General features: G+C 40.9%; 789 protein-coding genes, 10 tRNA genes and 1 riboswitch (2 of these 800 only partly in view). Of the genes, 355 read left to right on the top strand and 444 right to left on the bottom strand.

Annotated elements, in window-relative coordinates; translation table 11 throughout:
- Both M2273_RS09945 and M2273_RS09940 read left to right on the top strand, forming a co-directional pair.
- Positions 1-2,679, top strand: partial view of a carboxypeptidase regulatory-like domain-containing protein gene (locus M2273_RS09945; protein ID WP_429396122.1) — the 3' portion only. 42 nt of this gene lie to the left of the window's left edge; the window shows 2,679 of its 2,721 coding nt (coding positions 43-2,721); its start codon lies off the left edge, out of view; it ends in the stop codon at positions 2,677-2,679.
- Positions 2,680-2,740: 61 nt separating this feature from the next.
- On the top strand, positions 2,741-3,145 hold the full coding sequence (locus M2273_RS09940; protein ID WP_429396120.1) for a DUF1761 domain-containing protein: 405 nt from the start codon (positions 2,741-2,743) through the stop codon (positions 3,143-3,145).
- Positions 3,146-3,282: 137 nt separating this feature from the next.
- Here the strand turns inward: M2273_RS09940 and M2273_RS09935 are convergent, their stop codons facing one another.
- A complete protein-coding gene (locus M2273_RS09935; protein WP_429396117.1) occupies positions 3,283-3,714 on the bottom strand; it encodes a DUF6526 family protein in 432 nt (143 codons plus the stop codon).
- Between the two features lie 129 nt (positions 3,715-3,843).
- On the opposite strand from M2273_RS09935, the gene M2273_RS09930 reads away from it, so the two are divergent.
- Entirely contained in the window at positions 3,844-4,698 is an 855-nt protein-coding gene (locus M2273_RS09930; protein ID WP_429396114.1) for an aldo/keto reductase, read from the top strand.
- A 97-nt stretch (positions 4,699-4,795) separates the two neighbouring features.
- Positions 4,796-5,200: a hypothetical protein gene (locus tag M2273_RS09925; protein ID WP_429396111.1), complete on the top strand. Its 405-nt coding sequence runs from the start codon at positions 4,796-4,798 to the stop codon at positions 5,198-5,200.
- A gap of 293 nt (positions 5,201-5,493) precedes the next feature.
- Here the strand turns inward: M2273_RS09925 and M2273_RS09920 are convergent, their stop codons facing one another.
- Entirely contained in the window at positions 5,494-5,784 is a 291-nt protein-coding gene (locus M2273_RS09920; RefSeq protein WP_429396108.1) for a YciI family protein, read from the bottom strand.
- Between the two features lie 211 nt (positions 5,785-5,995).
- Between M2273_RS09920 and M2273_RS09915 the strand changes: the two genes are divergently transcribed.
- The 3 genes from M2273_RS09915 to M2273_RS09905 all read left to right on the top strand — a co-directional run bounded on the left by M2273_RS09915 (position 5,996) and on the right by M2273_RS09905 (position 8,604).
- The gene (locus tag M2273_RS09915; protein WP_429396106.1) at positions 5,996-7,162 is read left to right on the top strand and encodes a galactokinase; all 1,167 of its coding nucleotides are present in this window, start codon (positions 5,996-5,998) and stop codon (positions 7,160-7,162) included.
- 67 nt (positions 7,163-7,229) lie between these two features.
- Entirely contained in the window at positions 7,230-7,760 is a 531-nt protein-coding gene (locus M2273_RS09910) for an RNA methyltransferase (RefSeq protein ID WP_429396104.1), read from the top strand.
- A 184-nt stretch (positions 7,761-7,944) separates the two neighbouring features.
- Positions 7,945-8,604, top strand: a complete 660-nt coding sequence (locus M2273_RS09905; RefSeq protein ID WP_429396101.1) for a YdeI/OmpD-associated family protein — start codon at positions 7,945-7,947, stop codon at positions 8,602-8,604.
- Positions 8,605-8,716: 112 nt separating this feature from the next.
- On the opposite strand, the gene M2273_RS09900 is transcribed toward M2273_RS09905, so the two are convergent.
- The gene (locus tag M2273_RS09900; RefSeq protein WP_429396098.1) at positions 8,717-11,287 is read right to left on the bottom strand and encodes a phosphoenolpyruvate carboxylase; all 2,571 of its coding nucleotides are present in this window, start codon (positions 11,285-11,287) and stop codon (positions 8,717-8,719) included.
- 293 nt (positions 11,288-11,580) lie between these two features.
- Between M2273_RS09900 and M2273_RS09895 the strand changes: the two genes are divergently transcribed.
- Positions 11,581-13,728, top strand: a complete 2,148-nt coding sequence (locus M2273_RS09895) for an FUSC family membrane protein (protein ID WP_429396096.1) — start codon at positions 11,581-11,583, stop codon at positions 13,726-13,728.
- Between the two features lie 23 nt (positions 13,729-13,751).
- On the opposite strand, the gene M2273_RS09890 is transcribed toward M2273_RS09895, so the two are convergent.
- The 13 genes from M2273_RS09890 to M2273_RS09830 all read right to left on the bottom strand — a co-directional run bounded on the left by M2273_RS09890 (position 13,752) and on the right by M2273_RS09830 (position 28,794).
- Positions 13,752-13,970, bottom strand: coding sequence for a hypothetical protein (locus tag M2273_RS09890; protein ID WP_429396094.1), 219 nt, complete (start codon positions 13,968-13,970; stop codon positions 13,752-13,754).
- Positions 13,971-14,349: 379 nt separating this feature from the next.
- Positions 14,350-14,838: a lipid-binding protein gene (locus M2273_RS09885; RefSeq protein WP_429396092.1), complete on the bottom strand. Its 489-nt coding sequence runs from the start codon at positions 14,836-14,838 to the stop codon at positions 14,350-14,352.
- Between the two features lie 11 nt (positions 14,839-14,849).
- Complete coding sequence (locus tag M2273_RS09880; protein WP_429396090.1) at positions 14,850-15,515, bottom strand: immunoglobulin-like domain-containing protein; 666 nt, start codon at positions 15,513-15,515, stop codon at positions 14,850-14,852.
- 21 nt (positions 15,516-15,536) lie between these two features.
- On the bottom strand, positions 15,537-17,039 hold the full coding sequence (locus M2273_RS09875; protein ID WP_429396088.1) for a SusD/RagB family nutrient-binding outer membrane lipoprotein: 1,503 nt from the start codon (positions 17,037-17,039) through the stop codon (positions 15,537-15,539).
- An 11-nt stretch (positions 17,040-17,050) separates the two neighbouring features.
- Positions 17,051-20,239 (bottom strand): SusC/RagA family TonB-linked outer membrane protein, encoded by a 3,189-nt coding sequence (locus M2273_RS09870; RefSeq protein WP_429396085.1) that lies wholly within the window; start codon positions 20,237-20,239, stop codon positions 17,051-17,053.
- A gap of 620 nt (positions 20,240-20,859) precedes the next feature.
- Positions 20,860-21,729 carry a helix-turn-helix domain-containing protein gene (locus tag M2273_RS09865; RefSeq protein ID WP_429396082.1) on the bottom strand — a complete coding sequence of 290 codons (870 nt, stop codon included), beginning with the start codon at positions 21,727-21,729 and terminating at the stop codon, positions 20,860-20,862.
- Between the two features lie 8 nt (positions 21,730-21,737).
- A complete protein-coding gene (locus M2273_RS09860; protein ID WP_429396080.1) occupies positions 21,738-22,106 on the bottom strand; it encodes a VOC family protein in 369 nt (122 codons plus the stop codon).
- Between the two features lie 270 nt (positions 22,107-22,376).
- Positions 22,377-22,757, bottom strand: a complete 381-nt coding sequence (locus M2273_RS09855) for a YybH family protein (RefSeq protein ID WP_429396077.1) — start codon at positions 22,755-22,757, stop codon at positions 22,377-22,379.
- Between the two features lie 46 nt (positions 22,758-22,803).
- Positions 22,804-23,574, bottom strand: coding sequence for an isocitrate lyase/PEP mutase family protein (locus tag M2273_RS09850; protein WP_429396074.1), 771 nt, complete (start codon positions 23,572-23,574; stop codon positions 22,804-22,806).
- 92 nt (positions 23,575-23,666) lie between these two features.
- Positions 23,667-24,479 carry a DUF6597 domain-containing transcriptional factor gene (locus M2273_RS09845; protein WP_429396071.1) on the bottom strand — a complete coding sequence of 271 codons (813 nt, stop codon included), beginning with the start codon at positions 24,477-24,479 and terminating at the stop codon, positions 23,667-23,669.
- An 85-nt stretch (positions 24,480-24,564) separates the two neighbouring features.
- Complete coding sequence (locus M2273_RS09840) at positions 24,565-25,191, bottom strand: response regulator (RefSeq protein WP_429396068.1); 627 nt, start codon at positions 25,189-25,191, stop codon at positions 24,565-24,567.
- A gap of 12 nt (positions 25,192-25,203) precedes the next feature.
- A complete protein-coding gene (locus tag M2273_RS09835; protein WP_429396065.1) occupies positions 25,204-28,158 on the bottom strand; it encodes a two-component regulator propeller domain-containing protein in 2,955 nt (984 codons plus the stop codon).
- 165 nt (positions 28,159-28,323) lie between these two features.
- Entirely contained in the window at positions 28,324-28,794 is a 471-nt protein-coding gene (locus M2273_RS09830) for a nuclear transport factor 2 family protein (protein WP_429396062.1), read from the bottom strand.
- A 245-nt stretch (positions 28,795-29,039) separates the two neighbouring features.
- Here M2273_RS09830 and M2273_RS09825 point away from each other — a divergent pair, with 245 nt between their 5' ends.
- From M2273_RS09825 to M2273_RS09810, 4 genes are all read left to right on the top strand, one after another.
- Entirely contained in the window at positions 29,040-29,990 is a 951-nt protein-coding gene (locus M2273_RS09825) for an aldo/keto reductase (RefSeq protein WP_429396059.1), read from the top strand.
- 119 nt (positions 29,991-30,109) lie between these two features.
- A complete protein-coding gene (locus M2273_RS09820) occupies positions 30,110-30,994 on the top strand; it encodes an AraC family transcriptional regulator (RefSeq protein WP_429396056.1) in 885 nt (294 codons plus the stop codon).
- A complete protein-coding gene (locus tag M2273_RS09815) occupies positions 30,984-31,382 on the top strand; it encodes a DUF983 domain-containing protein (protein WP_429396053.1) in 399 nt (132 codons plus the stop codon). Before M2273_RS09820 ends, M2273_RS09815 begins: the two co-directional genes overlap by 11 nt.
- Before the next feature lie 138 nt (positions 31,383-31,520).
- On the top strand, positions 31,521-31,673 hold the full coding sequence (locus M2273_RS09810) for a hypothetical protein (RefSeq protein WP_429396050.1): 153 nt from the start codon (positions 31,521-31,523) through the stop codon (positions 31,671-31,673).
- Between the two features lie 115 nt (positions 31,674-31,788).
- On the opposite strand, the gene M2273_RS09805 is transcribed toward M2273_RS09810, so the two are convergent.
- The 3 genes from M2273_RS09805 to M2273_RS09795 all read right to left on the bottom strand — a co-directional run bounded on the left by M2273_RS09805 (position 31,789) and on the right by M2273_RS09795 (position 34,866).
- A complete protein-coding gene (locus M2273_RS09805; RefSeq protein WP_429396047.1) occupies positions 31,789-32,100 on the bottom strand; it encodes a hypothetical protein in 312 nt (103 codons plus the stop codon).
- Positions 32,101-32,387: 287 nt separating this feature from the next.
- Positions 32,388-34,226, bottom strand: a complete 1,839-nt coding sequence (locus tag M2273_RS09800) for an ABC transporter ATP-binding protein (protein WP_429396044.1) — start codon at positions 34,224-34,226, stop codon at positions 32,388-32,390.
- 169 nt (positions 34,227-34,395) lie between these two features.
- On the bottom strand, positions 34,396-34,866 hold the full coding sequence (locus tag M2273_RS09795; protein ID WP_429396041.1) for a hypothetical protein: 471 nt from the start codon (positions 34,864-34,866) through the stop codon (positions 34,396-34,398).
- Positions 34,867-34,952: 86 nt separating this feature from the next.
- Here M2273_RS09795 and M2273_RS09790 point away from each other — a divergent pair, with 86 nt between their 5' ends.
- On the top strand, positions 34,953-35,597 hold the full coding sequence (locus M2273_RS09790) for an HAD family hydrolase (RefSeq protein WP_429396038.1): 645 nt from the start codon (positions 34,953-34,955) through the stop codon (positions 35,595-35,597).
- 6 nt (positions 35,598-35,603) lie between these two features.
- Here the strand turns inward: M2273_RS09790 and accC are convergent, their stop codons facing one another.
- The 7 genes from accC to M2273_RS09755 all read right to left on the bottom strand — a co-directional run bounded on the left by accC (position 35,604) and on the right by M2273_RS09755 (position 43,876).
- The gene (gene accC / locus M2273_RS09785) at positions 35,604-37,088 is read right to left on the bottom strand and encodes an acetyl-CoA carboxylase biotin carboxylase subunit (RefSeq protein ID WP_429396036.1); all 1,485 of its coding nucleotides are present in this window, start codon (positions 37,086-37,088) and stop codon (positions 35,604-35,606) included.
- Positions 37,089-37,583: 495 nt separating this feature from the next.
- The gene (locus tag M2273_RS09780; RefSeq protein ID WP_429396033.1) at positions 37,584-38,096 is read right to left on the bottom strand and encodes an N-acetyltransferase family protein; all 513 of its coding nucleotides are present in this window, start codon (positions 38,094-38,096) and stop codon (positions 37,584-37,586) included.
- Positions 38,097-38,156: 60 nt separating this feature from the next.
- Positions 38,157-38,666 (bottom strand): c-type cytochrome, encoded by a 510-nt coding sequence (locus tag M2273_RS09775; RefSeq protein WP_429396030.1) that lies wholly within the window; start codon positions 38,664-38,666, stop codon positions 38,157-38,159.
- 225 nt (positions 38,667-38,891) lie between these two features.
- Positions 38,892-39,749: an SDR family oxidoreductase gene (locus tag M2273_RS09770; protein ID WP_429396027.1), complete on the bottom strand. Its 858-nt coding sequence runs from the start codon at positions 39,747-39,749 to the stop codon at positions 38,892-38,894.
- A 122-nt stretch (positions 39,750-39,871) separates the two neighbouring features.
- Positions 39,872-40,864: a Hint domain-containing protein gene (locus tag M2273_RS09765; protein WP_429396025.1), complete on the bottom strand. Its 993-nt coding sequence runs from the start codon at positions 40,862-40,864 to the stop codon at positions 39,872-39,874.
- 119 nt (positions 40,865-40,983) lie between these two features.
- Positions 40,984-42,153, bottom strand: a complete 1,170-nt coding sequence (locus tag M2273_RS09760) for a pyridoxal phosphate-dependent aminotransferase (protein ID WP_429396023.1) — start codon at positions 42,151-42,153, stop codon at positions 40,984-40,986.
- A gap of 145 nt (positions 42,154-42,298) precedes the next feature.
- A complete protein-coding gene (locus M2273_RS09755; RefSeq protein WP_429396021.1) occupies positions 42,299-43,876 on the bottom strand; it encodes an FAD-dependent oxidoreductase in 1,578 nt (525 codons plus the stop codon).
- Between the two features lie 298 nt (positions 43,877-44,174).
- On the opposite strand from M2273_RS09755, the gene M2273_RS09750 reads away from it, so the two are divergent.
- The 3 genes from M2273_RS09750 (at position 44,175) to M2273_RS09740 (ending at position 47,659) form a co-directional block, all read left to right on the top strand.
- The gene (locus tag M2273_RS09750) at positions 44,175-45,266 is read left to right on the top strand and encodes an acyltransferase family protein (protein ID WP_429396019.1); all 1,092 of its coding nucleotides are present in this window, start codon (positions 44,175-44,177) and stop codon (positions 45,264-45,266) included.
- A gap of 273 nt (positions 45,267-45,539) precedes the next feature.
- Positions 45,540-45,896 carry a BlaI/MecI/CopY family transcriptional regulator gene (locus M2273_RS09745; protein WP_429396017.1) on the top strand — a complete coding sequence of 119 codons (357 nt, stop codon included), beginning with the start codon at positions 45,540-45,542 and terminating at the stop codon, positions 45,894-45,896.
- Between the two features lie 11 nt (positions 45,897-45,907).
- Entirely contained in the window at positions 45,908-47,659 is a 1,752-nt protein-coding gene (locus tag M2273_RS09740; RefSeq protein WP_429396015.1) for a M56 family metallopeptidase, read from the top strand.
- Between the two features lie 33 nt (positions 47,660-47,692).
- On the opposite strand, the gene M2273_RS09735 is transcribed toward M2273_RS09740, so the two are convergent.
- Both M2273_RS09735 and M2273_RS09730 read right to left on the bottom strand, forming a co-directional pair.
- On the bottom strand, positions 47,693-48,778 hold the full coding sequence (locus M2273_RS09735; RefSeq protein ID WP_429396013.1) for a DNA topoisomerase IB: 1,086 nt from the start codon (positions 48,776-48,778) through the stop codon (positions 47,693-47,695).
- Positions 48,779-48,929: 151 nt separating this feature from the next.
- Entirely contained in the window at positions 48,930-49,949 is a 1,020-nt protein-coding gene (locus M2273_RS09730) for a threonine aldolase family protein (RefSeq protein WP_429396010.1), read from the bottom strand.
- A 179-nt stretch (positions 49,950-50,128) separates the two neighbouring features.
- Between M2273_RS09730 and M2273_RS09725 the strand changes: the two genes are divergently transcribed.
- On the top strand, positions 50,129-50,821 hold the full coding sequence (locus tag M2273_RS09725; protein WP_429396008.1) for a hypothetical protein: 693 nt from the start codon (positions 50,129-50,131) through the stop codon (positions 50,819-50,821).
- Between the two features lie 60 nt (positions 50,822-50,881).
- On the opposite strand, the gene M2273_RS09720 is transcribed toward M2273_RS09725, so the two are convergent.
- Positions 50,882-51,379 carry an NADH-quinone oxidoreductase subunit C gene (locus M2273_RS09720; RefSeq protein WP_429396006.1) on the bottom strand — a complete coding sequence of 166 codons (498 nt, stop codon included), beginning with the start codon at positions 51,377-51,379 and terminating at the stop codon, positions 50,882-50,884.
- Positions 51,376-52,023, bottom strand: a complete 648-nt coding sequence (pdxH, locus tag M2273_RS09715; RefSeq protein WP_429396004.1) for a pyridoxamine 5'-phosphate oxidase — start codon at positions 52,021-52,023, stop codon at positions 51,376-51,378. The genes M2273_RS09720 and pdxH overlap by 4 nt, the downstream gene beginning before the upstream one ends.
- A gap of 108 nt (positions 52,024-52,131) precedes the next feature.
- On the opposite strand from pdxH, the gene M2273_RS09710 reads away from it, so the two are divergent.
- Positions 52,132-52,695, top strand: coding sequence for a YqgE/AlgH family protein (locus M2273_RS09710; RefSeq protein WP_429396001.1), 564 nt, complete (start codon positions 52,132-52,134; stop codon positions 52,693-52,695).
- 101 nt (positions 52,696-52,796) lie between these two features.
- On the opposite strand, the gene purE is transcribed toward M2273_RS09710, so the two are convergent.
- The 3 genes from purE to M2273_RS09695 all read right to left on the bottom strand — a co-directional run bounded on the left by purE (position 52,797) and on the right by M2273_RS09695 (position 55,115).
- Positions 52,797-53,288: a 5-(carboxyamino)imidazole ribonucleotide mutase gene (purE, locus tag M2273_RS09705; protein ID WP_429395998.1), complete on the bottom strand. Its 492-nt coding sequence runs from the start codon at positions 53,286-53,288 to the stop codon at positions 52,797-52,799.
- A 240-nt stretch (positions 53,289-53,528) separates the two neighbouring features.
- Positions 53,529-54,668 (bottom strand): 5-(carboxyamino)imidazole ribonucleotide synthase, encoded by a 1,140-nt coding sequence (locus M2273_RS09700; protein ID WP_429395995.1) that lies wholly within the window; start codon positions 54,666-54,668, stop codon positions 53,529-53,531.
- Between the two features lie 63 nt (positions 54,669-54,731).
- Positions 54,732-55,115 carry a hypothetical protein gene (locus M2273_RS09695; RefSeq protein ID WP_429395993.1) on the bottom strand — a complete coding sequence of 128 codons (384 nt, stop codon included), beginning with the start codon at positions 55,113-55,115 and terminating at the stop codon, positions 54,732-54,734.
- 185 nt (positions 55,116-55,300) lie between these two features.
- Between M2273_RS09695 and M2273_RS09690 the strand changes: the two genes are divergently transcribed.
- The 4 genes from M2273_RS09690 (at position 55,301) to M2273_RS09675 (ending at position 59,012) form a co-directional block, all read left to right on the top strand.
- Positions 55,301-56,755, top strand: coding sequence for an NADP-dependent isocitrate dehydrogenase (locus M2273_RS09690; RefSeq protein ID WP_429395990.1), 1,455 nt, complete (start codon positions 55,301-55,303; stop codon positions 56,753-56,755).
- Positions 56,756-56,927: 172 nt separating this feature from the next.
- Positions 56,928-57,614 carry a hypothetical protein gene (locus M2273_RS09685; RefSeq protein WP_429395987.1) on the top strand — a complete coding sequence of 229 codons (687 nt, stop codon included), beginning with the start codon at positions 56,928-56,930 and terminating at the stop codon, positions 57,612-57,614.
- Positions 57,615-57,616: 2 nt separating this feature from the next.
- Positions 57,617-58,168, top strand: coding sequence for a hypothetical protein (locus M2273_RS09680; RefSeq protein ID WP_429395984.1), 552 nt, complete (start codon positions 57,617-57,619; stop codon positions 58,166-58,168).
- Between the two features lie 247 nt (positions 58,169-58,415).
- Positions 58,416-59,012: a fasciclin domain-containing protein gene (locus M2273_RS09675; RefSeq protein ID WP_429395981.1), complete on the top strand. Its 597-nt coding sequence runs from the start codon at positions 58,416-58,418 to the stop codon at positions 59,010-59,012.
- A gap of 131 nt (positions 59,013-59,143) precedes the next feature.
- Here M2273_RS09675 and M2273_RS09670 read toward each other — a convergent pair whose 3' ends face one another.
- The 5 genes from M2273_RS09670 to M2273_RS09650 all read right to left on the bottom strand — a co-directional run bounded on the left by M2273_RS09670 (position 59,144) and on the right by M2273_RS09650 (position 62,505).
- Positions 59,144-59,638: a hypothetical protein gene (locus M2273_RS09670; protein WP_429395979.1), complete on the bottom strand. Its 495-nt coding sequence runs from the start codon at positions 59,636-59,638 to the stop codon at positions 59,144-59,146.
- An 80-nt stretch (positions 59,639-59,718) separates the two neighbouring features.
- Entirely contained in the window at positions 59,719-60,624 is a 906-nt protein-coding gene (locus M2273_RS09665) for an alpha/beta hydrolase fold domain-containing protein (protein WP_429395976.1), read from the bottom strand.
- Positions 60,625-60,861: 237 nt separating this feature from the next.
- Complete coding sequence (locus M2273_RS09660; protein ID WP_429395975.1) at positions 60,862-61,365, bottom strand: hypothetical protein; 504 nt, start codon at positions 61,363-61,365, stop codon at positions 60,862-60,864.
- Between the two features lie 56 nt (positions 61,366-61,421).
- Positions 61,422-61,904 (bottom strand): NADH-quinone oxidoreductase subunit B, encoded by a 483-nt coding sequence (locus tag M2273_RS09655; RefSeq protein ID WP_429395972.1) that lies wholly within the window; start codon positions 61,902-61,904, stop codon positions 61,422-61,424.
- Positions 61,897-62,505: an NADH-quinone oxidoreductase subunit A gene (locus M2273_RS09650; protein ID WP_429395970.1), complete on the bottom strand. Its 609-nt coding sequence runs from the start codon at positions 62,503-62,505 to the stop codon at positions 61,897-61,899. Before M2273_RS09650 ends, M2273_RS09655 begins: the two co-directional genes overlap by 8 nt.
- Between M2273_RS09650 and M2273_RS09645 the strand changes: the two genes are divergently transcribed.
- Positions 62,504-63,718: an NAD(P)/FAD-dependent oxidoreductase gene (locus M2273_RS09645; RefSeq protein ID WP_429395967.1), complete on the top strand. Its 1,215-nt coding sequence runs from the start codon at positions 62,504-62,506 to the stop codon at positions 63,716-63,718. The two genes, M2273_RS09650 and M2273_RS09645, sit on opposite strands and share 2 nt — an antisense overlap.
- An 835-nt stretch (positions 63,719-64,553) precedes the next feature.
- Here the strand turns inward: M2273_RS09645 and M2273_RS09640 are convergent.
- Complete coding sequence (locus M2273_RS09640) at positions 64,554-65,009, bottom strand: DUF1569 domain-containing protein (RefSeq protein ID WP_429395965.1); 456 nt, start codon at positions 65,007-65,009, stop codon at positions 64,554-64,556.
- Between the two features lie 11 nt (positions 65,010-65,020).
- Entirely contained in the window at positions 65,021-65,902 is an 882-nt protein-coding gene (locus M2273_RS09635; protein WP_429395962.1) for a glycosyltransferase family 2 protein, read from the bottom strand.
- Positions 65,903-66,055: 153 nt separating this feature from the next.
- Between M2273_RS09635 and M2273_RS09630 the strand changes: the two genes are divergently transcribed.
- The gene (locus M2273_RS09630; RefSeq protein WP_429396354.1) at positions 66,056-67,252 is read left to right on the top strand and encodes an NADH-quinone oxidoreductase subunit D; all 1,197 of its coding nucleotides are present in this window, start codon (positions 66,056-66,058) and stop codon (positions 67,250-67,252) included.
- A 222-nt stretch (positions 67,253-67,474) separates the two neighbouring features.
- Here the strand turns inward: M2273_RS09630 and M2273_RS09625 are convergent, their stop codons facing one another.
- Both M2273_RS09625 and M2273_RS09620 read right to left on the bottom strand, forming a co-directional pair.
- Positions 67,475-68,587 carry a trypsin-like peptidase domain-containing protein gene (locus tag M2273_RS09625; protein WP_429395959.1) on the bottom strand — a complete coding sequence of 371 codons (1,113 nt, stop codon included), beginning with the start codon at positions 68,585-68,587 and terminating at the stop codon, positions 67,475-67,477.
- A 13-nt stretch (positions 68,588-68,600) separates the two neighbouring features.
- The gene (locus tag M2273_RS09620; RefSeq protein WP_429395956.1) at positions 68,601-69,170 is read right to left on the bottom strand and encodes an RNA polymerase sigma factor; all 570 of its coding nucleotides are present in this window, start codon (positions 69,168-69,170) and stop codon (positions 68,601-68,603) included.
- Between the two features lie 345 nt (positions 69,171-69,515).
- On the opposite strand from M2273_RS09620, the gene M2273_RS09615 reads away from it, so the two are divergent.
- The 3 genes from M2273_RS09615 to M2273_RS09605 all read left to right on the top strand — a co-directional run bounded on the left by M2273_RS09615 (position 69,516) and on the right by M2273_RS09605 (position 70,684).
- Positions 69,516-69,734 (top strand): hypothetical protein, encoded by a 219-nt coding sequence (locus M2273_RS09615; RefSeq protein ID WP_429395954.1) that lies wholly within the window; start codon positions 69,516-69,518, stop codon positions 69,732-69,734.
- Positions 69,735-69,913: 179 nt separating this feature from the next.
- Positions 69,914-70,126, top strand: coding sequence for a hypothetical protein (locus M2273_RS09610; protein ID WP_429395951.1), 213 nt, complete (start codon positions 69,914-69,916; stop codon positions 70,124-70,126).
- Positions 70,127-70,240: 114 nt separating this feature from the next.
- Positions 70,241-70,684 carry a hypothetical protein gene (locus tag M2273_RS09605; RefSeq protein WP_429395948.1) on the top strand — a complete coding sequence of 148 codons (444 nt, stop codon included), beginning with the start codon at positions 70,241-70,243 and terminating at the stop codon, positions 70,682-70,684.
- Positions 70,685-70,755: 71 nt separating this feature from the next.
- Here M2273_RS09605 and M2273_RS09600 read toward each other — a convergent pair whose 3' ends face one another.
- Positions 70,756-71,211, bottom strand: a complete 456-nt coding sequence (locus tag M2273_RS09600; RefSeq protein ID WP_429395945.1) for a PA2169 family four-helix-bundle protein — start codon at positions 71,209-71,211, stop codon at positions 70,756-70,758.
- 101 nt (positions 71,212-71,312) lie between these two features.
- Positions 71,313-71,477: a phosphatidate cytidylyltransferase gene (locus M2273_RS09595; protein ID WP_429395942.1), complete on the bottom strand. Its 165-nt coding sequence runs from the start codon at positions 71,475-71,477 to the stop codon at positions 71,313-71,315.
- 832 nt (positions 71,478-72,309) lie between these two features.
- Between M2273_RS09595 and M2273_RS09590 the strand changes: the two genes are divergently transcribed.
- The 4 genes from M2273_RS09590 (at position 72,310) to M2273_RS09575 (ending at position 81,572) form a co-directional block, all read left to right on the top strand.
- Positions 72,310-73,812, top strand: a complete 1,503-nt coding sequence (locus tag M2273_RS09590; RefSeq protein WP_429395939.1) for an ATP-binding cassette domain-containing protein — start codon at positions 72,310-72,312, stop codon at positions 73,810-73,812.
- 242 nt (positions 73,813-74,054) lie between these two features.
- On the top strand, positions 74,055-77,324 hold the full coding sequence (locus M2273_RS09585) for a hypothetical protein (protein WP_429395936.1): 3,270 nt from the start codon (positions 74,055-74,057) through the stop codon (positions 77,322-77,324).
- A 356-nt stretch (positions 77,325-77,680) separates the two neighbouring features.
- Positions 77,681-81,331, top strand: coding sequence for a T9SS type A sorting domain-containing protein (locus M2273_RS09580; RefSeq protein WP_429395933.1), 3,651 nt, complete (start codon positions 77,681-77,683; stop codon positions 81,329-81,331).
- A 4-nt stretch (positions 81,332-81,335) separates the two neighbouring features.
- On the top strand, positions 81,336-81,572 hold the full coding sequence (locus tag M2273_RS09575) for a hypothetical protein (protein ID WP_429395930.1): 237 nt from the start codon (positions 81,336-81,338) through the stop codon (positions 81,570-81,572).
- Between the two features lie 44 nt (positions 81,573-81,616).
- Here the strand turns inward: M2273_RS09575 and M2273_RS09570 are convergent, their stop codons facing one another.
- From M2273_RS09570 to M2273_RS09545, 6 genes are all read right to left on the bottom strand, one after another.
- Complete coding sequence (locus tag M2273_RS09570; RefSeq protein ID WP_429395927.1) at positions 81,617-82,276, bottom strand: DUF4136 domain-containing protein; 660 nt, start codon at positions 82,274-82,276, stop codon at positions 81,617-81,619.
- Positions 82,277-82,341: 65 nt separating this feature from the next.
- A complete protein-coding gene (locus tag M2273_RS09565; RefSeq protein ID WP_429395924.1) occupies positions 82,342-82,914 on the bottom strand; it encodes a Maf family protein in 573 nt (190 codons plus the stop codon).
- 77 nt (positions 82,915-82,991) lie between these two features.
- Entirely contained in the window at positions 82,992-83,513 is a 522-nt protein-coding gene (locus tag M2273_RS09560; RefSeq protein ID WP_429395921.1) for a KdsC family phosphatase, read from the bottom strand.
- A gap of 23 nt (positions 83,514-83,536) precedes the next feature.
- Entirely contained in the window at positions 83,537-83,779 is a 243-nt protein-coding gene (iscX, locus tag M2273_RS09555; protein WP_429395918.1) for a Fe-S cluster assembly protein IscX, read from the bottom strand.
- A gap of 114 nt (positions 83,780-83,893) precedes the next feature.
- Positions 83,894-84,226: a 2Fe-2S iron-sulfur cluster-binding protein gene (locus M2273_RS09550; protein WP_429395915.1), complete on the bottom strand. Its 333-nt coding sequence runs from the start codon at positions 84,224-84,226 to the stop codon at positions 83,894-83,896.
- 19 nt (positions 84,227-84,245) lie between these two features.
- The gene (locus M2273_RS09545) at positions 84,246-85,061 is read right to left on the bottom strand and encodes a Rossmann-like and DUF2520 domain-containing protein (RefSeq protein ID WP_429395912.1); all 816 of its coding nucleotides are present in this window, start codon (positions 85,059-85,061) and stop codon (positions 84,246-84,248) included.
- Between the two features lie 45 nt (positions 85,062-85,106).
- On the opposite strand from M2273_RS09545, the gene M2273_RS09540 reads away from it, so the two are divergent.
- Entirely contained in the window at positions 85,107-86,030 is a 924-nt protein-coding gene (locus M2273_RS09540; RefSeq protein WP_429395910.1) for an alpha/beta fold hydrolase, read from the top strand.
- A 57-nt stretch (positions 86,031-86,087) separates the two neighbouring features.
- Here M2273_RS09540 and M2273_RS09535 read toward each other — a convergent pair whose 3' ends face one another.
- The 9 genes from M2273_RS09535 to M2273_RS09495 form a co-directional block, all read right to left on the bottom strand.
- Entirely contained in the window at positions 86,088-86,807 is a 720-nt protein-coding gene (locus M2273_RS09535) for a phytanoyl-CoA dioxygenase family protein (RefSeq protein ID WP_429395907.1), read from the bottom strand.
- A gap of 8 nt (positions 86,808-86,815) precedes the next feature.
- Positions 86,816-89,278 carry a cytochrome c biogenesis protein CcsA gene (gene ccsA, locus M2273_RS09530; protein ID WP_429395904.1) on the bottom strand — a complete coding sequence of 821 codons (2,463 nt, stop codon included), beginning with the start codon at positions 89,276-89,278 and terminating at the stop codon, positions 86,816-86,818.
- Positions 89,279-89,287: 9 nt separating this feature from the next.
- Positions 89,288-89,698 carry a cytochrome c maturation protein CcmE gene (locus M2273_RS09525; protein ID WP_429395902.1) on the bottom strand — a complete coding sequence of 137 codons (411 nt, stop codon included), beginning with the start codon at positions 89,696-89,698 and terminating at the stop codon, positions 89,288-89,290.
- A 281-nt stretch (positions 89,699-89,979) separates the two neighbouring features.
- A complete protein-coding gene (locus M2273_RS09520; protein ID WP_429395900.1) occupies positions 89,980-90,153 on the bottom strand; it encodes a hypothetical protein in 174 nt (57 codons plus the stop codon).
- A 286-nt stretch (positions 90,154-90,439) separates the two neighbouring features.
- Complete coding sequence (locus M2273_RS09515) at positions 90,440-91,876, bottom strand: Glu/Leu/Phe/Val family dehydrogenase (RefSeq protein ID WP_429395897.1); 1,437 nt, start codon at positions 91,874-91,876, stop codon at positions 90,440-90,442.
- A 152-nt stretch (positions 91,877-92,028) separates the two neighbouring features.
- Positions 92,029-92,238, bottom strand: coding sequence for a CcmD family protein (locus M2273_RS09510; protein WP_429395894.1), 210 nt, complete (start codon positions 92,236-92,238; stop codon positions 92,029-92,031).
- A complete protein-coding gene (ccsA, locus tag M2273_RS09505) occupies positions 92,238-92,909 on the bottom strand; it encodes a cytochrome c biogenesis protein CcsA (RefSeq protein WP_429395892.1) in 672 nt (223 codons plus the stop codon). Before ccsA (M2273_RS09505) ends, M2273_RS09510 begins: the two co-directional genes overlap by 1 nt.
- Before the next feature lie 160 nt (positions 92,910-93,069).
- The gene (locus M2273_RS09500; protein ID WP_429395890.1) at positions 93,070-94,260 is read right to left on the bottom strand and encodes a carboxypeptidase-like regulatory domain-containing protein; all 1,191 of its coding nucleotides are present in this window, start codon (positions 94,258-94,260) and stop codon (positions 93,070-93,072) included.
- 173 nt (positions 94,261-94,433) lie between these two features.
- Positions 94,434-95,117, bottom strand: coding sequence for a heme exporter protein CcmB (locus M2273_RS09495; RefSeq protein WP_429395887.1), 684 nt, complete (start codon positions 95,115-95,117; stop codon positions 94,434-94,436).
- A 137-nt stretch (positions 95,118-95,254) separates the two neighbouring features.
- On the opposite strand from M2273_RS09495, the gene M2273_RS09490 reads away from it, so the two are divergent.
- A complete protein-coding gene (locus tag M2273_RS09490) occupies positions 95,255-95,740 on the top strand; it encodes a methylated-DNA--[protein]-cysteine S-methyltransferase (protein WP_429395885.1) in 486 nt (161 codons plus the stop codon).
- A 1-nt stretch (position 95,741) separates the two neighbouring features.
- Here the strand turns inward: M2273_RS09490 and M2273_RS09485 are convergent, their stop codons facing one another.
- From M2273_RS09485 to M2273_RS09450, 8 genes are all read right to left on the bottom strand, one after another.
- On the bottom strand, positions 95,742-97,670 hold the full coding sequence (locus M2273_RS09485; RefSeq protein WP_429395882.1) for a response regulator: 1,929 nt from the start codon (positions 97,668-97,670) through the stop codon (positions 95,742-95,744).
- Positions 97,671-97,695: 25 nt separating this feature from the next.
- A complete protein-coding gene (locus M2273_RS09480; RefSeq protein ID WP_429395880.1) occupies positions 97,696-98,286 on the bottom strand; it encodes a chemotaxis protein CheB in 591 nt (196 codons plus the stop codon).
- Positions 98,276-99,106 carry a CheR family methyltransferase gene (locus M2273_RS09475; RefSeq protein WP_429395878.1) on the bottom strand — a complete coding sequence of 277 codons (831 nt, stop codon included), beginning with the start codon at positions 99,104-99,106 and terminating at the stop codon, positions 98,276-98,278. Before M2273_RS09475 ends, M2273_RS09480 begins: the two co-directional genes overlap by 11 nt.
- A gap of 1 nt (position 99,107) precedes the next feature.
- Positions 99,108-102,560, bottom strand: a complete 3,453-nt coding sequence (locus tag M2273_RS09470; RefSeq protein ID WP_429395876.1) for a response regulator — start codon at positions 102,558-102,560, stop codon at positions 99,108-99,110.
- 89 nt (positions 102,561-102,649) lie between these two features.
- On the bottom strand, positions 102,650-103,075 hold the full coding sequence (locus M2273_RS09465) for a hypothetical protein (RefSeq protein ID WP_429395874.1): 426 nt from the start codon (positions 103,073-103,075) through the stop codon (positions 102,650-102,652).
- A gap of 144 nt (positions 103,076-103,219) precedes the next feature.
- The gene (gldC, locus tag M2273_RS09460) at positions 103,220-103,549 is read right to left on the bottom strand and encodes a gliding motility protein GldC (protein ID WP_429395871.1); all 330 of its coding nucleotides are present in this window, start codon (positions 103,547-103,549) and stop codon (positions 103,220-103,222) included.
- A gap of 127 nt (positions 103,550-103,676) precedes the next feature.
- Positions 103,677-103,943 carry a hypothetical protein gene (locus M2273_RS09455; RefSeq protein WP_429395868.1) on the bottom strand — a complete coding sequence of 89 codons (267 nt, stop codon included), beginning with the start codon at positions 103,941-103,943 and terminating at the stop codon, positions 103,677-103,679.
- Between the two features lie 121 nt (positions 103,944-104,064).
- Complete coding sequence (locus M2273_RS09450) at positions 104,065-105,414, bottom strand: DEAD/DEAH box helicase (RefSeq protein ID WP_429395865.1); 1,350 nt, start codon at positions 105,412-105,414, stop codon at positions 104,065-104,067.
- A 330-nt stretch (positions 105,415-105,744) separates the two neighbouring features.
- Between M2273_RS09450 and M2273_RS09445 the strand changes: the two genes are divergently transcribed.
- Entirely contained in the window at positions 105,745-107,079 is a 1,335-nt protein-coding gene (locus M2273_RS09445; RefSeq protein WP_429395864.1) for a dihydroorotase, read from the top strand.
- 391 nt (positions 107,080-107,470) lie between these two features.
- Here the strand turns inward: M2273_RS09445 and M2273_RS09440 are convergent, their stop codons facing one another.
- From M2273_RS09440 to M2273_RS09425, 4 genes are all read right to left on the bottom strand, one after another.
- Entirely contained in the window at positions 107,471-107,926 is a 456-nt protein-coding gene (locus M2273_RS09440) for a GyrI-like domain-containing protein (protein ID WP_429395861.1), read from the bottom strand.
- A 95-nt stretch (positions 107,927-108,021) separates the two neighbouring features.
- Positions 108,022-108,444, bottom strand: coding sequence for an SRPBCC family protein (locus M2273_RS09435; protein ID WP_429395859.1), 423 nt, complete (start codon positions 108,442-108,444; stop codon positions 108,022-108,024).
- Between the two features lie 9 nt (positions 108,445-108,453).
- The gene (locus tag M2273_RS09430) at positions 108,454-108,891 is read right to left on the bottom strand and encodes an EVE domain-containing protein (protein WP_429395856.1); all 438 of its coding nucleotides are present in this window, start codon (positions 108,889-108,891) and stop codon (positions 108,454-108,456) included.
- A gap of 112 nt (positions 108,892-109,003) precedes the next feature.
- Positions 109,004-109,954, bottom strand: coding sequence for a helix-turn-helix transcriptional regulator (locus tag M2273_RS09425; RefSeq protein ID WP_429395853.1), 951 nt, complete (start codon positions 109,952-109,954; stop codon positions 109,004-109,006).
- Between the two features lie 56 nt (positions 109,955-110,010).
- On the opposite strand from M2273_RS09425, the gene M2273_RS09420 reads away from it, so the two are divergent.
- The 3 genes from M2273_RS09420 (at position 110,011) to M2273_RS09410 (ending at position 112,378) form a co-directional block, all read left to right on the top strand.
- On the top strand, positions 110,011-110,427 hold the full coding sequence (locus tag M2273_RS09420) for a DUF2007 domain-containing protein (RefSeq protein WP_429395852.1): 417 nt from the start codon (positions 110,011-110,013) through the stop codon (positions 110,425-110,427).
- A 59-nt stretch (positions 110,428-110,486) separates the two neighbouring features.
- Positions 110,487-111,497, top strand: a complete 1,011-nt coding sequence (locus M2273_RS09415) for a N(4)-(beta-N-acetylglucosaminyl)-L-asparaginase (RefSeq protein ID WP_429395850.1) — start codon at positions 110,487-110,489, stop codon at positions 111,495-111,497.
- Between the two features lie 92 nt (positions 111,498-111,589).
- On the top strand, positions 111,590-112,378 hold the full coding sequence (locus M2273_RS09410; RefSeq protein ID WP_429395848.1) for a copper homeostasis protein CutC: 789 nt from the start codon (positions 111,590-111,592) through the stop codon (positions 112,376-112,378).
- 467 nt (positions 112,379-112,845) lie between these two features.
- Here the strand turns inward: M2273_RS09410 and M2273_RS09405 are convergent, their stop codons facing one another.
- On the bottom strand, positions 112,846-115,692 hold the full coding sequence (locus M2273_RS09405) for a hypothetical protein (RefSeq protein ID WP_429395846.1): 2,847 nt from the start codon (positions 115,690-115,692) through the stop codon (positions 112,846-112,848).
- A 344-nt stretch (positions 115,693-116,036) separates the two neighbouring features.
- Here M2273_RS09405 and M2273_RS09400 point away from each other — a divergent pair, with 344 nt between their 5' ends.
- Genes M2273_RS09400 through M2273_RS09390 form a run of 3 tightly spaced genes read left to right on the top strand, consistent with a single transcriptional unit; the run spans position 116,037 to position 117,296 of the window.
- Positions 116,037-116,609: an RNA polymerase sigma factor gene (locus M2273_RS09400; RefSeq protein ID WP_429395843.1), complete on the top strand. Its 573-nt coding sequence runs from the start codon at positions 116,037-116,039 to the stop codon at positions 116,607-116,609.
- 49 nt (positions 116,610-116,658) lie between these two features.
- Positions 116,659-117,060: a hypothetical protein gene (locus M2273_RS09395; RefSeq protein WP_429395841.1), complete on the top strand. Its 402-nt coding sequence runs from the start codon at positions 116,659-116,661 to the stop codon at positions 117,058-117,060.
- Between the two features lie 17 nt (positions 117,061-117,077).
- Positions 117,078-117,296, top strand: coding sequence for a hypothetical protein (locus M2273_RS09390; RefSeq protein ID WP_429395839.1), 219 nt, complete (start codon positions 117,078-117,080; stop codon positions 117,294-117,296).
- A 21-nt stretch (positions 117,297-117,317) separates the two neighbouring features.
- Here the strand turns inward: M2273_RS09390 and M2273_RS09385 are convergent, their stop codons facing one another.
- Positions 117,318-117,812: a VOC family protein gene (locus M2273_RS09385; protein ID WP_429395836.1), complete on the bottom strand. Its 495-nt coding sequence runs from the start codon at positions 117,810-117,812 to the stop codon at positions 117,318-117,320.
- 433 nt (positions 117,813-118,245) lie between these two features.
- Here M2273_RS09385 and M2273_RS09380 point away from each other — a divergent pair, with 433 nt between their 5' ends.
- Positions 118,246-118,941 carry a Pr6Pr family membrane protein gene (locus M2273_RS09380; RefSeq protein WP_429395834.1) on the top strand — a complete coding sequence of 232 codons (696 nt, stop codon included), beginning with the start codon at positions 118,246-118,248 and terminating at the stop codon, positions 118,939-118,941.
- Between the two features lie 74 nt (positions 118,942-119,015).
- Here M2273_RS09380 and M2273_RS09375 read toward each other — a convergent pair whose 3' ends face one another.
- Entirely contained in the window at positions 119,016-119,213 is a 198-nt protein-coding gene (locus tag M2273_RS09375) for a hypothetical protein (protein ID WP_429395832.1), read from the bottom strand.
- A 197-nt stretch (positions 119,214-119,410) separates the two neighbouring features.
- Positions 119,411-120,274, bottom strand: a complete 864-nt coding sequence (locus M2273_RS09370) for a glycoside hydrolase family 16 protein (protein WP_429395830.1) — start codon at positions 120,272-120,274, stop codon at positions 119,411-119,413.
- Positions 120,275-120,338: 64 nt separating this feature from the next.
- On the opposite strand from M2273_RS09370, the gene M2273_RS09365 reads away from it, so the two are divergent.
- Complete coding sequence (locus tag M2273_RS09365; protein ID WP_429395828.1) at positions 120,339-121,700, top strand: metallophosphoesterase; 1,362 nt, start codon at positions 120,339-120,341, stop codon at positions 121,698-121,700.
- Positions 121,701-121,709: 9 nt separating this feature from the next.
- On the opposite strand, the gene M2273_RS09360 is transcribed toward M2273_RS09365, so the two are convergent.
- Positions 121,710-122,105, bottom strand: coding sequence for a VOC family protein (locus M2273_RS09360; protein ID WP_429395826.1), 396 nt, complete (start codon positions 122,103-122,105; stop codon positions 121,710-121,712).
- Between the two features lie 106 nt (positions 122,106-122,211).
- Between M2273_RS09360 and M2273_RS09355 the strand changes: the two genes are divergently transcribed.
- The 5 genes from M2273_RS09355 to M2273_RS09335 all read left to right on the top strand — a co-directional run bounded on the left by M2273_RS09355 (position 122,212) and on the right by M2273_RS09335 (position 125,144).
- Positions 122,212-122,427: a hypothetical protein gene (locus tag M2273_RS09355; RefSeq protein WP_429395823.1), complete on the top strand. Its 216-nt coding sequence runs from the start codon at positions 122,212-122,214 to the stop codon at positions 122,425-122,427.
- A 165-nt stretch (positions 122,428-122,592) separates the two neighbouring features.
- Positions 122,593-122,883, top strand: a complete 291-nt coding sequence (locus tag M2273_RS09350) for a DUF3892 domain-containing protein (protein WP_429395821.1) — start codon at positions 122,593-122,595, stop codon at positions 122,881-122,883.
- Between the two features lie 284 nt (positions 122,884-123,167).
- Positions 123,168-123,647, top strand: coding sequence for an Lrp/AsnC family transcriptional regulator (locus M2273_RS09345; RefSeq protein WP_429395818.1), 480 nt, complete (start codon positions 123,168-123,170; stop codon positions 123,645-123,647).
- An 8-nt stretch (positions 123,648-123,655) separates the two neighbouring features.
- The gene (locus tag M2273_RS09340) at positions 123,656-124,621 is read left to right on the top strand and encodes an EamA family transporter (RefSeq protein WP_429395815.1); all 966 of its coding nucleotides are present in this window, start codon (positions 123,656-123,658) and stop codon (positions 124,619-124,621) included.
- A 313-nt stretch (positions 124,622-124,934) separates the two neighbouring features.
- The gene (locus tag M2273_RS09335) at positions 124,935-125,144 is read left to right on the top strand and encodes a hypothetical protein (protein WP_429395813.1); all 210 of its coding nucleotides are present in this window, start codon (positions 124,935-124,937) and stop codon (positions 125,142-125,144) included.
- A 15-nt stretch (positions 125,145-125,159) separates the two neighbouring features.
- Here the strand turns inward: M2273_RS09335 and M2273_RS09330 are convergent, their stop codons facing one another.
- Both M2273_RS09330 and M2273_RS09325 read right to left on the bottom strand, forming a co-directional pair.
- Positions 125,160-126,080 (bottom strand): ChbG/HpnK family deacetylase, encoded by a 921-nt coding sequence (locus M2273_RS09330; RefSeq protein ID WP_429395810.1) that lies wholly within the window; start codon positions 126,078-126,080, stop codon positions 125,160-125,162.
- Positions 126,081-126,235: 155 nt separating this feature from the next.
- Positions 126,236-127,486, bottom strand: a complete 1,251-nt coding sequence (locus M2273_RS09325; RefSeq protein WP_429395807.1) for a DUF2130 domain-containing protein — start codon at positions 127,484-127,486, stop codon at positions 126,236-126,238.
- A gap of 118 nt (positions 127,487-127,604) precedes the next feature.
- Between M2273_RS09325 and M2273_RS09320 the strand changes: the two genes are divergently transcribed.
- Positions 127,605-128,000: a hypothetical protein gene (locus M2273_RS09320; protein WP_429395804.1), complete on the top strand. Its 396-nt coding sequence runs from the start codon at positions 127,605-127,607 to the stop codon at positions 127,998-128,000.
- A gap of 77 nt (positions 128,001-128,077) precedes the next feature.
- On the opposite strand, the gene M2273_RS09315 is transcribed toward M2273_RS09320, so the two are convergent.
- On the bottom strand, positions 128,078-128,653 hold the full coding sequence (locus M2273_RS09315; protein WP_429395801.1) for a YceI family protein: 576 nt from the start codon (positions 128,651-128,653) through the stop codon (positions 128,078-128,080).
- Positions 128,654-128,848: 195 nt separating this feature from the next.
- Positions 128,849-129,064 carry a hypothetical protein gene (locus M2273_RS09310; RefSeq protein WP_429395798.1) on the bottom strand — a complete coding sequence of 72 codons (216 nt, stop codon included), beginning with the start codon at positions 129,062-129,064 and terminating at the stop codon, positions 128,849-128,851.
- 304 nt (positions 129,065-129,368) lie between these two features.
- Between M2273_RS09310 and M2273_RS09305 the strand changes: the two genes are divergently transcribed.
- Entirely contained in the window at positions 129,369-129,833 is a 465-nt protein-coding gene (locus tag M2273_RS09305) for a hypothetical protein (RefSeq protein WP_429395795.1), read from the top strand.
- A gap of 121 nt (positions 129,834-129,954) precedes the next feature.
- Here the strand turns inward: M2273_RS09305 and M2273_RS09300 are convergent, their stop codons facing one another.
- Positions 129,955-130,773 (bottom strand): N-acetylmuramoyl-L-alanine amidase family protein, encoded by an 819-nt coding sequence (locus tag M2273_RS09300; RefSeq protein ID WP_429395792.1) that lies wholly within the window; start codon positions 130,771-130,773, stop codon positions 129,955-129,957.
- Positions 130,774-131,012: 239 nt separating this feature from the next.
- Here M2273_RS09300 and M2273_RS09295 point away from each other — a divergent pair, with 239 nt between their 5' ends.
- A complete protein-coding gene (locus M2273_RS09295) occupies positions 131,013-131,840 on the top strand; it encodes an alpha/beta fold hydrolase (RefSeq protein ID WP_429395790.1) in 828 nt (275 codons plus the stop codon).
- Between the two features lie 51 nt (positions 131,841-131,891).
- Here M2273_RS09295 and M2273_RS09290 read toward each other — a convergent pair whose 3' ends face one another.
- The 5 genes from M2273_RS09290 to M2273_RS09270 form a co-directional block, all read right to left on the bottom strand.
- On the bottom strand, positions 131,892-132,629 hold the full coding sequence (locus M2273_RS09290) for a hypothetical protein (RefSeq protein ID WP_429395787.1): 738 nt from the start codon (positions 132,627-132,629) through the stop codon (positions 131,892-131,894).
- Between the two features lie 211 nt (positions 132,630-132,840).
- The gene (locus tag M2273_RS09285) at positions 132,841-133,062 is read right to left on the bottom strand and encodes a hypothetical protein (RefSeq protein WP_429395784.1); all 222 of its coding nucleotides are present in this window, start codon (positions 133,060-133,062) and stop codon (positions 132,841-132,843) included.
- 272 nt (positions 133,063-133,334) lie between these two features.
- Positions 133,335-133,616, bottom strand: coding sequence for a YciI family protein (locus M2273_RS09280; RefSeq protein ID WP_429395781.1), 282 nt, complete (start codon positions 133,614-133,616; stop codon positions 133,335-133,337).
- 43 nt (positions 133,617-133,659) lie between these two features.
- Positions 133,660-134,028, bottom strand: a complete 369-nt coding sequence (locus M2273_RS09275) for a VOC family protein (RefSeq protein ID WP_429395778.1) — start codon at positions 134,026-134,028, stop codon at positions 133,660-133,662.
- 54 nt (positions 134,029-134,082) lie between these two features.
- Positions 134,083-134,673: a TetR/AcrR family transcriptional regulator gene (locus tag M2273_RS09270; protein ID WP_429395775.1), complete on the bottom strand. Its 591-nt coding sequence runs from the start codon at positions 134,671-134,673 to the stop codon at positions 134,083-134,085.
- Between the two features lie 222 nt (positions 134,674-134,895).
- Here M2273_RS09270 and M2273_RS09265 point away from each other — a divergent pair, with 222 nt between their 5' ends.
- The gene (locus M2273_RS09265) at positions 134,896-135,126 is read left to right on the top strand and encodes a hypothetical protein (protein ID WP_429395773.1); all 231 of its coding nucleotides are present in this window, start codon (positions 134,896-134,898) and stop codon (positions 135,124-135,126) included.
- Between the two features lie 321 nt (positions 135,127-135,447).
- On the opposite strand, the gene M2273_RS09260 is transcribed toward M2273_RS09265, so the two are convergent.
- Positions 135,448-135,807 (bottom strand): hypothetical protein, encoded by a 360-nt coding sequence (locus tag M2273_RS09260; RefSeq protein WP_429395770.1) that lies wholly within the window; start codon positions 135,805-135,807, stop codon positions 135,448-135,450.
- A 277-nt stretch (positions 135,808-136,084) separates the two neighbouring features.
- On the opposite strand from M2273_RS09260, the gene M2273_RS09255 reads away from it, so the two are divergent.
- Complete coding sequence (locus tag M2273_RS09255) at positions 136,085-136,423, top strand: hypothetical protein (protein ID WP_429395768.1); 339 nt, start codon at positions 136,085-136,087, stop codon at positions 136,421-136,423.
- A 186-nt stretch (positions 136,424-136,609) separates the two neighbouring features.
- On the opposite strand, the gene M2273_RS09250 is transcribed toward M2273_RS09255, so the two are convergent.
- Positions 136,610-137,023 carry a hypothetical protein gene (locus M2273_RS09250; RefSeq protein WP_429395766.1) on the bottom strand — a complete coding sequence of 138 codons (414 nt, stop codon included), beginning with the start codon at positions 137,021-137,023 and terminating at the stop codon, positions 136,610-136,612.
- A 48-nt stretch (positions 137,024-137,071) separates the two neighbouring features.
- Complete coding sequence (locus M2273_RS09245) at positions 137,072-137,254, bottom strand: hypothetical protein (RefSeq protein WP_429395764.1); 183 nt, start codon at positions 137,252-137,254, stop codon at positions 137,072-137,074.
- 160 nt (positions 137,255-137,414) lie between these two features.
- Here M2273_RS09245 and M2273_RS09240 point away from each other — a divergent pair, with 160 nt between their 5' ends.
- Positions 137,415-138,116 (top strand): S24 family peptidase, encoded by a 702-nt coding sequence (locus M2273_RS09240; RefSeq protein WP_429395763.1) that lies wholly within the window; start codon positions 137,415-137,417, stop codon positions 138,114-138,116.
- A 42-nt stretch (positions 138,117-138,158) separates the two neighbouring features.
- Here the strand turns inward: M2273_RS09240 and M2273_RS09235 are convergent, their stop codons facing one another.
- Positions 138,159-138,464, bottom strand: a complete 306-nt coding sequence (locus M2273_RS09235) for a hypothetical protein (RefSeq protein ID WP_429395760.1) — start codon at positions 138,462-138,464, stop codon at positions 138,159-138,161.
- A 748-nt stretch (positions 138,465-139,212) separates the two neighbouring features.
- On the opposite strand from M2273_RS09235, the gene M2273_RS09230 reads away from it, so the two are divergent.
- The gene (locus tag M2273_RS09230) at positions 139,213-139,722 is read left to right on the top strand and encodes a GNAT family N-acetyltransferase (protein ID WP_429395757.1); all 510 of its coding nucleotides are present in this window, start codon (positions 139,213-139,215) and stop codon (positions 139,720-139,722) included.
- A gap of 228 nt (positions 139,723-139,950) precedes the next feature.
- Complete coding sequence (locus M2273_RS09225) at positions 139,951-140,304, top strand: hypothetical protein (protein ID WP_429395755.1); 354 nt, start codon at positions 139,951-139,953, stop codon at positions 140,302-140,304.
- 115 nt (positions 140,305-140,419) lie between these two features.
- On the opposite strand, the gene M2273_RS09220 is transcribed toward M2273_RS09225, so the two are convergent.
- From M2273_RS09220 to M2273_RS09190, 7 genes are all read right to left on the bottom strand, one after another.
- Positions 140,420-140,743, bottom strand: a complete 324-nt coding sequence (locus M2273_RS09220; RefSeq protein ID WP_429395752.1) for a gliding motility-associated C-terminal domain-containing protein — start codon at positions 140,741-140,743, stop codon at positions 140,420-140,422.
- On the bottom strand, positions 140,694-140,909 hold the full coding sequence (locus tag M2273_RS09215; RefSeq protein WP_429395749.1) for a hypothetical protein: 216 nt from the start codon (positions 140,907-140,909) through the stop codon (positions 140,694-140,696). Before M2273_RS09215 ends, M2273_RS09220 begins: the two co-directional genes overlap by 50 nt.
- A gap of 533 nt (positions 140,910-141,442) precedes the next feature.
- Positions 141,443-141,742 (bottom strand): RNA recognition motif domain-containing protein, encoded by a 300-nt coding sequence (locus M2273_RS09210; protein ID WP_429395747.1) that lies wholly within the window; start codon positions 141,740-141,742, stop codon positions 141,443-141,445.
- A gap of 157 nt (positions 141,743-141,899) precedes the next feature.
- Positions 141,900-142,523 carry a hypothetical protein gene (locus M2273_RS09205; RefSeq protein WP_429395744.1) on the bottom strand — a complete coding sequence of 208 codons (624 nt, stop codon included), beginning with the start codon at positions 142,521-142,523 and terminating at the stop codon, positions 141,900-141,902.
- A 160-nt stretch (positions 142,524-142,683) separates the two neighbouring features.
- Positions 142,684-143,937, bottom strand: coding sequence for a hypothetical protein (locus M2273_RS09200; protein WP_429395741.1), 1,254 nt, complete (start codon positions 143,935-143,937; stop codon positions 142,684-142,686).
- Between the two features lie 94 nt (positions 143,938-144,031).
- Entirely contained in the window at positions 144,032-144,496 is a 465-nt protein-coding gene (locus M2273_RS09195; RefSeq protein WP_429395738.1) for an RES family NAD+ phosphorylase, read from the bottom strand.
- 100 nt (positions 144,497-144,596) lie between these two features.
- Complete coding sequence (locus M2273_RS09190) at positions 144,597-145,100, bottom strand: antitoxin Xre/MbcA/ParS toxin-binding domain-containing protein (protein WP_429395735.1); 504 nt, start codon at positions 145,098-145,100, stop codon at positions 144,597-144,599.
- Between the two features lie 221 nt (positions 145,101-145,321).
- On the opposite strand from M2273_RS09190, the gene M2273_RS09185 reads away from it, so the two are divergent.
- The 6 genes from M2273_RS09185 to M2273_RS09160 all read left to right on the top strand — a co-directional run bounded on the left by M2273_RS09185 (position 145,322) and on the right by M2273_RS09160 (position 153,015).
- Positions 145,322-145,783 (top strand): terminase small subunit, encoded by a 462-nt coding sequence (locus M2273_RS09185; protein WP_429395732.1) that lies wholly within the window; start codon positions 145,322-145,324, stop codon positions 145,781-145,783.
- A 173-nt stretch (positions 145,784-145,956) separates the two neighbouring features.
- Positions 145,957-147,222, top strand: coding sequence for a PBSX family phage terminase large subunit (locus M2273_RS09180; RefSeq protein ID WP_429395729.1), 1,266 nt, complete (start codon positions 145,957-145,959; stop codon positions 147,220-147,222).
- Positions 147,223-147,302: 80 nt separating this feature from the next.
- The gene (locus tag M2273_RS09175; RefSeq protein WP_429395726.1) at positions 147,303-148,019 is read left to right on the top strand and encodes a hypothetical protein; all 717 of its coding nucleotides are present in this window, start codon (positions 147,303-147,305) and stop codon (positions 148,017-148,019) included.
- A gap of 238 nt (positions 148,020-148,257) precedes the next feature.
- Complete coding sequence (locus M2273_RS09170; RefSeq protein ID WP_429395723.1) at positions 148,258-148,701, top strand: hypothetical protein; 444 nt, start codon at positions 148,258-148,260, stop codon at positions 148,699-148,701.
- 32 nt (positions 148,702-148,733) lie between these two features.
- A complete protein-coding gene (locus tag M2273_RS09165; RefSeq protein ID WP_429395721.1) occupies positions 148,734-150,854 on the top strand; it encodes a hypothetical protein in 2,121 nt (706 codons plus the stop codon).
- 88 nt (positions 150,855-150,942) lie between these two features.
- The gene (locus M2273_RS09160) at positions 150,943-153,015 is read left to right on the top strand and encodes a hypothetical protein (protein WP_429395718.1); all 2,073 of its coding nucleotides are present in this window, start codon (positions 150,943-150,945) and stop codon (positions 153,013-153,015) included.
- Here the strand turns inward: M2273_RS09160 and M2273_RS09155 are convergent.
- Positions 153,012-153,188 carry a hypothetical protein gene (locus tag M2273_RS09155; RefSeq protein ID WP_429395716.1) on the bottom strand — a complete coding sequence of 59 codons (177 nt, stop codon included), beginning with the start codon at positions 153,186-153,188 and terminating at the stop codon, positions 153,012-153,014. The genes M2273_RS09160 and M2273_RS09155 overlap by 4 nt on opposite strands.
- A 436-nt stretch (positions 153,189-153,624) precedes the next feature.
- Between M2273_RS09155 and M2273_RS09150 the strand changes: the two genes are divergently transcribed.
- On the top strand, positions 153,625-153,792 hold the full coding sequence (locus M2273_RS09150) for a hypothetical protein (protein ID WP_429395713.1): 168 nt from the start codon (positions 153,625-153,627) through the stop codon (positions 153,790-153,792).
- Between the two features lie 24 nt (positions 153,793-153,816).
- Here the strand turns inward: M2273_RS09150 and M2273_RS09145 are convergent, their stop codons facing one another.
- Positions 153,817-154,431 (bottom strand): tetratricopeptide repeat protein, encoded by a 615-nt coding sequence (locus M2273_RS09145; RefSeq protein ID WP_429395710.1) that lies wholly within the window; start codon positions 154,429-154,431, stop codon positions 153,817-153,819.
- Positions 154,432-154,531: 100 nt separating this feature from the next.
- Here M2273_RS09145 and M2273_RS09140 point away from each other — a divergent pair, with 100 nt between their 5' ends.
- From M2273_RS09140 to M2273_RS09070, 15 genes are all read left to right on the top strand, one after another.
- Complete coding sequence (locus M2273_RS09140) at positions 154,532-156,916, top strand: hypothetical protein (RefSeq protein WP_429395707.1); 2,385 nt, start codon at positions 154,532-154,534, stop codon at positions 156,914-156,916.
- Positions 156,917-157,018: 102 nt separating this feature from the next.
- A complete protein-coding gene (locus tag M2273_RS09135) occupies positions 157,019-157,249 on the top strand; it encodes a hypothetical protein (RefSeq protein ID WP_429395705.1) in 231 nt (76 codons plus the stop codon).
- Between the two features lie 692 nt (positions 157,250-157,941).
- Positions 157,942-159,144, top strand: a complete 1,203-nt coding sequence (locus M2273_RS09130) for a head maturation protease, ClpP-related (protein WP_429395702.1) — start codon at positions 157,942-157,944, stop codon at positions 159,142-159,144.
- A 107-nt stretch (positions 159,145-159,251) separates the two neighbouring features.
- Entirely contained in the window at positions 159,252-160,463 is a 1,212-nt protein-coding gene (locus M2273_RS09125; RefSeq protein WP_429395699.1) for a hypothetical protein, read from the top strand.
- A gap of 116 nt (positions 160,464-160,579) precedes the next feature.
- Positions 160,580-161,167, top strand: coding sequence for a hypothetical protein (locus M2273_RS09120; protein ID WP_429395697.1), 588 nt, complete (start codon positions 160,580-160,582; stop codon positions 161,165-161,167).
- A gap of 79 nt (positions 161,168-161,246) precedes the next feature.
- Positions 161,247-161,495: a hypothetical protein gene (locus M2273_RS09115; RefSeq protein WP_429395694.1), complete on the top strand. Its 249-nt coding sequence runs from the start codon at positions 161,247-161,249 to the stop codon at positions 161,493-161,495.
- Complete coding sequence (locus M2273_RS09110) at positions 161,492-162,775, top strand: hypothetical protein (RefSeq protein ID WP_429395691.1); 1,284 nt, start codon at positions 161,492-161,494, stop codon at positions 162,773-162,775. Before M2273_RS09115 ends, M2273_RS09110 begins: the two co-directional genes overlap by 4 nt.
- Before the next feature lie 93 nt (positions 162,776-162,868).
- Positions 162,869-163,483 carry a hypothetical protein gene (locus M2273_RS09105; protein WP_429395688.1) on the top strand — a complete coding sequence of 205 codons (615 nt, stop codon included), beginning with the start codon at positions 162,869-162,871 and terminating at the stop codon, positions 163,481-163,483.
- Complete coding sequence (locus M2273_RS09100; protein ID WP_429395685.1) at positions 163,483-164,367, top strand: hypothetical protein; 885 nt, start codon at positions 163,483-163,485, stop codon at positions 164,365-164,367. Before M2273_RS09105 ends, M2273_RS09100 begins: the two co-directional genes overlap by 1 nt.
- Before the next feature lie 4 nt (positions 164,368-164,371).
- A complete protein-coding gene (locus M2273_RS09095; protein ID WP_429395682.1) occupies positions 164,372-168,145 on the top strand; it encodes a sialate O-acetylesterase in 3,774 nt (1,257 codons plus the stop codon).
- 21 nt (positions 168,146-168,166) lie between these two features.
- Positions 168,167-168,319 carry a hypothetical protein gene (locus tag M2273_RS09090; protein WP_429395679.1) on the top strand — a complete coding sequence of 51 codons (153 nt, stop codon included), beginning with the start codon at positions 168,167-168,169 and terminating at the stop codon, positions 168,317-168,319.
- Positions 168,320-168,323: 4 nt separating this feature from the next.
- The gene (locus M2273_RS09085) at positions 168,324-168,551 is read left to right on the top strand and encodes a hypothetical protein (protein WP_429395676.1); all 228 of its coding nucleotides are present in this window, start codon (positions 168,324-168,326) and stop codon (positions 168,549-168,551) included.
- Positions 168,551-169,015 (top strand): lysozyme, encoded by a 465-nt coding sequence (locus tag M2273_RS09080; protein WP_429395674.1) that lies wholly within the window; start codon positions 168,551-168,553, stop codon positions 169,013-169,015. The genes M2273_RS09085 and M2273_RS09080 overlap by 1 nt, the downstream gene beginning before the upstream one ends.
- Entirely contained in the window at positions 169,012-169,263 is a 252-nt protein-coding gene (locus M2273_RS09075) for a hypothetical protein (RefSeq protein ID WP_429395671.1), read from the top strand. Before M2273_RS09080 ends, M2273_RS09075 begins: the two co-directional genes overlap by 4 nt.
- A complete protein-coding gene (locus M2273_RS09070) occupies positions 169,260-169,724 on the top strand; it encodes a hypothetical protein (protein ID WP_429395669.1) in 465 nt (154 codons plus the stop codon). Before M2273_RS09075 ends, M2273_RS09070 begins: the two co-directional genes overlap by 4 nt.
- Positions 169,725-169,747: 23 nt before the next feature.
- On the opposite strand, the gene M2273_RS09065 is transcribed toward M2273_RS09070, so the two are convergent.
- Together M2273_RS09065 and M2273_RS09060 are read right to left on the bottom strand one after the other, a co-directional pair.
- Positions 169,748-169,831 (bottom strand) — tRNA-Leu (locus tag M2273_RS09065).
- A gap of 76 nt (positions 169,832-169,907) precedes the next feature.
- Positions 169,908-169,991: transfer RNA gene (locus tag M2273_RS09060), tRNA-Leu, on the bottom strand.
- 208 nt (positions 169,992-170,199) lie between these two features.
- Here M2273_RS09060 and M2273_RS09055 point away from each other — a divergent pair.
- From M2273_RS09055 to M2273_RS09040, 4 genes are all read left to right on the top strand, one after another.
- Positions 170,200-171,213: a WD40/YVTN/BNR-like repeat-containing protein gene (locus M2273_RS09055; protein WP_429395666.1), complete on the top strand. Its 1,014-nt coding sequence runs from the start codon at positions 170,200-170,202 to the stop codon at positions 171,211-171,213.
- A gap of 133 nt (positions 171,214-171,346) precedes the next feature.
- Positions 171,347-171,419 (top strand) — tRNA-Lys (locus M2273_RS09050).
- 374 nt (positions 171,420-171,793) lie between these two features.
- On the top strand, positions 171,794-172,864 hold the full coding sequence (locus M2273_RS09045) for a hypothetical protein (protein ID WP_429395663.1): 1,071 nt from the start codon (positions 171,794-171,796) through the stop codon (positions 172,862-172,864).
- A 603-nt stretch (positions 172,865-173,467) separates the two neighbouring features.
- Entirely contained in the window at positions 173,468-173,743 is a 276-nt protein-coding gene (locus tag M2273_RS09040) for a hypothetical protein (RefSeq protein ID WP_429395661.1), read from the top strand.
- A 27-nt stretch (positions 173,744-173,770) separates the two neighbouring features.
- Here the strand turns inward: M2273_RS09040 and M2273_RS09035 are convergent, their stop codons facing one another.
- Together M2273_RS09035 and M2273_RS09030 are read right to left on the bottom strand one after the other, a co-directional pair.
- On the bottom strand, positions 173,771-174,442 hold the full coding sequence (locus M2273_RS09035) for an NAD(P)-dependent oxidoreductase (RefSeq protein WP_429395658.1): 672 nt from the start codon (positions 174,440-174,442) through the stop codon (positions 173,771-173,773).
- Between the two features lie 142 nt (positions 174,443-174,584).
- Positions 174,585-175,061 carry a hypothetical protein gene (locus M2273_RS09030; protein WP_429395655.1) on the bottom strand — a complete coding sequence of 159 codons (477 nt, stop codon included), beginning with the start codon at positions 175,059-175,061 and terminating at the stop codon, positions 174,585-174,587.
- A 178-nt stretch (positions 175,062-175,239) separates the two neighbouring features.
- Between M2273_RS09030 and M2273_RS09025 the strand changes: the two genes are divergently transcribed.
- From M2273_RS09025 to M2273_RS09000, 6 genes are all read left to right on the top strand, one after another.
- The gene (locus M2273_RS09025; protein ID WP_429395652.1) at positions 175,240-175,863 is read left to right on the top strand and encodes a MarR family winged helix-turn-helix transcriptional regulator; all 624 of its coding nucleotides are present in this window, start codon (positions 175,240-175,242) and stop codon (positions 175,861-175,863) included.
- 134 nt (positions 175,864-175,997) lie between these two features.
- Positions 175,998-176,798, top strand: a complete 801-nt coding sequence (locus M2273_RS09020) for a DUF5995 family protein (protein ID WP_429395649.1) — start codon at positions 175,998-176,000, stop codon at positions 176,796-176,798.
- Between the two features lie 178 nt (positions 176,799-176,976).
- Positions 176,977-177,858, top strand: coding sequence for an alpha/beta fold hydrolase (locus M2273_RS09015; RefSeq protein WP_429395646.1), 882 nt, complete (start codon positions 176,977-176,979; stop codon positions 177,856-177,858).
- Between the two features lie 32 nt (positions 177,859-177,890).
- A complete protein-coding gene (locus M2273_RS09010) occupies positions 177,891-178,121 on the top strand; it encodes a DUF4287 domain-containing protein (RefSeq protein ID WP_429395644.1) in 231 nt (76 codons plus the stop codon).
- A 281-nt stretch (positions 178,122-178,402) separates the two neighbouring features.
- Entirely contained in the window at positions 178,403-180,253 is a 1,851-nt protein-coding gene (gene topB, locus M2273_RS09005) for a DNA topoisomerase III (RefSeq protein WP_429395642.1), read from the top strand.
- A 380-nt stretch (positions 180,254-180,633) separates the two neighbouring features.
- Positions 180,634-181,236 (top strand): phosphatase PAP2 family protein, encoded by a 603-nt coding sequence (locus M2273_RS09000; RefSeq protein WP_429395639.1) that lies wholly within the window; start codon positions 180,634-180,636, stop codon positions 181,234-181,236.
- A gap of 15 nt (positions 181,237-181,251) precedes the next feature.
- Here the strand turns inward: M2273_RS09000 and M2273_RS08995 are convergent, their stop codons facing one another.
- Genes M2273_RS08995 through M2273_RS08975 form a run of 5 tightly spaced genes read right to left on the bottom strand, consistent with a single transcriptional unit; the run spans position 181,252 to position 186,527 of the window.
- Complete coding sequence (locus tag M2273_RS08995; protein WP_429395636.1) at positions 181,252-183,660, bottom strand: ABC transporter permease; 2,409 nt, start codon at positions 183,658-183,660, stop codon at positions 181,252-181,254.
- An 11-nt stretch (positions 183,661-183,671) separates the two neighbouring features.
- Positions 183,672-184,310, bottom strand: a complete 639-nt coding sequence (locus M2273_RS08990) for a LamG-like jellyroll fold domain-containing protein (protein WP_429395634.1) — start codon at positions 184,308-184,310, stop codon at positions 183,672-183,674.
- A 5-nt stretch (positions 184,311-184,315) separates the two neighbouring features.
- Positions 184,316-184,939, bottom strand: a complete 624-nt coding sequence (locus M2273_RS08985; protein ID WP_429395631.1) for a hypothetical protein — start codon at positions 184,937-184,939, stop codon at positions 184,316-184,318.
- Entirely contained in the window at positions 184,936-185,583 is a 648-nt protein-coding gene (locus M2273_RS08980; protein ID WP_429395629.1) for a hypothetical protein, read from the bottom strand. The genes M2273_RS08985 and M2273_RS08980 overlap by 4 nt, the downstream gene beginning before the upstream one ends.
- An 11-nt stretch (positions 185,584-185,594) precedes the next feature.
- Positions 185,595-186,527 (bottom strand): hypothetical protein, encoded by a 933-nt coding sequence (locus M2273_RS08975; protein WP_429395626.1) that lies wholly within the window; start codon positions 186,525-186,527, stop codon positions 185,595-185,597.
- 239 nt (positions 186,528-186,766) lie between these two features.
- Here M2273_RS08975 and M2273_RS08970 point away from each other — a divergent pair, with 239 nt between their 5' ends.
- Positions 186,767-188,026, top strand: coding sequence for a hypothetical protein (locus M2273_RS08970; protein WP_429395623.1), 1,260 nt, complete (start codon positions 186,767-186,769; stop codon positions 188,024-188,026).
- Positions 188,027-188,087: 61 nt separating this feature from the next.
- Here the strand turns inward: M2273_RS08970 and M2273_RS08965 are convergent, their stop codons facing one another.
- The 3 genes from M2273_RS08965 to M2273_RS08955 form a co-directional block, all read right to left on the bottom strand.
- Positions 188,088-188,903 (bottom strand): DUF4249 domain-containing protein, encoded by an 816-nt coding sequence (locus M2273_RS08965; RefSeq protein ID WP_429395620.1) that lies wholly within the window; start codon positions 188,901-188,903, stop codon positions 188,088-188,090.
- A 5-nt stretch (positions 188,904-188,908) separates the two neighbouring features.
- Positions 188,909-191,590, bottom strand: coding sequence for a TonB-dependent receptor (locus tag M2273_RS08960; RefSeq protein ID WP_429395617.1), 2,682 nt, complete (start codon positions 191,588-191,590; stop codon positions 188,909-188,911).
- 185 nt (positions 191,591-191,775) lie between these two features.
- Positions 191,776-192,750 (bottom strand): FecR family protein, encoded by a 975-nt coding sequence (locus tag M2273_RS08955; RefSeq protein ID WP_429395614.1) that lies wholly within the window; start codon positions 192,748-192,750, stop codon positions 191,776-191,778.
- A gap of 167 nt (positions 192,751-192,917) precedes the next feature.
- Here M2273_RS08955 and M2273_RS08950 point away from each other — a divergent pair, with 167 nt between their 5' ends.
- Positions 192,918-193,103, top strand: coding sequence for a KOW motif-containing protein (locus M2273_RS08950; RefSeq protein ID WP_429395611.1), 186 nt, complete (start codon positions 192,918-192,920; stop codon positions 193,101-193,103).
- A gap of 6 nt (positions 193,104-193,109) precedes the next feature.
- Positions 193,110-193,736, top strand: coding sequence for a hypothetical protein (locus M2273_RS08945; RefSeq protein ID WP_429395608.1), 627 nt, complete (start codon positions 193,110-193,112; stop codon positions 193,734-193,736).
- 170 nt (positions 193,737-193,906) lie between these two features.
- On the opposite strand, the gene M2273_RS08940 is transcribed toward M2273_RS08945, so the two are convergent.
- The 16 genes from M2273_RS08940 to M2273_RS08865 form a co-directional block, all read right to left on the bottom strand.
- Positions 193,907-194,494 carry an RNA polymerase sigma-70 factor gene (locus M2273_RS08940; RefSeq protein WP_429395605.1) on the bottom strand — a complete coding sequence of 196 codons (588 nt, stop codon included), beginning with the start codon at positions 194,492-194,494 and terminating at the stop codon, positions 193,907-193,909.
- Between the two features lie 154 nt (positions 194,495-194,648).
- Positions 194,649-195,998: a sugar transferase gene (locus M2273_RS08935; protein ID WP_429395602.1), complete on the bottom strand. Its 1,350-nt coding sequence runs from the start codon at positions 195,996-195,998 to the stop codon at positions 194,649-194,651.
- Positions 195,999-196,328: 330 nt separating this feature from the next.
- Positions 196,329-197,285, bottom strand: a complete 957-nt coding sequence (locus M2273_RS08930; RefSeq protein ID WP_429395600.1) for a GDP-mannose 4,6-dehydratase — start codon at positions 197,283-197,285, stop codon at positions 196,329-196,331.
- A complete protein-coding gene (locus tag M2273_RS08925; RefSeq protein ID WP_429395596.1) occupies positions 197,282-198,343 on the bottom strand; it encodes a glycosyltransferase family 4 protein in 1,062 nt (353 codons plus the stop codon). The genes M2273_RS08930 and M2273_RS08925 overlap by 4 nt, the downstream gene beginning before the upstream one ends.
- Positions 198,340-199,416 carry an acyltransferase family protein gene (locus M2273_RS08920; RefSeq protein WP_429395593.1) on the bottom strand — a complete coding sequence of 359 codons (1,077 nt, stop codon included), beginning with the start codon at positions 199,414-199,416 and terminating at the stop codon, positions 198,340-198,342. The genes M2273_RS08925 and M2273_RS08920 overlap by 4 nt, the downstream gene beginning before the upstream one ends.
- Positions 199,416-200,456: a glycosyltransferase family 4 protein gene (locus tag M2273_RS08915; RefSeq protein ID WP_429395591.1), complete on the bottom strand. Its 1,041-nt coding sequence runs from the start codon at positions 200,454-200,456 to the stop codon at positions 199,416-199,418. The genes M2273_RS08920 and M2273_RS08915 overlap by 1 nt, the downstream gene beginning before the upstream one ends.
- 4 nt (positions 200,457-200,460) lie before the next feature.
- Positions 200,461-201,756 carry a hypothetical protein gene (locus M2273_RS08910; protein ID WP_429395588.1) on the bottom strand — a complete coding sequence of 432 codons (1,296 nt, stop codon included), beginning with the start codon at positions 201,754-201,756 and terminating at the stop codon, positions 200,461-200,463.
- A 62-nt stretch (positions 201,757-201,818) separates the two neighbouring features.
- The gene (locus M2273_RS08905) at positions 201,819-202,697 is read right to left on the bottom strand and encodes a glycosyltransferase family 2 protein (RefSeq protein ID WP_429395585.1); all 879 of its coding nucleotides are present in this window, start codon (positions 202,695-202,697) and stop codon (positions 201,819-201,821) included.
- 2 nt (positions 202,698-202,699) lie between these two features.
- Positions 202,700-203,833: an NAD-dependent epimerase/dehydratase family protein gene (locus M2273_RS08900; RefSeq protein WP_429395582.1), complete on the bottom strand. Its 1,134-nt coding sequence runs from the start codon at positions 203,831-203,833 to the stop codon at positions 202,700-202,702.
- The gene (locus tag M2273_RS08895) at positions 203,830-204,399 is read right to left on the bottom strand and encodes a hypothetical protein (RefSeq protein WP_429395579.1); all 570 of its coding nucleotides are present in this window, start codon (positions 204,397-204,399) and stop codon (positions 203,830-203,832) included. Before M2273_RS08895 ends, M2273_RS08900 begins: the two co-directional genes overlap by 4 nt.
- A 102-nt stretch (positions 204,400-204,501) precedes the next feature.
- Entirely contained in the window at positions 204,502-205,416 is a 915-nt protein-coding gene (locus M2273_RS08890) for a class I SAM-dependent methyltransferase (RefSeq protein ID WP_429395576.1), read from the bottom strand.
- 37 nt (positions 205,417-205,453) lie between these two features.
- Positions 205,454-206,143: a CatB-related O-acetyltransferase gene (locus M2273_RS08885; RefSeq protein WP_429395574.1), complete on the bottom strand. Its 690-nt coding sequence runs from the start codon at positions 206,141-206,143 to the stop codon at positions 205,454-205,456.
- A 59-nt stretch (positions 206,144-206,202) separates the two neighbouring features.
- The gene (locus M2273_RS08880; protein WP_429395571.1) at positions 206,203-207,648 is read right to left on the bottom strand and encodes an oligosaccharide flippase family protein; all 1,446 of its coding nucleotides are present in this window, start codon (positions 207,646-207,648) and stop codon (positions 206,203-206,205) included.
- Positions 207,649-208,725, bottom strand: a complete 1,077-nt coding sequence (locus tag M2273_RS08875) for a lipopolysaccharide biosynthesis protein (RefSeq protein ID WP_429395568.1) — start codon at positions 208,723-208,725, stop codon at positions 207,649-207,651.
- A gap of 42 nt (positions 208,726-208,767) precedes the next feature.
- The gene (locus M2273_RS08870; RefSeq protein ID WP_429395565.1) at positions 208,768-211,254 is read right to left on the bottom strand and encodes an SLBB domain-containing protein; all 2,487 of its coding nucleotides are present in this window, start codon (positions 211,252-211,254) and stop codon (positions 208,768-208,770) included.
- Between the two features lie 453 nt (positions 211,255-211,707).
- Entirely contained in the window at positions 211,708-213,387 is a 1,680-nt protein-coding gene (locus M2273_RS08865) for a capsule assembly Wzi family protein (RefSeq protein WP_429395562.1), read from the bottom strand.
- A gap of 562 nt (positions 213,388-213,949) precedes the next feature.
- Between M2273_RS08865 and M2273_RS08860 the strand changes: the two genes are divergently transcribed.
- Together M2273_RS08860 and M2273_RS08855 are read left to right on the top strand one after the other, a co-directional pair.
- Positions 213,950-214,801, top strand: a complete 852-nt coding sequence (locus M2273_RS08860; protein WP_429395559.1) for a COG4315 family predicted lipoprotein — start codon at positions 213,950-213,952, stop codon at positions 214,799-214,801.
- Positions 214,802-215,545: 744 nt separating this feature from the next.
- On the top strand, positions 215,546-216,067 hold the full coding sequence (locus tag M2273_RS08855; protein WP_429395556.1) for a YceI family protein: 522 nt from the start codon (positions 215,546-215,548) through the stop codon (positions 216,065-216,067).
- A 446-nt stretch (positions 216,068-216,513) separates the two neighbouring features.
- Here M2273_RS08855 and M2273_RS08850 read toward each other — a convergent pair whose 3' ends face one another.
- From M2273_RS08850 to uxuA, 7 genes are all read right to left on the bottom strand, one after another.
- On the bottom strand, positions 216,514-217,047 hold the full coding sequence (locus M2273_RS08850; RefSeq protein ID WP_429395553.1) for a hypothetical protein: 534 nt from the start codon (positions 217,045-217,047) through the stop codon (positions 216,514-216,516).
- A 169-nt stretch (positions 217,048-217,216) separates the two neighbouring features.
- Positions 217,217-218,320, bottom strand: a complete 1,104-nt coding sequence (locus M2273_RS08845; RefSeq protein WP_429395550.1) for a glycoside hydrolase family 43 protein — start codon at positions 218,318-218,320, stop codon at positions 217,217-217,219.
- Between the two features lie 23 nt (positions 218,321-218,343).
- Entirely contained in the window at positions 218,344-220,524 is a 2,181-nt protein-coding gene (locus M2273_RS08840) for an alpha-glucuronidase family glycosyl hydrolase (RefSeq protein ID WP_429395547.1), read from the bottom strand.
- Between the two features lie 23 nt (positions 220,525-220,547).
- A complete protein-coding gene (locus tag M2273_RS08835; RefSeq protein WP_429395544.1) occupies positions 220,548-221,357 on the bottom strand; it encodes a polysaccharide deacetylase family protein in 810 nt (269 codons plus the stop codon).
- A 22-nt stretch (positions 221,358-221,379) separates the two neighbouring features.
- On the bottom strand, positions 221,380-222,909 hold the full coding sequence (locus M2273_RS08830; protein WP_429395541.1) for an acetylxylan esterase: 1,530 nt from the start codon (positions 222,907-222,909) through the stop codon (positions 221,380-221,382).
- Positions 222,910-222,942: 33 nt separating this feature from the next.
- The gene (locus M2273_RS08825) at positions 222,943-224,889 is read right to left on the bottom strand and encodes a sialate O-acetylesterase (protein ID WP_429395538.1); all 1,947 of its coding nucleotides are present in this window, start codon (positions 224,887-224,889) and stop codon (positions 222,943-222,945) included.
- 204 nt (positions 224,890-225,093) lie between these two features.
- Entirely contained in the window at positions 225,094-226,287 is a 1,194-nt protein-coding gene (uxuA, locus tag M2273_RS08820; RefSeq protein WP_429395535.1) for a mannonate dehydratase, read from the bottom strand.
- Positions 226,288-226,439: 152 nt separating this feature from the next.
- Between uxuA and M2273_RS08815 the strand changes: the two genes are divergently transcribed.
- Both M2273_RS08815 and M2273_RS08810 read left to right on the top strand, forming a co-directional pair.
- Positions 226,440-227,471 carry a LacI family DNA-binding transcriptional regulator gene (locus tag M2273_RS08815; protein ID WP_429395532.1) on the top strand — a complete coding sequence of 344 codons (1,032 nt, stop codon included), beginning with the start codon at positions 226,440-226,442 and terminating at the stop codon, positions 227,469-227,471.
- 33 nt (positions 227,472-227,504) lie between these two features.
- Positions 227,505-228,251, top strand: a complete 747-nt coding sequence (locus tag M2273_RS08810; RefSeq protein ID WP_429395529.1) for an SDR family NAD(P)-dependent oxidoreductase — start codon at positions 227,505-227,507, stop codon at positions 228,249-228,251.
- A 68-nt stretch (positions 228,252-228,319) separates the two neighbouring features.
- On the opposite strand, the gene M2273_RS08805 is transcribed toward M2273_RS08810, so the two are convergent.
- From M2273_RS08805 to M2273_RS08790, 4 genes are all read right to left on the bottom strand, one after another.
- Positions 228,320-231,172 (bottom strand): glycosyl hydrolase 115 family protein, encoded by a 2,853-nt coding sequence (locus M2273_RS08805; RefSeq protein WP_429395526.1) that lies wholly within the window; start codon positions 231,170-231,172, stop codon positions 228,320-228,322.
- A gap of 20 nt (positions 231,173-231,192) precedes the next feature.
- On the bottom strand, positions 231,193-232,296 hold the full coding sequence (locus M2273_RS08800) for an endo-1,4-beta-xylanase (protein ID WP_429395523.1): 1,104 nt from the start codon (positions 232,294-232,296) through the stop codon (positions 231,193-231,195).
- 138 nt (positions 232,297-232,434) lie between these two features.
- On the bottom strand, positions 232,435-234,213 hold the full coding sequence (locus M2273_RS08795) for a RagB/SusD family nutrient uptake outer membrane protein (protein ID WP_429395520.1): 1,779 nt from the start codon (positions 234,211-234,213) through the stop codon (positions 232,435-232,437).
- A 27-nt stretch (positions 234,214-234,240) separates the two neighbouring features.
- Complete coding sequence (locus tag M2273_RS08790) at positions 234,241-237,375, bottom strand: SusC/RagA family TonB-linked outer membrane protein (protein WP_429395517.1); 3,135 nt, start codon at positions 237,373-237,375, stop codon at positions 234,241-234,243.
- A 772-nt stretch (positions 237,376-238,147) separates the two neighbouring features.
- Here M2273_RS08790 and M2273_RS08785 point away from each other — a divergent pair.
- On the top strand, positions 238,148-239,578 hold the full coding sequence (locus M2273_RS08785; RefSeq protein ID WP_429395514.1) for an amidase: 1,431 nt from the start codon (positions 238,148-238,150) through the stop codon (positions 239,576-239,578).
- Positions 239,579-239,637: 59 nt separating this feature from the next.
- Here the strand turns inward: M2273_RS08785 and M2273_RS08780 are convergent, their stop codons facing one another.
- From M2273_RS08780 to M2273_RS08715, 14 genes are all read right to left on the bottom strand, one after another.
- Entirely contained in the window at positions 239,638-240,219 is a 582-nt protein-coding gene (locus tag M2273_RS08780; protein WP_429395511.1) for a Crp/Fnr family transcriptional regulator, read from the bottom strand.
- 102 nt (positions 240,220-240,321) lie between these two features.
- Positions 240,322-240,543, bottom strand: a complete 222-nt coding sequence (locus M2273_RS08775; RefSeq protein ID WP_429395508.1) for a DUF6965 family protein — start codon at positions 240,541-240,543, stop codon at positions 240,322-240,324.
- 91 nt (positions 240,544-240,634) lie between these two features.
- Positions 240,635-241,348 (bottom strand): hypothetical protein, encoded by a 714-nt coding sequence (locus M2273_RS08770; protein WP_429395505.1) that lies wholly within the window; start codon positions 241,346-241,348, stop codon positions 240,635-240,637.
- 78 nt (positions 241,349-241,426) lie between these two features.
- Complete coding sequence (locus M2273_RS08765; RefSeq protein WP_429395503.1) at positions 241,427-242,158, bottom strand: Crp/Fnr family transcriptional regulator; 732 nt, start codon at positions 242,156-242,158, stop codon at positions 241,427-241,429.
- A gap of 79 nt (positions 242,159-242,237) precedes the next feature.
- Positions 242,238-244,517 carry a glycoside hydrolase family 3 N-terminal domain-containing protein gene (locus tag M2273_RS08760; RefSeq protein ID WP_429395500.1) on the bottom strand — a complete coding sequence of 760 codons (2,280 nt, stop codon included), beginning with the start codon at positions 244,515-244,517 and terminating at the stop codon, positions 242,238-242,240.
- Between the two features lie 48 nt (positions 244,518-244,565).
- Positions 244,566-246,206 carry a glycoside hydrolase family 43 protein gene (locus M2273_RS08755; RefSeq protein ID WP_429395497.1) on the bottom strand — a complete coding sequence of 547 codons (1,641 nt, stop codon included), beginning with the start codon at positions 246,204-246,206 and terminating at the stop codon, positions 244,566-244,568.
- 32 nt (positions 246,207-246,238) lie between these two features.
- A complete protein-coding gene (locus M2273_RS08750; RefSeq protein ID WP_429395494.1) occupies positions 246,239-249,199 on the bottom strand; it encodes a discoidin domain-containing protein in 2,961 nt (986 codons plus the stop codon).
- 81 nt (positions 249,200-249,280) lie between these two features.
- Positions 249,281-250,504, bottom strand: coding sequence for a DUF4998 domain-containing protein (locus M2273_RS08745; RefSeq protein WP_429395491.1), 1,224 nt, complete (start codon positions 250,502-250,504; stop codon positions 249,281-249,283).
- Between the two features lie 15 nt (positions 250,505-250,519).
- The gene (locus M2273_RS08740) at positions 250,520-251,755 is read right to left on the bottom strand and encodes a DUF4959 domain-containing protein (RefSeq protein WP_429395488.1); all 1,236 of its coding nucleotides are present in this window, start codon (positions 251,753-251,755) and stop codon (positions 250,520-250,522) included.
- Between the two features lie 41 nt (positions 251,756-251,796).
- The gene (locus M2273_RS08735; RefSeq protein ID WP_429395484.1) at positions 251,797-253,713 is read right to left on the bottom strand and encodes a RagB/SusD family nutrient uptake outer membrane protein; all 1,917 of its coding nucleotides are present in this window, start codon (positions 253,711-253,713) and stop codon (positions 251,797-251,799) included.
- Positions 253,714-253,724: 11 nt separating this feature from the next.
- Positions 253,725-257,225, bottom strand: coding sequence for a TonB-dependent receptor (locus M2273_RS08730; RefSeq protein ID WP_429395480.1), 3,501 nt, complete (start codon positions 257,223-257,225; stop codon positions 253,725-253,727).
- A gap of 187 nt (positions 257,226-257,412) precedes the next feature.
- Positions 257,413-258,576 carry a FecR family protein gene (locus tag M2273_RS08725; protein ID WP_429395477.1) on the bottom strand — a complete coding sequence of 388 codons (1,164 nt, stop codon included), beginning with the start codon at positions 258,574-258,576 and terminating at the stop codon, positions 257,413-257,415.
- Positions 258,577-258,674: 98 nt separating this feature from the next.
- Entirely contained in the window at positions 258,675-259,265 is a 591-nt protein-coding gene (locus tag M2273_RS08720) for an RNA polymerase sigma-70 factor (RefSeq protein WP_429395474.1), read from the bottom strand.
- Between the two features lie 247 nt (positions 259,266-259,512).
- Positions 259,513-260,088: a peroxiredoxin family protein gene (locus M2273_RS08715; RefSeq protein ID WP_429395471.1), complete on the bottom strand. Its 576-nt coding sequence runs from the start codon at positions 260,086-260,088 to the stop codon at positions 259,513-259,515.
- Positions 260,089-260,320: 232 nt separating this feature from the next.
- Here M2273_RS08715 and M2273_RS08710 point away from each other — a divergent pair, with 232 nt between their 5' ends.
- The 4 genes from M2273_RS08710 to M2273_RS08695 all read left to right on the top strand — a co-directional run bounded on the left by M2273_RS08710 (position 260,321) and on the right by M2273_RS08695 (position 264,185).
- Entirely contained in the window at positions 260,321-260,539 is a 219-nt protein-coding gene (locus M2273_RS08710) for a hypothetical protein (RefSeq protein ID WP_429395468.1), read from the top strand.
- Between the two features lie 49 nt (positions 260,540-260,588).
- A complete protein-coding gene (locus M2273_RS08705; RefSeq protein WP_429395465.1) occupies positions 260,589-261,953 on the top strand; it encodes a sensor histidine kinase in 1,365 nt (454 codons plus the stop codon).
- On the top strand, positions 261,950-262,648 hold the full coding sequence (locus M2273_RS08700; RefSeq protein ID WP_429395462.1) for a response regulator transcription factor: 699 nt from the start codon (positions 261,950-261,952) through the stop codon (positions 262,646-262,648). The genes M2273_RS08705 and M2273_RS08700 overlap by 4 nt, the downstream gene beginning before the upstream one ends.
- A gap of 268 nt (positions 262,649-262,916) precedes the next feature.
- Positions 262,917-264,185: an Hsp70 family protein gene (locus M2273_RS08695; RefSeq protein WP_429395459.1), complete on the top strand. Its 1,269-nt coding sequence runs from the start codon at positions 262,917-262,919 to the stop codon at positions 264,183-264,185.
- A 99-nt stretch (positions 264,186-264,284) separates the two neighbouring features.
- Here the strand turns inward: M2273_RS08695 and M2273_RS08690 are convergent, their stop codons facing one another.
- The 5 genes from M2273_RS08690 to M2273_RS08670 all read right to left on the bottom strand — a co-directional run bounded on the left by M2273_RS08690 (position 264,285) and on the right by M2273_RS08670 (position 275,300).
- On the bottom strand, positions 264,285-265,370 hold the full coding sequence (locus tag M2273_RS08690) for an efflux RND transporter periplasmic adaptor subunit (RefSeq protein WP_429395456.1): 1,086 nt from the start codon (positions 265,368-265,370) through the stop codon (positions 264,285-264,287).
- On the bottom strand, positions 265,367-268,531 hold the full coding sequence (locus tag M2273_RS08685) for an efflux RND transporter permease subunit (protein ID WP_429395453.1): 3,165 nt from the start codon (positions 268,529-268,531) through the stop codon (positions 265,367-265,369). The genes M2273_RS08690 and M2273_RS08685 overlap by 4 nt, the downstream gene beginning before the upstream one ends.
- Positions 268,528-269,925, bottom strand: coding sequence for a TolC family protein (locus tag M2273_RS08680; protein ID WP_429395450.1), 1,398 nt, complete (start codon positions 269,923-269,925; stop codon positions 268,528-268,530). The genes M2273_RS08685 and M2273_RS08680 overlap by 4 nt, the downstream gene beginning before the upstream one ends.
- Positions 269,926-270,017: 92 nt before the next feature.
- Positions 270,018-270,857: a chromate resistance protein ChrB domain-containing protein gene (locus M2273_RS08675; RefSeq protein WP_429395447.1), complete on the bottom strand. Its 840-nt coding sequence runs from the start codon at positions 270,855-270,857 to the stop codon at positions 270,018-270,020.
- A 249-nt stretch (positions 270,858-271,106) separates the two neighbouring features.
- Positions 271,107-275,300, bottom strand: a complete 4,194-nt coding sequence (locus M2273_RS08670; protein ID WP_429395444.1) for a two-component regulator propeller domain-containing protein — start codon at positions 275,298-275,300, stop codon at positions 271,107-271,109.
- Positions 275,301-275,570: 270 nt separating this feature from the next.
- On the opposite strand from M2273_RS08670, the gene M2273_RS08665 reads away from it, so the two are divergent.
- A complete protein-coding gene (locus M2273_RS08665) occupies positions 275,571-275,750 on the top strand; it encodes a hypothetical protein (protein ID WP_429395441.1) in 180 nt (59 codons plus the stop codon).
- Between the two features lie 100 nt (positions 275,751-275,850).
- Here the strand turns inward: M2273_RS08665 and M2273_RS08660 are convergent, their stop codons facing one another.
- The 7 genes from M2273_RS08660 to M2273_RS08630 all read right to left on the bottom strand — a co-directional run bounded on the left by M2273_RS08660 (position 275,851) and on the right by M2273_RS08630 (position 281,353).
- Positions 275,851-276,261 carry a cupin domain-containing protein gene (locus M2273_RS08660; protein ID WP_429395438.1) on the bottom strand — a complete coding sequence of 137 codons (411 nt, stop codon included), beginning with the start codon at positions 276,259-276,261 and terminating at the stop codon, positions 275,851-275,853.
- A gap of 183 nt (positions 276,262-276,444) precedes the next feature.
- Entirely contained in the window at positions 276,445-277,473 is a 1,029-nt protein-coding gene (locus M2273_RS08655; protein ID WP_429395435.1) for a nitrilase-related carbon-nitrogen hydrolase, read from the bottom strand.
- 4 nt (positions 277,474-277,477) lie between these two features.
- On the bottom strand, positions 277,478-277,624 hold the full coding sequence (locus M2273_RS08650; protein ID WP_429396351.1) for a TetR/AcrR family transcriptional regulator: 147 nt from the start codon (positions 277,622-277,624) through the stop codon (positions 277,478-277,480).
- A gap of 441 nt (positions 277,625-278,065) precedes the next feature.
- A complete protein-coding gene (locus tag M2273_RS08645; RefSeq protein WP_429395432.1) occupies positions 278,066-278,848 on the bottom strand; it encodes a DUF4350 domain-containing protein in 783 nt (260 codons plus the stop codon).
- A 178-nt stretch (positions 278,849-279,026) separates the two neighbouring features.
- Positions 279,027-279,845: an SDR family oxidoreductase gene (locus M2273_RS08640; protein WP_429395429.1), complete on the bottom strand. Its 819-nt coding sequence runs from the start codon at positions 279,843-279,845 to the stop codon at positions 279,027-279,029.
- Positions 279,846-279,876: 31 nt separating this feature from the next.
- Positions 279,877-280,707 carry a 5-dehydro-4-deoxy-D-glucuronate isomerase gene (gene kduI / locus M2273_RS08635; protein ID WP_429395426.1) on the bottom strand — a complete coding sequence of 277 codons (831 nt, stop codon included), beginning with the start codon at positions 280,705-280,707 and terminating at the stop codon, positions 279,877-279,879.
- A 166-nt stretch (positions 280,708-280,873) separates the two neighbouring features.
- The gene (locus tag M2273_RS08630) at positions 280,874-281,353 is read right to left on the bottom strand and encodes a Dps family protein (protein ID WP_429395423.1); all 480 of its coding nucleotides are present in this window, start codon (positions 281,351-281,353) and stop codon (positions 280,874-280,876) included.
- A 95-nt stretch (positions 281,354-281,448) separates the two neighbouring features.
- Between M2273_RS08630 and M2273_RS08625 the strand changes: the two genes are divergently transcribed.
- From M2273_RS08625 to M2273_RS08610, 4 genes are all read left to right on the top strand, one after another.
- Entirely contained in the window at positions 281,449-282,213 is a 765-nt protein-coding gene (locus M2273_RS08625) for a DUF4905 domain-containing protein (protein ID WP_429395420.1), read from the top strand.
- A gap of 21 nt (positions 282,214-282,234) precedes the next feature.
- Positions 282,235-283,290 carry a LysM peptidoglycan-binding domain-containing protein gene (locus M2273_RS08620; protein ID WP_429395417.1) on the top strand — a complete coding sequence of 352 codons (1,056 nt, stop codon included), beginning with the start codon at positions 282,235-282,237 and terminating at the stop codon, positions 283,288-283,290.
- A complete protein-coding gene (locus tag M2273_RS08615; RefSeq protein ID WP_429395414.1) occupies positions 283,283-283,915 on the top strand; it encodes a uridine kinase family protein in 633 nt (210 codons plus the stop codon). The genes M2273_RS08620 and M2273_RS08615 overlap by 8 nt, the downstream gene beginning before the upstream one ends.
- 92 nt (positions 283,916-284,007) lie before the next feature.
- The gene (locus M2273_RS08610; RefSeq protein ID WP_429395412.1) at positions 284,008-284,763 is read left to right on the top strand and encodes an MBL fold metallo-hydrolase; all 756 of its coding nucleotides are present in this window, start codon (positions 284,008-284,010) and stop codon (positions 284,761-284,763) included.
- Positions 284,764-284,832: 69 nt separating this feature from the next.
- Here the strand turns inward: M2273_RS08610 and M2273_RS08605 are convergent, their stop codons facing one another.
- The 5 genes from M2273_RS08605 to M2273_RS08585 all read right to left on the bottom strand — a co-directional run bounded on the left by M2273_RS08605 (position 284,833) and on the right by M2273_RS08585 (position 290,822).
- Complete coding sequence (locus tag M2273_RS08605; protein WP_429395409.1) at positions 284,833-285,489, bottom strand: 3-oxoacid CoA-transferase subunit B; 657 nt, start codon at positions 285,487-285,489, stop codon at positions 284,833-284,835.
- Between the two features lie 194 nt (positions 285,490-285,683).
- A complete protein-coding gene (locus M2273_RS08600; RefSeq protein ID WP_429395407.1) occupies positions 285,684-286,382 on the bottom strand; it encodes a CoA transferase subunit A in 699 nt (232 codons plus the stop codon).
- A 136-nt stretch (positions 286,383-286,518) separates the two neighbouring features.
- Entirely contained in the window at positions 286,519-287,604 is a 1,086-nt protein-coding gene (locus M2273_RS08595; RefSeq protein ID WP_429395405.1) for an SGNH/GDSL hydrolase family protein, read from the bottom strand.
- Positions 287,605-287,781: 177 nt separating this feature from the next.
- Positions 287,782-290,145 carry an endonuclease MutS2 gene (locus tag M2273_RS08590; protein WP_429395403.1) on the bottom strand — a complete coding sequence of 788 codons (2,364 nt, stop codon included), beginning with the start codon at positions 290,143-290,145 and terminating at the stop codon, positions 287,782-287,784.
- Positions 290,145-290,822, bottom strand: coding sequence for a DUF4296 domain-containing protein (locus tag M2273_RS08585; protein WP_429395400.1), 678 nt, complete (start codon positions 290,820-290,822; stop codon positions 290,145-290,147). The genes M2273_RS08590 and M2273_RS08585 overlap by 1 nt, the downstream gene beginning before the upstream one ends.
- Positions 290,823-290,865: 43 nt before the next feature.
- On the opposite strand from M2273_RS08585, the gene M2273_RS08580 reads away from it, so the two are divergent.
- From M2273_RS08580 to M2273_RS08555, 6 genes are all read left to right on the top strand, one after another.
- Positions 290,866-291,552, top strand: coding sequence for a YggS family pyridoxal phosphate-dependent enzyme (locus tag M2273_RS08580; protein WP_429395397.1), 687 nt, complete (start codon positions 290,866-290,868; stop codon positions 291,550-291,552).
- Between the two features lie 200 nt (positions 291,553-291,752).
- On the top strand, positions 291,753-292,172 hold the full coding sequence (locus tag M2273_RS08575) for an N-acetyltransferase family protein (RefSeq protein ID WP_429396348.1): 420 nt from the start codon (positions 291,753-291,755) through the stop codon (positions 292,170-292,172).
- A gap of 3 nt (positions 292,173-292,175) precedes the next feature.
- Positions 292,176-292,982 carry a DUF3298 domain-containing protein gene (locus M2273_RS08570; RefSeq protein ID WP_429395396.1) on the top strand — a complete coding sequence of 269 codons (807 nt, stop codon included), beginning with the start codon at positions 292,176-292,178 and terminating at the stop codon, positions 292,980-292,982.
- The gene (locus M2273_RS08565; protein ID WP_429395394.1) at positions 292,983-294,239 is read left to right on the top strand and encodes an aspartate kinase; all 1,257 of its coding nucleotides are present in this window, start codon (positions 292,983-292,985) and stop codon (positions 294,237-294,239) included.
- A gap of 351 nt (positions 294,240-294,590) precedes the next feature.
- Positions 294,591-295,451 (top strand): YitT family protein, encoded by an 861-nt coding sequence (locus M2273_RS08560; protein ID WP_429395392.1) that lies wholly within the window; start codon positions 294,591-294,593, stop codon positions 295,449-295,451.
- Positions 295,452-295,558: 107 nt separating this feature from the next.
- Positions 295,559-296,200, top strand: a complete 642-nt coding sequence (locus tag M2273_RS08555; protein ID WP_429395390.1) for a porin family protein — start codon at positions 295,559-295,561, stop codon at positions 296,198-296,200.
- 105 nt (positions 296,201-296,305) lie between these two features.
- On the opposite strand, the gene M2273_RS08550 is transcribed toward M2273_RS08555, so the two are convergent.
- The 4 genes from M2273_RS08550 to M2273_RS08535 form a co-directional block, all read right to left on the bottom strand.
- The gene (locus M2273_RS08550) at positions 296,306-296,689 is read right to left on the bottom strand and encodes an acyl-CoA thioesterase (protein ID WP_429395388.1); all 384 of its coding nucleotides are present in this window, start codon (positions 296,687-296,689) and stop codon (positions 296,306-296,308) included.
- A gap of 199 nt (positions 296,690-296,888) precedes the next feature.
- On the bottom strand, positions 296,889-297,893 hold the full coding sequence (locus M2273_RS08545; RefSeq protein ID WP_429395385.1) for a beta-ketoacyl-ACP synthase III: 1,005 nt from the start codon (positions 297,891-297,893) through the stop codon (positions 296,889-296,891).
- 57 nt (positions 297,894-297,950) lie between these two features.
- On the bottom strand, positions 297,951-300,257 hold the full coding sequence (metE, locus tag M2273_RS08540) for a 5-methyltetrahydropteroyltriglutamate--homocysteine S-methyltransferase (RefSeq protein WP_429396345.1): 2,307 nt from the start codon (positions 300,255-300,257) through the stop codon (positions 297,951-297,953).
- Between the two features lie 164 nt (positions 300,258-300,421).
- Positions 300,422-300,622, bottom strand: a riboswitch (cobalamin riboswitch).
- A gap of 446 nt (positions 300,623-301,068) precedes the next feature.
- Positions 301,069-301,461 (bottom strand): putative quinol monooxygenase, encoded by a 393-nt coding sequence (locus M2273_RS08535; protein ID WP_429395383.1) that lies wholly within the window; start codon positions 301,459-301,461, stop codon positions 301,069-301,071.
- Positions 301,462-301,632: 171 nt separating this feature from the next.
- Between M2273_RS08535 and M2273_RS08530 the strand changes: the two genes are divergently transcribed.
- Both M2273_RS08530 and M2273_RS08525 read left to right on the top strand, forming a co-directional pair.
- Positions 301,633-302,520, top strand: a complete 888-nt coding sequence (locus M2273_RS08530; RefSeq protein WP_429395381.1) for a helix-turn-helix domain-containing protein — start codon at positions 301,633-301,635, stop codon at positions 302,518-302,520.
- Positions 302,521-302,602: 82 nt separating this feature from the next.
- The gene (locus tag M2273_RS08525; protein WP_429395379.1) at positions 302,603-303,643 is read left to right on the top strand and encodes an NAD(P)-dependent alcohol dehydrogenase; all 1,041 of its coding nucleotides are present in this window, start codon (positions 302,603-302,605) and stop codon (positions 303,641-303,643) included.
- Between the two features lie 75 nt (positions 303,644-303,718).
- Here M2273_RS08525 and M2273_RS08520 read toward each other — a convergent pair whose 3' ends face one another.
- The 5 genes from M2273_RS08520 to M2273_RS08500 form a co-directional block, all read right to left on the bottom strand.
- On the bottom strand, positions 303,719-305,269 hold the full coding sequence (locus tag M2273_RS08520; RefSeq protein ID WP_429395377.1) for a M20/M25/M40 family metallo-hydrolase: 1,551 nt from the start codon (positions 305,267-305,269) through the stop codon (positions 303,719-303,721).
- 296 nt (positions 305,270-305,565) lie between these two features.
- Positions 305,566-307,155, bottom strand: coding sequence for a DUF4435 domain-containing protein (locus M2273_RS08515; RefSeq protein WP_429395375.1), 1,590 nt, complete (start codon positions 307,153-307,155; stop codon positions 305,566-305,568).
- A gap of 123 nt (positions 307,156-307,278) precedes the next feature.
- Positions 307,279-307,845, bottom strand: a complete 567-nt coding sequence (locus M2273_RS08510; protein ID WP_429395373.1) for an isochorismatase family protein — start codon at positions 307,843-307,845, stop codon at positions 307,279-307,281.
- A 15-nt stretch (positions 307,846-307,860) separates the two neighbouring features.
- Positions 307,861-309,117: an MFS transporter gene (locus M2273_RS08505; protein WP_429395370.1), complete on the bottom strand. Its 1,257-nt coding sequence runs from the start codon at positions 309,115-309,117 to the stop codon at positions 307,861-307,863.
- A 28-nt stretch (positions 309,118-309,145) separates the two neighbouring features.
- Positions 309,146-309,583, bottom strand: coding sequence for a MarR family winged helix-turn-helix transcriptional regulator (locus M2273_RS08500; protein ID WP_429395368.1), 438 nt, complete (start codon positions 309,581-309,583; stop codon positions 309,146-309,148).
- Between the two features lie 198 nt (positions 309,584-309,781).
- On the opposite strand from M2273_RS08500, the gene M2273_RS08495 reads away from it, so the two are divergent.
- The 3 genes from M2273_RS08495 to M2273_RS08485 all read left to right on the top strand — a co-directional run bounded on the left by M2273_RS08495 (position 309,782) and on the right by M2273_RS08485 (position 312,480).
- A complete protein-coding gene (locus M2273_RS08495) occupies positions 309,782-310,684 on the top strand; it encodes a DUF2268 domain-containing putative Zn-dependent protease (RefSeq protein ID WP_429395367.1) in 903 nt (300 codons plus the stop codon).
- 467 nt (positions 310,685-311,151) lie between these two features.
- Positions 311,152-311,544 (top strand): group III truncated hemoglobin, encoded by a 393-nt coding sequence (locus M2273_RS08490; RefSeq protein WP_429395364.1) that lies wholly within the window; start codon positions 311,152-311,154, stop codon positions 311,542-311,544.
- 105 nt (positions 311,545-311,649) lie between these two features.
- Positions 311,650-312,480: a glycoside hydrolase family 25 protein gene (locus M2273_RS08485; RefSeq protein ID WP_429395362.1), complete on the top strand. Its 831-nt coding sequence runs from the start codon at positions 311,650-311,652 to the stop codon at positions 312,478-312,480.
- A gap of 3 nt (positions 312,481-312,483) precedes the next feature.
- Here M2273_RS08485 and M2273_RS08480 read toward each other — a convergent pair whose 3' ends face one another.
- From M2273_RS08480 to M2273_RS08470, 3 genes are read right to left on the bottom strand one after another with little or no spacing between them, the layout of a single operon-like run.
- Positions 312,484-313,770 (bottom strand): hypothetical protein, encoded by a 1,287-nt coding sequence (locus tag M2273_RS08480; RefSeq protein WP_429395359.1) that lies wholly within the window; start codon positions 313,768-313,770, stop codon positions 312,484-312,486.
- 44 nt (positions 313,771-313,814) lie between these two features.
- Entirely contained in the window at positions 313,815-315,329 is a 1,515-nt protein-coding gene (locus M2273_RS08475) for an FAD-binding protein (RefSeq protein ID WP_429395357.1), read from the bottom strand.
- 12 nt (positions 315,330-315,341) lie between these two features.
- Positions 315,342-315,692, bottom strand: coding sequence for a Bor/Iss family lipoprotein (locus M2273_RS08470; RefSeq protein WP_429395354.1), 351 nt, complete (start codon positions 315,690-315,692; stop codon positions 315,342-315,344).
- A gap of 236 nt (positions 315,693-315,928) precedes the next feature.
- Here M2273_RS08470 and M2273_RS08465 point away from each other — a divergent pair, with 236 nt between their 5' ends.
- Both M2273_RS08465 and M2273_RS08460 read left to right on the top strand, forming a co-directional pair.
- Positions 315,929-316,420 (top strand): nuclear transport factor 2 family protein, encoded by a 492-nt coding sequence (locus M2273_RS08465; RefSeq protein WP_429395351.1) that lies wholly within the window; start codon positions 315,929-315,931, stop codon positions 316,418-316,420.
- A 78-nt stretch (positions 316,421-316,498) separates the two neighbouring features.
- Positions 316,499-317,941, top strand: coding sequence for an alpha/beta fold hydrolase (locus tag M2273_RS08460; protein WP_429395349.1), 1,443 nt, complete (start codon positions 316,499-316,501; stop codon positions 317,939-317,941).
- Between the two features lie 186 nt (positions 317,942-318,127).
- Here M2273_RS08460 and M2273_RS08455 read toward each other — a convergent pair whose 3' ends face one another.
- The 3 genes from M2273_RS08455 to M2273_RS08445 all read right to left on the bottom strand — a co-directional run bounded on the left by M2273_RS08455 (position 318,128) and on the right by M2273_RS08445 (position 322,063).
- Complete coding sequence (locus tag M2273_RS08455) at positions 318,128-318,826, bottom strand: head GIN domain-containing protein (protein ID WP_429395348.1); 699 nt, start codon at positions 318,824-318,826, stop codon at positions 318,128-318,130.
- A gap of 181 nt (positions 318,827-319,007) precedes the next feature.
- Positions 319,008-319,505, bottom strand: coding sequence for a DUF1772 domain-containing protein (locus tag M2273_RS08450; RefSeq protein WP_429395345.1), 498 nt, complete (start codon positions 319,503-319,505; stop codon positions 319,008-319,010).
- Positions 319,506-319,660: 155 nt separating this feature from the next.
- Entirely contained in the window at positions 319,661-322,063 is a 2,403-nt protein-coding gene (locus M2273_RS08445) for an ABC transporter permease (protein WP_429395344.1), read from the bottom strand.
- A 235-nt stretch (positions 322,064-322,298) separates the two neighbouring features.
- On the opposite strand from M2273_RS08445, the gene M2273_RS08440 reads away from it, so the two are divergent.
- From M2273_RS08440 to M2273_RS08405, 8 genes are all read left to right on the top strand, one after another.
- A complete protein-coding gene (locus M2273_RS08440; protein WP_429395342.1) occupies positions 322,299-324,410 on the top strand; it encodes a PAS domain S-box protein in 2,112 nt (703 codons plus the stop codon).
- A gap of 30 nt (positions 324,411-324,440) precedes the next feature.
- Positions 324,441-324,803, top strand: coding sequence for a response regulator transcription factor (locus tag M2273_RS08435; RefSeq protein WP_429395339.1), 363 nt, complete (start codon positions 324,441-324,443; stop codon positions 324,801-324,803).
- A 60-nt stretch (positions 324,804-324,863) separates the two neighbouring features.
- Entirely contained in the window at positions 324,864-325,349 is a 486-nt protein-coding gene (locus M2273_RS08430; protein WP_429395337.1) for a hypothetical protein, read from the top strand.
- Between the two features lie 109 nt (positions 325,350-325,458).
- A complete protein-coding gene (locus M2273_RS08425; RefSeq protein ID WP_429395335.1) occupies positions 325,459-326,280 on the top strand; it encodes a carboxypeptidase-like regulatory domain-containing protein in 822 nt (273 codons plus the stop codon).
- A gap of 2 nt (positions 326,281-326,282) precedes the next feature.
- Positions 326,283-327,245 (top strand): hypothetical protein, encoded by a 963-nt coding sequence (locus M2273_RS08420; RefSeq protein ID WP_429395333.1) that lies wholly within the window; start codon positions 326,283-326,285, stop codon positions 327,243-327,245.
- A gap of 18 nt (positions 327,246-327,263) precedes the next feature.
- Complete coding sequence (locus tag M2273_RS08415; protein WP_429395330.1) at positions 327,264-327,659, top strand: hypothetical protein; 396 nt, start codon at positions 327,264-327,266, stop codon at positions 327,657-327,659.
- 269 nt (positions 327,660-327,928) lie between these two features.
- A complete protein-coding gene (locus tag M2273_RS08410; protein ID WP_429395327.1) occupies positions 327,929-333,091 on the top strand; it encodes a hypothetical protein in 5,163 nt (1,720 codons plus the stop codon).
- Positions 333,092-333,095: 4 nt separating this feature from the next.
- Positions 333,096-337,091 (top strand): hypothetical protein, encoded by a 3,996-nt coding sequence (locus M2273_RS08405; protein ID WP_429395325.1) that lies wholly within the window; start codon positions 333,096-333,098, stop codon positions 337,089-337,091.
- Between the two features lie 104 nt (positions 337,092-337,195).
- Here the strand turns inward: M2273_RS08405 and M2273_RS08400 are convergent, their stop codons facing one another.
- Positions 337,196-337,678, bottom strand: a complete 483-nt coding sequence (locus M2273_RS08400) for a nuclear transport factor 2 family protein (protein WP_429395323.1) — start codon at positions 337,676-337,678, stop codon at positions 337,196-337,198.
- A 394-nt stretch (positions 337,679-338,072) separates the two neighbouring features.
- Here M2273_RS08400 and M2273_RS08395 point away from each other — a divergent pair, with 394 nt between their 5' ends.
- From M2273_RS08395 to M2273_RS08380, 4 genes are all read left to right on the top strand, one after another.
- Positions 338,073-339,953, top strand: a complete 1,881-nt coding sequence (locus M2273_RS08395) for a gamma-glutamyltransferase family protein (protein ID WP_429395321.1) — start codon at positions 338,073-338,075, stop codon at positions 339,951-339,953.
- Positions 339,954-340,057: 104 nt separating this feature from the next.
- Entirely contained in the window at positions 340,058-340,438 is a 381-nt protein-coding gene (locus tag M2273_RS08390; protein ID WP_429395318.1) for a hypothetical protein, read from the top strand.
- 90 nt (positions 340,439-340,528) lie between these two features.
- Positions 340,529-342,550 carry an HRDC domain-containing protein gene (locus tag M2273_RS08385; protein WP_429395316.1) on the top strand — a complete coding sequence of 674 codons (2,022 nt, stop codon included), beginning with the start codon at positions 340,529-340,531 and terminating at the stop codon, positions 342,548-342,550.
- A 127-nt stretch (positions 342,551-342,677) separates the two neighbouring features.
- Positions 342,678-344,894, top strand: a complete 2,217-nt coding sequence (locus tag M2273_RS08380) for a transferrin receptor-like dimerization domain-containing protein (RefSeq protein WP_429395314.1) — start codon at positions 342,678-342,680, stop codon at positions 344,892-344,894.
- Between the two features lie 29 nt (positions 344,895-344,923).
- Here the strand turns inward: M2273_RS08380 and M2273_RS08375 are convergent, their stop codons facing one another.
- Positions 344,924-346,027, bottom strand: a complete 1,104-nt coding sequence (locus M2273_RS08375) for a glycosyltransferase family 4 protein (RefSeq protein ID WP_429395311.1) — start codon at positions 346,025-346,027, stop codon at positions 344,924-344,926.
- 104 nt (positions 346,028-346,131) lie between these two features.
- Complete coding sequence (locus M2273_RS08370) at positions 346,132-346,869, bottom strand: glycosyltransferase family 2 protein (protein WP_429395309.1); 738 nt, start codon at positions 346,867-346,869, stop codon at positions 346,132-346,134.
- A 96-nt stretch (positions 346,870-346,965) separates the two neighbouring features.
- Here M2273_RS08370 and M2273_RS08365 point away from each other — a divergent pair, with 96 nt between their 5' ends.
- From M2273_RS08365 to M2273_RS08185, 37 genes are all read left to right on the top strand, one after another.
- Entirely contained in the window at positions 346,966-347,748 is a 783-nt protein-coding gene (locus M2273_RS08365; RefSeq protein ID WP_429395306.1) for a polysaccharide biosynthesis/export family protein, read from the top strand.
- Positions 347,748-350,174 (top strand): GumC family protein, encoded by a 2,427-nt coding sequence (locus M2273_RS08360; RefSeq protein ID WP_429395304.1) that lies wholly within the window; start codon positions 347,748-347,750, stop codon positions 350,172-350,174. Before M2273_RS08365 ends, M2273_RS08360 begins: the two co-directional genes overlap by 1 nt.
- An 18-nt stretch (positions 350,175-350,192) precedes the next feature.
- Positions 350,193-350,708, top strand: a complete 516-nt coding sequence (locus tag M2273_RS08355; protein WP_429395301.1) for a UpxY family transcription antiterminator — start codon at positions 350,193-350,195, stop codon at positions 350,706-350,708.
- 155 nt (positions 350,709-350,863) lie between these two features.
- Positions 350,864-352,651, top strand: a complete 1,788-nt coding sequence (gene asnB / locus M2273_RS08350; RefSeq protein ID WP_429395299.1) for an asparagine synthase (glutamine-hydrolyzing) — start codon at positions 350,864-350,866, stop codon at positions 352,649-352,651.
- Complete coding sequence (locus tag M2273_RS08345) at positions 352,644-353,762, top strand: glycosyltransferase family 4 protein (RefSeq protein ID WP_429395297.1); 1,119 nt, start codon at positions 352,644-352,646, stop codon at positions 353,760-353,762. Before asnB ends, M2273_RS08345 begins: the two co-directional genes overlap by 8 nt.
- Complete coding sequence (locus M2273_RS08340; protein ID WP_429395295.1) at positions 353,759-354,622, top strand: ABC transporter permease; 864 nt, start codon at positions 353,759-353,761, stop codon at positions 354,620-354,622. The genes M2273_RS08345 and M2273_RS08340 overlap by 4 nt, the downstream gene beginning before the upstream one ends.
- The gene (locus tag M2273_RS08335) at positions 354,623-355,903 is read left to right on the top strand and encodes an ABC transporter ATP-binding protein (protein WP_429395292.1); all 1,281 of its coding nucleotides are present in this window, start codon (positions 354,623-354,625) and stop codon (positions 355,901-355,903) included.
- Positions 355,904-355,989: 86 nt separating this feature from the next.
- Positions 355,990-356,670: an FkbM family methyltransferase gene (locus M2273_RS08330; protein WP_429395290.1), complete on the top strand. Its 681-nt coding sequence runs from the start codon at positions 355,990-355,992 to the stop codon at positions 356,668-356,670.
- A gap of 21 nt (positions 356,671-356,691) precedes the next feature.
- Positions 356,692-357,384 (top strand): FkbM family methyltransferase, encoded by a 693-nt coding sequence (locus M2273_RS08325; RefSeq protein ID WP_429395288.1) that lies wholly within the window; start codon positions 356,692-356,694, stop codon positions 357,382-357,384.
- Positions 357,381-358,262 (top strand): alpha-1,2-fucosyltransferase, encoded by an 882-nt coding sequence (locus tag M2273_RS08320; protein ID WP_429395286.1) that lies wholly within the window; start codon positions 357,381-357,383, stop codon positions 358,260-358,262. Before M2273_RS08325 ends, M2273_RS08320 begins: the two co-directional genes overlap by 4 nt.
- A gap of 29 nt (positions 358,263-358,291) precedes the next feature.
- Positions 358,292-359,209, top strand: a complete 918-nt coding sequence (locus tag M2273_RS08315; protein ID WP_429395283.1) for a glycosyltransferase family 2 protein — start codon at positions 358,292-358,294, stop codon at positions 359,207-359,209.
- Positions 359,196-359,942: a hypothetical protein gene (locus M2273_RS08310; protein WP_429395281.1), complete on the top strand. Its 747-nt coding sequence runs from the start codon at positions 359,196-359,198 to the stop codon at positions 359,940-359,942. The genes M2273_RS08315 and M2273_RS08310 overlap by 14 nt, the downstream gene beginning before the upstream one ends.
- A gap of 14 nt (positions 359,943-359,956) precedes the next feature.
- Positions 359,957-360,838: a glycosyltransferase family 2 protein gene (locus M2273_RS08305; protein ID WP_429395279.1), complete on the top strand. Its 882-nt coding sequence runs from the start codon at positions 359,957-359,959 to the stop codon at positions 360,836-360,838.
- Positions 360,839-360,848: 10 nt separating this feature from the next.
- On the top strand, positions 360,849-361,772 hold the full coding sequence (locus tag M2273_RS08300; protein ID WP_429395277.1) for a glycosyltransferase family 2 protein: 924 nt from the start codon (positions 360,849-360,851) through the stop codon (positions 361,770-361,772).
- Positions 361,773-361,794: 22 nt separating this feature from the next.
- A complete protein-coding gene (locus M2273_RS08295) occupies positions 361,795-362,508 on the top strand; it encodes a class I SAM-dependent methyltransferase (protein WP_429395275.1) in 714 nt (237 codons plus the stop codon).
- 12 nt (positions 362,509-362,520) lie between these two features.
- Entirely contained in the window at positions 362,521-363,321 is an 801-nt protein-coding gene (locus tag M2273_RS08290) for a glycosyltransferase family 2 protein (protein WP_429395273.1), read from the top strand.
- Positions 363,318-364,265: a glycosyltransferase family 2 protein gene (locus M2273_RS08285; protein ID WP_429395271.1), complete on the top strand. Its 948-nt coding sequence runs from the start codon at positions 363,318-363,320 to the stop codon at positions 364,263-364,265. Before M2273_RS08290 ends, M2273_RS08285 begins: the two co-directional genes overlap by 4 nt.
- Positions 364,255-365,643 carry an MBOAT family O-acyltransferase gene (locus M2273_RS08280; RefSeq protein ID WP_429395269.1) on the top strand — a complete coding sequence of 463 codons (1,389 nt, stop codon included), beginning with the start codon at positions 364,255-364,257 and terminating at the stop codon, positions 365,641-365,643. The genes M2273_RS08285 and M2273_RS08280 overlap by 11 nt, the downstream gene beginning before the upstream one ends.
- A complete protein-coding gene (locus tag M2273_RS08275) occupies positions 365,643-366,752 on the top strand; it encodes a hypothetical protein (protein ID WP_429395267.1) in 1,110 nt (369 codons plus the stop codon). Before M2273_RS08280 ends, M2273_RS08275 begins: the two co-directional genes overlap by 1 nt.
- Positions 366,752-367,732: a glycosyltransferase family 2 protein gene (locus M2273_RS08270; protein WP_429395265.1), complete on the top strand. Its 981-nt coding sequence runs from the start codon at positions 366,752-366,754 to the stop codon at positions 367,730-367,732. Before M2273_RS08275 ends, M2273_RS08270 begins: the two co-directional genes overlap by 1 nt.
- Before the next feature lie 18 nt (positions 367,733-367,750).
- Positions 367,751-368,965, top strand: coding sequence for a glycosyltransferase family 4 protein (locus M2273_RS08265; RefSeq protein ID WP_429395263.1), 1,215 nt, complete (start codon positions 367,751-367,753; stop codon positions 368,963-368,965).
- Complete coding sequence (locus tag M2273_RS08260; RefSeq protein WP_429395262.1) at positions 368,965-369,873, top strand: glycosyltransferase; 909 nt, start codon at positions 368,965-368,967, stop codon at positions 369,871-369,873. The genes M2273_RS08265 and M2273_RS08260 overlap by 1 nt, the downstream gene beginning before the upstream one ends.
- A 122-nt stretch (positions 369,874-369,995) precedes the next feature.
- Entirely contained in the window at positions 369,996-370,790 is a 795-nt protein-coding gene (locus tag M2273_RS08255) for a hypothetical protein (protein ID WP_429395261.1), read from the top strand.
- A 66-nt stretch (positions 370,791-370,856) separates the two neighbouring features.
- Positions 370,857-371,789 (top strand): hypothetical protein, encoded by a 933-nt coding sequence (locus tag M2273_RS08250; protein WP_429395259.1) that lies wholly within the window; start codon positions 370,857-370,859, stop codon positions 371,787-371,789.
- Positions 371,768-372,727, top strand: coding sequence for a glycosyltransferase family 2 protein (locus M2273_RS08245; RefSeq protein ID WP_429395257.1), 960 nt, complete (start codon positions 371,768-371,770; stop codon positions 372,725-372,727). Before M2273_RS08250 ends, M2273_RS08245 begins: the two co-directional genes overlap by 22 nt.
- Positions 372,728-373,726 (top strand): glycosyltransferase family 2 protein, encoded by a 999-nt coding sequence (locus M2273_RS08240; protein ID WP_429395255.1) that lies wholly within the window; start codon positions 372,728-372,730, stop codon positions 373,724-373,726.
- Positions 373,723-374,751 carry a glycosyltransferase family 4 protein gene (locus M2273_RS08235; protein WP_429395253.1) on the top strand — a complete coding sequence of 343 codons (1,029 nt, stop codon included), beginning with the start codon at positions 373,723-373,725 and terminating at the stop codon, positions 374,749-374,751. Before M2273_RS08240 ends, M2273_RS08235 begins: the two co-directional genes overlap by 4 nt.
- Positions 374,748-375,980: a glycosyltransferase gene (locus M2273_RS08230; RefSeq protein ID WP_429395251.1), complete on the top strand. Its 1,233-nt coding sequence runs from the start codon at positions 374,748-374,750 to the stop codon at positions 375,978-375,980. The genes M2273_RS08235 and M2273_RS08230 overlap by 4 nt, the downstream gene beginning before the upstream one ends.
- A 64-nt stretch (positions 375,981-376,044) precedes the next feature.
- Positions 376,045-377,247 carry a glycosyltransferase gene (locus M2273_RS08225; RefSeq protein WP_429395249.1) on the top strand — a complete coding sequence of 401 codons (1,203 nt, stop codon included), beginning with the start codon at positions 376,045-376,047 and terminating at the stop codon, positions 377,245-377,247.
- Between the two features lie 13 nt (positions 377,248-377,260).
- A complete protein-coding gene (locus M2273_RS08220) occupies positions 377,261-378,424 on the top strand; it encodes a glycosyltransferase family 4 protein (protein ID WP_429395247.1) in 1,164 nt (387 codons plus the stop codon).
- Positions 378,411-379,817, top strand: coding sequence for an exosortase Y-associated Wzy-like protein (locus M2273_RS08215; RefSeq protein WP_429395245.1), 1,407 nt, complete (start codon positions 378,411-378,413; stop codon positions 379,815-379,817). Before M2273_RS08220 ends, M2273_RS08215 begins: the two co-directional genes overlap by 14 nt.
- The gene (locus M2273_RS08210; RefSeq protein WP_429395243.1) at positions 379,814-380,950 is read left to right on the top strand and encodes an XrtY-associated glycosyltransferase XYAG1; all 1,137 of its coding nucleotides are present in this window, start codon (positions 379,814-379,816) and stop codon (positions 380,948-380,950) included. Before M2273_RS08215 ends, M2273_RS08210 begins: the two co-directional genes overlap by 4 nt.
- Positions 380,947-381,567: a class I SAM-dependent methyltransferase gene (locus M2273_RS08205; RefSeq protein WP_429395241.1), complete on the top strand. Its 621-nt coding sequence runs from the start codon at positions 380,947-380,949 to the stop codon at positions 381,565-381,567. The genes M2273_RS08210 and M2273_RS08205 overlap by 4 nt, the downstream gene beginning before the upstream one ends.
- Positions 381,567-382,424 (top strand): glycosyltransferase family 2 protein, encoded by an 858-nt coding sequence (locus tag M2273_RS08200; protein ID WP_429395239.1) that lies wholly within the window; start codon positions 381,567-381,569, stop codon positions 382,422-382,424. The genes M2273_RS08205 and M2273_RS08200 overlap by 1 nt, the downstream gene beginning before the upstream one ends.
- A 26-nt stretch (positions 382,425-382,450) precedes the next feature.
- On the top strand, positions 382,451-382,993 hold the full coding sequence (xrtY, locus tag M2273_RS08195; protein ID WP_429395236.1) for an exosortase Y: 543 nt from the start codon (positions 382,451-382,453) through the stop codon (positions 382,991-382,993).
- On the top strand, positions 382,986-383,540 hold the full coding sequence (locus M2273_RS08190) for a WcaF family extracellular polysaccharide biosynthesis acetyltransferase (RefSeq protein ID WP_429395233.1): 555 nt from the start codon (positions 382,986-382,988) through the stop codon (positions 383,538-383,540). Before xrtY ends, M2273_RS08190 begins: the two co-directional genes overlap by 8 nt.
- A 30-nt stretch (positions 383,541-383,570) precedes the next feature.
- A complete protein-coding gene (locus tag M2273_RS08185; RefSeq protein ID WP_429395231.1) occupies positions 383,571-385,136 on the top strand; it encodes a hypothetical protein in 1,566 nt (521 codons plus the stop codon).
- Between the two features lie 91 nt (positions 385,137-385,227).
- Here M2273_RS08185 and M2273_RS08180 read toward each other — a convergent pair whose 3' ends face one another.
- The 5 genes from M2273_RS08180 to xth all read right to left on the bottom strand — a co-directional run bounded on the left by M2273_RS08180 (position 385,228) and on the right by xth (position 392,841).
- Positions 385,228-387,801 carry a BamA/TamA family outer membrane protein gene (locus M2273_RS08180; protein WP_429395228.1) on the bottom strand — a complete coding sequence of 858 codons (2,574 nt, stop codon included), beginning with the start codon at positions 387,799-387,801 and terminating at the stop codon, positions 385,228-385,230.
- A 483-nt stretch (positions 387,802-388,284) separates the two neighbouring features.
- Positions 388,285-389,976 (bottom strand): ATP-binding protein, encoded by a 1,692-nt coding sequence (locus tag M2273_RS08175; protein WP_429395225.1) that lies wholly within the window; start codon positions 389,974-389,976, stop codon positions 388,285-388,287.
- A 131-nt stretch (positions 389,977-390,107) separates the two neighbouring features.
- The gene (locus M2273_RS08170; RefSeq protein ID WP_429395222.1) at positions 390,108-390,548 is read right to left on the bottom strand and encodes a response regulator; all 441 of its coding nucleotides are present in this window, start codon (positions 390,546-390,548) and stop codon (positions 390,108-390,110) included.
- A gap of 10 nt (positions 390,549-390,558) precedes the next feature.
- Entirely contained in the window at positions 390,559-391,803 is a 1,245-nt protein-coding gene (locus M2273_RS08165) for a sensor histidine kinase (RefSeq protein ID WP_429395220.1), read from the bottom strand.
- A 264-nt stretch (positions 391,804-392,067) separates the two neighbouring features.
- Positions 392,068-392,841: an exodeoxyribonuclease III gene (gene xth / locus M2273_RS08160; protein ID WP_429395217.1), complete on the bottom strand. Its 774-nt coding sequence runs from the start codon at positions 392,839-392,841 to the stop codon at positions 392,068-392,070.
- 481 nt (positions 392,842-393,322) lie between these two features.
- Between xth and M2273_RS08155 the strand changes: the two genes are divergently transcribed.
- The 8 genes from M2273_RS08155 (at position 393,323) to M2273_RS08120 (ending at position 401,127) form a co-directional block, all read left to right on the top strand.
- Entirely contained in the window at positions 393,323-394,096 is a 774-nt protein-coding gene (locus M2273_RS08155) for a helix-turn-helix domain-containing protein (protein WP_429395216.1), read from the top strand.
- 244 nt (positions 394,097-394,340) lie between these two features.
- Positions 394,341-394,703 (top strand): transmembrane 220 family protein, encoded by a 363-nt coding sequence (locus M2273_RS08150; RefSeq protein WP_429395213.1) that lies wholly within the window; start codon positions 394,341-394,343, stop codon positions 394,701-394,703.
- A 9-nt stretch (positions 394,704-394,712) separates the two neighbouring features.
- A complete protein-coding gene (locus tag M2273_RS08145; protein WP_429395210.1) occupies positions 394,713-395,453 on the top strand; it encodes an EboA domain-containing protein in 741 nt (246 codons plus the stop codon).
- 95 nt (positions 395,454-395,548) lie between these two features.
- A complete protein-coding gene (locus M2273_RS08140) occupies positions 395,549-396,448 on the top strand; it encodes a TatD family hydrolase (RefSeq protein ID WP_429395208.1) in 900 nt (299 codons plus the stop codon).
- A 5-nt stretch (positions 396,449-396,453) separates the two neighbouring features.
- Positions 396,454-397,341, top strand: coding sequence for a UbiA-like protein EboC (eboC, locus tag M2273_RS08135; RefSeq protein ID WP_429395206.1), 888 nt, complete (start codon positions 396,454-396,456; stop codon positions 397,339-397,341).
- A gap of 32 nt (positions 397,342-397,373) precedes the next feature.
- Positions 397,374-398,537 (top strand): 3-dehydroquinate synthase, encoded by a 1,164-nt coding sequence (locus M2273_RS08130; RefSeq protein WP_429395204.1) that lies wholly within the window; start codon positions 397,374-397,376, stop codon positions 398,535-398,537.
- Between the two features lie 11 nt (positions 398,538-398,548).
- A complete protein-coding gene (gene eboE / locus M2273_RS08125; protein WP_429395201.1) occupies positions 398,549-399,754 on the top strand; it encodes a metabolite traffic protein EboE in 1,206 nt (401 codons plus the stop codon).
- A 5-nt stretch (positions 399,755-399,759) separates the two neighbouring features.
- A complete protein-coding gene (locus tag M2273_RS08120; RefSeq protein WP_429395199.1) occupies positions 399,760-401,127 on the top strand; it encodes an alkaline phosphatase family protein in 1,368 nt (455 codons plus the stop codon).
- A gap of 94 nt (positions 401,128-401,221) precedes the next feature.
- On the opposite strand, the gene M2273_RS08115 is transcribed toward M2273_RS08120, so the two are convergent.
- On the bottom strand, positions 401,222-401,692 hold the full coding sequence (locus M2273_RS08115; protein WP_429395198.1) for a RidA family protein: 471 nt from the start codon (positions 401,690-401,692) through the stop codon (positions 401,222-401,224).
- 93 nt (positions 401,693-401,785) lie between these two features.
- On the bottom strand, positions 401,786-402,391 hold the full coding sequence (locus M2273_RS08110; protein WP_429395196.1) for a Crp/Fnr family transcriptional regulator: 606 nt from the start codon (positions 402,389-402,391) through the stop codon (positions 401,786-401,788).
- Between the two features lie 229 nt (positions 402,392-402,620).
- On the opposite strand from M2273_RS08110, the gene ubiG reads away from it, so the two are divergent.
- Positions 402,621-403,421 (top strand): bifunctional 2-polyprenyl-6-hydroxyphenol methylase/3-demethylubiquinol 3-O-methyltransferase UbiG, encoded by an 801-nt coding sequence (gene ubiG / locus M2273_RS08105; RefSeq protein ID WP_429395193.1) that lies wholly within the window; start codon positions 402,621-402,623, stop codon positions 403,419-403,421.
- A 169-nt stretch (positions 403,422-403,590) separates the two neighbouring features.
- Here the strand turns inward: ubiG and M2273_RS08100 are convergent, their stop codons facing one another.
- A complete protein-coding gene (locus tag M2273_RS08100) occupies positions 403,591-404,037 on the bottom strand; it encodes a hypothetical protein (RefSeq protein WP_429395190.1) in 447 nt (148 codons plus the stop codon).
- Between the two features lie 178 nt (positions 404,038-404,215).
- On the opposite strand from M2273_RS08100, the gene M2273_RS08095 reads away from it, so the two are divergent.
- Positions 404,216-404,722, top strand: a complete 507-nt coding sequence (locus M2273_RS08095) for a hypothetical protein (RefSeq protein WP_429395187.1) — start codon at positions 404,216-404,218, stop codon at positions 404,720-404,722.
- A 106-nt stretch (positions 404,723-404,828) separates the two neighbouring features.
- On the opposite strand, the gene M2273_RS08090 is transcribed toward M2273_RS08095, so the two are convergent.
- From M2273_RS08090 to M2273_RS08080, 3 genes are all read right to left on the bottom strand, one after another.
- Positions 404,829-406,349 (bottom strand): LruC domain-containing protein, encoded by a 1,521-nt coding sequence (locus M2273_RS08090; RefSeq protein ID WP_429395184.1) that lies wholly within the window; start codon positions 406,347-406,349, stop codon positions 404,829-404,831.
- 162 nt (positions 406,350-406,511) lie between these two features.
- Positions 406,512-406,922 (bottom strand): hypothetical protein, encoded by a 411-nt coding sequence (locus tag M2273_RS08085; protein WP_429395182.1) that lies wholly within the window; start codon positions 406,920-406,922, stop codon positions 406,512-406,514.
- 304 nt (positions 406,923-407,226) lie between these two features.
- Positions 407,227-407,300 (bottom strand) — tRNA-His (locus M2273_RS08080).
- A 116-nt stretch (positions 407,301-407,416) separates the two neighbouring features.
- Between M2273_RS08080 and M2273_RS08075 the strand changes: the two genes are divergently transcribed.
- Positions 407,417-409,519 (top strand): heavy metal translocating P-type ATPase, encoded by a 2,103-nt coding sequence (locus tag M2273_RS08075; RefSeq protein WP_429395180.1) that lies wholly within the window; start codon positions 407,417-407,419, stop codon positions 409,517-409,519.
- Positions 409,520-409,595: 76 nt separating this feature from the next.
- The gene (gene rnhA / locus M2273_RS08070; RefSeq protein ID WP_429395178.1) at positions 409,596-410,066 is read left to right on the top strand and encodes a ribonuclease HI; all 471 of its coding nucleotides are present in this window, start codon (positions 409,596-409,598) and stop codon (positions 410,064-410,066) included.
- 29 nt (positions 410,067-410,095) lie between these two features.
- Here the strand turns inward: rnhA and M2273_RS08065 are convergent, their stop codons facing one another.
- The 6 genes from M2273_RS08065 to M2273_RS08040 form a co-directional block, all read right to left on the bottom strand.
- The gene (locus tag M2273_RS08065) at positions 410,096-410,365 is read right to left on the bottom strand and encodes a hypothetical protein (RefSeq protein WP_429395176.1); all 270 of its coding nucleotides are present in this window, start codon (positions 410,363-410,365) and stop codon (positions 410,096-410,098) included.
- A gap of 135 nt (positions 410,366-410,500) precedes the next feature.
- The gene (locus M2273_RS08060) at positions 410,501-410,998 is read right to left on the bottom strand and encodes a metallophosphoesterase family protein (RefSeq protein ID WP_429395173.1); all 498 of its coding nucleotides are present in this window, start codon (positions 410,996-410,998) and stop codon (positions 410,501-410,503) included.
- A gap of 313 nt (positions 410,999-411,311) precedes the next feature.
- Entirely contained in the window at positions 411,312-412,016 is a 705-nt protein-coding gene (locus M2273_RS08055) for a tRNA1(Val) (adenine(37)-N6)-methyltransferase (protein WP_429395171.1), read from the bottom strand.
- 302 nt (positions 412,017-412,318) lie between these two features.
- Positions 412,319-412,708 carry an SMU1112c/YaeR family gloxylase I-like metalloprotein gene (gloA2, locus tag M2273_RS08050; protein ID WP_429395168.1) on the bottom strand — a complete coding sequence of 130 codons (390 nt, stop codon included), beginning with the start codon at positions 412,706-412,708 and terminating at the stop codon, positions 412,319-412,321.
- Positions 412,708-414,930 (bottom strand): phosphoribosylformylglycinamidine synthase subunit PurL, encoded by a 2,223-nt coding sequence (purL, locus tag M2273_RS08045; protein WP_429395167.1) that lies wholly within the window; start codon positions 414,928-414,930, stop codon positions 412,708-412,710. Before purL ends, gloA2 begins: the two co-directional genes overlap by 1 nt.
- A 484-nt stretch (positions 414,931-415,414) precedes the next feature.
- A complete protein-coding gene (locus tag M2273_RS08040) occupies positions 415,415-416,245 on the bottom strand; it encodes an energy transducer TonB (RefSeq protein ID WP_429395165.1) in 831 nt (276 codons plus the stop codon).
- A gap of 840 nt (positions 416,246-417,085) precedes the next feature.
- Between M2273_RS08040 and M2273_RS08035 the strand changes: the two genes are divergently transcribed.
- Positions 417,086-418,393, top strand: a complete 1,308-nt coding sequence (locus M2273_RS08035) for an ammonium transporter (RefSeq protein ID WP_429395162.1) — start codon at positions 417,086-417,088, stop codon at positions 418,391-418,393.
- A gap of 346 nt (positions 418,394-418,739) precedes the next feature.
- On the opposite strand, the gene M2273_RS08030 is transcribed toward M2273_RS08035, so the two are convergent.
- From M2273_RS08030 to M2273_RS08020, 3 genes are all read right to left on the bottom strand, one after another.
- Positions 418,740-419,333 carry a DUF4468 domain-containing protein gene (locus tag M2273_RS08030; protein ID WP_429395160.1) on the bottom strand — a complete coding sequence of 198 codons (594 nt, stop codon included), beginning with the start codon at positions 419,331-419,333 and terminating at the stop codon, positions 418,740-418,742.
- A gap of 147 nt (positions 419,334-419,480) precedes the next feature.
- Positions 419,481-420,530, bottom strand: coding sequence for an outer membrane beta-barrel protein (locus M2273_RS08025; RefSeq protein WP_429395157.1), 1,050 nt, complete (start codon positions 420,528-420,530; stop codon positions 419,481-419,483).
- A 214-nt stretch (positions 420,531-420,744) separates the two neighbouring features.
- Positions 420,745-422,367, bottom strand: a complete 1,623-nt coding sequence (locus tag M2273_RS08020; protein WP_429395154.1) for an ammonium transporter — start codon at positions 422,365-422,367, stop codon at positions 420,745-420,747.
- Between the two features lie 598 nt (positions 422,368-422,965).
- Between M2273_RS08020 and M2273_RS08015 the strand changes: the two genes are divergently transcribed.
- Both M2273_RS08015 and M2273_RS08010 read left to right on the top strand, forming a co-directional pair.
- Positions 422,966-425,140: a glutamine synthetase III gene (locus M2273_RS08015; protein ID WP_429395151.1), complete on the top strand. Its 2,175-nt coding sequence runs from the start codon at positions 422,966-422,968 to the stop codon at positions 425,138-425,140.
- A 183-nt stretch (positions 425,141-425,323) separates the two neighbouring features.
- Complete coding sequence (locus M2273_RS08010) at positions 425,324-426,502, top strand: AIR synthase related protein (RefSeq protein ID WP_429395148.1); 1,179 nt, start codon at positions 425,324-425,326, stop codon at positions 426,500-426,502.
- A 97-nt stretch (positions 426,503-426,599) separates the two neighbouring features.
- On the opposite strand, the gene M2273_RS08005 is transcribed toward M2273_RS08010, so the two are convergent.
- The gene (locus tag M2273_RS08005) at positions 426,600-429,941 is read right to left on the bottom strand and encodes a TonB-dependent receptor (protein WP_429395146.1); all 3,342 of its coding nucleotides are present in this window, start codon (positions 429,939-429,941) and stop codon (positions 426,600-426,602) included.
- 373 nt (positions 429,942-430,314) lie between these two features.
- Here M2273_RS08005 and lpdA point away from each other — a divergent pair, with 373 nt between their 5' ends.
- The 5 genes from lpdA (at position 430,315) to smc (ending at position 439,037) form a co-directional block, all read left to right on the top strand.
- Positions 430,315-431,700 carry a dihydrolipoyl dehydrogenase gene (lpdA, locus tag M2273_RS08000; protein WP_429395143.1) on the top strand — a complete coding sequence of 462 codons (1,386 nt, stop codon included), beginning with the start codon at positions 430,315-430,317 and terminating at the stop codon, positions 431,698-431,700.
- Between the two features lie 154 nt (positions 431,701-431,854).
- Positions 431,855-432,694, top strand: a complete 840-nt coding sequence (locus M2273_RS07995) for an MBL fold metallo-hydrolase (RefSeq protein WP_429395140.1) — start codon at positions 431,855-431,857, stop codon at positions 432,692-432,694.
- A gap of 238 nt (positions 432,695-432,932) precedes the next feature.
- Positions 432,933-433,793 (top strand): sigma-70 family RNA polymerase sigma factor, encoded by an 861-nt coding sequence (locus M2273_RS07990; protein WP_094570678.1) that lies wholly within the window; start codon positions 432,933-432,935, stop codon positions 433,791-433,793.
- Positions 433,794-434,336: 543 nt separating this feature from the next.
- Complete coding sequence (locus M2273_RS07985; protein WP_429395137.1) at positions 434,337-435,131, top strand: PhzF family phenazine biosynthesis protein; 795 nt, start codon at positions 434,337-434,339, stop codon at positions 435,129-435,131.
- A 363-nt stretch (positions 435,132-435,494) separates the two neighbouring features.
- Positions 435,495-439,037 carry a chromosome segregation protein SMC gene (gene smc, locus M2273_RS07980; protein ID WP_429395135.1) on the top strand — a complete coding sequence of 1,181 codons (3,543 nt, stop codon included), beginning with the start codon at positions 435,495-435,497 and terminating at the stop codon, positions 439,035-439,037.
- A gap of 18 nt (positions 439,038-439,055) precedes the next feature.
- On the opposite strand, the gene M2273_RS07975 is transcribed toward smc, so the two are convergent.
- Genes M2273_RS07975 through M2273_RS07960 form a run of 4 tightly spaced genes read right to left on the bottom strand, consistent with a single transcriptional unit; the run spans position 439,056 to position 442,241 of the window.
- The gene (locus tag M2273_RS07975; RefSeq protein WP_429395134.1) at positions 439,056-440,615 is read right to left on the bottom strand and encodes a S41 family peptidase; all 1,560 of its coding nucleotides are present in this window, start codon (positions 440,613-440,615) and stop codon (positions 439,056-439,058) included.
- Between the two features lie 52 nt (positions 440,616-440,667).
- On the bottom strand, positions 440,668-441,276 hold the full coding sequence (locus M2273_RS07970; RefSeq protein ID WP_429395131.1) for an HAD family hydrolase: 609 nt from the start codon (positions 441,274-441,276) through the stop codon (positions 440,668-440,670).
- Positions 441,266-441,574: a hypothetical protein gene (locus tag M2273_RS07965; RefSeq protein ID WP_429395128.1), complete on the bottom strand. Its 309-nt coding sequence runs from the start codon at positions 441,572-441,574 to the stop codon at positions 441,266-441,268. The genes M2273_RS07970 and M2273_RS07965 overlap by 11 nt, the downstream gene beginning before the upstream one ends.
- Before the next feature lie 13 nt (positions 441,575-441,587).
- On the bottom strand, positions 441,588-442,241 hold the full coding sequence (locus tag M2273_RS07960; protein ID WP_429395127.1) for an ABC transporter ATP-binding protein: 654 nt from the start codon (positions 442,239-442,241) through the stop codon (positions 441,588-441,590).
- Positions 442,242-442,466: 225 nt separating this feature from the next.
- On the opposite strand from M2273_RS07960, the gene sucC reads away from it, so the two are divergent.
- Positions 442,467-443,660 (top strand): ADP-forming succinate--CoA ligase subunit beta, encoded by a 1,194-nt coding sequence (gene sucC / locus M2273_RS07955; RefSeq protein ID WP_429395126.1) that lies wholly within the window; start codon positions 442,467-442,469, stop codon positions 443,658-443,660.
- 226 nt (positions 443,661-443,886) lie between these two features.
- Here sucC and M2273_RS07950 read toward each other — a convergent pair whose 3' ends face one another.
- Complete coding sequence (locus M2273_RS07950; RefSeq protein ID WP_429395123.1) at positions 443,887-445,527, bottom strand: FMN-binding glutamate synthase family protein; 1,641 nt, start codon at positions 445,525-445,527, stop codon at positions 443,887-443,889.
- Positions 445,528-445,691: 164 nt separating this feature from the next.
- On the opposite strand from M2273_RS07950, the gene M2273_RS07945 reads away from it, so the two are divergent.
- Both M2273_RS07945 and M2273_RS07940 read left to right on the top strand, forming a co-directional pair.
- Entirely contained in the window at positions 445,692-446,234 is a 543-nt protein-coding gene (locus M2273_RS07945; protein WP_429395121.1) for a YceI family protein, read from the top strand.
- A gap of 367 nt (positions 446,235-446,601) precedes the next feature.
- Complete coding sequence (locus M2273_RS07940; protein WP_429395119.1) at positions 446,602-447,222, top strand: L-threonylcarbamoyladenylate synthase; 621 nt, start codon at positions 446,602-446,604, stop codon at positions 447,220-447,222.
- Positions 447,223-447,336: 114 nt separating this feature from the next.
- Here M2273_RS07940 and trpA read toward each other — a convergent pair whose 3' ends face one another.
- The 4 genes from trpA to trpD are packed head-to-tail and all read right to left on the bottom strand — an operon-like array spanning position 447,337 to position 450,922.
- The gene (trpA, locus tag M2273_RS07935) at positions 447,337-448,107 is read right to left on the bottom strand and encodes a tryptophan synthase subunit alpha (protein WP_429395116.1); all 771 of its coding nucleotides are present in this window, start codon (positions 448,105-448,107) and stop codon (positions 447,337-447,339) included.
- 13 nt (positions 448,108-448,120) lie between these two features.
- Positions 448,121-449,302 (bottom strand): tryptophan synthase subunit beta, encoded by a 1,182-nt coding sequence (trpB, locus tag M2273_RS07930; RefSeq protein ID WP_429395114.1) that lies wholly within the window; start codon positions 449,300-449,302, stop codon positions 448,121-448,123.
- Entirely contained in the window at positions 449,286-449,930 is a 645-nt protein-coding gene (locus tag M2273_RS07925) for a phosphoribosylanthranilate isomerase (protein ID WP_429395111.1), read from the bottom strand. Before M2273_RS07925 ends, trpB begins: the two co-directional genes overlap by 17 nt.
- Positions 449,931-449,932: 2 nt before the next feature.
- A complete protein-coding gene (gene trpD, locus M2273_RS07920; RefSeq protein ID WP_429395110.1) occupies positions 449,933-450,922 on the bottom strand; it encodes an anthranilate phosphoribosyltransferase in 990 nt (329 codons plus the stop codon).
- Between the two features lie 277 nt (positions 450,923-451,199).
- Here trpD and M2273_RS07915 point away from each other — a divergent pair, with 277 nt between their 5' ends.
- Positions 451,200-452,141, top strand: a complete 942-nt coding sequence (locus M2273_RS07915) for an ion channel (RefSeq protein ID WP_429395107.1) — start codon at positions 451,200-451,202, stop codon at positions 452,139-452,141.
- Between the two features lie 180 nt (positions 452,142-452,321).
- Positions 452,322-454,682 carry an ABC transporter permease gene (locus M2273_RS07910; RefSeq protein WP_429395105.1) on the top strand — a complete coding sequence of 787 codons (2,361 nt, stop codon included), beginning with the start codon at positions 452,322-452,324 and terminating at the stop codon, positions 454,680-454,682.
- 45 nt (positions 454,683-454,727) lie between these two features.
- Here the strand turns inward: M2273_RS07910 and M2273_RS07905 are convergent, their stop codons facing one another.
- The 11 genes from M2273_RS07905 to M2273_RS07855 form a co-directional block, all read right to left on the bottom strand.
- Entirely contained in the window at positions 454,728-455,543 is an 816-nt protein-coding gene (locus M2273_RS07905) for an SDR family oxidoreductase (RefSeq protein ID WP_429395102.1), read from the bottom strand.
- Positions 455,530-456,363, bottom strand: a complete 834-nt coding sequence (locus M2273_RS07900) for a glycosyltransferase family 2 protein (protein WP_429395100.1) — start codon at positions 456,361-456,363, stop codon at positions 455,530-455,532. Before M2273_RS07900 ends, M2273_RS07905 begins: the two co-directional genes overlap by 14 nt.
- A 2-nt stretch (positions 456,364-456,365) precedes the next feature.
- Positions 456,366-456,983 (bottom strand): recombination mediator RecR, encoded by a 618-nt coding sequence (gene recR / locus M2273_RS07895; RefSeq protein ID WP_429395098.1) that lies wholly within the window; start codon positions 456,981-456,983, stop codon positions 456,366-456,368.
- Positions 456,984-457,110: 127 nt separating this feature from the next.
- A complete protein-coding gene (locus tag M2273_RS07890; RefSeq protein ID WP_429395096.1) occupies positions 457,111-460,071 on the bottom strand; it encodes a DNA polymerase III subunit alpha in 2,961 nt (986 codons plus the stop codon).
- Positions 460,061-461,251, bottom strand: a complete 1,191-nt coding sequence (gene dinB, locus M2273_RS07885; protein ID WP_429395094.1) for a DNA polymerase IV — start codon at positions 461,249-461,251, stop codon at positions 460,061-460,063. Before dinB ends, M2273_RS07890 begins: the two co-directional genes overlap by 11 nt.
- A 439-nt stretch (positions 461,252-461,690) precedes the next feature.
- Positions 461,691-462,866 carry a glycoside hydrolase family 88/105 protein gene (locus tag M2273_RS07880; RefSeq protein WP_429395092.1) on the bottom strand — a complete coding sequence of 392 codons (1,176 nt, stop codon included), beginning with the start codon at positions 462,864-462,866 and terminating at the stop codon, positions 461,691-461,693.
- Positions 462,867-463,139: 273 nt separating this feature from the next.
- Positions 463,140-463,826, bottom strand: coding sequence for a ribose 5-phosphate isomerase A (gene rpiA / locus M2273_RS07875; protein ID WP_429395089.1), 687 nt, complete (start codon positions 463,824-463,826; stop codon positions 463,140-463,142).
- Positions 463,827-463,890: 64 nt separating this feature from the next.
- Positions 463,891-464,934 (bottom strand): aldose epimerase family protein, encoded by a 1,044-nt coding sequence (locus tag M2273_RS07870; RefSeq protein WP_429395087.1) that lies wholly within the window; start codon positions 464,932-464,934, stop codon positions 463,891-463,893.
- A 33-nt stretch (positions 464,935-464,967) separates the two neighbouring features.
- Positions 464,968-468,306 carry a DUF5107 domain-containing protein gene (locus tag M2273_RS07865; RefSeq protein WP_429395084.1) on the bottom strand — a complete coding sequence of 1,113 codons (3,339 nt, stop codon included), beginning with the start codon at positions 468,304-468,306 and terminating at the stop codon, positions 464,968-464,970.
- Between the two features lie 11 nt (positions 468,307-468,317).
- Positions 468,318-469,664, bottom strand: coding sequence for a sugar porter family MFS transporter (locus M2273_RS07860; RefSeq protein WP_429395082.1), 1,347 nt, complete (start codon positions 469,662-469,664; stop codon positions 468,318-468,320).
- Positions 469,665-469,716: 52 nt separating this feature from the next.
- On the bottom strand, positions 469,717-471,945 hold the full coding sequence (locus M2273_RS07855; RefSeq protein WP_429395080.1) for a hypothetical protein: 2,229 nt from the start codon (positions 471,943-471,945) through the stop codon (positions 469,717-469,719).
- Positions 471,946-472,347: 402 nt separating this feature from the next.
- Between M2273_RS07855 and M2273_RS07850 the strand changes: the two genes are divergently transcribed.
- Positions 472,348-473,259, top strand: coding sequence for an AraC family transcriptional regulator (locus tag M2273_RS07850; RefSeq protein ID WP_429395079.1), 912 nt, complete (start codon positions 472,348-472,350; stop codon positions 473,257-473,259).
- A gap of 13 nt (positions 473,260-473,272) precedes the next feature.
- Here M2273_RS07850 and M2273_RS07845 read toward each other — a convergent pair whose 3' ends face one another.
- Positions 473,273-473,593, bottom strand: coding sequence for a hypothetical protein (locus tag M2273_RS07845; protein WP_429395077.1), 321 nt, complete (start codon positions 473,591-473,593; stop codon positions 473,273-473,275).
- Between the two features lie 162 nt (positions 473,594-473,755).
- On the bottom strand, positions 473,756-474,685 hold the full coding sequence (locus tag M2273_RS07840; protein ID WP_429395074.1) for an AraC family transcriptional regulator: 930 nt from the start codon (positions 474,683-474,685) through the stop codon (positions 473,756-473,758).
- Positions 474,686-474,841: 156 nt separating this feature from the next.
- On the opposite strand from M2273_RS07840, the gene M2273_RS07835 reads away from it, so the two are divergent.
- From M2273_RS07835 to M2273_RS07805, 7 genes are all read left to right on the top strand, one after another.
- Entirely contained in the window at positions 474,842-476,344 is a 1,503-nt protein-coding gene (locus M2273_RS07835; RefSeq protein WP_429395072.1) for an aldehyde dehydrogenase family protein, read from the top strand.
- A 65-nt stretch (positions 476,345-476,409) separates the two neighbouring features.
- Positions 476,410-476,784 (top strand): DUF779 domain-containing protein, encoded by a 375-nt coding sequence (locus M2273_RS07830; RefSeq protein ID WP_429395070.1) that lies wholly within the window; start codon positions 476,410-476,412, stop codon positions 476,782-476,784.
- Positions 476,785-476,868: 84 nt separating this feature from the next.
- Positions 476,869-477,804 (top strand): helix-turn-helix domain-containing protein, encoded by a 936-nt coding sequence (locus tag M2273_RS07825; RefSeq protein WP_429395068.1) that lies wholly within the window; start codon positions 476,869-476,871, stop codon positions 477,802-477,804.
- A 377-nt stretch (positions 477,805-478,181) separates the two neighbouring features.
- A complete protein-coding gene (locus M2273_RS07820; RefSeq protein ID WP_429395066.1) occupies positions 478,182-478,922 on the top strand; it encodes an SDR family oxidoreductase in 741 nt (246 codons plus the stop codon).
- 102 nt (positions 478,923-479,024) lie between these two features.
- Positions 479,025-479,777, top strand: coding sequence for an SDR family NAD(P)-dependent oxidoreductase (locus M2273_RS07815; protein ID WP_429395063.1), 753 nt, complete (start codon positions 479,025-479,027; stop codon positions 479,775-479,777).
- Between the two features lie 75 nt (positions 479,778-479,852).
- The gene (locus M2273_RS07810; protein ID WP_429395061.1) at positions 479,853-480,209 is read left to right on the top strand and encodes a hypothetical protein; all 357 of its coding nucleotides are present in this window, start codon (positions 479,853-479,855) and stop codon (positions 480,207-480,209) included.
- The gene (locus M2273_RS07805; RefSeq protein ID WP_429395059.1) at positions 480,206-480,634 is read left to right on the top strand and encodes a hypothetical protein; all 429 of its coding nucleotides are present in this window, start codon (positions 480,206-480,208) and stop codon (positions 480,632-480,634) included. Before M2273_RS07810 ends, M2273_RS07805 begins: the two co-directional genes overlap by 4 nt.
- Before the next feature lie 63 nt (positions 480,635-480,697).
- Here the strand turns inward: M2273_RS07805 and M2273_RS07800 are convergent, their stop codons facing one another.
- Complete coding sequence (locus M2273_RS07800) at positions 480,698-481,039, bottom strand: YciI family protein (protein ID WP_429395057.1); 342 nt, start codon at positions 481,037-481,039, stop codon at positions 480,698-480,700.
- Positions 481,040-481,197: 158 nt separating this feature from the next.
- On the opposite strand from M2273_RS07800, the gene M2273_RS07795 reads away from it, so the two are divergent.
- Positions 481,198-481,671 (top strand): GNAT family N-acetyltransferase, encoded by a 474-nt coding sequence (locus M2273_RS07795; protein WP_429395055.1) that lies wholly within the window; start codon positions 481,198-481,200, stop codon positions 481,669-481,671.
- 1 nt (position 481,672) lies between these two features.
- Here the strand turns inward: M2273_RS07795 and M2273_RS07790 are convergent, their stop codons facing one another.
- Positions 481,673-482,077, bottom strand: coding sequence for a winged helix-turn-helix transcriptional regulator (locus M2273_RS07790; RefSeq protein WP_429395052.1), 405 nt, complete (start codon positions 482,075-482,077; stop codon positions 481,673-481,675).
- An 87-nt stretch (positions 482,078-482,164) separates the two neighbouring features.
- Here M2273_RS07790 and M2273_RS07785 point away from each other — a divergent pair, with 87 nt between their 5' ends.
- Complete coding sequence (locus tag M2273_RS07785) at positions 482,165-482,908, top strand: SDR family oxidoreductase (protein ID WP_429395049.1); 744 nt, start codon at positions 482,165-482,167, stop codon at positions 482,906-482,908.
- Between the two features lie 128 nt (positions 482,909-483,036).
- On the opposite strand, the gene M2273_RS07780 is transcribed toward M2273_RS07785, so the two are convergent.
- Positions 483,037-484,242 carry a GAF domain-containing sensor histidine kinase gene (locus M2273_RS07780; protein WP_429395047.1) on the bottom strand — a complete coding sequence of 402 codons (1,206 nt, stop codon included), beginning with the start codon at positions 484,240-484,242 and terminating at the stop codon, positions 483,037-483,039.
- A 225-nt stretch (positions 484,243-484,467) separates the two neighbouring features.
- Here M2273_RS07780 and M2273_RS07775 point away from each other — a divergent pair, with 225 nt between their 5' ends.
- The 3 genes from M2273_RS07775 to M2273_RS07765 all read left to right on the top strand — a co-directional run bounded on the left by M2273_RS07775 (position 484,468) and on the right by M2273_RS07765 (position 487,979).
- Positions 484,468-484,890, top strand: a complete 423-nt coding sequence (locus tag M2273_RS07775; RefSeq protein ID WP_429395044.1) for a secondary thiamine-phosphate synthase enzyme YjbQ — start codon at positions 484,468-484,470, stop codon at positions 484,888-484,890.
- 228 nt (positions 484,891-485,118) lie between these two features.
- Positions 485,119-486,987, top strand: a complete 1,869-nt coding sequence (locus M2273_RS07770; RefSeq protein WP_429395041.1) for an ATP-binding protein — start codon at positions 485,119-485,121, stop codon at positions 486,985-486,987.
- 122 nt (positions 486,988-487,109) lie between these two features.
- Complete coding sequence (locus M2273_RS07765; RefSeq protein WP_429395038.1) at positions 487,110-487,979, top strand: creatininase family protein; 870 nt, start codon at positions 487,110-487,112, stop codon at positions 487,977-487,979.
- 34 nt (positions 487,980-488,013) lie between these two features.
- Here M2273_RS07765 and M2273_RS07760 read toward each other — a convergent pair whose 3' ends face one another.
- Complete coding sequence (locus tag M2273_RS07760; RefSeq protein ID WP_429395035.1) at positions 488,014-488,958, bottom strand: Smr/MutS family protein; 945 nt, start codon at positions 488,956-488,958, stop codon at positions 488,014-488,016.
- Positions 488,959-489,109: 151 nt separating this feature from the next.
- Between M2273_RS07760 and M2273_RS07755 the strand changes: the two genes are divergently transcribed.
- Together M2273_RS07755 and M2273_RS07750 are read left to right on the top strand one after the other, a co-directional pair.
- Positions 489,110-489,619: a DUF892 family protein gene (locus tag M2273_RS07755; protein WP_429395033.1), complete on the top strand. Its 510-nt coding sequence runs from the start codon at positions 489,110-489,112 to the stop codon at positions 489,617-489,619.
- A 290-nt stretch (positions 489,620-489,909) separates the two neighbouring features.
- A complete protein-coding gene (locus tag M2273_RS07750; RefSeq protein WP_429395030.1) occupies positions 489,910-491,784 on the top strand; it encodes a M1 family metallopeptidase in 1,875 nt (624 codons plus the stop codon).
- Positions 491,785-491,855: 71 nt separating this feature from the next.
- Here M2273_RS07750 and M2273_RS07745 read toward each other — a convergent pair whose 3' ends face one another.
- Entirely contained in the window at positions 491,856-492,254 is a 399-nt protein-coding gene (locus M2273_RS07745; RefSeq protein ID WP_429395028.1) for a YtxH domain-containing protein, read from the bottom strand.
- A 140-nt stretch (positions 492,255-492,394) separates the two neighbouring features.
- Positions 492,395-492,589 (bottom strand): cold-shock protein, encoded by a 195-nt coding sequence (locus tag M2273_RS07740; RefSeq protein ID WP_090644815.1) that lies wholly within the window; start codon positions 492,587-492,589, stop codon positions 492,395-492,397.
- 227 nt (positions 492,590-492,816) lie between these two features.
- Here M2273_RS07740 and M2273_RS07735 point away from each other — a divergent pair, with 227 nt between their 5' ends.
- Positions 492,817-493,470 carry an HAD family hydrolase gene (locus tag M2273_RS07735; RefSeq protein WP_429395025.1) on the top strand — a complete coding sequence of 218 codons (654 nt, stop codon included), beginning with the start codon at positions 492,817-492,819 and terminating at the stop codon, positions 493,468-493,470.
- An 85-nt stretch (positions 493,471-493,555) separates the two neighbouring features.
- Complete coding sequence (locus tag M2273_RS07730) at positions 493,556-494,323, top strand: hypothetical protein (protein WP_429395023.1); 768 nt, start codon at positions 493,556-493,558, stop codon at positions 494,321-494,323.
- A 6-nt stretch (positions 494,324-494,329) separates the two neighbouring features.
- Here M2273_RS07730 and lysA read toward each other — a convergent pair whose 3' ends face one another.
- The 3 genes from lysA to M2273_RS07715 all read right to left on the bottom strand — a co-directional run bounded on the left by lysA (position 494,330) and on the right by M2273_RS07715 (position 498,641).
- Complete coding sequence (lysA, locus tag M2273_RS07725; RefSeq protein WP_429395020.1) at positions 494,330-495,511, bottom strand: diaminopimelate decarboxylase; 1,182 nt, start codon at positions 495,509-495,511, stop codon at positions 494,330-494,332.
- A 236-nt stretch (positions 495,512-495,747) separates the two neighbouring features.
- A complete protein-coding gene (locus M2273_RS07720) occupies positions 495,748-497,058 on the bottom strand; it encodes an aspartate kinase (RefSeq protein ID WP_429395017.1) in 1,311 nt (436 codons plus the stop codon).
- Positions 497,059-497,204: 146 nt separating this feature from the next.
- The gene (locus tag M2273_RS07715) at positions 497,205-498,641 is read right to left on the bottom strand and encodes a hypothetical protein (protein ID WP_429395015.1); all 1,437 of its coding nucleotides are present in this window, start codon (positions 498,639-498,641) and stop codon (positions 497,205-497,207) included.
- Positions 498,642-498,758: 117 nt separating this feature from the next.
- Here M2273_RS07715 and M2273_RS07710 point away from each other — a divergent pair, with 117 nt between their 5' ends.
- On the top strand, positions 498,759-500,747 hold the full coding sequence (locus M2273_RS07710; protein ID WP_429395013.1) for a phosphatidylinositol-specific phospholipase C domain-containing protein: 1,989 nt from the start codon (positions 498,759-498,761) through the stop codon (positions 500,745-500,747).
- Positions 500,748-500,988: 241 nt separating this feature from the next.
- Here M2273_RS07710 and M2273_RS07705 read toward each other — a convergent pair whose 3' ends face one another.
- Positions 500,989-502,707 (bottom strand): hypothetical protein, encoded by a 1,719-nt coding sequence (locus M2273_RS07705; protein ID WP_429395010.1) that lies wholly within the window; start codon positions 502,705-502,707, stop codon positions 500,989-500,991.
- Between the two features lie 299 nt (positions 502,708-503,006).
- Between M2273_RS07705 and M2273_RS07700 the strand changes: the two genes are divergently transcribed.
- The 4 genes from M2273_RS07700 (at position 503,007) to M2273_RS07685 (ending at position 506,382) form a co-directional block, all read left to right on the top strand.
- Entirely contained in the window at positions 503,007-503,483 is a 477-nt protein-coding gene (locus M2273_RS07700) for a DUF417 family protein (RefSeq protein WP_429395008.1), read from the top strand.
- Positions 503,484-503,588: 105 nt separating this feature from the next.
- Entirely contained in the window at positions 503,589-504,887 is a 1,299-nt protein-coding gene (locus M2273_RS07695) for a hypothetical protein (RefSeq protein WP_429395006.1), read from the top strand.
- Positions 504,888-504,987: 100 nt separating this feature from the next.
- Entirely contained in the window at positions 504,988-505,968 is a 981-nt protein-coding gene (locus M2273_RS07690; RefSeq protein ID WP_429395003.1) for a TolB family protein, read from the top strand.
- 102 nt (positions 505,969-506,070) lie between these two features.
- Complete coding sequence (locus M2273_RS07685; protein ID WP_429395000.1) at positions 506,071-506,382, top strand: hypothetical protein; 312 nt, start codon at positions 506,071-506,073, stop codon at positions 506,380-506,382.
- Positions 506,383-506,445: 63 nt separating this feature from the next.
- Here M2273_RS07685 and M2273_RS07680 read toward each other — a convergent pair whose 3' ends face one another.
- The 3 genes from M2273_RS07680 to M2273_RS07670 form a co-directional block, all read right to left on the bottom strand.
- On the bottom strand, positions 506,446-506,736 hold the full coding sequence (locus tag M2273_RS07680; RefSeq protein ID WP_429394998.1) for a hypothetical protein: 291 nt from the start codon (positions 506,734-506,736) through the stop codon (positions 506,446-506,448).
- Positions 506,737-506,751: 15 nt separating this feature from the next.
- Positions 506,752-509,871 carry an AsmA family protein gene (locus tag M2273_RS07675; protein ID WP_429394995.1) on the bottom strand — a complete coding sequence of 1,040 codons (3,120 nt, stop codon included), beginning with the start codon at positions 509,869-509,871 and terminating at the stop codon, positions 506,752-506,754.
- Positions 509,872-510,213: 342 nt separating this feature from the next.
- Positions 510,214-511,176, bottom strand: a complete 963-nt coding sequence (locus tag M2273_RS07670; RefSeq protein WP_429394992.1) for a quinone oxidoreductase family protein — start codon at positions 511,174-511,176, stop codon at positions 510,214-510,216.
- 249 nt (positions 511,177-511,425) lie between these two features.
- Between M2273_RS07670 and M2273_RS07665 the strand changes: the two genes are divergently transcribed.
- Positions 511,426-512,145 carry a DUF4397 domain-containing protein gene (locus tag M2273_RS07665; RefSeq protein ID WP_429394990.1) on the top strand — a complete coding sequence of 240 codons (720 nt, stop codon included), beginning with the start codon at positions 511,426-511,428 and terminating at the stop codon, positions 512,143-512,145.
- Between the two features lie 88 nt (positions 512,146-512,233).
- Here M2273_RS07665 and M2273_RS07660 read toward each other — a convergent pair whose 3' ends face one another.
- The gene (locus M2273_RS07660) at positions 512,234-513,637 is read right to left on the bottom strand and encodes a DNA/RNA non-specific endonuclease (protein ID WP_429394988.1); all 1,404 of its coding nucleotides are present in this window, start codon (positions 513,635-513,637) and stop codon (positions 512,234-512,236) included.
- Positions 513,638-513,909: 272 nt separating this feature from the next.
- On the opposite strand from M2273_RS07660, the gene M2273_RS07655 reads away from it, so the two are divergent.
- Positions 513,910-514,458 (top strand): hypothetical protein, encoded by a 549-nt coding sequence (locus M2273_RS07655; protein ID WP_429394987.1) that lies wholly within the window; start codon positions 513,910-513,912, stop codon positions 514,456-514,458.
- Between the two features lie 155 nt (positions 514,459-514,613).
- On the opposite strand, the gene M2273_RS07650 is transcribed toward M2273_RS07655, so the two are convergent.
- Both M2273_RS07650 and M2273_RS07645 read right to left on the bottom strand, forming a co-directional pair.
- Positions 514,614-514,687 (bottom strand) — tRNA-Arg (locus M2273_RS07650).
- A gap of 125 nt (positions 514,688-514,812) precedes the next feature.
- Complete coding sequence (locus M2273_RS07645; protein WP_429394985.1) at positions 514,813-515,367, bottom strand: hypothetical protein; 555 nt, start codon at positions 515,365-515,367, stop codon at positions 514,813-514,815.
- 241 nt (positions 515,368-515,608) lie between these two features.
- On the opposite strand from M2273_RS07645, the gene M2273_RS07640 reads away from it, so the two are divergent.
- Entirely contained in the window at positions 515,609-516,013 is a 405-nt protein-coding gene (locus M2273_RS07640) for a response regulator (RefSeq protein WP_429394982.1), read from the top strand.
- A 49-nt stretch (positions 516,014-516,062) separates the two neighbouring features.
- Here the strand turns inward: M2273_RS07640 and M2273_RS07635 are convergent, their stop codons facing one another.
- Entirely contained in the window at positions 516,063-516,797 is a 735-nt protein-coding gene (locus tag M2273_RS07635; RefSeq protein ID WP_429394979.1) for a DUF4184 family protein, read from the bottom strand.
- Positions 516,798-516,915: 118 nt separating this feature from the next.
- On the opposite strand from M2273_RS07635, the gene M2273_RS07630 reads away from it, so the two are divergent.
- Complete coding sequence (locus M2273_RS07630) at positions 516,916-517,851, top strand: Nif3-like dinuclear metal center hexameric protein (protein WP_429394977.1); 936 nt, start codon at positions 516,916-516,918, stop codon at positions 517,849-517,851.
- A 316-nt stretch (positions 517,852-518,167) separates the two neighbouring features.
- Positions 518,168-519,028, top strand: coding sequence for an N-acetylglucosamine kinase (locus M2273_RS07625; protein ID WP_429394975.1), 861 nt, complete (start codon positions 518,168-518,170; stop codon positions 519,026-519,028).
- Between the two features lie 138 nt (positions 519,029-519,166).
- Here the strand turns inward: M2273_RS07625 and M2273_RS07620 are convergent, their stop codons facing one another.
- A complete protein-coding gene (locus M2273_RS07620; protein ID WP_407666958.1) occupies positions 519,167-519,859 on the bottom strand; it encodes an NUDIX hydrolase in 693 nt (230 codons plus the stop codon).
- Between the two features lie 130 nt (positions 519,860-519,989).
- Between M2273_RS07620 and pfkA the strand changes: the two genes are divergently transcribed.
- The 3 genes from pfkA to gap are packed head-to-tail and all read left to right on the top strand — an operon-like array spanning position 519,990 to position 522,829.
- Positions 519,990-520,976 carry a 6-phosphofructokinase gene (pfkA, locus tag M2273_RS07615; protein ID WP_429394972.1) on the top strand — a complete coding sequence of 329 codons (987 nt, stop codon included), beginning with the start codon at positions 519,990-519,992 and terminating at the stop codon, positions 520,974-520,976.
- Positions 520,977-520,979: 3 nt separating this feature from the next.
- Positions 520,980-521,828: a hypothetical protein gene (locus tag M2273_RS07610; protein WP_429394969.1), complete on the top strand. Its 849-nt coding sequence runs from the start codon at positions 520,980-520,982 to the stop codon at positions 521,826-521,828.
- A 5-nt stretch (positions 521,829-521,833) separates the two neighbouring features.
- Positions 521,834-522,829 (top strand): type I glyceraldehyde-3-phosphate dehydrogenase, encoded by a 996-nt coding sequence (gap, locus tag M2273_RS07605; protein ID WP_429394966.1) that lies wholly within the window; start codon positions 521,834-521,836, stop codon positions 522,827-522,829.
- A gap of 201 nt (positions 522,830-523,030) precedes the next feature.
- On the opposite strand, the gene M2273_RS07600 is transcribed toward gap, so the two are convergent.
- From M2273_RS07600 to pgmB, 10 genes are all read right to left on the bottom strand, one after another.
- Positions 523,031-523,756: an SDR family NAD(P)-dependent oxidoreductase gene (locus M2273_RS07600; RefSeq protein WP_429394964.1), complete on the bottom strand. Its 726-nt coding sequence runs from the start codon at positions 523,754-523,756 to the stop codon at positions 523,031-523,033.
- Between the two features lie 51 nt (positions 523,757-523,807).
- On the bottom strand, positions 523,808-524,713 hold the full coding sequence (locus tag M2273_RS07595; RefSeq protein ID WP_429394961.1) for a helix-turn-helix domain-containing protein: 906 nt from the start codon (positions 524,711-524,713) through the stop codon (positions 523,808-523,810).
- 77 nt (positions 524,714-524,790) lie between these two features.
- A complete protein-coding gene (locus tag M2273_RS07590) occupies positions 524,791-527,169 on the bottom strand; it encodes an ABC transporter permease (protein ID WP_429394959.1) in 2,379 nt (792 codons plus the stop codon).
- Positions 527,170-527,308: 139 nt separating this feature from the next.
- Positions 527,309-529,726, bottom strand: coding sequence for an ABC transporter permease (locus M2273_RS07585; protein WP_429394956.1), 2,418 nt, complete (start codon positions 529,724-529,726; stop codon positions 527,309-527,311).
- Positions 529,727-529,906: 180 nt separating this feature from the next.
- Complete coding sequence (locus tag M2273_RS07580; RefSeq protein ID WP_429394955.1) at positions 529,907-530,098, bottom strand: hypothetical protein; 192 nt, start codon at positions 530,096-530,098, stop codon at positions 529,907-529,909.
- Between the two features lie 82 nt (positions 530,099-530,180).
- Positions 530,181-532,124, bottom strand: a complete 1,944-nt coding sequence (gene glgB / locus M2273_RS07575) for a 1,4-alpha-glucan branching protein GlgB (protein WP_429396343.1) — start codon at positions 532,122-532,124, stop codon at positions 530,181-530,183.
- Between the two features lie 441 nt (positions 532,125-532,565).
- The gene (locus tag M2273_RS07570) at positions 532,566-535,040 is read right to left on the bottom strand and encodes a glycoside hydrolase family 31 protein (RefSeq protein ID WP_429394953.1); all 2,475 of its coding nucleotides are present in this window, start codon (positions 535,038-535,040) and stop codon (positions 532,566-532,568) included.
- A gap of 144 nt (positions 535,041-535,184) precedes the next feature.
- The gene (locus M2273_RS07565; RefSeq protein ID WP_429394950.1) at positions 535,185-536,900 is read right to left on the bottom strand and encodes an alpha-amylase family glycosyl hydrolase; all 1,716 of its coding nucleotides are present in this window, start codon (positions 536,898-536,900) and stop codon (positions 535,185-535,187) included.
- Positions 536,901-536,927: 27 nt separating this feature from the next.
- A complete protein-coding gene (locus M2273_RS07560; protein ID WP_429394948.1) occupies positions 536,928-539,240 on the bottom strand; it encodes a glycoside hydrolase family 65 protein in 2,313 nt (770 codons plus the stop codon).
- A 38-nt stretch (positions 539,241-539,278) separates the two neighbouring features.
- Positions 539,279-539,953 (bottom strand): beta-phosphoglucomutase, encoded by a 675-nt coding sequence (pgmB, locus tag M2273_RS07555; RefSeq protein ID WP_429394945.1) that lies wholly within the window; start codon positions 539,951-539,953, stop codon positions 539,279-539,281.
- A gap of 160 nt (positions 539,954-540,113) precedes the next feature.
- Here pgmB and M2273_RS07550 point away from each other — a divergent pair, with 160 nt between their 5' ends.
- The 4 genes from M2273_RS07550 to M2273_RS07535 all read left to right on the top strand — a co-directional run bounded on the left by M2273_RS07550 (position 540,114) and on the right by M2273_RS07535 (position 543,031).
- Positions 540,114-540,725, top strand: coding sequence for a Crp/Fnr family transcriptional regulator (locus M2273_RS07550; RefSeq protein ID WP_429394942.1), 612 nt, complete (start codon positions 540,114-540,116; stop codon positions 540,723-540,725).
- A gap of 80 nt (positions 540,726-540,805) precedes the next feature.
- Positions 540,806-541,924: a hypothetical protein gene (locus tag M2273_RS07545; protein ID WP_429394939.1), complete on the top strand. Its 1,119-nt coding sequence runs from the start codon at positions 540,806-540,808 to the stop codon at positions 541,922-541,924.
- Between the two features lie 104 nt (positions 541,925-542,028).
- Positions 542,029-542,388 (top strand): hypothetical protein, encoded by a 360-nt coding sequence (locus M2273_RS07540; protein WP_429394937.1) that lies wholly within the window; start codon positions 542,029-542,031, stop codon positions 542,386-542,388.
- A gap of 112 nt (positions 542,389-542,500) precedes the next feature.
- Positions 542,501-543,031 carry a ferritin gene (locus tag M2273_RS07535; protein WP_429394935.1) on the top strand — a complete coding sequence of 177 codons (531 nt, stop codon included), beginning with the start codon at positions 542,501-542,503 and terminating at the stop codon, positions 543,029-543,031.
- A gap of 145 nt (positions 543,032-543,176) precedes the next feature.
- Here M2273_RS07535 and M2273_RS07530 read toward each other — a convergent pair whose 3' ends face one another.
- From M2273_RS07530 to M2273_RS07520, 3 genes are all read right to left on the bottom strand, one after another.
- Positions 543,177-543,434 (bottom strand): (2Fe-2S) ferredoxin domain-containing protein, encoded by a 258-nt coding sequence (locus tag M2273_RS07530; RefSeq protein ID WP_429394932.1) that lies wholly within the window; start codon positions 543,432-543,434, stop codon positions 543,177-543,179.
- A 74-nt stretch (positions 543,435-543,508) separates the two neighbouring features.
- The gene (locus M2273_RS07525; protein ID WP_429396341.1) at positions 543,509-543,913 is read right to left on the bottom strand and encodes a DUF6624 domain-containing protein; all 405 of its coding nucleotides are present in this window, start codon (positions 543,911-543,913) and stop codon (positions 543,509-543,511) included.
- 30 nt (positions 543,914-543,943) lie between these two features.
- On the bottom strand, positions 543,944-544,114 hold the full coding sequence (locus tag M2273_RS07520) for a hypothetical protein (RefSeq protein ID WP_429394929.1): 171 nt from the start codon (positions 544,112-544,114) through the stop codon (positions 543,944-543,946).
- Between the two features lie 121 nt (positions 544,115-544,235).
- On the opposite strand from M2273_RS07520, the gene M2273_RS07515 reads away from it, so the two are divergent.
- The 6 genes from M2273_RS07515 to M2273_RS07490 all read left to right on the top strand — a co-directional run bounded on the left by M2273_RS07515 (position 544,236) and on the right by M2273_RS07490 (position 549,084).
- Positions 544,236-544,673 (top strand): SRPBCC family protein, encoded by a 438-nt coding sequence (locus M2273_RS07515; RefSeq protein ID WP_429394927.1) that lies wholly within the window; start codon positions 544,236-544,238, stop codon positions 544,671-544,673.
- Positions 544,670-544,993, top strand: coding sequence for an ArsR/SmtB family transcription factor (locus tag M2273_RS07510; RefSeq protein ID WP_429394925.1), 324 nt, complete (start codon positions 544,670-544,672; stop codon positions 544,991-544,993). The genes M2273_RS07515 and M2273_RS07510 overlap by 4 nt, the downstream gene beginning before the upstream one ends.
- 1 nt (position 544,994) lies before the next feature.
- Positions 544,995-545,348 carry a glyoxalase superfamily protein gene (locus tag M2273_RS07505; protein WP_429394923.1) on the top strand — a complete coding sequence of 118 codons (354 nt, stop codon included), beginning with the start codon at positions 544,995-544,997 and terminating at the stop codon, positions 545,346-545,348.
- 258 nt (positions 545,349-545,606) lie between these two features.
- A complete protein-coding gene (locus M2273_RS07500; RefSeq protein ID WP_429394921.1) occupies positions 545,607-546,158 on the top strand; it encodes a thermonuclease family protein in 552 nt (183 codons plus the stop codon).
- A gap of 30 nt (positions 546,159-546,188) precedes the next feature.
- A complete protein-coding gene (locus M2273_RS07495) occupies positions 546,189-548,624 on the top strand; it encodes a penicillin acylase family protein (RefSeq protein ID WP_429394918.1) in 2,436 nt (811 codons plus the stop codon).
- Positions 548,625-548,748: 124 nt separating this feature from the next.
- Positions 548,749-549,084: a hypothetical protein gene (locus tag M2273_RS07490; protein ID WP_429394916.1), complete on the top strand. Its 336-nt coding sequence runs from the start codon at positions 548,749-548,751 to the stop codon at positions 549,082-549,084.
- 61 nt (positions 549,085-549,145) lie between these two features.
- Here M2273_RS07490 and M2273_RS07485 read toward each other — a convergent pair whose 3' ends face one another.
- Entirely contained in the window at positions 549,146-549,817 is a 672-nt protein-coding gene (locus M2273_RS07485) for a lipid-binding SYLF domain-containing protein (protein ID WP_429394913.1), read from the bottom strand.
- A gap of 254 nt (positions 549,818-550,071) precedes the next feature.
- Between M2273_RS07485 and M2273_RS07480 the strand changes: the two genes are divergently transcribed.
- Together M2273_RS07480 and M2273_RS07475 are read left to right on the top strand one after the other, a co-directional pair.
- A complete protein-coding gene (locus tag M2273_RS07480) occupies positions 550,072-551,058 on the top strand; it encodes an acyl transferase (RefSeq protein WP_429394911.1) in 987 nt (328 codons plus the stop codon).
- A 59-nt stretch (positions 551,059-551,117) separates the two neighbouring features.
- On the top strand, positions 551,118-551,801 hold the full coding sequence (locus tag M2273_RS07475; protein WP_429394909.1) for a PH domain-containing protein: 684 nt from the start codon (positions 551,118-551,120) through the stop codon (positions 551,799-551,801).
- A gap of 108 nt (positions 551,802-551,909) precedes the next feature.
- Here M2273_RS07475 and M2273_RS07470 read toward each other — a convergent pair whose 3' ends face one another.
- The 3 genes from M2273_RS07470 to tyrS all read right to left on the bottom strand — a co-directional run bounded on the left by M2273_RS07470 (position 551,910) and on the right by tyrS (position 554,247).
- Complete coding sequence (locus M2273_RS07470; protein ID WP_429394908.1) at positions 551,910-552,362, bottom strand: RES family NAD+ phosphorylase; 453 nt, start codon at positions 552,360-552,362, stop codon at positions 551,910-551,912.
- Positions 552,362-552,856 (bottom strand): type II RES/Xre toxin-antitoxin system antitoxin, encoded by a 495-nt coding sequence (gene parS / locus M2273_RS07465; RefSeq protein WP_429394906.1) that lies wholly within the window; start codon positions 552,854-552,856, stop codon positions 552,362-552,364. The genes M2273_RS07470 and parS overlap by 1 nt, the downstream gene beginning before the upstream one ends.
- Before the next feature lie 107 nt (positions 552,857-552,963).
- Positions 552,964-554,247: a tyrosine--tRNA ligase gene (tyrS, locus tag M2273_RS07460; RefSeq protein WP_429394903.1), complete on the bottom strand. Its 1,284-nt coding sequence runs from the start codon at positions 554,245-554,247 to the stop codon at positions 552,964-552,966.
- A gap of 160 nt (positions 554,248-554,407) precedes the next feature.
- On the opposite strand from tyrS, the gene M2273_RS07455 reads away from it, so the two are divergent.
- The 7 genes from M2273_RS07455 to M2273_RS07425 all read left to right on the top strand — a co-directional run bounded on the left by M2273_RS07455 (position 554,408) and on the right by M2273_RS07425 (position 561,505).
- Positions 554,408-555,079: an ACP phosphodiesterase gene (locus tag M2273_RS07455; protein ID WP_429394902.1), complete on the top strand. Its 672-nt coding sequence runs from the start codon at positions 554,408-554,410 to the stop codon at positions 555,077-555,079.
- Positions 555,080-555,290: 211 nt separating this feature from the next.
- The gene (rpsA, locus tag M2273_RS07450; RefSeq protein ID WP_429396340.1) at positions 555,291-557,273 is read left to right on the top strand and encodes a 30S ribosomal protein S1; all 1,983 of its coding nucleotides are present in this window, start codon (positions 555,291-555,293) and stop codon (positions 557,271-557,273) included.
- Positions 557,274-557,386: 113 nt separating this feature from the next.
- Positions 557,387-557,782 carry an ACT domain-containing protein gene (locus M2273_RS07445; RefSeq protein WP_429394900.1) on the top strand — a complete coding sequence of 132 codons (396 nt, stop codon included), beginning with the start codon at positions 557,387-557,389 and terminating at the stop codon, positions 557,780-557,782.
- Between the two features lie 119 nt (positions 557,783-557,901).
- Positions 557,902-558,441: a bifunctional pyr operon transcriptional regulator/uracil phosphoribosyltransferase PyrR gene (gene pyrR / locus M2273_RS07440; RefSeq protein ID WP_429394898.1), complete on the top strand. Its 540-nt coding sequence runs from the start codon at positions 557,902-557,904 to the stop codon at positions 558,439-558,441.
- Positions 558,442-558,496: 55 nt separating this feature from the next.
- The gene (locus M2273_RS07435) at positions 558,497-558,877 is read left to right on the top strand and encodes a four helix bundle protein (RefSeq protein ID WP_429394895.1); all 381 of its coding nucleotides are present in this window, start codon (positions 558,497-558,499) and stop codon (positions 558,875-558,877) included.
- A gap of 43 nt (positions 558,878-558,920) precedes the next feature.
- Positions 558,921-559,847: an aspartate carbamoyltransferase catalytic subunit gene (locus M2273_RS07430; protein ID WP_090467170.1), complete on the top strand. Its 927-nt coding sequence runs from the start codon at positions 558,921-558,923 to the stop codon at positions 559,845-559,847.
- Between the two features lie 224 nt (positions 559,848-560,071).
- Entirely contained in the window at positions 560,072-561,505 is a 1,434-nt protein-coding gene (locus tag M2273_RS07425; protein ID WP_429394892.1) for a serine hydrolase domain-containing protein, read from the top strand.
- 207 nt (positions 561,506-561,712) lie between these two features.
- On the opposite strand, the gene M2273_RS07420 is transcribed toward M2273_RS07425, so the two are convergent.
- The 3 genes from M2273_RS07420 to M2273_RS07410 are packed head-to-tail and all read right to left on the bottom strand — an operon-like array spanning position 561,713 to position 567,502.
- Positions 561,713-562,840 (bottom strand): efflux RND transporter periplasmic adaptor subunit, encoded by a 1,128-nt coding sequence (locus M2273_RS07420; RefSeq protein WP_429394889.1) that lies wholly within the window; start codon positions 562,838-562,840, stop codon positions 561,713-561,715.
- Positions 562,827-566,081 carry an efflux RND transporter permease subunit gene (locus M2273_RS07415; RefSeq protein WP_429394887.1) on the bottom strand — a complete coding sequence of 1,085 codons (3,255 nt, stop codon included), beginning with the start codon at positions 566,079-566,081 and terminating at the stop codon, positions 562,827-562,829. Before M2273_RS07415 ends, M2273_RS07420 begins: the two co-directional genes overlap by 14 nt.
- Before the next feature lie 20 nt (positions 566,082-566,101).
- A complete protein-coding gene (locus M2273_RS07410; protein ID WP_429394885.1) occupies positions 566,102-567,502 on the bottom strand; it encodes a TolC family protein in 1,401 nt (466 codons plus the stop codon).
- A gap of 90 nt (positions 567,503-567,592) precedes the next feature.
- On the opposite strand from M2273_RS07410, the gene M2273_RS07405 reads away from it, so the two are divergent.
- The 3 genes from M2273_RS07405 to M2273_RS07395 are packed head-to-tail and all read left to right on the top strand — an operon-like array spanning position 567,593 to position 570,004.
- Positions 567,593-568,540, top strand: a complete 948-nt coding sequence (locus M2273_RS07405) for a LysR family transcriptional regulator (RefSeq protein ID WP_429394883.1) — start codon at positions 567,593-567,595, stop codon at positions 568,538-568,540.
- The gene (locus M2273_RS07400) at positions 568,473-569,741 is read left to right on the top strand and encodes a glycosyl hydrolase family 8 (RefSeq protein WP_429394881.1); all 1,269 of its coding nucleotides are present in this window, start codon (positions 568,473-568,475) and stop codon (positions 569,739-569,741) included. The genes M2273_RS07405 and M2273_RS07400 overlap by 68 nt, the downstream gene beginning before the upstream one ends.
- 41 nt (positions 569,742-569,782) lie before the next feature.
- Positions 569,783-570,004, top strand: coding sequence for a hypothetical protein (locus tag M2273_RS07395; protein ID WP_429394879.1), 222 nt, complete (start codon positions 569,783-569,785; stop codon positions 570,002-570,004).
- On the opposite strand, the gene M2273_RS07390 is transcribed toward M2273_RS07395, so the two are convergent.
- The 9 genes from M2273_RS07390 to bglX form a co-directional block, all read right to left on the bottom strand.
- The gene (locus M2273_RS07390; RefSeq protein ID WP_429394877.1) at positions 569,988-571,301 is read right to left on the bottom strand and encodes a flavin monoamine oxidase family protein; all 1,314 of its coding nucleotides are present in this window, start codon (positions 571,299-571,301) and stop codon (positions 569,988-569,990) included. The genes M2273_RS07395 and M2273_RS07390 overlap by 17 nt on opposite strands.
- Before the next feature lie 165 nt (positions 571,302-571,466).
- Complete coding sequence (locus M2273_RS07385; RefSeq protein WP_429394875.1) at positions 571,467-574,259, bottom strand: glycoside hydrolase family 2 protein; 2,793 nt, start codon at positions 574,257-574,259, stop codon at positions 571,467-571,469.
- A gap of 160 nt (positions 574,260-574,419) precedes the next feature.
- A complete protein-coding gene (locus M2273_RS07380) occupies positions 574,420-575,985 on the bottom strand; it encodes an FG-GAP-like repeat-containing protein (RefSeq protein ID WP_429394873.1) in 1,566 nt (521 codons plus the stop codon).
- 48 nt (positions 575,986-576,033) lie between these two features.
- Positions 576,034-577,593 carry an FG-GAP repeat domain-containing protein gene (locus M2273_RS07375; protein WP_429394870.1) on the bottom strand — a complete coding sequence of 520 codons (1,560 nt, stop codon included), beginning with the start codon at positions 577,591-577,593 and terminating at the stop codon, positions 576,034-576,036.
- A gap of 16 nt (positions 577,594-577,609) precedes the next feature.
- The gene (locus M2273_RS07370) at positions 577,610-578,929 is read right to left on the bottom strand and encodes a vanadium-dependent haloperoxidase (RefSeq protein ID WP_429394867.1); all 1,320 of its coding nucleotides are present in this window, start codon (positions 578,927-578,929) and stop codon (positions 577,610-577,612) included.
- A gap of 10 nt (positions 578,930-578,939) precedes the next feature.
- Positions 578,940-582,560 carry a VCBS repeat-containing protein gene (locus M2273_RS07365; RefSeq protein ID WP_429394866.1) on the bottom strand — a complete coding sequence of 1,207 codons (3,621 nt, stop codon included), beginning with the start codon at positions 582,558-582,560 and terminating at the stop codon, positions 578,940-578,942.
- A gap of 85 nt (positions 582,561-582,645) precedes the next feature.
- On the bottom strand, positions 582,646-584,457 hold the full coding sequence (locus M2273_RS07360; RefSeq protein ID WP_429394864.1) for a RagB/SusD family nutrient uptake outer membrane protein: 1,812 nt from the start codon (positions 584,455-584,457) through the stop codon (positions 582,646-582,648).
- A gap of 26 nt (positions 584,458-584,483) precedes the next feature.
- Entirely contained in the window at positions 584,484-587,762 is a 3,279-nt protein-coding gene (locus M2273_RS07355) for a SusC/RagA family TonB-linked outer membrane protein (RefSeq protein ID WP_429394862.1), read from the bottom strand.
- A gap of 874 nt (positions 587,763-588,636) precedes the next feature.
- A complete protein-coding gene (gene bglX / locus M2273_RS07350; RefSeq protein ID WP_429394859.1) occupies positions 588,637-590,952 on the bottom strand; it encodes a beta-glucosidase BglX in 2,316 nt (771 codons plus the stop codon).
- 201 nt (positions 590,953-591,153) lie between these two features.
- On the opposite strand from bglX, the gene M2273_RS07345 reads away from it, so the two are divergent.
- Positions 591,154-591,915 carry an NUDIX hydrolase gene (locus M2273_RS07345; protein ID WP_429394857.1) on the top strand — a complete coding sequence of 254 codons (762 nt, stop codon included), beginning with the start codon at positions 591,154-591,156 and terminating at the stop codon, positions 591,913-591,915.
- A 21-nt stretch (positions 591,916-591,936) separates the two neighbouring features.
- Here M2273_RS07345 and M2273_RS07340 read toward each other — a convergent pair whose 3' ends face one another.
- Entirely contained in the window at positions 591,937-592,173 is a 237-nt protein-coding gene (locus M2273_RS07340) for a hypothetical protein (protein WP_429394855.1), read from the bottom strand.
- Positions 592,174-592,321: 148 nt separating this feature from the next.
- Between M2273_RS07340 and M2273_RS07335 the strand changes: the two genes are divergently transcribed.
- The gene (locus M2273_RS07335; RefSeq protein ID WP_429394853.1) at positions 592,322-594,190 is read left to right on the top strand and encodes a M1 family metallopeptidase; all 1,869 of its coding nucleotides are present in this window, start codon (positions 592,322-592,324) and stop codon (positions 594,188-594,190) included.
- Positions 594,191-594,201: 11 nt separating this feature from the next.
- Here M2273_RS07335 and M2273_RS07330 read toward each other — a convergent pair whose 3' ends face one another.
- A complete protein-coding gene (locus tag M2273_RS07330; RefSeq protein ID WP_429394851.1) occupies positions 594,202-595,002 on the bottom strand; it encodes an SDR family NAD(P)-dependent oxidoreductase in 801 nt (266 codons plus the stop codon).
- A gap of 418 nt (positions 595,003-595,420) precedes the next feature.
- Here M2273_RS07330 and M2273_RS07325 point away from each other — a divergent pair, with 418 nt between their 5' ends.
- From M2273_RS07325 to M2273_RS07310, 4 genes are all read left to right on the top strand, one after another.
- Positions 595,421-596,476 carry a sterol desaturase family protein gene (locus M2273_RS07325; RefSeq protein ID WP_429394849.1) on the top strand — a complete coding sequence of 352 codons (1,056 nt, stop codon included), beginning with the start codon at positions 595,421-595,423 and terminating at the stop codon, positions 596,474-596,476.
- Positions 596,477-596,543: 67 nt separating this feature from the next.
- Complete coding sequence (locus M2273_RS07320; protein ID WP_429394846.1) at positions 596,544-596,888, top strand: winged helix-turn-helix domain-containing protein; 345 nt, start codon at positions 596,544-596,546, stop codon at positions 596,886-596,888.
- A gap of 487 nt (positions 596,889-597,375) precedes the next feature.
- Positions 597,376-599,022: a pectate lyase family protein gene (locus tag M2273_RS07315; protein ID WP_429394844.1), complete on the top strand. Its 1,647-nt coding sequence runs from the start codon at positions 597,376-597,378 to the stop codon at positions 599,020-599,022.
- Positions 599,023-599,389: 367 nt separating this feature from the next.
- The gene (locus M2273_RS07310; protein ID WP_429394841.1) at positions 599,390-599,887 is read left to right on the top strand and encodes a molybdopterin-dependent oxidoreductase; all 498 of its coding nucleotides are present in this window, start codon (positions 599,390-599,392) and stop codon (positions 599,885-599,887) included.
- Between the two features lie 172 nt (positions 599,888-600,059).
- Here M2273_RS07310 and M2273_RS07305 read toward each other — a convergent pair whose 3' ends face one another.
- A complete protein-coding gene (locus M2273_RS07305) occupies positions 600,060-600,707 on the bottom strand; it encodes an ankyrin repeat domain-containing protein (RefSeq protein ID WP_429394839.1) in 648 nt (215 codons plus the stop codon).
- A 266-nt stretch (positions 600,708-600,973) separates the two neighbouring features.
- Between M2273_RS07305 and M2273_RS07300 the strand changes: the two genes are divergently transcribed.
- Positions 600,974-603,541, top strand: a complete 2,568-nt coding sequence (locus M2273_RS07300; protein WP_429394836.1) for a DNA translocase FtsK 4TM domain-containing protein — start codon at positions 600,974-600,976, stop codon at positions 603,539-603,541.
- A gap of 70 nt (positions 603,542-603,611) precedes the next feature.
- Positions 603,612-604,289 carry a LolA family protein gene (locus tag M2273_RS07295; RefSeq protein WP_429394833.1) on the top strand — a complete coding sequence of 226 codons (678 nt, stop codon included), beginning with the start codon at positions 603,612-603,614 and terminating at the stop codon, positions 604,287-604,289.
- Positions 604,290-604,469: 180 nt separating this feature from the next.
- On the opposite strand, the gene M2273_RS07290 is transcribed toward M2273_RS07295, so the two are convergent.
- The 4 genes from M2273_RS07290 to M2273_RS07275 all read right to left on the bottom strand — a co-directional run bounded on the left by M2273_RS07290 (position 604,470) and on the right by M2273_RS07275 (position 607,249).
- Positions 604,470-604,742 carry a DUF1456 family protein gene (locus M2273_RS07290; protein ID WP_429394830.1) on the bottom strand — a complete coding sequence of 91 codons (273 nt, stop codon included), beginning with the start codon at positions 604,740-604,742 and terminating at the stop codon, positions 604,470-604,472.
- A 20-nt stretch (positions 604,743-604,762) separates the two neighbouring features.
- Positions 604,763-606,064 (bottom strand): DEAD/DEAH box helicase, encoded by a 1,302-nt coding sequence (locus tag M2273_RS07285; protein WP_429394827.1) that lies wholly within the window; start codon positions 606,062-606,064, stop codon positions 604,763-604,765.
- Between the two features lie 153 nt (positions 606,065-606,217).
- The gene (locus tag M2273_RS07280) at positions 606,218-606,496 is read right to left on the bottom strand and encodes a hypothetical protein (protein WP_429394825.1); all 279 of its coding nucleotides are present in this window, start codon (positions 606,494-606,496) and stop codon (positions 606,218-606,220) included.
- A 75-nt stretch (positions 606,497-606,571) separates the two neighbouring features.
- Entirely contained in the window at positions 606,572-607,249 is a 678-nt protein-coding gene (locus M2273_RS07275) for a pseudouridine synthase (RefSeq protein ID WP_429394822.1), read from the bottom strand.
- 136 nt (positions 607,250-607,385) lie between these two features.
- On the opposite strand from M2273_RS07275, the gene M2273_RS07270 reads away from it, so the two are divergent.
- On the top strand, positions 607,386-608,537 hold the full coding sequence (locus tag M2273_RS07270) for an acyltransferase family protein (RefSeq protein WP_429394820.1): 1,152 nt from the start codon (positions 607,386-607,388) through the stop codon (positions 608,535-608,537).
- Positions 608,538-608,677: 140 nt separating this feature from the next.
- On the opposite strand, the gene rlmF is transcribed toward M2273_RS07270, so the two are convergent.
- From rlmF to M2273_RS07255, 3 genes are all read right to left on the bottom strand, one after another.
- On the bottom strand, positions 608,678-609,643 hold the full coding sequence (rlmF, locus tag M2273_RS07265; RefSeq protein WP_429394817.1) for a 23S rRNA (adenine(1618)-N(6))-methyltransferase RlmF: 966 nt from the start codon (positions 609,641-609,643) through the stop codon (positions 608,678-608,680).
- A 22-nt stretch (positions 609,644-609,665) separates the two neighbouring features.
- A complete protein-coding gene (locus M2273_RS07260) occupies positions 609,666-610,136 on the bottom strand; it encodes a hypothetical protein (protein WP_429394814.1) in 471 nt (156 codons plus the stop codon).
- A 93-nt stretch (positions 610,137-610,229) separates the two neighbouring features.
- Positions 610,230-610,736, bottom strand: a complete 507-nt coding sequence (locus M2273_RS07255) for a hypothetical protein (protein ID WP_429394812.1) — start codon at positions 610,734-610,736, stop codon at positions 610,230-610,232.
- A gap of 256 nt (positions 610,737-610,992) precedes the next feature.
- Here M2273_RS07255 and M2273_RS07250 point away from each other — a divergent pair, with 256 nt between their 5' ends.
- The 4 genes from M2273_RS07250 (at position 610,993) to M2273_RS07235 (ending at position 615,967) form a co-directional block, all read left to right on the top strand.
- On the top strand, positions 610,993-611,367 hold the full coding sequence (locus M2273_RS07250; protein WP_429394810.1) for a hypothetical protein: 375 nt from the start codon (positions 610,993-610,995) through the stop codon (positions 611,365-611,367).
- A 237-nt stretch (positions 611,368-611,604) separates the two neighbouring features.
- The gene (locus tag M2273_RS07245; protein WP_429394807.1) at positions 611,605-613,044 is read left to right on the top strand and encodes a DUF2142 domain-containing protein; all 1,440 of its coding nucleotides are present in this window, start codon (positions 611,605-611,607) and stop codon (positions 613,042-613,044) included.
- A gap of 550 nt (positions 613,045-613,594) precedes the next feature.
- Positions 613,595-614,767 carry a DUF5009 domain-containing protein gene (locus tag M2273_RS07240; protein WP_429394804.1) on the top strand — a complete coding sequence of 391 codons (1,173 nt, stop codon included), beginning with the start codon at positions 613,595-613,597 and terminating at the stop codon, positions 614,765-614,767.
- A 33-nt stretch (positions 614,768-614,800) separates the two neighbouring features.
- On the top strand, positions 614,801-615,967 hold the full coding sequence (locus M2273_RS07235; protein WP_429394802.1) for a glycoside hydrolase family 18 protein: 1,167 nt from the start codon (positions 614,801-614,803) through the stop codon (positions 615,965-615,967).
- 155 nt (positions 615,968-616,122) lie between these two features.
- Here the strand turns inward: M2273_RS07235 and M2273_RS07230 are convergent, their stop codons facing one another.
- Genes M2273_RS07230 through M2273_RS07220 form a run of 3 tightly spaced genes read right to left on the bottom strand, consistent with a single transcriptional unit; the run spans position 616,123 to position 618,237 of the window.
- Positions 616,123-616,875, bottom strand: a complete 753-nt coding sequence (locus M2273_RS07230) for a ThuA domain-containing protein (RefSeq protein WP_429394799.1) — start codon at positions 616,873-616,875, stop codon at positions 616,123-616,125.
- A gap of 21 nt (positions 616,876-616,896) precedes the next feature.
- Positions 616,897-617,652 carry a ThuA domain-containing protein gene (locus M2273_RS07225; RefSeq protein ID WP_429394797.1) on the bottom strand — a complete coding sequence of 252 codons (756 nt, stop codon included), beginning with the start codon at positions 617,650-617,652 and terminating at the stop codon, positions 616,897-616,899.
- A 45-nt stretch (positions 617,653-617,697) separates the two neighbouring features.
- Positions 617,698-618,237, bottom strand: coding sequence for a DUF4468 domain-containing protein (locus M2273_RS07220; protein ID WP_429394795.1), 540 nt, complete (start codon positions 618,235-618,237; stop codon positions 617,698-617,700).
- A 230-nt stretch (positions 618,238-618,467) separates the two neighbouring features.
- Here M2273_RS07220 and M2273_RS07215 point away from each other — a divergent pair, with 230 nt between their 5' ends.
- On the top strand, positions 618,468-619,235 hold the full coding sequence (locus M2273_RS07215; RefSeq protein ID WP_429394792.1) for a ThuA domain-containing protein: 768 nt from the start codon (positions 618,468-618,470) through the stop codon (positions 619,233-619,235).
- Positions 619,236-619,618: 383 nt separating this feature from the next.
- On the opposite strand, the gene M2273_RS07210 is transcribed toward M2273_RS07215, so the two are convergent.
- The gene (locus tag M2273_RS07210; RefSeq protein WP_429394790.1) at positions 619,619-620,383 is read right to left on the bottom strand and encodes a ThuA domain-containing protein; all 765 of its coding nucleotides are present in this window, start codon (positions 620,381-620,383) and stop codon (positions 619,619-619,621) included.
- Positions 620,384-620,673: 290 nt separating this feature from the next.
- Between M2273_RS07210 and M2273_RS07205 the strand changes: the two genes are divergently transcribed.
- Positions 620,674-623,589 (top strand): two-component regulator propeller domain-containing protein, encoded by a 2,916-nt coding sequence (locus M2273_RS07205; RefSeq protein WP_429394788.1) that lies wholly within the window; start codon positions 620,674-620,676, stop codon positions 623,587-623,589.
- Between the two features lie 194 nt (positions 623,590-623,783).
- Here the strand turns inward: M2273_RS07205 and M2273_RS07200 are convergent, their stop codons facing one another.
- From M2273_RS07200 to M2273_RS07190, 3 genes are all read right to left on the bottom strand, one after another.
- Positions 623,784-624,911, bottom strand: coding sequence for a redoxin family protein (locus tag M2273_RS07200; RefSeq protein ID WP_429394786.1), 1,128 nt, complete (start codon positions 624,909-624,911; stop codon positions 623,784-623,786).
- Positions 624,912-624,928: 17 nt separating this feature from the next.
- Positions 624,929-626,725, bottom strand: coding sequence for a glycoside hydrolase family 9 protein (locus M2273_RS07195; RefSeq protein ID WP_429394784.1), 1,797 nt, complete (start codon positions 626,723-626,725; stop codon positions 624,929-624,931).
- Between the two features lie 191 nt (positions 626,726-626,916).
- A complete protein-coding gene (locus M2273_RS07190) occupies positions 626,917-629,898 on the bottom strand; it encodes a glycosyl hydrolase family 28-related protein (RefSeq protein ID WP_429394782.1) in 2,982 nt (993 codons plus the stop codon).
- A 486-nt stretch (positions 629,899-630,384) separates the two neighbouring features.
- On the opposite strand from M2273_RS07190, the gene M2273_RS07185 reads away from it, so the two are divergent.
- Genes M2273_RS07185 through M2273_RS07160 form a run of 6 tightly spaced genes read left to right on the top strand, consistent with a single transcriptional unit; the run spans position 630,385 to position 635,609 of the window.
- Complete coding sequence (locus M2273_RS07185; protein ID WP_429394779.1) at positions 630,385-630,789, top strand: PTS sugar transporter subunit IIA; 405 nt, start codon at positions 630,385-630,387, stop codon at positions 630,787-630,789.
- On the top strand, positions 630,782-631,252 hold the full coding sequence (locus M2273_RS07180) for a PTS sugar transporter subunit IIB (protein WP_429394777.1): 471 nt from the start codon (positions 630,782-630,784) through the stop codon (positions 631,250-631,252). Before M2273_RS07185 ends, M2273_RS07180 begins: the two co-directional genes overlap by 8 nt.
- Before the next feature lie 10 nt (positions 631,253-631,262).
- The gene (locus tag M2273_RS07175; RefSeq protein ID WP_429394775.1) at positions 631,263-632,855 is read left to right on the top strand and encodes a PTS system mannose/fructose/sorbose family transporter subunit IID; all 1,593 of its coding nucleotides are present in this window, start codon (positions 631,263-631,265) and stop codon (positions 632,853-632,855) included.
- A complete protein-coding gene (ptsP, locus tag M2273_RS07170; RefSeq protein ID WP_429394772.1) occupies positions 632,852-634,570 on the top strand; it encodes a phosphoenolpyruvate--protein phosphotransferase in 1,719 nt (572 codons plus the stop codon). Before M2273_RS07175 ends, ptsP begins: the two co-directional genes overlap by 4 nt.
- Entirely contained in the window at positions 634,567-634,833 is a 267-nt protein-coding gene (locus M2273_RS07165; protein ID WP_429394770.1) for an HPr family phosphocarrier protein, read from the top strand. The genes ptsP and M2273_RS07165 overlap by 4 nt, the downstream gene beginning before the upstream one ends.
- A 17-nt stretch (positions 634,834-634,850) precedes the next feature.
- Positions 634,851-635,609 (top strand): 6-phosphogluconolactonase, encoded by a 759-nt coding sequence (locus M2273_RS07160; RefSeq protein WP_429394767.1) that lies wholly within the window; start codon positions 634,851-634,853, stop codon positions 635,607-635,609.
- Positions 635,610-635,918: 309 nt separating this feature from the next.
- Here M2273_RS07160 and M2273_RS07155 read toward each other — a convergent pair whose 3' ends face one another.
- Positions 635,919-636,485: a DUF1572 family protein gene (locus M2273_RS07155; protein WP_429394765.1), complete on the bottom strand. Its 567-nt coding sequence runs from the start codon at positions 636,483-636,485 to the stop codon at positions 635,919-635,921.
- Between the two features lie 179 nt (positions 636,486-636,664).
- Between M2273_RS07155 and M2273_RS07150 the strand changes: the two genes are divergently transcribed.
- From M2273_RS07150 to M2273_RS07140, 3 genes are all read left to right on the top strand, one after another.
- Complete coding sequence (locus M2273_RS07150) at positions 636,665-639,184, top strand: PAS domain-containing protein (protein WP_429394763.1); 2,520 nt, start codon at positions 636,665-636,667, stop codon at positions 639,182-639,184.
- A gap of 124 nt (positions 639,185-639,308) precedes the next feature.
- Positions 639,309-640,259, top strand: a complete 951-nt coding sequence (locus tag M2273_RS07145) for a hypothetical protein (RefSeq protein ID WP_429394760.1) — start codon at positions 639,309-639,311, stop codon at positions 640,257-640,259.
- 18 nt (positions 640,260-640,277) lie between these two features.
- Positions 640,278-641,117 carry a hypothetical protein gene (locus tag M2273_RS07140; protein WP_429394758.1) on the top strand — a complete coding sequence of 280 codons (840 nt, stop codon included), beginning with the start codon at positions 640,278-640,280 and terminating at the stop codon, positions 641,115-641,117.
- Between the two features lie 88 nt (positions 641,118-641,205).
- On the opposite strand, the gene M2273_RS07135 is transcribed toward M2273_RS07140, so the two are convergent.
- The 3 genes from M2273_RS07135 to holA all read right to left on the bottom strand — a co-directional run bounded on the left by M2273_RS07135 (position 641,206) and on the right by holA (position 643,966).
- A complete protein-coding gene (locus M2273_RS07135; RefSeq protein ID WP_429394755.1) occupies positions 641,206-642,036 on the bottom strand; it encodes a sulfotransferase in 831 nt (276 codons plus the stop codon).
- A gap of 41 nt (positions 642,037-642,077) precedes the next feature.
- The gene (gene cysC / locus M2273_RS07130; protein ID WP_429394753.1) at positions 642,078-642,641 is read right to left on the bottom strand and encodes an adenylyl-sulfate kinase; all 564 of its coding nucleotides are present in this window, start codon (positions 642,639-642,641) and stop codon (positions 642,078-642,080) included.
- A 302-nt stretch (positions 642,642-642,943) separates the two neighbouring features.
- Complete coding sequence (holA, locus tag M2273_RS07125; RefSeq protein ID WP_429394751.1) at positions 642,944-643,966, bottom strand: DNA polymerase III subunit delta; 1,023 nt, start codon at positions 643,964-643,966, stop codon at positions 642,944-642,946.
- A gap of 120 nt (positions 643,967-644,086) precedes the next feature.
- Here holA and M2273_RS07120 point away from each other — a divergent pair, with 120 nt between their 5' ends.
- Positions 644,087-644,542 (top strand): type I restriction enzyme HsdR N-terminal domain-containing protein, encoded by a 456-nt coding sequence (locus M2273_RS07120; RefSeq protein ID WP_429394749.1) that lies wholly within the window; start codon positions 644,087-644,089, stop codon positions 644,540-644,542.
- Here the strand turns inward: M2273_RS07120 and M2273_RS07115 are convergent.
- Both M2273_RS07115 and M2273_RS07110 read right to left on the bottom strand, forming a co-directional pair.
- Positions 644,539-646,338 carry a response regulator gene (locus tag M2273_RS07115; RefSeq protein WP_429394747.1) on the bottom strand — a complete coding sequence of 600 codons (1,800 nt, stop codon included), beginning with the start codon at positions 646,336-646,338 and terminating at the stop codon, positions 644,539-644,541. The genes M2273_RS07120 and M2273_RS07115 overlap by 4 nt on opposite strands.
- Positions 646,339-646,443: 105 nt before the next feature.
- The gene (locus M2273_RS07110) at positions 646,444-649,122 is read right to left on the bottom strand and encodes a valine--tRNA ligase (protein WP_429394745.1); all 2,679 of its coding nucleotides are present in this window, start codon (positions 649,120-649,122) and stop codon (positions 646,444-646,446) included.
- 717 nt (positions 649,123-649,839) lie between these two features.
- Here M2273_RS07110 and M2273_RS07105 point away from each other — a divergent pair.
- The 7 genes from M2273_RS07105 to M2273_RS07075 all read left to right on the top strand — a co-directional run bounded on the left by M2273_RS07105 (position 649,840) and on the right by M2273_RS07075 (position 656,461).
- Positions 649,840-651,189, top strand: coding sequence for a rhodanese-like domain-containing protein (locus M2273_RS07105; protein ID WP_429394743.1), 1,350 nt, complete (start codon positions 649,840-649,842; stop codon positions 651,187-651,189).
- 78 nt (positions 651,190-651,267) lie between these two features.
- Positions 651,268-651,951 (top strand): tRNA (5-methylaminomethyl-2-thiouridine)(34)-methyltransferase MnmD, encoded by a 684-nt coding sequence (gene mnmD, locus M2273_RS07100; RefSeq protein ID WP_429394741.1) that lies wholly within the window; start codon positions 651,268-651,270, stop codon positions 651,949-651,951.
- Positions 651,952-652,043: 92 nt separating this feature from the next.
- Positions 652,044-652,847: a nucleoside triphosphate pyrophosphohydrolase gene (gene mazG, locus M2273_RS07095; RefSeq protein ID WP_429394739.1), complete on the top strand. Its 804-nt coding sequence runs from the start codon at positions 652,044-652,046 to the stop codon at positions 652,845-652,847.
- A 62-nt stretch (positions 652,848-652,909) separates the two neighbouring features.
- Positions 652,910-653,350: a hypothetical protein gene (locus M2273_RS07090; RefSeq protein WP_429394737.1), complete on the top strand. Its 441-nt coding sequence runs from the start codon at positions 652,910-652,912 to the stop codon at positions 653,348-653,350.
- Positions 653,351-653,650: 300 nt separating this feature from the next.
- Positions 653,651-654,205, top strand: coding sequence for an RNA polymerase sigma factor (locus M2273_RS07085; protein ID WP_429394734.1), 555 nt, complete (start codon positions 653,651-653,653; stop codon positions 654,203-654,205).
- Entirely contained in the window at positions 654,198-655,718 is a 1,521-nt protein-coding gene (locus M2273_RS07080; protein WP_429394733.1) for a hypothetical protein, read from the top strand. Before M2273_RS07085 ends, M2273_RS07080 begins: the two co-directional genes overlap by 8 nt.
- Positions 655,715-656,461: a hypothetical protein gene (locus tag M2273_RS07075; RefSeq protein ID WP_429394731.1), complete on the top strand. Its 747-nt coding sequence runs from the start codon at positions 655,715-655,717 to the stop codon at positions 656,459-656,461. The genes M2273_RS07080 and M2273_RS07075 overlap by 4 nt, the downstream gene beginning before the upstream one ends.
- Positions 656,462-656,466: 5 nt before the next feature.
- Here M2273_RS07075 and M2273_RS07070 read toward each other — a convergent pair whose 3' ends face one another.
- Positions 656,467-657,687 carry an ABC transporter permease gene (locus M2273_RS07070; protein WP_429394729.1) on the bottom strand — a complete coding sequence of 407 codons (1,221 nt, stop codon included), beginning with the start codon at positions 657,685-657,687 and terminating at the stop codon, positions 656,467-656,469.
- An 85-nt stretch (positions 657,688-657,772) separates the two neighbouring features.
- Here M2273_RS07070 and M2273_RS07065 point away from each other — a divergent pair, with 85 nt between their 5' ends.
- From M2273_RS07065 to M2273_RS07055, 3 genes are all read left to right on the top strand, one after another.
- Entirely contained in the window at positions 657,773-659,023 is a 1,251-nt protein-coding gene (locus M2273_RS07065) for an exo-beta-N-acetylmuramidase NamZ family protein (RefSeq protein ID WP_429394726.1), read from the top strand.
- 33 nt (positions 659,024-659,056) lie between these two features.
- A complete protein-coding gene (fmt, locus tag M2273_RS07060; protein ID WP_429394724.1) occupies positions 659,057-659,974 on the top strand; it encodes a methionyl-tRNA formyltransferase in 918 nt (305 codons plus the stop codon).
- A 188-nt stretch (positions 659,975-660,162) separates the two neighbouring features.
- Entirely contained in the window at positions 660,163-660,963 is an 801-nt protein-coding gene (locus M2273_RS07055; RefSeq protein ID WP_429394721.1) for a DUF3050 domain-containing protein, read from the top strand.
- A 135-nt stretch (positions 660,964-661,098) separates the two neighbouring features.
- On the opposite strand, the gene M2273_RS07050 is transcribed toward M2273_RS07055, so the two are convergent.
- Both M2273_RS07050 and M2273_RS07045 read right to left on the bottom strand, forming a co-directional pair.
- On the bottom strand, positions 661,099-661,962 hold the full coding sequence (locus M2273_RS07050; RefSeq protein ID WP_429394718.1) for an aminotransferase class IV: 864 nt from the start codon (positions 661,960-661,962) through the stop codon (positions 661,099-661,101).
- A gap of 119 nt (positions 661,963-662,081) precedes the next feature.
- The gene (locus tag M2273_RS07045; protein WP_429394715.1) at positions 662,082-663,140 is read right to left on the bottom strand and encodes an RluA family pseudouridine synthase; all 1,059 of its coding nucleotides are present in this window, start codon (positions 663,138-663,140) and stop codon (positions 662,082-662,084) included.
- A 135-nt stretch (positions 663,141-663,275) separates the two neighbouring features.
- Between M2273_RS07045 and M2273_RS07040 the strand changes: the two genes are divergently transcribed.
- Complete coding sequence (locus M2273_RS07040) at positions 663,276-664,166, top strand: 1-aminocyclopropane-1-carboxylate deaminase/D-cysteine desulfhydrase (protein ID WP_429394713.1); 891 nt, start codon at positions 663,276-663,278, stop codon at positions 664,164-664,166.
- Positions 664,167-664,196: 30 nt separating this feature from the next.
- Here M2273_RS07040 and M2273_RS07035 read toward each other — a convergent pair whose 3' ends face one another.
- Entirely contained in the window at positions 664,197-665,198 is a 1,002-nt protein-coding gene (locus M2273_RS07035) for a quinone oxidoreductase family protein (protein WP_429394711.1), read from the bottom strand.
- Positions 665,199-665,305: 107 nt separating this feature from the next.
- Here M2273_RS07035 and M2273_RS07030 point away from each other — a divergent pair, with 107 nt between their 5' ends.
- The 3 genes from M2273_RS07030 (at position 665,306) to M2273_RS07020 (ending at position 669,663) form a co-directional block, all read left to right on the top strand.
- Entirely contained in the window at positions 665,306-665,641 is a 336-nt protein-coding gene (locus M2273_RS07030) for a winged helix-turn-helix transcriptional regulator (protein WP_429394708.1), read from the top strand.
- 197 nt (positions 665,642-665,838) lie between these two features.
- Complete coding sequence (locus M2273_RS07025; RefSeq protein ID WP_429394707.1) at positions 665,839-667,614, top strand: alpha-keto acid decarboxylase family protein; 1,776 nt, start codon at positions 665,839-665,841, stop codon at positions 667,612-667,614.
- Positions 667,615-667,656: 42 nt separating this feature from the next.
- Positions 667,657-669,663 (top strand): hypothetical protein, encoded by a 2,007-nt coding sequence (locus M2273_RS07020; protein ID WP_429394704.1) that lies wholly within the window; start codon positions 667,657-667,659, stop codon positions 669,661-669,663.
- 130 nt (positions 669,664-669,793) lie between these two features.
- On the opposite strand, the gene M2273_RS07015 is transcribed toward M2273_RS07020, so the two are convergent.
- From M2273_RS07015 to M2273_RS06990, 6 genes are read right to left on the bottom strand one after another with little or no spacing between them, the layout of a single operon-like run.
- Positions 669,794-670,735, bottom strand: coding sequence for a glycerophosphodiester phosphodiesterase family protein (locus tag M2273_RS07015; RefSeq protein WP_429394702.1), 942 nt, complete (start codon positions 670,733-670,735; stop codon positions 669,794-669,796).
- A 16-nt stretch (positions 670,736-670,751) separates the two neighbouring features.
- The gene (locus M2273_RS07010; RefSeq protein ID WP_429394699.1) at positions 670,752-671,345 is read right to left on the bottom strand and encodes a histidine phosphatase family protein; all 594 of its coding nucleotides are present in this window, start codon (positions 671,343-671,345) and stop codon (positions 670,752-670,754) included.
- Positions 671,338-672,789, bottom strand: coding sequence for an FGGY-family carbohydrate kinase (locus tag M2273_RS07005; RefSeq protein WP_429394697.1), 1,452 nt, complete (start codon positions 672,787-672,789; stop codon positions 671,338-671,340). Before M2273_RS07005 ends, M2273_RS07010 begins: the two co-directional genes overlap by 8 nt.
- Positions 672,789-674,237, bottom strand: coding sequence for an FGGY-family carbohydrate kinase (locus tag M2273_RS07000; protein WP_429394694.1), 1,449 nt, complete (start codon positions 674,235-674,237; stop codon positions 672,789-672,791). The genes M2273_RS07005 and M2273_RS07000 overlap by 1 nt, the downstream gene beginning before the upstream one ends.
- A gap of 6 nt (positions 674,238-674,243) precedes the next feature.
- A complete protein-coding gene (locus M2273_RS06995; RefSeq protein ID WP_429394691.1) occupies positions 674,244-675,227 on the bottom strand; it encodes an NAD(P)-dependent oxidoreductase in 984 nt (327 codons plus the stop codon).
- Between the two features lie 42 nt (positions 675,228-675,269).
- The gene (locus tag M2273_RS06990) at positions 675,270-676,553 is read right to left on the bottom strand and encodes an MFS transporter (protein WP_429394689.1); all 1,284 of its coding nucleotides are present in this window, start codon (positions 676,551-676,553) and stop codon (positions 675,270-675,272) included.
- Between the two features lie 250 nt (positions 676,554-676,803).
- Between M2273_RS06990 and M2273_RS06985 the strand changes: the two genes are divergently transcribed.
- A complete protein-coding gene (locus M2273_RS06985) occupies positions 676,804-677,568 on the top strand; it encodes a DeoR/GlpR family DNA-binding transcription regulator (RefSeq protein ID WP_429394686.1) in 765 nt (254 codons plus the stop codon).
- A gap of 82 nt (positions 677,569-677,650) precedes the next feature.
- Here M2273_RS06985 and M2273_RS06980 read toward each other — a convergent pair whose 3' ends face one another.
- The 8 genes from M2273_RS06980 to M2273_RS06945 all read right to left on the bottom strand — a co-directional run bounded on the left by M2273_RS06980 (position 677,651) and on the right by M2273_RS06945 (position 694,688).
- A complete protein-coding gene (locus M2273_RS06980; protein WP_429394684.1) occupies positions 677,651-680,503 on the bottom strand; it encodes a glycosyl hydrolase in 2,853 nt (950 codons plus the stop codon).
- Between the two features lie 40 nt (positions 680,504-680,543).
- Positions 680,544-683,567 (bottom strand): glycosyl hydrolase, encoded by a 3,024-nt coding sequence (locus M2273_RS06975; RefSeq protein WP_429394681.1) that lies wholly within the window; start codon positions 683,565-683,567, stop codon positions 680,544-680,546.
- 70 nt (positions 683,568-683,637) lie between these two features.
- Positions 683,638-685,596 (bottom strand): FG-GAP-like repeat-containing protein, encoded by a 1,959-nt coding sequence (locus M2273_RS06970; RefSeq protein WP_429394679.1) that lies wholly within the window; start codon positions 685,594-685,596, stop codon positions 683,638-683,640.
- A 169-nt stretch (positions 685,597-685,765) separates the two neighbouring features.
- Entirely contained in the window at positions 685,766-687,253 is a 1,488-nt protein-coding gene (locus M2273_RS06965; RefSeq protein WP_429394677.1) for a glycosyl hydrolase family 39, read from the bottom strand.
- 63 nt (positions 687,254-687,316) lie between these two features.
- Positions 687,317-688,873, bottom strand: coding sequence for a RagB/SusD family nutrient uptake outer membrane protein (locus M2273_RS06960; RefSeq protein ID WP_429394675.1), 1,557 nt, complete (start codon positions 688,871-688,873; stop codon positions 687,317-687,319).
- Positions 688,874-688,897: 24 nt separating this feature from the next.
- The gene (locus tag M2273_RS06955) at positions 688,898-691,969 is read right to left on the bottom strand and encodes a SusC/RagA family TonB-linked outer membrane protein (protein ID WP_429394672.1); all 3,072 of its coding nucleotides are present in this window, start codon (positions 691,967-691,969) and stop codon (positions 688,898-688,900) included.
- A 346-nt stretch (positions 691,970-692,315) separates the two neighbouring features.
- Complete coding sequence (locus M2273_RS06950) at positions 692,316-693,746, bottom strand: arabinose isomerase (RefSeq protein WP_429394670.1); 1,431 nt, start codon at positions 693,744-693,746, stop codon at positions 692,316-692,318.
- Positions 693,747-694,184: 438 nt separating this feature from the next.
- Entirely contained in the window at positions 694,185-694,688 is a 504-nt protein-coding gene (locus tag M2273_RS06945) for a hypothetical protein (RefSeq protein ID WP_429394668.1), read from the bottom strand.
- A gap of 516 nt (positions 694,689-695,204) precedes the next feature.
- On the opposite strand from M2273_RS06945, the gene lat reads away from it, so the two are divergent.
- Positions 695,205-696,536 carry an L-lysine 6-transaminase gene (gene lat, locus M2273_RS06940; protein ID WP_429394666.1) on the top strand — a complete coding sequence of 444 codons (1,332 nt, stop codon included), beginning with the start codon at positions 695,205-695,207 and terminating at the stop codon, positions 696,534-696,536.
- Between the two features lie 237 nt (positions 696,537-696,773).
- A complete protein-coding gene (locus tag M2273_RS06935) occupies positions 696,774-697,211 on the top strand; it encodes a hypothetical protein (RefSeq protein WP_429394664.1) in 438 nt (145 codons plus the stop codon).
- 83 nt (positions 697,212-697,294) lie between these two features.
- On the opposite strand, the gene bshB1 is transcribed toward M2273_RS06935, so the two are convergent.
- The 3 genes from bshB1 to M2273_RS06920 are packed head-to-tail and all read right to left on the bottom strand — an operon-like array spanning position 697,295 to position 699,114.
- Positions 697,295-698,020 carry a bacillithiol biosynthesis deacetylase BshB1 gene (gene bshB1 / locus M2273_RS06930; protein WP_429394661.1) on the bottom strand — a complete coding sequence of 242 codons (726 nt, stop codon included), beginning with the start codon at positions 698,018-698,020 and terminating at the stop codon, positions 697,295-697,297.
- Between the two features lie 15 nt (positions 698,021-698,035).
- The gene (locus M2273_RS06925; RefSeq protein WP_429394659.1) at positions 698,036-698,536 is read right to left on the bottom strand and encodes a glutathione peroxidase; all 501 of its coding nucleotides are present in this window, start codon (positions 698,534-698,536) and stop codon (positions 698,036-698,038) included.
- A gap of 2 nt (positions 698,537-698,538) precedes the next feature.
- Positions 698,539-699,114 (bottom strand): DUF4294 domain-containing protein, encoded by a 576-nt coding sequence (locus M2273_RS06920; RefSeq protein ID WP_429394657.1) that lies wholly within the window; start codon positions 699,112-699,114, stop codon positions 698,539-698,541.
- A gap of 149 nt (positions 699,115-699,263) precedes the next feature.
- Between M2273_RS06920 and M2273_RS06915 the strand changes: the two genes are divergently transcribed.
- The 4 genes from M2273_RS06915 (at position 699,264) to M2273_RS06900 (ending at position 704,774) form a co-directional block, all read left to right on the top strand.
- The gene (locus M2273_RS06915; RefSeq protein ID WP_429394655.1) at positions 699,264-701,486 is read left to right on the top strand and encodes a RelA/SpoT family protein; all 2,223 of its coding nucleotides are present in this window, start codon (positions 699,264-699,266) and stop codon (positions 701,484-701,486) included.
- 142 nt (positions 701,487-701,628) lie between these two features.
- A complete protein-coding gene (locus M2273_RS06910; protein WP_429394653.1) occupies positions 701,629-702,096 on the top strand; it encodes a Fur family transcriptional regulator in 468 nt (155 codons plus the stop codon).
- A 38-nt stretch (positions 702,097-702,134) separates the two neighbouring features.
- Positions 702,135-703,412 carry an adenylosuccinate synthase gene (locus M2273_RS06905; RefSeq protein ID WP_429394650.1) on the top strand — a complete coding sequence of 426 codons (1,278 nt, stop codon included), beginning with the start codon at positions 702,135-702,137 and terminating at the stop codon, positions 703,410-703,412.
- Between the two features lie 93 nt (positions 703,413-703,505).
- The gene (locus tag M2273_RS06900) at positions 703,506-704,774 is read left to right on the top strand and encodes an anthranilate synthase component I family protein (protein ID WP_429394648.1); all 1,269 of its coding nucleotides are present in this window, start codon (positions 703,506-703,508) and stop codon (positions 704,772-704,774) included.
- A 329-nt stretch (positions 704,775-705,103) separates the two neighbouring features.
- Here the strand turns inward: M2273_RS06900 and M2273_RS06895 are convergent, their stop codons facing one another.
- The 5 genes from M2273_RS06895 to M2273_RS06875 form a co-directional block, all read right to left on the bottom strand.
- Positions 705,104-705,844 (bottom strand): YqjF family protein, encoded by a 741-nt coding sequence (locus tag M2273_RS06895; RefSeq protein ID WP_429394646.1) that lies wholly within the window; start codon positions 705,842-705,844, stop codon positions 705,104-705,106.
- Between the two features lie 88 nt (positions 705,845-705,932).
- Complete coding sequence (locus M2273_RS06890; RefSeq protein WP_429394644.1) at positions 705,933-706,733, bottom strand: M48 family metallopeptidase; 801 nt, start codon at positions 706,731-706,733, stop codon at positions 705,933-705,935.
- A 5-nt stretch (positions 706,734-706,738) separates the two neighbouring features.
- The gene (gene plsY / locus M2273_RS06885) at positions 706,739-707,386 is read right to left on the bottom strand and encodes a glycerol-3-phosphate 1-O-acyltransferase PlsY (RefSeq protein ID WP_429394642.1); all 648 of its coding nucleotides are present in this window, start codon (positions 707,384-707,386) and stop codon (positions 706,739-706,741) included.
- 139 nt (positions 707,387-707,525) lie between these two features.
- Complete coding sequence (gene nadC / locus M2273_RS06880) at positions 707,526-708,368, bottom strand: carboxylating nicotinate-nucleotide diphosphorylase (protein ID WP_429394640.1); 843 nt, start codon at positions 708,366-708,368, stop codon at positions 707,526-707,528.
- Between the two features lie 255 nt (positions 708,369-708,623).
- A complete protein-coding gene (locus M2273_RS06875) occupies positions 708,624-709,019 on the bottom strand; it encodes a DUF4783 domain-containing protein (RefSeq protein ID WP_429394639.1) in 396 nt (131 codons plus the stop codon).
- Between the two features lie 194 nt (positions 709,020-709,213).
- Between M2273_RS06875 and gpmI the strand changes: the two genes are divergently transcribed.
- Positions 709,214-710,737, top strand: coding sequence for a 2,3-bisphosphoglycerate-independent phosphoglycerate mutase (gene gpmI, locus M2273_RS06870; RefSeq protein ID WP_429394637.1), 1,524 nt, complete (start codon positions 709,214-709,216; stop codon positions 710,735-710,737).
- Positions 710,724-711,299 (top strand): hypothetical protein, encoded by a 576-nt coding sequence (locus M2273_RS06865; RefSeq protein WP_429394634.1) that lies wholly within the window; start codon positions 710,724-710,726, stop codon positions 711,297-711,299. Before gpmI ends, M2273_RS06865 begins: the two co-directional genes overlap by 14 nt.
- A 27-nt stretch (positions 711,300-711,326) precedes the next feature.
- On the opposite strand, the gene M2273_RS06860 is transcribed toward M2273_RS06865, so the two are convergent.
- Positions 711,327-711,935: a tetratricopeptide repeat protein gene (locus M2273_RS06860; RefSeq protein ID WP_429394631.1), complete on the bottom strand. Its 609-nt coding sequence runs from the start codon at positions 711,933-711,935 to the stop codon at positions 711,327-711,329.
- A gap of 400 nt (positions 711,936-712,335) precedes the next feature.
- Here M2273_RS06860 and lon point away from each other — a divergent pair, with 400 nt between their 5' ends.
- Together lon and M2273_RS06850 are read left to right on the top strand one after the other, a co-directional pair.
- Positions 712,336-714,810 (top strand): endopeptidase La, encoded by a 2,475-nt coding sequence (lon, locus tag M2273_RS06855; RefSeq protein ID WP_429394629.1) that lies wholly within the window; start codon positions 712,336-712,338, stop codon positions 714,808-714,810.
- Positions 714,811-714,935: 125 nt separating this feature from the next.
- Positions 714,936-715,895 carry a lipid A deacylase LpxR family protein gene (locus M2273_RS06850; RefSeq protein WP_429394626.1) on the top strand — a complete coding sequence of 320 codons (960 nt, stop codon included), beginning with the start codon at positions 714,936-714,938 and terminating at the stop codon, positions 715,893-715,895.
- Between the two features lie 172 nt (positions 715,896-716,067).
- Here the strand turns inward: M2273_RS06850 and arfB are convergent, their stop codons facing one another.
- Positions 716,068-716,478 carry an alternative ribosome rescue aminoacyl-tRNA hydrolase ArfB gene (gene arfB, locus M2273_RS06845; protein WP_429394624.1) on the bottom strand — a complete coding sequence of 137 codons (411 nt, stop codon included), beginning with the start codon at positions 716,476-716,478 and terminating at the stop codon, positions 716,068-716,070.
- A gap of 133 nt (positions 716,479-716,611) precedes the next feature.
- Here arfB and cmk (M2273_RS06840) point away from each other — a divergent pair, with 133 nt between their 5' ends.
- Positions 716,612-717,286: a (d)CMP kinase gene (gene cmk / locus M2273_RS06840; protein WP_429394621.1), complete on the top strand. Its 675-nt coding sequence runs from the start codon at positions 716,612-716,614 to the stop codon at positions 717,284-717,286.
- A 58-nt stretch (positions 717,287-717,344) separates the two neighbouring features.
- On the opposite strand, the gene M2273_RS06835 is transcribed toward cmk (M2273_RS06840), so the two are convergent.
- The 4 genes from M2273_RS06835 to M2273_RS06820 form a co-directional block, all read right to left on the bottom strand.
- Positions 717,345-717,686 (bottom strand): DHCW motif cupin fold protein, encoded by a 342-nt coding sequence (locus M2273_RS06835; protein WP_429394619.1) that lies wholly within the window; start codon positions 717,684-717,686, stop codon positions 717,345-717,347.
- 36 nt (positions 717,687-717,722) lie between these two features.
- Positions 717,723-718,187 (bottom strand): hypothetical protein, encoded by a 465-nt coding sequence (locus M2273_RS06830; RefSeq protein WP_429394617.1) that lies wholly within the window; start codon positions 718,185-718,187, stop codon positions 717,723-717,725.
- The gene (locus M2273_RS06825) at positions 718,180-718,638 is read right to left on the bottom strand and encodes a deoxycytidylate deaminase (RefSeq protein WP_429394615.1); all 459 of its coding nucleotides are present in this window, start codon (positions 718,636-718,638) and stop codon (positions 718,180-718,182) included. The genes M2273_RS06830 and M2273_RS06825 overlap by 8 nt, the downstream gene beginning before the upstream one ends.
- Before the next feature lie 88 nt (positions 718,639-718,726).
- On the bottom strand, positions 718,727-720,361 hold the full coding sequence (locus tag M2273_RS06820; RefSeq protein ID WP_429394613.1) for an MFS transporter: 1,635 nt from the start codon (positions 720,359-720,361) through the stop codon (positions 718,727-718,729).
- A gap of 183 nt (positions 720,362-720,544) precedes the next feature.
- On the opposite strand from M2273_RS06820, the gene M2273_RS06815 reads away from it, so the two are divergent.
- Positions 720,545-721,201, top strand: a complete 657-nt coding sequence (locus M2273_RS06815; RefSeq protein WP_429394611.1) for a LysE family translocator — start codon at positions 720,545-720,547, stop codon at positions 721,199-721,201.
- A gap of 410 nt (positions 721,202-721,611) precedes the next feature.
- On the opposite strand, the gene M2273_RS06810 is transcribed toward M2273_RS06815, so the two are convergent.
- From M2273_RS06810 to ubiE, 25 genes are all read right to left on the bottom strand, one after another.
- Entirely contained in the window at positions 721,612-723,519 is a 1,908-nt protein-coding gene (locus tag M2273_RS06810) for an amidophosphoribosyltransferase (protein ID WP_429394609.1), read from the bottom strand.
- A 247-nt stretch (positions 723,520-723,766) separates the two neighbouring features.
- A complete protein-coding gene (locus M2273_RS06805) occupies positions 723,767-725,743 on the bottom strand; it encodes an amidohydrolase family protein (RefSeq protein ID WP_429394607.1) in 1,977 nt (658 codons plus the stop codon).
- A 129-nt stretch (positions 725,744-725,872) separates the two neighbouring features.
- On the bottom strand, positions 725,873-726,499 hold the full coding sequence (locus tag M2273_RS06800; RefSeq protein ID WP_429394604.1) for an alpha-ketoglutarate-dependent dioxygenase AlkB family protein: 627 nt from the start codon (positions 726,497-726,499) through the stop codon (positions 725,873-725,875).
- A gap of 216 nt (positions 726,500-726,715) precedes the next feature.
- On the bottom strand, positions 726,716-728,023 hold the full coding sequence (locus M2273_RS06795) for an ammonium transporter (RefSeq protein ID WP_429394602.1): 1,308 nt from the start codon (positions 728,021-728,023) through the stop codon (positions 726,716-726,718).
- A gap of 104 nt (positions 728,024-728,127) precedes the next feature.
- Positions 728,128-729,627 carry an NADH-quinone oxidoreductase subunit N gene (locus M2273_RS06790; RefSeq protein ID WP_429394599.1) on the bottom strand — a complete coding sequence of 500 codons (1,500 nt, stop codon included), beginning with the start codon at positions 729,625-729,627 and terminating at the stop codon, positions 728,128-728,130.
- A 14-nt stretch (positions 729,628-729,641) separates the two neighbouring features.
- Positions 729,642-731,246: a complex I subunit 4 family protein gene (locus M2273_RS06785; protein WP_429394596.1), complete on the bottom strand. Its 1,605-nt coding sequence runs from the start codon at positions 731,244-731,246 to the stop codon at positions 729,642-729,644.
- 5 nt (positions 731,247-731,251) lie between these two features.
- Positions 731,252-733,306, bottom strand: coding sequence for an NADH-quinone oxidoreductase subunit L (gene nuoL / locus M2273_RS06780; protein ID WP_429394594.1), 2,055 nt, complete (start codon positions 733,304-733,306; stop codon positions 731,252-731,254).
- Between the two features lie 29 nt (positions 733,307-733,335).
- The gene (gene nuoK / locus M2273_RS06775) at positions 733,336-733,641 is read right to left on the bottom strand and encodes an NADH-quinone oxidoreductase subunit NuoK (protein ID WP_429394592.1); all 306 of its coding nucleotides are present in this window, start codon (positions 733,639-733,641) and stop codon (positions 733,336-733,338) included.
- The gene (locus M2273_RS06770) at positions 733,638-734,186 is read right to left on the bottom strand and encodes an NADH-quinone oxidoreductase subunit J family protein (RefSeq protein WP_429394589.1); all 549 of its coding nucleotides are present in this window, start codon (positions 734,184-734,186) and stop codon (positions 733,638-733,640) included. The genes nuoK and M2273_RS06770 overlap by 4 nt, the downstream gene beginning before the upstream one ends.
- The gene (locus tag M2273_RS06765; protein WP_429394587.1) at positions 734,183-734,770 is read right to left on the bottom strand and encodes a 4Fe-4S dicluster domain-containing protein; all 588 of its coding nucleotides are present in this window, start codon (positions 734,768-734,770) and stop codon (positions 734,183-734,185) included. Before M2273_RS06765 ends, M2273_RS06770 begins: the two co-directional genes overlap by 4 nt.
- A gap of 177 nt (positions 734,771-734,947) precedes the next feature.
- On the bottom strand, positions 734,948-736,018 hold the full coding sequence (locus M2273_RS06760) for a complex I subunit 1/NuoH family protein (protein WP_429394585.1): 1,071 nt from the start codon (positions 736,016-736,018) through the stop codon (positions 734,948-734,950).
- Between the two features lie 222 nt (positions 736,019-736,240).
- On the bottom strand, positions 736,241-737,086 hold the full coding sequence (gene murI / locus M2273_RS06755; RefSeq protein ID WP_429394583.1) for a glutamate racemase: 846 nt from the start codon (positions 737,084-737,086) through the stop codon (positions 736,241-736,243).
- Between the two features lie 68 nt (positions 737,087-737,154).
- Positions 737,155-737,667: an OmpH family outer membrane protein gene (locus tag M2273_RS06750; RefSeq protein WP_429394581.1), complete on the bottom strand. Its 513-nt coding sequence runs from the start codon at positions 737,665-737,667 to the stop codon at positions 737,155-737,157.
- 48 nt (positions 737,668-737,715) lie between these two features.
- Positions 737,716-738,246: an OmpH family outer membrane protein gene (locus M2273_RS06745; protein ID WP_429394577.1), complete on the bottom strand. Its 531-nt coding sequence runs from the start codon at positions 738,244-738,246 to the stop codon at positions 737,716-737,718.
- Between the two features lie 15 nt (positions 738,247-738,261).
- Positions 738,262-740,814, bottom strand: coding sequence for an outer membrane protein assembly factor BamA (gene bamA / locus M2273_RS06740; protein WP_429394576.1), 2,553 nt, complete (start codon positions 740,812-740,814; stop codon positions 738,262-738,264).
- A 63-nt stretch (positions 740,815-740,877) separates the two neighbouring features.
- Positions 740,878-741,618 carry an isoprenyl transferase gene (locus M2273_RS06735; RefSeq protein WP_429394573.1) on the bottom strand — a complete coding sequence of 247 codons (741 nt, stop codon included), beginning with the start codon at positions 741,616-741,618 and terminating at the stop codon, positions 740,878-740,880.
- A gap of 394 nt (positions 741,619-742,012) precedes the next feature.
- Positions 742,013-742,534, bottom strand: coding sequence for an ExbD/TolR family protein (locus M2273_RS06730; RefSeq protein ID WP_429394571.1), 522 nt, complete (start codon positions 742,532-742,534; stop codon positions 742,013-742,015).
- A 123-nt stretch (positions 742,535-742,657) separates the two neighbouring features.
- Positions 742,658-743,443 (bottom strand): DUF6089 family protein, encoded by a 786-nt coding sequence (locus M2273_RS06725; RefSeq protein ID WP_429394569.1) that lies wholly within the window; start codon positions 743,441-743,443, stop codon positions 742,658-742,660.
- 9 nt (positions 743,444-743,452) lie between these two features.
- Positions 743,453-744,334, bottom strand: coding sequence for an NAD kinase (locus M2273_RS06720; protein WP_429394567.1), 882 nt, complete (start codon positions 744,332-744,334; stop codon positions 743,453-743,455).
- A gap of 115 nt (positions 744,335-744,449) precedes the next feature.
- Positions 744,450-745,112: a CBS domain-containing protein gene (locus tag M2273_RS06715; protein WP_429394564.1), complete on the bottom strand. Its 663-nt coding sequence runs from the start codon at positions 745,110-745,112 to the stop codon at positions 744,450-744,452.
- 4 nt (positions 745,113-745,116) lie between these two features.
- Entirely contained in the window at positions 745,117-745,890 is a 774-nt protein-coding gene (locus M2273_RS06710) for an alpha/beta fold hydrolase (RefSeq protein ID WP_429394562.1), read from the bottom strand.
- A gap of 245 nt (positions 745,891-746,135) precedes the next feature.
- Complete coding sequence (locus tag M2273_RS06705; RefSeq protein WP_429394560.1) at positions 746,136-746,585, bottom strand: GatB/YqeY domain-containing protein; 450 nt, start codon at positions 746,583-746,585, stop codon at positions 746,136-746,138.
- 155 nt (positions 746,586-746,740) lie between these two features.
- Complete coding sequence (locus M2273_RS06700; RefSeq protein ID WP_429394558.1) at positions 746,741-747,499, bottom strand: SDR family oxidoreductase; 759 nt, start codon at positions 747,497-747,499, stop codon at positions 746,741-746,743.
- 200 nt (positions 747,500-747,699) lie between these two features.
- Positions 747,700-748,440, bottom strand: a complete 741-nt coding sequence (locus M2273_RS06695) for an outer membrane beta-barrel protein (protein WP_429394556.1) — start codon at positions 748,438-748,440, stop codon at positions 747,700-747,702.
- Positions 748,441-749,172 (bottom strand): bifunctional demethylmenaquinone methyltransferase/2-methoxy-6-polyprenyl-1,4-benzoquinol methylase UbiE, encoded by a 732-nt coding sequence (ubiE, locus tag M2273_RS06690; RefSeq protein WP_429394554.1) that lies wholly within the window; start codon positions 749,170-749,172, stop codon positions 748,441-748,443.
- A gap of 213 nt (positions 749,173-749,385) precedes the next feature.
- On the opposite strand from ubiE, the gene M2273_RS06685 reads away from it, so the two are divergent.
- Genes M2273_RS06685 through M2273_RS06675 form a run of 3 tightly spaced genes read left to right on the top strand, consistent with a single transcriptional unit; the run spans position 749,386 to position 752,373 of the window.
- Positions 749,386-750,771, top strand: coding sequence for a Gfo/Idh/MocA family protein (locus M2273_RS06685; protein WP_429394551.1), 1,386 nt, complete (start codon positions 749,386-749,388; stop codon positions 750,769-750,771).
- A gap of 18 nt (positions 750,772-750,789) precedes the next feature.
- Positions 750,790-751,524, top strand: coding sequence for a 3-keto-disaccharide hydrolase (locus tag M2273_RS06680; protein ID WP_429394549.1), 735 nt, complete (start codon positions 750,790-750,792; stop codon positions 751,522-751,524).
- Positions 751,525-751,536: 12 nt separating this feature from the next.
- Positions 751,537-752,373, top strand: a complete 837-nt coding sequence (locus M2273_RS06675) for a TlpA family protein disulfide reductase (RefSeq protein WP_429394546.1) — start codon at positions 751,537-751,539, stop codon at positions 752,371-752,373.
- 95 nt (positions 752,374-752,468) lie between these two features.
- Here M2273_RS06675 and M2273_RS06670 read toward each other — a convergent pair whose 3' ends face one another.
- Positions 752,469-752,957 carry a VOC family protein gene (locus M2273_RS06670; RefSeq protein WP_429394543.1) on the bottom strand — a complete coding sequence of 163 codons (489 nt, stop codon included), beginning with the start codon at positions 752,955-752,957 and terminating at the stop codon, positions 752,469-752,471.
- A gap of 147 nt (positions 752,958-753,104) precedes the next feature.
- On the opposite strand from M2273_RS06670, the gene yihA reads away from it, so the two are divergent.
- From yihA to M2273_RS06635, 7 genes are all read left to right on the top strand, one after another.
- Positions 753,105-753,728 carry a ribosome biogenesis GTP-binding protein YihA/YsxC gene (gene yihA, locus M2273_RS06665; protein ID WP_429394541.1) on the top strand — a complete coding sequence of 208 codons (624 nt, stop codon included), beginning with the start codon at positions 753,105-753,107 and terminating at the stop codon, positions 753,726-753,728.
- A gap of 5 nt (positions 753,729-753,733) precedes the next feature.
- Positions 753,734-754,588: a UbiA-like polyprenyltransferase gene (locus M2273_RS06660; RefSeq protein WP_429394538.1), complete on the top strand. Its 855-nt coding sequence runs from the start codon at positions 753,734-753,736 to the stop codon at positions 754,586-754,588.
- Positions 754,576-755,181 carry a Crp/Fnr family transcriptional regulator gene (locus tag M2273_RS06655; RefSeq protein WP_429394536.1) on the top strand — a complete coding sequence of 202 codons (606 nt, stop codon included), beginning with the start codon at positions 754,576-754,578 and terminating at the stop codon, positions 755,179-755,181. Before M2273_RS06660 ends, M2273_RS06655 begins: the two co-directional genes overlap by 13 nt.
- 221 nt (positions 755,182-755,402) lie before the next feature.
- The gene (locus tag M2273_RS06650; RefSeq protein WP_429394534.1) at positions 755,403-756,332 is read left to right on the top strand and encodes an NAD-dependent epimerase/dehydratase family protein; all 930 of its coding nucleotides are present in this window, start codon (positions 755,403-755,405) and stop codon (positions 756,330-756,332) included.
- 138 nt (positions 756,333-756,470) lie between these two features.
- Positions 756,471-758,174: a M3 family oligoendopeptidase gene (locus tag M2273_RS06645; protein WP_429394533.1), complete on the top strand. Its 1,704-nt coding sequence runs from the start codon at positions 756,471-756,473 to the stop codon at positions 758,172-758,174.
- A gap of 123 nt (positions 758,175-758,297) precedes the next feature.
- Positions 758,298-758,786: a hypothetical protein gene (locus tag M2273_RS06640; RefSeq protein WP_429394531.1), complete on the top strand. Its 489-nt coding sequence runs from the start codon at positions 758,298-758,300 to the stop codon at positions 758,784-758,786.
- 211 nt (positions 758,787-758,997) lie between these two features.
- Entirely contained in the window at positions 758,998-759,660 is a 663-nt protein-coding gene (locus M2273_RS06635; RefSeq protein WP_429394528.1) for a hypothetical protein, read from the top strand.
- Between the two features lie 126 nt (positions 759,661-759,786).
- On the opposite strand, the gene M2273_RS06630 is transcribed toward M2273_RS06635, so the two are convergent.
- Positions 759,787-760,452 carry a phosphatase PAP2 family protein gene (locus tag M2273_RS06630; protein WP_429394526.1) on the bottom strand — a complete coding sequence of 222 codons (666 nt, stop codon included), beginning with the start codon at positions 760,450-760,452 and terminating at the stop codon, positions 759,787-759,789.
- A 79-nt stretch (positions 760,453-760,531) separates the two neighbouring features.
- On the opposite strand from M2273_RS06630, the gene M2273_RS06625 reads away from it, so the two are divergent.
- Both M2273_RS06625 and M2273_RS06620 read left to right on the top strand, forming a co-directional pair.
- On the top strand, positions 760,532-762,469 hold the full coding sequence (locus M2273_RS06625) for an amino acid permease (RefSeq protein ID WP_429394523.1): 1,938 nt from the start codon (positions 760,532-760,534) through the stop codon (positions 762,467-762,469).
- A 6-nt stretch (positions 762,470-762,475) separates the two neighbouring features.
- On the top strand, positions 762,476-762,889 hold the full coding sequence (locus tag M2273_RS06620) for a DUF5655 domain-containing protein (protein ID WP_429394520.1): 414 nt from the start codon (positions 762,476-762,478) through the stop codon (positions 762,887-762,889).
- A 133-nt stretch (positions 762,890-763,022) separates the two neighbouring features.
- On the opposite strand, the gene M2273_RS06615 is transcribed toward M2273_RS06620, so the two are convergent.
- Positions 763,023-763,643, bottom strand: coding sequence for a phosphatase PAP2 family protein (locus M2273_RS06615; RefSeq protein WP_429394518.1), 621 nt, complete (start codon positions 763,641-763,643; stop codon positions 763,023-763,025).
- A gap of 223 nt (positions 763,644-763,866) precedes the next feature.
- Positions 763,867-765,816, bottom strand: coding sequence for a KUP/HAK/KT family potassium transporter (locus M2273_RS06610; protein ID WP_429394515.1), 1,950 nt, complete (start codon positions 765,814-765,816; stop codon positions 763,867-763,869).
- Positions 765,817-766,082: 266 nt separating this feature from the next.
- Between M2273_RS06610 and M2273_RS06605 the strand changes: the two genes are divergently transcribed.
- The 12 genes from M2273_RS06605 (at position 766,083) to M2273_RS06550 (ending at position 778,437) form a co-directional block, all read left to right on the top strand.
- Entirely contained in the window at positions 766,083-766,532 is a 450-nt protein-coding gene (locus M2273_RS06605) for a T9SS type A sorting domain-containing protein (protein ID WP_429394512.1), read from the top strand.
- A 93-nt stretch (positions 766,533-766,625) separates the two neighbouring features.
- The gene (locus M2273_RS06600) at positions 766,626-767,237 is read left to right on the top strand and encodes a fumarylacetoacetate hydrolase family protein (protein WP_429394510.1); all 612 of its coding nucleotides are present in this window, start codon (positions 766,626-766,628) and stop codon (positions 767,235-767,237) included.
- Between the two features lie 3 nt (positions 767,238-767,240).
- Complete coding sequence (locus M2273_RS06595; protein WP_429394508.1) at positions 767,241-768,959, top strand: M23 family metallopeptidase; 1,719 nt, start codon at positions 767,241-767,243, stop codon at positions 768,957-768,959.
- Positions 768,960-769,082: 123 nt separating this feature from the next.
- Positions 769,083-769,544 (top strand): thioredoxin-dependent thiol peroxidase, encoded by a 462-nt coding sequence (gene bcp / locus M2273_RS06590; RefSeq protein WP_429394506.1) that lies wholly within the window; start codon positions 769,083-769,085, stop codon positions 769,542-769,544.
- 53 nt (positions 769,545-769,597) lie between these two features.
- A complete protein-coding gene (locus M2273_RS06585; protein ID WP_429394503.1) occupies positions 769,598-770,443 on the top strand; it encodes a transketolase in 846 nt (281 codons plus the stop codon).
- Between the two features lie 113 nt (positions 770,444-770,556).
- Positions 770,557-771,531, top strand: coding sequence for a transketolase family protein (locus M2273_RS06580; protein WP_429394501.1), 975 nt, complete (start codon positions 770,557-770,559; stop codon positions 771,529-771,531).
- A 16-nt stretch (positions 771,532-771,547) separates the two neighbouring features.
- A complete protein-coding gene (locus M2273_RS06575; protein ID WP_429394500.1) occupies positions 771,548-772,102 on the top strand; it encodes an RNA polymerase sigma factor in 555 nt (184 codons plus the stop codon).
- 49 nt (positions 772,103-772,151) lie between these two features.
- Positions 772,152-772,994, top strand: a complete 843-nt coding sequence (locus M2273_RS06570) for a hypothetical protein (RefSeq protein WP_429394498.1) — start codon at positions 772,152-772,154, stop codon at positions 772,992-772,994.
- Positions 772,995-773,006: 12 nt separating this feature from the next.
- Entirely contained in the window at positions 773,007-773,498 is a 492-nt protein-coding gene (locus M2273_RS06565) for a hypothetical protein (RefSeq protein ID WP_429394495.1), read from the top strand.
- Between the two features lie 187 nt (positions 773,499-773,685).
- Positions 773,686-774,876: an aspartate aminotransferase family protein gene (locus tag M2273_RS06560; protein ID WP_429394494.1), complete on the top strand. Its 1,191-nt coding sequence runs from the start codon at positions 773,686-773,688 to the stop codon at positions 774,874-774,876.
- Positions 774,877-775,128: 252 nt separating this feature from the next.
- On the top strand, positions 775,129-777,408 hold the full coding sequence (locus M2273_RS06555) for a glycosyltransferase (protein WP_429394493.1): 2,280 nt from the start codon (positions 775,129-775,131) through the stop codon (positions 777,406-777,408).
- Positions 777,409-778,437 carry a glycosyltransferase family 4 protein gene (locus M2273_RS06550; RefSeq protein ID WP_429394491.1) on the top strand — a complete coding sequence of 343 codons (1,029 nt, stop codon included), beginning with the start codon at positions 777,409-777,411 and terminating at the stop codon, positions 778,435-778,437. It abuts the gene before it with no gap.
- Positions 778,438-778,512: 75 nt separating this feature from the next.
- On the opposite strand, the gene M2273_RS06545 is transcribed toward M2273_RS06550, so the two are convergent.
- Both M2273_RS06545 and M2273_RS06540 read right to left on the bottom strand, forming a co-directional pair.
- Positions 778,513-778,917 carry a hypothetical protein gene (locus tag M2273_RS06545; RefSeq protein WP_429394489.1) on the bottom strand — a complete coding sequence of 135 codons (405 nt, stop codon included), beginning with the start codon at positions 778,915-778,917 and terminating at the stop codon, positions 778,513-778,515.
- Between the two features lie 338 nt (positions 778,918-779,255).
- On the bottom strand, positions 779,256-780,767 hold the full coding sequence (locus M2273_RS06540) for a glycoside hydrolase family 130 protein (RefSeq protein ID WP_429394486.1): 1,512 nt from the start codon (positions 780,765-780,767) through the stop codon (positions 779,256-779,258).
- A 160-nt stretch (positions 780,768-780,927) separates the two neighbouring features.
- Between M2273_RS06540 and M2273_RS06535 the strand changes: the two genes are divergently transcribed.
- Together M2273_RS06535 and M2273_RS06530 are read left to right on the top strand one after the other, a co-directional pair.
- Positions 780,928-781,605: a response regulator transcription factor gene (locus tag M2273_RS06535; RefSeq protein ID WP_429394484.1), complete on the top strand. Its 678-nt coding sequence runs from the start codon at positions 780,928-780,930 to the stop codon at positions 781,603-781,605.
- A 16-nt stretch (positions 781,606-781,621) separates the two neighbouring features.
- Positions 781,622-782,938, top strand: a complete 1,317-nt coding sequence (locus M2273_RS06530) for a sensor histidine kinase (RefSeq protein ID WP_429394482.1) — start codon at positions 781,622-781,624, stop codon at positions 782,936-782,938.
- A 106-nt stretch (positions 782,939-783,044) separates the two neighbouring features.
- Here M2273_RS06530 and M2273_RS06525 read toward each other — a convergent pair whose 3' ends face one another.
- From M2273_RS06525 to dnaE, 4 genes are all read right to left on the bottom strand, one after another.
- Positions 783,045-783,965 carry a DUF58 domain-containing protein gene (locus M2273_RS06525; protein WP_429394480.1) on the bottom strand — a complete coding sequence of 307 codons (921 nt, stop codon included), beginning with the start codon at positions 783,963-783,965 and terminating at the stop codon, positions 783,045-783,047.
- A gap of 108 nt (positions 783,966-784,073) precedes the next feature.
- Entirely contained in the window at positions 784,074-784,394 is a 321-nt protein-coding gene (trxA, locus tag M2273_RS06520) for a thioredoxin (RefSeq protein WP_429394478.1), read from the bottom strand.
- Positions 784,395-784,859: 465 nt separating this feature from the next.
- Positions 784,860-785,090 (bottom strand): hypothetical protein, encoded by a 231-nt coding sequence (locus M2273_RS06515; RefSeq protein WP_429394476.1) that lies wholly within the window; start codon positions 785,088-785,090, stop codon positions 784,860-784,862.
- A gap of 53 nt (positions 785,091-785,143) precedes the next feature.
- Positions 785,144-788,728 (bottom strand): DNA polymerase III subunit alpha, encoded by a 3,585-nt coding sequence (gene dnaE / locus M2273_RS06510; RefSeq protein WP_429394474.1) that lies wholly within the window; start codon positions 788,726-788,728, stop codon positions 785,144-785,146.
- 225 nt (positions 788,729-788,953) lie between these two features.
- Here dnaE and M2273_RS06505 point away from each other — a divergent pair, with 225 nt between their 5' ends.
- The gene (locus M2273_RS06505; protein WP_429394472.1) at positions 788,954-794,164 is read left to right on the top strand and encodes a translocation/assembly module TamB domain-containing protein; all 5,211 of its coding nucleotides are present in this window, start codon (positions 788,954-788,956) and stop codon (positions 794,162-794,164) included.
- A 4-nt stretch (positions 794,165-794,168) separates the two neighbouring features.
- Positions 794,169-796,451, top strand: a complete 2,283-nt coding sequence (locus M2273_RS06500) for a BamA/TamA family outer membrane protein (protein WP_429394470.1) — start codon at positions 794,169-794,171, stop codon at positions 796,449-796,451.
- A 72-nt stretch (positions 796,452-796,523) separates the two neighbouring features.
- Here the strand turns inward: M2273_RS06500 and M2273_RS06495 are convergent, their stop codons facing one another.
- On the bottom strand, positions 796,524-797,198 hold the full coding sequence (locus tag M2273_RS06495; protein WP_429394467.1) for a class I SAM-dependent methyltransferase: 675 nt from the start codon (positions 797,196-797,198) through the stop codon (positions 796,524-796,526).
- A gap of 240 nt (positions 797,199-797,438) precedes the next feature.
- Between M2273_RS06495 and M2273_RS06490 the strand changes: the two genes are divergently transcribed.
- Entirely contained in the window at positions 797,439-797,876 is a 438-nt protein-coding gene (locus M2273_RS06490) for an aspartyl protease family protein (RefSeq protein ID WP_429394464.1), read from the top strand.
- 47 nt (positions 797,877-797,923) lie between these two features.
- Here M2273_RS06490 and M2273_RS06485 read toward each other — a convergent pair whose 3' ends face one another.
- The 3 genes from M2273_RS06485 to gyrB all read right to left on the bottom strand — a co-directional run bounded on the left by M2273_RS06485 (position 797,924) and on the right by gyrB (position 801,009).
- A complete protein-coding gene (locus M2273_RS06485; RefSeq protein WP_429394461.1) occupies positions 797,924-798,586 on the bottom strand; it encodes a hypothetical protein in 663 nt (220 codons plus the stop codon).
- The gene (locus M2273_RS06480; protein ID WP_429394459.1) at positions 798,583-798,921 is read right to left on the bottom strand and encodes a PadR family transcriptional regulator; all 339 of its coding nucleotides are present in this window, start codon (positions 798,919-798,921) and stop codon (positions 798,583-798,585) included. Before M2273_RS06480 ends, M2273_RS06485 begins: the two co-directional genes overlap by 4 nt.
- A 129-nt stretch (positions 798,922-799,050) precedes the next feature.
- Positions 799,051-801,009, bottom strand: coding sequence for a DNA topoisomerase (ATP-hydrolyzing) subunit B (gene gyrB, locus M2273_RS06475; protein WP_429394456.1), 1,959 nt, complete (start codon positions 801,007-801,009; stop codon positions 799,051-799,053).
- A gap of 403 nt (positions 801,010-801,412) precedes the next feature.
- Here gyrB and M2273_RS06470 point away from each other — a divergent pair, with 403 nt between their 5' ends.
- Positions 801,413-802,006, top strand: a complete 594-nt coding sequence (locus M2273_RS06470; protein WP_429394453.1) for an OmpH family outer membrane protein — start codon at positions 801,413-801,415, stop codon at positions 802,004-802,006.
- Positions 802,007-802,136: 130 nt separating this feature from the next.
- Positions 802,137-802,616: a nucleoside deaminase gene (locus tag M2273_RS06465; protein ID WP_429394451.1), complete on the top strand. Its 480-nt coding sequence runs from the start codon at positions 802,137-802,139 to the stop codon at positions 802,614-802,616.
- A gap of 78 nt (positions 802,617-802,694) precedes the next feature.
- Here M2273_RS06465 and M2273_RS06460 read toward each other — a convergent pair whose 3' ends face one another.
- Entirely contained in the window at positions 802,695-803,108 is a 414-nt protein-coding gene (locus tag M2273_RS06460) for an RNA-binding S4 domain-containing protein (RefSeq protein WP_429394448.1), read from the bottom strand.
- Between the two features lie 382 nt (positions 803,109-803,490).
- On the opposite strand from M2273_RS06460, the gene M2273_RS06455 reads away from it, so the two are divergent.
- The 7 genes from M2273_RS06455 (at position 803,491) to miaA (ending at position 809,952) form a co-directional block, all read left to right on the top strand.
- On the top strand, positions 803,491-804,045 hold the full coding sequence (locus tag M2273_RS06455; protein WP_429394446.1) for an RNA polymerase sigma factor: 555 nt from the start codon (positions 803,491-803,493) through the stop codon (positions 804,043-804,045).
- 100 nt (positions 804,046-804,145) lie between these two features.
- A complete protein-coding gene (locus tag M2273_RS06450; RefSeq protein ID WP_429394444.1) occupies positions 804,146-804,961 on the top strand; it encodes a 2,3,4,5-tetrahydropyridine-2,6-dicarboxylate N-succinyltransferase in 816 nt (271 codons plus the stop codon).
- Positions 804,962-805,041: 80 nt separating this feature from the next.
- Complete coding sequence (locus tag M2273_RS06445; protein WP_429394442.1) at positions 805,042-806,031, top strand: glycosyltransferase family 9 protein; 990 nt, start codon at positions 805,042-805,044, stop codon at positions 806,029-806,031.
- On the top strand, positions 806,024-806,590 hold the full coding sequence (locus tag M2273_RS06440) for an L-threonylcarbamoyladenylate synthase (protein WP_429394440.1): 567 nt from the start codon (positions 806,024-806,026) through the stop codon (positions 806,588-806,590). Before M2273_RS06445 ends, M2273_RS06440 begins: the two co-directional genes overlap by 8 nt.
- 152 nt (positions 806,591-806,742) lie before the next feature.
- Positions 806,743-808,161 (top strand): CCA tRNA nucleotidyltransferase, encoded by a 1,419-nt coding sequence (locus M2273_RS06435; protein WP_429394437.1) that lies wholly within the window; start codon positions 806,743-806,745, stop codon positions 808,159-808,161.
- Positions 808,162-808,195: 34 nt separating this feature from the next.
- Positions 808,196-808,852: an IS1096 element passenger TnpR family protein gene (locus M2273_RS06430; RefSeq protein WP_429394435.1), complete on the top strand. Its 657-nt coding sequence runs from the start codon at positions 808,196-808,198 to the stop codon at positions 808,850-808,852.
- A gap of 176 nt (positions 808,853-809,028) precedes the next feature.
- Entirely contained in the window at positions 809,029-809,952 is a 924-nt protein-coding gene (gene miaA, locus M2273_RS06425) for a tRNA (adenosine(37)-N6)-dimethylallyltransferase MiaA (protein ID WP_429394432.1), read from the top strand.
- A gap of 123 nt (positions 809,953-810,075) precedes the next feature.
- Here the strand turns inward: miaA and rfbA are convergent, their stop codons facing one another.
- A complete protein-coding gene (gene rfbA / locus M2273_RS06420) occupies positions 810,076-810,936 on the bottom strand; it encodes a glucose-1-phosphate thymidylyltransferase RfbA (protein ID WP_429394429.1) in 861 nt (286 codons plus the stop codon).
- A 330-nt stretch (positions 810,937-811,266) separates the two neighbouring features.
- On the opposite strand from rfbA, the gene cysD reads away from it, so the two are divergent.
- Both cysD and M2273_RS06410 read left to right on the top strand, forming a co-directional pair.
- Positions 811,267-812,172 (top strand): sulfate adenylyltransferase subunit CysD, encoded by a 906-nt coding sequence (gene cysD / locus M2273_RS06415; RefSeq protein ID WP_429394427.1) that lies wholly within the window; start codon positions 811,267-811,269, stop codon positions 812,170-812,172.
- 110 nt (positions 812,173-812,282) lie between these two features.
- Positions 812,283-813,530: a sulfate adenylyltransferase subunit 1 gene (locus tag M2273_RS06410; protein ID WP_429394424.1), complete on the top strand. Its 1,248-nt coding sequence runs from the start codon at positions 812,283-812,285 to the stop codon at positions 813,528-813,530.
- Between the two features lie 88 nt (positions 813,531-813,618).
- Here M2273_RS06410 and M2273_RS06405 read toward each other — a convergent pair whose 3' ends face one another.
- The 8 genes from M2273_RS06405 to M2273_RS06370 all read right to left on the bottom strand — a co-directional run bounded on the left by M2273_RS06405 (position 813,619) and on the right by M2273_RS06370 (position 823,345).
- Entirely contained in the window at positions 813,619-814,578 is a 960-nt protein-coding gene (locus M2273_RS06405) for an acyltransferase family protein (protein ID WP_429394422.1), read from the bottom strand.
- Between the two features lie 39 nt (positions 814,579-814,617).
- Entirely contained in the window at positions 814,618-815,472 is an 855-nt protein-coding gene (rfbD, locus tag M2273_RS06400) for a dTDP-4-dehydrorhamnose reductase (protein ID WP_429394419.1), read from the bottom strand.
- 40 nt (positions 815,473-815,512) lie between these two features.
- Positions 815,513-816,067, bottom strand: a complete 555-nt coding sequence (gene rfbC / locus M2273_RS06395; protein WP_429394416.1) for a dTDP-4-dehydrorhamnose 3,5-epimerase — start codon at positions 816,065-816,067, stop codon at positions 815,513-815,515.
- Between the two features lie 100 nt (positions 816,068-816,167).
- Entirely contained in the window at positions 816,168-817,112 is a 945-nt protein-coding gene (gene fcl / locus M2273_RS06390) for a GDP-L-fucose synthase (protein ID WP_429394414.1), read from the bottom strand.
- A gap of 61 nt (positions 817,113-817,173) precedes the next feature.
- Complete coding sequence (locus M2273_RS06385) at positions 817,174-818,259, bottom strand: mannose-1-phosphate guanylyltransferase (protein WP_429394412.1); 1,086 nt, start codon at positions 818,257-818,259, stop codon at positions 817,174-817,176.
- A 343-nt stretch (positions 818,260-818,602) separates the two neighbouring features.
- Positions 818,603-820,057: a capsule assembly Wzi family protein gene (locus M2273_RS06380; protein WP_429394409.1), complete on the bottom strand. Its 1,455-nt coding sequence runs from the start codon at positions 820,055-820,057 to the stop codon at positions 818,603-818,605.
- A gap of 538 nt (positions 820,058-820,595) precedes the next feature.
- Complete coding sequence (locus M2273_RS06375; protein WP_429394406.1) at positions 820,596-822,503, bottom strand: acyltransferase family protein; 1,908 nt, start codon at positions 822,501-822,503, stop codon at positions 820,596-820,598.
- A 209-nt stretch (positions 822,504-822,712) separates the two neighbouring features.
- Positions 822,713-823,345, bottom strand: coding sequence for an outer membrane beta-barrel protein (locus tag M2273_RS06370; protein WP_429394404.1), 633 nt, complete (start codon positions 823,343-823,345; stop codon positions 822,713-822,715).
- A gap of 495 nt (positions 823,346-823,840) precedes the next feature.
- Between M2273_RS06370 and M2273_RS06365 the strand changes: the two genes are divergently transcribed.
- Positions 823,841-824,176, top strand: coding sequence for a serine O-acetyltransferase (locus M2273_RS06365; RefSeq protein WP_429394402.1), 336 nt, complete (start codon positions 823,841-823,843; stop codon positions 824,174-824,176).
- A 98-nt stretch (positions 824,177-824,274) separates the two neighbouring features.
- On the opposite strand, the gene M2273_RS06360 is transcribed toward M2273_RS06365, so the two are convergent.
- Positions 824,275-825,672: a UDP-glucose 6-dehydrogenase gene (locus M2273_RS06360; RefSeq protein WP_429394399.1), complete on the bottom strand. Its 1,398-nt coding sequence runs from the start codon at positions 825,670-825,672 to the stop codon at positions 824,275-824,277.
- Positions 825,673-825,980: 308 nt separating this feature from the next.
- On the opposite strand from M2273_RS06360, the gene M2273_RS06355 reads away from it, so the two are divergent.
- Together M2273_RS06355 and M2273_RS06350 are read left to right on the top strand one after the other, a co-directional pair.
- A complete protein-coding gene (locus tag M2273_RS06355) occupies positions 825,981-827,021 on the top strand; it encodes an acyltransferase family protein (RefSeq protein ID WP_429394397.1) in 1,041 nt (346 codons plus the stop codon).
- 97 nt (positions 827,022-827,118) lie between these two features.
- The gene (locus tag M2273_RS06350; protein ID WP_429394394.1) at positions 827,119-828,135 is read left to right on the top strand and encodes a glycosyl hydrolase; all 1,017 of its coding nucleotides are present in this window, start codon (positions 827,119-827,121) and stop codon (positions 828,133-828,135) included.
- Between the two features lie 70 nt (positions 828,136-828,205).
- Here M2273_RS06350 and M2273_RS06345 read toward each other — a convergent pair whose 3' ends face one another.
- From M2273_RS06345 to M2273_RS06300, 10 genes are all read right to left on the bottom strand, one after another.
- Positions 828,206-828,952 (bottom strand): WecB/TagA/CpsF family glycosyltransferase, encoded by a 747-nt coding sequence (locus M2273_RS06345; protein ID WP_429394392.1) that lies wholly within the window; start codon positions 828,950-828,952, stop codon positions 828,206-828,208.
- Entirely contained in the window at positions 828,945-830,030 is a 1,086-nt protein-coding gene (locus tag M2273_RS06340; RefSeq protein ID WP_429394390.1) for a glycosyltransferase family 4 protein, read from the bottom strand. The genes M2273_RS06345 and M2273_RS06340 overlap by 8 nt, the downstream gene beginning before the upstream one ends.
- On the bottom strand, positions 830,031-830,561 hold the full coding sequence (locus M2273_RS06335; RefSeq protein ID WP_429394388.1) for a serine acetyltransferase: 531 nt from the start codon (positions 830,559-830,561) through the stop codon (positions 830,031-830,033).
- Between the two features lie 16 nt (positions 830,562-830,577).
- Entirely contained in the window at positions 830,578-831,606 is a 1,029-nt protein-coding gene (locus tag M2273_RS06330) for a hypothetical protein (protein WP_429394387.1), read from the bottom strand.
- Between the two features lie 491 nt (positions 831,607-832,097).
- Complete coding sequence (locus tag M2273_RS06325; RefSeq protein WP_429394385.1) at positions 832,098-832,997, bottom strand: glycosyltransferase family 2 protein; 900 nt, start codon at positions 832,995-832,997, stop codon at positions 832,098-832,100.
- A 49-nt stretch (positions 832,998-833,046) separates the two neighbouring features.
- On the bottom strand, positions 833,047-833,928 hold the full coding sequence (locus M2273_RS06320; RefSeq protein WP_429394383.1) for a glycosyltransferase: 882 nt from the start codon (positions 833,926-833,928) through the stop codon (positions 833,047-833,049).
- 18 nt (positions 833,929-833,946) lie between these two features.
- Positions 833,947-834,612: a hypothetical protein gene (locus M2273_RS06315; protein WP_429394381.1), complete on the bottom strand. Its 666-nt coding sequence runs from the start codon at positions 834,610-834,612 to the stop codon at positions 833,947-833,949.
- 2 nt (positions 834,613-834,614) lie between these two features.
- Entirely contained in the window at positions 834,615-836,099 is a 1,485-nt protein-coding gene (locus M2273_RS06310) for a hypothetical protein (protein WP_429394378.1), read from the bottom strand.
- Positions 836,100-836,227: 128 nt separating this feature from the next.
- On the bottom strand, positions 836,228-837,445 hold the full coding sequence (locus M2273_RS06305; protein WP_429394376.1) for a cytidylyltransferase domain-containing protein: 1,218 nt from the start codon (positions 837,443-837,445) through the stop codon (positions 836,228-836,230).
- Position 837,446: 1 nt separating this feature from the next.
- Positions 837,447-838,337 (bottom strand): N-acetylneuraminate synthase family protein, encoded by an 891-nt coding sequence (locus M2273_RS06300; RefSeq protein WP_429394373.1) that lies wholly within the window; start codon positions 838,335-838,337, stop codon positions 837,447-837,449.
- 1,027 nt (positions 838,338-839,364) lie between these two features.
- Here M2273_RS06300 and M2273_RS06295 point away from each other — a divergent pair.
- A complete protein-coding gene (locus M2273_RS06295) occupies positions 839,365-841,158 on the top strand; it encodes an ABC transporter ATP-binding protein (protein WP_429394371.1) in 1,794 nt (597 codons plus the stop codon).
- Between the two features lie 138 nt (positions 841,159-841,296).
- Positions 841,297-841,971, top strand: a complete 675-nt coding sequence (cmk, locus tag M2273_RS06290; protein WP_429394368.1) for a (d)CMP kinase — start codon at positions 841,297-841,299, stop codon at positions 841,969-841,971.
- 220 nt (positions 841,972-842,191) lie between these two features.
- On the opposite strand, the gene M2273_RS06285 is transcribed toward cmk (M2273_RS06290), so the two are convergent.
- From M2273_RS06285 to rpsU, 20 genes are all read right to left on the bottom strand, one after another.
- Complete coding sequence (locus M2273_RS06285; RefSeq protein ID WP_429394366.1) at positions 842,192-844,609, bottom strand: GumC family protein; 2,418 nt, start codon at positions 844,607-844,609, stop codon at positions 842,192-842,194.
- A 215-nt stretch (positions 844,610-844,824) separates the two neighbouring features.
- Positions 844,825-845,622 (bottom strand): polysaccharide biosynthesis/export family protein, encoded by a 798-nt coding sequence (locus tag M2273_RS06280; protein WP_429394363.1) that lies wholly within the window; start codon positions 845,620-845,622, stop codon positions 844,825-844,827.
- A gap of 153 nt (positions 845,623-845,775) precedes the next feature.
- Positions 845,776-846,087, bottom strand: a complete 312-nt coding sequence (locus M2273_RS06275) for a DUF3467 domain-containing protein (protein WP_429394361.1) — start codon at positions 846,085-846,087, stop codon at positions 845,776-845,778.
- Positions 846,088-846,317: 230 nt separating this feature from the next.
- Positions 846,318-850,604 (bottom strand): DNA-directed RNA polymerase subunit beta', encoded by a 4,287-nt coding sequence (rpoC, locus tag M2273_RS06270; protein ID WP_429394358.1) that lies wholly within the window; start codon positions 850,602-850,604, stop codon positions 846,318-846,320.
- Positions 850,605-850,708: 104 nt separating this feature from the next.
- The gene (gene rpoB / locus M2273_RS06265; protein ID WP_429394356.1) at positions 850,709-854,512 is read right to left on the bottom strand and encodes a DNA-directed RNA polymerase subunit beta; all 3,804 of its coding nucleotides are present in this window, start codon (positions 854,510-854,512) and stop codon (positions 850,709-850,711) included.
- A gap of 147 nt (positions 854,513-854,659) precedes the next feature.
- Positions 854,660-855,043, bottom strand: a complete 384-nt coding sequence (gene rplL, locus M2273_RS06260; RefSeq protein ID WP_094570061.1) for a 50S ribosomal protein L7/L12 — start codon at positions 855,041-855,043, stop codon at positions 854,660-854,662.
- 63 nt (positions 855,044-855,106) lie between these two features.
- On the bottom strand, positions 855,107-855,625 hold the full coding sequence (gene rplJ / locus M2273_RS06255) for a 50S ribosomal protein L10 (RefSeq protein WP_429394352.1): 519 nt from the start codon (positions 855,623-855,625) through the stop codon (positions 855,107-855,109).
- A 2-nt stretch (positions 855,626-855,627) separates the two neighbouring features.
- Entirely contained in the window at positions 855,628-856,326 is a 699-nt protein-coding gene (rplA, locus tag M2273_RS06250) for a 50S ribosomal protein L1 (RefSeq protein ID WP_429394349.1), read from the bottom strand.
- Positions 856,327-856,355: 29 nt separating this feature from the next.
- Positions 856,356-856,796, bottom strand: a complete 441-nt coding sequence (gene rplK, locus M2273_RS06245; protein ID WP_076374896.1) for a 50S ribosomal protein L11 — start codon at positions 856,794-856,796, stop codon at positions 856,356-856,358.
- Between the two features lie 176 nt (positions 856,797-856,972).
- Positions 856,973-857,515: a transcription termination/antitermination protein NusG gene (gene nusG, locus M2273_RS06240; protein WP_076374894.1), complete on the bottom strand. Its 543-nt coding sequence runs from the start codon at positions 857,513-857,515 to the stop codon at positions 856,973-856,975.
- Between the two features lie 14 nt (positions 857,516-857,529).
- On the bottom strand, positions 857,530-857,724 hold the full coding sequence (gene secE / locus M2273_RS06235; protein ID WP_183568302.1) for a preprotein translocase subunit SecE: 195 nt from the start codon (positions 857,722-857,724) through the stop codon (positions 857,530-857,532).
- An 18-nt stretch (positions 857,725-857,742) separates the two neighbouring features.
- A tRNA-Trp gene (locus M2273_RS06230) sits at positions 857,743-857,813 on the bottom strand.
- A 75-nt stretch (positions 857,814-857,888) separates the two neighbouring features.
- Positions 857,889-859,076 (bottom strand): elongation factor Tu, encoded by a 1,188-nt coding sequence (gene tuf, locus M2273_RS06225; protein ID WP_429394345.1) that lies wholly within the window; start codon positions 859,074-859,076, stop codon positions 857,889-857,891.
- A gap of 72 nt (positions 859,077-859,148) precedes the next feature.
- Positions 859,149-859,220 (bottom strand) — tRNA-Thr (locus M2273_RS06220).
- Between the two features lie 114 nt (positions 859,221-859,334).
- A tRNA-Gly gene (locus M2273_RS06215) sits at positions 859,335-859,407 on the bottom strand.
- An 80-nt stretch (positions 859,408-859,487) separates the two neighbouring features.
- Positions 859,488-859,568: transfer RNA gene (locus M2273_RS06210), tRNA-Tyr, on the bottom strand.
- A 65-nt stretch (positions 859,569-859,633) separates the two neighbouring features.
- Positions 859,634-859,706, bottom strand: a tRNA-Thr gene (locus M2273_RS06205).
- A 242-nt stretch (positions 859,707-859,948) separates the two neighbouring features.
- Entirely contained in the window at positions 859,949-860,296 is a 348-nt protein-coding gene (locus M2273_RS06200; RefSeq protein WP_429394343.1) for an HPF/RaiA family ribosome-associated protein, read from the bottom strand.
- 14 nt (positions 860,297-860,310) lie between these two features.
- A complete protein-coding gene (locus M2273_RS06195; RefSeq protein WP_429394340.1) occupies positions 860,311-861,222 on the bottom strand; it encodes a tyrosine-type recombinase/integrase in 912 nt (303 codons plus the stop codon).
- A gap of 84 nt (positions 861,223-861,306) precedes the next feature.
- On the bottom strand, positions 861,307-861,498 hold the full coding sequence (gene rpsU, locus M2273_RS06190) for a 30S ribosomal protein S21 (RefSeq protein WP_343114695.1): 192 nt from the start codon (positions 861,496-861,498) through the stop codon (positions 861,307-861,309).
- Between the two features lie 685 nt (positions 861,499-862,183).
- Here rpsU and M2273_RS06185 point away from each other — a divergent pair.
- On the top strand, positions 862,184-863,194 hold the full coding sequence (locus M2273_RS06185) for a dienelactone hydrolase family protein (RefSeq protein ID WP_429394337.1): 1,011 nt from the start codon (positions 862,184-862,186) through the stop codon (positions 863,192-863,194).
- A gap of 108 nt (positions 863,195-863,302) precedes the next feature.
- On the opposite strand, the gene M2273_RS06180 is transcribed toward M2273_RS06185, so the two are convergent.
- The 4 genes from M2273_RS06180 to M2273_RS06165 all read right to left on the bottom strand — a co-directional run bounded on the left by M2273_RS06180 (position 863,303) and on the right by M2273_RS06165 (position 870,836).
- Entirely contained in the window at positions 863,303-864,799 is a 1,497-nt protein-coding gene (locus M2273_RS06180; RefSeq protein ID WP_429394334.1) for a SusD/RagB family nutrient-binding outer membrane lipoprotein, read from the bottom strand.
- Between the two features lie 19 nt (positions 864,800-864,818).
- Positions 864,819-868,004 (bottom strand): SusC/RagA family TonB-linked outer membrane protein, encoded by a 3,186-nt coding sequence (locus M2273_RS06175; RefSeq protein WP_429394332.1) that lies wholly within the window; start codon positions 868,002-868,004, stop codon positions 864,819-864,821.
- A 1,346-nt stretch (positions 868,005-869,350) separates the two neighbouring features.
- The gene (locus M2273_RS06170; RefSeq protein WP_429394330.1) at positions 869,351-869,608 is read right to left on the bottom strand and encodes a hypothetical protein; all 258 of its coding nucleotides are present in this window, start codon (positions 869,606-869,608) and stop codon (positions 869,351-869,353) included.
- Positions 869,609-869,660: 52 nt separating this feature from the next.
- The gene (locus M2273_RS06165; RefSeq protein ID WP_429394327.1) at positions 869,661-870,836 is read right to left on the bottom strand and encodes an acyl-CoA dehydrogenase; all 1,176 of its coding nucleotides are present in this window, start codon (positions 870,834-870,836) and stop codon (positions 869,661-869,663) included.
- A gap of 463 nt (positions 870,837-871,299) precedes the next feature.
- On the opposite strand from M2273_RS06165, the gene M2273_RS06160 reads away from it, so the two are divergent.
- Complete coding sequence (locus M2273_RS06160; RefSeq protein ID WP_429394324.1) at positions 871,300-872,400, top strand: PAS domain-containing sensor histidine kinase; 1,101 nt, start codon at positions 871,300-871,302, stop codon at positions 872,398-872,400.
- Between the two features lie 9 nt (positions 872,401-872,409).
- On the opposite strand, the gene M2273_RS06155 is transcribed toward M2273_RS06160, so the two are convergent.
- On the bottom strand, positions 872,410-872,937 hold the full coding sequence (locus M2273_RS06155) for an adenine phosphoribosyltransferase (RefSeq protein WP_429394321.1): 528 nt from the start codon (positions 872,935-872,937) through the stop codon (positions 872,410-872,412).
- On the bottom strand, positions 872,934-873,800 hold the full coding sequence (locus M2273_RS06150; protein WP_429394318.1) for a helix-hairpin-helix domain-containing protein: 867 nt from the start codon (positions 873,798-873,800) through the stop codon (positions 872,934-872,936). The genes M2273_RS06155 and M2273_RS06150 overlap by 4 nt, the downstream gene beginning before the upstream one ends.
- 73 nt (positions 873,801-873,873) lie before the next feature.
- Here M2273_RS06150 and M2273_RS06145 point away from each other — a divergent pair, with 73 nt between their 5' ends.
- Together M2273_RS06145 and M2273_RS06140 are read left to right on the top strand one after the other, a co-directional pair.
- A complete protein-coding gene (locus M2273_RS06145; protein WP_429394316.1) occupies positions 873,874-875,628 on the top strand; it encodes a lysophospholipid acyltransferase family protein in 1,755 nt (584 codons plus the stop codon).
- A 192-nt stretch (positions 875,629-875,820) separates the two neighbouring features.
- A complete protein-coding gene (locus M2273_RS06140) occupies positions 875,821-877,245 on the top strand; it encodes an APC family permease (protein ID WP_429394314.1) in 1,425 nt (474 codons plus the stop codon).
- Between the two features lie 78 nt (positions 877,246-877,323).
- On the opposite strand, the gene M2273_RS06135 is transcribed toward M2273_RS06140, so the two are convergent.
- The 10 genes from M2273_RS06135 to M2273_RS06090 all read right to left on the bottom strand — a co-directional run bounded on the left by M2273_RS06135 (position 877,324) and on the right by M2273_RS06090 (position 888,852).
- Complete coding sequence (locus M2273_RS06135; RefSeq protein WP_429394312.1) at positions 877,324-880,569, bottom strand: carboxypeptidase regulatory-like domain-containing protein; 3,246 nt, start codon at positions 880,567-880,569, stop codon at positions 877,324-877,326.
- 102 nt (positions 880,570-880,671) lie between these two features.
- A complete protein-coding gene (locus M2273_RS06130) occupies positions 880,672-881,217 on the bottom strand; it encodes a DUF962 domain-containing protein (protein ID WP_429394310.1) in 546 nt (181 codons plus the stop codon).
- 71 nt (positions 881,218-881,288) lie between these two features.
- Positions 881,289-882,854: a ribonuclease Y gene (rny, locus tag M2273_RS06125; RefSeq protein ID WP_429394308.1), complete on the bottom strand. Its 1,566-nt coding sequence runs from the start codon at positions 882,852-882,854 to the stop codon at positions 881,289-881,291.
- Positions 882,855-883,084: 230 nt separating this feature from the next.
- Positions 883,085-883,375 (bottom strand): cell division protein ZapA, encoded by a 291-nt coding sequence (locus M2273_RS06120; RefSeq protein WP_310091242.1) that lies wholly within the window; start codon positions 883,373-883,375, stop codon positions 883,085-883,087.
- Between the two features lie 20 nt (positions 883,376-883,395).
- The gene (locus M2273_RS06115; protein WP_429394306.1) at positions 883,396-883,686 is read right to left on the bottom strand and encodes a hypothetical protein; all 291 of its coding nucleotides are present in this window, start codon (positions 883,684-883,686) and stop codon (positions 883,396-883,398) included.
- A gap of 84 nt (positions 883,687-883,770) precedes the next feature.
- The gene (pheT, locus tag M2273_RS06110) at positions 883,771-886,170 is read right to left on the bottom strand and encodes a phenylalanine--tRNA ligase subunit beta (protein WP_429394304.1); all 2,400 of its coding nucleotides are present in this window, start codon (positions 886,168-886,170) and stop codon (positions 883,771-883,773) included.
- A 76-nt stretch (positions 886,171-886,246) separates the two neighbouring features.
- A complete protein-coding gene (locus M2273_RS06105) occupies positions 886,247-886,906 on the bottom strand; it encodes an SGNH/GDSL hydrolase family protein (protein WP_429394303.1) in 660 nt (219 codons plus the stop codon).
- A 122-nt stretch (positions 886,907-887,028) separates the two neighbouring features.
- Positions 887,029-887,727, bottom strand: coding sequence for a RadC family protein (gene radC / locus M2273_RS06100; RefSeq protein ID WP_429394301.1), 699 nt, complete (start codon positions 887,725-887,727; stop codon positions 887,029-887,031).
- An 84-nt stretch (positions 887,728-887,811) separates the two neighbouring features.
- A complete protein-coding gene (gene rpsT / locus M2273_RS06095) occupies positions 887,812-888,066 on the bottom strand; it encodes a 30S ribosomal protein S20 (protein ID WP_299586060.1) in 255 nt (84 codons plus the stop codon).
- A 117-nt stretch (positions 888,067-888,183) separates the two neighbouring features.
- Positions 888,184-888,852 (bottom strand): HAD family hydrolase, encoded by a 669-nt coding sequence (locus tag M2273_RS06090; RefSeq protein ID WP_429394299.1) that lies wholly within the window; start codon positions 888,850-888,852, stop codon positions 888,184-888,186.
- 77 nt (positions 888,853-888,929) lie between these two features.
- Between M2273_RS06090 and M2273_RS06085 the strand changes: the two genes are divergently transcribed.
- Together M2273_RS06085 and M2273_RS06080 are read left to right on the top strand one after the other, a co-directional pair.
- Entirely contained in the window at positions 888,930-890,603 is a 1,674-nt protein-coding gene (locus M2273_RS06085; protein ID WP_429394297.1) for a MutS-related protein, read from the top strand.
- Positions 890,604-890,672: 69 nt separating this feature from the next.
- On the top strand, positions 890,673-891,638 hold the full coding sequence (locus M2273_RS06080; RefSeq protein ID WP_429394294.1) for a zinc dependent phospholipase C family protein: 966 nt from the start codon (positions 890,673-890,675) through the stop codon (positions 891,636-891,638).
- Positions 891,639-891,673: 35 nt separating this feature from the next.
- Here M2273_RS06080 and M2273_RS06075 read toward each other — a convergent pair whose 3' ends face one another.
- The 10 genes from M2273_RS06075 to M2273_RS06030 form a co-directional block, all read right to left on the bottom strand.
- Positions 891,674-892,330: a DedA family protein gene (locus M2273_RS06075; protein WP_429394291.1), complete on the bottom strand. Its 657-nt coding sequence runs from the start codon at positions 892,328-892,330 to the stop codon at positions 891,674-891,676.
- Between the two features lie 46 nt (positions 892,331-892,376).
- Positions 892,377-893,123 (bottom strand): DUF4397 domain-containing protein, encoded by a 747-nt coding sequence (locus M2273_RS06070; RefSeq protein WP_429394288.1) that lies wholly within the window; start codon positions 893,121-893,123, stop codon positions 892,377-892,379.
- Between the two features lie 10 nt (positions 893,124-893,133).
- Positions 893,134-893,838: a DUF4397 domain-containing protein gene (locus M2273_RS06065; protein ID WP_429394286.1), complete on the bottom strand. Its 705-nt coding sequence runs from the start codon at positions 893,836-893,838 to the stop codon at positions 893,134-893,136.
- 112 nt (positions 893,839-893,950) lie between these two features.
- Positions 893,951-895,075, bottom strand: a complete 1,125-nt coding sequence (gene dnaN, locus M2273_RS06060) for a DNA polymerase III subunit beta (protein WP_429394283.1) — start codon at positions 895,073-895,075, stop codon at positions 893,951-893,953.
- A 34-nt stretch (positions 895,076-895,109) separates the two neighbouring features.
- Positions 895,110-897,506: a gliding motility-associated ABC transporter substrate-binding protein GldG gene (gene gldG, locus M2273_RS06055; protein ID WP_429394280.1), complete on the bottom strand. Its 2,397-nt coding sequence runs from the start codon at positions 897,504-897,506 to the stop codon at positions 895,110-895,112.
- 115 nt (positions 897,507-897,621) lie between these two features.
- Positions 897,622-898,119, bottom strand: a complete 498-nt coding sequence (locus M2273_RS06050; protein ID WP_429394278.1) for a hypothetical protein — start codon at positions 898,117-898,119, stop codon at positions 897,622-897,624.
- Between the two features lie 181 nt (positions 898,120-898,300).
- Positions 898,301-898,801, bottom strand: a complete 501-nt coding sequence (locus M2273_RS06045) for an outer membrane beta-barrel protein (RefSeq protein WP_429394276.1) — start codon at positions 898,799-898,801, stop codon at positions 898,301-898,303.
- A gap of 142 nt (positions 898,802-898,943) precedes the next feature.
- A complete protein-coding gene (locus M2273_RS06040; protein WP_429394274.1) occupies positions 898,944-899,462 on the bottom strand; it encodes a hypothetical protein in 519 nt (172 codons plus the stop codon).
- A gap of 60 nt (positions 899,463-899,522) precedes the next feature.
- Positions 899,523-900,233: an ATP-binding cassette domain-containing protein gene (locus M2273_RS06035; RefSeq protein WP_429394271.1), complete on the bottom strand. Its 711-nt coding sequence runs from the start codon at positions 900,231-900,233 to the stop codon at positions 899,523-899,525.
- 118 nt (positions 900,234-900,351) lie between these two features.
- Positions 900,352-902,133 (bottom strand): DUF885 domain-containing protein, encoded by a 1,782-nt coding sequence (locus M2273_RS06030; RefSeq protein WP_429394268.1) that lies wholly within the window; start codon positions 902,131-902,133, stop codon positions 900,352-900,354.
- An 89-nt stretch (positions 902,134-902,222) separates the two neighbouring features.
- Here M2273_RS06030 and M2273_RS06025 point away from each other — a divergent pair, with 89 nt between their 5' ends.
- Positions 902,223-902,702: a DinB family protein gene (locus tag M2273_RS06025; RefSeq protein ID WP_429394265.1), complete on the top strand. Its 480-nt coding sequence runs from the start codon at positions 902,223-902,225 to the stop codon at positions 902,700-902,702.
- 125 nt (positions 902,703-902,827) lie between these two features.
- Here M2273_RS06025 and M2273_RS06020 read toward each other — a convergent pair whose 3' ends face one another.
- Positions 902,828-904,132 carry an alpha/beta fold hydrolase gene (locus tag M2273_RS06020; protein WP_429394262.1) on the bottom strand — a complete coding sequence of 435 codons (1,305 nt, stop codon included), beginning with the start codon at positions 904,130-904,132 and terminating at the stop codon, positions 902,828-902,830.
- Positions 904,133-904,406: 274 nt separating this feature from the next.
- Between M2273_RS06020 and M2273_RS06015 the strand changes: the two genes are divergently transcribed.
- A complete protein-coding gene (locus M2273_RS06015) occupies positions 904,407-906,857 on the top strand; it encodes a TonB-dependent receptor domain-containing protein (RefSeq protein ID WP_429394259.1) in 2,451 nt (816 codons plus the stop codon).
- 7 nt (positions 906,858-906,864) lie between these two features.
- Here the strand turns inward: M2273_RS06015 and M2273_RS06010 are convergent, their stop codons facing one another.
- From M2273_RS06010 to M2273_RS06000, 3 genes are all read right to left on the bottom strand, one after another.
- On the bottom strand, positions 906,865-907,080 hold the full coding sequence (locus tag M2273_RS06010) for a KTSC domain-containing protein (protein WP_429394256.1): 216 nt from the start codon (positions 907,078-907,080) through the stop codon (positions 906,865-906,867).
- Between the two features lie 43 nt (positions 907,081-907,123).
- Entirely contained in the window at positions 907,124-907,510 is a 387-nt protein-coding gene (locus tag M2273_RS06005; protein ID WP_429394253.1) for a DUF1634 domain-containing protein, read from the bottom strand.
- A gap of 94 nt (positions 907,511-907,604) precedes the next feature.
- A complete protein-coding gene (locus tag M2273_RS06000) occupies positions 907,605-908,441 on the bottom strand; it encodes a sulfite exporter TauE/SafE family protein (RefSeq protein WP_429396337.1) in 837 nt (278 codons plus the stop codon).
- A 199-nt stretch (positions 908,442-908,640) separates the two neighbouring features.
- On the opposite strand from M2273_RS06000, the gene M2273_RS05995 reads away from it, so the two are divergent.
- From M2273_RS05995 to M2273_RS05975, 5 genes are all read left to right on the top strand, one after another.
- A complete protein-coding gene (locus tag M2273_RS05995; protein ID WP_429394250.1) occupies positions 908,641-910,485 on the top strand; it encodes a UbiD family decarboxylase in 1,845 nt (614 codons plus the stop codon).
- Between the two features lie 329 nt (positions 910,486-910,814).
- Entirely contained in the window at positions 910,815-912,530 is a 1,716-nt protein-coding gene (locus M2273_RS05990; protein WP_429394247.1) for a gliding motility-associated C-terminal domain-containing protein, read from the top strand.
- Between the two features lie 175 nt (positions 912,531-912,705).
- Positions 912,706-913,401, top strand: coding sequence for a hypothetical protein (locus M2273_RS05985; protein WP_429394245.1), 696 nt, complete (start codon positions 912,706-912,708; stop codon positions 913,399-913,401).
- A 170-nt stretch (positions 913,402-913,571) separates the two neighbouring features.
- Positions 913,572-914,951 carry a M16 family metallopeptidase gene (locus M2273_RS05980; RefSeq protein ID WP_429394242.1) on the top strand — a complete coding sequence of 460 codons (1,380 nt, stop codon included), beginning with the start codon at positions 913,572-913,574 and terminating at the stop codon, positions 914,949-914,951.
- A 14-nt stretch (positions 914,952-914,965) separates the two neighbouring features.
- Positions 914,966-916,303 carry a M16 family metallopeptidase gene (locus M2273_RS05975; RefSeq protein WP_429394239.1) on the top strand — a complete coding sequence of 446 codons (1,338 nt, stop codon included), beginning with the start codon at positions 914,966-914,968 and terminating at the stop codon, positions 916,301-916,303.
- Between the two features lie 112 nt (positions 916,304-916,415).
- On the opposite strand, the gene M2273_RS05970 is transcribed toward M2273_RS05975, so the two are convergent.
- Entirely contained in the window at positions 916,416-917,516 is a 1,101-nt protein-coding gene (locus M2273_RS05970) for an AI-2E family transporter (RefSeq protein WP_429394236.1), read from the bottom strand.
- A 137-nt stretch (positions 917,517-917,653) separates the two neighbouring features.
- Positions 917,654-919,135: a glycine--tRNA ligase gene (locus M2273_RS05965; protein WP_429394233.1), complete on the bottom strand. Its 1,482-nt coding sequence runs from the start codon at positions 919,133-919,135 to the stop codon at positions 917,654-917,656.
- A 189-nt stretch (positions 919,136-919,324) separates the two neighbouring features.
- On the opposite strand from M2273_RS05965, the gene M2273_RS05960 reads away from it, so the two are divergent.
- Together M2273_RS05960 and M2273_RS05955 are read left to right on the top strand one after the other, a co-directional pair.
- Positions 919,325-921,991, top strand: coding sequence for a gliding motility-associated C-terminal domain-containing protein (locus M2273_RS05960; RefSeq protein ID WP_429394231.1), 2,667 nt, complete (start codon positions 919,325-919,327; stop codon positions 921,989-921,991).
- Between the two features lie 139 nt (positions 921,992-922,130).
- Positions 922,131-922,746, top strand: partial view of an FAD-binding oxidoreductase gene (locus M2273_RS05955; protein WP_429394228.1) — the 5' portion only. Its footprint extends 50 nt past the window's final position; the window shows 616 of its 666 coding nt (coding positions 1-616); it begins with the start codon at positions 922,131-922,133; its stop codon lies off the right edge, out of view.

Genomic DNA, 922,746 nt, shown 5'->3' with positions numbered 1-922,746 from the left:
TCTTTTAGTTTTGCCGCTTTGGCGCAGCAGGATAGCATCCCTTTAAATACACTTATTCAAAAAACTGCCAAGTTTCAAAGCAGTTATCCTATTGAAAAAGTTTACCTGCATTTAGATAAGCCTTATTATGCCCTGGGCGATACCATATGGTTTAAAGCTTATGTAACTGTCGAAAAGCACCAGCCATCGGGATTAAGCGGGGTAGTTTATGTTGATGTTATTAACAATCAGGATTCTATAATGGAAAGCTTGCGGCTGCCGGTTAAAAATGGCTTTTCCAATGGTAACATCATCCTCGCGGGCGATACCTATAAACAAGGCAGCTACCGCATCAGGGCCTATACCAACTGGATGCGCAATTTTGATTCTGATTATTTTTATGACCGTACCATTAACGTAGGTAATGCTATTGATAACCAGGTTAACACGTTTATAACTTATAAAAGTTCCAATAAAAAAGGCACCGTAAAAGTTGATGCTGATATTCTTTATAAGGATCCGGCTAATAACCCTTATGCCAATAAAAGGGTAAGCTGGCAGCTAATGCGTAATGGCGATGCTTTAAGTAAAGGCAGCGGCCGTACCGATGATAAAGGACATGTAATTGTTGATATACCAGAAAATGACGCCGCCACCATAACGTCGGGTTCATTGGTAACCGGGCTTGACATGGGCGAACGTAAAACAGTTACCAACTCGTTTTCGTTAAGAGCAGCGATAACTGCCTATGATGTTCAGTTTTTTCCCGAAAGCGGGCAGCTAACCAATGGCATCCGTTCAAAAATTGCTTTTAAAGCCATCGATTCCAAAGGTTTGGGTGTTGATGTTAAAGGCTCTATAGTTGACGATCAGGGCACCGTTATGGCCAGTTTAACCACATCGCACTTAGGGATGGGCGTATTTGCCTTAACACCCGAAACCGGCAAGGCATATACTGCCAATGTTACTTTCCCTAATGGTTCACAGGCAACCTATAAACTACCGCGGGTACAGGCCATGGGTATAAACCTGGCGGTATTTAGCCCCGATACTGCAAACCTGACCGTTAAAATATCGGCCAATGAGTTGTTTCTTCAACGAAAACAAAACAAAAGTTTTTACCTGGTGGCGCAAAGCGGCGGCGTTGTGTATTATGCCGCTCAAACGGTGTTACAAAACCTGGTTTATACAGCAAATATCCCCAAAAACAAATTTCCAACGGGCATTGTACAGCTTACCTTGTTTTCGTCGGGTGGTTATGCCCTTTGCGAACGTGTAATATTTGTGCAGCATAATGATGCGTTAAACCTTACCTTAAAAACTGACAAGCCTTCCTATACAACCAGACAAGGCGTTAAAATATCTGTTTCGGCAAAAAACAATACAGCTCCTGTTGTGGGCAGTTTTTCTGTAGCGGTATTGGATGATACCAGTGTTCCTATTGATGAAAATGCCGAATCGACCATTTTAAGTAACCTGCTGCTTACCTCAGACCTGAAAGGGTATATTGAAAAACCAAACTACTATTTTAACAAACCCGACCAGGAAAAGCTCGACAACCTGGATATCCTGATGCTTACCCAGGGTTACCGCCGTTTCTCGTACGAGGATATATTGGCCGATAAAAATCCCCCCATTTACATTGCGCCTGAGCAAGGCATTGAAGTATCGGGGATATTAAGAACCAATACCGGACTACCGGTAGGCAAAGCCAGCATCCGCCTGCTCATCCCGGACAGGAATTATTCGGCCGAAGCAATAACCGATCTTTCAGGAAACTTTAAGTTTAGTAATGTGGTGGTGATGGATACCTCAAAAATAACCCTGAGCGCCCGCAATAATGTGAATAGTAAAAATCTGGTGATAAACGTTAATGGCGAGCTGTACCAGAAAATAACCAAAAATCCTAATCAGCCCGATGAAATTGTAAACATTGACAGCGCTATGCGCCCATATCTTGACAATAGCCGCAAGCAATATCAAAATTCGCGCGTGCTTAAGGAGGTGGTTATCAAATCAACCAAGTTTGAAAAGAAGCCAAGTCATAATGATTTTGGAACATTTGCAGGTTTACCCGGTCAGGCCGATCATGAAATATCCGGCGACCAACTTAAGGACTGCCCATTGTTAATAAACTGTTTAAGTACCATGGCCTTTGGCTTAACTTACGTTGATAATAACTTTTACATCACCCGTGATTATAATGCCGGCAAAAAAATACCTGTGCAGGTATATGTAGGCAGTATGCCGGTTGACGTTAACTTTTTATCAACCATTACTGGTCCCGAAGTAGCATCTGTAGAGATATTTTTGAAGGATGGTGTAAGCGGTATTAACCGAATGAACCAAACAAATGGTGTACTGATCATTAATAAAAAGGTAATTAAAAAAGAAAGAATAACCAGGGCCCAGTTAGAAGCCCTTATTCCGAAGCAAAACGTGGTAACCTTTCCTATACAGGGTTACAATAAGGCCAAAGAGTTTTACTCGCCTAAATATGATATTAACAAAAACAGTGCTATCGGGGCCGATTTGCGCAATACCATTTACTGGAACCCTAAAATAATAACCGATAAGAACGGCGTAGCGTCATTTAGCTTTTTTAACAGCGATGCCCGCGGCTCGTACCGTGCAATAATTGAGGGCCTTGATGCCGAAGGTAACCTGGGCAGGCAGGTGATGCACTTTGTTGTAAAGTAATGTTGTGCAATAAAAAAAGGAATTATTTTCTTATTTTTATTAAACACATAAACTTATCATCATGAACCCTTCCCTGATTAATTGGGCTGCTGTTGTGGTAGCCGCGCTTTCTTCTTTTTTAGTTGGTGGTATCTGGTATTCGCCTGCGCTGTTTGCCAATGCCTGGGTTGCCGACAATAAATTGAATGTTGATGATCTTAAAGCCTCGAGTAAATTACGCTCTTTTGGGATGACGGGCCTATTCTCTCTTATTATGGCAGCAAACCTGGCCGCCTTTTTAGCCGAGCCCAAAACCGACCTGGCCTGGGGCGCAACTGCAGGTTTCCTTGCAGGCATCTGGACGTTTAGCGCCATAGCTATAATGAGCTTATTTGAACTTAAAAGCTGGCGTTTGATATTTATAAATGGTGGCTACAGTGTAGTTTCGCTAACCCTCATGGGGGCTATTCTTGGTTTGTGGAGGTAAGCAATGTCAAGTCATCCTGAACTTGTTTCAGGATCTCTCAGAATGAGTAAACCGCTATACCGTATAGCTTTGCATATGGGATCCCGAAATAAATTCGGGATGACAAGCTGAATTTGTTAAAATATTAATAATATCCCTTACACCCGGTGATGATCGGCCCGCCAGTTTTTAATAGCTTTTTTAATTTCGTCAGACGATAGGTTTTCGGCCAGGGTACGTGTAGTAAGTGGTATCAGCTCATCGTCGGGAGCAAAACGCAGGGCCGTTATCTGTGCTATAGTAAGCTTGCTATCCAAAGGCTGGCGGGTAAGTATAAAATATCGTAACCCTTCTTCGGCGCGAATAGCCCTGTCCTGTGCTTTTAACGGGAAGCTGCGCATATACCAGAATATCTGGAAACCACAAATAAAAAGCAGCAATATTAAAAATGCTCCCATAAAATTGGCTGTTTGCCACTGCTTTATAACATTTACTATAGATGCTGCAAAACCAGCTAAAAGAAGCAAGCTTAATAAAAAATGATAGCCCGATGCATACCGCTTGTGATTGGTGAAATTTTGCCCTGTCATGGTTAGGTTTTTCAGGCAATATAACACTAAAATGTTACTCAAACGACATGTCAATATTACAATCGGGTTATATTATTTGTAAACAATGCGGGCATATTTGAGTTGAAATTTATAACAACAACTACTATTATGGCTAATACATTTGAAAAAACTTTTAACCTGGGCGGCGACTATACCATAAACCGGCTGGGCTACGGCGCTATGCGCATTACAGGCAAGGGCATTTGGGGTCCGCCAAAAGACAAGGACGAGTGCATCCGCGTGTTAAAACGAGCGGTTGAACTGGGCGTTAACTTTATTGATACGGCCGATAGCTACGGCCCCAATGTATCTGAAGAGTTAATTGCCGAGGCCCTTGCCCCCTATCCTGCCGACCTGGTAATTGGAACAAAGGGCGGTTTGCTACGTACCGGGCCGGATGTGTGGCCTGTTGATTCATCGCCCGGTCATTTGAAAGAGGCGCTGGAGGGTAGCTTAAAACGCTTAAAACTGGACCGTATTGATCTGTACCAACTGCACCGCATTGACCCTAAGGTGCCTGCCGAAAAATCATTTGAATTTTTACAAAAAGCACAACAGGAAGGCAAGATCAAACACATTGGCTTATCAGAAGTAAGCGTTGCTGATATTAAAAAAGCCCAGGAGTTTTTCGAAGTGGTATCGGTACAAAACATGTACAGCGTTGATAACCGCAAATGGGAGGCCGAACTGGAATATACCCGCGAACACAACATTGCCTTTATACCATGGTACCCCTTAGGTGGTGGTAATGTACAGGGCGAGCAAATATTGCAAGGTGTGGCCGATAAATACAATGCTACTATACATCAGATAGCTTTAAGCTGGCTGCTGCACCATTCGTCAAATATTTTGTTGATCCCGGGGACATCAAGTGTTGATCACCTGGAAGAAAACATGAAAACCGCTGATATAGCATTAACAGAAAATGATATGCAGGAACTGGAAGCCCTAAACCTGGCGTAAATTATCAGATCTATTATGTAAAAATAAAAGGATGTCATTATGTTTATGGCATCCTTTTATTTTGGATGCAATGAGCGCCTATAAACAGGTAAGAAACATGAAAAGCAAAGAAGAGATCCTGAATAGTTACTATACTACGGGCAGGGATGGCATGCCCGAAATATCTGCCGAAGACCTTTTAAACGCGATGGAAGCTTACAAGGACCAAATTGCCGAAGATACCTTTAATGCCGCCCGCAAGCTAAATGATAATGGTTATGAGTTTGCCACCTATGCCGATTATGTAAATCATACTGCCCTGATTGCCCAAAAAGAGCAGGAAAACCATAACGAACTCGACGAATCTATAACGCTGGTGGCTGATAGCATTTTACCCAACTTTTTACCCGGCGACAATTCAGTAAAAGAGCTATCCTTTGATTTTACCATGCAGGGTAAAGGCTATACGGCTTTTTATATTAAAGACAGCACAGGGTACTGGCAGTTGAACAGTTGGCAGTAAACATTTTTCAACGTCATTGCCGTCGCTCGGCTCCAGCCGAGTGACGGCAGGGGCATCTTCTTTTTAAATTCCCTCCCCACGGGAGGGGTGCGGATGAAGCGTGCTGTGGCAGGGAGGGGTTTATACAAGCGATACAAACTTGCAATGCTTACTAAACCCCTACCTCCCCTTCCCCAAGGAAGGAATCGCACTGCCCTCATCTTTCTTTGTAATTCTTTCAGACACCTGTAGTCAGGAGCCGAGTGACGGCGGGAGAAGTAAATTACTTCCTACTTCAAATCGCTTGCTGCAAACTAAACATCCGCCACTTTAAACGGCTTTACATCAACCGATTCCCATATCTTTTGTATGATATAAGGTTCGCTTTTTTCCCAGGCCTCCAGTCCCTCTTCAGTTTCAAACTGAAGTACCATTACAGAGCCTATCATATTGCCCTGATCGTTCAGTAGAGCTCCGCCTAATACATAGTTCCCGCTTTGTTTCAGGGCCTTCGCGCCATCTAAATGGTGCGGGCGCACGTTCATGCGGCGTTGTAGTGCTTCAGCGTCTGTATAATCGTATCCGGTAACAAGATATTGTTTCATTTTATAAAATTTAAATAGCTATTTAACCAACAGGTGATTGGTTTTTCTGTTTGAGTTGGAATCTTATAAAGCTATAAATTTTTAATGTTTGTAAAAATATTAATGCAAACCATCTAAAAAGTAATATTTTTTCAATTAAAAATTAATTTTATAACTGTAAACTTGACAATTTTTACAATATTTGCTTCCCAAATAAATATAACCTGTAATAATGAAGCATAATTTACACCAGGAATTTAACAAGCTTTACAACAAAGAGGCCGACAACGCTTATTTTTCACCCGGGCGCGTAAACCTTATTGGCGAACATATTGACTATAACGGCGGGCTGGTTATGCCCTGCGCCATTACTTTTGGCACTTATCTTTTAACATCTCCTAATGAGGATGGTGTGTTTCGTTTCAGCAGTTTGAATTTTACTGAAAAACATGAGATACCATTGCAGCAGCATTATGAAAAAGAAGGCAATGGCTGGTTTAATTTTCCTCTTGGTGTAATTGCTCATTTTTTAAAAGATGGGCACCAGCTTAAAGGTTTGGATATGCTTTATTATGGCGATATACCTATCAGCTCGGGCTTGTCATCATCAGCCTCTATCGAGGTGGTTACAGCATATGCACTGAACGATATTTTTAATGGTGGTTATAGCAAGCTTGATTTGGTGAAGCTGTCAAAATCTGTAGAAAATAACTTTATAGGTGTAAATTCAGGCATAATGGACCAGTTTGCCGTTACCTTCGGCGAAAAGAACAAGGCCCTAATGCTCAACTGTGATACACTGGACTATCAGGCGGTTGACAGTAACCTTGGCGACTACATACTGGCTATCATCAACACCAACAAACCCCGCAAACTGGCCGAATCAAAATATAATGAACGTGTACAGGAGTGTAAGGAAGCGTTGACAGCATTACAAAAAGAGCTGAATATCAATCACCTGTGCGATATTGACGCCGATACCTTTAAAAAATATGAACACCTGATAACTAACCCCGTAGTATTAAAACGGGCCAAACACGTGATTGAAGAAAACGACCGTGTAAAACTGGCTGCGGCGGCACTGGCAAATAATGATCTGGCTGAATTTGGCAAATTAATGTACGCCTCCCATGATTCGCTGCGCGACTTATACGAAGTAAGCGGCATTGAGCTGGATGCCGTTGCCGAATACAGCAAAACCAACCCTAACGTTGCCGGCGCCCGCATGACCGGAGCTGGTTTTGGCGGTTGTGCCATAGCTTTGGTTAAAGGCGATGCCTTTGATGATTACAGCAAGGGTGTAACCGAATATTATACCAATAAGATAGGTTATGCCCCATCGGTTTACAGCTCATTAATTGGCAATGGTGTAGGTTTATTAAACGTAGCAGTAAATTAAGCGATTAATCAATACTTTTGCGCAATAAAGTCCATGGTTTATTGCCCATGGACCATGAACTATAAAGATGCGCAAATTAAAGTTAGATGAGCTGAACCGGGCTTCGGTTGATGAATTTAAGGCACAGGATAAATTGCCGGTTGTGGTAGTACTTGATAATGTGCGCAGTATGCATAATATTGGTGCTATTTTTCGTACTTCGGATGGTTTTGCAGTTGAGCAGATATGCCTTTGCGGTATAACAGCCCAGCCCCCGCACCGCGAAATAGAGAAGACCGCTCTCGGCGCTACCCAATCTGTTAACTGGAGCTATTTTGAAACCCCCTTACAAGCTGTTGAACAATTGCGTAAAGATGGCTACCGCATCATAGCGGTTGAACAGGCCGAAAACAGCACCATGCTCAACGAGTTTACCCCCATCGAAAACGAAAAATATGCCCTGATATTTGGCAACGAGGTAAACGGTGTAAGCGACGAAGTAATGCAAAATATTGATGCCTGCATCGAGATCCCCCAGTTTGGCACCAAACACTCTTTTAACATTGTAGTATCGGCAGGGATAGTTCTTTGGGACTTTTTTGCAAAGCTGGCTATGTAAGGCGGGTAACTTGCTATTCACGGCTGCCTTAGATTTACGAAGTTTAACTCAAAGATATTTGTTTTTATGGGTTCGTTGAGGGCTTCGCCGTTTAAAAACTTCATAAATCTTCACACTACAATTTCAGGAATTGGTACTCAAATTTTTATTATTAAATTAGCTATACCATTTCCTATAAACCTCTATGAACGCCCTCGCTAAAAAACTGCAAATAAAACCCAATTCGCGCTGGTTGCTTTATAACGCGCCTGCAAATTATCCGGATAGTTTAACTCCCCTGCCTGACGGTGTCGAAGTGGTGTTTAATACCAGTGGCGATTTTAATGGCATTCAATTATTTGTTACCAACAGTATCCAACTGATATCAGATCTTAAGATCATCGTTCCGTTATTGAAGGAGGATACTGTTTTTTGGATCATCTACCCTAAAAAAAATTCAGGCATTGATACTGATCTTGAAATGATGAGTAGTTGGGATAGCCCTACGCAACATGGCCTCCGTCCGGTGTCTTCGGCTGCTGTTAACGAGATCTGGACAGCCCTGCGGTTTCGCCCTATTGGGCAAAGCAAACTTTCTGATGGCCGTAAAGACGCAGTTAGAAACAATGAATACGGCGAATATATTGATGTGGACAATAAAATAATAACGCTGCCTGATTATGTGAAAACGGTCCTTGAGCAGCAACCCGCTGCTTTGGCATGGTTTCAGCAACTGGCCTACAGTAATAAAAAGGAGTACCTGTTATGGATACTCACTGCCAAACAGGATAAAACCCGCCAGGATCGCTTAACCAAAATGGTTGCCATGCTGCTGGATAGAAAGAAAAATCCTTCGGATAAGTAAAACAACAAGTACAGTTTGTCATGCTGAACGCAGTGAAGCATCTATTCGCCAACTTGCATAGTTCGTTAATAGATCCTTCGCTGTCGCTCAGGATGACAAAATGAAAAAGCTTTTACGCCAGATTCCTGCCGGCGTTAACAATACCGTAAACGGTTCTGATCACCAGCTTATCATAGATCTCAGTTAATTCGCTGTCATTGCTGTTATTTAAGCGTTGTAAGGCATAATGCTGAATAATTACCAATGGTAATACTATCTTTTCGCGGATGGCTATAGAGCGGCGCTCAACCGGGTATTCTTCCATCAGTACACCGCTTCCGGTTAGGTCAAGCAGCATCTCGCGGGTAAGCTCAAATTCGTCTTTAAGCATTTTCCAGAACTCACCAAATTTTTTATCCTTTTCCAGGTAAGCGGTAACTCTGAAATCTGATTTAGACATAGACATCATACAGTTATCCAGCATCGTTTTAAAGAAACCTGATGTTCTGTATAGTTCTTTTATTTCCAGCCAGTTGCCGTCGTCCTTCATTTTTTTCAAGGCAGTACCCACACCGTAAAAACCGGGGATACTTTGTTTAAGCTGGCTCCAGGAAGTTACAAAGCTAATGGCCCGCAGGTCCTCCAGTTTAAGCGGCGCGCCGGCGTTACGCTTAGTTGGCCGGCTGCTGATATTGATACGCGACAATAATTTAAGTGGACTGAATTTTTCCAGATATTCCACAAATAAAGGATGCGCGCGCAGTGCCATGAATATTTTATAGCTTTCATCGGCCATTTCTGATATCAGGGCTTTATGCCTGTTGTCCAGCAAATCGTTATGGTTAGGGTGCAGGGCAGATATGATGCCCGCGTTGATCAGTTGCTCCATATTAAACCGGGCTGTTTCAACCGAGCCATATTGCGAGCTTACGGTTTGCCCTTGTATGGTAAGCTGAATATGATCATTAGCTATCTCGTTACCCATTGAAGCATAAAAACGGTGTGTTTTACCACCGCCGCGTGCCGGGGGGCCTCCCCTGCCATCAAAAAATGCCAGGCTCACACCATATTTTCGCGCCATGGAAGTTAACTCAACCTTAGCTTTATATATAGACCAGTTGGCCATCAGGTAACCACCATCTTTAGTACTGTCAGAAAAACCTAACATGATAGTTTGCCTGTTGCCGCGCTTTTTTAAATGCTCTGCATAGTATGGATGGGTATATAACTGCTCCATGATCTCGTCGGCACGCGACAGATCGTTCACGGTTTCAAATAGCGGCATAAAGTCAACACTCAGGTTGTCTTTTTTCCATCCGCTCCATAAAAACAGGTCGATAAGCTGCAATATATCAGATGCCTGCTGGCAGTTGCTGATGATAAAACGCTGGCAGGCTTTTTCACCATTACTTTGCTGAATTTCCCGCATCAGTCTGATGGTATCCAGTGTATCACGGGTCATATCATCAGCATCTTCGGGACAATGAAAATCGGCCTCTGTAAAAGTGATGCTCTTTAGTTTATCCTCTTCGGACAAAGCCGCATAGCCTTTAACTATACCCGTTTTAATATTTTTTACGCTGAAATCAAATACGCTGCGCAACACACGGCTATCCTGCCTGATATCCAGCGTGGCAAAATAGCAGCCAAACAAACGCACCTTTTGTATCAGGTCTTCTACAATATCAACAAACAAGCTGTCATGATCAGTCACAATGGTTTGTTTGATAGATTGCAGCAGGCTCAATAATTCGCCCTGTAGGTTTTTAGGATCGTGCTGTTCGTTGGCATTTTTGTATATCAGCTTCTCCAGCTTGGCCATAGCCTTTTCAACCCCCCTGAAAGTTATGCGGCGTTTAAGCACCCTGAAATCGCGGTAATAACACCTGAACAGGCGTTGCCTTAAAAAGCTGGCAACATCTTTAGTGGTCTGCGTGTTTACATTAGGATTGCCATCCCTGTCGCCTCCCGGCCAAAATCCAAGTTCAAGTACCTGATTAGATGCATCAATATCAAACTCTTCCACGAGTTTTGATTGTATGCCAGATACTGCATGGTAAAATATATTCTCCAGAAACCATGATAAGCTGATAGCTTCATCAACCGGTGTTGGTGATGTTTTATTGAAGAAAGGCGTTTTACCTAATTGCTGCAGCAATACATCAATATTGTTAATATCGTTAACCTTTACCGCCTCAATCAGATCAGTCATAATGCCCAGCACTGTACCGGGATAAAACTGGGTTGGGTGCGCGGTAAGCACCAGCCTTAACGAAAAATCCTTTAATTTTTCGCTGATCTTGTTACGGGTTTCATCGCTTATGGTAGCTTGCTGCAACAGGCTTTGCAGTGTACCTGAATCATCAAACTTACCTATTTTATTAAAAGAGGAATCTTCAATAGCATCAAATAAAACCACCTGCCTTTCGATATACTGTATAAACCTGAACATCCGGTTTATCTGTTCGCGGTGATCAATATCCGGTACGTACTTTTTAAAGAAGGTTTCTATAATATCAGTAGGCGACGCCTGTTTAATGGCTCCTTTTTCGCAATGTGAACTAAAAAATGGCAGTAAAATACCAGTATCCTTTACCTGGTAAAAGGGTAGTGTTTGAAATAAACTGTTATATAACTCAAACCGGGTCACAACTTCGTTATTGAAAGTTGTTTCTCTTTGACTGAGTTTTTGGGTTAATGACATAGTTTAAATAATTGAGGTAAAATTGATGGGTACAGGCTATTGCACAATACCGGGGGTGAATTTAATTATCTAAAATTAAATTTCGGCAAAAAATGATTAATTAATAAGATTATTATGTTATTAATGCCATAATTATTAAAATAAGGCTTAAAGATTTAATTTTTGTAAATTTGCAACTCAATTTCGGCTCAAAAAAAACATATAATGAAACCACCGGGAGCATAGCTAAAAAAAAGAATTTTATAACTTGCTCATGATTGCTTCACAGCCGATAAAAACGAATAATTACTTTGATGAATATTAATACCAGGGAGATAAAAAGCTTTTTTTACAGCCAGTATTTTTCTGACGGTTTGCGTATATCAGCAGGTATACTACTGCCATCATTGGTATTGTTGGAGTTTAACCTGTTTGATCTGGGGCTTACCCTGTCATTAGGTGCGCTTTGTATATGCGTAATTGATAACCCCGGTCCTGTAACTCACAAACGCAACTCCATGGGGGTGGGTAATTTATGCCTTTTTGTAGTGGCTGCCATTACCGGTTTTGCCCGGCTTAATATTTTTACCCTGGGCCTGGAGATCACGGCATTTTCGTTTCTTTTTTCCATGTTCACGGTATATGGCAACCGGGCGGCATCGGTAGGCACATCATCGTTGCTCATCATGATATTTATGATGGATAAGGCCTTGCCAGCCAGTGGTGTGCTTGCTTACAGCGCTACCATTTTAGCAGGTGGTGTATGGTACATGATTTTCAGTCTGGTGTTTTTTGGGATAAGACCTTACCGGGCGGCGCAACAAACGCTTGGCGAGAGCGTAAGCGACATTGCCAAATTTTTAAGGATCAAAGCCGACTTTTATATACCCGAAAAAGACATTGACGAAAATTATCGCAAGCTGGTATCACAACAGATACAGGTAAGTCAGCACCAGGATGCCGTACGCGAAATGGTGTTTAAAAGCAGGCTATTGGTCAGGGAATCAACCGGGGCCAGCCGTTTATTGGTGCTTACCTTTGTTGACCTTGTTGATATGTACGAACAGATTATGGCCACACACTATGATTACAGCCATATACGCGAAAAATATGAGGGCACAGGAATCCTGAATGAAATTGCCCGCATACTGCACCATATGGCCGATGAGCTGGATGATATAGCTTATATCGTGTTATCAAACACACGGCACAGGCACATGAAAGATTTTAACGTTGAGCTGGAAAAGCTGAAGTTAAAAATTGATGACATTGATAAAAACAACCTGGAAACCAGCCATCTGGTACTAAAAAAAATACTCATTAACCTGCGCACACTAAGCGAAAGCATTAACAATATATATAACTATTACAATTCCAAAGCGGCTCTCAAATCAACCGAGGTACGTGGTGATGTGGAATACTCGCAGTTTGTGACCCATCAGGATTATGCACCGCATATTTTTTTTGATAACTTAACTTTAGGTTCAAGCGCCTTTAAGCATGCTTTAAGAGTATCGCTGGTTTGCTTAATAGGTTTTATCACCGCCAAAACAGTGGCACAGGGGCACCATAGCTATTGGGTACTGCTAACTATTATTGTAATATTGAAGCCCGGTTTCAGCCTTTCGAAACAACGCAATTACCAAAGGCTTATTGGCACTATTGGCGGCGGGGCCATTGGTATAATGATATTAAGCTTTATACCAAATACAACTGCCCAGTTTATTTTTTTAATGGTATTCATGATAGGCGCCTATAGTTTTCAGCGGTTAAACTATGTGGTAAGCGTAATTTTCATGACACCATACGTGCTCATCCTGTTCAAATTTTTGGGTGTCGGCTTGTTAAATGTGGCTCAGGAACGCATACTGGATACCCTTATAGGTTCATCAATAGCACTTATAGCCAGTTATATTATATTCCCAACCTGGGAGTTTGAGCAAATTCAGGAAACCCTGCGCGATGTTATTGTTGCCAACATCAATTACCTGGTAACCATTGCCGAAAGCTTATCGGGCAAAACAACCGACACTACCCGGTACAAACTGGCCCGGAAAGAGGTGTACGTAAAATCGGCTAACTTATCGGCTACATTTGAACGAATGACATCTGAACCCAAAAGCAAGCAGCGCAAAATAAAAGAAGTGCACAAGTTTGTGGTGCTTAATCATATCCTGTCGTCGTATATAGCTAATATAGCTTCAGGATTGATTAAAAAAGAAACGCAGCAACTCCATCCTGAAGCGTTAAAGCTGGTTAAGAAAAGTATCTCAGTATTAAATGAAATCAACAAAAAACTTCATGGAGAGAATATTGAATTTAACATAGGCAAATCCATTATCAATATTGATACAGAAAAAGCTGAACCATCGGCAGAGGATAATTTGCTGAAAGAACAGCTGGGATTTATTAATAAGATCAGTTACGATATAGCAAAAGTTACCGATAATATTTTACAGTGATCTGCTATAAAAATGTAAGTCAGTTAACTATGGGCACTAACTGTACGTTTGCTGATATGTGTACTGCCGGTTTTTGCTTTTTTAGCATTATTACAGTTCTTTTTAATGCTGTGCCCTGCATCGTTTTTTAAACACACCTTTGTACTTTTTACATCTTTTGTACTTTTTACATCTTTGCTATTTAAGCAAAGGGAGGTAAAAAATAGCCCGCCGGTAACCGCTAATAAAGTAAATGTTTTCATGTTGAGTGATATGTAGTACTAAGACTGTATGAAACTGCAAAACGTTACAGGTGAATACAAAAAAGTTATTTTCGCATATTTTTCAAGCAGCTATCCGGGCCTTTACCTCATTAATTTCCACAAAAAAAGTCAGTGACCTCGCGTTACTGACTTTTTTAATTAACTATTAACTGACCAAATATCCTTAACAAAAAACTATCTGGTTCTTACAAACATAGTATGTAAATTAAAAACATGATATGTGAAAATCACCCATAATTACCCATAATATGATGTATTTATATTAGTCTAATTGTTAAAAACCTGCATAATAAAAATATCACATAAAAAACCCGGAGCATTTTACATGCTCCGGGCTATACATTATGATTATTAATTATTAATGATCATCCGAATCAAAGCGGGTTCTGGCATATCCACTATAGGTAAATGTTACACCTGGAGAGTCGCTATACTGGGCTTTAAAATATATTGAATCGGTTTTCAATTTACTTCCAGGCGCGGTGGCCGCACCTTTTATGATTTTTCCATCAGTTATTGTAACCTTTACTCCAAAATATAACTCGTCAGCGTTAGCTACCGAAAAAGTTTTATTGGCTACATCAGCATGAATTTTAGCCTTTAAACCATAATAACTTTGACTATCATCTATCCAGGCACTATCAGGCTTGTTAGAGGCTACGTTATAAATTGATATTTTGGAATAATCGGCAGTTTTACCGGTTCCATCATCAACCTGCACCCAAAACTCTCCGGAAATATCCTGAACAGCCGTTCCTCCTATTTTTTCATCCTTTTGGCAGGACGTGAATGATACTGCTACCAAAAATGCAAGTAGCGTATATACTATTATATTTATTTTTTTCATTTCTGGTAAATTTATTGTTTAACAAAGTTTCTTACAGACGTTCCGTATCCAGGATTCACAATCTTCATAGAATACCCGCTTAACGTACCACCAGGCCCTGGTGTAGATGCTTCTGATGCAGAACTTGTTGGGCTTCCATCGCTGGCATCTTGTTCTGGAATAAATATTTTATTCCCTGTGTTGTTAAATACAATTACGGTAAGATCTGTACCAGGAGCGCCGCCCGGATTAAACACGGAATACACACCAGCAACCAATTTTGTCCATACTGCAAGTGAGCCATTTATATCTCTGGCATAACTTCCGGAGAAATCATTAGCTTGTGCACTGGCTTCAGTTGAATAAACAATAACATGCCTGATTGCGCTTGCCGAAAATCCATCAACATTAGTTGCAGTGTAAGTGATAGTATACACACCTGCCGCTGCTGTACTAATTGTATTTGAGACTACCTTTACATCTGCCGTACCTGCTTTTGCTGTAGCACCGGGATCAGTAAAAGATCCTCCTTTTGCAACAATCATATAATCTTCGCCCTTAACCGTAATTTCTGGATAAGTAGTAATTTTAGAACTACCTACATATCCATCTTTATATTTAAAGTTGTCCTTACTACAGGCCGTTAACAATAAGCTTGATACTGTTAACATCACCAAATAATTTATATATTTTTTCATTTTCTATCTGCTTAAGGTTATTTATTTATTTGGTTGTCCCCACCATACTGGTGTAGTAATTGGCACCTCTGGTGGCGTATTAGAATTCCTGCTGCGTTCAGAATCAGGGAAAACTAAGCGTTTTGGGAACCGGCCTCCAGTTACACCGTTTTTTGGATACACCCATTGACCTGGATATTTTGTCGTATAATCGGGGTCAGTAGAATAAACAGGGCTTAATTCCGGATAACCGGTACGCTGCTGATCAAAGAACCCTTCTAAAGCATGAGAGTTGGGGAATGAAGCCCATTTTTGATAAATAATGGCTCTCAAATTAGCTTGCAGACTTGGGCTGTTAGGATACTTGTACGTTAAAGTATTAGGTGCGGTTAAGCTATACTGAGCAAAAGCAGCTGTAACACCAGCATCAAACTCAGTTGCTGCATTACCAACTCCATAACGGAGGGCGGCTTCTGCCTGCAAAAAGTGCGACTCTGCTTTAGTTATAAAATAAACAGGATCTGCTGATTTTAAATTCGGAGCAGTCGAAGTATAATAACTTGGATGTTCAGCCTGTGTTGCTGAGCCAAAACCCTGATCCATAGGTGTTGGGTTTGCTGTACCGAAATAAATAGCTGTACGAGGGTCATTGTTGGCAACCAACCAGCTTACAAATGTATTGCTGGCCCGTAAGTCATTACCACCCAAATTAAATACGGTGTAAGCGTAAAGCGGGTTTCTTTGATCTGTACCATCCTTAAAAATCTTTAAACCAGCATCAACATCAAGAAAATCTGCATTAGCCGTATATAGCGCCCTTACACCAGCCTGGGCCTCAGCAGCGTGTGTATTAACCATACGTAAATACATTTTTAGTTTTAATGTATTAGCAAACTGACGCCATTTATCCATTTGATCATCAGGTACGCTTACGCCATCACCACCAAACAGGAAATCAACTTTTGAATCAGGAGCAGTTAACGGAGCGCTATAATCTGCTGCTAAAGCTGCGTCAATTTCAGCTATTAAACCTTTGTAAATGGTAAATCCGTCATCAAACTTCGGGTTCAGGTTTGCAGATCCCTGAAAAGCTTCGGTATAAGGAACCTTATCATATAAATCAACCAAAACTTCATAGCTGTAAGCTTTCATGACTGTACACATTAATACAAAGTTAAATTGCTTAGCAGCCTTTGCTTTAGTAATCGCCAATTGATAATCGGCTAAAGCTCCTGAAAATAATTCGTTGTAGCCCCTATTAAAATCCTGCCTTTGAAGGTTGTAGGCATCAATGGTTTTAAACTGATTGGCAATTGGAGATTGGGTCCAGTATTGTGACCATATACCACCAATGATGTCAAGTTCGCCACCAACACTACCGGCTGTTGACACAACACCCGATGGAAATAAAACCTGCACAGTACCCTTTTCAACAGCCGGGTCATTAGGGCTAATGTTTATATCGGTGATTTTTTTGCAACCAAATGATAAACAAGTAGCTGCAAGTATGAATATTGTTTTAACTCTTATGTTTTTATTTTTCATGATGCAAATAATTAAAATGTAACTTTTAGTGAAGCACCATAGTACCTTAATGGTGGAGCAGTCCTGAACTCCCCGTATTCACTCGCCAGGTCAGTTCCATAATTTGAAACTTCTGGATCCACAACGCGGTTACCGGCAGGTAGCCATGTAATTAAGTTTCTGCCATAAATTCCAACAGACGCTTTTGAAGCACCTATTTTACTGATAAATGATTTTGGCAAATTGTAATTTAAAGTAACCTCTCTTAATTTCATGAAGCTTCTGTCTAATATATCCCTTGACCAGGCCAGCGCTTTGTTCGAAGTGGTATAGTAGTAATCATCATTATTAGCCTCACTTATAGGAGTGTTGTTTTCGGTATAACCTATAACAGCACCGCTTGCATCGATAACCCGTTGAACCGAATTTGGAACAACAAAAGGATTACGGTCATTGTAAAGCGTTTTAGGATCGGCACCCACAAAATTAAACAAATCAGCAGTTCCTGAATAAAATTTACCGCCTTTATCCCACTCTAAGGTAAAGCCTAACGTAAAGTCCTTTACACGCACGCTATTGGTAAAACCCATTACAAAATCATGCTGAAAATTGCCATAGGTACCATTTGCTGCAGCAGCAACCGGATATCCCCCGCCATCAACTATGATGTGGCCCTGAGGGTCATATGCCGGAACTGGTGCCTGCAATAAGCCAAGCGGTTGTCCTGCCACGGCAACAAACTGGCCACCGTAACCATCCTGTCCAAGTATAACTTTTTCTAATCCCGGAGGCAATGATACTACGGTACTCCTGTTACGAGAGAATGTATAAGTAAAGTCCCATTTCACTAACGAGCTTTTTACCGGGGTAGCATTAAATGCAACCTCAATCCCTGTTTCTTTAACCTTTCCAAAATTTATTAGTTGGCTTGCATAACCAGTAGATGGAGCAATTGGTACATTCAAGATCTGATCCTGACGAACTTTATGGTAAAAGGTAAGGTCTAAACCGATGCGATCATCCAGGAACCTAAACTCACCACCAACTTCATATTCCTTAACACGTTCTGGCTTTAAACCTGAAGTATAAAGCGTATTTGCTACACTAAAGCCCGGAACACCCTGAAAAGGAAATGTCAGATTACCAAAACCAAGAGGTACACTGGTAGCGTTTAACACATTAAGCGTGCTATACGGATCGGTATCACTACCTGTTTCACCATAGCTACCTCTTAATTTAATGTAAGTTACTTTACTACTATTAATTCCCAGTGCCTGTGATAATACGTATGACAAGTTTGCAGCAGGATAAAAATAACTGTTGTTACCTGTTGCTAAAGTTGATGTAATATCATTACGACCGGTTACTGTTAAATACAGATAATCTTTATAACCAATTGTAGCCTGACCATAAAAAGCTAACAAACGACGATGTATTTCCTCTTCGGAAGCAAAAGGTTGATTTGAACTATTTGACAAGTTAAAAAAGTCTGGAATAGCTAAGCCTTCAATTCTGCTTATATGTGAACGTGAACCACGATCATTGTAGTTTGCACCTAATAAACCATTGATCTCAAAATTAGAGAACTTTTTATTAAACAGCGCCTGTAATTTACTATCATACTCAAAGTTCTGGAAATTATCTTCTTCAACACTACCTACGTCAGGTTTTCTCACAGCACTTTCTGTATTGGCACCACCTACCCAGCTACCAGGAGTTGGGTAGTTTGAGTTAAACCATATTTTGTTTCCCATGTTGGAAACATCTGCACCCTGTTGAAAGTTAAGTGTTAACCAGTCTGTAACTTTATAGTTCATGTTAACGTTGCCATAAAAACGATCGTTTTTGCTATGGCTGCCATTTTCATTTAAGCTGTAGAATGGGTTTACGGCAAAAGGAGTATAATAATTGTCTATGTTAAAGTATTGGTTTTTATAATCCCTTAAATCCTTAATAGGCACAGAGCCCGGAATTTGCAGGATGTTTTCATAAAATGTAGAAGCTATACCTGTTGGCCCCTGACCGGTTGCTACGAAATTTCCATTTTTACCAACATAGTTAAGAGAGGCATCGATAGAAAAGTTTTTATATGTGGTTGATCCTTTTAAAGTGAAGTTATTCCTTTTAAATTTATCTGCCGGACCAGGCAGGATACCATTCGAATAGATATTATTGTATGAAAACAAATAGGTAGTAGCATCTGTACCACCGCTTATTGAAATATTATTATTTAAATCAATGCCACGATCAAATGCGTCTCTTACGTTATTTTGTATAAAAGAAAAAGGTCTTAATAGTTGAGTATTATCAACTACTGCACCCCAAGGCTGAGTTAAGCCTGTATATTTAGGGCCCCAGTTTCCATTTTCACCTAATACGAAGTGTCCATCCCACCCTTGACCAAACACATCCTGTGGTTTGTAAACGAAGGCAAGATCAGTCATGGTTGCCGCACTTGAAAATTCAACAACCGGTTTACCTGATTTCCCTTTTTTGGTAGTAATAACAATAACACCGTTTGAACCGCGGGAACCGTAAATAGCGGTTGCAGCCGAGCCCTTAAGAATTGATATGTTATCAATCTGGTTTGGATCAATATCATTTGCGTTGTTACCAAAGTCAAAGTTGTCATCTGATCCTCTGCGTGAGTTATCCAACGGCACACCGTCTATAATAAATAAAGGTTGGTTGGTACCTGTTAATGAAGTATAACCACGTAAGATTATTTTAGTTGAACCACCGGCACTACCACCTACGTTTGATATGTTTACACCTGCTACTTTACCTTGTAAAGCTCCAAAAGGGTTATTAGGTGCAGATCTGTTTATATCCTCATTTTTAACTGTAGTTTGTGCATAACCTAAAGTTTTTTTGGCTTTGCTTATACCCAAACCAGTTACCACAATTTCGCCTAATTGTTTACTGCTTAAGATTAGTACGACATTCATGATGTTTTTGGTAACAACAACTTCCTGAGTTGCATACCCGATAAATGAAAAGACCAGCGTTGTGCCATTTGCCACATTCACGGTGTATTTACCATCGGTACCGGTTTGTGTCCCCTGACTGGACCCTTTGATTTTTACCGTTACTCCAGGGATAGGTAAACCCTCATCCTGCGAAGTAACTGTACCGGTTACGGTTTGATTTTGTGCAAAGGCCATTGAAGCCGCGCAGCAGAAAAAACAAACCATGAAAATTTTAAGTAATTTGTGCTTCATGCTTTTTTTATTTGTTATTAGATATAATTTTTAGATTTTTTCACGTTTTAACTTTGAATAAAAGTTTATTAACCGAAAAAAGTTAAGTATCCGGTTCTATTTGTCCATTTTTCATATTTATTATTTTTTTGATTTATAGATAGTTGAAGAATTTAAGGCCCCTATATAAAAGTTCCTTTCACTCTGAAAAAATATTTCTTTAACTATAACTTAAAGAACAAGCGGGGTAACTTGATATCTTAAATGAATACTTTTTTAGGCGTGTTGAACTAACGAGTTAAAGAAGATTTAATAAGGTTTATGATGAGTGCCAATTGATAGGATACAATTGAAAAATACCACGTTGTGGGGTATTTACGTAGCATCAGGCACAATAATACAATGAATATTAAATTTACGCAGGTGCTATTATCATAGAATAAGTGTTTAATAGTTAATTATATAATAAGTATAGTGACAGACTATATGACTAATACAAACACAATAGTAGCAAATGAATTTATTGCAGGATGTGCGAGAATCACCATTTTGATAGTTTTCGCACATTAATGAGGCGGGATTTATAGGCAAGCTTATTATAATAATTATATTATTATTTTATCTATAAAGCAAATAGCCGCTCAGGCTATTTGCCGGTATTTTAAAGGCGTAATTTTATAATGGGTTTTAAACAGCCTGATAAAAGAACTGGGGCATTCAAAACCAATAAGATTCACTACCTCGTTAATTGGATATGTGGTACTTTTTAACAATAGCTGGGCTCTTTTTAAACGCAATTGTATTAAAAACTGGTGTGGCGTTAAATTAAATGCCTGTTTAAATGTGCGCAAAAGGTGATTAACCGAAAGGCATGAATATTCTGCCAGGTCTTCGAGGCTTATATTTTGGTTATAATTACTGTACAGATATTCTTTAGCCAGGTTAAGCCTGCGCAAAATTTCAATTTTTGTACTTGGGTTTAAAAAATGAAGTTTTTCTGCCTTATTCAGTATTTCCTCGTTATAAATAGTGAAATAGTTAATGAGGCAGTGGGTTAAATACTCGTTTATCAGGAGCTCATCATGCATGCCATTATCCAGGTATTGTTTAAGGTGATATACGTTGTACATGATATCGCCACTAAACGGATAAATAGTTTCATCAAATTCCTGTTGCTGCTTTGTTTTATACCCGTTTCTGTTTACCAGCCGGTTATCCGTAAAAGCCCAGTATTCCTTAAAGTCCTCCAAAAATTGCTGATCAAAGTTGATGCTGAATGATTGTACCGGCACACTTGAATCTGTATCGGTTGAGTATTGTGTACCCCTGTTCAATATCAAAAAAGAATCGGGATATATTGATAAATGCCGCCTGCCAATGTCATAACGTTCATTCCCGGTAAAAACAAACCTCAAACTAAAATCAGAACTATATTGCTGATTTTGCCTTTGGCTGCTGGTACGGCTGTATATCTTATTATTGTTCCGTAATGTTTTTGAATAATCCATCATATAAAAATTTATATTTCTGTATAATTTCTTTCCTCCAATAAAATAAACCGGTTACCTCCCGGATCTAAAAACTCGGCTGCCAGGCCTGTAGGCAGGTACCGCGGGGCTGCATAAAAAAACACACCAGCAGTTTTATATAAATGATAATCTTTCAGGCAGTCCTCGGTATTTAATATGATACAGCTTTTAAAAGTGTTGTTACTGTTGCCACCGGCAACAACCAGTGCAACATCCAAATTATCAGCTTGTAGTACAGTGCACCCCTCTCCCTCTATAAAACAAATATTGCTGATGGCGTTAAAGCCCAGTTTTTGTGTATAAAAATCTATTTGCGCGTCAGCGTCCTCTGCAAAAACAGGGATATATTTCAATTTCATGTTATAAATAAGTCTTACAAAGATTTTTTAGGAAATCAGCCCAATATCATAGCGTGATTATCAGGGTGATATTTAGTGTGGGATGCAATAGCCGGTCAGTAAAAACTATTGCACGTATCAAAGATAGCTTAGCTAATCAGGCAGTGTATCCCCCAAATAGGGGGATTTATTTATTATTGCCTGTTATATCATAAACAATAGTTTACAATTGGTTTTACAAAGCTACATAGTTATAAGCATAAAGTTGCATCAGCGGGAATACATCCGATACTATGCCACAAGATTAGCTTCGGCGCCAAATGCCTGATCTATAACAATTTTCCAGGTACCGTCGGCTTGTTGTTTCATTACTTCAATACCTTTGGCGCTTATCTTAACTTCATTACCATCTGTAATATTCCATTCCGACCGTCCCACGGCAATGTTTCCTGTTTGAAGACAATAAACGGTTTTAATTTCCATTTTTCCTTTAATGGATAAAATGGCTTTTATCGCTTCTTCAAATTGTTCTTTGCCTGATACTGGTTTTCCGGGTTCTGGTACAATAATGCCTGTAACATCATACATGTTCATTACTGTGGCTACATCACCGGTGTTATAGGCGGCTGCAAGTGTTGCATGAGCATCTTCGGCTCTTTTGGGTAGGTTCATTTTTTTGAGTTTTTATTTGTGAATAATTTTATTTGATATTTAAAAATCAGGAAAGGATAGCCGAGAAGTTTTTCTGGTCATTAATTGCCTTGGCAAGTTTCCCGGCGTTATCATAAACCTTGTTAAAAAGAAACGGCCCCATACTAATCCTTTTTACACCCAGCGATCCCAGCTCGTCAAAATTTGGCAGGTTAGGCATACACATTACGTTAATAGGAAGGCTGGCGGCTTTAACTACAGCTTTAATGTCATTCCCGTTGGTGATACAAGGAACAAAAATCCCGTTGGCGCCTGCGTTTTCGTAGCTTTTAATGCGGGTAAGTGTTTCATCAAGCGCCGTTGGCATACCCAAAAGGAATCCGTCGGTCCTGACATTTAAAAATAGTTGCAAATTATTTCGGCTGATGTGTGCTGCAACTGCCGAAAGGATTTTTTGAAATTCAGCGACAGGTTGTAACTGGCGCGTAGCACCTGCAATGGTATCTTCCAGGTTTATTCCAACCACGCCGGCATCATGCAGTTTGTTTATATTTTCAATAATGCCGTTAATGCTGCGGCTATACCCTCCTTCCATATCAACAGAAAAAGGTATCCGCACTACATCAACTACCCTTTTAGCTAATTGAAGCAGGATTTCAAACGGGAGGTTTTCCCCATCCTCATAACCCAATGAATTTGATAGTGCCTGGCTGGATACGCCGATTGCTTTATAGCCATTGGCTTCAAATATCTTTGCGCTGTGCACATCCCAGATATTTCCTAACACAAAAGGAGTTGAATTTTGATGTAGCTGTGAAAATGTTTCAAAAGTGCTCATACAATAAAAGTTTACTTTGTTTGATAATTATTTTTATCAAAGGTATTGTAGCAGTAAACCTTAAAATTGTATAAACCGGAACAGTTTTGAAATTATTGAAATAAGAGCTGGTTAACAGGGGATATGTTTTCCAGATATGCAGAAGGAGTAACGCCGGTAAATGATTTAAAATCCCTTATAAAATGTGATTGGTCAAAATAACCGCAGTCATACGCGATAGAAGTGAAAGGCTGATCATTTTTAGCAATAAGCTTAAGGCTAAACTGAAACCGGTTTATTTTATTGAATGATGTTGGCGAGAGGCCGGTATGCTGATAAATTAATTTGTGCAGGTAACGGGGGGTAATGCCATGCCGTGATGCAATATTACCAAGGTTATTTTCGGCCGGGTTCTTTTTTATACTCGTTAAAATATGGGCAACCTTATCAATCCTGAAAGATTTTTTTTGATTGCCTATTAATCTTTTTAGTAAGAAAGTTTCTATAAGCTCTATTCTTTTATCCTGGTCTTTTGTTTCCAAAAGCTGCGCATGCAAAACCTTTGCCGGGCTACCTATTATATCATACAGGTCGGAGATATGATCGTTAAACAGCCCTATTTCATCATTAAAAAAATATGCCAGCGAGTGTGTAAAAAATTTAATGCCAAGCATGGTATGCCTGCCCTTCGATCTTATGGCCAACGGTTTTGTGATCTGGCCCCATAATTCTATTTGAGGAGTCTTGAAGAATTTATTTTCAACTGACGATTCCCATATACCCTCACCAAGATTAAAGATCACTTCCATATTGCCACTTGGAAATACGGTATCCTCGAATCCGGCGTCTGAATCAGATTCAAAGATATAGTAGTGCTTTATGTAAGGCTTTAAGATGTCAGATGGTGAAAAATACTTAAATTCCATAATGTAAAATTACGATCTTAATATTTTTATTAATAAACACATAAACAAAGCTACTGTATATCAATTAACTAAACAACCCCACTAATCAGATCAGCTTATTTTGCTTGGCCATTTTAATAGCATCGGCACGGGAGTTAACATCAAGTTTAATATATATATTTTTGATATGGCTGCGCACGGTTTCCAGATCAATAAATAATTCTTTGGCAATTTGACTGCGGCTTTTGCCATCGCCAATAAGCTCAAGTATCTGGGTTTCGCGTTTGGATAATGGCGACTCCTGATTTTTTTGGAACGAACGTATAACCAGCTTGGCAATATTAATGCTCATGGGACCACCGCCCTCTTTTACTTCCTTAATTGACTCAATTATTTTGGTTGAGGGGGTATTTTTGGTAAGATAGCCCGATGCGCCGTTGGCCAGCGCATTGAATATTAACTTTTCTGATTCATAAACCGTTAAGATCAATACAAAGCATTGCGGCAGCAGCTTTTTTAATTTGGGGATGGCATCCACCCCATTAGTACCCGGCAGTTCAATATCCAGCAGTATAACATCGGGATGATCTGATACTATTTTTTTAACAGCTTCATCATACGAGCAATAAGTGCTTACCACCTCATACCCTTCTGTTGCACCAATTAAGTAGGCATAACCATTTCTTATAGTTTCATCATCCTCAATAATGGTTATTTTAATATTACGGTTCATATAGGTTTATAATTAAGCAGCAACGTTTTTCCTGAACTTCAATTCAACTGATGTTCCCCTGCCCTCTTCCGAAACAATAAGCAGTTCGGCATTAATACGTTTGGCCCTGGCTTTTATGTTATGCATGCCATGACCTTTTGTAATGTTTTCGCATTTAAAGCCCTTACCATCATCAATAAGGCGCAGCCTCACTTCATTTTTATCAATATACATCCACTGTAATATAACATGATTGGCTTCGGCATGTTTAAGTACATTATTCAACGATTCCTTAAATATCATGGTAATATTACGGCTATATTCCATGGGCAATTTAATTTGATGTAAACTTTCATCTATGCCTTCAAACTTAAAATCTGCCGGCACATCCTGAAAAAGCTCAATACCAATTTCTTTAATATGTACTAAAGTTTCATATAAATTATCGCTTTTGGGGTCAAGCGCCCACAAAATATCCTTGGTTCCGTTGTACAGGGCGGCGGCGTTTTGTTTAATTTGATCAACAAGGCCGCGCTGATCTATTTTATTAGGGTCAATTTTAGCGTTCAATATCTCTGAGAGTATGGCTATCCGGGTAAGCTTATTGCCCAGGTCGTCATGAAAATCTTCGGCCGTTTGCTGCCTTATTTTTATTTTCTCTTCGCGTTTCATGGCCTCAATTACCTGCTGACGCTGTATTTTACCATGGTGCCAGATATTTTGCAATCCAAATCCTATCAAAACAAAAAACACTACTGCCGATATCCGGAAAGTAAGGGTTCTGTAAAACGGTGGTACAATTTCAAAGCTAAAATTAGCCGTACCTGCCGATACCTTACCATCAGGGCTAATAGACTTAACCTTAAAGGTATATTTGCCAGGCGGTAATGATGGATATTCAACAATATTGTTTTTTACCGGCGAACAAAATGTACTATCAAGACCAACCAGCTTATAGCGGTACGATACCCCATCGGGATTTTTTAAATAAATACCTAAAAAAGAAATGGCCAGGTGGTTTTGATTATAATTTAACCGGGCTCCATCACTTAAATATACATAATTAGTATCCCTGTTACTGCCTATCTTTGGCATTAGCTTTACACTCTCAATAAGAATGTGCGGCGGCGGCGATGGTTTCATTTTTACCCGGGTGTTGTAAACCATAACCGCTTTAGTGGTGCCTACCCATATTTGATGGTCTTTGTAAAGTATAGCGTTTTGGTTGGTTTCAAATATGGGTTCTTTTGAGCCTGTATTATCAATCACCATAAACCGCTTTGAATCGGCGTTAAACTGCATACGGTTAACCCCTCTGCCTGTCCCTATCCAAATTTTACCAAACTCATCAGCTATTAAACTATATATAGCATTGGCCTTAAGGCCGTCATTTACCGTATAGTTTTTTAAATGTCCGCTTTTCATGTCCCAGGCGAACAGGCCCCGGTCATCAGTACCAATCAGCATGATATCATGATATTTGATCATGGAAAGAATGGCACAGTTTTTAAGCAAATTTTGATTAAAGGTGTTCACTACCTTTTTATTTAATGACAATACAATCCCATTTTGTGTACCGATAAATAACGAATCGCGCCCGGTTACTACCAGCGATGATGAAAATGAAGATACGCCCTCCAGTTGTTTCAGCAAACCATTCTCGTAATAATAGCAACCCATTGAAGTAGCCAGCCAAATAATTCCGCTGCTATCGGCTGTTATACAATTATAGCTTATTTCATCGCTTCCTTTTACCTGCCTGAAACCTTTTTCATCATACTGCCATAATCCCGATTGGGAAGTACCTATCCAGGTAATTTTATTTTTATCAGTATATAAGCATTGTATCCCCTTTAAAGCTTTAGGCGCTTTAGGTGTAGGTATATTGGTTAATTTTTTACCATCATACCTTATTAACCCGCCGCCATCAGCACCCAGCAAAATATGGTTGTCCCAGTCCAGGGTAAGGGCCATTACTATTTTTGAATCGGGCAATCCCTGCGAACCGTCAAAAGTTACATACTTGTTACCCTCACAACGATACACTCCATTACCCAGGCTACCCAACCATAAATTATTATCAGCATCGTTATAAATATCAGCTATAGAGTTATCGGTAAGCCCGTTTGATGAGTTGTAATGAATTATATCATCGTCAACAATACAATAGGCGCCATTATCTGTACCTATCCATAAATCACCAAAAGCATCTTGCGCAATGCTAAGTAATTGCTCTTTTACGGTTGCCATTTGTTTAACGGCATAAGGCATAATCTGATTATTGCTGATATAATACAAACCGTTCCAGGTTAAGATGTATATTTTTTGTTTATCAAACCTGTCAAACAAAATTTCCTTTACCTGTACAGATCCATACTTTGCATTAAACGGGGTTGAGTAAACCCATTTATTACCACTTAAATTATATATCCCTTTTTGATAAACCGCCGCATAAAGTTTACCTGAGCTATCTACAGCAACAGCGGTTACTTTATCGCTATCACTTAATATGGCAGGTTGCATTTTATCGCCGGTAATTTTAAACAACCTGTAACCCATTATAACCCAAACTGTGCCGGCGCCATCCTGGGTTATACTGGTAACTACATTGCGTTTTAGGGATATTGCAGGCTTATAGTTTTTAATTTTGCCATTATAAAGCATGGCCAGCCCATCAAGTGTTCCAAACCAGGTATGGCCGGTTTTATCAGAAAAAACGGTGCCCACAAAATTATTAGGCAAGCCATCTTGTCTTGAATAACCCAAAAAATCCTTCCCATCAAAACGACAGGCACCTCCAAACGTAGCTATCCAAAGGCGATGGTCGCTATCCATTGAAAACTTGTTCACCTGCGATTGTATCAGCCCGTCTTCAATATCAAAATGCGAAAACGTATATTTTTGCGCAAAAACCGGGTGTGTTTGTATTAAACAAAACCAAACCACACACACCAACATGATCACCCGATATAAGAAATTCTTGTTCAATTACACTCAGTTTAAATAGTTTGCAGTATTACTGCAATTTAACCTCAAAATAAGGTTAAATAAAATAAAAAAAATCACCCTTTTGGGGTGATTAAATATCATAGTGCCAATTGGATAAATTGGCTCCTATGAATCTGTATAATATAATAAGATCAGTTACTAATCTCAGTTTTTAGCTGTTACCGGCTCTTTATTATCGGGTATTTCAATATCATCAAACATTTTGCAAACCTGTGTAATTTTCCATTCCTGGTTATCATTTTTTTCAACTATCAGGTAATTATGCTGTATATTATCATGATAGGTAAAATCAACCCTGGCAATTACCAATGCATCGCTATTGGCAAGTACTTCATAATTTGACTGGCAGTTTTGTTGCGTACCAGCAGTGTTCTTCATTGCCTCAACCAAACTTGATTTGTCCTGATGGATCACCTTTTCGCCACGGGGTATTTTAAAACTGGAGTTTTCATCCAATACCTTATTTAACTTTTTATAATTTGAGCTCATGTGGCTGTCAATAAAATCGCGGATAACGGCAGTACAACCGGCCTCAACTTTTGGACCAGTATAGGCAAACAGCGTGGTGGCAGATAATAAGCTTATTACACAAGCCACTAAAAATTTATTTTTCATTGTGATATTATTTTTATCAAATGTCACTATGGTTTTAAAACAAAAATGTGTGTATAGCACCTTAAAAATATGCGTATAACACCAATTGGTCATTGATTTGTCAGTACTGCTCTTGCCTTATTTTTTTCTTGTGAAATTGAAACAACCTTTAAACCCCCTATTGCTGATTATTTTAATTTGCCGACAAACAATTAGTACTTATAGCAACTTCTAATTAATAACTTAGGATTCTTTAATTAAGCACTATGGAAAAACGTGAATTGGGTAATTCCGGCCTAAAAACCGCGCCATTGATTTTTGGCGGCAATGTGTTTGGGTGGACAGTTAAGGGTAACGATAACGCCATTTTACTGGATGCATTTTTAGATGCCGGTTTTAATGCCGTTGATACCGCCGATGTTTACTCGGCCTGGAGACCGGGCAATAAAGGTGGAGAATCAGAAACAGAAATTGGCAAGTGGCTTAAGCAAAGCGGTAAGCGCGACAAGGTGATCATAGCTACCAAAGTAGGCGCGGAATTCAGGGAAGGTAAAAAAGGGCTAAAAAAGGAATATATTATTAAATCTGCCGAGGATTCATTGAAGCGCCTGCAAACTGATTATATTGACTTGTACCAGTCGCACTATGATGATGCCTCAACCCCGGTTGAAGAAACACTGCGGGCTTATGAGCATTTGATCAGGGAGGGTAAAGTAAGAGCTATTGGCGCTTCTAATTTTTCTGTCGAACGGTTCCATGAATCGCTTAAAGTAAGTCGCGAAAAAGGACTGGCCGCTTACCAAACCATACAACCCGAATACAATTTGTTTGACAGGCAAAATTACGAAACCACGTTTGAACCATTTATAAAAGAGCAAAACATTGGTGTTATCAGCTATTTTTCATTAGCAAGTGGCTTTTTAAGCGGCAAATACCGGTCGGCAGCCGATCTGGAAGGTAGTAACAGGACCAATTCAGTCAAAAAATATTTAACCGAACGGGGTTTCCTTATATTAAAAGCGTTGGATGAAGTTGCTGCGCAATACAACAGCAATCCTGCAGCTGTTGCTTTAGCCTGGCTAATTGCCCGGCCCGGCATAACCGCGCCAATAGCAAGCGCCACCAGTATACCCCAGCTTAATCAACTTACACAGGCGGCAACGCTGCAGTTAAGCAATGAAGCTATTGAAGTGCTGACCATAGCAAGCGCTTATTAAAGGCTAATCAGGATTGAACCCGTTCCGGCTTGTGGTATTATTCAATTATCGTTGAATAGTACCATTAAAAATAAAAATAGTACCATTACAAGTGGTAATTTGGTGTGTAAATTTGTTCCATGTTACAAAACGTACCACTATATGACATTTGTTCCTTATCTGATATTGATCAGGACGACATTATTATAAGTCGTTTTGAGCCATACCTGCAAACGCATAAAAATTTGTTTGCCACTCACCGGCATTCATTTTACCATTTGGTACTTTTTACAAATGGAGGCGGTACCCACACCATTGATTTTGAGAATTTTGAGGTTAAGCCCGGTCAAATTTATTTTATGATACCCGGCCAGGTGCACTCCTGGAGTTTTGAAGGTTTTACCGATGGTTATATCATTAATTTTTCGGCATCATTTATACAGTCATTCATATTACAACACGGCTACCTGGATAATTTTTCGTTTTTTAGCGGCAACCTGGCCGATGCTGTGATCAATTTACCAGATGAAACCTATGCAGCCGTAAAACCACTGTTTGAAACCATACTGGCCGAAGCTGCTTCACCCGCCACAGCATCTGCTGATATGATCAGGCTGCTGATGCTGCAAATATTTATCCTGGTTAACAGGCTTAGTGCAAATCCGGTTTTAGGCGGTAACTCATCATACAACCAAATCCTGCTCAAAAGCTTTAAAAATTTAATTGAGCACCATTATACTGATATCAAACTGCCTAAAGATTATGCAGCGATGTTGTATATAACCCCTAACCACTTAAACGCGGTTTGTAAGGATCTAATGGGCGTATCAGCCGGCGAGCTGATCCGCAACAGGGTGCTGCTGGAAGCTAAGCGTATGCTTACTAATCCGCAATTAAGCATTAGTGAAATTTCACTAAAATTAAACTTTAGCGATAACTCCTACTTTACCAAGTTTTTTAAAAAACTGGAAGATATTACCCCCGAAGAGTTCAGAAAAAAAATAATATACGATCATGGAAAATAATGAATATAAATTATGGCCTGCCGTTTTACATGCCAAATGTCCCCGTTGCAGGCGCGGCGATATGTTTGCCAACAGTATGTATGGCTTTCATGGACAGGTTATGCATCAAACTTGCTCACATTGCGGTTTGGTATATGAAAGGGAACCTGGCTATTTTTATGTGGCCATGTTTGTTAGTTACGCGCTTAACGTTGCCCAAATGGTTACCGCCGCGGTTGCTATAAGTATTTTAACCGGAAGCAACAATCCGTGGTTATATGTAACAATTATACTAAGCATAGCCGTAATATTATCTCCTTTTAATTTCAGGTATTCCAGGGTGGTGTTATTATACTGGCTTACTCCAGGATTGCATTACCATCCCGAAATGAGCCACGATAAAGCATAATGACATTTTAAGTTTTTTTTAATGATGATGAGGGTGTCCATAGCTTAAAAACCTATGGGCATTTTTTATGGACATAGGTTTTAAACCTTATTATTTGCTTTAGGTCAAATTCATATATCACATATAATATTTTGAACTATGAAAGCGAAATTGAACATCATAAAAAAAGACTTATATAACGTATTTGTAGTAGGCAATGCCAACGACAGACAACTGGCAAGGGTTTATATATTATTGGCCATCCCTGTTTTTACATTATTTTTAGTACTCGGCCATTTTCCTAAATATTAATCATCACAATCCCTTTTTGGCCCAAAAAACAAAACAGCCATTACATTGCTGTAATGACTGTTTGCCAACTGTTCCCTAACTAAATTAAACTAAAACTAAACTCACTTTATTAATGCTATCTATGCTGGCCAAAATGACTAATGACCAGCTGTATATTTTTTATATAGAAATTATTTTTATAATCGCATTGGTTATCTATCCACCTTTTCCCTTTTAAAATATTTTTATAATTAAAACCCGCAAGTATATAAGGACCGTTTTTGGAGCCGACTTTTGCCGAAACATCAGGCTCATTACCCTTTCGTTTTAACACCGAGGGCTCACTGTTCAATGCTTTTACTTTATGATCTGTTGTAAATATATTAGCGCAGGCAATTAGCAGGAGCGATACAAAAACAAAGACCAAAAAGTGATAAAAAAGTTTCATAGTAGCGGCTTTGTAAAACGTTTGACCTGCTGATCACCAACATTAATTCAAAGTTAACCTTTACTATAATAAAAATAATAGGGGTTTACACCGATTTACATACGTAGTTTTACGCATTTTTGTGATAATTTAACGAATTTGTTGATCGTGTTTAATAATTCATAATTATCAATTGCCAGCTATTAACTAATGATTAATAACAACATAGCCTTTTTACTATAGGGGAATCAAATAAATTCCTACTTATAACCCTTGATTAATCAGGCATACTTTGAATTAACTCAAACTTACCGGTACCCGGCTGCCTGCAAATCAAAAAGCTCGGCATAGCGGCCACCTTTAAGCAGCAGTTCCTCATGGCTGCCTATCTCAATCAGTTCGCCTTTTTCCAATACCAGTATCCTGTCGGCCATGCGTACAGTACTAAAACGGTGCGAAATCAGCACTGCCGATCTGCCTTTTGTTAATTCGGCAAAACGTTCAAAAACATTAAACTCGGCACGGGCATCAAGTGCCGATGTTGGTTCGTCCAGTATTAGCAACTGTGCATCGCGCATGTAAGCCCGCGCCAGGGCAACCTTTTGCCATTCGCCACCTGATAGTTCAACCCCATCGGCAAAGCGTTTACCCAGTTGCTGGTCATAGGCTCCGGGGAGCCTGGCTGCCAGCACATCGGCCAGGCTCTGCCTTGCCGAATGCTCTATGAGCGGGCGGTTATCCTGTTCACTAATTTTACCTACGGCAATATTTTGCGCAAAGCTCATCTGATAGCGTAAGTAATCCTGGAAAATAATACCTACGTTAAGCCGCAGATCGGTTAGGTCGTACTGTTTCAAATCAACGCCATCAAGCAGTATCCTACCCTCGATTGGGTCATACAAACGGGCCAGTAACTTCACCAGTGTGGTTTTACCAGCGCCGTTCTCGCCTACCAGGGCCAGTTTTTCGCCGGGATAAAGCGTAAAGTTCAAATGCCGGTTGGCCCATCTGTCTGAATTGATATAGCGAAAACCAACATTCTCAAAGGTAAACCCCTGTTGTATGGTTTCAGGGAAAGGCAGCGCGTTTGCCGCCATTTTAATTTTAGGAATGATCTCAAAAAACTCAAAAAAATCGCGCAGGTAAATGGCCCCTTGTGATACTGCTGTAAAACGGGTTAAGATCCCCTCCAGTAAAGCACGCAGCTGCCTGAATGATCCGGCAAGGAAGGCCAGTTCGCCAATAGTTACACTGCCGTTTACCGCCCTGACTATGATAACCACATAAGCCGCATAATAACCCAAACTGCCCAGCATCGCAAAAAAAGTACCCCATAAAGAGCGTTTGATAGCCAGGTGCTTGTTATCTCCATAAAACTTATTTGACAGGTGTTTGAAACGGTCAATAATAAAGCCTGAAAGATCAAAGATCTTTACCTCTTTGGCTGTTTCGTCACTGGCACCCAGGTAACGTATATAATCAAGCTCACGGCGCTCGGGGGTCTGGCCGCGGGTTAGGGCATAGCTTTGATCATTAAAGTACGATTCGCCTAAAAAAGCGGGGATAATGGCGATAAGCAGCAGCACAATTAACCAGGGATTAAAGGTCATTAAACCAACCGCCAGGAATCCCATGGAGATGAGGTCCTGCACCTGGTTCATTACCTGCGACAGGAGTATAGTACGACCTATAGTTTGCTGCCGGGCGCGTTCCAGCTTGTCATAAAATACCGAATCCTCAAACTGGTCAAGATCAAGCGTGGCGGCATGCTCCATTATTTTTACCGAAGTATGATTACTGAACAGATCGCCAAGCAAGCTGTCCATCAGGGTAATGGCCCTGCTAAGGGCATCAGTTAATATAGCAAGCCCAAATTCAAGGCCCACAAGTTGCCACAGATAGGTCATGTCTTTAGTTGGGGCATGGCTTATGGTAACCACCTGATCAATGATCAGTTTACCTACATACAGCAATCCCAGCGGCATGGCCGAGCGGACTATGCGTAATATGGCGTTAACAATCGTCATCCAGCGACTGGTTTGCCAAACCAGTTTAAAAAAGGCCGGTAAATTACGCAGCGCGTCAAAGCGCTCTTTTAATGTTACTTTATTACTAATGGTATTTTTTGGTGGACGGGAAGTATTCAATATTGATCTCTTTCTTGTTTGATTATAAACAAATTTAATCAATTAGGCCCCTACCCTCTTAAAGGCGAGATTATTTTACATTGGCTTGTCATTGCAGGCCAGACTTACGAAGTTTTTGAAACTCTTAAGCCCTTCTCACTGAACCGATTAGGACAAAATAAGCTGAACATTAAATAGCTTGATATTTGATAATAGCCTTTTTTATTTTAGATGCTGTTATTTTTAATTCTAACCATATTAATAATATAAAAAATGCCGGAAATATAGCAAAACTTATAAAATCCTGAAATTGGATACGTCCCATTACAAGGGAAATGAAACTGAATAATAATCCAAAAGAAAACAAGGCGATAAAAATAAAAGGAAAAAGACTTAAACGAAATTTATAAAGAAAATCTGTTTCGCTTTTTGGTAGGCTAAAGATAACCTTAGGTAAAAGCCACTCAACAGAACTTCTTATGCGGGTAAAATACAATGCATTTTTACCATCATAACCAAAAAAATATTTATCTGTCCCAATATCGGATGTTGATGATTTTAAATCCAAACCTCCCGTACGTTTAACTGATAACTTGCGTAAAGCAGCTTCAATAGGTGCCTTATCCTCATAATTAAAATACACCTTTTTAAAGTAAATCATAGCAGGGTAATTCTTCTTTAAAAATATAAATTACTTTTCAATGCTATGGCTGCTTCAAAAAATAAACTCTTATTTTTGCCCGCGCTATGGATACTTCACTACATAATAAATTCGACAGTATAATTTTTGATCTGGATGGCACCCTTTGGGATAGTACGGCAAACGTTGCGCTGGCCTGGCAGGCAGCTGTTGCGAAGGTTGATTATATTGATGAAGAAATGACCGTAGAGCGTGTTAGGTCAATCACCGGGATGACTTATGATGCTATTTTTGATAAGCTGTTCCCTGATCTTGATACCCATCAGCGTAAAGAAGTACAAACCCTTTGCGGTATAAGCGAACTGGAGATATTACATACCAAAGGCGGCGAATTATATCCACAGTTAGAAGAAACTTTAAAATACCTGGGCACAAAATATAAATTATACATAGTAAGCAATTGCCAGAGCGGTTATATCGAGGTGTTTTTGGATCTGAACAACATGCACCCGCACTTTTTGGCCCACCAATGCTTTGGCACAAAAGGCAACCCCAAAGCTGATAACATTAAAGATATTGTTAACGATCATCAACTAAAAGCGCCAGTTTATGTAGGTGATACCATGGGCGATTATACCGCCGCGACACAAGCCGGCGTACCTTTCATTTTTGCAAGTTATGGTTTTGGCGCAGTACCCGATGGCATGGTAGCCACCGTAAACAGCTTTAGCGAACTAACCGAATTGCTGTAAACACTTTTATCGCAGGCTGTTCCGGTTTTTTACCCAGTTACTTATCTCTGTTGTTTGAACCGATGCTACCACGGCTTTCTTTTGACTGAGCAATTGTTCCATAATGATAGCTGCAATGATAGCTTCGTCATTATGATTTGTGTCTAATACCTCGGGAGTAAAATATTTTTTAACAAAGTGGGTATCAAAATTACCTGATGTAAAAGCTTCATGCTGCATTACAAACCTGCCGAAACCCAGCGTTGTGGTTATCCCGGTTATCTGATACTCGTCAATAGCTCGCAGCATCCGTTCAATAGCTTCCGTGCGGTCTTTACCATAGGTTATCAGCTTGGCAATCATCGGATCGTAATAAATGGGGATCTCCATACCCTGTTCAAAGCCATCGTCAACCCTTACACCTGCGCCTTTTGGAGTAACATAGGTTTGCAGGGTGCCAATATCAGGCAAAAAGTTATTCGCAGGATCTTCGGCATATACCCTTAGCTCAATAGCATGCCCGCGCATTTGCAGGTCCTCCTGTTTAAAGCTGATGGCTTCGCCCCGGGCTATGCGGATCTGTTCCTTCACCAGGTCAATGCCTGTTATCAGTTCTGTAACCGGATGCTCTACCTGCAGGCGGGTATTCATCTCCAGGAAATAAAAATTAAGCGCGTCGTCCATAATAAACTCCACCGTACCCGCGCCAGTGTAGTTTACAGACCGGGCCACATCAACCGCGCATTTGCCCATCTGCTCCCTGATCTGCGGGGTGAGCACCATAGAAGGGGCTTCTTCAATTACTTTTTGGTGACGGCGCTGTACTGAGCAATCGCGCTCAAAAAGATGCACTATATTGCCATGGGTATCGCCCAAAACCTGGATCTCGATATGCCGGGGAGATGACACATAACGCTCAATAAAAACTGATCCATCACCAAAAGCCGAAGTAGCTTCAGACACGGCCATTTCCATCTGTTCTTCAAAATCAGCCTCACCATCAACTATACGCATACCCTTGCCCCCGCCGCCTGCGGCGGCTTTGATCAGTATGGGAAAGCCTACCTCAACCGCACGTTTTTTAGCCTCGGCAATATCGGTAATTGCCTCTTCGGTTCCGGGTACCATGGGGATGTTATATTTTAAAGCAGCAGCTTTGGCCGATAGCTTATTACCCATTACCTCCATAGCCTCTGGCGATGGACCAATAAGCACCAAACCCGCTTTCCGTACCAGCCTTGCAAAGGCAGCATTTTCACTCAAAAAACCATAACCTGGATGAATACCTGTTGCCCCAGTTTTAAGGCAGGCGGCTATAATTTTTTCGCCATCAAGATATGATTGACTGGAGGGAGCGGCACCGATATGAACCGCTTCATCAGCATAACGCACATGTAGTGCATTACGATCAGCGTCAGAATATACGGCAACGGTTTTAATACCCATTTCGCGCGCAGAGCGCATTACTCTTAAAGCTATTTCGCCCCGGTTGGCAATCAGTATCTTTTGCATTTAACAAATGTAAAAGATTTGCGCTTTGTACGGTTTAATTTTTATTAGCCCAAAAGATTACAGAAAGACTTTGTTTAAAGCTTAGGATTAGTGCTTGCTACCCCACCTGTATGTTTTGCGATGACAGCGATAACAAACGTATTTTTTTAGGGGGAGCCAAAATAAAAACAACTTCACAAATCGTCCTCTGGGTATGCGGTTTATGTTTTCGTTACCACACCCCCGGCAATGCGGAGAAGGATGAGCAGTTACCTGCTTACGAACAGATGCATTATCTTGAATGCCAACGGTCATGTTAAATTAAATTAGGGGGATATTTATTAAAACACTGATTAAATAAAATAACAATGGAGAAATTAAATTTACCAATTTACTCCTGCCTGTCTGATATTCAAACGAATTTGATTAAAGATAGTTTTGAATTATGAAGTATTTATGAATTTTTTAGCCGGGAATAATCACGTATAATATTTAATAATTAATTAAATATTTGCGTTAATCTTGCCCATCAAGCAATAATTCCATAAAAAGCAGATCGAGCCAGCGCCCAAATTTAAACCCTACTTCTTTAAAGTGGGCAACCTGCTTAAAACCGAGTGATTGGTGCAAATGATAACTTACCTGGTTTTCGCCGTCAATACCGGCTATGACGGCATGAATCCCGTTTTGCCGTGCAATATTTATAAGCGGCCTGAGTAAAAGCTTACTGATACCCTGCCCCCTGAACAAGGGATCAACGTACACAGAATGTTCAATGGTAAAACGGTAGCACGGCCAGGCGCGAAAATGCCCATAAGTACAAAAGCCCACAACTTTGCTCCCGGTTTCGGCCACCAATACCGGGAAACCACTGTTCACGCGTTCATGATACCATGCCTGGCGCATTTCAATAGTATGTGGCTGCTCGCTGTAAACAGCAGTGGTGTTCAATATGGCATCATTATAAATGTGCAGTATGGCCAAAAGGTCGTCCTCATGTGCATTCCTGATGTTTATTATCCCTGCCATAAATCATAAATTAAAAACACCTCTAACTATGGGTTAGAGGTGTTTTGGATATTTAAAAAATCATCCTTTTTTTTCAGGAGCGGTACCACCGGCACCGGGTTGTCCAACCGGAGCGGGCTGACCACCCGGAGGCACTGGACCAGGACCTTTTCCTTCTGGTATTACAACTTCGGGATGAGCAGTACCACGGTGACAGGTATTGCAATTAACACCCGCCTGCATGATCATTCCTAATGAATCTTTTTTAGCATGAAAATATTTCTGATTGATCTTATTCATCATCTTATACATATCACGAGCCATTTCCTTTTCAGGTTTAGCTTCATTTGCCCAATCCATCTTTTTTGTTTCCTCATTACGTACATGGCAAAAATTGCAATGCACTCCTAATGAATGCTCCCACTCCTCCATTACTTTGTGAAGATCATCGTTCGAGATATTTTTAGGCAGTACTTTCAGGTTTTTAAAACCCTCGTCCTGAGGTTTTTTGGGGGTCATAGATGTCATAGCACCCAATACCACAATTGATAACAAACCGAGTGTAACTATTATTTTTTTATTAAAAGGCATAATTGTCATGTTTAAGTCATCTAAAATAACTATTAACTTTTAATGTTACAACTTTAACCTTGCCAGAAGAGTAAATTTTAAGATACAAAGAAACTGCTTATCTACAAGCAAGTCTAAAACATTAGTTTGCCATCCTGAGGAACGAAGGATCTGTTCACAAACTGTGTATGTAATAGAATAGATGCTTCAAACGTTCAGCATGACAAATCGTTAGGAATAAATTATTTATTTAACAGCCGGCCAAACCAAATAACGTGAAAGTAGTTTTTCGCTGATGGCCCAAAGCTTATTGCGCGATGCCGTATCCGTTGCTATGGCAGATGTTCTTGCTTTCTTTTTCTTTTTAAAATAAGCGCCGTTGTATTTATCTAAACGTGGAGCAGTTGCCAGGAATATGGTAGTTTCGGCCCCTTGTTCGGGTGTTATCATAAACGGACGGGCCAGCTTTATCAATATTTTACCAAACCCTTTGAGTCCCGCACCGAAACTTGTTTTTACTGTACCCGGATGCAGCGAAAAAGCAAGTATGCCTTTGTCAGCATACTTTTCGGCAAGTGACTGGGCAAAATATATATTGAACAGTTTACTCATGCCATAAGCCTTAAAAGGGCTGTAGGATTGCTCCCATTGCAAGTCATCAAACTGCGGTTTGCCCCATTTATGTGCCTCTGAACTTACGTTAATGATACGCGCCTGCCCTTTCTGCAATAAAGGCATCAGGCTGTAGGTTAGTAAAAAATGACCCAGATGGTTGGTAACAAAGGTCATTTCAAAACCATTCTTATTTAACTGGCGTTCTTCAAAAACACCGCCTGCATTATTAATAAGCGTGTTTATAGCAAATAACTTTTGCGTTAACTCTTCGGCCGCTTCGCGAACACTTTGCAGATCAGCCAGGTCGCATCGTACTACAAAAACTTCCTTATTACCCGTTTTATCAGCTATTTCCTGTTTAAGCCGTTCGCCTTTAGGTGTATTGCGTACCAGTAAGTAAAGTGCATGGCCCTGCCTTGCTAAAGAAATCGCCGTTTCCTGTCCTATTCCGGATGTTGCACCGGTGATGATCGTTGTTTTTAATGCCATGTCCCCTACCCCCTAAAGGGGGAACTTTTTATTTGCGTGTAAGTTAGTGGTTTTCCTGATACGACTTTACATCCTAAGAGATATTTTAAAGCCCTCCTAAAGGGGAGGGTTGGGTGGGGCTTTTACTTTTGCATTACCATTACGCCGTTCATCAGCAGGGTACTGCCGCCATCGGCTACTATATTGTAAACTTTTTGTACGCCGCCGCCATGCTCTGTTTTCTGCAGTACGGTAAAGGTTTCATACTTACCGGTTTGTTCATTAAGGCATAGCACTTCCTGGCCTTCGGCAATCTGCCCTATTTTCAGGTTCCCCTGTTTAGTAAGCATGGGATGATTTGGTGTAGCTTGTAATACTTTGGAGTTTAAATTTATCTGCTGCCCTGTGTTGGTATTTTTTACAATTGCCGATACCAGCACCAATTGGGTTAATGCGTAGTTTTTGGCGCCATGTACGGTTAGTTCCTTCACTTTAACTGCCGAGCTTTTTTTTGTGGCAGGATCAATGGTGATCACTTCGTCGCCGGATTTTACGGTTTTCAGCATTTTTTTTTCGCCGTTGGCCATAGTTACCAGTTCATCACCCGGGAAACAAATATCATTGCCATAAGTGGCTGCTTCTTCCTTCAGGTCTTTACCGCCATTTAAAACTTTGTATTGCTGAAAGCTCACTTCCTTTGATAATATGTAAGATAGTTTGAGGATGAAATTCTTTTCTTCCTTATTGATGTTATCAATATCCTGGAAATACTTTTCCCAAACCTTTCCATCGGCAGTAAAATCGGGCACGAGGGCTTTATACAGTTTTCCTTTTTCGTTGGTATAAAATACCATGAGGCCTATCTCCTGCAAACCCTCTTTGGCTATCAGTTTATACAGGTCAACGCGTTTCTTTAACCCATCGGCCCCGGTAATAAAATATGGTTTGCGGTTCTCATACCTGTCAAGCACATAAGTGTTTTCGAACTTTACATAGGTATCCTTATCCAGATCAGCAATAGTAAAGGTTTGCGCTTTATTATACTCATCCATAGTAAGCGGCCGCGGATTTACCGTTTGCGCCCGGCTTAAAAAAATTGATCCTGTTAAAAGCAGTGTTAATGTTAGTTTACGCATATTTTTTGGATGAAGGATTTTTGGACAAAAGATAAAGGACTTGAAGATAAAGCAATCAAAATTTATACACGCCTTGTTTCCTTGCTCTTTGTTCTTTGCTCTAAAAATCCAGGTTCTAATTAAGATAGTTGTTTAAAAGCATCAGCAAAGGCTTCCATTTCGTCCATACGGCCAATACTTACACGGCACCAGTCCTTGTTGTTAAATTTCCAGTTACGTACGCCAACACCCCGTTTCATCATTTCACCTACGAATTTTTTGCCTTCCATTTTAAGCGGGAACATCACAAAATTGGCCGATGAGGGGATATACTCGTACCCTTCTTTCTTTAGCACCGAATACAGGTACTCTTTTGAAGCAAGCGTTTTCTTTAAAGTATCCTGTAAAAAAGCCTCTTCGCGGTAACCTGCAAGGGCGGCAGCAAGCGTTGTTGCCGTAACGCTCCATGATTGTGTGGTATACTTATCAAAAGTTTTAACCGTTTCGGGTTGGGTAATGATGTAGCCTAAACGCAAACCTGCAAAACCATATAGTTTGGAGAACGTGCGTGCCACGATCACATTGTTGCCCGCTTTTACCTGACTTATCATGGTAGAGGCCTGCGGATCGGGCAGGTAATCGATATAGGCTTCATCAACAAATACGGTTGTTTTTTTGGATACCCGTTCGCAAAATGCCTTGAGTTTTTCAGTATCTACAATGGTAGCTGTGGGGTTGTTGGGGTTACAGATATAAACCAACCCGGTGTTACTATCCACTTTGGCTTCCATAGCATCCAGATCAAGCTTATAGTCGGCAGTAAGTGGCACTTTTATCCACTTGCCTTCCAATGCCTCTGCACGGCTGGGCAGGTCATCATATGATGGGTCGCCGGTGATCACGTTTTTACCGCCTTTGGTATAGTACATGGCTGCCGCAAGCAATAACGGCGTTGAACCGGCATCCATCAATATATTTTGTGGCTTTACACCTTCGTACGTGGCTATTTTATCATAAAGTTGCGGCAACAGCATGAAGGGATATTGATAGCATTTGTCGATAGCGTCTTGTATGGCTTTTTTAACAGTTGCCGATGGACCAAATGGATTTTCATTGGCCAGCAACCTTGCTTTTAATTCAAAACCTGCGTTGGTTATTACTTCCTTATCGTTTAAACTACGTGCTGATGGTTTAAATGCGCGGGCTGGCATAGCCGCCAGTTTACTAATGGTACCTGAAAAGAAGGCCAGTCCCCCGGCCATAAATGCGCTGGACTTGATCCAGTTTCTGCGGTTAAGTGAATTTGCCATGGTGGTTTGGTTATTTAATATTTTAAGTTAGTAATAGTATCAAGTAGTTAGTATCAAGTATAAAGACAGCTGCATCTTTTTCGTAAACTCTTCAAAAATCATGATACTTGATACTAACTACTTGATACTAATTATCCGATACTAATTATTTTTTATATTGTACACGCTGTTCGCTTACCCTTGCATGAAGGGCGGCAACCGTGCTCCTGGCCGATTCAAATGCCCCGGCCATCCAGGCATTTAAATAGGTTAAATGTTCGCCGGCAAAGTAAACCTGTTTATCAGGTTTTAAAAGTACGGGATACTGGGTTTTGCGTGTTTCGGTGTTATAAACGGCCCATCCGCCTAAGTTATATTTTGTTTTATGCCAGCTTACCGAAAATGAGCCCTCGAACTCTTTATCATACTGCGGATGAATGAGCCTGCCTTTTTCCAGCGCGAATTTTTCGCGGTCGGCATAACCTAATGCGCCAATTTTTTGAGCCTTTTCGTTAAAATTATAATATCCTATTAAGATACCCTTTTTTCCAAGATAATCATAGGATGGATAAAATATTTGTGTTAAATCATTGTTAGTGTGGGTGATGCCTCCATAAATATGCTCATCCTCTTCCCAAAACCTGCGCTTAAACTGTAACCCAATTTTCCCGGTTGATATATAGCCCACATAATCAATAGCCCGGCTTACATCACCCGAAAAATTATTACTGATATTACTTAAAACCGGTAACGGTAAAGTGCAAATACACATATCGCCGGTAAGCTCGTGGACGCCCTGCGCATCTTTGTAGGTAATTTTAACGCCTTCGGGCAAATTGGTGATGGCAGTAACCTCGGCACTCATTTTTATAGATGGCGCTACCTTTTTTTCCAAAGCTTTTGCTATCTGATCCATACCACCTACAGCCTGGAACATGGTCATCTGTAGCTCGTAGGTATATTCAGCTACATTATAAAAGTCTGGGTCCATCAGGCCTGAGCGAATGATATCGGCCAGTTTATGAGGATCGGCAATTTTACCGGGCTTGTCGCCCGCCCCCGGCGATTCGGTATAGCCGCGCCTGGCCGATGCTTTGTATAGTTTATCAATATCCAGGCCGCCCTCGGCTCTTAGGTATTCGATGATCTTTTCGCCATCCTCTTTGGTTAAATTACTATCGAGACTGCCGTGGTCAATGCTTTTGGCCAGCATTTCGGTCATGTAGCCGCGAATGTCATTATGCACTTCCCGTGCCCTTACCTTTTTGTTTGACAGCGGCCCTTTGCCTTCAGCAAAGTAATAGGCGCCCTCGTTCACATTATTGTAAACCTGTATGGGCACACCCAATTCCTTGCAATAATGCAGCGTAAGTTCATGGTTATGCGGTATGCGTGACGGACCAGCATTAAAATACAGGCCATCATCAAAGCGCGCGGTTACAGTGGGCTTATCTGCCTCCTGGTGGGTACTGCCATTACGGATGCTCCAGCAGCGGCCACCGGCCCGCTGGCGTGCCTCCAGTATGGTGCATTGGTAACCCAATTTGTTCAGTTCGTAGGCACAGGTCATCCCGGCCAGGCCTGCACCTAATATAATGATGTGTTTGCCCTTGCCATCGCCCTGCAAATTAAAGGCATGGGCAGGTGCCGGGCGTAATAAACCTAAGGCCATCATGGCGGGGTATGCACCACCGGCAAGCATAGCTCCTTTACCTAAAAAGTCTCTGCGGGTAATAGTTTTCAATAAGCGTTTTTTATGTTTTAAATAACCTGAATGCTAAAGATAATTTTTTTTCTGTTTTATTAAAAGACTTGCCATTATTTTTTAAATATGATAATATCTACAGGGTTTGTATGGATTATTGTTAAAACTGCCTAAATCAAAATTTATAGAATTAACAAAATTCTGTTCGGGTTAATGCCTGTTGGCCGCTTTAATTACTTTATTAAGTTCAACATCCCAAATACAATAACATAACTCCTTTAGATAGTATCTAAAGGAGTTATTAAAAAACATCTGCAAAAGTGTTACTTTGCGATACATGAAAAGCCTAAACGAACTTGATAAAGGAAGAAATAATAATTTTGATTTACTTAGGCTATTTGCCGCAACTTTAGTCATTCTTTCACACTCTTATCTTATAACCGGTAATTTCCAATCAGAACCTTTTATTAGACTATTTGGCTTCATACACTTGGGTGCTGTAGGTGTTGGTATATTTTTTACAATTAGCGGTTATCTTATTTTAAAAAGTTTATATAGGCATAAAACCATCGGGCAATTTGTTTGGGCGCGATCGTTAAGAATTTTCCCGGGACTTTTTATTGCTTCTTTGTTTTGTGCATTTATTATTGGCCCAATATCTACTAATCTTCCGTTATTGGAGTACTTTAAGAAAGGAGAAACATTTGAGTTTATATGGAGACTTTCGCTTTTGCACAATTTTAAGGATATGCTACCAGGCGTTTTTATAAATAATCCATTCCCTTCGCGGGTAAATGGTCCTATATGGACGCTACCGGCAGAGATATTGTTATATTCAGAGGTGGTTATATTGGGTGTCGTAATAGTCTTCTTTAAAAAACAATTTAAATTATTATTGAGATTACTGCCTTTAATTATCTTGTTGATTTTGTTTTTCTTTAAAAAGAGCTACCCTTATTGGTATATGCAATATATCATTAAAGATTGGGGCTTAATGTTCAATTGTGGTATGATGTTTTATTGGTTGAGAAATAAAATAAAAATAAGTTTATACATATTGGCAGGTATGCTTATTTTATTAATAGTGATGATTTTTCTAAAGTTCACCTTTATCATATATGTTTTTTATGGAACACTCATTTATGGCGTATTTACATTCGCATATCACCCCAAATTATACTTAGAAAAGTATAAAAATTGGGGTGATTTTTCCTACGGTTTATATATATATGCCTTTCCCATTCAACAAGTTCTTACATCCAACCTTAAAATATTAAATCCTATAATTCATTTTTTAATGGCTTTTACCATAACACTGCCTTTAGCAGCGCTATCCTGGTATTATATAGAAAAACCAATGTTATCTTTAAAGGGCTTCAACTTTAGAAAAGCGGAAATAACCCCCGTCAATACCCTGGAAGAGAAGTGAAAAATCATAAACCCTGCTTAAAGCGGTTTGAAATGCTTGCACAGCTGCATAATGTGCATGCTGCCACGAGATTAGCGTAGCGTATCTCGTGGTATTGCATGGTGTAAGCCTTCGGCTTAAGCTGCAGCTAAAAGCTGCAACCATATTAACCACGGGCTGAAAGCCCGCGGTAACGTTCTATAAATTCCCGTTCAGACATCATTTAAAAAAAACTAAAAATAAATTTGCATTACTACGAAACTTTCGTAGATTTACGAAATAATCGTAATAGTAATGGAAAAATTGTCAAAACAAGAAGAAGAAGCCATGCAGGCAGTGTGGCAATGTGGCTCGGGCTTTATTAAGGATTTCCTTGATCAACTGGAAGAACCCAAACCACCATACACTACCCTGGCATCAACCATCAAGAACCTGGAACGTAAGGAGTTTTTAAAAAGCGAAAAAATGGGCAACTCCCTGCGCTATATCCCCACCATACAGGAAGAAGAATATAAAAAGCGCTTTATGAGCGGCTTTGTGAGCGATTATTTTCAAAACTCTTACAAGGATCTGGTTACCTTTTTTGCTAACGAGAAAAAGATAAGTGCCAGCGAGCTGCAGGAGATCATTAAACTGATTGAGAAACAATAAACCTTAAAGTTATGCCAGTATTGTTTGTTTTTTTGCTTAAAGTAAATATTGCCCTGTTGTTATTTTGCGCGGGTTATTACCTGGTACTGAGGCATCTTACTTTTTATACCTTAAACCGCGTTTACCTGCTTGCAGCTATATTGTTTGCCAGCATTTATCCCGAAATAAACCTGTCGGCCTTTGTGCAGGGTCATGAGGCATTGGCCAGGCCTGTGCAGCAGGTTGTCATAAATTGGCAGGGACCGGTGCAAAACCTTATAAAACCACTTAGCCAGCCTAATTACTGGCACTGGGCCGAAGTTATTTTTTGGCTTGGAGCGTACATATTTGCGCTCAGGCTGGCGGTTCAGCTATTCTCCTTATATAAATTGTATAAAAGCTCCAAACCTGCTATGATCAATAATCACCAGGTACGGATCATGGATAAGGATGCCGCTCCCTTTTCTTTTTGGCAAAGCATTTTTGTTAACCCATCTAAACATGAACCAGCCGACCTGAAGGCCATATTGCTGCATGAGCAGGTGCACGTGAACGAATGGCATACCGCTGATATATTGCTTGCCGAACTGAGCAGCATTTTTTACTGGTTTAACCCAGGTATATGGCTCATAAAAAAAGCGATCCGCGAAAATATTGAGTTTATAACCGACCGCAAGATCCTGAATAATGGAATCGACAGTAAATCTTATCAGTATAGCTTGATCTCGGTAAGCTTTAATAACCAGCAGCCCAGCATAGTGAACCATTTTAATATTTCAACCATAAAAAAACGCATCATCATGATGAACGCTAAACGATCTTCGAAATTAAACCTTACCAGGTATGCTTTCCTGGTACCCGCTGTAATTACCCTGTTATTGGTATTCAGCATATCAAAGGCCGATTTTGCCAAACCTATCCGGGTAAAATTGGTTAACGCGGCCGCTCCGCTTGCAAAAATTATAATAAGTAGTAATGTTAATGAAAAGCTACCTGTAAAACCGGTAGCTGCAGCCAAACCTAAAAAGGTAAGCCGTAAAGCTGCCAAGCTATTGCCGGTTGTAAAACCAGATACGATCAAAAAAGCACTCATCATTAACAGTAATAACGATAAGGACTCCATAGCTTACTACATTAATGGAGTAAAAGGCAGTCTTAAAAGTGTTGATCCCGATAACATAGCGGAAATGAAAGTGATAAAAGGTAACCAGCTGCCTGCTTACATTAATACTGCTTTTATTAATAAAAACGATATTAAAAATGCAGGCGTTGTGCTTATTGTAACCAAAGACTCGCCCGAGGGAAAGCTAAAATCGGCACCATCAAATGATGTTATCGTTACCGGCTATAGAGTAAGTCCCAGTGTGAGTGTAACCGGCACTACTGTGAAAACTTATCCCACAAGCTCTGTTACCGCCAATACCAATGTAAGTGTTGCCCATTCTGCAACTAATGTCGATAGTGTTATAAAGGTAAATGTAAAAAGCAGTACGAAGGCTAATGTTATACGGGTAATATCGGCTTCAAACGTTTCAGTTGATGGTAAAAGTACCTCGTCTCATAACATTTCGATAGATAATGATAAAGGCATACATCTTTCTTTCGATAAAAATAAAAACCCACTGATCCTGGTAGATGGAAAGGAAATACCCGCGGCTGATATAAAAAAATTAAACCCTAACACGATTGCAAGCATGACTGTTCTTAATGACGAAACCTCCGCAAAAAAATACGGGGATAAGGCAAAGAATGGAGTAGTGGTTATCACCACCAATAAGAAGTAGGTTTGATTCAACCGCTTATCCCAATATAATAACTTAACTGGCCTCGGCCAGTTTTTCTGTTTCAAGCAGATTTAACAAGGCCTTTTCGGCTATGTTCAGTTCAGCGGCTTTTATATCACTCTCTTCATCAATTTTGCTGATGTATTTGAATATGGTGCCATCTTCATAACTTTTTATTACTGATGGATGCACATAATACTTTTTACAAACCGAACGGGTATTGCCCAGGCTAACCGCCACTTCATCAATTACGTTCACAATTTTTTTATGGCATTCAGTTACGCTGGTAAATTCGCCTGCCGCTTTAAAGGCATACAAGGCACTTACACTACCACTCCATGTTCTGAAATCTTTGGCAGTAAATTCTTCGCCGGTTATAGCCTTCAGGTAATCATTAATATCACCAGAGCCTATGCTGCAGCGTTCACCGTTTTCATTATAGTATTGAAAAAGCTCTTTCCCGGGGATATCCCTGCACTGCTTTACCAGCCGGACCAGTTTTTTACTTTGCAACGCTATTTTATGCACTACTCCCTTTTTGCCTTTAAATTCAAACTTAAGTATTGAGCCTTCAATTTTAATATGCCTGTTTTGCAAGGTGGTTAAACCAAATGAACCATAAAGTTTTTTATATGATTCATTCCCCACCCTGATGCCGGTGAGCTCCATCAGCCTTACTGCCAGGGCAACCACTTTTTCATGGTCGAGGTTTCGGCGGGCCAGGTCCTTATCTACCTGCTCGCGTATAGCGGGTAAATAAGATGCAAAAGTTTGCAGGCGGTGATACTTAGATTGATTACGGATCTGGTTCCACCCGGCATGGTAGCGGTATTGCTTGCGGCCGGCGGCATCGGTACCCGTAAATTGCAGGTGGCCGTTTTCATACGGCGATATCCACACATTGGTATAGGCCGGCGGGATCACCAGCTTATTAAAGCGGGTTATCAGTTCCTTATCCTTTACCAGCTTGCCCTCGGCATCATAAAAACTCCAGCCCATGCCTGATTTTTTACGGGTGTACCCTGACGATGTATCAGAAACATACCGCAAGCCAACGGCTTTCGCGGTGACCTTTGGGTCGCGCCCTATTTTTTCGAGCTTTTGCAGCAGACGGTTCATGGTGAAACAACAAGTCTGCTGGTTTTAAGTTTGACCGTAAACAAACCATGTCATTGCGAGGTACGAAGCAATCTCATAGGACAAGTGACGAACTTGCATAAGGAGATTGCCGCGCTATCGCTCGCAATGACATAATTTGTTTACTCACTGTTTATTCAAAACTCCCCAGCACCTTCACCACATGCTCAATGTGCTCTGGATGAATATCCAGATGGGTTACAAAACGGATGCGGTGTTTGGCGGTATCGCTGGCTTTTATACCATGAATGGCAAGCTTGGCCAAAACAGCGCTCGCGGGCTCAATCGTATCAAAAAGAACAATGTTGGTTTCTACAGGGATCACATTGCTAACCCAGGGCAGGTTACTTAGTTCCTCACCCAAAATGCGGGCATGCGCATGATCAATTTTTAAACGTTCTACATGGTGGTCAAGTGCATAAATACCTGCCGCAGCCAAAAAACCGGCCTGGCGCATCCCTCCGCCCAAAACCTTGCGGATACGGCGTGCATATTTTATAGTCTCCGCATCGGCCAGTAAAACAGAGCCTACCGGTGCGCCCAACCCTTTTGATAAACAAACGGATATGCCGTTAAAGTATTGGCCATAATCTGCCGCGTTATCGCCGGTATGTGCCAGCGCGTTAAATATGCGTGCGCCATCTAAATGAAGTTTTAATCCTTTGGCCTTGCATAGTTCGGCAATGGGTTTAATATCCTGTAAGGTATAACAGCTGCCGCCGCCTTTGTTTACTGTATTCTCCAGCACCACCAGGCTGGTATGCGGGTAATGGATGTTTTCAGCGTTGATCTCTGGCTCTATCATTTCGGCAGTGATAATGCCCCTGTAACCATTCAGTAAACGGGTTGATACACCCGAATTAAAGGCTATCCCCCCACCCTCGTAACGGTAAACATGCGCGGTTTGATCGGCTATCAGCTCATCCAGCGGCTGCGTAAAGCATTTGATTGCTATTTGGTTAGTCATAGTACCTGATGGGCAAAACAGGCCTGCTTCCATCCCAAAAATGGCCGCGGCTTTTTGCTCAAGCGTGTTAATGGTTTCGTCCTCACCAAAAACATCATCCCCTACTTTTGCGCTCCACATGGCCTCCAGCATTCCGGGAGTTGGTTTGGTTACGGTATCGCTGCGTAAATCAACAGTTAATTGCATGGTAATTATAAATTCCTATTTTAGTTGTCCAAATATCTAAATCTTATGCGTGCAATTTTACTATTATTATGTATTTTATGTGTTACCAGTGTTACCAAGATAAACGGCGATGCTTTTTTGAGTAAAGCAACTGTTACATATTAAATATTCAAAAATTGCGTTCTTAAATTTTAAACGTTATGCGCTCAATTCCCATCATTTTATTTTTAATGTTCTGCTTTACAGCGGCAAAATCGCAAAAATGGCAGCCCGGTAATTTTACCGATGTAAAAGGCAACCGTGAAACGGGTTTTATAAGGGTTAACCCGGGTGGCAAGGGGCCAATAAAAGACGAAGGCTTTATTGAGTTTAAAGAAACCGAAAAAAATAATCCATATAAATTAAGCGCCAGCGATTTGCGGTCATTTGTGGCCGGTAAGGACAGTTTTGTGGTTGCTCACGCCCCAAAAAATGAATCATGGAGCAAAGAAGAAACCGATTTTGTAAAGGTGGTATTAGATGAACCAACAAAGCTTTATGTAGCCCAGGGCGGCAAAGGTGGTGGTGGCAGGGGCATAGGTTTTTCGCCGGGTGTTGGCGTTGGAGTTGGCAGCGGTGGCTATGGAGGTGGCCTGGGTGGGGGTTTAGGCATATCGCTTGGTGGCGGTGGTGGCCGCAATGGCGGTGGAAAAACCATCTATTATTACGGTGCTAATACCGCCGAAATGGCACGCCTAACCGACGAGAATTTTGAAGATATCATGACCGATATTATGGGTGATGAACCCGAAGTGGTTGAAAAAATAAAGGCGCACCAATATGGCCTGAAAAATATTGAAAAACTGGTGGCTTACTTTAACGAGTTAGTAGCTAAACGCCCTCCAGCACAATAAAGGGGGAGCTTTTGATTAGCATAGCTCACGTTATGTTCCCCATTTAGGGGGTTAGGGGACCTAATCTATCTTGATTCCTTTATAATACTCTGCAGCTTTATAATCTTTCCGGAGCGGGAAACCTTCCCAGTCATCAGGCAGTAGAATACGGCGCAGATCGGGATGACCTTCAAAAAATATCCCCAGCAGGTCGTAAGCTTCACGTTCGTGCCAGTCGGCAGTGCGGTAAACGCTGGTTATACTTTTAAATTCGGGCAGTTCTGCACTTTCACGGTCCTGAGGTTTACTCACTTTTAAAGTAAGCTGGGTTTTATAAGGTATAGATGCCAGGTGATAAACTACACCATAGCGGTTACTTTCGTCATTATAATGCACCCCGCTCAGGCTCGACAGAAAATCGAAATAAGTTTGTGGATTATTGCGCAATTCAAGGCATACCGCTACAATATCATCAGGGTTTATGAGCAAGGCGGGCTGTAGCCCACCTGTTTCTTCGCCTGAAATTACTGTTTCACCAAATTTTTGAGTGAGTAATAATTTGATATCGTTAAACATCATGGTGCTAAACGTACTTTCTTCCAGGTTTTTTTATCAGTTTTTTTAAATAAAATGCGGTCATGCAAGCGACTTGGGCGGCCTTGCCAAAACTCAATCAGTTGCGGGTTTAAAATATAACCGCCCCAAAATGATGGCTTAGGCACATCCTTACCTTCATATTCGGCCTCCAGTTGGTTCCATTTTTTCTCTAAAGCATCACGGCCTTCTATTTCCTGGCTTTGCGGCGATACTACCGCCCCTATCTGGCTGCCTTTGGGGCGCGAATGGAAATATCTTTCAGAATCTTCCTTACTCAATTTTTCAATGGTGCCCTCAATGCGTACCTGGCGTTCCAGCTCGCCCCAGTAACAAGTTAAAGCCCCTTGCGGGTTTTTGGTTATCTCTTTACCCTTGCGGCTTAAATAATTGGTATAGAACATAAATCCGTTCTGATTAAAGCCTTTTAACAGAACAATACGCGCCGATGGTTTTCCGTTTGATGTAGCTGTAGCCAGCGTCATGGCATTGGGTTCATGCAATTTTGCAGCTAAAGCTTCGTTAAACCATTGTTCGAACTGGTTTATCGGGTCGGCTTTGGTATCTTTTTCGGATAATGTGGCGGCAGAATAATCCTGCCTTAAATTTTGTAACTCCTGCTGATTCATTTCATGCAAACTTACAAATTTATTATACCGTAAATATTGTTTATATTTCAATTAATAATTGAACATATTTTTGTTATGCTTGTTAAGTAATTTAAATACTGAACCTTTATGCTAAGTCCTATTTCGGCGGCCACGGGGCGTTTACTAATTTCGGAACCTTTTATGATGGATCCGAACTTTAAAAGATCGGTTATCATACTAACAGAATATTCTGCTGACGGCGCTATGGGCTTTATTTTAAACCATCAGGGCGAATTCTTATTAGGTGATGTATTACCCGATGTTTCATACGCCGAAATGCCCGTTTACGATGGCGGACCAGTAGCTAAAAATACCCTGCACTTTATACACCGCTGCCCCGAAAAAATAGAAGGCGGTATTGAAATTGCCGAAGGCGTGTTTTGGGGAGGCGATTTTGAACAGGCAAAGCAACTGGTATCAAACTACCAGTTAACCGAAAACGAGATAAAGTTTTTTGCCGGATATTCCGGATGGACACCTCAGCAACTTGACGAAGAAATACAACAGGATAGCTGGATTGTGGCCGAAAATTTCAAGGCTGAAACATTATTCAGCAATGATGAACAAAATCTGTGGAAAGAGGTAGTAATAGGCTTAGGCCAGCGCTACGCCCACATCGCCAATTTCCCTGAAAACCCGGCGTTGAATTAAGTTCTAAGTCTGGAGTTCTAAGTCCTGAGTTCTAAGTCTTAAGTCTTAAGTTTTAATGCAAGTCACTTAGTACTTAGAACTTCAGACTTAAGACTTACAACCTACCCTTCCATTTCCCTTGCAGAGTCTTCTACTTTCTTTTTAAGATCTTCTTTAAAGTCGATGAGGTTTTTTACCAGGTATTCATCTGCTGTAGATAATATCTGCGCTGCCAGTATTCCGGCATTTTTTGCGGCATTAAGTGCTACGGTTGCAACAGGGATGCCATTGGGCATTTGTAATATGGAAAGGATAGAATCCCAGCCATCAATTGAATTACTTGATTTTACAGGTACACCAATAACCGGCAAATGGGTTAATGATGCCACCATACCCGGCAAATGCGCGGCACCGCCTGCACCGGCAATAATTACCTTGATACCACGATCAGCAGCGGCACGGGCGTAACTAAACATCCTGTCGGGTGTGCGATGTGCCGATACCACGGTGATCTCGTAATCAACACCTAATTCTTTTAAAACATCGGCAGCATCCTGCATAATATGCAGATCTGACTTGCTGCCCATAATGATGGCTACTTTTGGTTGGCTCATTTTGTTGTTTATTTAAAACCCTTTACTATAAACCGTCATTGCGAGGTACGAAGCAATCCCCGATTTGCAGAGTCACTCTGTATAGCTTAGAGATTGCTTCGTTCCTCGCAATGACGCGTGGGTTATTCGATTATGTTATAAAAAGTTGTCATGCTGAACATAGTGAAGCATCTATTCTACAACGTGCAAATCCACAATAGATCCTTCATTCCTCAGGATGACAAGTGTAGTTCCTATGAACTAACTAATTACCTTTAACGTCTTCTGCACAAACCGCGCCTTCTCTATCGCTTTCTCTCTGTCGGCATCTACAATAGTTACATGCCCCATTTTCCTGAAAGGTTTGGTTAGGGCTTTGCCATATAAATGCACGTATACACCAGAAAGTTTTAATACTTTTTCAATACCCTGGTAAACGGCGGGGCCCTCATATCCGGTTTCTCCTAAAACGTTCACCATAATGGCGTTGTTCAAACAGGCGGTATCGCCCAGGGGTTGGTTAAATATCGCCCTTAAATGCTGCTCAAATTGCGAAACCACGTTGCCTTCAATAGTTTGGTGGCCGCTGTTATGCGGTCGCGGGGCAAGCTCGTTAACCAGTATTTTACCATGTTTATCCAAAAACATTTCAACTGCCAGCAAGCCCACTATTTTGAGGCTTTCCGCAATCTTTTTAGCTATTTGCTCGGCCCGCTCATGTATTTCAAATGGCAGGGTTGATGGTGATATTAAAAACTCAACCAGGTTGGCTTCAGGGTTAAACTCCATCTCCACCAGCGGAAAAGTACGGATCTCGCCGTTTTCATTACGGGCAACTATAACACCTATCTCCTTTTCAAAATCAATCCATTTTTCAATCAGGCTGGGTTCTTTAAAAGCACCGGGCAGGTAGCTTTCATTGGCTACTTTATAAACGCCTTTGCCATCGTAACCATCTTTGCGCAGTTTTTGAATGTAAGGGAACGGGATATAGCTTTGCTGTAATTGCTGAGGGGATGATATGATCTGGAAATCGGCAGTGGGAATATCGTTTTCTTTAAAAAATTGTTTTTGCAGGCCCTTGTCTTGTATCAGCCTGATAATGCGCGATTGCGGATAAACCAGCACCCCCTCCTTTTCCAGTTGTTCCAGCGCATCAACATTTACCTTCTCAATTTCGATGGTCAGGAGGTCAACATTCTTACCAAAGTTGTATACAGTTTCATAATCGCCCAGTGAACCTATTGTAAATTCATCACATAGTTTGCGGCATGGTGCTTCACGATCCGGGTCAAGAATCTTTACCGTAACGTTATAATTTATAGCCTGTTGTATCAGCATACGACCTAATTGACCGCCGCCCAGGATACCTAATCTTAAATCTCCGTAAAATGCTTTCATGTTGATGTTGCAAGTTTAGCCTAAATCTTTCAAAAAGCCATAAAATGCTTAAACATCAATAGCTCATGCCCGCTTTTTTACGGTTAAATAATAAAAAACGGAGTGAACAATCAGAAAAACAACACCTGTAATCAGATAAACTACTTTGTATGATGGTTGTAATTTAAGACATACGGTAGTAATAATAAAAATTACCGGTCCCGAGAAATATAACAGCAAACGCACCGGTAAATTACGCCAATAAAGTGGATTGACCAGGAACAATGATGGTAACGACATGATGAACACAATAATGTTCAGGAAAAATACACCTTCCATAATTGGCGATATAACATGGCTGTAATCAATATCTTTTTGCGTAGCGGCAAAGTATATACAGCTTGCAGCTACCGAGATGATAAGTGAAAACAGAAAGCCTTTAAAAAGTTGTTTTGTACGTTCCTTCATGGTGTGTTGCTAAATAAAAAACAGACCGACTTTTTGGCCGGGTTGTTCTTGGTACAAAGAAACAGATCAAACCTCAAAAAGCCTTAATCCTAATGTCACAAATTGAGTGACATTAGCTCTCAGACCTGCAAAATACCCCTAAAACAGCTACCTTTGCACCGTTTTTTACATAAATACTCTTTTTAATGAAAACCAAAATAGCAGTTGCCAACGGTGATGGGATCGGTCCCGAAATAATGCAGGCCGTACTTAAAGTTTTTGAAGCTAACAATGTACAACTTGAGTATGAATTTGTAGAAATGGGCAAATCATATTTTGATGCAGGGCACTCTACCGGTATGACGGCGCAAGCTAAGGAAACCATTGAAAAATTAGGTCTGCTTTTTAAAGGCCCCATGGAAACCCCAAAAGGCAAAGGTGTTAAAAGTATAAATGTAACAGCCCGTAAAGTTTGGAACACTTATGCCAACCAGCGTGACTTTAGGACATTGAACGGTGTTGATACTGTTTTCTCCAAAGCAGGTATACCTATTAACCTTACTATTATACGCGAAAACATTGAAGATACTTACGGCGGCATTGAGCACTTGCTTACTTATGATGTTGCCGTTGGTCGCAGGATCATTACCCGGCCGGGTTCGGCACAGGTGATCCGTTACGCGTTTGAAATGGCGCGCCGCAAAGGCCTTAAAAAATTGGCTTGCGGTCATAAAGCCAACATTATGAAACTTACCGATGGCTTGTTCCTGGAAACTTTTCAGGAAATAGCCAAGGAATATCCGGATATTGAAGCATCAGACATTATTGTTGATGACCTGTGCATGAAGCTGGTAACCCGGCCGCAAACATTTGAGGCTATTGTTTTAACTAACCTGCAGGGCGATATTGTATCTGACCTGTGTGCAGGTTTAGTTGGCGGGCTTGGTTTTGCGCCATCAGCCAACATTGGCGATAACATATCCATATTTGAGGCTGTACACGGGACCGCTCCTGATATTGCAGGCAAAGGTATTGCCAACCCTACCGCGTTATTGCTTTCGGGTATTTCGATGTTGCGTTTCCTGGGCTTCTCAAAAAATGCCGCTGATATTGAAAATGCACTGTTGTATACTTTAGAGCAAGGCGTTCACACCGGCGATTTTGGTGATAAATCTATCCCCGCATCAAATACCGATGCCTTTACCGATGCCATTATTGCCAATTTGGACGAGGTGCCGGCCAACGGCGGCGTTTTTTCAAACCCTGATTTTGAAACCAGGGTTAACCACCTGCAGCCGCTAAAAAACAAGCTCACCGTTACCAAAAACATCAAAGAAGAAATGATTGGTGTTGATGTTTTTGTGGAAGCCAGGGTTCAGCCTGATGAGCTTGCTGCAATGGCAAAAAAAGTACTTACCGATAATTTTGAACTGGTAATGATATCAAACCGGGGTACCCAGGTTTGGCCTACCGGCTCCATTTATACCGAACTGGTTAATGAGTACCGTGTACGTTTTGAGAAAAAAGCCGGCAAAGAGATCACTCAAAAAGAACTGCTGCATATTGCTGCAGATTTTTCTGAACTGGCAAAAGTTTGTTCGGTTGAATTCCTGATGAATTTTGACGGCAAAATTGGTTATACACTGGCCCAGGGGCAATAAGCCATAAGCCTTATAAATATTAAAAGCCCGTGGTAACTCACGGGCTTTTTTGTTGGATAAAATTGCGTTATTCTTCTTATATCAAATGTAATTATAAGAAAAGATGCGACTTTGATAAATAGCTCATTATTATTAACTTAGTGTAATATTATTGACCTATAAACCAATAATTATGAAATCGCGCAGGGTTCTTAAAATAGCGGGGTTAATTGCTGTCTTCCTTCCTGGTTTATTTTTCAATTGTTTTGCCCAACAGCATGGTGATTCTGTTTCGGCAGCCGTGGTAACAACGGGCAACAGTGATTCAACAGTGCTTACTTTTATGCACATCAAACTCCAATCAGACAAGATCTATACACCCAAATCATTTAAACTATCTTATAAAACAGATCAAATTAATTGGACATCGGATAAACTAACCCCCATTACTACAGATTCATTGGGTTATTTGGTAAAAGTGCGGATCCCCTTAAATATTTACAACTTAAACCAAATGTTTACTTGCCAGGCTATTGTTGGTTCCGTAAAGTGGAAACCTACCAGGCAGGATACAGTAAGCTACGGCGGAGTAACCGCACACGGAATACAATTGGAATTGAAATCAACCCCCAATAAAGCCGAGGTTTTCCTGATACCGCGTCGATTGTGGCTTAATCAGATCAAAAGCTCCAAATGGCAGCAGGATAACACCATAATTGAAAGCTTTATGGTTGACAGCGACAAAACCGACACCAGTGTAAGCATTGACGAAACCGTATATATGGTAATTTTTAAATTGGGCAATAAGTATCTGGTACGTACGCATTACACCAAAGCCAAAGAAATTGAACCCGTACAAAAAGTGAGTGTTGACTTTTAAAAATGGAAAAATTAAAAACATCATTAAAAGCAGCCTCGGGTGTATTCGCCATTATTCCGGGATTAGCGGTTCTGGCAACCAATATTGGTGTTCCGCCTAACTGTTCAAAAGTGATGTTTTTTGCCACTATTGAATCCTTTGGAATTTTCACGCTCCTGTTGTTACGTTTAAATCATGACAGTTTTAAGTTATTCAGTATAAAAACAATTAATTGCTTAGCCATTGGCGCTATAGCTGTATTTGCATTTGCGCTTTTCCTTTACCTTTACCTTTTTAGCGAGTACGTTGTTGAATTTAGTGGCACAAGTCCATTGTTTTTTCCTATATGGCCACAAGGTGAGCTAAAACAAGGATTGGCTACCATGGGGAGTAAAATTAACTTAGTTAAGGAATGGGGAAGGGATGATGTGTTTCATGTTATCAGGTCATCCTCATCGTTAATGTTAACCTACACTACCTTGTTTTTCTTATTCGTATATCAACTCGTATTCGTTAGTCTCACTTTTGCATTTGGCATCCTTGCATTAAGGGTTGGCGAAACTGATAATAATTAACAATTCATAGTTAATTAAAGCCGGTTTACGCTGTACACACACTTCCTTTTCCAACATTTGTAGCCCCCTACCAGGCTGAATGTTAGTAATTTAAACACCTATTTTAATTAATTAAAAACTATTTAATGTAATTATAGGTTATAACAAGGCGTTAAATAACCAAATAAATAATTTTAAAAGAAATATTATCGAAAAACTGCTACCCATTACATTTTTATTTAACACAAACTCAAAACGAAAGATGAACATGAAAAAATCAGTTTTAATTGCCATTGCATCATTAACTATCGGATTTTTATCGAACAATGCAATTGCCCAAACACAACAACAAGACACTACTAAAAAAGATACAAGCAAAACTGCTGCTCCTGCTTCAGCTGCTGCTCCTGCCGCAGCTTCAAGTGATGTGGTAGGCGTGCTCGCAACCACTACAGATTATGCACCACTGGCACTGGCTATAAAAAGCGCCGACCTGGAAACTACCTTAAAAGGTCCGGGGCCATTCACTATATTTGCACCAAACGATGTGGCCTTTAGCAAAGTACCAAAACCTACCATGGACGATTTGACTAAAGATCATGCAAAGCTTGCCAAAGTTTTAAAGGGCCACGTGGTGGCGGGTAAATATACCAAGACCGATATTATCAAAGCACTGACTGCCGGCAAAGGTAAAGCCGTGTTAAAAACTATCGACGGCGAATCGCTAACACTATCTGTTAATGATAAAAGCAATTTACAGATCACGGATGCCAAAGGAAATGTTGCCCTGGTGGTAGCATTTGACTTGTTGGGCACCAACGGTGTTGTACATGGCCTTAATGGCTTGTTGATACCTCAACAGTAATCGTATGTCTGTTTAATTTTAAATCCATAAAGAGTCCCGGTATGCAAATTACCGGGCTCTTTTTTTATGCAGACTAACCATTATACATATTTGCCTTTTCATAAATCACTTTCAAAAAAAATGTACGGGCATTACTTTTGGTTTGGAATATTAAATTTCCCGGCTTTGTAATGCCTGTCTGCAATGAGGGCAATGGGCAGGCCTATACAAATAATTAAAACAAGTATTCCCGTTAAAATAGTTTCTGCCTTAATGGGATGGAATCCTATTTTGCTTACCGGTACAACCAGCAGGTTCATGATAAGCCAGGCAGTACATCCATAAGCAACAGCTGTAAGATATACGTTTTGCCACATTTTTTTAAAAAACGGATAAAGCAGGTAAAATGCATTGGTAAATAAAAGCGCTATCAGATAGTGGAACACGATGCCGGCTACAACCATTTCATTTCCACCTTGAAAGGCAGCCTTCCCAAATACACCGCTTGCTATAAATTTAAAAACAATAGCAGGGCCTACTTTATAATTCAGGATCAGGGCGGCAAGGCCATCAAGTGTGCCTGCTAACAAACCGATCCAAAGAATATTTAGCAGGATGTTACTTTTATAAGGTGTGTTTTTTTGCATCTGGAAGAATTGAATGATATAAAGTTATGATTTGTACTTTATTTTTTGATGATAAATAAACTATTGATACAGAACTCACCCTACTTTACATACTCATCCAAATATTGAAACACTTTTTCTCTGATGTTTTCCGCATCAAACATAACACCGAAGTGCGGGGCATTAGGAACGATGATTAGCTCGTTTTTTACATCGGCAAGTTTCAGGTGTAAACTCAGCGAAACGGATTGCATATACTCCACAGCCTCATCCTTTTCGCCCTGTACTATTAGAAATGGCGGATCAGTTTTATCGATATAGGTTACCGGGCTTGCTATCTTACCCAGATCGGGGCGATCAACTATCGGCGCACCCAACAACTGTGTGATAGGATTAGGACTAACGTTTACAGTTGACTCCTTTAACGACAACAGATCTGATGGGCCATAAAAATCAAGCACCAGTTTTATTCTAAAGCCTGGCTTTTTACCATCATGGTAAAACTCTTTGATATTGCTGTTATTCGATAAACCCATTAAAGAAGCAAGATGGCCGCCAGCCGAAAAGCCGATCACAGCAATCCTTTCGCGATCAAGCTTATATTTAGCAGCATTCTGATATAAAAACTCCACAGCCTGATTACAATCTTGTATCTGTCCCGGAAACGGAACATCTGTACTGTACCGGTAATTTATAGAAGCTACAGCATACCCTTTATCCATAAAACCCTTCAGCGTTTGGGTCATATAGCTCATATCGGAGTATTTGTCGTTCATTTTCCAGCCACCACCGTGTATCCAAACAACAAGTGGATAAATGCTTTTGGTAACAGGCGGCAGGTAAATATCCAGCAGGTGTTTTTTCAGCGTATCGCCAGCGTAGGATATGTTGTTAATGAATGTAGTCCCTTTCGGGAAGATATCTTGTTTGGGGTTGCTGGTTTGCGCCTGGCTGTAAGTGGTAAGGCAGAGCAAAACGATAAATAGGCTTAGGTTTAGTTTTATCATAGTTGGTTAGTTAGCTTAAAGATAGAAGATAATCTCCGCCTATTCAAGCGGTGAACGCTTGAATAATGTTCTGAGATAAGCGTCCACGCTTACTTTAATTACGTGCATAAGCGTGAACGCTTACATACATTTAAGTTCAAGCGGAGGACGCTTGAACTGGCGGGATACATCGCAGGCCGGAGGCCTGCGGATAATCGTCACTCGGCTGGAGCCGAGCGACTGTGGAGAGTAGCTTCTTTAATATTCATTTATCTCAACATCTACGATGGTAAAAAAGTAAACACCTGAATTATCTTTAAGCTTTTCATCTTCAAAAACTAAACACTTTAAATAAATAGTTTGGCCAGCTTTCAAATTATTCATATCAACCATATCTTTCATATGCAGAGCAATATCTTTTGTTTTTCTAACAAAAGTTTTGTCATAAATCCTTCTGCTAAGTGTCCCCTCATATAATCCATTACAATATTCTGGAGTAAAGCTTACAGAACTGGCACCGATTTGACTATCAACATAGTCATTTAAAAAAAGCTTCTCTTTTTTGTTTAAAATCTTTAAAATTGGCTCGTCACTGCTTATGTGAAAATCATAATATGAAGCTTTAATTTTGATAGTATCTACTCCGCTTTTAAATTTTAAGCTTCTAAGAAAAGTACATGAAGCATCTTGGGTCGCACGTACTTGAGCCATCGCATTAAGCGCAAAGGGGATAATAAACAGTACAAATACAATTTTTCTCATTATGATAAGGTGAGTCTACGCCGTTGTTGGTGTTGTCACCAACAACATTTAAATTGTTACCCCCTCACCAAATGTTCCTGCTCAATCTTCTTTTGCAGTTCCAATATGGAGCCTATTAAAGCTTCAGGGCGGGGGGGGCAGCCTTGTACGTACACATCAACGGGAATAACCCGGTCAACACCTTTTACCACGTGGTAGCCGTGCTGCCAGTAAGGACCGCCGCAGTTGGAGCATGACCCCATAGATATCACATATTTTGGTTCGGGCATTTGCTCGTACAGGCGTTTAATACGTTCGGCCATTTTAAAGGTAACTGTTCCGGCAATGATGATCACATCTGCCTGGCGAGCTGATGGACGTGGGAAAACGCCAAAGCGGTCAAGATCGTATGTTGATGCCATGCTGCCCATCATTTCAATAGCGCAGCAGGCTATCCCAAAGCTTAAAGGCCATAGGGATGATAAACGCGCCCAGTTGAGCAGGTCATCCAGTTTGGTGACAACTATACCACCGCTTTCACTCGTTACATCACTACTCATTTGAAGGCTTTTTAAAGGTGGGTTTAAACATGGGTTTTCTTATCGGCGGCGCGGCACCGGCAGTTTCAGCAACGGCTTCTATTTCCGGTTCATCGTTCGTTAAATTAAATGCTTTAACTGTGTATTTGCTTTGCTCCAGGTTCAGTTTTTCATAAAACGATGAAGGGATGCTTACATCAGTAGTGGGTATCACAGGTTTGGCTTTTATCCATTCCAGGTCGCCTTTGCACCAAACGTAAACCAGGCCAATGATCAGGATACCTAAAAAAATAAACATCTCGGCTAAAGAGAACCAGCCCCAGCGTGCATCCTGCGCTATAATTTCGTGGCTGCCAAATACGGTTGCCCACGGAAAAATGAACACCATCTCTACATCAAATAACAAAAAGGTGAGCGCTATTACGTAAAAACGCGAATTGAAGGGCAACCAGGCATTACCTGTTGGTTCTTCGCCGCATTCGTACGAGGTTAATTTCTCATAATTGGGATTATTTGGGGCAAGCAACCTGTTAATAAAAAATATAACGCATACCATTATAATTCCAGTAATAAGAAAGATAAGTATCTTTCCAAATTCTGATATTTGCGAAACATCGGTCATGACTACAAATTTAACAAAACAAACCCATTTTGATGCAATAATAATTGGTGGCGGGGCCTGTGGGCTTATGTGCGCCGTGCAGGCAGGCTTTTTGGGCAAGCGTACCCTCGTTCTCGAAAAAAACGACCGTGTGGGTGCCAAGATCCTCATCAGTGGTGGTGGCAGGTGCAATTACACCAATCTTTATGCAACAGATCAGCAGTTTATATCGCAAAACCCGCACTTCAGTAAATCAGCCTTTTCGCAGTGGACGGTGGATGATACTGTCAGCTTTTTTGAAACTTATGGCATCGTAGGTAAAGAAAAAACGCTGGGCCAGCTTTTCCCGGTAAGTGATAAAGCTAAGGATGTGGTAGAGGTATTTACCAACCTGTGCGCAGATATGGACCAGGAGATCTGGTGTGATGCCGACGTTAAAATGGTTGAAAAAACTGATGATGGCTTTACCGTTCGGGTTGAAGTTAATGGCCGGCAGGAGTATATAAGCGCCCCCAGTGTGGTTATCGCTTCGGGCGGACTGCCTATCCCCAAAATGGGTGCTACTGATTTCGGATTGCGAACGGCGCGCAAATTCGAACTTAAAATTACCGAAACCGCCCCTGCCCTGGTACCGCTCACCATTACCGGTAAAGATCAGCCCTGGTACGAGCAACTATCGGGCAACAGCATTTTTTGCCGGGTTTGGAACGACAGGATAAGCTTTGAAGAAAACATATTGTTTACCCATTGGGGCCTGAGCGGTCCGGCTATACTACAGATCTCCTCTTACTGGAAACCAGGCGAATATATTAACATAGACCTGCTCCCCAATCAAAATATTGCCGAACTAATACAGCAGGAAAAAGAAATTAACGGCAAAAAGATGCTGCTGGCTTATCTGGCGGGCTTATACACCCGTAAATTTGCCGAAGCTCTGAGCGATAAACTACCGGTTGAGAAAAACCTGGCATCGCTTACCAAAACCGATATCGAAAATATCAGCAGCCTGATCCACGAGTTTAAGGTAAAACCTGCCGGCGATAAAGGTTATGATAAAGCCGAAGTAATGCGCGGTGGTTTATCAACCGACGAACTATCATCCAAAACCCTGGAAAGCAAAAAGGTCCCAGGCTTGTTTTTTGGTGGTGAGTGCGTGGATGTTACCGGTTGGCTGGGCGGTTATAATTTTCAATGGGCCTGGGCCAGCGGCTTTGTTATTGCGCAGAATCTTTGATCAGAATTTTCAGAATTTAAGAATTAGCAGAATAATTTGTATAGCCAAAGCAAATCCCCTCACTTTATCTTCTCTTGTCATTTCGAGCGATAGCGAGAAATCTTGTACAGTTGGCTTATCCTACGTACAAGATCTCTCCTCGTACCTCGTTCGAGATGACAGAAGCGGGTTTCCTTGCGCTCGGGTGACATGACATGAACGTCATTTAACGTGATAAAGTAAGTATGGTAAGCCCAAACCACGACCCCATATAAATTACAAAGATAACGAAGTCAGTGAAGGTTACCTTCTTGTTTTCAAACAGGTCAGGGCCACCACCTTTTGCTGGTGCAACAAATTCCCGATGTTGAATCTTTCGGCTTATATATCTTAGCAATTGAAATAATAACAGTAATACAAAGGTATTAACTAATCCCGTCGAAGGATTTCCTTTTTTCATTTGTAATTCAGGATTATCTTTAAAAATCAAATAAAGAACTACATGGATTAAACCAAAACCACACCAAATTAAATATGACCTGAAATTTCTTAATGATGTATATAGGAAAAAATACAATAATAATTGTGTCAAAACTATATACATAATAATCGTTAGCTGTTTTGCTTCAGAATTGGCTAAAATATACGTTAGTGAAACACCAATTGTAACTATAGCATAGGTCTTCGTAATAAATAAATGGTTTCTGATTTTTGATTTTTCTCATTTAGCGATAGGTCCGGTTGGCAAAATTATTAATTCAGATTGATACTCCTGTCATCTCGAACAAGGAGAAATCTTGTACAGTTGATCTGTTTCGCGTACAAGATCTCTCCTTGTTCGAGATGACGCGTACTGTTATTTTATCAATCCAAATTGTTTAAAATGATGCGCAAAATGTTTTCCGTGCCATATAAGCCATTCTTTATAATTCATGGGGCCAAATCCACCATGAATAGCTGTGGTACCGGGTTCTTTAAAATATTGGTCAAAGGCGTCGAGTTCTTTCATCAGCTGATCGATAGCTGTTTCTATATCAGCATATTTATAACTCTCGGGAAGGTTTTCTAAAAACACATTCTTTGAGATCTCAGCATCGGTGTAAATCATTACCTGTTTGCTTCGATAGGCCTCATCGGCAGGCCGGTCACAGGTAGGTATTTTTTTACCATTGGTCCATTCAACCTGATCAACCAAATGTTCAACCATTTGCTGTGGTTTCATTTTTCCCCAAAGCGGTACGGTTTGGGGATCAAGCAACAGCAGTAATTTGCGTAGCTCTTCCCGGTTAGTAATATCAACTGATTGCTTCATCTTAAGGGGTATTACCGTTCTACGATCTCATAATTCTTGTATTCTCCAATTCGCCAGCCGCTAATATCTTCTACTTTTTGGAGGAATTTACGACGAAAGGTCATGCTTTTGCGGAGCTGCTTGGTGCTAAAATCAATGTTCCAATTAGTGGCGGCAATGCGTTTTTGCATGGGTGCCGGATGGGTGCCGGTAAAGCGGATCAGTCTATCGGCATTGCTGTAATCAAACTCGTAAGTTTCAGGTATGTTTTGAGCAACCCATTCATCATCATGATAAAATTTATTAAAGTTGCGCACCTTATTGCTCAACCCCTGGGGTGGCTTGGCCCAGCCATAATGGTATATGTATGCGTCAATAAGTTTTACCTTTATCTTGCGGTTATCTAACCTGAAACCCTGTGCATCGCGATAGGCTTTTATGCCTTTAATGTTTTTAAGCAAACGGATCTCGCGCCTGTACCACCGTCTCGAATCGCCGTAATAATCATACGAACCATAAAAATGCAGGTATTTAAACAGCAGGCCTTCAATATTTGGTTTGCCCAATGCATATTCCATTTCTTTTTTAATAAGGGGATGATACTTTTCATGCACCGCTTCATCGCCCTGGATATAAAATGCCCAGTCACTATCAGGTGCAATTGCCGCGAAGGCTTTATCCGTTTCCACCGCGAAAACACTACCACCATCCCGTAATGAATTATCCCAAACAGAATCAATGATTTTTATTTTAGGCGAATCGATAGCTTCAATAAGCCCACGTGTACCATCGTCTGAATTACCGGCCACCACTATAAATTCGTCACAAAGTGGTAAAATGGAGGTTATAGCTTCAACAATAGGATAGTCGTTTTTAACCGCGTTTCTGATAAATGTAAATCCGGATACTTTCATTAAGTCAAAGGTATTTAAACATGGGGTAAATTTTGATACGGGTTACCTGATATTTTAGATCTTTCTCTGTTCTTCATGGAGATGATACTTAGTTTTCCTAAAAACGAAAAAAATGTTGATTTTTGATACCTACAAAACAACACAACATTGGTGATCACAAATCCAAAATACGAAGAAGCACTCCTTAACTATAATAAAAAAATAGCTGATGCCAGTGTGGAAGATATGGTGCTTAATATGGGCCCACAGCATCCTTCAACACATGGGGTTTTGCGTTTGGAGCTGATAACCGATGGCGAAATTGTAAAGGAAGTTATTCCGCATATTGGTTACCTGCACCGTTGTTTTGAAAAACACGCCGAATCATTAACCTACCAGCAAACTATCCCTTTTACCGACAGGATGGACTACCTGGCATCCATGAACAACAGCCACGCTTTTGTAATGGGCGTTGAGCGCATGATGGGTATTGACAAAGATATCCCCAAACGCATCGAATACATCCGCGTACTGGTTTGTGAGCTTAACCGTATTGCCTCACACCTGATAGCTATTGGTACATATGGCATTGATATTGGCGCCTTTACGCCATTTTTATGGTGTTTTAGAGATCGGGAACATATTATGGGCATGTTGGAGTGGGCCTCGGGCTCGCGCATGTTGTATAATTATATATGGGTTGGTGGTTTGTTTTATGACCTGCCGGTTGGTTTTGAGGAACGCTGCTGCGATTTTGTGGAGTACTTTAAACCCAAAATGGTTGAACTTAACCAACTGCTTACCGATAACCAGGTATTTATATCGCGCACAGCCAATGTAGGTATATTGCCACTTGATGTAGCTATTAATTACGGCTGCTCGGGCCCAATGCTGCGGGCATCCGGCCTTAAATGGGATTTGCGACGTATTGATAATTACTCAGCCTATCCTGAGCTTGATTTTGAGATTCCTGTTGGCCAGGGCCTCATGGGCGCTGTGGGCGACTGCTGGGACCGCTATAAGGTACGTGTTGATGAAATAGAACAATCATTAAGAATAGTTGACCAATGCCTTGACCGCCTGCAAAACGAGCTGAAACGCACCCCTGATTTTGACCCGCGTGCCAAAATGCCACGTAAAACCATACCTAAGGCACAGGATTATTATGTAAGATGCGAAGGTGCCAAAGGCGAGCTGGGTTTTTATTTTGTGGCCGATGGTAAATCAGAGATCCCGGTACGTGTAAAAGCACGCGGACCAAGCTTTAATAATTTGTCTGTATTACCTGAGATTTCAAAAGGCGTACTGATAGCTGACTTGATAGCTATTGTAGGGTCTATTGATTTTGTTTTGGGTGAGGTGGATAGGTAGAGGGCCTAATTTTAACCCATTACCTAAAACCGTCATTGCGAGGTACGAAGCAATCTCTATGCTATACAGAGCAAAATTGCTAAGTAATGAACTTGCATAACCGACCTGCCTGTGTAGAGATTGCTTCGTACCTCGCAATGACGCGTGAAAACTATTAAAACAAAAAAGGAGACACCGTTACGGCACCTCCTTTTAATTATTAATTTTTATTGGTTGGGCAAATTATTGATTATAAACTTTAACCATGAAAATATAGTTTTTAAGTTTCTTTAATTGTTGCGGACGGCTTAAGCCTGCCAGCGTATTCCTGTTATTTAAGATTAACGACTTGCTTAACGAATCTGATGGAATATTTTGTATAGCCTTTAATAAATAGGCAGACTTTACTGCAAATGCTGCACCTGCAACGCGGGTTTGCTTACCATTAATTATCCCAATAATATTCCCCTTGTCATCAAGCAAAGGACCACCGCTGTTGCCCGGATTAACTGGTATTGATACCTGGTATTCTGTAGTATCTCCCTGGTAACCGGTGGCTGATGTTAATGAACCAGGCCCAAAAACCACTTCCCCTCCCGGATAGCCGAAGGTGAAAACATTTTCGCCAAGATCTGTAGATGACTTTTTGAAGTTATAAGGTACCGTTCCTAAGTTTTTAAAACCCGGGTCATTAATTTCCAGTATAGCTATATCATTCTGCGGTTCGGTATATATTACCTTACTATGAAATGATTCTCCTGCAGCGTTTTGTACATATATGGAGTCGGCACCGTTCACTACATGATAATTGGTAACAATATAACCGTTTGATGAAAGGGCAAAACCTGTTCCCCTGAAATTACCCGGATTAACTGGCTTTGGCTTGGTAGTTTTAGCGCCATTTATCAGCCTTGTATTAACAGTTTGTTTAAGCTGATCATTTGAAATTTTAAGCCTGCTCACTTCATCCCGTAACTCAACAAAGCGCGAATCATGATTATTAAGCTTACCTGTAAAAAACAGGGTGCTTAAAATAGCGAATATGGCAATAGAAGCTGCAACCGATATTTTTGAATGGTGATGGCGCCACATACGCACAACCCATACCGGATGGATAGTTACCTCTTCCTTTAAAGCATGAACATCAATTTCGTCATGTATGGCATCCAAACGTTTCTGCAATTCCAATCGCTCGCCATATTGCTTCAGCAAACCCATGAACTGTTTGTGCTCGGTTACCCGGCTTTCAACAGTCGCGTCATTTTTGCGGAGCAATTCAAATTGGGTACGCTCCTCTGCGGTCATGCTGCCATCAAGGTACCGTTCAATTAATTCTGTAAGTTGGTTATCACTCATCTCGTTTCACTCCTTATTTCTGCTGAAAAAACAACTTCTTCAGCCTTTGCAGGCATTTATATTTTTGTGTTTTGGCATTATCAGCATTGGTATAACCAAAACGTTCACAGATGTCCTGCATTGATCTGTTATGTATATAAAAATCTTCCATAATGGTTTTACAGGGTTCGCCTAATAGCTGGAGTGCATTTTCCATTTTATTAAACTGTGTATCCCGTTCATTATGATTATCAACTTCATCATCAACAGGCAGATATTCTTCAAAATCCCTGATATCGCCTCCGTACCTGTTCATTTGGCTAAGCCTTTTGAGCCAAAGCCTCCGGCAAACCGAATAAATGTAAGTTTTGAGTTTACTGCTTAATTCAAATTCGCCCGATTTGATCTTATTATAAAGAACTATGATGGCTTCCTGGTATATATCCTTGGCATCATCCTCATTCCCATTGTTATTGATAATTAACTGTAATATCATCGGAAAATAGGTAGTGTATAACCTTTTTAATACTATTTCCGAGTTATTAAGTATACCAAGAACTATCTCGCTATCTGTTGGTGCCGAAGCTTTTAACTCTTTATTCACTCTTAATACTGTTTATGCGAAATTGTAACCCATTATTTAAAAAAATATTTTATCGAAAACAAATTATTAGCATCAGCCTGCCGGTTGGTTGCCATAACAATTATACATCATAATTATCAATTCGTTTTTTAATACTGCAAATTGAACAAGGTAAGCACATGTTTTGAGCAGGGTGCAAATCTGCAACAAAAAAAGGGGCCGCAAAAATATCTCTGTTAGTTATAAAAACTACAAACCCCATAGAAATTACTTTTTTTTTAAAATTTCTTGGGTTACCTTTTTGGATTAGGTGTATTAAGATGTGAAAACGATCACAAAACATTTAAAATTAAAAAAATTCACAACATGAAAAATTCATTCAAAACTGGTTTATTAGCATTAGCTATCGCTGTTTCTTTCGCAGCTTGTAAAGGTTCTGGTTCATCTTCAGCTGCTGATTCAACTAAAGCTGATTCAGCTAAAGTTGATTCTGCTAAAACTGATTCAGCTGCTACAGTTGATTCTGCTGCTAAAACTGGCGCTGCTGCTGTTGATTCAGTTGCAAAAGATACAACTAAGAAATAATTACTCATTATCATAAAAAGGCGGTAGGGATATAAATTTCAATCACTTTTTATTGATTTTTTAGTTATTCATTAATTTATAAAAGGTAATCTGTAATTTTTTTTTAAAAGTTATGGGTTACCTTTTATTGTTTATGGTATTAATATGAAAACTATTAAATCACTTATTAAAAATTAAACATGAAAAATTCATTCAAACTTGGCTTATTAGCCTTAGCTATCGCTACTTCATTTGCAGCTTGTAAAGGTTCTTCTTCATCTTCAGCTGCTGATTCAGCTAAGATGGACTCTGCTAAAATGGATTCAGCTAAAATGGATACTGCTTCTAAAATGGGCGCAGCGGTAGATTCAGCTAAAGTTGACTCTGCAGCAAAAGACACTACTAAAAAATAATCTTACTTTTTAGTAAAAAAAACGTCCTGGTTTTCCGGGACGTTTTTTTTTGCCATTATTTTACCAGCCAAACAATTTGAGGTTTGTATTGCTTAATGTGATAAGCAATACGATATGAGATATTCTGAATGGAAGATGTTAAGCAATACCGAGCGCAAAGAAATAGGCTGGCGTCGCCATCCGCGCATCAAAACAGTTACGCTTTTTACTATTGCGTTAGCGGTTACCTTTATCATTGTAGTTTTGGGTATCAATAAGAATAGCATTGTACATCTTAACCGCAAACCTACAGCACAGGAGGCTTTTAACATAGCCAGAGAGTTTGTAAAAGATCACTTAAAACAACCTGCCACAGCGGCGTTTCCTAATAACAGTTTTAAACCAGTTATTGATACCGCTACAAACAGCTACCAGATACGATCATCGGTAAAGGCCATAAATGCAAGCGGTAAAATGATAAGATCAGACTGGGTTATTGGTATGCGATACACCGGAGGCGACTGGTCTGAAAAAAATAGCTGGCAGGTTGAATCAATAAACATATCCCCAGAAAATTAAATTATAAAATCGCCATCAATAAAAAAAGGGACAACCGCATGGCTGTCCCTTTTTTTACTGAAATCTTTAATTTAATGTACTCCATCGCGCAATGCTTTTATTTCGTCATGCGCATCAAGCAGTTCGCTTTGCTGTCTGGTGATCAACTGGCGTAAATAAGCAGGCACATATTCTTCTTCCAGGGCCTCTTTATAAGCTTTTAATATAGCATCTTCGCCAAACTCGCATTCTTCAAGTATATCATGCGTATCATGGGCAGTAAAAGCCGCTTTAACATCAAGCCAGGCACGATGTATTTTACCACTGGTTGTTGTTCCGGTTTCCATGTCCTTTCCTAAAACTTCAATTTCGGTTCCCAGTTCTAATTTATACCTGTGACTATCGCCAATCAATGTAGTAAAAAGCGATTTAAGATCCGTCTCTCCATCTTTTAGGTCTTTTGTGGCGCGTTCATACCCTTCAATGCGGTCGTTGTTGATCTTTATAAGATCATTTAATACTTCGGTGGTTGCTTGTGTGTTTTCCATAATTATAAGATTTTTATATATCATAAACAGACAATAAGTTAAAATGTTTAATTAAAAATATAATAATTATCTTATTTATCAATTAAAATTACACAAACGTATTACTTACCCCTAAACAAGGAGAACAGCCAAAGTACAACCAGTATAACAACAATAACTGCAATAACACCTACCACAGCGCCCGCTTTAAATATCCCCTCAATTACAGAACAACCGCTTATGACCATCATAGCCATTACAATCAATAATAAATGTGCATTTTTCATAGTGATGTTTAAAATTGGTAACTAATGTTTTGATACTGAAGCTCAAATACAATAATCAGACCTCTTTTTAAAAAACACTATCAAGGCTCTGTTACAACTATTTCAAAAAAACCGCTACCGCAGCTTTATTATAAATTAATCGGAATGATTAATGCTGGTAAATAATTCAGGTAATGCAAAATTGTGGGTTGGATATCTGGAATGGGCATCAGTTTAATTAACCTAATAACAGATGTCATAGCCGAATCATCAGGTGACTAAAAAACAGGACAATTGATGCGATAAATATTTAAAAAAGCTTGTTCTAATAAGTAGCGATTTTTTCTGCAGGGACACAAAAACAATTGTTACTATTAAATGTTAGCATCCATAAATTAAAACAATTACAACGATCTAAATACATTAAAATATAAAATTAGTACATACTTATAATGCATGTTTTTACTAAATTTTCATTTCTAACGAAATTAATTGTCTAAATTTGCGTTATCTACTTTTTAATACATTACACCTTAAAATATGATTTTAGAAATACAACCAAACATTTATTGTGAAAAATGCATTAAATGTGGCGCGCGGCCACATATTGAGCAACAAAGAAAATATTGGATTGTTACCTGTCCTAACAAAGGCTGTAAAAACTTTGTGAAGGAGGAGATTGTTAACATTGACGCCTGGAACAGGTTAAATAAAAACAACGCTAATTTAAATCATAACCAAACATTTAAAAAGACCGCTTAAGTTCTGAGCCCGTCATTAAGTCAACAAAATATTATTTAAAAGTATAGGCTTTTTCTGGGAGATAAGTATTTTTACCGGCTACTGATAGGCTATGTTTAATATACTTTTTTCTATAAATAATGCAACTGTAAGGTTTTTGACTAATACCTTGTTCAAAGATCTTACGTTCAAAATAAATAAAGGCGAGAACTGGGCATTAATAGGTCAAAGCGGATCTGGCAAAAGCGCCTTGCTGCAAACCATTGCAGGGCGATTTAATATAACAGGTGGCACGGTCTCCTACCATTTGGGAGATGAGCTTTCAAATGCTCAGTTGAACAAGAGCATTAACCTTAATAACAAGTTGATTGCTCTTGTTGAACCCAGGCACCATTTCAGGAATCTTTCAAACACTACCGATTTTTATTACCAGCAACGCTATAACTCCTCAGATTCTGAGGATGCTTTAACCGTTAATGATTATTTACTATCAATTAAAAGTGTGCCGCGCCCAGGCACCTATTGGACATTTGATAAAACCCTGTCGCTATTAAACCTGCTTGGTTTACGTGATAAACAATTGATAAAACTATCAAATGGCGAAACCAAGCGTTTGATGCTGGCTGCTGCCCTGCTTAAAAACCCAATATTACTGTTATTAGATAACCCATTGACCGGCCTTGATGTAAAAACCAGGCAGGAATTTAATGGTATAATTGAACAGATCACAGCATCAGGTATCAGCCTGATCATGGCAACTCCGGTACATGAAATACCTGATGCCATTACCCATGTAGCTGTTTTAGAAAACGGCGCAGTTGTTCATCAAATAGCCAAAGCTGAGTTTAACGCCGGGCAGTTTGAACCTGATACTACCGACAGTATTGATACTGAAGAGCTGAGCAACTTATTAAACATTGGCAAAAACCCTGTTGCTTACAACTGGATAGTAAAAATGGATAAGGTACATATTCAATATGGTGATAAAGTTATACTTGACGATGTAAACTGGGAGCTAAAAACAGGCGACAGATGGGCGTTACTTGGCCCTAATGGCGCGGGTAAATCAACCTTATTAAGTTTAATTAATGGCGATAACCCGCAGGCCTATGCCAACAATATTATTTTGTTTGACAAAAAACGCGGCACTGGCGAAAGCATATGGGATATAAAAAAGAAAATAGGCTTTGTATCGCCCGAGCTGCACCAATACTTCCCCACCGATAACAGTTGCTTGCAGGTAATTGAATCAGGTTATTACGATACGCTGGGGCTGTTCAGGCTCAGCAATAAAGAGCGGGCCGGGGTTGCCTTGCGCTGGATGAAAGCACTTGAAATTGACCAGTATGCACGCACCCTGCTTAAAAACATACCAGCCAGCGCCCAACGCTTATGCCTGCTGGCCAGGGCGCTTATAAAAAACCCTTCTTTGCTTATTTTTGACGAACCCTGCCAGGGCATGGACGATCATCAGCAACTCCATTTTAAAAACCTGATTGATACCATTTGCAGCCTAAGCAATGTTACCCTTATTTATGTAACCCACTACCAGCACGAAATACCAAATAGTGTTGACAAGGTGTTACGCCTGGATAAAGGAAAAGTAGTCAATTAACCGAGATGGTACGGGAAATATTTGCACGACAACCCCGTGATCAAGCCTCCAATATTTCCTTATAATTAATTTGTAATTTATAAAATAGGATAAGATTTTTCGTCTGAATACGGCTTATTCGTTCATTTTGTTCATTGCTTTAAACCCTATTACCCTTATACAAAAACACACGTAATAAGCTGTAAATTACTTATCAAGTTTAATAGCTCGTAAGAATTTCTGCGGTATTTACCCTGTGTTTTATGAAAATCTTATTACGTTATTCGATATTATTCCTGGTGTTACTTTGTTTGCAGGTGCAGGAGGCTGGCGCGGCAACAAAGGCCTGGGTTGGTAGCCTTGCTGTCTCTGGAACAGATTGGAACACCGGTGCAAATTGGTTACCAACCGGTGTACCTGTAACCGGTGATGATATAACAATTGGATTAACACAAACCCTTATTAGTTCTCCTACTTTTCCATCAGGCAGCACTATATCGTTGTCATCAATTACTTTCGGAGCTTTATTGCCTGCATTATTTGGTCCAATTACGTTAACAGTAAATGGCAATATGACAGTAACCGGGAATATTCTTCAATCTCCAACAATACTTGTAAGTTATACTACAATAATAGCCGGCTCAGGAGCACTAACCTGCAATTCAGTACAAGTAGGTGCCAATAGCCCACTTGTTGCTTTAACCAACATTTTAACAAACACTACCTTAAAACTGATATCAACAATTAAAAACCTACACGTTATAACCAATGTAAACGTTTTTACCACCAGCATTACCATTACGATTATCGTAACCATAACTTTAGGGAAAATTGATGCAGCTTTTTCATTACAGGGGGGCACTACCTTAATTGATGGTTACATATTAACTAAAACTAATCCTGCAGGGGCAGGGTCGCCTACTTTCATTGTTGAGCCCCCATCAGGTTCGAATGCTAAATTACAGCTCTCAGGCATTACCCCAATTAATTCGTCAAGTCTTGCCGGCTCTGTTGATTTTTACAATAGCACAGGAACCGGGGAAGCTACTATAGAGTATAATAACACCTCTGGTACAGTTGGCACCCCGCAAAATGTTTATAGCACTGTTAATTCACCTGCATATTTAGATGCCTCTCCTGCACTTTACCAAAATTTAACGTTTTCAGGATCCGGTATTAAAAAAGCAAAGTCAGGCCTGATCACGGTAGCTGATACCATTAATAATTCAGCCGGCTCGCCGATTGATTTCGTTACCAATACAAATACCGTTCAATTAACGGGCACTAACCAGTCTGTTATTGGCGGGGCTTATGTTAACGCATCCTTACCGGCCTCTCCGGTTGGTACAGTATTTTATAACCTTACTTCATCAGCATCAACTGTTACCTTAAGCGGCCGAAATGATATTGCTGCTTTAGGCACCTTAGCCTTTTTAAAAACCAGTACAGCTACCATGTCTGTAGATGCCGGTGCAGCCAACAGCCTTACCCTATTGTCAAACTCCACCGGGGACGCCAGTATAGCAAGTTTAAGTACAGATGCCAGCAGCAATGCCATTACAGCAACCATTACCGGCAGCATTAATGTGCAGCGTTATGTTATAGGCGGTGGTGGCTCAATCGGGCCGCGCCGTTACATGTTAATTTCATCGCCTGTTGCCAATGCATCGGCTAATACATATAATTTGCTCCCGTTATTTGCCACTACTTATATTACTGGCCCGGGTGGTTCAGGCAATGGGTTTGATACTTCGCCCCTTAACACACCATCGTTTTTTGTGTATGACGAAAACTCTCCGCTTACAGCAAATGTAAACGTAGTTGTAGGCAATGAGTTTAAAGGCTTTAATACCATCAATGAAACCGTACCCATGGCAAACGGAGTAGAGTTTTATTTTAGAGGGAGCCGGACAGGGGTATCAAGCGCTGCTGCATTTATTAGCCCGTTTCCAGCCCCTGATAATGCTACACTAAATTTTTCAGGGTCGGTTTATAAAGGCGCGGGCACCAACGGTTCTTTTACGGCAAACATTATTAATTTTTTAGGTACTCCACCCACTTATTACAGTTCGTCGGCGGTTAGCGTTTCAACAAGTTTATCCCGTAGCAGTTTAGCGCCAACCAAATTAGGTTTTAACCTGCTGGGTAATCCTTATCCATCAGTTATAGATTTACATACTGTTTATACAGCTAACAGCAACAATTACAAGTTCTTTTACATGCTGGTTAAAAATATCAGTACGGGTCCCCAAAGTTATTCTACAAAGTACGCAACTTATGATGCCAGCAATGCGGGCACCCCACCGGCAGGAGCAAGTCGGTACGCGGTGTCGGGACAGGGTTTTTTTGTTGTAGCACCTACGGCAAGCTCGTCCATTGTATTTAATGAGACCATGAAAGTACCTTATTCATCTTACAAAAGTCCCGCCTCAACCAACCCGGTATTTAATGTTATACATGATCCGCCATTAGCATTTAAAACTTTAGCAACTGGCCCTAACAAAAACAATTTGCAACAGGTGTTTGCTACATCCTCGCAGGTACCTGCCGACCCTATGCCGAGGTTGCGTTTGGAGCTCATGCGGGATACAGCCATATTGAATACAGCCGACATCAGCTTTGACAAGAACGCGAAAGCAAGCTTTGTACCCGGCGAAGATGCCCCGTATATCGCGGCATCTGGTCAGGGAGATCTCCTTTATTCTTTAACTGCCGATTCCATTGGCTGCTTTGTGAACTATACTTCCGATCTTGAAAAATTGAAACGCATAAATCTTACGGTTACCTTCTCAAACTATGGTTTATATAAAATTACATCGCCCATTAAAACAAACATTGATGAGCGCTACACCATCTTTTTAAAGGATAAATACACCAATGATTCTTTGGATGTTGTGCACAATTCCGAATATTCTTTTAATGTAGATAAGACCGCGGCCAGCTATGCGCATGACCGTTTTTATTTAAGCATTGGGGTTGCCCCCGGTCACAATTATAAATTATTGGGTTTTAACGGCACTAAGATCACTGAAGGCATACAACTCAACTGGAAAACGGATAACGAAAGCACCTTTACCAAATTCGCCATTGAAAAAAGCACCAATGGTGGTAAATCATTTATGGTTATTGACAGCCTGCAGTCAACCGGCGCCGGGAACTATACTTTTATTGATCCTGCGCCAGGAATCGGTCAAATTACTTACCGCCTGGCACAAACCCTGGTTACGGGCGATACACAACTTTCAAAAAACCTGGTCTTTGATTACTCGGATATTACCACGCTTTTAACGTTTATGGTATATCCAAGCAACGCCACTCAGGATATCCATATCAGGCTGGGGAAAACATACAGCAACAATATTAAAATAAATATAGTAAGCTCAAACGGCAGTGTGATAAAAACCATAACCGCCAGCAATACTGATACTGTACAGCAAAATGTTGGAAGCCTTATCAAAGGGCTTTACATTGTAGAAGCCATAGACGAAGCCACTGGCAAACGGATTGGAAGTGCTAGATTTTTAAAGCAATAAGGTAACTTCAGTCTATGATTTTGCTTCATTAGCTCTACTACAAATTTACATCCGATAGCTTTCCCGATATAGGAAATAGTTCTCTATTTGGATCATTTGAAGAGCATCCTTTTTTTAATACAAATCACTTAAAACATGACACTTATCATCCATTTACGTTAAAATCAGCTATAAAATTTGTTCGTATTCATTTTGTTCACTCAGTATCATGTCTTTATGGTAAAAAAAAGAAACTTTCAAGAAACTTTTACGTAAAAAGGTCATCTCACAAAACACTAATTAATAAAACCTTGCTACACCTTAATTTGCAAACACGGTTATTAAAAATTTTCGTGTTGGTTGTATGTATTTTATCTATGCAGCAAAGGCTATCTGCTGCTACATTTGATTGGACGGGAACGGGAACATGTACAGGAACTTTTTGTTCTGGTGGTTATACAAATTTTAATTCATGGATCAATCCTGATAATTGGACTGTTAATGGATTACCAACCTCAGCATATCCAGGTCAAGGGGGGAACACTGACATTGTTCGGATTGGTGTAAACGTAAGTTATACAGTTGCTTCCAGATTTCCCATCATAGCTGTTGGTACCACAATAACATGTGCGAGCGTCACTTTCGGACCTAAAAACACTACTACCGCCACGGGAACTACTATTAGATCAAACATGCTTACCGTTAATGGCATATTAACAGCAACAACTATTAAATTAAGCCCGAACACAAACACCAGTAACATAGCCGGAAACAATTACATCGAAGGCACTGGCACTATTAATTGTACCAACATGGTGGTAGGAGATAATTCTACCACGACAGGTGGTAACAATTATCTTTTTTCGCACGTCAGCACTATGAATGTTAGTGGCGATGTTACTGTTGTAATAAGTACCAGCGTAGTAAATGGCAGCGGTTTCAGGTTAGAAACCGGCACTATGAATTTAAATGGGAAAATTTTTATTACAAACCCTAATAACGTTACTGCCAGCACAAACCTTGGATATTTTACTGTAAATGCAAAATACAGCACCAATGTCCCTGCAACAAGCAGCACCAATCCGGTTTTGAATCTTTCCGCAGCCGACCCTGTTGGTTCAATTTCTTCTCCACGGGGCTCCATTAATTTTTATGGCGATCACGGTGGAAATGCCGAGGTACATTATCTTGCTAATAATCCTAAGATTTATACATCGTCCACTCCTGGTTTTGGAGGAGGTGGTGGTGTAGGCTCCTACTTAACCAACGATACAACCTCTGCAACTTATGATGATTTATATATCAACGGCAGTAGCGCCAGTGCCAGCACTGCTACAATCGGAACCACCACAAAAGGTCCGCTGAAAATAGACGGTAATATATCTATTACCAACACAACGGCAAATTACGGCACTGGTGGTACTATTACAACAGTTGCAGGTAACTGGACCAATACCGCATCAACCGTAAATTTAGGTTTCGGAGCTGTTGTAGTAGGTGTTGATTTTACGAATGACGCCACAAGTTCATTTAACCAGGCTAACGGCCGCATTACTATAAATGGTAATGTGTCAAACAGCGGCGCACTTATTTTAGGATCGGGCTTAACAGATTTAAATGGCAATGTAACAACCGGCGGCACCTTACAGATGAGTAGTGGTGCTTTAAATATCGCTAAAAATTACACCAATACGGGAACATTTACAGCAAGTACCGGCCTTATCACTTTTGATGGAGCGGTAGCGCAAACTTTAATTGATAACACCGCAGCAGGTACAAAATTCAACAATGTAACCTTTTCAAATGGATCATCCACCATTACTAAACGGATGAAATCAGGTAGCAATTTTTTCGTTAATCCTACGTATACGCTAAATGCTATTAACTCAGGTACACTTACAGTCGAAAATACGCCCTCAACCTATACCTCTGCCCTAACCCTGCTTTCCACCGCAGCAGGCGATGCCAGTATCGGCAATCTTACAGCAGGAAATATTGCCGGCAAAATTGAGGTACAACGTTATATCAAGGGCGGAGCCCGTAGGTATATGCTGCTTTCATCTCCGGTTGCGGATACAACCAGCACGGCTATCAATATCAGTGCGTCATCACCTAACGGTTATAGTTTAAAACCAATCATATTACCCGGTGCAGCCGGCAATAAGTTAAGTACTATTGTTACCGGTCCCGGAGGCTCCACCAATGGCTTTGACAGCGCGCCAGCTACTGGCAATAGCCCTTCTGTTTTTGTTTACAATGAAAATGCACCGTCAACTGCAGATCCCAACCAGGTTGCAGGCAACGAGTATAAAGCTTTCACCAACACCAGTGCGGCTATACCTATGGGTAACGGTATATTGCTTTATTTTAGAGGGAGCCGTGATCTGTTAAATTCTACTCCCGGGGCACCCTTTGTAAGGCCTTTCCCCGCTGCGGATGATGCCACATTAACATTTTTCGGGTCGGTTATTAAGGGTACCGCTGCTACAAACTCCCCAATGACACCCCTGATTATCAATTTGCCGGCTACTACTTCAACAGATGCATCTACATACCCCATAGGCGGCACAACATATCCAACTTTTTTATCTTATCGGAGCCCAGCTACTTCAAAAAAAGGATTTAACTTGCTCGGCAATCCGTATGCATCTGTTATTGACCTGTCAAAAGTTTATACCGCTAACAATACTATAAGTTTTTATTATTTACTGATTAAGAATGCAGTTACAGGCCCCAATAGCTCTTCTACAAGATTTGTACTTTATAACGGGTTAACCAATACAGCTGGCACCGGTGGCAGTAAATTTGTCTTATCGGGCCAGGGCTTTTTTGTTGTTGCTCCATCTGTTACACCTCTATCTTTCACCTTTAACGAAGACATGAAAGCGTTGTATTCGGCCTACACAAATACTACACCACCCATTTTTAATGTTAAAAATGGCGGCCCTGCTGTTTTAAGTACTATGGCGGTTACTTCAAACGGAAGCAGCCTCATTAAGCAGGCAGCTGCTTCATCAGCTGTGGCAGCTACTAAAAACAATACTAATACAATGCCATGGCTACGGATGGATATGATGCAGGACACCAGCACTTTTAGTACTACCGACATCTATTTTGATAAAAACTCCAAAAGTAAATTTGTGCCTGGCGAGGATGCCCCCTATTTGGCATCATCAGGCCAGGGAAATTTCTTTTTCTCTCAAACAACCGATTCTATAGGTTGTTTTGCAAACTATACCTCAAACCTGGAGAAACTAAAACGAGTAAACCTTTTTATAGCCTTTAGCACCTTTGGTACCTATAAACTTACTTCGCCTGTTAAAGAAAATATTGATGAGCGTTACACCATTTTTTTAAAGGACCAATACACCAATGACTCCTTAGATGTGGTGCATAATTCGGAGTATACTTTTAATGTGGATCAAAATCCTGCCAGTTACGCACGTAACCGCTTTTACTTAAGCATTGGCATAGCTCCGGGACATGAGTACAAATTATTAGATTTTAACGGAGCTAAGATTACAGCAGGCATCCAACTCACCTGGAAAACCGACAATGAAAGCAATTTCACCAAATTCGCGGTTGAAAAAAGTACCAATGGCGGCAAATCATTTATGGCTATTGACAGCCTGCTATCAACTGGTGAGGGGGTTTATACCTTTACAGACAAGGCGCCTGGCGCCGGGCAGCTTACTTACCGCCTGGTACAAACCCTGGTTACGGGGGATACACAATTTTCAAAAAAACTGAACTTTGATTACCTCAATTCCGTAAACCCATTAAAGTTTATTGTTTACCCAACCAGCACTACACAAAATATTAATATTAACTTTGGCAAAACATATAGTAACCGTGTTAAAATTAATATTGTGAGCTCAACAGGCAGTATGATTAAAACCATAACCGCCAGCAATACTGATACGATACAACAGGATGTTGGCAACCTGCTTAAAGGGGTTTACATTGTAGATGCTATTGACGAAGCCACAGGGAAGCGAATTGGAAGTGCGAAATTTTTTAAACAATAACCAAATGATAGTAATAACCTTTGTAAAAAATAAGTATAAATTTTTACTGGGTGTATGTTTTTATTTACTGATCACCGCTAATTGTTTTGCTCAGACTGATCCCGGTGGTGGTCTTTGTGATGGTAATGACGGGGGGCCCGACGGTTGCCCCCTTGATACCTGGGTAATTGTATTAGTGATCATTGCGGTAATTTTTACAGCCCTCCATTTACAGCGCAAACAAAAATCCCTTCGGGCTTAGGGCTCAAAGGGATCTCTGAATTGTTTTTATCGGTATTAAATATCTTACGCTTTTTTGATCTGCATTTGATTTATCTGGTTTAATTGCAGCTGTTTCAGCACGCCGTCAACCACTTTTGGTAACTCTTCGAGTGTTCTTTTTGGATTACGCAATTCGCCTACCCCAAATCCTCGCCATACTAAACGGCGGGTATTGCGGTCAATAATATCAATAATGAGGGTACCTTCTTTATACGGAACGCGGGCATAACCGCCGCCAAATCCGCCGTAGGGATATCCCCAGCCACCCCAGCCACCATAGTAGCCGTAAAACGGACGGTATCCCCAGCCTCCACCCCAACCCCAGCCCCAGCCACCCCAGCCGCCCCAACCGAAGCCGCCATAATAAGCCGGATAAAATTCAGTTTTCATGCCTCTGCCAGTTACGGTGGAATAACTCACCAGCAGATCGGGGTTATTTTCCTGCAATCGCAGGCCCTTGGTTTGTAATGCGGTAATAGCAGCTTCCTTTACTTTTTCGTCGGCAATCTCTTTTTTTACAACACCACCAGCCTTGTTACTTGTTTCGGGCGGTAACCAGGCAAATGTACGGTAAGATGAAAGATCGGTTTTGTTACGGGCTGCGGTATAATAATTATAGCTGCTGCAAGCAGATAGGGCGGAGACCAGCAATATTACCAGCCCTATATAAATAGTTCTATTCATGATAAATTAACTCCCTTATATTTAAATGTTAGACTATTAAATAAACAAAGGTTTAATTTAAATAATTATTTATTCAAATTAGTTAATTGAGCATATAACTTTTCTGTAGGGAGCCCCACAACATTAGTATAAGAACCGCTTATGCGCTCAATGCCTATCAATCCAATACGCTCCTGAATGCCATAAGAACCAGCCTTATCAAGTGGATTGTATTCGGCCACATAACTCCTGATCTCCTGATCACTCAACTTACGGAAAAACACCTCGGATACATCAAAAAAGTTATTGTACCGGTGTTTATATAACAGGCATACCCCGGTAATAACCTGGTGTACCTTGCCTGATAGCGTTTGCAGCATTTCGATAGCATGCTCAGGCGTTTCTGGTTTACCCAATATCCGGCCATCAACACAAACAATGGTATCGGCAGTAAGCACTACTTCATCCCCTATAGTTTGGTCAAATGCTTCGGCTTTTTTACGGGCAATATATACGGCAACTTCCTGCGGCGTTAACCCATCAGGGTATGATTCATCAACCTCTTTTAAAACAACCTCAAACTCCAGGTCCATCAGTCTGAGCAGTTCCTGACGGCGGGGTGATTTTGATGCAAGGATAATTTTGGGTACTGAATGCATATTATTTGACGAAAGATAATTGACAAAAGATAAATATTTCTTTTAAGCCCTCCCCTTCGGGAGAGGGTTGGGTGGGGTTACCAGCTATAGGCCTGTTCGCTCATCCACTTATCCTGAACTTTTAGCACCTTTTCAATAATATCGCGGGCGCAGCCTTTACCGCCGCCATAAGGCGAAACATAGGCACTTACCGCTTTAATTTCCTCAACCGCATCGGCCGGACAAACAGGCAAGCCTGCCAGTTTCATAGTTTCCAGGTCGGGGATATCATCGCCCATGTATAAAACGTTGGTAGCTATAATAGCTTTTTCTTCGAGATATACCTTAAACCGCTGCGATTTGGTATGCGTACCCATATAAACGTCCTGAATGCCCAGGCTATTTAAACGGTAAATAGCACTTTTTGACCTACTGCCTGATATGGCGCATACATTGTAACCGCATTTAACAGCCAGTTGCAGGGCATAACCATCCTTGATATTAAAGGCCCTGCTTTGTTCACCTGTATCCGTCACAAAAACAGAACCATCAGTCAGTACGCCGTCCACATCAAAAATAAACGTGGTTATATCTTTTAATTTATGTAAAAATGATTCCATATTTTGGATTACACAGATTAACTCTATTGATTATCGCGCCACTCATAAACCCAGGCCGACTGGATTTGCTCCAGGTGCCCTTCATTTGATTCGGCTCTGGTACCCTCAAAGTTTGGCAATGTTAATACCCATTCCAGCAGTTCGGTAAAACGGATACGGTATATTTTTGATTCGTCAAAATCATCACCAAACTTTTCATAAAGTTCAATTGCAATATCTTCGTAATCATTCCAATGAATCGGTAAGGCAAATTTATTATCTGTCATCTTTTGTATGTTGTACGTGATACGTTTACGTAATACGTTCTTTATTCGGTTATATATCCCAATTATTTTTCTCAATTATTCACGTATAACTTACTATGTTAAACGTAAACCATATTAGTGGCCCAAAAACTGTGACTGATCGGGTAGTGTTACCTCAATATCGCCATCAATAATTAAACACTGGCAACCCAGGCGCGAGTTTATACGGGGATCTACAGCCCTGTCAATAAAGTCTTCTTCTTTATCAGATATTTCCTGAACGTTGTCCATCCCTTTATTTACATAAACATGGCAGGTGCTGCATCCGCATACACCGCCGCAATTGTGCTGTAGTTCAATGCCATTTTCCAGGCATACATCTAATACAGATTCTCCTTCGGCTATAGGTAATTCAACAGTTTCGTACCCTTTTTCCTCGAAATTTATCCTTACTTTAAAAATGTTCATTTAGGCAAAAGTAACAAAATTACTTGTCCCCATGCCCTTCATTATTGTTTTTGATAATACCCTGACTTAACAGGAGATATATCTCCTGTAATTGAGGCTGATGGTTAAGCAATTGCAGGTGCTTATCCATGGTAACCTTATCGTTACGTACGGCCGGGCCTGTTTGTACAGAGGCGGGCGGTTGTTCCTGTACTTTTTGGGCTGTTTCCAATATCAGCGGTTTAAGCATATCAAACTCCATTTGATGAGCGGCCAGCAACTGCTGGGCTATGATATATAGATAATTGGGGAAATTGCAGGCAAACACCGCAGCCAGGTGCAGTATTTTACGGTCGGCCGAGTTAACACTATAAATATTTTTGCTAATGGTGGCTGCAAGTTGCTCTAAATCTGCTTTTATGTCAACGTCAGATCCTTCAATACATAACGGTACGGTGGCAAAATCAACCTCCCGGTTTTTGCTAAAAGTTTGCAGCGGATACAAAACACCTGCCTTACCGGTAAAAGCAAGCAGATCATTCAAATTAGTTGAGCCTGATGTATGTACTATTAATTTTTGATGTTGGGTCAGTGCTTTAACCATTTCAATGATGGCATCGTCTTTAACCGAAATAATGAATATATCCGTGTCGGATAAAATGGCATTAAGGTTGTTAATTGCCTGGGCCCCTATATGATAAGCCAGCATAGAGGCATTTTGCAAATTGGGGCTGTAAACCTGCAGGATACGATGGCCCGCGTTTTTAAATGCTGCCGCCATATGTGTGGCTACATTACCCGAACCAATTATTGTTATTCGCATATAATTTTTATAATTAAAGTATCTATTAAACAATCGTGTTTAATTATTTATGTATTTTAGTGAACATCATCTATTACTATGAAAATACTTAAAGTAAGCATAATAATTATAATATTTTTGGTGGGGGCATCTGCTTTAATATTATACAGTTTTTATGAATATAATAATAAAGAGGAAAAAACTTTAACAACTGTCAACCGTAAAAATATTGAAGGAAGTTTCATAAAATTAAGTAATGGTGTAACCCACTACCAGCTTGAAGGACCAGCAAATGGCGAGGTGGTGATACTTGTTCATGGCTTTAGCGTTCCGTATTATATTTGGGATGGCACCTATGAATTCCTGGTTAAAAATGGCTACAAAGTGCTGCGCTATGATATGTATGGCCGCGGCTACTCTGACAGGCCCGATGTTGCGTATGACAAAGAACTATATAATACCCAATTACTGGATCTTATAAGTGGCCTAAAGCTGCAGGGACATGTTAATTTAGCCGGTATTTCATTTGGCGGCCAAATGATAACCAACTTTACTTGCCAGCACCCCGGGCTTATAAACAAAGTTATACTTATTGATCCGGCTTACGAAAACGAAAAACCGGTTGCGCCTAAATATTTTACCCTATTTAACGAGGCCGTTAACTCAGACCAGCGTGCCTGGGGACAACTTGACGATTTCCTTTATCCCCGCAAACATCCGGAATGGGTAAAACGTTACTTACCGCAAATGCGCTATAAAGGATTCAGAAATGCCCTTGTATCAACCATGTATGATTATGACCAAAACGGGCGTCAAAGTAATACCTGCCTTAACAGCACTAACAAACCAGTATTATTGATCTGGGGCAAAAAAGACAAAACTGTCCCCTTCCGTTTCAGCGATTCGATCCGCAGTGTGCTAAAGGTTGATTTTTTTCCGGTTGATGATGCCGCCCACCTCCCGTCAATCGAAAAGCCCGATACCGTGAATAATAAAATACTATCGTTTTTAAAGCAAGGGTAAATCACCTGTTTCAAAATTATAAAACTATGTCATTGCAATGACGTGAGAGAGAACTTTTTATATCAACTCCCGCTCTGCCCAATCAATTCCATCCGGCAATTCAGTCCTACTAAATTCAATATGAACTACCCTCCTCTTTTTATTATTAGTGGTTCGGTTTGATGCATGGAGCAGCAACGGGCGCATGACCATTATATCGCCGGCTTTAACCGTGCAAATAGTTTCAGTTTCTACTTCCCAGTTGATGGTCTCTGGGCGACAGATCCCTTTCAGGTGCGAACCGGGAATCACCTTAAGCGCTCCGTTATTTCCATCTGCGTCGTCGAGGTGAATGCGGATGGTGAAGTTATCCTGTAATATATTAAGCGGTGGTTGTACGCCAAACTGGTTCTGCTTAACCGTCCACGGACCATAACCTGGTATATCAGCTTTGTTATTAACTACAATAGTAAGATCCTGATGCCAGGCTACAAACCAGTTTGAGAGTTCAGGTTTATCAAAGTAAATGGATTTTACAGTAAAATAGCCGTCGCCGAACAGGTTATTAATAAGTGCTTTTAAATTGCTGTTAAAAATTAAAGGAAGCACCTGCGGTACTTCCTTTAAAAATTGCCTTATGGCAAACAGATCGTCAGTTTTGCGAAAAGTAGAGTTAGATGGATCAGCCTGTTCAATGGCGGTTATAATGCTTTTAACTTCATCCCCGGTAAAAATATCATCAACAATGGAAAACCCATCATTAAAAATATTGTCCTGATGCCTGGCTATACTATCCATGCAAACAACTAAGCTGTCTTCAGCTCCTTTTTCCTGCGCCTGATGGATAGGAAAAACCCGATCACCATAATGATAGTCCCCGCCCAAAAGAAATTGATGTATGGAAACTGAATGGCCTTCATTACAATAAATTTCTTTTTGCTTTCGGGTTGCTGGTAAACTATGATCTCTACTTTTTTGGTCTCTGGTATCACCTTGCTGAAACGCAGTTTTAAACCGGCATCATCAACCTTGCGGGCAAAATCAAAAACGTTGCCGCTTTTAATCATGTAAATAGGCTTGGCCTCGTATTTATTACCATGCGATACCACTTCCAGATTAGCACCAATAGCCACATCACTATCAGCAAGTGGAATGTTCTGTATTTTAGTTTCTTTGCTCAGGCTCTTTAGTAAAATATAACCATCGCGATATTTAATGGTATCGCCCGGGGCAACTTCGTGGCTCACGGGGGCATCATAATTTTTATCGTCATTCCCCTCGTCATGACCCTCTGCACCATCTGCACCGCCAGTTAAAGCTGTAGGGGCCGGATAAAACATGGTAATATGCGTATACATATCATGCAGCAGATAATGCTTGGTATCAGGCGAAGCCGACATCTGTCCCTTATTGATCAACGCTTTAGGCTTTAGCACAAATTCGTTCTCAACTTTTCCGCCAGCACCTATCTTTTTATAATCAACCTTAAAAAATATGTTGGGTGTAGAGATGGAGTCGCCGGTATAGGTTACTAAAAAGTCGCCCATTTTTACCGGTTGATTTTGATACACCAAAATATTTTCGCGCGGGTTTTGTTCTTTGGCAAATTCAGGCGAAAACGCCTCGCCGGTATTGTTGATGGAAATGACCTTGCTGGTTCCGGCCGAAATAAGGGCACCTATCATCAAAAAACCAAAACCGATGTGTGCCACCGCCGAACCTGCCAGTTTAAATTTGCCTTTAAATGCATCGGCCAGTACTTTGCCATTGGCAATAACAGAATATACAGCTCCCCACATCACCAGTGTAAATACCAAACTCAGTTTGTAAACACCGGTTCCGTATACTATCAGGGCGGTTACTAATGCAGCAAAAAGCAGGTAAATGCCCGTGGTGATAAAAAACCGGGTAACATCGGTCTTTTTATATTTTAAAAACTGGGTAAAACCGGTTAGTATTGTTACTACAAAGGCAAATGACGATTGTATAACATTGTAATGCTTGATACTATCAGACGGAGGCGCTATTTTGGTTTTCAATATATCATTCCATACCGGTACCGATGTTACTACCAACAGATGGAAACAAGATAAGCCTAAAAATACCGCACCTACAAACATCCAGAACTCGCGGGAGTAAGTTTCTTCGTCCTTTTTGGTAATCGGGAGTTGTTTCCATCTGGCTACCAGTAACCCTACAGAGAGTGCCAGGAACACCAGAACCCCAATAACCAATTGCCAAAACATCCCATTATCAGTAAAAGAGTGTACCGAGGTTTCGCCCAAAATACCACTGCGTGACAGGAATGACGAGTACCATACCAAAACAAAAGTAATGAGTACTAAAAAGGTAGCTGTAAAATAGGAATGGCCTGTGTTTTTATATACAACCAATACGTGTACAGCAGCTACCATCGTGATCCACGGGAAGATAGAGGCATTCTCTACCGGATCCCAGGCCCAGAAACCGCCAAAGTTGAGCGACTCGTATGCCCAGAACGAACCCATGATAACACCAGTACCCAGTATCATACAGGAAAATAACGCGTACGGTATAGCAGGTGCTACCCACTCTTTATATTTTTTTTGCCAAAGTCCCGCTACCGCATAAGCAAATGGCACTACCATTGATGCAAAGCCCAGAAACAGGGTTGGCGGGTGAATGATCATCCAATAATTTTGCAGGGATGGGTTCATACCCTGTCCGTCTTTTATAAATGACAGATAATCGGGATTGGAGAAGATAGGGCCTTCCAGTGCATTCCTTAATAGCAGGAATGGCGAACTACCTATCCGTGTGCCCAATATTTCTACACCCAATACCATGGTACCCAGTACCACTTGTGAAAAAGCCACAACAGTCATTACAGAGCGCTCCCATGATTTGGCCCGCCATATTAATATGTTACCCAAAACTGCCTGCCAGAAGGTCCACAGCAAAAAGCCCCCCTCCTGTCCGTTCCAAAAACCAGATACAATATAATAAACAGGTAATGAGCGCGAAGTATAGGCCCAGGCATAATGATACTCGAAATAATGATTGTATATTACGTAGAACAGGCATGTACCCATGCCTAAAATAGATACAAAATTAATAAAGAAGCTTATACGACCGAGGCGTTGCCAGCTGCTGTTTAGCTTACCGGCATCCTCTGTTGTAGCAAAATAATAGCTAATAAATGAAACGAGAGCCGAGCCGAATGCAAGAATGATAAAAAATTGTCCTAACTGCCCTGGTAAAAGGTGCTCACCCTTAAAAACTGTATCCATCAAAATGATTTATATGGTGGCCTGTTTGGCCTTAACTTCTGTAACTTCTAATTTATCCTGGGTGTATTTCGACGGGCATTTCATCAGGATCTTGGAGGCATGAAACTCGCTGCCTACCATTTGACCAGTAAGTACCAATTGTTCAGAGCGCTCAAAATCCTCGGGTTTGGTACCTGTAAATACAACTTTACGTTCATCACCTTTACTATCCTTCATGTAGAAAGAAAAGTAGTTAGCATCCTTAGTGGCATCAAAAAACAATTCTTTTGATTTGTTTAAATGACCTACAATATGCAATTCGCTTTTTGTTTTTTGGGCTTCACCAAAAGTACCGTATGTGCTGGTGTTAGAGTAAACACTAATGATAACCGCTATAGCTATAGCTATAACAACAAGACCAAAAATTGCACTTTTTTTCATTTCGCGGCTTATATATTATAAAATAGAATGCAAAAATACAAAACGTTGAGCGAATAATGTTTATTACAAGGGATATGTGTTATTTAGAATTATTCTTAGTAAGAAATAAGAAGTGAGAATCAAGATATAAGATAAGACCAGGATGAAAGATAAAGGATAAAAGGAAAAAGAACATGTACTAATTCCGCTTCCTAATCTTCCTTCTCCACGCGATCTTCATCCTCTACGCGTCATTGCGAGGCACGAAGCAATCTCTAAGCTGTACAGGGCGGAAAGAAATGTTATTTGCGCCCCTTTGCCAACTTCTCATTTCTTTTATAGATACACTTTATACGCGTACTACCATACGATGGTGCAGTTTCAACCACTGGCTTGGCAGTTGATTTATCTTTTACAACAACCTCCTTATACGCGGCAGGGATCCATTCAAGCCTAATTTTACATTCGTTACTCATGATCTGAACAGTTTTATTGAATATATGAATAATTATTCTTTTTCATTTGCCCTGTACAGCTTAGAGATTACTTCGTTCCTCGCAATGACGCGTGGAGATTATTTGCAAGCGGAGGAACATAAAACAAGCGGAAGTTGTAAAACAAACAGAGGCGGGTTCTATGAACCCGCCTCTGTTAAAAACTTTTGTCATTGCGAGCGATAGCGTGGCAATCTCACCGTACAAGGCGAACCTGCACTATTCGCGATTGCTTCGTTCCTCGCAATGACGTACTTTTCTTTTTTATTTACGGCCAGATACCTAAGTTTTGGTAAGATACGGCAATTTTATTGATGGCTCCTACCATGGCTGCGCTGCGCAGGGTATCTATCTTAGGGTTGTTTTTATATGTCTCCCTGATCTCGTGGTATGAGCGGATCATGGTATCCTCCAATCCGGAATTTACCAGCTCCAGCTCTGACGCGCCTTTGATAATGGTTGAACGCTGCATTGATGTTAGCGACGTCCCGGTTATCCCTTCTACCATGTTTACCAGGTTAAGGTTGGAGTTTTCTTCAAAACGCCTGTTCATACGGCCAAATGCCACATGGCTCAGGTTTTTAAGCCACTCAAAGTAGGATACGGTTACACCACCGGCATTGGCATACATATCAGGGATGATGAGGCCGCCGTTTGCATAAAATATAGCTTCGGCCTCTGGCGAGGTTGGACCATTCGCACCTTCGGCAATGATCCTGGCTTGAATATTACGGATATTATCCTCGGTGATCTGGTTTTCTAAAGCTGCCGGAACCAGGATATCACATGGCTGCTCCAGACCTTCCATGGTGTTCTTAAATTCACGCAGGGCACCAGCGTAACCCAAAATAGATCCGGTTGCTTTACGGTGCTGAAAAACAGCTTCAACATCCAGTCCGTCTTCGTTATATATAGCGCCTTCAAATTCACAAAGGCCAACAATTACAGCACCAAACTCCGCTAAAAACTTAGCCGAATAGTAGCCTACATTACCCAATCCCTGTACAATTACTTTTTTGCCTGATATGCCGGGCAATAAGCCAATTTTCTGCATATCCTCACCCACGCTTACACACTCACGAATGGCAATGGCCACACCGCGACCAGTAGCTTCACGACGACCGGCTATACCATGCAGGGCAATAGGTTTACCTGTTACCGCGCCCATAGCGTCCAGCTGACCGGGGTTCATGGTAGCATAGGTATCAGCTATCCAGCTCATTTCGCGCTCGCCCGATCCATAATCAGGGGCAGGCACGTCAATGCTGGGGCCAATAAAGTTTTTCTTGATCAGTTCAACGGTATAGCGGCGGGTAATGTTCTCCAGCTCGCTTACATTGTAACTTTTAGGGTTAATTTTAATACCGCCTTTGGCACCACCAAAAGGCACATTAACAATGGCACATTTGTAGGTCATTAAAGCGGCCAACGCCATCACTTCATCCTCGTTCACCATTTCGCTGTAGCGTATACCGCCTTTTGTTGGCGATTGGTGGTGCGAGTGCTCTACACGCCATGCATCAATTACCTCAAAACCATCGCCCCGGCGAATTGGGAAACGGAAACGGTAAACACTGTTACATGATTTGATCTGGTCTAACAAACCGGCGTCATGTTTTGTAAATTGTGCAGCGTAATCAAAGTTTTTACATACGTCGCCAAAGAAGTGTGTATCCTGTTCAGCAACTAAAATATTCGTATTCATAATTGTTATATAAATATTAAACTCTTAAAAAAGTACGCAAATTTGATGCTATTTTTATCAATATTGCAAATAATTTATAGTTAGTGTATCAGATACACCTGGCAACAACCGTACGAAAACCATGTTTAAACAACATAGGTAAATTTTTTAGACTACTTTTCCTTTTCGATTTTTTTTAATCTTTTATCGATAGAGAATAAGTAAAATGCCAATCCGGCAAAAATTATCACTATAGTAACCACAACAACATATATTTTGCCCGAACTGCGCAATACATCGGCCATTTCAACAGGCTGGCTTTGTTGTGCAAAAGCGGTAGCAAAACTTAATATCAACAATAATAAAACCGTAAACTTCTTCATTAAATTTCGTTCTTTTTATATTCAATTAAACGGATGCGGTAACGTACCGAAGCTATCCAGATAGCCATAAAGCTCCAGGCTATAAATGCGGGATACAATACCATGCGCATACGGTTATCAAGGTCAAGCTTACCAAAGGCGGGGTTACCACCATTGCCGGGGTGTAATGAATCCGTCATTCGGGGCAATACCATGATCAGCACAATCATTACCGGGAAAGCAAAAATGTTATAGATGGCTGATATTTTGGCCCGCTTTTGCTCCTCATCAATAGAGTTGCGCAATACCGAGTAAGCACAATACAGCAAAAATGCTATAGCGGCACTGTTCTGTTTAGGATCATTGCTCCAAAATTCGCCCCAGGTATATTTGGCCCAAAGCATTCCGGTTATTAATCCTAATACGAAGAAAAACAGGCCCGTGTTGGCACATTCAACCGCAATAAGGTCATATTCCTCTTTACCCGTATTTAAATATTTAATGCTGTAAATAACCGATATGGTAAAAACCGTGAACATCGCTATCCACATAGGTACGTGGAAGTATGTATTTCTAATTGTTTCGTGAACTATGGGCAGGTGTGGCACATCCAGCAACATGCCCGCAATCAGCGTGTAAAAAATCACAATTACCGCTAATACCTTCCACCAGGTTTGATAAATAAACTTCATATTGTTGATGCGCAAAGGTAGTGAATTTGATTATCATTTGCTTCGCAGTCATTGAGTCATTTATTGTCATTAATAAAATAACCACGAAGCAAAAATGAATCCAATGGAGTAAAAAAACTAATGACTCAATGACTGCACAGTAAATGATCAAATGACCCAATCAGTCCCCCGGCTCATAGTCAACCGGCAGCATATCTGCAAGTTTGGCCTTGGACCAGGTACCTTCATAAAGTGGACTTGGGTTTGAAATAACTATACCATTCATATCAAATAAAATATAGTTATTATACAGGGTAATAATACTGGTTTCAAAGTTCCCCATATCAAGCGGACGATAAACATCCTTAAATTCTGTTGTTTCTTCTTTTTTGGTATATACTACATATAAAAAGTGTGGAAAAACAACCGCATATATCCCCTGCTGGGGCGTTTTGCGCAATATTTCGAACGATTGGTAAGGTATGCGTACCAGGTTTTCGCGGTTCCATTTGGTGAGGTTTGATAGCTTGTACCAGTTCATCAGCGAGTCGCGGTTGGGGGTGATATCCCTGAACCTTTTAATTTTCTGCGCCAGCAGTGCTTCATCCGGGCGTTCATGGTTCAGGAAACGCGTAAAATCATGCGCCTCAAACCCTTCCTCCTTTAACTTATCTTTATACAACGATCTATAAAAATGCTGGGCCGAGCCGTAATATGCTTGTTCCCGTTTCAGTTTCCATATCTTTTTTTGTTCCACCGAACCGGGCAATTCCTCAAAAAGTGCCTTACCAGCGTATTGAATGGTATGCTCAATAGCATCGCTCACAAAGTTTTTAAGCAAAAATTTGGTACGATATCCCAGTGCCCTGTTCTCCACAACCAAAAACTCATCGCCCGATGCTTCCAGTTGTTGTTTGTTGCGGTGGTATATCAGGTTCAGGATATGCGGGTTCAATACCTTACATAGCTTTGAATTTTCGGTAATCCCAATAAAATCGCGCCTAAACTGTTCGTAGTTCTTTTTCCAGTCGGCAGCACTGCTGATCACTACTTCACGCAGCATCAATACTTTTTGAGTTAGCTCGATGTTCAGCTTCAGCGGGGCGCCCCCTACCTGTATGGTTTGCGAATAATCTTCATAGCCAACAGTAGTAACCACCAGCTCGTACTGGCCCGGTTTAACACCACCAAGTGTAAATGAACCATCATCTGCGGTTACCGAGCCATAGGTAGCGTTGCTTAAAAATACGCTGGCCCTGGTTACCGGGTTCTTACCGTTGGCATTTACTACCTTACCGGTAATAGTTGTATTTTGAGCCAGTGCAATAAACGGGCATAAAATAAAAGCAAGGATAATCCAGTATGACCGCATCAATTAAAAATACTACAATATTTTTTCAAGGTACTAAAAAACACATTTTTTATGAACGCTTGATGAAATTGTGAATCTATTTATTTATTGGGATGATATTTTTACAAGGTTAGTTGCTGGTTGGATTACTTATGCACAATGGTCATGAGGTGTTTCGCCTGTCTAAATGCAGTTTAATCGCGCCACAAATAAGGGAAAAGCAAAAGTGAAGTGGCAATTACAATGGCATTTATGGCAAACAAAACGCCAATATTGCCCAGGCTCAGGCTCCTGTCAATCCCATCCATAGCGTTTTTGCTCAGGCGGATGAGTACCAATATAACCGGTATAATAACCGGAAAACTTAATATAGCCATCAGCGTACCATTGTTGCCCGCTTTTGATGCTATGGCCGATATCATGGTAAACACAGTTGAAAAACTTAAACTGCCTAACATTACGGTTAAAAAGTAAAACAGCGGATCAACAAGTGTATTGGTGAAAAATATCATATATACCCCCAAAGCCAGCACACTCAGTAATGACATTAACAGGATGTTATAAATAGTTTTTGAAAGGATAATGGCCTGCGGACTTGCTATAGAATAATAGTAAAGCAAACGGCTCTTGCTCTCCTGCATAAAGCTTTTGGCAATGGCATTAACTGATGCAAACAGCATAATGATCCAGAACAAAACATTCCATACCACCGCGTAACCACTGCTGCCGCTAAAGCCCGGGGTTAGGTTAAATGAAATATAACAAACAAATACCGTTGATACTACATACAACAAAACACCATTGAAAGCATATTTTGATCGCCACTCCAGCAAAATTTCCTTTTTAAACAGATGCCAGGTTTCATTAACGAGCTTCATACCGCCAAAGGTAATAATTAGTTAATTGGTTCAATGTTCCGCAGGTCATTTGTTTGATTGGAGCTATTACATTAATTTTGAATTGGAATTATAAAGCTGCCGGCAGCTTATCATCAACCTGCAAAAATTAAAAACCAATGCCTATTGTTTATCATCGCACGCCAGTGGGCATAGCCCGCATTACCGAAGATGAGGGTTTTATCTCCTCTATTTCGGCTTTGGACGAAGAACACGAGGTAACATCCCCGTCTACCCCGCTTTTACAAGCCGCTATAACACAGCTGGATGAATACTTTGCGGGCTCAAGGAAAATATTTGATATGCCTATTAAGCAGCAGGGTACGCCTTTTCAGCAACAGGTGTGGGAGCAATTGCTGCAGATAAAGTATGGGAGCACTATCAGTTATGCTCAGCAATCAAATCAAATGAATAGCCCCCTGGCCATAAGGGCCATAGCAGCCGCAAATGGCAAAAATAGTTTATGGATAGTAGTGCCTTGCCACCGGGTTATTGGTTCTGATGGTAGCTTAACCGGTTATGCAGGCGGCCTTTGGCGCAAACAGTGGCTGCTGGAGCATGAAGCCCGTACACTCGGCATTGGGCAAACAAAGCTCGACTTTTAATTTAAGCTTCTACCTTTAGCAAACGGCTCATTTTTTCGTGCAGCTGATAAGGCTGAAATGGTTTTGCAAGCACATCATTCATCCCCGCTGCCAGGGCTTGTTCCTGCTCATGGCCAAATGACGATGCCGAAAGCGATATGATAGGTATACTTCTTTTGGGCTCTTCAAAATCAACACGTATGGTTTTGGCAGCTTCATAACCGTTCATTTCGGGCATGTGTGTATCCATTAAAATGAGGTCATAGTTTTTAGCGGTTAACTTATCAATTGCTTTGCGACCGTTGTCAACTATTTCAGCATCAATGTTCCAGTTCTTTAACATTTTCGACAGCATAAATTGGTTTACCATATTATCTTCAGCAACCAAAACGCTGATATTATTAAAAGGGCTAAGCACTTTATCAGACTTATCGCTCATTTTTCCTGTTGGTTTAGCAGCAATGGTGTGCCAGTTTATAAAGTTAAATATACTTCCCCTGCCCAACTGGCTGGTCACCACCAATTCGCCCCCTTTAAGTTCGGCCAGTTTTTTAACAATGGTTAAACCAAGTCCGGTGCCACCGTATTTGTTTCCGGTATCTTCTTCGGCCTGTTCAAATGAATCAAAAATTTTGTTTAGCCTGTCTGCAGGCACGCCAATGCCCGAATCCTCAACGCTATATTTGAGCCTAACCCTATCGTTATGTTTTTGCATTACCGATACCTTAAGCTTTACATAACCTCTTGGAGTAAATTTGATAGCATTACTCAGCAGGTTCATCAGGATCTGGTTAAGCCTAAGTGAATCAACCATCAGGTTTTGAGGTACGTTATTATCTATTTCAAGTAAAAACTCAATATTGCTTTCATCGGCCCTGAATTTAAGCAGGTCAAAAACAGATTTAATTAAATCATATATATTATTTGGTGTGCGTACAATATTAAACTTACCGGCTTCTATTTTTGAAATATCAAGCACATCATTTATAACGCCAAGTAATGATCTGGATGATGTTTCAAGCAGATCAAGCATATTCTTTTGCTGCTCATTTACATCGGTTGTAAGCAGCAGGCTGGTTATACCTATAATACCATTTACCGGTGTACGCAACTCGTGGCTCATATTGGCCAAAAAGTTTTCTTTTACTTTTTTACCATACTCTGCATCTTCCTTTGATTTAATCAATTGCTCCTGATAACTTTTTTGAGGAGAAATATCACTGATGTTGAGGAAAATAGTTTTATTGTGATAGGATGCACGACATTCCACCCATATGATACGTTTATCAAAAGTTTCAAACTGCAGTTCAAAAACGGCAAAATTGAGGTTGTCTTTAATAATCTCGCCCAGTTTTTTACGAAACAATTGCTGTTGGGCATCAACCGATAGGTCAACAATACTTTTACCCAGCAGTTCGGCTGCTTTAAAACCCATGATGTTTTCAACCGCGGGATTAATGTTATTGATGCGAAGTGTTTGCGCATCAATAGCACATATGATATCGGCCGAGTTTTTTACAACAATAGCAAAGCGCTGCAGCTCTTCATTTTTTAATTTGATTTCGGCCTGGCTGCGCGCAAGGTGCACAAATGAATCAACCTTGGCCGATGTGATGTACGGATCAAGTGGTTTATAAAGATAATCAACCGCACCAGTACCGAGCCCTTTAACCGCATACTTGGTTTCTTTTGATATGGCAGTTACAAAGATCACCATGATATCCCGGGTGCGGGGGTTTGATTTAAGCATTTCAACAAGCTCAAAACCATCCATTTCGGGCATTTGAACATCAACCAGGGCAATGGCAATATGCGTTTCCCAGGCTATTTTAAGTGCCTCATTTGGCGATGTAGTAGAAAAAATGCGAATATCATCACGCTTTAGTAATGCCTCAAGCGCAATTATATTTTCTTCCCGGTCATCAACAATAAGAATGTTAACTGGGGTCATTTAATATTGATTAATGTAGGGTAAATTACTGTGTGCATAAAAGTTTAAATATCTCATCTGTTCTTAAAATATATGCTGCAGCACCAATATTAATAGCGGCTGCCGGCATTTCATCCATTTCTGCATCTTCTGGGTGCTGCGCTATGGTAACAGCCCCACTGTTTTTTAATTTAAGCATCCCATCGGCACCATCCTGGTTTGCACCTGATAATAAAATTGCCATGCAGCGTTCTTTATAAATTTCCGCCGCGCTTTCAAAAGTAACATCAATTGATGGTTTTGAATACCAAACCGCCTCTGAAACATCAAGGCTAAAATAGCCTTCCCTTTCAATCAAAGTATGATAGTTTGCCGGGGCAATGTATATCGTATTCTTTTCAATAATATCCTTGTCCTGTATTTCCCGCAATAACATACGACTGTTTTCGGCAAAAAGTTTCTCTATTTCGCTAAAAAAATTTCTTTTCCGGTGCATAATTATGATCACTGTTTTACCCAAATCGGCGGGCAGCAACTTAACCATCTGGAATAAAAGTTTAAATGAACCTGCCGAACCACCCAGCAATAAAACTTCGGTAGTGCGCCATCGTTCGAGTAAATTTTTATCAGGACCCAATTTTTTGATAAATATTTTCTTTTTGATTGATCACCTTGAACTTTTTCTTAAAAACATCAGATCGTATAGTTTCTTTACTGCCCAGGCACAAATAACCAAGCGGGCATAAACTTTTATAAAACAAGTCTAATATCCGTTCCTGCAGCTCAGTTTCAAAATAAATGAACACGTTACGACAACTGATCAACTGAAACTCATTAAAAACATCATCTGACACTAAATTATGTACCGAGAACAGCGTATTCTGTTTTAACTCATTATGTATAGATGCTGCATCATACAAAACAGTAAAATTATCGGTTATTGAACCTTTTAGGCCTGTAAACTGGTAATTTTCGGCATAGCTTTTTATGTTGCGAAGGCTGTATATACCCTTACGTGCCTCCTTTAGTACCTCGGTATTAATGTCGGTAGCGTAAATAAATGATTTTTTGCTTAGCCCTGCATCGCGCAGTAAAATAGCCAGTGAATAAACCTCCTCACCTGTTGAACAACCTGCACACCATACCTTGGCATGTTGATACGTTGATAAATAAGGGATTACCTGCAAATCTAAAGCTTTATAGAATGATGGATCTCGAAACATCTCTGTAACATTCACCGTAATTTCCTCTAAAAAATCCTGAAAAAAGTGTTGATCATTAACTAAAATATGTTTCAGATCATAAAATCCCAGTTTTTTAAGTTGCATTATCCTAATAACCCGCCTTTTTAACGAGGCCTTTGTATACCCCGAAAAATCAAACCCGTGCACCCGCTTTACCAGGTCAATAAGTTCAGTTATCTGGGTGGTTGTTATTATAATCGCTGTATCACTCATATTAACTTTCCAGCCACAATTGCATCAATGAAATAAGCCTGTCCATATCAACCGGTTTGGTAATATAATCATTGGCGCCGGCCGCAATACATTTTTCCCGGTCATCTTTCATTGCCTTAGCCGTTAAAGCTATCACTGGCAATTTGGCCCATTTGCTTTGCTTACGTATGTACCTTGTGGCATCATAGCCATCCATTTTCGGCATCATGATATCCATCAATACAATATCAATGTCATGAACCTCTTCCAGTTTAGCTATGGCTTCTTCGCCGTCATTGGCAATTTCAACAATAAGGTCATAGCTTTGCAGGGCGCTGCTGAGCGCAAAAATATTACGCATATCATCATCAACAATAAGCACTTTTTTGCCTTTAATGGCTTCCTTGCCTTTTGTTGGCATTTTTGCTTTAGTAAATGATGGCGAAGCGTCATGTTTATTACTGCCGGTCGATTCGCTGATCTTGTTCAGGAACAAGTTTACTTCATCAATCAACCTATCGGCAGATTTATTGGTTTTTACCACCATGGCATTAGCGTATTGCATCAGTCTGTTAACCGATGTTTTATCAAGCTCCATAGCGGTGTTTACAATTACGGGCAGCGCGCCAAAACGGTCAACTTCTTTTATCTTATCAAGCAGGTCCAGACCAGATATATCAGGCAAATTAAGATCAAGTATCACACATTGGTACTCGTTTTCGTGCAGCATCCTGAAAGCCGACTCACCATCAAATGCCTGGTCAACCGTAATACCCTGACCCTGCATCATATCTTTTAAAGCCTGGCTTTGAGCTTTATGGTCCTCAACCAATAGTATCTGTTTAAACTTGGTGCCGTTTTGCAACATGATATCAGCAAAAAGCTTATCAAGCGTTTCGGTATTTATTGGTTTTTTAAGGAAACTGATGGCCCCTTCGCGGCGCACACGATTGGCAGCAGCTTCGCCTGCCGACATCAGGTGTACCGGAATATGCATGGTTTCCTCACCGTTCTTTAATTCTTTTAATATTTGCCAGCCGTCCTTACCGGGTAACATGATATCCAATATCACGGCATCAGGCATATTTTCTTTTATGGTTTCAACAGCGTGTGTGCCCTCATATACCACAACAGATTTATAGCCATGTTCACGGGCATAATCCTGTAATATGTTGGCAAAGTTCTTATCATCCTCAACAATTACAACCAGTGGTTCGCGATTATCTTCACGGGTATGTTTTTTAGCCGGCGCTAAAAAGGAGGCCCCGGCATTAAATGTTTGAGCCGTTGGTAATACTTCGTCATGAAGTACAGCCACTGATTTAGCTTCAAAAGGAATGGTTAATACAAACTCGCTGCCTATGCCGTGTTCGCTGGTAAGACTTATGCTGCCGCCAAGCAGGAAAGCCAGTTCACGACTTATAGACAGGCCCAGGCCGGTACCACCATATTTGCGGCTGGTTGAACCATCTGCCTGCTGAAATGCCTCAAATATGATCCGCTGCTTTTCGGCAGGTATACCAATACCCGAATCTTTTATAGCAAAGCTTATAGTATTTTCTTTTTGCCCCAGTGTTGTATTAATGGCTATTGACCCATTCTCGGAGGTAAACTTAAACGCGTTGGAGAGCAGGTTTTTAATAACCTGTTCAACCCTTACCTTATCGGTAAATATAGTTTTGGGAATATTTTTGGCAATGCTGGTGGTATAGCTTATCTTTTTATTGCTGGCCACTTCGGCAAAAAGCATTTCCATATCACCCAAAATCTCAGATACCTTAACATCCTCATTTTGCATATCCAACTTGCCCGATTCAATTTTGGAGAGGTCAAGGATATCATTAATGAGCGTAAGCAGATCGTTACCGGCGTTAAAGATCACGCTCGCATATTTTATCTGATCTTCAGAAAGGTTTGCCGGCTTATTATCTTTTAGTATGCGGGCCAGCACCAAAATACTATTTAACGGGGTACGCAGCTCATGGCTCATGTTGGCCAAAAACTCTGATTTATATTTGCCCGTGGTTTCCAGCTCATCAACTTTAAGGTTAATGGCCTGGCGGGCTTGTTCAATAGCCTGGTTCTTTTCTTCAAGCAAACTTGCCTTTTCTTCCAGCTCGGCGTTAATGGTACGCAGTTCTTCCTGTTGAACGCGCAGTTCCTCTTCTGATGCCTGCAACATTTCTGTTTTGTTCATCAGCTCTTCGTTGGTAACACGCATTTCTTCCTGCTGTGCTTCCAGTTCTTCGGCTTGCTGCTGGGTTTCTTCAAACAGGTCATGCATAATGGTGCGCGCCTGAGCGGTGTTAACAGCAATGCCTATATCATTGGCCACGGCCAGTATATAGTCGCTGTAATGGGATGTCAGCTCATTTATATAAGCTACTTCCATTACCCCTTTCATTTTTTTATCAAAAAAGAAAGGAACTATAAAACTTTCGGTTAACGTTTCCTTAACTACTGACGATTCCAGGTCGAGCTTATCATTCAGTTTACCCTTAACAACGGCGGCTTTTTGATCATGGGCTACCTGTCCCAGCCACCCCTCAGACAACTGAATTGTTTTTTTAATAAAATCGGGATTGTGAAACGCGTACGATGCATATAACTCAAGGCGCTGGTGCGTTTCGTTAAACAAATAGAATGTACCCGCCGCCGCTTTTGTATAAGTACAAACTTCAGATAATACATTTCCCGACAGTTCCTTTTCGCTCTGTTGCCCCTGCATTTTTTCATTGAGCTGGCTGGTGCCGGTAAGCAGCCAGTTCTTGGCCTCGTTTTCGGTAAGTACTTTACCCAGTTCAATGTTGGCCACTTTAATTTCCTCTTCGATCTTTTTCTGCTGATCAAAAGTTGCCTGTATGTAAAAGAACAGAACCAGGATAATGATCAGAAAAACAATAGAACCTCCGATAATAATAATGATGGCCACGTCAGACGCCTTTTGAGAGCTATCTTTACGCGTTGCAAGCACCGTGTTTTCAGTATCAATAATATGGGTAATATGCGTCCTGATCTGATCCATATTCTGCTTACCGTTCAGGAACATCCTGTTCTGAACCATATATTCAAGCCCCTTGCTTTCGCGGGTATCAATATTCAGTTTCAGAATATTACGCTGATCGGCGACTATAGATGTTAATGAATCTATCCTTTTTTGCTGTAACAGATTATCTTTTGTTAGGTCTCTGAGCGATTGCAGATCAACACTGATACGGGGTAAAGCTTCGTTATAAGGCTCAAGAAATGCCTTATTATTGGTAGCGCCATAACCGCGCATACCTGTTTCTGCATCAGTAAGATGTTGCAATAAATTATTTGACGACTTAATTACCTTTTGGGTATGATCAACCCAATCGGTATCATCTTCTAATTGCCTGATGCTGGTGTAGGCTAATACACCAACTACGAAAACAAGTATAATAGATACAACAAAGCCTGCTAATACCTGCCGGCGAAAAGAAAATTTCAACATGTAGACGCGTTATTTATCAGGTACAAATATGTTTAAAAAAAACCTTTTTACTTAGTAAAAAGGTTAATAAACATTTAAGGAATAGTTTATTAGCTGTTTGTTTCGGGCGCCTTAACTGTAATTTTTCTGATACTGAAAGCACCGGCAAGTGCAAGCGCAGCGCCTGTAAACAATACATACCATCCCCATTTAAATTTAATTTGCCTTGCCAAAAAGGCTTCGAACTTATGAAAGGGAATAAAACTAAAGGCAAAGTGAATTTTTAACAGCGCAGCAATAAGCAGCATAACTACCAAAACCATACTTGCCCATGCGGCCGCGCGGATAATTTTTGGCTGGTTTAAAAATGAAGCAGCTATACCTATTATGGCCACTAATAACATGACCAGGCCATAGGGTTGGTTAAGCTGGTAAACATTCCAGTTCATGATATGAAAAGGGCGCAGCAAAGGGCAATAGGTACCGACAAAAAGTAAAACAAAGCCTACAAATGATAAAATTGAACTAATACGCATAAGGTAAGGGGATATTTTTCAGTATCAAGTAGTCAGTATCAAGTAGTCAGTATCAAGTATCAAGATTTATTTTTAGGCTATCTACGCTTTGCGAAGCTATCTTGATACTGGCTACTTGATACCCTATATTACTAAAGTTAAGTTTTATTGTTTTATTTCCATTTTATCGGCAAAGTGGGCACAGTAGTCCCGCAGGTCTTCAACAATGTTTTTTTCGCCGGTGGCGCGTAAAAAGCTATCGCCCATGGTTTGCAGGGTTTCATAAAAAAACCGTTTCATTTCATCAACCGGCATATCCTTTGTCCAAAGGTCAATACGCAGGGTATTTTTATAGTTTTGATCCCAAAGGGCCAGCATAAACGACTTTACAGGCAATGCTTCTTTACTGGCAGAATCGGTTGATTCCCACATAATGGTTTCAGGAACATTGTTATCGTCAAGGTTTACAGTCAGCTTTATCTCAGCAGTTTTCATTGTTAATGCGTTTAATTAGTGATCAAATTATCAAGCCGCAAGTATCCTATTTTTTAACCTACGAGCATATAATACTTTTGTAATTTTTAATGCGCTTAATCCTCTTTATAAAGCAATCAATAAGGCATTATTTAACAAGTAAAAATATAATAACAACCAGGACTATGAAGCATGACTCTATGATCCATAGTTTTTTGAGTTCGGCAAAAAAGTTACGAAATATCAGGTCGAGGAAAAACACCACGGCAGCAAACAGTAAAAATATCCAGCCTATGGTAGTACTCCAGGTTTCAAGTGGCCTGCCCGCAATATGGGCGCCATATATCCAAATATAAGCTGCCATCACAATAAAAAAAGTAGTGGCAAAATTTAAAGGGGTAATGCGGAGTTTCATCCAAAAATAGTTATTGAATTAGTGATTTATTGAATTATTGACTTTTTCTTAGTAAGCGAAAATTCTTTTACTGCTTCATCTGCACATCTGAGATCTGCATATCTGCACATTTATTCTCTTGTTAATGCTTTTTTCTGAATGATTTATTTTTTGGACCACCTTTGCCTGCTTTTGAACCAAATTTTGCTTTGCCTTTAGCAGCATCGAATTTTTTACGCTGATTAAGGGTTTTCTTTTCGTGAAAGGCACCTTTAAAGTCAGGGTCGTCCTTACGCTTTTGCATGTCGATCTCTTTGTTCTGTTCCTGTCTTTCGTCGTAACCGGTTTCTTCAATAAACACATCATCCGGAATAGTTGAAACAGGGATGGTTTGCTTGATCAGTTTTTCTATCTTTTTAAGATAGTACTCCTCGGCCGGACCACAAAAGGTTATGGCCTCGCCCGACTGCAGGGCCCTGCCGGTACGCCCAATGCGGTGCACATAATCCTCAATTACCACGGGCACATCAAAATTGATCACATGGCTCACATCGCTCACATCAATGCCGCGCGATGCCACATCAGTTGCTACCAGGATCTTCACCTCATCGTTCTTAAAAGCATTGATGGAGTTGATCCTTGTATTTTGCCCTTTGTTGGCATGCAACACCTTTACCTCTTTTTCGCCGAACTTACGCAGCAAAAATTTGTACACATCTTCGGCAGCCACACGGGTTTTACAAAATATGATAAGCTTGGTGATATCACCTTCCTGATCGAGCAGTTTTTTGAGCAGGTTTATCTTAGTTTTATTGTTGGGCACATGGTACAAGTGCTGGTTTACCGTTTGTGCCGGGGTAGCCTGTGGAGTAACCTCAATAACCGTTGGATACTCCAGGAAATTATTGGATAGCTCGTGGATCTTATCGCTCATGGTGGCCGAAAAAAGCAGGTTTTGCCTTTTAACGGGTACAACTTCCAATATCCGGTTTATCTGGGGCATAAAGCCCATATCCATCATTTTATCGGCTTCGTCTAAAACAAGCACCTGCAGGGTTTTTGTTACTATATGGCCTGCCAGGTAAATATCCATAAACCTGCCGGGGGTAGCTACAATAATATCAACCCCTTTATTAATCTGTTCAATTTGTGTTTTAGGGCCCAGGCCACCATAAAGTACCACCACCCGCAGATCGGTATTGGCGGCGAAGGTTTTTACATTCTCTTCTATCTGCATGGCCAGCTCGCGGGTTGGCGAAATGATGAGCGCGCGCGGGTTATCGCCCTGCGCATATTTTAGCCTCATGATAATGGGCAACACATAGGCCGCCGTTTTGCCGGTGCCGGTTTGCGCTATACCCATTACATCCTGCCCGTTTAAAATTGGCGGAATGGCTTTTTGTTGTATAGGCGTAGCTTCGGTATAACCGGCATCGGCTATCGCGTTTAAAATTTGCCGGTTAAAATTAAATTCTTCAAAAGTTACACCCATGCCGCAAAGATAGGCTTTTTGTTGAAGTAGGGCGAAAAGAGGGACAAGGGGTTTAAGGATTGCGTTTTTGTCTGAACCTGGATTAAACAGATTAAAGGATTACCACGATACTATCAAAGAGACTGATAAAATCCTGTAATCCAATAAATCTGTTTAATCCTGGTTCAGACTACTAATCCCGGTTCAGACAATCCCCTTATTAATTTCATGAATAAAACATGAATTTATAAGCTTCCGGATCAACAATCCAAGCTAAAAAACTCACTTTGGCGTTTATTCTTAAATTTGCTGCAATTAATCAAATCCGAAATCGAATATCCGAAATCTAAAATGGCTAAAATCCTCATCAAATCAGCAACCGTAGTTAACGAAGGCCGGCAATATGTTACTGACGTCCTGGTAAAAGATGGCTTTATTGAGCGTATAGATAAAAACATTGATACTGCTGCCGATGAGGTGATCAACGCCGAAGGCCTGCACCTACTGCCCGGCTGTATTGACGATCAGGTACATTTTCGCGAGCCAGGTTTAATACATAAGGCCAATATCCGTTCAGAAGCGCGCGCGGCAGTAGCCGGGGGCATCACTTCTTTTATGGAAATGCCCAATACCGTACCCAATACCTTAACACAAAAACTACTTGAAGATAAATACGAGATAGCCTCGCGCAGTTCACTGGCCAACTACTCGTTTTTTATGGGGGCCTCAAATGATAACCTTGACGAAGTACTGCGTACAGACACGGCCAATGTTTGCGGTATTAAAGTGTTCATGGGCTCGTCGACCGGGAACATGCTGGTTGATAATCCGCGTACTTTGGATAATCTTTTCGCGCAATCGCCCATGCTTGTCGCCGTGCATTGTGAGGACGAGGCCACCATTCAAAGCAACCTGAACCATTACAAACAACTGATGGGCCAAAATATACCGGTTAGGCTGCACCCCAAGATCAGGAGCGAGGAGGCTTGTTACCTGTCATCGTCATTAGCGGTTGAACTGGCAAAAAAGCATAACACCCGCCTGCATATCCTACACATATCAACCGCTAAGGAAACCCAGCTATTTGACAACAAAACCCCGCTAAAAGATAAACGCATTACCGCCGAAGCCTGTGTGCATCACCTGTGGTTTTCTGATGCGGATTACGAAACCAAGGGCAACTTTATAAAATGGAATCCGGCGATAAAAACCAGTGATGATCGTGATGCCATTTTACAGGCTGTGCTGAACGGCCACATAGATGTAATTGCTACCGATCATGCCCCGCATACTCTGGACGAAAAAGAGCTGCCCTATTTGCAGGCCCCATCGGGCGGTCCATTGGTACAACACGCCCTGCCCGCCATGCTGGAATTGTATCATCACAACAAAATAAGCCTGGAACAAATAGCCGAAAAAATGGCCCACAACGTGGCCACCTGCTTCCAGATTGATAAGCGCGGTTTCATCCGTGAAGGTTACTGGGCCGACCTGGTACTGGTGAATTTGAACAAACCCTGGAACGTAAACAAGGGTAATATTTTATACCATTGCGGCTGGAGCCCGTTTGAAGGGACCACTTTCCGTTCGCAAATTGCGTATACTTTGGTATCGGGAAATATCGCTTTCGCTAACGGAAGTATAATTGAAGGTAAAGCTGGTAAGCGTTTGAATTTTAATCGTTAATAAATTTAAAAAATAGAAAATACAGAATTTTCTGTATGAGAAAAATACCTCATTTCGAGGTATGAAGCTCCCCCGACAGACTAAGCCGTGTTATGGCGGGGACTTCAAATTTGTCATCCTGAGGCACGAAGGATCTATTCACGAACTATGCAAATAGGTGAATAGATCCTTCGCTATCGCTCAGGATGACAAATCAAAAGAGAGCTCTCCCGCGGCAGTAATTCCATATCAACTTCGCAGGCCGGAGGCCTGGCAATAATGGTCACTCGGCTGGGAAATTAATAAGTCATGCTGAATTTATTTCGGCATCCCACGGGATAAGCTCATCAATACGTAGATCGCTTTGCATATGGGATGCTGAAACAAGTTCAGCATGACTTTTGGGTTTTGCCTACTTCACCCCTACATAAACTTCCACCTCTGCATCTTCGGGGTTTTGGGCCTTGGTGCTGTAAAGATCAAAGTCGGCGGTGTACCTCCTGTTCAGACTGCTGTTCCATATATGCTGCCAGGTTTCGGCTACACAATCAGGTAAGCGACCTTTTGCGGTATACTTTAAATAGGTGCCAGGGGCTACAATCAGACTGATCAATCCTACAGGTATGTTATCAGGCGAGTTTACCCGGCAACCCAGTACGGTAGTATAAAAACCGTTTTGGTCGCTTTCGTAATCTGTGTAAACACAGTAAACATCATCGTTTATCCTGTTCATAATCTTCAGCAAAATACCCTCATCCATAAACCGCTCCCAAAGCTCACCAATGTCTTTTGCCGATTGTCCGTTAGCATTTGTGGTGCGTACCGAAATGCCAACAAAAAAGAAGCCTTTTATATCAATTGTATCCATAATTTCAGGTTATCACTATTTGTTATATCGCTATATAAATAATTTTGCATCAATTTATTATAAAGATTATATAAATAGTTAATTTAAGTTAATTATTACTCAATCATTTTTCGCAATCCTTCAAAAACACCCTTCCAGTTTTGTTCCGAATGTTCTTTTGCTTCCTGATTTTTAATATTGTCCTGGGTAATATGCAGGGTTGTTTCGCCATTATTTTCAGACAGTTCATAGGAGATATTGGCGTAGTTTTCGGGCTTATCATCGGTACCTGCCATACTGCTCCAGTAACTATATTTTACAAATTTACCTGGATCAATTTCCAGGATCTTTCCGTGGTCTTCGTATTTCTTCCCATCCCATTCACCGCTAAAAGTAATGGGCTCCCCTACCTTCCAGCTGGAGTCTAATTGGGTGCCAAAAAAGTATGCTTTTACCATTTCAGGATCGGTAAGGCCCTGCCATACTTTGGCGGCGGGTGCCTTAAATTTCAATTCGGTGTTTAATGTTAGCTTTTCCATAATGCAGTTTTATTTGTTTAAAATGGTTAGTTTTCCTGTTATCATTTGTGCTTTTATCCGGGCAAAATCCTGCTCTGGTATCTCCAAAAAACCAAAGCGAAAAGGATACCCCCACAACTTTTTATTGGGTATAAAATCAAGTTCATCAACCAGGGGGACAATGGGAGTTTCGGTGCTTTTGTAAAACTTTACGTTACGGCGCCAGGGTATAAAGTCTTCACTCGTTTTGTACTGATAGATCTCTTCGTCTGCAGCCTGCCCAATAGCTGTAAATGCCTGACAAGGTTCGGTTCCGTTCATGATTTGTTTGGGCGAATAAAAAAGAACCCAGTCGCCGGCATGTACCCGTTTCAGGGCAGCTTGTTTGCCATGATTGGCCTGCATATAGCCCCCGGCAACACCGCGGGCTATATGATCTTTTGAAGCTACGGTTATCCAGTATTTCATTTCTGTTAATTGTTAAACCACGCAACACTATCATAACAACATGTTGTATGCATTGTTCAACAAATTAAACGCGGGGTAATGACAACCCTATGTCAACAGGAAAAAATGAGGGTCAATTATTCTTTTGAGCGATAGCATTAGCTATGACGCTTATCTTCTCTTTTAAATGATCGGGGCTTATGATCTCGGCATGGTCGCCAAACATCATGAACCAGCGGGCAAAACCCTCTATTGATGTGGTTAAAAAGGTCATTTCAATTTTGTTACCAATGGTTTTTTCAGATATAAAACCGCTGTAATATTTTTGATGCTCCAGGTAATGTGCTATCTCTTTGTCTACTTTGATTATTACAGTTTCCAACTGCTTTTCCTTAGCGGTTTGGGCAATATAGGCTTTCAGGGTAGGGTGTCTGCTATTATTGTATATCGTGTCGGTAATGATCAGTTTGCTTATCCTGTCAATCCTGAAATCGCGGTAATCATTCCGTAAACGGCAATACGCTATTAAATGCCAAAAGCTATCGAGGTAAAAAATGCCAACAGGCTCTACATCCCTTTTGGTAAACTCCTGGCTATGGCCGGCAAAATAATCGATAGATAAAAGCTTTTTTTGTACAATACCGTCCAGTATGGTCTGGATATGGTCGGTATTGCCGGTGGCCCGTTTCTGACTATGGCTTTTTAAAACTTCAATACTACCATCCAGATCTTCCAGTGCATCCTTTTCGGCGGTTTTTAATATGGCCCGCACCTTATACATGGCCGACTGGTGGTGCTTCATGGTTGTTGAATCGGTTAGCTTTTCAACAAACTTTTCGGCGGTTAAAAAAGCGGTGGCCTCTTCACGGGTAAACATTACGGGGGGCAAACGGTAACCATCCATAATTGAATAACCTACACCGGCCTCACCTATAAGGGGGATGCCCGCTTCTTCCAGTGTCCTCACATCGCGGTATACCGTACGTAAACTTATGTTAAAACGCTCGGCAATGTCAGAGGCTTTTACTACCCTGCGCGATTGTAGCTGTATTAAAATAGCCGAAATACGGTCGATGCGGTTCATGACATCAAATTAAGCAAAAAACAAGTTACCTTTGATTAAATATTTCACTTACCGCTATGGCTCACGAAACTGACGAAAAGATCATAACGCTGGAAACCTATTATGATGTTATGCTGGCACACATTATCCGCACCAAGCTGGAGGATAACGGTATACCCTGTTTTATCGCTGATGAAAACACCATAGGCGCCAATCCGTTATACAACCAGGCGGTAGGCGGCGTTAAGCTGAAAATATTTGAGCGCGACCTTGAAAAATGCCGTGAGATACTGGCCACCGAAGGCGATCTGCATGACCAGGACCATGTAGAAATAGACGAAGAATCAAACAATGTGATCATTTGCCCCTACTGCGCATCTACCAACATTGGCCCGGCCGATCCGGGTAAGTTTTCATCCTTTTTATCGGCTGTTTTTCCGTTTTATAATACCAAAGCCTGGCACTGTTTTAACTGCCTGCAGGATTTTGAGTAAAAACGCAGCTAAAACAGTTTATTGAGGCATTTTTTCCACGTTTTTTTTATCTTAGCGGTATGTATAACCGCCGTAAATTCATCCAAATATCTGCTGCCGGTGCCTCGCTGGCTGCGCTATCAAATTCAGCGATAGCAAAATCAATATCATCAATCACTGATACCAGTTTACCCATCGTAATATCAACCTGGGATTTTGGCATTATAGCCAATAAAGGGGCATGGAAGGTACTTTCTACCGGCGGTCGCGCGCTTGATGCTATAGAAGCCGGTGCCCGGATCCCGGAAGCTGAGGATATTACCAATCATACGGTTGGCCGCACCGGTCTTCCTGATCGTGACGGGCATGTAACTTTGGATTCATGTATTATGGATGAGTTTGGTAATTGCGGCTCGGTTGCGGCCATGGAAGATATCGCTCACCCCATATCGGTAGCCCGTTTGGTGATGGAAAAAACCCCGCATGTAATGCTGGTTGGCGAGGGTGCTACCCAGTTTGCCGTTGAACAGGGCATGAAAAAAGAAAAACTGCTAACTCCCGAATCAGAAAAAATATGGAAAGAATGGCTTAAAACAGCCAAATACAGCCCGGTAATGAACATTGAGAACGGTCAAAAACCCGGCGACAAATACAACCATGATACCATTGGCATGCTGGCTATTGATGCCAAAGGCAATATATCAGGCGGATGTACCACCAGTGGTATGGCATTTAAACTGCATGGCCGTGTTGGTGATAGCCCCATTATTGGTGCTGGTCTTTATATAGATAATGAAGTTGGCGGCGCCACGTCAACTGGTGTAGGCGAAGAGGTGATACGTAATGTGGGCAGCTTTTTGGTGGTTGAACTGATGCGCCAGGGCCTATCGCCAGAGGATGCTTGTAAAGAGGCAGTAAACCGCATCATTAAAAAGAAACCCGAGATAGCCAAAAAGATACAGGTAGGCTTTTTAGCCATCAACAAAAAAGGCGAATATGGCGCTTTTGCTATACAAAGTGGTTTTTCATTCGCGGTTTGTAATGCACAGCAACAGGATCTTTTGATCAAGGGAAAAAGTTATTATTCTTAGTACAGGTGTGGTGATCAGGGTGCGGGTTGCCTGATTGCCGGTAGAGATTTTATATATAACAACTCGCAAAATACCCCTAATTAAACAAAACAATGAGTGAGCCCACAAAACATAAACATCAAACCAGGAGTCACGCTACTGGCGTTTCTCTTGAGGTTTGCGCTAACTCTGTTACCTCGGCACTGGCTGCCCAGGAGGGCGGGGCAGTACGGGTTGAGCTGTGCGAAAATTTAAAAGAAGGTGGCACTACCCCATCGCCTGGTCAAATATTGCAAGCCCGCAGTTTACTGCACATCAAATTGTACGTTTTAATACGCCCGCGTGGCGGCGACTTTTTATACACCGACCTGGAATATAAAATTATGCTTGCCGATATCAGGTATTGCATTGAGGCAGGCTGCGACGGTATTGTAATAGGCATGTTGAATGCCGATGGCAGCATTGATAAAGAACGCTGCCTTGAAATGGTGCGCCTGGCCAAACAATGGGGATTAGGTGTTACCTTTCACCGGGCATTTGATATGTGTGCCGATCAGTTACAGGCCCTTGATGACATTATTGAGATAGGTTGCGAGCGCATATTAACTTCGGGCGGAAAAACCACCGCTATTGAAGGCGCAACCGCCATCAATAAGCTGGTTGAAAAAGCCGCCGGTCGCCTTAGCATCATGCCGGGCAGCGGTGTAAGCGAAGCAAACGTAGCCGATATTGTTCATTTTACCGGGGTGAGCGAAGTGCATTCATCAGCCCGTACCCAGATACAAAGCAAAATGCAGTACCAAAACCATATTTTAATGGGTAATGCATCCGGTGATGAATATAGCATTGATATTACCGATGTGGGCAGGGTGCGTGAGTTGGTTAGATTGGCAAATAGTTGATTTTGAGAAATAAGAGATTAGAATCAAGAAATAAGACGGCATTTTACCAAATCATCATACACGCGTCACTGCACGAAGCAATTTCTATGCATTACAGGGCGAATAGGCATTATCGTAGAGCGCTCAATTGCCGCTGAGGCTGTTACTTTTGTCTTGATACAAAAGTAACCAAAAGATCAAGTCAGCAGAAATGCTTCTTTGCGCACGAGGCATTTACCCTGCAAATCAGATAGAACCACGGGCTGCTGAATTTTACGCTGCTGCGCACCCTCAATCCACTGCTTCTGCAAAATTCGCTAATGCCCCTCCGTCGCACAAGCCATCATGTTCTGACTGATTTCGCCCGAAGCTTATCTGCTGACGGGGGGAGGGTTGATTGGTTAAAAATAAAATCGAGATAATCCCTTAATCCCATAAATCGTGGTTCAGACAATTAGCTGCACAGTCCATCAAGTAAAACCCTTTTCCTAAAAAAACGTAACCGGTAATACCAACTCTATCCTGTTACGCCCGGTGCCTCCAAAAAAGTCATCATCTAACAAACGACTGTATCTAATGCCGAAGGAAATACTGTTCTGGTTAAAGAATTTGGTGTCAAAAAACACTGCTGCTCCGGTCGACCGGAAGTTTTGTTTAAAGCTGCTGCCATTTGTAAAAAAGTTATCAGCGGTGGCACGGGTATAGTCAAAAAACAGGGCTCCCCTTAAGCGCAGCAAGTAAACAATGTTACCAAAACCTGCATCGGGATAGGCAAAGGGGAAATGATAGTTAATACCAACCTTGTTCATATCGTCCAAACTTTCGGCGGTATAACCTTTACTGAACGGGAAATTATTGGAGAAACTTATTACATTATTTTTGCCCTTTTGCTGATGGGCCACATTGATCACCAGGCTGTGGTTAGTAACCAGTCCCGGGAAATAAAAAGTGCCCGAAGCCAGTAACTGCGTAGACCCCGCCCCTGATATGGCCGATTTATAATTTATGCTGATGCTTTGTGCCAATTGTGGGTAGATGTTTTGTTTGGCCGCCTGCATTTGATTACTGAACGAAAGATAGTTGTTGAGATAAGTATAACTTCTGTCGGCAAATTGTTGGGCATTACCCTGCTGAAAGCTGGTGCGGTTAAAGTACAGATCGCTGCCAAAGGCAAGGTTGGTTATATGTTTGCCTGCGCTAAAGTTAAGCGGCACTTCGAGGCCGCCATGCAATGATGTTTCGTTCCAGTAAATGTAACTGCCCTTGTAAAACTGACGACGGTCCAAAGTATAATCAACCCCGCCTGATATATATGGGAATAAGGCCCCGTAAGTAGCTCCAAAGCCAAATTGTTTATACCCTTCATTTCGGTTATAATTAAATGACAGCTCCGACTGGAAAGTATTCAAAACATTTTCGCCGGTAATGGCAAAGGAATAATTGGGATCACTGATGTTAGGGATGATGCTGTGAAAATTGAACAGCCCATGAGCTTTGGAATAACCTGTAACGGGCAGCGGCTTATCAACTACTGCACCCAGCATATTAGCCGACGAATCGCGTTTTAGCGCGGTTATGCCCATATCCGGCAAATGATGTGCATACTCAGTACCGGCATCTATCCATTTGGGGTCTTTTTTATTTACTTCATTTATTTGATAACCAGAGGCGGTAAAACCAACCCAGGCCAGTTTATCATCAGCTACAGCGGGTTGATAGTAGCCAATGCCTGCGTCGTTACCTGTGGGTAGTAATTCATAACATTTATTACTGCCTAACATCAGCACAAAAAGCCTGTCGTTAATGCCATCCGTTTGGCTAAAATAAACCGTATCCTTTTTTATGGTAGTAAAACCAATTGGCCTAAAATCAAAAGGCATCAAATATTTTGCCGCGCCGGTTGCAATATCTATCAGTGCCAGGGTCATTTCACCTTCCGGGTTCCTAACGGCGGCAATTAGCTTATCATCACCATAAAACTGCGGGTAGGTGTAAAACAGCTTTTGCGGATTAGGCAACGCCTTTATCAGCTTACCATCGGTATTTAATATATGCAGCTCACTTGCTCCTGATGTGGCTACCTGCGCCACTACAATACTTTTACCATCGGCGCTAAAGGCCGGCGAAAAATATTTTGTTTTTTGTGTGATGCGATGCTCCTTACCGGTTTTTACATCCAGCACCATCAGTTCACTGTAGTTACGGTAGCCCCAGCGCGCATCCGGGCGGTAACTGGCGTAAATCACTTTACCATCATGATAGTTGAAATAATTATCGAGCGAGTTGGAACGGGTACTGATGCGGCTTTCTTTATTACCTGTTTTTATGACGAAGGCCGGTATATGATCATACGTACTTTTCATGTAGATAAGCATACTATCATTAATATAGGCAGGATATTCCCTGTCGGCGTAAAAATGTTTGGACGTATTTGGCGCTGGTTTAACGTTTGCATCGGCACCGCTAAATTGTTCTTTAAAATGATCCAGTCCCTCGTTGCTGAATGTTTTAAAATCGGTAGTCGCGTATTTTTTAACCGCTCGCTGAAAAGGATAAAACCCACCTTTAAAAGCCGCGGCATCATGTGTTACGTTTTTCCAGAAATTATCGCCATACTTTTGGCGCCCGTAGGCAACCAGCATATAACCCAGCGGATAATGATCAGGAGTGAAGTCAAGGTACGATCCGTTACGCAGCTTCATATAGCTGTAATTTTTGCCGGCAGCCCATAATGCCCGGTACCCGTTAAAAAAATAAGGCAACCTGCCCCTGCCCTGCTCACTTACGTGGGTTTCGTTAAATACGGCATCGCCCTCAAAAAACCAGTTAGGTACCGATAGGTCGTTACCCAATGCCTGCCCGCCTTCGCCAAACAAAATGCGCAAAGCCCGCGACAGACCTACATTGAAATTATTGTATTGTTGCACATGCCTAAACTCATGAATGGCCAGTTGCTGCGGCAAGGGCAAACTACCAATATCGAAGCTATTTTGTTCGGGTGTTAAAAAAAACTCACTCCTGAAAGGCGCCAAACCCACGTAACCATTGGCAACCGTGGTTTGATTTTGCAAAACTATGCTTACCTGTTTTTGCTTAAGCCCAATGGTTGGCTTTATAAGCCCGTTCATTTGCTGCACTATATTTGCTACCCTGATGCCTGCAGAATCCATACCTGCCGGGAAAATTATCCTTGCTGGCGGTGTATTTACCTGTTTCCATTTTAATGATGGTGGGTTACCCCCAAACTCCTGGGCCCTGGTTACAGTTGCGGCTAATAACAGCGCGGGCAGCAGCAGTTTTTGTATAATTTTATTAATGGCAAGGGGATTATTCATTCGGGGCTCAAAGTAAGTACAATTTGTAATTTAAACAATCGGTTTAACATATTGACGAAGACTCACCCCGTCTGCGCTTCGCTGGACGAATCTCCCTTCGCCTTCGGCGGAGGGAGGGTTGAGAAATCATATATTCATTGTCATTCTGAGCATAGCGAAGAATCTAATGGCCGCCCTGCACAGTTTATGAATAGATGCTTCACTCCGTTCAGCATGACAAACTTGTTTAATGACAAAGCTTTTTCAGTCCTTTCTCCTTCATCTTTCCATCCTTTATCTTTTCTTTAAAATAATTTAAAATGTTTTTAAACCCCAATCGTCTATATCTTTAAAGAAGCAAAAAATTGATAACCGCACTAATGCCCGAAGATAAGAACAGTCATATCATACATACTATAAAAGCGTATGGTAAAAGCCTGTTGGGTTTTATTAGGCGGAGGGTAAAAAGCGATGCTGATGCTGAGGACATTCTGCAGGATGTTTGGTACCAGTTTAGCTCGGTGATCAACACAGAGCCTATTGAACAAACCAGTGCCTGGCTTTACAGGGTAGCCCGCAATAAAATAACTGACAAGCATAAAAAAAGGACCGAAACTTTGCTTGATGATATGCTTGCCGGCGAGGATGATGAGGATGAAGCAACCGATTTTAAGGCCTTATTATTCGCTGAAACCAATACTCCTGAAACTGAATATTTACGCAACCTGTTTTGGGAGCAATTATTTATTGCGCTGGATGAATTACCCGTTGAACAAAAGGATGTATTTATATGGCATGAACTGGATGATATGTCGTTCCAGGAGATTGCTGAGCTTACAGACGAAAAAGTTCAAACCCTGGTATCGCGCAAAAGATACGCGGTACTGCACCTGCGTAAGCGTTTACAACAATTGTATAAAGAAATAACAGAATATTAATGATTGCCTGAGTAAAAAAGCAGGCTATTCAAAATTAAAAAATTAAAAAATGAGACAAGTATTGTATAGAGGGCGTTTTGTATTTATTCCGCTGGCAGTTGCCGCCTTCCTGTCGCTCATCAGTTTTGTGGTGATGCAGTTATGGAACAATTTATTACCTGATATTTTACATGTAGGTGTAATTACCTTTTGGCAGGCTATGGGCTTATTTGTGCTTTGCAAAATATTGTTTGGCTTTGGCAAAGGCGGGCGCCCCGGCTGGGGGGGCGGTGGCGGCAAATATATGCGGGCCCGTATGAGCGAACGCTTTAAAAATATGAGCCCCGAAGATCAGGAGCGTTTTAAAGCAAGAATGAAAGATCATTGCAATTGGGAAAGAGGAAGACACGGTTTTGGCCGTGGCCGCGGCTGGGACGATTTTACTCCTGAAGAAGAAAAACAAGATAAATAATAATATTAACCCAACTGATGATGGAAGTGCTGGTATTTTCAACAAGCGTTAAAGAACCGCGACAGGTGAGCAAGGTTACTACCCTGCTCACCAAAGTTCCGGCTATTGCACAGTGGAACTTTGACCTGGAAGATTGCGATAATATACTGCGTATAGTGGCCAAAGGCCTTTCTCCGCGATATATTGAAACACTATTACAAAAAGCCGGCATCCATTGCCAGGAATTGAAGTATTAGAATGCGGTTAACCTTGCAATATTACTTTTTTGCAGGACTGTTAATCTCTATCCAATATCCGTCAGGATCCTGAAAGTAGAGCTGAAGCACGCCGTCCTGCCTTAAGGTAGGTTCCTTGCTGTCACCCTTCCAGTTACCATAAGGAATATTTAGTTCATCAAGCTTTTTAGCAAATTCCTTAACCGAACTTACGGTAAAGCAAAGATGTTCGGCTTTATCATGTTTGCCTGTACAATCGCCTTGTATAGCATGAAGTTTTACATGGTTGCCCAGGCTGTACCATTGGTGCACAGTATCAGCAAACGGATTAGGTACCTTTTGCAGGTGCATTACATCAGTATAAAAAGCTACACTTTTTTTAAGATCACGTACGCAAATGGCTATATGATCAACCACGGGGGTTGCGTTACTTCCGGTTTGTGCCTGGCAAAATGCTGGTAAAATAAAAGTCAGGAGCAATAATCCCAATTTTAGCTTACCCGCTTTATTGGCATTTGAATTAAAAGAAAAGATCATTTGAGTTTGGTTTAAAAGCTTAAAGATATAGGTTTAAGCGGGGCATCAGAAAAAGTCACAAAATAATTACTCAGCAGGATACCTGTGGGTTTATATCACGCCCTGGAATAAAGTGTATCGTATTGTTTCTGTTCCAATCTTCAATATCTATTAATCCCGACCGGGTGTGGTAATGACTATTATCATTTGGACATTTAACTACATAAAACCCCGCAATATCGGCCTCAATAACAGGGCGCGCCCCGCAAATTTTGCAAATTTTGCAATAAATTGTTTTGGGTATAGTTAAACAATCATTCATAGTGATTTTTACGAGTAAAGTCCAGATGTGGTTACCTGTATGCTGTAATTATATTATTATAAATGCAGATTAAGGAAAGCATTTTATTCATTTAGTAAGTGTTATTCTTACTTTTATTAAAAGCTATTACCCATGCAGCAAACACCAGTACAAAATCATAACAGAAACAATACATCAAGTTTCACTTTAGTTTTAGCGTTTATTTTAATTTGGTTTACCCTGGTGGCTCAATTTTATATTTCCATACCCGCTTATATGAGCGGCGGGCGTAGCTTTCCGGGTACTTTGGTACAGTTATTTAGTTATTTTACTATACAAGTAAATTTGCTGGCTGGCCTGGGTCTGGGAGCATTGTTATTAAAACCATCAACAGCGTTTAGTAAGTATTTTTCGCAAGGATATGTACTTACGGGTGTAGCACTATATATTACCATCGTTGGTCTTGTTTATAATATCATACTGCGCAGTTTATGGCACCCAATAGGATTACTCAAGATTACAGACGAATTACTGCACCTCATTAACCCTATACTATTTGTTGTTTACTGGCTAATTTTTGTACCGAAAGAAAGATTGAAATGGACCCAATCATTAAACTGGTTATGGTTTCCGTTCTTATACCTGGTATATATACTTATCCGCGGGGCTATAACCCAAATCTACCCCTATCCTTTTATTGATGCCGGTAAGCTGGGTTACTATACTATAATAATCAATTCGTTATTACTACTTGTTGTTTTTTTATTACTTGGGCTATTGCTCATCTTACTGACGCGCACCCTCAGCCCAAAATCATCAACAGATACTCATATCACATCAGATCCATAAAAAGAGAAAGCCCTGCTGTTGAGCAGGGCTTTCTCTTTTTATGGTGTATTAACAGTTAGAGTTTTATTATTTGCTTAATCGTTCCACAGATAGCTTTTATCCACAGATCTTGCCAGCTTATTCGTTATAAAAAAATCTTCTTTTTGCAGACATTCATTGGTGTGTATATCTTCGTCTGCGTTAACTTTTATTACACTGCCTGCTACCTGTTCAACTATATTTGATAAGGTAATTACTTCGCTATCGGGTATTTGAATTGTTAATATTGCCATAGTTGTAGATGTTTAAAATTGATAATTCAAAAATATGGATTAACGGTTATTGCAATGTTTCAAAAAAGTAAAATTTAGCTTACCCGTTAATTATATTTCTGCCTTTTAGATTATTTTAAACTTAAAACGTTACAACATCGGCAGGTATTATTGTTATAGCATCCATATTACAAAGCTTTAACAAACTTTAACAATTGTTACTCCTTGCCCCTTGTAACTAACACCCAATCAACAAATACTTTGGCCTGACCTGCTTTTATTTTGTTCACCGTGTTTGCTGACATACCGAAATAGGGTTTGGTAACTTTATTATATCCGGCCGGATAGCCACCACCCAGGGCAAAGTTAAGGATGATGAATTTTTTGTTATCGTAAGCCCAGCGGCCATATTTTTCGACCATAGGTTTAGTTACCGTATAAGTTACCTTACCATCTATTTTAAAAGTCAGGCTGGTGGGGGTCCAGTCAACCGAATAAATATGCCATTGAGTTACATCAGTGCCTGCCGGGAAATGAGCTCTATAAGCAAGCGGCGTATTTCCAAAATAATTTGGACCATGCAGGGCATGGCTGGTCCAGCTCGAATCGCCCACGGTTTCCATCATGTCTATCTCACCGCAATCGGGCCATTTACCATTGCCTAAAGCCCAAAATGCAGGCCATAAGCCAGCGCCGGCGGTCATTTTCATACGTGCCGAAGCAGTGCCATAGGTAAATTCCATTTTAGCCTGGGTATTTATCCTGCCCGATATAAAATCATACTTTTTTTGCTGCTTACTGGTAAACCCGGGCCGATATAATGCTTTTAATACCAACGCGCCCTTTACCGCGCCTTCGGCATCACTACCTTTTACCAAATATATAGTAGCGGCCGAATCAACATATGCCTGCTGCTCGTCGTTCACCGTATGCCCGGTAACTTCTACATTCCACTTACTTCGATCAAGGGACTGTTCATTAAAATCTTCAAAAAATACGGTATCGGTTTTGGATTGCTGCTGTGCATTTGCCTGCGAAACCATTAAAAGGCTTATTGATAATAAAAGGTAATACGATTTCATTGCGGTATTAATTGACGACTAAAATAGGGAATTATGTTTGATGAACTTTTAAAACCAGGCAGTAATGAAATTATTACACAAGTTTTCACAAAACATGAAAACTTATTTCGCCTTTAAATTTTACCATTTAATTAACTTTCCTTTTATAAATTGCAGATCAATACATAATTACATGCACAGTGGTAGTTTTTTCAGAGTATTTTTAATCATATCGGCAATTAGTTTACTATTCGACTGGTATATTTTTTCAGGACTGAAAACTTTAAGTGCCGATTGGCAATCGTCCCTATGGCGTAACGTGCTATTATTTGGATATTTATTTATTTCTGTTGGTGTAATCGCCCTGTTTCTTCTGGGATTTGGCAGCTTTAGTACAGCCAACGGTATGCGCCCTTTCCATGAATGGATACTGAGCCTTTTCTTAACCTTTTTTATTACCAAACTATTTTTTGTTATCGTTTTATCACTTGGTGACCTGGGAAGGTTCTTGGTTGGGCTCTTCCATTTAGCCAGCCGTTCCGGAAATGAACCTATTTTTCCTGCCCGTCGTAAATTCATCAGCGAAATAGCTGTACTGGTAGCAGCCGTTCCGTTTACCTCTATGTTTTATGCCATGTTCAAAGGTAAATATGACTACAAACTGCACCGCACCACACTTTATTTTGACGACTTGCCCGATGCTTTTGACGGTTTTACCATCACCCAACTATCAGATATTCACTCAGGCAGTTTTGATAATACCGAAGCTGTACAACGTGGTATTGACATGGCAAAAGCACAAAAAAGTGACCTGTTTGTTTTTACCGGCGACCTGGTAAACAACGCGGCGTCAGAAATTGAGCCTTATATAGATAGGTTCGGTCAGATTAAAGCCCCGTACGGCCAATTCTCCATACTGGGTAACCATGATTATGGCGATTATATACAATGGAATAGTGAACAGGAAAAAGCCGCCAATCTTGAAAAATTAAAGCAACACCATGCAGCATTGGACTATCGGTTGCTGCTTGATGAAAATGTAACCATTGAAAAGGATGGACAAAAAATATCGCTCATTGGTGTACAAAACTGGGGGCGCGGCTTTAAACAAGTTGGCGATTTGAATAAAGCCTTGCAAGGCGTGCCTAAAGACGCCTTTAAGATCCTGCTATCACATGATCCTACCCATTGGGAAGAGCAGGTGCGCTATAATACCACCAACATAAATCTTACACTTTCGGGGCATACACATGGCGCGCAGTTTGGTATTGAAATTCCAGGCTTTAGATGGAGCCCGGTAAAGTACCGCTATTTTGATTGGGCCGGACTGGCTAACGAAAAAAAACGTTACCTATATGTAAACCGGGGATTTGGCTTCCTGGCATTTTCGGGGCGTTTGGGTATATGGCCCGAGATTACAGTGATTGAATTAAGGAAGAAAGCTTAAAAGGGTCATTTAGGAAACTGTATTTTTCAACTCCGTTATAATGATCTCGTTGCCATACAGATCATAACAATGAAAAAAACTGTATGTATCGGCATAAACCGGCTTAAGTTTTATTTTAACTCCATTTTTTAAAAGTTTTTGATATAAGGCATCCAGCGTGTTAGTGTACATTACAAAAGTTGGTTCCCCTGCGGTTTGGTTACCGATCCTTTCACCATCACCTTTCAAAAACCATATTCCTATGGCATCAGCAGTATCAAAGCCAATATGCAAAAATCGCTGGCCTTCTGTTGTGGTATAATCAACCAGTACTTTGGCGCTAAAGTTTTTTTCATAAAAGTTTAACGCCTCATCAAAATCGTTAACAAGAATAATAAGCCGGCCTATATGGTTCTTTATTTCCATTTACTCATTTATTTAGGGAAAATTAAATGTACAGTAATTCAGATAGAATACGCAATATATGATTGTGGCAGGGTTTTTATGTATATAAACTCTAAACAACTACGTTATGGCATCGCGCGAAATAAAAAGGACAGGAAAACAAGATCCGGAAGTGCAACCTTCACATGGTAATGCCTGGGAGGTAATGAAACCATTTATACATTTTGGGATAAAGGCTACAGGCTTTATAGCCAGTACCCTAATAACCATTATAAAGCACATCCCCAAACCGGATAATCAAAAAGCAACCGAACGCAAAAAGGACAAGATCATCAAGATATAGCGGCTTGGTTTAGTCACCTGTCATATTATTTCAAAAACAATTAGCCAAACCATCAATCCGTGAAAACACCGTGTTTAAACTCACTAAAATACCGTGTTTTCACGGATTGACCCGATGGTATATAATTCAGAGTTTTAAAACATTTAAACTCTGATACTATTAGCCATGCCCATACAAATAACTGGAGTAAACAGAACAAATGGTGATCATGATAATCCCTACCTGACTATCAACTCATTAGTATGGATTGATGACCATACCCAGAACCGCGGAATTACTACAAGAGATGTACTTTTTGATTGGATAAATGATAACGGTACAGCTTACATTTTAGACGAAGAAGGAAATAAAGCTAAATTACTTACCGCTACAACCCAAAATGGGTACAAGTATGTTAAAACTGCTTTTGATGAAACCAAATCAGATAAACTGCTAAACTTGCTGGCCAAAAAGTAATTTAAGAAACCTATACCTTATCTGCTTGCACCTGCCACGTTTGTGGCGGGTGTTTGTTTTTTAAAACTTTTTGTTTATTCTATTTTACTATCCCATGAAACAAAGGACCTGATCTGCGAATAGGTCCTTTGTTCTTTTTTTTCTTGCTAACGGGCTCGTATTTCTCGATATGTCCAAACCGCCTTTAATATCTGTTCAAACACAAATAGTGTAGTTTTGTCGAATTAAATTCATTTTTTATAACATATTTTGAATTTTATTCTTTAATTATCTAATATTACAGAATGAATAGCGAAACAGAAATAGTACTTGATAAAACAGACCTCCACATTTTACGTCTGATGCAGGAAAATGCCCGTATATCAAATGCCGACCTTGCCCGTGAACTGAGCATGGCTCCCTCGGGCGTGTTGGAGCGCGTAAAAAAGCTGGAGCAAAAAAACGTGATCCAACAATACACCACCCGCATAAACCCGCTGGCGTTACAGCAAAAATTACTGGCTTTTATATTTATGAAAGCATCTGACGGGCCGGGGTACAGTAAAGCCACACTCGAACTGGCTAAAATACCAGAGGTACAGGAAGTACATCACGTTGCCGGCGACGATTGTTACCTGGTAAAAGTGCGCACCTATGATTCAGCTTCGCTTATGCGCATTATGCGCGAACGCTTTAGTAAAATACCCAACATTATAAGCACCCGTACCACCATAGTGCTTGAAACTGTTAAAGAACAACAACAATTGGTTATACCCGAAAAATAAATATCGTCATGGCCTTAACACCTCAAAAATCCGCATCCCCCTTATTAGTTATTATAGCTTTTGCTACCGTTTACCTGGTTTGGGGTTCTACTTACTTTTTTATAAAAATAGCGATTGATGGTTTCCCACCCATGTTATTGGGCGCCCTTCGCTTTTTAATAGCCGGCATTTTACTACTCATTTGGTGTGTAATTAAAGGAGAGCAAATTTTTGTTAAGCGCAATATTATTCATGCAGCCGTGAGTGGCTTTTTGCTGCTGGTAATAGGTAATGGCGCCGTGATTTGGGCCGAACAAACCCTGCCGAGTGCTATGGTAGCCATCATGGTATCATCGCCGCCAATATGGTTTGTGCTGCTCGACAAACCAAACTGGGGTGTAAATTTTAAAAGCAAAACCACCATCATTGGCCTTGCAATTGGCTTTGCTGGTGTAGTTTTACTGTTTAGTGAGCAAATAGGCGGATTGTTTGAAGCATCGGCTGGTGGTTCAAAACTACCGGGGATGCTGTTACTGCTTGCAGGTACTTTAGCCTGGGCATCAGGATCATTATACTCAAAACATTATAACACACAGGGATCGGCCCCGGTAAATACTGCCTGGCAAATGTTGTCTGCAGGTTTGGTGTTTTTACCATCAAGCTTTTTTCACCACGAAGTACAGGGTTTGCAATGGCAAAATATCCCGGCGCATAGCTGGTATGCCTTGCTTTATTTAATAATTTTTGGATCGATAGCTGCTTTTAGCGCTTATGTATGGCTTTTGCAGGTACGCCCGGCAACACAGGTAAGTACGTATGCTTACGTAAACCCTGTTATAGCGGTTATATTAGGTGTGCTGTTTGCTCACGAAAGCATTTCACTTTTACAAATAGGCGGCCTGGTTATTATATTAGGCAGTGTGTTACTGATTAACCTGAGTAAATACAAAAAAGAAAAACAGGCAAAATTGGAGCTGGTGAATGTAGCGGAATAGCCTCACCTAAATTCTCTCCAATGAAAATACATTAACTCTGCACGCATCATTGCGAGCGATAGCGTGGCAATTTTTTACATATTGCCATTCTGAGCGATAGCGAAGAATCTGATTTTCGATTATGTATGTCTCCGAATAGATTCTTCGCTATCGCTCAGAATGACAAAGTTTTATATTTCGTTCCCTCTAACTCCCTCGTTCTGTATAAAAGTTTACTTCCTAAAAAAGCAGTCGTCATGATATTTTACCTGCCCCGGCAAACAAATTAATGTAATAGGTATTCTTATATATATCATACTTTAAACCACCGGTCATGAACAAAACTATAGGGATAGTGCTCATTGTAGTAGGGGCGATAATGCTTATCTGGACAGGTTTTACTTACACCAAAAAAGAAAAAATCATTGATGCGGGCCCTATACAAGTATCGGCCGACAGGCAAAAAACGGTAAACTGGCCACCCTACCTGGGTGGTATAATTCTTATTGGAGGTATTGTAATTGTGGCTACATCTAAAAAATAGGCAACCTCAAAAAGGCTATTTGTCTGAGGTCTTAAGCACGCTGATATCTTTGGTGGCCAATAGTTGCTGATAATTAATTAACTGAAACTTTTTGCCGATCATACTTTTAAATTCTGGTGATAATAACGCATTAAGCTCTGTTTGGCGATGTAAACTTGTAAGTGGTTTACCATCTTTAGAGTTCATCATATTGCTGTTCATATCAACTAAAACATCCATCTCCGGGCTTGGCGTAGCGGTATGTAATACCATTAGGTTTGGGCGGGTTGAGTCAAGCTTGTTGCTTACATAATCCAAAAATTCCGACTTTTTAGTGGCGATGGGCTCGCCCCACATTTCCTTATAGGTTTCGCCAAAGTAATTAACCTTGCTCAGTATCGATATACCCAGTTTATATTTATGCGCCAGTTTTTCGGTAAGCGCCCTTAATTCGGGAGTTGATAATGCGATACCCATGTGCGGGTCTATATAACTTATTTTTAGACCCGAAGCCAGGGCACGTTCAATTTGTGCTGATAATTCCTTTTCAACCTCATCAAGCTTGTAACCGCTTTTGGCAAATGCCCTTGTTGACTGCGGAAAGTAACCATCCTTATCAACTAAACTGGGTACCGCCGTACGGCCCAATACCGGTCCCCAGCGGTAGTTTTTCCACTCGGATGTAAGCGTTAAATGTACGCCCACACTTACCTGTGGGTATTTCTTTAGTATTTCAACAGCTTCCTGGTACCAGGGGCAAGCAAATTGTAAGGATACAGAAACAGGCATCCCGGTTTTAGCCACCTTTTCGGCCGCCATATTTACGGAGTGGTTCATCCCGATATCATCAAGCCTGAGCAACAGTTGTGGAAGTTTGTTTGGAGATTGTGCCTGAGCTGGCTTTGTGCCCATAGCTATCAAAACCAAACATAAATAAAGGAAACCTATCTTTTTCATATGGTAAAAACAAAGTATATAAGTATATTTTAAATGCTTTGAAGCTCTGGCGACAGCAGAGCTTCAGGAGGTTAAGATAGTAAATTTTAATAGTACAAAAGGCCAGCCATGTGCTGGCCGGCCTTTGCATATTGATTATAACTTAATTTTTACAATTATTCCAACAGCAGAGCGTCTTCATCATCGGTTAAGCTAAGTTGTATAGAATCACTACCTGCAATTCCTTCAACGCTTCCTTTAATGTGGGCGGCGTTCAATAATACTTTATCCAGTTGCTTCTCGCGCGATTTCCACATTTTTTCCATTGCATCACGCTCCTTTTGTATGGACAGGCGCATGCTCATATATCCCTCACGAATAGCTTTCCACTGTTCAGAAAACTCACTGCTGGTTAAATAATCATACAACAAGTGCATTTTATCGCCCTTATTATCCTGCGAGCGTGCCTGGTTTGAAAGTTTGATCACCCCATCGCGCAGGATGTAGGAAACCGCCTTTACCTCATCAAAACTACAGATCCAAATGCCATCTTTTTCGCCAAAACAATCCATACCTTTCGGGTAGCATTGGGTAACAATCACAGCCACATCAACACCAACACTACGCATATCTTTTTTAAGCTTCTCTATCCAGTCGGTACCAAAAGTTGCTGTGCGCTTGCTTTCATATATAATACGGCCACACTCCTGCCCAAACTGGTTACGCACAGTTTGCACGCAGTCGGCACCACGCACCCCCTTCCCTACCTCGCTTATCACATCAAAAGGGAAATAATTACGCAGCAGTTCTTCCAGTATCAGTTCTTGCGCTTCGCCCTGCAACTGCATGGAACCCTGCTCAGCTTTACGCTTCATCTCTTCGGCCAGCTTTTTCTGATCATCAAGCTGTTTCTCCAACTCTTTGACTTTTAGCTGGTATTCGGTATCCTTTATGCTATGGCGTTCATTTTCCTGCTTCCTGATCTGTTCGCTCAGTTCATTACGCTGTTCTTGCAATTTACGCTGCAGAGCAAGCTCCATTTCTTCTTCTTTTTGTTGCAAAAGCTTTTCACGCTGTAAAAATTCAAGCTCTTTTTGGCGTGAGAGTTTCAGCTTTTCTTCGCTCTCCTGCGCCGAAGTTTTGAGCATGAGCAATTGATTCTCAAAATCCTGACTTATGGATTTGCGTAAGTTTTGCTCCATTGCCAGTTGTAATTGCTTTTTCTCTTCAATTAGCCGTTGTTCAAAAGCATCTTTTTGCTGACGCTCTTTTTGTAAAAACTCTTCGTCCTTTTTACGGTACTCGTCTTCTTTTTGGCGGGTATAGTCTTGCATTTTAAGCCGGAGTTCCTTTTTATACTCCTCGGCCATCACCTCCTCTATCGGGAAACCAAAACCACAATTGGGGCACTTAACTTCTGTAGCCATATGATAAATATTACGAAAAAATAGTTTCGCATATCAAAGATAGGGATTTTACTTAGCGCATAAGTTAACACAAAATTACCCGGTTGCAGTTACCAATTAAAATGCTGATATTTAAGCAATGCAAATTTTACAGATAGGCAAGGCCATGTGGAGCTATGATTATGAAATTGCAGCATGCACATTAATTGATGAAGGCGGAACACTTTTTTCGCTTACGCCACCCCCGCACCATCGGGAGGGTGAAATTATAATGACCGCCGACAGCCTGGTGATTGATGGTTATAATTATCTTAATATCCCTCTTAATAAACTGGAGCAGATATACCTGGGATTTGACGAGGTGTATAAACGCTCACTTGTTAAAAATAATGGTATGTTTTGGCAACCCTTAAGATTAGTTTACAAAACCGGCGACGGTTATAATACCATATACCTTATTATTGACCATGGCTTTTTTGGTACCAAAAACCAGTTATGGTTTGATACCATTAAACAACTCCTGTCTGACGATTAAGCACCTTCCTTAAAAAAACAAACGGCGTACCCATTTGCATGAGCACGCCGCAGCGTTATTATATATCAGTCAATTAATTATTTTGCTTTAGCAAATTCGCCGTTAGCTTTGATAGTTACTTCGTCGCTCAACATAGCTGAACCAAATTTACTACCAAAATTAAAATCAGAACGTTTGATAGTACCGGTTAATTGGAAACCAGCATCATCAGCTTTGCTCATTGGGTTGGTTATGGTACCACGGTACCATAAATCAAATGTAGCCGGTTTAGTAACACCTGCTAAAGTAAGATTACCAGTTACCGCATAATGTTTATCAGATGTTTTAGAGATACCAGTGCTGGTAAACGTAAGTGCTGGTTTATTGGCAACATCAAAAAAATCAGCAGATTTTAAGTGAGTATCGCGGTTATCATTTTCTGTACTTACAGAAGCTGTTTGTACAGTAAATGCAACTTTAGCATCGCTGAAATCAGGTTTTGCTGAAATGATAGTAGCATCATAAGTTTTAAAAGTGCCGTCAACGTCATTTACCAACAAGTGGGTAACAGTGAATTTAACATTTGAGTGTGCTTTGTCAACAGTCCAGGTAGTTTGTGCCGATGCTGCCGTGTACAAAAATACTGATGTTAGCAGGATAAAAATCTTTTTCATTGCGCTTAATTTTTTTTTAAATTTCTTTTATTTATGGCCCAAAAGTATATAAATGATTTTGATCTTTTTTAAAATAAGTGTTTAAACATCTTTTTATTAAAATTTGATGACAAATCTCTACCATTTTAGTGGGCATTAATAAAAAAAGGAGGATTGTAAAAGCAGCGAGCTATAGCAATCAGTTATAAATTATTACTATTCAGCCACATGGTTATCAATAGCATCGCCAATTTCAGTTATTGGGATAATTGCAGACAGTGGCTCATGTTTTATATAAACCCAATTACCAGCATCGGTTTTACCTATAGTATAATTAACATCTTTATTAAAAACATCAAATAGCCTTGGAAATGCTGAATGAAGGCTTACCTGGTAATTCACTCCATCAATGGTTACTGTAAAAGGTTCCACGATAATTAAATTTATAACTAAGCTAAACAAATACCTGTAACTGTTAACCATAGTTAATGGTAATCTTTTGCAAAGCACGTTATTTTAAGTAACAGGGCTAAGCACCTGATGGTTCATATAATTGTTTATTTGCCGCCAATAAACCGTTTTAAGTAAACATCAATTTTATTTTTTAAGCGATGTGTTACAGCTATTTTTTATGAAATTTCCAAAAAAGTTAACTTTTAATAAAACTCTTTGTACCCAATGTTGTTTAATTTTCGTTATTAATAAAAACATACAATTTGTAACTTAAATTTTTACTATGGACATCAAAAACTATTATACTAAGGCAGCGATGCTGGTTGTTTCTTTAGGTTTTATTACAGCATTGCAATCCTGCACAAAAGACAAAAACATACTTCCAGGATCAACTGAAGATAAAAACCTGATTGGCGCCTGGAAAAGGACTATACATCGGGTGGCCCAGGGTGATAGTGTACAAACACTTACTTTTTATGAAGGCACTTTAACTTCAACATTACTTGTTGATGTTTATGCAACCCCTGCTTCCACAGCAAACAGCACGCTTTATAAAGGTGTGTTTGATACCAATGGCACAGCCCTTTATGTTAAACTAAATCAGAAACAAAACTCAGCAACTGACGTAAATGGCAGCGGCACACCCATCAGTGAGGTTTTATTTGATACTACCCCGTATAAGATAGACACGACTACACTTAGTATTACCACCAGTAGTACCGTTGTCAAATTTACAAAAGTGGAGTAATCAAACTCAAAGCAAAAAAGAAAAGCCGGACATTCATGCCCGACTTTTCTTTTTTTGTGGCAATCTTATTTATTCCGGTTACCCGGGTCAAGGCAGCTATAAACTATTCAACTAAGCTCAACTACCGTCCTTCCAAATTATTACGATACTGTTTTAATGCACGTAATATTGACCGGGCAATTTCACTTTGTCCATTACTTGAATTAAGGTATTCCTCATCGGACGGGTTATTGATAAAACCGGTTTCGACCAGTACGGCAGGCATCCCGCTTTGTGCCAGCACCAGTACACCCTGCTCCTTTACACCAAGACTGTGGCGACCGTCAGTTTTTTTAAATTCTTGGTTCACCATGTCACCAAACTGGATACTTTGTTTGCGATACTTTTGCTGAAAAGCATTGAGCACAATAGTGTTTACAACAGCATCATCACCGTAACCATTGTATTTGTCCTTATAATCTTTTTCAATATAGATAGCGGCGTTTTCACGAAGCGCCTCACGTTGTTCCTGGCTGCGGTGAAAACCGTATACCAGTAGTAAAGTTCCCCTTTCGGTGCCCCTGCGCTGTGGCGAAGAATTGCAATGGATGGATATGAACAGGTTACCATTATTGCTGTTGGCTATATCGGTACGTTTATGCAACTCAATAAAAACATCAGTACTGCGGGTCATAACAACTTTAATACCTGTGGTTTCATCTAAGATGAGGTCACGCAGCTTTTTGGCAATACTTAGTGCCACATTTTTTTCTTTGGAGTAGGCCCCGTGCGCACCCGGATCTTTACCCCCATGACCGGCATCAATAATTACAGTTTTAAATTTAAAACGACTGGCATTTGCAACATCCTGTTGCCCAAAAGAAAGTGTGGCGCTAAACAGGCCCGCAATAAAAAAAAGAAATGTGGTTATATAATTACTTTTTAGGCAAATAGCTGACATGAAAATAGGTTGGTACTGGTATCAAAAACATTATATCTAAAATATACTTATTAAGATATTGTTTTACGCATATGGTTTAAAAGTTTTCAAATTAATATTGCAAAGGTAATATTAGTTAGCATGTTAACATAGATTTTGCAAATACGCCTGCTTAAAATTGTTCATGACTTAAAGTGCTATGCCGGATGCACCTTAAATTATATATTTAGCTTTAATTATATAAATAACTATTAACCCTTATGCAAATTCAAAAATCGCTGCTGCTATTATTTGTATGTATGACGTTCGTGCAAATTGGGTGCAGCCAGGAAGCAAAACCATCCTATGGCAATAATGCCGCTGCCGGCAGGTATTATAGTGTTCGTGGTATAAAGTTATATACCGAGGTTTATGGTACAGGTAAACCCCTGCTGCTTATACATGGTAACGGAGGCAGCATAAATGCATTTGCCAGTAACATACCATACTTTGCTAAAAAATATAAGGTTATAGCGGTAGATAGCCGCGCGCATGGTAAATCGCGCGATGACCGCGATTCGTTAAGCTTTGAAATGATGGCCGATGATTTTGCTGCCCTGATGGATGTTATGCATATTGATTCGGCCTATGTTATAGGCTGGAGCGATGGTGGTATTAACGCCATTGAACTGGCTATGCGCCATCCGGATAAAGTGATCAAACTGGCTTCAACCGGCGCCAATTTATGGCCCGATTCTACAGGTATTATCCCATCATATTGGAAACAGGAACAGATAGATTATAATGCCAAAAAGAACACTGTATTTACAACAGCAAGGGAAAAAAACGATTGGAAAGTTTTCCTGCTCGATTGGTTTCAGCCCAACATCAAGCTTTCGGCCTTAAAGACGATCAAATGTCCTTCGCTCATTATTGCCGGCGACCATGACCTGATCCCTACTGAACATACCGTACTTATTTCCCAAAACATCCCAAAAGCTTATTTGTGGATAGTTCCAAACTCAGGCCACCCCACCTTAATTGAGCATAGTGACGAGTTTAACAAAAAAGTAGATGAGTTTTTTGTTAAACCATTTAATAAAAGATGATCATTATGATCCAGAACAAGCCCTCGCTTGTAAAATACTTATTGCCCGCTTTTAAAACTTAAAAGTTATGGCTGCCTGTGCTGCCACGGATGTGTAAAATGTACCGGAGCTACCATAGTCTGACTTTCCTATTGGCGCAAAAAAGTTATATTTCGACTCCAGGCTTAAACCTATATTATTGGTAAGGGCAAAAATGAACCCCAGACGCGGGGCTAAATAAATATCCCGCTCCCGCAAGTCAACTATAAATTCACCAACGTTATCGGTTGAACTAAATGCGTAATGGGTAAAATAGAGCCCGATGTTTCCACCGCCATAAAGTCGCACATCATCGGCCAGGTTAAGGTTATAAACTGCTCCTGCGTAAGCCGAATATACCCTATAATCACTAAAGATGGTACTTGTATTTTCAATATCACCAGAGGTAACAAGGTCATCCTTAGGCTTGTAGGCATGGTAGCCCAGGGTAAGGCTTACCGTAAAATCATTCATGAAACGGGATACACCTAAACTATAATTAGCGGCAGGTTTATAAACATTTTTGAGATTGCCGAGCGGCGCATCATAGCCAACGCCAAATACAACCCCATAACCCGAATCAAAATTACTCCCATTATTACCACCACCATAGGTTAGCGCCGCATGTGACCGGCGCTGCGCCATTACAGTACCTAAAAAGCACACAAGAACCAAAATAAATACGGGTTTTAAATAAAATACTACTCTGGACGACCGAGAATTAAATGACAAAACGTCGGGGTTGTGAGGGTTAAACTGATCAAGGCTCATTAACAGTAAAAATAAAAAAAAACCTCAATTCAATGCATGCATCAGGATATTATAATATTTTGATGTTTTTAACTTTACTTAACCCAGCAATACTTTAAAAAGTAAGAGTAAATTAAAGCCCGGTTTAAATAAACCAGGCATAGAGGTATTAAATAAATATAGATTTATAATTGGTTTATAAAGTGAGTGCATTCAATTATATAAAGAGCCGTTAACTTCCGGCAGTTACCTGCACATTACCTCTTCTTTGCTTTTGGTTATACCAAATACCTGCCGTACAAATAATTACACTTAACAGTAAAAAACCCTCCACATATATATGGGCTAAAGGAATCCCTCTCGCAGGGTATATAAAAAATGACGAAAGATCTGGCAACAACAGGCCAAATAGTGGAAAACTCGAAAATATCCTAAAAATTGCTAACTCTTCCATATCTAACAATTTGATGAGCTAAATCTACACCTTTTAGGAATGTATTACAAATTATTTTGCTTAAAAAGTAAAATATTATTTCAATTAAGTTAATTTTAATACTAAACGTGCAGTATTGCTTCTGAAATCATAATAATAACTACACATTTAGAAACATTGTGCTTAAAAAGTAAAGCAATATTTCAACTGAGTTAATTTTCATAAAATATGCGCGCTGTTGCCTAAAGACACGATAATTAGTGCCTGGAAGAGCGTTTGTGCTCAGTAAAGAATTAAAAAGGCATTGCCCTAACTAATTCAAGCACATTATAACGTATAGCCGGATCATTATCAATAATTTGTTCTAATTCTGTATCTGATGATACATATACAATTATAAAATTACGGGCCTGATTCCAGAAGTTACCGCTCATTAGTACTTTACCAGCGTTTTTAAGATTTTCATAATAGTTAACACGTTCTTTAATACACTGCTGATGCTTATTAGTAATTTCTTTTTCTTCGAAAAACAGCATTACATGGTGGGGTTCTTTATAGGCTGATGCTTGTATCATAAGAGAAAATGGTTTATAATTTGATTTTATATTTTATAAATTGTTACATATTACAGGCAACTTCGGTAAGTATGTTACCCGGGGCATTAAAGTAAAACCCATAGCTACCCCTTATATTACCCGGAGGGTGCTCTGTAGCAAAACCCGCGGCAACAAGGCGGTTATATAAATCGGTTACCTCATTTCTGGAGTCAAGGAAAAATCCGATGTGAAAAGCATCCGGATAGCTGGTAATCCCCTTACGGTTAAGGCTGCTTGCCATTAATACCAGGATAAAACCATCGCTTCCCCGCAAAACAGCCAATAAATTATCGCCCTTTATTTCAAGGCATTTAAAATTAAAGTATTGTTCAAAAAAACTGATACTGGTAGTTACATCAGTTACAAGCAGATTAATATGGTTAAGTTTCATTTGGTTTTGTGCGATAGTAAATGAATGTTCGTTTATTTAAATGGTCAAATTTTTTTATGGTTTCAGGGCCTTTAAAACTAACCCAAATGTTTGCTCTATTAATTCTTCATTAAGCTCAAAGCTGCTGTTTACATAGCTTTTTCCCTGGTAATGATATTTTATTAATTGATATAAAGGCGCAAAGGCTATGGACCAATACACTTCGAATGGAAGTGGTATTAGCTGTTTCTTTTGGATGGAATTTTCCATAAATGGCCCCAGGATCAATCCAAAAGTAGTAGTAAGTCTTTTGCTTACTTCTTCATAAAAATGGGTATACCTCATAATTTCAATAAATTCCATTTCTGTAGGATAGCTTATAAAATACTCCATCCGGTTTTGCCATTGTATTTTTAAACCAACAGCAAAGTCCATCCCAGGCGAAAAATCTTTAAAACTATAATCCATCATTTTACCAGCCACATCAACACAAAGTTTAGTGATCAGATCATCCTTATCTTTGTAATAAATGTAGATTGTAGCGGGCGATACGCCAGCTGCCTTAGCCAGTTTATTAACACTAAACCCACCCAGTCCATTTTCCACCACCATTTCAATAGCTTTTTGGCGTATCAATAGTTCCTTATTTTCGTCGCGTGGTCGCATAATTATAATACAAATATAAATGAGCGTTCATTCATTAAAGAATTTATTTTGAAATAAAATTAACTATTCGGTTTACTGCCTCAAATGGAGATAATATTAAATAAAGAAAACAAATGCAAACAATTTCCGTATACGTTTGTAGCTATGGTAGATTGAATATTTTATTTAAATAGTAATAAAATTATGTGTAACTTAGCATTATCATACTAAATGTTAATAATTATGGAAAAATTAATAATATTAAGAATGTTCTTTTGCTTCCCCTTATTCGGAATGCTTTTACCTGACGCCGGCATATTGCTTTCAAAAAATCCGGCACGTGTTCCTTTAACCCATGTAGTTATTGAGGTTTCGATGCTTTTTTGCATACTCATTTGTACTGCTGCTATTTTTTACGGCAAAAAACGTATTCAAAATCATGCGAATAAAGCTAATGAAGCATCTTATTTCTAAATTTTAGCACTCTGTTATAGATCAATAATTTTTACCTGCCTGTTACCTTATCTTAAAACAGATAATTGTGGGTTTTTTATATCCCAAATCTGTCCCTTAGTTTACAAAAACGGCTGTTTCGATTAAAACTGGCACACTTTATTTTAGGTATACCTTTGCTATATCCCGCTTAGTTTTGTAGCTGATACTTGTCAACCGTTATTCATAAATGGAAACGTTCTTATCCCAGTATTGTAAATAAGATTTGTAATGCAAGCTATTATAATTATAAAGGCCAGCTTAATTAAATAAGCTGGCCTTTTTTGAATTTTAGCTTTAATACTACCCTGCCTTTTTATCCAGGTGTAACTGGTTGCGCAGTTCTTTAATTTCTATTTCATAGGCTCGCATACGGGCATGTAAAATATCAACCTCTGTACGCATCATCTGAATTTCAGTGATCAATTTGGCCGATTCAGGCTTATCGATCTTTTTTTCGCCGGTGCCCAGAATGAGCCACTCAGGTGAGTATTTGAGCTGAAAACAAAGCTTACGGATAAGATAATAGCTGATATCCTGCTTTTGATTGATCACCTTACTGATGAAACCCTGGTCAACGCCAATGGCTCCTGCAAGGCCCAGCTGACCGCCGTATTCCTTCACAATTACCTTTAACCGTTTTATTATTGCTTCGTCAGACATATATGACTGCAATAATAAACAATTTGTTCATTTGGCAAATATTTATTTGTTTCTAGGGATTATCCTGAGCTATTTATCATTAAATCTGCAGATAAATTCAAGTTCAAATTTCAACATCCCAATACCAAACCGACTACTTATATTTCATCGTATTTTAAATTTTCATGAGATGATTTTTAAATTCCGGTTTTAAAACCGGTACTTTGCAAAGTATAGCGGCTGTTTTATAAACATCAACTGCTTTAGTCTTTATAGTATTTAGTTAGTATTTAGTATTATGAAACCAGGAGACAAGGTAATTTGCATAAATGACAGGATTGACCCTGAAAAAAGCGAAGAAATAAGAAGGGATTTTGAGATCTGGATAACTAAAGATAAAGAATATACCATTCGCGAGATCTTAGACAATAACGGTATAGTACCTGGTGTACTACTGGATGAGGTGCACAATTTCCCAAAGTTTTTTAAGTTGATAAACCGTTTCCAGGAACCAGCGTTTGCACAATGGCGCTTCCGTAAGCTCAATTACGCCAGCCAACCCGCCGAGGCCGTTAGCGAGGTGGAGGAATTGGTAGAATTGGAACAGGAAGAAAAGCAGCAAGTAAAAGTTAAATAGCCCCAGATAGTCCTTTTAAAAACCCTGTCATCCCAAGGATCGGAGAAATTCGTTAATAGATTCCTTCGCTATCGCTTAGAATGACAGATTTATTAATAGTTACCATGCCGTAATAAGGAATATTTACTTTAGCAATAAATGCTAATTATGCCAATTGGCATAATTAAAAATAAAAAAATGCTGGCTTTACTCATAAATACCTGCAGCTTCGGTTTCAACAAGTTGGGTTAGCATCGTTTTTAAAACCGCTTCCCGGGCCCATTGCTGCTCAATAATCGCAGCATCATCCTGATACCATTTTAACGGCGCATTTATTTCTATACGGGCTTTATACACAAAGTTTTTTGTTGGGTGCATTTTACTGCCTACATAATTGTTCAGGTTCTCCCCTTTTATGATCTTAGCAAACTCACGCGCTTTAATATCAACCTGCAGGCATTCGTCAAGCGAGTTCTTAAAATCATGTTTATCTTCCAGCCAAAGGGTGAGCGTTTCATCATTAAGGTCATGGTCGGCAATGGCAATACGGCTATAATCATAATCTACAGATATGATGAGCCACCATAATTGGTCTTTTAGTTTTTGTGCGATCTTTATCATTTTATTTGGTTTTAATTTATTTGTATTTACTCCTACTGCGTGTTTCTGCTACCTGAAAGCGGGTATCCAGCCCGGTATATATTTTTGTATTTCAGCAATTTCTTTATTGTATTTATTACAGACCTCCTGGTAAGCCTGGAAGCGCAACAGCGGTTCATGATCGGGTTGGGGCATTTCATTGTATTGATTGTCGGTGGTTGATTGTTGTAAGGCAGAGTAAGCTATGTGCATTGGTTTATTTTTTGATTTTCTGTAATTAGTATTCTTTATATTCTGTATTAACAAAATTTGTTTTTGTTGTAATTTATATTACTTTAGCAGAATTAATGAAACAAATATACAGAAATATCTTTATTATTTTCAAGAAAAATCTTTAATTAAATTCAATATTATGGATGATGTATCAAAGCCTAATAAAATTAAAACCATACGCCCTGAAACACTTGAGTTTATAATATTATACAATCAACTTAAGGGAAAAGCATTTACAGGCAATGCACAATTGGCAGAAACCCTTGGTTTTAACTCACCAAGCTCCATTACCGAGATTGTAAAGAGTCGACAGAACATCGATCCTGAAAAACTCAGAGTCTTTAAAGAAAAATACAGAAGTTTTATTCTTGAAAATAAATTCCCTGAAAATACAGAAAACTCTGCAACAAATAAACAAGCTGAGGGTATTCCTATGTATGAAATTTCGGCTACAGCATCGGGTGTGGAGGTATATAATGACATTAATGATTCAACGTCTGTTGGCCGAATGAACTTTCCTGGTATTGAGGATTGCGACTTTGCTTTGCCAGTTTGGGGGCACTCCATGTACCCCTATCTTGAAAACGGCTGCTGGGTAGCCTTAAAAGTAATACATGATAAAAAAATATTACCCGGCGAAGTATACTACATTGAATGGGGCGAATACCGCATGTACAAACGGTTATTAGCCGGCGATAACCCCGATGAGGTAATTGCCCACTCAGATAACACTACGGAAATGGTTGGCAGCCGGCTTAAATACGCCCCTTTTATTATTAAAGTTACAGATATAAAAAAACTATGCCTTGTAAAAGACATTCATAAAAAACACAATCATTAATTGGCAATTATCAAATGACAAGCTATAGGTTCTGTAAAATATTCAGGTAATTGGATGATCTTTCTGCTCGATGCGGAAGATCATACAATCTATGTCGGTTTTTATGCTCTCAACTATTTCCTCAATTTCGGTCTTAGTTAAGTCGCTCCTGAAATCATCGCGCATAGTGTTACTAATATATTGCAGATAGGGCGTAATCATGAGGTCATGTTTTTTATTCAGGCGGTCACCATCATAGGCAATCATTTTAAACAAGTGATCTAAATAAGTATAATAGGTACGCTTATTTAATCCTTCGATGTCATTTGAATCCCTTTTTAGCCGCTTCAAAAACTCATCAAGGGTCATAATCAATTATATTAAAATTCGTAATTATCAGATAGAAAGTAAATATATGAACAATGAGATAAATACTAATCCTCAACTTACAATTTATTATAGCTACCGGTTAATCGCAGCCCCTTACTATACAATAATGGTAATTGATTTTAACATACCTGTGCAATTCAGAAGAATTTCATGCACACAATCTTAGTGCAATGTTTACGTTTATCATTTCAATTATATTATTACTGATAAAATAGTGTAAATTTATTTAAAAAACATCCAACTATACAGGCAATTAAGCTATAATACACATTTGTAATTGTATTTGATACTACGTGACTTTTTTATACAGGTAAACCCATAATAAATTTCACTTTTTCATATTATAAAAATAAAAAGCTATAAAACAATCTATAAGCATTATTGTTAACCTCAGCACACTATAACAGACAATGTCAGCTAACACTATCAATTTGATTACTAACCAATTTAGTGTTGGGAATAAACTTCAAAACCTTGCATTTTATACTATGCTGATTTTGATGCTATGGATAATAGTAATACAGATAAAAGCTAAACAAAATAAAGCAGCTAAACATAAAACAGTTAAAACATCCAAATAAAACGCGAATTAGGTTATTTATATTTAATAATATCTATCTGCTTATCAATAAATACTTAGTCGCGACTTAAAGTCAGTACAAACCCATTTTATTGAAATTCTAACGCTTTAAACCTGGCTTTTTTTATTTTCGGATTTTCGTTATATATGCTTATCCGACCCGCCACATTAACCGATATTCCGCAGATTATGCAACTGGTAGCTGAAGTTGTACCAGCTATGATAGCTTCAGGCAATTTACAATGGGACAGTAACTATCCCAATGCTTCGGTTTTCACCAACGATATAAACCATGATCAACTTTGGGTAGCCGAAGTAAATGGACAAATTGCTGGTATAACTGCTATTACAACAGACCAAGAGGCAGAATACACCCAGGTTGGCTGGGACATTAACGAAACCGCTATTGTTACCCACCGCCTTGCTGTAAGCCCCCATTATCGCGGCCTTGGCATTGCCGCTGCCTTACTGCAGCAAGCCGAGCATGAAGCTGTACGCCGAAAAATAAAAACACTGCGCGTTGATACCAATACAAACAACCAGGCAACTCAAAAACTATTTCCCAAACTAGGTTATGTTTATGCAGGCGAAATTGGCCTGGGTTTCAGACCAGGGTTAAGGTTTTATTGCTACGAAAAAAGGCTACAGACCAAATAATTAGTTTTATTGATCAGATCAAAGTCCTCTTAGCTGAGCAACCAAAAACTACAAATTAAAGCGCTTCAGTTTAAACCAACTGTTAAGTATTAAATACTTATCAACATTTGTGCGATTTATCAACACTTCGGTAAAAAATAAGATATAATATTCATATATTTAGTTTTAATAAACCGCCTAAGGTCTGCCCCACAGACTACGGCCCCCTAAATTATAAGAACTGAGAAGATGGAACCTATTATGATGCTTGTGATTACAGCTATTATTGCTGCTATAATTTTAGTTGTATTTAATAAACAACAGGAAAGTAAAATGAGCAATCATCTGTACACCAATGATGTACAACAGCTTTACCTGCTTACAGCAGCTGAGTACAAAATTAACGCTTTAGAGAATCAGCAACAATTTAATGAAACCAGCGATGATACAGGAGCAGGTATGCCTAATATCGCTCAGGAACTAAATCAGCTTACTGCAGCATTTGAAAGTGGCGAGCTACCACTTAATGAACTAAATTCAAGACTTGATTATTTATTGAATGTTCTTAATAAAAAGAATAGCAACATGGTTCAGGCCTATTAGTTATTAACGCAATTAATTACTTAAATATATCAGTCAATATGCCCCCCCCGCCCATAAACTATCCTTTAATGGAAAAGATAGTTTATGGGCTGTGTTTTTTATAAATCTTAAGCGATTATCTTAAAATAACTACATACCCAGATATTTTGCGCAATCCATTTTTAGGATCAACAATATAATAATAAGTTCCGGCAGGTAACGGGCTGTTTTTATATGTACCATCCCAGGCCACTGCATAACCAATAGATTTAAATAACTGGGTGCCATAACGGTTAAATACATTTACCGTACAGCCTGGATAACCAACCAATGATGGGATACTCCATATATCATTAACACCATCGCCATTAGGTGTAAAAGTACTGGGTATAATAACGGGGTTTATAACATTAATAGTTACAGAAGCAGTAGCCGTACAACCGCTTGCTGATGTTACCAATAAAGTATACGTTGTTATCTCTGTCTGCAACGTACAAATTTCCGGCCGCATCTAATCCAACTCTGGTTGGATCATTAAAACTTGCTGCCGTGCCTGTACCATCCATATTACCCGGTACTCCATTACCGGCAAATGTAGTAACCTGCCCATAAATAGTAGCAGGCACCGCACCACCAGAATTAGTGGGTCTTAAAGTCGGTATAGGTACGTTAATTTGATAAGTATTGGGGTAGTATAACTAATATGGGGCGGAGTTACAGAAGCCGCTATATTAATAGCTTCTTTTTTGAATATCAATAAGGTTTGATTCCCTGATGCAGAAACATCCAGGTTGTTAACCCTATCCGGAAGAAGGCTTGCATTACAAAAAGCTGTAAATGTTCCGGCCCATAGCCAAAACAAAACTACTATTCCTTTAAAATATCTGTACACGATTACTTTAAATATTATAACACTTTAAAATAATCAGGTACAAACAACAAGATAACAGTATTACATATGGGTATAATTTCCTGAGATAAAGGGATAGGTTTAGTCATTCTGTTAATATTTACCAATAGCTTTAGCAGTCACCAAAATATGCTTTTTTTAGTAATTAATAATAATTGCTTGCGCATATTAATAACCTGCTTTGCTAAAACAAAAAAAGCCGGACAAAGCCGGCTTATACTTAAAAAAGAATAATTTTTTTATTAGCTGTTAGTTACGTCTGAAACCGCCTTTACCGCCGCCATTGCTGCCGCCGTTAAAGCCCGGGCCTTTGTCTTCGGCAACGTTAACTGTAATTCTGCGACCATAATAACTTGCTCCATTCATGCACCTTATCGCCTCTTTCGCTTCGTTATCGTTAACCATTTCCACAAACCCAAAACCCTTACTCTCTTTTGTTTCGCGATCCTTAATAATCCTGAGCGATTTAACCGGCCCAAAATCACCAAAAACAGCTGTTAATTCGGCCTCATCTACTTCTAAAGGAAGCCCTGCAATAAATACTTTCATCAATGTCTTTAAAATTTGCATAAAGGTACAAAAAATTGAGCGCATTACGGCAGCAAATAAGGTAAATGGTAAATATCAAAGGCTTTTTTTACCTTTAAATTACGCAGGGTAAGCGGCTGTCAGCTTATTGAAAAATCAATTCCTATTTTATAAGAAACTATTTAAGCTGAAGTTCAAAACTACCTTCAACACGGTAAAAAGGAGAGTTAACCTTATCATCTTTAGCTAAAAAGGTAAAGAAGGTACCTTTGGCTATAAGGTTTTCATTATTATATTTTTCAAGACTTATTTTGCCCGAATCGTCCTGACCTGCATATTGGGTTAAGGTATATTGAAGTACAGGTTTTTTATCATCAACCCTAAAAAGCAGTTGGCTTCCAGCTACTTTACTGTTAATATTGGCTGATGCGAAACCTATTGAGCTAATACCAAAGCTCATTGTATGCTCCTTGTTTATGGCTGTAATACCAAAATATTTACTATCTCCATTATGTACATTAATAAATGCTACAGAATCTGTGGCCGCATCAAATGTATAGGTAGAATCTTGAATGGTGATTTTCAATGTGCCCTTACCGGCTAAAAAATTGCCGGGAGTATTAATAATACCTAAGGTTGACACGCTATCGGTAACTGCTGTTTGTTTAACAGTGTCCATATCCTTTACGCTCTCATCTTTCTGGCATGATGATACCATCACCGAAAGGAGTAGAATAAAGGAAAAAAGCCATTTTGTAAACCTGATGCTATTCATGGGCAATTGGATAGCTAAATCTAACAATAAATAATTTAAAAATTTATCAACACACTAAATTAAACAAATATTTAACACTTTTTTACAACCAATAAACATTACAAGAATATCAATTGTGTCTTTAAATAGAAAAGCCGAAATAGTACTTTTACAACAGAAAGTTGATAGGTATGAGATAAAATAATCGTTAAAAAACTTCCCCAACGTTTATAAATAACCCTCTGGAGCCTTCGCGGCCAAAGCCATAATCAATGGCTATATTGGTTTTTGACACCTTATTAAGTTTAATGCGCAATCCTGGACCAAAACCCGGCTGTATGCTTTGCAAACGTGTACCCGGTGCAGCCGAAAAAGATTGTCCGTTTATAAAAGCTACTCCACCCAACAATCCGTTGCGGGTTATCTTAAAACGATACTCACTCTCTAAATATACCATTTGCGCTCCCCTGAACCTGCCCTGTATATACCCCCTTCCAGTTGTGTTACCAGGATCGTGCCCTGTTGCCGGCAGTTCCAGGTAAGCAGGCCTGCCATTAAGTATCAGCCAGTTGTATGACCAAAAAGCTAAAACATTATCTGAGTTCGCGGGGAATTTATAATACTTGCGTATATCAACAATTAATGAACGCCATGCCGTTGTGCTGCCCAAAAAAGTATAATTATCTCTATACTGCAATGAAGTATAAAACCCTCGCGAGGCATTTATAGAATTATCACGGCTATCAAACAGTGCGTTAAATGTAATACCTGTAGAAATGGCGCGCGCAGCCGAACCATATCTTTCAAAATCTGAAACGCCTCCGTTGGCCTGCCCTTTTTCTGACATATCCCAACGGTCGTCAAAAATATATCCCAGGCCTGCATAAAAATTACCTGCTACATGCCTCAATACCGTTTCATAAAAACGAAAAAAGGTATAATCCAATGGGTTTTCATTAGCCAAATCAGAGTTGCTGCCCAAGCCAAAGCTACTTTGCGGGTATTTATAAAACCTGAAATCTCCAATAAAATCATACTGATTATCTTTTGTCCAGATGTTGGATTGAAGTGGTATGATTACCTGTTTTTTTTGCGTGTATGCCGGATTAGCCGTAATTGTTGATATGCGGGTATTTGGAGCCGTACGGAAAACCACATTCCCGGAAAGAGTACCCGCCAAATTGGTTTGAAGGGTATATCCTATTGCCGGCACAATGGATATTACCGGCTTTGTAGTTACAGAATCAGCTTTACTTTCTTTATAGTTTTTATCAAACAGCGATTTTATTACATCAAACAGATCCTTTTCAAAAGTGGTATCCGGGTGCGCAACTAATAATGTATCCTTATATTTTGTATGACCTAAAGGAATATACCTTGTATCCTGCGCATATAATTTTGCATTACTGAACAATAAAGTTGTAAAAGCAAAACTCAGAACAAATATTTTTTTTATGCGCATTATGATATTACTAAAACAGAAACAAGGTCATAATTTGCAATTATAAAATAATTATTTAAATAATAACCTGACTGTTTGGTTTAATAAACCTGGCTTAACGGGCTTTTAACCTGGGATCGAAAGTAAATTTACTTACGCTGCTAATCTTTATCTTTTCAAAATCGGGATGGGCCGGGTTAAGAAGATAATTATACTCCATATCAATTATGGCCGATGGCACCTTTAAAACAGCGGTCTCCATTTTTCGCAGCCAGGTGTCGCCCAGGAACTGGGTAACAGGATAATTGATCACCTTATGCCAGTTGGTATTAAGTTTGGTGAGCCTGGCCACAGTAATTTCAAAAATCGGCAGTGCATCAGGTATGTGCAATATAGAAACCGAAAAATCGCCGCTATATAATGATGTACCTGGGGTGTGAACCAGTTTTTCAAGGCATGAAAGCGCCAGGGAACCTCCTGTATAAATTATATACTGCCCCAGCGAATTCCACCGCCCGTCAATTCCCGAACCTTTACGGTCAAGGGCGTACTTAGTTTGGCTTATGCGATATACGTTCAAAACAATTAGTGAATTAATGAATTTAAAAAGTACAGAATTAGTGGTTTAGCGAATCTTTTTTTCAGAGGATCACTAATTTATTAATTCATCAGATCACTACTTAAGCCAATACCCCGTAATCAATACGGATAAGTTGATTCAATACTATACTTATGCCGGTAAGGGTATCCAGCAGTTCAAAGGGTATAGCATCAATGCCGGGATTATAGTGTTTAAGCCAGCTTTTAAATTCATCAAGCGAACCAAAAGTATCAAGCCCCTTATCAAAAAGTTCAAAAAGCTGTATGATATGCTCACTAAGACCACGGTTTAATTCACGCGAGCCCTGTATATGCTTGCGCAGTGTGGGCTCGGTAATATCAAGCCACTTAGCAATATCAATTTGTGTGGCGCCGGTAACTTGTAACAAATCGGTAATGGCATCAGCGCGTAAACCTTGCTTTATTGCCCCCAGCTTAGCCAGTGGCGATTTAAAATAAGCCTCATAAGGCACTAAAAGATCATTTACCATTAGCGATGGATCAGTTTCGGGCATTACATAAGGGCGGGGCACTGCACGTTTAGCCTCAACCCCTGCTCCATGACTTTTAATTGCTTTGTTCATACACAAATGTAAATATTTTCTATTTAAAACGAAAATATTTTGTTTTTTTTATTTTAACAATAATCAGTCGCCTTAAGCACGGTACCGCTTATTACCCCAAATAATAACCCCACCCTATTAAGTGCAAATCCATCAAATAAATTATACCAAAAAAATTAGCAAATATTAAATATATTTCTTACATTTGATCTTGTAATATTCCAATTGGCATTTAATTCATAATGAAACCTAAAACATCCTATTTTAAAACAGCGGCAACACTGACCCAACGGATCAACGAATATTTTAAACATATTGAAGGGAAATATCACCTGTCACGCAGATCGGCTAAAATAACCCAAACCATAGCTAATCGTAAAGTATGGGAGCGTGAGCCCGAGCCTGCCACCATTTCAGGCATGGCATTATTCCTGGGTTTTAGCAGCAAACGTGAATTTGAAGCGTACGAAGAAACCGGTAGATACGCCACGATACTTAAACAGGGGCGTTTGCGTGTAGAAGCCGCTTATGAGGCCCGATTGTATCAAACTCCCACAGGCGTAATATTCGCGCTTAAAACCATGGGCTGGACCGATAAGCCAGAAGCACGAAAACCTATCAGCGAAACTGATAACACACTAAAAGTTGAAATTATAAATACTGGCCCCCTACCCGCAGGCAATGAAAAGGAGGTAATACTTTAACACCATTTAAATAAAATTCATCCAAATCATTTTGAAATGGCTAATATTCTTAGTATATTTGAATTCATTTATGCCAAATGGCATTTTAATCATAACCTTTGATTAAATGATGACTGCAAAACAATTTCAGTTGTTTACACAGGCTAATAACCAACAATAAATTATCTACAGATATGATCGATATCAATGCTCCGCCTTTTAATGGCCTCGGAGGATCAGTCCTTTTCAGGCAAAATTATTTTTCAAATGCTCATGTGATCATTAACCAGGGTGGCACCAGTTCGGGCAAAACATACGCTATTGAGCAAGTATTGTTTTGTTTAGCTTGCCAGGCTCCAAAACAAGTAATTACAGTGGTAGCCCAGGATATTCCCAACCTCAAAGCTGGTGCCCTGCGCGATGCGCTAAGTATCTATCATGATTCGGCTGCATTACAAGCCATGGTAAAAAGCTATAATAAAACCGACCGCATATTTGAATTTAACAATGGTACCATCATGGAGTTCAAGAGCTATGATAACGCCCAGGATGCAAAATCAGGTAAACGCGATTATTTATTTATCAATGAAGCCAACGGCATATCGTGGGGCGTTTATACCGAACTGGCTCTGCGCACTAAGCAACGTATCTTTATTGATTATAACCCTAATACAGGCTTTTGGGTGCACGAGAAGTTGATAGGTAGGCCCAACGTGCAACTTATTATATCAGACCACAGACATAACCCGTTTCTTGAGCAAAATGTAAGGGATAAAATTGAATCATTAAAAGAAGCTGATATTGAATTGTGGAAGGTGTATGCCCGGGGGCTTACAGGTAAAGTTACCGGTTTAATATTTAATAACTGGTACGTTTGCGGCCAGATACCAGCCAGTGCCCGCCTTATTGCAACCGGGCTTGATTTTGGTTTCACCAATGACCAAACAGGCTGCCTGCAGGTGTACCAACAAAACGGCGAGCTTTGGGTTAACGAGCTATTTTATGAAACCGGTTTAACTAATACCGATATCGCCAACAGGCTTAAAGCATACGAAGTAAGCACGAAAACGGAAATCATAGCAGATAGTGCCGAACCAAAATCAATAGAAGAACTAAAGCGCATGGGCTGGTATATTACCGGTGCCAAAAAAGGAGCAGATAGTATAAAAAACTCCATTGATATACTTAAACGTTATAAAATAAATGTAACCCGCAACAGTATTAATTTGCGCAATGAACTTAGCCGCTATAAATGGCGGGTTGACCGTTGGGGCAAAACCATTAACGAGCCTGTTGATGCCTGCAATCACTTGATCGATCCGCTGCGTTATGTAGCCTTAAATAAATTGAAGGTTAGTTACGATGCAAAGCTAAAATCGCGTATGCCATTTGCCCAAAAATCACCATCAGCCGGTGGTGGGATTTTTGATGAGCTCATTAGCTCTTATGGGCTTGCGTAACCTGGTCAGAAAATAATTAAACAATCCAACTCCTGTTGGCAATAAATTAACATGCCCCATCTGCCGGGGGCACCAAAATTATGATCGAAAAAACACTAAAAACTACCGAAGGTAAATTACGGGTAAAAATCCCCACGCAGCTGCATGATGTTACCCTGGGGCAAATGATAGCCATACAGGAAAACCCGCAGCTAAACGACATTGAGGCGATCAGCATTCTTTCGGGCATCCCAACCAATGACCTGTATAACGTAAAAAACATGGAGGATTTCCAGCTCTTTGGTGATGCGGTGCTCTCTTTATCGTACCAGATCAAATACCTTTATAACAGCGAGGACATTCCAAAAGAAGTCACTTTCATGGTAGGTGAAGCCAGTGAAAAATCCACTCAAAAAAAGGTAAAAGTAATACAAAACCTTTCGGTTGAACCAGTTGGAGCATTTATGGCGGCAAGGGATATTATTGCCGAAGAAGTAAATGCACACATTAAACAATATGGCGATGAGAATTGGAAGGAAAATTTTAATCCATCATTAAACGCCTGCTGCCAGGTGTTGGCCCATTACTTTTTTTGCCGTGCAACCGGTAAAAAATACAATGAATACCAGGTCGAAGAATTTTGTAACGAAATAAAAAAAATGCGGGTAACGGAGGCACTGCCCATTTCGAAGCATTTTTTTACCTGTTATCCCAGCTTGCAGAAACCGAAAACCAGCTTTTGGCATCGGCTGTTACAACAGTGGAAAAACGTGCTGGTATTCAATCGTTCGAAAAGTTTAAGTACATCAATACCATAAATTCATTAGCTGGCGGCGACATCACCAAATGGAATACTATAATGAACATGCCCTATGAGCGTGTGCTCACTAAGTTGCTGCTCAATAAAACTGAGGCCGAATACCAGAAAAGATATAGTGAGCTGATTAGCTCCTAATCCTTTTGAGCTCTACGAACAGATATTAAACAAAGTCCATCCCTGTTAGACAATTAAACATTAAAATACTCCCCCTTCAGGGGGTTGGGGGGCTAAATTTTATGCGTAATCAAATAGAAGCTATAGTGCAAACACTTATCGGCAGTCCGTCATTCGCTTACGGTACCCAAACAGAGCTCAACACCATTGGCGATGATGCGGCCTTCCCCTGTGTATTTATGTACCCTTTGCAGCCCATTGAGGTATCACCACAGGTTAATGGCTCGGTAGATAATACCTTTACGATCTACCTTGAATTTTTATACAAAACTGATTTCGGCCAATATACTGCCGATAATGAAACCTATGTGACACAGGCATTGCAGTTAGCCAATGAATTTATTGTAAAAGCATCCAGATACCGTGAAGGCGAAGGTCGTTATTTTCGAATCAGAGCCGGTAGCAAAGCCCGGTGCCTGCCTGTCTACAATAAGTTTGATGTCAATACAAGCGGTATAGGTTTAACTATCACTCTGTCAACCATGTACTTTGATGTGTTTCAATAATAACGCCTTACTAACCATTAAAACTCAAATCGATGAGCATTATAGCTAAAATAGAAGAAGTTAACTGGGTAAGCTCCTACCCCGACCAAAATGGAGGTGAAATAGACAGTGCCGACGTGTTGATATCAATAATTGATACCGATACCGGCCAATACACCAATGGGAACAACTGTATAGTGACCTATCAATTAAATGAAAATGGTGTAATAAATACCAATACGGTAATAGTTCCGGGTCAATCCGTAAAAATTGACAGTGGTGTATTAAGAGAAAGCCATTATAATGAACATGGCGAGCAAACATTCAGCAGTTATAAAATATACTCCATACTGTCTTTAAAGGCAGGCAGCGGTCCGCCGCCTAATAATCCGGGGGTATGTGATCTGAAGATAAATTTTGTACATATCGATAAGCCGGAATCGGCCATAGGCGCTGCCGACGCGCAGATCACCGTTAATGCCACGTCAAGTTATGGCCCTATTCAGTACAGTAATGATTTTGGCGCCACCTGGCAGCTATCGCCAATATTTACCGGCCTAAGCGGTGGCCTGGTGCAGCCATTGGTTAAGGATAGCAATCCCTTAGGCTGTACGGACCAAACTTCGATTAATGTACCTGTAATTTCAAATCTGCTCGTTGCCGATCCCTCGGTAACATTCACCGGTGGCAATGTGTCCCGCTGGAACGCGGCTTTCAATCCTATTGTGTTCACTTACCAGCGCAAGGATTTTGGCGTCATCAGTATAAAAGTGGATAACGAAAAAGGATATGCCAAAGTAGTTGTCAACACCTCGCTTATTGATCCGGGCACTGCCAAATACCTCGTTAAACAGGGCGATAAAGTATACCTAAATGCAGCGCCCTATCAGGGCATTTATGAAGTTGATAAAGCAGGCAATAACAACGAAATAACTATAAAAGCCTCTTTTATCAGCGCTGCCAGCGGATACATCAACATGAATAGCTTACGCCCATATTATAATGTAATTACGCGTATAACCTATTTTGATAAGCTTACGGGACTTCAAAACACCATTCAATCAGTCAACCGGCCTAATAACGAGGGAATAATAAAGGCCGACCTCTCCAACTTTTTGCAAAGTTTATTGCGCCCCAATGATAACAGTGATTACACCCTGGCTAATTTCAGGGATGATAACCTGAGTGCCAGCTATCAGATAGCATATGCCGAGCACTATGATAATAACACAGCAGATGGTTATACATCTGCCTTTACAACCCTTCCTAACCCCTACTATGTAGTTTATGCCGCCAAACAATTAGGTGAACGTTATGGGGGCAACCTGGCCGCTTATGTTCCTTTCAGGCAGGTGTCTGACACTACCCAGCTTGCCCGCTGGGTTACTGACTTTGCCGAACCCGCCTACTCTATAGATTATCCTTTTGACATTGGCTTTATTTACAGCGATGACCTGCTCGGCGTTCAGTTATATTGCGACCTTATTCTGCTTGATATTAACCGGAACCCGCTTGCCGGCGGCCCACAAACCAGCTACCTGCTTAACGAGGATAGCTCATGGCTGCTGAACCAGGATGGGGGTAAATTTATTATTGCTAACCAAACCCAGGCAATCACGCCTTTACCGGCGCAGTTGGGCTTAAATCGTTTGCGTATAAATGGCAGCTTTCCGCGCGAGGCTTTTTACCTGAATATCGTCCTCAAATATGATGATGGAGATACTGCGCATGCCGTAACGCAAACTCAAACCATCAGGATCGATGATGCAATTGACGACAATTCCATATACCTGCGCTGGATAGGCTTGAGTGGTTCTTGGAACTACTACCGTTTTGTTTTTAACCAGGAGGTTAGCCTTGATGTACAAAATGCCGTGATCATTAAAAATTTTGTAAGCGACTGGGAGAACCAGGAAGGTATTGAGCAAGTGATCAGCAAAACGGCAGGGCAAAAAATGAAGGTAATGGCCGAGGATCTTTCAGTCAATGATATCAAAGGACTGCAATCCATTAAATACTCGCCAAAAGTGCAAATGCTGGTGAATAAAAACCCGGTAAAATGGCAAACCATCGTGATCAATACTGCCACCTACAGCGAGTACGAAACCCGCAATGGCCAGGCCCCATTTAGTGTAACGTTCAATATGCCATCCATCAATATACAAACACAGTAAAATAAGTCTTTAGTCGTAAGTCATGAGCTCTAAGACTTGATTTTATGATAACGACTTCGTACTTAATACTCACGACTTTATACTTAATATGAACCAAATACAACTATACCTCAACAACCAGCTGGTTGACCTTAGCGATGATAGCCCTATTGCCCTCACCTTTCAGATTAATAACCTGGCCGAGGTACAAAACCAACAGGGCAATACCAGCAATCAGTTTAAACTACCATTAACCCAGCGTAACCGGCAAATACTTGGTTTTCCTGACGATATAGCCTTTACTACGCTGTCGCCCTATGATAACTATGAGGCTAAAATTATACAGAATGGCCTGGAGATCATCCCCAATGGCATAGCCCAGCTTAACCTCATTGAGCAGGATACTGCCAGTATAACCGTATTAAGCGGTAATGTTGATTTTTTTGACGCCATTGATGGCAATATTTATGACATGGGCGATAAAGACTCTGTTTACGGTGCTAACAGGCCTTTTGAAGTTTATGAACACGATTGGTCGCTAAGCAACGTAGCAACATCTCAAATCCGTACAGATGGGTGGATATGGCCGGTAATTGACTACGGAAACCTTATTTATGATAATGCAGGACAAAATGAAATTAATGTACGTAACATGCGCCCGGGCTTTTTCATTAAAACCGCTATAAACCTTATGCTTAGTTCCAACGGCTATAAGGCAACCGGCTCGCTGCTAAAAAACCCCTTGTATCCCCTGCTCATTGCCCAGTTCAGCAACAGCGATTTTGAGCATGGCGCTAATTATCAAAACCAGGTTGACTTAAATGGGTGCAAAGTAGCAAACGGAAAAGATCAGTTTGAATACAGAAAACGCGATTCAGGACTACAACCAGGCGGCGAATTATATTTTTCAGTTATCAGTGCAAACCCTAACAATCATTTTGCAAACAACAGGTATACTTCAAGCGAAGCTGTAACCGTTGATGTCGTACTTACTATGCCTGTAATTGATTTTTACGGCAAGGTTACGGGAAAGCATCCCAGTAGTGTTGATATCAGCATTGTGTTGGATATGCCCGGCCAATCACGGCAGTATTTAACAAAAACAACTTTTGATTTTACAGGCGGGTACGACCGCAGGGAAGAAGGTACATCGGGCAGCAACCTGTTTGCATATAAAACATTCCGTAATAAAGTACTTACCGCATCGCAGGTAGAACTTGTTGCAGGACAGCAATTATTGTGCATTTATGATTTTCATGGCGATGCGCAATATAGCCTTACTGTATATAAAGGGGCTACATTTGAGGTGTCGGCGCAAAATCAAAAAGTGCTATATAGCCAAAAGGTTCAATGCGAGCGCATATTTCCAGACATCAGTCAAAAAGATCTTCTTAAAGATACTTTGCAGCGTTTCGGTATCATTTGCCAAACTGATAATACTACGCGCACTATAAATTTCGCATCGTTCAGAGATATTCTAAACAACGTACCTGTAGCTAAAAACTGGACCAAACAATGCCTTGACCAGGGTAAAACCATAGCCTTTCAATTAGGTGGCTACGCGCAGATAAATTATATGAAATACAAAGAGGACGACGGTGTATTGCCAAAAGGCCTGGCCAATTCCCAGATAAATGTGGCCGATAAAACACTGCCTGCCACTGCCGATTTGTTTGAGAGCCAGTTTGCACCTACCCTAAACCGCCCGTACATTGGTGGCTCCATTGCTCAAATAAAAATGATTGACATTAATAGTGATAGCAGCGATTTTGACATTGGCGTATCGCCACGTATACTGATTGATCAAAAACTTGCACTAAATGGCAAGGTTGTAAAGTTTACTGATGGCAACAATAGCATTATGGTTAACGATACCCTATCTGTTCCCTATTTTTATAAACCCGATGGTGATTACAATCTTTGTTTTGGCGATATGCCAGGCGCGGGAGTCAATACTACACTTTCCGGTTTAAAAAGCACCTATTACCCCGAGCTCGGGAAAATACTACAGCAAACCAAAAAGGTAGTACGCTATTTTCTGTTAACCCCGCGCGATATCCTGGATCTCGATTTGCTCATACCCGTTTACCTGGAACAGGATAGTGCCTATTACTACATCAATAAAATTGACAGCTGGCGAAGCGGGCAGCCTACTAAGGTAGAGTTGGTAAAGCTGGGCTAAGAGAACAAACCGTGTGTTATTTCCTCCACTGCGTCATCTGCGTAAAACAAAATAGTGAACGAGCCCGGGATCTGGGTAATAACCAATATATCTTCGCGCTTGATATGGTTCTCGTTTATAAACCGTGTAAGGCGTTCGTGAGTGCTAAAGTAATCGGATTTTAAAACGATCATATGGATAGATTTTTTTGAATAAGATTATAAGCCAGATATTTTGTTACAGGTTTTGATGATAGTTATTTAGTTTGGCCAATATTATCATTATCCTGAAATTATTTATACATGACCCTAAATATTATTTGGAATTGATCAATCTATTATTTATTTTTACTAAAATAATTAGCAAAACCTAACTTTATGCCCCATTTGCAAAACGCCGATCAGTAAAACAATCTAATAATACCATCTTAACCAAAAATAAACGCCGGATATTAATTATAGGCATAACCCTGACAAAATGCCTGACAATTATATAATTGCAGATACTAATATTTACATATTTACCTTCGGGATATCTGCCAGCGATCCATCATTATTTTAATTGAATAACATATACGGGTTAAAAAATACATCTAATTTATGCCATTGGGCATTATAAACATTTAGTTTTATGGTAAATCAAAACAACAACGGTATAACAATAACCGACGATGACATTAAAAAAGCAAAAGACTATAAAGATGCTATGGATGCTTTAAAAAACTCCATCAATGGAGTTAATAGTAAACTACCAGAATTTTCTGAGGGCTTACAAGCCCTTGCTCAAATCAATAGGTGAAAAATCGATATAAATAATTGGTAGTTATTTACAATACTTATCAATTTCATCTTTGGAAAATATTTTTTCACCTAAATCAAGTGCCTTGTGAAAATCTAAACATGCACCGTTCTTATCGTTCATTTTTATTTTCAGCTCACCCCTTCTATAATAATAATAGCCCTTAGGCTTTGAAAGCTTTATACCTTGATTATAATCGTCTAAAGCACCCTGATAGTCTTTAATTTGTTCTTTAACATCGGCCCTGGCTAAATAACCACCTTTTAAATTAGATTTATCATCAATACACTTGGTATACGCTTTTATAGCACCATCATAATCTTTCAGGTTATCTTTCGCAACGCCTATTCCATAATTTACTTCTTTAATTGTTGGGTCAAGCTCATGTGCTTTGTTAAAATCAATTAGTGCCCCGGAATAATCTTGTAACCCCAATTTAGCGTGCCCGCGATTAACATAGGCTGCGGCATAATCAGGCTTCAGAGTTATAGCTTTAGAATAAAGCTCGGCGGTTATCTTGTAATTGTTGCCTATATACAAGCTATCGTTAGCTTCTTTAAAATAGGACTCGGCAGAGCGACTGCAGGAAAAAAGGGAAAATAATGAAATAATAAGCAGTGATAATTTTAGATTTTTCAATTTAATATAGATAAGGTTATTGCTAACAAATATAGTAATTACACAAAAACAGCCAAATTATTTTGTAATTCAATTTTCATTCCATACAAATATTTAATACATGCAAAATCAAAACAATAGCGCCGGTATAACCGACGACGACATTAAAAAAGCAAAAGACTACAAAGATGCCCTGGATGCTTTAAAAACATCTATAAGCGGGGTTAACAGCAAACTGCCCGAGTTTGCCGAAGGCTTACAAGCCGGGCTCAAAGCTATAGGCGAGAAACTTCCTGAAGTGGTGGATGCCATGGTAAAACTCAACGCCCAGAATAAAGAACTTGCAGCATCGGGGCAAAAACCCAAAAGTGTTTTTGCTGAACTGGCCTCATCTATGTTTTCCTGGAACTCCATCATATCGGTAGGTATTACTTTGCTTACAACGTATAGTGGTGTAATTATAAGCTGGGTGGCTGATATGCTAAAAGGACAAACCACATTATCAGCTTTAGGAAAGGCCATGAAAGATAATAAGATCATCATGGATGCGCTGATTCAATCCAGATCAAATGGTGACAAAAATGCACAGCAAGAATTGGTACAATTAAAACTACTATACAGCGCAACTCAAAATCATACGCTTTCATTAAAAGAGCGTCAAAAGGCTGCAAATGAAATACGGGATCAATACCCTGGTTATTTTAAAAATATATCTAACGACATAATCTTAACAGGTAATGCCACAAAACAATATAATGATCTATCCGCTGCAATTATCGCATCTTCAAGAGCCCGGGCAGCAGAAGAGATAATGGTTAAAAATCAAATCAGGCAATTTGGCAATAACGATACGATAAAAAAGCTCACCCCTCAACTTGAAAGCCTCGAAAAACAACTAAATTCAATCCAAAAACAACATGACAAATTAGAAAATATGCCAGTTAACGGTGGAAGCACTTTTGGAATGGGAACCGATTCAAAAGACGCAGCAGGGCCAGCCACCATATCCAGACTTACCCAGGAACGCGATGTAATTAGAAAATTAATTACTGACCATGTTGCTGATTCAAAACTTTTAAATGGACAGAATGAGGTTTTAGTAAAATCAATCAATGATTATATACAAAAATCCGGGGTGCAGGTAATTACTGGTTTAAAGAAGGGTAGTGACCAGCAAAATCAAATTATAACCACACAAAAGATTAATCAAACAAAATCGCTTACTGATAATGAGGAAGCCTACACAGATTACCTTACTAAACAACTCCTGCAAACTACAAATGCCTTTAATAAAAAGTTAGAACAAGATCATAATAACTACACTACAGAGCAGGCTGCTTTAAAAAATTTGCTCGATAACAAACTCATAACCCAGGAACAATACCACCAGGAAAGCCAGCAACTGGAAGAAAAATATCACGTAAGCATTGGTGAGATCATTAAGCGGATGGATGCTGAGCAGCTGGCAAAAGTACAGCAACAGCAAAAAGACCTGGTTGAGGCCCAACAGCAAAAAGAGCTGTTAGCTAAATATCAGCAAAATGTAAACAGGGTTATACTACCCGGCAGTAAACTCGAAGCCGAAAAACAGCTGATTACTGATAAATATAATTTCGAGATTCAAAAGGCCGCTGAAGCAGGTAAAGACACCGCCGAGATCAGGAAACAGTATGAACAGGAAATTACCGATGCTATCCAAAAAAGTGAGCAGCAACGCAAGGATTTTGCCCTGCAAACTGCCCAACAGATCTCAGATAAGGCTTTTTCCATCATCGGTAACAACATCAAATCGCAAAGCGATGCCAAAATAAAAGGACTTGAAAAAGATAAAGCTGCCGAGCTAAGCAATAAAAACTTAACAAGCACCCAAAGGCAGGCCATTGAGGCTAAATACCAAAAACAGGAAAATGCCGAAAAGATAAAAGCCTTCAAGGCAGAACAAAAGGCATCTATATTACAAGCCGTTATCAATGGCGCGTTGGCGATTACCAAAGTCACTTCGCAAGCCGGTATGTTGGCTCCCTTTGTTATTCCCGGCATTATTGCTTCCACAGCCATACAGGTAGCCACTATTGTGGCGCAAAAGCCACCACAATATGCCAAAGGAGGTTTACATTACCAGTCGGACGGGCGTGGGGCCTTGCTGCCAGGTTACAGCCGCACCGATAACACCAATGCTTTCCTGCGTTCGGGCGAAGCTGTGGTAGTGTCTGAGGCTATGCGCAATCCCTGGGCACGTAATCTGGTTAGCGCCATTAACGTTGCCCATGGCGGCAGGGATTTTTCGGCACCCGATACCGGGAGCGGCTATGCCATAGGGGGGATATTTACTGATGGCGGCAATGCCAACCGGTACTACAATCAGCCGGTTAATGATGTAAAAGATCTGGCCAACACCCTGGCCTACCAAATGATCAACAACTTCCCCCCTATTTATGTGGATGTGAAGGACGTAAACAACCAGCAAAACATACTGGCCCAAACGGTTAACAGGGTAAATCTGTAAGCCCCTCGGCCCCTGAAGGGGGGGGGGTAAAATCAAGGTCAATAAATAATTTCAAACCAAACCATTAAAAGCATCCCCTTTAGGGGACGGGAGGGGCTACTCATGAATATCCAACTTGCAAACACACTCTTTGATGAAGGGGTATTTTCGGCCATGTATAAGGCTGGTTTCATCACCACTAAAATATTTACTTATCGCGAAATTTATCTCTGGATACACGCTCAGATGCAGATCCGCGGCATCAGCAAAAACCAGGCGGTACTGGAGGCCGAAGTAAAGTTTGGTAAAGACGAACGCACTGTATGGCGGGCCTTGAATTGTTTTACACAATAGATTGTCTGAACCGGGATTTTTAGGATTAAAGGATTCTCAGGATTTAAACAATGCAAATAAAAATCCTAAAATCCGATAAATCTGCTTTATCCCGGTTCAGACAAAAATGGCCACTGACAAACTACTGTCATCATTGCATTAAACAATTGTCCCGATATTTGAATATCAATTCGTCTGAACCAGGATTTATGGGATTAACAGATTACCAGGATTAAAACAATACAGATCAAAATCCAAAAATCCGATAAATCTGCTTAATCCCGGTTCAGACAAAATACAACTACTGACAAACTACTGTCACCATTGTATTAAACAATTGTTCCGATATTTGAATATCAATTAATCTGAACCACGATTTACGGGATTAACAGATTACCTGGATTAAAACAGCGCAGATCAAAATCCTAAAATCCAAAAAATCTGCTTAATCCCTGTTCAGACAAAATACAGCCACTGACAAACTACTGTCACCATCAAGGTAAAAACAAATTCTGATCTTTGAATTATGCCAATCAGCATATTAAACACACAGGCAACTCTGCTCGTTATTAACAAGCCAGGCATACTTCAAAACAACTGTCTGAATCAGAATTTTCAGAATTAATGAATTCACAGAATTATTGTCACCTGTTCTGTTAATTCTGATTCTAACAAACTCAAAACTCATTACACACAATCCAACACTCAAAAAAATGAGCTACAAAATTTATTTATACGATACCGAAACCGATTGTATAGGTTTGGGCAGCCTGTCATCTGCTTACATACAACAACAACTGGCAGCGGCAGCCGGCGATGATGTGGATGTACACATCAGCTCAGTAGGTGGCAGCGCCTTTGATGCCATAGCCATTTATGATCTCCTTAAAAAATATCCCGGCAGGGTAACTACATATATTGATGCGCTGGCCGCCTCGGCAGCTTCGGTTGTGGCAATGGGCGGCCAGCAGGTGGTGATGAGTAAATACGCCTTGCTCATGATCCACAAGCCGATGGTAGGCTCTGGCGGTAATGCCGATGAGCTTTTAAAAGATGTGCAGATGTTAAATGTAGTGCAATCGCGCCTGGCGCAGATCTACATGGACAAATCCGGGTTGGACGGAGTTACTATAAACAGCCTCATCAACTCCGTCACCTGGATGACTGCCGACCAGGCACTTGATCTGGGTTTTATTGACCAGGTAGATGATTATAGCACAACCATTATCAACAGTGCCCTCATCCAAAAATACACCAACACCGCGCCAGCAGTTTACCAGCGATGCATAAACAAAATCTTAAACAATAAAAACAACATGAACATCGAAAACAAAGAACTTATCGAGAAAACCACGTCGGTTTTAGACAAGATCATGAACTTCTTCAAAAAAGTGGTGAACAAACAAACCATTACTGACAAAGGCACCCTACACCACACAGGCGACATGGACACAGGCACCGAAGTGTACCAGGACGAGGACATGACCACCCCTGTCCCTGCCGATACTTACACCACTGCCGACGGTAAAAAGATTGCCGTGGAAAAGGGACAGGTTCAACAAGTAACCTCTGCCGAAACCGATCCTAATGCCGATGATGAAGACGACGACCTTCCCGACAACAAGCTAAAATCATCTAAAAACCCTATAGAAATTCAAAACCGCGTTCAACAACTTAAAGCCCGGCTACATGCACAAAACGCCTTATTAAGCGAAGCCAGGGTAGCTCTGGAAGATGCAAACAATCGCCTGCAAAAAACCCATATCGAAGTAAAAAACGAAATAAAATCAAACTTCACTCCCGAAGGTTCCAAACGCAGCAACAAAGCAAAAACCGAAGCCGCGCCCTTCTTCGCCCCTCAAAGCGAAATAGCTAAAAACGCGGTAAAAAGAGCGGTAGCCCCCCTAATCCCCTAAAGGGGGAACCTTAAAAAACAACATTAAATAATATAACCTCTTTCCCTAAAAGCAAACATTTAAATCAAAAGCTCCCCCTTTAGGGGGCTGGGGGGCAAAACCTTTTTATGGCTCAATTTACATTCACTAACAACACCTATGCCGGCGAAGCGCTGGCCGGATTCATGGCAAGCACGCTGCTGGAAGCCGATTCCGTAAAACGTGGTCTGCTAACCGTAATTAACGACGTAAAATCGCGCAAGGTTATACTTGATGTTGATGACGACGTTGTACTGCAAAACCCATCCGGTTTGTTTACCGATCAGGGCACAACCGCTCAACAAACTGAAAGCTACCTTGACCCGGTAGTGTACGAATTTATGAAGCAGGAACAATGGGACAAGCTTGCCCAATCATGGGAAGCACAAGCCCTTAAACCCGGGGCTTTTATGGACTATGAAGGCATCGTTGACCTATCGGACTTTATGGTGCAACGTTACTTAACCAAAATACAAATAGCCAACGAGCGGTTATACTGGTTAGGCAAAGGCGCTACTAAAGAGGCTGCATTTACAGCCGCATTCCCTGGGCTGTTACCAACTATCGCTGCAGCATCAGGCGTTTACAAGGTTGACTTGAGCAAACCGGCAACCTCTATGGCTGCCACAGCTATTGACGCCAGCGGTGTAGTTACCGTTGCAGATACAGCTACCCTATCTGATGGCGACGTGGTGACTATCACCGCGGTAACCGGTACCAGCAAGGATACTACAAATGGTGCTTCAGGCGCGCCAAATGTACAGGGGCAATCGTACTTTATTAAAGTAGCCAGCTCAACCACTTTTAAACTGGTGCGCAACTACAATGAGGTAAATACCCGCAAACCAGCAACCTTTAGCGGTACGGCAACGGCAGCTACGGTAAGCTACATCAATGCAAGTAATGTACTGGGTGTTTTAACAAGCATTTATGCCCAGCTTGATCCTGCAGATCGTAGTCAGCCCGATTTTAACCTGCAGATACCTTTACACGTTGGCTATGCTTACGCACAGGCCCAGGCCGACAAGGCGGTTAATGTACTTAACGCCTTTACTGATCCTAAAAAAATGGATTACCTGGGCTTACCATTACAGCTCATGAACCACTGGCAGGCTAATACCATCTTGGGTGCACGTTCATCAAACTTATTCCTGGGTGTCGATCTGCTTGGCGATGCTTCTGAGCTATCAACGGTTTACATGAAGCCTTACACTAATGATAACGTTGTGCGCATGAAAGCCCGTATGAAGGCCGCTGTAAACTACAAATTTGCCAACGAACTGTTTTATCTGAGCGCGTAAGTCAAATTACTGAGTTATCGAATTATTGAATTGAAGCTCTTCAGCAATATTTCAATAATTCAAAGCTCAGTCAATTCAATTAATTCAATCAATCAATAATTCAACAATTAAGATACATGTCAATTTATAATAAAATAAACGCAGGGTTCAAGCTGGGTACAGATGAGCCAATTACTTCGGGTATTGAAGATGTTATTTACATCTTTAACCAGGACGATATCACCTTAACCTACGACATTGCAAACCCACTTATCGTTACAGGTTTAACCGCCATAAGTACCGCTAAAGTTTACAAATTTGAAGGTACCAACAATAGTTTCGGCACCACTTCTAAGCTGGCTAAAACACAGGTAGGGCCACGTTATACTGAGGAGATTGACTTCAACATTGCCGGTCTTTCGGTTGATATTAAAACGCAGTTAATGGCTATGGGTTACGGTCGCGTATGTGCCATAGCGGTAAACAACTACAAATCGAGTGATTCGGCCGTTGAACTTTTCGGAGCAGTTAACGGGTTGATCCTGACCGATGCCGAGCGCAATGCCGCCGATGAAACATTGGATGGAGGTTACAAATTAAAGCTGACCAACCCTGATAAGCTTAAAGAACCTTATCCTCCGCGCGCTATATCTATTGCTCCAACAAGTGGCAGTGCCACATACGCAAGTACCATAGCAGCAATTGAAGCGTTGGTAGCCGCATAATATCATTGCGTCATTCGGTCATTAGTCATTTCAGAATGGCTAATGACTATAATACTCACCAATAAAAACTAATGACCTGATGACTAATGAGATTATGACAAAAAAATACATTCTAAAGCCCGGCAAGCATCAGTTCGCCCCGGGCTCTGCGGCAGTGCACAGCAATGATAACCTGAATGATGAAGAGGCCAAGTGGTATATAGAAAAATATCCGCATATAGCCGATTTGTTTATGCAGATCCCCAAAGATCAAAAGTCGGCGACATCTTCTCGCCCAAAAACCAAAATTCAGGAAAAATTCAATAACTCAATAATCACAAACTTATGAAGACCTATTTGCCACAAATTGAGCGAAGAATATTAGTAAGGCCGAATCAAACCTATGGCATACTCAACTATGACCTGGATAATGCCTACCCGCAACGCATGCTGGAACTGGTAGCTGCTTCGCCTACAGCAAAAGATTGCTGGAACAAAAGAGCCAAATTTATAGCTGGCAATGGCTTTGAGGAAAAAGATCTCGGCAAACAGATTATTAACTCCAAAGGCCTTACGTTGGCTAAATTGTTAAAAGCTTTAGCGAATGATAAAGCTTTGTTTACCGGCTTTGGCATTCATATAAATTACAACGCCAATTTTAAAATAGCATCGGTAAACTATGTAAAGTTTGAAGACATACGCATGGGCGATACGGATTGCGTGGATACAGCGGAGAAGTATGCGCTTTATTCAGACTGGGGTCGCAAAACCTGGAAAAACATTATGCGCAGTAAGATCACCTTCCTGGATAAATATAATCCTGATCCCGCTGTAATCGAACAACAAGTTACTGATGCTGGTGGATGGGAGCATTATAAGGGACAGCTATTTTATTTTAACCCTGAAGTTGATGATTACCCACTGATAGAGGCTGATTCTGTTTGGGAAGATTTTGAAACCGAAGCAGGCATTAAAATTTTTAATAACCGGGAAGTTACAACAGGCTTCTTGCCATCAACCATGTTGTTTATGCAAGCCCGTAGAGAAGAAGCAGACAACAGCAGGCCAGATGCTGATGAATACGCTGGGGTAAATATTCCATCGCAATTAGAAAAAGATCTTGGTGCTTTCCAGGGAGCAAAAAGTGCTCAAAAAATAATTGTTATTGAGTACGAAGATGAAAACTCAAAGCCTGAATTTAAGGCCTACCCTATTCAGAATAATGACAGGCTGTTTGAAACCACTGAAAGATCAGTTGAAGCACGTATCATCAAAGGTTTTTCGATACCAAAAGAACTCATCAATTCTGAAAAATCATCAGGATTAAGTAATGGCAGCGAAAAAAAGGAAGCCATCATTGAGTTTAATGACAACACGGCTCCTGACAGGCTTGAGCTATCAGAAACTTTTGCCGAAGTGTTCAACCATTTTTACATTGATGTTAATCCGGGCGGCAACTGGAATATTATACCTGTACCAGCCATAGCTGTCGATGATAACGCGGGAATTAAAGCCGGCAATAGTATAAATCAGTTACTATTATCAACCATTCCTGCAAAAAGTAAAATAGCCGCGCTGGTACACGCGTATGGTTTTAAACAAGCCGAAGCCGAAGCAATGTGCCCCTAACCTTCTGAAAGGGGGAGTAATTACACTTTAACAAATATTAATTATGAAAAAACACTTTAACATACCCCCTTCAGGGGGTTGGGAGGCCATGCTATGATCTATCTTATCAATCAAACCACTTTTCAGCATTACGAGGATATTACTGTAAACATAAAACCTGAACGCCTGAAAATATTTATCAAAAAAGCACAGGATCTCGACCTGAAACCATTTTTAGGTCATGCTTTATATTATGACTTTTTAACCTGCTTTAATGAAGATGGAACGCTAAAAGACGATACCCCTCAGCATTATAAAGACCTGCTTAATGGCAGCGAATATCTGGACCAGTATGGTCACATTGTTTTGTATGAAGGCTTGGCACCTACACTTGTATACTTCACTTTTGCCCGGTTTATTGAGAACGATGCCGTGCACTACACAGCCACCGGGCCTGTAATTAAACATCATGATAACGGCGATCCGCTTTCGGCACCTGCAATAGTAAAATTGGTTCAGCAACAACGTAGTACAGCAAATGCTCACGCTAATGAGGTGGAGAAATTTTTATGGGATAATAAAGAAGACTTTCCGCTTTGGCATTATAATGATAAAAATAAAAGCAGTAGACAGCCGGGGCCCCGAATAAGGGGCATTGACAAAACAGATTTCAATTATCCCGGCAGTTATAACAATTATAATTTACCAATAACCGAATTTTTAAACTGATGGCAACCGATAAAAAAATAAGTGAATTACCTGTAGCATCAGCAATTAGTTCTAATGACACTTCGGTTTTAGTAAAGAATGGTGTAGACTATCAGTTCGCTTTTAATACGTTGCTTCAATTTATTAGCTCAGAATTATCTGTTGGAGCCACTATCACATTTGGGACCTCAATACCTTCTAATAGCGTTGGTAAAAATGGTGATGTGTTTGTGAATACGAACAGTGGCTCTTTTGCTCAAAAGATAACCGGTATTTGGGCAGTAGCTTACACTTTGCCTTCGGGCAATACTCCAGACGGAACTGTTTTATATGGAAACAACAATCCAGGCTCAGCTATAGGTAAAAACAATGATACCTATGTAAACACCGTTAGCGGTATTTTCTATAAGAAATCAGCAGATGTCTGGAATCAGGTATTTTCAATGCAAACGGGGCCGCCAGGTTCGGCTGGCACACCTGGAGCAAATGGAACGAGCGGCACAAATGGAAATACGGTATTAAATGGAAATCATACTCCATCGAACCTCACCGATGGAGTTAATGGAGACTTTTATATCAATACCATCACCTATGATATTTTCGGCCCAAAGACTGACGGCATATGGGGGCCTGCTACATCGCTCATACCTGACGGAGTGCAAGCACCATCACTAATCACATACGAATCTGGCGAACTATTGCCTATCACCATAGACTACTCTGAATTTTCACAACATGGAAGTTATCCTGACATCATGGTTAAACTGGCAACAGGTAAAATAATAACAAGTCAAGCCGAAATTGATACAGGAACTGTATACCCACCGATTAGTATAGTAATAAATGCCAATGATGATGGAAGCGGAAATCTTGCCAGCGACATAATTATAATAATTAAAGACTAACAACATGAAATTAAAGAAATATTTACTTTTATTATTACTGACCATTTCCTCCTTATGGGGAATAAGATCGCAGGCTCAAACGGTTACCCCCCAATGGAAAGCAGGAACAGGATATATTTTAAACTTTTATCCAGGAAAATCACCTATTGGTTATGATACTTTAGGTTATGTAGGTTATTTACGGAATCTTTTTAAACTTAAATCAGATAGTGTTAATGATAATGGGTATATAACCCATGGGTATTTTGATGCCCATTCCCCTATTTATACAGGCTCAAATGGTATAACAGAAGTTGGTAATGATTTTACATTAGGGGGCACATTAACCGATTTTACCTATATTAATTTTAATGGAGGGTTAGCATTAAATATTGGAGATTTTGAGATGGGAGAAAGTTCAAGATATAACTTCGGCTCATATAATTTTGCTTTAACAGCTACTACAGATTTTCAGGTTAATTATAGCAGAGTATATGCAGATCAAGTCAGTGCTCAATTAAATAGCCACACACCAACTAAAGACATTACTTTTTATTCCGATGCCACGAATGGCGCACGATTAGATGATTCTGAAAGGCGGGGAATAAAATATTTATGGAATGATGATAGTAATTTGGGAGATAGTTCTTTAGTTCCAAAACGATATATAACATCTGCCAGATTATCAGACAGCACAACAGTAGCAAATACATACGCTCATTTAAATGGAAGTAACGTTTTTACTGGTAATCAATTTTATTCTGGCGACGCTACATTTAGTGGCCCAAATCCTGTTGTCTTTACACAAGGGATAAATATATTTGAGCCAACTAAACTTCGATTCTTTGATAACGTGAATGTGAATAGCCATTCTCTTTTTCAGCCGGGGATAGGTCATCAATTATGGTTAACAGATGAAATAAGTGGCGATATTACAGTATTTGCAAACGGTACAATAAAAGATTATAACACAAATAAGTTTTATTTGAAAGCAGGGGATGTGCCAGATAGCGCAACGATATCAAACACCTATGCTCATTTAACCGGAAATAATAATTTTAATGGCAACCAAATTATAAATGGGAATATAACCGCAAGTAATGTAACCGCTACATCAGATGTTATTACTCCTGAATTACTTTTAGCAAGCCCTGGCAAGCCGGGATTCTCCTTAAGTTCCAATAGCACCTATACAGCTTTAAGAGCATATGATGCTATTGGAAGTGATAACGGATATCAGTTGAGAATGAATGCTAATGGTCAATTAGTATATGAGAATTGGAATACACCATCTGGAACCACATCATTGAAAGTTAACGGAGTTATTACTGCTACGGGCGCTCCTGTTGCTCCAACTGATGTTGTAAGGTTGCAAGAGCTATCGGCACAGACTGCTATACTTGATAGTAAAGTTGATACAACAGTTCATGATGTTGTTATCACTATGGGACAGTCAAATGCCCAGGCAGCGCATGGAGATAGCACTCAATCAACTAAAACTGTACCTGGAACAGCAATTCAGTATTACAATGGCAAAATAAAAGTCGCTAATGATCCTGTTGGAAATGCTATAACTGGCAGTCCTTGGCCAGCATTCGCAGCACGATATTATAAACTGACCGGCCGCAAGATATTATTTGTGCCACGTGCTAAAGGAGGCTCCGCAATGTGTCCGGAAGCTGATATTGGGCAAGGCAACTGGAGTTCATCAGGTACGTTAAGGTATCAGGCGAGGGATACAGTAGCAGCCGCAATAGCCGCTGCAAAGGCGGCCGGGTATAAAATTGGCAAAATATTTATATTATGGCACCAAGGTGAGCAAGACGCATTCCCAATATTTATGGGTACAGAAACGGCTAAAATGTATAGGGATACCCTTACTGACTTCATATCATTTTGGCGGGGCTATTATCCTAAAATACCATTCTATATTTTAAGGATAAGTAAAACTAATTCTGGCACTGATTATTTTAAGGCTGTAAGAGACGCCGATGAAACAGTAGCACTGGCTGACACCTGGACACAGGTAGTATCACGTAGTTCTTACGGCTTTAAAGCAAAAGGCTGGATGTATTCCGACGGATTACATTATCTGCAACCGGGGCTAAATTACATGGGGGATGAAGCTGCTCAGAATGTTGTACAGGTTGAAAAGAGTAGAACTACTTATAATATTTTTGATAAGACGGGTTTTGGAGTAAATACACCTTTGGCCTTTAGTCATATAGCGGGTGGTAATGATACTACATCATCTGTTATAGTAAATAAAGGTAAAACATTGTTAACGCCTATTGAGGGCGCGTATTACCGGGATGGCTTACATGAATTTATAACCGATAGTACTTTAACAGTAAGACAAAAATTAACAGCAGCAACGTCCGCTGGGATACCACGGAATAATATTACATTCGCTGATTTAAATGGATTTTTAACTTCAGACACGACCTTCCAGTATAACGGCACATCGTTAGGCATAGGCGTTAAACCGGGTACATACAGTGCGTCATCAAGGGTGTATATTAAGGGCTTAACTACCGGTACGGAATCTGCATTAAATATATATGATAGTGGTAACACGCCCCGTTACAGATTCTTAAACAATGGTCAGTTTATAATTCAGGCAGGAGGTGCATTTAATGTAGGTGGTGGTTCTGGAGGTATTGCTACTACATTATTACAGGGCTTAACTACATCAAACACGGATTTTTCATTAGTAGTTACAAATTCAAGCACACCACTTTCGAGTACAGCGGCAATAGCTGTAAGGAACGATAAACTTGTGGATTTTAATGGCGGTCAAATGGTGCGTATCCCCAATATAGCAGGTGACCCGGGCTTTGTAAGCGACAGAGGTATTTGGTACAATAGTTCAATAGCTCAATTCAGAGGCAGAAGAAACGGAGCTACTATTAGTTTTGCTTCAAACCCAAATACCACTTTGGGTGATTTATCCTATGCTGGAGTATCAGGTGTGGAGACAAGGTTACCTGGTAATACCACTACAACTACAAAATTTTTAACTTCAACAGGTAATGGTACAGTAAGTGCGGCCCCTGCTTATTTTGACTTATTTGGTAGCGCAAACACCTGGGGAGGTAATAATACGTTTTCAGTATCTCCTATTGTACCGAATGCTACTATAGCTTCACAGGCTGTTGCCTTTGGGCAATTAGGTAACTATATAGATAATAGCACAAATCAAACAGGTATAGCAGGAAATAAAACATGGACGGGGGCTGCAACATTTACAAGTAATATCCTTTTAACTGGTGCAGGCAATATAGGTGTACATAACGGCACTATATATAGCGCACAAGAGGCTAGTGGTTTTGGTGTATTTTCTGATTTAACCGGAACGAAATTTACAGCGTATAGAAGAGATCAAATATCCTATATATCACCAAGCTCCTCGCCATTGTATATAGCATATCCATCTGCACAATCTGTAACTGCTACTATAAACTGGCCTACAGATAAAAGTGGAACTGTTGCTTTAACCAGTGATATATCAACCCTTGATAATGTTTTATCAAAAACCGCTAATTACACGATCGTTTCTGGTGATTTTGTAACTGGTAAAAATTCAACGCTTGATTTATATGTTGATGCAACAAATGGAAATGTAACCATCACAATGCCTTCGGCCGTAACTTTTGCAGGATATACAATATATATTACCAAAACAGATACAAGTGCTAATACAGTAACCATAAACACTGTCTTGGGCGGTAATACACTCCTCTCTCAATATCAAGATAGACAATATAGGTCTAATTCGACATCCTGGTATAATCATTAAAGCAACTGTATTTAAATAAATATGAAAAAGATATTAATAATAATGGTGGTTGCATCCTTTATGGGGTGTGCGGCTAGGAAACAGTGCATGAATGGAAAAGCAGCCATTGACAGTGTGGCCAAGCTTGAAGCACTAAGCGCTAAACTATTCAGGATTTATACAATTAAAAAATAAGATCATGCAAAAAATCACCTCAAGCTTTTTAAGCTTAAACACGCAGGATATTTTAAAAGGGGCAATAGTGGCCGCGGCCAGTACTGTATTTGCCATGGTTGCTGAGTCGGTTGAGAAAGGGCAATTTATTTTTGATTTTACCTCAATATGGCATACAGGTGTAGCAGCAGGTGTGGCGTATTTAGGTAAACAATTATTTACTCCGGCAAGTATAATATCAGCAAAACTATAATGAAAATAAGTAAAAACGGAATCGCATTGATAAAGAACTTTGAAGGCTTGGTTTTACATGCCTATAAAGATAAAGCCGGAGTATGGACCATTGGATACGGTTCAACAAGATATGCAAACGGTAAAGCTGTAATACCGGGCGATAAGTTGGACAATGAAGAGTTAGCTGATTCACTTTTACTTGATACCCTGGGTCAATTTGAGGATGCAGTGAATAGCTATGTACTTGTTCCCCTTTCACAAAACCAATATGATGCATTGGTATCCTTCACTTATAATTTAGGAACTCATGCTTTATTACAATCAACGTTACTACAAAAATTGAATATGAAAGATTATGCTACTGCTGCCAACTGGTTTGTTCCATGGAATAAAATAACAGATCCGCATACAGGTAGAAAGGTAGTGTGCGATGCATTAACAAAAAGAAGAGTCCTGGAGAGTATTTTATTTAAAAAATTATGACAACTATTGAACATCGTGAAATTAAAGGCATTACCATTAAAAATATTATGGTAACCATCATAAGTACCGTAAGTATTGTAATATCTGTTATGACTTCATACTTTCAGCTTAAGTGGGAGATATCTAATGTTAGGGCTACACAGGAAACAACAACTCGTGTAAATGAGGTCCGTTTGAAAGTCCTTGAGAGCCAGGTAAGCCTACTGCAACAAGAAGTAAATAAACTTAAAGACAATAAAAAACTATGAGCTTAAAAACTTTTTTAAAAAAAATATGGGACAAGATCAAAAATGTTTTCAACAGTCTCCCGAACGAGCTCAAAACAGCTATACAAATAGGTGTAATAATAACTGAGAATATTAAAACTTTTGTTGATTCACCAACGGGCGATATTATAACTACGCTTATTCCAGGTAATATTGATAATGTTATAAGAGATAAACTCAGACAGTCACTCCCGATTTTTTTAATGGAATTAAAGTTAGTTGAAAGTTCATTAAATTTAACCCAACCTGAAGCCATAGTAAAAGCAGCTTTAGAGGTCATGAAAACGGTCGACGAAAATATTAAGCCGGGTATTCTACACCATTTATCTGTTCTTATAGCACAAATAGCAGCCGATGGCAAGTTGAGTTGGAGTGATGGTGTTTACTTATCTCAATGGTACTATGAGCAGAAATTTAAACAATCTGCCAATAATTCTCTTTAATAAGCATAATAGTGTTTTTGACGTGCCCAGAACGAGATTCGAACTCGTACATCCTTACGAATGCCACCCCCTCAAGATGGTGCGTCTACCAATTTCGCCACCTGGGCTTTTTTTAGAAGTCGACAGTCTTAGGCCAATTGTTACATAACTATTGGCCTAAGACTGCTTCCCCTACATTAGGCGTGCCCGAAGAGAGACTCGAACTCTCAAGAGACAATTCTCAACGGCTTCTGAGACCGCAACGTTTACCAATTTCGCCATCCGGGCTTATTCCTTGAATGCTTCAATTTTAATCAGGGATAAACACTATTAGTAAACCCTGGCATTCAATATCAACATTATTTTATTAATAAGCGTGCAAATATAATCGTTTCCTTCAAATTGCAATCTAAATAATACAAAAATTGACCACTTGTTGTTACTTGTGTTATTAAAATTTAATTTCGGATAAACATTAATCTTCATACGTCAATAAATGAAAATCAATTACCAACTCATTTTCAGCATTTTATTTCATTTTATATTCTTCTCTTTTATTGCAAAGGCCCAAAATATAATGCTTTTACAACGTGACAAACCCACAAGTATCCGAGGCTTATCAGTTGTAAATGATAAAACAGCTTGGATAAGTGGCAGCAATGGATATATAGCCATAACCAACAGTGGCGGAAAAAAATGGGACTGGCAGCAGATAAAAGGTTATGAAAATTCCGAATTTAGAGATATAGAAGCCTTTTCAGACAAGGAAGCTTTGATCATGAGTTCTGGCACCCCGTCAATAGTATTAAAAACTATTGATGGCGGAAAAAGTTGGCAGGAGAAATATCGTAAAACCGATAGCCTTTACTTTTTTGATGCTATGGATTTTGCCGATGCCAAACATGGGTATATTTTGGGCGACCCGATTAACAACAAATTCCTGCTTATGGAAACCAAAGATGGTGGAGAAACGTGGACTGAAATGAAAAACGCACCAAATGCTTTGCCCGGAGAAGCAGCTTTTGCCGCAAGCGGAACTTGTTTGAGGGTAAGTAAAAACGGGGTGGTGAGCATTGTTTCTGGTGGTAAAGTGGCACGAATGATCACTTTACCTGCCGGTAATAATAAGTGGAGTTACACAGAATTATCGCTTACTCATGGCAAAAGTAGCCAGGGGGCATTTTCAATGTCGATAGGGAAAGATCAGGCTATTATCTTAGGCGGAGATTATGCAAAGGATAAAAAAACAGATTCGGTAGCAACTATTTATAATATAACTTCGTTTAGTTCACCAAACAAAGGTCCGGCAGGCTTTCAGTCATGTGTGGAGTATATAAATGATGGCGTTTTTCTGTCGACGGGCACCCCTGGTAGTAATATAACTACCGATGGAGGCAAAACATGGAAGCAAATTGATGCCACCAGTTTTAATGTTTGCCGTAAAGCAAAACGCGGAAAACTGGTGTTATTGGCTGGAAATGGCGGTAAAATAGCCATATTAAAAATGTAGTTTATTGGCAATTAATGCCTTAGGAAATACTTTTAAATTATTTGAAAAAAGCACTTGCGGACTATATTAAATACTCCTATATTTGCACCACTTAAAACGGAAACGATTACAGTATCGAAGAAGTTGAAAGGATGATTCCGTAGCTCAGCTGGTAGAGCATAACACTTTTAATGTTGGGGTCCTGGGTTCGAATCCCAGCGGGATCACAAAGACCTCCCAACAGGTCGACATTTTAAACAGAAAAGGCGCATGAAAATGCGCCTTTTCTGTTTAAAATGTTTTTTTTCTACTCTGTCAAAAAATAAACAAATCATTTCAAATCAATCCAACTGGTACCCGATTCGACTTGGGATCAGGGATTAATGGAGAAAGTTTGTGGGAGAAGAAAAGCTATTTTCTTTGCGCAACTCATCCCAAAAGTCAAAAATACCAAACTCAATTTTCAGGATTCTACCAATTTCTAAAGCATACAGAAATAGCCTTAAGTTGATATTTCACACTTGGTATACAAAGAAGTAACATTTGCCTGGTTGCTAAAAATTAGCTTGTTACGTACGCTAACTTTGATAAAAACTATACCATGAAAAAGTATAATTCCTTATCAATGCTAACCTTAAGTGTTTTTTTCGCGTTTTCATCCTGTAAAAAAACCGATGATCAATTACCAGTTAAGGCCAACAACGTGAAGTCAACTCACGTATTGAATGCGGATGGTTCACACCTCCCTTTTACTGTTGTAACTATTGCCGGAGACCCTATCCAAACTGGCCTGGCAGATGGAGCAGGCAAACAGGCCAGGTTTTATTATCCATTTGGAATTGATGTTACCGATGATGGCACAATTTACGTGGCCGATTTTGATAATCACAAAATCCGAAAAATTACACCTCCTAATATTGTTTCAACTATAAATATACCGCCAAGCAGCGATGGGCAAAGTTTTTTATTCCCCGAATATGTTCGTTTATCAAATGACGGCACTATCAATGTTTTAATACAAAGCGGCACCCGACGTGTATGGATACTAAAGCCAGACGGAACATTATCCACCCCTTTGCCACCAAGTCCGTATGGGAGTACCTGGGCATTTTATACCGGACTTCAAAAAGACCCTTCCGGTAGTTTTTTATGGTTCTCGCAACAATATTATCGTGCCAGCAGTACAGTAGCTGTTCCAACTTCACTAAAAAAATTCTATACAGACGTAAATGGCCGAATTGGCACTAACGCTTTTTTACCACCAAGAGATTCACTTTCACTTCCTGAAAAAAATGGTGATTATAGTATCAGCAATTATTACATCGGTTACAATGGAGTAAAATACATTGTGATAAACAATAATCATATATATAAATTAACCCCGGCAGGGGTCTTTACCCAGATATATAAAGATTTAAAGTTTACACATATATTTAGTCTTACAGGCTCAAAGGATAGCCGTGTATTGTATGTTGCAGATAATGGCGCCATTAAGAGCATTGTGAATGGCAAGCTTCAGTTTCTTGTTGGCCCTCAAAAGTATGATGTAACCGCTGTTGATGGCGTTGGGTCAAGCGCCAATGTTTTTGCTCTTTATTTAGTATTGTCAAAAGACGAAAACACACTTTATTTTAGCGATCATTCAACTATCAGAAAACTGTTATTGAAATAAAGCATCGCGCATTTAAAATGAAAAATATTTATCTTACTTCACCAAACATATACATGATGATCACAATTAATAATACAATCAGCCAGAATACTAAAGTAACGCTCATTTCTCTTTTAAGGAAAAAAGAAATCTCCAGCCATACTTTTTTATTTTGCCTTTTATCAGTTTTCATTATCTAATAGCCATTAGATTGTTAATCATCATGTGGACAATCAAGCATCCAGACTTAAAGACAAACCTGGGCCAGCAAATACCAGCAAAGAAACCGGAGTAATTATTCCGACATATAAAATAAGGGTACGGCTAAAAAAAACGGAAGTATGGGCTATAACAATTAGTTGTAAAATTAAATAATATCAGCTATGTTTTTGCATAATTATAAAAGCATCCGTCATTTTAGACACTCTTTTTCAAAATATTTTAGCTTTTTTAAAACACAATGCCTACAGTTTGGTTACAACTTGTAGCTATACTCCTGTTGCACCAATTGTAAATCCTATGCAGGGGTGATTTTCCGTTTTTCCAATACATTTTCTTACGTGCCGGTTTATTCTGTTAATAGTTGTCAATCGATAATATCTGATCATTTAGATAAGAATTAAGATGGAAATAGTTCAGGAAAATATATTAAATCTTATCCGAGACCATTGTTCCGCTTATTGGGAACTCAACGTGTTTAAGGATCACATTATCATTAATTTGCCGGAAACTAACGAGGATTACCGTTTAGCATACACTAAAGCCAAACAGGAGATCACGGCCTGTGTAAAGCTGCATTTTCCGGAAAGAGATACAGAGTTGTTATTTGAGGTGAGGAATGGTTCGTGGAACTGTAGTTTTAAGTTAATGAACACCACCAGTCCTCGCATTGCTCATTAATCCAATACGCTTATCTGATCAATAATTTTAATAACCTATCTCAATCGTTGCTTGGTAAGTCGCCTCGTTGCTGATGTTATTAATAATAAAGTGACCAACATCTGCTCGTGAAATGCTCAAACAATTTTTCAGGAAGCTATTGATGGCAAAACGGTAATTACCGGTCACAGGCTTGTCGGTAAGCTGCGGCGGGCGCATAATGGTCCAGGTACTATCACTTTCCTTTACCAATTTTTCCATTTTTCGCAGATCGTCATACATGTTCCGCAACAAATTTTGAACAATATATTTGGCCACCAACCTTATAAAAAAAGGCAGTATCGGGCTTATTTCAATAGCAGATGCGGAAATAAAGAAAACACGGCTTACCCCCATCTTACTCATGGCTGCTAAAAGATTAACGTTACCCTGGGAATATAGCGTTGTGGGCTTGTCGCTCAGTAAACCTCCCTTTACCCCTATTGCTGATATTACAGCATCCTTGTTAGGCAGGTATTTTTCAAATGTTTCGGGCTGCATGATATCTCCCTGCACAACTTCCAGGTTATGATGTGCAAGGGTTAGGTTGGCCGGATTACGTAATACAGCGGTAACCTTGTGCCCGGCTTTTAGGGCTATTTCAATGCATTGCCTACCTATACCCCCATTTGCTCCTATTACTAATAACCTATATACTTGTGATTTTTGTTGAAATTCCATTTGATGATCTTACTTTAAAATACTTTGATTCTTTTTTTGAAAGCTTTATTAATAAACACATGACAGATAGGTGAACCCCCACCGGCATTTTCAGAAAAATGCGTACTTCAAGCAATATCCTGATGATGCCTTTCATGATTGGCTAATTAAATTTGAAAACGCTTAAAAAGATCACTACGAAAAAGATGATCAGCTGACTAAGATAAAACCAGTTTAAACTGGCCCTCAAACTATCAACTTGCCCGGTAGTATCTGAGCCGCTTGTAGTCATAATTTTTCTGAGCTTTAATCCCTGTCTTCTCCCCACAAGTAAACTGTTCAGAATTAAAATAATGACCAGGCCAAACTTTATCCTGAACCATAATTGCTCGCCAAAAACGCCATGTGTTAATGCCATCATCCCAATGCCTGTGAGTATGAGCAAGGCAGCGCCAATACCCGCCAGCCTGGAAAATTTTGATGTAGCCTCTAACAACCCCGTCGACCGCTCCTGTCCCTTGTCAATTAACTCCCAAAAAGTTTTAAATGCTGAGTAATCAACAATGGTGGTACCTGCCATCAAAATAAGCCCTGTAACATGCAGCGTTAACAGACCTTGAAGAAAAGTTAGTGTGTTCATGTTTAGTAATTTTATTTATAACAATTTGAATGATAACGATGTACAAAAAATAAAATACATCATTAATTATAAACTATACCTTTTGGTTGTATTTATATACAAAAATATACCTTTTGGTAGTAAATAACAAATATTCTTGTTATTTATTTAGATTTGCTACCAAAAGGGAGCAAATAAATTGAACAAAACAGTAGAATTGGTTAAGCTATGGGGAGATTATGAAGATCAGCACCCAAATGGTACAATAGAAGATTTCTGTCGTCACCACCTGTCATTACCTGTAAAAGACGAAAAGCGGATTGCTCAGGAATGGCAATTGCTTCCCGATATAAACGGGAGGCTCATGATACTGCTTAGAAGGATAGGGAAATATCACATGGTTTATTCCAATAAAGCACTGGAAGGTACCGGGCTTGATCAGATTGAAGAATTTGGTATACTGGTAACCATTTTTAACCAGATCAATCCCATAAAGTCAGAAGCGATCTATAACAACATCATAGAATTATCAAGCGGTACCAATATGCTCATCAGGTTAAAAAAAAGAGGATTGATCAATGAATATCCAGATAAAGAGGATAAGCGCGTTAAAAGACTAAAGCTGACCGTAAAAGGCGAAGAAACTATTAAAGTAGCAAAGGACAGGGTTCTTAAAGTTGCCGCGATGATGATGCATGGCCTCACTGATGAGGATAAACAATTATGCATCCAGCTACTTACCCCCATTAATGAACGCTTTGATGGCATGTTCCAAAAGCAAAAGAATAAAACTTTTGAAGAAATATTCCAAGAAATGATGTAGCCGCATCCAGGTGTATCTGTCTGATTAGGCTTCATTTTTCCTGGTAGATGAGATCTGTCCTTTTGGTTATTCAATAAAAAGCACTATATTTTATCTAAATTTATAGCACGTCTATTTACCTAAACCATTAAAAAATGCCAGCCACCACTATTAACCAGGTTATTGATTCCCTGCAAACTATAATTACAGAAAGCATTGCCACCAATAATCGCATGGGGTATTTTGCTGCTTTATACTATAAGGTAACTGCAAGCGTACGCGATGGTATTGCCAAAGGGCAGTTTGAAAATGGGCCGCGCATGGAAAAATTCGACGTAGTATTCGCCAATCGCTACCTCGACGCTTATGCCGCCTGGAAAAGCAAGCAACCCCTCAGTGCATCATGGCGCATAGCTTTTGAAATGACCGAAAGTTCATCAACCCTGGTTTTACAGCACCTGCTGCTGGGCATGAACGCGCACATTAACCTTGATCTGGGTATAGCCGCTGTTGAGGTATCCAGTGGCGGCAATATGGATGGTGTTCAGAAAGATTTTGATTCCATTAACACTATTATTTCGGCGTTAACTTACGAGGTAATAAATGAGATCACCCGGGTATCGCCCCTGTTATCGTTACTGGGCCTGCATTCTTCCAATTACTCCATACTTATCCAGTTCAGTATAAGCAATGCCCGCGATGGTGCCTGGTGTTTTGCCGAAGATCTGCTAAAAAAACAGAACGCCGCCTATACCGATTGCATAACGGCCCGCGACAAAACCATTACGCAGCTTGCGCAGGGTCTTGCACATGCCACTGGTATTATGCGCGTTACACTCTGGCTCATCCATGTTTTTGAGTGGAAAAGCCCATCAAAAATTATAAAAGCCCTGCATGATTATCAAAAGGAAAAGATAGTTGTGAACCCGGTTACAGCTACACCCAGCCCTATTTAACCATAAATTTACATTTAAATAGTTTTTTGGTCGTAACAATCTGATCCGATGATATATCCAAATAGTACACAAAGCATATAAAAGTTTTAATTTGTCGCAAAGTGCCCCGTTAAATGTCGGATACGCCCATTTAACAAATGGGCAGGCGACAGTAACTTTGGATATAAAATTTACAGTTATGAAAAACACAAATAACACGCTGGTTCAAATACCACTAATCATAATGGCAATGATGACAGCTAATAATATACAGGCACAAACCAAAGAGCTGGGCCAATATGCCAATATAAATGGCATTAAAATGTATTACGAAGTTCATGGTTCCGGAAAACCACTGGTACTTATACATGGAGGCGGCTCCACTATTAATACCACCTTTGGTAAAATATTGCCTATGCTGGCCAAAACCCACCAGGTTATCGCTGTCGAGCTGCAGGCCCACGGCCATACGGGCGACAGGGACGCGCCAGAAACTTTTGAGCAGGATGCTGATGACGTGGCTGAGTTGCTAAAACAACTGAACATACCCAAAGCTGATATTTTGGGTTTTAGCAACGGCGGCAGCACAGCTTTGCAGATAGGCATAAGGCACCCCGACTGCGTAAACAATCTGATCGCCATTTCGGCTATATATAAAAGGGATGGGATGTATCCATGGTTCTGGGATTTTATGGCAAAGGCCACTTTCAAAGATATGCCGCAGGTATACAAGGATACTTTTTTAAGTATTACCAATGACCCGGCCAAACTGCAAAACATGCATGATAAAGATCTTAGCAGAATGCAGAACTTTAAAGACTGGAAAGCAGAAGATATCCAATCTATTAAAGCGCCTACGCTGATTGTAGCGAGCGATCAGGATGTTGTACGCCCGGAACACGCGGTAGAAATGAGTCGTTTATTACCTCATGGCAGGCTGGCCATATTGCCGGGCGGTCATGGTGAATTTTTTGGCGAGATAAACTTTAAGGATACCGGCAGTAAGGTTCCCGAGTTGTTTACAGCCATGGTAGATGAGTTCCTTACAGGTGCTAAAAAGCAAAACAATATGCCTTTCTAAAATCAAATAATAACTATCTAAAATATATCGACATGTCATTCCAGGGATATCTTACCACCATCAAATCAAAAACAGGCAAAGGTCCACAAGACTTCAGAAAACTGGCCGAAGAAAAGGGCTTTACCCAAAACGGCGAACTCAAATCAAGCACCAAAGCCGGCGATATAGTAAAATGGCTTAAGGACGATTTTGACCTTGGGCACGGGCACGCCATGGCTATTTTTGCCTTACTAAAGGGCATAAAAAATGAAGATAGCGAGTAGAGGACTATGGAACGGTAGGACTATAGGGCTATGAGACGATAAGACTATGGACTATAAGACGAGCAGAGTATGGGACGATGGGACGATAAGACATAAGACATTTTTTACTCTTTTCCTTTCATCTTTATTCTTCCTGTTTTTGCTCCATTTGTCCCATAGTCTTACAGTCATATCGTCCCATAGTCCTTCTATCCCAAAAATCCATTTTTCAACAATCATTGCAGCGTCCACTTGGTTTATCTACCTTTCGCCCCTTATATTTTTTTTGAAGAACGCTGTACATGAAAGTTATTATTGCCGAAAAACCATCCGTTGCAAGGGAGATAGCCAAAGTATTTGGCGCTACTACCAAAAAAGACGGGTACATTGAAGGCAAGGGATATACTTTTACCTGGGCGTTTGGTCACCTTTTGCAACTTGCCGCACCACAGGAATATGGCTTTTATGGCTGGAACATTCAAAACCTGCCCATGCTGCCGCCCAAATTCAAGCTCAGCATCCGCAAGGTTAAAACCAAAGATGGTATTGTAGAGGATCCTTCTGTAAGGAAACAGCTTGACACTATTAAGGCCTTATTTGATGAAGCCACCGAGATCATTGTTGCTACCGATGCCGGGCGCGAAGGCGAGCTCATCTTTCGCTATATATATTATTATCTTAAATGTAAAAAGCCCTTTAAACGGCTTTGGATCTCATCCCAAACAGACGAGGCCATTAAGGAAGGTTTCCGAAACCTGAAACCAGGCAGTGATTATGATACCTTGTTCAATTCGGCGCACTGCCGCTCGCAATCCGACTGGCTCGTTGGGATGAACGCCACACAGGCACTCAGCATTTCGTCAGGAACCCGGTCGGTACTTTCCTTAGGCAGGGTGCAAACCCCAACGCTGGCCATGATCTGCTCCCGTTACCTCGAAAATAAGAACTTTGTGCCCCAGCTATTTTACCAGGTGAGCATTCAGGTTGATAAGGATGGGCAGGTTTTTAGGGCGATATCTGCTGATAGTTTTAAGACCAAAGAGGAAGCACAAAATATTGTTGATAAAGTAGAAGATGTACCTACCGGGTTTCCCAATGGCGGGCATATTGTTAGTGTGGAGGCCAAACCCCGTAAAGAACCACCACCCCTGCTGCATGACCTGAGCAGCCTGCAACAGGAAGCCAATAAACGCAAAGGATTTACTGCCGACCAAACACTTACCCTGCTGCAAACCCTTTACGAAAATAAACTGGTAACCTACCCGCGTACCGGCAGCCGCTATATTGGCGATGACGTATTTGCTGGAGTGCCTGCACTGATTGATAAGTTTAAAGATCACCCTGAATTTGGCAAACAGGCTACCTTTCTTACTACTGTAACGCTGAACAAACGCAGCGTAAACGCAAAAAAGGTGACCGATCACCATGCCATACTCCCAACCGGCGAAACACCGGGCCAGCTATCAAAAGATCTGCAAGCGGTTTATGACCTGGTTGCCGCGGGCATGCTGGAAGCTTTTCACCAGGAATGTATCAAGGAGATCACCAAAATTACGGTACAATCGGGTGCTATATTTACGGCCAGCGGCACGGTGATCAGTTCGGCTGGCTGGCGGGCTGTATTGAATGAGCCCGATGAAGAAAAGAAGGACGAGGAAAATGCAAGTTTGCCTAAAGTGCAAAAAGATGAGCGTTTACCCATAGTTGAAAAAAACCTGCTCGAAAAACAAACCAAACCCAAACCGCTTTACAACGAGGCCTCTTTACTAAAAGCACTTGAAACAGCCGGTAAGGAGATAGAGGACGAAGAGTTACGCTATGCCATGAAAGACAGTGGACTTGGAACACCCGCTACCCGGGCATCTATTATTGAAACATTGATAAAAAGGGATTACATCATCAGGGAGAAAAAGAACCTGATACCTACCGAAACCGGCCTCAATGTATACCATGTGGTAAAAGATCAGAAAATAGCGCAGGCTGAGCTTACCGGTAACTGGGAAAAACGCCTGGAAGAGATCCGCTCCGGCGCCTCGGTAAATGATTTTCAACAGGAGATCAAAACCTATACCCGAAACATTACCCAGGAACTATTACTGGCAGGCAAGGGATTGATGACTAAACGAAAAGAGGCTGCGAGTACTCAGCAATAAGTGGGTAAAATGACTCATAATGTGTATAAAACTGTCATTTTTAGCACAATTTACGGGAAAAGATTATTCTGACCTATTTACCTATAAAAATTTTTTTTATACTTGCCTTATCTATAAGGGCAAACTCTCTGTTTGCCTATTGTGATAAGGTTTAGGTTGAAAGTCCCCGGCGGCGAGCGCTTAGGGGACTTTCGTATTTTATAGCCCCATAAAGTTAGCCTTTGCTCTTGTCCATAATATTACCTTATTATTAAATTTTCAATTACTTTATATTTCAAGACAGCTCCATATGCAAATCATAGTAAACAAAACTACCTTTAGATAGAATAATTGCGCATATTTATTATACAAACGGGTAATAAACTAAATCTGCAGTACCTATGAAACCAATCCGGAAAATATACCTCTTTTACCTGCTATCGTTCATGGGTTTGTCATTCGTCTCAAGCTCATTCGCGCAATCGGGACTACAGAAGCTGGATGACCATATCATGATCGATCTTCAGGAACATCGTACTCCCGAGCAAACGGGTGTATTTATGTTTTTAAGCCAGACACATCTTTACGGCGATATTGGCATCCCGGCAGGCTTACTGGTTGGAGGTATAATAAGCAACGATAAGCAGATGCGTCAAAATTCATTATATATAGCCAGCAGTACCGCGCTCTCTTTCGGGCTCACCTTTTTGATCAAGCATATAGTGAAGCGACCGCGGCCGTTTGTTCAAAATATTAATATCGTGCCGGTTTACCGAGCAGGTAGTACCTCATTCCCTTCTGGCCACACCTCAAGCAGTTTTGCTACGGCAACGGCATTATCAAGGGCCTACCCTAAATGGTATGTTATAGCGCCGGCATTTTTATGGGCCAGCTCTGTTAGTTACTCACGCATGTACCTTGGTGTGCATTACCCTACTGATGTTGCCGCCGGGGCGGTTATTGGAACAGGTTCAGCATTTGTTTTACAATCGCTCAAAAAATAATCATTGTAATAGTATTTATTCGGCCCGCAAACTTTTAACAGGATTGGCCATGGCCGTTTTAACTGCCTCGTAACTTAGTGTTGCTATAGCTATAAACAGCGATATTAAACCCGCGAGTGCAAATATCCACCATGAAAGGTCAATACGGTAAGCAAAGCCTTGCAGCCATTTTACCATAGCATACCAGCCCAATGGGGCGGCAATTAAAAAAGCAATACCTATCAGTTGCAGAAAATCGCTGGCAAACAGCGTAGTTAACTGCGGTAATGACGCGCCCAGTACTTTACGAACCCCAAACTCTTTTACACGCTGCTCTGCCGAAAACATGACAAGCCCCAGCAAACCCAGGCAAGAGATCATAATAGCTACCACAGCAAATACCATAGAGAGCTGGGTAATAATCAGTTCGCTGCTGTATAGCTTCTTATATTCCTGGTCAACAAATTGATAAGCAAACGGATAATTGGGGTTTAGATCCTTATAAATTTTAGTCAGACTTGCCAGCGCTTCCTTTGTTTTACCTGCTTCGGTACGGATCAGGATCACACCAAAATACTCACCTTCTTTTACATCTATTATCACCGGCTTTATGGGCTCATGCAACGATTGGGTATGATAATCTTTAAGCACCGCGATGATGTGCCCTTTTTTTTGCCATGCCGATACCCATTTTCCTATCGGGTTTTTCATGCCCATTTGTTTCACCGCTTCTTCATTAACCATAAAAGCATCTGTTGAATCAGTAACAACAGCTGGCGAAAAATCACGTCCATACGCGATCTTCAGCTTCATTATTCTAAGAAAATCAAACCCAACAGAAGCGGGTTTAAAACCTACCGAAGCATTCTTTTCTTTTCCCTGCCATTTAATATCGTCGGCCACAACAAAATTCATGGCATGCGGGGCTTCAGTGCTGCGGTCGACCATGGCTATGCCGGGCATTTTTAAAGCCTGCTCTTTGAAAAGTAAATAGTTATTTTTTGTCATCAATGAACCTTCAATACGCATATAAATGAGATTTTCCCGGTCATAACCTAAATGGGTATTTTGCACATAATTGGTTTGGCGCGATATAACCAGCGTAGCGATAAGTAGTATGATAGAAAGCACAAATTGAAAAACGGTTAGTCCTTTCCTAAACCAAATAGCCCCCTGCGTAAAGCGGAGCACCCCCTTTAAAATGCGGACAGGCTGCAGTGATGACAGATAAAGCGCGGGATAAATACCGGCAATGAAACCGGTGGCCAATGTAAGACCAAGTAAAGAAAACCAAAACGAAGCCTGTAAAAACGGCGAATCAAACTGTTTACCGGTAAAATGTGCAAATGCAGGTAACAACACGATCAATAAAATAACAGACACGATCATTGCCATGAACGAAAAAAGCAGCGATTCGCCAAAAAACTGAGCGATCAGGCTGCCCCGTCCCGACCCCACAACCTTGCGTACCCCCACCTCTTTTGCCCGCTTTACCGACCGGGCCGTTGCCAGGTTCATGAAATTGATACAAGCAATAATCAGGATAAAAATGGCGGCCTCGCTAAAAATGCGTACATATTCAATTCTCCCACCTTCAGGTTTTCCGTTTACAAAATTGCTGTGCAGATATTGTTCGCCAAAGCGCTGCAGGCCTATTTGCGTTTGTACCCCAGGATTTTTATCAAGCCTGGTTTGCAGGTATTGGTTTATTTTGGCTGCTGTTTTTTCAGGGTCGGCAGTTGGTGATAGTTGTAAATAGGTTTGAAAACTATTGGTGGCCCAATCCAGCAGTTTTTTCTGCGCATCCCAGTTAAACAGAAAATCAAATTTCAGAGAGCTTTGCGCCGGAACATCCTCAAATACAGCTGATACTACAAAGTTAAACTTGTTTTCATACCTTATGCTTTTACCAATGGCCTGTTCCGGGCTTTTAAAAAATATAGCTGCCATTTTGCGTGAAATGGCAATACCACTCATATCACGCAATGCCGTTTCGGTATTACCGGCAATAATGGGATAGTTAAATAGCTTAAAGAAATCCTTACCCGCCCGTGAACCTTCCAGTTTCATGGTTTTTTCGCCTACCTGAAATGTTTCGGCATGGCCCCAGGGCAATTCATAACCAGTGGCATAAAAGGCTTCCCGTTTCACTTCAGGGATAGCATCTTTTATATCCTCCATTAAAAAAACAGGTTTGTTATTGGTATATTTTAATGGCGATGAATAAACGCTGTTAACCTGCCCGTTGGTAGTAAAAGTTTGGTAAACGGTATACAGGTTTTTCCCGTTGAGATGAAAATTATCAATGTGCTCTTCGTCCTGCACCCATAAAAAAATAAACAGGCAGCAGGTTATTCCCAATGCAAGTCCGCTTACATTGATCATAGTGTGCACCTTATGGCGCATCATGTTACGCCAGGCGGTCTTTAAAAAGTTTCTTAACATGCTATAGCGGTTTATAAGGTTTTCACTACTAAATTTTTATAAGCACCGGATGCACTGTTCCCCAGCCAAAAGCCTACCGAGCCGGTTTTAAGGTCGGGGTCAAGGGCGTTATACACCATTACCGGTTTGGGGTTATTATCGACAAAAACGGTAAGCGTACGCCCTTTCACTACAGCCTTTACATGAAACCACACGGTAAGCGGCAGGGTAGCTTTTGCCTGGTATTTTTCGGATTCATAGTCCCACCAGTTAAATTCTAATTTCTTTTCGGGCATGTACTGCACCGCGTTGATGGTACCGGATGAGCCAGGCCTGAAATAAAGGGTTTCGTAATGGTGCGCGTCCCTGATGCGGAAGGCCAAACCCACATACCCGGCCTTCCCGGTAGGCGCGGCAATATCCAGCTCAATGATGCCATCCTTAAAATTCAGTTTTTTAGGATAAGCGATACTGGCCGATTTGTAGTTGGCAAATTTCCGCTTTAACAACAAAGCCGGTTTGCCCGCATGGTTGCCCAAAGCATAATCAAGCGTATCTGTTTTAGGGATAACCCATAGTGCAGGCTTTATTGATGAGTAATCAAAATACTGGTTTTGTGCTGCACTGTGCAGGGCCATAAATAATACCGGAATAAAAAGCAGAGTTTTCATAAATCCTATTTTATTGCTGTAATGTTCAAATTTTTCCAGTTCCCGGCAGAGCCATTCCCTACCCAGTAACCTATCATTTGGCCCCCAGAATCAACCAGGCGTTCAATAGCAAGTGCAGGTAAAGTGTTGCCGTTAACAAATACGCTTATCTTCCTGCCCTTTATTTCCAGCCTCACATGGAACCATTTGTTAGGGTCAGGAATTGGTATTACGGGCTTTTCATATTGATTCGGAAAATCGGCCCGGAGCTTTGGCCAATCAAATTGCGGATTGGCTATATATTGTACCGCATGTAGTTTTCTTACAGGATCGGTTGTTTTAAAATTGAACGGACGAAAGTAAACAGCTTCATAAGTAGTATCATTTATACCATGAAAGGCCAAGCCCACAAAACTTTGCTGAAGCAGGTCCCTCCCTTTAATATCAAATTCAATAACGCCATCCTTAGATTGCTCCCCTTTAATCCATGCGATACCCGGCCCTTCGGCTTCGTTTAACTTTACCACCGCTGAACCCTCTTCGTTTACTATGCTTACCGTTCTGTTAAAGGTTTTAAACATTTCTGGTGTACGCTGTTGTCCAAAAGCCGTGGCTGAGCTAAAAAGTATAACTATAAATAATATTTTCATGGTTTTGTATTGATAGTTAGGTTAGCAAAATCTTCGGCAAGCCCATCGGCATAAATACCAAACAGCCCATCTGTTCTGTCATTGATCAGCGTAACCTCTAAAGAAGGTGTGGATGAATGATTGACAAAAACGCTTAACTTTCTGTTTTTCAGCACAAGCGTGGCATGAAACCACTCATCAGGCTGTGGCACAGGGGTTACAGCATTTTCATATACCAGCGGGTGTTCCTTACGTAATTTGGCATAGTTGTTATCCGGCAGGCTCATGTAAGCAACAGACCATTTCCGTCTCAGCGTATCTGCATGCCTGAAGTTGAAGGGGCGAAAATACAGGATATCACAGGTTGTTGTATCTATCCCGTGAAAGGCAATCCCCAGAAAACTTTTCAGGAATACATTCTTTCCGCGCAGATCTATATCAATTTGGCCTTCCTTAAAATTCACTCCTTTTAGCCAAACAATTCCTTTACAGCTGACGCCCTGTTTATCCCCATCTTTTAAAACGCTTACCTCATTAGCCGGCCCGGCAACTAACTTATTTTCAGTCAGCATACGGCCCAGGTCAAAAACTTCCTTTTGCTGGCCATAGGTGCGCCAGATATTAACTATCAGCAAAAGCGGCAGTATAAAAATTATCTTTTTCATAGTGATTTTTATTACTGATTGTTTAAATTTTCTTTTTTCAATTTCGCCAGCAGGTTATCGAACCTTACCCAATAAATATGGCAATCTTTGGGGCTGGTACCCATTGAATAAAACAGGTATTTACCATCGGGCGTAACATATTCGCCCCAGCGGTGGGCTATACCATTGTTGATCAGTGGTCCCAAACTAACAGGAGTTGTCCAGGTTTTATCGGGCTTATGAAAAGTGATGTACAATTCGCATTCAAAATCTTTGGTTTCCTTAGCGCTTACCACAATGTATGATTCATCAGGAGCAACATAAAAGTCGCCGTCAAAACCGGGAGTATTTATGGGCGCCCCAAGACTGTTAATGGTAGTGTCCTGTCCAGACATTCGCAGTTCACAAATATCATAAGTGCTAAAATCCCTAAGGTTGCCCTGATGAGCATTGCTGCCTACATAACTAACCCCACTTTGGGTGGGCATAAAATCATAAAGCCCATAAGTTTTTTGAAGATATATGGATGGCTTGGTCCAGCCACCGCCATTCCTATGCGACTGCCATACCAGCGCATGTAAAGTATCGCGCTTACTGCCACCCAAAAAATACAGGGTGTTACCATCTATGGAAAAGGTGGGTGCGTAATAAAGTTGGTTTAAAACAAAGGGGCCATTCCATTTTTTACCATCATGTTTAAAGTATCGTATTTTTGAATTTTTACTATCAAACCACGTCGTATTGCTGGGGTAATAAAATTCTTTCCCATCTGGCGAAAAGGCAACCCGGTCATAGGCGAAGGTATCGGCCTTTGTCAGTAAACTTTGTGCGAATACTTTGGGTGTGTCTGTTGGAGGTTTTTGGCCCAGATATGCATCGGGACTGTTCCAGAGGTTTGTTTGCGCGCTGAGGCTTGAGCTTAAGCCCAGCATTGGCATCAGGAATAGATAAAATAGCTTTTTCATCCTTTACTTGATATGATAATTGGTTTACTTTTGGGTTGATAAGAGATCAGTCGACAGCAAACTTATATTTGTTTATAAACCGAAGCAATTCATTTGCTATTCAAGTTTTTTCAAGTTGTATCATTCTGAAAAAACAGATAATTATAACACTTTACAAAATTTCACTTTCGCTGTCACGAAAATTGATCTGGCGCGTCTTGCTGTATAGCTGAATCTTCAAAAAAATTGCCCCTTACAACATGGATCTCTCTGCTATTAAACAATTGTTAAAAATTATTGAGCAGCAACTTGACTGGGGTGATGCGGCGGCCTGGCAAAGCAAGGATTTTGAAAACTTGAACCTGCTTATTTTAGCCAAAACAAAGGTTTCATTAAGTGCCAGTACCTTGCGAAGGATCTGGGGGCGGGTTGAATACAATCATTTACCCAGTACTACCACACTGGATACCCTAACCCAATTTGCCGGGTTCGAAAACTGGCGAACATTTACACGGCAGCATAAGCCTGCAGAAATACCAGTAAAAGATAGTCCAAACATTCCTGCACCATCAAAAGAAAAAACCGGTTGGAGATTAAAAGCCGCATTGATCATTATTGCTATTATTGCCACTACGCTTATAGCCATGTACATCAAAAAAGAGCCTGCTCCGGTTGCACCAGGTTCTTATACATTTAGCTACAAACCCGTTACACGTGACATCCCCAATTCAGTCATCTTCAGTTATAACGCCAAAGCCGCTCCTACTGATTCAATTTTTATACAGCAAAGCTGGGATCCGCAAACCCGTACCCTGATTGATAAGAACCTGCACCAGCATACCTCGGTTTACTACAGGCCTGGCTCATACCATGCCAAGTTAGTGGTGAATAAACAGATAGTAAAGGAGTTGCCGCTATTGATCGCTACCAATGGCTGGCTGGGTTTAATAGCCCATAAGCCTATGCCTGTTTACCTTAGTAAGAGCGAATATATTAACCAGGATGTTATGGGGCTTCCGGTATCAACCATCCTGAAAAAGAACATTGAGCTTGAGCCTCAGCCGCCTATGGTTGAGTTTTATAATGTAGGCAATTTTGAACCCGTGCCGCTCAATGATTTTTCTTTTAGCGTTGAGCTTAAAAACGGCTATTACGAGGGTGCCGCTACCTGCCGGTTTATGAATATTTCACTTATTACAGATCAGGTCCCGATAATTATCCCCTTATCTGCAAAGGGTTGTGTATCTGACCTGAATTTATTGGACGGACAAAACATGGTATCGGGCAAAAAAACCGATTTCTCGGGCTTTGGCACCGACCAGTCGGAATGGGTTAAGGTTACCTGCCGTAGCACCTCTTCAAAAATTCAGTACTATGTTGATGATAAACTGGCCTATGAATCGCCCATGCCTGCTAAAAAGATGAAGATTGTTGGTATGGGGTATTATTTCCAGGGAACCGGTTCTGTAAAAAAGATAGAACTACGTTCAGCAAATAAGGTAGTATTCCAGGCATTTTAAACCAAAAGGCTCCCGGATATTCGGGAGCCTTTTGGTTCATTATAAAATTCCCAAACAAATACTATTGTACGGTAATTGTTCTACGGGTTATGGTATAGGCACTGAAATAGCCCAGGCCATCGCCAGAAATATTACTCATCGGGTTTGACGGGGCAGCGTTATTGCCATCGCCAGAAGCGCCCGTAGTAAGGCTAAAAAAGTATTTATAAACCGCGGCGTCAATGCACTGCATTTCAACCATCAATTGTTTACCGGTCCTTATTTCGCGGGCAGGGTCGTCATTATCATTGTTATAGTTGAGCCGGCTGTTCACCGTTTGCCCGTTGGTAAACTCATCCTCATCAACAAAAACGGTTTTCTCCTTTTTATTATCGATGTATTGTACAAACCTGTAATAATTCTCTTCTGCCGCCGGGTCTTTATATTTTACGGTGGCTAAGCGCATCTTGCTGCCATCTTTATTGGTCGCAAATTCATCACTCACCACATAAATACTGTCGAGACTTACCGGCTGGGGCATGGTGCTTGCCGATGTATAAGTTTTATCGCCTACTTTAACAGTTAAATGGTAAGTGTGACCGGGGATACCTGTCAGTGTACTGTTTTGATATACACCGGTATCGGTAGGTTCGAAAGAATAAACCGTGCCATCACTCTCCACACTAACCTGGGCGCCGCTTATGCCGATAAAAGTATTGTCATCGGTGAATTTTTTAGACTGGCTCAATAACACTTTGGCTCCTCCGGCCTCGTTCGTAACAACGCCTTCTATCACGTATTTTGGGTCGCTGTTTTCCAGATTCAGGTCTATCGCCTTCTCGCAGGAGCTGAAGAGGGCCAGCAGTATGAATAAGGCAGAAAAACGTATAGTATACATGGTAATTAAAATTTAAAGTTATAAGTAATAGAGGGTACGTAAGTAAATAAAGTAGTTTTTACAGCCTCTGTTCTGTTCGGATCATCCTTGTTATCCCTGAAAAATATGCGGTAGGCATTCCGGTTGCCATAGGCATTATATAAGCTGAAATTTAGCTCGGAGCTATATTTTTTGGTTTTCTTTAGCTGTTTGGTAGCACCAAGGTCGAGCCGGTGATAGGCGGGCATCCTTGAGCCATTACGGTTGGTATAATAATAGTAGTTGGCACCGTCGATCTGATATTTACCGCTGGGATAAGTAACCGCATCGCCGGTGTAAAAAACAAAATTGGCAGATAGTGTCCACTTCTCGTTTAGTTTGTATATGCCTACTACGGCCAGGTCATGCGTCCTGTCTTGTCGGGCGTTGTACCATTGGTTTTGGTTGATACCATCAATCAGGCGCTCTGATTTGGAAAGTGTATAGCTTATCCAGCCGGTTAAACGGCCTGCTTTTTTCTTGATGAGCAATTCGGCGCCATAGGCCCTGCCTTTACCATAAAGCAATTGGGTTTCTATGGGTTGATTGGTAAATATATTGGCACCATTACGATAGTCGACCTGGTTTTGCAGTTTTTTATAATAGGTTTCAACGGTTAACTCGTATTTGTGTTCGTACAAATCCCGGTAATAACCTACCGAAAACTGGTCGGCCAGTTCGGGCTTAATAAGGTTGGTACTGGCCACCCACTTATCTGTAGGCGATCCTGGGGTTGAATTACTGATAAGGTGCAGGTTTTGCGCGTTACGGGCATAAGATGCCTTAACCGAGCTTATATCATTAAGCTGGAAAGCCGCGGCCACACGCGGCTCGGGGTTTACGTAAGTTTTAACCACCTGGCCTGAGCCGTAATATTTTGAATCGGTTATTTTACCGTCGGCATCTACATTGTAATAGGTACCTGGCCCCATAATGCTAAAGGCAGATACTCGTACCCCGTAGGTGAGGCTAAAACGGTCGGTAGCTTTCCAGGTATCGCTTAAATAGGCCGCGTTTTCCCAGGAGTACCGGGTTTCCAACTCCTGCGATACGATACCTGAATTACCGGTGGCCGATATTTCGCCCGGTTTAATGGTATGATGAACGCTGTTGATACCGAAACTTAAAGTATGGTCGCCGCCGATGTCATATTGCATATCCTCCTTCAGGTTCCAGTCCTGGATACGCGAGGTGATATTGTAATTGTTCACATCCTGCTTGAGCTTGATCTCGTAATCATAATTACTGTAAATGAGCGAGGTGTTGGAGAAAAAACGGTTGTTAAAAATATGATTCCAGCGTAGTGTACCGGTAGTATTGCCCCAATTGATGCCGTTCACATTATCAACCGATAACACGTCTTTCCCAAAGTAACCTGAAATATACAAACGGTCCTTATCCCCCAGCACATAATTTGCCTTGGCATTCAGGTCATAGAAATATAACTGGCTACGGTTAATGTTGGTATCCTTCGCGAATTTCAGGAATACATCTGCATAAGTACGTCGTGCCGAAATCAGGAACGATGATTTACCCTTCTGGATAGGCCCCTCCACATTCAGCCTGGCGGCGATCACACCTACCCCACCGCTCACACCAAACTTCTGATTGTTACCATCGTTCATTTTAACATCTATTACCGACGATAGCCTGCCTCCATATTGTGCCGGCATATCGCCTTTATAAACACTTACATTCTTGATAGCATCTGAATTAAAGGTGGAGAAAAAGCCAAGCAGGTGCGATGCGTTATAAACCGTGGCCTCATCCAACATGAGCAAATTTTGATCCGCAGCCCCGCCACGTACGTAAAAGCCGCCGCTACCTTCCCCGGCAGATTTGATACCCGGCAATAACTGTATGGTTTTTATCACATCATGCTCGCCCAGTAATACCGGAACATCATTGATCTCCTTGATGCTTAATTTTTCGACCCCCATTTGAGGGCTTTTTAAATCGCGGGCACCTTTTTGTGTGGCGGTTATAGTTACGGTTTGTAGTTCATGCGCATTATCCTCCAGCGCTATATTCAGCTTTTTATCTTCGTTAAGCATTATGGGTATGGTAGCGGTTGTTTGCCCTACCGCGCTGATCACCAATTCCTGATCACCTGCCGGCAAGGTTAGCGAGTAAAAACCATAACTATTGGTTGAAGTTCCCTGCGTACCAGATGATACACGGATACTCGCGCCTATGATGGTTTCACCAGACTGTTTTGATGTAATAGTTCCGCTTATGGTGTGCTTTCCTACTGCCGGTTTTGCCGCCGGGCCGGCGCCGGGCTTTTTTAGCTTTGCCGCGTCATAACGGATCAGGATATCCTGATCAAGTTCAGCATAACTATAAGGATATGCGGCCAGGGCCGCGTCAAGTACCAGCCTCAGGCTTTGTGCCTTTGCATTAACAGTTAATTTGACACTGCTGGCAGCAACTGCTTCATTATAAGTAAAACGTACGCCACTGGCCTCGGTAAGCTTATCAAGCGCCTGCCTGAGTGGTACATTATTAAAACTGATAGTAACCGTTTTATCCAACGGCGATTGAGCGAAGGCAGACAGGTGACCTACTAAGGTCAGGGCTGTGATACAGAAAAATATTCTTAAAAACTGGTGTAACTTCATTAAGGAGTAAATCAGATTAGGGAGCCTTATCGGTCCGTTTTTTTTCATAACTTTAAGGGGTTTAATAATAACCGGCCATAGTTTTCGAAGGCATTGGCAGGCTAAAACGTTAAATACATGCCCGGTTCGGTTTCCCTGAACCGGGCTTTTTCATAGGTGTGTGCAGGGGGCAGAATTAAAATTTCATAGTTATTTATTGTCAGTTGTTTTGGGGTAAGTAATTCATGTTTATTTTAGGGATGCAAGAGGTAAGTTCCACCTTGTTTTTCCCAATGGGTTTCCATAACGGCACATAGCTTATCGAGCGTGCGGTTAAGCGGGGCAGAGGTTTGTAAGCGGCCATAAAAGGCTTTTCCTGCTAATTCGGGAGCCAGGCTTATCTGGATGCCGTATTGAGTCTCCAGTTCACGGGTTACTTCTTGCAGGGATGCGCCTTTAAAATCAAAAATGCCTTTACGCTGATTCAGGAATTTGGCAGCATTTGGGTAGCTTTCCTTAAAAAGAGTGGTTGTAGCTTTCTGGTATACCGTTCTTTGGTTGGCGGTAACCATCTCTGGTTGCTTACCTGTATTTGCCGATACCCCTACTTTTCCGCTCACTACGGTTACTTCAATAGCAGCAGCCCGCGGGTAAGCCTGTATATCAAAACTGGTTCCCAATACTACAGTTTTTACAGCGCCCGATTGAATAACAAAAGGATGGTTGGTATCATGTACCACTTCAAAATAGGCCCCTCCTTCAATACTAACATTACGCAGCTCACCCCTGAACTTTTCAGGATAACTGATGGTAGTTGATGGGCTGAGCCATACGTGCGTACCATCGGCCAGGTAGATCTGCCGGTATTGTCCCGGGTTGGTTGATAATTGTACTTGCTTAACAGGGTCAATCATGTTTAACAGCGGGACCCGGTAAAATGCAGCAAGACCTATGGCAAGTACAATGGCCGCGGCAGCGGCTATATTGCGCCATAAAGGATATATTTTTTTTATTTTAGGAACCTGTTGCTCTTCTATCTGCGCGGTAATCTGGTCTAAGATGATTGTCCTGATCTCCTCTGCTGATGTATATTTACTATCAGCAAGCAATAGCTCTTCATCATTAAAATCAGCATACCATTGCTCAAACCGTAACTCTTCTTCGGGTGTAAGTGATCCTTTAAGCCATTTATGCGCCAGTTCTTCAGGATTAAAGCCGTTATTGTCCATTTAACTTTTGGTGTCTTTACGGATATAGTCAGCTATTGTACGGTTTACCCTTAGTGGTAAATGAAAAAAATATTAATTAATTTAATGCGGACATAATAGCATTAATTACCCTGTATTCAACTTGTAAAGAAACAGGATATAGCTTAATATTGATAAAAAAAGACGAAATGCCAGCTGTACCATCAGATAAATTAAAGGACGGCGCTCAATGCAAAGTTATTGGCGGCACGCATGCTGGAAAATCTGGCGTGGTAAGAGATATAAAAACCGGGAAGACAGGGCATGTATCGATCACAGTAGTGCAGGCAAACGGCGTAAGGTTTAAAACACTTGCAAAAAATGTGGAGATTTAAGGTAAAATGAGCATCATTGCGCAATTAGCCTCCTCGCTGGGCCGCCGGGACGAGGTACCCAATCAGGAATTGGCAAAGAAAGTAGCTGAAAATAACGATGAGGGCGCCGTTCAGGAACTTATCGAAAGCTTGCAACATAAAAGCACGGCTATCCAAAACGATTGCATTAAGGTTTTATATGAGGTTGGCGAACAGAAACCTGTATTGATTGCCGGTTATGCGCCAACATTTGTGGAACTGCTTAATCATAAAAATAACCGGCTGCAATGGGGTGCGATGACTGCGCTTTATGCGATTGTAAAGGAATATCCTAAAACCATACAGGAGAATCTGGTCAAGATCGTAGCGGCAGCAGACAGCGGCTCTGTGATCACTAAAGATTATGCGGTCAAGATCTTGATAAGTCTTTGCGCATTTAAGGTCTATGCAGACGATGCTTTCGCCTTATTAAATGAACAATTGTTAAGCAGCCCGACTAACCAGTTACCCATGGACGCAGAACTCGCGATACCGGTGATCAATGACGATAACAAAGGTATTTTTGTTAAAACCCTAATGTCCCGCCTGGATGATATTGAAAAGGATACGAAACGCAAACGGGTGGAAAAGGTAATAGCGAAATTCAGTAAATGACCTTGGTAAATTTTTGATTTGTTATGCCACATATAAAAAGGCGGTTGAATTAAATCCCGATGATGCGGAAAGCAAAGATGCTTTGAAGAGATTAATAGATGGTTGATTACGACAGGTGTTGGGATTAAGGCGTTGGTAATAGTGTACCATCATCTTAACATATTTACAAATTATTTATGGAGCAGATAAATCAGCACCGGTACAGACAGTTTTAGGGTTTGACGAAGCGTGCTTAAGGCTTTGGTCATGTGCGCTTCTACGGTTTTCTCTGCAATGTTCAATTCGGCTGCAATTTGGGCATTGGTTTTTTGCTCATCACGACTTAACAGGAAAACTATCCGGCATTTTTCGGGCAGGTTACTGATTCCCCGCTCCAGTTGCATCCTGAGCTCTTTTTCTGATAACCAGTGGTTGGTACTATCCTCTCCCTGTGGTGAGCTGATGGTTAGATGATTTATATGCCGTTTTTTGCGATACTGCATGTCAAGGTGATTAATGATCCTGTATTTAACCGCAACCGACAGATAGGTATTCATGGTATGAGTAAGCTGTATGGATAAGCGGCGTTGCCAAAGGCTCAAAAACACTTCCTGAACCACCTCTTCTGCTTCGTGCTCATCATCCAGACGGTGCATGGCCACGGTAAACAGCTTATCCCAGTAACGGTTATACAATTCGGTAAACGCCGCCCGGTTATCCTTGCGCATCAATTCTAATAACTGATGATCTGTAGTTGTTCCGGGTAAGTGGTGCTGCATATTGAGAATATGACGATCAATTGCTGCATTCGTTACACAGCAGATATGCAAGTTTACAAGAAATCGTTCAATCCTGGGATATTATAGCAAACTTATTGGCTATTTTGGGTATCTATTTTTAAAATGATCAGTAAGATAATCAATTATATAAAGGTTATTTACCTTTCAATTGAACCATTACCCTGATGGTTTTTAAAATTATCCCCATATCACTATTGAAGTTGATATTATTGAGATAGATAAGATCATAACGGAGGCGGCTATGCATTTGATCAATATTTTCGGCATAACCATATGAAACCTGACCGATTGAGGTAAGACCTGGTTTAATACGCAGCAGTTTTTTATAACTTGGAGATTTTTCTATAAGCTGTTCAATAAAATATTGTCTCTCGGGCCGGGGGCCAACTACAGACATTTCTCCTTTTAAAACATTCCAAAACTGGGGTAACTCATCCATCCTTGATCTTCTCAAAATTTTGCCCCAGGCTGTAATACGCGGATCTGTTTCACTTGATAGCTGCGGACCAGCTGCTTCTGCATTTACGTACATACTTCTGAACTTATATATAGTAAATGGCCTGTGATTTTTCCCGATTCTTACCTGCTTATAAAAAGCCGGTCCTTTTGATGTAAATTTAGTGAGCAACATCAATAAAATAAATATCGGGGAGCCAACGATCATTACACTTAAAGAAAATAAAATATCAAAACTTCGTTTAAAAAATATCACTTTAAGGCTAAGGCCAGGATTTGAAGAAAGGTGAATTACAGGCAAGTTTTCATAGTTAACGATGCTTGCATAATTGTTATTTAATACCAGATCAGACACTAATTTGATCTTAATGGCATTTTGATCGCCAAAATCAACTAACTTCTGTAATAATGAGGGTTGTAAGTATTTATAACATACAAATATTTCATCGGGGTTCTTACTTATCAGTTTTTCCATTAGCACCTGTTCAGGAAAATCCTTTATCATGCCCTCCGAAATAAAATCTGTAAAATAATACCCATATTCAGGATGTTTAGAAAAAGATTTGATCAATCTATTGGCAATATTCTGATCGCCTATAACAAGCACATGCCTTCTGTTGTACCCTTTTTTCCTGATGTAATCAAGTATAAAAAAGATAACAGACCGCTGTATAATGATCAAAAAGAAGAATAAACTATAAGTAAAAAACATCTCCCACCGACTAACCTCATAAAGCCTGAAAAAATAAATAATACCAAGTACAACAAGTAAATGGTAAAGCAGGGAAGACAAAAATCTGTTAAGGTTATCTCTTAGTACTAACGGTCGATAAATAATATAGTTTTTTGTTACTGTAGATATTGAAATCCAAACCAAATTAACTAATAGTATAAAATTGGCAGATTCTATCTGAGAAGAGTAGTATTTAAATACCAGTGAATGAGCACATTGTAAAGCAATATTTAATAATATTAAATCACTTATAAAAGTAGCAAGTGGAAGAAATTTCGAGTAACGTATTGCCATAGTAATATGTTTTGCAAATATAAATTTTTATTATTTATAATACGATTCAAAAAAAAATTTATACTTTATTGCTAATTACGATCATAAGTTACAAAACGCTACAATAACATTTACTTTTTTTACATATATTCTTATATGTTAAAATATGTATAAAATGTTAATTTTTACTCACTTTACAGTGAACAAATTGTTAAAGTTTTCTTTTTAAAATGATCGGTTTGAAAAGGACTTATACTACATTTATTTGCAGTTATATTTAAGCCTAAACGCTCAAAAATAACTGCAAAGTTAATACCCCACCATTCGCCCTTATTTGCCAGGCCTATATACTTAACTTACGCTGATATAGTTATTCTCCTTAAACCATTCAATTGACTTTTCAAGTCCTTGTTTAATAGATACTTTGGGTTCAAATCCAATTTCCCTTTTTATTTTTGATATATCACCATTGAGTATCTTTATATCGCCGGGCCAGCTTTTACCGGTATAAGTAATAACAGGATCAATTTTTAATATTTCTGAAATTATTACTATTAGTTGCTTTAAATTAATTGGATTTCCTCCTGATATATTATAAACTTCTCCGTTTTTTTCAGAAAGCATTACATCGTAAAACGCCTTAACTGTATCAGAAACATAGGCATAATCACGCACTTGTTCGCCATCGCCAAATACCTCCAACTGCGTTTTATTGGCATTAAGTTTTTTAATAAAATCATATAATACGTAGCGTGGCTGACGTGGGCCATAAGTATTAAAAATCCTGATAACATTACAATTAAGCCCATAAGTATGATAATAAGCTATTGCCAATTTTTCTCCATATAGTTTTGTAAGTCCGTAGTTTGAGACTGGGTTTAACGGATTGTTTTCTGATACAGGAGTACTCTCAGGCACTCCATAAACTGCTGCAGTACTGGCAAATACAACTTTTTTGATCTTATATTTAAGTGATAAATTAAATATATTGAAAGTACCGGCTGCATTACTATTAAAATCAACCGTAGGGAAATCATTACTATATGGTACATTTCCGTTGGCGCCAATATGAAAGATATAACTGATTTGATTATCAGAGAAAAATTTATCTAAAAATGCCAAATTACCCAAATCACCATAAACATATTTACATTGTGGATTTACGTTTAAATTATTCCCATAATTTGAACCTGATAAATTATCTAACGAAATTACACTGGTATATCCATTGTTAATTAAAAAGTCAATTATATGTGATCCTATAAATCCATTTCCACCTGTTACTAAAATTTGATCTGTTTTATTCATTGTAATATATTAAGGTATTTTATGCTATTTAAATGCAAATCAAATTCAGATTTAATTTGCATACATTGATCAGAATAGTTTTCGTAATCTGTTTCAATTTGGTGTATTTTTTCTGCCAGGGCGTCAATATTGGGTTCGGCTACTTCACCAATTCCCTCTTCTTTTACAAAATATTGCGTACCATTACCTGCATAATTGGTTGTTAATGTAGGAATTCCATACGCCATAGCTTCAATTACCACTTTTGGCAACCCTTCCCTTTCAGATGGCAATATCAAAAGCCTTGCCTCCTGAAACACCTTATTTTTTTCTTCGTCATTTACAAGACCATGAAAAACGATATATTCATTTGATCCATATTTTTGAGCCAGATCATTATATAAACTACCTGAACCCATAATGTGCAATACCCTTATCGTATTATATAAGCGGTTATAATGTAATACAGCCTCAATGGCATGTTCAGGATGTTTATGCTCTTCCAGGCGACCTAAAAATGTATAATATTCCTTTTTTAAAGATTGGGCCAGCGTGGTATCTACCAAACTTGGTATCACATGCAGATGATTTTTGCGGTATTGCTTAACACATGACCTCACATGATTACTAATACAAACAACATCATCGGTAGCATTTAAAATTTGGCTATTTATAAAGCGCCATAGTTTTGAATCGCGATGCTCCACAAAATCTACAACGGTTCTGCTCCTTTTTTTATACAACCATTTGTAAAACAAAGAGGGCAACATGGGGAACTGATTAAAAATTATGGCGTCCCAATTGCCTTTAAAATAAGGGTGTAATTTAAAAGAGAACTTTATAATAGAGCTTACATCGCGCCCAAACCTACCGCTTTTGTAATAATTTGGATTACTTACTATACGATTATATTTAACTCCATTTATATATTCATCTAACGGCAAATTCCCTATATGATCAATAGCGACTATTTGGACCTCATTACCTAATTTTACCCATTCTTCGGCTAATTCTTTAAATCGAACCTGCTGCCCTCCTAATTGAGGATAACAAAGTTCATCTACAATCAAAATTTTCATATAGTGGTAATGCTTTTTTGCTGGTTACTTATGCCCGTAAGTTTTTTTCCGATGCTGATACTGGGTTTTTCAATTAAGTAGTAGCATAAAGAAGATGCTATTAAAGAGAATGTCCAGAAAAAAACAACAAACAACAATTTATGTGTTTCGTAATATGCCGGAGTAAATATCTTAAAAGGCAATTCCATTCCAAATATTGGGTGTAACAGATACATTGAATAACTGATGGTGCCTAAATAAACTAAAAATTTACCTGAAAACTTATAATAAGAGAATGCCTTAAAAAGTAAAAGCGCCATTAAATACGATACAAAATATTTATACCAGGTTTCGTTATTTCCATAGTTTTTTGAGTAAGCCAGTAATGTTATAGGGACCAATGCCACTACTAAAGTGATTATTAGCAGTCTGAAAATTTTGCCGGTTACGTAGATGCTTTTTTCCAAAGAATTTTTACGCCACAACATGCCCAAAAACATTACCGCTAAGCCAAGTATTAAAGCTACTGGTAATTTTAACTCCAATTTATACCTGAACCAAGCCATAATAAGCGTTAATGAAAGTAAACTGTAAAACAGCTTTACTAAAAACTTGTCGTTATTTAAAAGTTTAAGCCAATGCAATACCAAACAAACAAAGTAAAACACCAACTCGATCTGCAGTGTCCAGAAAACACCTACCAGGTCTTCGGCTCCAACAAACTTTTGAAGCATGGTAATATTTATAAGTGTATTTTTAATATCAGCAACTCCCATTATTAAACAAAAGCAAATTATAGCTACCCAGTAAGCCGGATATAATCTAAAGAACCTGCTTATTAAAAAATCTTTACTACTGGCTTTGTACAGGCTGTAAGGAATAACATAACCGCTTATCAAGAAGAAAACTACTACTCCTATTTTACCGAGGTCAAAAAAATCTGAAATAAAAAACGACACAATTCGTGAAACCGATTCATTTGATTTAGCAATATTACCCCGCATTAATAACCATAAATGCAATATAGCAACCATTATAGCAGCTATACCACGTAAACTATCAATCCATTGTAATCTTGGTTTTTGCTTTAACATTATATAAATTTATTTACCAATAAATTAAGCTTATTAACCGATTGTTCCCAGGAAAATTTAGCTGCCTGGAGCCTACCCGGTTCAATCATCGATTTTCTTATACTGTGGTTAGCTAACAGGTAACTTATTTTTTCGTGCATATCATTGATATCCTCCGGATCGCAATACAGGGCCGCTTTGCCACAAACTTCTGGCAAGCTCGTTTTTTCTGATACAATTACAGGACAACCGAACGACATAGCCTCTATTGGGGGCAGTCCAAATCCTTCATATAATGCAGGATAGATGAAAAAAAGCGCGTTTTCATAATAATATTTAAGCTCGGCATCAGTTTTATAGCCCAATAAAGTTATATTCTTATTATTTTCCAATAACTCATAAAGCTCCTTATCCTCGGTAAAGATTTGATTGTTTGCTCCAATTAATAACAGTGAAATATCTGGGTTATTTAATTTACAAAAAGCTTTTATTAGTCGCTTTAAATTTTTTCGTGGATCAATTGACCCTACTGAAAGGATATATGGTTTCTCTGGTAATAAAGGCTCGGTTAGGTTAGTTGGTTCTGATACTTTAAAAGGGGCATTATAGATCACCGTGATTTTTTCTTCGGGAATACGAAAATGCTTTATGAGTTCTGATTTTGAAAATTCACTTACCGTAAGTACATGTTTTGATTTGTTTGCCAGTATTGGTAAAAATGTTTTATATGAATTTCTGAAAGCAAAACTATGCCAGTTGCTATTTAAAAAAGCAAGATCATGAATTGTTACAATTTGATTTTTATAAAATAATGGTCCGGTACTGCATAATCCTAAAAGCAAAGGGTTTCCTTTCTTTTTTAAAAAAAGGGGTAAATCATATTGCTCCCATGGATGTCCGGTACCTTTGCCTACATTAATAAGTGGATAATTTTGAGGGATTGAATAGTTTGCTCTGATTGAGGGTATATTTACCAATCCTTGCACATCATCTCTTTTAACTGCGAGTTGTTTTGATATTTCAAAGCCAAATCTTTGTACGCCAGTTAAATTTTGCGTCAAAAACCTAGAGTTTATGTATAACATTAATATTCTTTAAGTTGTAATTTTTAAAAACATAACCGCTCGCCAAAATAACCCAAAAACTACAGTACGCAAATTCAGGAACAGAAATCATCATAACGAAAAACATCATAATTACGGCCGCATGATAATTTTCTTTCAAATACTTATCTTTAATAGGGATTAATAAGTGGCTAAAAATAAATAAAGTAAAAGCTATAAGCCCTAACAAGCCAACATTAAATAATAATGTACTAAAAAAGTCTGTCGATCTGGCAAACCCAAAGCCATATCCAAATAAAATATGCAGTATATCTGACGTGCGCCAGAAATTAAATGTTGCCAGGAAAAACGAAGATCTTTCATCTCCGGAAACTGTTTGTCCGGAAAACTTGTCAATAAATACCGCGTTTATTAATCCGTTAAAAATATCGTTTGTTGCATAAAGAAATACAAATACTCCTACTAAGCTTGCCGCAATTAGTAGTAATGTATATCTTACTTTTTTATTCGAAGAAAAAAACATTTGATAAAGAACATAAACAAATAACCCCAAAAAAGCTGTTGTAGAAAAGGTTAATATCAAACAACCTAAACAAACAATGGCTTCCCATTTCTTTCTCATACCTATCAATAAAGAAAAGTATGGTAACGTTACAAATGAAAACATAGATGGCTCCCCGGTATATCCCTTTATTCTTAACAAATTCATAGCACCTATCGGTTGAAGCTGGAATGACCCACCAATTACACCATCCTGTTGGTTACTATAAATTCGGTTACTTATAAAATCTCCCGAAGAGTTAAATATCAAATAAAATACAAACTCATATATACCATACAAAATAAGTAGCCTGAATGCCCAGTTGATCGCTTTAACTAAATTCTCATCAGAATAATTCTTTATAATCAGGTATAAAAAAACATTAATAATCAAATATGCCGATTGTGTAATTAAGCTGCCTCTTAAAATTAATGTAGAATAATCACTGGCATCAATTAATACTATGCTTTTAGGAACAGTGACCGGGTATAACCAATTACTTACTTGAGTAATGAAGCTGAAAGTAATAAATATGGCAACGAATAAAAAGAACTCCCAAAAAGTTTGCTTGTACTTAGGAGTGTTTAAAGGAAAAAGGAAAAAAACACCAATTAAGATTATTATTAATAGATATGAAGGTACAGTAGCAGGAACCGTTGGAATAATTGCAAATGCAGTTAAGGTCGAAACCAATATGATAATTGATATAAGATTTCTGTATTCAAACTTAACCCGACTGAAGATCATTCCATTCATTTTCAACTACAACTATCTATATGTCAAAAAATAAATCCTTTGAACTATAAAATACAATAAAATTATAATTTGAACCCCTCACGAACACCTCTGATAATTTGAGCTCTTTGTTCTGAATCAAATTGACTAAATCTTAAAAGACGACTGCAAATTGTAAAGCCTAATGAGCAAAAATACTCCAAACCTTTTAAGTTTTTGCGAATAAAGTATATCCTGTTCCTTGTTCCATAAAATATAGTGAACGGTGAAGTTTTACCGCCTGTTGATGTACTAACCTTATGATAAACATGTAACAGGGGTAATAGCTTAACTTTATATCCACATTGATAAACGCGATACATAAAATCGGTATCATCATAATAAACAAAATATTTTTCGTCCATAAGGCCTGCTTTTTTGAAAACCTGATTATCAATCAGCATAAAACATGTTGGCGCATAATCAAAATATTTTTCCTCATTATAAATTGGTCCATCATCATCACCCTCACCTATGTGTGTAGTTAAGCCCTTGTACATGGCAAATGCTCCGCCTGCCATCCAGATCTTTTTATTATCATAAAAATATATCTTAGGGACGATAATTGATTCAGCGCGCGTTTCGGCATGCAGCACCATATCAGTTAAAAGCTCCGGCTGCAAAAACTCAATGTCGTTATTTAATAACAGCGTATAAGTAGAACCCTCATTTATTGATAGCTCAATACCCTGATTATTGCCACGGGCCACACCGGCATTTGCCGTATTTTTAACATGTGTATAATTGGTAATACTGTATTTACTTGTTAAGTCCTTTAACAGTTTATTTGTATTATCATTAGTCGCGTTATCAATTAAGTATAAATGGTAGTCGGTGAATGTTTGTACCGATAAGCTTTTTAAAAACCCATCTAAAACATTATCACTACCATACAATACGGTAACTAAACCTACCTTTGCCATTATTATTTAAATAACCCCTTTTGTTTCATCTCGGCAAGTGAATCTTCATATTTGCCTGCACTAATTTCCTGTCCATTTACCCATTCTGCAAATTTGCCTATCCCATATCCAAAATTAACTTTTGGCTTAAATTCAAGTATTTTACCAATTTTATCAATGTCGGCATAGTTGTGTCTTATATCGCCCAGCCTGTAATTTCCGGTAACATTCAGGGGTACGGTTATATTATATTTTTCAACTAAGGTTTTTGCCACAGTAAGTACATCAATGGCTACGCCAGTACCTACATTAAAAATTTCATTATTTGCCTCTTCCTTTATTATACCCAAATAGGTTGCGTTCACAACATCATCTATAAATACAAAATCCCTGCTCTCCAACCCATCTTCAAAAATATTTATGGCTTTGCCATTTTTTATCAGAGTAGAGAATATGGAAAGGATTCCTGTATATGGATTGGTTAATGATTGTCCGGGGCCATATACGTTTTGATATCTGAAGGCAACCGGGGCTATTCCTATTGTTGGACAAACAGTCATGATCATTTGCTCCTGATTTTGCTTGGTGATACCGTAAACCGAGGAAGGATGAATTTTCGAATCTTCATTTGTTGCTACCAGTTTTAAAGGTTGGTAACATCCCGGGTATTTTACCTCAAAATCCCCCTTGTCCATTAAAGCAGAGGATCTGTGCTTGGGATATACATAACCAAGCTCTTCAGAATAATATCTCCCCTCCCCGTAAATTGACCTTGACGAAGCAATTACTATCTTTTTTACATGATGTTTGGTATTAGCCAAAATATCCAGCATCAGGGCCGTTCCCTGGATATTAACATCTGTATACTTTGCAATTTCATACATGGACTGCCCTGTTCCTGTTTCTGCAGCAAAATGTACAATAACTTCATTATCCTGAATACTTTTCTCCCAATCGGTTTTTGAGGTAACTGTACCTTTAATAAAGTTTACTTTGTTTTTTATAGATTTATATAATGGGGATGTATTATCGGGATCATCACCATGAATTTGAACAGACAGATTATCTAATACTGTTATTTCATGATTTTCTGATAATAAGCGTAAAGCCAAATTACTGCCAATAAACCCGGCTCCCCCGGTTATAAGTATCTTCATAATTTATAATTAATAAAGTTTCCTTTTGGATCAACTTTTTCCCAATTTTCTGTTTCAGGGTTATATCGTTTCACAATTTTTGCTGGCGCCCCGGCTATAATGCAATAATCAGGAAATATGCCGCCCACAACTGAATTAGCTCCTACTACATTATGCTTCCCTAAAAATGTACCGGGCAGTATAACAGCATTATTATAAATTTTACAATCGGCACCAATACTAACCTCGCCAACCTGCAAGGGTTGTTTTTCGGGTGGCAGGCTAATGTTGGTGTAAGGGTGATTAATGTCTGTTATCGTAACATTTGCAGCGATAGCTGTATTACTTCCAATTACAATTTTATTGGCACAGGTTAAATGCAGGTTTTGTTCTATCGATACATTGTCACCAATTTGAATAACCGGATTAAATTTAACTTTTTCGTCCTGAACCACCCCTTCTACTCTTGCATTGTTCCTGATAAAAACATTTTCACCAACAATGATATATCGTGAAGTAAAAACAATGGGGTTTATAACCAGGAATTTACCATGTGCTTTTTTTATAAATGGCCTATAAAACAACATTGTTTTAATGTAGTGATATCTCCAAAATATTTTCCTGAAAATAATTTCAACTCCCATTTATAGTCAAATAAAAACTGGTCAAAAAACTGAATAAGCTATATTTTACTTTTTCGAACAAATGATTTCAATTGCATCACCCTTTTTAAATAGATTCAACAACTTGGCAATTTGATGGGCAACGGCTCTGAAGAATGCATTTTTAATAAAAAAACCTTCTTCAGACATTTTTCCATTATTCCTGTTCAAGTATATTTGAAGACTGCCAAGAACCCCGGCATAATCTCCATTATATGATACTTTTTCTACCACAAAACCATGTTTTTCTACCATTTTACATAAAGTAGAAACCGAATAATTAAAGGGGTGTACAGGAGCGCCCAGGTACCACCAATATTTTTTGAAAAGGCGCCCGTTGAAGCTTTCGATATTAGGTACCCCAATTAAAAGTTTACCATCCTTTTTTAAAATACGATGAACCTCATCCAAAACCGGCTCAGGGGTTGTTATATGTTCAAAGGAGTGATTCGATCTTATGTAGTCAAAAAAGTCCGAATCGAATTTTGAACTTAACAGGTCACCAGGATGTATATTTAATTGTTCAACTTCATTACCAACCTCGGCCGCGTTTTCATTTACCTCAACTCCGTATACCTGCCAGCCCTTTTTTTTCATACCGTACAGAAATTTCCCACTTCCACATCCTATATCTAAAATTTTTCCCGGCTGACTAAAAACAGGATCTAACGTACCAATATTTATGATGTATTTTTTAAATATCCTTCTGATAACTGACTGATCCTTCTCATAAAAATCCTGGTATGAATAATATGTTTTGGGATACAAACTTGTTAGATGCTTATCAGATGGCATAGGATTTAAAAAAACCAGACCGCAGTTTCCACATTTATCAATGGTGAATTCGCCTTTTATTCCATAATGCCTGTCGTGCGTTTTATAAATATTCTGTAGTTGTTCCTTTTCGCACAAAACACAGCTTTTCAAAATTGTAAAATCCATAATATGATTGATACTTTATTTAGGTTTCAAGTAAAAGTTAGTTTACCAGCTTAACATAGTCATTAATATCCCACAATGCTGATGCATTTTTCTCTAACCAGTTAAAATCTTTTTCCCACCACTTATTATTTAACAGGTATTCTATCTGATTTTGTTCAAATCTATACTTTATATGTTTAGCAGGCACCCCCCCTACAATTGAATAGGGTTCAACGTTTTTACTTACTACAGAATTTGCCGCAATAACAGCCCCGTCACCAATAGTAACCCCATCAGAAATTATAACATTGGCACATATCCACACATCGTTTCCTATTGTAACTTTACGATATGGGTCATGCTTATCTGTAGAAGAAAAGTTTTTAAGGAAAAAGGATGAATTTGAGTAAATAGCCGGATGCGTACTTACAATTATACTGGTAGGGTGCTTTCCCGGAGCTATTTTGACATTAGGGCCAATTGAACAAAATTTCCCTATTTCGGCCTCAAGAATTACTGACCCATTTGAAACATATGTAAAATCTCCTAAAACAGAATTCGTCACTATAACATCATCTGATATACGGTTATATTTACCGAAACCCGAATTTGAAATTTTACTTTTATAGCCTATTCTTAAATGGCTCCCCCAATACTTAATTTGATAATAAGTTTTCTTGGTTAACCACTTAAAATACTCCCCTAACGGATTAATGAAAAAGCTATAATCAATATATTTTTTAAACATATATTTGATATTAAAAAACCCCACCCTTTTACCTAAAAATCACTTTAATTAAGTTTCCGTTACAAACGTATCTCATCAATTTTATATTTTATAAAGAAATACACGGTAACCGGTATAATAATTAGCAAAGCAATCGGATCCGCAATTTTTAAATTCTCTTTAAATAAAAAAAGGTTTAGTAAAACAATGCTCATAAGAAATATAAAGTAATAAGCATCAATTGATTTTATAAGTGTTTTAAAACCTATATCATGATTTTTGTTAAAATTGATCAGTAAATAAAATGAGCCAATAATTACGGCAATAAACCAGCCGCTAACAACACCATATCCCCCAAAAAAGTATCCCATTACACTTCCTAATAACAAATTTGAGAAACTTAGGATCAAGTGGGTTTTGATCAGTATATTTAATTTGGCCTTAGCAATATAATAAAAGTATGATGGTGTTATTAGCAAATTAATAAATGTACTAAATGCTAATAACATTAACGTATAATAAAACACAGGCTGATATTGTCCAATCCAAAAAAAAGATATCAGCCTGCCTGCTGCGGCTATCAGGCAAACAACCGTTAAAGAAAAGAATATGATATTAGAGAAAACTCTTTTATAAAATATTGGGAGCTCATCTTTAGAAACATTAACCAGCACCGGAACTAAACTTTGAGTTGCGCTAACAATTACTCCCCTCGCCTGCGATAACAATCTGTTGGCCATTTCATAATATCCTGCAAATGCCATCCCCCCAAATTTACCCAACAAAATTTTTACCAGTGGCTCATTAATCATAGAAGCTAATGAAATGAATTGAAACTTCATGCCATAGCTAAATATCTGTTTAAATATATCTTTACTCCAGTTCCATTTTAAAGGGTTATATTTTAACTTGAAAACAATTACAGTTAAACAAGCTAATAAAGTAAATATTGATTGTGCTATTTGAGCAACCGCAACTCCAACTAAATGATATTTAGGCGCTAATAAATAAGCCCCGACAAGCAGTAATATTGATGATGAACTAAAAATTGCATTTCGGATATAATTTTTTTGCATGCCATCAAGTACTGACGCATAAACACCATTAACTGCATTTACTATTAAACAAATTAATGAATAAGGTAAAATAGCAATGCCATCACTAATAAATTTATCAGGAAGCACTCCTTTTAATATAAGCCTTGCGAATGGGAATATAATTGCCGCAATTAAAACAAATAATAAACCCAAAAATATAGTGGCTGTAAATATTAGCTTCTTAATTTTTAACTCATCACCCTCAGCTAAATACAGTGCCACAAACCTGATCACTGAATCGGCCACTCCAAAATTTGCAAGATTTGCAAGTGATGAGGCTGATAACACTACTGACCATACCCCCAACAGCTCAACTCCCAGCCTTGATAAAAGATATCTATATAACAGAAAGTAAACTAACCCTATAAAAACTACCTGTCCACCCGATGTAATAACATTTAAAAGAACGAGTCTTTTTTTTACTTCCATTTAAACCTTAGTTAATACCTTCCTGAATAGTAAATAGCCGACACTTAAAAATGCCCCTAAAATTAATCCGGTTATTACTCCTGTAACTTCTTTTACTTTATTAACCGTTAATGGTAATACGGGCTTGTCAATCACCTGTATGAGGGGCATCTCCTGCCTTAAAGAAATTTTTGAAATCTCTAAATTTTTCACAATCTCACCATAAACCGCGGTACTCGCCTGCACATCAATCTGTTTTTTCTGAGATGGCACTTTAAGCGTTAACATTAATGGATTGGCATTAGGCGCCGCATCAATTGCTGATGCAACACCGCTAATAGATTTGTTTAATATTTGTTTTACACTATCAGCCTGGCGTTGTAAAACCTGCACATTCAGATAACTTTTTTTGGTTTTGGTTAACACATAAAAATTATTAACATTTTCAACAAGCTTATTTGTAAATTCTTTCGCAAATAATTCATCTGGTGAAAGAAACTGGACTCCAATAATATCCAGTTTTTTATCGGGCTTGCCAACACTTAAAAACTTCTTATTAAATAATTCAACAATATCTGTAATTAAACTATCCTGTTTACGATTAAACTTTTCAGGATCCCCTTTAAATGAAATAGCATCAATATTGTCTCTTTCTTTCCACTTAGTCAGCAAATTATTATTGCTCACATACCTATCAATTAACAATTGTTTCCTGCCATTAAAATCAGCTTCACTTAGTAAAGCTTTTTCTATCATCAGGCGAGATTTGTACAGTTCTAAAATATTATCACCCTGAAATATTCCACCGCCGTTACCACCGCCAAGATCAATCCCGGCAAGTGAAGCCAAGCCCGCATATTGACCAAGAGCGCCACTTTTGCCAGAGTCTTCCAGAACAAAAGTGCAAACCGCTGTATAAGTAGGTTTTTTAAAAATAGAGTATCCCAGCCCAATTAAAGCTCCAAGTATAGAAGTTGCTAAAATAACCAACCATTTACTTTTGATATATCCTATCCCGGATTTAATCTTGACAGCCAAATCCATTACAGATATTTCATCTGAATTATTTACAGCCTTTCCCTGATCACCCTTATTCATAAACTTAATTTAGTATAAAGTAATTGATGTTGTTTGCTATACTTATTTACGCAAACTCAAAACCCCCAAAATGATAGCCCCCAGAGACGCTAACCCTGTGGTTAACCCTATAATTGTTTGGGCACTATTACCCTTGCTTGCAGGTTTTTTAGGAACATATACTTCACTTCCGGGTTTAACACCAGGGTGGATATTAAAAAATAAAAATTTACGGGTTCCCTTTACCGTTCCGTTAGGATATACAACATACGCCCCTCTTCTTAGTGCCTCCGGACCATACCCGCCAGCATTAGAAACAAAATCATTAAATGATTTTGATTTTTCATAAACCACTGCGCTTGGGTAAAGCACCTGACCGTTTACACGAACAATTTGTTGCTGTTTAGGCACTCTTAAAACGTCGCCATCTTCAAGTAAAAGGTCATTTTTAGATCCTGGTGCTTTTAAAATTTGCGGAAGATCAATACCTACAAAATTATTACGCATCACTGTATCAACATCGTTTTTAGTGGAGTCTTTATAACTTCTCTTTAAACGGGACATGCGGTCTACTCTTTCACGTGCAATTTCTAAAGTATCAGCTTTGCGTCTGTCAATACCCAAAATTGCAATATTGTCCCTTCTTAATGAACCTCCCTCAACATCTGCCGAAGCGGTTAGGCCACCGGCACGGGCAACAAGATCTGATATCTTTTCATTTTTACTTTTTATGGTATATGAGCCTGGGTAAATTACTTCGCCCTCAACTTTTACAGTTTTTTGTTTTTCAAAACCAGGTAATGTATAAATTGATACTATATCAAATGGGTTTAATACAAAATTAGCTTCTGCCGGTTTTAACTGCCCATCAATATTAACACTAAAAACCTGAGCTACAGAACTATTCCGGGATGTTGGATCAGCGTCATTTACCCGCCTTGCCACTTCAATACGCTTTGTGCTGGCTCCTTCCGCAAATCCCCCGGCCTTTAAAATCAGGTCTTCTACCTTCATATTTTCTGAAAAGGCAAACTTTCCAGGTTTTCTAACACTGCCATTAATAGTCACGATGTACTTATCACGCAGATCAAATATGGATGAGATATTAACAATATCTTCACGTTGCAAGGGAATAGTTACAGTTTTGCTTATAACATCTTTTACATTAAACCCTATTATTTCGGTACTATTATCGGGTTTTAAACGAGTAATAGTTCCTCGCTCCATAAAAGCGTCTTCTTTTAAACCTGCGGCTTTTTCAATTAACTGGGTCAATGTTAAACCATTCTGCAATTCAAAATCACCTGGTTTAAAAACGGCCCCCTTAATTACAACCCGGTTCTGAAACCTGTTAATAATTGATTCTATAGTATATTTATCGCCCCTTAAAGGAATATAATTTTTATAATCAGCTTCTAAAACATCTGTTATTTTTCGCTGCTGATCACTAACCTGCGACACTTTGATACGTGCCGTATAAGCGCTATCCGTAAAGCCACCTGCATAGTTTAAAATATTATCCAGGCTCTCTCCCGGTACAACTTCAAATAATGCAGGAATTTTTACTTCGCCCACTAATTGCACCCTTGTGCGGTAAGTAGGTACGCGTACAATGTCCTGATCCTGTAAAGAAACATTATCTTTTTGATCGCCCTTAACCAAAAAATCGTAAACATCCAGGTGCCTTATGATACGATTGTTCCTGATCACCTCTATTTGTCTTAAACTTCCATTATCGGTAGGTCCGCCTGAAGCATAAAGTGCATTAAAAACAGTGGATAGTGAAGATAATGTATAAGTACCCGGCTTTTGAACCTGTCCAACTATAATTACTTTAATACTGCGTATATTGCCCAGTGATACCTGCACGTTAGTACCACGCCCAATGGCGTAATTATTAGCCGCCAGTTTACTCTTTATATTTGATGTAGCCTGCTCAATAGTTTTCCCCCCAACGTTTAAAACACCAATACCCGGAATATTAATATTACCCTCGGGCGAAACTTCTAATTTCCAGTTTACCGAAGAATTACCATAAACATTGATATTAAGCTGATCATCCGGACCAATAATGTAGTTTACAGGTGTGGCCAGTTTCAAATTAGGTTCAAAAGAGCTGTTTTTGTTTTTAAAAATGTCTGCTCCAAATATTTTAGGTTTTAAACTTTCAAAAAAGTCCTTTTTAATAAAAGTGGTATCAAGGCTGTCAGGTTTATAATTTAACTTGCGCCCTGTTTTGTTGTCATCGTTAGTGGTATCTACCGGGTTACTCTTCCCTGTGGCTTTATTGCGAATTTCCTGGATCCTAACCTGCAATTTTTGAATTTGACCACTGGTCATACCTCTTGTTTGGGCCTGCTGAATTAACTCAGTGTCACTTAAACCTGCATTTTGTGCTTGTTGCAAGAGTTGTGTTATTTGCTGATCAGAAAGATCATCTACATTAATAGAAGAGAGATTTTGAAGGTTGGTTTGGGCCGAGGTTTGTTTAATAACCCCGAAACAAATAATGATAACAACCAAAAATATACGAAAGTTAATTTTGTTCATGGTTAAAGGCCATTAGAGTATAATATGACATAATACCCCAATAAAAAGTATTTATTTTTCGCAAATGTAAATCAATTTATTATTAATGAACTGTACAAAAGTTTTAATTTTACCTAAAAGGCATGTTGATCATTACAGTTATCATTTATAATAGTTATTGCCAGTAACTTATCTGCTAAACTCATTTACATTAATTTACCTATTAAACCACCAATTGAATAGTGGTTCACAATTTTACTTACATTATTATATATATCAATAAGTACTGCTATGTGTATTATGGCGCATCATCTGCAACAATATTGGGTTCATGGTATTTGATTTACTAAAATTACAATTCTTCCGGCTTCTGTGTTACTCATGCACACTATACGAATCATATTGGTCTTATATAACACCAGCCTGAAAAAATAAAAAGAGTTGGTTATAAAATTTTGATCAAATGCCCAATGATTATTCAAAATAATAGGTCAGATTGATCCTTGCATGTAAATTAAAGCTATTGCCGTGATTGTATTGGTAGTTTAAAGAGTAAACAGGAGTAAGCTCGGTCGAAATAAGGTATTTTTTTAGTTTTATGTTGGTATAAAAAGTATTGGCAATATCTACCCAGTGCGAATTAAAATTACCTGTTCCGCTAAAGGCACTATAATACAGGTCGTTATTATGAACCTGCCTTTCAAGCATTATTCCGTATGAATTTAATCCCTTTAGGTAACTAATATCCAACACAAAACTATTACCTCCGGGTCCAATTCCGGCGCCTATGTATCTGCCATCATTAGTATAACCGTCTCTCGGGCTCGAAAGATGCGTATACCAGGTGGGTTCATCTCTTAATAAAAAAGTTACGGATCTTTGTAACTGGGTTATTTCGGCTTTTAATTGCAAGTAATTATCCTTTGCCAATTCAAACAGCTTTCTACCCCCAAAAGTGTATGCTGCCGAATGTGCAGGTTCCTGTAAAAAATCGTTAAAACTTCCTGTTCTGTCGTTCCTTCCCCATTCAAAGTAAAGTTCTGCATTATACAAGGGCAACAACTGCCGAATATTGATTGCAAATGAAAAATCCTGACCATCCCCCCTGGTCGCGTTTCCAATATCATTAGCCTTAAGAGATGAACCAGTAATTACCGGGAACAGCCTGCGAAAAATATTCTTTTTATTATATATAGAATCCTTATCCAAATAATCATATCCTGTAATTCCCAAATACAAACCCTTTAACCATTTTGGCTGCCAGCTAACCGTATAGGCTGATATGTACCGGGTAACCTCGGGCTTGGGGATAAATAAGCCTTTACCATATACCAATTTATTGGTATCAAGCGGCAAATATCCCGACTGCTTTAAATTACCACCTATTATTTGCCACTCAAATGATCCTATAGCGGTTTTTATGGGTTTTACCGAATTAAATGTCCAGTGTAAAAAACCAGGGGCCGAATTACTCATCATTATAGAATTCCTTACTCCCGGGCCCCACCAAATATTTTCTGTTGAAACTCCGGCCTCCATATTTTTAAAATTGACCGTTACTTTTGATTGCCCCGGATACAAATGCTGTAAAGATTTGTTGCCAAACCGTTCAGGTGCATCAATGCCATTTATGGTATTATAGTAGGCTGCCAGTAAAGTGGCCGAGTTATTATTGGCCTGCACATCGGCAAACGTATCAAATCTTTTATTTTGAGCATATACAAATTCGGGTTTTACCTGTATCCTGAATATCCCTGCAGTTAATAAAAATCCGCCGCTCAGCATAGTCTGATAACCGGCATTTGGATATAATGATGAATTATTATATCCATAAGGCCGCTTTGTATTATATTCATTAAGCCAGTTAAACGGTAGTAGTTGTATGCCCGAAGGTTGCCCCATCAATTTAAATTTCGCAAACATTTTGCTTGCCACAAGCTTTTGCAGTGATGAATCAGCCCCACTCCACTGGCTGTTTACCGGCCGGATACTAAAAGAAGAAAGGTTATCGCTTTTACCCATTATCTGATCTCTTCTGGCAATATCTTCGGCATAACTTCCTATCGGTATAGTTTGTGAAGAAGCCTTTGTAATACATAAAATCAACAAGCAAATTGATGCCAGCACTTTTTTCACTATCCTGAAAGATAACATTGGGGAACTGCTAAGAATTTTAAACGAGTGCATTATATTTTTTTGAATAAGAAAGCTTCAATACAATTTCAAAAACTTCTTTTAAACGCGTAACGTAAGGGTTGACCCACTAAACTACTTATCAATAAATCACCGTTTAATACAACTAATTTACATTTTAATAATGCAAAATATGCAATAACCGAAATGATATTACAAGATTTTTAAAAATTTCTGAATAAAGATATAATTAAACCCCTTAACCGTTTATCAAAACTATTTACAGGACGCATTTTTAATACCGTATGCAATAACAGGAATACCGTTTCACATCCAGGGTATTGTTTAAACAGAAGTGCTCATTGTTAACCAAATAGCAAAATTGCAACGCTTAAAATGCAAGAATAAATGTCGTTAAAAAACGGTCAATCGGGTAGGTAGACAACCGCAATCAGAAACTAAATTTTACAGTAAGATTATATTATTTTTTATTGATATTATTTTTTATGGCGGGCAACCAAATACTCGTTTCAAAACGTATTGGAATTATACTAACCTATTATTAACCAATAGTTCAATAAAAATGAAACTTAAGAAAAACCTACCCTTCGTAATTGCTGGTATTGCCGTAATGTTTGCCAGCTGGTCATGTAAAAAAGACCACAAAATTAACCCCGACCAAACTCAAGGCAATGCTGTTAAATTAGCTACAAATTCAAAGTTTGGTAATATTATGACCGATGCAAAAGGAAAAACACTTTACTTTTTTGCAATTGATGCCAACGGAAACTCGGGATGCAACGGTGGCTGCTCTGTAGTATGGCCTACCTTTTACCAGGCAAACTTAACTTTAGACAATGGCCTTGATACTAAAGATTTCGGGACCATTACCCGTGCCGATGGTTCAAAACAAACTACTTACAAGGGCTGGCCATTGTATTATTACCAGAGTGATGCAAAAGCCGGCGACACCAATGGCGACGGTGTGGGCAGTACATGGTTTGTAGCCAAACCCGATTATACGGTAATGGTAGCTAACAGCCAGCTTATTGGCAATGATAGTGTGAGGTATGACAGCCAGCTTAAACCTGGCCTGCAAATAACCCAATACATTACCGACGACCGTGGCCAAACCTTATATTCTTTTAGCCATGACAAATTTAAAACCAACAACTTTACTACTGCTAATTTTAGCAATAACGCGGCTTGGCCAATTGATACGGTGAAAACTGTTCAGAATGTACCATCCATACTTGATAAAACCCAATTTGAAATAATTACTGTATTTGGCAAAACACAGCTGGTTTACAAGGGCTGGCCGCTATATTACTTTGGCAAGGATAATGGTCAGCGTGGTAATAACAGAGGTATATCTTTCCCCTCACCAGGTATTTGGCCTTATACCAATAAATCAACTACGGTTGCACCAATGTAAATAACCGTTGTTTGTAATAACACAAAATGGGCAAAGGGAATTATCCTTTGCCCATTTTTGTTTAAAGTTATTTTCACCTGCAAAATTGCTAAACGGGCGATAACCTGATTGCGATATGGACATGTCCGGGTGTTCGCTTTTTTGTGTGCATGAAAAACCCGAACAGTCAATAAATAAAAATACCGTGTTTTCACGGATTGACAACGTTGATTTAGCCTCTTACATTTGCCGTAATGCGCAAGAATAAGAGAAAGCCTGTTAAGAACAGTAAAAAGCCCCTAATGATGCTGGAGCTACCTATTAAAACTTCCATTTTTTTTCTTATACTTTTTGTTTTAGTTTTCCAACAGGAAGCCCGGGGGCTATCAAGTACTATAATTAATCCTTTCCACCCCGAGTTAAAACTCATCTCCGATTTTAAATCATTCATTACATTATTTAACAGTATCGTGTCTTACTTTAAAGGGGTTTATTAATAAATAATAAACTAACACCTGCCCGCTTTACTGGCACACAAAAAAAATTAAGTATATGTGAGTGATATGCTTAGTACATGGTCTGACTGACCTTTATACAGCATTACCCCTAAACAGGTAATGCTTTTTTATTGCAGTTAAATACGGCTAAAATCAGCATAAGTTTTTACCATTAAGGCAACCTCTTTCTCGTAGCCCACGTAATTCATATAAACACCTCTTAACCAAACATGAGGTCACAACTATGAAACACTTAAAGCATATCAGTATGAAAAAAATCATGTTTCCGGTAATAACGCTGCTTATTATCAGCACTTCGGCTTTTGCCTGGGCATTAACCACCTGGAAAGTAAAACCTAATCAATACGAAGTAAAATTTTCCGGAGGAAAGATCCATGGGATATTTGAAACACTAAAGGCAAACATCCAATTTGATAAAGAAAACCCTGAACAATCAAAAATTTCTGCATCTATTGATGCTAACAGCCTCGCTACCGGTTTTTTTATAAAAAACATGCATGCCAAATCTGCTATAGATGCAGACGACTATCCAACCATTTCATTTGTAGCAACATCCGTTAGTAAAAGTACCAATGCTTACCAGGCTGTTGGTAAACTTACGCTGAAGGGTGTTACCAAACAGGTTACTATTCATTTTACTTTTGAAGATAAAGGCAACGAAGGGGTTTTTAAAGGCGAGTTCAAATTTTTGCCCAAAGATTTTAACGTCACCCGTAGCGGCACACCAGACGAGGTTACTATTGACCTGAATGTTCCCGTTACCAAATAATAGTTAAAAGCCATATTGGTAAGCTTATCAACTCACGCAACTAAATCTCAGAGTCATATATTCATAAAAAAGGCAAATGATAAAATTATCATTTGCCTTTTTTATTTCCTCTGTATAATCCCATAAGTATTTAGAAGGATAAAAAGAAAGCCGGCGCAAGCCGATCCTTCATTGAAAGTGCAGTAAAGGTTAATAAACCTTGCAAACTTATATTACTCATGTAAATCACCTCCCTATTGCTGTATAATCCGGGCCACTTATTATGTGTGGTCACCGGATACACGAAAGCTCAACATATGCCATTAGTACCTATCCTAAATTACAGATACATAACTTTTTATGCTTGAGCGGATACCTCAGCAGCATAGTATGTATTAGTACCAACAAAAAAAGGCAAATGATCAAATGACCATTTGCCTTTTTTTGTTTTTTCAGATTATCTGGTTTTATAATCCAAATCCGTAGGCTATGCGTAAGCCCACCATACCAAAATGATCTTCGCTCCTTGAAAAGTTTTCATAACGAACGCCAACGTCCCATTTTTCATTAGCATATCCTATGCCTGGCGACAAATCCAGCCTGTGCGGTCCCCAGCCTTGTTCCAACTTCTCAAAAGCAACACCGGCTTCTCCGGCAAAATATATGTTTGGCACAAAAAACTCTTTAATACCAACTTTGATCGGGATTTCGCCGTAGCTCTGATATCTTCTGTCTTGTCCAGGGATCATTTTAGGAAAAAAGTGATACCCCCCGGCAGCAAGTGTAACTGCAAAACTGTTGCTAATACCATATTGCAAACGGGCTGTACCACCTAATGTAAAATTGGTTCCGAGACGTGCAACACCTGTTGGAATACCTGTTTCAATACCTAAACCTAAGCGAAAAGCATTGGCAGGAGTGGTTTGGGCCTTTACATTTGTTGTAAAAAAGACAGCTGCGCCGATGAACGCTGTAGCTATTAGTTTTGATAGTGTTTTCATTTAATAGTGATTTTAGTAAACAATGAATACTAATATTACTACCAAACTCGCCAATAGGTTGCCTCGCCTATAATGTTTTCTTTTATTATGTTATTTACAAGCGTATCAAAACCAAAAACATCTGTTAACCCAACACATTTAAACCTAAAATTTTAATTTAAAAATAGCACTAAGGATTTATTAATTTGATAGAACCATCGGCATTATGGTGCAATTCGGTTACCTTGATATTCCGTAAATGGGTTTTGCCTGACAGCTCAGTGTCATGATAAAATATGTACCACTTGCCTTTGATCTCCACTATAGAATGATGAGTGGTCCAGCCCTGAACCGGCGTCATAAATATGCCTTTATAGGTAAAAGGCCCCAACGGACTGCTGCCTGTGGCATAGCAAAGAAAATGTGTATCGCCGGTTGAATAGGTGAAGTAATATTTGCCATCATACTTATGCATCCATGAACCTTCAAAAAACCGGCGGTTATGGTCTTTTGTTAATAAAGGTTTACCAACACTGTCAACAATAACCACATCTTTTACCTTACCGTCAAAATTTTTCATATCGGGGTTAAGCAAGACTACCTTACAATTAATGGCCGGTGCGTCTTCCTGCTTAGAGTCGGTCTTTGAGCCTGTGGCATCATATTTCCCGGTGATCCAGCGCTGAAGCTGTCCACCCCAAATACCGCCAAAATACATATAGGTTTTGCCATCAGTATCAGTAAACACCGCGGGATCAATACTATAACTCCCTGCTATTGGTTCAGGCTCTGCCTTGAAAGGGCCCTCCGGGTGGCTTGAAGTAGCAACCCCTATCCTGAATACATCTTTTTTATCCTTCACCGGGAAATACAGGTAATAGGTGCCATTTTTGTACGCGGCGTCAGGCGCCCACAATTGCCGGCCAGCCCAGGGAATATCTTTTATATCAAAACCCACACCATGATCTGTAACCTTGCCGCCAATGCTATCCATCGATAGGATATGATAATCTTTCATCGCGAAATGATCGCCGTTATCGTTTTCAGGTATACCGGCATCAATGTCATGAGATGGATAGATGTATATTTTACCGGCAAACACATGTGCCGATGGATCGGCTGTATAAATAGAGCTTATAAGCGGCTCCGAAAGATATTTCACCTTACTGGTTTCCTCTTTTTTACTGCTATCCGCATTACCAGGTTTTTTACCGGTTGAGGTACACGCATTTAAAATACAAACCGGTACAAGGAGAGTTAAAAGTAGTTTGCCTGTTTTTGATTGATTGCTCATTGACATTTGATTTATAGTGATGATTAATTGGTCATATAATTATTGCCGCCTATCCCCGGTACATAATAAAATTTCATATCCTTATAATACGATAGCGGGTGATCTGGCTTTGGATAAATACTTTCTATCGGCATTTTTGAAAAAGTTTGAAAATACAAAACGCAGGCATCCCGCCATCTTAATGCTTCAGATAGTTGAATACCCATGAGTTGATTTACTTCGGCAAAACGTTCAGGATCAACCTTGCCCGACATTTTATCCCAGGTGAGCTGCATTTGTTTTACCGACTCGGCACCGCTATAATAATGGTGCACCAACTCGTTCCATAACGAATTTCCTGAGCGCATTTTATAGGTCCATTTTACATGATGAAACCATAGCAGATATTCGTCAGGACAGGTAGCTAAATTTTCCCAATGCCCTTTTACCTGCGGCATGTATTGTGCCAGCGCGTCGCTTCCGCTGCTTGTTCTGTCAAAACCAATTCCAGCCGAATCAGCCTTGTGATAATAAGTAGCGTTCCAGTCAGGTCTGCCTGCATTATCAACCCAGGGGCCCGGTCCGTAATGTGTTGATACGCCCATAATATGATGAAGACCTAATGGCGTCATATAATTAACCGTATTTTCCCGCGATTGCAGCATGATCTTTTTCACAGGGCTTACAAAACCATTATCATTGGTAAATGTCATCCTGAGCCAATCATCGGCAATAGTGGCTGGTGAAAGATCAGGGTTCCAAGCAAAGCGACCAAAAGCGTACCAGTTTGCCTGTGCAAAAGGATGCCCGCACCAATTAACATCCGTACCTATATTGGCAACCCCGGCCATACCCGTAATAAGCTTTTTATTAAAACCGCCTGTTATAACCCGTGATACTGTTGAACCTTTTCCTTGTGTATACGTATCAGACTGAAGGCATTCGGTAAACAGAGGCGCTTCATAAACCAAATGTGTTGAAAAGCCCAGGTATTCCTGTGTCAACTGAAACTCCATCATTAACGGCGTGTTGGGCATGGCTCCAAACAAAGGATGAAATGGTTCCCGCGGCTGAAAATCAATCGGGCCATTCTTAACCTGGATGATCACGTTATTTCTGAACTTACCATCAAAAGGTTTAAATTCGTTGAAAGCCTGTTTCGACCGGTCATCCGGCACCTTATTATCATACACAAAAGCGCGCCACATCACTATTCCCTGATGCGGGGCTAAAGCATCGGCCAGCATATTGGCGCCATCAACATGACTGCGACCATAGGTTTGTGGCCCCGGCTGTCCCTCGGAATTTGCTTTCACCAAAAAACCGCCAAAGTCTGGTATATAACTGTAAATTTCGTTTACCTTATCTGCCCACCACTTTTTTACAGCAGGATCAAGCGGGTCTGCGGTTTTTAGTCCGCCCAACTCAACAGGGCTGCTAAATTTTACGGAAACGTATATTTTGATACCATAAAGCCTGAAAACATTGGCAAGCGCCTGTATCTTCAACAGGTATGCTGGCGATAATATTAATGCATCGGCATTTACATTATTGATCACTGATCCATTGATGCCAACCGAAGCATTCGCTCGTGCATAGTCAATATATCGCTGATCAATAAAGCCGGGCAGCTTATGCCAGTTCCAGATGGATGAACCGGCATACCCCCGTTCAACACTCCGGTTAAGATTATCCCAATGATCAAGTATGCGGTAAGTGATACGCGGATGATCTGAAATATTTAAGTCATTTACAGATTGCCGGGTTTGCAACAATTTTAAAAAATTAAAAACACCGTACATAACGCCGATATCTGTTTTTGCAGTTATCAGTATACAGCTCCTTTTATTGACCAGCGTTGTTTTTATGAGATATCCTTCATCACCAATACTGTCCGGAACAGTGATGGCCAATGATTTTAATGATTGCGGCGTACCAATTACAAGCGTTTGACTATTAATTATCTCGACACTTTTTTCAGGCTTTAGCGACAGCATGTCATTGAGGCCGGTCTGCAGTTCTGCCTGCGCTGCTTTGAGCGTAGCCGATGTTGCAGGAAATATCAAATAACGAAGTTTTTGCTGATAAAATACCACCTCCTTTTGATTGGTCAGCTTGCTATATTCCAGCCATAGTTTGTACCCGTTATCTGCGCGGACATTGGATATCGTTACCAATAAAAGTAAAGCGAGGGCACTTGTATTTTTTAGGAGTTTTCTTTTCATTAGTTACCTGTTATTAAACTTCATTAATTGGTTAAACCACCGTGCTGATTATGTTTAATGTATGCTGCCACCTCAACCATGGGCGCTACCCAAATAGCATTCTCGTTCTTTTTAAGATAATGCAAAAGCTCGCTATGTGCTTCCAGGCTAACGTTTATGTTATGCCCCCCGCCCACACCGTGAAATAAAAAAACCAGCAGTGTGTGTGATTGCTTCGCCCTTTCAACCAATTCAATCATATATTCGGCCGATTGACCATTGATCATGAAACAATCAACATTATCAAGATTAACCTGGCTTGCAGTTTGCAGCCCTGCATTTACCCCTCGTGCGCCTGCAAACTCATTCTTTAAACCGGTATAAAAATATTCGCCGCCAATTTTAAGATCACCGCAGGGATAGGCAAAGGTCCTGGTGTTTTTGCCATCAATAGCCTTAAGCAGCGTATTATTGGTCTTAATTTCTTTAACAGCACGTGCAACAGTATATTTACTTAGGTCAGTTTCGGGCGTAACAAAACCACGACCGGCCAAACTACCATCACATGGATGGTATAGTGAGTGATTGCCAAGCTCATGACCATGAGCGGCCGCTTTGCGCCACTCCTCCATTCTTCTGATCACCACCGGCGAAGAACCTATTATATAAAAGGTGCCTTTCAGCTTCAGGGAATCCAAAGCTGGTAGCACATTGTCAAGGTCGGCATCAATGGCATCATCGTAGGTCAATACAACGGCGCACTCCTTGTGGTTCCACAATGCGGCTTCCTGAGCGTTTACCACAACTATGTTCATTAAAAAAGTAATGAACATCCAGAATTTAACAGTACCCATATTATCTTTTGTTTATATATAATTATTTACCCGCGGCAGCTCGGTCTTTATCATAATGCATCATCTTATTTGCCCAGGCTATAAAGTATTTAACATTGGGCGCATCAGTATGCCCGCCGTCATGCTGACGCCAGGCCAGTTTACCATTAAGCATATCTGTATTTACCGGGGGCATTTTTTCAGTTTTATAATTGTTTGAAACACCAAGATCACCAGCTCCCAATAATTTAAACACAGTACCCGCTGCTACGGTAGCCATATAACTCCCCTGCTGATCCAGCCACCTGGCATCGCCTTGCTCAGGTATGCCATAACTTATAAAAGTAAGGCGGGGAGCGCATAAGGCTATCAATTCATGCGCATCTACCGGAAGATCATTAGCTGTTTTAGGGCCGAAGGTTGCGTCAGAAGCGCCATATTTCATAAAATTACCGGCCATCCAGTAGTATTCGCCGCCGGTAAGGCTTTCTACCGCTTCGCCAAAATTGCGTCGATGCAGCTTAGCTCCGCCCTCGCCCGACGAACCAATTAATCCCATAGCAAAACGCTGTTCAAATGCCAGCGTTACCAATGCCGCTTTACCATAACGGGATACACCCTCAATACCAACGTGTTTAGCATCCACCGCCGGTTCGGTTTCAAGGTAGTCCAGCGCCCTTGCAGCGCCCCATGACCATGCACGCAAAGCGCCCCAGTCTTCGGGCTTGCGGGGCTGGCCTTTATTCACCAATCCTATTATACCTTTTGTCAAACCCTCTGCATTATCTGCCTGAATAGATGAGGGATCAATAAGCACATAACCCCAACCGCTGGATATGAGTTGAGAGGCTGTTGGCGGATCGCCTTTCACCATCGGAAAACCACCCGGCCCAAAAGGCGATTGCTCCGGGATAGGCTTATAGGCAGGATACTGCTCAAATATATTTTTCAACTCCGGATGCTCCTTAACAAGCAGCTCCTTTATAGCGCTGTTTATTTTCTCCAGATCGGCCGGTGCGGGTTGGGCAGGCGCGGGCAACGCGCTCCGGCCAAACATCATCAGCACCGGCACAGGGCCTTTGGTATTAGCCGGCAATACCAATGTCATTTCAATATTTACATTAATAAGCGGATAGGCGGTATTGTCAACATGGCCTATGATCTGTTTGGCAATTACCGGCACAAATCCCACGCGCTCCTTGTCCGTAACTTTTACCGTCCAGGTTACTTTGGGCATGTTTGACGGAATCCGGCCATAAACCTCGCGCTCCATGTCCTCCACAATTTCCGGGCGCCGCTGCTTCCACCAGCTATCCGGGGTAGTTACCTTCCTGCCATTTTTAAGGGTAAGCGCATCAGGCAGCCCGGGATAAGGATTGGCCAACGCTTCATCATAATTAGCGTGGTTTGGAGCTGTGGCATCACCGCTTGGCCCAGGTCTCAACGCTTTGATCCCTAATTGTTTCATCATTTGCTGATGATCCTGGTCGGCGGTGAAATTAACCGGTGCTGCGTTTTGAGCGCTGGCCGCTACCGGAAGCGTAAGTAAACTCAGGAAAATGGCGATCTTCATTTTTATCGGGTTAAATATCAGTTACGGATTTGATTATGGATTATCAGTACGGAAAGGCGATGCCGGTAACCCTTCTTTATTATAAAGATTGGCTCCCTCCGGATTATCGGCCCAGGCATACCTTACATAAAGTGGGTTTATCACCTTCTCGTTCCACACAATTACTTTATCACCCTCAATTATAGCTGTTGCCCACACAAACTTTTTATCGGCACCAGCTATCGCGAACTGTTCCAGCTCAGTGCCATCGTGAATGACAAGGCCGCTGCCTGTATTTTTAAAGCTGACCGCTATCCGGCTGCCTTTAACAACAGCGGATTGATAAATTGGGCCTGAAGCAACGATGTTTTTTTCACCGTAAGCCACATTTTCTGCCGCAATTGCTAAACGCTCGCCTACGTCTTTTTTATTAAGGGGATGAATATCATTCCACTCTCCGGCATCAATAGTAACAGCCATGCCAGTATTGGGTACCGAAAGCGCTTTCAGCTGACCTTCTCTTAGCCGGGCCCAATCACTTTGGGCAGGTGAATATTCCACTTCATTAAAATTAGGCAGCTGTGCATAAATAAATGGCACATCACCCTGGTTCCAGCGGCTGCGCCAATCGGCAATAAGGGCTTCCAGTAACCGCCCGTATTCAGCGGCCTTGTCCGCGTTACTTTCCCCCTGATACCAAAGCAGGCCCTTTATAGTGTAATTAATAACCGGTGCAACCATCGTATTATAAAGCCCGGTCGGTTCGTTTTGGGCGGTAAAGACCGGCGGCGTATAGGTATCCGCTGGCGAAAAGACCTGGCCTACCTGGTATAACCATTCGCCCCTTAAATCAATAACCTCATTACCGATATTTAAATGATATGGCTTATCAGGCACAAAACCTCCCTTTCCTGATGTATTTAATACCCTTACGACGATGACGTTTTTACCCGGTTTTAGCAAACCAGCAGGCACATTGTATCTGCGTGGCGGATATTTATAAGTGATATTGCCCACAGACTTTCCATTCACATAGGTTTGGTCGGCATCAACAATTCTGCCTAAAAACAGTTTAGCAGGTTGTCCCTGAACCGATGTCGGCAATATGATCTCCTTACGAAACCATACTACGCCATTTAAGTTTTTTACGCCCTGATCGTCCCAGTAGCCGGGAAGCCAGAAATGGTGCCAATTGCGCGGAACGTAAGCAGTATCATACCATGTTTTTGCACCGTTTAAACCTTTATCATTTTTAACCGGAGATGAGTTATGCTGATTGTTAGCAAGCGCGTTCACTTTAGTAACACTATCCATAAAGCTTGTGTTATGAAATTGGGATAACCGGCTATTATATGGAGCAATTTCTTTTAAACTACCCTCACTTATCCATGCCTGTACGGGAGTACCTCCCACGCTGGAGTTGATGATACCAATAGGTATGTGGTATTTTTGGTAAAGCTTTTTGGCAAAGAACCAGGATGCAGCACCAAAGCTGAGTATGTTTTCAGGATCGGCTTTTATCCATTTACCGGGTAACAGATCGTCATGTAACCGGGTAACATCTGATTCCGTTTTTACAAAGAAGTTCCTGATCTCGGGATAATTGGCTGACGCAATTTCTTCAGGGTACCTTTCTTTGACCCGCTCCATGGGCAAAACCATATTTGACTGTCCCGAACAAAACCAAACATCCCCAATTAAAATATCATTCAATATAATATGATTGCTTGCCCTAATATCCATTATATAAGGGCCTCCGGGTTTCATGGCAGGTAAAACAATTTTCCACCCGCCATTTTTATCAGCCACTGTATGATAATTACCGCGAAAGGAGATACTGACTTTTTCGCCGGCAGCTGCCCATCCCCATATGTTGACCCTGGCATCGCGCTGAAGCACCATACCGTTTCCAACTAATTGAGGTAAACGCACAGCTCCATACAATGGAAAGCACGAGAGAACACAGCAAATAACAGGGAACAGCCGTTTAAGTAATTTCATAAATATCATTTAAATGATGTCGGTTTATATTTACTAAATAACAAAATAAATGACATTTATGCAATCGATTGCATAAATATATTTGTAACAATATAGTTTTAAAATATCAGGCAAGAAATTAATCAGGCATAATATCAACAGCTTGTAAGTATCACCCGGATAAAAACCCTTAAATCACTGTGCAATTGGTAATTTAAGCCTTTATCATGCTGTCAGTGTTCTTTTTATCCCAAGTTCCAGGCCCCGTAGTTCTGCCAATCCTTTTAAACGGCCAATTACTGAATATCCGGGATAGGTATTATAATTAAAGTCATCCAATATTTTATGTCCATGATCGGGCCGCATCGGTATAGCTATATCCGTTCGTCCGGCTTTTTCCCTTTTCAACTGCTCATTAATGACGCTTTTCATTACAGCATACATATCGGTGCTGCCTGTTAAGTGCTCAGCTTCATAAAAACTACCATCAGCTTCACGGTTTACGTTACGCAGATGCAGGAAATGTATATGGCTTCCTAAACGCGATATGATACCGGGGATATCATTTGCCCCGTTGGCGCCCAGTGAACCCGTGCAAAGTGTTAATCCGTTAGCCGGCGACTTGTACATATTTACAATATCATTCAAGTCTTCTTCATTTTTGGCAACCCTTGGCAAACCTAAAATTGGAATCGGCGGATCATCGGGATGGATACACATTTTTACACCCAGCTTTTCTGCGTAGGGAATAATGGCACTTAAAAAATAACTCAGGTTTTCTTTTAGCTTTAGCTCATCAACCGCACTATACTTTTCCAGGTATACTTTAAATTCTTCAACCGTAAATACCTCATCTGTACCGGGAAGCCCGGCTAAAACAGTATTAGTAAGCAGTTTCTTTTCATCGGCGTTTAAACTATCGAGGTAGATCTTGGCTGCCAGTTGCTGCGCGGCATTAAACTCCAAAAAAGCGCCCTCGCGCTGCAGGATATAAAGATCAAATGCCGCTAATGCAGGTGCATGATACCTTAATGCAGAGGCGTTATTGGGTAACCTGTAATCAAGATGTGTACGTGTCCAGTCTAATACCGGCATAAAATTATAACATACCAGATTGATACCGGCCTGGGCAAGGTTCTTTAATGTTTCCACATAATTGGAGATGTAATGGTCGCGCTCACCGGTGCCAATTTTTATGCTTTCATGAATGTTTACACTCTCGACCACCGACCACCGGAAACCAGAAGCGTTAATGGCAGCTTTACGCTTCCGGATCTCCTCTAAACTCCATATCTCCCCGCATGGGACATGATGTAACGCGGTTACAATGCCGGTTGCGCCGGTTTGCTTTATTGCTTGAAGTATGACAGGATCTGCAGGCCCGAACCACCTGAAAGTTTGTTCTAAATTTGGAATCATAAAAAAGGTACTTAACTGTTTATAAGGCATTTAAAATAAAACCCATGATAGGAAATGTCAATGAAAAAACAAATATAAAAAATGTGCAATCGATTGCTCAAATAATCCCCGATTATTTTTATATTTATCACTTCATATATTCAATACATCCTATGGCTGATGGCAAAAAAGAAATAACAATTTATGATATAGCGGCCCGGCTCAAGGTTTCCGCGGCTACGGTGAGCCGGGGCCTGAAAGACCATCCCAGAGTTAGCAAGGCAACAAAAAAACTTATCCTTAAAGCCGCCGAAGAAATGGGCTATCGTTCCAATTCTTTTGCCAGTAATTTACGAAAGAAACAAAGTAATGTCATCGGTGTTATTGTTCCCCGGCTCAACAGTAGTTTCATGTCTGATGTGCTTGCAGGTATTGAGAAGGTGGTTAATGAAAATAATTACACCCTTTTCATCAGCCAGTCTTTAGAAACGATGAAAAAAGAAGTCAGCAACGCGAAAGCTATGTTAAATAACCGTGTGGATGGTTTACTGGTTTCATTGGCGTATGACACTACAAATCTCGATCATTTTGAACCTTTTATAACACGTAAAATCCCGGTTATATTTTTTGACAGGGTATTGGATCACGAATCCTGCCCGCAGATCTATATTGATAATTATAAAGCAGGTCAGGATATAACCAATCATCTGATAACCCAGGGATGCAAGCGTATTGTACATATAACCGGCAATCAGCTGCGTAATGTTTACAGCGACCGCTTTCATGGTTACAAGAGGGCGCTCGAAGATAATAACCTGGAATTTGACAGGGAACTGGTGATTGTAACCGACCTTAGCGCGCAGGCAGGAACCGCTGCCGCTCATCAGATCCTGAAGATGTCGCCGCTGCCGGATGGTGTGTTTGTCGCGAATGATATATGCGCGATAAGCTGTATGCAGGCACTAAAAAAAGAAGGCATAAAAATACCTGTTGATATGGCCATTGCCGGATTTAACAATGATCCCACCTCCTGTGTGATAGAACCAAACCTGACAACCGTAAACTATAAAGGCTATGAAATGGGCGAAGTTGCCGCCAGGCTGATGATCAATCATCTGCTTGATAAACCTGGCATTCAGGATTCGCATAGCCTGATATTAAGATCTGAATTAATTATCCGTGAATCATCGCTGCGAAAGGGCTAATTCATTTTAAACACAACCTGTAATACATTTTAAATGACTTCTAAAACAAAGCTTGCAATCATTACCGGTGGCGCATCCGGCCTGGGTTTGGCAACAACAAAAAAATTTATTGAAAACAATATCCAAACCATTATCATTGGCCGCGACGAAAGCAAGCTACAAAAAGCTGCTAACGCATTTGGAGAACTTTGCCATTATAAGGCATTCGACTTGAGTAATATTAAGGGAATACCTGTCCTCATTGATGATATCATCCAGGAATACGGAACGCCTGATATCCTGGTTAATAACGCGGGAATCAATCAAAAAAAGTCTTTTACTGAAGTTACCGATGAGGATTTTCAGCAAATTATACAAACCAATTTGACCGCTGTATTTGTGATAAGCAGGGAAGTGGTAAAACGTATGATCACCGCTGGCAGGGGCAGCATTGTTAATATCAGTTCCATGGCTTCCCAATATGGTATCCCCTATGTGATATCGTATACGGCTACCAAAGCTGCTATTGAGGGGATGACCAGAGCCATGGCAACCGAGCTTTCGCCATTGGGTATAAGGGTTAACTGTATAGCTCCTGGATTTATCGCGACAGACATGTCGGCAAAAGCGCTTAATAATGATGCGAAAAGGAAACAAAAAGTAATGTCAAGAACACCTATGGGCAAGTTAGGTGAACCCGAAGATATAGCAGACGCGGTATTTTATTTATCATCAGATGCCGCCAAATATGTTACCGGTGTGATATTACCTGTTGACGGTGGTAACTCTATTGGTTTTTAAAATACTTCTCAATATAAAAGGGGGCGGTGGATTAATCCACCGCCCCCTTTTTATTTCCTCCATAGCTATTACTCCGGCGGCCCTAAGTAACTGGGTTTTAACCCGCCGGTGTTAACTACAATTTTCTGTAAAACAACTCCAGGATCTACCATCCAATATTTTATGGTGTGAATACCACTTTGTCTGATATGATGCCTAGTGATCAGTTTTCTGATGTTATCACTTACAGCCTCACCCCAGGCTTTACTATCTGCCGCGGTGCTGATGTTAACCTGTTGCGGCTCCTCATTATCTATAGAAATTGCATAAAACAAACCTTGCTGATTCTTGAAATCAAGCGTTGGTGACACATAAGTTTCCAGCGCTACTGAACCGGTATCTGACAGGTTGATACGATATTCCAAATGCGGACTGTTCCCTTTGGGTTGCAGTTTATTAGCAGTGACGGGCCAGGGTGTAACACCGGACAATGTTCTGCCATATCCGGGAATCACCGTCCATGTTATCTGAGCGCTGTTTATTACCTTGTGATAATGCTGGGCCTCCATCGCGACGTAGCCATTGGTTTCATGGAACGCGCCATCTTTTACATTAGTTTTATTGTTGATAATAAGCTCAACAGTTACTTTGTGACCAGGACCGGAAATGGTTAGGGGTACACGGACTGTTTTATGTGGCGCTTTAGCCCAATCGATACTAACCCATATCCGCTCCTGTTCATTGACTTTACCACTTGCGGGTTTAATGATCACATAAGGTCCGGGCGATTGAACCGAATAATTAAACGCTGCCTTACCTTTATTAAAAACTTCGATATAATGCCTATTCTTTTCCCATGGATAAAACCCTGGCAGGTTGGCAGTATCTGATCCATCCGTCAGGGCATGGTCAGCACCCTCCACATACACACCCATTTGCGCTGCTTCCGGTATGGTAATTTCCTTTACAGCCGGCATTGCATCAACCCGTGGTTGTTGCCAGTACGTATAGCCAATATGTGTTTGATCCATCATATGGTTCCATTTGCCCTGAGCAAGTATGGTATTATAATAGTGGGATATCTCTTTATCCTTCTCAAAAAGTTGTTTCACTTTTAAAGCGGATGTATTGGTAGCTGCCCCCCCCTGTTCTGCATACCATTTATTTTTTGCAGCCTCAAAATACATTTCGTTTAAATTGGCACAAGCCTGCACCGGATGCAAAACAAGCTGGTAATAAGCATCTTTGTATGGAGGTGATAGTTTAGCATAAAGCTTCTCCGCGTCGGTCCTCAACTGATCATAATCTGCAACAACAGTTTCGAATTCGCGGTAATTTGTCAAACTATAAGTATTCTGATCTAATAATTCAGGTTTGCGCCTGCCATTGAACTTGGTATAGGCGGACAATATGCGGCCTATTTCTTTGGAATAAAGCGGCCCAAACTGTTGCTTTGCCCATAGATCAGTATATTCCTGTAAACTATTGGCTGGCCATTTATCAGGGTTCCAGGCATAATCAAGGAAAAAGCTGATCGGAAACTCCATGGGTTTCAGGTCACCCACATTTACTATCCATACCTGCCTGGCATGATATTCATAGGCAAGGTGCATCTGCTCCCATGTTTTAGAAATAGGATTAGTATTTAACCATTTATAGTTACGCGGGCCACCAACATAATCAAAGTGATAATAAATGCCATAGCCGCCTTTACGTGGTTTCTCAGCAAGGTTGGGTAGCTTACGTATATTGCCCCAATTGTCGTCACATAACAACAGGGTAACATCATCAGGTACGCGCATACCTTTATCATAATAATCCTGCACTTCTTTATATAAAGCCCACATCTGCGGGGTTTCGGCGGCATCTTTATGGGTAACCTGGCTAATAATGCCGCGCTGATCTTTTACTATATTTTCCAGCAAAGCTATATTACTCCCCTCGGTCATGGGTTTATCGCCATCACCACGCATACCAACAGTTACAATGGTTTCTTTAGATCCCATATTTTCGATACCTTTTTTCCAGAAATCTTGTAATACAGTCTTGTTGCTATCATAATTCCACTGGCCGCTCCCATAACGTTTCCACTCTTGTTGGGCCCTGTCCATAGGCTCATGATGCGATGTACCCATCACTATGCCGTATTCATCTGCCAATACTGAGTTAAGTTTATCATCGTCATTAAAGGCATTACCCCACATGGCCGGCCATAAGTAATTACCCTTGAGGCGTAAGATCAGCTCAAATACCTTTTCGTACATCTGGTGATTAACCCCACCAAATTTCTCTTTTGTCCAGCCCGAAAATGCCGGCGCTTCATCATTAATAAAAATCCCTCTGTACTTTACAGCCGGCTCACCATCTGTATAGCTGCCAGGCAAAACGTACAGATTTTTTTTGTGCTTTACCGGTACATCCGCCCACCAATACCAGGGCGAAACTCCAATCTGTGCCGACAGGTCATACACGCCAAATATGGTTCCCCGTTTATCGCTGCCGGTAATAACCAGCGCGCTTTCAACTCCTGGAAATGGCTTTAGTACAACCTGGATCAGATAAGTTTCCCATTTACCGGCAATGGAAGTCACGTTCAGCTTTTTCTGTTGAATCAACTGATCTATCTTGTCATTTTTCCCTATTGTGCCAATAATTATAAGTTGTTTAGCATTCCCAATGTCCTTTGCTAATAAAACCGGCGATGAATTGGTGACCGATTGAATATCATTTAAAAGGTTTTTTACAGCTCTTTTCACACCCGGGTATTCCTCATCACCTGTATATACAGGCGCCGATTTTCCCATAACCGAGAGCGGAAAAGAACCGGTGCTGCTCTTAGTAGCAATGTAGCTTCTTTGACCGGGCGCCTGCGCATAATCCTTTACGGTGGCAATACATAACAGTATCAAGGAAAATATTAATGCATTTAAAAACCTTTTCATATATGCCGATTTATTGATTATTATTTAAAATTAACTACGCTCCGGTAAGCCTTTTTAGGTTCCAGATTTTGGTTAAATAATAACGGATAATTTTTTCTGCCCCGTACCGGATAGGTATCCAGCCAGGTATGCTTGTCAGATATATTCCAAAAGGTAACTCCTGAAATAACACTTTTATACTTCCTGAAAACCTTAAAAACCATAGCATACTGATCTGCTTGCTTTTGTTCCATTTCGGGCGTAAACGTGCTCAATTCACCATCGCGCAAGGCCCGGGCTTGTTTTTCCCATGGGTATACCGACATATCCAGTTCTGTTATCTGCACTTTTATTCTCAGTGAAGCAAACTTTTCAATAGTAGCGATCAGCTCCCGTTCCTGAGGTTCATAAATTGACCAGTGAGCCTGTAAGCCAACAGCATTGACGGGGATTTTAGCATCAAGCAGTTTTTTTAATAATTTGTACACCCGTTCCCTCTTTTCGGGGCGCTCGGTATTATATTCGTTATAGAACAGAATGGCTTTGGGGTCGGCCGCATGTGCATATTCAAACGCTTTAAAAATAAAGTCTTCGCCGCAGATCTTGTACCATGAAGAGTTTCGCAAAAACCGGGTGCTATCATCATCAATGGCTTCATTCACTACATCCCAGGCATATATTTTACCCTTATACCTGCCAACCACATGATCTATATGGTCTTTTAATCTTTTAAGTAATACGTCTTTGGTAACAAGCTTACCCTCTTTATCATAAAACAGCCACTTTGGGATTTGCTCATGCCAGCAAAGATTATGACCGCGAACTTTTAAACCATGTGCCTGCGCAAAAGCTACAATACTATCTGCATCTTTCCAGTAATAACGGTCCTCTTCGGGATGTATGGGTCCCATTTTCATAGCATTCTCCGGCGTCAGGCTATTAAACTGTCTCAGGATCAATGCTTCCTGTTTCGGGTCTTTTAGTGATTGCGGCGATACAGCTACGCCCATAGGAAAATACCGGGCATAATAATCCTTTAATCCCTTAGCTACCGGCGAATTAGGTTGAGCAACGGCAATACTATTTATTTTCAAAAACAATAGGATACCTACAAATAGTTTTGAAGATTTTAGTTGTGGATACATCGTATTAAATTTTAATAACCTCGTAATCACTTATTCGTTATTTCATCTTGATAAAAACTATAACCCATTTACTTACAGCTAACAAAAAAGGGCTACACTTATGCATAGCCCTTTTTGTCAGGCGGTTAATGATAGCTATCAGAAACCGGAGTTTTGAGGAAATGGTGGTCCTTGCGTAACCAGGTTGATCTGTGTTTGAGGTATCGGCCTCAAGGTCATAAAATCCTGGATATTTGGTCCGGCTTCTGTGTTATATTGTTTTACACGACGTATCAGTGATTGGGTACGGGTTAAATCCCACCATCTTAATGATTCCCCGTATAATTCACGGGTACGCTCATCCAGTATAAAATCAAGTGTAACCTGTCCTGGCGAAATCTGCATTTTGGCAACAGCATCAGCAGGCATATTGGTAGTTCTGAAGGCCGCGCGGGTTCGTAAAACGTTAAGCATATTAGCTGCGGTAGTAAGATCGTTCAGCTTAAAGGCAGCCTCGGCAGCAATCAGGTATATTTCTGAAAAGCGGAACAAAACAACAGGACGGGATGATGGATCATTTACACTTGGCCTGTTAGGATCATCAAACTTTTTAACCGAAGGGAAGAACGTATTGTTACTTGCATTAGCATTGCTTCCGGTAGCGCCGGCAGCAACACTTGGCGGCAAAAAGACAACGCCCTTAAAAGAGGCTCTTTTTGCTTCACCCGGATCAGCAGGCGGCATCCATATTGCAGTATCTGCGCCTACGGTAAGCGCTCCTCTTGGCGTAGTAACATTTGCGGTATTAGCTATCCAGGTTGTCTGGAACGTATTCCAGTAGCGGTAATCATTGGTCCTATCAGCAAAGGCCACATTATTTACATAATCATAATTAGGGCGAACACGGAAGAAAGGACGGCCGTTGGTTAAATCACGGGTCATTACGCTGGCACCTGTACTTGCCGGATAGTTAGCCGTAACCGTAGGATAATTAGGCCTGAAAAAGTAGGCCCAGCCATTAATTTTACCGCCGGATGCTCCAGGGGTAAAGTCGCCGTATTTGGTATCGGTGCTGTGTTCAATGGCAAACAGATCCTCTTTGTTGGTAACATCATTAGCCGGAGTGTAGGCATCCGCATAATTTTGATACAGATCAACCCCATAGGCTCCTTTAGTGTTGATCAATGTTTGAGCCGTTGTTAAAGCATTTTGAAAATCGGTTGGCTGAGCCGCGGTTGACCAGCCTCTGGTTAAATAAGCTTTTGATAACAAGTATAATGCAGTTGCTTTAGTAGCAGCATGGCCGGCAAAAGGCGATCCGTTATCGCCTGGTTTATTTTGCAGTTCTGCTGATGCCTCGGTCAGATCCTTAATAATCTGCGCATAAATAGCTGCAATGGGGGCGCGTGAATCTGACAAGGTTGCCGTATTAATAAACGTAGTGTGCAAAGGTACCGCGCCAAAAGTTTGTACCAGGTGAAAATAATAGAAGGCCCTTAAAAACTTAGCCTGTGCCAAATATGCCGTGCGGGTAGGCACATCGGCAAAAGCAGCCGGCCCGTATTGCAATACCCCATTCAGGGTGTTAATATCCTGATAGGCAATATTAAAAACACCACCGAGTGCATTATATACATCAGCAACGTTGTTGGTATAATTTTTATAAGTGGCAAAAGCAACTCCACCGTTGGATGCACCGCCACCTGCCAGTGTTTCGTCTACACCCAAATTTGTATAGTAAAGGAATCCTTCGGTTCCCCACAGGTTACGCAAATCGGAGTACACACCGGTAATACCGCCTATTACACCTCCCGCAGATGCAAGCACATCTGGCGTAACATTTGATTTAGGAGTTTGATCAAGCACTTTTTTACAGCCAGACATCCCTATTACACTCAGCGCTGTAAGCAGAACAGCAATTTTTTTATATGATTTCATATCTCTATCGAACTTATATATGTGTGACTAAAATTTTGCATTTACACCCAGTTGAAAAGTGCGGATCATTGGGTTGTTTAACCCTACGGTAACCGCGCGGCCCAAAGCATCTGCTGAAAAGCTGGAAGCACCGGGGATCTGGTTACCATAACCATTTCCTTCCGGGTCAACCGCTAAACCGCTTTTAACGAGTGGCGAGTAAACGATAAATGGATTGGTACAGGTAGCATAAATATGCAGTGACCGAAAACCGGCTTTTTTCATAGATTCACCTGTAAAAGTATATCCTAAATTGATGCTGCGCATTTTAATAAATGAGCCATCCCTGTATTGTAAAGTAGAGGCATAAGTAGCACCACTTAAGTTAGCATCAGGGCGTGGAAAATCATTGGTTGGGTTAGTAGGTGTCCAGTAGTTTACGTTTATTTGGTTCACCCGGCCCTGGTTAAAGAACGGATATCCCTGTGCACCGGAGTCAGAACCAAGATAGGTAACCGCTACTTTTTGACCCATGCGGGCAAATGTCACAAACGACAGGTCAAAGCCCTTAAAAGTAAACCTGTTTGTTAAACCAGCTGTATAGTTAGGCTGGTAACTACCTAAAATTTGCAGATCACTTGCGTTGATCTTTCCATCATTGTTTATATCCTGAACTTTTATTTGACCCGGCCTTTGACCATAGGTAGCAGCCTGGGCCGCTTCACTGGTTTGCCAGATGCCTATTTTTTTGTAATCATAAATTACATTAAAAGGTTGTCCTACAAACCAACCGTTGGTTACATCGGCCTGTAGGTTGTCATGTAATGATACAATAGAGTTTCGGGCAAAAGCAATATTGAAATCAGTGCTCCAATTGAGGCCTCCCGCACTTCTGATGTTGATACTGCTTAATGAAATTTCTAAACCTTTACCTTTGGAATTACCGGCATTAACTGTGGTAGAACCGGCACCGTTGCTGGGTGGCAAAGATTGTACCTGCAAAATATCATACGTTTTTTGCTGGTATACATCAATAGCACCGGTAAGCCGGTCATTAAATAAACCAAAATCAATACCGAGGTTATAGTTATTGGTATGTTCAAATTTTAGTGTACTTGACAGGTTGGTTACCAGGTAACCATTTTGTCCGTTTGTACCAAAATTGTACGCATTGCTGCTTAAATTACCCAGTATTTGATAGGGGCTCACATTTTGGTCAGCAGTTACCCCATAACCCGCTCTCAATTTCAGCGAGTTCACAAAGCTTACATTCTTCATAAAATCTTCCCGGTCAATGTTCCACCCTAAGGCAAATGCGGGATAGGTATAATAGCGGTGTTTTGGATCCAATACGGATGAACCATCGGTTCTTACAGTAGCGGTTAACAGGTATTTCTCATTAAAGGCATAGTTTACCCGTGCCATATAAGATATTAACCCCCTGTCGGCAAAATTGGGTTGATTGGTTGATGAAAAGTTTACCTGATTGGCCAGGAACAGGTTATAACTTTGCAGATAATCTGCCGGCATACCTACACCATATACCTGTAAGCCCTGACTGTGGTCTTTTTCTGTACTGTATAAACCGGTAAAAGTTAAGTGATGCTTTTGGCCAAAGGTTTTATCGTATGTTAATATGTTTTCGAGCAGCCAGGTATAATTCTCATTATTATTAACACTTTCATTTGTTTGTGATGGTGAGGTGGCTGTGTTATAAGTTGTATTTACAGGCGAATAGTTATTACCCTGATTTTGGCCATAAGTTAAAGCAGCGTTAAACCGGTATTTTAAACCATCAATGATCTTAACTTCTCCATATAACGTATTAAAAGAATATAATTTACGATTAAGATTCTGGATACTTGGATTTCTGATAGTCAATGGATTTACCCGGTTAGGCTGATCAACCGAGCCGGTCATGGGCAGTAAATTAATAGAACCATCTGCATTATATGGGGCAGTTAAGGGGCTTATGGTTGAAGTATTATATAATGGAAACAAATTTGCGCCATTGGTGTGGGTTAACGTTTGAAAGGTAGTTAAACCAACTTTGATACGGCTACTAACGGTATGATCAATAGCTGCACGTAATGAACCACGGTCAAAGTCCTGGCCATATTGTACACCCTTTTCCTTATGATAACCCGTACTGATAGAAAATTGGGTACTTTCGTTCCCGCCAGAGATGTTTAGTTGATGGTCTGTAGCAAACCCTGTCCTGAAAATAAATTTCTGCCAGTCTGTGCTGGTGCCATTATCAATACCTGCCAGCTCGACCTGGGTAAACGGATAAGCAGTAGAATTAGGAGATGAAGCACTGGAGTTCCCGGCAATTGACTCGCGCTTAAAAGCTGCAAACTGAGTGCCATTCATTAAAGGATACTCGTCTGTAATGCGGCTAATTCCGTAATAACCATCATAACTTATTACCGCCTTACCTGCTCTGCCTCTTTTGGTAGTAATGATAATTACACCACCAGATGCCCTGGAACCATAAATAGCTGCTGCCGACGCGTCCTTTAATATATCAACACTGGTTATATCATTCTGGTTAATATCATTAAGGCTACCTCCAATTAACGGAATACCGTCAACTACGAACAACGGGCCGTTCTGGTTATTGGCATTGGTATTTGAAGTAGCAAACGAACGCTCACCACGTAAACGGATCTGCCCTACAGCACCCGGCGTTGTACTGGTGCTGGTAATATCCAGCCCGGCAACACGGCCCTTAAGCTGATCAACAACGTTTGGGGCCGGTACTTCCTGAAGGCTTGCGGCACTAATGGAAGCAACAGATCCTGTTACATCCTTTTTCCGCTGCGTACCATAACCTACTACAATAACATCGTTCAGACTGCGTGCATTAGCTGATAACTTTATGGTTATATTATCGCTTAACGCGTTGATGAACACTTCCTGATCTACATAGCCCAGGTAAGTTACTATGATCGCCGTTTCGTTAGCGGGCACGTTAAATGAAAACTTACCATTGGCGTCAGTTGATGTTGCTAAACGAGCAGATTTTAATTTTACAGTTGCACCAATAAGGGCCAGGCCTTTATCATCGGTAACCGTACCTGTTAGCTTTCTGGTTTGTGCATAAAGCGACATGGAAAATGCACTCATGCATAGGAGTAGTGCCAGCATTTTCCAGTTCATAAGGAGTCGTTGTTTTTTCATATTGATTTAAGAATTGGTTTTAGTTTTAAATTTTTGATCACTTTATGCAGGGGTAATAAATTGCATACAACTGGTATATCCTGCAGGTGAGTTTCTTCATAATCTGTAACCTTGGTTCCATAATTTATATAAGCCTTTAATTAAAAAAGATCGCTGCTTAATTATTAGAAAATCAAAGCGCTAACTGGTTAAGGTAAAATTATAATAAAATACAATCGATTGCACAAAATTTGAAGATTTAAAAAGAATTAAATATTTTAATCAGTTTATTTTCAATAATTCAACCATTAGCTTAATAAGCTGCAACTATTTAAAAAAATGAACCTTTTTATTTTTATGAATGATAAAAATGGAAATCATTTTAGCAGTAAAATTTCCTCTAAACACATGATGAGTGGCTATTTATTAACACAATTGCACAATCGATTGCATATAATTCATAAACTTAAACCAGCCGTCGAAGGGACGTCCAATTAAAATGGTAAAGACAGTTCAGGAATGAAGAAAACGTTTTGTGGTTGTTTGGAAATTTTATTTTGGATGGGTCTGGGGCTTGGGGAATCAACTGCCATAGTATAAACCGGCCGGAACAGGTGGTGATCTTGCCAAATGGCAAGAAATGATCCCGGGCATGTGCTTATCTCAAAAAGCGTGACAAATGTCAACGTCAAATTGTGTCATATAGCTTCGTTTCCGCTGGCCTTCCGCGCTCACTTTTGTTCAGGCACTTGATAGTATAAGTGCAGATATTTTAATCGTAAAAACAAAGAATATGAAAAATCAATTGAACAGTAAAACAGACCCCATCTATTACCAGGAGGCAACTACACTTGCCAAACTGATCCGTACTAAAGAGATATCTTCGGTTGAGGTTGTACAGGCCCACCTTGACCGTATTGCCGAAATAAATCCTAAAATAAACGGAATTGTTACCCTAATGGGCGAACAGGCGCTTCAAGCAGCAGCCATTGCAGACAAGGCGGTAAGCAACGGAGATAAATTAGGTGCGCTGCACGGTGTACCATTTTCTATCAAGGATGCGATTGATACAGCCGGTATACCTACAAAGCGCGGCTCTAAAATCTTTGAAAATTTTATTCCCGAAAAAGATGCAACCGTGGTTACCCGCATGAAAAACGCAGGGGCCATCCCATTGATGAAAACTAATCTTCCTGAGTTTTCGGCCCATTGGGAATCGGATAACCTGGTTACTGGCCGCTCCAACAATCCGTGGAACCCGGATCGCACCCCTGGCGGCTCAAGCGGCGGTGAATCAGCAGTAATTGCTGCCGGCCTTTCTCCGATTGGTCTGGGCAGCGATGTGGCCATATCCGTTCGCGGTCCGGCGGCATTCACAGGTATTGCCGCTTTAAAAGCCACTCATGGTCGTGTACCTTATACCGGCCACTTCCCGCAGGCTTTAAGCAGATTCTGGCATATTGGGGCAATGGCCCGTACTGTTCGCGACGTTGCATTGGGGTACTCGATAATTAACGGAGCGGATGGATTTGACGGCTATAGCATCTTTGCCAAAGACGCGGCGCCGGCCACTTTCAGGATACCAGGTCAAAAGATCCGTGTAGGCTGGGTATCAGATACCGCCTTCGGACCAGTAGATCCCGAGATTACAGCCGCTATTGCTGCAACTGCCAAACTACTTCATGAAACCGGTTATGATGTGGAGGAGGTACGCCTGCCTTTCATGGAAAACACCGACTGGCTGACGCCATACTTCAATGTGCTTTATGGAGAACTGGTTCCTTATATGCAGCAGTTCACCAAAGGACGCGAATCGGAGCTGCATTTTATTGGGAAGGCTACGATGGATTACCCGTTGCTTGCAGCAAATGATTATGTGAAAGCCGAAGCGAAGATAGAAGAGCTTAGAAGTCATTTTGCGGGTTACTTTTTAAAATACGATGTATTATTGTGCCCTGTTAACCCGATGACCGCGACGGGGCATAACCTGCAGGAATATATGGTTAACGGAATAGCCGTTTCTCCATACCATGTGATGGCCGCCACAGCTCCTTTTAATATGACCGGTTTGCCTGCTCTTTCTGTGCCAGTTCGCATCAGTTCTGAGCGATTGCCGATCAACGTGCAACTTGTTTCGAGGTGGTTTGATGAAGCAACGATACTTGCACTTGGCGAGCAGATACAGACCGGTAGCGAAGCTTATGGTATGCATCCTATCGATTAAATCAAAAGTCCTGATTAAATAATACAGCCTCCCGGAATTGCTCCGAGAGGCTGTATAATTTAATGATGCTTTGTGAAATCTTTCCTTATCCGGCTCAATGTTTCCCGCGATATACCCAGGTAGGAAGCTACCATATGCAAAGGGACTTTGTTAAAAACGCTTGGATAGGTTTTCTGAAAATCCAGGTACTTCTCTTCCGCAGAGTAACTGATCAGGGAAAAGATCCTTCGCTGGCTGGTTTCATACCCCCTGGCCAACAGCTGTTCATTAAACAGCTTCAGTGCGGGGATCGTTTTCATCAATTCTTCCCATTTATCCTTCGTCCAGATGAGTACCGTACTTGCGGCTAATGCTTCAATATTATATTCAGAAGGTTTTTCGTGATTATAGCTTTCCTGGTCACTGATCCACCAGTTTTCTACTCCAAATCGCAGCGTATGGTCAGTACCATCCTCTCCAAACCGGTACAGCCTGAAACAGCCACTCGCAATAAAACAAGTGATACGCCACACCTCCCCTTCATGCAGTATTGACTGCCATTTGCGCAATTTCCTTTCCACACTTACTGCACGGATCAACTCCAGCTCTTCATCTGAAATTGTTACTTTTTGACGCAAATACGCTTCGAATACCTTAAACATATATAAATAAAGCTAAAGAAATGCAACAGATATAGTTAACGGCTCTAACACCTAATATGAATAGTCTATCAATCTGGCAGGTAAGCAAAACAACATAGTTCCTTACTTGCCCGGGATCCCCGGTCCGTCATACGGATGCTCCAGCGCATTGATGATCTGCAATAACCGGTGCCTTGCCCCGGTATTCTTAGGATTGCTCAGTATCAGTTCGATATTTCTGGGAACATATTCCTTAACATCATGCTGTGTACTCGCCCTGTCTAACCGAAGTGTATCTGGTAATATTGCGGTCTTAAAATACTCGACAATCTCCTCATCTGTCATGCCGCAAAGATAGAAAAGCCTGCCACAAAATATTCCCGATTTACAAAATACCTCCCACACAAATTGGAACAACGGCAGGAGTTCCGGTTTGTTAATAGGCGTTCCGCTGTGGGTCAATTGCCAGTACAGGTTTATTACTTTTCATTAATTGCCTTATTGCAGTTAGATGCGCAAACAATACAATAGGAACCACATAACCGGGAAGCCATATAAAAGGAAAATAGAGCAATGCGAAATCTGACTGATTAAAAGCAAACTTTTGAAAGGCAAAAGGGCCTGATAACACGGCCGTAACCACAATATTTGCCAACAGTAATAAACAGATGACATTCCACGCTATCAATATTTTGGGGCTCAGTATATTTTTTATGTAGCCAAAGTAATAAACAAACGGAGCGCTTAATCCACAAAGTATATCAAAGTTCCTTCCCTCAAATGTCATTACTTCGGGTATCACTTTGTGAAGGTATAAGCCAAATAAGGTGAGTTCCACCGGTATTCTAACAATATGGAGCAGCGTTAAGGTTTTAGCATCGAAACTATCTATTGCAACCCTTCCCCTTTTTATTAAAAAAACCAATACGATAAAAATAGTTGGCGGCATTAACAACAGCATAAATCTTGGTGGCACTCCGGTAGTTACAGTATAAAACCCCGTTAAACTGATTGCAGCCTGTGCGGTCAGCCATAATAAACTGATGACAATCACAATTTTTGAATAATGGGCGGCTCTGTATAGCAGCCAAAAGGTAATAATCGTAGTGATAATAAATACGATGCCTATATAATGTGGTAAATGTTCCATTGCTTATTTATTTATAAAGCAAAGGAAATCAGAAAAAGGTGACCAACTCTTGCCAAATGACAAGAAATAAGCAGCTTATTATTTTTTAGAGAACTCCTTACGTATCCTGCTAAGTGATGTATCTGTGATCCCGAGGTAAGAAGCAATAGTTTTTAAAGGCGCATGCTGAAAGATCTCCGGGTTCGACAGCAACAAATGTGCATAGCGCTCTTCTGCTGTTTCCGTGATTGTGGCCAGCATCCGGCTTTTCAGTTCCGTAAACCCTCTGACCAGCATGGCCCTGCCAAACTCCCTGAATTCAGGCAAAGCATGAAAAAGTTCATTTAACTGCGCATAAGTGATCAGCAAGCCATCACAATCTGTCAGCGCCTCTATATTTTCCTTTGACCGGACACGGCTGAAAAACGAAGAGACCTCGAACACTACCCGTCCCGGATAATAAAACCCTGTTGTCACCTCATTGCCTTCTGTATCGTGTGCGAACGCTCGCATATAACCCTTTTCCAGGAAAAAGTATTCATCCGCGATCCTTCCCTCTGAAAGCAAAAACTGTTTTTTAGTAATCGTCTTAGCGGTAAACTGTTCAGCTATCTCCCTGGCAATGGATAAAGATACCAGGTTGGTACTATGAAAAAAATGGATAAGCGTTTCTTTACTCATCAAATAACCGGCTTTGTTCCTGTCTCCGGGAAACAAGATAGGTATTCTAAAATCATTCTTCTTCCGGTTATCTGAAGCAGTATCTTTTTTGGGATTCGACATCATCACCCTTTCAACCGTATCCGATGCATTGCTCCTTAATAAAGTCACATAAACGATCATTACAGGGCGGCAGAAATCAAATGATTCGGCCGCCCTGCAATGTTAATAATTGTTACGGATGATGCTTTTATTTGACAACCACCGTTTTATTGACAAATATATTGTCTGCCGAATTTCCGATTTGAACCTCAAATTCCCCAGGCTCTACCACATATTGCATGTGTTCATCGTAAAGACCAAGTTCTGATACAGGAACCCTTAGCGTGATTTTCGCATGATCATTCGCCTTGATCAACACCTTTCTGAATGCTTTGAGTTGTTGCACAGGTGTTGCCACCGAACTTACTTTATCTTTAATGTAAAGTTGAATTACCTCTTTTCCATCCCGGTTTCCGGTATTTGCTATATTGACATCAACAGCAATCGTGTCCTTTGCAGAAAGAACGCTGTCAGCTATATGGCAGCTGATATATTTAAAAGTAGAATAACTTAATCCAAACCCAAAATCCCATAATGGATCGGGTTTGTCAAAAATATAATGCCCGCCCGGTTCCTCCGGAGTGCCTGGCCGGTCGAACGGCTCATTTCTATCTGTAGCATAGTGATTATAATAAGATGGACTGTTCCCGGTGCTTCTTGGAAAAGACACATTTAATTTTCCGGATGGATTGACAACTCCTGTTAAAATGTCTGCAATGGTCCTCCCCTGCATTTCCCCGCCATACCATTGTACAAGTACTGCATCTGCATTTTTTTTAACCCAGGGCATGGCGAGTGGCTTACCCGATATAAATACTACGATCATCGGTTTTCCTGTTGCCTTAATCTCTTTGAGGAGATCTTCCTGAACACCAGGCAATTCCAGAGAGGACAGATCAAACCCTTCGCCGGCGGTGGAGTTTTTGGGGCCGCGACCAAGATACGTACTACGTGTTCCGATAGCTACAATGACTATATCACTTGATTCCGCCACCTTTACTGCTGCTGCTATGCCAGATCGGTCCTGGCTCCACCAGTCACAGCCTTGTGCATAGTTTACCTGCAGCTTATCACCAACTACCGATTTTAATCCCTGTAAAAGCGTTACGCCTTCTTTACTATCCCTTTGTGTCCATGAATAATCGCCGAAGACCGTTTGGTCGCTGTTTGGACCTACTAAAGCGATTGATTTATATTTGGACAAATTCAGGGGCAGGATATGATTATCATTCTTCAAAAGCACCGCGCTTTCATCCGCTACCTCTTTTGAAATGCTTATATTTTTTGCGCTCCGTACTACCTTTTGCACTTTCGCAGGACTTCCAAACGGATTGTCAAATAAACCCAGCCTGAACTTAACAGATAAAACCCTGCGAACTGCCTGATCAATGTATTTCAGATCCAATTTGCCGTTATTAACCATACCTTCTAACGTTTCATATGCGCCATATACATCCAGATCTACTCCGGCGATCAAAGACTTTTTAGCGGCATCTTCCTGGCTACCAACTTCATGATGAAAGGTTTCCAGGCGTTCAACCGATCCCCAGTCTGAATAAACATATCCTTTAAAACCCAACTCCCCCCTTAACATATCGGTCATATAATAGCTTGAACCACTGACTGCTACACCATCGTATGAACTGTAGCACGACATTAAAGACAATGGGTTTGTTTCAGCTATTACCCGTTTGAAAGGGTACATATACAGGCTTCTCAATTCCCTTTCGCCGCCACTGACACTTGCACAATTCAATCCACCCGAAGGTGAACCATGAGCCAGGAAATGCTTGGGGGTACAGGCGATGTGATATTGCTGATAACCGTTGATAAATGCTGTTCCCATTTCTGCGATCAGGTATGGATCTTCGCCATAGGTTTCCTCTACCCTTCCCCAGCGAAGTTCCCTTGCTATATCCAGGTCTGGCGAAAGGATCTGGTGTATACCGATAACGTCCGCTTCGGATCCCGCAGCAGCCGTCATTTTACGGATCAACGCCGGATTAAAAGTACTTCCTTGTGCCAAAGCCTGGGGAAAAATTGTGCAATTATTCTGCAATATACCTTCTATGCCCTCCGCTGCAGTTAGAACAGGTATGCCCAAACGGGTTTTGGTCAACATGTATGTTTGCAATTTCTGGTACATATCGGCGCAGTCGGCGGCACTCATACTCATTTCATGGGTGCAACCATAGCTTTCACCTTTAAAGACCTTTTCAATTTCGTCGGCTTTTCCTGCCGGCTTGTTCTGCAGTTGCTGAATTTTTTCTTTTAAGGTCATGCGTGCCAACAAATCGTCAACCCGCTTTTCAACCGGTTGCTTTTTATCTTTGTACAATAGCGTATCAGGTTTCTTTTGTATTACCGCGTTTATCGCCGAACTACTTAAAAGGAGCAAGATTATTAATATCAGTTTTTGTTTTTTCATCACACTCAATTATTATCTTTTTTGTTTTTTGTTAAAGCGATTGATCAATTATTCAGGATCATTAGGGCCATCATGAACATAGTGGAACCAATCAAACAAAGCTGTGCCGGAGTTACCTGTTATATTGTAAGAAAAGAGTGCGGGTCGTGCGCCTTTCCAGTAATTGTTACCTGATAATTCGCATTCAAGTCCCAGCTTATAAAATTTATTATTATCGAAACTGTATTCCAAAAAATTATGATTGGTCGGCAGATCCAGTCTTAATCTCAGGAATACCTGGTTACCGTTTACTTTTTCCCCGGTAACCTGCTCACCATTATTATCGGCATACAGGTATAAGCCGCTATCTGTCTTCATCACCCCAACCTCGTGGATATTTTCTCCGAAAAGGCATAATCCGGCCCTTTGTCCAACATTCATTTGACTCGTGTTGAGCATCGTTGTAACCGTTCCGGAATTTCCCATTAGTTTTTGGGTAAGCGTATTCCTCGCTTCTTTGTTTTTCAGCGCATGCATTGCTTTCAAAGAAAGATACCCGGCGTTTCGGGTCAACGACCAGTTGCTATCCACAGGGTTATGGTTCCACTGCCATTGCAAGCCAAGATCTTTCTTATTGAATTCATCAGATGCCTGGATATGTGCGATTGGCCCCGATGTTTTAATTTTGGGTTTCTGTGATATGCTAACCGGCTCTCCTATTCCATTTTTATCGATATCTATCCCCATCAATGGCCAGTCATCAATCCATGACACCAGCTCCAGATGGCAGACCCGGCCCAAAGCCCCAACGCCCTGGAAATGCATGAACCATGACTCTCCCGACGGTAATTCTACAAAACCGCCCTGATGTGGCCCGTTCACGGAGGTAGTACCTTGTTCAAGGACAATTTTTCGTTCATACGGCCCGTATATATTTTTTGAGCGAAGGGCAGTTTCATACCCGGTACCAACTCCACCCTCAGGTATAATGATATAATAGAACCCTTTTCGCTTATAGATCTTTGTTCCTTCGGATGTGGGGCCTTCATATACAACTTTACCAGAATCCAGGAGATGTTTACCATCTTTACTCATTTTATGAATAATGATCGGGCCTGCCCCTAACCGGCTGTGACCCAGGTAGGCTTGTCCATTATCATCCCAGAAAGGACACGGGTCTTCCCAGCCACCTACCCTTTTGATTTCAGTAAGCGCAGACCATTTGCCCGAGGGGTCTGCCGTGGTGCTCATGTAAAGCCCTTCATCCGGCGTGCAGAAATAAACAAAGAACCTGCCGTCATGAAAACGGATAGATGGCGCCCAGCTGCCTCCGCCATACCGTTCCATGGTATTATATTTACTGTTGATATCAAGACGGTTATAGATCTTTCCAATGATCGTCCAGTTTACCAGGTCTTTCGATTTCAATACCGGCATACCCATGTAATGAAAATCAGAACAAACCATATAAAAACTGTCACCAACTTTAATTACATCGGGATCAGAGTAATCAGCATTGATAACAGGGTTTTTAAATGTCCCATTCCCCTGATCTCCCCACGCTGGCGGCGAATTTGTTTGCGCGATACCGGCACACGGGCAGCTTAATAAAATACACATAAGTAAAAACGCCGGCCTTAAATGATACCAGATATTGTAAAGACAATTGGTTTCGGCCTTTAATATTCCAGCCACTGTAATTGATTTCATAGGCGTATTAATATATCGTTCCTGTTTCCCTATTAAGGGTGTGTGTTGCTATTGAAGGCTTCTGCCGACAACCTGATGTTGCCCTGATTTATCAAGCCGGCATCAAATTCAAGCCTTACGGTCCTTGTTTCCCCTTTTAGCAGACTGAAATAGTTTTCATTAATAATTGCAGGGAGGATCTGTTCGCCACTTAGTGCATTGATAGCCTGCACCCTTATGCCGAATGCCACCGCTGCCGATGATGATGGATTGGTGATTTGCGCGGTCACAAAATACTTGCCATTGCTTTTAACCGTTTTGTAACTTACTTTCAGATCAACCTTTGGCAAAGTGCCCAGGGCCGAATAATCTTTGCGCTTGTTGCCTCTCCAGTAAAAGTTATCGGATACCAGCTTCCCTGCTTTATCGGTTAGTTTAAGCTTGATAAAATGCACATCTGACAGGCCTTCGCTGGCTACATCGCCCTGATAAACTTCAAAGTTCCATAAGGAATACCCCCAATAAGTTCCACGTTCCACCCCCTGCACCCTCACGTAGCGTGCGGTATTTTCAACAAAACCGATTTGCTGTTCGCCGGGGCGGCCTTCGTTAGTTACATACACATCACGCCATTTTTTGGCATCATTTGACACCTGTACCTTGAAGGTTTTAGGATAAGCATCTTCCCAGTTAAGGCCCACGCCGTTCACCACCTCCTCTTTACCCAGGTCAACATAGATCCACTCATCATCGTTTGATCTGCTGGCCCAGCGCGTGCCATTGTTGCCATCATTAACTGCGCCCGGGTCGCCATTGGTTGATGACGAGGCGTACACCGGTTTATTGAGCGCCAGGTTGGCTTTAGATTCGCTTAACTTCAATTTAAAACATTCCGTTGCGCTGTTTGATGGCGCATCTATTGTTTTCGAATCGCTGTAATGGCTTATCAGCTTTCCGTCCATATTATAAATTTCGGCGATGGCGGTTAAGCCTTCAGCATCGGCGCGGGTGGTGTTGATAACCTTGATGGCGTTATCAACCGGGTTCCATTGTATATGTAATGGTTCACAGGCTTTTTTTGCACCGAAGTAAGCACCTGTTAAATCGTAGTAATAATCATACGTTTGCCATACCATTGAAGGGTAAGCAGACTGACTCATCCAGGTCATGAGGCCCGAGGCATCTTCGCCAATATGGTCTTGCCATCCCTCAAACATCGCCTTATTTGATTCCAGGTTTACAAACTGGGCTTTTCTGCAATAATCTTCTATACCCTTCGGCGCACCATAACCTATCGCGATACTTTGATCATAACTGTCCGGGCCGGCATTAAAGGCAAGTGGGCCAAAGAAATGCTGGTTCCACATGTCGTTACGGGGCCACCAGTTTTCTTTTGGCATAAACTTTTTGAAACTCTCAAAATTCACGAACACCGCAGTACCCAGTTCCGTACGTAGACCCCAACCTTTATTGCCACCAGAACCGCTTGGATACGCGGTAAAATAATACCGGGGGTCTTTCGCGTCCCAGGGGCCACTGCCGCTGAGGTTCTCGGCATGAGAATTAGGCTGGTAATACCGGTCGCCGCCATCGAAAGTGTCCAGATCTTCCTTGAGCCAGGCACTTAACGGACGTTCGGGCCAGCCCTCATTGTCTGCGCACCACACCGCTATTGACGGGTGGTTTCTGAACCGTTTAATCTTTTCTATCGCATTGGCATTAAATACATTGATATCTGCCGGCAGGTTAGGGTTCGCGTTCAGCCAGAAATCATCCCATACCATGATACCATATTTATCGCAGGCATCGTAAAACTCCTCATCCGTAGTAGAGCCTATCCAGTTCCGGATCATGTTAAAATTCATTTCCTTATGTAACCTCACTTTGGTATCGTATTCTTTTCCACGGCACCGCAGCATGTATTCAGACATACCCCAGTCGCCCCCTTTAATAAATACCGGCGTGCCGTTGATGGCCAGGTGCAGCACCCGGCCCAGTGTATCATAACTATATCTTTTAATACCGAAACTTATATTCCTGACATCAGATGTCTCATTGCCCACACGCACACTTAATTTACAGTTGTACAGGTTAGGCTCGCCATAGCCATTGGGCCACCAGAGTTTGGGGCTGTTGATCATGAGCTGCTTAAATTCCGCTTTAGTAAGTTTAACCGCTGCGGTTCCTTTAGCATCGATATTGATCTTTTTAATAAACTCAATATTACCCGGTGTAATTACGCCTACTACCATGGCTGTTTGCGGGGTTGAGGCGTTGTTTTTAACGTCAAGTGCAATAGATATATCCGCCCGGGCATTGGTGGGCAGGCTGGCCCTGATCCATGGGTCTTTAATGGTTACTGCCCCTGTATTGCTTAGGTAAACATTGTCTGTGATCCCAGAGTTTAACCCTGGCACATAAGGCATCCAGTCCCATCCTGCGCTCGACACATAGTTTGGACTTCCCACATTGGCTAACGGCTGCAACGGAATTGAGACAAGCACCGTTAATATGTTTTTAGTGGTCCGGCTGGCAATCTCTGTAATATCAAACCGCCCCTGCTGCATAAAGCCATCCAAACTGCCCAGCAGTGTTCCGTTCAGGTAAATGTCCGCCTTGCGGTTCACCCCCCTAAAATTCAACCAAATGTATTTTTGGGTATAGGATGAGGGGATCACAAACGCTGTCCGGTACCAGAAATTTCGATCGTACTTCGCCTTATCTACTTTGTAAATATTATCCCCAAAATTGGGGTCTTTCTCCACCCCTGCCGCCACGTAAGATGCGAATACCGTACCCGGCACTATGGCTTGCACCCACTTTTCCGCTTTGCAATCGATTGTATGTATATTGTCAGCTTTATTTACTTCGGCCTCTGCGCGTAACCGCCATATTTGTTCCCCGGAACTATTTAGCGAAACTTCATTCGACTGCGCAAATGAGCTGGAAATAAACATGGCATTGACAGCAATAACAATAATTAGCCGGATCTTTCTTTTGTAGTGATTAAACATTTTAAAATTTAAAGTATGAGAACCTGAGGATTAATATGGTAGTAAATGCTGCCCTGTTTCTTTCCAGGGCAGCATGTATTATTATAAACTTTTAAGAACAACTTGTTTAAACTGAAGATAAGTTGTTGACTGTGTGCTGACCACCCAACCAAAAGTAATGGTGGTTTTCTGTGTAAGCGTGAATGAAAGTGTATGGGTTCCGTCGATATGATCCTGATCGGCATGATATAAGGCCAGCGTATTGCCGCTGTTCAAATTATCAATATCCGGAAGGCTTGTTCCAGCAGCTACAACTTCATTGGCATTCAGCGTACCGCCGTGTCCCTGGGTTATAATATCAAGGGCGTATGTACCGGCTGATAAAGTGATGGTTTGATAAACTTTCCCGTTTGTAACACCATCACCGCTCCAGTCTTTTGATTCGAAATGGATTACGCCACCCCAATCGGTTGACCAGCCTCCTCCTTTACCCCCATCCTGGTTCAACACATTGGTGTTATATTGCCAGTCTTTAGGCAATCCCCACTTGCCGGTGCCGCTGTCGCTCCTGTAAAATGGATTTCCGGCATTTTTAATGAAAAAGCTGGTAATGTCGCCTACCCGGCTGATATGCGGAAATGCACTTACACTGGCTACCGTAAACGTATCAATTGCTCCTCTAAGCGGAATATAACTAGACTGATAAGTCACCTCCGTATCAAACTTATAATTAATCAGTGTGATGGTGTTGCTATCGGGTCTTAGAATTGCGGTATTAGTTTTACCGGCATTATCAATATACCGGACGACAGTTTTAAGGTTAATAGAATCAGGGGCATTGAATTTTAACTGTACATTACCCGTGGCGAAATTAACAACGAAAGGTGTATCGGCATTATAGCCCCGGTTAAATAGTCCGCTCAGGTATACAGGACCATACACCCTTACGCTATTAATGGTTGTCATAATAGACCGGTTGCCGTCGGTATCAATAGAATAAATGTTAAAGTTATACGTCCCTTCCTTTAGTCCAGGCACTAAAACCTTTACAGTATCCAGGGGATCATGACTTACTGCGGCCAGGGACAGAGAGTCCTGCTTGTTATTCCAGTAAATCACATATTTGGCTATTTTAGGATCGGGACCAGGATTAAACTTCACCATTGTACGCAAATTTCCTGCGAGATAGCCAGGGTTGCTGATCACACCCGGGTAATGGATTTCACCACCTTTTATAAGTGCTTTATAATTATCATTCTTTTTTGAACAACCCGCCATACCTGCCAATAAGAACAGCCATAGCATATTTTTTATAATGATTTTCATTTCCTTCACGTTTATTTATTGTGGAACCCCATAAAGTGTCAATTCTTCCAAATAGGTGTAATGGAGCCCAAACCAGGTTTCATCTACCACAATCCTTACATATTTTACATTAGGGCTACTAAATGGCACATCAAAACTCACTCCCTTATTGATAAAGGCCTGATCGGCGTTATTCGTTGATCCCTGGGCGAGGCCAGAAGGCGGATCCGGGAAGCGGTAAACACCCAGTACTGTCCAGTCTCCGATTACTGCACCAGGCTTATTGCCGGCAACTGTTTCGGCATCCTGTGGCTTATCTTTGTTGGAACCCCAGATGGTAAATACTTTTGGATTGGCATAGCCGTAGCCCCTGCAATACATTACAAAATGGCTCAATTTATAGCTGCGGCCCAGTCCGAATGTCCCCTGCGCCCTCCTGTAAGTATTACCGACGGTAGTTTGCCACGGTGATCCCGGTGGCTCCAGGGTTTCACCATCCCATAAATAGTTCATTACCCCACCATAACCAATAAAGCCATCGCTGGGCTGAGCATAAACAAAAAATGCTTTTTTGTCCAGTACCTGTTCAAACAAGGGAGTTAGCGTAACTATAGAAGTATCAGAAACATTACCGAACTGATCAGTTACATATACGCCGAATTTGGTCGGATTAGTTGCAAACCCCCTTACCGCATAGTCAATTGTATCTATATTCGTATAATGCTGGTCATTGATAACAAATTTATTATCCACCGGATCGATGGTTAACAAATTGATACCAACGGATTTCTTATCCTTATTTAATGTTGAAATGTTGATACCACCAAAATCTGCCGCAAGTTTCAATGACTTCCGGATTGACTGGTAATAAGGCGTATCCGGGTGAACGGTCACCGTTACGGGGTCTGATTGGATGTTCGATCTGGTTACAGCGTGAAGCGTAACGGTATAATCCTTACTAAACTGAAAACCTTCAACGGTAATCGTATCCAGGAAGAAACTGGATTTTGTTTGCCGGGCAGTTTTGCCGTTGATCTTATAATCTGCTACCACGTATAACAGATTTTCATCTGCAGGTAATGCATATGTTAAAACCGCACCACCTTTAAAATTCCTGACCTTGACATTTGAAACCGGTCCTGGTTTGGTCTTGTCGTTTGATTCGGGTTCCCTGTATCCATCGTTCTTTTTACACGATGGCATACAAGCTACCAGGAGCGCAAGCATAAAACCTACCAGGAAGATATGCTTTAATATATATTTACTCATCATATTTTATTTAAGATTTATTTTGAAATCATTAGCAATCAATTCTACCAGTAAGGGTTTTGGACCAGGTTGTCGTTTACTACAATTGCAGTATTTGATAATGGCCATAAATAGTCCCTCGTATTGAAAACCGGGATTTCAACGTTTCTGGCGCGATAATAATTTACGGCCTGACCCTCATTGATACTCCATCCCCTCAAAGGCGTACTCAGCACATCCTGCAGTTCCTTCCAGCGCCTCAGATCCCAGCCACTTTGACCTTCGAAGCATAATTCTATGCGGCGTTCTCTGTGAATGATTGCTCTCAGGCCTTCTTTTGAAGCGGGCTTCGATGGGTTTTTGGAATAATTTAACCAGGAACTTACCACACCGTCGAGGCCTGCCCTTGCCCTTACGCGGTCGATATAGGAAATTGCTTCGGCGGTAGGGCCGTTCACTTCATTAATCGCTTCGGCATACAGCAGGTAAAGGTTACCCATACGCATTACCGGCATGGTATAGGTTACCCAGTTAAAACCATCATCATATACGGTAAGGTAATTAGCCAGTTTTTTAGGCCAATAGCCGGTAATATTGCTTTTCTGCGGATTTTTTGGACCAGCGACCGCGGTAACTCCTCTGGCGGCTACGAAGTGTGCGTTATTGCCATCTAAAATTCCGTCGCCAAACCAAATACCCCCATCAAATCCTATGCTGCCATAAAATCTGGGCTCCCGGTCAAAATGTGCTTTGATTGTCTGATACCCTTGTTCGATGTAGTAGAAATTTGCTTTATCTCCTGTTCTCAACTGGTTCCTATCGGCATAATCCCATGTTTTATCCTCATCAATAGGAACTCCTTTATTGGTATAGAAAAGCTCAGTGGTCGAAATTGGCACCGCAAAATAAGCCGGGTTCTGCCCGTCGTTCTGGTTGGCTTTTTCTGTTAGTCTCGGAATACAATACTCCTGACCATGCCAGTCATTATTAAGCCCATAGATCAGCTCCGGGTTGGTATCCCACTTTTCAGTTATCGCGTTTTGAAAGGTTAAGACCTGTTTAAGGGAATCAGAAAGGTTGGTTACGCCTGGAGCCGGCACAAAATTCGTGTTTAAGTGAAGTCCGGCCGATTCACATGTTTCCACCGCGGCTTTACATGCATCAAGCGCTTTTTGCCATTTGTTCGGGTCGTAAGCTGGAGGAAAAAGAGCTTTCCCTGTTTTGTCTTTAAAGTTTGTGTAATCACTGTTTCCATTAAATAGCGGGCTTGCTGCAGTCATTAAAAATTCTGCTTTGATAGACATTGCCGCGGGCTTCGTTAATCTTCCGAGTTCCTTTGCCGGATTTTCGATAGTTAACGGAAGATCCGGTATGGCCTGATCCATCAAGCCGGTAATATAACTAACTACCTCATCTACAGATGCCCGTTTAACCTTAACATCGGCAGTTGAGGCTTCAACCGGCAGGTTCTTGTCAATTATTGGAATCGGACCGTACATCCGGAACAGGTAATAATTATAGTAGGCCTTCAGGAACTTGGTTTCAGCGATCCAACGTTTTTTTTCCGGAGCGGTGAGATCGAGCGGCTTGTCTATATTTTCCAACATGGTATTACATTTCCTGATCGCCTGAAACAACGCGATCCCATTTCCTGTGCCATCCCAAAAATCCAGACCCGGATTTCCGGTATTTTGTGTACCGGTGATCAGGCTATAGCCTGTAATATCGATAGGATTGCTCTGCAGGTTGAGCGGAAAAATAAGTTCTGAGGATGTGGTGTTACCCGGGCTTCTATTCAGGTCGGTTAGTTGTTGCTGGAGCACAGAGTAGCAGGTGAACAGGTAATTTTCTGCTTCGTTCCTGCTTCTGAATGCATAATCTATTGTTCCTACGTTGGGAGGTACCACGTCCAGGTATTTTTTACAGGAGCTGCCGACAAACATTACCGCCAGCAGGCATAAAATTCTATATTTAAATTTCATAGTAATTCAGTTTAAAAATTAGCGTTCAGACCAATGTTGTATACTTTTTGAATTGGATAATTGAACCCATTTCCGCCAAGCTCGGGGTCCCAAAGCTTAAATGAGCTCCAGGTGATCAGATTTAAACCATTTAAGTAGAGCCGGATACTTTTTACACCTATTTTTTTTGATACCGAAGAGGGTAATGTGAAACCTAATTCGGCTGACTTTAATCGCATAAAAGAACCGTCACGAAGCCACCAGGTACTTGGCTGCAGGTTATTCTCGATATCACTCGCGGTTGTTCCTAAACGAGGATAAAGCGCATAAAGGTTTTGGTTCCCTACAGACCAATGATCATCGGCAAATTGCTTAAGCACCTGGGTATTGCCGTAAACATAAGCTTCTGTGCTGGGGACAAACGGGCTGACCTGGGTAGGATCGATAAAAAAAGATACCCTGGCCTGGCCTTGAAAGAATGCGGACAAATCAAAATTTTTGTATTGCATGGATACACCATAACCATAAACGATCTCTGGTACCTGCGGATAGCCGATAAACGTTTCGTCGCGGGAATCTATGATGCCATCCCCGTTAAGGTCATGGTATTTGATATCACCGCCCTTAGGGACTTTACCGCCTGTAGAAAATACCTGTGCAGGAGAACTCGCTGCCTCCGCATCATCAACAAACAGGCGGTCTGCAATATACCCGTATCCGGCACGTATAGGCTGGCCGATGTTTCTTCGCCATGGTTCAGGATAGTTTGGTTCTTCGTAATAAGTATATTTATCGGTAGCAAGTGTGAAATTTCCACGTCCTGTAATGGAGAAAGATTTATTGATGACCGTCTTGTAATCAAAGGAAAGATCCATACCCCTTGAATTGGCCTTGCCCAGATTAGCATAAATAGGAGCTTCAAGACCCGAGGTTGTGGGAATGTAAGATCGCTGTTGCAAAATATTATACCGGTTATAATTATAGAATTCCGCGGTAATATTAAGAGCCTTGAACATGGTGAGTTCCAATGCCACGTTGGCTTGCCTTGATGTTTCCCAGGTAACATTGGGGTCAGCATAATTCTGAATACTCACTCCACCATGGGAATATGCTGCATTCGCGCCAAAAACGGCATAACCACCTGCATCCAGGTTAACGCTTGAAGCGTAGAAGAAGCGACGGTCACTTATAGCGTCATTACCTACCAGGCCATAGCTTCCACGTAATTTCACCCGATCGAAAATATTGGCCAATGGCTCAAAGAACTTCTCGGCAGAAACCAGCCATCCGGCTCCAATAGTTGGAAAGAATCCATAGCGGTGCTCGGCAGAAAATCTTTCGGAACCATTGTACCCAAAATTAAACTCCAGAAAATATCTGCTGCCATAGTTATAACCAGCTCTTCCCGCAAGACCGAGGTTACGATGAGGAAGACCGTCAATAAGCGTGCTTACATTAGAATAAACCGTTTGTTGCCGGGTTCCGACCAACGTGGCTGATATATTGTGTTTCCCAAGTTGCTTCGTATAATCAAGATTACCTTGTAAATAAACCTGGCTGCTCAGCACAGGTGTTCCACCATAGTATAAAAGGTATTCACGGGCATCGCCAGGATTTGGATTCAGCCAGTTCAGCGTATAGGTATTTGATGCTTTGTCATATGTCCCGATGTTGTAGTAAAATGGGTTATAAACAAAACTGGCATCGAAGTAAGAATACCGGTTGGTGCTGAAGATACCGTGAAAGTTCAGACCTTCTGTAATAAAGGACAGATTCTGATTCAATTCGATCTGTGCCAATACCCGTGACTCCGATGAAGTTTTGTGCCCTCTTAACAATTCAGCGTAAGGGTTCGTAGCGGGAACGCCGGGATTATCGGGTTTTCCGAACAGGATATGCTGCGTGCCTAAATTAGCTGAGTCGGGCGCAAAATAGGCAGGAAACGCAACCGGACTGGCGTGCAGTGCCAATTTATATTCATCAGTACTGAACGCCCCGCTTGTTGTCTGCGGTCCGGAATAATCGCTGAAATTTCCGGAAAATCTAAGTATGGCCTCCGTTGTCTTGGTTAGGTTGAGATTGACATTGGAACGTAACTGGTAATTCTGAAATTTGATATTAGTCTCATTATTGTTGGCAATATCATCCTTTAAATTCCCGTGGTCAAGATTGTAGGATCCCCCAACGTAATACCTGGCAAAAGGTGTTCCGCCACTCACACTCAGGTTGCCTCTTTGCGTATGTGCAGTAGGTCTTATCAATAGTTTCAACCAGTCTACCGCCGGATATACATATTGGTTGTAGCCAGGGCCTTTGTTTATGGTATTGATCGTGTTATTGATTTTATCGGGGTTGAAGGGAGTTGGTAACAATGGATTCCTGTCGAGCGTGGCCTCGTTATAAAGATTCATGTAGGAAATAGGGTCGGCAATTTCAATCGACTGGGTGTTTTTCGATATCGAATTTTCAGCGCGAAAGCTGATTACCGGCGCGCCAATTTTACCTTGCTTGGTACTTACCAAAATTACCCCATTCGCGCCGCGGGCACCATATAACGCAGTTGCACTGGCATCTTTAAGAATGGAAAAGCTGGCGATATCATCAACCTGCAACCTGGCCAGATCATTAGTAGTGAGCTCGATGTTATCGATCAGGATCAGTGGGTCAACTTTATAGCCAAAAGTTGTTACCCCTCTGATAAAAAACTGTGCATTATCCTGACCTGGCTGTCCCGATCCCTGGAAGGCAATAATACCTGCGGCCTGCCCGGCAAGTGCATTGGTTAAATTACTGGCCGGGATTTTCAGTTCCCCGGGTTTGATGGTCGTCACCGAACCAACTATTGCTTCTTTTCTTTCCTTCTTTCCATAAGCAGTTACTACAACTTCCTCGGCCTGCTTGATGTCTTCTGTAAGAACGACATCGAAAACTTTATGATCAGGAGTAACCGTAAATGTCTGCGAAATGAACCCAACAAAAGAAATTTTGATGACTGTTCCGCTGGGTACATCAAGGACAAATTTTCCGTTATTATCAGTCACCGTCCCTATTTTCAGATTCGCCGGAACAGTAACGCTTACACCTGGCAGGGTCACTCCTTTTACGTCTCTTACCGTACCTGTAATGGTTATAACCGCCGGAATGGATACCACTTTGTCTGTGGCCTTTAATGCCGACCTGCTTTTAATAATAACAGAGTTACCTTCGATAACAAAAGTAAGTTGTGTGTCCTTAAGACAGGTTTGGAGTACATCTTCCAGTGATGTATTCTGGAAGTTAACATTTAACTTATTTTCATTTTTGATACTTTTCGGAGACCAGAAGATATTGTATCCGGTCTGTTTATTTATTTCCGTAAACACCTGCTTCAGGGAGACATCATTGTCTTTATAGGTGATCTTTTGAGAAAAAACCGTAGCACTTGCCTGCATCAAAGTGAGGAAAAGTACAAACGTGGTTAGTTTCATAATGCGCAGAAATTTCTTGGCGTAGCCCGAAGGCATACAAATGTTTGCTGTAAAAATTTTATACATTTGTTAAGGCTGTTTTAAATTAAAATTGTGTTGAAACCGCATCGAGATTTAATCAAAGCCGACTAATCAGGGGCATCGCAAGTGCTCCTGATTTACTTCATAAATCCCGGTATTTGAATTTCGCTTAGGTGGGTTTAGCTTTCTCTTTCATAATTGTTTCTTGGTTTTATTGGTATGGTATAATCAGTTAGTTCTTCTTTTTGCTTATCGTAATCGTTGCGCCATCAATCTTAAAATTGGCATTTCCAGTTTGCTCCATCAGTTTTAAAAGCGGTGAAATATTGGCAAACCGGGTAACCACCGCGCCGAAGGTTTCTTTTTTCAGGCTCTCGTCCTGGTATATCACCCGGATATTGTACCAGCGCGCGATCGTTTTCATGATATCCTCAAGGTTATCATCGTAAAATTTAAAATAACCGCTTTTCCAGGCTATAACTTCTTCGATGTTAGCTGCAGACACCTTCATATCGGTGCCACTAAAGCCTGCCTGCTGGCCAGGCTTCAAAAAAGCTTCATGATTACCGGCCGTCACTTTAACCGCTCCTTTAATAAGTGTTGTTTGGGCTACGGCATCGTCCGGATAAGCATTAATATTGAATTCGGTTCCAATATCCTCTATAGTTTGCCCGCCGGTAATAACTTTAAATGGAGAAGCCTCATTATGCTGAACCACAAAAAAAGCCTCACCTCTCAGTTCTACCCGGCGTTCCTTCGCTTTGGCAAAGCTCACCGGAAATTTGATGGCAGAAAGCGCGTTCAGCCAAACCCTGGAGCCATCAGGTAGCAAAACCTGAAACTGACCACCTACGGGTGTTTCTATAGTATTATATGTAATGACGCCAGGATCTTTATCCTGCTGCATAGACGCGTCTGGCTCATTCGGTGTTGTTACCGTATATATCAGCTGGCCCTGGGCCGTTTTACTGATCTGAATACCCCCCTGGCTGGCAACTTTTCCATCGCCTGCATCTGTAAGTGATATCTTAGAACCGTTGGCTAAAGTCAGGATGGCTTTATTTCCACCAGGCATAATATCATTTTTATGGGCTGCAATACTATCCTTAGGAGCAGTTTCATTATTCCGGATAAATAAATAAACACTTATCCCCAAAATCACAGTCACCGAAGCCGCCAGTGTCCAAAACCGGTAACCGTACCTTCTTTTTGGTGGTATAATGACATCATTAATGCGGTCAAGTATGGAATGATAGGTTGCCTCATCATCATCAGGAAAAGTAGCGTCCCGATAGGCTTTCTCCCGGTACCACTCACTTAATTGTTTCTTTTCAGCTTCCGTGGCAGTACCGTCCGTGTACTTCCGCGTTAATTCATTTATTTTCTGCAGGTCCATAGGTTTATTGGATTGTACCTATATGTACCCTGAGAACCGGTTACCCCCACACGGGAAATGAAAAAAAAATAAAAAAAAACGAGTTTTGGTAAAAAGGATTACTTTTTCAAGGAGAAGAAGGCGTGCAGGATGAATACCAGAGATATCCCATGGTTTTTCATTTCACCGCGAATAATTTTCAGGGCGCGGGTAAGCGTATTTTCAACGCCCTTTTCAGTGATGTTGATTTTATCTGCGATCTCAATGTTCCTGAGTCCTTCTGTACGGCTGTACTTAAATATCAAGCGGCATTTTTCGGGCATTTCTTCAACAATGCCATCAATAAAGTCCTGTAGGAACTTGGCATCCAGTTTTTCTTCATCCAGTACGAGATCTTCAAATTTATAATGTTGTTTGGCCAGTTCCTGGCGTCGCTGCTCCAACCGGTAATACTTGAAAACCTTAAATTTGACCGCGGTGGCCAGGAATGCAGGAAGGTTTTTAATATCCAGGCTCTGGTATTTTTCCCACAGGTTGAGAAATACCTCCTGTACGATATCTTTGGCCACAACTTTATCATCACAGTGATTCCATGCAATGAGGAGCATCTTCTGCCAATATCGGTTATAAATCTCATTAAAAGCGCCATGATCGTTCTGGTTTAACAAAACCGTCAGTTCATGGTCGGTGTAATGAGTATAAATAGCCATGCGTTGATCGTTATTAATAAATGGAGAGCTGTTTAGCTGCTAAAATAACGGCGACCGAACTCCGCATTCTAAAACTTTTTTCATTACGTGTACCGGTACGTAATAAATATTGCAAAACCATTTCCATTCTTTGTTTAGTAATTGGCAAAAGGAAAACCTGAACAGTTATTCCATCAGGCCACAAGAATACAAAATTACAATCAAACTATTTATACCCTATAAACAATTATTGTACAAGCACTAACTTTTACACGCCTTTTAAAGCTGCATTGATGGCAGCCGGAAGGTTTGTGCCGATATCTGGCCCACCGGTTTGAACAAAGGAGACAATTCCCCTGGCATCGATCACGATAGATACGGGATAGGCATTTAAATGGTATTTTTTATGCACAGCCACCACACCCGGAAGCTGAATATAATTAAATTGGTGTTGTTGTAAAAAAGTATTGACAGCATTTTTACTATCCAATGATAGCGCAAGGAAAATAACTTTTGCGGGATCATATTTATTTTTAATGCTGTTTAATACAGGCATTTCGTTAACACAGGGCTTACAAGCGATAAACCAAAAATTCAGTACCACTATTTTCCCCCTTAAATCCTTTAGGGAATAAAACTGACCATTCAATCCCCACAGTTCAAATGCTGGCGCCGGCTTATTTAACAGCCCGCTGTCGTTTTGATCCGCATAGGTTTCGCGAAAACCAGGATATTCCGGCTGTGATTTTACTTTATTAAAGGACGGGACAGCTGCCCCTGCGGATAAATATCCGGCTGTGTTTGCCATAATACTGATCAGGGAAATAAGGAAATACTTTTTCATTTGTCTACATATTGATGAGGCCACAAAGTTATTTCGGCCGCGCTGCCGTAGTGTTAACACCCTGATGTTTAGTGTTAACTAATGTTAACGAAAGCACAGGCACCTGATCATCCCTGATCATATTTAATGATTAACATTAGTTAACACTATTTAATGCTCCTTTAACAAAGTGAAGGTTGTTACGAAATAGCTTTGCCTGATGAAAAGCGTACAAAAATTTAAAAAAAATCAGATGAAGACCTACTTATTTATCGCAGCCTTAAGCATCTGCACTATGGGTGTCAAAGCCCAAACCAAGCCCGGTTCAGCGCCCGTGCCTACTTACATGATGCCTGAGGGCACCCCTATCTCCAAAGACAAGATCGACAGTGTAAGGAAAGTCACTTTCGCTACCAGTATCAGTCCGGATATTAAGCATGACCTGTCCACAGCCATCAATGCAGATCTGTAAGCGTTAACAAATAACTTATCTTTGAGCAACATGATATCACGTCACCGGTATGAAAAAAAGACTGACCTTTTTATTTCTTATCGCCGCCCTTACAGCCGGTGGCATTATCCTGTTCCAATGCTATTGGGTATATAATACGTATAAAACCGGCGAACAAAATCTCAACAAACAACTATCAGATGCACTTCAAAAAAGCATTGATAACTATCATGTGCAAAAAAGCGAGCTTCCGCTTTCCTTAAAATCGCCATCGCCTTTTTTATCGGTATTAAAAGTGATTGAAAAGGACACATCAGCACATTTGAAAGTATTTACTAAGGATGCTAAACATGACCCTTATACAGCTAAAATTGAAGAAGTTCCGGTAAACCCGGCTAATTTATATCGTTTAAAAGTAATGCTGGCTGAAACCCAGTTCATGTCGGCGACATTGATGAATGCCATTAAGCTTGATACATTGAAAGCCCTGTTTAAAGACGAATTAAAAAGGAACAATATCGATTTACCGTTCAACCTTTTATTGTTAAAAAACCGGCAAAACCTTCCATCCGGTAAAATAACCGCTTATATTAATTATTCGAAAAGCAGTCCTATCGTAGAAGCAGTTTTTAGTAACACAGGCCGGCTTCTTCTTGCTCAGAATATCATCCCCGCCATCATTTCACTCGTTTTGATCATGCTTTCTGCGGGTAGCCTTTGGTATATGTCGATCATCATCAGGCGGCAGATGCAACTGGATCATATTAAAAATGATTTTATAAGCAATATCACGCATGAACTTCGGACCCCGATCTCCATTTTAAAATCAACACACGAAGCCTTATTCAGGTATGGTGGTATCGCAGAACCTGAAAAAGCCGAACGCTACCTGAAAATCAACATGGAGATCCTGGACAGACTGGATCATAATGTAGACCGTATCCTGGATATTACGAGGTATGAAAGTGGTGATAAACTGGCCAAACCAGACCAGGTGGATATTGAAGAATTAATTAATATGGTGTTGAAAAGGTTTACCCCGGATGCGGGTTATCATATTGAACTTTTGAATCCTTCAGGCTTACAGGAAGTTTTTACCGACAGCTATATTGTAGATACTATCATTTCTAATGTGGTGGAAAACGCTATTAAATACGGAGGTGAAGATGTAAAAGTTACCATAAAGATTAACCCTTTTGAAAAAGGCTGGCAGTTGATCATCCAGGATGACGGCACTGGTATTGACCATCTGCATTTACCATTTATATTTGACAAATTTTATAGAGTGCCGCAAGGCGATTTGCACGAAGTTAAAGGTTACGGACTTGGTTTGAGTTATGTTAAACAACTGGTTACCAGTTTAAACGGCATCATTTCCGTTAAAAGTAAATTAAATTCTGGCACTACTTTTACCATTCAATTCCCACAAAAATGAATAAGATCAAAGTGCTGTTAGTGGAAGACGAAGCTGTTTTAGCCGCGATAGTTAAAGAAACTTTAGACGCCAGAGGTTTTGAACTGATTATTGCTGCAAATGGCGTGGAAGGCTGGAGTTTTTTTAATAAAAGCAAACCTGATGTATGCGTCATAGATGTGATGATGCCACGCAAGGATGGATTTTCACTGGTAGCGGACATTCGCAAAGTGGATCAGTTAGTTCCTATTATTTTTCTGACTGCCAAAACACAAATTGCGGATGTCATCAAGGGCTTCGAAACAGGTGCAGATGACTATATGAAAAAACCCTTCAGCATGGAGGAATTAATATTAAGGCTGAAAAGTCTTCATCGCAGAAAGGGTTTTCAGGCACCTGCTGATAGTTCTTCTATGCCGGTTATGGTGAATATGGTAGGCAATTTTCAGTTTGATCATCACCGACTGGAACTGGTGGACAACGAAAAGGCCGTTAGTCTCTCACAGCGGGAGGCCGACCTGCTTCAATTACTAATTGACCATAAAAACAAGTTGCTTGACCGTAAAACGGCATTACTGAAAATCTGGGGAGATGATAACCCGTTTAATGCCCGCAGCATGGATGTTTATATTACTAGGCTCCGCAAGTATTTGCTCACGGATACCTCCGTTCAGATCCTCAATATTCGTGGTTTTGGCTACAAATTGATTGATTAGCTAATGACTTTTGAACAAAAAAATCCTTTGTCAATGCTGCAGATCATAACGTCTTTCGGTTAAGCCTCTAACCATTTGCCCAAACTGCCTATAACCTGGATTTCGACTGCTCACAATGAATAGTTTACTGCCGCAGGTTTCAAAAGGCTTGACCTAAAGGATTAATCCTGGGGAAAAACATTTAAAAAAAGAAAATATCTATTGCATTCAGCTATTTTTTTATACCTTCGCCGCCCTTGAAATTTTTACTGTTTTATCTCCCCCTGATATGAAGAAGCTTTTATACGGAATTGATTTTGGGACAACCAACTCAGCCTTGGCAATTTACGACGAGGAAACGAAAGAAATACAGAACACGATTATCATTCCTTCGCTTATTTATTTCTATCATCAGCCTAATGCGGCAATGGGCCCAAATTATGTTGTAGGGGAAGATGCAATTACAGCCTACCTTAACGATAATATGAAAGGGCGTTTTATTAAGTCTATTAAACAAGTATTATCAAGGAGCAGTTTCACGGAAACCCGTATTCATAATAAGAAATATAATGCATCTGATCTTGTAGCAATCATTTTAAAGGATCTGAAAGATCGTGCAGATCAATTAATTGGGCAAGATTGCCGAAAAGCAGTAATAGGGAGGCCTGTTTTTTTTGATGACGATGATGTAAAGAAAGATACGTTAGCACAGACACGACTAAATAAAGCGGCAGAAATTGCCGGTTTTGTAGACGTCAGGTTTCAATTTGAACCCATCGGAGCGGCCTTTGCCTATGAAAGAAGCCTCTTAAAAAAGGAAAATGTATTGGTGGCTGACCTTGGCGGAGGTACTACAGATTTTACCTATTTGATGCTTGATCCTGAAAAGGTTGGGAACAAAGACAGGAAGAATGATATGATGGCCAGTGGAGGGATTTACGTGGGAGGAGATAGCTTCGATTCAGCCTTTATGTGGGAGAAAGGCACGCCGTACTTCGGCAAAAACACCCAATACGAAGCTACTCCGGGTAAAGTATTAAGCATGCCAAAATCGCTTTTTGCAAACATTTGCTCATGGGAACAAATGAATTTCTTTAATGGGCTTCGCATTAAAAAAGATATTGAAGACTACTACTATTTTTCGGGCAAAGATCCACAGTTTAAAAATTTGATCACGCTTATTGAAAATAACCTGGGCTATTCAGTATTTCAATCCATCGAAAAAACAAAGATCACGCTTTCAAAGGCGGATACTGCTTTGTTTCGCTATCAAAAAATGAATATCAAAATTAACGAGAAAATACCCCTGCCTGATTATGAACAGATTATTGCGAAAGACGTGGACCGGATTGCAAACTACCTGGATGAGTTTATGGTGCAAAACGGTATCAAGCCCCAAGATATCGACAGCCTCTTTTTAACAGGCGGTACTTCTATGGTTAATAGCATTCAAAAACTCTTCAAAAAAAGATTTCCTCATGTTAGCCTAAATTCGGGAGATAACTTTAAAAGCGTGGCCAGGGGTTTGGCTTACAGTGGTTACCTATTTGAGGGATGATCTCTGCGATGTGCAAGATCACAGGATCGATTAATGAGCCAGGGAGTGGCAATACGGTCAATTTTTAGCCGTTCAGGAGTGATCTATTTCACAATTGTGTTACTGTTTTATTTGAACAACTATACCTTCTTTCAATTCTTCGTTAGCCTGCGCTACCAACTGGTCGCCGGGTTTCAGGTCGCCCGCGATCTCGGTCTTTTCCTTGCCGGTAAACCCTGTTTTAACATCTACCCATTTCGTCTTTCCGTTTTCTACCTTGATCACAAACTTGCGTTCCTGCGTGGTCACTACGGCTTTGAAAGGCACAAGAAAACCCTCTTTCGGGCGGCTGACAGGTAAAACGATCTGCGCGAACATACCGGGTTTCAACAAGCCGTTCGCATTCGGAAAAGTAAGCTCCCAGGTTTCGCTCCGGGTTTGCGGATCAATGGCATCTGATTTTCGGGCCAGTTTAGCTTTGAAAACCTGTCCGGGATTGGCGGATACGGTAAAGGTTGCTTCGTTATCTTTTAAGGAAGTTGAATTAAAGGCTTCGGGTACGGCTACATCAACTCTTAAAGACGAGTTATCTTCTACACGGAATAACAGTGTTTTGCCGGTATTATCTACAAAATCGCCTTTAAATATATTTCTTGCGGTCACCACGCCATTAAAAGGCGAACGGATCAGCAGGTAGTCCTCTATTGCTTTGTTGGCTTGTGTAGCTGAACGGGAGGCCTGGTAAACCGAGCTGTCCGTCAGCATCTGGTTGCGTGCAATTTCCAGTTCGTTATCTGCCACGGCTCCGGGCGTTTGTGCCGCCTTCAACAACCTTAAATAAGTCGACTTGCTGGATTCATATTTAGACTTAGCACCCATGCTGTTACTTTGACTTTGGGCTTGTGCCGCCTTTAATTCAGGAGCATCCAGGATACATAGCACCTGCCCTTTCGTAACTTTAGAACCTATATCTACTTTCACTTCTTTTACATAGCCTGGTGTACGGGCATAAATGTTAGCACGGTCAAAGGGAATAATTTCTCCCGTTAAATTCAGTTTATTGGAAACCGGTTCCAGTTGCAGCGTGATCAGTTTAACCGCGGGTTTTTCTGGCAGACCCTGCGGGGTGGCTTTTTCAGTCTGATTGCCGCCACAAGCTGCCAACAAGTAAACAGGAACTAAGAGTATATAATATATAGTTTTCATGATTGATTTTCGGTTAAAAGGTGATACTTGCTTGCAGGATCATCAGGGTCTAAGGAGATAACAGGTACAGGACGGTTCCCGATGGACGACTGGTAAATTAAAGGCAATATGATCAGGCTGGAGAACATGGAAAAGATCAGGCCACCGATCACTGCTGTGCCTAATGGCGATGTCTGGTCGCCACCCTCGCCAAAGCCCAAAGCCATCGGGATCATCCCGGCGATCATCGCCAAACTGGTCATTAAGATAGGTCTGATCCGGTCTTTGATCCCCTGTAAATAGGGTTCACTTAGTTTTTCGCTTCTATGCTTTTCTGCCTGGGTGACAAACAGGATGGCATTGGCTACCGCCACACCAACCGCCATTATGCAACCCATATATGATTGTATATTCAACGTTTTGCCACAAATCCAGAGCAGCAGCAGGCTACCCGCTAAAATGCCAGGAATAACTGAGATGATCACCAACGACAACCGGAACGACTGGAAGTTTACCGCCAGCAATAGAAAGATGACCACAATAGCGAGCAGGATACCGTTTTGTAATTCCTGAAAAGTTTGTAAAAACACTTCTGCTTGTCCCGGCTGCTGAATCTTCATACCTTCCGGAAGTTTGCCTGTTTCACCAATAATCTTATCGATATCATGGATGGCTGTGCCCAGCGCTTTACCTTGCAGGTTGGCTGTAATAGTGATAAAACGCTTTTGGTTTAAACGGTCAAACTCGCCCTCCGTATTGCCCATTTTCCAGGTCGCTACATCCCGCATATATACCTGTTTACCATTGTTGGAACTCAACAGGATATTATCCACCTGTCCCGGATCGTTCATAATCAGTTCCGGTACCTGCACCTGTACCTGGTAAGCGGTTCCCGCTGCTTTATCTACCCAATAGTTAGGTTGCGTAAAACGACTGGAAGAAGTAGCAGCAGCCAGTGACTTTCCGGCATCTTCTACGGTTAATCCTAACTGACCCAGTTTCACCCGGTCAAATTCAATTTTCATGGCTGGGTAACCCTGTGGCGCGCTATAGGCAACATCCCGCAGGTATGGTAATGTTTTCAGCCGTTCAACGATCTTCTTTCCAAAGTCCCGGTCCTGTGCCAGGCTTTTACCCAATACCTGTACCTGCACCGGTGTTCCTGTTCCCTGGCTCATGACCTGCTCCACGAGGTCAGCCGGTTCAAAAGAAATATGTGATCCGGGCATTTGTTTATTGACGGCCTGACGTACGCGTTCCTTAAAATCATCCAGATGAATGCCGGCACCTGAAATGAATTTAACTTTTAACAAAGCTTCTTCCGGCCCGCTGGTCCATAGATGGATCACGCTTACCGGATAGCTTGATGCCACCAGGCCAACATAGGCAGAGGAAATGGCGATCTTGTTGCCGCCGGAGAGGCTGTCGATCAGATGCAGTAATTGTTTGGTGCTTTGTTCTGTCCGCTCGATCCGCGTGCCTTCCTTTAACCTTAATCTTACCTGAAACTGTCCTGCATCCACTTTGGGAAACAACTCTTTACCGACCGTAAAGAATAGCAATCCGGCTAAGGCAATGGAAAGTATGATATAAACAGGCATCAAAATATTTCTGCCCGGTGAAAGGCGATGAATCAGCCGTTCATGTCTTTCTTTAAAACGTGTCATGCGTTTGCCTTCTCCCACGTTTTCGGTCGGTTTATCTTTAAACAGCCAGTTGGCAATCACCGGCACAAAGGATTGCGATAACAAGAAGGAAGCGATCATCGCAAAACCAACCGAAAGGGAAAGCGGCAGGAACATCGCCTTAGGGATGCCCGACATAAAGAAGGCCGGAAAAAACACAGCCAGGATACACAACAGGATCAATAGTTTTGGTAAAGCGATCTCCTTACAGGCATCCAGGATCGCCCGGCCTTTCTGCTCCCCTTTTTCCTGGTGGTGATGGATATTTTCGATAGTAACCGTCGCCTCATCCACTAATATGCCGATAGCCAAAGCCAGGCCACCCAGCGTCATGATATTGATGCTTTGACCAAACAGCTTCAGGCAGATCACTGCGGAAAGCAAGGCGAGCGGAATGGTTAAAACTACAATGAGCGAACCGCGCCAATCGCGCAGGAACAGCAGCACCATTAAACCAGTTAATAATGCCCCTAAAATACCTTCTGTCATCAGGCTTTTTATGGAATTGATCACATAACCCGATTGGTCAAACTCATAACTGACTTTAATATCCGCCGGTATGGCAGCCTGCATATCCGGTATAGCGGCTTTTACTTTCTGTACCACATCCCAGGTAGAAGCATCGGCCCTTTTAGTTACCGGGATATAAACCGAACGCTTGCCATTGATCAAGGCATAACCTGCGGTAATATCAGCACCATTATCCACCTGCGCCAGGTCATGCACGTAAATGGCAGGGCCACTGCCTGTTTTTACAGGAATATTGCCCAGGTCCTGAATATTATCCACGACCGTATTTTGAGGCGCGATGAGCATCTGGTCGCCCACCCGCAGGTTACCCGCCGGGAGGATGGTATTTCCTTTGGCGATAGCAGTAACCAGTTCCTCGGGACTGATACCATAACTGCGTAATTTATTGGGATCCGCTTTAATCAGCACAGAGCGCTGGTTACCGCCGAATGGCGGCGGCGCGGAAACGCCTGGCAGCGTGGAGAACATAGGCCTAACCTTAAACAGGGCCAGATCCGACACTTCGGCTAATGACCGAGTTGGACTGCTGAAAACCAGTTGGCCAACAGCCACGCTGCCGCCATCAAAACGGGTGACAAAGGGCGACACGGTTCCAGGAGGCATAAAGGCCCTTGCCCGGTTCACCATAGATACCACCTCACCGGTGGCTTGCCCCATATCGGTGCCCTCGTAAAAGTTGAGCTTTAATAAAGTAACACCCTGGATGGTTTTGCTTTCTACGGATTTAATACCAGTTACGTACAAGAAGTGGTATTCATAGTAAGAAGTCACGAAACCTTCGATCTGTTCGGCTGATAAACCACCATAAGTTTGGGCAACGTAAATGGTCGGTGTCCCCAGCTTCGGAAAAATGTCTACCGGCATCGTTTTGATGGAAACAACCGAAAAGAAAATCAGGGCAATGACGGCCACGATGATCGTGACCGGCTTTCTCAGTGAGGCGTATAAAAATTGAATAATATTCATTTGCCGTATGGATTTAAAAACAGGTTGAGGCTGCCACTATAGGCCGCCTCATTGAGCAGGGCCCGCCAGGCACCATAATAAGCGATCTTCACCGTAGCCGCAGACTGAAATAAGAGCTGTTGCGCCTGGATCACATCGTAATAATTGATCAGGCCTGATTTATACCTCGATTGGATGGCTTTGTAGGAATATTCGGTTGACTGGAATTGCTGCGGTGCCAGCCTGGCTGTTTGTAAGGCCTTTTGAAAGTTGGATGCTGCGATCTCCTTTTGTGTGTTCAGGTGCAGTTCGGTTTGCGCCAGCTGTTCACGGCTGGATGCGGTAATGAGTTCCTGTTGTTTCCACAGTGGCTTTTGTCTGAAAACTTCCAGTATCGGGAAAGCGATCTGGGCGCCCACGCCGTAGTTATACCGTTGGAAACGCCAGCCATCATTGGAATTGACCGAACCATCAGCACCGATACCCGAACCCCGGCCGTATCCAGTGCTCCAAAGGGTTAAGCGGGGCAGGATGCTTTTCTTTAATGATTTTAAGGTCAGCTCATTCGCGCTGACATTCGCCTTTCCTAATTGTACCTCCGGGTGGTCGGCTGTTGAAGTATCAGCCAAAGCAATGGCCGGAAGATGGCTGAAGAGCGAAGAATCAACTGGCAAACCATCCGGTAATTTACCGCCGACCAGTTCTTTAAGCGCAATTAGTGTAGAATCTCTTTGCCTTTCAAAAGCGATCAGCTGCATTTGGGCCCTGGTGTATTCGGAATGAAAGGAGGAAGAGTCTGTTCCGGGCCTTAAGCCACTGACCACTAAGGTTTGAGCCTGTTTTAAGTTGAAGGCCGATTTAGCGATATTGGACTGATAAACCTTGATCAGGTCATTGACCAGTAAATAATTTAGCCAGGCACTGATCACGTAGACCTGGTGCTGAAATAAGGTTAAATTCTCATCCGCCTGGCCATATTGCAGCCTACCTTTAGCGAGATCAATTTCGGCACCACGCTGACCAAAAGTGATGGGTTCCCATTGCAGGTTAAGTGCTGCGGCGCTGCCGGGCACGCCACTGTAATCATTTCCCTTGCTGGGTGGGCCGCTGATCGGTGTGATATACTGTGGGTAGATCATCCCCGTAATATTATTGGCGGTGGCATAATCAACCTGGTAAGAGGCATTCAGCGAAGGGATCAAACCATTTTGCTTATACTTCACCGCATATTGTAAGGCTTGTGTTTGCAGTTTCTTGGCTTTGATCAGGGGATAATTGGCCGCTGCGGTCCGGAGCAGGGAATCAAGGTATGGCTTACCTTGCTGTGCAGCGGCTCGTTCAGGCAGTAAAAAACAAAGGAGTATACCTGCAAGCAGGCTGATCTTTGAATAAATGGGTAAAACGGGATATTTCATATCTGGAAATCCAGTACTGGTATTTGTAGGCACAATGCTATGATAATTTCCGGCCTCAAAATAGAACGGATTTTACCTAAATAGAATCCGCTTTACTTTTTGAGCAGATTTTTTTTGTATTCGGAGGCTTTCATATCCATTTGTTTCTTAAAGATCCGGTTAAAATGGCTCTGGTCAGAAAATCCGGTCAGGTAAGCAATCTCGGTTAAGGAATAATCGGTAGTCTCCATCAGGTGTATTGATTTTTCTATCCGCATCTTACGTATATAATCGCCAAAAGACAGATCCTCAAAATACTTGGAAAACTCCCGTGACAGGTAGGCCGGATTGATCTTCAGTTCTTCCGACACTTGCTGCAGGCTCAGAGACATATTAGTATCTATCTGGTCCTGGATCATTTCTTTGATCTCCCGGGCCCATACCGGCGCTTTTTTGGACCCCTGTTGTTTCAGGTATTTATTAAAAACCTCCAGTAAAAGATATTCCACCGGCTCCTGGATATGTTTTTGCTCATACAGGTATTTGGCCCAGGTGTACAAGCCGTCATAAACTTTCATGCCCAGTTCCAGCAATTCATGATCATCCGGGATAGTTTTGGATAACCCTAAAAAGATGGCCGACAATCCAGATGCCTGCGGGGCTAAATCATGCCGATCGGTATCCGCACCACGAACAATGGCCGCCATGCGGTCAAGCGCTACATCTTTGAGCTGATGTTTCTTGATAAAATAATCAAAGCTGCACTGATTGTCGTAATGGGTGTATTCCACGCCCGGAAGATCAAATGGAACAGCATTTAAAACTGCAGCCTGCGCAATTACCTGGTCAACGGGTACATAAATGATTTCTGCCTCCGGATCAATGAAGCGTTTGATTAGCCAGGGACAGGCGATACGGTCAATCTTGGGATGTTCTCGGGTGATCCATTTCATAATGATCAAAGTTAAAAATCTAACCCTTTTAATTGCAAGGCATGTTACCCGGCGATTATACCCTATAAATCTGTAGCAAATTTGTATTACGGTATTGTTTATTGAATTTTTTTTAAACAACCAATACCACCACCTATAAGTCAATCGCCCATAATTAAAACCCGAAGTGGTGTACAGACATCGTTATGGGTTCCTGAATTAATCATCCCGCCGACCTTATTTATGCAGAAACAGGCGTTTAGAGATACCTTATTTACGAAGAGGTTCTTTACTCCATTTTTTCAAAACCGATATTAGGGCATTCAGGTTGATCGGTTTGCTCAGGTAATCGTCCATTCCGGCCTTAAGGCATATGGCCCGGTCTCCCGGCATTGCATTTGCCGTCATGGCAATAATAACCGGCTGGAATACGCTTTCCTTTCTAATTCTTCTGGTTGCTTCATAACCATCCATTTCCGGCATCTGAACATCCATCAGTATGAGGCTGTAATCCTTCTTCTGTAACAAACACAAAACCTCGGCACCGTTTAAAGCAACATCAGGTTCATAACCCATCTTTTTTAACAAGTGAACAGCCAGTTTTTGATTGATCAGATTATCCTCGGCGATCAGGATGTCAATCGGATACTTTTGAGCAAATTCAACGGAAAAAATCACTTTTTGATCAAGATCAGGTTCTGCTTCAGGCAAAGCAAAGCCCATAAATTGATTCCCAATAACCTTATACAAGGCATCGTATTTTATGGGCTTGTTTAAAACAGCATCAATAAAGTGGTAATTAGCTCCCTGATGTTCATTACCCACTAAACTAAGCAAAATAATGCGCAGCGAAGGGTTAGTCGCCCGGGCCATTTTCGCCAGGTCAAGTCCACTCATTCCGGGCATATTTAAGTCCGTTATCAGCAATTCCACCTCAGGATTCTCCGATAACAATTTTATTGCCTGTTTACCCGATTCTGCAACCAAGGTTATCAATCCATATTTCTCCAGTCGCATTTGTATCATGCCACGACTGATCGCATTATCGTCTACAATCAAAGTCCGTTTATCCTTCCAAACCGGCGAATGGGTAGCCTGATCACCGGATATTGCCCCCCCTTGTTTCAAAGGGATACTAAAGCAAAAGGTTGTTCCAGAACCAGGCGTGCTCATTACGTCAATCTCTCCCCCCATTAATTCAATCAGTCTTTTACTAATTGCAAGTCCAAGACCGCTTCCGCCGTACTTTCTTGTCGTAGTGGAATCACCTTGCGAAAATGCCTTGAACAACCGGCCTAATTTGTCTGGAGCAATCCCAATACCGGTATCCTGTACACGGAATAACAATTTAGTTTTGTTTATATCGGGATCACCTGTTTTAATTTCCAGTAATATATCACCCGTGTCTGTAAACTTTACTGCATTACCAATTAAATTGATGAGTATTTGCCTCAACCGCAATTCATCACCGCATATAACGTCCGGCACTTCTTCGCTTATACAATAAACTAAATCGAGGTTTTTTCGGGATATGCTATCTGCAAAAACATCCATTACACCTTCAACACAATTCTGTAAATTAAAATCCTGTTCATCGAGATCCATGTGTCCCGCTTCAATTTTGGAAAAATCCAAAATATCATTAATCACACTTAATAATGCGTCACCGCAATTCTTGATAGTTTCTGTATATTCCTGCTGCTCTGTGGTAAGCGATGTACCAGACAACAGGGTGGCCATGCCTAACACGCCGTTCATCGGTGTACGTATCTCATGACTCATGGTAGCCAAAAAAAGGCTTTTAGCTACGTTGGCCTGTTCTGCTTCCTCCCGGGCCTGTTCTGCCTGTTCCCGGGCGCGGTGCTCATCGATGGTTTTTCGGCCCAACAGTTCCGTACGCTCTCTTACCTGCCGCTCCAGCACCTGTTGCCGCAATTTGTTGACACGCATCCGGTATCTATTGCTACTAAACAGCGCTACGGCTATACCGAGCAATACTAATAATTTAAACCACCATGTGAGCCAAAATGGTGGCACAATGGTAATCTGCAGCGCCGTCTTTACCGGCGACCAAAGCCCCGAATTGTTCCGGTATTTGATTTTGAACAGATATTTTCCAGCAGGTATATTGGTATAAAATGCGGTATTACGGGCTCCAACATAGTTCCAGTCCTTATCAAATCCATCCAGTTTAAAAGCATATTGCTTTTTATCAGCAGCACCATAATCTAACGCGGCGTATTCAAGCGAGAAGAAAGATTGCTTATAGGTCAGGGCTATTGTTTTGGTGTCGGCAATATCTTGTTTTAAAGGAGAAGGATCTTTTTTATCCCTTGCAGGAGCAAGCGGCCTGTTAAAAACCTGTATGGAAGTAACCGTTAAAGGCAAAAAGCCTGCCGGTTTTAATATTCGGGACGGATAAAAAGCGTTAAAGCCATTCGTGCCGCCAAAAAACAATTGGCCATCGCTACTTTTCAATGCGGCATGTGGTTTAAACTCATCACCCTGCAAACCATCTTCAGTTGTATAGTTGGTAAAAGTTTTTTGTGCACGGTCGTATTTTGATATACCACTGTTCGTGCTTATCCACAGATTGCCGCTGTCATCTTCTTTGATAGCGTATATCACATCACTTGGCAAGCCATTTTTGGTAGTAAAGACTGTAAAATGACGACTTGCCACATCTAATAAATTTAATCCGCCAATGGTACACAGCCATAAACCTCCCTTGCTATCTTCAAAAATATCGGTTACGGTATTATTGCTTAAGCTGTTATTATTATCATTGTGTTTAAAATGGCTGAATTTACCGGTTTTACGATCTAACAGGTCCAGGCCGGCATCATTTGTTCCTATCCATAAGTTACCAAAATGATCCTCACATAAATCGTAAATCCGGTCGCTGCTTAAACTATGTGGATCAAGCGCATTGTACCTGAAATGTTTAAACTGCCTGGTCGTGGGATTATAACAGTCCAGGCCATCGTTAAAAGTTCCCAACCAGGTATTCTTATCCTTGGTTTGAAGAATGCTATAAACATTGTTTCCACCGATACTGTGCGGATTAGCCGGATCTTTTTTTAAGTTTTCGAATAAATGGGTGGAGGGATCATATATGCTCAGCCCGTCGCCCCATGTCCCTATCCATAAGCGGCCGTCAGCAGCCTGCCTGGTAACTAAAATATAATTACCCGCTATGCCATTTTTACCCGCAGGCTGTTGCTGATGATGAATAAAAGACCCGTTCCGGCGATCAAATTGATCAAGTCCTCCACCATCCGTCCCAATCCAGATTTGCCTGTCCCTGTCCTCAAAGATATCCAGTACAAAATTACTGGATAAACTCCCGGCAGATGAATTATGCCGGTACATTGGAAAACTGGCCGTTGCTTTTTTATACAGATTAATTCCTCCGCCAAAAGCGCCCACCCACATATTGCCTGCTTTATCTTTACAAAGCGCGTTAATATTGGTACCCCTGATGCTGTTATCATCTATTTCGTCGTGCTGATACTTATAAAACTCACCGTTGGTTCTATTCAACACGGTTATCCCTCCATGCTCCATACCAACCCACAAATTACCCGAATCATCTTTGTTTAAACTGTTAATGGTATTTACAGAGGCTCCCCTACGGGGGGGTAGTATGTTTTTAAAATGACTGAATGATTTATTATCCATGTCAAAACGAAAAATACCTTCAGATTCTGTACCCAAAAACAAAAAACGCGTTTTGTCTTCATACATGCAGGTAATACTATGTCCGGTACCAGTTTGGGTTACCGAAGATGTAGTTCCAAATTTTAAAAAGGTATTATCAGCGGGATGATAAAGCTCTAACCCTCCTGATGCGGTCCCAACCCATAAACGATGTCGCGAATCTTCCAGTACTGCGTGAACATTATTATTACTCAGGCTAAGCGGGTCGGCATCATTGTGAACATGATGCTGAAATATGCCTTTTGCACTGTCAAAATAATCCAGGCCGCTACTTTGAGTAGCAATCCATACATTATCCCTGAAATCCAGTACTATCTTATTAATGGTGTTAGCTGATAAACTATGAGCAGAATTTTCATCATGCAGGTATCGTGTGAACCGTCCCGATCTTATTTCCAGCTTGTTTAAGCCGCTCTTGGTGGCTATCCATATATTGCCAGCGTGATCAATCGCTATGTCACTGATCACGTTATTACTCAGTGAATTGTTATCTTCAGGGTCATGACGATAGTTAATAAATTTGTATCCGTCATACCGGTTTAACCCATTTCCAGTCCCAATCCACATAAATCCCCGGCTATCCTGGACTATACAGCTTACATCAATTTGTGACAATCCCTCTCTCGTACCCAGATGTTCGAACTTGAGACTTTGGTGCTGAGCAAAGCTACTAACCGGTATAACGAACCAAGTAAAAAGTACAACAAACTTAAACAGGTGAACGAGCGCCCGGGTCTTAATCATCAACAAACAAATATTAAATATGAGCCTTACCGGCAACAGATAAATAACGGATCGGTGATGTTGTATACGAATACGGAATCAACAAGTTGCATGTTAAAATATAAAAAGCCAGCCTCGTGCTATCGTATAGAAAGAGATTTATTTTTTAATCAATAATCATTAAAAGTAAACAGTTTAAAGTAAACGATAAGGTTTCATTGACCATGAGGCAAAGGATGTTAAAGTTAATGCGCCCTGCCTTGTTCGCTGTCGGCACCACCGGTATCGCGCTTGGCTGGCACATTCGTCAATTTACCCAATATATCCATATACAAAGGTTTCACTAAAACAGATGGTATCACCTACCCTGCCACTACAGAATCTTCTGACGGCAAAACCAGGATTACCACAACCACCACTTCTATCGAGTTCAATCCTGTTTTGACAGACAATGACTGGAAAACACCATAAAAATGAAAAATCTGCAGGTTATGAAAAGTCACTGCCTGTGCAGCGCCCCGGTACCAATTATTCCATCCCTACCGGGCGTCAAAAATTATTTGCAATTGCGTTATTTTTTTAAAACCAGGAGCGGTTTCCCTTTTTCAACAATATAGGTTGCGAGTTCTGCACCATTCACTTTACCTACATTTTTGGCCGAATGGTTTTTACCGGCCGGCACAAAAAACACATCCCCTGCCTTAAGCGTTACCGGGCGCTCGCCTTCAATCTCATATTCCAATGTTCCTTCCAGTACATAGATAATTTCTTCGCCCGGATGGGCATGCATTCCAAAAGCAGTACCGGGTTTAAAGTCTACGCGCACCTGAATAGCCTCGTGTCCGGCAACACTGATATCATGCCGCTGAAGATCTGTGCGCACGATTCCCGGCTGCTGTGCTATCGCCTGGTCTGGAATAAAGAGTAACGTTAAACTAAAAATGGTAAACAGGCTTAAAAGGAGTTTTTTATATGGTTTCATTTCTTTTATTTTAATAATTCACAACTTGTTGATCAGTTAGTATACTTGTCTCATTATTTGCTGAACTGTCGCCAGCGGTACTCCCTGAGACTGATCAGTAACGGTTTCTTTTTCCGGCCACCTTGTTTCTAAGCAGTAAACTGCAAAGCCAATATTCCCTGGAATAATGTTCTGGTTAAAATATTAAGCGTTTTCATTTTTGACGATTTTAATGTCTGATAGGAATTGTTCATTTTCAGCGGTTGGCTGACCATATGTTTTTCGTTCCTGAACGTGAGTTGCCGGCGTGCGGTCGATAAGCAAACTAACTAATTCAGGTCGGCTGTAGTGGCCGTTTGCATCCATTAATCGCTTACGCGCATCTATTTGAGCAAAATCTATATCAGCAATTACTTCACCTTCACCCGATTTTAATGGTTCACCGATTATTTGCCCATCAGGGGCTATAATGGCAGTGAAACAACCTCCTGAAATTGGGTCAATAGGGCCACCTGTATCCTTTGCAATCTGAGCCTGTTGGTCGGCATCAAGCCAACCGGTCGCACAAACTACAAAACAGGCTGATTCAAGGGCATGCTGGCGGACATTAATTTCTGTCTGCTCACTGTGCAATGGGCCCAAAAAAGATCCTGGATACATTGCAGAGTGGATCTGCTCACCGTCAGCTATCATAGCGTATCGGAATAGCGGATTGTAGTGCTCCCAACAAGCCAACTGACCTATACGCCCGACTGCACTGTCAACCGCACGTAATCCGGAAGCATCTCCCTGTCCCCAAACCATGCGCTCATGGTAGGTGGGTGTAAGTTTGCGTCTCCGCTGGATCAAGGTTCCGTCTGCATCAAACAATAGCTGCGTATTATATATGGAGCCACCATCTCGTTCATTAACACCGATCGATACGACCATGTTGGCCAATTTAGCGGCTTGCCCAATAGCCTCTGTATCAGCAGATGGAACTACGATCGCCTCATCCATCAGGAGTTGGTGTTGTTTTCCCATGATGTAGGGAGCCTGGATGAAAGAGAAATACGGGTAATAGGGAATAATAGTCTCTGGAAAGGTTGCAAACTGTACACCTTTTTCTCCCAGCTCACCAATTTTATTGATAATTTTTTTAACTGTCCCTTCACGACTGTATAACACCGGGCTGATTTGTACAGCTGCAACTTTTACAACTCTACTTCCTTTTGTTTTTTTGATATTTTCCATTTTTTTATGATGACGAGATCGCTTCCTTGTTTTCAAAGTGTACATACAAAATCCCTTTAGCAAGCTTTGTGGCTTCAGGTATGTCGTTCAAAGAAGTACCTGCTATACCCTTTGTATTAAAGAGCGTCGCTGTACATTGCTTTTCAACTATTTTGTAGAAAACTGTTTAATTTTCGGTTCAAAGGTATTGCGGTAATAGGTCAGGGGCAATCACAAACTGGGTGAGTCAGACAAAATAATCGGTGAGCCGGGCTTTCTGATGCCTGGGACAGGATGAAATTTTATATTTATTTGGCGGTTACGACCCACAACCCTTTATACAGGAGTGCTTGTTCAGGGCGTATAAAAAAATTGGGCAAGCGATGAAAATTCATGCTTGCCCAATCTGTTTTCCTGCATGGGCTCGAACCACGATCGTCTGAACCAGAATCAGAAGTGTTACCATTACACCACAGGAAAATAATACGCAGCGAGATGAACATCATGCTGCAAAGCAAATATACTACCTACTGCCTCACTAAGCAAAAATATATGTCAGATATCAGTTATATTATTATCTGTTCACCAAACGCTACCGTTAATCTGCTGATATTTACTTACCTGGTACCTGCTGCAGTAACCACTGTACCACATCGCTTGCAGCTTTATCGTTCTCGTAACCGGCCGGGAGCCTGCCGTTGGTGTATTCATTGTATAACCAGGGATCGCCTATGGCAATCACGGTGCCTTTACCATATTTAGCGCTGGCTATGATAGTAGCACCACTATTGTTTTTCAGGACTGACGTTGCAGGGCCGCTTAAGCTTATGGAACACACATCCTTCATGTATATTTTGTTGGCTGTTTTAAATACCGGGTTACCTGTAGTTTTTATGGCACCATCCTCAAAGTGCGCATCATCAATTACATGGTTTTGCAGATCATTATTAAAATGCATCCCGAATTTGGCAGCCAGGGTATTAAAATGAGGCAGTTCCACATTGGCGCTGTCGTTAGCCATTAGTAACAGTACACCGCCTTTTTTAACCCATTTGGCAATTTGTTCCACATCTTTTGGTTCCATATAATTGGGCGCAGGACTTTCCTTCTTGCTATCAGGATCAACAATAATATAGATGGATACATCTTTTAAATTATCAGTGGTTGGTGCCTGGTCAAGGGAATCTAACTTGGCGCCTGCTGTTGTAAAAGCTTCACCAAAAATGGAGAACCCTGTATTTTGTTTCTCACCCCACAAGTAATGAAAACGTACCTGTTGCCCCGCGGCATCTTTATGTACTTCGTGGTTAAAATAATAATCGAGCGTAACAGTTTGGGCACTGGCCGCTAAACCGGTGCTCATCAACAAGGCTATTATAGCTAACTTCAGGTTCATAAAGGTGCGTTTAAGCAAATATAATGTTTTTAAGCTTGTGTTTTGTCCCCTTCTTGAGTGGGAAGCGCAGGCTTTGTATAATGGCAGGGGTGTGTTATGCTACTTACAGATTAACACACCCCTGCTACATCACAATCTTACCCGCCCCCTCTCAAGAGGGGAACAAAAAATTTATTTCTTATACTCCACCAAATATGGAGAAACCGCCGTCAACACATATCATTGATCCGGTTACAAATGCCGAGGCATCACTTAGTAACCAGGTAAGCGCTCCTTTTAATTCGTCGGCATGGCCAAAACGCTTAAAGGGGGTTTGTTTGATCACCAGCTCGCCCCTTTGGGTGTAACCACCTTCGGGTTTGGTTAATAAATTACGATTTTGCTCGGTCAGGAAAAAGCCCGGCGCCAGCGCGTTCATCCTGATCTTATCGCCATAACGATTGGCCAGCTCCACCGCAAACCATTGGTTATAGCAATCAACCGCGGCCTTGCCAATATTATAACCCAGCACTTTGGTTATGGCACGTTTGGAGTTCATGGATGATATATTTACAATACTGCCTGCACCAGCAGTTTTAGCGATAGCCTCGCCAAATATCTGTGTAGGGATAATAGTACCCCAGGTGTTGAGGTCCATTACCTTTTTCATGCCCGCAATATTCATTTTAAAAATATCCTCCTCGGGTGCCAAAATACCTTCGGGCATGTTACCTCCTGCACCATTCACCAGTCCGTCAACACGACCAAATGCATCCACTATTTTATTTTTAGCAGCTACAAGTTCTTCTTCGTTCAGCACGTCGGCCACCAAAGCAATGGCTTTACCACCATTTTTGTTGATAGCATCCGCCCTTTCTTCGGCTACCTCTTTTTTTCGGCCCAGTATGCCTACCGCGCCCCCTGCTTCAACTATCGCGTTTACAAATGCGTCGCCCAGTATGCCGGTACCACCGGTCACTACGATCACTTTACCGGCTAATGAAAATGAATTTTCCAATGTTTGTTATATTTTTTAAATGATATATTGATTATCTGATGTCAGGTATAGCAATGGGGTCCATATCGGTGTAGTCCAGGTTTTCGCCTGCCATGCCCCAAATAAAACTGTAGCTGGCCGTACCGCTGCCCGAGTGGATGCTCCATGGCGGCGATACCACCGCGTCATAATTATCCATCAGGATATGGCGTGTTTCCTGGCCTTCGCCCATGTAGTGGAATATTTTCTGCCCGGCGGGTACATCAAAATAAAAATAAGCTTCCATACGGCGGTCATGAACGTGAGCAGGCATGGTGTTCCAAACACTGCCTTCGTGCAGTATGGTAAGGCCCATTACCAGCTGACAGCTTTTTATGCCTTCCAGGTGTATGTATTTATTGATGGTGCGTTTATTGGCAGTTTCGTTTGAGCCCGTATGAACTTTTGCAGCATCGGCATTGGTCATTAATGTAGTAGGATAAACCGCATGTGCCGGGGCCGAAAGAATATAGAATACGGCAGGCTGCGCACTGTTCTTGCTGGCAAACGTTACGCTTTTTGTTCCTTTACCAATGTAAAGGCAATCCAGCTTATTTACCTGGAATGTTTTGCCATCGGCAGTAACCTCGCCATCGCCGGCTACGTTGATGATACCGATCTCCCGGCGCTCTAAAAAATAGTCGGCACGCAGGTTAGGGTAATTTTCAAGTTCGATCGATTTAGCTACCGGATGTGCCGCACCTACGATCATGCGATCATAATGAGTATAAGTGCAGTTCAGCTTATCGGTTTGCACCAACTGATCAATTAAAAACCGCTCCCTTATTTGTGCCGTTTGATAACTTTTAAAATCTTCGGGGTGTACGCTATGTATTACTTTCAAGGCTTTATTTTTTTTGGTTCAACAATTCTACAACGTATCTTCTTTAAATCAAAAGTATTCGGCTGTTTATTCTACTCAAACGATTGCGCTGCCTGTTAATGCGGGTAAAATGGCATAAAAAAGCCCCCCGATGTAGTCGGGAGGCTTCATAATTATTTAGATGCAATTAGTCTTCGTTAACAAACGAACGCAGCATCCAGGTATTTTTTTCGTTAAACTGCATAAAGCGGTTTACCATATCATTAGTACCATCATCGCCGGCTTCGGCAGTAATATCCAGTATTTCCCTTTCCTTTGCAATTAAAGCAGCGATATCATCAATAATGGCTTTAACCATTTTGGTATCCTTTAAACCAATGGTTTGTATTTCCTTAATTTCTGATGTTTCAATATAATCTTTAAAAGTGCTGTAAGGAGGTTTACCCAAAGTAAGGATCCTTTCGGCAAGTTCATCAATGGTAACCAATGCAGCAGTATATAATTCTTCAAACTTTAAATGCAGCGTAAAAAAGTTTTGACCTTTAATGTTCCAGTGGCATCCGCGAAGTTTTTGATAGTGAATATGGTAATTGGCCAACAGGTCGTTCAAATGGTCAACAACAGGTTTTACTTTACTTTCTTCCAGACTTATTTCTTTAGCATTCATATATAAATAGTGATTTTAATGTTTAACAACGGCTTAGTTGCAATGTTTTGTAAATATAAACAGATTTGATTTTAATGAGCATATTTGCACACTTTATGACAAAGCAGCTACCTTATATTAACGAACAATTTAACTGGCCCATATGGCGTATGGAAATTGACGAAATAAGCGCCACTTTGTTTGTTGAATTACGGAACAGCGAAGAAAAAAAAGTAGCTTTTGGCGCTGTGAACCTGCTTAACGGCCACGTTAATTTTAAAGATGTTACCACTCCCGAACGCTGGCTCACCGGCATTGAGGCCGCATATAATGAAGTATTGCTGGTGCATAACTACCAATCAACAACAGGGCCGGTACATAAAGGTCTTATAGCCATTAACGGCATTACCGGCGAAACCCGCTGGAGCAATTATACCCTGGCTTTTGACCATTTATCGGCCAATGGTCCGGTTGTATATAATGCTCAGATACAGCCTAAAAAATTATTTTTGGTCGATACTAAAACCGGCGAAACTTTAAGGGCTTACGATCCTTTGATAGATACTGTATTACATAACAACATTAACAGCCCGCAACTGCTGCCCGCTGCTTTTTTAAAAGGGCTGACTTTGCCTGCCGAACCTTATGGAAATACGGTGCATTATATGGAGCACAATAGTTATAGAATTGTATCTTTGCACACGTTTTTTCAAGAAAAAATCAAACAGCACTTGTATATTACTAATGATAAAGGCGCAATTGTTTACCAGGATTTGTTGAACAGCGATATACAAAAATTGCAGCCCGAGGCGTTTGTAGTACATAAGAATAACCTGATCTATTTAAAAGAAAGATCAACACTGATAGTTTTACACTTATAAGTTACTGTATTATAATTTATTATGAAATTAAAATTTTTTTTATTGTTCGCTCCCCTACTCACACTTTCTATATCCGTTTTTGCAAATCCTGTTGTAGACTCCGTTGGAGTTGAAAACCTGAACGGCAAAAAAGTGGTCCTGCACAAGCTTGACCCTAAAGATAATTACTATTCTATTGGCCGCCGCTATAATGTAAGCCCTAAAAATATTATACAGTTTAATAACAACGCGCCGCTTAAAATTGGTGGTATTATAAAAGTGCCTACCGAACAGTCATTTACACAAACTGCCGCAACAACACAGCCCGCGGTTACGCAAACCAAACCACGGGTGCAGCCACCTGTTTCGCAGCAACCAGGCAAACCGCAACCACAACAAGCGGTTACACAACAAGCGGTTACACAACAACAAAGCAAACCACAACCACAACAAGCAGTTACGCAGCAAGCTCAGGTAACAATGCAACAGCCAACTGCTACTGCAACACAATCGGCTGATACTACACCGGCGAAACCGATTAATTTAGACAATGTACAGCAGTACAAGGTATCGGCAGGCGAAACACTTTTTTCAATAGCCAAACGCTTTGGTACGTCTGTTGAGGATATCACTAAACTTAACGGTTTAACATCAAACAGCCTTACTCCCAACCAGATCATCAAGGTACGCTCAGGCCTGCCGCCCGAAGAAAGATCAATAGTAAAACAGGATGTGGTAAAACAACAGGATTCAACCGTGGCTGCTATTGACAGTGCTGGTGATAAACTCAGGGCCAATAAATTTGGCTTGTATGAAAAGAACGAAACCGGCGTAGCTACCTGGATTGATGATACCAGCCTTGACCCTAAAAAGGAACTGGTATTACACCGCACCGCCCCTATTGGTACGGTTATAAAAATTACCAACCCTATGAACAACCATACCACCTATGCTAAAGTTGTAGGCAGATTTACCGACAGCGAGGCTACCAAGGACGTACTTATTGTAATGACCAAAAACACAGCCGACGCATTAGGTGCTTTAGATAAACGCATTCACGTAAACATCAGCTACGGCAGTCCAACCCCGAATGAATAAACCTTATATTATTGGAATTGCCGGTGGTAGTGGATCTGGCAAAACCTTTTTCTTGAAAAGTTTCCTGGAGCATTTTACTGCCGACGAGGTGTGCCTGGTATCGCAGGATGACTATTATTTTCGTGTGGCTCATAAGATGACGCCCGAAGAAAACAAGGAGTATAATTTCGACCTGCCGGCTACTATTGATCACGAGCATTTCCAGCAGGATATCAGCAAGCTTTTTAATAATGAAACCATTATTAGGCCCGAGTATACTTTTAACAATCCCAACATAGTACCCAAAATGCTGGAAATAAAACCAGCACCTATTTTAATTGTGGAGGGTTTGTTTATCCTGCATTTCAGGGATATTGCCGATATGCTGGACATGAAAATTTTTATTGAAGCCGACGAAGAAGTTGCCATGGATCGTCGCCTGAAGCGCGACCTGATAGAGCGCGGCTATTCGCACGATGATGCCATGTACAAATGGATTAATCACGTTGTACCGGCCTATAAAGAATATTTGCTGCCTTACAAAGATGAATGCGACAGGATCATCACCAACAACAGCCACGTTGCCAAGGATATTATTGTTGTAACAGAAGAAATATCTGCCGGACTTAGGAAGAAATTATTTTGATTTAAAGATGTATTGATTTGAAAATGATTACTAAAACCAGACATTTTCAAATATTCAAATTCTCAAATTAGCAATATAAATTGCTGATTGTTATGATTGCAGATGAAATTAAAATAAAGTACATAGGCGGCCCAACCGCTTTATTTGAAGCAGGTGGGTTAAAGCTATTAACTGACCCTACTTTTGACCCAAAGGGATCGGCCTATCCAACTAACATTTATACTTTACATAAATTGGCCGATCCAGCGGTTAAGGCCGATAAACTGCCACATGTTGACCTGGTATTATTGAGCCACGATCATCATTTTGATAATCTTGATATTGCCGGCCGCGGCTTTTTAAGTGACGCCGGGCAGGTTATTACCACCCCGGCAGGTGCAGAGCGACTTGGCAGCAATTCCATTGGACTTAATAACTGGCAAACTATTGACATACCGACCAAAGACAATCGTATATTAAGCATTACCGGTACACCATGCAGGCACGGCCCTGTTGGTGGCGACCGCGGTCCGGTTACCGGCTTTGTATTGAATTATAAAGGCGATACAACCGGCGGCGTTTACGTAACCGGCGATACCGTATGGTACGAAGGTGTTGAAGAAGTATCCAAACGTTTTGACATACAAATTGTGGTTGCATTTTTAGGCGCCGCGGTTGTAAAAGCAGTTGGCCCGGCCCACCTTACTATGACCGCCGCCGAAGCGGTTGAAATGGCCAGGCATTTTAAGAACGCGACCATCATCCCGCTCCATTTTGAAGGTTGGGAGCACTTTACCGAATCGCGCGCCGAAATTGAAGCTGAATTTAGAAAAGCCGGACTGCTCAACAGGTTACGATGGGCACATTAATTTAATTTGAAGATTAATTGATTTGAAGATTTGAAAATACCTGTTTAAGTCAAATCGAGTATTTTCAAATTAAAGAATTATCTCCGGTATCTCTCCTTCTACTATCAGTTTACCGGCAGTGGCGTTTTTAATCTCCTCAACGCTTACGCCCGGTGCCCGTTCCAGTAGTTTAAAGCCGCCTTCGGGCAGTACATCAAACACGCCTAATTCGGTCACTATTTTTTTTACGCAGTGAACACCGGTTAAGGGTAGCGAGCATTGGGGTAACAATTTTGATTCGCCGGCCTTATTTACGTGTTGCATGGCTACTATAATGTTTTCGGCCGATGCCACCAGATCCATAGCGCCGCCCATGCCTTTCACCATTTTACCGGGGATCTTCCAGTTGGCTATATCGCCGTTTTCTGATACCTCCATAGCACCAAGTATGGTCAGGTTAACCTTTTTGGCCCGGATCATCCCAAAGCTCATAGCCGAATCAAATATGGCCGAACCGGGCAGCATGGTAATGGTTTGCTTACCCGCGTTAATTACATCCGGATCCTCTTCGCCCGCAAAAGGGAACGGCCCCATACCAAGCAAGCCATTCTCTGACTGTAGCACCACATCCATTGTCTCAGGTATATAATTGGCCACCAGTGTTGGGATCCCTATACCCAGGTTAACATAGTAACCGTCTTTTATTTCTTTAGCTATTCGCTTTGCTATTCCTTGTTTATCAAGCATGTGTTTAATTTGAATTTTTTTTCATCTTCCCCACGCGTCATTGCGAGGTAAGAAGCAACTCTTTAGGACAAGTGCGGACTTTGCATTTACGATCTGCTTATCGGGGATTGCCTCGTGCCTCGCAATGACGCACGATTTTAGTCCTTAATCCTCGTCCTCGTGCCTTTACTCTTTGCTCCATACTCCTTCTATCCCTATTCCTTCGTCCTCACCGTTCTCTGCTCTATCCGCTTCTCATAATCCTTACCCTGAAAAATCCGGTGTACATAAATACCGGGAGTGTGAATATGGTCGGGATCAAGTTCGCCGGGTTGTACCAGTTCCTCTACCTCGGCTATGGTTACTTTGCCGGCCATGGCCATTACCGGGTTAAAATTACGCGCGGTTGAGCGGAAAACCAGGTTACCCATAGTATCGCCTTTCCAGGCCTTTACTATGGCAAAATCGGCATCAAAAGCCATTTCCATCAGGTAATCCTTACCATTAAAATTGCGTACTTCCTTGCCTTCTGCAACTTCGGTGCCTACACCTGCCGGAGTAAAAATAGCAGGCATACCATACCCTGCCGCCATGCAGCGGGTGGCCAGCGTACCCTGTGGCAACAATTCCACTTCCAGTTCGCCGCTGAGTAACTGACGTTCAAATTCAGCGTTTTCGCCAACGTAGGAAGATATCATTTTTTTTACCTGCCGCTGTTTCAGCATCAGGCCTATGCCAAAATCATCAACCCCGGCATTGTTTGATATACAGGTAAGTTGTTTTGTTCCCTTTTTAACCAGGGCGGTTATGCAATTTTCGGGCAAACCACATAATCCAAAACCACCTACCATTAAGGTCATACCGTCCTCAACATCGCGGATGGCCTCATCGGCACCACTAACTACTTTATTCATATTCAATAATTGGTTGTTTCAAATTTAGATATAAGAATTAAGAGTCAAGAATCAAGACGTAAGAAATACCATAGATAAAACCCGACTAACCGTTTTCCCTTCTTAATTCTAATTTCCTGACGCTATTGGGTATATCTCACCACTTCACCTGCTTATCAATAAAGCCGATCAGATCATCGGCCATAACTTGTTGTTCCTTAGCGCTGGGATGGCCATTGGTGTTTTTATAAGGAAAAAAATGGGTATAAATGCTTTTATCGTTTAAATCGGCAACCGCTTTTTCAATGTAACCGGGCCATGGCGAACCTTCTTTGGTAGCATCCATACTGCCCAATGCGCAAATGATCTGTGCTTTAGGGTATTTTTTGCGGATGTTTTTTACAAGGTCACGATACGCTTTGATGATCTGCTCTGGCTCCGGCGCTTTGGTGCCAAACCTTTCCTTAAACTGCTGCTCTTCGGGTTTCTTAACTATCCATGAATCGTTTTGGAACAGGTTGATGACCACCAGATCGGGCGTATATTTTGAAAAATTCCATAAGCTGGTGGGGTCAGTAGGATCAAGCCTGTTATACATTTCGGGCATAATGAGCGGGAACCAGCTCACCAAAACACCAATACCACTTTTAGAGGTGCATACATAGTCGGCATCAAAATGGCGGGCGGTAATAGCCGCATAGCTGATATAGCCGTTTTCATATGGAGCAGTGCCCCTGTCTTTTCCCGTAGTATCCTCTACCGCATATCCGCAGGTAATAGAGTTACCAAAAAATTCTATTTTCCGTTTTTTAGCAACAGGCACAGGTAAAATATCGGCCTCTTTGGCTAAAATAAACTGGTAAAAAACGGTTTTGCCCATTTCCCACTCCGTACGTTTAAATAGTTCCAGGCTATGTTGCCCGGCTGGCAAACCTTCGGCAAGTGTGTAAACCCTTTTGGTATTATCCAGGTGAATGGTATTGATCACCTTATTATCTACTATTATGGTAAAATAATTATCACCGCGTTCATCCTGCAGCATGGCCGAGGCACCGGTACCGCTAAAGTTAATTTTAATTGATGAACCCGTCCAGTAAAGTTCTGCCGCTTCATCGGTCATGTTGATACGCCCGGTATAACGAATATGCTGGTCCTTGCTTTTAATTACAACACTTTGGGCAGTACAGTTGCTTATTCCTGCAGTAAAAAAAAGGAACAGAATGATAAAGTAGGTTTTGCGCATGTTGATCAGTTGAAATTGGAACTAAAATACATTATTGCAAGGTATGAAGCAAGTGCCTCACCCAACCCTCTCCTTTGGAGAGGGCTTTAAAATGCTTTTTAAAGTCTCCCCCTTTGGGGGAGACTTAGAGGGGGCTTTCTGCTTCGCAAATGACTCTTGATGTAAGCCTCCCGCTTTTTACTTCAAATACGCGTAAGTTATCCCATCCCCGCCCCTGTCGGCATGTTCATCTTCCAGGCGGTCAACCTGATCATACTTTTTAAGGTATTGCCGTATCATTTTACGCAAAATACCATCGCCCTTGCCATGAATTATTTTCAGGTTGTTAAAGCCCATCATCAGGGCACGGTCAAACAGCTTTTCAATGGCATGCAGGGCATCCTCAGTACGCATACCACGCACATCAATCTCCGGACTAAAACTTGCAAAATCTCCGGTATGCGAGTTGAAACTTTTCCTAATCTCTTTTGGCACCGATGATCTGGAAACTTTGATCACCCGTTTCTTTTTAGCCACCGTACGCAAATCGCCAATGGCTATCACCACGTTATCTTTTATCAGCTCAATCACCTGCCCGGTAGTTTCTGAGTCGGTTAGTTTTACCCAATCGCCGGGTTTTAGTTCCTCATCAGCAACCGGGTTTGGTTTTACCGGTTCGGCCTTAACCGTGTTCTTTTTAAGCTCTATATTAAGGTTTTCGCGCAGGTTACGGGTTGTTTCCTTATCGGCATTACTGCTTTTTATTTCAGATATAGTATTCTCCACCAGTTTATTGGCATTCAGGATGATGTTTTTGGCTTCATCCTTAGCTTCTCTGATCAGTACCTTTCTATTCTCTTCCAGGTAGCTTTTCAGCTTTTCGTTCTCTGCCTGCAGTTCGTTAACCCGGCGTTGCTGCTTATCCAGCTTTTGTTTGGTTTCAAATATCTCCCGTTTCTCGCGCTCCAGGTCAACCAATAGCGTATCTACCTTTTTTTGGCCTTCGCTTACTTTGTTTTTGGCCAGGTTGAGCACATTTTGTGGCAAACCTATTTTTTGGGCTATTTCAAAAGCATAGGAGCTGCCGGGTTTACCAATTTCCAGCTGATAAAGCGGTTTCATCTCTACGTTATTAAACAGCATCGATGCATTCTCTATCCCTTCGGTATTGCTGGCAAATATTTTAAGGTTGGAATAGTGGGTAGTTACCATCCCCTTTACCTTTTTGTGGTTAAGCGATTCCAGCACGGCCTCGGCAATAGGCCCGCCAAACTGCGGATCGGTACCGGTACCAAACTCATCAATCAGCACCAGCGTTTTGCCGTTGGCATCTTCCACAAATGTTTTCATTTTAGATAAATGCGCGCTATAGGTACTCAGATCGCTCTCAATCGACTGGTCATCACCAATATCAACAAAAAGCTGCTTAAACACCCCTACCACACTGGCTTCGGCGGCGGGTATCAGCAAACCAGCCTGCACCATCATTTGCAGCAGGCCCACAGTTTTCATACAAACCGATTTCCCCCCGGCATTAGGCCCTGATACCACAATAATGCGGGTGCCCTCATCAATATGTACATTAAGGGGTACCACTGTTTTTTGCTCGGTTTTAAAGTTCAGGAACAGCAGCGGGTGCCGGGCATTAAACAGTTTTAGTTTAGCCTCGTTAACCACCTGCGGCATTTCGGCCTCAACGTCAATGGCAAACAGGGCTTTGGCGCGTACAAAATCAAGCTTGGTTAACAGACTATGGTACGATAACAAAAGCGGCGTATAAGGCCGTAATTCGTTTGTAAGGGCTGTTAATATTTTAACTATCTCGCGGCGGCGTTCAAATTCAAGGTCACGCACCCGGTTATTGAGCGTAAACACCTCCTCAGGCTCCATATACACCGTTTGGCCCGATGCCGATTCGTCATGAATAAAACCTTTAAGTTTACGTTTGTTTTCGGCTAATAATGGGATACACAAGCGCCCGTCGCGCACGGTCAGGGAACCATCGGCTGTCCATCCGTTTCCTGATGCTGCTTTAAATATCTGGTCTATCTTTTTACGGGCTTCCTGCTCAGCTTTGGCTATGCCTGAGGTAATTTCCAGCAGTTCGCGCGATGCATTGGGCCTTATTTTTCCTTTGGCATCAATAACCTGGTCAATTTTTTTCAGGATAGCTTTTTCAATAGGAAGGTGCTCAAATAAAGCTTCGAGGTTAGGATATAACCCTTCGCGCTCGCTGAAATAGGCAATTACGGCAAACACGGTTTGCAGGGAGGCCTGCACCTGGTAAAATTCTTCCTCAGATAAAAACACGCCCTCAATACGGGCCTTATTAGCCAGGGATTTGATATCGAAAAAATGATGAATGGGTAACGCGGCATCGTTAACCAGTATATTTTTAAACTCGTTGGCCTGGTTTAAAAACTTATATATCTGATCGTAATTGCTCATTACCTGTATCTTGTCAACCATCTGCTGACCCATTTCACTCAGGCAATGCGCTTTTATTAATTCTTTTACCTCGGTAAACCCCAGCTTATCAACACTATTTTTTGGGTAAAGCATCAGGATGTTTTTTGTTTTAACTTTTTAAGAGAATCGGCAATTTGAATGGTTTTTCTTTTTTGCCGTATTGCTTTTCTAATTGAATCGGCCTTTTGAGCTGGCTTAGTCATTTTTTGCATTGATTTTTTCAATGAATCGGCCTTTTGAGCTTTAGCCATTTTTCGCATCGCTTTTTTCAATGAATCGGCGGTATGAGCGGCTTTTAATTTTAGCTGCGTTATCTTTTTCAATGAATCGGCTTTTAGTTCCGACTTCGACATTTTTTTCTGCGCTTTTTTCACTGAATCAGCCTTTAATGAGTCGGCCTTCATTGCGGCCTGGCGTATTTTTGTTTGCACCAGGTTAATTGAATCTAACAGGGTCTTAATTCTGGCATCAACCTGATCATATATGGCCGAAAACTTTTCAGGATCAGTTGAATAATAATCCATACTTTTTTTAAACGCGGCCGAGTCGGTATGAAACCTTTCAAACGCGGCAAGATAATTACCCATGCCATATTTATATAAAGTATCAGGGCTTTGCAAACCCTTATATAAACTGCCGTCAATGAGGTGAATTTCGGTAAGTAAACCGGTCATGACATTCGGTTTAATGATCCCTTTAGGGACGCCGTCACTTTTACAGGCACACAAAAAAAGCGTAACTGAAAAAAACAAGATTAAATATTTATGCATTCTGTAATTTAGCGGCTAATTAATTAAGCAAATTTACGGATAAATGAGCATTGCAGATAATATCAAAAGCTTAAAAGTAGAAACGGGACCTGGTGTAACTTTATTGGCGGTATCAAAAACAAAACCTGCAGCTGACCTGCAGGAGGCCTACGACGCCGGTCAGCGCCTGTTTGGCGAGAACACCGTTCAGGAACTGGTTGAAAAATACGAACAACTCCCAAAAGATATTGAATGGCACCTGATAGGCCATTTACAAACCAACAAGGTAAAATATATTGCTCCGTTTGTGAGCATGATACAATCTGTTGATAGCCTGAAACTGTTGCACGAGATAAATAAACATGCCGAAAAAGCCGGCCGGGTGATTGATTGCCTGCTACAAATTTATATTGCCGATGAGGAAACCAAATTTGGGCTGGGCTTTGACGAAGCTATTGAACTGCTTCGCTCCGAAGAGTTTTGTATATTCAAAAACATCCGCATCCGCGGCTTGATGGGCATTGCTACCAATACCGATAAAGAAAAGCAGATCAAAGATGAATACTACGAACTGAAAACGTTTTTTGATGGCATAAAGCAAAGCTATTTCAGGAAAATTGATAGTTTCGATACGCTATCTATGGGCATGTCATCAGACTATAAGCTGGCCATTGAACAGGGCAGTAACATGATCCGCGTAGGAAGTACTATTTTTGGCAACCGGGTTATTAAACACTGGAAAAACAATTAGATTAGGGTGCGAGTTGCGGGTTGCCGGAACCGGAGTTTTCAGAATTAAAAAATAACAAAATAAGTTTTGCTGGTTTGAATAACCAAATGTCGAATCTAAAAATGGATAATACAACCAATCATATCAATCAAAAACTCCCCCTTCAGGGGGTCGGGGGGCTTAATATTCGTGTTGCACAGCGGGACGATTGTCCACGTTTAATGGAACTGGTAAATGAGCTTGCTCTTTATGAAAAAGCGCCGGAAGAGGTTACCGTTACCCTGCAGGAATTTGAAGATGCCGGCTTTGGCGCCAAACCTGTATGGAAGGCTTTTGTTGCCGAGGCTGATGGACTTATAGTGGGCTTTGCGGTTTATTACATTCGCTATTCTACCTGGAAAGGCTGTCGTTTATATTTGGAAGACCTGATTGTTACCGAGGACTATCGCGGCAAAGGCGTTGGTAAATTATTGTTCGACCGGTTAATTACCGAAGTCAAAGAGCTTGGCTATAGCGGTATGGTGTGGCAGGTACTCGACTGGAACCAGCCGGCATTAAACTTCTACAAAAAATATGAGGCCAGTATTGAAGCCGGGTGGCTTAACGGATCTTTATCCAAAGAACAGCTTTTAAATTATTAAAGTATGAAAACCAGACACCTGCTTTGTTCTGTTGCTATTGGCTTAACGTTTGCATCATGCCAATGGGGTGTGCCTAAACAACAAAAAGAGGCCGTGGTGACCGATACGCTTGTTTATACTTATAAAACCATACATGAGCGCGCGGCAGATTGCGGAGATAAACCCGACAGCTCCTGCACGGTGGTACAGGTGAAATATCCGGTTTTTACCGGTCAAAAAACGCTGAATGATTCGGTTGCGGGCAAGCTGACCAGCATGTTTGCTATGGATGGCAAGCCGGATAGCAGTGTGGCGCTCATGAGCAAAAAGTTTTTGCAGGCGTACATGGACTTTAAAAAAGGCGACCCCAGATCAGAAATGTATTTTGAGCTGAACAGCTATGCCAAAGTGCTGGTACAGGATTCGAGCCTTACAACACTTGAGGTTGGCGGATATAGCTATCAGGGCGGGGCACACGGTGCATCGGCTACGTTTTTTATTAACTGGGATACCAAAGCCAATAAAGATATCGCCCTCGATGATCTTTTTAAAACCGGCTACCAGGATAAATTAAAGGGCATTGCCGAAACAATTTTCAGAAAAGATGAAAAACTCAGCGATACCGCAACTTTAGCAAACGATTACTTTTTCAAGGACAATAAATTCGCCCTGAACGATAATTTTTCCATTACGCCAACGGGCCTCAAATTTGTATATAACGAGTACGAAATTAAGCCTTATGCAGCGGGTATCACAACGCTGGTTATCCCCTATTCACAAATCAAATCATTACTGCGACCAAATACGGTTGTGACCAAATACGCTAAATAAATGCTTGTTTTTAAATTCGGAGGGGCATCAGTTAAGGATGCCGGTGGTATCATTAATTTGGCCAATGTTGTTAAAAAATATACCGGAAATCAATTGCTCATCGTGGTATCGGCCATGGGTAAAACCACCAACGCGCTCGAAAACCTGACCCGTGCGTATGTGGATCAAACCGAAAATATGCACCTTATTTATGATGGTATAAAACAATATCACTTTGATATATTGCAGCAACTGTTTGAACCTAAACACCCCGTGTTTGATGAAATAGCCAATACCTTTGTAGAAATTGACTGGATGATTGAGGACGAACCGCATGACGACTATGATTTCATCTACGACCAAATTGTATCCATCGGCGAACTGATATCAACCCGCATCATCAGCGCTTATTTGAATAAAGATGGCGTAAAAAATCAATGGCTTGATGTACGCGGCTATATCCATACCGATAATACCTATCGCGAAGGTGTTGTGCAATGGGATAAAACAAGAGAGAGCATCTGCAAGGATATTCCTGCATTGCTTGATAAAGGCGCGGTAGTAACGCAGGGATTTTTAGGCGGCACTTCTGAGAACTTTACCACTACTTTAGGCAGGGAAGGGTCTGATTATACGGCATCTATATTTGCAGCCTGCCTGGGAGCTGAATCGGTTACTACCTGGAAAGATGTGCCGGGTATATTAAACGCCGATCCTAAATTTTTTACAGATACCGTAAAATTTGATGAACTATCCTACACCGAGGCTATCGAAATGACCTATTATGGAGCAAGCGTTATCCACCCAAAAACCATAAAACCATTACAGAACGCCAAAATACCACTGTTGGTTAAACCATTCACTGATCCCGGCGCAACCGGAACAATAATCAAGGAAGATGGCATAAACCAGTTTGTAAAACCGGTTATCATCCTGAAACAAAATCAGGTATTGCTGTCGGTATCCACCAAAGATTATTCTTTTGTCACTGAGGATCACCTGAGCGATATCTTCCGCCTGTTTGCGCAAAGCCAGGTAAAAGTAAACGTGATGCAAACATCGGCCCTGAGTTTTTCGGTTTGTTTTGATTTTTATGAAGAACGTTTTGAAAAACTGCTTGACAACTTTAAACAGGATTTTAAAGTAAAATACAACAGCGGGCTTACGCTCATCACCATAAGGCATCATACCGAAAGCGCACTAAAGGAATTAACCGAAGGCAAAACTATTTTATTGGAGCAGATCAGCAGGAATACGGCGCAGGTGGTGGTGAAGTGATATTCAGAACAATAAGATTCTGCAGTCGCTTGGCTGGAATAAAAGAAAGCCCAGGGCCGTGCGATTCCTTCCCTGGGGAAGGGGAGGTAGGGGTTTAGTAAGCATTACAAGCTTTATCGCATGTATAAACCCCTCCCTGCCAATACACAACCCACCCCTCCCAAGGGAGGGAATATATACTGGGACACAATATTACGAACACCTGCTGACAAGAGCCGGGCGACTGCGAGGGGTCATAATTAATAGCAATATTCCGTAGAGACACATTACATGTATCTCCTTTTATATCTGGTTTATCCATTTCTAACAAACAAGCAGCCTCATTTTAGCCTTAATCTGCTATATTTGGGGATGAACGCTATTAAGACAATAAAAGATGCAATAACGATCGGAATTGGAATATTATCTGCCGGATTTGGTTTAAAAGGCTTTTTATTGTCGAGTCATTTTATTGATGGTGGGGCTACGGGTGTATCCATGTTGATATCAGATATTACGGCCGCCCCTATTTCTATCCTGATCTTTCTTATTAATGTACCGTTCCTGTGGCTCGGCTACAAAAAACTGGGCCTTCAATTTGCCATTAAAAGCACGCTGGCTATTGGCTTATTATCCGTTAGCCTGGCGGTTATTAGTTTCCCCGATGTTACGCACGACAAGCTGCTCACCGCTATTTTCGGCGGAGTGTTTATAGGTACGGGCAGCGGTTTGGCCATGCGGGGCGGGGCTGTACTTGATGGCACCGAAATTGCCGCCGTTTTAGTAAGCAAAAAAACGCAACTGCTTAAAGTGAGCGATTTTATTTTATTGCTCAATGTAGTGATATTTACCCTTGCAGCCTTCTTTCTGGGTGTTGAACCGGCTATGTACTCCATACTTACTTATATGGCTGCCGCCAAAATGATCGATTTTATTTTGAATGGTATTGAGCAATACTCAGGCATTACGGTTATCTCTACCCATAGCGAAGCTATACGTAAGGCCATTACCGAAACCCTGGGCCGCGGCGTTACCATCTACCAGGGCAAAAGTGGTTACGGCAAAGATGGCTATATCAACGACCCGCGGGATATTGTTTTTACCGTGGCCACCCGCCTTGAGATCCCCTCGCTCAAACAAACCATTCTGGACATTGACCCTAAAGCATTTATTGTACAACAAAGTATTGATGATACTACGGGTGGTTTACTAAAACGCAAGGGACTTCATTAATGCAGAAAACTTTTGTTTAACAAGTAAGTATTTTCATTTGCTTTTCATTTATGACTTTTAGCTTTAGGCCCTACGCTATTTTCTTTGCGACTTGAACCAAATCATATATGAAAAAAATCCTTATCACAATTATTATTCTTGGCGTTTATACCGTAACATTTGCACAGCAAAAAAAGGGCGATGTTGAACTGGGCTTTAATACAGGATTTAATGTTTCTACAGTAACCAATAATAGTTATACCAACTCCTCAAACATACCCGGAGTTCAATCATACAGAACTGGTTTTAATTTCGGAGCCTCTGCCGACTTTTACTTTTCGAACAGATGGAGCCTGAAAACCAAATTGATTTTTGACCAAAAGGGCTGGGGTAATGGTTTTTTTAGCGATGCAAACAACAAAACTTTTTCTACCAGCTATAACCTGAACTATATTACGCTGCCCGTTATGGCCAACTGGCATTTTGGTAAAAAACGTAATTGGTATTTAAATTTTGGTCCTTATGCCGGTTATTTGGCCGGTGCCAAGGCAACCGATGTTAGTGTTGACGTAAAAGACTACTTTCAAAATATAGATGTTGGATTAACACTTGGAATTGGCACCAAAATAAAGTTAGCTGATAACCTTAAACTATTGCTTGAGTATGATAACCAGGGAGGCATAACAGACATATTTAAAATGAATGACTATTCTGCTGTGCGTAATTCCCGTGCAAGCCTGAATATTGGGCTTGCCTTTATGTTAAAATAGACTAAAGACTAAAGGAAGAAAAGCGGGGCATGCCTCACTTTTCTTCCTTTAGTATCACAAACTATTAACTGGCTTTATGCTTTCAGCCTTTAGCTTTAAGCTCTTCTACAATACGCTTACTTTCTGCTTATGCTCATCAATAGCTACAAAGGTGAATGTGCCGGTGATGGCCTTTTCGCGTTCAAAGGAATACATTTCTTCAATATAGATCTCTACCTGTACTTTTAGGCTGGTATTACCAATATGAGATATTTTGCCTATCAGTTCAATGATGGTACCGGCAGGAATAGGCCGTGTAAAATCTATCCTGTCTGACGATACGGTTACCATCCTTTTACGGGTGAAACGGGTAGCGGTAATAAAAGCAACTTCGTCCATCAGGTGCATGGCGGTACCGCCAAAAAGGGTATCGTAATGATTAGTAGTATTAGGGAACACGGCTTTAAATATCCGTGTTTCGGATGTTTTGATTCTTTCTTCTGTTGTCATTTTTGATGTTTTTTGAAAACCCCAAACAAGGGACAGGCTGTCATGCTGAGCTTGTCGAAGCATGGTGGGTAGGCCCCTGTGCGCGATCCTTCGACAAGCTCAGGATGACAGGTCCGTTAAATTTATCCTTAAGCGCAGTAGACTTACGAAGTTTTAAAAACTTCGTAAGTCTTTGATATAATGACGATTTGGTGAGAACTTAAGCCGTTCTCAGCTTTCCCCATTTTAAATAGGTGGCACCCCATGAAAAACCAGCTCCAAAGGCGGTTAGTATGATGTTGTCGTTATATTTAAAATCGTCCTTAAAATCCCAAAGACATAATGGTATGGTTGCAGCAGTAGTATTTCCGTATCTGTCAATGTTCACCTTTACCCGCTCGGCAGGTAAGCCTAAATGATCGCCAACGGCATGTATGATCCGGTAATTGGCCTGGTGTGGTATTAACCAGTCAATATCCAAAATATCCAGATCGTTACGCTTTAATATAGCTGTACAGGTATCGGTCATACCATTAATGGCAGCCTTAAAAACTATACGGCCATCCTGTTGTATAAAATGCTTGCGATCGGCAACGCTTTCGGGTGTAGCCGGGCATTTAGAACCACCGGCAGGTACATACAGGTGTTCCCTGCCCTTACCATCGGTTTTAAAAACGCTGTCAATTAAACCCACATCATCAGTTGTTGGTTCAATTAATACTGCTCCGGCACCATCTCCAAAAAGGATACAGGTGTTCCTGTCTTTATAGTTTATGATAGCGCTGTTTTGATCGGCCCCAACAACAATAACTTTTTTATAACGACCGCCTTCAACCAAACTGGCGCCCATAGTAAAAGCATAAAGAAAACCACTGCAAGCAGCATTAACATCAGTTGCCCAGGCATGGGTTAAATCAGCCTTATCGCAAACAATACTGGCAGTTGATAACAGCAGGTGATCAGGAGTTGATGTAGCAATGATGACACAGTCAATTTCGTCGGGAGAAACTTTAGTATTATTAAGTAAATCTTTTATGGCCCAGGTGGCCATATCAGAGGTAGCGAGCGATTTATCGGTTAAAATTCTTCTTTCTCTTATCCCGGTTCTTGAAACTATCCATTCACTATTAGTCTCAACCATTTTTTCTAAATCACTGTTACTCAAAATGTTATCTGGAACATAACCACCTACACCCGTTATAACCGCGCTACTCTTTAATCTCATAAATACTAAAATTCAACAAAAAACAGGCAATTATACGGAAATTGCCTGTTTTACCTGTCAGGAAACTGTTGTTTCTACAACTAACTTACGAAGTTGTTTTGCAGCCTCCACCATATTTACCAACGCGGTTTGCGTTTCGGGCCATCTGCGGGTCTTTAAACCACAGTCGGGGTTAACCCATAAATTACCGGCCGGCAGTAATGCCGATGCTTTCTCGAGCATGCTCACCATCTCATCAACCGTAGGTACGCGGGGCGAATGGATATCATAAACACCCGGACCAATTTCATTTGGATATTTAAAATCGGCAAAGGCGGCAAGCAGTTCCATTTGCGAGCGTGAGGTTTCTATCGTGATCACATCGGCATCCATATCGGCAATGTTACCTATAATGTCATTAAACTCGCTGTAGCACATGTGGGTATGGATCTGCGTTTCGTCCCTCACCCCACTGGCCGAGATCCGAAACGCCCGTACAGCCCAATGCAGGTAAGCCGCCCAATCCTTTTTGCGCAATGGCAAACCCTCTCTTATAGCAGGTTCATCAATTTGGATCACTTTAATGCCCGCCTGCTCCAGGGCAACCACTTCATCACGGATGGCCAGGGCTATCTGGTAGGTAGTTTCGGAACGGGGTTGGTCATCCCGCACAAATGACCATTGCAGTATGGTTACCGGTCCGGTAAGCATCCCTTTCATCAGCCTATTGGTATTGGCCTGGGCAAAGCTGCTCCAGCGCACGGTCATATCCGCCGGGCGACTTACATCGCCATAAATTACCGGTGGTTTAACACAGCGGCTGCCATAGCTTTGCACCCACCCGTTTTTGGTGAATAAAAAGCCATCCAAACGTTCGCCAAAGTATTCAACCATGTCGTTACGTTCAAATTCGCCATGAACCAAAACATCAAGACCTATTTCTTCCTGCCAGCGGATGGCATCAATGGTGGCTTTTTCTATCTGTTCGTCATACTGGGCGGTGGTTAGCTCGCCTTTTTTTAGTCGTGCCCTAAGCGAGCGGATATCATCTGTTTGCGGGAATGAGCCTATGGTAGTTGTAGGGTACAGGGGTAATTTAAAGCGCTGCTGTTGTATTTTTTGACGTGTGCCGAATGTACTATCACGCTGGGCATCGGCATCGGTGATAGCGGTTGTACGTTGTTTAATTTCCTGCTTGTGGATCAGTTTTGACAGGTTACGGCTTGATATGGCCTGCAAATTGGTTTGCAACAAGCCATTATCGCCATTAATAATTTCAGCAAGTTCATTAATCTCATTTAGTTTTTGTTTGGCAAAGGCCATCCAGTTTTTTATTTCGGGGTTGATGGCTGTTTCCAGATCAAGATCAAACGGGGTATGCAGCAGGGAGCAGCTTGGCGCTATCATCACCCTGTCTTCACCAATAACTGCTATTGCTTTTTTGATGTGTGATAATGACCTGATGTAATCGTTTTTCCAGATGTTGCGGCCGTCAATAACCCCTAACGAGAGGCTAAGCTTTTCGGGCAGCAGGGTAAGCACCTCATCCAATTGCTGTGGCGCACGTACCAGGTCGATATGCAGGGCGCTTACCGGCAGGTTTACGGCCAGTTGGGTATTTCCCTGCAAGCTTTCAAAATAGGTGGTGAGCAGTACTTTTATACCGGGACAGCTTTTGCTGATCTCGTTATAGGCATATACAAAAGCCTCTTTTTCTTTTTGGGTAAGATCAAGCGCCAGGAAAGGCTCATCTAACTGTACCCAAACCGCGCCATAGCTTTTCAGTCTTTTTAATACTTCAATGTAAACAGGTACCAGCTTTTTGATCAGGTCGATCTTATCAAATCCAGCCTGCTTTTCTTTACCCAGCAACAGGTACGATACCGGGCCGATCAGTACCGGCTTAGGTGTAGTGCCGGTGTGTTGTTTAGCCAGGGTAAATTCGTCAAATACCTTTTCACTAAATAGCCTGAACTGTTGGTTTTGTACAAACTCCGGCACAATGTAATGGTAATTGGTATCAAACCATTTGGTCATTTCCATAGCGGTAACATCCAGGCCATCTTTCTGGTAGCCGCGGGCCATGGCAAAATAAAGGTCGATCTCAGTATTGGCTCTGTTTTGTGTTAACACAGGGGTGTAGCGCTCAGGAATTACGCCCAGCATGAGCGATGTGTCCAACACCTGATCATAAAAGCTAAAATCGTTACAGGGAATGAGATCGATACCGGCTTTGGCCTGAGTTTTCCAGTTGCTAATACGGAGCTGACGGGCAACGGCAAATAGTTCGTCGCGACTGGATAGGCCGGCCCAGTACTGTTCACTGGCCTTTTTGAGTTCACGGAGGGCACCTACACGAGGATACCCGAGATTGTTTTTGAGCATACGCATAAAACTTTTTTGGTTAAACATTAAATTGAATTAATGCTCCTTACGGTTTTCGGTATGCTTTCGGGAAATGGTAATAAAAGGCAAAAGCTTAACATACAAGCATGTGAAAGCCTGCAGGTTATTCTTTTTCTTCGACTACTGCTTCAAAACGCGAAAGCATTGTCTTTATACATTGGGGCAAGTATCCTGGCTTGTAACATTGTTGCCGTCCTTCTCATCTGCCTTAAAGCGGACAATGGACCTGGTAAAGGCAACAATTTTTGTGTTACTTACAGTTGCGCGACAGCCCGTGATTTACACACGGTTCCTTTTTAATCCCTGCCTAAATATAGCAGGAAACCTCATGCAGAAAAAAAGTAAAGAACTTTATTGAGGGCAAATATAGGGAATAGATTGATACGGATGTGCAGATTTCAGATATGCAAATGTGCAGATTGGAGATGTGCACATTTGCATTTTCTTTTAACTCTTTCTAAAATACCTGTTTTTAACGAAAGATTTGATCAGGATACCGGCCACACAACAGGCAACCAATAGATAAACAATTAGGATGTGTTTCTGCATTTGGTTTATAATTTTCCTAAATGTAACGGATGTGATACAAACAATGCAAGCGATTTGAAAAATAATCTTTTAACCGATTTGGATAAAAAGTCAGAGAAGTGTAATTTTTGAGCGCTATTTGAAGGTAAATGAAGTCTTCTCAAGCCAGACAAGTGTAAATTTAAAATCATATTTTACCGTAGCTGCAGTGACTCCCACAGGTCCTCGCGAGACACCCTGAGGGGACGAAAAATGTAACTTTTCACATTCCCGGCTTTTTTGCCGAACCAATTAAATTTACATCTACAACCTCTAAAAAGCTAACCATGTGCTGAACGGTTTCTTTGTACTTTTTAAAATGCGGGGCTTGTATATGAGCTTTGTATGCTGTTGAATCGGCGTACACTTCAAAGATAGTAATGTGAGAGGGTTGTTTTTTGTCTGCAACTGCATAATAACTAAGCACTCCCGGTTCAACACGAATAGCAGTAGTCATTTGCTCCTTTAAAGCAATATTATACTTATCCAGTTGTGCCGGGTCGACTTGAATTTTAGCTATTCTATACATATGGATATTTTCCTGAGCCATACCTTTTGTATTTATAATAAATGCCAGTAACACACTGCCTATGACATAAAGTATCTCCTTTTTCATTGAGTTGTTGTTTACCCTAAGATACGAAAGCCCATTAAATAAAAAGGCCTTATTTCTACCCCTCTGGATCTCCTGAAGATATACCTGAGGTTCTTAGAAAGTGTAAATTTCGAATATACCGGTCCTCCAACCAACCACCTCGCTTTTTCTTTGAAATGTTTAACTTTGAACATGCAAGCGTTAAACACACCCCAAAACGGTTCTTATAATTTTGAAAGCAATAAAGGCGACTCTACACAGTTCAGGGTTGCTACTATATACGAGGGTTACTGCAACCTCGCCTCTTACAACCGCCGCGACTTTTACAAGATCACCTTAAAACTCAGTGGCAACAGCCAGTTACTTTATGCCAACCGGGGTATCGAGATCAATAAACCTGCCCTGGTATTCACCAATCCTTTAGTTCCCTACTCCTGGGAGGGTGATCATGAAGGAGCTGCAGGCTATTTTTGTGTTTTCACGAATGAATTTCTGCAAAGCGGTAACCGCATGGAAAGTCTGGAGGAGTCGTCCTTATTTAAAGCCGGCGGCGACCCTGTTTATTTCTTGAATGACACGCAAGCCGATTATATCCACAGCATTTTTAGCCGGATGCAACAGGAGCTTGACACCGAATACATATATAAATATGAGCTTATCCGGAACCACCTGAACCTGATTATTCATGAGGCTATTAAGATGCAGCCTGCCGTGGCTTATTTTACACCTCAAAACGCGGCATCGCGTATAGCTAAACTGTTTTTGACCCTGTTGGAGAAACAATTTCCTGTTGAATCGCCACAGTATTCGCTGGCGCTAAAAAAGGCCGGGGATTATGCTGACAAGCTGGCGGTACACGTAAACCATTTAAACGCTGCCGTGCGTGAAATTACCGGCAGATCAACCACCACCCATATTAATGACAGGGTACTTGCTGAAGCAAAATCATTATTAAGCCATACAGATTGGAGCGTTGCGGAAATAGCCGCCAGCCTGGGCTTTGATTATGCTTCTTATTTTAATAACTTTTTTAAAAAGCATACGGGCTTTACTCCTATGGCTTTAAGAAAAACCCTTTGAAAAGTATAATTATTACTTTGAAATGTTTAGCTGCCAAACAGGCTAATCATTATAAATTTGTTTAACATAAAACATAAAACCTATGATACAAGCCAAAGGATATGCAGCTCAAACCGCTGAAACAGATTTAGCCCCCTGGGATTTTGAACGCAGGGAGGTTGGACCACATGATGTTCAACTGGAAATATTATTCTGTGGTGTTTGCCACTCAGACCTTCACCAAATAAAAAACGACTGGTTCCCGGGGATCTTCCCGATGGTGCCCGGCCACGAAATTGTAGGTAAAGTAATTCAGGTAGGCGATCATGTAAAGAAATTTAAAGCAGATGACCTTGCAGGCGTTGGTTGCCTGGTAGATTCATGCAGAACCTGTGATAACTGCAAAGATGGATTGGAGCAATACTGTTTAAATGGTAATGTACAAACCTACAATGGCAAGGGTAAAGATGGTGTGCCAACTTACGGGGGCTATTCAAACACTATTGTGGTTCATGAGGATTTTGTATTGCACATTTCTGATAAGCTACCACTTGCTGCTACAGCGCCATTGCTTTGCGCGGGCATTACCACTTACTCACCGCTGCGCTACTGGAAAGTAGGTAAAGGGCATAAGCTGGCCGTGTTAGGCCTGGGTGGCCTGGGCCACATGGGCGTAAAATTTGGCGTGGCCTTTGGGGCCGATGTTACTGTTTTAAGTACATCACCATCAAAAGAAGAAGCAGCCAAAGCTTTAGGGGCACATCACTTTGTGGTAACATCAGATCCTGCACAGTTAGAAGCTGTTAAAGGTTCGTTTGATTTTATTCTGGATACGGTTTCTGCCGAGCACGATATGAATCTTTACCTGTCGTTATTAAAAACAAATGGCACTCACATTTGCGTTGGTGTACCTTCAGAGGCTTATGCCATTCATCCATTTTCCCTTTTAGCAGGTCGTAAAAGTGTTTCAGGATCAGGAATTGGCGGTCTGCCCGAAACTCAGGAAATGCTTGATTATTGCGCAGAACACAATATCGTTTCTGATATCGAGATGATTGACATGAAAGATATTACCGCGGCTTATGATCGTATGCTCAAAGGCGACGTTCGTTACCGTTTTGTTATTGATATGGCAACGCTGTAACTTAAAAAGTCACCTTGTAAAAAGAGCGCCTGCTTGTAAGCAGGCGCTCTTTTTTGTTTCGTCTGTTTAAAGGTATTACTTATCCAACCCACCACTACGTGTTGCCTTAACCTGAACGGGCCATTTTATCCCTTCGGTTTTAGTGTTCACCGTTTTTGCTGGGTCTTCACTGGCCATGTACGCCATAATAGCCGCCAGCATGGCGTTATTGCGCAAGTCGTCAAAAATAACTTTATCATACGTGTCGCGGTTGGTATGCCAGGTGTATGCTCCGTATGACCAGTTAAGCGAGCTTAATGAAAATCCGGGAGCGCCAACTGCTACAAACGAGGCAAAGTCAGACCCGCCACCACCTGGCTGACCCGGAAAATTGGTCTTTATCCGGTTCTTAATCGTATCTGGTACTGCTGCCAGCCACCTGCTCAGGTAATCCTTCGCTTCGGCAAAGCCTTGTCCCGACAGGTTAACCACCCGTCCGGTACCGTTATCCTGGTTAAACAGGGCTTGTAAGTTTTGAACTATTTCGGGGTGATCTTCCACAAAAGCGCGCGAACCATTCAAACCCTCCTCTTCACTACCCCAATGACCTACCAGTATGGTACGTTTAGGGTGGGGATAGAATTTTTTTAGCAATCGCATAGCCTCCATCATGGTCAGGGTGCCCGTACCATTATCGGTAGCGCCGGTGCCGCCATCCCAGGAGTCGAAATGTGCGGAAAGCATTACATATTCTTCCGGTTTCTCGGTACCTTTTATTTCGGCAATGGTATTAAAGGTTGGCACCACACCCAATTCTTTTGATTCGGTGTGCATACTGATCTTCGGTTTCCCGCCTGATTCACTTAGGCGGTAAAGCATCCCGTAATCTTCCAAAGCAATATCAACCGTAGGCACTATTTTGGTATTAGCGCCAAATATTTTATCAACCCCAAAACCCGCCGACCAGTTATTAGTCAGGATGCCTGCTGCACCGGCTTTTTCAAGCGCTACAGGAAGTGTTTTAGTGGTATAGCCGGTTTTGCTGATACGTTTGCGCCAGGCATCGGTCATGGCGGTACGTTCGGTCTTCATTTTGTCAAATGATTCTTTGGTGGCAAACTCCTGCCAGTTATAGTCGGGCCTGCCCGTGGGCTGGCACATGGAGATCATCACAAATTTGCCTTTAACATTTGGCAGCCATTGCTGAAAAGCAACCGAGTCGGCAAGGTCAGGCAGTATGATCACTTCGGCGGTAACCGTTTTTTTACCCATACCCGGGCTCCAGGCCAGTTGTGTACCTTCCAGTGATTTTACACGGGGAGAAACCATATCAATGTGCGATATCCCCCGTTCCCAGCCACGCCATTCGCCCCATTTTTCGTTATGGGCGGGTATATCCCAGCTTTTGTATTTAGCCACGGCCCAATCATTGGCCTGTTTCATTTGCGGCGTGCCTACTAAACGCGGTCCAACGCCATCAAAAAGTTCATGCGCCAGTTTTTCCAGTTGCGAATTGGCGGCTTCCTCTTTCATGATGGCGTCAATAACAGGGTTGCTGGACTGCGCGGCGGCAATGCTGCTGCAAAGTACCATACCCAAAGCAAGCGGCTTTACTTTATGCCAGATATTATGGTAAATATTTTTCATAAACCTAATTTATAAAAAACAAGCAAACTCCATAACACTTATGATTTGGGTAACAGGTTTAATACATTCTTTAAAGAATGCCCTGCGTATCGTGGGGCATTTCTCATGAGCATGTAGGCGGAATATTTTATTTCAAGTCCCAGTGGGGTCTCCTGAAAGTTCCCCTACGGAATTATGAATGATTTGCAAGCTGGCTCAGGGTCCCTTTTAGGAGACCCTGAGCGAACGTAATTTATTCCATCTTGATAAATGAAACATAATTTAAAAATTCCGTGACCTCAAGATCTCACGAAAAGTTACTTTTTTATTTTCCCAAGAATAGCCTGACGTATAACTTCAGATTTATCATTATTTTCTTTCAATAAAGAGATTATATAATTCAAATAAGCATTGTTTTTATTACTCAAATCACACAAAGTTGCTACATTTGAATTTGGGATTAATCCTTTATTATTGAATATTCGGAGTATTTCCTCGTAATTTTCTGTATTAGCAAGTTGTGTAAACTCTGCAAGCAAATCATCAAATATTTTTTTGAAATTTTGGTTATCCCAAAAATCAGTTAAAGCCTTATCCAGCCCTGTAAAATCATTAATTCCTTTATGAGATGTAGCATTTTTAAAAATTCTTTCAATTCTTGAAATTGTATGAGCAATAGCTTGTTGAATAATCTCTGACCTGAAGAAACGAATAACATCTGATTTTACCTGATTAAAAACGTCTTCTGGGTTTTTCCTCATACAAGCTGCGACTGTTTTAACTATATTTTCTAACAGTAAAAAATTTTCTATCTCTGCTACCTCGGCAACCCAAATATTAGGATCTTTTATGCGGCTAATTTCGTTGTCTGTACGTCTATCTCTATCAATTAAACCAAATGATTGAATATGATGAAATGCATTTTGATCATTGAATGATTTTGTAGTATCTATCACTTTAGAACATGCTCCAAGAGGTTTAATGTTCATATCAGGAAATACTGCTGGTAATAGTTTATAATCAATACTACTCAATTCACCTTCAATAAAAAGTACGGGTTGCCTACTTCCTAATATATCAAGATATAATTGTTCAGGAAGAGGTGTATTGTCTGGTAGAATTTCATAATCCCAAACATTGTTATTGTAACTCTTCATCCATATTTTGTCCGAGTTTTGGCGTGATGAAGCAAAATCAATATCATGCGTAAGATAAATGAAAGTACAATCTGGTCTTTCCAATTCAATTTCATCCCATAGATGTTTAGTTACTGCTTTATGAATATGCATTTCAGGCTCGTCTATAATCACTAAAGCATTTTGTGGGACCGAGACTACTTCACCAATTAAATAAAATATTACTCTTTCACCATCACTCATTTCAGAGGCATTGTAGCTTTGATTGGGAGAACCTGTAGGATATGTTTCAATTTTCCCAGCTCTTTTAATAAGCTTTCTATGAGGTAATATTAATTCCCAAATTCTTTTTATCCTATCAAGTTTTGTTAAAGGATTAGTAATACTTTGCCCTGGGTGATATTGCTCCTTAAACTTAATGGAGTCCTCATATTCCTCCGTATGTAATAAAACCATAAGTTTTTCATAGTCATTTAATAAATGACTATTGGGTTTACTATTCCAACGATAAATATTCTTATTTTTTTTATTTTTTTTATCTCCATAAAAAAAATCTGATGTTGCATTTTCAAGAGAAGTTGTACCTACTTGCTCAGGCATTGTTAAAGATTTCTGTGCTGATATTCTATGTGTACTATCAAGAAATCTTAGTTCTATATCTGACCCAAACCGTGATTTTCCTGACCCGTTTGCTCCTATTACTACTAAACTTTTAGTATCTATAATTATCGATTGTGTAGCATTTAATTTAGATGGTAATTGAATATTCATATTATTGTGTAAGGTTAGGTAATAATACAATTTGTAATCATATATCCATAATTATAAGATTTTTATAAAAAAATGCCCTACAGTATAGCAGGGCATTTTTTTTATAAGTACATAGGGAAAATACTATTCCCCCAACTTTTCAATGATCTTATCAGTTGTACCCACCTCACCCAAACGCGGAAAAATGAATTTTAAACTATGGGCATGCGCTTCAGGGAACAGATCGGTCATGGCATCGCTGGCAAAGGCAATGTTATAACCATACTCATTAGCCGACCGCGCCGTGCCTTCCACACCAATACTGGTTGAAACACCTGCCAGTATAATACCGGTAATACCCTTATGCTGCAATTCGGTATGCAGCTTGGTATTGTAAAAAGCGTTCCAGGTTTCCTTAGTGATTAGGATATCCTCTTCTGCTGCTTTTATTTCAGGAATAATATTCAACGCGTTATCCGGCAAAGGGCCATTGACTGATCTGTTGGTGTCTTTGCGCGTTTTTGATGCGGCAGAACCTACCGGGTTAACATTAACGATTACCACGGGTAATTTAGCTTTACGAAATGCGGCCAATAATTTGGCCGAGTTTCTAATTACAGGATCGATCAATTGCTCCGCAGCCATTTTTACAACCATATTTTGCAGATCAATTAATACAAGGGCGGTATTTTTATCTAACGAAGTTATCATGATTTTTAATTTTTATTAAGCGAGTGTATTGATGGGCTGTTGTTCTAAAGTTTGCACGGTGGCCTTTTTTAATTTGCTTTTCTGCAGGAAACGGAAATGTAGTATGCCTATTAACAGCGCTACCATCCCTTCGGCCATCACGGTATCTGGTGTTCCTATCCATTGCGAAACCGATCCTACCAGCAAACCGCCAAGTGGCTGCATCCCGAAGAAAGCCATCGCGTAAAAGCTGATCACCCTACCGCGCATGGCGGGTGCAACAGTGGTTTGGATCAGGGTGTTACTGATGGTGATCTGCGCCATCATACCGAAACCAGTTATAGCGGCAAATAATAGGGCCAAAGGATAGTTATTCATGTGCGAAAAAATGACCAACCCACCCCCAAAGATCAGGGTACTGATGGCCAGGATCTTTTTCAGGTTATGGCCAGGTTTTAATGAGGCCAGGAAAATGGCACCCGAAAACGCGCCCAACCCTATCACACTATCAATAACCCCAAAGGTTGATGCCGTACCTTTAAAAATATCCTTGGCATACACGGGTATCAGCGTACTGAAGGGTAAAACCATGAGACTGATCCCAGCCAGCATGACCAGTACAAATTTGATAGATGGGGTATTTTTGATATAGTCGAACCCCTCCTTTAGTTCAAAGAAGATATTCTTATCATGTTTTGCAGATGCTAATTTTGGCAACCTCATCATCAGTAATGAACCTATTACCGCTATAAAACTTAGGGCATTCATACCAAAGCATACCGTATCGCCAAATTTTTCCAATACTAAACCGGCAACACCCGGCCCTATCAACCGCGATAAATTTACCATGGACGAATTAAGCGCGAGGGCATTGGGCAGATCGGCCTTGTTCACCATTTCGTACACCAGTGATTGCCGGGCAGGCACATCAAACGCGTTGATGACACCCAGAACCACACTAAGCGCTATAATTTCCCAAACCACATAATGCCCCCAAAATACCAGCGCGGTAAGCAATAAGGCCTGTATCATAGAGGCGGCTTGTGTGGCCAGCAGCAAACGGAAGCGATTATACCTGTCAGATACTACCCCGCCCAAAAACGACAATAAGAACGATGGGAACAAGCTGGCAAAAAGTGTAACCCCCAGCATAAACTGCGAGTGTGTTAGCGAGTAAACCACCCAGCTTACAGCGGTTTTCTGCATCCAGGTACCCACTAATGATATGGATTGCCCGGTAAAATAAAGCCGGTAATTGCGGCTTTTAAAAGCATTAAATGTATTTATATTCATTACTCATCTTCCCCTCCTTTTTTGGGGATCAATCAAAATCAACTAATTTGGTTAAAGGCCCCATTGCCTTTTTAAGCAGTGCCTTTTCCTCTACTGTGCAGGTGGCTTCCAGTGCCTTGTTAAGCCATTCATCGCGCTCATTACGTACCTGGTACAACATGGTGCGCCCCAGATCAGACAGGGTGATGATGGCCTTGCGCTTATCTGTTTCAGATATGCGCCGTTTGATAAGCCCCATCTCCTGTAGCTTGCTCAATATCTGCGACATGCTCTGAGTCGTGATCTTTTCCATAGCAGCCAGTTCATTAGGCAACAATTCGCCGTGCTGATCCAAAAGGGCGATGGTTGACCGCTCGGTAAGCGACAATTGCGCGGCCGTAGACGACTGTTTGCGCAGTTTTTTAATTAGGCGCGTTACTACGGTACGTAGTTCAGATGCCAGCAGGGTATCTTTTTGCTCTGTCATAATTAATTAAGCAAACTTGTAAGTTTACCTTACAAATATAGGCATAGTATTATCCGTTTAAAGTCATAAAGAAAAAGATGCGGGGTATGGATTAATGGTACCCGCCAGTGTATATTTAGGTTAAACAAATAATTTGACCGGGGAAATGCAACCTTTTTTATTTTCAGTGCGTCTTCCTCACAGCTAACCTTTTTCAACATGCACCAACCCCACAAAATCCTCATCCTGATTACCTTACTGCTTGCTTTTTATGTACATGGTTTTGCACAAAGCGGTTTTTCTAATTCGCCAGACAGCGCCCGGTTTGTAACCAGCGACATCGATAAATTTTGGAAAGCTTATGATGATTTTAAAAAAGACACCACCGTAAACACCTTTGGCCCCGAATATATTGCTATTGGAAGCGAGGGAGTGGCCGGTTTTACGCCCAACCGCATACAAAGCGCAGAGCACCTGTACCAGGTGGTAAAAAAGCGACAAGGTGATTATGCGAAAGTGCGGGCCAGCACCCAGCGGATAAAAGAAAAGGAAAAACAATCCCGGAGCACGTTTTACGCCTTAAAATACCTGTACCCGGCAGCGAAGTTTCCGCCTGTTTATTTTGTTATCGGTGCCTATAACTCAGGCGGAACATCTGGTAAACAAGGCCTATTTATTGGCGCCGAAATGCAAACTAACATTGATGGCATACCGGGTATTGTAGCTCATGAGCTGATACATTTTCAGCAAACCTGGCCCAGCGACGACCCAACCCTGCTGCAACAAAGCATACTGGAGGGCAGCGCCGATTTTATAGGCGAAATGATATCCGGAGCCCACGGTAACGAAGCCCCCAACAACTATGGCAACACGCACACCGACAAGCTTTGCCAGGAGTTTGTTTCAAAAATGAACGGCACCGATTATAACGACTGGCTTTACGGGACCTCTAAAAAAGACGACCGCCCCAATGACCTGGGTTATTGGATAGGTTATCAGATCATCGCTCACTATTACGCCAAAGCGACTGATAAAAAACAGGCTATACATGATATCCTGAACATTAAGGATTATACGGATTTTTTGAAAAAAAGTGGCTACCTGAATAAATATCTGAAATAGCCGGTTCGCACGGAAATAGCTTTTAATGGCCAACCACAGGAAAGTTTTGGCCAAAGCTTTTTTAAATTTAACCGTTGACTAAAGTCAAACGGCAATGAATAAAAACCCAGCCCGAAATAGTATCAAAATTCATTGCCGTCCCATTTATGGGGCGGTAATTACAAAATTGAAAAGTGGCTTTAGCCCAATAAACTTTAAAAGCGATTGACACAGTCTCTGCCGCCACCAGTTCTAAAGAATCAAAAGAAAGCTTAGGGCCAGTGCGATTCCTTCCCTTGGGAAGGGGGAGGAAGGGGTTTGGTGTCCATGCAAGTTTGTATCGCCTGTAGAAACCCCTCCCTGCCACCGCGCTATCCACCTCACCCTCCCAAGGGAGGGAATATATGCCGGGATTACCTTGGTCATCAAAAATTACTTCGACATTAAATAACTATCGACCCAAAACCTCACCTTTGTAAGGAGTGAACATGGAACCCAAACACGACATATTAACGCTGGATGATATCAAGATACTGGTAGATACTTTTTATACCAGGGTAGCTGACGATGCCCTGCTGGCTCCTGTTTTTATGGAACGCCTGGGCGACCACTGGACAGCCCACCTTGAAAAAATGTATACCTTTTGGCAAACCGTTTTGCTGGAAGAGTATACTTATAACGGCGCTCCTTTTCCGCCCCATGCCAGGCTCCCGGTTGATGCCGCGCACTTTGACACCTGGCTCAGCTTATTCAATGCCACCATTGACAGCCTGTTTACCGGTGAAAAAGCTGATGAAGCCAAATGGCGCGCGGGTAAAATGGCTCAGCTGTTTCAACTGAAGATAGCACACTTTAAAAATAATCCGCACAATATATTGTAATGCTAATGCCTGGGCATAAAGGCAATTTTGTAAGTTTGCACCGTGCCACCCCCAGTTAAAAAAACTCCTGTTAAAGCCCAAGCGCCTGCAAAAACAAAAGCGCCCGTGAAAAGAAAACCTACTCCTAAAAAGAAAAAGAAAGAGGCTGGATCCGTTTATTGGAAAATAGCCATTGCGGGCCTGCTCCTTATATTACTTTCCCCTTTTTACTATGGTTACGTTTTACGGAGCTTTAGCGCTACCTGGCGATGGATAATGGATATTGGCCAGGATCAAAACTACCGTACCTATAAAAGCTTTAACGTGCGCATCCCCTCGGGTTATACCGTTCATGGTATTGATGTATCATCGTACCAGGGCAAAATAAACTGGCAAAAGGTTAAAGCCATGAACGATGATGGCGTGCATATCTCCTTCGCTTTTATAAAAGCTACTGAGGGTGTTTTAAGTATGGATCCCTATTTTCAACGTAACTGGCGCGAGGCTCCCAAGGCCGGCATTATTTGCGGGGCATATCATTTTTTTCTGCCTCAAAAAAGTGGTTTATGGCAGGCCCGGTTCTTTTTGCAAACCGTAAAAGTTGAAAAAGGCGACCTGCCCATGGTGGTGGATGTGGAACAGCTGTATAAAACATCGCCTGCAAAAATGCGCGAGCAGCTACTGTCTTTTGTTAATCATATAGAAAACAAGACGGGTGTAAAACCTATTATTTATACCAACATCAGCTTTTATCAGGATTACTTGCAGGGATATTTTGATGACTATACTTTGTGGATAGCCCACTATTATCAGCCAGTATTAAACGTAAGCAGTAAAACCAACTGGCAGTTTTGGCAACACTCAGATAAGGCCCGTATAAACGGCATTAACCAAAAGGTTGATTTTAATATTTTTAAAGGTGATAGTACCGCTTTTCGGAAATTGCTGATACCGTAATTTTCAATAAACTATCTTACTGAACGGGATACCCACGGTTAAACCTACGGCAGTTTTATTACCCGGGAGCTGGGTTTTATTGATAGAATTGCTCATGTCTGAAAACAATAGCTGGCATTCAAAATTGATAACAGGCCCCCCTTTCTTATCAATTAAAACAATGGGTACCCCCAATATGGAGTTAAGCGCGTGGTAGCTGCCAAAGTTTTTCTCGATCCGAAAGCTTACCCCTACATGCGAATTACCGGGGATGTATACTAATTTACCCGACACTACCGGGGTAAAAAAGTTCTTGTAATTGCCTATAAAACGATTGCCCTGATTCAAAGCAATTGTACCAATTCCATCGTTGGCTGCCTGCCCGTTTACATCGGCATAATAAAGGGCTCCGCTTTGTACCGAATTATTAATAAAGCCTTTGGCGTTTAAAGTAAAAAAAACTCTTCCAAACCCGGGTTTTTCATAAAACCGGGTATGGGTTAAAAAAACCTCGAACGGATAGTTATGCCGTTTAGTAACATCTGCATTAAGATCGGTACTTATTTGAAACCTTTGAGGTATTACCGGTACATAAACGCCAAATGTAGTCCAGTTGTCGGTTATTAGTTTAAAATCATTGCTTTGTACCAGCAGGTCTGATTGTGCTTCCGAAAACTTTTGCAGGTAGTCCAGCCTTAAAGCAGCATAAAAATCGTGTCGTAGTGTATTCTTTGCCGTAGCCAAGTCCTGCCCGGGAATCTCCGTTTGTTTAATGGAATCTAATGCCCGCTCATAATCGGCAGCCTTCCTTTCTATTTCTGTCTCAAGGCTATGCAAAAGCACGGCCCTTTGTGCATCCATTGATAATTTTTGGCCGCCACATCCATCAAACCTGGTTACCGGCTTTCCCATCCAGGTTTTTTGAAGCGTAAACCCTAACTGGTTATCAAAGTATTTGTTTGAAAACCGGGCGGCGTAGGTATTGGCTACATTAACCCTTGCCCCTATAACTATAAACCCCCGTACGTAGTCGTCAGAATCAACCGGTTGGTGAAAATTATGATTGATAGAAAGCCGGCCTTCGGCCGCGTTCAGGTTCACGTAATTTTTATACAGCGAAAGATCGGTACCATCAGAAAGATAGGAGCTTACCTTGTTGGATAGGAAAATGTTCATCGCCTTATTGGATATGAGCATACCCTGCCCGGTATTACAGGGCGTAGCGGTAACTTTATTATTCACCTCCTTTAATTGCGTGATGATTTGCGCGGGAGTTTGCGCTTGCGTTAATAAGGTAATAAAATTAAACACTATGAGGGTGAATAATTTTGCTCCCTTACCGGTCCGCTTAGTTTTTAAACAATCACTTTGTCTAACCCCCATTGTTGTATAATTGGATTGGTAAAAATCCTCATGCTATCCGCGTCGAGCAGTTTGTTACGGGCCGCTATCCATGAGTCAACAGCGGGACCATACATATTTGATAATCTTTCTGGCGATAGTTCATTCACCTTTCCCCAATGAAAGGTAAAAGGGATCTGTTCATCCTCCAGTTTTTTCCAAACCTTGGTATAATAACTATAGGTACGGTCAGAGAAAGCGCCGTCGAGCTCCATTACACAGGTATGTTCAAAACGGGTAAAGCCCAGCGTGGCCTTGGTTTGCTTCACAAACCTGAAAGAAAACAGGCCGGTAAAAGGCCCTATGGTTTCATTAATTTCCAGCATCAGATCGGCTACCCGGGTAACCTCAGCAAGCGGAATGCCTATTGCAGCGCTTAACAGCTTGCCGTGTAAGGTGGTGTTGCTGAAAATTTCGCCTAAAGTGCCAAACTGTTTATCATAGGGTGTAATACTTGCACCAAGTACTTTATTAACCATCAGCGGCACCAATGCGGGTATGGCCTCGGTTACCGCTCCAATAAAGGTAGGGGCGTCATCACCGGGACCAATCCCGTTTACGTTTTCGACAGGAGGCTGGTATCCGTCAACATAAGGGCGTTTATACATGGTGGTAACATACGCGCCGCCATCCATATCATAGGGGTTAAGATATACCGAAAGGTGGAACGGGCGCTCGTTACCGCAAGGTAAGTTGGCGTTGCTAAAATCAAGCGTGTTCATGATGGCTTTAAGAGAGTCGTCATAAGGCAACCGTTGCATATAGGTTTCCAGTAAAAACAGGTCTTCTGCCTCAATCATTACGCCGTGAATAATACCAAAGCTTCCAAAACCAATCAGCGCCGCGTTAAAGAGATCATCGTCCTGAATAAGTTCAGTTTGTAAACGATCAATAAAAGCCAGTGATACTACCGGTGCAGATTTTCTTTCGAGCCATACATGCCTGTTGGCCCCTACTATGAGATGAATACCCACAATAAAATCCTGTGTGGCGCCAAAATCAAAAGCGGCGCCATGGGTGCCCGTACTAAAAGCCCCTGCTATAGTTTGCCCGTTGCTGGCACCCGAAGTTTTTAGTGAAAGCCCCTTTTGCCTTAAGTGTTTGTTGAGCTCCCATACACCGTTGCCGCTCTGTGCAAAAACCAGGTGAGCCGGGTTACCCGCATAATCGGGCGAAACACTGTTAGCCGTAATATCAAATATGGTATTTAGCGGTTTGGTATCCAGCATTATACCCTTATTTACGGTCGCTATTTTCATCCATGACCACCCCGCACCCAATGCGCGCAATGGGGTATTGGTAGCTATTGCATTAGCTATAAGTCCCTGAATACCTTTTGTACTATCATTATATCCATCCAGGGCATCCAGATTATCCTCATTAGCTAATTCATACAGGTCATTAATATCTTCAACAAATACTTCATGCCGGTTTTCCCAGGTTTTATCTCCCGTTTTAATAACTTTCATCTGCTGCTGATTTTATAGTTTTCCTACTTTTTGACATGGTTTACCGCATTTCCACTCTACCCGGGTTGGGCTCCAGATGCCCAGGGTAACAACGGTAATAAGCGAATAGCCAAAATTATTTTTCACGGTTACCTCGGCCAGCCCATTAACACCCAGCGAGTCGCAAATTGGGGTATTTACCCTTTTAGGATTTTGAATTAGTCCCCAAAAAAAGGAATTAACGGTTTTGCCAGAAACCTCAGTACCGGCTTGCGCCTGCGTGGCCACGCGGGTGGTGTAGCAGCTGTTTAAAGTAAGTGTGATGGTCAGCGCCAGCAGAAATTTACGGCAATGGCCTTTAAGGGTTAGTTGTGGTGATATCATAGGGCTTATAATTAATAGAGTTATTAACCTGTGCTATGTAAATAAAGATACATAAATAACTGATTCTCAGTTTAGTAAAATCACTTTATTTTTATACGTAGTTTTACGCATTTTACACAGCGCGTTAAACCAGTGTTGATTTTTTGTATTGAATAGGTAGCTACAACTTATTGTGTTGGCAATTATTTGATTTGCTGTAACGGTTAGCACCAGCCAAACGTCTTTAAGATAAAAAAATGAGAACCTCTATATCGCGTTTCCTGATAGTACCTGTTGTTTTACTTCTTGCCGGGGTTTTACCTCAACATGCTCAGGCACAAACAACCCAAAAACATTTTGACCAGCAGTTGTACAACACTATTTTACACATGGACAGTGTTTGTTTTGACGCCTTTAACGCCCGCGATATGCAAAGGCTAAAAGCCGTATTTGCCGATAATGTAGAGTTTTACCATGACCTTGGGGGCCTTACCTACTATGATGAAACCATGAAGAACTTTGAAAAAATGTTTGTTCAAAATAAGGCTACCGGTTTAAAAAGAGCGCTTGTAAAGGGCAGCCTGGAAATTTACCAGATCAAAGATTTTGGTGCTATTGAAGTTGGCGTACATAAATTTACCCATGTTGAAAATGGTAAGGAAGTAGTTGGCCTTTTAAAATTTTTGCACGTATGGCAATACAAAAATAATGAGTGGAAAATTACGAGGGTGATTAGTTATGATCATTGATAAATAACATATAAAAGCCAGATAATTAACTCTTAAATCACAGATCAATTAATCGTTATTTTAAACCGCTCAATGCCAATGAAACTATCTTTTATTATCCTGTTTTTGCTTCTCATCGTTAATAAAAATGCTTATTGTCAAACATATAAGCCATTAATAGAACCTTATCCGAATATGGTTAAAGCTGATTCACGGCTGATCCTTAAAACGGGTTTTCTGGTTGTACCTGAGAATCGCGCGCAACCTAATGGGCGTAAAATAAAAATCCCTTTTTTCTTTGTGCGCAGACCAGATCAGGACCCTAAAAAAAACATTTCGCTGTACACTACAGGTGGGCCTGGTTACAGCACTACTGCCAATATTGATAGCATCAGTTATAACTCCGGCTTTTTAAGATACGGCGGTTTTATTGCTTTTGACCAACGGGGAACCAAAAGGGCGCAGCCCTGCCTGGATTGTATGGAAGTAAATGCAGCTATCAGAAAAAGCTATAAGGATAGAAAAAATAAAGACAGCCTGGTACTTGCAGCCGTAAGGCAATGCCACGATAAATTCACCAAACAGGGAATTGATCTATCGGCTTATAATACAATAGAAAGTACCGAGGATATTAATGATTTGAGGCTGGCTCTGCACGTTGATTCACTTAACCTGGTTGGAATATCATATAGTGGCGGGCTTATGCTGACTATGGCGCGAAACCATCCGGAGGGTGTTCGCAGGTTGATTTTGAATTCGCCTCTTCCTGGTTATGTAAATTATGAAGAACATGGTTTGTTAAATATCAATGAAGCCCTGGAGCAAGTATTTGATAATTGTAATGCAGACTCTGTAAACAAAATTATTTACGGAAATTTAAGATCAGGTTTTCATAAATACTTTACAGAATTTACTGGAAAAAAGTTTTTCATAAGATATCTTGAAAAAGGCAGCAAGGACAGCCTTAATATCGTTTATACTAAAAACGAACTACTTGATGCGATTATTAACCGATTAAATACCAGCCAGGTAAGCACAGTTCCTTTGGTGATCAGCAACATAATAAAAGGCAATCACCATAAATATGTAACCGAGGTGTTGGATGGGTATTTTTCTGGAGACAATAGTGTTTCACTCGGCATGAGATACTCCGTTTATTGCACCGAACAAATACAATATTCAGACCCTAAGCTGGAAAAGCAGCAGGATATTGTGTTGCCCTGGTTATCAGCATACCCATTTAATAATGTAAATCATTCCATATGCGCTTGTTGGCAAGTAAATCCGGAATCCAAAATAGCCAAGAACCCGGTGTATTCAACCGTTCCGGCGCTAATTACCTCGGGTGATATTGACCCCTGGTGCAGACCATTTTATAATAGACTTATTAAGCGTTATATGCCCAACAGCCAATTGTTAATTATTCATAACCGGGGGCACGCGCCTGGGTTTTCAGTAGATGGCATTGATTATGTAGATCTGTTTTTAAATAACCCGTTAAAAAAAATAGTTTCACAATCAAAAAACCTTATTGTAGAGTAACATTTGATTACACCATCAGTAAACATTTATACTGCCTATTTATAATTCCCGACATACATTTCAATCCTACAATTTGAGGAGGAGGTTGCGACAGTGGGGTATCAAAATCATTTACCCCAGTTAAAATTCCTACAAACAAAAAAAGCCTTCAAAGTTTGAAGGCTTTTTTTATAGGAAAATATGGTTTTAGTCGACCTTATTAACGCGGCCAGAGCCGGTATATCTTGTTTCGCCAATTGTGGCATTGCCTGCGTATGATACGCTTCCCGAACCTGTTATACGTGCAGATACTGTTTTATTTGCTCTGATATTAACACCGCCCGATCCGCTTATGGATGCTATTACTGTTTCGGCGGTCAGCCCTTTTCCATCTATCTCTCCGGAGCCTGATATCCTGACCTCAGCATCACCCGTACTTCCTTTCAGGTTTATACCTCCCGATCCGCTGATCCTCGTTTCCAATGAGCTTGATTTAAGAGCTGCCCTCACATTGCCCGATCCGCTTAGTATTACCTTAACATTATCGCCGGTTAAAACCCCATCCAGGTCCATATTGCCTGATCCGCTGTTTGCAAGGGCGTTAAGCGATTTCGCGGTGATATAAATATCGGCCCTTTTAATATTGCGGTGAAACGAAAAATGGTTTTTAAACCCTACCCGCAAGGAACCGTTCACTACCTCGGTTTTAACGTCGTTAACAACATCGTCATCAATATCAAGCCTTATGCTTTCTGTTCCGCTAATTTTAATATGAACATTAAATGGCCCGCCTGATTCAATACTGTTAAAGCCCGAAACTGTCCTGCTTTGTCCACCCTGGGCAAAGGTGTTGAAGGTCATCATCATTATAGCTGATGCCAGCAAAAAAAAGACTTTTCTTTTCATAATATGGTTGTTTTTTTAAAAGACGCTTTGTACGGACTAATAGTTGCAAACTGTTTTATATATTCTCATCGCTTAGTCTTAAATTAAAATTAAATCTAATAAATATATCTTTTAACAACCGTACAGATCATTCATTTTTAAGCAATTAAGCTGGCAACTAACCCAAGCTAAAAACATACAGCTACTGTTTGTTTGGAATCAGGCACGCCCATATAACCAAAACTATGGTTAAAAATGAAGCCACCGTACGGATATTATTAAGGCTGTTCCAGGGTCCTTCAAACTTTTGCCTTTGTTCGGCAATTTGCTGAAGGGTTAATGATTTTAGGTCAACCTTATCAAGCAAATTATTCATAGGTACATTGCCAAACATGGTTACACCAAAAACCCCGATGGCATACATTAAGGTAGCGGCCAGCAGCAAGTAAAAACGCGGGGACAATGAGCTATCAAAATTCATATAGGTGCATACAGGTAACCATAACATCGTCCCTAAAAAACTGGCAAAAAATACCGGGTTTAAAATAGCCCTGTTAATGGATTGCATAGCCGAAAGATAGGCGGCATCGGCTAAACGGCCTAAGCCAAGTGTAACAGAACAGGCGTAGGCGTAAAACAGCCCGCCGATTAAAGAGGTTGATACCGCGGTAATGAGTAATACAATGGTTTTGTTTGTCATGACTTTTTTGTTTTGTTATAGCAAAAATCGGTGGTCTGTAAATAGGAAGATAGAACAAAACCGACAGCATTATTCTAAAAAAAATGGGACAAGCGCTTTATAAAGCGCTTGTCCCATTAAACGAAAAGATGAAGAAGTTTCTCTGCTCAGGGAGTTTATTCGCTCCGCAAACTTTTTACCGGGTTTGACAAAGCCGCTCTGATAGATTGAAAGCTGATGGTGATAAATGCGATCAGGATGGCAACGCAACCGGCACTTCCCAATATCCACCATTGTATATTTGTACGGTAGGCAAAATCCTGCAGCCATTTATTCATAACCAGCCAGGCCAGTGGCGATGCGATCAAAATAGAGATCAATACCAGTTTGATAAAATCCATAGAAAGCATACTTACTATCGCGGTAACACTGGCTCCCAATACTTTGCGTATGCCTATTTCTTTATTACGCTGTTCAGCAGCATAAGCAGCCAGGCCAAATAGTCCTAAACAGGCAATTACAATGGCCAGCGTGCTGAATGATATAAATATTTGCCCTACACGCTGTTCTGACCGGTAGGTGGCATCAAAATCCTCATCCATAAAGGAGTAGGCAAAGTGCTGGTTAGGCGAAAAGCTTTTCCATTTATTTTCAATTTGCGACATTAGGGCTGTTATATCGGCTGTATGCACGCGTACACTAATGGCACCATTATCAGGTGCATACGATAAAACAACCGGCGCTATTTTATCACGCAGTGAAGAAAAATTAAAATCCTTCATCACCCCTATAATACGGAATGGCTGTATGCCGTAGCTATCGCGATAAACGGTTTTACTCAGCGGATCCTTAGCGCCTAACCTTTGAACAAAAGCTTCGTTAACAATTATCGCTGCCGTATCAGTTTTCATTTCCTTTGAAAAATTGCGGCCGGCCACCAGTTTTATACCTACAGTGCTGATATAATCTTCATCAACCGGCCAAAATTCGCTAAGCATATCTTTTTTAATATCGATGGTGCGGTCGGGGAATAAACCTGTAATATTCCTATCGTCCCCGGTTGGCAGGTATGATGTCATGGTTGCATTTACCACGCCTGGCAATTGCTTCAACTCCTGTTTCAAAACTTCGGCCTGATTGCCTAACGAGGTGGTATTTTTAATAACCAATACCTGGTTACGGTCAAACCCCAGGCTTTTATTTTGAATATAATTTAGCTGATTATAAATAACCAGCGTACCGATGATGAGGAAAATAGATATGGAAAACTGGAAAACTACCAGGAAACTGCGAAGAAAGCTACCTTTAAAACCTGTTGACAGTTTCCCCTTTAACACCTCAATAGGCTGAAATCCTGACAAATAAAACGCCGGGTATGATCCTGCAAGGAAACCAACTACCAAAATGATAACTAACAATGAAGGTAACAGCCAGGTAATGGATTGTGATGTAAAAACCAACTCTTTGCCTGCCATTTGATTAAACAAAGGCATAAATATCCAGGCCAGCAACACAGCTATAATGGTTGAAACCAATGTTACCAGTGTCGACTCTACCAAAAACTGGGCCACCAGTTCTTTACGGCCCGAACCCAATACTTTACGCACACCAACTTCGCGGGCACGGTTTGATGAGCGGGCGGTAGACAGGTTCATGAAATTAACACAGGCTATCAGCAATATAAACAAGGCAATAACCGAAAATATATATACATACTGGATGCTGCCGTTTTTACTCAGCTCGTATTGGCTGTTGGACCGCAGATGAATATCGAGCAATGGTTTTAAAACAATTCTTAAATAATTATCGCCCGAGCTCCAGGCAGAGGGAGAATAGGAATTTTTAATTTCTACTTTTCGGATCTGGGCTTCCAGGTTTTTTACGTTTGCTCCGGGTTTAAGCAATAAATAATTACGCATGCCGCCATAACCCCAACTATTAATATGGCTTTCGGGCAACGTTGAGAAGGATAAAAAGAAATCATAATTAAAATGCGACTGCGAAGGAACGTCTTTTATTACCCCCGTAATTTTATAGGTGCTGGTGTCATTAAAAGTTAAGGTTTGCCCTACCACATTTACATTATTAAAATATTTTTTGGCTGCACTTTCGGTAACCACTACGGAATGTGGCTCATTTAAGGAGGTGGATGGATTGCCATCAATCATTGGCAGTGTGAAAATATCAAACAGACCTGATTCAGCAAAAACGATTTTCTTTTCCTGGATGTTTTCGTTTCCCTTTTTAACGTGATACTTTTGAGCCGAAATAAAAAGAGATGACGTAGGCATTAATCTTGCAGATCTTTCAATTTCAGGAAAATCCTTTAAGGCGTTAAGCAACGGGGCCTCTGAACTGGCGTATGAATTTTCATGCCCGTTTAACTTTACTTCCTCCGTTATCCGGTATATCCTGTCGGCTTTGGTATTATAACGGTCATAGCTTAACTCATCAACCACATAAAATACAATGAGCAAACAAGTGGCCAGGCCAACAGAAAGGCCCAAAACATTTAATACCGTAAACCCTTTGTTTTTTAAAAGGGTACGGATGGCGGTTTTAAAGTAGTTCCTGATCATAAGGGTAATAATTTAAATACGGAGAGTCAGATTTAAATATCATGCCCTATTTATAACAAATTGATTATTAAACAATTAATAGACTATTATTATTTATAACCTGTATCAAAAGCGGACAACAATCGTTCGTTTTTGGTATAACCGGTTTTATGTAAAAAATCCTTCTTGTTTTACATAAACAGGCCAATAAAATCGTTTATACTACATTTGTTAAAAAAACAAAATCACTGCTGCTATGTTCCATATAGCACATAGTATAAGCTATGGTTTACAGTTCAATACCAAAAAAATTATGCTGCAAGACCTACCCATCCGCCCACCGGGAAACCAGGGCGATAAAAACGGGATAGACAGATCACAACCAAAAGTGGCTGATCAAAAATTTAAAGAATTGGTATGGACTTCGCCTGTCGCTATCTATACGTGTGACCAGGATGGCTTTATTACCTTTTTCAATCCTGCCGCCGTTACTTTATGGGGCCGCGAACCAGAAATTGGAAAAGACCTGTGGTGCGGCTCGTGGAAGATATATTATCCCGATGGCAGCCCAATGCCGCTGGATGGCTGCCCAATGGCCCTTACCTTGAAAGAAGGGAAATCATACGAAGGTGCAGAGATCGTAATTGAAAGACCTGATCATACCTTCCGGAGTTTGCTGGTGTTTCCGCGGCCAATTTTTAATGAACTTAATATCATTATAGGTGCACATAATACGCTGGTGGATATTACCGACCAGAAACAGGGGGAAGAAAAACAATCGATCCTATCGGCAATCGTAGAATCTTCGGATGATGCTATTATAAGCAAAAACCTGGATGGCATTATTCAGAGTTGGAATGCGGGAGCGCAAAAAATATTTGGCTATACCGAACAGGAAGTGATTGGCAAACATATCAGCATACTGATACCGTCATTCCTGCAAGCCGAGGAAGACGTTATTATCAGTAACATCAAAGCGGGTAAAAAGATTGATCATTTTCAAACTATAAGGTTGAATAAATCAGGCAGGGAGATCCCTATTTCCCTAACCGTTTCGCCGGTGAAAGATAGTCACGGCCGCATTATAGGCGCTTCCAAGATCGCCCGTGATATTTCAGAACGTTTGCAAACGGAACACACCATTAGGCAAAACGTACAGAATCTCAGAATATTGAACACCATCGGAAAAGTGATTTCCGAAAAACTGGATGTGCAGGCTATCTTAGACCAGGTAACCGATGCTACTACCAAAATTACGGATGCGGAGTTTGGCGCTTTCTTTTACAATACAATTGATGAGCGTGGGGAAGCTCATAGACTTTTTGCCTTATCTGGCGCTCCGCGCGAAGCCTTTGAAAAATTTGGCATGCCGGGCGATGCCGCCATTTTTGATTCAACCTTTAGCGGTGACCAGTTGGTAAGGGTTGACGATATCCGGAAAGATCCGCGTTATGGCCACAATGCACTTCATTATGGGATGCTCAAAGGGTATCTGCCGGTGGTTAGCTATCTGGCTGTTCCGGTTATCTCTTCTACCGGCACCGTCATCGGTGGTTTATTTTTCGGGCACCAGGAGCCCGGTGTTTTTACAATTGATCATGAAGTCCTGGTATCCAGTATCGCTTCGCAGGCAGCGGTTGCTTTAGATAACTCTAAGCTATTTGAGGAGGTTAAGGCCCTGAGTGCTAAAAAGGATGAATTTATTGCCCTGGCCAGTCATGAACTCAAAACGCCGTTAACCACTATCAAGGGTTATTTACAGGTGCTTGACCGGGCAGAAAGAGATCAAACGAGTAAATCATTTATCGGCAAAATGCTCAAACAGGTAGATAAACTGAATGCTTTGATTTCAGATCTGCTTGATGTATCCAAAGTAGAAGCAGGGAAATTAAAACTGGATTTGGAACTATTTGACTTGCGGGCACTGGTAGAGGAAGTGACCGAAACATTAAATTATACAAATAAAACACACCAGATCATTTTTCAGGGTGAAGGCGAAGCTGTGTGGATCAAAGCTGATAAGCAGCGAATGGAACAGGTAATGGTAAACTTGCTGACCAATGCCATTAAATATTCGCCCGATGCTAACCAGGTGCAGATAAGCCTTGAACAAGCTGCCGGCGAGGTGACCGTTACAGTCAAAGATCAGGGTATGGGGCTAACTACAGATCAGCAAAAACAAATTTTTACCCGCTTTTACCGTGCGGAAGGAAATGCCAATATCCCCGGCCTTGGCCTCGGACTTTACTTAACCAAAGAGATCATTGATCGCCATCACGGCAAAATTGGTGTTTACAGTGTGCCTGAAAAAGGATCAGAGTTTTATTTTTCTTTGCCTTTAAACTTAAATCATCCGGTTAATGAATAATTCTTGCTGTCACTTTAAATGGAATGGGTTATGAAAAAAATTATTTACCTGGTTGAAGATGATAACGATATCAATGATTTAATTAAATACCTGCTTTCTGACGTAGGGTATGCGGTATTGGCTTGTACTACAATGACGGCATTTAAGCAGGCCCTTGAAATAGCCCTTCCTGATCTGATCATCCTTGACATTATGCTGCCTGATGGCGATGGCGTGGAGATTTGCAGAGAACTTAAATCGATTGAAAATATGCAGAAGATACCGATATTCCTGATGTCGGCTCATGTCAATGGCAGCAGGATGGCTATAGAAGCATGTGCCGACGATTTCATCAGCAAGCCATTTGATATTAACGATTTTACAACAAGAGTTCAGCAAAAAATAGCTTCCTGAAACTATCGAAAAAACCTGGATTGCCCCTTGCCACACATATCATACAAAAAACGATGATAGATGAAAGCAACCAATAAATTAGAAAAAATAGCAATTTCGGGCATTACCGGAACCAGCTTTATGACCCTGTTCAGTTACCTGGTATCGTTAGCTGAAAAGGAAAATTTTAGTGAGCCCGAACATTTGGGCACCTTGATTCACCGGCTGCTGCCGGGCACAAAAAAACTGAACCAGGTACAAGGCTGGATGGCACATTATGCAGTGGGGATATTATTTGCCACGGTATATGTAGAACTTTGGCAACAGCGTAAAGTTAAACCAGGCCTGAAAGAGGCGCTGATACTGGGCGGAATGAGTGGTGCATTAGCAGTCATGGTTTGGAAACTAACTTTTAAAATGCACCCGGCACCACCCTGGATCAGGTATTCCAAATATTATATACAATTAGTGCCGGCCCACGTGGTGTTTGCCATATTTGCCACCCTAACCTACAGGCTGCTGCAAAACCAGCCAACAAAGTATAAGCACCTAAAAGTTTTATTATAATATATTCCGGGGCATAGGCTATAGTAAGTTTAAAGCATTGATTTACTTCAATTAATTGTAAATTAAAAAAATAAACCTAACTTTATTATACACAGCCAATTACCCCCAAATGGCAACCGAATCTAAAAAAAACATCACATCGTTAACCTGGGTTATTATTTCCGGTGCGGGTTTCGTGCTTTTTGTGATAGCGGCAGTGGTACTGATGATCTTCAGCAGCAGGTCCAGTAATCTAAGTCCGCAGGTTTACTTTTTTCTGTTGGTATTTGTAGCCCTGATCGCCGCGGGCTTTTTGTTCGGATCGTTGAAATCACATGCAAAATATAGCGGGCAGCTATACCATGGTACACTGGAACTTGGGGGACCAACCGTAATTTTTTGCTTAATTATCTATTTTGGTTTAAAGCTTTCCCCAACAGCTGATTCCATTGGTTTAAAATTCATTGTTTTTGGCGATGAAAGTAAAAATGAGCTGGTAAGCGGCGGATTACTCAAAGTTTTATTCAACAAACCCGACTCCGCAAGGATTGAAAATGGAGTGGCTACCTTTACCGACCTATCAAGTACTTTATCGGGCAAAAAAGTTTCTGTCATCCCGGCGGTAAGTGGTTATTACAGGCAATCGCAGGAGATAACTGTTCCTGCTGATGGGCGTACGCCTGTTGAATTGCACCTTAAAAAACTGGCAGATTCTTTAACCATCAGCGGTTTAGTAATAGATATACATGGGCAGCCCATTTCAAACGTACAAATTGTAATTGCCGATGGTTTGTATAAAACCAAAGCCGACGAGTTAGGCAATTTCCGCATTACCCTGCCCGTAAAAGATGGCGCGGAATTACCGGTAAGAATTTATAATAAAAACAAACTGCGCTATAATAATACCCAGGTTTTCTCTTCAAAAATACCCCTTACCTTTCAATTGCATTAGTTATGAAAGCAATCATCGGCATCATAAATTTTTGCATGGTTTGGCTATATGGCTATGGCCAAACTGTTCCTTTTAAAGGTCAGCTTATAAACAATAACGTAGTGGTTAAAAACTACACGGTAATTATTAACGGCAAACCCGCTACAACAGACGACTCCGGGGTATTTACAACCGCTATAGGCAATAGTATTACACAGGTTACTATTCAGCCATCAGATAAAAGCTACATTATCGCCTACCCCATAGCTGGCAGGGTGTTGGTACCCAAAGATCCGGCCTTATTAACCCAGATCATATTTGAAGGTTTTCAATCAAACGATAAAATTAAAAGTTACCTCACCACATTAAGCCAGTTAAAAGACGCGTCAAAAAAGGGACAGTCTGAAACAAAGACTTTGCAGGTGAAAATAGATTCGATAGCTGCCAATCTCAAAAAATTAGGTTATACCAATGATGATCTGCGAATAGCCCGTGAAAAACAAGACGGGATTGATCTGTTTTACCCCGAGATAAGCAGTACGTTACAAAACTATATTTTGCAGGCGTACAATGTAAAAAATGCTATTATATATATTTCAGACTATGCCTTTAGCAATGCAAATGCCGTTATTCAATTGGCACAGGTCACCAATGCCTATAATTTGGCATTTGAAAAATTAAATACAAATTACCCAACCTACTCCAAAAAAATAGCTGATTATTGGGCCGACCCATCTCTTCGTACCGAATTTGATGGCATTGCTGATACTTTAATTAACATTATCCACGCCAGGGATATTTTGCCGTTGAATGATCTGAAAACCCGGATCAATCAGTATTTTCTTTTAAAACCTTCAAAAAAGGACAAAGAAGCTATTCAAAAAGAAATTCAATCCAAAATCGCTGCGCTGGCCCCCTCTCTTACTGATGAACTAAACAACATGGAACTATGCATACAAAAATTTCAGAATCGTTTAAAAAATTAATATTTAACCTTAAAGATCATGAAAAAATTAAATCCGCTCCTGTGTATTATTCTACTAATAATTACAGCCCTTAGCTTCACAAATTGTGGTACTTCCGATGACCCTTCACTAACAGACATTTATTTACCTGATTTTTCTAAGAACTGGGTAAACAATGCTAATGCGGAAGATAAATTTTTCTTTTTGAACGCGCCCGTCGGCCAACCTACAGGTGACTTTACAGGCAATGAAGTTATCAGTGACGCACAGGTTGCAACTTTAGCTGGCACATTTGACCATTCAAAAGTAACCTTTGTATTAACATTTTTAGACAATAGCCCTTCCAAAACCTACACCGGGACTATGACCGGAACGACAAATCGGGTATTAACATTATCCTCCTCGGGCCAAAATCTTGTTTTAAAACAGCAATAGCTCCTTAATTATTGAGTCAAAGTTAAACAGTTATTGCACAACAGTTTACACATTTGCGTACAATTATAATTATGCGTTATACATTTCATTGCAAGCTATTGTTTCTTTCACAGTAGTTAAATACCTTCATTACCGAATTACACTTCTACTAACACCAGTTCTACATCTTTTTTACTTGATTTTACATATTTTCTTAAGCCATTCATAAACATTGGGATGGAGTTTGAGCGCACCGGGTTTAGCATATAATTAAATTTTAAAGATTTATTATGAGCCTACAGGAAATTAACACTATTCTTTTAAAACTGCTGGGCCCCCTAAAGCAACAGGAACAGCCGGATGGTAACCTTAATAAACTGGAAGAATTATTAAAAACATGTCTCACGCAGGATAAGTGTTATGTAGAGTGGCAGTTCTCCCTGTTCCCCGATCCGCCAGATCCTGATCAGCAAGTTATCCAGGAGATCAGTGACCTTGCCGCTTTAATATTCGCCGACATACCAGCCAGGGCGGCAAACGAAAAAGCATACTGGATAAGGCAAAGGAATTTCCCTTTTTATAATGGCCCGGAAGGTAACCTGGGTAATTTAATGGAGCCCGCCTTTTCCTTCGGCCCTTTTACAATTAATACTTATAGCGAATTGTACTATGATTTTTTTCTGATCGATAAACAGATTGTGTTTTATACACCCGGTAGGGAAGCTCCAATTGCGGTTGTGTTCCCCCATCAGGAGGTGAAAATCCCGGTAGCTGACGTGCAAATATTATTAGGAGACTGTTCAATCTGGATTGATTCCCGGGTATTAAGTAACAACACTGCTCCAGACAGATCATTTATCGGTATCCGTGCTAAAAACTGTATGGCCACTTTTTCTCAGCCTGTTATAATTCTTGATCAGCTGCGTATTAACATTCCGCCACCTATGGCATTGGCCTTTGATTTTGAACCGGATGTTTTATCAGTAAATAATAATGAGGCAACAAATGATGCTCAAAATGTAACTGCCAGTTTACCTGATAAGGTTAACATCACTATAAACAACAATAATGCTATGATTGTACAGGCCGGGCCTGCAAAAATATCATTGTATGGAACAACGTCGTCTTTTAATGAGGGTAGTGACATTAAGCCGGAGTTTAATACAAAACTGAATGTAGTACGTATCCCGTTAACATGTAATGAAACAGACTGGGGTGTTAAAGATTGCCAGTCAGATATGATGGTGGTATCGGGCAAGGCCGGGCTGCTAAATTCCGGATGGTACCATGTTCTTGCCAAACCAAACGATGAGATTGGTTTGGCCCAATTAGGCAAGTGCAATACAGCAGGTCAGCTGGGTTTAGAGCTTGGTAAAGGCATACAGTTCAAGTGGGAAGGACTTGAAAATGGTGCGTTATCAGCAGATACTTTTTTCCTGAGTGGAACCCAGGGCCGGTTAAGCTTTAATTATACGCACCAGCTCAGCAAATTATTAGTACAGCATATTAACCTGTGGCCCGGCAAAAGTGATGCAGGCCATTTCTCAACCCTTCAATGCAAACCTTTAACCTTATTACCAGGTTTTTTCGCAGCAGATGCCATAGGGTACCAGTACCATCGTCAGTATACCGAAGTTAAAACAAAAACCGACAGGCCGATAGCGAGCAACGGCAGGAGATTTGATTTTGAGTTCCCGGGCATTACGGAATTGACCAGGGCTGGTGGTTTTAGCTGGTTTCTGGCCATTGCGGCAAAAGACACTCCTGATAATCCGGATGAAACGCTGGAAGATAAACTAAACAAAACAACCAGTATAGCGCTTGAAAACGCCCTGATAACGGTTCAGGCGCCTATTTTTTTGGCCATAATGGGTAAGGGGTCAAATATTGGTACACTTACCCAGGGTACCGTGCTCAACTATCTGCCAATATTCCGCATCGTACATACCCTGCCCGATCCTTATATCAGTAATCAAAAAGATCAGGAGGATATATTTGATGAGGCCAACCAGTTTAATACATTTCCGCTCAGATCGGCATTTTTAATAGCTACCATACTTTGGGACAATACGGAGGTTAAGCTCGATATGCAGCTTGCCGAAGCCATCAGAAACGCTTTCAAACAGCGAATCACTATACCAGACCAGGAACTGCAAAATTTCTTCTTTAACAATTTCATGCACCCCTGCCAAATGGCCTATAATAACAGGCTTGATACCCCGCTACAAAATCACCCTATTACACAGGCATTTATAGGCAACCGGGAAAGTCACGACTATGACCCTGTAAATTTGGTGGGCGCATTTGGTTTTTTGCAGTGGATCCCCGGTAATTTATGCCTTGTAGATGTATCAGGAAGAGCATCCAGAATGGGTGTCGCGTTCTCATCAGCATGGTCTGCTGGTGTAAATGAGCGTAACCAGATACTCATTAATAATACAGGATATACCAGCCAGTTCACCTACCAGATCAAAAACCTGGAACTGGTGAGTTCGGGCCGGCTTGTTCGTGCATTCACGCTCCCGCATATTCAGTGGGAGCCGGTAACCAACATCCCTAATCCTAATCTTACGGAAGCCGAGATCCCTTTCCCTTTATATTTCAATTCAAACGGAGCCCCAACACGTATTGCCAGCAGCAATAATGAAAACATTGCTTTGTCGCCCAAAAAAGTAATACAGTTTATTTATGACTCCTATACGCAGGATGGAAAACATGCCGCTGCGGCTCATTTTAGCCTGCCGTTTGGTATGTGCGCCCTGGCTTATTTTAACCCCGAAAAAGAAAATAAAACAGATCTGCCGCTTGCCTCTTTAAACCTCAACCAACCCAACTTCAACACCAAAAAGCAAGGCAAGTTAAATGGTGCCATACAACTTAGTGCCGCCGCCTACTATCAAAACAAGGATGTCCATATTTCGCCCGATCCTTATTTCCACGGCTCGGCATTGCAAGTGGCCATTACCAGCCGGCAAACGGTTCATGTAAAAATACCCGTTTTCTTTTTCGATATAGAATATGATATGGAAGTTGAAAATTCCATTCTGGGTATTCCTATAACCCGCCAGTTTAATGCCGAATTTTTTGGTGCTTATAAAAATAACGAGAAAACCATATCTGAGTATTCCGTTAATGCCAAAGTACCCTTAAAACGTATTGATTTCTCGGGCTACGGAGCCAGCATTTTCAGCAACTGGTTTAATAACCGGGCTAACTTTGGGCGGGTAAGCCAGGTAAAATTTACAGTGATGATGGGCCGCACCGCGCATGAAGTGGTGCAGATTAAAAGCTTCATCGTTGGTTTTTGTATCCCCGTGGTACGGTCTATCATTATGTATCGGCAAAATCATGGCCTGGTTACACGTTATGATACCGGCTGGGTGGCTACCGGACCGGGTAAATTCAACTACATACTTAACCCGGTTAACGGCGCTCAAAATAACACTTATGAGTTTCACCCAGGTGTGGTTAGGGAAATTGACAATGTAAGGTCAATCCGTGATACCAGCATAACCCTTATGCATGGCAGCAACCAGTTGGCCGGGGTATATTTTGATGGTGATATTTTGCTGGAAAACATTGAGAAGGGCTTTATCTCCGGTAAACAAAGCGGTAACGAAAGTTATGTGGCATCCAAAGGCCAGTTTGGTTACGTTTTGCTTTGTGATGCATCCAAAGTTACCGATTCCACAAAACTGGAAGATATATTTCCTGCTACCGATTTCCAGGCATTTCTTAACCGCCCTGATGTAGGTTCAATAGGTGGCCCGGTTGATTGTGTAATGAATGTAGCCGGCTCAGACCAGCGTATGCATGTTACCCGTATTGATATATCAGCAAGTAATAGCGCCGCGCTGTTCCCGGTTGCGGCACAAGGCACTTTGGAGCTACCTAAAGAAGGCTCCTGGTCGGTAGTAAAATGCTTATCCAATAGTAAAGTGGTACAATTAGGTACCGGAGAAACTGTTTCGCTGATCAGGCATGGAAAACTCTCCTTTAACAACTCAGATACGGGTATAGTACCGGTTGTGGATTACCAGGGATCGCGCTATATTATCGGTAATCCCGATGAGATAGCCAAATACGCGGTGGCCGAACCTGTAAACCTCGACTTGCAGTACGGCTTATTGCAAACAACGCCCACTCAGAAAATACTTTTCAACCGCCCTATGTTTGCTCCCGGCACCGGGCCTGTAGTAAATGGTGTAACCGAAGGGACCCCACAGCTATTTACCGATACACCCCGGCTTGCTGATGCATTTAAGCTATTAAGTACCAATAGCATCTTCCCTGCCATAGGCGATGCTTTTTCGTTGCCCGGCGGTATAAAAGCATTGGATGTTGTTAACCTAACCGGCGGATATAATTTTCCGGATGCTGTGGTAGGTCAGTTAACAAATTTCGCATCGCCTAATTTCGATGCGTTGAAAAAGCTTTTCATTGTAAACGAGGAAGCTTTTAAGATATATATTGTCTATGATGGTGGTTCGGCAGCAAGCCCCTTTTCACTCGATCTGAGTTCAGACACACCGGGAAGAAAGAATTGGGAAATGATCAACGCCAAAGTTTCTATAGTGGTGGAGGTTGGCACATTGGCCCCGTTACTTACCGTACAAGGAAATTTCCATGCAGAATACGGTAAGGAGCCCCTGATTGAAGGCGCTAAAATTTTATGGGGCAGCGATGGGGCTTTGCAAAATATGGTCGAGATCCTGGAAGTACTCTCTAAACTGAACAGCTTAGGTGGCGACAAGCCCGATGCTTTTGAAGAAGGCCTAAAATTTGTACCATCGAATGCACCCGACAGCTGGAATTATAAATGCAGTATAGAAAAATCCATACCCGTTATTCAGTTCCCAAGTACACAAATGATCACGCTTTCCGGTCCGCCGCCGGTGATCATTGAAGCTTCTTTAACTATTGGTGTATTTTTTATCCTCTCACTCAATCCCGACCCCAAGGCCCTTGTTAAGGCAGGCGCCGGGGTAACTTTTGGCTTTGAGGGTATGATGCAGGTTATGCTGATCACCCTTGAATTTGCTACAGTTTATGGGGCAGGCAGCGCGAAGGTCCGGATCTTTATTGATATCCAAAACCCGGTTCCTGAGTTTGATTATACCTGCGGATTTGGAGCCTCAATAGCTGTGCAGTTACCTGTTGTAGGGGTAGTATCTGTTACACGCTCTGTAAGCCTTACAGGCAGCATTACTGAGAAACACCTGCTGTTAATGGCGGGAACTATGTTGCGGGGGGTACTTTCCCTGGCTGGTGGCTTGCTCATGACCTCTATTCAGATAGAAGGCGCAGCCGGAGTTATCAGGGAGGGCGGTGATGAAATAAAAGCCCGTATTGAGCTAACCTTCTCTTTAAATGTAAGCCTTGCTTTTGTTATCAGTTATGATTTTACCGAAAAGTTTACTGATGATATTCCTTTTAACAAAATAATACCATGATGTTATGATGCCTCAATCAAAACTATTCGTATTGCCTTTCCCCCAGTTTTTAACTGTAGGGGCCAATTCCGTACTCACTATTAATGCCCTCATAACACCTGGTTTTAACCCGATTGACCCATTGGCTGTTGTGGGTGGTGTATCCTTTGATCCTTTTGCAACCACGGGACTGCAACTGAATGCCTGGTTGGTAAAAGGAAATACTGATGAAGTACCCAACCTGGACAGGACTAATGGCGAGTTCATCAAGAGCGATAACATCATAACCCTAAATACCGACCGATCAGCGATTTTCAATCAGGTTGGAGGTTTTTTCACCATTAATGATGCGAAAAACAGGGTGATGTCCATTACCCAGGTTAATAAATATTTACCACAGGCATACCGCGATTCATTTAATTTCAACAACCCCAGAACAGGTAATGCCAAAACAGACGACAGCTATTTTTGCGCTTTAAAAGCAACAACATTAGCATCGGCCGCCATTACACCAGATCATACAGTTAACTGGGCCCAGGTTTTTGGTTTTTGCCTGCAGCAACCCTTGCTGGCCGAGCAGTTGGGGTTACTACATCGCAAGATCAATATCAATTTGCCTGAAGCAGATTTTTTTAAGGACGGCGGATGGATCTACCTTGAATTTGCGGCAACCGATAGCGCCAGCGCTTATGATAAACTTCCTAATGATCAGGTTCAGTTTTATGCCGCCCGTATTCCGCCTTCTCCTATTACCACACATCTTTTTGCTCCGGTATTGTTCCCCGTTGTAGAAGAATTAGCGCCTACTCAACCCTTTGATGAGGTTTTTGCAGATCTTATTCACTATGATGATGGGTATGCCAAAATAGTACATGCCAGCCAGGCAGTAAGTATCAATCACATGGCCGAAACGCCTGATGGCCGCCCACCTGTTACGGATCAGGGTATCCGGTTGGGCTGGGATGATGAACAGCTACTGGTTTGGTTTAATAACAGCATTAAATTCATTAATGATCCGGCTGTGCTGCCTGCCAGTATTTTAAGTGTAAGCCGCTACCGTATTGATGTGGCAACTGTGCCAAACGGTAGCGATATAAAAGACCTGCAAGAAGACCTGCTAAGCTGGGAATCGCAGGTAATTGTTTTTGCAGATGACCTGCAAACAGCAGGCATACCCCTTGGTGAATTTCATGAAGAATTGGGTATCGAAGTTTCGCCCGTAAAACACAAAGGCCATCCTGATTTTTGGCTGCCGGTGTTTTTCATTAACTGGGCCGGTAATTCACTATGCCTGCCCGACCCGATTAAGGAAGAGATCTTTTTACTGAAAGCCCAGGGCGATAAGGAAGCCGCCCGCTGGGCAGCCATTACCGGCCAGGCGCCGCCTAAGGCAGACCTTGCAGGTGTTTATCGCCAAAAAGAAACAGATTATACCGTTGAACTGCACTACGGCAATACCTATGCCTTCAGGGTGAGGCTTACTGATCTGAGTGGCGGCGGCCCTGCTTCCGATACCCTCTCCATCCATCCCGGTGAACATAAGATCGCCTTGTGCCCTTTTAAAAGGCATGTTGCGCCACAAGTACCGCAAACCAAACAAATTGATGTAACCCAACTGACCATCACCCGTCCGCGCTTAAATTATCCGGCTATATTGTATACCGCGTTAGATCAGGATACTGTTATTGCAGAACTTAAAGCCGACCGCCTGCGCCTTACCGACCTGTATACCAATGCAATATCCCAGGCTAACCCGGGCGATCCTGTTACAGTAACAGATCCGGCAGCTTTAAAAGAAGCATCAAGAGAAGTAAGCCTGCCTGATCCTGATGCGGATATGGTTTCAATTATTGTTGAAATAAAAACGCTGGATATGGACCGCGAAGACTCTTATCATGCCATACATGGCATTGACAGCAAGGAGCCTTATATCTTTCTATATGAAACCACCCGGCTATTCCCGGCTTACCAGTTGAATCATAATCCCGTAGCCGACCAGATCGACCTTCAATTTGATTTTCAGGACATTCCCGTGATTAATTTTGGCGCGGATTTGAATGAATTGGGTTTTGCAGGTGACCTTACCCTGCAAGAAGGTGCCCTGATATTACCTACAGCAAGAGACATCAGGCTTACGCTGCGCACTTTTTGTAAGGGAGCCGACGAAAACTATTTTGCAGCCGGCGATTTCCGTTACAGCCTCCCCGTTACCATAAATCTCCGTAAAGATCCGGCAGAATTAGAAGAGCTTCCGCTTTTGTCGGCACCTGCAGATGGCCGTGACGATTTGGTCAGCATCTATTTCAGGCCTCAGCAAATTGCAACTCCTATGGTACGAAAAGCAAGCAGCGCCGCAGGTAAAGAAAACCAAACCGATACGGATATTATAGAGCGCCTTGCTAACGAAACCAAACTGGTATCAAAAAGCCTTTCCTTAAGCGGGGTTGATAACATAAGAACTTTGTTTGGATGTAGCCGGGTTATTGGGCATTCCCTGTCGCCCGATTACTCCTCCATAACTTTTGCCAGTCGGGACGATTTGGCCTATAAATGGATAAATGTATTGCAGCTTGACCTTAACCGCGACTGGACATGGGATATGCTGCTGCCCGTTGCGTTTAAAGTTAAACGTACCTGGCGTTTTGAAACAGAGCCCGACCTGCACGAATTGGAAGTTGGCGAAATTGACATATCCAGAGGGCTCAACTGGCAGCAGATGGATGAACCCGACAGGTCAAAAACCCGGTTGGTGTTTATTGACGCGCTTGATCCCAAACCTGCTATGGGGCAATTACCAGAGCCCATAGAGGTACATTACCAGCTCATTCCTCAATTTAAAAATATACCGGGGGCAAATGGGATGCCCGATTTTGAGTGGAACGAAGAGGATACAGAGATCATTGCAGATAATTATCTCCCTATTGCTACCGCTCCTACTCAGGTACCTGAAATTGTTTCGGTAGGTATTGCCCTAACACCCGAAGATGAAGAAGCCAACCTGTTTGATAACCAGTATTCCGAAACATCCTACAGGCGCAGTTACCTTTGGGTTGAATTTGCAAGCCCTGTTGAAGATTATAAGGACACTTATTTTGTACGTGAACTGGCATACTCGGCTGATCCTATGCTGGCCGTGATGCCCTTAAACCCTAACCCTGAAATTGGAAAACCGGAACCCGATATTAACCTGGAACCTGAGTTTATACGGGTGATCAGAAACCTGCAGCCTATCGATTTTTCGGGCCTTGAAGCTATGCAACAAATGATACCCACTGTTGATGGCAGAGAAAAATCAAGGCATTTTATATTACCGCTGCCCAAGGGACTAAATCCTGAATCAAAAGAACTGTTTGGGTTTTATACCTATGAATTCAGGGTGGGTCATTTGCTGAAATGGTCAAAAGCCCAGGATAGGTACGGCCGGTCTATTCCTGTTACGGGGATGCAACATCCAGCACCTTCTATGGCGGTCAGTATACGGCGGGAAAATGACGCTATATTGGTCACTTCTGTTCATGCGCAATCATATGCAGATGGAAAAGACTGTACCCCCAAACCACCGCGTACCGATATTTATGCATTGCTTTACGCGCAGGTTATCCAGGCCGATGGCGTACAATATCGCAACGTATTAATTGATGAACTGCATTTGCTGAAACCACAATATGAAGCAGATCCGCAAAGGCGGGAAGAATTGATCCGGCTTCAGCAGCAGGCCTATCGTACTATAAATGCTCCTCCTTTACCATACGTATTAGCACCCGAAGACCCGCCTATGGGTTTCTCCTTCTGGAGAATGAACAGGATAAGAAATAAGCTAAGACATATCGGGATTGACCAGAATGCTCCTTTAAGCATTTTAACCCTTGAGCTGTTGCCGCCAAACGACCATCCCGATTTTGCTAATCTTAACCGGGCAAGGGCACATTTTGTAGGCGAACAAACCATAGCACTTGATAAAATAAGGATTTTACGGACATCCAGGTTGTGCAAGGTCATGGATACCTGCGCCGTACTCTGAATTAACACCTAAAACTTATACTGCAAAGAGGCCGTATCATAAATCATGATCGGCCTCTTTTTTTTACACGCCGCCCTAAAGCAGCCTTTAAATATTATAAGGTATTACATGCCATCGGCGCCGGAGTATTGCAACATGAGGTCAATTTTTCCATCCTTATTAAATTTCCATACCTCGTGTGTGCGCTGTTTAACTTGTTTCCCATCTTTATCAGTAAATTCTTCAGTGCCCCAAACGCAAACCACATTTTCATTCTTGTCTGAGCTTTTTACACTTATCCAGGCATCTAAAATAACTTTATAGTTCTTTATTGAATTTCTGAACTCCTTTACGCTGGCTAAATTTTGTGCCTTTCCTTTTATCATAGGTCCGGTTGCAAACATTATACTTACCGTGTCCGCAAACATATCCAGATGTTTATCCAAGGTGTTATTTTCAAAATCTTTCCAAAGCATCAGGATTTTGTCCGAATAACTTGGATCAGCAATGGCGAAATTTGATGAATAGCTCGCAGTATAACCACTGTGCGCCTGGCTCATTGCCGCAAATGGCATAGCCAGTAAAACGAAAACAAAAAGCTTTTTCATGGTTTGGAGGGTTTAATTGTTTGTAACTGGTTTGTTACATTAAATATATAACTTAAATAGCTAATAATCAAAAAATTACAACCTGTTATTGTGAATAATTAAACACATTTTCAATAAAAGAGATAAAGATCATCGGAGCTATAAACACAAGTTTCATCCAGTAGGTTGTAGTTAATCTAATTATTGTATAAATTACACCAGTAATATGCTCTGGTTAATCTGTCAAAAGCACTATCCGTGCCCCAAACTGTTTCTTCAGTTATGACAGGTTCAGGTAAACAACCGGTATGAAGCCCCTGCTACCGGAAAAGGTAAAAAACTACGAAGCATCTTCATGCTAAGCAAATTGCTTGGTGCGAATTGTAAAATAATATTTCAAATTGTATTAGTTTTTATGAAACATCTGTCAGCATTACTTATCCTTGCAATTTTCACACTACCCTTATCGGCACAACAAACACAAAAGCCCATGTTATATGGAAGCAGCTGGATGGCCGTTACCGGCAAGCCTATGGCAGCAACTGCGGGCGCTATGATTTTTCAGCAGGGCGGCAATGCTGTTGACGCCGCCTGTGCCATGCTTGCCGCTACCTGCACCATGTGGGATACATTAAGCTGGGGAGGCGAAACCCAGGCGCTGATCTATGATCCTAAAACCCGCAAAGTAATTGCCATTAATGCAATGGGGGTTGCCCCTACCGGTGCAACAGTCGCTTTTTTTAAAAGTAAAGGATATAATTTCCCTCCCGAATATGGACCATTAGCAGCAACCACTCCCGGCACACCAGGCGGGCTCATTTATATGCTTATTCATTACGGTACTATGAGCCTTGGGCAAGTGCTGGCGCCTGCAATGCATATGGCGGCCGGTTATGCCATAGAAGCACAGGCTGCTAACACCATTGAAAAAGATAAAACCATGCTGAAACAATGGCCTTACAGCAAAAAAGTATTCCTTACCCATCCGGGCGAACAGCGTGAGGCTCCTGAGGCCGGCGAAATTTTTGTACAAAAAGATCTATTGGCAACACTTACCAAAATGGTAGCTGCTGAAAAGGCAGCACTAAAAAAAGGTAAAAGCCGTAAAGAAGCCCTGATGGCCGCTTATGATCGTTTTTACAAAGGCGATATTGCACAAGAGTTTGTACGCGGCAGCAAGGAACAAGGCGGCCTGATCACCATGCAGGATCTGGCAAAATGGAAACCTGTTGAAGAAGAACCACTGATGGTAAACTACAAGGGCATCGATGTATATAAGTTACAACAGTGGACACAGGGGCCAGTGATGCTGCAGGCGCTGAATATTCTGGAAAACTTTGATCTTAAAAGTATGGGATATAATAGTTCAAAATACATCCATACGCTTTATCAGGCTATGAATCTTTCATTTGCCGACCGTGATTTTTATTACGGTGATCCTAATGCCAAACCCAGTGAACCTATTAAAGGCTTATTAAGCAAGGAATACGCCAGGCAACGGGCAGCACTTATTCAATATGATAAGAATGATCCGCATATTGGTCCGGGTAATCCATATCCTTTTGAGGGAAAGCAAAATCCTTATATAAATCTTTTGAAAACCAGGGGATTTGAAATGGATACCACGAAACGAAATTTTGCTCCTACACATGACCTGGGCAATAACTCGCCGAAGGAAGAGTACCAGGACAGGTTATGGAGGGGTACTACTTCTATAGAAGCAGCTGATAAAGAAGGTTGGGTAGTTTCTGTTACCCCAAGTGGCGGCTGGCTGCCCGCCTGCATCGCGGGCAACACCGGTATAGGTATGAGCCAGCGCATGCAAAGCTTTGTGCTCGATTCTGCTTTAAATCCGTTTAATGTGGTAGCACCTGGTAAACGGCCAAGGGTAACTTTATCGCCTTCCATGTTTTTAAAAGATGGGAAACCTTTTTTATCTGCAGCCGTGCAAGGGGGCGATACCCAAGATCAAAATCTGCTACAGTTTTTTTTAAATGTAGCAGAATTTGGCATGACGGTGCAGAAAGCTACTGAAGCGGCTAACTTCAATACCAACCAGCTATGGCTTTCGTTAGGAGGAACCAAAACCACCGACCGTGAGCCTAAACCGGGTCAGATATTATTAAATACCAACACACCAGAATCTGTACGTAATGAACTGAAAAAAATGGGATACGTACTTAGTTTTGCCGACCGTACCAGCGGCCCTGTCAATGCCGTTTATTTCGACTGGAAGCATGGGAGCCTTTGGGGTGGTTCCAGCAATCACGGTGAAGATTATGGGATAGGTTGGTAATTATCCGGTGTTCCCGGTGTTCCTGCAAATCCCTCCATAAAATTTATTTCACAAAGATACTAAAATACTAATATTTTTAGCATTATCTTTGCAGATAATAATTGATGGAAGAATTTTATATCGATGTGGAGTTGAACCAGGGTATTACCCGGATACAGGTGGACGAGGTGCCGCCCGAACAATGGGATATGCCCTTTACGCCACAATTCATCATTGAATTTCATAACAGTAATGGGTTTATTACCCTGACCCTGCAACTGGAACAGGGCAACTGGTATGACCGCAATACACGGGTTTCAGATGATGATGCTTACCTCCGCTATACTGAACCTGACCCCGATGCCCGGAACCCTGATTATCAAAGCCCGCTAAGCGAATCAGCCATCCGGAAGATCGGCCAGGCCATTGGTCGTCATATGGTGGTGCACCTTACGGCCTATATGGGATTATTTATACCTGTTTTTCGCGAACCAACCTTCAACTGATGAACCGGATGCCTGATACAAAAAAAAGAAATCATCGGCCAGCTGCAAAGAACATGATCAGAATTTTATGTTAAAATTGCAAGCGAAAAGATGAACACGATGAACCCTGTAATGGCCCTGGCGTTTGATTATGTGGAATCAACCAATACGGTTGTTTTCCTGACAGGTAAGGCTGGCACAGGCAAAACCACCTTCCTGCAGGATGTAAGGCAGCATTCTAAAAAGAAGTTGGCTGTGGTTGCGCCTACCGGTGTGGCGGCTATCAATGCCGGCGGCATGACCATTCACTCTTTATTTCAGATCCCTTTCGGGCCCATCATCCCATCGGGAACGGCCAGACCAGAGGTGCATTGCAGTCCCGAGAAAAAAGAATTATTATCTACCCTTGAACTGCTGATCATCGACGAAGTGAGCATGGTGCGGCCGGATGTGTTGGACCAAATTGACCTGGTGCTGCGGAATGTAAAAGAATCCGATCATCCTTTTGGTGGCGTGCAACTCCTGCTCATCGGAGACCTCTCCCAGCTAAGCCCGATCATTCGGGACGAGGAGTGGATGTTGCTGAGCCGTTACTATACTACCCCCTATTTCTTCAGCAGCCAGGTGATGCAAAAGGCACCCTATGTACGGATAGAACTTGACCATGTATTCAGGCAAAAGGAACAGGTTTTCGTTGACATTTTGAATGAGGTGCGCAACCAAACCATCAGCCCGGTGAACCTGGAGCTCCTGAATGCCCGGCACCAGCCTGATTTCCGCCCAACCGCCGAAGAACCTTATATTACCCTGACCACCCATAACGGGATTGCCCGGCAACTTAATAACGAGTTTGTAGAAGCACTACCGGGACCGGAATTTGAATTTAAAGCCTCCATCAGGGGAGAGTTTCCTAAGGATGCTTACCCGACCGAAACCAGCCTGAAATTAAAGACCGGCGCCCAGGTCATGTTCGTCAAAAACGATAACTCCGCCGAAAAACTTTTTTATAATGGAAAAATTGGCATCATCACCCGGATAGAAACAGACACGGTATTTGTTCAATGTGGCGAGGAAAGCCGGGAGATCGCGGTTCAGGCGCTGGAATGGACCAACATCAAATATCAGCTGGAAGAGCAACAGATTAATGAAACCAATGCGGGCAGTTTCACGCAGATGCCCTTAAAGCTGGCCTGGTCTATCACCATTCACAAAAGTCAGGGCCTGAGTTTTGACAAAGCCATTATCGATATCAGTGAAGCTTTTGCCCATGGCCAGGCCTATGTGGCGTTGAGCCGCTGCCGGACCCTGTCGGGCATGGTGCTCCGTAACCCGATAGCCCCGCATAACATCATCGGCGACCCAGCTGTTGCTCATTTTAACGAACAAGCAAAATCCCTTAAACCCGGTACAGAACAACTGGAACGTGACCGGGAACTGTACCGGCAATTTCTCCTCGCGGAACTATTTAATTTCAGCGGCCTCAAAAGCAGGACCAGCGGTTTCGACGACTTGGTGCCCGATTTTCAAAAGGATATCTTTGACGTAGCGGAGAAATTTGTAAGGCAACTAAGTTCTCATAATACCGAACGTACCCAAAAGGCGGCTGCCTATTTTCTGACAAAAATGACTGAAGCCACAGAAAGTCTGCATACCCAGCTGCCAGCCCTGATCAACCAATCGGGTGCCGTTAAAGAAAAGGCGGCGAAGGCTGACAAACTGATACAATGGCTCATGGCCCGGATCAGCCTGATGGCTCATTTTTCCAAACAGGAATTTGATGTTACGGCCTACCTCGAAGTTAAAAAGAACGCTATGGCCAACTCAACCGCCGATCAGTCCCGGTCATACGTTAAAGCCCTGAATGCCAAACCCAACGAAAAACTTTTTAACCAATTGCTCATCTGGCGGGATGCCGAAGCTGAAAAAAGCGGCATCATGCCCAATATGGTCCTGTCTGAAAAAACAATAGCCGCTATAGCCGAAAAAATGCCACCAACCCTCAAAGCCCTCGGCGCTATTAAAGGAGTTGGACAACATAAAGCCGTACAATACGGTCAGGAGCTCATTGCGATGATCCGCTCCTACCAACAGGAGTTACAGGGACCGGAAACCGAGCAGCGGAGTTTATTTTAGATACACTTGTCCGTATCATCAAACAGTGTCTCCTACTGTAACAATTTAACTTTTCCTTAAAAATTTCAAGCTGGTATGAGAACAATACACATGAATTTGCTATCTTGACCACACATCAAATTATCTTATGAAGAAAAGCCTTACCTTAAGTCTACTTTTATTATCATCAGTATCATTTGCACAGCAAAAAACGCTTAACGGCTATACCGTTTCATCATCAGCCAACCAATTAAGTGCAGAACAAACCTTTGATGCTTCATTAAGTGCACAGCACATAGGTGAAACCATCAAGGAGCTATCAGCCTTCCCGCATAATATCGGTTCGCCCGGTAGTAAAGCTGTAGCCGAAAAAATACTGGCAAAATATAAAAGCTATGGGTTTGATGCCCGTTTGGAAACCTACAATGTACTTTTCCCTACACCTAAAACACGTTTACTTGAATTAACAGGTCCGTCAAAATATACCGCACTGTTAAAAGAACCGGCATTAACAGAAGATGCCACATCCGGTCAGGCCAACCAATTACCTACCTACAATGCCTGGAGTGCCGATGGCGATGTAACCGGCGAACTGGTATTCGTTAATTATGGACTGCCCGACGACTATGAAAAACTGGCATCATTGGGGATTGATGTTAAAGGAAAAATAGTTATTGCCAAATATGGCCACTCCTGGCGCGGTATTAAACCCAAAGTAGCTTATGAACATGGTGCTATAGGCTGTATCATTTATTCGGACCCTGCTGATGATGGTTACACAGCTGGTGACGTATATCCTACAGGGGCATTTAAGAGTGAATTTGGTGTGCAGCGTGGTTCTGTGATGGACATGGTGATCTATCCGGGCGATCCGCTAACCCCTGGCATAGGCGCTACAAAAAATGCAAAACGGCTGGACAGAAAAGATGCTGCTACTATATTAAAAATGCCGGTGCTACCTATTAGTTATCACGATGCCCAACCCCTGTTAGCGGCCCTGAGCGGCCCTGTTGTTCCAAAAGGTTGGGCTGGTTCATTGCCTATTACCTATCATGTTGGTCCGGGTAAGGCCATGGTACACTTAAAACTGGAATTTAACTGGGATATGGTGCAGGCTTATGATGTAATAGCAAAAATAAAGGGCTCTGCTTACCCAGATGAATGGGTAATGCGCGGCAACCACCACGATGCCTGGGTAAATGGCGCCGGCGACCCTATAAGCGGTCAGGCTGCCATGCTGGAGGAAGCAAAGGCATTAGGCGAACTACTTAAAACCGGTTGGAAACCAAAACGTTCCATTGTTTACTGCTCATGGGATGGCGAGGAACCAGGCTTATTAGGATCAACAGAATTTGCCGAAGACCACGGAAAAGAGCTACAGCAAAAAGCGGTAGTTTATATCAATTCAGACGGTAATGGTCGTGGCTTTTTAGGCGCCGGAGGTTCGCAGGCCTTAGAAGGCTTTATTGATGAGATAACCCAGCAAGTAGTTGACCCGGAAACCAGTGTAAGTGTTTTTGACCGTAAAAAGGCTTCGCAGTTGATAAATGCAAAAACAACAAAAGATAAAAAGGAAATATTGGAGCGCAAGGGACAGCGGCTGGATGCGCTGGGTTCGGGATCTGACTTTTCATCATTCCTGCAGCATTTGGGTATAGCTACCCTTGATTTTGGTTTTGGTGGTGAGGATGAAGGCGGAGAATACCATTCTATTTATGATTCTTTTGATAATTATAAACGGTTTAAAGACCCTGATTTTAAATATGGTGTGGCCTTATCACAAACTGCCGGGCATGCTGCCCTGCGTATGGCCGATGCTGAAATACTTCCTTTTGATTTCCGGAGCTTACAGGCAACCATCAGCAGGTATGCTACCGAGCTCACCGAACTGGTAAATAATACGCGGGAAAGCACGGTAGTGGAAAATCAGTTAATAAAGGCCAAAGATTACACTATAGCCTCCGATCCAACAAAAATCTTTAAAGCCCCGGATGTCAAAACCGATGTGCCCGAGATTAATTTTAAACCACTAACCGGCGCGCTTGATTCATTAAAGAAAAGTGCTGATAAATTAGCCACCAATTGGGCGGCTGCTATGCTTAAAAATGAAGATCATGATAAGTTAAATAAATTGCTTTACCGCGCCGAGCAGCAATTGCTGTCGGCAGATGGATTGCCACGCCGCAGTTGGTACAGGCATACCATTTATGCTCCGGGCTTTTATACCGGCTATGGTGTAAAAACCCTTCCGGGCATCCGCGAAGCTATTGAACAGCGTAACTGGACCGAAGCACAGGCACAAATTACTGTGGTAGCCGAAAGGATAAACGCTTTGGCAGTTTATTTGAATGCTCCATCCAATTAGGTAAGGCAGTTTTATAAAAGCTATAATAATTATCCTAAGAAATTACGAAGGGCTACATTTTCGCGCTCTTTTGAACGCAGTCCGAATGTAATGATCCAGTTGGAAACTAACGAAATCATAAAGATTAATCCGATAAGCAAAGAGTTGCCTAAATCACTAAATATAAACATCATAGCAATTAACAATATGTTAATGGCCGATAAGCAAAGCGTAGTTTGAACATGCGTAAGTCCCAATCTTAATATGCGGTGATGCATGTGGTTACGATCGGCCTCAAAAGGTGATTTCTTGTTAAGTATCCTTAAGGTAAAAACCCTTAAGGTATCAAAAACCGGCCCTATGAGTATAGCAGCTGTAAGCGCGGGCGCACAGGTAATAACCGGGATGTTAGTCCCTGAAATGTTACTTAGCTCAATAAATTTAACAGCCATCACCGCTGATATAAGGCCAATTAACAAAGCGCCGGTATCGCCCATAAATATTTTGGCGGGCGTAATATTAAAACGTAAAAAACCTGCAGTGGCCCCTACTATGGCCAAACAAATTGCGGCCAGCTCATATTGCCTTATATATATAAACAGGAAGGCAAATGTGCCGTTAACAATGATACCCGTTGTGGCGGCCAATCCATCAATTCCGTCTATTAAATTAAAGGAATTAACAATAAGCATGATCAGCAATATGGAGAGTATAACACTTGGTATATACGGGAGGTTAAAAATATCAAATATACCATACATGCTGGTTATGCGTATATCACCCAGTAATACCAGTATAGCGGCTACAATAAACTGTATCAGGAACTTGGTACTTGAATTTACACCAGACAGATCGTCCTTTAAACCCATTGCAAATAAAATTATACACGAAATAAGCAGGTAACTGATGGGTAATTCCTTATCAATCAGGCTAAATAAAAGCGTTGTGATCATGAAACTAATAAATATGGCCACACCACCTAAACGCGGTATGCCATGATCATGTTGTTTTCTGAAATGCCCCACATCATCATACAGGTGCCTTGCCCTGGCCACATGTAAAATGGAGGGGATGGCTAATAATGTTATCAGCGCGGATATTACAACTATTAAAACATTATAAATAAAGTGATAAGTGTGTATAAGTTCTACCATATGACGTTCTGTTGTTCTGTTAGCGGGGGGCTGCTACCTTAAAACAGTTTTTGTTCATTTATAGGTTCTTATACGTATAAAAAACAGATAGGTTAAACTTGAAGTTAAATAAATTGAATTATTTTTCGAAGTGGTTTTAGCATCAGGGCCAACAAGGGGAACATGAGCTTGTTTTTACGCATGGCTTTTAAATCAAAAGCCCAGGCCTTTGTCCGGTTCTTTAAATTTTTACTGCTTATACCGCCAGCACGCATTTTAACCATTACTTTTTTTAAATAAAAACCCCTGATCTTATCCAGGTGTATAAACCGTAGCATCAATTCATAATCAGCCGCCGAACCATATTCAAGGCTGTAAAAACCAAATTGTTCAAACAAGTTTCGCCTACAATAAAACGTTGGATGGGGAGGCATAAATCCCAGGTTAAATGAACCGCTTTTACATTGGCCGGAGCGCCATTTACGAACAATCTGATGGTGCTGGTTTATGATATCAAGATCACCATACACCGCTTCAATATCCTGTTGTTCAAATGCTTTAGCTATTGATAGCAAAACCTCATGATCGGCAAAATAATCGTCGGCATTTAACGTGCCCACAATTTGCCCCGTGGCCAGTTTGATGCCTTTATTCATCGCATCGTAAATGCCTTTATCTGGTTCAGAAATTAAAATACTGATGTGGGAACGGTATTGATTAATGATTTGAAGCGTGTTGTCGGTTGAGCCGCCATCAATAATAATATACTCCAGGTTATAATAATTTTGACAGATAACTGATTCGATACATTGCCCAATAGTATCCTGCGCATTATAAACTACTGTAACCAGGGAGAGCTTCAAACCGTACAAGTTGGAAAAGAATACAAATGTATATGCCGCAAATTATGTATTTTTAAAACCAATGCCTAATAATTTATTTAGCCTCCCACTCTTTATATGCGCTTTTTAACCTTTACTATTTCGTTTTTGGGAATACTTTTTGTTTTAACTTCATGCTCCAACAAACAATATCAATCACTTTTTGAACAAAAGAACAGCGCTAAGGATAGTTTGGCACAACAACCGCTTTTAAGCAGTTTTACTTATCGCATAAAACCTCAGGACATATTACAGATCAGGAATCTGCAAAACGTTAAATACATCGTCGATGAAGCGCCATCAAACGGAGGTAATACATCGGGCGGAAATTCTGCAACCGGACAAACTTTTCAGGTTGATGATGATGGTACGGTAGCCTTACCGGTTATTGGGCATGTAGGCGTAGCAGGCCTTACACGTACCGAAGCAGCAAAACTTATTGAAGGTCTTTACCGTAAAAGTCTTTTAAAAGACCCTATAATTGAATTAAAAATTGTAAATCTGAAGGTAACATTACTTGGTGAAATTAAGGGCCAGGGAAATTACACTTTAACAAAAGACAGGACTACTTTAGTTGAAATGATTGGTGAAGCAGGCGGCCTTACAAACAAAGCAAATGAAACAAATGTGGAAATTATACGCGGCGATCAGGCAAACCCGCAGGTAACGGTAATTAATCTCAGGAATATCCAATCCATAAATGATCCTCGTGCTGTTCTTCAAAACGGGGATGTTATTTATATAGCTCAAAATAAACGTGCTGTACGTAATGATAACTTACAAAACCTGTCGGTTATTACCCAGCCTGTGTTGCTTTTATTGAATACAGCCTTAATTATTTTCACGCTTTCTCATCGCTAATGGAAGAAACAGAAAAAATTCAGCGCAAACTACCCAACCAGGAAATCGATTATTTCAAGATCTGCAAAATATTACTAAGCCGCTGGTATTGGATCGCGACAGCTGTTAGTTTAACCTTCCTTATATCGTATTCCTACCTATGGTATACACCAAAAACCTATGCTACATCAGGAACTATAAAAATTGAAGAAAAAAAATCAGAAATACCTGATTTGATTGCGGTGATGACCGTTCCAGACCGCGGGCCATCAAAAATACAAAGCATTACATCAGTTTTGCAAAGCCGTAACCTCATACTCAGTGCCATAAAAGACCTTGATTACCGGGTAAGTTTTTACCTTATGGGAAGGGTGCGCACCTCCGAGATCTACCCCTCAAAACCGTTGAATATTGAACTGATTAGGTTTGATAGTTTAAATTTTTATCATGACCAGGTAGGTTTTAAGTCGATTGACAGGCATTCTTTTAAGCTATCCTACACAATTGCGGGTAAAGAGGTTCAAAACACTTTTAATTATGATACCCCTGTAAATATTGGGCCCACAAGTTTTAGCATAAAATATCCCGGGGCATTGGATAAAAACACCGTTTACTTATTTAAGTTTAATATCCCCGAAGATTTTGTAGACCGTGTTAGGGGTGGTTTACAAACCGGCGAAACCGCAAAAAACTCTAACATTATTGCCCTGCAGGAAACGGACTCAAACCCGCAGTTTGCTGCTGATATATTGAACAGCATCATGAATGAGTATGTGATTTTTGACCGCAATCAAAAAGCACAATCGGCCTCACAAATGATCGATTTTATTGACAGTCAGTTGTCATTCCTGTCTACCCAAGTTAAAGGCTCTGAAAATTCTATTGAAAAATATAAACAAAAATCAAAGATCCTTGATGTAAGCACAGCATCAACCGCCTCGGTTGGCAAGGCCGCAGAGATCGAATCAAGTAAATCATTATTAAAAATACAGCTGATCGCTATTGACCAGCTCAGGGATCAGGTTGCTAAAGAAAAGGATAATGTTAATTTAAATTTCACCACCGGCGGCACAGCTAACCCTGATCCCTCGTTAGAAATACTGGTTGGAAAGCTGGATAACCTGATACAGGAAAAAAGCGCATTATTAAAAACGTACAATAATGATTCGCAACCTATTCGGGATGTTAACCAGCAGATATTACAAATTAAATTAACCGCTTTAAATAATATTAAAATTTTACGCGTCGGCATTGAAAAGAACATGGCCTACCTTGATAACCAACTTGCGCAGATTAATCAAACAATTATGGCACTGCCCGCAGCACAACGCGATATGGTGAGCCTGCAGCGTGATTTTGAGATCAATGATAAGGTATATTCATTTTTATCAGAAAAAAAATTAGAAGCGCAAATAAGCAGGGCTGGTATATTACCCGGGGCAACGGTTATTGAACTTGCACAACCCAACTTAAATGCCGTATCGCCCAATGAACATGATATACATCGTACAGCAATTATTTTGGGTTTGGCCATAGGCATGGGCCTCATTATTATTGTACGTGTGCTAAATCCCTATATTTATGATAAGGAGACCATTGAAAGCCTTACATCAATACCTATACTTGGAGTTATACGGAAATTCCCTGAGCCTATTGACGAAAATAACAAGCAAATTTTGGCGCTTATCAAACCAAAATCCATATTTGCAGAATCGGTACGATCTGTACGTACCAACTTAAGCTTTCTTTCGTCCGAAAAACAAAGCAAAGTTATATGTATCACATCCGAGGTGGCCGGCGAAGGCAAATCATTTGTGGCTGTTAACTTATCAAGTACACTTTCGCTTATCGATAAAAAAGTGATCCTTATTGGTGCAGACCTGAGGCGCTCCAGGCTTCACAAAACATTTCATGTTCCTAATGATGTGGGGTTAAGCAACTACCTGGCGCATCAAAACGAGATGGACGAGATTATTTTGCATGCTGAATATGAAAATCTTGACTTTATAATTTCAGGGCCGGTTCCCCCCAACCCATCCGAACTGCTGCACAGCGAACGGATGAATACTTTAATTGCCAATTTAAAATTAAGATATGATATTGTGATGATTGATACCGCCCCAATTGGCCTGGTATCAGATGCTATTCCGCTTATCAGAATGAGCGATATCAATGTTTTTGTAATACGGTCAGGAAAATCAAAATTTTATGCGGCTACTGTACCCCAGCGTATTGCTCAGGAATATCACCTGGATAATACGGTGATTGTGCTGAACGCCTACGAAGAAGAACTATTACACTCCAGGTATTATACAACTAAGTTTACCGGCGAAAGCGCTGGTGCACGTTACTATTATTATTCTGATTATAGTGGTTATGAGGGCTCTGGTTATTATTTAGATGATAATAAAACCAAATGGTGGGATGTAAGAAGATGGTTTAAATAAAAGTACTTTTTGTTAAATATGGATCTAAGGACAAGTGCGGCAACACATAAATGGTACCCGGTTTACACGAGTGCGCGAGCCGAAAAAAAAGCATACGAAGCGCTAACAAATAAGGGAATTTTAGCATATCTTCCGCTGCACCGGCAACTTAAGCAATGGAGTGATCGTAAAAAATGGGTGGAAGAACCTTTTATTAAATCATACGTATTCGTGAACGTTGCCGAACATGAACAAACGGAAGTATTAATGACAAAAGGAATATCCCGTTTCTTATATTTTTCGGGTAAACCAGCCTCCATGCCCGACCGCCAGATAAATGAATTGAAACTATTAATGGCAAGTTCGTTTGAGTTAGAAATTACAGAAGAGGATCTGCAGCAAGGGGAAAAAATTATTATAAAAGCAGGCCCGTTAAAAGGGATGACCGGTGAGGTAGTATCATTACGGTCGCAAAAACAATTGATATTAAGGCTTGAAAGTATTGGCTGCTCCATTATAGTGCACGTTGCCGCATCATACATTGAAAGATTTTAAGTTGGGTCATACTTTAAACCAACAAAAATGATGGCTTATTTATAGGCTAAAAATACAAAAACACACTTATAGATTATTTTATAAGTACCTGTTAAATAATAAGTTACATGAAAAAAATGTGACTTACGAGGCGAAGCTGTGAAAATATATGAACTATGTGCCGGATAGCAGGCATTATTAATAACCGGCTACAACCCGAAGAAATCCGCGAAAAAGTAAAAGCTATGTGCAGGGTGCTGCAACATGGAGGGCCTGATGATGAAGGTGTGTTTTTTGATGAGAAAGCCCATCTGGGATTTGGGCATCGCAGGCTTGCTATCATTGATCTGAGCAGCAATGGACATCAGCCCATGAGCGATACTGACCAAAAAGCCTGGATAACCTTTAACGGCGAAATTTATAATTATCCGGAATTAAGGGATGAACTATTGAAATTGGGAGCGCAATTCAAATCAGTTACCGATACCGAGGTGATTTTATTAGCCTATTTATACTGGGGCACTACTGCATTCTCCAAATTAAGGGGCATGTTTGCCTTTGCATTATATGATAAGGCCCAAAAATGCACCTACCTGGTACGTGATACTGCCGGTATAAAACCAATATACTATTTTGCTCAAAACGGAACTTTAAGCTTCGCATCAGAAATAAGGGCTTTTACCGCCGCGGGTATAGCTACAGAGAAAGACACGGGCTGGCCTATCAGGTTTTTGGCTTTCGGTCATATCCCGGAGCCATACACTACTTTAAAAAATGTTTTCAGCTTACCCAAGGGTCATTTTTTATGCTGGAACAATGCATCATCAACTTATACCATAAGAACATATAAGGAAACATCAGTGATAGATTCAATTACTGATATTAACGAAGCCCGGCAATGTGTAAAAGATGCTTTAATAAAAGCAGTGAACCGGCAAATGATAGCCGATGCTTCGATAGGTGTATTTTTAAGTGGTGGTATTGATTCAAGTGTGATCACCTTATTGGCTGACCGGCAAAAAAAGCAGCAGCTTAAAACCATATCCATTTATTTTAACGAAAAAAGCTATAATGAGCAGACTTATCAGCGTATAGTTTTGGATAAAATTAATGGCGAAAGTTTTTCGCACCTGGTACAACAGCAGGATTTTGAAACGTTTTTCCCACAAATTACCCATGCTATGGATATGCCAACTACTGATGGCATCAATAGCTGGTTCATTAGCAAATATGCGCATGAAAATGGGTTAAAAGCAGTATTATCAGGTATTGGTGCAGATGAACTTTTTGGAGGATACCCTTCATTTAACCGGATAAAATATTTAAAGTATCTTAAAAAAATATATCCTTCTGTATTTTCGGCCCTTACCGGTCTGGTGCCTGATCATTATAAAAAGCTTACATTTTTAGCTAATGATCATCCTTTAGCTGATTATCTTTTATTAAGAGGGTTGTTTTCGCCAGGTGATATTGCCTCATTGCTGGATACAGACAATAAACATGTTGAGGATACGCTTTTTGATACCAACACTGCACTTAATCTGCATTCATATGACGAAGCACACGCCTCCTGGTTTGAAACTAATTTGTATATGCAAAATCAATTACTGAGGGATACCGATGTAATGAGTATGAGCCATGGCCTGGAGGTAAGGGTACCCTTTTTAGATGAAGATTTCACCAGTACGATTGCAAGTATTGATCAGGCAATAAGATTTGATAAGCGTCAACCCAAGAAATTATTGATCGATAGCTTTAATGAACTATTACCATCTGCTATATGGAACCGGCCCAAAATGGGCTTTACCTTTCCGCTGCAACAATGGATGATGGCGCATGATGAGGTAAGTAACAGCCAATTTTATAAGGGTAAACCAGCACAAAACATCATCAGGAAATTCAAAAACAAGGGAATGCACTGGTCAAAAGCTTTTGCACTTTATCAGATACAGCCTCATGTCTAAAAAAGTGATACTATTTACTTTGCAAACATTTAGTACTACAGGTGGTATTCAAAAAATGACCCGTACTTTAGGCCACTCCTTACACCAGATAGCCAAAGCAAATAACTGGGATTTTGAACTATGGTCGGCCTATGACAAGCCCGGTGACGTGATGACACAGTACTTACCTGCAAAAAACTTTAAGGGCTTTAACATAAACAAACTGAGCTTTGTTTTAAAAGCCATAAGCAGGCCAGCGAGGTCCAACGTTATTATACTCAGCCATATTAATCTTGCCATTGTAGGTTTGGCTATTAAATTAATTAACCCCAAATGCCAGATATGGCTTATAGCGCATGGCATTGAGGTTTGGCGGCCATTTTCGTTCATTAAAAAACGTTTCCTGAAACAGTGCGATAAAGTAATTTGTGTAAGCAACTTTACCAAACAACAAATGGTAACCAGGCATGATATACATCATGACATTTGCATAGTGCTGAATAATGCGGTTGATCCCTTCATTCAGCTGCCAGCAAGCTTTGTAAAACCACAATACCTGATCGACCGTTATCAGCTGAGTAACAACCATCCAATCATATTTACGTTAACCCGTATGGCCTCTACCGAAAAATATAAAGGTTATGAGCAGGTAATACAAGCTATTAGTATGTTAAAGGATCAATTTCCTAAGATAAAATACATCCTGTCGGGAAAATACGATTCGTTGGAGGAGGTTCGGATTAATAAATTGATAGCCGATTATCAGATAAAGGATCACATAACACTAACCGGCTTTATAGAGGAGACCGAACTTACAGACCATTTTTTATTGGCCGACCTGTTTGTGTTACCAAGCAAAAAGGAAGGTTTCGGCATTGTATTTATTGAGGCTTTAGCTTGTGGCTTACCGGTTATATGCGGAAATGCCGACGGCAGCATTGATGCGATACGTAATGGTGAATTAGGCAGAGCCATTGATGCCGATGATCCTATTGAATTGCATAATTGCATCATTGAATATTTGGCAACCCCATTAACAGCAGCTAAACGGAAACAGTTGCAGGAGCAATGCTTACTGCATTTTAACGAAAACAACTACATGAATAAACTACAACTATTACTAAATAAATGAGCGCATTGGCAGACGAAGATTGGGATATTGAAATAAGCGCGAAAAACAATCTTCTCGACTTAAAGCTTAAGGACGTATGGCATTACCGCGACCTGCTTTTGTTATTGGTAAGACGTGATTTTGTTTCATTTTACAAGCAGACCATTTTAGGACCCATTTGGTTTTTTGTACAACCTATTATCACTATATTATTTTACACACTGGTATTTGGCAATCTGGCAGGTATACCTGTTGATGGACTGCCCAAGCCCTTATTTTACCTTGCAGGTACCATTATATGGAACTATTTTGCAGAGTGCCTTACAAAAACGTCAACCGTATTTAGGGATAATTCGGGGTTACTCGGCAAGGTTTACTTTCCAAGGTTAATCATGCCATTAAGTATAGTATTATCAAATTTGATAAAGTTTGGTGTACAGTTTTTACTTTTCATCATCCTGTATATCATTTATTTATTTAAGGATGCTGGGATAACACCTAACGCTTTCGTATTGCTGCTGCCTTTACTTATTGTTATGATAGCAGCGTTAGGTTTAGGCTTGGGGATGATTATATCGGCAGTAACTACCAAGTACCGCGACCTTGCGTTTATTGTATCTTTCGGCGTACCATTATTAATGTATACCACAACCGTAATATTTCCGCTATCAGTAGCCGAAGCAAAATATCCGGCCTATAGCTGGCTCGTAAAATTCAATCCCATCACTGCAATCATTGAAACTTTCAGATATAGCCTTTTAGGTAAGGGAAGTTTTAGCTGGGACCTGATGGGTTATAGTTTAATAATCACGGTTATCATTTTAATAACCGGTACCATTATATTTAATAAAGTAGAGAAAACCTTTGTTGATACCGTATAAATGGCCAAAGTAATTAAGGTAGAAAACCTGTCAAAAGCTTATCAACTGGGTGATTTTGGTACAGGTACCATATCACGCGACCTGGAACGATACTGGGCAAGACTAAAAGGAAAAGAAGACCCATTTTTGAAAATTGGCGAAACCAACGACCGGACAACAAAGGGAGAAAGTGATGTGGTTTGGAGCTTAAAAGATTTAAACTTTGATATTGAGCAAGGCGATGCAGTTGGTATAATTGGCAGGAATGGTGCCGGTAAGAGCACTTTGCTTAAAATTTTAAGCCGCGTTACCTCTCCTACCACGGGTTCCATAAAAGTAAAGGGGCGCATAGCCAGTTTACTGGAAGTAGGAACCGGTTTTCACCCCGAACTAAGTGGCAGGGAAAATATTTTTCTTAATGGCGCCATCCTGGGGATGCGCAAAGCCGAGATCAAAAGAAAATTTGATGAGATCGTAGATTTCTCAGGAGTTGAAAGATATATCGATACACCTGTAAAAAGGTATTCATCTGGTATGTATGTACGCCTCGCCTTCGCAGTAGCGGCCCACCTGGAATCGGAAATATTAATAGTAGATGAGGTATTGGCTGTGGGCGATGCTGAATTTCAAAAAAAATGCCTTGGCAAAATGGGCGAGGTAAGTAAAGGCGAAGGAAGGACGGTTTTGTTTGTAAGCCATAATATGGGGGCGGTACAAAAACTTTGTAATAAAGGTATTTTACTTAATAACGGCAAAGTTAATGCTATCGGTGATAGTAATTATATCATCAGTACATACTTAAACCATGCATCGCTCCATGAATCTGTTTTTGAAATCGTTCCTTCTGAGTATACTGATGAGTTACCGGGCTATGCTTATAGGATACAGATAGAGGATGCAGACTCAAACCTTATCAATGAAATAGCAGCCGGACAAGCATGGCAGGTAAGGGTGTTTTTCAAAATAAATAAACCAATTAGGCACTTTATTATTGCCTTAGGGCTTACGAACTCTATGGATATTAATTTAAGAACAACCTGGAGCAAAGAAATTGATATTGACAAAGGATACTACGAGTCTGTTTTTAAAGAGGACACCTTACTGTTTTCGTCCGGGACATATAATCTTATTCTCGGTTTGTCTTCATATGAACGGTCATTTCAATATCTTGAAAATGCGGCTTCCTTCACTATCTCTCAAATTGCTCATCAATCGTTAAATAAAGCTATAATAAGATTAAGTGATGCTGGCATTATTTTAAATCCGATGAGCATTGATATTTCAAACACATCAGGTTCCTGAGAATGTATAACCGCCTGAAGATATTAAGCACGGACTTACCTATTAAAAAGGAGCTTTTAGGCCTTTTTAAGCAAAAGGAAAGGTTATTGGTATTTGATATTGGTAGCTGTGAGGGGGAAGATTCCATCCGATATGCAAAGCTGTTCCCCAATGCTTCTATTTTTAGTTTTGAGCCTTTACCCAAAAACCAAGATTTAATAGTTCAAAATATAATTCGTTATAATGCGGCGAATGTAAGGTTATTTAAAATGGCGCTTTCTAATTATGAGGGTTGGCAAAACCTGCACGTCTCATCAGGACATCCTAATAATGAAGCAGATAACATTAATTGGGATTTTGGCAATAAATCGAGTTCCTTACTGGAACCGGATAATGTTTTGGATACTATCAAATGGCTCAAATTTGAAACCATAATTCCTGTTTATACCACCACTTTAAGGAATATTGTAATTGAAAACAAAATAGATGTGATTGATTTTATTCATATGGATGTACAGGGAGCTGAACTTCTTGTATTAACCGGCGCTGGCAATCATATTGAAAACATAAAAGCCATATGGCTCGAAATAGCTGAAATCCCCCTTTACAACACGCAGCCGTTGCGAAGAGATGTAGAACAATTTATGATGAATAATAAATTTAAGCTCATTAAAACGGAGATTGAAAATGGAGTGGGCGATCAGTTATATATTAACACCAGGTTTTATAGAACGTCTCGCTTTTTCGGTATTCAAAGATTCAAACGCGTGAAACCTGTTACCGGATAGATAAATTTAAAACATAATAAAGTGCCTTTTTTCAAAGCCCCCAGAGGAAAGAAATGGACCAAAATATCTTATTCCCAATCAGGAGAAGACCTGATTATAAGGTTTATTTTTGATCAGTTGCAAATAAAAAACCCTACCTACATTGATATTGGGGCACATCACCCTTTTTATTTAAGTAATACAGCTTTATTTTATGAATCTGGTAGCAGGGGGATAAACATTGAGCCCGATCCCTTGCTTTTTACGCTTTTTCTTAAATACCGTAAAAAGGATATTAATTTAAACATTGGCATTGGTGAGCGCCAAGGCGAGGCTGATTTTTATATTATTTCAACGCCTACGCTGAATACTTTTTCTAAAAAGGAGGCAGAAAACTATAATAACGAAGGGGATTACAGCATCACCCAAGTTATTAAAACACCCGTTAATTCCGTTGAAAATATTATCAGCGAAAACAACAATGGCCTTTTTCCTCAATTATTAAATCTTGACGCAGAAGGCATCGATGAGCTGATAGTAAGATCTATTGATTATACACAAAACTTCCCGCTCGTGATGTGTATTGAAACCATTTCCTTCTCTACATCGGGCAATGGTATTCAAAATACGTCATTAATAGATTTTGTGATCAGTAAGGGCTACATTCATTATGCCAATACTTATATAAATTCCATTTTTGTCAGAAAAGATATTTGGCGACAAAGACAGTTATGATCATAACTAAGCTTCAGGGAGGGTTAGGCAATCAGATGTTTCAGTACGCTGCCGCCAGGAGCATATCACCAGATAAACCTGTGTATTTTGACGTTTCTTTTTTAAAAACAAACAATCAATCAACCGATAAATTTACTGCCAGGGCATTTGAGCTAAGCATTTTTAAAAATCTGCAAGGGAAATCTTTAAATAAGGTTTCACAATATCTGATCTCAACGCCGACGATATTTAATCATTTTTTAAAAAAAATACTGCAGCCAAGCTTTCAAACCATTTATGAAAATGATCTTAAAACTGGCGTGCCTGTTAATGAATTTAAAAGGACTGCTATTTACCTTGACGGATATTTTCAGGATAAAGATTATGTTAAAAGCATAAGGCCGCAGCTTCTAAAAGAATTTACTTTTCCGGATTTGAAAAATGACGCCAAACTTTGGTTTAATAAAATATCGGAATCGGTAAACCCGGTAAGCGTTCATGTGCGCAGGGGAGATTATTTAAAAACAGCCATATTACAATATCATGGCATTTTACCCATTTCATACTACGAAAAAGCGATAAACATCATGAGTGAGCAATTCAAGGATGCTCACTATTTTATTTTCTCTGACGATATTGCATGGTGCCAAAACAACTTTGATTTTTTAGGTAACAAAACGACTATAGTAGACAGTACCCCTCTTGAAAACTGGACCGATATGGTCCTTATGAGCCACTGTAAGCATCATATCATTGCTAACAGTTCTTTCGGTTGGTGGGCAGCCTGGCTAAACGTATCACCCAATAAAATGGTAATTGCACCGCAGAACTGGTTTGCGAGTGAAAAGTCTGCAGGTAACACCAGTAACATAGTCCCACAAGATTGGATAACAATTTAACAAATACTGCAATTTTGATAAGCGTGATCATGCCAGCATATAATGCTGATGCATTTATTGAGCAATCTATTATTTCGGTGCTGGCACAATCATATACCAACTGGCAACTTATTGTTATTGATGACGGCTCAACAGATGGTACGGCTGCAATTGTGAAGCAATACCAAAAAAAAGACAACCGGATCACGTATCATTTTCAAAATAACCAGGGACTTGGGGCTGCTCGTAACACAGGCTTTAAACTGGTAAAGGGTCAATGGATAGCATTCCTGGACGCCGATGATCTCTGGCTGGAAAACAAACTGCAGGTTCAAATGGCTACTGCAATCAATAGTAATGCCGATGTTGTTTTTACGAGTGGGTATTATCTTGATAAGGCCAATGTAAAGCCGTACGAAAGTCTGACCGGAAATTACAACGGTCATGCCCTGTATAAAATACTTTTAAACCATAACCATATAGCCATTCTATCAGTATGTATAAAAAAGGCTTTAGCCGATAATTTGGGTGCCATGGATACCAACCTGTTAGTTTTTGGGAATGAGGACTGGGATTACTGGCTACGTGCCTGTAAGTTTAATGCCGTTTTTATCGGGCTTAAGGATAAATTGTTTAAATATCGTGTGCATGATAAAGGTATATCTGCTAATACGCAAAGGATGCTTATGGGTAGCTATTATTTGATTTGCAAAAATTACGATAGCTCATTATTAAACAACCAGGAACAGCGTTACCAACAATTTAAACTTTTAACGGCGATACCCTTTATCCTAAAAAGCATGTTTAAATGGTCTGGAAATAAACCAAAAAATGATTTTGCTGCCCTGGTATTTAAAATACTTGCTGCTTCATTTCCCGTCTTACCTGCTTTTTCATATAATTTATTCAAAAGCAGATTCAACAAGACAGCTATCCTTAACAACTGCTTAACTGATGTTGGCCCATAAAAATAATTATATTTCATATAGCCTGTGGGGCGATAAGCCCATTTACAATACAGGTATAATCAGAAACATTGAACAGGCAAAAAACATTTATCCTGGCTGGCAGGTTATTGTTTATCACGACAATACTGTTCCTGAGCCTATCATTAATAGCATGAAAAAGGCCGGGGCTTTAACCACTGACATGACTGGAGGAGTTTATGGTATGTTCTGGAGGTTTCTGGCGGCTGATTTACCTGACTGCAATCATGTAATATTCAGGGATGGCGACTCGCGGTTATCGATCAGAGAAAAACTGGCTGTTGATGAATGGACGAGCAGCGGTAATGCTATTCATATCATGCGTGATCATCCCTATCACCAGGATCCTGTTGACGGCATAAGACATTATATATTGGGTGGCATGTGGGGCATAAAAGGACAATTGTTTGATATGAAAGCCCTTGTTGATGACTATTGTAGTGAAAAAAAACTTGACTACGGGAGTGATCAGATTTTTTTAAACCAGGTATATTACCGGTTCAAAAATTCGGCCACTATACATGATGAATTTTTCTCTGACCTTTCATTCCCTGTTAAAAGAGATGGCTACAGGTTTATTGGCGAACGCATTGATGAACATGAAAAGCCTGCCGATAACGATTGGAAAGCTATAAAAAAATTCTATGCATCCAAAAAGCCTCAAAACATAGTGTTAAATCAAATAAAAAAGGCTATTCGCAGTATATTACGTTAAAAAGCAGTACGACATTGGAATACCCTAAAATATCAGTAGTTACACCGTCATTTAACCAAGGTGAGTTTATTGAGCAAACCATCCTCTCGGTTATAGGACAGCAGTACCCTGAACTGGAATACATCATTATTGATGGCGGAAGCACCGATCAAACTGAAAGTATCATCAGGAAATACGAAAAACATATAGTCTATTGGGTCAGCGAAAAAGATAAGGGTCAAAGCCACGCCATAAATAAGGGATTGGAATATGCTACCGGTGATATTTTATGCTGGTTAAATTCTGACGATTATTACCTGCCCGGTACCCTGCTTGAAATAGGACAGATACTATCAATAGATAAACCCGAATTATTGCATGGCAATTGTATTCATTTAAATGAGGATAATAATTTTACGCATGGCAGCTATTTTGACTCTTTTAAAAGCTGGGATATAAGCAAAGGGACACACATCGTACAGCCCAGCAGTTTCTGGACGAGGAAGGCCTATGAACTTGCCGGACCGCTGAGGGATGACCTGCATTTTGGGTTTGATTGGGAATGGTTTGCCCGGGCACAAGCCCGGGGGGTAATTTTCACTTCGTCTCCAAAGTATTTTTCGGTTTACAGGATACACAACGGGCAAAAATCTGATGATAAAAACAATGCCCGTTTTGTTGAATTAATACAGATTGAGAAACAGTTGAATGATGCAAAGTTTGATTATATTGATACCTATCTAAAAAAGTATTCAGGCAATATTCGACTTATTTATGACATTACATCAAACAGGTTCTTAAATTTTTTGGAATACCGGCTGTTAAAAACCTTCCATCCTGAATTAATAAAACTGATGGACAGGGTTAGTTTAAAAAAGTATATCCGGTATTGTTACCAGCCGCAAAAAGGTTTATAATTTATAGTAAATGTTACTTCCCAACTTACGTGCATATAGATCAGGATTTGAAGAGAAAGGAACAAAGTATCCCCTGCCGTCAGTTCCTGCTCCAAAACGAGGTTTACTTAGTGTTTTGCCCCAGGTTAAGGACGGTAAACAGGGCTGGCCATGGACACAGGAAACCTCGCCATCAATCTATGATGAAAGACAGCTTTGGCCCAGACTGACTATTGTTACACCATCTTTTAACCAAGCTGCTTTTTTGGAAGAAACCATCAGATCAGTGCTTCTGCAAAATTATCCCAATCTGGAGTATATTATAATGGATGGCGGCAGTGCAGACGGCAGCCTGGAGATGATTGAAAAATACTCGCCATGGATAAGCTATTGGCAAAGTAATAAAGATAGAGGGCAGTCAAATGCTATAAACTTGGGCTTTAGCCTTGCGAGTGGCGATTATTATGCATGGCTTAATAGCGACGATTTCTATTTAAAAGATGTTTTTAATTTAGTGATCAATACATTTATCAAACACAAAACTGATTTTATTTACGGCTATGCTTATTCATTGAACAAGGGGCAGCAGCAGTTAATGACCGTACCGCCATTGCTTGATTATTTTATAAAGATACCTTCACTTGCGCAGCCGTCCTGTTTTTGGAAAGCTACGATTAATCAGCCTGTTTGGGAAGAAATGCATTGCGCGCTCGATTATGAATTATGGATAAGAATTGTAAAAGGGAATAAACGTAAACGTATCAGACAGCCACTATCTGTTGCTCACGTGCACTATGGGGCCAAGACCCATAACCCGGACTTAAAAATAAAATGGCACAAAGACCATGTAAAAATGTGGTCAGAAGAAGGGCATGGCCCAGTGCCAGAATGGAAGAGAATTGTTTTTTTAAATCGTATAAGGTTGAAACTTTACAGGCTGCTCAACCTGATATAACCCAAAACTAAATAACTAAAATATGAGAAAGGAAAATATAGGGCGATTAAACACCACTCATATTGCATTAGATGACCAATATTACCTGCATTATAAATATTACCATCAGGATTTATTTAATGCATTTAGTAAATATGGCAGTGGTAAACTGCTTGATATAGGCTGCGGTAATAAACCCTATGGAGAAATTTTAAAACCCTATATCACTGAATATATTGGCTGCGACATCATACAATCAAGTGAAAACCGGGCGGATATTATATGCCCTGCAAATAATATTCCTCTATCAATCGGCTCTTTTGATACGGTAATTTCTACCCAAACAATAGAGCATGTTGAAGACCCCCAGGGCTTGGTGAACGAAGCCTACCGGCTTTTAAAAAAAGATGGTCACTTTATAGTAAGCGGCCCTATGTATTGGCCCTTGCACGAAGAGCCGTATGATTTTTTCAGGTTTACCAAGCACGGGTTTAAATATATTATGGAAAAAGCCGGATTCAGTGTTATTACCATTAATTCAAACGGGGGCAAATGGTCTGTCGTTGGCCAGGCTTTTATACATGCATTATTTCCGCTTATTTATCAGATTCAAGGGATCAAAGGGAAATTTGCAAGGTTTTTTTTTAAACTTACTGGGGGTGTTAAAACCATTAACAAGATATTTTCTTACCTGGATAATAGGTTTAAAGACCACACCAACACTATGAACTACGTTGTAGTTGCTAAAAAAAAATAAAGTTATCTTATAATGGTTTCCGTAATTATACCTTGTTATAACGATGGTCATTTTTTACATGATGCGGTTAACAGCGTTTTAGATTCATCCTATAATAATATTGAAATCATTATTATTAATGATGGGTCGACGGATTTAAACACCCTAAAAGTACTGGAACAGCTTGAGCAGAAGGGTATAAAAATATTACACCAATCAAATAAGGGGTTAGGATTTTCAAGGAACAGGGGGATACAGGAGGCAAAAGGAAAATACATACTGCCTTTAGATGCGGATAATAAAGTAACAGCCGATTATATAAAAAAGGCTGTAAAATGGCTCGAAACATTGGATTATGATATTGTATATGCCAAACCTTTTTTCTTTGGTGAGGATTTGCCTGAAAGAAAATTCATCACTTATGCGTTTAACGGTAGTGATTTATTATCCAGAAATTATATCGATGCATGTGCAGCATTCCAGAAAACGGTTTGGGAACAGGTTGCCAATTATGATGAGCATATGCCCTTTGCCGGCCATGAAGATTGGGAATTTTGGGTACACAGTTTTTTAAAAGGATTCCGCTTTAAATTTATAGATGAAGAACTATTTGGTTATCGGATCAGTAAAAAATCGATGATTGGTAATATGACGGACGATCGATTCGAAGCTAATCAAAATTATATCCTTTTGAAACATAAGGTTGCTGTTTTAGATCAGGTTCGGAAAGGGATACACTATCAGAAATTTTATGAAAATGATCAGAAAAATTATTTCAGAACAACCTTAAAATACTTTGTAAAGGCTGTAAAGAAGCTGATAAAGTTAAAATGAGCATCCATATTTCAGTAATTATCCCCAATTATAATCATGCCAGGTTTTTACAACAGCGTATTGAAACCGTTTTATGCCAGTCATACCAGAATTTTGAGCTTATTATATTAGATGATGCCTCAACCGATAACAGTAAGGATATTATTGAAACATACCGGTATCACCCCAAAGTGAGTCATATCATATATAATTCCGTTAATAGCTGCAGCACATTTAAACAATGGAACAAAGGTATTGAATTAGCCTCGGGAAAATATATCTGGATAGCCGAAAGTGATGATTATGCTGATTGCGAATTTATAAATACCTGTATGACTAAGATGCTTGCTGATGATACCATTGGCTTAGTTTATACCGACTCCACAGAGATAAATGAAAACAATGCCCCCTTAGGCAGATGGAGCAGATGGATGGAATATCTGGATATAAATTTATGGCAGGCAGATTTTGAATTAGACGGCCGGGAGATTAATTCAAAATACAACCATATAATTTGTGCCATTCCCAATGCCAGCTGCTCTGTATTTAAAAAATCAGCATACTTGAACACCCCATTTGTTAAGCTAATTGAAAACCTGAGGTTCACGGGCGATTGGTGGACATGGTTTTCTTTGATGCAGGAATCCCGTGTATACTACTGCCACCTGCCCCTAAACTACTTTAGGTATCATGCACATACCACGCGTTCCAATGTCAACGCGCGCCTGGTCAAGGTAAAAGAACTGTATCGAGCTATCCTGAAGTTTAAAAAAATGGTTGACGCACATCCTGACAAAAACATTCGGCAGAAAAGACTTTCAGAAATATACGCGATATGGAATCCGTCTTTAAGGCACTTTTTTATAAAAGAAAACATGGAAGTGTTAAAACTTGCATTGTCATGTGATGCAAAAGTCCCCTACAAACTTTTTAGAACAGTATTAAAAAGATTAAATGCTGTTTAACTCACTCCTGTTCCTGTTTTTCTTTTTAATAGTTACCAGTGCATATTATCTGCTTTCGCCAAAACTGCGATGGATATGGCTGCTCATATCCAGCTGTTACTTTTACATGTATTTTAAACCTGAGTATATTTTAATTATACTCTTTACTATCATTGTCGACTACGTAGCGGGTATATTAATTGAAAAAGCACAAAGCAAAACCAAAAAACTGTTCCTGCTAATAAGTTTGGCAGCCAATATTGGCGTGCTGGCTTTTTACAAATACTTTAATTTTTTTACCGGAAACATTAATTATATCACTCAAACATTTAACGGTCCGCAGATACCGCTTATAAATATATTATTACCCATTGGCCTGTCATTCCATACGTTTCAAGCCATGAGTTATACCATTGAGGTTTACAGAGGCAACCAGAAGGCCGAAAGACACCTGGGCCTGTATGCTTTATATGTACTTTTTTACCCGCAAATGGTAGCCGGTCCCATTGAAAGGCCCCAACATATTTTACCACAATTGCACCATCCGCGCAGGTTTAATAAAAAAACCTTTATAAAGGGGCTGTTCCTAATAACAATAGGCTTGTTTAAAAAAATGGTGATCGCTGATCGATTAGGTTTATACGTTGATCCTGTATTTAACAACCCGCACGGTCATCCTGGCATTGATCTACTTGTGGCAATTTATTTTTTTGCATTTCAGATATACTGTGATTTCAGCGGCTACTCAGATATTGCTATTGGCACCGCACTAACACTGGGCATTGAACTGATCCGCAATTTTAATATGCCCTATCTTTCCAAAAATATTTCAGAGTTTTGGCAGCGCTGGCATATATCGCTTTCAACCTGGTATCGGGATTACATATACATTCCGCTTGGCGGCAGCAGGAAAAAATTTTCAATAACCTGCGCCAATATCCTCGTCGTTTTCATCATTAGTGGCTTATGGCATGGTGCAAACTGGAAATATATTATGTGGGGCTTGATACATGGATTGCTGCTAATTGGCTACCAGCTACTCAAAAAATTCCGGGTCGAAATAAAAGGCCCCTATTTTTTTAAGTGGTTGCTCACTTTTAATCTGGTTTGCCTAAGCTGGACATTTTTTAGGGCTAATACTATTACCGACGGTTTTTACATTCTGAATAAAATTTTCTCTATGAATGGTTTTACCTATACAGCTGCAAATATCATGCAGTTAAAAGAAATTTTTTATTGCATATTTATTATTATTGGTTTATTGGCGGGCGAGTGGTATTTACAGCGTAAGGTCCAACTTTCAAACCGCAAAATGCTATTAACATCTTTAATATTTTTTATAGCTTGTTATTTTCTTGGCGTATTTAATGAGGCTCAGTTTATATATTTTCAGTTCTGATGAAAAAAACAGCAGATATATTGATACTGACAATTAGCTCGATAATCTTGCTGACCGCAATGAATCGCTCGTTTATTAATCGTATAAAACAGGATAGGTATTTTGATCACCTGAACACACAGGATACAGCAAGATCTTTATACCAGCGCATCTTCATCAGGTCAGATCGTTGGGGATACGGAGATCTTTATGGTTTATCTTACCTGACTCAATACCGAGATAAGCTTGAGCCTTTTAAAACGTACCCGTCAAACAACTTAAAGTTATTAACAAATCGCATACTATATATTATCGGCGATAGCTTTTTGGCTGACAAAACCCTTACAAGTGCATTTGATGGTTTTGATAATATAATTTTTTTAGATAGGCGCTTTCCCTTTGGGCCAATCAAATTGGATAGTACCAAACAAAATTACTTGATATTGGAGTTTGCGGAGCGCAACCTTAACGGATATAATCCCAATCAAACCGGCGAAATAAAATGGACAAAAGCTGATATTAAAGTCCAGCATAACTATGGCCTGTCTTACCCTGTACCAGGAAACAATAATGATCGGCCGGCTTCAATTTTTAAGCGTATTAGCAATGTTATCTTTAATAAAGACTTGAGCAGAAATTTAGACCTGCTAATGTTTGATGATACATTATTTACGCCGATAAAAGAGTTGAAGGCCGACTTAAACTATAATTTATTTGGCAGGGTAGCTAAAGAAATAGCAGTGAGTACCGATAAGAAGCGATTGTTGCTGAACATAACAGTTGATACCGCCGATGTTCATTCTGCCTTCAATTACAAATCAGCAAAACAGATTGACAGTACAGTATTCAATCTGCAAACGGCAAAAAATTACTATACATCGATAGGCTTTAAAAAAACATGGCTTACCATTATCCCAAACCCGGTATCCCTCTATGATGATAAACGCATGCCTTATAATCATTTACTGGAAAGAATTGAACAACAAACCACCCTGCCATTGATCAGTGTTTATAAAATTTACAGATCAAACAGCCAAAATCTGTATTACCTGAGCGACGCGCATTGGAACCCTAAAGGATTTGGACTTTGGGTGAATGAAACCAACAGAACTTTGAAAAAAATTAATTGATGCCGGCAATATCAGTAGTAATGCCTGTTTATAATGGTTCCGCTTATTTAAGAGAAGCTATTGACAGCATACTGAACCAGACATTCACCGATTTCGAATTTATTATCCTCAATGATGGCTCAACGGACGAATCAAAAGAGATCATTTTATCGTATCATGACCCAAGAATCCGATTCCATCACAGCGAACTGAATATTGGGTTGCCTAAAACTCAAAATTTGGGATTGCAGCTTGCAAAAGGCAAATATATAGCCCGTATGGATAGTGATGACTTATCATTACCAGACCGGCTTGAAAGGCAATTTGCATATATGGAAACACATAAAGATATTGCTTTATGCGGTGGTTTTTTTGATTTTATTGGCCAGCAGGATACCATACGCAATTTTAACTGGGTTTCCTATACAGATCCTGAGCTTATAAAAATCAATCTGCTATTTGATTGTGCTATTTGCCAACCCACCGTAATGCTAAGAAATAGTACAATACAAGAAAACAACCTGTTTTATAACGAAGATTTTGAGGTGAGTGAAGATTATGAACTATGGGTTAGCATATCAAAAAAGTTTCAGGTTGCCAATATTAACCATAAGGTACTCCATTACAGAATAAGTAACAATCAAATTTCAAGCAGGAAAAACCGCTTGCAAAGGGAGTATAAATTTAAAATTATAAAAGATCAGTTAAGCGTGCTTGGAATTGAACCAAACAATAGCGAGCTGAGGATACATGACTACATGTTTTATACCGCGATTATTATATCCTATGATTATTTGCCCAAGGTAAATGCCTGGATAAATAAACTAATTAAGGCAAATAATATTCATCATATTTATGATGAAACTAAATTCAAATCATTTTTAAATGATTTGTTACACTTAAACACGATAGCATTCAATGAGGGATTAATGACAGTGAGCACTAAGCAAAAACTCCTGTATTTGATTAAAAAATCATTGAAATGGGCTTCGATAAGATAAGCCACATAAAATAATCAAATGATCGTCGGTCTGCTTACACCCTACTATCCGGATGAACAAACTATGAGCAGTGGTATAGCGAACCATTTTTTTACTCTTGCAAATGCCTTGATAGATGAAGGTCATTATGTGGTTGTCATTCATATAAGGCCATCTTATGGTGAAAATGATCCTATTCGAAAAAAACAGCATCATCCGCAAATAACCCAGCTTACTTTTCCGGTACGTTTGTCAAAAAAAACCAATAAGTTTTTGGGTCATAAATGGGCAGTACGCAGTTTTTTGCTCCAATTAAAATGTATGCTGATAACATTTAAAAGACTGGATAAAATTATTAAAGAGTATAAGATTGACGTTATTGAAACAACTAACTATTACTCGTTATGTTATTTAAATCTTTTTTTAAAAAAACCAAAAATCCCTGTTTCAATACGGGTAAGTACCACTTTTTTGCAAATAGCGGATGAGTTTTACCCCTTTAAATCCCGGCTTTTGAACAAACTGGGTAAAATAGAAATCGCCATGATCAGGAAGAGTCGTTACCTTATTACCCATGCCCAACACCATGCACTGGAAATGGAACGGACCTATAGTATTAAAGCCGACCGTTTTACCGTCATTCCGCACGGGCTCCCTTTGCCTTTATTACCTTCCCATCAACCCAATAATTCTAACACTACAACAATATTATTTGTTGGTCGGTTTGAATATCGAAAAGGTATTGACTTGCTGTTAAATGCTATTCCCATTGTCTTAAAGCAATATACCAACATAATTTTTAAGCTAATAGGATCTGATAATGAGCTCTTTTACGAGAAATCCTTTCAGGTTCAGCATCAGACGGATATCATTGAAAAGGTAATATTTTATGGTTCTTTAAGCCAGACAGAAACCAGGGCAGCATATGCCACATGTGATATTTTTGTTGCCCCATCCCGCTACGAATCATTTGGGTTGATATACATAGAGGCAATGAGTTACGGCAAACCCGTTATTGGTTTCAGAGTTGGTGGCGTTACAGATGTAATTGAAGATGGTTACAATGGTCTGTTTGCAGATACAGGTGATGTAGTAAGCCTGGCCAACAAGCTCATGGTATTAATAGCAAACGTGCATGCCAGAAAAACCATGGGTTTAAACGCCAGAAAAACAGTTGAAGCTAAATTCACAGCTAAACAGTTAGCCATTAGTTCTGCCATCTATTATCAGGAAATCATTAATAGCTATAATTGATGCTCATTTCTTTAATTATACCTACCTACAATCCCGATTTAAATAAGTTTAGTAGCGTATTAAATGCGCTTAGGCATCAATCACTGCATATTTCATTATGGGAAATAATAATCATTGATAATAATTCCACAAACAGCTTTCAACACCAACTTGATCTAAGCGGTTTTCCAAATTTAAAAATCGTAAAAGAATATCATCAGGGGCTAACGTATGCGCGGATAAAAGGCTTTAATGAAGCTAAGGGAGATATTATTATAATGGTCGATGATGATAATATTTTGGAGGCTAATTATCTCCAAATTGCTTTAAATACCTTTACGGCGCATCCACAATTAGGTTGTGCAGGCGGTAAATCCTTGCCCGAATTTGAGTGCACGCCACCCCATTGGTTAAAAGAGTTTTACATAAATCTCGCATTAAGGGATTTGGGAGATAAAGAAGTCATTAACCGATGGGCAAAAAATTATCCTACAGCGGCGCCGATAGGCGCTGGTATGGTTATTAGAAAGGTGGCTTTGCAATCATACGTCAACAGCATCACTTCAGGACAAAATATTATAGCAGACCGTACCGCGACCTCATTAATGTCGGGGGGAGATAACGAGATTGTAGTGGAAATCTTAAAATCAGGCTGGCAAGCAGGCTATTTTCCGGAGTTAGTGCTTTGGCATATCATCCCGGAAGAAAGAATGAAGGTAGATTATCTTTCAAAGTTAATTCGCAACACCAATAAGTCTTGGGTTCAATTGCTTGAAAAACATAACATCAATCCATGGGATAACATCAGTAAGCGGACCTTAGCATTTAGAAAACTAAAGGCGTACTTCAGCTATAAACCATGGAAAAACGAGGTAAACTTAATCAAATGGCATGGTGCATGCGGCATGTTTGAGGGGATGGTTAAATAGTGTTTCAACAGGTAATAAATACATTTTACAGATACCCAAAATCCAAGCTAAACAGCTACAAACGCTTCGGCGGGTATTTTAGCTATCAGGCAATGATGAGGGGACGCAGGCAAATGGCTAAGATGTCGCAAAATTTAACACCAGTTCAAAATTATGACGATGGCTTACCTGTTCATTTTTTAACAGGTAAAAATTATCTTTATCAAACTTTGTTCTGTATCCATTCGCTTACAAAAGTTGCTTCCGAAAAATTTAAATTTATTCTGGTTGATGACGGTAGTTTTGACAAGGCTATGATTGCACAGATTGAAAAACAACTACCTGGCTCTAAAATAGTTACAAAAAAAGACATTGCTAATAACCTGGATAAATATTTACCAGAAAGTACCTATCCCTGTTTGCGACAAAAAAGGAAAATATACCCTCATCTGAAAAAGTTAACAGATATCCATACGATTCCCGGCGATAATTGGAAACTGGTCATGGACTCGGATATGTTATTCTGGAAAAAACCCATGGAAGTTATAAGCTGGCATAAAAACCCGACACAACCTGTATATATGTTAGACTGTACGGAGAGTTATGGATATTCAAAACAACTTATGCAGGAACTTAGCGGCAACCCTATACCTGATCTACTAAATGTTGGGATTATCGGTCAAAAAAGTGCAGATATTGACTGGATAAAACTTGAAAACTGGATAAAAACACTTGAAGAAAAAGAAGGAGCCTCTTATTACCTGGAGCAGGCGCTGACAGCCATGCTTATCGGAAATAAAAATTCAATTATTTTAAACGCAGATCTATACAAGGTAAATCCGGTAACTATTAACGATAGCACACCTGTTCTGCATCATTACGTTGATCTTTCAAAAAAAATCTACTACACAAAGGCATGGAAGAAAGTGTTAAGTTGAGCACTTATAAAAGGAACGTATTTAAAACATCTATTATGTTAAATCGTCATTGTTTATCACCAATTTATGAGAATAGGCCCACTAATTTATAAGCTTATTTTTGAACCTACCCTACCTATCAGGTACAATCTAAAGCATTTTGGGCTGTTAGGTTGGCATAAAATTTATCAGGGGGAAAAACGAATGGAAAAAGCTGCCACAAACCTTACACCTGTTAAATTAACGGCTGATTTTATATTGGAGGTAAGTTACCTCACCGGTGCTAAATATTGGCACCAGACTTTGTTTTGTGCTTATTCTCTTGCCAATATTTTACTGGGACGTGTTAGAATAAACATCTATTCCGATGGAACACTTGATAACGGACATAAAGCATCGATAGAAAAAATCATTCAAGGTGTTATATTTATTTCTGATAACCAGGTAAGTGCACATCTCAACCATTTTCTTCCTAAAGAAAAATATCCTACATTAAGATACCTCCAGGGATGGCATCCATTTTTTAAGCGCTTAATTAATATTCATTCACGGCCGTCCTGGTCTGTTCACTTAGATAGTGACATGATCTTTTTTAACTATCCTGCACAACTTATAGATGCTTATACACATAAAAAATCTATCTATATGAAAGAGCAATTGGATAACTCATATTTTGTTGATAATGAAGATACATTAAAAGATAAATATCATATCCCATGCATAAGCTTTGTAAATGGTGGTATTATTGCTTACGACAGTGATAAGGTAGACTATGCCGATTTAGAGGATAAAGCGAAATTATTGTTAAACGAGTATCCCAATGCCGGACCTGCGCAGGTGGAACAAACCTTAATGAGCTATTTGTTATTCAAACAAGATGCCGAAGCACTTGACAAAAAGCTATATGCCATAATTTATGAAAATAAGTCTGATTTAACGGTTACGCAAATTGTCAGACATTACATTTTCAAAGCAAAGAAATCCTATTTTACTTCCGAATGGAAAAAGGTTATCCATTAGTATCTATTTGCATGCCCGCTTATAATGCTGGGAAATACATCACCGAAGCTTTAAACTCCATAATTAATCAGTCGTATCAAAACTGGGAGGTTATTGTTATTAATGATGGCTCAACGGACAACACGGCCCTTGAGCTTGAAAAAATATCCGATATTAGAGTAAAAAAACATCATCAGGAAAATAAAGGCCAGTGCGCCGCGGCTAATAAAGCATTCAGGTTGTCACAGGGAGACCTGATTAAATTTATGGATGCTGACGATATAATCTCACCCGATTTTATTAAAGAGCAGGTATCAAAAATCAATGGAGAAAAAAAAATCATCGCTCATGCATCATGGGGAAGATTTTATAAGGATGACCTGGCAACTTTTACTATAGCCGAGGATGTTATATTAAGGGACATGAAGCCGGCAGATTGGCTCATTGCATCAATGACTGATAAACAGGTCATGCTTCAATGTGCTTTATGGCTTATTCCCCGGGAAATACTTGACCGTTCAGGATTGTGGAATGAAAAACTTTCCCTTATTAATGATTTTGAATTTATTATAAGAGTATTGCTTTGCGCAGATGAACTTAAATTAGCAGAAAGAGCTACCCTGTATTATAGGAGCGGTTTAGCATCTTCTTTATCAGCCACCGCATCAAAAACAGGAGCGGAGTCTGCTTACAATGCAATTGACCTGGGAACTCAATATCTTTTAAGATACGAAAATAGCAATCTTGTCAAAAAAATCGCTGCAGACTGTTTTCAACGTCTTGTATATACTTTTTATCCTACACACAGAAGCATAATCAATAAGGCGAAATCTAAAGTAAAAGAGTTGGGCGGCTCCGGTATTCCTTTTCCAGCAGGTGGGTATACGAAATTGTTAGTGCGGATAATTGGGTGGAAAGCAACCCAACAACTTAAATATTCATTTAAGCATATAACTTAATTGGCTCGCTGTAGAATTTACGTCCTCACCTACAAAAGAAACCATTTGCTGTCCAGAGCTATTCAAAGCCTGCTTGACCAGAGTTTCCCTGATTGGGTATGCGAGATTCATAATGACAGCCCCGATGATCACTTCCCTGAAAGCTATATCAGATCATTAAATGATCCCAGGTTTATTGTTAAAAATCACGACCTAAACATTGGTGCTGTTGCCAGCTTCAATCTTACTTTTGCAGTTTGTGAAGAACAATATGCAAGTATTCTTGAAGATGATAACTGGTGGCAGCCTGATTTTTTGCTGGAAATGGTCTATTTGATGGATAATAACCCTGCTGTTAATATTGCTTGGAGCAACATGAATTTATGGGAGGAAATGCCTGGTAATGAATGGAAAAACACCGGAAAAACTATCTGGCCGCAAAACAAGGGTGTTTATGCCTTTAAATGGCCAGAAAACAAACAGGCAATGAGCGCATTACATTCAAACGGCGCAATGATGTTCAGAAGTAAGACAGCCTGTAACTATGTAGTTCCCGAGAAAGTGTTCTTTAATGCCATTGAACTGGTTCGTGAGCGTTCCTTTGAACATCCAATACTTTTAAATAATAAACCGCTTGCCAATTTTGCTATCACCATCAATACAAATCGCACCAATGATCCCTACATCTGGATCGCAACTCAGGCAATGCTGCTTGCCAGTTTCGTTCAGGCTTCCTATGACCCACAAAAAACATTTATAGATAGTCTGGATTATTATCGAACGCAAGAGCCAAACCCGTTGGCAAATTTTTTCCTTGCTAATTTTTTAATAATCAAAAACAGATCGCTTTATAAATATTTTAAGATTAACGACTGGTTTGCAATTACCAAATGGCTGGTCAAACATGGTTACAGGTTGAACTACATTAAAAATTATCTGAAAACACAAAACGAAACCTATAGTTTTTTACTTAAAAAAACCCGTTTAAGGTATCAGGAATCTAATAAAGGCCAGGCTTGAAGATCGCTATGATAGTAAATCCGTTGATACCTGTTCCGCCGGAGCAATATGGGGGCATAGAGCGGATTGTTTACATGTTGGTACAGGAGCTCAGCAAGAAAGGACATGAAATTACACTATATGCCAATAAAAATTCTAAACCCGGCTGTAAACTTATTGGCTACCGCGAGTCTGAAAATTATGGCTTAATGGATATGATAAAGATCAATCTGTTAACATCTGCCATTGCTTTTGGCAATTATGATATTGTGCATACTTTTGGCCGTATGAGTAATATAGGTTTGCTGATGCTGGGCAAGCTGCCTAAAATAGTTTCCTACCAGCTTCCCCCTACCGTATCACAGGTAAAAAAGGCAGTTAAAATTTCCGGCAAAAATTCACTTCAGTTTACGGCATGCAGTAATTATATCGCCAGGCAAATTAACACGATAAGTAAGGTTACCACCATTTATAATGGCATTGATATAAATGATTACCTGTTTAATAACGATATTTCCGCAGATGCTCCACTGGTATTTTTAGGAAGAATACAGCGTGAAAAAGGTACTGCCATTGCCATACAAACAGCAATCAAAACCAACCAGAAGCTAATTATTGCAGGTAATATACCTGCCGAAAATATCCACCAGCAATATTTTAATGAAGAAGTAAAACCACTTATTGACCAAGACCAAATAAGGTATATTGGGCCCGTAAATAATATCCAAAAAAACGAATTATTAAGAAACGCCATTGCTTTACTGATGCCCGTTACCTGGGATGAACCATTTGGTATAGTTATGGCCGAAGCCTTTGCCTGCGGTACTCCTGTAATTGGTTTTAACAGGGGCGCCGTTCCCGAAGTTGTAACCAACGGAACCACTGGTTTTATATGCAATACCGTTGACGAAATGGCAGCAGCTGTTCGTAATATTGATATCATTGACAGGAATAACTGCCGTAAGGTTGCAGAGGAGAAATTCAACTCCGTGTTACTGGCGGCCCAGTATGAACAGCTTTATATGAATGCATTAAACAAATATTGAAGAATATTACTTTTATAACAACCGGGCAGCCCACTACCAATCCGAGGCTGGTTAAAGAAGCCGAAACTTTAATAGGGCTTGGCTACAGGGTAAAAGTAATATGCTGTTTCTACCAGTCCTGGGCGCAAAAATTTGACCAGGAGATCATCAGCAGAAACAAAAATGTCTATATTTATTGCGGAGGCGATCCGGAGGTACATAGGGCAGCCTATTTTAAAACCCGTATTCGCCAAAAAATATGCTCACTGCTTTTTGGATTTACGAAAGCCTTGGGGGTACCTGAAAATGCTATTAGCCGTACACACGCCGAAGCATTGCACTTAGCCAAAAAAATAAAAACAGACCTGTATATAGCCCACAATCTTGGTGCCCTGCCGGCAGCGGTAATAGCTGCAAGGTACAATAATGCCAAAGTAGGTTATGATGCGGAGGATATGCATTCTGGTCAGTTTGTTTCCAATAAGGATGGAATGTACCTGCTTAATAAATACATTGAGGAAAAGTATTTTGCGCAAACTGATTATTTTACAGCAGCAAGTCCGCTTATTGCCAAAAACTACCAAAACATGTACTCCTGTTTAAATCCGGTAGTTATTAATAATGTTTTTCCAAAAACAAAGCTAACGCTGAACCTCAATTATAAAACGGACCGACCCTTGAAACTTTTTTGGTTCTCACAAACTGTTGGCGGTGACAGAGGACTTGAAATAATAATAGCGGCCATGTCACTTATCAGCAAACCAACAGAATTACACCTGTTAGGTAGTTGTTTACCGGCAGATAAACAGCATATACTGAAATCAGCAAAAGACAACGGTATTCATGAAAATCAAATATATTTTCATAGACCAATTGCGGCCGGTGACGTTATTAAACTGGCTGCCCGGTTTGATATCGGCATGGCTACTGAAACAGCATCAAGCCTTAACCGGGATATTTGCCTTACCAACAAAATTTTTACATATGTACAGGCTGGTCTGGCCGTCATTGCAAGTGATACTCAAGCGCAGGAGCTCTTCCTGGAACAGTACCCTGATTCAGGGAATTTATACCATAAAAATGAAGTTCAATCAATGGCAAACTGCATTAACCAATATGCAGAAAACCCTGAAAGTTTGTATCGAATCCGTGAACTTAATTATGGTCTTGGGCAAACTACATTAAACTGGGAAACCGAAAGCAAAATATTTCGGAATATAGTTGAGCAAACCTTAAATAATGTTCAATAAGCGTATCCTCATCATATCCCCCTACTTCCCCCCTGTTAATGCTGCAGATATACAGCGCATAAGAATGAGTTTGCCCTACTTTGCAGATCATGGCTGGAATGCTGAAGCGGTGATGGTTGATGAACGTTATACAGATATGAACAAGGATGCACTATTACTGCAAAGCGTTCCTTCAAATATTAAGATACATAAAGTTAAGGCTCTTGGTAAAAACTGGACTTCAAAATTAGGGCTTGGCAGCATTGCGCTACGCTCCCTGTGGTTTTACAAACAAAAGGTAAACAGACTTTTAAAGGCTAAAAAATACGATCTCATTTATTTTTCAACTACCCAGTTCCCGGTTTGTATTTTAGGCGCTTATTGGAAAAAAAAATTCGGTATACCCTACATCATTGACATGCAGGACCCCTGGCATTCTGATTATTATATGGATAAACCAAAGGCGCAACGCCCACCAAAATACTGGTTCGCCTATCGTTTAAATAAATACCTGGAACCAGTAGCTATCAAAAATGCCGATGGTTTGATAAGTGTTTCTGTTGATTATATTGATGACCTTAAAAACAGATATCCTGTCATAAAAAATATCCCTGCTGCTACGATCACCTTTGGTGCATTTGAGCCCGACATGCAAATTGCTGAGGAAAACCATGCAAGTTTCACTAACCTGCTGGATACCCAATTGATCAACATAGTTTATATAGGCCGGGGCGGCGCTGATATGCACCAGGCAATAACACCTGTGTTTGAAGCGCTTAAAAAAGGGTTAATTGATAATAAACGGGTATTTGAGCGGCTAAAATTATATTTTATCGGTACCAGCTATGCGCCTGCCGGTCAGGGAAAACCAGGCATATTACCCCTTGCCAAACAATATGGCGTAGAAGAACACGTGATTGAAATTACTGATCGGATAAGTTATTATCACACCCTGTTCACTTTACAACAGGCAGATGCACTCTTTATTCCGGGTTCAGATGATCCTAAATATACCGCATCAAAGATCTACCCTTACATGTTAACTAAAAAACCGTTACTGGCTATTTTTAATGCAGCAAGTTCTGCTATAAAAATCCTCAACGAGTATGGAGTAAAACATGTTTATGATTATGACCATATAAAACAAGCCGATCTTAATGATTTTTTTACCGGTTTATCCTCGGGTGATAATAATACGCAACAATATAATCAGGAAGCAATAAATAAATATTCGGCCTCACAAATGACTATAAACCAATGTCATTTCTTTGATAAGGTAGTTAAATGATATATCTATATTAATGCGTTTAGCCATTATCACTACTCATCCCATCCAGTATTATGCCCCGGTTTTTAAATTGTTGAATGAAGCACAACAGATCAACATCATAGTATTTTATACCTGGGGTCAAAAAGCAACAGAAAAATTTGATCCTGGTTTCGGAAAAAATATTGATTGGGATATCCCGTTGCTGCAAGGCTATGACTATGAGTGGGTAAAAAACACTTCGACTGATCCCGGATCGCATCACTTCAAAGGAATTATTAACCCCGAATTGATTGCCCGGGTCAATACCTGGCAGCCTGATGCTTTATTGGTTTTTGGATGGGCCTACCACAGCCATTTGAAGGCTATCCGCTATTTTAAAACCCGGATACCTGTTTATTTCAGGGGCGACTCAACCCTGCTCGATGTTCAAAATGGATTTAAAGCGCTATTAAGATCTGTTTTTTTGAAATGGGTTTACCGCCATATTGACCACGCTCTTTACGTAGGTACCAATAATAAAGCTTACTTTAAAAAGTATGGCCTAAAAGATGAGCAATTAAGTTTTGCACCCCATGCGGTTGACAATGACAGATTTATTGCCGACAGAACCGATGAGGCCTTGAAACTACGCCAAAACATTGGCATTCCGGCTGGCGATGTACTCATATTGTTCGCCGGTAAACTGGAGCAAAAAAAATCACCTCTGTTACTATTAGATGCTTTTTTAGCTTTGGGCAAGCCCAATATTCATTTATTATTTGTGGGTAACGGTATTATGGAGGCACCAATACAAACCAAAAGCAGCAATCATAAAAATATCCATTTTATTAATTTCCAAAACCAATCCTTAATGCCTGTAGTATACCAGGCTTGTGACCTTTTTTGCCTGCCTTCCAAAGGGCCAGCTGAAACATGGGGACTTGCCGTAAATGAAGCTATGGCTGCTGGTAAACCTGTATTGGTATCTGATAAAGTTGGTTGTGCTATTGACCTGGTGATACCTGGTTTTACAGGCGATATTTTTGAATCGGAAAATTTATCGGATATTACTGAAAAACTCAGACTTCTTACAAATGATAAATCTCAATTGAAAATCTTAGGAACTAATGCAAAAAATAAAATAGCCGAATGGAGTTTTAGCAAACAAGTGGCCGCTATCTTAAATAAAATAAAGGATAACCATGCAAGCCAATAAGCCCCCGTTAGAGCGGTTCATTGTATTATTCCTGCCCTGGGCACTTTCACTTTTGTTAATGAATGATGCTGTATTATCATACTTTATTGCCTGGCTTGGATCATTCCTTATATTCTATCTTTCTTTAAGCGGCTGGATAAAACCCATACCTACCGACAGGAGCATGGGCGGGCAATTAATGCGGCCTATCTTTTTAGTGCAGATAATTTTTGCCGGATATATGGCCTGCACATCCATATTTTATTTTATGGATGTAATGGGGTACGAAAACTTTAAACACACAAGTTTTGTTTTGGTTGATCATGAAAAGTTATTACTCACCGCACAATGCCAGCGTTACTATTGTTTAGGACATGCCGCTCTTGTTTTTGGGATCCTGATCTTTATGGATTATCCGGTTAAAAAGCAGTATCACATCGAAACACAAAAACTGGCCAACCTGTTAATGTTATTTGCTATAGTCAGCTTCCCGGTTTCAATTTTCTTTTTAAAAATTCCGGGTTTATCGCAATTTTATTATCAATTAAACTCTCTTAGCTTTATCGCAGGCACATTGGCACTGGCATTTGCTATTCCGCTTAAGAAAATTGGAAATACCTTGATATGCCTTGGTTTTTACTGCTTTAATTTTTACCAGTCGCTCCTTTCCGGGTTTAAAGAACCTATTATTATCAGCGTACTTGTGCTGGGCATTTTTCTATATCCAAGCTATAAAAAAGTAGTGGCATTTACTTTTATTCCCTTGTTATTGTTACTATTTATGCTTTTACCTACTTATAACCGCGTTTTTCGGCAAAATGCATGGTCAGGTGATAGTGATGCGAGTGAAGCCGGACAAATAGCGTTAGACGCAACATTAAACAGGGATTCGGACGAAGACGACTCAAACTGGGGCTTTTTAATTAACCGGTTAAGTGAAATTGATATGTTTATCAAGTTTGTTCAGTCTACCCCAAAACAAGTAGATTATTATGGTTTTACCTTGCTCAAGCAGTCCGGAATAGCGATAGTTCCACGGATATTCTGGCCATCCAAGCCCAGTACCGAAGAGCTGATCATGGAGCGTGTTTATGACGCCGGGGTTGTTAACAGGTTATCAAAAGTATCTGCCAAACCCGCATTTGTGGTTGATGCTTATCTTTCGGGAGGAGCATTAGGCATATTTCTATGTCTGTTTGCTTATGGCGCAATAGCACAGCTAATCGCACTTAAGGCTGAAAGGCTTTTTGGTGGATATATTTTAGGAACTGCGCTTATTTTTAGCGGATTGTTTCAAATTATGTGGCGGGGCATCAGTTTTGAGTTTATCATCAATACGGTATTCTGGAGCTATATCACTATGCTAATCATCCATAAAATACTTACCGCGACAAACATTTTGCAAAAGATTTGAAAATTTTACAGATCTCGGCTTCTTATAAACCAGCCTTTATTTATGGAGGGCCAATCATGTCGGTATCTATGTTATGTGAGCACCTGGTAAAGGCCGGTTGTGAAATTAGTATGTACACCACAACGGCTAATGGACTGGATGAACTTGATGTAAATCCTAACCATACCGTAAATATTGATAACGTAACCGTCACTTATTTTAAACGCATCACTAAAGATCACACTCACTTTTCGCCTGCCTTGTTAAAAACAGTTTGGAAAACCGCTAAAGAATATGATGTCATCCATATCCATGCGTGGTGGAATTTGGTTTCTGTGCTATCCTGCCTGATAGCTGTATGGCGCCATGTTCCTGTAATGGTTTCGGCCAGGGGTACTTTAAGTCCTTATTCATTTCAAAATAAAAACAGAAAAATCAAATTACTCATACATGAGTTATTAAACAAGTCCTTATTAAAACGATGCCACTTTCATGTAACATCAAACAGAGAAAATGAAGCGGTCAATAATGTACTTAACCCCAAAAGCATTACCAATATACCTAATTTTGTAAAACTTTCTGTCTGCCAGCCTTCTGTTGATCACAGCACATCTTCCCTATTAAAATTAATTTTCTTTTCTCGTATTGAAGAAAAAAAAGGCCTCGATATTTTGCTCAATGCCCTTAGCACTGTAAAAATTCCTTTTCATCTTACTATTGCCGGTACCGGCACCGATGATTATATTAATGATTTAAGATCATTGGCCGTCAAAATTGGTATTGGTGATAAAATTACCTGGACAGGCTTTGTTAACGAAACCAAATTTGACCTCCTGCAACAGCATGATCTTTTCATACTGCCATCATACGATGAAAATTTTGGCAACGCAGTTATTGAAAGCTTAAGTGTAGGTACAGCAGTACTCATAAGTGAGGGGGTTGGCTTAGCCGGTTATGTGCAAAAAAATAATTTAGGCTGGATATGCCAAAGCAACCCGCTGTCAATTAGCGGGGCTATAAATACCATAGCAAATCAGCGGCCCGATCTGCTCCGCATCAGAAATACAGCTCCCACAACCATACGAAGTAATTTTGATGAGAGCCGGTTAACAAAACAATACCTGAACATGTATCAGCAAATTATATCAATATGACAGTATACCAGGAATATGGATACCCTAATGACAATCCTTGCCATGCATTTGATTATATGCAGCAACCACTTCTTTCGCTGCTTAACAAAACTAACAACCGTTGTATACTTGATTTAGGCTGTGGTAATGGTTATTTTGTAAACTACCTGATCTCTCAAGGGTTTAATGCTTATGGAATTGATGCTTCAGAACAAGGCATTGCAATAGCCAATAAAACAAATGCCGGCCGTTTTTTTATACAGGACCTGGCAAGTGGCGGCTTACCCCAGCAAATAAGCAATTTACCTTTTGATACCATCATTTCAACAGAAGTGATAGAACATCTATATAATCCATACTCGTTCATCGGCCTTTGTAAAACGGTATTGAGCGAAACCAACGGCCAGCTTATTTTATCAACGCCTTATCATGGCTATTTAAAAAACCTGTTTATCAGTTTATTTAATAAATGGGATACGCACATGAGCCCGTTATGGCAGGGAGGGCATATTAAACTTTGGTCGGTTAAAACGTTATCGGCAATATTGAATGAACATGGCTTTAAGGTAAGTGATTTTAAAGGTTGCGGTCGTATACCCTACTTCTGGAAATCGATGATCATCAAATCAAATTTGTAATGTCCGAAAGCCTTGAGGTAGTAATTTTAACTTTTAACGAAGAAAAGAATATTGAGGCCTGCCTGCAAAGCCTGTCGGCGTTAAACGCGAAAATATTTATTGTCGATTCGGGCTCTACTGATAACACTTTAACTATATGTCAAAACTTTACAGCCCATATTTACAATCATCCATTTGAAAATTATGCAGCCCAAAGAAACTGGGCTCTCAAAAATTTACCTCTCGAAGCAGCATGGATACTTAACCTGGATGCCGACCATCGTATTACTGAAGGGCTGGCTAATGAGCTGAATGTGTTATTTAGCAATGATATACCTGCTGAATTAAATGGCTTTTTAATAAGCCGCCGAACTTTGTTTATGAATAAATGGATCAGGCATGGGGGCCACTATCCAACTTATCATGCTAACCTGTTCAGGAGGGGATGTGGCATTTGCGAAGAAAAATTATATGATCAGCATTTTATGGTCACAGGTAAAACACAGGTACTCAAAAACGATATCATAGATATTATTACCGATTCCATCAATACATTTATTATACGTCATAATCATTGGGCCACACTTGAGGCGCAATATTTGTTTACTCAAAAAAAGCTTGCAAACAATGATACCAGCCAATTGGTTAAACCCAGGCTGCTTGGCAACCCGATGGAACGGAGACGGTATATGAAAAAGAGATACGAATCATTCCCACTGTTTGTAAGGCCGGTACTGTATTTTATGATCAGGTATTTTCTGAAATTTGGTTTTTTAGATGGAAAAACAGGTTTTATATTTCATTTTCTGCAGGGATTTTGGTTCAGGTTCCTGATTGATGCCAAACTATATGAATTGCAGCGCCAGCATAAAAATTAAAGCATGGTATCATTAATTTATTGAATGTGAAAAATCCGGTAATAAAATTTATAGCCACCTTCATCATATTGTTTGCCGTATTTTATTATTTCAACATTTTATTTTTTGGTATTACCAGTCCCGGAAATCATTATAGCCCATTTTTGGCTGAACATTTAAATTATATACAGACTTTACGCTCGCTATTATTAATCTGCAGTAAGCAAGTGCTTAGCTGGCTGGGTTATGCTGTGATCACCAATCAATACGATCTGTTGGTTGCCGGACGAGGTGCCATTCGCCTGGTTTATTCGTGCCTGGGACTTGGGCTTATTAGTTTTCTTTCGGCATTTGTGATAGCTTACCCCAAGCCATTAAAGGCTAAGATTATTTTTTTAATAACCGGCATTATTACCATCGAATTTTTAAATGTACTCCGGTTTGTATTGCTTGCCTTATTTTGGAATAAAAAAGATAATCAAATAATTGATCACCATACCATTTTTAATATCACCCTTTATATATTGATTATGATAAGCCTGTATTTTTGGGTTAAACATAACGACAAGGTTATTAAAGCTCATGCATAAAACCGATCTATCCACTTATAATAATCATCCTTTTCATCCGGGCGGTAATGCTTTAAAACGATTTTTATGGTATTATTTAAATGCTGTTTTTTTTAAAACCAGCCTTGTCCCTTCAAGCGGTTTTAAGGTATTTTTACTCCGGATGTTTGGTGCAAAAATTGGTAAAAATGTAACTATAAAACCTTGTGTCAACATAAAATATCCCTGGTTCCTGTGCATCGGCGATCAAACCTGGGTTGGCGAAAACGTGTGGATCGATAGCCTGGTCATGATCAAAATCGGTGCCCACGTATGCCTGTCGCAGGGAGCCGTACTGCTTACCGGCAGTCATGATTATAAAAAGACAACCTTTAACCTGATAACCAAAGGCCTAATTTTGGAAGACGGGGTATGGGTAGGTGCCGGTGCTATAGTAAACCTTGGCATTACCCTGGCAAGTCACTCCGTACTTACAAGTGGTTCTGTAGCAACAAAAAGCCTTGAACCTTACAGTATTTACCAGGGTAACCCGGCTGTAAAGATCCGTGAGCGCAATATGGGCGCTTAGCTTAACTAAATTTTAATTAATATTGTGCCAATGCAAAAAACTTACATCCATCAGATTATACTCGCTGCTTTAGGTATAATGGTAATTATAATGGGTGTAATGATTTTCCTATATCCTACATCTATTTTTCCAGATTCATGCTGGGGTTTCCAGGTATTGCGGAAAATGCAAATGGGCGGCGGTTTCAACATCGCTATTAAACCAGATCCATCTGATGTTTCAAAAGACTATGCTGAGTTTTTAACCTGGTGGTCGCCCGGGCAATACCTGGTTCCTTATTTTTTCCAGTCACTTTTTGGTATTAATATAGGTCAGGCATCGGCTGTTACTTCTACTTTTTTTACCCTGCTGGGACTGGCCGGTTTTTATTCATTTTTTAGGAAGGTGGGTTTTACCCCTATCATCGCTTCCGTTAGCGTAGCGGTTATTGCATGCCAGCAAGCCTTTGTTATACCATATGTTTTTTACAATGGCGGCGAGGTTTTAATTTTTGGCTTTGCCGGATGGTTCCTGTACGGTTGTGCTACTATTGACAAAACCGGGTGGAAACTTGCTGTATTTTTGTTGCTTTCAGGATGCCTGGGCTTTTTCTGTAAATCATCTTTTTTGTGGATGTACGGAGCAGGTTGTATTTATCTATGGCTAAAACTATCATCTGGCGAGCTCAATATCTGGGGATGGATAAAAAAAGGGATCTGGATAGCTATACCGGCTATAGCATCGTTGGCGGTGATCTATATTTTTTACTTATCTAAAGGTCAAAACCCGGCATCGGGGGGAATGGGGATCAAATTAACCTGGGAAACTTTTAGTTTCCCCCTGGCCTCGCCTATATTGGCAGGGCTCTCGGTAGATGATATTTTACATGGTTTAATATATCATGATGACGTCAGTATACTTAATCCATTCTGGTCACTAATTACGTTGCTGTTATCAGCTGTTTTGAGCGTTTTACTGATCATCAAAATTGTTCGCTATTTCCCGAATAAGAAATACACCTTGCTGCTTGTAGTTTTTTATTCGGTTTCGGTAGTTTTTTTTGGATATAACTTTTTAAGGCAGGCCAATATATCATACGAAGCAAGACATTTCCGCATTATCGGGCTGTTAATAACGCCGGGCGTTGTTTATTTAATAAGCAAATGGGGGCCTTTCTATAGGGTTGCATTTGGCTTAATTTGCTTTGGCATTGCATTTTTAAGCTTCAAATATTTTGCAGCAGGTTACAAACAAAATAAAACAGAAAATGCAAGGGGAACATCGGGTCTGTCACAGATGTTTATTGATCAACCTTCATTAAATTACATCATGGATCTGGACAGGAAAAACACCAATGCCCTTTTTGTATTCATCAGCCCAGATCTGGCCCTGGAGATAAATCATAACCGTTTCATAACCTTAGACCCCATCGACTCCGACATTGCAATTGATTATGACAGTTATGTGCATCAGGGACATGCCGGACCAATATTTATTTTGCTGCCGGCAAGTTACATGGGACCCAAATCAAACATTATACGTAAGTGCTTCCCAGGCTATAAAGGGTTCAGGATGGAAATGCTGAGCAATGATTACGTACTGTACTCGGCTAAATAATTCTTATAAGCAAAAAGCTGAAAGCTCAAAGCCCTCGATTTTATTGAAATCTTATAAGTTACCCTAATCAGCCATTTTCCGATATATCTCATCAGATCCTGAAGTTAAGCGATATATAAGGGTACCAGCCCTCAGTCGAATGTCCGGCTAATACCTGTATAATAGTCAGGCTTGCAGGCGAGAAGTATAAACCACCACCTACCCCCTGGTGCCATTGATCAGAATGCTCATCTTTTATCCACACCCTGCCCGCATCATAAAAGCCGGATAAACCCAATTCGCCCGGCAATATATAACTGGCTATCTTGGCTAACTTTATCCTGCCCTGCAGGTTATTAAACACCATGTGCTGCCCCGCGAAACGGTTTTGAAGATAACCCAGCAGGTTACCCTGGCCGCCCAGGAACATTGACTGATAAAAAGCCGGGTTACCGATACTTACCCCACCGCCAATACGGTCTGAAAGAACGATAGTGCCCGATGAGTTAAGTTTTTGGTAATACGTAAACTCCGGTCTGATCTGCGCATACGATTTTGAATACGTGTTAAGGCCGCTATACCCCTGTATTACTACATTAAAATAAAATCCTTTTTTAGGTAAAATGTTATTATCACGCTGGTTGCTGATATAGTTAACAAGCAAGCCAACATGGGCTTTATCCTTGTTTAAGGTAAGACTATCATAGGAGTTGATGAGTGATGTTTGGTTAATGAACCTGCCTGCATTATCGGCTAAATCCATATGGTAAAACTGTAGTGAAGGACCGACACTCAGCGTACTCCCCTTGCCGGTATGCCACCGCAATGCAGGGTCAAACTGGTAGGTATCAAAACGGGTGCGGTAATACCTGCGGTAGCCATCAAATCTAAGAAGTTGTGTTGCATTACCCCTGCCAAAAAAGTTCATGGTATTGTCTGGGGCCTGTATAAAAGCCTGCATCGTAAAATCGGCCTTGCCTATGGCCTGTATCCACTCACCGTTATATTTTATCCGGAAAGCATCAGTAGCAAAAGCATGCGTGATCAATACCTGCTGTACGTTGGAGTATGGCAGTTTTCTAAAACCATCTTTACCAGTATATTTAAAGCCCAGCCCTAATAAAAAACCGTCGTCTTTATTCAATGCGGCTGTTGCCAATGGCATCCATACATTATACAAGTTTGTAGGTACAAAACGATTATTCAGTGTATCGTTTGACAAATGCTTGCTCAAGCGGTCTGCATCGCCTGTAAAACTGGTATTATCCTTAGGCCCGTAAACATGTACTTTACCATTGGATTGTTTAACATCATAAGTTTTGTTACCCGTACTGTCAACAATCCGTAATTTAATGGGCGATGTACTATTATTAATAATGACATGATCATTACCGGCTGCTGTGTATAATCTTATTTCCTGTGTAATATCAGGCTGATAGGTCATATCCATCAGTGTGCCTTTGGGCTCCCCATCTTTATTCAGTTTCTCAACAGCAATTCGCATAGCCTTATCAGGGGCATCGCTAATAGTGATCTGCTCGTTTTTATCAGTAGTATGAATATCAACTATCCGATTGATAAAATAATAATATTGCGACATGGCAGCCGGGATATTATCACGGCGTTTTTTTAATATGTCAAGCAGTGCTGTATGGCGCATATCATATGTTGCTTTGGGCAAACGTTTAAGGCCGGCCTCCAGTACTTCATCAGTCTCGGCTTTTACAAAATCATGAGCAATCTTCATCCACTGGTCATAGCTTATTTGAGCATCCGGATATTGTTTCATAAATCTTGTTTTAAACAAGGAGTATTTTACGCCCCGGAGATCACCTTTAAAGTTTCCCAATAACGGGTCTATCCAGGGTAATGCGGCAATAGATGGAAATAAACCCTGGTTAACATGAAACACCTGGTCGCGATCGCGGGGAACGGCCTGGTAGTTTTTAGCTTTACCATCCTTGTCAATCGCCCATCGCCATTGGTCTTCGTGCCTGTCCCAGTCACCTATCAGCAGGTCAAGCATGCGGGCGCGTAAAAAGCCAGCGCCATCAAACCGGTTATCGTAGTCTTCTATCAACTCACCTTTGGCTTTAAGTGTATTATCAGATTTCCCTGTAGGTTCGCGCTCTTCCAGCAGGCATATCATACCGGTAAATAGCTTGTTATACTGACCCAGTGCCGGGTCGGCTGCCACAACACCTATAACCGGGTTGGCATGTGGTACACCGGCGGCTTCGGCCAACGGCGGAACGATCAGTGCCGAGTAAGGGTGCTGGCCGCTAAATTCATCATCTACCCAATCAACTGCAAACGTACCCTGCAAACCTTCGGGCAATAATTTATCAGGTATTTTCTCCACGCTACGCAGCACCCATTCCCTGCCGGTTTTATCTTCCAGCCGTAATGATTTGGATTGCAGGCCCCCGCCCTCTTTTATAGGTAACAGGCCACCATTAACCTGCGATATTTTAATAACCGGTAATTTTACAGGCGCCGCCCATTCTTTACGGAAGTTTTCGCCAAAAAACCAGCGGTGTACGCCGCTTACATCATTATAAGAGGGATGCACTTTAACAATAGTACTATCCGAAAATTTTTGCCATGACGATGGCTTTATTTCCTGAGCATAACTATACGCCGCTCCAAACAAAAGCAGCAATAATATTGGTAACTTTTTTTTCATAGCTATTAAGTTTTAAATACCATTCCGGTCAACTACCCTGTTATAAGTTACAGGCAGATGGTGGTTAGTATACCATTATTTTATTTTCCAACTTCTGATATATATAACTGATCATCAGTACAATCCCTGCTAAAATGATATTTGCAGACAATTCCTTTGATGTGGTAAGGGTAGTCTGCGGTGTAAATCTCGGTAAAAATCTGAAGCATTACCATTTGTATTTACAAGATAATTATTTATATTGATCTACCAACCAGATAGTTAAATGTTTTATTGCTTGATCGCGAAAAAAACAGGTATTCATGCTTCGGCAGAATGAGATCTATGAAAGAACACGAAAGCGATTATATATTAGCGGTGCTGGAAAATGCAACCGGAAGATATCCAGCCCAAAAAGGACGGCCGAAGTATTGAACTATTTTTAACTTAAACCCATAAAATTGTCCCGGTCACTTAAGATTCTTCATAAGCATATATCAACCCTTATGTAATGGGCAATGTAAACCAAAATGTACTGCCCTTACCTAATACACTGTCCACTCCTATCTGTCCGTGATGTTGTTTAATGATTTCCGTACAAATGTACAGACCAAGCCCTAAACCGCCATATCTGCTGCCACTGTTATCTACACGGTAATAACGGTCAAAAAGGTAACGTAATTTTTCGGGTGGAATACCCGGGCCTTTATCAATAACCGATACTTTAACCATATTATTTATCGTTTCAATGCTGATCCGGATCTCATTTGATTCCGGCGCATATTTTATCGCGTTGTTAACAAAATTGATCACCACCTGATCAATACGAGTGGCATCAGCGTAAACTTCAACATTCATGTCGCCTTTTGTAGTGATTTTATAAATCCCCTCTGTACGTACATGCTGGCAACATTCATCAATTATTTTAGATAGCACGAACAGCTTTGGGCTTATGTGCAGCTGGCCTTCATTGGCCTTACTTGCATTTAACAAGTCTTCAATGAGGGTATTAACTTTATCTAAACTCTTATTTGCCTGTACAATAAGTTTAGGCAGCATAGCAGCCGTAGGATTATCCTTTATTCTATCCAGAAGTTGCAGTGAGGCTTTTAAACTGGTAAGCGGGGTCTTTAGTTCATGGCTGGCTATGCTGATAAAATCATCTTTTTGCTGTTGTAACAAGCGCAGTTCCTGAATATCTGTAGCAGTACCTACCCAAAGCTGCATTTGCCCGTCCTCATTCTTAATGGGCATTAAACGGATCAGGTGCCAGCGGTAAAGTCCGTCTGCACGTTTCCCGCGGAGTTGAAATTCGCCCCCATCCCGGGTTTTCCTGATCAATCTGAACCAATTTAAACTATCTTTCAGATCATCGGGGTGAATTACCGTATTAAATCCCCATAATTCACTTTTTTTGCGATTTAGCCCGGTATAATCATACCATCTTTGGTTGTAAAAAATAACCTCACCATCAATCGTATTTGTCCAGGCAATTTGAGGGATGGTTTCCATCATGTTGCGAAACCGGCTTTCGCTTTCGGCCAAAGCGTTGGTGCGCCTCGTCACCCGTTCTTCCAGCTCCTGGTTCAATTGTAAAAGCTCGTGGTTAATTAGTTTAACCTTTTCCTCCTGCTTAATAAGCAAGACATTCGCTACACTTAATTCCTCCTGCCTGACCTTTAAATTTCCGGATAAAATGACCAGGTCTGCCGCGCGGTTTTCTTTCTCTTTGTTTTGAAAAACAAGTTCTTTATTAGCAATAATAAGCTCTGCAGCCTGTGTTTTTAACTGGTCATCAATAATGATTTTTTCTTTCCTTACAATGCTGTCATTTAACGCCCGGCTAATTTTTGCGGATAGGGTGACCAGCGTATTTTTTGAAGCGTAGTCGGTAACACCACTTTTAATCAGCTCAACAACATTTTCTTCTCCTATAATTCCAGAAACTATAATAAAAGGAATGTGAGGATATTTACTTTGCTTGATACGAAAAGCGGTAATGGCATCGAACGAAGGAAGCGAATAATCAGATAATATAATATCCGGATTGAAATTTTTTAGCGCATGTTCAAACGCTAAGCGGGTTTGAACAATTTCTGAAGTAAAACGTAATCCTGATTTTTTCAATTCGCGAAGCAGCAGGTCAGCATCGCTCTGATTATCTTCCAGGATAAGTATTTTGGGATCGGCTTTCATGATTTGTACTATTTGATTTCCCTACTATATATTTTTACTATCGTAAGGCGATTATAACGTACTATCGTTTATTAAAAAAAAGTGGTATCGGCTATTCATTTTAACATAAATCGGGATGCGGATATGCTAAATCAATGGGGTGGCTGGCTCAATATCATCCAGTATAATCCAATCTCTTTTATCGCATTAAAAAAATTATCGCTGTCAACTGGTTTTACGATATAACTGTTTGCGCCAAGTGCAAAGCATTCTTCTATATCAGGGCCTTCTTTTGATGAAGTAAGCATAACCACGGGTATCGACTTAGTGCCTGGATCTGACTTTATTTTTTCCAACACCTGCGTTCCTGATACCTTTGGCATTTTAAGATCCAATAAAATGACTTTAGGAAATTCTTTAGCATTCCGTAAAGTATAGTTTCCCTTACAATAAATAAAATCAAGTGCTTCCGCGCCATCTACAACATGATGCAGTTTGTTTGTAAAGCCGCTTTTTGTAAGCGCGCGAATAGTTAGGATAGCATCATCCTCACTATCTTCCACAAATAAGATCTCAACGTTATCGTAGTCCATGTTTTTTAATTTAATGTTTGATTTTATGTAAACTGAAATAGAAACAAGTTCCTTCGTTTAAAACCGATTCTGCCCAAACCGTTCCATTATGCCGCTGCACTATTTTTTGTACAATGGCCAAACCTATGCCTGTACCTTCAAATTCTTCCTGTGAATGCAAGCGCTGAAAAACCCCGAAAAGCTTATCATAATATTGCATATCAAATCCTGCTCCTTCATCTTTTACGTAATAAATAATCAGATTATCCTTCTCATAGGCATTAATCTCTATACGGGTTGTAGGTTTATACCTGGAGTATTTAATTGCATTGGAAATTAAGTTGATCCATACCTGTTTGATCAGTGATTTATCTCCCTTAGCGGGAGGCAGTATTTTTACATTAAACTCCGGTATGTTCTCGCCTTCTTCAAATAATAATTCCTCTTGTACCAATCTAACAAGCGCATTCATGTCAATATCCGAAAATGCAACCTGTTTTCTTCCCAATTTTGAAAACGCAAGCAGATCATCAATAAGCTCACCCATTTTTTTAGAATTGTGAATGATGGCACGAAGGATTTTTGTTCCGTCGGTATCAAATTTTTCAGCATAATCTTCTACCAAAATTTTTGAATACCCATTGATGGCCCTGATTGGGGCACGCAAATCATGTGATACGGAATAGGAAAACGACTCAAGCTCTTTGTTAACAGATTCCAGCTGAGCTGTGCGTTCTATTACTTTTTGTTCTAATTCGTCATTCAATTTACGGATATCGTCCTCCGCGTTTTTTAGTTCCCTGTTCGCAATGATCAGCTCTTCGGCCCTTTTTTCCTTTTCCTTGTTTTGAAAAGCCAGTTCTTTATTGGCAATGATCAGTTCCGCTGCACGGTTCTCTTTTTCTTCGTTTTGAAAAGCCAGTTCTTTATTGGCAATGATCAGTTCTGCTGCACGGTTCTCTTTTTCTTCGTTTTGAAAAGCCAGTTCTTTATTGGCTATGATCAGTTCCGCTGCCCGGTTTTCTTTTTCTTCATTTTGAAAGGCCAGTTCTTTATTGGCTATGATCAGTTCTGCTGCACGGTTCCCTTTCTCTTTATTTTGAAAAAGCAATTCTTTATTGGCAATGATCAGTTCCGCTGCACGGTTCTCTTTCTCTTCATTTTGATAGTCGAGTTCTTTATTAGCGATTATTAATTCTGCTGTGAGGTTTTCCTTTTCTCCAATTTGAAAGCCAGATTCCTTGTTGCCATCTTCACCCGGATCTTTTTTTGTCATATATCCTTAACTTGCAAAACGGTGTTTAAAAATTGAGATTAAGTAAGGGAAAGTTTTTGCAGAGATTGGATTTACTTATCTGCGGAAGTTCATAAAGCTAATACAATATTGTGAACTCACATAAACTTATATTTAGATCGTATCTGCCTTGTCTATAAATCATTCTATTATAACCGGCCAAAGGAGGTAAAAGCACGGCACGGACGATCTGGTTACTGACACCGTTGTAATAAAAATAGCTCAACCCGGAGGCTGAGCGCAGGATTAATGTGTTAATTCGATCCAAACAGGACAATGATCGCTGGTTTTTTCCCAGCCACGCACATGACGGTCAACACTGGCTGCTTTCAACCGGCTGTTGAGCTCCGGGCTGAGCAGGAAATGATCGATGCGCAAACCGGCATCACGGCCGTAGGCATTGCGGAAATAATCATAAAAGGTATAGATCTTTTCGGTTGGATATAACTTGCGGATGGCATCTGTCCAGCCTTGCGCCAACAAATTATGAAAAGCCGCACGGGTTTCGGGCCGGAACAGGGCATCGTCGAGCCAGCGTTCGGGTTTATAAACATCCTGCTCGGTGGGCATCACGTTATAGTCTCCGCATAGCACTACAGGAATCTTGCGGTTCAGCAGGTCTTGTGCATGGGCAGTCAAACGGTCAAACCATTGCAGCTTATAATCAAATTTGGGTCCCGGTGCCGGGTTGCCGTTAGGCAGGTAAAGACACCCTATCACCACATCGTTTATGATGGCCTCAATGTAGCGGCTGTGCAGATCTTCGGGATCACCGGGCAATCCGCGCCTTGATTCCTGAATATTGCCGTCGCGGGATAAGATCGCCACACCGTTCCAACTCTTTTGTCCATGCCAGATGGCCCGGTAACCCGCATCATTAATGGCCTGTTCGGGGAATTTTTCCTGCGGGGCTTTGAGTTCCTGCAGACAAACCACATCCGGCTCGGTTTCTTGCAGCCAGCGGAGTAATACCGGTAAGCGTCCATTAACGCCATTAACATTGTACGTAGCTATTTTCATTTCACTTGATTCAACAGAAAACTAAGTTAAAAAATCAATTGCTATTCTCCATTAAAGTTCAATCAAATCTGCTGAAGTGCCGTAAATGTGTATATCATTTACTGTATAAGGCCACTTATTCGCGACGCTGTGATGAAATATAGTTTTGTAAAACGATTGAACTAATTATCAGGAGTAATATTCCGACACAGATAACTACGTGAAAAAATGGAATTTTGAAAGTTGGTTCTTTTAAAATGACAGTTATATCCGGTATTAATATTCCGAATAATGGAAACAATACAAATATTCGAAATAAGGCGAGTATTTTCATTTTTCAGAAATTTTGGATTTAACCTAAAGATTTGCAAAGATCACTATAGCGTCTTTAAAAAAACTGACAATTCACCTCATAAAACTGCCACAACTTTAAAACTATAGTTTGTTGCGATGATGATGATTTCATATTTTTACTTTCCCTGATTATAAATATCTTAATACTATGACCGAGACTGATCTGTTGGCTTCAAATTATATGTTTGACTTTGAATCTTTTATCAATCTGTCTCCTGATTTAATTTGTGTAGCAGGTTATGATGGCTATTTTAAAAAAATAAATCCCGCTGTTTCAGAAACACTTGGCTATAGTAACGACGAGCTTTTCTCCATGCCGATAAGTCATTTTATTCATGCAGATGATAAATTAATTACGGGCAGGAAAAGAGAAAAAATCCTAAAAGGCGTTCCACTTTTAAATTTCGAGAACAGATATATAACAAAATCGGGCGATACGGTATGGCTTGCCTGGACATCAATACCTATAAAAACAGAACAGGTTGTTTTCGCAATTGCAAAAAACATCACCTATAAAAAAATTGAAGAATCCGAACAATTGTCATTTCGCGGTATTCAAACCGGCAACAAACCTTTAACAGGTTCAGGCGTTGCAATATCCGCATCAGATCAAGCCTGGCTTTTTGAATTAGAGCAGTTAGTTAGAAAATATATCGGTAAGATTGATATCAATATTGGCATTTTAAGCGATGAACTTTCTATCAGTGAAAGGCAATTGTACAGGCGGTTCAAATCAATACTGGGTATAACTCCTAATCAATACATCCGAAGCATACGTTTACAGGTTGCGAAAGAAGCTATAGAAAGCGGTAAATACCGCACCGTTTCGGAAATATCGTATGCAGCAGGTTTTGACAGTCCGGCGTATTTCAGCAAATTGTTTAAAAATGTATACGGAACCGCTGTATATGACTACCTGTAAAGCAATTTGGATTTCCTTGCAAACCAACAAGAGCAAATACATGATCTTAACCCTTTACGCATAGCGGCTAACCGCAAGACAGTTTCGGAAAAGGGTTCGATTACCAAAGATCCGAAAAACAAATTATTGTAACATTTATATTAATTATGCGAGATTAGACATAGAATGATTTTATTCTTTAAATTGGCCTCACCGTTATAAGTGATCTTATTTTGCCATTAATGACTTAATAAATTAAGTTAATATGCTTTTGATTTTAAATATAGTTTTCCTGATTTCGTTCCTGGCTTTTGCCTATTTAAATTTTAATGATGTTGATTGGTACCTATGGGTACCCATATATTTAAGTGCTGCCGTATGTTGTGGGCTGGCTGCTTTTGGTAAGTTTTACCCCCTTATTTACATTTTACTTACAGCCTTTTATCTTGTTTATGCAGCAATACTCTTTTTTCAAAAAGATGGCGTACGTGATTGGATAACTAAATATAATAAACCAAGCTTGGTTGAAAGTATGCAGGCAACCAAGCCTTATATTGAAAAAACAAGAGAGTTTTTTGGTTTACTTATTATAGCCGGGGCATTACTAATTAATTATTTTGCGCTTTAACAATAGGTTATGATCACCTACAATAAAGAGGAATTAAACGCGGTGATCGCGGACATAATCCAGGATAATATCGACCCGGTTTCCTGGGCCTGGCTCAGTGCAGACAATAATATAATTAATAACACTGCTTTTAATACAGCTTTCGTCATGATACCGCGTAAAACTGGTAAAGCGATCATTACTGTAACGCAAAGGCAACAAGAGCTATTAGCATCTATCAGACCAGGTTTTGCAATCGATTACTGGACCGCTGACAGGCTGAGCAGGGTTTGGTTGTTAATTAAGTACAACAGTGTCGATAAAGACAAGTATTTTCAGATCATCGAAAACCTTTTTTCGGTTGCTGAAATGAATGAACAGGTTGCTTTATATTCAGCCCTTCCATTGTTATCTCACCCTAAATTATGGGTAAAACGCTGCGCAGAGGGCATCAGGAGTAATATTGGAATAGTATTAGAAGCCATTATGTACAATAACCCTTATCCAGCCGAAAACCTGGACGAAGCGGCATGGAACCAAATGGTTTTGAAAGCTTTCTTTACCGAAAAGCAGGTGGATAAATTATATGGATTAGATACCAGGGCCAACAAAGAACTTGCACGCATATTGATTGATTATGCTAAGGAACGCTATGCTGCCGGCAGGGAAGTGAATAGCATGCTTTGGTACCTGGTTGAAAAGTTTGTTACTCAGGAACAATTGAACAATATGAAACAAGGTCATTTTTACGGCAATGAATTGTTAACATAAAAAATATTAAAATGTGTTGTAGCCATAATACAGAAGAAAGAAGTGTGCCGTTGGAGCAATCAACAGAGAAATTTGACATGGATTTAATAAAGGGTATGAAATTTTTCGACCCCCATGTACACATGACATCGCGCACTACCGATGATTACCAGGCCATGGCCGATGCAGGCATAGTTGCACTTATAGAACCCTCTTTTTGGTTAGGTCAACCGCGTACGGGTGTAGATAGCTTCAAAGATTATTACAGCAGTCTTGTAGGTTGGGAAAGATTCCGCTCATCGCAGTTTGGGATAAAGCATTACTGCACCATTGGCCTCAACTCAAGAGAAGCAAATAATGATGCGCTGGCCGAGCAGGTTATGGAAATGCTGCCCCTGTTTATATATAAAGATGGCGTTGTGGGCATCGGCGAAATAGGATTTGACGACCAAACCGCCGCCGAGGAAAAATATTATCGTTTGCAGCTTGACCTGGCAAAAGAATCCGGTTTGCCGGTGCAGATCCATACCCCCCACCGTGATAAAAAACGTGGAACCCAACGCAGTATGGATATAGCCATTGAACATGGGCTCGATCCGCACATGGTAATTGTTGACCACAACAACGAGGAAACTGTAAAAGAAGTACTTGACAGGGGCTTTTGGGCGGCCTTTACCATTTATCCGTTTACCAAGATGGGCAACCAGCGCATGGTGGAAATTACCAAGCAATATGACCCTAAGCGTATCATGGTCAATTCTGCGGCAGACTGGGGTATCAGTGACCCGATGGCGGTACCCAAAACTGCCGCTTTAATGAAACTTAACGGGATAAGCCTTGCCGATATCGAGCTGGTTACCTATCGCAACGCCATTACTGCCTTTGCCCAAAGCGGCCAGATTGACGAAGCTGATTTTATTACCGCCATAGACCAAAGCGCCAAGTTTGAGGGAAACAGTATTTTACGCGGCGGTCAGCAGCCCCGTATCAATAAATCTTCCATTATTATTAGTTAAGCATTTTGGAAAAAATATTGGTTTACCTGCGTATGATGAGGCCTGCAAACGTTGTAACCTCGGTTGCCGATGTGTTGGCGGGTGCAGCTATAGCGGGTATTTTTTCAGGAGAGATTTTCCAGGATCATTTGCAAGCCATTATAATGCTTTGCTTTTCAACCGCTTGTCTGTATGGTGGCGGCATTGTATTTAACGATGTTTTTGATGCCGATCTGGATAAGATAGAACGCCCGGAACGCGCTATCCCAAGCGGACGCGTCAGCCTGCAGCAGGCCTCTGTATTTGGCAGTATCCTTTTACTCGCAGGTATTATAGCTGCGGGTTTAGTTAGCACGGAATCTGCTTCGTTGGCTACGGGAATAAGTCTTTTTGCCTTATTATATAATAAAATCAGCAAACATCACCCCTTTTGGGGACCGCTTAACATGGGTTTTTGCAGGGGCTTAAACTTACTTTTGGGCATGAGCATTTTAATGGAAGCTTTAACTCAATGGTATTTTCTGGCTATTGTACCTATTGTTTATATTTTTTCAATCACCATGATCAGCCGTGGCGAAGTGCATGGTGGCGGCAGGAAAAATTTATATATCGCGGCCATATTATATAGCATAGTAACAGGTTTTATCCTCTATTTTTCCTACCTTAATGAGAAGCTGCTTTTGTCTGCCATTATCCTGATCCCATTTTTGTGGATGATATTTAAACCCCTGATCAAGGCAATTCAAAACCCGATAGGTAAAAATATAGGAGGCGCGGTTAAAGCAGGAGTTATTTCACTTATACTGATGGATGCGGCCTGGGCTGCAACATTCAGTACTATTTATGCGGCATTGATCATTGCCTGTTTACTGCCTTTATCTATTTGGCTGGCAAAGATTTTTGCAGTTACTTAATTAATAAATTTAGAACGTTCTTTATTCTGTACATGAAGCATTTATCTCAATCATTTTCTGTTAAGTTTGAATACCAGGTTTACTTTACAGCTGGCATTTTCAACAAGACTAATACACTTTTTAATGATTTTTTGCTCAGCTCCGCTACATCCCATTCATTGCGCAAAATACTGTTCGTTGCCGATAAGGGTGTTATTGACGCGAATCCGAAGCTGATAGCAGAAATACAAGCATATTTTTCTTTTTATAACTCCGTTCAGCTCATTCAGGATGTTTTAATTGTACCGGGTGGCGAGGATGTTAAAAATGATATAGTTTATTTTAACCAGGTTGTTGAGGCTGTTAATACGTATGGTATTGACAGGCACTCCTATATTGTGGCAATTGGCGGTGGCTCGGTGCTTGATATGGTGGGTTACGCCGCCGCGGTATCTCATCGTGGTATTAAACATATACGCATACCTACCACCGTATTATCACAAAATGATTCGGGCATTGGAGTAAAAAACGGTATCAACTTTTTTTCAAAGAAAAACTTTTTAGGAACATTTGCGCCGCCAACGGTTGTTTTTAATGATGAACAGTTTTTAGAAACCCTTACCGACCGTGATTGGCGCTCTGGAATTTCTGAAGCGGTAAAGGTTGCTTTATTAAATGACGCGGAGTTTTTTAACTGGATAGAAAAAAATGTAGCAGCTTTGGTTCAACGGGATATGGCTACAATGAATTACCTGATCTGGAAGTGCGCGCAACTCCATATGGATCATATAGCCGGTGCAGACCCGTTTGAAAGCGGCTCGTCGCGACCGCTTGATTTTGGGCACTGGAGCGCCCACAAACTGGAGTACTTAAGCAATTTTGAAGTACGCCACGGCGAAGCAGTAGCCATGGGCATTGCGCTCGATACGGTTTATTCTGATCTTTCCGGCCGTATATCATCTCAGGAAAGTAACCGGATAATCCAAACATTGCAAAACCTGGGCTTTGAAGTTTCACATAGCCTGTTACAGGTTGATAAAGAGAACAGCCCGATATTGGCCGGTCTGGAAGAGTTTCGTGAACATTTGGGCGGGCAGTTAACCATTATGCTTTTGAATGGCATTGGTAAAGGCGAGGAAGTGCACGAGATCGACACGGAAATATTAAAACAAGCCAGTAAAAAACTGGGTGAAATGCAAGGACTTAAATTGCAATAATTAATATAATTATGAAGCTTACAGCAGGACATTTAACCTATTGTACCAATATACATGCAGGCGAAAACTGGGCCGATCATTTCAATGCTTTAAAACTTAGCTTTCCCGAGATAAAGAAGCAATTATCACCGGATGCACCGATGGGCATTGGGTTACGTTTGTCGAATATTGCAAGTATCGAGATCCTGCAGGGCGATAATCTGCTGCAGTTTAAACAGTGGCTGCAACTTAATGAAGGTTATGTATTTACCATGAATGGTTTCCCTTATGGCGGGTTTCATAACGTTATAGTCAAGGATCAGGTACACGCGCCCGATTGGACAACAACCGACCGTTTGGACTATACCATAAGACTTTTCAAGATCCTGGCTTATTTATTACCTGAAGGCATGGAAGGTGGCATATCAACATCACCCTTAAGTTATAAACATTGGTTTAGCAATGAGCAGGCACTGGAAGCAGCCAAACTTGAGGCTACCAGGAACATACTACGGGTAGCTGCTGAACTTCATATAATAAAACAACAAACCGGGATTACATTACATTTGGATATAGAACCGGAACCCGATGGCGTGCTGGAAACAGGGAGAGAGTTCATACAATGGTTCGAGGAAATTTTGCTGCCGCAGGGCGTTACCCTTTTTCAGGAAGAATTTAAAATACCGGCTACCGAAGCTCAAGACATCATTAAAGAACATGTGAATTTATGTTATGATGTTTGTCATTTTGCTATAGGCTATGAACCACATGAAATCATCATTAATGAACTGGCTCAAAAGGGGATAAAAGTAGGCAAGATCCAGATCAGCGCTGCACTCAAAGCGGCATTTGATACATCATCCGAAAACCGGCAGTTAATCCTATCAGAGTTTAAGAAATTTAATGAGCCAACCTATCTTCACCAGGTTATTGCCCGGCTTGCGGATGGGAAATTATTACGATATCCTGATCTGCCCGAAGCTTTAAAGGCTACGGATGATGCTAAGGAATGGAGAGCGCATTTCCACGTTCCTGTATTTTTAGAAAGTTTTGGTCTGCTTCAATCCACACAAGCCGATATTATAAAAGTATTAAGTATACAGGCACAAAACCCTTTCACCAACCATCTTGAAGTAGAAACCTATACCTGGGGCGTATTGCCCGATGCATTAAAGATCCCGCTTACTCAATCTATCATAAGAGAATTGGAGTGGGTTAAGCATGAATTAACAAACTGATTGCTATGATGAATAAAACGGTTGTTATTGATATTGTAGGATTATCTACCGCTGTGATTGGTGAGCATACGCCTTTTTTAAAAAAGTATATCGCACAAAAAAAACTGACTACTATTGAGCCGCTTTTGCCAGCTGTGACTACCGCTGTGCAATCAGCTTATCTCACCGGGAAATATCCATCTGAAAATGGTATAGTAGGCAACGGATGGTATGACCGTATTGACAGCGAAGTTAAATTCTGGAAACAATCGAACAAGCTGGTGGCTGGAGACAAGATATGGGATAAAGCCAAAAAAGAAGACCCATCTTTTACCTCATCGATGATGTTTTGGTGGTATAATATGTATTCTACTGCCGATTATTCGGTAACACCAAGACCAAATTACCTGGCTGATGGCAGAAAAATGCCCGATTGCTATTCGCACCCTGCGGAATTGCGTGATGTACTTCAAGAAAAACTCGGGCAGTTTCCGCTGTTTCAATTCTGGGGTCCGGGAGCAAATATCAAATCGAGCAAATGGATAGCAGACGCGTCCATGTATACTGATGACCTGCATAACCCTACCCTTACCTTAATTTATCTGCCGCATCTGGATTACTGCCTTCAAAAATTCGGACCAGATGAATCAAAAATAGCTAAAGAGCTTGGGGAAATAGATGCTTTGGTTGAAGAGCTGGTTACTTTTTATGAAAAGAAAAAAGCGCGTATAGTTCTATTGTCCGAATATGGTATCGCACCGGTAAACAACCCCATACATTTAAACCGTTTATTTCGTGAACATAATCTACTACAGATACGTGTGGAGCGGGGCTTAGAACTGCTTGATCCCGGCGCTTCCAAAGCGTTTGTTGTTGCCGACCACCAGATAGCCCATGTATATATCAATGATCCATCGGTAACCGAGCAGGTAAAAGCTTTACTAAAAACAGTGCCGGGTATTGAGCTTGTGCTTGATCGGGCTGAGCAGGCCGCCTATCACATCAACCATGAGCGCGCCGGGGAGCTGGTATTAATGGCTGCTGAAAACAGCTGGTTTACCTATTATTTTTGGCTTGACGATGCTAAAGCACCTGATTATGCCCGCGTAGTTGATATTCACAAGAAACCGGGTTACGACCCTGTGGAAATGTTTATGACCTCAAAAGCCCGTGCAGGCTATAAATTGCTGCGTAAAAAAGCTGGGTTCCGGTATGTAATGGATGTTATTCCGTTAGATGCCACGTTGATTAAAGGGTCGCATGGGCGGATTGGTATTCCTGAAAAGTATAAACCTGTATTAATAACCGAAAGTCATGTTTCGCAGGATAAGATTGCTCCCGTTGATGTTTTTGATATTATCTGGCAGCATTTAAACGATAAAGCAAAAATTTGAATTAGGGTATAAAAATGGGGCAAAAATCTGCTTTAAAGACCTTGCCCCATAAAGGGTGGCTAACGATACTAAATTCGACAGCTTCTTTAAATGATTATTTTACCACTGTAGCCTCCAGTTCAACCTTTAATGTTTCAAAAAGGCTTTTCACTTCTAACAAAGTAAGCGCTTGTTTAACGTCATGCTTAGCTATCCAATCCTGAAAAATTTGAAAGTGAGGCCAAAGCTCTGCTGTCGAAGTGGTATAAATATTTAACCTAACAATACCTTTGCATTCGTACCCGGCCTCGCTGATAACCTGTTCCAGATTCTGCAGGGCCTGAATTAATTGGGATTTCATGTCTTCGTTACTTGATATTCCATCAGCGTTTATAGCCGTCTGCCCCGAAACATATAGTGTGCTTTCCACATGTTTTACCTCAACGGCTTGCACATAACTGCGTTTATCCTGCCATTGCCAGGGATTAATGATTCTTTTTTCCATGTTATTGGGGTTTTTAGTTTGTGCCAATACAGGCACCGTAGTGATTAATATTAATGCTAAAAGTTTTGCTATTTTTTTCATGATTGCAGTTTAAAATATACACTGCAAAGTTGTGAATAGCACCTGGAATTAAACGTTGACAAACCTCACGATTATAAAGTGAGGTATGTCACACTAAGGGGTTAATCTGCTTAGGGTTTCGCGGGAAACACCCAGATAGGCGGCAAGGAGGCTTTTGGGTAAGCGCTGTATAAGTGAGGGGTATTGTTTAAGGAGCTGTTCATAACGCTCTTTGGCGTTAGACGTTAGCCAGGATATGATGCGCCGCTGTGATCCAATAAAGCCAAAATTTGCTTTTTCAAGGAAGAAACGTTCCATCTTTTGGAGACCATCGCATAGCTTCTTGTAGTTTTCGAGCGAAAGGCAGAAGACCTCGGTATCTTCAACGCACTCTAACGACATTGTAGCTTCAGTCTGCGTGTAATAGGCATAAAAATCGCTTTCCCACCAGTCTTCCATGGCAAAAGAAACAATGTGCTGCTTTCCCGTATCATCGGTATATACAAGCTTCAAAAGTCCGGAAACTACAAAGTAGTGGTACTTTACAGCTTCACCCTGTTGAATAAGGAACTGGTGTTTCTTAAACTTTTTAACGGTAAAATGAGTACACACGAATGCAAACTCATCATCACTAAGTGGTACTATCTTCTCTATATGTTCCCTTAGTTTGTCCTGCATGGAGTAAGCGGATAAAGATACGCCCGAAGTTAATGCATTCAAGGCAATTTTAAATTGAGTTGATCATCTATTCTGATTTAAAAAACTCCTTATATTCTCTAAGCTTTTTAATTAGCTATTTTGCTGATAATTAAGTATTTCCTATATTAGATAACCAATTAATCCTGTCATGCCCTACCCCTCTTTTAGTGATTTAAATGCAAATCTAATTTTAATGTATGCCCGGTTTGGTTTTGGTATCATCAATACAAACAATCAACTATAAACTAAAATGGAAAAAATCTCAACCGAAGTTTATGAAAAAATAGACAACGATCTTTACAATGCAAATGGTGATATCTGGTGGAGACCCGACACCGTACTGCATCTTTTAAAAACCAGCGTTAACCCTTGTCGCGTTGGCTATTTAAAGAAAGTACTTACCAGGCTAAATATAAACCCGGTGGGGATGACAGCATTGGAAGTTGGCTCGGGCGGGGGAATACTTACAGAAGAAATATGCAAATTAGGTTTTGAAACAACAGGCATTGAACCCTCTGAAAACTCGAGGGATACAGCCATAAATCATTCTAAACAAAGTGGCTTGAACATAAAGTACGACCAGGGTTTTGCAGAAAATTTGCCTTACCCCGATCAATCTTTCGATTGCGTGGTGTGTTGTGATGTACTGGAGCATGTTATGGATTTGCCTAAAGTAATTTCCGAAATATCGAGGGTACTAAAACCTAACGGATTATTCTTTTATGACACCCTAAACCGAACTTTTGTTAGCAAACTGGTAGCCATTAAAATTTGGCAGGAATGGAAACGCTGGGCCTTTATGCCTCCAAACCTGCACAACTGGGATATGTTTATTAAGCCCGAAGAGTTAAAAACCTTATTAGCCAAAAACAATTTAAACTGGAAAGAACACAGAGGTTCATCTCCAAGTGTTTCAATCCCTACAATGTTAGGCTATTTGCGAAAAAGAGTAAAAGGAATATGGACCTTTGCTGAACTTGGAAAGAATTTCCTTTTGGTAGAAAGCAACGATATGAATATTTTGTATATGGGTTATGCCGTGAAGAAATAGCTATAAGCTGCAGTGTTCATATCCACGCACATGAACACCCCTGAACACTTATTTATAATTGATTATCAATAGTTTACATTTTGTATACTACTGACAAAATAGTGTCACCAAGATTGTAAACCAGGGTATTATTACCCATATGTCCCGCTTGCGGTAGCGGGGGGAGGGCTTATTTTCTAATTGTATCCTTATAATATTTTTTAAATGTCTGCTCCCCAATACGCCAAATCTCCCATGCACGTTTGTTTGTCGGGTTCCATTTATCAATGTTCACAAGCTCTTCGTCTGTTGGATTGTAAAATTCAAGAAAAGCGTTGTTAGAGATTGTTTCCTTTACACCAAAATATTGAAGTCTATGCGATAAACTGTTCCCATTATAATCGAATGGATTTACTAATGTCTTATCTATATCATTAATTTTAATGGTAATAAATCTGGCTGTATCATTGAATTCAACATTTATAGAAGCTGTATTCCTTAAGGTTGTATCTTCAATCAATTTTATAAAGTACCATCCACTATTCTTAGGGTTAAGTTTGATATTCACAGTTGTCTTATCTGTAAAAAACGTACAACAACTAAAAAAAAGCATTGCAGATAACAGTAGTTTTTTCATTTATTCTTTTATGTCCCTTCAGTTCTCCTTGAAAAGGGACCTTGAAGCAGCTTGCAAAGTATAAAAAATATGCATAACTCCTCAGGGTACTCTGCGAGAGACCCTGAGGGAACAAAAACATATTTATATCGGTTGATTAATTATATTTACGAGACCGCCATGAATTTGCAGACCGAGAATGAAAATAAACTTAAAATCAATATTCGGAATAAAATCACCCGAAATAGATAATTCACCCCTTAATAAAGAAGAGCCTGAATATGATAAATATGTGAATTTTTATTATTCCAATCTGATCAATTCAATTATTCTTTTCGCGTTGACATCGAACGAATTGGAAAAATTGGCGACACCTACATTTAATCCAATATCCGAACTGGAAACGGAAATAGATTACGCCTTTACACCAGTTTGTTTTGAAACAATTTTTCGCAATCAGTTGGTAGATGAATCTTTTAAAACCGAATTATTGGCATTTAAAAAAGGCACAGATGATATTCCATCAGAGATTTGGGATTGGGATCATATTGATATACACCCCACATGGATACTTATCAGGCAAAAAGCCAATGAACTACTGGAAAAATTGGGAATTGAGAGCAGGACTTATAACGACGATTATACGACGGTGTACGATAGTAAAGGAAATATACTGAAGAAAGGAAAAAGCACTACCCTTAAATAAAAAAATCTCGACCCTCTTACAAACCCAAAAAGCCTCCCATTTTCATGAGAGGCTTTTGGGTAAATGATGGGGCTCGAACCCCTGGCACCTTATCTATAAAATCTTATTATTTTACAAATATTAAAGCCGGGTTTCTGTAACCATCTGTTAGGTTACTATACCAATCTGTGTACGTTACCCCGCCAGAGTTTGCCCAATCCGCAAAGTGCAGATAAGCCTTGGTTATATCTACTCCTTCAATGGGATAGCTAAAATTTGCGGGGACTGTTATTGCATAGGGTAAGCCTGTTGCAGTTAAATAGAATCTTCCGGCGGCCACTGCCGTGTCGTCATCTCCTGTTCCGAACACGGCTTTATCCGCAAGTGTAGTCGGTGGCTTACCTACCAAATGCACTTCACGCCTCGATGTACCTACGGTATTCATTATAAAAGGATTATAATCCGTTCCAAATACGCCCAACTTAGGGCCATTAACTATATTGAAACTTATGGTATAAGTTTTGGGTGCAATTACAGGCACATCGGGCAGGGTATTCCATACATTGGTTTCGCTGCGCATGTCTGAGAATAACATTACAACGGCATAAGTTTGCCCCTCTTCAAGCGTGCCGCCCGTTAAACCGGTTACACTGCCTCTTGGTATCGGAAATTCAACACCAAATGCGCTGCCAAATGTACCGCCTGTGGCTGTTAAAGTATAATACCCTATAACTTGTACAACCACATTTTGGGCATTGGTAACCACATTATATTTTTGAATCATTACCAGATCGTTCATGTCAAAATCACCTTTCTTTGGCCATTGGTCTTCAAAAGCTACGGTTGCGGCTGTTTCAGCATTATTGTTAAAAGCTTTTGAAGCATCTTTTGGATAATCGTCAAAAATGTCAGCAACGCCGTCTGAGTCTTCATCTACTATTTGCGGTATCGCTGCAACATTATTGCTATCCATTGTTGTTGCGCCGTTTAAAGCAAATAAACGTCCGGTTGTGGTAGCGCCGGTTGTCATGGTAATACTTGCCATCGCAATAATATTTCCAACAAAAGTGGTGTATGTACCAATGGTTGCTGATGAACCAATCTGCCAGAAAACATTAGTTCCTTTACCGCCGCTGCTCATTACTACTTTTGAGTAGCTGGCAGTGGTAAGTGTAGAACCTATCTTGAAAATAAAAACTGCGTTAGGATCGCCTCCATCATCTAATATAAGCTTAGCGTTTAATTGTGCTGATGAACTAAAAGTGTACACACCCGGCTTTAAGATAACAGCGCCGGTAGTTTGCCCCAGTACCAAACCCGTTAAATCGTTACCGGCAGGCGCTGTTTGCAGCGTTATGGCATTAAAAGCTGCTAACGCGCTGGCTTCGGCAGGACCGGCAAGCGATGTTACACCAGAATATATTGAACCACCCACGATGGTTGCAGGCGGAAAACCTGTTACCGCGGAACCGGGACTTACCCCAACGTTGCCGTAAACTACAGTTGGCCCGGTAGATGTTATTGTCGCGCTGCCTAAAACGGCAAAGCTTTGAGCTGCTCCCCACGATGGCGCCTCATGTGCATTAGCGTGATGAATTGAACCTGCGTAAAAAAGTACAGCGGTGAATACTATGTTTAAAAATTTCATAAAAAATGTCGGCAATGTGAAACGTTAAGAGTGCATGCAAACTTGCAGCAACTGTATTTGGTAATGGAATTACAACTTCGCCTCGCTAAATACAGCTTTGGAATTTGAAGGAGTTTAGATACTAACTCAATTAGTGTTAGTGCTTAATGCAATAGTAGAATTTTAATCAGCGCCTATAGATGCTGTGATATCGGCCATACCAACTTGCGTTTTTTGGGTAACCTTGGAGCCATCCGGGGCGGTTTTAACAATATATACCTGATTTACCTGTTTTGAAAGATAAATTTTTGACGAAAAAGCAGACAATGTTGTTGCCGAGCCCTTAGATAGTAATTTGCCGCCTGCAATAGGATCTCCATCATAAATAGCAACTAAATACATCGAGCTTTGAAAGCGACTATCGGTAATATTAACTGTAAAGATGATATTTCTTGAATTTTCCCATTTAAAGCCAGTTGGAGCCTTTATACTATTTGTGGCTACGGGAACAGGCAAATTGTGCTTTTTGTCCTTTTTGCAGGCAACCACCAAAAAAGCGGCAAACAAAGCAATTGTAAGTAGTTTTTTTTTCATTTTAAAGAACGTTAAATTAATTGGTAAGTAGTATTACGCAAGCATATTTTTAAAAGTTGTACCTAATACCTAAAGCGCTAATAAACAAGTAATTAAAATTATTAACTTCTAACATAATTCTTAACTGCGGGGGATAAAAATCTCAACTTGAGGAGAAGTACCTTTGCTGCTTCGGTCGCAGCAATTTGTATCAACTGGTACTGAACATCGAAAAGAAATAGGCGCTGCTCATTAGCCTTTGGTCTGTGCTATCACAGAACCATCCTAAACCAAAAAAGCCTCTCATTTTCATGAGAGGCTTTTGGGTAAATGATGGGGCTCGAACCCACGACCCTCGGTACCACAAACCGATGCTCTAACCAACTGAGCTACATCTACCGTTTGGAGAGTGCAAAAATAGAAATCTTACGCCGATTTGCAAACTCTTTTTAAAATTACATTCGGCTTACCTGTTTAATTTAGAACGATTTTAATTAATCACTAAATTTGTAACTATGGCTGAGCAATTAATTGAACTGAATGTGACAGGGATGCATTGTAATAATTGCGCCTTATCTATACATAAGTTACTCGAAAAAAAAGGCTTACATAATATACTGGTTGATTTTGCCAGCGAAGAGGTAAAATTTTCAACCAGCGACAACACCAAACTCCCCGAAATAAAAAAAGGCATAGAAAATTTAGGATTTAGGGTTATTGATGATATTGCGCATCACCAGCCGGCATTTTATGAAAAGGTAGAGAACAAATTTATCTTCTGCGCCTTATTTACCGCCCCGCTCCTGCTGCATATGATACTACCCTGGCACTTTTTACACCAGCCCGTGGTACAGTTGTTATTGTGCCTGCCGGTGTTTATAGTGGGTTGTTTGCATTTTGGCAAAAGTGCATGGAGTTCGGTCAGGGGTGGCGTACCCAATATGGATGTGCTGATATTTATTGGCTCAACATCGGCATTTATATATAGCCTGGTGGGTACCATTCAAAACTTAGGCGCACAATATCAGTTTTATGAAACCTGTGCCACCATTATTACCCTGGTGCTGTTAGGCAATGTGTTCGAAAAACGTTCCGTTACCCAAACCACCTCGGCGGTAAAAGATCTGATCAAGTTTCAGCAGGTAAATGCCAACCGTGTTATCAATGGTGGTGTTGAAGTGATCAGCGCCAAAGAGGTACGTCCCGGCGATACTTTACTGGTTAACCAGGGCGACAAGATCCCGGTGGACGGTGAAATACTCTCGGGCAATGCCTCGGTTGACGAAGCCATGCTTACCGGCGAAAGTTTGCCGGTAGAAAAAGAGAAATATGATAAGGTAATCGGCGGTACTATACTGCTTAACGGTAATATTCACATGCTGGCCACCAAGGTTGGCTCCAACACTATCCTGTCGCAGATCATTGATCTGATGAAAAAAGCGCAGGCTGCCAAACCACCCATACAAAAACTGGGCGACAGGGTTGCATCCATATTTGTGCCTGCTGTGATAGGTATTGCACTACTTACTTTTGTGCTTACCTATTTTGTGGGTCATGCAGGCCTGCAACACGCGCTCATGAACGCTATCGCGGTACTGGTGATATCATGTCCCTGTGCCATGGGTTTAGCTACCCCTACGGCAGTAATGGTTGGCCTGGGTCGTGCTGCAAAAAGTGGTATCCTGATTAAAGGCGGCGATACTATTGAAGCCGTGGCCAATACCAAATATGTGGTGTTTGATAAAACGGGCACTTTAACTACCGGTAAATTTCGCATTAATGAGATAAAGGCCGAGCCTGGGGTTGATATAGAACAAGTAAGGGGCATCATCATAGCCATTGAAGAAAGATCAAACCACCCGATAGCCAAATCATTAGTATCCGGCTTAAAAAAACTACCTAAACAAAAGGTGATACTAAAAGTAGCCAGGGAAGAAAAAGGGTTAGGTATGCGTGCCGAAGATGTGGAGGGCAATAATTATTTCCTGGGAACCGCCAAGCTCAATAAGAATGATCATTTTAACTTATCGCTGTATAAAAACCAAAAATTGTTGGCCCAAATAGCTATTGACGATGAGATAAAACCCGAAACCGCCTCCCTGATTGCTGAGCTTAAAAAAATGGGGATAGTACCTGTGCTTTTAAGCGGTGATAAAAAAGACCGCTGTTTAAATGTTGCCGGCCAGATAGGGATTAAAGAAGTACATGCCGAAAAACTACCCGACGAAAAGCTAAAGGTTATTGATATTTACAAACAAAAAGGTAAAACCATAATGATAGGCGATGGCATAAACGATGCCCCTGCCCTAACCAAAGCCGATGTTGGCGTTTCCATGAATGATGCCAGCCAGGTAGCCATACAATCGGCCAGTGTGGTGTTGCTGAATACCGATCTGCATTCGGTTATCAAATTTTTGCAGATCAGCAAACACACGCTACTTACCATCAAACAAAATCTTTTCTGGGCATTTGCCTACAATATCATAGCTATACCTGTTGCAGCATTAGGCTTTTTAAACCCAATGATAGGCGCTTTTACCATGGCTTTTTCCGATGTGGTGGTTATTGGCAATTCGTTGAGACTAAAGGTTAAGAGAATAAGCCCCCCCGCCCCCTAAAGGGGGAGTTTTCGATTAGCATATTAAATTCGTGCTCCCCCTTTAGGGGGTTGGGGGGCTTTACTATATTTGCATAATGATCGAGATTTTTACAGACGGTGCATCAAGCGGAAATCCGGGACCGGGTGGCTACGGGGTTATATTGCGTTCGGGCAAGCATTATAAGGAACTATCTGAAGGTTTCCGCAAAACTACCAACAACCGTATGGAGCTACTGGCTGTGATTAAGGGACTGGAAGCCATAAAAACCCCCAACCAGCAGGTCATGATATTTTCCGATTCCAAATATGTGATTGATGCCATTGAAAAAAGATGGGTTAATGGCTGGCTGCAAAAGGGTTTTGCCGGTAAAAAGAACAAGGATCTTTGGCTGCGTTACCTCGACATCAGCAAACAACACCAGATCAAATTTACCTGGGTACGCGGTCATAACGGTCACCCCGAAAATGAGCGTTGCGATGAGCTGGCTGTAGCGGCAGGTAAACAAAAACCATTACTGATAGATTCTGTTTTTGAGGTAGAGAACGCTAAGGCTGGGTTATTGTAATAATTATCAATCTATAAAAAGCAAAAGATTTAGTAGAGGGGCCATACTTTGACGACGCAACAGATAGCTATTCTTACCATCGTTCTTCCCGTTAGCAGATAAGCTTCGGCCGAAAGCGGGCAGAACATGATGGACTGTGTGATAGCAGGGGCATTAGCAAACCTTGCCGAAGCCGAGGATTGAGCGAACGAAGTAGCGGCAAGGTTTAGCAGCCCGTGGTTCTGGCTGGTTTGCAGGGCAAAGGCCTTGTGCGCAAAGAAGCATTTCTGCTGACTTGATCTTTGGTTACTTTGTATCAAGACAAAGTAACAGCCACAGCGGCAATTGAGCGCTCTACAATAGGCACAATTCGCTCTGTACAGCTTAGAGATTGCTTCGTGCCTCGCAATGACGTAGGGTGTATTTTGGAGCAAAACCCTTCGTTCAAAATTAAATTACCATCTACCGGCTAATTCAATAACCTGCAGGTCCTGAATTTTATCACCATCAATATTAAAACGCATCAGGGTACGCACCTTATGCCATCCCTGCTGCCCCGCGGCACCCGGATTAAGATGCAGACAGCCAATAGTTTTATCGGGCATTACTTTGAGTATATGCGAATGCCCGCAAATGAATAGCTTAGGCGAATTTAAATAGATCTCCTTCTTTACCGCCGGGCTATATTTACCCGGATAACCGCCGATATGGGTCATCCAAACATCAACCCCTTCACAATTAAAACGCAAGTGCTCGGGGTAAACCTGCCTGATATCTTTACCGTCGATATTTCCATACACGCCTTTTAATGGTTTAAAGGCCGCCAGCTTATCGGCCAGTTCAAGAGTACCGAAATCTCCGGCGTGCCAGATCTCATCACAATTATCAAAATGCTTAAAAACGGCGTCGTCAAGGTAGCTGTGGGTGTCGGATATAAGGCCTATGCGGGTCATGGGAGCAAATATAGACACAAGAGGTAAGAGTCGAGAATCAAGAGAATAGAAAAATTGTCATGCTGAACATAGTGAAGCATCTATTATACGATAAGCAAGAGGGCGAATAGATCCTTCGTTCCCTGCCAATGACGTACTTGTTTTTAGTTCCCCTCTTGAGAGGGGTGCGTAGGAATCGCTATACGTGCGATAAAAAGGACACACCCCTCCCCCTCTCAAGAGGGGAATCGCACAACCTTCCGCTTCTTATGTCATTTAACCATTTAGACACCGCTGGTTTGATACCTCAGGATGATAAGTGAAGTTAGATAAATTAAAAAATCGTCAAAAACCCTTTCAATATTTCCTGGTATTGCTTGCTGTAAACCTTTGGCGCATCATAGATCACAAATCGCTCTTCTTCAGCTTGCTGAGCATCAAAACCAAAAGCCAATATTTCTCGATGCGGTGCATCCGCTTTAAAAGAATGTAGTGTAATAATTTTTTGTGAATAGAGCCTATACTGCAAGGCCAGCTGCTTTACTGGTACAGCAGTTTCTGGAGGCAGTATCAGCCAGCAAACGCCGTTATTGGTAAGATGAGCAGATACATTCTGAATTAGCTTATCAAAAAAGCGCTCGTCGGTATGTTTGGCTAAAGTTTTCTTTGCCCCGGGCGATTGCAAAGAATTGATATAAAATGGAGGATTGGAAACAACAAGGTCAAATTTCCTATCGGGATAAGTATCAAAAAAACCTTCAAAACCCGATGGATATAAAGTAAGTCTTTCGGCAAAGGGAGAGTTTTTAAAATTGCTGTCGGCTGTTATGGCCGCGGTTTGATCAATCTCTACCGCATCTATTCGGGCATCAGGAAAGCGTTGGGCAAGCATCAGGGCAATTACGCCTGTTCCTGTACCTATATCTAAAATGCTTAAAGGGTCTTTAACATTCGTCAATGCACCGAGCAAAACGCCATCAGTATTGATCTTCATGGCGCAGCCGGTTTGGTCAACGCTGAATTGTTTAAAGCGAAACATCGAAGCTAAATTATAATTAAATATTTACTTTTAGCTTTATTAACCGCCGTTGTTGGTGTTCCCGCCGTTGTTGGTGTTGTCACCATAGGTTCGGAAGAAATAAAAAGAAAGCTTGGGCCTAGTGCGATTCCTTCCTTGGGGAAGGGGGAGGTAGGGGTTTATTGAACATTACAGGTTTAATCGCACGTATAAACCCCTCCCTGCCATTTCACAATCCACGGCACCCCTCCCAAGGGAGGGAATATATACTGCAATTACAATCTTCCGAACACCTATGGTGTTGTCACCAACAACTCTTAAAATTACTTTTCGTAAAGTTCCAGCGGCAATCCATCCGGATCGGCAAAAAAGGTAAAGCGTTTGCCGGTTAGTTCATCAATGCGGATAGGTTCAATAATTATCCCGTCCTCCTTAATGTGAGATACCGCTTCATCAATATCATCAACCTCAAAAGCCAAATGACGCAGCCCTGCAGCTTCGGGGTGCGATGGCCGCACAGGCGGCTCAGGAAATGAAAAAAGCTCGATCTGGTATTGGTCGCCCACTTCCAGATCAAGCTTGTATGATTGTCGTTCTTCGCGATAAACTTCCTGTACTATTTTTAAACCCAATACCTCACTATAAAAATGTTTCGACTTTTCATAGTCCGAACAAATGATAGCTACATGGTGTATCCGGTTTAGTTTCAGCATTATTCGCCTAAAATAGTATGTAATACATTGCTGTGAACCATTTTCAGATCGGTAACATGACCAAATGGCTCTTCGTCAATGTTAAGGAAACCATTGTTAACGGTACCAAGTAAACTAAATTCAGTTTCGCTGGTAGCCATAAATTCAATAAAGCGTTCCTGCTCTTCGGGAGCTACGGTTACCACTACCCTGCCCTGTGCTTCACCAAAAAGGAAAGCATCCTTGCGAATAGCGCCATCTGTTTCAATATCAAAACCCAGTCCGTTTGGCATGGCCGACTCTAACAGGTTGATATATAAACCACCGTCGGCCACGTCATGTGCAGATTCTATCACCCGGTGTTTGATCAATTCTTTTACCGTTTGCTGCATATCATACTCCTTATTCATGTCAAAATAAGGTGCAGGTGCTTTTAAAATTTTATGCCATGAAGCCAGGTATTGCGATGATGCGATGTCATTTATCGATTCGCCTATCAGGTATATCAGGTCGCCGGGCTGTTTAAAGTCGGCGGTCATGATGTTGCCTGTATCTTCCATAATGCCCAGCATGCCAATAGTTGGCGTAGGGAAAACAGATCCACCATCTGCCGACTGGTTATAGAAGCTCACGTTACCACCGGTTACCGGGGTTTCAAACTTACGGCAGGCATTACCCATACCTTTTATAGCGCTCACAAACTGCCAGTAAACCTCAGGATTGTAAGGATTACCAAAGTTTAGGCAGTTGGTTATGGCAACAGGCTCGCCACCGGCACAGGTAATATTACGTGCAGCCTCAGCCACCGCGATCTCCGTACCTTTTAGCGGATCGGCATATACATAGCGCGAGTTACAATCGGTAGTTAACACAATAGCCTTATCGGTATCTTTAACGGCAACAACAGCGGCATCACAGGCCAGGTTAGCAGTCATGGTTTGTACACCAACCATACTGTCGTACTGATCGGTTACCCAACGTTTCGACGCGATGTTTGGGTGCGATGCCAAATGTTCGGCAACTTCAACCAGGTTAGCCGGTTCAGGCACATCATCAATGTTAAATTTCTGATTTTCGGCATAATAAGCAGGCTCGCGGTATTCGCGTTCGTAAACCGGGGCACCGCCGCCTAATACAAGGTCGTCTGCGGGTACATCTGCTACTTTTTCGCCATGCATATAATATTCTAAACGCTGGGTATCAGTCACTTCGCCTATAATGGCACAGTTCAGATCCCATTTATCAAAAACAGCCTCCACTTCTTTTTCACGACCTTTGTGTACCACAATAAGCATACGCTCCTGTGATTCTGACAACAGGATCTCGTATGGTTTCATGTTAGCCTGGCGGGTTGGCACCAAATCCAGGTCAATACGCATACCATGCTCACCTTTGGCGCTCATTTCGGAATTGGAGCAAATGATACCGGCAGCGCCCATATCCTGCATACCTACCACGGCGCCGGTTTTTATAACTTCTAATGTAGCCTCTAACAGCAGTTTTTCCTGGAATGGATCACCTACCTGTACGGCCGGTAAATCGTTAACAGAATCGGCAGTGATATCTTTTGATGCGAAAGCCGCGCCATGGATACCATCCTTACCGGTTGCCGAACCTACTATGTAAACAGGGTTGCCCACGCCGTATGATGTTGCCGAAACGGTTTCGCCCGCTTTTACAATACCTGCCGACATGGCGTTAACCAACGGGTTCACATTATAGCAATCGTCAAAAAACAACTCGCCGCCTACAGTTGGGATACCAAAGGCATTACCGTAATGGCTTATACCTTTAACTACACCCTTAACCAGCCACTGGGTTTTCTCTAGTTTAAGATCGCCAAAGCGCAGGGAGTTTAGCTGGGCAATGGGCCTTGCACCCATGGTAAATATATCGCGGTTAATACCGCCCACACCAGTGGCAGCACCCTGGTAAGGCTCTAATGCCGATGGGTGGTTATGTGATTCGATCTTAAAAGCACAGCCAATGCCATCGCCAAGGTCAACAAGACCGGCATTTTCTTCACCAGCTTTAGCCAGCATCCGCGGACTATCTTTTGGTAAAGTTTTTAGCCATGTAATGGAATTTTTGTAGGAACAGTGCTCGCTCCACATTACCGCGAAAATAGAAAGCTCGGTAAAATTGGGCACTCGCCCTAATATCTCTTTAATACGTTCAAATTCTTCGGGTAATAAGCCTAAATCTTTGGCGGTTTCAACGGTGGTTAATTCCTGGTGCTCCAATGTACTATTGTTTTATTTGAAAGGATGCGCAAAATTAAGAAAAAAGGGCGAAAGGAGAAAGGTAAAAGGCGAAAGGTTTTGGGAGGGGTGCGACTGGATGCGAGATGGCAGGGAAGGGTTTATACTGGTGATGAAATAAACAACTTATCGCATTTACATAACTAAGCGGTGCAATTTTTAACTTTTTAATTTTTATTTAACATTGGGCGTTGCCTGCGGCCGGGCTCTATGCTCATACTGCACAGGCATTAACCACCAGGCCGGTATCCGCGACGATCACTAACGCAAAAAACGGATGTGTGTTTCCTAATCTGAATCCCCAAAACCTTTTAGAAATTAGCATTTAGAGTTTTTTAAATTTTAGCATTTGTTTCCACAAGGTATTATAATAAAAAGGGCAAACGAAAATTATTCGCCTGCCCAAGTGGCCGCTTAACGATGCATACTTTCCCCCTATCGTTTTGCGGACCAACCTTTTTATCTCCTATTGTTCAGATAATTGAAAATTAATAGGAATAGTATATTTAACCCGTACCGGCTGACCATTTTGAATACCTGGTTTCCAGGCTTTAGCCAGTTTCAGCACCCGCAATGCTTCTTCATCAAATCCATATCCAGCCCCCTTCTCCACTAATATATTTGATAAATGACCGTCCTTTTCAATAACAAAGCTTAAGAAAACCTTGCCCGAAACACCCTGATCCTGGGCAATTCCCGGAAACCTCAAATTTTTCTGTAAAAATTTGGCCCATGCAGCGGCACCGCCAACCGGCTCGGGCATTACATCTAATGTACCAGGAGAATGAACGGTTTCATCAGGCGCAGTACCAGTACCAGCCCCACCTCCACCATCGGGTTTACTATCTAAAACATTGCCGGCACCAGGAGCTCCGGGACTATCTACAGGACCTATTGTACTATTTTGTAATTCAGTAATAGTGGGCGGGTCAACGGGAGGATCTGTTGAAACTACCACCGGAATTTTAAACGCGGTTGTATGTACCGGTGCCGCAGGTTTAACAGGAGCGGCTGGTTTTACCGGATCGGGCTTTTTAAGCTCGGCCTTTACCGGAGGCTGTAAAAGCTTCGGGTTTAGCTCTATGGTGATCATTCTTTCTGCCGGTTTAGGCTTGGGCTTAAATATAATACTGGTTGCCACTAAAATGGCGACACCGGTAAAGGCCATAGCCATGGCTTTCGTCATGTTGCGGCCATAGTGTTGCCTCAGGTCATAAGCACCATATTCTTTGTTACGATGATCGAATACAAGGTCGAGCCACTCGGCGTTGTACAAATTTAATTTGGCAAAATTCATAGTTAATAAAATTTAGTTTCATTAATAACGATTTTACATATGTAATATTTTATAAATGGTGAAATTATTTGTAAATAAATTTCACCAGATTTTCATCATTTACACACAATTCATCCAAATTCACTTTTAATAAAAAAAATAGCTCAAAACATAAAATTTCAATTACTTTAAAGCAATAAAAGCAATTTTAAATGTAGTTAAACTAAATATTTATCATACAAACACACAAAAAGTTAAAATATTTATAAAAAACATGCATTTATTTTAATTTTTTAGTACTTTTAGACATGGTTAACAGGCTTTACCAATTTACTGCCTTAATTTTTCTTCTTTTTACGGGCTTTTCAGCATCCGCAAGAGGAGGATTGTACCATATTGAGCAAAAAGACGGCAAAAAAACCTCTTTAAAAACCGCTAATCCAAATTCACATCCTTATAATTACGAGTATAGCATTAATAGTGTACCCTTTCCCGTAATTAATGTACAACAACACCGGGGAGCACACTCTTTGCAAGGTTTTTTTTATAGCCCCTGCTTTTATTCCATCGGAATTAAATATGTGACCTTCATTTGCGGTCGTGGCACAAGTCAGTTGTCGCGCTTCCGCAAACTCATCCTTTTTCCGTTTCACGCTTTTTGGTAGTAGAAAAACAATTTCATCCGGATGCTCTGATTAAGCAACTGGATTTTATTGTTTTTTAAAAAATTTAGTTTTAATACTGGCCTGGCATTTTGATTGGGTGCCCGGCTAACTATTAATTTTTAATACTGCCTGGCATTTTGATTGGGTACCAGGCAGTATTAATAAACTTTATTAACTATTCCCTAAAACCCGAAACATGAAAAAATTCATACCCTTTGGCGTACTTATAATTGTAATTGTACTTGCCCTTATCTTCCCCTCGGTTGAACTTACAACCGTTAAAGACAGTAAAATTGATAGCGGTGATACTGCCTGGCTATTAGTAAGTACTGCACTTGTACTGATCATGACCCCAGGACTTGCCTTTTTTTATGGCGGTATGGTTAGTAAAAAAAATGTACTCTCTACCATGCTGCAAAGCTTTGTATGTATGGGCGTTATTACCGTAATATGGGTTATTTTTGGATTTAGCCTTGCCTTTGGCGATACCATTGGTGGTTTTATTGGCGATCCACGTACTTTCTTTATGATGAAAGGAACACTGGGCAACGCCACCTGGAAACTTGCGCCAACCATACCATTGGTATTATTTGCCATGTTCCAGTTAAAGTTTGCCGTAATTACTCCGGCACTTATCACAGGCGCATTTGCAGAACGTATCCGTTTTAACTCATACGTTATATTCCTTTGCCTGTTCATGATATGTATATACGCCCCTCTTGCGCACTCAACCTGGCACCCTGATGGTTTCCTTTTCCAAAAAGGCGTACTTGATTTTGCCGGCGGTACCGTTGTGCACATGTCTGCAGGCTGGGCAGCACTTGCTTCGGCATTATATTTAAAACAACGTAATGATAAAACGCACACCCCTGCCCGTCTTAGCTATGTACTATTAGGTACAGGTTTATTATGGTTTGGCTGGTTCGGCTTTAATGCTGGTTCGGCTTTAGGTTCAGGCACATTGGCTGCTACCGCTTTGGCTACCACTACTACCGCTTCGGCAGCTGCTGCAATGGCCTGGATGTTCTTTGATATATTACGTGGCAAAAAACCAAGTGTTATGGGTGCCTGTATAGGCGCTGTTGTTGGCCTTGTAGCCATTACACCGGCAGCTGGCTTTGTAACTGTGCCACACTCCTTAATAATTGGTATTGTTGCAGCTGTAGTAAGCAACCTGGTTGTAATCTGGAGAACAACAACCACCATTGATGATACACTTGATGTATTCCCTTGCCATGGTGTAGGTGGTATGGTTGGTATGTTATTAACCGGCGTATTTGCCCATCAAAATGTAAACGGAGGCAACACTACCGGTAACGGTTTATACTATGGCGAAACTCATTTGTTTTTTCTGCACCTGATAACCTTAGTAGGCGTTTCAGCCTTCGCATTTTTTGGCTCATTGTTATTGTTAAAGATCACTGATATGATTAGCACACTACGTGTAACACCTGAACAAGAACTTGCCGGACTTGACTCAAGCCAGCACGATGAAGGACTTTAATTATTGCTCAATAAATCAAACCAAATAACTAAAAAAAACTAAAGCTGCATTTTTAAAAAATGCAGCTTTTTTTACCGTTGATTTTAGTGATTGGTATGATTTCGTAGGTTTTTGTCCGAACCTTGATTTTGTCTGAACCATGATTCATTGGATTAAAGGATTATCATGATTCCTGACCGTTGATTAGGATGATTTGTTTGATTGCGCTGATTTTGTCTGAACCTTGATTTATGGGATTAAGGGATTATCATGATTCTTGACTAAATTGTTTGTCCTCTTTCACGCAACACCCAACACGACTCATAACTCCAGACTTATGACTCACGACTTATGACTCACGACTCAACTACCACTCCTTGGTTGATATTTTATTGATTTTCTTTTCCTCCTTTGGTAAGGCAGATGTTTTAAGCATATATGCTTTTAAAACACCTCCGGCCTGCCTGCTGTTAAGCAATATTCTGCCGAGGTATTCATCAAAATCAGTTTTATCTACCTTCCCTTGTGCACGCTCCATTGGTATGCTGATACCCGGAACAGGCTCATAAACATTGTACCGGTTACGCTGGTATGGGATATATACAAAATCGGTAAACCAGTAACGGTATTTTGAATCCTTAACCTCTATCCTCATGGTATAATTTATGGCACCGTCTTCGTGGGTGGCAATAAATCCTTTTTTTGATACCAGGAAACTCCCCTTGCCTGTTAATACCCCCTGTGCCTTATCGGTAGTTAACGCGGTTAGCTTACCCTTTGGATAGGCTGTTTTTATAAAGTACAAACCTCTTTTGTACAAGGTATCAGCACTTACACCTGGCTGACTAACTGTTTGATAATAAATATATTTATCGTTTTCATCAAACGACAAGGAATCCTTTTGTGCAGCCGCAGTTTGGGCCAACAGGATACAAACAAAGGCGATAAGTATATTTTTCATCAGCATGTATTGTTATATTAGTTACGAAGCCGGCCTTAAATCATTTCGGTGTTATCAAGCCACTCCCGGGATATTTTCCCGCTATAAAGATAAAAGCCGCTCCGGTTAATCGGAGCGGCTTTTATAAAAAGATATTATTTTATTTTTTTAGAACGCATATACCGCGGCTAAAACAAACTGTGAAGCGTTTTTAGACGGATCACCTGAGTGATTGGTAAATGCCTCTGCCGATCCATTATCAAACCTAACCTCTGGGATCAGTGACAGCGGACCTGCTTTGATATTAGCCGTAAACGTTACTGCGGTTACATGCTCGCCTGCTGCAGGGCCGGCCAAAACAAAATCACCGGTTTTGGTTTTAAAATATTCACCCCTTAATCCCAGGGTTACATCTTTGGATACCGCTATCTGTGGGTATAAGGCCACGCCTGTAAAACCGCCGGTTACGCCATTGGTGGCTTTGTAATCAGCCGCGTTTAAACCCAGTTTAAAGGCATCGGTGATCTGGTAGGCGGTGGTCAGGTCAAACTCGGTACCTGCTGTACCACCGGTGATCACGTTCAGGTAAGCGGTCCAGCCTTTTACCGGTACCACCATCAGTTGTGCACCAAAGTTGTTTACACTGTTGGCTGATTTATAGGCATTCCACTGGTCATTAAATATCCCGGCCATTAAGCTCACCTTGTCCGAGAAAGCATAAGTGGCTTTAAAGCCTGCATTCTGGAACGGACCATTGGTGAACATGTACGAGGTGGAATAGTTAAAGTTACCTACCGGGCTGATCACTTCATAACCGATAAAGGTTGACATGTAACCACCGGTCAGTACAAGCTTATCGGTCACATCGTATGACATGTATAAGTTCTGGATGTGGAACGAATCGCCATTGTCGCCTGCATTGGGGATAGACTGCCCCTGTCCTCTCGGACCAAAAGACAGTTCGCCTACAAATGCTGCTTTACCTACTTTTTTCTTTAGTCCCAGGTCTATCATACCTATGGATATAGAGTTATGGTCTGAGGCAAAGCTGGTGGGGATATTGCCTTTCTTGTTGGCAAAATCATATTTATAATACGCATCTACCGAACCGGTGATCACCAGTGGCGGATCAGGTGCTGCTGTTTTTGTAGTGTCCTGAGCCTTAACTGTAAAGGCCGCAATAGAAAATAAACATAAGAGTAAACTTACTTTTTTCATGATAACGATTTAATTGTTAAAATTTAGTTTGTTAATTGTTTTGGTTCTTACTTATAAGATACTGTAACACAGACACATGAATACATGTCCGATCTTTTATTGTCGGCATAAAAAATCCCTGTGCAGCTGGCTATGCCATTGCAAAAAAGCCACTAACCAGCTACACAAGGTATTACAGATCCTTTTTTTTCAAGATCTTGGTTCTTATATATTCCTAAGCCTCAGAAGGTGATTTTACACCTTTATCGAAAAGACCACTTAAGCTGATCTCTTCTTCCTGAGCCGGATAAACTTCAATACCATGGTCAAATACATCAATACCACCTAAGCCGGCTTCTCCATGTTCTTCAATTCTCAGTCTCCAAGGATTAGGTAATTTATTGATGATGTACATCATAGCAAAGCTTACTATAAATACAGCAGCCGTAATAGCAAAGCTACCTATAGCCTGTGCCTTAAGTACACCAAAACCACCACCATAAAATAAGCCGGTAACCGGAGCTGAATTGTCGGCACCTGTTGGACCAGTGGCCCCAAATTGACCAGATGCAAATAAACCTAATGATAAAGTACCCCAGATACCGTTTAAACCGTGAACAGAAACTGCACCAACCGGATCGTCGATACGGAACCACTCAATGATATAAACACCGGCAAATATGATGATACCGGCAACTCCACCTAACAGGATTGAACCCAGCGGACTTACCCAGTAACATGGGCAGGTAATTGCAACCAACCCGGCAAGAAAGCCGTTTATAGTAAAGGCCAAATCGAATTTACCTTTTGTTGGGCCCCACCAAAGCGCAGCAAGCATAGCAGCAAAACCACCGGCACAAGCAGCAAGTGTAGTATTAGCGGCAACACGGCCAATACCCTGCATATCCATTGCGGATAAGGTACTGCCCGGGTTAAAACCATACCAGCCAAACCATAATATAAAACCACCCACGGCAGCTACTAATAAGTTATGACCAGCAGGCAATCCGCCTTTTTCTTTATCATCACGGGCAAATATGCGCCCCAAACGTGGGCCTAACACCATTGCCCCAGCCAGTGAAGCAACACCACCAATGGTATGCACCACAGTTGAACCGGCAAAATCACGGAAAGGCTGCGCGCTTATTGATTGGAAGATCCCTGAAGTTCCCATGGTAGCCAGGAAACCATCCGGCCCCCAGGCCCAGTGACCAATTATTGGGTAGATAAAACCTGTAATACCTATACTGTATAAAATATCGCCACGGAAACTGGTACGACCTATCATTGCACCAGAAACAATGGTTGAGCAGGTATCAGCAAATGCGTACTGGAATATCCAGTGAGCCAAAAGCGGAATACCTGTTGCGCCATAAGTAGCAGGGGTGTTTTGTAAAAAGAACCAGTTAGTGATGGTTTTTCCATCGGCTCCAAGTCCGCCCCAGCCAATAAAGCCATTGCCATTACCAAACATAAAGGCATAACCTATGGCATAAAATAATAACCCGCAAAGGCATGTATCAAAAATACATTCCATTAAAACGTTTACAGTTTCTCTTTTGCGGGCAAAGCCAGCTTCAAGCATAACAAAACCTGCCTGCATACCAAATACCAAAAAGGCAGCTACCAGGGTCCACACCGTGTTTACGGTATTGATCAGTGCCGTTTCATGAGCGGTATAAGTGTCGGCAGCATGGGCAGAAGTACCCAAAATACCGGGTAAACTTATCATAGCCCCAAGTACCAGCAATAAACCAATCATCTTTCCTGTTAAAATGGTAGCTCCCAGCGCCCATTTTTCACGTGACAGTTGTCGGACTGCACTCAGGAGGTTGTGTTTTGTAGAACTTACTTTCATTTGTTTTTTAATTTAGTTTGATTGTTTTTTAAAAGTTTAATTTAGTTTGATTGTTGTATATATAAATTTAGTTTGATTGCAACGCAAAAAATCAACAAAAACCTCCGCAAAACCACAAATACTTAATTTAAGATTACAATTTTTATGTTTTTTGTAAAAAATATAATATTTGCGGCGTTTCTGTAAATTATTTTCTGAAATTATGTAGTTATTTTAACAATAACAAATTTTTAACAAAAAAATAACAACAAAAAGTACACTATTTACGAAAATCGTAAATCAAAAGTCAAAAACGTATCCAATTTTGATGATTTTAAAATTCGTATTACACATAAATTGAAATAAAAACTGATTATTATGAAAAATTTAGATTTTTTTCTAAAAAATGACACATTTTATTCATTTTTAACCAAAAAAATAAGCCAAAAGCAACATAAATTAAGTTTTTATCAATTATCCCGCCCAAAATAGTTTTACATTGCAATCTTGAATATTAGGGGTAAAAGTTATTTAACATTATATTTCCTTCAATTTTTATGTATATTTTAAATGATAGTTCTATTTTTGAAAGTTGACCTTTATTTAAACCGCATATTTTATGTCTAACATCCGATTTAAAGCACTGCAGGACGTTCTGAGCAGAACCATCCCTGAAGTGAAAACACCATTTTCAAAAATTTCAGATTACTTTGGCGCCAATGTTTTCGATAAAAAGAAAATGAAGGAATACCTTTCCTCTGAGGCTTACCAGGGAATCATCAATTCAATTGAAAAGGGCGAACCAATTCCTCGTGACCTGGCCGAGCAAATTGCCTCAGCCATGAAATCGTGGGCCTTGGGTAAAGGGGCAACGCATTATACACACTGGTTTCAGCCGCTTACCGGCACAACGGCCGAAAAACATGATGCCTTTTTTGAACCTACTGCAGATGGAGGCGCGATTGAGCGTTTTTCGGGCGATGCCTTATCACAACAGGAGCCTGATGCTTCAAGCTTCCCAAGCGGGGGCATACGTAATACTTTTGAGGCTCGTGGCTATACCGCGTGGGATCCTTCCTCGCCTGCATTTTTAATGGCACGTACCTTATGTATCCCAACCGTGTTTGTTTCGTACACCGGCGAGGCGCTTGATTATAAGGTACCACTATTAAAAGCCCTTAACGTGTTGGACAAGGCCGCGGTTGATGTTTGTCATTATTTTGATAAAGGCATTGAAAAAGTAAACGCGTCATTAGGTATTGAGCAGGAGTATTTTTTGGTTGATATTGCCTTGTTTAACGCACGTCCCGACCTGTACTTAACCGGGCGTACGCTTTTTGGCCATATATCTGCCAAAAACCAGCAATTGGAAGATCATTATTTTGGATCGATACCTGAACGTGTGTACGCGTACATGCAGGATATGGAAACGGAAGCTTTATTATTAGGTATCCCACTAAAAACACGCCATAATGAGGTTGCACCATCGCAATTTGAGTGTGCTCCTATTTATGAAGAAATAAATCTGGCTATTGACCATAACCAATTGTTAATGGACCTGATGGACAGGGTTGCCCGCAGACATAATTTTAAAGTATTACTACACGAAAAACCTTATGCAGGCATCAATGGCTCAGGCAAGCATAATAACTGGTCGCTAATTACCAATACAGGCAAAAACCTGTTATCGCCTGGCAAAACGCCTAAGAACAACCTCATGTTCCTTACCTTTTTTGTTAACACCATTAAAGCGGTTTACGAGCATGCCGACCTGTTAAGGGCATCTATTGCTTCTGTGAACAATGATCATCGCTTAGGAGCCAACGAGGCGCCTCCTGCCATCATCTCTATCTTTTTGGGCAGCCAGCTAAATGATGTACTTGATGAGATCGAAACTTCCAGGATCAGCAAAAAAATTAAGGAAGATAACCTGTTATGGCAGGGTATCCCTAAGATACCGCAAATTTTACCTGATAATACAGATCGTAACCGTACATCGCCTTTTGCGTTTACCGGTAACAAATTTGAATTGCGGGCAGTGGGCTCATCGGCAAATTCAGCAAGCCCTATGACCATATTGAACATGATTGTAGCTGACCAGCTTAAAAAATTCAAATATGATGTTGATAAACTGATCAAGAAGGGCGAAAAAAAGGACCTTGCTTTATTAATAGTTATTAAAAAATACATCAAGGAATCAAAAAACATCCGTTTTGAAGGTAATGGTTATAGTGAGGAGTGGGAAAAAGAAGCCGCAGAAAGAGGTTTGCCTAATATTAAAACAACCCCAAAAGCGCTTGATGCCTTACTATCAGAAAAATCAGATATCCTTTTTGCAGAAACCGGTGTATTTAGTCCGCGTGAGGCCCATGCCCGTCATGAAATTTTATTGGATAGCTTTTATAAAAAGCTACAGATAGAAGCTCGCGTTATTGGCGAACTGGTAATGAACGTGATCATTCCGGCAGCTATAGGCTATCAAACCAAACTAATTGAAAACGTTAAGGGCTTAAAAGATATCGGTCTGGACAATACTACCTATGCTGCACAGCTCGACATTATTAATAAATTAGCCGAGCACATTAACTTCATCAAATCAAACGTTGAGCAAATGGTTGATGAGCGCAAAAAGGCCAATGCTATTGATGATATACGCCAGCGTGCTATTGATTATGACGAAAAAGTGAAATCATTCTTCCAACCTATCCGTTACCATGTTGACAAGCTGGAACAATTGGTTGATGATACTTTATGGCCACTGCCAAAATTCAGAGAGCTGCTGTTCATAAAATAATCTTTCACAAATAGCACTAATTGCTGCGAATTTCACGAACCCATCAAGGGGAGCCGGTTAATACCGGCTCCCCTTATTTTTTGTTTGATCTGAATAAATGCGCCGACACTGATACTCAGCACAGACATTCGTGTAATTCGCCTAAATTCGTGTAATTAGTGTTAAAATAGTTAGTTTTGCCCCATGGTTTCTTCACAACGTTATGATCAACGTGGCGTATCTGCATCAAAAGATGATGTACATAATGCAATAAAAAACATAGATAAAGGCATTTTTCCGAAGGCTTTTTGCAAAATAGTGCCTGATATTTTAACAGGAGATGCATCATACTGTAATATTATGCACGCCGATGGAGCTGGTACGAAATCGTCATTGGCATATACTTACTGGAAAGAAACCGGCGACATTTCAGTATGGCGCGGCATAGCCCAGGATGCCATTATCATGAATCTTGACGACCTGCTTTGTGTAGGCGCAATCGATAATATCCTGCTGTCATCAACCATTGGCCGTAACAAAAACCTGATACCCGGCGAAGTTATTGCCGCGATTATAAATGGTACGGAAGAAATACTAAGCGAACTGCGCGACGCAGGTATCGGCATCTACTCTACCGGTGGTGAAACTGCTGATGTTGGCGACCTGGTACGCACCATTATAGTCGACTCCACCGTTACCTGCCGTATGAAACGCGATGATGTAATATCTAATCACCGTATTCAGCCCGGCGATGTAATAGTTGGTTTAGCATCATACGGGCAAGCCAATTACGAAACCGAATACAATGGTGGTATGGGCTCAAACGGCTTAACATCCGCCCGTCATGATGTGTTTAATAAAACCATAGCCAATAAATATCCTGAAAGCTATGACGCGGCCATCCCTTATGAATTGATATTCAGCGGCAGTAAAAATCTTACCGACCTGATTGATATTGGCAACGGACAAACCGTAACAGCCGGCAAGCTGGTATTAAGTGCCACCCGTACCTACGCCCCTATCATTAAAACCATATTGGATGGCTATCGCAACCAGGTACATGGCATGGTGCATTGCAGTGGCGGCGCGCAAACCAAGGTGCTGCATTTTATTGACGGGCTGCATATTATTAAGGATAACCTTTTTCCGGTTCCTCCCCTGTTTAAACTGATACAGCAGGAATCAAAAACCAGCTGGCAGGAAATGTATAAGGTATTTAATATGGGGCACCGTATGGAACTTTATGTACCCGAAACTATTGCTGCCGACCTGATATCAATATCAAAAAGCTTTGGTGTTGATGCGCAGATCATTGGCCGTGTTGAAAAAGCCGAAACTAAGAAGGTAACCGTGAAGTCGGAATTTGGGGTATTTGAATATTGATAAATTACCTTTTTCCTTTTATAAAACAAAAAAGACCCGGCCAAATTGGCCGGGTCTTTTTTGTTTGCTTTTTGTTTGTATTGTTTCAGGAGAGATATTAGTTAAATATGTATCTAACACCAATCTGAGCCTGGAAACGTGAAAACTGACTGATATCTGTTTTGAATGAACTGGTAACAGGCACCAGGTTATTTGCATCAAGATACGGGAAAGAATATTGAGCTTTACCTGTAACAGCATCTTTACCAATGTATTTTAACACAGTAGTAGCACCGTTGTTAAATCCACTGTATGAAACCTGATATGTACCCCAGTTACGGTTTAACAGGTTGGTAAAGTTAATTACATCAAAAGTAACCTCAATTGTGTTTTTAGTTTTGCCAACTTTTACAAAAAAGTCTTGAGCAAAGTGCAGGTCAAGGCGTTTGTAGGTAGGTAATATAGTACCGTTTCTTTGAGCAAACTGACCTCTGTGTTGGCTAAGGTATGAATCCTGGTTAATAAAGTTATTTAACTGAGTCCATAACTGATCTGGTGTGCGCAAATCCTTAGCATCATTTGGAACCAGTGTAATGTCGCCTTTATTTTTAGGGATATACATCAAATCATTAGTAGCGCCATCATTATTTGGGTCGCCGCTGGTGATGTATGATATGGCACCGTTATTAGAAGCTTCAAATACTAAACCTACAGTAGTTGCCAGGTTTTTAGCATACTGTTTACGGTATGATACTGTTGCAATTATACGGTTAGGCTGCACATATGAGCTGTTCGACAGGTTATCACCGTTCGGGTTCCCAGCAACATAACGGGTATTCCAAATTGTTGCAGCGGTTGAACCACCATCATTAACATCTTTTGATTTGGTATAAGTATAAGCTAAACTTGCGGCAAATCCATTAGTAAAGCTTTTCTGTAACTGACCGGTAAGGAAATAAGAGAACCCTTTGCTGGTGTTTCTCATGTAATACAAACCAGTAATAGAAGGGTTTTGAGCAGTAGCTGCTGCTGCTGCAGGAGTTGTATTTTTAGAGGCATACTGTATTTGCCCCTCAACACCCGGAAGTGTTGTATAAGCATCAGAAAGCACTAAGTTTTGATGATATATAGCACGGATATCCTTGGTATAAGCACCTTCGATAGTACCTATGATACCACCAGGTAATTTTTGGTCAATAGCAAGGTTTGTTCTCCAAATTTTTGGATATTTCAGATTTGGGTCGGCAACGTCAAGCTCGTATGATGTGTTAGCTGCCGCATTTTTAGGGCGGTTAGCATCAACGTTTGGATTAAACTTCAACTGATCGTTTTGAGCCTGGGTATTTCCCGGAGCCCCTTTTACAATAGTATATGAACCAAACAGCAAACCGTTGTTTGAAGCCTGATTAGATATCCATACAAAAGGCACAGTACCAGTAAATAATCCCGAACCACCACGTACCTGAGTTGACTGATCGCCATTAACATCCCAGTTAAAGCCTACACGAGGTGAAAGCTGTACCCTGTTTTTTGGTAATTTTGAAACATCAACATGCGTACCACCCTGAAAAGTTAAAGCAGCTGCGTTGGCGTTTGGAGCCAATGAAGTAGGAAATACATCATAATCGGCCCTTAAACCATAGGTTAACCTGAAATTATCAGTAACATGGTATTTATCCTGCACATAAACACTGTAAATAGAAGCCTTGATTTTCGCTAATGGCAAACCGCTGCCTACTGCTGAGTAACGTAAGGTATAAGCCGCTGCTTGCTGACTGTTAATAAAATCAGAAGCTGAATTATAAGTGTATAAACCATTGTAATCTGGAGCAAAGCCGTTAACATAGCTCTGGATTTGGTTACTTGTACCAATGGTAAACTCGTGCTTACCTGAGTATATGGTAAAGTCATCAGCAAATTGCCAAATGTTGGTATTTAATAAGTTACCGGCTGTATAAAGTTCCGAGCCAAAGCTGGTTGCCGTTGCTGAGGCCGCCGTAACAACATTACCATTAGCATCAGAGGTACCATTGCCAATATCCACCATGGGTAACGCACTATTACCTAAGAATGAACGAAAATCTCTCAGAGCCGAATAACCAACAGTAAGTTTATTTGACATAGAGTTGCTGATACGGGTGTTTAATTCAACAATACCGATATTAAAGTTATTGTTAATAGTGTAACCAGAACCAAAGAATGGCAAGGTATTAGGACCCGGTGCACGGGTTGTACCAAAACCAACGCCTGCATTGGTAATACCCGAGTTACTTGCAGGTTGGTCTTTAGACGACTTTAGATAGAAATACTTAGCACTTAAAGTATTGTTCTTGTCAATATTCCAGTCAAGCTTTACGGTTATCTTATCACTTGAGGTATTATAAACATAGTTCTCATAGTCTCCCGGATTATAGCTACCAAATGCGGGAGTTTGAAGTATGGTCTTTATAGCATCTAAAGTACTTGCCTGTACGCCAGAAACGTTAGAACCACTTAAACCAGTACGGCCGGCAATATAAGCAGTTGCAGGTGGCTGGCTTATTCTTTCCTGCTCCCCAGATACAAATAAGAACAATTTATTCTTAATGATAGGGCCACCTACGGCAACACCGTTTGTATGATAATCAAAAGGAGTAATTTGAATATTGGTTGTACCTGCATGGTAACCGGTTAACCTTGTACCACGACCATAATAGTAAGCAGTACCTTTAACTTCGTTGGTACCTGATTTTACTACGGTGTTAATACCAGCGCCAGTAAAGTTACCCTGACGTACGTCATAAGGAGCAATATCAACCTGGATCTGATCAATCGCATCCAACGAAATTGGCTGTGAGCTTGCCTGGCCACCTAAGGTACTTGATAAACCAAATGAGTTATTAAATAATGCACCATCAACAGTTACGTTATTGTAAGCTCCGCTACGGCCACCGAAACTATTAAAAGTACCGGTTGAGTTTGCAGATGGAGTTAATTTGGTAAAATCCTGTAAAGACCTGCTCACAGTTGGCAGGTTTTCAATTTGCTGACGGTTAATGGTTTCACGGGCGCCGGTACGTGATGAGTTTATCACCCTACCCTGAGAACCGGTTACTACCACTTCACTTAATGAAGTTGTATTATCCTCAAGCTTGGCATTGATCTTTTGGTCCTGACCAATTGATAAAACAATACCTTCCTGAACAAAATTTTTGTAACCAATAAAGCTCACTTTAAAGGTGTACGGACCACCAACCCTTAAGTTAGGGATGTTATAGCGGCCATCGGCACGGCTCACGGTTGAGTACACTGTACCTGTAGGTAAGTGTGTAATGGCTACCGTTGCACCCGGGATAGCACCCTTGGCATCAGCAACGATACCATTTACGCTGGCGGTTGTAACACCCTGCGCTAAGGCACTCCTGTTAATCAGGAACATAAAACCGGTTAATAGTAATAAAAGAAGTAAAGGCTTCCTCATAAATTGCTTTTTTAATTATACTTTGAGTTAATTAGCCGCAAAGATAACTAATAGGCTGATTGTCAATATTAAATTAATGTTAACAATTATTATATATTTTTCAACATTTCATAATAATAACAACTTACAATGGAAGTAAACAGGTAGATTTAATATGATATTTATAATTTCTTCAGAGCTTCATTTAAATGAATGGCATATTATTGTAAATAATATATTATGTGGTGCTTATGCAACATGTTCCATTTTCTCATTTCGCCCCTTTTACTTAGCTTTGGGCCATTAAAATTAACCCATGTGTTTGTACAACACATGGTAGCTTTAATCCGTACAAAACAAAATTTTTAAATTTTAAAAGTATATCATTAAGAATATGGACTACGATTTAATTGTTATAGGATCAGGCCCGGGTGGTTATGTAGCAGCTATCCGCGCTTCCCAGCTCGGTTTAAAAACTGCCATTATTGAAAAAGAATCATTAGGTGGTATTTGCCTTAACTGGGGCTGTATCCCTACTAAAGCCTTATTAAAAAGCGCCCAGGTGTTTGAATATCTTAATCACGCTGCTGATTATGGTGTAACTGCAACAGGCGAGGTTAATTTTGAAAGCGTTATAAAAAGAAGCCGCGGCGTAGCCGATGGTATGAGCAAAGGCGTTCAGTTTTTAATGAAGAAAAACAAGATCGATGTAGTAGTTGGTTTTGGTAAATTAAAATCAAAAGGCGTTGTTGAAATAAAAGGCAATGATGGCTCAACCAAAGAAATTACGGCTAAACATATTATTTTGGCTACCGGTGGCCGCTCACGCGAACTGCCAAACATTAAACAGGATGGTAAAAAAGTAATAGGCTACCGCGAGGCTATGATATTACCCAAACAACCAAAATCAATGATTGTGGTTGGCTCTGGGGCTATAGGTATTGAGTTTGCTTATTTCTACAATGCAATTGGTACCAAGGTTACAGTTGTTGAGTATTTAGATAATATTGTTCCGTTAGAGGACGAAGAGGTTTCAAAAGGACTGAACCGTATCCTTAAAAAACAGGGTATCAACATCATGACCAGTGCAAACGTTGAATCTGTTGATACCAGCGGTAATCTTTGCAAGGTAAATGTTAAAACAGCTGCAGGCACCGAAGTACTGGAAGCCGAGATCGTTTTATCGGCTGTGGGTATATCTACCAACATTGAAGGTATAGGCCTGGAAGAAAATGGTGTAAAAACCGATAAAGGCAAAGTATTGGTTGATGATTTTTACAAAACCAATATAGAAGGTGTATATGCTATTGGCGATATTGTTAAAGGCCAGGCACTGGCTCACGTAGCATCAGCCGAAGGGATCATCTGTGTAGAAAAAATTGCAGGTAAAAATCCTGAGCCTTTAGATTATAACAACATTCCGGGTTGTACCTATTGCTCACCAGAGGTTGCCTCTGTTGGATATACCGAAAAAGCCGCCAAAGAGGCCGGTTATGAAGTTAAAGTTGGTAAGTTCCCATTCTCTGCTTCGGGTAAGGCCAGTGCAGCGGGCGCTAAAGATGGTTTTGTGAAACTTATATTCGATGCCAAATATGGCGAATTCCTGGGTGCGCACATGCTGGGCTATAACGTTACCGAAATGATTGCCGAAGTAGTTACCGCCCGCAAGCTGGAAGCTACCGGTCACGAGATCATTAAATCGGTACACCCGCACCCTACCATGAGCGAAGCCGTAATGGAAGCTGCAGCCGATGCTTATGGTGAAGTGATTCACTTATAAAAGTCAAAAAAAATAAAAGGTCAAAAGCCGGTCGCTGTTAAAAGCAACCGGCTTTTTGCTTGATAGCAGCTTATACTTTTCCATTTTAAAAATTTGCATAAAATAGATTTGCTTATCACCTTTTGAATTTTGACTTTTGAGTTTCGACTTATCTATGAAACTACACACCATTGATACCGGTTTTTTTAAATTAGATGGAGGGGCCATGTTTGGTGTAGTGCCAAAAACCATCTGGAATAAAACTAATCCGGCCGATGAAAACAACCTTTGCACCTGGGCCATGCGCTGCCTGCTGGTTGAAGATCAGGACCGGTTAATATTAATTGATACTGGCATTGGCAATAAACAGGACCAAAAGTTTTTCAGCTATTACTATTTACATGGCCAAGCCACTTTAGATAGCTCCCTGGCTGCCCTCGGCTTTCACCGCGACGACATTACCGATGTGTTTTTAACCCATCTGCACTTTGACCATGTTGGCGGAGCAGTAATAAGAAATGGCGACAACCTTGTCCCTGCTTTTAAAAATGCTGTTTACTGGAGCAACGCCCAGCACTGGGACTGGGCCATAAACCCTAACGAGCGTGAAAAGGCGTCGTTTTTAAAAGAGAATATATTACCGATACAGCAAAGCGGCCAGCTACAGTTTATCAATGGCTCCGATGGCGTTCAATTTACCGAAAATTTCCACATCCGGTTTGTTTACGGACATACTGACGCTATGATGCTGCCACTTATCAACTATAAAGACAGAAACGTACTTTACATGGCCGATCTGCTGCCATCAGTAGGCCATTTGCCGCTCCCTTATGTAATGGCCTATGACATGTTTCCGCTAAAAACATTGACAGAAAAGAAACTATTTTTAACCGAAGCCGTAGAAAAAGATTATATATTGTACTTTGAACATGACTCTGTTAATGAATGCTGTACATTACAGCAAACCGAAAGAGGGATCAGGGCGAAAGAGGTATTTAAATTAAGTGATTTTTAGTTAGTGTTTTACGAACACCACAAAAACCATACCGCATGCCAATTTAAACAATTATTATTAAAAAATTGCACAGTTCCTTTACTTTAACTTTACTAACAACTCATAATCAACACTTTACGAAAAAGCCTTATAACACATTTTTTTTGAAATTGCACCATGCAATTGTATTTTTTTAGAACAATTTTATAACTTTGCACGTTCTGTACTAAATAGAAAGTATAGAAGGTTTATTAAATAAATGAGACAACTCAAAATAACGCAATCCATTACCAATCGCGAGTCACAATCGCTAGACAAATATCTTCACGAGATTGGTAAAGTTGATCTGATAACTGCCGAAGAAGAAGTAATATTAGCTCAAAAAATACGCGAAGGCGATCAGGCGGCTTTGGAACGTTTAACCAAAACCAACCTTCGCTTTGTGGTATCTGTTGCCAAGCAATACCAAAACCAGGGTTTAACACTTGGCGACTTAATTAACGAAGGCAACTTAGGTTTAATTAAGGCGGCAAAACGTTTTGACGAAACCAAAGGTTTTAAATTCATATCATACGCCGTATGGTGGATCCGTCAGTCAATCCTGCAGGCTATTGCCGAACAATCACGTATAGTGCGCTTGCCTTTAAACCAGGTTGGCTCATTAAGCAAGATCAGCAAAGCATTTTCAAAGCTGGAGCAGGAGTATGAGCGTGAACCATCACCCGAAGAACTTGCCGACATGCTGGAAACAACTGTCGACAAAATTTCTGATACGCTGAGCAATTCCGGTCGTCATGTATCTATGGATGCACCATTTGTACAGGGCGAAGAAAACACCCTGCTTGATGTATTGGAGAATCAGGAACCAAATACCGATTCGATATTAATTAACGAGTCATTATCTGAGGAGATCAAACGTTCGCTATCAACCCTTACCGAACGTGAGCGCGAGATCATCGTATTGTTCTTTGGTTTGGGCACCAATCATCCGCTTTCGTTAGAGGAAATTGGCGAAAAATTTAACCTGACCCGTGAGCGTGTACGCCAGATCAAGGATAAAGCCTTGCAACGTTTACGCCACACATCAAGGAGCAAGATCCTGAAATCATACTTAGGTTAAACATAACCTGAAATACATACAAAAAGCCATTGGTTGTTAACCAGTGGCTTTTTTGCGTTGTACTGTTAGGAGACATATGTGATGTGTCTCTACAATAAAAAACGTAGGGATTGTGTGATTCCCCTCAAGAGAGTAATAACCCATCATATGACAGAAGGGTAGCCCACTACGGGGCACACCAAATTTTTACAATTATTTTCTACAAATATGTAGTCCCTACGGGACATAGAGCAACAATTTAAGCTGCAAATGTGGCTGTATTTCATGTCCCGTAGGGACTACATATTTGTAGAAATAGAATCAAAAGGTTTTTTGCCCCGTTAGGGGCTACACTTCTTGAATTAGTATAGATACTGTCTTTTCATGGGCTATTACTTTCAAGAGAGGGGAGCCTCCTATCCTATTTTTTTTATCCCATTTGGATTAATATTTCTTCTATAAGTTTTGGCACAAAACGAATATAATTACCGATATTTCGTTATAGATAAGTGAATTTAATATTCACATAATAAAAAAGTAATTTAGCCTACCAGAACATATTTTATGACTATTCCAATTTACCAGGCCGACGCGTTTACCGATAAACTTTTTGGTGGCAATCCGGCCGCTATATGCCCCCTTACCGAATGGCTTCCTGACGCTGTTATGCAAAAGATAGCCATAGAAAATAACCTGGCCGAAACTGCATTTTTTGTAAAGACCCCTAATGGTTATAAATTACGCTGGTTTACTCCCGAATACGAGATTGATCTGTGCGGTCACGCTACCCTGGCATCGGCACATGTATTGTTTACAGAGTTGGGGTTTAAAGATGATACCATACATTTTGAAACTATAAAAGCTGGAACGCTCCTGGTAAAAAGGGAAGGTGATAAATATACTATGGATTTCCCCTCACGGCCGCCCATACCTATTGAACCACCAATGGGCCTGGCCGAAGCGCTGGGCGAAAAACAACCGCTTGCCTTTTTAAGATCAAGGGATTACTTCCTGGTTTATGAAACAGAACAGGACATACAGGATATTACCCCCGATTTTTTCGCCCTGTCAAAAATGGATACCGTCGGTGTAATTGTTACTGCGCCTGGCGACAACTCCGATTTTGTATCCCGCTTTTTTGCTCCCGGGGCAGGCATCCCCGAAGATCCCGTAACCGGTTCGGCACATTGCAACCTGATACCCTACTGGGCCAAAAGGCTTGGCAAAAATAATCTCCACGCCTACCAGATCTCGGCCCGCAAAGGCGAGCTATGGTGCCAACTAAATGGCGATCGTGTAATAATGAGCGGCAAAGCTGTTACCTATTTAAAAGGCGAGATCAGGGTGGAGCTAACTTAAAATTATGTAAATGACGGAAGAAGCGGAGGGCTGTGCGATTCCCCTCTTGAGAGGGGTGGAGGGGTGTGTCCTTTTCATCGCACGTATAAACACACCCCTGCCACCCTCGATTCCTACGCGCCCCCTCTCAAGAGGGGAACTAAAAACAAGCACCTCATGGGTAGGAACGAAGTAATATGCATATCGAATAATAGATTTTTCACTACGTTCAAGAGATAGTTCTTCGCTACGCTCAGAAAGACAAGTTTTTTTACCTTTCACCCTTAACCTTTCTCCTTTAACCTTCACCAAAAAAAGTTTAATAAAATCATTTTTTTATGATTACTTTGAAGGTTAAATTTTTGCAAGGATATAACAAAATAAATGCAGCTTACCCGCTTAGAAATCAAGGGCTTTAAAAGTTTTGGAGATAAGATCACCATTAATTTTAATGAGGGTGTAACTGCTATTGTGGGGCCAAATGGCTGCGGAAAATCAAATGTGGTTGATGCAATCCGCTGGGTTTTGGGCGAACAAAGCACCCGGATGCTCCGTTCGGAGAAAATGGATAACGTTATTTTTAACGGGACCAAGAGCCGCAAATCGGCCAACCTTGCCGAAGTTTCCCTTACTTTTGATAATACCAAAAACGTACTGCCCACCGATTACTCGCAGGTTACACTAACCCGTAAACTTTACCGTACCGGCGAAAGCGAATACCGCCTGAATGATGTGCAATGCCGACTCAAGGATATTACCGATCTTTTCCTGGATACCGGTATCGGCTCCGACTCCTACTCCATTATTGAATTGCGGATGATTGACGAGATCATCACCAATAAAGAGGGTTCGCGCCGTAACTTGTTTGAAGAAGCATCGGGCATATCAAAATATAAGCTCCGCAAAAAGCAAACCTTCAGTAAGCTCAAAGATACTGAGGCTGACCTGGAACGCGTGGAAGACCTGCTTTTCGAGATAGAAAAGAACCTGAAAACGCTGGAAAATCAGGCCAAGAAAACCGAACGCTATTATCGCATTAAAGAGCAGTATAAAACGCTCAGTATTATGCTGGCCTCGTTCAGGATCGTGTCGTTCAGCGAATCGCTAAAGAAAATTGAAGACCAGGAGCAAAAGCAAAAAGCCGAAAAAGGAGGCATAGTAGCCCAGATAGATACTTTAGAAGCCAGTCTGCAACAGCAAAAACTGGATAGCATCACCAAAGAAAAAAACCTGTCGGTTCAGCAAAAAACCACCAATGAGTTTGTTTCCAAGATCAGGGCTTATGAAAGTGAGAAAAAGATCAAGAACGAACAGCTCAAATTTCAGCAGGATAAAGAAGCACGGTTGAGCGAAGAGCTGGAACGCGACAAGAACCAGCTTAACCACGTATTCTATAACATCAAGCGCCTGTCGGAAGAAAAAGCTACAGAGGATGAGACCCTGCAAGCTATCCAGAGCCGGGTAATCGATCTGAAAGAAGCGGTTGATGAACTTCGGTTGCAGCAATCATCGGCACGTAACGAACTCAATGAACTTACCAATATCAATACACGGTTACAAAATCAGGCATATAAAGCCGAGAAGGATATTGATATACTGCAAATACAGCAACAGGCCCTGGAACAGGAAAGCCAGCGCAACATGGAAGATACCACCAATAAAGAGGTGGAGCTTTCACACTTTAACCAGGTAGTTGCCGAACTGCAGGCCCGCAAGGAAACGCTCGATGATGAATATCAGTTATCACTGGAGGCTGAGAACAAGCTCAAAGAGCAGATTGCTGTTACCGATACCGAGCTTGTAGAGGTAAAGGATACCATTATAAAAGAAAGCCGCAAGCTCGACGCCAGGCAAAACGAATATAACCTCACCAAAAGCATGGTGGATAACCTGGAAGGTTTCCCCGAGTCTATCCGATTTTTGAAAAAGAACACTGACTGGGCCAAAAGCGCGCCGCTGTTTAGTGATGTGTTATTTTGCCGCGAAGAGTTCCGTGTAGCCATTGAAAATTATTTGGAGCCACTGATGAACCACTATGTGGTGGAAAGCTATGACGAGGCTATAAAGGCCATTAATTTGCTTAGCACAGCATCAAGAGGCAGGGCGCATTTTTTCATCCTTGATAATTACAGCGAGGTGGTTACTTCAAATCCTGCTTTTGAAAATGCCGGCGCGGTGTCGGCCTTAAAGGTGATTGAGGTTGATAAGCGTTATACCCTGCTATGTAATCATTTGTTAAAAGATGTTTACCTGGTTGATGATGATAAGGATCAGCAAATTAATAATGCCGCGCTGCCCGATGGCGTGGTTTTAATAGGCAAAAGCGGTAAGTTCAATAAATCAAAACATACCATGGCCGGTGGTTCGGTGGGTTTGTTTGAGGGTAAAAGGATCGGTCGTGCTAAAAACCTCGAGAATTTAGCCAAAGAGATCAAGAGCATTGAAAACCTGGTTAATGGGCTAAAAACAAAATCAGACGAGTTACAGAGTAAACTTACCGCCTTAAAGGGATCAACCAAAGCTGCCGAACTGAATGAGCAACAACAGATCCTTAACCGCTTAAATACGGAGTTGATCACGGTTAAAACACGGCAGGAACAGTATCAAACCTTTATTGAGAATAGCCTTAACCGCAAGGACGACATAGCCCGCAAAATCACCACCATTAAGGATGAAATGCTGGCACTGGAACCGTTGCTGGCCGAATTAAAAACCCAGAAAGAGATCCAAAACGACCTGCTGATTGAGAAACAGGCGGCTTTTAATGAGCTGAATGAATATGTATCGGTACAGTCGAACGCTTATAACCAGGAAAACATACGCTTTCATCAGCAGCAAAATAAGGTATCAGGATTAGTAAAAGATCTGGATTACCGCGATACGCAGCAAGAAAGCCTGGAGAGCCGCATAAAGCAAAACAGCGCCGAGTTTGAAAAAGTAAAGATAGCCATACAGGAAAACCTGAAACAGGCCGATAACTCTGATGAAGGCTTGCTGGAAATGTATGAGCAAAAAGAAAACCTGGAAAAAGCCACCCAACAGGCCGAGCAAGAATATTATCAATGGCGCGGCATCATTACCGAAAATGAAAACGAGATAACCGCTTTACGTCGCAAAAAAGATAACAGCGAGGTTATTGAGAATGAATTAAGGGAGGAGCGCAATAACCTTAAACTGGAACTGAACGCCCTGAAAGAGCGCCTGTCGGTTGAGTTTAATGTAGATATTGAGGAACTGCCTGAAACAGAAACACCTGTTGACGAAAGCGAGCATGACCTGCGCGAAAAAGCCGAAAAGTTAAAAAGACAACTGGATGATTTTGGCGCCATTAATCCTATGGCGGTTGAGGCCTATAACGAAATGAATGAGCGTTATACCTTTATCCAGGCACAAAAGAAGGACCTGAGCGAAGCAAAGGCATCGTTACTGGCCACCATACAAGAGATTGACGATACCGCGAAAGAAAAATTCATGACGGCATTTATCATGGTGCGCGAAAACTTTATTAAAGTGTTCCGTTCGCTGTTTAATGATGAGGACTCCTGCGACCTGGTACTGACCGATCCGCAGCACCCGCTGGAATCTGATATTGATATTATTGCCAAACCTAAAGGCAAACGCCCCCTATCCATCAACCAGCTTTCGGGCGGCGAAAAAACACTTACGGCAACGGCTATCCTGTTTTCGCTTTACCTGCTTAAACCCGCGCCGTTCTGTATTTTTGACGAGGTTGACGCCCCGCTTGATGATACCAATATTGATAAGTTCAATAACATTATCCGCACCTTTTCTAAAGATTCGCAGTTCATCATCGTATCACATAACAAAAGAACCATAGCCAGCACCGATGTAATATACGGGGTGACTATGGTTGAGCAGGGAATATCGCGCGTGGTTCCGGTTGATCTGCGGGAACTTGCCGATTAATAAATTGAAATCGCGTTACTACTTCTTCGCCGGTAATTTGATTAACATCCCGTGAAATGAGTGTCTATTTGTTTTTACTGATAAAGCATTTCTTTGCGCAGACGACATAGTTTGGGTAGCATTAGCATCCAGGCTTTGTATCTTCACAGTGGAGCTTGTAGGGTATCTGTTTGATTCAATATAAGTCAAAGCATCTTTTAGTAAACCTTCGTTCTCATCTCCAAAATCTTTGGTCAAATCGTCCGAATCATGTTTCCCGGCATATATACCACCATTTGGCGTTGCCCCCTCAGGGGTCATCCCCGCATAATAGCCACCCTCGCCGGCAGAGTTTTTTGTTTCAAATTGGGGCGTAAATAAATAATAGTCGTTTATGATCAAATTAGATAAAAAGCCTACCGGTTTGCCATAGGTTGTTTCGCCAATAAGCTGAACATCCATTTTAGGCCGCAGGTTATTAATGGTGAGCTCGCTGGCTGATGCGGTATTACCCGTAACAATAAAGAAAACGCGGTTAACATTTAATGCCCCTTTTTTTGAAAATTTCGCTATCTGATTACTATTGGTTGGTTTAAAAAAGCCAGCGCCAAAATCGCCCAGTTTTGCTTTCAATATAGGGTATTTATCATTTTGCAAATTGGCTGTCCAATAGGTAGTATTCATTACGCTTCCGCTCGCCCCAGATGGAACTAACAAATCCGACAGATATTCGCTGGTTTCAACATAGCCACCGCCATTGTAGCGCAGGTCAACAATTACATCGGTTACCCCTGCGTTTGCAAAAGAGGTAAAAGCCGCATCAAGTTTTGGCTGCGCGTTAGCCAAAGATGTAAAACTGCTAAATACCACATAGCCGGCAACTTTACCGTTGCTTAAATTAAAGGTTTTATAGGTAATAACAGGGTTTGTGGTATATACTTTGGTAGTAAGCTCCTTAGTTACAACCGTACCATTGGCCTTTTGTATTTTTAAAGTTATGGTGCTGCCATTATCTACAGCGTTACTTACAAATTTATAACCCGCGTCGTTGGCCGGATCGGCTGTATTAGTAATATAAATGGAATTACCAGAGCTGCCATTAATAGCAGTGATCCGATCACCGCGAACCAGCCCCGCATCATCAGCGGGCGAACCAGCATAAACCAAACTAACCCTGATATCTGTATAGGTATTATAAAAATAGTTAAAACCAAAATCACCCTTTGTGCCATTCAGTTCGCCACTAACAGTCCCATCATCAATAAATGAGTATTTTGAACTCCCCGGGTTAAAACTATCATATTCATATGGCCTGTTTCCATTTAACGGATTTTTTGTTAACTGGGTATACCCATCTATTTCGCTGGTAAGCGCGTCAAGGTCACTGCTACCTGTATACTGCCTGGGGTTAAAGGCATTATAATCAGGGATTACACTGTTCCAGTAATAATCTTCTTTGGCAAACATATATACTGAATCTTCTGTGAGCTGTAATTTTGTAGGCTTAGTATCATCTGTTTTACCAGGACCTTTATCCTTTTTACAGGCTGATATCATCACCGTAGAAAGAATCAATATAAAGTAAAATATTTTTTTCATACAACTCAATTTAGATAGTTAACGTTTTATAACTAAGTATGTTACAGGCTGATTATAAAAAACTTTCGACGTTGATATAATCTATTCCAACGGCCTCGGCACATAACCTGTCGGTTTCAGAATTTTCAATCATCATGATATCCCGTCGTTGCAAATTATGTTCCTGCATTAACAGGTGTATCACATCAGGTTCGGGTTTTGCGGTGGTTTCTTCGGCAAAATAGCAGGTAAGGTATTTTTCAAGGCCGTGCCACTCAATCTGCTTAATTTTATTTACTTGTTGTTCTACATTTCCGTTTGTTACAATGAACAACCTTTTCCTGTCAACAACAACTTCTTGTAACAAGGTAAGCATATTTTGATATAATAACAGCTTTAATGGCAGTTTGGCTGTTATTAGCAGGTTATCAAAATTGGCCTTGTATTTTTCGGCGATAGTAAATTTTTCGGCCATACGGTCAAAAACAAACTGCTCTCCTTCTGATACATACGTATCAATCATCAAATTGGTTGTCTCTTTGGCATCAACCAGCTCCGTGTATTCCAACAAATTAGCAAACAGGTAATAAACCTGGTATAAATAATCTTTTTCGGGATAAAGTACGTTATCCAATTCAAAAATGAAAGCACTTTTGCGCTTATCAATATCCTTATAATTCATTTACCTTGGTCAGGATTTTTATATTATACTCATTAAACAATGTTTCGGCCTTTAATAACAGCTGCGTTTCCGGTTCACGAAACAGATAAATAGCCTCAATACCCATATCCAAACATAAAGTTAACATTTCGTGCGTATAGCTTACTGATTTCGGATCGGGCAAACGGATCATTTTACCGGGTTTCAGCATAAAATCAGGCAGGTCCATATGATCGCCCATAACCACATCATCGCTGTTTAACTGGTTTTTGAGTTTATAGGCCAGTGCGGAGTTTGCCGCAGTTATCAATATATTCACTTTTATAAACAGGCTATTGAACAATTAAACCATCTTTCATTAAAACTGTACGGTCCGAAAGATTGGCAAGGTCCTCATTATGGGTAACAATTACAAAGGTTTGGTTAAAATCCTTTCTCAACTTAATAAATAATTCATGAAGTTCAAGCGCGTTCACCGAATCGAGATTGCCTGATGGTTCATCGGCAAATATCAATGATGGGTTGTTGATGAGCGCGCGGGCCACAGCCACCCTTTGCTGTTCGCCACCTGATAGTTCATTTGGCTTATGGTTTACCCTATCTTTTAAACCCAGCAACTCCAACAGTTCTGTGGCTTTTCTTTCGGCCTCGGCACGCCCGGTTCCGGCAATAAACGCTGGTATACACACATTTTCAACAGCAGTAAACTCGGCCAGCAAATGGTGAAACTGAAATATAAAGCCAATTTTACGGTTCCTGAAATCGCTTAAGTTTTTATTGTTCAGCTTGCTCAGTTCCATATTATTGATGAACAGTTTCCCGGAGTCTGGCCTGTCTAAAGTACCTAAAATATTGAGTAATGAGCTTTTGCCGGCACCCGATGCGCCAACAATGGTTACAATTTCGCCCTGCTGTACTTCAAGATCAACACCTTTTAATATTTGCAGCTGCCCGTATGATTTATGAATAGAATTGGCTTTAAGCATTTTACAAAGTTAGTTTTTTTTAGTATCGAGTAGTTAGTATCGAGTATCAAGATTTTTGACAAGCAGGCTTAACAATCAATTGCAGTTGTCTTGATACTCGCTACTTGATACTTCTTCTTAATTGTAAAGACAATGTTAATAATCGTAATACCTTTAAATAAACTCCATTTAGGGTATTATCCTTTGAAACAAAATTGTAGATTTACCGCAAATTCTTCAAAAAACATGAATATTCACGAATATCAGGGCAAAGCCATATTAAAGAGCTTTGGCGTTAGAGTTCAGGAAGGCATTGTTGCCGATACTGTTGAGCAGGCGGCAGAGGCTGCCCTTAAATTGAAAGAAGACCTGGGATCGAGCTGGGTAGTAATAAAGGCACAGATACATGCTGGTGGCCGCGGTAAAGGTGGCGGTGTAAAGCTGGCCAAAAACCTTGACCAGGTAAAGGAAATTGCAGGCAATATTATTGGTATGCAATTGGTTACTCCGCAAACCGGACCGGAAGGTAAAAAAGTAAAAAAAGTGTTAGTAGCCCAGGACGTTTATTATCCCGGCGAAAGCGAAACCAAGGAGTTTTACATGAGCGTATTGCTTGACCGTGCTAAGGGCCGCAACATTATCATGTACAGCACCGAAGGCGGTATGGATATTGAAGAAGTTGCACACTCAACTCCTGAGTTAATATTTAAAGAAGAAATTGATCCTAAGGTTGGTTTGCAGGGTTTCCAAACCCGCAAAATAGCCTTTAACCTGGGCCTGTCGGGCGAGGCGTTTAAGGATATGACCAAATTCATAGCTGCTCTGTACAAAGCTTATGAGGCTACAGATTCTTCACAATTCGAGATCAACCCGGTGTTAAAAACATCTGATAATAAAATTTTAGCTGTTGATGCAAAAGTTAACCTGGATGACAATGCATTGTTCCGTCACCCTGATTATGCTGCCATGCGTGATACTGATGAGGAAGATCCAACAGAAGTTGAAGCCAGCAAATCAAACCTTAACTATGTAAAGCTTGACGGTAACGTAGGCTGTATGGTTAACGGCGCAGGTTTGGCTATGGCTACCATGGATATTATAAAACTTGCCGGTGGCGAGCCTGCTAACTTCCTTGACGTTGGCGGTACTGCCAATGCCGAAACTGTTAAAGCAGGTTTTAATATCATCCTGTCTGATCCTAACGTAAAAGCTATCCTCATCAACATTTTTGGTGGTATTGTACGTTGCGACCGTGTTGCTCAGGGTGTAATTGATGCTTACAAAGAGATTGGTAACATTCCGGTTCCAATCATTGTACGTTTACAAGGTACTAATGCAACCGAAGCAAAAGCATTAATTGATAACTCAGGTCTAAAAGTTTACTCGGCTATATTGCTGAAAGAAGCTGCGGAAAGAGTTAAAGAAGTATTGGCGCTGTAAGTAGCCGCATTATATATTGAAAAAGGGGAAGTGAAAGCTTCCCCTTTTTTTGTTGCAATTTTTTGTCTGAACCTGGATTAATTTGTCTGAACCAGGATTTTGTCTGAACCGGGATTAAACAGATTAAAGGATTCCTCTGATTTTTACAAATCAAATCCAAAAAATCTGATAAATCTGTTTAATCCCGGTTCAGACTATCATCATCGCAATCACACCAATCAACGGTTTAGCTCATATACGAACTCACATTGCTGTAATCAACGTTGGTTACCGTACTATAATCAGGTACAAAGGTATTTTCGCTGCTGATGGCCATATCCAGCTCAAAGCTTGAAGGGTAAGGTGTATTCAACAAGCTGCCTTTGGGTATGTAGGGAAACAGTTCGCCATAGGTTTGTATCTGGCTATGATTTATACGACGATAGATGAACATACGGTGCAGGTCGCAAGGTTTAGTTAGACCTGCCGCGCCAATCATTTGGATGGCGCTGCTTACCGTTTGTTTGTGGAAGTTGGCCACACGTACCTTTTTATCATCAACTACCAGGCCCCGCATCAGATCTTTATTCTGCGTTGCCACACCAGTTGGGCAGGTGTTCATATTGCATTCCAAGGCCTGTATACAGCCCAGGGCAAACATCATTCCGCGGGCGCTGTTGCACATATCAGCTCCTAAGGCAAAGTTCTTCACCAGATCGAAGCCTGTAGCAACCTTGCCCGATGCAATCAGTTTGATATATCTTTTAATATCGAAACCTGTTAATGCATCATAGATAAAGGCCAGCGCCTCGCGCAGGGGCATCCCTACTGAGTTCGAAAACTCCAGGGGAGCGGCTCCTGTACCTCCCTCGCCCCCATCTACCGTAATAAAATCGGGATAGATACCGGTTTTAACCATGGCCTTACATATAGCCAAAAACTCACTTTTATGACCCACGCAAAGTTTAAAGCCTATGGGTTTGCCTCCAGATAATTCACGCAGCTTTTTTATAAACTGCATTAAGCCTATAGGGTTGTTAAAAGCGGTATGGTAAGGAGGTGATACCACATCCTGTCCCATCTCTACCAACCTGATCCTTGCAATTTCGGGTGTAACTTTGGCGGCGGGTAAAATACCGCCATGCCCCGGCTTTGCACCTTGCGACAGTTTTATCTCAATCATTTTTACCTGCGGCAAAACGGCCCGCTGGGCAAAGGCATCATAATCAATGGTACCATCAGGATGGCGGCAGCTAAAATAGCCTGTCCCAATTTGCCAAATGATATCGCCACCCGGTTTCAGGTGATAATCGCTTAAACCACCTTCGCCGGTATTGTGTGCAAAATTATCAAGCTTAGCGCCTCCGTTTAAGGCAAGGATCGCGTTTTCACTGAGTGAACCAAAGCTCATGGCCGATATGTTATAAACACTGGCCATGTAAGGTTGCTTGCAATCAGGTCCGCCTACCTTTACACGTGGTGAAAGATCAAGCTTATGATGATCAATAGCGGCAATACTATGGTTAAGCCATTCGTATCCATCTTCATATACATCAAGCTCGGTACCAAAGGGACGGGTATCATCAACCATTTTTGCCCGCTGGTAAATTACACTGCGGTTTTGGCGGTTAAACGGTGTACCGTTGGTATCGCTTTCAATAAAGTACTGGTATATTTTAGGGCGAAGCTCTTCCATCAAAAACCGGAGGTGACCAAATACCGGATAATTACGCACTATGCTATGCTTTTTTTGAACCAGGTCATAAAACCCTATAACATATATGGGTACGATGATCAGGAACGACCATGCCGCCGGTTTCCATATCATAGTCCACGCTATAAGCGCGGCAAAAATGATAATGAATGAGGTGATAAAAAGCTTCTTCATAAATAGATTATTTAATATAAAAATAACTTTTAAAGTTAAACAATAGCGCAATTGTATGGTTAAACTTGTAATCCAATGTCTGCAAATTGTAATTAAATAAAAATAGATGTTTAAACATCTATTTTGTTAGTATATTTGTATCAACAAACAAAATAAAAAAAATCATGGCAACAGAAACAGCAACAAAATGGGTTATTGACCCAATGCATTCAGAAGTACAATTTAAAGTAAAACACTTAGTTATCTCAACAGTAAGCGGCTTTTTCAAAAGCTTTGAAGGCGAACTGATAACCGATGGTGATGATTTTGAAAACGCAGAAATTGATTTTTCACTTGACATCAACAGCATTGATACCAACCAAAGCCAACGCGATGAGCACTTGAAATCGGCCGAGTTTTTTGACGCGGAAAAATATCCAAAGATCAGCTTCAAATCAACATCATTAACTAAAACAGATGATGAAGAATATGAGTTGACTGGTGACCTTACTATAAAAGATGTAACCAAACCCGTAAAACTTAATGCTGAGTTTGGCGGTTCGGCAGCTGATTTTTATGGCAACACTAAAGCAGGTTTTGAAATTTCAGGCAAAATTAACCGTAAAGATTTTGGTTTAACCTGGGATGGCGTAACCGAAGCCGGTTCAATTGTAGTAGGCGAAGATATAAAACTGCTTATCAACGTACAGTTTGCTAAACAAGCTTAATTGTTTTAATGCTGTTGCTGTGTTTTAACTTTTAAAATGCCGCTGTTGTTATGCAAGTAACAACACGGCATTATTGAAACACTTAACAGGTTAAAATTTATTATACCAGAAGTCATTTGCTATTAGCAAATGACTTTTTTTATTGTCTGAACCTTGATTTTTCACAATAGTGATTATTTTAATGGAGTTCAAGAAGGCTTCGCCGTTAACCAGATTTAAGGGTTAACAGGATTTTTTTGTATAAAGGCTGTCATGCTGAGCCTGTCGAAGCATGGTGGGCAGGCCTCTTCGCACGATCCTTCGACAGGATGACAGGCCTTTTATGTTTTTTTAAACCAACTTATAGGTATATTTGTCTTACCCTATTATGCTTATTAAAATATATCCCGAAAATCCCAACCCTAAGGCCATTGAGCAGGTGGTTGAAGTGTTGCGCAAAGGTGGCCTCATCATATACCCTACCGATACCATTTATGGTTTGGGCTGCGATATTACTAATCATAAAGCGATTGAGGCTATCTGTAAGATCAGGAACATCAGGCCCGAAAAAGCTAATTTTTCCTTTATATGTTATGATCTGAGCCATATATCTGATTATATAAAACCGATTGACAATGCTACCTTCAGGGTGCTTAAAAAAGCTTTGCCAGGGCCGTTCACCTTTATATTCAATGCCAGCCACATGGTGCCCAAAATGCTTAGTTCCAATAAAAAAACGGTGGGTATCAGGGTGCCGGATAATGATATAGCCCGCGAAATTGTCAGGGTGCTGGGTAACCCTATCCTTTCAACATCCATAAAAGATGATGATGATATTGTGGAATACTCTACCGACCCCGAACTGATCCACGAGAAATACGAGGATCTGGTGGATATTGTTATAGATGGTGGTTATGGCGATAACGTGGCATCCACCGTTGTAGATTGCACATCAGGCGAGTTTGAAGTGATACGTGAAGGTAAAGGCGAACTGGAGTTGTATTTGTAAATCTATTTCCGCAATTCCTTTGTCATCCTGAGGAACGAAGGATCTATTAGTAAACTTTGCATAAAGCAGAATAGATTCTTCGCTATCGCTCAGAATGACAAATTTTTCTTGTTCTTACCCCCTTATTGATTTTACAAATCCCGGTATCTTCTCCATATAATTTTCCTCAGCGAGCAGCTTTACAAATTTGCTGCCTACAATAGCGCCATTGGCATATTCGCAGGCTTTTGTAAAGGTGGCATTGTCTGAAATACCGAAACCGATAATGGCCGGATTTTTCAATTCCATAGCCTTAACCCGTTTGTAATAATCTTCAATATTGTTGGTCAGCTGCAGACTGCCACCGGTAATAGATGATGAAGACAACAGGTAAATAAAACTGTTGCTCAATTCATCAATTTTACGGATACGGTTAGCCGAGGTTTGCGGAGTAACCAGGAATATATTACTCAGGTTATTATTAATGAAATAGGACGAGTACAATTCTTCATACTCATACATTGGCAGGTCAGGAACTATAATACCATCTACGCCCAGTTCCGCGGCTTTTTTGCAGAAACGTTCCACACCGTATTGTACTATCGGATTAACATATCCCATCAACAATATAGGTATGGTAACGCGTTTACGAAGTTCGGTCAGCTCTTCAAAAAGCTTGTTAAGGGTCATGCCGTTTTCCAGCGCCTGCTCAGAACTGTGCTGGATGGTTGGCCCATCAGCAACCGGGTCTGAATATGGAAAACCTACCTCCAGGAAATCAACCCCGGCTTTTTCCAAAGCTTCGGCAATATCAACGGTAGTGTTTAAAGCAGGATAACCCGCGGTATAATATATAGATAACAAGTTATCCTTTTTTGAAGCAAAAAGCTGGTTCAGGCGGTTCATTGTAATTGAACTATTAATAGTTAAAATATTTTATATACGTATCCAGATCCTTATCGCCCCTGCCCGACAGGCAGATCACTACATTATCGCTGGGGTTAAACTTCATTTTTTCAAGCTGTGCCAGTGCGTGGGCTGTTTCAATGGCCGGGATAATTCCTTCCATTTGTGAGCAAAGCAAACCGGCCTGCAGAGCCTCATCATCGGTAATGCTCACGTATTGAGCCCTGTTTATTTTGTATAAGTACGCATGTTGCGGACCAATACCCGGATAATCTAACCCTGCCGAAATAGAGTATGGTTCAACAACCTGCCCGTCTGGTGTTTGCATCAGTATGGTGCGGCTGCCGTGTAATACACCTTCGTGACCCAAAAAGGTAGTAGCTGCCGAGTGACCGCTATCTACACCCTTGCCTGCTGCTTCAACGGCTACCAGTTTAACCTGCTCGTCATCTAAAAAGTGATAGAACATGCCCATGGCATTACTGCCACCGCCTACACAGGCCAAAACATATTCAGGCAGCTCTTTACCGGTATGCTCTAACAGTTGTTTTTTTGTTTCTTCTGAAATAACCGACTGGAAACGGGCTACCATGTCCGGATAAGGGTATGGACCAACAACGGATCCAATGATGTAATGCGTATCAACCGGGTTTGCTATCCAGTCGCGCAGGGCCTCATTAGTGGCATCCTTCAGCGTTTTACTGCCCGATGATGCAGGCCTTACGGTAGCACCCAACATTTTCATACGTGATACGTTAGGGGCCTGCCGGGCCATATCTATCTCGCCCATGTAAACCACACACTCAATACCCATCAGGGCACATACGGTAGCGGTGGCTACTCCATGCTGACCTGCACCGGTTTCGGCAATGATACGTTTTTTGCCCAAACGTTTGGCCAGCAATATTTGCCCAATGGCATTATTGATCTTGTGTGAACCGGTATGGTTAAGATCCTCGCGTTTGAAGAATATGTTTGCACCATACTTTTCAGAATATCTTTTGGCGTGGTATAAAGGCGAAGGCCTGCCCACATAATTTTTCAGCAAGTCATCAAATTCCGCCTTAAATTCAGGGTCATTGATAATGCTGATGTATTGCTGCCTTAACTCTTCCACGTTTGGATACAGCATTTCGGGGATGTAGGCGCCGCCAAAATCGCCGTAATAACCATGCTCGTTAACTCCGTATTTCATCTTTAATATTCTGTTTTTTGATGATATCAAATGCTTTTTCCAATTTCTCTATATTCTTTACACCCGGTTCTGTTTCAAAACGGCTGTTCAAATCAACCGCGTAAAGCTGCGGGTGACTGATCTTTTTTATCTCATCCAGGTTATCCAGGCTTATCCCGCCCGATAAAAAGAAAGGCAAATCAAGCGTATATTTATTTAAAATGTCCCAGTTAAATATTTTGCCCGAACCGCCATATCCGGAGGTTTTGGTATCGAACATAAAATAGTCCACATTGTTCGCATAATTATTAAGCTTTCCGAAATCAAAGTCGTTATCAACCCCAAACGCTTTTATAATCTTTACCTTATTTTTGAAAGTACTGCAAAACTCCGGGCTTTCGTCACCATGCAGTTGTACGGTATCAAACCCGTATTTATCAATCAGCAGGTTAATATTATCGACGGTTTCATTTACAAAAACCCCTGTTTTATGTATGGTAGACGGAATTGTTGCCAGTGCATCAGCAGATAAGGCATCAATAAAGCGTGGCGAGCGGCCGTAACATATAAAGCCCATATAGTCCGGCTTTAAGGCGGCTACAGCTTTAATATTTTCAGGCTCTCGTAAACCACAAACTTTTATTTTCATGCTTAGTTCTGCAATAAAACGTTAAAACTATTTAATGCCCTTTTGTCCAACAGGGCCTCTTCGGCTTCATAATAGCAATCGGCAAAGCTTTTTTCAGGATGGATGGTTTTTATGGCCAATGCTGCATTTGATAACACTACATTGTTTTGTGCCAGTGTGCCCTTACCATTTAATACATCGCTAAAAATTTTTGCTGACGCGGCTACACTATCGCCACCGGCAATGGCAGCTGGATCTAACCTTTCAAAGCCTAAACTTTCTACCGTGTTTATCTTTTCGCCCTCGGCCGAAAATGTTTTAAAATCGCAGGTGAGCGAAATTTCATCATATCCTTCCAACGCGTTCACTATAGTGTATTTGATGGTCGACTTTTGATACAGATAGGCATAAACACGGGCAAGTTCCAAATTAAACACGCCTACCAACTGGTTATGCGGTTTCGCGGGGTTAACCATGGGGCCCAGCATATTAAAAAATGTTTTTACTGCCAGTTCGCGGCGTATGGGTGCTACGGTTTTCATAGCCGGGTGAAACAAGGGAGCATGCAGAAAGCAAATATTTGCTTTATCAATACCATTCTTCAGCTTATCAGCATCATTGGTGAACTGGTAACCCAGGTATTCCATCACGTTTGATGATCCGCAGCCTGATGATACACCGTAGTTACCATGCTTGGCTACTTTATAGCCGGCACCCGCCACTACAAACGATGCCAGGGTTGATATATTGAAGGTATCTTTCCCGTCGCCACCCGTACCGCACAGGTCAATCAGTTCATCGGTTTCCAGGTCAATGGGTAAGCAAAGCTCCAGCATAGCATCACGAAAACCTTCCAGTTCCTCAACTGTGATACTGCGCATGCAATAGGCAGTCATGAACGCCGCCATTTGCGAGTTGTTATACTTACCCTGCGCAATGTTTATCAAAATATTTTTTGACTGCTCCCTGCTAAAGGTTTTGTGTTCAAAAAGATGATTTAATATCTGTTTCATATGCCCCCCTGCCCCCTAAAGGGGAAGTTCTTTGATTTACATTGTTATAATTAATCCCCCACTTCAGGGGGCATAAAAAAAGGGTTACCGTATGGCAACCCTTCTGAATATTATTTTAAAAAACAAAAACGGAATTGCCTCACGATTAATCGTTAAGCCACCACCAGTTATTGTTTAATACTATCATTTTCATTTGTGCCACAAATATGGAAATAGTTTTTACTAAAAGCAAACAGAATGATAAATTTACGCAAAAGCCCAAAAACTTACATTTAAAATGTCTATACATAAAGAAAAAATAAATCCCGAGGATGACCTTGGCTTTGGCACACAACCAGTTATCAAAAGCCAACCTGTTATTAATAAGGATGGTACTATCAACGTAAAGCGTACCGGGATCTCTTTTTTCAGCACATCAAATAGTTACCATTCCCTGATCACCATGAGCTGGACAAAGTTCTGGGCGATAGTTTTAAGCGGATATATGATAGCCAATATCTTATTCGCATTTATATATGTTTCACTTGGGGCCGACAGCCTTGACGGAAAAAGTGGCGTTACTTTTTTCGATCATTTTATGGATGCCTTCTTCTTTTCGGCACAAACCATATCTACTGTGGGTTACGGACATATCAGTCCGCAGGGAATGGCAGCCAATAGCGTTGCCGCTTTTGAATCGATGATGGGTTTACTTGCTTTTGCTTTGGCTACCGGTTTGCTTTACGGACGTTTTTCAAGACCATCGGCAAAAATATTATATAGTAAAAACATATTGATAGCTCCATACCGGGGCGGGCGCGGCATCATGTTCAGACTGGCAAACCAGAGGCGCAACATATTGATAGACCTTGAAATGGAGGTCGTATTCTCATACAACGAAGAGGTAAACGGAAAAACGGAGCGCAAGTTTTTTCAACTGGAACTAGAAAGGAAGCGGGTGAGTATTTTAACCCTGAGCTGGACCGTTGTACATCCGCTTGATGAAAACAGCCCGATCAAAGACATAACACCCGAAGAACTGGAAAAAGCACAGGCCGGTTTTTCGGTGGTACTAAAAACTTTTGATGATACGTTTTCGCAAACCGTTCATTCACGTACCACTTACCAACATGACGATCTGGTATGGAGCGCCAAATTTAAACCAGCTTTTGAAAGGGATGAGGACGGCCGCGTTGTTTTGGATCTGAGTAAGATAAGTGACCATGAGGTGATTGGTTGAAGTTTGTCTGAACCGGGATTTTTAGGGTAAATGCCAGATAATCTCTGTAATACAACCGCACGCAATCGTCCGCTTATGAACGGCTGGAGAAACAACGAAACTGATAAAATATTATTAATCAATTAATTAAAAAACTGGCATGGTTTTGTAATACCATAAGTTCAATAACATACTGGTACCATGCTTAAAAACTACGTTAAAACTGCCTGGAGAAATTTATTTCGCAACAAATTCTATTCATTTATTAATATTGCCGGACTTACTGCCGGGCTGGCCATTGGTATACTGATTTTGCTTTGGGTACAGGACGAGTTAAGTTTTGATGGCTTCCATAAAAACGCCGATAACATTTACCGCGTAGAACTTTTTGGAGGCACAGGCGCCAGTAAACAGATCTGGGAAAGTACAGTGGCCCCCATAGGTCAGTTGGCTAAACAGGAACTCACTGAGGTGCAGGACCAGGTGCGCATAACCCCCAACTGGTATTTCTCGCTATATAAATACAAGCAAAAAGTTTTCGGCGAGCAAAATGTAGTCTTTGCCGATCCTTCCCTGTTCAACATCTTTGATTTTCCGCTGGTGGAGGGCAATACCGCAAAGCCTTTTGTAAGTGATAACTCTGTTGTTATCACCAAAAAAACAGCGCGAAAATATTTTGGTACCGATGATGCCATTGGTAAAGTACTCGTGGCCGATGGTAAGGAAAACTTTACGGTAAGCGGAGTTATTGACGATTTCCCGCTTAACTCCAGCATCAACTTTGATATGATTATGCCCATGAGTTACCAGGTTAAATCTATACTGGTAAACAGCAAGATGGATGTGAACACCGATTTTAGCAATTACAGTTATCAAACCTATTTTAAAGTAAAACCAGGCACATCGTTAAAAAAACTCTCGGCCGATCTGTTTAACATACACATTAAGCACCGCGCCGAAGATACCGATGCCGAATACCTGCTGCTGCCCATCAATAAAATGCACCTGTACAATGCCGATGGTACCGATCGCGGCATCCAAACGGTGCGCATTTTTATCATCATAGCCCTGGTTATTTTATTAATAGCCTGTATCAATTATGTAAACCTTTCAACAGCGCGCTCGTTACTGCGCGCCAAAGAGATCAGCATGCGTAAAATTATAGGGGCGGGCAAAATGCAGCTGTTTATACAGTTCCTGGCCGAGACAGCCTTACTGTTCCTCATCACCACGCTATTTGCACTGTTCGCCATTTACCTGCTGATGCCGGTATTTAACCAACTGGCCGGCAAGCAACTGGTGTTTAACCTGCTCAATCCACACATCTGGCTCATTATAACCATCACAGTAATAGCTACACTGGCCTTATCCAGCATTTACCCGGCCATGCTGTTATCATCCTTCGAGCCTTTAAAAGCCCTGAAGGGCAAAATAAACGGCAGCATTGGCGATGCCCTTTTCCGTAAAATACTGGTGGTGGTGCAGTTTACCTTTTCGGTAGTACTTATTGTGAGCACTTTGGTTATTACCCAGCAACTCAAATACATCCAATCAAAAAATTTAGGGTATGATAAAAGCCACGTTTTTGGTGTCTGGATGCGGGATGCCTCAAGACATTACGATGCCGTAAAGGCCGAGCTTTTGAAGCAACCCGGCGTAGAGGGCGTAACCCGGGCAACCGGCAACATAATCAACAGCGGCATGATCTCGGGCGATAATTCATGGGAAGGCAAAGCACCGGGCCAAACCTTTATCCTGCACCCCATGGGGATAGATAAGGATTTCATCCAGTTTTTTAAGCTCAAAATGCAGCAAGGCAGCAGCTTTAGCGGTGCCGTAGCCGATTCGACCCATTTTATACTTAATGAAGCCGCCCTAAGGGAGATCGGCATGAAAAACCCTATCGGTAAGCATTTTCGTTTCCAAAAAACAAACGGCACCATCATCGGCGTAATTAAAGACTTTCATTTTGCCAGCCTGCGTGAAAAAATTGCACCCGCCATTTTCTTTTATCGCCCGGCCGTTTACCAAACCATGTATATAAAAACCAGCACCAATAATGCGGCCGCAGCCATAGCCGCGGCGGGTAGCCAGTTTAAACAATACAACGGCGAATTCCCTTTTTCTTATAACTTCCTTGACGAAATATTCAACAACCTTTACCAGGGCGAACAGCGCGAAGGTACCCTGTTTAACTATTTTGCAGGCATGGCCATACTGATATCATGCCTGGGCCTGTTGGGCCTGGCCGCCTACACCGCCCAGGTACGCACCCGCGAAATTGGTGTGCGCAAGGTATTGGGTGCATCGGTTACAGGCGTTATTGGCCTGTTGGCTAAGGATTTCATCAAACTGGTATTCATCGCCATTGTTGTAGCTACCCCCATAGCCTGGTACGCCATGAACAACTGGTTGGATGCCTTTGCCTACCGCATACCCATCCACTGGACGGTTTTTGTACTGGCCGCAGGTATAGCCATCGTTATCGCATTTGCTACCATCAGCTTCCAATCCATCAAAGCAGCGATGGCCAACCCGGTGAAAAGTTTAAGGAGCGAGTAGGGAATGTATTAAGCGTAGTCAGACTACAGTGAAGAGAATTATAAGCTATTTCAGCAACGGGTTCTTTTCTTTAGCGAATACGTTATACACCATTTTATCTAAAAAGGCGGGTAAAAATTTGCTGAGCGCTACGGTGAGTTTTCCCTGGCTGGTCATGATGAGGGTGCGGGAGCGATTTTCAACACCGTTAAGTATAATATTAGCTACTTCATCACTGGTCATCATTTTCTCTTCGTGCATGGAGCTTTCGCCTTGCTGGCTGCCATCTTTTGCCAGTGCGGTATTACGGATGTTTGACGCGGTAAAACCAGGACAGGCGGTTAATATATGTACACCGGTTTTTAAGTTTTCAACCCGCAGGGAATCTAAAAAACCATTCATTGCGAATTTGGAAGCCGAGTAGCCTGTGCGGCCGGGCAAACCTTTATAACCAGCTATAGACGATACCCCCACAATGCTGCCTTTGGTTTTAATAATCTCGGGGAGGGCATATTTGGTGCAGTATACGGTACCCCAAAAATTAACATCCATGAGGCTCTTTAATACCTTAAGGTCTACATCATTAAACAGCGCCCGCATGGATATGCCTGCGTTGTTGATCAGCACATCAATTTTACCAAAGGTTGTAAGGGCTTGTTTTATCAAATGCGCGCATTCCTCTTCAATAGCCACATCACATTGTACGGCCAAAGCCTTAACATTATATTGTTTTTCAAGATCAGCGGCTATTTCGCAAAGGGTAACGTACTGGCGGGCGGCCAAAACAACATTTGCACCGCGTTTGGCGCATTCAATAGCTAATGATTTGCCGATACCTGATGATGCACCGGTGATGATAATGATCTTGTTATTCAACTTCATACGATGGAGGATAGAGCTGCGGGATGCCCTCCATTTTTATTTCGGGCACCTTAAATAAGTATTTCGTGGCGAAGATAATCATCGCGCCATAAAATTCCCTGATATAAGTGAAGCTAAATTTAGCCCTGCCACGTGTGTTAAAGTTGATAATATATGTTTTGGGGAAGTAATAATTTTTAAACCCGGTAAGCCTAACGCGGTACGACAGATCAATATCATATCCGTAAATATGGAAACGCTCATCAAGCAGCCCGGCATGGTTTAAGGCCTCTTTCCGGTACAGCATAAAAGCACCGTTCAGCACATCGGTTTCTGAGGTCTGGAATTCCTCAACCCAGTCCTTACGTTGTACATCAGTTAAGCGCGATTTTGAAAAATACCTGGCCAGGCCTGTCAGTTTAAAAAATATTGCCCAGGGTTTGGTAAAGCCATGTTTTGACTCTTTCAGAAACCGGCCTTCGGGTGTTATCATGCGCACGCCAAGCCCGCCGGCATCGGTATGTATATCCATAAACTCCAGGGAACGTTCAATGGTTTTTTTGCCTGTAATAGTATCCGCATTGACCATTAAAACATACTCTCCTGTGGTGAGTTTCAAAGCCTGGTTGTATGCCTTGGCTATACCCTCGTTTTTGGTATTAGTTATCACGCTTACCTCCGGAAATTCATCCTTAAGCATAGCCAATGATTTATCAGTCGACCCATTATCAACCACAAAAACCTCATTATTGATATCCTGGGCGGCCCTTACAACAGAGTTGAGCGCCAGCCTGAGCATATCACAGGTATTGTAATTAACAAGAATGACCGATAGTTTCATTTTTACTTTGTAAGTGAATTTTCATAAGGAACACGTGTAGCGATAGATCGCCCTAAAGTGATCTCATCTACGTACTCCAATTCACCTCCAAAAGCTATGCCACGGGCAATGGTAGAAATGATAATATTGAAATTTTTTACTCTTTTGTGAAGATAGAACAAGGTGGTGTCGCCTTCCATGGTTGCGCTAAGGGCAAAAATGATCTCTTTGGTTTCGTTTGCCTTCAACCGTTCCACTAAAGTGTCTACCTGCAGATCTGACGGACCAATGCCGTCCATGGGTGAAATAAGCCCGCCAAGTACATGATAAACGCCATTATATTGATTGGTATTTTCAATGGCCATCACATCGCGGGTGTCCTCTACCACACAAATGGTACTACGGTCGCGCTTGTGTGATGTGCATATTTCGCAAACCGACTGGTCAGAAATATTATGGCAAACGCTGCAAAACTGAATCTCATTGCGCAGCTTGCTGATGGTGCTGCTAAAGCGTTCCACCTCCAGCTTATCCTGGTTTAGCAGGTGCAACACCAGGCGCAAAGCAGTTTTTTGTCCTACTCCCGGCAGTTTAGCAAACTCCGCTACGGCATTCTCCAGCAACTTGGACGAAAAGTTCATTGTGCGAAGTTAATGAATAGTAGGGAAAGTTTGAAAGTGTGTATAGCCCGAAAGATTTTCTTCACCTCCCACCGCGCGTCATTGCTTCGTTCCTCGCAATGACGCGCGGTGAATAATGACGCGCGGTTTACACCCATTCCAGCATCTCCATTTTATACCCTATCTTGTGCATTTCCCATACCTCAACGGCGTAAACACCAAACTCTGCAACTACTTTGCCGGTCATCCGGTAAAAACCACTGCCCTGGAAAGTGTAGCGTTTTAGTGATTCGGGCCAGTGTACAGTGTCGAGCCAGTCGCCGTGTGGATCAAGAAAGGTTCCAAAATTCATGATCTCGCGTTTAATGGTGCTCGATTCTTTGATGGTTACCAGTTGGCCAAGCATTTTCACGGTTTGCCCCAGTTTGGCAGGCAGCTCTTTTACATAGGTAAGCCCCTGCCCGTCATCATCAACCATCGGGAAGGTATCTGTAAGGGCAAAACCCAGTATCTCAATTTCGTCAAAGGCATCCTGCAGCGGCCTGGCGCTTAGTTCGGGGAGCTTAAAATCGGTAGCAGGCTCGTTAAACAAAGTGGTAGTAGCAACCGGCTGTTCCTGCTGTTGTTTCTGGAAAAAATTGGCCCGCCACAGCAGTTCCTGTTTGGTCATACCGGTAAATCGCAGTGCACCAATACGTATCAGTATGTTCAGTTGCTCCATGCCGGCCAGGGTACGCTCCATAAAATCTTCCATACTCAGGTAAGGTTCGTTATCGTGGCGTTCAGTAATTATACATTCCAGCAGGCTGCTGGTTAGCCTTTCAATATGTACCAGGCCAACATATACATCATGGTCTTTAATATTGGTGTATATATCGCTCTGGTTTACACAGGGAGCGTGCAGCTTTGCCCCGGTCTTTTTCAGTTCGTGGAAATAAAACGGGGTACGGTAAAACCCGCCGAAATTATTAATTACCCCCACCATAAACTCCATCGGGAAATAGGTTTTAAGGTATAGGCTCTGATAACTCTCTACCGCGAAACTGGCCGAGTGCGCCTTGCTGAACGAGTAACCGCTAAAGCTGGCTATTTGCCGCCATACCTCTTTACTGATATCGGGGGGATATCCTTTTTCCCTGCAATTGCTGAAGAACTTGCCTTCAATACGGATCATTTCTTCATTACCGCGATACTTGCCCGACATGGCCCTGCGCAGTATATCGGCCTCGGCCATATCCAGCCCGCCAAAGTGGTGCGCAATCTTGATCACATCCTCCTGGTACACCATTATACCAAAGGTTTCTTTCAGCAACTCTTCCATTTTAGGGTGCAGGTATTGTACTTTATCCTGGTTATGATAATTTTGAATGTAAGCTTTCATCATACCTGATTGCGATACCCCGGGGCGTATGATGGAACTGGCCGCCACGAGGGTAAGGTAATCATCGCACTTAAGCTTCATGAGCAGCTGGCGCATAGCCGGGCTTTCTATATAAAAACAACCAATGGTATCGGCCCGGCGTATCTGATCGGCCACCTTTGGGTCGGTCATAAAATCTTCTACCTTCTCAATATCTATGCTGATGTCCTGATTTTGCTTAACCAGTTGTATGGTATCCTTAATGTGCCCCAATCCCCGCTGACTCAGGATATCCAATTTGATAAGCCCCACCTGCTCAGCCTCAAACATATCTATCCGTGATGTAGCAAAACCTTTGGGGGGCATTTCCACACTGGTATACTGATAAACGGGTTCTTCAGATATGAGCATCCCCCCGGCGTGGATACTCAGGTGATTAGGAAAATTCTTCATAGCATCCACGTATTTTAATATTACCTTTTGGATGCTGTCTTCCGGGTGAATATAATTGCGGTCTTTTACCAGGATATCAATTTCTTCTTTGGGCAACCCCATTACCTTACCCAGTTCGCGGATGGTGGCCCTGCGTTGAAAAGTGGCGTGCATACCCAATAAGGCCACCCGCTCATTACCATATTTGTTAAAAACATAACGGATGATCTGGTCCCGGTCTTTATGGCTAAAATCCATATCAAAATCGGGCGGTGAGGTGCGGAACTTGTTCAGAAAACGCTCAAAATACAGATCTAATTTTATAGGGTCAACATCGGTTATTTTTAAACAATAGGCAATAATAGAGTTGGCCCCGCTGCCGCGGCCTACATAATAAAAACCCTTTTCACGGGCAAAGCGTACAATGTCCCACACAATCAGGAAGTAAGAATTAAAATTCAGATTGCTAACCACCGTTAACTCCTTCTCAATTCTTTCCATTATAACAGGATCTTGCTTATATCGTAAAGCCATACCTTTTAAGGTGAGTTCACGAAGCAATTCCTGGTCGCCTTGCAGCGAGCCGGTAAAAGTCTTTTTATTTTTATCTGTTTTTAATACCATATCCGTACCGCAGTCTTCCATTAACTGCTGTGTACGGGCTATCAGAGTTGGATATTCCCTGAATCTGGTCATCAGTTCGGCCTCAGGCATAAACATTTCATCGGGCGACGCTACGTCATCGGGCGTTAATTTGGAGAGTAAAGTGTTCAGATCAATAGCCCTTAACAGGCGGTGAACATTAAAATTCTTTTTATTTTGAAAGGTAACCGGCTGGCGGATAATAAACTTTTGAGGATGATTCTTTACGGGTACACTAAACAACCTGTTGATCTCGCTTACCCGTACGCCTATCAGCTCATTATCCAGCAATTCATGAGGCTGATACTTGCCTAAGGCATAAATAATATATACATCATCGGCAATAACGGGCCGCTCCGGAAAAGGTTTATCCTCTACCTTATACCTGGAGATAAAACGGTTAATATGCATTATCCCGGTATCGTTCCTGGCTATAAGCAGGTAGCAAAACTTATTGCTGTTCCTGATCTCGCTGCCCAATATGGGGTGTATTGCAGGTTGGGTACCCTCTTTAGTATCGCGACAGTAATGAACAAAGTCCCAGGCATCGGGCGTGCCGTTAATATTGGTAAGCGCTAAAGCACTAATGTCCATAGCTTTGGCCTGCTTTACAAGCTCCTCGGTTTCATAGGTACCATAACGGTAACTGAAAAAGGTTTTGCAATTAACGTACATAGCGTTCCCTTTCTATCGCGTTTAATTGTTGGGCTACAGAACGGTGCACGGCATCCTCACCAAAACGGGTGCGTATATGATCCATGGCCTGGTAAAGCCTGATGTTCTCTACGGTATCGCTAAACAGGTTGATCTGGTATTGCCCCTGTACCAGCTGACTTAACCGCACACCCAGCAGGCGTACCAACAGGCGGCGGTCATAGATCTTTTTAAAAAGTTCTTTAGCCGTTTTCAACAACACATCGTCAGACGAGGTATAGCTGATTACCGCCTGTTTGGTTTCGGTATTAAAATCTGAATAGCGCAGCTTAATGGTAACACAACCGCATAGTTTTTTTTGCTGCCGAAGCTGAAAGCTCACCTTCTCGGTCATCCGCACCAGCTCGCGGTGCAAAAAGTGCATATCAATAGTATCGTTCTCAAAAGTTTCTTCGGTGCCGATGCTTTTTTGTTCGGAATAAGGGATCACCGGACTTTCATCAATACCCTGCGAGCGGCGATGCATCTCGATGCCGTGTTTACCAAAGCGGCTCTGCATCATGGGCAGCGGTATCTCGCTCAAAATTTTAATGGTACCCACCCCCATTTGCCGTAGCAGGGCCGATGTTTTTTCGCCAACGCCGGGTAATTTTTGTACCACCAGGGGGGCCAGATAAGCCCGCTCGGCACCAAAATCAATCACGGCCTGCCCGTTTGGTTTATTTTCGTTGGTGGCCACTTTTGACAGTAGTTTATTTGAAGCCAGGGCATAGGATATAGGCAGACCGGTTTCTTTAATTATACGCTTTTTAAGATGGCCCATGAACAGGCTGCAGCCAAAATAGCGGTCCATCCCGGTCAGGTCGGCATAAAATTCATCGATGCTGGTTTTTTCATACAGGGGCACTTCCTCGCGAATGATCTCGGTAACATCGCGCGATAGCTTGCTGTAGCGGTCAAAATCGCCATTCACAATCTCGGCCGCGGGGCAAAGGCGCCGGGCTATTTTCATGGGCATGGCGCTGTGTACACCAAAGGCGCGGGTTTCATAACTGCAGGAAGCCACCACGCCCCTATCGCTTAAACCGCCAACAATTACAGGCTTGCCTATCAGCTTGCTGTTATCCAACCGGGCCACACTCACAAAAAAGGTGTCAAGGTCAAGGTGTGATATAAAACGACGATCTGCAAAGGTTGCCATGTTGATTGCTATAAATACACGGCTAAACTACTAATAATTTTAGCAATTTACTTACAAACAGATGGATATTTTTTTATTAAATTACTGTTAATGAGGCGAATAAAATAACACCATATCCACGTAAAAAAAACAGCCGCTACATTGCTGTAGGCGGCTGCTCCTAAGTTATTATCCCTAATTTGTAACTTATTATTTTTGTTCAGCGGCTATTGAATGCCCTGAAATTGCTTTATCGTTGTTTATTAGTGTTATTATTATAATGTCAAAGATATTCCCTCCTGACATAAACAACAGCAGGGATATTACTGAACCGGGTTTCGGGATTTACTGTATTTGCTACCGGTGTAAATACGTGTATTAGCGTTTGAGGATAGGTAATTTTACGCAGACACCTACCTTGCCCTTGGGAATATAAATGTTTGCGAAATCTGCCTTTATCTTAATTTTTGCCTGCTGCGGGATGCGCGGTTATATATTGGTATAGCTGTTCGCCGGTAAGCAGGAACGCCCCTACACCATATACTTCGGTACTGTTTTCAGTAACCGCATCCGGACTGGCACCAATGCGCTGTACATAACCCAGCATACCATCGGGATGAACAGCGGATGCCAGCGCGACCCAGGCTTTTTTAACCACCGGCCAGTATGTTTTATTATCCAACATGCCATGATTAAGGCCCCATAACAAGGCATAACAATAAAAACCGGTACCACTTGTTTCCTTAACCGGATAGCTTTCGGGATCAAGTAAGGAGGCGTGCCAGCTGCCATCGGGCTGTTGCAACGAGGCTATTTTGGCGACCATATCCCGGTACAATTGCTCAAACTTTTTTCTTTCCGGATGATTGGCAGGCATATTCTCCATTACCCTTACCAGGCCGGCCAATACCCATCCGTTGCCCCTTGCCCAAAATACTTTCTTTCCATTCTTTTCCTTTTTATCCAGATAGCTCCCATCCCTAAAATAAAGATGCTCAGATGGGTCATATAAATAATCGGTGGTTTTCCACCAGAGTTTAGTGGCGGTATTTAAATACTCCGGGTTCCCGGTAGCGGTGCTCAAATAGCTTAATGCTGTGGGCCCCATAAACAGGGCATCGCACCAGGCCCATTCCCGTGATGCTATATTATTTTTCCACTCCAACGATTCATCATGCGGTTTGCTCACAATACTATCGGCCAGTAAGGTGAACGGCGTTATCATCTTTTTGTCTTTATAAGTAGTATACAACAAAGAATAGGTTTGCCCAATGCAATAATCATCGGCCATGAAACGGTTACGCCCGGTGTTCCAGTTAAGGTTGTTGCCAATATTAACAAGGGCGGCTAAATATTTTTCGTTGTTTTTTATTGATCCCAGTGCATAAATACCGGTATAACATGCTGCATTGGTCCAGTCGACTTTTGGATGTTTAAAACCGTTGGTATTCCATTCGTTTAGCTGCCAGTCGGCAACCTTATGCATGATGTTTAATATATATCCCTTTTGCAATAAAGTGTCCTGCCTGGGTTGTTTGTGAGCCTTATCCGTTGCATAAGCATCGGTACCAACAATAAAAAACAACAATACGATCAATTGGAAACAAAAGTGTTTTGATTTTACCAGTGACATCATCTTTATTTATTTTAGGTTGAGGAAGCTAAAGATAATATATTTTGAATTAACCAGATAGTATGACCATAGATGATTAGTAAATCATGATCCTGGAGTACATTCCCTCCCCACGGGAGGGGTGCGCCAAATTGTGTAGTGGCAGGGAGGGGGTTATACGGTAGCCTCCAATGTTTATGAAACCCCTACCTCCCCTTCCCCAGGGAAGGAATCGCACTACCCCTCCTTTTAATTTTTGCAGGCATTTATAATTTTATGGCTAATAAGATTCTGTTACTATACCGGCGTTATTACCCTTACTCCATTTTCGCCTGCAATTACGGCCTTTGTAGCCAGGCGGTAAAACAAGGAATGCTCTACTATACCAGGGATCATTTTTACCTGTACGTTTAATTGCTGCCATTGGGGCAGACTTGAAAATTGAATATCGGCAAGCAGGTTACCATTCTCTGAAATTACAGCGCCATCCTTTTGATTGCTCATGCGTAATTTTATTGTGGCGCCAGGGCATACAGATGCAAGCCGGTCGAGTACTATTTGTAAGGCCTGGGGTAAAATTTCGACTACCAGGGGATAAGTAGTGTCCAATTGAGGGGCGAATTTTGCTTCATCACCCATTAAAATAAATTCACTAGCCATTGATGCCAGTATTTTTTCGGATGTATGAATACCTCCACCGCTTTTTAACGCGGTTAGTTCCTGATCAAACTGATCGCATCCATCAAAATAAATATCCAGATGTTTCACCATGGATGACGACTTTATGTTTAAACCCTGCTGCAGCAGGTAAGCATTTGTTTTAAAAGATGATGATACCAAAACAACAGACCGGGCAAGATCCTGATCCCGACTGATCATATCTACCAAATGAAAAACTGTTGTTCCGGCTCCCAGGCCAATTGTTTGGCCGGCTTTAATAAATTTAAAAGCGGCTTTTGCAGCCTCTAATTTGTAATCGGTCATGTGTTATTGTTTTTGCTTAAGCACCCAAAAGTAGTTAATATTATGATGGATGATTAACTTATACTCATGCAACAATACCAAATTTATAAATAATAGTTTCCTGATAAATATCCCCAACTTCCAATACCGTTGATGGAAAATTTGCATGGTTAGGGCTATCCGGATAATACTGACATTCCAGACACAGGCCCTCAAATGGTTTATATTGATGGCCATTGTGCCCGGGGTACTCACTTTGAAGATAATCAGCTGTGTAAACCATCATGGCCGGATAAGTCGTTAATACTTCCAGCTTTCGCCCTGATCTTTTTTCAAAAAGCTCAGCTGCCCGTTTATAGTTAACATCGCTTTGTTCATTAAGCAAATAGCAATCATTTAAACCGGTAATGCCATCCTCTTTTATGAGCATCTTATTTCTGATGGAAGTACCTTCAAATTTTAATTCACCAGCGGGTTTAATTAGCCCTGTCGGAATGTATTCCGCATCACTTTCCAATATATTATCGGCATAAACAGTAAGGGAATGATCAAATATTTTAGCCCCGCCATTTGATAAATTAAAATAGGCATGATTGGTAAAATTGGCCACAGTTTTTTTATCAGTCGATGCATGGTAACTGATGATTAATTCATTCAGGTCCGTCCACCGGTAATTTACTGTAAGCTCAAGATTACCCGGATATCCCCCATCCCCATCCTTACTCTGCATGCTGAAAGATAAACCATCATCGGTAATAACGTAATCAAAAACCCTGGAATTAAAACCACTATAACCGCCGTGATTTGTGTTTTTACCGTCGTTGTTTTCAAGGTTGTAGGTGGTGTTATTAAGTTTAAATTTAGCTCCGGCTATCCGGTTGGCATAACGGCCAATGGTTGAACCTATGTAACAGTTATCATCTGCATAAGCTTGTAACGATGTATAGCCTAAAACAACATTGCCATAAAATCCATGAGCATCAGAAACTACAACTGAAACCAGTGTGGCTCCGTAATTGGTCAGCTCTACATAAGCCCCACCGGCGTTTTCTATTTTAAATAGAGATACCTGCTTACCGGCATGTTCGCCCCATGGCTGATATGATATTTTAGTTGCGCTTTTGCCCATGGCTTAAGTCCGGATTAACTATCTTGAATTCATCTATTTTACATCGAGCGCCTGCCTGGTCATATCCAGGTGAACTTTAGCACCGGCATGTGTGGCGTCGAGCTGTAACACCTTGCTTAACATTTTTTGCGCGCCATCAAACTCGTGGAGGCCCAATAATCCCAGGCCCTGTAAAAAGCTTGTATGAATATTATTCCTTAAGTTCAGGTCATCGTCAAAGATCAACAGGTTGGGCAACGATACTGCGAAATAGTCAATTTTCACCTCATCGTTAGCATGTTTTGCGCCGTAAGCCACCAGCTTTTTAAATATGCGGCTGGCCTGCTCTGAGTCGCCAAGTTTTTCCCAGGCAAGACCCTGGTAAAAGATCTTATCGGGTTGCTGATCATTATAAAACACTGCGGCCGACGGTTCATCCAGCCCAACGGTTGCCTGCTCAAAGTATTTTTTAGCAAGCCCTGGTTGATTTGACAATTCATAGGCACGACCTAACCAATAATCGATATCGTTTTCCTGAGTGCCGTATAATTTCCCCTCGCCCAGGTTGTGCGGATAAGTTTTAGCGGCATTTAAATTATCGATGGCTTTTTCATACAAACCATCCTCCATATATTTTTTGGCCAGCTGAACCAGACCAAATACATATTGGCCCGATGCCTTACCTTCGCCACCCTCCCACGGGTGAAACTGGCGGGCATTAAGCAGGTTCAAAGCTGTTTCGTAGTTACCTAAAAGGTTATATAACGTTACCCTTTCCAGGTAAATATCATCGCGCTGATTGGCCACATCCAGGTTATCTTCAATAAATTTTAAGCGTTGTTCGGGTTCTTTATTCAGCCTTTTGTAAAGCTGGTCAAGTTCCATTAAAACGCGGGCATCGGTTTTATCAAGCGCAAACGCTTTTTCAAAATATTCCAGCGCTTTATCGGCGTTGTTTTGTTTGTTGAAGTAAGCAATGGCCAAATTCCTGAAAACAGTTGGAAAAGTATCATCCAAAGCTGCCGATTTTTCCCACCAGTTTACCGCCTCCGCATACTGACGTTTATCGTAAAATAAATTACCCAGGTAATAAGGCGCTTTGGCATCTGCAGGATTAACTTCTGTAGCCAATTGTAATATGCCTATTTCATCTAAACGGTTAGGAAAGCATAGGTACGGGCTGGCTGTAGCAGCTTTTTCAAACCAGTTTTTGGCTTCGGCCTGATTGCCACTTTGGTAGCTAAACCAACCCAGGCAATAATATACCATAGGGCTTGTGCCTGCATCTTTTAATGTTAGCTGTAATAATTGGTCAGCTTCGCTGTATAAACCGGCGGCAGCATAATCTAAAGCATATTCAATAAAATTCTGGTCATCGTTTCTGGAAAGTGTTAACAGCTGATCCAAACAGTTAGCAACCAGCTCCGGCTCAGCCGCCAGTTTATGCGCCAATACTTTTTCAAAGATCACCCCCAGGTTAAAACCATCCCTTTCCAATGCCTCATCAGCCACTTGTAAAGCTTTATCCAACTGGTTAAGTTTACGGTAAGCCGCCGCCTTGATCACATAGGCTTTGCTGTTGTTGGCATTCCTATCCAATGACTGGGTAATATGATCGAGTGCGAGCGCGTAGTGACCACGGGCCATATCAATCTGCGCAACGGCAAAAAAGCCGGTATCTTTCCAGGCATTGCTCCAGGTTGATTTATAGAAAACCGGATACGCCTCATCGGCACGACCAAGATATTTGAGGCACAAACCCAGGTTATAGTAAGGTTCACTATCATAAGGGTTAGGGTTACGCTGGATGCTGGTTTCTACCGCTTTTCGTAAATAAGGCTCGGCTTTGGCAAACTGTCCTTTACGGATGTACCATTTACCCAGGGCGTTGTTATTGCGGATATCGGTAGGCTCACGGCGTAATGCTTCTTCATAATAAGGTATGGGGCTGTACGTGGCATGGCGGTACTGCTCCAGGTGCTGGGCAGTTAAAAACAATTGCTCTACACTTTCTACATCGGCAGGCTCCAGGGCTGGTTTTGCAGCGGTTGGCAGCTCATTCTGTTTATTTTTTGCAGGCTCGTAACGCAAAACTTCCTGATTATTGCTGTTAGTGATAATCAGCAGCAGTTCGTTTTCGTTCAGATCAGCGCTAATTGCCAGTTCTTTTATAAATACGTTTTCGGGGAGTATATCGGCGGTTTCATTAAACAGGGTTTCGCCTTTGTAGCTTAGCTGAATGTTTAAGCTGGTTTGCGCTGAGGTTGTCTGTATTTTGATGGTTACCTTATCCGAATCTTTACTAAGTGCCAGCAATATATCCTTAGTAGCGTTTTTCACCATGCCCAGTTCGCGATATGGTAAAAAATATTGGGTGAATGTTTTTTCTTCGTAGGGCATTAGCCAGCTAAAATCGGGTTGGTTATCGGTAAATACACCGGTCATCAGCTCAATGTACGGGCCGTCTTCGTCAGTAAGGTTCCTGTCCCAAGCCTGGCCGAAATCACTGTGGCCCCAGGTCCACTGTTTTTTACCGGGTGATACATGGTGATTGGCTACGTGTAACAAACCACCCTGACTATCATGCTCATATCCGCCTACAAAATCATAATCGGAGTTGATGGCCATGTATGAGGTTGGTACGGGGATGTTTTTATACATCGAAATATCGGTACCCGGCGAATAATCAACTTTGTAATAAGTACCTGTAGCGATAGGAAAGTCAGATACATCGCGTTTACCATGGTCAAACACCGCGTTAACATCAGGTGGAAACACGGACTGGTAATAGTCATTTACTTTTACAGCCGGATTTGCCCACCACAGGAAAGTTTGCGGCAAAGCCGAGCGGTTAAACAATTTGGCTTTTATTTCGATATAAGCCGTATCCGGGCGAAGCGTAAAACCGGCCATACCTTTGGTGTGGAACATGCGCTCAACCTCGTTAACCCAAACTGTTTTGCTGCCGTCGGCATGTTCTTCCAGCTTGTAATCAACTGGATCAAAGGTGCTTGGACGATGGTGCTGCGGCCAGTTAAATTCAATACCACCCGAGATCCACGGACCAGTTAAGCCAACAAGCGCAGGCTTTATCACCTGGTTATAATAAATAAAATGCCGTTGCTTGATCTTGTCAAAAGCCATCTGGATGCGGCCTCCAAGCTCAGGCAGTATCATTATTTTCAGGTACTTGTTCTCCAGGAATAGTCCTGTGTATTCTTTATCTTCTTTTTCGTCGGCAATTTTTTCGATCACCGGGTTGGGGTAAACCACGCCACTACTACCCTGGTAAACACGTTTTTCAAAAAACATAGGGTTTTTGTCGGGCTTACCAACACCATACGTAGGGATAACTACTTTTTCTTCCCAAACGGATACACTTGAATGATGCATATATCTTATTATTAATGTCTTATTAAATTTTCTTCGAGTTCTTCTAAAGTTTGTCCCTTTGTTTCCTTAACACGGGCCTTTACAAACAAAAAACCCAGGAAACAAATACCCGCGTACAGGTAAAATGGCCCGTAAGTACCTAACTTTTTAGCCAGTATGGGGAAGGTAAAAACCAGTATAAAATAAGCCCCCCACAATGAAACAATGGCTACTGATGATGCCACGCCCCTGATCTTATTAGGAAAAATCTCAGAAATGAGCACCCAGGTAACCGGGGCCAGTGACATGGCATAGGTACTGATGGCCAATAATACAAATATGGATACCAAACCTGCCGGGAAATGATTTTGCAAAGCCACTGCCAGCACAATATACAATACAGATAAACCCAGCGAGCCTGCCAGCATAAGTGGGCGGCGGCCCAATTTATCAACCTGCCACATGGCCAATAAGGTGAACACGAGGTTCACTATACCAATGGAAACGGTTTCAAACAACTGGCGGTTTAAATTGGCCCCTACAGATTCAAATATGGTTGAAGTATAATTAAACACCACATTAATACCACAAAACTGCTGAAATACAGCCAGCGTAATCCCCACCACAACCGCCGGGCGAACCGCCTTATCAAATACCATTTTATAGGATTGTTTTGCGGTGCTGCCTGCCAATGATTTTTCAATGGCCTTCATGGTTGAATCTACAAAATCAATTGAGCCTATCTTATTAAGCACTTGCTGGGCCTTTGCCACCTGCCCCGATTTCATTAACCACCTCGGGCTCTCCGGCAGCCAGGTAACCCCGATCAGGAAAACCGCGGACGGAACCGCTCCAAGACCAAACATCCACCGCCAGGCATCATGACCATGATCGGCTAAAAAATAATTAACCAGGTTAGTTACCAATATGCCGATAACCACTGTAAGCTGGTTGATGGCCACATTGCGCCCCCGCACCTCGGCAGGAGAAACCTCGGCAATGTACATGGGGCAAAGCATGGAGGCCATACCCACTCCTATGCCGGCCGCAAAACGCAGCACAATAAAATAAGTTAAAGTTTGCGAAAACGCGATACCAATAGATGATACGGCGAAAATCAATGCGGCAACCATTAGTCCCGGCTTGCGACCGTAGCGATCGGCCAGTTTACCGGCAATAAGGCAGCCTACAATACAACCCAGTGCCAACGAGCCGGTTAAAAAACCCTCCCACACAGGGTCGAGCGCAAATTGCGTACGTAAAAATGGCAAGGCTCCTGATATTACGGCAAAATCGAACCCGAAAAGATATCCGCCCAGGGCCGAAATAAAGGAGATACCGATAATATACCGGCTGTTAAAGGTTTTTGAACTACTCATTTTTTAGGATGTGTTTTATTGGTTTTAGCATAATATCGTTATTTGATTATAGTTATTCATTTATCGGTACCAATTTTATCATTACCGCACCGGTGGGGCCAGCGCTTAGTTTAAAATCAGGCGCATCTTTTTTCAATTCACCAACTACATTATCACTTAAAATATCTTTAAACTGGTAATCTTTATGTGGATCAAGGTGCAGGGTTTTGCGGGTTAAAACCTGTTCAAAATTCTTTTGTTTATCAAAGTTGAACAAAGCCAGCATGGTGGTGTTCCCCGGTAAATAAAATGACAACTGCTGATCAAATGTTTCGCCATCAGCAGCTTTTAGCGGGATAAACGCTTTAGGATTGCTAAAAAACGCGGCAATCTGTTTGTTGTTTAAAAACTGCTGCGCACGGGAGGCGGCCAGTGACTGCCTGAAATCGGAGCCATCGCCCAAAATACTGCCCATTACCATCATGGCATATATCCTCACTTTGATCTCCTGCTCACTCAGATCAGGGTTTTTCTGAAAGCTTTTCATAATGCTCACATCCAGATTGGTATAAGGGAACAATGTACCCTGCATCCAGCCCATATGTGACCCCGTGGCCAGCGATGCCTCTGTACTGCCGTAATGCGGAAAGCCCTGCTGGTCGTCACGTAAATGCGAATAAACATCGGTTGATATAAAACGAGTATGTGCGTACTGGTGCGGGAACATCGGCGAGATGGCCTGGGTTATAAAAATATCCTTGCCCATAATCGAGTCGACCAAAAAACGCAGTGTTTTCATACCATAATCATAGGCTTGCATTCCGGTACGGATATTTTTGTTGTAGCGGATGGTACTTTCCAGCGCACCGCCTGTAAGAAAATCGATCTTCAGGAATTTTGCATTAATGGCTTTGGCCTTTTTTAACTGCTCAATGATGTACAAACGAATGGCCGGGTGCGTGGGATCCATAGCATAGGCTCCCCATTTACCATCTTTATACATGATAGGTTTTCCATCGTTATCATGCAGCAATACATCCTTTAATTCATAATTAGAACCGGGTAATGTACCTTTTATATCATCTTTCCAGCTCCATTTGGCAAATGGGATGAAATAAAAACCCATTTGCTGGTTATTTTTTGCAAAGTATTTACCCAAATTAGCCAGTACTTCGGTTGAGTAGATCGTTTGATCGTACGAGTCAATGCTCATTACCGGTTTTGAATAGCTGCTAAAGTTGGTAAGCGTATGCAGAAAATCGGATGTCTTTTCTACTGCGGGCGGCATCATCACACCCTCATAACCAAGTACACCTTCAACCCCAAAGCTATTCCAGTAAACCGGGGCATAACCCTGCCACGTTTGTTTACCGTTTATGGTTGAATTTACCTGCCCGTATTGAACAAACGCCTCATGCAGATCGTCCATAGCGCATAAAAATATAGTCGGCGAACTAACTGATTGCCCTATCATAGTGCCGTGCTTTACCAGATCATGGGTGCCATCGTTACCGCCATAAGCCGGTTTTAGTTTAGGATCATCGGGGGTGGAAGCTCCGCCAAAAACTTTGAGGGAATCAACATAACCTAATTCAGCAGCGGTTTGATAAGCCAATCCTGTTTTCCAGAAATCATGCTTTACACTGCCTATAACCAGGCCTGAGTTTTTCAGCATATCATAAATAGCCGCAAACTCGTAAGTGATGCCTGAACTTTTTGGCGCGCCAGCTTTAGGCCAGCTCCGTTCCAGGGTGCTTGTCCAGTCGTCATTATCAAAAGGTACATCAAGGATACGAGGCGCTGTACCGGGTATAAATAACTTGCCTTTATATTGAGGTAAAACAGCAATAGGACTAATATCGCGGGTTTCCAGAACCGCACCTTTTGCACCTTTATTTTTCGCGGTTAAACTGATCAGGATATAGGGATGGTCTTTATAATAGGTAAAACGCTGCTCCAACACAAAAGGATGCTTATCATCACTATGGGTAACAGTAAATTGCATACCATTACCCATGTTATCATGAACAGCTTTATTAGTATAGGTATGTTTTGAGAAATCAGCTGTTGAAACAATCCCTGCTTTAAGGTCATTTATATAAGCTACGGTATTATCAATCCGGATGCCATTTGCGAACAAATAATTCACCATACCGGTATGGGCATCAAGTGTAATGGTTACCTGCTGGGCGGTCACCGATAACTTACTTACGGTTGTAAATATTTTTTGTGCATATGACTGTTGGCCAAACAGCATTAAAGCAATAACAACAAGCGGGCTTAATAATATTTTCTTCTTCATTATAATTGGTACCGGTAAACTATATTATCAGTAATTAACAGGCAAACTCATTGTTACAATGAGTAAGAATAGGCACTCTTAAATATTGATAAATGTTTAATTGGTTACTATGTAAATCTCAAGGATTAAAACAGATTAAAAAATAGTTAATGTTACGATAATGATGGACTTTATTATGACAGCACGTACCACACCGAAATATAGTACCCTGTTATAAGTTTATTACACCTGTTATAGAGAAAACAGGCAGCTATGCCATTAATATAATGAGTTGATGTATTTTGAAAAATAGCCCTGAAATGAAATATTCTATGATGCTTTTTGATATTTTTTATTAATGTTTGTAAACATGGAATGATCCATTATTCCGATCTTTATAAATTAATTATCTCCCTGCAAAAAATGGCAAAAAATACAACTTTAAGACGAAGAGAGGGTTTTGAGGGACAGAAACTTATTGTGTTGCCAAAAAAGATCATCACCAATTTTTTAAGTAAAGATCCGGTTACCAAACAGATATATATAACTGACATTGGATACTATCCCAAGGCTGAACATCATTATGTGGAACGCCCCAATGGGATAAACCAGCACATCATCATTTACTGTACAGAAGGTTATGGCTGGCTGGAGATCAATAAAAAAAGGATAGAGGTTTCACCATCACAGTTTATAGCTATACCTGCCAATACTCCCCATAAATACGCCGCCAATATGGATAAACCCTGGACCATTTACTGGATACATTTTAAGGGTGAAACATCGGCATTTATTATTGACCTGATCCTGAAGAACTCTGAAAACTATAAGCCATACTTATCCTACAATGAAGACAGGATAAAGCTGTTTGAAGACATCTACTTTAACCTTGAAAAGGGTTATAGCGGCGACGCGCTGCGCTATGTTAACATGATCTTCTCGCATTTTTTATCGTCATTGATATATGAGGATAAATTCAACCATTTGGAGGAAAATGCAGATAGTAACATCATTGAAAAGACGATAAAGTATATGCAGGATAATATCAATAAAGTAATCAGGCTTGATGACCTTTCTGCTTTTGCCAATTTATCTACATCCCATTTTTCCGCAATTTTCAGGGCGAAAACCGGCTATGCTCCTATTGAATATTTTAACCAGCTTAAGGTTCAAAAAGCTTGTCAATACATTTCATTTACAACCCTGTCCATAAAAAACATAGCCATTAGCTTAGGCATTGATGATCAGTATTATTTTTCGAGGATGTTTAGCAAGTTAATGGGAAGCTCGCCCAATGAATACAGGAAAAAGGTTAAGTCAGACAATAAAACATAAAAAGATGCTTCAACTAAAAAAGGACCGGGTTTAGGCTCTCCGTTTTTAATGTAGTAAATAACCGGCTTAAAAAAGCCAGGATCTTATCAAGCAGCGTTTGAGGTTTTGAGGGTTGGACATTAAGTGTATCGTCGACTTTTGGGTTATCAGGGGGTTCGTTCAGGGCCTGCATTTCCTCTAAAATACTTTCGCGGATGGCAGGGTCACGGTTCACTATATCATCAAGTTCAGTAAGCTCATTAAAAGTTGCTTTTCCACTTTTTTGACGCTTTATTAATATATCGAAACGATCTTGTGTAAACGTGCGCCGCTCCAATTGTTTATGATATTTCATAATAACCTCCCTGCTTGTTTAAACACGTATCAAAGCAAATGCCATCGTTTTAAATATCTAAATATCAAACACTTATAATTTACAAACAGTTACAATTGTTCAGTTTCGATACAAGCAAATGTTCGTTTTCGGGCGGTTAGTTGCAGGTTCTTTTAGAGTAAACTAATTGATCACTTTTACGATCCCTGCTTTATAAACGCTGGGTGTAGTTCCCTCAATTTTACGGAAAGCGCGGCTAAAGTAATGCTGGTTATTAAAGCCGGCTTTAAAACAGGCATCGGCAATACTGCAATAGGGGTTATACATAAATTGCTTGGCCAGTTGAATCCTTTCCCTGATGATATAATCTACAGGCGAAATACCGAGTTCGTGCTTAAATGCCCTGAAAAAACTGGCTTTACTCATATAGGCCATCTGGCTCAGGGCATCAATGTTTAACTTTTCGGTTAAGTGCGATTTGATGTATTGCAAAATATAAGCAAAACGGTTACCGGTTGATAACTGGTTCAAATTATCTTTAACTTCATGCAGGTTCTGCATCTGCATAATACGGATGAGTAGCTCTTTCAGCGTTAAATTAGCCAGTACATCTTTGGTCAATACATCACCGGTGCTTATACTAATAAGCTTATTGATGAGTTGGGCCAGCTCATAATTATTAAAAAAATGAAACTGCTTATAATTAAGCCGCCACTGATCATTATTGGTCCGCGGGTAGTTTTCATTTAAAAAATTGAGCGTGTTGTTTATTTCCTGCTGGTTTATAGCCAGGGCTGTACATTGGGATGGATTTAATTCAGATGCTTCGGGAAAATCAATGGTCATGGTTACGTTTGGCGGCACAATAACGGTTTCGCCGGGTAAATAATCAAAACCTGGTTTATCAAATAAATGCATCACTTTTTTACCCCTTAGCATACTGGTAATTACCAGGTCGCTAAAGGTTAGCGGCACCAGTTCGCTGCGCTCGTAGGTTTCGTAAATATTAAGTTCACAGTGATTTAAGGTATAAGCTTTACGGTTTTCTACCAGTGTTCTGAGCTCCTTTTTACCGGTGAGGCTAAAAGGCGATACCAGGTTTCTCTCTTTCATAAAAGGCTTATTTTAAAACAAGTTAGGGATAGTTTATGATAGTTTATAATTCATTTTAAAAATGGAACAATAGTGCACTCAATTGATAGTATTGTGCAAAAGCCCTATTACACAGACAGCTAACTTAGTATCACCAATTAACCTAAAAAAATACCTATGAGTGTAGCTAAAAGACCATCCTTTAAGGATAAGTACGATAATTTTATTGGCGGTAAATTTGTTCCACCTGTTAAAGGCGAATATTTTGATAATATTTCGCCCATTGATGGCAAGGTTTTTACCCAGGCAGCCCGGTCGACCAAAGAGGATATTGACGCCGCTGTTGATGCGGCCACAGAAGCATTTAAAACCTGGAGTAAAACATCGGCCACTTACCGCAGTAACCTGTTGTTAAAAATAGCGCAGGTGGTGGAAGATAATTTATCTTACCTGGCAACTGTTGAAACTATTGATAATGGTAAGGCCATACGCGAAACCATGGCCGCCGACCTGCCCCTGGTAGTTGACCACTTCCGTTATTTTGCAGGCGCTATCCGTGCAGAAGAAAGCAGCATATCTGAACATGATGAATTTACGGTAAGTATTAATCTGCAGGAACCACTTGGCGTGGTTGGGCAGATCATCCCCTGGAACTTCCCACTATTAATGGCTACCTGGAAAATTGCACCCGCGCTTGCCGCAGGTTGCTGTACCGTGGTTAAACCGGCAGAGCAAACCCCCACCAGTATTATGGTGCTCATGGAATTGATTGGCGATATATTGCCTCCGGGCGTGTTAAACGTGGTTACGGGTTTTGGGCCCGAAGCAGGCAAGCCGCTGGCTACATCATCAAAAATAAATAAGGTGGCGTTTACCGGCGAAACAACTACCGGTCGCCTTATTATGCAATATGCCTCAGAAAACCTGATCCCGGTAACCATGGAGCTGGGTGGTAAATCGCCCAATATATTCTTTGAATCGGTAGGCGATGCTGATGATGAGTTTTTTGATAAGGCTGTGGAAGGGGCCGTATTGTTTGCGCTTAACCAGGGCGAAGTTTGCACCTGTCCGTCACGTATGCTGGTGCATGAAAATATATATGATAAGTTTATGGAGCGTGTAATTGCCCGTACCAATGCCATTAAAATGGGCGATCCGCTTGATTCTGATACTATGATGGGCGCGCAGGCTTCGAACGATCAGTATGAGAAAATACTAAGCTACCTTGATATTGGTAAAAAAGAAGGAGCCGAAGTGCTTGCCGGTGGCGATGTGCAAAAACTTGGTAACGATCTTGGTGGGGGTTATTATATAAAACCTACCATATTTAAAGGCCATAACAAAATGCGCATATTCCAGGAAGAAATTTTTGGGCCGGTGGTTTCTGTAACTACTTTTAAAACTACCGAAGAGGCCATTGAAATTGCCAATGACACCCTGTATGGCTTAGGTGCAGGCGTGTGGACCCGCGACGCACATGAAATTTACCAGGTACCGCGTGCCATACAGGCCGGGCGTGTTTGGGTAAATTGTTATCATGCTTATCCGGCACACGCACCCTTTGGCGGATATAAAAAATCAGGCTTTGGCCGGGAAAATCATAAAATGATGCTGAACCACTATCGCCAAACAAAAAATATGCTGATCTCCTATAATAAGAACAAATTGGGCTTCTTTTAGTCCTGTAGTTGAAGGTGGCTGCAAAAGTATTGGGTTTTTGCAGCGCCTTCATTAAATTAACCGCCATGACCAAAAGAGTTTCCATTACCCCCGCTGCCGAAAAAGTGATAGATCAGCTCATGGCAAAGTTTGGACCGTTAATGTTTCATCAAAGCGGTGGCTGCTGTGATGGCTCATCGCCCATGTGTTTTGAAAAGGGGGAATTTAAAATAGGCAGCAGCGATGTAAAGATAGGTAAAGTAGCAGGCTGCGAGTTTTTCATGAGCATTGACCAGTTTGAATACTGGAAACATACTCACCTAACCCTTGATGTTACTCCCGGCCGCGGTTCCAGCTTTTCGTTAGAGATACCAATGGGCATCCGCTTTATGATCAGATCAAGGCTATTTACGGATGAGGAGTTACAGGACCTTGAGCCTGTTGAATATTTTGAATCATAACAAAACAGGCCAGTAGCTAAATCATAAAATTGTTCTTAATTTTAGGTCGCATGAATAGATAAGTAATTCATGTATCCCTGCTAAATGAAAGAAACTGAAAAAAAGCTGGTCTTTAACACTTTACTGAAACAGTATACCCATTTCGGACTGCCAACAGATGGAATTGATGATAAGACCGATTTTACCATTCATAATTTAAAGGACATCCATCTTGATCTGCCTTTTAAATCGCCGGTCTTCAGGCCAAATTTTTTTTCGTTTGTTTTTGTAAAAGATGGCAGGGGAAAATATACAACCGATGATCTTAATTTTGATACCATACCCGGCACCATATACTTTACCAATCCGGGGCACTATAAATCGCACGAGTGGTTTAGTATACAGGAGGCGTATCTTATTACCTTAAGTGAATCTTTTTTAAAGGAGAATGTTCATCCCGATATTTTCGAGGAGTTCCCCTTTCTGCTTGCCGAAACTGTACATCCAAGAGTTTTAACCCCGGAAGCATTTGCCGAATTTGAACAACTATACCTGCAAATAAACAAGGAGTATTTTTCAAACTCACCATACCGCAACCGGCTCATTGGTAATTTATTTGTAGTGTTACTGTTAAAGATCAAAGAGTATTTTTGGAAAGACTATAATCCTATATATGAGGGCAACCGCAGTTCGCAAATTGTTAAAACATTTAAACGAACATTGGAACAACATTATCGCGATCTAAGCAGCGGCAAGGTACATCAGGTTAACAGGCTACAGGATTATGCCGATGAACAAAACCTGCACCCTAATTATTTAAGTAATGTGATCAAGAGCAAAACAGGTAAATCCATCAGCACCTGGATAGCCGAGAAAACCATTGCCGAAGCTAAATCCCTGCTGCAAAATTCATCCACATCCATAAAAGAAATAGCCTACCTGCTGGGCTTTTCAGAAGCTAATCACTTTAGTAACTACTTTAAAAAATACACTGATATCTCCCCTGTTTTGTATCGCAAGCAGCATGGTGTTGCCACGTAAGATCCACCTTTGTGAGTCCCCCCTTCTCAGCTACCATGTGGACATTTCTCAAAACAATAGGATTATGCTCCGTTAGGAGCTACCTGTTTGTAGCACACAAGTATTAATACCCTTTGCCCCGTAGAGGCTACCCTCTAATAACAAATGCAATTATCTGCTAATTGGAGGTTGTACCTACGGAGCAATCTTGCTTTTTGATTTGATCTGCTACAAACAGGTAGCTCCTAACGGAGCATATCAATTTATGCACAAACCCTATCGGGGAAGGGTTAATTGCCACATCTTAGATATTTGTATGTAATGCTTTAATATCTGTACTTTTTGGGTTGCGTTAAACATGACCTTTGTTATATCAAAACAAACAAAGAAAAAAAATCATGAAAACGCTATCAGAAAAAGTAATCTTAGTAACCGGTGCATCAAGAGGTATCGGCGCAGCAGTAGCCCTTAAATTAGCAAGTGAAGGCGCTAAAGTAATTATCAATTATGCAGGTGGCCAGGAAGCTGCCGAGCAAACCGTTAATGAAATTAAACAACAAGGCGGTGATGCCATAGCCTTACAAGCCGATGTAAGCAAATCTGACGAGGTGAAAGCCATGTTTGACGCAGCCATCGCTCATTATGGTAAAATTGATGTATTGGTAAACAACGCCGGCATCATGATCACCAAATTGCTTAAAGATACTACCGACGAGGATTTTACCCGCCAATTTGATATCAACGTACGTGGTACATTTAATACCCTGCGTGAGGCAGCTACTAAACTGGCAGATAACGGCAGCATCATTAACTTTTCTACTTCCAATAACCGTATTATGCTTCCAACCTATTCAACTTATGCGGCAACTAAATCGGCAGTTGAGCAATTAACCCGTGTATTTTCTAAAGAAGTTGGTGCAAGAGGTATCAATGTCAATTCAGTGTCTCCCGGCCCTACCAATACTGAGCTTTTCACCAAAGGCAAACCACAGGAAGTGATTGATCGCCTTGCATCATTATCAGCCTTTAACCGCATTGGCGAACCTGAGGATATTGCAAAGATCGTAGTATTTCTGGCCAGCGACGATGCTAAATGGATCAGTGCACAAAACATAGGTATTAATGGTGCTATGGCTTAAGCCTTTCGAAAGAAGTAAGAAAAAAGAAGTAAGAAATAAGAATCAAGATATAAGACAAAATTTTCAATCAATTTATCACAACAACATTAAACTTTAGAAACCATGAACTCACTAAAAAATAAAGTAGCTTTAATTACAGGATCAGCAAGGGGCTTAGGAAAAGCCATAGCAGAACGTTATGCAGCCCTGGGTGCAGATATTGTTATCAATTACTCAAGGGATAAAGCATCGGCCGATGAGGTATTAAGCAACATCAAGGCTATGGGCGTACGGGTAATTGCTGTACAAGCCGATGTAAGCAAAGTAGCCGACCTGGAAAGGCTATTTACAGAAGCAAAAAAGGAATTTGGTAAAATAGATATTGTGGTAGCCAATGCCGGTATTGAACTGGTTGAAACTCCGGTGGTGGATTTTACTGAAGAACAATTTGACCGTGTATTCTCTATCAACACAAAAGGCACCTATTTTACAATGCAACAGGCCGCAAAACATGTGGAAAACAATGGCCGGATCATCTATATAGCATCCAGCACCACATCATTCCCTGTACCCGGAATGGCTGTATATGGCGGTAGTAAAACCACACCACGTTATTTGGTTGACATCCTGTCAAAAGAGATTGGCCACAAGGGTGTTACTGTAAACTCCATTATACCTTTTGCAGTTGACCACTCCGGTATTTTTGCCGAACCAGATAGCTATCCTGAATTAAGAAAACAATTACTGGACAGCTGTCCGATGGGAAGATTGGCCGAAGTAGAAGATGTGGCTAATGCTGCCGAGTTCTTCGCCAGTGATCTTTCATCATTCGTAAGTGGTCAGCACTTATTGGTAAATGGTGGCGCAACAAATTAAATAATAGTCTAAAAGAGCAATCCATAGCAGGGTGATCATGATCATCCTGTTATGGATTTTAAAAAATCAAAACCCATGTTAATCAAAATCATCAATTCCCTTCTTATATTGTTTGTAGTATATATGGGTTTTAAACAAGGCTGGGCCATGCTTACCGGCAAGCCCGAAATGCTGAACATGTTTGGCAAATGGCATTTCAGCAATCGGGGTATATTTATATTCGGCATTGTTACGCTGCTAAGTGCAGTACTCATCTTGTTTCCTCAAACATTTGTGTTTGGCAACTTTTTGATGGCCACCACTATCCTTTTCATCATTTGCCTGCAGCTATCTGTAAGAGATTTGAAAGGAGCGGCCATTGAAGTGCCTTTTTTTTTAATGAACCTGGTAATCATATATCTGCAGTACCCATTACAAAACCAAACCAAATGAAAGCCTTTAATCATTACCTTGTTTATGCTTCGCTGATCACTTTATCAGCACAAGGGCAAGTTGTAAGCACACCAACTCAAACCGTAAAAAATATAAACATCATGAACACCGATAAATTAACCAACCCTATAGTAAAAAAAGCCATTGACGCGCTGCAAGCCGGCGATAAAAAAGCATGGTTCGCTTTATTTACTGATGATGCCGAACTTTTTGACGATGGCCGCAAAATGAACTTTAAAAGTTTTTTTGAAAAAGCTTTTGGTCATGAACGCTTTACCCGTATTGATAAAGTAGAGAACAATGGCCTTGATGTTTACGGAAAATTCCACAGCGATCAGTGGGGCGATTTTAAAACTTATTTTAAGCTACATATAGATGCCAAAGGTAAAATCAACCGCCTGGATATTGGGCAGGCAAGCTATTAAAACTAAAAAAGCCGCTGTATAATATACAATGGCTTTTTTAGTTTTTTGAGATCGGCTCAGGTCTTATAACGGGTTGATTTCCCTAACCTCAACATTTCCGCCAAAAGCCAGGATCGGGCAACCTTTGGCTAATTCAGCAGCTTCGTCCAATGATTCGGCCTTAACAAGTGTATATCCGCCGATCAGTTCTTTAATTTCGGTGTACGGACCATCGGTAATTACATTATCGCCTTTTACAACCTTGCCTGTTGCGAACAAACGGTTTCCACGGTCGGCCAGTTTACTTTGAGCAGCAATGCCTCCTACCCAATCCATCCATTTTTGTGTTAAGGCCTGCGTTTCTTCTGGGGAGATCGTAGGCATAGCCTGATAATCGTTTCTGAATACAAATAAGAAATCTTTCATTTTCTGTTAATTTTTAAGTGTTAAAATCTAATGACGATCACAGGATTTAAAATTGGACAAACGGACTAAAATATTTTTAAATTGATCCTGATTTGCTGTTGCGCTGAAAAGCTAACCATTAAACTTATAATTTTACCGGCACATCACAAGATATAAATATGGAAATAATTATAAGAGAGGCCAATTTAAAAGATTTAGATGTATTGCATAAATTTAAACAAGCGTTAGTTGATGCCGAACGCCCTTTCGACAGTACTTTAAAGAAGGGGCCGCTTTATTACTATGATATAGCCGGATTAATAGCGGCCGACCATGTTGGGATATTTGTAGCCGAAACAGGTTCGGAAATAATAGGCTGTGGTTATGCCCGCATTGATGATTCAAAACCATACCTAAAACATAAGCAACATGCTCATCTGGGTTTTATGTATGTGGTGCCGCATCACCGGGGTAAAGGAATAAACAGGATGATCATTGATGCGCTTAAGCTATGGTCGCAGCAACGGGAGATCATGGAAATCAGGCTGGAAGTTTATGCTAAAAACGATGCTGCGCTTAAAGCTTATGAAAAGGCAGGGTTTGCAGCCCACATGTTAACCATGCGTATGAATCTGGACGAAAGCCAGGACTAACTTACCCTTCTTTAATTTTTTGACGATGCTCAATTCCCCATTTGATCATGGTTAAAATAACCGGACCGAAGGTTTTACAATAATCGGTAGATTCGTATTCTACCAAAACCGGCGGACCGGGTGTAACGGTCCTGGTGATCAGCTTGTTCAATTCCATTTCCCTAAGCTCTCTTGATAACATCCTGGTGGTTATGCCCGGTATGCTCCGCTCAATTTCTCTGAAACGTTTATTACCATTGCATATTGAATTGATGATGGGTAATTTCCATTTACCGCCAATTACATAAATAGTATCCTGCAGGGCCTGAATTTCGCGGGCCTGGTTACGCTTACCATCAATCCCATAAATGATATCCAGATCTGGGATTTCCGGGGTCTGACTATCTGTTGATACTTCTGTTTCCATATTGTTACTGGTATACTCTGTGATACTGGTTACAAAATTATACCATTTGCGGGATATATTTGCACCAACAAATAAAAAGTAACGGAAATGAATAATTTTAAAGATAAAGTAGCCGTAATTACCGGCGGAAATAGCGGTATTGGTTATGCCACCGCAAAACAATTAAAAGAAAAGGGCGCCACAGTGATCATTACCGGGCGCAGAAAGGAAGCCGTAGAAAAGGCAGCTGCCGATTTAGGTGTAATAGGTATTGTTGCCGATCAATCAGACATTAGCGCTACAGAAAAGCTGGTAGCAACTGTTACTGAAAGCTATGGTAAGGTAGATATCCTGTTCATTAATGCGGGTATCACAACCTTATCATCCATTGAAGCCGCTTCTGAACAGCACTTTGATGATATTATGGATATTAATTTCAAGGGTGCTTATTTTACATTGGGCAAGTTTATTCCAATTTTGCGTGACGCTGCCTCTGTTGTTTTTCTCTCGTCAATAGTTGCAAGTATCAATCATGCCGGTTCATCAGTATATTCGGCCAGTAAGGCGGCTTTAAATTCGGTTATGAAAACTGCGGCACTTGAACTGGCACCACGCCGGATCAGGGTGAATGCGGTAAGCCCGGGCCCCACTGAAACAGAAATAATGAACAAAGCTGGTTTAGATGCGGCCACATTGAGCACCATAAAAGATAGCCTGATCAATAAGATCCCTTTAAACCGTATGGGCACCGCTCAGGATGTAGCCAGCATGGTAGCTTACCTTTGCGATGACGCCGCTGGTTTTATTACCGGTGCCGAAATTATTATAGATGGCGGCATGGTGATAGTGTAAGCAAAATACTAATACTTAAAAAAGCGGGACGATCTGATGATCGTCCCGCTTTTTATTTGCCTATATATTTCTATGATTTCCTGCACCAGAAAAATAAACCAGCAGCATTAAGTTATTTAGCAGCTAAGCTATTGTACAGGAATCTGCAAAGTAAAACATGTTTCATCATCTGTTGAACACACGGTTAATGTACCGCCGTGGGCCCGGGCTATTTCTGAGGCAATGTACAAACCAAGCCCTAATCCTTGCTGTCCCGGCTTTATCTCCCCGCGCGAAAATGGCTGAAAAAGACGATCTACAACAGCCTCCGGAATCTTTTCGCCAGCATTATTTATCGATAAAATAAATTCTTTTTGGTTACTAATGGCTTTTACGCTAACCGGCGAGTCTTTTTCACTATGGGTAAGCGCGTTGCCCAACAGATTTGAAAAAAGCTGGGCTATGCGTTTGCCATCACAATTTACAGGTTCGGTTAAGATGAATTGTGTATTAATGGTACGGCCGGGCCATACAACTTTCAATTCGGTTACTATCTGGTTCAGTATTTCTTCCAGTGGTTCGTTTTCAGTACGGTTTAATACTATCCCTCCTCCCAGGTGGCCACTGGCAAAATCAAGTATATTATCTATCAGCCCCTTCATCCGGTATGAAGAATCCTGCACAATGGTAGCCAGGCGCTTTACACGTTCATCCAGTGGCATACGCAACAGTAATTGCGCCACATTTGATACCGCGCCAACCGGGTTGCGCAAGTCATGACCCAATATGGCAATGAACTGATCGCGCAACTCTGCTGTCTTACGTTCTTCCTGAAGTTTGGATTCACTTATGCTAAGTTGATCTATAGCGTTTAAGTGAAACGCGATAAGATCAGCAAACAGATTAAACATCCCTAAAGTTTCCGGGGTGTTCAGTCGGGCCGGCCTGGGATCAATGGCACATAGCGTACCAAAAAAGCTGCCATTTTTAAGCATGATAGGCACCGAAATATAACTTTGAAAGCCATACATCTGTGGTGTATGATGGCCTGCGTAAATTTCATCATTATCAACATGGTCAATAACAACTGCCTTATGATGTTGCCTTATTTCATGACAAATGGTACTTTCTATAACTAATTCACCACCTGGTTTTAGCCCAAATTGTATTTCATCACGCACAGCGCAGGCTATCCACCTATCGGTGGTAACACGTGCAACAGCGGCAAAGCCCATTCCCGTACTACGGCAAATAACTTCCAGTATAGAGGATACCGCGTCAATTTTGCTTATAGCTTCAACATCTGCCTCAAAACTCGCTTCAATAGTCCTCAATTTTTCAGTTTCTAATTCCACTATACTACAAATTAAAATTATTATTTACAAATATAAAAAAACTATAAATCAGGAATAATGACAGCTGAAAACGGCATGTTTGTTATCATTTTTATAGCCAATTAAAAAGCTGCTTAAATTCATTATGAAAATGATTTGCATAAGGCTATATTTAAAATTATCCCGTATGCAGTAACCATATAGTGGGATGCCTGTTATTCCTAAACACTTAGAATATACTAAAACATGCAAATACATCAGCAAGCACTTCAGCTTAGAGAAAAAAAACGGGGTTTCCATTTGATCACTGCCGATATAGTATACGCCCTGCAACAGATCAGTACCATTAAAACAGGTATAATGCAGGTTTTCATTCAGCATACTTCGGCTTCCTTAACCATTAATGAAAATGCCGACCCTACTGTACGGCAGGATTTTGAAATGTACTTCAGTAAAACCGTTCCCGAGAATGATCCGGATTATTTACATGATGATGAGGGGCCTGATGATATGCCGGCTCATTTAAAAGCGGCTTTACTGGGTAGTTCGGTAATGATCCCAATCCGCAACGGCAGGCTTGCCCTGGGTATATGGCAGGGTATTTACTTGTGCGAACATCGTAATTACGGCGGGCCCAGAAATTTAATGATCACTGCCTGGGGCGAATGATCTTTGCTTCGCTTATATTACTTTTTAATTAAGAGCGCAACCTGATAATTTAAAATACTGCGATATGATAAAATAAGTTAACTTAGCTATTAACAAGAAACCTAAATATTATCTACCTGCGTGTTAGGTATTTATTAAATATTGGCCCAACTCTGTACATTTTATTTCGTAGAACGATACATATCCTCAATTCAGTAATAAATGATTGGTTGATATAAACACTGATTAATGAAAAAACATTTAGTCTTTTTTATACTGTTATCATTTGTCTTTACCTGTAGTTACAGCCAGATAAAGGATATCAGTAAAATCAAAAAAGAACTTCCTCATATAACAGATAGTATTAAACATGTTGATGCCCTTAACCGTTTAGGGATATTGATGTATGAAAGCAATGTAGACAGCGCGTTTTACTACGCCAAACGAGCAAGGTCTATTGCCGAAAGATTAAAATACCAGCAAGGCATTGCTGATGCCTTAAATGTGCTGGGAATAGTTTACGATCTGAAGGGCAATCTGCAATTATCACTTCGCTATTATAACGATGCCTATAACCATTACCTGGCCATACATGATTCATCAAACGTAGTTCAGGCGCTAATGAACATTGGACTTGTTTTTAATGAGAACAAGGAGGACAATAAGGCAATTGAGTTTTTAAACAAAGCCTCCTATCTCGGTAGCAAACTTAAAAAGGATTCCATCATGTCGCTTGTGCTCTGTAATTACCTGATGATGTACCCCGCTGAAATACCCAAAGATTCATTAAGTATTTATCTTGACCAGGCCAGACAGATAGCCACCAGGTATAAAGATAACCGGGTTTTATTAGCTATCGATCAGATACAGGCACAGCTATATTTAAAAAATAACGAACGCGAAAAAGGCATCAGTTTATTACAAAAAGCAGTTACCGAAGGCATAGCTATGGATCTGAACTATCTTAGCCTTGATATCATTCAAAGCCTGGGCGATCTGTACCACGACACAGATACCAATAAAGCTGTAGGCTACTACAAACAAGGCCTTTATATTGCCGAATTAAGAGGGTACCACTGGTATGAAAAGCTATTCGGAAAGAAACTATATGATATTTACATTAGTCAGAATAATTTGCGCGAAGTAAAGCAATACAGTGCTAAACTATTGAAACTTTATGATGATGAAGAGCTGTTTACCAATACCTCGGGGTTTGATTATATTGATTACGCTTTAAAAGATCAGGAACTGGAGGCCACTACAATCAGGAGTGAGAACCGGCAGGTATTGATGATGGTGTTTGGCATACTTTTTTTATTAACTGTATTAACGGTGCTATTCGTTTACCGCCTCTATCGTTTAAAACAAAAACATACCGTAACACTCGAGTCACTAAACAGGTCAGTACAGCTGCGTAATGAAAAACTGGAGATCGATCATGGATTTAATAACCGCCTGGTATCCATTCTGGCGCATGACTTCAGGCAACCAATAGGCACCTTAAAAACACTTGCAACTGTTTTAAAAGATACTGATTCATTTACGCGTGAGGAGTTGATGGAACTGGTTGATACGATGGAGCACTCCTCTAATATTTCGCTGGAGATATTTGAGAACATATTACAATGGATAAAACAACAACTTTCGGGTTTTAGCTACCAACCCGTTTCTATGTCACTTAAAGAATTAATTGATGAAGCTTTGCAACCCTTTAACCTGATGGGCGAAGAGTATCACCTTAAATTTATTAATAATGTTGATAGTGACGTTATCATTCAGGCCGATAAAGAATTGGTGCAATTTATTCATCGTAATTTTATACACAACGCTATAAAGTTTTCGCCCCAATATTCAACCATCTCTATTTCGGCTACCGTACATCCGGGCGAAACCACAGTTTGCGTGCAGGACGAAGGGAAAGGCATTTCTCCTGAAAAATTGGGATCGATATTCAACCTCAAGGCCGAGATGCGTTACAGTAATGAAAAAGAAAAAGGTGCCGGTGTAGCCCTGATGATATGCAAGGATTTTATTGAAAAAATGAGCGGCCGTATCTGGGCCGAAAACGCTAAAGAAAAGGGAGCCGCTTTTTGTTATGCCCTGCCCAATTTAAAATAAGCAACAAACGTAAAATTCACATTACCTACTGATAAACTCATTTTTACGTAAAAGTAATTTTGTAAATTTCACATCATATACAGCTCTTCAAATTATTTAATAACCAATTATCTGTAAACAAAATGAAATCTTATTTACTTTTATTTACCGCTATGCTGTTTTCGGGTTTTGCCTATGCACAACAGTTACCGGCCAGATGGGATGAACTTGTTGCTTCTGATTTTCCACAGGCACTTGAAAAATCATCAAAAACCTGCATATTACCTTTTGGAATATTGGAGAAACATGGCCCGCACTCGCCCCTGGGTACCGATCTCATTCATGTACGCGAGTGGGCAGCCCGTGCTGTTAAATCAGAATATGCTGTGGTATTCCCTGATTATTTTTATGGGCAAATAAATGAGGCAAGACAGCAGCCAGGCACATTTGCACTGCCAAGCAAAGTAATATGGGATTTGCTGGAAGCCACTTGTGATGAAATAGCCCGCAACGGTTTCGAAAAAATAGTGATCCTGAACGGGCATGGCGGCAATCCCGAATTCATCAGGTTTTTCATGCAGTCGCTGCTTAACAAAAGGCATAACTACGCGGTATATTTTTATGCCCCCCAAAACGATAAGGAGTTTACAACGCAATACCTTAAAATGCATAAGTCCGATCCGCAAAATGATCAGCACGCCGGCGAGGGCGAAACCTCTACCCTGCTATATTTACGACCAGACTTGATGAAGATGGACCGTGCAGCCGATCAATCAGGGGCCAACCAGCACCGTTTAAACCTGCCTAATGTGTATACACCTATTTGGTGGTACGCCGCTTACCCAAACCATTATGCGGGTGAAGGCGCTAAGGCCACCAACGAATTAGGCAAATTTACAGCAGAGCATGAGATTGAAACATTTGTAAAAGCCTTAAAAGCTATTAAAGCCGATACTTCAACCCTGCAATTGCAAAAAGAATTTTATGACAAGGTTGATAACCTGAATAAATAACATAAAGCCCGGACTCTTCGGGCCGGGCTTTATGTTATTTCAGTATCACTTTGGTAGCGCCATAGCCAAATTTTTCTTTGCGGGCATCCATAAATGTTTGCACTTTGGGGTGTTTGCTCAATACCTTCTGCAACTCGTGGCGTAACGTTCCGTTGCCTGCACCATGAATAAATACCATATCAGATAGCTGGTGTACAATACCGGCATCAAGCGTTTTATGAAAATGGGCCAATTGTATATTTAGTATTTCACTGCTCTGCAAAAACTGGTAGTCATCACGTAGTTTTTCTATATGCAGGTCAACCTCACTTGTGGGTTTATCCAATACCGTTTTCTCTTCGGGCGATTTAAAAAAGCTTTCCTTTAGTTTTTGGGCATCTATCACCATTTCAGGTTCATCCAGGCGTATCATCCAGCCCGGCTCTTTTAGTAAGGGTATAGGCTTTTTAGATGTCGAAAAATCTTTTGCCTTAAATTTTTCATTAATAATTAATGGAGCGGGTGGTTCTATATTTTGTTTGGTGTTGTAAATAACATTCAGAATAAACCTGGGCCACAATTGCAGATCGGCCAGTTGGGCCGAATAAATCTTCGCAGTTGACTTAGGGGCTATCGCCTCTGCAAATTCGCCTTTAAATGCCTGCTGTTTTTCGGTGGTCAACGCAGCAAGCAACTGGAACGACGTATTATTCACCAGATAAAAATGTACTACCGAATTGGCTTTGGCATCGGCAATTATACCTATATAAATGCCTTTCTTTTCAAACTCGCCTATTTGCATTGGTTTATCATCAGCAACAGCGTTTTTTGATCCGGCCGGCTCATAACCATGTACCGTAGTTACCTTACTGGCCAATACAGGTATTTCAAACTCATCCTCGCCGGTAACGCCTATCATTTGGTCGTCAATTATACGGGTCACAAAACCCTCCATCTTTTCATCAACAAACCGTACAAAGTCGCCTAATTTATATTTCATAGCTGTGTATATCAATTTGCAAAGTTAGCTTATATCCGCATATCAGATTATAAATAAAGCCCCTGCTATTTATATTACATTTAATCAAACATTTAGGCTCTTTATTAGTTGAATTACCGCCATCAATTAACAGCTATTTACATTAAATATCATGGACAACATTACCCCTGCTACCTTAGACCAGCAATTATTAAAACAGGTATTTGTACATAACCTAAACCGCATATATTTTGGCAAATGCTACCTGAACAAGAATCTTGCCCACATTATGCAACTTGCATCATTTACAGCTTTGCAACAAGCTATAAAAGAATTTTGGGACGATGTAAAGAAACAAATTGCAAGGATGGAAGAAGTATATAAGCTTATTGACGAAACTCCATCCGACAAAAACTGTAACCCCATCAAATCAATAATTAAGGATGAGTTTTGCCTTGATGAAGAGCAGTCAATCCCTATATTAAGTGATATGGACGTGATCATGTACATACAACTGCTTGAACATATAAACATCACCTCGTGCCGAATGCTTATGATGGTTGCCAAACAGTTAAAATATGCTAATGCGCAGCAATTGCTTACGGAGTGTTTTGACGAATCAATTGATAATGATCAGCTTTTCATACTCATATCCAAAGAATACTTATCTGAAAATCAATAACTTATTTTAATTTTAGTTCAAAAAGAAAGCCATCCGCATTACGCGAATGGCTTAAATATTAGTTATTTAATACCCCTATTAAAATAACTTAAACAAAGTAAAAAAATATATCCCACAGAAGCAAAACATTTGATCCCAAATCAATTATTGTTACAAATTTGTTACGAAATCATAAATAATTACCCCCAATGCACTTATTTAATTGCATGCATACAAGTGTTAAATTCATGATAATCGCTTATTAATTATCAATTCATTTACATTAATTTGCATTTGTATTAACTAAAAACATGATCAAAACTTTTATTTTAACTGCCCTCGCCTGCTTTGTGCTGGTACAAGCTCAAGCTCAAAACTTGTATATGCCGCGCGATATACAACATGCCTATAAAAACGAAACACGCTCGGCCGATGGTAATCCCGGTAAAAAATACTGGCAAAACTATGGCCGGTATAACATTACCATAACTGCCCTGCCCCCCGGCCGCAACATTAAAGGTACCGAACAGATCACTTATATTAATAACAGCCCTGATACATTGAAGGGACTTAATATGAAGCTGATATTGAACATCCACAAACCCGGCGCGGCCAGATTTGCAAATGCACGGCCTGATTATTTAACCTCCGGTATACAAATTGATACTTTTTTGATAAACGGGAAGGCTAAAAAAGTTAACAGCGATATCGCTTCAACCAACCAAATGATCGGTTTACCAAAGCCCCTGTTGCCGCATGATTCTGTAAAGCTTGATATAACCTGGCATTTCCAGATCTCTTTAGAAAGCGGACGCGAGGGGATGATAGATTCAACCACCTTTTACCTGGCTTATTTTTACCCAAGGGTATCTGTTTACGATGATTATAATGGCTGGGACAAACTTCCGTTTTTGGACGCGCAAGAGTTTTACAACGACTTTAATGATTATACCTTACAGGTAAAAGCGCCTAAAAACTATGTTGTTTGGGCAACGGGTACCCTGCAAAACCCTGATCAGGTGTTACAACCGGAGTATGCCAAACGCCTGCAAGCATCCATGACCAGCGACTCTACCATACACATTGCCACCGCTGCCGATTTGGCTAAGAAAAATATAACCGCTCAAAATGATGTAAATACCTGGATCTGGAAAGCTAACGACATTAGCGATATGGCTGTTGGTATAAGCGACCATTACGTGTGGGATGCCGCAAGCACCGTTGTTGATGATGCTACTCACCGCAGGGCCAGCATGCAGGCCGCTTTTTTAGATAATTCTGAAGATTTTCATCATGCCGTGCAAAATGGCCGCAACTCTTTAAGCTGGCTTTCACACAACTGGCCTGGTATACCTTATCCCTTCCCCAAAATGACCTCGTTCCAGGGTTTTGCCGATATGGAATACCCTATGATGGTAAATGACAGCCATAATGATGATGTACACTTTTCGCAATTTGTACAGGATCATGAAATTGCACACACCTACTTCCCCTTTTACATGGGCATTAACGAAAGCCGGTATGCTTTTATGGACGAAGGCTGGGCAACCACCTTCGAGCTACTGATAGGTACCGCCGAAGTTGGCAAGGAAAAAGCAGAATACCTTTATAAAGATTTTAGGGTTGAGCGATGGATAAATGATGTGGCTACAGCCGAAGACCTGCCCGTTATTACTCCATCGAGCGAACTAAGGGGAGGTTATGGTAATAACTCTTATGGCAAACCATCATTAAGTTATCTTGCTTTAAAAGATATGCTGGGCGACGCCCTGTTTAAAAAAGCTTTACATGGTTACATGGACCGCTGGCATGGTAAACACCCCATCCCCTGGGATTATTTCAATTCCATGAGCAACGTATCTGGCCGAAACCTGAACTGGTTCTTTAACAACTGGTTCTTCACCAATTATTATATTGACCTGGCGCTGCAAAATGTAAGCAAAGCTAAAGGTGGGTATACCGCGGCTATCAAAAACATAGGTGGTTTTGCTGTTCCTTTTGATGTTAAACTAACTTATACCGACGGTACAAGCGAAAGCCTGCATCAAACACCCGGCGTATGGGAGAAAAACCAAAAACAAATAACCGTAAACATTAAAACTGGTAAAACCATACAATCGGCTGTATTGGATGGCGGGATATTTATGGATGCCGACCTAAGCAATAATAAGTTTATAATTAAATAATAAAAAATTAGCTTTAAACAGGAAAGCCCGGTAACTACCGGGCTTTCCTGTTTAAAATATAGTACTAAAAATTATGCGCCCTGTACAGAATTGTTCCAGTCGTTCGCAGTGCCTTTTACTTTTGATTTAGCCTCATTTATAGCATCCTCACCTAAATCTTTTGCCCTATCGGCAGCATCTTTAGCTTTTGATTTTGCGGATTCAATAGCTTCGTCACCATGATCATACAGATCATTAACTGTACCGCTAAATTTTGCTTTTGCCTTATCAATAGCATTGCTGCCATATTCTTTTAAATCGCTGGCAGTTGATTGTGCCTTGTTTTTAGCAGTATCAACCAGGTCATTAATATAGTCGGCAATATCGTCTCTTAGTTCACCTCCCTTTTCGGGGGCCAATAATAAACCCAACGCGGCACCGGCCGCTGCGCCTACCAAAAGTGCTGCTATAATTTTTGCTTGATCTTTCATTTTTAGTTTTTTAATGTAGATGATTTAACCTATGGTTATAAGAACAACAACGATGCCAGTTTTGACTTTACCTATTTTACAGGCACAAAAAAAGGCATCCACTAAGTGGATGCCTGGTACGTTTAATGATTAATTTATAATTAAATAACCTTTACATTTACCGCGTTTAAACCTTTTCTTCCGTTTTCTACTTCAAACTCCACTTTATCATTTTCACGGATTTCATCGATCAGGCCTGTTGAATGAACAAAGATGTCTTGACCACCGCTTGTTGGTGTAATAAAACCAAAACCTTTTGTTTCATTGAAAAATTTTACTGTTCCTTCTTTTTGCATTATTTTATTTATTAAAGGCCGCAAGGTACGTAATATTTTTCAAACCCAAACTCGTAAGGGCAAATTTACAGGCCAAATTTTTAGCAAGTACCTGAATTACAACACGTAAACAAATGACACAAATTTAATATGAGCGTAAAATTTAGTGACCCATAAAAAGAATATATCGCGGTCATCAACTTTTAATTTTTTGAAACTGTATGTTTGCCAAAAAACGACTTATATACATGAAGGCCTTTATTTTCGACCTTAACGGAACCATGATCAATGATATGACCTATCATACCAAAGCATGGCAAACCCTTTTAAATGATCAGTTAGGCGGTAATTTTACCTGGAACGAGGTTAAACAACAGATGTATGGTAAAAACCCCGAAGTGCTGGTTAGAATGTTTGGCCCAAACCGTTTCACTTTAGAAGAGATGGACAAGCTATCGTACCAAAAAGAAGAAAAATATCAACAGGAATTTCTACCCTATCTGGCTCTTTTGCCTGGTTTGCTTGAATTTTTAGAAGCCGCTTATCAAAAAGGTATCCCTATGGCTATTGGCTCGGCGGCCATTCCGTTCAATATTGATTTTGTGTTGGATAACCTGAACATCAGGCACTATTTTAAGGCCATAGTAAGCGCGGATGATGTGGTATTAAGCAAACCCCACCCCGAAACATTTTTAAAGGCCGCAGTATTACTAAACACAACACCTACCGATTGTTTGGTATTTGAGGATGTACCCAAAGGCGCCGAAGCAGCTGCCAACGCCGGGATGAAAGCCGTAGTGATAACCACCACACATGAGCCTTATGAATTTGAAAAACTACCCAACGTTTTGCACTTTGCTGCAGATTTTACTGATGGATATTTTAATGGGTTGTTAGGATAAAAAACTTACTGTTTAAATTATCAGAAGATTAATGTATCATTGATAAAGTACTCCGGTATAATCCCGGGACTAATCCTTATCACCAATGAAACTTAATTTTTGCCTGGCTGCATTACTGTTTGTTTTTAGCCTTAGCTCATGCAGCGATCATATTTACGGCCCCGCTCTTCATCATAGCGATATTGCCTATCTTCCAAAGCCCATGTCATCAGATACCGTAAAGTCGGCTACCTATTTATCAGGCGCATTGGTAGTTGATAATAGTCCCAATTTAGGTGATGTACTTACGAGTGGGCAATTTAATTTGAGCAGGGCAAATACCTATAATCATTTTAACCTCGCTTACGGCGCTTTTGGAGTGCTGGGCAGTTATCAAAACTCGATATTAACTACCAACGACCCATACTACTTTAAGGATAAATTTTTTGGCGCCGTTGGCGGCAGACTATCCGGAAATTATTTTGTAAGTCATGGCCGTACAGATTTCCGCATTATTGGTTTCGAAGCGGCTTATAGCCATGAGTTTGGTGATTATATACGTTTTAGGAGAGAGGTAACCAATAAACCCACTTTTTATACCGACAACCGTACAGACCTGGTTACCCTTGGCCTCACCAGCGAAGTAATTTTTCACAGCCGCAATCCGCACAATCAGTTTGGTTTCCGTATTTTTTCGGGTGGTACGTTTGGCAAAAACAATATCTATACCAACAGCAGCAACCCTTACCAGATAATAAATGGCTTTAACACGCCTATCTTTTTCACTGCCGCGTATTTTATGCAGCTAAGCAGGTTTATTGCGGTTATTGAAACCGGCAGCTTCGTGCAGTTAAGAGTTGGCTACCGGCTTTAATAGATACTATTCAGAATATACACTTCCTACCCTATCGCGCAGGTTATAGCCCGATGCCATTACCTCGCCATAGGCACCGGCCGTACGTACCGCTATCAGATCGCCACGAAATGATTCAGGTAGCTCAACATCCTTCTGGAAACAGTCTGTGCTTTCACAAATAGGGCCTACAACGTCATATTTTATTTTATCGGTTGCCGGTTGTGGGTTACCGGTTGCGGGAGTTTTTGGCTCCTGGCTCAAATTCTCAATCTGATGATAAGCCTGATAAAGCATAGGGCGTATCAGTTCGGTCATGCCGGCATCTAATATTAAAAAGTTCTTTTTGAGGCCATTCTTAACATACAACACTCTTGATATCAGCGATGCGCTTTGGGCCACCAGTGCACGACCAAGTTCAAAGTGTACCTCCTGCCCCGGTTTAACGTTCAAAAAGTTTTTGAACACCTGGAAATAATTTTCAAAATCGGCAATGTTACCGTCGGGATTATAGTAATCGACCCCTAAACCACCGCCTGTATTTAATACCTTAACCTGAAAGCCATGATCCTCAAACCAGTCCTGCATTTCGTTTATACGGGTGCAAAGACTTTTATATACTTCAAGGTCGGTAATTTGTGAGCCTATATGGAAATGGATGCCTAAAAACTGCAGGTTACTGCATTTACGTAAAGCAGCGGCTACATCGGGCAATTGCCAAATGTTTATGCCAAACTTGTTCTCGTCAAGTCCGGTGGTAATAAAATGATGTGTGTGTGCATCAACATTAGGATTAATGCGGATAGCTACATTTGCTTTTTTGTTTTTAGCCCCGGCCAGCTCATCAATAATATTCAACTCCTGAACCGACTCCACATTAAAGCAAAAAATATCGGCATCAAGGGCCAGGTTTATTTCCTTGTCTGACTTGCCCACGCCCGCAAAAACAACTTTACCTTTATCAAAACCGTGATCAATAGCCGCTTTCACCTCGTTGCCGCTTACGCAATCGGCCCCAAACCCAAATGACTGGATCATATCAAGCACCCTGGGGTTAAAGTTGGCCTTCATGGCATAATGCACATGAAAACCATGCTTTGCCGAAGCATCACGACAGGTATCAAGCGTTTGGCGCAATACCTCCATGTCGTAATAATAGAATGGGGTCTCTAACTGTTGAAATTTATTTATATTAGCTTTACTAAACATAGTAATGATGAATAATCTGTCTATTATATTATGTGTATCCGTTTCTGTATTTGCGGGTATTTTATCGAGCTATAAATTATATCATGATAGAAAGCTTACCTTAAACCGCTTAATTTTAAATACCTCTATCTCTACTGCATTTGCCGCTCTTGGTATTTATTTTATATTAAGGTAAAACTCAGCCCCGCCGATCAATTAAAAAAATCCGAAATCGAAATTCCGAAATCCGAAATCTCTTAAAACAACCTGTTATGCAGGCTCCTTAAAATTTCTACCTTATCTTCTGTTTTTATCAGTAACGACAGGTTATGATCGCTGCCACCGTATGATATCATCCTTAACGGAATATGTTTTACGGCCTCCAGCACACGGGCTGCATAACCATGCTTTTCGGCGCCAAAATCACCAACCACGCAAATAATGGTGTGGTTAACATCAAGGTCAACCGAGCCAAAAGCAGTAAGCTCATTGGTGATCTCGCCCAGGTAGGTGGTATCGTCAATGGTTAATGATACTGCTACCTCCGATGTGGTGATCATGTCGATAGATGTTTTATAACGCTCAAACACCTCAAACACTTTGCGTAAAAAGCCATGAGCCAATAGCATTCGGCTTGATTGTATCTTGATAGCCGTAATACCATCTTTTGCGGCTATTGATTTGATCTTGTCTTTCTCGCTGGTGTTGGTGATCAGTGTACCTGCAGCCTGCGGATCCATGGTGTTTAACAGGCGCACCGGGATCTTATATTTTTGAGCCGGAAACACACTTTGCGGATGCAGGATTTTTGCACCGAAATAGGCCAGCTCGGCAGCCTCATCAAATGATAGCTGTGCAATAGGCTGTGTGCCTTTAACAATGCGAGGGTCGTTATTATGCATACCGTCAATATCGGTCCATATTTGTACCTCTTCGCTACGGATACCTGCACCTATAAGTGATGCGGTATAATCACTGCCGCCTCGGCGCAGGTTATCAATTTCGCCAAAGGCGTTGCGGCAAATAAATCCCTGGGTAATAAACAAGTTTACTTCGGGGTGTTTATCCAGTAAAGGGGTAATTTTTTCGGTGATATGATCAACAATAGGCTCATTATCCTCGTCAATCTTCATAAAATCAAGTGCCGGCAATAAAACCGATGGCACACCAATTTCTTTCAGGTAAACGTGGTATAATGTGGTCGACAGTAGCTCGCCCTGCGCCAGTATGATCTTTTCTTCAATAATGGAGAATTGGTCATTAGCCAGATTGCTGAGTACTGTAAAATGATAATCAATTACCTCTTTGCCATATTTTAAAAACTCAGCGTCAGTAAATAGCTCCTTTATAAACAGTTCGTACTTATCCTTCAGGATGTTGATCAATGTAATAGCCTTCTTCTTATCACCGGTAAGATAAGCTTGTCCAATTTCAACCAGGCTATTTGTAGTTCCTGATACTGCCGAAAGCACAATGATCTGCCTTTCGGAGGGATTAATAATGTCGAGCAGGTTTTTCATACGGGCGGGGCTACCCACTGATGTTCCGCCAAATTTTAAAACTTTCATTTTTAGTTGCTGTTTACCACAATAAAGTTGATAACTGTGTATCAATATTTGAGGCGCTAAAAATAAGATTTTAAAACGCTTATAGCTTAACAAGAGCAAAATTAAATTTGGAGTTGCCCATGCCCTATATTATAACCAAAAGCCGCCTATAAATTATGGATATATGACAACATTAAACCTACTGAAAAATTTGAGGCCCTGGTGTTTATTGGATCTCCAGCCAAAGTATTGTTCTCATTCGGGTTATCGAAATTAACATACTGCATGTACTTGCTGGTTGTACCGTATGATAGTAACAACCCGGTACGGAAATTGAATTTCCGTTTCTTGATGTTGGCACCTATCTGGCAATGGTAAATATTGTAATAGGCTGTATTAGCGGCATAGCCGTCATCATCTTTATACAAACCATTATCGGCATAATTAAAGTCGGTATGTAACGATAAAAAGCCGGTTACGTCAGGCTGCAGCAAGTAACTTGCCCCTATCCCAAAATTGAACACTGATTTCCTTACATCCTTAAACTTAAGCGACGATGAAGCAAAAAGATCTACGGGAACATCTCCCTTTACAAAGTTTCCGTCATGAGGGGTTATCAGGTTATATTCATTCACTTTGTTAAAATACTCGGCAGCAAAATAAATTTGTCCGTTTTTAACGTCATAGGCATAGCCAAAACCTATGCTCAGGGGCATTTTGTAGGTGGCCTTAAGCTTTTGCTGCCTGGAGTTAGCTAAAAAGTTAAGCGTATCGCCGGCAAATCTTATATTATTGAGCTCATTATCGCTTAATATGTTTGCGCTGCCCGCTAAGTGCAACAGGGGCGATGATATAGTGAGCCCAAGATGACTCCTGTCGGCATCATATGATAAACCCGCCTTAAACTTTATACCCGCATGAAAATAAGATGCCAGGTATGACTCCTCTGCATTGGCAATTGGTGGCAAACTTAAACCACCGGTGTTGACATTATATAATGCCCTTGAGCTGAAATCGGAATTGAAACTTTGCTTGCGCAGCTGCCCCTCGGCCGATATTCCCACTGCAAAATGATCTGATGCTTTAAAACCTCCGCTTATAATGCCCGAAGTTTCATTGATACTATTCAGCCTTTTAAATTGCCCAAGAAAAGATTCATTACCAGGACTATACGAATCATTAAGCACATTGAATTTGGCATCGCGCTGCTGTGTAACCTGGTAGCTCATGACCGGGTTATGGGTGAGTGCATAACCAACTGTAAAGGGATGTTTGCCTTTTAATGATATAGTTGCGGATATCATTTGCGGAATGATGCTGGCAGTTGTTGATTTAAGATCAAGCCCGGTACCGGCACCATTCTTTATTTTGATATTGCCATACTGGTAAATTGACCCACTGATGGATGCCGAGCTTTTATCACTGTAAGCCAGCAAAGCCGGGTTCAAAAACATGACCCCGCTGTCGCGGTTAAACGCGATCACCGCTCCGGGGGTTAAGAAACCGGCAGGGTTATAACTCGACGACCAATAGTTGGCATCTTGTGCTTTTACGCCCTGCAGGAACAGCACAAGACATAAAAAAGTGATAAAGATTTTTGACATAGGCTTATTTTTTTACATAAAAATATTATAAATTCACAATAAAGAAAAAATATTGCTTGCATATTTTTTTAATACACAATCATTTAGATAAATTATTGTTGATTTTAATTCCTTATCATGAAAATTTTAACTATCACCACAATAATTATTTGCTTTTTACTTATATCGAATATTAACCACCTGAGTGCCCAAAGTCTGAGCTTTAGCCAGCCCATTAACTTTTTGCCTGCGGCCCGTACAGACAAGGCTATTGATATTACCAATTTTAAAGGCAGCTATTTTGTTACCTGGAAAGATGCCGGCTCTACCGGGAATATTCATGTATGTTATTTGGGTAAACAGTACGATTCCCGGTTTTCGCAAAATGAAATAACTGTGGGTACAGAACAAAGTGCCTTTGCGCCAGTTTTAAGGGTGGTTAATAACCGGATATATACTTTATGGCTGGGTACCGACGGTACTTTAAAGTACATCATTAACAATAGCGACACCACCTTTAATACGCAAAATATACATACGGTAAGCTTTGAAAATTCGCCCAAACTAAAATCTGGCATTACGGCAACGGTTGTCAACAACCGTATGATGATAGCATCACATGCTGATAATAAAAATGAGATGGTAGTAGCCATTATTGATGCCGATGATAACGGTATACTTAAACCCGCTGTTTTACAAACTATACCCGATAAAAAAAGCGATGAGTATCCCTTTATAGTTACCCTTTCTAATAACACAGTAAGGCTTTGTTATAAGGATTATAACGATCAGGGCATTTACTATACCGATTATAATACCGATACCAAAACATGCGCCGACCGGATAGCTGTTGGCAAATCAAAATCCAAAGTACCGCCGGCGGTATATCACGCTTTTAATACTACCCGCCTGTTTTACGTATGGAAAGGCAATAAGAAGGATAACCGTATTTATTATGCCACCGAAAACGAGCAAACTCAACCCCGTGACGAACATACTTTGCCCGACTATTTTAAAACACCCTACCCCGTATCTATATGTAATGTAGATACCAAAAAATTCATTATGGCCTTTATAGGCGAAGATCAGAAGCTTTACCTGAGTTATTTTGCCAATTACAACCCCGCCCGGTGGATAGAGGATACGCTATTCCCCGCTAAGGGCAATCTTACTTTAAAAGATATCGTGATACCCGGTTCGCACGATGCGGGTATGTCGGCCCTAAATGGTACCGGCGGTACACAAAGCAGCTCCATTAACCCCTGCAACACCCTCACTCAAAAACAAAACATAGGCAGGCAACTCAATGCCGGTATCAGGATGTTTGATCTTCGGGTTGGTTCTTTTAAAAATTCAATTTACACCAAGCACAGCTCGTCCGACTGTATGGCCGATGCCATGGGCGGTGGTTATGGAGAGCGCTTTAAGGATATACTTGATTCGGTTAAAACTTTCCTTGATCGTAATAAAAAAGAGTTCATCATTTTAACATTCAGCCATTTTTGTGCTACAGAAGCCCCTACCCATAAAGTGGCCGACTCCATTATAAGGGCGCTTGGCAAAGAGCATATCTACAACAATCAGTCAAAAGACATTAGTCAAATTAAACTAAACGATCTGGCAGGCAAAGTGATTGTAACTTTTGAGAGCTATGCCAGTGCTGATAAACTTATCGACTCCAACTCCATGACCGATAAGGGAAAAACCTTTCTTAACTTTCGCAGGGCCTATGCTGCCACCAACCAGATCAACAGGCTCCTGGCCCGGGAAGAACTGTTTTTTACATCGATGAAAAACGGCGTAAATAAAAACGACCTTATTCGTTTGGACTGGCAACTTACTCAAAGCAGCGATGAAGCCGCCCTGATATGCAACGATTTTCAGGATGAAAAGGTAAACCCCGTAATTAACGGAATGATGCTGTTGACCAATGTGATCAAAAAAAACCAAAGCATAACAGACCTGGCCATATTCGGCAACAAGTACCTGCCTGCAAAAGTTAATGAGTGGATAAGTACGGGCACTATCAACAAAAACAATAAACCCAATATTTTATATATTGATGCGGCCGGCGCCTGGATAACCGATTATTGCATTGAACTAAACGGGATGCCCATTTATAATTAAATACGCTTCTTTCAACAAGGTTTTGTAGAGACACGTCACATATGTCTCTACACTAAATTTATTCAGTGTTGGAAAAATAAAAAGAAAGCCAGGGGCGGTGCGATTCCTTCCCCTGGGAAGGGGGAGGAAGGGGTTTATTGAGTATTACAGGTTTAATCGCGCGTAGAAACCCCTCCCTGCCATTGCACAATCTACCTCACCCCTCCCGTGGGGAGGGAATGTATACTGTTCTCCCCCACTTTTAATTCATAAAAACCGATCCTATGGGCACTACATCGGCATGTGAAAACGAGCGAAGAAAACCCGACTTATAATAATCAAGTTTTTCTTTACGGTTTTGGGCTTTAAGACTTTGATATAAGCCCAGCAATGACCATCCGTTGCCTGGATTATGTACCAGATCTTCCTTGTAAACTTGCTCAGCTAAAGTGATATCACCATTTTTTAAAAGGTAAGCGCCCAAAAATTGCCGGGCAGGAATGGGCCATTCGGCAGGCTCGGCATAAATCATATCATCTTCAACTTTTACCGCCTTTTTTAGGCACGCGATGCCGTCATCATATTTATTCCGATCTAATAAAATTGCACCATCCAATATATTTTCTGCTATGGTGGCGCCCTCAAAAGAGGTATTAAAGGGAATGCGCCTGATCTTTAAAACCGGGTCGTTAATTTTATCACGTAGCAACTGGAGCTGCCTGCTGGCAGAATCCCGTTTACCGGTATAGATAAAGGCCAATCCTTTTGCGAAACTATTCAGTACCTGCGCGTAGGTCCAACCGGGATCCGGCGCGTTATTATCCTTCAATATTTCATGCCATTTACCAAGGCGTGCCATGGTAAGTACGGGCATCATGTACAAATATTGACTATAATTATCGTCCGAAGAAGGCGAAACACTATTCCTGCAACGTAAAGCAGCATCCATGCCCTCTTCATACATTCCCCCACTTAAGGCGCAATAAGTTTCAACAGCAAACAGGTGGGGTATAGACTTAGCAAGAGGAACATTTTTTACAATGGAATAATATAAAAGAACACTTTTATTGGCCTTGGTATTGGCATCAACACCTTGAAAATATAATCCGTTTCTTTGGTAAACATGGCTCGCCATATGAACCATGTGTCCTACGCCGGGAAAATTCCTTTTCAAACCTTCGGCATTCGCCAAAGCCACTTCGGGGTTACGGGATGCCTCTGTTAAGTGAATATAATAATGCAAAGCACCAGGATGATCAGGATCTGTTTTCAAAACACCTTTACACAGGTCAACCAGTTCCGGTGTCCATTCTTTTGCCAATTCATCAGTAGTCCAAAAATCCCATGCATGTATCAGCATCATAGCATCTATGTAAAGTGTTTTAATATCCGGGTCGTTGGGGTATGTTGATATCAGTTGCTTCATACCTTTCGCATAACCCATATTATCATTTGTTGTTTGTTCATTTACCAAAGGATACCGGAGGTTCATTACCCTGATGAGCTCTTTTTCCTTTTCAGTTGCACGATTAGCAGTGGCATTCAATTGTTTTAAAACCGCGGGTAATCCTTTTGGCACAACGTATAGGTTAGCGGCATTATAGTAAGGGCCCATGCTTAATGCCTGCCCCCAGTATGTCATAGGTGAAGAAGGATCAAATCGTGCGGCTTCTTTAAACGAGGCAAATGCCTCTTTCAAATGATAACTATAATACATAGTTAAGCCCTGGTCAAAATAAAATTGGGCGCTGTCATTACGCGTCGAAATATGGTAACTATAATGCCCCCAGCCGGGTAACCTGATGATGAATTTTCCGTTTGCAGTGGTAATCCCATCATCAACAGCCGCAAACGAGCTGCAAGTAACAGACGTGGTTTTTTTAATAACATTTTCGCCGGGTAATTTTTTGGTTTGAAATGCAAACAAATATGTTCCGAGCAAAAGAACAGGAAGTGCCAAAAACAACGATACCTTTTTCATTTTCGGTTTTTTTTAACAGAAGTTATTGATAAACAGGCTACTGGTAATACTATAATTGGAGAAAAGGAAAAGAATAAGCTAATATAACATGCTGCGGTTAAAAAGCCAAAGCATATTTAAGATGATTTAGTGATTTGAAAACTGAATAGTAATGTTAAAGGAGTGGCAGGCTGCCCCCTCAATTTCAAACCCCTAAAAAGAAGCCTTTGAAAAAAAGAGTAACACTTTGTAAGCTATTTCCTGATGATACGACTAATGATGCAAAAGGTAAATAATTAATCATCAAAATAAACTGCAAAATGAAACTATTAAAATTGGCCAAATGGCTCGATGAAAAAAATGTAGCCTTCATCGTATCAAGCTTCGGTATTGCTATAATTCTATTATGGATCGGGGCATTTAAATTTACACCTACCGAAAGCAATGGCATCGCGGGATTGGTAAAAAATAGTCCGCTCATGAGCTGGATGTACCATATTTTCAGTATCACCACTACGTCGGCAATTATTGGTGCATTGGAGATTACCGCCGCGTTAGCTATACTGGCAGGTAATTTTTCGCCAAGGGTAGGTCTTTGGGGCAGTATATTGTGTGTGGTCATTTTCTTTGTAACAAGCACATTTTTCCTTACCACACCAGATACAGTTGCCAAGGTTGATGGCGTTTGGGCACCATCGGGAACCGGCTCATTTCTTATAAAAGATATAAGCATTCTGGGAGCATCGTTATTCCTGCTGAGCCATTTCGGCAAAAAAACTTTCGCAAACGGCAACTAAACTTATCTTTTCTTTTAGCTTAAATCGGGCGGATAATTCATCCGCCCGATTTGTATGAAGTAATGGCAGATTATTTTACGGGATCAATTTTTCTTAGATTGCGGCATGAAAAATATCCTCCTGCTTGTTGTATTATTACTTGGTGTTACCCTAAAGGGTGAAGCGCAAGAACATCAGCAACTTGCCGCCCAAATCATCGCCGATAAAAGCCTGGATACTGTTTATGCAAAAGCTACAACCCTTTTAAGCAAGGGCTTTAACGCCGGCGATGGTTATCCGCAGGTATGGATCCGCGACTTTAACACCTTTATTGAAACTTCATGCAAGGTTTACAGCCGTGACAGTATCCGCGAAAACCTGCTCAACTTTTTAAAACTGCAGCAGCCTAACGGCGAGATAGTAGATGGCTATGTGTTAAGAGGTCATGTAACCTGGAGCGACCCCAATATGTACACTTCGCCTAATGACCCTGCCCATGTAGGATTTAAGAACACGGTGGAAACAGACCAGGAAACCTCGCTGATACAGGCTATAGCCAAATACATTCGTGTAACCGGCGACGAGTCAATCCTGCAGGAAACCATAGCAGGCAAAACCGCATTGCAACGCCTGGAAATATCTATTGATTATTTATTGAAGAACCGATATTCAAACAAATATCATTTAATTACCGGGGCTACCACGCAGGATTGGGGCGATGTGCAAATAGAAGGCGGTGCCGTGGTTGATATTGATAAAAACACCCATTGGGCCGTTGACATATATGATAATGCTATGCTGGTGATAGCGCTGAATGATATGGCCGGTTTTTATAAAACAGGGAAATATCAACAAAAGTGGCAGCAGCTAAAAGCTACTACAGTTAACTCCATCCGAAAATATCTCTGGGATGCTAAAAGGCACAAGTTCATTCCGCATTTATATTTGGATAAATCGCCTTTTCCACCAGATTTTGATGAAAACAAGATCTATTTTCATGGCGGCACAGCGACAGCCATTGAGGCCGGTATTTTGTCAATGGCCGAGATCAGGCTGGTTAATAACGACATGCTCCGCAATGTGAAGTTATCGGGTGCGCCCTCTATTGGCTTAACCCTTTACCCGCCCTACCCTGATGGCATCTATAAAAACTCTACTGCTTCCAAACCCTACATTTATCAAAATGGCGGTGATTGGGATTGGTTTGGCGGCCGCATGATTCAGCAACTGATCAGCTATGGTTTTGTTCAGCAAGCTTATGATGAATTGAAACCTATGGTAAACCGGGCCATCAAAAATAATGGCTTTTATGAATGGTATGGAGTTACCGGCAAGCCCAGCGGCTCAGCGGCATTTAAAGGTTCGGCAGGTGTTTTGGCAAAGGCTATAAACGATTTAAAGCAGTGGGCCGCGCGCAATCAATAGCGTTTTACTCATTGTGTATTCTGCTTTAATCCACCCTGTTAGGGTGATGTTTTGCGGGTTTTCAAATAGTATATTTGATTAACCTGTAACCATCAACTATATGAATGCTCATCGCCATGTATTTAAACTGATCATTGCTTTTGTGTGGATGCTGGCGCTTGATAAAGCCGCTGCCCAAACAACTTATCCAGATACGCAATTACCTGTCGATACGCCCCGGCTTTTCGCCAAAGGAATACTGACCGATGGCCTGAGCAACCGTGATTTTACCATATCGCCCAACGGCGACGAGATCTTTTTCACCCTGCAGCAGCCCCGGTTTGTAACCAGTACCATTTTGCATTTGGTTAAAAAAAATGACCGGTGGAGTAAGCCAGAAGTGGCCCCCTTTTCGGGCCGTTACCGCGATCTGGAAGCCACGTTCTCGCCGGATGGGCAAACGGTTTATTTTTCGTCAGACAGACCACTGAAGGATAGCACTGCCAAAAAAGACTTTGATATATGGCGGGTTAAGCGCAATACCAACGGTACCTGGGCCGAGTCGGAAAATTTAGGGTCGATGGTAAATTCTCCTAAAAACGAGTTTTACCCCAGTATTACCCGCAACGGGAGCCTGTATTTTACGGTAGAAGCTGACTATGGCAAAGGCAGTGAGGATATTGTAGTTTGCAAAGCATCTGCCACCGGCGGATACAGCAAGCCCGAAAGCCTGCCCGAAGACATCAATACCAAATACGACGAATTTAATGCCTTTGTTGATCCCGATGAGCAATTCATACTTCTTACCTCCTACGGTCGCCCTGATGATATGGGCCGCGGCGATCTGTATATTAGCCATAAGGATAAAGCAGGCAACTGGCTCCCGGCAAAACACCTGCCCGCGCCGCTTAATACCACCTCACTTGATTACTGTCCCTTTGTAACCTGGGACAAAAAATACCTGATATTTACCAGCAGCAGGTTAAATAACCAGCTTACAAATGGCGAAACAAAAACTTACTCACAATTAAAAGAGCTGCTTAACAGTCCGGGCAACGGCTGGGACGATATTTACTGGGTAAGGTTTAGTAAGGACTGGTAGCTTTTGTCTGAACTGAGAATTTAGGCGATTAAGATATTTCTTTGATTATCCAACAAACATGTTGTAATTTTAGGTATTGTTTATTAATACTAAAATAAACACATGAAACCAGTTATCACCCGCATTTGGCACGGCACAACCAGGGTAGAACATGCCGACATTTATCTGGACTATCTTAAAAAAAGTGGCATCCCGGATTACAAGAATATTGATGGTAATTTATCAGTAGAGGTGTGGCGCAAAACGGAGGGCGATATTTGCCATTTCTGGACCGTTACCAAATGGAACTCCTTCGATAGCATTAAAAACTTTGCCGGCAAACAATATGAAAAAGCCCGCTACTACCCCGATGACAAAGACTATTTACTGGACTTTGAAGAACATGTAGAGCATTATGAAACGTTTGAGTATTGATTTTGTCTGAACCGGGATTAAGCGGATTTAGGGATGTACAGGATTTTTTAAACCCTTGAATTATTATAATTCGATTATTTGCTGCATGAAATCGTCAGGAATATTCAGCCAAATAGTATGAGGTGTCAAGATTAGTTTGCAGTCATATTCGTCCAAAATAACACTAACGATCTGTTTATACCAATCAAAATACGACCATTCTCTTGGTTTAGGTGAAAATAAATAGTGTTCCTTATCATTCCAATGAACTTCGGTTGCGCTACGCCAAATCAGAATAAATTGCTCCTTTTCGGGCTTTATAAATAACTGCCCTGTCTCATTAACTCCTATAGCCTCAATATTATCCGTTGTCATTATTTAGCAATTCCCCTACTGCCCATCCTCCGTCGTCTCCTTCAGTTCATCTTCTTTCTTCGCTTTGCCCATCTTTATTTTGGGGTTTTCCTGGGTACCGGTAATGGTCATCGGGATACCGAAGATGCCAAATGGTGGTAATCCAAGCCTGAATTGCAGGTTTAGTTTTCCGTCGAGACTTACCTGGCCTTCAAACCTCGGCCTGAAACCGGCCATGCGCATTTTGGTGCGCTCAATGGTCATGATGTTGTTGGCAATGGTGCTCTTGATATCTACCTTACTAACATCGCCTTTGGTCAGGCTGTCGTGTCCGGTTTGCTTGCCTACCGCGCTGAATAATTTAAAGCCATATAGTTTTACTTTTTTTACCGAAAGCACTCCCCCACCTTTTATAGATGGATATATGGGTTTCATATCGCCGTTGAGTTTACCATTCAGTTTATAATCTAACGATACAATACCCTGCACATGCGCGGCCGATGATGCCATATCATGAAACATTTTCACCTCCTTATAGGCCCGCTGTATATCAAACTCTTTGGCATTAATATGATAATCAAAATACGCCTTTTGCGGGGTGGTACTGCCATACGTGGCATCCATCACCACCGGCGCACCTATCAGGGTAAAGCCGGTTTGTTTAAGCAGGATCTGCCCGTTATTGATGGTCATTTGCCCTTTGGCATCACTGATATCCAGGCCCATGTATTTTACCTTTTTTACATCGGCTGTAAAGTTGAGATCGAGGTTTGCGGGCACCAAAATTACACCATTTGACTTGGTTGGCTTGGCAGATGCAGGCGTACCGGCAAAGGCCATAAAATCATCGGCTATGATCAAACCACTACTCAGATTAAATTCTCCTTTAAGCGGCGAGTTTGGTTTAAGCGCATAATCTATTACGTTTGACAGCGCGCCATTCAGCACAATTACCGACTTGCCGTAGTTCGCCGTGAACTGATCAAACTTCATCTTATCCTGATTAAAACTAAACACGCCGGTTTTGATCAGAAACGGTTTAGGGAACAGCTCTGATGTTAGGGCGATATTTTTTACCTTCATGGTACCCGAGTTGGCCAGCTGGTCATAACGACCGGCTGTGGCGTCGCTTTGTTTACCTTTCAACGAAAAATTAGTACTGATAAAGCCTTTTACATCATAACCTTTCAGGGCAAACACTTTATAAATTGCACCAATATCCAGGCGGCCACGCGAAGCAATACGATAATCCAGATCGTCAAAATTGCGCAGGTCGGCCTTAAGCAGAAAGGGTTGCCCTTCAAACTTAAACGATACCGGTTTGATGTTAACCTTGAGGCCTTTTAAGGAGCCGGTATTATTACGGATATCGGCGCTCACCTGTATATTCTGCAGTGGGTGCGGATAGTATTTGGTTTGGATATACCCATCTTTAAGCTCTACCTGCGCGTTGGTAACCGGGAAGATCCTGCGGGCGGGAATGTATCTGCCCTTGGTTTGCACATCGGCTGTCAAATCACCGCGAATATCCATGGCACTATCGGCCGGTAAAAATTGTTTAAGGTCGGCCATGTGAAATTTAGCCTTAATGCCCGCGTCAATCAGCGCCCCGGCGGTATTACTTAGTTTAAAATAGCCTTTTAAATAGTTATTCAGGGCAATCACGTTCAGGTTGCTAACCTGCATGGTGGCATGGGCAATATCATGGTCAGGACAATCGGCATTCAGGTCAAAACTAATGCTCTTAATAGCCTCGGGCAGGCTGGCGTATTTAAAATACCCATCCCTGAACGACGACCGAAGCGTAAACTTTGGAATACTGGTAATCACCGTGTCAACCTTAGGCCTTAAACCACCGGTCCTTTTTATGCCTTTGGCGTATTTACCTTCGGCCTGCATATGTAAAGAGTAGCGGCCTTTAAGGTCGACGGCTTTAACACCAAAAGCCCTGTTCCATTTTTGCAGATCTATCTCGGTGTTGATCTTGGCGAAGATCTGCGGCTCTTTGATCCCCTGTACCTTTATTACCGAACCAAAGTAGTCTTTACCTATGTTAAAATATATAGAATCGATATTTAGCTTCAAGCTATCCGGATTAAGACCGGGCAGCTTTGCATCCATGTTGATGTACAGGTTTTTTACCGGTTCGGGCGTTTTTTTGTTTGCCACATACCCGTCGCGCACCTTCATGCTGAAATTAAGATCGGGCATAATGTTTTTTGAGGCGATGTATTTGCCGGTAAGTGCTACCTGTATATTACCCGCCCCGTTTATTTCGGTATCATCCACATATTTAGCATACTCGGCAGGTAGCGCGGTAAAAATATCGCTCAGGTCGTTTTGGTCAGATGTGACACGGAAATCCATATCATAACCATCTTTCAGGAACTCAAACCGGCCCTTGAATTTAACCGGTAATTGATTAATAAGCAGATCGTTCTTTTGAAAAGCAAAGGCCAGCGATTTGGTGTTGATGCTGGTTACCAGATCGGCATTTACCTTTTTATGAAGCACATAGGCTTTATTTCCATAATAAAAATCGACCGAGGCAGCTTGCACATGGCTGTACAGGTCAAAAATGTCCTTGCTCAGGTCGCCACTGCCTTTGTAGTTAAAATCGCGGGCGTTTATCAGCATGGGCATCGAGCGGTCGTTATAAACCAGACGGCTATTTTCAACCAATATCTGTTCAATACCTAATGACGCGCTGCTGGTATCCGCCGCGTTTGCTGGCTTAGTATCTTTTGATTGATATACATTGTAATTGGCTTTACCGCTGCTATCTACCTGAATATTGATCACAGCCTGGCTCAGGTAAATCTTGTTGATATTGATCTTACTTTTAAACACCGACGAAAGGTCAATAGCCAGCGAAACCTCTTTGGCTGCCACCAGTGTATCGTTTTGAAATGGCACGCTGCCATGCAGCGAAAAATCATTCAATGTAAGGGTAAGCGCAGGGAACCTTTTAAAGAAGGATAGCCGGGTACTGGTAAAATTAAGCTTGCCATTAATGCTGCCGCCTGCCCATTGTTTTATCTTATTGGTAACCGTTTCAGGAAAAAGATACGGCAACAAAAACATCAATAACAATAAACTCACAATGGCAATAGCGCTTATTTTAAGCGTTTTAAACAATATTTTTTTAATCGGCATCGGCATACGAATAATTGCTGGTGAAGGCGGTATGAAGATAATGATAAAAGCTAAGTGTAGCAGATGAAATTATTATTATGCTTAGATAAAGGATTTCTTTTAAAAATTGCGGATAAAGAGGATTGGGCTGAAGCCACTATTATTTACATCTTATACTACCGTTGGCTAAAGCCAACGGCAATGAAATAGATACTTTGCCACTCTGCCAGTTCAAGCGTCCTTCGCTTGAACTAATACAAGTGTAAGCGTCCACGCTTACACACAGATAACAAGTAAGCGTGGACGCTTAATCAGGACAATATTCAAGCGTGGACGCTTGAATAGGCGGTTAAGCGTGGGCGCTCAAGGGATCAAGATTATTTTACCTGTACTTTTTTTGCTTTCCATAAACTCATGGGCCAGTTTACCTTCAGATAGTTTAAAGGTTGTAGGCTCAGATAGCCTGATCTTTCCGGCAGTTATCCAGTTGAATAATACAGCGGATCTTTTTACCCTTTCTTCTTTTGAGGTAAGATAACTCCACAGATCGCCGCCGGTAATGGTTTTGGAATGATCCATAAGCAATTCAAACGATGGCGGTTCTGGCACGCCGCCGGCTTTTCCGTACAGCACAACCGTACCCTTGATTTTTGTTACGGCAAGGCTATCATTTAAGGTGCTTCCAACACTGTCAAAAACAACATCGACCCCGTTGCCACCGGTATAATTTAACACCTGGGTTTTCCAATCGTCCTGGTATAAAAAAACAACGTCGGCCCCTGTAGCAAGCGCATTTGACTTTTTTGCTTCTGACGAAGTAAGGCCGATCACTTTTGCACCCAGCAGCTTGCACATTTGGGTAAGCAGTTGACCAACCCCACCCGCAACCGCGTGGACCAGCACGGTTTCGCCGGGCTTTACCTCATGGCTATCTATAGCCAGGTAATGCGCGGTCATTCCTTGTAAAAGTATGGCCGCGGCTGTTTCAAAACTTATTTCTGGAGGCAACGGAATGGCATGTGTTACCGGAACGGCAACCTGCTCGGCATTGGCAAAAGGCACATCACCAAAGCCCACCCTGTCGCCGGGTTTAAAATCCGGATGGTTGTTATTATCAATCACCACACCCGCGCCTTCATAACCAGCAATATAAGGCGGCTTGCCCAACAAATGGTAATTCCCCTTTCGTCTTTCAGTATCAGAAAAATTCAAGCCGATGGCCCTCATTTCTACCAGGATCTCATTGGCTTTTAATACCGGGCTGTCAACCTCTTTATATTGAAGAACATCAGGGTCTCCGAACACTGAAAATGTTAATGCTTTCATAGAATTTGTATAATGTAAATAAATATATCAGGATAGGTAAAAGCAGCTTTATTAAAAAAGCAATGTTTACACCGGCAAACAAAGCTGCATGAATAAACCAACAATTTTATAGTTAAGCTTAATTTTTACGCAACACTGATCAAAACCCCATTGAGTAGCTTAACAGATAAAATGCTTTACCACTGTATCACTTTCACCCGTTGCTTACGTAAAGTAAGTATCAGTTTATCCTAATAAATAATTCAGTATATGAAAAACGTTCAGCAAAATTTAAAAAGGCGGGCAGGCATAGTCGGGATGATGTGTTTGCTGGCAGGGTTGCTTACATCCTGTTTAAAGGACAACGACAACCATTATGTAGAGCAACCTGCAGCGCTCATTTCGGTTATCAACGCTTCGCCGGATGCCCAGCCAGTGAGTTTCTTTTTAGACCAGAACCAGGCAAACAACCTCCCCATCCGCTATGGGCATGGTTTGGATTATCTCCGCGCCTTTCCAGGTAAAAGAACCGCGACCTTTTATGTAGCAGGCTCACAACAAAAAATCAAATCGGATTCCATAACCCTGGAAGCAAAAAAATTCTATTCCATTTATTTGACTAACGTAGCCACCACGCCCGATATCGTATTACTGGCCGATTCTATCATCCAGCCTGATGCCGGAAAAGCTACCATACGCCTGGTAAATGTTAGTCCGGATGCGGGCTCTGTTGATCTGGGGATAAAAAGCGGAGCCGTATTGGCAAGCGATAAGGCATACAAAGCAGCATCGGCTTTTGTACCGGTACAGGGCAATAGCACTTACACCCTGGAGATACGCCAAAAAGGTACATCAACTGTACTGGTAAGCCTGCCCGATGTTAACCTGCGCAGTGGTTCGGTATATACGGTATGGCTGCACGGGCTAACCACGGCTACCGACGCGAAAAAACTCACTGCAGACATACAAACCAATGTTTTTTATTATTGACGACAAACTTACCTGCAACATAGTCAACAAAAAATGCCTTCTGAGTTTATCAGGAGGCATTTTTTATTGAATCTTCCGTATCAGCATACTACATGCTGGTACCTGCATCTTTTTTAGTTTCCAATGCTGTTCTTACACTGGCAGGTAAATTTGATAACAAGGTATAACCGGTAGCATTTTCTATATCCTTAACTGTAGTAATATACTGTGTCCAATCGATACTGATGGTGTTAATATTTGGTGTATTAACCGCGATAACCCTCGTAGCGCTCGTAATGCGGCTCAGGTCATTATTGCCGTTAGGTATTACTACAATTACTTTCCAGATATTGGAAGGCACTACTACATGACCACCATCTATCGTTGTGGCCGAACCGTTGGAACCGGTACCACCTGAACCATAGCTCCCCATCACCACGTAAATTTCATTACCTGCGGTTACTAAGGTACGCCCGTATGCTTCCAGATTGGCCCATGTTTGCTCATTGTTTCGCGGAGCCTGCGGCATCATATTGTCCATTAAAAAAGTAGCCTGGTTAGCCGCGGTTGTAGATGTACGGTCGGCACTGGGGCAATTATGTCCGCGGTCAAAACCTGAGCCGGTATAACTTGTATTGGATACTTCATACCAACCAGAAGGCAAATTAGTATCTGCACGAAAATCATCGGAACGATCAATAGCACCCAATGAAGTACCGCCCACATACCAGCTCACCCAATTTGGTTTACCCTGATCCCTGTTGTAGCTTTCGGTAAAATAGGTTTGATCCATCAGGTAATTATCGGGATTAACAATACTGTTTGTAGCGCCGCTCGGGTTACCTAACAATAAGTTGGTATTATCAGCTGTTGAACCGCCGGTACCGCCAGAGCCGCTGTCAAAGCTATTGATGATAAAATTATCAATGTTAATGCGGTTGGTACCACCAGTTGTTTTCCTTAACTGGAAACGCAGGGAACCGGATTGATTAACTGTAAATGTAGCTGTACTTAGGGTAGTGCTGGAGGCTGTTACAGTTGTTGTACCAACCTGTGTATAACTGCTTCCGCCGTTTGAAGAAACCCATAGCTGAAATGCAGAGGAACCATCGGCACCATAAACAGCATAACTCATGGTTACGGTTGAAGCACCGGTACTTACATCAAAATTCATGCTTAAGGTACCTGTATTACGGATACGAATGGAGTGGCTACCCGTTTTGCTATCTGAGGTGCTGGTTCCAACCAAAGCATCATTCAGGTTCCAGGAGCCACTGTCAAAAGTAACATCGGCTGCTGCATAAGCCGTTTTTGATGCCGACTCAAAGCCCTCATTAAAGGTTTGTGTGGAAGCAAGGCTTTGCTTCATACTGTTACCCGCCATTTGTTCAGTTGCAGTGGAGTTGGCAGCTGGACCTATCGCTGATTTCTGACATGACATCAGCAATAGTGATAAAGTAAAAAAAGTGAATAGTGATTGCTTTAATTGCATAATATTTTTTTGTTTGATCATGCAATAAATTTAAGGTGAATACTATTAACCAATGATTAACTGATCATTGCCTAATGATTAAGCATTTGGGAGGTGAGGTTATTTTTTTACTAAATGCCTTTAAGTTTTAATACGGCTTTGTTTCAATTTCTGCACAAATTTTCACTTTTAATTGTGAGCTTAACTTTCAAATCAAGCACACCATTGGCGGTTGTCTATTCAAACAACACCTCTACCTAAATTACCAATCGTGGAATTGCGAATCACCTTTTAAGTGATTACTTTCGGTTTGTATGACTGAATCAGTACCACCAAACCTGAAACATAAAAAATGGTCTCTTAGGCTTATAATGTTCTTTGTCGTTATCACGATACTTGGCTTTCTGCCATGGGAATCTATATTCTCAATTCAAATAAGAGATAGTGTATTAGCCTGTCTTACAAACTCTTCGATGGGATTGTTTGGCTTACTTGGACTATTATGCACTTTGGCAGTTTTTATTAGACCTAATAAACGCGTCACCTTACTTGCAAAAATATTATCAGGTTGCCTTGCAATACCTTTATGTTTCTTGTGGATTTTAAATTTAATGCTGCCAACTTTTTATTGGAACGACACAGATGTTTACCGTAATGGCGATGATTACCTGGTAGTGCAAGAGCAAGAAACCTTTGTAACAACAAGTCTAACCTACCCTCGAGTGGTCCGAACAACATCACCTTATAGTATGATTAGGGTAGTTGAAGAACAACTTAATTTAAAGAGTTATGATAGTCACTTTGAAGGCAATGTAATAACCTATAAAGGTAAAACCTGGTATAAGGAACCAAAGAAAGAGTAGTGAGATCCTGAAATACAGGGCAAGATTCAACACACAAAAGGAAACAAACAGATTTTATTAGTTAACAGATTAGATTACAAACCCGCATTTAAAGCTTTAAGCCACATACAGCAATAAAAAAGCCTTTCTGCTACACAGAAAGGCTTCGAATTTCGTGATCTCATCAGGATTCGAACCTGAGACCGACAGATTAGAAATCTGTTGCTCTATCCAGCTGAGCTATGAGACCATCGCGATTTTTTTCGCGGTGCAAATATGCAAAATTATGCTGAAATATCAATCAATTTTTGTTAATTGATGCTACATCAATGTCACTTGTATAATTTTTTTGCTTTAATCTTTTTATATCTCAACTTAAACAGGCTGCCAATTAACATCAAAAGCCTTCGACTGAAAACCCAGATTGCCAAAATCAAACGTTACCGTATTTCCATTGTGTTCTTTACTGGTATCGTTATCCATCAATAAACTAAAGCTTATTATCAGGTCGCGATCAATATCATTATTGGCATTAATACTGTAATTATCTCCTTCAAACCAGGTAACGGCTTTTTTGTCCCACCATGCAATCTGGACATTATCTTTGTAAACAGAGTACTTTCTTCCCCGGTGACCATAAATGTCATACTGGTTATTTTCGTATTGGCATTGGTAGTGAAGTTTCCAGGCAGAAACCGTTTTAAGTGTAAATACATTGCCATCGTACCTGATTAAATCATAACTGGCTCCCCACCATGTCCATTTCTTTTTAATCGTCATTCTGGCACGGCTACCCTCATTATCAAATAAGTTGATTACTGATAACAACCTAAATAATTCAGTAGAAGCAGAATAACTTTGCTCTCCATTAACAAATATTTGGTATTTATCTCCAATAGTTATTTTCTTTTGGTTTATATCAATCTTCATTAAAATTGTTTAGGTTATTAGTATTTATGGATTTCTAATATAGTAATCTTTCCTGTGTTATAAATAGCCGCCATAATGCAGCAAGTGATTTATAATATATAAAAGATATTAAATGCGTAAAAACCACCATTAAATACCGTGAAAACACGTATTTAAGCGCATCAGGTAATTAATACTTTTGCCTAATCAGGTTTTATTAATATTATAAAAACAATTTTAAATATTGAACTCTTGTAAAAACATGACTGTTAGCAATATACATACTAAAGTTTTCTGTATAGATGATGATGACATCAATCACTATATTTCGCAAAAGTATATTAACAGCCTGTTGATAAACCCTAAGATCAAAACTTTTATCAATTGTGAAGATGCCATATTTGAGCTTCTTAATATCGACAACTTTGATGAATTACCGGATTACATTTTTTTAGATATCAACATGCCCGTTATGAATGGGTGGGATTTTCTGGATGTATTTGACCGCATGAGGATTGACCCATTTGGTAAAATTGAAATTTATATTGTAAGCTCATCAGTTTTTGCTGAGGATATTGATAAATCGCGATCATACCCCACTGTTAAAGAGTTTATATCAAAGCCCCTCAATCAGGAAAAACTTAAACATGTGTTTAAAATAAACTGACCCGGCAAATGCGATTCCTCATCGTACATGGCGCATAAAACTATATCGGTTAATTATATTTCTCTTTTTTATTTGTTAATAATGATGCTATAATTAAACCAAGCAGGCAGCCAGTAATCATGGTGACTACCAGGTTGCCGTATTCATTAAAAGATAATCCTGTTAATATTCTTATCGATAGCACTATAATGCTAACTATTATTACTTCAATCCAATACCTGATTACATGACTAACTTTTATTCTGTTTCCTTGAGGTAGGGATAATACAATAAGTAGTATAAATCCTAAACCCGCTATGGTACTGGTATGTTGAATAAGTTTATAAATATATACATGCTTACTTCCGAGGCTAATTGTATGTGTTAATATTGGTATAACACCTACAAAATAACCGGTTGGGTGCGTAAAACCGTCCCAGATTATATGTGATGCAGCACCTGTTAGTACGGATACACCAATGATAATAAGGTAATAAAATGAATAGTGATTTGAAGGGGCATTTTTGAATTGCTGAAGCCGATTATTGAACAGCCCAGGCAAATGATCAATGAGTTTATCTTTTATCAAAAAACCATATAGCAGTGTTAATACTAAACCCAATGGAACATCAAACCAAAATAAACCGGCCCAGGTATGGCTGTAAACACTTTTTACCCGCAGCCTTATAAAGTATTCAAAATCAGGCACCATGCTTCCCATCACTAAACCAGTCATGGAAAACCAGCGTTTAGGAAAGTATTTGAATGGTAATACTATTGCTGGATGAGCAAATGTAAATGGCATTTATAAATATAGACGATAGTTATTGATTTCCCGATAACAAGTAAAGATTTTATGATTATGCTTATAGGCATTTTTTCCGCCTCCCTATTTTCTATATTTGATCAATCCAATAAGTATCATGAGCACAACAAAAAACCTGTTCCCTTTAAACGGTGACCTTAACCGGCGCAAATTTATATACAACCTTACAAAGGTGGCCGGTGTTACCGCCCTTTTAACATCGCCGCTGGCAGGCAAAGCCGGTAGTTTTTTTGACGTTGAGAAAGATATAACCGTGGGCGAGATCATGGATATGTTTACGAAACAAATATCAGGAGCTCCCTTTAGCAATACGGTTGATACCCTGAAAGCTGGCAGTCGTGATATTAAGGTTACTGGCATTGTTACCACCATGTTTGCCACTGTTGAAGTGATAAAAAAAACTATAGCACTGGGTGCCAATTTCATCATTGCCCATGAACCTACTTTTTACAATCACCAGGACGAAACCACCTGGCTGGCAAATGATGATGTTTACCGTTACAAAGCCGATCTGTTAAAACAGCACAACATAGCCGTATGGCGCAACCACGATTATATACACAGCCTGGTCCCTGATGGTGTTAGAATGGGTTTATTAAAGCAGCTTAACTGGTCGGGCTATTACAACCCTTCGGCAAGTAATATACTCATGCTTCCGGCCACCTCTTTGGGCTCATTAATTGAATATGTAAAGCAAAAGCTGTTCATTAGCAAGGTAAGGTACATAGGCAACCTCAATCAAAGCTGTAAAAAAATATTGCTGATGCCCGGCGCTGCGGGCGGTACCCGGCAAATACAGGCTATGAGTAAAGAAAAACCGGATGTTTTAATATGCGGCGAGATACAGGAATGGGAAACAGCAGAGTATGTACGCGACGCGCAGGCAAAAGGTCAAAACCTGTCGCTCATCGTGTTGGGGCATATTGCCAGTGAAGAACCAGGTTCAGAATTTATGGCAACCTGGTTAAAAGAAAAAGTTCCTGGCATTAAAATAACGCACATCCTCTCCAACAATTCCCTGTCATTTTTGTAGTTGTAAAATGTAAGGGTTATAAAGCGTAAATAAACATATTGTTGCTAAATAATTTAACATTACGTACAATTGCAAATTACAGTAACTTAATTGCCGGTGAGTTAATTACATGTTAATCATACGGTTATTGTAATTTTTTAATTTTTAATAAAGTGCGTGTCAACACCAGTGTTTAATGCATTTAAAACGTTTTTTGTACACAAAAAAGAGTATTATTGACCCGGAAACAGCATTTTTTATTTTTTAAAATAGAAAGTGTTTTTTTTACAATAAGTTAATCATACTTTTAACCCAATTTTTTTAATAAAACTTAATTATGATCATAATTGCTGACGGTGGCTCAACTAAAACAAATTGGTGTCTGGTTACCGATGAAGGTAAAAAAGTGTATTTTAACACTGAGGGTTATAACCCTTATTTTTCTGGTACGGAGTATATCATACAGTCATTAAATGAAAGTTTGCCAACCGACCTTAAAAAGGATGAAATAACCGAAGTAAATTATTACGGTGCAGGCTGTTCGACCCCCGAAATGCGTAAGATCGTAGAAGTAGCTATGCAGGCTGTTTTTACCAAATCAAAAGTGAATATTGGGCATGATCTGCTTGCCGCGGCCCGTGCCGTGTTAGGTAATAATGAAGGTTTTGCAGCTATTTTGGGTACAGGTACCAATACCTGTATTTACGATGGCAAAGAAGTGCTTCATAACATTGACTCAGGAGCTTATATCCTGGGCGACGAAGGTAGCGGCTGTTATATTGGCAAAAAACTACTGGTTGATTATTTACGTGGTTACATGCCCGAGCCTGTACGCAATTTGTTTTGGGAAACTTATAAACTTACTCCCGATGATATAAACGAGCAGGTTTACACACAACCCCGTGCCAACCGATTTTGCGCCAGCTTCAGCAAATTTGTTTATGATAACAACGTTCACATTGAATATTCACGCAACCTGGTACGCACCTCATTCGAAGATTTTTTCCGTAACCTGGTAACACACTACCCTGATTATCAGAAATACAGCTTTAATTGTATAGGCTCCGTTGGCTATAACTTCAGGAACGTTTTAGAAGAGGTTGTTACCGAAAACGGAATGGTTGTAGGTAACATTATCCGCTCGCCTATAGATAATCTGGTAAAATATCATTTAGATTTGGCACCAAGCTCTTTATAAGACTTTTAGGACAAAAGATAAAGGATCATCAGACAATAGGATAAAAAAAGGGCCGGAAATTATTTCCGGCCCTTTTTTATTTATACTTTAAAAGTTTTCGTCTTGATTCCTGACTCTAAAAATCCTGGCTCTCGCCCCCTATCCAATAGTCATTTCGCCCTGAAATATTTTGCCATACTTCCGTTTATCAAATTTATACAGCTTGGCAGCACGATATGATACCCCTTTTTGCTTTTCGTCTAATTCTTTTAAAAACCCGTAACTCAGCATCTTTTTCCTGAAATTCCTTTTATCCAGCTTTTTATTTAAAACAGCTTCATAAAGTGACTGCAGTTGGGTTAGTGTGAATTTTTCGGGCAGCAGTTCAAAAGCTATCGGCTGATAATGCAACCGTCTGCGGATCTTGTTAAAACCGGTATTAAATATCTCGCTGTGGTCAAATGCCAGCTTAGGCAGTTCGCTAACCGGATGCCAGAACGCTTTTTTGGCATACTGGGTAACCGGTCTTAGTTCTTTTTGCCCGTTTATGCGTATCAGCGCGTAATAGGCCACGGTAATAACCCGGCCCTGGGGGTGCCTGTTCACTTCGCCAAAAGTATGAAACTGCTGCATGTGCATATCGCGCAAACCCGTGAGTTCATACAATATACGTTCGGCAGCATCATCGATACTTTCGTCTTGTTCAACAATATAACCAGGCAGCGCCAGCCAATCTTTATACGGTTCTTCGTTGCGCTCGATCAGCAAAATTTTAAGCTCTCCGGCTTCAAAGCCAAAAATTACGCAGTCAATAGAGAATACGGAATCAAACTTGGGTAGCATTACTTCCAAAACTGTATGGGGATTTAAGTTTAATTGTTAAATATATGTCCTTAATTCTTAATCCAAAAAAAAATAAATAAAATTTAATGGTGTAATTTACACACAGTATCTTCGTAGCACAAATTTAAGTGATGTAAAGATGCGTAAAATTTCAAAACTTGCAGTTTTAACTTCGGGCGGCGACGCTCCCGGAATGAATCCCTGCATTAGGGCAGTTGTTAGAACCGCGTTATATAATGGCCTTGAGGTTGTTGGTGTGAGACAGGGTTATAAAGGGCTTATCGAAAACGATATGTACGATATGAACAACCGCTCGGTAAGTAACATACTTAATTTGGGAGGTACTATTTTAAAAACAGCGCGCTGTTTACCTTTTAAAGAAGATGAAGGCATGGCTACAGCCTACAAAAACTTAAAGGCACAGGGCGTTGATGCCCTGGTGGTTATTGGAGGTGATGGCACATTTACCGGTGCACTGCGTTTTTCAAAAAAATACCCCGACATTGCTGTTATGGGTGTACCGGGTACTATTGATAATGATCTGTGCGGATCAACCTATACACTGGGTTTTGATACAGCAACCAATACTGTTATTCAGGCTATTGATAAAATACGTGATACAGCCGATGCGCATGACCGCCTGTTTTTTATAGAGGTAATGGGCCGCGACTCAGGAGCTATTGCCCTGCGCGCGGGTATTTCATGCGGCGCCGAGGCCATATTATTGCCCGAAAGGGAGACCGCCATTGAGGATCTGATTAAAAATTTGAAACTCGGCCAATCCAACAAAAAGTCATCAAGCATAGTAATTGTTGCCGAGGGTGATAAAAATGGCGGTGTTTATGATGTGGCTAAGGCAGTACAAAAAGAAGTTAAAGACTACGACATTAAAGTAACTATATTAGGCCACTTACAAAGAGGGGGTAGCCCGTCAAGCTTCGACCGTATTTTGGGCAGCAGGCTTGGCTTTGCCGCGGTAAATGCGTTAATTGCAGGCGAAACACAAAAAATGGTAGGTTTGCAGGCCAACCATATTTTGCTTACCACCCTGGAGGATGCCCTTAATAACCACGAGTTTAAGCTGGAGGAAGACCTTTTGCAAATGATGGATGTACTATCAATATAATAAATGATTGCAGTTGTATATAGCGGATCGTATTTTGCACATTGGCGGCTGGCCGATAAGGGAAGAACTGTGGCTTCTTTTAAAACCAACGGCATCAACCCTTATTTTAACGACGAAAAGCATATCCTGCAACTACTCAATAAAAATATTAACCTGATACACCACGCCGAACAAATAAGACGCATTTATTTTTTTGGTGCCGGCGCCTCTTCTGATGAGCGTAAGAAAATTGTTCATAATGCACTGTCGGCATTTTTCAAATTCGGGAAGGTAACAGTTGATCATGATATTACCGCCGCGGCAATTGCCTGCTGCAAAAACTCACCTGGCATTATCAGCATTTGCGGCAGCGGCTCAAACGCGGCCTGGTATGATGGTAAAAAGGTGTGGCCTAATAACTATGGCCTTGGTTATATTTTGGCCGATGAAGGCTCAGGCAACTGGCTGGGCAGGCAGTTGATCAAAGGATTTATGAACGAAACTTTACCAACAAATATTAAAAAGAAGTTTGTTCATAAGTATGAGGCCGACCGTAAAACACTGCTTGAAAAAGTTTACCGGCAAAAACAACCGGCCTTGTTTTTAAGCTCCTTTACTGATTTTTACCTGGAAAACCGCGATGACAACTATCTTCAAAACGTCATAAAAAAAGGATTTAGCAAGCTAATTTCCACATATTTGTTACCTTTATCTAAGCAACACCCGGGGGCCTCCATTCATTTTGCAGGTACGGTTGCTGCCAACTTTCAGGAACATTTATATGAAGCTGCTGCTGAGGCTGATCTGCAAATAGCAAACATTATAAAAGAACCCATAAATAATTTATTAACCTACTATTCAAATAAAAATTAAAAATCATGAAAATAGGAATTAACGGTTTCGGCCGTATTGGCCGTCTGGCATTCAGAGCCGCAATTGAAAGACCCGACATTGAAGTTGTTGGTATTAATGACCTGGTTGAGCCTGATTATATGGCTTACATGTTAAAATACGATTCAACTCACGGACCATTCAAAGGCACTATTGCTGTTGAAGGCGGACATTTGGTTGTAAACGGTAAAACCATCCGTGTTACTGCTGAAAAGGACCCTGCTAACCTTAAATGGGGCGAAGTGGGTGCCGAAGTGATCATTGAATCAACAGGCTTGTTCTTAACTCAGGAATCAGCTCAAAAACATATTGATGCCGGCGCTAAAAAAGTAGTGATGAGCGCACCAGCTAAAGATGATACCCCTACTTTTGTAATGGGCGTAAACAATAAAAAATTATCTGCTGAGCATACTATAGTATCAAACGCTTCATGTACTACCAACTGCCTTGCTCCTATTGCTAAGGTATTGAACGATAGCTTTGGTATTGAAGAAGGCTTAATGAGCACTGTACACGCTGTTACAGCTACTCAAAAAACCGTTGATAGCCCATCAGCTAAAGACTGGAGAGGTGGCCGTGGTGCTTACCAAAACATCATCCCTTCATCAACTGGTGCTGCTAAAGCGGTTACTTTGGTTATCCCTGAGCTAAAAGGTAAATTAACCGGTATGTCATTCCGTGTTCCGGTTGCCGATGTATCTGTTGTTGATTTAACTGTACGCCTTAAAAAAGGTGCTACTTACGAAGAGATCAAACAAGCAATGAAAACAGCATCAGAAGGCGACCTTAAAGGAATTTTAGGTTATACTGAAGATGATGTAGTATCTGAAGATTTTAAAGGTGATGCACGTACATCAATTTTTGATGCTAAAGCTGGTATCGCCCTGAATGATAACTTCGTGAAAGTGGTATCATGGTACGATAACGAGTGGGGTTATTCAAACAAACTTATCGACCTGGTTCAGGAATTAGGTAAAGTTTAATAAACTCATCAATCTTTAATTTATAACACAAAGCCCTGGTATTAACCGGGGCTTTGTGTTTAACCAAAATATCATGCCGAATTTATTTCGGTATCTCACAGGACAAATAAACTTCAAGCTGCATACCTCGCATATGGGATGCCGAAATAAATTCGGTATGACTAATTGTTATTGAATTTCTCTATCCTTGCTCCCAAAAATCTACCACGGCGTTACACCATCGTCACTGATATATTTGCCTGTTGGCCCGTCCTTATCCAGCATAGCATATTCCACAATTGGAGCTGCGCCATCCTCTACTTTTTTAGGGCCCTGGTTATTGTTAAATTCGGTATTGGTATAGCCGGGGTTTACCATGTTTACTTTAACCTGGTCTTTAAGCTCAAAAGCCAAAGCGACAGTGTAAGCATTCAAAGCCGTTTTTGACGGACCATAAGCCGCGGATTTAAAATGATAATACTGCCAGTTAGGATCGTTGTGCAGGGTAAGCGAACCCAGATCTGACGTTACATTCACTATTCTTGGATTTTTTGCTTTTTTCAGCAGATCAATAAAGATCCTTACCGTACGGATAACGCCAAAGAAGTTTACTTCAAAAACGTTGTGCAACGTTTCATTATCGGCATTTGATGGCACCTGCGGGAATACACCGGGGATACCTGCATTGTTGATCAGCACATCTAATTTATCAATGCGTTTAGCCAGGTCATCATGCGCTTGCTGTACCGATTGTTCATTTACAACATCAATCAGCAGCAATTCCACATCGGCAAATCCTTCGGCTTTTAACTGCTCAACAGCCTTATCGCCATTACTTTTATCCCTGCTTCCTAAAAATATATGATAGCCTGCCTTTAAAAGCTGACGGGCGGTTTCCAGGCCAATACCTTTATTGGCGCCGGTTATTAAAACTGTTTCTTTATTCATAAAGCAAAGCTATGGCAACACAATTTTAATACCGCTGCACATAGCAGGGCATTAACTGTACATTTCCCGGATTTGCAGCCTGTAGTTTATCGGCGTGGCATCGGTAAGGCGTTTAAAAAAGCGGTTAAAATAGGCCGCATCCTCAAAACCCAGTTCATCGGCAATTTGTTTTACAGACAGATCGGTATGTAAAAGACGCCGTTTTGCCTCAACAATAAGACGCTCATGAATATGGGTAATGGCCGTTTTACCGCTTTGTTGCTTAATAACCTCAGTAAGGTGGCCTGGCGTTATGTTTAACTGCCCGGCATAAGCGGCAACATCATGCTGGTTGCTGTAATGTTCGCCTATAAGCGATTGAAAGCTTTTGAGCAGGCAGTAATTCTGGGTAATGGTGGTTTCGCTGAACTGTTCGGTATAAAGCCGGCTCAGGTATATTACTAATACACGCAACCACGATGTAAGCATCTGGTTGCGCCAACTGCTATCCGTTTTAAATTCGGCCAGCATTTTGCGCATCACGTCTTCAACAAAATTCAAATCCTGCTTACTCAGCAACAGTTCATGCGCCCCGGCCGGGTTCTGGATTATAGGAAGTTGTTTTAATACGCGGTTCTCTTCCAGCTGCAAAAACTCATCGGTAAAGCAAGTTATAAGACCTTCCATTGGCCCTGCATATTCTTTAAGGTGCACTTGTTGAGGTACAGTAAAGTAAAAAGTATCAGGCTTAATGGTATAAGGCATAAAATCTATCCAATGCCGGTTGTTCCCCTTCTTTACCAGTACAAACAGGTAATAATCTTTGCGATGGGGTATCAGAAAAGCCGGATCAAGCTTAAACTCCCCGCAATGATCCCCGGCCTCGCGTACCTCTATCATGCTACTGTCAATAGTACTATTTTGCAGTAGTGAGTAAGTTGGTATAGCTGATTTTTCGGGCGCAGTTAAAACGGGCATGTAGCAAAATAACGAAATTAATTATAAAGTGGTATAAGGTTTTAACTTCTGCAATTGCCAGTACTGCGGCTAACTGCCTATTCGCTTCTTAAACTTACGACAGGATTGGCAAGCGCGGCCTTTACTGCCTGAAAACCCACGGTAACAAAAGTTATGATAAGTGTTATTACTCCTGCTAATGCAAAAACCCACCAGCCTATAGCTATGCGATATGCAAAATCCTGCAGCCATTTGTTCATAGCAAACCATGCCAACGGGAATGCCATTAGCGATGATATGATCACCAACCACAAAAACTCAATAGAAAGCATATTTACAATGCCGGTTACAGAAGCACCGAATACTTTGCGAATACCGATTTCACGGGTACGCTGAATGGTACTGTATGACGCTAAACCAAATAGCCCCATACACGAAATACATATGGCAAGCACCGCAAAATAAAGGAACAGATTACCGAAATTAACCTGTGCCGCGTATTGTTTATTAAATGCATCATCAACAAACGCATAATTAAAGGGCCGTTCAGGCACCAGGGTCTTCCACTTGCTTTGAATAGCAGAGATAGTTGCGGGAATATCTTTTGATTCAATTTTAAGGGTAAACGCAATGGTACGCGCTGGATTAATGCGCATACATAAAGGCTGTACCGTTTCCTTCAGTGATTCATAGTGAAAGTCTTTCAACACCCCAATTATTTTACCTGTTCGTTCATCTTGCGAAAAATTTTGGCCTATGGCTTCGGCTGGGGTACGATAGCCGAGGGTTTTAGCGGCTGTTTCGTTAATTACTATGGCCTGTGCAGTATCAGTACCAAATGATTTTGAAAATATGCGTCCAGCGGCCAGCTTCATTTCAAACTGCGGAATGAAATCATAATCTACCTCGTACAAATTAATAAGTATCTGCTGCATAACGCCTGCTCTATTCTCTATCTTGCAGTCGCGATTGTTATAACCAAAGCCAGGAATCCCCAGGGATACCGTAGCAGCTACCACATTAGGGACCTTTTTTAGTTCGCTTTTTATTAATTCCGCGCGGTTTCGTATTGCTTTGTCATTGTGAAAATTAATAACGAGCATCTGATTTTTCTGAAAACCAAGCGACTGGCTACGCATGTAATTTAACTGGTTGTATACTACTATAGTGCCTATAATAAGTACTATAGATATTGTAAACTGGGTTATCACCAGTCCTTTACGCAATAAAATACCCCTGCTTGATTTACTGAACTTCCCTTTTAGGGTAGTTATTGGTTTGAAGCCCGAAAGCACTAACGCTGGATATAAACCAGCGGTAATGCCTATGCCACAAGACAGTATAAAAAGTTGTAACAAGTAGCTATGTGAAAAAATACTGGTATTGGTCACTTTGCCGGATAACTGATTGAACAATGGCAACAATGAATAGCTAAACAGAACTGAAAATAAAAAAGCGATTAAACATATAATAACAGATTCACCTAAAAACTGAATAATCAACTGCCTCCTTGCTGCACCAATTACCTTGCGGACACCTACCTCTTTAGCTCTTTCTGTAGCCCTTGCCGTTGTTAAATTGATAAAATTAATGCAGGCGATCAGCAGTATGAATAAGGCGATAATTGAAAAGATACGGATGTTATGCAAGTCACCTGCCCCTCCTCTTTCAATATCCATATAAACATCCTTTAAAGGTTGTAGGAGAAAACTATAGTCCGTACCTTCTTTTTTATCAGTCTGGGTGTAGTGTTTGCTTGCAAAAGCAGGTAGCAGGCTTTGCAATTTGTGATAATCATACCCTTTTGGCAGTTCGATATAGGTAGTACAACCCATATCTGCCCAAACGTCTGCACTGTTGGGGTATAACTTTTCGCGCGTGGCAAAGGAAATCGCCATATCAAATTTAAAATGTGAGTTGGGCGGCACATCTTTTACCACCGCGGCAACCGACGCAGAGTATTTATCATTAAGCAATAAAGATTTACCAATAGGATTGGTATTGCCAAAATATTTTTTGGCAATGGTTTCTGTCATTACCACTGTAAAAGGTGCTCCAAATCCCTTTTTAACATCACCTTTTACAACCGGTAAGGTAAATATAGTAAACAGGGAAGGATCAGCAAATATTCCGTTGTCTTCCTGGAATTTTAATTCACCATATTGCACCAAAAACCTTCCGTTACCGATTCGTGTATTAGCTTTTACTTCCGGGTAATCCTGTTGCAGCGAGGGACCCATTTGTAAAAATGATGACGGTGTTTTAATAGTTAGATCAGGATGTATTATATCGGTTGAGACCCGATAGATCTGATCAGCTTTTTCGTTAAAACTATCGTAACTTAACTCGAACTTTATATTTATATAGATCAGGAAACAGGCCGTCATGCCTATTGCCAGGCCAATAATATTTATTATCGAGAACCCTTTGTGCCTCCAAAGACTTCTGCATGCAATTTTAATGTAGTTCCTTATCATATGCCCTCCTATTATCCCCCAAACAGGAGGGATCTATGGTTTATACTCGCTTTAGTTCCTCTATTTAAAGTCCGGCCTCCTTGAAGGGCAATCACACTAACCCTTCGCTTTTTCTCTCGTTTACCAATCAACCGGCAACCTACTCCGTCTTCAAACTCTTTACAGGATTGGTTAAAGCAGCCTTTACGCTGAGATAGGATACCGTAGCAAACGCTATCACCAGGACTATCACAAATGGGATAATGAACAGCAGCGGGTGAATATCAACCCTAAAGGCATAAGTTTGCAGCCATTTGCTAATAGCGTACCAACCCAGCGGTGCCGATACAATAAATGATACCAGTACCAGTGCCGTGAAATCCTTATACAACAGCCCTAAAATGCTGTTTACCGTAGCCCCTAAAACTTTGCGGATACCTATTTCTTTGGTGCGCTGAACAATAGTGTATGATACCAGGCCAAACAGGCCCAGGCAGGCCACAAATATGGCAATCCCGGTAAATACACCGAACACCTGCCCAAAACGCTGGTCGGCCTGGTATTGTTCATTAAAATGCTGATCTAAAAAGAAATAATCAAACTGATCGCCAGGGAAAAATGCCGCCCATGTTTTCTTGAGGTCTGCAATAGTTTGGGCAACATTTGTAGAACTTATTTTTACCGATACAGAGCCCCTTACATCTGGTATGCATCTGAAGATAAGCGCATCATATGAATCGCGTAGGGATTGCTGATGAAAATTATCAACTACGCCTACTATGGTATAAACCTGTCCCCAGAAATCAATTTTTTTACCCAAAGCTTCTTCCGGTTTATTAAAGCCGATCTGCTCAACAGCTTTCCGGTTAAAAACTACACTATGGGGTTCGTCACCAAAATCTTTAGAAAATATCCTGCCGGCTATCAGTTTCAGGTCATAAGCCTTAAGGTAATCATAATCGGTACCTATAATACGGTATTGTTTGCCCTGGCTTTGATCGGCAGTGGTTAGTTTTATGCCACCTGCGTTCCAACCTACCGGCTCACCAGGAATTGAGGTTGATACCGTAACACTTTTTATAGCAGGCTGTGCCAAACTTTCCTGTTTAAAAGCGCCCATGTTCCTTAAAAATGAATCGACTTTAACCAGCGGGGCCTTTATTACCAGTGTCTGGTCAATTTTTACACCCAGCTTTTGGTTTTGCATAAACTGCAACTGCCTGAATACAGTAAGCGAGCCAATGAGTAAAAATATAGAAGCAGCAAACTGAAATACTACCATACCCTTACGTAACATAACACCCTTGGGCGATGCCTGGATCTTTCCCTTCATCACTTCAACCGGCCTGAATGCCGATAGCACAATTGCCGGATAAAAACCACTGAAAAAAGATCCCAAAACAAACATCGCTGCTACAGCTATCCAAAAAGCCGGTTTAGCAAGCAAAGTAAATCCCATTTGTAAACCTGATATACTGGCAAATACAGGAATACAGATCACGATGAGCAATATGGCCAGTACTATAGCCAGTGCGTTAAGCAGCATAGCCTCGAGCATAAACTGCATAACAAGTTGCGCCTTTGCCGAGCCAAGGGTTTTACGTACACCTACTTCCTTAGCCCTGCCTATGCCCCGGGCTGTAGCCAGGTTAATATAATTGATCCAGGCAATGATGATCACAAATATGGCTATACCTAATAATAAATAAACCGATTTGCCCTCGCCGTTGGGCTGAAACTCCAGCATAAGGTTGGAATACAGGTGGATGCTTTGCACGGGCTGCAGGGTGTAGATCGCTGTTTCGCCGGCACTTTTATAATTGTCATATACTTTTTTTACTACGGGTATAAACTTGGCCTCTAAAACCCTGGGATCAACACCTGGTTTAAGCAACAGGTAGGTTGTACAGCCATCAGACAACCAGGCGTTATCAAGATTAAAATCTTTATTAGGTGGGTTGTCCTTTAACAATGTACTGTATGATTGTAAGAAATCAAATTTCATGTGGGTGTTGTTGGGCATGTTTTTCATTACCCCTGTAATTTTTAATGGCTTATCGCCATTGATGAGCAAGGATTGCCCAACCGGATTAGTGTTATGAAAAAGTTTTTGCGCCACCTCTTCCGATATCACTACGGTATATGGTTCTTTTAAAGCGGTTTTAGGATCGCCGCTGATAAGCGGGAACGAAAAAATATTAAAAAAGGAAGTGCTGGCAAAGTAATCATTTTTGATGACCATCTTTTGGTCTTTATAGTTTGCCAAAACCTGGCCCGCACCTACAATTTTTACAAAATCTTCTATCTCGGGCAGGGCGGTTTTGAAGACGCTGCCAGGCGCAAATGCCCCGCCAGCCCAACGAGTGCTTAACTTACCATTGTTAAACCTGTCCTGATTTATGCGATAGATGCGATCTTTTTTAGCATGAAAATTATCGAAGCTTAATTCAAAACTTACATATTGTAAAATTAAAAGGCATGCAGCCATGCCAATTGCCAGTCCAACAATATTGATGAACGAGAAGGCTTTGTTTTTAGAGAGGTTTCTAAAAGCAACCAGCAGGTAATTTTTAAGCATAACAGTGGGGTTTATGCCGTAGGCATAACTAATAATATGCCTTTATTTTAATAAACTGATAATCAAATAATTATATGCAGTTTAATTTTTACAACTGTTCGGATTCGTTACAGATATCGTTCACTAATGAACATGCAAAACCAAACCAAATATACTTTATATCAACACATTAAAGCATGGCTACATCAATTCGTTATCCTTTTTTTCGTGATAGGTTTTGTAAGCCAGGTAAAAAAACAACAGTGCCGGCAAGGTATTAAGCAGCACTCCTTTGGGGCTCACATCGGGATAGGTTACTATTACCTGCACTATGAGTGATATGAGTATTACTGATCCGATAGTGATGTACAGGTAACGGAATTTAGGATTCATACTATTCAATTAACAATGTAACCATTGGCTAAACGGGTATGTTTAACCAATGGTTACATTCTTTTATGATAATTTTTGATCATCAGCGTTTCAGTTCATATTTCGCCGGTGTATCCATTGCTTTTTTAAATATGGTTGCACCCAGTGGCGGTATGGTAATATTGATGGAGTTATCCTTACCATGCCATTTTTGGGCTTCGGTATTTACATCTCCGGTATTGATCAGGCCGCTGCCCCAGAATTTTGTGGCATCAGAGTTAAATATCTCCTTCCATTTGCCGGCTGCAGGTACTCCTATGCGGTAATTATGGCGCGGTACCGGGGTCATGTTCAAAATGATCACCAGATCGTCTTTTTCATAATGCCCCTTACGACCATAAACCAGTATGGAATCATTGGCATTACCACCGTCAATCCATTCAAAGCCGGTAAAATCAAACCCTTTTTGGTACAAGGCTGGTTCATCGCGGTACAGGTGATTCAGAGCCTTAACGGTCTCGGACATACCCTGGTGATTGGCATACTCCAGCACATGCCATTGTAACGACTGGCCAAAGTCCCATTCATCACCCTGCCCAAACTCGGCACCCATAAACAGCAGTTTGGTGCCGGGATGTGTAAACATATAGCTATACATTAAACGCAGATTGGCAAACTGCTGCCACTCATCGCCCGGCATTTTGCGCAGCATGGAGCCTTTACCATATACCACTTCGTCATGCGAAAAAGGCAGCATAAAGTTTTCGGTAAAGGCATATATGGTACTAAAAGTAATTTCGTTGTGGTGATATTTACGATGGATAGGATCCTCTTTAAAATAGCCTATGGTGTCGTGCATCCAACCCATCATCCATTTCATGCCAAAGCCCAGGCCGCCCAAATAAACCGGGCGACTAACACCCGTGAATGAGGTTGATTCTTCGGCAATGGTTTGTGTGGATGGGAAGTGGCTGTAAACGGCTTCGTTAAACTCTTTCAGGAACGACACAGCCTCCAGGTTTTCGTTACCGCCATAAATGTTGGTTTCCCATTCGCCATGCTTACGCGAGTAATCGAGGTAAAGCATGGAAGCTACCGCGTCAACACGCAGACCATCGGCATGGTAGCGTTCAAGCCAGAACATCGCGTTACTGATCAGGAATGCCCTAACCTCGTTACGGCCATAATTAAATATGTACGATTTCCAGTCAGGGTGAAAGCCTTTGCGGGCATCAGCATGCTCGTAAAGGTGTGTACCGTCAAATTTATACAGGGCATGAATATCCCCAGGAAAATGCGAGGGCACCCAATCCAGGATCACCCCAATACCGGCCTCGTGAAACTTTTCGATCAGGTACATTAACTCCTGCGGTGTACCATAACGCGAAGCCGCGGCAAAATATCCCGAGATCTGGTATCCCCAGCTTGGATAAAACGGGCTTTCCATAATCGGCATAAGCTCCACATGTGTAAAGCCCATTTCCTTCACGTAAGGCACCATCTTGTCGGCCAGCTGGGTATAGGTCAAAAATTCATCAGGGCTCTCCAAACTGCGGGCCCAGGAACCTGGATGCACCTCATAAACACTGTAAGGTCTGTCGAGCCCGTTATGTTCATGGCGGTTGGCCATCCAGTCGCCATCTTTCCATTCGTAAAAAGTATCGGCAACTATTGATGCCGTATGCGGGGGCACTTCCCAGCGCAGGGCAAAAGGATCACTTTTTTCCAGATCTTCGCCGGTTGATGCTTTAATGTAATATTTATAAGTTTCGCCATTGCCAACATTTGGAATAAAACCTTCCCAAATTCCTGAGGCATCCCAACGGCACAATAAACCATGGGAGGCACGGTTCCAGCCATTAAAATTTCCAATTACTGAAATATGCTGTGCATTTGGCGCCCAAACTGCAAAATAGGTTCCAACAACACCATTAAACTCCACCACATGCGAACCAAATTTTTCGTACAGCTTATAATGCTTGCCCGATTTAAATAAAGCGATGTCAAAATCGGTAAAACGGCTGTAGGGTTCAACCGCTTTAAGCATCACATGCGTTTTTTGTGCTCCCTCCGTGGCCTTAACCGTTTTTGGTTTTGAGGCAGCAGTGGTATTTTCGGCTTTGGCTGGTTTTATTTTTGGACTAACCGTTTTTTTTACGGCAGCAGCTTTTTTAACGGGTGCAACAGCTTTATCTGCCGCTTTTACAGCCGTTTTTTCTTTTACAGGTTTTGCTTCCGGTAATGAAGTTTCGGATTTCTTAGTTTGTTTGGCCATGATATGATAACCTGTTAAGGTGTTTTAGAATAACCCGGTTTACAGGAATGAGTTTGGTTTATATGATATCAAATATATCATAATTGTTTTTGTTTGCTGATAATTTCACGCTGGATTTTAACATTATATCGAAATGTTAGGATTAATGCCTCATCACATTGCTTAAACAAACACAGGTAAACAAAAAAGGCCCCGGTTTAGCGGGGCCTTTATCTATTTTATTATTTCGATATGCTTAAAATTCTTACTGAATTTAAACTCGACCGTGCCGTCGGGATTGATGATGAAATCCTTCACCACCTTGCCATCGGCAATTATTTTTGATGGTTTAAACGGTAAACCAATAATATTTAAGTGATAGCCATCATAACGGGGTGTGTACAAACCTTCCATGCTTTGGTTTATGGTTAACTCACGCGTGCTGCCATTTACCACAAACTTTTTCTCGAGGTAAATATCCTGCTCATAGGCAAACGTTTCGCCGTAATCTTCAAACAGGAAGGAGTTAACTTCATAATCGGTGTAGTATATATTCAGTTTAACTTCCTCAATCTCCATCTGCCCAACATATTGCATTACCGGATACTCAGGTATTACAGCACCGGCTTTAATAAAAATCGGCATAGTTTCAAGCGGGGTAGCCACTGGCACTTCTTTTCCCCCGTCAACTACTTCGTAGGTCCAGAAATTAAACCATTTACCTTTGGGTAAGTATACATTCCGTTTAATTTGTCCGGGTTCCATCACCGGGCATATTAATATTTTATCACCATAAGTAAACTCGTCCTGGCGGAAGTGGTTTAACATCACATCCTGCTCATGCATTACTATTGGCCGTAAAATTGGGAAACCGTAACGGTGGTGTTCCCAAAAAGTAGAATATAAATAAGGTATTAAACGGTAACGCAGCTCAATAAATTTGCGATTGATAGCAGTAAATGGCTCACCAAAGCTCCATGGCTCACGCTCTTTGGTATCACCGGCAGAGTGCGCACGCATGAACGGCGAAAAAGTACCCATCTGGATCCAGCGGGTAAACAGTTCGCCATCGGGCTCACCGCTAAAGCCACCTATATCTGTACCGCAAAACGATATACCCGATATGGATAAACGCTGGCACTGTATATTGCCTAATTTAAGATGCTCCCAGGAGGCTACGTTATCGCCCGTCCAAACTGACGAAAAACGTTGTACTCCGGAATAGCCTGCCCTGGTAATAGTAAAAGGGCGTTTATTTTTCATGATAGTACGCAAGCCCTCATAGGTTGCGCGCACCATTTGCATTCCATAAACGTTATGCGCCTTACGGTGCGAACCACGGAAACCATCGTACTGGTGGCGCACATCATCAGGAAAAGTGCCTGCTCCAAATACAGCAGGCTCATTCATATCGTTCCAAACACCGGCTACGCCCATTTGCACCAGCTCATCAAATAAACCACCCCACCAGGTACGTACATCGGGGTTGGTAAAATCAGGAAACTGGCAACGGCCCGGCCAAACGTGCCCTTCCATAAAGTAATCATCGCAACGACGACAGAAATAGCGGTTCTCTTTACCCTGTTTAAATACCTCGTAATTATCATCAACCCGTATGCCCGGATCAATGATCACTACTGTTTTAAAACCATCGGCAGCCAGTTCACTGATCATTTTTTGGGGATCAGGAAAATACTTCCGGTTCCAGGTAAAACAACGGTACCCATCCATGTAATCAATATCCAGATAAATACCATCGCAAGGGATCTTATTTTCGCGGAAACCATTGGTGATCTTTTTCACTTTGGCTTCGGGGTAATAACTCCAGCGGCACTGATGGTAACCCAGGGCCCATAGTGGCGGCATAGGATGCGTACCTGTTAAAATGTGGTAGCTTTTTACCACATCCATCATGTGCGGACCGTGGATATAATAGTATTGCAGTTCGCCGCCATCGGCCCAAAAACTTGTTTTGGTTTTATCTTCGGCGCCAAAATCAAACTGCGCTTTAAAAGTATTATCGAAGAAGATACCGTGGGCAATACCTTCATTTACACTAATATAAAAAGGTATGCTGCGGTAAAGCGGGTCCTGGTTCCAGGCAAACGAGTAAGCATCGGTATTCCAATTCTTTAACCGTTTACCACGAAGATTAAACTCTGTAGGTTTATCACCCAAGCCAAAAAAGCTTTCGTCAGGGCTGCAGGTTTTAGTGCAAAAAACGTAGTAACCGCCAAACTTCACGTTCTCTTCCCAGTGCATAGGCACTGCATCGGTACTTGTTACGTGATTGCTGATATCAGAAAAAGAGATAAAGAAATCTTTTTTGCGGATATGACAGTTTATCGATTTAGTGGCTACACGAAATTCATCCTCATTCTCATACAAGGTAAATTCGGCGGCTTTATGTTCTAATTTTGGAACCGCGTACGAGAATTCCTCCAGAAAAACACCGTGAGGGGCCAGCCTTACTCTAATGATCTCGTCGGTTACAACAACTACTTCAACTTTTGCATCGCCATCAGTAAAGTAGAATTTATTACCCAGCTGGTCGGCATGATTTGGTACACCCAAATACTTTTTGATGATGGGCTTAATGCCATCGGCCGGGTTATTCAGGTGGTGAAACTCTTCTTCGTCTTCCAATAAATTTTCAGCTTCTACTAACTTACTGGTTATCAGCTCCTGATTTGGTACATTACTTTCCATTCAAATTAATTAGGGGTTCTGCAAATATACAATGTGTACTTACTACGCAATATACAACAATTGAATTAATTGAAAAATCATTAACTGTGCCACTAACGCTTATATGCACCGATTAATTATATTTTTTTTTAACAATTGTCAGATTCATCTCATTTCCAGCAACATCCCGCTGGTACCGGGCAATTCTATCTCCACCCCCACCTGTATATCATCTGTACTGAATTTAGTATCACTCAGCAGGTCGATAAATTCCTTTTTGCCGTTTATGTGCAATTTTATCAACAGATCATCGGGCAGTTTTACGCGTATTTTGCGACTGTCGCGGTTAAAGTTTGTTATTACTAAGATATACTGGTTATTGGTATAGCGCATATAAATATACAGCAACTGGTCAAATCCGGGCTGGTGTTCATTAGCCATCATCAGCTCATAAAAACTGCCGTTTTTCAAAGCTTCGTTACTATGTACTGTGTTTAACAGCGTTTGGTAAAAACCTCGTAGTTTCTTTTGATGGTCAGCTAACCGGCCGCCATCAAATGCACCGTTATTGAGCCATTTCTGATGTTCGGGTACGCCGCAGTAGTCAAATATAGAGGTGCGGCCGTCATTACCACTAAAACCCTGGTTGCCAGGAGCAGCTTCGCCAACTTCCTGGCCAAAGTAAATCATTACCGGGCCTACATTTAGCGTCGCGGTTACAATCATGCCCGGTACAGCCAGCCAGCCATCACCGGCAAAATCACCGGAAGCAATGCGTTGTTCGTCATGATTTTCCATAAAGCGCAGCATGTGCTGGTCAATACCCTGACAATGGTTGTTCCAAACATTGTTGATCTCCCAGGTACTTGAACCATATTCGTTGCGGGTTAAGCGCCTAATGGCATCATACAGGCCCACTTTATCATACAGGTAATCAAAAGCGCCCTTGAATATATAGTCGTAGTATTTACTTTTGTCATAGGCTTCGCCGATGAACACTATACCAGGATACGCTGTTTTAAGCTTTGGTATTACCCAGGCCCAAAATTCAATGGGCACCATCTCCACCATATCGCAACGGAAACCGTCCACACCCTTTTGACTCCAGTAACATAAAATATCATATACCTTATTCCACAGTGGTGGTATGGGATCAAAATGACCATTGCGGTTATTCATATAATCCACACCGTAGTTCAGCTTCATGGTCTCGAACCAATCATTAATAGATGGTGTTGCGCTGAACACATCGTTACCTGTTGCTTTGGCCGGGTTTTCGTTAAACCGGCCGTCTTTAAGCGGACTGGTAAATTCATCACCACCGGGATTATATCCGGCCGGAACAACAAAGGGCTGTCCGGGGATATAGTAAAAATCATTTTTGGGCTCAAAAGCTTTGCCCGTATCATCATCCTGACCAAAATCGCGTGCACCTTTTGGTTTTGTATCCGACGCGTAGGTACGTGCTACGTGATTAGGAACCAGATCCATCAATACTTTCAAACCATTGTTATGGGTACGCTGTATCAGGGCCTCATATTCACCGATGCGGTTATGTACATCAACAGCCAGATCGGGGGCAATATCATAATAGTCTCTTATAGCATAGGGTGAGCCCGCCCTGCCCTTCACAATATCAGGATCATCGTTTGCTATACCGAAGGCTGTATAATCTGTCATGGTGGCGTGTTCAATTACGCCGGTGTACCAAATATGGGTAAAGCCAATGCTTTTGATTTCCTGCAGGGCCTTATCGGTAATATCGTTTAGCTTGCCAACGCCATTTTCTTCAATGGAACCATTGATTTTGTTGAGCGTTTTGGTATTGCCAAACAGGCGGGGCAGTAACTGGTATATGATGAGTTTATGATCTGTTTCCATTTAGTATCAAGTAGTTAGTATCAGGTATCAAGACTTTTTTATTAAGAGTTCACTATTCGCATTCACTATCTGCTCCTTACCATAAACAATCACGCTGGTTTCTTTATCACTCAGGTTTTTAATTTGTACGCCATCCCTGCTCACTTTTATATTAAGCACTGCTCCACGGAAACCAATATGAAACGAAAATGACGACCATTTTTCAGGAATAAAAGGATGGAACGATAGTTTTCCATCACGCACCCTCATCCCGCCAAAACCTTCTACTACCGACATCCAGGTACCAGCCATCGAGGTGATGTGACAACCGTCCTCGGTATCGTTATTGTAATCGTCGAGATCCAAACGCGCGGTGCGGAGGTAAAACTCATAGGCTCTTGCTTCATCACCCAGTTTGGCCGCTAAAATAGCATGTACACAGGGTGACAGAGATGATTCATGCACGGTACGCGGTTCATAAAAATCAAAATTCCTGCGAATGGTTTCTATATCAAACCGGTCCTCAAAAAAGTAAATGCCCTGTAACACGTCCGCCTGTTTAATATAGCAGGAGCGCAGTATCCTGTCCCAGCTCCATTTTTGGTTCAGCGGACGGTCGGCCGCGGGCAGGTCTTTTACTAAGATCTGTTCTTTGTCCAAATAGCCGTCCTGCTGCAAAAACACCTGCTGGTTTTGGTCATAGGGATAATACATTTTTTGGATGATGTGCTTAAACCTTGTAGTTTCATTAGCTTCATCAAAGTTTATCTCGGCTACTAAGGCATCATATTTTACCCTGTCGGCAGCCTTTACCTTTTCGGCCACTTCTAAAGCATAACTCAAACACCAGGTTGCCAGCGTATTGGTGTACCAATTGTTGTTGATATTGTTTTCGTATTCGTTGGGCCCGGTTACTCCAAGCATCACATACTGCTTCTTATCCTGCGACCAGGTGATTCGTTGCGACCAGAAACGGGCAATGGCTATCAGCACTTCCAGGCCATAATCAACAAGGTAAGTTTCGTCGGCAGTATAGCGCACATAGTTAAAAATGGCATAAGCAATAGCCCCATTGCGATGGATCTCCTCAAAGGTGATCTCCCACTCATTATGGCATTCCGTGCCATCCATAGTAACCATGGGGTACAGGGCCGCCCCGTTTTTAAAGCCTAACAGGGTTGCGTTTTCAATGGCTTTACCTAATTGTTTGTAACGATAGAGCAGCAGGTTACGGGTAACTTTCTGATCGGCTGTGGCCAGGTAAAAAGGCACACAATAGGCCTCGGTATCCCAATAGGTGGAACCGCCATACTTTTCGCCGGTAAAGCCTTTAGGACCAATGTTCAGGCGGTCGTCCTCACCGGTATAAGTTTGATTAAGCTGAAAAATATTAAAGCGGATAGCCTGTTGTGCCGATACATCGCCTTCAATAATAATATCATTATGTTCCCACTTTTTGGCCCATGCGGCAGCTTGTTCGGCCAGCATGGTGTCAAATCCTTTGGTGCTGATGCGGCTTAAGGTTTTATCAAGTTGCCCGATCAATTCGTCAGACTTATGATTTTGCGACGAAAGATTAGCTACATATTTTATAATGCTGATACTTTGCCCCTGTTGAGCCTGTATGCTAATTTTTGAGGCTATATATTTTTCTTTGGAGACAGGTTCGACTTGAGGCTGAATAGTTATACCATTTTGCAGGATACTAAACTTCATACCAGTTGCCACCTCAAAACCCGTTTTTTTGGTACGCATTATAATATAACCACTATCGGCTTGATTGGCTTTGCTTACCTCGTCCCAGAACTTTTCGTCATAATTGGAATCTTTGTTCACCACATCGCCATCAATAGCCGGAGTAAGTGTTATAGTGCCGTTAAAATTTATGGGGGTGATGGTATATTTAATAGCAGCAGCTTCATCATCAACCATGCTGCAAAAGCGAATGGCTTCTACTTCCACCTCTTTCCCGCCTGCTGTTTTGGCGTGGAAATTCCGTTTCAGATACCCCTCTTTCATGTTCAATTCCCTGCGGAATCTGCTTACTTCGCATTTGGCCAGATCAAGCTGTTCGCCATCCAGATTAATATCGATGGTTGTCCAGTTGGCAGCATTGAGCACCTTCGCGAAATATTCGGGATAGCCGTTTTTCCACCAGCCTACACGGGTTTTATCGGGATAATACACCCCGGCTACATAATTACCCAGTAAAGATTGACCGCTGTAAGCTTCCTCAAAGTTGGCACGCTGACCCATACGGCCATTACCCAAACTAAATACACTCTCAGATACCTGGTGATGTTGCGGATCAAAGCCTTCTTCAATGATGTTCCACTCAGCAGGTTTTATATAGTTTTTCATTTGCCCCCCAACCCCCTAAAGGGGGAGTGTTTTAAAGTTTATATTTTATTAAGCGCCCAATCTCCCGCTCCCCCTTTAGGGGGCTGGGGGACTTTATCTAACCCACTCACCACCAAATCCGCTTCATGCAGTATATCCGGGTTACCTATGCCTACGGCTTTCATGCCGCCCGCTTTGGCTGCTTCAACACCGGCTATGGCATCTTCAAATACTACGCAGTATTTTGGTTCAACACCCAGTTCCTGGGCGCCTTTTAAAAACACTTCAGGATCGGGTTTGGCCTTGCTTACTTTGTTGCCATCTATAATAACATCAAACAGGTGAGCTATATTCAATTTATTTAATATGGTCATGGAGTTTTTACTGGCCGAGCCTAATGCTGTTTTAATACCGGCGTCCCGGCAGCTTTCTACAAACTCCTGTGCGCCGGGTAAAATTTCGTCCGGTGTCATCTGGGTTATCATTTCCGTATACCATGTATTTTTTTGAGCGGCCAGTTGCTCTTTTTCGGCTTCTGTTTTGGTTACACCGCCACATTGCAGCACTATTTCCAATGAGCGCATCCGGCTAACGCCCTTCAGCTGTTCGTTATCGTGCTCTGTAAAATCGAATCCAAGCTCATTGGCCAGACGTTTCCAGGCCTTATAATGATAAATAGCCGTATCAACAATTACACCGTCGAGGTCAAAAATACAGGCTTTTATATTGTTCATTTTATAGTATGTATGTGGACCCTAAAGTATTAAAAACTCATTACAATGTATTCAAAACAAACAATTATGACATATCTTGAAAATGGCTTACCTGCACAATCATATAATCAGCCATATAATCAGCAGCCAAACAAATATATTTGTTGATAAAATACCTGTTATGCCCTTTGCAGATACTCCCGAATTATACCGGTTTATTTTAACCCACGTGCTAAAAAGGATAAACCTCACCGCCGATGAGCAGGCCCGTTTTTGCTCCCTGCTTAGTGTACGCAAAATACTGCCGCGTCAATACCTGGTTCAGCAGGGCGATGTTTGCAAATACGAAAGTTTTGTTTGCGAGGGTTTCCTGCGTTCTTTTTATGTTGACGACAAAGGGAACGATCATACCCTGCACTTTGCCATGGAAGACTGGTGGATAAGTGATGCCACAAGTTTCATAAAACAGGTTCCGGCCACTCGTAATATTGTAGCCCTGGAGTCCTCCACCCTGCTGCAAATTGACAAGGCCGGTTTAGACGTATTGTATGCGGAAGTTCCCGCATTTGAACGGTTCTGGCGTATCCTGAATGAAAACGCCTGCATGGCGCAGGATCAGCGCATACTGAACGCCATATCCATGACCGGGGCCGAGCGCTATGAGGCCCTGATTAAAAAGTACCCGACACTTGAACAGCGTATGCCTCAAAAATATATAGCCTCCTTTTTAGGTATTACACCGGTGTTCCTGAGCCAGATCAGAAAAGGAAATGCTAAGCCCGATATTAAATAAGTTTAAGCACTTTTATTAAAATAGTTATACGCTGCACGGCTGCCTTGTTCCGCAATTTTGAATTCAAAAAAAAAGAATTCATGGAAACACACGAAAGCAGCTTATTTGACAAAACCATATTACATGGACACAGGCTCAGCAACCGCCTGGTTGTAGCACCACTTACCCGGCGAAGCGCTACCCTGCAAGGCGTACCCACGCCCGAAATGACCGATTACTACACCGCTTTTGCAGCCGGGGGATTTGGCCTTATTATAACAGAAGGTACTTATACTGATGACGCGCATAGCCAAACCAGTTATAACCAGCCTGGCATCACCAATGAGCAACAACAATCCGGCTGGCGAAACGTGGTTGACAGCGTTCATCAATTTAATACGTTAGTTATTTGTCAGCTGATGCATGGAGGTGCGCTTGGTCAAATCAGTGAAGAGAATATAGCGCCATCGGCAGTAAAGCCGGTTGGTTTAAAACATACAGAACCTGGAGAACCGGCCGGCGGCTTTCCGCTACCCAAAGCAATGACCGCTGATGACCTGAAGAATGTAAAAAACGGTTATGTACGAGCAGCATTGCTGGCTTACGAAGCCGGGTTTGATGGTATAGAGCTTCATGCCGCCAACGGTTATTTGTTTGATCAGTTCATTACTCCCCATACCAATGTACGGACTGATGAATACGGTGGCAATACCCCTAACCGATTGCGCTTTTTGAGGGAAGTTTACACTGCGATCAGGGCCGCATTACCCGCTGAATTTATAATAGGCATCCGCCTTTCAGAAAGTAAAGTGAATGACCTTACTTACCGCTGGCCAAAAGGTTCTGCAATGGCTACCGAAATATTTACTGTGTTAAAAGATCTTGGCGCCAGTTATTTTCATATCGCTGCCGAAGGCGGTAACTGGGCGCGCGAATGTTTATATGCCGACGGGCAATCATCAAACGGAATAGCCAAAAAACTAACCGGTGTACCTGTTATTGCAAATGGAGGGCTGCACAACACACTTACAGCTGCATCATTAATTTCAAGCAACCAGGCCAATCTCATCTCTATAGGTAAAGCGGCTATAGCTAATCCAAACTGGGCAAATTTGATTGCTGCCGGGCAACCAACCATCCCGTTCTTTGGTGAACTAATAAAACCCAGCTTAACTTTGCAACATACTAACGCAGTTTTAAAGCAATGTGAATCAGCATAATGTAATTTATCATACAGAGTTATACTCCCTGTGGAGTATGTTAACAAAAAAACGCATGCTTTATTTGGATTAATTATAAATAATAACAACCTTTGTGGAGTTATATGATTACCACCACCGAAATAAATCAATGGACGGATGTTTTTAGTACATCAACAGGAACCATTTACCAAAGCGACGCTGAACGTTGCTGGTATGTTGATTTTGCCGGCAAGGTTGCCAAATTTGATTACCGTTGCCTGCTAAAACTCCGTAAATCTGTTTATCATATTGATATTGAACACGCGCTGCTAAACACTACTAAAGATCCTGATGTAGAGATCATATTTATTTGCGCCTGCGATCACTGCTATGTACTGTCGTTATTACAAATTATTGCCCTTAAAGAGCTACTGGAAGGCACCTTTGTAATGCTTGAACTGAACCATATTTTGCACGACCGCCTTTGCAGCATTCCCGTATAGCTATTTAGATTAAATTCATATTGTGTTTAAATTGGATTAATGTAAACTTATTGCATTATTATTGTGTATAATATTGATTATAAGTTCATTTACTCATTCAATTCATACTGCTATGAAAGACCTGATCCGTGTAAAAAGTCTGATTTCTAACGAAATAGAAACGCTTTTAAACCAGCAAGTTAAAAAAGAAGCACACTCATCATCTGTATATTTGTCAATGGCATCATGGTGTAACCGTAATGGTTATGATTTTTCGTCTGACTATTTTTTTAAACAGGCCGAAGAAGAAAGACACCACCAGCTAAAATTTTATAAATATATACTGGATATGGGCGGTAATTCCGTGTCTCCTGAAATTACAGGCATTAAACATGAATATAACTCTTTCCGCGAAGTGTTTGAAGAGGCATTGGATCAGGAGATCAGCGTTACGCAATCCATCAAAAACATTTATGCCCGCTGCATGAAAGAGCAGGATTTTGTGACCATGGAATTTTTAAACTGGTTCCTGAAAGAGCAACGCGAAGAAGAATACAAAGCGCGTCGTGCACTTGAACTGTTTGATGTTATTGGTGAAGAAGGTACCGGCAGATGGCAGATAGATAAACACGTTGGCGATATAAAATATAATGGCGAGGCATAAGAAGCCCCCTCTAAATCTCCCCCTAAAGGGTGAGACTTTTGATAAACAAAATAAAAAAGATCCTTCGCGAAGCGTGAAGGATCTTTTTTATTTTTTATGAAGTAAGATTAAACTGATTTTTTGAGGACCGTCTTGAGGAAGCGCTTTAAATCAGATCCAGCAGCTTCAGCACATCCTTAGCATGATATTCCTTTAGCCAGGTATTGCCCGGTTGTATACTGCATACAGGAGCAAACTTGCACCGGTCCGTACATTCTGTCTCTATAATTTCAATTTCCTCTGATCCGTGATGATGTTTGGCATATGATTTAGCAAGCTTGTACATATCCTTACCACCTCTTTTTCCGCATTTGCTGCCGGTGCATACATACAGTACTTTATCCGGTATAGTAAATTTACTCATGAGGATATTAATTTATTGTTAATGTTAGCTTAACAAAGTTAAGGCAATAAAACCTCATTTGTACAATCTACAAGTCATTCAAAACTTTTCAAGTATTTTTCCAGGGGTTCCATACCCATTTGTTTACGCAGTTTGTTCACCTCCTTTGGATATTTTAATGGAAAAGGTGTTGCCTTATGAGTTTTCAGATCAGTACGAACCTGCGTGCCATAAATTTGTTTTTGATGTTTGCTCACAAGTACCCGGTCGGTAAGTAAAGCATAATTTCCCTTGCTGGCATTATTCTTATCCACTTCCTTTTTTAATAAAACCAGCACTTGTTCCTGAAAAGGAACATCATCATCACAATGTTGTACGATGGCCCAAAAATCATTACTCGACTCGCCTACCAGGTTATAACCCGGATACCCATATTTTTTAATGATCGCTTTAGCCTTGACTTCATTTATACTATCCGTTTCTGCCCACTTACTTTGAATAGTTTTGTCACTATAAGCGGATTTCTCTTTTCACTGTACTTTAATAAATTCCTTCCGCCAAAATTGATCATCCTTAAACATCGAATCAATCTGTTTAATTAAGGCAGCATTTTGTTTGCCTGATTGGGCATAGGACACAATAGTAAAATACCCCAAAAGGAGTATGGCAACGAGGAATGTTTTTATTATTAATGTTTTCATAAAGTATTTTTAAAACTAAATATATAGTTAATAAACTCTCCTTTCCTAAAAAATAAATAAAATACCATTTGCGTAACTCAAAAGTTACATATATATTTGCGTAACCTAAAAGTTACACGTTGTGAAAAGAGACCTTGTTATTAAATGGTATTTCCCCCATCCACCCGAAAAGGTGTGGGAGTGCCTTACCAACCCCGAACTGGTGAACCAGTGGCTTATGAAAAATGATTTTAAGCCTGTTGTTGGCCATAAATTCCAGTTTCATAGCAAACCGATGCCCAAAATGGGCTGGGATGGTATTGTTTATTGCGAAGTGTTGGAGATTGTGCCCAACAAAAAACTGGTATATACCTGGAAAGGCGGCCCTCGTCCCGGCGTTATTGGCCTTGACACCCTGCTCACATGGACGTTAAGTGCTGAAGGTGAAGGTACCCGAATAGTATTGGAACATAGCGGTTTTAAAGGTTTCAAAAATATGATAGCCAGTATGTTTATGGAAAGTGGATGGAAAAAAGGCATCCCCCAAAGGATGGGCAAGGTATTAAACGAAATGCAATGAGAACAAACACAGATCCCTTTCAGGCCCTTGCCGACCCGGGCCGGCGGGCTATACTAATGCTGCTCTCACAGGATAAGCAGTCAATAAATACCATTGCAGGTAATTTTGACATTAGCCGCCCCGCGGTTTCAAAACATGTGAAAGTACTTTATGAAGCTGGCCTTATCCTGATAAAAGACAGCGGCCGCGAGCGTTACTGCGAACTGAATCCTGCCGGCTTTGATGAAGTTAAAAAGTGGCTGGAATTTTTTGATCAGTTCTGGAAAAACAAACTGCAAAACCTGGAGAATCTTTTAAACCAACAACATAAAACCAAATAACATGAAATCAATTGAAATTATCTCTATCCCCGTTACCGATCAAACTAAAGCAAAAGAATTTTATCAAAAACTGGGTTTCGAGATTGTAGCCGAAGCTCCTTTCGGCCCAAACCAACAGTGGATACAGCTGGCTTTTCCCGGCTCGGCAGTTTCCATAACCCTTGTAAACTGGTTTCCCGAAATGACCGCCGGCAGCATCAGTGGCCTTGTCATAAAAACCGATGACCTTGATGCCGATATTAAAGATCTGACTGAAAAAGGAATAACATTGGGCAAAGTAGATAATACGCCCTGGGGTAAGTTCCTTGCTGTTAAAGATCCTGATGGCAATACAGTAAGCTTACATGCGGACTAAATGAAATGTGCAGATGTGCAAATTTCTGATATGCAGATGATGTCTGAACCGGGATTAAACAGATTAAAGGATTTCTCTGATTTTTGCAAATCAAATCCAAAAAATCTGATAAATCTGCTTAATCCCAGTTCAGACAAAATGTCCATTCAGGCAAAAAAATCAAAAAATCATCTGCACATTTGCGCATCTGAAACGGCGTAGCACTCTTGAACACCGTTGAAAACAAATAATGGTGAAAAATCTGCACATCTAAAATCAATGTACAAAAAGTATTCTGCCTTACTCCTCATTATCCTTTTTACCTTATGGGGATGTAGCCCTAGACCTGATAACCTTTATAAAGTAGTAAAAATAAAAGATGGCGATACTTTGGGCCTGCTCACCAATGATAACCAGCAGATTACCGTTCGCCTGGCCGAGGTTGATTGTCCCGAAAAAACACAGGCTTTTGGGCAGGCCGCTAAAAAATTCACTTCTGATCTGTGCTTTGGTAAGGACGTTAAGCTGGATGGCAATACAAAAGACCGCTATGGCCGCACCGTGGCCCTTGTTATTTTAACCGATGGTACCAACGTAAATTATCAGCTGGTAAAAAGCGGTTATGCCTGGCAATATAAGGCTTACTCAAAAAGTGTGGAATTAGCCAATCTGGAACAACAGGCCCGTGAAAATAAATTAGGTCTTTGGCAGGACGCTAACCCTACCCCGCCCTGGGAATTTCGCCGGGAAAAGAAACCTGCGGGCCAGGAAAATAAGCCTGTTAAAAAACATTACAGGAAGCGCAAACCAAAACTTGAGTATACCTTTTAAAATACTAACTTTATAGCAATAACACTACCTATGAAGTTTATAAAAGCCTTCTTATCCATAGCCCTTACGCTCGCCCTGATCTGGGCGCTGCAAACAAAAATTGGTCCGGTGCCTCCAATAGGCCGGTTTTTAAGTCCGGCCGATGGTTTTTGGCAAAATGCAGAAAGCAAAAACATCCTAACAAATACCCATTTAATGCTCCCGGGCCTTACCGGCAAGGTTACTATTAAATATGACGAGAACCGTATCCCGCATATTTTTGCCGAAAACGAGCATGACCTGTATTATGCCCAGGGTTATATAACCGCTACTGACCGCCTTTGGCAAATGGATATACAAACCCGCCAGGCCGCAGGCAGGCTGGCCGAGGTACTTGGCCCTCAATTACTGGAGGTAGATCGTTATCACCGCCGTATGGGCATGGTTTTTGGTGCCGAAAAAACTTTAAAGGCCATGATGCAGGAGCCGGCCGTACGTAAAATGATTTTGGCTTATACCGATGGTATTAACGCCTACATTCACCGCTTGCATTCACGGCAATACCCAATTGAGTTTAAAATGCTGGATTATGCTCCCGAAGACTGGCAACCTATTAACTGTGCGTTTTTGCTCAAACTGATGAGCGAAACGCTGGCCGGCAGTTCAAACGAGTTTGCCATGAGCAACATTTTAAAACAGTTTGGCGCAAAAACCACCAATGATCTGTTCCCTGATTACCCTTTTCGTGAAGATCCTATTATACCCGTTGGTACTAAGTGGGATTTTAAACCGCTGCCCATCCCTAAACCATCTGTAAGCTTTTTGGCACAGATGAATGACAGCGCTAAACGCGTGGTAAAAGCCGAGGGCATCGGCAGTAATAACTGGGCGGTATCGGGGAGTAAAACAGCCAATGGTTATCCTATTTTGGCTAATGATCCGCATTTGAACCTTACCTTTCCTTCTATATGGTACCAGGTGCAGCTTTCGGCGCCCTCTGTAAATGTTTATGGGGTATCGTTACCGGGTTCGCCCTGCGTAATATTAGGCTTTAACAATAATATAAGCTGGGGCATTACCAATGTAGATGCCGATATACTGGATTGGTACCAGGTTAAGTTTAAGGACAATAAAAAAACCGAATACTGGTACAATAACCAATGGAACGAAACCAGCCGACGGGTTGAAGTGATCAATATTCGCGGACAAAAGCCTTTGTATGATACTGTTATTTACACGCACCATGGTCCGGTGGTTTATGAAGATAAAGCCAAAAAAGGCGATGGTCCTGACTTTGTACCGGTTGGAGACGCCTTAAGATGGATAGCCCATGATGCATCGGACGAGTTGATGACCATGTATATTTTAAACAGGGGCAAAAACTATGCTGATTACCGCAAAGCCCTGATCTATTTTAACGCCCCGGCATCAAACTTTGTGTTTGCCAGTAAGGATAATGATATTGCGATTACTCCAAATGGTAAATATCCAATCAAGTTTAAAGACCAGGGTAAATTTATCCTTGATGGTACCGATCCCGCAAACGACTGGCATGGCTGGGTTCCGTTTGATCAAAACCCTACGGTTAAAAACCCGCCACGGGGCTTTGTGAGCTCGGCTAATCAATCATCAACTGATCCTACTTATCCGTATTACATCAACTGGTCATTTGCACCTTACGAGCGAGGCAAACGCATTAACGACAGGCTTGCCGCCATGCAAAAAGCTACCGTTGATAGTATGCGCATATTGCAAACCGATACTTACAGCATACGTGCTCAGGATATTTTACCCTCTATGTTAAAATATATAGATGCCTCAAAAATGGATCAAACCCAGTTAGCGGCTTTAAATATGGTAAAAAACTGGAATAAGGATTATGCAATTAATTCAACCGGTGCTACAGTATTTAATACCTGGTGGCTTAAAGTTTATGATATGATTTGGGGTGATGATTTTGCAAAGAAAGATCTGCAGGAAAACTATCCGTCGATGGATAGAACCGAACAGCTTATCATGCAAGACCCTAACTCCAAATGGTTTGATGATACCCGCACTCAGGCAAAAGAAACTTGTGCGGATATAATTAATAAAGCATTTAAAGCTTCGGTTAATGAGTTAAGCCACCACTATGGCAAGCCGGGCAAAAGCTGGCAGTGGGGATCAGTTAAAAAATTGGAGATTATGCACCTTACCCGGCAGGAGGCTTTTAGTTCAGGTAATTTCCCTACTGGCGGTACAGGCTCAACAATTAACGCGCTTAATAATGGTCACGGCCCGTCATGGCGTATGGTAGTACAAATGGGGCCAACCGTAAAAGGCTATGGTATTTTACCTGGCGGCGAATCAGGCAACCCGGGCAGCTTTTTTTACGACGATATGCTGAAAACCTGGCAGCAGGGTAAGTTGAAGGAGCTGTTGTTCCTGCAATCGGCCGACGAAATGCCTAACCGTATAAAAAGCACTTTAAACATTGGCAGTAAATAGTAAAGCATTAAAGTATCAAGTAGTTAGTATCAAGTATCATGACTTTTGAAAATTTTGAAAAAACTATAAGTGTCTTGGTACTTGATACTAACTACTTGATACTAAAAAAATAAATTATAAGATTATGTTATTCCTCATTATACTCATATTATCATTTGCCAGCGGTTTCTTTTTACCCTGGTGGGTAGTGGCTATTGCTGCTTTTTCAGCGGCTTTTTTCACGGGTAAAACCCCGGGGCAGGCGTTCTGGTCGGGCTTCCTGGCTGTATTTATCGTGTGGATAGTATTAGCCCTGTTTAAAAGTATCCCTAATGATCATATACTGGCAATAAAAGTAGCTCACCTATTTCATTTACCCGGCTGGGGTTACCTGCTGGTGATCACCGGGATAATTGGCGGTTTGGTAAGTGGCTTTGCAGCACTTTCGGGCTTATTGCTAAAAAGGGCATTCGAAAAGTAAACAAACAAAAAATGCCCGGCCAATATGCCGGGCATTTCATATTGCAAATAATGCTACGATCTTAAAATGCGTCTATAGCATCCTTTAACACCTTAACACCGTCGGTGTTATTTTTGTCTGATGCAAAAATATCCTGCGATGAAGCTTTATCTCCATAAAAATTAGCATTCGCGGTTTTATCAATAGCTAAGTTGGAGCCGTTGATAGTGATACCGGCAAATAATCCGCGGCTGCGTGAGTAAGAGTAAACCTCGGCCTGTAGTTTATAATCGGTGCTTGCTGTTGAGCTGCGACCAACCGGGCCTGCGGCGGCAGATATATCACCACCAATGGTAAAATCACCATTTTTTACTTTGGTTAACACACCTTTATGGTGGAATACCAGTATCAGATCAACAGATTGTACACCTATCTGCAAGCCAAAGCTACCTCCTGTTAGGGTTACAAAAACAGGATCGCTCCATCTGCCATTGGCTAATTTTACCATGGCAACACCCCTGCCTCGTTTACCACCAATACCAAAACCGGCATTGATCAGTTTAGGGATAATAACAATCCCTTCGCTCTGCTCCATCAGCTGATGCGGGATAGTTTCTTTCATTTTACTGAACTCCTTTAATACGTTTGCCGCATTATGTACGCGCTCCGTCTCCTTATCCGGAGATTTGGCCGATATCAGCACAAAGAAAAGGCTTAATATCAGCGGGAACTTCAAAAATTTTAATGTTTTCATGGGGTCAATCTTTAAATTACAATTTATAGTATGTCGTTAATATAATCAACTCCAAAAATGTATACTTGTTTTTATATATCATATAATTCAGATATCATATTATTTTTTTATTTGAACTGGTCTGAACCGTGATTAAGCAGATTCATCAGATTTTTCGGATTTGACTTGCAAAATCAGTAAATCCGTTTAATCTGCTTAATCCCGGTTCATACAATTTGAAATCTGCACATCCTAATATCTATCTTTGCAAAATAATGAACACACCGGGTAAGCAACAGGTATTTTCCATCAACGGCGCAGATGATTTTAATTCAATAGCCCTGCAAATTTTTCAGCACCAGGCAAAAAACTGTACTGTTTACAAGCAGTTTATTTCAGGCTTAAATATTGATATATCCACGGTCAGATCAATTGAAAAGATACCTTTTTTACCGATAGAGTTTTTTAAATCGCACCGGGTACTCAGCACTAATCAACCGGCCCAGGTAACATTTACCAGCTCAGGCACTACAGGCATAACTACCAGCAGCCATTATGTTACTGATAAAACCTGGTATGAGGATAGTTTCCGTAACGCTTTTAACTTATTTTATGGCGATATTAAGGACTATACCGTACTGGCCCTGCTGCCCTCCTACCTGGAGCGCGAAGGCTCGTCATTGATATATATGGTTGATGACCTGATCAAACAATCTGAAAACCCGGATAGCGGGTTCTTTTTATATAATCACGATGAACTGTATCATCAGCTTAAAAAACAGCAGGATGCGCAAAAGCCCACACTTTTAATTGGCGTTACCTTCGGTTTGCTTGATTTTATAGAAAACTACAAGGTAAATTTTCCCGAACTGATTGTGATGGAAACCGGCGGTATGAAGGGCCGGCGCAAAGAAATGATCCGCGAAGAACTGCATGCTGCTTTATGTAACGGCTTCAGTGTTAATACCGTTCACTCCGAATATGGGATGACTGAGCTGCTATCACAGGCTTATTCAACAGGTGTGGGAATTTTCATATGCCCGCCCTGGATGAAAATCATCATCCGCGATACTAACGACCCCATCAGCACGTTACCAGATGGCAAAACAGGCGGTATCAATGTAATCGATCTGGCCAACATCAACTCCTGTTCGTTCATTGCAACACAGGATCTGGGCAAAACCTTTGCTAATGGCTCATTTGAGGTTTTAGGCAGGTTTGACCAGTCGGACATTAGAGGGTGTAATTTGCTGATTGCTTAAAACTTATAGGCAACTGAAGTATTATTATTATTTTTGTACGCATCATAAATGCTGAAAACATGATTGAGAAATTTTTGAACGAGGAACAAGATCCTAAAACAGTAGAAAAAGTTTATTCCCGTTTAGTCGACCTGCTTTCTTCTGGTGAAGAGATCATTTATATAGCGGTTCAGAAAAAGCCATTGGTAAACTTATTTCCTGACTGTATAGCCATAACAAACAAACGCATATTGTTTTTTACACCAGCCAATCTGGGCTTATCCATCAAGTTTGTTGATTTTGTTTGGAAAGATATTGTTGACGTACATACCAAGGAAGAAATTATAGGTGCCGTATTTAGCGTAAAAACTACCAACGGAGCCGAAATGGCTGTGGATTACCTGCCTAAAATTCAGGGCCGCAAGCTATACCAATACGCGCAGGAACGCAAGGAAGTAGAGCGTGAAGCCCGCCGTCAGCGCGACCTGGAGCAAAAACGTGCAGAATCGGGCTCTATACAGTTTGATAACCCGGCTGCCGCCCATGCGGCAACAGCACAGCAAACTTATGCCACGCCTGCCCCGGTAGCCGTTCAGCAACCAGTACCTCCACCAACCCCAACTCCTGCTCCCATAGTGCACGAAGCGCCTAAGCCTGATGAGCTTACAGAAAAATTAAAAAAACTTAAAATACTGTTTGATAACGGCCTGATATCGCAGGAAGAATACAACCACAAAAAACTTGACCTCCTGAGCGACTTATAAGAGTCATTTGGTCATTATAAAAAAAGGCGATGGATTTGAGATCCATCGCCTTTTTTGTCATTGGGTCATTGACTATTGAGCTATTCAATGACTTAATGCCCAATGACTTTAAATAAGTCTTTCATCAAAATTAAAAGATTCTTTATTAATGATTCTTATGTTTTTAGCCTCGGGATGCAACGGATTAAGTACATAATTATACTCTGCCGGTACAACTGCCGATGGTACTTTCATTAACAAATGCTCTTGTTTTTTTAAAAAAGCATCGCCCATTTCCCTTAATGCAACAGGGCCGGATACATCCTGCCAATTATGAGGCAGTAAGGCGGTATCCAATAGGGTTATACTATGATCAAGAACTTCAATTTCGGTAAGGCAAAAATTTTCAGGGATAATTAAGGGGGATAAATGCACCAACACTTCCAGTACAGCCAGCGCTCTTGATGATGCCAGGTAAAGCATAGGCTTGCCTTCACTATTCCAGCGGCCGCCATATAGGCGGGCGCCTGTGCCACTTAGGTCATTAGCATAATGGCAATTAACAATACGGTATAGTATCATCAGGCAAAAATACCATGTTCAATGCGGCCCAATTCCTTGAAAACCATATCAAAACCGGCAGAAGTATCAAGGATAGTAACCGGGGCCTCACCTTTAAAAACATGGCTGGGTGTTTTTATCCAGATTTTAAACTTATCCATAGAGCCAAAAACTTCATCTCCACGGGTGTAAAGGCGTGCAAGCTCAACAGCCTTTTCGGCATATTCAGTTTTAATAATGGCATCATCATCATAACGCTGCAAAGTGCGCTCAGAAATGTGCAATATATTGGCCAGCTCCTGTATATTTAAAGATATTTTTTTAGCCAGGGAAAGTAAAACACTTTTAGGAAAACCTTTACGGGCCAGGTTTATGATGTCAAAATCAGTAGAAAGCTTAACAGATTTTGCGCCACCCAGTAAATTATAGAACGAAGGCACAGAACCCTGCACTGCATAAGCCATCATTGGCTCATTAAGTTCATTTTTAATATCTTGTTTTGATTTATACGACATATATACAAATATAATTACCATTTGTCGTATTTACAAATATTTACACAATAAAAAAAACGATGCAGCTTTCGGCTACATCGCTTTAAGTATCATCAAACAAATAATGACTACTCTGCAACTATTAAAAAATAGTTCTTCTTACCTTTTTGTACCACCAGGAATTTGTTGTTGATCAACGAATCAGCCGAATACACATCATCGGCGGTAGCAATTTTTACTTTGTTAATAGCTGCGCCGCCACCCTGTATCATTTTTTTGGCTTCGCCTTTTGAAGGAAATACAGCGGTTTTTGCAGCCAGCAAATCGGCAACATTAATACCCTCCTGCAGTTCGGCTAAAGCTACAGTAAAATTGGGTACACCGGCAAATAAAGCCACCACTTCGGCATCGTTCAGTTCACTTAAAAACTCAATACCAATGTTACCAAACAAAAACTCAGACGATTTAATAGCCTTTTCGTATTCCGCCTCACCATGTACACGTATCGTAATATCCTTTGCCAGTGCCTTTTGCAATACACGTGTATGCGGCGCTGCATCATGCTCAAATTCTAATGCTTCAATAACTTCTTTATCAAACAAAGTGAATATGCGGATGTAGGCCTTAGCATCAACATCCGTAGTATTTAACCAAAATTGGTAAAACTGGTATGGCGATGTACGTTCGGGATCAAGCCAGATGTTACCACCCTCGCTTTTGCCGAATTTAGAACCGTCGGCCTTTTTGATAAGCTGGGTAGTTAGGGCATAGGCCGTACCACCATCTTTACGGCGGATAAGCTCGGTACCGGTAACAATGTTACCCCACTGGTCGCTTCCACCCATTTGCAACATGCACTGCTTGTTTTTCCATAAGTAGTAAAAGTCATAGCCTTGTACCAACTGATAGCTAAATTCAGTGAATGACATTCCGGTATCGCCACCGATACGGTTTTTTACCGAATCTTTGGCCATCATATAGTTAACAGTAATGTGCTTACCTACATCACGTATAAAATTCAGGAATGAAAAATCCTTAAACCAATCATAATTATTAACCATTTCGGCACTGTTGGCGCCGCAATCAAAGTTTAAAAACTTTTCCAGTTGGCTCTGGATGCCTTGTAAGTTGTGCTGCAAAGCGTCTTCAGACAATAAATTACGTTCCTGTGATTTACCCGACGGATCGCCAACCATGCCGGTGGCACCGCCAACCAGTGCAAATGGTTTATGGCCCGCGCGCTGAAAATGTATCAGCGTCATGATCTGGGCAAGGCTGCCTACGTGTAATGAATCGGCAGTAGGATCAAAACCTATATAGCCTGCAACCATACCTTTATTTAACAGGTCTTCGGTTTCGGGCATTATATCATGCAGCATACCCCGCCAGCGTAATTCTTCAACAAAGTTCATATTAAGTGTTGTTTCAAAAGCTGCAAATATAAAAGAATAATTGGCTGGGCAGATAGTTGAATAATGGTGATAATGCATTAACCACAGGTAAAATCTATTTCAAATAATTACTTATTTTTTGTAACTTGATCAAAACAGGGTATTTTGCAGAACACCGCCTATGAATTTTTTATCGCATTATTATTTTGATCGCCACAGCAACAACTGTTACCATATATTAGGTACCGTACTGCCTGATCTTTTAAAGAATGCCGATAAAAATATTATCCTGCACCCCGAAAAACTACAACATACGGACAGTAACATCAACTCCATTATTGCGGGCTGGAACAAACACCTGGCGGTTGACCGCTATTTCCATTCATCTGATTTTTTTACAGTCCATTCGCACGAGTTAAAAAAAAAACTACTGCCAGCTATTGAGGGTTCGCCTGTAAAGCCATTCTTTTTGGGGCATATAGCGCTTGAGCTCATTATTGATAACCTGCTGCTCACCACCGGTAAAATACAGGTTGATGATTTTTACGCGCATTTATCGGGCTGCAAAACAGCAGTGATCAATGAATTTTTATCTTTTTCGGGCTTAAAGGACAGTACCGTGTTCTTTAAGTTTTATGAAGATTTTAAGCGCAGCCAATACCTGCACACTTATGCCGAAACCCACCAGATAGCTTACGCCCTGAAACGCATTTGTATGCGGATATGGCAAAACCCCTTTACCCCGCAACATGAAGCACAAATGAACGAGGTGCTGGGTAATTACCGTACCCTTCTGTTTCCAGATTTCATGTCGATTTTTGAGGAGATAGACAATAAACTGATTGATATTTAGTGTGATGATTTTGTAAAGTGCATGTTAAAAACGCATAATGAAACGTTCATTTTCCTTTGAAGAAAGGTTAAAATCAGGAAAAACTGGTCTATTTCCCTCAAAAAGGCTTAAATATCAGCAATTAACATTAAAATATTCTTTTTCAAATAAATTAATATACCTACCTTTGCAGTCCCAATTAACAAATTGGGAAAAGGAGAAAATTTATTTAATGGCAAAAAAACAAGAAGCAGAAAAAGAATTAAAAGCGAAAGAGGCTGAACTGGGTACAGTTACCGCATCTGGCGAAAAAGAAACGATTGAATCAGAAGCTGATTCAATATCTATCGAAGAGATCAAATCAAAAATTGCATTAACACCAAGTACAGATTTTGACTGGGATGCTGATGACAAAAAATTTGGTAACTATAGCGATAGCGACCGTGAGAAATTCGAGAAAATGTATGATGGAACTTTCAGCTCTATCACCAAAGGCGAAATCATCACTGGTACCGTTGTTAATGTTAACAACAAAGATGTGGTACTGAACGTAGGATTTAAATCTGACGGTTTAGTTTCAGTATCAGAATTCCGTGATACACCTGATCTGAAGATCGGTGACACAGTTGATGTATTTGTTGAATCACAAGAAGATGCTAACGGTCAGTTAGTACTTTCACGTAAACGTGCAAAAACTCAAAAATCATGGGAGCGCATTAATTCAGCACTTGATAATGATGAGATCATCACTGGTTTTGTTAAGAGCAGAACTAAAGGTGGTTTAATTGTTGATATAATGGGCGTTGAAGCCTTCTTACCTGGTTCACAGATCGATATTAAACCTATCAGGGATTACGATGTGTACGTAGGTAAAACAATGGAATTCAAAGTTGTTAAGATCAACCACGAGTTTAAAAACGTAGTGGTATCGCACAAAGTGCTGATCGAAGACGATTTAGAAAACCAAAAAACAGAAATTGTTGCCCGTCTGGAAAAAGGACAGGTATTGGAAGGAACTGTTAAAAACATTACCGACTTTGGTGTATTTATTGACCTTGGTGGTGTTGACGGTTTATTACACATTACTGATATTTCATGGGGCCGTATTGAGCATCCACGCGAAATTTTGGCATTGGATCAAAAGATCAACGTTGTTGTTCTTGACTTTGATGACGAGAAAAAACGTATTGCTCTGGGCTTAAAACAATTAACTCCACATCCTTGGCAAAGCCTTGACGAAGGTATCGTTGTAGGATCTAAAGTTAAAGGACGTATTGTTACTGTTGCTGATTATGGTGCATTCCTTGAAATCATCCCTGGTGTTGAAGGTTTGATCCACGTATCAGAAATGTCATGGTCACAAAACCTGCGTAACCCTCAGGAATTCCTGAAAGTTGGTGACGAGATCGAAGCACAAGTGTTAACACTTGACCGCGACGAGCGCAAAATGTCATTAGGTGTTAAACAATTAACTCCTGATCCATGGCAAAATGCCGGCGAGAAATACGCTATCGGCACTCAGCACATCGCTACAGTTAAAAACATGACCAACTTTGGTGTGTTTGTTGAACTGGAAGACGGTATTGACGGCTTAATCCACATCTCTGACCTTTCATGGTCTAAAAAAGTAAATCACCCTAATGAATTCACTAAAGTTGGTGAAAAATTAGACGTGGTTGTTTTAGAACTTGATATCGAGAACCGTAAATTAAGCTTAGGCCACAAACAGCTTGAAGAAAACCCTTGGGATACTTTTGAAACCATCTTCACTATTGATTCAGTACATGAAGGTACCGTTATTAAAGTAACCGACAAAGGTGCTATCGTAGCTTTACCTTACGGTGTTGAAGGCTTTGCGCCAACCAAACACCTGGTTAAAGAAGACGGTAAAGCTTTAAAAGCCGAAGAGTCTGCCGAATTCAAGATCATTGAATTTAACAAAGAAAACAAACGTATAGTTATTTCACACTCACGTATATGGGAAGAAGCTCGTGCTGACGCTCGTGTACAAGAATTTGAAAACCGTAAAAAAGAAGCAAAATCTGCAAGCAACGCGGTTAAAAAAGTGAAAGAATCAGTTGAAAAATCAACTTTGGGTGATCTTAGCGTATTAGCTCAGTTAAAAGAGCAAATGGAAGGTGCTGAAAACAAAGCCCGCAAGGCAACAGCAGCTCCTGCAGCTAAAAAATCAGAATCTGAAGAAGAAGAAGCATAAGCTTTAAACTGACGTCAATATTCTCACAAGCCCTTCCGATTAATCGGAAGGGCTTTTTTTATGCCTCACCCTGCCCTCTCCAAAGGAGAGGATTCAACTTGTATATTTGTACAATGACTGGAGAAACAAGCCTCAATACCTTACTAAAAAACATGACCCCCATACTCAATGAAGGCGATTATGTTTATTGTACTATATCTGATATTAGCTCAATTGACACAGCCAATATTTTAGGTCTTTTTAAAGAAGTGGAAGGTATTACCGTTATCCTTAAAAAAAGGATTGCAGACCAGCTTAATCTGAGTTACAGCTACATTGCTGCCTGGATAACACTCACCATACACTCATCATTAGCAGCAACCGGGCTTACCGCTGCCTTTGCTACCGCATTGGCTCAGGAAAACATTAGCTGCAATGTGGTTGCGGCCTATTACCATGATCATATTTTTGTGGCGAAGAAAGATGCAGATAAAGCGATGCAGACACTGAAAAATTTATCAAACCAATAAATATCACTTCAAGTATATAAGATTTAAACCCATATTTTTTAAAAGTCTCCCCTATCGGGGGAGATTTAGAGGGGGCTTTTCAAAACTATTTACTATTTTTGCCCAAATCCACCCATACGATGCAAAATCTTACACTGCTCGACGGACAGAAGTTTCAGATCACCATACAACGTTTATGTCGCCAGTTGATTGAAAACCACAACGATTTTTCAGGATCGGTATTAATTGGTATCCAGCCCCGTGGCATTTACCTGGCCAGACGCGTTGCCGAAGAATTACGGAAGATATTACCCGGCAAAACCATTTTGCATGGCGACCTTGATATCACCTTTTACCGCGACGATTTCCGCAGACAGGGGTCACCACTGGTGCCTAACCAAACTAAAATTGATTTTATTATTGAGGGTAAAAAAGTGATCATGATGGATGATGTACTTTGGACAGGCCGCACCATACGCGCTGCCATGGATGCCATGCAAGCCTTTGGTCGCCCGGAAAAGATAGAGTTGCTGGCCCTGGTAGATCGCCGGTACTCACGTCACATACCAGTATCAGCCGATTATGTAGGTATCGAGGTGGATTCCATAGCATCGCAAAAAGTAGTAGTAAGCTGGAAAGATACAGATGGCGAAGATAAAATAGTGCTGGTATCAGAGTAATTTCGGAATTCGGATTTTCGATTTCGGATTTTAGAATAACCGATGATTTATAACCATGGATAAAATAGAGTTAAAACGCAGAACACAAAAATTTGCGGTTGACGTAATAAAGTTCATTGAAGAACTTCCACGTAAACATTCACTCGATGTTTTATCCAAACAATTATTAAGAAGTTCAACATCAATTGGAGCAAATTACAGATCGGCTTGCAGGGGAAAATCAACTGCTGATTTTATAAATAAAATAATTATAGTTGAAGAAGAAGCTGATGAATCAATCTATTGGTTAGAGTTAATTGAGCAATCAGCTCTCACAAACTCAAACAGTTTATCATCGCTGAAAAAAGAAGCAAATGAACTTACAGCTATATTTACCGCAATAGGCAAAACTGCAAAAGAGAAACAACGAATTAATAAATCAGAAATAACGAAATAAATAATTCCGAAATCGAATATCCGAAATCCGAAATAAAAAAGATATGGCAGGACTAAGCACAAGGCACTTATTAGGCATAAAAGATTTAAACCGGGCAGACATTGAACTGATATTTGAAACTGCCGATACTTTTAAATCCGTTTTAAACCGGCCGATAAAGAAAGTGCCTTCGCTACGCGATGTAACTATTGCCAACATATTTTTCGAAAACTCCACCCGTACCCGCCTGTCATTTGAGCTGGCCGAAAAACGACTCTCGGCCGATGTGGTAAACTTTGCAGCTTCCTCATCATCAGTAAGCAAAGGCGAAACGTTGATAGATACGGTAAACAACATTTTGGCCATGAAGGTAGATATGGTGGTGATGCGTCACCCCTACGCCGGGGCTGGCATCTTCCTTTCTAAGCATGTAAAAGCCCAGATCGTTAACGCCGGCGATGGTGCTCATGAACACCCCACCCAAGCCCTGCTCGATGCCTTTTCCATTCGTGAAAAATATGGCGATGTAGCGGGCAAAAAGGTGGTGATCGTAGGCGATATACTGCACTCGCGCGTTGCGCTGTCAAACATACTTTGTTTGAAACAATTAGGCGCCGAAGTAATGGTTTGCGGACCAACTACCCTTATCCCTAAATACATTGGCTCGCTGGGTGTAAAAGTAGAACATAACCTGATCAAAGCTCTTAACTGGTGCGATGTGGCCAACATGCTGCGCATACAGTTGGAGCGCCAGGACATTAAATATTTCCCTTCCCTTAGGGAATACACCATGCTTTTCGGTCTTAACAAAACCATTTTAGATTCGTTGGATAAAGAGATCACTGTAATGCACCCCGGCCCAATTAACCGCGGTGTGGAGATCACCAGCGATGTGGCCGACAGTAAACAATCCATCATTCTTGACCAGGTTGAAAATGGCGTGGCTGTAAGGATGGCAGTGCTATACCTGCTTGCCGGGCAAACGCCGTAAGGGTAAATACATTTCAATTTCGTTAGTCGTATATGACAAATGATGTTATAGCCGTTGTATAAACAAGAATGACAAAGAAGCACTACCCCTTGTCATCCTGAGGAACGAAGGATCTATTTGTACGCGTTGAATGCCGCAGAATAGATGCTTCACCATGTTCAGCATGACAAACATTATTTTATAAATAATGAAATGCTTAACTTGAAATCAAATTTATTCGGCCGATGAAGTTTAACCATTCCCATTACTTATACATTATACTCATTATTGTATTTTGCTCATCCACCACCTTTGCCCAAAGCCGCCAGCAGCTTAAAACAGATTCAGTATTCGCACTTGTTCAAAAGTTTTTTAATGCTAAACAAGCCGATTCGCTTTATGCGCTGGGAGGCGACCGTTTCAGGAAAGCATTCAGCCCCGGGGCATTCCGGTCGGTTGCTGATCAACAGCTTTTCCCGTTAAATGATATTAAGGGCTCATCGCTCATCAGTTTTGTTAATAATAATGTAGCTACCTATAAGCTGATATTTGAGGCAGTAACCCTGCAATTGCAAATGGGCCTTGATCAAAATAACAAACTGGATATGTTTCTTTTTCAGCCGTTTAAACAGGTAACTGCGGATAAGATTTCGCAAGCTGCTACGTCAAACAAACTTTTAACCCCAATGGATAAAGAGATTGAAGCGGTTGTGCGGCCCTATATTCAAAAGGCCAATACCGTTGGTTTAAGCATTGGTGTTTTAAAAGATGATAAGATCACTACCTATAACTATGGGGAAACGATAAGAGGGAATAGTAAGTTACCTACTCCAAATACCATTTTCGAGATCGGTTCCATCACCAAAACATTCACCGCTGCTCTTTTGGCGTATTATGTAAACGAGGGTAAGGTGAAGCTAACCGATCCCATCACCAAATACCTGCCCGATTCTGTCACAGCAAATAAGGCATTAAGTGCGGTCACCTTGTTAACCTTAAGCAACCATACATCAGGTTTAGACAGGATGCCAAACAACCTTGATATTAAACCCAGTGATGAGCCTAACCCATATAAAACTTACAACAAGCAGCTGCTTTTTGCCTATTTAAAAACATGCAAGCTTAACAACAAGCCTGGTGAAAGATATGATTACTCTAATTTAGGGATGGGTTTGCTGGGTACTATACTATCACAGATAAGCGGCAAAACGTTCGATCAGATGGTGGCTGATGTGATATGTAAGCCGTTAATGATGCAAAGTACCGCACAGCACTTAAGCGTGGCAAGGCAGGCTAACTTTGCAAGTGTTTACAACGAGACCGGCAACGTTACACCTGCCTGGGATTTTGACGTATTAGCCCCCTGCGGGGCCCTGCATTCGTCTGTAAATGATTTATTGATATATGCCAAGGCCAACATGGTCCCTGTCAATAATAAGCTCGGAAAGGCCTTTGAGCTCACTCACCAGATAACCTTTACCAAAGATGCAAAAATGGGCCTGGCCTGGCACATTATCCTGGTTGATGGTGTGGAGTATTATTTCCACAATGGTGGCACTTATGGCAGCAGTAGCTTTTTAGCTTTTAATACCCAAAAGAACCTGGCAGTGATTGTGCTGTCAAACGCGGCAGAAAGTACCGATGCTATTGGGACCGGTATTTTGAAAAAGTTGCAGTAAATAAGACACGCGTCATTGCGAGGAACGAAGCAATCTCTAAGCTGTACAGGGCGGTTCTGTAAGTCGGGGATTGCTTCGTTCCTCGCAATGATGTGGTGGTTATTTTATCAATACCCCTTAAAACGTTACATCCCCCTCTGCTGGCGCAAAGCGGGATGTAACGTCAATAAATCAGTCAAACGAATTAACTCAATCCAACCCTATCAACTAATTATTATCTTTCACTGTTGATCCGTCCCTTATCTCATCGGTAGCAACTTTTACCAGTTTGTCATCGGCTTTCAAATCGCCGTAAACCTGGATCATGTCGCCTGATGAAAAACCCTTTTTAGCATCAACCCATTGTGCTTTATGGTTTACCACTTTAATTACAAAAACCTTTTCGGTTGAGGTAACCACAGCGGTTTTAGGAACAACAAAAGTACTGTCGCCACCTGGTAAAGGCACATTCACCTCGGCAAACATGTGAGGCAACAATTTTTTATCTTTATTATATACGTCCATTTCCAAACGCTCTGATCTTAATTTTTCGTCAAGCGCACCGGCAAGGCGTTTTACCTGCGCGGTAAATTTTTCATTTGGTAAAGCCTTTACCGTAAAACTTACTTCGCTTTTATTACTTAAGCCGCCGGTTGAGTTTTCTGGTATTGATACCACCAAACGTAACCTTTTCTGGTCCTGCAAAGTAAACAACGGATCAGATCCTTTACCGCCAGGGCCAACATACGCACCTAAGTTTACATTACGGCTGGTGATCACCCCATCAAACGGCGCCCTGATCTCCAGATAAGCGAGGTTGGCAGAAACTTCTGTATAGGCCGATTTTGCAGCTTCAACATTAGCAAAGTCTGAGTTTTTCTTAGCCTCGGCCTGTTCCAGGTCATTTAGTGATACCGTACCTGGAGTTTTACTGGTGCTTAACAACCTGTCATAAGTAGCCTTGCTGGCATAGTACATTGCTTCCTGTTGTTTTATTCTTGATTGTGCCCCTGCCAGTTGCGAATTGATCTCCGGTGCTTCTAAAACCACCAGCAATTGTCCCTGGTGTACTTCAGAACCTATATCAACCAGCAATTTTTTAACATAACTGTTGACCTTGGCAAACAGGTCGACCTGTTGGTAAGGAATCAGTTCGCCGGGAACGGTAACCGTACTGCTCAGCTTCCCTTTTTTAACCGGGGTAAGCTCAACGGAAGGGGTTTCAACAGCTTGTTCCTGTTGTTCTTCCGCGCTTTCTTTTTCTTTTTCTTCTGAATGACAGGCACTCAGTAAGCTACTGATGGCTACCGCTAATACGGCAAGCATGAGGGTTGATTTATTTTTAAGCTTGTTCATGATGATGCAAAGGGACATAAAATTTACTTTCTTTATCTTCAGGGTCTAATGAAACAGATTGAGTGGAGGCATTGCCTTGTACCCAGGCAAAAACCAATGGTAATATTAACAGAGCGGCAAAGGTTGAAGCTATAAGTCCACCAATAACGGCGCGACCAAGCGGCGAGGTCTGATCTCCCCCTTCACCTAAACCTGATGCCATAGGTATCATACCTACTATCATGGCCAAACTTGTCATTAATATCGGCCTTAAACGCAAAGCTACGGCTTCGCGGGCAGATTTTAGCGCATCGCCATTATGCTTGCGCAACTCTTCGGCATTGGTTATCAGCAATACCGCGTTGGATATGGATACACCTACAGACATGATCATACCCATATATGATTGCAGGTTGAGCGTTGCCCCCGTTATTTTAACCAGGAACAATGAACCAAACAATACCGCCGGCACTGTTGACAATACTACAAACGACATTTTGAACGATTGGAAATTGGCTGCCAGCATCAGGAATATCACCAGGATAGCTACCAGTAACCCTGATTGTAAGCTATCTAAGGTAGAGGTTAATGTTTGGCTCATTCCGCGCAGCTCAATGGTTAATCCGCGGGGTAGTTTGCCCAATGAATTGATGGCCTTTTGTACATCATCAGTTGCTGTGCCCAAATCCTTATTATTCAAGTTTGCAGTAACTGACAGTGTAGGTATAGCGCCAATATTATCATTTTCGCCATTGGTTATACCTGTTTTAATGTCTGCAACATCACTTAAAACCGGTCTCGACTGATTGTTTAATACCGGGATCTCCTTAATATCATTTAAACTGGCCATCTGAAACTCAGGTACCTGTACCTGTACCTGGTAACTTAAACCAACCTTTTCATCAAGCCACACATTTTTTTCGGTATATCTTGATGACGACGTAGAAGCAATAAGCGAGCGTGAAATATCATTTACTCCTACACCCAACTGTGCCGCCCTTTGCCTGTCAATATTAATATCGATAGATGGATAATTAAATGACTGGCCTATCTGCGCATCACGCAAGTAATCTATCTTTTTTAGCTTATCCAATACTTTAAAGGCGTACTCCTGATTCTGCAACTTGTTTTTGCCTGATAAGGCAATTTCAATAGGTGTTGGTGATCCCTGACTTAAAATTTTATCGGTTAACTCTATCGGTTCAAAAGAAAGCTTTATACCCGGTAGTTGTTTGTGTATCGCATTCCTGAAACGTTCTTTCAGGTCGTCCAGGTTCTTTACTTTATAATCTTCGGTTAAACTGATCTGCATTACAGCTTCCTGCGGACCTGCCATAAACAAGTAAATAGGGTTTGTTGAAAACGAAGCAGGATGCGAACCAACCATAGTAGAAGTTATGGCAATATGATTTTTACCCACAATCTCTCCCAATATATGTTGGGCTTTCACTGCAATTACTTCGGTACGCTCCAAACGTGTTCCATCTGGTGCACGTAAACGAACCTGGAAAGTACCTGAGTTAACTTTAGGCAATACATCGCGCCCTATGATATTGAACAGTAAAAAGGCCAATCCAAATGCACCAATCACATAAACCGTTACCAAAAGTTTTCTTTTAGGCAACATGCGGTCCATTAAGCGCATAAAACCATCCCTGAACCTGTCAAAGCGGGTTACTTTGCCTCCGGTATGTTCAAGCGCCCTCTTCATGGCTTTTTCTTTTTGCTCCCAGGGTTCGCCTTCATCTTCTAAAGCAAAACCGTCTGCGTGACTGTGATCCTCATGTTTGTTCACCATGATCCAGTTGGCCATGATGGGCACAAAGGTTTGAGCCAGGAAATAGGATATGATCATGGAGAAACCAATAGCCAAAGCCAGTGGCAGGAACAACGCTCCCGGTATGCCGGTCATGGTAAAGGCCGGCGCAAACACCGCCAGGATACAAAACAGGATCAACAATTTAGGAAAAGCTATCTCCTTACAGGCATCCCATATAGCCAAAGCCTTGGGTTTACCCATATCAAAATGCTGGTGAATATTCTCGATAGTTACCGTCGATTCATCAACCAAAATACCAATAGCCAGCGAAAGCCCGCTCAAAGTCATGATATTGATAGTTTGATGGAAAAGCGACAGGAAAAATATGGCTGATATGATACAGGTTGGGATAGTTAATATTACAATTAATGCCCCGCGCCTGTCGCCCAGGAAAAGTAATACCATCAATCCGGTAAGTACCGCTCCAATGGCTCCCTCTTCGGCCAAACTTTTTACCGCGTTTATAACATAAACTGATTGGTCAAACACAAACGACAACTTCACGTCATCAGGTAATAAAGCCTGGAACCGAGGGAGTGCTTTTTTGAGGTTTTGAACCACATCCCATGTTGACGCCGTGGCCGATTTGGTAATTGGCAGATAAACCGAACGTTTACCGTTTATCAAGGCGTAACCTTGGGTAATATCGGCGCCATCCTCAACAGTGGCCACATCATGTAAAAACACGGTTTGGATACCGTTTTTATATAAAGGGATATCGCCAAAATCCGAGATCTTTTTAATAGTGGTGTTTGTTGGCGCCAGGTAGTTATAATCGCCTACACGTACGTTACCTGCAGGGGTATTCAGGTTATTTTCGCGTAAGGCTGCAACGATCTGGTCGGGTGTTAAGTTATGCGAACGCAGCAAACCCGGATCAACTTTAATTACTACTGTACGCTGGTTACCTCCAAAAGGTGCCGGTGCAACCAAACCCGGAATAGATGTAAATGACGAACGCACGTATACCAGCGCATAATCAAGTAATTCGTTGTTATTACGTTTAGGACTGCTCAATACCAGCTGACCTACCGGCAGGGTTGAAGCATCAAAACGTAAAATAAATGGTGGCTGTGACCCTGGTGGGAACGCGGCCTGGGCCCTGTTGGTGTAACTCGTGACCTCGGCCGCGGCCTGGGCCATGTTAGTCCCTTCGTAAAAAGTAACTTTTATTAATGTTAACCCTTGAATGTTCTTGGTTTCGATACTTTTAACACCTGAAACAAATAACAGTAAGTTAACGTATTGCTTACCGAAGTATGCTTCCATCTGGTTTGGGGTAAAACCTCCGTATGGATGGGATACATAGATAACCGGTAAATTAAGATCAGGAAAGATATCTATCTTGATAGTACGTACCGCGTTGATCCCGAAAAAAAACAGTCCGGCTACTATAACCAATATGGTAATTGGTTTTTGAAGCGCCCCTTTTATCATTCCCATTATGTATGTATAATCTGTTATTAAAAATTATTGATGAATATGCCAAAATCGCCGGTGGCAGCCGACTTGAACAGTAAAGCCTGCCATACATTATTTAAAGCTATATAGCGGTCAACCTCGGCCCGGTTCAAAGTAAAAAGAGCCTGCGTAAAATCAACTATATTGGCCAGGCCGTTTTTATACAGGGTGTACTTTTGCTTATACGCATCACTTGCGGCCGAAACTTCAACCGGTACTTCATGATAATTTTTTAAAGCATTTCCTATGCGGGTTTCAGCCAGTATCTCCTGTGCTTCCAGGCGTTGCTCAACAAGGTCATAATCATTTTTAAATTGCTCTGAAGTATATTTTTGGGATTGTACCTGGTAATGCACCCTGAACGGATTAGTCAGGTTCCAGACCATGGCTACACCAAACAGGTAATTATACCGGGTAGGATTAGCACCTGCACCATAGCTGCTGCTGTAGCTGTTTAAATTGGTACTATAATCAGAGTTGAAGCCCGATCCCCTGCCCTGATAAACACCAAACAGGCTGAATGTAGGAAGAGCAAATGTTTTTAAATACTTAGCCTGCTGATCGCTCACACCTATGCGGTTCTTTAAAAACCGTAGTTCCGGGTGATCGCCTAACTGAACGGTGCTTTGTGTACCAAGGTTACCTGGCAGTTTAGTGATAAAAGCACTGTCAAGCACAAAATCCTGCGACGGGATACCCAGGAAAATTGACAATTGATTGCTCTGATCCTGTACCGTTTGCAAAGTGTTGGTTAAAGAAATTTTAGCATTTGATACCTCGGCATTAGCCAATGACGAATCAACTCCGGGATTTAAACCATTTTTAACACGTGCTACTACCACTTTTTGCAAGTCGATGGCACGGTTAAGGTTATCCTGCTGAGCTTTTGCCAGCTGTTGGGCTGCCAATAAATTAAGATAAGTGCTTGCCACTCTCACTTCATGTTGAAATTGTTCCTGTACCAGGTCGGTTTCATTGAGCGAAACTATGGAGCGCTGTACTTTAACCTTTTCAACAGACTTTCCAAAACTAAAAAAATCCCAGCTTACATTGCTGAGATATAGCGAACCAAATGCCGCGTTCCAGTTTTGCTTGGGCAATGTAGGGCCCGACGAGGCCACAGATAAGCCATGATAGCCATACAAAGGCCCGTTTTGGCCGTTGGCAGTTCCGTAATCCTGCTGGGCCGAAATACTTACATCGGGTAAATATTCTGTACGTGTTTCTTTTAAGTTTGCCTTAGCAGCATTTAGCTGATTTGCTTTGGATTTGATGGTACCGTAATTAGCGAGTGCCATTTGTTCAGCATCTTTGATATTTAAAACTTTTTGCTGAGCCTGAGCATGGAAGACAGAAAAAACACCTACAAACAGAAGTAATTGTTTTGAAGGTAGATTAAACATATTGTGTATTTTGTACACAGCAAAGGTATCAGTATTTTACATTATGAAAAAAATGAATTAAATTTGTTACAATCATTAGCAAAACTAATAATGAATATAGCTCTTCATCATTTTCGTTTGGTTGATACCATATCAAAAGAAGGAACATTAACTAAAGCAGCTACGGCACTGCACCTTACACAATCGGCCCTTAGTCACCAGTTAAAGGAGCTTGAAAAGGAGTTAGATATCGAAGTTTTTCATCGCCAGGGTAAAAAATTACATTTGTCTGAGATTGGTTACCGTTTTTTGCGGAGTTCTGAAAAAATAATTGCTGAAATCAGAGGCATGGAAGAAGATATTAATAATTATAAGAACGGCAAAACTGGTAAACTCAATATCAGCATGCAATGTTATACCGCCTACCACTGGTTGCCCGGGGTAATTAAAACCTTTAAAAGCCAATGGCCCGATATTAATATCAACATCGTATCTGACGCCACCCGCCGCCCGCTGGAATACCTGATGCGCGGCGACCTTGACCTGGGTATAGTGCGCACCCAAATGGTAAATACAAAAATAAATTATGAACCAATTTTTGAAGACAGACTGAATGCCATTCTTCCGGCAGATCATCCGCTTGCTCAAAAAGAGGTGATAGACATTTGCGATTTTAGGGACCAGGACCTGATATTGGCTCTTTATGACCCCTCCTACCAGGATACACCGCTTATTGAAACCCTGATACAGGAACAGCACGTAAAACCTAAAACACTAAATCGCATACATTATACCGATGCCACTATTGAAATGGTGAATGCCGGACTGGGTATAAGCGTAATGGCCGACTGGATTGTAAGACCATACCTGGCTAACAGGAATATTGTAGCCAAACCCCTGCACCATAGCGTTGCCAAAAGAACATGGTATGCAGCAACCTGTAAGGATACGCCAGTTATACAAAATTTTTTATCATGCCTTAAATTGTATTTTGCCGAAAATCAAATGTGCATGGAGCAGGAAAGCTTTGAAGAACTACGGGAACTACAAGTGGTTTAATTACCTGCTGCTTTCGCTTTTTATAAGCGGGCAGGTTAATGCACAAGTGGCGGTAAAGCCGTTTCCACAGCATAGTATATATGCCACCGGCACTATAAAGCCCAGCCATTTGCCGCAACAGCAACTGGATAAACAGGTGTGTACTTTTTATGACCAATGGAAAACACACTATGTAAAGCCCGGTTGTAATAAGGAGCAATACTACATTTGGTTTGAAAAAAAAGGCAAGGAATGCGTTTCTGAAGGTCAGGGTTATGGTATGATGATCACGGTACTAATGGCCGGTTATGATAAGGCCGCCAAAACTACTTTTGATGGTCTGTACAATTATTACAAAGCACATCCGGCTAAAACATCCCCCTACCTAATGGCATGGGCGCAAGGTAAAAACTGCAAGGATCTTGACCGCAGCACCGCTACCGATGGTGATATGGATATTGCTTACTCGCTGTTGCTGGCCGCTAAGCAATGGGACAATAAGGGCAGTATCAATTACCTGCAGGAAGCTCTCAATATGATTGCCGCCATCATGCAGCATGAAATAAACCCTAAAACATACGCTGTTTTGCTAAGTGATGCCATTGAGCATGATAGCAAAGATTATTTTGACATGCGCTCGTCAGACTTTATGCCCGCCCATTTTAAGGCTTTTGAAAATGTTTTACAAAACGGAAAATGGCAAAAAACGATCAACAGCAATTACCAGCTTTTTAGCCTGATGCAAAATAAATATAGTCCAGACGCAGGTATAATATCCGACTTTATCAGGGGCATCAATAAAAACCCACGACCAGCACAGCCCAATTACCTGGAATCGCCTTATGATGGTTATTATAATTACAATGCCTGTCGTGTGCCCTGGCGTATAGCAAGCGATTATTTACTATATGGTGATAAGCGCGCAAAAGTGATGGTTGATAAAATAAACCGCTGGATCCGCGAAACTACTGATGGCAATCCGGACAATATTTCGGCGGGATACACACTGGCCGGTAATGATATTAAAGGCAGATATTTTGAAGCGCTGAGCTTTATAGCCCCCTTCACCGTATCGGCAATGGTGGATAAAAGTAACCAGCCCTGGCTCAATAAACTATGGGATTACCTGGTGGCTTTTAAGCTTAAGGATTATGATTATTATGATAACAGCATTAAGATGCTGGATATGATCATCGTATCAGGAAATCACTGGAAGCCATAATATCAGTCTGTTTGTTACTGATAAATTAGTTAAATTTGATTATGCTTACTGTACAAGTAAAATTATCGATAGAAGATATCATAGGTTCTTTACCCAATCTGGAACTAAACGAAGTGGAAAAACTTCAAAGTGCCCTTGCCGATCTAAAAAATGAAATAGCTCTTCAACAAGCGATTAAAGAAGGATTAGAAGACATTAAACACGGAAGAACAACACCTCATGATGTTGTCATGAATGAAATAAAGTCTAAGTACAACTATTGATAAGTAATTTAGCCACATTTTTTCCACTGGTTAATGCTGCTTCAACCGTACCCATCGCAGCGCCTTCATAAAGATATTCTCCTGTGAAAAATATGGTGTTATCAACCGGAGTATTAAGTATTCCGCGGGCGCTGGGGGCATCCACCGTATCATAAGCATAAGAACCGCGGCTAAAGGGTTTGGCTGTCCAGTTAACCACATGCCATGATTTAATTCGCACTTTCAGCTCATCTATACTAAATTTAAAGATATTGGCAACCGACTGCAGACCCTGCACCAATATTTCATTATCACTCAGATCTTTTTTAGCTTCGGCATCCGGGCCACCAATCCAACCGGTAAATATGGTTGAGCGATTAGGAAATTGTGTCCACCAGGTAGGTATATCTTCCTCCGAGAACAGGTAACCCATACTTTTAAGGCTTTTACCCGCCATTGCTTCAGTTTGCTTATTTTCCCAAAAAGCTTCATCAAACTCCAGCACTATTTTTATCACAGCGCCAAAACCCATTTGTTGTATGGCTTCCTGATGCGTTTTAATTGGCGGATGAAATGTTATGCCGCCCTTTTCCCCTCCTCCTGCCTGTAAAACCCCAAGCGGCATAGCCAGTATTATTTTCCCCGCGTGATACGTTATACCATCGGCTGTAATAACATTAACCTTATCCGGTTCCCAGTAAATATCTTTTGCAATGGCGTTTAAATATATTTCGCCGCCATTGGCTTTGCATTCGTTTGCCAGGTAGTTCATCAATCTGCAATATCCATCCTCAATGCGGTGCTGGGCATTTTCATCCTCGTTTTGCCATTCCTTGCGCAGGGCAAAGCAACTGGCTTTTTGGGGGTCGGCGGTATCATAGCCAGATACAAATTGTCTTACAGATGCCCTCAATTCTTTGTATTTATCGCCGGGAAATTCTTTTAGCATAAATCCGTTGATATTTGTATCCTGCTTCAATTTGTTTAGCTTATCTATCAACAGGTCCCAATGTTCAATAAAATATTCGTTGGTGGTAAATTTGCCCTGATCATACCTGTACATTGATGCTGATGCCGGGTTGTATTTAATACCTGCTTCGTTCAACAAGCCAAGTGTAACAGGCAGATCGCCATGTACAAACTCGGCACCCAGCTCTATATGTTTTGAAGATGCACCTTCATGATGCGTATGTATACGGCCGCCAATACGATCCTGTGCCTCCAGTACAATTACTTTTTTACCTGCATTAGCCAATTCATACGCAGCCGTCAACCCCGCCGCGCCAGCCCCTATTATCAATATATCGGCAGTGTTCATAGCATTTTATTTTACAAAGTAAAGTTAGGTTTTGTGTTGACGGATGTGGAGATAATTTTTGTTATACCGGGCAGTGTAAAATCGCGCAGCTAAAATACGAGGATGTGTAGACTTACGAAGTTTTAAAAACTTCGTAAGTCTTCTTTTATAATCTTAATCGCAGTTTTACTTAGCCGGCAATATAATTACTTGTTTATCCAGGTTCCAGCCTTCTAATAGCACAGTTGGTGTTTGGTTGCCTAATTTGGCCACTGGCGCACTTACCGATACGGTTGTACTTTCGTGCGGGGCCAGTGAAAAATAATTACCCGTCCAGTAGCTTGGCATTACCTCTTCAGTGTTCCTCATGAGTTGCGGGCGAACAAAAAATGCCAGTTGGCCGGAGTTATTGGTAAATTGAATGGTCCACTTGCTTTCGCTTGCGCCTTTCTCTGTTTTTAAGACCTTAGCCTGCACCTGCGCGTGTTTCATATCATTTAATGATGTAAAATCGTCATTGGCCGATAGCCAGTAAACATTGTGCGACACCGTTTTGCCGGCTCCATTTTTCAGGTTAAGCACCACAAAACTAACACCCTGTGTACCCGTCAGTATATCTTTTAACTGAATAACTTCCTGTGTGCCGGTTGTAACCAGGCCCACATGTTCAGCTTTTGCTGATTTGATCAGTTTACTGTTGATATCAAAAACATCGGCGGTAGCGATGAGGCTACCCGTAGCATGGTGTGTACGGTTAATAACAGCTACGGATGAGTTATCATAATTATACTGGATATGTACGGGTTCACAGGCATTTTGCATGGCATAGTAACCCGCATTAGGTTCCAGGTACCAGTCATATATTTGCCATATTACGCTGGGCAGGGCCGCGTTAAGTTTCCAGAGCATTACGCCACCTGTTTCATTAAGTTTATGCCCATCGGCCTCAAAAATGCCTTGGTAACCTATGGCGTTCATGAGCTGCATCTTGTCCGAAAAATTGACGATGCTGCTTGGCTTGCCGTACCTTTTTACCATTTCATCATAGTATTTATCATACTTACCCGCGCCTGTAGCTGCATCATGGTATCCCCAGGTATTGTTAAGCGGGAAAGGCAGTGCGGTATCCCAAACCAGGTTGGGTATTATTTTAGGCAAGGTGGTATAAGGCGGCTGCGATGGCAATCCGGTCTCGTCCTTAAATACCCAATCTTTTCCTGCATTAGCCAGCTTATAGTAATCTTTGGGATCTTTCCACTCATAAGGGCCGCCGCTGTAAACACCAGATGGCATATCATCAGGCCATGAGCCTTTCCAACCTGCAGGCAATTTGGCAAAACCGGATGAACTTGGGATGAACGGTCTTGTACCATCCAGTGTGATGATATCATTACGCATCACATCATATAATTCCTTGCGGGCATGCCCTTCATTACCCCCTGTCCACACCAACAAGCTGGGATGGTTACGGACGCGGTAAATGGTACTTTCTATGTTTTTTATAAATACATTTCCTTCCAGCGGCCAATCGGGCGAGCCTTTAAACTCTCCCTGTGTATCGCCGGTGATCCAGAAGTCCGACCATACCATTTGCCCATATTTGTCGGCGGCATTCCAAAAAGCATCGGGTGGTGTAATTCCCCCACCCCAAATGCGTACCAGGTTCACGTTGGCATTACGGCAAAGGTGCAGTTCATAATCATAACGGGCCGAATCGCGGTTTACCAGCATATCGGGTACCCACGCGCCGCCTACCAGGTGCACCCGTTTACCATTTACATAAAAATCGCGGCGAACAAAACCATTTACATCAGTTGCCTTTGACGATACCGTCCGGATGCCGAAAACAAAAGTAGTATCATCGCTAATACTCTTACCATCGGCATATTGCAAATGGATGCGGTAAAGGTTTGCCCTGCCATAACCATTTGGCCACCATAGCTTAGGCTGCTTAATTAACAGCTGGCTAATCTTAGCCGCGTTTAACTCTACCGCTTTAGCCGAATTTGCAGCTACCGCAATAGCCTGGGTAAACTGAACAGGCAGCCCGGCAAAGTTCTCCGGTTTTATGCTGATGGTAAGCTTGCCATTACTTGCAGCCGGAGTATTATTTGAGAGCGTTAGGTTTAAGGATAGTTTGGCTATGCTGGTATCGGGCAGGTTAGGTAAATTAGTTACTAATTTTGGCCTGCCTATAGTTACGGCGCCGGTTGTACGCAAAAAAACAGGTTGCCAAATACCCATGTTACGGTCGCGCACGGGTGGTATCCAGTCCCACCCTGCAGAGCAAAGCATGGTAACGTTTTTACCAATATCGCCGGTTGGACCACCATTTTCATAAAACGGACCTAAAGCTTTTAATTGTTCTTTTGAGGGATAGCCCGGATAATCGAGGGGATATATTTTTACGGCCAGCGCGTTATCCCCGCCGGCATTAATGGCTCCGCTTACATCAAGGTTGTGCTCGGCAAACATGCCTGCCATTTGGGTACTATCGGCAATCTGCTTTCCGTTGAGCCAAACAGCAGCGCGATAATTTATACCCTTAAATATGAGTTGAAAGCTACGGCCTTTATCGCCGGCGGGTACTTTGAATGTTGTACGGTACCAGTATGGTTTTTTCCAGGGATTAGGGTCATTGGGTAAATGACTGTACTGCTCCAGGTTGTACTCCTTGTTAAACTGATCAGATGCATCGGGGATCAGCATATTATTTAAACCCTGATATGGATCGGGATAAATATGATTAGCTACCAAACCGGTAAGCACTGTTGAGGGAACTTTTACCGGGAACCAATAAACCGGCGAATGGTATTGTGTGGTTGATAGTTCGGCCCCGGCAGCACTAATCAGTGCAGAGGATTGCAGATCGAAATTACTTAACTTAACCTGTTTTACCGGTACCGATTGTGCAAATACACCAGCAGGCAGTATGCATATGGCAAAAACACCTAAAGCAGCATGAATAGTTTTTTTCATCAAAAATAGTTTTAGAAATATGCCCCACCGTAAGCGATTGATCAGCATAAAATGCAGGATGCTTACTATGGTTCAAGAGCAATAAATAACAGCCCAAAACTAACTAACCTACAGCAAGTTAATAATGTACTTATTTATCATTTCATTATACTATTGCTGCTTAATGCGCTTTTACAGCTTCTTTTTTTAGGGTATTGTGAAGTACGATCAAGGGTTCGTACAGATCCCAGTTGGGTTCAACATCTTTTTGGATCATAAGCCCCTTTGCCCCTGCCGAAAAATTACCCAGGATAATATCCATATTACCATCATGGTCAATATCGTTTACATCCATTGATATCCAGCGGCCATACCTGCTAATGGGGATCTCATGAACTTTAAACTTACCGGGACTGGTTTGTTCATGATACGTAAACCCTTCTTCAGGGTGATATTTAAAATCAGGAAAAAAGGCGATTACGGCTATATCCAGATCGCCATCATGATCAAAATCGGTAGCCATAGCTTTTGAACAACCGTTAATGTGATAAAAATAGGTTTGTTTAAATTTCCAGTTGCCCTGGTTTATAAAAATATATACCCCATGATAAGGCTTAAGCACCGGCGAAAAATCATTATTATCGCCGCAGGTATATAAAATATCCAACTGGCCATCGTGGTTAATATCAATTAACTGAAAACTGCTTGAACCATATACTGATGGAAAGCGAAGCAGGTTTTGAGTACTAAAACCGCCCTTTTTATCATTTAAAAACAGCCAAACCCCTTCATCGGCCTGGGCAAATAAACAGGCAATATCGGGCCAGCCATCGTGGTTAAAATCGCCGGTATATACCTGGGTTGCACCGGGTATGGCCCTTATCGCTTTTCTTTTAAATTGGTGATTGGCTTGTTGCTGCACCAGATATAAGCCCCCCTGATTATGCCCAAAGCCGCAGGATACATAGTCCATCAGACCATCCTTGTTAAAATCGGCATAGGTACTTTTTACCGGGCGTGGCAGGCTGTCTGTAATTACTTTTGTGTTGTTTGTTGATTTGCTGTTCAGGCTAATGTTTATCAATTGCCCCTTAAGCTCATCATTGGGTGGTAATATCCCTATGCAGGTTAAAACAGCGCCATTAGGTTCTGATTCGGTTTTAAAAAAATTAGCGTCGGTAACTGGTGAGCGAAGTTGTTTAACCAATACAGGTTGCAGGTTGCTGTTCCATTTGTATAATTTGCTGCCTACATTACCCGTATAAATATAGTTATCGTTGGGATTATAAGCAACCATACTCGTAGTAGCCTGCGGTCCCTTATGCTCAACATATGGAGGTTGTTTCAGGCTAAATATGGCCCAATCCTTTACAGCATTAGGTTTGGGGATAAGCAGTTTTTTAGGCGATGCGGTTTTATACCAGGTTAAAATCTTATACCAATCATTTTTAGATATAGTTGTTGTTGACGAAACCAGGTAACTACTCATAAAGCTCTTAAATCCAAATTTGGGGGCCATTGCCGGCATAACGCCTGTTTCCCAGGTATAACTGTCAAGCAATGCCGGATCGGGCAGTTGGTGGCAGCTTGAACAATGCACCGCTGCCAGTTTTTTACCCTTGGCTAAATATTCTTCATTACTTATGGTATTACTTTTATTACCGCAACTATTCAATGTGGCAACTGCAAGCGCCAAAACCATTAATATGCCTAACTTATTTACCGGCAACCTGTAGTTTTTAATCATGTACACATTTCCATTTTGCAAACACATGCAGGGTGCAGCTTTTATATTTTATTTTTTGATATAATTTTCGAGCACTATTAAAGGCAAACTTTTATCCCATGTTGGTTTAAAACCAGGTATGAACATAAAACCGCTTGAATAATTGCCTAATATAATGTCCGGTTTACCATCGTTGTTCTGATCGGCTACATCCATGCACATCCAACGGCCGTACTGGCTTACCGGAATGGCGTGTGGTTTAAAATCAAAAGGTTTGTTCTGTTCAAAATAAATAAACTCCTCTTCCGGGGTATTCTTCATATCGGCAAAAAAGGCTATTGTAGCAATATCCAGATCGCCGTCGCCATCAAAATCAACAGCTACAGCTTTTGTACAGCCGTTAATAGGATAAAACCAGCGTTGTTTAAAGTTCCAATTGCCGGTATTGGTATAAATGTATAAGCCATGATAAGGTTTTATCCTTCGAGAGTCTTTATAATTATAACCACAGGTATATATAAGATCAGGATTACCATCATGGTCCATATCAGCCAGCTGAAAACTGGTAGATCCGTATACCGGCGGGAAACGTAACAGGTTCTTTGTGGTAAAACCACCATTGTGATCGTTTAAAAATTGCCACAGGCCTTCATCGGCACTGCCTATCAACACCATTACATCGGGCCAGCCATCTTTATTAAAATCGCCGGTTACGGCTTGTACTGCACCTGGTTTATTAAAAATAGTTTCCTGTGTATACGAATGATCACGATTTTGTTTTAGCAGGAAAACCCCGCCTTTAAGTTTACCCTGCCCGCAAACCACCATATCGGCAAGGCCATCTTTATTAAAATCGGCAAATACGGTTTGCTGCGGCCGTGGCAAATCAGATGCCACAAATGTTTGGTCGTTATTTAACTCTTTGGCATCAAGGTTAACTTTTACCACTTTGCCATTAGGAAAATCAGCAAGCTCCAAACGGCCAACACATGAAAAGTATCCCGCATTATTACCGGCAGTATCTTTGGCAAAACCCACATTTACTGCTGGCGATGGTAAGGTACCCAATGAATCTGGCTTTAAATTACTATCCCAGCCCAGCAGTTTCGCATTTGTAAAATCGGCACTATATAGCTTATGTGTATACGGATTAACTGCCACCATGGTGGTAAAACTTGTATAGTTTACTGGCGCTGGTTTTTTTAAGGTAAATCCGGCCCAATCAGCCAACAAAGGGGTGGGCTTTTTGGCGGCCACGATGGTATCCGGAGCGGCTTTTTTATAATATTCAACTATGGTGAGCCACTCTTGTAAGGTTGCACCGGTAGTATCAGCCACATTTCTTTTAAAATAGGTAGGTCCGTAAAGTGATATATGCATATAACTGGCCATGTAGGGCAGCACATGCCTTTCCCAAACATCTTTACTCAGGGCATTTACCGGTACAAGAGCATGGCAGCGCGTACATTTTAACTGTGCAAGATTTTGTCCGTCAACCAAAACATTCCCGGTTAACTTATAGGGCTCGCTGGTTTTTCGTTTACAAGCGTTCATGAGCGTTATGCCCGATAATAACACGGTGAACAATAACAGATAAGATGTTATTAAATAATTCTTCTTAAAACTCATAAGGATAGACAGCCTGTTATTTCTTTAGTTTTAGTTTTTTCCAAATGTATTCGCCCACTTGCCGGCCCTGCACAGCCCCCTGATCAACACTGTTACGATAATGAATACCGCCATAAAACCTGCTGATGGAGGTTTCGTCTGATGCCTTTAAAAAAGAATCGAAATGGCGTTGCATACCGATGTACCTGAGGTCGCTGGTATCCTGGTAAGCAAAGTTATCGCCAAACAAATGGGTTAGTACAACAGCCGACGCACCGCTGATATCACTGTGCCCGCTTGGGTATTCAGGAAACGGCGGGGTTTGCAGCATAGGCAGCCAGTCATGGTCAATTTTATCATTAATAACTGTTACCGGCCTTATATAATTCAGATCGTATTTTACCTGCCAGCCGCAAATAAATGCATCAAAAAGGGCTATTGATGTAAGGGCATAAACCTGGGCGGTTTTTACCACATCGGCATGGGTTTGTTTACAGGCAATTGCCGCAATACCTATCCAGTGACCGCCTGGTGTAATTTTTTTATTGGCAAACATCATGTGTCCGTTGTGCTGAATTACAAAAGGGTTATCATCCCAAAACCGCGCGATATCCTTTTGCTCCTGGGTAAGGTTTTTACTCTGCTCATAAACTTCTACATTTTGCTTAAAATAGGCGCTGTTCTTATCTTCGCTGAAAGGTGGCGGAGGGGGCAGCGGGAAATTGGTTGAGGTATCAACAGCAAAAGTATGCATGGTGCCCCAGCAAAACTCCACGCCATCCAAATAATCGGGTGGTGTGGGGTGCCATTGACCCGGGTTATCATTACCTAAAAACCGGGGCTTACCACGCGTTTGCGGATAATTATCTGTAGCGCTGCGTTTTAATACATATTTGCCAATTTGCTCACCAAACGCAACAGAACGCGCATAGGTTGAATCGTCGAGATTATCCTTGTAACTGGCAAATACCTTGTCTTCGTACTTTTTAAGCGTATCAACCGAAAAGGTGATCTTATGGGCTACTGTAAAAAATGCTTTGGTAGCTGCCAGGGTATAATTATAAGTTTTGTTTTTTTGTGGCTTGGGTGGCTCACCAAACCCCTTCAACTGCGCTGTAATTGAATTATAATCAGGGTTGGCATAACGTATCGCTTCATAGGCAGCCAAGGTGGTATAGCCATAAATACGGGCGGCCACCGGGGGCGTAAACACATCATATATAATTACCTGTGTTAGCTGATCAACGTTTTGATGCATTACATTGGCATCATTCATTAAAGCTGCCTTTTTTTTATGCCCGCAACTAAAAATCAAAAAAATACCCGCAACGGCTATAAATATTTTAAAGCATCTCATATATCAATGATTAATTAAGCTGTATGTTTCTTTGGTGGCCATAGCTATCAGTTATCGTTACTGATGCCATATTGTTTTCAATATTAAAAAATCTGCCCGACTGTGACAAGAAAGAACTACCATTATAAAATTCCTGTTTAGTTGTTTTACCATTTTTATATTTTATAGTAGCATATGCATCCAGCGGTTGCAGATTGACTGTTTTAATCTGTCTTTTTAATTCAAATAATTTCATTGCATCCCTGTTTTGGGTAGCAGCTAACAGATAATTACCTTTTGCTCCTTTTAATTTAACCAAAGCTTTGCCATTACCCGAGATGTAAAGCCCCCCTTGTAATAAGCTCAATGGTTTAAATCCACCTTTGCCATCGCCTTTAAGTATTAAACCATTAAAAGCATCATAACGCCCCGTTGTAACCTCGGTACCATAATCATTACCGTTTATGGCCACATCAAGGTTGCCATCACCATCAAAATCATCAACAGTAATGCCACATAGCTCAGATACCTGTGCTTCAACTGGTAAGGGTATAGCGGTAAACTTACCATTGCCATCATTACGCAAATAACAGGATTCCAGGTAATTTGCCTTTAGTCTTACCGCTCCTTTACGCATTTCCGGGGTTATTACGGAGTCCATTGTTGCTATAGCAAATGATTTGTAATTCTGATATCTGACGCGCATACTGATCATTTGTTTTATGATATCATCACGTCCCTGGGCCGGAAATTCCTGCATCACTCCCTCCTGATCTTTGAGGAAAACCGAGGGGAAAGCATCATAACTGCCATTATTATCAAAATCTTTAGCGGTAATATATATCGGATACTGTTCTGTGGCTTTGTAAAAAGTGTTCAAGCCTGTATTACCAACTATATAATCAATATCGCCATCATGGTCAAAATCGCCGGCGGCAATGGTATTCCACCAGCCCAGCTTATTTTCAACGCCGGTATTATTGGTCACGTTTTTAAAGGTGCCTTTATCATTTTCAAGAAAAGTGATAGGCATCCACTCGCCGGTAAGTATCAGATCGGGCCAGCCATCATTATTAAAATCAGTAAATGTGGCATCACACACCAGGCCAACATCTTTTAACGCTTTAGCCGCAGTTGCCGACACATCAGTAAACTTAATTACCCCGTTTTTACTGTCATTACGTAAAACAAAGCTCGAAACCGGTTTAGGATAATTCCAGGGGTCAACACGACCTGAAACAAACAAGTCAAGCTTACCATCCCGGTTAAAATCTGCAGCCTTAACACATAATTTACTGGTGAGGTTTTTAGGCAAGGCATCTGGTTGTAGTTTAAAGTTGCCTTTACCGTCATTTATATACAGCCTGTCCTGGTAATTTGACGATCCTGGTTCACTTTCAAATCCGCCGCTGGCTATATACAGGTCCGGGTGGCCATCGCCATCGGCATCAAACAATAATATCCCCTCATCTTTAACCCTTACCTTGGGCGCCAGATAGTCATTATGCGCCGAGGCCGCGTTGGCGGTTAACGGAACTTCATGTGCCTGTGGTAACAGGTCGCGTTGTATAAATTTACCACTTGCCTGCTGCAATAATACCTGAGCAGGATATTGGGTTGTACCGCCAATTACCATATCATCAGAGCCATTGCCATCAACATCGCCAACAGCTATGGCCGGGGCATATTCTGATAATTTATGAGGTATTAGTTTTTGAATGTTAAAATCAACATAATCCCTATCCTGATGTTTATAGGTAATGCCTGCCGATCTTGTTATCTCCCTAAACAATGACGCCTTGTTAATTACAGGCTGAGTAAAATTATAGTTCTCCTTAGCATCGGCAATGTTTACTTTAAGGGTTTGATTAGCTTTTACATTGCGCAGGGTCTGTTTCTTCCCATTGTCCCACCTGATCACCACCGAATCGAGGCTGGTTACTTTGCCCAACCCAAAATGTGCTATATTTTGTATGGATGATAAATACCCCCGGTAAGGTGTATTTTCATACACCTGCTGTTTGCCATGGTCATAATAAATATTGGCCCAGGCACCAATACCATCAAGATTTTGCCCGTTGCCATGAAATTGTATATGTAAATAATTATTATTGTTCTTATCCTTTTCCCTTGCGGTATTTTTGTATATAAATGCTTCATCATCAATATTGTTGATGATCATGTCCATAGTACCATCATTGTCAAGATCGGCATAAGCAGCACCATTTGAAAACGATGGAATACCAAGTCCCCAGGTTTTAGTTACATCTTCAAACTGTAACCCATTGGTATTTTTAAATGCATAATTAGGTATTTTTACAATAGGTATCTGATCAAGCACCTGTTGTGTTGATGCCACCGAATAAGCTTGTTGCCTGAACATAATAAAATCATGATCGGTTACATCGCGCGGATAGCCATTGGTTATTATAATATCGCGATATCCGTCATTATCAAAATCGGTGATCATTGGGCCCCAACTCCAATCAGTTTGACCTACACCACTTAAAAAAGCGGTTTCGCTAAAGGTTGGGTCGCCGATGGAATCGTTTTGCCCCAGGCGCGGCCCCTGGTTAATTTGTAAAGTATTGCGTGTGTATTGATATTGGTATTTATAGCGATCAAAGTTTTGATAGATCTGATAATTATTTGATGGCATGAACATTTTTTTCCGGTAATTATCCTCAGGATTCATATCCACCTCAAATACATCAGCCAGTCCGTCATTATTCACATCTTCAAAATCCTGCCCCATTGAACTAAATGCGGTATGCTTAAAATACTCCTGTGCCCTATCAGTAAAAGTACCATCGTGATTGTTGATGTACAATATATTGCTTGGCAAAAAATCATTGGTTACATAAATATCTTTCCAGCCATCTTTGTTGATATCAACAATGCTGGCGGCATGGCCATATCCTTCAATAGTGATGCCTGCCTGTTTTGATACATTGGTGAATACGGCATGTTTTAATCTCTGATCCCAGTCATTACGGTAAAGCCTGCCGGTACTGCGGTGGCTGCCATCTGTTATTATTGGCCTGAATGTACTTTGATTATCGCTTGCTACAGCCTCGTTAACTGTGAGGTACATATCCAGATCGCCATCATTATCATAATCAAAAAAAGATGCCATGGTAGAGTGAACATTAATATCTAAACCATAGTCCTTAGCCATTTCTTTAAAACGGGGTACTCCGTCCTTACCTACGCCCTGGTTAACATACAGTAAGTTTGTTCTTTTAACAGAATCGTCTAATAAAGTATTACATACATAAATATCAGGTAAACCATCACTGTTAATATCAACAATGGCAACTCCGCGGCCCCAGCCCCCTTTACCACCCACACCAGCCTTTGTAGTTACATCTTCAAACTTCATATCGCCCTTGTTAAGATATAACCTATTGGGCACGGCATTGCCAATAAAATAAATATCCTGAAGGCCATCATTATTAAAATCCCCTACGCCCACACCGCCACCGTTATAAATATTAAGCATGGTGAGTGGATTTACCTTTGCGTTTTCGACTATAGTATTACTAAAAGTTACCCCTGAGTGCGAAGACGGTATCTTTTCAAAAAGGGTTGTTTTTTTGCAGGCCGATAACACACATGCAAACAAGCAAATATAGGGGAGTAAGTACTTCATTAATTTAAACAGTAGGCTATAAAAAAGGTGGAGATAAATATCTCCACCTAAAATTACACTTTTATAAATTTATAACAGATTTTAATTAATAACCATTGTTTTGTACCAATATAGCTTTACCACCCAATGATTTTGATAAATCTATTTGCTTGCCCGGGATTGGATAGTATTCATTTTTATTAGGAGTGAAATGAGCCCCTTGTAATTGTGAATTTATCCTTACATCGTAGGCAAAGAAAGCGTTAATTGCTGCAGCCATGCTACCATCGCTTGTTAATTTACCAGGAAGGCCAGCCGAAGCACCATCCCAGCGTTGCAGATCAAAGAAACGCATACCTTCCATACCAAATTCAAGTTTCCTTTCAAACCTAACCGCTTTACGGGCATAGTTTTTATCGCCAAATGAACCGGCAGGATATGGGCTTACTTTATACTTATCAGCAGGAGTTGCAGTTATAGCATAGGTTGAAGATCCCGGAGCATAGGTTGAATTTTTGTAAACCCACCCTTTTACATTAGCTGCACGGGCCCTAACCAAATTAACATCCGTTTCTGCTGCAGCAGTGCTTCCTACCTCAATTTCAGCCTCAGCAGCCATTAACAGGATATCAGAATAACGCATCAGGTTAATGTTGTTTGATACCAGCTGAACGTTGTTCCATACACCTGGGGTAACATCTGAGTTTGAACCTCTCTCGGCCAATGAATAAACGTTTTTACGTGGATTGAAAACACCATTTGTAGCATCACGTATCCAGTTTGGTTTTGGATTGCCCCAGTCAAGATAAGGAACACCCGGACGGCCAACAGTGATATCCAAACGCGGGTCAACATTACCACTCCATGGAGTAGCACCATTGCTCACATCCTGCCCCACTGTATTGTATGTATCCAATAATGGCAGCCCGTTAGCATCTGTTTTAAATGAGTTACCCAATGTTTGAGATGGGTTAAACCATCCGCAGCAACCACCCGGTGCACCATCGCCGTAAGGGAAATTCAAATCATCTCCGGCGTTACCATTTTGACCATTGGCACCGTCATTTACAGAAGTTTGTGCAGCAAATACCGATTCGGCACTGTTTTTCTGAGAAGCCTCAGGACTAAAGTTTTGCTGAAACACATCATTAAGCTTGTATTTATCGCCTTTGGAGGTTACACCACCTGATATCAGCCCCTGTAATAAAGGCAAAGCGGCAGCGAAATTACGCTCATACATGTATGTTTTTGCTAAATAAGCCTGTGCAGCCCATTTATTGGCACGACCCACGTTATTTGGTATGGCAGGCAAGTCTGCCATAGCAGCCTTAAAATCAGCTTCTATTTTAGGGAAAATTTCGGCTGTATTGGGAACATTGTAGTCTGTTGTTGTTTCATCAACATAAGGTACTTGTCCAAAAGTTCTCCTTAACTCCAGGTAATAGAAAGCACGTAAGAACTTTGCTTCCGCAGCTATTACTTTTGCCTGATCGGCAGGAAGATCTTTTGCTACTGGAATAGTACGCAATACGTCGTTTGATCTTGCAACACCATCAAATAATACCGAGTACCTGTTTTGAATATAAATATTGAAGGTATTAGCGGTAAAGTTTCCAACCGGCAACGCATCCTGTCCACCATCTGATGGCTGAGAACCTTTGTAGGCGTCACCACCTGCAACACTACCAAACATCCAGTTTGAGCCTGATGCATTTGAACCGCCACCAATACCTCCTACACCATCTAACAACGAGTAGGCACCAATCAATATCCCGTTTACACCTGCCGCATTTGAAACAGTTGCCGGACTTAAATTTCCGATGGGGTTTTGATCTAAGAGGTTCTTTTTACAACTATATGCTAAGCATAGCGCCACTAAGACCAGGGGAACTATGACTTTTAAATGTATTTTTTTCATAATTTTTTTGCTAAAAACATTAAACATTAAAACGTTGCCTGAAGACCTACGCTATATCTCTTTTCGTTCGCCGGGTAGTTACCAAAGTCAATACCGAAACTGGTGTTATCACCCGCTGCATTATTATTAAGTGTTGAATTTGGTAATTCCGGATCTAAACCTGTGTATTTGGTAATGGTGAACAAGTTGTTCCCTAATACAAAAATCCTGAGTTTGGAGATACCGATCTTGTTTAATTTTGCAGCTGGAATGGTATAACCAATCTGTAAAGATTTTAACCTCAGGTATGAGCCGTTTTCAATATAGGAAGAGTTGAAAGCGCCGGTATTACCTATACTTGCCGCCCTGGTTAAAATTGGTATAGTTGCATTGCTGTTATCAGCGCCTGCATGCCATGAATCTGTTATGATATTAGCGCTCACGTTACCATCAAATACAGCAGGGAAGTTAGTCCAGTATTTAACATAGTTAACTACCTTGTTGCCATACACGCCATATAGGAATGCACTCAGATCAAACCCTTTATAGTTTGCGCTCAGGTTAAAACCACCTGTAAATTTAGGATTAGGGTTGCCAATAAAGGTACGGTCAGATAAATCTATTTTACCATCGCCGTTAACATCCTTTATTTTAAACAAACCCGGTTTAGCGTCAGAATATTTAGGTCCGGCGTCAACTTCAGCCTGATTTTGATATAAGCCTAATACCTGCAAACCGTAAAACTCACCCACTGGCTGTCCTGGTTGTAACCTTACAAAGTTTTGTAAACGGGTTGAACCACCGCTGTTAACATCTAAGAAAGGTGTACCTTGGTTTAACGCCTTAACTAAGTTACTGTAATGGCTAAAGTTAACTCCTAAGGTATATTTAAAATCGCTGATGCTACCGTGATAATTTACATTAATATCATAACCATTGTTACGTAAATCACCTGCATTAATATATGGAGGGTTTGGTACACCTGCCGGATCAGGCAACTGTGATTTGAATAACAAACCGGTTATTGTTTTTCTGTAATATTCAAAAGAGATATCAAGTGCATTATTCAGGATAGTTGCATCAAAACCAACGTTTAACACCTTATCTGTTTCCCAGGTAGTTTGTTTATTACCTTTTTGAGTAAGTGAAGAACCTAAATTAGCAGTATTGCCCTTTCCATCAATATCATAGTATTGAGTACCAGGACCTGCAGTGTATAAATCGAATGCATTATATGGTTGGGTTTGTACACCACTTAGCGATCCTAATGATCCGTAACCACCACGGAATTTCAAGTCATTCAACCAGCTTACGCCTTTCAGAAAATCTTCTTGTGAGGCTCTCCAACCCGCGGTTACCGAAGGAAATGTTCCGTAACGGGCTCCTTTGGCAAAGAATGAAGAACCATCACGCCTGATAGTTGCAGTTAACAGGTATTTATCAGCAAATGCATAGTTTAACTGAGCAAAGTATGATTGCAGCGTATTGGAAGTAAGCGCGCGGTTCACACTGTTATTGGTATTTTGCACACCAGCTGGTGATCCTGTATCCAAGTTAATATAGTCAGGATCAAGCGATGCGCTGTAATTACCCCGGCTACCTTGTACCTGGCGGGTGTAATTACTAGTATTTTCCTGACCTAATAACACGTTAATACTATGTTTACCAAACAGTTGATTATATTTCAACGTGTTGGTCCAGGTATAAAACGATCCGTAACCAGCAACCTCAGTGTATGAATTTGCACCGGTATTACCTTCAGCATTTTCGTAAGGTGTAGGGTTAAAGAAGCGGTTGTAAGTATTATAAAGGCGTCCACCAAATTGAGTACGTATGGTAAAATGTTTCAAGAAATCTGCCTCTCCAAAAACATTACCAATTACTTCCCAATCCTGGTTGTTTCCTCTAAGCTTGCTGTTAGCCAGGTTACGCTGAACAATAGCATAAGGGTTTGAGGAGTTACTTAAACCTGGTGACCTTGAACCGGCATAATTACCTTTAATATCAAAAACCGGGATTATAGGTGGTTCACGATATATGTATGAAACCGGGTTACCTTCGTTTTGGTTATTGATCTGTGGGTTGTTCTTGTTAAAGAAGTATGCATTTTCACCTACACGAACATGATCGGCAATATTGAAACTGGTATTAGCTCTTACAGAGTACCGTTTTTCAAAAGTTCCGATCAATGTACCTTGCTGGTTAAGATAAGCCACTGACATTAAATAAGTGCTTTTATCACTACCGCCACTTGCTGTAACACTGTGTGATTGCAGGGTAGCAGGCTTAAATACTTCATGGAACCAATCAGTACCCTGCTTGTTTGCCAAAGTTACCTGGTTACCAACACCGGTTTGAGGATTAAGCGTATAATCAGCAAGGGTTGTACCCGGATCGCCAATACGAGCACCAGCTGGTGAAATAAAATCAGGGATAGTATAAGTACCTGTTCCTTTAGGGTCAAATTGCTTGTTAACGTTTCCGTTAATACCACCGCCTATTTTACCATCATTTCTGTATGATTCAAATTCGGCCTGCATGTAGGTTTTGGTATCAGCCAGTTTGAATCCGTCAGATAGTGGTCTTGTAGTACCATAAAGGCCATCATAAGTGATTTGAGCTTTACCGGCTTTACCTTTTTTGGTGGTTATTACAATTACACCATTAGAAGCACGCACACCGTAAATTGATGCAGAACCCGCATCTTTCAATACCTGGATCGATTCGATATCGTTTACGTTGATATCATCCATTGCACCAGGGCTACCATCAACAATTACCAGTGGAGCGGTACTAAAAATAGAGCCGATACCACGAATGTTAACCGCGGAAGCTCCGCCTGGTGAACCGGAATTGGTAACCGTAACACCCGCCGCCTGTCCTTGTAACAAGGAAGTACTGTTACCTGCAGGTACAGATTTAAATGTAGCCACATTAACAACGGCTACTGAACCCGTGATGTCCTTTTTACGTTGAGAACCGTAACCAGTAACAACAACTTCGTTCAGTGAATTATTGCCCGCCTGTAGCGTGATCCTCAGATTGGCATCAGTACCTACCTGTATTTCGGTAGTTTGATAACCGATATAAGAAACCACCAGTGTGTTGCCCGGGCTTAGGCTTAGCGTAAATTCGCCGTTAACATCTGTTACAGCGCCTGTAGTAGTACCTTTGATACGTATTGACGCACCAACTACGGGTAATTTGTCATCGCTTCCGATAACCTTCCCCTTGTACTTTGTTTGGGCTGTAACTACCAATGAAGAGATCAGGCAGCATAATAGCACACCCAGAAACCTTCCTTTTAGGAGTAAACTTTTAAACATGAGATTGAGATTTAGTTGATTAATATATTTGATTTAAGATTTTAAGTCGATAACTGGTATTTTAAGTTTACAATGGACAATAAAGTATTTCAGGATAAGCAGTTTGCGGGACGCAAAAAAAATGACATTGCTGCTTTGGTTACGCAGCCTTTTAAAACTTGAAGACTTGAAAAAGAATGAATGTAAAAGTTTTATCATATGATCTTCTCGTAATAAATTTTTAACCTCCCCCCTGCTTCACCCGCTTTTTTAAATGCCCGCCTGATGAGCGAACATTAAAACTTAAATGTTATAATAATATTAGATTCTGTATAATTCCGGTTGTTCCAGAAATTTATATTGGCTATGGAACTAATGTAACGAGAGTGTACTGTTTACACAAGTGAAAAATGCAGATTTGCAAATTAATTATTGGTAAATCATTATAGCAGCCAAACATTACAAATTGCAGGTGTTTTATTAATAAAATATTAACAAATGTGCCCTTTTTATAAAAATATAGCAATGTAAAAATATTGATACTAATGATAATGCATCCTAAAAAGTTGAAAACAAGCTATAATAATGAATGAGAGGAACTCAAAACCCTCTATTTTTTTTTCATTAAGCACATTAAAATTTTGTACCCGCAATGCTCCTTTAGTGTTAAAATATCATTACAATCTGTCAATAATGTCATTACAACATTTATTATTTTTAATTATTTATAACTGTAATACAAACATTTATAAATAATATCTTAAAATAATAAATGTTTACTTTACAATTATTAATTCCATACTTTAAGCATAAAAAATGCACCAGCTAATAACCAAAAGAGCACCGGTATTGTAAATACCGGTGCTCTTTTATTAGCCCAACAATTAGTTACTAATTATTTATCCCATTGCACTGATGCACTGTGCGTATCACTGGAGTTAGTACCAATTTGTACAATGAACTTACCCGGCTCCCAGTCATATTTAAGCTGGGTATTGTAAAATTTCAATTCCTCTGGAGTAATGTTAAAGGATACTTCTTTTTGTTCGCCTGGTTGCAGGTTTATCTTTTTAAAGTTCTTTAATTCTTTTACCGAGCGGCTGATACTGGCCACCGGATCGCTGATGTATAGCTGTACCACTTCTTCACCTGCATATTTACCGGTATTGGTTACGGTAACAGTTGCTGTAAGTGTTTCGGTACCTTTAAGCTTTGTTTTATTGAGCTTAACATCGCTGTAACCAAAAGTTGTATAGCTTAAGCCATATCCAAACGGATAAAGCGGATCATTCGATATATCAAGGTAATTTGATTTGAACTTTGACGGCCCTTTACCATCATATGGTCTGCCGGTGTTTTTGTGATTGTAGTAAATTGGTATTTGCCCTACACTACGCGGAAAGGTGGCAGTTATTTTACCGGCAGGGTTATAGTCGCCAAACAATACATCAGCTATAGCATTACCTGCCTCGGTGCCTGGTGCCCAAACATCCAATATAGCACTGGCATGTTCATCTTCCCAGGTTAAGGTAAGCGGACGGCCGTTAAACAATACTATAACCAATGGTTTACCTGTTTTAGCCAGCGCCTTCAGCATGTTTTTCTGACTTTCAGGAATATCAATATCCGCCCTGCTTGATGATTCGCCCGACATGCTTTGCGATTCGCCTACTACAGCTACAATCACATCTGATTTTTTGGCGGCTTCAACAGCTTCGTTCAATAGTTCATCAGCTGGTTTCTTATCAACAGTTACCATTTGCTGGCCAAAAAAGTTAAGCCTTTGTATAAATGAGCTATCCTCGGTTATATTGGCACCTTTGGCATAATTAATAGTAACCCCGTTACCTACCAGGTTTTTAATCCCCTGCATTACACTGATTGATTTTTCCCAGTCGCCGGCAACAACCCAGGTACCCAGCATATCGCGCTGGTTATTGGCCAATGGCCCTACCAATGCAATTGAACCCGTTTTTTTAAGCGGCAAAGTTTGCGCGCTGTTTTTTAGCAATACAAATGAATGTTTGGATATATTTCTGGCCTCGCTACGGTTTTCTGGTGTTAATACATCTTTTGTTTCCCTGGTGGCATCTATTGATTTATAGGGATTATCAAAAAGGCCCAATTTATACTTAGCTTCCAGCACCCGGCGGCAAGCCAGGTCAATTTCCTGTTTGGTTACTTTGCCTTCTGCAAGTGATTTTTTTAAGGTGGTTAAAAATCCTTCGCCTACCATATCCATATCAAGCCCCGCTTTTAAAGCCAATGCCGATACCATTTGCAGATCGCCAAGCCCATGGGCCTCCATTTCGTTAACAGCTGTATAATCTGATACTACAAAACCTTTAAAACCCCATTGTTTACGCAATACATCAGTTAGCAGCCATTGGTTACCTGTTGCAGGCACACCATCAATAGTATTAAACGAGCTCATGAAACTACCCGCACCTGCATCAACAGCGGCCCGGTAAGGCGGCAGGTAATCCTGGTACATTTTAATACGGCTCATATCAACCGTATTATATTCACGACCGGCCTCGGCGCCGCCATATAAGGCAAAGTGTTTTACGCAAGCCATTACCGCATCGGCATTTTTCATGCTACTGCCCTGGTAACCTTGAATCATTGCTTTAGCCACCTGCGATCCGTACCACGGGTCCTCGCCCGATCCTTCTGAGATACGGCCCCAGCGTGCATCACGGGCAATATCAACCATTGGCGAGTAAACCCAGTTAAGCCCTTCGGCAGTAGCCTCTTTTGCTGCAATTTGTGCCGATCGTTTGATCAGGCCCATATCCCAGGAAGCTGATAGCCCTAGCGGAATAGGAAAAATAGTACGGTGCCCATGTATCACATCAAGGCCAAAAATAAGCGGGATATGTAATCTTGTACTTTTTGTTGCCAGGTCCTGCACTTCTTTTACTTTATCGGCGCCCCAAATACCAAACACGCCGCCAATGGCGCCTTTTTTAATTTTATCTTCAACTCCTTTATTTACTACCGAGCCCGTTGTAGCTGCACCGATGGTTACCAGGTTAAGTTGCCCTATTTTCTCGTCAATGGTCATTTTGTTTATCAGACCAGTAACAAAAACATTCATTTTGGTATCTTCTGTTTTGGTTTGGGCCAGTACCTTATTAAAAGGCAGCAATACAACAACACAAAGCGGAATAACCCTGTTAATAATTCGGGTTGAAAAATACTTTTTCATTTTTTTAATTTAGGTATAACGGAAATTGGATAAACAAATATGGGTATAATAAAAGCTAAGTAACTGTATGTTACCAACTTATTTTACTAAAAATCTAATGATTATAACTGGCTAAAACAAACAACAAAACCATGGTGTATAAAGTACACAATTGTAATTATTATAATTAAATAATCAAAGTATTTTTGTACAATAGCACAAATGTTAACTAAAGAACAACTTATTGAATACAGCGATGATGCCCGCAAAAACTACCTCGATCATGTTTCTATTGATTGTGTGGTTTTTGGTTTTCATGAGGGGCAAATGAAAGTGCTGCTGTTAAACCCCCATAATGAAGAACGGTGGTTACTGCCGGGCGGCTTTGTATTAAAGCAGGAGCCTATTGAAATGGCCGCCAATCGCATATTAAAAGAACGTACCGGGCTTGATAAGATATTTTTACAGCAATTTCATGTTTTTGGCGATCCTGATCGCGCGAAATTCCACAGCGACCTCTATAAAGATATGGTGCCCGATCATGAAAACTGGTTTTCAAACCGCTTTTTATCAATAGGTTATTATGCGCTGGTTGATTTTTTTGATGTCACCCCCCAACCCGATCAGTTTTCGGATTCATGTACCTGGCGAGATCTGGATGATATGCCCGAACTACTGCTTGATCATGAACAGATATTTAAAGCCGCTTTAGATGCCCTTCGCCTGCAGCTAAACTACCAGCCTATAGGTTATAACCTGATGCCAAGAGAATTTACCATGCCCGAGCTGCAAAAACTGTATGAAACCATATTGGGTAAAAAGCTTGACAGGCGTAACTTTCAGCGCCGTGTACTGGGTTTTGGAATACTGAACCGTGCCGAGCAGCCACGCAAAGGCGGCGCGCATAAAGCCCCTTACCTATACTCTTTTGATCTGGAAAATTACAAAAATGCTTTAACCGAAGGTTTTAAAGGAGGTTGGTAGTTGCAAATAAATAAAGATACTTTATTCAACTATGTATTCCAGCTTTACCTGTATGTGAAGGTCTTCGTTCATTTTGGCAAACTGCCGGGGATTGCGTGTAAAATCGGCATCGGTATCCATGTACATATTAATTATTTTAACCTCTTCGGGGTTTTTATCGGTACCTATGTTATATGTAAGGCCTTCACCACTCTCCAGGCTTTGTTTTAATTCCAGGTATTGCTTGCCTGTTATCATGATCATTTTTTCTGCAGTCATTGGTTTATTTTAGTTGTTTAGTATAGTTATTCAGGCTTCGGGGCTTTTCAATTATTAATGTGTTAAAATCACTTATTTGCCCGGTTTGCGTTCCTGTTTATCCTGTTTACTATATTTACCCCAAATATAACTGATATAACTTCGCTTAATGCTCAATCCTAAAAAATTACTCACTATAGTTTTATTATCAGGCAGTACGCTTTCATATGCCCAGGTTAAACTGCCAATTGCCGTTAACCTGCAAAACACCTACTTAAAAGGCACACGCACAACAGGCGGCGCGCCGGGTAAAAATTACTGGCAAAACACCGCCGATTATGCTATCAAAGTAAGTTTTAATCCGCAAAACCTAAATCTTAGCGGTACCGTAGCTATTGATTACATCAATAACAGCCCTGACACTCTTACCACAGTACAGTTTAAGTTGTATCCTAATTTATATAAAAAGGGCGTGATACGTGATATGCCCGTTGCAGCTGCCGATCTGACCGATGGTGTACACATCCAATCCCTTAGTATTAATAACCAGTTACAGGATAGCACTAAGCGCAAAATTGACGGCACAAACATGATGTTGCATGTACAGCCCATACTACCAAAGCAGCATGTTCATTTTGATATTGCCTATGCTTACACGCTCAACAAAACATCGCATATCCGTACAGGGCAAATTGATTCAGGAGCTTTCTTTGTTGCTTATTTTTTCCCGCGGATTGCTGTTTATGACGATATTGACGGTTGGAATCAATATCCATACCTGGGTTCGCAGGAGTTTTATAACGATTTTTGCCACTTTAATGCCGAGATCACCGTACCCAGCAATTACCAGGTTTGGGCTACCGGGAACCTGAAAAATACCGATGAGGTGTACCAGCCCAAATATGCCAAGCTAATAACCCAGGCCGGCGCCAGCGATCAGGTGACCGACATTATTACCGAAGCTGATGTAAAAGCCGGCAACATTACCAAAAACAATGCTACCAATACCTGGAAGTTTGAGGCAGATAGCGTAACCGACCTGGTTTTTGCTACGAGCAATCATTACATCTGGAAAGCATCAAGCCTGGTGGTCGATCCAAAAACCAGTCGCCGTACCCGTGTCGACGCGGTATTTAACCCGGTTCATAAAGATTATTTTGAGGTGGTGAACTATGCCCGCAAAACTGTGGAAACCATGAGCTACCAATTCCCGAAATGGCCTTACCCTTATCCGCACGAAACCGTTTTTGATGGCCTTGACCAAATGGAATACCCCATGATGGTTAATGACAATCCGCTTGAAGAGACTGCCGACGCCATTGAGCTTACCGACCACGAGATATTTCATACCATGTTCCCCTTTTACATGGGCACCAACGAAACCAAATACGGCTGGATGGACGAAGGCTGGGCTACCATTGCCGAGTGGCTCATCAGCCCGGTTATCGACACGAAAATTGTGGATATTTATGGCGTAGGCCCTACCGAAAACAGCGCGGGGAACGAACAGGATGCACCCATCATGACGCTTACCCCGCAGCTTACCGGCATAGCCAAATTTACAGATAGCTATCCAAAACCAGCCCTGGCCTATCTGTATATAAAAGATATGCTGGGCGACGAACTGTTTACCAAGGCGCTGCACTACTACATTAGCCAATGGCATGGCAAGCACCCCATGCCTTATGACTTTTTCAACTGCATCAACACCGGCTCAGGCACCAACCTCAACTGGTTCTGGAAAAACTGGTTCTTTGATAACGGCGTGCCAAATCTGGCCATCAGCAAAGTAAACAACCTGCAGCAAAAATATACAGTAACCATTACCAGCATAGGCACCAAACCTGTACCGGTAAACCTAACCGTATATTATACCGACGGCAGTAAACAACTGGTACATCAAAGCATTGCCTGCTGGGCCAAAGGCAATAAATCCACCACAGTTAAATTTACCGCCATCAAACCGGTTAAACAAATGATATTGGGCACCACTTATGATCCTGATACAGATAAGAAGGATAATGTTTGGCGCCCCTAAATCATGTGCTTTTAAGGCATGGAAGTAACTCTATAATTTAATCCGGCGGTTGTACCGCCGGTAACATCAACAGTAACCCCCGTAATCATGCCCGCCAGATCAGACGACAGGAATACGGCGACATTGGTTATATCTGCCATTAAGGGCAACTTTTTCAGCATAGTATCTTCTTTCATCTTTCTGATGATAGGTTCCATTTCTTTGGGGTTACTGTCGATGGCTTCTTTAAATACCTTTGAATCAGGGGAACCACCAGAACGGATATTTACCACACGTACGCCATATACACCCAACTCCGAAGCTAAATTCCGGGAAAAGCATTCTATGGCGCAACATGCCGGCGCGAAACCTCCCGTAAAAGGATAACCTATTCCCCCGGGTGTCGCTGTAAGCGATAAAATAACCCCCGATCCTTGTTTCATCATTACCTTACCGGCGGCTGTTGCCGTTAAGAAATGAGTTTGCATGGCAATAGTTATCGGGCGTGTAAAATCATCTGCCTTCATAGTCACCAAAGGGATACTTTGTACAACCTCAACTCCTATGGCATTAAACATGATATCTATTGTGCCTGCTTTATGTAATACCCCATCTATATGACTGTTGATTTCCTTTTCATTCAACGCGTCAACCTGATCCGCTTCGGCACTGCCACCGGAAGCAAGGACCTCATCTGCTACTTTTTTAACGGAGGAAAGATTGCGGCCGGTTAAAAACACTTTGGCGCCGGCACTGGCAAGTGCTTTGGCAACTGCGCCTCCTAAGGAACCACCGGCCCCGTATATAATTGCATTTTTGTTCTGAAGTATCATCGTATTTTGATTTTATTTAATATGAAGTACCATCGCCAGACCATCCGATATAATTGACCATTGACAGGCTTTAGTCATCACTTACCATCACCCAAAGCAACACTCAATTTGGCAGCATCATTATGACGTTATTGGTTGATTATTAGGGTTATTAAAGGTAAATAATTTTGAAACTTAATAAAAAATCTATTGGCATAAGTTAGCATATGAAGGTATTTCTGCACAGAGATCGATGATGCATTTTATAGCTGGATTTTCCCTGTAGCGGATTTAGATCGGGCATTTTTTATAACCGCTAAATCAATTTAACTTGATTAATTAATTACTTTTTCCGACATTTATAAAATATTTATATGTATATACATAAATACATATTTATTACGTTATAAATTAATAAACCAATTTTAAATTTTAGCGAATGGACTTTTTAGAGGCAGTATTTAAACAATTCACAGGCTTTTTTGGCTTCGGTAATTTAATAACTATTATTAAATCAGGCGATTACGACAAACTACTTACTTATGAGGGTTTTGTAGCTGTTCTGATACCTATTATGCCATTTTTACTGGTGATGGAAATTATACGCGGTGCGCTTTTCAAAAAGTTTAAGGTTATACACTATAAGCTAACTTTTTTCTCCTATGTTTTCAATGCTTTTATAGGCCGGGTGATAGCTATTGCCATGGTTGGCCTTTGTATTGGACTATTTGAAAAATATGCCATTTTTAAACTCTCCTTTACCTGGTATTGGTTTATTTACGGTTATATAGTTTGGGAGTTCGGGCATTTTATATACCATTATTTAGGTCATAAAGTAAGGCTGTTCTGGTGCCTGCATTCCACCCATCATGCTCCCGAAGCAATGAACCTTTCGGTAAGCTACGCGCACTTCTTTTTGGAGGGCCCTTATGCCGATTTCATCAGGACAACCGTTTGTATTTTATTGGGCGTTCCGCCGGCCATGCTGTTTGTAATTATGTTTATCGACGGCTTTTGGGGCGGTATGATCCACATCGGCGAAAATTTGGTACAAGATGGCCGATTAGGCTTTTTAAATAAAATTATACTTACCCCGTCGCACCACCGGGTGCACCATGCCAAAAATCCACTGTACATGGATACTAACTTTTGTAATCTGCTTAATATATGGGACAAAGTATTCGGCACTTATCAGCCCGAAGACCGCAACATCCCTATTGAATATGGCATTAGCAGACCCATGATAAAAAACAGCTTTCTGGACGCTTATTTTGGCGAAATAGTGGCACTGGCAAAGGATGTGTATAGAGCCCCCGGTATAAAAAACAAATTCCTGTATCTGGTTATGCCCCCAGGGTGGAGCCATACCGGCGATCATAAAATGACCACTGTAGTAAAGAAAAAATATTTTGAAGAACTACAGCATCAGGAAATGCAACCAAAGGATCATCAAAACCTGTCCGAACCTACAAACGAACAACCTGCGTTGTCATAAACCGGCTGCATCTTTTGCATATCTGTTTTGCTTTTAATTTAAAATAGCTTTACTTTCATTACCGATAATGAGTGATCCTAAATTTAAATTAAACGGCAGGGTTTGGATAGAAACCGGCGACGAAAAGATACTTGGCCACGGGCGGGTTGAACTGCTGGAACGTATCCAGGCATCAGGCTCCATCAGGCAGGCCGCCCTGCAAATGAAAATGTCATACAAACAAGCCTGGGACCTTGTTAACCACATGAATGATCATTTTGGACAACCCTTAATAATATCACAACGTGGTGGTAAAGGTGGCGGCAATGCCGTAGTGACTGATCATGGATTAAAAGTGATCAGTCAATTTCATTTATTGAACCAAAAGCTTCAGGAATTTTTAAAGGAAAATACCAAAACGCTAAATCTTTAAGCTCCTTATACTCAAGCTCCTTAAATAATTTCTTAAAAAGCTTAAATATCACATCTGGGAGCGTTTTACTTAGCTAATGTTAAAGCGCACATTAGCCTGCTCAAAGGTTTTGCATACGAATTTCCATATCGTATAAGATTTCTCCTTCGTCGAAATGACATTTTTATAAATATAAAAAGCGGTAATAATAAAGGCGATATGCAAGTTGTATATCGCCTTTATTATTTTAAATACACTACCCACCTCTTACTTTTTCTTCTGTCGCAAGATTGATACATGCCATGTTAATATCCTACAATACATGGAGAAAATATTATATGAAACCGATTGGCCCAGCATAGATATTTGATGTTAATATAAGCCTGACAACTGGAATATTTTAATAAAAAGGGACATCCCACGTATTTGATGGGAGATGTTACCTGTACATTCCGGTGGGTTAATATGGTATGTTTCTATATTTTTTTATCATCACAATTATAAACCAATGAATAAGTATTTAGCAAGCGTAGCCGCATTAGCCATGTCACTCACCGTAGCGAATAAGGCCAGCGCGCAATATCCGCGCATACCACCTGCCGTACAGGCCAAATCAGACTCGGCTCTTGACGCTGCCAAAAAACGCTCAGACGTGGCCTGGCAAAAGGCCCTACCCACTATTGAACGCGACGAGAAGAACGGCAAACCTTATGTGCCCTGGGCAAACAAACCTTCAGATCTGCCGCAGGCAAAAATAGCGGCTTTTCCGGGTGCCGAAGGCGGAGGCATGTATACAGCAGGTGGCCGTGGGGGTAAAGTATTTGTAGTAACCAGCCTGGGCGATCACGGTCCGGGTACGCTGCGCGAAGCCTGTGAGGAGGGCGGCGCACGCATTATTGTCTTCAATGTATCAGGCATCATTAAGCTTACCGAACCTATCAGTATACGTGCACCGTATATTACTATCGAAGGCCAGTCGGCTCCTGGTGATGGCATTTGTGTGGCCGGCGAATCGGTTTGGATAGATACCCATGACGTGTTGATCCGCTTTTTACGCTTCCGCAGGGGGGCTACTGATGTGGCCCGCCGCGACGACGCGCTTGGTGGCAACCCGGTAGGCAATATCATCATCGATCACGTTTCGGCCAGTTGGGGACTGGATGAAAACATGTCCATCTATCGCCATGTTTATGACCGTAAGGGCGCTAAACAGGAAAAAATGGCTACTGTGAATATTACTATCCAGAATTCGATTTTTTCTGAAGCGCTGGATACTTACAACCACGCCTTTGGCAGCACCATCGGCGGTCATAACAGCACCTTTATGCGTAACTTATGGGCCAATAACATTGCCCGTAACCCATCAGTGGGCATGAATGAGGACTTTGGGTTCTTTAACAACGTAGTATTTAACTGGTGGAACCGCAGCGCAGATGGCGGCGATAATACTTCGTTCTTCAATTTCATCAATAATTATTACAAACCGGGTCCAATTACTCCCATGAATGAGCCTATTGGTCATCGCTTCCTGAAACCCGAAGCAGGCCGCGACCCAGCCCACAAAGGTTATTACGGTAAAGTTTATGTAAGCGGCAATATTATGGAGGGTAACGAAAAAGTAACTAAAAATAACTGGGATGGTGGCGTACAGATAGGCGATATGCCAGATGCAGGCCGATACACTGACAGCATACGCTCAAATGAGCCTTTCCCAATAAAAAACAAAGTGACCATTATCCCTACTAAAGAAGCCTACACCTATGTTTTAACCAACGTGGGCTGCTCATTGCCAAAACGCGACCCGGTTGACCAGCGCATTATTGAGGATGTGCGCACCGGCAAGATCAAATATACCGAGGGCGGCAAACTGCACCTGGGTGCGCAATATGTTAAAGAGCGGCTGCCCGACTCTTACAAGCAAGGTATTATCAGTGATATTAGCCAGGTAGGAGGCTATCCTGAATACAAAGGCACCCCTTATAAAGACAGCGATAACGACGGCATTCCTGATGAATATGAAATCAAACACAGCCTAAATCCGCGCAATGCTGCAGATGCACCTCTAATTGCCGCAAACGGTGGCGGCTACAGTAATATCGAAATTTATCTGAATAGCCTGGTGCCGCTGAGCGTTGTGGTACCCGCGGCAAAATAAATTAAACCGTTAATGGATTAAGCCTGTCCCGTTACCGGGGCGGGCCTTTTTATTTTACACCGTTAACGTCCAAAACCGGTATAAATCCGTGGTTTTATTCATTAAATTTGGCTGTGATCAGCAATCAACATACCTCAAGCTTTAAGTCGCAGCTTAAAAAAGGCCGGGTACCAACGCTACGTAACATTGGTCTTACTGCACCATACATGCACGATGGCAGATTTAAAACTTTAGCCCATAGGAAAAAAAGGCGCTCATCGCGTTCCTGGATATGCTTACTGATTCAACTTTTATTAATAATCCAGATTTTGCCGACCCGCGTTTACTAACCGCAAAAAATAAAAAGCATTAAATTAAATTACACCTTATGAAAAAACAATTCCTGGCAGCCTGTATCGCTTTATTAAGTTTTATAACTATCGCTTTTACATCGCAAGCACAAACATCTACTATTAAAGTAAGCGGCGAAGTTGCCACCTCATTAACCATTGATGCTGCTTATCTGCAAAAGTTTGCTCAAACAACCGTTACCCGTAAAGACAAAGATGGTAAGGATCATACCTATTCGGGAGTAATAGTTGCCGACATCTTAAAAGATGTCGGCGTTACCTTAGGCCCTGATCTTAAAGGCAAAAACCTGACCAAATACCTGCTGGTTGAAGCCAGTGACGGCTACCAGGTTATCTTTGCTTTAGCCGAACTGGATAAAGCTTTTACAGACCGTACCATTATATTGGCCAACCAGGTTGACGGAAAACCCTTAGCCCCCGGCGATGGCCCCTACCGCATCATTGTACAGGATGAAAAGAAACCCGCCCGGTGTATAAAACAGGTTACTGGTATGCAGGTGCACTTTGTGAAGTAATATATAGCTGTATATATTGAGATTTTGTAAAGACACGCCACATGTGTCTCCCTCATTGAAAAGAGACGCATGTGATGCATCTCTTTTCCCGTTGTTTGTGTCCTCACAAACAACCATGCCGTATGTAACTCAAATCATTTGTGAAGACACGAACGATGGGTTGAATAAAATATCAATCCAGGATCTCCGCGATAGCGTCAAACCCTTTTTCCCGGGCCAGATCTGCCGGTAATTTTCCACCTTCCATACGTACATTTATTTCTGCGCCATGCTCCAGCAATAGTACCAACAGATCAATATTACCATTTTGCGCTGCAGAATGCAGCGGCGTGGCCCCGGCTTGTTGCTTTACATTCACCAAGGCGCCATGCTCAATAAGCATCCGGGCTATGCCGGTATAGTTATCAGCACAGGCCGAGTGTATGGGATAAACATGAAATCCATTATTTGATGGCCGGTTAACATCAGCGCCATTTGCTACAAGGTAACGTGCAACTTCTTCATGACCGAAATAACAGGCCAGTCCTAAAGGGGTAAAACCATCGCTGGCATAGTCATCTATGGAGTTAGGGACGGTTTCAATCAGGTGGGTTACAGCTTCTAACTTACCTGCCGCCGCAGCCTCAAACAGGCTTATATCGTTCACATAATTCAACAGCACGGCTGTAACCGCAGGTTTTTTATAATAACAGGATAACATCAGTGGCGAAACCTGGTGACTTGTAAGGGTGGTTGCCAGCGCAGGTGTTTGCATAAGCAAAGCTTCAATCTTGCTTAAATCGGCAGTTGTAATATATTCCTCCAGTTTCTCTATACTCATTATTTACATTTAAATAATTCGCATCGGTATGGGCAATGCGTTTAATAAAAACCCGTTTTACGGATAGGCTATTTGATGGTTATCAATAATACTAAAAAATTAAAAATACACCTAAATATTTGTTTAATCTGCTAACTTTATATTTCATCAATTTATGCTTTTTTTATGGTTGATGAGCGTACATAAAATTTTATATGTTGTTTTTGCAAAGTTTACTTAGGTGAAATTTTATGTAAGTTTGCATTTAAAAGGATGTTACATCAGCGATGCCGGTAAAAGGAAATCAGTTTAAATCAAATAGTTTTAAGGACGAAAATCAGCCCCGGCAAACGGGTAAAGCTGATAAGGACCGTATTGGAAGGCAGAGGCTCCCAACAATGCCCAGATTTAATCTGGAGAATGGCCGGGCTATAAAAATAGCAGGCTTGCTCTCGCTTTTAATGTCCATCTTTTTCCTCATAGCCTTTACCTCCTACCTGTTTACCTGGCAGGAAGATCAGAGTTATATAGCAACTACCAACGGTGGCTGGCACAACCTGGCGACTGGTAAAACGGTTCAGGAAATTGCCGATAATGGCGGCAATCCGCAAATTGCTCAAAACTGGCTGGGTAAATTTGGCGCACTACTTAGCAACCAGTTTATTTATGAGTGGTTTGGGGTGGCATCGTTCCTGTTTGTTTTTATATTTTTTGTGGTAGGTTATCGCCTGCTGTTTAAAGTAAGGTTGTTTTCTATACCTAAAACGCTTGCTTATTCGCTTTTTTGCATTGTATTTATATCCGTTACCATAGCTTATTTCCACGCGTTTATTATTGATTATCCGCATTATTTAGAGGGAGGCTTTGGCTTTTGGAGCAACCGCCTGCTTGATGCCCAGATAGGCCCTGCCGGTACCGGAGGCTTATTGGTATTTGCGGCCCTTACGGTATTGGTAATTGCCTATAATATTGATTTTAAACTTCCGGCACGTAAAAAAAGAACCGTTGCAGAAATGGCCATGGATGATATTGTGCCCGAACCTGTTGACCTGCTTGATGAGGAACCATCTATCCCCGTTGAATGGCCCCGCGGTAACCGGGTTAAAGACAATCTGGCCAATCAGGAAAACATGGTAAGGCCCGAACCGCTTAAACAACAACCTTTTGTACAAAATCCGGTTTATCATGAGCCCGTGGTATTAACACCCAATGCATCGCACGAGCCTGAGGAAGAAACAGAGATACCGCTTACCATTGATGTGAACAGACCGTTGCCTGAGCTGAGTGTTGAAAAAAGCGATGATGATAAAGGGAAAAGCCTGGTAAGTCAGTTTGGTATTTATGACCATAGGCTCGACCTGGCCTCGTATAAATTCCCGCATCTTGATCTATTGGAGAATCACGGATCGAACAAGATCTCTGTTAATGCAGAAGAACTGGAAGCCAACAAGAATAAAATTGTTGAAACGCTGAACCATTATAATATCGAGATAGATAAGATCAAGGCTACTATTGGGCCAACGGTTACACTTTACGAGATTATCCCGGCACCGGGTGTTCGTATTTCCAAGATCAAGAATCTGGAGGATGATATCGCGCTGAGTTTGGCTGCTTTGGGTATCCGTATCATTGCGCCTATGCCGGGTAAGGGAACCATCGGTATTGAGGTACCCAATCAGAACCCCGAAATGGTTTCGATGCGATCCATCCTATCTACCGAAAAATTCCAGAACACCACCATGGACCTGCCCATCGCCTTGGGTAAAACCATATCGAACGAGGTATTTATTGCCGATTTGGCCAAGATGCCTCACTTACTGGTTGCAGGTGCTACCGGTCAGGGTAAATCGGTTGGTATTAATGCTATATTGGTTTCGCTGTTGTTTAAAAAACACCCTGCCGAACTAAAGTTTGTTTTGGTTGATCCTAAAAAAGTGGAGCTTACGCTTTTCCGCAAGATTGAAAGACACTTTTTGGCTAAACTGCCAGATGAGGCCGACGCCATTATTACGGATACTAAAAAAGTGGTGAACACCCTCAACTCCTTGTGTATTGAGATGGATCAACGTTATGACCTGCTGAAAGATGCTCAGGTACGTAACCTGAAAGAGTATAATGCCAAATTTGTTAACCGTAAAATAAGTGACCCGGAGAAACATCGCTACCTGCCATTCATTGTTCTGGTGATAGATGAGTTTGCCGATTTAATGATGACTGCCGGCAAAGAGGTGGAAATGCCAATAGCCCGTATTGCCCAGCTGGCCCGTGCGGTGGGTATCCACCTGGTTATCGCTACACAAAGGCCGTCGGTTAATATCATTACAGGTACTATTAAAGCCAACTTCCCATCAAGACTGGCGTTTAGGGTGCTGTCAAAGATCGACTCCCGTACCATTTTGGATGCCGGCGGTGCTGATCAATTGATTGGTCGCGGGGATATGTTGTTTTCAACCGGCAGTGATCTGATCCGCCTGCAATGCGCCTTTGTGGATACGCCTGAGGTTGAAGCTATATCGAACTTTATTGGCGAACAGCGCGGTTATCCTACCGCTATGCTCCTGCCTGAATATGTAGGCGAAGGCGAAACCAGCAGCGCCAAAGAATATGATCCTGATGACCGCGATCCGATGTTTGAAGAAGCTGCCCGTTTAATTGTAATGCACCAACAGGGTTCTACCTCGCTCATTCAACGTAAAATGAAACTGGGTTATAATCGTGCCGGTCGTATTATTGACCAGCTGGAGGCCGCCGGTATTGTGGGCGCGTTTGAAGGCAGCAAGGCCCGCGATGTTTTATACCCCGATGAATACAGCCTGGAAAGGTATCTGGAAACGCTTCAAAAACCTAAAGATTAAACCTATTACTATTTATTTGCTCTAAACCAGTAACTATTAATAGTAATAGTTATTGATGAAAAAACTACCAATGAAAAAGATATTTTTATATACCGTTTTAGCTATAAGCACCTGCAGCACCGCTTTCGCTCAAAAAGATACACAGGCCAAAGCTATATTGAACCAGGTAAGCCAGAAATACAAATCGTACGATGCGATAAAAACAGATTTTACTTTTACTTTGGATAATCAACAAGCCGGTGTTAAAGAAACCCAAAGCGGTACTTTAATTTCCAAAGCCAAAGCGGGTAAATATAAAGTTACCCTTTATACTTCAGCGGCGACTAAAGATGTAGACAAGGAGATCATCAGTGATGGTAAAAGCCAGTGGACCTATCTTAAAAAAGATAAGGAAGTACAAGTAAGTGAAGCAGCCAAAGGCGGGGATGGAATTAATAACCCTTCTCAAATTTTCACCATTTATGAACGTGGTTACAAGTACCTGTACACCGGCGAGCAAAAGCTGGGCGGCAAAGTGTACCAGGCCATTGACCTTACTCCTGAAAATGCCAAACAAAATATTTTTAAAGTACGTCTGCTGATCGATAAAGTAAAAAAACAGATCTACAGTGCGCAGCTGTTTGACAAGAACGGCAATAAATACAACTATACCGTAAGCAGTTTTACCCCTAATGCACAGGTAGCCGATAACGTATTTGCCTGGGATGCCAAAGCCCATCCGGGTGTTGAGTTGGTGGATTTGAGGTAATTTCACATTAAATATCAAACAAAAAGAGCGATGGGTTAAACCATCGCTCTTTTTGTTTGATATTACTGTGGGATGCTGAACTTGTTTCAGCATCCCACAGGGCAAGTAGCCGCTATGTTGAACACCCCTACATGTGAGATGCCGAAACAAGTTCGGCATGACGAACTGTTTTAAACAAACCTATTTAGCTTCAGGCTTAGGCCCCTTATCTTCCGACTTTGAAGCTCGCTTATCAGGCATTGGGCCGCGTTTATAAATGATAAGGCCGTTCAGAAAATTACGAAGGATCTGATCGCCGCAGGGTTTAAAGTTGGGGTGATCATCAGCGCGGAATATGGCGCCCAATTCGGTTTTGGTGATCCTGAAATTTGCCAGTTCTAAAACCTTTATAATATCATCATCGGTAAACTTCATAGCTACCCTAAGCTTCTTCATGATATCATTATTGCTCATGCTATTTGTATTTAATTATATTATATGGAGATATCTATTTTAACTTTTTTGTTTTTGATCTTTTCACCTTTTATCAGCTGAACAGCGCGTTCAATGTGGTTACGCTTTACAGCCGCGTATGATGAATGATCCAACACTTCAATCAGGCCAACATCTTCTTTAGCAAGTTCGCCTTTTTTAAGCAGCAGACCCACAATATCAATTTTATTCACCTTATCCTTTTTACCTGCGGCTATATATAGCGTGGCCCATGGTGATAGTTGCGGGATCACAGGGTTTTCGGGCAGTTGCTCAATCTCCGGCATCTCCCTCAAATAAGCCGGTTTTTCATCAGGCGACAATATGAGATACGAGGTACCTTTGGCGTGCATCCGGGCTGTGCGACCGTTACGATGCAGGTAAGCTTCTTCATTATGTGGCAGCTGGTAATGCACCACATGCCCAATCTCCGGAATATCCAACCCGCGCGACGCCAGGTCTGTAGTGATCAGTAAGCGATGGCTTCCATTCCTAAACTTCAATAAAGCCCGCTCACGGTCATCCTGCTCCATGCCTCCATGAAATATATCGTGCGGCAGGCCGCGGTCATACAACAAATCACTGATACGCTCAACCGCTTCACGGTGATTGCAGAAAACGAGCGTAGCCTCATCCCCTATTTTACAGATCAGGGCAAACAGTGCGTCGAGTTTATCAGCGGCTTCGGCTATTACAGCCTTTTGCTTAATATCGGGCGCTGATGCAGCATTGGTCAAATAATCCAGTTCGATAGGTTTGGTTATGCCAGTAAAATCAGGGATCTCCTGCATTTTGGTGGCCGATGTAAGCATGCGCTTTTTAATGGCCGGCATTTGCTTAATAATGTAAGCCATATCCTCCTGAAAACCAAATTCAAGGGCCTTATCAAACTCGTCCAATACCAGTGTATGGATGGTATCGGTACTAAAACTATAACGGCGTAAATGATGGGCTATGCGGCCCGGGGTGCCAATTAAAACAGCTGGCGGCTGCGACAGGTTGTTCCGCTCAATTTTTACCGGGTGACCACCATAACAGCAATTCACCTTAAAACCGGTACCCATAGTTCTGAAAACCTGCTCAATTTGTAAAGCCAGCTCACGCGATGGCACCATGATGAGCGCCTGTACCGTTGGAATATTGGGATCAAGCAGCCCAAGTAATGGCAATAAAAAGCCAAGCGTTTTACCCGAACCTGTTGGTGAAAGCAGTATTACATCGCTTTTTTTAGCCGCGGTGATAGCAGCTTGCTGCATTTCGTTAAGAGCATTTATTTTGAGGTTCAGGAGCGCTTGCTTTATCATTATCAATGTTGGAATGTGCGCAAAGATAAGGTAAATAAAGCGGGGCTTTAAATTTTGTCATCCTGAGCGGCAGCGAAGGATCTAATTAGTGAACTGCCTATGTTTTATAATAGATGCTTCACTGCGTTCAGCATGACAAAATAGCGGGTCTAATCAGCCCTTGTGGCCCTCCAGTTTGTGTTGAGTTTTATCCTGTATATATTTGGCTATTTCGGCTGCCTGCTTATGTGTAAGGTCACCGAAACCCGTATATTCCCATTCGCGCATATCGTCATCAAAAACAATATCTCCCAAATCTACCGCACCCTCACTTAGTTTAAACACACCTGTTATATATAAAGCACCACCGGGTATGGCTTGGTTTACCGGCTTAATGGCGATAGAACGTTGACCATCAGCGGTATATAAATTATAATCTACCGGCTTATTCATATCTTCAAGTATTAGTTCCTTACAATACAACCAAATTTCGTTTTTGTTTAATTTATTACACTAAAAACGAAGTACTTACCAGTTCATAATTTGCATTACACGCATAAATTCAGGCTGTAAACCGGCATCAATATGAACATTGTTACCAGTAATCGGATGAGTAAATGACAGTTGGGATGCATGCAGCAACATGGTTTCCATTTGCCAGGTTTCTTTGAACAGTTTGTTCTGTTTGTTGCAGCCATGGGTACGGTCGCCAATAATGGGGTGAAATATATGGCTGAAATGTTTACGCAGCTGATGCATACGGCCGGTAGCAGGTACGGCCTCCACCAGCGAATACCGGGAAGTGGCATGACTCCCAAAAGCAATATCAAGCTCGGCCCGTTTTAGGGTGGTGTATTTAGTAAAGGCATCCTGCAGGGTACCGTTTTCCTTGCGCAGAGGGTAATCAATATCTTCCTGATCGGGTGTGTGCCCCCGTACTATGGCCAGGTACTTTTTATGTACCTGATTTTCCATAAACCGTTGCTGCATGGCTATCTCCGTTTGTTTATCCAGCGCAAACAACAATATACCGCCCGTTTTACGGTCAATACGATGCACCGGATTCACTTTTTGACCAATCTGGTCGCGCAGTAACTGCAATGCAAATTCAGATGCGTCAGCCGCTATCGGCGACCGGTGTACCAGCAGCCCGTGGGGTTTATTGATAGCGATGAGGTGTTCATCGCGGTATATGATCTCTAACATTGCAGTGCTATTCCAAAACGCGAAGTTACAACCCTTCGTAACAATTTTATTTTATAAAGTATGATTGACTAAAAAAAATATTTTAAATAGGGTGCTTTTTATATCTTTAGTTCATCACTAAATCTTTTTAAAAAAAATGACCACAGCAACAAGCACATCCGCAGGCAATACCGCGCCTGATGATATTAACACAGCGCCAACGCGCTTATTTTCATTAGATGCCCTGCGTGGGTTTGATATGTTTTGGATAATGGGCGGCGAAGAGATTTTTCACACGCTGGCAAAAGCTACCGGTTCGCCATTCTGGGGTTCCATAGCTAATCAGTTTACCCACCCCGACTGGAATGGTTTTCATCTTTACGATCTGATATTTCCGTTGTTCCTTTTCATGGCCGGGGTATCAACGCCATTTTCGGTTGGCCGCGAACTGGAGAAAGGCAAAAGTAAACAGCAACTAACCATAAGAGTTATAAAAAGGGCCGCCATACTGGTATTACTTGGCCTGGTGGTGAACAATGGTTTAAATATTATGCCTATATCAGAGATACGTTTTGCCAGTGTGCTGGGCCGTATCGGGATAGCCTACATGTTTGCCAATATTATATACCTGTACAGCAGCGAACGTATGCAAATGGTATGGTTCTGGTTTTTTATCATTGGTTACTGGCTGCTGTTGAAATTTACATCAGCACCTGGTTTTGCTCCAGGCGATTTAACCATGCAAGGCAATTTTGCCTCTTATATGGACCGTATCCTGTTACCGGGTAAACTGTATTTAGGCATCCATGATCCCGAAGGATTGTTCTCCACCATTCCGGCCATCAGCACGGGTTTGCTTGGTATATTAACTGGCTCGCTGTTAAAAAAGACTGGTTTAAAACAAATCCGTAAGGTATCAATAATGGCAGTTACCGGTGTAATTTTTCTAATTATTGCTCAAATATGGAACCTCGATTTCCCCATTAATAAAAACCTTTGGAGCAGCTCGTTCGTGATGCAGGTGGGCGGGATAAGCCTGTTGTTAATGGCCCTCTTTTATTATATAATTGATGTGCTGGGCTATAAAAAATGGGCGTTTTTCTTTAAGGTTATCGGTATGAACTCCATACTGATCTATATATCAGGTCATTTTATTAAATGGCAATATACTACCAATGGCTTTTTCGGCTGGATAGGTCAGCTGGTTGGTGATCCATACAATATTGTGGTAATGGCTGTTTGCTTTATCATGGTAAAATGGCTTTTCCTGTATTACCTGTACCAGAAAAAGACGTTTTTACGCGTGTAAACGGGGATTTTGTCTGAACCGGGATTAAACAGATTTTTTGGATGACAGGACTACTTATTTTGAATGATAAAATTATTATAATCAGAATTAAAGAAATCATAGTAATCCCATAATCTAATTAATCTCGGTTCAGACAAATTTTACTGCCAGCGTTTTTTGGCCCATTGCTGTTGCTCTTCAGGCGAAAGGAATGTCCATGTCATGATACGGCTCACCTTTTGCCCCTGCAACATGTTGATAGTTTGCACCTCGGTTGCACCAGCCTTTTGCAAAGCATTATATAAAACGCGGAGATTTTCTTTTTTAGATACCAATGAACTAAACCATAAACATTGTTTTGCAAACCGGGTGCTTTGGGTGGCCATTAACTTTAAAAAGGAAGCCTCGCCACCGGGATACCATAGCTCGGCGTTTTGACCGCCAAAATTCAATACAGGTTCCTTATCTGTTTTTAGCCCCAGGTTGTTCCACTTGCGGCGGGAACCTTCGGCAGCTTCTTTAACTGAAGCATGGAATGGCGGATTGCAAATAGTAAGATCAAACACCTCCCCGGGTTTTATAGCGAATATGAAAATATCCGCCCGGTGTTTCTGCAGGCGCAACTCAATGGCATCCTTCAAATTATCATTTTTGCTGATAATATTTTGCGCAGATTCGATAGCTGCAGGATCAATATCAGTCCCAATAAAACTCCAGCCATACTCCTGGTGACCGATAATAGGGTAAACACAGTTAGCGCCCACCCCAATATCCAATACCAAAACCTGTTTACCTTTAGGGATCATGTTACCGTTAGCCGCAGCCAACAGATCGGCCACGTAATGCACATAATCAGCCCGGCCGGGAATAGGCGGGCATAAAAACCCGGCAGGTATATCCCAATAGCCGACGCCATAATGGTGCTTTAACAAAGCCCTGTTCAGTATTTTTACCGCATCGGGATCAGCAAAATTGATGGTTTGGTTGCCATATTCATTCACAGCAACAAATGGCCTCAATGGTGGTGTGGCTTTTAACAGCGCTTTAAAATCATAACCCATGCGATGACGGTTACGCGGATGCATGGTTGTTTTAACTTCGGGGTTATTGGGGGTTGATGCTGGCAAGTAATATGGTTTTTTAATATAATTATCCTACAATACTGCCTAAATCGGCAGGCGAATAGTTTATTGATTTCAAAGTTTTATTATCAGTAGTTCGATAAACCAGGAACAGGCCGTCAATTTCTTTATAGTGCGACTCCGTTCCGGCCGTATTGCGGTAATGCTCAATAGTTTGGTTAGCCTCTTCAATGGTTTTGCAGGCTTTGCTCATATTGGAGCGGTGCACTTCATCAAACAGTTCCTTAAACTTTTCGCCTAAACCAAACTCCAGTACTGCGCCCGATAATACATATTGCAAATCGCAAAGGGCATCGGCTATTTCAACCAGGTTATTATCATCAACGGCCTGTTGCAGCTCTTTCAGTTCTTCGGCCAGCAGGGCTATGCGCAGGTCACAACGCTCCTTTGAGGGAATTACCGGAGCAGCTATAATAGGATGTTTAAAGGTGCTATGAAATTCAGCTACCTGGTTTAATGAATTTAAATCTTTGATCATGATATTTTACGGCATGTAGTAAGCGTTGCTAAGTTATAAATTAACCCAAATGCTTTCAAAAAATCATTGATCTTTATAAAATATTCGCGCTTACTACGGTACATATTGCTGCGTTATACTTGTTATAACTCCCTTTGAAATACTTAAAATGAACGGATAAGCATCCCTGCTTTTCATGCCCATCAATTCATTTAAACTACCATTACGCATTCCTATGGGATTACTTTTAAAATCAACCAGTTTTATAACCACAGCAGATGAAACGGGCAGTTTACGCAGCTTTTTATTATCGTTAACAATATAATAATCGTTATAAACAAAGTAAGTAAGTTTACCGTTGGCCCCGGTATCAACTGCAGCACCACCGCGTTTTTTAGCAACTTGTACAGCTTTATCGCCCATGTAAAATGTTATATAATCTGCAGTGCACATCCATTGTCCGTTTTGTTGCTGTTGCACATTTTTAATATAGGCAAACTGCCGCAGATTGTTACCTGTATCTGCCACAGCTGGCCGTGCATGTATGTTAGGTGGTTGCGTAATGGTTTTTCTACCCGGTTTATTTGCGCGCTGGTTTTGATTACAAGATAAAGTAATCATAACAATAAAGGGCATTATTACAAAACAATATGTTTTCATAAATTTAGCTGCAGGCATATACGTAATACACAATTAATATTTAAAATGTTGATATTAGAGCCTTAAAAATGAGCAGAATAGATTCGTTTTTTATTAACAACCCCTTAACATTGAAGTACGCTGTTAACATAAACATAATATTAAAAACACAATTTATTAACCTAACTTTGCATCGAAAAATAAATTCAAAATACTTCTGAATTTTCCTATCCGCAACATGAAGAACAATAAAAATAAAACCGCAGTTAAGGAAGCCCGTAAAGCCCTTAAAAAACAATTGAACGATAAACTGTTTGCTCAGATAAAAACTATTGTAAGTGAATTTGAGGCTGATTCAAAAAAGGTAGGTAAAGCCATTGAAAAAGCTTCAAAAAACCTGGCAAAAATACTTTCGGCAAAAATAAACACAGATGGTGATGCTCCTGCTGCAACTGTAAAGGTAGTAAAAGATAAAAAGCAAAATACTGAATCTGCTGATAAAACAGTTGTTGCTCCGGCAGCAAAAACCGCAGCAGACAAAAAACCTGCAGTTGCTCCATCAAAAACAGTTAAGGCAGCAAGCAAAACAACCGCTAAAAAGCCGGTTGCTTAATAAGCAGAAACCGCCGGGGACAAAATTTTGTTCTGGCAAAACAGATAAGGGCTTTCAAGGCTTTTATCTGTTTTAAACACCCGGGAAAAATGTGCGGCATTAGTAAGTGGTTGAATTTTACCAGTTGCATTATTAATTATAATCAGTTCCGTTCCTAAACCCGATATCCCATTTACATTTATAGCCGGCATATTAGTTTAATATAATTAGTTTTGCTTTTTATACTAAAACTACCTGATGTTTAAATTTGAGGCTATATACTTAAAGCTCCATAAACACTTACATTATATATACCTGTTGTATGCTATACCTATGGTTTACCTGGCTGCAACAATAACTCCTCCTTTTCAAAACCCTGATGAACCAAATCACTTTTTAAGAGGTGAACAGATATCCAGATTTGATATTGTCCCGGTTTTTATACGCGATAAAGGAAATGTATCCATCAGGAGCGATTCCGTATTCACAGACCCAAGAATAATATACCCGGATAAAGGTGGCTTTACTACCGATAAAGGTATTTTAGATGCTGAACAGGCGTTTTCATCAATTCAATTTCACCCGCAAGCTAAAATATCCGCACGTTTAACAGATAGTACTAAAAGTATTAAATGGGGAACAGGTATTGGTTATAAAAATTTCGGCAATACTGTTATTTATCCTCCGGTTGTTTATGCAATGCCTGCTATAGGTATAGCAGCAGGTAAATTATTCCATTTATCAGTAATAAAAACACTATATCTTTCCAGGATACTTAATGGCATATTTTCCATAACTCTTTGTTTTTTTGCTTTGCTATTGGCCAAACGCAGTAATATCTTAATGTTTATTGTGCTACTTTTTCCAATGACCATTGCATTATTTGCCTCCGTAAGTCAGGATGCTATTGTAATAAGCTGTGCTTTTCTTCTGGTTGCCATAATTGACAATGCAGAATTTGGCAATAAAACTTATTCCAAGCGGCAGGTGTATGCCATGATCATTCTCATGAGTATAATTGGTATTTCCAAACCTCCTTATGTGCTGTTTACCTTTATCTTTTTGTTTTTAAAATTGAATAGAAAAACAAAAGCGACTGGGGTAATTGTTCCTATACTTAGCATACTGATTTGGCTTGTTATTAACCATGCTAATTTTGCAATAAAATTTGCTCCGCCCGAACTAAGAATTAATGCACAATTACAGGTTTTACACATCATTCATCATCCTTTTAAATTCATTGGTTTGTTTTTTCAGTTTGATAAGGGAGGACTTATTAACTGTTTCGATTCATTTGTTGGAATATTAGGCTGGCTCGATCTGGCATTTTCAACCAATTATTATCATATAGCCTATATTACCCTTTTTGCAGGCTTTGTTATTGGCTTAAGTTCTTCCTGGAAAGATAATATCCAGTTAAAAACCGGTTTATTGTTATGCGCTTTTATTACGTTAATAGCTGTTTTAACAGCCCAATATGTTACCTGGACAGCGCTGGAAGCAACTTCGCTGAGCGGTATGCAAGGCAGGTATCTTTTACCTATATTCCCTTTTCTTGCATTGGCTGTAAGCAATGCAGTAAAATATGAAAAAATTGCACGTATAAGAGAGGTCCTTTTCATGGCCATATTGTTGTTCCCTATATTTACCGCGGTTACTATAATTGAGGGATTAATTAACAGATATTATCTGGGTTAATTAAACATTCAAATATTATTAAAGCTGTCACTAAAAAGGCCTCCTCTCTTATTACTTAAAGTGCAACAAAGCAAAACGTAGCTAACCAGCAGCGTTTTTCATAAAAATTGATCCTTTAGTTTAGTGAAATAGATTATATGTCATAGAACATACAATGAAAAACTATTCCTATAAATTACTGTTGCACTGCTTTTTGCTCCTCGTAGTGGTAATGTAGGGCTTGATTAATATAATGCACCAACTTTACCTTTTAGTTTTGTTAACAACCCAAAAAACAAAATAGCCAAACTTAAAATTACAGACATACAGTATAAACAGTAATCATAATTGCTCCAATTATGATTAATTATGATTAAAGGGAGAAATGCGATAACCATCAGGATATTGATCAGTTATTTAAAAAAAGCTTTGTATTTACAGCACACCATGAACACCTGAATACATTATATAATGCTATATTAAAGGTTTGATACAGCAGCAGTAAGCTGTGATCATGATATAAATAAAATGAACCATACCTATTCATATTTCACAATTTAAAATCCTTTAAATGCAACAATTACCCAAGCGCCTTTTATCAATTGATGTGTTACGCGCCATAACCATGTTATTAATGATATTTGTTAATGACGCCAGTGGCGTAAAACACATCCCGGCTTGGATTGATCATGCCGAAGGCAGGGCCGATGCCATGGGATTTGCAGATACCATATTCCCCGCATTTTTATTCATCGTAGGTTTATCACTTCCCTTCGCCATAAAAAACAGGATGAGTAAAGGCGATTCGTTCATCTCCATTTTAATTTACATACTTACCAGGAGTGCCGCACTGATCATCATGGGATTTTTTCATGTGAACCTGGAGAGCTACAGTACAGCCTCCATACTTCCTAAGGCGCTTTGGGCCATATTGATCACTATTGCCTTTTTCCTGATATGGCTTGATTATCCCGAAACCCTGAGCAAAGCAAAAAGATATACACTGATGGGGATTGGAGTTGCCTTGCTTATTGCAATGGCTATAATATATAAAGGTGGCGACGCGTTTGACCCAAGATGGATGCGCCCTTCATGGTGGGGGATATTAGGTATCATTGGCTGGGCCTATTTAATATGTGCCGTAGTTTACCTGTTGGCTAAAGGAAAACTGAACGTGCTTGTTCCGGTATTGGTGCTGTTTGTAGCCATAAACATAGCCAGGCATACAGGTATTATTCCTAAAAAGATATGGCTCATAGGCGATGCATCATCCATAACCTTAACTATGGGAGGTATCATGATATCTGAAATATATGCGCGCCTGGTTTCGCTTGGTAAAACCCAGCGGATATGGATAATTTTTGGACTTACCGGCATACTCCTTATTGTATTGGGCCTGCTTATCCGTCCGTATACACAGGGTATCTCCAAAATTCGCTCCACCCCTGCCTGGATCTTCATTTGCAGCGGCATAACTGTACTGGTATTTGAGCTCATGATATACCTGGTTGATGTTAAGGGTAAAAAAAACTGGTTCAAAATTATATGGCCTGCGGGCACCAGTACACTTACGTGTTATTTGATGCCTTACTTCCAGGTTTTCCTGCTCATGTTGTTCCATATTAACTACCCTTCGGTTTTTAATTCGGGCATCATTGGCCTGGCACGTTCCATGGCTACGGCATTTATACTGATAGCGTTGGTTGGACTAATGGAAAAAAAGAGGATCAGATTAAAAGTTTGATAAATAAACCTATACACACCTAAACTTATCCAAATGAATAATTTTAAATTTTTAAACCGGGTTACCCGGACAAGGGCAATGCTTTGCTTATTGACATTTATATTACCTGCTTTTACACTACAAGCGCAAAAAGTAGTAAAAAAGCAAAAATATGTGATCATTGGTTACGTTGGTGGTTACAAGGGAGTTGCCGACATGAGCATGGTGAACCCCGAAAAGCTAACCCATATTAATTATGCCTTTATTAACGTAAAAAACAACCGGGCATTTTTAAGTCATGAAAAAACCGATACCACCAACTTCAGAAACTTAGTGCTCCTTAAAAAGAGAAATCCGGCACTCAAGATCCTGATATCCATAGGCGGGTGGACGTGGAGCAGAAATTTTTCGGATGCTGTGCTTACTGATACCGCCCGCGAAGCTTTTGCCGCCAGCGCGGTTGCCCTCATTAAAAAATATGATCTTGATGGTATTGACATTGATTGGGAATATCCCGATCTGGCTGGTAACGCCGGCAATATTCACCGTAAGGACGACAAGGAGAACTATACGCTGATGTTTAAATCATTACGGCATGACCTGGATATATTGGAAAAACAAACCAATAAAAAACTGTTGCTTACCGCGGCAGTAGGTGGCTTTAAACGTTTTTTAGAGCACACCGAAATGGATAAAGTACAACAATACCTTGATTATATAAACCTCATGACCTATGATTACTTCCAGGATGGGGCAGGCATTGCCGTTCATCATACAAACCTATATGCATCCAAAAAATATCAAACAGAAAATTATGCCGATAAAGCAGTATCTGATTTTGTAGCTGCCGGTGTACCTGCCAGCAAACTGGTACTGGGTGTGGCTTTCTACGGCAGATCCGTAATGGTTTTGGATATTGCACAAAACGGACTGGGCATGAAACGGGGCGAAAATGTGCATGTGGGTGGCTATACGCTGATAAAAGATAGTCTCACTAACCGTAATGGTTTTAAATATTACCGCGATTACAACGCCGAGGCTCCTTATTTATTCAATGCTGTTACTAAACAGTTCATCTCTTACGATGATGAATGGTCAATAAAAGCCAAGTGTCGCTACCTGGTAAAGCATCATTTGGCCGGGGTTATGTTTTGGGAATATGCCGACGATAAAAAAGAATACCTGTTGAACGAGATTGATGCAAGGTTGAAAACGAAATAAGTTTTTCTCTGAAATAACAGTAATAAAAAAAAGCGTCATTGCGAGGAACGAAGCAATTAGCCCCACCCAACCCTCCCCGGAAGGGAGGGCTTATAACTAAAAGGCTCCCCTACCGGGGGAGATTTAGAGGGGGCTACCTCGCAATGACGTGGATATCATCTCCCCCTTCCCAGCCACATTACTGCGTTTTCAAAGAGTTTATTCTGCACATCCGAGGTAAAAATCTGGTCGCCGTGGCCCATGTTGATGTATAGCATTTTGTATTGGGTGTTGGTCCAAACCACGGGAATATCGCCATCCCTGATGATATCTTTTTTGCCCAGCGGATAATTTGCCGGATCAAGGGTTACCAGCACCTTGATATCCTTGTTCAACCGCGGACTTGGTTTCCACCCGTACCACTCATTTATGGGTGCTATAAAATTAGCCGGGATGCCCCTGGTTACTGCATGGTTACCGTCATCAACCACTAACTTTGCCGGTAATGGTGGCCAGCTGTTATTATAAAAAACCGCGCTGCCCAAAAAGCTTACAAACCAGGGCCATTTGGTGTATTTATCGTTATAGCCCGCTACGTGAAACCCCAGCCAGGCACCGCCATTATCCATGTATTTTACAAAGGCAGCCCTTTGCCCGGCATTCTGCGGGAAATCATTTAGCCAGATAATCAGCTGATAATTTTTCAGGTAATCATCGTTTACATTTTTCCAGTTGGTGGTAGTATCAAATACAAAACCCCTTTTTACCGCCAGATCTGTAAAGTACTTAATGGCATCATGGGCAAAATCAACATGGTCCGACTCAACGGTGGTGGTGTAAAGGGCCAATACCTTAAACTTTGGCCTTTGAGCAAAAGCTGTGGTAATCAGTGTTGCGGTTATTATTAAGCAAAAAAGTTTTTTCAACATATACGATCTGTAATTATATCACTACTTGCCCGCTGCCCAGAAAATGGCATTGGTGAAAATTTTAACCCAGGCGGGATTATCCAGCAAATTTGGTGAGTGCCCCATAAAAATATAAATGTTGCGTGCCTTAACATGCTCGTTGGTCCAGATCACCGGGTGATCACCCATTTTAATATCACCCTGCGGATCATAGGTTGATTCATCAACGCTGGCAATTACATGCACATTAGGGCGTGGGCTTTTATCATAAGTGTACCACTCCTCCTGCTGTATGATAAATGAGGATGGTACACCCTTCATCACCGGGTGCTTTTTATCCTCCACATTTACCTTTCCTTTGGCGAAGGTACCTATGTAGTTTTTATAAGTAATGCCACCCATAAAGTTCGAGAACCATTGCCACTTGTGATAGCCATCAAACTCACCTAAAAGCGTTGCATGGTGGAAACCGATCCAGCCACCCCTGCCCTCGTCAATGTATTTTTGAAAAGCGGCTACCGCCTTATCTGTCCAGGCATAGGGTACGTAATCAAGCTGAAGAAACAGCTGATAGTTACTTAAAAAGGCGTCATCAATTTTATCAGTGTTCTGTATATAATCAACGGTAAAACCTTTTTCGGCAGCCAGTTTATCCAACCATACTTTGGCGCGTTTTGAAAATTCAATATGGTGCCCACCATTTTCGTACAGGGCCAGCACTTTAAAATGTTTGGGTTGTGCTTTAAGGTTAAAGCAGGCAAATACACCAACACAAATAAGCAACAGTAATTTTTTCATATATAGTTTATGGTATTATAAATTATTCAAAATAGTATTCACCGTTTATTGTTCCATATTCGCTTTAAACGACCCCATCAAGGTTAAGGTACTTGAATTTAAACCCGTAAAAAGCTTTTCATCTTCTGCCGACCAGGGATGACCCTGCCGGTAATCCCACCAGCGATATTCAATTTTTGAATAATCATTGGTTATACCAGGTTCAATTGGTTTTTCGTAATAGTTATATGTACTGAAGGTATAACCGGTATCGCTCACTACAACATCAACATTAAACCTAAGCCAGTAATAATTTCCCGAAGCGCTGGTTATCACCTTGAATTTCCCGGTTCCGTTTATCTCACCGGATTCTTTGTTGGTTGTACTCTTGCCTTGTTGATCAGGGAATACTTTTTGAAACCATTTGGCTGCACGGTTATATAATTCGGTTTTGTTTAAGCCTTTATTAGCGATGTAAGCTTTTTCATAATTGATCTTCCCTTTTTTCATGGGGATATAAATTTTAGCCGCGTCTGTTTGGGCGTAATTTACCAAAGGCACCAGCATTAAAAAAAGGGCGAAAAGTAATTTTCCTATAACCGGCATTTGTTGCATAATTGATGGTAAAGCGTTAGCCGGTGATTGAATATGATTTTATTATTTATAGCTATTTGAGCTTATCAACCTATCCCCGTAACTGTATTTCAAATATCAAGATTTACTATTATAAAAAGCCTTTACCATTGCCCTACTTTACCACTACGCTGTTATGATTGCCAATACAGAACAAAAAGTTTCTCCTATAATTGTTTCCGGTCGCCAATCAGGACTATATCATGAAAACCCTTAAAAAATATCTGCTTACTTATTTATTGATCATTTGCAGCCCGGCTCTCGCTATGGCACAAACACAACAACCCAGGTTTAAGGCTATTGCCATTGCCGAAACCGGTGGAGGACATGCTTTATTTGACGCCGCCGCTAAAATATGGCTGAACAAACTTGCCATCGACAGCAATTTCACAATCGATTACATTATCAATACCCAACCCATTACCAAAGAATTTCTGAAACAATACCAGCTTTTCATTCAACTTGATTACCCACCTTACCCCTGGGGAAAGGAAGCCCAGGATGCCTTTACAGAATACCTGGAACAGGGTAAAGGGGGCTGGATAGGTTTTCATCACCCTACCCTGCTGGGTGTGTTTGATGGTTACCCGATGTGGCAATGGTACTCCAAATTCATGGGCGATATTATGTTTAAAGATAATATACACGGGGGCACAACCGCATTGCTTACCATCGAGGATAAAAACCACCCCATTATGGCGGGTTTACCGGCATCATTTACCACAAAAGACGAATGGTATACCTATAACCGCAGTCCGCGCGCCAACGTACATGTGCTGGCCAGTATTGACGAAAATACGTATGTACCCAACAGGGATATTAAAATGGGGGATCACCCGGTAATATGGACCAACGAGCACATAAAAGCCAAAAACATTTACATTGCCATGGGGCATTTTCCAGAGCTTTTTCAGGATAATGTTTTCACTACGTTGGTAAGGAATACGATATTTTGGGCTGCGAAGAAATAGGCATCATTCCCTTTCCGCTTCAAATTAGAGGCTTAAAAAAATCCGTAACCATAAAGCTTCTGCTTCCTTTCCCTTGTCAGCAGATAAGCTTCGGGCGAAAGTGGGCAGAACATGGTGGGTTGTGTGGCAGGGAGGGGCATTAGCAAATCTTGCCGAAGACGGGGCATTGAGGGAACGAAGTAGAGGCAAGGTTTAGCAGCCCGTGGTTCTGCCTGCTTGCAGGGCAAAGGCCATGAGCGCAAAGAAGCATTTCTGCTGACTTGATTTTTGGTTACTTTGTATCAAGACAAAGTAACAGCCTTAGCGGCAATTGAGCGCTCTACGACAGGCACTATTCGCCCTGTATAGCATAGAGATTGCTTCGTACCTCAATGACGCATTGATTATTTTGATGCAGCCCACAAAATAGCATCCCTAACCAGTATAGCATAATCATGATTGCTTAGCAATACAGGCGAATGACCAATGCCAATGTATATCATTCTGCGGAAATGCTCGTTTGTCCAGATGATGGGATGATCGCCCATGGGTTTGCTTTGTTTGTAAGTTGACTCGTCGGCTGTAGCCAAAACATGCACATCAAACCGCGGACTTTTATTATACTCATACCACTCATCTTCTATTTCCATTTTTGCTGGCAGGTTTTTAGTAACCGGGTGCTTACGGTCCTCAATTATAACCGTTCCCCTTTGAAAGGCAGGGTGCGGCGAGTAAATCACATTACCCATCAGGTTCTGGAACCATTGCCAGTATTTGGTATTGGCAGCCAAAAATTCTGTACCGGTTAAACCGGCAGCATGTATGCCTACCCAACCCTTGCCTTGCTCTACAAACCTTTGTAAGGCATCCTGCTGGCTGTATGACATATCAAAAGGCGCCAGTTGCAGCATTACAAATACCTGGTAATTTTTAAGATTGGCATCATTTATTTTGCTGGTATCATCAGTAATATCTATATCGAAATGGTTTTCTTTACCCAGTTTCTCGAAGAAGGACTTTGCCGCAGTCATCATTTTTTCATGATCATTGGAGCGTGAGGTAACGGCCAGCACCCTAAAATGATGGGTTTGGGCATTAACTTTAACGCCTAAAAAGAACAGGCAGATGATAATACCTGATATGACCTGTTTTAACAATTGCTGATACATAACTCTAAATTTACAATGAGGCTTAATAAAATAAACACTACAAATGATTTCCAAATGTCACTACCAGCATTAATATAACCAACAGATCTCATCCCTACATTAACACTACAAAACCCTGTTATTTATACTTAAATACACTGAAAATCAATTTATACATACCCCTACAAACGAAACCGCCCGCCTTTTACAAAAATGTTTTTTAAATTACCTTTTTAATTCCAACAACTTCAGTTATCTGATACTGTAAGTTTTATAAACTTTGTTCAAATCATGTCGAGTAATTTTTGTTAATGAAGAAAATCATACTATTGATTATTATTTGCAGGGCTTTACTTTATACAGCTAATGCGCAAACCACCATTGGCGTACCTGCCATAAAAAATTACACGCACACTGATTATAATGCCAGCACAGAAATTTGGGATGTTAAGCAGGACAAAAACGGTATACTTTATTTTGCCAATAATGATGGACTGATAACGTTTGATGGCAGTTATTGGAAAATATACCCCCTGCCTAATAAAGGCACCATCAAAGCTCTGGCTATTGATCCTTCTGGAAGGATATTTGTAGGCGGACAGGATGAGATAGGTTACTTTTTTCCGGATGGGAACGGTATTTTAAAATATCACTCCATAAAAAACCTGATGCCCCAAAAGGCCCGGCAATTTGCCGATATATGGAGTATTGTATTGTTTAAAAATGAAGTGTTCTTTCGTACTATTGAGTGTGTGTTTGAGTACAATAACAACGAGATCAAAACATTTGACGCCCCTGGTGGATGGCGCTTGCTGACCCAGGCAGGCACACAACTATTTGCCGAAGATAAGGACGAGGGCCTGATGTTTTTTAAAGATTACCAATGGCAGCCCTGCCGCACACAGTTACAAACGGCCAATCTGCACATTACAGGCGTAATGGACTACAATAAGGATACCGTATTGGTTACCACCTTAAAACAAGGACTGTTTTTGCTTACAGGGTCAACCTTAATAAAAAAACCAACCGCCATTGATGCCATTTTACACAACGACCTGGTTAATTGTGCCAAAAAAATAGGTAACGATCGCTATGCCATCGGCACAAAGGCAAAGGGCCTCATTATAATTGACGGCAAAGGAAATGTAGTTGAGCGGTTTTCGAACAACGAAGGCCTGCAGAACAACAATGTGCTTGGCTTACTGCTCGACCGTGATAAAAACCTATGGCTTGGTCTGGAAAGCGGGGTTGATTTTATAAACTACAGTACCTCGGTTAAACATATTTACGCCACTAAGGAGAATCAAACAAAAAGTAATGCCGTAAGCGTATTTGATAATAAATTATTTATTGGCACATCAAACGGTTTATTCAGCGCTCCGCTTGATCCGCGGTTAAAAGATATCAGCACCAATAAGGGGGTATTTACAGAGGTTGAAAATACCAAGGGGCAGGTATGGAGCTTAAGTCAAATAAACAACCATCTTTTAATGGGACATGAGGACGGCGCTTTTGTGGTTGATAATAACCAGGCTAAACCCATAACCAGCGGGCAGGGCGCATGGCGGTTTATATCTATCCCCTCCTCGCCAGATATTATTGCCGGCACATACACAGGTTTGCAACTGATCAAATACAGCAACGGCGATTTTAAAAATGATGGAAAAATGGAAGGCCTGTATGAATCACTGGCCACTTTAGCAAGGGATAATACTAATGTGATATGGGCATCGCACCCGTACAGGGGTGTTTTTAAACTACAACTGGCTGCCGACAGGAAAAAGATCATCCGTTACACCCAATACACTGACCATAATGGCCTGCCATCGGTATTAAATAATCATGTTTACTTTATTAGAAACAAGGTATTGGTTGCCACCGAAAAGGGGGTATACGAATACAATGCAGATAAAAATAAATTTGAACAATCGGCATTTTTCAAACCAATGTTTGACAATACTTATGTTGAACATTTAACAACCGATGCAACCGGCAATATCTGGTTCATCAGCGATCAGCGGGTTGGCGTGATCGATTTCAGCAAGCCATCAGGTGGCAAACCCTATACCATTATTTATTTCCCTGAACTGGCCGGGCAAACTGTAAAATCAGCCGGATACATATTTCCTTATGATACGGAAAACATTTTCATAGGATCAAACAATGGCATTTTTCATTTAAATTATCGTCAATATGTGCAGTCAGAAACCAAACTGAATGTATTGCTAACTACGGTAAAAGCCATAGCCGAAAAAGACAGCCTGATATTTGGTGGTTATTTTATGAAGGATAATCAGATAGCCACCGACCAAAGCAGCAAACAGATCACCACCCTATCCAATCACTGGAACTCCTTTCACTTTGAGTATTCATCAACTCTGTTCGCCCAGAAAAGCAATGAAGAATTTACTTATAAGCTAATAGGCTTTGATAATGAATGGTCAAAATGGTCGGTAAAAACCGAGAAGGATTATACCAACCTGCCCTACGGTCAATATACGTTTTCGGTAAGGGTACGTAATAACCTGGGGAATGCCTCATCGCCTGTAAATTATACTTTTATAGTAGAACCTGCCTGGTACCAAACTGTATGGGCATACTTGTTTTATTTTTTATTGGTAGCATGCGCCGCATATTGGGCTATAAAAGAACAGCAAAAAAGGTTTGATCTGCATCAGAAAAAACATGAGGAAGAACAGCGACGCCTGAGCTATCTGCACAGTTTAGAGCTTGACAGGAATGAAAAAGAGATCATCGCCCTGAAAAACAACAACCTGGAAACCGAGCTCAATTACAAAAACAAGGAATTGGCCACCATTACCATGCACCTGGTTGAACGTGGGCGCATACTGTTAAATATCAGGGAAGAATTAGTAGGCACCATTAAAAAACTGAACCTCCCGGATCTTACCCATGAGTTCAGGAGTGTTTTTAAGCTGGTAAGTGATACCGAGAAAAAGGATGATGACTGGAACCATTTCGCCATTTACTTTGATCAGGTGCACAACAATTTCCTGTCTATCATGAAAACCAGGTTCCCGGGCCTTAGTCCTACCGATCTGAAACTTTGCGCTTATCTAAGGCTCAACCTAACATCAAAAGAAATAGCCCAACTGATGAATATCTCGCTCAAAGGCGTAGAGATCAGCAGGTACCGTGTACGCAAAAAACTAATGCTGTCAACAGAGGTCAATTTGTATGATTTTTTGATTGATATTACGAAATAATAAAAGGCGTCATTGCGAGCGATAGCCTGTTTTGACGGCTGTCATGCTGAGCTTGTCGAAGCATGTGGGCAGGCCTTTACGCACGATACTTCGACAAGCTCAGTATGACAAGCCCACCATTTACATTATGAAAACTCACAAGCCGCCGCTCGATTACTGTATACTACTTTAGCCCTCCCCAAAAGGGGGGGCGTTTACTTATATATCCTCCCCATTGTCGGGTCATCCCAAATGATCTTCTTTAATGCTTCTGGATCAATAATACCCTGTTTGCCGTAAATAATTTTACCGTTAGGATCAACCAGCATGGTATACGGTAGGGCGCCATCCCATTTAGGGTCAACGGCCTCTATCATTTTATATTTATCATCGCCGGTATATAAATAATTGGGGCCCGATGCCTGCTTGCCTTTCAAAAAGCTCAAAGCCTTGTCCTTACGTGAAGGATCATCGGCGCTGATGGTCACAAACTCCAGCCCTCTGTCGCGGTACAGGTGCATAATGGTTACCAGCTCCGGGAACTCCGCAACACAGGGGCCACACCAAGTAGCCCATAAATTAATGAGCCTTAATTTATCGGATTTGTTTTTTATCAAATTGGCTATACCAACTGCATCAATAGTATCCAGCTTTACCGGTTCATTGGCCCAGGTTATGGCTGCTTTTTGTATCCAGTCTTGTTTTTCAGCCCATTTAATAGAGCAGCCAAAGGTTTTGGTTACCGGTACTGCTACTTCTTTACCCGCCAGTACGGCGTCAATGGCATTGCGTGCATCCAGAGACTTAGGCGTTTTAGCCGGGTTCTCCATATCATCAATACGACCGTTGTAGTGCAGTTTCCTGTCCTTGTCAAAAATAAAGATATGTGGTGTAGCCACCGGACCATATTTTTTAGAGGCTATTTCCGTTTCGCCGTCATACAGGTAAGGGAAGTTAAACTTCTTGTCCCTGGCGCGTACCTTCATATCATCAAATGAATCACCTACATCACTATAACCCAGTTCATCCAACCGCAGTGAAGCAGGGTTATTGGGATTGATAGCCACCACTTTTACACCTTTACCTGCATAATCACTGGTGAGTTTTACCAGCCTGTCTTCATAAGCCTGCGATGTAGGGCAATGGTTGCAGATAAAAACAACAGCCAGCACTTTAGCATCTTTGAACGACTGCAGCGTATAGGTTTTCCCATCGATACCGGGCAAGCTAAAATCGGGCGCTGCAGCGCCTGTAGCCAATGTGGGATGGTTTACCTGTGCAAAGCTAAACTGCGTAAAGGCCAGCAGCAAAATTACAATCTGTGCAAAGCGAAATTTCTTCATATCTCTAATAAAGTTAATCATTCATGTACAGCAACAGCCAGCAGGTACCATGCAGTATGCGGCAGCCACTGCTCGGCCCAGCGCCAGTCATAATCTTTATGGATCTGGGCGTAGGACAAATTAAAATCAATATCGTTCTCGTCATTCAGGCCCGATGTTACACCGTTTACAATACCGCCGGGAGCATTGGTATACTCAAACGTGCCGAAGAAACCATAAGCCGGGTTATTATGCCCTGTACCCTGCAGCATACTGGCATCAAAGGGGTTAAGGCCCAAGATCCAGTTCAACTGATCAACCGCGAAAGTTTCCAGTTGGTCATGATAAGCTTTATCATCGGTAAACAGACTGGCGGCCAATCGCGCTGCTGTTGCCATAGAGCTCAGCCTCGCATTTTCGCCCTGCCACCACGGCGAGGCATCGCTGCCCTGCGGGAAGAAGAAAGAAGTGCGGCGTTTGCCCAATGTATCCTGCACCAATTGGCGGCTATAGCCAAAAGGGTTATTCACCTCGTGGGTTACTTTCAATTCAAAATCAAAGGAAGCTTTGATGGCTTTTTTGATGGATGCCTGCATGGCCTGATCGGCATAAGGATAAAAATAAATGAGACTAACCACTGGCAATCCCGCATCTGATGGATGAAAAAATGGCCTGTCGGTACTGTCGGCTTTCCAGTAATTCTGGTAATTTTTCCAGGTTGAAAGGCGGCTGATCAGGTTGTTAGCCCGTTTGGTTGCGGCGGCCAGGTATTCGGCTTTTTTAGTGGCTTTGTAGAGTTCGGTTGCCGCACTTAGTGCACAATAATCATCCAATATATTTTCACGCCCGTCAAAGGTCATGAGCTTGTTATTGGCTTCCAGGAATTTAAAAGCGTTTTCGGCAGCTTGCAGATATTGTTCGCTGGTAAAATCGCCGTTTACTTTTATGGTTGATGCCATAGCCAGCGCGGCAATGGCCATACCACCACCTGAGCGGTAGCTGGTTTGGTACCTGTGCCAGTCGTTGTTTTCGGCACTATTACTAAAGGGTTGGTCTTTGGTTTTTTTAATGCGATAAGATGCATCTTCGGCACGGATCACCCGGTCCTTAGCCAGCTTACCCGGCCCGGGAGCGGATACTGACCTGTAGAATGAACCATTTTTGGCTTGCATCCGCACCAGATAATCGGCGCCATAGGTAGCCTCATCCAAAATACGACGGTTTATCTGTCTAAAATCAGTGGTAGTTTTTTTGTCGAGAATTTCCTTTGTTTTAAGCAGGCTCCAGGCCACCAAAGGTATTTGCTGCGGGTTAAAATACAGGGAGAACGACAGGTGCGAAAAATGTTTGCCATAATCGCCGGTGGCATCATACCATCCGCCGTGGGCATCAATAGTATCCGTGGTTTTACCGGCCAGCAACAAATGATGGTCGGCCTTATCAATTTCACCAGCACTGCGCTGCCCTTTAAAGTAATACACAACGTCTGACAGGGTAGCCTGCTCCAGCACATTCTTTCCTATTTTAAACGGATATGAACTTATCTTTTTACCAGGCAAACTGATCTGCACCTGGTAAGTACCGTCGGTAGTAAAGCTGCTAAAATCAAGCGTATAAAACTCCCGGTTTTTCCAGCCAGGTACCTTGCCGCTATAGGTCGACTTGCCGGTAAACACCGTTTTACCATCGACATCAACCAAAGCAAATGCTGTTATGGGATACGGTTTATCTGTAACCACAATGGCTTTTTTGGGTTTGGTATCTTCATAACCCACCTGATTTGTTACCACTTTAACTTTTTGCGCGAATGCCGCGGCAGGCAGTGCGATTATCATAAAAATTAAAAACCTGTATGTCGTTTTTATCATGATTGGGGTATTATAAGGTTAATTAAATTTACAAAATTTTCAGTTCCCCCTTTTTGAGAGGGGGCGCGTTAGACCGAGCGTTGGCAGGGGTGTGTCTATTCGCGCTTAAAAAACACACCCCTCCACCCCTCTCAAGAGGGGAATCGCACGAAGCCTTTTTAATTTATAGCTACCGCATATAAGGCATTATGCCCGGTAACATACAGCGTTTTCCCATCCCTGCTAAAAACAAGGGAGGTTGGGCGTTCAGGCACTTTTATTACGCCAATCTGCTTACCATTGTTGTTATATTTATATACCTGTCCATCGGCTATATACACATTGCCTTTATCATCAACTGCCGAATCAAACTCGCCGCGCTCGGCAAAGTATTTCAAATCGCCCAAATAGCCTTCCGGGCTTACTGCAAGTTGTACAGTACGCTTATCATATTCATCAGTAGTATAAACAGGTTTACCGGGATAAGCGGCTACCAGCGCGCTTGACCTGGCCAGGTCATACACCACCGGGATAATCGTTACCCCATCAGGTGCCACAAAGCACTCGGTTGGTTTATTTACCGATACGGTATTAAAGTCATGATAATCACGCCAACGGTGTGCCGGGTAAAGCGCCTGGTAAACGGTTTTGCCCGTAGGCATCGCTTCTTTTTTCAATAGCTCGATGGTTTCGTCGGGGTTATCAGGATTTATAGAATAAACAAGGCTGCCAAAACCCGAGTTTCCCCAGCCGCTAAAGGAAGTTCCGGCCGCATCCGGTGGATTTTTAAATTCTTCGGGTTTGCCATCAACCAAATAACCAGGCTTGGGTACATATTTAAACACTACCAGCAGGTTATCGTTTTTATCGCAAGCCAGCGAAAGTGGTTCCCATGGATAATCGGCCAGCAGGTTGATAGTATTAGCAGCAGCATCCCACTTATAAATGCGCCTCATGCGGGCCTCACTAAAGTACACATTGCCCTTGCTATCTGTACATAAGCTATTGGCAAATTCAAAGCCCAAAGCCAGTTTCTTTATATTACCCTGAACCGGTTGTTCACTAACCGCGCTGCTGCTGTTAATAAGCAGGCGGGCAAACTCCCAGGGACGTACTGTTATATTGGTACCGATGTCATACAGCGGATCGGTAGTGGTGTATTTGATCTGGCTATAATTATGCACGTTCAACAGTTCCACATTTTTATTGTTCCAACTCCTGATGGAGTAAGGATAAGGCTTGATCACCCTGATCACCCGGAACATATATAGGTTGGCAAAGGTCATATCGCTGCAGTTTTCCAGTTCCAGCGGCTGGCATTCGGTACTTTCGCGGCTCTCCTCTTCCAGTTGCAGAGCATATACCTTCCAGTTGCTTACTTTATTAAAACGTACTTCATTACGTACATGATGCTCTACAGATAAGGCATAAATACGACCCGGGGTGCTGGTATTGGAAACATAAGCACCCGCCGTAGCATAAGTATTAGCCGACCAGATATTTTTAAAGGTACCTCCGCCGCCATCGGTTATCCAAAGGCTCCAGTATTGGGTATCCCACATATCGCTGTCGTTACTTTTATATAAACCGGGGCCGGCCTGTTCGCCGGGCTTGTTCATACCGCCATGTCCACCTAAAAACTTCACATCGTTCATGTAAGAGTTTTCGCCCGACATCCATTTACAAGCTACCGCCCGTGGGTTGATCCTGCCTGATGAAATACCTATCCCTGTAATGATGTTAGCGCCGCCTTTAGAGGTTTCCACCATAGGTTTTGGTCCGCCAAACCCACCAAATGCAGGTGTATTGTCTTTTAGCAATATCTGGGTAGCAATGGGGTTAAGACCTATCAGTACGGTATTGGATTTTAATTTTAAAGTTTCGGTGATCCGGTACATCCCCTGCGGTACATAAATGGCCGGATATTTATCAATGGCATCCTGTATGGCTTTGGTATCATCCGTTTCACCATCGCCTTTTGCACCCAGCGTTTGCAGGTTTACCCAGGTATTTATCGCCGGAAAATCAGGTATGTCTTTTTTAGCCGGGGCCGGGAAGACTTGTAATGGCTGCAGATCTTTAGTGATTTTATATACGGGGTCGGCAGTCAGGTTATCTATCTGCAAACCATAAATAAAGTTCTTTACTTTATAAACTGACCCTGCGCCAACTGTTTTTGTTCCGCTTCGGCGATAGCTGGCCAGCACCTTCACATCGCGGCAATCTACATTGCGCAGGCTGATCTGGTTAAAGGCATTATCTTCATTGCTGATAACAATAGCCGGACCGCTTACGTGGTCAAACCGGCTATCCTCCATAAACAGTTTTTCATGATAATTAGGGTTAATTTCAATTACGGTAGGCACATTTTTTACGCTCATGCGTACAATGGTCAACCCGGCTTCCTGGGTGCGGATGGCGGCTTTGCGCTGGCCTTCAAAATAAGTATCAACCATCATAAACTGCCAACCTGGTGACGGTTTGGTGGTATAAATGCCATAATCGCCATTAAAAAAGCGTACATCTTCCATCTCGTTACCCACATCAAACATACCCGCCTTACCCTTACCCGCGTCGATATCCGCGTGTGCGATAAAACTGTGCTGGGCATAGTGGGTACGCAGGGCCACCGCTACTGGGTTGCCATCTTCAATTTTAAGGTTGATGTTTGATAACGCGCTGTAAAAAGTTGAAGCGCCCGCGTCATACACTCCCTCACCCGGTTTGGAAAGGTTATTTATAAACCAGAACATATATTTTGCCTTGCCCTTATCCGTACTATCTGCCACCTGAAAACCCGGCGAGTTTTTAGCCAGTATAATTACAGGGCGAGTTTTACCATATCCTATCAACCGCACCGCCCGGGGTACATATATGGTTTTACTAATGAGGTATTTCCCTTCGGGGATAAAAAGTACACCGAAATTATTTTTATCCTTTACATCCTTGATGGCCTGCTGCAGTGCATCAGATATGTCGGTTTTACCATCGGCTTTAATAGAGTATTTATCAGGTGTAAAATAAACAGCGTCTTTATCATCCAGGCGCTGCTGGTAAAAAGATCTGCCAGTTCCAAAGGGTGTTCCATCAGTTAAGGGCTTACCAAAACAAATGGTATAGGTTAAAAGTATTAGTACAGCTAATAATAAAGGCTTCTTCACGGCAGAATTAATTTTGAGACAGGTTTTATAATTGATATTAAATATAACAGCATTATCCGGCTACTTTACTTACCAAACAAAATTCAAGATTAGTTTTTCCAGTTACGATTTTAGTAACACTACATTACCACTACCTGGTTAAACAATAAGGGATTATATCAATTTAGTTACAAACCAGCCAGGTGTTTTACCGTGCCGGCAAAATCTATCCACCTGTTTGTATTACGTCGGCTCTTTAATGTAGTGCCGTTAACACTTGTTTTTATAGCCAAAAACAGTATAAGCTAAACAATTACAGCATTTTGTAGTGGTAATGTAGTGCGTAAAAAATAGAAAATCGTTTAACTTTATAGCATACTTGCAAAGTGTTATAACCTGAATATGGCGACCGTTACGGCGCTTATTTATTTTAAGTTTTTGATTTACCGACCTTAACAGTACACTCCTTTTGGAGAGCTTACTGAACGGAAGTTTATAAACGTTAATATGAGAAAATTCTTAATCGCCACGCATGGGGCTTTTGCCAAGGGAATAAAATCGTCATTAGATATCATTATTGGCGAAACGGATAATGTATTCCTGATCCAGGCCTATCTTGATGAGAACATTATTGTGGAGGATGAGCTGGCAGCGGTTTTAACCAACATTACCGGTGCCGATGAACTCATCATTTTTACCGACCTGCTTGGCGGCAGCGTGAACAACATTATGTTGCGCGAAGCGCTGAAAGAAAATGTACACATCGTATCCGGCTTTAATTTACCATTAGTCATCGAGATCATGATGGGCGATGCCGATACCCCGGTTATTGAGGTGATTGAAAGTGCCATCAATAATGCCAAAGAGCAAATGGTATACGTGAACAAACTGATAACACAGCAAAATGATTAAGCTAACCCGTATTGACGACAGACTAGTACACGGACAGGTTGCCATGACCTGGACACCCGCTCTTGGCGCCGATTGCCTGATAGTAGCCAACGATAAAGTAGCTAAAGACGAATTTATGAAAATGACCCTGGGCTTGGCCAAACCAGCCTCGGCAAAGCTTTTGATAAAATCACTGGCCGATACGGTTACCTTTTTGAATGATCCACGCAGCCAGAGCTTGAAAATATTGGTATTAATAAATTCTGTAAAGGATGCCGCGGCACTGGCCAGTGAGGTAAGCGAGATACAGTCGGTAAACTTTGGTGGTATCAGGACAAAAGAAGGAACAAGATCCATAGCCAAAGCCATTGCCGTTACAGAGGATGATATAAGCATTATTAAAGAAATGCTGGCCAAAGGCCTTGAACTGGAAGTGAGGCAGGTGCCTACGGATAAAAAAATTATGATTGATACTTTAATTTAACCCATACAAAGTGCTGGTAACCTTCCTATTGCTTACACTGATAGCCATTTTTGGGCATTTTGAAGATTTCATGGGAACCACTTTGCTCAGTCGACCGCTGGTTTTAGGTCCGCTGGTGGGTTTGGTGCTGGGCGATGTAACGCAGGGTGTAATGATAGGTGCCACACTGGAACTGATATTTATGGGCAATATAAAAGTTGGCGCAGCCATACCACCCGATATTATTACCGGAGGTGTGCTGGGTACCGCTTTTGCCATCATGTCGCACAAGGGGCCCGCCATCGCGCTGGCCTTAGCCGTCCCCATTTCCATACTGGCCGAAATGATGATCAGCGGGTTGTTTGTTTTCCGTGCCGGATTCAATAAAAAATTCAATCAATATGCCGATGATGGTGACTATAAAGGTATCCAAAGGCTGCATGTACTATCTGGCCTGTTAAAACCGTTGTTAATGGGCATTATCGTTTTTGTGGCGCTGGAGCTGGGTTCATCGGCCATCAAATCATTTTTAGATCTGATCCCCGCCTGGGTACAATCGGGTCTGCAAGTTGCCGGCAATATGCTGCCCGCGCTGGGTTTTGCACTACTGATGAACCTTATGTTCAACAAAAGGGTTGCTCCATATTTTTTCCTGGGTTTTATGCTGGCGGCTTTTTTAAAGCTGCCCATTATAGCCATTGGTGGTTTAGGCGTTATCATAGCCCTGATAGTCACTCAAACCCCACCTAAACCGACCGCCCCAACCGATGACGATTTTGATTTTGACAATACCCCAGCCGAAAGCGAAGCCATTGCCCCACAGCATAAACTAAGCAAGGGTACACTAAGGAATTTATTTTTCAGATCGCTTACGCTGGAGGCTAACTTTAATTTTGAAACCTGGCAAAACACCGGCTTTGCATTTACCATTATCCCGGTACTAAAAAAACTATATCACACTAAGGAGGCCATGGCTGCCGCGCTCAAAAGGCATTTACAACTTTTTAATACCAGTCCATATGGCTCCACGCTCATCATCGGCATTACCGCCGCCATGGAAGAGCAAAACAGCCAGGATAAGGATTTCGACGAGGAATCCATCAGCTCGGTTAAGCTGGGCCTGATGGGGCCACTGGCCGGGGTTTTTGACTCGCTGTTCTGGGGCACATTTAAGGTGATCGCAGCCGGGGTAGGCACATCGCTGGCTATCAAAGGCAATATATTAGGGCCACTGCTTTTCCTGCTGATATTTAACGTTCCACATTTGCTGTTGCGATATAACCTGACTTTTATAGGTTATAATGCCGGCACTAAATTTTTGCAGAACCTAAGCAAAAGCAATGTGATGGATAAGCTAACCTCAGGCGCAGCCATATTAGGGTTAATGGTAGTTGGTGCTATGCCTGCCACGCTTATGAATATCAAAACACCGCTAAATATTGGATCATCCTCATCGGCAGTGGGCGTACAGGGTATTTTGGACCAGATAGTACCAGCCATGATCCCGCTTGGGCTTACCTTTTTGGTGTATTATTTTGTAAAGAAGCAGGCAAAAACCACCTGGTTGTTATTAGGTCTATTAGCACTCGGCTTTGCAGGTAGTATAATTCATTTATTTGTATGATGATGAATGGTATAGGTGTATCTCCCGGAATCGCGATAGGTAGGGCTCACGTGCTCCAAAAACAGGAAGCTGCTTTAACAGGCATTGTATTACTGAATGCTGCCGATATATTGATCGAAATCGAGAAATTCAATAATGCGGCAGCCGTGTCTATTACTGAGGTGGAAACGATGATCAGCAATTATGATACATCACAAGGCTCCGAAGGTTTTGATATATTGGAAACTCACATCGAACTATTGAGTGATCCTCAAATTAAAGATGATGTTACTGAAAAGATTAGCAAAGACCGGAAAAACGTAAACGATGCGGTTATAGAGGTTATCAGGGATGCGATGCAGCTGTTTAAAAACATGGACGATGAATACCTGAGTGCCCGTGCTGCCGACGTACAGGATATTGGCGACCGTCTACTTAAAAATCTGACAACCACCGATAAAACATCAACCCAGCAATATAAACCCGATACCATCATCATTACTGAAGACCTTACCCCCTCTGATACCATCAGCATGGATATAAAGCATGTTATAGGTTTTGCAACACAGGCTGGGGGTAAAACATCGCACGCGGCTATCATAGCAAAATCAAGAGGTATCCCGGCTGTGGCAGGTTGCGGACCGCAATTGAAAAATATACAGGACGGTGATATACTCATCCTCCATGGGCAAACCGGACAGGTCATGGTAAATCCTGGCCAGGATATCATCGACCAATATATCATTCAAAGAGATGCTTATTTAGCCCAGGCATCTCTGTTAAGATCAATAAAAGATAAACCGGCAATTACTACCGATGGCACCGCAATAAAGTTATTTGCCAATATCGGTGATGCAGCTGATATGGAACATGCTTTAGGTTTTGGTGCCGAAGGATCAGGTCTTTTACGCACTGAATTGCTTTTTATGGGCCGCGATGCCTTGCCTACCGAAGAAGACCAATTCGAGTTTTATAAAGCCGTGGCTTTGAAAGCTAAAGGCAAACCTGTTATTGTCCGTACCCTTGATATTGGCGGCGATAAACAATTGCCCTATTTTAATTTCCCGGCAGAGCAAAACCCTTTCCTGGGTTACCGAGCCATCAGGATCTGTTTGGACAGGAAGGATATTTTCATCACCCAGTTAAAAGCCATATTGCGGGCCGGCGCTTTTGGTAAATTGAAGGTTATGTTCCCCATGATATCCAACATCCAGGAGATCAGGGCAGCGAAAGTTATTCTGCAGGAGGCTATGGACGAACTGGAAAAAACTGACGTTCCCTTTGATAAAACCATCAAAATTGGCATCATGATCGAAATCCCATCGGCAGCCCTTACCGCCGATCTGCTGGCTAAGGAAGTTGATTTTTTCAGCATTGGCACCAATGATCTTTGCCAGTACACTCTTGCTGTTGACAGGATGAACGAAAAGATCAAAGACTTGTATGATCCTTACAATCCCGGTGTACTACGGCTGATAGCTTATGTAATTGAACAAGGCCATAAGCACCGTATAGAGGTAGGCATGTGCGGCGAGGTGGCCTCAGACCCAAAAGCTACCCTGCTGTTACTGGGTATGGGACTTACTGAGTTTTCCATGAGCGCTGCCTCCATTCCGCAGATCAAGAATATCATCATTAATAACAGTCTCGAAACTGCTAAACAGGTGCATCAACGGGTAATGGAAATGGATAGTTCGCAGGCCATTACCGCATATTTACAGGAAATAAACGCATGATAACAAAAGATTATATCATTACCGCAGCCGAAGGGATCCATGCCCGCCCTGCAACCGCTCTGGTAAAGCTTAGCAAAAAGTTCACCTCGGTTATCAGTATAAAAAAAGGCGACCGCACAGTTAAACTCAACAGCCTGCTGAATATCCTGGCGCTGGCCGCAAAAGGTGGAGATACCATTACCATTATTGGGGAGGGTGAGGATGAAGTTGCGGCGATGGGGGCTATTGATATATTTTTTCAGGAAGAATTAAAACACTTATAGTAAGGTAAATATTTGTAATGAAGATCACCATCACCAAAAACGAACGGGAATTTAACGAGACAGCAGCATGGCGCATTATTGGTCAGATGCTGGAAAAACCAACTGCTGTGATAGGCCTTTCAACCGGGCAAACCACTATGGATATGCACCGCATTGTATCTGATATTTATACACAATATCCGTTTGATGTATCGCGCATTACACTTTTTAATGTGGATGAACTTACCAATTTGCCCCGTGAGTATGCCGGCAGTTGCTATACCATGATATTGAACCAGATAGCCGGTCCGTTAGGCATCCCTGATGAAAACTTTATTATGCCCCCTACCCTGAGCGATGATTTTGAGGCCGAAAGCCAGCTATTTGAACAACGCCTGGCCAGTCGCGGCGGCGCCGACCTGCAAATGCTGGGTATTGGCAGCAATGGTCACATTGGCATTAATCAGCCCGGTACGCCATTTGAAAGCGAAACATGGGTATCGCCAATGGATCCGGACTTTGAGGCCCGTGTACGCCGTGAAACACAGGTACCGGAGCATATTGTACTGGGCGGCTTAACCCGTGGTATAAAAAACATTATGCACACCCGTAAGCTGATCCTGATTGCCAAAGGCGCTCATAAGGCCGAAATTATTGAAAAGGCCATACTTGGACCGGTAACTACCGACATACCGGCCTCCGTAGTGCAACTGCACCCCAATTGCGAAATTTTACTGGATGCTGATGCAGGCGCGCTGATACATGAACGCGCAAAGCAACGCGGATATAATTTTTAAGAATTTACAACCTAACCTTTATCATAAGTCTTATAACTGTTGTTATAGGGCTTTTTTTGTGATTATTATTTATCTATTGATTAGAAATATCATCACGATTTATTCGGGCTCTCCCGGGATAGCACCCCATGCTGTACAACCTTGCCTATGGGATGCCGAAACAAGTTCGGCATGACCCTGGACTTTATAAAAAATAAAAAAAAACCAGTCATCCTGAACTTGTTTCAGGGTCTCTCAGGACAAGTTAATGGCTATGTCAAACAGCCTTGCTTATGAGACGCCGAAACAAGTTCAGCATAACATCTTTTTTTATTTATCCTTCTTAAACTCATCCGTAAAATGTTCCCTGTGTTTGTCTTTTGAAAACTTATTGGCATTATAAGCTTCAGATTGCCCTTTGGGGATGGAAAGCGAATGCCATTTTTCATTACAGAGCATTTTCCCGATAAACACAATTTGCCCTACGTGATACGGATAGTGCGCTAATTGCCGGTTAATGGCTTCGGCAACGGTATGGCCCATATTGCGGATATAAATTATCCGGTCCAGATCATCATCTGTAAGCTGTTCAACCGTATCTAAGAGACATTCCCAGCCCGTATCCCACATTTTTAAAAGTTCTTCGCGACCGGGTGTGATCTCCTCAAACTCCGCCTCGCGGTTACGATATGATTTTTCACCATCCGAATTAAAAATATCAGTCCACCTGGAGATCATATTACCCGACAGATGATGGATGATCATCGCAATACTGTTTGATTCAGCATTATATTGCCATACCAACTGCTCATCACTAAGCTGTTCAATAGTTTTTTCGCCCAGCATTTTATAGTAGGCAAACTGTTTTTTAATACTTTCCAGATAATCTGATACCATATATAAAGTTAAAGGCTTTTTTAATACCGGCCAATCATTATACTTTAAAATCATTCTCCGCACCTCATCAATCCGGGTTGCCCAATATTTATTTGTGAATCTTTAAAACATTTTCATACAAGAGAATATTTTAATAACTGCACCCGTTTATTAATCTGGTTGTACACTCATAACAATATATGCCCATAAAACACAGTTCAGCTTTACCACCCGAAATGTTGAGGGTTTTTGAGACATTACCTCATCCTTACCTAATTCTTTCAAAGGAACTGTATATACTTACAGCAAGCGATGCTTATACGCAGCTAATCGGTAAAAGCAGGGCCGAACTGCGCGAAAAATACCTGTTTGATGTTTTTCCTAAAATACCCGACTGGTTGGCAGAGGAAGGGAGTATAGCCTTTTCTTTGAAGGAGGTGATTGAAACTGGCAAACCTCATCAGTTGCCTGTAACCCGCTTTGATATTCCTGACAAAAATGAGGAAGCCAACATGCTGGAGCGTTACTGGAATACCGCCCATACTCCAATTATAGATCACGAGGGCGATATCAGTTACATTATTCATCATACGCAGGACGTAACCGAACAGGTGCTTGCCGAAAGGAATTTAAAAGCAAGTTTGGAAAAGGAAACAAAAGCTGTAGAAAAGGCTGAACAGCTTAGCAAGCAGATGGAAAAGCTTTTTAACGAGATGCCTGCACAAATTGCTATTGTAATGGGCCCTGACCTGGTTTATGAATTTATTAACCCCCAATATAAGAAACAACTTTTCCCTAACCGCGAAGTACTTGGGAAACCGCTTCTGCTGGCACTGCCCGAAGTGGCGGATGAGCCTATATGGAAAGCCTTGCAGCACGTTTATAAAACCGGCGAGACCTTTGCCGGCAATGAAATATGCATCCCACTGGCCAGGGAAATTGGCGGTAAGCTGGAGGACCGTTACTTTAACTTTGTGTACCAGGCCATCAGAGACGAAAAAGATACAATAACAGGTGTTTTAAGTTTTAAGTATGAGATAACCGAATTGGTTATGGCCAGGAAGCACCTGGAACATAGCGAAAAGAAATTGCTGGCCTTAAATGAAGGGCTGGCCTACGCCAACGAAGAGATACAAGCCACGAGCGAAGAAATTCAGTCGGCAAATGAAGAGTTAAGTGCAACCAATGAAGAATTGTTCCAGGCACAGCAAAACCTGCTAAAGTTAAATGATAAACTGGAAGAAAGGGTTGAATTACGCACCCACGAACTGTTAATAGCCCAGGCTGAGGCTACTGGCCAGGCCGAAAGGTTGCGAAGATTTTTTATGCAGGCACCGGCGGGCGTTTGTGTGCTTGATGGCCCTAACTTTGTATTTGAACTGGTTAATCCGCCATATCAGCAACTTTTTCCGGGGCGTGAGCTTACGGGTAAACCACTCATGGAGGCCCTGCCCGAACTGAAGGATCAATTGATAGGTGATATTTTAAAAAATGTATATGAAACAGGTAACACCTTTGAGGGCAAGGAATTGCTGGTACCGCTGGCACGAACAGTAAACGGACCCGTTGTTGACCGTTATTTTAATTTTATTTACCAGGCAAGGTATGATGCGGATAATAGCGTAGATGGTATATTGGTTTTTGTTTTTGAAGTTACCGAAACGATACTTACAAGGCAAAAAGAAAAGGAAAATGAAGAACGTTTTCGTTTTTTATTGAATGCCATACCCCAGCAGGTATGGACAGCCCGGCCTGATGGTTCGCTCGATTATGTAAACGAGGTGATTTGTGATGATTTTGGACAAAATGCCGAAGAAATTTTAAAACATGGCTGGCAGGCCTTTATTCATCCTGATGATCGGAATAACTGTTTAAAAAAATGGTTTATTGCGCTAAAAACCGGCAAGGAATACGTCATAGAGTTCCGCTTAAAGTTTCTTGACGGGCAGTATCACTGGCATTTAGCCAGAGCCGTACCACTGATTGAAAACGACCAGATCAAATTATGGTTAGGTACCAACACTAATATCGATATCCAAAAAACCAATGAGCAAAAAAAGGATGAGTTCCTGTCAATAGCCAGTCATGAACTTAAAACCCCGCTTACCAGTATTAAAGCATTTAACCAGCTGATGCTACGCATTAGCGATCCTGAAAAACTTGCCGGCCTTATTCAAAAATCTGCAGCTCATGTACAACGGCTCGAAAAATTGATCAGCGACCTGTTGGATGTAAGCCGCATTAATGCAGGCAAGATGGAATATAACATGGAAACCTTTAATTTCAGAGAAATGCTGATTGATAGCATTGATGGTGTGCAGCACACCACACCATCACACCAGATCGTCCTGGAAAATGCTGAAGACGTATCCTACACCGGCGACCGCTTCAGGCTGGAACAAGTGTTGAATAACTTATTGGCCAATGCTATTAAATACTCGCCCCGGGCAAATAAAGTGATTGTTAATTGTGTGTCGAAGCATGAAGATAACAGCCTGATCTTATCTGTTCAGGATTTTGGTATCGGCATTGAAGAAAAGAACCATACCCGGCTGTTTGAACGTTATTACCGCGTTGATAATACGGCTATGCGTTTTGACGGACTGGGCCTTGGGCTTTTTATATCTGCAGAAATTTTAAAAAGACACAATGGCAATTTTTGGATAGAGAGTAAACCCGGTGCGGGTTCCACCTTCTTTTTCAGGCTCCCGCTTAATTAATAAATACGAACTTTTGATCTTTAATATTATTTTATATACTTATTACAGATATTTTCTAAATTAAACTTATTTAATTAGCTGGAAACTAATTAGATTTGTATCAGTTGATTAATAATAATTATCTATGAAAAAAATTAACCTAATCTTTATCGTACTTTGTTCTGTTGTTATTTTTTCATGTAAAAAAGACAAAAAAGAACCAATCCCAACCGGAGGCAAATTGCGGGCACTGAGTTTTACATTACCTGGCTTTAGTCAGTCAAAAGACCCTATTGATGCGGCTAACAGCGGTTTAAAGACCAATGCCGTTACTCCCCCTGATAGTGTACCACAGCTTGTTTACCGGATATATGACAGCAATGGCACGGTACTGAAAACAGTGATCCATTTACCTGACGATCCTAATTACAGCCATTTTACCGACAGTGTACCAGCCGGAACCTATACCGTTGTTTTTGCTGCAGGATATGATAAATTTCAGCTCGCGGGCAATAAGCTTAGTCTTGATTACTTTTGGTATTATGATCATAATGATCCTGATTATATTTCTAACCAGGGGGCACAACTTTGGAGTGATGTTTTTTATAAAAAACTAACCCTAACCGTAGGAACCCAGGATATCACACAAAATGTAGAATTGCAAAGACCGCTTGCCCAGGTAGTGCTGAATGTGGAAGATGCTATACCTGCCAATGTTAAAACACTCCGGTTAAATTTTACCGAAACAAACCTGCGGTATAGTATTGCACAGGATAAATTTATAGTAGTTGCAGGCCAGCATATCGGCTTCGATGTAACTTTACCTAATAACCATTCTTTAAAGAATTTAGTTACCGGTAGTATCAATAACAAGATATCGGCCTTAACGGCTAATATAGGAACGCCTTTTGCCATAACCATTACGTGCTACGATGCTGCTGCCAACATCGTTTTGCAGAAAAAAATAAATATTAGTTGTGAGCCAAATAAGGTAACCCTGGTATCGGGCAAGCTTTTTAGTACATCGGGCACCAACAGCATTAAGGTAACCACCAATACTACCTGGAATCCTGACAAAACACCTATTCACTTTTAACTCAAATTGAGACCTCTCATGAAAAGATATATAACTTATTGCCTGGTTATTGCTGCATTGATAACAAGCTGTAAAAAAGATAAGAAAAATAACCCCGATGCTAAAAAACTTTATCCTATAACTTTTAACATATCGGGTTTAAAACAAACCACAAAAACCAGCGGTATAACAGGTAAACTAACCATAAATGCCCTGCCCGACTCAACACAAAAGTTATACTATGTGCTTTCTGGTGCTCAAACTAAATTATTATTTCAAACCAGTGCCGTACCCGGTTTTGGTATTATTAAAGACTCGCTACCTGCCGGAAATTATACAGTAGGCTTGATACAAGCCCGTGGTAACCTTCAATCTACCAATTCGGCCTTTACAACTGATAGTGATACTTATTTTAAGCTATTGCCCATAACTGTATCCAACGGCCCTATCAATTCAAATGTAACTTTAGACAGAATAAACGGGAAACTTGAGGTAAATATTGAAGACGCTATACCTGCAACTATTTCGTCAATATCAGTTACCATTACAAGTGATGCTAACAATTTTCTTATTTCAGCCGGCGCTAAACCTCAATCACCAGTTATCCGCGTATACACAAAAACAATAACTCCGGCAGATATCGGAAAAACGAATGTCAAAATATCCGGGCCAATATTTAACGTAACTGCTCCCTTTTCGGTAACAATAAAAGCCACGGGCACCGGTACCAGCTATCTGCCTAAAAAAGTAGATAATGTAACCTGCGACCGCAATACCAAAACTACGCTAACAGGTAAGTTGTTTACCGCACCTACTTCCGGCTTCGATATCAGTATCAATGGTAGTTTTGACACCGATACAATAAAAACCGGTCTTTAATAATATACAACACCTTTAACAAACAAAAAGGCCGCACATGTGCGGCCTTTTTGTTTGTTTTAAAATTAAACACATTCAAAATTACCTCTTAATCTCCAAGCATGTACCCCATAAGTTCATCCTGTAGTTGTTTTGCATTTTCAATAAGTGTTTTATCAGCTATATAGAGATCAATATTGATATCCTCCCCAATCTGGCTCTCTTTAAATACATCCTTAAACCTGAAATATTTCAGCGAAAAATTCCAGCTGTTTTTTAGGTGCGAGAAAAGCAGGGTATCTGCATTATTTAACATGGAATAATTAATTACCACAAATGAACCGCTGTTTAGCTTTTTAATGCATTTTAAAATATCCTGATTATAGGCTATCCATATTTTTAAAAATTCTGTAGCGTGTGCGTTATAATATTCGTTCAGCTGGCGGGTTCTCTTGAATTTTTGCCACACCAATCTTGGCAAATATTTGCGGGTCATAAATTGTTCATCAATCTGTTTAAAATCGCGCCTGAGCAACGAACTTACTACAGATTGATAATCGCGCAGGATGATGAGGTAGCAGGCATCGGGTAATAATTCCTGATAAACATCTAAAAACAAGCAGGTACGTGGGTCTTTCCATCCCCATTGATCATATAGCTTCTGTTTTATTTTAATGATGCTTCTTAATTTCTCTTTCTCATAGATAGAAAAATTTTCAACCTGCACATCGGTTAAGCCAGAGAGCGGCAGGTTATTATTAGCCAATACCTCTTCATGCATCTTTAAAAACTCTACGTCCTCAAAGTGTCCGTCAGCGTTCCCACGACCCGGGCCAACCAGTTTTTCACCTAACTGTAAACCGCACTTTGCAAGCCAATGCGAAATAAGAGATGTGCCTGAACGGTGCATTCCGGCAATGATTAGTGTTCTTTTTTGCATAATTATAAAAAGACGAATGGTTTAAAATACGCAGCAGCGGCTTAAAAATTATTAGTCATTTTATTTGAAGCATTTTCGGTAGGATGAAGATTATTAAGTATATAATAAAGTAATAACGATGTGCTTTGCTGTATGGTATTTTCGCTGGTATTTATATAAAGATCAGCATCATACGGTACGTCAAACTGATCATTGATACCTGTTAAATTTGATAGTTTATCCGGATGGCCTTCTGGTAAAAGCGCCCTTTTATAGAGCCCTTTGGTATCACGCGAAATCAGCTTGTTAACGGGACAGTCAACATGCACAATATTTACATGTTCATATTTTTCTGATAATTCACGCCTTACATCATCGTAAGGATTTATGGCGCTAACAATGGTAACTATGCCATGGGCCGAAAACCGGCTGGCAATAAAACCAAGCCGCCTAATGTTCTCGCACCTGTCATGTTTTGAAAAGCCGAGGTCTTTGCAAATTTCTTTGCGATATTCATCGCCATCAATTATTTCGATCTTTATTCCAAGGTCCGTTAGCTCAGTAGCAACCTTACCTGCCAGTGTTGTTTTACCTGCTCCTGATAAGCCGCAAAATAAAAGTATCATAACTAATAATTATGTTTATAAATATCATCTTGCGAAAGTCTTGCAGGACACTTTCATAACGTGAACTTATAAAATTACTTATCGGTTATTCTGTGACCGATTGTAAATAATCTTTTACAATCAGTCACAATACTTTCGTTAAAGAAAATTACGGTAGCTTAAATCGCTTAAATAACGATGTGAATACGGTTTTATTCAAATTGAGTTTATTACGGTTAAGCGGTTCATTTTGATACATCTAACAAAAATGTTACGTATTTGAGTGGTACCATCAACCTCCCGCAACCCGATAATAAGGGCTATTAGTGAAGTATTTTAAACATCAGCTCTTTCATCAGTTCGCCATGCGGCGCGTTTGATTCAACACCTTTGCTTTTCAGATCATACTCGCGCAGGTAGCTGATGATCTGCATGGTTTTTTGATAACTATAACTGCGGCCCGCCTGTTCATAGTCTTTCACAAAATAAGGATTTACACCTAACTCGCGCGCCAGGTTTTGCTGTGATTTATCCTTTACATAATGATAGGCCAGCACCTTACTAAAGTAATTATTCAAATTACCAAGCACCAGCACAATAGGATTAGCTTTAGGATTGGCTTCAAAATAATTAATGATCTGGTTAACTTTAAAAGCATCTTTTTTACTGAGTGCAGTTTGCAGTTCAAATACATTGTACTCTTTACTGATGCCAATATTATCATGAATATGCTTCAATGTAATTTCCTGACCGGCGGTTACATTTAGCATCAGTTTCTCGAGCTCGTTTGCAATTTTTGAAAGGTCGTTACCTAAATACTCCGAAAGCATGGCCGATGCCTGCTGGTTAATTTTATATCCCTTATCGCTTATATAACCTTCTATCCAGGCAGGTATTTTACTATCATATAAAGGGGCCGACTCAAAAACGAGCCCGTTTTTTTCAATGGCCTTATAAGTTTTTTTACGTTTATCAAACTTGCCATACTTATAGCAAAAAACCAATATGGTACTGGGCAACGGGTTTTCCAGGTAACTCAATAGTGGGTCTATGCTCTTTTTACCATCATCATCCTTACCCCATTTCATATCCTGGGCTTCTTTTACCAGTACCACCTGGTAATCGGCCATCATGGGGTAACGTTTAGCGGCGTTAAGCACTGCCATGATCTCGGTATCCTTACCATACACCACCGTTTGGTTAAAACCCTTCTCGGCTTCGGGCAGCAGGCTATGTTCAATATAATTGCTTACCAGGTCAATAAAATAAGGTTCTTCGCCATGCAGCAGATACAGGGGTTTATATTTACGGTTCTTAATATCTTTTAATATATCTGCTGCGGTCATATGAAGTCAAAAGTATGAAGTCTAAGGTCAAAAGTCACCACTATTTTGATTTTTTAGCTGATTTAACTCCGCATATGTTTTACTTTTGACTTTGTACTTTAGATTTTTGACTTTTAACAAATGCTAACTCCGCTTAACCTGCCTCCTTACCCTTTTAAAATAAGTGATCAAAACGGGCAGTTAACTTTGTTTGACGAGATCAGGAAAAAAAATATAATTATTACACCCGAAGAGTGGGTACGGCAGCATTTTGTACAATATCTTATTAAACACAAAAACTATCCCCGCTCGCTCATTAAGCTTGAGGGGGGCATGAAACTCAACGGCTTGCAAAAACGTACAGATATTGTTGTATTTAACACCCACGGAAAAAGAATATTAATAGTAGAGTGCAAAGCCCCGTCAGTAACTATTGATCAAAAAACATTTGACCAGATAGCCCGCTATAACATGGTGCACCAGGTATCGTTACTGGCTGTAAGTAATGGCCTGCAACATTATTATTGCAGTATTGATATTGATAAGCGGCAGTACCAGTTTATAGCAGAGCTACCAGCTTATATAAAGGAGGCTTAATTCAAAATTGTAAGGCTTTGGATCTTTTCAATCAAATCATCAGGCTTAAATGGTTTTGATACATAACCGTTCATCCCGGCCTCATATACCTTATCCTTAATTTCGGCCATTGCCGAAGCCGTGAGTGCGATGATAGGCACATTTGCCTTTTTGGGGTCGGCCATTTTCCTGATCTCATTAGTAGCGTCAAAACCATTCATTACAGGCATTTGCAAATCCATCAGTATAATATCAAAATTACCATATTGCATAAACTCAACTGCGCGCTCGCCGTTTTCGGCAATGGTGGGTATTATGCCCCATTTTGATAACAACTTCTTCATCAGCATCACATTAACCACATTATCCTCGGCAATAAGTACCTTTAAACTTGCTAAGAAATTTTCTGGTGTTTTTTCGGTTGGTTCGTCAACCTTTTTGGCAGGCCTCTCGGTTGATACCGGAAACTCCATATTAAATAAAAACTCCGATCCCTCGCCTATTTTACTGAATATCTGGATTTCCCGGCCCTGCAAATCAAGCAAACGTTTTACAATTGCCAGACCCAGGCCGGTTCCACCATATTCACGTGTAGCAGCCAATGATCCCTGGGTAAAGGGCTCAAGTATGCTGCGCAAGTTTGTTTCTTTAATACCTATACCTGTATCCATTACAGAGAACTTAACGGTAACCCAATTATGCCGGTCTTCCAGGCAGGTTACCTTAACCCATACACTTCCTTTGTGGGTAAATTTTATAGCATTGCTTACCAGGTTAAAAATAATCTGGGTTATACGGGTTGGGTCACCAAAAAACACTTTGTTCTTTAGCCTATCGTCAATAGCCAGTTTAAACTCCAGCCCTTTTTCTTCGGCATTTAACATTTGTCCGCCACAAACATTGTCCATCAACTCAACCAGGTTAAAGCGGATATTCTCAAACACCAGTTTGCCCGATTCAATTTTGTTAAAGTCAAGCACATCATTTACAATAGCCAGCAGGTTATTTGCTGAAAATCTCAAGATCTCCAGATTCTCTTTTTGTTCGGGTCTCGGACTGTCCATCATCAGTAAATTACTCATACCTATCACCGCGTTAAGGGGTGTACGGATCTCGTGCGACATGGTTGAAAGGAAATCTGATTTGGCACGGGTAGATTTTTCGGCCTTTTCAATTGCTTTTTCAAGTTTCAGATTAAGCACAGCCTGCTCCTCACCACTTTCTTTAAGCTGTTTTATATTTTTTAAAAAGGAGGTATAAAAGTGGTTGTGAATAAATATGAGCAATATAAAACTGGCAAACAGGCTGATGATAATAGTAGCCTGGTCAATCTTATCGGGCTTGATGCCTATTACATAACTGCCCTGGTATTCAATAAGCAGAAAGATCAGTATGGGTACTGTATTTAATAAAGAATAAACCAATCCCCAGGTTTGTCCAAGCATATAATAGCTAAACACAATAACTACTATAACAACCTGCAGCGTTACAACATTTATACTTTGCAACGACACATAAACAATGCTTATATTAATTAAAGTACCTATTACAAGCAGTGCATGTGATATGGCCTGCCATTTGGGCCTGTAGGTTAAAGTCTTAAATAATACGGCAACACTAAACATTAAAAGGCCTGCAGTATAAGCCAGTAAATGCTGCCCCTGAAAATAAACACTTACAAATAAAACACCTGATGCTACAAATACCAGGAAAAATCCATAGTATAATAAACGTATTCGTGCCTGGTCAAGATAGGATTGCTCCTTTGAAATTATTTTATAGATGGAAAAGTTAAAAAACCCTACTTCGTCGCGCATATTCAAACAACAAACATTTAATTTACGCAATCATCATAACCTGCAGGCATAAAATTACGCCTATAGGTTATGGATACTGCTGTTTGCAACGAATATGATATACAATTAGCAAGCCAAATCAATTAAGTTTTGTTCAATGATATTCAATTTAGCCTCGGCATCGGCTCTTTTCCGTTGTTCAATTTCAATAACCTCGGGCTTGGCGTTGCTCATAAAGCGCTCATTACCAAGCTTTGCATTTACGGATTTCAGAAACCCTAAAAGGTATTCTTTCTCTTTTCCAAGCCTGGCACACTCAGCAACTGGGTCGAGGTTTTGGCTTAAGGGAATAAAAAACTCATCAGTTGAAGCAATAAAATTAACTGCTCCTATTACCTTATCATCAACCTCACTAAACTGGCTTATATTACCCAACTTGGATATAATAGCCTGGTATTGCTGGTAATTTACTCTTGAATTTGATTTATATGATAACTCGAGTGCCTCTTTTGGTGAGATCTGTTTTGTGTTACGAATGTTCCTAATTTGTGTAATAATGATTTTTACGATCTCTAAGTCGCTCAGTGTCTGTGAATTTATTTCCCCAATATTTGGCAATTGCGCAACAATGCAACAATCTTTTTCACCTCGTTCGCCTAACAATTCATCATGCCATAGCTCTTCCGACAGGAAAGGCATAAAGGGATGTAATACTTTTAAAATATTCTCGAAGAACTGTACCGTAGCTGTATAGGTAGCCCTATCAATAGGGTGCTGGTAGGCGGGCTTTATCATTTCCAGATACCAGGCACAAAAGTCGTCCCATACCAGCTTATAAGTGCTCATTAAAGCTTCTGATAAACGGTATTGCGCAAAGTCACTTTCAATTTCGCCCAAGGCCTGGTTAAAGCGGCTCCCAAACCATTCTATAGCAATGGTGTTAGGATTTTCAAGGTTATCATCAACCTCCCAGCCTTTGATCAGCTTAAAAGCGTTCCATATTTTGTTGGCGAAATTACGACCCTGCTCACAGTAGCTTTCATCAAACATCAGGTCGTTACCGGCAGGTGAGCACAGCAACATCCCTACTCTAACGCCATCGGCACCATACTTTTCTATCAAATCTAATGGATCAGGTGAGTTACCCAATGATTTTGACATTTTGCGACCCAGCTTATCCCTTACAATGCCAGTCAGGTATACGTTTTTAAATGGCGCCTGTCCCCTAAACTCGTGCCCGGCCATGATCATCCTGGCCACCCAGAAAAACAGGATCTCGGGAGCGGTTACCAGATCGTTGGTTGGATAGTAGTAATTAATATCAGCATTATCAGGATCTTTAAACCCGTCGAACACAGATATAGGCCATAACCATGAGGAGAACCAGGTATCAACTACATCCGGGTCTTGCGTTAAATCAGCCGTTGTGAGTTTTGAGTTTTGAGTTTTGAGTTTTGCCTCAACCAGGGCCTCATCAATATTTTTGGCGATAACAAATTCGCCGTTTGGTAAATACCAGGCCGGGATCTGCTGTCCCCACCATAATTGGCGACTAATGTTCCAGTCCCTCACATTTTCCATCCAGTGACGGTAAGTATTTACAAATTTTTCGGGGATCAGCTTCACCTCGCCTTTCAATACATAATCAAGGGCTGGTTTAGCCATTTCGCTCATTTTGCAAAACCACTGCATAGATAGTTTAGGCTCAATAACCGCATCTGTACGTTCCGAAAAACCGATCTGCGATTTATAATCCTCCACCTTTTCTAAAGCGCCGGCTTCTTCTAACAACACGGCAATTTTTTTACGCGCGGCAAAACGGTCAATGCCTACTAATATCTGCGCCTTTTCGTTCAGCGTGCCATCGTCATTTAAAATATCAATAACGGGCAGGTTGTGTCTCTGGCCCAGTTCATAATCGTTCAGGTCATGGGCCGGAGTAACTTTCAAACAGCCTGTACCAAAATCCATGGTCACGTATTCATCCAAAACAACCGGTATCTCGCGGTTAATAAGCGGAATAAACACCTTTTTACCATGCAGGTGCAGGTAACGCTCATCATTAGGGTTGATACAGATAGCCGCATCAGCCATAATGGTTTCAGGGCGTGTGGTAGCTATTGTTAAGTAGTTGCGCGTTGCGTGTTGCGTGTTGCCGGTATCTTCACTCGCAACTGGCAACCCGTCACCGGCAACCTCATATTTAATATAGTAAAGCTTTTGATTAACTTCTTTGCGGATAACTTCTTCATCGCTTACCGCAGTTTTTCCCTGCGGATCCCAGTTCACCATGCGTACGCCACGATAGATCCAGCCTTTTTTATACAGGTGTATAAAAGTATCGATCACGGCTTCGGATAGTTCCTCATCCATGGTAAAACGGGTGCGGTCCCAATCGCACGAAGCGCCTAACTTTTTAAGCTGCTCCAGGATAATGCCCCCGTATTTCTCTTTCCACTCCCAGGCATAAGCCAAAAACTCGGGCCGGGTAAGATCTTTTTTGCTGATACCGCGCTCTTTAAGCATGGCAACTACCTTTGCTTCGGTAGCAATACTGGCATGATCGGTTCCGGGAACCCAGCAGGCATTTTTACCCTTCATACGGGCGCGGCGCACCAGTACATCCTGTATGGTATTATTCAACATGTGCCCCATATGCAAAACCCCGGTAACATTTGGCGGCGGAATAACTATGGTATAAGGTTCACGCTCATCAGGCACCGATTTAAAAAAATCGTGCTTTAACCAGTAGCTGTACCACTTCTCTTCGGTTTCTTTAGGCAGGTATGTTTTAGAAATACTCATAACGCGCAAAAATAAGGATTTTAAGTTTAGACCGTTGATTTAGGTGATTTTTTTGATTGCGCTGATTTTTTATCTGAACCTTGATTTTTAGGATTAAAGGATTACCATGATTTTAAACCCCTGATTTGAATGAAATGGTTAGTATGATTGCACCGATTTAAACTAAATAATATCACTCAGCATTACAGCCCGGTCACACGCAACCCGCTCCAGACAACCAATTTCCCACAATATTTTTACAATCCGGGCGTTTTTATAAGAACCAATTATAAAGGCCATGAAATCAATGCATTTACACCGCTTTTGGCTTGACATTTTAAAAAGATCAAAACTTGAGTTTTTTATAAACTGGTTTAACCGCTAAACGGTTCCGCTTGCCGGTTTATAACGGGGGGGGACAGATATAGAATTACCTTCATAAACCCGACTATAAAATCTATAAAAAACGAAAGACAGCATCAGCGTGGAACAGATATTGGAGTAGTGAATGTTGAGTAATGAGTTTTTAGTAAAAGCCTGGCAAAAGCCGGGCTTTTTTAATAACGCCATGTTATTGTTTATCGCCGGTAATGATCTGTTTTTCATTTTTAAGAATTAAAAGGGTAATAACATTATCCCAAAGCGTACTACGCCTGCCACCTTGCCATTTATTTTACTTTCGCACAACCATAACCAGCTCATCAATTCCATCCAAACCCTTATCTTTGCAGCTACATTATGATTATCCAGCAGTTCTATGATAAAGGTTTGGCTCATGCATCGTATGCAGTGATCCGTACAGGTAAAATGATTGTTATTGATCCGGCCCGTAATCCGCAGCCTTACTATGATTTTGCGGCCCAGCGTGATGCCGATATTGTGGGCGTTATTGAAACCCACCCACATGCCGATTTTGTGAGCTCGCATCTGGAAATTCACCAGGCTACAGGTGCTGTTATTTATTGCAGCAAGCTAACTGGCGCCGCCTATCCGCATGAAACTTTTGACGATGGCGATTTTATACAACTTAATGATGTTAAACTAAAAGCCATTAACACCCCAGGCCACTCGCCCGATTCTATTTGTATTTTACTGGAAGATGAGCAAGGCAAGGATGTCGCCATTTTTACTGGTGATACTTTGTTTGTAGGTGATGTGGGTCGCCCGGATCTGCGCGAAAATGTGGGCAACATCACCGCCAAAAAAGAAGAACTGGCCAAACAAATGTACCGGAGTACCCGCCATAAATTAATGACCTTGCCAAAAAGCGTTATAGTTTATCCGGCACACGGCCCCGGTTCATTATGCGGCAAAAACCTGAGCCCCGACCTGGAAAGCACCATAGGCCGTGAACTGCGCGAAAACTATGCCCTGCAACTGATGGACGAGCTCTCCTTTGTTAAAATTTTAACTACCGATCAGCCTTTTATCCCCAAGTACTTTGGTTATGATGTTGATCTGAATAAAACCGGTGCAAAGGCTTTTAAGCAAAGTGTTGATGCCGTTACCAGGATAAGTGCCGAAAGTCCCCTGCAAAAAGACGTCCTGATTGTAGATGCCCGCCCTAAACAGCAGTTTAGGAATGGGCACATCAAAGGCGCTATTAACCTGCAGGACGGTGATAAATTTGAAACATGGCTGGGATCGGTACTAAAACCAGGCGAGCCTTTTTATCTTATAGCCGAAAATGAGGGCAGCCTGAACATCCTCATAAAAAAAGCAGCCAAAATAGGTTACGAAAAAAACATTAAAGCTACCCTGTTAGCACCGGTTAATGCGACTGAAAAATCGGCCCATCTTGATCTGGACGACTTTAAGGCTAATCAGGATAACTATAATATTGTTGATGTACGCAACAATGGTGAGGTAAATGAAGGCAAGGTGTTTAAAAACGCCGCCAGCATTCCGCTGCCCGAATTACGCGAACGCATAAATGAAATACCTATCGATAAGCCTATCGTGATACACTGCGCGGCTGGCTATCGCTCTGCTGCTGCCGCCAGTATAGTTGCAGCTAAAATACAACAGGTACTTGTATATGACCTGGGCGAGGTAGTGGTTGAGTTTGATGAAGGAGTTCATAATTAAACCCAATCCTCCCCAAAGAAGGGAGCTTTAAAAGTTAGAGTGTCTTTCTGCTTAAAAAGTTAGATTAATTAATGCCGAATGACCGATAAAAACCTCGAAATAGTAACTACAGCCGATGGCTCAAAAACCATTTATAATGCCGAAGTGGGCGAACATTATCACTCGCGTAATGGTGCGTTGCAAGAGAGCCGGCATGTATTTGTAAACTCCGGACTCAACTATTTTTTAGCCAAAAGCGATGCTACCGGGGTAAGCATACTGGAGGTTGGCTTTGGCACCGGTCTAAACTTTTTACTCAGTGCCGATGTATGTATCGAAAATAAAAAACAGCTTCATTATACCGGGATTGAAGCCTACCCGCTGGATACAACCATGATGGCCCAAACGGGGTACGAACAATATACATCGTCACAATTGTGGGAAACTTATATTGCACAATACCCTGAGGCGTTAAAAAATGAAGTAAATCTTGATACTTATTGCCGGCTGCAAATTGCAACCTGCAAGCTCATGGATTTTACATCGAAGCAACAATATGATATTATTTACTTCGATGCCTTCGCATCGGCCCGCCAGCCCGAAATGTGGGAGCTGGCAGCCATAAACCATGTGATCAGCTTTTTAAAACCTGGTGGTGTATTTGTTACCTATGCCATAACCGGCAACCTGAAAAGAATGCTCAAAGCTTTAGGTTTAAACATAGAAAAAGTACCCGGTGCAGCCGGCAAACGCGAAATGTTGCGAGCAGTATTAGCTTTGTAAAAGCGACCCGTTTCAACACTTATCTCCATTCCTGTATCTTTTCTCTTGATTCTAAATCCCCTATCTTTGCGTCACTACTAAAAATATAACTTATGCCGCTACAAGCACCAGCTACCGCTAATACCCCTGCAACCGGATTTGAGCGTCTGCTCAGCATTATGGATGATCTGCGGGCAAATTGTCCCTGGGATAAAAAACAAACACTGGAAAGCCTGCGGCACCTCACCATCGAAGAAACCTATGAGCTTAGCGACGCCATTTTAAGCGCCGATATGCAGGAAATAAAAAAAGAACTGGGCGATATTATGCTCCACCTGGTTTTTTATGCCAAAATAGCTTCCGAAACCAATGATTTTACTATTACCGATGTGCTGAACAGCGTATGTGAAAAGCTGATAAACCGCCATCCGCATGTTTATGGTGATGTTGAAGTACAAAATGAAGAAGATGTAAAACGCAACTGGGAGCAGATCAAATTAAAAGAGGGCAACAAATCTGTTCTGGGTGGTGTGCCGGCCTCGTTACCGGCCCTGGTAAAAGCATCGCGTATACAGGAAAAAGCCCGGGGCGTGGGTTTTGACTGGGAAGAAAAAACTCAGGTATGGGCCAAGGTTGAAGAGGAAATGCAGGAATTTAAAAATGAGTTTAATGCGGAGGATGAAAGTGCCATTGACCATGAAAAAGCCGAAGGTGAATTTGGCGACCTGTTATTCTCGCTTATCAATTACGCACGTTTTATAAACATCAACCCCGAGAACGCGCTCGAAAAAACAAACAAGAAATTCATTAAACGTTTCCAATACCTGGAGCATAAAGCAAAAGAGAACGGCAAACAACTGCATGATATGAGCCTTGCCGAAATGGATATATTTTGGGATGAAGCAAAAAAGTTATAAAAATTCACACCCGGTGTAGCGTTTAAAAAATATATTACGTAATGGTTAAAAATACGAATTATATGAAACGCAATTTATTTTACTTATTACCCCTGCTGTTGATATTAGGCGAGGCTTGTTCACCAAAATCGGATAATACTCCAATTCCTACTCCTTTGGGTTCTTTTAAAGGAAAGTTCAGGATGTTTACAAAAAACAATTCTACTGGTGCAGTTGATAGTACCGTAAAGGATACAGCTCTTATTTTAAAATTAACATCTCCATATCATTTTGCCGTAACCGGCGATACAGCTACCATACACGCCGGCAGCAAGGGCAACTTTGGCTACGATGGTAACTTTATGAGCTTTTTGGATAGTACCTATAAAGCAGGCCCGCAAGCTAAGCGCCATTTGGTAGGTGTTTATCAATATTTTTATAATGGTACATTGCTGCAATTACTACGTACAAATTCTACTCAGGATACCATACTCCGTTATGATTTTAGTAAAACTTCAAATTAATTATTTTTTGTTTTAATTACCGGCCGTCGCTTTTTTTAAGCGGCGGTTTTTACCAGCAAATCCTCTACCTGTGTAAAATTAAAGATCAGCAGCGCTTAACCGCCTGCTGATTCTTTAATTTTTTTCATTAGCATATCCAACCAGTAGCTTTCTACCCGCTGGAATAATGATAAAAATTGGAACAGGTAAATTAAATTGATCATTTAAAAAAATGTTTATTTTTATTGTATCAATAATGTTCTTTACTGCGTAAAGGATTATAAATCAACAACAATATTTAAGCGGAATTAAAAATACTTAATGCATCCACCCCCACGCATTACTGAAGAAGAAGTCATCAGCCAATGCAAAACAGGCAGCTTAAAATACCAGGAAATGCTGTATAAGCTATTCTACGGCTACGCTATGGGTATAAGTTTGCGCTACAGTTTAAACCGGGACGATGCATTAGAGGCTGTAAATGACGCATTTATAAAGGTATTTAATGCCATACATAATTATAATATTGATAAGCCCTTTAAGGCATGGCTACGTACTATTGTAGTTAATACCGCCATTGATCGCAGGCGTAAGGACCTTAAATTCCAGTTAAATGTTGATTTGGATAATGCTGCTCCTATAAGCAGTCATATAAGTACAGTTGATAATTTAAATGTGCAGGATATTTTAAAATTGATGCGCGAGCTGCCTGCAATACAGCTTACCATCTTTAACTTATACGAAATAGACGGATACAATCACGACGAAATTGCAAATATGCTGACTATTCCGGTAAGCTCATCACGGGTTTATCTGAGCAGGGCAAAAGAAAGATTAAGAAAAATGTTAAAGAAAGAAACACAAAGCCATGGATGAGCAGTTGGATAACGACTTAAACAACCGCATCAGGGAGGTGTTCGATAATTTTGACGACACATCATACCCTTCTGCCGATGAAGGTTGGTTACTGCTCAGGAATAAATTTCCTGAAACGGAAAAGAAGCGTCCCGTTGCCTGGCTTTGGTGGGGAAGTACAGCCGCTGCTGTGCTATTATTTATAGGTATTGGTTTGTGGATGGGCAGTAAAAAACAACTGCCCGAAACAATGGCTGTAAAACCGGCAAAAAACAAACAGGAACAAACAGTATCTACCGATACCAATAAATTGCTGGCAACAAAGCAAAACCCTGCTCTTAAAAACAATCCTGCTAATGCGGCTACCGCCACTGCAATTGATACTGTCAATAAATATGCTTCAAAAACACCGGTAAATAAATTACCTGCGACCCCTTCTGCCCCTAATATAACGGTTAATAAAGCACCTGACTACGCCAATACAAATATAGCAGCAGTACAGCAGCCTTTAAGCAATACCCAGGCTGTTAATAATACCAGGCCCAAAACCAAACCAGAAGATAGCGTAAAAAGCGTTGTTGCTAAAACAAATGCACCTCAGTATGCCATTACTGCTCCGGCAGCTCCCGGTGCAAACACTGTACTTTCACCAGCAAAAGTTAAACCAGATAGTGCTAAAACAAATACACCGCAATATGCTGTTACTCCCCCGGCTAAGGATGCAAATACAGAGGTGCCTGCCAATTCAAATACCATAATGCGGCAACCTGTTAAAGTAGCTCCTAAACAAGCACCAACTAATTCAATGGACAGGCTTTTTGCGGGCGAAAATACTAAACCCCAAAAAACAGACGAAAAGTATGCCGGTGATAAAAAGGTGCGCTTTGGTGTATATGCGGCTACATTTGTTAATTACGCAAAAGGCAGTAATAATCAGATCAATGCAGGGGCAGGTTTTACCTCTGATATTAAACTCAGTAAAAACCTAAAACTTTCAACGGGGGTGGCATTGGCTCAAAATACGTTGAGCTATAATAGCGCGCCTCCTGTTACTGCTGATGTGGTATCAAAAACCCAGGCTTTATCTTCGTACCGGGCCGACCTGTTCTCTACCGCTGCGGCATTCCCTGTTCTTAAAAATTATAATGCCAGTTTAATTGGTTTAGATATCCCTATGAACATAAAATATGAGTTTAACCCGCAAAAAAGTGATGCTTATATTTCAGCTGGTTTAAGTTCGGGCACATTTATAAACGAGGCTTATACCTCAGTTTACGGCTTTGCGCCATCATCAATTGCAGCCGGGGCGCCACAGCAAACTACAGATGAGGTAACCCGTAAAAACTTCAGCGGATTTTACTTTGCCAAAACGCTTAATGTATCATTTGGAGTTGGCTATCCGGTGGGTAAAGGTAACCGTCTTATTATTGAACCATTTTTAAAATACCCGCTTTCTGGCTTGGGTTCACAACAGATCCAGTTTGGAGCAGCCGGTTTAAACCTGAAACTCAATTTCACAACACAAAAAAAATGAAAAGGTTATTACTTACCCTAATGGCTTTATTAACAGGCATGCATTTGTATGCCCAAAAAATCGAGGTGTCGGCACAAGCTTATTCAGGTTTATTTCATTTCGGAGGTAAATCGGCTACAGCAAACTCCACCGTTGCTCAAGCATCATTAACAGGCGATCCCAATAATTACACCAATAATCCTTACGGAAACCGGAATGCTTTCAGTTACGGTATTGGCGCCCAGGTGCAGGCTGTATCAAAAAGCGGCTTTATTTTGGGGTTGCAGGCCGGTTATGAATTTTTACAAAGCAAGGTAAATATCGGTCAATACACATCAGCTGTATATTATGATCCCAATATTATTTACATCGCTCCTGTTCATCCTAATTTTTCTGTTACAGGTCATACCAATCTTGAAAACCGCTTCATTAACCTTAACCCTTATATTGGCTACCGCTTACAACTGCAAAAAGTTAAGTTAGATATTTTACCTGGTATAGATGTAGGTCTTAATTTAAGCACTTATGATATGGGAACTGTTAAAGATAACGATGACAAAGTTTACACCATCGACAGAAAAATAAACAATACCCCAACTGATGTACGTTTAAGATTTGGCCTTGCTGCTACTTACAATCAATTTGGCATTACAGCAAGTTATGCCCACGGTTTAACCAACTATGAAGGCAATGTTGTAGGCGATACAAAATTTGAAGCCCGCAGCGAACTGATCAGGTTTGGCATTAGCTGCCAGTTACTTTAACTTAACTATTTAAACCTGATAGCTTTTACCGGCGATATTTTACTTACCAGCATGGATGGTATGATCAACACCAGCAGACAAATGATGAGTGTACCTATATTCAGCATTAAAATATCGGCAAAGTTAAACTCAACCGGTACAAACGTCATATAGTATGACGCCTGGTCGAGCTTAAAGAAATGGGTTTCGTTTTGAAAAAAGCCCAAACCCAAACCCAGTGCGTTACCCAGCAGCAAACCCAAACCTATAAGATAGGTGGCGTTAAATAAAAACACCTTTTGTATATTCCAGTTGGTTGCGCCCATAGCTTTAAACATGCCTATCATGGAGGTACGCTCCAGGATCATGATGAGCAGGGCCGATATCATATTAATTACCGCAACTATAACCATAAGTACCAGCATCACTACGGAATTTACATCTAACAGGTTAAGCCATTCAAATATGGCAGGATAATCTTCCATCACGGTATATGATTTTAGTTTAACCGGTAATATATCGTCGAGCTTATTGGCTGCATAATTTATCTCGTCAAAATCAGCTACCTGCAGTTCATACCCCCCTATTTCGCCGGGCTTCCAGTTATTAAGGCGATTAATTAATGAAAGCGAACCAACCACAAAGGTTTTATCCACCTCCTCTACCCCGATACTAAATATGCCTTTTAATTTAAACTGGCGCTTGCGCAACGGCTCCTGAACAAAATACATCAGCAGCTTATCGCCTACTTTTAATTTTAAACGGTTGGCTGTTGTTTGCGATAGCATGATCTCTTTCTGCGCCTCTACCGAGTCGGTAAAGTCAATAACATCGCCTGCCACCATCGCTTTTTTAAAGTAAGTCCAGTCGTAGCTTTTATCAACCCCTTTCAGCACTACCCCTTCAATTTCGTTATTGGCCTTAATAATACCCGGTTTGGTGGCAACGGGCATAACACGGGTTACCAGCGGGCTTTTGAGCGCTCGCTTTACAAAATTACTATCAGTTGTAAAAGGCGAACTCTCATACGAACTGTTCAGATCAAATTTCACTATGCGGATATCGCCAGCAAATCCACGTACTTTTTCGCGGATCTCACGTTTAAAACCTTTAACAATGGCTAATGAAAGTATCATAACTCCCAAACCCAGCATAATACCAATAATGGCAATACGCACTATCAGCTTCGAAAAAGTGCGTTTTGATTTGAATGTTATACGTGCTGATATAAAGGAGGCGAAACTCAATGCAGAATGATTTTTTGTACCTTCGCAAATATGCGGTTTTGCTACTAAACCTGCTACTATTAAAATTGTTTCAACATAATATTTTATGATAAGAACAAGTATTTTTTTACAATGCGTTTTAATAACGGTTTTATTGGCAAATAATGCATGTGGCAGTTCCGCTGTTTGCAACAAATGTGATTCGGCAAAGACTAAAAACGCCGAAAAAATAATTCCCGAAATAATTACCGGGGCCGATCAAATTCCGCTGTACATTAACTATCTTAAGGGAAAAAATATTGGGATGGTTGTAAATCAAACTTCTGTTATTGGTAAAACCCTAACGCCCAGTGTTGATAGTTTACTAAAAGCAGGTATAACAGTAAAAAAAATATTCGGGCCCGAGCACGGTTTCAGGGGAAATGCCAGCAATGGTGCCAGCGTAAATGACGCTATCGATAATAAAACCGGTTTGCCGGTAATTTCTTTATATGGCAATAAACATTATAAACCAACTCCTGCAGATCTGAAAGGCCTTGACCTGGTTATATTTGATATTCAGGATGTTGGGGCAAGGTTTTACACCTATATATCAACCTTGCACTACGTAATGGAAGCCTGTGCTGAAAACAATGTAGAGCTCATGATACTGGACAGGCCCAATCCTAACGGATACTTAATTGATGGCCCTTTGCTTGATACTGCACATGTACCTCGTTCTTTTGTAAACATGCATCCCATACCTATTAGTCATGGAATGACCATTGCCGAATATGCCCAAATGATAAACGGCGAGGGTTGGTTAAAAGATGGCATAAAATGCAAACTGAATATTATTAAGGTGGCTAATTACAAACACTCCTTGGTTTATAAACTACCGGTAAATCCGTCACCAAATTTAAATACCGATCAATCTATTTTGCTGTATCCAAGTGTGTGCCTGTTTGAGGGTACAACACTTAGCTTAGGTCGGGGTACACTTTTTCCTTTTTTAGAGATTGGTCACCCATCGCTGAAGGGCAAATACACTTTTTCATTTACGCCAACAAGTATACCGGGTATGAGCGAAGACCCGCCACAAAAAGACAGGCTTTGTTACGGTATCAATTTAAAAGAGTATAGTATTGATATGATAAGGGATAAAGGCCACATTAATTTGTCATGGCTCTTAGAACTTTACAAGGCTTTTCCAGACAAAACACATTTTTTTAACGCTTATTTTACCAAGCTTGCAGGCACTACTGAACTAAGAAAACAAATTGAAGCCGGTAAAACCGAGGCTGAGATACGCAGCAGCTGGGAGCCCGGGCTTAATAAGTTTAAAACCACGCGCAGTAAATATTTATTATACGAATAACAGCAGAAGAAGCACTATCAAACATATAATAGCATGAGAATTGTATTTATGGGTACCCCCCAGTTTGCCGTTGCATCATTGGATGCATTAATTCAAGCAGGCTGTGATATTGTAGGTGTAGTTACCGCTCCTGATAAACCCGCGGGCCGCGGGCAAAAGGTAAGCGAATCGGCAGTGAAACAATATGCAGTAGCCAACGGACTAAAGGTACTTCAACCTGAAAAATTAAAAAACGCGGAGTTTTTGGCCCACCTTAAAGCATTGCATGCCGACCTGCAGGTAGTAGTTGCCTTCCGTATGTTACCCGAAGCTGTTTGGAATATGCCGGCACGAGGCACACTTAACTTACACGCTTCGCTATTACCACAATACCGTGGTGCCGCTCCTATTAACTGGGTGATTATAAATGGCGAGAAGGAAAGCGGCGTAACCACATTTTTCCTGAAACACGAAATTGATACCGGTGATGTTTTGTTCACTGAAAAAACAACATTAAGCGGCCATGAAACTGCTGGTGAACTGCATGACTGGCTGATGAATAAAGGCGCAGGCCTGTTGGTAAAAACAGTAAAAGCTATAGAAAGCGGCCGCTACCATGAGCACCCACAAACGCAACTGCTAACTGGTGAAGAACTGAGACACGCCCCCAAAATTTTCAAGGAAGATTGCCTGATTGACTGGAGCCAGCCCGCCCAGCAGATATACAACAAAATACGCGGTCTAAGTCCGGTCCCTACCGCTTATACGCACCTGAACGGTAAAGTATTAAAAATATACAGATCAGAACTGCAACAGGAAGAACTCACCATACAACCCGGTGGTTTCCTGACCGATAACAAAACCTACCTGAAGTTTGCCGCTAAAGATGGGTTCATCAGCCTTACTGATATACAATTGGAAGGTAAAAAACGCATGGGTATTGAGGATTTTTTGAGGGGAGTGAAGTTGTAATCAACCCACATGCGTCATTGCGAGGCACGAAGCAATCCCTGATATGCAGATTATATTTGCTGTCTTAATTGCTTCGTACCTCGCAGTAATACCTTCCCTGCCCTATCAACCTAAAGTCAAAATAAATAAACACTTCGTTAATAATCACCCTGTTTACTATTTTTGCCCGCACATATTTTTATTACCCCATGGCAAATTACAGCGACAGGATTACACATTTAAAAAACGAGATCCAGCCTTTACGTGAGCAACTAATACAGCACGAGCTTTATAAAAACATCAACTCGCTTGATGACCTTACTGTTTTTATGGATCATCATGTATTTGCCGTATGGGATTTCATGTCGCTGCTAAAATCATTGCAACAAAAATTAACCTGTACCAGCACACCATGGATGCCAACAGGCAATTCCAATACCCGCTACCTGATCAACGAAATTGTTACCGGCGAAGAAAGTGACGTGGATGAAGCGGGTAACCGCACCAGCCATTTTGAATTGTACCTGCGTGCCATGCAGCAGGCCGGCAGCCAGGCTGTTGGCATAAACAATCTGTTTAATGAGCTTAATTTTGGTAAACATATTGATGAGGCACTTATTATTGCTGATATTCCGGTAGCCGCCCGCAACTTTGTACAACACACTTTTGAAGTGATAGGCACCGGCAAAAACCATGTACAGGCCGCTGTATTTACCTTCGGTCGTGAGGATCTGATACCTGATATGTTTGTGAGTATAGTAAAAGAGCTGAGTCAGCAATTGCCCGGCAAAGTTGATATTTTACTCTACTACCTGGAACGCCATATTGAAGTTGACGGCGACCACCACTCCCAGTTAGCCTACCAAATGACTGCCGAACTTTGCGGCAATGATGACAGCAAATGGCTGGAAGCAACAGATGCGGTGAAAGAGGCCCTGCAAACCCGCATTGCACTTTGGGATGGTATATTGGCGACTATAAAAACACCTGTATCTGTAGAAGAGAACTAACTAAGATTTTCCGCCACGTCATTGCGAGGAACGAAGCAATCTCTTTAGGATAGGTATGGAATTTGCATGGGCGATTTGCGTATAGGGGATTGCTTCGTACCTCGCAATGACGCGTTTTTTAGATTGCACCACCACTTACAACTTATTCAACTCATCCATCAACACTTTGCTGATGCGGTTAAAATAGCGCCTTACGCCAAAGCCCATAACGGTTTGGATTCCACGGGTGGCGTTGGTTAAAAATACCTCGTCGGCTTCGTAAAGTATATCGGGGTTTATCTGGGCTTCGGTAACGTCAATGTTGTTTTCCTGCGCCAGTTTTATTACTACCTGTCGCATTACCCCTTCTACACAGCCTTCACTTAAAGCGGGAGTATATAAATGGTTTTGGTAGTAAATAAATATATTCGAGCTGCTGGCTTCGCATAAAAAACCATTTTGGTTTAGCAAAAACACATCATCAAGTTTATTTTGCATTTTGTAGATACCTGCCATTACATAAATGAGCGAGTTACAGGTCTTGATGTTCGACAGGTAGTTTGATGGTTTTGGCAGTTCAGTAAACACATCCATGATCAGGCCCTTTTCATTTAAAAAGTACCGGGGCTCCTCTGATGCGGTAAGCTCCAGGCAATAACCCATTTTATTTTGAGAAGGTGTATATAAGCCTTCGGCATCCCGGTAAACGGTTAAACGCAGGCGGCCATGCTTTACCTTGTTCCTTTTGGCCAGCTCTTCTACAATATCCTTCAAAAACCAGGTGTCCATTTGCGAGTAGCCGTCAATTTTAAGGGCTTTCATACCACGTTGCAGGCGGTCGGCATGGAGCTCGGCAAACTTAAGCTGCCCTTTCATTAAACGCATACTCTCAAACAAACCGTCGCCATACTTAAAAGCTCTGTTAGCTATGGTAAGCAGGTTACTGTTAGCAGGGAGTATATCTCCATTAAAATTGATAAAAACGGGCATCATTTGGATGTGCTGATTTTGGATGTGCAAAAATGCAGATTTTTAATTCGGATTAAACAAGGTAAGTTGTTCATATTGCTATGCCAGTGTAAATTCACTAATGCCATACTGCTATACAAAAACCATGCTTATATAAAGATGTTGCACAATTAAAACTCCTCTGTAACCGCATTAGCCTGATTGCCAGCAGATGTATATTTACGCCATTTTTGCAGCACACTTTCAAAATCGGGTGGTAATGGTGATTCAAAGGCAATTTGCTTTTTTAACGTTGGATGCAAAAAGCCCAGCGTTTGCGCGTGCAGTGCCTGTCGCGGCATCAGCTCAAAACAGTTTTCAACAAACTGCTTGTATTTACTGAATACAGTGCCCTTTAAAATCTTGTCACCACCATAGGTGGCATCACTAAATAAAGGGTGACCAATGTGCCTCATATGTGCCCTGATCTGGTGGGTACGGCCGGTTTCTAACTGGCACTCTATCAGGGTAACATAACCCATACGCTCAAGCACCTTATAATGCGTTACAGACCACTTTCCCTTTTCGGGGTCATCGTATATCGACATTACCCTGCGGTCGTTTATACTGCGCCCAATATAGCCTGTTACGGTACCGTCCTGCTCCAGATCGCCCCAAACCAGGGCAATGTATTTGCGGGTAATGGTATGATCAAAAAACTGCTTGGCCAGCCAGCTCATGGAGCGTTCATTTTTGCTGATAAGCAGCAGGCCCGAAGTGTCCTTATCAATACGGTGAACCAAGCCCGGCCTGCCGTCGTTACCCGGCAAAGTAGGCAACTGCTGAAAATGAAAAACCAACGCGTTTACCAACGTGCCGGTATAATTATTATAACCCGGGTGCACCACCATGCCGGCAGCTTTATCAACCACCAGCACATCATTATCCTCGTAAACAATATTAATAGGCAGGTCTTCGGGATAAACCTCTGTATCGCGCGGCGGGTGCGGCAATACTACCGATATCACATCAAGCGGTTTTACCCTGTAGCTCGATTTGATGGGCTTATCGTTCACCAGCACGTTACCCAGTTCAATAGCGTTCTGGATGCGGTTGCGCGAGGCATTCTCCACCCGGTGCATTAAAAACTTATCAATACGCAGCAAGGATTGCCCTTTATCAACCACAATGCGTAAGTGTTCAAATAAATCCTGTTCTTCCTGCTCTATAAGCTCGGTATCGTCTGCCATTTGAGGGCAAAAGTAATCGTTTTTTATGGTACGTTAAGGTAGTATCAAGATATTAGTATCAAGTATCAGGATTTTTAAATAGTTTGGCATTTGCAAAGATGTCTTGATACTAATATCTTGATACCTGATACTATTATGATGAATATTGATCTCGAAATTTTTAGTCCTGTTCACCATATCAGCAACCCGTTGTTTGATGAACACGGGGTAAAGGTTTTTTTAAAGCGCGATGACCTTATACACCCCATGATATCGGGCAATAAATGGCGAAAGCTAAAATACCTGCTTAAAAATGCACAAGAGCAACATAAAAACCATTTGGTAACTTTCGGTGGCGCTTACTCCAACCACCTGCTGGCCACGGCAGCGGCAGCAGCCCGGTTCGGGTTTAAAGCTATCGGCATTGTGCGTGGCGAAGATGTAGATAACGACACCCTGTTTTTATGCAGGCTGCATGGCATGCAATTGATATTTACCGACCGTGAAAGCTATCGCGATAAACAGGCTTTGTTCAGTAAATATTTTGGAGATAATGCTAACGCTTTTTTTATTGACGAAGGCGGTGCATCTGCCGAAGGCGCTAAGGGCTGCAGCGAACTGGTTGATGAACTTGCAGAACCTTATGATCATATTTTTTGCGCCTGCGGAACGGGAACTACCGCCGCCGGTATTATAAACGGTTTAACCAGCCATCAGCTTAATACCCGGTTTAATGCCATCCCCGTATTTAAAAATGGTGGTTTTATTAAACAGGAGATAGATCGTTTCCTGACCGCTCCAGCTGATTATGATTTGCATACTGATTACCATTTTGGCGGTTATGGCAAAGCTACTGACGAGCTGATCAGTTTCGTGAAACAGTTTATAGCCAGTACCGGGATAGTGATTGAACCTGTGTATACCGGCAAAATGATGTACGCCCTTTATGACCTGATCCGTAAAAATCATTTTAAACCCGGCAGCAATATACTGGCCATCCACAGTGGCGGCATCTGGGGATTGTTAGGGATGAAGGATAAGTTTTAGGTATTAACATTCCTATTTATCATCACTCCTTTAAGAAATTGTCATCACGAGTTTTTTCCCATATATCTGGTTTGCTTCCATCAATACGTGGGCTTGCTGCACTGTTTGTATGCTAAATTTTCCAATAACATTTACAGCAGGTGCATCAATATCACCCTGTTCAATTAATGCAGTTATCTTATTCAGCGTATTACCATACCAGCCTAAGTTATCGGCCAAAGCATATGCGTAGCCAGAGATATTAAGGATATTGCATCCCTTATCAAACAGGATCTCCCGGGTTGTCTGAGTACCCAAAAAAGTAACATCCAGGTAAGTGCCGTTAACCGCCAACACTTGTGCTGCTGTTTCGGCTATGCTCCCGCCTACAATATCTACAGCAAAGTTAAATTTGTTCCCTGCATTAGCATTCAGGATATTTTGCTCTAACTCATCGTCTTTATAGTTTATAATTTGTGCTGCATTTAATCCAAGATCTCTGAGAGCAGTAATGCTTTGTTCGCTGCCTGCTGTGGCCACAATATTTGATATCCCTTGTGACTTTAGCAGCTTTATTAAAAAACGACCAACACCACCTGCAGCACCATTTATAAAAATGCTGTTGTTTTTTGTTGCCCCCATCCGGGTTAAACATTGCCATGCGGTAACGCCCGATGAGGGAATTGCAGCAGCTTGTTCAAAACTTATATTTTTAGGCTTTTTAGCCAATAGTTTATGATTCAACCCCATCAGCTGGGCATAGCTGCCGTTTGATCCCCGGCTACCCGCCAGCGCCATCACTTCATCGCCAGGTTCAAAATCATTAACCTCATTGCCTGTTTTTAAAACTACACCCGAAAACTCACGGCCCAAAACCGGCGACCTCATCAAACGGCTCTCTCTTAACCCAAGGCGCATCTGGTAATCAATAGGATTAAAAGCCGCGGCTTTAATTTGAATCAGCACTTCGTCATTTTTTATCACAGGCGTTTCCATTTCAGCTAAACTGAAGTTTGATACATCGCCAAAACCATTTAATATTATTGCTTTCATTGGTATATAGCTTTAAATTTGCTTAAGGTTCAAAACTACATTTCCTACATTTATTAAACCCCTACTCTAATAATTGGGAGTAACTCACAAAAAATGGAGTATCTGTTATGATCAAAGAAAACTCTTCAAATGCTGCCAATAAAGCTTTCCTATATAAATCATGCAGGATAAACAGCGCGCTTGATACCATATCAGGAAGATGGAAAGCATTAATTGTTATTCATATAGCCGAAAACAAGAACAGGTTTAGCTTACTCAAAAGCGTAATGCCTTCAATAACAGACCAGTCGCTGGGGAAACAGCTTAAAGAATTGGAAGCATCAGGCCTAATCATTAAAAACATCATTCCTGAAGTTCCGGTGAGAGTTGATTATCAGCTTACCCCAAAAGGAGAAGCGTTGCTACCCATATTATTTGACCTTGCCGAGTGGAGCGATAAGTAACTTTCATGGGCTAATTCGCAACAGCGAAAACTGAAAGCGGTTAGAAGCAGCCTCTTAACATTTCTCTATTTTTTAAGAAAAAATACATTTAACCATTAATTAATATTAAAATAATAGTTAAATTATTTTTTGAAATAAAAAGAATATTATAGCTTTATACTTATTATTATAAACCTCTAACCTAAAGTCTTATCGTCATGTCAAATCAAAACCTCCGGTTTCATGAAAGCCCTATTACTGCTAATGCCTTAAATGACAAGCAATCTCAACCATTTACCGTAGCCGATTATCTTTTAACCCGGTTAAAACAACTTAACGTAACCGAAGTATTCCAAATTCCGGGCGATTATGTTAAACATTTTACGCAGGCACTGGAATATTTTGATGGCGTAAATGCCATTGGCGCTGTTAATGAGCTTGATGCCGCTTATGCTGCTGATGCTTACGGACGAACCCGGGGGCTTGGAGCTGTATCACTGCAATATGGGGTTAGCACCTTTAGCGCACTTAATGCTATTGCCGGGGCTTATGTTGAGCTAAGCCCGGTTGTGGTTATCAGCGCATGCCCGGGAGCAGATGCCCGCCAGATAGGCAAAATGTATGATGTGCTTTACCACCACTCAACCGGTAACCTGCAGGCCGACCAGGAGGTATATGAGCATGTAACTGTAAGCGCCGAAACGCTGAGCACATCTGTTGGCGCTCCGGAGAAAATAGATAATTTATTGATAGCTGCTATCACCCATAAAAAACCGGTTTATATTGCTTGTTACAAAGAGGTTTGGGGCGAACCCTGCCCAAAGCCATCAGATAAACCTTTAAAACCGCAAGTAATAAAGAGCGATCCGTTGGCACTTGAAAATGCAGTATCACAGGCCTGGGCACAAATTACCGCGGCCAAAAGCCCCATGATATTTGCCGGGGTCGAGGTGCTTCGGCATGGGCTGTCGGGCTTGTTGCAACAAATCATTGATGCAAGCGGATTTTTATACACAACTACCAGCCTGGGCAAAACCGTGCTCGATGAAAAGGGCAACAAATTTATAGGCACCTACTCTGATGCGGCATCTATTAAAAACGTAACTGACCTGGTAACAGCAGCTGATTGCTTCCTGACATTAGGCACCATTATTACAGACGATTACCTTGTTTTTATTGAAAGCAAGTATGCCGATATGGTGCTGGCCACTACAAAACAAATAAGGGCCGGTTACTTTATTTATGAAAACGTTACCATGAAGGATTTTATGGAAGCCTTACTGCACCTGTTTAAAACCACCAAAGGATACCCGCTTGCAACAGTAGCCCCCCCGCAGCCGGTTTACCCGGAGCCCTGGTTATCAAACTCAGATCCGCATTGGGACGATAAACCGGATACCATTACTTACAATCGTTTTTTTCAGCATTCAATGAAATTCTTGAATGATAATGATATGTTAAAGGATATTGTGATGACCTACGGCGTCAGCTCGTCGTTATATGTGGCTACTAACGCTTACGGGCTGTCGCAAAACAGCTTTATTTCGTCGGCAGCCTGGCAGTGCATTGGCTTTGAAACCGGTGCTGCATCAGGTGCACAGCTTGGAAGCGGGAAACGGGCATGGACCATAGCCGGAGACGGGGGTTTTATGATGGTTTGCCAGTCGCTGTCAACTCTTGCCCGCAACAACCTTAACGCGGTGATATTTGTAATGAGCAACGGCGTGTATGCTATTGAGCAGGTTTATGTTGATATGGACTCATTTAAGCCCGGCCCAAAGCATAAGTTTGATGCTTTTGACATACTCCCCAAATGGGACTACCTGGCGCTTGCAAAAGCTTTTGGGGCCGAAGGGCACACTGTTAAAACGGTAAAGGAACTTGATGCACTACTGGAAAAATTAAAAACAAAAACCAATAAACCCACACTGGTGCAAGTAGTGATCCCGGAAAAAGATCTGCCCGGCCAAATGCGCAGACTTGGATTAGAATAACCAACCACTAAAAAATTATATACACCTATAACCTATATCAAAATGAAAAATAAAACTTATTCTATTTTCGGTGCCGGCGCCTCGGGGCTTTATACCGCATGGCGACTTTTGAATGGCGAAACCACCAGCGAACAACATCAATCAAAACAGCTTAATCACGGCGATACCCTGGAATTGTATGATTGGGGCCAGTATGATTTTACAAATAAGCATAAAGGAACCCGCGCCGCCGGGGCCCGCGTTTGTACCTGGCACTATCAAAACGATAAAACAAAATCATACCTGGAATTGGGCGGTATGCGCTACTCAGAATGGGACGGAAAAAATGAAGCCATGAGCGGTGGCCATCGCCTGGTTACAACGGTTATTAAACAGCTCGACCTGGATAAATATTCGGTTCCGTTCAATGAGTCAACCAATCCGCTTTATTATTTGCGTACCAAAAACATGTATTATAATGATATAAGCGAAACTAACCCGGCGCCATATAATGTAAAGAATGATGGCGCAAGCCAACCGCCCGATAATGGGTTTAACATTGTTGAAAGCCTGGCGGTTACAAAAGATAAAGGTCCTAAAACCCGTGCCGAGTGGTGCAAATTTTACCAGGACGGAAAGATCACTGCTGATATGCCGGAATCGTCTGTTTTTCAGAAAGGCGACCTGCTGAAAAATATAGGATACTGGAACCTGATGTTTGATCAGCTGGGATCAGAAGGATATAATTACACCAATGATGGTAATGGCTATACATCTAACGTCATCAACTGGAATTCGGCCGTAGCTTTTCAGGCTAATAATGAATTTACACCAGGTACCGAGTATAAAACCCTTACACATGGCTATTCAAGCATCTTCAATGCGCTGTTCAACGCCATTGTGAAGCTGGCAAAACAAAAAGGAGTTAACTTTGAGTATAGTCCAAACACCCGTTTGCATTCTATTCTTGAAATTGATAATGTGATCCGTTACAGCATTGCCAAACGTGAGCACCCGGATAAAAAATCGGCCACAAAAACCACGGATGCTGCATGGATGGCTATGCCCCGCGGTTCGTTAGACCTGATTGCAGAGGCAACCCGCTATGAAGATCATAAAGGGTTAGATGTTCTGAATCACCGAAAAGTGCAATTATATTTGGAGTCGGCGGTGCTGCAGCCATCTTATAAAGTGGGGATGTTTTTTAATTCGCCCTGGTGGATGGCCACTGCTGCAAACCCGCCTGCTTACCCGGCACCCATCATCAGCTATGAAGTAACAACCGATGTGCTGAAAGCGCTTGGCGCGGAGGGTTTTCCGCAACAATACCTGGTTGATATACAAAAAAGCAAGAACCCGGTAGTTATTGAAACACCATTTGCTTCTGCTGCTGACCTGATAAGCAATGTTGAAAAATGTATTGGTGTGCCGCTTACGGCTGGGCAGCAGGCCCAATTACTTGCAGCTTCCGAACGCAACACCATAGGGCCAAGCGTAACCGATACCCCTATAAGGCAGGTTGTATATTTTGGCAATAATGCGCTCGACAAAACCGCTAAGCCAGTTTATGGGATATTGGCCAGCTATGACGACGAGCAATTCACCAGTTTTTGGGAAGAGCTGGAATACTCAACCGACTCCATAGAGAAAATCCCATTCTCAGAAAACTATCAGCCTTTAATTGGGCCGCGCAAAGCCCCGGAGGTAATGATAAAAATGCTGCGTCAGCAGCTGGCAGCAATACATTTTGGCCCAGAGGCAGACTATAGCATAGTGCCTGAACCTTTAGAAACCCGGTATATGGATTGGTCGCTACCGCCGTTTAACGCGGGGTACCATGCATATGCGGCGCATTATGATATTTGCGATGTGCAGCAGAAGATCCGCAAGCCATCGCAACTGATAAAGGGAGCCGATGCTAACATTTTCATAGTTGGCGAAGCCTATTCAAATGACCAGGCCTGGGTTGAGGGGGCTTTCTGCACCGCTGAATCAGTGCTGAATGATTTCTTTGGTATAAAACCAATTATTGACAATAAAGAGTATCCCTTTATTTGTCCATGCAGTTGATAATACCCGAAAACCAAAGTAACAATGTATGCTGATATTGCATTTGCAATCAGGCATTTTTTTATAAAAAAAGGGCATTCCGTTATCCCGGGTGCCCTTTTTATGAAGAAGAATAATGTATACTTATCTATTATAATTTTACCCTGCCCCAAAATTTCTTTTGAATTCCGGATGCAGACATAATTGATTTTATGGCTTCTGCTACCTCAATTGGCAAGTCCGACTCCAAAATATCGGCACCCATGGCAAATGTTTCACGGTAATGATTGGCACGCTCAGCCGGATCCTTTAATTTATCATACGATGGCGCTGCCGAAATCATACACATAACACCCTTAGCATGAAGCATGTCTAACAGCTCTTTATTTTCCGGTTTGTTAGTCGGACCAATATAGGCTATCATATTTTTCCACGGAACCCCGGCCTTTTCATAAGTGTAAAAAGCCTCTTTTGTGAGCACAAATGCCGACATCATATTTTTAGGGTTATTGTCGTAATAAAACCGGGCTTGCTGGGCATTATGTACCGTTAACATTACTTCTTCGTTTTTACACTCTTTTAATATTTTGGCGGTCATTTCAAGCGGTACATCCTTATGGTCAAGATTTACTACCGTTTTACCTTTACTCCATAAAATAACTTCTTTAAGTGTTGGTATCTTGTAGTCGGTAACATTACCCTGTGGGTCTTTTAACCTGAATTTTTGTAACTCAGCAAAAGTATAATCTGATACCTTGCCCTTACCTGTTGTTGTACGGTCGAGCGTTTCATCATGCATTAAAACAACCACGCTATCCCTGGTTAACCGGGGATCGATCTCAAAAAAGGCGGGGGTGTGTTTAAGGGTATTTTCAAACGTGTCTACACAATTTTCCGGGTAACCAGTAGTTGTTCCGCCACGATGACCGCTGATCACGGGCATATCTCTCCCGGTATGTTTAAAATACTGCTGAAACTCCTTTGCGTTTTTAAATTGAAGCACATTTATTTCCGTTTGCGCTTTTGAAATTTTTGCTGTTGCAACTAACAGCAGGCACAATAAAAATACGTTGGTAGATGATAACCTGTTCATGGTTTTTTAATATAGTTTACGCGTTTAGTTTTTTTAAGGTGATCTCGCCGGCATCATCCAGTTCAAAAAAGGTGATAGCGGAGTTCTCCTGGAATATTCTGCGGTAGTTTTTTAATTCCATGCCCAATTTATACGCCATATACAGGCGGTTTATGCCATTGTGCCCTACCACTACTATGGTTTCATTTGCGTGCTTTTGCAACATTTCATTAAAAAAAGCATTTACCCTTTCAATAACTTCCCTCCCAGTTTCACCTGTACCTCCGGCTTTATTATTTGTAGGGTCACGCATCCATGCATCCCATAAAGACGGATCTTCGGCAATAAATTCTTCTTTTGTTTTGCCCTCCCAATTACCAAAATCCACTTCAATAATACGCTCATCTGTTTGCACTTCCTGGCTCCCTGTTGCTATTTGGGCTGTAAGGCATGCCCTGCTCAACGGAGATGAATAAACCGCGTCAAAATTTTCATCTTTTAACTGATTATAAACATTTACAGCCTGTTTCACACCTTTACTTGTCAAACTGGCATCGGTGCGGCCACAGTAGCGATTACCGTCGGCATTATAGGTGGTTTCACCATGCCTTAATAAATAAACACTAAGCATCAAAACCTCCTTTCATATAGCCTTTATGCTGCATAACGGATAAGAATTTTTGATAATTGACCTCATATTTTTCAGTCAGCTCCTTTTCAGGTGTGATCTCTTTTTCAGTTACAACCAATTGCTTTACGGCTTCAATTACCGAATCAAAATGCGTTTTGGATGCAGCCAAAACAGCTGCACCTACAGCACCCGATACATGTTTCATTTTATAGATAGGCTTGTTCAATACATTGCTTCTGATAGTGAGCCACGTATCACTATTGCTGGCTCCTCCTGCGGTATAAACCGCATTCACTTTTTCGCCAGACAGATGCTCGATCATTTCATAAGCATACCGTTCAAGATAAGCTACGCCTTCCATATTTGCCGTGAACCGTTCCGCCCTGGTTAATTCTCCGGGTTCAAAGCCCCTGGCTTGTGGTGCTATAAATGGGAAGCGCTCTCCTTCCTGCCGCAGCGGGTAGGCTATGTGATGAGTAGGAATAAGCTGCTGGGCCTGTTCATTTAAATTAGCCAGGTCATCACCAAACTCATTGGTCACCCAATCTGCCCCGGTATTACTGGCGCCGCCTGGCATCCAGTAACCAGCCGGGTGCCGGTGACTATATAAACGGCCTAAAGGATCAAGTACTTCATTTTTAGTTACTCCCTTTATCACCATGGTTGTGCCAATGGTGGTATTCCATTCGCCGGGATTTATGGCTCCTGACGCTATCTGCGATGCGCATCCATCTGTTATGCCTGCTGTAATTTTAACATCCTCAGGCAAACCAAAATTTCGGGCTATATCTTTTGAAATAGTGCCAATCACCGTTCCTGATGGAACAACTTTGGGTAACCATTCTTTTTTCAACGGAAGTTGGGTGTACAGATATTCGGGCCATTCGTACTTATTAACATCATAGCCTGATTTAAATGCATTGGTATAATCGGTTATGCCCCATATATTACTTAACATACCGGTTACAAAATCTGCCGCGTGGATCCATCTGGCAATTTTATCAGCTTTATCAGGATAAGTTTCCTGGAACCAAACCATTTTTGCCAAACCGCTCGAAAAATTAAAAGCCGTATAACCACTGTTATGATATTTCAGCGCTGCATTGGTACACATTTCAGCCTGTTTAGCTGATCGTTTATCGCTGTACATAATAGCAGGATGCAATGGCACATTATTTTGATCCAATGGAATTACCGTACCCGATGTGGAGGTTACCGCAATAGCTTTTATATCACCAACAATGGCCCTCGCCGCTTCCTTCAATAAGCCGGATAACGACTGGTAACAAGCCTCCCACCATGCCGCGGGAGATTGCTCTTCCCGTGATTGATCATTTAGGGGAAAAACCTGTTCTGCAGATGAAATAACCGATCCTTTTGCATCGATCAAAACAACCCTTGCTCCCTGTGTGCCAATATCAATCCCTATAAAATATGGTGCCATTAACTGAATATCTGTTTAAAGGATGAACGGGTCTTTTTCCACTCATTATGCAATGATGCGTAATGCCTCATTTCAGCGGGTTCAACAACCTCCAGGGTTACGGCAGGCGGCTGATCCTTCCCAAGTGCTTTATTACATATTAAAACACCCCCAACTACCGATGATTGACGGTAACTGTTACGGATCATTACTTTTTTATTGAGTAAAGCGGCTATAAACTGCCTTAAAGTATGGCTCTGAACACCTCCGCCACAGGCCCATATATAATCCTGTTCATGAGGACTAACCTCATTTAATGTTTTATAATTTTCGCATATACTACAGGCGATATCCCAAAGGGTTGCCCAAACAAAGCTTGCACGGGTTAACTGGTGCGAAACCGGCGCGTCAAAAACGAAACCACCTTTGGTAAGGGGCATTTTTTCGTCGGCCAATAACGATCCTAATGATGCAACACATTGAAAACTGCTTATCTCTGATAACTCCCGCTCAATTACATCATAATCTTCATTGGGATAAAAAATTTCCTTTAGCCGCTGATAATTAAGCCCGGTAACACCGGCATTAGCTTCAAACATAAAACTACTTTCGTCAGCATGCCTTCCGGTCCAGGTGCGCTCCTTTTCATCGGTTACATATCTATCGGTCAATTTAATAATTGGGGTTGTTGTACCCGATACAATTACCACATCGTTGGTTTCGGGCTGGGTACTGATTATGGCCAATTGGGTATCGGCGCCACCTACTATAACCTGTGCATCATCAGCGATGTTAAGATTCGCTGCCTGCTCTTTGGTAATAACCCCTAAAATTGTTCCGGAATCTGTTAATTGTGGTAATACTGACAGATCTATATCAAAAACACCGCATAGCTCTGCCGACCAATCTTTTTTCTCTACATCATATAATAAAGTTTCCGAAGCCTGCGAGTGTTCATAGTGAGCAATTCCACTTAGCTTATACTCTATCCAATCGCTAATACTCAAAAAGGTGGAAAAATCATTCCAGATCTCTTTCCGTTTTTCGCGGATGCCCACAACTTTCATTGCAGAAAAGAGTGAAGTTGGATAACGCCCGGTTAGCTGGTACACATAGCTTTTATCCCCAATCAGGCTTTCCCACTCCCTGCCCCTGTGATCAATATTGGGCAATCCAATTTGCGATCTTCCATATTTATCCAGCAGTACAATCCCCTCACGCTGACTGGTAGCTGTTAAAGCAAGAATATGCACATCGCCTGCCTGGGCCAAAGCGCTTTTTGTTAACGCGGTAACCTGCTCCCAAAGCTGTTCCGGATCAAAATATAATGCCTCGGGATAGTGTGTGTCTTTATGGTATATGATATTTTCACGATCAATACCCAATATTTCTCCGGTAACGGCTGCCACTGCAACACGTACATTACCGGTACCAATATCAATTACAATATATGCTTCTGTAGATGCCATTCCTGATCAGGCTGTTTTTTTTTCTTCCGCGTTATTGATCTCACCTGATGAAGCCCATCTTAAAATTCTTTCATTTAAAATATCAACATGATGATCTTCAACTTCGTGCGTAGCGCCTGCAGTGTGCGGTGTAGCCAATACATGAGGATGATTAATTAAACGATAATCCTGTTGATCAGGTGGTTCAAAATCAAACACATCCAACACGGCCCCTCTGATCCTGTTGTTTTCAATCGCGCTAAGCAAATCATCACGTTTTACAACGCTGGCACGGGCTGTATTTACAAATATGGCGTCGGGTTTCATTTTTGAGATCAATTTTTTATCAATCATACCAATTGTTTGATCGTTAACCGGTAAATGGATTGAAACAATATCGCTGCTTTCAAAAATATCTTCCAGCGATGTTTTATGATAATCAGGGTTGGTGGTTACTATGAAAGGATCGTAAAACTTTATATGACAGGGGAAACTTTTAATCATTTCCGCGATTCTTTGACCTACCGCACCAAAACCCACCATACCAATGGTTTTTCCGGCCAGTTCATTGCCCTTAAATTGCAGGTATGAGGTATGGGCGCCTTCGCCCCAGTTTTTACCGGTTAACCATTGCCAGCTCGGAATAGTATTACGCATCAGGCTGATCACGTTTGATATAAACAGTTCGGCAACAGCCTGGGCATTACGTGCGGGTGTATAAAACACCTGTATGCCTTTCTTTTTGGCCGCCTCAAGGTCAACATTTGACGGCGTGCCCCTGCAAACCCCAATAAATTGTAATTCTGGATGAAGGTTTATCACATTGGCCGTTACATTATCATGCTCTGTAATTAAAGCATCAGCGTGCGTTTCATCAATTAGTTTATTTAGTTCACTTTCGTTAAATGCCCTGCCATTATCTTTCCAGGGTTTGTAAATAACTTCTCCAAATTTACCGGAGAGTATATCCTGCCCTTTTTGATTGTATGGAGCTGTTATCAATATCCTCATATATGTTATCTGTATTTTATTAGTAAATTTTTCAAGGGGATTTTACTCTATTTTAAATAGTATTCCGGGCGATTCTTTTGCGGAATGCGCCGTTTTTGCATTATCAGGTAATGAAATAAACCAGGTTAATATAGCGCTGATTAAATACAGGCCCGCTAATATCCAAACTACACCCTCGTTGCCAACAATCCCGATAAAAATCCCAACTATAGCCGGTCCCACAAATACCGCCAAACCGGCACCCAAGTTTAATACGGCCATGGCCGCTCCCTTATCTTTTTTAACCAGTGATGGAACAAGTGCCGACAGCGGCACATAACCCGCCAGCAAAGCTCCCCACAATACACCACTAAGCATTACCAGCCAAAAACTATCCCCAAATAAAACAGGGGAATAATAGAAAAGTAAAGTAGTCACTGCGCACCCAACCCCGCCAAACCACATCACTGTATTTTTCCAGCCCAGGCTATCGCCCACAAAACCGAAAATTAAATTAAAGGCAATATTGGCGGTAAAAATTGTACCCCATATTTGCAGCCACGCGGTAGTTGAAAATCCGTGAGCCGCCATATATGTTGGCAGAAATACCGGGAAAGCAAACTGAGCGGTTGTATTGATGATGCGCACAATGCCTCCCAGCAAAACCTTAGGCTCTTCTTTCATAATGGTGAGCCCTTTTATCAGTTCTTCTGATTTGCTCACCGCGCCTGAATTTTCATCTGCTTTAAATTTATCTTTATTGAGTACGAGCGCGAAAAATGCACCCAATACAACCCAAAAAATAGAACTCCATAACGTATTAAGGTATCCCAGATGCTGAATTGCCCAACTTGAATAATAAGCGCCAAAAACATTTAATCCGCCGGTAAAAACAAACCAAAACCACCCAACCGCCGTACCCAGTTTTTGTTGCGGACTCCTGTATGTTATCCAAACTAAAAATGAATAGGCAAAAAGCGGATATCCAAATCCCCTTATGGCATAAGTAATCAGCATAACAGGAAAATGCAGCTCAGGCATGCCATACCCCACAAAGCCAACCGTACCTAAAATATACAACAGAATCCCGGTCATCATGGTCTTTTTAGGCCCATAACTTTCGGCCAAAACACCCGAAAACCAGGATGATATGGCAATGGTTACCCCATAAACTGTAAACAGCGACGCCGATTGTTGTATCGTTAAACCCCTTCCTAAAAGATAAGGACTTAGCCAGCCTTGTTCAACACCATCGCCCATCATAAAAATCAGGATGCCCAGATAACCCCAGGCAAGATGCCTTGGAATACCTGCTTTATCGAGTACTGAATTGCCTGGATTCGTCATTTCTGTTTACTTTAATCATTAATTGGTTTAGCGCTTTAAAGAACGGCAATTGGCATTACCATCCTGTTAGGTTTATTTTAATTAAAAAAGCTTAAACCCGCAGATTTAATCTTAAACAAATAAAGCATTTAAAACTAAATAAAACAAAATTTAATTAAAAAAAATGTTTTGAAATACAAAACGAATATAAATTAAAAGCCTTGTTGACAATATTTTTCTTTACTTTTAGATCATATTTTTAAAAATAAAAATGAAAAACATAACTGACAGGCACCAGTTTATACTTGAAAAGCTAAAAAAAGAAGGAAAAGTCAATATTATTGACCTGGTGGAAGAAATGGGTGTGACCGGAGTAACCATTAGAAAGGATTTAAAACTATTAGAAGACAAAAGCCTTTTATTCAGAACACATGGCGGCGCATCCATAAACAATCCCTATGCTGTTGACCGCCCTATTTACGAAAAAGAGTTTATAAACTCTGACGAAAAGAAAAGGATCGCAAAAGCGGCAATTGAGCTCATCGGTCAAACTGATTCCATCATGATAGGTTCTGGCACCACGGTTTTTGAACTGGCACGCATGCTTCATCCAAACAAACACCTTACTGTTATTACCCCCGCGTTAAAAGTGGGATTGGAGCTAAGCAATCGCCCTAATGTAGAAGTATTACAATTGGGCGGCTTGATCAGGCAAAATTCCTCGTCAGTTGCCGGGGCACATGCGATGAGTGTTTTAGATGATATTTCCTGCAGCATCCTATTTTTAGGTGTTGATGGCATAGATATAGACTTTGGTATAACCATATCAAATTTATCGGAAGCCACACTTAATCAAAAAATGATTGAAACCGCGCAAACCATAGTCATTTTAGCCGACAGCACTAAGTTTGACAGACGCGGCCTTGGCCGGATATGCAGTCTGGAACAAGTTCATTATATCATTACTGATAACAAAGTTTCAAAGAACACTGTAAAGGCAATAGAAGAAAAAGATGTTAAGGTTATTATAGTTTAATTAACCTTTAGAGAAAAAGATGGGCTTTACAACCATCTTTTTCTTCACCCTTTTTTCTGAGTTTTATTTGTTAATTACTGATCTACCCCAACTCAACCGGTCCTAAAATACCCATCGAATAAAGCGGCTGTTTTTTGCCCCTGATCCACTTCATAGAGTCCTTATTATCCTTTAAAGAATACATATAATTACCCAGGGTTGTGGTAAGTTTAATTACCAAGATGTTATTTCCCTGTTTAATAACATCTTTTACCGGGTAAACATGATCGCCATACCAGTGGTTACCCAAATTTTTCCCGTTCAGCGTAACCTCACTAACACCCTCTACTTTTCCTAAATTCAAATAGCTTATCCCGCCCACGTTATTTACCTCGAATGAATTTTCATATACGGCATTGCCTGCAAAAGCAACCAGGTTGATGTCCTCCTTAAAATCAACCAGCCTATCCAGTTTTTGAGTTTGCTTACTGCCGTTAACATGATTAAGTGTTAAACTCCAGGGTGAAGTAACAGTTAGTACAGCTTTTTTTGAAAAGTCAACCGGGCTATATACTTTACCGTGACTGTTATGATCAAAAACTATCAACTTGGTTTCTGCCGGACCAAGTGTAATTTTCAATCGGTTTTTTTTCCCTGCTGTAGGGTACAGGTAGCGCTCCCCGGTTTCGGCATCCCATAACCAGGCTGTTTTATTTGGCGCTACATCAAATTCCGCGTTAAATTCAAATCTTTTATTGTTGCTGTAATTGGAGATAAAAAACGCGTCGGCATTATCAAATTTATAATAAACCTGGCTAACGGATGCCTGCGGATTGTCTGTTTTCATATAAGGTTTAATACCAAATCGTTCCTGTATACTCTTATACCAGTCAATTATTTTACCGCTTGGTGTTGGTGCCGGGTGCATAACTACATTTTTACTTTTTATTCCTTTTATAATATCATTCACTTGTTTGTCTAATACTACATGGTTATTATATCCGGGTGCTTTGTACGGATATTTACCAATGAAAATAATTTGCCCGCCGGCGTCCGCAAACCTCTTTATAGCCTGAGCTGTATCCGGGTGTATGGTCTCTGCTTCCACAATCAGCAGTACCTTATATTGCCTCGGGCCATAGGCAAGCTTTCCTTTCGGGAAGGTGGCTTTTTGTAAAATACTTTCGCTTACGTAATCACAGCCGCTGCCATTTTGATGAATAGCCTCCCATATATTATGTACATACTCCGGCAACGCCCTTTCAGGAAAGGGATCCCATTGCGCCGCGTATTTGCTCCACAAATCGGGCAGCGGGTGCATAACCGCCACATCAGATACCAGTGTACCGTTCTGGAAAACTGCCGACAATCTTCCTTTATAACCTACCCATTGTTTTAAGTAAGGCCACCACGGATTCCGTTCATTAAAGAAAGTACCATATCTGATCCAGCCGGGAAATGGTGCATCTGCCGGACTATAATTAAACCCATGCAATATGGAATGAGTTACACCCGACAAATTGCTTTGATCACCGGTTTGTTTTATCTTTTCAAGTGTGGCGTTAAAAACCACCTCGGTATTAGTGATCTCCTCGCAGCTGACCACCTTTTTACCAGCCAGCCTCGCTCCCGACGAGACGAATTTATTTACCTCCGAATAAGCCCTGCCTTGTTTGTAATCAAAATCCTTTAACTCCTGCCCTATGTGCGTGCGGAGCCAGGTTTCACACTCGGGGATATCAATTTGCATACTGGAATCAGAGGGATGATATTCCCGGCCATACGCCTGCACTCTTGATTTAACACCATTTGTTTTACACCAATTTAAAAACGTATCCAAAAACCGCTCTTGAAACAACTCCATCTTGGTTATTTCAAAATCATACCTCACGCGGTCTAAAGTATCCCTTAATTGATCGCCGGGGATAGCGCCATATTTTTCATCAAGCGCCCTTCCTAACCGCCCGGTTTTAAATAATATAAAAGGCAGGTAGGCATTAAGCGGGTATTTTCTGCGTTTTTCAAACTGCTCCAGCATATCATCGCACCAGTTGGCTCCTTCCAGTTCCAAACTGTCTGTAAATACCGATCTGAATTTATTACCCATTAGCCCTATTTTGGGAGTAATAGCATCAGACATCTTATTAAGATATTTTTGAACTGCATCCTTATTATAATGATTTAAAACCGGTCCGCTGGCACCGGGAGCACCAAACATTACGGCCATAAATCCTGTAATTTTCACCAGGAAATACAACACATGATTACCCTCAGGTACATTAACCGTTATCATATCCTGGCCAATCTGCGTATCGAGGTTAATCACCTTATCTATACTTTCCAAATTGGTTGGTGCTAATCGGAGTACACTTAATTCTTTAAAGTTTTTGGTGCTTTTTGACGAGATTGGCGGATCAACTATTTTCAGTAATTCTTCGCGCGATATTTGAAGCGTTTGCGGTCCGCTAATATCTTTGGTGCCTAGGGCCATGATCTGTGTTTGTTCGTCTTTTGTTAAAAACTCCCCACCAAACGGCCAGCCCGATCCTACAATAATATCACAGATCATTCCACGTTCTTTAGCCGCTTTCAGCGTAAAATCAAGCATATCCAGCCAGCCATCGCTTAGCCATTCATATTCTTTGTAATTTAACGGGTCCGCAGTTTCCGGGAACCGGATGGAATTGATCTCCACACCACCAATACCCAAACCTTTCAGCATATCCAGCTCACGCAAAAGCTCTTCCTTCACAATCCTGTTGCCGTTCCACCACCACCGTACAAATGGTTTTGATGTATTTATAGGGTCTTTAAAGGCAGTGTACAGATCGTCAGCCGGCAAAGCCTTATCGCCATTTAAATTATACCATGCTGCGTTTTTTGTGATACGCGTTAATGGCAGCCCGGCAATGCTTACCGAACTCAGCTGTATAAATTTTCTTCTGTTTAAGCTCATAATTTAGGTTTTGACAACATTTATGATAGCCACGTTCAGGCTAATTTTCAATTTGTACCGTTACCGGCCCCAGCAAACCTGAGGGTAATAGCGGTGCATCCTTTTTAAATTCAATATTGGTATTGGTTAATCGCTTTTCGGCAGGCAATGCGGCATCACCAATCAGCCTGTTTGGCCATAGGTTGATCACCTCTATTTTCAGCCTGTTTTCACCTGCTTTTAATGCTGATGAAACATCTATTCGCCATGGGGCAGTCCACACAATTCCAAGGTGTTTACCATTAAGGCTTACATCAGCAATGTTTTTTACAGTACCTAAGTCAATGTAAACCGGTTTATGATCAGTATATGCTCCCAGGTCAAATGATTTGGTGTAAATCGCCTTTCCCGAATAATATTTAATACGTTCATCAGGGTGCTGGCTCCAATCCTGCAAATTGGCAAATTCCATTATCTTTGGGCCTCCCCATTTTGTATCAAACTCCACATTCCAGGGCCCGGTCAATTCTTTTACGAGTTTTAGTTCCGGAAAATTATTCGCGCTTTTTATGGTTGATACCGATGAACTTACAGGGAATACAATAAACCAGGATTGAAACGCATCAAACTTTAACGAAATCTCCGTGCGGCCATTTATCTGCCTAAAGCCAACCTTGTTATTGATTTTGCCGGTAACAGCATCCCAGATCTCCGGCGTGCGATTTTTAACCCTGAATGTGCAGGTTGATTGCAGCGGTTTGCCATGCCTGTTTGTTATAAAATAGATCTCAGCTTCGGGTGTTGTACGATGGATAAAATCTACCCAGTCTCCCTCCTCTCCGGTATATTCAAAATCGGGAAGAATACGATCCCGCAACAAAACCTGCCTGATGGTATCACCAAAAACTACCCGGCCATTGCCATAATGGTTTAGTTTGATATTTTGCCCGTCAATATTACCCCACAGTTGCTTTGTCAAAGAATTTATATCCTCATCACACTGCGGGTAATTTTTAAGCCCGGAATCCTGCAAAGGTTTTTGCCCGATAACTGTAACACCAGTTTTTACCAAACTGCCGATCTTATTTAATACAGCCAATGGCATCCTGTTGTTATCTGGTAACGCCAGCACGTTATAGCTCATGCCGTCGGGCAAAATAAGTCTGCCGTTTTTAACAGACAGGCGGGTTAATAAAACCTCTTCATTGCATACGTCATAATCATACCCTTTGCCAAGAGACGGATCTATATGTTTTTGTGCCACCAAATTAGGCGCTGTATCTCCATTATAAAATAAAACATCGGCCACAAACTTACCAGACCTAAGCAGGTACTGGCAACGGGCTACATAATCAAAAAAAGCACCTGATTTTTCCCACCAGGTTACGTTAGGGTTAAAATGTGTACCGGCGCCATATTCATAGCCAGGCTTACCATCTTGTGGTCGGGTAGCAGTTGAGGTGTGAATAGCTATGCGGTTCACACCTTCGCAATAGGCTCTGTCCAGGGCTTGCTTAAGCGATCCCGGATAGTCAAGCCAGTGCCGCATAGTGGTAAATGCTTCTGCAGATACCGTTTCCCGGCCGTAAATATGTGCTGCCGATGCAGCCATTTTAGTAACCTTGTTCTGGCCTTTATCCAGCCGCGATACACCATAAGACTTATCATCGGTCAGGGTGCTTTCATCTTCGTGATTTGGCCCCAGCCAAAACTCGCCCATCGGGAAATCACTGCGGCCCAGGTTCTTTAATCCGTCCATACAAATAGTACCCGAACGGCTGGGCCCTGCCGCCTCATTTTGTACCAATATGCCAGCATCATGACATAAATCGGCAAAGCGTTTATAATGCTCATCGGCCATGCAATCGCCTAATGTTTTACGGTAATCATTTAAAAAGCGGTCGGATACTTCTGCACTGCCAATGATATAACCTGATAGAACAGGCAGATAAGGTTTGGCACTATAACCCCGGTATTTTTCAAATTGTGTAAGTATGTTTGCCGTCCAGTTCGGAAAGCCATCCTCAAAGCTGTCGTCGCAAAAATATTTTGGTTTATTGCCAACTTTCGCGGCCTCATCCAGTAATATCCTGCCAATGTTTTCAAACTGCAGCTCTACACCTTTACGGTTAAACCAATCTATAGACAGGCCATCTGCTTCCGGCTGGGCTATCATTAACCTGGATCCCGTCATCCGGTGGCCGGTACGGATTATTTTCCACTTACCTTGTGGCACGTCCCAATCAAGATGGCCATCTTGATTAATCTTGCCGGTCAAATCAACAACCTGAGCAAGCGGAACCGGCTCGTCTGCCGGGTTATTATGCCATTCCGTTAAAACCGGCCCCATAACAGCTGTTGCCAGGATAAAATTACTGGCATCTTTATGATTGGTTTTAGCAACCAGCACTTTAGCACGTTCATCACTGATGCGATTGCTCGCTGAACCATGATCAGGTATAGCCACGATGGCTGTATCCTGGTAATCCAGTTGTTCAAGCGGCAGATCAATATATTCTTTAAAGCCGGGCGGATTGAACACATTATCATATCCTACCCTGTTACCCGGCAGCGGCAATTTATCTGAGAACTTTCGTGGGCCGGTAACGGATAGTTCGGATTGCAGATACCAGCGCCCTGAATTTTCGGGCTTTATCCATGGGCCGCCCATACACCAGCCCGAAGAGAGATTGACGCCAACTGCAATGTTCAGCCGTTTTGCCTCTTTCATGGCATGGCGGTAAAGTGCTTTCCACTCCTCTGATAAAAACTTTACTCCTTGCGGAAACGGCACGCCGCCCAGCCCTCCGGCCGAGTTCACCAGCAAAACTTCGCCCATGCCTTTGGCCCTAAATTCTTCCAGATCGCGGGTTATACCTTCCTGGTCAACAAGACCATTGAACCACCACCAGTAGCACGATGACTTTGTAGCATCAGGCGGATGAAGAAAATTTCTTCGTAACTCATTTATACCAATAACATGAACACCATTCACAACAGCTGCCATGGTATTGGAATTAAAAAGCGCGGCGCCCGCTGCCGCAATAGAGCTAACTTCTAAAAATTTCCTTCTGTTGATATTCATAAGCCATATTGATAAAACCAGACAGCTAAATTCTGCCCGGTTTTATGGTGTTATTATTTAAAATCTCCCATCACGGGAAAAAGAATTTACGGATACAATATGGCAGATTTAGTAATTTATCGCCGCTCCCCCCATAAATAGTTGTTGTAACCGCTCCGTTATTATACATATACAATGTTTGGTTTGACGGACGATAAATAGCCGGATGTGTTTTTCCATCACCAAAATAATCGCTCGGCGCAGGGATATCTCCTGCAACCGGTGTTAATACCGTTACATTGTTAACGCCCGTATTCACGCTATCCAGGTGCCAGATGCCTGTAGCAGGGTCAAAAATGGCCACATCTGTTTTGCCATCGCCATTATAATCTCCCGGTACGGGTATATATCCTGCATCGCCATAATGTTTATTGGTGATCTGCCCCCTTACATTCCACATGCCTGTGGATATTTTATAATAAGCGGCATCTACCTTGCCATCACCATCATAATCGCCGGGCACAGGTATAACCCCCGCTTCGCCATAGTCGTAACCGGTTTGATCTTTGATATACCAATGGTATGGGCTTGATGGCCTGAACATGGCAACATCCGCTTTTCCGTCACCATTATAATCAGCAGGTATGGGTATATCACCAGTTTGCCCGTAGACTGCTGTCATCTCGGTGGACAGTTTAATATACCAGGTAAAATTAGATGGCCGCCATACAGCCAGGTCAGTTTTACCATCACCATCGTAATCCATAGAAAGAGGCAGATCTCCCTGTGTAGCGCTTCCATAAGTTACGTTTGACATCCCCTGAACCTTCCATACACCCAAATTAAAGAAGGATAGCTCTGATAAACCATCCCTGTCAAAATCACAGGTGCGGGTGGCCGTTTGCTCATGGAATAACGGCCTTGTAAACTGGCTGTCACTATCGGTTTCAAACTGTGAAATATAGGGTGAAAAAGTTTTTACACTGATGAGGTCTTTGGCGGTAGAAAACTTCATTAAACGCATATAACCATTACCTCCAAGCGTTCTGAACTGGTAATCTGAAACAAATGTTTTTATGGTTTTTCCACCGTAAGTATCCTGTCTGTAGCCTTCACCATTTACGTGACCGCCTAAAAACATAAATACATTACCACAGGCTTTTAGCTTATTATAAATTTCCTGGGTTTGGGCAGAGTATGTTGATGGAGTTGCGGGGCTGCCTGCATAGTGCGTAACAACAATGGCTTTTCTATCAGCGTAGGCTCCTGTTAAAAGACCTTTCGCCCAGTTGTTCATATTGTCTCTTTCGGTTACAGACGCTGCGTCTGTGCGGTCATCATATTCAATATAGATGGCAATAAAATCATAGCCGCCGGCACTGAACAGATCATAATGACTATCATTATTGCTGCCATAATGCCCGCCGTAAAAAGGCATCCCACTAAACCGCGGAGTAGCAAAGCCAAAATATTGATTATAGTACACCGTGGTGCTGAAACAGCTTCCGCGGTCATTAGTGTTAGTTCCGCCGCCAACCGGGTCATGGTTACCCTGATCATGGTTGCCTACCGCCATGCCGTACGGGATACCCGCGGCATCAAGCTTAGCCATCGCCGTGTCGGCCCGCCGCCACTGTACCGGGCTGCGGGTTGGATCTTCTCCATTTTCAGAGATATCGCCCAGGTGAACAACGTAAACAATATTTGAATCGATCCGGTGATTTACAATCCAGTTGGTTTGGGCATAAAACATGCCGATAACTGAATTATACGTAGTGCTTTGCCCTGTATAGGTTTGCGTATCAGGAATAACCGCGATCGTAAAATCAGGCCCTGATACTGCATTGGTGGCTAATTTTGATGAAGAAGAGGTGTTGCCTTCATTTGTACCTTGCTGCCCAAGCAATGGTTTTTTACATCCCGAAAAAACAATATATGGGATTAGAATTAGCGCTAAAACTCTTTGTATGGAGGTATGCCTCCCTGCACAAACCCTGTTATTCTTTTTAGTAACACCACGGGAATGTTTCGGCTTTAAGATCGGTTTCATGATAATGGTTTAATTGGTTTAGGGGTTTTATTGATCTGCTACATGAATATTTTGTGTATTTTTTTTTGCAAAACCCAGCAAACAGGTTATGCCTGCCGGTGTTTGCATTTCCGTCTTATTATTTAAATAAGACACCACCCACAGAAGAAGAGGTGTCTTTATTCTGATATTATTTAATGGTTAAAACCGCCACAGCAAATGGCTTAAGTGTTATGGCGTTATTCTCCAGCTGTGATTCCGCAACGGGATTTTCACCTGTAGTAACGTCTACATAATTAACCCGGGCATTTTTCGCGTCAGCCGGCAAATCAAGCTGTACCTCTTTGTCGCGCCTGTTAATAAGCAGCAACTTTTTACCTTTACTGGTTATAAACGCCTGCCCGGTAACATCGGGACTGGGAATGGCAGTGGTTTGCAGCTTATCACCCGGACCAAAGTTGTCTTTCAGTAATTTCAATACCCAATAACGGGCGTTGGGTTTAATGTTCTTCCAATTCATCATGCTTACATCCGGAAACTGGGTTGGGTAGCCTACCAGTTGCGATTCGCCGGCAACATCAATACCTATTTTGGTTAGTTCAAGATAAATGTAGGCATACATGGCCCCCGACAAATTCCAGTAAGCATCAGGAATATTGCCTTTATAATCGCGGTCATGCAATATGTTACCAATTTCATTGATCTGTGTAAACACATGCGGAGCAAGCCGTTTGCGTATATTTTCGATATACCTTACACGGTCAAGAAAGCCATTAGCTTGATCAAAAAACGAATACTGATAGCTATCTATCGTTTGATCGTCAGAGGCAGGGCGTCCGTAAAAATGATAGGAAATACCTTCTAAAGGCACGCCTGGTTTATGATTTGCAGGGTTTAAGAAATACTCAAACCATTCAGGATTAGTTTCATGCGCTACGGATATGCCTACAAACTTGGTTTTGGGCGATACCTTTTTTAACGCAGGAACAACAGCATCATATATTTTTGTATACAACTGCGGCGACATCCTATGTTCCAGATCAGGTTCATTAAGTACCTCCCAATAAGGTATATTATAATAATGACCAGACTTGTGGAACTTACCCAGTTCATCAGTAAACCCGCCTTTGGTGTACCAGCTTAAAAGCCTTACAAAATAACCGGTTACCTCCTTCATGGTAGGATCACGAAGTTCCTTTCCCTGATTATATACCCAGTTTACCTCGTCGGGATTGGCATCAATCGCTACCGGTTTGTTAATTTTAAACATCCATACCGGTATGGTACTAAAGTTTATCACTACGGAATGCCCTTTTGTTGCCTCCATCAAATCCTGCATTGTAGGATCGGCATAGGTAAAATCCCAAAATGTTTGATCCTTAGTGGGAGCGCTCAGCTCAACAACGGCAGCTTTGGGGTAAGGAAACCACGGTACATACCGCACGTAATCGGCCCCTAAATTTTTTAACGCTTCAAAAGTACCTTTATGGATAGGCGAATTTTCACGCAGCATCGGGTTATACACTACCTGTAAGGTTGGCGTTGTTTTTGAAACCGAAACTGTTTTGTCCCAGTTTATGGCCACCGCTTTTTTTTGCGCGTATAGCTTTGGTGCCGATAAACATATTACAGCGCTCATGATCGTGAGGCCGATGCTAAAATGGGTTCTATTTGCCATATCTGTTATTTTACTTAATTATAAAAACGATTAAAAAATTCAGGAGCTGAATAAAATCAATGACTAAAAATAACCAGGGTTTTGCGTTAGCTGTGGGTTTAATTCTCTTTCGGACTGCGGTATAGGGAACAGCAACCTGTTATTATTAATACCAAACGCATTTCCAGGCAAGAATTTATATATTGTTTTTGCTTTAGTGCCATAAGCCGTCATTACCGGGATCACGGTACCTGTGCGTACCAGATCATGCCAGCGTTGATTTTCAAACGCAAGCTCTACTCTTCTTTCATGCAAAATAACGGCGCGAAGTTTTGCCGGGTCTGTTTCTGTACTTGCAGGCAATCCGGCACGGGTGCGCACTGTATTTAAATTAGTTAAAGCCGGTCCTGATTTTCCTTGTTCATTTTGGGCTTCGGCTAATAGTAAAAGCGCTCCTGAATAACGGTATATAGGCCAGTTATCATTTGTATTGTTAGCTGTTACGTGCGAATGGAGGTACTTTTTAATATATGGTACACCCACTTTGCCATCGGCCGGGGTATAATTTACAATACTTTTATTGGCCGTAATCACAAACAGATCGCTCGTATTATAAGTACCCTCAGCTATCCCGATAGAGGCATCCAGGCGCTTGTCACCTGGCTCATAAGCGTCTATCAGATCCTGTGTAGGTGTGTTCCAACCACCTGTACCTGAATTATCCGTAGCAACCACTGTTGTGCCAAATGTGGTAATTATACCGGTATTTTTAGTTCTTGGTAAAAACTGGTAAATAAAGTTACTTGGCTGGGTTCCCTTGTCTGTTCCCTGTAAAAACTGTATTTCAAAAATCGATTCTTTACTATTTTTATTGGTTGTTGAAAAGGCGTCAGCGTAATCGGCATTTAATCCGTAATTCATCGCTGGTAATGTGTTGAGCAATGTTTCGGCTTCGGCATATTTCTTTTGAGTCATATACACATCGGCCAACAACATAGTTGCCGCCCCTTTAGTTGCCTGGCCAGGTTGAGGAAATTTTGCCGGCGGAGCCAGTTCTTTTATAGCGTCATTGGCATCTGCGATGATCTGGGCATAAACCTGGTCGACGGTTGAGCGCGGCAGAAAAGCTTCCTCGGCGCTGGTCACTTCTTTTAAATATAAAGGAACAGCGCCAAAAAGCCTTACGAGCTTAAAATAGTTCCAGGCTCTTAAAAACTTTGCCTGTCCGTCAATATCATTTTTTATACTGGCATCCAGGTTTACAGGCGCTAACCGCCCAATAACGATGTTGGACCTGGAGATACCATTATAGCAATGGAAGTATACCGCGTTGGTATAAGCGTTAGTTGGATCGTCAACCCAATCAGATATGTTCTCTCTTTGAACATAAGCGGTGCCACGATTACTTGGATAAGGTTGATAATGGGTATTATCAGACCTCATTTCAGAAGTAAAGTAATCATTAACTGATAAATCCTGCAACGGAGCATAAGCCGCCGCTATAGCCTGCCTGAAATCAGACTCGGTTTTATAGAAAGTACCGGGTGAAACCGAGTCATTGGGAGCCAGGTCAATAAAACTCTTTTTACAGGATACTGCTGTAAATGCAAGTATGGTAATTAAGATATATATCTTTTTCATGTCTTGTTAAATATTGAAATGATCTTATTTAAATGTAGTTTGGATACCAAATGAGAATGTTCTTGGCACAGGATAAGCGTTTTCATCCACACCAATACCCTGAGTGGCATCCAGGCCCGAAAAGCCGATCTCGGGATTCATGCCAGTATAGCCTGTTATAATAAAAGCTTGCTGAACAGATCCATATACCCGTAAATTTTTCAGCATGCCGCCATTCTTTAATTTGAAATTATATCCCAGCGAAATATTTTTTGCTGTAAGATAAGATCCGCTTTCAAGCCATTGCGAGTTTACCTGGCGGCCCATAGCGGTTGTACCGGTTTTAGTTCGTGGATAAATACCAGAACCTGGATCTTCAGGTGATCTCCAGTGATCAAGCGCAGCGGCAAGCAGCATTCTTGAACCATCCATATTGGTTTGATAGGCCCATTTAGCAGCATTTAAAATTTGTCCGCCAACGGCCCCGGCCATTGAAATGTTCAGGTCAAAGTTTTTATAAGTAAAGGTGTTTGTGATACCGAAATTAAAATCTGGAGTTGGATCACCGATGAATGTACGGTCGTTCACATCATCAATCACTCCGTCATTATTAATATCCTTCACCTTAATTGTGCCAACATCAGAAGAAGTGCCGTACTTGGCAGAGTTGGCCAGGTCTGCCGCGTCTTTATATAATCCTTCATAAACAAAGCCATAAAACTCCCCTAAATGGTGGCCAACCTGGTTGCGGTAATAATCAGAGGAAACAGTATTGTTCCTGCGGATAAATCCGGGATCTACCAGCGATTTGATAATGTTCCTTTCAAATGAAATATTAAAGCTGCTATTCCATTTTAATTTACCGGTTAAGTTTACGGTATTTACACCTATTTCATGTCCCCAGAAAGCAAACTGCCCGATGTTAAAATTGATGGTCGAAAAACCAGATGCTCTTGGAATAGGCCTTGACTGGATCAAACCGTCTGACAGTTTATGATAATAATCATAGGTAATACTAATACGGCTTTTCAGGATAGATAGGTCTAAACCAACATCAAACTGCTTGTTACGCTCCCAGGCCAGTTCAGGGTTTCCTAATGAACCAATGGTTTGCCCCGGAACAGAAACTCCGTTTAGCACATAGTTGTATTTCCCTAAAGCAGACAAGGCGGTGTAATTACCAATAGTATTGTTGCCTGTTATACCCCAGCTTGAACGTATCTTAAGGAAATCAATCATTTTAATGTTTTCCATGAATGTTTCATCACTAACTATCCATCCTGCGGATACAGACGGAAAATATCCGTACTTGCGGTCGGTTCCAAACCTTGATGACCCGTCACGGCGTACAGCACCCTGTAACAGGTACTTGCCTTTATAGTTATAATTTAAACGACCAATGGCTGATAACAAAGAGTACTCTGTAGTGTTACTTGCGCCTGCGGTTATAGATGTAGCAGCACTTAAGTAAGGTATATCGTCATTTGGAAATCCTGTACCTGATACTGAATTACTTACCTGGCTGAATTTTTGCGCCGAATAACCTACTAAAGCCTCTATATTATGGTCATTAGCAATTGTTTTATTGTATTGAATGTTTGTTTCTGCGGTCCAGGAGTAATTATCAACCGAACTGCTTAAACCTGTAGCTATAGAGTTGGCTGTGATGCTGGCGGGAGTAAACTGATTACGTGTTTCAGCGCCTTTGTCTGCACCTGCGTTTACCTTTAAGCTCAGTCCTGGTAAAAATTCGTAATTCAAATAAGCATTACCCAATATGCGTGTAGTAATGTAATCGTCTTTATTCAACATAAACTGGGCAAGCGGGTTGATGTAGGAAACCATACCCGGAGAGTTCACATTTTTTGTGTAAGTGCCATCAGGATTATATGGGGATATCAATGGGCTTGATTCAAAAACCCTTTCGAACAAACCACCAACGCCATCTGTACTTAACCTGTTATTATGATCTAAACGATAACTCGGCGCAAGGTTAAATCCTATTTTTAATTTATTATTGCTTAAAGTTAAGTCCTGATTTATACGCAGGGAAAAAAGCCTGGTGCCTGTATTTACAATAACACCCTCTTGCGACTGATAGCCGGCCATTACCGTTGATGTAGATTTTTCACGCGCAGTTTGCACAGTAAGATCATAGCTCTGTATTGGAGCTGTACGGGTAAGCAGTTTAAACCAGTCGGTTCCTTCACCATACTGGCTTGGATCTGCATAAGCAGGATCAAGTTTAGGATTTGTACCCGGCTCATATTTTACCTGATCCTGGTACCTTTCATTCATAAAGGTGGCAAATTGATTTGCGTTCATCATGTCGGGCACCCTGTTCATGGGGATCTTTTGCACACCATAATTACTGCTGAACTGTATTTTTGAATCACCCGGCTTAGCATGCTTAGTGGTGATCAGGATAACACCATTTGCCGCACGTGAACCATATAAAGCGGTAGATGACGCGTCTTTTAGTACGGTAAACGTTTCAATCTCATCGGGGTTAATATTATTGATACTACCGGTAATAGGCAAACCATCAATAACAAACAGGGGTTGATAATCTAAAGTAAGTGACGCCGCCCCACGAATACGGAACGCCATACCACGACCGGGCTGGCCACTGGTTTGCGAGATATCAACACCGGCAACCTTGCCCTGCAATTGCTGCGCGAATTGCCCCACAGGCATATCCTGCAAGGGATTTGCGCTGATTTGCGCGATAGAGCCGGTAACCTCCCTGCTGCGTTGTTTACCGTAACTCACGGTAACTTCATCAAGACCCCGGGCAGCCATTTTTAATTTGATATTAATTACTTCCCGGTTACCAACTGTGGCTTCCTCTGTTTCAAAGCCAAGTAATTTGAATACCAAAACCGAAGACGGAGCAGCATTAATAACATACTCACCATTGGCATTGGTTGAAACACCATTTTGTGTACCCTTAACTAATACTGTTACACCGGGAAGCGGCTCGTCCCGGTCGTCAATTACCTTTCCCTTGATTTTACCCGCCTGCTGGCCGAATGCCAGGGTGCTAAAAAGCAAGGCAAACAGGAATAAATAAAAATGCTTTTTTCTGAAAATAGCATAGTAGAGATTTTTTTGCATAATGGTTTAGTTTTTTTTTAATAAATGAATTCTTAGCCCACTAAATGGGATGGGAACTGATTAACAGGAAATAAATTATTAATGGTTAATTGGTTAGCTTTTACTAAATTCTATTCAAATAAATAAAAATAAAAGAAATAAAACAAAATAAAATAAATAAAAACCTCAAAAAACTACTTTTTTAATAAATTTAAATACTTTTAATCGAATAGTTAAATCATTTGCAATATTAAAGCTACTATGTTAAGATAAACTTACCACAATGTTATTATAAAAAGAAAGAGTTTGAAACAATTTGCAATAATATTAAACAGACAAGGTTAATCATTGGCAATAAAATCAACATCTAACACACCTGAACCACATCCATATTGAGTAATTGACCCAGCTTAATGATCCTGGAACTGATATGCCCTACACCTACCGCGCAGTGATGCGCCGGGCCATAGCTGTTCCAATTGTTCACAAACTTCCTGGCCCCTATATTGAATTTATACCTGCTATTTGTATTACCTATCTCCAGTATCGGTCCCGGCACCGACTCCCCTTCGGCTACCAGCAGCATGAGCTTACCGCCCTGTTGCTCTACTACCGAAAGCAGGGTAACCGGCCCATTTTTTACCGACATCTCAACCGACAAGCCCCGGCCTACCTTGCCATGATATACTTTTAACGGTCGCACCTTGGTCTTGCCCTGGGCTATCTGGATGTGTCCGGGACCGTCATGCCCCATCAATACCACATCATCCTTAAAATCCATGGCATAGTATTCGGTAAAGGAACCACCAGCTCCAAAACTGTCCATAATCTTCATGGCCTGCGCGTTCTTAATCTCGTACTCCCCAGCTACCGGGATATTCCTGGCTGTAAGTAAAGAGTTACCCAGAATGATCGAACTGATCGTATCTTCATTGTCAACATTACCAGTACCTTTATAATAATAAGCCATTGAGCCCAGCTGATATTTATCTACCATTATATCCAGCGCTACCGAGGTTTTGGCCGCCCGTTCCAGTTCTTCAATTGAGCAGTCGCCCTGTATATCAAATTGTTCATAAAATAACTGCACCCTTTCTTGTATTTGCTCATCTGTAACTACCTTCCTCAGCCCGGCCAGTTCATCCACTTCTAATAATTCTATATGACCGCCAAAGCTGGCGTATTGCTGGGTAAGATCACTATAGATGTCCAGCATGCCGCTGTAATAATGCCCCATACAACCCAACCGGTTATAAGCCATGATATTTGCAACCCTGGCTGCCTCTACCCATTCAACCACCTCATCCCAGCATTCCGGGTCATCATGCAGCATACCTGTGATCTGGTGAAATTTAATACCCGTTCGTTTAAACACATTGGCTATTTCTGGTACCGGACAGGCAGAACAGTAGGCCAACCATTCACCGGTCATTTTGGTACGATCTTCCATCTGGTTAAAGGCCGCATAATCTATTGCCGCCTCCGGTGCCAGGTTCAGGATAATCACCGGCACTTTGGCTCTTTGAACCACCGGCAAAACCGTCGACGACAGCGCATAGGTGGTCACATACAAAAAGATCAGATCAACATCTTCCCTCCTGAACTGACTACCCGCCTCAAAGGCTTTCTCCGCTGTATCTATCAGGCCAAGATTCACTATCCCCGGGTGAACCGCCTTTAGCTTTTCTTCTACTATTTTAAGATACCCTTTTAGCCTTTCTTCCAGTCCCGAAAACTGTCCCCAATAGGCATCCAGTCCTATCCCGAATAAACCGACTCTCAACGCGTTTGATTGCATAATTATTAAGATTGCATTAAAAAAATTAAGGCCAAAGCCCTGTAAAAATCTATAATTGGTTATTTTAAAGCTACCTGTGGCGCACTATCACAAATCATTTGATCCCTGTGGAATATAGAAAACGATCTGTAATATTTTAATACAATATTAATTATTTAAAACACATAATTAAATAAAATAAAACATTTTTAAATAAAAATAAAGTTAAAATTAAATCAAGAATTTATAGACCTTCTTTTAATACAAGGTCGCAACCATATAACCTGATGCAAATGACTAAAGCTCCATGAGGTGCATATTATCAATGGGGTTTACCGTGAAGAGTAATAGGAAAAATCCATCTGAAATTAAGAAGAGAGTGAATATATTTCAGATTTTCAATGCATTATATTAAAAAATGGGCAAGTTTCGATAATCAGTTCTTGCCCAATTGTGTTTTTAGTTTTTGATTGCAGGATCTGGCTTAGTAACAGCTTTTAATTCCTCTTTCGGAGGCTCTGCAGATTTTACATCCTTAAGAACTATCCCTACATCACCTGGTTTTTGTTTCAAGGAATTTAATTCTAAAGTTAATGCTTCATTTTTACTTGCCCATTCTTTTTGCTGCGTCTGCAATCCATTAATATCTGTACTTAATTGAGTTATTTTGGATGCCTGGCTTTCAATGGTTATATTTCTGGCAATAAGCATTGCTTTTAAGCTGTCAGCCTTATTTTCAAATCGTTTTAATTGTTCATTATGGGCATCCGCTGCACCTTCTATCCTTGCTAATTTTACCTGTAATTGAACCAAGCTTTCATTCTTAACAGATAGTACTTTTTCAAGACTATCCGTCTTCCGTGTTAATAGTTCAATTCTTTCTTTTTTGCTTTGCGCATTTACACTTACTATTCCTGATACCACCATGCCAATCATTAAGATTACTAATTTTCCCGTTTTCATGTTAATAAATTTAATTGCCACACATTAGTTATATATATTATTCAAACCCAGCGCATTAAAACAACTGAGAGAATGGGAGTATCAGGTGATAATTGAATAAAATAACGGAGAACCTTCTGATCTCTAAACACTTGTAAAAATTAATTGTTTACACGTTCTTCAGTTTTTGTTATGTAAAATCCGGTTTTTTGTTTGGTTGCAAATTTCCCGGTAAAACAGCTTTAATAATTCAGATTCTTATCGATATGCAACCTGATTTGACTACCGGAAAGGATTTTTTATAACATGCAGAAAGAAATAATTAGTTTTTGATTTGGGTTCAAAATAAGAGCATTTTCTCCATCATTTTCATATCGACACATCTAAAGTTTGCACATTCCTGCCTATACTATTTTTAGCTTTGGTACAAAAAGTAACTTTAAACAATTTAAAGTTACTTTTTCTTCAATCGGTTCAAAAACCGCCTAAATTTTATTTTTAAGCCCTTTTTAGTAGATTTGTATAAACCAAATTGATATGTACAACCTACTTGTTTCTCCCGAAAATGTGCAGGCTTCGTTACAGAAGCATGTGCTTGCTGATGGCTTCGATCTAACTTTTGATATGGAAAAAAGTAAGGGTGTTTATATTTACGATGCTAAATATAAGCGGACACTGCTTGATTTTTTCACTTGCTTTGCTTCGGTACCATTAGGCTATAACCACCCTAAAATGGTGAACGACGAAGAGTTTAAGAAAAACCTGATGCTGGCCGCGTTAACCAATCCATCAAACTCAGATATTTACACTACCCAGTACGCGCAATTTGTAGAAACTTTTTCGCGGGTGGGCATACCCGATTATCTGCCTCATGCTTTTTTTATAGCAGGAGGCTCATTGGCCATTGAAAACGCGCTAAAAGTTTCTATGGATTGGAAAGTACAGAAAAACTTCGCCAAAGGCTATACTAAGGAAAAAGGATTTAAAGTATTGCATTTTGAACATGCTTTTCATGGCCGGTCGGGCTATACATTAAGCCTAACCAATACCCTGCCCAATAAAACAAAATGGTTTGCTAAGTTTGATTGGCCGCGCGTATCAACACCTCAAATAAATTTCCCATACAGCGATAGCAATCATGACGACCTGGTAAAAAGGGAACAATTTTCCATATCGCAGATCAGGACCGCTTTTGCCGAAAATAAAGATGATATATGCGCCATTATTATTGAGCCTGTACAGTCAGAAGGTGGTGATAACCATGTGCGTAAAGAGTTTTTGGAAAAATTAAGGGAGCTTGCTGATGAATATGAGGCCATGCTCATATTTGATGAGGTGCAAACAGGCGTTGGTCTTACCGGCAAATTCTGGTGCCATGAACATTTTGGCGAAAAGGCCCGTCCGGATATTTTAGCATTTGGTAAAAAGATGCAGGTATGCGGTATACTGGCCAGCAACCGTGTTGACGAAATAGAGAATAACGTTTTCAGAGTGTCATCGCGCATTAACTCAACCTGGGGCGGCAGCCTGGTTGATATGGTTAGATCATCAAAGATCATGGAAATTATTGAGGAAGATAACCTGTGCGAAAATGCTGCCCAAATGGGTGAGTATCTTCAAAACCAGTTAAGCGATATTGCCTCCAGAAACTCAATGATCAGTAATGTGCGTGGCAAAGGCTTGCTTACCGCATTTGACTTTCCGGATAAAAACAAGCGGGATGAGTTTATTAAACAAGGTTTTGATAATAATATTATGTACCTTGGTTGTGGCGACAAAAGTGTTCGTTTCAGACCCGCGCTAATCATTGAAAAAGACCACATTAACTGTGGACTTGACATGCTCGAAAAAATATCACGCACTTTATAATAACGAAATAATATCGTTATAAGCAAATCAAGCGCCGTATCAAAGCGAAGTTTTAATATTTAATATACGCTCAAACAGGCTCAGGCTAATGCGAAGTAGTACTTTTGGGGTACTAAAAGGGATAAAATATTAATATATACTATTTTTTAACCAAAATAGGCTATATTTTTAATTATTATTCCTGTTAGATTTGTACTATCCCTATTAAAGTATAAATCAATTCTTTTTTTTAACGCCATGAGCAAACACATAGAGAAATTAAAAAAGCAACTTGTTGAAGTAGCCGAAGTTGTTAATTCGTTCCAATCAGAAGCTGTACAGGTTCGGATTATTGATCGATTGTTAGATGTTATGATAGAATCGGAAAAGGTGGACGCCGATGGATCTGAAATATTCAGCAAAAAAGGGCGTAGAATGCGCTCAGACGATGAAAACTTCGCGACGCCGGGCCGTAAAAAACCTGGGGCTACTAAAATACTTAATCAACTATTAGGGACTGATTTCTTTGATGTTTCACGTTCTATATCATCAATTGCCAACTATTGTAAAGAACAGTTTGACTCTGATTTTAAAACCTCTGAACTTTCGGGCATACTATTAAAGCTTGCCAACGAAAATAAATTAAGAAGAGAAAGAAGCAATGAAAATAACCGCTTTGAATATATAAAAGCCTGATATTAATTTACTTGCATATAATATAAATAAGCCGTGGTGTTATTATAACACCACGGCTTATTTATTAAAAGTTAAATTATATATTATTTTAAATTAAATAAATTATCTACGCCTAAAATTTTACGACTGGTAAAGCCCTCAGCATATTTCACTTGTATGCTTTTCCCAAACTCGCTGGCACGGGCGGCTATTATATTAATAAACTCTGGCGATGAAATATAAGTTTGCGGTTCGCCTTCCCAATCCGGGTTATAAAATTGCGAACCAAAAGCGTGAATGCTTTCTACCTTTTTATCCCAGTAGTCGGTAACATCAATTAAAATATCAGGCCTGATATAGTTGTCTTGTATAAAATGAAAAACATGATCAGGGCGCCATGCGTCCTGAAGCGCACCATCATCGCCCCATGTTTCAATTTTACGCAAGCCCGATAAAAAAGCGGATGCATCTACCAGTTCATTGGCCCGCCCATGATCAGGGTGCCTGTCATGGTATGCATTGGTTATTACAATTGCAGGCTGGTATTTGCGTATAGCTGCTATTACTTTTAACTGGTATTCCTTGGTGTTTTCAAAAAAAGCATCAGGCAGGCCCAGGTTTTCCCTCACAGTCAATCCCAATATTTTAGCCGAAGCCGCTGCTTCCTGTTCACGTATCTCGGCCGAGCCTCGTGTTCCTAATTCGCCGCGGGTAAGGTCAACAATCCCTACCTTTTTGCCCAGTGCTATGTGTTTTAAAATAGTGCCTGAACACCCAAGTTCGGCATCATCGGGATGTACCGATAAAACTAATATATCTAATTTAAGCATAAATGTGTTTTGAATTTAATGAACGGCCAACAAAAGGCGTTCAATCTTTTTCCTGATCTTTGAGGATGTAGGCTTGGTAAAAGGATAATAAAAATCAGTTACATGGCCGGCCCTGTCAATCAAAAACTTATGAAAATTCCATCTTGGAACCGACTTAAGACGGCCATTATCCTTCTTATCGGCAAAAAACTTATACAAAGGGTGTGCGTAAGGGCCACGTACCCTTATCTTATCAAATACCGGGTAATTAGCACCTGCATCTTCGCAAAAAGTGGCTATAGCTGCTCCCTCCAAAGGTTCCTGACCGCCAAAATCATTTGAAGGAAAAGCCAGTATTTCAAAGTCTTTATCTATAAATTGCTCCTTTAATGTGGCTAAATCTTTGAGCTGAGGAGTAAACCCGCACTGGGAGGCGGTATTAACTATTAACAGTACTTTATCGTTATAGGCAGATAGGTTGATCTCTTCACCGTTTAATGTTTGAACATTAAACCTGTAGATACTATTGTTATCCATTATTAATTGTTAGTGGAATTATATCCGGCCTGTTTAAGGATAGCCTCGATATCTTTCTGTTCCTCAGGGTCGTAGGTTTCTTTTAGGTTATGGCCAAATATACTGGCCACTGATTGAAACATAAACGCTTTAAAACCACCTTTCAGTTCTTTAACCATAGTATAGCTGGTAGTTCCGGTTTCGCGGTCAATCAGTTTAATCAGTACCTCACCCTGACTAATTGTCAGATTTTTTATTTCCTTGTTAAACAATGTTTTTATTTCAGCTTCACAGGTTTTCACCAACTCCTTCTGCTTGTGTCTGTCACCTGTGAGTGCCAGGTCGCGTTGCAACTGGCGGTAACGTTGGCTTGCAAATCGTGCATAGGGCAACACTTTGAACACATTATACCTTAGCCTGAGGTAAGCTATACGATCAGCCTCGCTGGCAAATATACGTGTATCAACAATTTTTACTTCGGGTGTAACTATCCATGGCACCAATTCACCATCCAAATCGGTCATGGCTAATTTGATGGTATCATTTTTGCCTATACTTACTGGCGCAGGTTTATCTGTTTGGGCTTTTAGCGTGCCCATTATACTACAACAAAACAACAACAGAAAACCAATAAATTTCATAATTTTACTTAATACAAAATTAAAGCAATTTTTTGTGGTATTTAATATAATCTGTAATAATAAATTATTATTACAAGTTTATCAATTAATACCATCAATATCAACATATGAAAGAGTTAGTGATTGACCTGGAAGCGGAAAAAAATGAGATATTAAAAAGATATCGTGCTTTATTGCGTGCTTGTAAATCAACCATGCAAAAGGGCGATAAACGAATGATACGCAAGGCATTTGATATGGCCCTTGAAAGCCATAAAGATATGCGCCGTAAAAGCGGTGAACCCTATATATATCACCCTATTGCCGTTGCCCAGATAGCTGCCGAAGAAATTGGCCTGGGTACCACCTCTATAGTGTGTGCCCTGTTGCATGATGTGGTTGAAGATACCAACATGACGCTGGATGATATTGAGATGGAATTTGGCAAAAAAGTAGCCAAGATCATTGATGGTTTAACCAAAATATCGGGCGTATTTGATACCAACAGCTCATTACAAGCCGAAAATTTTCGTAAAATGCTGCTCACCCTTGCCGATGATGTACGGGTGATACTGATTAAACTGGCCGACCGCCTGCATAACATGCGCACCATGGAGTTTATGCCGCGTGATAAGCAGCTTAAGCTATCGTCAGAAACGGTTTACCTGTATGCACCACTGGCGCACAGGCTGGGTTTATACACCATTAAATCTGAACTGGAAGACTTGTCCATGAAATACATGGAAAGAGAAACCTATCAGTTTATTAAAAACAAGCTGAATGAAAAAAAGGCCGAGCGCGAAAAGTTTATCCGTGATTTTATTGAACCGGTAAAAAAAGTGCTCAATGCCCAGGATTTGGATGCCGACCTGTTTGGCAGGCCAAAATCCATACATTCCATCTGGAACAAGATGAAGAAAAAATCTATCCCTTTTGAAGAGGTATATGATCTTTTTGCCATCAGGATAATTCTGGATAGCGCCCCTGAACATGAAAAAGCCGATTGCTGGAAAGCCTATTCCATAGTTACCGATCTTTACCGCCCTAATCCCGACAGGTTACGCGACTGGATATCATCGCCCAAAGCCAATGGGTACGAATCATTACATACTACCGTAATGGGACCGCGCGGGCAATGGGTTGAAGTACAGATCCGCACCAAACGAATGAACGAGATTGCCGAAAAAGGTTTTGCCGCACACTGGAAATATAAAGAATCATCAACCGATAGCGGGCTTGACCAATGGGTACAAAAGGTGAGGGATATGCTTAAAAATCCTGACTCAAACGCGCTCGATTTCCTTGATGATTTTAAGATGAACCTTTTCAGTGATGAGATATTCATTTTTACACCAAAAGGCGCGCTCATACAGCTGCCCTTGAACGCTACCGCGCTCGACTTTGCTTTTGAAATACATACCGATGTAGGTGCCAGTTGTATTGGCGCCAAGGTAAACCACAAGCTGGTACCGCTAAGTTATAAACTGCAAAATGGCGACCAGGTAGAGATCATTACTTCGGGCAAGCAAACGCCCAAGGAAGACTGGCTTAACTTCGTGGTTACCGCAAAAGCTAAGGCTAAAATAAAATCGGCGTTAAAAGAAGAAAGACGGAAAATTGCCGAAGATGGCAAGGAGATACTGGAACGCAAGCTAAAATCGCTCAAGATCACCTACAACTCCGAAAACATACATAAACTGAGCTATTTTTTCAAACTGGGATCGACCCAGGACCTTTTTTATAATATTGCCAAAGGCATTATTGATATGAAGGACCTGAAGGATTACCAGGCCTCAGAAAAAATAGTTGAAAACAAGCCCCAGGATAAAATTGAGCAGGAACAGGTACATAGTTTGCTGCGTAATATTAAAACCAAAGACAGCGATATGCTGCTCATTGGCGAGGATATGCAAAAAATTGACTATAAACTGGCCAATTGCTGTAACCCTATTCCCGGCGATGATGTATTTGGCTTTGTTACCGTGAGCGATGGTATTAAAATTCACCGCACCAATTGTCCTAATGCAGCCAAATTAATGGCCAATTATGGCTACCGTATTGTAAAAGCCCGGTGGACCAACCAGCAGGAACTTGCCTTTTTAACAGGCTTAAGAATTACTGGTATTGATGATGTGGGCCTGATTAATAAGCTTACCACCGTAATATCACAGGATTTTAAGGTGAACATACGCTCCATTACAGTAGATAGCGATAACGGTATTTTTGAAGGCTCATTAATGGTTTATGTAAATGATACCGAGCACCTGGATAACCTGATAAAAAACTTAAAACTGGTTAAGGGCATCACAGCTGTTAACCGCTTCGATTCGGTAATTGAGAAGGCTTCCTGAAAAAGAGACAAGAAGTAAGAGCCAGGAAACAAGACGTTAATAATCAGCATAAAAACATTTTTTGGCTATTACCTCCTGTCTCTTGATTCTCATTTCCTGATTCTATCTTTTATTAATAACTTTGTCCCCTTAATAGACTATTATGCCTCAACAGGATACTATAGCGCTGGTGAAAAAAATTTTCGAGGCCTACCTTGAAAACAAGAACCTGCGTAAGACGCCCGAGCGTTTTGCTATACTCGAAGAAATTTATTCGCGCACCGATCACTTTGATGTGGAATCATTATACATCCACATGAAAAATAAAAAATACCGTGTAAGCCGTGCTACTGTTTACAATACGCTTGAGCTACTGGTATCATGCGATCTGGTGACCAAACACCAGTTTGGTAAAAATATGGCCCAGTTCGAAAAATCGTACGGCTATAAACAGCATGATCATATTATTTGCATCGACTGCGGCAAGGTGGTTGAATTTTGCGACCCGCGCATACAGCAGATACAAAGCATGATGGGCGAATTATTAAAGTTTGAAATAAAACACCACTCCTTAAATCTTTACGGCAATTGCAACAAATTAAGAGAGGGTTATTGTGACAGAAAAATTTAACTTTGCCTCCCTTAATATTATACTCTGAATTTACATAAATGGCTGTTGACGTATTATTAGGCCTCCAATGGGGCGATGAAGGTAAAGGAAAAATTGTTGATGTGCTTAGTGCAGGTTATGACCTGATAGCACGCTTTCAGGGAGGCCCAAATGCCGGGCATACTTTGGAGTTTGACGGTAAGAAATTTGTATTAAATACCATCCCTTCGGGTATATTTTTTGAAAATACCATGAACCTTATTGGTAATGGTGTGGTGATTGACCCTATTACCCTTAAAAAGGAAATAGATAAATTGAAAGATGCCGGGCATGACCTTTTAGCTAAAAAGAATTTGCTGATAGCTAAAAAAGCGCACCTGATATTACCTACCCACCAATTACTGGATGCCGCATCTGAGAAAAAAATGGGCGAAGGTAAAATTGGATCAACCCTAAAAGGTATTGGCCCAACTTACATGGATAAAACCGGCCGTAATGGTTTACGCATCGGCGATATTACCCTGCCCGATTTTAAAGAACGTTACCAGAAACTGGTTGATAAGCATACATCAATGCTACAGGCTATGTACGGTGAGGTTGCAGATTTTTCTGAACGTGAAGCTGCTTTTTTTGAAGCTATTGAATTTATTAAAAAATTCCCGCTTGTTGATTCTGAACATTTGGTGAATGATTATATTAAAAAAGGTAAAAAAGTATTGGCCGAAGGTGCGCAAGGCGCCATGCTCGATATTGATTTTGGATCATACCCTTTTGTTACTTCATCAAACACTACCGCTGCCGGTGCCTGCACCGGTTTAGGTATAGCGCCACAGCAAATTGGCGATGTAATAGGCATTTTTAAGGCCTACTGCACACGCGTTGGTGGCGGCCCCTTCCCTACCGAACTGGAAGACGAAACTGGAGAAGAGCTGCGCCGTATAGGCCATGAATTTGGCGCAACCACCGGAAGGCCACGCCGTACCGGATGGATTGATCTGCCGGCTTTAAAATACGCTATTATGCTTAATGGTGTTACCCAACTGGTAATGACCAAAGCTGATGTATTAAGCGGTTTTGATAAAATATACGCTTGCACACATTACAACTATCTGGGCGAAAAAATTGATTACATGCCTTATGACATTTGCTCTGTAAGCCCTGAACCAATTTTGAAAGAAATTGACGGCTGGAACGAAGACCTGACCGGTATTACCGAACTGTCTGAGATCCCGGTTAAGCTGCAATCATACATTGATTATTTAGAGGCCGAGCTTGGTGTTCCTGTAAAATACCTTTCAGTAGGACCAGACAGGAAACAAACGCTGGTATTGCATTAATATCCCTGTTGCCTGTGTTTCATGGGCGACCATAATATTATTTAAAAGGCCGCATAATGCGGCCTTTTACTTTAGTTGATTTATTTTTGCATTGTGATTGTACCGGTTAATGATCTGCTCCTATTTAAACAAAAAGCCCTGCAATGGGCCTCATCTTTTGATGCGGTTTGCTACCTGGATTCCAACAGTTTTAACGACTCATATGGTAAATTTGATACGCTGATAGCCATAGGCATCAGAGATGAGGTAACAGCATCGGCAGGCAATGCCTTTGATCAGTTAGAAACTTTTCGTCAGAATAATCCAGGCTGGATAACCGGTTTTTTTGGTTACGATCTGAAGAATGAGATAGAACAGTTATCTTCCTCAAATCCCGATGGCTTGCACTTTCCTGATCTTTATTTTTTTGCGCCACAGCACCTTATTGTAATTACCGGCGATAAAGCAGAGATCATTTCGGATAATTCACAGCAGGTTTTAGATAGTATTGATCAACAAAAGCTGACAGATCACAGCGTACAACCAGCCATTGGTTTACAGGCCCGCTTTAGCAGGCAGGAATATATTGACGCGGTAACGGGCATACAGGAACATATTAACCGCGGTGATATATATGTGACTAACTTTTGTCAGGAGTTTTTTGCCGAACATGCGCGGATCAATCCGTTGGCTATATTTACACAGCTCAACAAAGTTTCTCCCAACCCGTTCAGTACTTTTTTTAAATGGAAGGATAACTATATACTGGGAGCATCGCCCGAGCGTTTCCTGGCCAAACGCGGCAGCAAGTTAATATCCCAGCCCATTAAAGGCACCGCTAAAAGGGAGGCCGATATGCAGGCGGATGAACTGGTAAAACAGCAATTGCGCAATCACCCTAAGGAGCTGCAGGAAAATGTAATGATCGTTGATCTGGTACGGAACGATCTTACCCGCTCAGCCAAACAAGGCACCGTTGAAACCGAAGAGCTTTTTGGTATCCACAGCTTTCAATATGTACACCAAATGATATCAACCGTGGTATGTGAGTTGCAGGACAGGCTATCGGCTATACAGGCTATCAAAAACACCTTCCCCATGGGCAGCATGACCGGCGCGCCCAAGATCAGTTCTATGCAGCTGATGGAGCAATATGAACGCAGCAAACGCGGTGTATACTCCGGCGCGGTAGGTTATTTAAGTCCCGATAATGATTTTGATTTTAATGTGGTGATCCGTACCCTGCTATATAATTCTGCCAGGCAATACCTATCCTTCCATGCGGGCAGCGCTATAACCTACCACGCCAATGCCCAACAGGAATACGAAGAATGCCTGCTCAAGGCACAGGCGGTATTAGAAGTTTTAGGCGGGCAAAAGTAAGCAGTATTCCTAATAAATTGAAAGTGGTGACAGTATTTTGTCAGTAGGGTTAAATATATAAGTAATTGATTATCAGTAACACCTTAGTGTTCATGAGCGTTCACGGGTGTTCATATGAACACTTACAGGCAGGCGTAAGGTTAAATACAATACACTTGTTACGTCATTGCGAGGTACGAAGCAATCTCTATGCTGTACAAAGCGAATTGCTAAGCGACGAATTTGCACAATTGACCTGCCTGTGTAGAGATTGCTTCGTACCTCGCAATGATGCGTTTTATTGTTTGAACACATTAGCTTGCGCTTGCCTGTGGCGAGTGCAAGGTTAATTAGTATGCTTTTGCATCAATCACTATTTTATCCCCCATCCTTACTTTAATATCAGAACCTACAGCAAAAAATGCTGAAACAGGTTTACGTTCCAGGTAAGGTTTAAAGGTTTCGCCATACAGTCCGGCAACATCAGCATCAAAAATATAGTCTTTAACCGCGCCGGTTTGCCATGCAACATGTTCAACCTGGTATTCCATAGTGGTAAGGCTGGTTAGCTTGTTGTAGCCCCAGTAATGATCAAAAATAAACTCTTCGGGACTGCCGGGCTTAATATCCAATAGCTCATTACTTGCGGTAGCGCCCAGCTTGTTCCATTTGCCGTTAAGCTTCCACTCGTACAAAAATTGGGTATGGTTATCAGATGTACCCGTTATTGCGCTGCGCATAGGTAGCGCGCGATAATGTTCCTTATACAAATTGTTAGCAATAAGAGCAATCATACTTTTAGGTACAATTTCGCTTACAAACACGGTCCCTCGTTTCCATTCGGTACCATTAAAATGTTTTACGTAAAAACGCAGGTTAACCTCCTCAAAATTTACATGCCATGGCCATTTAATGCCTAACACTTTGGTATCGGCAAATAAAAATTCTACCATACTTACCAGGGCTTTACCCTGCCACAGATCAAGCACAGTACCAGGCGGTAAATAAGGTTCCAATACCTGCGGATCAACCTCGTAATTGAGCATGACCAGGTTTTTCCACTGTGCTTTTAAAAACTGACGTTTGGCCATAGGGAATAGTGAACAATGAATAGAGCGTAGTGAATGACGAATAAGGCTTTATTGATCTGAATTTCGAAACAACCCACTATTCACCATCCTATTTTTTGTAATATTTCATTGCCTCAGGTATCCGGTTCTGGATATTCTGGATACGGGTAGCATCGGCCGGGTGTGTACTTAAAAGTTCGGGCGGGGCTCCTCCTTTGTTTTGTGCCGCCATACGCTGCCAAAAGCCTACAGCGTTGTTCGGATCATAACCAGCCATGGCCATAAAGGTTAAACCCAAACGGTCGGCTTCTGATTCCTGATCACGTGAGTACTTTAACAATAACAATTGTCCGCCAACGCCATAAAGCTGGTTTATTACAGTTTGTGTACCGGCTGATTGCGTATTTGTAGCCGCGCCTACGCCCGTACCTACGCCTTCTACAACCATTTGTTTTGATATGCGCTCGGCAGAGTGCCTTGCTATAGCGTGCCCAATTTCGTGCCCCATAACAACTGCAAGGTAAGCATCAGTATTGGCCACAGGCAATAAACCTGTATACACGGCTACTTTACCACCGGGCATGCACCATGCATTAATTTCGTTGCTTTGTATCAGGTTAAACTCCCATTGAAAATTGTATTGATCGCCATAACCATTGTCCTTTAAATAGCGCTCAATGGCAATAGACAGGTTGGCACCAATTCTTTTAACACGCTGGGCATCGGTGCCACTGCTTATAACCTTTGTTTTTGGATCGGTTAATAATTGCTTGTAGCTTGCCGCGGCTGATTGATTTACTTCGGCATCACCCACCAGGCTTAATTGCCGGCGGCCGGTTAACGGAACTGTTGAGCAGGAGTACAATGCAGTGATGAAGATCAATGCAAGGGCAGGTCTGAATTTTTTCATAGTGGTCAGGCAGTTTTTTTCTTAAAAAAATTAACTTTTGATTCTTTGCCTTTTAGTAAGCGTTCGATATTTTTTTGGTGCGTTACCAGTATGAGCAGGCATATGCACATGCCATAAATAACAACTGACCTAATTGACGTGGGGAAAATGAACGAGACCCCTATGGGATAAGTAAAGGCAGCTGCAATTGAGCTGAGCGATACATATCTTGTAGCCAAAAGCACCACTACAAATACCACAACGCATAATAAAGCGGCATGTAAATGAATAGCTAAAATCATTCCAAATAAAGTGGCAACACCTTTACCACCTCTAAAACCTGCAAAAATCGGGAACAAATGGCCCATTACTGCTGCTACGCCTAAAGCAAGCGCATAATTAGTGTAGGCGGTTGAATTATATGCTCCTGTGGTTGATACACCAATAAAATAAGCAAGATTGGTGGCTGTCCAGCCCTTTAAAATATCAAGCAGCATTACAGGGATACCGGCCTTTTTACCCAATACCCTAAAGGTGTTGGTTGCGCCGGCGTTACCGCTGCCGTACTCTCTTACATCAATATTGTAAAAGGCTAAACCTATCCAAACGGCCGTAGGTATAGACCCGCAGAGATAGGCCAGTATGAGTGCTGAAACTGAATAAACGGTTATCATTTCCCTGCAATATTACAAAATTGATGTGGTACTAAAGTTTTAATCATCATTTATACGCCATGCGTTAAATTCTAAATTCGAATATCTAAATTCAAAATTTTTAAATCAGATTAAGCTTATCCTGAATCAGGTATAAAAACTAAATAGCTTTAAGGCTTAAATCCAAACTTTTCACTGAATGCGTTAATGCGCCAACTGATATATAATCAACCCCGCAATCGGCATACTCACGTATAGTATCAATAGTTATACCGCCAGACGCCTCCGTAATGAAACGGCCCTGAATAATATTAACCGCCGCCCTTAGTTCGGCAAAATTAAAGTTATCCAGCAATATACGGTTTACATGGCCTGTTTGCAAAACCTGGTCAAGTTCTTCCAGGTTCCTTACTTCAATTTCAATAGCAAGTTTTTTGTTATTATCGGTAAGGTATTGATTTGCACGCTCAATGGCCTCCCTTATACCGCCGGCGTAATCAACATGGTTATCTTTGATCAGTATCATATCATACAAACCAAAGCGGTGATTTACGCCCCCGCCAATTCTTACGGCCCATTTTTCAAGGTAGCGTAAGCCCGGGGTTGTTTTACGGGTATCTAAAACCTGGGTATTGGTTCCTTTTAAAAGATCAACTATTTCGCGGGTTTTTGTAGCAATTCCAGACATACGCTGCATACAATTCAATACTAAACGCTCGGCTTTCAAAATGCTTTGAGCATTACCCTCAACCTCAAAAGCTACGTCTTTAGGTTTTACAACCGCGCCGTCGTTTAAAAATATATCAAGCTTAAGTCCGGCATCAACTATATTAAAAATCTCAACAGCCAGTTCAACACCGGCCAGTATGCCTTCGTCCTTTACCAAAAGCTTTGCTTTACCCGTAGTATCAGCAGGAATGGTTGATAACGAAGTATGGTCGCCATCACCAACATCTTCCTTTAAAGCTTCAATTATAAAATGATGTATAAGTTCCTTATTCAAGTGTGTTACTTTTTAAGCCCCAAAAGTAACAACATTTTTTGGATGTGCAGATATACAGATTTCAGATGATGGGCTAATGAGAATTAATGTGCAGGTGAGGAACTGATGTGCAGATATGCAGATTTCAAATGTGCAGATTGTCTGAACCTTGATTTTTCACTTATTGTTTGTTTTTCAATGGAGTTCAAGATGACTATGCCGTTTTTCGGATTAAGGATTATCATCTGCACATTTGAAATTCGCACATCTGCACATTTATTTAACTTTTTCATTTTCAATACGCAGTTCAATAATGGTCATTTTACCGTCAGTATCTTTAAGGGTAAAGGCTACACGGTACAATCCGGTATCGGTGGTTAAAATAAATACCCCAAACCGGTAATTTGCGCTTGAATTTACCTTATGTAACAATTTGATGCCTTTGGGTTTATTCTTTGAAAAAAACTTATCCAGTATGAGTGTAGCCTGGGCACGCGAATAAATATTTTCATCGTCCATAATGGCTATTTCAATGTTATTGGCAAATAACCTGGCTAACTCTTTTGTATTGCCCTGCTTTATAAAATTAGCCACATTATCAATCGGATCGGCCGGGACAATATGGGGTAAAAGCAGTAAAATAATAAACGATGGCAGGTAAATTAGCTTCATATTATAATTACGTAATAAAAGAATTTTAAGTTACACTGACTATTATAAAGTGACCAATGGGGTTATTGATTCTTTAACAAGGATAATAACTGTTTTTATATCTAATTATTATTCAAACAATGAATAAGGCAGCGGGTTCACCTAAATTAAAAAAATTATAATATAAAGTAAGGCGTTGCATTTATATTTGCGATGTGGAAAATAAAAAAAAACTCGCATTAATTATTCTTGATGGTTGGGGCTACGGCCGTAATGATCAGTCGAACGCTATACTTGCAGCAAACACACCATTTGTTGATAGCTTGCTGGAGCAATATCCAAACTCAAAATTAGAGGCCTCAGGAACCGCGGTAGGCTTACCTGCCGGACAAATGGGAAACTCAGAAGTTGGGCACATGAACCTGGGCGCCGGACGTGTGGTTTACCAGGAATTGGGCCGTATACATAAAGCTGTTGACGATAATGAACTGCCAACCATCCCGGTTCTTAAAGATGCATTTGAATATGCCAGGCAAAACAATCGCGATGTACACTTTATTGGCCTTGTATCTGACGGTGGGGTTCACTCCCACATCAGGCATGTAAAAGGTTTATGCGATGCTGCAAAGCAGTCAAATGTAAAAAACGTTTTTATCCACGCCTTTTTGGATGGCCGCGATACTGACCCCAGATCAGGCCTTGGTTTTGTTGCCGATCTGGAAGAATATATTGAAGGTTCTGATGTAAAAGTTGCATCGGCTATAGGCAGATATTATGCTATGGACCGCGATAACCGCTGGGAAAGAGTTAAACTGGCTTATGACCTGATGGTTAACGGCGAGGGTGAAGCCACCCAGCATATTACCGATTCTATTAAAAAATCATATGATGATGGTGTAACCGATGAGTTTATAAAACCATTGGTAAAGGTTGATTCAAACGGCAAACCATTGGCTGTTATTAAAAACGGCGATGTAGTGATTTGCTTTAATTTCCGTACAGACAGGGGCCGCGAAATCAGCATTGCCTTAACACAAAAATCATTTCCTGAATATAATCTTCATCCGCTTGATATCCGTTACATCACCATGACCCCGTATGATGAAACGTTTAAAAATGTGCAGGTGGTATTCAACAAGGAGGATCTGACCAAAACCCTGGGCGAGATTTTGCAGGATGCCGGTAAAACACAAATAAGGATTGCCGAAACCGAAAAATATCCACACGTAACCTTTTTCTTTTCGGGCGGCAGGGAAAAGGAATTTGATAACGAAAAACGTTTGCTGGTACCATCGCCAAAGGTGGCCACCTATGACCTGCAACCCGAGATGAGTGCGGCAGGCATCCGTGATGCTATTATCCCTGAACTGGAAAGCGGCTGGCCCGATTTTATTTGCCTTAACTTTGCCAATACCGATATGGTAGGCCATACTGGCGTTTTCAGCGCGGTTGTTAAAGCTGCCGAAACTGCTGACGCTTGTACAAAAGCGGTGGTTGAAGCAGGTTTAGCTAATGGCTATTCCTTTATTATTATTGCTGACCACGGTAATGCCGATTACATGATCAATGAAGACGGCTCACCTAATACCGCGCACACTACCAACCTGGTGCCTTGTATTATTATTGACAAGGATGTTAAGCATGTAAATGATGGCAAACTGGGTGATATAGCGCCAACTATATTAACTATACTGGGTGTGGCTATCCCCCAGGAAATGACCGGTAATGTATTGGTGTAAATTCAAATTATTATATACAGCTTCCTTTTTAGGCGGCATACTGCTCTTATCCGGCTTGCCCTCATGCAGGCCGGATATTAAGCAAAGCGGAGCTGTATTAAAATATTTTGATATAAGCGGCTATTTTAAGGCAGACACGGCAAGGCTCAGAAAACTGGATCCTGCTGTTAATAAAACCGTAAACCATAATAATACAACCGAAAATAAAACGGTACATATTACTAACTGGGGACAGGAATTAAATCTGTTCATACAATCAGACATTAACAGGCCTGCCTGGAAAAACAGCTATAATGTTCAGGTTACCGATAGCCTGGTGATATACAAAGCCAAATATCCTGATTTGAGAACTACACGGATAGTAATCAAAAAAGATAAGGACAAAGACAAGGTAAAGTGGATACTCATTTTTAACCATACCAAAAATCTGTTGTACGAAACAAGAGAGAAACTAAGCTATTTCCCCGACTCGGTTTACCTGATTGAAAAATGGCAGCAGGTTAAGCTGATGGGGCGTAATAATTACCGTATTGAGGGTGTTTTAAAAGCTTCGAAAAAGTAGCGTTTTTTATCGATAAGATCAGCGTGATCAGTGGTGCGCAACGGTTGGGGCGGTTGCCTGCAATAATTTTTCTTTTGATTGGTCAATCAGGCCGGTAATGTCCATCCTGCCGGGGTTAACACTCAACACCTTTTCCAGATCGGTTATAGAGGCTTTTAAAGAATTTATACCTCTTGCCCTATCATAAAAATGCGAATTGTTTTGCAATTTAAACATGCCATAATCGCGGTAGGCAATACCTCTGTTTTGATAGTATTTATTATCATTAGGGTCGCTGTTGATAGATATGGCTTTGGTCAGGTCAACAATGGCACCTAACAGGTACAATTCCTTATCTGCGGCAGGGGTTTGGTTATCCTTGCCTAAATAGCTTTTTGCCCTTGCCCTGTAATAATAAGCAGTTGCATCAGCTGGTTTTATGGCAATAACACGGGTATAAGCTGCAATTGATTTTTTATAATTATCGCTGTGATAATAGGAGTAACCCAGCATCCACAAAGCATTCGCGTTGGTTGAATCTGTAATACATGCTTTTTCAAGGTGTGATACTGCCGATCTGAAATCACCATCCATCAAGGCCTGCTGGCCCAATTTAACATAGGCGCTTTGTGCCGATGCCGATTCAAGCGAAGACATAATCAAAAAGGATATTATGACCGATAACTTCATCAGTGCTTAGTAGTGAAACAAAAACAGTATACCATTTAACTTACAATGCATGAAATTATTATGCCAAACAATGCATTTATAAAAAAATATTGTTCATAAAAAAATTTCAGCCGGCTATAGTATGACTTTTTTTCATCTTTAACAATAAATTCTCATTTAATTAATAATGTACCTGATATTTGCAATAAGCATATAGTCAAACTATTATACTGCCAAATTGCTTGTTAACAATTATTACCATAACTTGGCACAGCTCTTGAAACATAATATGCGTTAGGTAATAACCGCAATTTTACCTGTATTTAACAGTCTGGTATTTATACAGGCTGACAACATGACTGTTTTTTCTACACATAAAATATAATTAATGACTTTTGATCCATTTGATTTCAAAAATGCTTTACCGGTTATAAACGAAGATTCCGAGTTCTTCCCGCTTATGTCAACTGAAGATGAAGAGGAAATGAACAACGAGGAGATGCCTGAGATACTATCCATACTGCCATTGCGCAATACGGTTTTGTTTCCCGGTGTAGTAATACCGATAACTGTTGGCAGGGATAAATCAATTAAACTTATACGCGATGCCAATAAAGGTAATCGCATGATTGGGGTAGTTTCGCAACAGGACGTGGGCATTGAAGACCCGAACTTTGACCAATTGAATAAAATTGGTACTATAGCCCTCATTATAAAAATGCTGCAAATGCCCGATGGTAACACCACAGTTATCATACAGGGTAAAAAACGTTTCGTTTTAAAAGAGGAAGTTCAAAGCGAACCCTACATAAAAGCTACTGTTGAGCCTTTTAAGGAAATAAAGGTAAAAGAAGACAAAGAATTTAAGGCCATGGTATCATCCATTAAGGATATGGCCATGAACATTATACAGTTATCGCCCAATATCCCCAGCGAGGCTGGTATAGCTATCCGCAATATTGAAAGCACTTCGTTTTTGATCAATTTCATATCATCAAACATGAATGCCGATATGACTGCCAAACAGCATTTGCTGGAGGTAGCCAACCTGCGCGAAAGAGCCAACCTGGTACTGGAGCACCTTACGCTTGACCTGCAAATGCTGGAGCTTAAAAACCAGATTCAAACCAAAGTAAGAGTTGATCTGGATAAACAGCAAAGGGATTATTTCTTAAATCAGCAGCTAAAGACTATACAGGAAGAACTGGGTGGTAACTCGCCCGATCTGGAAATAGATAGTCTGCGCCAGCGTGCCATAAAAAAGAAATGGGCTAAAGAGGTAAAAGATCACTTTACCAAAGAGCTCGAAAAACTGGCACGTACCAACCCGGCCGCTGCTGATTATTCGGTACAGATAAATTACCTTGAATTACTGCTCGACCTGCCCTGGAACGATTTTACGAAAGATAATTTTGACCTTAAACGCGCCCAAAGGGTTTTGGATAAAGACCATTTTGGTTTGGATAAAGTAAAACACCGTATTATTGAATATTTGGCCGTGCTTAAATTAAAGCATGATATGAAGGCTCCCATACTTTGTTTGGTGGGCCCTCCGGGGGTTGGTAAAACATCCTTAGGAAAATCAATTGCCAAAGCGCTTGGGCGTAAATATGTACGTATGGCCTTAGGGGGCATCCGCGATGAGGCAGAAATACGGGGACACCGCAAAACCTACATAGGCGCTATGCCTGGTCGTATCATCCAATCTATAAAAAAGGCCGGTGCTGCCAATCCGGTATTTATATTAGATGAAATTGATAAAGTGGGCAACGATTTCAGGGGCGACCCGTCATCGGCTTTGCTGGAGGTGCTTGACCCTGAACAGAACAGCACTTTTTACGACCATTATGTAGAGATGGATTTCGACCTGTCAAACGTAATGTTTATAGCAACCGCCAATTCACTAAGCAGTATACAGCCAGCCCTGTTAGACAGGATGGAGATCATTGAAGTGAACGGCTATACCATCGAAGAAAAAATTGAAATAGCTAAGCAGCACCTGTTACCAAAACAGCGTGAAGCACATGGCTTAAAATTAAAAGATGTAAGCCTTAAAACCGATGTTCTTGAAAAACTGATAGTTGATTATACCCGCGAATCGGGTGTGCGGGCTTTGGAGAAAAAGATAGGTTCGGTAGTTCGCGGAGTAGCCAAAAACATTGCCATGGAAGAGGAATACAATCCTGTGGTAAATAAAAAAGAGATTGAAAAAATATTGGGCGCCCCCATATTTGATAAAGACCTTTATGAAGGTAATGATGTTGCCGGTGTTGTTACAGGTTTAGCTTGGACATCAGTTGGTGGCGATATCCTGTTCATTGAGGCGAGTTTAAGTCCCGGTAAAGGCCGCTTAACCCTAACCGGCAGCCTTGGCGATGTCATGAAGGAATCGGTAACTATTGCCCTGGCTTATCTGCGGGCACATGCAAATTACTTTAATATCAATCCAAAACTTTTTGACCTGTGGGATGTACACGTGCACGTGCCGGCTGGCGCTACACCAAAGGATGGCCCATCGGCAGGTATAACCATGCTTACCGCCCTGGTTTCGGCATTTACCCAGCGTAAGGTAAAACCTAACCTGGCCATGACCGGCGAGATCACCCTGCGTGGACGTGTTTTAGCCGTAGGTGGTATTAAGGAAAAAATACTGGCTGCCAAACGTGCCAATATTAAAGAGATCATTTTGTGCAAATCAAACCAAAAAGATATTTTGGAGATCAAGGAAGATTATATTAAGGACCTTAAGTTTCATTATGTAACCGATATGCGCGAGGTAATTAGCCTTGCCCTTTTAGATGAAAAGGTTAGCGATCCGCTTGACCTTACAGTTAAAGAGGAGGAAAAAGCAATTGCAAATTAAAAAAGCGGGGGTTAAAATGTAAAGTTTTAACCCCCGCTTTTATTTGTACGTATTTTGTACACTCATAAATCAGCTCAATTTTTTTATATTAGGCGCTTATAATACTTATCATATTTAATTACCTAATGTTTAATAAACTATTCCTTACGCTGTTATGCCTTTTTGGTACTATCAGTTTATTTGCTCAAACCCGCGGTCATGAATTTGCCATACAATCTGATAATGATTCCTACCTGGGCCAGGGTTCAGACCGGTATTATACCAACGGGATCTTCTTTTATTACCGCAAGGCTTTAAAAGCTGGCGAAGCAGGCAGCAATCTTCAAAATAAAGTATTAGGTTTTGAGATCGGGCAAAAAATGTACAACCCGCAATCGGGCTATGTACCGGATGCTACTTATATCGACAGACCTTTCGCGGCTTACTCTTATATAGGCTCAACTCTGAATTTTTTATATAAAAACGAAAGCAATATTAAACTGAGTGCGCAATTAGGTATTGTAGGCCCTGCAGCGGGCGGTGAGCCGATACAAAAGCTCATCCATAATACATTCGGTTTTTACAAACTAAACGGCTGGCAGTACCAGGTCAGGAACAATGTACAACTTAACCTGGGCGCCGAGTATAATAAACTACTGGCCCGGGCCTCGTGGATAGATGTTAGCTTAAGCTCATATGCCAATCTGGGCAATGGTTTTACCGGTGCAGGCTTAGGCCCACTATTGCGCCTGGGTAATTTTAACCAGCTATTTAATTCAGTAAGTACGCAAAGTTCCGTATCTGCTCAGGACCAAACAGGCTTACTACATGCACACGAAATATTTCTTTACTATAAACCACAAGTGAACGCGGTAGTTTATGATGCCACCATACAAGGCAGCCTGTTCAACAAAAACCACGGTCCGGGCAGTCAGGAGGTCACTTTAAATAAAAAGCCAATAGTATTTAGCAATCAGATTGGCGTTGCTTTTACTACAAGCCGTTTTATGTTTGATTTGGCGGCCATATTCCATACCAGGGAAGTAAAAGAAATGTTAAGAGAACATCAATGGGCCAGCCTAACAGGGGCTTATAGATTTAAGTGATAGATGTGCAGGTTTCAGATATGCAGATGTGCAGATGATAAATAAATCAAGTAATCCATAAATCTTAATAACGGCGCAGCCCTCTTGAGCTCCATTAAAAACATACAATAAGTGAAAAATCAAGGTTCAGACAATCTGCACATCTGAAATTCGCACATCTGCACATCTATTATTAATCACTATGATTAATTTTCCTGTTTTCTTTTTTTGCCGAATGTTTCTTTTTATTATCCAGGCGGGCAGCTTTAACGGCTTTACTCACTTTTGTAGGTTTGCGCACTTTGGGTTTTTGCAGCGCCCGGGTAAGCAACAACACCAATCTTTCTATCGCTTTTTCTTTGTTCAGGTATTGGCTGCGTTCCTCATCACAAATTACCTGTACAAGACCATCTTTATTTAAGCGATTTTGCAGTTTTTCGCTTAGCAGTACTTTCTCATCTTCAGTAAATAATTCAGAACCATTTATATTAAATAAAAGTTCAACCTTGCTCGATACTTTATTTACATTTTGACCGCCCTTGCCGCCACTGCGCGAGGTTTTATAGGTAACTTCTTTTTGAAGGTTGGATTTAGTAAGGTTCATTTTTCAAAAGTAATAATTTTGGGTGATTGGGCTAAGTGGTTGATTGGAGGGAATGGCTATTTAACTACGATTACCTAATCAAATTATTCAACTCCGCTAACCATTCACTTATTTTTGTATTTTAGGGCCACCTATGAGTAACAATATTGTAGTAGCCATTGATGGTTATTCATCGTGTGGTAAAAGCACGCTGGCCAAAGCCTTAGCTAAAAAACTTCATTTTATTTATGTAGATAGCGGTGCCATGTACCGGGCTGTTGCGCTGTATTTTTTACGCAACAACATTGATGTGCATAACCATGAGCAAATTACCCAGGCTTTAAAAAACATCCACCTTAACTTTCACTCCCGCGATTACCAGACCCACATTACCCTGAACGATGAGGAAGTATCTGAAGAGATCCGCCTGATGCCCGTATCAGAAAAAGTAAGCGAAGTGGCTGCCATACATGAGGTGCGCAGGGAGATGGTGAAACAGCAGCAGCGCATGGGTCATTCCAAAAACATTGTGATGGATGGGCGCGATATTGGCACTACGGTATTCCCCCATGCTACCGTTAAAATATTCATGACCGCCGATCCAAAAGTACGGGCCGAAAGACGTTTTAAGGAAATTACCGGCAAAAACCCCGAGATCACTTTAGAGGATGTATTTGAGAACCTGGCCCATCGCGATTACCAGGACACCACCCGCGAGGAAAGCCCTCTTGTAAGAGCCGATGATGCCATTATATTAGATAATACCGACCTCACTCCCACTGAGCAATTAGAGTTTGCCCTGGATAAGGTTAGGCCCTTTGTTCTGTAAGTTTTTTTGGCGAAAGGATAAAGGTAAAAAGCGAAAGGTTCGTTGTTGAGATATGATCTTATGGCTTTAAAAAATCTCCGTCGATAATAAGCAGTTTAACACCATTGGCTGATACAGACCGGTGCGAACTAAGATCATCAGATACAATATAGGTCATTCCTTTTGTCAGGGTAAAGTCTTCTCCGTTTTGAAGTTCACTAACAAACCCACCTTCTAAACAATGTACAATATGTCCTTTTTGGCACCAGTGACCGGCCAAATAGCCTTTTGAATATTCAACTATACGCATCCTTAGTCCGTCAAATTGCAAAGTTTGCCAGAATGCGGTTCCGCTTTCTCCCTTATGCTCTGTTTTTTCAACTGATGTCCAGTCTATGGTTTGAAATGGGATACTGTACATTTCTCTCAATTATTATCTCAAGCTTATTCTTTCCGTTTAAATCATTGGTTTACCCACGCTACCCCCAAATACAATACCACTACTGTTATAACCTATTGAAGCAATGGAAAAGGATATTATATATATAATGTGAATGCCAAGGCTGATATTAAAATTGCCATAACGTGGGTTGCCCGTCACCAAACTCATTAATAGAAAACCACCTCCCAGAAAGCTTAACAAATGTAAAATAAGTAAGCCTGAAAAAAACCTTACAATCAACCAGAGTTTTGTATTTACTATTTTACTGGTAAGCCTATCGATGACACCCCAACTAATATAAGCAATAAGAGCATAAAAAACACATCCCCACAATACAAAGCCAACCATCTCGTTTTTGTCGGAAGCGGGCGAGTTATCAAACACTATAACACTTAACACAGCAAGCACAATAAAGCAAAAATTGTATGTTAGTATAAATCGGGTTTGCTTTCTCATCATTTTATCATTAAACTTATCCAATAAACTTTTCTGCTTTAACCCCAAAGTGATTTAAAAAATCAACTCCTTCGTCGCTGGTAAGGCCCTTGTACTCGGCGTATGATTTATCAAAATAAACATGTTTGATCCCTGCCGAAAATATAAGCCGGGCACAAGGTAAACAAGGTGACAACGTGGTATACAACGTAGCCCCTTCAAGGCGGGCCCCATTTTTTACAGCATATAATATGGCATTTTCTTCGGCATGTAAAGCAAGCGAACAGCTGCCTTTTGAATCACGCGGGCAGCCTGTGGCAGGCCATTCCTCATCGCAATTATGGGTACCTGCCGGCGGGCCATTATACCCTATGGAAATAATGCGGGTGTCGCGGGTTAATACAGCACCTACCTGGGCTTTAACGCAATGTGAGCGCTTAGCCAGGTCGGTTGCCAGGTTCATAAAAATATGATCGAAACTTGGTTTTGTTATCATAAGTCAATAGGTCATTAAATACCATTGGGTCATTAAACCATTTAAAAAATGACTTAATGACCCAATGATACAATAATTCTTTTTTAAATTAATGCCCGCCTTTTACTTCTACATGGTCAAGGTCAATGCCCTGGCTGCGTAGTTCGCGGCTTACTTTCCAGGCAAAATATGCAAGGTAGGCAAATCCTATTACAGGTACTATGTATGAGAAATGGATACCGCTCATACCTTTTACAACATCGTTACTACCATCGGCTATTTTACCCTGTAACGGAGGTATTATTGATCCGCCCAGGATCATCATGATCAAAAATGCCGACCCCTGGCTGGTGTACTTGCCCAGGCCTGTGATAGCTAATGAGAAAATAGATGGCCACATAATAGAGCAGCACAAGCCACCGCTAATGAAAGCGAATGTAGCTACCCTGCCAGTGGTAAATAAACCTACTAACATAAAGGCCATACCCAATAAGCCCAATACCGATAAAGTACGTGTTGGTTTTTGCTGGCCTAAAAAGAACGCTACAATAAGTATGGCTACGCAAATAGCATAAACATACAGGTTGCTTACATTAACACCGGTTACCGCGTTTACAAGCAGCACAAGGCCAAATGCAACAAACGGAACTATAATATACAAAATGTATTTAGTTGTTTTTGAAAGATCAAAAGCACCAATAGAACCTGCAAAACGACCGATCATCAAACTACCCCAATACAGGGAAATATAAGGAGCGATATCAGACTCATTAAATGAACCAAATTCAGGTGTTTTTAATAAGGAGCCCATATTACTCTGGATAGTAACCTCCGTCCCTACATAAGTAAAAATAGCGATCATACCCAAAATTAACTGTGGATAATGCATTGCTCCCCAACCTTCGGTGCTGTTTTTGGCGGCAAAAATTGTACCCACCAGGGTAAACAATATAATAGCCAAAGATGCATATACAAAATACTGGCTTGGTATGCCGATGGCATTACTCAACGGATCGGCAGCGAGTATCAATAAGAACGCCACAAAAATGATGAGCAATGGTGTATTTGCTTTTGAGCTTGACTCAATTTTTTCGTCGCTGGTAACCTTTGGAAGGTTAGAGAACCAGAAGAATATGGCAACAGCTATAAATAAAGCCGCCAGCATATAATACAAGTTATTTATGGATGATATTTTGACTTCCGAAGCCGCTATTTTTGCTGATGCCGATCCAAATAATACAACACTAACTACAATTGGCCCCAATAAAGCACCAATGTTATTAATACTACCCGCAAAATTTAAACGGTTTGAACCCGTTTCTGGTGCACCTAAAGCAACCACAAATGGGTTTGCCGCAGTTTGCTGTAAAGAGAAACCTATTGCTATGATAAAGAAAACTGCAAGTATAAATCCGAATGAACCACTTGCTACAGCAGGTATCATACCTAATGCGCCCACTGCTGATATAACCAGACCTAATATGATACCATTTTTATAACCTAACTTATTCATGATATCAACTTTACTGGCTTGTGATGCAAAATAAAGTATTAATGAGCCAATAAAATATCCGCCATAAAAGGTAAAATCAATTAATTGTGACTCAAATTGAGTTAAACTAAAATGTGTTTTACAGAATGGTATAAAGATACCGTTTGATGCGGCTAAAAATCCCCAGAAGAAAAATACAGTGATCAGCGTGTATAGTGCTGAGCTGTAACTTTTAGTATTGTTTTGTTCCATCTTTTAATTAGGTTATACGGAATATTATTTTGAATCGCTAAACATAATTCAATTTTTGTAAATGTTGTTATACTTTTTCAAATTAAATAAATCACAATAAATAAATCACAATTTTAAGTTTCGTTGTTTAATAGATAAAATTGCATATTCGCAGTGTTCAAAATTGGAACGTAAGCCTTAATAATGATAGAAGCTATTATTTCGGGAATAGGGATAGGATTAGTGTTGACGTTTTTGACTGGCCCGGTCTTTTTTGCTCTTATTAAAACCAGCATTGAAAAAGGCTTTCATGCAGGCATTGCCCTTGCTCTTGGTGTAGTTTGCAGCGATGTGGTTTTTGTAGGCGCCATTTTATTTGGTTCGCAGTATTTTGATATTTCCAACCATGCAAAAACCGTAGCCGGTGTTGTTGGCAGCATTATACTATTTAGCGTAGGTGTACGGTACCTGTTTAAAAAAGGCGAAGTTAATTACGAAAATAAGGTACCCTCGGGCATTAACCGGGCGGGCTACTTTTTAAAAGGGTTTTTGATGTGCATTTTTAACCCTACCCTCCTTTTTCACTGGATAACGGTAATTGGTACAGCCAGTACTGTATTTCATGAAGGTGTTGCCCATCGCTCATTTAAAATTGCCGTTATGTTTGCAACCGTACTCATTGTGCAATTTGGAATGGATACCACCAAAGCTTTTTACGCCAATAAACTGCGCGACAAAATATCTGTTAAACTGGTACATCGCCTCAACGAAGTTGCCGGTATAGCGCTCATTATAGCTTCCTTGATCCTGGTAGATAAGTTAGTTACCCATTTTGTATTTTCGGCACCTGCAGGCTCTTAAGCTTCAGAAGGGATTATCATAATTTTTCCAAAGCAGAACTTTTTGTCATCCTTCGTTCCCTGCCTGCCGGCAGGCAGGGAACGAAGGATCTATTCTGCGACATGCAAAGTTCAAAAACAGATTCTTCGCTATGCTTACTACTCATGACGTGTTTGTTTTTAGTTCCCCTCTTGAGAGGGGGCGCGTAGGAATCGAGGGTGGAGGGGGTGTGTTTATACGTGCGATGAAAAGGACACACCCCTCCACCCCTCTCAAGAGGGGAATCGCACAGCCTTCCGCCTCCTACGTCATTTAACCTTTAGATACCGCTGCTTTTGATAACTCAGAATGACAACTTATAAACAAAAAAGGCGATAAGTTAAACTCATCGCCTTGAATATTTTGTTCCCACTTCAGGGGGCTAGGGGGCATTACATATAAGCCCTTTGGTTTTTACCTTCCATCCAGTTTACAAAGGCGCGGTTAACAACCTTGTTACCACCTGGGGTTGGGTAGTCACCACTGAAATACCAGTCGCCGGTATGATCAGGGCAGGCAATATGCAGGTTATCTAAGGTTTGGTATAAAACTTCAACCTTACATTTTATTTCTTTAGGCGTAATGATCTGTGCAATCCGGTCTGAGATCTGCTGATCGGTAAACAGTTCATATATCGCTTTTACGTAGTTCTCTACTTCTTCTTTCGGAAGGCTTGCGCTGTCCTTACATTTTTGATAAACATCAAGAATGATATCTTCCCTATCCATTTCTTTCAACAAGCTAATAGCTGCTTCAAAAGCAACAAACTCACCCATACGCGACATATCGATACCATAACAATCAGGGTAACGGATCTGCGGGGCAGATGAAACTACCACTATCTTTTTAGGACCAAGCCTGTCAAGTATCTTCAGGATACTTTGTTTTAGGGTAGTACCGCGTACAATTGAATCGTCAAGTACTACCAGGGTATCCGTATTCTTTTTGATAAGGCCGTAGGTAGTATCATATACGTGGGCAACCATTTCGCTGCGGTCAGCATCCTGGGTAATAAAAGTACGTAGCTTTACATCCTTTATGGCTATTTTTTCAACCCTTGGTGCAAGCTGTAATACTTCTGTTAACTCTTCCTCACTTATCTTATCCTCGCGGTTAAGCAGTTTATCGCGCTGGTATTTTTTAACGTATTTATGAACGCCTTCCACCATACCGTAAAAAGCAACCTCGGCAGTGTTAGGGATATAAGAGAATACGGTATTTTGTATATCGTGGTCAACCGCGTTCAATATCTGCGGACAAAGCAGCCTGCCTAATTGTTTACGCTCACGGTAGATGGATGCATCGCTACCCCTCGAAAAATAGATCCGTTCAAATGAACAGGCTTTCTTTTCCTTTGGCTCGCTAAACATATCCTCGGTTATTTTACCATTCTTTTTAACAATTAAAGCATGGCCGGGGCGTATCTCTTTAATATCTTCAATAGGAATGTTAAACGCGGTTTGAATAGCCGGACGCTCTGATGCGGCAACAACTATTTCGTCGTTATAATAATAGAATGCAGGTCTGATCCCTACCGGGTCGCGCATTACAAAAGCATCACCATGGCCCAATATACCCGCAATGGTATAACCACCATCCCAGTTCTTGGCCGATTTACGGAGTATTTTAGCTACATCCATATCATTGGCTATCAGCTTACTGATCTCCACATTATCGTCAAGCCCTTCGCGTTTATACTGATCAAACAGCCCCTGGTTTTCGGTATCAATAAAATGACCCATTTTTTCGAGCACTGTAATAGTATCCGCTTTTTCTTTTGGATGCTGACCCAGATCGTAAAGCTGCTGCAACAGTTCATCAACATTGGTCATGTTGAAGTTACCTGCAATAACCAGGTTACGGGTTTGCCAGTTGTTTTGCCTCAAAAATGGATGACAGCTTTCAATGCTATTTTTACCATGAGTACCATAACGCAGGTGCCCAAGCAAAACCTCGCCTGTAAAGCTTACATTTTCCTTGAGCCATTCGGCATCGGCTAATTTTTCGGGACTTTCTTTTTGAATTTCAGCGAATTTTTTCTGAATGTATTCAAAAATATCAGCAACGGCATTTGATGCCATTGAACGGTGACGACTGATGTACCGCTTGCCAGGCTCAATATCCAATTTAATAGTTGCAACCCCAGCGCCATCCTGGCCCCGGTTGTGTTGTTTCTCCATTAAAAGGTAAAGCTTGTTCAGGCCGTACAGGGCAGTTCCGTACTTTTTCTGATAATAAGACAGTGGCTTTAATAGGCGGATAAATGCCACACCGCATTCATGTTTAATCTGATCGCTCATGATTTGGAATGAGGCTGCAAAGGTATCATTTTATAATGAACTATGCTTAAATCAATTGTCATTAAATAGTAGTTTGTGGATAAGTTGCTAAAACGTTAATTCTTTATGCTTAAATCGAGCGTTTTTTTTGTCTGAACCCTGAATTTGTCTGAACCGGGATTAAACAGATTAAGGGATTACCAGGATTTTCTTTTTTAAATCATAATAATCCCTTAATCTGTTTAATCCCGGTTCAGACAAAATAACCCTACTTACCAAACTCTACCATCTGGTGTAATTTTACCGGGTCATAAACCCTTCCTCCTTTTATTACTACAGAAACTTTACGGAGATCACTGATATTTTTTAACGGATCGCCATCTATAATAATAAGGTCGGCTTGTTTACCCGCCTCAACTGAACCGGTTTGTTTATCAACCTTCATTACCGTTGCCGGTATAATAGTGGCAGTTTTTAAAGCCTGCAATGGTGTAAGGCCGGCGGCCACGTACAGTTCCAGTTCACGGTCAAGGCTATAACCCGGGAAACCCATATCTGTACCGGCTACAATAGGTATACCGGCGTCATATAGCTTTTTTACAGCTTGCAGCATACTGGTCACTACAGGTTTTATTTTAGCAGCCTGCGCGGGCTCGGCCCCCATGTTTTTAAATAAAGCCTGCAATGGCGCGGGCAGGTTGTAAAAAGCGGGTTCAAGTTGGGTTATATCATCCTTTACATTGCGATAGGCAAGTTCATAAACACCTATTGTTGGGTCGACAACTACATTGTGCTGTTTAATAAAATTAATTGCTGCCACATTTGCAGAATCGTCAAAATTAACGGAGCGGTCGGGAGCTTTTTTCATCATGGCATAAACATATTGCATGTGGTTCACCATATTCATGCCCGAGTCTACGCCTTGCTGTAAGGTCATTCCCTCGGGTATATGTCCCGTTACCGAAAGGCCCAAACGATGCGCTTCATCACAAATTGCCTTAACTATTTCAGGTTTTGCCGAACTGTAAATTTTTATCTGTGCAAAACCATTCTCTTTATAACGGTCAACTGCTTTTATCGCTTCTTCTTTGGTATCAGCTTGTATAATTCCCAATGCCCGGGGACCTTTGCCATCAATAATTCCGGCTTTCAATATATTGGGTCCTACTCCTTTGCCACCGTCAATAGCGTTTTTAATAGCATTAATATAGCCAAACTCGTTACCACAATCCCTCACGGTAGTAACACCGGCAGCCAGATAGGCGGGCCCCCAATCGGCTTGCTCAAAGTGCGAATGCATATCCCATAAGCCGGGTAAAATAGTTTTACCCTGGGCGTTTATTACTTTTGCCCCGGCAGGTATAGTTATTGAACCGGCTTTACCTGTTCTGGTAATGATACCCTTCCTGATCAATACAACTGCATCCGGAATGCCTGATCCGGTAACCACATCAACCAGGGTGCCGCCAGTCACTGCAATTGTTTCATCGGCCACATTGGTTTGCGCGGTGGCTTTGGCAAACAATTGCATACCGTAAACAGCAGCTTTATTAAGCAGTTCCGGTAATAGCGTTTCATAAGGAGCACTCATCATTTCCAGCTTATCCCCTTCGGCATCGTTGGTAATAAGGCAAATCAGGTTACCTTTACTATCAGCCCATATCAATTCATTACCCCACACCAGTCCGCTAATGGTAAACCTGTCCAGGCTTAATGTTTTGCCATTAAAATCCAGCTTGTCCACCCCTCCTCTTTTTATTTGAACCGAGCCAAATGGCAGGGTATGGATACTTGCGGGTTCATGGTGTTTTTTCCAGTATTGCAGCAACGCCTGTTGTACCGTTCCTGGCGAATACCCCGCTACCGGGAAACTTAAAGGCAACACCTTTTGTGTATATGATGAATCATTCACCCTTACAGATGCCTCATTACCTTGTATGGTCACCTTGTCATCAACCTTAGAGAACCGGGAGGTGCTTCCTTTAATGGTAAGCTCCAGCGGATCACCAACCGGGTTTACCTTTAACTCAGCCTTTAAAGGCACTGGCGAACCGCGATCAACAAATTTAAAATCGATGGTATAATGAATAGCGTCCTTATATTTATGTACGTAATAGGTTTCTTTGCCTATTGGCTGTTCAAACTTATGCAGCAGAAATGTGCCGCTATCGGTTGGAAGATCTGTTTGGGCGCTCGCGTTTAAAAAAAATGCCGAAAGGGTGATGAGGAGTACAGGCTTTTTCATATAGGTGATAGGTATTATAATAGATATATACTTGTTAAGACGATATTTTATCTCCATATGTTACATTGGAGTAATAAAAAGGCCTTTAAAGTCAGCCTCTATTCAATTTATTACGATACAAATTACCAATTAATATTTAATATCCCTGAATGTAATATTAATGCGCGGCCCTGGGTCTTTAGCGGTTTTGGGTACCTGGTGCAGCCAGTAATGCTGTGTTTGGCCCTGCATAATTAGCAAGCTGCCATTATTAAGCGCAATGGAGAGCTTAACTTTCTTTTGCTGTTTATGTTTAAACTGAAAAATACGGGTAGCGCCAAAGGAAACCGATGCAATAACCGGATTACCACTAAGCTCCTTTTCATCATCACTATGCCAACCCATGCTATCCTCGCCATTGCGGTAAAAATTAAGCAAGGCCGAGTTAAACTGCTTACCGCATTGTGCTTCCGCGGCTTGTTTTATTTGGAGCAATAGCGGTGTAAATGGTATAGGCGTATTTACCACGCCAGAGTAGGTGTATGTTTTATCCCCATCGGCATACCAGGAGGTAAGGCGGGGAAAGCTGACTGAGTTTCCATAAATTTTCATCTTATCCTGTTTCCAGAGGATGGTATGTTTCAACTCTTCAAACAGATCGTAAACGCCGTCTTCCTGATAAAAATTGGGGTACAGAAAAACCTCCCCATCAAACGGTAAAATATTTTGAGGGGTTGTATTAAAGATATTTAACTGGTTATCGGCAAAAGGATCCATAATTATATAAAGTCAGGATATAAAACAGGAATCAAAACAACATGTTACTTCTTGTTTCTGTTCAAATATTAGACCAAGTAAATTGTAAACAGTTTAATACAATATGTTTTGATTTCTTGACTCCTATCTCTTGATTCTTACCTCCCCCGCTAACAAAAAAAATCCGGCTTTGCAGCCGGATCTTTAGGTTTATTTAGTTGGTTTGAAATTCAATAATTATAATTTTTCGCCATGCTGGCTGATATCTAACCCCAGCACCTCATCTGCTGCCGAAACTCTTAAGGGAGATATCATATCGGTAATTTTTAATAATAATAAAGAACCGAAAAAAGAAAATATAGATACGCCAACAAGCGCTACCAGTTGAACAAGAAACAAATGTGTTTCGCCAAAGAACAAGCCGTTACCGGTAGTGTTAAGCGCATTTACATGCTGATTGGCAAAAACACCGGTAAGCAACATACCCACCATACCACCTACGCCATGACAAGGGAACACATCAAGCGTATCATCAATAGAGGTACGTGTACGCCACTCAACTACCAGGTTACTCACCACTGCCGATATAATACCTATAGCCAGCGAATGCGGTACAGTAACATACCCTGCTGCAGGTGTAATAGCTACCAAACCAACTACAGCCCCAATACAGGTACCCATGGCCGATGGCTTGCGCCCCTTTAGCATATCAAAAAATATCCAGGTGATACCACCCGCGGCCGATGCCGTTGTACTGGTGGCCAAAGCTGTAACGGCCAAAGCATTTGCGCCAAATGCCGAGCCGGCGTTAAACCCAAACCAGCCAAACCATAAAAGCCCGGTACCTATCATTACATAGGTAATACGTGCCGGTGAGTGATTAGCTTCGTTACGGCGTTTTAAATATAATGCCGAGGCCAGTGCGGCCCATCCGGCCGACATGTGTACTACGGTGCCGCCTGCAAAATCAAGTACTCCTAATTTGGCCAGTATGCCATCGGGGTGCCAGGTGCAATGCGCCAACGGCGAAAATATAAAAACGGAGAACAGGCAAAGAAATATAATGTAAGAGTTGAACCTGATGCGCTCGGCAAAAGCACCGGTGATCAGCGCTGGAGTAATAATGGCGAACTTTAACTGATACATGGCAAACAACAATAATGGTATAGTTGGTGCCGCTTTCCAGGTGGCATTGCCCAGCATACCCTTCATCATAAAATAAGTTGATGGGTTGCCTATAAAACCATAAAAGCTATCGCCAAAAGCCAAACTAAAACCAAATATGCCCCACATCACCGTAATAATTACCATACAAACAATGCTTTGCAGCATGGTTGATATCACATTCTTTTTATTGACCATCCCACCGTAAAAGAAGGCAAGACCGGGTGTCATGATCAAAACCAGGGCCGTTGACATCAGCATCCAGGCAATATCTCCTGTATTAAAATTAGGATGACCAGAGTTTTTAAATTCTACCGAAGGAAAAAGAAAGGTTAATGATAAAATGATAAGAATTACTAAGAAAGGAAAATACCGTTTCATGGAATATATTAGAATTGCTTGTAAAACGGCCTGAAAGTATGATTTTAATTATAAAAAAACGAAGAATGTTAGGTTTTTGTTAAAAAATTATGAAAATCGAAAAATTAGAGGTAATGAAGCACCAAATCAGGGAAAATACCGAGCAAAATCAGCAGAAAACTTATGATGATTGATAAAATCAATAAATTATAAGATTTATTTGAATCTATTTCGCTTATTTCCTTTCTTTTCAGAAATAAGTTAAGTGGGATCTTAATGTAATAAAACAGGGAAACCACGGTAGTTAAAGCCCCCGTAACCATTAAAAGCATTAACCAAATGCTATGGGTTTGCTGGTAAACGCTATATACCGCCGAAAAAACAAACAGTTTACCTGTAAATCCCGCGGTTACCGGCAGGCCGGTTAATGATATTAAAACGATAACAAAACAAACCGAGGCAATAGGATATTTAAGGCCAAGCCCTTTGTAACTGTCCACATCTTCAGCATCGGCTTCATTGGCAAAATAGGTAGCCAGCATTAGGGCCGCGATATTGGCCAGCGCGTAAACCAGTAAATAATAGGTTAAGGCTGATACCCCTTGTAGTGTTAGTACTACCACAGCCATTAGGGCAAACCCGGTATGGCCAATGCTTGAGTATGCCAGCATCCTTTTAACATTGGTTTGCATAACGGCAGCAAAGTTACCAGCTATCATGGTAATGATGCCGACTATTGATAAGGCTATCCCAATATCAAAACCTGTCCACCTGCCTGAAAGTATGAACGGTGGCAAAAAGTTGATCAATAACGCAAATGCCGCTATTTTGGGTACGGTTGATAAATAAGCCGTTACCGGTGTACTTGCCCCCTGGTACACATCGGGCACCCAAAAATGAGCGGGGACAAATGATAACTTAAAACCAATACCTATCAAAACCAATATCACCGCGAATGATGAGCTAACAGGGTTAACCTTGGATAATTCAATAATATTATTCTGAAAGATAACATCCAACGAACCGCTAAAACCATACAATAGCGAAATACCATACAGCATAATAGCCGACGATGCAGCGCCGAACAACACATACTTTAACCCGGCCTCGGTACTGAAAGCATTTTCGGTTCGATAGGCTACCATAAGGTATGATGCGATAGAGACCATTTCAATAGCCAGGTAAATGGAGAGCAGATTTACCGCCATCACCATTAAATGCAGCCCCAATATGGATGCCATAGTGATAGAATAAAGATCAGATAACCCTTTTTGATGACCGTTCAGCTTTTTATCCCACGTAAAATATAACAGCAGAATAAACGATAACAGATCAATGATCAGCTTAAAGAATATGTTGCTGCGGCTCAGCAGCAACATATTGCTGAATATAAAATGCTGCCCATCAACCACCAGGGCAAACTGCATCAGATCCAGGTACATCACCAGCACCAGGCCTGCGCAAGCCACGGTACGGCATAAGCCTGTAGATCGTTTTCCAAATATCAGGTCGGTGATCAGCACAATGATGAACAGCAACGCCAGGTAAACCTCTGGCATAAAATAAGTTATGCTGCCAAAAACATTGGATAACTGATCGGATATATGGGGTAGCAGATCGTGCATTTATTTTTATTGAACTATTTAAGCTGTAAAAACTGGATCAGGGTAAGTACCGAATCATTGATCTTATCAAAAACCAATGATGGCATAATACCTAAAGCTATGGCTATTAAAGCTAACGGTGCCAGGGTCAATTTTTCGCGCAGGTTCAGGTCGGTTAGGGCGGTTTTCCAAACAGCGCCCCCTTTTAATGATTCTGCACCAAAAAACATGCGTTGCAGTGTCCATAAAAAGTACGCCGCACCCAACAGTAAGCCAATCGCGCCGCAAACAGCCATCCAGTAAGGCAACAGATTATTTACCGTTGGCGATTTAAATGCACCAGCTAATGTGAACGCTTCTGCCACAAATGCCGAAAAGCCAGGCAAACCCAATGATGCAAAAAAGGCTATCATTATAAAAGCTGTATACTTGGGCATCAGGTTGCCCAATCCCCTGAAATGGTAAATGCCCCTATCATGTACCCGGTTGTAAAGTACACCTACTAAAAAGAATAACATGGTTGATAAAAACCCGTGACTCACCATTTGCATCACCGCGCCACTGATACCCTCGGCAGTTTGTGATGCAATACCTAACAGCACAAAACCCATGTGAGATACGGAGGAATAAGCGATCATCCGTTTCAGGTCGCGCTGGGCCAGGGCGTTGAAAGCGCCGTATAAAATAGAGATCACTCCTAACAGCCCCAACCAAAAAGCACCGGTAGTAGCTACCTCCGGAAAAATACCTAAGCAGATACGAATAATTCCATAACCACCAATTTTAAGCAGGATACCTGCCAGGATAATGGATACCGGTGTTGGCGCTTCCACGTGCGCATCGGGCAGCCAGGTATGCAATGGCACCACGGGCACCTTAATAGCAAAAGCGATGAACAGCACCACAAAGCCTACCGTACGTGCAGGCATGCCCAATATGGTTTGATGCCCTACTATGGAGAATATGGATTGCGCGCTATAATTGGCCGGGTTCATCATCTGTACCATATTAAAGGTATGGTTACCCGTAGCCGGATCGGTAACGGAAAGGTATAAACCAACCATCACCAGCAACATAAACACCGAACCAAATAAGGTATACAGGAAAAACTTAATAGCCGCGTATTCCCTCCGCGCACCACCCCACATCCCGATCAGGAAATATAATGGCAGCAGCATCAACTCATAAAATAAATAGAACAGGAAGAAATCGAGTGAGCAAAAAACGCCCATAACGGCCATATCCAACAGTAAAAACAACAGGAAGAAACCCTTGAGGTTACTTTTTATTTCCCATGATGATAAGGCGGCAATAACCAATACCAGCGATGTCATGACCAGCAGGGTAATAGATATACCATCAATCCCTACAAAATAATCAATCTGCATTTTGCCCATGCTGCCCAGGTTCAGGGAAATCCAGGGGAGTTTTTGCACAAACTGGAACTGATCTTCGTGGTTAATACCGCCATAAGCAGCACCCGTTTTAAAATGAAGGTATATCCATATACTCATGCCCAGTTGTATCAGTGTAGCCAACAGGGTAATATATTTAAAACTGCTGCGCAATGAGGAGGGCAGCAGCATAATGATGAGGCCGAACAGTACAGGTATAAATATGAGTAAGGTTAATATATTCATCAGGTTCAGATCAGTATTTTTAAAATAAACAGTATCAGCACAATTACCAACATGCTAAACAAATAGTATTGTACTTTACCGCTTTGAAACTTACGTGCAAAATTGCCAATACTTTGCACTATAACCACCATCAAATTCAAAAAGCCATCAACAATATAGCGATCAGTAAATGCTGCAGCTTTTGCAATATAGCTGCTTATCCTGGTTAATAAATGCAGCAGGCCATCAATAACCCTGCGGTCGAACCAAAAGCAGGCGCTTCCCAACCTTAATACCGGTTTTACTATGGCGCGTTTGTATAAGCCATCAATATACCATTGGTTATAGGACAGGCGATATAAAAATCCGCTTTGCGCGAACGAAAACCCATTTGGCTTTACGTAGATGGCGTAGGCAGCGTATAATACAAACAAGCTTAAAATATTTACACCTGCCGGGATAATGGTATGGTATATATTTTCGCGCACCAGGAAATTAGAAGGTTTTAATCCGTTAAAAATCCAGGCTTGTTCATACAATAACGGATGGAGTGAAAACAGAGGGAACAAACAGCAAACAGCCAGTAAAATTAATGGCAATTTGTACTGCCAACCGCCATCGCTGATGTGCAGCTTAATACCAGGGTTATTTTTTAGTAGCCTCAATTCACCAAAAAACACTTTTACAATAAGCCGCGCCACATAAAAAGCGGTGAGCCAGCTGGTAAGCAGAGCCGTGATAGGAATGATCTTCAACCATCCGCTCCGGTTTTCGCTCCATTCAAAAGCCTGTATCAGGATACCATCTTTTGACAGATAGCCCGAGGTAAGCGGTAAACCCACAAGGGCCAAACCACCAACTATGGCGGCTATAAAAGTAAGCGGCAGCTTTTTGCGCAGGCCGCCCATGTAGGAGATATCCTGCGGATCGATGTTCAGGCCGTTATCCTCTTTAATGTGCTGCATCTGGTGGATCACGATACCGGCAACCAAAAACAACAGGCACTTAAAAAACGCGTGTGTTGCCAGATGGAACAGTGATGAAGCGTAAGCCCCCACCCCCATGGCCAGTATCATAAAGCCTAACTGCGATATGGTGGAATAGGCCAGGATACGTTTCAGATCATTTTGTGTAAGGGCGATGGTAGCCGCCATGAACGCGGTAAAACATCCGATACAGGCCAATACGGTTAGTTCATTTTCGGTAAACATAGGGTAAACCCTGCCCAGCAAAAACACACCTGCGGCCACCATAGTGGCGGCATGAATAAGCGCTGACACCGAAGTTGGCCCCTCCATAGCATCGGGCAGCCAGGTATGCAATGGGAACTGCGCCGATTTGGCCGCGACGGCTAAAAAAATACCTCCGCAGGCGATGTATTGCCAGATGGCGGGCAGTTGCCCGGTTGGGGCAACCCATAAACCATTATTAATAACCGACTGGGCTATCAATCCCTTTTCGGCAAAAAGTTGAGTGATATCAAAGGTGTGGTATTGAGCAAATAATATGATAATAGCAGTCAGTAGGCCTACATCGCCAATACGGTTTATGATAAAGGCTTTCTTGTTGGCCTGCACAGCTTTATCACGTGTAAACCAAAAGCCGATGAGCAGGTATGATGAAAAACCCACCAACTCCCAAAATGCATAAAACAGCACCAGGCTATCAACCACTACCAGCGCCAGCATACTGAAACAAAAGAAACTGAGATAGGTAAAATAACGGCTGTACCTGTCGTCGTGCTTCATATAAGCGGTGGAATAAATATGCACCGGCAAGGAAATAACTGATACCAGCAACAACATCAATACCGAAAGATTATTCAATAATACCCCTGCAAAAACCTCGGTTTTGCCAACGGTAAACCAAATATGCTGTGCATGCACCTGGTGATTGTTCCACACCCCGGCAAATACTTTGGCTGATAATATACAGCTCAACAGGATAGCTATCGTTGATACCCAACCTGCAACCTTGCTTTTTACCGGCAGGCAAAAGTTTATTAAAGCGGCAAGCAGCGGCAAAGCTACGGCTGCCACTGTATAGTTTAATATTTGTATGGAATGTAAAAAGTCTTCCAATTTATTGTGTTATAATATTCTTTTAATGGTCAATCCCTCAATTTATTAATATCATTAGGATCAATGGTTTTATACCTCCTGTAAACATTCAATATAATGGCCAGCGCTACCGCGGTGGTGGCCGCAGCCAGCACAATGGCAAACAGGGCGAAGATCTGTCCGCTGTTGTTTACCTTATCATATTTGCCAAAAGCTACCAGGTTTAAAATGGCAGCGTTCAGTATTAGTTCAATGCCTATCAATATCTGGATGGCGTTGTGTTTGGATACGATCATGTACAAACCAATGCAGAACAATGCCACGCTTACCACCATAAAATCGGTTAGTGTGATCATGCTTTGCCCTCCTTACGTGATAAGTGCGCTGCGCCTACAAGCGCCATCAGCAATAAAACAGATATCGCCTCAAAAGGCAGTAAATAGCGGGTCATTAAGTTAATGCCGATATTATCAATCATGATTACATTTGGTGTGATTTCGTTCTTAAGACTGATAGATTCTTTGACCCACGGCAGGTTATCAGCATCGGCCTTTAATACCACGTTGAGCAGCACTATGAAAAATAAAGCAGCCAGCAATATAGCAGGCAGTTTAGCCAGACTGAAGAATTTATCCTTTTGCTGCTGTAATACATTCAAGGTTTCTTTACCCGATAGCATAAAAGCAAACAGTATAAGCACCAGTATGCCCCCAACGTAAATCACCACCTGGGTTACGGCCACAAAATCGGCCAGGGCCAATACATATAATCCGGCTAGCGCAAACAGCGTTACAAAAAACACAAATATGCCGCGTACCAGGTTTTTGCTTGCGGCCGCATATAATGCCGAGGCTATAGCAATAAAGCTCAAAAAGTAAAAAAGCACCCGTACTAAAGTCATGCCCCGCCCTCCTTTTTTTGCGTGGCGGCCAGTTTAGCGGCTTGCTTTTCGGCCTGCTGCTGATCAAACAAAGCGCGTTTTTCGGCAGCAACCTCGGGCGACATGTCTGAGAACTGATAAGTAAGATCGCTTAATTGGAATACGGTTTTATCATACTGATTGGTCATCACAATGCACTCCGTAGGGCAAACAATGGTACACAAACCGCAGTACATGCATTTGGCCATATCAATATCAAACTTGGCGGCATAAAGACGTTTGGTAGTACCATCTGAGGTTTGACCTATAGCTTCAGTAGCCTTGATAGCCTCAATATCTATACAGTTAACCGGACATACCTTGGCACACAGATCGCATACAATGCAATCATCCATTTCCACATCCAGCTGGTAGCGGCCTACCTCGGGTACGGGCAATTCCTGTTTGGGGTATTGTATGGTATTGGTGCCTTCCAGCTGTTTAAAGTAATTACTGTCACTCACGGTAATGATCTTCCTGTCGGCATTTGACGCAAACAAGTGCTTCACGGTAAGGCTTAAACCTTTCCATGCCGTAGTAAAACCGTTAATTAATCTTTTTAGCACCCTTGACCGTTGATTTTTTTGATTACGTTGATTTCGCTGATTCTTTTGATCTTGATTTTCGTCTGAACCTTGATTTATGGGATTCAGGGATTACCTTGATTTTTTTATCTTGATTCTTGACTCTCAATTCTATGCTTTGTCCTTTATCTTTTCATCTTTAATCTTTGCTCCCAAAAGCTACATCAGCCACAGCCTCCACACGCCTGATATCAGCATACATGCAAAGGCCAGTGGGGTTAGCACTTTCCAGCAAAGGTTCATCAGTTGGTCTACCCGGAAACGGGGCAGTGTCCACCTGATCCACATTTGCACGCCAACCAGGGTTAATGTTTTAAGGGTTACCCATAAAATACCCCAGGCCATGCCGGTTGTCCACGTTGCCAAATGTACCGAACCTATATTTGGTAATGGCGTATTCCATGCACCTAAAAACAGGATCACCCCAATCATAGATACCAGGAACATCATCGAGTATTCGGCTAAAAATACCAATGCAAACCTGATGCCTGTAAATTCGGTATGGAAACCTGCTACCAGTTCTGATTCTGCTTCGGGTATATCAAAGGGTGCCCGGTTACTTTCGGCCAGTGAGGCTATAAAATAAATTACAAATGCGATGATCAGGTGTGGCGCGCGGAATACATTCCAACAAAAAAAACCACCTGTTGCCGATACATCCCAAAAACCAGCAAACTTTATTGTTTCGGCCGATAAAATACCTTGCTGTGTGGCTACCTCTTGCAGGTTGAGCGTTTGCGCTATCATCACTGCTGATATAATGGCGAAACCGGCAGGGATCTCGTACGAAATGATCTGCGCAGCCGAGCGCATGGCACCCAAAATAGAATACTTATTGTTTGACCCCCAACCAGCCATCAGGATGCCCAGGGTTTCGATAGATATAATGGCAAAAATATAGTATACCCCCAGGTTTATTTTTGAAGGGATAAGGCCTGGCGCCCAGGGCAGCGCGGCAAAGCCCATATAAACGGCAATAAAAATTATAGCAGGCGCCAGCATAAACAGCCATTTATCGGCAGCTGCCGGAATGATCAGTTCCTTCTGGATCATCTTCAATATATCGGCCAGGGTTTGGAGCGAGCCAAATTTACCTGTTTCTGTTGGGCCAAGTCTGTCTTGTATAAATGCCGAAATTTTGCGCTCGGCGTAAACACCAAACAAAGCAAAAAAGGCCGCAAAACTAAACAACCCAATTGCTACAACAAAATATGTAAAATAAAAACTCAAGGGTTCGTTTGCTTTAAATGCAAACTTAATAAATGTTATAATATTTTAGGCGATAAGTTATATTAAGTTGATAGGCTAAGTTGGGTGATGAACGTCATGTTATTTTGTCTGAACCGGGATTAAACAGATTTTTAGGATTTAAGGATTTTTATCTTCTTGACTTTAAATCAAATCGTAGAAATCCTTAAATCCCAAAAATCCCGGTTCAGACAAAATCCCACCTCAACACTCCGTCTTCACCAGATCATTTGCTGATACAAAGGTTGACTTTACAGGAGCCGAGAAAAATAATGAGGCATGATGATCAAAATCGGCAGTATCATCAGTAGTAGTATAAAATTTGTTAATGCCGTTTTTACTTAACTTAGTTTCTATCTCAGGATGCCGCTTCAAGTAATCAACCAAACTACCGGCCACAATATCACCCTGGGAAACTACCTTAACATGTGCTGGCAGGTTGGCTTCTATTTTTTGTTGAATTAACGGATAATGAGTACAAGCCAACAAAATGGTATCAATTTGCGGTGATTGAGCCATAACCTGATCCAGGTACTGTTTCACAAAATAATCGGAACCGGGTTGGTCGTACTCACCATTTTCAATAAGCGGTACCCATAAAGGGCAGGCCTGCTGATAAACTTTTATATCCGGAAAAAACTTTTCTATTTCTAAAAGGTATGAGCCCGAATTTACGGTTCCTGTTGTACCCAGCACACCTATCTCTTTTGTTTTGGTATAATCGCCAATAACTTCGGCCGTTGGTCTTATAACGCCTAAAACCCTTTTTGAGGGATCAGCATTTTTAAGATCCACTTGTTGTATAGTACGCAGCGCTTTGGCTGATGCCGTGTTACAGGCCAGTATAACCAATGGGCATCCCTGATCAAAAAACCATTGAACACACTCCCAGGTGTATTGATGAATGGTGTTGAACGAGCGGTTACCATATGGCGCACGGGCATTATCGCCCAGGTATATGTAGTCATATTCAGGAAGCTGTTCAATAATTGATTTAAAAACAGTAAGGCCCCCATAGCCCGAATCGAAAATACCAATAGGTTGATGCATATACACAAAAATAAAAAAAGCGTCCAGTATATACAGGACGCTTTTTTATAAATGACTAATAATTGATTTTACTTTAATCCAAGTTTTAGCTTTACAGCTGCCATCAGGTCATCAGCATCAGGAGATACCAATAAACTTACTTGTGAAGAATCTAATACATAAGCGTATCCTTTTTCTTTAGCAACAGCGTTTACAGCTGCAGTGGCTTTATCAATAAGTGGTTTACCTAATTCTTGTCTTTTAGCATCAACTTGTTGTTGTGCATTGTTTTGATAATCCTGCATACGTTTTTGTATATCCTGTAATTCCTGACCTTTTGAAGTACGGATAGCATCAGTCATGGTAGCACTGTTTTTTTGAAACTCCTGACCTTTTGTAGTATACTCATTATTCATGGTAGTAAGCTGGTCGATGAAAGTTTTTTGGTAAGCCTGCATTTGGGTTGTTACAGTCTTAGTTTCAGGCATCATGTCAATCAGCTGGTTAAAATTAATATGGCCAATTTTGGTTTGCGCATTGGCAAAGTTGCCCGCAAATATCATACCTACTGCAACTAAAGCAACTTTAAATAGTTTTTTCATTTTTCTTGTCCTGTGTTTAATAATAGTTCTGTTTATTTATTCGAAAATTTATTTAGCAAATACTCCGGGTTTAAGCCCTAATTTTGTTATTACATCAGCGCTTTTGTCATATCGCGGATTAGCATACAGCATCATTACTTCGCTGTTTTTATCAAATACCATATCCAGGTTATCACCTTCGGCCACTGCTTGTACAGCTTTAGACACGCGATCCTGAATTGGTTTAATCAAGGAACTGCTCTTTTGTGAGAGCTCGCCATCAGGTCCGAATTTTTGACGCTGAAAATCCTTCGCGGCTTTTTCTTTATCTACAATTTCGGCCTCGCGGCGTTTTTTCATATCGGCCGTCATTAAAACCTGATCGGCCTGGTATGCTTTGTATAAGCGGTCAATTTCCTGGAAACGGCCGTCAACTTCTTTTTGCCACTGATCAGATAAAGCTGCCAGCTGTTTTTGCGATGAAGCATACTCCGGCATATGTTTTAATATATATTCCGAATCAACATAAGCAAAACGCTGCGCGTAAGCTCCGGTGATTGCTGTTAACGTTAAAAACGCTATTAAAATTATCTTCTTCATATATCGCTGTGCAAATTAATTAAATCCACCGGATAAACTCTGAGAAATTGTAAAATGGAATTGTCCCCTGTTTGCATCAGGTGCTCCTGGTATTTTATCAAATCCGTAGCCATAATCTAATCCAAGCAATCCAAATATAGGTAAAAATATTCTCGCTCCAACCCCTACTGAACGCCTCACGTTAAACGGATTAAACTGACTAAAGTTGTTCCAAACATTACCACCTTCGGCAAATGCCAGCAAAAATATAGTTGCCGACTGGCTTGCAATAACCGGGTGACGCAGCTCAAGCGTATACTTATTGTAGATGGTGCTACCTGTATTTGTATTTTGATTTTCGGTTGAACCCTCAGGAACTATGGAGAAGTTTTGATAACCCCTTAAGCCGATAATTTCACTACCCTGTAAAAACTGGTAGCTCTGCATACCATCACCACCTAATTTAAAGCGCTCAAATGGCGAAGGACCCACATCTTTATTATACATGCCCAGGAAGCCGAACCTTACCTGTGACATCAGCACAAACTTGCCAACCAGTTTAGAGAACCACTGTGCATCATATTTAACCTTATAATACTCCACAAAATGGTAGCGCTCCTCGGGGGTTGCAATTTTGTAGTTAACATTATTAAATAATGAGTATGGCGGCGTGGCTTGCACAGTAAATTTAATATTTGATCCCTGTGTTGGGAAAATAGGCGCATCAATTGAGTTACGGCTTAATTCCTGTGTTAACTTGATATTGTATGATGTACCATTGGTAAACAAGTAACCGGTATAATTATCCAGGTTATAATGGTCAACATTCAATGAGTAATTTAACTGGAAGTAGTTATCGGGCCATTTTAAACGTTTACCCAATGTTACGCCAACACCATTGATACGCAGGTTATTGTAATAAGGGCTTGTTTTAGGATAGTATTGCCCGGTTGAACTACCTTGTGTATATGCTGATAACGCAAAGTAGATTGGTTTTTTACCACCTAACCATGGTTCAGAGAAGGTGAACGAGAAGTTCTGATAGGTCCTTCCGCTCGACTGGCCCCTTAAGCTTAGTTTTTGCCCATCGCCTTTTGGCAGTGGTTTATATGCTTTAAGGTTGAAAATATTTCTTAACGAGAAGTTATTGAACGTAAGTCCCAGTGTACCCACCAACTGACCACCACCAAAACCACCTGATAGCTCAATCTGATCTGATGGTTTTTCAACAACGTTGTAAACTAAATCAACAGTACCATCCTGCGGGTTGATGTTAACCGGTTTAGGCTCTGTTTTTTGTTCATCAAAGTTACCCAGCTGGCCAATCTCGCGCGAGCTGCGGATCAATAACTCTTTATTAAATTTTTGGCCCGGTTTGGTTTGAATTTCACGCATAACCACCTTATCGTTGGTTACATCGTTACCTTTTAAGCTTACACGGTTTATAGTGTACTGAGGCCCTTCATATACACGTATATCCAGATCAACAGTATCATTGTATACTTTTACCTGTACAGGATCGGCAGTGTAGGTTAAATAACCATCATTAAGGTAAAGCGAAGAAACATCATCATTACTTGGGGTTGGGCCAACCAGCCTTTTATTTAGCTCATCTTCGCTAAACACATCGCCTTTTTTAATGTGAAGTATCCTGTTTAATAAATCAGTTGAGTATTTGGCATTGCCTGACCACTTAACATCACCGAAATAATATTTAGGCCCCTCATAAACTTTAAGTTTTATGTTAACGGTATTATCGTCATGCTTCCAAACAGAATCACTTACCAGTTCGGCATCGCGATAGCCTTTTCCCTGCATCGATTCAACCAGGCTCTGCTTATCTTCTTCGTATTTATCCAGTTTGAATTTTTTAGAACCAAACAGGTTATACCATTTTTTTTCGCGGGTCTTTTTCAAAAACTTCTTTAACTTTTTATCGCTAAATGCTTTGTTCCCTTCAAAAGTAACTTCGTTTATTTTTACTTTGGTTTTTTTATCAATAGCCACATCCAGTATCACACTATTGGCATCTCCGGGATCTTTGCGCTGGGTAAGCTTAACAGTGGTATTATAAAAACCCTTTTCGTTAAAGTGTTTCTTAATAATAGCATTAGTGGTAGTTATTAAATTTTCATTTACAATTTTCCCTGTCCTGTCGTTCAGTTTTTTCTGTACATCTTCAATTTCGCCCTTTCGTATCCCGGTTATATGCATACGCGAAAGGCGGGGCAGTTCTTTCACTGCAATTTCCAGGTAAATGGTATCCTGGTTAATTTTTGTAATATTTAACTGTACATCATCAAATAAACCTTCTTTGTATAAGGCTTTTATTACTTCGGCATTACGTTCGCCCGGTAAGTTGATACGATCACCCTTGGTTAACTTTGAAAGTTGAATCAAAATATCTTTATCCAGATACTTTGCACCACTAACAGAAATGCCCCCAATAATATAGTCCCGGGGATTAAGATAACTTAAACTATCAGCCGGTATCGATTTTGTCAGTGGTGACCTCGGAATATTGGAAACCTGGGCCAGCGCCGCGGTACCAAAAACAGAGAGAAGAATAGCAAAAAGAAATTTATACATTCGAATATTTTAGTGGGCTAAAAATAATTTATACAGTTGTTAAAAAGTGTTAAAAGTAAAAATTTAGTTAACTTGCTCACTTGTCATCCCAAAACGGCGCTCCCGTTTCTGATAATCAAGTATAGCTTCGTACAAATCTTCCTTCCTGAAATCGGGCCAAAACTTAGGTGTAAAATACAATTCAGCATAGGCAATTTGCCATAATAGATAGTTACTAATGCGGTATTCGCCGCTGGTTCTTATCAGCAATTCGGGATTTGGCATATCGCTGGTAAATAAATTGTTCTCAAAAACTTCTTCGTTAATATCTGCTATGTCCAGTTCGCCGTTTTGTACTTTAACAGCTATATTTTTAGCTGCACGCACAATTTCGCGCCTTGAACTATAGCTCAATGCCAGTGTAAGTACCACTCCGGTATTACCTGCGGTTTTTTGCATAGCAGCGCTAAGTTCCCTAAAACATTTTGCAGGCAGCATGTCCAGATCACCAATTGCATTAAGCTTGATATTATTTTTCATAAATCCGGCTATCTCCTTATGAATGGTGCTCACCATAAGTTCCATAATAGCCATAACCTCTAATTTGGGGCGGTTCCAGTTTTCGGACGAAAACGTATATAGGGTAATATATTTTATGCCTAATTTATCGGCACCTTCAACAACATCCCTAACAGATGTTACTCCGTTATGATGACCAAACACTCTTAATTTGCCTTTTTCTTTTGCCCAGCGGCCATTGCCATCCATAATTATGGCAACATGCTGCGGTAACTTTAACAAATCAATCTGATCCAAATATCCCATACTATTTATTATCAAAAGCTGCCCTTGAGTGCCTGTAAAAAGACATGCTTATGCTTTAGTTTATCAATGCTATGTCTAATAAAATATTTGCTTTAGACTAATCAACGTTAAAAATCAACCTGCTAACGACGTTATTTATAAGTCAATTTGCCGGTTTTTTCAGGGTACAAAGGTAAAACTTACTTTGTATTTTTTTAGTATGCTTCACGAAAAGAAAATGTTATTATAAATAATGCAGCAAAATGCTGTAAAAAGCACTTAAATGTCATTTTATTTATGATTTATTCCATTTATTTAAATCTGAAAATAAAAAGCCGGATATCAAAAATCATCTGATGATCATGATATCCGGCTTTTAAACCTGCGTATTTTAAGCTATAAAAGGCGCGATAATTTAATAAGCTCCTTTTTGTTTCAAAGCATCAGTATCATGCCCATCAATATCAACAATGGCATAGGTTTGCATGTTGGTTATGTTAAGCTCATCTAAAACATTAACCAGATCCTTATACACAGCATGAGCAGATGGTTTTACCACCACTATCATACTTTTACTGGTTTTATCATGCACCATTTTACTGGTTTCGAACAATGCCTTCCTGATCCCATCTTTATTAAGCCCTGTGATGGTGGGTGCAATAATTGGATTTTTCAGCTCGCCCAGGTACCACATTACCTGGCTGTTTTTACCCAGGCATATTGTAAAGCTACGGCTTGCAGGTACCGGGCCACCTTCGGGGCCAACCGGCATAGCCACATCCATAGCCTTTGATTTTGATAATGTGGTGGTGAGCATAAAAAAGGTGATCAGCAGGAATGCCAGATCAACCATTGCGGTAAGGTCAACACGTACGTTCATTTTTTTTCGTCCGCGAGTACCGCCTGCCTTTTGGGGAGAAGAATTTAATTCGGCCATGATCTTAAAGTTTAAGGTTAATTTACTTCAACAGTATTAAATACTGCTAAACATAAATTAAACGAAAATTTAATTTCATTATTATCAATAAAACAAAATATAATTTTGTTTTATTGATAGACGCTAATAATAACAGCTCTGTGTAACAAACGTATAAGAAAGTGTAAATCCTATAAAAAAATAGGTATCGCGTGGTTTAAAATCCCCGCGTTGTGAACCTGGCTGGCCAATATAGTTACCCGTTACTTCGCCCGACCGATCTGCGAGGGCTCTGGAAAGATTGTTTGGAAGGTTGTTTGGATTAGCATATACACCACTTACGTCATCAAGATAATCTGTAAAAGTGTATCTGTAGCCAATATCGGCTGCAGCCGTCCACTTACTATTAAAATTATACTTTATGCCCACACCAAAAGGAATCACCACCGTACTTTTGCCGTATGCCTTTTGCTGCCCCTCGGTTCCTAAGGCTCTTAAGCTATATGACTGTCCCTGGTAATTGGTGCGTGGTGTATAGGCCGTTAAACCAACACCGGTATATATGTAAGGTGTATATTTGTTAGGACCTGCATCAGGTATATATTTCATAAAATTGAACTCGCCAATAAGGCTCACTTCTTTCAGGGGATCATTAAAGCTTAAATTGCGATCACGAAATTGCTGACTGTTTGACTTACTATCATCGGCACTGATCTTGCCATAAGTAAAATTTAATTTTGCTGATAAATAGCCGTCGAAATTACGCTTCACAAATAAGCCGCCCGATACACCGCTTATCTTAACCGGATTGTTAGGGTTAAGGTCGCCTATATAACCTGCACCACCTACAGCACCGCCAACCTCCCAGGTTTGGGCCTGCAAATGATAGGAAACAAATAATAAAAGTATTAGTGCTGTAAATTTGGGCATTAAGCAAAATTAATAATTACGGGCATCCAAGCCCCATAATAATTTGTTTCTCAACGTGGTTAAATAACTTTCATTATTTAAACGTATCAAATTTAGCTGAAAATCGGCTTTTTGAACGTGAAATTTCACGGTCTCGTCCAAAACGGCGACCCGCGAATCGCATGATACCAGGTAGTTTGCACTGCGGCTCTCCACCTCAAAACAAAGTTTGCTGCTATCAGGCAATATTATTGGCCGTACGTTTAAGTTATGCGGCGACACCGGTGTAACTACTATGCTGTTTGACTGTGGGAAAATAATAGGTCCGCCGCAACTTAATGAATAAGCCGTTGACCCGGTTGATGTAGATATAATGATACCATCGCCCCAGTAAGAGTTTAAAAATTCATCATTTAAAAACACGTGGGTTATGATCATGGCGGCATCATCGCGCTTATGGATAGTTACATCATTAAGGGCAAAGTTATCATCGCCAAAAATTTTCATTGATGAATCAATAGTAAGCAACTCACGGCAATCAAGGGTAAACTCCTTGTTAACTACTGCATGTATGGCAGCAGTAATATCGCTCTTATTTATGCTGGCTAAAAAACCAAGGCGGCCAAAATTAATACCAATTACAGGTATGCCCGAATCACGGATAACGGTTACCATATCAAGCAGGGTACCATCGCCACCCAGCGTTAAAAAAAGGTCAATAAAACCCTTTAATGAATCGGTGCTTTGAAGTACGCTATATTTTATGGTGCTTATTTTATCCTGCAGATATTCATTGAGTTGATGATGAACATATATTTCGGCACCATGATGCGCCAGATTATCAAATACCTGCTGGATGTATGGAATTACAGATGGATCATTAAACGGCCTGCCGTAAACTGCTATCTTCATGGGTTAGTTCGTTGGTTCACTTGTTCATCAGTTCATTGGGCCATTATCATAATAAGTCCTGTAATATATTATAACATTACCAATGAACTAATGAGCCACTGAACTAATGAACCATTTATAAATTAAGATAGTTCATGAGCGAATCGTAACGATCTTTTGCATTATCATTATGATCTGTATTATTAAAAGTAGCTTTTATATCGTATTCGTAACGCAAAAAAGTAGCAATTATAGCCGAAATATCCTGCTTGTTTACTTTAAGGGTTACTTCCATCCTGGTAGAATCAGGAAAAGTTTGAACATATGAACTAAGGATCTGGGCATTATCTGACTCAACAATTTGTGCCATATGCGCCAGCGAATTATTTTTATTATTGATCTCCAGTACAATGATACCGCCGGGTTGTGCCACTGAGGTGATCTTTGCAAAATATTCAGTTATGGCATTAATGGAGATGATGCCAAGATAATTCTTTTTTACATTGAGCACCGGAACTATGGTAAGCTGGCGCTCATAAAACATACGTATAACATCATATATATGCTGATCTTCGAGCACATAAGGGTTTACCAATGACAAGGCCAGGGCTCCAACAGCTGTCTGGTAATCACTTTCACCAATCAGGTCGTCTTCGGCCACCAAACCTAAAAACTGCTCCTCATTTACGATAGGCAAATGCCTGAGGCGAAACTCAATCATGCGGTCTAACACCTTCTGTATAGTATCAGAAGTATGTACCGGCGGAATTGCATCAGCTATCAGTTCAATCGCAACCATAATGTTAAACTCCTATTTTATTTCCTATTTTTTCCAAAAATTCTGTTAACAGCTTGTTAAACTCTTCGGGGCGTTCCATCATTGGCGCATGCCCGCATTGATCTATCCAGTGCAATTCAGAATCGGGCAAAAGTTCATTAAACTCCAAAGCCACTTCGGGCGGTGTTATTTTATCATTCCGACCCCATATTAAAGATACAGGAACCTGTATTTTATGCAGATCCTTTTTCATATTATGCCGTATAGCCGATTTTGCCATAGCCAATAACCTGATTACACTGTGCCTGTCATTTATTAACTTATATACGTCATTAACCAGCTCATCGGTTGCCACAACAGGATCATAAAAAGTATATTGTACCTTTTCCCTTACAAAATCAATGCTTTCGCGCCTCGGGAACGATCCCCCGAACGCATTTTCATATAAACCAGAGCTACCGGTTAATACCATGGCCCTAATATTTTCGGGATGCGCCAAAACATAAATCAATGCCACATGCCCACCCAGTGAGTTACCCAGTACTGTTATATTGCTTAGCTGTTTAAACTTTATAAATTTATGTACAAATTTTGAAAGACTCTTTACTCCCGTAGTTAAAAGAGGCATATCATAAATTGGCAGTATAGGTATTATTACACGATACTTTGATTTAAACTCGTCAACAACAGCATCCCAATTGCTTAATGAGCCCATTAAACCATGTAACAGTAACAGCACCTCACCTTCGCCCTCATCGATGTAACTAAAACCGTTTTCCTCTTTAAGCACGAAATCCATATAAAATCTTAATATTAATTTTTCAACTTTGTTATACCGAAATTAAATTCAGTATAAATTCTACTATTCCGCCATAAAATTAGTTTATTACGGACGAGTTACAACAATTATAGCAATAAATTTAACAATGTTTTATTTAAATACGGAGTATATATTATTAACCATCACGGTTTCATAAGTTTGTTTTTTATAAAACCAGAAAGCTGTTATCCAATTATTTAATAAACCACCTGGTTAAATTAAGCTTAGCCCAATAATTGCCTTACAACTTCTGATATAGTTCTTCCGTCGGCCTTGCCTGCAAGCTCTTTATTGGCTGTACCCATTACTTTGCCCATGTCCTGCACAGAAGTAGCACCCACCCTGCTAATGAGTTCCTGAAGGTACCCTTCAATTTCAAAGCGGGTCATTTGCTGCGGTAAATAAGGTTCGATCACCTGCATTTCTTCCATCTCAATTTCGTAAAGATCTTCGCGGTTTTGTGTTCTGTAGATATCTGCCGATTCTTTACGTTGTTTAATCAGTTTTTGAAGCACTTTAGTTTCGGCCTCAACAGTAAGCTCATCTGCAGCTCCTTTTTCGGTTTTAGCTAAAAGCAAGGCCGATTTTATAGCGCGAAGCCCTCTTAATCTGTCGGCTTGCTTGGCCAGCATAGCCAGTTTTATATCCTGGTCTATTTGATTGATTAGTGACATTTATTTAATTTGTGAATTAGTGTTATTGAATTAGTGAATTTTTAAATATGCAAATTTCAGACGTGCAAATGTGCGGATTATAATTATTGAATTACTGATTTAGTAATTGAAGCTCATTTTCAAATCCTCAAATCAAACATCTGCATATCTGCACATTATTTTCTGAATATTGTACCAGCATTAGCCTGTGCGGTTGGCATGATCACCAGGTCGTTAATATTTACATGGGCCGGCCGCGATGCAACAAACCATATTGTTTCGGCAATATCAAGCGCAGCAAGAGGTTCAAAACCTTCATACACTTTCTTAGCTCTTTCTTTATCCCCCTTAAAACGCACTTCCGAAAACTCTGTTTCAACTGCACCGGGATGCACGGCGGTAACCTTTATGCTATGCGGTAGCAAATCAATACGCATACCTTTATTTAATGCATCAACCGCGTGCTTGGTTGCGCAGTACACATTACCATTGGCATAAACTTCCTTACCGGCTATTGAGCCCAGGTTTACAATATGCCCATGACCATTATCTATCATCCAGTTTGATACTACCCGGCTTACATAAAGTAACCCTTTAACATTGGTATCAATCATGGTATCCCAATCATCATAACTACCTTTTTGTATGGGGTCAAGTCCCTGGCTTAAACCGGCATTGTTAACCAATACATTTACCTTTTTCCATTTGGCAGGCAAACCTTCCAGGTTTTCAATTACCTGCTCGCGGTTGCGCACATCAAATGATGATACCGCTACCTCAACATTATATTTACTGTTTAAGTGAGCAGCCAGTTTTTCCAAACGGTCCAGCCTGCGGCCGGTTAATATTAAATTATATCCTTCTCGGGCAAATACATTGGCGCAAGCCTCGCCTATGCCGGCTGTTGCACCTGTAATTAAAGCAATTTTAGTCATGGTATGTAGATAACTATTGCAGCGAAATTATGTTTTTTAGTTTAAATTAATGTCGTTTAACGGTAATGATACCTTTGGGAGGTAGATAGTGTTCTATAAATTTGTCATGCTGAACGTAGTGAAGCATCTATTCGCCAACATGCAAAGCCGGGACCAGATCCTTCGTTCCTCAGGATGACAAAATGAATAAAAAGATACTATTACTCAAAAAACAAACTAAACATAATAGTATGCAACGAAAGCTTGCTGATGGGGGCCGAGAAGGGGTGGTTTTCAGGAACCAGCACATTACCAAACGAGTTGGATATTTTGATCTCGGGCGAAAGTTTAAAAAACTCAAAATAAATATCACAACCCAGGCCGGCTTCGTAAGAACCATATCCGCTTACATTTTTAACCAATTTATCCAGCATATCCGAATTGAGGTCATTTTTCTTTGAGCCAATAACATGCGAATATTTAACCCCTCCTAAAATATAGGCCCTGAAATCGCCTATCCTGTCCGACTTTATTTTAAGGGATAAAGGCACATCAACCGTTGTTGTTTGCACCTGTTTTGTTACGTTTGGATCCTGATCAGGGTTTACGTAGGTGTAAGTTAAGTTACGGTCTGCAAAAACAAGTGAGGGGGTAAAACGCGCCTCCAGGTGTTCTGTTAAGCGATAACGGGTTATAAAACCAACAGAAAACCCAGGCGAGCCTTTTGAGCTGATACTGTTTAGCTGACCGGTAAGCGGCAAACCAGTTTGCGGATCGGAAAATGGGGTACGCCAGTCGGGCTTTTTTACAATTTTAAAATCATTGCTTACATAACCAAAGCTAAACCCAAAGCTCAAGTCTTGCAGATCAGCACCACCGCCCCATGCCGGTACCCGTTGAGCAAACAATAAATTGCTGCAAAACATCGGTATAAATACTATAAGGTACCGTTTTAAACTCATTTATTTAATGCCTGTATATATGGAACAAATGCCAAACGCCAATGGCCGGTGCTTGGTATTTTTAAAGCCTACCTTATCCATCAGGGCCACAAAGCTTTCCCCATCAGGAAAAGCAGCCACCGACTCAGGCAGGTAGGTATATGCCCTTGCATCTTTACTGAACAGCTTACCTATGCCTGGTGTTATATAATTGAAATAAAAATTATATAACTGCTTAATTGGAAATACCCGCGGCTTTGAAAACTCCAGTATTACCGCTTTGCCACCAGGCTTTAATACTCTTTGTATATCGGCCAGGCCCGTTTCCAGGTGCTCAAAATTACGCACGCCATAAGCAACGGTAACGGCATCAAATTCATCAGCCTCAAAAGGTAATTTTTCTGAATCACCTAATTTCACCTCAAATTTATCGCTAAGATTACGTTTTTGGATCTTCTGCTCGGCAATGTCCAGCATCCCGCGTGAAATATCTACGCCTATTATTTTTTCGGGCTTAAGTGCTTTTAAAGCTTCAAACGCAAAATCGCCGGTACCGGTAGCCACATCAAGTATCAGTTTGGGCTTATCCTTTTTTAGTTCGTTGATAGCTTTTTTACGCCAGATGATATCGATCCCCAATGATAAAAAGTGGTTCAGGAAATCATAGGTTTTTGATATATTGTTGAACATATCGGCCACCTGCTCTTTTTTGGTAGCCTGCTGATCGTGGTAGGGAGTTATTGTTTTGCTCATTTTTATAGTGATGGCAAAGATAGTGATTGTATGTTGATTGAGTTTATTTGCTTGTATTAAGTTGCAGGGGTTGTGTAAATGTTAAGTCAATTCACTAATTTTAAAAACCAATTAGTTTAAAAACCAGTGCAGCGGGCTCATCCCAAAAAGATGACCGGGGTTATCAGTTCTCTTTATTATTAATTATTGTTACCAAATTCATTATCTCAATCTATGAAAGAAAAAGAAGAGTCGTCACGCCGCAGTTTTATCAAAAAATTAGCCACTACCACCGCGGCGGTAGCCGCAGGCAGCAGTTTATTAGCAGCCGAAAACCATGTTAAACCATTTTCTATACTAAAAAGGCCGCCAGGCTACGGTTTAAACGACCAGATCAACATTGCCCTTATTGGTGCCGGAGGCATGGGTAATAATGATACTGATGTTGCCCTCAAAATTCCGGGAGTAAAACTGGTTGCAGTGTGTGATCTGTACGATGGCAGGTTGAAAGATGCTAAAACCAAATTTGGCGCCGATATTTTTACCACCCGTGTTTATAAAGAGATCCTGAACCGCAAAGATATTGACGCCGTTATTATTGGCACACCCGATCACTGGCACCAGCAAATTTCTGTTGACGCCATGCATGCCGGCAAGCACGTGTATTGCGAAAAACCAATGGTGCACGCTATAGGCGAAGGTCCCGCTGTAATAAAGGCACAAAAGGAAACAGGTAAAATTTTCCAGGTAGGCAGCCAGGGTGTATCATCATTAGGGAACGAAAAGGCACAGGAGTTATTAAAAAGCGGTGCTATTGGCGAACTAAATTATGCCGAGGGTTTTTGGGCCCGCCGCGAGCCGTTGGAAGTTTGGCAATATCCTATTCCCGAAGATGCATCACCACAAACAGTTGACTGGGAAACCTATATCAGTAATACCAAAAAACGGGATTTTGATGCAAAACGCTTTTTCCGCTGGCGCAATTATACCGATTATGGTACGGGCATGGCCGGCGACCTTTTTGTTCACCTGTTCTCGAGCCTGCACTTTATTACCGGCTCTATGGGGCCAAACAAAATTTACGCGGCAGGCGGACTGCGTTTCTGGAACGATGGCCGCGAAGTGCCTGATGTATTGTTAGGTACCTTTGATTATGGCAAAACACAGGTTCATCCTGCCTTTAACCTATCATTAAGGTGCAATTTTGTTGATGGCACCAGCGGCACTACTTACCTGAAATTGGTGGGCAGCGAAGGATCAATGGACATTACATGGGACAAGGTGACGCTGAAAAGGAATAAAACCTTTGCGTCCGACGATCCTTTTTACCTGGATAAGCTAAAAAAAGCAGGCAGTGGTTATGCCGAACGTAAAAAAATGGTGCCGCCCGAAGAGATTACCTATGATGCAGAAAAAGGTTATTTAGGTGGCCCTTATGACCACATGAATAACTTTTTTAACGCCATAAGGAATAATGGTAAGGTAACCGAGGATGCTATTTTCGGCTATCGGGCTGCCGCCCCTGCCCTGCTGTGTAATGACAGCTATTATAATAACAGCCCCATGTTTTGGGATCCTGAAAAAATGCAGGTAGCAAAAAATAAATTAAGCTCTAAATAAATACATCTGCTAAATAATATGAAACAACAACTAAAAAAGATCGGTTTGGTATTGGCTGCAGCTGGCCTGGTTTGTGTACAAACTTCGGGTATCCCGGCAAATGATCCTGTACCTGTAAAAAAAGCTGCTGCAAAAGGCAGTTGGGTAAGTTTGTTTGATGGTAAAAGCCTGAAAGGCTGGCATGGCTTCAACAAAAAAGGCCCGGTAAAAAACTGGACCATTGTTAACGGTGCGCTGGTATGCTTAGGTGCTGCTCAGGGCGATACCGGCGGCGATATTGTAACCGATAAATCATACGCCAACTTTGAACTTACCTGGCAATGGAAAATTGATAAAGGCAGTAACAGCGGTGTGTTATATCATGTGGTTGAAGACGCTAAATATCCTGCAACTTATGAAACAGGCCCCGAATATCAGATCATAGATGATAACGGCTGGCCCGACAAACTGGAAGAATGGCAAAAAACCGGCTGTGATTACGCCATGTACCTGCCTAACAATAAAAAGAAAATAATGCCTGTGGGCCAATGGAATACCAGTAAAATTGTTTTTAAAAACGGACACGTGGAGCACTGGCTAAACGGCGCTAAAATTGTTGAATTTACAGCCTGGAACGCGGATTGGAAAAAGAAAAAGGCCGAAGGCAAATGGAAAGACCACCCGGATTATGGCAACGCGAAAACAGGCCTGATAGCCCTGCAGGATCATGGTCATAAGGCCTATTTTAAGGATATTAAGATAAGGGAGCTGTAGTTTTTGAGCATAATGATAAAGTCAAAAAACTTTTGGTTGGGAGCTATACTACTCGCTTGTATTCCCATACTCATATTGGATATCAGCCTGCATTACATGTCATGGCAAAAAGAAGTCAGGGAGCAATTGATATACGCTGTTCAGAATGTTTACAATTTCAGCAAAGAACAGAAAGCTGAAATACTGGACAAAGCCTTTGAAAATAACAAGGTTTTAACATGGCTGATAGCCATAAAATCAGTGCTTTGCCTTGTTTTTTTATTTGTGGGTATTTACCTGTTAAGACTTTATGTTAAAAAGGAAAAGCCACCTGTTTTTAAACCAGTAATAACAGGTATAAGTCTTGGAATAGCTTTTTTGGCAATAAAGTTTTTGTGGACCTTAGAAATGAACAATGCACCCGGTGCCAGGTTTTTAACTATCAATGCTAATGAAACTTCATTTCAAAGCATTATCAGTAATAATTTTAAAGGTAAGGTAGTGTATGCTGATTTTTGGGGAACAACCTGTGGGCCATGTCTTGCTGAATTTGCCAATTTCACACATCCTTTAAAAGCAAAGTATAAATCAAATAATAACATTGCTTACTTATACATATCGCGCGGGAACAGATACATATGGAAACAGCAAATCGAAAAGTATCAGGTAGATGGTTATCATCTTTTCTTAGAAGATAAAGAATATGATAATTTGTACCATAACGCGCTGAATAATGATACTGCTACTGTGCTGATGCCCCATTATTTAATAGTTGATAAGGGCGGAAAGGTAGCCATTAAGGATGCCAGAAGTCCATCGGATAGAGATTTATTGTTTGCTCAACTAAATAAATATTTGGATGAACGTTAAATAAATATTGTCGAAGCAAAATAAAAATAGGCGCTATTGCACCTATTTTTATTTTGTCTTAGCTGAGTTTATAGAAGTAAACTTGGTTCAAACAATTACTTCAACAATCCTAACAGCCCCTCAATATCCAACCGCCTTGTGTACATGGTGAGTTCGCCGGCTTCATCTTTTGGCCAAAGTTCTTTAGGTCTGTCCCAGTACAGCTCAACACCATTTTGGTCAGGGTCATTCAAATATATCGCTTCTGATACACCATGATCTGAGGCCCCCGTGATCTGGTATTTTGCATCTATCAATCGTTGTAGCGCTACTGCCAGATCCTTGCGTTCAGGATACAGAATGGCGGTATGGAATAAACCGGGTGCATATTCAGGTGCGGGTGGCGCGCCTTTACTTTGCCAGGTATTTAATCCTATATGATGGTGATAACCACCCGCTGATATAAATGCAGCCTGATCGCCATACATCACCATTTTTTCAAAACCCAGTAAACCACAGTAAAAATCAAGCGAACGCTGCAGATCGCTCACCTTTAAATGTACGTGGCCTATACGCGTTTGGGCAGGTATTTTATATCCATTCATTATATTGCATGTTTAAACATCAAATTTACTTATAATTGCATTTACAATTGTTTAAGCATTGTAAAACAAGTTCGCGTAAATATGTAACACAAACCTAATCAACTTTAACAGCCATAAACCCATAACTAAAAATATTACCTTTGCAGCATGATTGTTAAATCGGCCGAATTTATTTGCAGCAATACCCAGATCTCAAAACTACCGCCACCAATAAAAGCGGAGTATGCTTTTATTGGGCGCTCAAACGTGGGCAAATCATCCCTTATTAATATGCTTACGGCAAAAAAAGGGTTGGCTAAAACATCGCAAACACCGGGCAAAACACAGCTCATTAATCATTTTTATATTAATGATAGCTGGTATATTGTTGATTTACCTGGCTATGGTTATGCAAGGGCATCAAAAACAAATAAAGCCAATTGGAGTAAATTTATCCACAGCTATCTGGATAAACGCGAAAGCCTGCAATGTGTAATGGTATTGATTGATAGCCGCCTTGAACCACAAAAGATAGACCTGGAATTTTGCAACTGGCTTGGAGAAAAAGGATTATCATTCGTGCTGATATTTACCAAGGCTGATAAGCAATCCTCGGTAAAAACCGATCAAAATATAGCTAAATTTAAGAAAGCCCTGTTGGCCACTTTTGAGGAAGCGCCACACTATTTTGTAACCTCATCAGAAACACAACTGGGCCGCGAAGAGATACTGGCTTTTATTGATAATATAAATAAGGATTTTGTAGTGCCACATTTTGAACCAAGAGATTAATATCAATGAAAAAATACCTTTCATTAGTAACGTTTACGCATACCATTTTTGCCATGCCATTTGCCATTATCGGCTTTTTTCTGGCAGTTACCACCACACAGCACCGGTTCGACTGGCAAAAACTGGTTTTAATGATATTATGCATGGTATTTGCCCGTAACTCGGCCATGGCATTTAATCGCTATCTGGACAGGGATATTGACGCGCAAAACCCCCGCACCAAACAGCGTGATATCCCATCGGGCCGTATCAGCGCCCCGGCGGCTTTAACCTTTACATTAATTAACTGCGCGCTGTTTATTGTAGCTACCTGGTTCATAAATCCATTATGCTTTTACTTGTCGCCGGTTGCTTTGTTTGTTGTGCTGGGCTACAGCGCTACCAAACGGTTTACGGCACTTTGCCATTTGGTTTTAGGTCTGGGATTATCGCTGGCCCCTATTGGTGCTTATCTGGTAGTAACCGGTGCCTTCGCGTTAACACCTTTATTTTTCTCGCTTTCAGTTTTATGCTGGGTAAGCGGCTTTGATATTATTTATGCCCTGCAGGATGAGGATTTTGACCGCGATAAAAACCTGCACTCCATTCCTGCTTATATGGGTAAAGTAAATGCTTTAAGATTATCTACCTTTTTACATGTGCTATCGGCATTGTTCATCATGATGCCGGTATTTTTTACGCATGTTGGCTTTTTGTATTATATAGGTATCGTATTTTTCTGCGCTATGCTCATTTATCAGCACCTGCTGGTAAAGCCAAACGATCTGAGCAGGGTAAATTTTGCCTTCATGACCACCAACGGTATTGCCAGTGTAGTATTTGCCGTATTGTTTTTGTTGGACAGGGTATGGATACACTAACCGCACTCAATAAATTCAGAGAACACGCGGAATCATTTGTTCCGCTTAATGAAGCGGAATGGCAGGCTTTGGTACCCCTGCTGGAAATAAGTACCCTCAAAAAAAAGAAGAACTTTGCCGAGCCGGGTAAAGTATGTAACCATATAGCGCTTATTGTACAAGGATCTGTCAGGTTTTTTCATATAAAAGATGGTGAAGAAATTACAGGTTACTTCTGTTTCGAAAATGAATTTACAAGCTCATATAAAAGTTTCTTAACCCGCCAGCCATCTATTAATTACATACAAGCCCTTGAAGATGCTCAATTTGTTAGCCTGAGCTATAACAGTATGCAAAAGGCTTATGCCGATAAACTGATAGGTTATAAAATGGAACGTTTAGGCAGGCTGATAGCCGAACATTACCTGATCTGTTACGAAGACCGAGTAACCTCATTTGTAACCCAAACTCCCGAAGAACGTTACAATAAACTACTGGAAACCGGCGGCGAAATTTTACAACGCATCCCGCAACATTATATAGCCAATTTTTTAGGGATAACCCCCGTTTCGCTATCACGCATCCGTCGCAGGATCATGAAGATAAGTGCATAGGATAGAAATTCTAAAAAGTTTGTCACTCTGAGGAACGAAGAGTCTATTATGGAATATGCTCTGCTCAGAATAGATTCTTCGTTCCTCAGAATGACAGGTTATTACTTGTTCTAAATCCCAAATCGAACATCCGAATTCCGAAATCCGTTTTTCTTATCTTTTGTTAACGTTTTGACTTACAAAGCCCTCCTACCTTTGTTATACACAAAACAAGAAAACATATGCATACTATATTAGGAGCCGGCGGCCCGGTGGCCAACGCCCTCACACAGGAATTAATAAACGCTAACCAAACCGTTCGTTTAGTTAGCCGCAAACCTGTACAAACAACTGCAGCCAACGTAACCTGGCAAAAAGCCGACCTATTAAACTACGACGAAGTTTTATCCGCAGCCAAGGGGTCAACAGTAATTTATCTTGTTGCCGGGCTGGTTTATGATGCTGCCATATGGAAGCAGCAGTGGCCTGTAATTATGAAAAATGTAATAAACGTAACCAAAGCAACCGGTGCAAGGCTGATATTTTTTGATAATGTTTACATGTACGGCCTGGTTAACGGCGCCATGACTGAGGATACGCCCTATAAACCCAGCAGTGTTAAAGGCGAGATCCGCGCGGGTATTGCCAACATGCTGATGGATGAAGTAAAAGCCGGAAACATTCGCGCTACTATTGCACGGGCTCCTGATTTTTATGGTACCGACTCCACCAACAGCTTTATAGATATGATGGTGTTAAGCAACTACGCTAAAAAGAAACCGGCCCAATGGATTGGGGATCCTGATAAAAAACATAATTATATATACATTCCTGATGCCGGTAAGGCCGTGTTCCTGCTTGGTCAAAATCCCGATAGTGATAATCAGATATGGCACCTGCCCACAGCTCCGGCCATAACAGGCAGGCAGTTTCTTGATATCGCGGCAAACACATACCAAATTAAACCCAAATTCATGCGTATACGTAAATTCATGCTCTGGATTTTTGGTCTGTTCAAGAAAGTGATCATGGGCACTGTAGAAATGTATTACCAGTTTGATCATGATTATATTTTTGACAGCAGCAAATTTGAAAAGGCCTTCAACTTTAAACCAACCAGTTATGCGGATGGACTAAAGCACATGTCGCAAACTTTTTATAAACCGATTTAGTTGGTTTAGTCCATAAATGGAAAAAGTCCGGGAGATGTAATTTTACAAATTCCGGGCTTTTTCACTTTTATTTATTTGCACATCTGCATCCATAATCTGCACATTTGCATATATGCACATCTGCACATTAAACAAATTATGATCCACAAAAAAACAAGAACATATATCCCGGCTACGCTTGATATTAAATGGGAAAACCTGGAACCAATTTACAAAGAACTGCTTAACCGCTCCATTAACTCAGTTGAAGAACTGGAAAAATGGCTGCATGACAAAAGCGAACTGGAAGCCGCTTTAGAAGAAGACTTTGCCTGGCGTTACATCCGCATGACCTGCGACACCACCAGCGAAGAGCTATTGCAAAACTTCCAATATTTTGCTACCGAAATTGAGCCTAAAATTGCTCCTTATGGCAACGAGCTTAATAAAAAGCTGGTAGCCAGTAAATGGGTTGATAAGCTGGATGGTAAAAAATACTTCATCTTTTTGCGTGCCGTTAAAAAAGCCCTCGAACTATTCAGGGAAGAGAACATCCCGGTACAAACTGAGATACAGGTTGAACAACAAAAATACCAGTCAATCACCGGCGCTATGTCGGTTCATATTGACGATAAGGAGTTTACATTAGAACAAGCTTCCGTATTTTTAAAAGGCACTGACCGCGCCAAACGCCAGGAGGTTTGGGAAAAGATAACAGCCCGCCGCCTGCAGGATAAAGATCAGCTTGATGAGCTTTTTGATCATTTGCGTAAATTAAGACATACCGTTGCCCTGAATGCCAAGTTTGAAAACTTTAGGGATTATATGTTCCAGGCATTGGGCCGTTTTGATTATACCCCGCAGGACTGTTACGCCTTTCACGAGGCTATTGAAAAAGAAATAGTACCCATACTGCATGAACAGGCCGAAAAACGTAAAAAGGCACTTGACCTGCCTGTGCTAAAACCATGGGATATGGATGTTGATATATCAGGTAAACCGGCTTTAAAACCCTTTAACAATGGCAACGAACTGATAGAAAAATCCATCCAGTGTTTCAGCAATATTAACCGCTATTTAGGTGAGCGTTTGGAGATCATGAAGGATAACAACCTTTTTGATGTGGAGAGCCGCAAAGGTAAAGCGCCTGGCGGATATAACTATCCATTGTCAGAAACCGGTGCTCCCTTTATTTTCATGAACTCTGCCAATACCTTCCGTGACCTCACCACTATGGTACACGAAGGTGGGCACGCGGTGCATACTTTTTTAACTGCCGACCTGGAGCTGAACGATTTTAAACATTGCCCATCAGAAGTCGCGGAGCTGGCCTCTATGTCGATGGAGTTGATATCGATGGATAACTGGGATGTATTTTTTGATAATGAAGAAGACCTGAAACGCGCCAAACGCGACCAGCTATTTGATGTATTAAAAACCCTGCCCTGGGTAGCTGTGGTTGACCAGTTTCAGCATTGGATATATACCAACCCCAACCATACTGACGAAGATCGTAAAACAGCCTGGATGGAAATTTACGAGCCATTTGGGGCGGGCTTTGTTGATTGGAGCGAACATCCTGATGCCGAAGCTAACCTTTGGCAAAAACAATTGCATATTTTTGAAGTTCCGTTTTATTACATAGAGTATGGTATGGCCCAGTTAGGCGCTATAGCCGTATGGAAAAACTATAAGGAAAACCCGGAGAAAGGTCTGCGGCAGTACCTTGATGCATTAAAGCTTGGCTACACCAAAACCATTAAAGAAATTTACGAAACAGCGGGTATCAAGTTTGATTTCAGCGCCGCTTATGTGAAAGAACTGGCCGAGTTTGTAAAAGCCGAAATGGATAAAATAGGATAACGATTTTCTTATATACGTAAGATTATAAATTGACAGGGCGTCATGCAAAACAAGTTCGGCATGACGTCCTTTTAATCCCCCGCTTTCTGTATTCCCACAGACAGTCATTAAAAAGCAAAGGTTATGAACCAGGCAGTAAACTTCTTTTGGACCATACTCTGCTTTATCCCGGTTATTGCTTACTGGTTTGCTGCCAACTCTTTATTATGGTGCTTTATTTTTATTGGCATTAGTGTAGTAAGCCAATTTCTTCCTGTCAGTCAAATGCAATTAAGCCGCAACCCCAGATTTTATGAAAACTTTGGTGTTAAGTTCGTACGTAAATTTGTGCAAAATGGCGAATTCATAAACCGCCTGAGCAGGAAGGCTAAACCCAATTACCGGATAATTAAAAGCAAAGCTAACGCAGTGCAATACATGAAAACTATTATGATGTATGAACGATATCACTTCATATGCTTTGTTTTTTTCTCGTTAACCGCTATATATGCGTTAATAACCAGTCATTATACGCTTTCCGTGCTCGTAATTATCGCTAATATCATCTATAATATTTACCCTATCCTGCTGCAGCAATACAACAGGGCAAGGGTATCAAAACTGATGAAATAAAACGCTTTTGATATTATTTATCACAGGATAGCATTAACTTAAGAAACTTAAGAAACTTAAGAGATATCACTCCTTACCTCGCGATAACAGATTTTTTAACACTCATTTTTAAAGCTTCAATATATCTGATTATCAATATTATACTCCAGAATTAAAATTCACTATTAACTAATTTTTAAAACTAATTGCTCTTTCACAGGTTTAAATATCTATGAAAAAGATCATTTTAAGTTTAACTTTTATATTATTTACCGTTACAGCCTTTAGTCAAAAACTTAAGCCGGTAAAGATTGATAGTCTTGTTACTGTTTCGCTACCGCCAAATTTCCAGAAGAAAGATACTTTAAGTCAGCAAATATATTCCGGGAATGGTGCTTTTGGGTTTATGATAGTCTTACGCGCTAAAAATCCAGTCAACAATACACCCTTAAACAAAGAAAAAGACCTCAACAAGGTACTTCAAACCTATATTGATGGCATTCAGAAACAATCAGGTAAAGGCAGCGTAATGAACCCGCGCGATACCATTATTGGTAAACTGGAAGCTAAGGTATTTACGCTAAGGGTTGATAACACAGGTTCAACCGGCGAACCCGTACAACTAAGACAATTTATATTGCTTTACACGCAGGAAGCTACTTACACCTTTCAATATTATTATGAAGAACAACGTAAAGATTTGGTTAAAGATGAGTTAAAGATGTTTACAAGCTCCATTAAACTGGCGCCTGATCTGAAACGTAATGATCAGTATGTTTCTAACGCCAAGGGTTTATCAACACCGGTCAAAATTGGCATTTATGGCGGCGGACCACTCATCATACTCATTATAATATTTGCAATGATCCGTAGAAAAAAGAAACAAGCTGCTTAATTCCTATTTTAATCGTCATGCCGAACTCGTTTCGGCATCCCACTTGCAAGGTTGTACAACATGGCGGTCAACTTGTCCTGAGAGATCCTGAAACAAGTTCAGGATGACTTGACAACTTAATTATAATTATTTTTTGAGGGAACCTATTAACCCCGTGTTCCATTTGCCGGTATGTATAAATTGTTTACTATCAAGCCAGCTTAACCAGAACACGGTGGTTATAACCCCTATCACTGATCCAGCCATTACATCCTCAAAAAAATGCTGGCTCAAATACATTCTTGAATAACCCACTAAAATGGCGATTAATAAAGCTGGTATCCCCCAGCCTTTATTTTTGCATAAATAAGTAATTACCACAGCCGCCGAAAATGCGGTAACAGAGTGCCCGGATGGGAAACTATGCACACTCCATACCTGAACATCTTTAACAAAGTGTATTTCACTAAGCCGGTGACTAAAATATAACCTGGGGCGCGGTGCGTCAAAAATTCGTTTTAATATTTGAGCCGTTATACTGGTTACAGCAAAACCAGAAACCAGCAGTAAAGCCTTGCGGTAACTGAATAAAGCTATTATAGCCGATAAAATAACTACGGTTAGCCCTTCGCCAACATCGGTAATATAAGGCATAATGGCGTCGGCCCATGAACTGTTTAGTCTATTTACAGCAAAGTATATGGTTTCGCGGCTGTAAAGCAATTTAACAATTAAACATGCGCACAACACTATCAGATAAAGGATAAAGAACGGCCTGATCCTGTACAAAACATCTTTTATCCCTATCTTCATGGTGCAAAATAAGCATATACTTATTCAATGCAAAAAAATGATTATGTTTGAATTGAGTTAGATTAATTAATTAAATTGAATGTCGAAAAGTATATTTCGTAAGAAATCTGTAGCAAAAATATTACATGATGTTGAATGTGGATTTAGTGATAGTGAACACCCGGGCACAGCATCATCGCAACTCAAAAAAGAACTAAATGTTAAAGACCTGACACTGATGGGCATTGCTGCCGTTGTAGGTGCGGGCATATTTTCAACCATCGGCGAAGCTTCATTTCACGGCGGACCAGCAGTTTCCCTTTTATTTGTAGTTACAGCAATAACCTGCGGGTTTTCGGCACTTTGCTATGCCGAGTTTGCCTCGCGCATACCTGTTGCGGGCAGTGCCTACACCTATGCTTATGCCTCATTTGGTGAGTTAATTGCCTGGATAATAGGTTGGGATCTTTTAATGGAATACGCTATAGGTAACATTGCTGTGGCCATTTCATGGAGCGAATATTTTGTTAACCTGCTCGAGGGCTTCAATATCCATCTGCCCAAATACCTGAGCATGGACTATGTTTCGGCATTAAGGGGCCATGAGCAGGTACAAGCCGCTGGCAGCCAGTTAGCCGAAATCAGCGACAGGGTAAAGGCAGCAGCACTGGCCTGGAATACCGCGCCTGGTATTGGAAACTTTAAGCTGATAGCTAACCTGCCTGCTTTGGGTATCGTATTTATCATCACCTATCTTGTTTATATAGGCATCCGCGAAACAAAAAAGGCAACTAACGCCATGGTTATTTTAAAGGTAGTAATTGTTATAGCGGTTATTATTATTGGCTTTTTTTACGTAACACCTGCCAACTGGCACCCCTTTATGCCTAATGGCTTTAGCGGGGTAATGAAGGGAGTATCAGGTGTGTTTTTTGCTTATATAGGTTTTGATGCCATATCAACCACTGCCGAAGAATGCGAAAAACCACAAAGGGACCTGCCACGCGGTATGATTTATTCATTGATCATTTGTACTGTGCTTTATATACTGATAGCCCTGGTGCTTACCGGTATGGTAAGCTATAAAGATCTTCAGGTTGGCGATCCGCTTGCGTTTGTATTTGCCAAAGTAGGGCTGCATAATATAAGCTATATCATTTCTATCAGCGCGGTTATTGCCACGGCAAGTGTTTTATTGATATTTCAGTTAGGGCAGCCGCGTATCTGGATGAGTATGAGCCGCGATGGCTTGCTGCCTAAAGCATTTTCACGTATTCACCCTAAATTTCACACACCGGCATTTGCTACCGTTGTTACCGGCTTTGTGGTGGCCATACCTGCATTATTCATGAACCTTACCGAGGTTACCGACCTAACCAGCATAGGCACCCTGTTTGCATTTGTACTGGTATGCGGTGGTGTACTTTTACTCCCGCGTGAGGCTGCACAAGCTGGTCGTTTTCATTTACCGTATGTTAACGGGAAAATAATTGTGCCCCTGATAACGCTCATCATTTTAGGTTCATGCGTTTACTTTAAGCCGGCTCCGCAGGTTGAAATGATGCAGTTTAAAAAGATAAAAGACAAATCGGTAATAATTGACGGATTGGATGCTGCGGATAATGTGGCTTTGTTAAGTACTTGCAACGCGCTGTACGGCAAACAAACCACAATCAAACCTGATGCTATAACCCAATATTTCAAGGATCTGGAGGAAGATAAATTTAACACGGCACTAAGAGCTACTCCCACCATCAACGATGCTAAAAAGTACACTTTAGGCATTTATGGCTTTCTTTACAACTTCCCCAATTATCTTTTCTTTATCCTGATCATCGTTATTAGTATTTATAGTTTTATCAAAAACTTTTCGCTGATCCCGGTACTGGGTTTAATGAGTTGCTTTTACCTGATGACCGAGCTTGGGTATACCAATTGGTTAAGGTTTTTAATATGGCTGGTTATAGGCTTGGTTATTTACTTTAGCTACAGCTATAAAAATAGTGTACTGGGCCGGGAGGTAAAAACTGCTCAATAGTGTATCATGTGGATATGTCCGATATGTGACCGCGAATTTGCAATTACCAACCAGGTTCACTCCTGCCGTGAGCGTAACCTGGGCGATTTTTTACAAGGGAAATCAGCACATACGGTTGAACTGTTTGATTATTTTATCACCGAATATCTGGAGATAGCGCCCGTAAAAGTATATCCAACCAAAAGCATGATAGCCCTGGCAGCAAGGGTAAATTTTGCTTATGTTACCCAATTAGGCAAAAACTTTATTGATGTGGTATTTCCCTTTAATGAGATCTATGACGATAACCTTTGCTTCACCAAAATAAAGACCGTACCAGGCACTAACGATCATAACCATTACTTCAGGATGTATCTTAAAGAAGATCTTAATGATGAGGTTAAAAAGTACATGAAAATGGCTTACGAAAAAGGGAAATAATCACCTAAGAACCGTCATGCTGAACGCAGTGAAGCATCTAATTGCCAACATGCAAATATTAGGAGCGCATGTGATGCGCCTCTACGTTCTAATTGTAGAGACACATCACATGTGTCTCCCAGCTTTAAATGATCTATTCCGGATAGGTTTTATGCTTTTTTTTACCCGTAAGCCACTGTTGCGCCTTCCAGGTTAAATAGGCCGAACCTACGCCTACAACAGCCCCACCCAAAACATCACTGGGGTAATGCACCCCAAGGTACATGCGTGAATATCCTACCGCGCCAGCATATAAAAACGAAGGAGCAATTACATACCATTTAGGCACAGCCAAACTTAATGAAGTGGCGGCCGCAAAGGCAAATGACGTATGTCCTGACGGGAATGACGGATCGGTTGGGCCTGGGGATTCTTTAAGGGTTATATCACCGGGATGGGCAATATATGGACGCGTACGGTTAAATACTTTTTTTAAAATATAAGTTGAACCACCAGCAACGATCAGCGAGGCCCCCGCCTGTAAACCGTTTATTTTAAGATCATCGTCATGATTTATGAAGCCGGCTATGAGTAAACCCGCGGGTACCGCGGCATCAATATAAATGGCTTTTTTGGTAATAAATCTCCAGGTTTTATCAGCTCCCGGACTAACAGGCCCGTTGATGCCTTTCAGAATATCGAGGTCGGGCCCCTGGGCAAACAGACTTGTAGTAAAAAGTAATGCCCAAAAAGTTAATTTTATTTTTTTCTTCACAGCGCTTATTTCCAAACGCGGTAAAGATCAAAAAACATTCTGTAGTAATACTGTATTAATATTGGCTTAACAAAAGAAAATTATCATGAAGGGCATAAAGTAAAGTAAAAGCCTTACAAAGTTTAAAACTTCGTAAGGCTCTATAGTAACGCTCTAAATCATATGCAGGGCTATGAATAGATCCTTCGCTACAGCTCAGGATGACAATATGAATGATGAGCTTTTAATTTACCCGGTGTATCTCTATGGCTTCAGGAATAGATAGCATCAGCGGAACCTTTTCAACAGTAACAAAGCTCAGATCGAGGCCAAAACCGCGTTCCTCTGACAAACTTACTTTTTTAAGCTGCACATAAAAATCCATGATGAACCGCTCGTAAAACGACAGGCTATGTGAGCGCGATAACACTTTTTCAATCACCACAAACCTAAAATCGCCAACTATCTTGTGCTTGTTTAATGATTTATAGTGACTCGTGATATCAACTTCGCCCCTTTTCACCAGGTCCTCAACTACTTTTCTAAACAACAGATTTATTTGCTGCTCAACCCTAAACCCTAATTTAAAATCAATCCTGATCACCTTGTTCGGCACCAACGATTCAACCTCATATTCACGTTTGTAAGGCTCATCAACCACATCAACGTGTACCAACCAATATACATCGGCACGTTTAGGTTGTTTTTGCAATATGGAGTAAACTATTTTCGATTCAATTTCGGAATTAAAATTAGCGCTTGTTAAATAAACCAGCTGCGAGGCGTATTTAGGTACAGTTTCATCAGCACTTAGCTCTTTTAAAATATCAAAGTAATCATCAATGGCAACAAACTTCACATAACGGTTTCTGATCTTACGGGCGGTATGCCATGTCCACATTACGGTGAACAACAAAAAGCCTATTGATAAAGTAAACCAGCCGCCATGCACAAATTTAACCAGGTTACCTGCAAGGAAAGTGCCCTCAATGATGAGGTAAATAATTAAAAATGCAGTGATAATATAGGTGGGTACTTTTTTACGCTTCAAAAATTTGGAGACCAGTATGGTGGTCATGAGCATGGCCACCGTTATACTTAAACCATAGGCCGCCTCCATCTTATCTGAATGACGGAATATAAGCACCACGCCTAAACAGCCCGCCCAAAGTATCCAGTTAACGCTGGGTACATACAACTGTCCTTTTTGCTCCGATGGATAATTGATACGTACTTTTGGCCATAGGTTTAACCTAACCGCTTCGGCAATAAGTGTAAATGACCCTGATATAAGCGCCTGGCTTGCTATTACAGCAGCTACCGTGGCAATACCTATACCAAATATCAGGAACCACCCCGGCATGATCTTATAAAAAGGGTTATTAATGTTCAGATTGATAATACTGCCATTGCGCTGCAATAACCAAACTGCCTGCCCCAGGTAATTTAATATCAAACAGCTTTTAACGTATATCCAGCTGATGCGGATGTTATCCTTACCGCAATGGCCCAGGTCAGAGTATAAAGCTTCGGCCCCGGTAGTACATAAAAATACCGCACCCAGTATAATAAATGCGCTGCCGCTTGAACTGGAACTCAGCAATTCATAAGCGTAATAAGGATTTAAAGCCCTTACAATACCCGGTGAAAGTATAATATAACTTATACCCAGTACCCCCATCATGGTAAACCATATAAACATAATAGGTCCAAAAGCCTTACCTACCAGCGACGTTCCAAACTGCTGAATAATAAAGAGAACGGTTATAATAGCCATTACAATTTTTACAGTGGGTAGGTTTGGATAATAGGTTTGCAAACCTTCAATGGCTGATGATATGGTGATAGGCGGGGTAATTATACCATCGGCAAGCAAGGCGCATCCTCCAACAACAGCAGGCACAATAAGCCATTTTGCCTTACGGCGCACTAAGGAGAATAGCGAAAAAATACCACCCTCACCTTTGTTATCAGCTCGTAAGGTAATTACTACATATTTTAAAGTGGTTTGTAGTGTAAGTGTCCAGAAGATTAGGGATACTCCTCCTAATATTAATGTTTCAGAAATCCTTTGCTGGCCAACTATAGCCTTAAATACGTATAGTGGGGAGGTACCAATATCACCGTAAATTATTCCTAAACTGATAAGCAGGCCGGCAGCCGACAGTTTTTGCAGATCTTTATGGTTTGACACTTTTATATTTTAAAAGCTGCAAAAATATTAAATTTTTTGGTTAAACTTAAATAATCATTAAACGTATAACTGAAAAAGGAGTCTAAACTGTAAAACAGACAGATTTTGTTAAAATTTGTTAAAAAGTTTTAGAAAGACATCATTTTTTTAATAGATGAGGGCTTTATTTATACTTTTGTAAGCGAGACTAAAAAATGAGGCGAAACATTACTTATTCTTTTATTTACACTTATACGTGGTTCATACTAATTGCGATGGTAATTTTTATGAACTTTGCCTTTGCGTCTGAAATTAAAACTCATCACTCTAAAAGCGATACTACCTATCTGCGTGTTTCAAAGGGTAAATCTACAAAACCGTCTTATTTAAAAAACGGCTTGCATTTGGTACTGCCACCATTAAAGCCGGCGGTAACATCAAGTGTAAAGGTAAGTGTGTCTCACCCCGAAGACAAATTACTTAATGACGTGCAATTATACCCTAACCCGGTTACCGATCAAATCAATTTAAAATACTCTATATCACGCAATACCAATGTCACCATTAAAATAATGGATGTATTGGGTAATGATATTACCACTTTGTTTTCGCAAAGGGTTGACTCCGGCGATCATAACATCAACTACCCCATCAACAACAAATTGAGCCGCGGCTTTTATTTTGTACGGGTGGTAGCTGGTACCGAATCAGTTATAAAACGCATCTCGGTACTATAACTCTATTTACTTTAGTAAAAATGCTTTGACAGTTTACATCTGTTTAAACAAACCAAGCTATTTTTTTAGCTTTGGCGTTTATAGCTGTAACTTATGAAGATAATTGCCATTGGCCGCAACTATGCCGAGCACGCCAAAGAATTAAATAACCCGGTACCAGCCATTCCGGTTATTTTTATGAAACCCGAAACTGCCATAATAAAGGACAATAAGCCTTTTTATCATCCTGATTTTTCGGACGATGTTCATCATGAAATTGAAATCGTATTAAAAATAAGTAAGGAGGGTAAACACGTAAATGAAAAATTTGCCGCTGGTTATTATGATGAAATCGCTTTAGGCATTGATTTTACCGCCCGCGATATTCAAAGCCGCCATAAAGAAAAGGGCCTGCCCTGGGAACTGGCCAAAGCCTTTGATGGCTCGGCACCTATTAGCGCTTTTGTGCCCAAAGCCAAATTTGCCGCTATTTACGATCTGAATTTTAAGCTGGATATTAATGACGAAACCCGCCAGCAGGGCAATACACGGGATCTGCTGTTCTCTTTCGAAAACATTATCGCGTTTGTTTCACAGTATATCACCCTAAAAAAGGGCGATCTTATATTCACCGGTACTCCTCCCGGAGTATCTAAAGTAAAGGTTGGCGACAGGCTGGAAGGATATCTGGAGGATGAAAAATTGCTCGACTTTTACGTTAAATAAAATATGATTAAAAAACATTTGATTATAGCCGCGTTATGCCTGGGCTTTAGCTGGGGCATACGTGCGCAAACCACCATACAAAGCAGGCCATACCCACAAAGTTATTTCCGCTACCCGCTTGACCTGCCACCAAGCACAGCGGGTTCATTTGGCGAGCTCAGGCCTCAGCATTTCCATTCCGGGCTCGATTTTAAGACAAACCAGCGGACGGGTTACCCGGTACATGCTGCCGCCGATGGTTATATATCAAGGGTAAGGGTACAATTTGGCGGTTTTGGCCGGGCCATTTATATCACCCATCCCAATGGTTATACAACAGTTTACGGGCACCTGCAAAGCTTTACACCGGCTGTTGCAGCTATAATAAAAGCTTACCAGTACGAGCACCAAACCTACGAGGCTGATTTTAAACTGACACCCGCACAAGTACCTGTTCTTAAAGACGAAGTAGTGGCCATATCCGGCAATGCAGGGGCATCGGCAGGGCCACATGTGCACTTCGAGGTCAGGGATACACAAACGGAAGAAACCATTAACCCGCAGTTGTTTGGCCTAACCATACCCGACAGGGTGCCGCCTACCATTACCTCAATAGGCATTTATCACCTCAACGGCAGCCCTTTCAGTGAAAAAACGCTGAAGGAATTTTTAGCGGTTACCGGCGCTGCAGGTACAGGCAATTATCACCTCATCAAACCGCAGGTATTGCATTTAAGCGGGTACATCGGTTTCGGTATCAACACTACTGATATGAACAGCGTTTCGGCCAATCATAACGGCATTTATTCGGTGGAGTTAAAGCTTGACGGCCAAATCGTATACACCTTTTCGGTTGAACGTTTCGCATTCGATCAAACCCATGCCATCAACGCTTATATTGATTACCCTACTTTCACCTCATCGCGCAGGTGGATGCAAAAATGCTTTATACTGCCGGGTAGTCACATATCGCTTTATCCGCAATCCATCAACCGGGGTATCATTACTTTTGATGATAATGCCCTGCACGAAGTAGAGTACGTGGTGAAAGATGCGGCCGGCAATACTTCAACTGTTAAACTAAAGGTACAATCAGAAAAGTTTATTCCTGTTGTCAATAAAATAACAGGTACTTTATTCCATTACGACCAAAAAAGTGAGTTCAGTACTGATAAGGTAAAAGTGATCATTATGCCAGGCAATTTGTATGATGACCTTGATTTCACTTACTCCATATCACCAAAACCAGCATCCGGTTTCTCGCAGGTGCACCATATCCATAACAAGCTTACCCCTATCCATGATAGCTATGATCTTTGGATAAAACCCGATGTAGATTTGGGCACTTATGCCGATAAAGCTGTAATTGTAAGTACCACAGGAGGCTGCCAGGGCGGCTATTACCAGGATGGCTACGTAAAGTCAAGAGTAAGCAGCTTTGGCGAATTTTTTATTAAAATAGATACCCTGCCACCAGTGATCCGTCCGTTAAATATTCACAACGGCAGTAACATGGCCGCGTTTAAAAGCATCAATTTGCGCATGGGCGATAACCTGTCGGGCATTAAAAGCTATATAGGCACTATCGACAATAAATGGGTTTTAATGGAGTGGGATTATAAAAGTAAAATACTAAGTTATACCTTTAACGGCGAAATTGCTCCCGGCAAGCACGTATTTAAGCTAACCGTTGGCGATAACAAAAACAATTTTTCGGAATTTAAGGCAGATTTTTACAGATAGTATCAAGTAGTTAGTATCAAGTATCACGACTTCTTAAACGCGACATTTAGGATTAGTAAAAAAATCTTGATACTTGATACTAACTACTTGATACTGACATTTGAACAAAAACTAAAAGCACCTATGGCAACATTACAAGAAGGCGATAAAGCCCCTGATTTTACAGCAAAGGATCAAAATGGAAAAACCGTTTCCCTTACTGATTATAAAGGTAAAAATGTGATCCTTTATTTTTATCCAAAGGATGATACCCCGGGCTGCACAGCTGAATCATGCAGTTTCAGGGACAATTATCAATCTTTACTAAGCAAAGGTTTCGAGGTAATTGGTGTAAGTACCGATGATGAAAAATCGCACAAAAAATTTGAGACCAAATATAGCCTGCCTTTTACCCTGATAGCTGATAACGACCACAACATTGTAGAAGCTTACGGCGTTTGGGCCGAAAAAAACAATTATGGCAAAAAGTATATGGGTACCGTTCGCACTACTTTTATTATTGATGGCAATGGGGTGATCAGTCATATCGTAAAAAAGGTTGATACCCAAAATTCATCACAACAGATACTTGACCTTGTAAAATAAGTGTTAAAAACACAATAATAATTTCTACTTTAGTAGTTTCCTAAATTTTATTAATGAAAGCAGATATTCAAGAATTAGAAAAAACCGCGTCACAGATCAGGCGCGACATTGTACGTATGGTACATGGCTGCCAGTCGGGCCATCCAGGTGGTTCATTAGGTTGTACCGAATTTTTTACCGCTCTTTATTTTTCGGTAATGAACCACGATCCAAAGTTTAATATGGATGCCGTGGGCGAGGATATCTTCTTTTTATCAAACGGACACATTTCGCCGGTATTTTATAGTACGCTGGCTCATGCCGGGTATTTTGACAAGGCCGAACTGGCCACATTCCGCAAGCTTAACTCGCGTTTACAGGGCCACCCAACTACACATGAGCATTTGCCGGGAATCCGCATTGCATCAGGTTCGTTGGGTCAGGGACTTTCGGTAGCTATTGGCGCCGCACTGGCTAAAAAGCTTAATGGCGATAAATCATTGGTATTTACCCTGCATGGCGACGGTGAATTACAGGAAGGACAAATATGGGAGGCCGCTATGTTTGCGCCGCACAACCGTGTTGATAACCTGATATCAACCATTGACGTAAACGGTCAGCAGATTGACGGACCAACCAAACTGGTTTTATCATTAGGCGACCTTCATGCTAAATGGGAAGCTTTTGGCTGGGATGTGCTGGAAATGAATGGCAATGACATGGCCGATGTGGTAAAAACCCTTGAACAGGCCAAAAGCCATACAGGTCAGGGCAAACCAATCATGATATTGATGCATACTGAAATGGGCTATGGTGTTGATTTTATGGCAGGCAGCCACAAATGGCATGGTATTGCACCAAACGACGAGCAGCTACAACTGGCCCTCGGTCAGCTGGAAGAAACACTGGGCGATTATTGAGCCCCCCTACCCCCTGAAGGGGGAGTAAAAATAAACGACCGTTAATAAACAACCATTAATCACAATTAAATAAAAAGCCCTCTCCTTCAGGAGAGGGTTGGGTGAGGCCTCTCATGAAGAAATATACTTACACAGATAAAAAAGATACCCGCTCGGGCTTTGGCGCCGGGCTGCTGGAAGCCGGCAGAAAAAATGACCAGGTGGTTGCGCTTTGTGCCGACCTTATTGGCTCATTAAAAATGAATGATTTTATAAAGGAATTTCCCGAACGCTTTGTGCAGGTGGGTATTGCCGAGGCAAATATGATGTGTATTGCCGCCGGCATGACCATTGGTGGTAAAATTCCTTTTACCGGTACTTTTGCTAATTTTTCAACCGGCAGGGTTTATGACCAGATCCGCCAGTCGATAGCTTATTCAAACAAAAACGTAAAGATCTGTGCTTCGCACGCCGGTTTAACCCTGGGCGAAGATGGCGCTACTCACCAGATCCTGGAAGATATAGGCCTGATGAAAATGCTGCCCGGAATGACCGTGATAAACACCTGCGATTATAACCAGACAAAAGCCGCTACCATAGCCATTGCTGAGTATGAAGGCCCCGTTTATTTACGTTTTGGCAGGCCGGTTGTGCCTATTTTTACAGATCCTGATCAAAAATTTGAGATTGGTAAAGCATGGATGGTGAATGAAGGCGCAGATGTGAGTATATTTGCCACCGGTCATTTGGTATGGCAGGCTATACTTGCCGGCGAAATGTTAGCTGAAGAAGGTATTGATGCCGAAATCATTAACATACACACCATAAAACCGTTGGATGCTGAGGCCGTTTTAAAGTCGGTGGCTAAAACTGGTTGTGTGGTTACAGCCGAAGAGCATAACCGTTTGGGTGGTTTGGGCGATAGCATTGCACAGGTGCTGGCAACCCATACACCTGCCCCACAGGAGTACATTGCTGTTAATGACAGTTTTGGCGAAAGCGGGACACCTGAGCAGTTAATGACCAAATATGGCCTTGATGCCGCGCATATTGTACTTGCCGCAAAAAAGGTAATGCAAAGAAAACAAAATGCGGTATTTAGCATTTAACTATAAAAATTAAAAAATGTCGTTGCAGGTTGAAGATTCAGAGATTTTAAGCAAGTTCCAGGACGAAAAAACACGTAACGAAGCGTTTAACCTGTTATTGAAAAAATACCAGCAAAAAATTTACTGGCACATACGCCGTATGGTTATTGACCATGATGATGCGGACGATCTGGTGCAGGACGTTTTTATTAAGGTTTGGAAAAACCTGCTGGGTTTTAGAAATGATGCGCAGCTATATACCTGGATGTACAGGATAGCATCTAACGAATGCATTACTTTTTTGAACAAGAAAAAGCAAAAAAACAATGTTTCGCTGGATGATGTAGCTTATGAACTGGCCGATACACTGGCCGATTCGAGCTACTTTAATGGCGACCAGGCACAGCGCAAACTACAGGAGGCCCTGATAACCCTGCCCGAAAAACAGCGTTTGGTATTCAATATGAAGTATTATGATGATATGAAGTATGAAGAAATATCGCAGGTTTTGGGTACCAGCGTGGGTGCTTTAAAGGCATCTTTTCACTTGGCAGTCAAAAAGATAGAGGCTTTTTTGCTATCTAAAGATTAATTTTAATTTACATTAAACCTTTTAGCACTATGTTCATCTATAGTTATGTATGAAAAGCGAAATGGACAATAGGGAGTGGCTGGATGATTATGAATCACTGAAACGGATCAATGCAAATAATCCGTTCACAGTGCCGTCTGACTATTTCAACGAATTAGCGCAGCACATAACATCACGCATAAGGCTGGAAGAGCTAAAAGGCTCATCCGGTGGGTTTACCATTCCTGAAAACTACTTTGAACAATTAAGCAGCAACATACAGAGCCGTATACGTATTGAAGAGGCTGTGAATACAGAAAACACAGGTTTTACCGTACCAGAAAATTATTTTGATGAGCTTGGCAATAACATCCAAAGCCGGATCGCCATTGAACAGTATATAAGCAACGAAACAGAAGATTTCACCGTTCCTGAAAATTATTTTGAGGAATTGAGTAATAATATCCAAAGCAGGATAGGTATTGAGCAGCATGTTGATATTGGAGCAGAAGATTTTACGGTTCCTGCGCGTTATTTTGAACAGTTAAACCAGAATATTTTAAATAAAACTGTTAACCAGGACGCGGCTAAGATTGTTACCATGCCGGTTGCTGTTAAAAAGAAAGGTATTGTGCGCAGGCTTTTTGTATCCCATACCTTCAGGTATGCTACAGCGGCTTGCTTTGCCCTGATATTAGGTATTGGCGTTGTTATAAAAAGTGCAGATGCCCCGGTAAAGCACGACCAATCATTTTTACATCAACAGCTTTCAACCATACCTGTAGACGAAATTAAGAGTTACCTGCAATTGCATATGGATGCAGGCGATACCCGTACCCTGATGGATGGCGGGCAGCAAATTAATAGTGAAAGTTTGGATGAAGATCTGTCAGATTATATAGATACTAATTAACGATACATTTTAATGAGTAAATTGATCAGGCATATTTTTATTATATTATTTATTGTGGCAGTGAGCTATGAGTCTTTTGCACAGGTATCAAATCAACTGGTGCCTGGTCAACGAACTGCGCCCAATGCAAACACCCAAAAAAAGGGCGCTATGGGCAAAAGGCTTGAAGCGGCCCGTAACAGGTTTATCAGCAAACAATTAGACCTTACAGACCAGGAATCGACTAAATTTTGGCCTGTATATAGCCGTTACCAGCAGGAACTTACTGCGGTAAGGATCTTAAAACGTTTAAATAACTCCAGCTCGGCCACCAACGGCACTGAACAGATAGATAAAGAAATTTATTACGAAAGTCAGTTGGTAGCCATACGCAAACGCTATAAAGACGCCTTCCTGAAAATACTCCCTCCCGAAAAAGTGAGCGAGCTCTATAAAAGTGAGCGCGAATTTAACGACGAACTCATTAAACAACTCAGCGAACGCAGCGAAAGGGCAGGGAATTAAGTCTTTAGTCTTTAGTCTTTAGTCTTTAGTCTTTAGTCTTTAGTCTTTAGTCTTTAGTCTTTAGTCTTTAGTGACAATTGTTATTGACCTTACTTGTTTGACTTCCGGTTCAATTTATATTCCTGCATTAAAGCTTATCTTTGCCGTTAATAACTCAGGACTTCGAACTAAAAACTTACAACTTAAAATGCCTACCCTTCGTCAGCTTTTTTTGGCAAATAACGCGCAAACTACCAACTTCCCGCTTTTACTGGAGTTTGAACGTGCCGAGGGTATTTATATATATGATGCCGCCGGCAAAGCGTATACCGACCTCATATCGGGCATTGGGGTAAGCAGTCTTGGGCACGGCAATCCTTATGTTATAGCTGCCATTAAACAGCAGGTTGATAAATATATGCACCTGATGGTTTATGGCGAATATGTACAAACACCGCAAGTTCGTTTTGCCGAAAAACTAATTGCTGTGCTTCCTGAAAGCCTGCAGTCGGTATATTTTACCAACTCAGGTGCCGAGGCGGTTGAAGGAGCTTTGAAGCTGGCCAAACGTTTCACAGGCAGGCAACAAGTTGTGGCTTGCTATAACTCGTACCATGGCAGCACGCAGGGAGCCCTCAGTGTAATGGGCAATGAGGAATTTAAACAGGCCTACCGCCCGCTATTACCTGGTGTCAGTTTTATCCGGTTTAATGAAATTGAAGATCTGCCTCTGATCACAGAGCAAACTGCCTGTGTTATTATAGAGACCATACAGGGCGAAGCCGGTATTCGTGTGCCCGATGCAGCTTATATGCAGGCCTTACGCCAACGTTGTAATGAAACAGGCACATTACTCATACTGGATGAGATACAGGCCGCCTTTGGCCGTACAGGCAAGCTGTTTGCCTTTGAACACTTTGAGATAGTGCCAGATATATTATTATTGGCCAAGGCCCTGGGCGGGGGGATGCCTGTAGGCGCTTTCATTTCATCAAACATCATCATGGGCGCCCTGAAAGAAAATCCTATTTTAGGCCATATCACTACTTTTGGCGGTCACCCGGTATGCTGTGCCGCGGGCCTGGCCGCTTTGGAAGTATTATTAAATGAGAATTTAACAGCAGGCGTAGCCGAAAAGGAATTAATTTTTCGTAAATTGCTTGCACACCCGGCTATAAAGGAAGTTAGGGGCAAAGGATTGATGCTGGCTATTGAGTTGGAAAGCTTTGATCTGAATAAAAAAATAATTGACCGCTGCATTGAACATGGTGTTATAACCGATTGGTTTTTACATTGCAGTAATTCCATGCGTATTGCTCCTCCCCTCATCATTAGTTCAGATGAAATTGAAAAAGCGTGCAATGTTATTGTCGAAGCTATTGATTACTACACTGCCTGATATTTACAGGCGTCTACCTAATACGGGTAACTTTTAAGTTACTTTATTGATTAATACCACATAATATTTAGTTTGAGTTAAATTGGTATAGTTTATGCATTTATATGCATGTAACTATATAAATGTGCTGTAAAGGCATCTTCTCTTTCAAAACAGATCACTTTCTGCTCTTTTTTATAGTCACTTTCAAACAAGTAGCTAAATATTCTTATTTATATCTACAACCATACATTTTTAATATTTCTACCAAATATGAAAATAGCATATATATCAACTTACCCTCCCCGCGAATGTGGTTTGGCCACCTTCAATCAAAATTTGATGCGCGCTATTAATGCAAACTTCCCAGAAAGGGCTTCGCTTGCGCATGGTGGCTTTGTGGTTGCATTAAACGATTCTGAAGATTTGCATGAGTATGAATATCCAGATGAGGTAAAATATGTTATCCGTCAGGATCATCAGAAAAGTTATATCAAGGCGGCTAACTACATTAATACCAGTAATGCAGATGTTTGCATTATGGAGCATGAGTTTGGTATATATGGTGGCGAAAGTGGTATATACATATTACCATTAATAAACCGGCTCGAAAAGCCATTAATTTCTATACTGCATACTATATTAAAGGATCCAAGCTATGTGCAGCGCATCATTATCCGTGAAATTGCTGATCAATCATCAAAGATAATTGTAATGAGTAAACGGGCTGTTGAGTTCTTAACTACTATTTATGATATTCCGGCCGAAAAGATCCAGATCATAGAACATGGCGTTCCTGATGTAGAAGCAGCGGTCGAAAATCCTGTTAACAGCTTGTCTTCATTTAAAAATCACCGTGTTTTATTAACCTTTGGCTTGTTAAGTCGTAATAAAGGTTTAGAAACTGTTATAAAAGCATTACCCAGAATTGTTCAAAAACATCCCGATGTGATGTATGTGATATTGGGCAACACACATCCCGGAGTAATAAAAAGCTCGGGTGAGGAATATCGGGATCATTTAAAATCCCTTGCAGCTCAGCTTGGCGTATCAGCCAATCTGTCGTTCATCAATAAATTCGTTTCGGAAGAAGAACTGGTAAATTACCTTACCGCTACCGAAATATATGTAACACCCTATTTGAATGAAGCGCAAATAACCAGCGGTACACTCTCATACGCTGTAGGTGCCGGAGCTGCTGTAGTATCAACACCATACTGGCATGCTACTGAGCTGCTGGCCGACAAACGAGGCAGACTTTTTGATTTCAAAAATTCTGAAGCCCTTGCCGATACCGTGATTGAACTGCTTGACCAGGATCGCGTATTAGAAGAGCTTAAACAAAACGCCTATCAATATGGCCTGAATTTACGCTGGCCGGTTGTAGGCGCCGAATATATAAAGGCAGCCCAGGAAGCGATAGCCAGTTATGATTTTAGCGATAAGATACTAAAAAACAGCATTGTTGATCCTGAAATACTACCCAAGTTTAGCTTAGCCCATGTATTGCGCTTAACCGATGATACTGGTATTGTACAACATGCCAAATATGGGATCCCCAACTTAAAAGAAGGGTATTGCCTTGATGATAATGCAAGGGCGCTCATTATGGCTTTGATGGCCTACCAGCGCAGCAAAAGCAAAGAAGCTTTTGAGCTGCTGCCTATATACCTGAGCTATATTCACTATATGCAAACCGATGATGGTAATTTCCGTAACTTTTTGAGCTTTGACAGACGCTACCTGGATGAGGTAGGTTCGGAAGATTCATTTGGGCGTACCATTTGGGCACTGGGGCATTTGATTGGTTGCGCGGCAAGTAACTCCTACCGGGAGTTTGCGATAGAAATATTTCACAAGTCGGTACCCCATTTTACCAAACTGGAACATTTAAGAGGCATGGCTAATACCATTATAGGCATTAGTTTATACCTGCAGGTATATCCTTCTGATGAAGGAATGGTTAAAATATTGACACAACTTACCCAGCCATTGATAGATGCGTATGAAAATACTCAATCAGAAGATTGGCAATGGTTTGAAGAAAAAATGACTTATGATAATGCCATACTTCCTTTAGCGCTATTACACTCCTGTGAAATTACCGGGAACGAAAATGCCAAAAGGATAGCCCTGAACACCATGGCATTTTTAGATAAATTAACCCTATCAAACGGATATTTGAGTCCGGTTGGTAATGATGGCTGGTATTATCGCGGTGGCACTTTCCCAACGTTTGATCAGCAGGCTATTGAAACCATGGCTATGGTACTGATGCATTTTCAGGCTTACCAAATATTCAGGATACCGCAATATGTGGAGAAAATGTTTCTGAGCTATAAGTGGTTCCTGGGCGAAAACACGCTGCGGGCTCCTTTGTATGATCATGAAACAAAGGGTTGCTGTGATGGCTTGCTGCCCAGCGGTATTAACCGTAACCAGGGCGCCGAAAGTACTTTAGCGTACCTGATATCGCATTTAACTGTGTTAAAAGCCTTTGAACTGGAATACGAATACAATAAGTACGGCAAACAGAAAATGGAGATCTGCTAAATGAAGGTAGCTGTATTAGCTCCTGTTGCCTGGCGCACACCGCCCAGGCATTACGGACCATGGGAGCAAATAGCATCTAACATTGCCGAAGGTTTAATAAAATCAGGTATCGAAGTAACACTTTTTGCTACAGGCGACTCTATAACCGCCGGTAAACTCGACGCTGTTTGTGCAACAGGTTATGAGGAAGACCGCAGCCAGGATGCCAAAATATTGGAATGCCTGCATATCAGCAACCTGATGGAGAAAGCTGATCAGTTTGATATTATTCATAATAATTTTGATTTTTTGCCGCTTACTTATTCCGGGCTGATCAAAACACCCATGATCACTACTATACATGGTTTTTCATCGCCAAGGATAATTCCGGTATACAAAAAGTATAATGATACGGGCTATTACGTATCTATCAGTAATGCCGACCGCAGCCCAGAACTTAAATACCTGGCAACAGTATACAATGGTTTAGATACTACAGATTTTGAGTTTTACCCAAACCCGGAAGATTATCTGCTATACTTTGGTCGCATCCACCCAGACAAAGGCACAGCCGAAGCAATCCAGATCGCCAAAAAAAGCAAACGCAAGTTGCTCATAGCAGGCATCATCCAGGACGAAAACTATTACCGCGAAAAAGTTGAACCGCAATTATCCGCAGATATTGAATATATAGGGCACGCCGGCCCCGATAAAAGAAAGGAATTATTGGGTAATGCTTATGCATTATTACATCCCATAAGTTTTAACGAGCCTTTTGGCATGAGCGTAGCAGAAGCCATGCTTTGTGGCACCCCGGTCATTGCTTTTAATAAAGGATCAATGCCTGAGTTGATAAAACATAGCCAGACAGGCTTTTTGGTTGATACCGTTGATGAAGCGGTTGATGCTGTTAGCCGGCTGGATCAAATAAACCGTAAAGATTGTTTTGATTGGGCAAATTCACAGTTTTCATGCGATAAGATGGCAAAGAATTATTTGGAGTTGTATAAGAAGATATTGGGTAAGCTTGAGAAAATGAAAAACCTATAGGCATAGGAATGTAGTGCCTTAAAATATTACCTACTTTAAAGATCTTGTGGTTTTAGGTTTTCTGCATTAAGTTTATTAACCTGCATCCCTTATCAACTCATCCTTTACCCCGGAAGAATCCATTGATTCTGGCTGATGAGTATAATCATTTAATGGTCTTACGTTATTGTCGCCAAGTAAGGGATAAGTATTTTCTACTGTTTCATCCGGCTCGTGCTTAGGAATTTCATTTTCATGCGCGTATTTGTAGCCTAATCTTTTGTTTTCTTCTTCAATAAAAACAAACAGATCGCCCAGGCACGAATAAACCGATTGCAGAAACTTATAGTTGATTGAGGTAAGGCATTTACCTGAATCGTCAGAACCTTTTCCAGGTTCGCAAAAATTAAGTTTGGTAATAATACCATTAATCAGCTCAACTTCAAATTTGCCCTCATTATGCCATGTTAAGCTGTTTTTTATTTCTCTAAAATGATCCATTGCTGTATAAATTTTTTGTCATATATTAAACTGTAACACTCACTACACTAATTAAATATACACTTATTGTATCAATTTATTATATCAATGGATATGCCAATTTCATGTTTTACAAAAAAAATTTCACTAATCATCGCATTAAATTGCAGCAGCCATTTTTACTCAGGCGCCGCCATAAACGGGGTTGCAAATTTGAATAATGAGTTTATTATTTAGGACGGTTTATTATATAGGGAAAGCACAGTAAAGACTTACCAAATTTTTAAAATTTCGTAAGTCTTTATACGCATAAAACAAACACATCAGCGATAGCAGATGAGTCAAATCCTATTCCTGTTTCATGCTTTTTGCTTTGAGTCTTTAGCTTTAGGCTTGATCATCTCCTCGCTCACATCCTCTTTGAATTTTTTAAGCAGCTCATCCAGGCAAACTTCCGCAAATGCTGTTGATGAATCAGATACACCGTAAGGGATAATAAGCTTGTTATTATGCACTATTGCCCCGCAGGAATAAAGTACATTGGGTACATAACCCTCGCGCTCATCGCTGTTAGGGATCAGGAGGGGCTCACGCAGGCGTCCAATCTCTATGGCAGGATCATCAAGCTTTAACAAACTTGCGCCCAGTACATAGCGCCGCATAGGCCCTACGCCGTGTGTTATCACTATCCAGCCATCTTTTGTTTCAATGGGCGAACCGCAATTCCCTATCTGAATAAACTCCCATGAAAATTTGGGTTGCTGCAACAGTATGGGTTTTTCCCAGATGTTTATTTTATCAGAGTACATGATATAATTGTTGCAGCCATCAATGCGTGATATCATTACATACCTGCCATTTACTTTACGGGGAAACAGCGCCAGATTTTTGTTTTGAGCGCCTGCACCATAAAGCGGCATTATTTTAAAATTATAAAAATCGGTTGTCTGTAATAGCTTAGGCATAATGAGCGAGCCATCATAGGCAGTGTAAGTGGCATAATACACATAACTTCCATCCTCATTAATAAACTTCACAAAGCGTGCATCCTCAATACCCTTACGTTCGTATTCAGATATAGGGAATATTACACGGTCAGAAATATCGGTATCCAATGAAAAAACAATTTCGTAGTAAGAATCGGCCAGCCACAGCACTTTATCGTATTCAAGCCGTTTCATATCATTTTCCTGCAGCCTTTGCGATTCAAGGATAATGCGGCGCAGGTTTGCATATTCAAAATGATGATCGAGCTTTGATTCCAGTTCGCTTATTACATCAATACTGATCTGGGTGATGGCGGCCTTATCAAAAAACAGCTTTTTGTTATAAACCGCGTTGCGTACAATTTCGGCCTCATCAATATAACTTCCCGATGGTTGGATAGTGATGTTATTAAACTTATCGATGAGCGCCCGGCGAAAAGTGATGGACGAAATATGCCCCTCGCCTACTGCCCTGAAACTGATGATTACCCGCTTTTGCCCGTCTTCCATTTCGGTTTGATCGGGGTCCTCCACTATTGAGGGGTTAAAAAAAGCAGCCGATTCTATAGAATATTCGTGGGTAAAATAAGAGCCTATTAATAATTTACGGTAAACCGTGAGGGTATCATAATCAATATTTAACTCCTGAAACAGCGGCTTAAGCTTACTGCAATGCCGGTTTAAAACCCGGGTAATGTTACGGTGCCGCTTGGAATACTCCTGCAACAGCGGCGAAACAATACCAAAAGCCACTTCTTCGCTGATGTTCATTACGCGTTCAATCACTTCTTTAGCACGATCATTCCCATTAAAAAAGAATCTTGCAATAACACGTTTGGGATCTGGGTTAACTCTTATGGGTTTACGTTCAATGGAAAGTCTCATATTAAAAGTTAGCGTTTATTTTGTAACAGCATTTAGCTCAAATTGATTTGGGTAATTTTACAAACCTTTTAGTTAAGTTGATTAACATTTAAAACATATATTTTATTATATACATTTAATGTTTTATTTATAAGTTTTAGCTTTTGTAAATTGCAAGCCTATGAATGTATTAATTGTTGAAGACGAGAAAGGCTTAGCCCTTGAAGTTGATGAATTTTTAAGCCATGAAGGTTTTACGGTTGAACACGCACGTACCAAAAAATCGGCCGAGGAGAAAATATTTGTAAACAACTACGATTTTATACTGCTTGATCTGGGCTTGCCCGACGGCGACGGTTTTGACCTTTTAAAAATGCTGAAAGGCCTTGATAAACGTGAAGACGCCGTAATTATACTAACTGCACGCGGGGCGGTGGATGACCGGGTTATGGGCCTTGAGCAGGGTGCAGACGATTACCTGGCTAAGCCGTTTTCATTAAATGAACTTTTAGCACGTATGCATGCCATAACACGCCGCAAACACCGGCTGGAAAGTAATGATATTAATATAAAAGGCCTGCTGGTTAACATACAAAACCGCACTGTAATGTATAACGATGAGCGTATTAATCTCACCAAAAAGGAGTTTGAGATATTCAACTACCTGGTATTAAATAAAAACCGGGTAATTTCACGTACCAATTTAACCGAGCATGTATGGGGCGATGTACTGGAAATTAACTCCGACTCGAACTTTGTTGATGTGCATGTTAAAAACCTGCGCAAAAAGCTATCGCAATATATCCCGATTGATTGGTTTGAAACTGTACGGAGCATTGGCTACCGCATTAATATTTAAACTACATCATTAACAAATGAAACTACAGGTAAAACTGGCCCTATATAATACTTTAACCAAAGTGGCCATTATTTTATTTACCGGCTTGCTCATATTACTATCTATTGAAAAGATATCATACAACCATATTGAATTGCGGTTGGAAAATGCTCAAAAGGAAATTTTAAGGAGCTTTCCATCAAAGGAGATCAATAACTACCTGGTTAACGGGAAAGTTTATATCGATTATAACATTTTAAAGACGGAGTTTATCACCATACAGCCGGTAAAATACCAGCCAAAGGAATCCAAAGCCGTTACTTTCTCTTCGGAGGTACGTACTTTTGAAAGGAATTCAGAAAATTATCGCGTCCTTTCGCACAAGTTTAATTTTAATAACCACACTTACCGGCTTGAAATTGGCGAGGCTATTGAATCTGTTGAGGAGCTAAAATCAATTATAAAAAGATTTACTTTACTGGTGTTGTTTATTGCCCTTGTGCTTACACTGGTTAGTGACCTGGTATTCACCAAATTTTTGCTTGCACCTTTTTATAAAATAATAGACCGTAAACTAATCAAAGTGAACGATCCGATGAACTTTGATTATGAAAAAATTAAAACCACCACCCAGGATTTTGAACTGCTTGACGATAGCATAAGCAAGCTTATGAAAAAAATATCGAACCTTTTTATTCTGGAAAAACAGTTTATTGCCAATGTATCACATGAGCTGCTTACCCCTATATCCATCATCAGTTCAAGGCTCGAAAATATTTTATTGCAGGAAGAACTTAGCGAAGGCAGTGAGAATAAAATGCATGCTTCGCTTAAAACCTTAAACCGCCTAAAGTCCATCATCAACAGTTTATTGCTGATATCAAAAGTGGAGAACAACCAGTTTGATAAAGCTGATGTGGTTATGATAGCCGGTGTTATTAAAGAAATACATGAAGAGCTGGAAGACCGCATGGATGAAAAACAGCTAAAATTCACCAACCATCTTAAATATATTTACTCCATAGAAGGCAACCGGCCTCTTATGCATACCCTGTTGTTCAATATTATCAACAACTCCATAAAATACAACCATCCTACCGGTACTATTACCATTAGCGATGAACTTACGGAGGATAATTACTCGATCATTATTGCCGACACTGGTGCCGGCATGGACCAAAAGCAAATAGAAAACGCTTTTAACCGCTTTGAAAAGTTTGATACTGACGAAAAAGAAAGTTACGGCTTAGGTTTGGCCATAGTAAAAAGTATTACCGCTTTTCATGATATTAAAGTTCAAATAAACTCGGTTAAAAGCAAGGGGACTGCCGTAAAGTTGATATTTAACCACTAAACTTAACTTCACAAAATCTTCATTCTTACTTTATTACTTTGTTCCAAGTTTTAGTAAGTGTTACCCCTGTTAAAAAAGGCTATTTGTAAAGAATAGCCTTTTTTGTTTATATCATTTTATTCCTTTTTACCAGGTAGGCCTTTAATATGTTATGGTATCCTTCGTGTATGTCGGCATCAATAAGGTCAATGTGGTATTGAGCGCATTTTAATTCCAGCTCATGACGGTATGCTGCTAATGATGCACGGTAAGCATCACGCACCTTGCCTGGATGTACCTTTATTTCGGCCCCACTCTCTATATCAACAAAGTGATGGGGGCGATTATCAAAATTAAAATCAAGCTCTTTTTGTTTATCATGAACATTAAAGATGATTACCTCGTGCTTATTAAATTTTAAATGTTGTATAGCTGCAAAAAGTGATTGCAATTTATCGGCATTCAGGTTATTCTCCAGCATATCACTAAAAATAACAACCATAGACCGCTGGTGAATTTCCTGGGCAATATGATGCAGTACATCTGTTATGTTGGTAACTGTATTTATCCGGGGATTGCTGTACATTTTTTCGAGCTCGGCATACAAATGGAATAAATGCGTTGATGTTGATTTTGCCGCGCTGAGCCAGTCTATTTTATCCGAAAAAAGGCATAAACCAAAGGCATCGCGCTGTTTTTTAAACAAGTGCATCAATGAGGCTATAGCATAAGTAGAGAACTGCAGCTTATTCAAACCCTTTTCAGGAAAATTCATTGACGATGAAGTATCCAGCAATAAATAACAACGCAGGTTGGTTTCCTCCTCAAACTGCTTTACAAACAATTTATCGGTACGGGCCAGCAGCTTCCAATCTATATTTTTTACCGATTCGCCGTTATTGTACAAACGGTGCTCTGCAAACTCTACAGAAAAGCCATGAAACGGGCTCTGATGCAAGCCGGTTATAAAGCCTTCAACCACCTGCCGGGCAAGCAGCTCAAGGTTGGCCAGTTGCCTTATTTGCTGATCGTCATTAAATTTGGGCATAAGGCTAATATAGGACATAAAAAAAGCGTCACCAAATAAGGTAACGCTTTTCAAGTAATTTAAATATGGTGGATTAAGCTATTTATAAACTTAATTTTGCCTTGTTGATTAAACTAATTGCTTAGCTAATTTATCAGTTAATACTGATTTTGGAACAGCACCAATTTGTTTATCCACAATTTCGCCGTTTTTAAAGAACAATAAAGCAGGGATATTACGGATACCGAATTTCATTGATATTCCAGGATTGTTGTCAACATTAACTTTACCAACAACGGCTTTGCCTTCATATTCTTTTGCTATATCTTCAACAACAGGACCTACCATTCTACACGGACCACACCATTCTGCCCAAAAGTCAATAAGTACAGGTTTGTCTGATTTCAGCACAAGTTCGTCAAAGTTCGCATCAGTTATTTCTAAAGCCATGATTTCTATTTTTTAATTTTTGTATTACAAATATATACTATTCAAATAGCTTGCCACAAGTTACACCTGACAATGTGACAATTATATTAATATAGATTTAAACATCCACCATAACTATCCCTTAGTAAAGTTTTAAAAATATTTCGGCAAAAGCTGAGAATTGGGTTCACATGGTTTACACATTTTATGGTTAACATTGACTTACTTTACTGAAAATCAACTAATTAATTAAATTTTAAGCTAATTAATGTAAACCCGCTATATGATGGTAAAAGCAAAGTATTCCATATCATTAACTAAGCTATTTATTAACATTTTACCATTATTGACCATTTGAATGATCCAGTCAGAAAATTAAGAAAATCAAACAATAAAAACCAAGAGATTATTGAGGGACAAAACAAAGAGAGTTTATTTAGAATACCTTTTTGGGGTCGTCAGTCTAATAGTATATTGCATTACAGATTATCTGTTTCTGATTTTTTGTTTAAATTCTTCCAACGATAAAGTTGTTGCATTTCCGTTTTCATATTCCTTTAGGCGATCATTTAACTCATTTAAAAAGTCTTTATCTTCCCAAAGGTCAAGTTCCTCTTCAATCTCACTCTCTACCATGGTATAAATAGCCGCCACCTTTTTATCGTCGGCAAAACGGATATATTCATGTAAGCGCTCTCTTATTGTTTCGGTACTCATAAACATAAGCTTTATAAACAAATTTAATCTAAATACTCAACTCTATCAAGCCTTTAATGCAGCACCGGTTGAGTATTGGTTAAATTAAAAATATTCGCCATCAGATCATCGCTTGGATTAACCCTAAAGTTTTTGGAGGCCAGCTCAACCAGCATCGCTTCTTCCCGGTCCTTGATCTGGAAGCGTAGCTTGCAGTTTTGTACTGGGTATTTTTGATTGTTTTCAGTAATTACATGCTGTATATCATCAAGCAATTTGCTATTAAGCATGTGCACATCTATACACACGGTTAATGATTTGGTAAGCTTATCCCGCATTTCAGATAACAGGCTCATTACCTGTATCCGCAGATCCCAGTTATCCTTTTGACGGAATTTTTCTTCGATATTACCTTTAAGATGCAGGAAATAACCATCCATCATCAGGTTACGGAATTTTACATAATCCTCGCCAAACATCGCAAACTCGTATGATTCATTGTAATCTTCAAGCACAAAGGTACCGAAGGGCTTACCCGTTTTGGTCATTTTATGCTGCACGTTTGATACCAGGCCGCCTATCCTGATCTCGCCTCGTTTACGGAGGTCGTTAAACGCGCCCATAATTTCCTCGCCGCCTTCGCCCGAGCGTGCTTTTTGCATCAGTTTCAGATCGCTGATGGTACTGTTGCAAAACCTTTCGAGTTCAACTTTATAATTATCAAGCGGGTGGCCGGTTAAATATATACCGATCACCGTTTTCTCGTATTTCAATTTTTCAATTAATGGCCATTCCTCTGCTTCGGGCATAGCCGGTTCAGGAACGTATGAAGCTACCGATCCGCCAAATAATGACGATTGCGAACTGCTCTGTACATTCTGATAATCGTTGGCGTACTTTATCAGGCGTTCCACACCGGTTAAAACACCCAGGTCTGTTTTAGCAAAAAATTGCGACCTGTTGATACCAAACTCATCAAAAGCGCCGCCATAAACCAGGTTCTCGTACGATTTACGGTTTACGCTGCGGGTGTTTGAACGACGGGCAAAATCATAAACAGAGGTATATGGCCCTTTTGCATCGCGCTCTTCAATAATACTTTCAACCGCTTTATCACCCACGCCTTTAACCCCGGTTAATCCAAAACGAATCTGCGCTTTGCTGTTCACCGCAAATGCCATGTCCGACTCATTAATATCCGGGCCTAAAACCTCAACACCCATCCTGCGGCATTCCTCCATAAAAAAGGTGATCTTTTCCATGTTGTTCTGGTTATTTAAAACCGCGGCCATATACTCTGATGGGAAATGCGCTTTTAAATAAGCGGTTTGGTAGGCCACAAAGGCGTAACAGGTAGAGTGCGATTTATTGAAGGCATATTGTGCAAAGGCCTTCCAGTCGGTCCATATTTTGGTAAGCTTATCTTTGGGGTGTCCTTTGGCTATGGCCCCATCCATAAACTGGGCCTCCATTTTGTTAAGCACCTCAATTTGCTTTTTACCCATGGCTTTACGCAACACGTCGGCATCACCCTTACTAAAACCAGCCAGCTTTTGCGACAGCAGCATCACCTGCTCCTGGTATACCGTAATACCATAGGTTTCGCCCAGGTATTCCTCCATATCAGCCAGGTCAAATACTATAGGTTCCCGGCCATGTTTACGATTAATAAAGTTGGGTATATATTCTATCGGTCCCGGACGGTACAGGGCGTTCATGGCAATTAAATCCTCAAACTTATCGGGTTTAAGCTCGCGCAGGTACATTTGCATACCATCACTTTCAAACTGGAACGTACCGTTGGTATCACCCCTTTGATAAAGCTCATAAGTTTCCTTATCATCAAGCGGTATATAATCAATATCAATGTGTATACCGTGGTTCTGCTTGATCATCCTTAACGCATCCTTAAGAATGGTTAAAGTTTTAAGACCCAAAAAGTCCATCTTGATAACCCCGGCATCCTCAATCACGCGGCCGTCATACTGGGTAACCAGCAGGTCAGAGTCCTTCGCCGTAGCAACGGGTACAATGTCCGTCAAATCATAAGGGGCAATAATGATACCCGCGGCATGTACACCGGTGTTACGTACCGAGCCTTCCAACTTTTCGGCCTCACGCAGTACCTGCCCGCGCAGGTCATTGCCGTTTACTATATCCTTTAGTTCGGGTACCTGTTCAATAGCCTCACGAAGGGTAATACCCAGTGTATCAGGCACCAGCTTTTTAATGGCGTTCATTTCAGACAGCGGCATGTCCAGTACCCGCCCCACATCCTGTATACTGGTACGGGCAGCCATGGAGCCATAGGTGATGATCTGCGCCACCTGGTTCTTGCCATATTTATCTACCACGTAATCAATAACCTTTTGTCTGCCGGCATCATCAAAATCCGTATCAATATCGGGCATTGATTTACGATCCGGGTTAAGGAAACGCTCAAACAGGAGGTTGTACTTCATGGGATCGATGTTAGTGATCCCCGTACAATAGGCCACTACTGATCCCGCCGCCGAACCACGGCCCGGGCCAATAAATACCCCGATATCGCGCCCGTGCTTAATAAAGTCGGCCACAATTAAAAAGTACCCGGCAAAACCCATGGTACGTATGGTGAACAGCTCAAAGTTAATGCGCTCTTCCACCTCGGGCGAAATATCTATATAGCGCTCTTTAGCGCCCGTAAATGTTAAATGTTTTAAATATTCCCATTGGTTAAGCGTATCGGCATCGGGTGTGCTGTGGATCTTAAACTCATCGGGGATAATAAAGTTGGGTAGTAAAATATCGCGTTTAAGTTTCAGTACCTCAACCTTATCAACTATCTCATTGGTATTATCCAGTGATTCGGGCAGGTCATTAAACAGGCTGCCCATTTCCTGCTGCGTTTTAAAGTAAAACTGGTCATTAGGGAAACCAAAACGATAACCACGACCACCTTCTTCATCGGTGGCAATGGGTGTGCTTTGCATATCGCCGGTGTTCACACACAGCAAAATATCATGCGCGTTGGAATCCTGCTGATCTACATAGTGCGAATCATTGGAGCAAATTACTTTTACATTATACTTTTTAGCATAAGTAAGCAACACCTTATTTACAATGTTTTGATCGGGGATGTCATGGCGTTGCAGCTCAATATAAAAATCCTCGCCAAACAGGTCAAGCCACCATTTAAACTCTGTCTCGGCAGCTTCAGGGGTGTCCCTTAATATCGCCTGTGGTACCGATGCCCCTATGCAGCAGGTGGTGGCAATTAGTCCCTTATGGTATTTTAATATCAGCTCTTTATCAATACGGGGCCATTTGCTGTACAAGCCTTCCATATACCCCAAAGAGCATAGTTTAACCAGGTTTTTATAACCTTCAGGATTTTTAGCCAGCATCAGCTGGTGGCGGCGTAAGTCTTTTTTCTCTTTGGTAAACTGCTTTTTATGGCGGTCTTCTACCACATAAAACTCGCAGCCAACAATGGGTTTTACGTTGTGTTTTCCAGCTTCGGCAACAAACTTAAACACACCGAACATGTTACCGTGATCGGTTATGGCCAGCGCTTTCATCCCATCTTTGGCGGCCTTTTTATACAGTTTTGATATATCGGCGGCACCGTCAAGTAATGAGAACTGGGTATGTACGTGTAAGTGAGAAAAATCTGGCATAATAAATCCGTTTCAACAAAAATCTGGTAGAAATACAAAGTTATTAAAAAACAAGTCCGGGTGGTCAAGTGTTGAAAAACTATGCTCTTTAATAATTTTTCATCTATGGGCAGAGGGGTTAGATGATTGTGTGTAACTTGAACCGGGATCATCAAAATAGGTATTTAGCATACTATTTGATAGTTTATATATAAAAACAGCATAACCTTTGAAAAATTTATACAATTGAAAAAATTTGGACGAATAGCCCTAAAAACAATACTCTGGATAATTACAAGTGTCATTTTCCTGGTGCTGCTTGTAGTTATTTTAATACAGGTTCCTGCTGTGCAAAATTTCGTTAAAAATAAAGCCGTAAATTTTTTAGAGGGGAAAATTCACACTAAAGTACAAATTGGCCACATTAGCTTAGGCTTGCCCAAACTGCTGATATTGCAGGATGTTTACTTTGAAGATCAGAAAAAAGACACGCTTATAGCAGGCGATAAATTAAAGGTTGATATCAGTCTGTTTAAACTGCTTCATAATAAGGTAGAGATCAATGAAATTAACCTGCAGGGTATTACCGCCAATGTAAGCCGCGGGGCCGACAGTGTTTTTAATTTCGATTACATTATCAACGCTTTTGTTGGTGAGCAAAAAAAAGAGGTTAAGCCCGAGGATACTACATCAACCATGAAGTTCTCATTGGATAAGATCAATCTCGACCGGATCAATATCAAATATAAGGATGTAACCACAGGCAACGATGTGCGTTTTTTACTGGGTCACTTTGATACCCGGATAAAGGATTTTGATATGGATAAAATGAAATTTACCATACCCAGGATCACCCTGTCTGATGTTAACGCGCGTATTATTCAAACCCCTGCAGGCTCGTCAATTGCACAGGCCGCCGCGGTTGACACCGCCACCAAGCCCCTTAACATGGACCTTAATTTGGGGATTATTGATGTATCAAAAATAAAGGTTGATTACCGCAGCAGCGAAATGAGCGCCAATGTTAACCTGAACAAGCTTTTGGTTGACATGGATAAGATAGATCTTAAAAACCAAAAGGTAGGCATTAAAAACATCGAACTGAATGATACCAAAGCTGCCCTGAGCCTGGCCAAACCCAAAACTGTACAAAAAGCGGTTGTAAAAACTATCAAGAAACTTGATACCCTGGTTTCATCGCCGCAAACATCAAAATGGGCAGTTACTTTGGGTAAAGTAAGTTTTACCAATGATCATATAAAGTTTGATAACGAAGCGCAAAAAGCCATACAAAAAGGGCTTGACTTTGGGCACATGGATATGCGCAACCTTAACGCCCAAGCCGAAAACATTTCCTACAGCCCTGATACCATTTCGGGTAAAATAAATTCCTTTTCCTTTAATGAAAAAAGCGGTTTAAAGATCAACAAGTTCCATACAGCATTCTTTTACGGTCCAACCAATGCTTACATGAACGATCTGCTACTGGAGACCCCTCAAACCATTCTGCAAAAATCAGTACAGGTAAGATACCCGTCAATTGACGCCATCACCAAAAATATTGGCGAACTGGGTATTAATGCCAATTTAGATGGCAGCCGTTTAGGTTTAAAAGATGTTTTATTGCTGATGCCCACTATGGCAACCATGGAACCTTTTAAAAGCTCGCCGGGTACGGTTTTCAAAATAAACGGCAAGGTTAGCGGGCAGGTGAATAACCTCAATATCCCCAGCCTGGAGGTTACCGGCCTGAGCAGTACACACATTAAGGGATCAGCCAAAATGAAAGGTTTGCCCGATGTGAACAAAGCTTACTTTGATGTCAACATTGCCGATTTTACAACCACCCGCAACGATATTACCAAACTGGCCCCGGCCGGCAGCATTCCGCCCAATGTAAGCATTCCTGAAAAGATGAACCTGAAAGGCACGTTTAAGGGCGGCATGACCAATTTTGACACCAAAATGGGGCTCCGTTCCAGTTATGGCGCGGTTGACCTGGTCGCGTCAATGAAAAATGGCCAGCATAAAGGCGCCGAACGTTATACTGCCAATATCAAAGCTAATGATCTTAATGTGGGCGCATTAACCAAGCAACCGCAAATGGTTGGTAAAATAACCATGAGCGCCGACCTGAAAGGGGTAAGCCTTGATCCGAAGAAAGCCAGCATCCAATTTAATAGTAACCTGGCCAAAGCTTACGTAAAGGGCTATACCTATCAAAATCTGGTATTAAAAGGCAGCTCCAGCAATGGCAATTATACAGCCATTGCCCGCATGAAAGACCCTAACATTAATTTTAGTCTGGATGCCAAAGCTTACCTCAACAGAAAATACCCATCGGTTAATGGAACTTTACTGGTTGATAGCATCAACCTGCAAAAACTGAATTTTGTTAAGGACGATATGCGTTTTCATGGCAAAATGGTGGCCAACGTACCTACTGCTGATCCTGATTACCTGAATGCCGATATACTGGCTACCGAACTGCTGGTGATAAATAAAGGGCAACGCATCCAGATGGATACCGTAAGCCTAAAATCGACAGCCAATGCCGATAGCAGTACCCTGCGTTTAAAAACACCTGTTATGACAGCCCAAATGGCCGGTAAATACAAGCTTACCCAAATAGGCGATGCTGTGCAGGATGTGATCAACAAATATTTCAACACCGACATAGCGGGTGGCCAGCAGGTAGCTGAAAAAAGTCAAAAGTCAAAAATTAAAAGTCAAAAGTCAAAGGCAACATTGCCAGTAACAAAGCCCAAATACTCCCCGCAGCAATTTGTGTTTGATGCAAAGTTGGTTAAAACACCACTGCTTACCCAGTTTGCGCCCGACCTGAAACAGCTTGATCCCGTATTGCTGAAAGGCAGCTTTAACAGTCAAACCGGTGAATTGGTGGTCAACGGATCGATGCCAAAGGTTGTTTATGGCACCAACATAGTGAATAATGTAACACTGGCTATTAACACCGGCAACAATGCCCTTAACTACAATTTTGCTGTTGATGAAGTTAAAGTAGGTTCGTCTTTAGATCTGTTGTACACCAGCTTATCGGGCAGCGCCCAAAACAACAAGCTGAATGTGAACCTGCAGGTGCGTGATAAAGCAAAAAAAGACCGTTACCGGCTTGCGGGTGTATTCAGCGTTTTACCAAACCAATACCAGTTTAGCTTTTTGCAGGACGGCCTGCTGCTTGATTACACTAAATGGGCCGTTAATGCAGATAACTCGCTGCAATATGGCCCTAAAGGCATACTGGCGCATAACTTTACCATTACTAACAGCAACCAAGTACTCAGTATTAACAGCAATCCGCAGGAATTTGACGCTCCTGTTACTGTTAACTTTAACAATTTTAAGATAGAAACGCTTACCAAAATAGCCCAACAGGACTCCCTGTTGGTGGGCGGCACAATTAATGGTAATGCTGAGATCAGCAATTTCCAGCAATCGCCGGTATTTACCGCGGCCATTAATGTGAACGATTTTAGTTTTAAAGGAGATACCGTAGGTAACATCGCGCTCAAGGTAAATAACCAAACCGAAAACGCTTACGCTGCCAGCATGAGCATTACAGGCAAGGGCAATCAGGTTGATCTTAACGGTTTATATTACACCAGCCCCGAAAGCAAGTTTGATATGAATTTGAACATTGTTAGCCTGAGCATGAAGAGTATTGAAGGCTTTAGTTTTGGCAGCCTGCGCAATTCATCGGGCAATATCACAGGCCAATTAAAAATAACAGGCACTACCGATGCACCCGCAGTACGGGGCGATGTTCATTTTAATAAAGTTGGCTTTAATGTGGCTATGCTCAACTCCTACTTCCGGATGCCGCAGGAGAGCATCACTTTTAATGACGAAGGCATCCGCTTTAATGATTTTACCCTGGTTGATTCTACCGGAAGCAAGGCAGTTGTGAGCGGTAGTGTTTATACCAAAACTTATACTGATTTTGCGTTTGGCCTGGATATCAACGCCAGGAATTTCAGGGTGATCAACTCAACTCAGGCAGATAATAAACTGTACTATGGCAAGTTGTTTATGGATACCCGCGTTAAAATACGTGGCAATATGACCAAACCCGTAGTGGATGCCAATTTGACGGTAAATGAAAAAACCGACCTGACAATAGTGCTGCCCACTACCGACCCAAGTGTTGAGGATCGTAAGGGTGTGGTTGTGTTTATAAACAAGGATGCGCCTAAATTAGATTCGATCCTTTTGGCCAGACGGCTTGATTCTCTGAAAAAATCAGAGGTTACGGGGATGGATGTATCGGCAACTATTAATGTAGATAAAAACGCGGCCTTTACCATTGTGATTGACGAAGCCAATGGCGACATAGTACACCTGAAAGGTGAAGCAAGTTTAAATGCCGCTATTGATCCAAGCGGTAAAATTAACCTAACCGGGACTTATGAGGTAAATTCGGGCTCGTATGATCTGTCGTACGCTACTGTAAAACGTAAATTTAACTTTAAAAAAGGCAGTACCATAGTTTGGACCGGCGACCCTACCAGCGCCAATATTGACCTTACCGCCATTTATGTGGCCAACGTACCACCTATTGACCTGGTTGAAAATCAGTTAACAGGCGAAAACCAGGTTCAATACAAGCAAAAGCTGCCCTTTAATGTAAACCTGAACCTTAAAAACCAGCTGCTTACACCCGACATCAGCTTTGATATCGTATTGCCTGATAGCAATTACTCGGTATCAAGCGAGGTAACCAATACTGTTAATACCCGCCTGGCCCAGGTTAGGCAGGACCCTAATGAAATGAATAAACAGGTACTTGGGGTATTGGTACTTGGCCATTTTATTGGCGATAATCCCTTACAAAGCCTGGGCGCAGGCACCACAGCCGAAGGATTGGTACGGAACAGCGTAAGCAGCCTGCTATCAGACCAGTTGAACAGGCTGGCAGGTAACCTGATTGCCGGAGTGGATCTGAACTTTGGGCTTACATCAGGCGAGGATTACTCATCGGGCACGGCAACCAACCGAACGGACCTGAATGTGGGCTTATCCAAACGTTTCCTGAACGACAGACTTACCGTGAGCGTCGGCAATAACTTTAACCTGGAAGGCAACCAGGCAGGGCAAAAAGCAGCCAATATTGCGGGTGATGTATCTGTAAACTATAAACTAAGCAAAGATGGCCGCTATGCCCTGCGCGCCTATCGCCGCGATGAATTTATTGTGATACAGGGGCAGATCGTTGAAACCGGTTTAGGATTTACCCTAACGGTTGATTATAATCGTTTTAAAGAAATATTCCGGAAGCGCACACAGGAAGAACGGGCATTACGCCGTCGTTACCAGCAGCAGGAAAAAGAAAAGAAAAAAGCGGCGGATGATGCTGCAGCAAAAGCGCAAAATGATGCAGTGAAAGCAGAAGAACAAAAAGAGCCAGAGCAAAAAAAACAAACGCCTACTACAAACTAAGTTTATGAGCAAACACTTAAGATATATAGTAATACTATCTGTTTTTTTACTGAGTGCCTGCAGTGCTACCAAGTATCTGGCTCCCGGCCAGAAACTGTATACCGGCGGCGAGGTGAAAATTCAGGATAAGGATATCAAAAAGAGTGATGCCAGCGCATTAAGCGATGAGCTGCAGCTTTTGCTGCGGCCTAAACCCAACGGTTCCATACTGGGTTTAAGGGTAAAACTATGGATATATAATAAAACACGTACTAAAAAAACAAAAGGCCTTGCACACTGGCTCAATACCAAGTTTGGTGAGCCTCCTGTTTTGGTAAGTTCTGTGGATCTGGAAAAAAACAGTGGTATACTGCAAAACAGGCTGCAAAACAAAAGTTACTTCCAGGCACAGGTTACGGGCGATACAGTAGGTAAGAAAAAAACAGCCAAGGCTGTGTATACAGCCGTAACCGGACCAGGGTATAAAATACGAAAGGTGATGTTTCCGCAAGGGAAAGAAAACATTGATACCGCTGTTGCCGGGACTGCTGCCAAAACCTTCTTAAAACCCGGAGATAATTACAATCTGGACGTAATTAAAAACGAGCGCCTGCGGATTGATGCACGCTTAAAGGAAGAGGGTTATTATTATTTTGCTCCCGAAAACCTGATCATGCGGGTTGACAGCAGCATAGCCGGTCACCAGGTTGATATTTTTGTAGCTGTTAAAAGAAGCACCGCCGACAAGGCTAAAACTATTTATACCATTGATAATATTTATGTGTACCCCAGCTACTCCCTGCGCGATACTTCCCTTAATCTGGATAAGGCACAGAAATACCGTTGGTATAACATCATAGAAAAAAGAAAGACCGTAAACAGCTATATTTTTGCCAACACGGTTTTAATGCGACCAGGCGGGGTATATAACCGCACAGAACATAACAACTCTTTAAACCGCTTTGTTAACCTGGGGCCTTACAAATTTGTGAAGAACAGGTTTGAGGATGTATCAACCGATTCATCAAAACTAAATGTGTTTTACTTTTTAACGCCTTACAAAAAGAAATCATTACAGCTGGAAATACTGGGCCGTACCACATCGGCAAATTATACGGGCTCGCAGATAAACATTAACTGGCTTAACCGCAACGCATTTAAAGGCGGCGAGGCTTTAAAGGTGACCTTATTTGGTAGTACCGACGTTCAAGTGGGCGGTGATAACAATGGCTTTAACGTATACCAGGCTGGTATAACCACAACGCTTTCGTGGCCACGATTTATCAGCCCTATTTATCCCAAAGCCGATAATGCCTATATACCGCATACTAACCTGACATTAGGATATACGCTGGTTAACCGTCAGAAACTATATACGCTAAATTCATTTAATGCGTCGTTTGGCTACCAGTGGAAGGAGAATGTGCACCGCACACATGAGCTTAATATATTGAATGTAACCTTTGTTAATCCGCAAAGTGTATCGCAGCTTTATCTGGATAGCATCAGCAATAAAAACAAGCCTCCCGGCACACCGCGAAATCCTGCATTGCAGCATGTTATTGATAAGCAATTCACTTTAGGCCCGAGCTACGGTTATACTTTTACCAATACTACCGAAGATTACCGTACCAATAGCATATATTATAATGGTAAAGTAAGTTTATCAAATAACATTTATGGTTTAATTACCGGTGCCGATACCACAGGAGGTAAAGTACGTAAGCTTTTTGGAGCTATATTTAACCAGTATGTGAAACTGGAAAACGAGATCAGGTATTTTCATAAAACCGGGCCCAACAGCACTTTTGCCAGCAGGCTGATTGTAGGTGTTGGCCTCCCTTATGGTAACTCTACCCAGTTACCCTACAGCCAGCAGTTTTTCATAGGCGGACCAAACAGTTTACGCGGTTTCCAGGCGCGCTCATTAGGTCCCGGGTCCTATGATCCGAGAGCGCTTATCCAATCAGGCGATTTTCTTCCGGATGAGTCAGGTGATATAAAAATTGAAGCGAATGTGGAATACCGGCCAAAACTGTTCAGTATAGTGCGTGGTGCTTTATTTGTAGATGCTGGTAATATTTGGCTGTTGCATACCGGCAGCAGACCAGGGTCTGCTTTTAATAAAAACTTTGTGAATAACCTGGCTGTTGACGCCGGCTTTGGTTTGCGCTTTGACTTATCTGTATTGGTGTTACGCACCGATATGGGTTATCCGCTCCGTACACCATACTTACCTGAAGGGCAACGCTGGGGTTTTAATTCGCGGTATGCTGTGTTTAACCTGGCTATCGGTTATCCGTTTTAATTTTGAATTATTGAATTGGCGAATTATTGAGGTTAAGATTGAAATACTGACTTGCAGGCAATAATTCAATAATTATTTTTCGGCTACGCCTATTACTATGTACTTGCTTTTGTTGGGGATGGCCCAGCTAAGCATGTTATCTATGTTTCCTAAAAAATTACGCTGCCATTCGTTCCTGCCCATGCACCCAAAAAAACCAGTGGTTTTGTAATGCACTTTATTATAAGATGAAAACACATCATTTATCTCGTCGAACGTTAAATAATTCCAGCCTTTTGTTCCAAAATTTCTCCTCAATATCTTGTGTAAAAAAGTAGCTTCCAAATTTTCTGCGAACAGCAACTTCCCTCCTGGCTTAAGCGCTTTATGGATTTCATTCAGCGTTTTTGCTTTGTTCTGTTGGTTACCGCTACTAATGCCCCCTACTATCGACTTAAATATAACCACATCAAAATGGTTTTCATACGGAATATTGGTAGCGTCCATAGCGGCATAGGTAATTCTGGGGGTACATCTATATTTTTCATGTATACGATGGGCATCAGCTTCAGGTCCGTTAAGATCTGTACATAACACATTGTTACCATTTAACGCAAGCCACAGAGACATTCCTCCTTTACTTGACCCTAACTCCAGGCATTCATAATTTTTATTTGTAACCTGAGCATTATCTTCCCAGTACTTAATAGCGCTTGACCAGTTTACAATATCCCAGGCCACTATGTCTTTAATAACTTCTCTTTCCATATTTGTTTAACAGGTAAACAGATTTATAAGTTAATTTGAACGTCAATACAGAAGCTTATGATTTAAACATCTATAAAATAAATATATAGATATATATATGTGCGGGCATGTTCAATATACTTTACACTTTTTGTATAAAACTTTACATTTTTAACCAAACTAAACCATAAGTAAGTATTTGTTTTAATTATTGAGCTGTCGATTTCCCGGATTATTGAATAAAATTACTATCATTATCAGATGACTATATCTATTCCGCTCCAGATCATTGACCTGCATGACGACGGCTTTCACCCTCTGCTTGAAATTACCCTGTTCGGAAAAGCTTTTATCATGGTGTTGGATACCGGCGCATCAAAAACAGCGTTTGACCGCACCGCCCTTTTCGAGGCCAATGAAACTACCAACATATTAGCCAGCGACAGGCTCTCAACTGGTTTAGGTACCAACAGCATGGAATCGTTCACGGCAATTATAAGCGGTATGTTTATTGGCAGCCTGCCCATAGCCGATTTTGAAGTAGCCGTTTTAGATCTGTCGACCATCAACATAGCCTATAACCAAATGGGCCACCCGCAGGTATTAGGTGTTTTGGGCGGTGACATATTGATGAAATATAAAGCGGTAATTGATTATGGCAAGCAGGTGATGAAATTGAAAAAGCCACGCTATAAATAAAGCAGGGCTTAAAATTCTCTAATTAAAAAACTGTTTCTGGTTTCAGGTTATTTGGTTGCTGGGTTTAACGCTGTAAACTGCCTGCAAAAGTGTATGGTGGCAAGGTTCACCAATGCAAATAGCATCATGGTCGCCACAAATATTTTTGGTGATAAATAGTCAATAAAACTCCACGGAGAATTAAGGGTTAGTACACCAAACAAACCAGACGGTGTGCATACCATTGCAATTAAATGGGCTTTTAAAAATGATTGTTTACCTTCAACGCTTTTCAATACTCTTCCTTTTAACGAAAAATACGCATACATACCCGGCGAACAGCACAATAACATACACACAATCAATAAAAATAATTTTACCTGCATAACGTCGGGCAGCTTAAGGCTTAAAAACAGGACCGCCATTGTAAAGCCCAGCATGGGCCAGGTGAGGTAATGTTTAAAACTTTGCAGCCATCGTTTTAGTATACTTTGTTTGTAAATGTCATCCTGCTTAATCGCAAGATCTTGTACACCCTCATCCCCTCCAAAATGCCCGTCAACCACTTGTTGAAACAGGGTTTCCATATTCCTATTGTCGCCCACTTCGCGCTTTTGTTCCATAGCAGATATGATGTGGTCAAGAATTTCATGGTAGATCTCCCCGTGTTTGATCTGGTATGTTTTCATACGCTCATCAATCCATTTTAACTCTTCTGCCGATAGTTTCATTTTACAGCCGGTTTAAGGTTTAACAACATTTGTAGCTGATCAATAAACAATTGTGCCTCGCTCAGTTTCGCGGTGGCTTCCTTGCCGCCTTCTTCCGTAAGGCGATAGTATTTACGAACGCGGTTATCAACTACCTGGGTAAATGTTTCTAAAAAACCATCGGCTTCCAGTTTATGCAATGCCGGGTATAACGCTCCCTCGGTAAGCATGATCTCGCCAGCAGTAACCTCTTTTACCTTTTGCGTAATTTCATATCCATACATCTCTGCATTATCTTCCAACAATTTTAAAATAATAGTTTGCAGCGTGCCTTTCAGCAATGGGTTGGTACTCATATATCAAATGTAATATTATTTATATACATAACAAAATTATGTATATAAATTTAAAAGCGTAAAAAAAGCCCCGCTTTAACTAAAGCAGGGCTTAAATATTTACTCCCCCTTTAGGGGCAGGGGGGCTTCCTATGTATCTATCTTAGCATATTTAGCATTACGCTCAATAAACTCGCGGCGTGGGGCAACTTCATCGCCCATTAACATACTAAAGGTATGGTCGCACTCGGCAGCGTTTTCAATGGTAGCACGTTTTAAAGTACGTGTTGCCGGGTTCATGGTGGTATCCCAAAGTTGGATATCATTCATCTCACCCAAACCTTTATAACGTTGTACGTGAACGCTATCTTCCTTACCGCCGCCTTTTAAGCGTTGTATAGCGGCATCGCGCTGTACATCGTTCCAGCAATATTCAGATTCTTTACCTTTTTTAACCTGGTACAACGGCGGTGATGCAATGTAAACATAACCTGCTTCAACCAGCTCTTTCATATAACGGAAAAAGAAGGTAAGGATCAGCGTTGTAATGTGTGAACCATCCACGTCGGCATCTGTCATGATAATGATCTTGTGGTAACGCAGTTTGGTTATGTTAAGCGCCTTATCATCTTCAGGTGTACCGCGGCTTACGCCAAGACCGGTAAACATATTCTTGATCTCTTCGTTTTCGTATATCTTGTGCTCCATGGCCTTTTCCACGTTCAGGATTTTACCTCTTAAAGGTAAAATAGCCTGGTATTCGCGGTCGCGGCCCTGTTTGGCGGTACCACCCGCCGAGTCACCCTCTACAAGGTATAGCTCGCAAAGTGACGGATCGTTATTGGCACAATCAGACAGCTTGCCCGGCAAGCCAGATCCTGTCATTACGCTCTTGCGCTGAACCAGTTCGCGGGCCTTGCGGGCAGCGGCACGGGCAGTAGCGGCAAGTATTACTTTATTAACAATCAGTCTGGCCTCTTTAGGATTTTCTTCCAGGTAGTTACCCAAAATTTCGCCAACTGCTATATCAACAGCACCCATAACCTCATTATTACCTAATTTGGTTTTGGTTTGGCCTTCAAACTGAGGTTCCTGAACTTTTACCGAAATTACAGCGGTTAAGCCCTCACGGAAGTCATCACCGGTAATCTCGATCTTCATGTTTTTCAACAAGCCCGATTTATCGGCGTATGCCTTTAAGGTACGGGTTAAGCCCCTGCGGAAACCTGCTACGTGAGTACCACCTTCAATAGTATTAATGTTATTTACATACGAGAAAACATTCTCGGAGTAAGTATCATTGTACTGAAAGGCAAGCTCAACCGGAATACCATTTTTAATACCATCAAGGTAAATAGGATTAGGGATGATGGTTGAACGTGTGCCATCTAAAAACTTAACAAACTCACGTAAACCACCTTCTGAATAAAACTCCTCTGATATGAAAGTACCATCCTCGTTAGGAATGCGCTCATCAGTTAAACTAAGGCGGATACCTTTATTTAAAAATGAAAGCTCACGTAAACGACCGGCAAGCGTATCATACTTATATTCGGTAGTAAGGGTAAATATCTCCGGATCGGGTTGAAAAATGATGGTAGTACCACGTTTTTCGGTATCACCAATGGTTTTAACATCATACTGAGGCTTACCTTTTTCGTATTCCTGTGTCCATATTTTGTCTTCACGGTAAACCAAAGCCTGCAAGTGGGTCGAAAGCGCGTTAACGCAACTTACACCCACACCGTGCAAACCGCCCGATACCTTGTAAGTATCTTTATCAAACTTACCACCGGCGTGCAATACCGTCATTACTATCTCCAATGCCGACCGCTGTTCTTTGGTGGTTATCCCTGTGGGGATACCGCGGCCGTTATCTTCAACCCTAATTCCGTTATTTTTTAATATGGTGACTTTTATAGTATCGCAGTGGCCGGCAAGCGCCTCGTCAATAGAGTTATCAACTACCTCATATACCAGGTGGTGTAAGCCTTTAACGCCTGTATCACCAATGTACATGGATGGGCGTTTACGTACCGCCTCTAAACCTTCTAATACCTGTATATTATCTGCTGAATAATTGGATTTGTCCTGATTTTCTTCGCTCATATTTATTTAATACAACAACCTTCAAAAATACGAAATTAACTCCGAATTAACGATTAGTTGTTGATAAAAATGAACACAAATGTGCAAATAATGATTGATGTGCAAATGTGCAGATTTCAAATGTGCAGATGAGTTTGCGTGATCCGAAATTTTATAATTTATGAATTGATAGAGTTCTCATCTGCATATCTGCACATTTGAAATCTGCACATCTATCACATCTGATTAGGATACTTGCCATGAAAGGTTATCTTTGTCAAAATTTTTACTTTAAAAAGATAAAGCTGCTTGTGCAACCTTAACAAAACGTTATAATTGCACACAGAAATTAAAATAAAGAATAAAAAACGGCGTAATTTTTAATTGCACCAGCTAACATAAACACGAAAAAATCAATTATTAAATGAAAACTACGGCTTCAATTTTAACAAAATTCACATTAGGGATATTAATTGCCGGAAGCATAGCCGCCTGCAATCAAAATAAAACTGCCGACAAACCGGCCGCCGCCGCTGCAACTGGCGATAGCAAAGAAACTATCGTTTATATCAATTCAGACTCTTTGTTAAGCAAGTATGATTATGCAAAGGATATGAACAAGCGTTTGGAAGATAAAGGCAAATCGTCTCAAAGCGATCTTCAGGCTAAAGGACAGGCTTTTCAGCGTGAAGTTGCCGATTACCAAAAAAATGCGGCTACCCTGGCAGCCGATCAGCGCCAGGCTACTGAGCAACGTTTACAACGTAAACAACAGGAATTACAAGGCTATCAGCAAAATGCTACTGCCGAGTTTCAACAATCACAGGCTACTGAAAACACCAAGCTTTATGATAAAATTGCCGATTTTACAAAGACCTATGCTAAAGAAAAAGGCTATAAACTGGTGTTAACTTTTTCAAAAGCCAACCCAACTGTATTATATGGCGATGCAACATTAGATGTTACTGCTGATGTTGTTAAAAGGCTAAATGACGCTTACGCTAAGGATAAAAAATAATATTTCAGATGTGCAGATTTTTGATGTGCAGATGTGCAGATAAAATCTAAGTGATCTTAAATAAAAAAATCACAAAATATTAACTTATAAAAACCTCAACTATCGTTGGGGTTTTTTAATTTAGGAGAATATGGAAAATACAGCACATGAAAAATTTATGCGGATAGCTATTGAGCTATCCGAGTATAATGTAAAGCAAGGTATGGGAGGGCCATTTGGTGCTGTTATAGTTAAGGATGGCATGATCCTGGCCCGCAGTGCTAACCGTGTTGTGCCCACAAATGATCCAACCGCACATGCCGAGGTTTCGGTAATACGCCTGGCCTGCCAGGAGTTGGGAACTTATGATTTGACAGGCTGCGAAATTTATACCAGTTGCGAACCCTGCCCCATGTGCATGGGAGCCATTTACTGGGCTCGTATAGATAAGGTGTATTATGCCAATACCAAAGCCGACGCCGCGGCCATCGGTTTCGATGATCATTTTATTTACAATGAGCTGGGAAGCCCGATGGCGAACCGCAAACTATCCTTTGTACAATTACTGCGTGATGAGGCCTTGTCTGCCTTTAAACTTTGGGAAACAACAGAGAATAAAACTGATTATTAATGCAATTGAAAATGGGTTAATTTGAGGATTTGAAAATAACTAACGTGCATTTTCAAATCGAAGAATCTTCAAATTTACCTATTCCTTTTCTTCCTCTTTATCCTCAAAAAAGTTATCCTTCAAATCATCAATTTCCCGGCGGTCAAGCTTGGTTGGCCGGCCTGTACCACGGTCGCGTTTAAGTATGGGAGCATGAAACATAGATTTAAAGGCCTGTGTTTGTTCAACCGGGGTAATATCCAGGTAATAATCAACTGCTTTTTTTGCATCTACCCTGTTTTCGAGCAGACCGGTAACGCGGATCACTTTTTTATCCGGCCCCTTTGATACCTGGTATGTATCGCCAATTTTCACTTCGTACGATGCCTTGATATTTTTAGTATCCAGTTTTACGCGCCCGGCCTTGCAGGCATCAGATGCCAGGGTGCGGGTTTTAAAAAGCCTGATGGCCCACAGGTATTTATCTATTCTAAGTTTTTCTTTTTCGGGCATGAGTAAAAAATCAATTCCAAAATTATGAAATCCTTAACACTAAACGGCTTTGAATTTTATGTTTTGGAATAAAGAATTTTTTCATTTACTCCACGAAATAACAGTCAATCAGAGGTATAAACTTCCATTCTTTATTTTCCACCTGTATACTCCCCGTCATCATAAGAAATTGGTGAACAACACAAGTCCTTAATGTTATTAAAAAATAGCTGATGCTTATATCCCCACTTTAGGTGATTGACGATAATATCCGCTTGCTTGAACTTTGCCCCCGTTCTGATCTTAGTAGCCATGATGAAAAACAGATCCTTTAAATCAAGCTTTTTTGTTCCTGATATACATATCGGGGCTATCTGGGGTCAGAAAAATAAAATAACACAGTATGGAATTAGTAGATCCAGAGCAACTGATATCAGGATGCCTGGCAGAAAAAAAACAGTGCCAACAATTACTTTATGATACCTTTTACCGTTTTGCCATGAGGATATGCAGAAGATATACCAACAACAATTACGAGGCTGCCGAAGTAATGAACTGCGGTTTTATGAAAGTATTCAGCAATCTGCACCGCTATCAGCCAGATCGCTCATTTAAAGGCTGGATTGGCAGGATCATGATCAATACTTCATTGAGTTATCGGAGAAGTAATTTAAAAATGGCCATGATGCAAGATATAGATACCGCAGAAAATATTGTTCATCATGAGCTACCGGATCGGAATTTACTATACCAGGAACTTATCAATATCATAGAAAAATTACCAGCAACAGAAAAGACTGTTTTTTATCTATACGCGCTGGATGGTCTCTCTCATAAAGATATTTCAAATAGATTAGCCATAAGTATAGGTTCTTCAAAAATCTGCTTATTCAGGGCCCGAAGGAAATTAAAGAAAATGATCTTTGAAGCCGGATATACTCTTCACCATTTAAATTGATACATGGAGATCATTAAAACAAAGAATTAACATGCATTAAGCTAATTCAAAACAAATCTCCCTAAAATTCCTTTAATTTGCCAAAAGTTTAATTTTACCGATGCAAGATCTTAAAAAACTGATTGAAGATGCCTGGGATGACAGGAATCTGCTAAACTATAATGAGTATACTACCGCCATTGAAACCGTTATTGAGCGATTGGATAAAGGCGAGATCCGAGTAGCTGAGCCTATTGGTTCACGCTGGCACGTAAATGAGTGGATTAAAAAAGCGGTAGTGCTATATTTCCCTACCCGCGAAATGAGCGAAATTAAAGTTGGCCCTTTTGTGTTTCATGATAAAATGAAACTGAAAACCGACTATAAAGCAGCCGGCGTACGTGTAGTACCTCATGGTATTGCCCGTTATGGTGCTCATCTTGCAAAAGGTGTTATTATGATGCCATCATACGTAAACATTGGCGCTTATGTTGATGAAGGTACTATGGTTGATACCTGGGCAACCGTTGGCTCATGCGCGCAAATAGGTAAGCATGTACATTTAAGCGGTGGTGTTGGTATTGGCGGTGTGCTGGAACCTTTACAGGCTGCTCCTGTTATTATTGAAGACAACTGTTTTATAGGTTCACGCGCAATTGTGGTGGAAGGAGTGCATGTGGAACACGAAGCTGTATTGGGCGCAAACGTGGTTTTAACCGCGTCAACCAAGATCATTGACGTAACAGGATCAACCCCGGTTGAGTACAAAGGCCGTGTACCGGCACGTTCAGTAGTTATTCCTGGTTCATATACCAAAAAATTCCCTGCCGGCGATTACCAGGTACCATGCGCCCTGATCATTGGTACCCGTAAAGAATCAACCGATAAAAAAACATCATTGAACGACGCCCTGCGCGAAAACAATGTAGCCGTTTAATAAGTTTTGGAGTGATGAGTAATGTGTATTTATTACAAAATTTACTATTTATAACTCACCACTCATAACTCAAAACTAAAATGAAGATACTGATAAGGCTGCCTAACTGGCTTGGCGATGTAGTAATGAGTACAGCTTTCGTCGCGACAGTAAAGCAGCTTTATCCTGATGCTCAAATTGATGCGATCATCAAAAAAGAGCTGAGCAATATAGTCCCGCTCATACCGGGCTTAACACAGATCCACCCATTTTCGAAACAGGAATTTAGCGGACTAAGCGGTGTTTACCGTTTCGGTAAAAAATTACGAACCGAGCGATATGATCTGTTTTTTAACTTGCCACAATCACTTTCGTCATTTGTAATGGGATGGGCTACATCAGCAAAAAAACGGGTAGGCTTTGGTAAAGAGGGTGGCTCTTTTTTGCTCACCAACTCGTATAAAAAGCCGGCAAATGTGCATCGGGTTGATGAATATGTCTCCTTATTGGAGCAGTTTACCGGTAAAACCCTGCCCCATGAACCGGTAAAGTTAAATGCAGTAACAACCAGCCCAAAGCAAACAAACCAGGTATTGATCAATTTTAATTCCGAAGCTTCATCGCGCAGGATGCCTTTAGATAAAGGACGGGCCTTGCTTAATACCTTAACCTCCACTTTTACAAATACCACATTTTGCCTTATTGGTTCGTCAAAAGAGGCGGTATTTGTAAGCCAATTGATCATCGGATCTGAAAATTCCGACCGGTTAGAGAACTATGCAGGCAAAACAGATCTGCCCGGCTTATGCAATCTGATGGCTCAAAGCACCGCCATGCTAACAACCGACTCGGGACCGGCCCATTTGGCCAATAGTGTAGGCACCCCTGTTATAGCATTATTTGGTGCAGGTAATGAGCATAATACGGCACCTTATAACAAACAAAATTTAACTGTACTGCGTTATGGTAAACTAACCTGCGAGCCTTGTGTGCGCAATACCTGCAAACTTTACGGCGTACCCAAGTGTATGGAACTGCTGGATGAATTGCAAATTATAAACGCGTTAAGCTTATATTTAAACCATGCTTAGAGACGAAGTTGCCAAAGCTTTTAAAATATTACAGGAAGGCGGGATCATCCTGTATCCTACCGATACCATTTGGGGTATTGGCTGTGATGCCACCAACACCGAAGCCGTACAAAAGATATACCAGCTAAAACAACGTGATGAAGCCAAAAGCATGATCATTTTGCTGGATACCGAAAACAAGCTGGAAAGCTATGTAAGCGAGGTTAATCCCCTGGCATATGACCTCATTGAATATGCCGAAAACCCTTTAACCCTGGTAATGCCGGGCGCCAAAAATATTTCGCCGGCATTAATAGCTGCCGATGGCAGTATTGCTATACGGGTAACCAGTAACCAGTTTTGCCAGCAGCTGATACAAAGGTTGCGCAAGCCCCTGGTATCAACATCAGCCAATATTAGTGGTAAACCTTCGCCGCAATACTTTTCGCAAATAGACCAGGAGATTATTGATGGGGTTGATTATGTAGTTGATATTGACCAGCATAGCAAAGAGATTAAAAACCCTTCTACCATTATGAAACTGGCACCTGATGGCCGGTTTGAATTTATAAGAAGATAGATCAGACGAAGGACAAAAGATAAAGGATAAAATAAAAATCCAGGTAATCCCTTAATCCTACGAATCATGGTTCAGACAATTTAAAATTTACCATTACCTTTGAACTTTGTTTTAGAATTTAGGTTTTAGAGCTTAGCATTTTATTAAAACCCATGAAAGCCCACCTGCAGCATCCAGTATTTTCTATAATATCAAAACTCGCAGCTCAACATGAGCTACAGGTATATGCTATTGGCGGCTTTGTGCGCGACATTTTTTTAAATCGTCCATCCAAGGATATCGACATAGTAATTATAGGTAATGGTATTGCATTTGCCGAAGCTGTTGCGGCTAAACTCAAAGTAAAAGTTGCCGTATATAAAAACTTTGGTACGGCATCGCTCAAATACCAGGATCTGGAGATCGAATTTGTAGGTGCCAGGAAAGAATCGTACCGCCTGGATTCCCGCAAACCCATTGTGGAGAACGGAACATTGGAAGATGATCAGAAACGACGTGATTTTACCATCAACGCGCTGGCTATCTCCCTGCATCCTGATACCTTTGGCGAACTGCTTGATCCGTTTAATGGCATAGCCGACCTGGAGAAAAAACTGATCAGAACACCCCTTAATCCAGCCGAAACTTTTTCTGACGACCCCCTGCGCATGATGCGGGCCATCAGGTTTGCATCACAGCTTAATTTCAGGATAGATGATATTGCTGTGGATGCCATTAAAAACAATGCCGACCGTATCAGCATCATATCGCAGGAACGTATAACCGATGAACTGAATAAGATCATCCTGTCGCCCGTACCATCTATAGGCTTTAATTACTTGTTTGATACCGGCTTGCTGCATAAAATATTTCCGCAAATGAGCAACCTGTACGGGGTTGATTATATTGATGGAAAGGGCCATAAGGATAATTTTTATCATACCTTGCAGGTGTTAGACAATATTTGCGAAACCACCGGCGACCTTTGGCTGCGCTGGGCTGCCATTTTGCATGATATTGCCAAACCCGCCACTAAACGCTTTGAACCTGGCCACGGCTGGACATTTCATGGCCATGAAGACCGCGGCGCACGCATGGTACCTAAAATATTTGCTCAGTTAAAACTGCCGCTTAACGAAAAAATGAAGCAGGTACAAAAACTGGTACAGCTGCATTTACGCCCTATTGTACTATCGCAATCCATTGTTACTGATTCGGCAGTGCGCAGGTTACTTTTTGAGGCGGGAGATGACATTGAAGGCTTAATGTTGTTGTGTAAAGCAGACATAACAACAAAAAACGAATATAAGGTTAAAAAATATCGTAACAATTTTGAGCTTGTTCAACAAAAATTAAAGGATGTTGAAGAGCGCGATAACATCAGAAATTGGCAACCACCAGTCACCGGCATTGATATTATGCAGCTTTTTGGCTTAAAAGAAGGCCGGGAAGTGGGAATTATCAAAAATCAGATACGCGAAGCCATATTGGAAGGCGAAATTCCGAACACACGCGAAGCTGCCATTAACTTTACAATTGCCAAAGGTTTGGAAATTGGCTTAAAAGTTGTGGCAGACACAAATTTGAATTAAAAGATTATTTTTGTCCCCAAAATTTACTAAAACAATGGCACTATACAGGTTTAGGGTTACTTTCGAAGATTATGATGACGTGATGAGAGAGATTGATGTAAAATCAAATCAAACCTTCGAGGATCTTCACCGCGCAATACACCAGTCAACCGGTTATAATCCCGAGTTTTCCTCCTCTTTTTATATCAGCAATGATCAATGGACAAAAGGCGAAGAAATTACTTATTTACCAAATCAAAAAAGGATTGACCGTGGTGTATCTTTAATGAACAAGGTAAAGCTGCTGAGTTTTATAGATGACCCGCATCAAAAATTTTACTATACATTCAATTTTGACCGCCCGTTTGATTTTCACGTTGAACTGATGAAGATCATTTTAGACGAAACACCGGGCACTGTTTATCCTGCTGTTATAAAATCAGTTGGCGAAGCGCCTAAACAATTTGGTAACGTATTTAACCCTACCGTAATCCCTCCAACAAACGAGGATTTCGACTTCTTGAACGAAATGGCCTTTAACCCGGAAGACACTGAAGATTTTTCTGAAGTAACAGATACAGGGGTAGATGAATTGCCGGAAGAAAAACATGCGGAGGAGGGAGAAGAAGAAGACGATGAGTTTGGAAACGAATTTGCCGACGACGAAGGTTTTGAGGATGATGACAAACCACATCGTGGTGACGATTATTAATTTAAGTTAGCAATATATATTCACTATACCCCCGTCATTGCGAGGAAGCCCCCTCTAAATCTCCCCCAGTAGGGGAGACTTTTAGTTTTAAGCCCTCCCTTCCGGGGAGGGTTGGGTGGGGCTAATTGCTTCGTTCCTCGCAATGACGCGTTTTTTACTATTACCAACTGCTAATCATGCCCCAACTCACCCACAAAACCCTCATAGTAGTTGCAGGCCCTACGGCCGTGGGTAAAACGGCAGTGGCAATTGAATTAGCAAAGCATTTTAACACCGTAGTTGTCTCGGCCGATTCAAGACAGTTTTTCAGGGAGATGGCTATTGGTACGGCCAAACCAAACGCGGCGGAGTTAGCCGAGGTAAAGCATTATTTTATTGATTCGCATTCCATAGCCCAACCTTTTTCTGTAGGCGATTTTGAAAAACAGGGTCTTGCATTGCTGGATGAACTTTTTAAAACACATGATCATGTAATTTTGGCAGGTGGCTCAGGTTTGTATATTAAAGCCATTTGCGAAGGTTTTGACGATCTGCCAACTGCCGACCCATCCATAAGGGAAAAGCTAAACAAGGAACTGGAAGAAAAAGGCATTGAAAGTTTGCAGCAAAAGCTAAAACTTGCCGATCCTGTTTATTATGAAGAGGTTGACCTGGGCAATCCACAGCGCATCATCAGGGCTTTGGAGGTTTTCGAAAGTTCGGGCAAACCCATTTCATCGTACCGGCAGGCCACAGTAAACAAGCGGTCATTTAATATCATTAAACTGGCCCTAAACCTGCCGCGCGAAGTACTATATAACCGTATTAATGAGCGGGTTAATATCATGGTACAACAAGGCCTGCTTGCCGAAGTAAGCGCGCTGCTCCCCTACCGCCACCTTAACGCACTAAACACGGTTGGCTATACCGAACTGTTCGATTATTTTGACGGCAAAACCAGTCTTGATAAAGCCATTGAAATGATAAAACAAAACACGAGGCGATTTGCCAAACGGCAGCTCACCTGGTTCAGAAAAGATAGCTCATTCCATTGGTTCCAGGCTAACGAACCGGACTTGCTTGATCAGATGATAAGCACGGTAGAAAAACAAGCTGTTTAGTTTTTAATCAAGCAGTCATGCTGAACTTGTTTCAGCATCCCACATACAAGATGAACACCCTACCCTGCATGTGAGATCCCGAAATAAATTCGGGATGACTTACTAATTTTGATATCTACTGCGTCAGGACAGCAAACTTTGCAAATACCTGCCGTAGCCGCTTTTTAAATACTTATCTACCAGCAACTTCAACTGTTCGTCGTTAATAAAACCACGACGGTAAGCTACCTCCTCAATACAGCCAATTTTGTACGACTGGCGTTTTTCAATTACACGCACATATTCGGTAGCATCGCTCAGTGAATCAAAAGTTCCGGTATCCAGCCAGGCGGTACCTTTATCCATCACTCCAACGTGTAAATTTCCTTGTTCCAGATAGTATTTATTTACATCGGTAATTTCATACTCACCGCGCGGCGAAGGCTCAAGGTCCTTAGCTATCTGGATTACGCTATTATCATAAAAATACAATCCCGGTACAGCAAATTTTGATTTTGGCTTAGCCGGTTTTTCTTCAATAGATAAAGCTTTAAAATCATCATCGAACTCAACCACCCCATATCGTTCAGGGTCGGCCACATGGTAGGCAAAAATAGCTGCACCATCCACATCATTAAAGCTGCGAATCAATTCGGTGAAGCCAGTCCCGTAAAATATATTATCGCCCAGTATTAAGGCAACCTTATCATCGCCTATAAATTTTTCGCCAATTACAAAAGCCTGTGCAAGTCCGTTTGGTTTTTCCTGTATAGCATATTCAAAATGGCAACCCAATTCGGTACCATCGCCAAGCAAGCGTTTAAACCCTTCATTATCCTCGGCAGTAGTGATAATCAGTATCTCTTTGATATCTGCTTGCATTAAAACAGATAATGGATAATAGATCATCGGCTTATCGTAAATAGGCATTAGCTGTTTACTTATTGCCCGGGTAATCGGATAAAGCCTTGTCCCTGATCCGCCTGCTAAAATAATTCCCTTCATAGATTAACTTGTATTATATAGATTTTTAAAAGTAATTATTTTTTACGCATAACTCATAAGCAAACTTTATAATATCATATTTTAACCGTAGAGTTCTGTTATTGCTGTTAGCTGCCTTTAGTTTAATATAGAACAATATAACTGGTATATTTCCAATTAATATCCACTGCTTTTTAAATCACGGAACATCTTATAAATTTATAATTACCGAAGACTAATTTTCAGGTTTAAAATAGATTAGATAACAATTTAATGAGCATAAATTGTTAATATTGCAGTTTGATTGTTAAATACTACTATTTAGGTGGATTTAGCGGTTTTTTATTGAACATGCACAAATATTATCTTACTCATCTGCAGGAATTAGAATCAGAGGCCATTTACGTTATAAGAGAGGTTGTGGCCCAATTTGATCGTCCTGCTATACTGTTCTCGGGCGGTAAGGATTCGATTGTTGTAACCCACCTGGCCCGTAAGGCTTTTTGGCCGGCCAAAATACCAATGCCGCTGATACATATTGATACCGGACACAACTTCCCCGAAACAATGGCATTCAGAGACAACCTGGTAGCCGACCTGGGTGTACAGCTTATTGTAGGCTCGGTACAGGAGGCCATTAACAAGGGTCGCGCTGTTGAGGAAAGTGGTATTAACGCAAGCCGAAACGAGCTGCAAATAGTTTCATTACTGGATACTATTGAACATCATAAAATTGACGCTGCCATAGGTGGCGCCCGCCGTGACGAAGAAAAAGCACGTTCAAAGGAACGCTTCTTTTCGCACAGGGACGAGTTTGGACAGTGGGACCCTAAAAATCAGCGTCCCGAGCTTTGGAATATCTTTAACGGCCGTAAAAGAATGGGTGAGCATTTCAGGGTGTTCCCGATCAGTAACTGGACCGAGATGGATATCTGGAACTATATTCTGCAGGAAAATATCGCCATTCCTTCCCTTTACTTTGCTCACAACCGCGAAGCCGTTTACCGTGATGGTACCTGGTTACCTGCATCTGAGTTTTTGGTGCTGCGCGATGGCGAAACCATTGAAAACAAACTGATGCGTTTCCGTACCCTGGGCGATATCACCATTACCGGTGGTATTGAATCTGAGGCAGATACATTGGAAAAAATTGTAGCCGAAGTATCGGCCACGCGCAGTACTGAGCGTGGTAACAGGAGTGATGATAAACGCTCTGATACCTCCATGGAAGACAGAAAAAAACAAGGTTATTTTTAAAGAGTATCGAGTAGTTAGTATCAGGTATCAAGATTTTGGAATTAATTTCACTTTGTGAAGCTGTCTTGATACTTGATACTAAATACTTGCTACTAACCACCACATAAATTATGGAACTATTACGTTTTACAACAGCCGGTAGTGTAGATGACGGCAAAAGTACACTTATCGGAAGATTATTATACGACTCTAAATCGATCTTTGAGGATCAGATGGCAGCTGTAAAACAATCAAGCGAAAGAAAAGGGTTGCAACATATTGATCTTTCTTTGCTTACCGATGGTTTACGCTCAGAACGGGAACAGGGTATAACTATTGATGTTGCTTACCGTTACTTTGCTACGCCAAAACGTAAATTTATTATTGCCGATACCCCCGGCCATATCCAATATACCCGTAATATGGTTACCGGCGCCTCAACTGCCAACCTGGCCCTTGTACTTGTTGATGCCCGTAAAGGCGTGGTTGAGCAAACCTGTAGGCACTCCTATATAGCCTCCCTTTTAAAGATACCTCACATTATTGTTTGTATCAATAAAATGGACCTGGTTGATTACTCTGAAGAGGCTTTTAACAAGGTAGTGGAACAATATAATGATTTTGCAGGCAAAATTGATGTGACCGATATTCGCTATATTCCCATTAGCGCGCTTGAAGGTGATAACGTGGTAAATGATTCTGTAAATATGCCCTGGTACAAAGGCACCAGCTTATTACATACGCTGGAAACCATACACATAGGCAGCGATGAAAACCATGTTGATGCACGTTTCCCTGTACAAACTGTAATACGCCCTCACGCGGCCGAATACCACGACTACAGGGGATATGCCGGCCGTATAGCAGGTGGCATATTTAAACCCGGCGATAAAATAACCGTTTTGCCTTCGGGCTTAACATCAGCTATTAAATCAATAGATACCTTTTCGGGCCCGGTTGAAGAAGCCTTTGCACCGATGTCTGTTTCTATCACCTTAGAGGATGATATTGATGTGAGCCGTGGCGATATGATCATTAAAGATGACAGTGAACCGCAGGTAAGTCAGGATCTTGATGTGATGCTTTGCTGGATGGGTACCAGAGGCCCGCGCCCGGGTGCTAAATATCACCTGAAAAATACTACCCGCGAAGTGATGGCCATCATTAAAGAGGTGATCTATAAATTGGATATAAATACCATGGAAAAGCTGGAGAATGGTGGTGATATTAAAATGAACGAGATGGCACGTGTACGCCTGCGTACCACCCAACCCCTTGTTTTTGATGAGTACAGAAAAAACCGCATTACAGGTTCGTTGATACTAGTTGATGAAGCTACTAACGAAACGGTAGCTGCCGGAACCATACTTTCATATTAATATATACAGGTATAATAAGTCAATAAAAAAAGCGCTGTGCAAATTGCACAGCGCTTTTTTTATTGACTCTATAGTATATGCAGTACCACTACCCCATCCCAAAAACGTACTTATTGATGGATTTTATTTTGCTTATCTGAGCAATTATTAAAATGAATATAACCTCTGCCGTAACGGTTACCCCATAAAACAACAACAGGTTATTTGTACCAACCAATTTTGTTACCAGTATAATTGGAACCACATGCCATAAATAAATAGCTAATGAATTTACGCCTAACCATTGTATACTTTTTACATGTGGAAAAAAGTTCTCCCTTGCTTTTGCCGTGAGGAGGTTTAGGAACGACAGGTTAAAAAGAAAGAAAAGGATAATACCAAAAATTTTATTCGGGTAGAAAAACAATATCACAACACCTATAAAACTTGCCAAGACTACAAAATGCATTAACTTATTTTTAACAGGGTGATTTCTTAAATAAATTCCAAAAACAAAAAATACATAAAACTGCGGCTTAAATGTGCCCAGTAATAAATCTAAAGCCTTGTTTAAAGCCGGTGGACTTTTATAAAAAGCCGGGTAGTATGACAATATCAAAAAGCCCAAAGAAACTACACCACTAAAAACCAACAAACCTTTAATACCTATTTTCAATTTTTCTGATAACCAGGTTATAAAAACCCAGCTCAGGAATGCCGGTATAAACCATAAATGATAATACGGAGATACAAATGACATGACAAACATACCCAGTTTATGGCCATGTTTAAGCTGTTCCGAGTTAACAATAACCATATAAGCAATAATTGCAATTGCCCAGGGAATTATAACCCTGAATAGGTATTTTGATATTAACTCCTTAAACGAAACTGAACCAATTTTTGCACTATTAAACAAAAAACCACTTATCCCAATAAAAACAGGCATATGGAAGCTATAAATAATGTATCTGGCAAAGTTTTCAGAGAGCGAGCCCTGTAAAACATGTCCGGATATGACCAAGATTATCAGTAACCCTTTTAATAAGTCGATGTTTTCAAATCTCATAGTATGCTGGTATACAAATGGCTGTGGCTAATAAGTTTATTATTTCAGTTTTTGCAAACAAACGGCAAGGCTATCTCTCCAGTAAGGTATTTCTATATTAAATGTCTTTTTAATTTTTGCTTTATCCATTACAGAAAAAGCCGGGCGTGTTGCCCTGGTAGGGTACTCACTGGTACGTATAGGGTAAGCCTTTACTTTACTGCCTGCCAGATCAAATATACCTTTGGCAAAATCATACCACGAAGTTACGCCTTCATTACTATAATGATAGATGCCAAAGTTTTCTCCGCCGGCTGTTATAATATCAAGTATGGCGGCAGCCAGGTCAATAGCATATGTTGGCGAGCCAATCTGATCGGCAATAATTTTCAGCTCGTCACGTTCGGCACCTAATTTGAGCATTGTTTTTACAAAATTGTTGCCGTATTCAGAGTATAACCAACTTGTGCGTAAAATGTAGTGCCGGGGCAATATGCTAATAACATCCTGTTCGCCCTCCAGTTTAGTAAGACCGTAAACACTTATTGGCTCAGTAACATCACTTTCAATAAGCGGGTAAGGTTTATCTCCTTTAAAAATAAAATCTGTTGATAAATGAACAAGCACAGCACCATGATCTTTACATTGTGTAGCCAGATTAGCAGCACCTGTCCTGTTTATTTTGCGGGCCATATCAATATCATCCTCGGCTTTATCAACCGCGGTGTAGGCAGCGCAGTTAATTACATAAGCTGGTTTGTATTGTTCAAATACTTTTGATATAGCATCCATATCTAAAATATTTGCTTCTGTTTCGGGAGGGAAAACAATGAAGTTAATATCTTTTATCTCCGCAACTTTTTTAAGGCATTGCCCCAGTTGACCAGAAGCTCCAAAAACTACAATGTTTTGCATATTGATAGGTGTATGTTTAGAATTTATAGATGTTCCGTTTTTAAAATCCAAGATCGGTTACATCTTTCAGGAAAGGTAACTCTTTGTCTTTATCTGATACATTTAGTTCATCGGCACTTAATTGCCAGTCGATATTTAAAGCAGGATCGGCATAATGCAAGCCGCCTTCGGCTTGTTTATTGTAGTAATTATCACACTTATACTGAAAAATAGCCGTATCACTTAATACAATAAATCCGTGCGCAAACCCACGGGGAATAAAAAGCTGCTTATTATTATCGGCTGACAACAATACACTTTGATATTGACCATAAGTAGCCGATGCTTTACGCAGATCAACAGCAACGTCTAACACCTCGCCCTGTGTTACCCTAACAAGTTTAGCCTGGGCATATTCGCCTTTTTGCAGATGAAGCCCACGCAATACTCCTTTTGTTGAAAAGGATTGATTATCCTGCACAAACTGAACCTGGTAACCGGCCGCATCATTAAATGACACTTCATTAAATGATTCGAAAAAATAGCCTCTATCATCATTAAAAATGCGTGGTGTTAAAATAATAAGCCCTTCAATCGGGGTTGGAGTAATCGTCATATATTTATTAATATTTTATACCAGCTCGGCAACAGCTATTTTGTACAAAGCTATCAGATATTATTAAAGCCAGTAAGTATTATTTAAAATGAATAAACTATTATCGTTCGTGATTTGCTGTATGTTTATCAGTAAAATCGCGATAGGCCGATAAAATACCGTTTGTTAATGTGGTGTGATGCCGCCACCCCAGGTTATGTAATTTACTTACATCCATTAGTTTACGGGGAGTACCGTCAGGTTTTGATGTATCAAAAACCAATGTTCCCTCAAAACCAACAACACTTTTAACCAGGTTTGCCAATTCGGCAATGCTTAAGTCTTCACCTGTCCCTACATTGATCAGCTCTTTTTCATTATAGCTTTCCATTAAAAACAGGCAGGCTTCGGCCAGGTCATCAGCATAAAGAAATTCTCTTTTCGGATTTCCGGTGCCCCAAATAGTAACTGTTTTTTCGCCCTTAAGTTTTGCCTCATGAAACCTACGGATCATTGCCGGCAAAACATGTGAATTTGTGGGATGATAATTATCGCCTGTACCATATAAATTGGTTGGCATTACGCTGATAAAGTTACAGCCATACTGGTCACGGTAAGTTTCGCAAAGTTTTATCCCTGCAATTTTGGCTATGGCATAAGGTTCGTTGGTATACTCTAAAGGCCCTGTAAGCAGATACTCTTCTTTTAAAGGCTGAGGAGCCAGTTTAGGGTAGATGCAGGAACTGCCCAGGAACATTAACTTTTTTACACCTGAAACATATGCCGAATGTATAATATTACATTCCATAATCAGGTTTTCATACAAAAAATCGGCCCGGTAAGTGTTGTTGGCTACTATCCCCCCTACCTTTGCAGCGGCCAAAAAAACATAATCAGGTTTTTCTTTTTCAAAAAATTCTGATACCGCTTGCTGGTTACGCAAATCAAGCTCATTTGAACTTTTGAGTAACAGATTTTCAAAACCATTTTCACGAAGCTTGCGTGTAATTGCCGAGCCAACCATACCGTTATGTCCGGCTATATATATTTTACTGTTTTTATTCATAGTTATTAGCAGAAGCAAGTTTCTGTAAATGAGCAGGCAAAGTTAATCAAAAAGCCGGGGGCTAAATATACTTAGGTCCAAACTTGCTCTTTACGTCGGCCACTACTTGTTTTACATTCTGTTCCTGATCGCGCGGGCAAATAAGCAGGGTATTGTTTGATTCCACCACGATAAAATCATGCAGGCCCTGTAATATCACCAGTTTTTCGCCCGGCACATTAACCATACAGTTTGAGGAATCATACATGATCACTTTTTCTGACGGGATCACCGCGTTGCCCACATAATCCTTGTCGGCCAGTTCATAAATAGAGGCCCAGGTGCCCAGGTCGCTCCAGCCAAACTCCGAGGGCAGCACATACACATTATCCGCCTTTTCCATGATCCCGTAATCTATCGAGATATTGGTACATTGCTGGTAGGCTTTATGGATATAGGTTTTCTCATCACCCGTATTGTAAACCGGGCGGGCATCAGCAAAAATCTCATGCATCTCGGGTAAATGCTGGCTAAATGCCTTCACTATGGCCCCGGCCGACCATACAAAGATCCCCGCGTTCCATAAAAAGTCGCCACTCTGGATAAAGGTTTTGGCGATCTCCAGCGTGGGTTTCTCGGTAAAGGTTTTAACCTTATGAAAATCATGATTGATCACATGATCAGCATATTGAATATAACCATAACCGGTATCGGGCCTGGAGGGTTTAATACCCAGGGTGATCAGGCAATTACTGGCTGCAGCGGTTTGCAGGGATTTTTCAATTGCGCTTACAAAGGCATCCTCATCCAGGATCTGCTGGTCTGAGGGAGCCACCACGATGACAGCATCAGGGTTCAGGCTTTCTATTTTAAAACAGCCATAAGCCACACAGGGTGCGGTATTACGCATCACCGGCTCGGTTAATATCTGACCTTCGGCCATGTCGGGCAGTTGATTTTTTACCAGTTTGGTATAATTATCATTGGTTACTACGTAAATATTTTCTTTTGGGCAAACCTTCAGGAAGCGTTCATAGGTGTTTTGAATCAGGGTTTTGCCGGTTCCAAGTATATCTATAAACTGTTTGGGATGCGATGAGCGGCTTATAGGCCAGAATCGGCTGCCAATACCACCTGCCATGATGATCGCATAGTTATTTTTGTTCATGTGTTTCAAAGGGGGCTAATACAAGGTAAATGCTTTTATATTGATGATTAAAGAACATGGTTACTTTCCACATCGTAGAATACGCTGACTAAAAAACCACGGCTAAAATACATTATACATCTCAATTTTACTGTAATTATATCCATGAATGATTCAATTTTACCTATAAAAATAAAAACAGGTAGAAAGACAGATATATCCTGAGATTAACCATGATCAAAGATGCTCACTCAAACGCTTCATCAAAAAGTCAATGCTCAGAGAGTGCCATAAAGTTTGTATTACAAACAAATAAGTGACCCTAACCAGGTTAAGATCACTTTAATTTCATGCAGTCTGAGGTTTATAAAAATGATTTGGAAACTTTTAGTATAACGCCAAACGAGTTATTTAACAACCCACCCCGGTCATAGCCTATATCGTATCCGATGGTGTAATTATTTTTTAAAGGCCTAATACCCTCAATATAAGCCGATAGTTCATTTACTTTTTTAAATGTGCCATATCTGCCTGGATTTTTTAAGCCTCCGCCCACAGTCCGAAACACTTCAGTACCGGTTTCATACGTACCCTGGTTTTGGGAGTAGGATAATTTACCCGTATAAAGCCAGTTAAAAGCATAAAATTGTGCTGCTGCATGTAAAGCAAGTACCCGGTTATTTATAAAGAACTGATAATCTGATGAACCTAAATTACTCCTTGCATCATACAGTGTTGTTATGAATGGAGTACCCAGCCCAAGTTGGTTATATGACCACCCCTCAACATATTCATAATTATTGTAATAATCTTCTGCACCTGATCTGGTTTTTTTTGAATCCGGTTTACCCGCCTGGTTGGCAGTATATAAAAACTCAAATAAGAATTTTTTCCAGTGAAAATTACCGGAGTTTGGGCTGTTATTAACTAAACTAATACCATTTAAGCCATCTTTAAGATTTGCAAGCGAACCTAAAGCTCCCTTATCATAAAAGTTTTGACGATATACCATTAAAGTAAATGCATCAAATTTATACTCAGCACCAAGATCCAATGAACCTAAATGATTACCAACCTTTGATTCATTAAATACTTTACCGGTAAGCACATACCAATAGGTTTGGGCTCCTGATAAGGTATAACTACTACCAAAAACCCGCCTTTCATCTCCCCATAGAGCCTGGTGATTATACCCGGCCTGAAAGTTAAATCTCCATGAAGGTTTACCTACTTTTACGTAAAGCTGGTTTTCAAGATAATAGCTTTTAAAGTGATTAGGTTCCTTGCCATACTGTATGGACACATTGCCTACGTATCCGTTTGCAAAAGAGCCTTTCACTGCAAATAGCTTCCCAAATATTGGTATACTGTAATAATTGGGGATACCTATGCTTGCTTTTGGTATTCCTAAGGCATTACCCGAGACGGAGAATGAGCCAGAAGACAAGGCTGTGTCAACCAGGCCAACAATATCTTTAGAGCGCCCAACCTTTAATTCAAAAATACCGGCATGAGCTTTTACAAAGCCTTCTATTAAATCAAACTGTGCCTTATTACCAAGATTTGCACGGCCTTCAAATGACGCGGCCCAGCCGAATGTTTTTGTTGTATCATAGTCTTTACGGAGCCTGCCAATAAAGCTGCCCGAACCACCCGACAGTGGAATACTACCAAACTGATTTGAACGTAACCAAAACGGAACAACGCCGGATGTTGTTGCTATCCCCTGCGCTTCTAAACTGATATGTACATCTTTTTCCTGGGCTTTTACAATTGAATAATTAAACAATACTATTACTAAAACGGCAAGTTTCTTCATGTAATTTTATTTAGGGGCTAATAAAATGTTTAATAAATACTTTAATATCACAAAAAATTTCATATAAGTTAATATGTTAAATATTAACAAAATGATAACAGTTATCGATTTATAATTGTTTTAACGATAACAAAATATATTTTTATTGAGAATAATTGCAATAAATACTCCATTATGCTAAACATTAAAAAACCAAAATTATTGCCTTGTAATAAAAATTAACTGCAACGACACCGCAATAATGCTTTCTGTATTTGAAATAAATGAATTCAGAAAAAGGCGATTTTTAAAGCCGGTTTTATGTACAGAATAGATTTCCCTACTTATAAGATAGTATTAATGAGTCTTTAAAATTTATGGATTTGATTAGTTTGCTTGGAGTCAAAGACGGATTAAAAGGAGATCTGTTATTTCCTTGTAAGAAGGCGCTTTGACAAATACTTTAAAGTGAAGTATGCTTATTCATTAAGGCTGTGCCTTATCCAGCTGAAGTACAAATAAAGTTCTGAGTATTGGGTAAAACAAATAACCGATCCACTTACTCCACTTTGGGTACATTTCTATTCACTGAACTAATAAATTCTGAAGCCGTTGGGTTAAATAAAAGTTTATTTACGGTTAGATCTGCTCCATATTTACTAAAGTGGTTCCTGTCAGACATATAAGGGCAATTTGTAATTGATATCCCCGGAATAGCCCCATGGTTATAAATATCGACATAATAAGGTTTTAAATTCTTGCTTAAGAAAGTGTTGATCTTATCTGCATTATTATTAAGATATTTATGGCTTATCTGAATATTGTATTCATTTTCCCTTGCAGCAATTAAGGGATAGGTCATTGTATATATTTCATTTTGACCTATGATGATGACTTTTAAGTGATATTTTTCAAAATAGGCAATTGTATTTTTCAAATCTTTTATTAATGCTAACGAATCTTTACTTTGTACAGAGGTAACCCAGTTAGCACACATAATAACCCCATCTATCTTATGGTCGTTACTTATAATGAAATCGTGATAAATATAATCCATTACTTCTTTGCACCTTGTAAGGCCATTGGGCCTGATAAAAGGCATACATCCACTGGCAGTTGCCTGGATCACGTGGATATTTTTCTTTAAAAGGCTTTCTTTTAATGATTCAGAAAATTGAGCTGCATGGCTATCGCCAATTAACAGAACATTCTTTTTTTGCCCGTCTAAACTTAAACAACGCTTTTTGTCAAGCTTACCGTCTGATGAGCTCCCTACAAAACAACAGTCGCTACTATACTGTTTTTGCGCTTCTTCCACGTGTGTGGCTTTATAGCTTGACAGCTCAATTGTTTTTGCTTTAAATACGATATTATTCGCATTATAATAGCTTAAGCAAAACGTAGCGATCATACAAGTGAGCACTCCACTTATAATTAATTTATTGCTCTTAAACTCAATAGACTCGATAAATCTATAGGAGATATAACTCATGCCCAATGATAGCAGAATTAATAATGAGATAGTCAATGCGTTCATTTGCACCCCTAAATACTGAGCTCCTACATAAATAGGCCAGTGCCACAGGTATAATGAATAGGATACCCGCCCTATAAATTGTACGCTTTCATGCTTTAATAGTTTAAAGTCATTAAAATTACTAAGAATCACAATCGCAGTTGCAAACACAGGTATAATAGTGTATTTACCAGGCCATTCCATATGGCTGTTAAAGAACAGCAAACAAAATATAATCACACCATACCCTAATATAGCAAAAAGCTTTTTATATTTAAATCCCTTAACAAAATCTTCCCCTAAAAAAGCAATGCCTCCAAAAAACATTTCCCATGACCTGCTTGGAAGTAGATAAAAGGAGGCTGTTCCATCTATTTTGGTGAAAAAAATCGCTGCAATAAAAATTAAAAAGGTTCCGGCTAAAAATAAAACAAAGTATGTAACCTTATTTTTTAATACTTTATTTAAGGCAATTAATAAAAATGGATAGATCAAATAAAACTGCCATTCAACCGATAATGACCATGTATGCAACAGAATATTTTCGTCAGAAGCGGTAGCAAAATAATTTGTGGTTTTCCAATATAATACATTTGATAAAAAGACCAGACTGGCGGCAGCGTTACGTTCATTAAGTTTATAATCCTCCGGAAAGTAAAAAAAGAAACCGGCAATCGTAATAGCAATAATCAGGAACAATAAAGCAGGCACTATCCTTTTAACCCGTTTGCCATAAAAATCCAGAACAGAAAAAGTGTTTTTATTTATGCCGGTAATAATTATTTTGCTCATCAGATAACCCGAAATCACAAAAAAAACATCAACTCCCGCAAATCCGCCAGTAAAATGTGGCACTTTATAATGAAAAAGTAATACGCCTAATATAGCAAGTGCTCTTAGGGCATTAATATCATATCTAAAAACTTTAATACTACTGCTTGGCTGAGACATTATTTTAATTTTTCACAGTAAAGATATCATTTAATAAATATTTATCAAACAAATGCTTATTTAGTTACGAATAGTTAATTTTATATTCAATTATTTAACAAGCTATTGTTGAAATATCAATATTATATAAGCTTTTTAAATTATTATGATTAGCAATACTTACAAAATTTCAGGAAGAAACTAAAGGCAAGAAATGCTGTCCGCATTAGCTAAAATACATGGCCAAAAGAAAGCCCTAATGTCCGGTTCTTCATTGATATATCGCCGGTTGTATTTGCCCTGTCGGTAAGGATATTTGCAAAACCGAGTTCATAGTTGGCGCTAACCATCCAACCAGATTCAAATCTGATACCGGCTATAACCCCCGCCCCAGCATCGCCAAGCCTAAAATTTGCCGTTTTTTTAAATAACTTTAAGTTACTTTTTGAACTTTTAGTTGGCTCTACAGTTGTTAACGTTCCGCCCATACCACCAGACAGATAGGGTCCGCCACCAAAAAACATATTATTTTTTCCGGCCTTTACATTTAAAACAATATTAAGGGGAACTTCAATGTAATACAATCTTAATTTCTTTAACGTACTTGCGCTATTATCATAATACTCTCCTCCTTTACCAGAAAATTGTATCCCCGGCTGCAAAGAGAATTTACCATAATTGATATCAGAATAAAAAGCAAGATTAAATAGTATCTGGGCATTTTTACTTACTAATGCCGAGCTGCCAGGGTTAACATCAAGAGATGAAATATTAGCACCTGCTTTGATATACGTATCGATTTGTTGAGAAAAACAGTGACTGGAAATAAGTGCAAAAAATAACAGGAAGACAAGTTTTTTCATATTTTAACTATACAGGGGTATGACTAAGATGAAGTTTCTTAAGGCGATAAAAATACAAGTTTATTTTATTAGTAGGTGCAAATACCCTACTCAAGGTAAGTCATTTTCATTAAAACTTCATGATATACTTTTTTTTGGATAGCCTGTTTCTTTGCATTTTGCTAATTAAAGTGACAATCATAACTACAATGTGTTAACTAAGGTATATCTTAGTAAAGAAACCTAATCCTTAAAAAAGTGAAAGAAATCCTTAAAACCACAATTCTCCTTATTAGCCTAATAAGGCTTATTCCTCATGTGATTATTTTTAACATACACGGTAAAAAAACTATTATTATTTATGACATTTTAAGATGGATGAAAATAAATAAGAAAGCGGCAGGAGGTACACAGGCTGGTTTCATTAAATTAATGACCTATTATCCTGAATTTAGAAATCTCTTTTATAATAGGGTGGGAAGTGTTTCTGTGCTGATAAATTTTCTTTGCCCAAAGATGAACACATTATTTATACACACTCAAGACATTGGACCAGGCCTTTATATTCAGCATGGTTTTGCTACCATTATAACTGCAAAATCAATTGGTAAGGATTGCTGGATAAATCAACAGGTAACCATTGGGTTTAATGGTGCCGATTCGCCTGTGATTAAAGATAATGTTACTATAAGAGCCGGCGCAAAAGTAATAGGCAATGTAACTGTAGGAGGAAATTCAATTGTAGGTGCAAATGCGGTAGTGGTAAAAAATGTACCCGGCAATAGTACCGTAGTTGGCGTTCCGGCTTATATCATTAAAAGAGATGGGATAAAGGTTAAAGAATCTTTATAATAAATAACGCAGCGACCTTATAACTTTATTGCAAAAAAGAGCGAATTGAAATTATTTCAATTCGCTCTTTATATTTTATAGAGTTATTGAATTATCTATTAAAGGGTTGATCCAATTGATCTAACCTGAAATCCTATAGCTCTCAATTTTTCGGCATCAAGCAAATTACGGCCGTCAAAAATCTTAGCAGGTTTTAACATGCTATCATATATGCGTTGCCAGTCGTAATTCTTAAATTCTTCCCACTCGGTTAAAACGGCAATAGCATGAGCATCTTTACATGCTTCATAAGGATCTTCAACTACTTTCACCCCTTTTTTGTTTTCCTCAGGGCTGCGGGAAACCAAATAGTCAAGATCAGCATATACCTGACGTTCGGGAACTTTAGGATCATAAACCGAAATATCGGCCTGCTCATATAATAAATGATCGGCTACATAAATAGCTGCTGATTCCCTGGTATCATTTGTATCTTTTTTAAATGCCCAGCCTAAAAATGCTATTTTTTTGCCATTAACAGTATTATATAGATTTTTGATCATCTGATTGGCAAAACGCTTCTTTTGATGATCATTCATAATAATTACCTGTTCCCAGTAATCAGCTGTTTCCTGCAAACCATAGCTCCTGGCAATGTAAACAAGGTTTAAAATATCTTTTTGAAAACATGAACCACCAAAACCAACTGATGCTTTCAGAAATTTAGGTCCAATTCGGCTATCGGTACCTATTGCCCGGGCAACTTCACTGATGTCGGCTTCTGTTTTTTCACAAAGTTCAGTTAGTGAGTTAATAGAAGAAACCCTTTGCGCTAAAAACGCGTTTGCGGTTAATTTTGATAATTCAGACGACCAAACATTAGTAGTTAAAATACGTTCTTGCGGAATCCAGTTAGCATATACCTCAACCAGTGCCTTAACTGCCACCTGGCCCTCCGGTGTACTATCGCCACCTATCAATACGCGATCCGGGGCATCCAGATCTTCCATGGCAGTTCCTTCGGCAAGAAACTCAGGATTAGATAAGATTTGAAAATGTACACCACTACCTGTATGTGTAATGATATCCCTTATTGCACTTGCTGTTCTTACGGGTAGAGTAGATTTTTCAACAATAATTTTATCATCTTTTGCAACACGGGCAATTTGTCTTGCACAAAGTTCAATCCATTTTAAATCTGCAGCCTGACCTTTGCCGGCACCATAAGTTTTAGTTGGCGTATTAACAGATATAAAGATCATCTGTGCTTCGTCGATAGCCGCTTCAACATCTGTTGAAAAAAACAAATTGCGGCCCCTGGCTTCGGCAACAACTTCGCTTAAACCTGGTTCATATACCGGGATGTTATTAACATCCGGATCATTCCATGCAGCAATACGCTGCTCATTCAAATCAACAACTGTAACTTTAATGTGGGGACATTTTTTTGCAATTACCGCCATAGTTGGGCCACCAACATAACCAGCTCCGATACAACAAATACGTGTTATGGACATAGGATATTTTATTATTTTTTTAATGATTTAAAACAAACTTACCTGCATTATAAACTTATCTTTTGATGCCCTGATAAGGCGCATTTAGACAACCATTCAACTGAAACAAATATAAAAAAATATGCACTTTATTATCAAATATATAACAAAAAAAGCTTTTTTATATAAAACAACTATTTTTAAGCGATTTTGTGTTGTTAAATGTGAAAATCGTTTTAAGTTTGTGATACTAAGCTATGTGATATCCTGCAATCACAAATCATTTTTAATTACAGTACCATTTACGCTCATAAATAACATAACTACTAATGGCTGAATCTAATACATTTAATTCTGACAAAAGATTATCGTGGATTGACTATTCAAGAGGGATAGGAATTATCCTGGTTGTATATGGGCACGTGGTAAGAGGTTTGAAAGACCCGGGAATACTTAGTCTTGACCATACATTTTGGGGGTATTCAGATACTTTTGTTTACAGCTTCCATATGCGATTATTCTTTGTTTTATCAGGATACTTTTTTTTAAGATCTTTTAAAAAGGAGCCGTCTGATTTCATTTTAAAAAAAGTACAAACATTAATATACCCATTTGTAATTTGGTCAGTGTTGCAAACTATAGTTGAAGTATTGCTATCCAAATATACAAATGGTAAGGTTGCGCCCATTCAAATACTTGAGTGCATTATAATTCCGAGGGCGCAGTTTTGGTTCTTATACACCTTGTTTTTTATCAATGTTTTAAGTTTTATATTTTACAAAATAAGCATTAAATATGGTCTGTATATATCTACCATAGTTTGGTTGGCTTGCTTTATTTTTCAACCTCAATTAGGACCATTTAACACTACCTTCAACTATCTGTTGTTCTTTAATATTGGTATAGTATTTTCACAACTTGACAAATCCTTTTTATCATTTTTAAAGAACTACATTTTTTCCGCGCTAACCATTATCGCGTTTTGTGTTGTTGAATATATTTTCCTTTTTAGTAATACAAAGCCCATCTCGCTTTATCGGGCTGTTATGCTGCCATTTTTAGGTTCGCTGGCAGTTATGCAGGTTGCAGCAATGGCTGTAAGGAAAAACATTCTTAACTTTTTTGTTTATTTAGGAAAAGAGTCCTTACCAATATATCTTGCACATGTTTTGGTTGCCAGCGGGATTAGAATTGTTTTGTTCAAGATCCTGAAAATTCACAATCCTATTATACACGTTTTATTAGGTACAATAGCCGGTATTATCGTTCCTTTAATTTTATATTCATTTGTAATGAAAAGGCGCTATTTATCAATGCTGTTTTCATATCCTAAGAAACATAAGCTACTAAAAAATAACGTTCCTTCTTAAGTGCACATTTAAGTACACAGTTTATGCTCATAATAAGGAATGAGGTAACAATTTGAATAAAAAAGCGTTATACACACGGATAAATACATTAAGAAAAATGATCACAAAAAAAAGCGTTCTCCTTTTCACCTTCAGCGTTTTCTGCATTTCAACTTTTGCTCAAACAAATCGCAGCAAGAGTGATGTTATTAATTATTTAAATGATGCCATAAAAAACAGAAAGGTAATTGTAGGCCAGCATTGTGAAAATGGGAAATTAACATCATACGGTTTTAACAGATTTGTACAGGCTTTAAAAGATTCAACTGGCAAATACCCTGCACTAATAGGGTTAGAATATGGATACACGGTTGGAAATGATTTGAATGCCATTAATACTTTTGCTATTGGCCAATGGAAAAGAGGTGGACTGGTTGCAATTAGCTGGCATGCGGATAACCCCTTTGACGATGGTAAATACAATTGCCGGATGAACAGCATAAAGTACAAAAACATAATCGATCTGAACGCACTGTTAAGCAACGCGCCAAACTCAGCTGCCAAAATAAGCTACAGGCAAGAACTGACCAAGGTGGCTTTAGCCCTGAAACAACTACAGGATAACGGCGTGGTAGTTTTATGGCGCCCGTTTCATGAAATGAATGGTAATTGGTTTTGGTGGGGCACAGATGGTGGCAGAAGAGCAACAAATACCGAAGCTTATAAAAACCTTTGGAAGGATATGTACAATACTTTTGTAAACGAGTATGGTTTAAAGAACCTGATATGGGTATATACACCTAACAAACAAAACAAGTACACATCAACACTTCAGGCAACATATCCGGGTGCACAATATGTAGATGTGGTTGGTATAGATATGTATACCCCAAGGCCAGTGTTTCCTGATTATGAAGACCTTAAAGCATTTAATAAGCCCATTGTAGTAGGTGAGGTTGGGCCCACAGCTGCGGGATACGGCACTTTTGATGAGATGGACCTAATTGATCTTTTACGAGGAAAAGCAGCTTACTTTTTACAATGGAATGGGTGGGATCAAGCTAAAATTGGGATAAGAGATAATCCCAATTTCAAGAAAATGATGAATCAGCCCTATTCAATTACTTTACAGTAATAAAGTAACATAAACAAGCACGAGTAAAATCCTTTTTAATAAGCGGCTTTATGTAAATTATAGCTTTTTATTAAAAAGGATTTTTATATACTCCAAACTTTTGCTGAATAATATAAAACAAAAACGGCACGTCATCAATAAGATACCTTTTCCATAGTCTTTTAGGCTCTTTTAATAACCTGTAGGCCCATTCCATATGTAATTTCTGGTATAACATGGGTGCCCTTTTAATATTCCCGGCTTCAAAATCAATTGTTGCACCCAGGGCCATAAACAAGTCTATATTTTTTAATTGATCCTTATACTTAACTATCCACTTTTCCTGCTTAGGAGCGCCTAAGCCAACTACAAGGATGTTAGCGCCAGAATTATATATACGATCAACTATGTCCTGGCATTCCTGCTCATTATGCTCAAATGTAAAAGTAGGCGAATATGCTCCTACAACCATATTTGCCCCTACTTTTTCATTGATGTTGTTCATTGCCTTTTCGGCCACGCCTTCTGCAGCACCCAGTAAAAATATCTTAACGTCTTTATTATTTTTATGATAATTATAAAAAGCCGGTAAAAATGACGATCCCGGAATAACCTCTTTAAAACCTGTCCCTATAAACTTAGCTGCCATATTCAAGATTTTACTATCACATATAACCCAATCAGCGTGGTTATATGCCTTATAAAATTCTTCGTCTTTTTGCAACTTTATTACGTGATCAACATTAGGAGTAAAAAGTACCCCTTTTTTTAATTTAGCCAACAGGTCATCCAAATGGATAGATGCTATATCAATATTGAGAATCTTATTTTTAGACATTTTCTTTAATTAATTCTGAATAAATATCTTCTAATTTTTTTACGTAATTCCGGGTATCGTAGTTCAACTTAATTGTTTCGCTGGCAGCAAAAGAAAGCGTTTTTAGTTTTTCATTGTCCTGCATCAAATTTTTCATTTGATGATAAATGTCCTGTCCGTTGTATTTCAATACTCTTAATCCGTTAACTTCGGGTTGCACCACAAACTTCATTGAAGCCTCGTCTGTAACAACCGGAACCAAACCGCATGACATTGTTTCCAATAGCGACATCGGAAGCCCCTCACTGTGTCTTGATGGTAATAAAAATATATCAGATTCATGTATGATCTTCAACTTTTCATCCCCGGCTACCACGCCCTTATAAATTGCATCTTCGCCCATAAGTTTTTCACATGAAGAAACAAAATGATCAAGATCAGGCCCTGCCCCACAGATCACAAATTTAAAGCTTACTTCGGGATATAATAATTTTACAGCTTCTATAATATCGTCAATACCCTTACTTTCGGTAATCCGGGCCAGATAAAGCACCTGTGGTTTTTTGTTACTATTACCCTTTTGGTTATAATTAAAATATGAGGTATCTACTGCATTTTCAAGGCTAATTGCACCTTTAAATTTAAAGTTTTCCTCAACCACTTTATTTTCAATCTCACTGAGTACTATAACCTTATCACAATCATTTAAGATGCGTTGTATAAAAAAATCCAAAAACTTGCTGTTTGTGGGCAACATCAGGTATTTACCGCCATGAATATGTACTATAACCTTTTTACGCAATAGTTTAGCAATAACCAGGGCCGCATATTCACGCAATATTCCCATAGCATCAAACGGAACGTTTAAGTGAACCAATTGTATTTTATTCTTTATTAAAAAATATGGAAACTTTACTAAAAATGCAACCTGCTTAGTAAACCATTTAAGCCCTTTGCCATTATTGTTATCATCCCGATAACCCATTTCAAAGAGAAAAGTTTCATGTTTACTTAATTTAATAATTGTTGACGCCACCGTAGCAATACCACTTACTACAATTTTGGGGTCAAGGTTTTGAGATGTAAGGGCAATACGCATTTACTGTTTTATAATTTCTAAATTGTCCGCACTCTTAATTATTCTGGAGGGATTTCCAGCTACCGTGCAATTAGGTTGTACGCTTTTTACAACTATTGATCCGGCGCCTATATTCACGTTATCTCCAATGGTAATATCACCTAATATGCATACCTGAGCACCTATATTAACATTATTACCGATAACAGGGCATTGGCCGCCATCAACTTTATTTCCAATAGTGATTGATTGCCGTAAAGTGCAGTTTTCACCAATAACCGCACCTTGATTAATAACAATAGCCTGGATATGAAAAATTCTTAGTCCTGCTCCAATAACTGTTTGATATTTAATTTCGATGCCCAGCAACCATTCAAACAAAAGGGTATAAAACACTCTGTATGGTAAAAGAAGATACCTGGCGGTTTTATTACAACGCCCGTAATTTGCAATTCTAAAACACAAAGTTACTATTCGCCCTTTGGTGTTATGTTTGTTAGCCGCCCAGTCCTGTAAAACAAATTTCCTGAACGACATATTTGATTTGTTCATAGGTAAAACAATATTATTAAGTATTCACCTTTAATGAATAGTAGCTTTTACATGCCAATCCAATCATCAGATACGTTAAAAACATAGGTACAACACTTTCAAGTGTTTGATCAATAAACGCCGTAATAACATTTGAAATAATCATACAGGCTACTGTAATAGATATCCAGTTTGCCCGCAGAATAAACTTTTTGGTAAGCTTGAAAAGGAACCAGGCCAATACCAAAAATCCTATCAGGCCAAACTCAATAAAAAACGCACAGGCCGAATTAAATGGATTTCCTAATACAGCGCTTCTTGAACCTGTTGATTTTGCATAATCCTCTGTATACAGATGGCTTAAATATTTTTTAGTAAACTCATTTGATTTAGGAGGAATTGAGGTAGGTAAGCCCGCGGAGCCCGGTTTTTTGTATAATATATCATAAGCCAATGAATTTGCCGCCCTGCTCCCATTTGTTCCGGGGCCTGTACCTATTAAATATTCAAAAATAGAACGGGTATCAGGACTAAACGTTGATCCGTAATACTCCACTTTCATATTGTACCTTCCGTTTATATAATCTTCATATTCTGCCTGCTTATCCTCAATCTTCTTTTCAATTATTGAGATGGAGAGCATAGTTACAGTTATGATCAATAAACTATATAACACACTTTTAAATACATTCTTATTTAAGAAGATATGCTTTTGGAAAATCACCGTTAAAACTGAAAGAAGAATTGCACCAAAGGTTGTTTTGGAGTCATTTAGAATTACCAAACCTAAAAATCCAAAAGAAATGAAAAACAACCAAAAAGATCCCTTTTTCTTTTTGAAAGAATAGCTGGTTAAGAACGGTAATATGCTAAAAAACAAAAGAATAGCTAATGATGTAGATGAGTTGGTTGTTCCTAATATAGTATCGCCAAGTGTTGCTCTGCTTAATATACTGCCTATGCCCTTTGGCACTGCTTCAAAAAATACCGCTATAAACCCCTGCGCCATTGCTATTGCAAGTAACTGACGAAAAAATAAACGCAGATCCTTATTAGTTATATTCATTTTCCACACATAAAACATTATTATGGATGGCGAAATAAAAGTTAAACAAAATAATGGAAACGAAAGTACACTACGCTGAATAACCAATTGTATTAAATACAACAGGATACAGGATATGAAGAAAATTTTTGCACATTTCTTTATCCATTTAATATCGGCAGTATCCTCCCCTTTCTTTTTTCTGAGGAATAATAAAATCAGCAAAACCACAGCGAAGGCATAATAAACTACTTCGCTTGGAAAGCAAACTGAATATACAGCAGTTAACAAAAAGTATACGTTGTTCCTTTTGAAAAAGAAAACCGCGAAAAACCACAGTATTGGTATTAAAATTTTATTATAATCACCTGTTGCAAAAATTACTGTGCCAATAAATAAATGGATAAAAAATGGCTTTATAATATCTTTTATAACGAGCCTCTCAGGGCCGCCGTTAATAAAATTAACATCCACAGAATCTTCCCTATCCAACACATTTCTCATTAGCATACTTAATGGCTTTTTGGCTTTCTTTGTGATAAGCCGAATTCAAACTTAAAGGTAAAATAGTTAACAAAATAAACAAGTACGGATAGGTAGTTCTTTAACGGCAGTATTTTATATTTAACTGATTTGCGCAAAAATAAATTAACATCTTTAACGTATCCGTTTATTGCTGCATATAAGGCCATATCCCTGTATTGCCTTGCTAAAAAGTAGGAATAGTCTGGGTGGTCCACAATTTTTTTAAACAAAGATACCTTCTCTAAATACTGGTCATTACTGATCTTTAATGAATCAAAACCAGGTATATTGTGTCCATTTATACGAAGCAAAGGTTTTTCTACAAATCCGAATTTGTAATTAACTATTATAGCAATAAAAAATAAATAATCCTGAAACCTGTTAAGGTCCTCGTCCCAAAGGCCGCTCTCTTTTATTACAGATTTACGAATCAATAATGTTGAGCTTGCTCCTAATGGGCACTTTTTAGTTAAAAAAGGCGATATTAAATCCCCATCATTCCCTGCTGTGTACAACACACCATCAGTTTCCCAACCGCAATAGCATCCCGCCCATGAATTGTCCAGACTATCCATCTTTGACACTTGCTCAGCAAGTTTTTCAGGGAACCAGGTATCATCATCGTCAAGAAATGCTATAAATTCTCCATTTGAGTGCAGGATCCCTGTATTTCTTGCACCATTGCCCCCTTTTTTACGCTCATTTTTTAAATACTTTATCCGGGGATCTTTTAACGTTCCCAGGAGCGCACTAATGGTCTCGTGATCATCCTTGTTATCATTAACAACCACTATTTCAAAGTCCTTATAGGTTTGTTGCAGTACGCTGTTTACAGCACTCAAAAGCTGGTCTGGACGTTTATATGTAGGAATTACAACACTTACCATAGTTATTCATTAAAAAATTATCGGGGTTTACCTAATTTTTAAATTTAATTTATTCTCTGTTTGCAGTTTTCCCTAACTGCAGTCTAAACGATTCTGTAGCCGTAAGCACCCTTAGGTAATAGTGTAATCCAAAAACCTGAACTTTTCCACTAAGGTTAAGATCTTCCTTGTTAATCCGGCCTATATCCTTCACCGGTGGCCTCAACATTTTTACAAAATCCCATAATACCTGAACCTTTGACCTGTTATTTGCAGTTATTTTTGAGATCCCTGATATTCTTTTCGCCTTTTTTGTAAGTTCCTTTACCTCTGAACGGGCCGGATGGTTAACTATTACATTATCTGCATAATTAATATTATAACCGGCTTTAAATGCTCTTTTCCCCCATTCATAGTCACCGCCAGACATTAATGAGTCATTAAAAAGGCCAATGTCATTAAACAAAGCCTTATACGTTAACATATTTGCAGTAACACTGGTACCCTCGCGTTTTACAACACTTTCCTGTCTAAAAGCATAAACCATTTCATACATTTCTGCCAAATTGGGCTTTTGTTCTTTATAAAAAAGTTTAACCCGTCCGCCTATCCTTTTACATTCAACATTGTTTTGAAAGTGTATTACCGCATTTTTTATCCAGTCAGCATCCGGAATACAATCTGAATCTGTAAAACCTATTATTTCGCCTTTTGCAATTTTTAAGGCAGCATTCCTTGCAGCATATGAACCTGGTTTAGCCTCAGAAATGATACGCATATTTGCAGGAAGATGATAATCTTTCGGAGGCTGATCTGAGGGGTCGTTGTTTACTATGATTATTTCTGTAGAAGCATTATCATAGGTTTGCTTTTCAAGTGCATTTATACACAACTGTAGTCTGCTCCAATCTTTATAAGTAGGAATAATTATAGAAACCTGGGGGTTAAGCATACTTTGCGTTTATATAAATTATATATTGTCCATTTTATAGTTATCTATAAAAAGATGTTTGTTTTCCTTTATCTTTTCTTCACTCCAATCCCACCATTTTAGTTCAGACAGATACTTAATAGTTTCCTCGTCAAATCTGTATCTTAAAACCTTAGCAGGGCTGCCGGCTACAATAGCATAATCAGGGATATTGCCATTAACTAAACTGTGAGCAGCCACTACTACGCCATTTCCGATGGTTGATCCTGACAGAATAACACAATGAGCCCCAATCCAAACATCATTACCAATAATGATATCATTTTTGGATATAGCCTCATTTTCCCATTTTTCCTTAAATATGTTTTCACCTATGTAATAAGAGGTCAGTTTATTATGATTATGGTTAAACTCCTGTATGGTTACATTGCGGGCAACCGAACAAAAATTTCCTATTATTATTTTGTTAACCTTTGCCAAAACGTATGTGTTAGGCCCCCATATAGATGAAAACCGTCCAATTTTAACGTTACCATTAATGGTGGCCTGGTACAATCTGCAGCCTTCGCCAATAACGGCGCCCTTCGTTATTTTAGTACCCTGAATAAATGCTTTTGGTCCAATTATTACCCCTCTTTGTATATCATTAACTTTAGCTAAAGCTTTCTTAATCCGGTTGAGGACTCTTTCTACAAATGCGCTCATAATTAATTTTCAATTAAGTTTTGAATCACTTTTTGGTACTTTTTCAAATCTCTGTTACTGCTTCCTAAATCTTCCAGCGATGAAATTTTTAAAATTAACCTGGCAAAATCACTTGCAGAACCCTCCAGGAATGGAACAGCTTCGTTGCTTTTAATATAATCCTGAAAAGTTTCAACACCGGTAGCACCAATCAAAATGGTTTTAACACCAAGTTGCGTAGCCTCAATTATTGAGCCTGAAAATTTAGAAATATGAACACTGGTATTTTTAAGGATAATGGGCAAAGGATATGTTGTTGCCTTATCCATTTCAACTGCATCAATTAGCCCTGCATGAGTAAACAGGTCAACAACAGCCTTCTTGTTTTCGGCAGTGGTTCTGGGATGAAAACGGAACCACCATTGAAAATCAGGAGGCGTAAGCTTAACTGCATCAACAATATATTGTTCAGGGACATCAAGTTGCATGGTGTACAGAATGATTTTTTTGTTGGGAAAACTGTAAGATACTACATTAGTTTCAAAAAAATAATCTAACCACGGGTTGCCCCCTAAAATAACCTTATGAAATGATTGTTTTGAAACCCAGCTATTTACAACATTGTACGATGCTTCATCCCAGCACCAAAAAATATTGGGCAACAGGTTATAACCCTGATCAGGTACAGCACCGTAGTTACCGTATGCTACGTGTAGCTTACCCTGCCCGCCATGCTGCATATCTGCGCTAATTATCCCCCTTTTTGATGCAGCATAGTTTAATGCAAAAACAGGTACATTATAATAACACAGTCCAAAAGCATAATCGGGTTTATACTTTTCTAAAAAAAGGTCATATGCCGATGCTATTACCTTGATCTCTTTTACATCATTTTGAAGCGAAGGCACACTGAATGACTGTATATTCACAAAAGGCAATTGTTCCTGAACTGCGTTTAAAAAGAGGTCATAATCCTTAAGTTTAAACTGCATGTTAGTAAACTTGAACGCATTTATCACCTGGAAAAAAGGAATAAACTGTGCAAGAAAAATAACCTGATCACTTGACTTATATGTTTTACTGTAGTTTGGCTTAAAGTATTCAACTATTATAGAGTCGCGCTGATACTTAGCCTTCAAAAAATCAATAATAGGTTGAAAATACCGGTTAACGTGAGCGCCATCAAGCTCAACCCTGTGCGCAATGGACCCGGTAAATAATATGGGGATTTTAGTTGATTTTTTTAACCTGAAACTAATTACATGACGCAGGGACATCAAAAATTTAGCAGTTAACTTAACGCTTGAAATTAAGCCGCCACTTGTACCTGAAGATTTTGGTTTAGCTTTTTTTGCCTGTACCTGCTTCGCCTGCTCCAGATCACGCCACTCTTTAAAGAGGTTGCACCTGATCAATGGCCAAACAGATATATCATCAATTATCCATTCCTTAACAGGGTATGCATTTTCAAATGAATTTAACTTGTCAATAACCTGCTTATGCTCCATTTTAGCAACAAAAATTTATGAACTAATTACAGCACTAAATTATAGCACTAATAATTATAATGCGTTTAAATTTGGTGTTCTGTATGAAGGTTAATTCCTGATATGTCCAATCTGATTTCCTGTATCTTTCAGGAGGCCCATTTATCCTGTTTCAGTTCGGTAGGTATAGTTGATTTGCAAAATCCGTTATCAAATAACCATTCTACAAATTCCCTTACCGCACCATCGCCTCCACATTTTGAAAGATGCAAAATACCTGGCAGTTCTTTTACACCACGGGTTGCATTATTGGGGCAGGCTTTAACACCCGCTGCACTTAATAAATTGATACAATTAATATCGTCACCAATATATGCTACCTCATCTATGCTAATTCCTTCCAATTTACATATTTCAAGAGCAATGTCAAGTTTGGATCCAAAGCCCTTTCCCTGGTGTACATAATCCAGTTTAAGTTTAGCTGCCCTGCGTGCAACAATCTGCGTATTTTCAGTAGTGATTATACCTGTTTTTACCCCGGCCTGGCGCAATAGCTGAAAAGCCATTCCGTCATGCGTGTTAAATTTTTTCAATTCATCACCTGATTCTGAATAATACATTCCGGCATCAGTCAATACACCATCCACATCAGAAATGAAAAGCTTAATATGCCTGGTTACTGGGCTGCTGTACGCATCCTTTAAAACATGTTTCTGGAAAAGCCTTTCCATGATGATCCAGTCGTCCGGTTCATCTATTTCAAATGCAGTGTATTCAGGCATTTCATAAATGGCAATTTTACCGGATAGCCTGTTTTTATGTTCTGTTACCGCTCCAACAGTTGATATATAAAAGGAGCCGTTCTCCATTAGTTCGCCTTTAAAATCCTGCCTGCGCGGGCGGTTTTTAAAGTCATAATTAACAGGCGTACCATCTTCGTTCCAAAAGAAACGCTTGTATGGTACGCATGTTAATAAAGAATCGGCTTTTTTTCTTTTTAATACTGCAAATGCATTATTAAAATCAGTGCCGGTAACAAATGGGCTGGTTGCCTGTACCAATACAAAGTATTTTTCGGCCGGTAAGTTTACCTTAGCCAGATACTCCAGCATTACAGCCTCGGTTGATGAGGTATCAGCAGCATTTGCCGGATCCCTATCATACACTACCAGTTTTGAAAAACCGAAAGTTAAAACGGTTTGCTTTATAACTTCAGAGTCTGTAGCAATAACAATAGTATCTATTGATTTGCTATCCTGCAAAGCTTTAGCGCACCAGTAAACCAGTGGTTTGCCACAAAATAACTTTATATTTTTAGAGGGGATTGATTTACTACCGCCTCTTACAGGTATAAAGGCAACCGCCATATTATATACTTTCTTTTTTTCTGTATTTTAATTTATCTCTCTGAACTTGTTCTATTGCTAATATTTCAGTGTCTTTATAGTTTAAAGACTCGTAGGCATGGTGCAGGTCCCTTACCATTTTTTGCATACCAGATGGCTCAAGTGATGCAGCATGGTCTGTACCTTTCCAGGTACGATCTTTAGTAAAGTGTCTTTCTATCCAGTATGCTCCTAAAGTGTAAGCAGCAATATCTGTTGATATACCTAAGTGGTGACCAGAAAAACCGATAGCTTTAACTCTTGAATCGTATTTGTCATAAAGGCTTTTAATTTCAAGCAGGCAAATATCCTTAAATGGTACAGGATAGCCTGAAGTACAGCTATAAATAACCAACCTGTCTTTACTTTGTCCGTTTTCTTCAAAAAAATTAATTACCTGTTCAACTTCATCCTTAGTAGTCATACCGGTTGACAAGTGGATCTCTCCCTTATAATCATCTCTTAACATACCCAGCATTTCGTAATTGTTATTACATGCTGATGGCACTTTAATAAATTCAGGATCAAGTTCAATGATCTCTTGGGCTGATATATTATCCCAAACAGAGGTTGCATAACCTATACCAATAGATTCTGCGTATTTTTTTAATTCAGCGTGCTGATCCTGATCAAACTCTAAAAATTCACGGTGTGCACCATAAGTATCACCATATGAATTGTATGGGTTAGGATGTGGAGCGTTGTACTGCTCTTCGGTAAGCAATTCCTTGTTATTACGTTTTTGAAACTTAGCGTAATCAGCGTCGCATTCTTTTGAAAGTTTTATAAGCTCTTTGGCAATTTCCATTTGCCCCATGTGATTACAGCCTATTTCTGAGATAACCCTGGGTTTTTGATACTTGAAATTAAACATATTTTTAACTTTTGTTTTTTAAATTATCTTATAAGTTTAGTGCATTTTTTGTTGTTAATAAAGGTCTTTCATCCTTCTAATAGCATTCTATTTCTCATATCTTAATTTAAATACATTTTGTATCCAATAAACATAATGCATTTCATAGGTAGTAAATCAATTTTAATTATTAAGATATTTTAGTGCTTTGGTAGCTTAATGTTCTGTAAAATTTGCTGTTCATATGTGGCAGTTTACCATCAACTAATAAGTTTATATCTTTATATTAAACATTAAAGCATAATTCACCCATTTTTCAACATTTTGAATAGCATCTTCTTTACCATTCAAAAAAACTCCGGTAGAAGTTTAATCTATTATTTTGAACCATTAAGTACTTTAATCAATAGTCTCATCAAAGGGTCAACGAGTACAAACATAATCAAATAAAACTTAAACGCGCTATTAAATTATAAATTTTGCAATATTTTAAACAATTTAATAAAACATTGATATAATTTAATAGTTTTAGCGTAGAGCTACTTAATTAAAACAAAATGGGTTGTATTATCTTTAAGATACTGTTAAGCCTGGATTTTTAAAATGTAAGGGATGCAAATGCCATCAATATTACCAGCCTCTTAATCAAACAAAGAATAATAAAATTGTTTAAAAGTTTAACTGCCTGCCTGCATAAATAATTCTTAAAAAAGCGAACAGTATCATAAATATAGCACACAATGAATGGGTAATCCTGACTTTACTTTTTTAATTATTTATTCATTAAACGCATCAATTAACAAATAGTTAATCCAATAAATGCTATATTTGTTTTTTTTAGGGCATATATTTGTTAAATATTAAACAATATAGCAAATTGATTGAAATTTTAAAAAAAAGACTACCTTTAAGGGATTTATTAAATATGTCTGCCACAGATAATTGCCATATATGTACGTCAACCTATTTTGTCATAGGACCGGCAATGCTTTTATTCAATTCTTTATATAGTGCTTCTAAATCTATTCTTATAAAAAACTGATTTTAAATGAAAACTGATTTTAAACATAATTTTGGAGGGTATTTTTTCTTTTACTACCGGGTACTGGGCTTAAAATTACTATTTGACATTTTTTTAAGTGTTGCAGTAAGTTTCTTGGATGGTTTTAGTTTGGCCATGTTCATTCCGTTAATACAGTCAATGGATAGTACGGGCCATTTAGAGAACAATAAATCAATGGGGAAACTTCATTTTTTTACTGACTCGTTTAACTATTTGTCAATACCATTAAACATTTATACCGTATTAGTAGCTTTAGCAGTGTTATTTGCTATAAAGGGAGCCGTTAAGTTTGGTCAATTAGTTTCTCAAACTAATCTGAAGCAGGTTTTTATGAAAAAGGCTCGTTATGAGCTTACCAATGGCTTACAGCAGTTAAGTTATGAAAGCTTTTTAAAATTAGATGCCGGAAAAGTACATAATATAGTTACTACGGAGGTTTCGAAATTGCTCACCGCCATAACACAATATTTACTATCAATAAGTGGTGTTGCTATGTTAATTACCTACGTGGCAATGGCTTTTTTAGCCAACTGGCAATTCGCATTTCTTGTTGTTGTCGGATCGGCGCTTTCCAATCTGCTATTCCGTAAGATATTTCAAATGGTAAAAAAGGCCTCAATCAGTATATCTAACAAAGGAAATGTTTTTAACTCCTATTTGATTGAGGCTATACACTACTTTAAGTATTTAAAAGCTACCAACAACTTCAGAGGTTTTTCTAAAAAAATAAAACTTTTAATTGACGAAACTGAAAGCCTGAACAAAAAAATTGGTTATCTGCAAGCCGTAACTACCAGTATAAGGGAACCCTTGGTAATGGTAATTGTAATTATTGTTATCATAGTTCAAATTAAATGGATGGGCGGCGGCCTTGGTTCCATCATTCTCAGCTTACTTTTATTTTACAGAGGTTTATCCTTCTTAATGATGTTCCAGGCTTCGTGGCAAAGCTTTATGCAAAATGTTGGCGCTATTGACCTTGTGTTCCATTTAACCAATGAGATGCATCAAAATAAGGAAGTACAAAGTGATGTTGAGCTTCATGGTTTTAAAGAGGGTATTGTTACGCAGGACCTGAGCTTTAATTTTGGAGATAATAAGGTTTTACAGAACCTCAACATTGTTATTGAGAAAAACAAAACTATTGCCCTTGTAGGCGAAAGCGGCTCAGGTAAAACCACACTTGCAAATGTTATTACAGCCTTACTTAAGCCCGCTTCAGGTAATTTGCTCATAGATGGCGTACCTATATCAAATTACAATCTTGATAGTTACAGAAACCGCATAGGTTATATATCGCAGGAAGCAGTTATTTTTAGAGATGACATCTATAACAACATCACCTTTTGGGCTGAGCCTACTGAGGAAAATATGAAACGTTTCTGGAATGTTATTGAAATGGCTTCATTAACCAATTTCTTAGATAGCCTGCCAGAAAAAGAGAAAACAAGTTTAGGCGACAATGGCATGTTAATATCCGGCGGACAAAAACAAAGGATATCCATTGCAAGGGAGTTGTTCAAGGCTACTGATATTTTGATTTTAGATGAGGCTACCTCGGCTCTTGATTCTGAAACTGAATTGTTTATACAGCAAAATATAGAAAAGCTACATGGTACTTACACCATGGTTATTATTGCTCACAGATTGTCAACCATCAGAAATGTTGACAATATTTATATGCTTGACCGCGGTAAGGTTACAGCAAGCGGCACTTTTGATGAAATGTTGGAAAGATCGCCCCGATTTAGCCGGATGGTTGAATTGCAGAAAATTTAAGGTAAAAAAGTTGATGGCATATTCCAAAGTAAAACTAACTGTACAGGAATATGCCATTTTTACATTTAACAGATTCAATTTAAAATCTCGGGTAAATCGCAGTCAGCGCTTATTATTTAAGTTTTAGGTAGCATTTTTATGAGTAACAATATTGTAGTAGCCATTGATGGTTATTCATCGTGCGGTAAAAGCACGCTGGCCAAAGCCTTAGCTAAAAAACTTCATTTTATTTATGTGGATAGCGGTGCCATGTACCGGGCTGTTGCGCTGTATTTTTTACGCAACAACATTGATGTGCATAACCATGAGCAAATTACCCAGGCTTTAAAAAACATCCACCTTAACTTTCACTCCCGCGATTACCAGACCCACATTACCCTGAACGATGAGGAAGTATCTGAAGAGATCCGCCTGATGCCCGTATCAGAAAAAGTAAGCGAAGTGGCTGCCATACATGAGGTGCGCAGGGAGATGGTGAAACAGCAGCAGCGCATGGGCCATTCCAAAAACATTGTGATGGATGGGCGCGATATTGGCACTACGGTATTCCCCCATGCTACCGTTAAAATATTCATGACCGCCGATCCAAAAGTACGGGCCGAAAGACGTTTTAAGGAAATTACCGGCAAAAACCCCGAGATCACTTTAGAGGATGTATTTGAGAACCTGGCCCATCGCGATTACCAGGACACCACCCGCGAGGAAAGCCCTCTTGTAAGAGCCGATGATGCCATTATATTAGATAATACAAACCTCACTCCCACTGAGCAATTAGAGTTTGCCCTGGATAAGGTTAGGCCCTTTGTTCTGTAAGTTTTTCTTGGCGACAGGATAGGTAAAAGAAAAAGTCCTCATAAACGTAAAGCTTTCCATCCGCTTTAAAGTTCCTTTTACTCTTTCTGTACCACTCACCGTAAAGCTTCAAGGTTGGGATAGCTTTTATTTGATGATAAACAAAAAGGCGAAAGGTTAAAAAGCATTAACTAAAATACTTTTTAACCTTTCGCCTTTATCTCTATTGTTTGTCTATTTATTATGCTTTTTTAAAGACACGTTGAAACCTTTTCTTCAACGAGCCTTTACCTTTCTCATCCTCTGCATGGTAACCGTATCCATAGCCATAACCATATCCGTAGCCATAACCGTATCCGTAACCATTACTTATAGCGATATCGTTTATTACAATACCTAACTTATTCATTCGCTTATTCCTGTAAATATCTTCAGGAATATTCAATTGTTTAATAAAGGTAAATTTATGACGTACCACATAAATGGTAAGATCGGCAAAGTCACTTAAAACCTGTGCATCAGAAACCATACCAATAGGCGGAGCATCCATAATGATGTAATCAAATCTTTCCTTAAGTTCTTTCATCAAATTGGTCATCCTTACATTCAGAATGGTTTCAATTGGGTTAGGAGGAATTGGACCTGAACTTATTACAAACAGGTTTTCGCTGAGGTATGATGGAGTAATAATATCATCTGGCTTAACCACATTCGAAATTATGTAATTGGTAATACCTGTACTATTTGGTAAACCCATTTTTGACGAAAGTGTAGGTTTACGTAAGTCCATTTCCATTACCAAAACCTTTTTGCCCGATAAGGCCAGTGCCACAGCAAGATTGATAGATGTAAATGACTTACCCTCGCCAGACATGCTGGATGTTACCAGGATAACATGATTCTTTGCCTCGCCAGGAAGTAAAAAGCTCAGATTTGTTCTTAACGCCCTAAACTGTTCAGATACCCCACTCCTCGAATCTTTGGTAACAACAATATTCAATCCGTCCTGGTTGTGGCTTATTTCGCCAATAACCGGAACTTGTGTATGCTTATTTATATCTTCCTTCCTTTGTATCTTATCATTTAAAACATCCATTATATAAATCCTGACCATAGGAATTAAAATGGAAATAACGAATGCTAACCCTAATACATAAATTCTTTTAGGGAAATAAGGTACATAGTCTGATTTTGCAGGCTGAATTATCCTTGTATTTGAAATATTAGAAGTTTTTGATATTGCGGTTTCCTCACGTTTTTGCAACAGGAACAAATACAATTGTTGTTTTATCTGTTGCTGTCTTGACAGGTCTAAATAAACTCTTTCCTGCGCCGGAACTTTTTGAATCTGTTCCTGCAGTCTCCCTGTATTCCCCTTTAAGCTGGCTTTACTTATTTGTAGTGATTTTCTGACATTTAAAAGATTTGCCAACATGTCTTGTCTTATTCCAACAAGTTGTTGATTTATACTTTTCACGAAAGGGTTATCTTCTGTGGCCGTCAAAAGCTGCCTTTCCCGCTCAATCAACAAAGTATTATAACGTTGAATCAACGCGGTAAATACAGGATCCTGCGGTAGTATAGATGATGGAACAACCCTATTGTCTTTTGATCCGTCTTTCAGATAATCTTCAAGTGCATCAAGAATGCTCAACTGGTTTTCAATTGTTGCCAGTTGTTCCGTATAAGCACCGGTATTGGTCACCAATAACTCAGCCTGTTTCGGAATATCAGCCAACTTACTATCCTGTTTAAAACGTTGAATATTTCCTTCAATTTTATCCAGATCCTGGGTTACTATAATTAAGCGGTTATCAATAAACGTAATTGTGCTGTCAGCAATTTTATTTTTGTCCTCGATATTTTGACGTTCATACTCTTGAAGAAACCGGGTAAGTATATCCTCGCCCATCTGAGGGATTGGATATTGTAAGTTAAGATCAATTGTTGTTGCTGGTTTAACCCCGGGTGTAGCTAAAAAATTTGCAAGAAAAACAGCCACCTGTTTATCAATAGATGATATATCCAGTGAATATTTACCATTCATTGGCAGCTCAGGGTTGCGCTCCAGTTTAATTACCCCAACACCTTCAACCATAAAAGCCTTACCGTATGTAATTTGCTTTTGAACATCTTTCCCACTCAATTTCTCAGTATAAGCAACACTAACTGTATTGTTGTTTACAGGAACTATATCAAAAATAGTTTCAGAAATAGAATCTACCGGATGAACCAACTCCGCTTTAAAAGGAGCCTTATAAAGCTGCACCTGTTTAAGCCCGTTTGCTACATAATAAGTGATATTCAAATTCATGTCCTGCACTACAGTTCGTACTAAATAATTAGTAGTTAATATAGAAACTTGATTATCAACATTATCCGGAGCATTCAACAATCCACTCAAATCGCCCAGGGCGCTTGCAGCTCCGGCCGGGCTTGATGGCTTATCATTATCAACCAACATCATAGCACTGATGTTGTACATTGGGGTAGCAAATTTAAGATAAACAACCGCCAATAAAAGGCAAACAAATATGCTTATTACAAATACCCACCAACTTTGTATTATCTTACCAATAAAAACCTTTAAATCAAAGCTCTCTTCTTCAGCGTCATTCAATTGATTTGGCGAATATCTGCTATCGTTGTTATTATACATAAGTATCGGATGCTTTATTAAGTAACTTCTAAGTTGTTTATATCGTAACTACTTTAATAAATTTTTGTATATGGGTCATTCCTATTTAATTAACGTTAGATAAGAACTAAAATCTATTAAAATGATTTTCAGTTATTATAAACATGCTTTTTATCCCTTTATTATTTCGCAATAATTTCAAGCATTAAACATGTTATATGGATTTATTCAAATTGCTATAATCTGGAAAGGGCAACAGCAAGTGAAGAAATTGCTGTTAAGATTAAAGCAATATATGTTCTTGTAGGAGCATTTAAAGCTGCCGACTTTGATTTATCAGGCTCTACATAGATCACATCGTTCTGTTTTAAATAATAGTAATCACTTTTAAATATGTTAGAAGATGTTAGGTTAAGCCTGGCAATATTCTTATTCCCGTCAACCTGCCTGATCAGCATTATATTATCCCGTTTACCATAAATTGTAAGGTCGCCGGCTAAGCCAAGCACATCAAAAATACTTACCCTTTCGTTAGGTAATGTATAGGTGTTGGGCTTATTAACTTCACCAAGAACAGTAACTTTAAAATTGGCAAAACGAACCTGAACTGATGGATCTTTATAAAAAACTGAAGCTCTTTTTTGTACCACATCACGGGCCTGGAAGGTAGTGTATCCTGATAATTTTACTTTTCCGATCAATGGAAAAGAAACCTCGCCATTTTTATCAACCAAATAACCTGTTATAAGTGCAGTACCTCCCTGAGAACCGCTGCCAACTACGGGCATTGCCTCGCCCTGATTAGCGGTGGAGGTGTTAGTTGGATCTATTGTTTGAATGGTTATAGAAAGTATATCATCGGCTGATATAACCGGCTCAACATACTGGGCTGTTACTCTCTCAACCATCTTGGCCGAATCAGGTATATCCCCCAGATACTTAACATTTTTTACACTACCACATGAAAACAAAGTTGATATGAGAACTATAGCTAAAAAATAGGTACTAAGCTTGGAAAAAGAGATTTTCTTCATGAAATGTTTTAAAACTAATTAATTATTATGTATAACAAAAATACACTACAGGATTTAAATCAGTTGCAAGTTTACAATTTTTATTTACACTATTTAAACAATTATGTAAATAATTGCATTATTTAATAAAAATTTAATAAAAATTGTAAAAAATTAGGCCTGTCCCATTGTACCGCCAAAGTTCATTGGAAACCCTGAAGGATCCTGTTGAATTTTAATACGGCCGTTTATTGTCTCAAATTTTTCCAAATTATCTTCCAATGCCGATAGCAAACGCTTGGCATGTTCTGGCGTTAAAATAATCCGTGATTTTACCTTTGCTTTTGGTACACCAGGCATAACCCTAATAAAATCAAGTACAAATTCTGAACTTGAATGGGTAATTATTGCCAAATTCGAATAAATGCCTTCCGCAATCTCTTCGGAAAGCTCAATATTCAGTTGATTTTCGTTTTGTTCTTCCATCGTACTAAAATAATAAAGCCATTCATTTGCCGAAAGACTTTTCAATAATAATAAATATTGTTCGGCCTTTACCTTTTATTATCATCCTCACCGTATAAATGCTTTACTGCAAACAGCGAAACTCTTAAACCCCGCTTATCTTATTTTGTTTTGATTTTTTTACTTTTTATCATAAAACCAAAAAGCCCCCCGGTAAACCGGGGGGCTTTGCTAAATATTTATAGCTAAAATTACGCTTCTACTTCTTCAGCTTTTGAAGCCATTAAGCGGTCAAATTCCTCTTGTGAGCCTACACGGATATTTTCGTATTCGCGTAAACCTGTACCTGAAGGAATCAGGTGACCAACAATAACGTTTTCTTTCAAGCCAAGCATTAAGTCTTTCTTACCTGCAATTGCAGCTTCATTCAGTACTTTGGTCGTTTCCTGGAATGATGCAGCCGAGATAAACGATTTGGTACCTAATGATGCTCTGGTGATACCTTGCAGTATCGGGCTTGAAGTTGCCGCAATAGCATCACGTACTTCAACCAATTGCAGATCTTTACGTTTCAGGATAGAGTTTTCATCACGCAACCTTCTTAATGATACAATTTGACCGGCTTTTAACGAAGTTGAATCACCTGGCTCAACAACAACCTTTTTATCAAATATCTCATCATTCTCGGTCATGAAATCCCAGCTGTCAACAGCTTCGCGCTCAAGGAAACGGGTATCACCTGCATCTTCAATAGCTACTTTCTGCATCATCTGGTGAACTATCACCTCAAAGTGTTTATCATTGATCTTCACACCTTGTAAACGGTAAACTTCTTGTATACCATTTACCAGGTATTCCTGTACTGCAGCCGGGCCTTTAATAGCCAGGATATCAGCAGGGGATATAGAACCATCAGACAATGGCATACCAGCCTTCACAAAGTCGTTATCCTGTACAAGGATGTGTTTTGACAATGGAACAAGGTATTTCTTGATCTGACCATCTTTTGATTCGATAGTCATTTCGCGGTTACCACGTTTAACGCCGCCTAAGGTTACCACACCATCAATTTCGGTTACTACAGCCGGGTTTGATGGGTTACGTGCTTCAAACAACTCCGTTACACGTGGCAAACCACCCGTGATATCCCGGGTTTTACCAGTTGAACGAGGAATTTTAGCAATAACCTGTCCGGTTTGTAGTTTTTCGCCTTCTTCAACGGCAATGTGTGCCCCTACCGGGATGTTGTATCCTTTAATTACATTACCTTTTGTATCGGTAATTTGAATAACAGGGTTTTTAGTTTTATCCCTGGTATCAATAATTACTTTTTCGCGGTGACCAGTTTGCTCGTCAGATTCTTCACGGAAAGTGATACCTTCTAATACGGCTTCAAACTGGGTTAAACCTGCAAATTCAGATATGATAACGGCATTGTATGGATCCCATGAACAAATACGGTCGCCTTTGGTTATTTTGGTACCATCTTTTACATACAGGTATGAACCGTATGGAATGTTGTTGGTAACAATAACTTTATTACTTCCTTCTTCGGTAATGCGGAACTCACCTGAACGGCCTAATACCACATCTACTTTACCCTCTTCGGTAGTGTATTCAACCGTACGAACGTTCTCAAATTCAATGATACCATCAAACCTTGCATTGATCTGTGATTCAGCAGCAATGTTTGAGGCGGTACCACCCACGTGGAATGTACGTAATGTTAACTGTGTACCCGGCTCACCGATAGACTGTGCAGCAATTACACCTACAGCCTCGCCTTTTTGAACGCGTTTACCGCTGGCAAGGTTACGGCCATAACATAATGCACACACACCACGCTTGCTTTCGCATGTTAATACCGAACGTATTTCAACACCTTCAAGCGGAGAGTTTTCTATTTTCTTGGCAACCTCTTCTGTAATGTCCTGACCTGCCTGAGCCAACAATTCGTTGGTAATAGGGTCATGTACATCATGTAAAGTAGTACGACCTAAAATACGGTCATATAATGGCTCAACAATGTCCTCGTTATCCTTTAGCGCTGTTGTGTAGATACCTCTTAAAGTACCGCAATCAACCTCACCAACAATCATATCCTGGGCAACGTCATGCAACCTACGGGTTAAGTAACCAGCATCAGCTGTTTTCAACGCCGTATCCGCCAAACCTTTACGGGCACCGTGGGTGGAGATAAAGTATTCCAATACTGACAAACCTTCTTTAAAGTTTGAAAGGATCGGGTTTTCAATGATCTCGCCACCTGAACCTGATTTTTGAGGCTTAGCCATCAAACCACGCATACCTGCAAGCTGACGGATCTGCTCTTTAGAACCACGTGCACCTGAATCAAGCATCATGTACACTGAGTTAAAGCCTTGATTATCTGTCGACAGGATCTCCATCACATTCGCGGTTAAGCGGTTGTTGATACGGGTCCAGATATCGATGATCTGGTTGTAACGCTCGTTATTGGTAATGAAACCCATGTTGTAGTTACCCATTACCTCTTCAACTTGTTTAGAAGCTTGTTCGATAAGTGCAACTTTTTCAGCAGGGATATTAATATCCTTCAGGTTAAATGATAAACCACCCTGGAATGCCATTTTGAAACCTAATTCCTTAATATCATCAAGGAACTGGGCCGCACGTGCCATACCGGTAATTTTCACTACCTCACCAATAATATCACGCAGTGACTTCTTGGTTAGCAATTCGTTAATATAACCTACTTCAACCGGAACGTGCTGGTTAAACAATACACGACCAACAGTGGTATCAATGATTTTGCTTACAATGCTACCATCTTTGTCTTTAGTAAAAGCTTTAACTTTTATAAAGGCATGCAGGTCAATCTTCCGCTCGTTATAAGCAATAATTACTTCTTCTGCAGAGTAAAAAGTTAAACCCTGGCCTTTTACAACACGTCCTTCATCTGTTTTACGGCCTTTGGTTATGTAGTACAAACCAAGTACCATGTCCTGAGATGGAACTGTAATAGGTGTTCCGTTTGCAGGGTTAAGGATGTTGTGCGATGCAAGCATTAATATTTGGGCTTCCAAAATTGCCGCGTTACCAAGTGGTACGTGAACAGCCATCTGGTCACCGTCAAAATCCGCGTTGAAGGCGGTACAGGTTAACGGGTGCAACTGGATAGCTTTACCTTCAACCAATTTTGGCTGGAACGACTGGATACCCAACCTGTGCAGCGTAGGTGCACGGTTTAGTAATACAGGGTGTCCCTTTAATACGTTTTCCAGAATGTCCCAAACTAATGGGTCTTTACGGTCAACAATTTTTTTGGCAGATTTTACTGTTTTAACCACACCACGCTCAATCATTTTGCGGATGATAAATGGTTTAAACAGCTCGGCAGCCATATCTTTTGGTAAACCGCACTCGTGTAATTTAAGGTTAGGACCTACAACAATTACCGAACGGGCAGAGTAATCCACACGTTTACCTAATAAGTTTTGACGGAAACGGCCTTGTTTACCTTTCAGGATATCTGAAAGTGATTTCAATGCACGGTTACCTTCGGTTTTAACAGCGTTTACTTTACGCGAGTTGTCAAATAACGAATCTACAGCTTCCTGTAACATACGTTTTTCGTTACGTAAAATAACTTCCGGTGCTTTGATCTCGATCAAACGTTTTAAACGGTTGTTACGGATAATTACACGACGGTAAAGGTCATTTAAATCTGAAGTAGCGAAACGACCACCTTCCAAAGGCACTAACGGACGCAGCTCAGGCGGGATAACCGGAACGATCTTAACGATCATCCACTCAGGGTTATTTTCAATCCTGGTTTTTGCATCACGGAAAGCCTCAACAACCTGTAAACGTTTTAAAGCTTCGTTTTTACGTTGTTGTGAAGTTTCGTTTGCTGCCTGGTGACGTAAGTTATATGATAACTCGTCAAGATTAAGGCGTTTTAATAGTTCCTCTAAAGCCTCAGCACCCATTTTGGCCACAAATTTTTGTGGATCCTTATCATCAAGGTACTGGTTTTCTTTAGGCAGGGTATCTAATACGTCAAGGTATTCTTCTTCAGTAAGGAAATCCATTTTCTGGATACCATCCGCTTCTTTAATACCCGGTTGTATAACAACATAACGTTCGTAGTATATGATCAGGTCTAACCTTTTTGTAGGTAAACCTAATAAGTATCCAATTTTATTTGGTAACGAACGGAAATACCAGATATGCGCAACAGGAACTACAAGGTTAATGTGGCCCATACGCTCACGACGTACTTTCTTTTCGGTTACTTCAACACCGCAACGGTCGCAAACAATACCTTTATAACGGATACGCTTGTATTTACCGCAATGGCACTCATAATCTTTAACCGGACCAAAAATACGCTCGCAGAATAAACCATCGCGCTCAGGTTTATAGGTCCTGTAGTTGATGGTTTCTGGTTTTAAAACCTCACCGCTTGAACGCTCAAGGATGGACTCAGGAGAGGCCAGGCTGATTGTAATTGTGGTGAAATTACTTTTGATTTTATTATCCTTTTTGTAAGACATAGTCTCCTTGTTTTTTAAAGTTGAGGTGAAAGGTAAAAGGTGAAAGGCAAAAGGCTTCGACGTTGTGTCCTAAACCTTTCACCTTTAACCTTTAAGCTTTAACCTTATTCCAATGTGATATCTAAACCTAAACCTCTTAATTCATGAACCAATACGTTGAATGATTCAGGAACTGATGGTGTTGGCAGGTTTTCACCTTTAACAATAGCCTCGTAAGTTTTAGCACGGCCGATAACATCATCCGATTTAACGGTTAATATTTCCTGCAGTATGTTTGATGCACCGAATGCTTCGAGTGCCCAAACCTCCATCTCACCAAAACGCTGACCACCAAACTGGGCTTTACCACCCAATGGCTGTTGTGTAATTAATGAGTATGGCCCTATTGAACGCGCGTGCATCTTATCATCAACCATGTGACCCAGTTTCAGCATGTATATGATACCTACTGTAGTTTGTTGGTCAAAACGATCACCTGTTAAGCCATTGTATAAATAGGTACGGCCTGATTCTGGTAAGTTTGCCTTTTTAACCCACTCTTCCACTTCTTCATGGCTTGCACCATCAAAAATCGGAGTTGCAAATTTAATACCAAGCTCTTTACCTGCCCAACCTAATACGGTTTCATAGATCTGCCCTAAGTTCATACGTGAAGGTACACCCAGCGGGTTCAACACAATATCAACCGGTGTTCCGTCTTCAAGGAAAGGCATGTCTTCGTCACGTACAATACGTGCAACAATACCTTTATTACCGTGACGACCGGCCATTTTGTCACCCACTTTAAGCTTACGCTTTTTAGCGATGTAAACTTTAGCCATTTGAACTATACCTGATGGCAGCTCATCACCCACACTGATAGCAAATTTATCACGACGATAAGCACCCAGTTCCTCATTAACTTTAATGTTGTAATTATGAAGTAAGGTTTTTATCTGATCGTTCTTATCATCATCAGTTGTCCATTTAGTTGGGTTAATATTTTCATAATTAAGCTCAACTAATATTTTCTGAGTGAATTTTACACCTTTTGGTACATGAAGCTCTTTGTAAACGTTGTAAACACCTTGTGATGTTTTACCGTTTACGATCTCAAATAACTTTTCGATCAAAGTATTTTTAAGATCTTTTACTGCTTTATCATGTTTGTTATCAAGTTTCTCTAACTGTGCTTTTTCCTCAGCTTTTGAAGTTTTCTTAGCACGGCTAAATAACTTAGTATCAATAACCACACCAGCAATTGATGGCGGAGTTTTCAGGGATGCATCTTTAACATCACCTGCTTTATCACCAAATATGGCACGTAACAGTTTTTCTTCCGGTGAAGGATCAGACTCACCTTTTGGAGTGATCTTACCTATCAGGATATCGCCTTCCTTAACCTCGGCACCAACACGGATAATTCCGTCTTCGTCAAGGTCTTTGGTAGCTTCTTCTGATACGTTAGGGATATCTGGTGTCAATTCCTCTTCACCACGTTTGGTATCACGTACTTCCAGTTCAAACTCTTCAACGTGAAGAGAAGTGAAAATATCCTGTGATACTACACGCTCAGATATTACAATCGCATCCTCAAAGTTGTAACCTTGCCAAGGCATGAATGCCACTTTAAGGTTACGGCCTAATGCAAGTTCACCAGCCTGTGTGGCATAACCTTCACAAAGCACTTCGCCTTTTGATACCCTTTGGCCTTTTCTAACAATTGGCTTAAGGTTCATGGTGGTACTTTGGTTGGTTTTCTTGAACTTAGTTAAACGGTAGCTTTTTGAATCGCCATCAAATGATATCAGGCGGTCAAGTTCGTTACGGTCATATTTAATACGGATCTCGTTTGCATCAACATATTCAACCACACCATCGCCTTCTGCATTGATCAGTGTACGTGAATCTTTTGCAACACGGCCTTCCAGTCCGGTTCCAACAATTGGCGCTTCAGGGCGTAACAAAGGTACAGCCTGGCGTTGCATGTTTGATCCCATCAATGCACGGTTAGCATCATCATGTTCCAGGAACGGAATTAATGAAGCTGCGATCGAGGTGATCTGGTTTGGAGCAATATCCATCAAATCAAGTCTTTCAGGCTCAATGATCGGGAAGTCACCCTCAAAACGTGCTTTTACACGTGGAAGAGCAAATACACCGTTATCATCATAATGCGCGTTGGCCTGGCCAATAGTTTTACCGTCTTCATCTTCTGCAGACAGGTAAATAACCGGCTCCTGAACCTGTACTTTACCTTCAACCACACGTTTGTACGGCGTTTCGATAAAGCCTAAGTTGTTGATCTTGGCGTGTACGCAAAGTGATGAAATCAAACCAATGTTTGGTCCCTCAGGAGTTTCAATAGTACACAACCTACCGTAGTGAGTGTAATGTACGTCACGAACCTCGAAACCTGCACGCTCACGCGACAGACCACCGGGCCCTAAGGCTGACAGACGACGCTTGTGCGTGATCTCTGCCAGTGGATTGGTTTGGTCCATGAACTGTGACAACTGGTTTGTTCCGAAGAACGAGTTGATCACAGATGATAATGTACGCGCGTTGATCAAGTCGGTTGGGGTAAACACCTCGTTGTCACGGATGTTCATACGCTCACGTATAGTACGTGCCATACGAGCCAAACCAACACCAAACTGAGCATATAACTGCTCACCCACTGTACGAACACGACGGTTTGACAAGTGATCAATATCATCCACCTCAGCTTTAGAGTTGATCAGTTTGATCAGGTACTTAACAATGGCAATGATATCCTGCTTGGTTAATACCTTTGTTTCATCAGAGGTATTCAATTTCAACTTACGGTTGATGCGGTAACGGCCCACATCGCCCAGGTCATATCTTTTATCAGAGAAGAACAAACGATCAATGATACCACGAGCTGTTTCTTCATCAGGTGGTTCAGCGTTACGTAATTGACGGTAGATATGCTCAACCGCTTCTTTCTCTGAGTTGGAAGTATCTTTTTGTAAGGTATTATATATAATAGTATAATCACCACTGGTTGAAGCATCTTCTTTGTTAAGAATGATAGTTTTAACACCAGCATCAATGATCATATCAATATGGTCATCTTCCAGTACGGTTTCACGCTCAAGAATGATCTCATTACGGTCGATAGAAACAACTTCACCTGTATCTTCATCCACAAAATCTTCAACCCATTTTTTGAGCACCCTTGCAGCAAGCTTACGGCCTATGAATTTCTTCAAGCCTGATTTGCTTACTTTTACTTCGTCGGCCAGTTCAAACAACTCTAATATATCTTTATCAGAGTCATAACCAATGGCACGAAGCAGTGTAGTAACCGGGAATTTCTTTTTACGGTCAATGTAAGCATACATCACGTTGTTAACGTCAGTTGCAAACTCAATCCATGAACCTTTGAAAGGTATAACACGGGCCGAATATAATTTTGTACCGTTGGTGTGGCGGCTTTGACCAAAGAACACACCTGGTGAACGGTGTAACTGCGATACAATTACACGCTCGGCACCGTTAATAACAAAAGTACCTTTAGGGGTCATGTAAGGGATAGTTCCCAGGTACACGTCCTGTACAATTGTTTCAAAATCTTCGTGCTCCTCATCATTACATGACAGGCGAAGCTTGGCTTTTAAAGGTACACTGTAAGTTAATCCGCGCTCAATACACTCTTGTATATCATAACGTGGCGGATCAATAAAGTAGTCAAGAAACTCTAAAACAAAGATGTTTCTTGAATCTGATATAGGAAAATTTTCGGCAAACACTTTAAACAAACCTTCTTTATAACGGTTGTCTGAGGTGGTTTCCAATTGAAAAAATTCCTGGAAAGATTGCAACTGAACATCCAGAAAATCAGGGTAATCAAGTACCTTTCTACTGGTTGCAAAGTTTACTCTTTGATTATTTTTGTTTGCCAAGGTATTATAATTTTAGTTTATTAATAAACTTATACTTGTTTGATTAAAGTTTTTCCTGAACTTCAAACAAAAATGGGGGTAATATAAACAGCAATAGACCCCGACCAAAATAGGTCGGAGTCTCATGCTATATTTTAGTAGGTTAAATTATTTAACCTCAACTACTGCTCCGGCTTCTTCTAATTGTTTTTTCAGAGATTCGGCTTCTTCTTTAGTAACACCAGTTTTTACTTCTTTAGGTGCACCATCAACTAAGTCTTTAGCTTCTTTCAAACCAAGACCGGTTAAGTCTTTAACTAATTTAACAACTGCTAATTTAGCGCCACCTGCTTCTTTCAGGATAACGTCAAATGCTGTTTGTTCTGCAGCAGCAGCAGGGGCATCATCGCCACCAGCAGGAGCAGCAGCAACAGCAACAGCTGCAGCAGCAGGCTCAATACCATACTCATCTTTTAAGATCTGAGCTAATTCGTTTACTTCTTTTACTGTTAAGTTTACCAACTGTTCAGCAAACGCTTTTAAATCCGCCATTTTATTTAAATTTTACTTTTAATGCTTTTTGTTTTTTAATATCGAACTTTAATAAGGTGTTCGTTAACCTCTTTCCTGTAATGTTTTCACAACACCTGCGATGATAGTTCCGCCTGATTGCAGTGCAGAAATAACGTTTTTTGCAGGTGATTGCAGTAATCCAATTATCTCTCCAATCAGTTGTTCCTTTGATTTTAGTTTGATCAAAGTATCGATCTGATTATCACCGATAAATATCGCTGAATCAATGTATGCTGCTTTTAAAACTGGTTTGTCACCTTGTTTCCTTAATTGTTTGATCAGTTTTGCCGGAGCAGTTGCTGATTTTGAGAAAAGGATGGATGATGAACCTTTTAATACATCATATATTGGAGTGTAATCACCGCCCGCAGCTTCCATAGCTTTTTTAATCAAGCTATTTTTCGCTACCTTCATCGTAATGTCGCTTTCGAAACATTTACGACGGATGTTATTGATCTTTGCAACCGATAGATCAGAAGTATCAGTAATATAAAAATTACCGTATTCTTTCATCTGTTCAGTAAGGGCAAGAACAAGGTCGTGTTTTTCTTCTTTATTCATGATTAAATCCCCGCTACTGTTTTAGTTTCAATTGCAATTCCAGGCGACATGGTTGAAGAGATATGAATACTCTTGAAATATGTTCCTTTTGCTGCAGATGGTTTTAATTTTGAGATAGTTTGCAATACTTCTAATGCATTCTCATAAATTTTATCTGCAGGGAAAGATGCTTTTCCTATTGAGGTATGGATGATACCTGTTTTATCAACCTTGAAGTCGATTTTACCACCTTTTACCTCAGTTACAGCTTTTCCAACTTCTGGAGTTACTGTTCCTGATTTAGGGTTTGGCATAAGGTTACGTGGGCCCAATATACGACCTAAACGACCTACCTTAGCCATAACACTTGGCATAGTGATGATAATATCAACATCAGTCCATCCGCCTTCAATCTTGGCAATATAATCATCCAAACCTACGTAATCCGCACCTGCGTCTTTTGCTTCTTGTTCCTTATCAGGAGTACAAAGCACCAGTACACGTACAGTTTTACCGGTTCCATGAGGTAATGTTGCAATACCACGCACCATTTGATTGGCTTTACGCGGGTCAACACCTAAACGAACGTCTATATCAACAGATGAGTCAAACTTGGTAAGGGTTAATTCCTTTACTAAAGCTGACGCAGCTTCTAATGAATACGATTTGTTTGCCTCAATTTTGGAGAGTGCCACTTTCTGATTTTTTGTTAATCTAGCCACTGTCTTAAACTGATTTTAATATAAATTAATTAATTCCAGGGAGCCGTACCTGATACGGTTATTCCCATACTACGGGCAGTACCTGCCACCATTTTCATGGCTGATTCAACTGTGAATGCGTTAAGATCCACCATTTTATCTTTAGCAATAGTTTCAACCTGTTCCCAATTTACATTAGCAACTTTTTTACGGTTGGGCTCTGCTGAACCACTTTTTAAACCTGTTGCTTCCAATAACTGGATTGCAACCGGAGGGGTTTTAATGATAAAATCGAAAGATTTATCAACGTAAACAGTAATCAAAACAGGCAACACTTTACCAGGTTTATCCTGGGTACGTGCATTAAACTGCTTGCAAAACTCCATTATGTTCACCCCTTTTGCACCTAATGCAGGTCCAATTGGCGGTGATGGGTTTGCAGCGCCGCCTTTTACCTGCAGCTTTACCATCGCACCGATTTCTTTTGCCATTTTAATTTACTTTAATTATAACTCAATGTTAGTAAGTGGAAGCTAAGTAACATTTAAGATTGTTTTGATTTCGGATTTGGGATTTTCCATTTCGAATTTATCCCCTTGCTCTTCTATCTTATATTTTAAATTCAACAATTCCGAAATCGAAAATCCGACATCCGAAATTTTGAAAACTATTCTTTCTCTACCTGCATGTAATTCAATTCAAGCGGCGTACGACGCCCAAATATCTTTACCATTACTTTTAATTTCTTTTTCTCTTCGTTTACCTCTTCTATTACACCGCTAAAGCCGTTGAATGGACCATCCATTACTTTCACGTTCTCGCCTATATAATAAGGTACGTTCATTGTTTCGCCCTGCGCGCTCATTTCATCAACCTTACCTAAAATACGGTTCACTTCGGCCTGGCGTAATGGAATAGCATTTCCGGCTTTATCGCCTAAAAATCCTATCACACTATTTATATTTTTTATAATGTGCTCAGTTTCGCCATCAAGTACGGCTTCCATTAACACATAACCCGGGAAATAGTTACGCTCTTTAGCTATCTTTTTCCCATCGCGCATCTGGTAGTACTTTTCTGTAGGTATTAATACCTGTGGTACTAAATGCGTAATGCCCAAACGACTAATTTCGGCATCTATGTATTGTTTTACCTTCTTTTCTTTACCACTGATGGCCCTCACTACATACCATTTCAATTGATCACTCATCTCTATCTTCAGTATTATGTTAGTGAACTATAAAATATTTTAAGCAAATAAGCTATAATTTGGTCCATACCTAAAATAACCATCGCTATAATAATTGCGGCAACAAGTACCAATACAGCACTGCTTTGCAATTCGCGCCAGGTTGGCCAAGTTACTTTTTGAGTTAACTCGATGTATGATTCTTTAATATATTCGCTTACGTTAGCCATTTTTATTGCTTGCTTATGCACGGGAACAAGGATTCGAACCCTGATCAAAGGTTTTGGAGACCTCTATTCTACCGTTGAACTATTCCCGTGTATATTTATAATAAGAAAACATAAGTTTGCTTTTTACAGTCAAACTTATGTTTCCAATTAACCTTTTTGAAATTTTATTTCAAAATTTCAGTTACCTGGCCAGCACCTACTGTTCTGCCACCTTCACGGATAGCGAAACGTAAGCCTTTTTCCATAGCGATAGCGTTGATCAATTTTACAGTGATGGTAACGTTATCACCTGGCATAACCATTTCTACACCTTCGGCTAATGAAATTTCACCAGTTACGTCAGTTGTACGGAAATAGAATTGCGGGCGGTATTTGTTGAAGAATGGAGTATGACGGCCACCTTCTGCTTTTGATAATACGTAAACTTCAGCTTTGAAGTCAGTGTGTGGAGTTACTGAACCTGGTTTGCAAATAACCATACCACGACGGATATCAGTTTTTTCAATACCACGTAACAATAAACCTACGTTGTCACCAGCTTCACCTCTGTCAAGGATCTTACGGAACATCTCAACACCAGTTACAGTTGATTTCAAGTTTTCAGCACCCATTCCCAGGATGTCAACTTGCTCACCTGAGTTGATTACACCACGCTCAATACGACCGGTAGCAACAGTACCACGACCAGTGATTGAGAATACGTCTTCAACAGGCATTAAGAAAGGAAGATCAGTTAAACGCGGAGGGATAGGGATCTGAGTATCTACAGCATCCATAAGCTCCATAATTTTTTCAACCCATTTTGGATCGTTGTTCAAACCACCAAGGGCAGAACCTTGAATTACAGCGATATCGTCTCCAGGATATTCGTAGAATGATAATAATTCACGGATTTCCATTTCAACTAACTCTAATAATTCTGGATCATCAACCATGTCAACTTTGTTCATGAACACAACTAATGAAGGCACACCTACCTGGCGGGCTAACAAAATGTGCTCACGAGTTTGAGGCATCGGACCGTCAGTAGCAGCAACAACGATGATAGCACCGTCCATTTGAGCAGCACCTGTAACCATGTTTTTCACATAATCCGCGTGACCTGGACAGTCAACGTGTGCATAGTGACGGTTAGCAGTTGAATACTCAACGTGAGCTGTATTAATAGTAATACCACGCTCTTTTTCTTCAGGAGCAGAGTCGATTGAATCGAATGAACGAGCTTCTGAGAAACCTTTATCAGCCAATACTTTAGTAATAGCTGCGGTAAGGGTTGTTTTACCGTGGTCAACGTGACCGATTGTACCGATGTTTAAGTGCGGTTTACTGCGGTCAAACTTTTCTTTTGCCATGATTATATTTAATTATTTGTAGGTTAATTTTATACTTAAAAATGTATTCTGTTTTATTCTTTTATTCTATTGAGCCAACAATGGGATTTGAACCCATGACCTCTTCCTTACCAAGGAAGTGCTCTACCCCTGAGCTACGTCGGCTTATTTTTTGATTTCGGGTTTCGGATGTTTGATTTCTGATTTATTGAAAGCAAACACTCGTAATCCAATTTCTCAAATCCGAAATCGAAATTTCGAAATCCGATATTCCTTTTGAGCGGAAGACGAGGTTCGAACTCGCGACCTATAGCTTGGAAGGCTATCGCTCTACCAACTGAGCTACTTCCGCTTTTTTTAAATTCCAAAAACTAAACTCTAAACTCTAAAACAAATTTTAGAATTTAGAATTTAGTATCCTGGATTTCCCAGTGGGGGGAGAAGGATTCGAACCTTCGTAGCCGAAGCAACGGATTTACAGTCCGTCCCATTTGACCGCTCTGGTATCCCCCCAGTTGTTAATTTCGGATTTCCGATGTTCAAAGTTGAAGCTAAACACCATAATCCGAAAAAAACAGAGCCTCCTATCGGGATCGAACCAATGACCTACTGATTACAAGTCAGTCGCTCTACCAGCTGAGCTAAGGAGGCTTATATTTATTTTGCTTTTCTCAATTTTTGAACCTTTATATGTTTCAAAAATTAGAGCGGCAAAACTAATAAGCTTTTTTATATTTTAAAGAACAATCTTCACAAAAATTTGCTGCGGTCAGCACCTCTCTGAAAGGGATTGCAAATCTACAAAAAATTAAACCTGTACAAAATTTTTTATCAAAAAAAATCGACGGGCTTTAAACCCGTCGATTTTTACCTAAAAAAGGCCTTTTTTATGCTTATAAACCTTCTTCTGCCATTATCAATACAGCCTTTTTGGCTGCGGCATCAGCAATAGTTTTCTTTTGTTTATGCTTTTCGATCTGCTTACGCAAGCTTTCAATCGTTAAATCAGTTGCTTCTTCAAAAGTTTTGCACTGCTCCTTCGCAAAAATCTGATTTCCGGGCAGTAACAATTTTATTTCCGTTATCTTGTTTGCCTCATGTTCCACATTCTCAAGCTTTAAGTAAACCTCGCCACTAATTATCTGGTCATAAAAAGTATCGAGCTTATCAGCCTTTTTTTGAATAAAATCTAATAATTTCCTGTCTGCGGTAAAATGAATTGATTGCACTGTAATTTTCATGTTTCCTCCTTAAATTACGCCTTTGGATGGGCTTGTTTGTAAATAGACTTTAATCTTTCAACTGAATTGTGTGTATAAATTTGGGTGGCACTTAAGTTGGCGTGGCCCAAAAGTTCTTTGATCGAATTTAAATCGGCCCCATTGTTTAACAAGCTTGTTGCAAACGTATGCCTCAGCACGTGAGGGCTTCTTTTATTTTGGGTTGATATGTTGGAGAGGTATTTCTGCACTATTAAATATATTAATCTTGGGTAAGCATCGGCTCCTTTAGTTGTAACGATTAATGCTTGCGAATTGTTATGAAAATTTTGATTTTTCTTTAATTCTATGTAATCACCCAGTAATATGCGCAGCTCCGTATTTATAGGGATTATACGCTCCTTGTTGCGTTTTCCTAAAACCTTCAGGGTGCCTTCATAATCATTAATATCCTGATCCTTAAGGCCCAGCAGCTCTGCCAGGCGCATACCGGTCCCAAACAGCATTTCAACAACCAGCTTATCGCGCCGGCCGGCAAAATCATCTGTAAATACTTCATTATCATCAAGCATTTGGGTAAGGCGGGCACTCTCAACCACAACAGGCAGGTTTTTGGGAATTTTTTGCGAACGGATTTTGGACGACGGATTTTCGGTAATTAAACCCTCCTGCAATAAAAACTTAAAATACTTGCGCAGGGTTGCCATTTTACGGTTTACAGAACGGGCTGTAAGCTTCTGGCTTATTAACTCAACCATCCAGTTACGGATGTCGTGGTAGCTTATTTGGTTGGGATGTGTTATAACCGGTTCGGGAACAGCGCTGGCCATACCAGGGTTATTAAGGAAGCGCATGAACTGATCCAGGTCTGATTCATAGGCAGATACGGTGTGGGGAGAGTATCGCTTTTCGAATTTAATGTATTGGATAAAACGCTCTAAAAACATAAAAACTATTTGAACATCCAGACATTGAATGTACAAATAGTTTTAATATAATGTTAAGAAATTTGAAAAAATCTTTTACAAGATTTAAACAGTTTCTATATTCATATTTTGCTTGTAGATGGCATGTTTAACAACATGACGACGAGTTACAGATTTTTTTTCGAATGCCTGACGACTGCGAAGCTCTCTTAATACACCTGTTTTCTCAAATTTCTTTTTGAAGCGTTTCAATGCTTTATCTAATGATTCGCCTTCTTTTACGTTAATGATGATCATAATTTCCTAAATACCTCCTTTCAAGGAGGGTCAAAGGTAAGCACAAATATTTGAAAATCAAATAGGATTTGGAATTTTTGTTGATCAGGTTTGTAATTAATCTAATATTCAAAAAAAGAAAAGGTTGTCCAGTACCAACTTCGGGAAGACTTAAAGGGTTTAACAAAATTTTTACTTTAAATTAGTAAGCAAAACCTTATCAAATTTACACATCAATTTACATTCAAGGCTTCTCTTGCGGAATAAACCGGTAAATAAAATAGCTATGAATAAAAGTCTTTATCATTTTGGGATCTTTTTTTTAGGATTACTTGTTGCTTGCAGCATATTTCAAAGCATAGGTCAATTGCTGTTGGGTGTCCAACTTTATATGCAGAATTCGTTTATAGCCTGGTTTTGGATGACTCACATAGTTTCAATAACAGGAAGCATATTCTTACTGAAGTATTATCACTACCGGGGGTATTGGTCTGCCTTCTATACAGGGATAATATTCACAATAGCAAGCCTTTGTGCTGCTGTTGTCTTTTTTATAATGCTGATATCAAGAATATCAAGCAGCTATTATATAAACTATTATATACCTGCAGTTCTTATTTTTTTAGGTATCAGCATCATATACGCTCTAACCCTTATATTTTCCAGTAGCGGGAAAAAAATTTGGTTAAAGGTAGCAGGTGCCTATATGTTAGTCATCGGTCTGGTTTTAATACCAGCTATTGCCTGGCCCCTGTTATCTAAAGATGTTCAATTCAATAGCGTATCAGGAAAAATTGTTCAATGGGCTTCAATGGCTGGCGGCTTAATCTTCATTCCGTTTATTATGCATTTTTTAAGTGAAATCAAGCTATTAAACACTGAAAACGCCAGCCCCATTAAGGAATCTTTAAAAGATACATTGGTTACTGTGAAAGCACTGGCTTTGGTAATTACACTGATTATTGGAGGAATGGTAACCGTTGAAGGCTATTCGTCAATATACTGGGGGAAGCAAAATTTTGAAAACACAAAGAAACTGGCTCAATTATTTGAAGCCCGTACCTTTGTAAACAGCAAAGGCGATACCCTATTTTATCATTTACTAAAGCCATTAAATTTCGATCCGAAAAAGAAGTACCCTTTGGTTGTAAGTCTTCCTTACGGCGGCCAACCCGGCACCGATAAGATCAGGCAAATGGAAGGTGCGGCGGCGGCTGAACTATTGTCAACCGATATCAACAGAAAAAAATACCCGGCGTTTCTTTTTGTGCCGAATTGCCCGTCCGGGTCTGGTTGGGGAGGTATTCCCAATTATCCGTCTGTAGATACATTGGTTTATAAAGCCATTAGCGCATTGGATACAGAGCCCGGAATTGATGTAAAAAGACGTTACGTTACCGGTATATCAAGAGGCGGGTATGGCTCGTGGCATTTTATATGTACGCGTCCGGATATGTTTGCTGCCGCGATACCTGTTTGCGGAGGAGATGACCCTAAACTTGCCTCAAGAATTGTTAATGTAGCTGTATGGGCATTCCACGGTGCCCAGGACAAGAACGTTCCTGTTAGCGGCTCAAGGGATATGATCAAGGCCATGAAAAAAGCTGGAGGCAATCCAAAATATACGGAGTTTCAACATGAAGGGCATAATATTTGGTACCAGGTTAGTATTACACCGGGTTTATGGGACTGGCTTTTCGCTCAGAAACTTAAGTGATAAGATTTACTATCACCCGTTTTAATAACGCACAAAACATGGAGTAACAAAAAAGCAAAGCCACCTTTATCGGGCGGCTTTGCTTTATACCTATATTATATAGTATAATTATTTTTTATCCCAGTAAACCCTGGTATTCAAAGCGTCTGGACCCTGACGGGCAATAACTGTATTGTAATTAGCTTTATTCTGGTCAAGCTCGGTTTGAGGATATTGCTGCCTGCGTGGGATCATCTGGCCAGGGCTTAGTGAGCCCGGAACCGGGTCAAGGAGCTTAGGTAATCCTGTTCTGCGATATTCAGCCCAGGTTTCCCATCCGTTGCCTAAGAAACCGGCAATCCACTTTTGCAACATGATTTGCTCCATAGCTGTGCTCGCAGAGAATTTTATCGTGGCCTGTGCCGTATAAGCGGCTGCATCAGTAGCGCTAACACCGTTTTGAGTTAAAGATGCATTTACACCTTGATCATAAAAACTGGCTGCAGCATTATCACCACCGGGTATCCAGCCTAAATGGGCTGCTTCAGCCTGGGTAAATAATACCTGAGCGTAAGACGTCCATACCGAAGGAGAATTTTGATCTGAGACAGCCAAACCTATTTGTGATATGTTACCTGGTTTGCTCCTTGTACCTATTGAATAAGCAGTCAATGCATCAGCATAGGTGCCATAAGGTAAGCCTACGTAAGTATTTGAAGATGTTGGCGCGGCATAAACAGGTAATCGCGGATCATTTAAACTATGAAGCGTATTAACAACTAAACCACTAACCGCATAGTCGTAACGATTACGATAGTTGTTATAGTACGGATTCTCGTTGGTTTGCGCTGCCAGATATTTATAAGTGGCATTATCACCATTTGAGGTCATCAAACCACCCGCAACGGCTTTTGCAAACTCCGCACGACCAGTAGTAGGATCAACCTTAGAAAGTCTTAATGCCATGATCGCGTGTAATGAATTGGCCCAGCGTTTCCACTTTCCACTATCTCCACCAAACAAAATATCGGCAGTTGCATCTAAATTACCTTTGTCATCAAATTGCTGCTGAGCCTCGTCAAGCTCTTTCATCAAAGCTGCATATACATCTTTTTGGGCATCAAAAGCTGGTGAAAAATTAGCCGCGCCGTTTAATGCCTGGGTGTATGGTATATCCCCCCATCTGTCGGTCATGGTTAGATATACAAAAGCGCTAAGGATACGTGCAGCCGCAATCTGATTATTGTTTGAACCAAATCTGGTAACAATAGATTGACTTTTCTTTACAGGATCGGTATTAACTGTAATTACTGTTTTCAGATCAGTTAAAGGCCCGGTATAATAACCCTGATAATCGTATTGCTTTAATGAGAATAATGATTCATTGGTATACTGGGTTTCGGCCAGGTATTGCGAATATAATTCGCCGGCAAATGAATTAATATTAGTAGTTGCTCCTGCACCGTTTATACCACCAATAGCCTGTAATGCACTGGTGAGCATAAAACCAGAAACCGCGCTCGGCGACTGATTAGGGCTTACATTCACATCCCCCCCTACTTTACAAGAGGATAATATTATAATACCAGCCCCTACTATATACTTACTTATATATGATTTTTTCATGATTTTTTCTTTTGGACAATTAGAATGTTAGCTTAATGTTAAACCCTAAGTTTCTGGTATTAGGTAACTGACCACCTTCATAAAAAGATGTTTGCAGTTGTGATGGATCAACACCCTTAACTTTTGAATAGATCATCCAGGGGTTTTGGGTAGTTATACCAAAATAAGCTGTTTGGAAAGGTAATCTGCCCAGCATCTTTTTAGGGAATGAATATCCAATGCTAACTTCTCTTAATTTTACATAAGTAGCGTCAAAAGTGTATTTCTCCCAAATCTGGCTGTAAGCAGATTCGTAAAGCTGACGGGTGTCTACATAGGTTGTATTAACAGAACCATCTTCGTGCACACCCTGAACCAGCGTACCACCACCTTGTGCTACCGGGTTACGTTTTGGATTACCTTTGGCATTGTTACCTACGGTTTCAATACCTAAGCCAGATCCGTTAAGATTTTGTTCGGTAATTGAAACAAATTTGCCTCCTTTTTGAAAGTCGAGGGAAAAAGCAAGTATTACATTTTTGTAATTAAACGAGTTGGTAAAACCACCGGTATAGCTTGGCAGCATACTGCCTAAATTAACCGTGTTATTGATAATTGGCATACCAGTTGCATCAACAACTATATTACCGCTTTTATCGCGGGTAAAGCCTGAGCCTATTAACTGGCCATAAGACTGACCAACTACGCCGTTAACGCTAAAGCTTGGTGACCCAACAAAGCCAAAGCTTTTTGCACCTACAGCCTGGTTACCCTGTGATAAGCCATAACCCCCAAGTCCGTCAGGAGATACTTGTAAAGTGTTAACACCAGGATAGATCGAGATAACCTTATTATGGTTAAATGAAATGTTGAAATCAGCATTCCAGGTAAAATCCTGAGATTTTACAGGTGTACCACCCAAACTTATTTCAATACCGTTGTTTTTAATAGCGCCGGCATTAACTATCGCGGTTGAATAACCAGATGTTCCATTAACAGGTAATGATAATATTTGATCTTTTGTATTTCTGGTATAATAGTTAAAATCAAACCTGATCCTGTCTTTGATAAAATGCAACTCGGTACCTACTTCATAAGCAGTAGAAAGGGATGGTTTTAAGCTTGGGTTAAACAAGGTATTAGGTACTGTTTGCACCGGCGAACCACCATAAGGAGTTGTGCTTGTAGTATATGTCTGGTAGATCTGGTAGATAGGAGCATCTGAACCTGTTTTGGCAGCAGAAACTCTTAACTTACCAAAAGTAAGTATGTCATTTTTAGGCATTAATTCAGTGAAAACAAATGAACCTGAAAGACCGCCATACCAGTATGAATTATTTTGTACCGGTAATGTAGAAGAATTATCATTACGCAAGTTAAAATCAAGGTATAAGAAATCCTTATAGCCAAATGAGGTATAACCGTAGTAGCTATTCACTCGTTTTAAACCATTGTAGCTAAATGCTGTAGCCGGGTCAACAGAGTTACTCAGGGTATACAGGCCAGGAATAGCTAAACCACCATTAGTATTACCACTGGTAAAACGATAGCGATCCTGCAGGGTTTCTGCATACAAACCGGCTTTGAAAGACAGATCTTTAAAAGTGTGATTGTATGATAAACTTCCTACATAATCATTCTCTTTATACATGTACTGGCTCTGAGAGTATGAATCAGGGTTTAAAGTTCCTGAACCAACCTGCGAGTTGTCATCCCTGTTTAAAAGGTCTTCACGAGCTATAAATGACAAAGTCAGGTCTTTGGTAAAGCTATAAGAAGCTGTCAGGTTACCGAATACACGATTGCTGTTAGATTGATTGGTATTAACATAAACCTCAGTATATGGGTTATCCCAGTAGTGAGGGGTCAGATCATCCGGTCCGGTAATATTCCATGAAGTGTAGGAACCATCAGCTCTCCTGTAATTTTTTAACTGATCAATGTCAATATCCCTGTGGAACCACTGGCTAAAGGAACCTGCTGTTTGCTTTCCATAATCTTCCTGAGGAATATTGTTTGAATTGATTTGCGAAAAGTTAACATTGGCGCTTACTGTTAATTTCTTGGTTAACTTAAGTTCGCCGTTTAAACCCACATTGTTACGTTTTTGATCACTGTTTGGCGTGATACCTGTACGGTCAATATTGGTGTATGAAACCCTGAAGTTATAGTTATCGGCAGCTTTTGAAAACGCGGCGTTTGTATTGAAGGTTACACCTGTGTCATAAAAATCACGCACGTTATTTGGCTGAGGAACAAATGGTTTTAATTTACCATAGCCAGGGTTTGTTGGATCCCAGAAATACCATGGTGCGTATAAAGTGCCATCCATTTTAGGGCCCCAGCTTTCATCAACGCCATAGTTATAATATTTTACACCATTAAAGTTTGCATTTGATGCCGGAGACACACCTGGCTGATAGGTATAGGTATTCCAATTTAAACTGGTACCACCACCATATTCGTTCTGATAATCAGGCAGCTGATAAACTTTTTCAAAAGTAGTTGACTGGTTAAAAGAAACACCAACACCTTTATCAGTACCTTTTTTAAGTGTGATAACAACAGCGCCCTCTGATGCGCGCTGGCCGTAAAGTGCAGTTGCCGCAGGACCTTTTAAAACTGTAAGTGATTCAATATCATCGTTGTTTACCGCATTAGGGTCGGTGATAACACCGTTAACCACATAAATAGGGTTACCACCTGATAATGAGTTAACCCCACGGATACGGATAGTAGAAGTACCGAATTTTGCACCCGAACCACCCAATACCTGTACACCGGCTATTTTACCAGCCAGAGCTGTATTTAAGTCAGATTGTTTGGTAACGGTCAGGTCATCGCCTTTAACCTGCTGGGCCGCGTAACCCAATGATTTTTGCTGGCGCGAAATACCTAAGGCGGTAACAATTACCTCGTTTAAGCCATGAGCAGCTGGCTGCATCACAACGTTTAAGTTACTTTTGCCATCAATTAATGCATCCTGCGTATTATAGCCTATGAAGCTAAATACCAACGTTCCGTTAGCAGGCGCGGTTAAGGAGTATTTACCATCGGCATTGGTTTGGGTACCTGTATTTGTCCCTTTTAATTTAACGGTTACGCCAGGGAGTGGCAAACCATCTTCTTTAGCAGTTACCGTACCAACTACGGTATGATTTTGCGCAAATAACTGTGATACAGCTAAAAAGAAAGAGCACAAAATAAGTAGTAAACTTTTTTTCATCTAAAAGAAATTAGTTAATAGTTAAGCCGCCAAATCTAATCGGCATACAACCGAAAAACAAATAAAGTTTTGTAATATTTCTTTTACATTATGTTTTATTAACTATTACGATTTTTTTTAGGTACTTCGCACACCAAACAGAATTTTATTCCGTTTTATAATTGTCGCTGACCTTGGGTCAGTTAATAATAAGACAGTTAATTTAGTTAATTATGACAGGGAAAATACGCGAGGTATTTTCCCTGTTTTTTTTAAGTTAAACCATATAGCTACCAATTAATTAAGCTCCTAAAAATTGATGGTTAAACATCTATTTTTAGCCTATGAAATCATCCATTAAACAGGTATCTCTTTACGTTATTCACAGGTATAAATAAGAGGCCGGTCAGGATTTTTTGGGGAGAAAAAGAACCTATAGGAATTATAAGGTGGTCATGAATTGGAGGGATTGAGGAAACTTATGTCAAAAAAAACTAACGATTCTATGACAATTAGCTTTAAAACAAAATGGACACCCAAGGGTGTCCATTTTGTTTTAAATTGAAATAATACCTAAATTATTTTGCAACTTTTTTTGCAGGGAATAATGGTAAAATAATTACAGCTAACAAAGCAACAACTTCTAATACAACTAACATAACTTTAATTTTTTTGATTAATAATATATAATTTAATAGCTCTCAGAAAAACAATCATTATTCCTTCAGGCATACCATGATCTTTCAATGCAGGTTTAGGATTTAAGAACAATTGTATTCTTTCTGCGCAGATATCGGCTAAAAACATGCCACAGCAAAAAAATCGCTTTCGCCTAAAAAATCGTCAAAATCTTAATTTACTGAAATCAAAAAAATATTAAAAAAAAGGAGTCGTTATTAAATTTTCACCCTGATTTTCAAGGCATAAGTGAGAAAAAACGGATATTTAAAAGCAATAAATCCTGATTATAAAAAAAACACAAGTAGTTATAGCGAATAAACCTGCCATGTATCAACATAACGGCTGAAATCAAAAAAAGAAAAAACTGTTTTTAATTTTGGTGTGCTAACAATTAAATATCTGCTGGTTTTACATTTTTTTGTAAAAGAATTCTCTTAATTAAAGCGTTCTTTAAAAGACTGATTATCAGGAATGTAAAATTGTCAATTTGTCAGCAAGCCTGACAAAACCAAGCTTACTGACAAACGGACATTTAAAAATACCTGCCAAAATACCGATAAGATATTGGCATAAGGTCAAAACAGGTAGAAAGCCCTGTTATTTTATGCGTGCCAGACCGTTGATTTTTGTGATTGAATGATTTCGCTGATTTTGTCTGAACCTTGATTTATAGGATTAAGGGATTATCATGATTCTTTAGCTTTCAACATACGAATTTCCTTAATCAATCTTGGAATATCTTGCTTCGCATTTGCAATAAAGTCATAATCTGCAACAGTTGCCCCCGTCATTTCAATAGCTTCTCCTCTATTATCACCCTCTTCTGTCATTATAAAATCTGAGCCACTTTCATGATCTCTGTTTTCTATATAGGCTTTCCACGGACCATCTTGAGCTTCGTTGCATCTTAGTTCTATTTCATTCAACTCTTCATCAGTAATCATTATTTTTTACTTCTAAATTCGATATCCAAAATTCAGTGTTCGTTATTTTAATTTATCCCCTCAGCACTTCCCTGCTAATCACTATTTTTTGTATCTCACTCGTCCCCTCACCTATTGTACACAACTTCGCATCACGGTAATATTTTTCAACCGGAAAATCTTTGGTATAACCATACCCCCCAAATATCTGCACCGCCTCTGTAGCAGTACGCACTGCCACTTCTGATGCAAAATACTTGGCCATTGCAGCTTGCTTAGTTACCGGCAAATGCCTGTTTTTCAGATCAGCGGCTTGCATTACCAGTAATTCCGCGGCTTCTATTTCGGTTGCCATATCGGCCAGTTTAAAAGATATTCCCTGAAAACTGCTGATAGCCTGCCCAAATTGTTTGCGTTCTTTTGAATAAGCTACTGCCGCTTCAAATGCACCTTTAGCTATCCCTAATGATAACGCGGCTATAGAAATACGGCCGCCATCCAATACCTTCATTGCCTGTTTAAAACCTTCGCCCTCGTTACCCAGCAAATTTGCTTTAGGCACACGGCAATTATCAAATATCAGCTCGGTGGTTTCTGAAGCACGCATACCCAACTTGTTTTCTTTTTTACCGTGTGTAAAACCTGGTGTACCTTTTTCAATAACCAGGGCCGATATGCCATGCGAATCTCCTTTTTGGCCAGTACGTACCATCACCACAGCTACGTCACCTGATTTACCATGTGTTATCCAGTTTTTTGAACCGTTCACTATATAATGATCGCCATCCAATACTGCTGTTGTGCCCATACCCAGCGCGTCAGACCCAGTGTTGGCTTCCGTTAAGCCCCATGAACCCAGCCATTCGGCCGTGGCCAGTTTGGGCAGCCATTTTTGTTTTTGTTCTTCGTTGCCAAAGGCCAATATATGACCGGTACATAATGAGTTATGCGCTGCCAGGGATAAACCTATTGAGCCGCATACTTTTGCTATCTCAGAAATTACGGTTACATATTCTGTGTAGCCAAAGCCCGAGCCGCCATATTGTTCAGGCACCACTACGCCCATCATGCCCAACTGGCCCAGTTGTTTAAATAATTCAATTGGAAAATGCTGTGCCTCGTCCCACTCCATCACATGTGGCCTGATGTTTCTTTCGGCAAAATCTCTGGCCATCTGGCCTACCATCCGTTGGTTATCATTCATCGAAAAATCGAAGCCTGCAGGCGTATCTGTTAATAAAGAATCCATGTTTTTTTAATTGGTTATTACAAAGTAACGGATTAATTACCAGCTTAGTTTTACCCAAATAGCGGGCAAAAAGAAGTACAAATTGGTATCTGGTATAATAATAAGGTTTAGTTAATTTAAACATTATAATTTGGACCAAATGCATTTAAAATTTATTTTTTATTATTTCAGTTTGCTCATGTTCTGTAGAGATCAGGAGCGGAAAATGGTTATTTCTTTCTATTGTCAAACGCAAAATCAATTTCACAGGTAGTTTCTTAGCTCCCGATCATCTTCATTAAATGAGTCATTTTTAAGTTGGTTAACAATAAGCTATGGAGGGAGCTTTTTAACAAAAAAAGAGTATAAAAGCCCAAACTATTTGACACATTAAAATTTATTATTTTTTTGGTAAAAAATTTATTTGTTACGATAATTTTTTATTTACTATATTGTTTGTCTGGATTAAAAAGAACAATTATCAATGAATGAATATTCAAATGTTAACTACAATCCGGGCACAACCGAAACTTTCAACCTGGAGCTCTTTTTTGATCTTTCACCCGATCTGTTATGCATAACAGGGTACGATGGGTATTTTAAAAAGATCAACCCAATAGTTTCTAAAACATTGGGGTACACTAATGAGGAATTGTACTCCAATCCGGTTAGTTCATTTATTCATCCAGACGACAAGGATGTTACCGCGAAGAATCGTAAAAACATTTTAAAAAATATCCCTCTTTTAAATTTCGAAAACAGGTATGTTACCAAAAACGGTGAGATAGTTTGGCTTTCATGGACCTCAATGCCTGTTGAAAGCGAACAAGTGGTGTTTGCTATCGCGAAAAACATCACCCACAAGAAAAAACTTGAAGAAAACAGAAATAACCTGCTTGCCAATTTGACAAAGATCAACAGAGATCTTAAACAGTTAACTTATACAACCTCACATGATTTAAGATCGCCGGTTAGTAATTTAATATCAGTTTTTAATCTTTTGGATGTATCTAAAATTGAAGATGATGAAACACTTGAATTTATAGGCATGCTGAAATCGGCTACAGAAAATTTGAAAGATACCTTAAATAAATATGTAGATGATTTGAGTCAAAAGGACCTGTTAAGTGTTCAAATAGAAGAACTTGATTTAAATGATTGCCTCCAGATAGTAAAACGATCATTAAGTACATTAATATTGAACTCAAAAACAATTATTAATGCTGATTTTTCTGAAGTAAAAAAGATCAAATTTAACAGAGCCTATTTGGAAAGCATATTGCTTAACCTGATCACCAATTCCATTAAATACGCAAGAACTGATTGCACTCCTGTTATCACGATATATTCGAAACAAGTAAATGGCGTCAATCAATTAATATTCAGGGACGAAGGCTTGGGTTTTGATATAGACAAAGTAAAGGACAGAATATTTGGCCTTAACCAAAAATTCCATCAGCATTCAGATAGTAAAGGCATTGGCCTGTACCTGGTTCATAACCATGTTACCAGTTTAGGTGGCCATATAACTATTGATAGTAAAGTAAATGAAGGGACAACGTTTGTTATTTCATTTAAAGATTAAAGCCTATTCCTAATACTCTGCCAATACTACTAAGGTATCGCTGATAGGTAATATTCGCTCGCGGCCATTTAAAAAGCCAAGCTCTACTACAAAGGAGAAACCAGCTATTTCACATCCCATTTCTTTGATCAGTTCGCTTGCGGCTGTTACAGTACCGCCGGTAGCCAGCAGATCGTCATGGATCAATACATGCTGACCGGGTTCAAAGGCGTCGGTATGACATTCAATAACAGCCGTACCATACTCCAGCTTATAAACCTTTTGTTTAATGGTGAATGGCAATTTGCCTGCTTTGCGTATAGGTACAAATGGAACACCTAATTTGGTGGCCAGCGTTAATCCGAATAAAAAACCACGGCTTTCAATACCGGCAATTACATCAATACGGGTACCCTGCAATTGTTCAACAAAGGCATTGATAATGTTATCGCATAAAACAGGATCTTTTAAAATGGGGGTAATATCTTTAAAAATAATTCCGGGCTTCGGAAAATCAGGAATATCGCGGATGGCTTTCTTTATTTGCTGGGTTATCATTTGAAAACTAAATATGGCTCAATTTTACGCAAAATTCCTTCATCAAGTATGGCTATATTTTTCATATCATCAACTGATTCATAATCGCCATGTTGAGTGTGGTACTCCAAAATAGCATTCATTTGCTTAAAGCTAATGTACGGGAAACGCCTTAACTGGTTAAAGGTGGCCGTATTCACGTTTATTTTGGTGATGTGTTTGCCATTTACCGCTATGCCATTTTTTATTTCGGCATACTTGGTATCGTCAACACCAAATACTTCTTTTAGCTGTTCTTTACTGTAAAAACCGCCCAAACGATCCCGGTATCTCATGATACGCATGGCAAATGACGGCCCTATGCCCCTGATGCGCGTTAGCTTTGCCGAGTCGGCACTGTTTATTTCAATGATCTCGCCCGGCGCGGCTTTATTTGCATAATGTGTATTACCAGGAATATTAATGTAAGGTTCCAACCGCTGATAGTCGGCATCTGTTATGGAATAGATCTTTTTTACATCTTCTTTTGAGTAAAACCTGCCGCCCTTAGCCTCATAATTTTTTATCACCCTGATCTGGTGCTCACTCAAACCCAGTTTTTGCCAGCTGGCATCGGGTAAATTATTGGGATTGAAGGTGAACAGCACAGCATTAGTGGGCTTTGCATCATCGGCCGAAGAATTACTGCCCGGATTAACATTTTTACCCCGGCTTAACAGGGCAACAGCTTTATCAAACTCATTAAAATTTATTATATTATCTTTGCGCGACGTTTGATAAACGTAAGGCGCTGCTAAAACCAATGCAATTAAAATAATAAATACTACCATTCCGTTCCATTCTTTTTTGGTTACAGATAAGTAATTTTTTATATGTGCCTTCATTTACTGCATTTATCAATTGTTAAAATAAAGAAAATTTCAGGATATTTATAAGTTAAACCCCCTTTTATAAAAAATGAAAGTAATAACCACCGAAGAGTTTGCCAAAGCCACCAAACTGGATAAGTTGAAAATGCCGGGCCTGGCCGCTTTATTGATGGAATTGATGAAAATTAACCAGGTTAATGATCTTTTTGCCCAGGCACAGCCAAAACAGGGGCCCGAGTTTGTTGACGCTATTTTAGAAGGCTGTGGTATTGATATTGAATTTGACGAACGTGAGTTAAGGAACATACCCAAAACGGGCAGCTTTGTTGCCATTGCCAATCACCCTTATGGTGGTATTGAAGGCATGGTGCTTTTAAAAATATTATGCATGGTAAGGCCCGATGCCAAACTGATGGCCAACTTCCTGCTTAAAAAAATCCCCAATCTGAGCGACTATTTTATAGCCGTAAATCCGTTTGAAAATGTTGAACATTCCTCAAGCATCAGCGGTTTAAAAAACACACTGGAGCTTTTAAATAATGGCACACCTATTGGTATTTTCCCGGCGGGTGAAGTATCAACCTTTAAGGTTGAGCAGCAACAGGTAACTGACCGCCTTTGGCACCCTGTGGTAGGCAAAATAATAGCGAAGGCAAAAGTGCCTGTTGTCCCTATTTATTTCCATGGCAATAACGGCCTGCTTTTTAATTTACTGAGCCTTATACATCCGGCCCTGCGCACAGCCAAATTACCTTCGGAATTATTTAATAAGCATGGGCATACAATTAAGCTGCGCATTGGCAAACCCATTAATGTAGAGGATGTTCCTGATCATAATAACAGTGCTAAACTGCTTAATTTTTTACGTGCCCGTACCTATGCTTTAGGAACAGGCCTTGAAGAGGAAAAGAAAATATTTAACCCACGCAACCTGTTTAAAATAAAACGCCTGCCCGAGGCTGTAGCGCCAGAGATAGATAGTGCTATACTGGAAAAAGAGATTGCCCCGTTACGGGAAAATTATAAGGTTTGGACAGAGAAGAACTATGAAGTTTTTATAGTGCCTACCTCAACCATTCCAAATGTTATACGTGAAATTGGCCGCCTGCGCGAAGTAACTTTCAGGGAAGTTGGTGAGGGAACTAATAAGAGTATTGATATTGATGAATACGATATTTACTATAATCACCTGTTCATCTGGGACTTTGAAGCTAAAATGATAGTAGGTGCCTACCGCATTGGTTTGGGCGATGAAATATTTTACAGTGTTGGCAAAAAGGGGTTTTATATTACCGAACTATTTAAACTTAAAACCCAGTTTACCCCAGTATTGCGCAAAAGCCTTGAACTTGGCCGCTCATGGATCCGCAAAGAATATCAGACTAAACCATTGCCCCTATTTTTACTGTGGAAGGGTATTTTAAAATTCCTGATTGATAACCCACGATACCGGTATTTGATAGGGCCGGTGAGTATCAGCAATTCGTTCTCTAAATTCTCCAAATCGCTTATTGTTGATTACATAAACCGTAACCACTTTGATCATGAAATGGCGCAATACGTTAAGCCACGTAAAAAATTCAAGGTTGATTTTGCCAAGATAGATACTGACCTGCTCATGGCTGGTGAGGATTCATTTAAAGGATTGGATAACCTGATATCGGAAGTAGAAACCCGCAATATGAAGGTCCCTGTGCTGCTGCGTCAGTACATCGCCCTTAATGCCAAGATCATCAGCTTTAATATCGACCCTAAATTTGCCGATTGCCTTGATGGCTTCCTGGTGCTTGATCTGGAGAAGGTACCACAGGATATATTGGAGAAATTAGGCAAAAATTTATAGGCCGATCTAAACGTAGAGACACATCACATGTGTCTCCCCTATATAATCAATAAGACACATGTGATGTGTCTTTACAACAAAACGCCCTGCCGGTTAAACCGGCAGGGCGTTTTGTTTATGGGTAATACCATACCGACAATCCTCTGTAAAATAAGTTATATTGCGGTAAACAATCTTGAACCCGAAAAGATCATGGAAGACAAAAACACCACTACCGAAACTTCAAAAGCTCATTTAAAACAGGTACTTGGCCTGCCCACAGGGATTTTACTGGTAGCGGGTATCATGATCGGTTCAGGTGTGTTTAAAAAAATTGTTCCGATGTCGCAGACGCTCAATAGCGAATCGTATATTTTAATGGCCTGGATCATAGCGGGCATCATTACAATGTTTGGCGCCTTTACCTATGCAGGCCTGGCCACCATGACCACTCAAACGGGTGGCGTATATGAGTACCTCCGGCTTATTTATGGAAATTTTATCGCATTCCTGTTTGGGTGGACTATTTTTACCATAGTAGGCAGTGGGGCTATAGCCGCATTGTCGTTCGTATTTGCACAATCTGTCAATACGCTTATCCCGCTGCCCGATCCATTGTATGCATTTAAAGATATCAGTATTGGGCATGCTATTTTTCCATTTGCCGATTCAGGGATCAAAACACTTGCTGTACTTACCATAGCATTGTTAACCTGGGTAAACTACAGAGGGGTAAATAAGGCTGGGATATTAAATAACATTGTAACATCAGCAAAAATCCTAGGCATTTTGCTGCTCATCGTTTCAGGATTACTATACACCGGCCACCCGGTGGTAACTACAACCGTAAAAACAGCTGTGATTCATCCCCAGGGAGCGGCCTTGTTCAGTGGTTTATTTGGCGCCATGCTTAGCGCTTTATGGGCCTACGATGGCTGGGCCAACATAACCTTTGTTACCGGAGAGATCAAAAACCCCAAACGTAACATCCCCTTGGCCATTATTGGCGGTGTGGGCATAGCTATGACACTGTATGTGCTGCTTAACTACGCGTACATGAAAGTGTTGTCTGTATCACAACTGGCTTTGTTAGGCAGCAACAAAATTGCCGCGGCAGAGGTTGCCGGAATTTTAATGGGTAAAACAGGATCTGTAATTATTGCTGTGCTTATTATGGTGTGTACCTTTGGAGCCCTCAATGGTTGCATCATTTCTTACCCGCGTGTTTACTTCCGTATGGCGCAGGAAAATGTTTTCTTTAAAAAGGCAGCAAACGTACATCCGGCTTTCAGTACGCCGCATATAGCACTCCTTTATTCGGCTATATGGAGCGTAATATTGGTGTGCAGTGGCACTTTTGATCAGATAACAAATTTGGTAATTTTTGCTTCATACGCTTTTTTCGCACTGGCAACCTGGGGGCTGGTAAAAATGAAAAGAAAAAGAGTCATCATATCAAAGGTTATTGGTTACCCGGTAATTCCATTTATCATCATACTTTTTTGCATCGCACTGGTCATAAATACCATTATCACACAAACGGAGGCATCCATCATTGGCCTGCTGCTCATTTTAAGTGGTGTTCCTTTATACTTGTATTTTAAAAATAAGTACGGCGGGGCTAAACCATCGGTATAAACACGCTGACTGATTTAAAACAAAAGCCCTGCCAGATTTAACTGGCAGGGCTTTTGTTTTATTAACTGTTTGGTTGTATTACCAGCTGTAACGTATACCAAACTGCATTTGCCAGCGTGAAGCAAACAAATCAACAGAATATGGTACTCCAGGATCCTGGAAAGTATATTTTGGATAAGTTGTTGCAGCATTTTCAAATGATGGTGTTCCGGCTTTTACCGGTGTTAAACCAACGCTTGATGTTGAATTAAATGTATTAGCTGAGAAATAGTATTGTCCCCATTTTTTATTCAACAGGTTGGTAAGGTTAATGATGTCATAAGTAAATGTGATCATCTGTTTGTGTTTACCATTACCAAATTTAAAGTCCTGAGTAAAACGGAAATCAAGGTCATTATTCCAAGGAGTAAACGCTGCATTACGCTCAGTAAAGTTACCGCGGCGAGATGACAAGTATTTATTTTTATTAATGAATGCATCAAAAGCGGCAGCTTGCTGAACAGCCGTTTGTCCACCGGCAATATCAGAAAAGAAATTAACCGTTTCACCAGCTTTAGGGATGTAAGCTAAACTAACTTGCTGGCCGGTTCCGTCAATAGCGCTTGGATAGAAACCATAAGTGAATGGGTTACCGGTTTGAGCACTAAAGAAGAAACTGAAATTAGCAGTATAGTTTTGATTTGCATCCCAATCATGCTTGAAATTAATGTTTGACACGATGCGGCTGCGGATATCAAAGTTAGAGTTAGCCAAACCCGGGTTGTTAGGGTTTAAAGCCTGGTTCAACTGCCAGTTTGATTCCATGGAGTTACGGATACCGTTGGTAACGTCTCTAGAGTGGCCATAGGTATAAGCAACAGACACATTCAAGGCACTCACTGGGCTAAACTGCGTATTTTTAGCTACCTGTGCCGTTAAGCTATAACGGTAACCTTCGCTGGTGTTTGATAGCAAGTAAGCATTCGTAAATGATTTGCTGATCTTACCACCATTGAGGGCGGTGGCGGTGTTGTTAAATATAGGCTGTTGTTTTTGTGTATCGTAAACGTAATAGGTTACCTGATCGAGTGTATTTACCTGTTGAAATTTTAAATCATGAATAACTTTGGTATAAATACCTTCACCGGTAAACTTCCACTGATCATCAGTAGTATAGTCAACAGCCAGGCTGCTTCTCCAAACCTGTGGCATTTTAAAGTTATTGTCGATCATATCTACCTGGGTTGCATCACCTTGAGCGAAATTTGGCACTTTAGGTACGCCTGCAGCAGGCGCTTTATTATCATAAGCACCATAAGTATTACCATTGTTATAAAATGCGTAGCCAAACCATGCAAATGGAACACGACCGGTAAAGAATCCGCTACCACCACGTACAATAACGCTTTGATCGCCGTTCACATCATAATTAAATGCTAAGCGCGGATTCCACTCTATGTTACCCAGGTAATTTTGTTTGATGTCTTTTGGCTTGGTATAAGTGTAAGTATTACCGTAGTTAGGATCAACCGCAGCGTTTGTTGTTTTATCGCTCAATGGTTGTTTGTTTGGTACACCTGCATAATCGGCACGTAAGGCTACAGTTAATTTGAAGTTATCAGTTAACTGAATTTCGTCCTGACCATATAAGCTCAGCAGGTTAACTTTAAACTGAGCTGATGGATTGGCAAAAATATAATCACGGCTGTTATTAGTGTAATTACCGTTATAACGTACACGGCTTGGTTGTGGTTGAGCAGCAATGAAGTTGTCTATGCTGCTATAAGCGGTACGGCCATTCCATGAGTTTACGAAGTTATAAGTGATATTGTAAAACTCATTGTGGGTACCAAAAGTAAAGGTATGTTTACCTGTTGTCCAGGTTAGGTTATCGGTAAACTCAGCGGTTTTCTGGTGCATATCAAATATAGCGGCCTCCCGGTCGGTACCCATAAATATGGTGGTGCCTGGAGTACGACCGGTAATTTCGATCTGCGGCAATGACGGATCTGAGTTAGGGTCACGGTAATCATGTACGTTTGAGTAACCTAATACCAAGCTATTGCTCACGTTATTGGAGAATCTCGATTTTAACTCGGCAACAGTTGAGGTTGAGTTATTGTGTGAGGTATAATCGATACCGCTAAAGCGAAAGTTTTGCTGATCGCGCTCCAAATTGGTCGCTTTTGAAATAATGGTATTGTTACGGACGGTTAACTGATTGTGATCATCGATGTTCCAGTCCAAACGGTTAAAGAACTTGTTTGAATTTGAGAAAATGGTTGTATTACCAAAAGTACCCGGATCCTGACCATAATCGTTTTTAAATGCTGTTGCCAGGGCCTGAGCATCCTGTAAGCTTAATATTTTTGATGAACCATTAGTACCGGCTGCAGCGATAACAGGATCTTGCCTGCGGGCAATCTCTTCGTTGGTGAAGAAGAATAATTTGTTTTTGATGATCGGGAAACCTAAACGGATACCTGTTTGGTAGTCATGAAAATCTGAAAGTTTTGAACCATCACCACCTGATGCAGCAGGAGCGTTATTGGGTCCTACCATAAATGAGCCACGGCCAAAACCGTATACCGAACCGGTAAAATCATTGGTACCGCTACGGGTTACCGCATTGATACTACCACCCAATACGTTACCAATTTTAATATCATAAGGTGCAACCAGTACCTGTATATCCTGAATAGCATCTAATGATACCGGGCTTGTACGGGTACTGCTACCTACCTGACCAGATGCATTGTTCTGGCCGCCCAATGAGGGGCTAAAACCAATCGCATCGTTATTGATAGCACCATCAAGGGTTACGTTATTATAACGATAGTTGGTTCCCTGAAAAGAGTTGTTATTACTTTGAGGCGTATTTCTGGTCAAATCCTGTAAGCTACGGTTAATAGAAGGCGCGGTACGGATCTGGTTTTGGTTAATACGGGTACTTGCACCGGTTTTTGTTCCGCCAGCGTTAGCGGTTACTTTTACCTCTTTTAAAGTTGTTGTTTCGTCGGCCAGTGCAAAATTAAAAGTGGTACTGCCCAGACTTAAAGTAATATTTGTTCTTTCGTCTTTTTTAAATCCAACAAAAGAAGCAGAAACGGTATAAGGACCACCCGGGTTAACGTTGGCGATAGTATAACGACCATCGGCATTGGATTGTGCCCCGTAACGTGTTCCAGTACTTGTATTAAGTACGGTAATGGTTACACCAGGCAGCGTAACGCCTTTCTGGTCGGTAACTTTTCCGCTTATTAATGAGGTTGTAATTTGCGCCCTGGCAACATTAGCAACCCCAATAATCAGCACTGATAAAAGGATAAAGTAAAGCTTTTTCATTTGTGTTTGTTTAAAGCACAAAGGTTCGGCTACAATATTAACAGCGTGTTAACAAAAGATTATATTTAATCCCGGCTGTTAACATTAAATAAAAATCAATGATCAATACTTAACAGATAACTTTTTAAGTATGAGATGAAGCAGGTATATGGGACCAATCAGCAAAAATTTAATATCATCTAAAAACGAAGGCTTTTTACCTTCAATTTTATGCCCGATAAATTGCCCTATCCATGATATAAAAAATATAACCAGGCAAACCAGCCATAATGCCGGGCCACCTGCTTTATGCCATTGCTCCAGTTGTATAATAGCATAGCTGAAGCCAAAAAGCACCAACAACATCAGGTATGAGAGTACCGGCGAAAGTTTAAGATAATAGTAAATGCTAAAAGCAATTAAAAAGGATGCCCAGTTAAAAACACCATTATAGGTACCTAAAAATTTAAGATATGGAAACGGAATTGCCCATATTAATCCTACCAAACTAAACACAATAAGCGGGATGCAAATAAAATGGATCGCTTCATTGGTTTTATTTTGATGGCTTTCGGCATATTTAGCAAAATAAACATCAACCGCACGAACACCATCTGCTTTTGATGGTATGCCACCTTTTGAAGTATCGTGTAATTTGTTTGAAGCCATTTTAATGTAAATATAAAAACCCTTTCTGTTTTTTAGGCAGAAAGGGTTTGTTATTTATTCGTTATGTGTGCTTACTTAGCAAAAGCCACCGACCTGGTTTCCCTGATTACGGTAACCTTGATCTGACCCGGATAGGTCATTTCGGTTTGTATCCTGTTGGAGATATCCGCTGCCAAAACTTCTGATTGCGCATCAGTTATTTTTTCGCTTTCAACCACTACACGCAGCTCGCGGCCGGCCTGTATGGCGAAGGTTTTTTCGACACCCGGATAAGAAAGTGCAAGCTCTTCCAGTTCTTTCAAACGTTTAATGTAGCTTTCAACTACCTCGCGGCGGGCTCCCGGACGGGCTCCTGAAATAGCATCACAGGCCTGAATGATGGGCGACAACATGGAGGTCATCTCAATTTCATCATGGTGAGCGCCTATGGCGTTACAAACCTCGGGATGTTCCTTATATTTTTCGGCTAATTGCATACCCAAAATAGCGTGTGGCAGTTCAGGGTTATCATCAGGTACTTTACCAATATCATGTAACAACCCTGCACGTTTAGCCATTTTAACATTTAAGCCAAGCTCGGCAGCCATGGTAGCGCAAAAGTTAGCAACCTCGCGAGAGTGCTGCAACAGGTTTTGCCCGTATGATGAACGGTAACGCATGCGGCCAACCATACGGATCAGCTCGGGGTGTAAACCATGTATACCCAGATCAATTACAGTACGCTCGCCTATTTCAACAATTTCTTCTTCAATTTGCTTTTTGGTTTTGGCCACAACCTCCTCAATACGGGCAGGGTGTATACGGCCATCGGTTACCAGGCGGTGCATGGCAAGCCTCGCAATTTCGCGCCTAACCGGGTCAAAGCCTGATAGGATAATAGCCTCAGGCGTATCATCAACAATAATTTCAATACCAGTTGCAGCTTCCAGCGCACGGATGTTCCTACCCTCGCGGCCTATGATACGGCCCTTGATCTCATCATTCTCGATGTTGAAAATAGAAACCGTATTTTCAATAGCACTCTCTGTAGCGGTACGTTGTATGGTTTGTATAACTATCTTTTTGGCTTCTTTGGTAGCCGTAAGTTTGGCCTCGTCAACGATGTCCTTTATCTGGATCATGGCTTTGGTACGTGCTTCCTCGCGCAAAGTATCAACCAGTTGGTTCCTTGCATCATCGGCCGACAAGCCTGCAATGGTTTCCAGTTGCTGAACATGCGAGTTTTTCAGCACCTCTACTTCTTCTTGTTTTTTAACAACAATCTCCGTTTGTTTCTCCAGGTTTTTACGCGTGTTATCCAACTCGCTTTCCTTCCGGTTCATGTTTTCCAGGCGCTGGTTTAATGATTGCTCTTTTTGCTTTACACCGTTTTCGCGCTGGTTAATGTTGTTATTTTTTGTGTTTACTTCCTGCTCATGTTCGGCTTTCATTTGTAAAAACTTCTCTTTGGCTTCCAGTAATTTATTCTTCTTCAGGATCTCGGCGTTGTTTTCAGCATCCTTTAATATCTTTTTCACTTTGTTTTGTGCCGATGTTTCCTGGTCTTTAAAAAGCTTCCGTAACAGGAAGCGGCCAATGATAATGCCAATAATGGCACCGACCAGCAGCCCGATAATAATGTATAATAGTACGTCCATCTTCTTTTAGGGTGTAAGGTTATATAAATAAAAAAACCGCAACTAATTCTTAAGTATCATGTATTTAAAAACTTCTTTTCGGATATTGGGACCATGGTTACGTTAATACAAGAGTAACGCATGCCTCTTTGATCCGCTTAATATTGAAGCGTTAAGTTTTTAATAGTGAAACCTAAAATTTAACTGCGGCTAAATCTTAAATGTGCTCTGTATATATGTAAGAACGTTTATTACTTTGAGAAAAATTCGGACAGCAAATGATCCAACTGATAAACCTTTTCCGCAATATCGGTATCTTCAACGGTAACTTTCTTCTCGGCTTTTAATGATGATGTAGCATAATGCAACACACACATCGAAAGCAGATCCTGTTTATCCCTTACCGCGTAATTTTCCTGATATTCCTTTATCCGGTCATTAATCAGCTTAGCCGCCCTGCGTATTATTTCTTCCTCCTCCATGTTTACCTTTAACGGATAAACCCTGTCAGCAATATTTATTTTTATTGAGATTTCTCCCATTGAGCTTTTCACTTTTTGTACTATTTTTTCAATAATACAATACACTTATCTATTTCTTGCACAAAGTCGTTAATTTTTTGCTTTATGTCAAGACTTTTCTCATTTGTTTCTGAAAATGATTTTGCAAGCTTCAATACACGAAGCTTTTCTTCCAGCTCTTTTGTCTTCCCTTTACTTGCGTCAAGGGCAACAGTTAAGGCTTCGCTTTCCAGTTTTAACAGGTCATTCTCCTCCTGTAAAGCAGCACAGAGCTCAATTAATCGCTCGGTCTTGTCTACAATTTTATTTAATTGTTCTGCTACAGAAGGCATGTTTTTCTAAACTCTAATTTCTAAATCTAAACTCTAAATTAAAAATAAATCCCAAATCGAAACTCCGAACTCCAAAATCAAAAATTATTTCCTGATTTCGGCTCCGGCCTCTTTACCTAAGTTATAAATTAATTTTTGCATAATGGCATCAATGGTCTTATCGGTAAGGGTTTTTTCAATATCCTGTATGACAAAACTCAGCGCGTATGATTTTTTTCCGGCCGGCAGTTTGTCGCCTTCATAAACATCAAATACACTAACCTCTTTCAATAGCTTACGCTCCGTTTTTTGAGCAATCTGTTTTAACTGACCAAATGAAACGCTTTTATCTATCAGCATGGAAAGATCGCGCCTTACTGCCGGAAACTTGGATACCTCCTCATAAACGATCTTATTTTTGCGCACTGCCGATAATACCAGGTCAAAATTAAAATCGGCATAAAATACCTCTTTATCCATATCCGCTTTTTTCAAAGCAATGGCAGCTACAGAGCCAAACTTAACCAGTTGTTTACCATGCAGCATGTATTGCAGTCCGAAAGCCATTTTTTTGCAGGTAGCATCATCCACTACATAGTCGGTTATATTCAATCGCTGCAAAATACCATCAACAATAGCTTTCAGGTTATAAAACGATACGGGCTTGGGCTTTTGGTTCCATTGCTCGGGCGCGTTGGCACCGGTAATGAATATAGAAAAGCGCTGTACCTCGCTGTATTTATCATCCTTTACACTGTAAACTTTACCAAACTCATAAAATTTCAGATCGGCTGCGCGGCGGTTCTGGTTATAGGCAATAGCCTCCAGTCCTGAATAGAGCATGGTTTGGCGCATTACATCCAGATCGCTGCTGAGCGGGTTCAGTATCTTCACCGCTGTTTCCAGGTTATCTGAATAAGCTGATTTTGTTAACGAATTGGATAGGATCTCATTAAAACCATTGGCGGTAAGCAGGTCTGATAACTGGTTCTGCACCGTATCCTTCTCAGGCCTTTGCGAATTGTTTAATGATGCCCTGATCTGGGTAGGTATCTCAATATTGTTGTAGCCGTAAATACGCAATATCTCCTCAACAATATCTACCTCGCGGGTTACATCAACACGATAAGGTGGCACCTGCAATGAAAGGCCATCTTCGGTCTCGTTAACTACTTTAATATCCAAAGCCTCAATGATACCTTTAATTTCTGCATGAGGGATAACCTTGCCTATCAGCCTGTCGATGTTTTTATAAGTTACATCAAAAGCAAACGGAGCAACTGGTGCAGGATAAAGGTCAACTATTTCTGACGATACGTCGCCACCGGCAACCTGCTGCATCAGCAAAGCGGCACGTTTTAAAGCAAATACGGTCATATCCGGATCTGTGCCGCGCTCAAACCTGAACGATGCATCGGTTTTTAAACCATGCCTTTTAGCCGTTTTACGGATAGACACCGGGTTAAAATAGGCGCTTTCAATAAAAATGGTATTGGTTGATGCTTTAATCCCTGAATGAATACCGCCAAAAACACCGGCAATGCTCATAGGCTCCTCGGCATTACCTATCATCAGGTCGTGTTCAGATAGCTTGCGCTCTACATCGTCAAGAGTTTTAAAAATTGTTCCCTCTGGATAATTTTTAGCCAGTATTTTATTACCTTTTATTTCGTCGGCATCAAAAGCATGCAGTGGCTGTCCCAGTTCATGCAGCACGTAGTTGGTAACATCCACAATGTTATTGATTGAGCGGATACCGATCACGGCCAATCTTTCCTTTAGCCATTGCGGTGATTCCTTAACCTCAACTCCGCTGATGGTTACGCCCGAAAAACGCAGTGCTGCCTGCTCATTCTCCACCACAACCTCAATAGGCCGGTTGTTATTGTCAACCTTAAACGCGCTTACATCTGGTTTGGTGATCGCTATCTTTAAAAATGCGGCAACATCACGGGCAGTACCTAAATGCGATGCAGCATCGGCGCGGTTGGGGGTTAAACCAATTTCGTACATGTAATCGTCATTCAGCTTAAAGTAATCTTTAGCCAATGAGCCTACTACGGCATCAGCTTCAAGCTCCATGATACCGGCATGATCAGTTCCCAGGCCTATCTCATCCTCGGCGCAAATCATCCCTTCAGATACTTCACCACGTATTTTTGATTTGCTGATCTTGAATGGTTCGCCGGCTGTTGGGTACACAGTAGTGCCTACAGTGGCTACAACCACCTTTTGCCCGGCAGCCACATTAGCAGCGCCGCAAACAATTTGAAGGTCTTCAGGGCCACCTACATCAACTTTGGTGATACGCAGCCTATCGGCATTGGGGTGTTGAACGCACTCTTTTACAAAACCTATTACCAGGCCTTCTAATCCGCCGGGGATGGATTGTACTTTTTCCAGGCTCTCTACCTCCAAACCGGTACCGGTTAGGATAATTGAAATTTCCTGGGGAGTTTTATCTGTATCAATAAATTCTTTAAGCCAGTTATACGATATCTTCATTATTCAGAAATAATAATCGGCAAAGATACGATTTAGGCTGAAAGGTTAAAGCTGAAAGGAAAAAGGTATTGATTGTTTACAAGCCTGCTTTAAGCACCTCAATCTTTTCATATATTTTCCGGGCCATCCGGCTATAGCCAAGGCTGTTTAAGTGAAGATCGTCAAACCGTAAGCTATGAGGGGGTATATCATCATTAAAATTCCTCAGATCCACACTGTCATTAGGGTTGTACTCCGATATCAGGTAAGTTCGTACATCTATAAAGTGATCCCCGTACGTAACCGCCAAATCGGTATTTAGCTTTTTTATAATGTTATAATAGGGGCGCCCTTTACGTTCGTTTGCCCTATCTGCATTTAAAACCCCCAGTACTAAATAGTAGTTATGCCCCAATTTGCTAACCATGGTATCAATATCATTTTTTACCTGCGCAGGGTTAATAAAATTGTTCCTTCCGGCCCATATAATAACCGGATCTTTATAAAGTTTAGGGGTGTGCACCATACGATCACATATCCTCGTACTGGTTTCGCCACGTACCCCTTCATTAAGTATTTTTATTGATGATAACTGTTGCAGGATTGCCGGATAGGTATCACCGCCGGTACTGCCAAGTCCCAGGGTTAAACTATCGCCCCAGGCAACAATCTGTGGTCCGCTTTCCTGGTCATTTGTTTTAGCACATCCAAGCAGAATCAAAAATGCTGATAACAGCACACAAACAGTTGATTTCATTAGTTTTCTGAAAGGCCTTTATTGAACCTGACACATAACAGGGCTAAGTGAATAGATGAGCTCAATATAATAAAATATTATTATATTGAAATGCAATATGCCAATGTAAAATCATTCATTTTTCAAATGATTCCCTCATCCCCAAAGCTATAATATCCATTATCGGTAATAATGAGATGGTCAAGCACATTGATCTCCAGCATACGGCCGGCGGCGCTTATTTTTTTGGTAAGATCAATATCCTGATGACTGGGCTTTAAATTGCCCGAGGGGTGGTTATGTACCAGTATGATGCCGCTGGCCTGTTGTTGCAGAGCTATATAAAAAATGATCTTAGGATCGGCTACCGTAGCTGATAGTCCGCCTTTACTTACCAGTTCTTTAGCCAATACCTTTTGTGAGCGCCCCACCAGTATGATCCAAAACTCCTCGTGATTCAGATCTATCAGGTGGCGGCGCATAATATTGTAAGCATCGCGACTGGCAGTAATGTACTCTATGGCCTTAGTTTCGGTGTCGTTACGGCGCCGACCAATTTCAAGCGCGGCTATGATGGATATAGCCTTGGCCTCTCCTATCCCCTTAAATTTTGAAAGTTCACTTATGGAAGCTTTGCCCAGCTTGTTCAGATCATTTTCATAATGATGCAGAATGCGTTTGCTCAGTTCAACGGCGGTTTCATTGCGGCTACCCGAGCCAATGAGGATCGCCATCAGTTCGGCATCTGTTAATGCCCGGCGGCCCTGGCTGCTCAGTTTCTCGCGCGGGCGATCTTCTTCGGCCCATGATTTTATACTGATATTGTCTTTGTAGTTTTCCACGGCATTAAAGTATGCAAAAACAGGCAAACAAAAAAAGGGATCATGCCATGGCACAATCCCCTTTTAATATTTTGAAGCTATAAATTAGCTTAAGCCGTTTACAAATTTTGTAAGCTTCGATTTATTGTTTGAAGCTTTGTTTTTGTGAATAACATTCTTTTTAGCCAAACGGTCTAACATAGAGATCACTTTAACTAACAGTGCACTTGCATCAGCTTTAGTGGTTGTGCCTCTTAATTTTTTAATAGCGTTCCTGGTTGTTTTAGCCTGGTACCTGTTACGTAAACGCTTCGCAGCGTTTGACCTGATTCTTTTTAAAGACGATTTATGATTTGCCATTGTATAGCTTTGTTATTCTTTTTTCTATTTATTTTAAGGACTGCAAATATAGGTTGATAAATTTAAATATGCAAGTGGTTTTTTAAATTTAAAATGAGGCGGTTACCGTCAATACCGTTATACTATCAAACCACTTTGAACCAGGTAATCTTTTACCTCATTAAAATCCAGGAACAGTTTGTCGGCTATGGTTAGTTTGTGATGCTCATCTGTATTGTTTTGAATAGCAAAACAGGTTAGCCCTGCAGCCTTAGCCGATTTAATACCGTTCAGGGTATCCTCAAAAACTAAACACTCCTCTTTTTTTAAGCCCAGTTTTTCAACACAAACATTATAGCTTTCAGGATCAGGTTTACTTTTGGCTACCTCGGTTCTGGTTATGATTAGCTTAAAATATTTGCCTAAGCCATTTCTTTCAAAAACCGCTTCCACATCCTGCCGCGGACTTGATGTTACCAGGGCAAGCGTTAAATTTTTTTGATGGAAATACTCCAGCACATCGGCAACATAAGGCATAAGGTTAACATCTTTGGTTTTTAAACGGTCAAGGGTTAGCTTTTCTCTTTTTTTAATTAGCTGCGGCAGTGGGGTATCAATACCAAATTTTTCAATCAGCCGACCTGCATTGGCCGGCATCGGCACTCCAGCATAATTATTAAGCCAGTCTTCATAAGTTAGTTTAGTATCAAATTCTTCCAAAATCTCGTTCCAGCATTCAAAATGAAAAAATTCAGAATCTATTAAAGTACCGTCCAGATCAAATAACAATGCTTTGGGAGCCTGCATAACAATTTGTTTAAGGCCTGAAAGTAAAAAATTAATTCCTGTTTCACGGCTTATTGATTTTAATACTACTTTTAAATATGTTTTATTGGTTATTAGGCTTATTAATTGTTGCTATCCTATTATTAATAACCGGCTTTGTAAAAAGCCGCCATTTAAAAAATAAAAAACTTATCGAAATAAAAGAGCAGTGGGGCAAGCCCAAAGATGTTTACCGAAACTTTAAACTGATAGGTGCCTATTTAACCGCTTACGAAAACGGGAGTGATATAAAAGCCAATACAGCCACCGACCTTGATGTGGATGGCGTATTTGGCTATATAGACCGTACCAACTCCAAACCCGGCCAGCAATACCTGTATAAAAAATTGCACTCGCCAGAGATCTCTGAAAACCATTTCAATATTCTTGAACAACAGATAGCGCATATCAATAGCAACCAAACGCTAAGAGAACTCACCGAACTAAAACTATCTGAATTAGGTAACAGCGATGCCTATTACCTGCCCCAGCTATTCAGCAAAACGCAGGAATCTTTTTTTAGTCCGCTGGTGAAATTGTACATCCGCGTAGCGCCGCCTTTAACTATATTGTTTATAGCGAGCTTGTTTATGGTTCCTAATCAGTTTGCACTAATAGCTGTTTTCATATTGATTATTGCCAACGTAATTATCCATTACAGCAATAAAACTAAAATGCTAAGCTATACTCACTCGCTACCACAGCTTTTAATTTTAAACAATGTGGGTAAATGGCTTGCAGATAATCACCTGTTTGAAAGCGATGAGCAGATTAGCAAGAGCCTGATCAATTTAGCCAGGCTAAAAAAATCGCTAAGCTTTATCAACCTACAAAATAAAGCAGCTGTTGACCCTACGGATATAGCTTACCTGATAACCGAATGGCTAAAAATGTTTTTGCTGATTGAACCACTGGTATTTTTGTTTTCGATAAGCCGCGTTAATAAATACCTTGATCATATTAAATTACTTTATGAAGCAGTAGCCCGGGTTGATATGGCTATTTCCATACAGTCGGTAAGGGCAGGCGCTGTGCATTATTGCAAACCTAAGTTTTTAACCGGCAGCGAGGGCATTATGGTGAAGGATCTGTATCATCCGCTTATTGAAAACTGCGTAGCCAACTCCATCAGTATTGATAGCAGGCAAGGCGTTCTGATCACCGGGTCAAACATGTCGGGCAAAACAACATTCATCAGGGCTATTGCTGTAAATGCCCTGCTATCGCAAACCATTAATACCAGCTTTGCAAGTGCTTATAGTGCGCCCCCGCTAAAAATATTTACCAGCATTAACATGAGCGATGATATGGACGGCCACAAAAGCTATTTCCAGGCCGAGGCATTATCGGTAAAAAACATTATTGCCGAGGCCACCGCAAGTAAACCCATTAGCAGCCTGGTTATTATTGATGAAATTTTTAGGGGTACTAACACTATTGAAAGAATTGCTGCAGCCAAGGCGGTGCTCTCCTACTTTATTGAAAATAAAAGCTTTGTTCTGGTATCAACCCACGATCTGGAACTGGCCGAGCTTCTGGGCGAAGATTATAAGGTTTTTTCCTTTGAAGAACTTATTGGAGATAACCGCCTGGTATTTGATTATAAAATTAAGGAGGGTCTGCTTAAAACCCGGAACGGTATAGCCGTTTTACAAGGGCTTGGTTTTCCGGACAGCATTATTAACGAAGCCAACAGGATAAGTATACAACTAAGGGATAAGTATGCTCTGTAATTTCAGTAGATTGCAAGCCATGCCGGCAATAAAAAACTCAAAACCCATCACTCCAAACTCAAAGCCCTCATGAAGCGCCACATCATATTAAGTTTATTGTGCATTTGCCTGCTCCTGCTTTGCTCATCATGGGGTTTCTTTGCGCATTACCGCATAAACCGACTGGCAGTTTTTACATTGCCTAAAGCTATGGCTGGCTTTTATAAGAACAATATTGAATTTATAACCCAGCACGCCGTAAGCGCTGATAAACGCCGTTACGTGGATTCGTTGGAGGCCCCAAGGCATTTTTTTGATGCCGACCATTATGGTAAAAAAACATTTGCCGCAATGCCCCAAAAATGGGCGGATGCCGCTGCTAAATATTCGACCGATACACTGGATAAATATGGCACAGTACCGTGGACCATTCAATACCAGTATTACAAACTGGTACGGGCCTTTAAAGCACACGATACCACGGCCATACTCAGCACATCGGCCAACCTGGGCCACTATATTGCCGACGCGCACGTACCATTGCACCTTACTGAAAACCATAACGGTCAACTCACCGGCCAAACCGGTATACATGCACTATGGGAAAGCCGCCTACCCGAACTGTTTGGCAACCGCTATAATTATTTTGTGGGTAAGGCCCGCTATATTGAAAATCCGCTGGCCGAGGCTTTTAAAATTTGCAAGGTTTCGTTTAAAAGTGTCGATACAGTATTACGTTTTGAGCGCATGCTCAGTAAAACTTTTCCGGCCGATAAAAAATACAGCCTTGTACTGCATGGCAAAAAGCAGATCAATGATTATTCGGTTGCTTACAGCCGGGCCTATCAAAAAATGCTAAAGGGAATGGTTGAACGGAAAATGCGGGCATCCATACTTTCAGTTGGGAGTTTCTGGTATTCGGCCTGGGTTGATGCCGGGCAACCCGATCTTAATAAATTGATAAAACAACCTATGAATCCCGATCAAAGGAAAAACCTCCAACGTGAAGAGGCTTTATACAAAACCGGAAAATGCACTTACCTGGTAACTAAATAATGCTCCGGGGGTAAAAACAAGTGGTTTATTTGTGATTACTTAACCTCAGCTTTTTTACTGGTCTTGCTCTTTATAGCCGCGTAAATTGGCGGAACAACAGATATCAATATAATGGCCATTACTACCAGGGTAAAGTTTTGTTTTATAACCGGGATGTTCCCAAAAAAGAACCCGATGAACAAAAAGCTAAGTACCCAGGCTAAACCTCCTACAATATTGTACAAACTGTAACGTAAAAATGGCATACGACCAACCCCTGCTACAAAGGGAGCTATGGTTCTGATAATCGGTAAAAAGCGGCTGAATATAACAGCCTTACCGCCATGCTTATCAAAAAACGCTTTGGTATTCAGGTAGTACTCTAATTTTAATATCTTGTTATTTTCTTTAAAAACTTTTGGCCCTAAATAGTTACCCAGCAAATAGTTAACTGTATTACCTACAAAGGCGGCTACTACCAATATTATAGCGATTAAGGCGATATCTAATCCGGTTTTACCAGTGGCAATCAGAGCCCCGGCTGCAAATAATAAGGAGTCGCCGGGTAAAAATGGGGTAACAACAAAACCGGTTTCAGCAAAAATTATGGCAAACAGGATGAGGTATGTCCAGCCCTGGTAATCTCGCGTTATCTGGCTCAAATGAACATCAATATGTAGTATAAAGTCGATAATGGTTTTAATTACTTCCACGGTTCTTAAAATTTTGGCTAAAATAGGAATATAAAAAGAATAGCTGCTACTGAGTGGTCTTAAGAAGTAAATTATTTGACAGTACAGCCGCGCCAAACGCAACCGAATCTGTACGGCCCACAATGCCTTGCGTATAAATAGTATAAGCCCAGCCATCCTGTATGGTTACATTTGGAATGGTGGTTTGAACTACTGTGGGAATATTATGTGCGTTTATAGTGAAGTTATAATTCCCTACGGGCAACTCAATGTATGTAGATATTGAATCAAAAGGTAAATTATTAAACGCCTGGGTATCATTAGCCCACAGATCAAGGTTTGGTGATGATGGCGAGGTATGGGCAAATCTTATCTTCCCTCGCCCCAATGTTGGCAGGGTTGCAGTATCAAGCGATAAAATAGAGTTCTTTATAGAGCCTTCTTTATCACCCTTGTAGCCGGTAATGAACAGGGTATATTTAGCATTAGCTTTCAATGTGCTATCAATGGTAAGTACGTTTACCGGAGACGTTACGGCTGTACGGAATTGTATCGGTGGCTGCAGTGTTGACAGAAAAAAATAACCGGAATTGGTAGGATAAGTATAAGTAGCGGTACTCTCCTTAATAAAGTTCAGGTATAAATTTAATGGCCCTGCATCCGGACTTAAATTAACGATCTGCAATTGTGTATTTAGCCCCGATGAATTGGCATTTGCACCTTTACCGCATGATGATATGAACGGAAACAGTAAAATACCCGCAGTGACCAAAAATAATGAAACCAGTAAGCTGCTTTTATTTTGAGAAGCCATTAATATATTTTTATTGATTAATTATTAAGTGGGTGTTTAGTCCCTGGTTGCCTGCTGTCTTAACTGAGCCATAAGTAAATAAGGTATAAATTTGTCCGGCGTTAAGCATTATGGTAGTATCGCGTTTAGGGTTTAAGGGCGATGATGCCTGGTAAACACTAACATTATGTATAAATCCTCCTTTAATTCTTATAAAATCGGTTGATGTTTTATAAGTCACGTTATTAAATTTAATAGTATCCAAAATAGTATTTGTTGCGCTTGTTCCTTCAAACGCTACAACCAAAGGGCCAGAATCAGGCGAAGCATTTACAAACCTAACTAATGCATTGTCATTAGTATCGGTCTGCAGCACGTCGTGGGTTAAAAAGGCATCATCGGCAGTTTGACCAGCCACATATAACGAATAATACTTACCAGAATCAAGCGTTAACGGTTTGGTAAAAAGCGGGTTTGTATTGCCAGCAATTTTAACCTGATAATTTTGAGTCCCTGCAATTACAGGTACATAACCGAGTGTCCCGCCGGGGTAGTAGCTTGTTGTATTATTGATCCTGGTACCATTAATATAGTAGTTAATGGTGTTTAATGATGCATTAACTACATTAAGATTGGTAGTATTTGTAACTTGAGGTTTATCGTCATTTTTTTTACATGACGATATGATGTATGCAACAGCTGCAACAATAAACAAAGCTTTAACCCTGATATTCATATATAATTATAAGCTATATAACTGCTTACTGTAATTTTTGTTATCCCGGCGAACAAAAAAGTCCGGTTTTTAAAGCCGGACTCGATTTTGGATTTATAATTTAAGTTTACACTTAAGCATAACTATTGAGCATAACCGGCATAACCAGCATCAGCACATCTTCGTTCTCATCACCACCCTGTGGCAGCAATAATCCGGCACGGTTAGGTGTCGACATTTCCAAAGATACCTCTTCGCAACTTAAATTCTTCAACATTTCTATTAAAAAACGCGCGTTAAAGCCAATTTCCATGTCTTCGCCTTCATACTGACAGCTTAAACGCTCATGCGCTTCGTTTGCAAAATCAATATCTTCTGACGATATATTGAGCTCACTGCCATTAATTTTAAGCCTTACCTGGTGCGTGGTTTTGTTGGCATAAATAGCCACACGATTTAACGACCCCAGGAAGGTAAGCCTGTCAATACTTAATTTATTTGGATTGGTTTGTGGTATTACGGCTTCGTAATCAGGGTAACGCTCATCAATTAAACGGCAAACCAGGTTAATGTTGCCAAATTTAAAAAACGCGCTGGTTGAGTTATACTCTACCGATACATTCACATCATCAGTTGGTAATGATGATTTAAGCAGCGTTAACGCTTTTTTAGGTAATATAAACGATGTTGTACTTGCAGCTTTTGCATCCTTACGGCGATAACGTACCAGCTTATGGGCATCGGTGGCTACAAAAGTAAGGTGCTGTGTACTTAACTGGCAATAAACACCAGTCATGGCCGGGCGCAGTTCATCATTACTCACCGCAAAAATAGTTTTGTTTATAGCTTCGGCCAAAACCGAGGCTGGTAAATTTACTGACGATGCGTTTTCAACTACCGGTATTTTGGGGAAATCTTCGCCATTCTCGCCGCTCAGCTTGTACTTTCCGTCGCCTGCGTTAATTTCAATAGCAAACGTGTTATCATCTACAGAAAAAGCTACTGGTTGTTCCGGTAACGATTTTAGTGTTTCTAATAAAATACGCGATGGTATGGCAATACGGCCGTTCTCCTTAGCTTCAACTGGCAAGGAGGTAGTCATGCTGGTTTGCAGATCGGTTGCAGAAATGGTTAAGTTTCCATCCTTTATCTCGAACAAAAAGTTTTCCAGTATAGGCAATACGGTACTGTTACTTAAAGCGCCGCTTACTGCTTGCAGTTGTTTGAGTAATGTTGATGTAGAAACAATAAATCTCATATGGGTCTATTTAATCAATCAAAAATATAAAAATTTAATGGGCATACTTCCGCTTACGAATATAATGTTGAAAAATAGCACATATTAACACTAAAATCAACGGTCCGGCGGTGTTCACGAACTGCCAGTACATTTTCTCGTTGCGTATGCGGGCCCGGTTAAGCAGGCGCATCTTTACCTCCTTGGTTCGCAGAGCTATCAAGCCCGAATCGTCGGTCATATAATCAGCAATGTTAAGCAACAGGTTTTTATTGCCATAGGTTTGCTGTGTATAATGGTCATAACCCAGCGGGTAAGGCGAACCATCGGTACCTACCTGATTTTTCAGGATATCACCGTCACTGATCACAATCATTTTGGTGGGTTTGCTTTCGGGCTGTATGGCAACCTGCTCATTAAGTCCTTCGGGCAGCGGCCTGTTGCGCCAGTTGGATATAAATTCACCTTCCAGTAATACACCAACGGTTTTGGGTAAGCTTTGAAATTCTTTAGGGTTTGGCTCCTGCTCCAGCGCCTGTAACGACAGTACATGTGGGGTAGTCATCTTTTTATTATATGGCGATGAAGTAAGCAGCACCGTTTTTTTAATATTTTTTGTTTCCAGCAGATCGATGGTACTGGCAAACTCACTGCTGATACCATCCAGGTTTTTCACCACCGGGTGTTTGGACATGGGGATAAAAACCGGATAAAACAACCAGGGCAGCATTTGTATTTGTGCCTGTCCGCCTACACTACCGGTACTTACCGGTATTTGCGAACAATTCATATCGGCAATCAGATCATAATTGATACGTACCCCATAGCGAAACAACTGATCATCAAGGTTCAGCTGTTTGGCGAAAGCCAGTTGCTCGCCACCATGACCGCGAAGGCTGTCAAGCTCGGCATTTACCTGGTCAATTGTCCATAATACACGGCCTCCACGCATAATATATTGATCGAGCTTAAATTTTTCCAGTTCGGTGAATTTCTTATCAGGCTTGGGGATCACCAGAAGTTTTAACTGCAACAGCCCTTTAAACGGAATAGTTGCCAAATCAACCCTGCCAACCTCGTACCCATCCGCTAAATCTTTCATCGCATAATGCAATTGCAAATCAGTAAGTTCATTATGCCCTTCCGTAAATCCTATAATGGGCTTTCCGCCGCTGGTAGCTTTTTTTATGGCAGATGAAAAAGCGTATTCCAGGTTTTGAATAGAGTTGTTTATAGACTCATCATCAGAAAGACCTATACGACGCTGTAATAAATTTACAGCAATTTCTTTTCCGCCCGAAACAACCAATGCCGATGAAACCAATACCTTTTGAACTACACCATCATCTGTTTTGAAACTCCATGTTTGAGGTGTCAATCCTTTATCTGACAAGTTTTGTAAAGTACTATTCTGCTGTTCCTGGCTTTGCCCTTTCAAAGGGTCAACAAATTCAAATTGTAATTTACGGTGGCTGTAGGCCTGCAGATCGCTCAGCATATCGCGTGTAGCACCCTGCAAGCGTTTAAATCCTGCCGGGAAATTATTGCCCTGTAAATAAACCGTAACCTTTACCGGCTGCTGCAGGCTATCCATGATCTGTTTGCTGATGGGCGATATGGTATAACGCTTTTCGGTAGTAAAATCAAAACGGGTAAAAGCAATATTGGAGATAAACGCAATGACCAACAGAATACCTGTGTAGCCAAGCATCGTAGTTGTAAACAACTTCTTTTTACGCTGACGGATAATAACAAACAACGTAAGCCATATAAATATATCGGTAACAATTATAAAATAAGCCAGGTCGCGGGTATCCAGTACCCCACGGCTTACAGATTGGTAATGCTCAGTGATGCCCAGATTTTGCAGACCCAGATCCTGTAAGGATAATAGCTGACTTAACGAATCAAACCCACTGTAAAAAAAGAAACACAAAAACACCGCGATGGTAAAGGCAATGATCTGGTTTTTGGTTACTGAAGATGCGAACAGGCCAATAGCAGCAAATGCTGCGCCCAATAAAAATAAACCGATGTATGAACCTATAACCGCCCCGGTATCAATATTGCCTTGTGGTGTCCCCAATGTATTTACCGAAAAATAGTAAACCAGCGTAGGCATCAGGGCAAAAAGTATCAGCAGTACAGCGGCAAAGTATTTTCCAAGTATGATTTGCCAGTCGGTAAGAGGGCGTGTAAAAAGTAATTCAAAGGTACCTTCCTTACGTTCCTCGGCCAGTGAGCGCATGGTGATGGCCGGTATCAGGAACATGAACAAATAAGGCGCCGTGCTGAACAGGCTTTCCAGGCCGGCATAGCCATAATCTAAAATGCTTGAATCTGGAAACACCCACAAAAACAGGCCTAACACCAATAAAAACACGCCAATAGTAACGTAAGCCACCAGCGAACTAAGGTATGATGTGATTTCTTTTTTAAGGATGCTAAGCACTTTTTTAATCTGGAGTTGAGCGCCGAAATTACAATATTATTGTGCTAAAGCAAAGCGGATATATGGTAAAAGCCCGGTGATGACATCACCGGGCTTTTAATATTTAAAACTTTTGTTAAAATCTGTAAGCAAGGCGCAAGCCCAACTGGCTAATAGTTCCGTTGTTTGACCAACCTTCATAACGGACACCGGCTTCAAAGCCACCATCAAAGGTATAGCCTATACCCGGCGAGTAGGCAAAACGGGTACTACGCTCACTTACAGTGGGAATAGAAGCGCCTAACTGGGCCTCACCAAAAAAACCCTTTTCAAAATAATGTTTGATACCCACCTTTAATGGGATCCAATTAGCTGAGCTAACGTTTGTGAACTCACTTTTGGCATGGAAAGAGTTAAACCCAGCCGAAACAGTAAAAAAAGTAGCTTGGGCTACCGGAATCTCGTATTTAAGCGAGCCGCCAATAACATAATCAAACACTGACCTCACATTGCCGTTAAGCGGCAAACCACCTTCAACACCAATACTGAATTTTCCGCCATCTTTTGATGATTGAGCAAAACTACTGAATGCTGTGCTGCCTAAAATTACTAAGGCTAATAGGATTTTTTTCATAAATAAGTTGGATAAAGTTTACTGCGGTTTTATTTTTAGTGCCGCTTTCGGGCTGTTTGACACTTATTGTTATGCAACGTTTAATATTAAAAAAAATATTTACATGTACTTTAATTAAAAATTATAAACAAAAAAAGCCTGAAGATCATCTCCAGGCTTTTTATAATGATAAATTAGATTCTTAAAAACGGTAAGCCAAACGCAAACCAACCTGACTGATAGTTCCATTATGCGACCAACCTTCATAACGAACGCCGGCTTCAAAGCCACCATCAAAGGTATAACCTATACCAGGAGCATAAACAAATGCAGTACCGCCGCCGCTTTGAGTAGAAAATGCAGCACCTAACTGACCTTCAGCAAAAAAACCTCGATCAAAGTAATACTTGATACCCGCTTTTAAAGGAATAGCCCCATCTGATTTTTCAAATCCCAAATCTTTTAATTCACTTTTAACCTGGAATGAATTGTAACCGGCAGAAAGTGTAAAGAAAGTACTTTCTGCAATTGGAAGTTCGTATTTAAGTGACCCCCCAAATACAGAACTATAAACATTGTGTGCATCGCCCACAGGTAAACCGGCTTCAAAACCGATACTAAATTTGCCGCCGTCCTTAGACTGTGCGAAAGTTGCAAATGCTGTGCCGCCTAAGATTAATAAGGCTAATAGAATTTTTTTCATAATTTAAGGTTTTGTAATGTTTATAATACAGTATAACAAGGTTATTGTTTCACTGTGGTTTAGGTATATTGACAGTTATTATCACAAAACGTTACTAATTCTGCAATAAATATTATAAACAATAAGATATAGCGTATTATATTTATCTGAACCAATAAGCTAAACGCAATCCAAATTGCCCAAAAGTGCTGCCACTTTTTGACCAGGCTTCATAACGCACACCGGCTTCAAAGCCACCATCAAAAGTATAGCCAATACCTGGGGAGTAGGCAAATGCAGTACCGCCACCACTTGCAGTAGCTATAGCGGCGCCAACTTGTGCTTCACCAAAAAAACCTTTATTAAAATAGTATTTACCACCTATTTTTAACGGAACAAAACCTGATGACGACTGGTTGCTGCCAAAAAAACGCAATAATTCTTTGGCTTCGTCCTTAATTTGGAAATTACTGTACCCGGCAGAAAATGTAACGTAAAAATTGGGGGCAACTGGTAAATCGTACTTAAGCGAGCCGCCTATGCCAAACTTGTACAGGTCACTGTAGTCGCCAACTGGTAAACCGCCTTCAAGTCCAATACTAAATTTACCGGGATTTGATTGTGCTAAACAGGTAAAGAAAGAGCCCGCTGTTAGCAGGAGAGCTAATAGAATTTTTTTCATAATTGATAAGGTTTTAATTTTCCTCAAAAGTAAAACATTATTAATTAGAATGAAATAGTATTAATTACTACTCGTTAGCGATATAAATATCTGTTCCAGTGTGCTGTCATTATTCTCACTCCGCAAGTTTTGCAGGGTATCATCGGCCACAATTTTTCCTTTGTTAATGATGATCACTTTATTGCACACCGCCTCAACTTCCTGCATAATATGGGTTGACAGGATGATGGTTTTTGTTTTACCCAGATCAAGGATCAATTGGCGGATGCCGATCAACTGGTTTGGATCAAGACCGGAGGTTGGTTCGTCCAGGATCAGCACATCGGGATCATGCAGAATGGCCTGTGCCAGCCCTACCCTTTGGCGGTAACCCTTGGATAACTGTGCTATTTTTTTATGCTGTTCGGGACCAAGCCCGGTTTGCTCAATAATACAGGCTATGCGTTTTTCCGGTTCTTGTATCTTGTGGATTCCTGCAATAAAGCCAAGCGACTCCTTTACATACATATCTAAATAAAGGGGATTACTTTCGGGCAGATAGCCTATGTGACGGCGTACATCCAAAGGCCGGGTAATTACATCAAACCCACATACCGAAGCCATACCAGAGGTTTGCGGAATAAAGCAGGTAAGTATTTTCATGGTGGTTGATTTACCTGCACCATTTGGCCCTAAAAATCCCAAAACGCCGGGCCCGGCATTAAAGCTGATGTCATCAACCGCTTTTTGCCCGCCATAAATTTTTGTCAATGATTGTACCCGGATACTCATGCTTCAAATTTAAAAATAGATGCTATGTTTGAGACAGAAAGTAAGAGATTAGTTACACAAGCGTGCATTTAATTAATCTCCCATCACGCTTACAGGTTCTTCGCTATGCTCATGTGTACTACTTACTCACTGGCGGCTTAGCCAGCATGGCTTCTTTTATAAATTTAACCGGTGCACTGCCGTAGCTTAAAAACTTCTCGTTAAACTCCTTCAGTTTGTATTTGTCGCCCATTTTGGTTTTGTAGGCGTCGCGCAGGTCAACTATCTCTTTATAGCCAGTATAATAACTGGTTAACTGCACACTGCTAACACTTACCCTTTTCCATTTACCTTCAGCTTCGGCCTGTTGCTGAAAAGCTTCGGCGGTAAGCATTTTAACAGCTTGCTCTTTGGTCATGTTGCCGCTGTGTACGCTATAATCTAATATGGTATTGCAAACCGAGCGCAGGTGCCATTTATACCACATCAATCTCATTTCGGGCTCTTTGTTGCCGTAGCCACTATCAAGCATCATTTCCTCAGCATATACTGCCCAGCCTTCGTTCATGGCCCCGTTACCAAATACCGATTTGATGATACTTGGCGCTTTGTTGGCGTAAACACCCTGCACATAATGTCCGGGAACAGCCTCATGAATGCTCAATATTTGAATAATGTATTGATTGTATTCGCGCAGGTAGCTCTCTGCCTTTTCAGGGCTCCAGCCGGCCAGGCTGCCCACGTTGTAATAAGAGTTGCCGCCTTTATCATAGGGCCCCGGACCGCTCATGGATGCGCCGGCAACCCCGGCCATGTAGCCAGGTTCTTTACGTATAACCAATGGTTTTGAAGGATCAAGCGTAACCAGGTCCTTAGCTTTCACAAAAGCGTTAAGCTTGGGAATAAGCTGTACAATGGCTGATTGAAATTCATCAGGCTTTACATGTTTTGATGAAAGCGTATCTATCATGGCACTAACCAACCCAAGTGTATCAGTTGGCATTGTTTTTTGACCAAAGTATTTTGGCCACAGCTGGCGGCTTATTTTGGCCATTTCGCCATGCAGGTATTTTTTACGTTGAACTGCTGCGTTGTAAACCTGCTGCGCAGTATTGGCCGATACTATTTCGTACTTAAATTTATCCTCATACAGATCCCTACCCAGCCTGAAACTGCGCGGATGGTCATTCTTTAATGCCTTTAACCAATCGGCATAACCTTTAATGGCCTGGGCACAAAGGGCTGCCCTATCCGTCATTAGTTTTTGTTCGGCTTTGGGGATATTGGTTTTCTTTAGCGAATCGGCAAAATCTTTTTCAATCACTTCAAGTCCGCCCAGGTTTTGCTCAATGGCCAGGCTGGTAAGTTCAGCAACCGGGTTTTTTATCTGCTTTTCGGCCTCTTTATAGTAAAGCGGCACATTGGCCATTCTTTGATAAAAATTACGCATACGCTTGGAAAGCGGTGCATAATGTTCGTTAAGTATGTAAGCAAAAGTTCCTATTACGTTATATGATGAGGGGTCCCACTCATAAGCTTTTAACTGTTGAATTTGCCATTGGGCATACTCCAACTGGTTTTGCATCATTTTATAATCAATTCTGTTGGCCTCTGTAAGGCTGTTTACTTCAAAGCGGCTCAATGAATCAGTTTGAACTCTCACAAAATCCATCATTTTGTCCCGGCTCTGCCCATTAGGGATATATAGCAAACTATCATACTTATGATAGCCAACTGAGGTAGCCCAGTCTGGGTTTTGTTTCCATAAAGTCTCCAGAAAGGAGTTTTCATAAATGGTGAAAGCCGCATCATCCTTACCCATTAATGGTCCGCCGCCGCCATTGTCTTTCTTACAACCCGTAAAAGCAACTATGAAAATTATAACAGCCAGTAATAGCTTTAAATATATGTTTTTTATCACGCGATTATAAAATTTAGTAATGATGGATAAACTTAAAACATTTAAGGGATATAAATCAAACCATAGATAAATTTGTTACTTTAAACACTATGAAAACAACGAATAAAGAACACGGTATTTTGATTGATGAACTGGTGCACCTGCTGAATGGAGGCAATGCCCATGCCGATTTACCAACGGCTTTAGCGAACTTGCCAGCCAATTTAAGAGGAGCAAAACCCGATAAGCTACCCTACAGCATTTGGCAACTGGTTGAACATATACGTATTGCCCAGTGGGACATGCTGGAGTTTTGTAAGGATGGTAGCCACGAATCACCAAACTGGCCGGATGATTACTGGCCCAAAGAAACCAGTCCTGAAAATGATGAGGCGTGGACCAGATCAGTTAAACAAATTGATATCGATAGGGATGAATTTATCGGCCTGATAAAAAATGGGGATCTGTTTGAGAAGATCCCGCATGGCGATGGACAAAACATCCTGCGTGAGGTTTTACAGGCTGCCGATCATAACGCCTATCATATTGCCGAAATTATTGTGATACGCAGGTTGCTTGGCGCCTGGTAGGATCGCACCGGGGGATTTGAATAATCACATTTGTCATGCTGAACGCAGTGAAGCATCTATTATACGACTTGCATATTTGTGAATAGATCCTTCGTTCCTCAGGATGACAAATGATTTATATAATATTACTTCACCTTATTTAAAAAGCTGATCATAGCTTTTACAAACTCGGGTTTAAGGGGCAGATCGGGTTGGTTGTAAGTGGCTGTATTTTGAGCTTTATCTGCCGGGGCTTCTTTTAAAACATGGTTCATGTTGGGTATAATGGCCAATACCGCATCAGATTTTGCTTTCTTTAGCTTTTCGGCATCGGCTACGGTTACCTGCAGATCAGTAGTACCCTGAACAATCAAAATAGGGATCTTTATTTTTTTGATCTCGCGGGTAGGGTTATACCTGAACCACGACATCAGGTATTTTTGTACGCTTGGCCGTGCAACAGAGTAAAGTGCAGGATCAATATTATCGGTGGTTTTACCCCTTTTCAAACTATCAAGCATACGGTTAAATCCATCGGCTATCCATTGGGGCTGTGATTTCATTTGCTCTGTCATGATCTTATCGGCCGAATCACCAGCACCAGCAACAGATATAAATGCCTTTATAGGCTGTTCATAAGCGGCCATCATACCTACCAATGACCCTTCGCTATGGCCCAGTATAATGATCTTTGAAAATCGCTGGTCGTCATTCAGCATATTGATCAGGTTAACAGCATCTTCAATATAATCCTCAAACCGCAATTCAGATTCTTTTGTGGAGCTTACACTCTGGCCAACAAGGCGTTTATCATAACGTAACGATGCATAGCCGTTTTTCCCCAACTCATTAGCTATCATTTTATAAACATTGGCTGATAGGCCCATTTTGGGGGCGTTACCATCACGGTCTGTTGGACCCGAGCCGGCAATGATCAATACTACAGGCACTTTATCTTTTACGTCTTTGGGTATTGCCAGTGTACCCGCAATGGAGCCCGACATGGTTTTTAATGATACCGGCGATTCTGTTATGGACGGATCAGTAGGTATAGTTGAAGTAGTTGTTGGGGCAGTAGTTGCAGGAGGCTGATATGGCTTTAAAAGCAAACCTGTAAACTGGTTTTGTGAGTTTACTGATAGGTTTAATAAAAATGTATTCTTTTGAAAAGTTGCTTTATAATAAGCCAGTGGCGCTTCATATTTTACAAAGTCGGTTTCAACAAGGTTGCCAAGCTGTCCTTTTAATTGCATGGTAGTGCTCCTGAAATTATCTAAAGGCAGGGCAGCTTTCATTTCGGAACTAAACATGTTAAAGATGCTGTCGGGCCGGTTAGCATTGTACAATTGTTTAAACTTGTTTAAGGCAATGGTATAATTAGCTGGTTCTGGTTGTGCAATTATTTTTGTTGCAAAACAGATGATCAGGATAAAAAGACTTACTTTCTTCATGTTTATGGTTATCAAAATTGTACAATGATCCGTTGGGCCGAAATTAATAAAAATTGAGTTGCTTTTATTTTAATTGAGCACACATGTTCCTTTTACAATCGTGAATTTTGTTTTATTGGAAATGCAAGCGCCGAAAACTCAAAACCGAGGCAACATTTATTATTTATGTATCTTAAATTGTCAATATGCAATTTATACGTTTTAATATATTGTTACTATATTGCGATACATTTTCAAATCAGGGAATATAGAAAATTTCCATACTAAATTATTAATGAAGGTTTTATTTGGGAGCTTGTTTTCGACCTTCTTGGCTGGCATGTGTTGTTTTTCTTTTGCGCAAACAAAACCTTCGGCACTACAGGGCAAAGTTTTGATGGAAAGTAATGAGGGTGCAGAAGCCGCCACTGTTGTTCTTCTTAAAGCCGCCGACTCGTCCGTTGTAAGATCAACCCTGGCCGACAAAGCCGGTATCTACAGTTTTATCAATATCAATCCAGACTCCTATTTACTTTTGGCAACCAGTATAGGGTGCAGCAAAGTTTATTCGGGCCCCTACAAAGTTGCAAGAGGCCAAAGCATAGCTGCCGCCAATATGATTTTAAAATTGGTAAACAGCCAGTTACAGGAAATCAAAGTTGTGGCACGAAGGCCCTATATTGAAGTAAAGCCCGGAAAAATAGTTCTTAATATACAAAACAGTGTAATTGCCGAAGGCAATTCGGCTTATGATGTGCTCAGGCAATCGCCGGGAGTGCACGTAAACAGCGGCAACGAAACCCTGAGTATAAGTGGCCGGCAACCCGCATTGATAACCATTGATGGCAGACCAACAAATTTAACAGGGGATGACCTGGTAAATTTGTTGCGCACTATGCAAAGCAGCAATATTGATCAGATAGAGATGATCACCAGCGCTTCGGCAAAGTATGATGCATCAGGCGGGGGTATTATAAATATTATACAAAAAAAAGGCACTAACATAGGCAGTAACGGTACCTTAACAGCCGGCTTTGGCTATGGCAAATATTATAAAAGCCGGGCAGGTATTGTTTTTAATAACCGAAGCGCTAAACTCAACGTTTTTGGTAATTATACTTTTGAAGACAACAAAACCAGCCGCTATATTAATACCAACAGAAATATTACCTATAATGATATTTTAAGCAATTACAACGTTGATTATAATAATATTCAAACATCATACAATCATAATTTTAAATTAGGTGCCGATTATTCCCTTTCGCCAAAACAAACCATAGGAGTTTTAGTAAGCGGTATAGTACGTGAAGATGATTTTTTGAAAGACAATAATTTAAAGATCTCCAATCAACACAAGCTTGACTCGGTGATCATTGCTAAATCGACCCTTGACAGGGGCACCAGCTTTTTAAACTATAATATTAATTATAACGGGATACTTGATAAAAGCGGCAAAACCCTATCGGCCGATGCTAATTATTCAACTTACAGCCGCCACTCAAACGAGTACATAACCAACAATTTTTATACCCCAGCTGGAACCCAATACCGCGATTCGTTGCAATTGGAAAATCTATCCCCATCCCATATTCATATATGGACGTCAAAGATCGATTATGTGAACCCAATCTCAAAAACCGCAAGGTTGGAAGCCGGGGTAAAATATAATCATATACAGAGCGACAATAATTTAATATTTGGTCCGCTGGTGAACAATGTTTACCGGGCCGATCCAAACTATTCCAACCGTTTTATATATACTGAAATTGTAAGCGCGGGCTATTTAAACTATGTAAATAAGATAGGGAAATTTGATATTACTGCAGGGCTGCGAGCCGAAAAAACAAACTCAATGGGTAGATCAATAGGTGTAGCCGAGATCAATTCGGTAACAAATGAAAACAACTACTTTAATCTTTTCCCGCAGGTGCAGTTAAATTATCAACTTGATAAAGAAAACAATTTTAACTTGAGCTATAACCGGGGTATCCACCGGCCCGATTATCAGGATATTAATCCTTTTTTATACTACACCGATTTGTATGACTACGTTTCGGGCAACCCTAATCTAAAACCCGAGTACACCAATTCAATACAATTGTCACACACTTACAATCAAACCTTTATAAGCACCTTATACTTTAATGTGACCAACGATGCGTATGATTTTCCGATTTATGAGCAAAACGATTCAACAAAGGTTAATATAACTATCCGCAGAAATTTTGGGAGGATATTCGTTTATGGCGCTACGTTTTATGCGCCTGTGCAGTTTAACAGTTGGTGGAATGCCAGCTTTAACCTTGATGCCTCATACCAGCGTTATGTAGCTTATGCCGCAAATGGGAATTTTAATAAAGGCTCGCAGGATATTATTTTTAACACTACACAAAATTTCACGCTGAGCAGCACTGTTTTAGCCGAAGTTTCAGGAAGATATGAGTCGCCAACGTTATATGGTGTTAATCAGCTCAAACAAAGTTATACGGTAAATGCAGGTATAGGCAAGCAGATATTTGACAAACGCGGTAACTTAAAATTGAACGTTATTGATATTTTTAACAGTGATCGCGACAGAAATCATACTTTATATCAAAACGTTGATCTAAGAGGGATAAATAAAAGGGAAACCCGCCGCGTAATGCTCAGTTTCACTTATCGTTTTGGCAAAGCATCTATTAAGTCTGCAAGTAAGCATAATACCGGTAATGATGATGAGCTGCGAAGAACCGGCAATCAATAATACCTGATCACCTGATACGCAATTCGGGATACCTGCCTTTAATTTTGGTAACAAAAAAGTGGCCTAATGATTCGGAATTGATGAATTTTTTATACATGGTTGATGTAATGCCAAAGTATTGCCATACCCCGCCACTGTCCCTGAATTCCAGCTCTAAAATTTTGGCCGAGGGATCATAGCCTAAGCTATTTAATGCCGATGACTCTACTACGCGCCGTTGCATATATATTATAATATATGCAGTTGAAAAAATGTTTTTAAAATATTTAACCTGCGTGGCCGCTAAGCATACTTGCAAAAATAATAAGTAAAACCAATAAGGTAATGCCTGTATACAGGTAATCTTTTTCGAGCACAAAACCAATGGCCGAAAATACCACACGTATTACAGGAGTTGCAATAAGCAATACTATTCCTGCCTGTATAATGGCCCTCCCCCTTAAGGTAATGATACCATTAAATATGCCCTGCGCGCTATGCACAAAATCAGGAACACCTTTAAATGTGCTGTAATCAGCTGGTACTTGCCCATGCCGGTACAGGTATATCACACCACCAATAAATATAATGCTCATAGATAGCAGCACCCCAACGCGTAATATCCAGCCTATAACGATCTGCATATCATAATCTTTAAATGTTTTTGGGTTCATTGGTTTAATTGTTTATTGGTGTTATATGTAATAGTATATCTAAGTTGTCCTCTGTTCACTAACGAACCAATGAGCTATTGAACAAGTGAGCCAACTATATTTTTCCTATAAATCCGTTATATATCATTTGCGATGCCAAAAAAGTTACCACAATGGCAAATACCCAGCGCAACCATCCGGATGAGGTAGTGTGCACCAGTATTTTTGATCCGCTTAGCGCACCAAGTAAAACACCTATAGCCACAGGCATTGATAAACCCGGATCAATATATCCTCTTTGCAAATAAACAACAGCACTTGCAGCAGCCGTTACACCAATCATGAAATTACTGGTAGTGGTTGACACCTTGAAGGGGATACGCATAATGGTATCCATAGCCAATACCTTTAATGCACCAGAGCCTATTCCCAGCAAGCCCGATATAACGCCGGCAAACAGCATCATGAAAAATCCGCCGCCAACATTTTTCACACTGTAAGCTACCGGGCCATTAGCAGTAGGGAAACTGCTGTTTAACTTTAATTTTTCGGCCAGTTTGCTCTTTTCCCGGCTTATGTGCTCGGCCTTTTTACGTAATGACATGATAGCAGATGTAATAAGGATTACACCAAATAAAATAGCTATAAAATTTGTTGGGATATAAACCGCTATAAGTGCGCCAACCATGGCGCCGGCAGTAGTGGCAATTTCCAGGAACATACCCAGCCTTATATTAGTGATGCCCTCTTTTACATAAGCGGCTGCCGAACCGGATGAGGTGGCAATTACTGATACCAGCGATGCGCCGATAGCATAATGAATATCAACACGCAACACCAGCGTTAGCAGTGGAATAATGACAAACCCACCACCCAAACCAGTTAACGAACCTAATAAACCCGCAAAATACGAGCCGATAAATATGATAAGCGTAAATACAAATACCGACATCATTTGCAGTCAACTTTAACTGCGAAAGTAGCAAAATTTGATCATTTAAGTCATTGAATGATAAAGACATTGGGTATTAAAAATGTCTATATTATCTACAGACAAAATAACTAACCACTTAATGGTCTGAACAGTAAATACATGGCCTGAAAGTAAAAATGACTTAATGCCCCAATGACTAAATTTACTACTTTCGTGCATGGGTTATAAAAGTTTACAGGCTTGCATTACCGATCTTGAAAAAAATGGTCACCTGATACGTATAAAGGAGCAGGTTGATCCATATCTGCAAATGGCGGCTATCCATCTGCGTGTATTTGAAAATCAGGGTCCGGCCATACTTTTCGAAAATGTTAAAGGCAGCAAGTTCCCGGCTGTATCCAATCTTTTTGGCACACTGGAGCGGTCGAAGTTTATTTTCAGGGATACCTTTGATAAGATCAAGACCCTGGTTGACCTCAAGAATGATCCAATAAAAGCTATTAAACATCCTTTTAAATATGCGGGTGTGGCACTTACCGCTTTATCGGCCCTGCCTATGAAAAGTCGTGCCGGTGCTCCCATTAACTTTGGCTATTGCCAAATAAGCGACATCCCCCAAATAGTGAACTGGCCTATGGACGGTGGCCCCTTTGTAACCATGCCGCAGGTATATACCGAAGATGCCGATAAACCCGGCATTATGGACGCTAACCTGGGTATGTACCGTATTCAGATGGCCGGTAACGATTATATATTAAATGAGGAAATAGGCCTCCATTACCAGCTACACCGTGGTATTGGCGTACATCAAACCAAAGCGAACGCCAAGGGGCAACCCCTAAAGGTGAGCATATTTGTGGGTGGTCCACCATCGCATCCAGTGGCAGCGGTAATGCCACTGCCCGAGGGATTATCAGAAATGACCTTCGCTGGTGCATTGGGTAACCGTCGTTTCCGCTATTTTTATGATGATGAAGGGTTCTGTATTTCGGCAGATGCTGATTTTGTGATCACCGGAACAGTAATGCCACATGATAATAAACCCGAAGGTCCTTTTGGCGACCACCTGGGCTATTATAGCTTAAAACACCCTTTCCCACTGTTGAAAGTGCATAATGTGTACCACCGTAAGGATGCCATATGGTCATTCACGGTAGTTGGCCGCCCGCCACAGGAAGATACCAGCTTTGGAGCACTCATCCATGAGATCAGTGGTGCAGCCATACCTAAGGAGATCCCTGGTCTGCACGCGGTTAATGCGGTTGATGCTGCAGGTGTTCACCCGTTATTGTTTGCTATTGGCAGCGAGCGTTATACGCCTTACATCAAAGAGCGTAAACCACAGGAGATACTGACCATTGCGAATCATATATTGGGTAAAAGCCAATTGAGCCTGGCAAAATACCTGCTGATAGCCGCACAGGAAGATGATCCGAATTTGGATGTGAATAACATTGCCGCTTTTTTAAACCACATATTGCAACGGGTTGATTTAACCCGCGACCTGCACTTTTACACACGCACAACTATTGATACCCTTGATTACAGTGGCAGCGGACTAAACTCGGGCAGTAAGGTAGCCATCACAGTGGCAGGCCATATTAAACGCAAATTATGGACAGAGCTGCCATCATGGTTTGACCTGCCCAGGCCTGTCAATAATTATAAAATGGCCATACCAGGTGTGCTAATGGTTGAAGTGCCTAAACAGGTAAACCATCAGGATATGGATAACATTATCAGCATCATAGAATACCGGCTGAAAGAAGAGGAAGAAGAGCTAAGCGGCTTGCCACTGATAGTGCTTTGTGATGATGCCGCTTTTGCTGCCGAAAATATAAACAACTTTGTTTGGGTAACTTTTACCCGCAGTAATCCATCGCATGACATTTATGGTATTGGCAGCTTTACCGAACATAAACACTGGGGTTGCACCGGTCCGCTGGTTATTGATGCCCGTATTAAACCCCACCATGCCCCCGTGCTAGAAAAAGACCCCGAAGTTGAAAAACTGGTTGATAAAATGGGCGAAAAGGGTGGCGCTTTGTATGGTATAATTTAATTTTAAATTATCCGTATCAATTTTAGTTTTAAATACTACAATGTCAATACCCATGTAAGGTTTTATATTTATATTTACCTTATAATTTTTTGTCCTTGCCTGTCACCAATACTGTTTCTTTTACAAAAAGAACTATACTCCTTTTCGTTTTTCTGCTTTTAGCATTTGTTAAGAGCTATAGTCAGCAATTTTATGTTGCAACTTCAAGCGGCTCACTGGAAAGGGTCACGATAACCAATACTGGGCTAATATCGGTACCCGTTGGGGGCTGCGGATACGGTAGCTTCTTTTCAATTGCTATTTCGGGCAATAAAATTTTTTATAATTCGATGTATGGGACATTATACTCAGGTGAAATAACCGGGGGAGATACGCCCAGCATAAGTAATTGTATCAGTATTGCCTCCGGTGTAAGTGGAAATGCCCTCACCATTGATAAGCAGGGAAACCTGTATTTTGTTAGCGGCAGTAATTTATTTTCACTTGCGCCAAACACTACGAACCCTGTATTATTAGGCACCATGCCTTATAGTGCAGGTGGGGATCTGGTATTTTATAACGATGAGCTATACATGGCAGCTAACGAGGGAGGGATTGTTAAAGTATCCATCACTGATCCGGCTAACAGTACCATGTATATACCTATTCCCGGTTCAATTTTTGGTTTAACAGTTGCTTCAATAAACGGAGTTAACAAGGCATATGCCTTTTTAGGTTCAACAATTATTGAGCTGGATATGGAAAACAAGACTGTAAAAGGCACAATTGGCACCTTGCCTTACTATCCCTATGATGCTGCAAGCGAAGTAGAAGCAGGTGCTATACCTGTTATTGAGATACAGGATATTAATATTACCCAGGAGTGTGACGTACTAAACAAGGGGCACGTAGAAATCACTACTAAAGCCCATAACAGTCAGTATACTTATAAACTAAATACTGGCCAAAGTAATCAAACAGGTATTTTTAATAATCTTGCACCGGGCAATTACCATGTTACCATCACATCCAATGGTGCGGAAATACCAATAGGCACAGATGTTAATGTTCCTGATTATTCGCTCAGTAATCCGGTAATAACAGCTATCAAAAACAATCCGGTATGTGATGTTAAAGGTAAAATTAAACTGGACGCGGGAGCAGCTAATGCATCTTATAAAATAAGGTACGATGGCCAGGTTTTTGGCTTCGATCATACTTTTAGCAGTTTAAATCCCGGCAGTTATCACTTTACTATTTTAAAACCAAATGGATGCATTGCCGATGAAAAGGACTACACACTACTGCAGGATAATTGCCCGCCAATAACAATTAACGACATACAAATACAGGCAGAATGTAACGTTTATGGGCAAGCCAGTGTAAAAGTAATTACTCAGGATCATCCGGATACCTACACTTACACCTTAAATAATAAGAGTAATAATACGGGGGTATTTGATTTTCTGATACCGGGCACCTATATGCTAACAGTTACCTCATCGGGCGGCGACCATACAGAACAGCAGGTAATAGTTCCTGATTTTACTTTAGATAAACCTGCGCTAACTTATAAGGTTAAAGCCGCGGTGTGCACACTACTTGGCGAAATAAAGTTTAGTATCAATGGTGATGGTAAAGGTGCTGCAAAGGTGAAACACGGTATTGATGTATTTTCAATTGATCAAACTATTAAAGGTTTAACCCCAGGGCCAAATCATTTTACCATACTTAACCAGCAGGATTGTATTTTAGATGAAATAGATGTTGATATAACGCAGGATAAATGCGAGCCGGTTATTTTCCCCAATACATTCACCCCTAATGGCGATGGTATAAATGATTTTTTCAGACCTAACCAGGAAAGTAACCCACTCAATTTTAAGCTTTTCATATATAATCGCTGGGGTAATCTGTTGTTTCAGTCTCAAAGTATTTATAACGGCTGGGATGGTACAACTAAGGGCAACCAGGCTCCTTTTGGCGTGTACTATTGGATTGCCACTTATAACATGCCCGATGGCAAAAGCTCCCGTCAAAACGGAACCGTTACCCTGATCAGGTAAGGAAAAATCCACGAAATCATGGCAATCCTTTAATCGTATAAATCAAGGCCCAGACAAAAAAATCAACCTAATCAACGGTCAAAAATTCCGATGATGCTTTAATCGCACTAATCAAAATTGAAAAAAATCAACGTAATCAACGTAATCACCAAAATCAACGGTTAACTTTGCCATTATGAAGAATTTTCTGTTTGGTTTTATAATTATGCTGGTTGTTTTTGGTTGTTCAAAAAAAGACGTACCACATTACACCATATCAAGGCTTGTTAAAAGCGATACTGCCAGTAAGCTTACCGTTAATATCAATGGCCGTTTAAGTCAGGCTGACCTGTTGAGCATTGCCTCAAAAATTAAAGCAGACAGTTCGGCATTACCAAACCTGCTGCTTTGTTATTTATTACCCGGTCATAATGATAAAAATACAGGCGACAATAATTTTTATGCCACCGCCAAATACCCTAACAAGGATTTAGTAACCATGCAGGACACACTAAAGGATGCCGACGGCAATGCAGTACGATTAAAAATTACAGGTTTAACCGAACAGGTTGCTAAACACCTGCTTGGTTTAAATCCAAAGGAAATAACGGGCAAAAGCATTTTGGGCCGTTTTGTTGACGACTATAACCAAACTGTTATTATCCCTTTTACCGAACCTAACGACCCTAAAAAGGAACTGTATATTCTTGAACTGGATACCGCAGGCAAAGTAGTGTCGGCAACGGTGCCTATGCGTGATAATAAAGACGGGGTTGAAAAGCTGATTGTAACCCACCGTGGCGATTACTGCACCTTAAAGGATAGTGTACTTACCCAGTACTCTATTGACGATATGGGGTTGCCATATAATAGTATCAAATCGGGTATTTAAATATAGCTTGCCCGTATAGCAACAGCTTAGCGATCAATAAAATGTGCGAAAATCACTTATGGTTAGGCTATAGCTGAAAAAGCAATTCAAATATTTAAAACCTTCACGTTTTATAGCACGTTTTATAGAATATACCGATATATTTATAATGTTTAAAATATTATAAGTATATGACCCGGAATTTTACCAAAATTTTAGCACTAAGTGTTGCTGGGGTGTTTAGCTTTTGCTGTGCAATTGCACAACCCCGATTGCCGGAAGGTTACTTCTGGAAAAAGCTTTCAAACGGATTGGAAGTAGTGGTTATTGAAAACAGCAAGGTGCCGCTGGCAACCATTGAAATTGCTGTAAAAAATGGAGCCTACACCGAGGGCCCTGAATTTAGCGGCTTATCGCACCTTTTTGAGCACATGTTCTTTAAGGCCAACAAGGATTATCCTAACCAGGAGGTATTTTTAAAACGCACGCAGGAGTTAGGTGCCATTTGGAATGGTACAACCGATGTGGAACGGGTTAACTATTATTTTACTTTTGACAGGGATAGTCTTAAAGCAGGCTTAAAATTCATGAACGCGGCCATCCGCTTTCCAATATACCGTGAAGAGGACATGAAAAAGGAACGCCCTGTAGTTGACGGCGAGTTTCAACGCGCCGAAAGCGACCCAGGTTTCCAGCTTTGGTTTGGTATACAGCAAAAGCTTTGGGGCGATCTCATCACCCGCAAAAACCCTATCGGGATACATGAAGTGATCAATACAGCCACGCCCGAAAAGATGATGGTTATCAAAGACAAGTATTATTTCCCGAATAACAGCTTGCTTACCATCTGCGGCGATGTAAAACATGAAGCAGCTTTTGCCCTTGCCGAAAGTATATTTGGCGATTGGGCCAGCAGCGGGTTTAATCCGCACGAAAAATTTCCTATCCCACCTTTTAAACCGCTAACAAAGAGTGAGTATTTTATAAAGGAAAGTACTATTGCCCAAACACCGTACATCCAGTTGTCATGGCAGGGGCCTTCTTATCTAACAGATTCGGCTTCAACCGTTGCTGCTGATGTGTTCTCGACCATTCTTGGGTTAAACTCGTCAAAGCTTCAGCAGGCCCTGGTTGATAAGGGTTTGGCAAGCGGCGCTTATGTAAGCTATACAACCAGCCGCTACGTTGGCCCGGTTGATGTTACCATAATTCCAAATCCCAATAAATTAAAGGAGTGTTACGATGAACTGATGAACCAGATAAACTTGTGGGTTAAGGCCGATTATTTTACTGATGAACAGTTGAATGACGCCAAAGCTATTTTACTGCGCAACAGCATCCATCAAAAAGAGAAACCGTCAAGATTACCCAGCCAGATGAGCTATCAATGGTGCAGCACATCGCTTGATTTTTATACCGATCTGGATAACAATTACCAGAAAGTTACACGGGCCGATATACAAAAGTACCTGAGCACCTATGTGGTTGGTAAACCATACGCGGCAGGTATTATTATAGCACCAGAGTTAAGTAAAAAACAAAATGTAGCTTCATTTTTTGTAGCTAAGTAAATTTAAATCTTATCATGATGAAGAAATTAGTGTTCAGCCTGCTAATTGCAGCGGCGATAGGAAATATAAAAACAGTACAGGCACAAAATAAAGCTTACGAAACCACAGTTGATGGTGTAAAGGTAATTGTGCAGCCAAGCGGCAACGATATTGTAGAGATACAAACCATTATAAAGGGCGGTGTGCAAAATTATAGTGCCGCCAAAATGGGCATCGAATCGATGGCGATGAACGCGCTTACCGAGTGCGGAACTATAAAACACGATAAAAATAGCTTTAAAGATCAGCTGGATAAAGTAAGCGCTACTGTTGATGGCAGCAGTAATAAAAATTACTCTATACTCAGGATGAATTGTATTAAGGGTGATTTTGATGTAGTATGGCCTTTGTATGTGGAGGCATTAACGCAACCCCGGTTTGATGCCAAGGAATTTGCCCGCATTAAAGATGATGCCATAAGCAATTTGAAACAAGCCGATTCGCAGCCGGATAATGCCATTGATAAATATGCAGACAGAACAGCATTTGCTAACCGCGATTATGCTAAAGACCCTAATGGAACGGTTGCTATTGTAACCAAGCTAACCCCCGAAGAAACCAAGGCTTATTATCAGTCAATATTGACCAGATCGCGCATGATGATCGTGGTAGTGGCCGATTTGGATAAGGCGGTTATCGAAGCCAAAGTAAAGGCAATGCTTGGCGGCATAAAACAGGGCCAGCCGTTTGAATTTAAAAAATCATTCTTCAGGGTGTATAAAAATTCATTCAATGCCGAATCAAGGGATCTGGCTACCAACTATGTAGAGGGTATTACCAGCGGTCCGCAACCCGGAACTGCCGACTTTGACGCATTTAACGTGGCCATGCGCATATTCGCGAACCGTCATTTTTTAGATGTACGCACCAACAACGGTTTGTCATACGCACCACAAGCCTGGTTTAGCGTGGGGCAAACATCGGTTGCCAAATTCTCGGTATCAACTACCCAGCCCGATAAATACATTGCAGTATTTGATAAATTGGTTGATAAGATAAAAACAGAAGGCTTTAAGCCCGATGAGGTTGCCAACATGAAGATAACCTACCTCACCGGTTTTTATTATAAGAACGAAACCAACAACGCTCAGGCATCGTCCATTGCGTCAAATGAAGTGTTATTCAATAACTGGAAACGCTCATTAACACTGGTAGACGATGTTAAAAAATTAACCCTGGAGCAGGTAAGCGATGCTTTCCGCAAGTATATTAACAATATTGTATGGGTTTACCAGGGCGATCCTAAAAAAGTGAATCAGTTATTGTATATCAATGGTACTTTAAATAAAGGCGATAACCCGGTTAGCCATTAATAAGTTTAAAGTCAAAATTAAAAAGTCAAAAGGGTTTGGTTTTGCCATCCACTTTTGACTTTTTGTTTTAGATACTGCGTATGCAACTGATTTTGAGTTTTAGTTTTTGAATTTACTTTGCTGGTAATACGACCTTTTTCTTCCGTCCCCATATTTCACCTTTATAGCGGGTAGGTACGGTATCGCCAAGTAGCTTACCCCAGGGTTTAAGATCATCAATGCGGTCAAAAATGATCTTTATTACAGCTATGAATGGTATGGACAAGAACATGCCCGATAATCCCCACAGCATATTGCCTAACAGTACAACAATAATAGATATGAGTGCGTTGATCTGTACTTTTGAGGAAACTATACGCGGTACCAATATATTATTGTCAATAAACTGGATAATCAGGTAAGCTATGATAACCCCTAATTGAGTAGAGTAACCATCCTTGGTAACCGTAGCCATTAGTACAGGTAATGCGATAGCTATGATACCGCCAATGTAAGGCAAGAGATTTAATATAGCGCCTATAACACCTATCAGGATCCCGTATTTTACGCCTAACAGCATCAGCGCGGTTGAGTTAAGGATGGCAACTATAGTCATCTCGATCAATAAACCCTGAATATAGCTTTGTATGGCCATTTTAGTTTCTTTTAAAACATCAGCCACCTGTTTGGAGTTTTCCTCTGAAAATATTTCAAAAACAAAATTAAGTATAAGAGTTTTGTAGAACAGGATTAAAAAAACATATACCGGTATCACAAATACCAGCCCGAACACGCCCAGTACCGATCCAAGTGTACGACCGACCAAAGCCTGGCTGTTATTCATGGCATCTTTGATCATCTGATCCTGCTTTTGAATAGATAGATTGAATGTTGCAGCAACCCAACCTTTAAATGTAACAAACAACTCAGCAAATTTTTGCTTGAGCATGGGCAGTGAATCGCCAAACTGTATGATCTGGGTTGAAAGAAAATAGAATAAGGCCACTATTAGTACAGCGCCAATGAACATGGTAATAATAATGGAAAATATTTTGGGCACTTTATGAGCCAGCAGCCAGTTGCATACAGGGTTAAGCAGTATGGCGATAAATGCAGCAAACGCCAGCGGTATCAACACATCGGCCAGTTGCGAAAAAACGTAAACCAGCAATATCAATCCGAATAGGATCACGGTATTTTTTAAATAAAATGGGTATTCTTTTGCAGCAGGCATATCGGCAGGAGGTTAATTTAACATTAAAGAATAGATGAGGAAAATTGTTTTAATAAGTATAATGAACCACCATTTCATTGCAATAAAAAAAGGCCCGCTGAATCAGCGAGCCTTCATATATCTAAAAGTTTAGCTTATTACTTCAATAGGTTTCTCCAGCTAACCAGGTCGCCAATGATCTTGTCAAGCTGATCGGCAGCGACACGTTCCTGCTCCATACTATCGCGGTGGCGTATGGTAACGGTATTGTCTTCCAGGGTCTGATGGTCAACCGTGATACAAAAAGGGGTTCCAATGGCATCCTGACGGCGATAACGTTTACCGATAGCATCTTTTTCCTCGTACTGGATATTGAAATCAATCTTCAGCTTGTCCATAATCTCGCGCGCTTTTTCGGGCAGACCATCTTTTTTGGTAAGCGGGAAAATAGCGGCTTTAACCGGGGCAAGACAAGGGTGCAGGCGCAGCACGGTGCGGCTATCCTGTTTTTCGTCGGTGCTCAGGTCCTCTTCTTCGTAAGCATTTATCATGGTAAGCAGGAACATCCTGTCTAACCCGATAGATGTTTCAATTACGTAAGGAATATAGTTACCATAAGGTTTATCTGTTTCAGGATCAACCTCAGGGTCAAAATATTGCAGTTTTTTACCTGAAAATTTCTGATGCTGACTTAAATCGAAATCGGTGCGGCTATGTATGCCTTCCACCTCTTTAAAGCCAAACGGAAATTCAAATTCAATATCAAAAGCCGCGTCGGCATAGTGGGCCAGTTTTACATGTTCATGGTAACGGTACTTGGCGGCATCGGTTCCCAGGGCAAGGTGCCATTTAAGGCGTGTTTCTTTCCATTGGCTAAACCATTCTTTTTGTGTGCCGGGGCGTACAAAAAACTGCATTTCCATTTGCTCAAACTCGCGCATACGGATAATGAACTGGCGGGCAATTACCTCATTACGGAAAGCCTTGCCAATTTGCGCAATACCAAAAGGAATTTTCATCCTGCCCGATTTTTGAACGTTCAGGTAGTTTACAAATATCCCCTGCGCAGTTTCCGGACGCAAATAAACTACATCTGCATCATCAGCAACAGCGCCCATTTGTGTGCTAAACATCAGGTTAAACTGGCGTACATCGGTCCAGTTGCGGGTACCGCTTACCGGGCAGGCTATTTCATGTTCAATGATCAGGTCTTTCAGTCGCGGCAGGTCCTCATTTTTAAGGGCCTCATCCATATCATGCTGCAATTGTTCGGCTTTATCGGTTTTGCCGTCTTTATCATACCGATCAATCTTATCTTCCAGCAGTTGATCGGCACGGTAGCGTTTTTTTGAATCTTTATTATCAATCATCGGGTCGCTGAAACCATCAACGTGCCCGCTGGCCTTCCATATTTTAGGGTGCATAAATATGGCCGAATCAATACCTACAATGTTATCATTCATTTGCACCATGGCTTTCCACCAGTAGGTTTTGATGTTGTTCTTTAATTCGGCACCAAACTGGCCGTAATCGTAAACAGCGCTTAAACCATCATAGATCTCGCTCGAAGGGAAAACAAAGCCATATTCTTTGGCATGTGATATAACATTTTTAAAAAGTTCGTCGGTTGATTTGCTCATAATAGCTGCAAAGATACAATTTAGGTGCAAAGGTTAAAGGGGAAAGGTTAAAGCTGATAATGAACCTTGTTGAGTTGTTTAATTTGGAATTTACAAGAGTATTAAAATGTATGGTTGATTAAAAAATCCAATGAAAAAGCTTATTTTTCGCTGAATTTTCACCTTATCATATTTCTGATCAAAACGATAATGCATTCGCTGTTTTCTACCCCACGCATTACAGCGTTGATACTTATTTCTATAAACTTTTTTACCGGAAATTTATTTGCCCAGGCACCTGTTATTAAATATAAAACCCCGCATAGTTATATTATTAATGCACCAATAACCTCTTTAGCACCTACTAATACGGGGGGGAGCGTACCAGCGGCAATTTACGGGCAGGTAAGTACACTGACCGGCAAGGGCGGTTCGGGGGGCTCAGCTAATGGACCTGTGCAAACAGCTACATTCAATCAGCCCCGCGATGCGGCAATTGATGCTTCAGGGAATATTTATGTAACTGATGATAATAACACCATCAGAAAAATTACTCCGGCCGGTACAGTAGTACCATTTGCCGGAAGCGGAAATATTGGGTTTATTGATGGTACAGGTGCCACTGCAAGTTTTGCAAATCCAACTTCACTGGCAGTAGACAAGGCAGGCAATATATATGTGTGCGATGATAATAACGCGGCTATCAGGAAAATTACTCCGGCTGGAGTTGTAAGTACAATAGCCGGTAATGGTACCGTTGGTTTTGCAGACGGAACAGGAGCAACTGCAAGATTTAATGACCCGTGCGGCATTACATTAGATGCCGCCGGAAATATTTATGTAGCCGATCAGTTTAACAGCAGTATCCGGAAAATTACCCCGGCGGGTGTAGTTACTACGCTGGCCGGAAACGGCTCTTATGGTTCGGCAGATGGCACGGGTAGTGATGCCAGATTTTCACAACCCAATGACGTAGCTGTAGATGCAGCCGGAAATGTATATATATGCGATGGCGGAAATAATAAAATAAGAAAGATAACCCCGGCGGGGGTGGTCACCACATTTGCGGGTAACGGTACCACCGGATATGCCGACGGAACCGGAACAGGTGCAGCTTTTCATTTTCCTACAGGGGTGGTTATCGACGCAGTTGGCAATTTATATGTGGCCGACGCTATGTACAATCAGCGTATCAGGAAAATAACTCCAGCCGCAGTGGTCACTACTTTAGCCGGTAGTGGTAACATAGGGTTTGTTAATGGTATTGGTACATCAGCCAGTTTCTCTTATCCCTATGGAATTGCTATTGATGATGGTGGATACTTATATATTGCTGATAACCAAAATCAGGCATTCAGAAAAATAGGGTTATCTGGTTATACTATTGATAAATCATTACCGGCAGGCCTTGTATTCGATCCCAAAACAGGCATTATTTCGGGCACACCAACAGTTTTATCGCCCCCAACAAATTATACCGTAACTGCCTATAATATTAGTGGCAGCAGTAGCACTACTGTAAATATACAAGTGGTACTTAGTTTACCCTTACAACCATCAATTATTACTTTTCCCCCTTCTGTAGTTGTTCATATAGATCCTGATAATATTTTACATCCTGGTGCTACAAGTACCAATACAGAAACCCCCATCACTTATACCAGCAGTAATCCGGATGTGGCTTATGTGGGAGCAGACGGACAAATTCATGTAATTGCCCCCGGAGTAACTATTGTTACAGCCTATCAAAGCGGCAATGAAAACTACTCGCCTGCTACGCCGGTTCCCAGAACTTTTACCATTACTCAGGATCAGGTGATCAGTTTTCCGGCCATTCCTGTTAAAAACACCTGCAGCGCTGATTTTCCTACAGGCGCCCAGAGTTCAAATTCTACCATTCCGCTTACTTATTTAAGCAGCAATCCTGCTGTGGCTACCGTTTCAGCAACTGGTAACGTGCATATTATTAGTCCGGGAACAACCACTATTACCGTATCGCAAAACGGAAATACCTTGTTTAATGCTGCTATCCCGGCATCCCAGGTATTAACTGTTGCCGACCTGGTTACACCTTCAGTACATATAACACCCGACGGCTATGGGAGTTGCGACGGTTTAACCTTAACCTATACTGCTATACCGCTTAATGCCGGGAGTAACCCAACTTATCAATGGAAGCTAAACGGCCAAAATAGCGGAGATAATACAGCGGCTTATATCAGTAGCACTTTAAAAGATGGTGATATCATTACCTGTGTGGTTACTAACAACGATGGATGTATCCCGGTAAGCTCACCTGTATCTAACCCGGCGAGTTTAACATCATATCCTTATACCACAATTTCAGTAACCATTACTTCATCAGTAAATGGAGCTGTAACTATCGGTACTCCCATTACATTTAAGGCAATTCCATCAGCTAATTTACAAGATAATCCCATTTTTCAATGGCAGGTGAACGGACAAAACACTGGCACCAATAGTCCCAACTTTACTACCAAAACTTTATTAAATGGTGATGTAGTTACCTGTACAATGATTTCGGGTGGCAAGTGCGTAGCGAACCCATCTGTGCTCTCTAACGCTATAATGGTTTCTGTATCATATACATCATTGATTGTTATTCCTAATACTTTTACACCAAATGGGGATGGCATTAATGACACCTGGGAAATAGTTGCATTATTGGCTTACCCCCATTGTACCATAAATATTTATAATCGTTATGGTTCAATTGTTTATCGATCCATTGGTTACCAGCAGCCCTGGGACGGAAGAACCGGGGGCAAGCCTGTACCCGGAGGCACGTACTATTATGTCATCAATCCTGAAAATGGGAGCCCGAAACTATCAGGGCCAATTACTATAATCAGGTAATTATAAGAAGGCTAAAATCATTTCAAAATTCATAGTTATTTTTATATTCAATGCTTTTCATGTACGTATATTTATCATAACCTAAAACTAAATATGTATTAATTCATTATCATATATAAGCCAATTAATTCCCCGATCCATGGAACACATCGTTAGAATACTTGCTATTAATAACGTTACCCACAACGTAAAACAGTTTATTATTGAAAAGCCCGATGGTTTTACATTCACTCCCGGACAGGCAACGGAGCTATCAATCAACCAACCGGACTGGGAGAACGAGAAGAATCCCTTTACTTTCACCTGCCTTACCGATGCCCATTACCTGGAGTTTACTATTAAAATATACACCGACCACAAAGGTGTTACCAACCACCTGGGCGAATTGAAAGTTGGTGATGAATTAATTTTAAGAGAAGCCTGGGGGGCTATTGAATACAAAGGGCCAGGTTATTTTATAGCAGGCGGTGCAGGCATTACCCCATTTATTGCCATATTAAGGCAACTGCATAAGGACGGCGAGCTATCAGGAAATGCTTTGTTTTTCTCCAATAAAACTGATGATGATATTATTCTTGCCGATGAGCTTAAAACCATGCTGGGCGACAATGCTCATTTTACAACTACCCAACAGCAAGGCGGCAATAATGATCATCGCCGTATTGATGCCGAATTTTTAAAAACTGAGATAACTGATTTTAACAAACATTTTTACGTTTGCGGCCCCGACCCCATGGTTAATGAAATAATCGAAA

The sequence above is a fragment of the Mucilaginibacter lappiensis genome, from assembly GCF_050433765.1.
Lineage (GTDB): Bacteria > Bacteroidota > Bacteroidia > Sphingobacteriales > Sphingobacteriaceae > Mucilaginibacter > Mucilaginibacter lappiensis_A.
This window is presented reverse-complemented; position numbering and strand designations above follow the sequence as displayed.

What these genes read in the sequence shown, in the direction of transcription:
- M2273_RS07655 (WP_429394987.1), top strand. Translation starts at nt 513,910, where the DNA reads ATGACTGAATCAGTACCACCAAACCTGAAACATAAAAAATGGTCTCTT.
- M2273_RS07945 (WP_429395121.1), top strand. Translation starts at nt 445,692, where the DNA reads ATGGCAACAGAAACAGCAACAAAATGGGTTATTGACCCAATGCATTCA.
- M2273_RS06295 (WP_429394371.1), top strand. Translation starts at nt 839,365, where the DNA reads ATGAAAACTGATTTTAAACATAATTTTGGAGGGTATTTTTTCTTTTAC.
- M2273_RS08865 (WP_429395562.1), bottom strand. Translation starts at nt 213,387, where the DNA reads ATGTTATCTTTCAGGATAGTGAAAAAAGTGCTGGCATCAATTTGCTTG.
- M2273_RS09565 (WP_429395924.1), bottom strand. Translation starts at nt 82,914, where the DNA reads ATGCATTCAGTACCCAAAATTATCCTTGCATCAAAATCACCCCGCCGT.
- M2273_RS09340 (WP_429395815.1), top strand. Translation starts at nt 123,656, where the DNA reads ATGGCCTTAACACCTCAAAAATCCGCATCCCCCTTATTAGTTATTATA.
- M2273_RS06595 (WP_429394508.1), top strand. Translation starts at nt 767,241, where the DNA reads ATGATTAAAAAACATTTGATTATAGCCGCGTTATGCCTGGGCTTTAGC.
- M2273_RS07580 (WP_429394955.1), bottom strand. Translation starts at nt 530,098, where the DNA reads ATGAATCCTAAATTCCGTTACCTGTACATCACTATCGGATCAGTAATA.
- M2273_RS09940 (WP_429396120.1), top strand. Translation starts at nt 2,741, where the DNA reads ATGAACCCTTCCCTGATTAATTGGGCTGCTGTTGTGGTAGCCGCGCTT.
- M2273_RS09750 (WP_429396019.1), top strand. Translation starts at nt 44,175, where the DNA reads ATGAAAAGCCTAAACGAACTTGATAAAGGAAGAAATAATAATTTTGAT.
- M2273_RS07480 (WP_429394911.1), top strand. Translation starts at nt 550,072, where the DNA reads ATGAACACACCGGGTAAGCAACAGGTATTTTCCATCAACGGCGCAGAT.
- M2273_RS09765 (WP_429396025.1), bottom strand. Translation starts at nt 40,864, where the DNA reads ATGCGTAAACTAACATTAACACTGCTTTTAACAGGATCAATTTTTTTA.
- M2273_RS09735 (WP_429396013.1), bottom strand. Translation starts at nt 48,778, where the DNA reads ATGAACCGTCTGCTGCAAAAGCTCGAAAAAATAGGGCGCGACCCAAAG.
- M2273_RS06340 (WP_429394390.1), bottom strand. Translation starts at nt 830,030, where the DNA reads ATGCGTATTGCCCTTACATCTCAAAACCTTGACCCCAAAATTGTAGTA.
- M2273_RS06320 (WP_429394383.1), bottom strand. Translation starts at nt 833,928, where the DNA reads ATGCTTAACCCCCAGGTTTCTATAATTATTCCTACTTATAAAGATTGG.
- M2273_RS06040 (WP_429394274.1), bottom strand. Translation starts at nt 899,462, where the DNA reads ATGAAAAAAATTCTATTAGCTCTCCTGCTAACAGCGGGCTCTTTCTTT.
- pgmB (WP_429394945.1), bottom strand. Translation starts at nt 539,953, where the DNA reads ATGAACAATATAAAAGCCTGTATTTTTGACCTCGACGGTGTAATTGTT.
- M2273_RS09245 (WP_429395764.1), bottom strand. Translation starts at nt 137,254, where the DNA reads ATGCACATAGCTTACTCTGCCTTACAACAATCAACCACCGACAATCAA.
- M2273_RS08745 (WP_429395491.1), bottom strand. Translation starts at nt 250,504, where the DNA reads ATGAAAATCATTATAAAAAATATGCTATGGCTGTTCTTATTGGCAGGT.
- M2273_RS08280 (WP_429395269.1), top strand. Translation starts at nt 364,255, where the DNA reads ATGCTGTTTAACTCACTCCTGTTCCTGTTTTTCTTTTTAATAGTTACC.
- M2273_RS07080 (WP_429394733.1), top strand. Translation starts at nt 654,198, where the DNA reads ATGGATGAGCAGTTGGATAACGACTTAAACAACCGCATCAGGGAGGTG.
- M2273_RS09080 (WP_429395674.1), top strand. Translation starts at nt 168,551, where the DNA reads ATGAAAATAAGTAAAAACGGAATCGCATTGATAAAGAACTTTGAAGGC.
- M2273_RS08220 (WP_429395247.1), top strand. Translation starts at nt 377,261, where the DNA reads ATGCGTTTAGCCATTATCACTACTCATCCCATCCAGTATTATGCCCCG.
- M2273_RS06920 (WP_429394657.1), bottom strand. Translation starts at nt 699,114, where the DNA reads ATGGGCACGCTAAAAGCCCAAACAGATAAACCTGCGCCAGTAAGTATA.
- M2273_RS09625 (WP_429395959.1), bottom strand. Translation starts at nt 68,587, where the DNA reads ATGAGTGATAACCAACTTACAGAATTAATTGAACGGTACCTTGATGGC.
- M2273_RS08285 (WP_429395271.1), top strand. Translation starts at nt 363,318, where the DNA reads ATGAGCATCCATATTTCAGTAATTATCCCCAATTATAATCATGCCAGG.
- M2273_RS08400 (WP_429395323.1), bottom strand. Translation starts at nt 337,678, where the DNA reads ATGAAAAAGCTTTTTGTTTTCGTTTTACTGGCTATGCCATTTGCGGCA.
- M2273_RS08885 (WP_429395574.1), bottom strand. Translation starts at nt 206,143, where the DNA reads ATGTTTAAAAAATATATTGATTATAGCTTTTTCATTAATCCGTTAGGG.
- M2273_RS06630 (WP_429394526.1), bottom strand. Translation starts at nt 760,452, where the DNA reads ATGAAGATAGGGATAAAAGATGTTTTGTACAGGATCAGGCCGTTCTTT.
- M2273_RS08020 (WP_429395154.1), bottom strand. Translation starts at nt 422,367, where the DNA reads ATGAAAGTAAGTTCTACAAAACACAACCTCCTGAGTGCAGTCCGACAA.
- M2273_RS09495 (WP_429395887.1), bottom strand. Translation starts at nt 95,117, where the DNA reads ATGAAGCTCGTTAATGAAACCTGGCATCTGTTTAAAAAGGAAATTTTG.
- M2273_RS08100 (WP_429395190.1), bottom strand. Translation starts at nt 404,037, where the DNA reads ATGAAAAAACTACTGTTATCTGCAATGCTTTTTTTTAGTTGTTGTACG.
- rplK (WP_076374896.1), bottom strand. Translation starts at nt 856,796, where the DNA reads ATGGCAAAAGAAATCGGTGCGATGGTAAAGCTGCAGGTAAAAGGCGGC.
- M2273_RS08935 (WP_429395602.1), bottom strand. Translation starts at nt 195,998, where the DNA reads ATGGCAATACGTTACTCGAAATTTCTTCCACTTGCTACTTTTATAAGT.
- M2273_RS06980 (WP_429394684.1), bottom strand. Translation starts at nt 680,503, where the DNA reads ATGAGCTTAAACAGAAGAAAATTTATACAGCTGAGTTCGGTAAGCATT.
- M2273_RS06910 (WP_429394653.1), top strand. Translation starts at nt 701,629, where the DNA reads ATGCCTCAACAGGATACTATAGCGCTGGTGAAAAAAATTTTCGAGGCC.
- M2273_RS09160 (WP_429395718.1), top strand. Translation starts at nt 150,943, where the DNA reads ATGAACCAAATACAACTATACCTCAACAACCAGCTGGTTGACCTTAGC.
- M2273_RS08520 (WP_429395377.1), bottom strand. Translation starts at nt 305,269, where the DNA reads ATGAAAAATATTTACCATAATATCTGGCATAAAGTAAAGCCGCTTGCT.
- M2273_RS06280 (WP_429394363.1), bottom strand. Translation starts at nt 845,622, where the DNA reads ATGAAGAAAATCTCTTTTTCCAAGCTTAGTACCTATTTTTTAGCTATA.
- M2273_RS08690 (WP_429395456.1), bottom strand. Translation starts at nt 265,370, where the DNA reads ATGAAAACTATATATTATATACTCTTAGTTCCTGTTTACTTGTTGGCA.
- lysA (WP_429395020.1), bottom strand. Translation starts at nt 495,511, where the DNA reads ATGTTTAGTAAAGCTAATATAAATAAATTTCAACAGTTAGAGACCCCA.
- M2273_RS09725 (WP_429396008.1), top strand. Translation starts at nt 50,129, where the DNA reads ATGCGCTCAATTCCCATCATTTTATTTTTAATGTTCTGCTTTACAGCG.
- M2273_RS06310 (WP_429394378.1), bottom strand. Translation starts at nt 836,099, where the DNA reads ATGGAGCATAAGCAGGTTATTGACAAGTTAAATTCATTTGAAAATGCA.
- M2273_RS09390 (WP_429395839.1), top strand. Translation starts at nt 117,078, where the DNA reads ATGATGGAAGTGCTGGTATTTTCAACAAGCGTTAAAGAACCGCGACAG.
- M2273_RS09840 (WP_429396068.1), bottom strand. Translation starts at nt 25,191, where the DNA reads ATGAACCGTAATATTAAAATAACCATTATTGAGGATGATGAAACTATA.
- M2273_RS06685 (WP_429394551.1), top strand. Translation starts at nt 749,386, where the DNA reads ATGAAAGAAAAAGAAGAGTCGTCACGCCGCAGTTTTATCAAAAAATTA.
- M2273_RS09490 (WP_429395885.1), top strand. Translation starts at nt 95,255, where the DNA reads ATGCCTATTGTTTATCATCGCACGCCAGTGGGCATAGCCCGCATTACC.
- M2273_RS09230 (WP_429395757.1), top strand. Translation starts at nt 139,213, where the DNA reads ATGCTTATCCGACCCGCCACATTAACCGATATTCCGCAGATTATGCAA.
- M2273_RS08415 (WP_429395330.1), top strand. Translation starts at nt 327,264, where the DNA reads ATGAAAAAATTAAATCCGCTCCTGTGTATTATTCTACTAATAATTACA.
- M2273_RS09410 (WP_429395848.1), top strand. Translation starts at nt 111,590, where the DNA reads ATGAGTGAGCCCACAAAACATAAACATCAAACCAGGAGTCACGCTACT.
- M2273_RS08460 (WP_429395349.1), top strand. Translation starts at nt 316,499, where the DNA reads ATGAAACTATCTTTTATTATCCTGTTTTTGCTTCTCATCGTTAATAAA.
- M2273_RS07915 (WP_429395107.1), top strand. Translation starts at nt 451,200, where the DNA reads ATGTCTATACATAAAGAAAAAATAAATCCCGAGGATGACCTTGGCTTT.
- M2273_RS06865 (WP_429394634.1), top strand. Translation starts at nt 710,724, where the DNA reads ATGTATTGGTGTAAATTCAAATTATTATATACAGCTTCCTTTTTAGGC.
- M2273_RS09075 (WP_429395671.1), top strand. Translation starts at nt 169,012, where the DNA reads ATGACAACTATTGAACATCGTGAAATTAAAGGCATTACCATTAAAAAT.
- gyrB (WP_429394456.1), bottom strand. Translation starts at nt 801,009, where the DNA reads ATGAGCGAAGAAAATCAGGACAAATCCAATTATTCAGCAGATAATATA.
- M2273_RS07720 (WP_429395017.1), bottom strand. Translation starts at nt 497,058, where the DNA reads ATGAAAGTTTTAAAATTTGGCGGAACATCAGTGGGTAGCCCCGCCCGT.
- M2273_RS06165 (WP_429394327.1), bottom strand. Translation starts at nt 870,836, where the DNA reads ATGGATTCTTTATTAACAGATACGCCTGCAGGCTTCGATTTTTCGATG.
- M2273_RS09760 (WP_429396023.1), bottom strand. Translation starts at nt 42,153, where the DNA reads ATGGCAAATTCACTTAACCGCAGAAACTGGATCAAGTCCAGCGCATTT.
- M2273_RS07565 (WP_429394950.1), bottom strand. Translation starts at nt 536,900, where the DNA reads ATGGAAACAGATCATAAACTCATCATATACCAGTTACTGCCCCGCCTG.
- M2273_RS07410 (WP_429394885.1), bottom strand. Translation starts at nt 567,502, where the DNA reads ATGTTTAATCTACCTTCAAAACAATTACTTCTGTTTGTAGGTGTTTTT.
- M2273_RS09265 (WP_429395773.1), top strand. Translation starts at nt 134,896, where the DNA reads ATGGAAAAATTAATAATATTAAGAATGTTCTTTTGCTTCCCCTTATTC.
- M2273_RS06700 (WP_429394558.1), bottom strand. Translation starts at nt 747,499, where the DNA reads ATGACTAAAATTGCTTTAATTACAGGTGCAACAGCCGGCATAGGCGAG.
- trxA (WP_429394478.1), bottom strand. Translation starts at nt 784,394, where the DNA reads ATGGCTTTAGAAATAACTGATGCGAACTTTGACGAACTTGTGCTGAAA.
- M2273_RS06990 (WP_429394689.1), bottom strand. Translation starts at nt 676,553, where the DNA reads ATGACGAATCCAGGCAATTCAGTACTCGATAAAGCAGGTATTCCAAGG.
- M2273_RS07495 (WP_429394918.1), top strand. Translation starts at nt 546,189, where the DNA reads ATGAAGTTTATAAAAGCCTTCTTATCCATAGCCCTTACGCTCGCCCTG.
- M2273_RS08360 (WP_429395304.1), top strand. Translation starts at nt 347,748, where the DNA reads ATGGAAGAAACAGAAAAAATTCAGCGCAAACTACCCAACCAGGAAATC.
- M2273_RS06025 (WP_429394265.1), top strand. Translation starts at nt 902,223, where the DNA reads ATGAAAACAACGAATAAAGAACACGGTATTTTGATTGATGAACTGGTG.
- M2273_RS08860 (WP_429395559.1), top strand. Translation starts at nt 213,950, where the DNA reads ATGAAACTTAAGAAAAACCTACCCTTCGTAATTGCTGGTATTGCCGTA.
- gldC (WP_429395871.1), bottom strand. Translation starts at nt 103,549, where the DNA reads ATGAAAACTGCTGAGATAAAGCTGACTGTAAACCTTGACGATAACAAT.
- M2273_RS08720 (WP_429395474.1), bottom strand. Translation starts at nt 259,265, where the DNA reads ATGGCTATTTATACTCATTACACCGACCATGAACTGACGGTTTTGTTA.
- M2273_RS06525 (WP_429394480.1), bottom strand. Translation starts at nt 783,965, where the DNA reads ATGCCCAAATTTAATGACGATCAGCAAATAAGGCAACTGGCCAACCTT.
- M2273_RS09290 (WP_429395787.1), bottom strand. Translation starts at nt 132,629, where the DNA reads ATGAGCCTTGATCAGTTTAACCCTCACAACCCCGACGTTTTGTCATTT.
- M2273_RS06170 (WP_429394330.1), bottom strand. Translation starts at nt 869,608, where the DNA reads ATGATTACTGATGAAGAGTTGAATGAAATAGAACTAAGATGCAACGAA.
- M2273_RS07140 (WP_429394758.1), top strand. Translation starts at nt 640,278, where the DNA reads ATGAAAAGATATATAACTTATTGCCTGGTTATTGCTGCATTGATAACA.
- M2273_RS07195 (WP_429394784.1), bottom strand. Translation starts at nt 626,725, where the DNA reads ATGATAATCGCACTGCCTGCCGCGGCATTCGCGCAAAAAGTTAAAGTG.
- M2273_RS09810 (WP_429396050.1), top strand. Translation starts at nt 31,521, where the DNA reads ATGAAAGCGAAATTGAACATCATAAAAAAAGACTTATATAACGTATTT.
- M2273_RS06695 (WP_429394556.1), bottom strand. Translation starts at nt 748,440, where the DNA reads ATGAGTTTAAAACGGTACCTTATAGTATTTATACCGATGTTTTGCAGC.
- eboE (WP_429395201.1), top strand. Translation starts at nt 398,549, where the DNA reads ATGAAGCTTACAGCAGGACATTTAACCTATTGTACCAATATACATGCA.
- M2273_RS09540 (WP_429395910.1), top strand. Translation starts at nt 85,107, where the DNA reads ATGAAAATACTTAAAGTAAGCATAATAATTATAATATTTTTGGTGGGG.
- uxuA (WP_429395535.1), bottom strand. Translation starts at nt 226,287, where the DNA reads ATGATTCCAAATTTAGAACAAACTTTCAGGTGGTTCGGGCCTGCAGAT.
- M2273_RS06660 (WP_429394538.1), top strand. Translation starts at nt 753,734, where the DNA reads ATGAAAAAATACCTTTCATTAGTAACGTTTACGCATACCATTTTTGCC.
- M2273_RS08025 (WP_429395157.1), bottom strand. Translation starts at nt 420,530, where the DNA reads ATGAAAAAAGTAAGTTTACTCTTATGTTTATTTTCTATTGCGGCCTTT.
- M2273_RS09660 (WP_429395975.1), bottom strand. Translation starts at nt 61,365, where the DNA reads ATGAGAAAAATTGTATTTGTACTGTTTATTATCCCCTTTGCGCTTAAT.
- M2273_RS07485 (WP_429394913.1), bottom strand. Translation starts at nt 549,817, where the DNA reads ATGAAAACATTAAAATTTTTGAAGTTCCCGCTGATATTAAGCCTTTTC.
- M2273_RS08410 (WP_429395327.1), top strand. Translation starts at nt 327,929, where the DNA reads ATGAGCCTACAGGAAATTAACACTATTCTTTTAAAACTGCTGGGCCCC.
- glgB (WP_429396343.1), bottom strand. Translation starts at nt 532,124, where the DNA reads ATGCTTAAAGCGGTTGAACCCTACAGCCGTTTTACCGATTTTGACATC.
- M2273_RS06995 (WP_429394691.1), bottom strand. Translation starts at nt 675,227, where the DNA reads ATGAGGATATTGATAACAGCTCCATACAATCAAAAAGGGCAGGATATA.
- rfbD (WP_429394419.1), bottom strand. Translation starts at nt 815,472, where the DNA reads ATGCAAAACATTGTAGTTTTTGGAGCTTCTGGTCAACTGGGGCAATGC.
- gap (WP_429394966.1), top strand. Translation starts at nt 521,834, where the DNA reads ATGAAAATAGGAATTAACGGTTTCGGCCGTATTGGCCGTCTGGCATTC.
- M2273_RS08900 (WP_429395582.1), bottom strand. Translation starts at nt 203,833, where the DNA reads ATGAAGATACTTATAACCGGGGGAGCCGGGTTTATTGGCAGTAATTTG.
- fmt (WP_429394724.1), top strand. Translation starts at nt 659,057, where the DNA reads ATGAGAATTGTATTTATGGGTACCCCCCAGTTTGCCGTTGCATCATTG.
- M2273_RS08505 (WP_429395370.1), bottom strand. Translation starts at nt 309,117, where the DNA reads ATGAATATAAATACATTTAATGCTTTTAAAAGCCGCAATTACCGGCTT.
- M2273_RS09235 (WP_429395760.1), bottom strand. Translation starts at nt 138,464, where the DNA reads ATGACCCTTGATGAGTTTTTGAAGCGGCTAAAAAGGGATTCAAATGAC.
- M2273_RS07475 (WP_429394909.1), top strand. Translation starts at nt 551,118, where the DNA reads ATGATTGAGAAATTTTTGAACGAGGAACAAGATCCTAAAACAGTAGAA.
- recR (WP_429395098.1), bottom strand. Translation starts at nt 456,983, where the DNA reads ATGAACTTTTCGTCCAAGTTGCTGGAGAATGCCGTAGCGGAGTTTGCT.
- M2273_RS06365 (WP_429394402.1), top strand. Translation starts at nt 823,841, where the DNA reads ATGAACACATTATTTATACACACTCAAGACATTGGACCAGGCCTTTAT.
- M2273_RS07610 (WP_429394969.1), top strand. Translation starts at nt 520,980, where the DNA reads ATGATTGCAGTTGTATATAGCGGATCGTATTTTGCACATTGGCGGCTG.
- M2273_RS09595 (WP_429395942.1), bottom strand. Translation starts at nt 71,477, where the DNA reads ATGAAAAATGCACATTTATTATTGATTGTAATGGCTATGATGGTCATA.
- M2273_RS06950 (WP_429394670.1), bottom strand. Translation starts at nt 693,746, where the DNA reads ATGCAATCAAACGCGTTGAGAGTCGGTTTATTCGGGATAGGACTGGAT.
- M2273_RS09470 (WP_429395876.1), bottom strand. Translation starts at nt 102,560, where the DNA reads ATGTTGAAATTTTCTTTTCGCCGGCAGGTATTAGCAGGCTTTGTTGTA.
- M2273_RS09185 (WP_429395732.1), top strand. Translation starts at nt 145,322, where the DNA reads ATGAAACCTAAAACATCCTATTTTAAAACAGCGGCAACACTGACCCAA.
- M2273_RS06200 (WP_429394343.1), bottom strand. Translation starts at nt 860,296, where the DNA reads ATGAAAATTACAGTGCAATCAATTCATTTTACCGCAGACAGGAAATTA.
- M2273_RS09575 (WP_429395930.1), top strand. Translation starts at nt 81,336, where the DNA reads ATGATAGTAATAACCTTTGTAAAAAATAAGTATAAATTTTTACTGGGT.
- M2273_RS06000 (WP_429396337.1), bottom strand. Translation starts at nt 908,441, where the DNA reads ATGTCGGTATTTGTATTTACGCTTATCATATTTATCGGCTCGTATTTT.
- M2273_RS08425 (WP_429395335.1), top strand. Translation starts at nt 325,459, where the DNA reads ATGGCAACCGAATCTAAAAAAAACATCACATCGTTAACCTGGGTTATT.
- M2273_RS07985 (WP_429395137.1), top strand. Translation starts at nt 434,337, where the DNA reads ATGACTATTCCAATTTACCAGGCCGACGCGTTTACCGATAAACTTTTT.
- M2273_RS09880 (WP_429396090.1), bottom strand. Translation starts at nt 15,515, where the DNA reads ATGAAAAAATATATAAATTATTTGGTGATGTTAACAGTATCAAGCTTA.
- M2273_RS07545 (WP_429394939.1), top strand. Translation starts at nt 540,806, where the DNA reads ATGGAAACACACGAAAGCAGCTTATTTGACAAAACCATATTACATGGA.
- M2273_RS09175 (WP_429395726.1), top strand. Translation starts at nt 147,303, where the DNA reads ATGATCGAAAAAACACTAAAAACTACCGAAGGTAAATTACGGGTAAAA.
- pdxH (WP_429396004.1), bottom strand. Translation starts at nt 52,023, where the DNA reads ATGAATCAGCAGGAGTTACAAAATTTAAGGCAGGATTATTCTGCCGCC.
- M2273_RS07870 (WP_429395087.1), bottom strand. Translation starts at nt 464,934, where the DNA reads ATGGGCAAAAGCGCAACTAAAATATCATATCAGCCATGGGGCGAACAT.
- M2273_RS08390 (WP_429395318.1), top strand. Translation starts at nt 340,058, where the DNA reads ATGGAAGAATTTTATATCGATGTGGAGTTGAACCAGGGTATTACCCGG.
- M2273_RS07390 (WP_429394877.1), bottom strand. Translation starts at nt 571,301, where the DNA reads ATGAACACTGCCGATATATTGATAATAGGGGCTGGCGCGGCGGGGTTG.
- M2273_RS09680 (WP_429395984.1), top strand. Translation starts at nt 57,617, where the DNA reads ATGGAAAAATTAAAAACATCATTAAAAGCAGCCTCGGGTGTATTCGCC.
- M2273_RS06580 (WP_429394501.1), top strand. Translation starts at nt 770,557, where the DNA reads ATGAAGAAATATACTTACACAGATAAAAAAGATACCCGCTCGGGCTTT.
- M2273_RS08575 (WP_429396348.1), top strand. Translation starts at nt 291,753, where the DNA reads ATGGAACTGGTAAATGAGCTTGCTCTTTATGAAAAAGCGCCGGAAGAG.
- M2273_RS06160 (WP_429394324.1), top strand. Translation starts at nt 871,300, where the DNA reads ATGAATGAATATTCAAATGTTAACTACAATCCGGGCACAACCGAAACT.
- M2273_RS08805 (WP_429395526.1), bottom strand. Translation starts at nt 231,172, where the DNA reads ATGAAAAGGTTTTTAAATGCATTAATATTTTCCTTGATACTGTTATGT.
- M2273_RS08375 (WP_429395311.1), bottom strand. Translation starts at nt 346,027, where the DNA reads ATGGTAGAACTTATACACACTTATCACTTTATTTATAATGTTTTAATA.
- M2273_RS08870 (WP_429395565.1), bottom strand. Translation starts at nt 211,254, where the DNA reads ATGAACAAAATTAACTTTCGTATATTTTTGGTTGTTATCATTATTTGT.
- M2273_RS08395 (WP_429395321.1), top strand. Translation starts at nt 338,073, where the DNA reads ATGAAACATCTGTCAGCATTACTTATCCTTGCAATTTTCACACTACCC.
- M2273_RS08215 (WP_429395245.1), top strand. Translation starts at nt 378,411, where the DNA reads ATGCAAGCCAATAAGCCCCCGTTAGAGCGGTTCATTGTATTATTCCTG.
- M2273_RS07075 (WP_429394731.1), top strand. Translation starts at nt 655,715, where the DNA reads ATGAAAAGGTTATTACTTACCCTAATGGCTTTATTAACAGGCATGCAT.
- M2273_RS09295 (WP_429395790.1), top strand. Translation starts at nt 131,013, where the DNA reads ATGCAAATTCAAAAATCGCTGCTGCTATTATTTGTATGTATGACGTTC.
- gloA2 (WP_429395168.1), bottom strand. Translation starts at nt 412,708, where the DNA reads ATGCTGAAACTAAACCGGATACACCATGTAGCTATCATTTGTTCGGAC.
- M2273_RS06175 (WP_429394332.1), bottom strand. Translation starts at nt 868,004, where the DNA reads ATGAAAAAAAGTTTACTACTTATTTTGTGCTCTTTCTTTTTAGCTGTA.
- M2273_RS07040 (WP_429394713.1), top strand. Translation starts at nt 663,276, where the DNA reads ATGATGAATATTGATCTCGAAATTTTTAGTCCTGTTCACCATATCAGC.
- M2273_RS08545 (WP_429395385.1), bottom strand. Translation starts at nt 297,893, where the DNA reads ATGAGATTAAAGAGTAGCGCGGTTATAACGGGTGTAGGTGGTTATGTT.
- M2273_RS08465 (WP_429395351.1), top strand. Translation starts at nt 315,929, where the DNA reads ATGAGAACCTCTATATCGCGTTTCCTGATAGTACCTGTTGTTTTACTT.
- M2273_RS07995 (WP_429395140.1), top strand. Translation starts at nt 431,855, where the DNA reads ATGAAACTACACACCATTGATACCGGTTTTTTTAAATTAGATGGAGGG.
- M2273_RS09355 (WP_429395823.1), top strand. Translation starts at nt 122,212, where the DNA reads ATGGCATCGCGCGAAATAAAAAGGACAGGAAAACAAGATCCGGAAGTG.
- ptsP (WP_429394772.1), top strand. Translation starts at nt 632,852, where the DNA reads ATGATGATGAATGGTATAGGTGTATCTCCCGGAATCGCGATAGGTAGG.
- M2273_RS07910 (WP_429395105.1), top strand. Translation starts at nt 452,322, where the DNA reads ATGCTTAAAAACTACGTTAAAACTGCCTGGAGAAATTTATTTCGCAAC.
- M2273_RS07445 (WP_429394900.1), top strand. Translation starts at nt 557,387, where the DNA reads ATGACTGGAGAAACAAGCCTCAATACCTTACTAAAAAACATGACCCCC.
- M2273_RS07840 (WP_429395074.1), bottom strand. Translation starts at nt 474,685, where the DNA reads ATGAAAGAGAGAAACCTGGTATCGCCTTTTAGCCTCACCGGTAAAAAG.
- M2273_RS08965 (WP_429395620.1), bottom strand. Translation starts at nt 188,903, where the DNA reads ATGTATACTATACGTTTTTCTGCCTTATTCATACTGCTGGCCCTCTTC.
- M2273_RS08705 (WP_429395465.1), top strand. Translation starts at nt 260,589, where the DNA reads ATGAAAAAAAGACTGACCTTTTTATTTCTTATCGCCGCCCTTACAGCC.
- M2273_RS08550 (WP_429395388.1), bottom strand. Translation starts at nt 296,689, where the DNA reads ATGACAACAGAAGAAAGAATCAAAACATCCGAAACACGGATATTTAAA.
- M2273_RS08535 (WP_429395383.1), bottom strand. Translation starts at nt 301,461, where the DNA reads ATGAAAAAGGAGATACTTTATGTCATAGGCAGTGTGTTACTGGCATTT.
- M2273_RS09520 (WP_429395900.1), bottom strand. Translation starts at nt 90,153, where the DNA reads ATGAGTAACGAATGTAAAATTAGGCTTGAATGGATCCCTGCCGCGTAT.
- M2273_RS06375 (WP_429394406.1), bottom strand. Translation starts at nt 822,503, where the DNA reads ATGTCTCAGCCAAGCAGTAGTATTAAAGTTTTTAGATATGATATTAAT.
- M2273_RS07990 (WP_094570678.1), top strand. Translation starts at nt 432,933, where the DNA reads ATGAGACAACTCAAAATAACGCAATCCATTACCAATCGCGAGTCACAA.
- M2273_RS06710 (WP_429394562.1), bottom strand. Translation starts at nt 745,890, where the DNA reads ATGGATTTCGTGCTTAAAGAGGAAAACGGTTTTAGTTACATCGATGAG.
- M2273_RS07185 (WP_429394779.1), top strand. Translation starts at nt 630,385, where the DNA reads ATGAGAAAATTCTTAATCGCCACGCATGGGGCTTTTGCCAAGGGAATA.
- M2273_RS07860 (WP_429395082.1), bottom strand. Translation starts at nt 469,664, where the DNA reads ATGAGTAGTTCAAAAACCTTTAACAGCCGGTATATTATCGGTATCTCC.
- M2273_RS09035 (WP_429395658.1), bottom strand. Translation starts at nt 174,442, where the DNA reads ATGGAATTTCAACAAAAATCACAAGTATATAGGTTATTAGTAATAGGA.
- rpoC (WP_429394358.1), bottom strand. Translation starts at nt 850,604, where the DNA reads ATGTCTTACAAAAAGGATAATAAAATCAAAAGTAATTTCACCACAATT.
- cysC (WP_429394753.1), bottom strand. Translation starts at nt 642,641, where the DNA reads ATGATACTTTTATTTTGCGGCTTATCAGGAGCAGGTAAAACAACACTG.
- M2273_RS09070 (WP_429395669.1), top strand. Translation starts at nt 169,260, where the DNA reads ATGAGCTTAAAAACTTTTTTAAAAAAAATATGGGACAAGATCAAAAAT.
- M2273_RS06805 (WP_429394607.1), bottom strand. Translation starts at nt 725,743, where the DNA reads ATGAAAAAGCCTGTACTCCTCATCACCCTTTCGGCATTTTTTTTAAAC.
- nuoK (WP_429394592.1), bottom strand. Translation starts at nt 733,641, where the DNA reads ATGATCACACTAACCGATTTTATGGTGGTAAGCGTGGCATTGTTCTGC.
- M2273_RS06465 (WP_429394451.1), top strand. Translation starts at nt 802,137, where the DNA reads ATGGAAAATACAGCACATGAAAAATTTATGCGGATAGCTATTGAGCTA.
- M2273_RS06925 (WP_429394659.1), bottom strand. Translation starts at nt 698,536, where the DNA reads ATGGATAACAATAGTATCTACAGGTTTAATGTTCAAACATTAAACGGT.
- M2273_RS09790 (WP_429396038.1), top strand. Translation starts at nt 34,953, where the DNA reads ATGGATACTTCACTACATAATAAATTCGACAGTATAATTTTTGATCTG.
- M2273_RS07960 (WP_429395127.1), bottom strand. Translation starts at nt 442,241, where the DNA reads ATGCTTAAAGCCAATTCTATTCATAAATCATACGGGCAGCTGCAAATA.
- M2273_RS07585 (WP_429394956.1), bottom strand. Translation starts at nt 529,726, where the DNA reads ATGCTTAAAAATTACCTGCTGGTTGCTTTTAGAAACCTCTCTAAAAAC.
- M2273_RS09485 (WP_429395882.1), bottom strand. Translation starts at nt 97,670, where the DNA reads ATGACCCCAGTTAACATTCTTATTGTTGATGACCGGGAAGAAAATATA.
- M2273_RS08585 (WP_429395400.1), bottom strand. Translation starts at nt 290,822, where the DNA reads ATGCATAAATATTTAATCTTGTTTTTTTCAGTTACGCTTTTTTTGTGT.
- M2273_RS07055 (WP_429394721.1), top strand. Translation starts at nt 660,163, where the DNA reads ATGGCAAATTACAGCGACAGGATTACACATTTAAAAAACGAGATCCAG.
- M2273_RS06550 (WP_429394491.1), top strand. Translation starts at nt 777,409, where the DNA reads ATGAAGGTAGCTGTATTAGCTCCTGTTGCCTGGCGCACACCGCCCAGG.
- M2273_RS07975 (WP_429395134.1), bottom strand. Translation starts at nt 440,615, where the DNA reads ATGAAAAAAATATTTTACTTTATATTGATTCTTTCTACGGTGATGATA.
- M2273_RS09120 (WP_429395697.1), top strand. Translation starts at nt 160,580, where the DNA reads ATGTCAATTTATAATAAAATAAACGCAGGGTTCAAGCTGGGTACAGAT.
- ccsA (WP_429395904.1), bottom strand. Translation starts at nt 89,278, where the DNA reads ATGGATACAGTTTTTAAGGGTGAGCACCTTTTACCAGGGCAGTTAGGA.
- M2273_RS08300 (WP_429395277.1), top strand. Translation starts at nt 360,849, where the DNA reads ATGTTACTTCCCAACTTACGTGCATATAGATCAGGATTTGAAGAGAAA.
- M2273_RS07180 (WP_429394777.1), top strand. Translation starts at nt 630,782, where the DNA reads ATGATTAAGCTAACCCGTATTGACGACAGACTAGTACACGGACAGGTT.
- M2273_RS06380 (WP_429394409.1), bottom strand. Translation starts at nt 820,057, where the DNA reads ATGAAGAAACTTGCCGTTTTAGTAATAGTATTGTTTAATTATTCAATT.
- M2273_RS09465 (WP_429395874.1), bottom strand. Translation starts at nt 103,075, where the DNA reads ATGCGTATTAGTTCAATTTTATCATTTGTAGGCTTTGTTTTACTTTTT.
- M2273_RS06955 (WP_429394672.1), bottom strand. Translation starts at nt 691,969, where the DNA reads ATGCAAAAAAATCTCTACTATGCTATTTTCAGAAAAAAGCATTTTTAT.
- M2273_RS09140 (WP_429395707.1), top strand. Translation starts at nt 154,532, where the DNA reads ATGCAAAATCAAAACAATAGCGCCGGTATAACCGACGACGACATTAAA.
- M2273_RS08265 (WP_429395263.1), top strand. Translation starts at nt 367,751, where the DNA reads ATGATCGTCGGTCTGCTTACACCCTACTATCCGGATGAACAAACTATG.
- bshB1 (WP_429394661.1), bottom strand. Translation starts at nt 698,020, where the DNA reads ATGCTTAAATTAGATATATTAGTTTTATCGGTACATCCCGATGATGCC.
- M2273_RS09420 (WP_429395852.1), top strand. Translation starts at nt 110,011, where the DNA reads ATGGCTCACGAAACTGACGAAAAGATCATAACGCTGGAAACCTATTAT.
- M2273_RS06535 (WP_429394484.1), top strand. Translation starts at nt 780,928, where the DNA reads ATGAATGTATTAATTGTTGAAGACGAGAAAGGCTTAGCCCTTGAAGTT.
- M2273_RS09430 (WP_429395856.1), bottom strand. Translation starts at nt 108,891, where the DNA reads ATGAAATACTGGATAACCGTAGCTTCAAAAGATCATATAGCCCGCGGT.
- M2273_RS09365 (WP_429395828.1), top strand. Translation starts at nt 120,339, where the DNA reads ATGAAATTATTACACAAGTTTTCACAAAACATGAAAACTTATTTCGCC.
- M2273_RS07900 (WP_429395100.1), bottom strand. Translation starts at nt 456,363, where the DNA reads ATGAAACTATCGGTCATTCTTGTTAATTACAATACCTGTGATATGCTC.
- M2273_RS08475 (WP_429395357.1), bottom strand. Translation starts at nt 315,329, where the DNA reads ATGAAAGTTATTAAAACGGGAGATAAAACCTGGGAAAACCGGCATGAA.
- M2273_RS07755 (WP_429395033.1), top strand. Translation starts at nt 489,110, where the DNA reads ATGGACAACATTACCCCTGCTACCTTAGACCAGCAATTATTAAAACAG.
- M2273_RS06430 (WP_429394435.1), top strand. Translation starts at nt 808,196, where the DNA reads ATGGCACTATACAGGTTTAGGGTTACTTTCGAAGATTATGATGACGTG.
- M2273_RS08260 (WP_429395262.1), top strand. Translation starts at nt 368,965, where the DNA reads ATGCTCATTTCTTTAATTATACCTACCTACAATCCCGATTTAAATAAG.
- M2273_RS07490 (WP_429394916.1), top strand. Translation starts at nt 548,749, where the DNA reads ATGTTATTCCTCATTATACTCATATTATCATTTGCCAGCGGTTTCTTT.
- M2273_RS05995 (WP_429394250.1), top strand. Translation starts at nt 908,641, where the DNA reads ATGGGTTATAAAAGTTTACAGGCTTGCATTACCGATCTTGAAAAAAAT.
- M2273_RS06020 (WP_429394262.1), bottom strand. Translation starts at nt 904,132, where the DNA reads ATGAAGAAAGTAAGTCTTTTTATCCTGATCATCTGTTTTGCAACAAAA.
- M2273_RS09445 (WP_429395864.1), top strand. Translation starts at nt 105,745, where the DNA reads ATGGCTAAAATCCTCATCAAATCAGCAACCGTAGTTAACGAAGGCCGG.
- M2273_RS07455 (WP_429394902.1), top strand. Translation starts at nt 554,408, where the DNA reads ATGAATTTTTTATCGCATTATTATTTTGATCGCCACAGCAACAACTGT.
- M2273_RS09865 (WP_429396082.1), bottom strand. Translation starts at nt 21,729, where the DNA reads ATGATGGATTATTCAAAAACATTACGGAACAATAATAAGATATACAGC.
- rny (WP_429394308.1), bottom strand. Translation starts at nt 882,854, where the DNA reads ATGGACGTACTATTATACATTATTATCGGGCTGCTGGTCGGTGCCATT.
- M2273_RS06625 (WP_429394523.1), top strand. Translation starts at nt 760,532, where the DNA reads ATGTCGAAAAGTATATTTCGTAAGAAATCTGTAGCAAAAATATTACAT.
- M2273_RS08740 (WP_429395488.1), bottom strand. Translation starts at nt 251,755, where the DNA reads ATGATGAGTAAATATATATTAAAGCATATCTTCCTGGTAGGTTTTATG.
- M2273_RS06140 (WP_429394314.1), top strand. Translation starts at nt 875,821, where the DNA reads ATGGAAGACAAAAACACCACTACCGAAACTTCAAAAGCTCATTTAAAA.
- M2273_RS08470 (WP_429395354.1), bottom strand. Translation starts at nt 315,692, where the DNA reads ATGATATCACCACAACTAACCCTTAAAGGCCATTGCCGTAAATTTCTG.
- M2273_RS06735 (WP_429394573.1), bottom strand. Translation starts at nt 741,618, where the DNA reads ATGGGATATTTGGATCAGATTGATTTGTTAAAGTTACCGCAGCATGTT.
- M2273_RS09895 (WP_429396096.1), top strand. Translation starts at nt 11,581, where the DNA reads ATGAATATTAATACCAGGGAGATAAAAAGCTTTTTTTACAGCCAGTAT.
- M2273_RS09570 (WP_429395927.1), bottom strand. Translation starts at nt 82,276, where the DNA reads ATGAATAGAACTATTTATATAGGGCTGGTAATATTGCTGGTCTCCGCC.
- M2273_RS07360 (WP_429394864.1), bottom strand. Translation starts at nt 584,457, where the DNA reads ATGAAAAAAATACATTTAAAAGTCATAGTTCCCCTGGTCTTAGTGGCG.
- M2273_RS06495 (WP_429394467.1), bottom strand. Translation starts at nt 797,198, where the DNA reads ATGGAAAGAGAAGTTATTAAAGACATAGTGGCCTGGGATATTGTAAAC.
- M2273_RS07880 (WP_429395092.1), bottom strand. Translation starts at nt 462,866, where the DNA reads ATGATGTCACTGGTAAAATCAAAACACTTTTGTTTCCAATTGATCGTA.
- M2273_RS08795 (WP_429395520.1), bottom strand. Translation starts at nt 234,213, where the DNA reads ATGAAATCATATAAAAAAATTGCTGTTCTGCTTACAGCGCTGAGTGTA.
- M2273_RS07540 (WP_429394937.1), top strand. Translation starts at nt 542,029, where the DNA reads ATGATTACCACCACCGAAATAAATCAATGGACGGATGTTTTTAGTACA.
- M2273_RS08990 (WP_429395634.1), bottom strand. Translation starts at nt 184,310, where the DNA reads ATGAAAACTCTGCTTTTTATTCCGGTATTATTTATGGCCCTGCACAGT.
- M2273_RS07335 (WP_429394853.1), top strand. Translation starts at nt 592,322, where the DNA reads ATGCTCAATCCTAAAAAATTACTCACTATAGTTTTATTATCAGGCAGT.
- M2273_RS05960 (WP_429394231.1), top strand. Translation starts at nt 919,325, where the DNA reads ATGCATTCGCTGTTTTCTACCCCACGCATTACAGCGTTGATACTTATT.
- M2273_RS06850 (WP_429394626.1), top strand. Translation starts at nt 714,936, where the DNA reads ATGTTTAATAAACTATTCCTTACGCTGTTATGCCTTTTTGGTACTATC.
- M2273_RS08040 (WP_429395165.1), bottom strand. Translation starts at nt 416,245, where the DNA reads ATGAATTTTGCCAAATTAAATTTGTACAACGCCGAGTGGCTCGACCTT.
- M2273_RS08145 (WP_429395210.1), top strand. Translation starts at nt 394,713, where the DNA reads ATGATCACCTACAATAAAGAGGAATTAAACGCGGTGATCGCGGACATA.
- M2273_RS08930 (WP_429395600.1), bottom strand. Translation starts at nt 197,285, where the DNA reads ATGAATAAAACAGATCAAATTTTAGTAACAGGTGGAAATGGATTTATA.
- M2273_RS09405 (WP_429395846.1), bottom strand. Translation starts at nt 115,692, where the DNA reads ATGAATAATCCCCTTGCCATTAATAAAATTATACAAAAACTGCTGCTG.
- M2273_RS08560 (WP_429395392.1), top strand. Translation starts at nt 294,591, where the DNA reads ATGAACGCTATTAAGACAATAAAAGATGCAATAACGATCGGAATTGGA.
- M2273_RS09925 (WP_429396111.1), top strand. Translation starts at nt 4,796, where the DNA reads ATGAAAAGCAAAGAAGAGATCCTGAATAGTTACTATACTACGGGCAGG.
- M2273_RS06680 (WP_429394549.1), top strand. Translation starts at nt 750,790, where the DNA reads ATGAAACAACAACTAAAAAAGATCGGTTTGGTATTGGCTGCAGCTGGC.
- M2273_RS07800 (WP_429395057.1), bottom strand. Translation starts at nt 481,039, where the DNA reads ATGAAAGATTTCTTATTTGTATTCAGAAACGATTATCAGGCTATGCCT.
- M2273_RS06490 (WP_429394464.1), top strand. Translation starts at nt 797,439, where the DNA reads ATGACTATATCTATTCCGCTCCAGATCATTGACCTGCATGACGACGGC.
- M2273_RS09335 (WP_429395813.1), top strand. Translation starts at nt 124,935, where the DNA reads ATGAACAAAACTATAGGGATAGTGCTCATTGTAGTAGGGGCGATAATG.
- M2273_RS09710 (WP_429396001.1), top strand. Translation starts at nt 52,132, where the DNA reads ATGCTAAGTCCTATTTCGGCGGCCACGGGGCGTTTACTAATTTCGGAA.
- M2273_RS07230 (WP_429394799.1), bottom strand. Translation starts at nt 616,875, where the DNA reads ATGTTGAAAAAACTTTTTTGCTTAATAATAACCGCAACACTGATTACC.
- M2273_RS06715 (WP_429394564.1), bottom strand. Translation starts at nt 745,112, where the DNA reads ATGGTTGCGATTGAACTGATAGCTGATGCAATTCCGCCGGTACATACT.
- M2273_RS09440 (WP_429395861.1), bottom strand. Translation starts at nt 107,926, where the DNA reads ATGGATACAATTGATATAAAAGGCTTCTTTTTTGTTGGCATTTCGGTA.
- M2273_RS08490 (WP_429395364.1), top strand. Translation starts at nt 311,152, where the DNA reads ATGGAACCCAAACACGACATATTAACGCTGGATGATATCAAGATACTG.
- M2273_RS09345 (WP_429395818.1), top strand. Translation starts at nt 123,168, where the DNA reads ATGAATAGCGAAACAGAAATAGTACTTGATAAAACAGACCTCCACATT.
- M2273_RS08810 (WP_429395529.1), top strand. Translation starts at nt 227,505, where the DNA reads ATGACTTCTAAAACAAAGCTTGCAATCATTACCGGTGGCGCATCCGGC.
- M2273_RS07795 (WP_429395055.1), top strand. Translation starts at nt 481,198, where the DNA reads ATGGAAATAATTATAAGAGAGGCCAATTTAAAAGATTTAGATGTATTG.
- M2273_RS07110 (WP_429394745.1), bottom strand. Translation starts at nt 649,122, where the DNA reads ATGAGTATTTCTAAAACATACCTGCCTAAAGAAACCGAAGAGAAGTGG.
- M2273_RS07345 (WP_429394857.1), top strand. Translation starts at nt 591,154, where the DNA reads ATGTTAACTAAAGAACAACTTATTGAATACAGCGATGATGCCCGCAAA.
- M2273_RS07850 (WP_429395079.1), top strand. Translation starts at nt 472,348, where the DNA reads ATGGCAAAAAATACAACTTTAAGACGAAGAGAGGGTTTTGAGGGACAG.
- M2273_RS08660 (WP_429395438.1), bottom strand. Translation starts at nt 276,261, where the DNA reads ATGAAACCATATAAAAAACTCCTTTTAAGCCTGTTTACCATTTTTAGT.
- M2273_RS05970 (WP_429394236.1), bottom strand. Translation starts at nt 917,516, where the DNA reads ATGCCTGCTGCAAAAGAATACCCATTTTATTTAAAAAATACCGTGATC.
- yihA (WP_429394541.1), top strand. Translation starts at nt 753,105, where the DNA reads ATGATTGTTAAATCGGCCGAATTTATTTGCAGCAATACCCAGATCTCA.
- M2273_RS08140 (WP_429395208.1), top strand. Translation starts at nt 395,549, where the DNA reads ATGAAATTTTTCGACCCCCATGTACACATGACATCGCGCACTACCGAT.
- rfbC (WP_429394416.1), bottom strand. Translation starts at nt 816,067, where the DNA reads ATGACGATTACTCCAACCCCGATTGAAGGGCTTATTATTTTAACACCA.
- M2273_RS09685 (WP_429395987.1), top strand. Translation starts at nt 56,928, where the DNA reads ATGAAATCGCGCAGGGTTCTTAAAATAGCGGGGTTAATTGCTGTCTTC.
- M2273_RS09690 (WP_429395990.1), top strand. Translation starts at nt 55,301, where the DNA reads ATGAAAACCAAAATAGCAGTTGCCAACGGTGATGGGATCGGTCCCGAA.
- M2273_RS06300 (WP_429394373.1), bottom strand. Translation starts at nt 838,337, where the DNA reads ATGTTTAATTTCAAGTATCAAAAACCCAGGGTTATCTCAGAAATAGGC.
- M2273_RS07760 (WP_429395035.1), bottom strand. Translation starts at nt 488,958, where the DNA reads ATGAAATATAAATTAGGCGACTTTGTACGGTTTGTTGATGAAAAGATG.
- M2273_RS06670 (WP_429394543.1), bottom strand. Translation starts at nt 752,957, where the DNA reads ATGAATGGATATAAAATACCTGCCCAAACGCGTATAGGCCACGTACAT.
- M2273_RS09515 (WP_429395897.1), bottom strand. Translation starts at nt 91,876, where the DNA reads ATGAATACGAATATTTTAGTTGCTGAACAGGATACACACTTCTTTGGC.
- M2273_RS07835 (WP_429395072.1), top strand. Translation starts at nt 474,842, where the DNA reads ATGAGTGTAGCTAAAAGACCATCCTTTAAGGATAAGTACGATAATTTT.
- M2273_RS08245 (WP_429395257.1), top strand. Translation starts at nt 371,768, where the DNA reads ATGGAAAAAGGTTATCCATTAGTATCTATTTGCATGCCCGCTTATAAT.
- M2273_RS08975 (WP_429395626.1), bottom strand. Translation starts at nt 186,527, where the DNA reads ATGAAAAAGCTATTTTATCTATTCCTGATGCCAATGCTGGGCTTAAGC.
- M2273_RS06345 (WP_429394392.1), bottom strand. Translation starts at nt 828,952, where the DNA reads ATGTCTAAAAATAAGATTCTCAATATTGATATAGCATCTATCCATTTG.
- M2273_RS07405 (WP_429394883.1), top strand. Translation starts at nt 567,593, where the DNA reads ATGAATATAGCTCTTCATCATTTTCGTTTGGTTGATACCATATCAAAA.
- M2273_RS06130 (WP_429394310.1), bottom strand. Translation starts at nt 881,217, where the DNA reads ATGGCTTCAAACAAATTACACGATACTTCAAAAGGTGGCATACCATCA.
- M2273_RS09675 (WP_429395981.1), top strand. Translation starts at nt 58,416, where the DNA reads ATGAAAAAATCAGTTTTAATTGCCATTGCATCATTAACTATCGGATTT.
- M2273_RS06645 (WP_429394533.1), top strand. Translation starts at nt 756,471, where the DNA reads ATGATCCACAAAAAAACAAGAACATATATCCCGGCTACGCTTGATATT.
- rpsT (WP_299586060.1), bottom strand. Translation starts at nt 888,066, where the DNA reads ATGGCAAATCATAAATCGTCTTTAAAAAGAATCAGGTCAAACGCTGCG.
- M2273_RS08725 (WP_429395477.1), bottom strand. Translation starts at nt 258,576, where the DNA reads ATGGACCTGCAGAAAATAAATGAATTAACGCGGAAGTACACGGACGGT.
- M2273_RS08380 (WP_429395314.1), top strand. Translation starts at nt 342,678, where the DNA reads ATGAAGAAAAGCCTTACCTTAAGTCTACTTTTATTATCATCAGTATCA.
- M2273_RS07560 (WP_429394948.1), bottom strand. Translation starts at nt 539,240, where the DNA reads ATGAAAAACTATATAAAACCTGCTGAGTGGAACATCATTGAAGAAGGC.
- M2273_RS06455 (WP_429394446.1), top strand. Translation starts at nt 803,491, where the DNA reads ATGGAATTAGTAGATCCAGAGCAACTGATATCAGGATGCCTGGCAGAA.
- M2273_RS07200 (WP_429394786.1), bottom strand. Translation starts at nt 624,911, where the DNA reads ATGAAGAAATTTCGCTTTGCACAGATTGTAATTTTGCTGCTGGCCTTT.
- M2273_RS09395 (WP_429395841.1), top strand. Translation starts at nt 116,659, where the DNA reads ATGAGACAAGTATTGTATAGAGGGCGTTTTGTATTTATTCCGCTGGCA.
- M2273_RS08515 (WP_429395375.1), bottom strand. Translation starts at nt 307,155, where the DNA reads ATGAATATTCAATTACCATCTAAATTAAATGCTACACAATCGATAATT.
- M2273_RS06605 (WP_429394512.1), top strand. Translation starts at nt 766,083, where the DNA reads ATGAACTTTGCCTTTGCGTCTGAAATTAAAACTCATCACTCTAAAAGC.
- purE (WP_429395998.1), bottom strand. Translation starts at nt 53,288, where the DNA reads ATGAGCCAACCAAAAGTAGCCATCATTATGGGCAGCAAGTCAGATCTG.
- M2273_RS09055 (WP_429395666.1), top strand. Translation starts at nt 170,200, where the DNA reads ATGAAAATCAATTACCAACTCATTTTCAGCATTTTATTTCATTTTATA.
- M2273_RS09650 (WP_429395970.1), bottom strand. Translation starts at nt 62,505, where the DNA reads ATGACCGATGTTTCGCAAATATCAGAATTTGGAAAGATACTTATCTTT.
- M2273_RS09510 (WP_429395894.1), bottom strand. Translation starts at nt 92,238, where the DNA reads ATGAAGAAGTTTACGGTTTTATTATTGTTGATATTAAGTTTTGCTACC.
- M2273_RS08320 (WP_429395286.1), top strand. Translation starts at nt 357,381, where the DNA reads ATGATCATAACTAAGCTTCAGGGAGGGTTAGGCAATCAGATGTTTCAG.
- M2273_RS07320 (WP_429394846.1), top strand. Translation starts at nt 596,544, where the DNA reads ATGAGTGATCCTAAATTTAAATTAAACGGCAGGGTTTGGATAGAAACC.
- M2273_RS05985 (WP_429394245.1), top strand. Translation starts at nt 912,706, where the DNA reads ATGAAGAATTTTCTGTTTGGTTTTATAATTATGCTGGTTGTTTTTGGT.
- M2273_RS06485 (WP_429394461.1), bottom strand. Translation starts at nt 798,586, where the DNA reads ATGAAACTATCGGCAGAAGAGTTAAAATGGATTGATGAGCGTATGAAA.
- M2273_RS07470 (WP_429394908.1), bottom strand. Translation starts at nt 552,362, where the DNA reads ATGATACTATACCGTATTGTTAATTGCCATTATGCTAATGACCTAAGT.
- M2273_RS08315 (WP_429395283.1), top strand. Translation starts at nt 358,292, where the DNA reads ATGCCAGCATATAATGCTGATGCATTTATTGAGCAATCTATTATTTCG.
- M2273_RS07275 (WP_429394822.1), bottom strand. Translation starts at nt 607,249, where the DNA reads ATGTTAGAGATCATATACCGCGATGAACACCTCATCGCTATCAATAAA.
- M2273_RS09010 (WP_429395644.1), top strand. Translation starts at nt 177,891, where the DNA reads ATGTCATTCCAGGGATATCTTACCACCATCAAATCAAAAACAGGCAAA.
- M2273_RS09585 (WP_429395936.1), top strand. Translation starts at nt 74,055, where the DNA reads ATGAAAATCTTATTACGTTATTCGATATTATTCCTGGTGTTACTTTGT.
- M2273_RS08570 (WP_429395396.1), top strand. Translation starts at nt 292,176, where the DNA reads ATGAAAACCAGACACCTGCTTTGTTCTGTTGCTATTGGCTTAACGTTT.
- M2273_RS07590 (WP_429394959.1), bottom strand. Translation starts at nt 527,169, where the DNA reads ATGATAAGGAACTACATTAAAATTGCATGCAGAAGTCTTTGGAGGCAC.
- M2273_RS07815 (WP_429395063.1), top strand. Translation starts at nt 479,025, where the DNA reads ATGAACTCACTAAAAAATAAAGTAGCTTTAATTACAGGATCAGCAAGG.
- M2273_RS07205 (WP_429394788.1), top strand. Translation starts at nt 620,674, where the DNA reads ATGAAGAAAATCATACTATTGATTATTATTTGCAGGGCTTTACTTTAT.
- M2273_RS07240 (WP_429394804.1), top strand. Translation starts at nt 613,595, where the DNA reads ATGCAACAATTACCCAAGCGCCTTTTATCAATTGATGTGTTACGCGCC.
- M2273_RS08205 (WP_429395241.1), top strand. Translation starts at nt 380,947, where the DNA reads ATGACAGTATACCAGGAATATGGATACCCTAATGACAATCCTTGCCAT.
- M2273_RS09385 (WP_429395836.1), bottom strand. Translation starts at nt 117,812, where the DNA reads ATGATCTTTTCTTTTAATTCAAATGCCAATAAAGCGGGTAAGCTAAAA.
- M2273_RS08115 (WP_429395198.1), bottom strand. Translation starts at nt 401,692, where the DNA reads ATGAAAAAAATAGCAAAACTTTTAGCATTAATATTAATCACTACGGTG.
- M2273_RS09830 (WP_429396062.1), bottom strand. Translation starts at nt 28,794, where the DNA reads ATGAAAAATAAATTTTTAGTGGCTTGTGTAATAAGCTTATTATCTGCC.
- M2273_RS08340 (WP_429395295.1), top strand. Translation starts at nt 353,759, where the DNA reads ATGAGCGCATTGGCAGACGAAGATTGGGATATTGAAATAAGCGCGAAA.
- M2273_RS06795 (WP_429394602.1), bottom strand. Translation starts at nt 728,023, where the DNA reads ATGAAACGGTATTTTCCTTTCTTAGTAATTCTTATCATTTTATCATTA.
- M2273_RS07690 (WP_429395003.1), top strand. Translation starts at nt 504,988, where the DNA reads ATGAATGCTCATCGCCATGTATTTAAACTGATCATTGCTTTTGTGTGG.
- M2273_RS09610 (WP_429395951.1), top strand. Translation starts at nt 69,914, where the DNA reads ATGAAAAATTCATTCAAACTTGGCTTATTAGCCTTAGCTATCGCTACT.
- M2273_RS07105 (WP_429394743.1), top strand. Translation starts at nt 649,840, where the DNA reads ATGATTATCCAGCAGTTCTATGATAAAGGTTTGGCTCATGCATCGTAT.
- fcl (WP_429394414.1), bottom strand. Translation starts at nt 817,112, where the DNA reads ATGAATAAAAACAGTAAAATATATATAGCCGGACATAACGGTATGGTT.
- M2273_RS06640 (WP_429394531.1), top strand. Translation starts at nt 758,298, where the DNA reads ATGAACCAGGCAGTAAACTTCTTTTGGACCATACTCTGCTTTATCCCG.
- M2273_RS09435 (WP_429395859.1), bottom strand. Translation starts at nt 108,444, where the DNA reads ATGGAAAAGCTAACATTAAACACCGAATTGAAATTTAAGGCACCCGCC.
- M2273_RS05990 (WP_429394247.1), top strand. Translation starts at nt 910,815, where the DNA reads ATGTATGGGACATTATACTCAGGTGAAATAACCGGGGGAGATACGCCC.
- M2273_RS08645 (WP_429395432.1), bottom strand. Translation starts at nt 278,848, where the DNA reads ATGAACCTGAAGTTAGCTATAATAGCCTTGTTGATGAGCACCGGTTTA.
- M2273_RS09605 (WP_429395948.1), top strand. Translation starts at nt 70,241, where the DNA reads ATGAGATATTCTGAATGGAAGATGTTAAGCAATACCGAGCGCAAAGAA.
- dinB (WP_429395094.1), bottom strand. Translation starts at nt 461,251, where the DNA reads ATGGCAACCTTTGCAGATCGTCGTTTTATATCACACCTTGACCTTGAC.
- M2273_RS06145 (WP_429394316.1), top strand. Translation starts at nt 873,874, where the DNA reads ATGAAAGTAATAACCACCGAAGAGTTTGCCAAAGCCACCAAACTGGAT.
- iscX (WP_429395918.1), bottom strand. Translation starts at nt 83,779, where the DNA reads ATGACAGATAATAAATTTGCCTTACCGATTCATTGGAATGATTACGAA.
- smc (WP_429395135.1), top strand. Translation starts at nt 435,495, where the DNA reads ATGCAGCTTACCCGCTTAGAAATCAAGGGCTTTAAAAGTTTTGGAGAT.
- M2273_RS07855 (WP_429395080.1), bottom strand. Translation starts at nt 471,945, where the DNA reads ATGAAGAAGAAAATATTATTAAGCCCGCTTGTTGTTATTGCTTTAATG.
- M2273_RS09820 (WP_429396056.1), top strand. Translation starts at nt 30,110, where the DNA reads ATGTTACAAAACGTACCACTATATGACATTTGTTCCTTATCTGATATT.
- holA (WP_429394751.1), bottom strand. Translation starts at nt 643,966, where the DNA reads ATGACCGCAGCAGATATATTAAAAGATATTAAGAACCGTAAATATAAA.
- M2273_RS06090 (WP_429394299.1), bottom strand. Translation starts at nt 888,852, where the DNA reads ATGCAGGCTCCCAAAGCATTGTTATTTGATCTGGACGGTACTTTAATA.
- M2273_RS06705 (WP_429394560.1), bottom strand. Translation starts at nt 746,585, where the DNA reads ATGTCACTAATCAATCAAATAGACCAGGATATAAAACTGGCTATGCTG.
- M2273_RS06410 (WP_429394424.1), top strand. Translation starts at nt 812,283, where the DNA reads ATGGAACTATTACGTTTTACAACAGCCGGTAGTGTAGATGACGGCAAA.
- M2273_RS08335 (WP_429395292.1), top strand. Translation starts at nt 354,623, where the DNA reads ATGGCCAAAGTAATTAAGGTAGAAAACCTGTCAAAAGCTTATCAACTG.
- pyrR (WP_429394898.1), top strand. Translation starts at nt 557,902, where the DNA reads ATGCAAAATCTTACACTGCTCGACGGACAGAAGTTTCAGATCACCATA.
- M2273_RS08385 (WP_429395316.1), top strand. Translation starts at nt 340,529, where the DNA reads ATGAACACGATGAACCCTGTAATGGCCCTGGCGTTTGATTATGTGGAA.
- M2273_RS08430 (WP_429395337.1), top strand. Translation starts at nt 324,864, where the DNA reads ATGAAAGCAACCAATAAATTAGAAAAAATAGCAATTTCGGGCATTACC.
- lon (WP_429394629.1), top strand. Translation starts at nt 712,336, where the DNA reads ATGACTTTTGATCCATTTGATTTCAAAAATGCTTTACCGGTTATAAAC.
- M2273_RS05975 (WP_429394239.1), top strand. Translation starts at nt 914,966, where the DNA reads ATGATGAAGAAATTAGTGTTCAGCCTGCTAATTGCAGCGGCGATAGGA.
- M2273_RS09285 (WP_429395784.1), bottom strand. Translation starts at nt 133,062, where the DNA reads ATGGAAGAGTTAGCAATTTTTAGGATATTTTCGAGTTTTCCACTATTT.
- M2273_RS07425 (WP_429394892.1), top strand. Translation starts at nt 560,072, where the DNA reads ATGAAGTTTAACCATTCCCATTACTTATACATTATACTCATTATTGTA.
- M2273_RS08995 (WP_429395636.1), bottom strand. Translation starts at nt 183,660, where the DNA reads ATGTTAAGAAACTTTTTAAAGACCGCCTGGCGTAACATGATGCGCCAT.
- M2273_RS08890 (WP_429395576.1), bottom strand. Translation starts at nt 205,416, where the DNA reads ATGGATTTTACAATTTTGAAAAGCTGTGTTTTGTGCGAAAAGGAACAA.
- M2273_RS08500 (WP_429395368.1), bottom strand. Translation starts at nt 309,583, where the DNA reads ATGACAGAGCAAAAAGATACCCTGCTGGCATCTGAACTACGTACCGTA.
- M2273_RS08225 (WP_429395249.1), top strand. Translation starts at nt 376,045, where the DNA reads ATGAGTTTGCCCTACTTTGCAGATCATGGCTGGAATGCTGAAGCGGTG.
- M2273_RS07380 (WP_429394873.1), bottom strand. Translation starts at nt 575,985, where the DNA reads ATGATTAAAAACTACAGGTTGCCGGTAAATAAGTTAGGCATATTAATG.
- M2273_RS09375 (WP_429395832.1), bottom strand. Translation starts at nt 119,213, where the DNA reads ATGGCAATATTAACAATTCAAATACCCGATAGCGAAGTAATTACCTTA.
- M2273_RS08015 (WP_429395151.1), top strand. Translation starts at nt 422,966, where the DNA reads ATGTCTAACATCCGATTTAAAGCACTGCAGGACGTTCTGAGCAGAACC.
- M2273_RS06460 (WP_429394448.1), bottom strand. Translation starts at nt 803,108, where the DNA reads ATGCCCGAAAAAGAAAAACTTAGAATAGATAAATACCTGTGGGCCATC.
- nusG (WP_076374894.1), bottom strand. Translation starts at nt 857,515, where the DNA reads ATGAGTGATCAATTGAAATGGTATGTAGTGAGGGCCATCAGTGGTAAA.
- M2273_RS08010 (WP_429395148.1), top strand. Translation starts at nt 425,324, where the DNA reads ATGGTTTCTTCACAACGTTATGATCAACGTGGCGTATCTGCATCAAAA.
- M2273_RS07220 (WP_429394795.1), bottom strand. Translation starts at nt 618,237, where the DNA reads ATGCCGGTTATAGGAAAATTACTTTTCGCCCTTTTTTTAATGCTGGTG.
- miaA (WP_429394432.1), top strand. Translation starts at nt 809,029, where the DNA reads ATGCCCCAACTCACCCACAAAACCCTCATAGTAGTTGCAGGCCCTACG.
- M2273_RS07255 (WP_429394812.1), bottom strand. Translation starts at nt 610,736, where the DNA reads ATGATTACTTTATCTTGTAATCAAAACCAGCGCGCAAATAAACCGGGT.
- M2273_RS08005 (WP_429395146.1), bottom strand. Translation starts at nt 429,941, where the DNA reads ATGAGGAAGCCTTTACTTCTTTTATTACTATTAACCGGTTTTATGTTC.
- M2273_RS07660 (WP_429394988.1), bottom strand. Translation starts at nt 513,637, where the DNA reads ATGATCAAACAAAAAAATATTATGCAATTAAAGCAATCACTATTCACT.
- M2273_RS07770 (WP_429395041.1), top strand. Translation starts at nt 485,119, where the DNA reads ATGAAAAAACATTTAGTCTTTTTTATACTGTTATCATTTGTCTTTACC.
- M2273_RS07015 (WP_429394702.1), bottom strand. Translation starts at nt 670,735, where the DNA reads ATGAACAGGTTATCATCTACCAACGTATTTTTATTGTGCCTGCTGTTA.
- M2273_RS08590 (WP_429395403.1), bottom strand. Translation starts at nt 290,145, where the DNA reads ATGCTTTACCCAAAAAATAGTGTTGATAAGCTGGGGTTTACCGAGGTA.
- M2273_RS06750 (WP_429394581.1), bottom strand. Translation starts at nt 737,667, where the DNA reads ATGAAAAAACTATTTAAAGTTGCTTTAGTTGCAGTAGGTATGATATTT.
- M2273_RS06115 (WP_429394306.1), bottom strand. Translation starts at nt 883,686, where the DNA reads ATGCCTTCTGTAGCAGAACAATTAAATAAAATTGTAGACAAGACCGAG.
- M2273_RS05965 (WP_429394233.1), bottom strand. Translation starts at nt 919,135, where the DNA reads ATGAGCAAATCAACCGACGAACTTTTTAAAAATGTTATATCACATGCC.
- M2273_RS07295 (WP_429394833.1), top strand. Translation starts at nt 603,612, where the DNA reads ATGAAAAAGATATTTTTATATACCGTTTTAGCTATAAGCACCTGCAGC.
- M2273_RS07025 (WP_429394707.1), top strand. Translation starts at nt 665,839, where the DNA reads ATGTCAAATCAAAACCTCCGGTTTCATGAAAGCCCTATTACTGCTAAT.
- M2273_RS06185 (WP_429394337.1), top strand. Translation starts at nt 862,184, where the DNA reads ATGTTAGTCATCGGTCTGGTTTTAATACCAGCTATTGCCTGGCCCCTG.
- M2273_RS06070 (WP_429394288.1), bottom strand. Translation starts at nt 893,123, where the DNA reads ATGGCTTCTCAAAATAAAAGCAGCTTACTGGTTTCATTATTTTTGGTC.
- M2273_RS07845 (WP_429395077.1), bottom strand. Translation starts at nt 473,593, where the DNA reads ATGAAATATCATAAACAATTGGAGCGGCGCACGTTTACACAAGATCGT.
- M2273_RS08680 (WP_429395450.1), bottom strand. Translation starts at nt 269,925, where the DNA reads ATGAAATATCCCGTTTTACCCATTTATTCAAAGATCAGCCTGCTTGCA.
- rpsA (WP_429396340.1), top strand. Translation starts at nt 555,291, where the DNA reads ATGGCAAAAAAACAAGAAGCAGAAAAAGAATTAAAAGCGAAAGAGGCT.
- M2273_RS06785 (WP_429394596.1), bottom strand. Translation starts at nt 731,246, where the DNA reads ATGAATATATTAACCTTACTCATATTTATACCTGTACTGTTCGGCCTC.
- M2273_RS08600 (WP_429395407.1), bottom strand. Translation starts at nt 286,382, where the DNA reads ATGAATAAAGTAGTTAGTGGTGCCGATGAGGCCATCCGCGATGTTGAG.
- M2273_RS08905 (WP_429395585.1), bottom strand. Translation starts at nt 202,697, where the DNA reads ATGGCAAAGGTAGGTTTAGTTACCGTATTGTATGGTAGTGATAATGTT.
- tuf (WP_429394345.1), bottom strand. Translation starts at nt 859,076, where the DNA reads ATGGCAAAAGAAAAGTTTGACCGCAGTAAACCGCACTTAAACATCGGT.
- M2273_RS07000 (WP_429394694.1), bottom strand. Translation starts at nt 674,237, where the DNA reads ATGGCATCTACAGAAGCATATATTGTAATTGATATTGGTACCGGTAAT.
- M2273_RS07290 (WP_429394830.1), bottom strand. Translation starts at nt 604,742, where the DNA reads ATGAGCAATAATGATATCATGAAGAAGCTTAGGGTAGCTATGAAGTTT.
- M2273_RS07245 (WP_429394807.1), top strand. Translation starts at nt 611,605, where the DNA reads ATGTTTAAATTTGAGGCTATATACTTAAAGCTCCATAAACACTTACAT.
- M2273_RS09125 (WP_429395699.1), top strand. Translation starts at nt 159,252, where the DNA reads ATGGCTCAATTTACATTCACTAACAACACCTATGCCGGCGAAGCGCTG.
- M2273_RS07505 (WP_429394923.1), top strand. Translation starts at nt 544,995, where the DNA reads ATGAAATCAATTGAAATTATCTCTATCCCCGTTACCGATCAAACTAAA.
- secE (WP_183568302.1), bottom strand. Translation starts at nt 857,724, where the DNA reads ATGGCTAACGTAAGCGAATATATTAAAGAATCATACATCGAGTTAACT.
- M2273_RS06970 (WP_429394679.1), bottom strand. Translation starts at nt 685,596, where the DNA reads ATGAAACCGATCTTAAAGCCGAAACATTCCCGTGGTGTTACTAAAAAG.
- M2273_RS06820 (WP_429394613.1), bottom strand. Translation starts at nt 720,361, where the DNA reads ATGGAACAAAACAATACTAAAAGTTACAGCTCAGCACTATACACGCTG.
- M2273_RS07810 (WP_429395061.1), top strand. Translation starts at nt 479,853, where the DNA reads ATGTTAATCAAAATCATCAATTCCCTTCTTATATTGTTTGTAGTATAT.
- asnB (WP_429395299.1), top strand. Translation starts at nt 350,864, where the DNA reads ATGTGCCGGATAGCAGGCATTATTAATAACCGGCTACAACCCGAAGAA.
- M2273_RS06530 (WP_429394482.1), top strand. Translation starts at nt 781,622, where the DNA reads ATGAAACTACAGGTAAAACTGGCCCTATATAATACTTTAACCAAAGTG.
- M2273_RS06935 (WP_429394664.1), top strand. Translation starts at nt 696,774, where the DNA reads ATGAGCAAACACATAGAGAAATTAAAAAAGCAACTTGTTGAAGTAGCC.
- M2273_RS06800 (WP_429394604.1), bottom strand. Translation starts at nt 726,499, where the DNA reads ATGGATCCTTTTGCCGATAACCAGTTAAATATCTTTAATACAACCCCT.
- M2273_RS09315 (WP_429395801.1), bottom strand. Translation starts at nt 128,653, where the DNA reads ATGAAAAAGATTTTTATCCTGCTAACATCAGTATTTTTGTACACGGCA.
- M2273_RS07310 (WP_429394841.1), top strand. Translation starts at nt 599,390, where the DNA reads ATGAAAAAACAATTCCTGGCAGCCTGTATCGCTTTATTAAGTTTTATA.
- M2273_RS09305 (WP_429395795.1), top strand. Translation starts at nt 129,369, where the DNA reads ATGGACATCAAAAACTATTATACTAAGGCAGCGATGCTGGTTGTTTCT.
- M2273_RS08310 (WP_429395281.1), top strand. Translation starts at nt 359,196, where the DNA reads ATGTTGGCCCATAAAAATAATTATATTTCATATAGCCTGTGGGGCGAT.
- M2273_RS09085 (WP_429395676.1), top strand. Translation starts at nt 168,324, where the DNA reads ATGCAAAAAATCACCTCAAGCTTTTTAAGCTTAAACACGCAGGATATT.
- M2273_RS09200 (WP_429395741.1), bottom strand. Translation starts at nt 143,937, where the DNA reads ATGCGCATAAAAAAAATATTTGTTCTGAGTTTTGCTTTTACAACTTTA.
- M2273_RS09535 (WP_429395907.1), bottom strand. Translation starts at nt 86,807, where the DNA reads ATGGATAGTATAGCCAGGCATCAGGACAATATTTTTAATGATGGGTTT.
- M2273_RS06105 (WP_429394303.1), bottom strand. Translation starts at nt 886,906, where the DNA reads ATGAAATCAACTGTTTGTGTGCTGTTATCAGCATTTTTGATTCTGCTT.
- M2273_RS07740 (WP_090644815.1), bottom strand. Translation starts at nt 492,589, where the DNA reads ATGCAAAAAGAAGGAACAGTAAAATTTTTCAATGAAACAAAAGGTTTT.
- cmk (WP_429394368.1), top strand. Translation starts at nt 841,297, where the DNA reads ATGAGTAACAATATTGTAGTAGCCATTGATGGTTATTCATCGTGCGGT.
- M2273_RS07705 (WP_429395010.1), bottom strand. Translation starts at nt 502,707, where the DNA reads ATGAAAAAGGTATCGTTGTTTTTGGCACTTCCTGTTCTTTTGCTCGGA.
- M2273_RS07925 (WP_429395111.1), bottom strand. Translation starts at nt 449,930, where the DNA reads ATGAAAATAAAAGTTTGTGGTTTACGAGAGCCTGAAAATATTAAAGCT.
- M2273_RS06435 (WP_429394437.1), top strand. Translation starts at nt 806,743, where the DNA reads ATGAAAGCCCACCTGCAGCATCCAGTATTTTCTATAATATCAAAACTC.
- M2273_RS06860 (WP_429394631.1), bottom strand. Translation starts at nt 711,935, where the DNA reads ATGTCTTCGCTTGAATCGGCATCGGCACAAAGCGCCTATGTTAAATTG.
- M2273_RS07215 (WP_429394792.1), top strand. Translation starts at nt 618,468, where the DNA reads ATGAAAACCCTTAAAAAATATCTGCTTACTTATTTATTGATCATTTGC.
- metE (WP_429396345.1), bottom strand. Translation starts at nt 300,257, where the DNA reads ATGCTCAAAAACAATCTCGGGTATCCTCGTGTAGGTGCCCTCCGTGAA.
- M2273_RS06975 (WP_429394681.1), bottom strand. Translation starts at nt 683,567, where the DNA reads ATGAATATCAACAGAAGGAAATTTTTAGAAGTTAGCTCTATTGCGGCA.
- M2273_RS09905 (WP_429396101.1), top strand. Translation starts at nt 7,945, where the DNA reads ATGAACGCCCTCGCTAAAAAACTGCAAATAAAACCCAATTCGCGCTGG.
- M2273_RS08715 (WP_429395471.1), bottom strand. Translation starts at nt 260,088, where the DNA reads ATGAAAAAGTATTTCCTTATTTCCCTGATCAGTATTATGGCAAACACA.
- M2273_RS07950 (WP_429395123.1), bottom strand. Translation starts at nt 445,527, where the DNA reads ATGAAGAAGCTTTTTATCACCTCATTCATTATCATTTTTGCCGCGCTT.
- trpA (WP_429395116.1), bottom strand. Translation starts at nt 448,107, where the DNA reads ATGAACCGCCTGAACCAGCTTTTTGCTTCAAAAAAGGATAACTTGTTA.
- M2273_RS09635 (WP_429395962.1), bottom strand. Translation starts at nt 65,902, where the DNA reads ATGAAAGTATCCGGATTTACATTTATCAGAAACGCGGTTAAAAACGAC.
- M2273_RS07325 (WP_429394849.1), top strand. Translation starts at nt 595,421, where the DNA reads ATGGACTTTTTAGAGGCAGTATTTAAACAATTCACAGGCTTTTTTGGC.
- M2273_RS06965 (WP_429394677.1), bottom strand. Translation starts at nt 687,253, where the DNA reads ATGGCAAATAGAACCCATTTTAGCATCGGCCTCACGATCATGAGCGCT.
- M2273_RS09665 (WP_429395976.1), bottom strand. Translation starts at nt 60,624, where the DNA reads ATGATAAAACTAAACCTAAGCCTATTTATCGTTTTGCTCTGCCTTACC.
- M2273_RS09250 (WP_429395766.1), bottom strand. Translation starts at nt 137,023, where the DNA reads ATGATAAAGATCGCACAAAAACTAAAAGACCAATTATGGTGGCTCATC.
- M2273_RS06585 (WP_429394503.1), top strand. Translation starts at nt 769,598, where the DNA reads ATGAAAGCAGATATTCAAGAATTAGAAAAAACCGCGTCACAGATCAGG.
- M2273_RS07970 (WP_429395131.1), bottom strand. Translation starts at nt 441,276, where the DNA reads ATGAATTATAAGGATATTGATAAGCGCAAAAGTGCTTTCATTTTTGAA.
- M2273_RS07365 (WP_429394866.1), bottom strand. Translation starts at nt 582,560, where the DNA reads ATGAAGTACTTACTCCCCTATATTTGCTTGTTTGCATGTGTGTTATCG.
- M2273_RS09740 (WP_429396015.1), top strand. Translation starts at nt 45,908, where the DNA reads ATGCCAGTATTGTTTGTTTTTTTGCTTAAAGTAAATATTGCCCTGTTG.
- pheT (WP_429394304.1), bottom strand. Translation starts at nt 886,170, where the DNA reads ATGAAGATATCGTATAACTGGCTTAAAGAATTTATTGATACAGATAAA.
- M2273_RS07765 (WP_429395038.1), top strand. Translation starts at nt 487,110, where the DNA reads ATGAAATCTTATTTACTTTTATTTACCGCTATGCTGTTTTCGGGTTTT.
- M2273_RS06635 (WP_429394528.1), top strand. Translation starts at nt 758,998, where the DNA reads ATGAAAAAGATCATTTTAAGTTTAACTTTTATATTATTTACCGTTACA.
- M2273_RS08790 (WP_429395517.1), bottom strand. Translation starts at nt 237,375, where the DNA reads ATGAAAAAACAACGACTCCTTATGAACTGGAAAATGCTGGCACTACTC.
- M2273_RS08580 (WP_429395397.1), top strand. Translation starts at nt 290,866, where the DNA reads ATGAGCATTGCAGATAATATCAAAAGCTTAAAAGTAGAAACGGGACCT.
- M2273_RS06195 (WP_429394340.1), bottom strand. Translation starts at nt 861,222, where the DNA reads ATGTTTTTAGAGCGTTTTATCCAATACATTAAATTCGAAAAGCGATAC.
- ubiG (WP_429395193.1), top strand. Translation starts at nt 402,621, where the DNA reads ATGGAAAAAATCTCAACCGAAGTTTATGAAAAAATAGACAACGATCTT.
- M2273_RS09100 (WP_429395685.1), top strand. Translation starts at nt 163,483, where the DNA reads ATGGCAACCGATAAAAAAATAAGTGAATTACCTGTAGCATCAGCAATT.
- M2273_RS08710 (WP_429395468.1), top strand. Translation starts at nt 260,321, where the DNA reads ATGAAGACCTACTTATTTATCGCAGCCTTAAGCATCTGCACTATGGGT.
- M2273_RS06180 (WP_429394334.1), bottom strand. Translation starts at nt 864,799, where the DNA reads ATGAAAAAATCATATATAAGTAAGTATATAGTAGGGGCTGGTATTATA.
- M2273_RS07085 (WP_429394734.1), top strand. Translation starts at nt 653,651, where the DNA reads ATGCATCCACCCCCACGCATTACTGAAGAAGAAGTCATCAGCCAATGC.
- M2273_RS08495 (WP_429395367.1), top strand. Translation starts at nt 309,782, where the DNA reads ATGCACCAACCCCACAAAATCCTCATCCTGATTACCTTACTGCTTGCT.
- M2273_RS06985 (WP_429394686.1), top strand. Translation starts at nt 676,804, where the DNA reads ATGAAAAACATAACTGACAGGCACCAGTTTATACTTGAAAAGCTAAAA.
- M2273_RS08095 (WP_429395187.1), top strand. Translation starts at nt 404,216, where the DNA reads ATGAAAATAAACTTAAAATCAATATTCGGAATAAAATCACCCGAAATA.
- M2273_RS09600 (WP_429395945.1), bottom strand. Translation starts at nt 71,211, where the DNA reads ATGGAAAACACACAAGCAACCACCGAAGTATTAAATGATCTTATAAAG.
- M2273_RS08945 (WP_429395608.1), top strand. Translation starts at nt 193,110, where the DNA reads ATGAGCATCATTGCGCAATTAGCCTCCTCGCTGGGCCGCCGGGACGAG.
- M2273_RS07640 (WP_429394982.1), top strand. Translation starts at nt 515,609, where the DNA reads ATGACTGTTAGCAATATACATACTAAAGTTTTCTGTATAGATGATGAT.
- M2273_RS07530 (WP_429394932.1), bottom strand. Translation starts at nt 543,434, where the DNA reads ATGAGTAAATTTACTATACCGGATAAAGTACTGTATGTATGCACCGGC.
- M2273_RS07225 (WP_429394797.1), bottom strand. Translation starts at nt 617,652, where the DNA reads ATGAAAAAATTACTGTTGCTTATTTGTGTTGGTGTATTTGCCTGCTTT.
- M2273_RS06360 (WP_429394399.1), bottom strand. Translation starts at nt 825,672, where the DNA reads ATGTCCATAACACGTATTTGTTGTATCGGAGCTGGTTATGTTGGTGGC.
- M2273_RS08165 (WP_429395220.1), bottom strand. Translation starts at nt 391,803, where the DNA reads ATGACAAAAAAAGATCCGGGTGAAGATGGCAACAAGGAATCTGGCTTT.
- M2273_RS08760 (WP_429395500.1), bottom strand. Translation starts at nt 244,517, where the DNA reads ATGAAAAAACAAAAACTGATATTAATAATCTTGCTCCTTTTAAGTAGT.
- M2273_RS08595 (WP_429395405.1), bottom strand. Translation starts at nt 287,604, where the DNA reads ATGCGCAAAACCTACTTTATCATTCTGTTCCTTTTTTTTACTGCAGGA.
- M2273_RS09225 (WP_429395755.1), top strand. Translation starts at nt 139,951, where the DNA reads ATGGAACCTATTATGATGCTTGTGATTACAGCTATTATTGCTGCTATA.
- M2273_RS09525 (WP_429395902.1), bottom strand. Translation starts at nt 89,698, where the DNA reads ATGAAAAAAAGTGCAATTTTTGGTCTTGTTGTTATAGCTATAGCTATA.
- M2273_RS09870 (WP_429396085.1), bottom strand. Translation starts at nt 20,239, where the DNA reads ATGAAGCACAAATTACTTAAAATTTTCATGGTTTGTTTTTTCTGCTGC.
- M2273_RS08825 (WP_429395538.1), bottom strand. Translation starts at nt 224,889, where the DNA reads ATGAAATTACTTAAACGGCTGTTCCCTGTTATTTGCTGTGTTCTCTCG.
- M2273_RS08180 (WP_429395228.1), bottom strand. Translation starts at nt 387,801, where the DNA reads ATGAAAAAAAAGTTACCAATATTATTGCTGCTTTTGTTTGGAGCGGCG.
- M2273_RS08290 (WP_429395273.1), top strand. Translation starts at nt 362,521, where the DNA reads ATGGTTTCCGTAATTATACCTTGTTATAACGATGGTCATTTTTTACAT.
- M2273_RS08455 (WP_429395348.1), bottom strand. Translation starts at nt 318,826, where the DNA reads ATGAAAAGAAAAGTCTTTTTTTTGCTGGCATCAGCTATAATGATGATG.
- M2273_RS07510 (WP_429394925.1), top strand. Translation starts at nt 544,670, where the DNA reads ATGAGAACAAACACAGATCCCTTTCAGGCCCTTGCCGACCCGGGCCGG.
- M2273_RS08830 (WP_429395541.1), bottom strand. Translation starts at nt 222,909, where the DNA reads ATGAAGATCGCCATTTTCCTGAGTTTACTTACGCTTCCGGTAGCGGCC.
- M2273_RS08200 (WP_429395239.1), top strand. Translation starts at nt 381,567, where the DNA reads ATGTCCGAAAGCCTTGAGGTAGTAATTTTAACTTTTAACGAAGAAAAG.
- rpiA (WP_429395089.1), bottom strand. Translation starts at nt 463,826, where the DNA reads ATGACCGATTACAAATTAGAGGCTGCAAAAGCCGCTTTTAAATTTATT.
- M2273_RS06135 (WP_429394312.1), bottom strand. Translation starts at nt 880,569, where the DNA reads ATGAAAAAGCTTTACTTTATCCTTTTATCAGTGCTGATTATTGGGGTT.
- lpdA (WP_429395143.1), top strand. Translation starts at nt 430,315, where the DNA reads ATGGACTACGATTTAATTGTTATAGGATCAGGCCCGGGTGGTTATGTA.
- M2273_RS09300 (WP_429395792.1), bottom strand. Translation starts at nt 130,773, where the DNA reads ATGTCAGCTATTTGCCTAAAAAGTAATTATATAACCACATTTCTTTTT.
- M2273_RS08985 (WP_429395631.1), bottom strand. Translation starts at nt 184,939, where the DNA reads ATGAAAATATTATTTATAGTTATACTTTTTAGCTCAGCCACGGCTTTT.
- M2273_RS09020 (WP_429395649.1), top strand. Translation starts at nt 175,998, where the DNA reads ATGCCAGCCACCACTATTAACCAGGTTATTGATTCCCTGCAAACTATA.
- M2273_RS06315 (WP_429394381.1), bottom strand. Translation starts at nt 834,612, where the DNA reads ATGAGCGCATTTGTAGAAAGAGTCCTCAACCGGATTAAGAAAGCTTTA.
- M2273_RS08895 (WP_429395579.1), bottom strand. Translation starts at nt 204,399, where the DNA reads ATGTTGTTTTATAGGCCATTTATAAAAAAAGCACATGGTAAATTCCTG.
- M2273_RS08250 (WP_429395259.1), top strand. Translation starts at nt 370,857, where the DNA reads ATGAGAATAGGCCCACTAATTTATAAGCTTATTTTTGAACCTACCCTA.
- M2273_RS08770 (WP_429395505.1), bottom strand. Translation starts at nt 241,348, where the DNA reads ATGGAACATTTACCACATTATATAGGCATCGTATTTATTATCACTACG.
- M2273_RS06905 (WP_429394650.1), top strand. Translation starts at nt 702,135, where the DNA reads ATGGCTGTTGACGTATTATTAGGCCTCCAATGGGGCGATGAAGGTAAA.
- M2273_RS09045 (WP_429395663.1), top strand. Translation starts at nt 171,794, where the DNA reads ATGAAAAAGTATAATTCCTTATCAATGCTAACCTTAAGTGTTTTTTTC.
- M2273_RS08735 (WP_429395484.1), bottom strand. Translation starts at nt 253,713, where the DNA reads ATGAAATTTAAATATAGAATTTTATGCCTGCTGGCGGTAATGTTTGTC.
- pfkA (WP_429394972.1), top strand. Translation starts at nt 519,990, where the DNA reads ATGCGTAAAATTTCAAAACTTGCAGTTTTAACTTCGGGCGGCGACGCT.
- M2273_RS07805 (WP_429395059.1), top strand. Translation starts at nt 480,206, where the DNA reads ATGAAAGCCTTTAATCATTACCTTGTTTATGCTTCGCTGATCACTTTA.
- trpB (WP_429395114.1), bottom strand. Translation starts at nt 449,302, where the DNA reads ATGAAATACGGAGTTAACGAGCATGGTTATTACGGCGATTTTGGCGGC.
- M2273_RS09885 (WP_429396092.1), bottom strand. Translation starts at nt 14,838, where the DNA reads ATGAAAAAAATAAATATAATAGTATATACGCTACTTGCATTTTTGGTA.
- M2273_RS09275 (WP_429395778.1), bottom strand. Translation starts at nt 134,028, where the DNA reads ATGAAACTTAACCATATTAATCTGCTTGTAACTGATGTAACTACCAGT.
- M2273_RS08030 (WP_429395160.1), bottom strand. Translation starts at nt 419,333, where the DNA reads ATGAAAAATATACTTATCGCCTTTGTTTGTATCCTGTTGGCCCAAACT.
- M2273_RS07750 (WP_429395030.1), top strand. Translation starts at nt 489,910, where the DNA reads ATGATCAAAACTTTTATTTTAACTGCCCTCGCCTGCTTTGTGCTGGTA.
- M2273_RS09560 (WP_429395921.1), bottom strand. Translation starts at nt 83,513, where the DNA reads ATGGAATCATTTTTACATAAATTAAAAGATATAACCACGTTTATTTTT.
- M2273_RS09105 (WP_429395688.1), top strand. Translation starts at nt 162,869, where the DNA reads ATGATCTATCTTATCAATCAAACCACTTTTCAGCATTACGAGGATATT.
- M2273_RS07020 (WP_429394704.1), top strand. Translation starts at nt 667,657, where the DNA reads ATGAAAAATAAAACTTATTCTATTTTCGGTGCCGGCGCCTCGGGGCTT.
- M2273_RS06080 (WP_429394294.1), top strand. Translation starts at nt 890,673, where the DNA reads ATGAAGCGCCACATCATATTAAGTTTATTGTGCATTTGCCTGCTCCTG.
- M2273_RS09415 (WP_429395850.1), top strand. Translation starts at nt 110,487, where the DNA reads ATGTATAACCGCCGTAAATTCATCCAAATATCTGCTGCCGGTGCCTCG.
- topB (WP_429395642.1), top strand. Translation starts at nt 178,403, where the DNA reads ATGAAAGTTATTATTGCCGAAAAACCATCCGTTGCAAGGGAGATAGCC.
- bglX (WP_429394859.1), bottom strand. Translation starts at nt 590,952, where the DNA reads ATGAAAAAGTATTTTTCAACCCGAATTATTAACAGGGTTATTCCGCTT.
- M2273_RS09350 (WP_429395821.1), top strand. Translation starts at nt 122,593, where the DNA reads ATGCCCATACAAATAACTGGAGTAAACAGAACAAATGGTGATCATGAT.
- M2273_RS09475 (WP_429395878.1), bottom strand. Translation starts at nt 99,106, where the DNA reads ATGAGTGATACAGCGATTATAATAACAACCACCCAGATAACTGAACTT.
- M2273_RS07135 (WP_429394755.1), bottom strand. Translation starts at nt 642,036, where the DNA reads ATGCAAAAAAGAACACTAATCATTGCCGGAATGCACCGTTCAGGCACA.
- M2273_RS07665 (WP_429394990.1), top strand. Translation starts at nt 511,426, where the DNA reads ATGAAAAACGTTCAGCAAAATTTAAAAAGGCGGGCAGGCATAGTCGGG.
- M2273_RS07785 (WP_429395049.1), top strand. Translation starts at nt 482,165, where the DNA reads ATGAATAATTTTAAAGATAAAGTAGCCGTAATTACCGGCGGAAATAGC.
- M2273_RS06960 (WP_429394675.1), bottom strand. Translation starts at nt 688,873, where the DNA reads ATGAAAAAGATATATATCTTAATTACCATACTTGCATTTACAGCAGTA.
- M2273_RS09320 (WP_429395804.1), top strand. Translation starts at nt 127,605, where the DNA reads ATGCAAATTTTACAGATAGGCAAGGCCATGTGGAGCTATGATTATGAA.
- M2273_RS09380 (WP_429395834.1), top strand. Translation starts at nt 118,246, where the DNA reads ATGCAGCAAACACCAGTACAAAATCATAACAGAAACAATACATCAAGT.
- M2273_RS07940 (WP_429395119.1), top strand. Translation starts at nt 446,602, where the DNA reads ATGCTTATTAAAATATATCCCGAAAATCCCAACCCTAAGGCCATTGAG.
- M2273_RS07150 (WP_429394763.1), top strand. Translation starts at nt 636,665, where the DNA reads ATGCCCATAAAACACAGTTCAGCTTTACCACCCGAAATGTTGAGGGTT.
- M2273_RS06825 (WP_429394615.1), bottom strand. Translation starts at nt 718,638, where the DNA reads ATGATAACAAAACCAAGTTTCGATCATATTTTTATGAACCTGGCAACC.
- M2273_RS07430 (WP_090467170.1), top strand. Translation starts at nt 558,921, where the DNA reads ATGGCAGGACTAAGCACAAGGCACTTATTAGGCATAAAAGATTTAAAC.
- M2273_RS08815 (WP_429395532.1), top strand. Translation starts at nt 226,440, where the DNA reads ATGGCTGATGGCAAAAAAGAAATAACAATTTATGATATAGCGGCCCGG.
- M2273_RS09915 (WP_429396106.1), top strand. Translation starts at nt 5,996, where the DNA reads ATGAAGCATAATTTACACCAGGAATTTAACAAGCTTTACAACAAAGAG.
- M2273_RS08960 (WP_429395617.1), bottom strand. Translation starts at nt 191,590, where the DNA reads ATGAAAAAAAACGGACCGATAAGGCTCCCTAATCTGATTTACTCCTTA.
- M2273_RS08055 (WP_429395171.1), bottom strand. Translation starts at nt 412,016, where the DNA reads ATGTTTCGCTTTAAACAATTCAGCGTTGACCAAACCGGCTGCGCCATG.
- M2273_RS07305 (WP_429394839.1), bottom strand. Translation starts at nt 600,707, where the DNA reads ATGAGTATAGAGAAACTGGAGGAATATATTACAACTGCCGATTTAAGC.
- M2273_RS09030 (WP_429395655.1), bottom strand. Translation starts at nt 175,061, where the DNA reads ATGAACACACTAACTTTTCTTCAAGGTCTGTTAACGCTGCATGTTACA.
- M2273_RS07370 (WP_429394867.1), bottom strand. Translation starts at nt 578,929, where the DNA reads ATGAGATGCTTTAAAATATTTATAGCCGTTGCGGGTATTTTTTTGATT.
- M2273_RS08700 (WP_429395462.1), top strand. Translation starts at nt 261,950, where the DNA reads ATGAATAAGATCAAAGTGCTGTTAGTGGAAGACGAAGCTGTTTTAGCC.
- M2273_RS09855 (WP_429396077.1), bottom strand. Translation starts at nt 22,757, where the DNA reads ATGAACCTACCCAAAAGAGCCGAAGATGCTCATGCAACACTTGCAGCC.
- M2273_RS07535 (WP_429394935.1), top strand. Translation starts at nt 542,501, where the DNA reads ATGAAAGACCTGATCCGTGTAAAAAGTCTGATTTCTAACGAAATAGAA.
- M2273_RS06450 (WP_429394444.1), top strand. Translation starts at nt 804,146, where the DNA reads ATGCAAGATCTTAAAAAACTGATTGAAGATGCCTGGGATGACAGGAAT.
- M2273_RS08620 (WP_429395417.1), top strand. Translation starts at nt 282,235, where the DNA reads ATGAAATTAAAATTTTTTTTATTGTTCGCTCCCCTACTCACACTTTCT.
- M2273_RS07600 (WP_429394964.1), bottom strand. Translation starts at nt 523,756, where the DNA reads ATGAATAAAGAAACAGTTTTAATAACCGGCGCCAATAAAGGTATTGGC.
- M2273_RS07115 (WP_429394747.1), bottom strand. Translation starts at nt 646,338, where the DNA reads ATGCGCGACGAAGTAGGGTTTTTTAACTTTTCCATCTATAAAATAATT.
- M2273_RS09920 (WP_429396108.1), bottom strand. Translation starts at nt 5,784, where the DNA reads ATGAAACAATATCTTGTTACCGGATACGATTATACAGACGCTGAAGCA.
- M2273_RS08980 (WP_429395629.1), bottom strand. Translation starts at nt 185,583, where the DNA reads ATGAAAAAGATAATTTTTATACTGCCGCTTTTGCTGATAGTTAATATC.
- M2273_RS08750 (WP_429395494.1), bottom strand. Translation starts at nt 249,199, where the DNA reads ATGTTTAATCACTACAAAAGAAAGATCCGGCTAATTATTGTTATTGCT.
- M2273_RS09330 (WP_429395810.1), bottom strand. Translation starts at nt 126,080, where the DNA reads ATGAAAAAGATAGGTTTCCTTTATTTATGTTTGGTTTTGATAGCTATG.
- M2273_RS07035 (WP_429394711.1), bottom strand. Translation starts at nt 665,198, where the DNA reads ATGAAAGCAATAATATTAAATGGTTTTGGCGATGTATCAAACTTCAGT.
- rfbA (WP_429394429.1), bottom strand. Translation starts at nt 810,936, where the DNA reads ATGAAGGGAATTATTTTAGCAGGCGGATCAGGGACAAGGCTTTATCCG.
- M2273_RS09825 (WP_429396059.1), top strand. Translation starts at nt 29,040, where the DNA reads ATGGAAAAACGTGAATTGGGTAATTCCGGCCTAAAAACCGCGCCATTG.
- M2273_RS09455 (WP_429395868.1), bottom strand. Translation starts at nt 103,943, where the DNA reads ATGAAACTCCGCATTACCCCTTTAAATTTTGCCACTACTTTTTTTATT.
- M2273_RS09110 (WP_429395691.1), top strand. Translation starts at nt 161,492, where the DNA reads ATGAAGACCTATTTGCCACAAATTGAGCGAAGAATATTAGTAAGGCCG.
- bamA (WP_429394576.1), bottom strand. Translation starts at nt 740,814, where the DNA reads ATGTATAAATTTCTTTTTGCTATTCTTCTCTCTGTTTTTGGTACCGCG.
- M2273_RS07820 (WP_429395066.1), top strand. Translation starts at nt 478,182, where the DNA reads ATGAAAACGCTATCAGAAAAAGTAATCTTAGTAACCGGTGCATCAAGA.
- M2273_RS08075 (WP_429395180.1), top strand. Translation starts at nt 407,417, where the DNA reads ATGGCTGAGCAATTAATTGAACTGAATGTGACAGGGATGCATTGTAAT.
- M2273_RS08355 (WP_429395301.1), top strand. Translation starts at nt 350,193, where the DNA reads ATGGATCTAAGGACAAGTGCGGCAACACATAAATGGTACCCGGTTTAC.
- dnaN (WP_429394283.1), bottom strand. Translation starts at nt 895,075, where the DNA reads ATGAGATTTATTGTTTCTACATCAACATTACTCAAACAACTGCAAGCA.
- M2273_RS06050 (WP_429394278.1), bottom strand. Translation starts at nt 898,119, where the DNA reads ATGAAAAAAATCCTATTAGCCTTAGTAATTTTAGGCAGCACAGCATTC.
- M2273_RS08855 (WP_429395556.1), top strand. Translation starts at nt 215,546, where the DNA reads ATGAAAAAAATCATGTTTCCGGTAATAACGCTGCTTATTATCAGCACT.
- M2273_RS08955 (WP_429395614.1), bottom strand. Translation starts at nt 192,750, where the DNA reads ATGGACAATAACGGCTTTAATCCTGAAGAACTGGCGCATAAATGGCTT.
- M2273_RS06045 (WP_429394276.1), bottom strand. Translation starts at nt 898,801, where the DNA reads ATGAAAAAAATTCTATTAGCCTTATTAATCTTAGGCGGCACAGCATTT.
- M2273_RS06335 (WP_429394388.1), bottom strand. Translation starts at nt 830,561, where the DNA reads ATGAACAAATCAAATATGTCGTTCAGGAAATTTGTTTTACAGGACTGG.
- M2273_RS06085 (WP_429394297.1), top strand. Translation starts at nt 888,930, where the DNA reads ATGTTTTATTGGTTATTAGGCTTATTAATTGTTGCTATCCTATTATTA.
- M2273_RS06620 (WP_429394520.1), top strand. Translation starts at nt 762,476, where the DNA reads ATGTGGATATGTCCGATATGTGACCGCGAATTTGCAATTACCAACCAG.
- M2273_RS08435 (WP_429395339.1), top strand. Translation starts at nt 324,441, where the DNA reads ATGAAAAAAATTATTTACCTGGTTGAAGATGATAACGATATCAATGAT.
- M2273_RS06545 (WP_429394489.1), bottom strand. Translation starts at nt 778,917, where the DNA reads ATGGATCATTTTAGAGAAATAAAAAACAGCTTAACATGGCATAATGAG.
- M2273_RS07340 (WP_429394855.1), bottom strand. Translation starts at nt 592,173, where the DNA reads ATGACTGCAGAAAAAATGATCATGATAACAGGCAAGCAATACCTGGAA.
- M2273_RS06835 (WP_429394619.1), bottom strand. Translation starts at nt 717,686, where the DNA reads ATGTACAGTATCCCATTTCAAACCATAGACTGGACATCAGTTGAAAAA.
- M2273_RS07595 (WP_429394961.1), bottom strand. Translation starts at nt 524,713, where the DNA reads ATGCCCGTTTTAACTGCGCCCGAAAAATCAGCTATACCAACTTACTCA.
- M2273_RS06480 (WP_429394459.1), bottom strand. Translation starts at nt 798,921, where the DNA reads ATGAGTACCAACCCATTGCTGAAAGGCACGCTGCAAACTATTATTTTA.
- M2273_RS09860 (WP_429396080.1), bottom strand. Translation starts at nt 22,106, where the DNA reads ATGAAATTGAAATATATCCCTGTTTTTGCAGAGGACGCTGACGCGCAA.
- M2273_RS06560 (WP_429394494.1), top strand. Translation starts at nt 773,686, where the DNA reads ATGCCTACCCTTCGTCAGCTTTTTTTGGCAAATAACGCGCAAACTACC.
- M2273_RS07030 (WP_429394708.1), top strand. Translation starts at nt 665,306, where the DNA reads ATGATCAAAGAAAACTCTTCAAATGCTGCCAATAAAGCTTTCCTATAT.
- M2273_RS07010 (WP_429394699.1), bottom strand. Translation starts at nt 671,345, where the DNA reads ATGCTTAGTGTTTATTTATTAAGGCATGGTGAAACCACCTATAATGCC.
- M2273_RS08875 (WP_429395568.1), bottom strand. Translation starts at nt 208,725, where the DNA reads ATGAATAAGGGTGATCAGGGAAAGGCTGTAAATAATTCAGATGAAATA.
- M2273_RS08625 (WP_429395420.1), top strand. Translation starts at nt 281,449, where the DNA reads ATGACAAAGCAGCTACCTTATATTAACGAACAATTTAACTGGCCCATA.
- M2273_RS09700 (WP_429395995.1), bottom strand. Translation starts at nt 54,668, where the DNA reads ATGAAAGCATTTTACGGAGATTTAAGATTAGGTATCCTGGGCGGCGGT.
- M2273_RS08170 (WP_429395222.1), bottom strand. Translation starts at nt 390,548, where the DNA reads ATGGACTACGATAACGTTGAGATCTTATTTGTGGAAGATAGTGAGGAT.
- M2273_RS09805 (WP_429396047.1), bottom strand. Translation starts at nt 32,100, where the DNA reads ATGAAACTTTTTTATCACTTTTTGGTCTTTGTTTTTGTATCGCTCCTG.
- M2273_RS07700 (WP_429395008.1), top strand. Translation starts at nt 503,007, where the DNA reads ATGAAACTATTAAAATTGGCCAAATGGCTCGATGAAAAAAATGTAGCC.
- M2273_RS06745 (WP_429394577.1), bottom strand. Translation starts at nt 738,246, where the DNA reads ATGAAGAAGATAATTTTAATAGCGTTTTTAACGTTAACAGCAATCACC.
- M2273_RS09210 (WP_429395747.1), bottom strand. Translation starts at nt 141,742, where the DNA reads ATGAAAGTATTTATTGCAGGGCTTCCTTTAGAAGTAGATGAGGCCGAA.
- M2273_RS07300 (WP_429394836.1), top strand. Translation starts at nt 600,974, where the DNA reads ATGCCGGTAAAAGGAAATCAGTTTAAATCAAATAGTTTTAAGGACGAA.
- M2273_RS08780 (WP_429395511.1), bottom strand. Translation starts at nt 240,219, where the DNA reads ATGTTTAAGGTATTCGAAGCGTATTTGCGTCAAAAAGTAACAATTTCA.
- M2273_RS06010 (WP_429394256.1), bottom strand. Translation starts at nt 907,080, where the DNA reads ATGCAACGGCGCGTAGTAGAGTCATCGGCATTAAATAGCTTAGGCTAT.
- M2273_RS06675 (WP_429394546.1), top strand. Translation starts at nt 751,537, where the DNA reads ATGATAAAGTCAAAAAACTTTTGGTTGGGAGCTATACTACTCGCTTGT.
- M2273_RS06655 (WP_429394536.1), top strand. Translation starts at nt 754,576, where the DNA reads ATGGATACACTAACCGCACTCAATAAATTCAGAGAACACGCGGAATCA.
- M2273_RS06895 (WP_429394646.1), bottom strand. Translation starts at nt 705,844, where the DNA reads ATGGCCAAACGTCAGTTTTTAAAAGCACAGTGGAAAAACCTGGTCATG.
- M2273_RS08345 (WP_429395297.1), top strand. Translation starts at nt 352,644, where the DNA reads ATGTCTAAAAAAGTGATACTATTTACTTTGCAAACATTTAGTACTACA.
- M2273_RS06325 (WP_429394385.1), bottom strand. Translation starts at nt 832,997, where the DNA reads ATGGTAAGTGTTGTAATTCCTACATATAAACGTCCAGACCAGCTTTTG.
- M2273_RS06275 (WP_429394361.1), bottom strand. Translation starts at nt 846,087, where the DNA reads ATGGAAGAACAAAACGAAAATCAACTGAATATTGAGCTTTCCGAAGAG.
- M2273_RS08840 (WP_429395547.1), bottom strand. Translation starts at nt 220,524, where the DNA reads ATGAAAAGAAAACTCCTAAAAAATACAAGTGCCCTCGCTTTACTTTTA.
- M2273_RS08120 (WP_429395199.1), top strand. Translation starts at nt 399,760, where the DNA reads ATGATGAATAAAACGGTTGTTATTGATATTGTAGGATTATCTACCGCT.
- M2273_RS08845 (WP_429395550.1), bottom strand. Translation starts at nt 218,320, where the DNA reads ATGAGCAATCAATCAAAAACAGGCAAACTACTTTTAACTCTCCTTGTA.
- M2273_RS08615 (WP_429395414.1), top strand. Translation starts at nt 283,283, where the DNA reads ATGAATAAACCTTATATTATTGGAATTGCCGGTGGTAGTGGATCTGGC.
- M2273_RS06575 (WP_429394500.1), top strand. Translation starts at nt 771,548, where the DNA reads ATGTCGTTGCAGGTTGAAGATTCAGAGATTTTAAGCAAGTTCCAGGAC.
- M2273_RS07735 (WP_429395025.1), top strand. Translation starts at nt 492,817, where the DNA reads ATGAAGGCCTTTATTTTCGACCTTAACGGAACCATGATCAATGATATG.
- M2273_RS07210 (WP_429394790.1), bottom strand. Translation starts at nt 620,383, where the DNA reads ATGTATCAGCAATTGTTAAAACAGGTCATATCAGGTATTATCATCTGC.
- M2273_RS06440 (WP_429394440.1), top strand. Translation starts at nt 806,024, where the DNA reads ATGCTTAGAGACGAAGTTGCCAAAGCTTTTAAAATATTACAGGAAGGC.
- M2273_RS09450 (WP_429395865.1), bottom strand. Translation starts at nt 105,414, where the DNA reads ATGGGTGTAACTTTTGAAGAATTTAATTTTAACCGGCAAATTTTAAAC.
- M2273_RS06565 (WP_429394495.1), top strand. Translation starts at nt 773,007, where the DNA reads ATGAGTAAATTGATCAGGCATATTTTTATTATATTATTTATTGTGGCA.
- M2273_RS06915 (WP_429394655.1), top strand. Translation starts at nt 699,264, where the DNA reads ATGAAAGAGTTAGTGATTGACCTGGAAGCGGAAAAAAATGAGATATTA.
- M2273_RS09655 (WP_429395972.1), bottom strand. Translation starts at nt 61,904, where the DNA reads ATGAGTAGTGATGTAACGAGTGAAAGCGGTGGTATAGTTGTCACCAAA.
- M2273_RS06650 (WP_429394534.1), top strand. Translation starts at nt 755,403, where the DNA reads ATGCATACTATATTAGGAGCCGGCGGCCCGGTGGCCAACGCCCTCACA.
- M2273_RS09795 (WP_429396041.1), bottom strand. Translation starts at nt 34,866, where the DNA reads ATGATTTACTTTAAAAAGGTGTATTTTAATTATGAGGATAAGGCACCT.
- M2273_RS09550 (WP_429395915.1), bottom strand. Translation starts at nt 84,226, where the DNA reads ATGAACATTTTTAAAGTAAGGATAAATTTCGAGGAAAAAGGGTACGAA.
- M2273_RS09910 (WP_429396104.1), top strand. Translation starts at nt 7,230, where the DNA reads ATGCGCAAATTAAAGTTAGATGAGCTGAACCGGGCTTCGGTTGATGAA.
- M2273_RS09730 (WP_429396010.1), bottom strand. Translation starts at nt 49,949, where the DNA reads ATGCAATTAACTGTTGATTTACGCAGCGATACCGTAACCAAACCAACT.
- M2273_RS07155 (WP_429394765.1), bottom strand. Translation starts at nt 636,485, where the DNA reads ATGGTATCAGATTATCTGGAAAGTATTAAAAAACAGTTTGCCTACTAT.
- M2273_RS07235 (WP_429394802.1), top strand. Translation starts at nt 614,801, where the DNA reads ATGAATAATTTTAAATTTTTAAACCGGGTTACCCGGACAAGGGCAATG.
- M2273_RS08970 (WP_429395623.1), top strand. Translation starts at nt 186,767, where the DNA reads ATGGATCTCTCTGCTATTAAACAATTGTTAAAAATTATTGAGCAGCAA.
- M2273_RS09590 (WP_429395939.1), top strand. Translation starts at nt 72,310, where the DNA reads ATGTTTAATATACTTTTTTCTATAAATAATGCAACTGTAAGGTTTTTG.
- M2273_RS09640 (WP_429395965.1), bottom strand. Translation starts at nt 65,009, where the DNA reads ATGAAGCAATCAGTTGATATTACTAACCGGGAAGAGCTACGCAAATTA.
- bcp (WP_429394506.1), top strand. Translation starts at nt 769,083, where the DNA reads ATGGCAACATTACAAGAAGGCGATAAAGCCCCTGATTTTACAGCAAAG.
- M2273_RS07710 (WP_429395013.1), top strand. Translation starts at nt 498,759, where the DNA reads ATGAAAATTTTAACTATCACCACAATAATTATTTGCTTTTTACTTATA.
- rnhA (WP_429395178.1), top strand. Translation starts at nt 409,596, where the DNA reads ATGATCGAGATTTTTACAGACGGTGCATCAAGCGGAAATCCGGGACCG.
- M2273_RS07685 (WP_429395000.1), top strand. Translation starts at nt 506,071, where the DNA reads ATGAAACCAGTTATCACCCGCATTTGGCACGGCACAACCAGGGTAGAA.
- M2273_RS07905 (WP_429395102.1), bottom strand. Translation starts at nt 455,543, where the DNA reads ATGAAGTTGAATAACAAGATCATTATCATCACCGGTGCATCATCAGGT.
- cmk (WP_429394621.1), top strand. Translation starts at nt 716,612, where the DNA reads ATGAGTAACAATATTGTAGTAGCCATTGATGGTTATTCATCGTGTGGT.
- M2273_RS06945 (WP_429394668.1), bottom strand. Translation starts at nt 694,688, where the DNA reads ATGAAAACGGGAAAATTAGTAATCTTAATGATTGGCATGGTGGTATCA.
- M2273_RS09775 (WP_429396030.1), bottom strand. Translation starts at nt 38,666, where the DNA reads ATGCCTTTTAATAAAAAAATAATAGTTACACTCGGTTTGTTATCAATT.
- M2273_RS07250 (WP_429394810.1), top strand. Translation starts at nt 610,993, where the DNA reads ATGAAGAACAATAAAAATAAAACCGCAGTTAAGGAAGCCCGTAAAGCC.
- M2273_RS09815 (WP_429396053.1), top strand. Translation starts at nt 30,984, where the DNA reads ATGGAAAATAATGAATATAAATTATGGCCTGCCGTTTTACATGCCAAA.
- M2273_RS08910 (WP_429395588.1), bottom strand. Translation starts at nt 201,756, where the DNA reads ATGAATGGAATGATCTTCAGTCGGGTTAAGTTTGAATACAGAAATCTT.
- arfB (WP_429394624.1), bottom strand. Translation starts at nt 716,478, where the DNA reads ATGAACCTTACTAAATCCAACCTTCAAAAAGAAGTTACCTATAAAACC.
- rplJ (WP_429394352.1), bottom strand. Translation starts at nt 855,625, where the DNA reads ATGAATAAAGAAGAAAAACACGACCTTGTTCTTGCCCTTACTGAACAG.
- M2273_RS08685 (WP_429395453.1), bottom strand. Translation starts at nt 268,531, where the DNA reads ATGAATATTATTCAATTTTTATACGCCTCACTGAGAAAGCCGGTCACG.
- M2273_RS08785 (WP_429395514.1), top strand. Translation starts at nt 238,148, where the DNA reads ATGAAAAATCAATTGAACAGTAAAACAGACCCCATCTATTACCAGGAG.
- M2273_RS07570 (WP_429394953.1), bottom strand. Translation starts at nt 535,040, where the DNA reads ATGGAAAGTAATGTACCAAATCAGGAGCTGATAACCAGTAAGTTAGTA.
- M2273_RS09930 (WP_429396114.1), top strand. Translation starts at nt 3,844, where the DNA reads ATGGCTAATACATTTGAAAAAACTTTTAACCTGGGCGGCGACTATACC.
- M2273_RS06890 (WP_429394644.1), bottom strand. Translation starts at nt 706,733, where the DNA reads ATGAAAAAATTCAGACCTGCCCTTGCATTGATCTTCATCACTGCATTG.
- M2273_RS09255 (WP_429395768.1), top strand. Translation starts at nt 136,085, where the DNA reads ATGAAACCAGGAGACAAGGTAATTTGCATAAATGACAGGATTGACCCT.
- M2273_RS06445 (WP_429394442.1), top strand. Translation starts at nt 805,042, where the DNA reads ATGAAGATACTGATAAGGCTGCCTAACTGGCTTGGCGATGTAGTAATG.
- trpD (WP_429395110.1), bottom strand. Translation starts at nt 450,922, where the DNA reads ATGAAACAGATATTAAATCATCTTTTTGAACACAAAACCTTTAGCAGG.
- M2273_RS08950 (WP_429395611.1), top strand. Translation starts at nt 192,918, where the DNA reads ATGCCAGCTGTACCATCAGATAAATTAAAGGACGGCGCTCAATGCAAA.
- rplL (WP_094570061.1), bottom strand. Translation starts at nt 855,043, where the DNA reads ATGGCGGATTTAAAAGCGTTTGCTGAACAGTTGGTAAACTTAACAGTA.
- M2273_RS06355 (WP_429394397.1), top strand. Translation starts at nt 825,981, where the DNA reads ATGGCTGAATCTAATACATTTAATTCTGACAAAAGATTATCGTGGATT.
- M2273_RS06725 (WP_429394569.1), bottom strand. Translation starts at nt 743,443, where the DNA reads ATGCCCAAATTTACAGCACTAATACTTTTATTATTTGTTTCCTATCAT.
- M2273_RS09180 (WP_429395729.1), top strand. Translation starts at nt 145,957, where the DNA reads ATGATCGATATCAATGCTCCGCCTTTTAATGGCCTCGGAGGATCAGTC.
- M2273_RS07330 (WP_429394851.1), bottom strand. Translation starts at nt 595,002, where the DNA reads ATGATACTTCAGAACAAAAATGCAATTATATACGGGGCCGGTGGTTCC.
- M2273_RS07830 (WP_429395070.1), top strand. Translation starts at nt 476,410, where the DNA reads ATGACCAAAAGAGTTTCCATTACCCCCGCTGCCGAAAAAGTGATAGAT.
- M2273_RS07775 (WP_429395044.1), top strand. Translation starts at nt 484,468, where the DNA reads ATGCAAATACATCAGCAAGCACTTCAGCTTAGAGAAAAAAAACGGGGT.
- M2273_RS08695 (WP_429395459.1), top strand. Translation starts at nt 262,917, where the DNA reads ATGAAGAAGCTTTTATACGGAATTGATTTTGGGACAACCAACTCAGCC.
- M2273_RS08920 (WP_429395593.1), bottom strand. Translation starts at nt 199,416, where the DNA reads ATGTTAAAGCAAAAACCAAGATTACAATGGATTGATAGTTTACGTGGT.
- M2273_RS06350 (WP_429394394.1), top strand. Translation starts at nt 827,119, where the DNA reads ATGATCACAAAAAAAAGCGTTCTCCTTTTCACCTTCAGCGTTTTCTGC.
- M2273_RS07270 (WP_429394820.1), top strand. Translation starts at nt 607,386, where the DNA reads ATGACCACAGCAACAAGCACATCCGCAGGCAATACCGCGCCTGATGAT.
- M2273_RS06065 (WP_429394286.1), bottom strand. Translation starts at nt 893,838, where the DNA reads ATGAATATCAGGGTTAAAGCTTTGTTTATTGTTGCAGCTGTTGCATAC.
- M2273_RS06005 (WP_429394253.1), bottom strand. Translation starts at nt 907,510, where the DNA reads ATGAACCCAAAAACATTTAAAGATTATGATATGCAGATCGTTATAGGC.
- M2273_RS08755 (WP_429395497.1), bottom strand. Translation starts at nt 246,206, where the DNA reads ATGAAATCAATTACAGTGGCTGGAATATTAAAGGCCGAAACCAATTGT.
- M2273_RS07695 (WP_429395006.1), top strand. Translation starts at nt 503,589, where the DNA reads ATGAAAAATATCCTCCTGCTTGTTGTATTATTACTTGGTGTTACCCTA.
- M2273_RS07550 (WP_429394942.1), top strand. Translation starts at nt 540,114, where the DNA reads ATGCCCTTTGCAGATACTCCCGAATTATACCGGTTTATTTTAACCCAC.
- M2273_RS06815 (WP_429394611.1), top strand. Translation starts at nt 720,545, where the DNA reads ATGATAGAAGCTATTATTTCGGGAATAGGGATAGGATTAGTGTTGACG.
- M2273_RS08185 (WP_429395231.1), top strand. Translation starts at nt 383,571, where the DNA reads ATGCAAAAAACTTACATCCATCAGATTATACTCGCTGCTTTAGGTATA.
- M2273_RS07385 (WP_429394875.1), bottom strand. Translation starts at nt 574,259, where the DNA reads ATGAAAAAAACTATTCATGCTGCTTTAGGTGTTTTTGCCATATGCATA.
- M2273_RS08270 (WP_429395265.1), top strand. Translation starts at nt 366,752, where the DNA reads ATGCCGGCAATATCAGTAGTAATGCCTGTTTATAATGGTTCCGCTTAT.
- M2273_RS09850 (WP_429396074.1), bottom strand. Translation starts at nt 23,574, where the DNA reads ATGAGCACTTTTGAAACATTTTCACAGCTACATCAAAATTCAACTCCT.
- parS (WP_429394906.1), bottom strand. Translation starts at nt 552,856, where the DNA reads ATGTCGTATAAATCAAAACAAGATATTAAAAATGAACTTAATGAGCCA.
- M2273_RS09090 (WP_429395679.1), top strand. Translation starts at nt 168,167, where the DNA reads ATGAAAAAGATATTAATAATAATGGTGGTTGCATCCTTTATGGGGTGT.
- M2273_RS09890 (WP_429396094.1), bottom strand. Translation starts at nt 13,970, where the DNA reads ATGAAAACATTTACTTTATTAGCGGTTACCGGCGGGCTATTTTTTACC.
- M2273_RS08775 (WP_429395508.1), bottom strand. Translation starts at nt 240,543, where the DNA reads ATGACAGATGAGGAGATTGTCGAGTATTTTAAGACCGCAATATTACCA.
- dnaE (WP_429394474.1), bottom strand. Translation starts at nt 788,728, where the DNA reads ATGCCAGATTTTTCTCACTTACACGTACATACCCAGTTCTCATTACTT.
- M2273_RS06150 (WP_429394318.1), bottom strand. Translation starts at nt 873,800, where the DNA reads ATGAAGGCACATATAAAAAATTACTTATCTGTAACCAAAAAAGAATGG.
- M2273_RS06810 (WP_429394609.1), bottom strand. Translation starts at nt 723,519, where the DNA reads ATGAGCGATCAGATTAAACATGAATGCGGTGTGGCATTTATCCGCCTA.
- tyrS (WP_429394903.1), bottom strand. Translation starts at nt 554,247, where the DNA reads ATGAACTTTGTTGAAGAATTACGCTGGCGGGGTATGCTGCATGATATA.
- M2273_RS08565 (WP_429395394.1), top strand. Translation starts at nt 292,983, where the DNA reads ATGCTTGTTTTTAAATTCGGAGGGGCATCAGTTAAGGATGCCGGTGGT.
- M2273_RS07145 (WP_429394760.1), top strand. Translation starts at nt 639,309, where the DNA reads ATGAAAAAAATTAACCTAATCTTTATCGTACTTTGTTCTGTTGTTATT.
- M2273_RS08295 (WP_429395275.1), top strand. Translation starts at nt 361,795, where the DNA reads ATGAGAAAGGAAAATATAGGGCGATTAAACACCACTCATATTGCATTA.
- murI (WP_429394583.1), bottom strand. Translation starts at nt 737,086, where the DNA reads ATGCATCAACCTATTGGTATTTTCGATTCGGGCTATGGGGGCCTTACT.
- M2273_RS09360 (WP_429395826.1), bottom strand. Translation starts at nt 122,105, where the DNA reads ATGGAAATAAAGAACCATATAGGCCGGCTTATTATTCTTGTTAACGAT.
- M2273_RS09580 (WP_429395933.1), top strand. Translation starts at nt 77,681, where the DNA reads ATGCAGCAAAGGCTATCTGCTGCTACATTTGATTGGACGGGAACGGGA.
- lat (WP_429394666.1), top strand. Translation starts at nt 695,205, where the DNA reads ATGTACAACCTACTTGTTTCTCCCGAAAATGTGCAGGCTTCGTTACAG.
- M2273_RS09015 (WP_429395646.1), top strand. Translation starts at nt 176,977, where the DNA reads ATGAAAAACACAAATAACACGCTGGTTCAAATACCACTAATCATAATG.
- M2273_RS08525 (WP_429395379.1), top strand. Translation starts at nt 302,603, where the DNA reads ATGATACAAGCCAAAGGATATGCAGCTCAAACCGCTGAAACAGATTTA.
- M2273_RS07635 (WP_429394979.1), bottom strand. Translation starts at nt 516,797, where the DNA reads ATGCCATTTACATTTGCTCATCCAGCAATAGTATTACCATTCAAATAC.
- accC (WP_429396036.1), bottom strand. Translation starts at nt 37,088, where the DNA reads ATGCAAAAGATACTGATTGCCAACCGGGGCGAAATAGCTTTAAGAGTA.
- M2273_RS07625 (WP_429394975.1), top strand. Translation starts at nt 518,168, where the DNA reads ATGATCATAATTGCTGACGGTGGCTCAACTAAAACAAATTGGTGTCTG.
- M2273_RS08510 (WP_429395373.1), bottom strand. Translation starts at nt 307,845, where the DNA reads ATGATAACTTCGTTAGATAAAAATACCGCCCTTGTATTAATTGATCTG.
- M2273_RS08130 (WP_429395204.1), top strand. Translation starts at nt 397,374, where the DNA reads ATGAAGCATTTATCTCAATCATTTTCTGTTAAGTTTGAATACCAGGTT.
- M2273_RS07120 (WP_429394749.1), top strand. Translation starts at nt 644,087, where the DNA reads ATGCTAACTCCGCTTAACCTGCCTCCTTACCCTTTTAAAATAAGTGAT.
- M2273_RS09615 (WP_429395954.1), top strand. Translation starts at nt 69,516, where the DNA reads ATGAAAAATTCATTCAAAACTGGTTTATTAGCATTAGCTATCGCTGTT.
- M2273_RS08655 (WP_429395435.1), bottom strand. Translation starts at nt 277,473, where the DNA reads ATGGAAAATATCAAAAAAACAAAAGGAAGTAGAGTTGTAAAAGTTGCA.
- M2273_RS08445 (WP_429395344.1), bottom strand. Translation starts at nt 322,063, where the DNA reads ATGATCAGGAACTACTTTAAAACCGCCATCCGTACCCTTTTAAAAAAC.
- M2273_RS07890 (WP_429395096.1), bottom strand. Translation starts at nt 460,071, where the DNA reads ATGTACGTTAATTGCAAAACCTTTTTCAGTTACCGTTATGGTACCTAT.
- M2273_RS07670 (WP_429394992.1), bottom strand. Translation starts at nt 511,176, where the DNA reads ATGAAAGCATTAACATTTTCAGTGTTCGGAGACCCTGATGTTCTTCAA.
- M2273_RS08420 (WP_429395333.1), top strand. Translation starts at nt 326,283, where the DNA reads ATGAAAGCAATCATCGGCATCATAAATTTTTGCATGGTTTGGCTATAT.
- M2273_RS08675 (WP_429395447.1), bottom strand. Translation starts at nt 270,857, where the DNA reads ATGAAATGGATCACCCGAGAACATCCCAAGATTGACCGTATCGCCTGT.
- M2273_RS06555 (WP_429394493.1), top strand. Translation starts at nt 775,129, where the DNA reads ATGAAAATAGCATATATATCAACTTACCCTCCCCGCGAATGTGGTTTG.
- M2273_RS06155 (WP_429394321.1), bottom strand. Translation starts at nt 872,937, where the DNA reads ATGATAACCCAGCAAATAAAGAAAGCCATCCGCGATATTCCTGATTTT.
- M2273_RS06035 (WP_429394271.1), bottom strand. Translation starts at nt 900,233, where the DNA reads ATGAGTATCCGGGTACAATCATTGACAAAAATTTATGGCGGGCAAAAA.
- xth (WP_429395217.1), bottom strand. Translation starts at nt 392,841, where the DNA reads ATGAAAATAGCTACGTACAATGTTAATGGCGTTAATGGACGCTTACCG.
- M2273_RS07745 (WP_429395028.1), bottom strand. Translation starts at nt 492,254, where the DNA reads ATGAAAGATCAAGCAAAAATTATAGCAGCACTTTTGGTAGGCGCAGCG.
- M2273_RS09745 (WP_429396017.1), top strand. Translation starts at nt 45,540, where the DNA reads ATGGAAAAATTGTCAAAACAAGAAGAAGAAGCCATGCAGGCAGTGTGG.
- M2273_RS06730 (WP_429394571.1), bottom strand. Translation starts at nt 742,534, where the DNA reads ATGGCCGAATTAAATTCTTCTCCCCAAAAGGCAGGCGGTACTCGCGGA.
- M2273_RS09770 (WP_429396027.1), bottom strand. Translation starts at nt 39,749, where the DNA reads ATGGCATTAAAAACAACGATCATCACCGGTGCAACATCCGGAATAGGA.
- M2273_RS08800 (WP_429395523.1), bottom strand. Translation starts at nt 232,296, where the DNA reads ATGTATCCACAACTAAAATCTTCAAAACTATTTGTAGGTATCCTATTG.
- M2273_RS09900 (WP_429396098.1), bottom strand. Translation starts at nt 11,287, where the DNA reads ATGTCATTAACCCAAAAACTCAGTCAAAGAGAAACAACTTTCAATAAC.
- M2273_RS09165 (WP_429395721.1), top strand. Translation starts at nt 148,734, where the DNA reads ATGAGCATTATAGCTAAAATAGAAGAAGTTAACTGGGTAAGCTCCTAC.
- M2273_RS07730 (WP_429395023.1), top strand. Translation starts at nt 493,556, where the DNA reads ATGAAACTTAATTTTTGCCTGGCTGCATTACTGTTTGTTTTTAGCCTT.
- M2273_RS08925 (WP_429395596.1), bottom strand. Translation starts at nt 198,343, where the DNA reads ATGAAAATTTTGATTGTAGATGAACTTTGTTATCCTCAATTAGGAGGG.
- M2273_RS08090 (WP_429395184.1), bottom strand. Translation starts at nt 406,349, where the DNA reads ATGAAATTTTTAAACATAGTATTCACCGCTGTACTTTTTTACGCAGGT.
- M2273_RS07395 (WP_429394879.1), top strand. Translation starts at nt 569,783, where the DNA reads ATGCTTACTGTACAAGTAAAATTATCGATAGAAGATATCATAGGTTCT.
- M2273_RS09115 (WP_429395694.1), top strand. Translation starts at nt 161,247, where the DNA reads ATGACTAATGAGATTATGACAAAAAAATACATTCTAAAGCCCGGCAAG.
- M2273_RS06600 (WP_429394510.1), top strand. Translation starts at nt 766,626, where the DNA reads ATGAAGATAATTGCCATTGGCCGCAACTATGCCGAGCACGCCAAAGAA.
- M2273_RS07715 (WP_429395015.1), bottom strand. Translation starts at nt 498,641, where the DNA reads ATGTCAAAAATCTTTATCACTTTTTTATGTCTTGTGCTGTTCCTGCAG.
- M2273_RS08155 (WP_429395216.1), top strand. Translation starts at nt 393,323, where the DNA reads ATGACCGAGACTGATCTGTTGGCTTCAAATTATATGTTTGACTTTGAA.
- M2273_RS07285 (WP_429394827.1), bottom strand. Translation starts at nt 606,064, where the DNA reads ATGATAAAGCAAGCGCTCCTGAACCTCAAAATAAATGCTCTTAACGAA.
- M2273_RS07420 (WP_429394889.1), bottom strand. Translation starts at nt 562,840, where the DNA reads ATGAACAAGCTTAAAAATAAATCAACCCTCATGCTTGCCGTATTAGCG.
- M2273_RS08835 (WP_429395544.1), bottom strand. Translation starts at nt 221,357, where the DNA reads ATGGGTACTGTTAAATTCTGGATGTTCATTACTTTTTTAATGAACATA.
- ubiE (WP_429394554.1), bottom strand. Translation starts at nt 749,172, where the DNA reads ATGAGCAAAACAATAACTCCCTACCACGATCAGCAGGCTACCAAAAAA.
- M2273_RS07825 (WP_429395068.1), top strand. Translation starts at nt 476,869, where the DNA reads ATGAAAGAAACTGAAAAAAAGCTGGTCTTTAACACTTTACTGAAACAG.
- M2273_RS06305 (WP_429394376.1), bottom strand. Translation starts at nt 837,445, where the DNA reads ATGGCGGTTGCCTTTATACCTGTAAGAGGCGGTAGTAAATCAATCCCC.
- M2273_RS07160 (WP_429394767.1), top strand. Translation starts at nt 634,851, where the DNA reads ATGAAGATCACCATCACCAAAAACGAACGGGAATTTAACGAGACAGCA.
- M2273_RS09040 (WP_429395661.1), top strand. Translation starts at nt 173,468, where the DNA reads ATGGAAATAGTTCAGGAAAATATATTAAATCTTATCCGAGACCATTGT.
- M2273_RS07355 (WP_429394862.1), bottom strand. Translation starts at nt 587,762, where the DNA reads ATGTTTAAAAGTTTACTCCTAAAAGGAAGGTTTCTGGGTGTGCTATTA.
- M2273_RS07005 (WP_429394697.1), bottom strand. Translation starts at nt 672,789, where the DNA reads ATGGCACCATATTTTATAGGGATTGATATTGGCACACAGGGAGCAAGG.
- M2273_RS05980 (WP_429394242.1), top strand. Translation starts at nt 913,572, where the DNA reads ATGACCCGGAATTTTACCAAAATTTTAGCACTAAGTGTTGCTGGGGTG.
- M2273_RS08630 (WP_429395423.1), bottom strand. Translation starts at nt 281,353, where the DNA reads ATGAATGCTAAAGAAATAAGTCTGGAAGAAAGTAAAGTAAAACCTGTT.
- cysD (WP_429394427.1), top strand. Translation starts at nt 811,267, where the DNA reads ATGCACAAATATTATCTTACTCATCTGCAGGAATTAGAATCAGAGGCC.
- M2273_RS08555 (WP_429395390.1), top strand. Translation starts at nt 295,559, where the DNA reads ATGAAAAAAATCCTTATCACAATTATTATTCTTGGCGTTTATACCGTA.
- M2273_RS08365 (WP_429395306.1), top strand. Translation starts at nt 346,966, where the DNA reads ATGCGCTTTTTAACCTTTACTATTTCGTTTTTGGGAATACTTTTTGTT.
- M2273_RS09240 (WP_429395763.1), top strand. Translation starts at nt 137,415, where the DNA reads ATGGATGATGTATCAAAGCCTAATAAAATTAAAACCATACGCCCTGAA.
- M2273_RS07260 (WP_429394814.1), bottom strand. Translation starts at nt 610,136, where the DNA reads ATGATCAAAGATTTAAATTCATTAAACCAGGTAGCTGAATTTCATAGC.
- M2273_RS06790 (WP_429394599.1), bottom strand. Translation starts at nt 729,627, where the DNA reads ATGCACGATCTGCTACCCCATATATCCGATCAGTTATCCAATGTTTTT.
- M2273_RS09370 (WP_429395830.1), bottom strand. Translation starts at nt 120,274, where the DNA reads ATGAAATCGTATTACCTTTTATTATCAATAAGCCTTTTAATGGTTTCG.
- M2273_RS09845 (WP_429396071.1), bottom strand. Translation starts at nt 24,479, where the DNA reads ATGGAATTTAAGTATTTTTCACCATCTGACATCTTAAAGCCTTACATA.
- M2273_RS06500 (WP_429394470.1), top strand. Translation starts at nt 794,169, where the DNA reads ATGAGCAAACACTTAAGATATATAGTAATACTATCTGTTTTTTTACTG.
- M2273_RS09425 (WP_429395853.1), bottom strand. Translation starts at nt 109,954, where the DNA reads ATGAACCGCATCGACCGTATTTCGGCTATTTTAATACAGCTACAATCG.
- M2273_RS06015 (WP_429394259.1), top strand. Translation starts at nt 904,407, where the DNA reads ATGAAGGTTTTATTTGGGAGCTTGTTTTCGACCTTCTTGGCTGGCATG.
- M2273_RS07630 (WP_429394977.1), top strand. Translation starts at nt 516,916, where the DNA reads ATGAGCACAACAAAAAACCTGTTCCCTTTAAACGGTGACCTTAACCGG.
- M2273_RS06330 (WP_429394387.1), bottom strand. Translation starts at nt 831,606, where the DNA reads ATGAATATAACTAATAAGGATCTGCGTTTATTTTTTCGTCAGTTACTT.
- M2273_RS07520 (WP_429394929.1), bottom strand. Translation starts at nt 544,114, where the DNA reads ATGAAAACATTAATAATAAAAACATTCCTCGTTGCCATACTCCTTTTG.
- rpsU (WP_343114695.1), bottom strand. Translation starts at nt 861,498, where the DNA reads ATGATCATCATTAACGTAAAAGAAGGCGAATCATTAGATAAAGCATTG.
- M2273_RS08190 (WP_429395233.1), top strand. Translation starts at nt 382,986, where the DNA reads ATGCATAAAACCGATCTATCCACTTATAATAATCATCCTTTTCATCCG.
- M2273_RS06120 (WP_310091242.1), bottom strand. Translation starts at nt 883,375, where the DNA reads ATGGGAGAAATCTCAATAAAAATAAATATTGCTGACAGGGTTTATCCG.
- M2273_RS09260 (WP_429395770.1), bottom strand. Translation starts at nt 135,807, where the DNA reads ATGTCTGACGAAGCAATAATAAAACGGTTAAAGGTAATTGTGAAGGAA.
- M2273_RS09000 (WP_429395639.1), top strand. Translation starts at nt 180,634, where the DNA reads ATGAAACCAATCCGGAAAATATACCTCTTTTACCTGCTATCGTTCATG.
- M2273_RS09325 (WP_429395807.1), bottom strand. Translation starts at nt 127,486, where the DNA reads ATGGCTACAGAAGTTAAGTGCCCCAATTGTGGTTTTGGTTTCCCGATA.
- M2273_RS09875 (WP_429396088.1), bottom strand. Translation starts at nt 17,039, where the DNA reads ATGAAAAATAAAAACATAAGAGTTAAAACAATATTCATACTTGCAGCT.
- M2273_RS09720 (WP_429396006.1), bottom strand. Translation starts at nt 51,379, where the DNA reads ATGATGTTTAACGATATCAAATTATTACTCACTCAAAAATTTGGTGAA.
- M2273_RS07065 (WP_429394726.1), top strand. Translation starts at nt 657,773, where the DNA reads ATGATAAGAACAAGTATTTTTTTACAATGCGTTTTAATAACGGTTTTA.
- M2273_RS06285 (WP_429394366.1), bottom strand. Translation starts at nt 844,609, where the DNA reads ATGTATAATAACAACGATAGCAGATATTCGCCAAATCAATTGAATGAC.
- M2273_RS09935 (WP_429396117.1), bottom strand. Translation starts at nt 3,714, where the DNA reads ATGACAGGGCAAAATTTCACCAATCACAAGCGGTATGCATCGGGCTAT.
- M2273_RS08440 (WP_429395342.1), top strand. Translation starts at nt 322,299, where the DNA reads ATGTTCCATATAGCACATAGTATAAGCTATGGTTTACAGTTCAATACC.
- M2273_RS08940 (WP_429395605.1), bottom strand. Translation starts at nt 194,494, where the DNA reads ATGCAGCACCACTTACCCGGAACAACTACAGATCATCAGTTATTAGAA.
- M2273_RS06515 (WP_429394476.1), bottom strand. Translation starts at nt 785,090, where the DNA reads ATGAGTACCGAAACAATAAGAGAGCGCTTACATGAATATATCCGTTTT.
- M2273_RS07435 (WP_429394895.1), top strand. Translation starts at nt 558,497, where the DNA reads ATGGATAAAATAGAGTTAAAACGCAGAACACAAAAATTTGCGGTTGAC.
- M2273_RS09695 (WP_429395993.1), bottom strand. Translation starts at nt 55,115, where the DNA reads ATGAAGGAACGTACAAAACAACTTTTTAAAGGCTTTCTGTTTTCACTT.
- M2273_RS07865 (WP_429395084.1), bottom strand. Translation starts at nt 468,306, where the DNA reads ATGCATCATTCAAGTGTATCCGTTTGGGAAGAAAAAGTAGTTATCCCT.
- M2273_RS08450 (WP_429395345.1), bottom strand. Translation starts at nt 319,505, where the DNA reads ATGACAAACAAAACCATTGTATTACTCATTACCGCGGTATCAACCTCT.
- M2273_RS08275 (WP_429395267.1), top strand. Translation starts at nt 365,643, where the DNA reads ATGAAAAAAACAGCAGATATATTGATACTGACAATTAGCTCGATAATC.
- M2273_RS07090 (WP_429394737.1), top strand. Translation starts at nt 652,910, where the DNA reads ATGAAACGCAATTTATTTTACTTATTACCCCTGCTGTTGATATTAGGC.
- M2273_RS07045 (WP_429394715.1), bottom strand. Translation starts at nt 663,140, where the DNA reads ATGGCAGACGATACCGAGCTTATAGAGCAGGAAGAACAGGATTTATTT.
- M2273_RS08610 (WP_429395412.1), top strand. Translation starts at nt 284,008, where the DNA reads ATGATTGCAGATGAAATTAAAATAAAGTACATAGGCGGCCCAACCGCT.
- mazG (WP_429394739.1), top strand. Translation starts at nt 652,044, where the DNA reads ATGCCGCTACAAGCACCAGCTACCGCTAATACCCCTGCAACCGGATTT.
- M2273_RS09500 (WP_429395890.1), bottom strand. Translation starts at nt 94,260, where the DNA reads ATGCGGTCATACTGGATTATCCTTGCTTTTATTTTATGCCCGTTTATT.
- M2273_RS08150 (WP_429395213.1), top strand. Translation starts at nt 394,341, where the DNA reads ATGCTTTTGATTTTAAATATAGTTTTCCTGATTTCGTTCCTGGCTTTT.
- M2273_RS06770 (WP_429394589.1), bottom strand. Translation starts at nt 734,186, where the DNA reads ATGACTTTAGTACGGGTGCTTTTTTACTTTTTGAGCTTTATTGCTATA.
- M2273_RS06470 (WP_429394453.1), top strand. Translation starts at nt 801,413, where the DNA reads ATGAAAACTACGGCTTCAATTTTAACAAAATTCACATTAGGGATATTA.
- M2273_RS07675 (WP_429394995.1), bottom strand. Translation starts at nt 509,871, where the DNA reads ATGCCGATTAAAAAAATATTGTTTAAAACGCTTAAAATAAGCGCTATT.
- M2273_RS09155 (WP_429395716.1), bottom strand. Translation starts at nt 153,188, where the DNA reads ATGATCGTTTTAAAATCCGATTACTTTAGCACTCACGAACGCCTTACA.
- M2273_RS07500 (WP_429394921.1), top strand. Translation starts at nt 545,607, where the DNA reads ATGTACAAAAAGTATTCTGCCTTACTCCTCATTATCCTTTTTACCTTA.
- M2273_RS08255 (WP_429395261.1), top strand. Translation starts at nt 369,996, where the DNA reads ATGTCGCAAAATTTAACACCAGTTCAAAATTATGACGATGGCTTACCT.
- M2273_RS09190 (WP_429395735.1), bottom strand. Translation starts at nt 145,100, where the DNA reads ATGAACAAAGCAATTAAAAGTCATGGAGCAGGGGTTGAGGCTAAACGT.
- M2273_RS08850 (WP_429395553.1), bottom strand. Translation starts at nt 217,047, where the DNA reads ATGAAAACACTATCAAAACTAATAGCTACAGCGTTCATCGGCGCAGCT.
- M2273_RS09270 (WP_429395775.1), bottom strand. Translation starts at nt 134,673, where the DNA reads ATGCGACCACGCGACGAAAATAAGGAACTATTGATACGCCAAAAAGCT.
- sucC (WP_429395126.1), top strand. Translation starts at nt 442,467, where the DNA reads ATGAATATTCACGAATATCAGGGCAAAGCCATATTAAAGAGCTTTGGC.
- M2273_RS06405 (WP_429394422.1), bottom strand. Translation starts at nt 814,578, where the DNA reads ATGAGATTTGAAAACATCGACTTATTAAAAGGGTTACTGATAATCTTG.
- M2273_RS09670 (WP_429395979.1), bottom strand. Translation starts at nt 59,638, where the DNA reads ATGCAAAAAAACACACCTTATAAAAGTAACATCCTGCTAAATATTCTT.
- M2273_RS08605 (WP_429395409.1), bottom strand. Translation starts at nt 285,489, where the DNA reads ATGCTTGATAAACAAGGAATAGCAAAGCGAATAGCTAAAGAAATAAAA.
- M2273_RS07280 (WP_429394825.1), bottom strand. Translation starts at nt 606,496, where the DNA reads ATGAATAAGCCGGTAGATTATAATTTATATACCGCTGATGGTCAACGT.
- M2273_RS06875 (WP_429394639.1), bottom strand. Translation starts at nt 709,019, where the DNA reads ATGAAGCTAATTTACCTGCCATCGTTTATTATTTTACTGCTTTTACCC.
- M2273_RS08035 (WP_429395162.1), top strand. Translation starts at nt 417,086, where the DNA reads ATGAAAAAATTCATACCCTTTGGCGTACTTATAATTGTAATTGTACTT.
- M2273_RS06385 (WP_429394412.1), bottom strand. Translation starts at nt 818,259, where the DNA reads ATGAACAAAAATAACTATGCGATCATCATGGCAGGTGGTATTGGCAGC.
- M2273_RS06370 (WP_429394404.1), bottom strand. Translation starts at nt 823,345, where the DNA reads ATGAAAAAACTTGTCTTCCTGTTATTTTTTGCACTTATTTCCAGTCAC.
- M2273_RS06720 (WP_429394567.1), bottom strand. Translation starts at nt 744,334, where the DNA reads ATGAAGATAGCAGTTTACGGCAGGCCGTTTAATGATCCATCTGTAATT.
- M2273_RS09280 (WP_429395781.1), bottom strand. Translation starts at nt 133,616, where the DNA reads ATGATACAAGCATCAGCCTATAAAGAACCCCACCATGTAATGCTGTTT.
- M2273_RS08670 (WP_429395444.1), bottom strand. Translation starts at nt 275,300, where the DNA reads ATGATTAAGACCCGGGCGCTCGTTCACCTGTTTAAGTTTGTTGTACTT.
- M2273_RS06540 (WP_429394486.1), bottom strand. Translation starts at nt 780,767, where the DNA reads ATGAGACTTTCCATTGAACGTAAACCCATAAGAGTTAACCCAGATCCC.
- ccsA (WP_429395892.1), bottom strand. Translation starts at nt 92,909, where the DNA reads ATGAAGTTTATTTATCAAACCTGGTGGAAGGTATTAGCGGTAATTGTG.
- M2273_RS08405 (WP_429395325.1), top strand. Translation starts at nt 333,096, where the DNA reads ATGATGCCTCAATCAAAACTATTCGTATTGCCTTTCCCCCAGTTTTTA.
- mnmD (WP_429394741.1), top strand. Translation starts at nt 651,268, where the DNA reads ATGACCGATAAAAACCTCGAAATAGTAACTACAGCCGATGGCTCAAAA.
- M2273_RS07415 (WP_429394887.1), bottom strand. Translation starts at nt 566,081, where the DNA reads ATGGGAATGATAAAAGGGGCGCTTCAAAAACCAATTACCATATTGGTT.
- M2273_RS09780 (WP_429396033.1), bottom strand. Translation starts at nt 38,096, where the DNA reads ATGGCAGGGATAATAAACATCAGGAATGCACATGAGGACGACCTTTTG.
- M2273_RS08730 (WP_429395480.1), bottom strand. Translation starts at nt 257,225, where the DNA reads ATGTATAAAATTTTTACAGCAAACATTTGTATGCCTTCGGGCTACGCC.
- M2273_RS09645 (WP_429395967.1), top strand. Translation starts at nt 62,504, where the DNA reads ATGACTACAAATTTAACAAAACAAACCCATTTTGATGCAATAATAATT.
- M2273_RS07165 (WP_429394770.1), top strand. Translation starts at nt 634,567, where the DNA reads ATGATAACAAAAGATTATATCATTACCGCAGCCGAAGGGATCCATGCC.
- M2273_RS09135 (WP_429395705.1), top strand. Translation starts at nt 157,019, where the DNA reads ATGAATATCCAACTTGCAAACACACTCTTTGATGAAGGGGTATTTTCG.
- M2273_RS07790 (WP_429395052.1), bottom strand. Translation starts at nt 482,077, where the DNA reads ATGGAAACAGAAGTATCAACAGATAGTCAGACCCCGGAAATCCCAGAT.
- M2273_RS08530 (WP_429395381.1), top strand. Translation starts at nt 301,633, where the DNA reads ATGCAAGCGTTAAACACACCCCAAAACGGTTCTTATAATTTTGAAAGC.
- M2273_RS08060 (WP_429395173.1), bottom strand. Translation starts at nt 410,998, where the DNA reads ATGACCCGCATAGGCCTTATATCCGACACCCACAGCTACCTTGACGAC.
- M2273_RS06570 (WP_429394498.1), top strand. Translation starts at nt 772,152, where the DNA reads ATGAAAAGCGAAATGGACAATAGGGAGTGGCTGGATGATTATGAATCA.
- M2273_RS09095 (WP_429395682.1), top strand. Translation starts at nt 164,372, where the DNA reads ATGAAATTAAAGAAATATTTACTTTTATTATTACTGACCATTTCCTCC.
- M2273_RS07645 (WP_429394985.1), bottom strand. Translation starts at nt 515,367, where the DNA reads ATGAAGATTGATATAAACCAAAAGAAAATAACTATTGGAGATAAATAC.
- M2273_RS07680 (WP_429394998.1), bottom strand. Translation starts at nt 506,736, where the DNA reads ATGACAACGGATAATATTGAGGCTATAGGAGTTAATGAGACAGGGCAG.
- M2273_RS07375 (WP_429394870.1), bottom strand. Translation starts at nt 577,593, where the DNA reads ATGAGTTTTAAGAAGAATTATTTAATAACATCTTATCTGTTATTGTTC.
- M2273_RS08085 (WP_429395182.1), bottom strand. Translation starts at nt 406,922, where the DNA reads ATGAAAAAAAAACTACTTACAATTGCTTTGTTTGCCGCTTTTTTGGTG.
- M2273_RS07315 (WP_429394844.1), top strand. Translation starts at nt 597,376, where the DNA reads ATGAATAAGTATTTAGCAAGCGTAGCCGCATTAGCCATGTCACTCACC.
- M2273_RS09130 (WP_429395702.1), top strand. Translation starts at nt 157,942, where the DNA reads ATGAGCTACAAAATTTATTTATACGATACCGAAACCGATTGTATAGGT.
- M2273_RS08175 (WP_429395225.1), bottom strand. Translation starts at nt 389,976, where the DNA reads ATGAAAGCCGATCCCAAAATACTTATCCTGGAAGATAATCAGAGCGAT.
- plsY (WP_429394642.1), bottom strand. Translation starts at nt 707,386, where the DNA reads ATGATAACCGTTTATTCAGTTTCAGCACTCATACTGGCCTATCTCTGC.
- M2273_RS09150 (WP_429395713.1), top strand. Translation starts at nt 153,625, where the DNA reads ATGGTAAATCAAAACAACAACGGTATAACAATAACCGACGATGACATT.
- M2273_RS08880 (WP_429395571.1), bottom strand. Translation starts at nt 207,648, where the DNA reads ATGGAAGTAAAAAAAAGACTCGTTCTTTTAAATGTTATTACATCGGGT.
- M2273_RS09170 (WP_429395723.1), top strand. Translation starts at nt 148,258, where the DNA reads ATGCGTAATCAAATAGAAGCTATAGTGCAAACACTTATCGGCAGTCCG.